This window comes from Acidaminobacter sp. QWL-03 (genome assembly GCF_058683855.1).
Genome location: NZ_CM178752.1, coordinates 749,728 through 1,672,473 on the forward strand (window position 1 = coordinate 749,728; position 922,746 = coordinate 1,672,473).

Genomic DNA, 922,746 nt, shown 5'->3' on the forward strand with positions numbered 1-922,746 from the left:
GCGGTCATAGGAAGCAAAGTCGTAGTTCCCTTTGGCGCCGGTGACGCGACCCATGAAGCCGTCATTGTTCACAAACGTACGTCAGAGGACAAAGATCAACCAAATAAACTGAAAGCTGTACTAAGTGTCTGTGACATGACAGCTGCGCTGGATGAACCCCGTGTGAAACTGGCACTCTGGATCCGAGAGCATTATTTGACCAATTACGCCCAGGCGGCCTCTTTGCTGCTTCCGAGCGGGACGGTGATCAAGCGGGATTATAAACTCACTCTGGATCATAGCGCCGATCCTCAGGTTCTGAAAAGTCTCAGTGATCCAGAGCGGCAATTCGTAGATACGCTTAGTGTTAAGCCGCTGATGCAGAGCGAGTTAAGCGACACTCAAACAGCCTTAATGAGACGGTGTTTAAAAAAAAGTGTGATTCTTCGTGAAGAGCATTTAACCACCGCGGTCAGAGAACGTTATAACCGGTTTTTCAGTCTCACCACACCCGGTGAAGTCAATGTGTGGTTGGAGCAAATTCCAAAAAATCAGACCGTAAAGCGCGCTGTTCTCGAAATGCTCAGAGATTATGGCCGGGTGGAAGAATCCCGACTCAAAAAGGAAGTAAAAGCAACTGCGACAGGACTTAGAAAACTTGAGGAAGAAGGGCGGATTCAGTCCGAAACTGAGGAAGCTTTTTCTTTTCCAGCTTATTACGATTCAGGAAAAACCAATACTTTCGTTGCTTTTTCCTCTGAACAGAAAGCAGCTTATGATGTGATCAGCAGCAGTGTGATGAAGCATGAATCCAGTTCATTTTTGCTTCATGGTGTCACGGGCAGCGGAAAAACCGAGGTCTACATGGAACTTGCGGATTTATCCATTGCGGAGGGTCGCCAGGTCATAATTTTGGTGCCGGAAATTTCGCTGACGCCACAGTTGGTGGATCGCTTCAGAAGGCGGTTTGGAGATCGCATCGCCATTTTGCACAGCAGGATGAATGCGTCTCAGCGGTTTGACCAATGGCGTGCTATTGGGAGAGGGGACTATGATATTGTCATAGGTCCAAGGTCGGCCCTATTTGCACCTTGCAGAACCATCGGCCTCATAGTGGTGGATGAGGCCCACGACAGCTCCTATAAGTCAGATCAGGCGCCCAAATATCACGCTGTGGAGGTGGCGAAGACCCTCAGCAGACTTCACAGTGCGCCGCTGATCCTCGGCTCTGCTACACCTGGCATCGAGCAGTACCATGAAGCGAGATGCGGCCAGCATCAGCTGGTGGAAATGCATAAGCGTTTTAGTCAGGTGCCGCTGCCAAAGGTGGAGATTGTAGACATGCGTCTTGAGCTGATGTCTGGCAACCGTTCCATGTTCAGCAGACAGCTGGAGACCGCCATCACGGAAACCCTGGAGCGAGGACAGCAGATCATGCTGCTCCTGAACCGGAAAGGCTATCATACTTTCATTTCGTGTCGAAGCTGCGGCTATGCCCTGAAATGTCCGAATTGTGATGTCAGCCTCATCTTTCACAAAGGTCAGAATCACGCCCGGTGCAGTTATTGCCACTATAGATCGTCGATTCCGGCGGTGTGCCCGGAGTGCGGCAGCCGCTATTTTAAATTTTATGGCAGTGGCACCGAAAAGGTTGAAGAGGCATTTGCAGAAACCTTCCCCAGTGTTGTGACTGCCAGGATGGACAGTGAATCCCTGGCTAAAAAGGGTGCACTTGAGGAAATTCTGGCGGATTTTGAATCTGGCAAAACCAGAGTCTTGATTGGTACCCAATTGATTTCAAAGGGACTGGATTTTGCCAATGTGGGACTTGTTGGTGTCATTTTGGCGGATGTAACTCTGAATCTCCCTGATTTTCAGGCATCAGAAAGAACCTTTCAGTTGATGACACAGGTCAGCGGGAGGTCAGGCAGGGCAGAAACCCAGGGCAGAGTGGTGGTTCAAACCTATGTCCCGGAACATTTTGCTATAGTCAGGGCAGCTGAGCATGATTATATTGGCTTCTATGAAGAGGAAATGGGTCTGCGAAAAGCCTTTGGCTATCCGCCCTATTTACAGATGGCCAATATAATCCTTTCAGGCTTTAAGCCGGAGGCTGTCGAGAAATGCGCGGGATCTTTGCATGACTGGTTAAAGTCAAAATTGCCGTCAGAACTATTAAAAAAAGGTGACCTCGAAATACTCGGACCCCATCCGGCTGTCTATGGCAAAATAAAAAATAGATATCGATGGCAAATTATAATAAAATATAAGGAAGAGATGCTTCCGGAGCTGGAAAAGATTCTGCGAAGTCTTCCGGCGGACCGCCAGGATGTAAGAACCACAGTGGATATCAAAGCGATCAGCGTCTTGTAATTATGGAGCTTCAGCCGATTCAATTCTGTACCGGCGCGAAAGGTAAGGAGGATTATATTAGAATGGCTATCAGAAATATTCGGACCGAAGGTGATGAGGTTCTTAGAAAACGGTCAAAGGAAGTTGCGGCAATAGATCAAAAAATCAGGGATCTGGTCGACGATATGATTGATACTATGTATCATGCGGAAGGCGTAGGTTTGGCGGCCCCGCAGGTGGGGATCCTCAAGCGGATCGCAGTCATAGATGTTTATGATGATACAGGTGTCAAAGTGCTGATCAATCCCAAAATCATCAGAGAAGAAGGCGAACAGTTTGAAGTGGAGGGCTGTTTGAGTGTGCCTGAGCGGGCAGGCTCTGTGCGAAGACCTGCAAAAGTCTGGGTAGAGGCTCTCAACGAAAATGGTGAGACCTATGTCATTGAAGGTGAAGAACTTTTAGCAAGAGCCCTCTGTCATGAGATCGACCACCTGGACGGCGTTTTATTCATTGACAAACTCATAGAGGAGGCGTAACGTTCAGCATGAAAATTGTGTTTATGGGAACGCCCGAGTTTGCAGTGCCCTGTCTTGAGGCGTGTATTAACTTTGAAGGTGCGCAGGTCTTAGCAGTCTTTACACAGCCAGACAGGCCGAGCGGCAGAGGGAACAAGCTGACGCCGCCTCCCGTCAAAGTAGCTGCAGAGCGCTGCGGCATTACGGTCTATCAGCCGGAAAGTATTAAAAGCAGTGACGCCATGGAAACTTTAAAAGCACTGCAGCCTGACTTGATCGTCGTGGTTGCCTATGGACAGATCCTTTCTAAGGAGATTTTAGAGCTGCCTGTGCACGGATGCATCAACGTTCATGCCTCGCTGCTGCCAAGGCTCAGAGGTGCTTCTCCCATTCAATGGTCCATTGTCAGCGGTGAGACAGAGACTGGTGTCACGACTATGAAAATGAGTGCAGGGCTGGATGAGGGCGATATGCTGTTCAAGGAAGCTGTGGAACTGTCAGCATCAGTGACGGGGGGAGAACTTCACGATCAGTTGATGTCCATAGGTGCAGCTGTTCTGACAAAAACGCTGGAAGCCATACGGGATAACAGTTTGAGCCCAGAACCTCAAGCCCATGAACATTCAACTTACGCACCTAAAATCGACAAGAAAATGGCTGAAATTGACTGGGGCAGGACAGCGGATGAAATCAGCGCTCAGTCTCGCGGCTTTGATCCGTGGCCGGCGGCTGTGACATCCTGCGGCAAGGTCCGTCTGAAATTATTTAAACCTGTCGTGGTCAGACTCAGTCAGGATGATAAATCCACTGAGGCCAAACCCGGCACTATTCTCGATGTCAGCAGAGACGCCTTTACTGTAAAGGCAGGGCAGGATGCTGTCAGATTCTATGAAATTCAAGCGCCTGGTTCCAGGAGAATGAAGGTATCAGATTATTTGCTGGGACATCGTTTGATCATTGGTGACTGTTTAGGGGCCTAAGGCAGAGCCAAAGGTGACAGAACTGACAGATCTCACAGAAGCAAGTGCGTTTATTGCCAAAGAATTACTCAGAAGATTTAAGAATACTATTCAATCCTTTAGGAGGTTGTCAAAATGAGTGGTTATATGGGAGCCGCAGGTTCGCTTGGATTTTTGCTCTTGATTCCCGTTTATATTTTCGCCATGATCGCGCAAGTTCAGGTTAAAACCACCTTCACAAAATTTGCACGCGTCGGCTCTTACCGGCGCATGAAGGGCGTCGAGGTCGCAAGAGCTATTTTGGACCGAAACGGACTTTATGAGGTCATTGTCGAGCCTGTTGCAGGCTCGCTGACAGATCATTATGATCCCCGTAACAACAGAATCCGACTGTCACAAACAGTCTATGGCAGCGACAGCATTGCGGCAATCAGCGTAGCTGCCCATGAAGTGGGTCATGCTATTCAGTATGCGAAAGGGTATAAACCGATCCGGATCAGAAATGCCTTTTTGCCTATAGCGAATCTTGGCAGCGGCGTTTTGCCCATTCTGATTATGGCTGGATTTTTCTTTAGAATCGTGCCCCTGGTGGACCTGGGCATTCTGTTCTATCTCTTTGCTGTCCTTTTTCATATCGTCACACTTCCAATAGAGTTTAATGCCAGTTCAAGAGCTATTGCAGAGTTGGTGGATGGCCATTATATTCTGGACGAGGAAATTTCGAATTCCAAAAAAGTACTTGGCGCAGCGGCCAGAACCTATGTTGCCAGCGCTGCGGTATCTGTCATGGAGCTGGTGCGTCTGCTTTTGATCAGGGATCGCATGTCCAGGGACTGATTGAAGTCCCTATTGAATTAAAGGAAATCTAGTTTTCGGATTGCCGCAGCGCAGGCTTTACGTCAGTTCAGCCTGCCTCGACAATTTGAAGCCTCGAAACGGAGTAGATCATCATGACATCCCCAAAAGAAACAAAGTATCCGAGCGCTGGTCAAAACCTTACAGGTCGGCAAGCTGCCATAGAATTGCTCATGGATATTGAGCATAAAGCCTTATTGTCCAGCGATGCGGTTTATAATCTGTCAAAGAAGCGCGTTCTGTCACCTGAAGACCGACGCCTTGCAGTCAGGTTGATTTATGGTGTTTTGGAACAGAAACTGTTATTGGATTATAGGCTTCAACAAGTCTCGAAGACAAAACTCTCAAAACTCGACCCCTTTATTCATATGATCTTGAGGGTATCGCTCTATCAGCTTTTATTTATGGATCGAATTCCGGAATCTGCGGTGGTCAACGAGGCTGTCAAAATGTCCAAAAAAAAGGGCCGGCACCTCAGCGGCTTTGTTAATGGTGTCCTCAGGAACTTTCAGAGATCCAGGGAATCCCTTAAACTGCCTGAACGGGCAGAAGATGAAATATACTATTTATCCATTACAACCTCTCATCCTGAGTGGCTTGTGAGGCGTTGGATTTCCAAATTCGGAATGCAGTTCAGCGAAGCGTTGATGCAGGCCAACAATCTTACCCCCCCTCTGACAGCACGTGTAAACCTGCTTAAATCAACGCCTGATACGGTCAGAGCTAAACTTGAAAGGGACGGCATAACCTCAGAGATCAGCCGTTTTTTGGATTATGCACTGATAGTGCATTCCGGTCAGGATCTGGTCATTCAGGAATGGCCAGTTTTTGTTGAGGGTGAGCTTTACGTTCAGGACATAGCTTCCATGATGGTCACAGAAGTGTTGGACCCTCAGCCGGGTGAACGCATCCTGGATATGTGCGCAGCCCCTGGGAGCAAAACAACCCATATGGCAGAGAAAATGAACAATCTGGGCACAATCATTGCCCGGGATGTTTCAGATAAAAAGCTTGAAAAAATTAGAGAAAACGCAGGCCGTCTGGGGATTTCCATAATTCATCCCGAAGTGGTTGACGGACTCAACCTGGATGTCGACGCGGTGGAGGCTTTTGATCGTGTGCTGCTGGACGCACCGTGCTCAGGACTTGGGATCATACGCAGAAAGCCGGAAATTCGCTTCAGAAGGCAGCCGGAGGATCTGGAGGTGCTCGTAGGACTTCAGACAAAACTGCTTGAGAATGGTGCTCGTTACGTCAAACAGGGCGGCGTTCTGGTTTACAGCACATGCTCGGTGGATCCGGATGAAAATGAAGGCGTTGTCACAGCGTTTCTGGCAGCCAATCCGCAGTTTAAACTGGCGCAGACACCGTGGTCTGATGGAGATGGATTAATCAGACTCTACCCGAGCGTCCATCAAACAGATGGTTTCTTTATCGCTAAAATGGTCAGAGTCTAATATAAAGAGGTGGTTTAGGTGAAAGCAGCAGGAATATCCCATATTGGAAACATCAGAACAAATAATGAAGATGCATTTTATTTAAACGAACAGCACAATCTTATTGCTGTAGCGGACGGTATGGGTGGACATAAGGCAGGAGAGATTGCAAGCAGTATTGCAATAGAAGCTATAGCGTCCCTGATAACTATAAAAGATAATAACGCAATGATGCCGGTTGAAGTGTTCAGAAAAGTCTTTTCAGAGGCCAACCAGCGCATCTGGAGCAAAGCCCATGAAACCGAGGACTGTAAAGGGATGGGGACAACCCTGACAGCGGCATGGGTTGTGGAGGACCTCGCCTATGTCGCCCACATAGGTGATTCCCGGGCATACTTGGTCCACGAGGGAAAGATTCGTCAAGTGACGAGAGACCATACCTTAGTGGAAGAGCTTATTAAAAATGGCTCCATTGATCGCGAGTCTGCGCTCAGCCATCCCCAGAAGAATGTGCTCATGAAAGCTGTGGGTGCGGATGACAGTGTGTCTCCGGACCTTCATGAAATTGAAGTCTATGAGGGCGACATTCTTTTGCTGTGTTCAGATGGACTCACGCATTACCTTAAGGCATTTGAAATTTGTGAGTTGCTCTCCAATGAGGCAACACTGGAGGCATCGGTAAATCTTATGACGGAACTTGCACTGGAACGCGGCGGCGCTGACAACATAACCGCTGTAGCTATAAGGATTGAAAAACTGGGAGGTGATCGCTAGTGGATCGTATCATCGGACGCATGTTGAAGAATAGATATGAGATCCTGGATAAAATAGGCGACGGTGGAATGGCACTCGTTTATCGTGCTAAAGATACCCTGCTCGATCGCGATGTCGCCATCAAAATCCTGCGGCCTGAATTCGTCTCGGATGAGGAATTTATCCGGAAATTCGATAAAGAAAGCAAAGCGGCTGCCAGCTTAAGCCATCCTTCCATCGTCAGTGTCTACGATGTCGGCCATGAAGATGACCTTCGCTATATTGTCATGGAGTATGTAAAAGGCGCTACATTGAAACGCTATATTAAGGAATATGAAGGCTTCTTTGAAAACAGAGAAATTATCCGCGTTGGAAAGCAGATAGCAAGAGCACTTGAAAACGCGCATGCGAACCATATAGTCCACCGCGACATCAAACCCCATAATATCCTGATTGGAACTGACGGGACAGTTAAAGTCGCTGATTTTGGCATAGCCAGAGCCATCACCTCCTCGACCATTATCAATACAACAGACATGATGGGGTCGGTGCACTACGCTTCACCGGAGCAGTCCAGGGGTGGCTTTGTGGATGAGAAATCCGACATTTATTCCCTGGGCATTTTGATGTATGAAATGGCGGCCAAAAGGCTTCCGTTTGAAGGCGAATCCGCTGTCGCTGTTGCGCTGAAGCATTTGAAAGAAGAAGTCAGACCGCCTTCAGACTTTAATCCGGGACTGAGTGTCGGTCTCGAAGGCGTTATTCTAAAGGCCATTCAGAAAAATCCCGAATTCAGATATGCCAATGTGACAGAAATGTTGAACGACTTGGATGAAGTTCTCCTCAGACCGGATCATATTGTCATGATTGAGGGCGCTGATGAAGATGCCAAAACCATGATGATTCCCAAAATTGATGAAGATCTGCTGTTTGATGAAACCCGTTCACTCGAAAATACGAATCCAACACGGTTTGCTCAGCGCAGAGCCACCGAAGAGGTGGAGACGGTTAAGCCGGGCGCGGAGAAGGCAGATAAAAAAAGGCTCTTCATAACCATCGCGCTCGCTTTAATTGCGGCGGTTATCTTCATAGGCGCAGGGTTTATAATGAAAAATTTGCTGGAGGAGAGCCAGCCGACTGCAGTGCCTAATGTGACCGGGCTGGATTTGGAAGTAGCGCTGCAGCTTCTCGAGGATCATGGCTTTAAAGGTGAAGTCGGCGACAAAATTTACTCCGGATCTTATGCCCCAAATGAAGTCATATCACAGTCACACGAAGAAGGGACTCTCCTGAAATCGGGATATACTGTTACACTTACACTAAGCCTTGGAACTGAACTCTATGAGGTGCCAAATCTGGTTCAAAAACCTCTCGCAGAGGTCGAAATCCTGATTGTCAATGCCGGTTTCAAGGTTGGAGATGTTGAGGAGATTGAGAATGAAGCGCCTGAGGGCACTGTCATCAGTCAATCACCATTTGCAGGTCTCAAAGAGCCCAAAAATACGTCGATTGACTTGTTTGTCAGCAAAGGCAAAGTGCCTGGAAAGAGCATTATGCCAACCATAGTCGGCAGTGCACTGGAAAGCGCCAGGATGACCCTTGAACAATACGGCATCACAGTGGGAGATGTCACCTATGACTTCAGTGATACTTTTGCTGCGAATCTGGTTATGTCCCAGAGTATCGAAGGCGGACGTGAAGTTCAGCCGACTGACCGGGTCAACCTGGTGGTCAGCAAAGGCAAAGATCCGAATTCAACAATGCAGCCTGTCGAAAAAACCCTGACCATTCCTTTGGATTATGAAAAAGATGAATTCGAGGTTAAAGTGGTTTTGGTCAGAGACGGCGCATCAGAAATAGTTTATCAGAAGGTTCACAGTAAGTCAGAAGAGCGGGTTTCCGTGACCATTAGCGGGACTGGCACTGTTGGCATCAACATTTATTTTGACGATGTTCTGGTCAGTTCCAATGAAGAGGTATTCAATTAATGGGGGAAAAACTGTCTGAGGGTCGGATTGTCAAGGGAATTGCTGGATTTTACTACGTTCAGGACCGCACTGGAATTCTCGAGTGCAAGGCGCGCGGAAAGTTTAAAAAAATGGGACTGGTGCCGATGGTGGGGGACCGCGTCCTCTTCTCCAAACAAAACGGATCTATCGAGGACATTTTGCCGAGAACTTCCGAGCTCCTGCGGCCGCCGGTGTCCAACGTCGATCAGGCGGTCATAGTGTTCGCGGTGCGTTTTCCGGACCCCAACATGGTGCTTCTGGATAAAATGACGGTACTTGCTGTCAAGGAAGGGCTCGATGTGGTTCTCGTCTTCAACAAGGTGGATCTGGATGACGAAGCGTCCCAACTCTCTATGAAACTGGAGGAAATCTACGGCCCAACCGGCTTCAAAATACTGACGACCTGCTCGCTCAGCGGTTATCATATTGACGAACTGAGGTCGATGCTGAGTGACAAAGTCTCGGTGTTCGCCGGGCCATCCGGTGTGGGTAAGTCGTCACTGCTGAATGCCATTGAGCCGGGACTTGCACTCAAAACCGGCGCTGTCAGTGAAAAGATCCAAAGGGGAAAGCACACCACACGTCATAGTGAACTTCTGGAACTGGAGACTGGGGGGTTTGTCGTTGACACACCTGGTTTTACTTCTCTCGAACTGAGGGACCTGGAAGATGATCTTCTCTCATCCTGTTTTCCGGATTTTGAACACTTGCCGGGCAATTGCCGCTTTGATGATTGTCTGCACCTTGAAGAACCGGACTGCAGGGTTCGTGAGGCTGTTCGAAATGGCAAGCTGTCAGAGTCCCGATACAACTCTTACACCCACATCATGAATGAAATCAGGCAATCTAGGAGGTACTAAAGTTGAAATTATCACCGTCAATTCTGTCCGCGGATTTTGGAAATCTGCAGGACGAAGTAATGAAAATAGAACGCAGCGGCTGCGAATACCTTCATGTCGATGTCATGGACGGCCATTTTGTGCCTAATTTAACCATCGGCCCACTGGTTCTGGAGGCGCTGAAAGGGCGTACAGGACTGGTCAAGGATGTCCATCTGATGATCGAGCATCCGGATCGGTATATTGAGGCCTTTGCCAAAGCCGGAGCGGACATCCTGACGGTGCACCAGGAGGCTACGGTGCATCTTCACAGGACGATTCAGCTGATCAAGTCCCTGGGGGTCAAAGCAGGGGTGTCGCTGAATCCTGCGACGCCGGTGTCTGTTCTGGAGGACTTGTTGCCGGAACTCGATCTGGTGCTGATCATGTCTGTCAATCCGGGATTTGGCGGACAGGCTTTTATTCCTCAGGCGCTTGAAAAGATCGCGAAGCTGAGGGCTACGGTCGTCGAGCGCGGCTTAACCCTGGAGATCGAGGTCGATGGAGGCATAAAGGCTGATAATGTCGCCGAGGTGGTCAAAGCAGGCGCAGACGTTATTGTGGCAGGTTCTGCACTGTTTGGGGCGCCGGATTTTGAGGCGGAGGTACAGAAATTCCGGGATGCGGTCAAATGAAAATCGCGATTGTTACCGGAGGGTCGATTGAAGATTTAAGCTGGCTGAAAGCTCAGCTGAGCCGCTATGACCTCCTTCTGGCGGTGGACAGGGGACTGGAAGCCACTGAAGCCATAGGGCTCACTCCGGACCTGATCATTGGAGATTTTGATTCTTACAGAGGAGATCGGGCCATTGAAGCCCGCTATCCAGAGGCTCAGATTCTGACGTTTTCGTCCGTTAAGGACTGGACGGATACGGAGCTGGCAATTCAAAAGGCCGTTGAGCTTAGCAAACAGAGTGAGGGTGAGGCCGTCATTGACCTCTATGGGGCCTTTGGGAACCGAATGGATCACACCTTTGCCAATTTGATGCTGCTGGGCAGTTTGGAACAAAAAAGTCCCCGGATTCGCGCGCTCGATCCTGACAATGAAGTCGAGCGGCTGTTTCCTGGGACCTATAGGGTAGCGCGAAGAGAAGGATTCAATATTTCGGTGCTGCCCCTGGATGAATTGGCAGAAGTGTCGCTCCAAGGCTTTGCGTATGACGGCGAGAAGCTGGTCCTAAGGCGCGCAGGAACCTTGGGTGTCAGCAATCACTTGAAGGACAATGAGGGTCTGGTGACACTTCACAGTGGAAAAGTGTTTTTGATGCAGTGCAGGGACAAGGCATAAGAAAAGCCCGAACTTCATACTCCGAAGTCGGGCTGATTTCTCATTTTTCACTTTTTGCCTTGCCTTTAAATAAAGCAAAAAAGTCCGCCACAGCAAATTGGGGCAGACTTTAAGGCAGATCCAATTAGATTGCGCGAACAACATTACCTGAACGCAGGCATCTTGTACAGACCATCAGTCTCTTTGGTGAACCGTCAACGACCGCTTTCACGCGTCTGAGGTTCGGCGCCCAAGTTCTTCTTGTATGGTTGTTGGCATGGCTGACATTATTGCCGCTGACCTTGCCTTTTCCGCACACTTCGCATACTCTTGCCATTGTTACACCTCCCTAAAACAAATAACACATAAGCAAATTTATTCTAACAGATCATTTCTGTGTTTGCAAGTTAATCTTAAAGGAATTTAGGGTATAATGCCACAGATAAGGTTGTCACACTACTTGAATCATAGTAAAATCAATATGGATTGTTAAAGGGGAGGAACCTATATGACCATAAAAGTAGAAAACGCACATGGTGCAGTTTTCATTAATAACGACGTCATTGCCACAATTGCTGGCGCGGCAGCAATTGAATGCTACGGCCTGGTAGGCATGGCATCTCGCAACACTACTGGCGGGATCGCCAATCTGCTGAAAAAGGAAAATCTCTCTAAGGGTGTTCGGATTCATTCTGAGGAAGACGGCATCGTGATCGATCTGTTTGTCATCGTTCAATTTGGAACCAAAATTTCCGTGGTCGCCCAAAATATAATCGAACGCGTGAAGTACAGTGTCGAGAACCAAACGGGCCTCAAAGTCCTGAAAGTGAATCTGAATATTGAAGGGGTCAGGGTTCAAGCCTGATTTTGGGAGGGATGACCTTTGGATATTATGAAAATTGACGGTGTGCTGCTGTCCAAGATGTTCAAGCAGGCTGCCGCTACATTGAACAAAAACAAGAATCTGGTCGATTCGCTGAACGTTTTTCCGGTACCTGACGGTGACACGGGCACCAATATGTCGCTTACCATGAATGCCGCGCTGAGTGAAATCGCCAAGCATGAGGGTGAGGTCTCTGTTGAGATCGTCGCCAAAGCCATGTCGAAGGGTTCCCTGATGGGTGCCAGAGGAAACTCGGGCGTCATTCTGTCCCAAATTTTCAGGGGCTTTGCAAAGGGCTGCCAAGAGAAGCAGACGCTGAACTCCATTGAGTTTGCCCATGCCCTTAAGGATGCCTCGGATACTGCTTACAAGGCCGTCATGAAACCGGTCGAGGGAACAATCCTCACCGTGATTCGAAAAACAGCGGAGCATGGCATGGATTATACGGAACAGGCAGTACCTGTCCAGGAACTCCTTGAGAACCTGATCAAGCGTTCTGAGGAGACCCTGGAGCGGACGCCGGATTACCTTCCGGTCTTAAAAGCTGCAGGCGTGGTGGATGCCGGCGGAAAAGGCCTGGTCTTTATTCTCCTTGGATTTTTGGATGCCGTCCTTGGCAAGGAAGTGGAAATTCAAGTTGAAAGAAGCGAAAACGTGTTGAAAGCAGCTGGCGCAGCACTGGAGCCGGATATGATCACTTTCAGCTATTGTACTGAGTTTATTCTGGAGACGCTCCGGGATGATGTGCCGGTCCTGCGCTCTGAAATTCAAAAGCTGGGCGACAGCATGGTCTTTGTTCAGGATGAGTCGCTGGTCAAGGTGCACATTCACACGGACAATCCCGGTATGGCTCTGGAGAAAGCATTGAAATATGGCCCGCTGATCACAGTAAAGATTGAAAACATGCGGGAACAGCATTCCAATTTGACTCATGGTGCAGGCCTGGAAAAGGGATCTGACAGCGAAGTTGGATTAAAACCGAATGCAGCGTCGGATTCTGTGGAGAACCAACCATCGGATAAGGCTCAAGAAGATCAGGAGAAGAAGGCCTACGGGATCATAGCCGTCGCTATGGGTGAAGGCTTCAGCAAGATTTTCAGAGATCTTGGCGTCGATGTGATCGTCGAAGGCGGTCAGACCATGAATCCAAGCACGGAGGATTTCCTCAAAGCGGCTCAGGAATGTCATGCCGAGCACTTGATTATCCTTCCGAACAACAGCAATATCATTCTGGCGGCCAATCAGGCCAAAGAGGTTTCCAGTCTTCCTATGACGGTCATTCCAACGAAGTCGATTCCTCAGGGCATAGCGACGCTGATTGAATTCGATTCTGAGAAGGCACCTGAAGATAATGAATTGGCTATGTCGAAATCCGTTGACAGCGTCAAGACCCTTCAAGTGACTTATTCAGTCAGGGATACACAGTATGGCGACATCGAGATTAAAAAGGATGATATCCTGGGTGTGGGTGACGGAAAGATCGTTTCCGTGGGCCAGAATATTGAAGCGGTGGCACTGGATGCCTTAGAGAAACTTCTGGATGAGGACGCGTCCATAGTGACTGTTTACTATGGTGCCGAAGTCTCTGAAGCGGAGGCGGAGGCACTGGTCGAAAAGATTGGTGCTGTTCACGGGGACCTGGATCTTGAACTTCACTACGGCGGACAACCTTTGTATTATTACGTTATTTCAGTGGAGTAATGCCGTCAAGAGACCGGTTCAGGCCGGTCTCTTGTACTTGGCTGAAGGAAATAGGATGGTTTCTCAAGGAATCAGTAAACTCAGGCGAGGTGACTTGGCAGACATGCATACCCATTCGGACTTGACTACGGTGAAAGGGATTGGCATAAAAAAGAAAACCGCCCTTGCCCGCCTTGGGATCAATAGCCTTAAAGACATGCTCTATCACTATCCAAGAGGCTATGCGGACAAATCCAACAGGCGACGCGTCTGCGAGGTTGCTGAAGGGGAGTTGGCAACCCTAAGCGGCATTGTTAAATCCATTCAGACCACGCGGTCAGGAAGCGGCAGGGTCATGACGCGCTTTCAGATGCTGGAGGACATGACGCCCTTTGAACTTCTGTTTTTCAATGCGTCTTATCTCGAGAAGCAATATTCAGCGGGTGAAACGCTGACGGCCTTTGGTCAGGTCCATAAAAGCGGCAGACAGGTGACACTCATTCATCCAGAGCTCTTCAAAGAGAGCGACCGACTTGAGCAGCAGCTGGTGATCATGCCGCTGTATCCGCTGACAGAAGGTATTACCAAGCGGGATATGGCCGCGCTGATCCGTCAGGCACTGGACACCGTGTTGCCTGAACTCAAGGAAACACTGCCGGCAGCTATCCTGAAGCGCTACAGGATGCCTGGGCTGCAGGCGTCACTCCGGGAGCTTCATTTTCCGACTGACAGGGCGAGATATAAAGCAGCAAAATACAGGCTGGTCTTTGAAGAGCTGTGGTCGCTCCAGCTGAATCTCGCTCTCCTGCGGGTGGATGCCAAGCGCGGTAAGGGCATTGCGTTCAGAACGGAGGATGTTCTGGACGACTACATGCGCGCTTTGCCGTTTAGACTGACCGAGGCGCAGCACAGCGCCATAATGGATATTTTCACAGACATGTCAAAAGACAAGGTCATGTACCGCCTTTTACAGGGGGATGTGGGCTCCGGCAAAACTGCTGTGGCGTTTGCTGCTATGGCGCTGGCGGCAAAAAACGACTATCAAAGCATCCTTATGGCACCGACGGAATTGCTGGCTGCACAGCACTTTGAAGCCATGAAAAGACTTTTTCCGGAATCTGCTGACCGCATGGCGCTTCTAACCTCTGCGTCGAAACACAAGAAAAAACTGCGGGAAGGGATGGCCAGCGGGGAATATATCTGGATTATTGGCACTCATGCGCTGCTTGAGGAAGAGGTGGTGTTTGACCGCCTTGGTCTGGTTATTACAGATGAGCAGCACCGCTTTGGCGTTCGCCAGCGCAACCGCCTTGAGGAAAAAGGCATGAGCCCGGATGTTCTGATTATGACTGCGACACCAATTCCGCGTACCTTGTCGCTGGTACTTTACGGGGATGTGGATGTCTCATTGCTGCGAGAGCTTCCGGCGGGAAGAAAGCCTATTGAGACGATCTATGTCCAGAAAAAGCAGTTTCAGAGACTGTGTCTTAAAGTGGACCAGCTGATCGAGACCGGTCGCCAGGCTTATATGGTCTGTCCTCTTGTGGAGGACAGTGAGGGCAGCGCAGGCCTTCAGTCCGCCCAAACCCTTTTTGAGGATTTGCGGACAGGGGCATTCAGGCACCGACGTGTGGGCCTGGTACATGGTAAAATGAAGTCTTCAGAAAAAAACCAAGTCTTGACAGCGTTTGCCGATGGTCACCTTGACCTCCTCGTCTCAACCACTGTCATCGAGGTTGGCATCAACGTGCCCAATGCTTCCGTCATGGTCATTATGGACTGCGACAGATTTGGCCTGAGCCAGCTGCACCAGCTCAGAGGACGGGTCGGCAGAGGCGAACACGCTTCTTATTGCTATCTTGTCGCAGAGCGACCCGGGGAAGTGGCAAAACAGCGGATCAAAAAGATGGTTGAGACTCAGGATGGCTTTGAAATCGCTGACTGGGATCTGAAACTGCGTGGTCCGGGAGAATTTTTCGGAACGCGGCAGCACGGACTTCCGCCTCTGAAGATCGCGGATTTGTCCCGGCATCTCGACATCTTGGCACTTTGTCAGAAAGAAGTGCTGGACTTACTGCAAAGAGAGAACACAAAGAAGTTGGAACAGGATGAAATTGAACTTTTAAGGCGCCGTCGTCATGAAGTCTTTGAAAGCTTTTCGATATAGATTATACTTAGATTATGCTGGAAGAGAGCTTTCATTTCAAAAAAATGACATTCGGTATGAAAAGCGCCTTTTTTATGATAGAATTCGATAAGAAGGTGTAAATATGAGGGTCATAGCCGGTTCGAAAAGAGGGTTGAAGCTGGAAGCGCTTGAAGGCCTTGAAACCAGACCTACAACTGATCGCGTCAAAGAAGCGCTGTTTAACTTGATCCAATTTGAAATCCAGGGCTCAAAAGTACTGGACCTCTTTGGCGGATCGGGCGCGCTGGGCATAGAATCGCTGAGTCGCGGTGCAGAACATGTCGTTTTCGTGGATCAGAGCAGGGCAAGTGCCCGCGTTATAGCACGAAATTTGGAACGGGCAAAGTTTCAAGACGCTGCCAAAATTCTGACACAGGACTGGGTGTCCGCTTTGTCTCAACTTGTAAATTCTGAGTTTGACCTGGTCTTTGTGGATCCACCTTACAACGCAGCTTTGGAAACGCTGGTGCTTGAAAAGCTTGACCAATTTAATCTGTTGTCCGAGGATGCCATAGTCGTCATTGAGCACCCTGCTTCCCGAGCACTGCCGGAGGCTGTCAGCGGTTACAGCTTTTTAAAGTCAAGACATTATGGCATCACAGCGCTATCCTTATACAGGAGGCACATGAATGACAATAGCAATTTACCCGGGTAGCTTTGATCCCATCACAAACGGACATTTGGATGTTATCGAACGCGCTTCCAAACTCTTTGAAGAGGTCGTTGTAGGCGTACTTAGCAACAGCAGCAAAAGTCCCATGTTTACCGTCGAGGAACGGGTTTCTCTGATTCAAGAAGCGGTAGAGCCCTTCGGCAATGTTCGGGTTGCGCATTTTCAAGGACTTTTGGTTGATTATGTAAAGTCCAACCAAATAGATGTGATTATCAAAGGATTGAGAGCCATCTCGGATTTCGAAGCGGAATTTCAGATGGCAGCAATGAACCGACATCTTGGAGAGGGTACCGAGACCGTCTTTTTAATGACGGACGTCCACTATTCTTATTTGAGCTCCAGCTTGGTAAAGGAAGTCTTCAGGTTTCAAGGTGACATCAAGGGATTAGTCCCTGACCATGTTTTGGCATATATGCAGCATAGATTGAGATAAGGAGGAGTACACCCATGTCGTCCAATCATCTTGAATTAAAAGTTTTGGATCTTCTTGAAGAGTTTGAAAACAAAATTGAAAACGCCACCTCTGTACCTCTGACGGGAAAAATAATGGCAGACCGTGAAGAATTGCTCGAAATTCTGAGGGAAATCCATATTTTGCTTCCGGAGGAGTATCAGCACGTGAAGTGGATTAAGTCTCAAAAAAATCAAATTCTAGAGGAAGCCCAGAGAAGTGCTGATGCTTTGCTTGCTAACGCGCAGCGTGAAGAGCGAAGAGCCATTGACAGCATTCGTGAAGAGGAAGAGCGGCTGCTGGATGAGGCGGAGCTGAAGCGCAAGCTGATGATCGACGAGCATGAGATCGTGCGCCAGGCCAGAGAAAAAGCGGATAAAATCGTTCATGAAGCGACACAGTTTTCTTCCAACATGAAAGAAGACGCCTTTGAGTATGTCCACGACATGATGAGCAGGGCAACCAGTGAGGTGAATGATGTCCTGGATACACTTCGCAAAAATTTAAGAGAACTCGAAGAGTATAAATAGACCCTGGCTTTGACCCTATCGCTGATGATAGCTTTTACCGCTTGTTGTCTGGGGTTAACCCCCACACCTCAAGTGAAATCAATGAATTAAAAAAGGGAGAATGATCAAGTGAAAAACGGCAAACCGATTTTTCGCCTGATTTCATTTTCCCTTTTTTGCGTGACACTTCTTCTGGGTGCTTTAGGTCTGAATAATACTGTCTGAAAGCTATTTGACATAGACGGGGGGCCGCGTCAAATCCTGGGCTGAGGCACTTCGGCCGCACAGTATTTCTCTGAGGTCGGTCGCTCTTATATCAAACAGGAGTTGTGGTCCAATGATGGGATCCTCCAGATCCTGGGGGCGGATGCGGGTTACAAGAGGCAGCCCCGCCGTTTTTTTGGCTTGATTCAGCAGAAGTCGCCCACGTTCATTAAAAGCTAAAATACGAAGATATTCAGGCAGGGTTCCCCGGTTTCGACCAATCATAGTCGCGGGGATGTCCAAAAGTATCTTGGCAAGCACTCTTTCTATACGGCTTCTGGTATGCCGTTTGCTCTTAATGGCCATCACCAGTGCTTCATAGTCTCCAGCGCTTTTAATTGCTGCGAGGATCCTTTCCGGCAGGCCGTCCTCCATATCATGGATTTTAGACAGGGTGTCAGGCGTGTGGAGGAGCAGTCTGTATCGCAGCAGCTCAAATCTTGTCCGTTGGTTAGGGAAACAGCCGGCGGCTTTATTCAGAGCCGCCAGTGTTTGAGCTGGTACGGTCTTTTCAACTGTTGAAGGTGGCGCGCCGGTTAAAAGCGCACTGCGGATCGCAGACGCACTTGAGTATAGTTTTTCAGGGTTCACTTGTTCCAGAGACAAGTCGTGATAGCCGTGTCCAGCCCTTTTGAGCGTAAATGGGGAAAGTGAGGCGCCAAGCGCCTCAATGGCCTTCATGTATTCGATCCCGAGAATATCATTAGGCGTCGATGCCGCTTTCAGACCTGAATCCGTCAGCAATTTAGCTTTAAGCGCAGGGTAACTGAGTTCAGGATGTGATTTTCTGGCGATTTTCCAGCGTTCATCGAGATGAGACAGGTCTTTGACTGAGGTTCTCAGCGTTTCAATTGAACCGCTTTCGCTGCCAAAGCTCAGCACATCTACCAACCCCAGTTGGTTCAGGAGGTGAATGCCTGCAGTGGCAAAGTACTCAGCGCTGGATACTGCGAAAAGAGAAGGCAGCTCAATAATCAAATCTGCACCGCCCTCAACAGCGGCAGAAGCTCTGGACCATTTATCAAGAAGTGCCGGCTCGCCGCGCTGAACGAAAGACCCGCTCATGACGGCGACGACTGCCTGCGCGTTCAGACGCCGTTTTGTCTCAGCGATATGATAGTGGTGTCCGAGATGAAAGGGATTGTATTCAGTGATGATGCCTGCGGCCTTGAGTGCCATTGGAACCTCCCTTGACAATATTGAAATATCTTTGTGAAAAAATTAATGCATTATGTATACAAATTGTGTTTCTGACTTGTAATATTTCTAATTTAATTTATAATAATAACGAGTGAAGTTCAATCGATTTTAATTGGGAGGTCTATCATGAACGTATTGGTTATTAACTGTGGTTCATCTTCATTGAAGTATCAGCTGATGAATATGCAGGATGAAACTCTTCTTGCTAAAGGTCTTGTTGAAAGAATTGGCATTGAAGGTTCTGTTCTTAAGCACGAAAAAGAGGGCAGAGACAAAGAAGTAATTATGGTTCCTATGAAAAATCACAAAGATGCGCTTAATGAAGTTCTTAAGGCGCTTGTAGATGAGAACTATGGCGCAGTCAAGTCACTTGACGAAATTGATGCTGTCGGACACCGTGTCGTTCACGCAGGCGAAAAGTACAGCGGCTCAGTCCTGATCACGGAAGATGTTATGGCTGCGCTCGAAGAATGTATCGACCTTGCGCCACTCCATAACCCGCCGAACATCATGGGCATTGAAGCAATCCAGGAACTCATCCCAACGGTTCCAAACGTTGGCGTTTTCGATACGGCATTCCATCAGACTATGCCGCCTGAGGCTTATATTTATCCAATCCCTTATGAGTATTACGAAAAGTATAAAGTTCGCCGCTACGGGTTCCACGGCACAAGTCACCGTTATGTTTCAGAAAGAGCCGCTGACATGATGGGCAAGCCAATGTCAGAACTGAAACTCATCAGCTGTCACCTTGGCAACGGCGCCAGTGTTACAGCCATCAAGAACGGCAAGTCAGTCGCGACCAGCATGGGCTTCACACCGCTTGAGGGCCTGATCATGGGAACGCGCTGCGGTGACATTGACCCGGCGATCATCACTTTCCTCATGGAAAAAGAAAATCTCGACATTGAAGGCATCAACAACGTCCTCAATAAAAAGTCAGGTGTCCTCGGTATTTCCGGCGTCAGCAGCGACTTCAGAGACATTGAGAATGCTGCCAAAGATGGCAACGAGCGCGCAGCACTTGCTCTCGAAACATTTGACGATCGCGTCAGACAATATATTGCAGCTTACGCGGCAGAAATGGGCGGCGTGGATGCAGTCATCTTCACTGCGGGTCTTGGTGAGAATTCTATCACAAACCGCGCGGACATCTGCAGAAACCTCGAATTCATGGGCATTAAAGTCAGCGACGAGCGCAACAACGTCCGCGGCAAAGAAACTTTCATCAATTCAGACGATTCTAAAGTCAAAGTTCTCGTCATCCCTACCAACGAAGAGCTGATGATTGCCCGCGACACAGTTGAGATCGTTAAAGGAATTTAAGTTACGGGTCTTTAAAACATACATGGCAAGGTTTAGGACGCGAACCTGAAAAGGTTCGCGTCTTCTTATGATATTGAATTTCGTTTGAGATTTTTCCGAAATTTGGTGTACAAAGTACGGCTGTTAGGTGTATAATAACTAAGCCGTGGACCGGTTGGCAAGTGGCAAGTAATTATGCTTGACAAAAGATCTGGCCGCTTATATAATTATCATGTTGTAAACTAGAGGTGTCATATGGTTCTCAATCTCACAAATGTGATCAGCGGAAAGCTGAGCCAAATGCCTTTTGAAATGACGCTTACTCTGGATCTATCCGACTTTGAGGTTTACGGCGCAGAAGGTGTTTCACCTTTTCAAGTCAAAGGGATGGTAGAGCGCAGAGGCGTGGAGCTGGAAATTGATGTCCACTATTCGGGCACATTTAAATTTTCATGCAACCGCTGTTTGATTCCAGTCGAATTGAAATTCGAACGGGATCTGACAAAGCAAATCATTCGGCAGGGCGGCGAATTCATTGAAGAGGATGAGCAGTCTCTTTTCATTGAAGACTACAATGTCGACATAGAACGGCTTGTAGTCGACGAAATCCACCTCTCAATGCCAATTCAAGTCTTGTGCGATCCTTCGTGCAAGGGCATTTGTCCGAATTGCGGAAAGTCGCTGAATGAGGATGAATGTACATGTTCCGAGGACAGGGTCGACCCTAGACTCGAGAGCCTCAAGAACTTTTTTAGTCAGAATTAAGGAGGTGTGATCAATGGCAGTACCTAAGCGTAAGATTTCCAAAGCAAGACGTGATAAGAGAAGAGCCTCGAACATTAAGATGGACGCTCCGAACATCATTGAGTGCCCACAGTGCCATGAGCCTAACGTACCGCATCGTGTCTGTGGCTCTTGTGGTTACTATAAAGGCATAGAAGTGGTATCCGTTAAGTAATTCAGTGCTATTCAATTGAATACGCAAACAGTATTCAGAGCAGGTTGATCTCAGCCTGCTTTTTGCATGTCCAAAAGGTGGTCTGCCAGAACTTAAATATTTATGTTATAATAGGACCAGGCGCTAAAAGCTACAGCAAATGGAGTGATTCCCCTATGGCCAGATATAAAAAGCAGGAGCGTTTGAATCGTCTGACCGAGATTCTGACTCAGGATCCATTTTTGACGGATGAGGAGCTCAGCGAAGAGTTGGGTGTCAGCATTCAGACCATCCGTCTGGACCGCATGCAGCTGAACATCCCTGAACTGAGAGAGCGCGTCCGTAAGGTTGCGACTGATAACTATGATAAGGTAAAAACCCTTGGGCGCGGCGAAATCGTCGGAGAACTGATCGATCTGGAACTCAACAAGCGTGGTATTTCTGTCCTTGAGACAGACGAAACGCTCGCCTTCGAAAAAACCAAGATCGTCAAAGGCCATTACATTTTTGCCATGGCGGAGTCTTTGGCAATGGCAGTAATTGACGCTCACGTCGCCTTGACCGGCGTTGCCAACATCAAATACCGCGTACCGGTCATCGCCGGTCAGAAATTGGTGGCCAAAGCGGAGCTGGTCAGAGTCAGGGGCAGTGAGTATTTTATTCACATCAATATCACCAGCAATCATGATCAAGTATTCAGGGGCAAGTTCATTCTCGTTGCCCTGGATGGGAGTGTGACTTAAGTATGACAATCCGGATTGGAATAGATGCCATGGGTGGTGACCATGCGCCTGAAGCTGTCGTTAAAGGCTCTGTAGAAGCCCTCTCCATGATCAGCGCAGATCTCGTGCTGATTGGCATGGAAGATCAGATCAAGGCACAGCTCGCTTCTTTAAACTATGATGCGAATCGATTGATGATCCATCATGCCAGCGAGGTCATTGAGAACGAAGATAAACCCGTCAGAGCCATTAAAAGTAAAAAAGATGCTTCCATGGTCGTCGGTTTTGAAATGCTTAAAAACGGCAGTATCGACGCGCTCCTTTCTGCAGGCAACACGGGCGCACTCTTAGCCGGCGGACTTTTGAAAGTCGGCAGAATCAAAGGCCTTGACAGGCCGGCGCTCTGCCTGCCATATCCGACTTCGAAAGGCTTCAGCGTCCTGATCGACGCGGGTTCCAACGCAGACTGCAAGCCTCATAACCTCTATGAGTTCGCCGTCATGGGAACTATTTATGCCCGTGATGTCCTTGGCATTGAAAATCCTACGGTGGGAATCGCGAACATCGGCACGGAGGAGGGGAAGGGCAACATTCTCGTGGTGGATGCCTATCCAATTCTGAAAGCCAGTGAGCTCAACTTTATTGGCAATATCGAAGCGCGGGATATACCGGATGGCGTGTGTGATGTCATAGTCTGTGACGGTTTCACCGGGAATATTATTTTGAAACTGTCCGAGGGCGTTGCGTCGAGCTTCAGCGGCATGCTGAAAGCTCAGCTGATGAAGACCAAAAAGAACATGCTGCTCGGCATGCTGCTTAAGGGTGTCTTTGCGGAGCTCAAGAAGAAAATGGACTATACTGAGTATGGCGGCGCACCGTTTCTCGGGACAGAAGGCCTTATCGTCAAAGCCCACGGCAGCTCGAACGCGAAAGCCATTAAAAATGCCATCCGTTACGCCGAGGTTTGTGTCAAAAGCCAAGTGGTGGAGCGGATCCGCGAAGAGCTTGGAAGAAAAGATCTCGAGGCGGCGAGACAGTCTTCGACGGCCGAGCCTCAGGAAAGCTGAGACAGCATTGAATTGAAGCTTAAGACTAATTTAAGAAATCTCGAATCCCTTGAAAACACGGGTTGGAACAGGCACTTCAACGTAAGTGCCTGTTTTTTTTCGCCCAGGGACTTGCCATATGGCGTTGTATCGTATATATTAGTAGCAGATACTAATACGAGAAATAAATAACAAGTTTTAACATCTGGAGATGATATTTTGATCAACCGAAAGAGTCGCATTCTAGGAACCGGCATGGCCCTCCCTGAACGCATTGTGACCAATTTTGATATGGAAAAGATCGTCGAAACCTCAGATGAGTGGATACGTACCCGAACGGGCATCTCTGAAAGACGTTTTGCCGATGGTAACGAGACCAACTCCTCACTCTCCATCCAAGCCGCAGAAATGGCTCTGAAAAATGCCGGCGTAACCGCAGATCAAATCGATCTGATCATTGTCGCGACAATTACACCGGATATGGTGTTTCCGGCAACAGCCTGCATAGTACAGGACAAAATTGGGGCGACAAAAGCAGCAGCCTTCGATCTTGAAGCCGCTTGTTCCGGATTCTTATACGGACTTGCCATTGCAGACCGCTTTATCGCCTCCGGCATGTATAAGCACGCTTTGGTCATAGGTACTGAGATTATGTCAAAAATTATTGACTTTAAGGACCGCAACACCTGTGTTCTCTTTGGAGACGGTTCGGGCGCGGTTGTCCTAGGGCCTTCTGAAGATGAAAACCGAGGCCTCTTGGGATTTGATCTGGGATCTGACGGATCTGGCGGCAAGTATCTGTATATGCCTGCCGGCGGTACAGATAAGCCTGCGACCCTTGAAACTGTAGAAGCCCGTGAGCATTTCCTCAAGATGGAGGGCAAGGAAGTTTTCAAGTTTGCCGTGCGCGTCATGGAAAATGCTTCGCTCAGAGCCATTGAAAATTCAGGGGTTTCATTTGAGGATATCGATTTCCTGGTTCCGCACCAGGCGAATGAACGTATTATTCTGGCGGCGTCAAAGCGACTTCAGCTGCCTATGGAAAAGGTTCAGGTCAATCTTGATAAGTACGGCAATATGTCAGCGGCTTCAATCCCTGTCGCACTGCATGAGGCGGTCATTCAAGGCAAACTCAGTGAAGGGGATCATGTGGTCATGGTCGGCTTCGGCGGCGGTCTGACTTGGGGCGCTTGTGTCATGCAGTGGTAGGAGGCAGAAAGATGAGTAAAATTGGAATAGTTTTTCCGGGCCAAGGTGCCCAATATGTAGGCATGGGCAAAGAATTCGCCGCTCAGTTCGAAAGCGCTAAAGCGATCTTCGATCTGGCAGGTGAAAGTCTCTATATGGATATGAGCGCCCTTTGCTTTGACAGCAGTGAAGAAGCACTTCAGAAGACTGAAAATACTCAGCCTTCCATTCTGACAGTCAGTTATGCCATCTACACCGCCCTCAAGGAAGTTTTAGGTCTTGAGCCGGATGCTTTTGCCGGACTTTCTTTAGGGGAATACACTGCACTGGTCGCTGCGGATGCCATGACTTTTGAAGACGCAGTGCGGATTGTCAGAAAGCGCGGACAGTTCATGCAGGAAGAAGTCCCTCTTGGAAAAGGGGGTATGGCAGCACTCCTGGGTGTTGAGCGAGAGGATGTCCTGAAGGTATGTGAGGAAGCCTCGGCTTTTGGCATCTGCGAACCTGCGAACTTCAACTGCCCTAAGCAGGTCGTGGTTGCAGGCGAGCTTGAGGCGGTCAAAAAGGCTATTGAAATCTCTAAAAATTATGGTGCTAAAAAAGCGGTATTGCTTCCGGTATCAGCCCCATTCCACACGAGCATGCTGCTCGGAGCCGGGGAAAAACTGAGACAGGAAATGCAGAAATACGACTTCAAAGTCCCGTTGCATCCAGTCTATTCGAATGTGACGGGTGATCGTTTGAACGCTGATACAGATGTCAGGGAGAACCTCGTCAAACAGGTCTTCAACTCCGTTCTTTGGGAAGACTGCGTCGCCGCAATGGTCAGAGACGGCATCACGACTTTTATTGAAGTCGGTCCTGGCAATGCGCTGACAAAGTTTATTAGAAAAATTGACAAAGAAGTCAATGTTTATAATGTTGAAAAGCCGGAAGATCTTGAGGCGCTCAGAGAGACATTGAAGGAGGCAGCCCATGTTTAAGGATCAAGTGGTACTGGTTACAGGCGGCACTCGGGGCATTGGACGGGCAATCAGCCTTGAATTTGCGCAAAAGGGTGCCAAGCTGGTCGTCAATTATACGTCCAGTGAGGAAAAAGCCAAAGCGTTGGTGGAAGAGCTGGCGACTATGGGCTGTGAAGCGATTGCCATCCAGGCGGACGTATCCAAAGCTGAAGATGCTGAAAGGCTAACCGCTGAAGCTGTCAAGAAGTTTGGCAAAATTGACGTTCTCGTCAACAACGCTGGAATCACAAGAGATAATCTCATTATCCGCATGAAAGAATCTGACTGGGATGAGGTCATGAATGTCAATTTGAAAGGCGCTTTCCTGATGAGTAAAGCGGTTGGCAAGTTAATGTTAAAGGCGAGAAATGGTGTTATGGTCAATCTGACTTCCGTAGTCGGCATCATGGGCAACGCCGGACAATCCAACTACAGCGCCAGCAAGGCCGGCGTCATAGGACTGACAAAATCACTTGCCAGAGAGTTCGCTCCCCGCGGTGTTAGAGTAAACGCGGTGGCACCGGGTTACATTTTGACCGACATGACGAGTGTTCTCAGCGAGGACGCGACTTCCCACTTTACTTCGCAGATTCCCCTTGGAAGAGCGGGTACACCAGAGGACGTCGCCAAAGTTGTCAGCTTCCTGTGCGCACAGGACAGCGCTTATTTAACAGGGCAAGTCATTCATGTCGACGGCGGCATGTTGATTTAATAGACATTTGCTGATATAGTCTATTCACGTAGGGTTAAATTTAAAACAAACAAAAAAAAGATAAGGACAGGTGGACATTATGTTCGAAAAAATTAAAGAAATTATCATTGATCAGCTCGGCCTTGACGAGGATGTTGTCATTACGGAAGCGACTTCCCTGATGGCAGACCTTGAAGCAGACTCACTGGATGCAGTTGAAATCATCATGGCGTTTGAAGACGAATTTGGCATTGAAATTCCAGACGAAGATGCTGAAAACTTCAAGAACATTGGTGACATTTACCACTTCATTCAGTCCAAAAAAGCTGAATAACCAAAGACTTGAGGGGCACTGGCTGCCCCTTTTTCAATAGGTACCATTTCTCGGGAGGGAAGCCGTTTGAATAAGAGAGTTGTTGTAACAGGTGCTGGCGCGGTCACACCTATCGGCATAGGCCGTGAAACGTATTGGAAGGCACTCAGGGAAGGCGTTTGCGGAATAAAGCCTATTGCGTCCTTCGACGCCTCTGAGTATACGACGCAGGTGGCTGCGGAAATTGAAAATTTTGTACCGGAGAACTACATACCAAAGAAGGAAGCCAAGCGCATGGACCGCTTCACGCAGTTTGCTGTGGCAGCGGCCAAGCTGGCGGTTGAAGACGGCGGACTCGATCTTGAGGCTGTTGACGCGGATCGCTTTGGTTGTGTTGTCGGTTCGGGTATTGGCGGTCTCCTGACTATGGAAGAAGAGCATGCCAAGATGCTGGAAAAAGGTCCTGGACGTGTCAGTCCGTTTCTGATCCCCATGATGATTGGCAACATGGCGGCAGGGGCTGTTTCAATGGCACTGAATGCCAAAGGTCCAAACTATTGTGTTGTAACGGCTTGCGCATCCGGCACAAACGCTGTTGGAGAAGGCTTCAGACTGATTCAGCGCGGTGAGGCGGATCTCGTCCTTGCAGGCGGAACTGAAGCCTCTATTACGCCGTTTGGCATTGCAGGCTTTTGCAGTATGAAAGCCATGTCAACTCGAAATGATGATCCAAAAACAGCCAGCCGTCCGTTTGATGTGGACCGTGACGGCTTTGTCATGGGTGAGGGCTCAGGCATTCTGCTGCTCGAATCTCTGGAGCATGCCCTCGCCAGAGGCGCGAACATTCTCGGTGAGGTCGTTGGTTTTGGCATGAGCGCAGATGCTTATCACATTACCAGCCCGGCTCCGGGTGGTGAAGGTGCAGCGAGATCCATGAAGAGCGCTTTGGCGGATGCGGGTATTGAACCTTCTGCGATTGCCTATATCAACGCTCATGGCACATCAACACCATACAATGACAGGTTTGAGTCCATGGCGATCAAATCCGTCTTTGGTGAGCACGCGCAGAATCTTTGCGTGTCCTCCACAAAATCCATGACGGGTCACCTTCTTGGCGCTTCCGGCGCAATTGAAGCCGTGGCATGCCTGTTGGCGGTCAAAGAGGATTATATGCACGGTACTTATGGCATTCAGAACATCGATCCTGAAATTGGACTTGAAGTTCTCGCCAACCAAGGACGCACTGCGGAAGTGGAGTATGCGCTGTCGAATTCCCTCGGATTTGGCGGTCATAACGCGACCCTCATCCTCAAAAAGTATAAAGGTTAATACCTTGTTCCCTGAGATCTTCCCAAAACCCGCAGGTTATTAAAAAAACCTGCGGGTTTTTTCTAATGAGTTGTGTTTTCTGCTCAAAACCTATAAAATAACTCTGATAGGGATCTGGAAAAGCGCTTTTTAAGCACATTCTATGCAGTGAGTTTAGAAAGCGTTTTGCCGCGGAAAGGGCTGTATAACAATGGATTATGGACAATTTGAAAGTGTCATTGGCTACCGGTTTAAACAGCGCAAGCTGCTGACCGAAGCGCTGACGCATAGTTCTTATTCGAATGAACGAAGAGGTGAGAACGTTCAAAATAATGAACGTCTTGAGTTTTTAGGGGATGCAGTGCTCAGTATTGCGATCAGTGAGCGTTTGTTCAAGCAATACACAGATCTGCCGGAGGGAGAACTGACGAAAATACGCTCGAAGATAGTGTGTGAGGCCACGCTCAGCGACTGCGCCAAGACTTTGAGGCTTGGTGAGGTGATGCGCTTCGGACGCGGTGAGGAAATGACAGGGGGACGCAGCAGGGCCTCAATTTTGGCTGACGCTTTTGAAGCGCTGATAGCGGCGATTTATCTGGACGGCGGTATGGAAGCATCGGCAGATTTTGTTTACCGCCAATTGGATCAGGCTGTTAAAGATGCCATCACCGGGAAAGTGTTCCTCGACTATAAAACGCACTTGCAGGAGCTGATTCAGACCCAGCGGGACAATCGAATCCGATATGAAATTATTCGTGAGGAAGGTCCGGATCACTGTAAAGTATTCCATACCCAGGTATTGCTGAACGAAGAGATCGTAGGAGCGGGTCAGGGTCGAAGCAAAAAGGAAGCAGAGCAGGAAGCTGCCCGGGCTGCCATTGCTTCACTGGCGTTGTCAGGCTCATGATAATTCCGGTGTTTATTCCGCATCTCGGCTGCCCCAACCAATGCGTGTTCTGCAATCAGAAAACCATAACCGGTTTGGGTGATAATCCGACTACTGCAGAGACCGCCAGAAAAGAAATTGAAGCCTGGCTGGCCCGGTCTGACGTGGAGATGCCCCATGAACTTGCCTTCTATGGGGGCAGTTTCACTGCGCTTCCCTATGCCGAGCAGCTCGCTTATCTGGAGCTCGCAGAGGACTACAGACAAAAAGGCCTGATCCGGGCGATCCGTTTGTCAACCCGTCCGGATGCAATTGATCCGGACCACCTCAAATTACTTAAGGCCTATGGCGTCAGCCGGATTGAACTCGGCGCCCAGTCGTTTGACGACCGGGTGCTTTCCATGTCGCAAAGAGGACACAGTGCAGAGGACATCGAGCTTGCTGCCGGTAGGATTCATGAAGCAGGCATTGATCTTGGTCTTCAACTGATGGTCGGACTTCCGGGGGACTCACCTGCAACGGATCTTAAGGGCATTTCAGAAGCCTTTAGACTCGGTGCGACGACCCTCAGAATTTATCCCGCTTTAGTGCTGAGAGGGACGCTCCTGGAGAAGGCGCTCTTAATGGGCAATTATATGCCATTATCACTGGATGAGGCTGTGAAGCGTGTTGCGCTCATGATGGATGCCGTCGATGAGAAAAATGCAGAGGGGACTCAGCCATACCTTGAACTGATTCGGGTAGGACTTCAGGAAAACGAAATGCTGAGCGGTTCGGGGGAAGTTCTGGCAGGACCACATCATCCCGCATTTAGAAGCCTGGTGGATACCTTCAGATTTAAAATGCGCCTGGATCTGGATGTACAGCGTTTTCTCTGGACAGATAAAAATCTGGAGATTCATGTCAGAGGCAAGGACCTCAGCAGTTTTGTGGGCCATCAGAGGCGAAATCTGATTTACTTAAAGCACCATTATGGCGCGAGAACAATCAGGGTCATCAGGGACGAGACTGTCCCCGCCATGAGGTATATCATCACTATGACGGAAAGTGACGGGAGGTGACGGCATGTACCTTAAAAAAATAGAACTGAAGGGGTTCAAGTCGTTTGCAGACCGGACCACCATTGACTTGATGCAAGGGCTGACCTGCGTCGTAGGGCCAAACGGCAGCGGCAAGAGCAACATCACAGATGCCATACGGTGGGTGCTCGGCGAACAAAAGGTTAAGACCCTGCGAGGCTCGAAAATGGAGGATGTCATTTTCAATGGCACACACCGGCGCTCTGCCCTGGGCGTTGCAGAGGTCTCACTCCATTTTTCAAATGAAGACCGCAGATTTCCAATAGATTTCAGCGAGATTGTCCTGGCTCGGAGACTTTACAGATCCGGCGAGAGTGAATATTTGATCAATGACGCACCTTGCAGACTGAAAGATGTCAGAGAACTCTTCATGGACACTGGGGTGGGAACGGAAGGGTACTCCCTGATTGGACAGGGACGGATTGACTCCATCATCAGCGGCAGCTCGGAAGACCGGCGCATGATTTTTGAAGAGGCTGCCGGTATTGTAAAATATAAGCAAAAGAAAAGAGAGGCGCTCAAAAAGCTGGATAACACAGAATTAAACCTTATGCGCCTTGAGGATCTCAGTATGGATCTGAAATCGAGGCTTGGGCCGCTGGAACAGGAAAGCGAAAAAGCTAAGAATTATGTCGCTTTGAGTGAAGCGCTTCGCGAGATAGAGGTCGCGGTGTTTCTGGCGGACTACGACAAGCTGACCGCGAAACTTGACAAAGTGTTGGCAGACTATGACCGAGTGTCAGAAGAAAAAGCCTCTGAAGAGTCAGCGCTTACTGAAAAAAAGCTGCGACTTGAGACCCTTGAGGAGATGCTTGGCAGCATGGAGCTCCAGTGGCAGAGCCTTGAAGAGGACCGCTTGAAATTTAACAATGAAGACAAGGCGCTGGACGGGGATTTAGCACTGTGGGATGAAAAACTCAGAAACGCCGAAATTGAATATGGCAGACTACATGAGACCCTGGATCAGGAAAAAGGCGAGCAGGCCGCTCTGGAGGTTGAGTATCAGGCTTTGGTCGAAGCGGATCGACAAATAGCTGAAAAACTGAAGGGTTTAAAAGCCATTCTGAATGAGCGGCAAACAGCTATGGAAACGCTGACAGGGTCGTTGGCGGCGCTGGAATCAGTGGAATCTACCGCTCGCAGTGAGGCTATAGCTCTGATTTCAAAATCAGAGCGGGCAGCGTCAGAGATTCGTGTCAAGCGGGATTATATGGCTCATCTCGACCAACGCATGAAGGAGCTGGGGGCCGAAGCCGCCGGAGCTAAGGCTCAGTTGGAGGCTATTTCTCAGAGGTACAGTGAAACGGTCGTACAAAGAGAGCATGCCATGAAGAGAAAAAATGTCTTAATTGATAAGTTGACGTCACAGACTGCTATGCGCCAGGCTACTGCACAAGAAGTCAAAACGCTGGAGGATCTGAAACGCCAGGAAGAAAACCGAAGGCACAAGCTGGTGGCAGAGCAGGAAGCGCTCGAGAATCTGGAGCGCAATTATGAAGGCTATGACCTTAGTGTCAAGCGATTGATGCAGGACTTGAAAAAGGAGACCTCGGGGAATGCTTTACAAGGGGTTCTGGGTGTCTTGGCAGAACAGATCCAGGTTAGCAAGGGCTATGAAACGGCTATTGAGGTCGCCCTCGGCAGAGGCGCCCAAAATGTCATCTGTGACAATGAGCAGACGGCAAAGCGGCTGATTGAACGACTAAAATCAAAGCAACTGGGACGAGTGACCTTTTTACCTCTCGACTTGATTGGAAAATCATCAACACAATTTGGAAATTTGTCAGATCTCAAGGGCTTTGTCGGTATGGCTGACAGCCTGGTGACAGCGCCGGATACTGTTCAGGCAGTTGTAAGGCATTTGATAGGCCGTACCGCTATTTTTGAAAGCTATGACGAGGCGGTTTCTGCCTTCAGAAAGACTGGAGGGAAATGGCGCCTGGTGACAAAAGCCGGAGAAGTATTCAGTCCGAGCGGCAGTATTACAGGCGGTTCCAGGCAACAGTCCGGCGGAGGTGTTCTTGCAAGACGCGGTAAGATAATCTTACTGACGCAGCAGATTGAAGCTCAGACAAACCGTATGACGGCATTGGATCAGGAGATCACGGCGCTGATGTCCAGGGTCGAGGTCGAAGAACAGGCCAAAGTACAATTGACAGCAGACATGAGCTTGGTGGACACAGAACTCGCAGGCTTTGAATTTCGTGAGACAGCTCTTCAAGAGGATCAAACGCGCCTGGAGGAACGGATCAGACGACTTGGCGCTGAGCTCGAGGACCAGAATGCTCATGTGCTTAGAATTCAGGAAGAGAATACAGTACTTGAAAAAGAGATTGAAGTCTGGAAAGCCTCTTCCTCAGAACTCGAGCGCGTTGTTTTTGATCAGGAGGAAAAGCGCACTGAACTGAGAAGCGCCTATGAGTCGCTCTCTGATGAGCTTAGCAGCGTCAGAGTTGAGACTGCGACTCACGAACAGAGCCTCAGTGGCATCACAAGAGAAATCAAGCGTATTGAAGATACTTTGCTGCGCTCGAAAGAACGGTCTGAAATTGCATCCTCGAGACTGGCTCAGCTTGAAAGTGACCGCAGAGAAACCCTGAGGCTCAAAGGCGAGAGCTTTGAGAAAAAGATTGAGCTGCGCCTGCTGCTTCAGAAGCTGGAAGCACAGCGTGCGGAAATTTCATGCGAAAGGGACGCCGGAAAACTCGAACTGACAGAACTGCGTCAAGCGGTCGGCCGGGTCAGTGAAGCGCTTGATCGGCTGCGGGAATTGCTGCATCACGTAGAACTTCAGCGGGAACGCTGTCTTATCGAGCGGGAATCACTTTTGACTCAGATGCATGACAAATATGAAATGGATCTGGAGGAAGCGCGTCAGAAGCCGCTGGAAGTAGATTTAAGCTCTGCTCAGTCGCAGACGAAGTCCCTGCGAAATCGGATAAAAGCACTTGGTGACGTGACTATCAGCGCAATCAAGGAATATGAAGAGGTTTCTGAACGCTATACGTTTATGAAAGGCCAGATGGATGATCTGATCCAGGGCGAGCAGGCACTCAAGAAAGTCATCCGAGAGCTTGACCATGCCATGAAGCAGCAATTCAGAGACAGCTTCACTCTGATTGGGGAAGCTTTCCAAAATACGTTCAAACGGTTGTTCAGCGGCGGTACTGCTCAGGTCAGACTAAGCGATCCCTCTGATCCGCTGGAAAGTGATATTGAAATCTATGTGCAGCCGCCCGGGAAAAAGCTTCAGCATCTGCATCTGCTGTCAGGCGGTGAGAAGGCGCTCACTGCCATTGCGCTGCTCTTTGCCATTCTTGAGGTCAAACCTGCGCCATTCTGTGTGCTTGATGAAATTGAAGCCGCCCTGGATGATGTGAATGTCGATCGATTTGCGCTCTATTTGAAGGACGTGTCAGAGCAGGCGCAGTTTGTCGTTATCACTCATCGCAAGGGCACTATGGAAATCGCGGATGCCCTTTATGGCGTCACCATGGAGGAGTACGGCGTATCCAGGGTAGTCTCGGTCAAATTGGAAGAAATAGCTGTCAGTTAGAAAGCAATGTCGGCCAGCATAGTTCGGCCAGAAAGGAAAGGTGATTCAGTTTGGCTGGAATGTTTAAGAAGTGGATCTCGAAATTAATGGAAACACCTGAGGAGAAAGCGCCAGAGACGGCGCATAGCATAGGTGGGGAGCATACAGGCGAGGCAGTACAGGAGACTGCTGCCGCAGATGAAACTAACAAAGAAGTTGTCGCAGAGACTGCCGTTGAAGCTGAAGAAACAAACTCTGATGCTGCGGGGTCGTCGCAGGAAGCAGAAGGTGAATCTCAACTTGAAGCTGAACTTGAAACTGAAGCTGAAACTCAAGTAAAAACTGAAGTGGAATCCGAAACAGAAGCAATAGTTGAAACTGATATTGTCGCTGAAGTTAAGACGGATGCAGTAATCGAGACGGGTGTCGCCGATGAGGAACTTGCCTTGGCGGTGGAGGAAGAACAGGAATTTTCCCATGAGATTCTGGATGCCCCTGAAATGCCGGAGCAACAGACTTCAAGCCTGAGCTTCTTCGAACGTTTGAAGGCGGGACTCACCAAAACCAGCAAAGCCATCACAGACCGGATTGATCTTCTTCTCAATGACTATGGCAAGATCGACGAGGAACTTTATGAGGAACTCGAGGAGATTCTGATCACAGCGGACATTGGAATGGAAACGACTATGTCCCTGATTGACGACCTCAAAAAAGCCCTGGTGGAACGGCGCATTTCAGACGCCTCTCAGGTTAAAAGTGTACTCAGGGATGTCATGGTCGATACCCTCAAAGCGCACTCGAACAATCATCTGAATCTCGACCAAAGCCCGGCGATTCTTTTCGTGATTGGCGTCAACGGCGCCGGCAAGACGACGACAATTGGGAAAATAGCCCACAAACTCAAGCTGGAGGGCAAGACGGTTATGCTGGCAGCAGCGGACACCTTCAGGGCAGCCGCTATTGATCAGCTCAAGATTTGGGGTGAGCGCTCCGGAGTGCCGGTCATTGCGCACCAGGAGGGGTCAGACCCGGCTGCGGTCGTTTATGACGCCATTCAGGCTGCCAAAGCCAGAAAGACAGATGTTTTGATCTGCGACACAGCGGGAAGGCTCCACAATAAAAAGAATCTGATGAACGAACTGGCAAAAATTTTCAGAGTCATCGAGCGCGATTTCCCTGAAGCCCAGCGGGAAGTCCTGTTGGTGCTGGATGCTACAACGGGTCAAAATGGCCTTCAGCAGGCAAAAATCTTTAAGGAGACCGCCCAGATTACCGGCATTGCCCTCACAAAACTCGACGGTACTGCCAAAGGTGGCGTCGTTTTGTCCATACTCCATGAGGTTGAGATCCCTGTAAAACTCATAGGGGTAGGCGAAGGCCTAAATGATCTTCAGCCTTTTGAGCCTGAAAAGTTTGTGAGCGCCCTTCTGGACATCTAAAGAGGAAAAGGCTTATGCCGATGGTTGTGGGATCCGCCACCATCGGCATAGTCTTTGAAGGTACTTGAAATCTTTAGTCTCACTTCAAAAAAGAGTTGACAAGAGGGCGTCATTCCCATAGAATACTTCTGTAAAGTAAAAAACCTTTACTGATACAGTCTTCACGACTGGTACTATTGGCGGTGGCTCAGATGTTCGACAAAAAAATCAAGCTCGGCAATATGTTTGAGTTTTACGGACAACTGCTCACGGAAAAGCAGCAGGAAATCCTGGAAGACTATTGCATTCTGGACCTGTCTTTCGGAGAAATTTCTGAAGAGCTTGGAATCAGCAGGCAAGCGGTCTATGATACGATCAAGCGCGCTGAAAAGCAGCTGGACCAGTACGAGGAGAAGCTCGGGCTGGCGGCGCGGTTTGAACAAAGAGAAAAAGCCATTCGACACCTCGTCGACGGCATGCAGGAGATTGACTTGAAAATTAGGGAAGACGCTGAGGCAGCAGAATTGCTTGAGCGTATCTCCGAGCTGATCGGGGAAGCAAACGCCATTCTTGAATAGACTGCTGCGGACACCCGAGTTTTAGGAGGTTTTAACGTTTGGTTTTTGAAAGTTTGGCAGATAAACTGCAAAACACGTTTAAGGCGCTCCGTGGAAAAGGCAAGCTGACGGAAGCAGATGTCAAGGCTGCCATGCGTGAAGTCAAACTGGCTTTACTCGAAGCGGACGTTAACTTTAAGATTGTCAAAGACTTTGTTCAGAAGGTCACGGACCGTGCGATTGGGCAGGAAGTCATGTCGAGTCTGACACCGGGCCAGCAGGTCATTAAGATTGTCAACGAAGAGCTGACAACGTTGATGGGTACGACCAGGAGCAAGCTGACCTTTTCATCGAGTCCGGTTTCGGTCTATATGATGGTGGGTCTGCAGGGTTCCGGAAAAACGACAACCTGCGGCAAGCTGGGCAATTATCTTAAAAAGCAGGGCAAAAAACCTTTGCTCGTCGCCTGTGACATTTACAGACCGGCAGCGATCAAGCAGCTTCAGGTCGTCGGGGACAGCCTGGGCATTCCGGTGTTCACCATGGGCGAGATCAATCCTGTGGAGATCACCAAGGCAGCGATCAACCACGCGAACCGCTATGGCAATGATGTCGTGATTCTGGATACGGCCGGGCGGCTTCATATTGACGAGACGCTCATGAATGAGCTGGTGGAAATCAAGAAGGCCGCAAGACCGACTGAAATTCTTCTGGTTGTCGACGCCATGACAGGCCAGGATGCCGTCAATGTGGCGGAAAGCTTCAACGCACAGCTGGGCATTGACGGTCTGATCATGACCAAGCTGGACGGTGATACCCGCGGCGGCGCTGCATTGTCTGTCAAGGCAGTTACCGGAAAGCCCATCAAATTTGCGGGCATCGGTGAGAAACTGAGCGAGCTTGAGGAATTCCATCCTGACCGGATGGCTTCCAGAATCCTGGGTATGGGCGACGTCCTGACCCTCATTGAAAAGGCACAGAGCAGCTTCGATGAGGAATCGGCCAGAAAGCTCGAGAAGAAAATGAAAAAGGGCAATTTCGACTTTGAGGATTTTCTGAGTCAGCTACAGCAAATGAAAAAAATGGGTCCAATTGGGGACCTGCTCGGTATGATTCCGGGTCTTGGCAATCAAAAGGCACTTAAGGATGTACAGGTAGACGAGAAGGAATTCGTAAAACTCGAAGCCATTATCCAGTCCATGACGCTCAAGGAGCGCCGGGATCCCAACCTGATCAACGGCAGCAGAAAGAAACGCATCGCGGCCGGTTCCGGAACGAGTGTCCAGGAGGTCAACAAACTGTTGAAGCAGTTTGAGCAGACCAAGAAGCTCATGAAGCAGTTTTCAGGTATGGACAAGCGCATGAAGCGCGGTGGCATGAGAATGCCTTTCTAGTACCATCAAAGTAATGCTTTCCCGCATGGAGGATCACGAGGTCATGACGTCCTCGGTCCAGATAGATTTATTAAAATTTTGGAGGTGATGTATAAAATGGCAGTTAAAATCAGAATGACGCGTATGGGTGCTAAGAAAAAGCCTTTTTATAGATTGGTGGTTGCAGATTCGAGAGCGCCTCGAGACGGCAAATTCATCGAGCAAATCGGCTATTACAATCCTATTTCTGAGCCAGCTCAGATCAAGATTGACGAAGAAAAGGCCGTTAAGTGGCTGAATGATGGCGCTCAGCCTACTGAGACCGTCAAGGCTCTGTTCAAAAAGCACGGCGTCTACGAAAAACTCGTCAAGTAATTTCAAAGCATGACTCGTGAAGGAGGGATCACCATGGGTGAACTTGTCAAAGTCATAGCAGAGGCACTGGTCGACCACCCGGAGAGCGTTGAAGTCAACGAAACAGTCACCTCTCAGTCGGTCATCATTGAGCTCAAGGTATCTCCTGAAGACATGGGTAAAGTGATCGGCAAGCAGGGACGCATCGCCAAAGCGCTGCGTACGGTTGTCAAAGCGGCGGCAACACGTGAGAACAAGCACGTCGTCGTCGAAATCATTCAATAACCTGAATCGGCTCACTTCTCAGCCTTCGCTGGAGAGTGGGCCGGTTTTCTATGGAGGTATTTTCTTGAAAAAAAATAAAACGGACCGTTTTGTCGTCGGACAGATTGTCAATACTCATGGACTGCGCGGAGATCTGAAAATCAAGGCATTTACCTCCTCGCTGGATGATTTTGAGGACTTTGAGACCCTCCTGATCGAGGGTGAGGGTGATAAAAGGTTCAAGGTTGAGAGCGTTCGTTATGTTAAAGGTCTCGTACTGCTAAAGTTCGAAGGCATGGATGACATTAACGCCGCTGAGAAATTCAAAAATCGCGAGCTTTACAGACTCCGTTCGGACTACGGTGAATTGGAGGACGGCGAGCATTTCATTGTGGATTTGATCGGGCTCGAAGTTATTGATGAAAAGCAGGGTCACGTCGGGACTATCAAAGACGTCATCACCAACGGGGCACAAGACCTGTACGTGGTTTCCCGTGCAGGCAAGCCGGACTTTATGATTCCTGTCGTGGAGGCTTTTGTCCGAAAGGTTGAACTGGAGGCGGGCCGCGTTCTGGTCAGTCTGATCGAAGGGATGATCGAGTGAAATTTACAGTCCTGACGTTGTTTCCTGAAATGTTTTCAGCGTTTACCTCGACCAGCATCATGGCGCGCGCGGCAGGGCAAGGGCACATTGAGGTGGAATGCGTCAATTTCAGAGCGTATTCGGATTCCCCAAGCAAGCGCGTGGATGACGCCCCTTTCGGCGGTGGCGCTGGTTTGGTCATGAAACCTCAGCCTTTGTTTGACTGTCTGCGAGACCTGAAGCTGGAAGCCCAGGACCGGGTGGTTTACTTAACGCCCAAGGGCAGGACGCTGACACAAAGTATGGTGGTCGACTTTTCAAAGCTTGACCGTCTTGTACTCATTTGCGGCCATTACGAGGGGATTGACCAGAGGGTGATCGATACCTTCGTAACAGATGAAATTTCAATTGGTGACTATGTTTTGACCGGCGGCGAGATTCCTGCCATGGTGCTCATGGATGGTATATCGAGGATGATCGAGGGCGTTCTGAACACTGAGGACTCCCACATGGAAGAAAGTCATTATGACGGCCTTCTCGAGTACCCGCATTATACAAGACCGGCGGTTTACGAAGGCATGGAAGTGCCTGAGATCCTTTTATCAGGTCATCATAAGAACATTGAGCTGTGGCGTTTTGAGGAATCTGTCAAATTGACAGGACAAAGACGGCCGGAGTTGCTTCGCGCGTATTATCAGCGATTGACTGATAAAAAAAAGCGAAAAATCGTTGAAAAGTATTTGAAATAGATTGTGCTCGGCTATCAGCAATGATATAATGAATTTTGTGAATTACGGCTGTTCCGCTGGCGGGTTAGGTCCGTTAATGAACCGCTTATGAGAAGGGAGGTTAGCCCCATGAATCAAAACATACTGAAGTCTCTTGAATTAGAGCAACTTAAGTCTGACGTGACGGAATTCGGAGTCGGTGATACGGTCCGCGTCCACATTAAAGTCGTAGAAGGTAAGCGCGAGCGTATCCAGATCTTCGAAGGCCTTGTGATGAAATTCCAGAACGGCGGTATCCGCGAAACGTTTACTGTTCGTAAACTTTCTTCCGGTGTTGGCGTTGAAAAGACTTTCCCGCTCCACTCACCTAAGATTGAAAAGATCGAAGTGACCAGAAGAGGTAAAGTTCGCAGAGCCAAGCTCAACTACATCAGAGACCGCGTTGGTAAAGCAGCGAAGGTCAAAGAAAGAATCTAAGCGAAATTGGAGGGACTGGAGAACAGTCCCTTTAATTTTTTACAAACTCTCTGAAAGGAGGGATAAAGCATGAGTCAAACCATTAACTGGTATCCTGGTCACATGAAAAAGACCAAAGATTTGATCCAAAGTCATCTTAAACTTGTGGACGTCGTCGTCGAACTGCTTGACGCCCGAATCCCTGAAAGCAGCAGAAATCCGCAGATCGCAGAGCTCACGAAGGGGAAACCCAGAATCGTGTGTATGAATAAATACGATTTGGCTGATCCTAAAGTCACTAGTCTGTGGAAACAGCATTTTGAAGGGGAAGGCGCCAGCGTCGAACTCCTGGATGCGGTTCATGGAGACGGCATTGACCGTCTGATGAAACAGATCGTCGAGCGAATGAAGGAAAAAAGGGCGAGATATCTGGAAAAGGGTCGTAATCCCGGCCCCGTACGCGTTATGATTGTAGGCATTCCGAATGTCGGAAAATCAAGTTTGATCAATAAACTCGTGGGCAAGACCGCTGCGAAGACTGGCAACAAACCAGGCGTTACCCGCGGAAAACAGTGGATTCGGATAAGAGATGATATCGAACTGTTTGATACACCTGGTATTTTATGGCCTAAAATCGATTCTAAGGAAGTTGGCCTGAACCTTGCTATGACAGGTGCTATCAAAGATGATATTCTCAATATCGAAGATATGGCTTATGAGCTCCTGCGCCGGCTTGAGATCCATTACCCTGAGGCTCTGACAGCCCGCTATGGGGTGGAGGTGGATCCTGTGGCACCGACTATAGAGCTGATGGATGCCATAGCACTTCGGAGAGGATGCCGACGTGGCGGCGGTGACATTGACTATGATAAAGTTTCCCGACTGCTTCTGGATGAGTTTCGAAAAGGTGTTTTGGGCAGGTTGTCACTTGAATGGCCGGACGATTTTCTGGACAGGCGGGGTGAACGCATTTGAAGGCTGCCGACATAGCAGAGCAACTGAAGACAATTTCGACGCTTGAAGCGCTGGAGAGCATGGAATCACAAATGGAAACCCCAGTTACCAAAGTCCTTCAGCAGAAAATCGCTGCCAAACGTAAAAAGTTGGAAAAGTTGACGGAGAAATTTAATCAAATGTCCATATTTGAGGCTCAGCTTGCAAAGGAAGGTTTGCTTCACGTCGCGGGGATTGATGAAGCGGGTCGGGGCCCGCTGGCGGGTCCTGTAGTGGCGGCTGCAGTCGTGCTTAACCCTGATGTGCCCATCTACGGTCTCGATGATTCAAAAAAGTTATCTGAACCTTTCAGAGAAGCGTTATATGCTGAAATAATGGAAAAAGCGCTGAGTGTGGGCATAGGCTATGCGACCAGTGAAGAGATAGACGAAATCAATATTCTGCAGGCGACTAAACTGGCAGCAAAGCGGGCGCTGGAGACTATGGATCTTGATCCCCAGGCCTTGCTGCTCGATGCGCTTGAACTTGAAAACTGTACGGTCAGCCAATTATCCCTTGTCAAAGGCGATCAGCGCAGTGTGTCTATTGCAGCAGCATCGATCATTGCAAAAGTGACGCGGGATCATTACATGAAGAGGCTCGCGCTGCAGTACCCGGATTATGGCTTTGAAACCCACAAGGGCTACGGGACAGAACGCCATTATGAAGCACTCCGGCAATACGGCAGAATTCCGGAGCATCGCGCTTCCTTTCTGAAATCCTTCAAAGGTGGTACGGAGCACAGTCTATGAGACAGTCAAACGTCATTGGGAAGCTGGGTGAAAATGAGGCGACGGCTTTTCTCGAGGCCACAGGCCATAAAATCTTATGTCGTAATTACAGGATCCCAGGCGCTGAAATCGATATCTTGTCCATGAAGGATCATCTGCTTTATATTATTGAAGTCAAAGCGTCGAAGGGCATGGACAGCGAGTGTGATCCGCTTGAACGCGTGAACGGCCGCAAGGTCACACGGATGAAAAAAGCCGCGGGAAGATACTTGTCAGAGTACCCTGCGCTGTATTTTTCAGAGATGAGGCTGGCCTTCATAACTGTTGAGGGAGTGGGGCGTAAAACTCCAAGAGTTCAATTCATTGATGGTTCCGATTAGGGGGCATGTGGTATGTATAAGTACAGAAAGCGCGATATCTATTTGCAGGCATTTGTCGGCGTCATGTTCATCTTTTTTGGCGGGCTGCTCGGGAACTGGGTCTATTTGTCGATTCTTGGTCTGATAGCCATCCTGCTCTTCAAAGACTGCCTCAAACAACTGAATACAGTCATTGAAGTCAAAGGTGACAGAATTGAACAGCGGGCCGGTGACAAAGTCTATCAAGTCGTTTATTTCAAGGATCTTCAATTTATAACACGTACAAAGAGACACAAAAAATGGATCGTAGTCGGCCATGATCGAAACCTGTTCTACATCCGGCCTTCCATTATTAATTGGGAACAGCTGCTCACTGAAGTGCTGAAATACAATAAAACCAATAAGAAAGTCTTTATTCATGAGACTATTGAGAGCATGAAATTTTAATCAATTAAAATTATGTCGATCCAGCGGGCGTACTTGGAAGGCTTAGAATCAACTTCCGGTATGTCCGCTTTTTTTGACATGCCTGGGTTTAAACTGAAAATAGCAGATGACAAATATTAACATATGGTATAATATGGAATTGTAATTACAATATTATCCTATGGAGGTCGTCATGTATATTCAGGTTTGGTCAGCTTCACCCCAGGGCATTCATGCACATCCTATTGGTGTGCAAGTCAGTCTGAGCAAAGGTGTGCCAGTCTTCAACATCATAGGCCGCCCGGATCATGTCGTCAGAGAATCGCGAATGCGGATCACCTCCGCTTTAAGGTCTGTTAACCTTCGCATCAATAATAAAAAGGTCATAGTCAACTTAACACCTTCGCACCTGTCTAAAAAAGGCGCTCAATTTGATCTGGCTGTAGCAGCTGCCCTCATGTATTTATCGGACGGCAAACGGTCGGTCGGCAGTGAGGAGGCTTACATTGGGGAGCTTTCACTGGATGGCACCGTCTGCAGTGTCCAGGGACTATATAATATGATTGAAGGGCTGATCACCATTGGTGTCAATAAATTCTATGTCCCAATGAACCAAATTTCTGTGGCAAGATATTTTCCGGGCGTTGAGATCTGCGGTGTCGGCCAGCTTAGTGATCTGCTTCATCAGATCACGCCGGCAACTCCCCTTGATATGACGCATAGAAATGCTCTGCCGATGGTTTTTGAAACAGATTATGGCGACATCGCCGGGCACAGACTGCACAAGCGCGCCATGATGGCCGCTGCAGCGGCTCAGCATCACGTTCTGCTGATAGGACCACCAGGAACTGGTAAAAGCTTATTGGCCAGGAGACTTGTGACAATCCTCCCGGCGCTTGATGAAACTGCAATGCAGGAAGTTATCAAGATCCACGGTCAAGTATGTACGGATCTCGATACAATTGAGGTATGTGCGCCATTCAGAATACCTCAGACCTCACTGAAGAGAAGCGAATTGACCGGGACCGCGGCCGGCAGGCTTGGCGAAGCAACATTGGCCAACCACGGCGTTCTATATCTTGAGGAACTGACAGAATTTTCAAAGGCGGTTATCGAAGATCTTAAACGGCCTCTGGATGAAGGCATGGTTGTGGTTGGCGGTCCGCTTCAATCGCTGCATCTGCCTGCCAGATTTACCCTTCTGGCAACGGCGAATCCTTGTCCCTGCGGTTATTTTGGCACAGATCAGCCCTGCACATGCCAAGTGCAGCATATTCAGCGTCATCAACTGAGATATAAAGGTCCCCTCGGAGACCGCTTTGACATTCGACTGATGACCAGCGTTTATATGGAAGAAGATTTGAGGAGCCATGATCCGCTGGATTCCTCCATAATGCGATCCCTGGTGGAAAAAGCGATAACTCGGCAGCGGCAGCGTTATGGCAGCGCGGCGCATAAAAATTCGACCGTTCCAATTGATCTGATTTTTCAAACCTTTGAATCAGAATCCTTAAGGACACAGTTCCAGTCCAGGTTTAAGGATCAGGGATATAGCTACCGGGATTCGACCCAGGTCATTCGCCTTGCCCGAACCTTAGCGGATTTGGACGGCGACGCTTCAATAAGCGCTAAGCATCTTTCCGAGGGGATGGTGCTCCATGGTGACATTTAATGCCTATGCAGCCTGCGCACTTTGGTTTGAGGACGCCAAGGGCATCAACCGTGCACAGGTCAGAAGCTTGCTTGAGGCGTGTGACGACTATGAAGCGATCTTTGCGGATGGGCCAGAGCGAATCTCAATGGCCACTGCTGACCAGAGGCTCGCTCTGAAGCAGACACATAAGCCGGATGAGATCATCCAGCGCCTAAATCAAGTAAAAAAAAGCGGAATGGAAATAATCCTTCCTGCTGACCCGCTGTTTCCAGCCAGACTAAGCGAAATTGAGGATCCTCCCCTGATGCTGTATGCAAGAGGAAATCTCGAACTGCTGAGTCATCCAAGGCCACTGGCAGTAGTTGGTACCAGACATCCGACGCAATATGGGATCAAGGTGGCGAAAATGCTCACTCAAGCTGCCGTGGAGCACGGCGCATTAATTGTCAGCGGTCTTGCGGTCGGTGTTGACGCTATGGCCCATGAGACAGCAATGGAGCAGGACGGCACCACCCTGGCTGTCATGGGGTGCGGACTGGATGTCAATTACCCGAGTGCCAACGCAGGGCTCAGAAGAAAAATGCTGTCTTCGGGTGATGGACTGCTCCTCAGTGAAAAGCCGCCTGGCACACCGGCTTATCCTGCCTTTTTTCCGGATCGAAACAGAGTGATCAGCGGACTCAGCGCAGGGATTGTCGTTGTGGAAGCAGTCATTAAAAGCGGCACAATGTCGACTGCGCTTCATGGCATTCAGCAGGGTAGAGAGGTCTTCGCTGTACCAGGGAACATAGATGCGCCTCAAAGTGCAGGCACCAACTTCTTGATTCAGAATATGGCTCAAATTCTGACAACCCCGGATGATTTGTTCGTTCGACTGGATTGGAGGCTGCCAAAGAAAAGAAGGCCCCAGTTATCTGCGGATGCCGGTCAGCTTCTCTCACTGATCGAGCGCTATGGCGACATGACCATTGATGATTTTGTCGATGCCACAGGATGGCCGGCTGGAAAATGTTATGAATTTTTGAGTGAGCTTGAAATAAAGAGATTGATTCGCTGCTGGTTTGGAAGGTATAATCTAAACTGATGTCTTTACAGTTCTTTGTTCAGACGCCGGGTCCGTGAGCTTAAGACATGGATCCGGCGTCTGGATTTTGTTTGGACGTCACATTTTTTGAAAGAATCCGCAGTCAATTAGGCGACGGCTGTAAGGTCAACCTGGAAGAAAGTGTTGACAAATGGATCCGCATCATATAAAAATTAATATGGTGATTTTTTGACAAGATTGAATCTTTCGAATTTTTTGAATATAATGGTTACATTGGAGGTATTACATGGCTAAGCATCTGATTATTGTCGAATCTCCGGCAAAAGCAAAGACCATAGAGAAGTTTTTAGGAAAGAATTATCAGGTACTTGCTTCCGTGGGACATGTCAGAGACCTGCCCAAAAGCAAAATTGGCGTCAATGTAGAAAAGGACTTTGAACCGGAATACATTAACATCCGGGGAAAAGGAGACGTCATCAAAGTTTTGAGAGGCGCAGCAAAAAAAGCTGACCGCGTCTTTCTGGCGACTGACCCGGATCGCGAAGGTGAAGCAATTGCCTGGCATCTGGGGACTATTTTGAATCTCCCTCAGGAAGAGCCTTGCAGAATTGAGTTTCACGAGATCACAAAAGAAGCGGTCAAAGAAGCCATCCATCATCCGCGCCAGATCGACCTGAATCTCGTGGATGCCCAGCAGGCCAGACGAGTATTGGACCGGTTGGTTGGGTATAAGATCAGTCCTCTGTTATGGCGCAAGGTGAGAAAAGGTCTCAGTGCCGGACGGGTTCAGTCTGTAGCGACAAAGCTGATCTGCGACCGGGAAAATGAGATCAGCGCCTTCATCAAGGAAGAATATTGGTCTATTGGAATGGATCTCAGACATATGCCTTCGGATTTGCCTTTTGAAGCGGAGCTGTCGCAGTTCAAAGGCAAAAAAATTGAAATTGGCAACGAGACGGCTGCATTCGAGATGAAACATTACCTGGAGACTGTGGATCCGGTGATTTCTGAGGTACAGAACAAGGTCAAATCCAGGGCCCCGCAGCCGCCATTCACGACCAGCAGCCTTCAGCAGGATGCCGCGAATCGCCTGGGCTTTTCAGCAAGCAAAACCATGATGGTGGCGCAGCAGCTGTATGAGGGTATTGCGGTAAAGGGACAAGGGACCATCGGCCTCATCACTTATATGAGGACGGATTCTACCAGAATTTCTGAAGAGGCGAAGCGACATCTTTCCGAATTTATTGATCGGGAGTATGGTGAGGTTTATCAGAATAAAAAAGTCCGCACAGAAAAGAAATCCAAGTCGGCACAGGATGCCCACGAAGCTGTGCGTCCCACCTATGTGCATCTGACGCCGGAAGAACTGGAAGCGTCGCTGACTAAAGATCAACAAAAGCTGTACACTTTGATTTGGCAGAGATTTGTCGCCTCCGGCATGTCAGATGCGACGTTCGATGCCAAGAATGTCTCCATAGTCGCCGGTGAGGCGCTGCTCAAAGCTAATGGGCTGCTTCTCAAGTTTGACGGTTTCCTGAAAGTCTATGAATTTTCCAGTTTTAAAGAAACCCGCCTGCCGGATATTCAAGCAGGGGATTTGGTACAGCGTCTTCATGTCAAACCGGAGCAGCACTTTACCCAGCCGCCGGCAAGATACACAGAAGCGACTTTGGTCAAAGAAATGGAAGAGAAAGGCATTGGTCGTCCTTCGACTTATGCACCGACCATTGCCACCATCATCAGCAGAGGTTATGTGGAACGTGAAAAAAAATCTTTAAAACCGACTGAACTAGGGTATATCATCAATGACATTATGGCGGGCTATTTTGAAGAGATTGTCAATGTCGACTTCACCGCCGGTATGGAAAACAAGCTGGATGAGGTTGAAGCCGGCAACATGGAATGGCACAGTATTCTCAGGGAGTTTTACGGTCCATTCAGCGAGACGCTTGCAAAAGCAGACGAGCGGCTGGAAAAGCTCGATCTGACGGAAAAAACCGACTTGCTATGTGAGAAATGCGGTCATCCGCTCAACATCAAGCACGGCAGATTCGGAAAATTTTATGCGTGTTCAAATTACCCGCAATGTGACTACACCAAGGCAATTCTCAATGAGATCGGGATAGACTGTCCGGTATGCAAAGAAGGTAAAGTGGTCGAGCGCAAGACTAAAAAGCTGAAGACTTTTTATGGCTGCAGCCGTTTTCCGGAATGTCGATTCGTTTCCTGGAACCGGCCTGTGGGTCGTCCGTGCCCGGTTTGTGGTGAGGCACTCGTCGAAAAAATCACCAAAAAGAACAAGACTATCCTATGCTCCAGTACCAGCTGCAATTATAAAGAAGTCTCATCGCATTAAATAAAAACTCAGGGAGGTTATCAGGTGAGCATGAAACTACTAGAAAAAGCAAGAAGACTGAACAAAATTCTTCAGCAATCCGGCAATGCGCCCGTTTCTTTTCCGGATATCAGCATGATGCTCAAGGAAGTGCTTGACGCCAATGTTTATATTATCAGCAAACGCGGCAAGGTCTTGGGCTACGGCTTGGTTATTGCGGAAGACAGCCCGCTCATTTTTGAGAAGGGTACAAATGTACAAATGTTTCCGGAAGAAATCAATGATGAATTGCTCAAAACTGATCAAACTATGTTCAATATCCCACAAGATGTTGTCATGAAGATTTTTAAAGGTGATATCAGCAGTTATTCGAAGTTTATTACCATTGTTCCAATTATTGGGAATGGTCTCAGGTTGGGAACCCTCGTCATCGCTCGCAGAGACAATACTTATTCCGAAGAGGATATCGTACTTGCAGAGTATGCCTCTACCGTCGTCGGTATGGAAATCATCCGCGCCAAGACGGAAGAGTATGAAGAGGAAGCCAGAAAGAAAGCTGTAGTGCAGATGGCTATTGGAACACTTTCCTATTCTGAGCTTGAAGCCATTGAACACATTTTCAATGAGCTGGATGGCGAAGAAGGACTCCTCGTAGCCAGTAAAATCGCGGATCGCGTTGGAATTACACGCTCCGTGATCGTCAATGCCCTCAGAAAGTTCGAGAGCGCCGGTGTTATTGAGTCCCGCAGCCTTGGCATGAAGGGGACGTATATTCGCATAATGAATGATAAACTCATGCCGGAGCTTAAGCGTTTAAAGAAATAAGAATGATCGGTTAAACCTAAAACAAAAATAATTCAAAGCGCGACGTTTCCCAAGATTATCTCTTGAACGTCGCGCTTGTCTGTGTTATACTGACTAAGGTCCAAAACCACACTCGTCGGGATTCACAGTAAGGGTTGCCCTGAGACAGGGTCTTACTTGAAGACGAACGACGGGGAAGAAAAAAACGGAGGTGCACTATGTCAGTAATTTCAATGAAACAACTGCTGGAGGCAGGCGTTCACTTCGGCCACCAGACAAGAAGATGGAACCCTAAAATGAAGGAATACATCTTCACAGAAAGAAACGGAATCTACATTATCGACCTTCAAAAGACGGTCAAAAAAATTGACGACGCGTATGATTTCGTCAAGAATGTTGTCGCTGAAGGCGGCGAAGTCCTCTTCGTCGGTACTAAGAAGCAAGCACAGGAAGCTATTGAGCTTGAAGCAAAGCGCTGCGGCATGTACTTCGTCAACCAGAGATGGCTCGGCGGCATGCTGACGAACTACAAAACCATCAAGAAAAGAATCGATCTTCTATACAAATATGAGAAGATGGAAGAAGATGGCACATTTGATGTCCTTCCTAAAAAAGAAGTCATTCAAATTCGCGCTAAGAAAGAAAAGCTTGAGAAATATCTCGGCGGTATCAAGGAAATGCCAAAAGTACCTGCAGCTATGTTCATTGTCGATCCTAAGAAAGAGCGCATTGCAATCCAGGAAGCCAGAACCCTTGGCATCCCTGTCGTTGCTATCGTCGACACAAACTGTGATCCGGATGAAGTCGACTACGTCATTCCGGGCAATGACGACGCGATCCGCGCAGTCAAGCTGATTTCCGGCAAAATGGCTGACGCCGTCCTCGAAGGTAAGCAAGGCGAGCAAAACGCATAATCATAATGTCTAAAGCCAGCGGGTAAGGTTTCTTAGTATAGAACACCTTACCCGTTGTTCAAGCGATAACCCTTGGCCCTTTGGCCAATTCACCTGTCTATGGCCCGGTATGGGCCCGAGGACAAATTGAAGTTAAACTAGGAGGTCCTGTCATGGCGATTACAGCCGCAATGGTAAAAGAACTCAGAGAAGCAACAAGCGCGGGTATGCTCGAGTGCAAAAAAGCACTTGAAGAAGCAAATGGCAACATGGAAGAAGCAGTCAAGCTCCTTCGTGAGCGCGGTCTTGCCAAAGCTGCGAAGAAAGCGGGCAGAATTGCCGCTGAAGGTATTGTCGCTTCCTATATCCACGGTGGACGCGTTGGCGTTATTGTCGAAATTAACTCTGAAACTGACTTTGTCTCTAAAAACGAAGAGTTTCAGCAGTTTGCAAAGGATATTGCAATGCAAATTGCAGCATCCAATCCACTTTATGTTCGCCCGGAAGAAGTGCCTGCAGAAGTTATTGAGAGCGAAAAAGAAATTCTTCGCAACCAAGCGCTCAATGAAGGCAAACCGGAGAAAATTGTTGATAAAATGGTGGAAGGCCGAGTACAAAAGTACTACAAAGAAGTCTGCCTTCTTGAGCAGCCTTTCATTAAAGATCCGGATGTCACCATTGATCAGCTTCTCAAGAACCTGATCGCTAAAATCGGTGAGAATATTTCCATCCGCCGTTTTGTCCGCTACGAAGTGGGCGAAGGCATTGAAAAGAAAACTGAAAACTTTGCAGAAGAAGTTGCCAAGCAGCTTCAAGGTTAATTTTCAGTCTTCAAAATCAAATCAAAGATAAAAAGAGAGGACCTTGGTCTTCTCTTTTTTCAAGTATTGGCAGTCCGTAGACTGAAAAGCGCTTAAGATATTTTTGGTTACAGTCTAAAAAAAAGGATATTCAATGCAATGTGTAGAATTGTGACTCAATGAAACAGGGGGTGTTCGCTTGAAACCGTTATATAAACGCGTCATATTGAAATTGAGTGGGGAAGCACTTGCGGGTGATAAGGGCTTCGGACTTGATGAGCAGACAGTACTTGATGTCGCAAGTCAGGTTAAGGAACTGGTCGGCATGGGTGTCGAAGTCGGCGTTGTCGTGGGCGGCGGCAACTTTTGGAGAGGGCGTTCCGGCGGTGGAATGGACAGAAGCACAGCGGACCATATGGGCATGCTGGCAACAGTCATCAATTCACTCGCTATGCAGGATGCCATTGAAAGTCTCGGGCTTCCCACACGCGTCCTCAGCGCCATTGAAATGCGACAGATTGCTGAGCCCTATATTCGTCGTCGCGCGGTAAGACACCTTGAAAAGGGCAGAGTCGTCATTTTTGCGGCTGGAACAGGAAATCCCTACTTCTCTACGGATACGACCGCAGCTCTACGTGCAGCTGAAATTGAAGCAGAAGTAATTCTGCTTGCGAAAAAAGTGGATGGCGTTTACGATTCTGATCCTATGGTCAATCAGAATGCTGTCAAAATTGACGCCTTAACCTACATTGATGTCCTCAACCGGGGACTTGGTGTCATGGATTCAACAGCCATTACACTTTGTATGGATAATCACATTCCAATTCTTGTGTTTGGACTGAAAGAGACACATAATATCATTAAGGTCTGTTGTGGGGAAAACTTAGGTACAATCATTAAGGAGGTCAAGTGAAGATGATTCAGGATGTAAAAAAGGCTTTTGAAGAGAAAATGCAAAAAACACTTAGTGTATTCAATGAAGAGCTTCACGCCATTCGAGCAGGCAGAGCGAATCCACAGCTGCTCGACAGGGTTGTTGTAGATTACTATGGGTCGCCAACGCCGCTTAAGTCCTTAGCGAATATCGCCGCACCTGAGCCGAGATTGTTGACAGTTCAGCCTTATGATGTCAGTGTACTCAGAGAGGTTGAAAAAGCTATTCTTATTGCTGATCTGGGTTTCAATCCGAGCAATGACGGAAAAATGATCCGCATTGCGATTCCTATACTGACAGAAGAGCGACGCAAAGATCTCATTAAAGTTGCAAAGAAGACGGGTGAGGAAGCCAAAGTCGCGATCCGCAATGAGCGTCGTGATGCGAATGACCGTCTTAAGAAAATGAACAAGAACTCTGAAATTACTGAAGACGATCTAAAGTCAGCAGAAGCGGATGTTCAGAAAATGACTGATAAATACATCAAACAAATTGACGACCTTCTCGTACAGAAAGAGAAGGAAATCATGGAAGTTTAGCGGCAGTGTTAACAAGACACCAGCCAGAGCAATGTGAATTGCTTTTGGGGTTTTGATTTAAGAGATTGATGCGGCTGCCGGGATGGGGGGAGACACCAATGAATCAGACAGAGCAACATCTGCCAAAACATATTGCCATAATTATGGACGGCAACGGCCGGTGGGCAGAAAAGCGTTTTATGCCCAGGCTGTTTGGTCATAAAGCTGGCGTGGAAGCATTGCGCTCAGTGATTTCAAGGTGTTCCAGCCTTGGTGTGGAAGTGCTGACACTCTACGCTTTTTCAACTGAAAATTGGAAGCGTCCTGCAGAGGAAGTCGGTGGCCTGATGGAGCTTTTAGTTCAATTTCTCCAAAAAGAGATTGCGGAGCTCCACAGAAATGGGATTAAGATTCGCTGCATTGGCGATCTCAGTGCCCTTCCGGAGCGTGCTCAGACTGAGGTTGAAAAAGCCCGAAGTCTGACAGAACGCAATACGGGCTTGACAGTCAACATTGCGCTCAATTACGGCGGTCGTGACGAACTTCTTCGTGCAGCAAAGGGGCTGGCCTCATCTGTGGCATCCGGGGCAATTTCAGTGGAAGATATTACAGCGGACGCATTTGAAAAACAATTGTATACTTCCGGCCAGCCTGATCCGGATCTAATTATTCGCACCAGTGGCGAGCAGCGGGTCTCAAACTTTCTGCTTTGGCAATTGGCTTATTCTGAGTTCTATTTCACTGACGTGCTCTGGCCGGATTTTGATGCCAGTGAGCTGGATAAAGCACTGGAGACTTATGCCAAACGCCATAGACGATTTGGTAAACTGTGAGGTGGGCCTGTGTCATCAAGAGTGATCACCAGCCTGATTGGGCTGCCAATACTGATCGCCATCCTCTATGTGGGCGGACACCTGTTGACCGCAGCGGTGCTGCTGCTGACGCTGACTGCGCTGCATGAGCTGTTCAAAGGTTTTAGAAGTATAGACATTCACGCCATGGAAAAACTGACTATGGCCGCAGTTCTGGCAATCTATGGCGGCTATGTTTTGGCGCTGGATCAGATCTTTTATCTCTTCGTCGTTTCCGTATTTGTGATCATGCTGATGCTGATCAATTTATTCGGAAAGGCGTTACATATTTACGACATCAGCGCTACGGCACTCGGGTTTTTATATGTCGTTCTCCCATTTTTCCATATTGTACTTGTAGCGGAGTTCAAAAGCCTCTTCTTCATCAGCCTAGTGTTTTTGCTGGCTTGGGTGTCGGATACCTGCGCTTACTTTGCGGGCCGTTTCTTTGGCAAGCACAAGCTGCTTCCGGCGGTTAGTCCTAAAAAGACCGTTGAAGGTGCCATAGGTGGTGTGGCAGGAACGGTAATTCTTGTAACAATTTTTTCTGCTGTTCTGGAGCCTGGTTTCATCTGGTTTGCCGTGCCGCTGGGTTTATTCGGCAGTATTTCCGGCCAAATTGGAGATCTGATTGCTTCAAAGATTAAACGGATTATGGGAATCAAGGACTTTGGGAAATTGTTCCCTGGCCACGGCGGTGTGCTTGACCGATTTGACAGCATTATGATGACGGCGCCAATCGTCTTTTATGTCGCCTATGTTTATAAACTGTTATGAAGCGAACTAGATTTTAAGTTTAACAATTTTCAATTTCAAGCTCTGACTTGATAGGCCGCCTGTATAAATTGAGGCGGCCTTTTTGCGTTATTTTTTTAGAATTCTTAAGGAGAGTTTGTAGAAATGCGGTATAATGAAAAATAGGCTGTGATGGTTTGCGGTCTATTTGATATGAATAATCGCGTAAAGGAGAGAAGGAATCAGTCTGATTTTTTGGAATCAGCCTGTGAAGCCTGCAGGTTTCAAATTTAAGACTGACTCTGCTGCTTATGAAAAATATTGTGATTTTGGGATCGACCGGTTCCATTGGAACTCAGGCGCTGGACGTTATTCGTGCCCATCCTGACAAGTTCAGGGTCGCAGCATTAAGCTGCAATCGAGGTATTGAAGCTTTCATGACTCAAGTTGAAGCCTTCAAGCCGAGGCATGTGGCTGTCGCGGATGAAGCACTCTACAGAGAATTGAAAGAAAAGACGGCCTTAGTGGACAGCACCATAACTGTCCACGCCGGATTGTCAGGTCTTCAGGAAATCGCTGCTCTGGAGAGTGCTGACACCGTTCTCGTGTCCATTGTCGGCAATGCTGCACTCCTTCCTACACTCTCTGCCATTCGTGCCGGCAAGCGCATAGCTTTAGCCAGCAAAGAAGTCCTTGTGACCTCAGGAGAACGAATCATGAAAGAAGCAGCAGAGTATGGCATCGAGCTGTTGCCTGTGGACAGTGAGCACAGTGCCTTGTTTCAGGCTCTTGAGGGAAATAGAAGGCAGACTGTCGAAAAATTAATTCTGACAGCATCCGGCGGGCCGTTCAGGAATCCTGAATGGCAAAGAGACCGCCTCGAAAAGGTGACCTTTCAGGAAGCTCTAAAGCATCCCAACTGGTCCATGGGCAGCAAGATTACAATTGATTCATCCACGCTTATGAATAAAGGACTCGAAGTGATAGAGGCCCGTTGGCTGTTTGACATCCCCTACGAGCACATTGAGGTTTTAGTCCACAAGGAGAGTATTATTCACTCCATGGTTCAATATCATGACAGCTCAGTCATAGCGCAACTTGGACTTCCGGATATGAAACTGCCTATACTATACGCCTTTGGTTATCCGGAGCGGATCCCATCTGATTTTGAGCGACTTGACCTTTCAAGGATTGGCCAGCTTTCCTTTTCTGCACCTGACCATGAGCGCTTTCCATGCCTGAATCTGGCTTACAGGGCAGGGCGCATGGGCGGTTCGGCGACGACTGTATTGAATGCTGCAAATGAAGCGCTGGTGGCTCGGTTTTTAAATGGGGAAATTGGCTTTTATGACATCAGTGATCGGATCGAGTCTCTGCTGGATCAACATACAGTGATTCAAAATCCGGATTATGACACAATTTTGGAAATTGATGCAGATACCCGCAGACAAATTATCAAAGATAAGCATACAAGACAGGGAGTGAGCCTTTGATCACCTTTATCAGCTATATTGTCGTTTTTGGCGTGATCGTGTTCTTTCATGAGCTCGGACATTTTGCTGTAGCTAAGCTTCACAAAATAAAAGTTCTTGAGTTTGCTTTGGGTTTTGGTCCCAAGCTTGTCTCCAGAAAATTTGGCGAAACGGAATATGGGATTCGTGCCTTTCCTCTGGGTGGCTTTGTTAAAATGGAAGGTGAGGATACCCTTTCGGACGATCCGAGAAGCTTCCTAAATGCAGCTGCATGGAAAAGACTCACAGTACTGTTTTCGGGTCCGCTTATGAATTTTATTCTGGCAGTGCTCGTTTTCACTATTGTCATGTGGGGCATTGGGTTCCCTGTCAATGCAGTAGGCGAACTGATACCTGACATGCCGGCAGCGTTGTCCGGAGAGCTGTTGCCGGGCGACCGCATCCTCGAGATCAACGATGTCCCGACGCCGAACTGGAATGATGTGACCGCTCAGATAGCTGTCCAGCCATCTCTGGACATGGTCATTGATCGGGATGGTCAACAGTTTGAAGTTCAGCTGGAAGCGGTTCGTGACGCGGATGATACGCGTTATATTGTGGGCATTCGTCCAATGACGGAGCGCGACGCCCCTCGCGCTGTCATACTGGCAGCCCGTCAGACCTGGACTATGAGTACCGAAGTCATCAGCTTCCTGGCGTCACTTCCGGCAGGCGGCCAAGAAGGAGTAGAAATTGTCGGACCGGTTGGCATGGCCAGCATGGTCGGCGAAGCGGCCAGAGGCGGGATCTATAATTTGCTCGCATTGACAGGCCTCTTCTCAATCAATCTTGGAATCTTCAATCTCCTGCCGCTGCCTGCTCTTGATGGGGGCAGAATCTTCTTTGTCTTGGCAGAACTCATTCTGCGCAAAAAAATTGACAAGGAAAAGGAAGGTCTGGTCCATCTTGCAGGTTTTGCGCTGTTAATGGCGCTGATGTTGTTTGTACTCTACAAGGACATTCTCAGACTGTTTCAGTAGGCGTCCTTGTCCATTCAAAATGAGGTGAATTCATGAGAAGATCAACTCGACAGGTATTTGTTGGAGGCGTTGGAATAGGATCAGATCATCCGGTCAGCATTCAATCCATGACGACCACGGACACCAGGAACCCGGACGCCACGGTCGCACAAATACAGGCGCTCGCGTCTGCCGGCTGCGACATTGTCCGGTTGGCGGTGCCAGATTTTGAAGCAGCGGACAAGCTGCCTGAAATTATCAGGAGGAGTTCCATCCCCGTTGTCGCGGACATTCATTTTGATCACCGGCTTGCGCTGAAATCCATTGAAGCGGGCGCAGCAAAAATACGTCTGAATCCAGGCAATATTGGAAGTCTTGAACGCGTCAAGGAAGTTGTAGCTCTTGCAAAGGAACGGCAAGTGCCTATCAGAATTGGGGTAAACGGCGGTTCCCTGGAAAAAGAACTGCTTGAAAAGTATGGCGGCGTTACACCTGAAGCCATTGTCGAAAGCGCCAGACGACATCTGGACATCTTGGAAACGCTTCAGTTTGAGAATGTGATTGTCGCTTTGAAATCCTCTGATATTAAAACGACAATTCAAGCTTATAAACAACTTTGCGCTTACACTGATGCGCCGTTTCATATTGGGTTGACGGAATCAGGCACCGTTTTTAAAGGCAGCATTCGGTCCTCCATAGCCATTGGTCATCTTTTGCTCGAAGGCATGGGAGATACCCTCAGAGTGTCGTTGACCGGAGACCCGCTCAATGAAATACGGGTAGGCAAAGAAATTTTAAGCGCGATTGGACTCAGAAAAGGTGGGATTCGCCTGATTTCCTGCCCAACCTGCGGCCGTTGTCAGATCGATCTCGAAAAGATTGCAGATGAAGTTGAACGCCGGGTCGAAGGCCTTGACAAAGACATAACCCTGGCCATAATGGGCTGTGCGGTCAACGGTCCTGGAGAAGCTCGTGAAGCAGATCTCGGCATTGCCGGCGGAAAAGGAGAAGCGCTGATTTTTAAAAAGGGCGTCATTCTGAAAAAGGCTCGGGAAGAAGAGCTTGTTGAGGTCCTTCTCGAGGAAATAAAGAAGTTGTAAAAATAAGTAGTTTTAGCAAAGGAAGAACATCATGTCCATACAGAACTGGCTTAAGGAACAATTTGAAGAGACAATCCTGCTCGAGCGGGCTATCCTGATCAAAAAACCTGAGACGTTAAAGCTTCAGCTGACAGCGGGTTATTTTCCTGAACCTGAAAAACTCGAGGCGTTTTTGTCACGCGTGAAGCAGGAGCTCCCAGAAGTCTGCGGACTGGACTGGGCCTGCACTGTTGAAGCGCCTGCCTCACCAGAGGATGAAGCTGCTCAGTCCAGTGAACGCCTTCACTGGGCAATCTATTGGCTGAAGCAGCAGGCGCCCTCCGCGGCGGCTTTCCTCAAGAAAGAGGCGTTTGTGAGACAAAATGAAATTCAATACTGTCTTCACATTCCGGATCAGGTGACTTCTGAGCATTTAAGCAGCCGAAAAATTCTCGATTTATTGGAAAATAGCTTTATGAAGCATTTTGGTGTGGATTTTAAGCTGACGCCTATTTATGACGTCGAAGGCTGCAGGGTAGCTTCAGATGCTTTGGATTCGAAGAAAGAAACAAATCTGAAGTCATTCATGGCAAATGTGCCGGTGAATGCGCCTAAGTCTGCGCCGAAACCATCGGCAAAAAATCAGTGGAAAACGACAGAGCCTCAGGACGACAGTGTGCTGTACCGGTTCAAAATCAAGCGGCCTCTGACGCCTTTGATTGAGTTGGCGGAGGAGGAAGGCACTTATGCGGTTGAAGCGGAAGTCTTATCTTTGCAGACCAGGGAGCTAAAAACCGGGAAAGCGCTTTTGACACTTTCAATGACTGACCGTACCAGTTCTCTGGGGGCCAAGCTTTTTCTCAAGAGCGCCAAAGAAGCCCAGACCCTGCTCGAAAAGCTCAAGGTAGGAGGCTGGTATAAATTTGAGGGTACGCTCAGATACGACACTTTTGACAAGGAAATGGCACTGTACCTAAATAACATCAATACCGGCGAAGCACCGCTGAGGCGAAGGGACGAGGCACCTGTCAAGCGTGTCGAGCTTCACTGCCACACTAATATGAGTGATATGGACGGCATTGCCTCTGTAAAAACGCTGATCAAACGTGCCTTGGACTGGGGACACAAAGCCATTGCAGTGACAGACCACGGCGTGCTTCAAGCGTTTCCGGAGGCCATGGAAACAGCCAGGGGCAAGGATATTAAGATTCTTTACGGCATGGAAGGGTATCTGATTGATGACGAGGTGAAGATCGTCAGGTCCTCCAAGGGACAGTCTCTGGACGCGGATTTCGTGGTGTTTGACATTGAAACTACCGGACTGAATCCAAAACATGACAAGATTATTGAAATTGCAGCGGTGCGTATTGAGGGCGGACAAGTTACAGAGACCTTTACGGCGCTGATTGATCCCCACGAGCCCCTCAGTGAGAAGATAAAAGAGCTCACGGGAATAGAAGATGAGCACCTGACTGGTCAGCCGGGGATCGAGGAAATTTTACCCCGGTTCCTGGAATTTGCGCGAGGGTCTGTACTGGTCGCCCACAACGCGGGGTTTGATACGGGATTTGTACGGGAAGCCTGCAGTCAGCATGGATACCCTTACGATATGACATCGGTGGATACCCTGGGACTCAGCCGATTGTTGTTAAAAGACTTAAAGCGTCACAGGCTGAACATGGTTGCCAAGCATCTGGGCGTCAAGCTTGAAAACCACCACCGAGCGCTGGATGACGCAGCGGCCACGGCAGAAATCTTTATCAAACTGGTGGCGCGTCTTCGTGAGGAGGGTGTCACAGATCTGAATGGGCTGACTCGGTTCGCTTCAGAAACTATGAGCCATACTATGATGGATTCCCACCACATTATTATTCACGTCAAGAACCTTCAGGGTCTTAAGTCTCTCTATGAATTGGTGACGCATTCCCATATGAAGACCTTCTATAAAAAGCCGCGCATTCCGAGAAGTCTTCTGGAGGATCGGAGGGAACACCTGATTCTGGGCTCAGCCTGTGAAAGCGGGGAACTCTTCAAAGCGCTTGTGGAGAATCGAAGTGAAGAAGATGTTGAAAAAATCGCAAGCTTTTATGACTTTCTCGAAATCCAGCCGCTGGGCAACAATCAGTTTATGATCGAAAAAGGACTTGTGCAAAATCAGGAGGCGCTGAAGACGATAAATAAAAAGATTGTCGATTTGGGCGCGCGGCTTGGAAAGACAGTCGCAGCGACTTGTGATGTCCATTTTCTTGATCCGGAGGATGAGGTCTATCGCCGGATTCTGATGGCGGGTCAGGGTTATGGTGACGCAGAAAACCAACCGCCGCTGTTTTTCAGAACGACGGCTGAGATGCTTCAGGAATTTGACTATTTGGGGGCGGATACCGCTTACCAGGTTGTCGTTGAAGCCACAAACAAGATTGCGGACCAGGTGGAATCCCTGCTGCCTATACCAGATGAGACCTTCCCGCCAATCATTGAGGGTTCAGAGGAGGAACTGCGCCGTCTTTGTGTCGACAAAGCCGTCAGGATGTACGGCAGTCCGCTGCCGGAGCTGGTGGAAAAGCGCCTTGAGCGGGAGCTCAATTCCATCATTTCTAACGGTTATGCTGTCATGTACATCATTGCGCACAAGCTGGTCAAAAAATCCATGGAAGACGGGTATCTGGTTGGCAGCCGGGGCTCCGTAGGCTCATCTTTGGCAGCGACTATGTGCGATATAACTGAGGTTAATCCGCTGCCGCCCCATTACCTTTGCCCAGAGTGCAAGTATTCTGAGTTTATGACTATGGCAGGAGATATTAGCGGTGCGGACCTTCCGGACAAAGACTGCCCGGTTTGCGGCGTTAAACTGGGCAAGGATGGTCACGATATCCCATTTGAGACGTTCCTTGGCTTTGAAGGCGACAAGGAACCGGATATAGATCTCAATTTTGCCGGTGTCTACCAGGCGACGGCTCACAAATACACTGAGGAGCTGTTTGGCAAAGGTTATGTCTACAAAGCGGGCACTATTGGCACCATAGCGGATAAGACCGCGTTTGGATACGTCAAAAAATATTTTGAGGAAAAGAACCAAACGGTGAATTCAAGGGAGATCGAGCGTCTGGCCAGCGGCTGTACCGGCATCAAAAGAACGACAGGGCAGCACCCGGGGGGCATCATGGTCGTACCCGCCTACAAGAACATCCACGATTTTTGTCCAATTCAGTATCCAGCCAATGACACGAAATCGGATGTCGTAACCACACACTTTGACTATCATTCCATCAGCGGCCGGATTCTAAAACTCGATATCCTGGGTCACGACGTTCCGACCATGATCAAGCAGCTGGAGGAAATGACAAAAATTGATGTTTTGAAAATTCCTCTGGATGATCCTGCAACCCTGAAAATTTTTATCAGCAATGAAACGCTGGGGATTGTGGATCCGGATTATAAGTCGGAAACAGGAAGTCTTGGCATCCCGGAGTTTGGGACCAAATTTGTCAGACAGATGCTGATTGATACCCAGCCGTCCACACTTGCGGAATTGGTTCGAATTTCCGGCTTGTCACACGGAACAGACGTGTGGGTAAACAACGCCCAGACTTTGGTGCGAAACGGAACGGCAGATTTGAAGCACGTGATTTCCACACGGGATGATATTATGAACTACCTCATTCAAAAGGGGCTGCCGCCTAAGCAGGCATTTAATATTATGGAGCGCGTCAGAAAAGGAAAGGGCCTGACTGAAGAAAACGAGACATTGATGCGGGAGTTTGACGTGCCTAACTGGTACATCAACTCATGCAATACAATTCAGTACATGTTTCCAAAGGCCCACGCCGTAGCTTATGTGACTATGTCCTTCAGGATCGCCTATTTCAAGGTCCATTATCCGCTGGCGTTTTACGCCAGCTATTTCAGCAGCAAGGTGGAAGACTTTGACGCCCAGCTGATTTGTCAGGGCAAGCGGGCTGTCAGAGAAAAAAAGCGCTGGATGGAAGACAACTGGGATAGCCTGACAAAGAAGGAACAGGATCTCTATGGCGTTTTAGAGCTGGCAGATGAATATTACAGCCGAGGATTTGAGTTTCACAAGGTAGATTTATACCGAAGTCAGGCTAATGCTTTCATTGAAGAAGACGGTATGCTCAGACCGCCTCTGCAGTCCCTTCAGGGTGTCGGCGACAGCGCTGCCCAGAAGATCGTCGAGGAACGCGTCCACGGGGAGTATCTGTCCATTGAAGACCTGAAATCCAGGGCAAAAGCTTCAAAAACCGTGGTGGATGCCCTGGTGCTGCATGGTGCTTTGCAGGAGATGCCGGAGCGCAATCAGCTGTCGCTGTTTTAGGCAGTGCGTAGCTCCGGAAGTCTTTCCAAAGCCTTGGCGAGACGTGTAAAGAAATTTGCATCCCCGTATGAATTGTGCTATAATCTTTAAGGATGAATAAATGTTGCGCAAAGAGTGGGGAAATCCCGCTCTTTGTCGTTATTAGGCAAAAGAACGCTTTTTCAAGGGGCGTTTGAAATTGTTGGAAGGCACGAGGAGGCGCTTAAATTGAAAAAACCAAGAGTCGTCGACGTTGTCCGCAAAGTGGCAGAACCCATTTGTGTGGAGGCAGAGGTTGAACTGATTGATGTCGAGTTTGTAAAGGAAGGACCTTTCAGGTATCTCAGACTGACCATAGACAAGGAAGATGGCGTCAGCCTGGATGATTGCAGCGAGGTCAGCAGAAAATTGAATGCCAAGCTCGATCAGATTGACCCAATCGAAGAGCAATATTTTCTGGAAGTCACGTCACCGGGCGTAGAGCGCGAGCTCAAACGTCCGGAGGACTTTGAACGAAATATAGGCAAAGTGGTTCAGGCAAAGCTATTCACTTCAGTGGACGGGCTTAAGCTGATCAAAGGGACCTTAAACGCTTATTCGGATGGCATTTTAACCATCGAGATGGGCGCTAAAATGGTGGAACTGTCCAAAGATAAGATTTCAAGCATCAGGTTGGTCGGTAAATTCGACAACCTGGATGAGATAGGAGGAGAATAAGTGAAACACGAATTGCTCGAGGCGCTGGAGCAACTGGAGCGGGAAAAAGGTATTTCCAAGGCCTTGCTTCTTGAGACCATAGAAGCTGCGCTCATCACCGCTTACAAAAAGAATTTTGGTTCTTCCCACAACGTAAAAGTCCTGATTGACGAAAACACGGGTGACGTTCGCGTCTATTCCAGATGTGAAGTCGTTGAGGTTCCTGATGAGGATTCATTCGATATTGCCCTCGAAGATGCGAGGAAAATTGACCCTCACTACGAACTTGGTGACATTATTGATGAGGAAGTCACACCGCGGGATTTTGGCCGCATTGCCGCTCAGACAGCTAAACAGGTCGTCGTACAGCGGATTCGCGAGGCAGAACGTTCTATCATCTTTGATGAATTTGTCGATCGTGAAAGCGAGATTGTTACGGGAACTGTGCAGCGCATTTCCAAAGGCACAATTTTTATCAACCTCGGAAAGACCGAAGCTGTGTTGATGCCAAGCGAGCAGATTCCAGGTGAGGAATATCCGCAGGGTGGCCGTATTAAGACCTTTATTGTCGAAGTCAACAAGACGAGCAAAGGGCCGCAGATTGTGGTGTCTAGAACGCACCCGGGGCTTGTGAAGCGCCTGTTTGAATTGGAAGTACCTGAAATTTTCAGTGGGGAAGTTGAGATTAAGGCGATCTCGAGAGAGGCTGGTTCTCGAACCAAGCTGGCGGTTTATGCGAGGAACCAGGACCTGGATCCGGTTGGCTCCTGTGTCGGACCAAAAGGGACACGGGTTCAGAATATCGTCAACGAGCTTGGCGGAGAAAAAATTGATATCATTGAGTGGAGTGAGGATCCCGCAGTTTTCATCTCCAACGCCCTCAGTCCGTCCAAAGTTGATCTGGTCCTCATTCATGAGGATGAAAAATCCGCAACTGTGGTTGTACCGGATTATCAGCTCTCCCTGGCTATTGGCAAAGAAGGCCAAAATGCCCGACTTGCAGCCAAGTTGACAAACTGGAAAATTGACATTAAAAGTGCGAGCCAATATGAAAAAATTAAGTCGGGCTCGAACGCGACAGAAGTCTAATGTGCAGTACCATCAACTTTACAACTGTCGGCGAGTCTGAAACTGGATGCCGGTGGTTTCAAACGGGGGAGGCGTAAGTCCGTGAAAACAAAAAAAATCCCTATGCGCACTTGCGTTGGATGTGGCGAACAGAAAACCAAAAAGGAACTCATCCGTGTCGTCAAAAACAATGAGGATCAAGTCTTCGTTGACTTTGTCGGCAAGGCAAACGGAAGAGGCGCCTATTTGTGCCCGGATCCCGAGTGCCTTAAAAAAGCTGAGAAGCGTGACGCCCTCAGCAGATCCCTTGGCACCAGAATAGACAAAGCCGTCTATGCAGAGCTTCAGCGGCAGCTTGAGGAGAAGTTGAAAAAATGAACGATGCCTTTCTAACGCTTCTCGGATTTGCCCAAAAGGCTGGCAAACTGGTTGCCGGTGAAGATACAGTGCATATAGCCCTGAAAAAGAGAAAAGTGAAATTACTCATCGTAGCCGGTGATGCTTCGGACAATACGAAGGATCGGGCAAATCAGTGGAAGGCCTCATTTGGTATTGAACTATTGGATGTGCTGGACAAGGATACGCTCTCGCAGGCGATTGGTAAATCCAATCGCGCCCTTATAGGTGTTATAGACCAGGGCTTTGCGACTCAGATGCTGAAGTTGAACAGAGCGCCGGAAACAAGTGAATCAGAAGATGCACTTGAATCCGAAAGCGATCTGGATGCTGACAGCGTGGAGAAAACCGGTGAATAGATCGCGGAGGTGACGCAAATTGTCGAAAATTAGAGTATACCAACTTGCAAAAGAATTGAACCTGACGAGTAAAGAATTGATAGAAAAATTCGAAGAACTTGGCGTCGAGGTTCACAATCATATGAGTGCGCTGGAAGACAGCGACATTGAAGTTTTGAAGGAATTATTGGCCAGTGGCGGGGACGAGGACAGTGAAGCTGTCCTTGATGAGGAAGAGCTTCTGGAAGACGAGCTTGACGATCTCTATGAGGAAGATCTGGAGGATGAACTTATCGCGCCAGGTCTCATAGACAAAAAGGCAGAAAAACCTAAAAAGGTAATCCGAGCCATTGAAGAGGCTGAAGAAGAAGTCGAGCAACAGCTGGAGGGCCGTGCTGCCAAAAACCGCAAAGGCAAGAAAAAGATTGTCCGCCAGGAAACCAATCCTGCGTTCAGACCTCAGGACTTCAGTTACGAGAATGACATTGTCCTGGGTGAAACTGTTTCTATCGCGGATCTTGCCAAAGATCTCAAGAAACAGCCGCGCGAAATCATCATGAAGCTGATGAACCTCGGTGTTATGGCAACCCTCAATCAGGAGATTGATTTTGATACAGCAGAGATGATCGCTGTAGAATACGGAATCGCAGTTTCAAGGCAATTGACTGAAGAGGAAATTGAAGAAAAACGTTATAACTTTGATGACCGACCTGAAGATCTGACCAAACGTGCACCTGTGGTGACCGTCATGGGCCACGTCGACCACGGCAAGACATCACTCCTCGACGCAATCCGCAATACGAGCGTGACAACCGGCGAAGCCGGCGGTATTACGCAGCATATTGGCGCTTCCGAGGTCTCTCTCAAAGGTGAAAAGATCGTCTTCCTTGATACACCAGGCCATGAAGCATTCACAACGCTTCGTGCTCGCGGTGCCAAAGTGACGGACATCGCCATTCTGGTCGTAGCTGCTGATGACGGCGTCATGCCTCAGACTATTGAGGCTATTGACCACGCTAAAGCTGCCGGGGTACCTATCATTGTTGCCATCAATAAAATTGATAAAGCCAATGCAAATCCAGACCGCGTTAAACAGGAACTGGCTGACAGAGGCCTCCTCATTGAAGAGTGGGGCGGTGATATCATCTCAGTGGAAGTATCTGCTATCAAGAACATTGGCATTGACGCACTTCTGGAAATGGTCCTGCTTGTGGCTGAGATGCTGGAGCTTAAAGCCAACCCTAAACGCCCGGCGCTGGGAACAATCCTGGAAGCCAAGGTTGAGAAGGGCAGAGGTCCTGTCGCAACGGTTTTGATTGACAACGGAACCCTTCGCATAGGCGATCCGGTTGCTGCCGGCGCTACTTATGGTCGTGTCAGAGCCATGTTCAACTCTCATGGAAAGAAAATCAAGCAGGCTGGTCCGGCTTCCGCTGTTGAAATCACAGGTCTTAACGATGTCCCGACTGCCGGCGACAAATTCTATGCAACAGAAGAAGAAAAACAAGCACGCGCAATGGCAGAAAAACGTCAGGCTGAGCTGAGGGTATCGACGCTCCGCAAAACGCCGCATATTTCTTTGGAAGATTTGTTCAACCAGATCAGCCAGGGTCAGATTAAAGATCTCAACATCATTGTCAAAGCGGATGCCCATGGTTCAGTAGAAGCGTTAAAGACTACCCTTGGCAAAATCACGAACGAAGAAGTCAGAGTCAATGTCATTCATGCCAACGTTGGAACCATTACTGAGTCGGATATCCTTCTGGCGTCAGCATCCAACGCCATAATTATAGGCTTCAACGTAAGACCTTCTGCTGTCGTAACTTCATTGGCTGACAGCGAGGGCGTCGAACTCAAGACTTACAGAATTATCTACGAGGCAATCAATGACGTCGAGGCTGCTATGAAAGGCATGCTGGCACCAATTTACAAAGAAGTCGTTCTGGGAACGCTCTCTATTCGTGCGACGTTCAAGGTGCCTAACGTGGGTACCATTGCGGGCGCTTATGTCACGAACGGCAAAGTTACCCGCCATTCTCAGATCAGATTGATTCGTGAAGGCATTGTCATTCATGAAGGCAAGCTGTCGTCTCTGAAACGTTTCAAAGATGATGCCAAAGAAGTGGCACAAGGCTACGAGTGCGGCGTCGGTATCGAAAATTACAATGATCTCAAAGAAGGCGACGAAATCGAAGCCTTCATCATTGAGGAAGTTAAGCGTTCATAAACCAATGCACCCGACATCAGGTGTCCGTAAAGGCATGACTGCCTATAAAAGGCTATTTTAGATGCATGGTCCCGGACCCCTGTGGGTGATATTGAAAGCAGGTGTAAATTATGGGAATCACAAGAACGAGAAGAATTTCAGAAGAGATCAAAAAAGTCGTCAGCAATCTCCTGCTGTTTGAGCTTAAAGATCCCAGAATTTCTAGAATGACCAGTGTCACATCAGTGGATACAACCAACGATCTTCGTTATACGAATATCTACATCAGCGTCTATGATCCTAAAGCGGATATAGACCAAACCATTGAAGGCCTGAACAAGGCCAAAGGATTTATCCGAAAAGAGATTGGCAAAGCCATCGATTTGAGATACACACCTGAGCCAATTTTTATCAAGGATCAATCCATAGAAAAAGGGGTCTACCTGACCAACCTGATCAAAAAAGTCAATGAAAATGACGATGCCACTGCGGTTCACGACGCTGATGAGGTCTCGGATGATTTTGATGCCGAGGAAGACGAAGAGGACATGGATGACGCTGCGGATTCGGATGCAGAGGTCTAAGACAGCGACGTATAGTCAGTGAAAGGGGTTGCCGTGAAGGATCAGGCAGTGCCCGCTGACTGATGTCACTTGGAGGTGTCGTCAAGGTGGAACCACTTTATGTCAATAAACAAGATTATCCAAAATCCGCATTCATAATGACCCACAGCCTCCCGGATGGGGATGCTGTGGGGTCTGTGGTTGCGCTGTGTGAACTCTTGGAACTCATGGACATTCCCGTCCGAATCGTCATGGAGGACGTCCTTCCGGAGTCCCTGGAATGGCTCAGTGATGATCGTTTTGTCAAGGTATCGGAGGCTCGGCTGAATCAAGCTTCAGTGCCATTTGACGTGTTTGTGGTGGATTGCAGTGATCTGTCGAGAATTGCAGACAAATTAGAACTGTTCACCCAAGCCAGAAAAACCTATAACATTGATCATCACGTGACGAATGATTTTTTTGCTTCTGTCAATCAGGTGGATGGCCATGCCTCATCTACAGGTGAAATGATTTTTCGGTTGTTCGGAGTCCACGAAATCCCCCTGACCCAAAGGGCGGCTGAAGCAATCTATGCGGCTGTCTCAACCGATACAGGGAGCTTCAGGTATTCCAATACTACTTCCGAAACCATGCGTCTCGCAGGTCTCTTAATCGATTCTGGCATTGATACAGTGTCCATCAACGCGAAACTGTATCATACCAAACCCCTTGACGGCGTTAAGCTGCTTGGTATAGCACTGGATAATCTGATGCTGACCAGGGGCGGAAAGATTGCGGTATCTCACGTTCTCCTGCATCAGGCAGAGTCCAGAGAGATCAAAACCTATGAAACTGATGGCATTTGTGAATTTTTAAGGGATATATCCGGCGTTGAAGTGGCACTCTTTCTTAAAGAGACCGCACCGGAAGTCTTTAAGATCAGCGCCAGGTCAAAGCATAACTTTGACGTCAGCCGCCTGGCACTTCATTTTGGCGGGGGCGGTCATACCCGGGCTGCAGGATTTACAGTAACGGGCATCCTGGAGGAAGTCCGGCATAAAATTCTGGAGCAAATAGTATTGGCGGTGGGACAGTCTTGAATGGCATTTTGAATGTCTATAAACCTGCCGGAATGACCTCTCACGACGTTGTGGCAATCCTCAGACGCCTGACAAAAATGAAACGCATAGGTCATACCGGCACTTTGGATCCCATGGCTACAGGGGTCTTGCCTGTTTGTTTGGGAAAGGCCACCCGCATTGTGGAATTTCTTTCTTCAGAAGATAAGGCCTACCGGTGTGCCATGAGCCTGGGAAGGGTAAGTGACACCCAAGACATATGGGGTGAAGTTATCTCGACAGGCGGACAATTGCCTACTTCTGAGGCACTGCATGAAGCCTTGATGTCCATGGTGGGAGAAATCCGCCAGATTCCGCCAATGTACAGCGCAGTTAAGGTCGGCGGCAAAAAGCTTTATGAGTTGGCCCGAGAAGGCATTGAAATTGAGCGCGAAGCCAGAATCCGCTGGATTCGGTCCATAGAAATCTTATCACTCGATGCGTCACAAGGCAGTGCTGTATTTAACGTCGTCTGTTCAAAGGGAACCTATATCAGGACCCTTTGTCATGATGTCGGCCAGTTGCTCGGCTGCGGTGCTGTCATGTCATCACTTGAGCGTACTGCAAGCGGTATATTCACTTTGGAGAACGCAATTACCCTTGATGTCCTTGAAAGTATGGACAAATCAGCCATTGAAGCTGCGCTCCACGGTATAGACGCGCCTTTCAAACATCTCCCTTCCATCCAAGTGGATGAGAGAGTTGGCCGATTGTTGATCAACGGCGTCAGAACAGATTTAACCCGCATGACCCAAAAACTTGAGAGCTCTGAGGTCAATCAGTTCAGGATTTATCAAGGGTCTGTGTTTATTGGCCTCGGTACCTTTAAGGGGCCGGATGGCAAGCCTACACTGGAAAAATTGTTGATGAGTGGTGATGATCATGCTGATATTTGACTCCATCCACGAAATTACTGATCTTCATAAGGAAGTCGGCATAGTCCTGGGAACTTTTGACGGGCTTCATGTCGGCCATAAAAAGCTGATAGAGGCTCATGTTGAAGCCTGCAAACGGCTGGGTGTGAAGAGTGTCGTCTTCACGTATTCCAATCACCCCAGAGAACTGACTAATCCTGAGCTCAAATCTCTCAGGCTCATTGCGGTGGAAGAAAAAATTCAACGCATTGAAGAACTTGGCGTCGATTATCTCGTTTTGATTGAATTCGACGAGACCTTGATGTCAACTGAAGCGGAAGACTTTGTCGAACGCTATCTGATCGATGGCATGGAGGTACGTCTCATCAGCATCGGCTTCGACTTTAAATTTGGAAGACGTGCTGCCGGGAATGCCAGACTGCTCAAACAGCTGTCTGAAAAGTACGGCTATGAACTCTTTATCCTCGATCCTGTCGAAATTGAAGGAGAGAAGGTATCGAGCTCCTTGATTCGAAAACACCTTAGACACGGAGAAATAAGGGAAGCGGAGCGTTTGCTCGGCAGACCTTATGCTGTCAGCGGCATAATAAAGAAGGGCAAGCAGTTGGGCCGCCAACTCGGTTATCCAACTGCGAATTTTATGATTTCAAGCCAAATGACCCTTATAAAGCCCGGTGTATACGTCTCAGAAACGGAATACCAGGGTGTCCGCTACCACAGCTTGACGAATGTCGGTTATAATCCGACTTTCAATCAGCACGAGCTTAGCATTGAAACATATATTTTGAATTTTGACAAGGAAATCTACGGCGAGATGTTGACGGTCTTTTTAGTGGACCGACTTCGAGATGAGGCCCATTTTAACAGCGTCCAGGAACTGGTAGAGGTTATAGACGCGGATGTGGAACGGGCGAAGCGCTTTTACTTTGACCATCGGCCGCTATAAGTTTTAATGATAATCATTGTAAACACGTGACCTATGTGGTATTATTTTAATGTTAAAGCCTTAGTCTGAGATGACCGAAGACACCGACGGTCTTCACGGATTCTGGAATAATTATGGAGGTGTGATTAATGATCACAAAAGACAAGAAAAACGAAGTTATTGAAGCTTACAAAACCCACGAAGGCGACACGGGCTCCCCTGAGGTGCAGATCGCGCTCCTGACGACGCGCATCAATGAACTCAACGGTCATCTTCAGACGCACAAAAAAGACCACCACTCACGCAGAGGTCTTCTTAAAATGGTTGGTAAGAGAAGAAACCTTCTCAACTACCTGCGTCAAAATGACATCGAGCGTTACAGAGAGCTGATCGCAAGACTCGGACTCAGAAAGTAATGTGAACGAGGCTGCTTGACCCGGGGGCCTTTCACGTCTGCAGGGATGCCGTTATGCGGCTCCTATTCATGTCGTGACTGAAGATGGCCACTGACTGGTCAATCACTTAAGTGAGCGGAAAAGCCCCGCTCACTTATTTTATCATCTGAATGCGAAAAGCCGGCTGCAAAAGAAATTTATTTTAGGTTTGTCCTACTTGACGAAAGTGTCAAAGTCTTCCAATGACATTGTGTGATTCGGCGCTTTGGTCAAGTAGGATAAATTTCTCAGCCGGTCATCGCACAGACTCATAGGAGGAAATTTATGGAACCCAATGTAAAACGGTATCAGTATGATTTCGCCGGCAAAACTTTGGAAGTTGAGTTTGGCAAAGTCGCAAACCTCGCTAACGGCTCTTGCATGATTCGCATGGGTGACACTGTTGTGCTTTCCACAGCAACAGGTACCAAGAAGCCTCGCGAAGGCATCGACTTCTTTCCGCTGACGGTTGAGTATGAAGAGAAACAATACGCTGTAGGAAAAATCCCGGGAGGCTTCATCAAGCGTGAAGGCCGTCCTTCTGAAAAGGCGACCTTGACGGCGCGTCTCATTGACCGTCCGATCCGTCCACTGTTTCCGGAGCACTACCGCAATGAAGTTCAGCTGGTCAATACGGTATTCTCTGTAGACCAGGACAATGCGCCTGACGTTCTTGCCATGATCGGTTCGTCTATCGCACTTTCTGTCTCTGACATTCCTTTTGAAGGCCCAACAGGGTCTGTCATCGTAGGTTATATTGACGGACAATATATCATCAATCCAAACGTGGCTCAAAGCGAGCAGTCTTCACTCCATCTGGTCGTCTCCGGTACAAAGGACGCCATCACCATGGTTGAAGCCGGCGCTGATATCCTCTCCGAGGAAGTCATGCTGGGCGCAATCCTGTTCGGTCACGCTGAAATCAAGCGTCTTGTCGCATTTATTGAAGGCATCCAGTCTGAAATAGGGAAGCCTAAGTTTGAGGTCCAAATCCCTGTTGTGGACGACGCTATGGTCGCTGAACTGGACAACTTCCTCAGAAGCAAGCTTAACACTGCCCTGCGCATTGCAGATAAGGCAGAGCGTACTGAGACCATCGAAGGCATTAAGGATGAAATGCACAAGGCATTTGACGAGACTTATCCTACTCAAATCGGCTTCATGAATAATTTCTTCAAGTCCGTTGAGAAAGAAATTGTCCGCAAAATGATCGCTATTGAAAAAATCCGTCCTGACGGCAGAAAAGCTGATGAAATCAGACCAATCTGGTGTGAAGTTGGCCTCCTTCCGCGTACCCACGGTTCAGGACTCTTTACGCGCGGCCTGACTCAAGCGCTCACAATCACGACACTTGGCGCACTTGGCGAAGCTCAGCGCATAGACGGCCTCGGACTTGAGGACACGAAACGCTATATGCACCACTACAATTTCCCGCCGTTCTCAGTCGGTGAAGTTGGCATGATGAGAACCAACCGTCGCTCCATTGGCCATGGTGCCCTTGGTGAACGCGCGCTGCTCCCGGTCATTCCGGATGAGAATGATTTCCCATATGCCATCCGTCTCGTTTCTGAAGTTCTGACCTGCAATGGCAGCTCCTCACAGGCGAGCATCTGCGGTTCGACACTGTCGCTTCTCGATGCCGGCGTGCCAATCAAAGATTCTGTTGCCGGTATTGCAATGGGCTTGATTGCAGAAGAAGGACAGTTCACGATTCTAAGCGACATTCAGGGTCTTGAGGATGCGCTTGGCGACATGGACTTCAAAGTCGCTGGCACAAAGGAAGGCATTACCGCGCTTCAAATGGACATCAAACTTAAGGGACTTGACGACTCTGTCTTTGAGCTCGCACTTTCGCAAGCAAATCGCGGCAGACTCTTCATTCTCGAAGAAATGGCCAAAGTTATGGATAAACCGCGTCCGACCATGTCCATTTACGCACCGCGCGTCTTCATGATCAACATTCATCCTGATAAGATCCGCGAAGTCATTGGACCAGGCGGAAAAGTTATCAACAGGATCACATCGGAGTATGGCGTCAAAATCGACATTGAAGATGACGGCCGCGTTCTTGTGACGGCACCGGATGGCATCAGTGGTGAGAAAGCCATGAAGGACATTCAGAACATTGTCAAGGAAATCGAAGTTGGTGAAGTTTATACCGGCAAGATTACGCGCATAATGAACTTTGGCGCCTTCGTCGAACTCCTCCCGGGCAAAGAAGGCATGTGCCATATTTCTCAGTTGACCAAGGAGCGCCTCGAAAAAATCGAAGACAAATTTGCTGTTGGCGACGAAGTCGTCGTAAAAGTTATTGAAATCGATTCCAAGGGACGTGTCAACGTTTCAAGAAAGGTCATGCTGTAATAACGCTGCAGATGACGACAGGGGGGAGCTTAGGCTCCCCCTGTTTATTTAGATCGTGAGGTTACCGAAATTATGTATAAAAAACACCTACTCAAGAACGGAATCCGGGTCATGATGGAGCCTATTCCCTATGTCCAATCTGTGTCGATTGGATTCTGGATCCGCGCGGGCTCACTTTATGAAACCGCTCATGAAAACGGCATCTCACACTTCATAGAGCATATGCTCTTCAAAGGGACTTCCAAGAGGAGTGCCAAACAAATTGCGGCAGAAATAGACGATCTGGGTGGAGAACTCAATGCGTTCACCTCAAAGGAATGCACCTGTGTTTATGTCAAGGTCCTGGGAGAGCATGCAGCAGTCGCCATAGATATCATCAGTGATATGATACTGAATTCCAGTTTTGATGATGTGGAGCTTCAAAAGGAACGCATGATTATTCTGGACGAGATCAATCTTTACGATGATTCAGCTGAAGATTTGATTTACGACAGGTTATCAGAAATCATGTTCAAAGGTCATGCTCTGGGCAGACCTATACTGGGCAGCATCGAGAGTATAAATGGCATTGACAGGGACCTCATGCTGAGTTACTTTATGCGCCATTACAACGCTGAAAATCTGGTTGTTTCCATAGCGGGTCATTATGACGAAGCACCCCTCCTGGAACTGCTTGATAAAGGCATTGGCCAGCACGTCTTCGAGTCACATAAAGTAGATAAAATAAAACCTATTCCTTTTCACAGCGGATCTATCCGAACGAAGAAGGATATTGAGCAAACCCACGTCATTTTAGGTTTCAAAGGTGTTGGCTACGATACGCCTCAGCTTTTTACTCTGATGCTTCTCAACAACGCGTTAGGCGGCAGCTCGAGTTCCAGACTCTTTCAAAAGATCAGAGAAGATTATGGTTTGTCCTACTCCATTGACTCACATCCGAGCTTTTACCATGATACGGGGATTATGACTGTTTACGCTTCTATGCTGCCTGAAAACGTCGAACGCGTCGTCGAACTCATAGCCCATGAGATAGAAGCGCTTAGAGCCCGTGGTCTCGAGCAGCATGAATTCGTCAAATTCAAAAATCAGCTAAAAGGCAGTTTTCTTCTGGGCATGGAAGGTCCAACACAGACCATGAACTGGATTGGAAAATCTGAGCTCTTGTCCGGGCATATCCGTACCGTAGAGGACGTCATGGAAGGCATCCTTTCCATTGACTTTGATGACGTCAATGCTATGGCGGAGTCACTGCTTTCCAAAGAGAACATGGCACTCTCAATAGTCGGAAAAACCAGTGCCAAAGAAGAAAAGCGGCTTTACCAAATTCTAAAAGACACAATCCAGGGGTGAAGCAATGACGCTGAAAATTAGAAATATCTCTGGTAATCCTCTGCCGGCTTACGAGACCAAGGGCTCAGCCGGAATGGATCTTCGGGTTTGGCTGGAAGCGCCCCTTGAACTCAGACCTTTGGAACGGACACTTGTGCGTACGGGTCTTTTTCTTGAAATCCCTGAAGGGTATGAAGGCCAGGTGCGACCGAGATCCGGGCTGTCGATACGGTATGGATTGACTTTAGTCAACTGTGTCGGTACGATTGACAGCGACTACAGAGGAGAACTCTGCATTCCCGTCATCAATCTTGGCCAGGAGAGTGTCACTCTTGAAAACGGAATGAGGATCGCCCAGCTGATCTTAGCCAGATATGAACGGCTGCATGTGGTTGAAGTCAATGATACCGCCGAGCTATCTGATACAGAACGAGGTCAGGGTGGATTTGGGTCTACCGGAAAGCGTTGAATGGCATTCTATTCGAGTATAGATTTATGACCTATGAATATGGAATAAAATACCTTAAATATAAGGTATATTAAACTGTAAAGTGAGTGATAACTTATGAGCATCAGAGTATTAAAGTATGGCGGCACCAGTGTCACTACGCCAGAATCCCGCGAGCGCATCGCGAAAACAGCGATCCGACACAAAGAAGACGGTCACGATGTTGTGGTTGTTGTTTCGGCAATGGGTCGTTCCGGAGATCCTTACGCGACGGACACCCTGATTTCTCTCTTCAAAGCTCAAAATGAAAACTATCGCCCTCGAAATCTTGATTTTCTGATGACTTGCGGCGAAATGATTTCTGCTTCCCTGATAGCGAACACCATTGAGAAATTTGGCGCTTCAGCGATTTGCATGACTGGTCAGCAAGCGGGATTAATCACGGATGACCATTTTGGTGATGCCCGAGTTATTCGCGTAGAAAAAGAAAAAATGCTGAGACCGCTGGAGGATGGTAAGATTATTGTTCTCACCGGCTTCCAGGGTGTCACAGAAACCGGATGGCTGACAACCCTTGGGCGTGGCGGCAGTGATACCACCGCTGCTATTGTTGGCGTCGCGCTGGACGCTGATAGCATTGAGATCTTCACGGATGTGGATGGCATCATGACTGCGGATCCCCGCATTGTGGGTGAAGCGCGCGTCCTCAATGCCATCAGCTATGAGGAATGTTACCAGCTCGCACTGGATGGCGCCAAAGTAGTTGACCACAAGGCAATTGACGTTGTCAAACGTGCAGGCAAGACACTCATCGTCAGAAATACCTTTAACGACGCACCGGGAACTGTTATTGGTCCTGAATCCGTCATTGCCACTTTGGGCATCGAAGATGACCGGGATCTGATTACGGCCATTACATCCAAAACAGGTCTCGTTCAGGTAACGGTCAACATGAGCTTGACCAGCCCTGAAAATCAGATTTTCCTTGAGTCCCTGGAGCAGAATAAGGTTTCAATCGATATGATCAACTTCTTTGAAGACAGGAAGGTATTTACTATTCAAACCGCTAAGCTGCCGGCTGTTCTTGAGGTACTTGAGCGACTGAACCTGGAGCACAAGTTTGCACAAGGCTGCGCGAAACTGACCCTGGTGGGACACAAAATTCATGGCATTCCTGGCGTTATGCGCCGCATTGTCATGTCGCTGGCTAAAGCGGGTGTCGAAATTCTTCAAACCTCTGACTCCTACACGACCATTGCGTGCCTGGTGCACGTTGAGGAAGTCGGAAAAGCGCTTAACGCGCTTCATGCCGAATTTGGCCTGAGCCGAGATCCTGAACAGCCAAACGACTAAGCGTCTTAACGACTTAACGACTTAACCTTGAGTGTCCAATAGATCTGGAGATATTGCCAGTAAACAGACGGGCATCCGGTCTGTCCGTCAAATGTGACAGATCGGATGCCTGTTGTGCGCTTAGGTTTTGTAAAAATGTGCTATAATGGTGAAGGTGAGGTGGTTCTATGGGTCGTACACCCTCAAAGACAAAATCAACAAAGAAAAAGACACAAACCAAAGCACAGACTAAGTCTTCAGTTTCAAAAGAAAAATCCATGATTCAACGTGAACTCGAGCGGCTGCTCTGGATCGCATTGACCATTATCTCCGTCATGTCACTGCATACGGAAAAGATAGGTGTCATTGGGGATCTGGTCAAGGGGTTGCTGCTCGGGCTTTTTGGCTTTGCGGGATTCGTCATTCCCTATGTTCTGCTCGCTGCTGTCCTGATCACAACCAGCAAGCGTCTGGAAGGCCAGCGACTGCGGTGGTATCTGATGCTTTTGGCCTTTTTTATGGCAATACTTGTCTTTACGTCCGCCAGCGGTCATGACCTTCTCAAACTGTTTGCCGAGGAGGCTAAGGTCAGTCTATTGAGTCTGAAAGGTGTAGGTCTTGCTTATGGTGCAGCGCTGGAAGGCACCGGCGGTGGTGCAATCGGCATGCTTCTGGCAGAATTGTTTATTTTGATGATTGGAAAATTTGGTTATTATGTCATAGGCGTTTTTTTCGCCCTTATGGGCGGCGTGCTGGCATTCAATGTGTCCATCACCAGCAATGTAGCGGATCAAACTGTTCAGGCTGCAAAAGCCGTGAAACCTATGGCGGATAAATTCAACACAATGCTCGACCAATCCCTTGAATCCGAGATGGCCGTCAAAAAAACACCATTTAAGAAATATGATTCGGATTTGTATTTTGAAATGGATGCGCCGGTTAAAGCACTGGATGATGTGGAAAAGATCAAATTTAATGACGGTCATCCCGAGAATGATGCTGTGCTGCAGCCGGTCAAAAAAGAGTTGTCTCCGGAGATCAAAGCGGCGCTTTCAGAGATTGCAGCTGCCAATAAGCAGAATTCTATGGAAGCGTTTAATGAAGGTCTGCACGGGGGAGACATCGCTATAAATTCTGAGCTGCCAGAGGAATCCGGTATTCACGAGGGCACACCGACCGGTAAAGCATCTCAGCGAATAGATTCGAAAGTCGAAAAATCAGTTGGAAAAATGGATTCATCAGAAACACGTCCAGGCGCTGCAGGTCAGGGTGTCTCTGCTATAGGCGTCAAGGCTGTAAAACCGGCCAAGCCTTACAAAATGCCACCGCTTTCACTGCTTTCCCCAATAGCTGCCAAAGTGGCCGGCAACAGAAGTGAAATCATTGAGAATGCAAAACGCCTGGAGAGTACACTGATGAATTTTGGCGTTGAAGCCAAGGTTATAGAGGTCAGTAAAGGTCCTGCAATTACAATGTATGAAATGTCTCTCAGCCCCGGTGTAAAGGTCAGCAAAGTCAATGCGTTGAGTGATGATATTGCCCTGGCCCTCGCGGCATCACAGGTTCGCATCATAGCGCCAATCCCTGGTAAAAGCGCTATAGGTATTGAGATTCCGAATAAGGACACCACCATGGTTTCCTTCCGCGAGGTTTTGGAGTCGCAAGAATACAAGAAAGCCGAGTCCAAGCTCTCTATTGGACTTGGCAAAGATATTACCGGGCGCGTCGTCATAGGGGATCTGGCCAAAATGCCCCACCTTCTTGTGGCGGGTGCGACCGGTTCCGGTAAAAGTGTCTGCATTAATACTATGATTCAGTCCATTCTGTATCACTCGACACCGGAGGAAGTCAAACTCTTGATGATTGACCCCAAAGTCGTTGAACTCAGTCATTACAACGGCATACCCCATCTGATCCTGCCGGTGGTTACAGATCCAAAGAAAGCATCGATTGCACTGAACTGGGCAGTCCAGGAAATGACCAATCGTTACAGGCTCTTCGCGGATACCGGTGTTAAGGAAATCAAATCCTATCAGAAAAAGGCAAAGGAAAATCCTGATATGGCACCAATGCCTTACATTGTCGTCATCATAGATGAACTCGCTGATCTTATGATGGCAGCGCCGAATCAGGTGGAGGACGCTATCTGCCGACTGGCCCAGATGGCGCGGGCGGCGGGCATCCACCTGATCGTAGCCACACAGCGACCGTCTGTAGATGTTATAACGGGTTTGATAAAGGCTAACATTCCGTCTCGGATTGCTTTTGCCGTATCCTCGCAGGTTGACTCCAGGACAATTTTGGACGGCTCCGGCGCAGAAAAACTGCTGGGCAGAGGCGACATGCTGTTCCATCCGGTCGGTGCCAACAAGCCTATTCGGATCCAGGGTGCTTTTGTGTCGGATGATGAGGTCGAAAAAATCGTCGAATTCATCAAAAATCAGGTCGAAGAGGTCGAGTATCAGACGGAAATCCTCGATCAAGAGACCTCAGAGGATGGTTATGGTGAAGCGGATGAGCACCTTATGGATGCCATCGGTCTTGTGGTGGATACCCAGCAAGCCTCAATTTCCATGCTTCAGCGTAAATTCAGACTGGGTTACAACCGCGCTGCGAGATTGGTCGACCAGATGGAAGAGCGGGGCATAGTTGGTCCGAGCATGGGCAGCAAGCCGCGTGAAGTGTTGATTGATCGCATGCAGTTTGAAGAATGGCAAAACAAGTCCTGATTCTAATAGTAGAAATTTTTCGAAATAAAGATTGACAAAATATACCAAAAGGAATATTGTGGAAGGAGCAAGACGACATTCATGGATTATAGAGTCTATGTTGAAACCCTTGGTTGCGCAAAAAATCAGGTGGATTCTGAAATTATGATTGGACTGCTGGATCAGCAGCGGTATTTTCTGACTGGTCATGCGCAGGAGGCGCAGGTCATTGTTGTCAACACCTGTGGCTTTATTGAAAGCGCCAAAGCGGAATCAGTGGATACCATTCTGGAAATGGCTGAGTACAAGGTTAAAGGAAATTGCAAAATGCTGGTGGTGACTGGGTGTCTGGCTCAGCGCTATGCTGAAGAGCTCAGGCTGGAAATTCCGGAAATTGACGCGTTGGTGGGTACAGGGAGCTTTGATACGCTGATTCCGGTCATTGACAGGGTGCTGAAGTCCCAGGGTACCGTAGTGGAAATGGCCAGCATTGACAAGGAGTTTTCCGAGAGCCTTCCAAGAATCACACTGACGCCTAAGCACCAGGCTTATTTGAAGATCGCGGAAGGCTGCGACAATATGTGTACCTACTGCATAATCCCCAAACTTAGAGGGCGCTACAGAAGTCGTGGCTTTGAGGATATTTTGGCAGAAGCGCACGCTCTGGTAGCTGACGGTGTCACGGAGCTCATCGTCATTGCTCAGGACATAACACGTTATGGGATTGACCGCTATCTCAGATACAGGCTTGCGGATTTGCTTCGTGCGCTGAATGAGATCGAGGGGCTTCACTGGATAAGGCTCCAGTATTGCTACCCTGACATCATAAACGATGAGCTGATCGACGCAATTGCCAGCTGTGATAAGGTTGCCCATTACATTGACATGCCAGTGCAGCATATTGACGACACAATATTGAAGCGAATGAATCGAAGAACCTCAGGAGAGGCAATACGGTCGCTGATTGAAAAGCTCAGGCACAGAATCCCGGACATCGCAATTCGAACGACTATGATTGTGGGCTTTCCCGGTGAGACCGAGGCGGAATTTGAAGCTCTGCTAAAGTTCGTAAAATGGGCGCGTTTTGATAAACTTGGCGTTTTCCCATATTCTCAGGAGGAGGATACTGCGGCAGCGCTGCTCCCGGATCAAATTGAGGATGAGGTGAAACTGGAGCGACGTGACAGGATCATGGAAGTTCAGATGGGTATTTCCGCAGAACTGATGGCTGGCAAGGTTGGTCAGACTTTGGAAGTTCTGATTGAAGAGCCGGTGGAGGGCGAGGACGTCTATGTAGGACGAACGCAGTACGATGCTCCGGAAATTGACGGCGTTGTCTACGTGAACACTGCCCCTGGAGCTGAAACGCGCCTGGAACCAGGATCCTATGTTCAGGTTCATATTGTGGACGCGTTGGAATATGATTTGATTGGGGATGTTGTTTTATGATGAATATAGCCAATCAATTGACCATTCTCAGAATCATTCTGATTCCGGTGTTTATGTTCTTTATGCTGGGCGATTTTTCCGGGGGCCGCTGGATTGCGGCGGGCATTTTTATTTTTGCGTCCCTGACTGATTTTGTTGATGGTTACCTGGCGCGCAAACTCAATCTCATTACAAATTTCGGCAAGTTTATGGATCCCCTTGCGGATAAATTGCTTGTGACAGCAGCACTCCTGTGCTTTGTGGAACTGGGGGAAGTCTCCTCGTGGATTGTCATGATCATTATTGCCAGGGAATTCATTGTCAGCATCTTCAGAGCGATCGCTGCCAGTGAAGGGATCGTCATTGCTGCCAGCTGGTGGGGCAAAGTGAAGACCAATGTTCAGATGTTCGCCATTATTTTCCTGCTATTCGGGAATTGGCCTTTTGAAGCCATGGGCTGGCCGGTCGCTGATCTGCTGATGATCTTGGCTGCAATCCTGACGGTTATTTCCGGGTACGACTATATTTATAAAAACCGTGCCGTTCTGAAATAAGGTTAAAAGCAGTGCATGACGCAGGTCGACCATAGATCCGTTTGGGGATCGCCGGTTGACACCTGACTTAGGGGGAAGCACAATGAAAGCAACCATTCTCAATGTCGGTACTGAGCTTTTGGTCGGCTCAACACTGAATACGCACAGTTACTATATTTCTCAGAAACTCCACGAGATTGGAGTCGGCGTCATGTATCATGCGGTCGTTGGTGATAATCCGGTCAGACTTTCAGACATGATTGGCTATTACTATGAAACCTCAGACGTGATTATTGCTACGGGTGGACTTGGCCCGACGGAGGACGACCTGACAAAAGAAATATTTGCCAAATGGTTCGGCGTGCCGCTCTATTTTTCTGAAGAAATTCGAGAGGATATAGAAGCGCGTTTCAAAGGTTTCGGTCGTCCAATGACACCCAATAATCTTAGACAATGCTATGTTCCGGAAGGCGCTGAAATCCTTTGGAATGAAAATGGAACAGCAACTGGATTCATCCTGGAGAAGGACGGGAAAATTGCCATATTATTGCCCGGCCCGCCTCGGGAGCTTCGCCCAATGTTCGAAAAACAGGTGATTCCATGGCTGCGTCAGCGAGTATCTCAGGTTTTAACCAGCCGCTATTTCAAAATCTTTGGTCTGGGGGAGTCAGCAACTGAGGATCGGCTTTCTGATTTGTTCGCCGCTCAGATCAATCCAACCCTGGCGACTTATGCCAAAACTGGGGAAGTTCTTCTTCGCGTGACGGCTTCCGGGACTACAGAGATGGAAAACCTAATACTTTTGGAGCCGATGGTTCAGGAAATCCGCAACCGGATCGGAGATCACATTTATGCAGAACGCGACGCTGAGTTATCTGAGATTGTCTTTGAACTGCTTCGGGATAAAGGCTTAACAATTGCCTTGGCTGAATCCTGTACAGGAGGCATGATGGCGGATCAACTGGTATCTCACAGCGGCGTTTCGGAAGTCTTTGGTGTCAGTGTTGTCGCCTATGACAATGCTGTTAAGGCATCAGTTCTCGGTGTACCGGCTGAGACCCTTGATGTTTATGGTGCAGTATCGGAAGAGACTGCCCGGGCTATGTCAGAGGGCATTTACAAGATCAGCGGGGCGGAGCTTTGTATCTCTGTTACTGGAATAGCCGGCCCGGACGGCGGTACGGATGAAAAGCCCGTCGGATTGGTTTTTATCGATCTCTTTAATTCGCTGAACCGGGAACACAGGACTTTTAAACAGATTTTTACAGGAAACCGTGAGCGTATCAGACAGGCGTCTGCCATGAAGGCGTTTTATGAAGCTATTCAGTGGCTGAAAGCAGACTTGACAACAGCTTCAAAACAGGTATAATAAAATAAGAACATTTGTTCTTATTGAAAGGATGGTGCACTTCCTATGGCGATGCCCGACAACAAGGATCGGTTAAAAGCACTTGATAACGTTTTGAGTCAGATAGAGAAGCAGTTTGGCAAAGGCTCAATTATGCGTTTGGGTGACGAAAATGCAAGAACCAACATTGAAAGCATACCAACCGGCGCGCTGGAACTCGATATCGCGCTTGGCATAGGCGGCATACCGAAGGGCAGGATCATAGAAATCTATGGACCTGAGTCCTCCGGTAAAACGACAGTATCCCTGCACGTTGTAGCTGAAGCGCAAAAGCGCGGCGGCATCGCAGCCTTTATAGACGCAGAGCACGCTTTGGACCCGGTGTATGCTAAGAATATTGGCGTTGACACTGACAACTTGATTTTATCACAGCCAGATACCGGTGAGCAGGCACTTGAAATTGTGGATGCACTGGTTCGCAGCGGTGCAGTAGATATTATCGTCGTCGACTCTGTAGCGGCACTCGTGCCAAAAGCGGAGATCAGCGGAGAAATGGGCGACAGTCATATGGGTCTTCAAGCCAGATTGATGTCGCAGGCCCTCAGAAAATTGACGGGGATCATTAGTAAATCTCAAACCAGCGTCATCTTCATCAATCAGCTTCGAATGAAAATTGGCGTCATGTTCGGTAACCCTGAGACGACGACGGGCGGCAACGCGCTTAAGTTCTATGCTTCAGTAAGATTGGATGTCAGAAGAATTGACTCGATAAAGCAGGACAGTGAAGTTGTTGGCAACAGAACCCGGGTCAAAGTCGTCAAGAACAAGGTGGCACCGCCGTTCAAACAGGCTGAATTTGACATCATGTACGGGACGGGCATATCTAAAGAAGGCAGTGTACTGGATGTTGCGGTCACAGCCGGGATCGTTAATAAAGCAGGCGCCTGGTTCAGTTATGACGGTGAGCGTCTTGGGCAAGGCCGTGAAAACGTCAAAAAATTGTTTTTGGAGAACCCTGCATTAATGGATGAAATTGAGCAAAAAGTAAGGGCTCACTTCCTTATGGCAGAACTCCCAACGGTGGATATGCCTGAAGCGTCTGAGTCAGAGGTCGAGTCAGAACTCGAGTAATTTCTCGTTTGACAAGCTGTGCCCTCCGTTCATATTTCGAAACGGTACAATTGAATAGGTTCAAATGCCCTGCTGTGTTGGATGTTTTTGACAAGCAGGGCTGTTTAATATCCCAGAATCCCCTAAATACAAGCGTTTTAGGCGACTTCCCTTTCTTGACAGTCTAATTCAAAAGATATACAATTGTATGAGATCAGTGCGTATGTCGCGGCTGATCTCACAATGTTTAGAGGGAGGTGAACACGATTAAAGAGATCTATTATATCATTGCCATTATCGCCATGATCCCCATTGGCATCATGATCGGCATCACGCTTCGAAAGAGAACTGCTGAGAAGCTGATTGGCTCTGCTGAATTCAAGGCACAAGAAATTGTCCTTGAAGCTGAAAAGAACGCCGAAGGGTTGAAAAAGGAAAAACTGATCGAAGCGAAAGAAGAAGTTCATCACTTGCGCAATGAGCTCGAGAAAGAAACCAAAGAAAGGCGTGCTGAACTGCAGCGTATGGAAAAGCGCGTTCTGCAGAAAGAAGAGACGCTGGACAAAAAGTCGGAAAATCTCGAGAAAAAAGATGAAACCCTGAATCGAAAAATCAAAGACGTTGAAGTCAAGCAATCCGAAGTCGAAAAACTCTATGAGTCTCAAGTCCAGGAACTCGAAAGAATTTCAGGTCTGACCGTAGAGGAAGCGAAAAACCATCTCTTAAGTGACATCGAGAAGGAAGTTAAGCACGACGCGGTCGTCATGATCAAGGACATTGAATCAAAAGCCAAAGAGGAAGGCAGCAAAAAGGCCAAGGAGATTATTGCCTACGCCATTCAGAAATGTGCTGCGGACTATGTGGCGGAATCCACTGTCTCGGTCGTGGCTTTGCCGAATGATGAAATGAAAGGCCGTATTATAGGCCGTGAAGGTCGAAACATTCGCGCGCTCGAAACCCTTACCGGTGTCGATCTGATTATTGATGACACGCCGGAAGCAGTCATTCTTTCATCTTTTGATCCTATTCGAAGAGAAATTGCAAGAGTTGCGCTCGAAAAGCTGATCGTTGATGGCAGAATCCATCCGGCAAGAATCGAAGAGATGGTCGATAAAGCTCGTAAAGAAATTGATCAGACCATCAAGGAAGCCGGCGAAAATGCATGTTTTGATGCCGGTGTCCACAATCTCCATCCAGAATTAATCAAACTTCTTGGTCGTCTCCGTTACCGTACCAGTTATGGTCAAAACGTTCTGCGTCACTCCATTGAGGTTTCCTATCTGGCCGGCATTATGGCGGCTGAGCTTGGAACGGATGTCAGGATCGCCAAACGGGCGGGACTTTTGCATGACATTGGCAAAGCGATCGATCACGAAATGGAAGGTACGCATATTGAGATTGGTATGAACCTCCTCAAAAAGTACCGTGAATCCAATGAAGTCATTCACGCTATGAGCACCCACCACGGCGACTATGAACCTCAGACGGTTGAGGCAGTACTCGTTACGGCTGCAGATGCTATAAGCGCAGCAAGACCAGGTGCCAGAAGAGAGACTCTTGAAACCTATATCAAACGCCTCGAAGCGCTTGAAGGCATCGCGAATTCCTATGAAGGCATCGAAAAGTCGTTTGCAATCCAGGCTGGACGTGAAATTCGCGTTATGGTACTCCCAGAGCGCGTCACAGATGACGAACTTGTCCTCCTCGCCAAAGATCTTCGCAAGCGCATTGAAAATGAACTCGATTATCCTGGCCAGATCAAGGTCAGCGTTATTCGGGAAACCAGAGCTGTGGACTACGCAAAATAGATCCAGCGCTGAGGTTGACTTTGAACATCACATAAAATCCATCCCTTCGGGTTGGGTTTTATGTTTTTTTTTGCCTGTTTTGTCCATGTTATGTTCATAAAATAAATTAATGGGTATAATTAGTCTCAAGGCACCTCTACTTTGCAATTCACTTCCTATTTTTAGCAGTCAAATTTCAGTTGGGTCAGAGCAATTAACATTAGTGACCAAAGGAGGCACATTTATGGAGGTTCTCAAAGTATCGGGCAAATCCAGTCCCAACGCTGTCGCCGGTGCATTAGCAGGTGTATTCAGAGAGCACGGCGCAGTCGAATTGCAGGCTGTTGGGGCAGCTGCCATTAACCAGGCAGTCAAAGCCATTGCTATAGCCAGAGGTTTTTTAGCCCCTAGCGGCGTGGACATTGTCTTTATCCCTGCATTCGCGGACATAGAAATTGATGGTGAAGAACGCACGGCCATTCGGCTGATCGTACAGCCAAAATCCATTTCCTCTTAGCATCAATTGTCGCAACATTGTTACAATTAGGGCGATCCAGTAATGAACGGGGATCCGATTCAGTAAGGAGGGCAATCATGGAGGTCTTGAAAGTATCATCACATTCGAATCCCAACGCTGTTGCAGGTGCGCTCGCGGGTGTTATTCGCGAGCATGGACATGCTGAGATTCAAGCTATTGGAGCGGGCGCAATCAATCAATCAGTGAAAGCAATAGCAATTGCAAGAGGCTTTTTATCTCCATCAGGAATTGATCTCGTTTGTGTACCGGCATTTACAGACATAGAGATCGACGGTGAAGAGCGAACGGCAATCAGACTGATTGTACAGCCAAAATGATGGTGTTAGATTTGAAATGGGAGATTGGTGCAGTGCATCAATTTCCTGTTTTTTTGAAAATGTTGGGTGGGGTGACGCTGATATGCAGAAACTCAGAAAAACTGATTTAGTCATCAAATCTCCGGGACTGCAGATCCGCGAAAAAATTCAGCGGGATTATGGTGATTTGAAAACCTTCGCAAAAAAGATAGATATGAGCGAATCATCCGTGGACCAATACCTGACACATAAAAACATGGGGTCCAGTACATTTAAAATCCGCCTGACAAGAGAACTGGGGCAGGATTTCAGGTCGCTTTATAAATCTGATCAAGAGCAGGTGGAGGCTTTAATTGAACGCTTCATGACTGAAGAAGACAGACATGAGCAATTAAGTGACCTTCAAATGGCTGATGGCATACATACCTTGGTTAAGACTTGTGTTGTGGATCCCTGGGCTATGGCAAGCCTATATTATGGTCAGGCGCTTTACCGCGAAGCTTGTGGGGAGACAGAAAAGGCAATGGGCTACTTGAGCCGGGGCCTTGCTTTACTTCGAGTTACAGAGGGGCAGGAGCGCAGTACCCAGGTGCTGACAAAACTGCTGACGCGGATGATTTGGATTGAGCGACTATCGGCTACCAAGGAGAAATTGTTCAAGGATTTACAGAATTGGTCAATTTACCTGAATCGCATTGAGTCACGGGATCTGAAGGCTGAGATGTGTGGTATAGTCAGCAAGGCTTTCCTGGCGCGCCAAGAAATACCAACAGCTCAATTCTATGCTGCCATGGCCGAGGACCTGGCTGAGTCTGACTATCTTAAAGGTAAAGCGACCCTTGGCTCAGTATGGATGTCTGATGATTTGGAGTCATGCCGATTCAACCTGGAGGAAGCGGAGAGGCTTTTAAGAGGCGCTCCGGAGTTGATCCCTGAGTTATTGATAGCCAGAGCAAGGATCTCTGATTTAGTAAATGATGAACGAGAAACCTTAAATTATCTCCATATGGCCATGGATCGTTGCGGAAGAAAACTGACGGCGTATAGTCCTGAGTTGAGTGCTATGTGGTTAAATAAACTGCTTGAGGGAATGGCAGATGATATTGAGTTCGAGCGTGCTTTGAGAGCACATATATTAAGATTGGTATCTGAACTTGGGAAAGGGTATAAGTACGCACGAAGTCATTTAAATGAAACCTTTATTTGCTTGGGAAGAAGACCGCTTTCAGGACTTGGAAGTTTTGAACTGCTCAGGGATTTGGGCAAGATTCAGCATCCTGAGAGCTATCATCCCGCCATTTCAGAAGTCTACTATAAGCTGCTTGGCAAGCTTGCTGCAGTGGCATTTGGAAGTGTTATTCCGGAGGAATTACTGCAATTTGAGGATCCTGCGGCAGATCAGAGCATTGTAACTGGTAAATAAAGTTTGACATAACGTTAATAAAGTGGTAACATTAGTTGTTGCTTAAATTAAGAGCAAATGATTTAACGTGTGTTTTTAGAATTGGTGTCCATTCATGGACCCCCTGATTTTAAAAAGTCTCAGTTATATTCATTGCAAAGGTTTAAGACTAAAAATTAGGAGGTACTCATTATGAATGGTACAGTAAAATGGTTTAACGCAGACAAAGGTTTCGGTTTCATTACAGCAGAAGACGGCAAGGACATCTTCGCTCACTACTCACAAATCAACTCAACAGGTTTCAGAACGCTTGAAGAAGGCCAAACGGTAACGTTTGATGTCGCTCAAGGCCAAAAAGGCCCACAAGCTGAGAACATTGTTGTCGTAAGATAATTTTGTGAAGGCAGCCCTGAATCTGAAAAGATTCAGGGCTTTTTAATTTTTTGTAGTTTGCTTTATGGGCGGTGATAGAAGGAGAGAGTGCGAGAAGATGAGAACAAGAAGACAGTTTAATAGTTGATAGGGCGTATCATGAACTTTGGGCCGATTGACACCGGCTTTCACTTTGCTGTTGTCTTCTTTTCACTTGAATACTGGATGAAAGTTAGATATAATAAATGCGAACTTATTAACCAAAATGACGTTAAATGTTCGATAAAATAGAGCTGAAAGAGGTGCCTGGATGAGTGATGTTTATGAAAATCCACTGATAACGCGTTATGCCAGCAAGGAGATGTCTCGGTTATTTTCGAGTCAGAAGAAATTTTCAACTTGGAGAAAGCTGTGGATCGCTCTGGCAGAATCGGAGCAAGAACTTGGTTTAGCCATTACGGACGAACAGTTGGATGCTTTGAGAGCCCATGTCGAGGATATTGACTTTGAGTTGGCGGCTGCCTATGAGAAAAAACTTCGCCATGATGTCATGGCACACGTTCATACTTATGGTGATGCCTGTCCTGAAGCGAGGGCTATTATCCACTTGGGTGCTACGAGTGCCTATGTAGGGGACAACACTGACATACTGGTTATGAAGGAAGCCCTTGAATTAGTACAGAGGAAGCTGGCGAGCCTGCTGGCTGCACTCAAGGTTTTCGCACTTGAGTACAAAGAGATGCCAACACTTGGATTCACTCATTTTCAGCCTGCGCAGCTTACTACAGTCGGTAAACGCGCAACGCTATGGATGCAGGATTTGCTTCTGGATTATGAGGAGGTCACCTTTGCACTCCAGACGCTCAGAATGAGAGGCGTGAAGGGGACAACGGGTACTCAGGCCAGCTTTTTAAGCCTGTTTGACGGGGACCATGAGAAGGTAAAAGCGCTGGATCATCTCGTTGTTTCCAAATTCGGCTTTGAAGCGTCTATTCCAGTCAGTGGGCAGACTTATTCCAGAAAACTGGATTCCAGAGTGCTTAATGCATTGTCCCAAGTTGGACAATCCATGCATAAGATGACAAATGATCTGCGATTGCTCCAACATCTTAAAGAAGTTGAAGAGCCCTTTGAAAAGCATCAGATTGGGTCCTCTGCAATGGCATATAAAAGAAATCCAATGCGTTCTGAGCGCATTGCTTCACTCAGCCGTCTGGCAATGGCAAATGCACAAAACAGCGCCATGACTCAAAGTACGCAGTGGTTTGAAAGAACGCTGGATGATTCTGCCAATAGAAGGGTGTCAATCCCAGAAGGATTCCTGGCCATTGACGCATGTTTGGATATTGCATTAAATGTCGTTTCAGGTCTGGTGGTTTATCCGGAGATGATTCGTCGCCATGTCGAAGCCGAGCTGCCATTTATGGCGACAGAAAACATCATTATGGAAGCTGTTAAAGCTGGTGGAGATCGTCAGGATCTGCATGAGCGCATTAGAGTACATTCAATGGAAGCTGGCAAAGAAGTTAAACTTTATGGACGAAGCAATGATTTAATTGAGCGGATTCTGAAGGATGATTATTTTAAATTAAATCAGGATGACTTAATGGCAATTTTGAAACCTGAGAATTATGTAGGACGCGCACCGCAGCAAGTTGTAGAATTTATTGAAAACGAGGTAGATCCAATTTTAAAAGCGCATGAAGCGGATTTGCTTCAGGCACAAGATCTTAAAGTATAAAGGCAGATCAGCCCGCGAAAGCGGGCTTCATGCTTGCGATTCAACTATTCTTTAAATGTATATTTAGGGAATAGTTGACGAAGGAGAAAATAAAAGCTATAATTGGCTTAGGATTCATCAAACCTTGTGCGTTCAAGGTCTCCCCGGTTTTTAATTCTCGGTTGGTTATGTGGGTCTGCTGTTGTCACCTTTTAAACCCTTCAATTCGATTTGAATAACTTACCAACCTGCAAGTTGTCATTAAATCATGCAGGTCTGACCCCAATAGTTCACTGGAGGTGTATCTAATTCGATGAGTCGTAAACCCATCAAGATTCACAACAAATCCTCTAAGCCAGACAATATTGTGCTTCAAGAAAATGAACGTATTGAACTGTGTGAATCCATTGAGCGCAAACTCCCCCATTACCTCAGCCCCTTCTTCACCTATTTGAAGAACGCTGTGTCGTTGAATACGCGCCTGGCTTATCTCAGAGATCTGGAATTCTTCTTTCGCTATCTCGTCCACGAAACCCGTTTGACGGAGGCTGAAGAAACCCGGTTGGTCGAGCTCGAAACGCTGAATATGCTGCACGCCAGGGATATCAATTATTACATGGGTGAATATTGTGCCAGATATGTGGTGTCGGGCAAAGACAATGATTATCTCATGGAGAATCACAATAGTTCACTTTGCAGAAAACGCTCCAGCCTTAGTGTATTTTTCAAGTATCTCTACCGTGAAGGTTTGATTGAACGCAATATAACAGATGGGTTTAATCCTATTAAACTTCCGAAGCCTCAGCCGGATGCCATCAAAAAACTGGAAATTGATGAAGTGGCTGTTATGCTGGATGCGGTTGAAACCGGAAAAGGTCTGACTGAAAAAGAACTTCAATACTGGCAAAAAACCAAGCACCGTGATAAAGCCATTCTAATGCTGTTCACTACTTATGGGCTGCGACTCAGTGAACTGGAGCAGCTCAATCTCAGCTCTTTTCATTTTGGACGCGGAGAATTTAAAATCTATAGAAAACGTGGCAAGGAAGTCAATATGCCTATCAACCGTTCAATTGAGGCGGTCCTGAACGAGTACCTTGAACTGGAGCGCAGCCTGATCCAGGTTCAGGATGGCAATGAGGACGCGTTGTTCCTGTCGCTACAAGGCACCCGCATGACTGTCAAGGCTATTCGTCAGCTGGTTAAGAAATACACTTCAATCCCCCTCGGCACGTCCAGAAGCGACGGCTATAGTCCTCATAAGCTGCGCGCGACAGCTGCGTCCTCTTTGATTGAATATGGCTTTTCCATTTATGACGTTCAGAGCTTACTCGACCACGACAATGTGACGACGACCCAGCTCTATGCGGCCCATCGAAAGAATCTCAAGCGTGAAATAGTCAATAAGTATGAGCTTCTCGACGAGTTTGACAAAGGGTTACGTTCTAATTACAAAGCTTTGCCGGGAGAACCGGAAGTTCCTGCGTCCACGCCAGCCACTAAAGCTGAATCCAGTTCTGAGTTGCTTGATGAAGACCCCATTAATGAATGAGAAAGCGTTTGTTCTATGCTTTAAAACACCTGATCCCCCATCTTTGTGGGCAAAAAAGAAATAAAAGAAAATTAAATTACATTTTGAAAAACAAAAAACAGCACACACGTGCTGTTTTTTCTGTATCTTATTTCAGATCAAGTGGAATCACAAGGATCTGACCCGGATGAATGATGGCATTATCAAGACTGTTGGCTTCTTCTATAGCATAAATCAGGTGTCTGACGTCATAGTCATGATTAAAAACGGTAGTGTTGATCTCCTGAGCAATGCCCCACAAGGTGTCCCCTTTTTCGACCTGAATTTCAATTTGCTGAGGTTCAACTTCTGCCAGTGAAAAGGCTTCGTTAAGGCTGCCGCTCATGATGATAATGGCTATGATCCACGAAAATAGAGCCATCCAAAAACAAGCTGGAATAGATTTATTTGAGGCTTTACGAGTGGAATGCTTTTGTGGTGCCTGAACCTCAGGACGGATCTGCGTTGGTCTTGCAGCGGACCGCGAGGCATAGGTTCTTTGTAAAGATCTTCCTGCAGTGTTTGCTTTCACGGTTGTTGACATGGACTTTGTCATGGGTAGGGCACCTCCAAACATTTGTTCTGTTCTTGGCTTAATTATACACAAACATACGTTCTGTGTAAAGCGTTATTTAGAACAAATGTTTTGTTTGTGGTGTTTGACTAAGACCATCGGCATGGATTAGCCTTGAAAATACCTTGAAGCCCTTGAAGAATCTTATCTTCTATTGACATAAAAAACAGAACTAATGTTTGAATTTTTACAATTGCTGTGTTATACTTGTTTTAAATTAACGGGAATGGAGGGACTTGAAGTGAAAAATTCCATGTCGCCGCGCAGACGAGCTGTATATGATTTTATACGGCAAGAGATCAAGGCCAAAGGATATCCGCCTTCAGTCCGTGAAATATGTGAAGCGGTCAATCTGAAATCCCCTTCAACAGTTCATGGTTATCTTGGGGATCTTGAAAAAATGGGCATGATTCGTAGAGATCCAACTAAGCCCCGCGCCATAACTATTGTTGAGGACCACGACAATCGAAATAAGGGAAATGGAGCTGCTGAGGAAGTCAGCGCCCAGCAAATCATGGATTTACAGCGTCATACTGCGTTTGTACCGGTGGTTGGCCAGGTCACCGCTGGTAAACCAATTTTAGCCGTTGAAAATATTGAGGATCGCTTCCCTATCCCTTCGTCGTTTATTTCTGAAGGCGACTATTTTATGCTGCAGATTCAAGGGGAAAGCATGATCGATGCCGGGATTTTCGACCGGGATTATGTGCTAGTCAAACAGCAGCAAGATGCGGCAAATGGAAGCATAGTGGTGGCATTGATTGACGACAGCGCAACTGTCAAGACCTTTTACAAGCAAAAGAGAAATTATCGCCTCCAGCCTGAGAATCCTGCCATGGAGCCCATTATTGTCGACGAGGTCTCCATTCTTGGGGTTGTCAAAGGTGTTTTTAGAAAAATGTAATGACACATTCCAGCAAATAAAACGGTCCGCTGCAAGGAAGATCTTCTGCAGCGGACCTTTCATTTTATTTCACAACTATCACAAGCAAAAATCCCCGAAGCATACCGCCTCGGGGATTTTCTCACTTGTTTTTACGCAGATGTCACTTAGCTGCGAAACACTTACAACGTCACAAAGTCCTACTTGCCATCTTCGACTTTCCAAACCTTCCAAACGTTGCCCACAAGATCCGGACCTGGCTTGAGGGTCGCTCTGCCCGGCTGCCAGCCAGCTGGTGTTGCCTCAGTGCCTTTTGAAGCTCTGACGAGCTGGAAGGCTTGAATTTGACGGCGGGATTCAGCGACATTTCTGCCGACAGGAGGCGTCATGACTTCATAAGCCTGAACATTACCATCCGGGTCAATTATGAAGCGTCCGCGCATTTGAACGCCTGCATCTTCATTATAAACACCATAGAGGCGTCCGACATTGCCATTTTGGTCTGAAAGCATAGGATATGGGATCCCGCCTTTAACCATTTTGGACAGCTCATGGTCCTCCCACATTTTGTGGACGAAGACGCTGTCGACACTTATGGACAGGACTTCTACGCCGAGTTTCTGAAGCTCAGGGAATTCGTCAGCGACCGCTGACACTTCAGTCGCTCAGACAAATGTAAAGTCGCCCGGATAGAAGCAAACAAAAACCCATTTGCCTCTATACTCAGAGAGTTTATAATTTGAAAACTGACCATTTAAGTATCCCGGCAACTCAAAATCCGGTGCAGGTGCGCCGACTTTAATCATAGATTGTTTGGCCTCCTTTTTTTCTACTTCAGCTGATTCTGTCTTCACTGCGGTTGGTGCAAGTGTAGTGCCGGAGGGTCTTTCACATCCGGCTTTGAATGGTGTTGGCACTTCATCCATCTCCCCTTTCACACTTTGACTTAAAATAATAGGATCTGGGAATCCTGGTTATAGAAATTGTTGATCAATTCGTATTTACCCATAAATAAAATCGATAAACTGTAACTGTTACATTATTATATAGAATGTTGTCTCTTTGCCTGAAGCAATTCAAAGACGCGAAAAAGCCAGGTCACGAAGTTAAAGGCGCGATTTCCGCTTCCCATAACTCCAAAGGACCTGGCTCTATTTACTATTTTGTGTCTTTAATTATTTACCAGCAACTTTTGCTTCACGCTTGGCATCTATTTCGTCGCGTTCTCTTTGCTCATCCGCAAGTGACTTCATAGGGAGAAGGATATTGAGTGTGAAAGCAATGATCGTCGCGATAACGACCGGAGAACTGCCAAAGACCATGGAAACCCACTTTGGATAGTTCGCGAGGAGCTGAGGCACTGCTGTGATCCCCATGCCAAGAGCCAGTGACAGACCGACAATTGTAGTATTTCTTGTTGTCATCTCCTGCTGTGTGATCAAACGTACACCGGACATAGTGATGATTGCGAAGACACCAATAGTCGCACCGCCAATAACGGATTGAGGAATCGTAGTCATAAGCGCGCCGAACTTAGGAATAAAACCGGCAATCAAAACAAAGACAGCTGTAAACATGAAGACGACGCGGCTGACAACTTTAGTCGTTGTGACGATACCAACGTTTTGGCTGTAGGTCGCAACCGGAAGCCCGCCGAAAAACGCGCCAATGATGGAAGCCAAGTTACTGGCAATGATTCCGCCGCGAAGTTCTGTATCCGTAACTTCTCTGTTCATACCGCCAATAGTCGTAGCGGACAAGTCGCCGACTGCCTGGATGGAGTTGACGATAAAGATTATTGCCATGGAGACGATGGCTGCCGGATGGAACTCAATTGGGAACTGGCCAAGTGCCGGAAGCGCAAACCAAGTTTTCTGCCCAATCGCAGCGAAATTGACCATGCCAAGCGGGAGTGCAATGGCGTAACCGACGAGAATACCTATCAGGATTGAAGACAACTTGACGATACCCTTGCCAAATTGACCGACAATCAGTACGGTGATCAGAGTCGCAAAACCAACGATGAGCTGGTTCGGCGCACCAAAGAGCTCAGGTGCTGTAGCTTTTAGTCCTGCGCCGCCGCCAATGTAGTTAATGGCAACGGTATAAAGCGAAAGTCCAATACTCATAACGACGGTGCCGGCAACAATAGGTGGAAAGTATTTTCTAAGTGGCTTAATAAAGATCCCGACGAGAATACCGATAATACCGCCAATGATCTGAGCGCCAAGGATGCCTGGGAGGCCGTACTGAGAGCCAATAGCAGTCATGGTAGGTATGTAAGCGAAGCTGACGCCCATAATGACTGGAAGTTTGGAACCGACGATCATGACTGGGAACAGCTGAATCAGTGTCGCAATCGCTGCGAGGAACATTGCACTTTGAACGAGTGTGGCTGCGTCTGCGCCCTGACCAGCTATGCCGGTCTTTGCTGCGAGAGCGTTGACAGTGCCTGAAATGATCAGAGCTGGCGTAATGTTTCCGATAATCATGGCAAGTACGTGTTGGAATGAAAGCGGCAGTGCGGTCATGAAATCAGGCTTGCCATAAAAATCAAAGATCGATGTGGACTTAGTGCTCATGAAATCTCCCCTCCAAAATGGTGTTGACATAGAATTATGAGTGCGCTTGCGTTAAATAAAAAAGAGTCAGCATCAATGCGTGTGCATTAATACTGACCCTGTAAAGCCTGAATCTTTGCTGGGTTCCAGCAGTTTTAATGAAGTTTTGAGTGACAGAGACCGCATCAATCGGTTTCTGCTATGGGGCTAGTATATCATAGCGGCAAAAAGGTTACAAGATTATTTCACAGAAAAATGTGAAAAGTTCATCAGAGCACTCCTACACTGAACAGAGGGTGAGTTGAAACAGGCTTTGCAGCACCTTTCCAGCACACTTTTCGCTTTGAACCTACAGGACGCCGTCTTCCCTCATAGCCAGCAAACTTCGAACCGCGCCATACTGGGAATGGGAAAAGGTCAGACCGCCCTGAAAGAAAACGTCGAAAGGCTCACGGATTGGCGCGTCGGCACTCAGCTCAATGGAAGAGCCTTGAACGAAGGCACCGGCTGCCATGATAACATCGCTGGTATAGCCGGGCATGGCCCAAGGCAGCGGCACCACGTGGGCATCGACGGGTGCCGCGCTCTGGATGCCGCGGCAGAAGCTGATGACCCGGTCGGCGCTGCCTAGCCGGACAGCTTGGATGATGTCACTGCGGTTTGCATCCCATCCCGGATTGACCTTAAAGCCAAGACGCTCGTACAGTCGAGCGCAGAAGACAGCGCCTTTCAGTGCGGAAGCCACGACATTTGGCGCCATGAAGAGACCTTGAAGAATGGTTCGGTTCTGTCCGAAGGTCAGGCCGCATTCACCGCCAATGCCCGGGGTTGTCATCCGGTAGGACACGAGTTCGACCAAATCCTTGCGACCGACAATATAGCCGCCGCTGAGGGCCAGGCCGCCGCCTGGATTCTTGATGAGAGAGCCTGCCATGAGGTCCGCCCCAACGCTGGTGGGCTCCTGGGCATCAATGAATTCGCCGTAGCAATTGTCGACCATGACAATAACATCCGGATCAATGGCTTTAATGTGGCGGATCAGGCCGGCGATTTCCGGCACGGTCAGAGAGCGTCGCCAGCTGTAGCCGCTGGAGCGCTGGAGATAGATCATGCGTGGGCGCTCGGCACTGACACAAGTGGAGATGCGCTCAAGGTCCAGGCTTCCGTCCGCCAGAAGGTCGATCTGGGCATAGCGGATGCCGTACTCAGCCAAAGTGCCCTGCCCTCTTGCCGATGGCTGCCTGTCAGCAAAATGTCCGGCATCAGCGGTTTCAGCCTCAGCCGAATCCGTTATTGCCGTGATCCCAATCACTTGATCCAAGGTGTCGTAGGGTTTGCCTGTGACACTGATCATCAGGTCACCCGGTCGCAGTGTCCCCTGCAGGCAGAGGGCCAGGGCGTGAGTGCCGTTGACAATGAGGGGGCGCACCAGGGCGGCCTCAGCGTCGAAAACGGTAGCGTAGATCTTCTCGACGGTTTCGCGGCCAGGATCATCATAGCCATAACCGGTATTCCAGGCGAAGTGCATGTCGCTGAGTCGGTGCTCCTGCATGCTCTTCAGGATTTTGATCTGATTATAGGACGCCTTCGCGTCAATGTCGGCATTCAAAGCGGCAATGTCCTGCTCCACGTCCTTGACGAGGGTCAGAACGTCTTCCGGAATGCCGAGAAGTTCGAGATAATGTGGCAAAAGGTGGACCTCCCTTTTCGGTGAAAATTTCCCTTCTTATTATTCACTTTTTTATCCCGGACGTCAAGGCAAACCACGGATTCTGATGAGAGTCCGAGTGGGTGGCAGCGACCATCGGCTCATAAAAAAGAACGCTCCATAAAGGAGCGCCCTTCTGAGCGCTTTTGCCACAAGAGATTAGACTGCGGTGAAACTAATCGACGACTGGCAGATCTTCCGGCCTGCCGCTGTTGAAATTGACCGCACGGCTAGGGATAATGGTTGAAATGGCGTGCTTGTAGATCATTTGCTGCTTGCCCTCACTGTCAAGGACTATAGTGTAGCTGTCAAAGCCTTTGACGTGGCCCTTGATCTGATAGCCGCTGATGAGAAAAATGGTGATTTGGGTTTTATCCTTTCTCACCTGGTTGAGAAAAATGTCCTGCAGATTCAATGAGACTTTCATACGATTAACCCTCCCGTGACAATTTTTGACGAATGGCTCTCTCTATCTGATGGATGATTGAATCAAGATCTGTCAGGCCGGCTACGTCAAACCACTGAAGGGTCGGATAACGCTTGAACCAAGTAAGCTGGCGCTTGGCGTAGCGCCTGGAGCTCTGCTTGATCAAATCCTTGGTCTCTTCGAGTGTTGCCAGTCCGTCCAGATATCGGAATACTTCCTTGTATCCTATACCCTGCATGGACTGACTTTTATCACTTAAACCCAAGTTTTTCAAAAAAATTATTTCGTCGACGAGACCAGCTTCAAACATCAGGTCGACCCGCCGGTCAATCCGCTCATAAAGCGTTTGCCGATGGTCAGTTAACCCAAGCAAAATAAAATTGAAACGCGGATTTGGAACGGGCGCGATGTCGAAGGCCGGCGTCGCGGCACCCGTAGTTTCCAGCAGCTCCAGGGCGCGGACCACGCGCCTTACATTGTTGGGGTGAATCCGGTCCGCCGCATAGGGATCCTTTGCCCTGAGCATGGCGTGAAGGGCGTCATTGCCCTCCTTAGCGGCAATAGCTTCGAACTGTCTGCGAAGCCCGCTGTCCTCACTGGCTCCGGAAAAATCCCGGTCGAACAGCAAAGCGTCGAAATAAAGGCCGGTTCCGCCGACCAGAATGGGCAGCTTTCCCCGGGACAGAATGTCCTCCAGGCACTGCTCTGCAGACGCTTTATAATCTGCAGCTGTAAACGGAAGGCTGGGGTCAGCCACGTCCATCATGTGATGCGGCACACCTTCCTGCTCATCTTTGGAAGGCTTCGCACTGCCTATGTTCATGTGCCGGTAAATCTGCATGGAGTCCGCAGATACAATTTCGCCGTCAAGTCTATGGCAGAGCTCAATGGAGATCTTCGTCTTGCCAACTGCGGTTGGGCCTGCGAGCATGACGACGTCTCTTGGGGATGCCGCGGGCGCTTCCGGGTGTTCGAGGACAGTTGCTTTTGAAGGTTGCGAAGTCATAGCTCACCTGCTCACTTTAAGTTCTCAAGTTCTGAGGAATTTTTTCTCAATTTCGTGCCGTTCCATGCGCACCACGAGTGGGCGCCCGTGCGGGCAAGTATAGGGTGATTCAAGATTTCTGAGCTCCTTGATCAACTGGGAGGCTTCAAATGGCGTCAAGGCGTCGTTGGATTTAACAGCAGCCTTGCAGGCCATGCTCATCACCCGGTCTTCAATGGGCTTCTGTGCGGCAGCGCGCAGTTCATGAGCGCTTTCTTTGTCCTTCAATTGCTCAAAGAACCGCTTGGTACCCGGAACATCGAACAGCATTGGGACTTCTCTTAATATAAAGTCCGTTTCGCCAAAAGGTTCCAGGGTGAAACCAATTTTATCAAGTGTCTCGCTTCTCTCACCCAGGAGCAGCGCGGTCGCATGGTCGCATTCAATCAGAATGGGTTCGACTAAAAGCTGCCTGACGACTTCGCGGCGTTCATAGTCACGCTTCATTCTGGCGTATAGAATTTTTTCGTGGGCGGCATGCTGATCAATCAGCAGGATATGATTCTCCTTTTCATACATCAGGAAGGATTTGAAGAGCTGGCCAACGTAACGCGCGCCGTCATAAAGTGTCTCGGTGGGGGCTGTCTCAGTTGGTCTTGGAGCTTCCTCAAGTCCCGCGAATCTTGTCTCAGGGATCACAAGATTCTCGAGCAGTGATGCGTCGAATCGGATGGGCTCGGAATGTTTTGCTGCTTCGCGCCCGCCATAGCTGCTGCCCGACTCCCGGCTGAGATTTGAGGAGTGGGTGACAGGCACTGTTTTGGGGTTGGTGTCAGTCACTGGGTTGGAGTTGGGGTCTGACACCGGTTCTAATTCGATGTCTGACACTGATTCTGTTTTAGTGCCTGTCACCAAAGTTGATTCGGTGCCTAAGCTTGAAATGTATTGCCCTATATTTATGCCATTATATGGTGATTCCATAGGGCTGATTGGCCTGCCGGACGATTCCAGAGCAGATACTGCTGCCGATGGTCCCGGTTCGTAAGCAGGTTTCGCCACAAAACTCTTAATGGGGACCTGCTGCCGCTGCTCAAGGGCTCGCTTCAATTCAACGGATAAAAAGTTCCGTAGGGCGTCTTCCCTCTCGAACTTAATCTCTGTCTTTTGAGGATGAATATTGACATCACAGGCATCCGGCTGGATCTCCAGATAAAGGAGCACTGCCGGAAAACGACTCCCTGGGAGCAGTCCCTGATAGGCATATTGAATCGCGTCCAGCGCCATTCGGCTCTTGACATAGCGCCCATTGACAAAGGTCATCTGATAGTTGCGGTTTCCCCGGGTATAGTCGATTTTGGAGGCCCAGCCCGTCACTTTGACAAGCTCATTTTCAAAGCTGAACTCGAACAGTGAACGCGTCAGCCCCCTCTCCAAAGTGGCGTAAGCCGCGGAGAAAACTTTATCATCTCCCGGCGTCTTGAAGACCAGCCTCTTATCCAGGACAAACTGAAAGGAAATCCCTGGGTGCGACAAGGCCAGTTTGGTCATCAAGTCGCTGATATAAGCAGCTTCCGAGGCTGCTGACTTCATAAACTTCAGGCGCGCCGGCGTATTGAAGAAAAGATCTTTGACGACAACAGTCGTACCGTGGGCGGCAGAGGTCGCTCGGCGGTCAGTCTCCCGGCCGCCGGCCAAAGTCATGTGAAGGCCTTCCTCATCCTTTTGTCGACGAGTGGTCAGTTCCAAATAGGAAACTGCCGCTATACTGGACAGCGCCTCACCTCTAAATCCCAATGTCCGGAGGGACACCAGATCGTCTATGGAAGCGACTTTGCTGGTCGCATGGCGTTCAAACGCCAGGGGCACATCCTCCGGATTCATGCCGCAGCCGTTGTCTGTCACGCGAATGTATTTTTTGCCGCCCTGCTCGACTTCGACGACAATGCGGGAAGACCCGGCATCTATAGCATTTTCCACTAGCTCTTTTATGACCGCTGCTGGCCGTTCTACGACTTCTCCTGCAGCAATTTTATCTGATACATGCGGTGACAGTCTTTGAATCCGTTTGGGTTCGGGGATGGCTTGGGCATTGGTGATCAGTGGGGCAATCTGATCTGGCTCCAGTATGGGATCAGACACGACCTCATCATCCGCCTGTCCGGTAAGTTGTTCTTCATGAGTTGAGTTGTCTTGCAGGGTCACCCTTATCTCCCCTTTCCGCTGCTGCCGTTAATTCTTCGGGCTTCATTGATCAGGCGGTCCAGCGCACCCATAGCTTCAAGGGGCGTCATTTTCAGAACGTCCAGGGCTGCCATCTCTGACACAAGGCCTTCTGCCTGGCCAGACGTCAGAAAGCTCAGCTGCTGCATCACAGGAGACGGCTCAGCAGGTACAACCGGATCCAGATCATTGAGCTGCTGGATATTATTATTGATATCATTTTCTTCAAGCTTTTTCAGAATCTGTCTTGCCCGCGTTACCACAGCCTCCGGAAGACCCGCCAGCCGCGCCACCTGAATGCCGAAGCTCTGATTGGCACCGCCACGGACGATCTTGCGCAGGAACACAATATCCTCTCCCTGCTCCCGAACGGCAATACAGAAGTTCTTCACACCGCTGAACTTGCCCTCCAGCTCCGTCAGCTCATGATAATGGGTCGCGAACATAGTCTTCGCGCGGATGCCGCTGCGTCGGGACAGGTGCTCCACCACAGCCCAGGCAATACTGAGGCCGTCATACGTGCTGGTACCCCGGCCAATTTCATCCAGCAGAATCAGCGACTGTGACGTCGCGTGGCGTAAGATATGAGATAACTCGATCATCTCCACCATAAAGGTGGATTGACCCTGTGAGAGGTCGTCAGAGGCGCCTACGCGGGTAAAGATCCGGTCTACCGGGTACAGCGATGCCCGCTGCGCAGGGACGAAGGAACCAATCTGATACAGAAGCGTAATCAGCGCCACCTGCCGCAGATAGGTCGATTTACCGGCCATATTTGGGCCGGTGATGATGTGAAATTGCTGTTCATCCTGGTCAAGAGACGCGTCATTTGGGATAAACGGCACTTTGGGGAACATCTTTTCGATGACTGGATGTCGTCCGCCTTCAATAGCCAAAGCGCCTGGTTCTCCGGTCAAAGGACGGCAGTAATTCTGCACGTAGGCCAGTTCAGCCAGTCCGGTGAGTACGTCAACAACAGCCACCGCATCTGCCGTCCGTTTCAGCCGTGAGACTTCCGCCAGCACTAAAGTCCTGATCTCGCTGAACAGCTCATATTCAAGCCCGGTGATGCGCTCCTCGGCACCTAATACTTTTTCTTCCAGAGATTTTAGTTCCGGGGTGATATAGCGCTCGGAATTTGCCAGAGTCTGCTTGCGCTGATAATCTTCAGGGGCCAGGTGACTATTGGTGCGAGTGATATCGAGATAATAGCCAAAGACTTTATTGAAGCCCACTTTGAGGGACTTGATACCGGTACGCTGCCGTTCACGGGTCTCCAGATCCAAAATCCACTGCTTCCCATTCTGGACAATATCACGCAGCTCAGCCAGATCGGCGTTGTAATCCGAGCGAATCAGTCCACCCTCCTTCACAGAAATGGGCGGTTCGTCCATGATAGAGCGATCAATTAACTCATAAACATCTTCGAGAGGATCAATCTCGCCCCTCAGCTGATTAAGCAGCGTCGCGTCCGCGTCGCTGAGGATCGCCTTTAGGTCAGGCAGAATAGCCAGGGAGGATTTCAGCGCCAGGAGATCTCTCGCATTGACCGTCCCGAAGACCAGCTTCGAAGAGAGACGCTCCAGATCGTAGACAGACTTGAGGAGTTCCCGGACCTCACTGCGGAGGATCAGATCGTTGACGAAAAGGTCAACGGTTTCCAGACGCCGCTCAATTGCCTCAGTGTCCAGCAGCGGCCGTTCCAGCCACTGGCGGAGTCTCCGGCCGCCCATGCTGGTGGCCGTATGGTCCAGGATCCAGAGGAGTGAGCCGCGTTTTCGCTTGTCACGCAAAGTCTCCACAATCTCCAGGTTGCGCCAGGCGAACTTATCCAGCATCATGAACTGACCGGTCTGATAGACTTGGATCTGCTCAAAATGCCTGAGATCCACCTTTTGGGTCTCTTCAATATAAGCCAGGAGTCCGCCCACAGCGCCCAGCTGAGCACTGTCCGGAACAAGTCCAAGACCTTCCAGGGACAGCACACTATAAACCCGCCGAATCAAAGGTGCAGCCTGATTCGGATCAAAATAAGCATCCGGTACTGTTGTCAAAGTGTAGCCTTCGGTCGTTAAAGTAGACATAATATTATTATGTAAACCCTCAAACCCTTTACTCACAATAATCTCACTCGGCTTAACTTTGAGAATTTCTTCCAGCACCCGGTCAACGCCCTTTTCGGGATCAAAAAGGGTTGTCTTCAGCTCACCCGTCGTAATATCCGCGTAGGCCACAGACCAGGCGCTCTTCTCGTTTAGCGCCAGGACGTAGTTGTTTTCCCGCTCATCCAAAAAGGCCGGATCAATGACCGTCCCAGGCGTCAGGATCCGCACTACCTCACGCTTGACCAGACCCTTGGCAAGAGCCGGATCCTCCACCTGCTCACAGATGGCGACTTTGTAGCCCTTCTCCACCAGCCTGGAGAGGTATACATCCGCCGCATGATAAGGGACGCCGCAAAGCGGCGCCCGTTCCTCCAGACCGCAGTTGCGGCCGGTCAGCGTCAATTCCAGCTCCCTGGAAGCAGTGACAGCATCATCAAAAAACATCTCATAAAAATCGCCGAGCCTGTAAAACAGAATATAGTCCTGATAGCTGTTCTTAATCTCAAAATACTGCCGCATCATGGGCGTCAACTTGTCGTAGTCCACTTCAGAACCCCCTCAACTTAAGCCAGCACTTCCACTATATCTCCTACCAGGGAGAAATTCTTGGACTTCGTGATTTTGACCATGGCAAAGGCCCCGACTAAATCCAGGGGTCCCTCGAACGCCACCAGATGATTATGGCGAGTACGGCCAATCAGAGTGCCTTCCCCGTCCTTGCCCTGCTGCTCGACCAGAACCTCATAGGTTTCGCCCACATGAACCTTGTTCTTCTCGATCACAATGTCGTTCATCCGCTTCAGCATCCGGTCAAACCGCGCGTGCTTCACGTCCTCCGGCACCTGGTCCTCACGCTCCGCGGCCGGCGTACCCGTCCTGATGGAATACATAAACGTAAACGCCGAGTCATAGCGCGCTTCCTCGATCAGAGACATGGTCTCTTCGTGATCCGCCTCCGTCTCCCCCGGAAAACCGACGATAATGTCCGTCGTCACCGCAAGTCCTGGGATGCGCCTTCGCGCCCGCTCCAGAATGTCCAGATACTGTCCTTTGGTATAGTGCCGGTTCATTGCCTTCAGCACCTTGTCGCTCCCCGACTGCACCGGCAGGTGCAGATACTCGCAGATGTTCTCACAGCGTGCCATGACCTCGATCAGTTCGTCAGAGATGTCTTTGGGATGGCTGGTCATAAACCGGATCCGCTTCAGGCCCTCGATTTGGCTGACGCGCTCCAGGAGTGACGGAAAGTCTTTTACAGCCTCAAAGCCTTCTCCAGTGCTGTCTGCCGATGGTTCCAGCCCACGCCCATAGGAATTGACATTCTGCCCGAGCAGCGTCACTTCTTTGGCACCGTCCCGAACCAGCCCCTCAATTTCCCTGACAATGGACTCCGGCGTCCTGCTCCTCTCCCGACCACGTGTATAGGGAACTATACAATAGGTGCAGAAGTTATTGCAGCCGTACATAATGTTGACATACGCCTTGATGCCCACTTTTCGCGTCACCGGAAGGCCTTCAATGACCTCGCCTTCTGAATCCCAAACATCCACCAGCAGATGTGAGGAGGTATAGGTTTGTGACAGCAGATGTGGGAACTGGTGAAGATTGTGTGTCCCAAAGACCAGAGACACATGGGCATACTTAGCCTTGATTTCCTCAACGACGTGTGGCTGCTGCATCATGCAGCCGCAGACAACAATGCGCAGGTCTGGATTCTTTTTCTTAAGTGGTTTCAGTGCGCCAAGATTGCCATAGACTCTGAGCTCTGCGTTTTCTCTGACACAGCAGGTGTTAAATATTATGAGGTCGGCGTCTTCCTTCTTCAGGGCTTCCACATAGCCCATTTCTCCGAGCATGCCTGTCAATTTTTCGGAATCGTGCTCATTCATCTGACAGCCATAGGTCATGATCATAAACCGTCGCTTCCGGTCGTGGTCGATCTCAAACTGTGCGTTCAGATTTCGTTGTATTTGAATATAGTAGGACTGATCTGCGTAAGCAGACGCAGAAAGTGGCGGCCTTTCAGTGCGTTTCAATGTGTTTCCTCCTCTTAAATCTTAAAATCAGCAATTTGAAAGTGATAAAATTTCATCCCTCTATTATATCAGAAATTTTTAATGGCACCAACCTGAACGCTTTTCAAGCAGAAAGAAATAGCGAACAAACAGCGAAAGAATTCAAATGTAAACAATGTGTGAACATCATGCCGCTTTTACTCTATTTCGGTGTATAATACAAGAAGTGAGTACATCGAAAAAAATCTAATTTAGGTGAGGGATCCCGTCCATATGCAATCGACTCTGAAACAAAACACATTATGGGGATATGGATTTGGAAATTTTGGCTATGGGGTAATCTCCCAGGCCGTTTCTACTTTTTTGATGTTTTATGCCACGGCAGTTCTGGGCATGAACGGCGCCTGGGTCGGGATGATTGTGAGTATAGGCGTCATCTGGGACGCTGTTTCGGATCCTATCATGGGTTATTTGTCTGATCAGACGCGCTCAAAGCGCTTCGGACGTCGACACCTTTACCTTTGGATCGGCGGGATTGGCATAGCCCTCAGCAACGCGCTCTTATGGTACATTCAGCCGGAGATGAGCCTGACGGTCAAACTCATTTCCATGGCGACCTGGATCCTCGTTCTTAAGACCTTTCTGACCATTTATATCACCCCTTATACTGCCCTTTCCGCAGAACTGACAGAAGGCTACGAGGAGCGCACGAAGATTCAGGCAGTGAAGACGGCCTTTTTTCTGATGGGAATCTTCTTCACAGCAGCCCTTGGTCTGGTCCTTTTTTTCAAGCCCACCGCTGAATACCCGGTAGGACAGCTGAATCCGGCAGGCTATCAGGCTATGGGGGCTGCAACTTCGATTCTGATGTTATTTTCCATGGCAGTGGTCATTTTGACAACAAAGCGCATGATCCCCTACTTGAATGGACGAATCCTATCGGAAAGCCACGTCGGTATGGGGCACTTTTTCAAATCCGTCAGACACGCTTTCACCAATAAAGACTACACCGCAGTAGTAATTGGGTATCTGTTCACCAACCTCTCCAGTGCCTTAATCAATACCATAGGCCTCCACGTCTTCACCTACACTTTTTCGCTCAACAGCTCCGGAATAGCATTGATTATAGGCGCCCAGATCCTGATCAGCATCTTGAGTCAGCCGGTATGGGCAATGCTGTCAGACAAAATGGAAAAACGCGAATTGATCAAGCTGGGTCTTCAGATCTCCATAGTTGGCTGCCTATATTTTATGCTCATGGTCATTTTCAGAAATGTTTTCGACTTTCAATTTTATCACTTAATTCCATTTAGTTTATTGGCTGGTTTTGGCACCGGCGGTCTCTATACCCTGCCCCAGTCTATGATTGCGGACACGGTGGATGTCAACGCCCTGGAAATGGGGATGCGTCAGGAAGGCGTTTTCTTTGGCTGCATGACCCTTTCCTATAAGCTGTCTCAGTCTGTGGCCATTTTTCTGCTCGGTTTTGTTCTGGAATTGTCCGGATTTGACGCGCAGCTGAGTGCCCAGACGGCGAATACAGGCTTGGTGCTCGGACTGGTGCTGGCACTGGGCGGCATTCTTTTCTTCTTGTTCTCGTATTTGGCATTCAAACCCTATTCTCTTGACCGCGACAAGGTCAACGAGGTGCATCGTGAGCTGCAGAAGCGCATAGCAGAGGGCAGATTCAGACTTTAAACTGATTACTGAGATAAAACTGGAACCGGCGCCTCTTTCGCGCCGGTTCCGATTTATTTTTTGCATTAAAATAGACAGATGGTCATCTATCAGGCGCCCATCTGTCTATTTGTTTGAGGGGCTGAATGTCAACAGCTCCTGAATTCCAATCTCAAAACTCGCTTGATTACTCTTCCTCAGAAGCCTCAACATCATCAGAGAATGCGCCGTCAACCGTCGCTTCGATAGTTTCAGCGACTTCAGCTTCTGCTTCTTCCTCAGCCGCTTCTTCCTCAGCTTCTTTCATTGAAAGCTTGATTCTGCGGTTCTCGAGATCCACATCCAGAAGCTTGACGAGACGCTTCTCGCCGACTTTAAGCTCATCAGAAGGCTTCTCTACACGCTTGCGCGCGATTTGAGAAACGTGAACAAGACCTTCGACACCTGGCTCGAGCTCGACAAACGCACCAAAATCAGTCAGATTGACAACTTTGGACTCGAAGATGCCGCCAATAGTGTAGTGATCCATGAACGTCGTCCAAGGGTCGCCTTTGAGCTGCTTGATACTGAGAGAAATCTTCTCTGTTTCTTTATCAATAGAAATAACTTTGACTTCTACGACATCACCAATTTTGACAACTTCCTGCGGCTTGTTGATGCGGCCCCAAGTCAGTTCTGAAATGTGTGCCATGCCGTCGATGCCGCCGAGATCTATAAAGACGCCAAAGCTTGTGATGCGCTTGACTTCGCCTTGAACGACAGCGCCTTCAAACACTTTTTCCCAAACTGCTTCCTTCTTCGCGGCGTTCTCTTTTTGGAGAACGATCTTGCGTGAGAAGACAGCACGGCGCTTTTCGCGGTTGAACTCGATGATTTTGACTATCATAGTTTTGCCAACGTATTCCTTGAGGTCGTTGACATAACGGGTAGAAATCTGGGAAGCAGGGATAAAGCCGCGCGCTTCCTGATAGTAAGCGACTACGCCGCCTTTAACCGTTTCAGTGACTTTGACTTCGATCTCCTGCTCAGCAGCATAAGCTTCCTCGAGAAGACCCCAGTCTGCGTACATGCTGACGCGCTTGAGGGACAACAGGACGTTGCCGTCGCCATTATCATTCTTGATGACATAAACTTCGATTTCCTGATTCTCTTCGAAAACACTGAGATCAGCAGGTGTTGCAGCGCTTGAAATCTCTTCGAGAGGAATGACGCCATCCGCTTTATATCCAATGTTGACGATAATTTCGTCACTTTTGACCTGGACAACTTTGCCTTTTACGATCGATCCGCTGCGCGGAGCGCGTAAAGACTCGTCAATCTGATCCATGAATTGTTCCATTGAGTTGTTTTCCATGTAGGTTACCTCGCCTTCAACTATTTGAAATTTTTTTTAACTGATTCAAGATGTCATCCATCACCCAATCCGGTGTGGATGCTCCAGCCGTTATTCCTATATTATCACAGTTCAACAAATTTATCATCTGTAAATCTGTCGCAGATTCAATAAAATAGGTATTTTCACAATTTTTTTTACAAATTTCGTAGAGTTTCTTTGTATTTGACGAATGCGGACCTCCGACCACCAGCATGCAGTCGACTTCAGAAGAAAGGGACTCTGCGCTCGTCTGCCGTTCAGAGGTGGCTTTACAGATTGTGTTGTGTGCCACAAGATGCGTGGTGCTCTCAGACAGGCGTGCGTAAATGGATTCCCAAAGTGACAGGCGGATGGTGGTCTGTGCCACCAGCATGAGGGGGTTGGAAAAGTGACCATCGGCAGATAAGTTCTGGTGCTCCCAGTCTGCCAGAGCCTCAAGGGAATCCACCACAAAGACCGGTCCTTGGCACCAGCCAGCTATGCCTATAACCTCCGGATGCGCGGCAGTGCCTACAATCATCACCGCTGAACCATCCTGACTGAAGCCATCTACAAGTCTGTGGATTTTCTTGACGAAAGGACATGTGCCGTCCACCAGCTTAATTCCAAGGGCCATCGCCTCATCGTGAAAGGCCTTGGGGACGCCGTGGGACCGAATGACTACGGTTTTACCGGTGCCCTGAGCCTCCTTCAGATCTTCAATGACACTGACGCCTTCCTCTTCAAGTTTTCGAACCACATCCCGGTTGTGAATCAGCTCGCCATAGGTGACCGCGCCGGCCGGGGATGTCTTGGCATCCAAAGTCAGCTCCAGTGCGCGCTTGACCCCAAAGCAAAATCCGGAGGCAGAGGCTATTCTAATGTTCATGGACTCTATGCCCTCCCCTTGTAAAACTCAATGTGCCCATAGATAGTATTAAGAATCTCAAGCACCGCATTCTCATAATCCGGACCCGTAGGTTTCCCCTCAAACTTAAGGGTTACCAGCGGGTGAATAGTGATGCGAAGTTTTGAGAAGAACTTGTAAGTCGAATCTATGGTCACTGGTTGAATGGGCACGCCAGCCTTGTGCGCAATCATGCCCACACCAGCTTTGGGCGGCAGCGGGGTCAGACCCGGATTGCGCGTCCCCTCCGCGAAGATCAGCACGCTTTCTCCAGCTTTGAGAAACCGCAGCGCCGTTTTAACCGCGCCTATGTCGTTTCCGGTCCGGTCCACGGGAAACCCGCCGCAGCTCCTGAAAAACCAATCGAAAAGCCGGTTGCTGAACAGCTCTTTCTTGGCCATGAAGCGGATGAAATCCGGGATGAAGGAGCCAAACACCAGCGGATCCTTGTAATCAATATGATTGGGGCAGACGACTTTAGGCTGTTTAGGGTTCCAGTTTTCGAGCCCGACAACCTCTACCCGGTATATGATTTTGTAGAGCAAGTTAAAAATGAACTTGATAAAAACCCTCAGCACACAGGCGCCTCCCCTCTTCTCAGACGTTCCACTGATTCGCAGATCACGGCCACAACCTGGTCAATGCTTTTTCCTGTCGTATCTATTTGGACCGCATCCTCAGCCATGACCAGCGGGCTGTCTTCGCGGCTGCTGTCCACCTGGTCCCTGTGGGCAATGTCTTTAAGAATAGTGTCGAAGTCGGCGGCAAATCCACGGGCTTGAAACTCCAGGAACCGTCTGCGGGCCCGCTCCTCCAGAGAGGCCGTCAGGAAGAATTTGTAGCGCGTTTCAGGGAGAACCACTGTCCCAATATCACGGCCGTCCATGACGACGCTTCGTCCCTCTGCCTGGGCGCGCTGCATTTTGACCAGATGCCTCCGCACTGCCGACATGGCCGCCACCTGGGAGACCCGGCGGGTGACGTCCTGGGTCCGGATGGCTTCCGAGACGTCTCGTCCGTCCAGGATGACCTGTTCCGTGTAGAGTTCCAGACCTGTGGTCTCCAGAAGATGGTCAATTTCGAGGTCGAGGGTGGTTGGGTGTGGGTTTTCGCAACCATCGGCCAAACAATCCAGTTTTTTAAAAAGGCCTGTTTCAATGAACTTCAGGGCAATGGCGCGGTACATGGCGCCGGTGTCAATATAGTCACAGCCCAGCGCTTTGGCCACCCGTCGGGCAACGGTGCTCTTGCCCGAGCCAGCGGGCCCGTCCAGCGCGATCTGGAGCTTACTCGTCGAATCTGATTCCATATGGCAAAACTCCTTCGTTGAAAATGCTTATCATCTTATTATAATACAATATAAAAAGTGCCGCAAGGCCGGCAGTTCCTTGGTTTGATATACCTGTCTTCCCAGGACTGAACTACAGCCGCCTGCGGAGCTAAAGAATTTGCTTCAGCAGATTTTTTGCACAACGCAAAAAGGAGGCCGCGTCGATGGCTGGCCTCCCCCCTGCAGTTCATGGCTGACATGCGAACCAGCCTGTACAGGCGGCCACAGAATCACTTAGGGTTGTAGATCTTATATTCGTTCCAAATGTTCTCGAGCTTTTCGAAGTTCTCTTCTACTCGATCCATTTCCTTGATCGAAACCGACTGGATTAGCGCGTTGATGAGGCTCATAGGCGCGACCAGGGAGTCTATAAAGGTGTTCATGCCGTAACGGGCAAAGAGCGAGTATTTGACCATAGGCACAAGCGGCGCCATAGGGCTGTCCGTGATGCCGATGATGGTCGCACCCTGAGTCGTCGCAAATTCAACGATCTCAAAGGTCCGCTTCGCGTAGCGCGGGAAGGAAATGGTGATGAGCAGGTCGTCTTTGGTGATGTTGACGAGGTGATCAAAGACATCCAGCGCGCCGGCAGTGACCACCACGACATCCTTCAGGATGAAGTTGAGGTAAAAGCCGAGGTAATTGGCCAGAACGGAGGAGCTGCGCATGCCCAGGATGTAAACGCGCCGGGCGGTGTGAATCTCCTCGACGATCTGGTTCATGGTCTCTTCATCCACGCCGTCCAGTGTGCGGCGGATGTTGTCCATATCAGCATTCATGACCTTTTTCGTATAACTGGATTCCTTCTCAAGGTCCTTGGAAAGCTCAAAGCGCTGAACTGTGGTCAGCTTGGTCTTGATGGATTCCTGAAGACCCTTCTGCAGCTTGGGATACCCGTCATAGCCCAGGGCGTTGGCAAAGCGTACGACGGTGGATTCGCTCACGCCCGTGGAATCCCCCAGGGTGGAAGCCGTCATAAACGCCACTTTGTCGTAGTTTTGGAGGATAAAGTCAGCAATCCGCTTTTGACCTTTACTCAGTTTTATATAATTTTTCTCGATGCGATTGAGTAAATCATTATGATCGGCCATGGCCAAGACCGCCCTTCCTGGGATAATTAATTGTTGACTAGTGCGTAGCCTTCAACGAGCGCTGCACGGTTGAGGTCAATGGTGCCTTTTGGAACGCGGGCAAGGACTGCGCCTTCGACTTGCTCTCTGGTAAGGACGTCGATCAGCTCAGTGAGCACGCCGATGGCGACGATATTGGCAACAATGCCTTTGCCGAGCTTGTCGGAAGCCGTGCTGAGGATTGGAAGGCTGTAAACCTTGCCAGCCTTAAGATCCGCAGGGAGCTTGATGGACTCGTCAACGACGACAATGCCATTAGGGTTGATGCCCTTGATGTACTTGTCGCAGGCGTCTTGTGTAAGCGCCAGGAACAAGTTGAGGTCCTGAACCTTAGGGAAGTCAATCTCAGCGTCACTGATGATGACTTCTGCCTTGGAAGCGCCGCCGCGGGCTTCAGGGCCGTAGCTTTGCGTCTGAATGGCGTTGAGGCCGGAGTTGATAGCCGCCTCCGCCAGAATGATTCCTGCGAGGATCAGGCCTTGTCCGCCGGATCCGGAGAGTCTGAGTTCAAATTGGTTTCCCATGACAATTACTCCTTCCTCAAGCGGTCTACGATTTTTTGGTACTCAGCCGAGTATTCAGGCAGCTGCGTGTTGTGCTTGAACTCGCCCATCAGGAACTTGCCCTGGAGCTGTTCTGCCGTCATGCGATCAGCAGCTTTAACGTCGACGAAGGACTCCTTGAGGAAGTTCATCATAGAGACTGCAGAGCCTTTCTTGTTCTTACGGCCGTAGTAAGTCGGGCAGACGGAAATCGCTTCGACGAGGGAGAACCCTTCGTGGGCGATCGCTTTTTGGATGTAGTTCGTCATTTGAGTCGCGTGGAACGCTGTGGTTCTAGCCGCGTAAGTTGCGCCGGCAGCTGCCGCGAGGTTCGCAATGTCAAACGGGCGGTCGATGTTGCCGTAAGGCGCGGTGGTGCCAAAATCGCCATGCGGCGTCGTTGGAGAGTACTGACCGCCGGTCATGCCGTAAATGTTGTTGTTGAAGACAATCGTTGTGATGCCGATGTTTCTTCTGGCAGCGTGAATCAAGTGGTTGCCGCCGATCGCAGACGCGTCGCCGTCACCTGAAATGACGATGACTTTCATGTCAGGCTTCGCAAGCTTGATGCCCGTCGCGAATGCGAGCGCACGTCCATGCGTCGTGTGAAGCGTGTTGAAGTCCATGTAGCCAGGCGCTCTGGACGAGCAGCCAATACCCGATACAATTGTGACCTTGTCCTTGTCAAGACCGAGGTTTTCAATGGCACGGATGATGGAGTGCATGATGATGCCGTGGCCGCAGCCCGGGCACCAGATATGTGGAAGGCGCGAGTCGCGCATATATTTGCTGACAAGTTCGCTGTTCTTCACTTATAAAACCTCCTTGACTTTTTTCACGATATCTGAAGGTATGAAGACATCGCCATCGGCACGGCCAAGGAAGTGAAGCTCCGCTTCCGATTTGACGACGCGCTCAACTTCCAGCATCAGCTGGCCAAGGTTGTGCTCCACGACGAGAACTTTATTGACTTGCTTGGCGCGGGCAAGGGTCGCCTCCACCGGATACGGCCAGATTGTGATTGGACGCAGCATGCCGACTTTGATGCCTTCAGCGCGAAGCTTGTTGATGGCATTTTTTGCTGTTCTTGCAGTAGAGCCGTAAGCCACGATCATGATTTCAGCGTCGTCCATGAGGTACTCATCATAAGAGATCAAATCCTCGATGTTGTCCGTGATTTTAGCCATGAGGCGGTTGATTTTAACGCCAGCCTTGACGGTGCTGTTCGTTGGGAAGCCCATGTCGTCGTGGAAAAGGCCGGTGATGTGGTAGCGGTGGCCTTCACCGAAACCAGCCATACGAGGCACGAGGTCGCCTTCGCGAACGCCGTAAGGGATGTAATCTTCACCTTCAACCGGCTTCAAGCGGTCAAAGATCTCAAGCTCGTCCGCGTTCGGGATCTCGATGCGCTCGCGCATGTGACCGACGACTTCGTCCGGCATGAGGATGACAGGTGTTCTATATTTTTCAGCAAGATTAAAGGCGCGAACTGTTTCGTGGAACATTTCAGTGACGGACTGCGGTGAAATCGCGATAACCGGATGGTCGCCGTGAGTCCCCCACATAGCCTGCATGACGTCGCCTTGGCCAGGTGATGTAGGAAGACCTGTAGACGGGCCGCCGCGCATGACGTTAACGATGACAAGCGGAATCTCTGCAAGTGCCGCGTAGCCAATGTTTTCCTGCTTCAGAGAGAAACCGGGACCACTTGTAGCCGTCATGGATTTGAAGCCGGCGATGCTTCCGCCGATCGCTGCAGCAATACCTGCAATCTCATCTTCCATTTGGATGAATTTACCGCCGACTTCAGGGAGCTTTTCCGCTGAACCCTCAGCAATTTCTGTGGACGGTGTGATTGGATAGCCGGCGAAGAACTTCATGCCGGCAGCGAGAGCGCCAGCGACGCAAGCTTCATTGCCCTGCATGAGTTTGACGATGCGTTTACTCATTGTCTATACCTCCCAAAAAAATGGCGAAATCCGGGCAGCGCAGCTCACACTGACCGCACTTGATGCAGTTCTCACGATCATTCATGTTCACTTTGCCATTATCGTCGAATCCGAGGACTTTTTTAGGGCAGAACGCGATACAGATGCCGCAACCTTTACACCAATTTTTGTTGATCTTGATTTCCAGTTGCTCTTTACTCTTGCTCAAGTCAACGACCTCCTTAAGAATAACTACAGTTCAATGATAACACATAGTCACAATTTTGCAAGATAGATTTCATCTTATTATGAAATCTTTCACAAATTCGCAAGTTGACGTGCATAAAGTATAATTGTGCGTGTGTATTTTGGTATACAAAAAGAAATTCTGCCGATGGTCACATCATCACTCCCCTTCTCCAATCTGGGTTCGGGTGGGGTACTTACTATGGTTCGGCAGTGGCGGGATAACATCGGTCAAAAAAAGGAAAAAAAACGCGTTCGTTTGTCAATTCATTAACAAACATTTTGACGCGTTTTTATTCATTTGAAGTGAAACTTGGTGTCAGCGGCTCGCGCCTATCGACCCCGAGTCTCACTTCAATCTTCTAATCCAGCTTAAATTGATCACTACCTATCAATGGTTCGTGGGCGTCGTTGAAATTGAAGCGGATGGGCGTCAGGCTCACCCGGTTCTGGGAGATGGCGTAGACGTCCGTATCGAACTGATCCGGCGGGATCAGGAGGTCGCCGGCGATCCAGTAGTACTCCCCGCCTCTTGGGCTGGTGCGGCGCTGAACGGAGTTTTCGTAGCTCATTTTGCCGAGCATGCAGTAGGAAATGCCCTCATAATCATCCGCCGGCGGGAAGTTGATGTTGACGGCGTTGTAGTCCCACTTAAAGGCGGCCAGCAAGGTTTCAAGATTGTCGCGGATGAATGCTGCGGCTTTTCGAAAGCCGGACTCGGAGCCGGAATAATGGGAAAAGGCAAAGCTTGGGATGCCGTGGAAGCTGCCTTCCAGCGCGGCAGCGACGGTGCCGGAATAGATGACGTCAATGCCCAGGTTAGGGCCGTTGTTGATGCCGGAGAGGACCAGGTTGAACTTGACTTCTTCAAATTTGGCGAGACCAATTTTGACACAGTCTGCGGGGGTGCCGTTGATGGCCCACTCTGCTGCGCTTCCGGGATAGAGGTGGGTGCGGCGGGCGTGAACGATGTCGTGCATGGTCAGCGCATGACTTTTAGCGCTTTGCTGAACCTCCGGCGCTGCGATGTAGACCTGGTGATGTGGGATGAGGGCTTCGGCGAGGGCTTTCAGTCCGGCGGCCTGGATGCCGTCGTCGTTGCTGATGAAGATGTTCATAGTGAGATCACTGCCTTTCGGGGGGTGACTGTTTATTTTATTAGAGCTGGACAGGGGCTTTTTTGGCGCTGTTGCAGCCCTGGCAGCCTCTGTCGAAGAACGGGTCGATTTCGAGGGCGAGGCGGTCTTTACCGTTCGGATCTGCTTCAAAGCCAAAACGGGTCAGGTAGCCCGAGATTTCTGTGTTAGTATCCGCATACACCCAGCCGAAGCCGCGGTTGAGCATGTAGAACATTATGGCTCTCAGGAGACCATCGGCAAATTTTTTGTTTCTGAGGGCTGGCGTCATATAGAGGTGGCGGATGGTGGGATCCAGGACGACGAGCTCAGCGGTGACAAAGCCGAGAACCTTTTCCTTTTCCCGGGCGACGACGACTTCGAGGTTTTGAGGGAAGCTCGCCGGGACGGTGATCCCCTCTTCCTCAATAAATTTCTGAAGATCTGCGAAATCCTCTTTTTCAGCGGTTTTTAAAAGCATCATGAGTGAACACTCCTTTGTGTTTGAACTAAAAGGCTGCGGGTTGGGTGCAATAGGCGCCAGCCGCAATAGGCGCCAGCCGCGCGAGCAACTTTCACTTTGGTGACGCGGACAACTTTCACTTTGGTGACGCGGACAACTTTTGTTTTGGTGCCAGAGCTTGCGAGAATGTTTCTCAACGGGTGTCTTTATTTAAGTGCTTTCAAAGCTGCTACCTCTTCCGGGGTCAGGTGGCGCCAAGCGCCGGACTTGAGATCTCCAAGTTCAAGGGGACCAATGGACAGGCGGCGCAGACGTTTGACATTGGCACTGAGGGCTTCTACCATTCTGCGGATCTGTCGGTTTTTGCCCTCGCGGATCCCCACAATCAGCCCTTTGCCCTTCTGTCTTTCGACATAGGCCGGCTGAGTGACGTAGTCCCCAATATCAACGCCGTCACGCAGTCTGGCAAGCTCGCCATCCGTCAGAAGCCGGTCGGTTTCGACGAAGTAGCGCTTTTCAAATTCATGGCTCGGGTGGGTCAGGAGGTGGGTTAGCGCGCCATCATCGGTTAAGAGGATGAGGCCTTCGGAGTCGTAGTCCAGGCGGCCGACGGGATACACCCGGCGGTCGATCCGGACCAGATCCAGCGCAGTAGGCCGGCCAAAGTTGTCTTTGACGGAGGTGATGTAGCCTGCAGGCTTGTTGAGCATGACATAGACGTGGTCGGCGGCGGTTTGGATCAGAGCACCATCAACTTCAACCCGGTCAGTATCAGGTGATATGGAGGTGCCAAGCTCGCGGACAACCTCGCCGTTAACTTTGACCCTGCCGTCGAGGATCATCCCCTCTGCACTCCTGCGGGAGGCGACGCCGCAGTGGGCCATATATTTCTGTAGTCTCATCATAGTCATCGAATCGGTCATAGTGGTTTTAGTGGTCATTGTGTTTCGTCCCTTTCATAGGGAATGGTAACGGCATCCTCTTCAGATGAAGGATTCAGCTCAGCTTCTGCCATTTCTGCCACCGACCCATCTGCCCCATCCGACCCATCCGCCCCATCGGTCTCATCCGCTTCGCGCGCTTCCAGCAGGTTGATCAGACGCTCAGCGCCATCGAAGGTCGTGAGGTCTGGGAGATCTTCCAGCGACCTCAGACCAAAAGTCCGAAGAAACTCGTCCGTAGTGCCGTATAACATTGGGCGGCCAATTTTTTCAAGACGTCCCTTTTCTTCAATCAGCCCGCGCTCGATCAAAATCTGCAGCGGCTTATCTGACTTGACGCCCCGGGTGTAATCAATCTCCGACCGGGTCACCGGCTGTTTATAGGCAATAATGGCCAGTGTCTCCAGTGTCGCCGGGGACAAGCCTCTCGATTTGGTGGTCTTCATGACGCGCTCGATAAAGTCCGCGTTTTCAGGCGCGCTGGCCATCTGAACCGAGTCGCGGATAAACAGCAGACGCAGCCCCCGCTCCCCTGACTCGTATTCTTTGCGCAGGGATTCCAGCAGTTCCACGGTCCAGCTCATGGGCAGATCCAAGGCCGCCGCCAGCCGGTCGATCGCTACAGGCTCGCCGCTGACAAACAGGATGGATTCTATGGCGCTTCGGTAGGAACGTTCTTCCATCAGTCGGTCTCCCCTTCTTCATCATAGTGGTCTTCGGTGTGGTTTTCGTTTTGGTTATCGCCGCGGGCTTGCGGGCTTTGGGCCTGGGAATCATCCGCGGCGGTACTGGTGTCGTTAGCCTGAGACGTCTCGTACCAGTGCTCTAAAAGTGACTCCTGTATCAGTTCCTCTTCAGTTTCCGATGGTTCCCTCCGCCGAATCAAGATCCCGCTGAACATCTCGTCCTGAACCACACGAACGCGTTTAAGCTTCAGAAGCTCAAGCAGGGCCAGAAAGGTGGTCACGACGACGTTGCGGGTCGCGCCGCCCTCGAAGAGGGCTTCAAAGGAAATGTCGTTCACTTCCTTGAGGCGGGCTGTCAAGGCCTTGATGGCATCCTCCACGGCGTAAGGCTCACGGTTCAAGGTGGAGAAGAAATGCTCCCTGTGAGTGTCTGTGCGATCCAGTTTTGAGAGCACCCTTTTTAGGGCTTCTGTGAGAAGGTCGATCTCGGTAGGCTCGTTGAGGGTTTCGGGATTCTGCGGGAGAATTTCAGAGAGATCTGAGGCCTCCCGAGTAAAATAGGCACCGTCCTGCAGCTCGAGGCCGCTGAGGAGCCGCGCGGCTTCCTTGTAGCGCTTGTACTCGACGAGTTTGGTGACGAGTTCCGTCCTTGGGTCCTCAGCCACGTCCCAGGCTTCGAAAATACCCGCTTCGCGGTCCGGCAGCAGCATCATGGACTTGATCTCAAGCAGCGTGGCGGCCATGACCAGGAATTCGCCGGCAATGTCGACCCGGGCGGTTTCCATGTGGGTCAGGTAGTCGAGGTACTGGGTGCAGAGGGTGGCAACCGGGATGTCGTAGATGTCGATTTCGTTGTCCTGGATCAGATGGAGCAAAAGGTCCATGGGGCCTTCGAAGGCGTCCAGCTTGACGGCGTAGGCAGAGGTGCCGGATGAGGATTGGGATGGGGATTGGGATTGATATTGGGATTCGGGATGCGTTGGGTGACCATCGGCATCCGCTTGGTTTGTTGGAGCTGAGTCAAGTTGGGATTTAAGGGGCGAAACCTCGTGGAGATTCAGTTGCTTGGCCAAGGCTTCGGGGGTCGTGGTGGTCAGGGCGCGGGCCGCATTTTTGAGTTTGCGGGGCAGCGAGCACTGACGGAAGCGCTCCGCGAAGTCCGGGGAGGTCTGGGAAAAATAGCCGAAGAGGAGACTTGCCTTGTCGTCGCCGCATAGGCCGGGGGCGTGGTCGACGACCCGGGCAAATTCTATGGCTTGTTTTAGGGCTTCAGGGGTTGGTTTTGTGTTGTCACTTGCGGGGCTGAGGAGGCCAATGTCAAGCATCAGGCTAACCGCCACTTCGCAGTGGCCGTCACTGAAGTTGAGGAACAGCTCCCGCATAATGCGGTCATTGGTCAGGGTTTTCAGCGCGCCGGCTTCAATTGCGTCTTTCATTTGGTTTTCGGTTGGATCCACCGGGGTCAGACCTACTCGGGCCATGTAGCGGACCGCGCGGTACAGACGGGTGGGATCGTCAAAGAAGCTTTGGTCGTGCAGGACTCTGAGGGCTTTGGCTTTCAGGTCATCAAGGCCTTTCAGGGGATCCAGCAGCTGGATCAGGATGGTGCGGCCTTGATTTAAGTCGCAAGTTTCAGGATCCATATAGTCCAGGAGCTCCAGCTCCAGGGCCATGGCATTGACAGTGAAGTCTCGCCGTTTAAGGTCGTCCTCTATGGTGCCCGGTGTTACAATTGGCAGCTGTCCGGGAGCTTCGTAGCATTCGCTGCGGGCGGTGATCAGATCGATCTCCCCTGTGTCCAGGACGCCTGAGGCGGTCATAAAGCGGTCGTAGTACTGCCAGTCAATGTTCGTGAGGCGGTCAGATATTTTTGTAATCTCACCTTCTATGACCACGTCCAGGTCCCGGACGTCGCGGCCCAGGATCAGGTCGCGGACAGCGCCGCCGACGAGGAAGACCCTGAGAGCAGCATTTGGAGCTTCATTTTTATAATCTTCAGCTGCGAGCAGAAGCCGGGTTAATATGCCGTCGTGGGCGCGGTTCAGCGCGTTGACCCGGTCTTCGAGGTGCGCTATGAGTTCTTCCAGCGGCAGTGTCAGCAGCGATTGAGTTTGAGTGATTAGGTCGGTCACCGGGACCCCTCCTTCTTTAACTTAAACATTATAACAAAAAGCCTGCCCTGGTCATAGTACAGGGCTGGAAATTTTGCGTGACGATGGAGGTTGGAGGTCGGGGGTGTCGGGGCACATCATGGGGCAAGTGGATTAGGTTGTATGCAATGTAGTTTACTTTCTGCATGAGGTACTAAGAAATTTGTTGGATGGATGACTATCGGCAGATCTTTAGGTGATTGTCATTAATTTTCAAAATTTAATGACAAAATTTCACGCTTACTTTTGTAAATTTTCACAAATAGTCAGACTTTTGATTTTGTGATACATTTGTAACCAGCGGCAGATCAAAGTGCCTGCACGCAGTCCGGAAACCACGGTTCGCCAGACTGACGGCATAGAGACGCTTCGAAACACCAGCACCATACATACCAGACACCACATACATCACCACTTCAACTTCATAAGCGTAGGCAATCGTGAAGATGAATCGCATTCAAGCTTCATACGGCCGGCAGTCAGGGGTTTACAGACCTCTGTTTGCCGGCCTTTTTTATTTCACAAGGAGGGATTTAACCTTAATTTTTTCAGGCGGCGCTACTCACCTACTTTTTGAGGAGGAACACACATGAGAGTCAAGCAAACTTCTGAAATCCTTTACAAAATCAATGACAAACCACCTATGCACATCAGCCTCGTCCTTGCGTTTCAGCACATCCTGGCAGCTTTTGGCGGGATCGTGGCCGTGCCGCTGGTCATCTCCGGCGTTCTGGGCGTCAACACCGCAGACACAGCTTACCTGGTCAGCGCGGCGATCTTCATGGCCGGCGTCACCACCTGGATTCAGGCACGCGGCATCTGGAAAATTGGCGCAAAAGTGCCATGCGTCATGGGTACGGACTTTACGTTTGTGGGCCCTTCCATCGCGGTCGGCTCCATGCTGGGGCTCCCAGGCATCTTCGGCGCCACAGTGCTGGGCTCCTTCATTGAAATCATCCTCAGCCGTTTTATTAAACCTCTCAGAAAATTTTTCCCGCCGATTGTCACGGGTACCGTCGTCGCGCTCATCGGGCTGACGCTCCTTCCGGTCTCCATTGACTGGGCTGCCGGCGGCTACGGCGCGGCGGACTACGGCAGTGTCCTCAATATTTCAATTGCAATGGCAGTGCTGGTCGTCACCGTACTCCTCAACCGCTACGGCAAAGGCTTCATCAGCTCCGCCTCCGTCATTATTGGCCTCGTCTTTGGCTACATCATCTGCTGGCCACTCGGTCTTCTCAATATGCAGGCCGTGGCTGACGCGTCTCTGTTCTCAATCCCGACGCCGCTCAAGTTCGGCATCACGTTCAGCATGGCTGCCGTGATCCCCTTCATCACCGCTTACCTTGTGACGACCATTGAAACCGTGGGCTGCCTGATGGCCGTGGGTGAAGCTGCGGAGCATGAGTTGACGGACGAGGAACTATCGGCAGGGATTCTGTGCGATGGCGTGGGCAGCCTCCTCGCCGGTTTCTTCAACGCAGGCCCGAACACCTCCTTCAGCCAGAACGTCGGCCTGATCCCGATGACCAAAGTCGCCAGCCGCCATGTCGTCTCCCTGGCGGGCATTGTGCTGGTGCTCCTCGGCATCTTCCCTAAAGTCGGTGCGCTGATCGCGATTATCCCGAACCCGGTTCTGGGCGGCGCAGGCATCATCATGTTCGGCATGGTGGCCTCCGCGGGCATCAAGACCCTGAAGGATGTGCCGCTCAACAACAGAAACATGATCATCATCGCGGTTTCCATTGGTCTGGGCCTTGGCGTCACCGTGCGTCCGGAGTTCCTCAGCCAGCTCCCTGACTTCGTCAAGAGCCTCTTCTCCTCCGGCATCAGCGCGGGCACCATCACGGCGCTCCTCCTCAACATCTTCCTCAAAGAAGAGGTCGAAGTGCTCGATTCTGCCGATGGTCACGACTTCACCAACCAGGAAGCAGTGCAAAACGCTTAGTCTATGTTGTAGTGAAGATAGAACGGCATAAATAATATCAAAGGTAAACGCCTGAAGCCCCCTTTCGCTCCCCGCGAAAGGCTGCTTCAGGCGTTTCCTCTTGGAAGCGTTTCACGCCGACCATTTCACCAATGATTGCAAACCCGCTGATGTGGAGAAACTTGGTGTCTGACACCCAGTTTCCTTTGTGGCTGCAACCGCGAGCCTGCGTACACTCTGTGAAGTCGTTACATGGTTTGGATGTTGACTTTGTGATAAAATTTCCAAAGAATAATTGGCTTGGGGGCAATAGGCGCCAGCCGCAATAGGCGCCAGCCGCAATAGGCGCCAGCCGCGCGGACGACTTCGGAACTGGTGACGCGGACAACTTCAGAGTTGGTGACGCGGACGACTTTCAATTCGGTGCCAGAGCATGCGATAACGTTTCTCAGTGAGGCATTTTGTTGTAGTGTCCCTTTCCACAACACCATCGAAAGCAAGAAAGGAAATCTCCTATGACTAAGCGTTTCAATAGATTGAGGTCTAAGATCTCTGTCCTTTTCTCATTGATCTTTGCAATATTCCTTGCCTTGGGATGGCTCTATCCCCCTGCTTATGCGACCACCTTCGCGTCTACTCTCGCCGCTGCACCGGCTGCGCATGTGGGTGAAGGGACCATCGGCAGGGTTTCGCCTTTGCCTTCAGGGAAGGTACCTGATGACCTGACCGAGCTTGTCCTGCAGCTGCGCTGGGACCACCAGTTCCAGTTCGCCGGCTATTACGCCGCCCAGTGGATGGGCTACTATGAAGAGGAAGGCCTGAAGGTCGACATTCGGCCTGCATTCACTGCGACGAGTCCGGACATCCTGGACGCCGCCCTGGAGGTCGAGGAAGGACGGGCGGACTTTGGCGTGGGTGCCGCGAACCTCATGATGGCCCAGGACGCCGGCATGGATCTGATCCTGGTGGCCTCCATCTTTCAGCGCAGCGCCGTCGAGTACGTCACCTTGCTGGAGGACCGGGGCAACACGGTGTTCGACCTGTCCCAGCTGCATATCGCCAGAAGGCCTGGGGATCTCCTGGACCTGGAGCTTCAGGCCCTCCTCGCCAGCGAAGGCATTGCGCCCCATGCCAACCGCACCACGGACATCACCAGGGACTTCACCCTGGAGGACCTGATCAATGAAACTTTTGACGTCGTCCCGGATTTCCTGGGTCAGATCCCCTACGCCGCTGAGAAGGCCGGCATTCCCGTTAAGGTGATCCGGCCGGCGGAGTATGGCGTTGACTTTTATGGGGATACACTTTTTACGTCGGGGAAGCTCGCCGGGAGCAATCCTGAGCTCGTTGAGCGGTTCCGGCGTGCGAGCATAAAGGGCTGGTTATACGCCCTGGAGCATCCCCTGGAGATTTCAGAGCTGATCGTGACGCGGCTGGCAGCCCCGGATGCTTCCCCCGTGAGGCAGGCTGCTCTCCTCGACTTCAACACCTACCAGGCTGGGAAGGTTCTGGAGCTGACCCACTATCCCATTGTCGAGGTCGGAAACATCAACCCCTTCCGATGGATAAAAATGGCGGAAGCCATGAAGAACCTGGGCATGATCGAGGGCGTGCCGGACCTGGAGACCATGATCTTCGACTACGACCAGGTCAAGATGACTCAGCTCGAAAACACCCGCAAAAACCTGGCTTATGCCTTTCTGATTTTGACTGGCCTCATTACCTTTTTTTTCGTCGTTTACCTCAAGCGCCGCAATTCCCTTCTCCTCAAGGAGATCGACGACCGCCAGCTCGCCGAGCGGCAGCTGGTCCTCAGCAACGCCCGTTATGAAACCATTTTCCGCAGCTCCGTTCTGGGGATCACTGTGACGGATTCCGAGGGCAACATCCGTCATGTCAATGATGCCTGGTGCAGCATGACCGGGTATTCAGCGGAGGAACTTTGCCACATGAACATTGAACAGCTGATCGCAAGTGACAGCAGGGAACTGGACGCCGACCTGCATCGCGACCTCATGGAAGGCCGCATTGCCAGCTATTCCATGGAGAAGAAATATCTTCGAAAGCCGGATCCCCAAAATCCTGATCAGGAAGGCCACTTCCACGGCCGCATGGTCCTCACCCGCATCTGGGATTCCGGCGCGGACACCATGCTCAATATGAGTATGGTGACGGATATCACCAAGGAAGTCAGAGATGCCCAGGCAGTGCGCCGGGCGGAGGCGCGCTTTCGGAAGATCATCGGCCAAGTCGCTCAGGAAATAGGCGGGTCAAGCGCTGCGCTCATGGGCAGTCCGGCAGCCGGCGACCTGTCCATGAACCTGGAGGAAATCAACCTCGAGCTGGAGCGGCTCTTCACCCGGGAGCTGGAGGAAAACCGGCGAAAAGACGCGCTGATCCGCTATCAGGGCCGCATGGCGGCCATGGGCGAGATGATTGGCAGCATAGCCCACCAGTGGCGCCAGCCCCTGCACACCCTGCGCCTGGTCCTCATGAACCTCAGGGATCCGGGGAATGATCCCGATTATGTGGAGTCCTGCTACCTCAAGGCGAACGCGCTGATCCGCCGCATGTCGGAGACCATTGACGACTTCCGGTATTTCTCAAATCCCCGAACTGAGCCCCGGGCCTTCACGGTGACCGAGTCGGTGCGGCTGGTGCAGGGCCTGGTGGACGAGCAGCTGCGTGTGTCCGGCATTACTTTAACAACCGAGAATTTAGAGAGCCTTCAGCCGATTGTCGGTTTCGACAACCAATTCTCCCACGTCCTCTTCAACCTGATCTCCAACGCTATTGATGCCCTGAAGCTCAACCCGCCCGGTAAGCCGCGAACCATCCGTGTTGCTGGGAAGCAGCGCGATGGGTCTCTGACCGTGCGTGTTGAGGACTCGGGACCAGGGATTCCGGTTTCGCAAGCGGACAGCGTTTTTGAAATGTATTATACGACCAAAGAAGCCCAGGGCGGGACAGGACTTGGACTGCCCATGGCCAGATCTATCATTGAAGCCGCTTTTGGAGGGCGCCTCACCTTGGCGTCTTTTGACGCCGGATGTGCGTTTGAAATTGTGGTGCCTATGAGTGGAAAGGTTGGTGAATGAGGATGAGTGTTGAAAGAAGGACTGATGTTGTTGAAAACGGTGTCACTGGGAGCCAGGATGCGCCGAAGGCGGAGACGCTTCTGAATACCCTGCGCCTGCTATATGTGGAGGATGACCGGGAAGCCCTGGAGGAGCTGGCGCATTTTCTGAAGAAACGCGTCGCCTCCCTGGCGGTGGCTTCCAACGGACTTGAAGCCTTGGAACTTTGCAGGCGTCAGACCTTTGATGTCATCCTGTGCGATCTTTGGATGCCCAAAATGGACGGCTTTACGCTGATCCAGACCCTCCGGGAAGAAGCCATATTTACCCCGGTCATCATCACCTCCGCATTCTCGGACCTGGAAACCGTGTTAAAAGCGATTGATCTGGGCATAGTGAAATACTGCGTCAAGCCAATTGAAGCGGATGAACTCCTGGACAGCCTCTGCCGAATTGCTCAGGACAAGCTGTCTGCGTCCGGGGAAGCGGCAGGGCGTCTGATGGACCGTCAGGCGCGGCTAGAGGCCGAAAAGGCCTTGAAAAGCGCTTTTGCCCATTTGCTGAAGTCACTGACGGGTAAAGGCCCAAGAGAGGTTCACGTCTCGCTGGGTGCCCATGATTTGGAGCTCTGGGCAACGGAAGTCCAGTCTCCTTTTGAGACTTCACTGTTGGGGCTAAAGGAACATTCAGGCGTCGTGCCCTATCTCAGGAAATCCTTGTATACAGGTTATCAGCAGCGATTTGAGGCGCTGATTGCGGACCACCTGAAGGTGTCCGCTTCTTTGGAAGAAGTCAGAGTCGTGATTGAGGAAAATACCGATTGGCTGGTGTTTAAGTTGAGAGGTTAGTTATAGTTTGGTGACGCGGACAACTTCTGAACCAGTGACGCGGACAACTTCTGAACTGGTGACGCGGACAACTTCTGAACCAGTGACGCGGACAACTTTCATTTTGGTGCCAGAGCTTCACACAATTCTCGTACAATTTAATAGCGAATCATCCAAACTCAGCAAACAAAAAACCGCCCTTACCAAGGCGGTTTTTAACATTAAATCACATAAATCCTCATCCGCGCATATTGCGCAGCATCCTCAAATAGGTCTCTTCGTCAATCTCGCCCTTCGCGTACCTGCTTTTCAGCATTGCTTCGGCACTCGAGGCAGAACCTGCAGTACTTCCGGCGGATTGAAATTTGAACGGTCTGTCTGCAGCGTCACTGCCTTTAAACGCCAGATAAATGACATAGCCAATTATGCCCCAAAAGATGATCATCATGATCGATCCCTCCCTTATTCTCCTTTCACTCTACCAAAATCGTATGGAGGTTTAATGGAGGTAGGTAAAAAAACGCACTGTTTGTGCATTAACGCGGCACCGAACTGCACCTTCAAGATAAGTCAGCGCCTACGCTTACAAACAAGCGGCCAGGTGACGTCTCGATTCTGCAATCGAGCTGCCCCTGGCCGTTTCCTTTTTATCCCTTCAATTTTCAGCAAGACCTAAAACGGCGCAAACCCCTGATCTACCCACCAGGTGTTCTGGAGCTTATCATACTCCTTGGAGAACATATCCAGGTGGACCTGCTCCCATTTAGCCAGAGTACCAAACAGCGAGCGAGCCGCAGTGATCTCAGAGCGCTTGGCAGCATTCTCATAGAATTCCACAGACATGCGCTCCATTTGGATGCCAATGCCAAAGACAGAAACCGCAAGGCTCGCGCTGGTTCTGTCGAGATTTTCCCACTGAAAGATATTTGGACTCGGAGGATTGTCCATCATTGAAAGCTTGATGACGTCCTCTTCGCTGTCTCTGACCTTTTCAAAAAGCTCTTTCAGCCACTCAATGTGCTTTCTCTCTTCCTCTGCCAAAGTCGAAAAGGCTTCTTTGACAGAAGGATCCGTTGTTTTTTCGTGGGCCATTTTGTAAAACTCATAGCCTTCCAGCTCGTTGATGATTGCCGTTTGAATGATTTTAAGCTCCTGATCCTTCAAAGTTGAACCCTCCCTATGATGTATGTTCTATCAAAAAGTTTTTATCCCAACCATCCTTATTACCTAATCATTACCTCAATACCGCGCTCAATACCACACACAATACGGCGCTCAATACCTCACTATCCCATCCTTGCTCACCACAGCGTGAATCAGCTTCGGCACAGGCACATCCTCCTCCTGGATCTGATAAGCCCCCAGAAGTCGTTCACGTGCTTCCTCCAGCCGCGTGTCGCTGTTGGTGTGGAGATACGCCAGGACCTCCCCCTGTTTCACCGCGTCCCCAACCTTTTTGACCAGCACTATGCCGGCGCCGTGGTCAATAACGCTGTCCAGGGTTTCGCGCCCCGCACCCAAAATTGTGGCGCTGATGCCCACCTCATCAGATTGGATATGAAAAACGTGTCCCCCGCGCACAGACAAGACCGGCTCAATGATTCGAGCCCCCGGGAGCAGCTCCGGCGCGTCAATCTGTGACACCTCGCCGTGCTGGGCAGCCACAAAGGCCTTCAGCTTCTCGAAGGCCGCACCGCTGCGCAGGGCATCCAGAACGAGTTCTGAGCCCTCCTCCGGCGACTTGGCTTTACCGCCTAGGTAGACCATCATCCCACCGAGTCTGAGGCAAAGCTCACGCAAATCCTGCGGCCCCTCTCCCCTCAGCGTCGCAATGGCCTCCTTGACTTCCAAGGCATTGCCTATCGCGTAGCCCAGCGGCTGATCCATCCCGGTGACAACGGCAATAACTTCCCTGCCCATGCCATCGCCAATATCCACCATAATCTGACCCAGCTCAATAGCGCCGTCCACGGTTTTGACGAAGGCGCCGCTGCCCACTTTGACGTCCAAGACAATGGCGTCACTGCCCGCCGCCAGCTTCTTGCTCATGACACTGGCCGCAATCAGGCTGACGTTGTCCACCGTCGCGGTGACATCCCGCAGCCCATAGAGCTTCTTATCCGCCGGCGCAATATTCTTCGATTGGCCAATAACTGCCAGCCCTACCTCGTTGACCTGTCGGATAAAGTCATCCGAAGATACCTCAACCATTAAGCCGGAGATGGATTCCAGCTTATCCAGCGTGCCCCCGGTATGTCCGAGCCCGCGGCCGGACATTTTGGCAACCGGTACGCCGCAAGCCGCGACCATCGGCCCAAGGAGAATCGTGGTCTTGTCCCCGACCCCGCCGGTGGAATGCTTATCCACCTTTATGCCGGCAATGCTGGAGAGATCCACCGTATCGCCCGAATGCATGACGGCCTCGGTGAGGTCCACCGTTTCACGGCGATCCATTTTATTGAGAAAGATGGCCATCAGGAGCGCCGAAACCTGATAATCCGGGATTTGGCCGTTGGTGTAGCCCTCGACGAAATAACGGATTTCCTCCCTGGTCAGCGTCCCGCCGTCGCGCTTTTTGTGAATGATGTCATACATGCGCATGGTTACCCCTCCTTCGTCGCTCACTTCAGTATTGGCACCACAGCCTTAACCAGCGCTGTAAACGTGGCTTTCACACGCTCCGCGGTCTCCACCACTTCGCCGTGATGCAGCGGCTGATCCAGAATACCGGCAGCCATATTGGTAATACAGGAAATTCCTACCGTTTTTATACCGCAGTGATTGGCCACCAACGCCTCCGGCACCGTGGACATCCCCACCGCGTCCGCGCCTATAATCCGGGCCATGCGCACTTCAGCAGGCGTCTCGTAGGACGGCCCGGGTGACATGGCGTAGACGCCGCGCTGGAGTCTGATGCCCATCTCTTTGGCCAGCCTTCGGATCTCTAAATTGAGCGCTCTGTCATAAACCTCTGAGGCATCCGGGAACCTCGGCCCAAACCGTTCATCATTCGGTCCAATCAGCGGATTGTGGCCGGACAAGTTCAGGTGGTCTTCAATCAGCATCAAGTCCCCCGGCTCAAACCCTGTGTTGACCCCACCTGCCGCATTCGTCAGAAGCAGATGCGTCACCCCCAGCAGCTTCATGACGTAAACCGGCATGGCCACGAGCCCGACGTCATAGCCCTCATAATAATGGAACCGCCCCTGCATGGCAATGACGCTGCGCCCTTCGAATTCCCCAATCACGAACCGCCCGGCATGGCCCTCCACCGTCGAAACGGGGAAGCCCTCCAGCGTGTCGTAAGGGACGCAGACCGGGTTCAAAATCTCGTCCGCCAGTCCCCCAAGTCCGCTGCCCAGAATCAAGCCGACTTCTGGTGCCTTGCTGATCTTGGCCCTCAGCGCCTCCGCCGCAGCGGTCATCACGTCGTACGTCAGTTTCACAAAAAATCCCCCTTAAAAAGTTCAAAAACATTTTTTAGCCGATGGTCACCCAAAAGTCCTCACCTGCATCACTTCACTTCTCTTTAATTCTTCAAAATCTCTCCGGCGAAGCTTCGCCCGTGATCCATTGGGGTCAGACCCAGAAGTTCAGCGGTGGTCTGCGCAATGTCGGCAAAAGTGTCTCGTGTCCCTAGGGACACCCCTTCTTTGACATAATGCCCTACCACGAGGAGCGGCACATATTCCCTGGTGTGATCTGAGCCCTTGTAGCCCGGATCATTGCCATGGTCGGCTATCAGGATTAAGAGATCGTCCTCTCTCATGGCGCCTAATAGCTCGGGCAGCCGTTGATCAAATGCCTCCATGGCCAGCCGGTAACCCTGCGCATCTCTTCGGTGACCATACTTCGCATCAAAATCCACCAGATTTGTGAAGAGGATTCCGGTCGAATCTGTTTTCAAGAAGTCCAGCGTTTTGTCCACCCCGTCCATATTATCCTTGGTGTGAACCTCCTCTGTGATGCCCTGGCCGTTAAAAATGTCATAGATTTTGCCCACCGCCTGAACGTCATAATTCGCTTCTTTGGCCTTGTCCAACACCGTAGGTTCAAAAGGGTTGATGGAGTAATCCCTGCGGTTGGAGGTTCTGGTGAAGGCGCCGGGTGTCCCAATAAATGGCCGTGCAATGACCCGCGCCACCTGGTCCTTGCCCCGTAAAATTTCCCTTGCGATTTCACACATGCGGTAGAGCTCGTCAAGACCTACGACTTCTTCGTGAGCGGCGATCTGAAAGACGCTGTCCGCGGAGGTATAGACAATGGGATTGCCGGTTTCCATGTGTACCTTTCCAAAAGCCTCTATGACTTCGGTGCCGGATGCAGGCTTATTGCAAAGCGCTTTGCGTCCCGTCTGAGCTTCGAAAGCGTCGATGATGTGGGTCGGGAAACCACCGGGATAAGTCTGGAAGGGCTCTGAAATCTTTAAGCCGGCAATTTCCCAATGCCCAGTTGTGGTATCCTTGCCGTTTGAAATCTCGCTCATGCGGCCATAAGCGCCGCGCGGTGCTTCCGTCCTGGGAACGTAATCAATGCCCTCAATATGTCCCAGACCCAGCTGGATTAAGTTAGGCAGGTTCACGTCAGAGCCTGAACTCAGAATACTCTTCAGGGTATTCGCGCCGCTGTCGCCAAACTCAGCTGCATCCGGCAGTTCGCCTATGCCGACGCTGTCCAGCACAAATAAAATCACCCTTCGGATGGGGCCCGGCGGGACAGGCTTATTAAACTTCGCAGAATTAGTCATCTTAAAGAATCACCTCTTTTTGAGAATCTAAATACTTAGTGTCGTGTAACACTAAAACTAGACATCCTATAGCACACTAGTAATCATACCCATTAAACTTCAAATGAAGACGTAAAACTGCAAAAAAATGCCGGCCGATGGTCATATTTCAAGGCGAAAACGGGCATTGACAGGCACGATGGCCGCAGCTTCTCCTTCCCTCCAGGGCCAACAAACCTACCCCATTTAAAAAGGCCCGCACACTGCGCGGGCCTTACCTATTCTTATTCTACGACTTCCTAGAATTCTTCTTCGCGCTGTTCGCCATATCCTGCTTGACGGCGGTGTATAAATGTGTCGTCGTCAAATCCGAATGGCCCAGCATTTCCTTGACTTCCTTAAGTTCGACGCCGCTTTCAATCATGTGGACAGCAAAGGAGTGTCTCAGCGTATGCGGCGTGATGGTCTTTTTGATGCCTGCCTGCTCAGTGTACTTCTTGATCAGCTTCCAAAAGCCCTGACGGGTCAGACGCTGTCCGGCGTTGTTGACGAAAGCGGATTCGTCACAAACCACACCCCGGCGGCAAATTTTTTCGCGGCCGACTTTCAAATAATGCTCAAGGGCTTCAATGGAGGATTTCCCAATAGGAACTACCCGAACTGAATTCCCGGTGCTGCAGCGTATGTAACCCAGGCTGAGATTGATGTCCTCAATATTCAGGGACACGAGCTCAGACACTCTGAGACCAGTCGAATACAAAACCTCGAGCATGGCCTTGTCTCTGAGGCCTATAGGAGAGTGATCCGACGGTTCTGCCAGCAGTCGTTCGACTTCATCTACCGTCATGATTTCAGGGAGCTTCTTTTCAAACTTGGGACGCTTCAGTTTTTTCGCCTGATTGTGTTCCACAATCTTCTGGTCCTGAAGGTAATCAAAGAAAGTGCGCAGTGTCGCCAAAACCCGAGACTGTGTTGCTGCGGACTTCCCCATCTGATCCAGATGCTGAATAAAAGTCTGCATGTCGTGGGTTTTGACCTCAGAAATTTCACTTACCCCTTTAGTCTCAAGATAGTCCACCATATCCCTGAGGTCACGGGTGTAGGCTTCCAGAGTATTGCGGGAAAGTTGCCGTTCATTTTCAATATGATGGATAAAGTGTTGAACATGTTTTTTCATAGCTACCCCTCAGACTTGTCGCTGACGGCGACGAATTGGATAAAGCGACATAGTGTATGACTTAAAAGCTATTGCTGTGTTGGACAGCCCTAAGCTGTCCTGATGCAAATAATGAAACTATAAGACTGCATTTACTGGATGTTTGAAGGGGTTGATGCCTTGGTTCTTCTTCAGAACCTATCTATGGGATGCACAAAATCTAAAATTTAGAAACTAAACAAACCTTGATAAAACGTTTCACCATACCCTAACAGTATAGCCCTCTAAGCCCTAGAGTTCAAGAGCCCAGGCGCTAATTGACGGGACAATTGAAGATAATTGACCTTATATGATCAGATTCAAGCAGCAGGTTGCCCCTTAACTGCCGGACTCCTGTTTGACCTCGTTACGGACGTGATGGGCAATGTAGGCAATAAACTCGCCATTGGTGATCCTGCCTTCGCTGATTGGGAGGTTCAAATTGAAGAAATTGGCAAAAATCTCTTTCGAACCTCGCTGGAAAGTCAGTTCAACCGCGTTTCGAATCGAGCGTTCCACCCTTTGTGAGGTAGAATCATGCCGCTCCGCAATGCCCGGGTACAGGGTTTTTGTAATTCTCATGAGATGGCTCTCGTCCTCATAGACCATGGCTACTGCGTCGCGAAGATAGACAAACCCTTTGATGTGAGGCGGCACCCCCAGCATTTGCAGGACCTCGGTAATGGTGCGCTGGACAGCGAAATCATCTCCAGGCGACGCCGCTGGCGGAACTGAGAGGGTTTTTGACTCTTCCTGGAGGATTTGCTCCAGACGTTCAATGAGCAGGTCAAAATCAATGGGCTTGACCATGTAATACTTGGCACCAAGGCCAATGGCCTGACTGGTCAGTGAATCCTGACCTATGGCAGAAAGAATGATAATCTTGGGATGATAATCTTTGACCCCGGACTGGTTAAACCGTTCCAGAACGCCCAGACCATCCAGCATTGGCATGATCATATCCAGGATGATGAGGTCAGGCCGCATGGAGAGCATCAGTTCGAGGGCTTTCTCGCCATTATTGGCTTCACCAATTACCTCAAACGTATCACTGAATTCAATCCTGTCCCTTAGAAGCTCTATGAAATTTTGATTGTCGTCCACCAAGAGGACTTTAACTTTTTCTGTCATACGCCAGGTCTCCTTTAAGTTTCTGTCAGCAAGGATCTTGCGTGTTCAAGTGCGGTCTCGTTGATCTCGCCGCCGCCAATCATGCGCGCGATTTCTTCCACGCGGCGATCGCCAGAGGCGCTGTGGACTTCTGTATAGGTACGATCCTGATCTACTCTTTTTTCAATGACCAGATGGCAGCTGCCCTTAGAGGCAATTTGAGGCAAATGCGTTACCAGGATGACCTGGTTGTCTCCCGCGATCTGAACCAGCTTTTCTGCCACACGGGACGCCGTTCTGCCGCTGATGCCGGAGTCGATTTCGTCAAAAATCTGAGTACTGGCATACCGGGCACGGCGATTGATGAGCTTCACCGCCAGCATGATGCGGGACAGCTCGCCGCCGGAAACAATTTTTCTGAGCTCCTTCATAGGCTCCCCGGGATTGGTGGAGATCAGCCACTGAATGTGAGCGCTGCCCTCCAGCTTAACGGAAGTCCCCGCGACCACAGTGAGCACCTGCTTCAGGCCTTCAAAGCCCAGGCTGGTGAGTTCCTTATGAAGGACACCGGCAAAACGGCTGGCAACCTCCTGACGGGCATCTGTAAGTGCTTTGTCCTGCCGATGGTAAGCTGCCAGCGCCCTCTCAAGGTGTCTAGTGATCTCTTCTTTCTCTTCTGTATAGCTGGCCAGTGACTCAAGCTCTCTTTTCATAGACTGATACTGTGACAGAATCTCAGGAATCGTGCCGCCGTATTTGCGTCTGAGGTCGAAGATCAACGCCATCCGAGCTTCAATCTTTGCGATTTCATGTTCATCCGGCTGATCCGAGGCATCAAAGCTGCCCACGAGGTCGTGAATGGCACTTTCCAAAGTCAGATACCCTTCCTCCAGCTGATCCGCCAAGGCACCCCAGCGGTGCTGCAGCTGGGAAAGCTCGGAAAGCTGACGGCGCGTCCTTGAAATCTGACTCAAATAGCCGTCTTCGGATAAAGCATCTGTTTCAATCTGGGAAACCAATGCCGCAATGCGCTCAAAATGCTTAAGGGCGCTGTAGGTCTCTTCGAGCGCTTCTTCCTCACCGTCTTTCAACGCGGCCTCATCCAGTTCATCCAGCTGAAACTGGAGAAAATCCATACGGCGAGCCACTTCGGATGGATCCATGGTAAACTTTTCAAGGCTTTCCTCGAGGGCAAACACAGCTTTGGCTGCGGCAGCCACCTCGCCTAATGGCCCGCTTAACTCTTTATGACCGAACTCATCAATGAGTCCAAGATAGTTGGAAGGCGTCAGCAGCATTTGATGCTCGTGCTGGCCGGAAATATCCACCAGACCGGCAGCCAGTTCTCTGACTACAGCAGCGGGTACCATGCGCGCGCCAAGTCTGTAGACCGACTTTCCGGAATCCGTGATTTCTCTGGAAAGGAAGAGATCGCCTTCCTCAAGGCTATAGCCAAGGGACTTGATCTGCTCAGCAAAGCCCTCAGAGCGCACCTCAAAAACACCTTCCAGAAGGAGCCTGTCCGCACCGGTTCTGAGAAAGTCTCGTCCGCCCTTCCCCCCAAGCAAAAGTCCAATCGCTTCAAAAATCATGGACTTGCCGGAACCCGTTTCGCCTGTAATGACATTTAAGCCTTCGCCAAAACTGACGGAGGCTTGTTCTATGATCAAAAAATTTTCCAGATAGAGCTGTTTCAGCATCTGAAAACCTCTACTTTGTCATATTTCTAAAAACTTCCAGAGCTTCATCCATTTCATAGCCATCTCTGATGACGAGGAAGATCGTGTCATCCCCAGCTATGGTACCTGCGACTTCCTTGAGATCCACCGCGTCTATGGCAGCGGCTGCGGCATTGGCAGCGCCAATCAGCGTTTTGATGATAATCATATTGCCGGCATGGTCAATAGAAAGGACAGAATCCTTGAACAGCTTCATAAAACGATCTGTCACGACACTCTCCTGCTGCTTGATTGTAGCATATTTGTACTTGCCCTCGCGGGTCAGCACTTTGATCAGCCGCAGCTCCTTGATATCCCTGGATACTGTAGCCTGTGTGACATTAAAGCCGGATTGTCTCAGACTGTTGGCGAGATCCTCCTGGGTTTCAATTTCGTTATTTTCGATCAATTCCAGAATTTTAGCATGTCTTGAATATTTCAATTCAAGTCCCCCTATGGTTTGTCTTCATCGGTTTCAGGATGCAATTGGATATTCGCTATGAACGTATAAATTTCCTTCTTTTGCATAAATTATTTTTTAATTTTTTTGTAATTATTTTTAACCGAGAATCTGATGGGTTTCAGCCACTAGATTTGAAACATAAGCATCATCAACAATCAGGCGGTCTTCTCTTGCTTCGTCGCGGGTCGCATAGCATAAAAACTCAACATTTCCCTTTGGTCCCTTAATAGGCGAGTAAGTGAGTTTGACCGTATAAAGACCCATTTTTTCGGCTTCATTTATTACACTGAGAAGCACCTGCTTGTGAATCTCAGGATCTCGCACTACTCCGTGCTTGCCCACAGATTCCCGTCCGGCTTCAAACTGAGGTTTGATCAGGTACACGGTCTCACCCTGGTCAGCCAACAATGCCTTCATCACGGGAAAAATCAGTTTCAAAGAAATAAAGGCTACATCAATAGAAATGAAATCCACTGGTTCTCCCCCGACACTGTCAAGGGTCAAATGCCGAGCGTTGGTCCGCTCCATGTTCACAACCCGTTCGTCACTGCGGAGCTTCCAGTCCAGCTGGCCATACCCGACATCCACGGCGTAGACCAGTGACGCGCCGTTTTGCAGCATGCAGTCTGTGAACCCGCCTGTAGAGGCGCCTATATCCATGCACCGTTTACCGGTCAGATCCAGGTCATAAGCTTCGATGGCTTTTTCAAGTTTTAAACCGCCACGGCTCACATACTTCAGTGCAGCACCCTTCATTTCGACAACAGAGGTCTCTTTGATCAGGGTTCCCGCCTTGTCCACGACTTGACCATCCACCAGAATGATCCCAGCCATAATAGCGCCCTTGGCTTTCTCTCTGGACTCGAAAAACCCGTCTTCAACGAGCCGAACATCCAGTCTCGCTTTACTCATAGTCCACCCCGTTCGCCTGTGCCGTGTCTGGTGAGGTTTTACCAGTGGTTCCAGGATCCATCCTCTGAGCCTTTCCCTTTGCCTTGACCAAAGCTTCACTGATGCGGGCAGCGACTCTTTTGCCGGACAGACCCAGCTGTTCATGCAGCTGAGGTATGGAACCATGACCCACGAAGGTGTCAGGTACTGCAAAGTTGGTGACGTTATAATAACTTGAGTCCAGCGCCAGCGTAATCCGTTCTCCGAATCCGCCGGTCAGGACATTGTCTTCCAGCGTGAAGATAGCCCGCGCTTCTCCGATGCATTGGGTTAAGCCCACCATCGGCAGAGGTTTTAAGCGTCTTGGGTTGATGAGTCTGCCGCGATAGCCCTGTTCGGTGAGGGCTTCGAAGGCCTCCAGGGCATTGGAAAAGACGTTGCCTACAGCGATCAGGGCAAAGTCGTCGCCTTCCATGCGCTCGATATAAGGCTCGTCCACGCTGCCTTTGAAAGGAAGCAGGGTGGACGCGGCGCCCCTCGGATAACGGACAGTGACCGGGCCGGATTCGCGCTTCATGACAAAGGTCAGTGTCGCTTCCAGTTCGTCCGCGTCTTTAGGGGAATAAATAGCCATGTTGGGAAGATGCTGCAGGAAGGACAGATCGAACATCCCATGGTGGGTTTCGCCGTCCTGGCCGACCAGACCGGCGCGGTCCACAGCCAGGGTCACGTTGGCAATCTGGATGCACACGTCGTGGAGGACCTGGTCATAGGCACGCTGCAGGAAGGTGGAATAGACCGCGAACACCGGTTTCATGCCGGCGGCAGCGAGTGACGCAGACAGCGTTACGGCATGCTGTTCTGCTATGCCTACGTCAAAAAACCGTTTAGGATGACAAGCTCTGAAGTTTTCGAGGCCGGTGCCGTCACACATGGCGGCTGTGAGGGCAACGATGCGCTGATCCTCGGCCGCAAGGGTCGTCAATGTATCCCCAAAGGTTTGCGACAAAGTTTTGACCGCAGGAAGCTCAGAGACCCCTTTGGAAAGTGAAAACTTGCCCACGCCGTGATATTTGTCCGGATCCAGCTCGGCAGGCAGAAAGCCCTTTCCCTTTTTTGTCAGGACATGGATCAGGATAGGGCCGTCATGGGCTTCCTTGGCGCGATTCAGGGATTGTGTCAGAGCGCCCAGATCGTGGCCGTCCACCGGTCCAATATAGGTGATGCCAAGATCTTCAAACAACATACCAGGCACAAAGAAATATTTGACAGAGCCTTTAAGTCGCTTGAGGCCTCGGGCCATAGCGTCGCCGACGCCCGGGACTTTCCCCAGGATGGACTCGGTCTCGCCTTTCAGCCAGTAGTAATTGTTGCTGGTACGAATCCGATCCAGATATTTTGACAGACCACCGACGTTTTCGGAGATCGACATTTCGTTGTCATTGAGAATGATGATGACCTTTTCACGGTCGTGGCCGATATGGTTCAGGGCTTCGAAGGCCATGCCGCCGGTGAGGGCGCCGTCGCCGATCACCGCTATGACGTTCTCTTTTGTGCCTTTCAGGGAACGCGCTTTGGCGAAACCGAGGGCCGCGGACAGCGAGGTGCTGCTGTGGCCGGCCTCAAAGGCGTCGTGCTCGGATTCTGAGCGCTTTAAAAAGCCGCTCATTCCGTCCAGCTGGCGCAGGGTTGGAAACTGGTCCTGGCGGCCGGTCAGCAGCTTGTGGACGTAGCCCTGGTGACCAACGTCAAAAATGATCTTATCCTCCGGGGAGTTAAAGACCTTGTGCAGTGCTATGGTCAGCTCGACTATGCCAAGGTTGGAAGCCAGATGGCCTCCGGTTTTCGACAGGGATTCGAGCAGAAATTGGCGAATTTCTATGGCTAATACTTTGAGTTCCGCCTCGGAGAGCTTTTTCAAGTCCGCCGGGGACTGGATGTGATCCAGGTGTCGCATGGACTTCCGACCTTTCAGATAAGACAGAATTTGCCAGGACGTGGGGATCCTGGCTTGAGGTTGAGTTAATGTCAAATTAGTGTAAGACAGGTTAGCCAAATTACAGGCGGCAATGCGCTTAATCAGCTACCTCAATTATAGAACACTTAATTGCAAAACGCACTACAAATATACCATATATTTCATATTATTTAATCGAATTGCAGTTAAATCATCACATTGGCCACGACAATGCCCAGAATGGCACCGGCAAAGACTTCATAAGGCGTGTGTCCGATCAGCTCCTTCAGCTTGTCCTGGCTGAAGGGCTTGTGCTGGTAAGCGTCTTCAATGATCTGATTGAGAATGGCTGCCTGAATCCCGACTGCCCGCCGGACGCCGCTGGCATCATACATGACCACCAGGCTGGTGACCAGCGCCAAGGCATAAAGCGGCGAATCCCAACCAAGCTGCAGACCTATGGCCGTTGAAAGTCCCATAACCAGTGAACTGTGGGAACTTGGCATACCGCCTGATCCAATCATCCGGTAAAGGTTGAGCTTTCGTTCGGTGACCAGAGTCAAAATGACCTTCAGTGCCTGTGCTATAAACCAGCTGACAAAAGCCACCTGGAACATTCGGTTGCTGACGATGCCTGGAAAAAAGGACATGGACTCACCCCTTTACTTATCCCTGTAACACAGATATTTGAACAGCGCTTCGAGGAACGCCGTGTCGCCTTCGAATTCATTCAGGATTGAAATGGCATGATCGACCCGTTCTTTGACAATTTTCTTCGACACCTCAGATCCAAGCAGCATAGGATAGGTGGTCTTGTCATTGCGCAGGTCGCTGCCGCGAGGTTTGCCCATGGCGGCTGACGAGCTCTCAATATCGAGGATATCATCCACGATTTGGAAGGCCATACCAATATTTAATCCTATGGTCTCCACTTTGCCCAGGGCTTCTTTTCCGGCGCCGCCAATAATGGCGCCCGCCATCATAGCTGCCTTGATCAGATCCCCCGTCTTATGTAAATTGATGTAGTCCAGAGTTTCGACGCCTATAGCCTCGCCTTCGCACATAATATCCGCTACCTGGCCCAGGATCATTCCACGGCACCCGGATTTCTCCGCAATGACTTTTGCCGCGTGAACGTAGCGCTGCATCTTGGCTGGATCCTGAAGTGCCTTGCTGAGCATATTCTCGTAGGCGTAGTTCAGAAGCGCGTCCCCTGCCAAAATGGCAGTTGCCTCACCAAAGACAATGTGATTCGTCGGTTTTCCCCGGCGCAGATCGTCATTGTCCATTGCCGGAAGGTCGTCGTGAATCAGGGAATAAGTATGAATCATCTCTATGGACGCCGCGAAGTCCACGGCATCCTCCTCCGTGCCTCCAAAGAGCTTGCAGAACTCCATGAGGAGCAGCGGCCTCAGCCGCTTGCCGGAAGCCGTCAGACTGTAACGCATGGCCTTGTTGATCTTCTCGATAAATTTATTGTCACTGCGGATGAAGTAGCCGTTCAAGTAGGCGTCCATCTGCTCTGCTTTCAATTCAAACTGCTTTAAAAACTGAGTCATTCCTCCACCTCCGAGGTTTGATCAAAGGGCTTCAGTTCCTCCCCGGTGAGAATCCTGACGCGGCGCTCAGCGTCTTCAATCATGCTGAGGCACTCACGGTAAAGGGCGACGCCCGACTCGAACTCTGCCAGAGCTTTGTCCAGGGGCTGGTCACCTTTTTCCAGTGTCGCGGTAATTTTTCTCAGAGTCTCGAGCTTTTCCTCGAGGGTTTGGTTGGCTTTAGCTGCTTTAGGCATGGCTTCTAGAGAGCCTCCTTTGTAATGGCTTCGACGTTGACGTCCAGGACGCCGTCTCGGAGTTTGGCCTTCAGTTTTTGACCGGGCTGTGCTTTGGAAACCTCATCTACGGCATGGCCGGCCGCATCTGTCAAGACGGCGTATCCCCGTCCCAGGACACCCAGCGGCGACAGCGCGTTCAGCGCTGCTCCCAGCTCAGACAGAGCCGTTTTTTCGCGCCTGAGGCGGTTCTGAAGGCTCTGGTCCAGGTGATCCCGTTCGTAGTCCAGGGTCATGCGTTTCTGATTCAGGCCGTCCTGCAGCCGCTTCAGTTCAGACTGGGGTGAGTGCCGCTCGATTTCGTGCCGCAGTGTCATGAGCCTTGCGGCGATTTTGGCGTGCATGCGGTTTAGACTGCCTTCGAGCTCACTCATCAGCATTTTGTCGCTGGGGAACAAAAGCTCTGCCCCTGCCGATGGTGTCGGAACCCGCTGATCGCTCACAAAATCCGATATGGTAAAGTCCGTCTCATGCCCTACGGCAGAGACCACTGGAATTTCAGAATCATGGATGGCGTCCGCTACGATGCGCTCATTGAAGGCCCAGAGCTCTTCTATGGAACCGCCGCCTCGGCCGATCAGGAGAACATCGGCCAACTTCTTTTCATTGGCGTAGCGTATGGCTCTCGCAATGGACGCGGCAGCGCCTTCACCCTGAACCGCAGCCGGCAGCAGGATGACCTCCGGGAGGCGGGAACGCCTGAAACCCACGTTGAGAATATCCTGGATGGCAGCACCGGTTGGCGATGTGACCACGGCGATGCGCTCCGGTAGCTCGGGAATGGGCTTCTTATGTTTTGGGTCAAAATAGCCTAAGGCGGCCAGTTCAGTTTTTAAAGCCTCGAAGCGCTGGTAAAGGTCGCCTACGCCCAGGCGCTCGACAGATCTGACGTAGAGCTGGTAGCGGCCGTCGCGTTCGTAAATGGAAATATTGCCGGTGCAGGCTGCCATCATGCCGTCTGAGAGGTCAATCTGGCTGAGAATCGTATCTGAGCGGAACATCACGCAGCTGAGGCGGGCTTCGCCGTCTTTCAGCGTAAAGTAAAGGTGGCCGCTGGAATGTTTTTTAAAGTTGGAGATCTCCCCCTCCACCGTCAGGTGGTGCAGGATGGGATCGCGGTTCATGAGCTGCTTGATGTAATTGTTGACTTCAGCGACCTTTAAGGGTCTGAGCTTCATAGGGGAATGGCCACCTCCGTCTTGGAAAATAAAGTTTAAAGGTTTGTTGAAGTTTACTAAGTTGGCCTTGGAACGAGCTGCTATTTCCGCTGCCCCTGCTGATAGCACGCCCTCGCGATCAGCGCGACGCCAACGGCATTGTCACTGGAGTCTTTGACACTGGCATAGCGCGCCGTCAGAGGCTGCGGCAGTGTGCGAAAGCCCATTTCCAGTGCGGCTCTGAGTCTCAGGTTTGAGGCGACGCCGCCTATGATCAGGATGTCTTTAATAGCTGTCAGTTCGGGATCCGGATTGATTTCAAGCGCTTTAACGGCCTCAATCAGCGTTTTGGCCAGACAGTCGATCAGACCTGCCGCCACATCTGCCGGCTGTTTTCCAGCTTCGATCAGGCTGTAAGACTTGTTTTCAAGGCCGGAGAGATTGAACCAGGCTGCGGGCTTGACTTTGGGAAAGGTGCAGGGCTTGAGCGTGTTCTGGTCTTCTGCTTCCATAATCAAGGCTTCCATAGGTTTTCCAGCAGGAAAAGACAGTCCGAGGTGAACGCCGATCCGGTCGATCAGCTGGCCAAAGCTGAGATCTTTTGTGCCCCCTATGAGCTCTGCTCGAAAGCCTGTGCCCAGAAAACGGCAGCTTAAGATTTCCGTGGTCCCGCCGGATAAATGGACGGCGAGAAACGGCCGCTCCAACAATACCGGGTGCGTTTGGCAGCCTGCCATAATATGGCCGTCCTGATGCGTCGTCTTATAGAGCGGGACGCCCAGGGCGACAGACAGGTTTTCAGCGAGGCGGACGCCCGCCTGAAAGACAGGCATATAACTGCCTTCAACGTCTCTTGGGGTGGCACTGACGGCTATGGCGGACAGCTTTGGATGTCCGGCCTCTGTCAGCGCGTGCTCAAGGCGCTCAGGAAAGTGATTGACATGCTGAAAAAAAGCCTCGGATTGCCTCAGCCCACGTTCACCGTCTTTGACGTCCAGCAGTCTGCGTGCGTCAGACAGACACCCCCCCGCCTCGTCCACGACGGCGACAGAGGTTGTGTAAGCACTGGTATCAATGCCCAGGAAGAATTGTTTAGTGCTCATGAGGTGTCAGATCTTCGTGACGGACCATTTCTCCCAGGACACCGTTGACGAAACCCGGCGTCTCGTCGTCAGAAAAGCGCTTGGCGAGATTGACGGCCTCGTTGATGGCGACCGCGGTGCTGACTTCCTCGATAAAGAGGATCTCAGTGGTGGCGAGTCTCAGGATAGAGACGTCGAGCTTCGCGAGGCGGTCAAAGGTCCATCCCTTGAGGTATTTGCCTATGGCGATGTCGATGGTTTCACGATTATCGGCAAAAGCATTGACGACACTGTGGACATACCTGAGATCATCAGACTCTGTCATATTGTCGTTGATATAGTTTTCAAAAGATTTTGACGCGAAATCCTCATGAATGGCCATTTGATACAGGACGTTCATGGCGATTTCACGCGCGAGTTTTCTGCTCATAAGCTGATTAAGCCCTCCGTTTTGTCACACGAGTTGGGGCGCCGCTGAATCTGCGGCGATGATGACGATGATGGCGATGCCGCTGATTAGGAACGTCAAAGTATGGCGGCAAAAATTCGCCTGAAGCTTCCTTTCGCTGGTCCGTGTGGAAGCTATGGCGAATTTTGTACGTGTTCTGCACGCCTGCAGTATGTCGACTTCAGTCTGACAGCGGACTTTAGTGTGTTGGAACCGATCCGCTGCTGCCTACCCGGTGATCAAGCTTCATGTATTTTCTTATTCGGCTTTCGCCGGTGCTTCTTCTTTTTTCTTGAGGTTGATGCCGTTGACGTGAACGTTGACGGCCAGGACTTTGAGGCCGGTCATGGATTCGACGGCCGTTTTGACGTTTTCCTGAACTCGCCAGGAGACATCCGGAATTTTGACACCGTAGTCGACGATCAGGTTGAGGTCGATCTCGACTTTATCCTCTTTGACCTCGACTTTAACCCCTTTGGAAAAATTCTTCTTGCCGAGCATTTCCACCAGGTCCTCGGTGATCTTGCCGCTGAGGCCGCTGATGCCGGTGATTTCTGCCGCTGCAATGGATGAGATGATGCCTATGACGTCATCCGATATATTGACATTGCCATATTCAAGTTCGTCAAGCTGAGTGTTTTCAGTCATGTTCAAACCTCCAATCGTATACGTCCTCATTATACCAAAAACGCATAAAGAAGTACAAACAAAAAGGCCGCGGCGCATCAGCCCACGGCCCCAAGATTTTAATCTTGCAAATGCTTTCTTACGTCGGGTTCGACGCCCTTTTGTGACATTCCTTGCGATTTGGTGAATCCTTTGGAATGGAACAAGCGAAATTACTCGCTCTCCACCTCATCGATTTCTTCCGTGTCGTCGTCTTCGTCTTCGTCATCGTCGTAGCCGCAGCCACAGCAGCTGTCGCACTCGTCTTCATCACAGACTACAAATTCGTTGCCGCAGCCTGGGCAGACAATTTCTGCGCAGCCATTGTCGTCGAACTCTTCTTCAGCGATCAGGATTTCTTCGCCGCAGTCCGGGCATTCGAAGGAGTCGAATTCGTCGTCATAGTCCTCGAGGGCTTCCTCGATGTCTGCAACGTCGTCGCTCAGCGCTTCGACAAACTCGTCGATCTCGTCGACGTTTTCCTGGATATCGTCAAGTTCGTAGACGATGTCCTCAAGGACGCTTATGATCTCCTTCAGGAGCTTGCCTTCCTTCGAATTCTTCTCGATTTCGAGGCCTTCCGCGAGTCCTTTCAAGTATGACACTCTTTCAAACAGCATGCTCATAAACCTCCCTGTGAAATGGATAAGTGGTGGACGTCAATTGCTTTTGTTGCTTTTATTGATTTTGTTGCTATTGCACGCGCTTTCGCGGTGCGGTGTTTATAGGTTACGCTCTTGAGAGGTACTCGTCAGATCTCGTATCGATCTTGATCTTGTCGCCTTCCTCTACAAATAGCGGAACGTCAATGTAAGCGCCAGTCTCGACTTTGACTTTCTTGGTGACGTTGGAAGCGGTGTCGCCCTTCACGCCCGGTTCTGCTTCAATAACGGTGAGGATGACGAAGTTAGGCGCGTCAACCTGGAAGCATTTGCCCTTGTAGAATTTAAGGGTAGCAGAGTCGTTTTCGCGCAGGTAGCGGATCGCGTCCTCAACTTCTTCGTGGTGAAGCGGAATCTGGTCGAAGGTTTCATTGTCCATGAAGTAGTACAGCTCGCCGTCTGAATAAAGGAACTGCATCTCTTTCGTTTCGATGTGCGCTCTCGGGAATTTCTCCGATGGATTGAACGCCTCCTCGCGGATCGCGCCAGTAATCAAACTCTTGTACTTCGTGCGAACGAAAGCTGCGCCCTTGCCAGGCTTAACGTGCTGGAAATCTACGACGACAAACGGCTCGCCATTGATCTCGAAGGTCATTCCTTTTCTAAATTCACTTGCTGATACCATGAACATTTCCCCTTCTGAAAAATTAAAGTTCCATCAACTGCTTTGGCGAATGACTCAAGACCACGCAGCCGTCTTTTTTCACAACGACCAGGTCCTCGATTCTGACACCGCCGAAGCCAGGAATGTAAATTCCCGGCTCATCTGTCACCACCATGTTCTCCAGCAGCGTTTTCGTGCCGGTTGGCGACAGTCTTGGTTCTTCGTGAATTTCGAGTCCCACCCCGTGGCCGAGGCCGTGACCGAAATATTCTCCATATCCCCTAGATGATATTACATCTCGTGCTATTTTGTCAACGTTTATGCCGTTAATCCCTTCACGAATTGCATCCAAAGCTTTCTCCTGGGCTTCCAGGACTGTGCTGTAGATTTCCTTTTGCTTGTCAGAGGCTTTGCCGACCACCACAGTTCTGGTCATGTCTGAGCAGTAGCCTTCGTAGACACAGCCAAAGTCCAGCGTGAGAAAATCCCCGTCCTCTATAAGCTTGTCCGAGGCGACGCCGTGTGGCATTGCCGATCTCAGCCCCGATGCCGCAATGGTCTCAAAGGACAGGCCGCTGGCACCCAGTTTCTTCATATAAATTTCGAGCTCCAGTGCCACTTCACGCTCAGAAACCCCAGGCCGGATGTAGCCTGTGATGTGCTCAAAAGCCTTATCTGCGATCTCGGCTGCTTTCGCGATCTTCTCGATCTCCCAGTCTTCTTTTACAAGCCTCAGTGCCTCAATTTCCGCGCCTGCGGGGATCAAGGTGACCTCCGGCAGTTTGTCTGACAGATTTTTGTAAAACTGATAAGTCACATAGTTATCTTCAAAGGCCAATTTTTGGATGCCAGCTTCCTTCAAAACGGCTTCAAGGGGCCGCTCTGCATTGTGGAGCTGGACTTCAAAGTCAGGGCATTGCGCTTTGGCTTGCTCTGTATATCTGAAATCCGTGATGAACCACTGGGTCTTCGGAAGAATTAGAACGTATCCGCTGGTGCCGGTAAACCCTGAAAAATAGCGGCGGTTTTCAGGCTTAAAAGACAGGAGTGCATCTGCGTTCAGAGTTTCCAAAAGCTTTCGCGTGCTGTTTAAAAGAAGATTAGACAAGGACATCACCTGCTTTGTGAGATTTTTGTTTTTCGACAGAGTTGTCGTTTGTTTTAATGCCATCCCTATCATATCACATTTTTTATATGGGTAGTATAGTTTGGTGACGCGGACAGGATTTGAATTGGTGACGCGGACAAAAATTGATTTAGTGACGCGGACAGGTTTTGAATTGGTGCCAGACACTCACTACAATTCAGACACAATTCATAAGTTACGTCCGTCCCAATGGTTCAAAAAAACATGCCGATGGTCTGGAAATGACCATCGGCATCAGAAGCTTTGCTCTCTCAAAAATCACTCCACTGTCAAATCAAACACAATCTCGCTGACGTCATAACTGGTTTGATCCGGATCATAATCCTCAATCCGGACAATCAGCGGGTCCCCAACCTTCAAGGCACTGACCATCTCGCTCATCTCACCCAATCTCAATTTTCTCGATTCCTTGAGCGGATCACTGATCCCGGAAATGTTGCTGTTATCATACCTGATAATGTGGTCCGCTTTGACAGACTTAATGAAATAACGCTCGCTCGCCATGGGAGAAATTTCAAAGATGGTCTCCCCTTGGCCCTGCTCAATGGACACAATCTGACCGACATAATAAACACGCTGACTGTTCAGCAGAAAAAAATTCATCACCAAAAACAGCAAATTCGCAATCAGCATAGCAAAGAGCAGAAATTTTCTTTTTTTCATGAGACAATCCCTTTCTTAGTGCTGCAGATTTTTAAACGTGCAGTTGCTGCCTTTCACCAATTACATCCCGTAAATACCCAATACACTGAGGAATCCCCCAAAAACAAAAAGACTGCCGATGATCAAAGCATCCGCAGTCTTATAACATTCAGCTCAAGATCAAAACAACAGACTCCGGTGATACAGCACCACTGACGAATACGCCACGAACGGCACCCAGGCCAGCGTCACCAAGGACCGCCCAATCTTATGACGCAGCTGCCACAGGAGCAGCAGCAAAAGCGGCACGAGAAGCAGCTTCACCAGCGGAAATTCGAAAGTCCCCACCATGGGCGCCAAAAACGGATTGGCCTCCTTGAAACCCCGTTCCAGCGCTTCAAGAGTCATCAGGTAGTCCACCTTATTAAACGCCGCAATCCCAATCAACTGCAGCCACAGTAAACGCTCCATAGATTTTGGCATAACCTCATCCCCAAACTTGAAATGATCAGCCGGTTACGCCACTGGATCCCTGCAGCCAAAGCGTCCAAATGCAGCTGCAGCTCAACTCCTCTGAAGGCCTATTGATACCCGGAATCACAGTGTTGGAATCTGTTCATTGAGAATGAATATCATTAAATAACCCTTAAAAACCTGCCGATGGTCACTTCACTCACCATCGGCAGCATTTTTTTATCTTTATTTATATCGAATCGCGTTATCGCTCCCGGCGGTACTGACTTCAAGATTCTGGATGAGCACATCCGTGGAAGTCTCATAATCCTGATCCCTGTACACGCCCTCGAGGGTGACCGTCAGTATAAAATTCCCGCCGCTGGCACTGAGGGTAAACACCGGACCGCTGCTAAACAACAGCCCCTGCAGCCGCTCTGAGGCGCCGGCACTGGATTTGAATTTGAGGGCATTGCCCTCAGCGTAAATATATTTGTACCCGTCCGTTACCGTGGACGGCACTTCGCTGACGGGAATCACCTGAAATTCGCTCGCGTAGCGAACCTCATTCTTGACGGTTTCCATCACGATCCGAATGTCCGACTGGATGTTGAACTGCGCGCTGCCCGTTCCAAAGGACCGGTATCCGAAGAATAAAAACGAAAAACAGACCGTCAGGACGATTCCCAGGATGCCCATGGCCACCAGCAGCTCAATCAGGGTCAGACCTGCGGTGTTTTTGACAGACGGTGTGACAGGCGGGGTCAATTGGCGCAGCCGCTGACCTACTATATCGTTTTTTTCAACAGGCGGGGTCAGACCTGCATTACTAAAACCCGCACCATTTCTTTTATTGTCCATCCCTTGCTGCCTCCTTCCCGCTTCTGATTTTTGGCTGAACCTCACCTGCAAGACCTAAGTCGTCGGATCCGCCAGAATATAAGGCGATCCCGCGCTCCCCGTCCCCGAGGTAATCATCAGGTCCGGATTCAATGAGGTACCCAGCTTTAGTCCTCTGACAGCATTTTTGGAGTTCACTTCATCGAAGCTGCCGTTACTTTTGATATAAACGACAATCGGCTTACTTTCCTTATCATCATCCCGCTTCGTCTTGGTCCAGTAATCAATGCCGCTCATGGATCGCAGCGCGTCTGTCCAGACGCCGCCCTCCAGCTCGCCTTTGCTCGGCATAGCGTTGTCGTAGCTCCAAGACTGGCCCATCAGAGGCGCGCTCAGAGACATCACCCGGCCGTTTTCTCCGGTCAGTTTGATGTAATCTACGCCGCCATAGCGCACATACTGCCCGCCTTTGACATAGGCCAGCGTCACCTTGTTTACAATGCGCACGAGGCAGGTTCTCGTATCTGAGCCGTTTGTCGCTGTGATCGTCGCGGTGCCAACGCTGTTTCCCGTGATGCGCCCCGTGGTATCAACCGAGGCCACCGACGGCAAGCTGGAGGTCCAGGTAACCGGCTTATTCGCCTCCAGCTGATAATAAGTCCCGACCATGATCTCCAGCTCATTGGCATAGATCTCAAGGGTCAGACCTGCAGAATTGGTATGGGTGTTCGAAAACACGGAGCCCACAGGGACAAAGCTCTTGAGACTCACGATCTTCCCGTTTTCGTAAGTCGACTGCTCCGTCACGAGCGCACCGCTGACCGTCACGGTCCGACCGCCTATTGCGAGGCTGAAGATGTCTGTGGTGGCGGTGGTGCCGCTGGCAATGGCCGCTTCCACCTTTTTTTCCGTGCTGTAAATGGCATCCGACCGCCTCCCCGCAGAAAAGATATGGGCATACGTCGAAGAAAAAACCGTCAAAAACGAAACTGCCATGATGCCGATGATTGCCAGAGCCACAATCATCTCTATTAAAGTAAACCCCTGGGTGTTTTTCAATCTGTTTTTCTTTCTATTCATTTCCCTGATCATCCCATCCTCCCCTTTCGCCTTAGTCCGACCATGGGCCGGCCTTAAAGCCCAGAGGTGGCAAACTGATGTCCAGCGGATTGATCAGCGCCGCCTTATCCTTGTCGTAGTAAACCTCCGCGTTGGAGGCGACCTTAACCGTGTCGGAAATAATCGCGCCGGTATACACCAGGTTGGCGGTGACGTCGATCACCGCATGGATGCCCATTATATAGCCGTTAAAGATCGAATTCCCAGTCTTGAGCTCAATATAGCCCTTGGATCCGCTCGGGTTGTCTGTGGCATTGTAATCCCCAATATAGACAATCAGACTTTCCGGCGTATTGTCATTGAACCCTCTGAACCGCACCTCGTCCCGAACGTAAAGCAGCAGCCGGCCACTGCCGATGATCCTGAAAGTGCCATCGACCACCATATTGCTGACGACCAGTTTTTTGACGCCATTGGGGTCAGACCCGGTATCAATGACAAGGGTCCCGCGGCTCTTAATAGAGATGTTGTCGTATTCCAAAGCCAGCTGTTCCTCCGTCATGGTGAGTGTATCGTTGTTCTCCACTGACAGATCCCCAGGGATCATGGGCACATCCGGCACCAAAGGATCCGCCGGCGGCGTGTCAGGAAATTCATTTTCCGGATACTCCAGCTCCCCCTCACGGACTATGCCGTCAATGACCTCGGTATTGTTGCCCATGAAGATGGTCTCTCCATACTGGACGTCGCCGCCATAGACCTTGGCGCCGCTCCACAGCGTCAGGCTTCGGTGGGCGTAAATCGCATTGTCAAACAGGCCCCGCTGCTCCACCAGCAGGCTGACCTTCTGGCTGACGTTCCTGTAAGTTCCGACAGAGCTCAGTCTGAGGTGGTGAGTATTCTCCGCAGCGGTGCTCAGTGTGTAGCTGCCCCCGAGAAAGTCGCTTTCCGAAGCGGTGACCCCGCCCTTGAGAACGGTGACATAATCATTAAGCTGCTGATCTGTCAATCCGCCCGGATTTTTGATGATATAGGTTGCGAGGGCATCCACACTGGAGTGGGCTATGTAATAAGCCTGCGCCTTGTTGTGCTGATGACTGACAAATTTCGTTTCGCTGAGCGAAATGCTGAGCATGGCCACGCCCAGGACGGACAGCACCGCGAACACCATGATGGCGGTGACCAGTGCGCTGCCTTTTTGACCTGATAGCTTAGAGTGCATAAATTCACCTCGTGTGAAATTTTATCGCTGCAAAGTTCGATTAAATTTGCTGCTGAGACAATAGAGGTCAAAAATAATACTGGAAAAAGCCGCTGAACTTCGCAGACCCTGCGCGCCTTCTTATTGCAAGAAAAAAAGTGGTCTGAGACCACCTTAATCATAACATAATAAAGTTGTAAGTCATCAAAAAATGAAGCAAAATTGTGCAAATTTCGATTATATTCGACAAAGCATTTCAAATAAACCAAACCAAGGCGTGAATTATTGCTGGCACGACTCTCACAATTTCTCTCTTCTCTTTTTGCGCCGATGCTCTCTCCACCCACCATGGAAACTGGGTGTCTGACACCCAGTTACACGCAACATTCACCCCTGAATATGCTATACTGACTCTAAGCCATAACAAGCCTGAACCAGCCCCTTTGAACCCATTAAATCCAACCCAGCCGCCAACTCCATACGACATTTTCAGGAGCACATCATGCCGCGAGAACCCCTCTGGACCCGAAACTTCATCACCATTTCCATAGTCTTTTTTCTGGTCGCCCTGGTCTTCTACCTTCTCATGGTGACCATGGCCTCTTACGCCGCCACTGACTTCAATGTCAGCGAAAGCATGGCGGGCCTCGTCACGGGCATTTTCATCATAGGCGCCCTGACCGGCAGGATCTTCACCAGCAAACTCATGTCACAAATTGGCAGCAGACGCACCTTGCTGATGGGCCTTGCCCTTTTCACCATGGGTTCAGGACTTTATTTCTTCGCAGTTAATATCCCGCTGCTGCTCGTCATTCGCTTTTTCCACGGCATGTCTACAGGAGTCACACTCAACGCCTCCGCGACCCTGGTCGCCCTTATGATCCCCTTCGCCAGACGCGCCGAAGGCATTGGTTACTTCAGCACGGCCTCCGTCCTCTCGACGGCCCTCGGGCCGTTTCTCGGCATCTTTCTGCTGGAAAAAGCCGGCCTCCATTTCATATTTGGCTTCTGCTTCGCCCTCAGCCTCATCAGCTTCACCTTATCCCTCAGGCTCAGCGCGCCCGCAGCGGACACCGCTTCCAGTTCAACCCGAAGAGGCTTCAGACTCTCCGACACCTTTGAAATCACGGCGCTCCCCATCTCAATAATCATTATGTTGCTTGGCTTCTCCTATTCCAGCATCTTGTCCTTTATTACCCTCTACGCCAAAGCCGTGGACCTCGTCTGGGCCGCCAGCTTTTATTTCGTCGTGTACGCCATCACCATCATCCTCACCCGGCCCTTCACCGGCCGTCTAAGGGACCAGAGAGGCGCCAACCGGGTCGCTTACCCCACCCTCCTGGCTTATCTCGCCGGCATGGTCCTGCTGAGCCAGTCCCGCCATGGAATCACACTCCTCCTCGCCGCCGCCATTATAGGTCTTGGATACGGCAACTTCAATTCCGTCGCCCAAACCCTCTCCATCAGCAGAGTTCCAATCGCACGCATCTCCGTTGCCACGACCACGTATTTCATTTTCCTGGAGCTGGGCCTCGGCCTCGGTCCATACCTCCTCGGCACTCTGATCTCGCTGACCGGTTACCGCGTCATGTATCTGAGCATGTCAGGCGTCATTGTGGCTGCGGCGGTGCTCTATCATCTGTTTTACGGAAGGCATGAGCAGCGGCGAAAATAAGTTGGTTCGGCAGAGGTCATTATAGTAAATCCAAAAAACCAAAAACGTCTGCCGATGGTCACTTAACCCACCATCAGCAGACGTTTTATATTCGGTTCCAGTCAAGTTTATCTAATCCTCATTCTTAATCACAAAAAACAACGGCTCCTTTTGAATAATCTCAAGACTCGTCTCAAACATCACATTGCCGGTGTCGAGTTCTTCAATTGTTAAATGTAATTCAAAGGATTCCGTCTTAATGTCATGATCAGGATCCACCGTCCAGATAATTTTGTGTTCATTCATCATCACGTCGCTACCCAGAACCTCAATGCGTCCCATCCCAATGGTGCTGTTTTGCCACTTGAGGAAAGTACCCTCTTCTGCGATCCAGTGGTAAATGTAATTTTTATTACTAAGTTCCCGGTTAAAGACCGCAATCAGCGGAATTCCAGGCGTTGAGGACATATAGGGTGAATATTCAATGAGTTCCGATTTGATAGTCAGTCTATTTTCAGTCGCGGAACAACTTTGGAGGGGTAGAACCATGCATATTATTAAGAAAATTGTTTTGAAAGTGATAATGTTCTTTTTTGTCACCTTGTCCAACTCCCTCTCAATTATAAAGCCAACTTCATTCTGCGCTAATGATGTTCAATAAAATAAATTCATTTAATTTAACATAATCTACATAGAAGAAAAGTTCATATTGACCAAGTTCATTAAATCTCGCTTCTATGCGATAGTGTCCCAAAAATGTAGATCCAGAATCATAAGTCTCCACAGGTCTAGCTGCTAAAATTTCGCCTTTCGAGATTTTAAAATCTTTAGCTTGGAGATTTTCAATAGGCACACCCAGCGAATTGACAATAATAACTTCGAATTCAAAGGGTACACCAGCTGTAATCACAGAATTATATGGCATATCTATAATAGAACTTAACTCTGCCGATGGTAGACTCAAATCCGGACAAACAACTATTATCCGGTCTCTAACTAATGTTTTATTAGCGAATAATTGCAATTCATAACACCCTGGTTTTTCAAAACTAGCTGTTATGAGATAGTAAGAGGAGAAATAGTCTGGATTATATTCAATAACTTGTAATACATCACCTGCTGTTAGTACAAAATCATCAGCTGTCAAATTTTGAATTGCTTGACCTTCAGAATTCTTAATTTCGGCTCGTAGTACAAAAATATTAGATAACGGCTCTGGGACATAAGGAAGTACATTTGTACTCTCCTGAACGACCATGCAATACAATGGATTAGGAATGGACTTATCAACGACTGTTAATACTATAGCGTCATTTATCAATACTCGGCTAACATAAACTTGGAACAACTGCATGCCTGGCTCAGTTATTCTCACGTTTATGTAATAGTGTCCATCTAAATTTGGCTGACTTATAGATAATATTTCTCCAGCAGTGATATAAAAATCATCTGGTTCTAGATTTGTAACAGCGTTCAGGTCAGAATTTTTAAGGATGATTCTCAATTCGAAGATTTCATCCAGAACAATTGGTTTGTTGACATCATTCGCAAATAGAATCTGACAATTTAATGGGTTAGGGATCCCATCCACATCTGATGGATCGAATGCAGTTATGCTATTTAGTTTAGTGTCAATCCCAATAATACCGTTTTAGATTTCGTCCAGTCCTAAGAAAGTTTTGTCAAACTTATTCTCAATATTTATACCTATATTGTTTATTGATGACTTTAGTCCATTAAGCTCGGAATTAATCAGACTGAAGTCGCTGGAATATCCACTCAGTTTTGTATCAATTATTGAAAGGTTGGATGCAAGTTCAATTAACTTATTGTAAATATCATCAAGCGTATAAGAATCTCCAGTCACAGGCTTAGCTGAGTATCCAACCCCTGTCAGCACTATCAATGAAAATGTCACTAATAACGTTGCTATAAAATAACGTCTTTTCTTTTTCATTCTGCATCCTCCTCGTATAATGATGTTTAAGTTAATCATTGTAAAGTTATCGGTTCGAGTAGCTTGTTTACTGTGCGATCAAGGTTAACTTGTATCATATTTATACCACTTTGTTTACATAACATTCTGTCTGATTTTGTCGAAAGTAACAGTTATTGCTCATTGGCCCTCATTATCAGATTTCCTAATTCCAATTGAATCTACAATTCATTTGAATTTCAGATAATTAAAAGATCCGACAGCTCTAACTGACAAAAAAACAGCCTCGAGTTTAACTTAATTGCTCGAGACTGTTTTATCTAAAATTATTCACTTTATATTACTTACTGCCATCAATAATCCCCTTGCAGCATCATAGCCTCCGCTACCCTTAAAAAGCTTACAATATTCGCGCCAGCCACAAGATCATGGCCAAAGCCGTACTTTCTGGAAGCAGCCAGGCAATCCTTGTAAATGTTGTTCATGATCACCTTCAGGATCGCGTCCACTTCCTCAAAGGTCATACTCTGTCGTATGGAATTCTGGGTCATTTCCACCGCAGAAATCGCCACACCGCCTGCATTGCTGGCCTTCGCCGGCGTCAGCAGGACGCCCTCGTCCATCAGGAATTTCATGGCATCATAAGTTGACGGCATATTGGCGCCCTCACAGACGGCCAAGACCCCATTGGTCACCAGCTTCTCCGCGCTTGCCAGATCAATATCATTCTGCGTCGCACACGGAAACGCAATGTCACACTTGAGATTCCAGATTGTCCTGAGACCTTCGACGAACTCTGCCTTTGGATGATCCGCCAAGTATTCCTTGATCCGCCCGTGGCGGACTTCCTTCAGCTCAATCATGGCAGGAACGTCAATGCCCTCCGGATCGTAGACATAGCCGCTGGAATCGCTCATTGCCAGCACCTTGATGCCAAACTCGGTCGCTTTCACCGCCGTATACAAAGCCACGTTGCCAGAGCCGGAAATGACCGCCGTTTTGCCCGCCAGCTCAATATTGTTCTCCTCAAACATGGCCTTTGTGAAATACAGAAGCCCGAATCCCGTCGCTTCCTTTCGGCCATGGGAACCGCCATAAATAATGTGTTTCCCGGTCAGGACGCCGCTCTCATGTGCCCCGGTGAGTCGCCGGTACTGGCCAAACAGATACCCAATTTCCCTTGAGCCCACACCTATGTCCCCGGCAGGCACGTCGATATCCGGCCCAATATGTCTGTAGAGCTCGCTCATAAAGCTCTGGCAAAAGCGCATGATCTCCGCGTCGCTCTTACCTTTCGGATCAAAATCCGAGCCGCCCTTGGCACCGCCTAATGGCCGTCCTGTCAGGGCATTCTTGAAGGTCTGTTCAAAACCCAGGAATTTCAGGATACTGAGATTAACAGTCGGATGGAACCTTAATCCGCCTTTGTACGGCCCTCTGGCCCCATTGAATTGAATTCGGAAGCCTCTGTTGACAATGAGTTCCCCTTTGTCGTTGACCCACGGCACCCTGAAAATGATGGTCCTCTCAGGTTCTGCCATCCGCTCAAGGATATTGGCTTTTTCAAACTCCGGGTGTTGCTTGATGACAGGCGCCAAAGAGGTAAAGACTTCTTCAACGGCCTGGATAAATTCCGGTTCGTTTGCGTTTCTGGCTTTGATGTTTTCAATGGCTTTTTCCAGATACATCATAGCAATCCCTCCTAAACGGATATTCATACATCGACAAACCAATTGATTGCGCTGGTTAAATTAAAATGGTTGGCCATGAAAATATTGGAATTGGTTAATTTAATGCTTAACAATGTTTCGCTATAAAGTGATTTTCAAGCATCTTATTGAGGGTTTTTACCCGTGACATAAATAATTATTCATATATTTGTAACTAAGGTTTTTCAGGAGTTTTGAATTTGACTCCCGGAAAAGGAAAAGCTGCCGATGGTCATGTTCATCCATCCGCAGCCTTATCTTCATTTTCCTGTACCTGGCAGCACCTTAGTCAGCCACTCTGATTTGAATTTCAGTCAAAAATTCCTCTTGCTGAACAGTATAACGATTGTCAATATGGTACAGCTCAAATGGGTCGCCCAGCACGTCACTCCCCCGCGTCTTCGCGAAATTCAAGATCTTCCGGATCTGATCCGAACTTTGCGCATACGTTCCGCGGTAATAGACGCTGAGATATCGTCCTGCCGGAAGCAAAAAATCGAAGTTGTCAGTTTCATTTTCCAAAATAATAAATACGGAATTAAACACCCCGTTGATGCCCTTATAAAAGTCTTCCATGGATGGCACAGCTCCAATAGTCAAGTTGCCCAGCTCACGAAGCGTGGGTTCATGCTTCATGTGGAGTTTGTTGATGGCAAAATCAGTTTCCTCATCTCTGGTAATCTCAGCGTTGAGTCGCAGGCAGAATCTGTCTGAGTAAGTTCTGACGACATATTCTCCAACCTTTGCTGAAGACAAAACGTTTAACATTTCTACGCGGGAGTGAAGAGCTGCTTTGGCAGCCCGAAGGGTTTCCATTTGTATTTCAATAAGTGCCTGTTCTGCCTGAATCAACGCCATAGAATTTGAGATACATTGATCATCCAAATAGGCCTTGATCTGCTTAAAAGAAAAATCGAGACTTCGGAGGTCCCGAATGATATTCAATTTAAAGATTTCTTTTAAGCTGTAAAGACGGTAGCCATTGCTATCCCGCTTAGGATCCAAGATCCCTAGCTTTTCATAATATCTCAGTGAATCAACGCCAATCCTGTAGAGCTTTGAAATCTCATTAATCTTATAATAATCTTTCAATGGCTGGATCACCTCTTTTTTAAAACTTGAGAACTTTACTTGACCCTAGTATTATACCAGGGTTTACACTTAGGATGTGATACAAATTGTTTTTGTCAAAAAGAGAGGTTAACCTAAATGACAACGCTTCATAACAAATCTTACTCAGTTAATAAATCATACGGCAACTTATTCACCCCGAGGAAACTGTTGGTCATTATAATGGGGACGGCGTTGCTGTCCTTTGGTTTGTATAACGTCCATCGGCAGGCTTCACTGACTGAAGGTGGCGTGCTGGGGTTGATTTTGCTGCTTGACCACTGGTTTGGATTCACACCTGCCCTTGTGTCTCCCGTGCTCGACGCTTTGTGCTACGCCTTGGCGTTTAAACCCCTGGGCAAAGACTTCCTCAAGATATCAGCGGTTTCGACGGTCAGCCTTGGAGCATTCTTTTTTTTGTGGACGCAGTTTCCGCCGCTGCTGCCGAACCTCACGGTAATGCCTCTGCTGGCGTCGATGCTTGGAGGCATCTTTGTCGGGGTCGGTGCGGGTCTGGTGATTCGCCAGGGCGGCACCACAGGCGGGGATGACGCTTTGGCGCTGGCACTCTCAAAGCTCACAGGCTGCCGCATTTCCCTCGCTTACCTGGCGACAGATTTGACAGTGCTGCTGCTTTCACTGACCTATATTCCGTTTGAACGTATTGGTTTTTCAATAGTGACGGTTGTGATCTCATCTTTGCTGATTGATTTTGTCAAGAATTTTTCCGGCAAGAAATCAAACAAAGAAAACACCGTTGATTTTCCAGCAAAGGAGGTATGACGTCTTGAACAAACCATGACTGAAGTCACGGGTGTGCGCGGTTATTTAATCAAGTTGAATAACGCAGCATGGATGCAGTTCTGAGCAGATCATAAAATCCCAGCTCAAAAACTGAAAGCTGCCGATGGTCGTTTGTGGAACTGATGACCATCAGCAGCTTTCTTTTCATTTTTGATCTTCATTTTGACTATCATAAATTAATGACGAACCCTGATCCAAGTCCTTCCGCATTCCTTCCCAAATGTTGTATAATTAGACAAAGCTTTTAGTAAGCCCGATAGAGAAATCGTCATTACTACATACATCAAAAAAATTTGTTAAATGAGCGAGCGAGGGGATCCAACATGAGCAAAGTCTACTACATAAAAAACGAAAGCCTCAGCGACGAGCTGCTGGGCGCTGATGCACTGAAGCTGCTTAAGACAGTGGTCGCGGAGTCCGGGCATACCTTTGAAAAGGAAGTCCCGCTTAAAGTGCATTTCGGAGAAAAAGGCAATACGACTTTTCTGTCTGCCAAATGCTACGAGCCAACCATACAATATCTGAAAGAGATGGGTGTCTTCCCTTCCTACATAGAAACCAACGTCCTCTACAGAGGTTCTCGGACCACCACGGATAAGCACCTGGAAACTGCGAAAGCCCACGGATTCTCTCAGATTCCAATAATTATTGCGGATGGCGACCTCGGAACGGATTATGATGAGATTGACATCCCGGGAGAGTATATAAAAAAGTGTAAAATTGGAAAAGCCTATGGCAAATTTAATCAATTTATAGTCATGAGCCATTTCAAGGGCCACATTCAAGCGGGATTCGGGGGCGCGCTGAAGCAGCTGGCCATGGGGTTCGCGGCCAGAAGCGGCAAACTTGAGCAGCATGCCGGAATCGCGCCGACTGTTTCAGCAAAAAAATGTATTTCCTGTGAAATGTGTATCGAAAAATGCGATTTTGACGCCATTGAAATGATCACTACTGCTTTGATTGATCCAGACAAATGTGTGGGCTGCGCAGGCTGCATTGCCGTCTGCCCGGAAGGCGCCATCCGAAATTCCTGGTCGGGCTCCAACTTTCTGGAGAAGCTGGCTGAGTACGCTCTTGGAGCAGCCAAAGACAAGGACATCCTCTACATCTCCTTCATCTGCAACGTTACTGAAGAGTGCGACTGCACCGGCATCCAAATGAAACCCATTGCAGATAATATTGGTGTTCTCGCCTCCAAAGATCCCGTGGCACTCGATACCGCCTGCCTGGATCTGCTTCAGCAGCGCAGCCGCAAGAAACTCTTTGAGAATGGCCGAGTGTCATTGAAGCATGCGGAGAAGATTGGGCTGGGGACTATGGCGTATGAATTAATTTCGTTGGATTAGGAAAAGATCAAAAATGATAAAGCTGGCCGATGGTTATTATAATCCACCATCGGCCAGCTTTTTTATCTGTGTAGTTAATTTCAACGAAATAATTTCAAATTATTCATCCTCACTGTTGTTCCACTCATACTTAACCTTCAAATGGTTCAACTGATAGTATCCAATTTTGTGATCATGCTGCAGTCTTCCTACAATGATCCCAGGATGAATCTCTATCATTGCTGCAAAAGTCATAACGTTTTTGTCTGAAAAATCCTCTAATGCAATGAATTTCAAGTAGTCATTTTCAGGAATTAGCAAATTAGACGAAAAGCGGTCTGCCTCAGCTTCTAATTCATCTTTAAAATCGACGTCATCATATTGGATGAATGTATGATCCTTCTCATGTAGTATTAAGTGTCCAATTTCATGAAAAAAACTGAACCAAAATTTATCTGCATCCTTCCCTCTTATTGATAGGATAATTATGGGTTTTGTCTTATTTGCCCAAATTGTTGATGCATGAGCATAGGTATTTTTTATGTGAGGCAGGAAAACCAGAGCGACGCCACATTCACTCAATAATTTGATTAATTCAGTTTGGAAGTCAGAAGGCTCCTGATTGACTAAAGAGCGCAACTCAGGCAGTCTAGCTGTCAATAATCGTTTGTTGTAGGGTGGTGTTGAAATCTTTCGTCCTTCTAGATAACCCTTTTGGATCCAGGCCGATAAAGCATATTCAGAAGCTTTTCCGTGGTCTACCTTCCTGAAAACAGCCTCAAATGGATTGAGATTTTTAATACTTTCAAGCGTCGCTACGCCATAATAACTTCTTAATTCCTCAACGCGTTCAACAGCATTTCGAGTTTTTTTTACCCATTTCTTATTTGCCAGTTCAGAGTATGGAAATGACTTGGACAGGTTAATCTCTGACTCTAGCTTGCTTATTTGATCAATTCTAGCCAAATCCTCTTGATAAAGGGCCTCTAGATTGTTCCAAAATCGAGCAGGGACGCCTAAGACACTCTCTAATTTCAATGCAGTTGGATGGGTTAACGCAACTTTGCCATTAATGAGCTGGCTAATGAATTTCGTACTACAGTCCATTCGCTCAGCAAATTCTACTTGGCTCATGTTTCGATCTTCCAACATTTCTTTTATAGTTTCGCCTGGAGGGATCGCAATAATTTTATTTATTTTAGTTTCCATGGTAGTCTTTAACCTCCAAAAGGTTGACTATTCTATTTCATAACGTCCATCTTCATTCTTTTCAGGTTCAACAATTAATCTAAACGGCTGCTCCAGATCAAGTGCATATTTGCCCTGAAGATCACCTTTTAATGCATGGCATCTTCCTATTCCAAGATTGACCATCTCATCCAATGACTCAGCAGCTTTTAATTCTCGAATACGCCGATGAAGGATATTAGCGCAATTTTGCCCATAAGATCTAATAGCTCTTGAATAGTCGTTGCATTCCTTCTCAAGTGATTTCTTTTTGTATTGAATGAGCAAACCATCACCTCTAGATTTGTTTACCAATTTGGTAAATATGTATCTAGATTATATATCATCAACATAGTCAAATCAAGTCGTTGATCATTTTTTTGTGCCTATTATAATTCAAACTTCATTTTCCCGTATCTGGTAGAGCCAGTGAAGATAATGAAGTTACTTTTCGTGAAAGCAAGCAATATCAGTCTTGACAAAATAATTACACGTTGGTGTTCCGAAAAACGAGGCGATAGGCGATAGGCGCTAGCTGCAGGTAAGGGACCCAGATCCGTCCCACCGCCTATAATGCGTTGGCGGAGGCATTGTAATGCACGCTCCTGAAGGGTCGCCTCACAGCGTCATCCTGGCTTCGGGCCGCCCCTGCCACACTGTGGGTGGCCATGACTTCAAGTGTCTCATCTTCATTCATGTCCGGGAGAATAGTTTCGATACGCTTCGAAATCATGGACTTACCGCAGCCTGCCAGTCCGACGAGCAGCAAATTATGCCCCCCTGCCGCGGCAGCCACCACAAATTTAATCAGATGATCCTGGCCTCTGACCTGGCTGAAGTCAAGGGTTGAAACGGCAGGAGGCTTAGTCGCCGCCGCGTATTTCGACGTGTAGCGCATACGTCCTTCAAACCATTCCATGAGGTTGTGGATGTTGTCAAACCCAAAGCATTGAATGCCATGAACCTTGACCGCCTCAGCCATGCAGACATTTGGCAGCACCGCAAATCTGATGCCGTTCTGCCTCGCCTGAATCAGCATAGGCAGCATGCCGCTGAAGTTCTCCAGATCGCCGCACAAGCTGATCCCACTAAAGAAGACCGTATCCTCCAGGTTAACGTGATCAGTACTGATTTCTCCGCATTCAACGGCAAGGCTCAGAAACATGGGCAGATCCAGGTACCCCCCGCTCTTCTGCACATCTTGTGGCAGCATGTTGAAGACGATCCTTCCCTTGGGAAAACGCATATCCATGGTGTTGAAGCAGGCTTCAATCCTGTCTCTGGACTCTTTAATGGCCTTGTCCGCAAGACCAATGATGCTCATGGTGGGTACGCCTTTGAGAATCCTTGCTTCGACTTTGATCACAAACCCAAGTCAAAAACAAAGACAAGTTGCCGATGGTCATTCCCCTCCATTGGCAGCCTTGTGTTTTAATTTATGTTTCAATTTTCAACTTTATTTGACGTTGACATTCCAAAAAATGTGACAAGGTGCGGGTGGTCGAAAGTCAAGCCCGTCAGTATCAAGTTTACAATATTGTAATTTTCATTTTTGTAATAATAATATATAATAGTGAAAACTAAACACGTTAAGTATACTAATAATTTTTAAGAGGAGTACAAATGAGCGAATATGTCTATGACATAAAAAACAAAAAAAATAGTTATAAAAAGTATGCATATATATTGGCTACTTATTTATCGTCAATATTTATTGCCTACCTTGTATTTACTTTTGGAGGGACAAAGACTGTTTTTCCAAGTTTTATGTTCATTCCCATCGTATTCTTATCGACATTCCATAGTAGGAATTTTGGCGCTTTGCTTGCTCTATTTTGCGGTATTCTTCTCGGACCCTTAATGCCACTAAGTACTAGTGACATGATCATGCAAGAAACATTCAATTGGGTAGTAAGAATTGTAATTTATATTTTCATCGCGATTGTAGTGGGACAATACTCGGACAAATATAAGAACTTTATGAATAAAATGATTGAGAAAGACAAAGAAATCGTTGAGTCAAGACTAGCAACGATTTATTCACTTGTTAAGCTTGCTGAAATGCGTGATGATGATACCGGTGCACACATAGTTAGGGTTTCAAAGTTTAGTAGATTGATTGCAGAAAAGATGAAATCTAATGAAAAGTACAAAGAATTTTTAAGTGATACAAATATTGATGACTTGGCTAAAGCAGCCCCGCTTCATGATATTGGTAAAGTTGGTATACCTGATTATATTTTAAGTAAGCCAGGAAAGCTTACTGATGAAGAGTTTGATATAATGAAAAAACACACAACCATTGGTGCAAGTACTTTAAATGAAGTCCGAAAGAAATTTCCAGATAACAATTTTATTATTTTAGGTGCTAAAATAGCTTTAACGCATCATGAAAAGTGGGATGGTACAGGGTATCCCAACGGACTCGTGGGTGAAGAAATACCACTTTCGGGGAGAATTATGGCCATTGCAGATGTGTATGATGCTCTTAGATCTAAACGTGCCTATAAGCCTCCCTATTCACATATGGAAACCATTGAAATAATTAAAAGTAATTCAGGAAAACATTTTGATCCTGAGATCGTTGAAATTTTTCTGAAAAACGAAGCAGAATTTGATTTCATATATAAATATACCACCTATCAAGATTTCGAATACTAACAATTATCAGATCATTATTAATGACATCATAGGACCTTCATTTTTTTGATCTAGCGGAAGGATGAAAACATTGTCGGACATTCAAGTTCTCAAAATAGAATTAGAAAGCGATTTGATGAGTCGATTTAACATGGCATTAGCCTTAAAAAATGAAAATCAAAATACTGTATTGAATGAGCTTATTTCGCAATACATAGTATTTGCCTTCAAAAGTGAAGCATCAAAAATTATGTGCAAAACAGATCACTCCTATCAAAATTTAAATTCAAACTGCTTTCATTTTAAGTCAAAAAAGAACAATATTGGCCAGACTGATCAAATTAGAGCCTATATCACCGAAATCCTGAATAAGGCAAAGGAGGAAGGTTTTGAGAGCTTTGACGTGCAATCAGGTGATATACATAGAGAAATGGGTTTACTAAATCGAATGCCATCTGTATGTGCTGCGATGGAGTCTCTACATAATTATTCAAATTATGAAGTGATATATGATACACAAAGCAAAAGAAGTTCTACTCGAGTGTTTAGATATCGGTTAAACAAATAAATGTGATCGCTATAGGAGCAAAGACTATGAGTTTATTAATAAATTATAACGACCCAAAGTTTATTGAAATTACAAAAATTATTTTTGAAAGTCATTTTTTGAAAGATCCAAAGCTGCATTCAGAACTTGATGATCGAAGAAAAAAATTAATGTATGATGATGTTGTCTATAATTTAAGTTTTTTGTTCACAGCTGTTTATTTTAGGGATCAGAAGATTTTTACAGACTATGCAGTTTGGATATTTAAACTATTATGTAATATCATGAAAGATTTCGATCGAACCAGGATCATGCAAATGATGGTAGATCATTACGCCATTATGTCAGACTCAATTAGCAATCAACTTATTGGCCTATTAAGCGACCAGGAAATTCATCTATCAACTGAGTATTTAGAAAGTGCAATTAATACTACTAAAAATGCTGTCTTATATGTTCCGGAATCAACTGATTTTGATAAAGGCAGCTATGCACGATTAAGAAATAACTATCTTGAATCACTACTGTTAAACAATACCCGAGATGCATATGCGATCATTAACGAGGCATATAAATCAGGTGTTCCAATTATTGATATCTATGAAGAGGTTCTAACTTATGTCATGCATGAAATTGGTGAATTATGGCATAAAAACATCATTTCTGTTGATAAAGAGCATTTTGCTACTTCAGTTACTCAAACCGTAATGGGCCAATTTTATGAAACTATTTTTTCACAACCGCGTAAACAAAAAACGTTGGTTGCATGCGCAATTGGAAGTGAACTTCATGAAATCGGAATCCGCATGTTATCAGACATGTTTGAATATCACGGTTGGGATTCTTATTATCTTGGTGCAGCACTGCCTGTTGAATCCATTTTAAAATCAATTGATGAACATAAACCCAACTTGATTGCCTTATCCGTTACAATGCCTCCATATCTTAAGGTTTGTGAGACAATAGTAATGGAAATTAGAAACAAGTATCCTGAAGTCAAAATTGCAGTGGGGGGTCAAGCATTTCTTAGAACTGACTCACTTTGGGAAAAAATGAATATTGATTTTTACTCCCCATCAGCAATAGAATTAGTAAAGTGGTCAGAAAAGAATATATAGGTGTCGATTCCACACTACTTTAAGGAGAAACTCATGAATAATCAGCTTCACTCATTTCTGATACAATGCGATAGGAAGTTGAACATAGTAACCCGATATTGGAATCGCCCACTACATTCAATTTCTCCTTATCAAAAAAATCTATTAAACCTTTTTGAAGAGAAGTTTGAACATGAAATCGTAGCTGCTGTAGCTGAGTCGTTTAATAATAAAGATATTGTCTTTAGCCAAAACACATGGACTTTTAAAAATCCCCGGATTGAGCTGTCTGTGTGTCTTTTAGCATTAGACAATAATCTTCTCGTTCACGGCATTGAATCATTTTGCAGTGATACTGATCAGAAGAAAGAGATTTTGAATGTGATTTTATTTGATTTTATGAATGTGATCAAAGAGTCAAATAAACTGATTCTATCAGAAAATGAACAAACGGTTAGGAATCAGTTTGAACAAATCCAAAAGTTGAACAACGAACTTTTAAATGTTCAGCGGGATCTTAGAAAAGCGAATATTCAAATGAATCAACTCAATAAGGAATTAAACAACAGATTAGTCAAAGATGCTCTGACGGGATTAGTAAGCAGGTATCAATATCGACAAGAAATTGAGCATCTTATTAACGTTGATCCTCATCATTTAGGTGTATTTTTATTTATAGATATTGATGATTTCAAGGTAATAAATGATACTCACGGCCACAGAACTGGTGATCTATATTTAATCTCTTTTGCAGAAAGATTGAAAACACTTAAATTCGAATCATTTATTGCAATGCGGATCTCCGGTGATGAGTTTGGCGTTTATATTCATAGCTACAGACAAATTTCACAAAATGAGATAGCAAGAATATGGAATGAATTTAAATCTTCTGTTCTTAACAAGCCAATTGAAATTGAGAATTCTGTTTTAGACTTAGGCTGCAGTGTCGGCATGGCCATTTACGGTAAGGATACTACTGAAGTGTATGACTTAATTGAATATGCTGACTTTGCAATGTATCAGGCCAAAAACAACGGTAAAAATACTTTTTCAGTCTTTGATATAGATGAATACAGATTAAGAAAAAAGTAGCAGCTATCGTTTAAGTAAAGGATGAAATCAGTGAAAGAATTAAGTGGAGTTCGGTCAATCTCTTATTCAGCAATTTCTATTTGTTTATGTATGGCATCTCTTCTCTTATTCAGAGGATCTGTTAGTCTTATCTCAGCAGTGACCATTCCATTAATAATAGCCACATTGTCAATTAGGTTGCACCTGCGTTATGATCTTCTAATTGCAGCTGGTCTATCTATAATAACGGGATTGTTTTTTACAACGCAGCTCATCTTTGTCATAACCTACTTATTAATGGGACTTTTAATCCAATTGATTTTTCGTTTAAAGACATCTAATGTGATTTCACTCTGGATGGTGCGTTTATTATATGTAATGTCTACTGGGATTCTGCTCTATCTGGGAATTCGACTGACTGAAGCGATATTTTATATTCCGCTTCACGAAATGATGCTCAGAATGTCAAATGGCAACGTGGGCGTATATAGTTTAATAATCCTTGCGGAAGCACTATTCGTGAGCGTCATACATTTTGTTTTCATACAGGTTATTAGAAAACGGATCCCACTTCAAACTTATTAATAGATAAATATTTAAATCGCATAACCGCATATACATCTCCTCTCTAAAAGAAAACAGCCTCCGGTGATCATAAAGGGAGCATATCAAATCAACGGAGGTCGTTCAATTTACATTATATACAATTTCATCATCTTCACGGTTTCTACCTGGCGTTTTCGATAGCGACATAAAAGATAATGAAGTTGCTTTTGTTAGAGCAATGTCATTGCAGACTTCTCAACTTTATTTAACGTTAGACTTGCGAAAAACGTGCAAGTTAGATGTTAGAGGCCCATCTTGACGCCAACTGCAGCCAATTATAAAATATACTTGGCACAATAAGTAAAGTTATGGTATGATATTCATGCATTCTGAGGGAGTAACTACCTTTACGGACCTGCTATCGTCATTACAGTGAAAACTCGGTAGCGGTAATACATTTATGTATTCTGTGAGACTCAAGAGCCAAAGGGCTTTTTGGGTCTCTTTTTTATTACAAAAAATGGAGGAATCAGTATGAACAAATTTTATCAATTGCCTTATAAGGAAGTAATGAATGAGGTACAAACACGGATCACGGGACTCAGCCAGACAGAAGTCGAAAGACAAAGAGAAATTTATGGCCTTAATCAACTGGAAGAGGCAAGAAAAATATCCCCTGTCAAAGTGTTCTTCTCACAGTTTAAAGATTTCTTGGTGTTGATTCTGATCATAGCCTCAGTAATTTCTGCATTGATGGGAAAATTCGAAAGCACCATCGTCATCATCTTTGTTCTGTTATTGAATGCTTTGCTTGGAACTTTTCAGCATATAAAAGCGGAGCAGGCAATCAAAAGTTTGAAATCGTTATCCACGCCGACTTCGAGAGTAATGCGCGATGGCAGAGTTGTCGAGCTACCTTCTTCAGAAATTGTCGTAGGCGATATAATGGTCATCGAAGCCGGAGACTTTATCGCCGCGGATGCACGACTCATAGAAAGTAATAGTCTTCAGATCATTGAAAGCGCATTGACAGGTGAATCTGTCAGCGTTGATAAGCTTTCTGAACCAATCGCTGAAGATGAAGTGGCGATTGGCGATCAAAGAAATATGGTATTCATGAGCAGCCACGTTACCTACGGACGTGGAAAAGCAGTCGTTACTGGCGTCGGTGCCTCAACGGAAATTGGTAGAATTGCGGACCTCTTGAATTCTGCGAAAGAGAAAGCGACACCACTTCAGGAAAACCTCGACCGGTTCGGAAAGCGTCTTGCACTGATCATTCTGCTGATTTCCGCGTTTATGTTTGCAATGAGCTTGTATAGAGGAACACCAATCATGGACGCTCTGATGTTCGCCATCTCATTAGCGGTAGCGGCGATCCCGGAAGCGCTCAGCTCAATTGTGACGATCGTCTTGTCGCTCGGAACGCGAAAGCTGGCTGATGAAAATGCCATCATCAGAAAATTGCACTCTGTGGAAAGTCTCGGCAGTATATCGATCATCTGCTCAGATAAGACGGGAACACTGACACAAAATAAAATGACCGTGCAAAAGATCTTTGTCGACAATAAAATCACCGATGTTGAGGACATTCGAGCGGACGACAAGCTGCATATCAAGCTGCTGACTGCCGGATTGCTTTGCAGCGATGCGATTACTTCGGAGGACAAGACCATCGGCGATCCCACAGAAATCGCCCTGGTAGATCTGGGTGAGCGTCTGCATATGGATGAACTGATTATTCGCGACAGAATCCCGCGTATTTCCGAGCTGCCCTTTGATAGTGACCGCAAGCTGATGACCACGCTTCAGGAAATCGACGGCCGACGTGTCGTGTTTACTAAAGGGGCGATGGATGTCCTCCTCACGAGATCGACGCATGTTGAGACCTCGGATGGGATTCGAGCTATCACCCCTGAGGATATTGACCTCTACAAAAGAGTTAACAACGATCTATCGAGCCAAGGATTACGGGTGCTGGCTTTTGCATGGAGAGAAATCGACGCAGATTCGCTTTCCTTCTCACATGAAGACCACTTGACGTTGTTCTCTTTGGTCGCGATGATGGATCCGCCCCGAGTCGAGTCTGCTGACGCGGTTAAAAGCTGTCGCGCCGCAGGGATCAAGCCTGTCATGATCACGGGCGACCATAAAATCACGGCATCGGCAATCGCAGCCCAAATCGGCATCCTTCAGGAGGGTGATATGGCGGTTGAAGGCTCTGAAATCGAACATCTTTCTGAAAATGAGCTGATTGCTTTGGTCCCAAAAGTCAGTGTTTACGCGCGCGTATCGCCGGAGCACAAGATCAGAATCGTCAGCGCATGGCAATCTCTGGGTCACATTGTCGCAATGACGGGAGATGGCGTCAATGATGCGCCAGCGCTTAAGCGTGCCGATGTAGGCATCGCCATGGGCATCACCGGAACTGAAGTTGCCAAGGACGCAGCAAGTATGGTGCTCACAGACGATAATTTCTCAACCATAGTAAAGTCCATAAGAAACGGCCGCAGCATCTACATGAATATCAAAAACGCCATCAAATTTCTCTTATCCGGAAATACAGCCGGCATCCTCGCTGTTCTCTATGCATCTGTGACGGGCTTATTAGTCCCATTTTCACCAGTGCACCTATTATTTATTAACCTGTTGACGGACAGCTTACCAGCGATTGCCATAGGTCTTGAGCCCGCACACGGCGAGCTCATGAAAGACAAGCCAAGAGATGCCGGAAAGCCCATCCTCGACAGAGCTTTCGCAGCTTCAGTGCTCACGGAGGGCACCATCATCGCGGCAGTCACCATGATTGCCTACACGATTGGCTTGAATTCAAGCGGACACGGTGAAGCAATGACCATGGCTTTCGCAACGCTGAGTCTGTCACGACTCGTTCATGGCCTAAATTGTCGAACTGAAGCACCGCTTACTTTTAATACGATCTTTAAAAATCCTTCGATCTTCCTCGCGCAGCTCCTTGGCGTGCTCCTCTTGTCCGCCGTTTTATTCATCGAACCTCTTCACGTTACTTTTGAAGTCACCCCATTGACGCAGGAACAGTACACTTTGATAGCAGGTTTATCTCTTATTCCTTTAGTGCTTATTCAGATTTACAAGCGCATTGTTCAGATCGTTAAACATGGATGAAAAGCTGTGGATGCACCACACAATTGACATAATCCAGCGGACTATGCGAATTAGTGACTACTTGGACGAATAGAAAAGCAGCCTCCATGATAAAATTCCTAAGAGGCTACACGAAGATTTGTGATAAATTCTAACTCATTTCATCATCTTCACCATTTTTACCTGGTGACAGCTGTGAAGTAAATGAAGTTGATTTTGCAGATATCATGTGATTTGAAATATGTCAAAATATTTGCACGTTAGTGTTCCGAAGAAGGTACAGGCGGTCAACTTTACGCTCCCCTACCCCAGCGCCACATCCAGCATCATCATGATGCTGAAGCCCACCAGTGCCCCAAGCGTCGCGATATCTGTTTTAGAGCCCCCTTCGTCATGCTGCGCCTCCGGGATCAGCTCTTCAATGACCACATAAATCATTGCGCCTGCCGCAAATGCCAGTGCATAGGGTAAAATGGAGCGGATCCTGAGAACCGCGAAGGCACCAATTACGCCCGCAATTGGTTCCACAATGCCGGAAGCCTGGCCGTACAAAAAGGCTTTTGTCCTGCTGAAACCTTCGCGCCTCAGTGGAATCGATACCGCCGCCCCTTCAGGAAAGTTCTGCAGTCCAATGCCTATTGACAGCGCCACCGCGCCGGCCAAGGTAGCCCCGGAAATACTGCCGCTGGCTGCCGCGCCAAACGCGACGCCTACCGCCAAACCTTCCGGGATATTGTGAAGTGTTATGGCAAGCACCAGCAGCACGCTTCTGTGCCAGGAAGTCTTAGGACCTTCCGCTTTTTCAGTGTCAAGTCCAAGATGAAGGTGCGGCATCAGCTTGTCCACCGCGTATAAGAAACCCCCGCCCAGAAGAAATCCCGTCACGGCGGTGATCCAGGCTACTTGTCCCAGCTCTTCCGCCATAGCGATCCCCGGCGCCAGAAGCGACCAAAAACTCGCCGCGATCATGACACCTGCCGCAAAGCCCAGCATGCCGTTAAGCACCGTCTTATTGATGCTTTTGAAGAAGAAAACGAGACCAGCACCTAAGGCCGTAACGCCATAGGTAAACAAAGTTCCAATCAAAGCCTGCTGTACCGGATGAAATTGTGCGAAAAATGTCAGCATGACGGTTCCTCCCTCAGGGTAATTTGGCAGAACGTGAGAGCCAGAGTGAATTGGCTGAACGCTTCCTATGAATTTAGATCCTTGCTATCCTTTGTACATTTTCACTTAAGCCATATTTCATGATCATTCACTCTCTTTTTCTCTTTGATGCATCAATTTGTCTTTTAACATAATAAACTCGCAGAAATAGTGATCATGTATTAACGTAATGATCTCGTCTGCCGTTACTTTGTTATAAGTAAAACTCGTAAGATTTCTACTCTTAATCATTTCCATCCATAGTTCACCATTTTCTATCAAACAAAGCTGGAAAGATTCTCTGACAACATCTCTTGGTCCATACAAGTCAACTGCTCCTCTGGACAATAGGAAATCTTTCAATGTTTTCCAGGCCAATTCATGAATATAAAAACACTTAAATAACGCCTTGTCTTTTTAAATTTGAAAGCTGCTTCTTATTCATAATTTCAATAGTCTCATTTAATTGACTCAACGCTTTGCGATAATTATCAAATCTTTGATGCCAACGAATGTCCATACCAAACCTCTACATCAATACGATATGATAATTACATTATACCAAGTTAAACTGCTTCAACAACTACTAACGGCATATTAAGCTAGGGGGATTCGAACAGTTATCCCTATTCATGTCGAAAACAAAAACAGGCTGCCGATGGTCATTATACAACCATCGGCAGCCAAATTACATTGCTTTTCATTATAAAATACTGTGCCAGTCACGTCTGAAAAACAGACCTAGATTAAAATCTAAGAGTCAAATACCTCGCTAATCGACATCGTTATGGTTTATTTACCGGTTGTAAATTTCTTAAACTTCATTTGTCACGATAATGTGATCCGCATTGTGCAATAATTATCTGCTCTCCATCAACTCGATAAACTATCCGGTTATTATCGTCTATTCGACTACTTCAAAATCCTTTATAATCGTACTTTAAAGGCTCTGGTTTTCCTATGCCGTCATAGCCATTTCTATTTATATCTTGAAAAGTAAATTAATTCGTTTTAATGTTCTTTTATCCTGTGATTGCCAATACAAATAATCTTCCCAGCCTTCAGGTGTGAACGCTACATTATTCACGTTCCATCTCCTCGAGTTCATCCATGGACTTGACGATTAAATTACTATCATCAAGTTGTGCTATAGTTTTTTTAAGTCTAGCCAAATTTGCGTCACTATAGAACGGATCATCATTCAGCGCAATCTCGAATGGAATCCTACGCTCTCTTAAAACGGCTTTAGCAAAAAGATTAATCGCAACAGAAGTGTTCATACCTACTTCTGCACAAAAGGCGTCAAATTGTTTTTTAATATTCTCATCCATTCTCACACTTAATGTGGTTTGTGCCATCTAAATCACCGCTTTCTATTTATGTGCATATTATAGCACATATCACATACAAATTAAATACAACGTCACACTATATGTCGCCATCAGAAATCCTTTGTTTAATATCCTTCATAACATCTTGAAGTAGACGTTTCTTTTCAGCTTTGACAGTTGCTCTTCCTTCGTCTAATAATCGATAGAGTTCTAACTTGCCACAAAGTGCATCATAAGTCTCAATGCTCATTAGCGCTAAATCTCCCTGTCCGTTTTTGTAATAAATACAGGTTCATTGTTTTCGTGGCAGAAATTAGAGATCTCATTGTAATTATTACGCAGATCAGTACTTGATTTAATGATTGGTATAGTTTCACCTCTTTCTCTTTCTTTCTCTTTCTTTAACTCTAAAGAAATTATACCTTTATTTCTTTAGAGTGTAAATTTAAAGCTTTTGTGTAAATAACCGCCAGCGTGCAAATAGCATTTCTTCTTTTGTCGTTAAATGAAAAAGTAAGTTCCGTTTATAATGGTTCTGCGGAAGTTACTATTGCAGAAGTGTAGTACACTAAGTGAGATATCTATCCTGAGGAATCAGGAGATGACATATTGACAACTAGCAGGAGGGACAAAGGTAAGCACCTAACGAGTGAAGACAGGCATTTTATTGAAGATGCTTTAAATGAGAACTACACACTAAAATTGATAGCTGAGCGATTGGGCAAAGACCCAACGACTGTTTCTAAAGAAGTCAAAAAAAATCGAAGCGCTAGTCTTCATAAGAAAGACAACATGAAGGTCAGCTGCAGCAATCGCAAAGAATGTAATCAAAAAAGTCTCTGTAGCGCTTCGTGTAATCGGTTGTGTAAGAAATGTACTACTATGAATTGTTACAAGCATTGTCCAAATTACGAGGTGAAGTAATGCCCTCAATTATCGCATTTTCCTCACGTTTGTAATGGCTGCAGACAAAAAACAAACTGTTTTCAAGAGAAACATCACTACCGCGCTAAAGTTGCACAAGCCAACTACAAGGATGTTTTGAAATCTTGCAGAGAAGGCAATGGTATGACTTCTGATGAGCTTAACACGCTCGATGTGTTGATCTCTCCGCTTATATTAAAAGGACAATCCATAGCCCATATCTATACGCACCACAAGCATGAAATCAGTTGCTCAGAACGTACACTTTATAACTACTTTGAGATGAATGCCTTCGCCGCCAGAAACATTGATTTACCTAGAAAAGTTCGTTATAAGCCACGAAAAAAGGCCAGGGTTCCAAAGAAAAGTGGGGCTTATAGAGTCGGTCGAACTTATGAGGATTTCAATGCATATATAGATGCTAATCCGGGAACGTCGGTGGTTGAAATGGATACCGTGATTGGCAGAAAAGGCGGTAAAGTACTCCTCACTTTGTTCTTCCGTAACTGTTCTTTGATGATAGCTCTGTTATTAGATTCATGCTCACAAGCTTGTGTTCTAGACGCCATTGACGCTATTTATGATGCGATTGGCAATCCCATTTTTAAGTCGTGCTTTCCCGTAATACTAACGGATAATGGATCGGAGTTTCAGGCGCCTCATGCCTTAGAGCACGACGCTCATGGTAATGAACGGACAAAGCTTTTTTATTGCGAGCCTATGGCGTCCTATCAAAAACCACATATTGAGAAGAATCACGAGTTTATTCGCTATGTCATCCCAAAGGGAAAAACGTTTGATCATCTAACACAGGACAAAATAACGCTTTTGATCAATCATATTAACAGTGTCTCAAGATCAGGCTTGAACAGCCACACGCCTTTTAAATTGGCTCAACTACTTCTAAATGAATCATTGATAGAATCGCTCTCTTTAAAACTGATTCCACCTGATGAGGTTCATTTAAAGCCTGCACTTTTAAAATAAAAAGCCAACAAAAACACGGATAGATATCGCCGGAATTTAGTGTTGCAAATAGTAGACCGGCGGAACTTACTCATGCAGAAGTAATCTGATGGTCCAATTATCATGCAAAAATTTCAAGATTTTTCGCTGATTTGTATCAATTAGATGCCTTTTAAACCTTGGAAAGTAGCCGCATTTGATGAATAAAACGGTGTTTACCCTTGCAATGGCAATAGCTTTAAGGAAACGGAACTTAGTTTTTCAATCAACGTTTCTTCTTTTGTAAGTTCTTCTTTTGTATAATTAATGCTGCAAAAAAAATACGACTAACAGTGCCATAAATGATGATTTAGGGAATAGTTGACAGCATTTAAGATATGGCACTTCCTTTGTTGTTTAGTATCCATCTGTGTGGGATATAATAATTCTTACACCATGCAATTTGTTTGAGTTTAACTGGATACACATAAAAACTGTCAAACAACTAGAAAGGATGGTATATTTATGAGACTGAGAGAAAAAATTGATTATTGTTGGGAATGGTCACGCTATATATACTTTTATATCATATCGTATTTTAAGACGTGTAAACATTTAAGACAACAAAATCTTGCACTTATGAGTCAACTGGCACTGTATGATCAGCAAGTTCTTAATCATAAAAAAAAAAACCAAAATCAACAATAGCATTTCAACAATTATGGGTGAGACTTTTTAGAAAGTATGATTATTGGGAATCTGATATGAAAGTTTATAAACGCTTGACGGTAATCAGATGGCACGAAGCAGCAGCTAAAAAATTATGGGCACAAAAATCAAGAAAAAGAGGTAGACCCAGAATTTCAGCTGAGATGATTGCATTAATAAAACAGTTTAACGAAGACAATCCTTTGTTATCTCCTGAAAAAATATATGAAAAGATAAGAATATTAGGAATTGCAGATCTACCCTCGCCCAATACCATTAGAAAATATATGTCAATAATTAGAAAATCGCCAACTGAACAGCAACGCATAAACTTCTTAATTTTTCTAAGAAATTATGCCACAGCCTCAGTTTCCTGTGGGATGGATTTTTTCGTTGTAACAACACTGACTTTTCAACGATTGTACGTGTTCGTAATGATAGAACATGGTTCACGTCAAATTAAGCATACTGCTATTACTAAAAATCCAAATTCAGCTTGGGTCATTCAGCAACTTAGAAATGCTACACCATATGGAGATTGTCCAAAGTATTTATTTCATGATAATGATTCTACTTTCACCTCAAAAGAATTTCAGGAATTTTTAAAAGTTTCGTCAATAAAGTCGGTAAAAACTTCGATTAAATCTCCTTGGCAAAATCCTTATGCAGAACGTGTGATTGGTACAATTCGTCGAGATCTGCTCGATCACATTATACCAATTAATGAAAACCATCTTGAAAAACTTCTAACCGAATATATTCAAAAATACTACAATCCTCATAGAACCCATCAGGGATTGAACGGCAATACTCCAATACCTTCGCCGGATTATCCTAAGACTTTACTCAAAGATACGGTGTTGATTAGTGAGCCTATACTTGGTGGGTTATATCATATCTATAGAAAAATAGCTTAATGTAAAATAATTACATCAAGCTATTTCTTCATTGACCTCTTCCATTCCCATTTAATGCTTAAATAAGAACATATTGAGAATATTTTTTTAGATATAATCTACCATATAATAGATACTATAGCACTATATAACATTTCGAATTTGTATCTTCAGTTAATTATTCAAAAATTGATTTATTGCGAGGGACAACCAGAAACCATATTATCTCTTTATTAGAATTAATTTCAAGAAAACAACCTCCGATACTTGGAGGTTGTTCTACTTATATTGAATTGTAAAACAATTTCTTGAACTTCACTATTTATACCAGTCACCGCCAGTGAAGTTAATGAAGTTGTTTTTGGTGAAAACAAATAATATAAGACTTCTTAAAAAATTTGTACGTTGGTGATCCGAAAATCGTGACAGGTACGGAAACGGCAGGTACGAAAACGTCCGGATAAACATTTTGTAACACATATGATATGCTGCCATTATAAGTTAGAAAGTGACATTTGGAATGTTATAACTGATGCCAGATGATGTGGTTCCTGAAACAGTTGCAGTTAATGAATTTGGAACTGGTTCATCTTTTTGTTTCACTGATTTTGATAGTTGCCCCTGGTTATATGTTGTACCATCGCTTAACTGAATCACTACATTCACTTTGACTGTCCAAATTCTACTTCCACCTGCACCCCCATCATGAGTAACAGTTCTATTACTAGTTGTCGCACCAGTAGCAGTTATTTGGCTCCACTGCGCCGTAACCGTCATACCGCCTTCTGGCATAGTCCCTAGAAGTGCAGGACTCCAACCTGTGAACGTATATCCTGACCTAGTAGGCGCTGCTGGCGCTGAAATAGGTGATCCGACTGCTTGGGTGATACTTGAAATTGTACTTCCATCAAAGTTCTTAAGCGTAATAGTCGCCATATTAGCAGTCCATTGCGCTGTTACAAAGAGATTATTCGATGGCATAGTTGCAGGAACTGCAGGATTCCATCCGCTGAATGTATACCCTGATTTAGTCGGGTTCGCTGGTGTGGCTATTGGTTTGCCAACTTCGAGTGTTATGCTTTGAACCGAACTACCGCCGTCGCTGTCGAATGTGATGGTGTATTCGACAACTGCTGGTGGATCATCTGGTTCTTCAGGATCACCTGGATCACTTGGATCATCAGGCGGATCCGATTCAGCTCCACCACCACCAGAATTAATAACTGTAACAGTTCCAGTTGAAGGATCATATGCAAAATTGTTCGCTGGATTAATAGGTGCAATTGTCTTATTCAAATGTTCCCCAGGTACATTGAAAGACTCAAGTGAAGCAGGAAAACTATTGGTTTGTGCCTGAATTGCATGAGCTGTTTTTGTAAGAATCCGAGCATTTGCATTATCAACACTATTTTTTGCGACTGTTGTAAACCCCGCATAACGCGGTATAGCGATCATTGCCAAGATGCCAAGCACTGCGATGACGATGATGATCTCTACTAATGTGAAGCCTGCGATTTTGGTCCTCTTAGCATTATTTATCAAATGACCACCCCACTGAGATCTCTTGGATAAAACAATGAGTCAATCGATTAGGATTGGCTCATTGTCATTTAGAATTTGAATTGTAGAACAATTTCATCATTTTCGCCGTTAAAACCTGGTACCGGAATTGCTATTTTTCGAAAAACAATCGCTTAAAGTGTTGGAAATAGTAGGTTCTACTTGAAGCAACTTCACCCTCTTCGCCGATGGTTCCAGGAACGGCACCTACGCCGACGGATCCAGGAACGGTTCCTAGGTTCCAGAATGATAGCCTTGAAACTATGGATTGTTGAAAACTGCTACATTGTAATTTGTATTGGCTGGAAATAAGGTTGGATTAATTATGGAATTCAATAAACCAACCTCTGTAGTCAAGTCGAAAGTTTGATTTGTTTTTGTATGAGTTATTACCACTGTAAAACTAACTAATTTAGGATTACTAGTTGTTCTAAATGTTATAGTATAATTGAACTTACTCTCATCAATGGCTGCAAAAACAGTAATTAAATTACTAGTTTGAATGCAATTTGTACCACCATATGTGTTAGCAAATTGTAGATCATTTGAAAACCTGATTTTTTCAGTGACATTATCAGATATCATTCGTGCATCAAATTGCATTTGTGATTTAATAGATCCCCTTGTGAACATATTTAAACCAAAATCAAAATTTGAATATGCAACTAGAATAACCAATGACATTAAAGCAATTACAATGACAACTTCAATAAGAGTTAATCCCATTTTATTTTTATAATTTGGCATCTGGATCCACTCCTTATTGAAAAACGTTTATTAATTACCGATTATGATATTTCCACTTGCTGGAATTGTAATGCTAAAATCTCTGAAAGCAGTATTAACGTCATAAGTTGCAGTCAATTTAATTGTGCCAGTTCTTGTTGCATTATTGTGGCGTGTTATTCGTATTCTTTGTGGAGGACCAGTTTCAATAAACATATAATTACCTTGAGCGCTTTCAGCACTTGTAAAGGTATAAACAATACCTGAATCCTCGGGTACAATATTCAAATATGCAATAGTGGCACTTGGATTATCTAAATATGCACTTAGATTGATTTGTGACAACTTCTGATTTAAATCTGGACCACCGCCACCTCCGCTCCCTCCTCCACCATTTGGAGGGGCTGGCGTTGTTGTATACGGTCTAAATCCAACCAATTCAGATTGTTGCCCTGCAATTGCAGCACTATTGCCTGTCTCAAAAATACCCGGAGGTGCAATTGATACGCCAGTATCAAATGTAAATACAATGGTATCTTCGGTTTCGGTTGTTGGAGTTATTAGTTTTTCTTCAATATTTTTCTGCTCAGATACATTAGCTTCTGATTTGAATCCTGCGCGTGCTATCCATGAAAAACCAGATGAAAAAGCTGTGATTAGTGTTATGAACAATATTCCAATAATCGCTAAAGAAATAATAATTTCAATTAATGTAAATCCGTTCTTTTGTTTAATCATAAATATCAGCCTTCCTATGCAAAACAGAGTATTAAGGCCGTTTCCAATCACTAACTTTATAGCCTAAACTTGGCAGGCCAAGATCTTTACCAAATAAACCTTCAAAATCAGGATATGTTAGAACTGTTGAGTTCTCCAGTACAACCTTGTTAGCTATAATTGAGCCAGTATATTCATTACTATTTCTAACAATTACTTCACTATATGGGCCAATTATCATAGCATTCTGCTCAGGGTTACTACTAGTTTTCAAGATCATTCTCTTAACTTGATTACTCGCATATACAATAAAATTACCCATTCGCGTCGTGGAAGTGGCTTGAATTTCTCCATCCACTCTCAATGCACCATAGTTTGTATTGTTTGGAGCATTTAAAGGTAAGTCAGGTCCATTAAGCAAAATAAACACTCTACCATCACTTGGTGCATGTACTGTAATTGAAGACTGGTTTGGAATGATCAAAGAATTAAACATTAAGAATAAATCTTGACTGGAATCATTAACAACATTTACGTTAACTTGAGTGCCAAAATCTATTGCTCCAAACGCAATGCCTTTTGCTGTTAATGTATCATTGCCAACAGTTCTTGTGAATTGATAAGCATTGGATAATGCACTAGAGTTGATGACCAACCCATTGCTGAAGACAAGGTCAGCATCATTAGCATCATCTAATGGATCATTATTCAATTTTAATCCTGATGGATAGGAATAATATGAGCTTGAAGGAGCTGGCTTAAAAACATTGGTATAGGCATTAACAAATGGTGTTGGATCCCCAGTTTCAGGGCGACTATCATAAATGTCACCAATATAATTGGCGGTATTGTTATTATATGCTGTACCTCCAGCAACAAAAGGTGCGCCGTTGCCATCTGCTACTGCACTGTTATTTAAGTTAATATCCGTAAAAGAAAAAATTGCTGTGTCAAAATATCTCCTTTCAGATAACCTTAAAGTAATTTTTCTTGTTACATCACGAAACTTTCCAATTGCATTAACACGAACATCTGATTCAGTGCCACTAATTCTATTTAGTTCTAACTGATATTCGAAAAGATCGTTAACGACATCATTGCTATCATCCAATGTATGCCAACCGCTAGCCGGAGCTTTTATTGAGCTTGAATTGTTCATAATTCTCTCAATAAGCTCTTCCCTAACATCTAGCTCATCAGCCTCAAGTGGTACTGGCCAATCCCTAATATACGCTGTGAAGGCGTTGGCTGCTGAGAGAGAAACATAATTGGCTTGTTGCATATCTTCTTGTTTCTTGGCTAGTTTTGTTTCGCTTGAACTTATAGACAATAAGGATAATCCTAGTATAAAAAGGACGACGGATACCATCAGGACAATGACAAGTGTTGCGCCCCTGTTATTTAAAAAGACTCTCTTCATTGAAAATGCCCCCCACTAGATTACATATTTAGGCAACTGGTTTTAGTCTATTATCAACACATCAAAAATACAAAATAATAGATGTGAGAATTATCATAATTAGTTGTTGACAATGCATTCTATTTACTTAATATACAAAGTCTCCGGTGCTTAAGCCAATTACTTTGAATTAACTTGTCGCACCGGAGTTTTAGGATTTATACCGATTGAATTCAAACAATTTCACTAACTTCGTTATTTGTACCTGGTACTGAAATGTGGATTTTGTAAGTGTTATTCTCTCAAAGTATTGAAATGACTAAATTCTAAAACATCAAATCAACCAATTTTGTTAACGGTTTTAGGTATGGAATATCTTCAACTCTAGTTTGTAGGGTATACAACTGCAGCTACGCCAGCAAGTGTAACTTCAAATTGATTAGCAGTAGCATCATATGTTAGACCCCAATCAGCAGCAGTACCAGTCGTCGCATCTGGATGTTGAGGAACAAGGTCAGCAGCAACAATTAATCCTGCACCAGTTAAATCAGCAATATCCACTCCCGCTCTTTCGGTATCGTTAAGACCATTGGATGCAGCAAACATTTCTGCTGATTTTGCAATAATTGCAGCCGTTTCATTATCAGCTGCTAGAGCAGCCGATTCTCTAAACCCACCCAACCTCGGAATCGCAATCAGCGCCAAAATCGCAAGAATCGCAATAACCACAATCAGTTCAATCAACGTGAAGCCTTTTCTGTTATGAAGTCTCTTATTGAAAAATCTTAACATGTAAAACACCATCCTTCTCTCAAATAGTTTTTTTACTTGCCTCTCGTAATCACTTATCTCTGTTCTGTACCACTTCCAACCTTGAAACATTAATACCCATATTTCAGCCCCCACAAACCATTAACATAACATTATTGTGGGCATTCCAACCAACCACTTTTTCTCCGCTTCCACCCCCTTAACCTTATTATTAGCTGTTGATTCTGAATGCTTTGCTGGATGTTTTAAAAATGGCGACTCCCCCTTCTCTTCTCTTTTTTCTCTCAATGTTCTTAAGGAAAGAAGTAAGTTAGCAGTACCATCCAAACTCAGTCCCGATCGCGCCCAGCCGACCCTAAAGCACTAATTTATATCAGAGAGCTATGTTGTTGCTTCATCATAAGCAGCTGACCACATTGAGTTATTGCTTGCTGCTACTCCACAACTTCTTCAATATCTGACATTTATTAATGCTTTAGAATAGGCTGGGCGAAGTCCCAGCCAACCAATTGGCACCTGGGATCCATCAATCAGGAACTGGCCTCTCTCAACGATCATCCGCTTCTGACATTCTTGACTAAGTTATACCTGCGAGATTTGATCTCAGACACGGATCGACCGTATTCTTTAAAATTATTTTACTTTTATTTCAACATAAGCTTTTTAATGCCTTTATTCCCTACAAAAAAAGGTTTTGATGGAGAAAATGTAACTCCATATCTACAGAATCCTTGGATTTAAGCGTTTCGGCAACTACCAAATGCCCTCTCACCCAACCCATCGCCCCCCACTCAATTTCTTCAGGTCAATGGGCTCTTCAACCTCATCATCAGCGATCTCCTCTCCCATCCTCTCAAGACTTTCCTTCTTGATCCGGCTCACCTTCTTCTGCGTGAGTCCGGTCCGGTCAGCCACTTCCTGCTGGGAGAGATCCTGGAAGAACAGCATCCGGATCACTTTTCTCTGCAAATCACTTAATCTTTTCATCGCCTGTGCCAGCACAATCCTATCCTCGATAGGCAACCTAAAGGATTCATACTCCGTACTGTGAATCTTCGACGTATCAATCTCATCAAAGCTCACAAGACCCGCTTTCATGACCTCTAAAATTGCACTTTCCCTGACCTTAAGCTTCTCTGCGATATAAGCCACAGAAGGCACTTCGCCTTGATCTCTCAAGTGCTCATCCATCACCCTGTCCACCTTACCCTGTAACTCGACAATACACCCAGGACGGTAAAAGGATGCCTGTTTCCTCACAAGATGCCGGATTTCCCCCATGATGCAGTGAGACGCATAGGTGGCGAAGCTGGCTTCTTTTGTTTGGTCAAAATTCTTCAGTGCTTTCATGAGTCCCAAGTAACCCGTTTGAGTGAGATCATCTCGATCGCAGCCTTTGCCATAGAGATGTGCATAGTAACGGATCAGCTTCTCAGCGGATTGCATGACCGTTTTAAGTGATTCGTCATCCAGCCGGACGAAATAGCGCTGTGCCGCTTCATCTAATGATAATAAGGCTTCATTCTCACTCATGTGACTCAACCACTTTCTATTGTACCGTCTTCAGCATGTCAAACATTGGCATCATCATAGAGATGACTATGAAGCCAACTATGACACCCATGACGACGATCATCATTGGTTCCATAAAGGTCAGGAGGCGCTGGACCTCGGTTTCCACTTCCTCATCAAAGAAGTTCGCGGTTTTGTCCAGGATGTCATCCAGCGTGCCGGACTCTTCACCAATCTTGATCATATTGTCCACCATTGGTGGAAAATGTCCTGTTTTTCGGATTGGGACAGAAAGGGCGACGCCTTTTCTGACGTCTTCCTTGGACTCGATAATACTCTCTGCCACAACGGTATTGCCAACGGCACCGGCGACGTTTTCCATGGCCTGAAGGAGTGGGATCCCACTGGCAAGCAGGGTGGAAAGCGTACGGCAGAATCTGGCGCTGATAACTTTTCGGGTGAGGCCTTTGTAGAGCGGAAGACGCAGCTTATAGCGGTCCACCGTTCTTCTGCCTTCCACCGTGGAAGCAAAGCGTTTGAAGAGATAGACTGCACCCAGAATAACGAGGGCGTAGATATACCAGAAGTTGCGGAAAGAGTTGCTGATGGCCAGGAGGAGCCTGGTCGGTGCCGGAAGGGGCACGCCGCTGCCCTCAAACATGCTGAGGAAGGTCGGCATGACGAAGGTTAGGAGGAAAACGACCACCAGAGTCGCTACCACCGACAGCACTGCCGGATAAACCATAGCGCTCTTGACCTTGTTGTTGACCTTGAATTCCTTCTCATAGTGGGTCGCCATGCGCTCCATGACTATGTCCAGACTTCCGCTGGCCTCCCCTGCGGCGACCATATAGGTCATCAGGTTCGGGAACACGTCATTGTGCTTTTCCATAGCTTCCGAGAAGGTGTAGCCCTTCTGGACGTCCTCATACAGGTCACTGATGACTTGCTTGAATTTCTTATGCTCCGTTTGCTGTCTTAAGATATCCAGAGTGTTGACTATGGTGACGCCGGCGTTCAGCATGGTGGAAAACTGCCTTCCGAAGACAGCGATTTGCTTGATGCTAACCTTGTTTAAGAAGTTGATGTCCTTCAGATCCTTCTGAATGACTTCTTCGACACTGATGGGGTAATACTGCCGTTCCTTCAGCCTGACGATCATCTCGCCATGGGTATTGGCGGTCTCAGTGCCTTCCAAAGTGGCGCCGTTCGGTGTTAGAGCCTTAAACTTGTAAACTGGCACTGCGCATCACTCCTTTAATAGATGGTGCCCAGCTGGCCTTTGACATAGTCGTAATCCATAGCGTGGGACTGGCAGGAATCACGGGAGATGACCCCCTGCTTGTAAAGGCTGAGAAGCGAGTTGTCCATGGTCTGCATGCCAAACTTGCCGCCGGTTTGAATATTCGTTTGGATTTGATGGGTTTTGCCTTCGCGGATCAGGTTGCGGATAGCGTTGGTGGAGGTCATGACCTCAAAGGCGCCTACCCTGCCCTTCACTGCTTTTTTGGACAGCAGCTGCTGGGAGATGATGCCTTCAATGACCGCCGCCAGCTGAACTTTGATCTGCTCCTGCTGGTACGGCGGGAAGACGTCGATAATACGGTCCATGGTGTTGGCAGCGCCCAGGGTATGCAGTGTGGAGAGCACCAAGTGGCCCGTCTCAGCGGCGGTGACGGCAATGGAGATGGTCTCAAGGTCCCGCATCTCGCCGACCAGAATGACATCCGGGTCTTCACGAAGGGCGGCTCTCAGGCCGTTGCCGAAGCTTCCGGTATCCGCGCCGACTTCCCTTTGGTTGACAATGGATTTGTTGTGCTTGTGGAGATACTCAATGGGATCCTCCAGGGTCAGGATGTGACAGCTGCGCTCAGCATTGATCAAGTCGATCATGGACGCAAGCGTAGTGGATTTACCGGAACCCGTTGGTCCCGTGACCAGGATCAGGCCTCTTTTCTTTCTGGCCAGATCTGAAACCACTGGTGGAAGTCCCAGTTCTTCAAGGCTTGGAATCCGGCCGTAGACGACCCGGAAGGCAAGTCCGTAGCTGCCTCTTTGACGGTAGGCATTGACACGGAAACGTCCAACATTGGGATAAGAGAAGGAATAGTCAAGCTCCCCTTTGTCCTCGAGGACTTCAAACTGGTGACTCTTCATGGTCTCTTTGACCATGGACAAGGTATCATCCGGCGTCAGCGGCGTGTCCGTCAGTTTGACAAGCTCACCGTCCAGGCGCATGATGGGCGGTTGCCCAACAGTAATATGAAGGTCTGAGGCCTTACTTTTGACGGCCTGGTCGAGATAGGTTAATACGCTCATCACTTTCACCCTCCTAGTCGAGAGAGTACGTCATCCTCATGAGTTCATCCACAGTCGTGACGCCCTCCAGAACGAGCTGCTTACAGCTTTCTCTCAGTGTGGTCATACCGTGCTGAAGCGCGACGGTTTTAATCTGATCAATGGGTTGATGTGCATCAATCATGGATTTGATCTCATCATACATCGGCAGAATCTCATGGATAGCGATCCGGCCCTTATAACCCGTGTGGTTGCAAACGTTGCAGCCTTTTCCTTTGTGAAGCAGCTCACCGTTGTTCATGCCTAAGAGTGCCTTTTCCTTGATGCCCGGCTCATAAGTGGTCTTGCAGTTATAGCAGACCCGCTTGACAAGACGCTGGGCCATGATTCCGACCACGGAGCTGGAGACCATGAAGGGCTCAATGCCCATGTCCATGAGACGCGAAATGGTGGAGACGGAGTCGTTGGTATGGATGGTGCTGAGCACCAAGTGACCGGTGATGGCCGCGCGGACCGCAATCTGCGCTGTTTCCTGGTCCCGGATCTCACCGATCATGATGATGTCCGGGTCCTGACGTAAGATAGAGCGGAGACCGCTGGCGAAAGTCAGACCTGCTTTGACGTTGACCTGTGACTGGTTGACGCCGTTAAGCCGATACTCAACCGGATCCTCGACGGTGATGATATTTCGGTTAATTTGATTCAGTTCGTTTAGTGTCGCGTATAGCGAGGTGGTTTTACCGGAACCCGTTGGGCCGGTGACCAAAATAATGCCGTGTGGATGTTGAATAATTTTTTCATAAAGCTCCAGGTTTTTTTCGGTAAAGCCCAGCTCATTTTTGGTGAGAAGCACACTGCTGCGGTCCAGGAGACGAATAACGACTTTTTCGCCGTAGACCGTTGGCATGACGGAAATACGCATGTCGACTTCCTTGCCGTCAATGACCATTTCAACACGGCCGTCCTGTGGGACGCGCTTTTCAGCAATATTCATCTTGCCCATGATCTTGATCCGGGTGACAATGGCCGAGTGGCTGATCTTTTCCGGGCTCATGATCTCCTGAAGCTCGCCGTCCAGTCGGAAGCGGATTCTCAGATTCCGTTCCAGAGGCTCAATGTGAATGTCACTGGCTTTCAGCTTGATGGCCTGTTTAATGACGGAGTTCAAGAGCTTGACCACCGGCGCGTTTTCCACGTTGGCCAGGACTTCGTCATCCATAAACTCAGAGAAGTCGGAGGCGTAGGTTTCGCTGAATTCCTCCAGCGCTTTCTCAGCGCTCTCCTTCTCATAGTAGAGCCCTATGGCGTTGATGATCTCAAGCCGTGTGGAAATGACCGGTTCTACGTTCATGCCTGTCGCCAGCTTGATGTCGTCAATGGCAAAGATGTTCAGCGGATCCGCCATGGCCACCGTCAGGACATTGTCTTTGTGCTTGATGGGAATCAGCACGTGACGGCGGGCCAGCTTCTCAGAAATCATCCGGGGCACTTCAGGTGGGATATAGGTTTTCTCAAGCTCGACGTTGGGAATCCCAAGCTGGAATTCCAGGGCATCCGAGATTTGGCTCTCATCCACATGCCCCAGCTCAATCAGGACTTCACCGATCTTGCGGCCGCTCTTTTTTTGAATTTCAAGGGCACTTTCAAGCTGATCCGGTGTGATCAGTCCAACGTCGATCAGCAAATCTCCGAGACGCCTGTTTCTCGATTTTTTCATGTGTTTGCCTCCGGTTAGTGGTGCTCTGGTGTACTTTTTTAAGTTACTGAGGAACTGTATTAAGGAAATAAACGGCTTCAGCCCGGGTCATGGACGCGGTTTTGTCTGTAAGGCCAGCGGAAACGTGGCCGGTTGCCGCCTGAATCTTAGCTGCTTCTGTTGTCCAGGTAAAATCCGGCTGTTCCAAAACTTTCTGCATGACCAGATCAAACTCCTCATAAGTGATAGGGTTGTTTGGTCTCAGGGTGCCGTCTTCGTAGCCTATGATAAATTCACTGAGGAAGCCTTTAAAGATGGCCTTTGCCATGACGCTTTCATAGCGTCCAAGCTCCATATAGTCCGTGAATTTCGTCAGGTCTACCGGTTGTGCCGGCGTTGGCCACTCAAATAGGCCGTCCAGCAGTATAATGAGCTCTCCGCGAGTCAGTGGCGCGTCTGGATAGAATAAGTTGTTGGCGTCGCCGTAGACTAAGCGCTTGCTGCCAAAGTTGTCTATGGCGTTTTCCGCCCAGTGCCCTGCAATATCCGCGAACTTCACATAGGCTGTCTGCGCTGCCACCAGGCTGTCACTCTTCATGAGGTAGCGGGTGCCTATAAACGGTTCCCCAGGAAGCGCCGTAAACGGATTGCCTTTGACAAAGGTGTCGCGGTTGAACCAAACCACCAGATTATCCGCGGCTTTGGTCATGTCTGACAAGTCGTGGAGGTCCATGGAAATTTGACCGGACAGACGCGTCGTTTCTCCTTTCGCCATGTTGAGTCCCGACACCATGATGCGATTGTCAAACTTCCAGATGGCTTTCAGCAGGTTCCACAGAGACGTATATTCGCCTTCGTACGCCACCTGAACTGTTTGCAGCTTCGCCTGGCCGCCTTCGATTTCAAGCATTTGAGGTTCCGCGAAATTCAGGGAAACGTCTCTGACCCCCGGTGTCTTCAACAATTCGTTGAACAGGAGAATGATTTCTTCCTGCTCTTCTACCAAACTAAAGTACTTGCTGCCGATGGTCTGGATTTCCCCATCCAGCGCCGACCACTCCGTATTGAGCTGAACCAGTGTCTGATCTATGGTTTCGAGCTCGGCTTTCTTGGCCTGCCATTCATTTCGTACCGCTTCCTTCTCGTCCAGCGCGGCCCACTGCGGGGTGACGATATACTTGAAGGTGAAGTAGCCTATGACGGCGAACAGGAGGACAAGGAGGAGGAGTTTTTCACGATTAGTTAGCCGCATCTTCACCCGCTCCTTTCACTCTCAAGGTCATGGTGAAATCATAGAAACCGGTTTCGGTGTTGTTGATGCTTCTGACCAGAAGGTTCTCGAAACGGTCAGTATTCCTCAAATTGTATTCGAGTTCCGCTATAGCAGGCTTATTTGTTGCCGAACCGGAAATTTGAATTTCCTTGCCCGGATTGAGGGCCATGTTTTTGACCTCAAGGTCTTTCGGCACGGTGCTCATCAAACTGAATAGAAACGCTTCATCCAGCCATTCCTGGCCGGTGAGGACGACATCCATTTTCTTGAGAACTTCAAGTCTGACTTTGCCGTCCGCGATGCCCGCCCTTAGCATGTCTGCTTCAGCAAGGAGCGGATAGTTGGGATCATTCAGGACGTCCGCTTCCAAAGACTTGATCTCCGCATCCATCATAAAGCTGCGGACCAGGTTGAAGACCGGGAGCGCGGCGACCAAAAGGACGAGGAGCGCGATGATCAGCGGATAATTGACATTGCTGGTACTGCTGCTCTTCTTATTCCGATCCACGTAGGGTTCAAAAAAGTTATAATCTCTCATCTGTTTCGCCCCCTATCGACGGATCATAGCCCCAAGCGCATTGACAAAAGGCATCATGGTCTTGGAGGTGGAGTTTTGAACCGTCACGTTGGTGATTTGACGAATCCTGGTCGTCGGGATATTGAAGCTGTCCTGGATGTATTTATCCAGGCCTTCCATTTGAGAAGCTCCGCCGTAAATATAGATCTTGTCAATAGCGTTGCCGGTGCTGCGTGTAGTATGGAACTTGAAGATCCGCTCAATTTCATTGATCCAGGTATCCACCACATTTTTGACAATGTTGCGGATCCTCATGGTCTCTTCGTCCAGCATCAGCAGGTGCGCTTCTTCCTGAGTGTAGACTTCGCTGATGTCCACCAGCGTAATCTTCTTCTCTTCTGCTTCCCGCTTCGTATAGTCCAGGAAGCTGATAAGGTTGTGGTCAATGGCTTCAGAGCCTTGAGTAATCAAACGGTTGAACTTGTATTGTCCCTTGTCGAACATGACCACGTTGATGTGGCTGTAGCCAAAGTCGATCACCGCCACGGATTTGGAGTTGAAGTCCGGGTCGCCGTTGATCAAAAAACCACCTTGAAGCAGCTTGTCAATGGAGTTGGATTGAAGGTCCAGGACATGGGCATTGAGATCGACTCCGTGAAGCAGATCAAAATAGCTTCTGGCCATTTCCTTAGGCATGGCAGCCGCCAGGAGTCTGGTCTTTTTGACATTATCTTCCTCGAAGGTCTCAATGATCTTGGACTGAACAATGTAGTCGTTCATTTCTATGGGCATATACTGCTGGACTTCGAATTCCAGCATTTTATCCATCTGATCCTCATTGGTCGTAGGGAGGGTGATTTCCCTCGTGATAATTTCATTGTTCTCGACCGAGCAAATGACATAGGCTGGCTTAATTTTTTCGTTTTTAATGAATTCTTTGAAGTGATTTTTGAGCAGCTCGAAATCAATAATGCGTCCCTTTTCAACACTTCCAAACGGCGTAGGAATTTCAAGTGCCCGGTCAATAGTCATGGAAGACTTGCTGACCTTTCCAAGAACGAACTTCGTCGTATGCTGACCGAAGTCCAGCGACAAAATGTCTTTTCCCTGGAGTTTGACTTCTTTAGGCTTCTTCATCACGACAGCCCCCCTCTCATGCGGATAAGTTCAAATACCAAGTGATGAGTTCATTGCCAAATAGTGAGGTTAAATATGCAGCCAGTGCTATGAAAGGACCAAAGGGAATCGCTTCCTTTCTGCCTTTGATTTTAAATGCGAGCAGTGCTACAGAGATCAGAGCGCCGCTGACAAACGAGAGCATCATGAGAAGAAGCAGGTGCTGCCAGCCGAACCATAGTCCGAGGACCGCCATGAGCTTAATGTCTCCCCCGCCCATGCCGCCTTTCGAGACGACTGCTATGAGGAGAAAGAGTCCACCTCCGAGGAGAAACCCGATGCCTCTGGGGATCAGAGCCTCCAACCCTTCAGTGGGTACAATGACTGCAGCCAGGTAAATTAGACCAACGATACCAAGGATCAAAGTCAACCCATCCGGAATAATCTGAAGATCGTAGTCGATCATGGTCATGACAATCAGGATGAAGGTCATAATGGCAAAGAAGGCAAAATAAAGATTAAATCCGAGTCGGTGAAACTGGAAGGTGACGAGAAGTGCTGTCATCAGTTCCACCAGAGGGTATCTCGCGGAGATCTTCTCGCCGCAGGTGCGGCATTTCCCGCCGAGAGCTATGTAACTGAAAAGCGGGATCAGCTCATAGGCTTTGAGCTTGGTGTCACAGCTGGTACAGTGGGATCCCGGGAAAACAATGGACATCTCTCTGGGAATTCTGTAGATGCAGACATTCAGGAAAGACCCGACCAGCAGACTGTAAATGAAAACGAGGATGTAGAGTGCGATTTCCAAGGTAACCTCCTGATGTTTTTGTTATGATGACACTCTATGCAAGATTATTCCCATTTTTAAGCGTTTTAATTAAAAACATTAAAAAGATCAAAGGATGAAATTAGAACGTCTAAACTGGAATTGGTTTAGAAAATAAAGTTTGTCACGATTAATGTCAACTTTTAACTTATATTCGCTTTTTATTCCCAAATTCCTTTTTAATTAACATAAAAACTAATAATATTTTTCCTAATTTCAAATATATTTACTCGTTACGAGAAGGTTTTAGGAAAAAACAGGAATGATGGGGTGACTCTCCATTTTTAAGAAGTTTTTCACACTTATTTACAAGTTGTTAATTGTCGAAAAAACACCTGAAAGTCTTATCTTTAGCGAACTTTACCTCATTATAGAACAATATGAACAAAATACAAGGGATTTTTATTTAATAAATCCATAATATTATGTAAAAAGCTATAAGCAAAATAAAACCTCCTATAGAAAATTTCTATAGGAGGATTGGTTTATTGTTGAACGTACAAATGTTTTGAATGTCGTTTGATTATGTTAATAGGACTGATTTTACTGGTATTTGTCTGAAATAACTTGCCTAACTTTAGAAACCATGATGTCTATAGCGACCTTGTTATAGCCGCCTTCCGGGATGATCAGATCCGCATATTTTTTCATAGGTTCAATGAATTGATCGTGGGCAGGCTTGACGGTGGTCAGGTACTGTTTGATCACCGCATCCAGGGTTCTGCCACGCTCTTCAATGTCTCGAACAATGCGGCGGATGATCCGCACATCCGCGTCCGTGTCTACAAAGATTTTGATATCCATGAGTTCTCGGAGGCGCCTATCCTCCAGGATCATGATCCCTTCCAGGATGATGATGTCCTTGGGTTCAATTTTGACGGTCTCTTTGATTCGGTTGTGAATAGAGAAATCATACTGAGGCTGATAAATCGACTTGCCATCCAACAGGCTCTTCAGCTGTTCGATCAACAGATCGTTGTCAAAGGCGAGCGGATGATCGTAATTGGTCTTGACACGGTCTTCAAAGCTGAGACTGGACTGATCTTTGTAATACGCGTCCTGCATAATAATGGCGATGTTCTTTTCTGGCAGAGACTCAAAAATTGCTCTTGCCACGGTGCTTTTACCGGAACCCGTTCCCCCTGCAATGCCAATCAGAATCGGTCGACTCATTACCCTTCAGTCCCCTTCCCTTTCACGTCTTAGAATATCCAGCGGCTGAACCGGCTGATCCATCTTCATTTTAAGCATCATTTGAGCGTGGGGCGCGCTGTCTATAGGCTCGTCCTTTTCATTCAGCATGATTTCAATTTTTTGATGGTAGTCGCTATTTGCCTGCCGCATGACTTCGATTTCTTCGCCAATCAGCATACGGTTTCGCTGCTCAATGGTGGCCAGTTTGGTCTCGGGATCATAGTCCCGAACGACGCCCACAAAGTCATAGCCCCTAACATAGCTGGAATTGTGGTAGAGCTGGTCATTTTTATCCGGTTTGTCAAAGAAGAAGCCAGTGGTAAATTCGCGGTGGCTGGCCTTTTGAATTTCCTTCAGATCCTCAGGATCGAAGGTATAGTGCTCAGGATCCGCGAAATAACGGTCGATGGCGCGTCTGTAAACTCTGATGATATTCGCAACATAGTAGATGCTCTTCATGCGGCCTTCAATTTTGAGGCTGACGAGGCCGGACTGAATGAGCTCTGGGATGAAGCCAATCATGCAGAGATCTTTAGAGTTGAAGAAGAAGGTGCCCTGATCTGTTTCTTCCACGGGATAAAACTCGTTGGGGCGCTTCTCTTCCACGAGCCTGTATTTCCATCTGCAGGCCTGGGCACAGTCCCCACGGTTGGCGTCGCGATCTGCCATATAATTGGACAGAAGACATCTGCCGGAATAGGAAATGCACATGGCGCCGTGAATGAAGGACTCGAATTCCAGATCCTCCGGGGATTTTGAGATGGTCTCTTTAATTTCGTTAAAGGAGAGCTCCCTCGCCAGAATGACTCTGGAGACCCCTTGGGCATGCCAGAACTTGGCGCTCATGAAGTTTGTATTGTTGGCCTGAGTACTCAGGTGGATTTCATAGTTGGGCAGCTTTTCCTTGATCATCATCATAGTGCCGGGATCTGACAGGATCAGGGCGTCAAAGGGAATCTTGCCAATATCCTCAATGTAGGCTTCCAGCTGCGCCAGATCCTCATTGTGTGGAATGATGTTGAGGGTCAGATAGACCTTTTTGCCGCGTTCATGGGCATAGGCGACGCCTGCCTGCATGTCTTCAAAGGAGAAGTTTTTGGCACTGGCGCGAAGGCCAAAGGTCTGCCCGCCAATATAAACGGCATCTGCGCCGTAGTGAAGGGCAAATTTTAGTTTTTCCAGGTCGCCGGCCGGGGCGAGGAGTTCGGGTTTATTGGGCATGGGTGGAATCCTTCTTTCAGTGGGATGATAATGGGATACGGTGTGCGATAAGATAATAGTTCTTAAGTGGGGGTGACAGGCTCCACTCGGCGGCCTTTGGCCTATTGGTGCCTGTCACCCTTCTTTAACGTCAAATTCTGGGATGGGGTACGTTTCGCGTTAAGTTTATTATTTTAGGAGGGTGACAGGCACCACGCTGTGGTGCCTGTCACCTTCTCAAAAGACTCAATGCGAAGCCATCGCCAATTGGAACTAAAGACGTTATAAAATCCTCGTGAGCCATCAGATAGGCTAAATAGGCTTTTAAGTTCTTCGCAATGGTCTTGAAGCGTTTGTCTACTGGCTGATCATCGGCAATCAGGCCTCTGAAGAGGACATTGTCGGAGATGACCAGGGCGCCAGGGGCCAGCATAGGGGTCACCAGGTCAAAATAGGTTTTATAGTGACTTTTGGCGGCGTCAATGAAGACGAGGTCATAAGGCTCTGACGGGTTGAGGGTTCTCAGAACCTCCGCGGCATCCCCTTCCAGCTGTTCAAAGACGACCTTCGTCTTCGCATTTTCAAAAGTAGTCTTTGCTAGTTCGATCATCTCAGGACTTTTTTCAATGGTGGTGATCTTGCCTTCACCCATGGCCATGGCCATTCTGACCGCTGAGTAGCCTATGGCAGTCCCTATTTCAAGGACGTGCTTTGGCTTTTTCATGGCCGTCAGGAGTTCCAGAAGCTGGGCACTTTCCGGTTGCAAAATGGGCACCCGGTGCTCAGCGGCATAGGCTTCCAGGTCTTTAAGGAATGGGTCCAGGGTCGGCGTTAAGGTCTGAAGCGCTGCCACCAGGGCAGGATTCAGTATATTTTCCCCCGCCCCCATTAGTTTTGCTTGCTCCGTTCAACGGCCTGGAGATGCTCGTCATAGGTCTTTGAGAAATAATGAGAGCCGTCTCCTAAGTTGGTGGTGACGAAGTAGAAATATTCTGTGTCCGCCGGATACAGGGCGGCTTTTATGGAACGCTCACCTGGAGACGCGATTGGCGCCGGCGGGAGGCCTGGGTATTTATAGGTGTTGTAGGGATTGTCTATGGCAATATCTGCGTTGGACAGCACTTCCTTGCGCTCGCCCAGGATATACTGAACCGTGGCGCAGGACTGGAGGGCCATTTTCGTCTTAATCCGGTTGTAAAAGACCCCCGCGACAATAGGCCGCTCATCATGGACCCTTGCCTCACGCTCGACAATGGAGGCCATAGTGATGACCTCGCGAACGGACAGGCCCAGGCTTTCTGCCTGGGTGTAATATTCGTCTTTAAAGACCTCGTCAAACTTCTTCAGCATGGCGTCAATGATGTCGTGTTCAGAGGTCCCAACGTCAAAGGTATAGGTTGCCGGGAATAAGAAGCCTTCCAGATTGGTCTCACGGTCCTCGGGTGACAGAAATTTGTAGTCAAAGTCACCAGTCTGCAGTTCTTTGTAGAACAGGTCTTTGTCGATGTGACCATCGGCAGACAAACGCTCTGCGATTTGGACGACTTCAAAGCCTTCCGGGACGACCACCTTGAAGGTATTTCGGTAGACCTCGCCGCCGGAGACGACTTTCACCACGTCCTCGACAGACATGGCCTTCGAGAACTGGTACTGCCCCGCTTGAAGGGCCGCTGCGGCATCCATGTCTTTGACTTTTTTGACAAAGGCGTCCGCGCTGCGGATCAGCCCTTCGGATTCCAGCAATGCCCCAATGGACTTCGCGGTGGAACCGGAGGGGATCTCCAGGATCACAGTATCCGTCGCTGCAGGGTCCACTGCCGTGTAGTCCGCTTCAGACACACAGCCTGTGAAGACCAGCACAGCGACTATTATTAGAAGAAGATTCAAATATTTTTTCATTGCCACTTTAACACCTCGCAGCGCGAATAGCGCTCACATAAAGACAAACCCAGCCAGACCTGTGCAGGCGAACTGATCCTGAAAAGGCGTGCTAAGTTTGTCTGTGATTGCCCAAATAACCTTATAGATTTACCTGTTATTGACTTTTTTCAAGCTCCATGACGTCGCTGAGGATCTTGGAGACATCCTGCATCATCAGCGTAAAGCGCATCTCAGCGCTGATAAAGTCGCGAGCCAGAGGATCGATGGAAGCAACCTCCACTAACTTTTGGAGCTGCTTCATTTCAAATTCTGAGGGCTGTTCCCCCATCATTTGTTTCTTTTGAAGCTCAAACTGCTTGGCATGAAAATCATCAATCATCTTCTTGACCGGTTCAGAGGTCTTGACCGACGCTTCCATTTGTTTATAGTTTTTGTATTCCTGGCTGTCTTTAATAGCACGCGCCAGGTTGTTTGCAGCGTCGTAGACGTTCATGGCTGTGCCTCCCTGGAGGTTTTTAAACTTCTATGATGACCGGCAGGATCATAGGGCTTCTGCGGGTCTTTTCATAGAGATAGCTGCGCAGCGCGTCGCGGATGGAGGACTTGAGTCCGGTCCAGTCTCTGACGTTCTGGGAAATGGCCTTGTTCAGCGTGTTGACAATGGTGTCCCTCGCGCCGTTCATGAGCTCTTCAGATTCTCTGACGTAGACAAAGCCTCTGGAAATGATGTCCGGTGCGTTGACCATCTCACCGGTATCCTTGCGGATGGCGACGACGACGATCATGAGGCCGTCCTCTGCCAGGTGCTTGCGGTCTCTGAGGACCACGTTGCCCACATCGCCAACGCCGAGGCCGTCAATCATGACGTTGCCGCTCGGAACCGGCTTGCCGAACTTCGCATGCAGTCTGGAGAACTCCAGGGTATCACCGGTACGCATGATGAAGATATTTTCACCGGGCACGCCCATTTCCTCTGCCATTTGCGCATGGCGTCTGAGGTGGTTGTACTCCCCGTGGAACGGCACAAAGAATTTAGGTTTGACCAGCGCGTGGATCAGCTTGAGCTCACCCTCGCAGGCGTGGCCGGAGGTATGGACGTCTGCCAGCTCGTTGTAGATGACGTTGGCACCCTTCTCATACAGCAGGTTGATGATTCTGGTGACGCTCTTTTCATTGCCCGGAATAGGCGATGAGGACAGGACGACCAGGTCACCCTGTCTGATTTCCACCTGACGGTGCTCGTTGGTGGCCATTCTGGACAGGCCGCTCATAGGCTCGCCCTGGCTGCCTGTGGTGATGATGGTGATCTCATTGTCCGGATAACGGTCAATGTCCTTGAGGTCAATGATAGTATCTTCTGCGACGGCGAGGTAACCAAGATCCATGGCTACTGTGGTGACGTTCAGCATGCTGCGCCCGGCGAAGGCGACCTTGCGGCCGTTGGCCATAGCGGAGTTGATGACCTGCTGAACTCTGTGGACGTTGGAGGAAAACGACGCGACAATGATCCTGCCCTCGCAGTGGTGGAAGATCTCGTCAAAGGTTTCGCCGACGTTGCGCTCACTCATGGTGAAGCCGGGACGCTCGACGTTGGTGCTGTCCGCGAACAGCGCCAGTATGCCCTCTGCGCCAAGCTGGGCAAAGCGGGCAAGGTCGGTCATTTTGCCGTCAATAGGTGTAAAGTCGACTTTAAAGTCGCCGGTTTGAATAATAGTACCCACCGGTGTTTTGATCGCCAAACTGAAAGCGTCCGGGATGGAGTGGCTCACGTGGATGAACTCGATCTCAAAAGCGCCCAGCGTGATTTTGTCGCCGGCTTTGACGATAGCTTTTGTATGCTTCCCAAGGTTCTTGTGCTCCTTGAGTTTGTTTTCAATGAGGCCCATAGTCAGCTTGGAGCCAACCATGTGAATGCCGGAAATCTGCTTCAGGACATAAGGCGTTGCGCCTATGTGGTCCTCGTGGCCGTGGGTATAGATCAGGCCGCGGATCTTGTCCTGATGCTTCTTTAGAAATGTGATGTCTGGGATGACAATGTCTATGCCGAGCATGTCGTCATCCGGGAAAGCGAGACCAGCGTCAACAACAATGATGTCGTCCTCGTATTGATAGGCCGTCATATTTTTGCCAATCTCATTCATTCCGCCCAAAGGCATGACCTTTAGATGGGGCGTTTTTACCATAAATTTCACCTGTTCTTTCAATTAAATAATCTAATGGTAAAATTTCGCAGTACCGGGCGAGCCCTTCGGCGATACGCTGCCGTATCGCAAAGGACAAAAGCGCAGCAATGCGAAATTTTACCGCCTTGAACGTATAGTTTGAGTTTTTGAGTGCTGGGCGTACGTGCCCTTGCACTAAGCCTTCTTGCAACTGCTGCAATAGCCGATGAACTTGAGCCGGTGATCCGTGATCTTGAAATCATAATCCTTTTCGATACGCTTTTCCAGATCTTCGAGCAGGTCCTCCACTTCAATGATCAGACCGCATTTGCGGCAGATCAGGTGGTGGTGCTGGTGGTCGTCTTCACAGCTGCAGAGCTCATAGCGGACACAGCCGTCCTCGAAGTTGATCTTCGAGAGGACCTTGAGATCGCTCAGGAGCATCAGGGTTCTGTAAACCGTGGCAAGCCCAATATCCGAGCGGCGCTTCCTCACGATGTCATAAACTTCCTCGGTGCTTAAGTGATGCCCGGGATTTTCAAGAATCGTTTCAAGGATGGCCTTACGCTGTGGCGTGAGCTTGTAGCCCTTCTCCTTCAGTTGATCCTTCAAGGCATCGATGGATTGTTCCATAGTTCACTTCACCTCACTGATTTGGGTGTGGACAGACTGATCCACTCGGGATCCCCGCGGATCCAAAGTGGCTTCAGGGAGTGTTAGTGCTTGATTTCTTCGATTTCGATCTCGTCGTCTTCGTCTTCGTCAATTTCCATTTCTTCGATGAGATCTTCGTAGGCAGCCGCAACGGCTTCGAACTCTTCGTCATCCAGGACAGTTTCCATGATTTCGTTGCCGTCTTCATCCACGACAATTTTGAAAATGACTGCTTCTTCAGAGCCGTCCAGCGGGAGCATAACGGCGTATTCGCTGCCTTCGACTTCCATAGTTACAATGACTTCAAATTCAACGTCGTTGCCATCTTCATCCGTTAATACAATGATACGATCCTCTTCCATGTCAAATCACCTCATATTTTTTTGGTGGTCCATATAATTCTGTAAAATAAAGACAGCTGCGACGGTATCAACAATCTGTCTGCGGTTCTCCCTGCGCATATCCACCTCAATCAAAGCGCGCTGCGCGGAGGCGGTAGTCAGCCGTTCGTCCCAGAAGACAATCTCTACAGTCTTCCCTACCATTCTATCAGAATACTTGAGTTTTTTTTCTAATTTTTGTGCAAAACCTTGAGTTTTTTCGCCTTGCGGTCCCAGGGTGCCGTTCATGTTGAGCGGCAGGCCTATGACAATTTTGATGATGTTGTTTTCCAGGATCAGCTCGACCAGGCGGTCAATGTCCTCTTTCAGGGAGACGCGGCGAATGGTTTCTTTGGGCTGGGCGGTGATGCCAAGGCCATCAGAGATAGCTATGCCGATGGTCCTGTCCCCCACATCCAGACCCATAATTTTTTCCGGAGTTAAATTTAAAATGTCAAATCACCTTCAGACAGAATTCTGGGCACACGGCGCTGCAGTAGCCGCACAGGACGCACTTGTCTTGGTCGACGACGGCCCGGGCACCGGTAGGTTCGAAAAGCGGATCATGCATCACTTTGATGGCCTGCTGCTGGCAGCGCCGCTCACAGTTGCCGCAGGCGGTGCACCAGTCCTGGACCAGCAAGTGACGCTCTTTTTGGTTCAGCTTGCTTTGAATCTCGGTTGGGATGGGCTTTGAGTCAAAGAGCGCCAGATTGGCGTCGATCTCTTCAAAGGACTGCATCCCAACGGCAATGGCGTCCAGATCCGGGTTGCTGAGCAGAAAATCAAAGGCGTCCCTGGGCTTCCGGATCAGGTGACCGCCGGCCAGGGGCTTCATGGTGAAGACGTCACCATCGGCAAATCTCGTTTTAAAGGCATGGATGGCATCCAGCATATCCTGGACTGTGCCATCCTGGATGCCGATCCCCTTCAGGTTGAGAATGGGGTGGATAATGTCGAGCTCGGGGACCTTGACGGCGGCGTTGACGGCAGCCACAAAGTGGGTGGAGAGGCCAACGGCTTTAATGATGCCCTTTCGCTTTTGCTCCAGAAAATAGTCCAGCGCCTCTCGGTGACCCCGAAGGGTGTGGGCGTTCTCCTGTTCGTGGAGCATAAACAAGTCGAGGTAGTCTGTCCCAAGGGCCTCAAGGGCGTGGTTCAGACTGGCCTCGGCTGTTTTGAAATCATAGGCATAGGATTTCGTGGAAATGACGTAGTCCCGGCGCGGAATGACCTTCAGGGCCTCGCGGATGTGGGGATAGGTGCCGTAGAGTTCGGCGGTGTCAACGAAATTGACACCGCGCTCATAGGCATAGACGAGAAGGTCGCCGCCGGTTTTTGGTGAGAGGTCGCGCTGGAGGGGCCCCATGGTGAGGGAGCCGAAAGCCATGCGGGACACCTCAAGACCGGAGCGGCCAAGGGTGATTCGGTTCACGGGTGTTTACCTTCGACTACTCGACGTTGTGGTCGAGGTAGAATTTGAGAAGCTCTTCGAGAATCTCGTCGCGCTCAACCCTGCGGATCACTTTGCGGGCGTCATTGTGCGTCGTGATGTACGTAGGGTCGCCTGAAAGCAGATAACCGATCATCTGGTTGATTGGATGATACCCCTTTTCCTTCAGAGCGCCATAGACATACTTGAGAATCTCTTTGCGCTCGTCCGATTGCTGCTGATCTACGTTGAATTTCATGGTTTTATCCATAATACAACCCCCTTGACACGGTTATACCCAATTTTGGGTCGAAACTACTCATAGAAACGTGGATTTGAAGAAAATCTTAAGCTTCGAGGACCTCGATTGCTTTCTTGACCGCCGCTTCAACCTTGGATGGGTCTTTACCGCCGGCCTGAGCCATGTGCGGTGTCCCGCCACCGCCGCCGCCTGCGACTTTGGCGACTTCTTTGATGATGTTGCCTGCGTGTGCGCCAAGGGCAATGGCACCAGGCGCAGCCATGACGACGAAGAGTGCCTTGTCACCGCTTGGCGTGCCAAGAACGACGACAGCGTTCTCAAGTTTGTCTTTCAGTCGGTCGCCAATGTCTTTGAGCATGTCGCTGTCGGCGCCATCGATTTTCGCGGTGACGACATTCATGCCTTTGATATTTTTGGCATTGGCTATGAGTTCGTCAATGGAACCCGCTGCCAGTTTATTCTTGAGCTCCTGAAGCTCTCTTTGGAGGTTTTTGTGCTCCTCCATGAGGTTCTCAGCCTTTTTGATGAGGTCGTGCTGAGGGGTCTTCAGGACTTCGGAGGTCTTTTCGACCTGGTTCTCGAGTTTTTTGTAGAGGGCGTAGAAACCTCGGCCGGTAACGGCTTCGATTCTGCGGACGCCGGCTGCGACGCCGCCCTCTGAGGTGATTTTCAGAGCGCTGACTTTGGACGTGTTGTCCAGGTGTGTGCCGCCGCAGAGCTCAATGCTGTAGTCCCCTGCTTTGACCACGCGGACGACATCGCCGTACTTTTCGCCGAAAAGCGCGGTAGCGCCCATCTCTTTGGCTTCCTTAATGGAGCTGTAGAAGGTTTCGACCACGTGCGGCGCGAAGATCTGAGCATTCACCTGATCCTCTACCGCCTTGACTTCTTCCTGCGTCAAGTGCTGGAAGTGGGTGAAGTCGAAGCGGAGCTTGTGCGGATCCACGAGGGAGCCCGCCTGGTCGACGTGTGCGCCCAGGACCGAGCGCAGCGCCTTGTGGAGAAGGTGGGTCGCCGTGTGGTTTCTGGCGGTGTCAAGGCGGAGGTTCTGGTCGACTTTGGCCGTCAGGGTCTGACCCCGTGTGATTCTGCCTTTCTCGAGTTCCCCCACGTGGACGATCATGCCGCCGGTGCCCTTTTTCGTGTCATGGACGTTGAAAACCGCGCCGTCTTCACTGGTGATGACGCCTTTGTCGCCGACCTGGCCGCCGCCTTCAGGGTAGAACGGGGTATCTCTTAGGACGAGGCGGGCTTTGACCGGCACAGCGTCAGCTGTGATTGTCTCTGCCAGGTCCTGCTCAGTAGAAATGGCGAGGAGCTCCGAAGTGAGTTCCAGGGTGTCATAACCCTTAAAAGTGCTGGTGACTGCCGATGGCAGCGCACTCAGCGGATCGCCTTCCCAGCCGAGCTCGTCGGCGTCACCGCGGGCGGAACGGGCACGCTCGCGCTGAAGCTCCATCTCGTTCAGGAAGCCATCGTTGTCGACCGTGAAGCCCTTCTCTTCGAGGATCTCTTTGGTGAGGTCCAGCGGGAAGCCGTAGGTGTCGTAGAGGCGGAAGGCTTTGTCGCCGGCGAGGACGGTTTCATTCGATTCCTGCATAGCGGCGATATCTGCCTGGAGGATGCTGAGGCCCTGGTCGAGGGTCTGCTGGAAGCGCTCTTCCTCAATTTCGATGATCTTCTTGATGTAGTCGTGGCGCTGCTCGAGCTCAGGGTAAGCTTCTTTGGAGACCGCGACGACAGTGTTCGAGAGATCGGCGAGGAAACTGCCCTTGATACCCAGGAGCTTGCCGTGGCGGGCAGCGCGTCTGAGGAGACGTCTGAGAACGTAGCCGCGGCCTTCGTTGTTTGGCAGGATCCCGTCCGAAACCATGAAGGTGACGGCGCGGATGTGGTCGGTGATGATGCGGATGGAGACGTCGTTGGCTCTCAGAACTCCGAACTTTTTGCCTGAGACTTCTTCGACGCGCTCAAGGATGGCCTTGATAGTGTCGACATCAAAGATGGAGTCGACGCCCTGCAGGATGCAGGCGATGCGCTCAAGGCCCATGCCGGTGTCGATGTTTTTCTTGTCGAGGAGATGGTACTCGCCGTTTTCGTCCCGGTTGAACTGGGTGAAGACGTGGTTCCAGAACTCGAGGTAGCGGTCGCAGTCGCAGCCGGGTTTGCAGTCTGGTGCGCCGCAGCCGTAGGCCGGGCCGCGGTCAAAGTAGATTTCAGAGCATGGGCCGCATGGGCCGGTGCCGATTTCCCAGAAGTTGTCCTTTTTGCCCAGGCGGACGAGGCGCTCTTCAGGGAGCTTGATGACATCGCGCCAGATGGCGTAGGCTTCATCATCCTCTTCATAGACGGTGCCCCAGAGGAGGTTCGGGTCCATGTCGAGCCATTCGGTGACAAATTCCCAGCCCCATTTGAGGGATTCTTCTTTAAAGTACTCGCCAAAGGAGAAGTTGCCGAGCATTTCGAAGAAGGTGGCGTGGCGGGCGGTGTGGCCTATATTTTCAATGTCGCCGGTGCGGATGCACTTTTGGCAGGTGGCCATGCGCACGTTGGGCGGCGTTTCTGCGCCTGTGAAGTAGTTTTTCAGCGGGGCCATGCCGGCGTTGATGAGCAGGAGGCTTTTGTCCTGCTGAGGGACCAAAGAATAGCTGGATTCGACGGTGTGGCCTTTGCTTTCGAAGAAGTCGAGGAATTGCTGTCTGATTTCGTTGAGACCGAGATTTTTCATGAGTGATTTCAGTCCTTTCGATGGGAGTTGTTTTTAGAGACTTAAGGCAACAAAAAAGACGTCAGATTGGATCAGGGACGAGCGCTTGTTTGCCCGCGGTACCACCCTGATTATCCCCTTCTGCTGCAAGTGGTGCCTGGGCGCCCACTGCTATAAGGGAATCTCTCTGAAGTCTTGAAAAACATCGCGGATAACGCCCGCGTGGCGCCGGGTTTTGGCCGGTGCTCCGGAGTAGCATAGACGTCTGGTGCAGCGCTTTCAGCGGTTGGCTGCTCTCTGTTTTGGGGCGACGTGTAATTCTCCATCATTGCGGTTTAAGTATGAAGTGAAGTGGTTCTAAGTTAACACTATAGCGTATTGTAGCATAATTGAGAATGGTTTGCAAGATGTTTCACGACTGCGTCATTCAAATACTCAATTCTCCAACCCATTATTCAATTTCCACCTCAAAATGGAAATGTGAGAATTGCAGGTCGGGTCTGTGGCTGCTGCGGTTGCACATATCAACCCCGTCTGTTCACTTTTAGTTGCTGGTGGTAGTGTTTTGGCGGCGGAAGACCATCGGTGGGGTTCCGGTTTTGACTTTGAATTTTTCGATGAAATAGCTGGCGCTGCCGAAACCGCAGTCGTAGGCGATTTGGGTGATGGAAGCGTCGGTGGTGAGAAGCTGTCGTGTGGCCGCGATGAGACGGTGGTCGAGGAGGTAGTCGAAAACGGTGCGCTTGACGTGTTTTTTGAAGGTGCGGCAGCAGGCGCTCTTTGAGAGGCTGACAGCGGCGGCGAGGTCGTTGAGTTTGAAGGGTTCTGTGTAGTGGGTGTGGATGTATTCCATCATAATTTTTATGCGTGGATCCCAGGACTGTGTGGGGTTCGACGGTAATGCTTTGAAGCTGTGGTGAAGGAGGGTTTGCCAGATCTGGAGGAGCAGGATGTGGATTTGGAGCTCAAAGTCTGGAGCTCCACTGCGCTGGGCGGTTTCGATGTCGAGGAGTCGCCGGATCACGCCGGCTTGCCAGGTCTGATCGGACCTTAAGATGATATAGGGGTTTGACTGGTGCTCAATATAAGGAGCGACATATTTGGAATACAGGATGCTGCCAGTGTAGCCGGAAATCAGGTTGGGGTGAAAGTCGATACAGATATAGGCGCCATTGGAACCACGATGGTTGTTGGCTTGGTGCATTTGGCCCACATTGATGAAGATCCCCTCCCCTTTTGTCAGGACGACGGTGTCGCTGTTGATCTGAATTTCGACTGTGCCTTCGGTGATGACGCAAAACTGGAGTTCCTCATGCCAGTGCCATGGGATTGAGCCTAGTATATTTTTGCTGATTTCAGTGGTATAAATGGCAAGGGGGAATTCAAAGGTGCCGTGGCGGGTGGTTTCTTTGCTGGACTGGTCGAGTAGGATTTCATAAACTTGCACGGGAGACCTCCTTGTCCTTTTTGCGCTTTTTCACATTTGATCAATATAGCGATATTTTTAAGCGCTTTATTTATATAGTAACACATTGATTAGCAATATAATGGCATTAATCGAGAGGAAACTTTTTAAAAAACAAAATTTAAAACGCTGGCGGACAACATAGTTGGTCGAGGTCAAGGGTTAAAGGGTGTCATGAATCACTTGGCGCTGTCAGGAGAAAGGATGGTAGAGATAATGAAGTGGATGGAAGTGATGGTGAGGGAACCATCGGCATACACAAACAATGGGGTATTGCCTGAAAGGTTCGCGGAGGTCGAGGCGTTTCACGCGTCTATGGCAGGCTATGAGCGGACACCGCTGGTGCGGCTTCATGATCTGGCGGGAAGCCTCGGGGTCCGGGAGATTTTTGTGAAGGATGAGTCGAAGAGGTTTGGGCTGAACGCGTTTAAAGGGCTGGGAGTGAGCTACGCCATTCACAGGATCATGGCGGCGCAGCCTCGATCGTCTTACTTGTTCGTTTCCTGTACGGATGGCAACCACGGGAAGGCGCTGGCATGGCAGGCGCGGGCGTTGGGGCAGCGGGCGGTCATTTTTATGCCCAAGGGCAGCGAGGCGCGGCGGGTTCGGGCGATTGAGGCTTTTGGGGCTGAGGTGGTGGTAACGGAGATGAACTATGATGATACGGTGCGATATGCGGCGCAGTTTGCTGTTGAGCACGACGGGATCCTGGTGCAGGATACGGCGCTGCCGGGGTACACGAAGATTCCAAATGATATTGTCCTGGGGTACTCGACTATGGTGCGCGAGGCGCTGGTGCAGATGGAGGCGTCTGGCTTGACGCCAACCCATGTGTTTGTGCAGGCGGGTGTTGGATCCATGGCCGGCGGTGTGCTATGGTACTTGCTGCATCATTTTGGGGAGGCTATGCCTTTTGTTGGGGTCATGGAGGCGGAGAATGTGGCGTGTCTATATGAATCTTCGGCGTCGGGACATAGGGTGAATATTGGCGGAGAGCCTTATACGGCCATGGCTGGGCTGAACTGTGGTGAGGCGAATCCGGTGACCTTTCCCCTGCTCAAGGCGGCTTCAAATTGTTTTATCAAGTGTTCGGATGAGCTGACGTTTAAGGGTATGGCGCGTGCCAAGGCGCCTGTTGGAGCCGATCCGGCGTTCAGTTCCGGGGAATCCGGCGCGGTGGGACTGGGCCTGGTGGAAGAAGTGCTGTCTAATCCTTTGTATTTGGATGAAAAGTCTATATTGGGATTGAATGAGGATTCTGTGATTTTACTATTTAGTACAGAGGGAGAGATTGCGGATGTTGAATAGCGAGAAGTTGATTGGGTTTGCTCAGAGAGCGGTTCAGACGGTGAGTTTTACTAATTCTGAGGAGGCGTTCGCGAGGCTGGTGCTGACGGAGATGAAGGCGCTGGGGTATGATGAGGCGTTTATTGATTCCACTGGGAATGTGGTTGGGCGCATAGGCAATGGGCCGGTAGTGCTTCAATTCGACTCACATATGGATACGGTGGAAGTGCATGACGCGGAGGACTGGACTCACCCACCCTTTTCCGGTGCCGTTGCTGATGGCTATCTTTGGGGCCGCGGCAGCGTGGATATGAAGTCAGCGCTATGCGCCAGTGTGTATGCGGCTGCGCTGGCTCGGGAGCTGGGGTATCTGGAGGACAAGACTGTTTACGTGACGGGGACGGTGTGTGAGGAGTACTGTGATGGGGAGAATTTGAAGCATTTGTATGCGGAGTTGTCTCTGCGTCCGGATTTTTGTGTAATTTGTGAACCTAGTGACAATCTGATTGTGCTGGGGCATAAAGGCAAGGCACAGATGCGGATTAAGACTCACGGAGTCTCTGCACATGGTTCTGCGCCTGAGAAAGGCGTGAATGCGGTATATGAAATGGCGGAGATCATTTCGCGGGTGGACGCGCTGAATAAGTCGCTATACAAGTCGGATGAGGCTCATGGAACGGTGGTGCTCTCGGATATTTCATCTGTAAGCGTGTCACTGAACGCGGTACCGAGTGAGTGCAGCATTTATCTGGATAGAAGACTTGCGGTTGGGGAGACTTTGGAGCAGGTTGCTTCGGAGATGGAGGGGCTGATTGCCGGTAAGAAGGCTTCCTGGGAAGTTGGGACTCTGTATCATACGACATGGACGGGGAAACCTTTGGTTTACGAGCCAATGCATAATCCTTGGAAGATTGAGAAGGATCATAGTTTGACCCAGGCAATGATTCGGGCGGTTGAAGCTGTGAGTGGTTCGGTACCTGAGGCGTTTGACTTCTGGGATTTTGGGACCAACGCCATTACGCCTGTTGCCATGGGGATTCCGTGCATTGGATTTGGACCGGGTGAATATAAGCTGGCACACATGGTGAACGAGCGCTGCGCGGTGAAGCAGATTGAAGAGGCGTGTTTGGTGTATTGTGAGTTGATTGGAGCGCTTTAAGATTTTTGGGGCGTTGGAGTACGATGGGAACAGATCCGGCGGCGTGTTTTGGCGGTCTGTCCCCGCTTGTTTTTGCAATGGGTTGCGGCAGTGAGTCTATCACCGGTGGTAACGCAAGCCTAGAAAAACATTAAAGGAGCAGGGATTCAGAGAATCCCCACCCCAACTATTTACCTAGAGCCGAAAATCTGAAAATGAAAACAGCCAACAGATCCGCGGAGTGTGATGCGGCCCGTTGGCTGTTATTCATATTGAAGACGTCAGCTGTCAATACACCTTGGCGTTGATATAGTAATCCCCTTTTTTCAGTTCGGAAAATACCACTTCAACGTCTTCGTAGCCCCTGGAGCGAACGGCTTGATCTATGGCGGTGGCCATGAGATCCTTGGTAGCCTGTCCCCGGTCAATCCACTGAACGCTGACCACCGGAACAGGCTGGACGATCTCTCCGTCAAAGATAAATGGATTCTCAACGCATTCCAAGGTAAACACGTGTCTCGGAGCGTTGGCAATGCCGGCCAAGGTATCCACCAGCTGAGTGCTTATGTCTTTGATTTCTTCGAGTTTGACGCCTTTGAATACGAGCTTTGGCATGGGTTTAGTCTCCTTTTTCAATTGGTTGGATGGTAATGTTTTAGTAATGAACGCCGCTTTCATAGTAGCTTTCCTGTAGGAGGGCTTCGAAAATGATTTCAATGTGTTCATAGCCCAGGCTTCGAACCGCTTGATCAATGACGCCGGCCATTTGATCTTTAACCACCTGTCCCCTGTCAAACCATTTCACTTCCACAACCGGTGTGAACAGCACAATTTCACCATCAAAGATAAAGGGATGCTCCAAGACTTCATAACTGAAATAATCCCGCGGGGCCTCCACGATCCTGGCTAATGCATCAGTCAGAGCGCTGCCAATGGTTTTGACTTCTTCAACCTTAACGCCGGTAAAACTTAGTTGCGGCATAGATGGGCTCCTTTCGAAGGATGAGGATTCTTCCTTTGGATTGGGGTTTTGATCCTATTTCAAATCATTCATTCTTTGATGTCTTGAGGATTGCCGGTTCCTCTTCTTCTAAACTATATCAGTCGAATTTGCTATTTGCAATGGCTGTAAGAAAAGAGCCGCTCATTTGAGCGGCCCAAGTATAAGAAAACCATATTTATATTTTGAATCTAATAGGAATCTTTAGAATTCCTCCGGTTTTAAGGATTCAAGGAAGTTATAGATGGCCGTCTTATAGGCATCGACACTGCTTTTCTCAACAAAGTCGGTGCCATTCCAAGTGCCATTTGAGTCATAAGCCGGGAATTTAGCTTCCTGGGTCATGGCCTTGGCTACTTCAGCGATATAATTGCCATACTCAGGCTTGCCGTTTTTCTTGTTATTGCCTTTTTCATATCTGCTTTCCATGCCTTTTTCCTTCAGGATGGCATTGGCCACAGCTGGAGCGGCTGGGTATGAGATCTCAGGCTGATCCTGGTCGTCGTCATCCTCACCGTCATCATTTTGATCCGATTTATTGACATACACCAGGAGCTTTGCAGTATCCATGCGCGCTGTACTTGTATCAATTTCTGTGAGGGTCGCTATATTGGAAAGTTCAATAGTTGCTGCTTCATCTACTGAAAGATTTTGAATTTGAACATTATAGTTGATGGTCTTAGTATTATTCAAGACTTGTGGGAATTCACCAGCACTGACATACATCCAGACGAAACCTGTTGGCGCTGATCCAAGAGTGTCTGTTAGAATGGCAGCAGCGTCTTTGGCATCTAGGATATCCGCTGTGTTATCATCATCAAGACTAACCGTTTTAGTCTCAGTCAGCTCTCCCTTATTATAAGAGACTACGATTTTCAGCCGATAGTCAGCATAATTGTTCAGCGCTTTGAAAGTTATGGCATTGAAGTTGAGCGGCAAAATGGCATCTTTTTGAATTGGGCCGAGATTGTTTATTGCTTGTTCAGCAAGTGTGACCCAAACGCTGTCTGCTGAAGATGCTTTTGCTTCTAAGATGGCTTTGACACTGACTTGGTTTGCAGCGCCTTTGCCTGTGTTCTGAATCTTAACGTTTTCCACAGTCAATGAATAAAATTTCTCAATCAAAGATATGCTGCGCGTGGCTTCGATGGTGTACGCCACATTTTGACTATCGCCATTATTCAGCGTGATGCTGCTCTGAACCTTTTTATCAAGTGCCCAATCATAATGCGTGATCTGTTTGTCAAAATTAAGCGTTGCTTTGATGGACTCAGGCGCATTAAAAACGAGATTTTCCGTCTCGTCACTGGCCAATGCCGGGATTACCAGCGTGAACAAGACGACGGCCAACACCAGGATGGACAAAATGGATTTACCCTTAAATGTCATTTTACATCTCCCCTATCTAAGTCATTGGTTTGCTGCATGACGACGCTCTATATAATATTTTCGAAAAGACAATCCAGAAAAATGGGGTCTGGAAAAAATTTGTCATAAAGTTCTATTCAAAACAAAAAAAGAAGAAGGCGCTGGGCCTTCTTTCCATTTCGATTGTGAATTCATTAGGATTCTTCTTCCGTGGTCTCCATCTCCTCAGACAGTGGCGTCACCCGTACTTTGGTGATGCGCTTGTCATCGACTTCCAGTACGAGGAAGGTCAGGCCGTCGTAGTCGAAGGTTGGGTGCTCCCCTTCTTCCGGAATATTGCCCAGTTCGCCGATGATAAAGCCGGTGACGGTCTTGAATTCCTCGGTGGGAAGGTTGACTTTGAAGTAGGTTTCGAGTTCTTCGAGGCTGGCGAGGCCTTCGACAAGATAAGAGCCATCCTCCATGGGCGTGATGTCCTGGAGGAGATCGTCTTCATCATCCTCATCAGAGATGTCGCCGACGATTTCTTCGAGGAGATCTTCGAGGGTGACAATGCCGGCGGTGCCGCCGTATTCATCGATGATAACGGCCATATGGACCTTGTTCTTTTTGAAGTCTCGCAGGAGGTCATCCGTATGCTTGGAGGTTGGGACGAAGTAGGGCTTGCGGAGGAGGGGCTGGAGCTTGAAACCATCGGCAGAAATCTCTGTATTCCATGAGCCGGCGAGGTACTGGAGGATATCCTTGGAAAAGAGAATGCCCACGATGCTGTCAATGGTATCGTCGTACACCGGGATGCGGGAGTACTTCTCCTCATTGATGAGGGTCACGGTTTCTTCGAGGGTAGCCTCGAGGGGCAGACCTACGATGTCCATGCGGTGGGTCATGATGTCGTCGACAGTTTTGTCGTTGAATTCGAAGATGTTGTTGATCATTTCCTTCTCGTCAATTTCAATGGTGCCCTTCTCCTCGCCCACGTCGACCATCATTCGAATCTCTTCCTCGGTGACATTTTCGTTCTCGTGGAGGGGGTCGATGCCGAAGAGGCGGACGAAGAAGTTGCTGGAGAAGGTCAGGAAGCGGACGAAAGGATATGTAATGACGGAGAGTAGCGTGACCGGGCCGATGACGGCCATGGCAAAGTTCTCGGCGTTATGGCTGGCGAGGCGTTTTGGGACGAGTTCGCCCAGGACGAGACTGAAGTAGGACAGAACCAGGGTGATGAGAATGACGGAAAGGTTCACCTGGGTGGCATCTGATAAATTGAAGTCCGTCAGGGCTGGTTTCATGATGATGTAAAGACGCGGCGAAAAGTAGAGCGCGGCGAAGGCGCTGGCCAGGAAACCGGCTAGGGTGATGCCGACCTGAATGGTGGCAAGGAAGCGGCTGGGCTCGCCGAGGATTTTTCTGAGTTTGATGGCTTTAAGATGGCCGTCTTCTGCCATGGACTGGATTTTCTTGTCGTTCAGGGAGATCAGGGCGATCTCGGAGGCAGAGAAGAATCCGTTAAGCAGGATCAGGGCGGCCAGTAGGAACAGTGGTGTCATCAGGTGTCATCCTTCCGGAAGCTGTGATGGCGTAGAGGGTTGTAGGCAGTTCAGCTCTATGCTTAGGGGATTGTTTTGTGTTGTTTGTGTTCGGAATGGTTTGTGCTAATTTTGGCTTTGTCATAATTATGAGAACTCTATTGCTATTATAGCACCAAATGGGCGGTCTAAAACAAAAGATTGTGTAAATTGGGGGAATTCATGCAGGATGGGGGGTGGGGCGCAAAAATAGCCCTGCAGGTTTGGGCTGGCAGGGCTTGTAGTGGTGAATTGGGTTGTGTGGGTGTGACCATCGGCAGAACTCTGTTTTTTGGACTGGAGGTGGCGGGCTATAAGATCGTCGCCCCGCCGATTAGCATATCACCGACATAAAACGCGACGGCCTGACCTGGAGTGATGGCGCGCTGCGGGGTGTCAAAGAGGACTTTGACGCGGTCCTCCCCTGCCGGACTGAGGGTGGCTGGGGCCGGTGGCGCGGCATAGCGGATTTTTGCCAGGACGTGCATGGGTTCCTCGAGGGTCTCGAAGGGCATGAAATTGAGGTCGCTTGCGTAGAGGGTGTCGGAGAAGACGTCCTCTGCCCCGCCTATGATGACGCGGTTTGTATCGGTTTCGATTTTGGTGACATAGCCCGGTTGGCCGAGGGATAAACCGAGGCCTTTGCGCTGGCCAATAGTGTAATGGACAATGCCCTTGTGTATGCCGAGTTTTTTGCCTTCCGGATCGACGAAGTCACCGGGGACGATTTGGTCGCCGAGGTGTTCCGTGAGGAACCGGGAGTGGTTGTCGTCCGGGATGAAGCAAATTTCCTGAGAGTCGGATTTGCCGCCCACGTGGGGGTCGAAGCGGGATGCGATTTCTCTTACTTTTTCTTTGGAGTCGAAGTCGCCCAGGGGCATCAGAATGTGCTGGAGCTGGTCCTGGGTGAGATTGCAGAGGACGTAGGTCTGGTCTTTGCGCTTCTCTTCGGAGAGGCGGATGACGTAGCGGCCGGTGTCCGGGAGCTGCTCGACTTTGGCATAGTGGCCCGTGGCGACGTAGTAGGCGTCGAGTTCGTGGGCTTTTTTGATGAAGGCGTCGAACTTGACATATTTGTTGCAGGCAATGCACGGGTTCGGGGTGCGGCCGTGCTGGTATTCATCTATGAAATAATCTATGACTTTTTCTCTGAAGACGGGCTTGAAGTTGATGACGTAGAATGGGATGCCTATTTTGTCGCAGACTCGGCGGGCGTCATCTATGGAGGACAGGCTGCAGCAGCCCCCCTCTTTTTCGACATAGTCGGGGTCGTCGTCTTCCCAGAGCTTCATGGTGACGCCTATGACGTCGTAGCCGGCTTCCTTGAGGAGCCAGGCGGTGGCAGTGCTGTCGACGCCGCCGCTCATGCCGACGACGACGCGGTTTTTGTTTGGCATTGCTGTGATCCTCCGTTTCGGGGGTTTAAAGGGATGGGTGGTACTTGACGTACGGAAAAGATTGTCTGGTTGAGAACGGTTATCGCATGCTCTGGCACCGGTTTGAAAGTTGTCCGCGTCACCAAAGTGAAAGTTGTCCGCGTCACCAAACTTCAAAAACAAAGATGCAGGTGTATTGGCCTGCATCTTTGGTCAGATTAGTGCGCGTGCTCGTCGTCCTCGTGGCCGTGGTCGTGACCATCGTCATCCGGGTTGAAGTTGGCGAGTTCCTCGAAAGTCAGGCCATTCTTGTTGGCGTAGTCGAGGAGCGCGGCTTTGATGGCTTGCTCGGCGAGGACGGAGCAGTGGATCTTGACCGTCGGAAGGCCGCCGAGGGCCGAGATGACTTCCTGGTTGGTGAGTGCGAGGGCTTCTTTGATGGTACGGCCCTTGATCAACTCTGTAGCCACGCTGGAGGACGCAATGGCGGATCCGCAGCCGAAGGTCTTGAACTTGACATCAACGATGCGGTTGTCTTCAATTTTGAGGTACATGCGCATGATGTCGCCGCATTTCGCGTTGCCGACTTCACCCATACCATCGGCATCAACAATTTCGCCGACATTTCTTGGATTGGTGAAGTGTTCCATGACTTTTTCGTTGTACATTATCGTGATCCTCCAGTGGCTTTTTCATATAGTGGTGAATAGCTGCGAAGCCGCTCAACGATTGGCTTCAGCTGCTCAATGACGTAGTCGACGTCCTCGTCGGTGGTGAATTCGCCGAGGGAGAGTCTAAGGCTGCCGTGGGCAATTTCATGGGTCAGGCCGATGGCCATGAGAACATGAGATGGATCCAGGGAGCCTGAGGTACACGCCGAACCGCTTGAGGCGGCGATACCTACGAGGTCGAGGCTCAGGAGCAGGGACTCGCCTTCGATGAACTCAAAGCAGAAGTTGACGTTCCCCGGGTGGCGCTGGGTGCGGTGGCCGTTGAGGCGGATGTAAGGGACCTGAGCTTCAATGCCGGCGATCATCTTGTCTCTCAGGCGGATCAGACGGGCGTTGGTCTCTTCAAAACCTTCCGCTGCCATCTCGACGGCCTTGGCAAAGCCTATGATGCCCGGGACGTTTTCCGTGCCCGGTCTTCTCTTCTTTTCCTGTGCCCCGCCGTCCATGAGGTTCTTGATGCGGACGCTTTTTCGCACGTAGAGAGCGCCGATGCCCTTCGGTCCGTAGAGTTTATGGGCGGAAAAGCTCATGAGGTCGATGTTTTGCTTGTTGACGTCGAGCTCGATCTTACCGAGGGCCTGGACGGCGTCGGTGTGGAAGAGGACCCCGTGCTTTTTGGCGATGTGGCCGATCTCTTCAATGGGCTGTATGGTGCCGATCTCGTTGTTGACCGCCATGATGGAAATCAGGGTGGTGCTTGGGCGGATTGCTGCTTCAAGGTCTTTGAGGGAAATGAGACCATCGGCATCCGTCTTGAGATAGGTCACTTCGAAGCCTTCCTTTTCCAGCATCTCGCAGACGTGGAGGACGGCGTGGTGTTCGATGGTGGTGGTGATGATATGGTTGCCCTTGGCTTTGTTCGCGTAGGCGACGCCGCGGATGGCCCAGTTGTCGGACTCAGTGCCGCCGGCGGTGAAGTAGAGCTCGTCGGCGTGGGCGCCTATGAAGTCGGCAATGGTCTGGCGGGCGCTCATGACGCCTTTTCGGGCCTCGCGGCCAAAGGCATGGACGCTGGAGGCGTTGCCGTAGATTTCGGTGAAGTATGGGAGCATGGCCTGGACGACTTCTGGTTTGACAGGTGTGGTGGCGGAATGGTCCATGTAGACGCTTCTCATTGGGCAGGACTCCTTCGGGATGATAGTCTATTTCTATTTGTTGCAGAAAAATTGTGTGTCGATGGGGCCGGCGTGCATGCGCTTGTGGTCGAGGACCATGTCCTTGAGGGTAATGGTCGTGACGACTTGCAGCAGGCTGTCGCGCATTTTTTCGTAGATCATGTGGGTGACGCAGTAGTCGGCCTGCTCGCAGGCGTCGTCTCCCAGGAGCCGGACGCATTCGGTGGGGCCGAGGGGGCCTTCGAGGACGGTCAGGATGTCGGCGACACTGATCTGGTCAGCGGGCTTGTTGAGGAGGTAGCCGCCCTGGGCGCCGCGGACGCTCTTGACGAGGTCAGCTTTTTTCAGTGGCGCGATGAGCTGCTCCAGGTAGTTGACGCTGATCCCCTGCCGCTCCGCGATGGAAGTCAGGGAGACTGGGACGTCGCCGTCGTTCAGTGCCAGGTCGAACATGGCTTTGAGGCCGTAGCGGCCGCGGGTGGAGAGTTTCATTTTTGTCACCTCATAGGGTTGTGGTGGTGCTTATTGGAGAAAGTGAATTAAGTTGTGTACAATGTAATTGTCTTGTCAAAATGATGTCGGGTTTTTGTGTTGTAAGTTTGTGTTATGATTCAATCCCGAGTTTATAGGTGGGAATTCAAATCAAGTATAATACGTGGTTAAGGTTGTGTCAAGGCTCGCTGGGCGGAATTCCGGCAGAATTCTTGCACTTTTTCACGTACAAAGCCGAGCAATGTGGTGGGGAATGAGGTCGGAATATTACGGGAATATTACGAAGCTCTGGCCCCGAGTTGAAACTTGTCCGCGTCACCAAATTGAAAGCCGTCCGCGTCACTAGAGTGAAACTCGTCCGCGTCACTAACTCAGAAGTTGTCCGCGTCACCGGCATTGATAATGGGTTGTTCAAATCAATTAAAAAAGGTGTCTTTCTGGACACCTTCAAATGAACTCTTATGAATTAGCGTTCTGTGTTCTGTATCCTGTATCTCCCTGGAGAGGTGTGGTAAGTGCGCTTGAAGGCGTCGTAGAAGGCGGACTGGCTGGAAAAGCCGCAGTCGAGGGCGATTTGGAGGATGGGCTTGGTGGTGGTGAGGAGACCATCGGCAGCTAGGGAGAGACGTTTTTGGGTGATGATTGCCGATGGCAGGCTGCCATAACGTGCCTTGAACGCGGATCTGAGAGGGTCCTGGTGGGCACCCAAAGCTTTCATAAGGGCGGCCAGGGACTCTTGATCCAAGAGATGGGTGGTGATGGTGTTATAGATCGCCTCGACATTGTCTTTGTAGGGTTCATAAGTGAGCAGATCAGGCCGGCAGCGTTTGCAGGGCCTATAGCCGGCGCGTTGGGCGTCATCACTTGTATCAAAGAAGTCGATGTTCTCGACTTTTGGATTTTTGGATTTGCAGGACGGGCGGCAGAAGATCCCGGTGGATTTGACGGCGTAGAAAAATTGGCCATCGAACGCCGGGTCGGAGCTCAGGACGGCGGCAAGTTTGTCCTGGTGGGTGGGATGCAATTCCTTGTCTGGAAGTTCTTTTTTAGCCACGGGGCTCCCCTTCTTTCATGGCTTTGATGATGGTTTTATGCTCGGGGCTGACTTTGTTGGATTCGAGGATTTTCTGGAAGGTCTTTTGGCGGATGAAGACATCCTGGTCTTCGGCGGCTTCTGTAGTGTTTGTACTATGTGCAGCTTTGCCTGTTGCTGCTTCTCCTATCGTGGCTGAGCCTATTACCCACCGGTGTTCAAATTGGGTTAAGGTTTTCTGCGGGTCAAAAGCGAAGGCCTGGGAAAGGCCCCAAGCGATGGCCATCTTCGCATAATAGTCTTGGTGAGTGTGGGTATAATATGCATCCAGGACGGCGTCGATCCAATCATCGGTTAGATAATGATTCAGGAGCATGACCGCCCCAAAACGAAATTCGAACTCCTGGTCGGACTTCAGGCAGTCCATGAGAAATGGCCAGGTCTCTTCCCTCTTCTCTTTGACAAATTTGAGTCCGGCGCAGAAGCTGTCGCACACGGACCAATTGTTAATTCTGGGGATGAAGGCTTTTAGATAGGAGTGGGTCTGCGGCTTGCGCCTATCGCCCCCGTGTGTCTGATTCGAGTCGAGACCTTTGAGAGACGAGTAGGTCTGACCCCGTGTGTCATCTTTTGTAGACGAGTAGGTCTGACCCCGTGTGTTTCTTTTTGTGACGTGTCCAATGACCATGCCCTGCAGCATGGTCTCCTCGAAGTAGGTGTCAGTGGGCATGCTGAGGTAATTCGGCCAGTCCCCTTTCGCGATGTCGCCAGCGATCTGGCGCAGGACCGGCAGCCGAACGCCAAGGAGATTAGACGTCCCCGGCAGCAGCGCGGAGGCGAACTTTTGATAGGCGGGTTCGGCGAGGGTCTTCAGGAGGTTCTGGAGATCATCGTGGATTGAATTTGATTCTTTGATCATGGCTCTTTGCGCAGGCGTCAGCATAGGACCTCCAGGTATTATTTTTGTTCGAAATAGGCGGCTACAATATTTCTGAAAATGCAGATTTCCATAAATAGATGGACGCTACCGAACCATAGGGCGAATAGGCGGTTTTACAGGTTTCGAAAAAATCTTTGCCGATGGTCGGCACACCATACACATTGCACATACCGCGTCGGATGGCAGCGTCACCATAGCTGAGGATGTTGAGACGGAGGAAGCCGTGGATGAGGGTGATTTCGGATGACCATCGGCCAATGCCTTTTAAAGAACTGAGGTGATGAATGGCGGCCTCGTCGTCCATGGTCGCGGCGGCGTTCAGGTCGAAGGCGCCGGAAAGGATGGCCGCGGCAGCCTGGTGGAGTGCGGTGGCTTTACTTTGGGTGAGACCGCAGGTGCGAAGGGCTTCGTGGCCGGCGTCATAGACGGATCGAGGCGTGACTGTCTGGAGGTGGTCCTTGAGGCGGCCCCAGATGGCATCATAGGCTTTGGTGGAAATGAGCTGGCCGGTGATGGCGCTGGCGAGGGCGGTGAAGGGATCCTTGGCCACGAGGCGTTCCAGGCGGCCAAATTGAAGGACGGCGCGGCCGAGAGCGGGGTCTCGTGCGGTCAGGTGATCCAGAGCGTGGTCCGGGTACGGGAGATAGGCTGGGTTGTTGGGTAGATTGATATTCAAGTTAGCTGGGATCATGGGCAGATTCTGCGGGAAGGACTTTCTCCAATTGGAGCAAGGCTGTTTTGACGTCGAGGCCAGCAGCAAAGCCGGTGAGTTTGCCGCTTTTGCCAATAACGCGGTGGCACGGGGTGATAATGAGGATGGGATTGCGGCCGCAGGCGGTCCCTACTGCCCTGGAGGCGCTGGGGCTGCCTATGTTTTTGGCTATATCGGCATAGGATTGGGTGGAACCAAAAGGAATTTGTCTGAGGGCTTCCCAAACCCGCTGCTGGAAATTGGTGCCGGTGGGTGCGATGGGAAGATCGAAGGTTTGGCGGGTGCCGCTGAGGTAGGCTTCCAGCTGCTGGTGGGCTTGCCGGATCAGTTGTGTTTCGTTGAGATGACCGTTGACTGAGTTGAGGAAGTCGGTGGCGGGGTCGCCGATCAGAAGATGGGTGATGGCATTGCCATTGTCTGCTATTGTCACAGGGCCGAGCTGAGTTTTATAGGTGAAATAATTGAGTTGCAGCATCATGATCGCCTCCTGGAAGTGGGATATTTATTGAATGTGTTTCTGGTTGAGTGATGATTTTTAGGAAAATTGTCTAATGTCAGTGTAATACATTTTGTAACAGATAACTTCCGAAAACTGAAGAAGTAATTTTGATTTGCGGAAAGTGATCAGACGGGGTGATCAGACGGGGTCAGACCCGTTGGTTCGGACATGCGGGGTCAGACCTGCTAAGATGATCAGACGGGGTCAGACCCACTCAACCCGCTCGTCCATTACCCAGTCGTCCAATGAACCTACTCCGCCAAATCAGTTTGGTGAAAGGCAATGATTTTTTCGATCTGGTTCATGCGAACGTAAAAGCGGTGGCCTGGGGATTCGAAGACAGTGAAGTCGCCGCTGGGATATGAGCGGTGAATGCTGTGAACCCATTCGCTCAGAGTGTCTTTAGGGATCGTGATGCTGGACTTGGTGAGGATGTGATGGTCGTCGTAGGCCTGGATGAACCATGTGATGTGTTGGGATTCGACGTCCATCGGCAAAGTATTTAGTTTTTCGGCGTTGCAGGACTTGCAGGAGGCGACAAGGTTAAAGACGTCGTTGGTGCCGCCGGCACTCTTCGGGAGGTAATGGTCGACGCTGAGGGTGCCCATTTTGAGGGGCTTACCGCAGAAGAAGCAGGCGCCGCGCTGGCGGTTATAGAGGTAATGGCGGTCGATGGTGACATAGTTTCGCGGGGTCATAGTTCACCTGCCTTTCTTTAATAAAGGTGGATACTATAAAAGGCCGCAGTGGTCTACGGCCTTGATGGGTACTGGAAATTGAATTATGTGCAGCGGGTGTAAAGGCGGGTGTTAAAGGCGGGTGTTGTCTTCAATGCGCGAAATGACGGGTTTGCCTTCGCGGTCTACCAGGAGGGTGAGGCCGGCGGCGGAACCATCGGATACAAAAAGGTAGTTGACGCCGGTTTCTCTGTCAACGATGATCCGGGAAACGCTGATCTTGCCCTGGGAATAGATGGTTTCGAAGCGGTTGTCGCCTTTTTTGCCAAACATAGACTGCCCCCTGTTCCGGTTGGGTGGTGGTTTGTCGAGGTATTATTTGAGAACAGTATAGCAAATTGTGACGGTGCCTGTCGAGAGCATTGAGGAGGACTTGCCGATGGAAGACGAAGCCTGACCATAATGCTGATCTAAGGTCTGGTACAAAAAACAAAGCGGTGCCTGTCACTCAACCGAACTTGGGGTCAGGCACCGCAATATTTTTGTAACATTTCTCAAATTGTACGCTGTCAGTCGCAGAGTTCCCGCGCCAGCAAAGCCGCGCCTATGGCGCCGGCGAACTGGGCATCAGGGTGGTGATGGACCTCAAGATTCAGCTTTTCAGAGAGCATGTGCCTCAGAACGTTCGAATTGGAAACACCGCCGGTAAACAGGAGTTGATCCTGGACGGAGATTCTGCTGGAAAGGTGCTGAACGCGCTGGGAGATGGAGCTCAAAATCCCTGCGGCAATCGCCCCTTTCTCAGTCCCCTGAGCCAACAGCGAAATTATTTCGCTCTCCGCGAAGACAGTGCACATGGCGTTGATGGTGACCGCCTCGCCCCGGCGCGCGAGGTGGTCGAGCTCATCCACCTCGACTTCCAGGACGTGGGCCATGACTTGAAGAAATCTGCCGGTCCCCGCTGCGCATTTGTCGTTCATGACGAAGTCCTGAACGCGACCATCGGCATCTATTGAGATGACTTTGCTGTCCTGACCGCCTATGTCGACGATGGTCCTGGCGCTCGGATTGAGGTACACGGCGCCGCGGGCGTGGCATGTGATTTCGGTGACTTTTTTGTCCGCATACGGGATGGATACGCGACCGTAGCCCGTCGCGACCACCCTTGCCACTTCTTCGTCAGTGGCGCCTGCGCTGGAGAGCAATGCACTTTTGAGAAGGGATGCAGTTTCTTTAATATTCCATCCTGTTGGAAGGATAACTTTTTCCAGGCGGTCGTCGCAAAGAATGGCGCCTTTCGCGCAGACCGACCCAATGTCAATGCCCATATGGATCATAGTGAGATTCCTTTCGGGGGTGCTTATTTTGTCGACTACAGCATTTCAATAAACGCGCCGAGACGTGTTTTAAGCTGACCGGCATCTGAAGACGCATAATCGGTTTCGATGGATATATACGGCAGGTCATGCTGTTCCTTGACGTGGCGCTTTACGGAGAAGCCTTCAATATTATAAGTATGGCAGGCTTGCAGCACGACATCGACAACGCCGTCCACCTTGAAGCGTGTAATCAGCTCGCTGAGTTTGTCAAGACGGTCCCGGTTGTTGGACATGACCGAGCAAGGTGTGTTGAGATATTTGCGGGCAATGCCGTCGATGGGGTCGAGGGTCTCATCAATCATTTCCTCGACCGCCTTGGTGCCAAAGCAGTTCTCATAAGTAACGACGACACCGCCATTTTCCTCAATTGCGGTGATGATCTTTTCCGTAGCGCCGGCAATTGGGCACCCTGTGATGAGAATTCTTGGAGCGGTTTCAGAGACCTTGCTGCCCTCAGTTTTATAAGTTTCGTAAATTTGTTTCGTGAGCGCCTGCATTTCTGCAATTTGCGCTTCTTTGTCAAATTTGAATTCAGAGCCGTAAAGGGCTTTGTGGATGTCGAGGCCGCTGACCGGTGGCGGTGTGAGACTCATGAGATTGTAAAATTCTTTGAGTGTTTCCCTTTGACGGTTTTTAAGTCGAATCGCCTTCTTGAGGTCCTCATCCGTGATCGTCACGCTGAATTCCTTTTCAAGCCGCTCTCTTAGCCCTTGAACTTCCTCCCGGAAATACTCAAAGGATCTCTGAGATTTGGACTCATTTGGCAACTGGAGGATGTGGGTAGGTTTAACCTCTTCGAGGAGCTCATACATTTTCTTTTTGCCGTCGCAGGTGGTTTCGCCGACAATCAGGTCAGAAAAGTAGAAGTACGGGCATTTGTCCGTGACGGCGAAGCCATAGCTGGATTTGACCAGCGGGCAAAGGTTGCGGGGCAGGACCTTTTCGGATTCCGGGATGGTTTCGTCGCTGGTGGCGCAGAGTCCGACCGGGACGGCGCCGGCAGCCATGATGACTTCCACGGGGGTGAAGGTGCAGTAGTAGCCAACGAGATTTTTGCCGGCGTCTTTCACCGCTTTGGCGGCGAGGAAGCCGGTTTTGCGAGCATCGGCAAAGCTTTCAAAGATCTCTGGGAGCGTGTTGCGTTCTGACATTGAAGTGCCTCCTTGGTTTGGGTGGAGTAGGTTGTATGATTTTTGTCCTTGGTGCTATGTAAGTGCTGTCGCGCATCATTTTATAAAAAGCGCTCCCATACAGTTTACAGGGTGCGCTTAAAACCGTGAAATTGAAAGTTTGAATTGAGAATGGGGATCAATAAGTAATTTTCATGGTCTTGGCGTTTAACTCACCTATTGGTTTGGTCAAAGCTTAAAAATTTTGCCGATGGTCACCCCTCCCTCCCCCATTCCCTGCCCAAGAAAAAATGCAGGTTCCTGGAGACACCTGCTGCTGGTGGTTATTTAATCCATCACAATTTGAAAGTCCAGACCGCCCTGCCCTCCTCCAGGGAAAGTGAGATGGACGGGGTTGAGACGGACGGGGTCAGACCTAGCAAGTTCAGTCCGACCCAAAAATGGGCGGCGCAGATTCCAATGTCTACGTTGGGGTGTTCCCACTTGAGGTGTTTATAGCCGGGAGGCATGGCGATTTTAACAGTGGATTGGTCTTCGGAGATTTCAAAACGCCAGTGCTGGCTGTTGGCAGCGGAAGGCGCGAGACGCGCGAGATCCAGGGCATAGCGGAGTGGGTCGCTTAAGGTTGAAAGGGTAATGGGCTGAATAAGAAGCTCTTCGAGGGGCTTTCGCTTATAACTGATGAAAGTTTCGGTTATGCGGTCGACGAGTCTGAGGCCAGTGGTGTCGTGATAACCCAAAGGAGTGACGCAGATGGCGCGACGGCCTTCGACAGTTTCTCCTTTTGAGTAGCCAAAGCCCATGTTGGAGGTCTTGAGACAGTCTGGGGCCGGCAGGTGCGGCATCAGGCGCTGGAGCTCTTCCAGGTGATAGTGGCCGTACCAGCAGGTGGAAATGCCGAGACTGTTGGCGTAGATGACGATGAGCTCTCCCAGAAAGCCGACTTTACTTATGGATAAAATGTCTGTTGAGGCAAGGAAGGCCAGGTTGTCCGGTGGCGAGGTTATGCTGAAGTAGAGTTTTTTGGTGGGGTCCGCCTTGAAGAAACGGCACTCAATGTCGTGCTGGAACGGGACGGTGAGGGTCTGGATGAATGGTGAAAGGGCTTCATTATGTTCTTTTCTGAGGGGCTCGAGCTTGTAGTTTCGGACGGAGCGTCGCGTTCTGATGGCGTTTTCCCATGGGATGGATGGATTCAGCATGGAGGTTGCCTCCTTGGTGGTGGAAGTATGAGTTGCTGGGTGAGTAGATGAGTGAGCAGACGGATGGTATATTTTGTCTGGATGATTAGTAATCTAGTGTATGTGTTTATCTAAGAAGATCATACCCTTGCACTGGATGAGTATGCAGTGGATTGGATGAGAAAATTGGATTGAAGCAGTTTGGCCTGTTTGTTGAGGTTGCTGAAGTGGTTGATATTTTAGCTTTTTTTTGCAGTTGGGCTGCGATCGTTTAATAATTCTTTAATAACAATTGGAAATTCAAAGTGATATAGTCGAGTTGGATAAACCATTCACAATTAAGGTTAGTTGGTCCTAATATGTTAATAGTTTCATTTACCTTTAAATTCCAATTCTCAGGAGGCGCTGATCATGCCAGAAGAAATGGTTAAGAAAGAGACGACTAGCTGCAATTGTCCAGGTAAAGAAAGTAAACCGCTGCGCAGAGTGGTCACAATTCTCGTGATGATCCTTGTCATTATGGTGGTTGGTGCTGGCTGCAGCCGCGAAGCGGAGAATGGTGGGTCTCAAGTGGACAACGGGGGTCAGACCCAGTCGGGTGAAGAAGTGAACAATGGGGGTCAGACCTACTCAGACGACGCCCCCTCCTTCACGCCTGAAACATACCCCAGGGTGGATGGTTCCACAGTGACGATCCCCATTTCCGAAGCCTTGGCCGCCCGCTTGATGGACATGTCTCCTGAAGAAGTACGACCGTACATTTTACATAACAAAACCCACCAGGCATATGTCAACCTCATAGATAAAAATACGGACCTCATCTTCGTCACCGCCCCTTCGGAAGAGGAACTTGATCTGGCCAAAGCCGCCGGAGTGGAGTTTGAAATTATTCCGGTCGTCAGCGAGGCCTTTGTGTTCCTGGTGAATGCGGATAATCCCATTGCAGGTCTGACCCCGGCTGAGCTCCAAAACATTTACACCGGTAAGATTACCAATTGGAGCGAGGTTGGCGGAAGAGACCTCGACATTATCCCCTACCAGCGCCCGGTCAACTCTGGCAGTCAGACGGGTTTTCTTGACATGGTCATGTCAGGTCTGACACCAGATGGGGCGGTACTCAAGCCCATGGATCCACCCATGGAGCAAGTGGTGGCAGAGATGGGTATGCTGATTGACGCGGTAGCCAGCTTTGAAAACGGCGAAGGTGCCATTGGCTATTCCTACTATTATTTTGTCATGGACATGTGGGGCGCTGAAAACATAAAGCTACTCGAAGTGGATGGCATTGCCCCAACACCGGAAAGCATTACCTCGGGCGCCTACCCATACACCACCGCCTACTACGCTGTCATGCGAAGCGACGAGCCAGTGAACAGTCCGGCCAGACAAGTGGTCAGCTGGCTGCTATCGGATGGGGGTCAGACCCTCGCGGAGGAGATGGGCTATGTTCGGATCAAGTAGAACACATTTGGGATTAAACCAAACACGACTTCTCTTAACGATCCTTCTAATCACCTCGCTGCTGATATCAGGCTGCTCAAACCTCTCAAACAAACAGGAAGCGCCACCCGGAAGTCCAGCAGTATCAACTCCAGAAATCCAAACACCTAACGCGGCCTCAAACATTAACCACGATCCCCTCGAGCCCGCCCCTCAATCCGACCTGGCTAGCCTTATTACCATCCTGAATCCATCGAAACTAGAAACGCTCTCTGAAAACCCAATCACCTTCGTCCTCTCGCAGCAGGACGTTCCGGGCGTGCTCTGGCAAAATACGTTCACTATCGAAGGTCTAAAAGACCAAAGCCTCCAGGACGCCATCAACCAAGACCTCACCCGCCTCTACACAGCCCTGGACGAAGCTGGCCTGCCACCCTACCGCGGCATTTACCAGCGCATCCCTCCAGGCACCCAGCCGGTGACATCGAACCTGAACGCCACCTCCGCCTTCAATTTTGAAAACCTCCTTTCTGTCGCTGTCTACACGGATCAATCCTATACCATGGGCGACCGGTCCGAATACGTCAGCCGCATGGAGACCCGCAATTACGATCTGCACAACGGCAATTACATTCCGCTTCCCGCTCTCTTTGCCAACCCCGAAGCTGCTATGAACCGCATCAACGACGAGGTGGCCACTATGCTGAGCAGCCAGCACTCTGACGAAGAGCCGGGCTTCGAAAATGGACTGTACTGGTTTCCAAGGCTGACCGCCTCTTTCAAGGGTCTTGAGGCCAATCAGAAGTATTATCTTCAGCCGAGCGGCATCGTCATCATTTTCGACCACCAGACCCCGGCCTTTGACACCGGCTTCTACCCCGCCCAAATCACCCTCCCATTCCACCTTTTCGAAGGCGAGCTGGCCATTAAAGAGCGCTTTGCCGATGGTCCCAGCTCCAACCTTTATCTCAAATCAGGCGCCAGAAATCAGCAATTCGTCCAGTCTGACACCTTCTTCACTCAGCAGATAACCGCCGGAGAGGAAACCGTCGAAAACAACGCAGTCAGAGCCTACCTGCATTTCCGTTATCCCAATGAACTTCCACCCGCCATCCAAGCCCTGGCCGAAATGACCCTCGCGGAGAGCAGAAACTTCCTACAAACCCTGACACCCAACAAAAAGCTTAGCCCCGGTGAAGAGCCTTTTGCTGAGATTGCACTGGACATCACTGATGTAGGCCCCTTTTACACCCTCCGCCACTCTGTTTATACCAACTGCATGTCAGACGGGGTCGATAGGCACAGCCGCAGACCTGCAAATTCCGATGTGTCAGACGGGGTCAGACCTGCAAATTCCGATGTGTCAGACGGGGTCAGACCTGCAAATTCCGGAGAGGTTATTTTCTCCATTCGCGGGGATCTGCCCCTCGACCTGACGACCAATCCATCCTTCTTCGCCAGTTATGAGGCCGATGGTCGCCGGGTCACACTCGAAAGCTGTTTCGCACCCGGTGTCGACTATAAAGCACTGCTAACCAATGCGTACAATAAGCAAGCCATCCAGTACGGCTACCCTGCCATCCAGGAAGATCAGATCGCCAACGTCAACTTTTCGATTGGTCACACCGGCCTTGAATGCTACTTTCCCGACCTGGGAAATTACTTCTATATGGGCATTGAGTACAAGGATTTGGGCAGCGAAAATTTGACGATCTTCGACAAATGAAAGATTCATCATTCTTCCAAAAAAGAAAAGTAAGGCCACTTGGCACGCCTGAAGTCGGGAACCGACCTCAGGCCATGACAAGCGGCCTTACTTTTTACCATTCAAAACTAATCTTCCCCAAATTAGCCCTTAAAAAGTCTTCAATACCGTCTGGCGCTACCACGGCCTCGCCGCACCAAACCAACTCCTGAAGCCGTGAAAAGTCCAAAGAGAACCAAGACCCCAATACCTATCATTGCAGTGTACTGAATCATGGGGTACTGCCCCGCCCAGTAGTCCCTGTGCTGGAGGTAGATCCCCACAAAGGCCCATACCACAACTAAAGCGTACGCGTAATCGCGGTTCTTGTACAAAGACAACAATCCAAGCACCACTGCAACCGCCATGACAATAACCGTCCAAACCTCAGGCGACAAGCCAAAGGCGTCCCACTCAATACTGACAAAGAATGCGGCGAAGTTCGCTATAGTTGCGACGCTGACCCAGCCTAAATAGATGGAGAATGGAAGGTCCACAATAATGGACTGCATCCCCGAGCGTTCCCGCCGTGTGTCCTTAAGTTTGAAATAGATTCCAATCAGAGAAACCAGAAGCACCAGCATGAAAAGTATCGTCAGTGCCAGTTCCTGGTAATGCCAGAAGTAAATCCAGGCCATGTTGGCCGCAGAGGCAATGATGAACAGAGCTCCCAGATCCGAGGTAACCTTTGAAACGCTCCGCTTTGCGCCCGTGGTCCACCCCATCTGGTAGATCACGAAAAATCCGAGCAGCAGATAAATGACGCCCCAGATTGAAAATGTAATGGGTGCAGGGGCGAATAAATTGCGGAATGAGTCCGATACTTCCCCCGTCGTCAGCCCGTTGAATGGCAGGATGTTGGCGAGTGCGTTGACCGCCAGCGTGGCGGCGTAAAAAATGAGGTTCAGATATTTCAGCGGTTGGCGAGATTTTTTGTAAAGTTCCACTGGCACCACTCCCGTTGCTTGATGTTTTTGGTGGGTGAAGGGTTGGGGGTTAAACGTCCATCGGCAAAAATTTTTATTATTTTAAGCCTTGCTTGAGTTCTGGGACTCCGCACTAAAGCTGGTCAGAACCCTCGACAAATTCTTTGAATCGGGCCATTTCGTACTCGGTGCGCTTCATGAAGGATTTTTTCATGAGCGGACCAAGGTACCGCATGAGACCGCTGAAATTAAACTCGCTTTCGGTGGTCCAGACAGTTTTGCCTTCGACTTCTGAAAATAGGTTTGTGACCCGATTCCAGAGCTCGTCGGTCTCGTAGACGGCCGTAAAGGCGTCCGGCAGACGCATGTCTACCAGGGTTTCTGTCATTTCCAGGGTCTTTTTGCCGGTGTCGAAAACGAGGCGCGTCTTGGCACCATGGGTGAAGGGTTCGCCGACCACAGGCTCGACAGTTGTCAGACCGCGCTGCCATTTAGGCATGTGCTCGGTGGCCATCATGAGTTCAAGGACCCTGCCTCTGGATCGGTCAATAACAATAGAATGATTATATTTCATAACTTGGCATCCACCTCTCTTTTTTTATTTTTGCCGATGGTCACCCGCCCGCAAAAAGAAAGCGGCAGTATGTGCCGCTGGAAACTCAATACTTGCGGATTGGGGTCGTCGACGCTCAAGGGTTGCTAACCTTGCCAAACCTGTTTAATCGTCATAAAATCCTTCGAGTGGATCTTCATTTTCTTCGACTTCGTCACAGGCGCCACAGCCACACCAGCTGCAGCCACTCCACAGGCTGCGGCATTTTTCTCTGAGGCCGCCAAACTGGCCCTTGACGTAACTGCGGCTGCGCTTGCCGTCCCAAGGTGTCAGGAGAAATGCGATTAAAGCGCCAATGGCCAGCCCAAGCAACAGGCCTTCTACCAAGCGGATGGCATTCGTTTTACGTCTTAGTTTTTCCAGTTCTTCATATTTATTTTTTCTCACGACTAACATGCATGTCACTCCTTTAGGCTTGTTTTTTGAACAGCGGTTCGCCGTTAATGAATCTGCTGACGGTGTACGCGAACGCCGTCAGTGCGGCAATTTTCAGCAGCACGGCAAAGGCCGGTCCCTGATTGTGGCTGAGGATATTCAGATTAAAAAGCTGAACGGTGACATCCCTGGATCTGCTTTCGCTTTTGCTGATTTTAATGGGTTTTCTAAGCGCGCTCATGTGATCACCTCTTAGGGCATTCATACCCTTTTCTCAATAAAAAATAAACACGGAATATTAAAATCCGAAAAATCATTGAACTGGAAATATGGGATAAATGTCTTTGACGCCGGCAGCAGAAAAACTTACTATGGACTTAAGGTGGATCATGCGGGGTCAGACCCACTCATATCTACGACGGAGTCGACAGGCTTTGATCGGCGTCGATAGGCGCAATCCGCAGCCTGCAAAGCACAATCGGCATTTTCCCAGCACTTGAACGCACCACCCATTCTTTACACGGAGGTATCCCCCTTTTGAAAACCAACAAAAAATGGATGATCCTGGTCGCCTTTGTGTCGATCTTCGGGCTCGCCATATCCACCGGCATTCGCGGCATCCTGGTGCCCAACTTCATAGACAGCTTTGGAGTGACGGACGGGCAGATTGGCATGCTCTTTACAGCCACGACCTTTTTCAGCGTGTTCGCCATTTATTTTGGCAGCCAGTGGGGCGAACGCTTTGGACTGAAAAAAATAATTCTCATTTCCCAACTGCTGAACGGCGTGCTTTTTCTAGCCGTTTCGCAAATTCGAAGCTATACCCTTTTCGTTATAGGCTACAGCCTCATTCAATTTTGCGTCTCCCTGCTCATTATCTCACTGAATACCATGGCCACCGTGATCCAGGTCCGCTACCCTGCTATCCTGGTCAATCTCGTCCATTTCTTTTTTGGACTGGGTCTGACCTTCAGCCAGCGGGCCGGCGGTGAGCTGGTGTCCCGCGGCTATGACTGGGTCGATCTTTTCCAATTGGTCGGCGTCCTATTCTTTGTCACTTCTGCCCTCACCTTTTTTATGAGAGAACCGAACGCTGTGACCGGCGCCGCGAGAGTTCAGCTAAGCGCCCTTCCCCACAAAGCCTATCTGGCGCTGCTCGCCCTGGGTGTCGGCTTCTACGTGGCGTCCGAGCTGCAGACCGCCAACTGGATCGTCTATTACCTCAAAACTATTTACAGCTTTGCTGAAGACAAGGCCGGTGAAATCAGTGCGGTGTTTTTTGGACTGTTTACCATCGGCAGACTCCTTGGTGGGGTGATCGCGGAGAAGCTGGGGTACGTGCGCAGCGTCGTGGTGTTCACCGCCTGCGCGTCAGTCCTTTATATCGGCGGGATGCTTCTGGGTAAAGCCGGACTGTACTTGATCGCCGGCTCGGGCTTCTTTTATTCTTTAGTGTTTCCGATGGTCACCATAATCCTGGCCCGCGACTTCGGACAATTTCGTGCGACGGCCATCGCGCTGGTGTCGACGGCCGGCAACCTGATGACCCTCATCACGAGTCTTCTGATTGGCGGCGTGACGGATTGGGTCGGTATTGGAACAGGCTACTGGGTGATTCCAATCTCCATTGCATTGTCGGCGCTCTCATTCATGGTAGCATTCGGACGCCAGAGCCAGCAGACGGGGTCAGACCTGCAATAAACTTGCAAAACTAAAAAAGCCGCTGAGCTTGAGAGGGTGCCGGGGAAGTTGACCATCGGCAAACGCTTTAACTCAGTGGCTTTATTTATTTTAAACTTTTCAATTTTTCACATTGGCAGACGGATCCTGCCCTCAATGGCGACATAGGCGCGGCCGGAGATGTCAACGGTGCCATTGTCGAGCAGATCGAGAATCAAGCGGCCCCCGCGCTTTGACGCCTGCACGGCGACGAGGTGTTTTTTCTCGAGCTCACGGGACCAGTACAGCGCCAGAACCGTGTGAATGGAACCGGTAATGGAATCCTCATCCACCCCAATCCACGGATTGAAGTACCTGGAGGCAAAGTCATAATCCTCCGGGTTCGAGCTCCTGCAAGTGATGCACAGGCCGCCCAGGTCAAAATCAAGGTCGATGCCGCGCAGTTTGTTGAAGTCAGGCTTGATCCGCGACAGCGCCAGCTCGTCATCCACCTCGATGATCAGCTTCTTGAGATTGCGGCTGTAAACAGCCCGCTGATAATTGTTGATGCCCAGGTACCAGAGCACCTGCTCAGAGGGATCCAGCGCTTCGTAATCATCCACCGGCAGGGTGATGGTAATGTAATCCCCTAATATTTTTGTTAAGATTTCGCCGATGATCGTCTTAAACACAATGCAGGGCGCACTGACGCCCAGCTCCTGCTGAATCACTTTTGCCGCCGCGAGGGTCGCAGACCCCGAGAAATGGACCTCCGTTTCCGGTGTGAACCAGCGCAGCGCATAAAAGGCACACTGATGCCGCATGGCTTCCCCCGGCTGACGGATGACAAAAGCAGTCTCGGAATGGTTCAGCTCCGAAGCGATCATCTGCATGGTTTCTTCGGAAAGCGCCTCCTCCAGCAAAATGACCCCGGTGGGGCTGCCGGCGAACGGCGTCTCCGTAAAGGCATCAATGTGGAAATAGTGAAGTTCTTTTAGATCCATTGGAGCTCACTCCGTTCAGCGACTTGATCAGTCAAGCTTGATATGGCAATAGCCGCCGGGATTCTTTTTCAGATAGTCCTGGTGGTACTCTTCTGCTTCGTAAAAATTTTTGAGTGGTTCGAGTTCTGTCCGAATTGGCAGATCGTAGTTAGGCCGGACCTTTTCAAAATAAGCTTCGATGACCGGTCGGTCAGCCTCGTCTACATAGTAAACGCCTGTGCGGTACTGATTGCCAATATCCGGTCCCTGTCTGTCGATCAGGGTCGGGTCAATGACGCTGAACAGTTTGTCGAGCAAAGCGTCCAGGCTGATGACTTCAGGATCATATTTGATTTGGCAGGCTTCAGCGAATCCAGTCTTGCCGGTGCAGACCTGCTTATAGTCAGGATCTTCAGTGATGCCGTTGGCATAGCCGACTTCGGTGTCCTCGACGCCGTCAATTCTCGAAAAAAATTCCTCGACGCCCCAGAAACAGCCGCCTGCAAAGAAAATTTCCTTCATTTGAAATTACCCTCCTCAAAATGGAACATGTGAGAACAATAGACCTTGGGCGCAGACCTGCAAAAGTAAACCGACGGGGTCAGACCCGCTCAAACCCGCTTGTGACAGCTTCCAAAAGCGCCGGCACCCCCCAGGTGATCATTAAACCAGTTTCCAGGGTAGCCAAACCATCGACAATCAGCGGCGGCAAACCAAACGCAGTTAACAGCCACGTTGTCGTCCCATAAGCCGCCGCGACAGCCATGATGCCCAATAACATCCAAACCGGCTTCGCACGCCACACTGGGTCTGACCCCGTCTGAGCGTGCCCTATGGTCGCGCCAATCAGGAGACTGGTCAGCTGCACCGCGGAATGATCCCAAAAGACGACAATACCTATGCCGGACAGGGCGAATGTGGGGATTAAGCACCATCTGCTGAATCTTCTTAAAAGAGTCGGACCTATTAAGCCCAGCACGCCTCCAATCAGCCCACCGGCCAGCACATCCTGGGGCCAGTGTACGCCCAGGTAAAGACGGGACAAGGAAATCAGAAAAATAAAAGCACAGGCTATGCCGATGGTCGCTAGACGACCCCGCTTCCCCATCCCAACGCCCGCCCCCGCCGAAACCAGGGCCATCCAAAAGGTCGCCGCGGTCTGGGCGTGGCCGCTCGGGAACGAGGCACCCCCTGCGGTGAAGGTCCAAAGGCCTTCAATCACAGCGAAGTCCTCAAAGGGACGAGGCGCGTCCACAAGGTTTTTAATGACAAGGTTGAGCAGTACGGAAAACACCACCAGCTGCATGAGATCGAAGGTGTTTTGACGATTCTGAAGTCTTTTGGCGCTGTCTGAGTATAGATTGGGACTTGAGGTAAGGCTGTGGTGTCTGGCGAGGTGACCACCTTCTAAATCACTTGAACTGGTCCAGTACATCACCGAAAGCACCGCGACGTAGAACAGGTCGTCGCCCAGCATGGTCACCGCGCCCATAATCCAGGTCAGGACCGGATGACGAAGAGCCTGGAGCCAAAGCAGAAGCTCGAGCTGCCAGTCGCCGAGGGGCGTCCAGGACACCAGGAAGGCTGAAAAGTTCCCAAGCGGACCCGGCACTGCCGCGGCATCTGACGTCATAGCCATAATCATTGAAGCTGCTGCATCAAACCACATAATTTGATTTCCTTTTCAACTCGGAAGGACCTAGACGGTAATGGTCCCCTCCATATAAGTGACGACTTTGCCCATGAGCTTGACGCGGTCGCCAATGACCTCGACCTGAAGACTGCCGCCGCGCTTGGAAAGCTGCTTCGCCGTCATGACGCCTTTATTCAGCACAGAATTCCAATAAGGTGCCAGGGTGCAGTGGGCGGAACCTGTGACGGGATCCTCATCCTTGCCGGTGACTGGGAAGAAATAGCGCGACACGAAGTCGACGTCATGTCCAGGCGCGGTACAGATGACGCCGTGTGTCTGAACCTTGAGAAGTTCCTCGAAGTCAGGGTCGAGATCGAGGATTTGGTCCTCGTCGTCGTAGATGACCATATAGTCCCGGGTCGCGTAGCGATACACATGCTTAGGGAGTTTGCCCAGGGCGAGGACCAGCTCGTAGGGCATTTCTGACCTTACCGCAGGTCGCGCCGGCAAATCAATAGCCAGGTGATCGCCCTCTTTATAGACTTCAAGAATGCCGCTGTTGGTCTTGAACTTGACGCGGTCGAGCTCCGGCTGAAGTTTGGTGAACACCACGTAGGCGCTGCTCAGCGTGCCGTGACCGGACAGGTCGAGCTCCTTGTTGGTAGTGAACCAGCGCGCTTCATAATACCCGTCGCGTTTAACAATAAAAGAAGTTTCCGATGGATTGTTCTCCCGAGCAATCTTCTGCATAAGCTCGTCGTCAATCCACTCCTCCAGCGGGCAGATGGCCGATGGATTCCCGGCAAACTGCCGGTCCGTAAACGCGTCGAGATGGTAAATTGGAATTTTCATTGGATTAGCCTCCATCATAGTGTTCCGGTGATTAATCAGTAAAATGAAACGAGTTGAAAATTTTCAAACTTGGCAGACTGCCGAAGAAACACTAAAATTTATAATCACCGGAGAAGTAACATTTATAGTCGTCTTAAGTGTACACCATTTATGGCTGGACGTGAAGGGATAATGACAGGCGGGGTCAATAGGCGCAGCCGCAGACCTGCAATGCTGTCAAACGTGCCCGCCTAAGCGTGGCCTTGATCCTGAATCTGGTCGTAAACTTTCCCGGCGTTGTAGGAGCTTCGCACCAGCGGCCCGGAGGACACGTCCTGGAAGCCCATGGCCATGCCCTTTTTCGAAAGCAGCTCGAACACCTCAGGATGTACATATTCCTTTACCGGATAATGCGCCGCAGAAGGCGGCAGATATTGGCCGATGGTCACCAGATCCACCTCATGAGCCCTAAGGTCCGACAGGAGCTTGAGGACTTCCTCTTCAGTTTCGCCAAGACCCAGCATCAGACCGGATTTCGTTAAAATTTCAGGCTGCATGGCTTTCGCACGCTTCAGCAGCTCCAGGGATCTCGTATAAACCGCCTCGGGCCGGATTTCTGGATAAAGACGCTCAATGGTCTCAACGTTGTGGTTTAAAATATCAGGGCGCTCATTCATGATGACTTCAAGGGCGTCCCAATTGCCGCGAAGATCCGGGATCAGGACTTCAACCGAAGTGCCTGGAGAAGCTTCGCGAATCGCTCTAATAACGGCGACGAAGTGGGATGCGCCGCCATCGGCTAAATCATCTCTGGTGACGGAGGTAACGACGGCATGCTTGAGTCCAAGCTCCACCACGGCCTGTGCGACGCGTGACGGTTCCTCGGAATCCAGGCAGAGCGGTGCTTCCTTGGTGACGTTGCAGAAGCGGCAGCCGCGGGTGCAGTTCGGCCCCATGATCAAAAAGGTCGCTGTCTTGTTGCCAAAGCACTCCATGCGGTTTGGGCAGTTGGCTTCTCTGCAGACAGTATGCAGCTGATTCGCGGAGAGCATCATTTCTACTTCAATGATGTCCCGCATCTCGCCCTTTTTAATTTTCAGCCACTCCGGCTTTCGCATTTTATCGTGGGAGGCAATATTTTTGGTGTCGTGGCAGCTTGTTTTCAAATTCGTTAAGTCTGGCATTTTCTGATGTTCCTTTCTCTCATTAGGGAATTTGGATGAGCTTTGGGGGAAGGCGGTGTCAGGTAAAACTCGGGGTTGACAGGCGCTAGCCGCTGACACCAAGTTTCGACACCGAGTTTCACCTCGGAAGAAGGTGTCTGACACCGCCTTCCTTCCTTTCTTCCTTCTAAATTGGTTCTTCCGTCTCTGTCGCCATTCTTTCCTTCTTTTCAATAACGTGCATCAGGACGATGTTGAGAATCGCGGCGACCGGAATCGACAAGATCATGCCAATCATGCCGCCGAAGGAGCCGCCCAGGGAGATGGCGAGCACGATCCACATGGGCCGAAGCCCTATATAATTGCCCATGATGCGAGGGCCGACCAGGTTCGCGTCGATCTGCTGGACCACCACAATCAGAATGGCAACCTTCAGGGCGTTCAGCGGATTATAAAGCAGCGTAATGCCCACCGCCGGGATGGCCCCAATAAACGGGCCCACATACGGGATCACGTTGGTGAGACCCAGCAGCAGTCCGAAGATCGCGGCGTACCGAACCCCCAGGACCGTCATGCCTATGAAGGACAGCACGCCCACAATGGTGGCCTGGACAATGAGCCCCGTCATAAACTTGGAAAAGATCTCGTGGATCTTGGCGCTCCAGTCGAAAATGGACTGGGCCCGCGTTTCGTCGAAGGCCGCGCGGCAAAGTCTCGCCATGGAGGTCTGAAGGCGCTTCTTGTCGATCAGGGTGTAGATGGAGACGACGATCCCGATCATGGTGCTGAACACCGCGGAGGTGACGCTCATGAGCCCCTGGGTCAGGTTGGACAGCAGGATGTTGGCCCATTCCGCCAGTCGTCCGCGGATGGAGACCAGCGCCTCTTGTACTGTTTCGTTCTGGAGGATCCCGCTGTCGGACAGCTCCGTGTTCGCCCTGCTGATGAGCCGCGGGACGTCTGCAATGATCTCGGAGGCGTTGTCAATGACCATCGGCACAACCAGCCAGCCGAATCCGGCCAAAATGACCAGGAGCAAAAGATAAAGCACGCCGATGGCCGCGACCCGCCCAAACTTGAAGGTCCGCGTCAGGAAGCTGACCACCGGGTCGAGGATATAAGCGATCACGAGACCGATGATGAACGGGGTCGTGGCGCCGGCAATTTTCGCGATCCACGCGACAATAGCGTCGAAATGGTTGATCGTAACGAAAGAAACGATTAAACTTAAGCTCAGGGCAAGCATAGCGCCGAGCCACCGTTTCAGGTTCAGCTGCATGTGACACCTCCGGTCGGGCAGCACCACAAGGTCATGGCCGGTACCGTTAATTTGCACAAGATTAGGACTATTATACACATACTTCAATCGCAGATACAAGTGTGAAAAAAAGGAGACATAACAATGCTGAAAATTTTGTTTGAAGACAAGCACGTCATCGTGGTTGTGAAGCCCCCAGGCATGCCGTGCCAGCCGGATCCGACCAAGGCCCCTTCTCTGCTGGAGGCCGTTCAGGCCCACATGAAAGCGTCCGGCGAGTCCGGCAAGACCGCGAAGCTCGTGCACCGCCTCGACCGTCCGGTGGGCGGCGTCATGGTCTATGCCAAGACCCGGGAGGCAGCGGGCCACCTGAGTGCCCAATTTGCCGATGGCCGCATCAAAAAACGCTACCTAGCCGTGGTACAGGGCCAGCCCATCGACGACAGCGGCCATCTGATCCACCAGCTGAGGATCACACCGGGCAATGTGGTCGAAGTCGCTTCCGGCCCTGCGGGGCAGACGGCGGAGCTGAAATATCGCGTCATTGGGCGGACCGAGGCTGTGATTTCGGGGACTGTGTCCCCTCTCGCCCTGCTGGATGTGCTGCTGCTCACCGGCCGACGTCATCAGATTCGCGTGCAGCTTTCGGCAAGCGGTTTTCCAATTTTGGGGGATGCCAAATATAACCCGGACTTTGTCAAGGATGGCAACCCTATTGGACTTTGGTCTTACGAAATAAGATTTTACCATCCTGCCAAGAGAACGGCCCTGAGCTTCAGGGCGCTGCCGGGGATATTGGCGGATGCGGCTGGCACCAAGTCTGATCCGGCTCCGTGGCATTATTTTTCCAGTCAGATTGCGGCGCTGGAAGAGAAACAAAACTAGGGAAATTGAATAACATTCTGAATGCGGGTCTGCGGCTGTGCCTATTGACCCCACGTGAACACGTGGGGTCAATAGGCACAGCCGCAGACCCACATTGTTTTAAACAAACGAGGTTAATTTAACGGGGTCAGACCTGCAGTTTTATTGATGCACGCGGGGTCAATAGGCGCAGATAGGCGAAAGCCGCAGCGCAGACCTGCATTTTTGCAGCACCGCAGTTCTTTATTGCCCTGCATGTTTTAAATGATACGGATGCGACCGAATTTCCGCCTCGGCTTCCTGCACAAACCGTATTTCATAAGGATTGCCCATGAGCTGGGCATAATCTCTGGCGCGACCGAGATGCTCATCGACGCTTTCGGGGATATCCGCAATATCCATTAGGCGGGCGAGATGGGCCTCCGCCTTGGCCCGGCCCCAAATGCTCTTGGTCAGCTCGAAGATCTCAACGGCCCTTACGACAGACTCCAGGGACTGGTCCATTCTGCCCTGCCTGAACTGTGCCAGGGACAGGTTGGTAAGAATCAGGGCGAGGCCGTTGGACGGCAAGCTGCGTTCGGCTTGGTCAAGGGCGCGGGTCAGGGTGTGGAAAGCCTCATCGTAACGTGCTTCTCCTTCGTAAGCCATAGCCAGGTAATTTAAAGTAGCGGCCATGGCGGAATGGGTCCGCGGCTGCTCTTCTGTCAGTGGCTCGAGGTATTGAAGGGCCATCATCAGATATTTTTGAGCGCTTTCCGTGTCACCGCTCAGTGTGGCATGAAGCCCTTTGAGGCGCCAGAAAACGTGAATGAGATCCCCGGTCGGTTCTCCCGGTCCGCCCATAAGGTGGCCGAGCTCGCTGAGGAGCGAGTCAAACAGTTCCAGCTTGCCGGTTTGGATCGCATAGTAGATCTTTTGAAGGAGACAGAGCTCCAGCAAGTCTTCGCAGCGGTGAATCTCGAAGTAGCGGATGGCTTTGTCGATGGACTCGAGACCATCGGCATAACGCCCTTCGCGAATGGCACGGCGGCCCCGCATGTAAAGGACCTGGTGATCATAGGTGGCAATGCTCTCGTCCCTGGCGTCCAGCCGGCTGCGGGCCTCATCGATGGACTGCATAACCTTGTCCTCCAGGGTCAGACCCCCTTCGAGGTCGACATTCTGGCCGCTGAACACTTCATGCCAGCGGTCGAGATAGCGGCGGCCGTAGATGACGCGGTAGCGATACTCGCGGCGGGCGTCCGAGGCCAGGCGGCTGTGATGGATGACATAAGGCAGGACAGAGACGCCGCCGCGCTGGGCGTAAAGGTGCTCGTAATAATCCGCGATCTTTTTATGCAGGATCCTGCGGCGGGTGACGGAAATTTGCTCGGTGAGGTAATCCTTCAGCTTCTGGTGGGTAAAATGGTAGATCAGGCGCTCGCCGTCCACCCACTCCTCAAGGATCCCCGCGCCTCTGAGGGCTTCGATCAGGTCCACCAGCTCCACGTCCTCGTAGGCAGCGATGGCCTGGATCGCCTCATAATCCGGGGATTCCATGAACAGCGCGGCGACATCCGCCACGCGCTGGGCGGGCTCCGAGAGGCCAATGAGCTTCGAACGCATGAGCTCGTCGAACTTCAGGGTGTCGAGCTTATCTATCGTCCCCTCGTTGATCAGGTCCAGGTATTCGCGCAGCAGCAGCGTGTTGCCTTCGGAGGCCTCGATATAGCGGGACATGGCCGCCTCGTCCAAGGTCACGGTCGAATTGCGCAGACCATTTCGCAGGAACTGCCGGGCCTCGACCGGTGAAAAGCGTGACAGGGGCACGCGGAGCAGCCATTTTTCTTTGCAGCCGCAGGCCGTCATGAAATCCAGCGCTTTGGATTTGACGTCCCTGGAGGTCATGATGACCATGACGTTTTTCAGGTGCTCTCGAATGAGCTCCAGGAGGAGATTGATTGAGTGGGTCTGACCCCAGTGGAGATCCTCGAAGACCAAAACCACGTTTCGGCGCTGGGAATACCGGCTGACCAGGTCGCTGACCTCCTGCACCATGTCCTCGTAGCGGATGCGCTCGTCCCCTTCCAGGCCTTGGGTCGCCATGGCCGGCGTCACAAAATCCGCGAAGCCAAAAATGCGGCTGGTGCCGGTCTCGCCGAGCTCCTGAAGCATTTCCCTCAGGATGCCGCGGAAAATTCGGTACGGCAGGTCGTGCTCCATGGGGTACGCCGCCGCCCGCATTACTTTGACGGGGAGCTGGTGTGGCGGCATGGTGGAGGGGCTGGCGGTGGGACCATCGGCAAATTTTTTTTCTTTTTTGATGCCGATGGTCATCTTATGAACTTGGTCCGCCTGATGGTCATAGGTATGTTCGTATGAAGGCGCGGCGGATTTCTCGCTGAGCTCCAGTGCGCTGATGACGCGCTCGACCAGGGCGGTCTTACCTATGCCGGCTTCCCCGGTGATGAGGATGTGGCGGTGGTGGTGATTCTCCAGAAAATTGAAGAGCTCCTCTTCAATGGCAGTCAGCTCGTCGTAGCGGCCAAAGAAGTAGGACTTGGGGCTGGCAGTGGCCTGAGCGGTCTGCTTGCCCTTGAGTTCCAGGATTTTTTCATAGAGGCGGGTCGTGTCGCTGTCCGGCACGACGCCAAGCTCGTCCTTCATGGTGCGCATCAGTTTCTGGTAGACTTCGATGGCGTGATTGTACTCCGAGGTGCGCAGGTAGAGGCTCATCAGGGCGCGGATGTTGTCTTCGTCGTAGGCGTCGATAAGGACCATTTTCTCGCGGGCCTTGGCGGCTTCGGCATAGTCGTCCTCTTCCTCCAGCCGGTACGCGGTTTTTTTGTGGTGGTCGAAAATTTTCTGCTGGACGCTGCGCTGTTGGTCGATGAGCCACTCCTGGAAGAATTCGTCTTCTTTAAAGGAGAAACCGCTCAGAAGGGTCAGGTCTTCCCGGGTGACAGCCTGCACCGGTTCAAGCTCCCAGAGGTCGCAGCGCCAGACGGCGTCCTTGTTGAGCTGGACGCTGGAGTGGTTTGGCATGGAGAGCAGGTCCTCAGCTACGTGCTTGCGGATCAGGTAGAGGGCGTTGCGCAGGCTGCGGCGTGCGTATTCGGTGTCGCTGTCCGGCCAAAATATGCGGCAAAGAGCGTCCCGGGTGCTGGTCGTCTCAACGGCCATGAAGTAAAGGATGGCTTCGGCTTTTTTGAGAGTCATATTGACGGGCTTGCCGCCGGCGTAAACCGCGGGAATCCCGAGGAGCTTCAGTTCAATTGCTGGAACCATGTCAACGCCTCCTGGAGGATGAGTTCTATAGGAATCATTCAAAATACATTAAATATTTGGGCTTGGATGAGAAATTTCGGTGTACAAAAGCTCTGTTTAATTCATTATACAACAAAATCACAAGTGCCTCACGTGATTGTCATAATCCGTAACTTTTTTGAATCTTGTGGGCATTGCAATGGCTGTGAAGTGCTTTGCGGGTCTGACCCCGTCTGTTCATAAAAAACCCCCTGTGCAGCAACACAGAGGGTTTTATCAAAATCAAGTTGTTTACGCCGCTTTCTTAACGAAAGTCGTCAGCGGATCGTGCTGAGGTGTCTTTTTGGATCTGAGGTAGACAAACCAGTATGCACCGCCGACACAGACGACGCCGCCAATGATATTGCCCAGCGTGACAGGAAGCAGGTTCCCTACCAGGAAGTTCTTCCAGGTCAAAGTGCTCAGAACCTCTGCCGATAGGTGCGATGCCTCCGCCCAAGCCGGATTCGCTTTTGCGAGGATACCGGCAGGAATATAATACATGTTCGCTACGCTGTGCTCGAAGCCAGAGGTGATGAACAGCCAAATCGGGAAGAAAATTGCAAGGATCTTGCCGGTCATATCCTTAGCGCCGTAGGAGAGCCATACTGCCAACGTGACCAGCCAGTTGCACATAATTCCGAGGAATAAAGCAGAATGAAATGGCAAGTTAACCTTGTAAGCCGCGATCTTGATAGTCTGGCCACCAAGGAGCGCGCCGCCGCTGTTAAGCTGTCCGGAATAGACAATCATAAAAGTGACCAGCATTGCGCCAATAAAGTTTCCGGAATAAACCGTTGCCCAGTTTTTAAACATTTGACTTGGCGTTATTTTTTTCATCATGACGGCAGCGACCATCAGGGTATTTCCTGTGAAGAGTTCCCCGCCGGCCAGGATGACCAACATCAAGCCTGTTCCAAAGATAGCGCCAGCGAGCGCCTTACCCATGCCGTAAGTCGATGGATCTGCAAACAAATTAAATGCTGCCATATTGGATCCTTGTGACGCAAATGCTATAAATGCGCCCGCGAGGACACCAAGTAACAATTGTGAAATAGGACTAAGCGCCGCTTTTTTCTTTGCCGTTTCTACAGTAGCTTCTGCAATTTCTGCTGGGGTCAGCATTTTCTTCTCGTTCATTCATCTCTCTCCTATAAATGTTATCCATTTTATTTTATGATGGCGGATAAATAATTACAGCTTTTATTGTCTTTAATTTAACAACATCATAGTAACATGTCTATATTAATTTCACAATAGTTTGTTTGAATTATTGTATTAATAAAATAATTTATAGTTTTTGCACAGTTAAATTTCGTATTTATAAAATTTCTGATAATTACCCGATGCAATCCTTCACAATAAAAATTTCACTTTGTCCATTTAATCAAGAAATTATTCAGATTTATTGAATATCCCACCAGGTGGAACGCAGTAAAATCAACGTTTCAACTTCCGCCTTACGGAACAAAAGAATTTATAAATTCAAATAATTGCAATTTCCTAAAAAGGTAACTCATAATGAACAGACGGGGTGAACAGACGGGGTCAGACCTGCATGATCAGACGGGGTTGAGCAGATGGGGTCAATAGGCGCTAATAGGCGTAAACCGCAGCACATACCCGCTAATGAACAGGCGGGGTCGATACTCTCAAGCCGCAGACCTGCATAACCTACGCCGCATTAATAAATCTGGAAAGCGGATCCTGCTTTGGATCCTTCTTATTTTTCAGGTAAACAAACCAATAGGCTCCGGCGACGAAAATCGCCCCGCCTACAATATTGCCCAGGGTTACAGGCAGCAGATTGCCCAGGAGAAAATTTGGCCAGGTAAGGGTATCGAGAACATCGGCAGAGAGCCCTGAGGCAGCTGCCCATTCAGGATTGGCTCTTGCCAGAATGCCCGCAGGCACGTAATACATGTTGGCAATGCTGTGTTCAAAGCCCGAAGTGATAAACAGCCAAATGGGAAAAAAGATCGCCAGGATCTTGCCTGTCATATCCCGCGCACCGTAGGAAAGCCATACCGCCAACGTGACCAGCCAGTTGGCCATAATACCGAGAAAAAACGCTGAGAAAAACGGAAGATTCACTTTATGGACGGCGATCTTCAAGGTCTGACCCCCAAGGAGCCCTCCCCCGCTGTCCAGTTGGCCTGAGACCACGATCATGAGCGTGACAAGCATCGCGCCAACAAAATTTCCTGCGAATACCACAACCCAGTTCTTCAGCATGGCAGAAACGCGCACCTTTTTTGATAAAACTGCTGCCATCATCAACGTGTTCCCGGTAAAAAGCTCACCGCCCGCCAATATGACCAGCATGAGGCCGGTTCCAAAAATGGCGCCTGCAAGGACTTTGCCCAAGCCATAAGTCTGAGGTTCAGCAAACAAATTGAATGCCGCCATAGTTGAGCCTTGGGAAGCGAACGCTATAAAGGCGCCGGCAAGGATGGCGAGTACAAGTTGAACAGACGGGGCAAGACTGGTTTTCTTAGTCGCGGTGTCAACCGCGGTTTCAGCAATTTCCGCTGGAGTCAGCATTTTCTTATCATTCATAGTCTTCACTCCTAACTAAGTGCTTTCACATTAAATGATAACACATCTCAATTAGAAGTAAAGTGACTCAAATCACAAAATAATATAAATTTATTTTTGTTTTCATTACAGAAACGTATTTTCAATTACTCTGCATAACATTTAACATCGTCCCGGCGCCCGTTTTAAATGATTTAGGCGTAAAAAGCCCAGCCCCCCACAGCGTCAGTTGCCCCATAGAGCTTGGAAAATCTATATTGGGCGTACATGGAACCATCGGCTAAAATGGTTTTGTGTACTTGCTCTATATAAATTTTCAAGGCCATGGAAACGTTGACGTTCTGGACGACTGGGCTTAGGTCATAATTACAAAAGAAGTTCATGCCGATGGTCATCCGGGCCAGCACACCGCCGCCCGGACAACCCTGCTCGACTAAAAAGTAGTCTATTTGCCAGCCAGCGCCTTTTCAACCGCAGACTGAATCATTGCATCATCCGCCACATACGGGAGGGCGAGGATGTCCTGGCCGCCGCGGATCTGGTTGTACTCGACGACCGTGCTGATGGAGTTCTCATTGCGCGCCCATGCGCGTCGGGAGACACCGTTCATGACATCCCACGGAATCGCGCGCTGAATGATCGCGTCGACGCGGAGGCTGCCGTCGAGGACGAGGCCGAAGCCGCCATTGGTGACCTTGCTGGTGCCGACGCCGCCGCCATTGTGGAGGGCAATGAGGCTCATGCCGCGCGCCGCGTCGCCCGCGAAGGAGTGCGTCGCCATCTCGGCCATGATGTTGGAGCCGTCTTTAATGTTGGAAGTCTCGCGGAATGGGGAGTCGGTGCCGCCGGTGTCGTGGTGGTCGCGACCGAGCATGACCGGGCCAATCTCACCGTTTCTGACCATTTCGTTGAACTTGAGGGCAATATTCATGCGGCCGAGGGCGTCCTGATAGAGGATGCGGGCCTTGGTGCCAACGACGAGTTTGTTCTTCATGGCATCGCGGATCCAGACGTAATTGTCGCGGTCCTGGAAGCGTCTGTTCGGGTCGATGACGGACATAGCAGCCATATCGGTTTTGATGAGGTCTTCATCCGTGCCGGAGAGGCAGACCCAGCGGAACGGGCCGTAGCCATAGTCAAAGAGGAGTGGGCCGAGGATATCTTCTACATAGGACGGGAAGACGAAGCCGTCGAGCTCGTTCACGCCGTTTTTGCAGATTTCGGTGACGCCGGCGTCGTAAACCGCCTTCATGAAGGAGTTGCCGTAGTCGAAGAAGTAGACGCCCTTGGCGGTGAGGCGCTTGATGACTTCAAAGTGACGTCTCAGGGTCTCGTCGACTTTCTTGTTGAAGAGGACCGGGTCTGACCCCAGCAGCGCTGTTCTCTCTTCAAAGGTCATGCCAGCCGGGCAGTAGCCGCCCTCGTAGACTGCGTGGCAGGAGGTCTGGTCGGAGAGGAGGTCGATGTGGATGTTGTTCTCATCGGCATACTCAAGGAGATCGACGATGTTGCCGTGGAAGGCGATGGCGTGACCGACACCATCGGCCATATATTTGTAGGCGTTGTCGAAGGCTTCTTTTGGCGTTTTGGCGACGGAGGAAACCCAGCCTTGGGAGAAGCGCGTCTCGATGCGGGACCAGTCGACTTCAGCGACGATAGCCGCGCCGTTGGCGATCTCAGCAGCTTTGCCCTGGGCGCCGCTCATGCCGCCGAGGCCTGAGGTGACGAAGAGCTGGCCGGCGAGATCCGCGTCGTCCGCGAGCCCCTTGTTTCTGCGGCCTGCGTTAAGGATGGTGCTGTAAGTGCCGTGAACGATGCCCTGTGGTCCGATGTACATCCAGCCGCCTGCGGTCATCTGGCCGTAGTTGGCGACGCCGAGGGACGCAGCGCGGGCAAAGCCTTCAGCCGTGTCGAACTGGCTGATCATGAGGCCGTTGGTGATGATGACGCGCGGCGCTTCCGGAGAAGACTTGAAGAGGCCCTTAGGGTTGCCGGACTCAATGTGGAGGGTCTGATCCTGAGTCATGATTTCGAGGTAGCCTTTGACGAGCCAGTACTGCATCCAGTTTTGGAAGACTTGTCCGCTCTCCCCATAAGTAACGAGTTCGTAAGGATAAAGCGCAATCGCGAAGTCGAGGTTGTTGTCAATCATGACCTGGAAAGCCTTGGCTTCGAGGGTGCGGCCTTTGTATTCATCGATTGGACGGCCAACGAGGTTGCCCTGCGGTCTGAAACGGTAAGCGTAGATGCGGCCGTGAGTCAGGAGCTCGTCGAGGAATTCCGGCGCGAGGGTCTCATGCCACTCTTCAGGGACGTAGCGGAGCGCGTTTTTGAGAGCGAGGCCAATTTCGTCCTTGGTCAGGGTCATGGCACGCTTTGGCGCGCGGCGGATGCCTTCGACGAAGGTCGGGTACGCCGGCAGCTCAGGGAAAATGTCCTTCAGTTTGACTTTCATTGCGCTTTCGATCTGTTGATTGCTAAGCATTCGAATGTCACTCCTTATATTATATTGGTCGCGTTTGGGGTTACGGTGATCTAAATTTTTGTGAAATTAAGTCCACTCATTTAGAAAAGATTGAAGGCTTTGATCTTCATCCCATAGAGCCCGTCTGTGCCGATGGTCCCATCAAAGTACTTCATTCGTTGCTCATGTGCTTCTCTTTGACTTGAGTATATAGTCATAATGTCAAAAAAACGTCTAAGAGATTGACGATTTTGAAGAAAAATTGAAAAGTTGTGTCAAAATTCTTTTTGACGGTGGGTGTCGTGGTGACAGGCGGCGTGGCAGGCGGGGTGGCAGGCGGGGTCAGACCTGAGTTGACGTAAAGTTGGATAGACGGGGTCACATACGGGGTCAGACCCGCGTTGACGTAATGTAGGACAGACGGGGTCAGACCCAGGTTGACGTAATATTGGGTCGACGAGGTGAGATCAACCATAATTTTGCTTCAAACGGCATTCAACATGACCAATGGACCAGCTTGCCGCATGAGAAGCTCAATTTCTGCTTCTGTGGTCCCCTGATCCAGCCAAATCCCCTCATGCTCTTCGTTTAAAATAATTGGTTCCCGATCGTGTATTTCAGAAACCGGCGGTGAGCTTTGACGCGTCAAAATGACATAAGCAAAAAAACGATTCCCATCCGCTGCAGTAAATGGCGCATAAAGTCCAGCAAAAGAAACGATCGATTTCTCCGGCCTCTCAATTCTAAACTTTGTCCGATCCCCTTTTTCACCATGCCACTCAAAAAAACCCGAAGCCGGCACAATGCAGCGCCGCTTTTTCAGAGCGTCTTTGAATGCGGGTTTGACCCCGGCTGTTTCACTTCGCGCATTGATGACCGGCCGGCTCATATTGGGATAAACAAAGCCCCACTTCATTAAGCCTGCGCGAACTTCATCCTTTGTCTTTATGACAACTGGCGCTTCGTTAGTGGGAAATACTTCACGAGGCGTCCATACCACCTCAGGGACGTCGTGGATTTTATAACGCCGCAGTATTTCTTCAAAGGCTTCATCGACAAAATAGCGTCCGCACATAACTTTGAACCTCCAATACCAAAATTTTTACATTTCCAGTCCGTTTTATGTATACCCTTCACTAATGAAAATATACTGTTATTCATCGGGATAGATTCATTGGGGTCTGATTCATCGGGGTCAGACCTGCTAGGTTTTGAAGGAGCCAAACCCGCAAAATTATAAGTTAGATTAGATCAGCTAAATACCGCCCTCTTTAAAGGAAGCCGCTTGCCTCAGGCAATCGGCTTCCACACCTTTGATACGATAAAAAACCCACCGCCGCAGGCAGTGGGTTTTCCGGGTCTTATCCTATTTTGTTCCTAATCCAACTCCAATGCCCCTCCCCTTCACTTGCCACGACTGGCGATGATGTGGGGTTGTGGGACCATCGGCGGAAAATATGGGCTTTAAAAATTACTCAGCGGGCTTGTACTTGCGCTTCGGACGATCTGAGCTGCCATAGCTCTTGTCGCCGGAACCTGAATGGCGTGCGTCACGGCCTTTGTAGGTTTTTTCACCGCCGCCGCTGCGTGGCTTGCGGTCAAAACGGTTATCTCCGCCGCCGCTGCGGCCTCGGGCCTTGTCAATGCGGACGCGTTTGCCTTTGAGCTTTGCGTTTTTAAGGATCTCAAAGACCTCATTGGCACGGGCTTCCGGAACTTCGACAAACGAAAAGTTCTCGTAGATGTCAATGTTGCCAACTTGTTCGCCGGTGACCGTGGTTTCGGAGGTGATCCACTTAATGACGTCGCGCGGCTCCAGGCTGATGTTTTTGCCGACATTGATAAACAGTCGCACCATACCATTGCCAGCGCCAGTGTCGCCGAAGCCGCCGCTGCTGATCTCGCAAACGTTGCTGGACTCAACTTTGTAGCGCTCGAGCTCCATCTTCATGAGGATCGCCGCTGCCTCCAGGGAGGTCATACCCTCCTCTGCCATTGCTTCGAGGATGGCATAGTATTTCTCGAGGCCGCCTGACTCTGATTCCAGTTTAATTTTATCGACGAGTTCCTTCGCCTTGATTTCCTCGATGTCGGCGATGGACGGAATCTCATGGCGCTGAATCTTCTTCGCCGTGTAGCGCATGACGTCCTTCATCAGCAGGAATTCCTTGCCGCTGACAAACGTGAAGGACATGCCGTCTTTGCCCGCGCGTCCGGTTCTGCCGATACGGTGGACATAATACTCTTCATCCTGTGGCACATCCACGTTGAAAACGCACTCTACCCCAGTGATATCGAGGCCACGCGCCGCGACATCCGTCGCCACCAAAAGCTCAATGGCGCCCGTTCGGAATCGGTCCATGACCGCGTCACGCTGCTGCTGCTTCATGTCGCCGTGAATTTTATCGCAGGAGAAACCGCGCGTCTGAAGCTGCGCCGTGACTTCGTCAACTTTTTTCTTGGTGTTGCAGAACGCCAGCGAAAGCTTCGGCTGGTACATGTCAAGGAGTCTCGACAGCACTTCAACGCGGTCGCGGGAGTGAACTTCGAGGTAAAACTGCTCGACATTCGTCGATGTCAGCTCCTTGTGGACGACCTTCACCAGCTCCGGATTGCGCTGGTACCGGTTCGTGATGTCGAGGATCGCCTTTGGCATAGTCGCAGAAAACAGCACTGTCTGACGCTCAGGCGGAACCGTCTTGAGAATTTCCGTAATGTCCTCTACGAAGCCCATGTTGAGCATCTCGTCCGCTTCGTCCAGCACGAGGAATTTGATCTCGTGCAGCTTCAGCGTGCCGCGCTTCAGGTGGTCAATGACTCTGCCCGGTGTACCGATAACAATCTGCGCGCCTGATCTAAGGACGCGAATCTGCCGGTCAATGGGCTGTCCGCCGTAAATTGGCACGGATTTGATGCCGCGGATGTACTTGCCGAGGCGCCCGATCTCCTCCGCCACCTGAATGGCGAGCTCACGGGTTGGGCAAAGCACGAGGGCCTGGGGTTGCTTGTTTTTCGGATCAATCTTCTCAAGAAGCGGGATCCCGAACGAAGCGGTTTTGCCTGTGCCCGTCTGGGCCTGGCCAATGACGTCTTTACCTTCTAAGATAAATGGGATAGATTGTGCCTGAATTGGTGTCGCTTCCTCGAATCCCATGTCGCTGACAGCTTTGAGAATTGCCTCGGAGCAGTTAAAACTACTAAATTTGATAGGTTCCATTAAATACCTTCCTTTTTTCGAATTGCAGAAATTACAATCGCTTGAAATGATCAGCCATTCGGCCTTAAAGTGAAAAGTTCCGGGTTTGCAAGACCTCTATGACATAAACAGTAAGTAATTATTGAATTCAAGCGGCATTTCGGCCAAATTCCATTCTATAGTATATTGCGTCATAAAGCAAGCAAAGTTACAAAATGATTTCGTTTAATTGAAATTTTAATGATTTAAGTGATTTAAGTGATTCTGCCGATGGTCACCCCTCCCCACAACCATTCCCAAATTTTCGCGAGGTTTTAAATTATCATTGAATTCTGGGTATATAAACGACGAGGTGATTACAATGGTCTATGTGTTACTTGCAGAGGGATTTGAGGAAATTGAAGCTATCAGTACAATAGATATCCTGAGACGCGGTGGCGTGGAGGTGACTGCCGTTTCCATCGGCACACATCTTCAGGTGACAGGCGCGCATCACATTAAGGTCATGGCGGATGCGCTGATTGGTGAGGTTGCCCTGGATGAGACTGTGGAGGCTGTGGTGCTTCCGGGCGGTATGCCGGGGACGACGCACCTGGATGAGTCGCGGGACGTGGACCGGCTGCTGCATGACGCAGTGAAGAAAGAGCTGCTCATCGCGGCGGTTTGCGCGGCGCCGCTGGTGCTTGGAAAGCGCGGGTTTTTAAAGGGCAGGCGCGCGACGTGTTTTCCCGGCTTTGAGGACTACCTGAAGGGCGCGATCCTGTCGGAAAACAGAGTGGAGCATGATGGAAATTTTATCACATCCCGAAGCGCTGGAACTGCGGCCTACTTTGCATTTGAGATTTTGAAGGTGTTGAAAAACGAGGCTATTTCAGCCAAGGTGAAGCAGTCGATGATTTATCCGGATTGAAAAACAAGGTAGGAAAAACCTTCCAGCGAAAAGTCAGAATTTTAGACTTTCCACTGGAAGGTTTTTCGTTGTAAATGGAAATTTACTTTGTCAAGAGTCAAATGGTCGAGATGTAAATGTACTATTTTAATAGCTTTATTTTTGTAGGGTATGAAAGCTTGTAGTCCCATTCTACAGGTTTATATACATCAATTCTGCGGCCTTTGTAACCTTTTAGGTAGGCTTTGCTTCGCCCGTCAAATTGAATGAGATCTCCTTCCTTGAGGTCTCCAAGTGACATAAACCCTTTGGTGTAATTGAACCATAAATGATTTGTTATTGGACGGCCGCTGATGTCTTTAATATTTTTGAGTAGAATGGTTTCTAAGGTTCCCTTTCATCCGCCTTTTATACCTAGTCTGACAAACTCTCCGGTGAATGTAGCTCTTCGATCTTCCATTTTACCTAATTCAAATCTCAAAAAGAAATACGCCCCTTTTCAATGATTTAATACTTCGATGGTAATGAATAGGAAATAACATTCTGTGATGAAAATGCACAGCTTCCTCACATCCATATATTACCATATAAGATATTTTATATCAACTGCGAAACAAGGCGATTTATTAAGTTATTGTGGGTTACTATTTGGGGTTGTTTTTTTGTGGGTCTGACCCCGTGTGTTCAATGGTTGCTTAACTTTTATTATGTCCACCCGGGTCTGACCCCACGTGTCAAGCACTGAGAAACACAGCGAGGATACTGCCCAAAACAACCAGGACGACATTCAGACGCAGCAGGGAAAGCGCAAGCGCCACAGCTAGACCAACTGCAGCCGAAGAAACAGAGGTTGTCGAATACAGGATCTCAGGAAAAATGAGTGCGCCGAGCACCGCGAAAGGAACGCATTTCAAGAAATTTTGAAGTCCAGAGCTAAGTTTTCGGCCCCGTAAAAGCGTCATCGGAATTAACCGAGGCAGGTAAGTGACCAAAGCCATAAGCAGGACCGTGATGAATTGCAGAAATGGATCAGTCATGTTTAAGTCCCCCCTTCCCGGCTGGAGTCATTTTCGAGAAAACTTTTCTTTTCAAGCAGTTTTGTGCCTGCGCCTGCAGCGATCAGTGTTGCTATCAAAATCCTCCACCCGCTGGCGAGACCCGAAAATAGTGGCAAGTAATAGATCAGGCTGCTGATTGTGATGGAGATGAGGGCTACAGTGACCATCGGCAGATTTCCTTTAAGGCCTGGGACGAGAAGGCCAATAAACATGGCATACAGGGCGATCCCCATGCTCGCGGCCAAGGCTCCCGGTATGGCATCGCCTAAGAGAAAGCCAATCAAGGTGCCCGTATTCCACGCGAGGTAAGCGATTGTGTTCAGGCCAAGCAGCGTCCAGGGCTCGAAAATGCGCTGCGGCTGGACGGACGCGACGGCAAAGGACTCATCCGTGACCCCAAAGGCCAGAACTGCCAAGAAGCGTTTGCCGATGGTCGCGGGAAGTCGCTGTGACAGAGATGAAGACATGATGAAATGCCTGAAATTCAGGATCAAGGTGGTTGCCACAATTTCGACGGTCGATGCGCCTGCGGCCATCATGCCCACGCCGACAAACTGACTCGCGCCAGCGTATAGGATGGATGACAATGCCACGCCGATGCCGGTTTCAATGCCGGTGGAGGACGCCAAAACACCAAAAGCAATCCCGATCGGGATATAGCCAATCGCGATCGGGATGCCGAGTTTTGCGCCGCTGAGGAAGGTGCGTCGACGGTTCATCGGCTGGCATCCTCGCTTTCGCTTTCATTTTTTTGCTTGAACCAGGCCTTAGATACTGCCGGCTTGCAAAGAATTTCGTCTACGCGGAGGTCGAAAAATCGGTGGGTGTTGGCGGGCTGTAGAATCAGGGCGGCATCAGCGCCACTGGTGCTGCCGCCGATTGAAATCAGCCGCCGCTGGGTCGAAACGGCGCCGGCGTCAGCAGCCATCATAGCGACCTCAATGGCAACTTTGGTCCCTTCGCCAAATAATCTAAGCGCGTGGGCGATTAACTCATCTGTGCCGTAGGTCCCAAATTTGATCCGCGCAGCCCGACCGATGCCGCCCAAACTGTGAGCCGCAGTAATAACTTTGGCCCCTGCTGATTCGAGTTCTGCTCTGACTTCAGGTGTCATTTCGACACTGTCCGGAGATTCAAACCCCGTAACATGGGAGACAACGATGAGGTTCTTGATTTGGCGGTTGGTGAAGCCAGATTTGCTGTCGCGGGTCTCGGCTTCGCGGGTCTGACCCCAGCTGTCACGTTCAACTACAAAATCAAATTCTTTAAGGGCATTTCGGGCAGTCTCACCAGAAGTTGAAGCAATAATAACGGTGTCTATCCCATTTGTTATTGCAGCTTCCTTTACAATTTTTAAAACTTCCATTGAATTTCTATATCCAGGTTGATTAAAGATCATTTTTTACCTCCAACTTATTATTGAAATAATTTCAGTAATACTTGGCTTTTCTGCTTTGATTCCAGTAGTATATTTCGATAATGAAAATTAATAAAAGTGGTGCAACAATAACAATCAAAAACCCTATCGGTGTTTTTGCATAATCAACAATGTAGCCTAACCAAGGCAGAATTAACAAAATATGATTCCCAAATGGTGTACTGGGTCTGACCCCGCCTGTCACGATCAGCGCTCCTGGATAACTGTTCTTCATTAAATTGGGGTTTGAATTTTGAAACTCACCAGTGTTTGAGTATATTCCATAGTCTGAAATCACTGCAATTCCACCATCATAATAACTTTTTACTACAACAACAGACAAAAGGACCAGGAAAACTATGAGCAAAAAATAAATTAAGCGACCTAGAATCTCGAGGAACTTGCCAGCCCAACTTTCTCTCGTCATTTCACTATCTTGTTCAACATTATGAATCTCAAGGATATTTTTTGTATCTTTGGATATGTTCTCAATTTCGGTGAGTTTTGAATTATCTTTACTTGAAGTTTCAATGTTCTCTTCGGATATATCTTCATACTTTAGTTTTTTAAATTCACTTAATAATGGCTCTTTGTCAAAATCGATACCTTCCATTAACTCTTGATATTTTAAGGACTTCCAAAAATCAGAATTATCATTTTCAATTTGTAATTTATCCTCGGCAATATTATCCGAAATGTTATTTTCTTTCTTAGAAAGTGCAGACGGGGTCTCAGACGGGGTCAGACCCGTTAAGCCAGGACTCGTAAAATCGACGCCTTCCGATTCTATTTCCGGAGCTATTTCAAGATTCGAATCAGTCTCGACAATAAATGATTTATCATCAACCGTCGATTTGCACTCCTCTTGGATTTTTCCATTCAACTCTATTGGAGCAATCCCGAATTTATTACTATCCTTGTCGAATGATATTTTCGAATTCAAAATGTCCGAATCAGGGATAAATACATCCTCATCTTCACTATAATCATCAATTTCACGATTTAAATATTCTTCATTTTTTAATTCAGGATGCTCAGACATCAAGGCGAGTATACTTTTTAAGCGTTCTTCAGCACTCACCTTGCTATGCGGACTTGTGGATTTTGATATCAATTTAATTATTCTGGTATGAAATTCTGAAGGTGTAAATGGGACGACTAAAAAATCGTCAATTAAATCTAACATTGACTCATTAATCTTAGGCAATTCTGAAAGATCTGTTATTAATAAAGTCATGATTTTTGAATCATGCTCTTTCACCTTATTCATAAATGTCAACAAATGTTCCAATGTATAATCTGACGACTGACAAATTATCATATGTATACCACATTGACGGACAATATCAAGACTAAGCAAATTTGGTGCGCCTGCACTGACATACCCATGAACATGATGCTCAAAAAAATAGGAATTGAGGTCCTCAAGAGTGACAATTTTTTGCCCGATCAGCAAAACTCTCATAAGACCACCATCCCTTCGTTTAAGTATTATCATGAGCTTTTTATTCTAATTGCCTTATTCTGGTACAATATTTGAGTACAATTTTGATATTTTTCACAAATGATACAGGTTAACAACTGCGATTTACCATTATTTAAACCTTTTAAATATTTTAACATATTTTTATTTACTTTCAAATATGGATAAAATGTTAGAATTTCAATTATTTTAAGCAATTTGTCACAGGTTATTTACAGAGTGTAGATTGAACTTATTGACTAACGGGGTCAGACCCACACTAATCAGTACATTACCATGCCACTCCCCAAAAAGAAAAATTAAGGACGAGTCACCCTCGCCCTTAAATAAGATAAATGTCCCCTACCTAACCTTCACTCCTAGAATATCTAACCTCTTAATAAACAATATTTTATCAACGATAATCGTAATCTTGCCTTCTTTAGTGGGCAACCGTTTCGGCACATAAATCATCAGACCTTGAATTTCTTCAATTTGGTAGTGCTCAGGCATTTTGGGGGCTTTCAGTTCCAACACGGGAACCGCTATACTGCCGCCACTTCAGCACCCACCAGATTTCGCCAGCATCACCGTCACTTCTTTCGCACCTTTATCTCGAATGTACTGAACTGCCTCCTCCGACACTTCCACACGAATTAATCCATCCTTGTTCATATTCAACACCCCTTCAAAAAACTGTTATTCTGCATCATCTTCGCCATCTCTTATTCGTTTAAGCCAAGCCTCAAACTCCGCCTCGCGCCCCTGTCCGTCCATCACATAGTATTTCTTGCCTCTTAAAGCTTCCGGCAAGTACTCCTGTTTAAAATAATGCTGCCGATGGTCATGTGGATAAACATATCGCCCTCCGCCTAGCACATCGTTTTTCCTGGACTCCAGTTTTAGAGCAGTCCCATCCTTCAAATAGGCAGGGACAGACCCAGTTCGCCCTTGTCTGATATCTTCAATCGCATTATCAATCCCCAAATACGCAGCATTTGACTTAGGTGCGCAAGCAATATAGGTTGCGGCTTGTGCTAAGGGTATCCGTCCCTCCGGCATACCAATAGTTTCAACAGCTTTTAAAGCACTTGCCGCAACAACAAGCGCCATAGGATCTGCATTGCCAACATCTTCAGAAGCACATATTATGATCCTGCGTGCTATAAAAATTGGGTCCTCGCCGCCGACGATCATTCGAGCGAGATAATGTAACACTGCGTCTGGATCACTGCCACGCATGGATTTTATGAACGCTGAAATTATATCATAGTGAGAGTCCCCAGTTTTATCATATAACTGTCCGGAATGCTGCATAGATTCGTAGAGTGATTCTACATTAATGACGATATTGCCATCAGAATCAGGTGCACTCGTCATAGCCGCCAACTCAACCGCGTTCAGAGCTCGTCGCGCATCTCCGGAAGCCAGTCTTCCCAAAGCCTCACGTGCCTCATTGTCCAAAGTGACATTGAGCACTCCAAGACCGCGCTCCATGTCGGCCATCGCAGAATCTACAATATTCAAAACATCTTCTGGGCTCAGAGCGTTCAATCTAAAAACATTTGATCTGGAAATAAGCGCACTGTTGACCTCGTAATATGGATTTTCTGTTGTTGCTCCAATCATGATGACAATGCCCTTTTCCACCGATGGCAACAAGGCATCCTGCTGGGTCTTATTGAACCTGTGGATTTCATCGATAAATAAAATTGTGCGTTTCCCATTCATCGCAAGTCTGTCTTCCGCTCTGCCAATGACTTCCCTGAGTTCCTTTACACCCGATGTCACTGCATTCAACGACTCAAACACAGCACCTGTCTGGTTTGCAATCACTCTAGCCAAACTCGTCTTACCACTTCCAGGTGGGCCGTGTAAAATCAGACTCGTCAATTTGTCAGTCTCAATTAAGCGTCTCAACAAACGGCCGGAACCCATGATGTGATGTTGCCCCATGAACTCATCTACCGTTCTGGGTTTCATTCGCTCTGCGAGTGGCGCACTATCCTTTCGGTTCTCCTCAAGCATCAAATCAAACAAGTCCATAATATGCTCCTTTTTAGCCAACGGGGTCAGACCCGCAAAAAACTGATTGCGAATATCTTCGCACAAATGTTCTATAAATATTATACCTGATCTGCTCCTATTTGAATATAGTCCTCATAATAAGCTCGACACTAAAACGCTTGCAGTAACTGCAGAGTTTCGAAGAATATTTTTTCAAGATTTTTTAAATGCAACTTTTCTGCATCTTCACTTGTCCGTTCGAAACTTATATATGACTGAATTTCTGTTTGAAGTGAAATGTCATTATTTATAATCGATTCAGTAAATGACTTGGAAGTTCTCTTTAGGACGCTTTCCAAATAAGATCGATTGACTCTTAATCTCCTTGCCAGTTCAGACTTAGAGATCAAATTGAGTTTCTGATTCAACAATATGATGGCTTTTAAGAATTGGATGGTGCGCTCGTGACCATCGGCCCAAACAATTTTTGAATCTTTTGTTGAAGGATCATTTATACCCACTTCAACTTCAGAAATTAATATAGATTGATATGCGCCATTCATTCCCGTTCTCAGAGCCTCGTTCGCCTTGATCAGCAGATGATCCAGTGCTTTGAATCGCCTGTTGACCTTAAGTTTCGTCAGCAGCACTTCCAGTGTCATTGGCTCTTGGACCACATCCGTTTCGTAATACTCAAAATAAAACGGATCGTTCCTAAATTTCTCAAGATGTTGAAAGTAAGTTTCCTTCGCACTTTTGACGCTATCTTTGAGCCTTTTCATCAACGCCAAACTGTCGAACCACACCTGTCCAACTCGCCCCGCATAGGCATAATGGCTGCTCCACAAATAATTCAAACTCTTGCTCAAACCCGCTTTAAACGGATTCAGATGGATATATGCCATGGTCTTCATAATCGAGTAGAGCGTCAGGCAAGGGGCCGCGAAATAGCGACCGTCAAATACATGACCACTACGGTCGTATTTCCTATTATAACGCTGTGTGAAGCTTTGTGAAATCCCTTGCATAACCTTGGAAAGCGACGTTTCTCCCATTTTAATCAGCATGTGTAGGTGATTGTCCATTATGCAAAACGCGTAGAGTTCAAAATCATATCTCAATCTATAACGTTTTATCGTTTCAAGCAACATGTTCTTATCGACATCATGCCGCAGTAAAAATTCGCCATTATTTCCTTTGCATACTACATGATAAACTGTTTCTTGTTGAAGATTTCTCATTTTCCTGGACATAGAATCCCTCCATTTTACACCTATTATTATAATATATGGAGTTTTATTGTATGTCAATATTTACCATTTATTTTATTTAGTTTTCTGACTTCGACGATGGTATGCAACCCCAGGCTCTCAAGATTAAAAATTATTTGTAATCAGGTTAGATTAAGTAACCAATATTGCTGTAAATTTCTCGCCAATTAAAAAGGGGCATCACTCAGATGACCCCTTTGAAACTTTATTTTTTCTTCATTTATCAAAAATACTAAGTTGATTTTAGATTTTTTCCACATACTTACTGGTCATTAACGACAACAGCGCACCGTAGTCTACGCGAAAACCTACAATGTCGCCGACTTTCAAACTCTTTTGTGATTGGGTTACATCCAGTATCAGGTGGTCGCTGCTTGCTCCAATAATTTCAATGTTGGGGTCCACCGGGGTCAGACCTTCAACGCGTACGTCCTGTCTTCCGATGGCGACAATCGCACGTTTCATCCTTCCGCGATCCGTAAAAGTAGGTGTATTTCCAAACGCATCCATGCCTATCTGACCAGTCGGCACAGAGTCTTTTTCTTTTAGTTCTATAATCTGTGTCTCGAGTAAAAATCCATCGTCATAAGTGTTATCAATCTTCTCTCCATAGGCAGTTTCCCTTCCAAGTACAACTGCTTCACCTAATCTCAAATTTGTTATATCTATTGGTAACGATTTATTTATTAGTTTATATAGACTGCTTGAGTTGCCGCCTGAAATATAATTCAAATTTATATCGAATTGCATTTCGATATTTTTCGTCAATTCCACTAAGCGGCCAAGATTATTATCATCTGGTATAACTCCACCATAGCAAGTTAAATTAACACCCAATCCAACAAGATCAAGATTTGACATCCTTATGACCTGTTGAACCAAATCCCTTAAATCCTCAGGCAAAACGCCTTCACGAAGGTCACCCAAATCGATCATAATAATGACTTCATGTTGCTTATTCTTTTTTTTAGCAGCCAATGAAAGTGCTTTCAGAGTTTCAAGCTCTGAGTTCAAAGATAAATCAGCAAATTCGACAACTTCATCTATTTCAGATAACATTGGTAATCTGAGTAGGACTCTTTTTACATCTGGGGCAATATTTTTTAATTCTTTCAAATTTTGAATTCTCGAATCTGCCAGCATAGTATATCCCGCTTCAACCATCGCTCTTGTAATTCCAGGATGTGCACAATGTACTTTAGTGACTACCATAGGTTCAATGCCGTTTTCAACACATAGTGTTCGTAAAATTTCTGCGTTGTGTTTTATTTTCTCAATATCTATATTTAATCTCGGATACATAATATCCCTCCTGCTTTTTCTGCAAGTTAAGTGAATAATTTCAATCAAGGCCTGACCCTCGTTCCGCGACGTAGTGTGATGTAGGCTGGGTGTGTCGCGAAACACTATGAGGATGATCACACGGGGTCAGACCCTGATAGAAATCAAAATATTTCAATCAAGGCCTGACCCTCGTTCCGCGACGTAGTGTGATGTAGGCTGGGTGTGTCGCGAAACACTATGAGGATGATCACACGGGGTCAGACCCTGATAGAAATCAAAATATTTCAATCAAGGCCTGACCCTCGTTCCGCGACGTAGTGTGATGTAGGCTGGGTGTGTCGCGAAACACTATGAGGATGATCACACGGGGTCAGACCCTGATAGAAATCAAAATATTTCAATCAAGGCCTGACCCTCGCTTCGCGACGTAGTGTGATATAGGATGGGTGTGTCGCGAAACACTATGAGGATGATCACACGGGGTCAGACCCTGATAGAAATCAAAATATTTCAATCAAGGCCTGACCCTCGCTTCGCGACGTAGTGTGATATAGGATGGGTGTGTCGCGAAACACTATGAGGATGATCACACGGGGTCAGACCCTGATAGAAATCAAAATATTTCAATCAAGGCCTGACCCTCGCTTCGCGACGTAGTGTGATATAGGATGGGTGTGTCGCGAAACACAATGAGGATGATCACGCGGGGTCAGACCCTGATAGAAATCAAATAAAAATAATTATTATTTTTAAATCAACTTCATACTTTTTTTAAGAAGTTTCAATGCGGCTTCAGGATATTCTTTAGACAAAACCCCAAGAGACGCCATTATATAATCATTATCCACCAGAATTTTAGCTTCAGGAGTAGGCAACAACTTATTACCTTTATTACTCCTGGAAACTTCTCGCATAATCTCTTCTCTATTAGGCAAACGCGTTAAAGCGCCACCAGTACCGATAATATACCGGATGCTGGTTAAATCCTTGCCTTCAGCCATGCGTGTTTTACCTGAGCCACCGAAAAGGTCTCTAAAGGCACCTGCATGCCGATGAGAAGATTGAACAACAGCCTCGAGAGTTAATCGTTCTACAAATTTTATTTGTAATGGAGTTTTTGGTATTGGCGGATGCGTATCTATTAAATGTTCGAGTGTGTTTAAATCAATGTTTAAATCCTGCACAAGTTTATCTTTACCTATCAGATCAACAATATTGAGCATATTAACGTAGACACCTAAGTCACCCTCAACCGTACGTTTCGCAGTTGGTTCTGGGTTAATCAAAATCCGATTGATTTCCTCACTGCCCTCGGTCACAGAATGAAGATCAGTAGTAGCTCCTCCTACGTCGAAAACTATTAAATCGCCAAGTTCTTCTTTCAAAAGTTTCGCAGCTTCCATAACTGCGCCAGGCGTCGGAATGATTGGACCGTTAACCAGATCTCTAACGTGGCTCATTCCAGGTGCGTGTACAATATGTTCCTCAAAAACATCCTGTATGACTTTTCTGGTTGGTTCCACATTTAAGACATCTATTTTTGGATAAACATTATCAACAATATATAACAGCTCTGCTTTATTAAATTCTCCAAAAACTTCTTCAACATCATCATGATTTTGTACATTCCCAGCATAGATTACAGGTACTTTTACATCCAAACCTGCTATCATTTCAGCATTGTGCAGAGCAGTGTCTCTCTCACCATAATCAACACCACCTGCAACAAGTATAATATTGGGCATGATACTCTCAATATGCTTTAAATCACTGCGCCGAAGCCTGCCAGCAGTTACCAGATGGATATTGGCACCAGCACCAAGAGCTGCTTCTCTGGCCGCTTTAGCTGTCATATCGTAGACTAGGCCATGAACGGTCATTTTTAAACCGCCTGCGGCTGAACTTGTCGCCAGCAGTTCATTGTATTCAATTTTATCGACCCTCAAATTCCCGCGAAGATCATCAATTGCATTACTAAGACCAATTGTAACATCTCCATCTAATACCGTTGTCGGCGCTTGTCCTTGACCGACAAAGGTAGGATCAGTGCTCAAATTTGAAAATGCATTAACAACAGTTGTTGTGCTACCAATTTCAGCAACCAATACATCAAACTTCATAGTTATCCCGCCTTTATTTACTCTAGGGTCTAATGATGCCATTTGGCGCCATTATCGTCCATAAATTCAGTCGCTGACCCCACAAAGAACAGTCACATAAATTGATTATAACTTGTCAGATTATCAAAACAAATCTTTATTTTTCAAATTTGTATTTACATTATTAACAAAATAGACAGCGGGGGTCAGACCCACAGCACCATGTCCATACTCCAGAACCGGCTGCCTGGGTCTGACCCCCGCTGTCCTTATTTCAAATCATTACTTCTGCTTCTCTTCCCTGCATTTCACCAGGAACGTCGCCAGGTTGACACCTTTTGTGCCACGGCCAAAGCCCTCATCCATGCCATTCTTACGCGCAATTTCCGGCGTAACCTGAGTGCCGCCCGCTGCCAGGCAGAGTTTGTCACGGACACCCTTCTCAATAGCATACTCGTGAAGCTTTTTCATGTTCTTGTAGTGAACATCGTCATGTGAAATGATTGTCGATGCGAGAATGCCGTCCGCATTAAGCTCAATCGCCGCATCCACCAACTTCTCAACCGGAACAGATGTGCCAAGATACTCGACTTCAATACCGTATTTCTCAATGCCGCCGTGCTTGATATCAATGATCTCACGCATGCCGACAGAGTGCTCATCTTCGCCGACAGTTGCGGCGACCAGGAGCATCGGCTTTTCTTCAATGATCGCGCGAATTTCCTCATCAGAGAGGACCTCTGGCTCAGGCGGAATCTCCAGCTGATCGAGATCAATCTCAAAGCCTACAACACCCTTGACCTGCACGCGAGTGCCTTCCGCAGGATGCATCACTTCGAGGTGGATGACTTCAACATCAGTCAGGTTCATCTTCTTCGCGAATTCTATAGCCGCGAATTCAGCCTTACGCTTGGAGGTTGGGAGGAAGAGGTCGATGGTAACGACACCATCGGCAAGCCACTGTACTTCAGGCTTGATCACGTTGGTGTCATAATACTTAGCCACTTCGTCGATACGCTTGTCAACGTTGTCATTCTCGTCCAGCTCATTGATGTAAACAATCTTCGAGCGGTCCTCGAGGGTACAGCCATCGATCAGCTTTGAAGGCGCGCCCGCAAACTCCGCGCCATATTGCTCAACATTGTTGTAGCCATAGTGCGCCGTGACTGGAGCCATATAGTCCGCCTCGCGCTTGAACACTGCGCCAGCGCCCACGCCACCGTCAATTTTACGGGCAATGCCGTCGCCATTACGCTCCGGATATTTAGCTGAGTCAACGAAGAAGCCTTTTTCGACCGCTTCAAAGTAGCCGCCGACCTCGAGGATTTCCTCCATGTAGAGCACTGCGCGCTCTTTCAACTCGCGCGCAGTCTCCCTCAGGAAGCCCTCCGACTTCAACTCGACCATATCCATAAGCGCGTCCATGCCCACGAACGTCTGCTTCGCCGTGTCGCACGCCTCGATGTTGTACACATGCCAAGGCACGTTTCTGCCCTCGTCCGGCGTGATGGTTGACTGAATGTCCGCGCTGGTGAGCTTGGAAATCATCATGTTAAGGACGTGAGTGACCGTTGCTTCGCGGGAAGACGACGTGATGTACTTCGTGTTCATCTGCGCGCGCATTCTGTAACCTTCGAAGAAGTCGCGGAGCGCGACCGCATATGGGAGGTCAAATTTAAGTGCAGGTGCAGGGCTCGCCGATGGTGGCACCGTCGACAAACAGATATTTTCACGCTTCATTCCAACTTTTTCAGAATACTTCGAGTTGATAGCGTGCTGAACAATGAGCTCCGGCATGACTTTCCAAGCTTCGCGGGCCGTTGCGTTGGCGTTGTGGGCGCCGTCGATCTGGGCCATATCCGCCCAAGCCATGAGGGACTTTGACTCTGCAGCGTCAATGAAGGAACGGACCATATTGACGTTTCTGTAGAGGACGTTGTACTGCGGATCCTGGTGAGCGCCGTTGACGCCTTCTTCTGCGAACATAACAGCTACGTCTGGACCAGCGACGCCTGATACGTATGAATGATAGTTGATATGTCTGCCGACTTCTTCTTCAATCATGTCGAGAGCTTTTCTGTGAGCTCTGACTTGCTTTCTGGTGATTGGAATGCCGCCAATGCCTTGTGGAGAACCTTCGATCAGACCGTCAAAGTGGGACTGGCCAGCGGTTCTGATAACCATGATATGGTCAGCGCCGTGCCATGCTGCCATGCGCATGCGGCGGATATCGTCCTCAAATCGACCCGATGCTATTTCAGTCGTAATAGTATTGAGCGGTTGAGGGTCGAGATTGCCGAAGTACTGGATGTCGCATGGGATGCCTATGCCATTCTTAAGAGGCTCGCTGCAGTCAGCGTATTCGAATGGTCCAACTTTGAGCCCTGGTGCAGGTTTTCTCCAAGTCCAGCCGCGGCGTTTAGGCGCATAGTTTTCAAGGTCGCTGATAATGGCGCGGATATCGAGTTTGTCAGTGGCTTTAATCGTCATTATCTGTTACCTCCCTTGAACATACTAACTGCATCGTCCCAGAATTTGCCCTCGATCAAGGCAAGTCCAGCTTCGCGGACAGAAATATTTTTTTCTTTGGCAATACGGTAGATGACGTTGCCTGTTCCATGGCCAATCAAGCCGCGGTCGATGGCGCCTTCAACAAGCGGCTTCGCCTCTAAGCTGGAAAAGCCCATGCGAAGCAGGACGGATCTCTCAACGGATGGTGTCGTGTGAGTACGCGCCAGTTCCAGAAGTGGATCAACCACTTTTTCTGTCAGCTGCCAGAAATAATCCTTAAGTTGTTCGTCTGTCATGTTTTTAAGGTGCTCGCGTCTCGACTGGAAGTCGTCTGCTCTTCTTTCAGAACCTTTCATGAGAAACCTCCTATTATTTGTTTTGTAAATGTTTATAGCGGGATTTGATTGTGCAGGTCTGCGGCTAGCGCCTATCGACCCCACTTGTCACCCTCGGACTACGCGGGTCTGCGGCTAGCGCCTATCGACCCCGTGTGTCACAGTCTTATGTCTACGTAGGTCTGACCCCATGTATCACTATTAGAGTATTTCCTTCAGCGCCGCACGAACAAACGCTTCATCCGTCTTGGTCTCTAGGGCAAGGAACGCCACATCGGCATCGCTGACTTCTGTTACCTTATTATTGACAACCGCATTCTTGATCAAAGACTTTCTAAGCTTTGTCATGTCGAGATCCACAGCTTTAATCATGCCAGGATTCTCAGGAATGACAATGGACGTCCCGGCAACTTCCGTCCTTGGATCCCCAAAAACAATCTCAATGCCGTTATTGCGAGCGAATGAAAGCTGCGAAGCATGATGCTTGCCGGCACCAGTGTATTCCGTCTCCTGAACCACGATAATCTGATCGCGATCCATCTCCTGAGCCAGAGAAAACGCCGCCGCCAGCGCCGTATTGCCCGCAGGTCCGCGCTCTAGGCCTTCAATTTGAGCCATCGCTTCTGTGATATAAAATACTTCACCTTGGTTAACCTGAAGATAGCGATCCATGTAACGCAGCGGTCGCGCAGCAGAACGCGGCACATCCGAACGGTCCGGCCATGTTGAGAACGGAACGCCAAAACCTGTATGCCCCGTCGTAAAGGATTTCTTATTAAACATAGTATCGCTTGCCATGTGGAGACCTGCAAGATTAACGCTCGCCGCCACAACTTGCGTATTCAGAGCGCCGGCCTTGATCAAGCCACGCGCCGTACCCGTCAAGTTGCCACCGCCCGCATTCGTAGCCACGACCACATCCGGATCCCGGCCAACACGCTCGCGCATCTGCATGATCAGTTCGTAACCCAGCGTCTCAACACCGGCAATGCCAAACGGTGTATACAAAGAAGCGTTAAAGTAGCCCGTTTCTTCCAGCAAACGCAAAAACGTGTAAAACAGCTCAGGTCCAACAGAAAGCTGAACCACCTCAGCGCCATGCGCCTCACACTTACGCGCCTTTTCAACGATCTCCGGCTGACCGACGCCTTTGGAATCGTAGCACTCCTGAACCACAATGCACTTCAGCCCCTGCATGGCCGCCTGGGAAGCCACCGCCGCACCATAGTTGCCGCTGGTCGCCGCTATGACGCCCTTGTAACCAAGGCGCTTCGCGTGATAAACCGCCGTCGCCGCACGTCGTTCTTTAAAACTGCCGGACGGATTGCCCGCCTCGTCCTTGACAAAAATCCTTGCGCCTTTTCCAGGTGCCGCATACTTTCTGGCAAGCTCCGTTATATTTTTAAGTTCAAAAATCGGCGTATTCCCAACACTCGTCTGGCTCTGAATCTTCTGGATCTCCTCGAGCGTATAACCGGTTTCCTTCATCATTTTTTCATAGTCAAATGCGATCGCGCCACTCTCAAAATCAGCATAGTCAATGCCGACCGCCTTTTTCATAATCTCATTCCGACGGCTCATGACCGCCTCATAGGAATTGTCTCTAACCTCTAAATTACTCATTGTCGTCACCTCCGAACAAAAGGCTTCGAAGCTGGCACGAAATCGTCAAAAGCTCCGGCACATAATCCCCAAACGAATGCGTATAGGTTGGGAACACCTCAACCAATTCCCCAGAAACGCGTCGGCCTGTCAAAGTCACAACCTCAACGGTCTCGCCCATTTCCGCGTCGCTTTCCGCAATGCCCTTTACCCAAAGTTCGAGAGGCACCGCCTTTGTATCATCAGGTACCTGCGGCGCGCGCTGATCCGGCGTCAAAACCGTGTCGTGCACTCGCACCCAATCCCCTTTTTTCGCTGCCATAGTGAACACCATCCTTTTCATCTCTAAATCCCTGAATTGGAGATCTTCAACTATGCTCTGATCCCCAAATTGTCTCAATAAAAAACAAGTAATGATTTTAGCCGATGGTCACCCATCCCACCCTTAAACCCGCCATGCGAATATCCCCAATAGAGACTTCGATGCGAGATTGTGGAGAGTAATGACCATCGGCAAACACTAGAAGCATCCGAGGTTTTAAGCGACTTTGAGCCATTCAAAACCCCGGACGCGCTGATCCCAACCTAAAATCTGAATTTCTAACTACTTGATGAAGTCTCTGAAGTCGCCCATGATCGCACGTGGCACTGGAAGATCAATCATAGTGACGAGGCCTGGCGCCGCGTTGATGACGTGAGGGATCATGTTGACGCACATAGCGTACGTACCGATACCGCCCTCAACTTCAGGTGTATTGGACATGTTGATCGCTGGGGATCCTTTGATCGTGATGTAGTCGCCAGTGCTGGTGCCGCCCATTTCAGGCTCGATTTGCTGCGGGTGGATCATGTCGATTTTAACTTCGCCGTCAACAAAGCCTTGGCCAGTCATAGTGACGCCAGCGACGTCGCCAGCTGCCGCGAAGCCGTATGGAGACTTTCTGTCGACTTCCGTGACGATTGGGCTCATTTGTTGCTCGAATTTGTCAACTTTCCAGCCAATCGCGTCAGCGATCATTTGGATGGACTCTGCGAAGCCGACGTGGCCAGCGAGGGTACCATTTTTGACATTAGTATCGAAGTCAGCGAGCTTGCTGCCGACGCCCTGCTCGTGCATGACAACCGGGCCAAATGGTGACAGGCTGTTGACGCGCTTAGCTTGGATGTGTTCGACATCTTCCATGCAGCCGGTCATGCAGACGACGAGAAGGTCCATCATAAGACCTGGGTTGATGCCTGTGCCGAGAACTGTGACACCGTTTTCTTTAGCGATACGGTCGAGCTCAGCAGCGAGCTCAGGGTTTTGAGCCTGTGGGTAAGCCATTTCTTCAGCAGTTGAAATGACGTTGATTTTCTTCTCTAGACAAGCTTTGATTCTTGGGAACGCTTCTTTTGTATAGGAATCTGTTGCCGTCATGATGACGTCGCAGCACTTCTCTGTGATTGTCGCGTCAAAGTCGTTGCTGATGATGACCGGGCTGCGATCGCCGCGCTCTACACCAAGGTATTCGTATATATCTCTTCCGACACGCGTTGCGTTGCGGTCAACTACTGCTACGATTTCGACACCTTTTTTCTTAAGCAACATTTTAGCCATACCGCTGCCCATTGCACCGAAGCCCCAGATTGCCACTTTAACATTTGGTTTTTGCATTTTAAAAGCCACCTCCGAAAATTTACCCACGTGTATGGGTCTTGCCAATTATATAAGCAAGCCTCATGCCAAAATGGCTAATCACAAATAAATATCAAAGACTATTTAGAAAAAATTAAAAGATAGTTTCTGCCGATGGTCATTTTCTCCCCCTCACCACACATTCCGCAACTATTATTGCAATATCATTTTTTTCGGACATAATAATGAAGGAAATACTTCGATATCAGGCCCTCGTTCTTAGAATTTTAGCCTTTCGAAACAGATAATGAATCACTAGACAAATAAAAATGTAATTTTCCAAATAAATGTGAGTTAAGAGCGAATAATTATTCTAATTTTCAGATATTTTCTTTGTTTGAGTGGCGAATATGAACAAAATACTTTTACAAATGTAAAAAAGCAAAACATTTTGCGCTTCCGCCGCAAAATGTTTTGCTTTTTTCCGTTTTGAAGCATGCCCGCCCAGTCTCTGACGAAATCCTTCCACGCGGGTCTGACCCCACCTGTTCATCTTTGCGGGTCCGACCCCGTCGATCAACCTACGCGGGTCTAACCTACGCGGGTCTGACCCCACCTGTTTCGCAAGCAGGTCCGACACCATCAGTTCAACCTTTCAGGTCTGACCCCGCCTGCCTCAACTTATACTGCAAATTCTGACGAGACAATCCCAGACTTTCCGCCGCCCTGGAAATATTGCCGCCGTTTAATTTCATAGCTCTTTCAATTTCCTTTTCCTCTATGCTCCGAAGGAACGCAGCCAAGGATTGTGAACCCCTCGGCGTCATTTCTTCTTTTGCTGCAGCCGCGTAGGTCTGACCCCGTAAGAGCTCCGCGACATGAGACGGTAAATGCTCACGGCCAATCACATGCTCATCCGTCACCATGTTCATGGCAGACTCGATAAAATTCTGAAGCTCGCGGACATTGCCCGGCCAAGAATAGGCCTTGAACCACTGGGACACCTCACCGGACAGCATCCAGACATCCTTATCAAGAGACTCGTTGAACTGACGCACAAAATGATCCACCAACAGCGGAATGTCATCCTGTCGCTCACACAACAACGGAATCTTGATATAGATGACATTCAGCCTATAGAACAAATCCTTCCTAAAAGCCCCGGACTGCATGAGTTCAAAGGGATCCTCGTTGGTGGCCGCAATAATCCTGACATTAATCTTGATATCCTGCTGTCCGCCGACACGCCGCACATAACTCTCCTGCAGCACCCGCAGCAGTTTCGCCTGAAGCTCTTCACTCATGGAGTTTATCTCATCGAGGAACAGCGTCCCGCCATTGGCCTGCTCAAACAGCCCTGGCCGGTCCAGCGCCCCCGTAAAACTCCCCTTCACTGAGCCAAAGAGAATGCTCTCAAGCAGCGTATCCGGAATTGCCGCGCAGTTTTGTGCAATAAACGGCTTATCCCACCGGCTGCTGGCACTGTGAATGCTCTGGGCAAAGAGTTCCTTGCCGGTACCCGTATCCCCGTGAATCAGCACGCTGGAAGTCGTCTCCGCGGCCCGCCGCGCGATCCGGATCGACTCCATAAAAGCCGGGCTCCGCCCAATCAAATGCTCAAACGTGTAGTGCGTACGCACCTGAAACTTGTATTTTTCGGGGTTTACCAGCTTTGCCTGAAGATCGAGAATCTTCTCGGACATATGCGTCACATCCGTGAAGTTCTTCGAAATCTCCACGGCGCCAACCAAGTCCTCGCCTTCAAAAATCGGAAACGTCGTGTTCACCGTTGTAATCCGCTTCCCTTTCAGGTTCAGATAGCTCTGCATCTTCTGCCGCACAGGCTTTCGGTGGGTCATGGCCATCAGCAGCGTACTGTTTTCCTGAGTCCAGTTTGGAAATACCTCAAGCAGGTGCCGCCCAATAACGGTCTCCGCAGACAGCCCCTCAATTTTTTCCATCGCTTCATTGTACGCCACAGTGACGCCATCCCGGTTGATGATGTGGATGCCCTCTTCAATTTCCTGCAAAATATTTTGCGTCGCATAAATTAACAATTTTTGGTCCAAGGGTATTCCTCCCGACCAGAGTATTTATTCATGTACAATCGAAAAGAAAATAAAGCCCAAAACAGCGTTTGCCGATGGTCCCCCAAGCCACCCCACGATCAAGGGGCGGCTGGAAAACCATCGGCAGACTATTCTTGTTTTTAAATTTTCTAGGTGTAAATTCTGAACTTCTCGCAGAGTTCGTTGACGGAAGCCGCGATTTCTTCATTCGGCTTCGTGCCCTCAAGGGTATCCGCGATGAGTGACGCGACCTGCTTCATCTCTTCAACGCCCATGCCGCGGGAAGTGACCGCTGCGGTGCCGATACGGATGCCGCTGGTGACAAACGGGCTCTCCGTCTCAAACGGAACCGTATTTTTATTAACTGTAATGTGAACGTCACCCAGCATTTTCTCAGCGGCTTTGCCCGTAAGACCTTTGTTTCTGAGGTCGAGGAGCATCAGGTGGTTGTCCGTCCCGCCGGAAACGAGCTTGAAGCCGCGCGCGATCAGACCATCAGCGAGCGCCTGGCAGTTTTCGACGATCTTCTTCTGATAATCCTTGAACTCGTCAGTGAGGGCTTCCTTAAAGCTGACAGCCTTTGCAGCGATGACGTGCATCAACGGACCGCCCTGGATGCCTGGGAAGATCGCTTTGTCTATAGCTTTTGCGTACTCCGCTTTGCAGAGGATCGCGCCGCCGCGTGGGCCGCGGAGGGTTTTATGTGTTGTCGTGGTGACGAAATCCGCGTAGTCGCAAGGGTTCTCGTGGAGACCTGCAGCAACGAGACCGGCGATGTGCGCCATGTCGACCATGAGGAGCGCGCCGACTTCATCGGCAATTTCCTTGAATTTCTTGAAATCGATTTTTCTAGGATATGCGCTGGCGCCAGCGACGATCATCTTAGGCTTGTGCTCGATCGCTTTAGCGCGGACGTCATCATAATCGATGGTTTCAGTCTCAGGGCTGACGCCGTAATCAACGAAATTGAAGTAGACGCCGGAAATGTTGACTGGTGAACCGTGCGTTAAGTGGCCGCCGTGAGTGAGGTTCATGCCGAGGACAGTATCGCCAGGCTTCAGCATGGCGAAGTAGACACCCAGGTTGGCGTTGGCGCCGGAGTGCGGCTGAACGTTGGCGTGCTCAGCGTTGAAGAGCTGCTTCAAACGGTCGATGGCAAGGTTCTCCACGACGTCGACGAACTCGCAGCCACCATAGTAGCGCTTTGCAGGGTAGCCCTCTGCGTATTTGTTGGTAAAGGCGCTGCCCATGGCCTCCATAACAGCGGTGCTGACGTTGTTCTCTGACGCGATCAGCTCAAGGCCTTTCTCCTGACGTTTGTTTTCGTTCTGCAGTGCCTCGTAAACTTCAATATCCACATCTTTTAAGTGCGTATTGAGCATGTGTTTTCATCCTCCTCCAGAATTTTTGTGATTGTCATTTCATATTTTCCGCCTTCCCGTCTCGCTTTGTCATTCCTGCGAATTAAGAGAAAGGTGAGAACCATCAAACTTATACCCGCTATTGCGCTCAACACCTCAACATTTTTCAGGTGGCTGAGCGTCAGCTGTACAAGGCCGATCCCTGCGAACAATGCGATCAAAGGGACCACGTAAACTATGAAGGCTGCCGTCAGCACTTTTTCGTCTGACAGCTCAATCTCCACACGAGCGCCAATTTCTGCGCCGATGGGATTCTCTACCTCCACCGACATTTCCATATTTTCCTCGCCCAACTGGCAAGCGCCGCAGTCCCCTCAGGCCGCGTGCCTGGTCAGCTGAACCACGGCTCTCTGCCCTAAGGCCTCCGTGACAACACCATGTCTGATCACTGATTTTTACGCTCCTTTAATACCTAAGACCAATACGGGTCTGGGGCTAAGGCCTATCGACCCCGTCTGTTACCCAACCAAATTCTGATATCCATTCAACCGCGCCATTATTCCTGTACTGCGGCCTCAGCCTCAGAAACCTCAACAGCCTCTGCCAGTTTCACCTGAACCGAGAGCTCATCCAGTTGATCCTCATCCACCCAAGATGGCGCGTCCGTCATCAGACAGCTCGCATTCTGAGTTTTAGGGAAGGCTATAACTTCTCGAATATTTTCACTGCCCGTGATCAGCATAACAAGCCGATCCAATCCAAAAGCTATGCCACCATGTGGAGGGGTACCGTATTTGAACGCTTCCAGCAGGAATCCAAATTTTTCTTGAGCCTTCTCATCAGAGAATCCAAGTGCCCTAAACATCCTCTTTTGGACCTCAGATTTGTGGATTCGGATACTTCCGCCGCCAATCTCAAAGCCATTCAAGACAATATCATAGGCTTTCGCTCTTGCCGCTCCCGGGTCTGACCCCAGCAGTTCAAGATCTTCATCCCGAGGAGATGTAAAAGGATGGTGCTTTGCGACAAAGCGGCCAGACTCCTCATCATATTCAAAGAGCGGGAAGTCTGTTACCCATAGGAAATTAAAGGTGTCTTTCGGAATAATATCTAGTTTTTTAGCAACTTCTTGTCTGAGGCTTCCAAGGCTGTCAAAGACTACTTGAGGCTTGTCAGCGACAAAGACGAGAATGTCACCGGTTTCACCCTGCATTTTCCCAATAAGCGCTGCCATTTGCTCTTCAGAGAAGAACTTGGCGATAGGTGAATTTAAACCATCTGCGCCTAGACGAATCCAGGCTAATCCTTTTGCACCATAAGTTTTAACGAATTCACCGAGTTTGTCGATCTCTTTTCTGCTGATGTGATCCGATGCACCCTTCAGGTTAATCCCTCGGACATCACCTTGGTTCGCGACTGCATCTGTAAAAACTTTGAATCCACAGTCTGCAACAATCTCATTCAAATGAACAAGCTCAAGCCCATATCGCGTATCAGGCTTATCGCTTCCGTAACGCGTCATGGCCTCATCAAAGGTTAACCGTGGGAAAGGAAGTGCAGGTCTGACCCCCATGGTCTCTTCCATAACTTTCGCCAATAACCTTTCGTTCACTTCCATGACATCCTCAGGCTCGACAAAAGACATCTCAATATCGATTTGTGTAAACTCCGGCTGACGATCCGCTCTTAAATCCTCATCCCTGAAGCACTTCGTAATTTGGTAATACTTATCAAATCCCGACACCATCAAGATCTGTTTAAACAATTGAGGCGATTGAGGCAAGGCATAAAATTTACCAGGATTAACACGGCTCGGCACCAAATAGTCGCGAGCACCTTCCGGGGTTGGCTTAGTCAAAACAGGTGTTTCGAAATCAATAAAGCCTTCCTGCTCGAGAAAATTTCGGACAATCTGGGTGACACGGCTTCTCAGTCTCAGTTTTTGCTGCATCTTTGGCTTTCTGAGATCCAGGTAGCGGTATTTTAACCTTAAACGCTCTCCAGCGTCATCATCATCCTGAACGTGAATAGGCGGAATCTCGGATTCATTAATAATAACGAGCGAATCAGCGAAAACCTCGATTCTTCCTGTTGGAATTGTACTATTGATAGATTCTCTTAAGCGAACTGTGCCCTGCACTTCAATGACATATTCACCACGAAGTGTTTCAGCCAGATCAAAAGCCGCCTGAGATACTGCAGTGTCAAAGACAATCTGCGCAATCCCCTCACGGTCTCGCAAATCTACAAAGATAAGCCCGCCAAGATTTCGCTTTCTTTGTACCCAACCCTTTAGTACAACCGTCGAACCAATGTGTTCATCTCTCAGAACACCGCAATAATGTGTGCGTTTCACAGCCATTCCCTCCATTTGATTATATTTGACTAAGATTAGAGAAAAACAGCCACCTGAACCTTGAAGTTATTTTAGTATTTAGAAAACATTTTAAGTCATATTTCATTTTTCTTCAAGTGAAATTTTGCGGGTCTGACCCCGCCTGTTCAAGGCAGCCAAATAACATTGTTACTTTCTTACAAAATCCACTAAAAACCAAAATCGATTTCCGGATCACAGTACCCCTTAAGATCGCACCACCCAATACAAATAAAAAAACCCGTCACTAAGCAATGCTTAGGGACGAGTCTATAAACCCGCGGTGCCACCCTAATTGGAATAAACCCTCTTATCGACACTCAAGACCTCACAAAAGCGGTTGTCCTTCACTGACATCATGGATCACCAGGCTTCCACCCACCCCCGGTTCGCTGTTGGATTTAACGCAGTTACTCTTTTCCGCAGTCTTGAATATTAAGTTATATCTATTATAGAGAATCACCTAAGACGTGTCAACCACTCAATTTTTTGTTCGATCATATCGTCGATCCGCCCAATATAATCCTCTACGCCTTTAGCATTTGCCAGTCGCTCGACCCTGCCATCAGACTCCGACACCAGCTTTGAAACCGATCCGGCACCAATTGCCACAATGGAATGCCGATCCCCCATCATCCTGATATTATACAGACATTTGTGATCAGGCAGGGTCAGACCCACGTTCTCCAAATTCCCCACCATATTCTTCTGACGGTAGAGATAGTAAGGCTCATACCCAGCCTCAGCAAATGTCCTCAGCGCATTCTCATACATTTGATCCACCTCAAAGGCAGACGCCGCAAGCCCCTGCTCATATGCAGCCCGATCCTCATTGAGCCTCGACGCCCGTTTGACCGCAAGCGTGTGCACCGTAATGTTCTCAGGCCTAAGTGACTGTATCACCTCAGCGGTATGCGCGACGTCCTCGATCGTCTCTCCCGGAAGCCCTACAATCAAGTCAGCGTTGATCACTTCAAATCCAATGCCACGCGCCAGCTCAAACGCCTCAATAATCGCCGCTGAATCGTGATCCCGCCCGATCCGCCTCAAAGTCGCATCCGACATGGTCTGTGGATTGATGCACACTCGGCTGACCCCATAACGCTTCATATCCCGCAGCTTCTTCTCTGTAATTGTATCCGGCCGCCCGGCTTCCACCGTATATTCCCGCAGCCCACCAACCGACGTACTCAGCGGCTTCACCAGGTGCCTGTCCACCGCGTCCAGCAGCCTCTCGAACTCCGACTCTGCCAGGCTCGTAGGCGTCCCGCCTCCAATATATACGCAGTCCACCACATGCCCGCGCTCTAAAAGAAATTTGCCGATGGTCACAATTTCCCCCACCATCGCCTCCAAATACGCCGGCACCAAATGCCCCTTATACTTCAGCGGATTGGACGGAAAACTGCAATACAAACACTTAGACGCACAGAACGGAATGCACAAATATAGAGACAGCTTTTCGTGATCCTGCTTTAAAATATCATCTTCATGCCCGGCCACCTTCATAGCCAACTTGATTTTCTCATTCGAAACCCTATAATGCCTTGTCAAATAATCTCGAATCTGAATTGCATCCTCAACCCCGGAATCAATGAGATCATGCACAATTTTTACAGGTCTGATCCCCGTTAAAATCCCCCACCCGGTTTTTGCCTCAATCCTTTGATTCATCAAGTCAAAGAACGCTAGTTTGACCATGTTTTTTATGGGTTTCTTGCCAATAAAGTCATCAAGATCAGAAAATTTCAAGCGAACTGCGGAATACTCCTCACCACTCTCATCATCCCCATCAAAAGACGCCTCAATCCCATCCGCATCCATTTTTAAACACACAACTATGCAGGTCTGACCCCGTCTGTTCTCCAAAACACCCTCGCAGGTCTGACCCCGTCTGTCCGTCACTTCCTCAACCTCCGCCCCCAAAACAAAGAGACCTGCGAGCACGCGCAGGTCTTGTAGGCAGCTGTTATGATCAAAACTTGTCTCAAAGCCATCAAAGCCCTCAAAATATACAGAAATCCGGATCAAGTCCAGCGCCCCCTTAAGAATGGGTTGCCAAATCGTTCTTTGCTTATCGTACTGGCAGGCCCATGCCCAGGCAGCACCACCAGATCATCAGACCGGGTCAGCAGTTTCTTTGCAATTGAGTCAATCAAAGTGTCATAATCGCCGCCAGTCAAATCTGTACGTCCAATCGATCCCGCAAAAAGTGTATCCCCGGTGATCAAGAAATTCTCAACCTCAAAGCACACACCACCCATGGAATGACCCGGCGTATGAATCACCTCAACCTTTAGATCGCCTGCTGTCAAAATATCGCCATCCTCGAAAGTAAAATCCGGCTCAATCCCCACAGTCGGGCCCGTCATCTGGCTCGACAGATTAATGGAAGCGTTGGCCAGCATTTCAAGGTCACCCTTATGCACACCAACCTTCAAAGGATAATATTGTTTAAGCTCAGGCACTCCCATAATGTGATCCCCATGCGCATGGGTCAGCAAAACATAAACTGGTTCAATGCCATTCTCTTCTAAATAACGGGAAATTTTATCGACGCTGCCGCCCGGATCAACAATAACCCCTTTTCCCGTCGTTTCAGACGAGATTATATAGCAATTGGCAGCATACACACCCGCTGGAATTCTCTCAATTTTCACGACAAAACACTCCCTGTCCACATAAAATAAGCGCCTAAAGGCGCTTATAATCTTATTCTTGCACCGAGTTCATCAACCCATGCAGCCTCATGATCTCTATACCCTATTGCAGGCCAAGAGCATCACAATTTAAACAAAAAACCACCAATAAACACAACAAATTTCGACAAAATCAAGCTAAAATAAATCAAGCCCAAATTTACCAAGCCATCCTAAAACAGCTTATGACTGTCCAGCAAAATCGTCACCGGCCCATCATTCAGGATATCCACCATCATATGCGCCTGAAACTGCCCAGTCTCCACCTTGACCCCCAGTGCCGCAATACGCGTCACCAAAGTCTCATACATAGCATTCGCCATCTCTGGCCTCGCCGCATCCGTAAACCCAGGCCGGCGCCCCTTGCGCGCGTCCCCCAGCAAAGTGAACTGAGACACCACCAAAAGCTCCCCGCCCACATCCAGCAGCGACAAATTCATCTTCCCATCTGCATCCTCAAAAATCCGAAGGTTAGGAATCTTGTCCACCATGTAGTCAAGATCCTTCTCCGTGTCCTTTTCCTCCACACCCAAAAGCACCATCAGGCCATGACCAATCTCCCCGGTCACCCGCTCATCCACAGTTACCGACGACCGCCTGACGCGCTGAATCACTGCGCGCATCGTGAACCTCCAATCGAAAACTCCATAATCCTTTCTAAGATGTTACCCGTTTAACCTCTATGATCTCCGGCATATTCTGGATCTTCTTGATCAGTTTCACCAGCTGCTCCGAATCATTAATCTCCACCGTCAGATTGATAATTGCCATATTGTTTTTCGTCAGCTTGGCATTAATTCCCGTCACCGTCAGGTTGAACTCTGAAATCAGCACAGTAACCTCCCCGAGCAGCCCCTTCCGGTCCGGCGCTATAATCTGAATCTCAGAAGAATATGACGCCTGCTTCCCACGGTTGTCCCAGGAGACTTCAATAAACCTGTTGTTCGCGTCCTCGGTCTTCTCAAAGTTCGTGCAGTCCTTGCGGTGGATCGTCACACCGCGCCCCCGCGTGATATACCCTATGATGTCGTCCCCCGGCACTGGGCTGCAGCACTTCGCGAACCGAACCAGAATGTCGTCATAGCCTTCAAGAATAATACCATTTGCCGATGGTTTCGTCTTCCGCTCCTTGCCCTCATGAATCTCGCTGGAAACGTGCCCCCCAACCGGAATATCGTTCGGCAGAACCGGTTTTTTCACCGTCGCCTTGTATTTTTCGCGAAGCTTCGGCACAATCTGATTCAGCATGATCCCGCCATAACCCAGCGCAGCATACATATCTTCCACTGAATGCAAACTGAGGCGCGACAAAATTGGCTCCAGCCACTCATCCTTCATGAGCTCCTTTACCTGAAGCCCATTGCGCTTCACTTCACGTTCAAACATTTCACGGCCTTTGTCAATATTTTCCTCGCGGCGCTCTTTCTTGAACCACTGCTTGATCTTATTCTTGGCCTGGGTACTCACCACAAACTTCAACCAGTCACGGCTTGGCCCCTGGGACGCATTGGACGTCAGAATTTCAATAATCTGTCCGTTCGCCAGCTTGTAGTTCAGCGGCACAATCCGCCCGCTGACCTTCGCACCGACACACTTGTTGCCCACCGCGGAGTGAATCTTGTAGGCGAAATCCACCGGAGTCGAACCCACCGGCAGCTCAATGACCTCTCCATTCGGCGTAAATACAAATACCTGATTCGTGAACAGGTCAATTTTCAGGGATTCCATGAATTCCCGCGGATCATTCAAATCCCGCTGCCACTCCATCATCTGACGCAGCCAGGCGAGACGCTTCTCCATGTCGTCCTGACTTGTATTCTCAAGACCCTCTTTGTATTTCCAGTGGGCCGCGATACCAAACTCAGCGATTCTATGCATCTCAATAGTCCGGATCTGAATTTCAAAAGGCTCGCCTTGTGAGCCTATGACGGTCGTATGCAGCGACTGGTACATATTAGGCTTTGGCATGGCAATATAATCCTTGAACCGGCCTGGAATAGGCTTCCAAAGATTGTGCACGATCCCCAGCACGCCATAGCAGTCCTTAATGGAATCCACCAGAACCCGGATTGCCGTCAGATCGTAGATTTCTTCAAAATTCTTGTTTTGATAAATCATTTTCTTATAAATGCTATAAAAATTCTTCGGTCTCCCGACGATCTCACACTCGATCTGCACTTCCTTCAGCGCCTCGCGGATATCCTTGATGACGCTGTTGATGTAGCTTTCTCGCTCTTCTCGCTTGCGGTTTACCTTGGTCACCAGGTCGTAGTAACCTTCCGGGTCCAGATACAAAAAGCTGAGGTCCTCAAGCTCCCATTTCAGCCGCGAAATACCCAGCCTGTGCGCGATGGGCGCATAAATCTCAAGGGTCTCCTGAGCCTTCTCCCGCTTCTTGGAGTCTGTCATGTATTTGAGTGTCCGCATGTTGTGCAGCCGGTCCGCCAGCTTGATCAGAATAACCCGAATGTCCTTGGCCATGGCCAGAAACATTTTCCTGAGATTCTCAGCCTGAGCCTCTTCCTTTGTCTCATACTGAATCTGGCCGAGTTTCGTCACCCCGTCCACCAGCAGCGCCACCTGACGCCCGAATTCCTTTTCCAGCTCCCCAAAGGTATAACGCGTGTCCTCAATGACATCGTGAAGCAGCCCCGCGATCACAGTATCCTCGTCGAGTTCCAGCTCCGCCAGAATCAGTGATACCTGCACAGGATGCGTAAAATAAGATTCCCCCGACTTCCTGAACTGTCCGCTGTGGGCGGACTCCCCAAACTGATACGCCTTGATGATACGGTCCATATTCAGATAAGGATTAAATTGTTCCAGCTTCATAATAAAACTTTCCAGGTTCATCTCGTTCACCACACCTTCTGTGACATGCTAACACTGTCATCCAACATTATTTTAAAGATTATTTTAGCCGATGGTCACCTTAACCCCATCCCCGCTTTCGAAAAAGGCCCGCTAGAAATAAACTCCTGCGGGCTTCAGGGGCAACTGACGTGTTGAAACCCTGAGATTCGATATCTTCATTTAAACTAATAGTGCACCAGGGATTCCGCCCGGCATCCGCCAAGCTTTTCCCGTCCGTTAAGGAAGGTGAGCTCAATGAGGAAAACACAACCCACAACTTCAGCGCCAAATTCCCCAACCATCCGAATGATGGACTCCACCGTGCCGCCAGTTGCCAACAAATCGTCCGCAATCAGCACCCGGGCTCCAGGCTTAATGGCATCCTTATGGATTTCAAGGATATCCGTGCCATATTCCAATTCATACTCGAAACGGTAAGTTTCATAAGGCAGCTTGCCCGGTTTTCTAACAGGGACAAACGCTTTCTTGGCAGCATAGGCAATAGGTGCGCCAATCAGAAATCCCCGGGCCTCAGGTCCGAGCACAACGTCAAATTCCACGTCCTGTACTGATGCCAGCATTTTGTCAATGGCAAAAGCGTAGGCTTCTCCATCTGCAAGCAGGGTCGTGACATCTTTAAAACTGATGCCTTCTTTTGGGAAATCCTGAATTTCTCTGATCTTGCCTTTCAGGTCCATGAGAATCCTCCTGAGAAACTTTAAATTAGACTATATTAGTTTATCAAAATTTCGACAAATGTCAAAGTCTTTGTATACAGCCTAAGTGGCTTGTCATTATGTCCTAGCTGTAACTCCCATCTTTTACTTCTTTCAACTCCTGGTCCATTCCGTCAGCGCAGAAAATAAAGGCGATGCCGTCAAGTCAATCTTTGCTGCAACCGGACGGATTTTATACCGGTTGTCGCTGCCTGATTCAATTAATCCGGCAGATTCCAGAATCCTCAGTGCCAGCACTGTTTCAAGGTTAAACGGCTTATTGAGTGATTCTCCGTTTCGAATCGAGAGGTAGAGGCTTTTCAATTTGTCCCGGTTGGGAACTATGGCTGCGGCTTCTCTTTTTAGATCATACCCCGGTGGATCCAGACAAACGGCATCCTTATGAGGTGTCACTGGACAGAGGATCAGTGCTTTTTCAAGTGAAGCCTGACCATCTCTATCTTTCCAGCGATGATAAAACGATAGCCACCCCTGAAGGGAGTATGCCACGAAAGTGTCAGGTTCGAATTGGATTGGTTTTTCCACTGGCGATTTAATCGATGAGGACACTTGTTGAAACTGATAAGCCTGGTGAATGATCGCTTCTGCCTTAGATTTATAAAAGAATTCCAGATCCGCCTCATCAAAATGGAGTGATGGCTCGTGGATACGAATATCCCGTGTGTCAAACTGGATCGACTTGACCCCTCTGAATTCGTTTTCTTCTACAGTGACCAGGGCGTCAAAACGCATTTTGGCTTTTAACGGTTCGAAGATCTCCGAATTGCGAAAGTTGACTAGATCGAAGTTGCGAAGACCATCGGAAGCCAGCACTTTTAAATAAGTCTTGACCCGCCCTATTGTCATAACTTTCTCGGTGATGAGGTCGTTGACCCGGAACAAGGGCTTCGGATTACTCATGCCGAAGGGCTCAAGCTTTTTAAGCAGATCTGTCAGCTCGAATCGGATGGCTTCCTTGTTCAGCGTCGCCTCGACACGATAAAGGGGTTTGAAGGCCTCTGCGGTCAGGTGTTCAGAGGCGTATGCGATCAGCCGCTTTTCCAGTTCTGGGAGCTGGGCCGCCTCCAGCGTCATGCCGGCAGCCTGCTCATGGCCGCCAAACTTGGAAAAAAGATTTGAGACACCTTGTAACGCCTCGAACAAGTTAAAGCCCTCGATGCTGCGGCCGCTCCCCTTGGCGGTCCCGTTTTCCACACTAAAGACGATGACCGGCCTGTGATACCGCTCTACGATCCTCGACGCTACAATACCAATGACGCCCCCGTGCCAGTCTTCGCCGCTCACAATCAGGAAAGGCGGCAGCTGCTGGTCCGGAAGATTGGGGTCCCTTTTAAGCTCCACTTGAGCGATGGCCGCTTCCACGATCTCGCGCTCAATCTCCTGACGCTGCTCGTTCATCTCGACCAGCTGTTTAGCAATTTCTGCGGCTTCGAGTGGATCTTCCGTCACCAACAGTTTTACACCAAGGGTTGGATCTGCGATTCGCCCTGCAGCGTTTAGCTTTGGTCCCAAAATGAATCCAATGTGCCCCGCGGTGATTTTCTTACCTGTCATGTCTGTTGCTTCAATGAGGGCTCTCATGCCAATCTGACTGGTTTCGGACATGGTCGACAACCCATGATGGACGATGATTCTATTTTCACCAAGAAGTGGCGCGACGTCCGCAACCGTTCCAAAAGCAGAAATCTCAAGAAGCTCAGTCCGAATGTCTGCGAATTTATCTTCCAGGAGGGCTTCCGCAATTCGAAGTGCAATTCCTGCGCCCGCCAAATGCTTATAAGGGTATGGGCAGCCAGGCTGCTTGGGGTTGAGGATCGCAAAAGCGTCTGGAAGAATGGCATGTGGTTCGTGGTGATCTGTGATGATCAAGTCAACGCCGCTCTTCGTGCAAATCTCTGCTTCCACGGTAGAGGTAATGCCGCAGTCTACTGTTATGATAACGCTTGCGCCATCTGCGATCAATGACTTTATAGCTTCAGCATTCAGACCGTAGCCTTCGTCATGCCTGTCTGGAATGTAATAGCGCACAGGTACCCGGAGATGTCTGAATGCCCTCACCAGAATGGATATACTCGTCATGCCATCCACATCATAATCCCCGTAAACGACAATCTTCTCCCCCACCTCCACCGCTTTTTTAATCCGATGAACAGCCGGGGTCAGACCTAGCATGCGATCCGGAGGCGCCAAATCTTCCAGTCTTGGATTCAAGAACGCATCCTTGTCTGAAGGATCAACCCCGCGAGCGCTCAGCAGGCTGTCTGTTAAAATGTCTAAGTCAATCAAACCATCAGATGACATTTCATTCTTTTTCGAAACCCAGCGGGTTTTATTTGAAAGCATTCCATCGTTCCTTTTTAAATAAATTTTCGATTCTTGCAGGTCTGCGCATGGCTTTCGCCTAGTTGCGCCTATCGACCCCGTCTGTTTCATAATGCAGGTCTGACCCCGTCGGTGAAGTTTTGCGGGTCTGACCCCGTCTGTCTCTTCTAAAGCCTCTCGACGCCTTCTGATTGAGCAGGCACTTCTGCCGGAGTTTGGACCGGCTCCGCCGGAACCGCCTGTTCCTCAGCTGCTACAGACGCTTCCTCTTCAAATATTGCGATTCTCTCCTTGAGAGCTGCAATCTCCATTTCACTCTGTTTTAACTTTTTAGTCAAATCCTTCATTTTCAAAGAACTCTTGACCTTGTTGACCAAGTTCATCATGTAGACAGAGATAGCACCGAGGATCGCTGCAATTAAAATAACGAGGGCTTGAGAAATTTCAAACTTCTTAAAAAGTAGATTTATGGTCACCACATCGCCGTTTAATAGAGCAAAAATAGCCACCAGGACTGCGAAGATCAGTGCGACAATAAAAGTTGACTGCATATTGGTTCCTCCTCAGTTTTATCATCAGCCACCCGCCATTACCTTCTGGCACCAGATTGGCGGATACCTTGTTAATCCTATTATACCTTCATTCCAACCAATCACGACAGTAATTTCCATCTAAATTAAAAAACATCCGCTGCAGACCGCATTCACAGCAAAAAAAAAGGAAGGCAGTCTGTTCGGAGCAATCACCAGATTCACCCCGAGCAGCACCTTCCCTTTATGGCATATAAATTATTCGTTCTTCCCCACGGTGCCATCTTTCCATTTTGCCCAAATAGGACTTGCAATAAAAATGGAAGAGTACGTCCCCACCATGATGCCCAGCATCAACGGCAAGGCAAAGTCTTTAATGGACGCCACCCCAAGCACGTAGAGCGATCCAATAACCAGCACTGTAGTCAATGAGGTATTGATGGTTCTTGACAAGGTCTGACGAATACTTTCGTTGGCGATCTTGGCATGTGATGTCTTTTTCATCAATTTAACATTTTCTCGCACCCGGTCAAAAACAACAATGGTATCGTTTATGGAATAACCCACTATTGTCAAGACTGCAGCGATAAAGGAACCGTTGACCGGAATCCTGAAAATGGCATAAATCGATACTAAGATCAGCACGTCGTGCAAGAGCGCCAGAATCGAAGCCGCACCATAAATAAATTCAAATCTCAAGGTCACATAAATAAGCATCCCTGCGCCAGCTAACAAAATAGCAATAAGCGCATTATTTCTGGTATCCGCACCAAAACTAGGACCGAACTGCTCTGCGGCGATTAAATCCTCTTCCTGAAGGTCATAGCGCTGTCCGAGAGCCTCAAAAACGGCTTTGCGCTCATTGTTTCCAAGAGACACTTTAGTTCGGATAATAACCTCATCCTTTTCGCTTCCGGCGCTTAGAACCTCTTCATCGAGATTAAACGGAGCAAGAATTGTCCTGACTTCTTGAGTTTCTACCGTTTCACCCAAATGAATCTGCATCATGGTACCGCCCGTGAAATCCAGACCATAATTCAGTCCTCTGGCGACAGCAAAAACTCCGCCAACAACCATCACCATTAAAGAAAGCAACAACCAAAGTCGAAGTCTTTCAACAATTCGAAAATCAAATTCACGTTTCATGCCGTCACCCCCTATAGACCATACAATTTAACATTGTTGGCAAACTTAAACGACAGTGACGACCTGATCAGAATCCGTGTGACAACTATTGCCGTAAACATGCTGGTAGCTATACCAATCATGAGCGTCACAGCGAAGCCCTGAACCGGACCCGAACCAAAATAGTACAAAATGATCGCGGCTATAAAAGTCGTGACGTTAGAGTCGACAATGGTATGCATAGCCCTATGAAAGCCGGAATTTATAGCAGCCCGCAGTGACTTTCCATTACGAACCTCTTCCTTGACCCGCTCAAATATGATGACATTTGCATCTACCGCCATACCCACAGACAAGACTATGCCCGCGATACCCGGCAGCGTCAGAGTCGCCTTGAGCCCAACCAGGATAAACAGCACCAGGCTGGCATATAAAGCCAGCGCAATACTGGCAACCACGCCCGGATATCTATAATAGCCAATCATAAACAACACTACAATGCTAAAGCCTATAGCCGCGGCTGTTATCCCTGATTTTAAAGCCCCTATCCCCAGCGTCGCCCCAATAATCGAGGTCTGCACCTCTTCGAGTTCAATCGGGAGCGCACCGCCTCGGATCAGCGATGCCAGCATGCTGGCATCCTCAAAGGTGAAGTTGCCTGAAATAATTGCATTGCCATCTATAATTTCCACTCGCGTATAGGGCGCCGAAATGACCTCGTTGTCGAGCAGAATCGCGATCTGTCCGCCGTTGACCGGATCGAAATTCTTCGCCAGAGCAGTCGCTTCGCGGAACAGCTTTGTCCCCTCAGAATTAAACACTAACCCGACTGCAGGGTTGTTGTATTCATCCATCGATACCATGGAGTCTTTTACCTGCGCGCCGCTAAGAATCGGCGTATGCACAAAATCCTCGCCCTTCATGCCTTCTTGGGCAAACGAGGCTTTATCAACCAAAACAAACTCGAGCTTAGCAGTTTTGCCAATAGATTCAATCGCCGCTGTGGCATCCGTCACACCGGGCATCTCAATCCGAATCCGGTCTTCTCCTTGCCGCGAAATTTTCGGTTCAGTGAGTCCCAGGGAATCTACACGCTTGGACAAAATCCCAATGGACTGATCAATGGCAGCCGTCAGCTCATCCCCGGTCAAATCCGTCTTCGCTTCGTAAACGATCGCCACGCCGCCTTCTATATCCAGGCCAAGCTTTATGCTGTCCTGAATGGACTTGAGTTCAAGCGGACCAAGCTTCAATCCGTTCAAAGCGCTGAATACCGTCAGCGCGATCAGAACCAGGATCGTAAAAAACGCAACTTTCTGGGTGCTAGGCTTCATCCTCGGTCTCCTCCTGCGCCATCATGGCGTATTCCTTCGAAAATTCAACATACGTTCGAGCGGACTGCTTCAGATGCGCCAGTTCCCTTTCATCCAGCTGCCGCGACACCCGCCCCGGACTGCCAATCACCAGCGAGCCAGAAGATATGCGTTTCCCTGGCGGCACCAGGGCGCCGGCACCAATAATGACGTCGTCCTCAATAATAGCACCGTCGAGCACTATAGCACCCATGCCCACCAGAACGCGGCTGCCGATGGTCGCACCATGGACAATCGCGCCATGGCCAACGGTGACATCCTCTCCCAATACACAGGGATTGTGAGCATCCACGTGCAGTACCGCATTATCCTGGATATTGGACCTCGCCCCAACTCGGATCTCATTCATGTCCCCACGAAGCGCGGCGCCAAACCAGACACTGGCATCCTCAGCAATGTAAACCTGCCCAATGACATCCGCAGTTTTAGCCACCCAGGCACTCTCATCAATTTGCGGCAGGATATTTTTGAATCTCCTGATCATAAACTCGCCTCCGACATTTCTTTGGCTTTAATGTAAATAGCGCACTCAATGCGTTTCTTCTCCATGTCACAGCCTATTTCATAAGGCACCCGGATGTCGTGATTGAAATTGTAAGCATTGGCATGACAGCCGCCGCTGCAGTAAAACTTCGCCCAGCAGGAACGGCACGCCTGCTTCTCGTAGACATGGACCTTTGAGAAATCATCGGCCAAACGCGTTTCAAAAGTTCCTTGATCCACATTGCCCATGACAAAATCCGTATTGCCCACAAACTGGTGGCACGGATAAATGTCACCCTCCGGGGTCACCGCGATATATTCGCTCCCCGCGCCACACCCGGAAACCCGCTTGATGACACAAGGGCCCTGGTTCAAGTCAATCATGAAATGAAAGAACTTGAAGGCTCGGTCCGTACCTGAACGTTCGATCAAAGTTTCCGCCAAAGCGTCATACTGTTCGAAAACCGTTTTCATGTCCTCAGCAGTCAGCGTATAGTCATGATGCGGTTCAGACACAACGGGCTCTACAGAAGTCAGCGTAAAGCCCTGGTCAGCCAGGTGCACGACGTCCTTGGCAAAATCCGTGTTGAAATGTGTAAAGGTCCCCCGTACATAATAAGTCTTGTCTCCACGGCGCTCAACAAGTTTTTTGAACTTTGGCAGGATCACGTCATAGGTGCCTTGACCGTTGACCGCAGGACGCATAAAGTCATTGACCTCCGGTCTGCCGTCTATAGACAGAACCACGTTGTCCATATGCTCATTGATAAACTCAATCTTGTCATCATCCAGCAAAATGCCGTTGGTGGTGATGGTAAATCTGAAATGCTTGTTGCTTGCAGCTTCAAGGGAACGACCATACGCTACAAGGTCTTTGACCACCTCAAAGTTCATCAGAGGCTCTCCGCCAAAAAAATCCACTTCTAGGTTGCGGCGGTTTCCTGAATGCGAGACCAGGAAATCAAAGGCCCGCTTTCCCGTTTCCAGCGGCATGAGCAGTCGCTCGCCGTGAAAATCTCCCTGGGAGGCAAAGCAGTACTTGCATCGAATGTTACAGTCGTGAGCCACATGCAGGCACAGCGCCTTGATGATGGGCTGCTTTTTAAACGCGGACGAATCCAGATAGTCGTCCGGACTGAACAGCTGCCCCATCTCGATGAGGGCATCGATTTCCTCGAGGCCTTCGCGAACGACACCATCGGCATACGCACCGGAAAGGGCAGCCACAGCGGCCTCCTTGTCCGGATCAGGATAGAAGTCCAGCAATCTATAAATCATTGGGTCGACCACATGAATGGCACCGCTGTGAACATCCAGTACAATGTGCATGCCGCCCTGTTCGTATTTATGAATCATTGTTTTTTTGCCTCCGCTCTCACTCTTGAGCATAAACACAGAAAAAGCAGCTTTCGCTGCTCTGACTGTATGTATGCGGTCATATTGCAGTGCTGACATCCGCGTGGGAATCCCCTGGGTTGCCAAGCCCTTCTTATGTAGAAGGTCTTATTTGTTCTCGCACTCCTGATTGCCAACTGTGCAAGATGTTTTGCAGGCCGACTGGCAGGATGTCTGGCATTCGCCGCAGCCGCCGTGAGAAGCGCTTTCCTTCAGCGTACCTTGGTTCAGCGTTTTAATGTGCTTCATGAGATGACCTCCCTTCATAGAACTAAATCATGCCTATTATAGCATAAACCTTTTCAAGTAAAAAGACTGAAGATATTGAACCGTGCAGGAGGCGGACGAGTTCCGGCAACCTGCAGCGAAGTCAAAAGGTCTGCTTGATCACGGGTTTACCTGAAGCGGCGGCGGATTCTCCCTTGAAATTCCACCGCGCCGGTAAGGACACATGGCCAGATGCGCGTCTATTTCTGAACGACGATGCTGCCAACTGCCCATTTTTTGAATGTCAATTCTGTGCCGCTAGGTCGCACGCGAAGAACAACATCCTCATCCATGACTGAGACGACTTGTCCAACCACGCCGCCGATGGTCACGACTTCATCACCCGCCGAAATGTTATCCCGCATACTCTTCAGCTCTTTGTTTTTCTTTTGCTGCGGACGAATGAGCATGAAGTAGAAAATCAGGAAAAACACGACGACGTAAAGCAGAGTTCCGTAAGTACCGCCCATAGTGTAAGCCTCCTATTCTTTGCTGTCTGATGCAATTTTACTCGCTCTCTTCTACAGTATAACCGTATTTGAGAAAAAATTCATCCTTAAAATCAAGAAGTCTGTCATCCATAATGGCTTGTCTGACATTTTTCATGAGTTCAATGAGGAAAAACAGGTTGTGATAGGTCATGAGCCTCGAGGAAAGAATCTCATCCGCTTTGTACAGGTGTCTCAGATAAGCTTTGGTGTAGTTGCGGCAAGTGTAACAGCCGCAGTTTGGATCAAGAGGAGAAAAATCATCATAGTATTTCGCATTCTTAATGACAACTTTGCCGACGGAGGTCATAGCAGTGCCATTTCTGGCAATCCGTGTCGGAAGGACACAGTCAAACATGTCCACCCCGCGCAGGACACCTTCAAGAAGGTCGTCCGGGCTTCCCACGCCCATCAAATATCGCGGCTTGTCTTCCGGCAGATACGGGGTGGTTTGCTCCAGAATTTCGTACATGATAGGCTTAGGCTCACCGACGGATAATCCGCCAATCGCATAGCCTGGGAATCCTATCGCTGTAATTTCCTCTGCACTTTGTTTTCTGAGATCCGGGTACATGCCGCCTTGCACTATGCCAAAGAGCGCCTGCTGATCCGGCTTTTTATGGGCTTCCTTGCAGCGTGCCGCCCAGCGCGAGGTGCGCTCCAGGGATTTCTTCACGTAGTCGCGCTCCGCGGGATAAGGCGCGCATTCGTCAAAAGCCATAATAATATCCGCGCCCAGCGCATTTTCAATCTCAATGGCGCGCTCTGGACTGAGGAAGTGTTTAGCCCCATCAAGATGAGACCTGAATTCAACGCCTTCCTCAGTAATTTTTCTGAGATCTCCCAGACTAAAGACCTGAAAGCCGCCGCTGTCCGTCAGGATAGGATGATGCCAGTTCATAAACTTGTGAAGGCCGCCCGCTTTTTCTACCAATTCATGACCCGGTCTCAAAAACAAGTGGTAGGTGTTGGAGAGGATAATCTGGGCTTCCATGTCCTCAAGTTCTTCAGGGGTCATTGCCTTGACCGTAGCTTGGGTGCCCACAGGCATAAAAATTGGGGTATCGATTACGCCATGGGGCGTATGCAGGCGGCCAAGGCGCGCGCCGCTCTGTTTGCAGGTCTTGATGAGTTCAAATTGAATGGCCATGGTTGCCTCCTAATAAGATCTAACTTTACAAAATCAGCATGGCGTCGCCAAAGCTGAAAAATCTGTAGCGCTCTTTCACTGCCTCACGATAAGCGGACAGAACGTGCTCCCTGCCGGCCAATGCACTGACCAGCATAATGAGGGTTGACTCAGGGAGATGAAAGTTAGTGATGAGACCATCGACCACTTTAAACGTGTAGCCGGGATAGATAAATATATCCGTCCAGCCTGAGCACGCCTGAAGGGTTTCATGGCGCCCCGCAGCACTTTCAAGGGTTCTGACCGAGGTCGTGCCTACTGCAATGACGCGATTGCCAGCTGATTTCGCCTGCTTGATCTTTCTCACCGCATCCTCACTGATTTCAAAGTATTCAGCATGCATGACATGATCGTGTATAGACTCAGACTTGACTGGTCTGAAGGTGCCCAGCCCCACATGCAATGTGATGCGGGCGATTGTCACACCTTTCTCCTCGATTGCGCCCAGCAAGTCCTCATCGAAATGAAGACCAGCGGTTGGCGCTGCCGCAGAGCCATATTTGTTTGAGTACACAGTCTGATAGCGCTCCGCATCCTCCAGAGTTTCGCGAATGTACGGCGGCAGCGGCATTGTGCCCAGCCTGTCCAGGACCTCCTCGAAAATCCCGTCATAGTTGAACCTCACCAGTCGCGTGCCTTCTTCAGACAGGTCTTCAATAACCGCACTCAAAGAGCCGTCCCCAAATTCAAAGGTGTCACCGGGACGTGCCTTTTTTCCTGGTTTGACGAGGGTCTGCCAGAGATCTCCTTCAACACGCTTCAGCAGAAGAAATTCCACGGCAGCCCCGGAGCGCCTGCGTCCAAAAAGTCTGGCCGGCAGAACCCGGGTATCGTTGATAACCAGGCAATCCCCTGGCTGAAGATGGTGCAGCACATCCCTGAATGTCTCATGGCGAAGCGCGCCAGTCTCTTTGTCCATAAAGAGGAGTCTCGAAGCAGCTCGGTCTTTAAGCGGTGTTTGAGCGATCAGGTCCTCTGGTAAATCAAAATAAAAATCACTTGTTTTCATATTTTGAAGTTGCTCCTTATATCATTGATATAATTTTAAAATAGTTAGCCTTTCATACCGGCTATAAGATGCGGCATTCTACTTTATTCTGGTGTTGACATAGTAATGGGTCAAAATCTGTACGTAGTTCATGCCAAGATCCGCCATGGCTTTCGCGCCCCACTGGCTCATCCCAACGCCGTGACCAAAGCCATAGCCTTTGAAGACAATGGTGGCACTGCCGGATCCAGACGTCACCACAGTATTGGTCGGCTTAAACGCCGTCACGCCTGAAGCTGACAGCAATGTCACTTCCGAAGATCCAAGTGTCGCCTGCCCGCCTGCCCCTTCTACGACAAGGCGATCCACAGGTAAAGCAGTCTTGCTCCCGGCGGATTCCAGCGTCAGCGCTCCACTCGTGCCTGGCACTGCGCTGCCGCCCCCTTCAATGGTATACCAAGAGCTGCGGATATCATACGTCCCCAGGATGTAGCGTGCCTTTTCCTTGGTGGCCACATAATCTCCGTCCCGACCGACAAACACCGTTTCCAGCGCCCGTCCGTTCGGTGACACTTTGGTGACGTAGATCCCAATCAATGGACCAATATTGATATTCTTGCTCTTTAAAATATCGTCCACTTGCGCTGTGGTATAGGTTTTAGACCAGGTGGCCGATGGCTGCCCAAGAGAATAAGGATCATCCACCGACTTGAGGTAAGGCGTCACCGCCGACCAGACATATTCAGAGTTTTCTGTGCGTCCACCACTGTTGGAGTGGAAAAACGCAGTAATGGGCTTGTTGTCGTGTACCAAAAGCTTTCCCCAGGTCTCGTCCACGGCATCGTTAGAGCGCGGCCGTTCGACACTGGCGCCGCCGTACACCTGACAGTCCTGCAAATTACATAGATCGAAGCCCCATTTGCTGTGCTTGCCTAAGGAGGCATAGGCGTAATTGCGCGCCGCGACTGCTTGGGCTTTCAATGCCTCCAGCGGCCATTCTCCCGACATTTCCCGGGGCAGAACGCCGTACAGGTAGGGTTCAATTCCAATGTAATTGATGACGGTTGGGTCGCTGTCAGTGAATCTCTGTACACCAATGGCACCGCGGTATTTTCTGCTTTCAAAGCCAATCAGGTCTCCATCAGTCTGAGGCAAAACCGCAAAGACCGCGTCACTCGTATCATAATACATAAAAATTGAGGTGTTGTCGACGATCATGATCGCTTTGTCATTGACCGGTGCAGGCATCAGTGAAATTTGCGGCAGTACCGACTCGATTTCAGCTTTTTTTGCTGTCCGCTCAGCCTCGGACTGATAAGCGCCCACATAGACTTTCCAGCCGTCATCATAGGCCGGAAACAGGTCTTGAAGCTGTATTGAAGTCTGATCCAGAAACTGCCGCATTTCAAGATAGGTTCCAAAATCCGGCCCTACCTGCAGATGGTATGGTCCAAAGTAGGCACCGCTGCTTCCGGTTGGTGTGCCGATGGTCTCGCCGACCGCCCTCGTATTCTTAATGACATAGAGGGTATTGAGCGGCAATATGGCGCCGGTGTCCGAAAACGCCCCCGCACCGTCCACTGTAACAAGCTTAAACCCGCTGGTTGAAGTCAAAATGGACGTCGCGTCCGTGATGCTGTTGAATTTGATGCCAACGCGAAACTGACGATCCGGGCTTGCTTCCACAGCATAGGAAAAATCTGCATTAAAAGCCAACAGAACTGACAAAAGACATAAAGTCAACAGGATCCAGGCCGGCTTCGCGTTAATTGTATTTTTTTTATAAATCACGTTCAACCTCACCTCATTCCTCAAGACTGATCTCCAGTTGATTGAAAGGAACCTCTGCTGCAATCTGCCCCTGGGGATCCAGATTGAGATATCGGTACCCGCTTCGCGTTATGACGCGGCCTCTCGGCGTCCGGTTAATAAAGCCGAGCTGCAGCAGGAATGGCTCGATGACGTCTTCAATGGTCCCCTGCTCTTCACCGGTAGCGGCCGACAGGGTACTTATTCCAACCGGTCCGCCGTCAAACTTTTCAGCAATGGCGTATAGGAGCCTGCGATCGGCTTTGTCGAGACCGGAATCATCAATATCAAGCATTTTGAGCGCATAGCGCGCGACTTCTATATCGATGGTATCGCTGCCGCCCACCTGAGCGAAGTCGCGGACTCGTCTCAGTATGCGGTTGACAATCCGTGGCGTGCCACGGCTTCTGCGGGCAATCTCCCAGGCAGCGTCATCGTGAATCCCAATGCCCAGGATGTCAGCGGATCGCCGTACAATCAGGTGCAGCTCACGCTCGCTGTAAAGATCCAGCTGAAGCATAACGCCAAAACGGTCTCTTAAAGGCGATGTCAAAAGCCCCGCTCTGGTGGTGGCGCCCACCAAGGTAAAGCGTGGGAGCTGAAGTCGGATGGACCTGGCTTCAGAGCCCTTGCCTATGATAATGTCAAGGGCATAATCCTCCATAGCCGGATAAAGGACTTCCTCCACCGCACGGCTGAGTCGGTGGATCTCATCAATAAAAAGGACATCTTTGTCCCTCAGCGTGTTTAAGATGGCTGCCAGATCTCCGGGACGCTCAATCGCGGGACCTGAGGTGATGCGGATATTGACGCCCAGCTCATTGGCAATGATGTTCGACAGGGTTGTTTTGCCGAGTCCGGGAGGTCCATAGAGAAGGACATGGTCCAGCGCTTCAGAGCGGTATTTGGCAGCCTCAATGAAGACGCCCAGTTTCTCCTTGTTGCGTTCCTGTCCAATGTATTCCTTGAGATTTTTCGGTCGAAGACTGCCTTCCTGCAGAACGTCTTCTTCTATAAGATCCGGCGTGATAAAGCGGTCAAATCCTGAGTCCAAGGGCAGTGCCTCCTTTCACGTGGTGCTTGGTTTAAAGAATCGCCATCAGCCCAAGGGCCTGGCGGATAACGTCTTCGACGGTCAGGTCACGGCTGTCTATGCGTGAGATGATCTTCTCGACGTCGGATTTTCTGTAACCCAGGGCCATCATGGCTTCTATGGCATCTGAAACGACACCGACGTTTTTAGGCATAGAAAAACCGTCTGCCTCCGGCAGCGCGGACAGTGTTTTGGAGAATTTGTCTCTCAGCTCCAGTACAATGCGCTGGGCTGTTTTTTTGCCGACGCCAGGTGCTTTCGTAAGACCATCGGCATCCCCCAGAATTATCATGCGGGTAAGTTCAAGGTAATGAATGCCCGACAGGGCGGCGATGGCAACCTTAGCGCCTATGCCCGTAACTGTGGTCAGCAGGCGAAAGACCTTCAGCTCGTCCTCAGTGGAGAAGCCCACCAGGGTCATGCTGTCCTCGCGGACGATCAGGGAGGTGAAGAAGGTGACAGTCTCCCCCACTTTGCAGGCCATAGCGCTGGTCGCCGAGGTGGAGATGCTGTAGCCTATATTGCCGACTTCGAGAATAACCCGGTCGGGATGTAAAACGGCGACAACGCCGCGAAAATATTCATACATGGGGCAGCCTCCTAAAATGGTGCAGTGATGTTTCGCAGACGGCAAGCCGCGAATGCTGCGCCTCGCGGTGATTCCGTGAGACTTAAACTAAAATGACTTGCTTAAGGCCTGTTTCCAGCGCTACTTTTTCTAATTTTTCCATTTCCGTATGGCTTGGCATAGTTTTGTCCTTAAATTGGCCAACAACACCATGGGGCCTGAAGCGAATCAGTTTGTAGCGGGTTTCAGGAGCGTGAGCTGCAAGCACCCTGCTGACATAGGACACAGTGGCAGCATTGTCAGGCCATTCAGGTACGATGACCGTTCGCACTTCATAGAGTGTCTGTTCCTGTGCCATACGCTGCAAATTCTCAAGAACCCTTTGATTGTTCTTACCGGTTAGGATCTTGTGTGCTGCTGGATTGACTGTTTTGACATCCAGCATGAAGCCGTCGACCCAAGGTTTGATGCATTCGTAAAAAGCCTGATCAAAGTCGCCGTTGGTATCGATCAGGACGTCTAAATCCTCTCTTTTCAGGGCTTTGACTAGCGCCAGGAGAAATTCGGGCTGCAGGGTGCATTCACCGCCTGAAATAGTCACACCGGAAATAAACAGGCGGTATTTGAGTACCTCTTGAACGACGTCTTCAGGTGACCTGAGAGGCGCTTCACCAGTGCTCAGATTGCTGCCAAGAGCAATGGTCTCAGGATTGTGGCAATAGCCACACCTGAAGCTGCAGCCCTGGAGAAAGATGATGGTTCTGTTGCCAGGCCCATCCACTGAACTAAAGGGCAGGATCCTGCGGACATAGCCCATGGGGCTTAGGTTTTGAACTTGGTCTTTCACTGCTTTTCTCCGCATTTTGGACAGAAGGCGTGGGATTTGTCGATTTCAGCGCCGCAGGATTTGCAGAATCTGAGGGGCTTGCCTTTTTTGACCGTTTTGAGATCCCAGTAGGTCAATTCTTCCGTAGGATTTTCCTCGTAGGCCTGTCCTTTTTCTTTTTTCAGTTCAAAGACACTTTTGCAGGAAGGACACACGCAAAAGTAGTTTAAATTCCAGCGAACGGTTGGTATAAAAAAGACGTGAAAGGTGTTGTACCTCTTGATGACTTTTTTCGGCAGAGTACTGTTGCATTCCTTGCATTCCACCTGGCTGTCTCTGAGTAACTTATCCTTGCTTGTGATTCCGAATACGCCTATAAAAAACATGTCGTCATCTCCTAAAAGACATCATGAACCTGAGTTTTAGCAATCATTTACCATTATAGCATATTTGTTCGCTTCTGTGAGGGATAAGTTGCGGCAGCGCAGAGAGGGGAACTCAAATTGTAGATGAGTTCCCCTCTTTAAAAGCTAGTCGATTTTTTTAATTGCTACAGGTTCCAACACCTCATCATCCATCGGCACAAACAGGGAAAGGTAAATGCGATCTACCTCTGACGTTTCAGGAACCCCAATGTTGAATGCCATGCCATCCTCCGCTTGCCACATTCCCAAGGACATTTCTGCCGGATCCGGTTCCATCCGAACCGCTCCAAATTCATGCCCGCCATAATCAGGGTTTTCATCGAACATACCAGGCCTTAGAAATTCATAAGTGATCCATGGCTTCTCAGACTCTTTGCCAGACATATCGCTGAGTGCCGAGACTTCGCGTCCCTTATACACAATAATCTCGCTCTGGTTCGGAAGCTCTGAATGAATGGTTTCAGTTGAAACATCAAAATACACCGTACTTAAAAGGTTGGATTGCCATGCTGTTCTCTTAGGATCTATCCCAATAAACATTTTTCCGTCCAGTTCAAAGCGGCTGATGCTGGCTTTGAATTCCATGGACTGCTCAGCGACATCAGCATCCGAATTCAGTTTGCCCATACTGTCAAAATAAATTTTGTCTCCATTCTGATCCATAAGATAGAGGCCAATATTTAAATCCTTAACGCCTTCTGCCGGCAGCAGCCTTGCTTTGACGCTGGCATTGATGACGCCTACATTGATTTCCTCAATTTCAAGCTTGCCATAATCAGCTATCTCCAGCGGCTGGTTTAATTCATATTGAACAGATTCACGGGATAATGACGCATCAAGGGACACAGGAAAGAGAAACACTTTATTGTCTATGGTAAATGCCAGTGAAAATTGAGATGGGATTTCATGCCCATAGGTTTTGATTTCAGAAAGTCGAACTTCTTCCCCCATGCCTGAAAAGTCAATGCCGATAGCAGCTTTGAAATCAGGAATCTCCAGGGACAGCTCGACAAATTCCTCAGCATGATCACCCGTAATCGAATAATACACGGCCAGGGTCTGCTGATCAGCGACCACACCATTGAGTGTGATTTCCGTATTGTCAATTTCGATTGACTCGTTAATAGGCTGATATCGGTCATGCTCAATAGCAGATTTTAGCCCCGGCTTGCCGACCAAATATTCAACCCACTGCCCGACAAGTGGCCATTTCATCATGTTTTCAGCCAGGGATGGGTTAAATTTCGCGCCAATTATGAGGCCGTAAGTCCCAATAATGAAGCTTGCAGCCACAGTTAAAATGCCTCTCATGATTTTCTTTGAGACTTTTGTTTTATTAACATCCTTACTATGCAGGTTTGCGGCTGTGCCTATTAACCCCGTCTGACCATCAAATTGATCGCGCAGGTCTGCGGCTGTGCCTATTGACCCCAGTTGTTCAATCATAAGCGGAAGAGTTTCTTTAGCCCACGTTTCCGAATTCTCTGGCAGAGCCTGTTCACTGAGCACTTTTTCTATTTTTTTATCAAGAAGCCGTTCCTCCATGACTTAGACCTCCCTTCCAGAAACTTTTATGGGATTTGCTGCCGTCAGCTCATGTGCAGCTAAATTCTTTCTTAGCTTCTCACGACCTCTGAACAAACGGCTTTTCACGGTTGATATATCTAACTCAAGCACTTCCGAGATCTTCTTTAAATCATATTCAAGAAAATAGTACATAATTAACGGGATCCGGTAATGATCAGACAGCTGACGTAGAGCACTTTCAATCACGGCCCGCTCCTCTTCCCGCATCAAGACCTCGAGTGGCTCAGGATCCGGGTCAGCGGCTAGTTCAATTTTTAATGCCTGTGCACTATCCTCGGCGTACTGTGGCTCGACCACATTCAGCCATCGCTTTTCCTTGGTATAGTGGTCTCTGTATAAATTGAGACAAATGGTATAGAGCCAGTTGGCCGCGGCCTTCTCCTCACTGATTCCGCTTGGAGAAAGGAGTGCCATATGCTCCGGCAGGATCAGGCGTTCCATGGCCTTGAGAAAGGTTTGCTGATAAAGGTCTTTTGACGCCTCAACTTCTGAGGTTAATTTATAGCTTAATTTTCGAATCATCACATCATGTGTCTTTACAAACACAGCGAGTGAGGCTTTGAGTGCCTCATTAGATTCCGCCGCACCACGTTGGGTGGGTATGTCAGTTTTCAGCCATCCCACAAAAATGCCTCCTTATTTCCTGATCGGATTAGGGGCGATAGGCCCCAGCCGCAACAGGCCCCCGCCGCAACAGGCCATAGCCACGCGGACAAAAATAATTTTTGTACCAGAGCATGCGATATCAGTTCTCTTTTACTTTCTTCTATCATACCTAAACGCACGGTAGTTAAAAAGGTTTCAAAAAAAACGAAAAGGCAGATCACAAGCAGTCAATAAACCAACCACTTGTTTTCTGCCTTATGAAACTGAGTTTATTGACTTTTGCCAAACACTAGAGCAAGCCATCCCTCATGCGAACGCGCCTCTCCAGCACGTGCTGGTTGTCCACAGCGCCTTTCCCCAAAGCCACCGTATCCTGCAGCACCGCTTCTCCCCGTCTCAGCTTCTCAATTTCCGACCGCTTGACCAGATAGCCGGTGATCCGGATTACATCCGCATCTGAAGCATAGGAGGAAAAATAGCGCATCCCTGCATCAAAGGCACCCTTTACAATGTCGACGACCACTTGTGGATTCGCCTTCACCGTCTCATCAAAACTAAAAATGTCGCCAATACCGGATGGAAAATACTTATGATAACGTGCCGCCTGCAGCAAATGCTCATGGATCGGCGGTTCGTCGCCAATAGGAATCCTGCAGCCCGGGCTGGAACCCGCATCAGAATCAATGCCCACCTGTGCGTGGAGCAGATAATGGCCGCCCGTCGCCAAATGCGGATTGAAATGCCCGTTCACAACGGCTTGAATACCTTCAATAATGCGCACCCCAAGATCATCTGCTTCCTGACTGTGACCAAAGCGTCCGCTGCGGCCATCCAGTTTCATGAGGTGGTTGACGGCTTCCGCCAGTCCCACTTCACCCAGCATGGCAGTGAACCGCGCCGGATCAATCAAACCCTCACGAACCAAAAAGCTCGATTCAAAGAAATGACTTTCCTCCACCAAGAATCGAATGCGCTCATCCATGTAATCCATGGCAAGCTGAACCGCTTCCGGCAGCAGTCGCTCGAGATAATCCGCGGATCCCGCCGCCTCAAATGACAATTTGTCGAGCTTTAGCCGTGACAGGGTGTAGCTGCCGCCGCCAACAGGCAGTCCGTTGTAACAGCTGACTATGGCGTAACCATCGGCAAAATCCTCGAATTCTTTTGAAAACATAGCATGATTGGCAAAGCTCGGTTTTGCTGTGATCAACGAAGTGGCGGCCGCGTCCCGCAGGAACTCCGCAGGTGTCTCGGCGCTAACCTTCAAAGTAATATTCGGAATCGCGTCCTGAAGCTCTCGCTCCGCCCTCAAAATCAAAGTCCCAGCTCGCGTTGGCTCAGGGCCGAGGTTCGCATGGCAAAAAGAATCCGTAATAGTCCGGTCAATGTGCTTCAGGAACAGCTTGATCGTCTTAAAAGCCCTCTCCTCATCTTCAATAAAAGGATCCAGGAGCGTATCCAGGCCGCCAATATAAACCGGAAAAGTCGAAATGGACGGGATGTGCTTGTACAGGATCAGCAGCGCGTGAACAGCCTCCTCCAGATCCTGAGGCGGATCGATTTCCAGAAACTTGCTGCCCTGCTTCATAAACTTTTCAAAATTAACAACGACATACCGCGGTCTGTAAGGCGCATGACCCTCAAACAGGTCACACAAAATATCCCGGTCCCTCAGTGACTGAACCGCCGCCGGAATGTTCAGCACCTCGATTGAATCCTCTGCGGCCCTGGCCAGGGAAATCACCTTTTGCTCATAGGTCAGCACAGGATCTTGAATGATGGACAAAATGTTACCCATGGTTGTCACCCTTTCATTATAAAACACGCTGAAAATGCGTCGATCAGTTCACTGTGAATATCTTTGCTTCTATTTTAGAACAAAGCCAGGCCTGAATCAACGCCCGCGAATGACATAGCGCAAACTTCAGGACATTTGTCCCTTTAAAGAATTTCTGCCGATAGTCACTTAACCCGTCCAACCAGTCACTTACATGTAAATATAAAAAACACCCCGGTTTCTCCTGAAAGATTCCGGGGTGTTTCCAACTCATTTTAGTTAACCATAACGTTGAACTTATGTAGAACTTTGTCGCCTAATCGATCAAATCCTAAGCTGTTTTCTCGTAACCAGGAAGCTTCTCCATAGTAATGCCAGTGAAGCCATAGAAGATTGAAACGAGCGGATTGATCAGGTTCAGGAAGCAGTATGGCAGGTAGACCAAAGTCGCGACGCCAAGTGTGCCTGACATGAACAGACCACAGGAGTTCCAAGGTACCAGAGGTGAAGTCAGCGTACCGGCATCTTCGAGGACGCGGGAGAGGTTCTTAGGATGGAGACCGCGGTCTTCGTAGATTTGTCTGTACATACGGCCCGGGATAACGATAGCAAGGTATTGGTCGCCAGCCATCATGTTCATGGCAATGATCGTGATGATCGTTGCGAGAACAAGGCTGCCAGTGCCATGAGCAAGTTTCATGATAGAGGAAGCAATAGCTTCAAGCATACCAGACTTCTCCATAACGCCGCCAAAGCTCATAGCGCAAAGGATCAGGGAGACTGTCCACATCATGCTGTCTAGACCGCCGCGGGAAAGCAGGTCGTCAATGACCGCAACACCAGTATCAGAAGTATATCCGTAGTGGGTTGCTTCAACAATCGATGTCATATCCGAGCCTTGGAATAGGAAAGCGAATAAAGCACCTAGGACTGTACCGCCTATGAGTCCTGGAATCGCAGGAACTTTAAAGACGACCATAGCTATGACTAGAACCGGCGCAAGCAGAAGGATCAAGGATATGTTGAAGTTGGCTTCAATGCCCACTAAAATTTCATTGATTGCGGCTGTGTCCAGTTCACTGCCGGCAAATCTCATTCCCAATATACCGTAAAGTATTAAAGCAATAATAAGCGACGGGCCTGTAGTATAGACCATGTGCTTGATGTGATCAAACAGCGTTGATCCAGCCATGGCAGGTGCGAGGTTGGTCGTATCTGACAAAGGTGACATTTTGTCGCCAAAATATGCGCCAGAGATGATTGCACCTGCGACAATACCCGGATTCATGCCGAGACCGATGCCAACGCCGACAAGGGCAATGCCAACTGTACCTGCAGTTGTCCATGAACTCCCTGTTGCAAGAGAGACTATACAGCAGAGCAAACAAGTTGCGACGAGGAAGATGCTAGGAGACAGAAGCTTAAGACCATAATAGATCATGGTAGGTACGATGCCGCCGAGAATCCAGGTACCAATGATCATACCGATGATCATCAGGATCAGGATAGCCTGCATCGCCATTTTGATGGTGTCCACAATTCCATCCTCAAGCTCTTTCCATGTGTAACCGAGCCCGACAACTGCGACTATAGCCGCGACGACTGCTGAGAAGAGAATTGGAAGGTGTGGATCCCCGCCCCAGAACTGCATGGTGACGATCAGTGCCACGATAATGAATGCCATAGGAATGAGTGCGTGACCAAGCGTGGCTTTTTTCTTCATCTTTGTTTCCATTGATGAATTCCTCCTTTGCATAAGATAGTTCATTATACATGAGAGGTTACAAAAAAATTCAAAAACGTTCACAAAAGGATAACAAAAATGTCACAAATAATTTAGAATGATCTAAAAATTATGCAGTCCAGTCAGAAAATTGCGTCAGGAGGCCTCTAAAACCATCAGGATCAAATTATCGATAAACTTGCGTACAGAGATTTTGCCGCCGCTCTCGCGCTTGCCGCGAATGAAATCCATCTCTGCTTTGACATTTTCAAAGTCATAAAGCGTGCTGGAAAACCGGATAAAGTTTTCGTTCATGTAGTCCTCAATCCCCAGATTTGCCAAATTGATCAGACCCCGGTTGATCGCTCGCCGCAGCCGCTGCTCCATGGCTTTGGGATTGTCACAGAGTTCGTCGCAGATATCCCTGACCTTAAAATCAAATGTCTTAAGATTGTTCTCCAGCATATAAGAACAGATCTGAATCAGATCCTCCCCACCCTTTTCACCCATGATACCGAGCTTCGAAAAAATCATTTTGATTTTTTTTACCTGGTCAGACAGCTGGTCTGGCATCTTGGCTGAAGGATGTTTGTCACCTTTGTTGAACATGCCCTCTATCATCTTGAACGTGCGCTCCATCTCCAGCTTCTCTTTGATATTGCCAAGTACATTTCTGATTTCAATTTGGTTGACGGGTTTGCTTATAAAGAATTCAACCCCGCAGTCGTAAGCCTTCGAAATGATATTTTTGCTTGAAACTTGAGACAACATGACAAATCGCGTGTCCGGCAGATCGTCCTTCAAAGCTTTGACCAGTGCACAGCCATCCATGTTGGGCATCAGCATATCCACGACAACTATGGACGGCTTCAGATTTGGAATCTGAACCAAAGCTTTTTCGGAATCCTTAGCAATACCAACCACATCACCAAGATCAAACTCTTCTATGATATTTTCGAGCACTCTTAAAACAGATGAGTCATCATCCACCAAGTAAAAAGTCATGGGGTTACCTCTCCTCTAGGGCTAATTTGTCGAGTACAGCGACTATTTCTGTGCCTGAACCTAAGTTGGACTTGACCATGATGCGTCCATTAAAAGTAGTTTCAACAATATCCTTGACGAGTGTCAGTCCTAATCCTCGATAAATATCGCCGGTGCTTGGATTGAACTTTGTAGAGTACCCGGCTTCAAATATAGCCTCAACGTCTTTATCTTTAATGCCGGGTCCATTATCTCTTACTGTCAAAATCAAATGCTCAAAATCTTCTGTCAGAATAACAGAAATTGTGCCTTCTTTCCTTGAGTCACGAATGGCCTCAATGCTGTTGGAAATCAGGTTCCTGATGACTGAGACAAATAGTAAATGCTCACTGACGACGTGATCAGAATTCAGCAGATCCACCATGTTAAGCTCAATCTTGGCATTTACACTTTCATTTTTAAAGAATTTGACGACAATCTCCAGGAGCTCCCTGACTTTAAAAGCACCATAAGGGTTTTGAGTGACACCGATTTTATTTATCCCTTCAATAACCTTGGAATAGTTTTTCTTAATTTCATGAACATCTTTTGCGATTTTTAGGGACAGATGACGTGACTTGGGGTCTGAATCCTCCGCAAGCTGTTCATAGAGTGTGTAAGCTTCCCCCATAACCTGCTCAATATATTCCATGTTGTTCTGCATAAAATAGATTTCACTTTTCAAGTCGCTTAGAACCGTGTACATACTCTTGTAACGCTCATATTTCTCATCCTTCATCAAGATGATGTTGTAATATTTCAAAACGAAGACCAATGCCGTCGCCAAAGCCGTCCGAATAAAGGCAACCGTAATCAGGGTGTCGACAAGCCGGATCTTTTCCCCCACCAGAGGGCCGATCCGGACCACGAGTTCAAATAGGTTGGAGGCAAAATCAGCGATACAAATAGCCAGGATCCAGCGTGACAGCGTTTTTTCCTTGGCGAGATAGACAATAAAATAATAAATGAAGCCATAAGACATATCAAATACAAAAATGGGAAAGTCAGCCGCGGCTGCAGCCATAAAACTTCCGAACACACCTATCCCTATGATCCCACGAAACAGCAGTCCGAAAAGCCCTATTCCAAAAGAGGTAATGATGGGATTCAGTGTCGGATTGAAATAATAATAGACCGGGAGAATGATAACGGACATGGATATTCTGAAACCATTCAGATCATAACCTATGTAAATTTGAGAGGTTATGGCGTCCAGCAATGCAATAATTGAAATTTTGGTAATTAACGTTCTCAATTGGCTCATAATCCACATCCTCGCGTACGGGATTCACATTAACAATATTCCTCATTATACCAAATCCCGCGTGAAACGGAAATGAAATTGAATCGAGACAGAAGAACTGGGTGTGGATGGTACAAGAAAGGAGATGCCAGGCGTGGGGTCAATGGGTTTATGCCATTGACACCGCCTGTCATCTCCTTTCAAACGCTATTATGCCTCTTCAAATATCGGCTTTCCGTCAATAAATGCTTTGATTCTCGCCAGAGAGTGTACCTCAACACCTAAACTGCTCACGTAGGCATTGCCCTCCTGGAAGGATTTTTCGATGACAATGCCGACACCGTAAACCTCGCCGCCGCCTTGTCGTACCAATTCAATCAGGCCAGCTGCGGCACGGCCCTGAGCCAGAAAATCATCCAGGATCAGTACCCGGTCACCGGGATGAATAAACTTCTTGGACACTCTGACACTGTAATTCCGCTTCTTTGTGAAGCTGTAAACATTGGTCTCATAACTGTCCGGATCTGCGTTGACAGAATCAAATTTTTTCGCAAAAACCACAGGCACATTATCGAAATACTGCGCAGTGATCGCTGCAATGGCAATGCCAGACGCTTCAATGGTCAGAATCTTGTTGATCCCCTTATCCTTAAAACATTCGTAAAAGGCCTTGCCCACCTCATTTAACAAGCCAACGTCCACCTGGTGATTGAGGAACCGGTCTACCTTTAATATGTCCTTGCCCAAAACGTAACCATCCGTCAGGATGCGTTCTTTTAATAGATTCAAGTGAGCACCTCTTTCTAAACAGAGTTTTATCCATCTTAATGGAATCTGCTGAAAAAGGCAAGCCTCACAGCATAAAATTTGTCACGTTACGCCAGCACGCCAGCACCCGTTACGCCAGCAGCGCACTTTCCTTTTCCTCAATATATTGATGGGTATAGAGATGCCAGTAATGTCCCTTCAATTTCATGAGTGACTGATGCGTGCCATCTTCAATAATGCGTCCATCCTCAATGACCAATATTCGGTCGCAGGCGCGAATGGTGGAAAGCCGGTGAGCTATGATAAAACTGGTTCTGTTCTCCAGAACTTTAACCAGCGCATGCTGGATCAATTGTTCTGCTTCGGTGTCAATGGAACTCGTGGCCTCATCCAGAATAAAAATCGCCGGTTCTGCAATAACTGCCCTGGCAAAGGAAATCAACTGCTTCTGACCGGTGGACAACATGGCACCGCCTTCACCCACCTGAGTGTCATAACCCTCAGAAAGATGCATGATAAAGGACTCTGCGCCCACCAGTGCTGCTGCCTTTCGGATCTCCTCATCTGTTGCATCCAGTCTTCCATAGCGAATATTCTCACGGATGGTCCCGCTGAAAAGATGCGGCGTCTGAAGGACATACCCGATGTTTTGATGCAGCCAAGACTGCGACCGGGCCTGTAACGGTCTCCCGTCAAGCAAAATTTCCCCGGAGGACGGTTCATAAAATCTGCAGATGAGGTTGACGAGGGAACTCTTGCCTGAGCCCGTTGGACCAACCAGGGCAACGGAGGTGCCCGCTTCAACCCGCAGAGACAGTCCCTGAAAAATAGGTTCCTCAGGTTTATAGCTAAATTGAACGTCTTTAAACTCAATAGTGCCTTCAACGGACTCAAAACTCTGTTTTTGCGGTGCCAGTACAGTGCCGTAGCGCGCAATAACCTCTGGTGTGTCTTCAATCTCCGGCTGCTGATCGAGGAGCATAAAGATGCGCTCCGCAGATACCTGTGCCGACTGCATCTCTGAGAGGATGCGTGCCATTTCTCTGACCGGCTCGAAAAATTGGATTGAGTAATTGATGAACAAGACCAAAGTTCCATAGGAGACAGCGCCGGCCATGACTTCAGACCCACCATATTGAATCGCCAGAACGGTGCCTATTGCCGCGATGTTAATGACCATAGGCTGATACAAGGCGCTGTAGAAGGCGGATTTGATGCTCTGATCCCGCATGTCGCCGCTCAGGACCCTAAAGTCCGCCATGACTTTATCCTCAACCACCAGCGTCTTGGTGGTCCGTGCTCCGGTGATGCCTTCGTTGATGGCACCAGTGATCCTTGAATTCAGCCGCCTGACGACTCTTTGAAAAGCGACAATTTTGTTTTGAAAATACCAGCTGACTAAAATCAGAATTGGCATGACTGACAAGGTAATGAGAGCCAGTTTCAGGTTCACCGCCAACATGACCGCCATAATGCCCAGCATCATGGTCAATCCCCAAACCATGTCCACTAAACCCCATGAGATGAATTCCCCCAGCTTGGTGACGTCAGACGTCAGCCTTGCGAGGATCCAGCCTGCCGCATTCTGGTCGAAATAACTCATTGAAAGCTGCTGCAGCTTTTCGAAACCGGCCTGACGGATATCATGGGAAAGGCCGGCCTCAACCACACCTGCCGTTTGGATAAACTTGTACACCACCAGGGCAATCATCAGGACAATGCCGGCGTAAGCGGCAATAAACTGGTTCAGGCCATCCAGTCTGCCTGGTGTAATATATGCATCAATCAGGTGCTTGGTCAGGTAGGTCATCATGACATCCATGGCGCCCAGGAGCGCCAGGCAGAGGACGACCACCGTCAGCTGTTTCTTGTAATTTTTCATAAACGGCAGCAATCTGAACCAAAGCTGCCGGTCGATTTTTTTCCTGCCTGTTTCCTTTTGAATTGAATTTTCCATAAGTCACACCTCTAATTGTTCTGCGTTTAAGTCTGCGATTTTTCGTTAAGGCCAATGAGCTTCAGCGAAAAAGCGGCTAACTGGCTTCTGCCTCAGCTATTGAGTTCTGAATCTCCCAGACCCGCTTGTAAAGCCCTTCCTGCTGGATCAAAGCTTCGTGAGTGTCAAAGGCTGAAACCACCCCGTTTTCAATGACCAGAATCCGGTCCGCCTCCATTAGTGTCGTAAGTCTGTGTGAAATCAACAGAACAGTTGAATAAGCGCTGTTCGCCATCAAACCGTCACGAATCTGCCTGTCCGTTTCAGTGTCCACCGCACTCAGCGAGTCGTCGAAAATCATAACTGGCATAGGCTTCAATAGAGTCCTGGCAATTGCGACGCGCTGTCTCTGACCACCCGAAAGCGAGACGCCTTTCTCACCCACTAAAGTCTCATACCGGTGATCAAACTGCTCGATGTTGTGATGAATCGCCGAAATCTGCGCCGCCCTCACAATGTCTGCCTCACTTGCCTCACCACAGATTGCAATATTTTCCCCAATGGTCCTGGCATAAAGAAATGCCTCCTGAAGAACGAGCCCGATATTGCGTCTCAAATAACGCTTGGAAATACGGTTCAGCGGTACGCCATCCAGCAGAATTTCGCCCTCTGTTGGCTCGTAGAGCCGCGTAAGCAGATAAGCCAGCGTCGACTTGCCCGAACCTGTAGGACCCAGGATGCCGATGGTCTCCCCAGGCAATATTTTAAAATCGATCCCCTTCAGAATCTCCTCACCCTTTGGATAAGCGAAACGCACGCCTTTGAATTCGATGCCGCCAACAACCTCAGGTTCCAGGGTCCACTCTTCCTCTGTGTTCGTGGCCGCATCATCATCACTCTCCGCTTCGAGAATTTCATCAATTCTCCCAACCGCGACCATGGTTTTTCCAAATTCGCTCAAAACTCTGCCGAGCTGACGGATTGGAAAAATGAGCATGTTTTCATAAGTGATAAAAGCGACAACGGTCCCAAGGCTGATAGTGCCCTCTATTGCCCATTTTGCCCCAAAATACATGACGAGTGCAATCTGAAGCAGGCACACAAAATCTGACAGCGACCAGAAATATGCAAAATTTAGAATCAGTTTGTAAACTTTCTCTTTAAAATCTTTATTGAACCCAGAAAATTTCTCGTGCTCAAAAGGTTCTCTTCCCAAAGCCTTAATGACCTTTATCCCGCTTAAATTTTCCTGCAGCATGGACGTTACTTTGGCTTCAGCTTCATCCGCAATTTTGAATTTGGCCTTGACTCTGAAGAAAAACCAGATGGAGAACAGGATGACAATTGGGATCAGACTCAGGGCAATGAGCGTCAAATTTGGATCGAGGGACCACATCAGCGCTGAGACGATCCCCACCATCAGCACTATAGACACGATCTCCACCACTTGAACAGCTAGAAATCGACGTATCGTTTCGACGTCTGAAGTCGCTCTTTGAATGAGATCTCCAGTGTCATGACTTGAAAAGAACTCGAACTTGACTTCATGAAGATGCTGCATCACCCGGTCCTTAAGCCCCTTTGCTATGCGCTCAGATGCCGCGGCGCTGGCTATGCCCTTGACCAGCAAAAATACTGCACGAAGCAGGGACGTGAGCAGAATCAAAACGGCTACCCCAGTCAGGGTGCCACCTGTCAGTTGCGTCATCAGATCAGCAGACCATGAGTCAGCCGCCACACCACCTATGACTTGGTCAATCGCGAATCGGATCATCAAGGGAATGCTCATGGCAAACAGGGTCGTGAACAGCACCGCCACCATTGCGAGAGTATACATCAAGGTGTTGCCCTGCATATGATGGGTTAACTTTTTTAATGAATTGGAATGAGGATGGAACGACATATCAAGGATGTCCCCTTTCGATCTTTTGTCGAAGATTAAACAAAAAATCACAAATTATAACAACAAAAAATGACGCAGATTCTCCTGCGCCACGAATTGTAATATTTTACCTGCTAAGAGCGTAAAAATAGCCGCAGAAGAATCACCTGCGGCTATATAGACTGAATTATACTGTCTACAAAATTATAACCACAGGCTGCCGGTATGAAGTTGAATTAAGTGCGAAAACGTTATAAGCGTTCATTGTGATCATCATAGCTGCAACCTCCTTTTAATATTTTGTAGCACTTTTCACGAAGGGAATGTCCGCCTGTCGTGGACTACACCCCTATTATAGAACTAAATGTCTTACTATACAAGATTTTTTTTATATCTCTTTGGCCTTCAAATAACTGGCTACCTGATCCGCACCAATTTCGCCCACCATCTCATTGATTAAGCCCTCCGTCAGATTTGAAAGACTCAGCAGCGTCGTCACCAGCGCCTCCATGTCCCCTGCATTCTGATAGCGTTCGATCATATTTTTTAAATAGGCCTTTTGTTCAGCAAAAATTGTTTCCGTTCTCTCATTCTGAAATTCAAAAAATCTGTCATCAATAATTACGCGCATGATTTACCTCTTCCTGAACCGGCTAAAAAAGCCTTTTTTTGCGGCACGTTCCTCAACCTGAAGCACAACATCTTCCATTTTGTTTTCAAGTTTGAGAAATTTGTCTTGCTCATTTTTTAATAATATCTGGAAATTCCGGATCAATTCATCTTTATTTTGCAGTTGATGGTCCTTGATCTCCAGTTGCTTCCTCAAATAGTCGATCTGCTCCTTCAAGGTATCGAAAACGAAGGACCATTCCTCAACGGACATGGTTCTGTCGGTATTCTGAGCAACATTCTTTTCAGTCGGTATACCTTCGCTTTTCGCAGTCTCAGCCGCTTCCACTCCAAAGCGCCGCTCCGCCTTAAAACCCTGTTCCTCTTCATGCCGATGGTCTCTGTTCAATGCCCTCTCTTGAAAAGCTGGCCGGTCACTTTCCTTCTCCACAGCACCAAAGACCTCTGCGGGCGCCCACTTGTGCTCCAGCTCAGGTTGAGGCTCTGACACCTCAGGGAAGCTGCCTTCATTGCCGCCTTCCTCACGAAGCTCCTTCAGCCAACGTTGTTCATCCGTCCTGATTTCATCACTTGGCTTCATGTTGTGAAGGTCAGAATTCAAATAAGACCGGTCTGACAGCTGACTCGTCTCAGGATTGGGCGTAAAATCTGATTTTGGACTGATCTCCTCATCTTCTGCTTTCTGAGGGCTTACTGCCTCTGATGAATTGCCATCCTCGACTATTTCAGGATTTTCCTCCGGCTCCGTTTCAGGTTCCGTCACTTCCTGAAAAGAGGTCACATATTGAAAATTGCTGAATCTCTCACGGTTTCTTCTGACGGGAGGATAATCTGAGGGATGAGTTTCAGTGATTTTCTCAGTGTTTTCCCAAATCGGCTTCAAATCAGGGCTATTGTGATTGTAATCTTCTGACAGGAATCCAGAAGGATCTCTCATTCCTTGCAAAACCATTTCTGGCTGATCAACATTATCTTCCTCAAGATTATTTTCCTTAAGATTATTTTCCTTAAGATTATTTTCCTTAAGATTATTTTCCTTAAGATTATTTTCCTTAAGATTATTTTCCTCAAAATCGTCTTGCTCCAGATAGTCCTCTGCGTATTCCTCATTCAAAATTTCAATCAATCTCGACTTTAAATTATGTGGTCGAATCTCCCCCATATCGCTGTAATTCTCATTTAAGATTCGGATCAGGCGATCCTGAAAATCCTCATGATCCACATCCAGTTTGAAACCTTTTTCCAGAGTGGGCGTTACCTGAATACCCGTCTCAGCAGCCTTCAGCTCAGCGGCGGTCTGTTTGCCTTGCACAGTTTGAAACTGTTCCGTATCAGACCGCATACCAGCTTCCTCCCCATTAATAAGTGAACTGTCCATCTCAGAGATCCGCAGAGCTTCAGATGCTGGAACTACAGGCAGTTCAGACAGAGTTTCATCAAATTGGGTCATTTCCTCAGTTGGTTTTTGCGTCAAAGCCTCAACTTTCGCCAGCAATTCCAGCATCTTTTGATGGCGTTGACTTTTTAACAGGTCAAGTTGGTCAGGAGGCACTTCTTCGTTGGGATCTCGAAACAGGATCGCCTTAAGTTCTTCGTCCGAAGGCATATTGTCGGGAACTTCTATCTCATTGGTATTCCAGTCAATGCTTAGACTGGACTGAGACTGTTCTGGAGTTCCAAGAGTTTCAATCACTGGTTCCATTTTCTTTATGACTTCTTCAACTTGTTCAGGAGGGGTCGGTTTTAAGTCAATCCGCAAAGAAGCATTGCTCTTAAGTCTGAATTTGCCAAGCAGGTCATCTTCAGCAAACTTTTTTCTCATAGTGACACCTCCCGTCCCTTCTGTCAGTCAAACAATTACTAGGGTGTTTAAGCAGTCAAAATTGAAATTGGTTGAAGTACCTCAAAATCATCATTTTGACGAGAAAGAATTCAACCAATTAAACACCGGAATAATAACTTGCTAAAATTCGACTTTTTCATAATTTTCTTCAACAAATCGCGACAAGGCATAAAACAAATCAGACAACCGATTAACATATTTTAAAAGCACGTCGCTTATTTCTCCATGTTTATAAAGCGGTACCATCAGCCTCTCTGCCCTTCTGCAGACAGTCCGGCAAATGTGAAGATGAGCGCTGGCCTTGTTATCCCCTGGGATGATGAAATAACTCGGCGTTTCAAAGGTCTTCAGATAATCGTCAATGGTGTCCTCAAGAAAATCAACATCCTCTTGCTGAATGGTCGTCTTTAGAATGCTCAGATCCACAGTTGCGAGTTCGGCACCAACATCGAACAGCTTCCGCTGGATCTCATGCAGCAGACTCGTGGTTTTTGGATCCGTAATATAATGCTTGGCAAGGCCAATAAAACTGTTCAGCTCATCAATAGTCCCATAAGCCTCAACGCGTGGCTCATCTTTATAGACATTAGTCGTATCGTACAGATTTGTTTTTCCGCCGTCACCTGTACGTGTATAAACCACCATTTCTTCCGGGGTTCTATGATCTTCCTTCATTTAGTCTCCACCTCCGTGGTCACTGAACACGTGTCGTTAAGATTCAAAACTATATTATGGAACTGGTTTTAGTCGTCAAAGGACACTAATTACTGAGTTTCATCTCTATGCCAATTTCAGTCTTCCAAGCCTGGTCAACGACCCTGATGATTTGAGGTCCAACTTTCGACAAGAACACCAGGGTGGATGCCTCAAGCATTTTCTCGGTTTCAGCAAAATCTATGGTACGGCTGACTACATCCACTTGAAAGCGTCCTTCAAGTGTCTCGACGAACCCTTTTATTCTGTAGGCTGAGGCGGATACAGTTTCCAAGAATCGAATCAAATTTCCCTGAGGTACAGGTGTCTGATAGGACAACATAATAGTCTTCGGCTTGTTGTCTTCAGTATTATAGCTGTCTCTAAGCTCCGGTACAAAGACTTGGTCGATCCCCTTCTCAATAAAGCTGAAGTCCAGATTGAAATAGCTGCTGCGCATCAGCCGAATTTTAGGCTGGATGCTGACAATAACAGATTCTACTTCGAGCAGCGCTTCTTCGCTGACGCGGTCAACTTTATTAAGAATTGCTATGTCAGCGCATTCAATCTGCCTTTTTAATGTGATCAAATCGCTGATCTGCTCCATGAAATGCAGTGCATCGACAATGCAAATGGTGCCTGCATAGTCATAAACCTCAGGACTTTCGACCCCGACGACTTCAAGGATCTCCGCAATATTGGAGGGATCCGCAAGACCCGAGGATTCCACGAAAACATAATCCAGGTCATAAACCGCCATTTCATTCAGGGCTCTGATAAAGGACAGTTTAAGGCATGAGCAGAAGATTGAGCCACGGTTCAACTCGATCATAGTCAGCTCATCCGACTCCAGAATTGGGCCATCAATGGAAACGCGTCCAAATTCATTCATGATAATTCCAATTTTTTTATCCGGAAAATGTTCCAGCATGGACTTTAAAAAGGTGGTCTTCCCGGCGCCAAGAAATCCGGATAATAGAAAAAGCTTAATCATAATATAACTCCTTTGTCTAATCACATTCCGTCATTTGCGCCGCTCCTGCAGCTTGTTCACTTAAAAATTGCTATCTTAGCCATATGAGAATTTTCTCTATTTCAAACTGTCAATCAGTCCCTGGTCAGGGGAAGGAATAGTGATGGCCTCTTTAATTTTATCTGGATTTCCGATTTTTTCAACCCCAACGCGAAGTGCATTCTCAACAGAGGCGACATCACCGGTAAACAAAACCACGGCCTTGCCTCCCAGCCCGAGACTGACATGAAGTTTGAGAAGCCTGACATTCGCTGCTTTTCGAATGGCATCCGCACCAAGAAATCCCATGGCCAATGTTTTAGTTTCCAAAATACCCAGTGCCTTGATTTCACTCTTGTCTATGATACCATGGATGGATTCGAGGACACCATCGGCAATATTTGCTATGACATCCGCTTCCAGGACATGCTTCCCGCCTTCTGCTTTCCCCGTCTCCACTGCACTTGTTACAGCTGCCACATCTCCCGTTATGATGGCGAGGTACTTGCCTATACACGTCATCCGCGCTTCGATGACCTGAACCTGTGCCCGCTTGAGCATGGCGTCCAGCGCCTGAATACCGGCAGCGATACTGCTCAGTTCCAAAATACCTACTGCGTTTGGCATATAATTTCACTCCTATCATACCATGACATTTTTAGGACTTCTTCTACAAAAAGCCTGCTGAGGACCGGATCGAACTGTTTGCCGGAGTTTTTAATGATTTCATTGACTGCGGTTTCCGGACTGAGGGCTGATCTGTAAGGCCGGTCGCAGGTCATGGCATCATAGGCGTCCGCCAGCTGGATCATGCGTGATTCCAGGGGAATCTGGTCCCCCCTGAGACCTTTCGGATAACCCGATCCATCCCAGTTCTCATGGTGTGCCAAAGTCAGATCCGCGATCTCAGACATGTCGTTGACCGCGCTGAGAATTCTGTATCCAATTTCCGGGTGTCGTTTCATTTCGAGCCATTCATCATCACTCAGCGAGCCGCTCTTATTCAGCAAATGCTCATATATGGCAATCTTACCTATGTCGTGCATCAATCCAAAAGTCTTCAGCGCTTCAACCCGCGTATTCATAAACCCATAGGCTGAGCCCAGAGCACCGCACAGCTGGCTGACCCGCCTCGAATGAAGCTCTTCCCTTGGATTCTTCTCGTGGAGTGTGCTCAGGATCGCGTGTACGATCTGACCCCGCATGCTCGGCCCTTCATATAGTTTGTTGGAGTACATCATGTTCTCGGCATCTTTGAAGACTTCTTGCGTCAGCTCATCCGACTCATGCTTCACAGAGAAACCAATCGATATTGAAATCATGATGGAATCGATTTTCTCATTGCAGCTAGCCTGTTTAATTCGCTCAACCACTTCCTGAGCGGTCTTTTTATCCGTCTTGGGCAGCAGTACAACGAACTCGTCCCCACCCCAGCGTGCTATGATATCTTCTGATCTGCAGACACTTCTTAAGACATCCGCTGTTTTGACGAGCAAGCGGTCGCCCATTCTGTGACCAAAGGCATCGTTGGTAATTTTGAGTCCGTTAACATCACACATCAGAATCGTGAGCGGCAGGTTGCGTTCTGTATCCAGACGTTCCATCTCCACCTCAAAAAAGCGGCGGTTATAGAGACCTGTGAGCTGGTCGTGATAGCTGAGGAATCTGAGTTCATACTCAGATCGTTTTCTGACAGAGATGTCGTTAAAAATCTGATAAGCACCGACAACCTCGTCTCCTATCAATACCGGAACGCCCTTCATGCTGACTTCACGAACCTCACCGGTGCTGTTGAGACGCTCCGTCTCGAGCTCAAAAGCTTCCCCTTTGAAAAGCTTATCTGTCAAGGATTTGGCATCTTCCAATCCGGAAGGATTTGTCAAGATAGCATCCGGTTCTTTAAACTTGAGATCCTCGTTGTAATAGCCAAATAACTGCACAAACCGTTCGTTAAGATCAACAACCTGCCGATGGTGATTCAAAATCAAAATCGCATCCGTCGAATTCTTGAATAGCGCTTCGAATTGATTTTTTTGCAGCATTATCCCGTTTTGAGCTGACTGACTGATAAACAGTGATTCTTCCAGCTTCTGATTCATTTCCTTAAGCTTCTTCTGATCCTTCTTATATTCCCTGCTGTTATGGCGGATCCTGTATAACAGCATGTTGATGCCAGCCATCAGCTCACTCAGTTTTGAGGCTTCATTGACCTCCAGCATTTCGAGTTCGGGATTGTTTAAATCCACTTTTCGAATGTGGTCCTCAACCGCTCTGAGGGGTTTGATATAGAATCTTCGGTGGTACAGTATTGAAAGCACTCCCAGAAAGATCATCAGGGCGAGAATGACCATATAGGCGGTCATCATGGGCGATAATCCAGTATCAAAGTCGGTCCCGGGCGTCAGAAAGCGATAGCTGTAGCCCACGACCGCTGCGATGCTGAGTACAGTGGCTGTCATCAGGAATTTGTATAGGATAGAAGCAAACTTCATTAGTTTCACCAGCCTTTATGTGATCATTCGGTAATTACAAATTTGACATGAATTCCGTCAGGTGTTATAATTTTGTCATCATTTCACATGTTGTTTCTTTTCAATACCTGTTAAATGCCTTGTTTAGTGGTTTCAGGGAAAAACGCACCGGAGGTGTATAAAATGAAAAACGCAACCACCATGCTGATGGAAAACGGCATAAAACCCTCTTATCAGCGAATCCGAATACTCGAATATTTAATATCTCACCGCACACACCCCACGGTTGCAGAAGTCTATAATGGTCTGATTGATGAAATTCCAACACTCTCAAAAACGACCGTTTATAATACTTTGAAGCTTCTGATTGAGCATCAGATCGTGAATGAGATTCTCATTGAAGAAAAAGAAGTGCTCTATGATGTTGCAGAGGAGGATCACGGTCATTTTAAATGTGTCTCCTGCGGTAATCTCTATGACTTCGAACTCAGAGAGACACCACCGGCTGTTCCGAAAGGCTTTGTTGCTCAGTCCGTGCACGTGTATTACAAAGGCCTGTGCAATAAATGCAGCACAAAACAAAACAAGAAATAACATAATTAAAAAAAACTCTGATTTATAATTAACTGAAATTGGCGCGCTGACAAGTCCATTCCGGACACTGCAGCGCTCCAATTTCTTTTCTTTTTTGAAGTCCGTGTCCCTTAAACGCCTTCGAGCAGCAAAGCACGCACCGGCGATGCTTCTGCCCCTTCAATTCTCAGCGGCAATGCAATCAACCTGTAACTCCCGTAAGAGACGGCTTTGAGCTGCAGTCCCACCAGTAAAGCACACCCACGCTCAAACAACAATTCAATAATGTCACGTTCATGGCCATTTTTCAGAGCGAGCGCATCCACACCTACCCCCTTGACGCCTATCCGTGCCAGATATCTTGCGGCTTCCAGTGTCAGCTGTACTTCTGCACCTTCACTCTGTTCCATACTGTTGCGGGTTTTAATCAGGATGAATTCCCCAGATTGAATTCCAAACAGCGCTAGATCTGTTTCCATGATTTCGTTCCCGGCTGTGGAAAGGTCAACGAGACGGCACGTGGTTAACACACAGGTTGGACTCATGAGATCCACACTGTCTCCATCCGGTCTGGCGAGGATAGGCGCGATCAGGTGAGTCCCCGTTCTGAGGTCAATATCAAGCCGGCTGCGAGGCAGCTCATGCGCCTCGAGGGCTGCCTGATGACTCAGACTTGGCTTTAAGTTCCGGTCATGCTGCGGCAAAGGCATTTCACTGTGAATACGCATTGAGATATCATAATACTTCATGAGGAACCCCCCTCTCCCTACTCCTCGCGGATAGCGCTGCACAGGAACTGATAGGTGCTGCATTCTCCCTCAGAACAGGATCGTTCCATATACTTCTCTATAAGTTCCGTCATTTCACCATAAAAATTTTCGTAGTCCTTTTGCTCCAGTTTCAAGGCGTTGTGGATTAAAAATCCGGAACGATTTTCAGAGGTAGGCGGCTGCTGTTTCTCCACTTTTTTTCTGATGTTGTCTATAAATGTGTCTCTATAGGCATTAAAAGTTGAGATGTAAAGATTTTCTGACTTGGAGTACACCGAGCTCCGAACTTTGTCAGAGATGTTTGAATAATCTATGACGAAAGAATCCACAGAAGTCTTATAAAATTTTGCGATTATACCATTGATTTCTTCAGTGTGATCTAACTCTAAAATGCCTATGCTGAGTAACTTTTGAACATGATAATGTACTTTAGCGGGCGCGAGTGTCAGCGCATCTGCGATCTGCTTAGCGGTAGCAGGTCGATTGAGATGGTGGAAGGCTTTAAAGATTGTCATTCTAAGTGGGTCTGACATTATTTTGATCTCTTCAGGGGATTTTAAAATGCGTTCATTGCCCATATACTTCACCCTTTCTTCTAAAGCACAGCATGTTTTACTTTTTTGATCGTTTAAGACAATTCTAAACATTTTTAACCGACTTGACAAGATGTACAGAAAAGTTTGACAATTGTTTTGGCTGTCATGAAATGTCCACAAATGATCACTAGTGTACACATTTGTCCATAATTGTCTTGACAATCAAACTGATAAGTATTATCATTAAACTGAAATTAGAGAAAGCGCCCTACATGGAGGAATCAGTATGGAAGAAAAATTATTTACAATAGAGGAGATAGCAGAACGGCTTGGTGTCCATTCGAAAACTATTCGCCGCTATCTTTACAGCGGCAAACTCGGCGGTCAAAAAGTGGGCAGCCAGTGGCGGATCAGTCAGACCTCTCTGGAAGCATTCCTGAAATCTGGAGAAGCCAGTTGTCACCATCACACCGCAACGCCTTCCACTGATGACTTTTGCGTCTATATGGATACCGACCTTGAGACTTTTTCATCAGATCGAAAGCTTAGAATTTGCTCGATTATAGATTATGATGTCGAGTCCGCAAAGGATATAACGCCTCTTTCAATCGCTTTGATGCAAGCCATTGAGACTGTTGAAAACTGCGAAGACTGTCGCTTCAATCACGTTTATGAGCCCCACGAAAAACGCGTCAGATTTGTACTGTGGGCTTCACCAACAGTTATGATCCACGCTATGGAAGCCATTCAGAAGTTCGATCAGAAGAAAACAAACCCATTTGAAGATTAAGAAGGTGACGACTATGAACGAAGTAAAAACCGAAACGACTGCAACCACACAAATCACCAAGCTGCCTAATTCAACACTTTCCCAGGGTGAAAAAAGACTTGTCTTTGACGTGGATGGCATGACTTGCGCGTCGTGTTCTGCCGCAGTTGAAAAAGCCGCTAAAAAGGTGCCTGGCATTGACATGGCCTCGGTCAATTTGATGACAAATCAGTTGACCATCACCTATTCCGAAGAGCCCCCAGCTGATACTGAAGTCATCAAAGCTATTGAAAAAGCGGGATATGACGCGAAACTCCACCGGGATGAGAAAAACGTGATCATTCCTGTGGAAGGCATGACCTGTGCCTCCTGCACTGCAGCTGTTGAGCGTGCTGTCAAAAAACTGCCAGGTGTCCTTGAGGTCTCCGTCAATCTGGCTACCAATAAAGCCGCTGTCAACTATGACGGCAATCTTCTGCGCCTTAGCGAAATTAAAAAAGCCATTGAAAAAGCCGGTTACACGCCAAAGGAAATCGAAAAACAATCGGCGGAAGCCATTCTTGATGACCAAAAACTGGCACTCAAACGCCAGTGGTGGCGCTTCATAATTGCCATAGGCTTCGCAGTGCCGCTCTTTTACCTGGCTATGGGGCACATGCTGAACTGGCCAATGCCTGAGTGGCTTCATCCAATGGATTATCCGCTTCGTTTTGCGTTGCTTCAATTATTTTTGCTGATTCCAATCGTCGTAGCAGGATACAAATTCTACACGGTTGGTTTTAGAACCCTCTTTTCCGGTCACCCCAACATGGATTCCCTGATTGCTGTGGGCACAACCGCGGCAATTGTCTACAGCGGTTTTCATACCTGGCTCATCGCTAATGGTGACTTTTCAAATACAGAACTGTATTATGAGACCGCCGGTGTCATTCTTGCGCTGATCATGCTTGGAAAGACATTGGAACAGCGCTCCAAAGGCCGTACCTCTGAAGCTATTCAGAAGCTGATGGGGCTCCAGCCAAAGGAAGCAACCGTCTTATTCCCTGACGGACCAATCTCTATCCCTATAGATGAGGTCTCCGTAGGCGACCTGGTATTGGTGAAGCCCGGCGAAAAGATTCCCGTAGACGGTGTGATCACTGAGGGCATCAGTGCCATTGACGAGTCTATGCTCACCGGTGAAAGTCTGCCCGTTGAGAAAAAGGAAGGCGACCGCGTCATAGGTGCCAGCGTCAACAAAAACGGGGCGCTCAAAGTCATGACTGAGCGTGTCGGCAAAGACACCACCTTATCGAAAATTGTTAATCTCGTGGAACAAGCTCAGTCCACTAAGGCGCCTATTGCGAAACTGGCTGACGTCATCTCCGGATATTTCGTTCCGGTTGTCATTGTAATTTCAATTTTAGCCGGACTGCTTTGGTATTTGGGAACTAAAGATGTCTCCTTCTCACTTCGAATATTCATATCTATCCTCGTCATTGCCTGCCCATGTGCACTCGGCTTGGCGACTCCAACCGCCATTATGGTTGGCACCGGTCGCGGCGCGGACCAAGGCATATTGATCAAAAGCGGCGTCGCCCTTGAAACGGCTCATAAAGTCAGTGCTGTGATCCTTGATAAAACCGGTACGATTACAGAAGGCCGCCCTTCCGTAGTCGACCTCCACCTGATCAATGGCTGGACTGCAGCTAAACTCTTGACGCTGGCGGCTTCTGTAGAATCTATGTCTGAACATCCACTCGCTGAAGCGATCGTTAGAAAGGCTTCAGACGAAGGTTTGAGCTGGAACCACGCTTCTGAGTTTAAATCCGTGACGGGAGGCGGCGTCAGCGGCCGCATTGGGGATGACAGCATTCTCATTGGAAATAGACGTCATCTGGAAGGTATCGCACTTAACGAGGAGATCTTAAACGCAGCAGACCATTTTTCTGATCAAGGCGCCACGCCGGTCTTTGCCGTCATCAACGGTGAAGTCGCAGGCATCATTGCCATTGCAGACCCGGTCAAAGCAACGAGTAAAGCCGCTATTGCCAAACTTCACGACTTGGGAATCAAAGTCGCCATGCTCACGGGAGACAACCAGAAGACAGCGAATGCCATTGCTGCTCAGGTTGGCCTCGACCGCGTCGTCGCAGAGGTTTTGCCTGAAGACAAATCAGGCGAAGTCAAAAAGCTTCAGTCCGAAGGCCATGTCGTCGCCATGGTGGGTGACGGGATCAACGATGCCCCTGCCCTTGCACAGGCGGATGTTGGGATTGCCATTGGCTCAGGTACAGATATTGCCATGGAATCCGCCGACATTGTACTGATGAAGGATGATCTTCAGGACGCTGTTACAGCGATCGCTCTTTCAAAAATTACGATTCGCAATATCAAACAGAATTTGTTCTGGGCATTCGCCTACAACACTGCCGGAATTCCTGTCGCCGCTGGTCTGCTTTACCTTTTTGGCGGACCATTGATGAATCCTATGATCGCGGCAGCCGCTATGGCTTTCAGCTCCGTCTCTGTCGTTACCAATGCCCTTCGACTTAAATCCATAAAAATTTAACCTATATAAAGGAGAATGAGTTATGAAAACACTAAAAATCACAGGTATGAGCTGTGGGCACTGCGAACGCCGTGTCAAGAACGCACTGGAAGAAATTGATGGTGTCACTGTCGTCAGTGTCAGCGCCACTGAAGACCGCGCTGAAGTCGACACCAATGTCGAGGATGATGTTCTAATCGCGGCAGTTGAAGAAGCTGGCTATACAGTGACTGAGATCGTATAATTCAATATTCAAAAAGGACGGCAATGCTGAGAAACGCATCGCCGTCCTTTTTTGGAAGGAAGTTGGTGTCAGACACCTATTTCCGACGAAACCGGGCGTCTGACACCCGGTTTCACACCATAGCCATAACTCTGCATGGCAAACCACTGAGTCCCTCAAATTTGACGGGAAACGTATAAACGTCACATCGTACAAGCCGCTTACTCTTCAGCACCGCATCCAGATTACACAAATTCTCAACCACAAAGACACCATGATCAGCGCAGTACTGATCCATGGGCGTATGCTCTGGACCACGCCTGATCCCGGCTGCATCAATTCCAATCATAGCGACGCCTCTGTCAATTAATACATCGATCAACGGCACCGACAATTGAGGGTGATGCCCAAAATAAGACTGGCTGCCATAAGCCATTGTTTCAACGGCGCCTGTTCGAAAGATGACAAAATCACCACGCTCTACAAGGGACAATTCATCCGCCTCCAGCTCAATATCCTGACCGCTTAAAGCTTCCTCAGCTTTATTGAAGAATAGTCCTGAACGCTTTGCATTCTCAAGCGGAAAAACCAGATTCATCACATCAAAATGGGTTCCCAGATGTCCGAAGGCAGTCATTTTTTCATTGGCCATTGCAGTTTCAGCTCGCTCACGGGAGACTGAAACCGTTAAATCGATCCACATGACGGATCACCTCATCTCAGGGTTTTCAGACTCGCTCAGAGGTCCAGCATCTTCAGCTGATTCAGCAGTTGAAATGGTTTCGAGATTGTCATCCTCTTCAGGCTCGTCAAAGTCATCCACTTCATTATAAGTTTCGGAATCCAGGTTTTTGTCAAACTTCACCTTGCCACTTGATGCGGCACGGATTTTCTTCTCAGCTTTCTTGATCTGTACCAACAAATTCGGATTAGGATTTAAATTTTTAACTTCTGCAATCAGCGCTTTGGCTTTCACAAAATCATATTTTTCAGCATAAAGTACAGCCAACTGGAATTTGACTATGCTAAGATCATCCGCATGGCGGACTTTGTGAGTCAAAGAAGCTTCAAAATCTCTAATGGCGTCTTCAGTATTGCCTTCCGCTGCCTCAACGTACCCCTTCGCCATGAAGTGGTACGAACGGTAGGAGGGGCTCAGCCACTCAGGGCGAATGGTTTCATTGACATGAAACTTCGCTTTTTGGAGGTTATTTTCACGGATGGCCTTGATGGCTAAAGCGACAGAACCCTGTCGAACAATAGCGACGCCAATAAATATTGACCCTACAGCGAACAGCGCCGCAAGACCTTGATTTCCTGTGAAATAAAAATAGACCGCAATGATGAAATACGTCAAGGTTAGTGCCAGCTTCATCAGTCTTCCTGTCATCTCACATTACCTGCCCTTTTCTTTCACATAAGTGCCTGCAGCTTTTTTTATCATTTTTTCCATTTCCTTAAGTGTTGTCTCATCAAGAGGTCTGCAAGAAATGCCAGCGCGTTTCGTCTTCGAATCCACCTCAATCTCAAAGGAGACCCTGGTAGGAGCAATTTTGAAGTCTTTAACCGCACGCCATGGATAATATCTGCCGCGGACCTTTCCAAACAAATCGACGAACGCAAGACCTGTCTCTGTAATCAAGAGGTCATCTGCCTGAAGGTAAATCATCATAAAGATCAGGGAGATCCAGAAGGAAATCTCCACACCCTTTTGAGGAGTCATACCCTCTGTTCCAAAGAAGATCGAGGCGAGGCTGCCTGCTACAAACAGTAGAAAAATGGCCAACAATCCCGTTTTAAAACGACTTTTGAGGTGATAGCGAACTTTTCCTGTGTTTTTATTGCCTGGGTTGACCAGCATATAGCCCAGAAATAGGGTCCCGATCAGTGTGCCTACTGAGAAAATGATTGTGTTCAATGGACGAAACCTCCTGTAATGTAATCGGGTCGCTGTGTGGGATGAAGCGACCATCGGCAAAAATGAAGCCCTGACTTATTGGAGCTCGTGAATGACGTTGCTCAGCCACTTCTGACTCCTATAGCGCTTATAGGTGAGGATTGACTTGACGATCTCCTCTGACATCAGCATAGCCACGGTAATGATGACACCTGCCTGCAGCCAGACAGCGCCGGCAAACGCAAGCGGTACGCCAAAGAGCCAGACTGCGGCCACCTCGACATAGAGGGCATACTTGGTGTCGCCGCCGCCTCTTAAGACCCCGACAATCATCATAAGATTGAAGGTTTTGAAGAAAGAGAAGGCTGCGAAAAGATACATCAGATAAGTGGTCGTTTGTGTCAGCGCGGGATCCAGACCAAAGAGCTTGAGGACGCTGCCGGCTGTTAAGGCCATAAACAGCGCAATAAAAAGGGCGCCCCCCTGTGACAGCTTCAAGAAATGACTGGCGTACTGACGTGCCAGGGGTTCTTCGCCTGCGCCAATGCGGTTGCCAATCATAACCTGACAAGCGGCGGCCATGCCCATGAAGATGACCTCATAAAAACGGAACAGAGAATTGGCCACCTGGTAGCCGGCAATAGCTTCAGCGCTGATTTTGGCAACAGCCACATTGTAAAGGACTGTGCCAATAGCCCACAGTGTTTCATTCGCGACGACGGGTGAAGCCTTGTCGAGGATTTTCAGCATGTAGGACTTGCTGAATGCAAGGAGCTCTTTGGGCTTTGCGGCAAGGACGTGATCCGTTTTATAGATGACCGTCAGGATCACGACGAATTCGATGAGCCGGGCGATCAGCGTCGCAATGGCAGCACCTTTGACCCCGAGCTCCGGCATACCGAGTTTCCCGAAAATAAGACCATAATTCAGGACGGTGTTGACGGCAAGGGAGATGGCGCTGACCACCGTAGGCATTTTTGCCTGCTCGATACTTCGGGCTGCGACCGCGAAGCTGAAGGAGACTGCGGTAAAGATATAACTCCAACCGACAATTCTCAGGTAGTCGCTGCCGAGGCGAATGATTTCAGAATTGCCATCACTTAAAAAGCCCATGATTTGAGTCGGTGTCACAACCGCCACAATCATAAACAACCCTGTGACCGCTATGCCAAAAGCCAAGGCTACCCCCATGGTGCGTTTGATGTTGGCCACATCCCGCTTGCCCCAGAACTGGGCTATAAAGACTGAAGCACCGCTGTTGATGCCAAAGATCAGCAGGATCATCACAAAGAAAACCTGATTTGCCAAACCAACGGCAGCGATCGCTTCCTTGCCCACTTGCCCAATCATCACGGTATCCACCATGTTGAGAGAGGTTTGGATCAGATTCTGAATCATGACAGGAATGCCAATCCTGAGCATTGTTTTAATAAATTCGCGGTCCTTAAGCCATTCCATGTTGCCCTCCGAAATCACGTCATCCTTTTCATTATAACCGATTCGTCGCGACTAAAGAACGCCTGTATAAATTAATTTTCACATAACTTAGTGGTTTAAGTCTTCCAATTAACAGTTCAATTTTTGTTTGAGATCCAAACAAAAAAGGATGAAATTGACATCTCACCGGAAGTCTGAAATCAAACTTCCAAGGACGCCAACTTCATCCCATTGACGCAGTACTGCCCCCCAGCTGACCGCGCCCGTTCCTATCCGCCAAGGAATTCCTTCAGCACCTCGTCCGTGTGCTGTCCAAGGGTCGGCGCAGGCGACAGGATTGCACCCGGTGTCGCGCTGAGCTTGACTGGAATCCCTGGCATTTTAAGCTTGCCCGCTACAGGATGCTCGACCTCTATGATCATATCCCGAGCCAGGACTTGCTCATTTTCAATGACTTTATCCACCGTGTTGATTGGACCGTTTGGCACACCGGCCTGATCGAGAATCGACTGCCACTGGGCTGTGGTCTTTTCACGCACAGCGGTCGCCACCAAAGGTCTGAGATTCTCATAGTTTTCCAGGCGGTTCGGATTTGTGTCAAAACGCGGATCCGAGGCAAGAGCCTCAAGACCTGAAACCTTGCAGAACGTCCGCCACAGGTTGTCATTCCCGGCGGCGATCATGATTTCGCCATCCGCTGTTTCAAAGGGCTCAAATGGCACTATGGAGGCGTGCTTGTTGCCGGCAGGTTTCGGAACCTCACCGGTGACCACATAGCGCGCTATGGCATTTTCCAGAATGGCTACCTGACAGTCCAGCATGGCCACATCCACCTTCTGCCCCTCGCCCGTTTTATGCCTGTGGTTCAGAGCTGCCAAAATTCCTATGGCCGTAAACATGCCCGCGTTGATATCACCCACAGACGGCCCCACCCGGGTCGGCTCGCCGCCCACCTGGCCGGTAATGGACATAATGCCCCCCATGGCCTGCACAACACCGTCATAAGCCGGCCTGTCGCTGTATGGCCCTGTATGGCCAAACCCAGAGGCCGCCGCATAGATGATGGACGGATGATAGGTCTTGATGTCTTCATAGCCAAAGCCCAGCTTTTCCATAGTCCCCGGTCTGAAGTTCTCGACGACAACATCCATTTTCATAAGGAGCGCTTTCAAGGTCGCCTTACCTTCGGGGCTTTTCAGATCCAGGACAATACTGCGCTTGTTTCGGTTAAGACTCATGAAATACGCACTTTCACCCTTCTGATACGGACCAAAGTGGCGCGAATCATCCCCGGTGACCGGCATTTCAACTTTGATGACATCTGCCCCGAGATCCGCCAGAATCATGGTGCAATAGGGACCTGCCAGAACCCGGGTCAGGTCGAGAACTTTAAGGCCTTCCAGTGGACCCATCCATACCCCTCCAGTCATGTCTACAAGACAGCGTTTGCCCCGCCCGATACAGCGGGGCCCGCAGGATTCAGCCTTCTATTCCTTTTCGTCGTAAGCGACAATACGGCAGATGCTGGACTCGCCGCCGACAAATCTCCAAGGGTAGCAGCCTATGATCAAACGCTTGTTGAGAATTTTGTCAATCTCGCCGCCCAGGTTTTCCGCATGAATGATATCATCCGGGAACAGATCAATATGCATGAGCTGATAGTCGTCATCCGGGAAGAATTCTTCGAGACCTTTGCCGTACTTCGCCTGAAGGTAAGCATCTGCTTTCTTGGCTTCTTTAGGCTCCCAGTCGCGGATCTTGGTGTTCATAGGGTGATCCGCAGAGCCGCAGTCTACGCCAATCCACTTGATCTCCATTTCCTGGCACCACTTCGCGAATTCCTTGGTTGGTCCAGGATGGCGCAGCATATAGCGGCGCTCGTCCGCCTCAGGCTGATCCCAGCCGTATTTATGGTAGCCGGTATTGATGATCAGAATGTCGCCCTTCTTGACTTCGACGCGGTCCGTAATGTCCTTGGACGTGTAAATGCCGTAATCTTCCGCAATATCCGACAAGTCGACGACCACGCCAGGCCCAATCAAGTCCTCAAGCGGAATGGAGGCAATATCTCTGCCATGTGTGCAGAAGTGCAGAGACCCATCCAGGTGTGTGCCTACGTGGTTGGACGTCGTGATCAGCTGGCCGTTGGCGCCATTTGGTGTCAAGCGCTTGAAGAACTTGACCTGAAGCGGCTCGTAAGTAGGCCAGGCCGGAGTCAGGTGGCTGAGGCCCTGTGTGAGATCATACATTTGAACTTTGTCCCAGAAATTTAACATGAAATTCCCTCCTGTTTTCAACTTTGTCAACTGCGTAGTGAAGCCTGCCGATGGTTGACTTAGTGACTTGTCTGGTTTAAGTCTTAACGTGGCACAAGTCACCATCGGCAAAGGAATTGCTCTTCTTAAATCTCTAAATAAGGCCCCGTGACTGGGCATCCTCCACGAACGCTTCCAGTGCATCCTCGAAGCACTTCATAGGCGGCCGGACGAGTCCCGCGCCAACCTGGCCGACACCGGCATTCTTATGGGCGATTCCCGTGTTGATAATAGGCCGGATCTGAGTCTCAATAACCTTCATAATATCGATGCCGGTAGGAGACCCTCTGAAATTCATAGGCGGCAGTTTAAAGGCCGTACTTTCACCTATGGTGATTTCATACATGGACGACGTGAAGTTAAAGGCATCCTGCGGCGTCCCGCCGACGAACTGAACGATGGCCGGCGCCGTTGCCATGGCAAATCCGCCTATACCGCAAGTCTCCGTAATGACGCTGTCGCCAATGTCCGGATTGGCATCCTCTTTTGTAAAGCCCGGGAAGAACAGACCGTCGATGATTTCCGCAGGCGCTGTAAACCAGCGGTTGCCCAGTCCCGAAACGCGAATGCCGAAATCCGTGCCATTTCTGGCCATAGTGTAGACCATAGTCGAATTTTCAATGCCCTCAAGGGGATCCAGGGCGCATTTGCAGGCCGGCATGGTGAGATTGAGGAAAAAGTGGTCGTTGGAATGCATGAACTTCAGGACATCGCGCTTGTCCTCATCAGAAAACTCAGTCATGACAAGGTACGGCGCAAGTTCTCTGATTAAAAGTGAGGTGCCGGCTTTATTCCGGTTGTGACCTTCATCCCCCATTTGGACAACTTGAGCAATCATGGTCTTGAGGTCAATTGGACCGGCGAGCGCCAGTGTCGCTTTAAGAACCGGTGCCAGGACCTTCTCCATCCATTTCAGACGGTCGATGACCTCTTCAGAAAAAGCGCCATAACGCAATACTTTGCCAAGACCCTCATTTAGCGTACAGTAGGCCATATTGCCAAAAGCTTCATTGCGAAGCTTCCAGACCGGCATGCTGAAGGTGGTGACACCGGCCATTGGTCCAACGGCATTATGGTGGTGACAGGAATCAAAGGTGATTTTTCCGGAGGCTGCCAGTTCCAGGGCTTCAGCCTCGTCCTTGGCAAGTCCTTCGTAAATCAGGCCTCCGACAATAGCACCGCGCAGCGGGCCGCTCATACGGTCCCAGGTAATTGGCGGTCCGGCATGCAGCACCGTCATCTTATCCATTCCGGGGATGTCTTCTCCGGCTGTGCCTATTCCGACAATAGTCGGCTGCGCCAACTGAAGGCGATCAAAAGCCTCTTGGTTGGCTCTTAAAATCCTCTCTTCCAACTTTACCGCTCCCTTTCCCTTCTATTTCTTCCCTTTCAGCTTGCCGAGCAAACTTAACATTTTCTCATTGCCGCCTGCAGGTGGCCGCCAATCTACCTGAACGACCTCCACCGACTGGCTCTTAAGGTCTTCATAAAAGGCTTCAAGTCCAAGGTTGACGACCTTGAGCTGTTTTCCAAATAATCCGTTTAGCGGTTTCATTATTTTTCGCCTCCCTGATTGCGGATCGCCTTCATGACCTTAGCCGAAAGCCGGACAGCCTGAGCATTGGACGGCATTACAATGGCACCGGCTTCAGACAAGGTTTCTCTTGAGGCTTTAAGCCCTTGAGGGTCGCCTTCCGTGCCACAGACTGACGCGATCACGGTCAAATCACCGCCAGCTGCTGCAGCGTTTTCTCTGGCTTCGCGGATTTGAGCGGCAACTTCGCCAGCGGGATCCGGGTGAGAGCCGTAGCCAAGAACGACATCCATCAGCAGCACGGCTACATCCGGTGCCGCTTCTCTTACGATGCGTTCACTGCGGGTGGATGGATCGATCATAGGATGCGGCCTGCCGACGGTGAAGGCGTCATCTCCAAAATCAATGACGGTATGTTCAGCGGAAACCTTGACGTCTTTCAATTGCTCTTCCGGCTTCAAAGGTATGTTCGACCAGATGGTGCCAAGCTCAGGTCCGAGAAGCTTCATGGCCTCATCCGCAAGCGTACCCCCAGTGAATAAACCCCTCAGATACTTTTGGGCAGGTGCCTTTTTTCCTGCTTCATGTGCGGCTAAAGCCTCAATGTCCGCCTCCGGGACATCAAATCCCGCGAAGTCTGAAGGTGCAGTGTCTCCCCTCAGCAGCGCGACCGCTTTTCTCGCAGCGTCTTCAAGACTGATACAAGCGACGGCCCCAGCTGCCTCTATGGCACCTCGGTCGCCGCCTATAAAGTCAACCACGACAGGTTTTCCGGCGTCTTTGACCAGGTCGAGGACTTTTTTTGCCACCTCTGGTGCCGGCGGTTTTGAGATCAGAACAATAACTTCGGTCTCCGGATCAGCAATCAGCGCTTCAAAAGCCTGAAGCATCATCAGTCCGCCAATTTCTGATTTCAAGTCCCGGCCGCCGGTGCCAATGACCTGTGAAACACCCTCGCCCAATTGATCAATTAAGGACATAATTTCCTGTGTACCGGTTCCTGAGGCACCTACTATACCAATGCCGCCCGGTTTCACAACATTGCAGAAGGCCAGAGGAACGTGATTGATCATGGCAGTGCCGCAGTCCGGTCCCATCATCAGAAGCTGCTTTGACACAGCTTTTTCCTTAAGCCTTTTTTCGTCTTCTATACTGACATTGTCGCTGAACAGCATGACGTGCAGACCGGCATCCAGGGCTTTTTCGACCTCTGCGGCAGCATAGCGGCCCGGAAGAGAAATGAGGGCCAGATTGAGCTGCGGTTCATTTGAAAGCGCGGTTTGCAAGGCCGCCGGTCTGTAACTGCTGCCGGCAGAGGATTTCTTTGCAGAGAGCAAGGCGTCGAGGGCTTCCACCAGCGATTCCATAGTGGCGTCGCCGGTCAGCTCAGCAGTAACGAAGAAGTCATTGGCTGACAAGGCTTCCAGCTCAGGGGTTAATAGGTTGAGGTTGGCGGCAAGCTCTTTGTTAAGCTCCGTTGCCATACCAACCAGAATGTCTTCCACCCCGGGCAGCTTTGCCAGATCTTTGGTGATCAGCATTAAGGTGACGGAGTCGTAGTAGGCATTTTTACGTATGGTCGTTTGTACTGCCACTGTCACTTCCTCCTCGTGTTGTAATAGGCGTGTCAAGCATTCAGAGACAGCATCAGAGCGGCAGCTGCGCCAGTCATAAAATCTGTCCCTGAAGTGTCGCCATGCTCCAGTGCCTTAAGCATGGCTGCCTCCAAATCTCCTTCAGCTTCGAAGCAAAGAAGATCCAAAAGCCTGTCGTATTTTTGCGCGACATGGCCAAGTGCAGCATGTGCCAGCATGGCTTCACTTATGACTGTGGTTTTTCCTTTTGCCCGACTTGCGAGCTTCTGATTGCGTTTCAAAAGTTTTTCACAATTCATGGCTTGCCCGTAAGGGGTACGGATGCTGGCTGCCATAAAACCGGCGACGTAATCATCTGATGACGGCGTCAAGCCCGGACCAAACCCCACCAGCCTTGTAAACGCAGCTATCACTCTGGACTCACCTGCGTCTGTTCCGTCTCTGTAAGCTTCTGAAAACTGATCCAGTCGTCCTTTGATAAAATCGACGTACCGGTTGCCAGTCATGTCAGAAGGACAAGAACCCGGATGCGGCAACACCCTGGTTTCACAAAGATATGGCAGTAATCCTTCCGGGCGTCCCCGCGTCAGGAGCAGTTTTGTGAAAGCCTCCAGGCGCTTCAGCATTTCAGCCCTTGTCAGCACTTCAGAAGGCGGCGAGCCAATGTTCCATGTTGGCGTCCATGTCTGTGCTTGTGCAAACTCCAAAAGCGTTTCCCCTATAATAATGCCCTCGCTTGAGCTGCTGACCGGCATGCCGGGATGCCAGCCCTTTGACTTCAATGATCCTTTTGAGACCTGAAAAGTCATAGGCGCAAGGTCCAGCTGATCCGACACCATGGTCATCAGAACCCCGCTTGAAAAGAGCAGATTGACAGCCCGCTCAAAAGTCGAGTGGACTTCGCCGGTTTGAACTGGGCTTTGGGCAATAAAGGTCAGACAGTCCTCTGACACGCGAAGCACTTTCATAGTCATCACCACACAGACTTTCTATTTTGGGATCTAATCAGATCACGCCTTCCATTCAACCTTAGTGTACCAGAGTCACGAGCAGGGATCATTGTGCCCCGCTTCCAAAATCATGGGACCCCGTTTGTGACTCAGACCCAAGGTCGGTCTGAATCAGGTCCATGATCTTCAGCGCGATCTGAACGTTCAGACGCGTTGATGGGTCCTCAAGATCGAGTCCGGATATCTCCCGGATACGCTGCATGCGGTAAATGATGGTATTGTAGTGGGTATACATTTCCTCAGAGACGCGCTTCAGATTGCTGCCGCAGTCAAAATAGAGCTTGAGGGTTTCCAGCAGATTGGTATCCTTCTCACGGTCGTACTTGGCAAGAGGCTCCAGAATTTCCTTGAAAAAGGATTTGAGCTCCGGTTCCAGCTCCTCGAAAGAAAGAAGCTTATAGATCCCGAGTGCGTCATAATGAATTGGTCGTCCTTTTTCGCCGCAAAGGTGGTGATTGGCGAGCGCGCGATTGGCCTCGCTCTTTGACTTGTAGAGCAGCTCCAGCTGTTTATATTGACGTCCGACACCCACTGAAAGAAGTTCCTTCATCCCTTCCAGTTCAGCACTGTGGAGAATTTCTCCGGCAAACTTCATGACAGCTTCCTTAACCCGATCCTCTGATAACTCTTTGGATTGCCCAAATAGAATAATGAGCCTGTCGCTTTTTTGAGCGAAATGAACTCTTCCTTTGTGAGTTCGAGAAATTCGTTCGATAATGCTGACCATTTTAGTGCCAATGGTTTGAATGAAGTTGGCATTGTTTGGTGTCAGCTTCAGCACCTCAGAAGTTGAGTCAAAATCTGCAACAACGACAGTATAGGCTAGATTTTGATTGAACTCCATATAGACAGCATGCTCGAGAGCGCGCTGCTGCCGGAAGGTCTCTGTTGACAGCAAATCATCGAAGAACTCGACTTTGTGTCGGTTCGCGCTTTCGTAAATCGACATTTTCTTGAGCAGATCCAGTGCAATCAGAGAAGTGGACGCCTCAATGACCGAAATCTCCATGGCGTTCAGCGTCTTTTCAGTTTCCCAAAGAATGACCCACCCATAATGTCTCTCATCTGATGAAATTGGAATAGCAACCCTGTTGACAGGCGTTCCGGGTTTTCCTGCACCATGAAGGGCGCCTTCAGCGGGCTCTTCCTCTGTCACCGGACTATCCTGAACTTTGTTTTTATCCATGAACTGCTCTGATCTCTTGATCAAAACTGACTTCATTGCTTCAGGTCCTGAGACAACCAGATTTTTGAAAAGGGGTTCAACAATGGCCACAGGCAGCCCCACGCTTTTGTGAATGGCCCTTGCAATTTCCTGGAGGCTGCCACCCCTGAGCATAACCCGGGTAATCCTGCGGTTGAAGTCGTTCACCTGGCTGATGATAGCACTTTGACGGTTCAGCAGCTCGCTCATAACCGGCATCATGATATCGGAATAGGATATTTCAAAGGGGATTTCAATCAACGGAAAGTTGTGGGCGTCTGCAGTTGCCAGCACGGTGTCCGGCAGCGACTCGACGAAGCGCTTGGTCTTGATGCCCATACCCGCCAGCCCCAGCGCGCTGAGCGACGGAATGAGCGTATTCAGAACTTCAATGTCGTCCTTTATGGAATACGCTGTAGTTAACAGGAATTCGCCCGGACGGACCCAGTCGACAATGTCCGGAACTTCCATGACGTTGACTTTGGTGACCCGTTTGTCGAGGCCGCCAGTACCTGCCAGAACGTGAGACTCTTTGAGCACCGTCATTTCAATCAGGTCCCGGACCCGAATCCCGATGATATTGTCCATTTCACTACCTCCGTTTGTTATTCAGTCACAAATCACTTATATTATAACAAAAAGAAAAGCCCTCGTGTCAACGAGGGCCCTGATACGGGAAGAAAAAATTTTGTTTCCTGACAATAAGTCCTAAGCTTCTTTTGGTTCAGGCAATACCACATTGAGTAAGATCCCGACAATTGCAGCAAGTGCCATACCTTCGAGATTGAGAGCAAACAGACCGATTTTGAAAGGTATAATTGCGCCACCGAGACCCAGAACCAGAATAACTGCGGCGATAATCAGGTTTCTGGAAGATGTAAAGTCAACTTTATTCTCAACCAGGGTTCTGGCGCCAATCGAAGCGATCATACCGAACAGGATGATGGAGATGCCGCCAATAACTGCGGTTGGAATAGTTGAAATAACAGCACTAAGCTTTGGAACCAAGCCGAGAATAATCGCAAATACCGCTGCGATCTGCATAATTTTTGGATCCCATGCTTTTGTCAGCGCGAGGACACCTGTATTTTCAGAATAAGTGGTATTCGCAGGACCGCCAAACATGGCTGAAAGCGCCGTAGCAAGACCGTCACCCATCAAGGTTCTGACAAAGCCAGGGTCTTTGGTGAAATCTTTTTTGACCGTGGAGCTGATTGCCAGAACGTCACCGATGTGCTCTATCATAGTCGCAAGGGCGATAGGCGCAACCGTCAGGATAGCTTCTGCTTTAAACTTCGCTACCGTAAAAGCAGGAATGCCGAAAATGGACGCTTCCTGAATTGGCGTGAAATCAACTCTTCCCATTATGACCGCAAACACATAACCGCCAATCAGACCGATGATAACCGGAATGACCTTGAGAAAGCCTTTTGCGAAGACGCTGACAGCCGTGACGATAAGAAATGCCACTATAGCCAGCAACCAGTCGCTGGAGGCCATAGACACTGCCGTTGGCGCAAGCTTCAAGCCTATGACGATAATGATTGGCCCCGTTACGACCGGAGGGAAGAATTTCAGAACGCGTTCGATCCCGAAAACTGCGATCAAGCCGGCCAGAATCAGATAAATCAAACCGGCGACGACAATGCCGCCCTGAGCGTACTCCATGCCATGGGTCTGGGCAACTGCTATGATTGGAGCGATAAAGGCGAAGGAAGAGCCGAGAAACGCAGGCACTTTCCCTTGGGTAATGACATGGAACAGCAGCGTGCCGATCCCCGCCATAAACAGTGCGACAGAGACGTTCATGCCCGTGATGATTGGAACGAGCACTGTCGCGCCAAACATAGTGAAGGTGTGCTGAATTCCCAGGGTGATCATTTTAGGTACGCCGAGCTGAGTGACGTCACGTATGCCGTCGTGATTGATGTGTAGTTCTTCTTTACTCATGGGCAGCTCCTTTCATCCTCTAAGTATTTTCTCCCGTATCAATGAGAAAAAATAAGTTCACTAACATTATAACAGAGGCTTCGCCTTTGTTAGCCTGAAAACAAAAATTTGAGGTGAAAAATTTGCGCAAATCTAGTGAGCTTGAAGACTTGTAATATCAACAATTCCAGCCAGTGAAACAACCGTTGACATAACCCTGATTTTGAGGCGTTTCATTACTTGAGCAGAAGGCGGCGTATGAGCGTGGAAGGCGGTGTCTGACACCTTTTTCCTAAACGCCTACTTCATCTGAGCCTTCTCTTTCATCGCTGCCAACACCTTCTCCGGCGTCAGCGGCATAGTCGACAGCCGGATGCCCACCGCCTTGTAGACCGCGTTGGCAATGGCAGGCGCCGTAGGCACCATGGCCGGCTCGGCCACGCCCCGCGCCCCGTAAGGCCCGGACTCCTCCGGATTTTCAACAAAGGACACCACCAGCTCCGGCATGTCATCCGACGTCGGAATCTTATAATCCACGAAGGACTTGTTCAAGATCTTGCCGTCCTTCAGCATCAATTCCTCAAACAAGGCTGTCCCCATGCCCTGCAGGATCGCACCCTCCAGCTGGCCCTCCAGCATCTGCGGATTCACTACCTGCCCCACGTCAAAGCACGACGCCACCTTCAGCACTTTGATGTGCCCGGTTTCCACGTCCACCTCCAGATCCACGCCCTGGGCCCCATAGGTCCAGAACGCGACCGGATGCTCCCCGAGCCCCGTCTTTTTGTCCGCATTCCGGATATTTGGAGGAATAAAAGACCCTCTGCCGATGATTGGCCCATGGACACCGCTGCCATCCTCAAAAGTCAGGCCAAGGGCCAGCTCGCTGATGGCGACCTTACGGTCCGGATAGATCTGAGAGACAATGAACCCATCCCGCATCTCAAGATCCCGTTTGTATACGCCCAGTTTGATCTGCGCCAGCTCAAAAAGCTGGGCCTTCGCATCCTGCGCCGCTTCATAAACCGCTCGGCCTGCGGAGTACGTGATCCGGCTCGCCACCGTTTGCCACTCATAAGGCGTATGATCCGTGTCCCCTGTGCGGACCGTTATTTTTTCCGGTGAAATCGACAACACTTCTGCCGCAATTTGTGTCATAACCGTATCAGAGCCTTGACCAATATCCTGGGCGCTGACCAAAAGATGGGCTGTACCATCCTCATTCAGCTTGATGACTGCGGATGACGCCGCGTTGTTAGGCATAGACGGCGCTTTCCAGCCACAGGCAATCGCCTTGCCGCGGCGTTTGTTTGGTCCGGAGGCGGGCTCTTCCTTGTCCAGCTCAATATCACGAATAACGTTGTCCAGACACTCCATCAGTCCGCAGACCTCGACCACTTCGCCGGTCCCGGTGCGTCCTCCCGGCTTTAGTCCATTGATGCGCCTGATCTCCACCGGCGAGATTCCAATCTCTTCCGCCACAATATCCAGGTTTTGTTCAATTCCAAAGTGAATTTCACTCATGCCGAAGCCCCTGTAGGGACCCCCAACAGGATGATTCGTGTAGACGCAGTAGGAATCCGTGTGGACATTGTCAATATCGTATGGACCGGCGGAAGCGTACCCTGCCGCTTTGACAATATTGACGCCATATTCCGTATAGGCGCCGCCGTCCCAAATGAATTCATTCTGAACGGCGACAATTTTTCCGTCCTTGCGCACGCCGGTTTTGATAGTCGCATGGAGTCCCTGGCGCACGTAGGCGTTTTCAAACTCGTCCTCGCGGGTGTAGGTCAGCTTCACCGGCCGGCCGTTTGATCTCATGGCCAGCGGGATGATGATGCCTTCCAGTGTCGTACCGGCTTTGGATCCGAAACCGCCGCCTACCGCTGGTGAGATGACGCGAAGCTTGTTCAGGGGAATGTCAAAAGCCGCAGAAAGTGCCTGACGGACTGCGTATGGCGACTGACAGGAGGCCCAGACGGTCAGGTAGCCATCTGCATCCATCTGAGCAATTGCCGTATGGGTTTCAATAGGCACGTGCTGAACGTGGGGCACATAAAACTTGTTTTCAAAAACGAAATCCGACTCAGCGAAGCCCTTGTCGACGTCGCCCTTGCGGAGCTTGTAGTGGTTGGAAATGTTGGTGCCCGGCTCAGGGAAGAAGACCGGTGCCACCTTGTAGTCGCCAAGATCAGGATGTACCAGTGGTGCGTTGGGCGCCATGGCCTCCACTGCGTTGGTCACAGCAGGCAGGACCTCATACTCCACCTTGATCAGCTCGACAGCAGCCCGGGCGATGTCCTCGCTCTCAGCAGCTACCGCCGCAACGGCTTCACCGCGGTATCTGGCCTTTCCTACTGCCAAAAAGTTCTTGTCCTCGAGATAAAGACCGCCGCGCTTGGTGTAGAATTCGCCCGTTATGACGTCCTTAACACCCCTTAAGCGAAGGGCTTCAGAGGGATCAATGGACAGGATCTTTGCATGGGGATGCGGACTGCGCTTGACGGCAACATACAGCATTCTGGGCATTTTCATGTCATCCACATATTTCAGGGAGCCGGTGACCTTCTTGACACCGTCGACCCGTTTAATGCTCTTTCCAACGAACTTCAAGGTGACTCCTCCCCCTCTTTAGCCGTTCCCGTGTCCAATCCGGTTCTGATCCGCGACACTCTGGATGGCCTGGACAATTTTTTTGTAGCCGGTGCACCGGCACAGGTTGCCGCTGATGCCTTCCTTGATCTCCTCATAAGTCGGCGTTGGATTCTCATCCAGCAGCGCTTTAGCAGTCATGATCATGCCCGGCGTGCAGTAGCCGCACTGCAGGGCTGCATTGTCTATGAAAGCCTGCTGCAGGGGATCCAGGTGAGTGCCGTCCGACAGGCCCTCAATAGTCTCAATAATGCTGCCCTCTACCTCGGGCGCCAGGACCAGACACGCGTTGACAGCCTGACCGTTCATAATGACCGTGCACGCGCCGCATTCCCCGGCGCCGCAGCCTTCCTTGGCGCCCGTCATGTCGAAGTCTTCCCTGAGCATTTTCAGCAGCGTTCTGTTTGGCAGCGTTTCATGCTCAATTTCTTCGCCGTTTAAAATAAAGCGGACTGTCAGCTTGCTCATGACACCGCGCCTCCCTTCTCAATCTGTTCGAGTCCGCGACTGAGCATAACCTTCACCATATCCAGGCGGTATTCTGCGGAAGCCCGCACGTCATCAATTGGTTTAACCTCCGAGACAGCGCTGGAGAGAACTGCCTCCAGGGCTGCCCCTTGATTCAGCAGCGCCTCGGTCTTTGGAAGCCTGACGGGCGTTGGCGCCACAGCGCCAAACGAGAGCCTCCAGCCATCCTCTGCCTTCAGCAGCGTCATGCAGACCATGGAAAGGTCTACCTCCTTGCGCCGTGCCAGCTTGGTAAACACGCCGTGCCCTGCAGTCCTCGGCACGCGAACCCCTTTGACTATTTCACCCGGCTTCAGAGAAGTCTTTCTGACAAACACAAAAAATTCCTGGATGGGGATCTCCCGCTCGCCCTCGGGTCCGAACACCTCAAAAACGGCATTCAGCGCCATGAGCGGCGTCGCCGTATCTGCCAGCGGTGAAGCGTTGCAGAGATTGCCTATGCAGGTCGCGCGGTTTCTCACCTGCTTGGAGCCCACGGAAAGAGCGGCCTCTGCCAAATAAGGAAAGCTTTTGCCGATGGTCTCATGTCGCCCCACCTGATTCAAATTAACCGTCGCACCAATATATACAGACGCCTCGTCCTCGCGGATCCGGCTGAGCTGCTCTATGCCTTTGAGATCAATGACTGCTTCCGGAAGCGTCAGGCCCTCGCGCATTCTGACGATTAAATCCGTGCCCCCGTTTAAGAGATGTGCGCCGTCGCCATAGCGTACCAGCAGCTCTGAGGCTTCTTTCAGACTTGAAGGTCTGAAATACTCAAATGGTCTCATGGTTATAACCCCCCTATGGTTTAATTATAGGCCACTTTGATTATCATTATACTCTAAATTTTCTGTCATTTGTCCGGATTCCTTAGTGAATAGACAACAAGGATTTCGAGTTATATAATTAAGTCAGCGTTTTCCAATTTGCCCGAAGGCAGGTGATGTCCCGTGTCAGCACAAGAACAAGCGTCCGCACAAGTGCCGGCCCAAACACCAGGCACAGCCAGCGCCATATCCCGCAACCTGCTTGATGAGTTCTATTTTGATACCCTGCGCAATCAATCTAAGCTTTTGACAAGGTATCAGACCCTGTTGTCAGCCCTGACCCCCGGCTTCACGACCCTTTTGGAGGACCTGTTTTACCTGCTGTATAAAATCGAGCCCATCCTGACACCGCAGCCTTCCGCCGGACGCGCTGTCATCTCCGGGATGCTGTCCACCATGACGCTGAGAAAGCTCAGAGGCCGCACCGCGGGCAGTACCACCGAAAGCTATCTGGCTTTAAAATTGATGGTGGATGAGCTGCTCCTTCATCTCAGGGGCACGGACATCCCAATGCACTTGGAAACCCTGAACAGTGCTTTGGAAGCACTCATAGAGACCAGAAATGCCCTCGAAAACAGCATGGAAGCCAAGCTGGAACTGAACGAGGCAGTAAAGCCGGAAGATGCCGGGCATCTCAACCGCTTAAAATCGCCCATCGGGCTGCCTGAGAACGCATCCCTCAGCGAAGTGGCCAAAGCCTTGGCTGAGTCCCTTAAAGCCCTTTCAGGTCATAAATCGCCTGACGCACTGAGGACAGAGAAAGCAAAAGACCAGGCTAAACCTGTCAAGCCAAAAATCTCAGACAAAAAGTCGACAGACCTCGAGTCCAAACTAAAGTCGTCGCTGGCACCTGACCTTTCCTCATTTCTTGAAAAACTCGATATGGCCATGAACAGCGAGCATCAGGTTCAGTCTGAACAGGATGGTGACAGAAGCCTCTCTTCAGAGAAATCAGGGACACCCTCCACAGCGGACGACTTGGCGGATCATCTGGCCAGCGAACTTCAGGCACTTTCCATAAAAATGGATACAGAGGGAACAGCGTCCCCGCCCGACACTCTGACGCCTGCCGGCTTTTCAGTTCAGGAAATGACCCAGGGGGATGTGGATCAAAAGCGGATTGTCGACGGTGCAGGTCTGGGCGCCCCTGTCTCCTCCACCACACTGGGTTATTCGGGAGACGGCCGTTTGGACAGCCGGGGTCAGACCCGTCAAAGCGCCGGCTCTGGAGCGGGCAGCCTGCAGCAGACTCTGGAACGACTGAATGAGCGCATCTCGCGCCTGGAGGGACAGATCGCCGAGGTACTCAGACCCTTGGATGTGAGTCTGGCAATAAACAAGACCATAGACAGCATTGACCGTTTTACCGAAAATCTGAAAGCCTTGGGGGTCAATTCCGACCTGGAAGTGACAGATGATTTCGATCATGTGCTGGAGCTATATAAGGCTCTGGGGGAACCATCGGCTATACGTTTTTTGAATAAAGTGGGAAAAAAGCGTGAGATCGCCAGACGCTCGCAATATCAGAAAAAGCGTAAGATGCAGTATATCATTGATAAAGTGGCCGTTGGCGACCGGTTCGACGCCCTGATCGACGAGGAAATCACCACCCTGTCCATGGAGGTCTTCAGCGACGACTTTTATGACCGATTCCTGAACCGCAGCCTGCTGGTCTACGAAATGGAAGGCCACGCCGCCCGTGACCGGGGGCCCATTATCCTCTGCTACGACGGCTCAGGATCCATGGAAGGCGTCAAAATTGAGGAGACGAAGGCACTGCTGGTCGCGTTCATTGAGGTGGCGCGCATCCAGAAGCGCCGGCTGATCACCCTGCAGTTCGCGTCAAAGACAGAGCCTCTGTACATCCAAGAATTCAATCCCAATCACGTGACCATTGAGGAAATCATGCGCCTGTTGGGACATTTCATCCGGGGCGGCACAGATTTTGAAACGCCGCTGAAAGCGGCTGTTGAGCTGCTCAAGGAGGATCGCTACCGGCATGCGGACATCCTGATGATCACGGACGGCTTCAGCGATATTCGCGCAGACTTCAAGAAAGCGTTCAAAGTGTGGAAATCCGCAATGGCTTTCAAGCTTTACGCCATCATCATACACGGCGAGACCTATGGGGATTATGGGGATCTGGGTGAAATTTCAGACGAAATCCTCGAGATCCGCGACCGGGATCTGTCCAACTGGAACGAAAAAATCAGCGCGCAGCTTTTTGAAAAGATATAGGTTTCAACTACTAAATCACGTGGGGGGATTTGGAATGGCCATAGAGTATCGCGACAGGCAAAGAGCCGAGCTCGAGACCGGATTATCCGAGAATCTGGAGCAATTCAGCGGGAAGCTGAGAGGGATCCGCGACTTTCTGAACCGCAAGTATTATGAGGTGGACACCTTTGTAGAGTGTATTCTGCTCTCCATGATCTCAAGAACCAACATGATTGCCCTTGGGCCTCCGGGGATCGCGAAATCTGCGATCCTCAGGGAAATTGTCAACGTCATTGACTTTGATGTCTTTGAAGGCACACCTTATTTTCACATTCAGATGGGTACGGACATCAGTCCGAACAATATCCTGGGCGCGCCTGACATAGAATATTACAAGCGTCACGGCATCATCAAACGGGCGTATCAGGGATTTTTGCCGGATGCCGCGATTGCCTTCTTTTCTGAATTCTACCGGATCAGCGACCAGGTGGCCAACTCCGGCATCCTGACCATCTTGAATGAGGGCGAATTCAAAAACGGCACGGATACCGTCAAGACGAACCTGAGATTTTTCATGGCGGACACTAACTTCTTCCCGAAGCAGCCGGATGATCTGGACGCGGATGAGACGGATTACCGCCTTCAGGCCCTCCATGACCGTTTTCTCTCCAGGGTGTTGGTCTCTCCCCTTCAGGATGATGACAACAAAGTCCGCATGATCCTGATGGACGATCACGACAGCACGGACATCAAGCTGAGCCTGAACGATCTGATCTGGATCCAGGATCATCTGGAGCTGGTGGCGCTCCCTGAAGCGATTGCCCGCGCCATGGTGGAGATCTCCAATACCCTCACCAAAAAATATAAACTCTTTATCTCCCCGCGCCGCCTCAAGATGTCGAGAAATCTGATCCGTGCCAGCGCGCTGCTCAGCGGTCGCCTGACCTGCCGGATGGAGGACCTGATGGCCCTTCAATTTTCGTTCTGGCAGAAGGAAGAAGACATTCAGAAGGTGCGGGATTTGATTCTGGACACCATAGGCATCCCTGAAGCCGATGGCCGCAAGTTCGACAAAATGGCCCTCAGTATTCTGCAGGAGCTGCAGTCGAACATTGACAACACCCACAACCTCCCGACCTTCAACCCGGAAAAGCTCTACCGCCAGGCCGTCAGCGACCTGACCAAGCTCCTGGAAATGATCTTGAAAAAATATCCTGTCCCAGAGGAGCACACGGCTGTGGAAAAGGCTTTCCGCCAGGTTGAAGCTGAAATTCGAAAGCTGCAGCTGGAAGCGTGAGGGAGGTAAGGAAGGCGGTGTCAGACACCGCCTTCCTTCCAATCAAAGAGAGACGCTTCAGCCCGAAGCGTCTCTCTTTTCATTTAAATCAGTCCCAAACTCCTTAGCCCAAAGATCCACAGGAAAATCGTCACAACGGACAGCGCTGAGCCAAAGACCACCAACTGCCCCGCCAGGACATCATCCGCGTCCATCTGCTGGGCCATGGTGAAGGTGGACACCGCTGCAGGCGCGGCGTACATGACCATCAAAGTCACGAGTTCCGGACCGGTGAACCCCATCCTGACACACACGGGCACCAAAATGCCCGGGATCACCACCAGCTTAGAAAACACGCCGTAGACAATATACTTGGTGTTGTCCTTCACAGCGCTGAAGTTAAAGGAGCCGCCCAGCGCCAATATAGCCAGAGGCGTTGCCGCTTTTGCCAGATCGCCGACCGTCTTCTCCACCGGCACAGGCAGGGTCAGACCCACCCGCATGGCTATAATTCCGGCCAGCGAACCAATAATCAGCGGATTTTTGAAAACGTCCAAAATCAGCTTCCCGGGGCTGATTTTTTTGTTTCGGAAGACCGACAGGACAATGACACTCAGGGCGTTGAAAATAGGCACCACGGTCCCAACGACAATGGCAGTGATGCCCGCCCTTTCTGTGCCGTAGATGGAGGCGACAATAGGCAGGCTGAAGATGATGGAATTGCTGCGGCCTATGCCCTGAATCAGGGTGGCGCGCCTGCGGTTATCCTTCACAAACAACACAGTGACCACCGTAAAAACACCAAAAATGACAACGGCGGAGACCGCTGCGAACAGGATCACGCGGGTATCGAAATGGCCATTTGGATCTGTCTGGTAGATATTGTTAAAGACCAGCGCCGGCAACAATGCCTTGAACGCAAGGCTGTTCAGGACTTTCAGTGATTTTGGATCAAACATGCCAAGATGCTTCAAGCCATAGCCAAGAGACATGAGCAGAAAAAGCGGCAGGATGATGTTGAGCGAGAAGATGAAATTCTGCATGGTGTGAGCGTCCTCCCGGAATGACTTTTGTCGTTTGGATCAGTTTTTGGCCGATGGTGGCCTGAAAGGGGCCATGAGTGGGTGTCATACGACCATCGGCAAAATCGTTCTGTCTTTGCCTTCTTCGTTTACAAATGGCGCTCCAGGCCCCCGCGCACATCCGCCATCATGGCCGGGGCGTCGTGACCGGGATAGAGCATCCAGTCATCCGCCCATTCCCGCAGGGCTTTTCGGATCGAGGCTTTCATCTGGGCGTCGCTGCCGCTGTAGAGGTCGGTGCGGCCCACGTCATCGCTGAAAATAGTGTCTCCCGTAAACATCACAGGGGCATTTTCGAGCTTCAGGCAAATGCTGCCGGCAGTGTGCCCCGGCGTGTGAAGGACCAGCAGCGCCTGGCTGCCAAAGGGAATCCTCTGCCCGTCTTCCAGACCGACATCCGCCGCAAGCCGCAGATCGCGCTCGCCCGAGTGATTGTAGTAAGGCGTCGCGAGCAGCTTCGCCTCTGCCCTATGGGCCATCAGGGGGCAATCGTACTGCTTTCGCAGCGCTGCCGCGGCGCCAATATGATCCCAATGTCCATGGGTGAGAATGATGCCGATGGGTTTTAAACCCTTCTCATGCACCACTTTCATTATCTTTTTCTTCTCGTCGCCTGGATCCAGGATCAGCGCTTCTCTCGTCTCTTCATCATACACGAGGTAGGCGTTGGTCTGGTGGGACCCAAGGGCGCGCTGCCACAAACCGTAAGTCATATTACTCTCCTGTCAGGTATTTCAGATAAGGCGAATTGAGCGGCAGCAGCAGCACCGTTTCGCCGTTGATGGTCGTCTTGTAGGAGGTCAGCGTCCGGTAGAGATTGAAGAATTCCGGATCTTTGCTGTAGGCGTCGTTGTAAAGTCGGGCGGCTTCCTTTTCGCCTTCGGCCTGAATGGTCTTGGCATCCGCCTCTGCTCTGGACAGCATCTCTGACACTTCTCGGTCCGTCTCAGCCCGGATCTTCAGCGCTTCGGCATCGCCCTGGGACAGGTACTGCTGCGCGGTGCTTTCACGCTCTGAGATCATGCGCAGGAAGACAGATTCTTCATTGGCAGCAGGAAGATCCGCGCGCTTCATCTTGATATCAATCAGTTCGATACCGCTTTCATTTTTCACGAGGGTATCGTTGACCTGTCCCTTGACAGTGGTGTCAATGCCGCCTCGGGCGCTGACGCGGTCTTTGATGATATCGACATAATTCATTTTGCCAAGCTCCGTGCGGATGCTGGAGTAAACGATATCACCCAGACGACTTTCCGCCGCGCTAAGGGTTCTCAGAGACTCGATCATCTGGATAGGGTCGGTGATCTTCCATAGGCTATAGTAGTCGACCATGATGCGCTTTTTGTCCAGGGTGTTGATCTCAGCCGGCGGCACATCATAAACCAGGGTGTACTTTGGCAGTCGGGTGATGGTTTGGACAAATGGGGTCTTGAACTTGAGTCCCGGCGAGTCGATGACTCTGACAATTTCGCCGAACTGCCGGACAATGACATACTCGTTGGCTTTGACAATAAAGAGGTTGCTTTGCACGAAGACCGCAAGGATGACGACGAAGATGACCAGCGGAATGATCTTCGAAAAAGAGCGGTTAGCGGGACGTGGTTTTGGGCTGTCGGTGCTGGTGCTGTGACCATCGGCAGCTGTATGAGGTCTTTGGGCTTTGTTGGCGGCCATACCCTTCTTGATCTCGTCGATTATGACCTGAATGACGTTGTCGAGCTTACTCATTAGCCTCACCGCCTTTCTTCAGCTGATCCAGCGGCAGGTAGTTGACGGTGTTGCCGCCGCCCTCCTGCATGATGTAGATTTGAACGTCCGGCAGGATCTGCTCGAGGGTCTCGATGATCAGGCGGTCGCGGGTAATAGTCTTATTGGTCACGTATTCGGAGTAGATGGCGTTGAACTGGGCGACATCACCCCGGGCCTTCTCTATGCGGGCGACCTTATCCCCTTCCGCGCGGCTGATGAGAGCGGCCTTCTGGCCTTCAGCGGTATTGATCTTCTCATTGCGGTAGCGGTTGGCCTGATTGATTTTTGTGATGCGCTCCTCACGGGCGGAAGCGACTTTTTTGAAAGCGTCACTGACCTGCTCGTTCGGGAGGTCGACGTCCTGGAGGTTGACGTTGCGGATGGCGACGCCAATCTCATAGTTCTCCACCAGGGACACAAGGGTGTCTCTCGTGTCGTTCATGATGCGGGTACGGCCGTCTGTCAGAGCGTCATCCACCACGGAGCTCCCTATGACGCCGCGCAGGGCACTGGAGGTGGCGTTCATCAGGATCTTGACAGGATCTTCGGTATTGTAAAGGAAAGCGATGGGATCGACGATCTGCCACTGAACTTCCAGATCCGCCAGGATGATATTCTCATCTCCGGTGATCATTTTGGCGTCCTTCTCCTGCAGGGTCGTGCCATCCTGGCTTTCTTCATAGCCAAAGGTCAGGGAGAAGGTTTCTCTGGAGAGCTTGCGAACGTTCTGGATGGGATACGGCAGCTTGAATCTGAGCCCCGGCTGAACCAGATTGGTGTCCGGCTTACCAAAGGTCTCAAGGACGGCGTACTCCGTCTGGTCCACCGTGTAGAAACTGGTGCCGCCGAGCCAGATTATTACCGCTGCGACTAGGATTAGAGCAAAAAACGTGGGCGTTCGTTTGGTCATCATAGGCCTCCTGATTGATAGAGTGTGATGTGCTTGAGTGCAATAAGTACAGTGAGTGTTGATTTACAAGTGCGGTCGTTTGTGACAGTCCTTTAGCAGAGAATTGAAACAGACTGCTGCTGCAGAACACACATCACTTCAATTCTGAAGGTTTTTTAGGCTTTAGTCAATTGAACATGAAAAAATTTTTCTGTGGTCACACCTCTGCATGGCGATTCTTTCATCCTTGAGCCGTAATTGCGACACTGCCTGGCAGTTGAGTAAAAATTTCTGAAAACACCATTGATTTTATTACTAATTAGTAGTATATTTATGTTAGATGATAATACTTCTCAACCTAAAGGAGGTTTTTAATTTGATCAGAAAAATCAATCATCAGCAAATGGGGCGCAGCAACCGCGGCTGGCTTCGCAGCCTGTTTCACTTTTCCTTCGCTGAGTACTATAATCCTGACAACATGAATTTTGGGGTCCTCAGGGTCCTAAACGATGACCTGGTGGCTTCCATGACTGGCTTTGACACTCACCCACACCGGGACATGGAGATCATCTCCTATGTCGTCGACGGCGCATTGACGCACGGGGACAGCATGGGCAACAAAAGCACGATCCGCCGTGGCCAGGTTCAGTATATGAGCGCCGGAACCGGCGTTGCCCACAGTGAGCACAATCTGGGCGATGAAGAGCTCCGCTTCCTTCAAATCTGGATCCTGCCGGATCAAAAGCGCCATACCCCCGCATATGGAGATGTCAAGCTGGACTGGAACCTGCGCAGCGGCAAATGGCTCCACTTCGCGTCACCTGTGGGCGGCGGCGCACCCGTTGAACTCCATCAGGATGCTAATTTCTATGCGGTGGAGCTGACAGGCGGACAACGCATTGATTTTGAAGTCAAAGAAGGCCGTCAAGCCTATTTAGTGCTGATAGAAGGCAGTGTACTGATCAACGGACTCAGGTTGGAGACCAGGGATGGACTTGAAAGTGTTGAGGAATCCCTGTCCATTCACGTCGATCAGCCGGATCAAACCGCCCACCTTCTCGTCATAGAGATGGCGAAAGGGTAAATTTTTATTTGGGGGACGCGGACGGGTTTTGACCTGGGGACGCGGACGGGTTTCAACTTGGGGGTGGGGGTAATATTTCTGTAATAAAACAAAGCTAAATTGAAATCCAAGAACTTTGATTGACCCCTTTTTCCAGTTCGGCTATGATTGGGCTAGAACACATTGGAGAAAGGGGTCTATTTCATGCAGTCGATCCTATCAGAATTCATATCGGGCTTTCTGCCCGGCTTATATTGGTTGTGGGTGATCCTGTATTTCGAAATCACCCTTCGACTTGCAACTGTAAAGAGCCTCAGAATTTTTGGCTTCGGCAGCCTCTTTCTCTGGTCAGCCCTCTACGCCTGTGTGTTGATGCTCATATCGTCGCTTTTCTCAGGCAGCCTTTCAACGGTTTTAACCACGGCTTTGACCCTGATCCTGTTCTTCCTCTTCGCTTCCCAGCTGGTCTACTACAAAATCTTCAAAATGTTTTACACCCTGTATTCCATGGGTAACGCCGGCCAAGTTCTGGATTTTGTCAAAGATATTGTCGCTTATGTCGCCTCCAGTCTCCAGTGGATCCTGGTCCTTCTCCTGCCTCCGGTGGTATATTTCTTAATTCCTGCGAAACAATTATTCAGCCAGGGGCGACTGAGCCAGGCGGGCTCGACAGTGGCTCTCATCATGATCACCCTGGCTATTGCCATCCTTTTATTTACAATAGCCAAATACAGAATTCACAAGGGGCGCAGCATCCTGGGTTCCCCTTACGAAGCTTACCACAAAAGCATGGACCCTACGGTAACCCTTCGCCATTTCGGCCTGCTCACCACCATGCGCCTCGATTTCCAGCGCTCCATACTCGGCATGAAGTCCATGATTTACGACGACAAACAGATGAAAGCCTCCCTCCCAAACGGAATCGGAGACACAGACCCTTGGCCGCCCTCCAGTTACAATGCTTTGCCGATGGTCCTCTCAACCACAACCACAAAGCAGAAAGACAACGCGGCTGTCACACAACTGAAAGACCTTCACAACTGGCTCAGTGCCCAGCACCCAACCCCCAAAAACGCCTACACAGGTCTTTTCAAGGGCTGCAATCTGATTGTCCTCACCGCCGAAAGCATGTCGCCTTACTCCATCCACAAAGAACTGACCCCGACCCTGTATAAAATGGTCCATAACGGTTTCCATTTTACTGAATTTTACAATCCTATATGGGGCGTCAGCACCTCTGACGGCGAATATGTCGCCTGTACCGGTCTACTTCCCAAAAGCGGCGTGTGGAGCTTCATTGAGTCCGCCGGCAAAAACATGACCATGACCCTTGGCAACCAGCTTCGCCCCTTGGGGTACACGACGACCGCCTATCACAACCACCGCTACAGTTACTATAAACGCCACCTCTCCCACCCCAACATGGGCTATACCTACTATGGCCTGGGAAACGGCCTGAACGTCACCCCCGTCTGGCCTGAGTCCGACCTGGAAATGATGCAGCTCACGGTTCCTCAGTACATAGACAAAGAACCCTTTCACACCTATTATATGACCGTCAGCGGCCATATGCGCTACAGCTTCAGCGGCAACGCCATGGCCTCCAAGAATCGCGCCGCAGTGGAACACCTGAACCTCAGCGAAGAGGCTAAAGCCTATCTCGCCACCCAGGTTGAACTCGACCGCGCCATGGCCTCACTTCTTGAGCAGCTTGAAGCCGCCGGCGTTTCCGACAGAACCCTGATCGCCATGAGCGCCGACCACTACCCTTATGGCCTGTCCGATGCTGCCCTCGATGAGCTCGCCGGCCACAAAGTCGACCGCAGCTTCGAGCTCTACCGCAGCCCGTTTGTTTTGTACTGCCCGGGAAGCAGCCGGGGTCAGACCCCGGTTGTCATAAACACCCCCTGCTCCAGCCTGGACATCCTCCCCACCCTCTGCAACCTCATGGGTCTGGCGTACGACTCGCGCCTCCTCATGGGCCGCGACATCTTCTCGGACAGCGAGCCTCTAGTGATGTTCCTCAACAAGAGCTTCATCACCCGCCATGGCCGCTATGACGCCCTTAAAAAATGTTTTTTGCCGATGGTCACCGACCCCACCCCTATCCCCACCTCAGATTACATTCGCGAGGTCACCGAGACTATAGAAGAGAAATTTCTGGCCTCCGCACGCATTCTGGATCTGGATTATTATGGTCACCTGGACCTCACTTCAAAAGAGACAAGATAACTCAGTCCTCGACCCCAAAACTTCTCCAGATCCAGTATCACCCTGTTGCCCCAGCTCGAGACAATCAAGAATTCTCTGCCACTTCGCTTCTCCGTCTCAACCCCTGTAATCACCACCCAGTGCCATTGAAACCGGTCTGTGGTAAAAATACGCCCAGATACTACACTTTGATAGTCCACCTGTCTGAGCCCGGGATTGTTAAAGTTAAGCATGGCAATAGGAACGCCCTTTTCAACCTGTTCCAGAATAAAAGCTTTAGCCTGGCTCAAGCTGAGTCTTTGACGGGCAGGCCAACGAACAGAGCCGCCAAGCGGCCAGACAGGTCGCAGCCCGACATTCTGCTTTTGGGCCAGCGCCACAACAGCGCTGGCAAATCGAACTGGGCTATGAATTCCAAGCGAATCCGGCAGTCGAAGAATCGAGCGTCGCCCAACGCGTCCTTTTTGAAACCGGGTCATCGACTTCCAGGGCGGAACAAGCGGGGTCAGACCCGCATAGACCTGGTGCATGTGCGCCAGATAGTCCGCCATGTCCAAGCGTCTGCTGTCAAGAACCGGCCCGGCGCTACCAACAGCACCATCCGCGCCAAGGACGACCCCGAAATAAGCCAGGATGTTGGCTGCCGCCACGGTCCCGCAGCCGCCTGCCCGTCCGTTCTCCGACTCAAACCAGGATTGATCGCCGCCATAATAGGAAATCGTGGAGCCATTTGTACTACGCGCTTCAAGGCGAATGAATTCGGCCAGTGCCTCTTTTGAGTATTCCAGCATGACGGCTGCCTCCTCTTCAAAGCAAAGTCGGTGTCAAGCGGCGTAGAGCCGCCGACACCGACTTCCTTGTTTTTGACTCTAGAATCAATAAAGCACAAACGTCGTCACCGCCGGGCTCGGATCCCATCCATCCATGGTCAGTTTGACGCTCTGAAGAGTGTCGACGTTGACCCCGACCACCGTCAAAACGCCGCTTGAGCCGATAGTCCCGACACCATAGCCATTGAACAGAACCGTGGCGCCAGCTCTGCCGGTCACCCTGACGTTGGCATCCGCGCCAGAAATCTTTGAAACCGCGACACTTGGCGCCGCCAGAGCCGACTTCGACACCGTTAAAGTCAGCGCGGCTTTCGCCGTTGTCCCGGACACCGTCCCGGTGCTGATTTTCGTGCCCGCGGTGGCGGTATCCAGCACCGAAGGATTCCATATGACCGCAACACTTTTTGTAGTTTTGTCACTCATCACAGCGACCACCGTCGCCGGCAGGTTATACCCCTCGCCCTGCCTGATACTTGCCTCGACGGGACGCAGCGACTGAATCGTCACCGGTGCAGGCTTAGGAGCAGGTTTAGGTGCCGGTTTGGCCTCAGGCTTTGGTGCAGGCGCAGGCGCCGGAGCCGGTGCTGGTGCTGGTGCTGGCGCTGGTGCAGGTGCGGGCTCGGGTGAAGGCGCAGACGCCGTTGCCTGTCCAGGCACCTGTGTCGTCTCTCCGCCCGGATTTTGCGCCCCCGTCGGCGGCCCAATGGCAGGGACACCGTCCTTAATTGCCACTTGATCACTGATGATCAGCGTCAGGGTCACTTCCCCATCATACCCTTCAATTGTCCCAATACTGCCGCGCACCCCATTTTCTGAGGTGTCGATGACCCGCGGCGTCCACCGGATGGGGACTTGGGTCTCGGAACCATCGGCTAATACTGCTTTTATCATTTTAGGAAGCTCAAAGCTGGTATTTCGAAGCACCTCATATGACAGATTTTCCACGCGTACTATAGGCGGCAAGCCGGCGTCGTCAAAAAACAGCCGTGCCACGGCAAAGGTCTGCCCAGCCGACCCCTGAATGCGCCCAATCCGAGCCGTTCGCATCATATCATACTCAGGCGCGTCGACGTGACCAATCAGGAAATTGAGCTGATCCGGCGCGTTTTCTTCATAACTGAAGGCCAGCTTCAGATCGCCGGCAGTCTCCCCAGACTCCTCAGATGAAGACGAAAACGCCGCCTTCACACCATCCTCGACCACATAGAGTCTACCCTCCTGCACAAAGAGATCCAGTGTCCCGCGGGCCGGATCCGGGACTTGCTTCATGAGGGTCACAGCCTTTGCCTCGGCAAGCCGACTTTCAATGAAATCCGCAGGCGCTCTCACTTGGGCAATAGGATCCATTTCCTGTTTCGAAAAAAGCATAGCCCTAAATCCAAACACATCTAGATAGAGCAGCGTAACGAACAGCACCCCTAAAACGCCAATCAGGGGAAGCCAGCGTCGTACTCGCACCTTCACTGGCAGCTTTTCAGGGACCGCCTTCGCGCCTTCACTTTTGCCTGGGCTGGATTTAGCCGGATTCGATTTTGGGGGCTGGGTGCTTGCCTGCTTAGTTCTGCTGTTTGAATTAAACACGGCGATTCCTCCTGCTTCAATGATGGCTGCACATTCTTATACTGATTTATTCATACCCAAAGGAAATTGGTGTCAGACACCCCCTTCCTCATTTCAGGCGGAAAATTACATCCAAAAATGGAAGAAAGGGGTCTCAGCAGCTTCCGTCTGCGGATCCCCCTTTAATACTTTCCCTAAGTCGTTATACCCGTAAAAATATGAATCGCGTCACGCAGAAATGCCGCTGCGCCCTCGCCGCACTTGTCATCATAAAACGCAGTGAAGCGCTCATCCTCCACATACATAGTGGCCAGCCCCGCATGCGCCTCCCCCGTATAGGTCGGCCAGTAGCTGCACAGCCAGCGCTTGTGCATCTTTGCAACCTCCTGGGCTAGCGCGCCGCCGGGCTCTCCTGTGGCCATAGCCTCCGCCAGCTTCACCAGAATAGCCTCGCTCAGGGCCTGCGCCTCGTTGTACTCCGCCTCGGACATACCTTGAAGCTTTTTATTGGAAGCCTCCACCGTCTCTTTCCCATACTTGGCGCGAACCTCTTCTCCATAACGCGCTTCATTGCGCTCGATCATAGTCTTCTTGAAACCCTCAAACTTCTCTTTGTCCGACATCTCCAGTCTCCCTTCCTGATAGGCAATAGTCTTCTCAACGTTGGCAATCAGCGCGTCCAGCTGCCGGCGCCGCTCCAGGAGCGCTTTGTGATGGGCTTCCAGCGCACTCTTCGGATCGAAGTCCGGCCGCTCCAGCACCTCCTTGATGCGGTCCAGTTCAAGCCCCAGCTCCCTGTAAAACAAGATCTGCTGCAGCCGGTCCACCTGCGCCGCCCCGTAAATCCGGTAGCCGGTACTGCTCAGCCTCAGCGGCTTCAGCAGCCCCATCTCATCGTAATATCTCAGCGTTCTCGAACTCACCCCTGCCAGCCTCGCCAGATTTTGTATCGTCATTTCCATAGACATTCCCCCAAAAGTCCCATCAGTATTTTTACCGCCGCCGGACTTATCCCGCTCGTTTATGTCTTGATTATAAAGGTTGACGTAGCGTCAACGTCAAGCGTTTAAGAAACTTTTTCAAAATATTTTTCTGCCGATGGTCACCCATCCCCCCACCCCACACTCCCCTGGCTTTTGATCCGGCGGTCGGTGTGATATAATGTTGGGTGCTGGAACCATCGGCAAAAAAACGCACTTTAAATTTTGTACCTTTACCCGGTTCCAGCCAAAACCACCTCAAAGGAGCGAATGTCGTGAACGCAAACTATTTATGGACCACGATTACCGTCAAAAGCATTGAAACCTCTCTGTCTTTCTATAGGGACCTGCTGGGCCTGACGGTCGAACGGCGCTTCATGCCCTACCCCGCCCTCGAGCTGTGCTTCCTGACGGACGGCAATGGCATTGAGGTCGAGCTCCTTGAGCACAAGCCAGCAACTGACGTGGTCACAGCACCGGCAAACCTTTCGCTGGGCTTTCGCGTCGCAGATCTCGACGAAGCCTTGAACCTCTGCAAAGACCGGGGCATCGAGATCGTCAATGGACCATTTGAAGGCGCCGGCGTCAAATTCTTCTTTGTCAAAGATCCGGACGGCGTCAATGTGCAGTTCGTTCAAAAGTAGACATTATCACAACTAACAGGAGGTACCCGTGAAAACCACTTTTTCAACTTTAGGCGTTTCGACAGTGTTGCTTGACGCCCTCACCGCTCAGGGCATTCAGAACCCTACGCCCATTCAGGCCATGGCGATTCCGGAAATCGCGGCAGGGAGAGACCTGATTGGCGAAGCCCAGACCGGCACTGGAAAAACCCTGGCATTTTTGCTGCCCATCTTCGAAAAGGTGGATCCGGCGCTTCCAAAGGTCCAGGCGCTGATCCTGACACCAACCCGCGAACTCGCTATTCAGATCACTGCCGAGGCCAGAAAGTTGGCGGCCTACGCGCCGCTTCACCTATTGGCGGCCTACGGCGGTCAGGATATCCAAGGGCAAATCAAGAAGCTCCAGGGCTCAGCGCAGATCGTCATAGGCACGCCCGGCAGGCTATTGGATCATCTGCGCAGGGGCACACTGCATTTTGACGATCTGAAAGTCCTCGTCCTGGACGAAGCGGATCAGATGCTCCACATTGGTTTCCAAAATGAAGTGGAGATGATTCTCAAGCGCACGCCGGCCAGCCGCCAAACCCTGTGCTTTTCGGCGACCATGCCTGCCGGAGTCAGGAAATTGACTCACAAATACCTGAAGGATCCGGTTCACGTAGCCGTTCCGGCACCGACGGTGACGCTTAAGGACATCGAACAATTCGTGGTCGAGACTACGGATCGTCAGAAGCGTCACGACCTGTTCGCCGTCCTTAAAAAAGAACGCCCCTTCATGGGCATCTTGTTCTGCAGGACGAAATACAGGGCGGATGCCCTCTTCGCTGCCATGTCCCAGGAGGGCTTCAGCTGTGAGCTCCTCCACGGCAACCTCACCCAGGCCAAGCGCGAAAAGGTCATGAAAGCTTTTCGCAAGATGGAATTTCAGTTCCTGATCGCCACCGACGTTGCCGCCCGAGGCCTCGACATTGAGGGGATCACCCACGTCTTCAACTACGACATCCCCGCGGATGCAGAGAGTTATATTCACCGTATAGGCAGAACTGGCCGTGCCGGTGAGAAAGGCCGCGCCTTCACCTTCGTCGCGCCAAAGGACAAGCCCGAACAGCGCGTCATTGAGGACGGCATCCAGCTGCGCCTCACGCATTATAGCTTCGACCGCCCAGCGGTTAAACACACCGCACCAGAACCCAAAGCCCAGCCGATGGAGTCAAAGTCCGCACGCCGCCAGCAAAATATTGCAAAGAGCAAAATGCGTGCTAAAACTAAAAGAAGATAGAATGGCAGGATAATAGCACAATATTATTGAAAAAGCCATAGATTGGGAAGCTGGTGTCATTGGGCGTAAGCCGCATACACTATCTTTCCGTCCTAGGGCTTTTTCCCTTTTGAAAGCAAAAGGAAGTGCAAGCGCCATGCTTTCACTTCCCATTGCGTTGTTATTTATCCAACCTATATAGGTCCTAGGACCAGCTCTGGCACCAAAATCAACTGAGTGCCTGTCACTCAATTCAACTCAGTGTCAGACCCCAACACAGAATCTTCTTTCGGGATCCCATATTTGAACAAAACTGCGACCATCCCCAGCATGATCAATCCCTTCACAACAGAGCTTCCGGAAATGGACCACCAAATGCCGTCGAGCCCCAGAATTGCCGCAGCAGACAACAGGTAGGCAAACGGAACGCGAAGTCCGGTAAAGACTATACCGAGGACTGCAGGGTAAAGCGGCTTGTTTAGTGCGTTAAAGCAGCCAGAGAATGTCATTTCTATACACATAAACACCTGAGAGAGCGACAGTATTTTGAGATATCGAACGCCAATCTCCACCGTCGTAACCTCACTTACAAAAATTCTCATCAGGGGCTCACTGAAAAAATACAACAAAGCAGAAGTTCCTATCCCAAACACAATCATGATTTGCCCCGCTTCAATTGTGCCCTTCCGAACCCGTTCAAACTGTCCGGCCCCAAAATTCTGACCAACGAACGCACTGAGCGCCGCAGCGAAGCCCTGCGCCGTCATATAAGTGATTGACTCAATCTGAACGCCAATTTTTTGAGCGGCTATCGCATCCGCGCCAAAGGACGCAATGACTTTGGCTATCAATATTGAAAAAGTATTAAACAGGCAGCGCTGGAAAGATACCGGCAGTCCTAACGCCAGCATGGATTTTACGGTTTCCAGAGAAAATGGCTGTCTCAATGAAAACACCTTGAATAACCTGCCATGCAGGAGCATATAGAGGAGAATGACCGTCACCAGCATTTGGGACAACACCGTTGCTAACGCCGCACCACCTACACCCAAACCCAGTACAAATATAAAAATGGGATCAAGGACTATATTTGTTAGAATTCCGATTGAGTTGACTTTAAAGGGAAGTCGGCTTTGGCCTGCCCCATTGAACATAGACGCAATGACGAGATTCAAAAATGAAAACAGCATACCACCGGCCATGATCCCCAGATAAGACCTGGCATTTCGTTCAACGTCAAAATTGTTGAGATCAAAAAATCCTATCAAAGGCCCCTTTGCCAGAGTCAAAAACACACCATAAGCGATACCAAAGACCACAGCTAAATATAATGCCATCCCTGCAATTTGCTTTGCATAGTCTTGCTTCCCCGCACCCAGGCTCTGAGCGATTTTCACTTCGGTGCCCACTTGCACCATGGTGATGATAGAGAGTCCAAACCACACAAAAAAGCCCGCTGTGCCTATGGCTGCCACAGCATCACTTCCCAAACGGCCAATCCAGATCATATCGACTATTTGGTTAGCCATTTGGAGAAAGGCTGTCCCCATAATTGGCAGCGCTAATGTGACCAGCGCCTTTGTTATACTTCCGCGTAATAAATAGTGTGGATTCACGGTGTGGTCTCCTTTTGGTTATGACCTGTATGGACATGGTCACGGCTCTCAGGCCTCTATGCAGAAGTCCTTGTGACCCTGACAGGTCAGACAGCACGGAACTAACTTCGGCACCTTTAGTTGATTCAACACACTAATTCTATCCGAAAAATTTGGACGTGAAAAGATGTTTTTGGTTATAAATCACTTCCTGACCAGTGACCTTTCATCTTCTAATCCACACACCAACTGCAGCGTAATCCCCCCACTTTTTGCCGCAGCGGACCCTCTTAAAGCATGACCACAAATTGAAGTCTGCCACAAGCTCTTGAATTCACAACGACTCAGCCAACAAATTATTTTTTATAAAATTTTCAGACAAATTATCTAAATATTCTTGACATGTCTCTCTTCAGTACCTATAATGAGAACAATATCTCAAAAGGTGTTGACGGAGTTAAAGGTATCCCCCGTGTTCCAAGAGAGTCGCTACCGGTGTGAATGCGACATCACGGCATACTCATGCTCGCTCTCGAACCGCCTGTTCGAACAGGATTAAGCAGTCTGGCCTTTCTTACGGCTCGAACCGCTGAAGTCCCGAGTAGGTCAGGCCGCGTGCTCGCGTTACAGGGCAATGGTTCTGTCATTGACACTGACACGACCAGATCGAGTGATGTCCAGAGACTGGGCATACATAGAGTGGTACCGCGGAGTAAACTTCGCCTCTAACAAACAGAGGCGGAGTTTTTTTATTACCCACACCCCTTATGTCACACCAGAAACGAAAGGAGCTAGATGTAAAGTGAGAGTAGCGGACATTATCATTAAGGCATTTGAAATGCAAGGCATCACAACAATCTTTGGTTATCCCGGCGGTGCAAATCTGCCGCTTTACGATGCACTAAGACTAAATCAAAATGTCAAGCATGTCCTTGTTCGCAATGAGCAGGCAGCAGCGCATGCAGCAAATGGCTATGCCCGCGCAAACAAAAAGATTGGTGCTTGCATGGCGACTTCGGGACCGGGCGCAACTAACCTTATTACCGGAATTGCGACCGCTTATATGGACTCCATCCCTATGATCATCATTACCGGCCAGGTTAAATCTGACCTCATAGGCAAAGATGTCTTCCAGGAAGCGGATATTGTCGGTGCAACAGAATCCTTTACAAAGCATAATTATTTAGTCAAGAATCCTAACGAAATCCCCAGGGTTTTGGCTGAAGCCTTTTATATTGCCACTACAGGACGACCCGGTCCAGTCCTGATCGACATCCCGCGTGATGTTCTGGAGGCACGCATTCCATTTTCAACGCTTCCGAATGTCTCTATCCCGGGTTATAATCCAACGACAGAAGGCCACGCCGGTCAAATCAAGCGCGCGCTGCAGAAACTGAATGCAGCCAAGCGCCCCATCATATTTGCAGGCGGCGGCGTCATAGCTGCAAAAGCAACCCAGGAGCTTCAGGCCTTCGCGAACGCAGCACGCATCCCGGTCATCAACACCCTGATGGGACTCGGTTCCTTCCCTATGGATTCCCCACTCTTCATTGGGATGGTTGGTTATCACGGTCAGGATTATGCCATGGAAATCATAAGCAAAGCTGATTTTGTCCTGATCGCCGGTTCCAGAATGTCTGACAGGGCAACGCTCAACTTTAAAGCGTTGAGTCCTCAGGCGGACGTCGTTCACATTGACATTGATCCGGCCGAAATAGGAAAAATCTTCAACCATCAGATTCCGATGGTCGGCGATTTGAAACTGATCCTCAAGAAACTGGTCGAAAAGATCACACCGCTGGAGACCGAGGGCTGGCTGGAAGAAATTGCCCAGATCAAGCCAAAAAATGATCCTGTTGTTGCCAACGACTCAAAAACCGTAAGTCCAAAGATTGCGCTGCGCGTCCTTTCCGACAAACTGGACAATGATGCCATTCTCGTCGCGGATGTCGGCCAGAATCAAATCATCGCCGCGCGCAACTTCCCATACAATGGCAATAGAATGTATCTGACGTCAGGCGGTCTTGGCACAATGGGCTACAGCTTGCCGGCGGCTATTGGCGCAACTTATGGCGCGCCTGACAAACAAGTTGTCAGCGTGGTCGGGGACGGCGGCATTCAGATGCTGATCGCGGAACTCGGTACCTTAAAGCAATCCGGTCACAAAATGATGGTTATGCTGTTTAACAACCATCGGCTGGGGATGGTTAGAGAACTTCAGGATACACAGTTTAACAGCAATTACTATTCAGTGGACTGGGAATTCACCCCGGACTTTGTGAAAATCGCGGAAGCCTATGGTTTGCCGGCTGTTCGGGTCACTTCAAACGCTGAAGTTGGCAAGGCAATTGATGCTGCCCTCGCCGCAGACGGTCCTTACTTTATTGAATGCATGGTCGATCCTGAAGAGAATTGCTTAACGTAAACTGAGTTCATGATGCAGATGTAGGAGGCTCATATTATGGTAGTCCAAAAACGTTTTATTTCCCTTTTGGTTGAGAATAATGCCGGTGTGCTCAGTCGAATCGCGGGACTTTTTACACGGCGCGGTTACAACATAGAGTCTTTGACCGTTGGCGAAACGGAAAATCCACGAATTTCAAGGATGACCATTGTCATGACCTGTGACTCCGCCACTTTCGAGCAGATCAAAAAACAGCTGAACAAACTCATTGAGGTCATCAAGATCACTGAACTCAAAAATGACAACGCATTAATGAGGGAACTGATCCTCATCAAGTTGAAGGCGAATGACAATGACAGATCCAAGCTCATTGAAATCAGCAATATTTTCAGAGCCAAAGTCATTGATGTGACCATGTCTACCATGACCATTGAACTGACGGGCGACGAAATCAAAGTCAGCGGTTTTCTTGAGATGATGCGGCCATTTGGCATTGTTGAATTGATCAGAACCGGATTCTGCGGCATTGAGCGCGGTTAGTGCAAGCTGCTCTTTCTCAATTCCAAACTAAAACAAAACAAACCCTCCGGACCTGTGATCATTTCCATCACATAAATAGCCCGGAGGGTTTTTTCGTTCCCTTTACAACATATTGAGACCTTCTGCTTCCAGGGACCTCATGCCCAGAAAGCGTTTGACGTGAATTCTGACCTCGCCCTTCCTGGCGTCAGCGCCCTTAAAGACATAGACCTTAAGTCCGCCAGACTCCAGACTATCATATTTGTGAATTGGATCTTTTGGAGGACCAAAATACGCCGTGGGCTCGCTGACAGGGACACAGCTGTTTCCTGCAGTAAACAAATCCAGCGTCAGCTCAGTATGGCCTTTCTCGGCAGCGAGCTTTAAAACTTCTTCAGAAATGATCAGTTTAATGTTGAAATTCCCCCTTCTCTGCTCTAATCAAAGCGAAAGTCGGCGCCCTTCTCAAAACCAGCGCTACTTTGCTTCTTTAGGCGCCACGACCACACTAGAAAAGAGAACTTTGTAGGACAGTTTGATAAGCACCAGCGCGAGGACAAACAATACCGAACCAAAGATGACCAGCGCATAATTGCCGCCAACCAGGTTCGCTCTGACCAGAAAGACAAGTGCCGTCAAAGTTACTGCAAACATAAAGATCATAGGGACTTTGATCATGGCATGCGCCTTGCCGGCTTTTTTAAGCCATGCTGCAGCCGCGAGAAGCGCCAGTGCCGCGAGCAATTGGTTTGCTGACCCGAACACCGGCCAAACTTTCGCGTATCCGGTAGCGCCTAGCCAACCGCCAACGGCGACTGTAACCAGTGTCGCGAAATATCTATTGGTCAGTAGTTTGGTCGCCCCTGTTGCCTGAGCTTCACCCTTGTCGAAAAACTCCTGGAAGATAAAGCGTCCAATCCTGGTTCCGGAATCGAGGGAAGTTAAAGCAAAAGCGGAAACAGCCAAGGCAACAAAAGATTTTCCAAGTGCTATATCTATGCCGATGGTCGTCATAAACGTACCAACCCCATCTGCGAATACATTCGTTGGTCCTCCTGCTGCAAGGAGCTCTGCCAAGCGGTCAGCGCCAATATAAGCGGCAGTGATCAGCGAAACGACCGCGAGAACGCCTTCAATCAGCATGGAGCCATAGCCTATCAATTTGATGTCTTTTTCGGAGTCGATCTGCTTGGAGGACGTTCCTGAGCTGATCAGGGAGTGGAATCCGGAAATCGCGCCGCAGGCAACGGTAACAAACAGAATTGGGAACATGTAACTGGTCCCGACTTGAAAACTGGTAACAGCCGGCAGCTGGATGTCAGGTCGGAAGAATAAAAGTCCCACTATCGCGCCACCAATCATGGCATAAAGCAGGAATGAGTTCAAATAGTCTCTTGGCTGGAGCAGAATCCAAACCGGCGTAACAGAAGCGACGAAAATATAAGCAAGAATGAAAGCATACCAGACTTCAAAGGAAGCGACAATAGGAAATTGTACGCCTACCCAGACACATGCGAAAAGGAGAATAACGCCAACAATGGTAGCCGGCATGAGCCCGATGCCCATTCGGTTTGTCGCGAAGCCAAAGACCACAGCCAAAGCAATGAAGAGCAGCGATGTCGTCGCGACTGACGGCACGCCAACAAAGCTGTTGGCGACGATATTCGCAAAGGCTGCGATAACAAGCAGCAGGGTTACCCATGCGAATAGGTTGAAAAGTTTCTTCCCTGTGTCTCCAATGGTGTCCTCTATAACATTGCCGATTGACTTACTGTCATGTCTCACAGAGGCGAACAGCGATGCGAAGTCATGGACACCGCCAAAAAAGATGCTTCCAAAGACGATCCATAAAAATACCGGTACCCAGCCAAAGATTGCTGCAGATATTGGACCGACAATTGGTCCAGCACCGGCGATGGACGCGAAGTGATGACCTAAGAGTACCGGTGCTTTAGCCGGCACGTAGTCTACCCCATCACCCATAGTGTGGGCAGGTGTCTTTCGACCGACGTCGACGCCCCATTTCTTGGCGAGCCAGGAACCATATGTAACATAAGCAATTAAAAAGACAATGATGGAGACAGCAATGAGTGTTAAAGCCATAACCCAACCTCCCTAATGATCTATTGTATCTCGGACCTCTGCAGTTGTCCGGGATGACCATGTAAAAGGCCTCGCCCCTGTCCAGGGTGGGCTTGAAGCTATGTAACAGAGTACCAAGCACACTGAATACTCACAAGCTAAATCACTTCTGCGGTGCCGATGGTACAAAAAAACTTCGCCGCCTTTTTCGCTTCCTTGCTCGCTGTGACTGTTTGACTCTCCGTCTCGATCAGGATGATTCTGAATGAAGTCCATCCCTTGAGGCCAAGCCAGTAAGACTGCTGTTTTCTGTACCGCTCAACTTTTCGTTTAATTTCTGGAGCCACTGGTCCTGATGTCAGAAAAACTCCAGTCACAACCGTAGACATATGCTCTTCGCTTGGAACAACGTGGCGTTCGGCAGCCTCCAGCATCGCCGCTTCAAGGCGGTCTATCCAAGAATTGTCAAGCTCTTCTAAGGCTTTCACAAAGCAGAGTTCGTTGTTTTCAAATGCATACATAACCGCTGATTTAAAAAGCAAATAGGCTTCATTTCTAATATTGGAGCGCGCGGCAATATCAAACCGGAGATCGCCGTAAAGCATTTCAGACTCCGGCAGAAAATCAAAATATCGTTTTAATTTATCTCTTAGCTGCTCCAAATGGTTTGATGTCACGCTGAACACCTCAATTACAATTTTGTATTATTGTAACATAATTCTGATAATTCAGGGCAGCCCTTGCATGAGTTGCCATATTCCCTTCATGAAATACCGTGTACAAAGGTTACACTATTGTTCTGGACACGTAAAAGGCATATGACATCCAAATGAGTAAGCCTATGTGGCTCAGGCTCATAATTAATCACTTGGATGCATATGCCTTCCTCTGTCATGTAAATTTACTTGTTGATTTCCTCAGCCGCTTCAGCGACTTCATCTTCAACAGTTTCTTTGATTTCCTCTGTGTCTTCTTTAACTGACTTAACTTTGGATTTCACAGTTTTCTTAACCTCTTCGACTTTTTCTGAACCGGCATCAACAACACCTTCGAAAAATTCTTCCGCATCTTCGAAGAAGTCTTCTGCGACTTCTTCTACATCTTCGAAAGAGTCTTCCAGTTTTCTCTTTTTGGCGCTTAAGAGACCACTAGCCTTGTCTTTAAGATCCACAGCCTTTTCTTTGGCGCCTTCCAGTGCGCCCGAGGTAGTATCCACCACTTTGTCAACATTCGCTTTTACCTTTTCTGCACTGTCAGAAACTGTTTGTTTGACATCTGCACGCAGCTCCTTGCCTGACTTCGGTGCTGTGAACAAGGCGACAAGGCCTCCCAGCAATGCACCAATACCAAGACCGGCACCTACTTTTTTAGCATCTTCTAATTTTTGTTTTCTGGCAATAGCTGCTTTTTTTTGTTTAAGTTTTTTCAACATGAGATCCACTCCTTTTGCCACTATTTTGATTTCCTTACCACCATTTATAACCAGTTAGATATTATCTAAACACAGCGAGTCGAAATTCTATGCTGTATCCCCTCAAATTCTTGACTTTTCAAAGGTTTAACGATATTATTTTACTTTGAATGACACCGAATCACTCCAATTCATGATTTTAAAGGAAGCTGAGTATGTCTGATATGATTTCATCTTTACAAGAAAATGTCCGCAAGCGTAGAACCTTCGCGATTATCTCCCATCCGGATGCGGGAAAAACAACTTTGACTGAGAAACTGCTCCTATACGGTGGTGCCATCCGCGAGGCCGGTTCGGTCAAATCCAGACGGGCTGCCAAGCATGCGGTTTCCGACTGGATGGAAATTGAAAAACAGCGCGGCATTTCGGTCACGTCCAGCGTTCTTCAATTTGAATATGACGGCTATTGTGTCAATATCCTGGACACACCGGGTCACCAGGACTTCAGTGAGGACACCTACCGCACCCTGATGGCAGCGGACAGTGCAGTCATGGTTGTCGACTCAAATAAGGGTGTTGAGGCTCAAACGAAAAAACTCTTTAAAGTATGTAATATGCGTGGGATTCCTATCTTCACCTTCATCAATAAACTCGACCGCGAAGGCCGGGATCCCTTTGAGCTCTTGGAAGACATTGAGAAGAACCTCGGGATTCGCTCTGTGCCTATCAACTGGCCAATAGGCTCAGGCAAAGAGTTTAAGGGGGTCTATAACAGGCAGACCCAGACTATTGAACTTTTCGGAGACAGCAGCCACGGTCAGTCTAAAGGACAATCCATCACGGGAAACCTTGAGGATCCTCAAATCATTACATTGCTCGGTAATGTTCTCCACAAAAAGCTGATTGAAGATCTTGAGCTCCTGGATATAGCCGGGGATGAATATAACCTAGAAATGATCCTCAGCGGCAAGCTGACACCAGTTTTCTTTGGCTCTGCCCTGACCAACTTTGGCGTCCGACCATTTCTCGAGACCTATCTCGAGGTATCTCCGCCGCCAGCCGCCCGATCCAGCAATTTAGGGCCTATTGATCCTGTAAGTGACAATTTCAGCGGGTTCATATTCAAAATCCAGGCGAATATGAATCCCAACCATCGGGATAGAATAGCTTTTCTGCGTATTTGCTCAGGAAAATTTGAAAAAGGCATGGCCGTGAACCACGTCCAAAAGAATAAGAAAGTAACCTTGTCTCAGCCTCAGCAATTTTTGGCTCAGGACCGCGTCATTGTCGAGGATGCCTATCCGGGAGATATCATAGGCATCCACGACCCAGGCATATTTAATATTGGGGACACACTTTGCCAGGACAAGTCACTTCTGAAATATGACGGCATTCCTATGTTCGCACCGGAGCACTTTGCCAAGATTTACACCAAGAATGCCCTCAAGCGAAAGCAGTTTGTCAAAGGAATCTCCCAGCTCTCAGAAGAAGGCTCTATTCAGGTATTCCGCAGACCAAATGTCGGCGTTGAGGAGCTGATTATTGGGGTTGTAGGTGTGCTTCAGTTTGAAGTACTCGAGTACCGCCTTCTCAACGAATATGGCGTTGAGGTTCAGCGCCAGCCACTGCCTTACCGCTACATTCGCTGGATCAAGACAGATGGTCCTTTCGACAGAAAATCCTTCTCGCTGCCTATGGATACATTGATTGTAGAGGATGAGTATGAACACCCCGTCATTCTGATGCAAAATGAATGGACCATTCAACAGGTGATGGACAGGAATAAAAATGTTCGACTTGAAGAAGTTTCAGAGAGATTATAGCCTGACAGAGCCTTTACGGCTCTGTTTTTTTATGTTTGAAAGCTAATTCTATTTCACGTCCACCCCAAAACTCCCCCATCCCCCCACTGTTACGTCACCGCATTTCCTGGGTATCTATATAGTGCGGAAACTTAGCATCCCGCAGGGCGGCCACGCCTTGGAATGACATAATCCGACACCGTCATTCACCCTGATCTAGCCTGATTCAGGACAAAGGAGACATACATGGATACGTTTAGAAAACAAGATCTTGAACGTTTGCTCCTCGCCGAAGCAGAAGGCTGCGTGACTATTTATCTGCCGACTTTTAAAGCCGGCCCGGAAGTTCAGCAGGCACCTATTATGTTAAAAAATCTCACCAAGGAAGCTGAGGAACGGCTGGTTCAGCTCGGGCGACGCAGACCGGAAGTTTTAGAAACACTGAAGCCTATTGAAAAATTGATCCATGACACCGAGTTTTGGAAACATCAGAACGAAGGTCTCGCAGTGTTCCTGACTCCGGATACATTTGAAACCTTTAGACTGCCCGTGCATTTCGAGCCATCCGTCAGCATAGATCTCAAGTTGAATGTCAGACCTCTGCTCACACATTTGCATGGTGACGGCACCTTTTATATTCTGGCTGTCAGTATAAATGATGCAAGGTTTTTTAAAGCCGGCAAATTTGAAATTGAAGAGCTTGAAATAGAAAACCTTCCGCTCAATAAAGATCAGGCGCTCGGTCTTGACAAATCTCAATCCATTTCCCTTAAGAATGGTGCTGGTGCCGCCTTAGGTGTACCATCTCATGGCTCTCTCGAGCTCAGTGATATTGAAAAAACTGAGATTCGTCAGTATTTCAGAAAAATTGATCACGCCCTAACGGAACTTCTGAAATCCGGAAAAGAACCTCTGGTAATCGCCAGTGTGGAAACCCTGTTTCCACTTTATAAGGAAGTCAACACCTATCCGCACCTGATGGATGAATGCCTGAAAGGAAGTCCTGAGGCACTTTCTCCTGCACAGCTTCACAACAAGGCTTGGCCTATTGTCAAAGATCACTTCACAACACCTCTAACGCGCGCGATAGAAAAATTCACCATGCTTCATGGCCAAGAGAGCCCGCTAGCATCTGCCAAATTGGAAGAAATCTTTTTCGCAGCCCATCAAAACCGTGTCGAGGCCCTCATGATGGCGAAAAATGCCGGTCAATGGGGTACCTTCGACCTCGAACAGCAATCTCTAGAAGCCGCTGAAGTTCCAGAGGTGACCCACAGAGATCTGCTGAGTGCCTTAACTGCTCCTGCACTGCTTTCAGGCGCAGCTGTCTACATGCTGGATCTGGAAGATATGCCAGAGGGCGAACCACTGGCAGCGGTATTCAGGTATTGATTTGAGTTAAAAATCAGGAAGGCGGGTGTGACAGACGCTAGCCCTCTGACGCCGCCTTCCAATAAAAAGAGAAGACCTCGGCCACCTGAGGTCTTCTCTTTTTACCATTTTACATCCTAAATCCATACATTACTCCAAAGGCTTATCCAACAAAATATTCCCTAGTGTCGCACCTTTCTGACCTTCCACTAGAATCTGAACTTTCTCAATACTTGGAAACTCTTGGAGTGTCTTCAGAATCGAGGACAGCGTCATAATTTCACCGGCACTTCCGCCTGGATGATTGTCCACAAACTCTTTAGAGAAGTCAACTGTACATAATCCGTTTGCGACCGAAATCCCTAGAAGTCTTGTACCTTCAGGGATCGTCGCTCTGAGATTTTCACTCTGCGGTCCCCAAATGAGTCCCATAACTGCCGCTCTGGCAACGGCGCCGTCAGAAACCAGCATGGTTCGGATTTCGGGAAGGACACCATCAGCCTGAGGCGTGGCAAAATAAAGCGTCACTGGAACCTGCGTCAGCTTGCCTCCCATGTACAGACTATAGGAGACAGGAATACTGGAGTCTGAGAGCTGCAGAAGCTTTTCAAAGGACAGGATTCCAGCACCTTCACGAAACACCCTGACTTCGTAATACGGCGAACCGACCTCTTGATGGCGCACCGTGAACTGCTTTTTGCCATCGACAATTTCAACCTTTTGAATAATAGCGTCAATCTTAGCCGTGCGGCCACTCTGGTCCATCAGCGTCTCCGTCCAGGTTGTCCCTGCAACCAGCGGGGTTTCGATTACCGTCAGCCGGTCAAATTTTGAATCCAGCATCATGGGTGCCTTCTTTTCCTGAATGAGCGCATTGCCCTGGAGGATGTAGTTTAAGGAGATCCCGCGCCCCAAATTGCCCTCACCATCCGAGCTGTCCAATACCTCGCCAGAGAGCACATAGGTCCTTCGGTTAGCCGCTTCTTCAATCCGATCCAGAGTCACGGTATGGCCATATTCAGCAAAGCCGTTGTAGATCCAGGTATGTCCAATCTCTGATGGAAGCAGTGCCGCAAGCGCGTCGCGCTCATAAATGAGGTCGTTGATCCCCGCTGTACTGGTATAGGCATTCCAGCGAACATCCTTGCCCAGCAGCTCTGCAACCTCGCGCATTGGCACATAGGTGCGGTTGTTATAGAGAAAATTGTCCATGGTGACAGGGTTCCCGTTGACTTCAACGCGAATCAAATTGCGGTAGACGCGGACCAATTCGCCGGTATCTGCGCCAGCAGAAAGCATAACCCCCGCTGTAAAGGCAATCGCCAGCAGGGATAGAACTAAAAAAAACCAAACTTTCCTCATTATGTTCACCTCCATTAGGTGAAAAAAATGATGCATTTGAACCAAACGTAGTTGAATTCAAGCTCCGAGCTCACAGGATATGACTTCAGTGGCTTAATTCACAAACTCCAGTATGGCTTGAATCACTTCTACAGATACGTGATCAGCCACATTGTATTCCTCCGGTGTGCTGAGGGTACCAACTCTTGGACTGCCAGAGCCTGTCATCATAAGATGATTAAGCTCCGGAAACGTTTCCAACTTGACACCGTTTCTTCCTGAAAGTGCCGCCTCCCAGAGACCAAAATCCGCCATAGTCACCTGGTAGTCACGCTCCCCTTGCAGGATGAGCATCTTCAGGTCGAGCGTTTTCGCCACTTCAGCCGGCTGGTAGCCCTGAAGGTCCAGCCAGTAGGCTGCCGGAACCCCAAGAAGCTGTTCTGGCGGCGTTTTCGGATCCAACTTTGGATCCTGAATAAGAGCGATATGTTCTTTGACTTCCTTGAGATTTTCAGTTTCATAATCCGTCACATCCCCATCAATGCCGGCAAGATAAGTCATCTGCTCCAGCATCAGTTCCTCCAGGGGCCTTGCTGCCCCCGCCATGATAATCAACCCGGCGAGTCCATTCGACTGCACGCCAATCCTGGGCGCCAGCATTCCACCTAGGCTGTGGCCCAGCACATACACCCGCGATGCGTCAACCTCAGGCATGGCCATAGCCAGCTCCACGGCAAGAAGCGCATCCTCTATTGTTTCCTCCTGAACCGTCATCTCAGGCACTTCCGCCATCAGCTTCTGTCCGTGCACCAGAGTCCGCTTGTCGTACCTGAGCACTGCAACACCTTCTGAGGCCAGCCCCAGTGCCAAATCCTTAAAAGGCTTGTTTGGGCCGATGGTCTCATCACGATCATTCGGTCCCGATCCATGAACCAGAACCACCAATGGCCACTCCTTGCCGCTCCCCTGATCCCCAGCCGGCAGCGTCAATGTCCCCGGGAGAGCCCATTCCCCTTCTCCAATCACGACCTCGCGCTCTTCTATCCGTTCCAAGTCAGCATAGTTTGGAACTTCGTAGGGCGGTGTCTCCACCGCAGTATCTTCGGCAGGCTGGAAGAACAGCCCTGCTATTCTTTGATCGCTGTTGAAAACCATTCGTATGTTCAAAGGCGACTTTTCAAATTTCACAGTGGCAATTACCACGTCATAACCTTCTGAAGTTTCCTGTTTTCTGCTGATCTCATTCTGATAAGGGCCAACTTGGGAAAGGAGCTGCTCCCATAGGTCCCCAAGCTTATCGGTTGGAATGGCTTTCAGCATGTCAGCATCAAAATAACCAGAAGCGGCTTCAAAATCCTCCGCCACCAGAGCCGCAACAAAGTCGGTCGCCAAGTCATCAATCTCCCCTTCTAACGGCGCCAGAGCTGCTGGTTCCTCAGGTTTCGAGCAGGCTGTCAAGGTCATCACACCTAGGGAAACAATCAACGCCATAATGAGCCATCCCAATCGCTTCATTTGGGCTTCGCTCTTTAAAAAATTATCAGTACCAGTTTTCAATATAACCACGACCTTCCTGTTTACTTTTGAACCTACTAAGTATTTAACTTATACCTGTTTTTACGGCGATTAACCGTTAAGAGAGGGAAAAGTAGATGTAAAGCACTGATCATTAGAATGTTGAGTCTGCGGATTTTGTCTGTCGATCCCGCTTTCAGGTTAAATTATCTTCTTTCCTTCCTTACTCTATCCTCATTTTCAAAACAACAAAAGCCACCTCGGTGAAATACAAACCAAGGTGGCTTCAGAGTCTCATCACTCTTATTAAAAAAATCTGGTTATAGCCATATTGATAAAGTAAGCCGCTAACAGCAGCAACATAGTCCTCGTTCAGACCGGAATTTTTTTAAACCAGGGACGCTTCAATTCTTGCATTATTTCAACTCCTTCAAACAATACAAACACATTGTGTGTTATCTTAAGCTCATCTTATAACTTGGCTCTTCCTGCTTCAGATCCTCATGCCACTTCATGCCTTCATAGAGAAAACCCAGTTTTTCGAGAATTCTTCCAGAAACAACATTTTGGGGATCAGTAGAGGCTACAATCCGTTCTATAGATTGTACGCCACGCGCATAAGAAATGCAAGCCTTCGCAGCTTCTATGGCATAACCCTTCCCCCAGCAGCGTTTTGCGAAGTGGTAAATCAGTTCCGCTTCCGCCTCGTTCTCCCCAGGATTGAACCCACAGGCACCAATTAGGCATTGATCCTGTTTCTCGTAGACACCATAGACAGAAAGCCCGCGGTTCCGCTGCAGCTCTGCATAATAATTAATTGCCCTCAACTCTCGCTCACGTGTCCCAGGGCCACCACAATACTGCATAACCTCCCCATCCCCCCAGAAGGTCATGATCTCCTCAAGATCTCCTGGTTCAAGCAAACGCAGTCCAAGACGTTCGGTTTCAAATAGAAACATGAACACTGCCCCTTTGGTATAATTTTTCAGTCAATTTCCCATCAAATTCCAGGGATTCAGCTATGTATTTGGGTAATTACGAACAGAGCATAGCGTGATACTGATTCAATTATAGACGCAGCCAATAGAAGTTACAACCTAACCGGAGGAGATTGAAGCATGTCAGAACACTACAATTTTGACCAAATTTTAAATCGAACTAACACCGACTCACTCAAATGGGACTGGATGAGTAAATTTCTCCCCAAAGCCCCAAAAGATGCCCTGCCACTCTGGGTGGCGGATATGGATTTTCCAGTTGCCGAACCAATCCTTCAGTCACTGCGGACCTGTCTTGACCGAAACATCTTTGGTTATAGCTATTACAGATCTGACGCTTATCTTGAAGCCGTCACTGGTTGGTTTAAAAGAAAATTTGACTGGGTTATAGACCCTCAGGCCATCTATTATAGTCCAGGCGTCGTTCCGGCCATTGGAGTGCTTATTCGGCTTTTAACAGAGCATGGCGATGCGATAATCATTCAGCGCCCTGTCTATTATCCGTTTACAGATAAGATAGTCAACAACGGGCGTCATGTGGTCAATAGTCCGCTCAAAATACAAAATGGCCGTTATGAAATGGATCTCGAAGACCTCGAAATGCATCTCAAAAAACCTGAAAACAAGGGTTTAATCCTATGCAGCCCCCATAATCCGGTTGGCCGTGTCTGGACGCCAGATGAGCTCCGAAGTGTTGTCGATTTGTGCAGAACTTATGACAAGTGGATCATTTCAGACGAGATTCACGGGGATCTTACTCGTAAAGCCATTACCCATTACCCACTGGAAGCCTTGTGCCCTGAATATAAGCACAACATCATCACCTGTACAGCGCCTTCCAAAACCTTTAACCTGGCAGGACTACATCTCTCCAACATCATCATAAATGATCCTGAGCTCCGTAGTCGCTGGACTGAGGAAATTGATGGTCGTCTCTCTGTAGGTATGGCAAGCCCGTTTGCTATTGTTGCTGCCATTGCTGCCTATAATGAGGGGGATGTCTGGCTTGAACAGCTCAAAGACTATCTGGATGACAATATCCGCTTTGTCAGCGAATACTTAAGCTCACACCTCCCAGAAGCAACCATATATGATACAGAAGGCACCTACCTGGTCTGGGTTGACTTGAGCCATTACGAATCGGATCCTGTCAAGCTCGAAAGTTTGATGCTGCAAAATGCGAAAGTCGCTTTGGATGAAGGCTACTTTTTTGGACCTGAAGGCAATGGATTTGAGCGCCTAAATGTCGCATGCCCAAGAGAGACGCTGGAGAAAGCACTGAACAGTATGAAAACCGCAATTCTTAAATAATTTAATCAATGCAAAAACAAAAAAGGAAGTTGGTGCCATATGACAGTCATTAAGATAGACAGTCTATACGCCAACTTCCCTTTTTTAAAAATCAATAAGTTCACTTCAAAAAACCAAGAGGCACTTATCTACAAAATCACATTTTTATGTTTTAATGCAATTCTTTCGATAGTTTAAAACAAGTCACTTCGACGCTCCACCAGCACCACATCATGCCAGGTACCGTCCTCCATCCTGCCGAGACGCTCTCGAATTCCTACTTCCCGGAAACCACATTTCAAATGTAGTCCGCGACTAGCTATGTTACCACTCAAAATACCTGCCCACAAGGTCCAATACCCCGCCTCCTCAGAGGCTTTGATTAATGCCCTCAGAAGCTCGGTTCCGACACCAAGCCCTTTACAATTAGAAGCGACATAAATACTCAGTTCAGCTACACCTGCATAACTGTTTCGTTTTGAAGTTTGGCTCAGGGCAGTCCAACCCAATATATCGTTTCCATGCCTGGCCACAAGTCGACATGCCTCAATATGTGCCGAATCCCATTCCTTCCATTCAGGTACCTGTGTAGCGAAAGTAGCAAGGCCAGTGTCTATTCCCTCTCTATAAATTGCAGCGACCTGAGGCCAATCCTCAGGCTTCATAAAATCTATTACAAAGTTCATAATTTCTCCGCCTTTCATATAAAGGGAGGAAACAACTTGCAAAGAGACAGAAAACAAATCTCTTATGCAGTTACTTCCTCCCTTAGACAAATGCCTATACCTGCCCTACTTCACTGCATTTTGAATCTTGATCAGGTCCTCTTCAGTCAGTTCAACCAAGCCTGCTTTAACGTTTTCAGCCACTTGCTCCGGACGCTTTCCACCCGGAATAACGGCATCGACGCCTTTTTGATGCAAAAGCCATGCCAGTGCCAGGTTGGGGAGGAGGGTATTCTTTTCATCGGCAATCATCTTGAGTCTTGAAACCCGGTGCAAATTTTCTTTAAACTGAGTTTCATGAAATAAAGCCACTTTATTTCTCCAATCCTCTGGAGACAGTTTGAACTCAAGGCTATATTTGCCTCCAAGGATTCCAAAAGCCAGCGGACCATAAGGCACGAAAGCAATGCCTGCTTCGACGCAATAAGGAAGCAGCTCTTCCTCTGCTTCGCGCTGGAGCAGATTGTAGGCGCCTTGATAAGCGTTGATCAAACCGCTGCGGTTGGCTTCTTTCAACTGATCCGGCGTTGCGTTGGAAAGTCCGATTGCCTTGATTTTCCCTTCTTCTTTCAGCCGCTCGAGGGCGCCTACAGACTCCGCCAAAGGCACCTCAGGGTCCACATAGTGAATGTAATACAGGTCTACATAATCTGTAGACAGCCGTTTCAGACTCGCTTCAAGGGCTGCCCTCAAATATTCCGGCCGATTGTTGATTTTCCGGCTCCCATCCGAACCATTCTGAATGGCACCTTTTGTCGCAATGATGACCTCCTGCCGCCTACCGCGCAATTCTTCACCGAGCAGCTCCTCTGAACGTCCCAGACCGTAAGCGTCTGCCGTATCGAAAAAGGTAATCCCCCGAGAGAGGGCTTCTCTGACGAGCGCCCTTCCCTGTTCTTCATCTAACGCGCTGTACAGATTATGGCCACCCACGGCATTGGTCCCGAGACCAATCCTGGAAATCTCAAAATCAGTTTTTTTTAGTTTGATAAATTGCATTGCATAGTCTCCCTTCTAGAACGTTATGATCTGATAACCTTTCTCCAAATAGTCCGCCATAGAGGGGTGTCCGCTCATGTCCCCGGTCACTGGAATGCCAGTGGATTCATTAAACTCGAGAACGCCCATTTTAGCAGAACAGGCTTTGCAGATGCAGTCAAGCAATCCCTGCTCCTTCGCTTTCATGTATAGCGGATTCCTGGCAGTTTCCAGATCTTGGACAAGTTTCACAGCCTCACCTTCTATAACAATAACCACTGCTTCTGCGCCTCGAGCTTTCAAATCCATTGCGTTGAGTAAAACGTGTACAAAGCACATTGCGTTGCCATTGAAAGCAAAAAGTGCGTATTGATTCATAGAATTTCCTCCTCAGATGTCAATAACCTTAATGATTTGTCAGCAAACATAGCCATGAATAGAACCGGTACCGATCCCTGCACTACCATCAGCGGATCGTAAACCCTTATGCCAGAGATGATAGGAACGCCAAACCCTCCTGCACCAACAGTCGCGCCTATTGTCGCCGCCGAAATATTGATTACCAGCGCTGTTCGGATTCCTGTCAAGATAATTGGAGCAGCAAGGGGAATGTCAATGTGAAGGAACTGTTGAAAGCGAGTCATGCCCATGCCGGTTCCGGCTTCCCTGACGCTTTGAGAAATAGTTTCCATGCCCACTATGGTATTGCGAACTACAGGCAATATAGCATACAAATAAAGTGCCAGCATACAGGTTAAATTGCCGTAACCCAAAAGAGGAACAGAGAGTGCAATGACAGCCGCGCTTGGAACGGTTTCACCAATAGCACTTACAGACAGCACCAGGGATTTCAACTCCGAGTTTTGTGTTAAATGGACCAGACTTCCCAAAAATAACGAGGTGACAACTGCCAGTGACGTCGAAACCGCGACAATGAAAAAATGCTGCCATGCCAGCATATGGAGCGGTGTTCTCATCTGCAGCGCCGCACGCTTTGGAAGCCATGGAGATAAAACAGATAACCCTTCGTCAAAAAAGAAGATCCAAATCAAAAAGCCAAAGGCGTACAGCCCAGGAACGAGCCACTTTCTGATGCCCTTTGTGGAAACACCTTTGTCCCGTAAAAAGACTGAGTGTGATGAATCCGTATTGGAAACCTTAAAAAATCCTGATGTCTTCATTACTTCGACACCTCGCTCAGATAATCCGCAAGATTGTCATATTCCACTCTGACAAATCGACCACTTTCACTTTCAATTGGGACCGACCTTAAACCCAGTCTCATCATTTCTGAAAGTACTTCTTTTAGACTTACATCCGGTTGGAGCAAATTACGGTCAGACTCAGGCATAGCCTCATACCACGATGGCAGATTCTCGAGGCTGAGATCCCTCGCAAAGTAACGTTTCAGCAGTTTTAGCGGATACTCGCTCCCCAAAAAACTTTTGACAAAAGGATCCTCAATTTTACCCGCAAATTTGCCGGGGGTACCAGCATCCAGGATCAGACCCTGATTCATGAGTACAATGCGATCCGCCAGAAGTATAGCTTCTTCTACATCATGGGTCACGAAGACGACAGTTTTTCTCAGTGCTCTTTGGATCTCCATAAAGGCCAGCTGAAGTCGTTCCCTGGTTAAAGGGTCCACTGCGCCGAATGGTTCATCCATGAGCAGCACAGGCGGGTCCGCGGCCAACGCCCGGCAAACACCAACCCGCTGTGCCTCTCCGCCGGAGAGCTCTCTAGGCTTCTTTAAACGATAAGCTTCAGGTAACCCGCTCATCTCCATCAGCGCCTTAACCCGTTCTTCGATGCGCGATTCCGGCCACTTCAAGAGCCGCGGAACGACAGCAATGTTGTCATGGACGGTAAAATGAGGAAATAAGCCTACACCCTGAATACAATATCCAATCTGTCGTCTGAGCAGCTCAGGCGCGTAATCTGCAATATTCTTTCCATTAACTTCAATGCGCCCCGCATCGATGCCCACCATTCTGTTTATGGTTTTAAGAAGCGTGGACTTTCCGCATCCAGAAGGGCCAATCAGCACTGCGCATTGTCCCTCAGGCACCTCAAGATCGACACCTCTTAATGCTTCCTGAGCCCCATAGGCCTTATATACCTGTGTCAAGCGAATCATGCGCTACACCCACCCGCTGCGTCATACGATCTTCAAATAGTTTAAATACTGCTTCCAAGATCAATGCCATCAAGACGACGGGAATCGTCCCTAAAATAACCAGGTCAGTTGCCGATTGTGACAGCCCCAGAAAAATGAGCGCACCCATCCCCCCGCCGCCAATAAGCCCAGCGAGAATAGTGTTGCCCACGTTTTGTGTCACCGCAGTCCGGATTCCTGAAAAAATTACAGGCAAAGCAAGCGGCAGAAGAACTTGCCTGAAAATCTGCCGCTTAGTCATCCCAATGGCCACCGCGCTGTCAATCACTGAAGACTCCACTTGATCAAATCCCGAAAAAGCGTTCGCAGTAATGGGAAGCAGGCAGTAAAGCGTCAGTACAATAAATGCCGGCGCAAAACCGACCCCGCGAATCCCAAGATCTGCAACCAGGGGGACGTTTCTGGAAAGGACCGTCAACGGAATCATAATCAGGCCCAGCAGCGATAAGGTCGGAGCTACTTGAAACAGATTGACGGCGCCTATAATCCATTCCCTCAATCGCCGGTGTCTGTGGCAGACATAACCAAGCAGGATCCCAGGAAAAAGAGCGACAGCTGCAGAGGTCAGGGACAATGTCAGATGCCGGCGCAATTCTGCGTAGAACGTGACCTCAATATTCATAAATTCTTTGTAAAGTGCCAAATGGGGTGTGAGTCCCACCCCTGGCACTGTAATGGCAATTAAAACGGTCAGCGTCATCATAATTCCACCGTGTGGCGCACAACTTTGAAGTATGAGGATACCGGCAAATACCAGCCAGAATCCCGAGCTCAGCGAAATCCTGGCGACCTCCATGTCGAAGCTCTCCCCGGCAGGGCTTGCCTGCGAAAGCAGCAGCATCAGAAGTCCGGGAGCAAAGCACAGAAGCCACGGCACACCTAAGAGCACCATTGAGTTCCGAATGCGTTCCCTAAACACATAAAGTCCGGCTGTGATTACTAAAACCACCACTGCCGCTGTCAAGCTTTTACCGTCCAACAGCGTCGCTGCGTTCAGCGGAATACCCCTGACCACGCGGTTGGGTCTGAAGGTGCCGAGTGGTAAAAGTGCCAGGGCAAGAACAGCCAGGGTCAGACCCACTCGGACTTTTAAAGAGGTTTCTCTCATTATTTTAAAAATCCGTTTTCTTTAAGATAAGCATTCGCAACCGCAGCGGCGTCTTTCCCATCATAAGCCACCTGAGCGTTGAGCTTCTGAAGGGCTTCCAGATTCAAAGATTCAAAGATAGGTTTCAATAAACTCTCAATTTCAGGGTAAACCTCTGCGACTTCACCTCTGAGTACCGGTGCCGGCAGGTACACCGGAGGCACCTGGGCCGGATCTTCGACGACGACGAGATTCATTTTGTCCAGAGCGCCATCTGTGCCGTAAACCAGGGAAGCGTTGACATCATTGGTACCTTCCGAGAGCGCTTTTAGCATTTCGGCGGTGTTGCCTGAAGACAAAATGATAAGCTGATCATCCTTAAGTTTGAATCCATAGGCCTCTTCATAACCGAGCAGTCCCATGGTGTTCTCGGCGAACCCTGCGCTGCAGATCAGTTTGAACGGCTTTCCGGCATTGATATAGGCTGCCAGATCCGTCATGGTGACAATGTTGTTTTCTTCAGCAAACGACCGCTTTATGGCGATCATTTCAGTATTATTGGCAGAAGCCGGCGTCAGCCAAAGGAGATTCATCTTTTCTTTATCGAGTTTGGCTGTCAATTCATATCCCTTCAGTGGATCATTCCAAATTGAAGTATCTGCAGCGTCCTCAGGATGATAATATTGGCCGGAGCCAGTATAATCGAGGACCAGATCGACTTCTCCGTTTTCCAGCGCCTTTCTCAGAATGTCCGGTGTTCCAAAATTGACCTTATCCACTGTTTCGATGCCGTTTGCGTTGAGGATCTGAATGATCATTTTGCCAAAGATGCTGCCCTCTGAATCCAGCATTGTGGCGACGACGACCGGTTCTTTTGAAACTTCAGAAGGCTGCTCAGCAGGCGCTTCATCCGGAGACTCGGATTGTTGGCCGCACCCTGTTCCAAAAACGAGAGTCAGGACCAATAAAAATGCCAGTAAAATCAAATGTTTTTTCATAATTCACCTCTCATAAATGTGTCGTATTTGATGAATCTGTTGGTTCACAGCCCAGCTGTCAAATGCTATATGCTGGTTTATGAAAGAAGCCGTTACAGGTGCGTAACGGCATATTTCTATACATCAGAATTCCATGCGCTTAACGACAAAGGATTCCAACTTTTTAAGTTCACTTTCAAGGGCGTCAACTTCCTTTTCGTTGCCAGGCAAAAATTCGAGAATCAACAAACCCTTTGAGCTGCAAGAGCCTTCAACAGGGGTGTCATGAAGGCCAAGACGCGTCTTGATGTAACATCCATAGCGCGTTAGAAGCTCTTGAACCTTGAGCGCCTCCTCTTCTCTATGACCAATCAAAATCCCCATAATAATTCTCATTTGACCATCCTCCTCGAATATGCTTGAAGTGTTTTCACTTTCGTTCCTCCTGACAGAGGCGATCTACATCACTTCGATGATACCCGCTTTTCAAAAATATACTCAGACTGGAAAACGAAGGCGGTTGAATATTTTTACGCATACTCTTGAATATTCAAACAGTTTACAAAAGAATGAAAAGTATTTTTGTTACATTTTGTCGAATGCTGTGCGATTTTGTGAGGTGCATACTATAATGAGCCAGCGTCATTATTGTGACTTATATTATGTCAGCCGCACTCATTCAAAGCTTAAATCTCAGGGGGTATGTAAATGTTCGAAATGAATCAAGAAATCGGAATGATGGCACTAAACCTGGATATGATTCAGTTTTTAGCTTTCGCCACAGTCGTCCTGCTCATTGGCCAGTTCCTCAGAAAACGTCTCCAATTCCTCGAAAAATTCTGCATTCCAGCACCAGTAGTCGGTGGTTTATTGTTCGCTATTATCGCACTCATTCTCAGACAAACCGGAATCCTCGCCTTCGTCTTCAATAACACACTTCAAAGTGTTTTAATGACTGCTTTCTTCACAACTGTCGGCTTCACGGCGAGTCTCCGAGTCCTTAAAAAAGGCGGGGTCAAAGTCTTTGTATTCCTTATGGCAGCCATTGGTCTGGTCGTATTGCAAAATATCCTTGGCGTAAGTCTCGCAAAAGTTTTCGGTCTCAACGAACTTATTGGTTTGGCCACCGGCTCTACGCCAATGACTGGCGGACACGGCACTTCTGGCGCTTTCGCGCCGCTCTTTGAAGAACGGGGCGCTGTCGGTGCAATGTCTGTCGCCATGGCTTCCGCAACCTTTGGTCTGGTTATGGGCAGTATGATTGGCGGACCAATTGCGAAGTTCCTCATCGATAAAAACAAACTTAAGCCAGATTCAGCTTCCGACATGAAAAATATGGAGATTGCTGATCACGCTAAAATGCACGAAGATCCGGAATTCCTTCAGAACTCGGTAGAAGAGCAACTGATTCCAGCTACAATTACATCAGCAACCATTCAGATTATCATAGCAATGGGTATCGGAACCATTATTTCTGCTTTCCTCGGCCAGTTCATGACCTTCCCGTCATATATTGGCGCAATGTTCGCTGCAGCCATTATGCGTAATATTTCTGACATTAAAAAGTCTTGGAAGACACCTGAAATTGAGATCGAAATGATTGGCGGCATTGCCCTTTCCCTCTTCCTTGCTATGGCACTCTCAGGCCTTAAGTTATGGGAACTTGCAGAGCTGGCTGTCCCAATGGTCGTCATGCTGTTGGCGCAAACTGTTCTTATGGCAATCTACGCAATATTTGTCACATTTAATGTCATGGGCCGTGACTTCAATGCTGCGGTCATCACAGGCGGTCACTGCGGCTTTGGCATGGGCGCGACACCGAACGCCATTGCCAATATGCAAGCAATCACTGGCCGTTTTGGCCCATCACCAGTCGCTTTCTTCATCCTTCCACTGGTAGGCAGCCTTTTCATTGACTTCTTCAATGCCGCCATTATCACTACCTTCATGAACTTCTTCGGCTAAGGAGATCCACTCATTTAGAATTTCACACATTAAAAAACAACCCCGGTTTTTCGACTGGGGTTGTCTGTTTTTTTGCATTCTTTTTTATGTCGGTCTATTCAGACTGGGCAAATATAATCCCATCATCTTTAGACTTTTTTCTATTTGTTAATCAACAGCTCATTCATAGGCCGTTTCGGCACATAAGTCACATGCTGCTCATCCCGTGAGTAGCTGACGTCACCGCTGTCCGGCAACTCTGTCAGTCTCACTTCCTCATCCGGTTTGCCGATGGCGACGATCAACACCGGCTCTAAGTGGTCTGCCAGTTGAAGCGCTTCTGACACTTTCGCAGCGCTGAAATTACCAATCATAATGCCGCCAAGACCCAGATCAATCGACCCAAGAAGCATAGTTTGTGCGACAATGCCAACATCCTTCATGAACCGCTCAGGATTTGACGCAATATTTTTGTCTGCGCAAATGACAATAAATGCCGTTGGATTATGGCCCTCTCGAGGCAGATTCAAATGCGGCAATCTTCTCGCCCAACCCGTCAGGGGCTGTATAACAGCGTTCGTCTGCGCATCACAAGAGAGATAAAACTTCAAAGGCTGGAAATTGATGCTTGATGGACAAAAGCGCGCGAGCTCAACTAGAGACTCCAGTTCCTCACGCTTTACGATCCTCTCCTGATCGAAGCCGCGATAGCTGCGGTTCAGTTTGACACGTTCCAGAAATTCCATAGTTAAAACGACCTCCCAGGACTTAGCTAAAAACGTCAAGTTGAGTTAGTAAACATAACATAATCTCGTAATTTTATCTTCGCGCCTTTATTTTGGGTCGTACTTTGTGTTATAGCCAGGATTCTCCCCAGGTCTGAGCGCATTGGGATAATGAATATCACTTTTAATATCCACTGACATTTGTTTAATGCGCTTATAGACATTGTAAGGATCCTCAATGTGCAGCAGAGCGCCCTTGTTGGATCGCTGCTGGTTCCCTTGGCTGTTCCTGTAAAATGATGGCGTCAGACGAATGGTCCCGCAGCCTCTGAGTTTTTCAATGAGACCGACATTGACTTCTGGTTCACTGATGTCTGTAAACTCCACGACATTGATGTCTCTGCCAATTACACCGGACTGAATATAAATCCGCTTGTCAGTCAAGATATACTGAATGTAATTCCAGTTTATGGCTCTATAGATAGGCCCGCCTACAGCGATCCAGACCGGCATCAAATGCAGCAGGAAGAATGGGACCATGAACAGTCCAAATCCCATTGGCAATCCACCGCCAACGCCGAACATCAAGCCAATAAACGCGAAGTCAAAGGCACCCCAGACCAAAGCAACGACATACATTACTGGATTTCCTATTATATAGGTCACCTTTTCAGGTTTCCCCTCCCAAAGCTGATATTCATTTGAGTCCATCATGTCCCGGATCATGGAATAGACCTCCTTTAGCGGCGCAGAACGAGAGCGCTTTAAGCCTTGTCAGCATTAAGCGCAGCATTCTTCAATTAAAGTCTTGAAGCCTGGCAGTGCGTTCTGAATGGTACTGTAAGCAACACAATAAGCGATTCTGACATACCCCGGACAGCCAAAGGCACTTCCAGGTACCAAAAGAATGTTTTTTGATTTGGCCATCTCAGCGAAGGCTTTGTCATCTGCAACCGGTGCTTTGACGAACATATAAAAAGCGCCCTCAGGCTTGATGCAGTCATAACCAAAAGCTTTCAAATTATTGTAGAGCAGTTCTCTGTTTTTGTTGTAACCTTCCAAATCTACTTGTGCGTCCAGGCATTTAGCAATGACGCGCTGAAAAAGTGAAGGCGCGTTGACAAAACCAAGGATCCTGTTGGCAATGTTCGCAGCGGAGACAAAGTTTTCAAAATCTGCCATTTCCGTTGGCATCACCAGATAACCTATGCGCTCTCCTGGAAGTGATAACGATTTGCTGTAAGAATAGCCCACAATAGTATTGGTATAGTATTTGGTGAGATAAGGCACCTCGACACCGTCATAAGCCAGCTCGCGGTAAGGCTCGTCAGAAATTATGTAGATGCTTGTGCCCAGAGCTTTCTGCTTTTCACTCAGTATTTCGGCAAGCTTGATGATGGTCGCTTCCGAATACACAACGCCCGTTGGGTTGTTGGGCGAATTGACTATAACGGCTTTAGTTCTGTCTGTAATCAGATCGCTGAAGGCGTCGAGGTTCGGCTGAAAATCGACTGTATTCGGCGGAACGACGACCAGTTTAGCGTCATAGTTGGAAGCATAGCTGTTGTATTCCCCAAAAAATGGCGCAAACGTAATGACTTCATCCCCTGGATTGAGGAGCGTCTTGAAAACGACATTTAATCCACCGGCAGCGCCAACAGTCATAAGAATGTTTTTTGCGTTGAAGCCTGTTCCAAATCGATTGTTTAAGCTTTGAGCAATCGCTTCCCGCACCTCTTCGTAGCCGGAATTGTTCATATAACCATGGATAGCGGCAGGTTTCTCTTCCTGTAATATTTCAATGATTGCCTTTTTGACTTCCTCAGGCGCTTCGACATTTGGATTGCCAAGACTGAAATCATAGACGTTCTCTGCGCCGTATAGGCTGGCAAGGCGTTTGCCTTCCTCGAACATAGCGCGGATCACGGAGCTCTTTGAGACTTGTTCCATCATTTTGCTTGATATCACTTAAATCAACCTTTCCTATGCAGATTTGTTTTATGGGGTTGGCACATTAATCTTTATCTTAATTTAGCATAAAAAAATAAGGAAAGAAAGTGCCGCCCCTTAATGGAAGACGGTGTCAGACACCGCCTTCCATCCAAACACCAAAAAGGAAGGCGTCACCGCCTTCCTCACCTTATCCATTGATAGGTTGCTGCTCGTCTAGTCCATAAACCGCCTCAGACCCGCATCCCATGATTTCGGATCATGCTGAGGCCAAGCAGGCTCGCAGCGAGACCAAGAACAAAGCTCGTCACAACTGAACCCCACAAAGTCAAAGAAATCATATGGCCGGCATTGACCGGTGGAAGGAAGGTTATGACTTCCGCCAGATCTGCACTGACAACCGTCACAAACCACATAAACAGTCCGGCGGCCATCAATCCTGCCAAAGTAGTCAACAACACACCGCCCATGACATAGGGCTGATAGATAAATCCATTTGGGGCGCCCAGCAGCTTCAGCGTCATAATCTGCTCCCGGTTGGAATGTACCCCTTCGCGAATGATGTGGGAGGTGACCATCAAGGTAGCCAGTCCCACGGCTATGGCTACAAAGATTCCTATCCCGGAAACGACGCCCGCAATGGAGGCCACCTTTTCAAGCACCGTCTGATTGTCACGGACGTAGACCACACCGTCGAGACCTTGGATCTCGTCAATCACTACAGACAGCTTGTTCAAATCAATACCCACTTCCAAATAGGGTTCAAAGGGGTTCTCGTCAAAATGGTTCAGTACCGCTGCGTCCTGTCCTAAAATGACCGACATTTGTGTGTAGGCGTCTTCTGCGCTGATGGGGAGTGTGGTCAGGGTACCATCGGCAGACTCGATCTTTGAGATCAGGCTGGACAAATCCAGATCGCCGCTTTCAACCCGGGCCGCGTCATAATAAACGCTGATCTCTGCCTCGCTTTCGAGGGCCTGAACCAGGCTGGTGCTGATCTGCCAGCTGCTCATAGCCAAAATAGCCACAAAAAAGATCAGAGTCAAACTGACGAGGGACAGGAGACTGGAAATGCCGTTCAGCCTTAAGATAGTTTTGACTTCCTGGAAGACGTAGTCCAGGTTACTCATCAGTTTAGACATCTGCACCCCGCCTTTCTGCGGTCATCTGCCCCGCTTCCATGATCAGGTGCAGGAGCGGTTGACCCGTGGTCATCAAATGCGTCGCATGGGTCGTTATGACCACCGTCGTCTCAGGTGACCGGAAGGATTCCAGAAGCCGCAGAATGTTGACTGCGTTCTCCATGTCTAAGTTACCTGTAGGTTCATCTGCAACAATCAGAATGGGGTTTCGGGCGACCGCTCTGGCAATACTCACGCGTTGGCACTCACCCCAGGACAGGTTGCTGATGGGATGATGGCGCTTATGGTCGAGACCCACTCTGTGAATGCTTTCCTCCGCTCTGTCCTCCCTGTCATGTGGCTTGATATCCAAAAATCGCATGCCCAGCAGGACGTTGTCCATGACTGAACGGCCCTCTAAAAGTCGGAAATCCTGAAAGACGGGGCCAACCTGCTTTCGCATCTTTCTTATGGCACTTTCATGGTGCGCCGACATGGGCTGGCCCAAAACCTCCAACGAGCCGGAGGAAGTGAATTCAATGCCCATCAGCAGTTTTAACAAGCTGGTCTTGCCTGAGCCACTGGGACCTGTAATATAGACCAGCTCGCCTTTTGGAATATGTAGATCAAAGGTCTTCAGGGCCTGTGTCCCATCGCGGTACGTCAGACTGGCTTTTTCGGCATGAATCACGGGACACCTCCTAAAATAGTTTAATATCTATGGTGAGTGTGATCGCCCCATCCTCATGGGTGATCTGTCGCAATGTGCTTTTTCCTAAGGTACCCGTAAGGTCAAAGGTTAATGTACCCCTGGATACCAGGTCTTCCAAGGCAGCTTGGCTCATTGAGACCCCTTGGAAAGTGCCGCTTACGACTTCGAATGCCAGCGTACGCTGATCCACAATTTCGAAAGAGCCCTGAAGCTCAGCTTTTTCCTTGACAAAGGTCATGAGAACACCTTTTTTGGTGAAGTCAAAACGAAGTTCGGGAAGGCCTTGTCGTCGGCTGACTACTGCATTAAAGTTGTCATCCGTGATCCGTCCCTTTACCCCGCTTGGGGAAAACTCAAGTTCAATCTTCCCAATAGGGACATCTCCCGATTCCAGCATCTCAGACAGGGTGGTGACGGATTCGGTGAAGACAGGTTTGAAGGCAGACCAGCTCTGATCCAGTCTCTTAAGGTTCGCCTCATAAAAAGCCCGGTCTGAGGCCAAGGCTTGAAGCTGGGATTCGAGGGTGATTTTTGCTTCAGAGAGGCTGCGCAGGGATGCTGCCAGCTCAGCTTCTTTAGTTTTTTGCGCCTCAAAGAGTACCGAAAGCGCCGCTTTTTCTTCTTCCAGCCTGAGGTGCGCAGCCTGGGTCTCCTGCATCAGGGTATCGGTCTTGCGGGACAATTCCCTGAGCAAATTTAACCGTCTGAGCAGATCCTTCAGGCATGTGGCGTTGAGAACAATCTCCAGGTTGGAAGCTGCACCCGCACGCTGCTGGGACTTCAGGATCTCTCCAAGGGTGTCTCTGACAGCGTTATAGTCCCTTTCACGTTCATTGATCTGAGTCTGCTTTGCTTCAATTTGACCGCCAAGGGTGTGGATGTCGTTCTGGATCACAGCCAATTCAGCCTCCAGCTGATCGATACGTGAAGCGGTCTCGAAAAGCTCAGACAACAGGGCAAGTTCCTCGGCATTCAGGTTTTCAATGGCCTCTAGGGTTTCCTGAGCAATTGGGGCGTGGGCCTGGGTAGTGACTCGGGGCGGGGCCTGAGTGGCGAAGACCATCGGCAAAGCACCAAAAAAAGAGGCGGCAATTATGACCGTAAGCAGGAACATAAGGGCGATCTTCCCTGCTTGGCGCTTTGATTTAGTTGTGATCCGTTCATTTGAAACGCGGTCCTTCATGCACTCACCTGCCCTTATCATTCAAAATAGATGCTCTATGGGTAAAGGGTGCCCTATTGAGAGAACGCTTAAAGAAGGTCATGGCGGCGTACGCTTCTTAACGGGCACCCTCATTTAGTTATTTCAATCCGCCCAGCACCTGTTTGACCAGACTGACCGGAAACGCGCTTCGTTCCCAAAGGCGCTTGAAGGCGTAAAGGCCTTGAACAGTGCCCACGCAGAACATTATCACATGAAGCGGCACGATCATTTGAAGCATCAGGCACTGAACGACAATCCAGATGATCAGGCCCGCGCCCAGAATGCCAGTGGCATAACCGTGGATCAGGGCGCCGCGGTCCGGCTGCCTCCAGTGCAGCACTAGCCATGCAGCTGCGGCAAGATTGCCGAGTCCAAACAAAGTGAATAAGATGATTCCGGGAATGAGGAAGGTCTCAAAGGGCCCTGTCTTGAGCAGTTCCACACTTGCGCCTCCTGGTGTGACAGGGTTGAGGATGGCGCCAAGACCACCCGCGATAGCACCCACGCCAACAAAGACATGGAGCAGCAGTATTAAACTCCGAAACAACTTGACGACGTTCATGGCTCTTTTCTCCTTAATATGTAAGTTTTTTGAAGCCAACTCACGGGTGCGCCTGGTTGTGACGCTTATGAGAAACAAGATGTCCATTTTACAGCTCTGCCCGTCAATGCTGCCTGTTTTATGCGTGGCGAGAAACGGCCTACAGCGCCAGCTCCCACCGTTCTTCCGTCTGAACCTTTCCCCAGATCTCGTGGGTCTCGACCTCGGTAATCTGGAAGCCAAAATCCGTATAGAGGTGGCGCGCAGCATCCAGCTGGCTGACGGTCCAAAGAAATACTTTGGAATAACCCGCCGCTTTCGTAAACCCCAGGGCGGTGCGCAGCATGGTCCTGCCTAGTCCCAAACCGCGAAATTCGGGCTCTATGAGGTACCACCTGAGCTGAGCCGTTGTGTCGTCCGCGCGGACTATAGCGATCATACCGGCCCGTATGCCTTCAGACCCTATGCCTTTCCAGGCCTCAGCAACCCAAAGGTTTTCCTTCTCCGGGATCGCTGAAGCGCCAAAGTCATAGACCGGTCCCTCCACATAGGGACGGAAGGTGTTGTCAAAACCCTGCTCCTCAGTATAAAGCCTGTCATGGCGGTCTATGACCCAATCGAGGTCACTTTTTTGGAACGGTCTTAATGTAAAACGAATAGGACCGAGATCCGCTGTATGATAGGTCATGTGAATCGCCTCCATGGCATTATTTGTCTGCAATTTCAAAGATCTCAAAAAACTCTGATATCAGACGCTGCGCTGTGAAGTCCCATTCAAAGACCAGCGCTTCGGAGCGCTGGGTCCTGTGAGTCAGAAGCCGTTTACCCCTGTGGATCACGAGACTCTCCGCCTCCCAAAACTTCACGGTTTTGTCCTCCCCCGTCCGGTTGCACACGAACACAGGCAGTCCCGTTTCCCTGGAGCGCTGCTCCCACTCGCCCTCAGGTCCGTAGAGCCCGGGGCCCCAGGCACTCGGCGCCACCAGCACCTGCACACCCTGTGAGAGGTGCCGATCCGCGACCTTATTGGTGTACGCGTCCGCACAGATCATGATGCCAACACGGATATGGTCTATGTCCACTGGCTTAATCTCCTCGCCAAAGCTCGACCAGCCATCCGAGTGCACGATCATCTTCCTCTGGCTGCCGATGGTTCCTTTCCCACCGCCCAGCACAAAGACTGTATTATAAAAAAGTCCATCTTCGCCTTGTTCAGGCTGCCCAAGGAACAAATAAGCGCCAGCGGCACTCACACGCCTGCCGAGTTCCAGCGACCAAGCATCTGGCTGCGGCTCAATCCAGGACGTTCCTATCAAATGAGTAAACTGCAGCCCGCTGACGGCAGTTTCCGGCGTGATAATCCATGTCGCGCCAGCCCTGAGAGCGGTATCGATGCCGCGCTCAATCAGGCGCCTGTTGTGGTCGACCTCGCCGGCAATTGAGTTTAGATGAAGCATGGCAATCTTAAGGGTCGTCAAGATGGGTTCCTCCGGCGTCGTAGTATTAAGGCTTCAGCTTCTGAAGTGTAGTCTCCGTGCAGAGTTCCTTGGTTTCCAGATTAATGTGCGACATCTCCAGGGTTTCCTCAGGAGAAAAGTCCATCCAGTACTCCGGCACTTGATAAATAAAGCCGCAAAGCGGGCATTTGTAATAGGTGAGCTCCAAAGTACCGACCTCCTTGTCAATGTGAATGCGTATGGATTATTATAGCATATTTAGGGAAAGTAAACGACACCCCCGAGGGGGTGTCGCTGGGTTTTGGAACTTTTGGAGCTATGTTGGAGAGGAGGGTCGTTTTAGGAAGCAAGCTTTAGAAATATAGTGAATTTGAATCTGAGAAGTTTATATACAAATTTTATTGAAATTGGTAATTGAATCGATTTCAAGACACGATTTTTATCTGCCTGAGTCTCTAAACGTTTCTCACTTTACTTCATCATCCATCGATCCATTGAATGGATCACTGCGGTCATGGCTTCATCTGAACCGGTTGAAATCCTTCCCCAAGTGTCATACCCCCAAACCGTGCCAGGTGTAATAAAGATCCCGTCCTTTGATAAATGTTGGATTACCTCTAATACAGGGCAACCAAAATTTACAAACACAAAATTGGCAAAGGATGGCACATACTCAAGGCCCTTAGAATCAAAATAATCGCATAGTCTCTTCAATGACCTTTTGTTTTGTTGTATGCTTTTTTGAATATGTCTCGGATCTTGAAGTACTGCCAGAGCAGCTGCCTGAGCCAATAAATTGACATTAAAAACGAGTTTGACTTTCATTAACGCCTCGATGATCTTTTCAGAAGAAACAGCATATCCAACTCTTATACCAGCGAGCCCAGCTGATTTGGAAAACGTTCTAAGTACAATCAGATTATCGTAATCCTTCAGATAAGCAATACCATCCGGATACGCCAGGCAGTCTGCTGCATAATCATAATAAGCTTCATCAAGCAAAATGACTATATCTTTTGGCACCTGAGATAGAAGTTCAATTAATTTTTCCCTGTGAATAATTGTACCGGTTGGATTATTGGGGGAGGTCAAAAAAATCAATCTGGTTTTTGATGTTATTGCCTCCAATATGCTCTTAGGTTCGAAATCAAAAGACTCACAACGAACTTCTTTGAGTATCCCATTCATGAGTTGTACATTATTTTTATATAGTGTGAAATAGGGCACAACTGCAATAGCTTCATCTCCTGGATCAATTAAAATTTCGGTCACTAGTCTAATTAGCTCATCTCCGCCATTTCCGAGCAGGATTTGTGACGGTTTAATTCCCAAAAGCCCAGATAGCGCGAGTCTAAGTCTATCTGAACCTGCATCCGGATAAGTGCTGATCTGATCAATAATGGCAGCAATCGCTTTCATGGCTTCAGTTGATGGGCCCATGGGATTTTCGTTTGCATTCAATTTATAAACTTGTTCTAGACCTAATTCTATCTTTAACTCTGAAATCGGTTTCCCTGCTTTATATGGGTCCAAATACTGCAAACATTCTCTGAACAAGGTTCAAACCTCCCTGTGTTGTGGGATAGGCCGCATTGCAATTCAGACAGGTTATAGCGCGACACCCTCTGCCTGACTTTTTAATACCGGCAGGCAGTCCCCACCACGTGGAAGGATACCAATGGTTGCGCCAGGATTCCGCTTTAGCAGCTGATCCACGGCTGATTGAACACTTTCCTCACGCTTGTAACCCAATACCTTGACATCTTCATCACTCAGACCATGTGAAACAACTAAAATCTGAGCTTTTTCTCGAGCTCTTGAATTGCAGACAGCAAGAACAGCTGAGATGAGATCGATCGATTTATCATCAATAGGTGCAGCTTTTGCCTTTTCGAGAATGTCATGATAGCTCATACTCAACCATTCAGAAAATTTTGGGTGATTGTGGGCAAGCCCTTCATAACATGGGCTGGCAAAGACAATAGTTCCGCCTGGCTTAACAGCAAAATAAGCTGAGGTAACCCCTTTCAAAGCTTGCCAGAAATCCAAATCTGCAGGGTATGAACTGACGACGACAATATCGGCAAGTTCTGGCATTTCAATAGAAAAAGCATTTCTTGAAATTCTGGCACCCTCCCGATGAGCCTCAACAAAATCACCGCTGACAATTTCTATAACCTCACCAAGAGGATTCTTGACTGTGTTGATGATGAATTTCAATCCCGCTTGTCTTGCGACCTGCTCCATTCCAAGCCTGCACGGGTTGTCTACAATGCCAAGCGGGATCTCATCGAGCATAGCAGCCGAAATATGCGTTGCAGCCGTGGTGGGGTATCCGCAAATGCCTGGCTGCAGAATCTTGGCACCACCTGAAAATCCAGCATCAGAATGTGGGATGATATTGCCAATTCCAATTATAAAATCCACTTCATTTACTTTTCTGTTGACCTGGACAGGAATTTCAAATCCTTTTACGAAGACTGAAGGCATCGTGACCATACTGCCTTCATCCTGGTAATCATGCTGATGGATCTTGAGTTTATCAAATAGATCCTGACCAACTTTATCCAATATTTCTGCTTCTGTCATCATCCTGTGAGATCCAGGTGCCGTCAAAATCTCAATCTGTTCATACGTTAAACCACATTCTAGTAGGTAATCGACTAAAACAGGCAGGATTTCTTTAACCGGCGTTGATCTAGTCGCGTCCTCAATCAATATGAGGACGCGGTCTTTTGGCTTCACGCAAGCCCTGAGTGACTGGCATCCAAAGGGGTTATCCAGACTTTTTCGAACTGCTTCAGCTAGATGAGACTCTCCCTTTGTGTTCTTCAGAGTACCTTCAAATAGAAAATTTTCACTCGGAATTTCAAAAGTGATTCTGTCTGGCCCATAGGGTATCATCATTTGCATGAATTGAATGCCTCCCTTTAGTTCAGGTTAACTATCATTTTAAGTATGGCTGATTGAGTTGAATTCTTGAACACTTATGGTCTATAAAATTTCAATCCAGCCCTCTGTGGCATTCAGAATAATTCGATCACCATCTTTTACCAACTTGTAGAATTCTGGGTCTACTTTGTGGACCATGGGCACTTCAAATATCAACGCACTTGAAACTAATACGGGATCTGCATGCTCAATAATCATACCGAGTGGGCTTTTTTGATTTCGACCAAGCTTAAAGAGACCATCGGCTTGAACCACTGAACTGCCTTTTCCTGACGGCATCATCAGAATCTTGCCTGCAATGTTCCGGCCTTCCAGATCGTGATTGCGTTCGACAACCAAACCGGTTTCAGGCTCAACCAAATAGTAGCACACGGCGTCTTTTGATATTATGACTTCAGCTTCCGCGTAACCTTCAGAAATTCGTTTACAGTAAAATTTTGTTCCCATTATTTAAGCACCTCCCCGAGAATCGCCGCCTCTACGGCTTCTTCCAACGGACGAATTTTAAATTTAATCCCTCTGATCTCGTTGTAATAAGCGCACTTTGGAGAGTCAGTGACAGCATTCATCCCGTAATACGGCTGCCAGCAAGGTGGTACATCAATACATGTATCCGCGATGATATGACCGCCAGCGCGTTGAATGACATCCAAGAAACCCATGCGGTCCGCAAGTTCACGTGTCAGTGAGCTGGTGAGCACCCAAAAGTCGACAGCGAATTTACGTTCTCCAACGGTTTTAGCAATAGTCTCCACTTGATCAATATTGAGATGAGGGCATCCAAACATGGCAAAATCAATTTTGCCTGGTTCCCTGCACAACCTTTCTCTGGTCGCAGCCAAGTCCTGATCTGTGATTTTTAACCGATGTTTTATTTTATTGTTTCCGAATGCAGCTTCAAGCGTTGGCGCTTCCGGTGTAATGCCTACCATGTGATACATGGAGACTGCGCCGGAAGTATTGAGTTGAGCCCCAAAATTCATGAATCCAGCAGGCGTTGGTCTTGATTTTATGCCGGTGAAAACTGGAATCTCCAGTCCTTTATAAAGTTCTGGATAGCACCATCCCAGGAGCTGATAATCAAAATCAGTTTCAACTTTAGCTTCGACTTCGACCAGAATTTCGCCCTTTCTGTTTTCGTCCAAAAGCAGTCCATATTCCGGGACTAAACCAGTAATTGCTGCACAGAGAGCGCTTTGTGAAGATTCACGGTTGGATCTTGCCCCAAATACTGAATTGACATATGGTGTGGCGCTGGATTCAGAAAAAGCGATGACTTCACCAAATCCTGGAACGTTTTGTTGTAAATACGGTGTGCAATCGAAGGTTAAGGTTGCCCCAATTTGCTTGTAAGCTTCATTTGTGGCACTGACAATATCAATACCAGCCTTCGGAATCTCAAAAAGATGCTTTTTCAAATATTTAAGGTCAATACTCGGATTTACAGTGGGTGATACCTTGCAATGTGCACCTAGCTTGAGAAGTTTATCCACAAACCAAAGATCTGCATCCTGAGCACTCAGTGCCACATGAGCCCGAGTAATAGGCACCATGCGTTCAGCCTCAAATGTCTCACCCATTGCAACTTGAATTTTCATTGCTGCTGCAATGCCTTCTCCATATTTTCCCTCGAGCATATCTTTTTCTTCAACAGTTAACTTCATAGTGCACCTCCATAGATCCCTGATGTCAAAGTTTTATTGAATATAATTTTACTTATTTCAACAAATCGACCAAAAACATAGTGGTGGCCGGCACATAAGTCGTGATCATCAAAACAATGATCAAAGCCACTAGAAAATATTTCATGTATTTCATCATGCTGCCAATAGAGACCTTCCCAACAGCTGATGCCACGAACAGATTAATGCCGTATGGCGGCGTAACAAAACCTATCGCCAAGTTCATTGTGATCACAACACCAAATGTGATAGGTGACATACCGAGTTGAGTAACAATTGGCAGCAGTATTGGGGAAAGGATAATGGTCGCTGGGATATTATCAATTAAGCAGCCAATCGCCAAAAGAAATAAGTTGATAATCAACAAAAGCAAAATTTTGTTGGTTGTAAGGGTCATGATTGAATCTGCAATCGCCGTTGGGATCTGCTGAATGCTCAGATATCCCGCAAAAGCCATGGAGAAACCCACCATAAAAGTTGTGATGCCATTGATTAAAATGGTATCAAACAATGATTTGTAAAGCAGCTTCCAGGTTAGTTCTTTGTAGATAAATGCCCCGACAAACGCAGAGTAGACGACTGCAATAACCGCAGCTTCTGTAGGCGTAAAAACACCAGCATAAATGCCGCCAAGAACTATGGTTGGAGCCAATATCGCCCAAATGGCTTCTTTGAAAGACGTTATAACTTCTTTTGGTTTAGGAAAATGCCCAGTGCCTTTGTAGCCAAATTTTTTTGCCAATATGTAAGAGGTTACCAGTAATGCAATACCCATCAAAACGCCAGGTATAAAACCTGCAATAAACAAGTCGCTGATGGAGGTGTTGACAACGACACCATAGATGACGAAAGGAATACTTGGAGGAATGATGACGCCGATGGTTCCTGCAGCAGCAGTTAAAGATGCAGCAAAACTAGTGTCGTAATCCCTTTCTTTCATGGCTGGGATCATAAACGTTCCAATAGCCGATGTCGTCGCCATGGCTGAACCGGAAATGGCCGCGAAAAACATGCATGAAACAGTTGTAACCATAGCTAGGCCGCCAGTAAAGTAACCAAAGATCATGTTGGCAAAGTCAAGGAGTCGTTTTGCCACACCACCAGTGCTCATCAGGCTTCCAGCAAGGATGAAAAACGGTATAGCCATCAAAGGGAATGAATCACACCCAGCTACGGCGTTTTGTGTTACCATAACCAGTGGAATGTCTGCAAATAAGAACAGCGTAATCGCAGTGGAAATTCCAACAGCGTAACCTATTGGAACGCTCAGTATGATCAGGACAATAAAGGACCCAAACAGAAATAATGCTTCCATCTTATATTGTCCCCCCTTCGGCTTCTTTCGCTGGTCTGAATAGTTCTACCAACTGATCAATGATATACACACTTGTGATCGCCGAACTGAATGGCAGAGATAAATAGACATAACTTAACGGAATTTTCAAAGCGGTCGAAAGCGCGTTTCTTCCAGCAATCTTCAATACGAGCTGGTAACCATTGATGACGAGAAAGATACAAAATATTAGAAGGATAGTCAGAGCTATGGCATTCAACCACTTTGCCCCTGCTGGACTCAGCTTCTTAACAAGTATTTCTACCCGGATTTGCTCTTTCATTCGAATGCCAACACCTGTTCCTAACCAGATTTGCCAAATAAATATATAACGCGCAAGCTCTTCACTCCAGGATAATGAATTATTAAACACGTATCGCATAATGACCTGCACGAAGATCAGAACAACTGTAAAAACAAGGCTAGCAACTAATAGTCGTTCTTCAAATTTAGTGTAGAGTCGAAGCAATTTTCTCATCCACATCACCTTCTTCCAAAATAAACTAGGAGGAATAACCAGAATTTTATTATTAATATGCTTGAATTTGAAAGATGCCGGGAGGCAGAATCCGCCTCCCGGCCAAAGTGGGGCAATGTCAAAGGGGAAGTTTTACTTGTTGTACTGTTCAATTAGGTCAAACCATTCCTGACCGAATTCAGTTTTATACTTGTCATGCATTGGAACCAATGCATCCATGAATTTTTGCATGTTTTCTGCTGAAATTTCATTAACGGTCATGCCTGCTTCTTTTAATTTGTCTACAGTCGCGATATTGTCGTTAATCTCATCTTCACGTTCTGCTTCTATCAGGAATTTTCTAGCGCCATCCATGACAACCTTCTGCTGATCTTCAGATAATCCGTTGAAGAAATCTGCATTCATAACATTAGCAAGGTAGGATTGTACGTGGCTTGTAAGGCTGTAGAACTCCTGTACTTCATAGAATTTCGACGCATAAACAAGTGCCGGCGCATTTTCCTGGCCATCGACAGTCCCTTGCTGGAGACCTGTAAAGACTTCACCAAAGCTCATTGGAGTCGGATTGGCACCCAAGTATTTGAACATGTCTATGAAGACTGGGCTTTCCATAACACGCATCTTTATGCCTACAAGATCTTTTGGCTCGTTGATTGGTCTTACATTATTTGACATGCTGCGGGCACCATTGTAGCTATAACCCAGATTCAAGAGGCCAACCGGAGCCAGTTTTTCATCCAACTTCTTGCCAAGATCTCCATCCAGCGCATTGAAGCCTGCATGAACGTCTTTAAATATAAATGGGAGATCGAGCAGTCCAAAGATTGGATCATAGGCTGTTAATACAGCTGTCGAAGGAATCGCAATCTGGATTGTGTTTAACGCGACTGCTTCCGTTAACTGAAGATCGCCACCCAATTGTCCATTTGGGAACAGTTGAACTTCTATAGAACCGCCAGATTCTTTTTCTACATAATCTTTGAAGGCAACTGCACCACGATGTGTCGCAGTTTCTTCAGAAACAATGTGAGCTACTTTAATGACGGCTTTTTCTGCAGGTGCTTCTGCAGGCGTTTCCGCAGGTGTCTCAGTTGCAGGCGCAGGTGCAGGACTGCTGCATCCAGCCGTCATACCAATAATCATCACAAGAATCAACAGAAGTGCAAATAACTTTTTCATAGTCTTCCTCCTCAAATTTGATGTTCACTCCAAACAACCCAGACCTATATACTATATGTAATCAAAAGTCCTGATTTCTCACCTCCAAAATAAATCAATTTGCCTAAATGAATCAGATAAATACGACTTGTTCTGAATTTGCATCTACCCTGACCTTACAACCTTCTTTTAATTCAGCATAGAAGGCTTCATCCAATTGATCCACCATTGGGACCTCCATTATGATAGCGCTGGATACAAGCACTGTATCGGGATTCTGTATGATCATAGCCTTAGGTGCATTCTGTTTCATTGCCAGCTGATAAAGACCATCGGCTTGAACTACTGAACTTCCTTTACCGCCCGGAAAAACCAAAATCTTGCCTGCAATGCTTTTACCTTCTAGATCATGGCCTTTTTCAATCACCTCTCCTGTTTCGGGATTGATCAGATAAAACATAATGTCGTCTTTTGAAACGATTACTTCACCTTCAGCGATACCTTCTGAGATGCGATGGCATGAAAAACTTTTTTCATTGACAGACATTAATCGATTTCCCCCTTCAGCGCGGCGTCAATACAGGTTTCAAGATCTCTAATAATAAAATTCAGCCCCCTGCGTTTAGGATAATAGGCACATTTTGGTGAATCCGTTATTCCGGTTTTTCCTGAGAGATAGTGCCAGCATGGTTGATCTGGACAAGTGTCTGAAACTATATCTCCGCCGGATTCTCTAATCGTTTCTAGGAGGCCCATTCGATCCGCCATTTCTTTAGTATGACTTGAGGTGAGAATCCACATTTCGACAGCCAATTTTTTACCGCGGATGCGCTCAGCAATAATCTGAACTTGGCGGAGAGTGAAATGAGGACAACCAAACATTGCAAAATCTATTTTTTGTTCACCAGGCTCAGAAATTTGAGACAGAATCTCCTTCAGATCATCATTTGTGATTGTGACTATTCGTTTTGGTTCTTTTCCGCCAAATGCAGCTTCCATAGTTGGTGCTTCAGGTGTAACACCCAAAACGTGGTACATGCCATATGCACCAGAGGTATTAAGCTGTGCCCCAAGATTCATAAAAGATTCAGGTGTGATTGGTGTAGGGAGACCAGTAAAAACAGGAATGCCCGGTCCAATTTTCTTTCCCATATATCCAAGAAGTTGATATTCAAAATCGCTTTTTATATCAGCTTCAACATTGACCAAGATGTCGCCGAATCGATTTTCATCGAGTAAAAGTCCATATTCGGGGACTACACCTGTAATAGCAGCACAAAGTGCACTCTGAGCTGCCTCTCGATTCGATCTTGCTCCCCAAACACTATTGATGTAAGGTGTTGCACTTGACTCAGAAAAGGCGGTAATTTCGCCAAAGAATGGGACATTGGTTTGTATGTATGGTGTACAATTATAAGATAGTACTGCGCCAAGTGCCTTATAAGTATTGTGCGTGCGCTGCATTAGACTCGCGAATTCATCAGTGACTTTACCTGCGCTTGTGAAATAATTAAGATTAAATCCTGGATTTACAGTCGGTGGAATTTTACAATGTGCACCCGCTTTTAACAATTTTTCTGCGAACCATAGGTCAGCTTCTTGATTGCTGAGGGCCACGTGAGCACGTGTTATTGGTACCATTCTCTTTGCGTGAAATGAATCCCCAATGGCTGCCTGAATTTTCATAGCGATTGCAGTACCTTCTCCATGCTTGCCTTCAAGCATCTCCCTTTCGAACTTTGTCAGTTCCACAATTCTGCCTCCTTTAGAGAATGTTTTATCTTGCAGCACCCTAGCATATTTCAAAATCTTAGAAGAAAAGAGAGCTATATCCACGCACCATTCAACCTGTATACAGGTCAAATGGCAAAAAAGTCGTTTCTTGCTGTTAGTTCTTTATGTCAACCCGCAGCTCAAAATAATATAAGATGCTGTTGAACTTCCGTTAAAGATGAAAATCCGGATCTTTTAAAACATTGTTTTCTGCAAATTGAATATGTTCAGCCAATAGCTGCTTAACTTTTTCTTCATTTTTCTCCCTGATTGCCTGAATAATATCCAAATGCTGCTGAATTGTAACTGCTTGATATGGAAATTTGCTGATAGATAAAGCCTGGATTCTTTGAATCCTTTGACGGATACTATGCATTATATCCTGCATTATTAAGTTGTCTGACTTATCCAATATCAGTGCATGAAGCTTATGATCAGAACCTGCCAAATCTTCATATGAAACTTCTATCCCATCTTCCAACTTTTGTTTGCTTTCAATCCAGCTCTTTTCCAATTCATATATATCTTCCTCTGTTACATTCTTTAAAAATGATTTTACAGCGGCGCATTCAAGCGCAGTACGGACTTCAAACAGTTCGTGAACCTCTCTCGTTGTAATATTTCGTACAAATATGCCAATCCCATTGTGAATTTCAACTAAACTTTCACTGGCCAGAATTTTTAAAGCTTCCCTCACCGGAGTCCTGCTCATGTTCAGAGCTTGAGCAAGTACATTTTCACTTAAAAATTCACCAGCACTTATTTCATTGTAAATAATCATATGCTTTATGGCATCATAAGCTACATCCGTTAGGTTTTGTGCTTTTTTCTTCGGAATGACTAATTTTGTTTGTCTGGTCAAGGTATAACCTCCTCGGATTTGACTTTGAAATATTATCCGAAAATAGCACTCATGTAAATATAAACTCATCAAATCCAAATTGTATTACGGATTTCAGAATAATCTGAACACTTTACCTGTATACAGGTTACATCCAGGTCTTAAATATGTCAATCAAATTTTTTTTGAATCTCATTAGAGTTTGTTGCCTGATTGCCAAGCTGGTTTCGGACAGCAGTGAATCCTTCTTTCATTAAGGGCTCTATCAATGTTCATATTTGGTTGAAATATGAAACTCGGTGTCAGACACCGAGTTTCTTCTGAAATGAAATGAGGTGTCAGCGACTTCCACCTATCAACCCCCGGTTTCACACCTCACACACTCAGTTCCTTCCGCTGCAGCCAGTAAGCCTCCCCTGGCTTTAGTATTAAAATATCAATAGGTCCGCCTACGGTCTTAAGCCTGTTCTGGAATTTCATGGTATCCACCGTGGTGCGGATGGCAAACTCGGCAAAGTCCACGGCATCCTGGAGAGTGAAATAGTTCCACGAAATGTCGTGTGCTTTGAAGTCGACTGTGCTGCCATCGGGTTTTTTTATCTGAGCTGGACTCAGAAGTCTGGCCAGGACATCCACTTCACCAGACCAGGACGCGCCCTGATTCTCCGTGCCCTCCCGCTTTGCGCGCTTCGACTTGATATTAACGTTCCACAGCCTTTTTTCATAAGCAGAACCAACCTTCTTATACCCCGCTATGAAAAAGTTGGAATTCGGCACATTGTCAAAACGGTTGAAATAGGTAATCAGGGCTTCCGGCACCTCGTCAATGTCCGTCTCCGGTCCCATGTTTTCGCGTATAAAGGCTTCAATATAACCGGTCAGCGGTTTATTGTCTATGGAGACTTCCCCACAGACGGACAAACCAATCTGGTTGGGGCACAGGAATGTCTTATACGTCGTATCTGTTGTGTGAATCCCCAGGGTCTGTACTTTCTTCTCTTTGGTTTCCTCCATGCGATTATAAGTGGAACGGCTGTCACTTGCCAGCACAATTCCCTCTCCAACGAAGACACATACAATCAACGACACGGGTATCCCTCCTCAAAATAGGCATGCAAGAGCCCGTCAAAGCCCTTATTCCGTTCTGCCCCACTTCATTTCGATGCCATCGGCATCATATTTCTTTCTTTTTGCGGTGAGGGTTTCAATGTCGATCCGGATCACGACGGTCCTCGACATCCCACTTTCCGCCGCGGCCTCAAAATAAGGCATATTGAGGGGCGTGAACTTCTCTGAAATCGCTCTGAGTCCCTTAAGTTTTTCTTCGTCTGATGTCACCAAGACCGCTGTACCCGTGAGGATGGCGGACTCAAATTCAGTTGTGAACTTGTTCGCCACTAATGATGCAACCTGGTTCTCGGCTTTCAGCGCCTCAAATTCTTCAGGCTGGATAGGGTCCGGAATGTGGATGTCCCCCACAAAGACCATTGTGACAGCGCCATTGAACTTCAGGTTGTCGATCTTTCTGCCCTCAGGAGCGCTGTGCAGATAAATGATGTCACCCACCCTTGCCGGCGAGACAGGCACCGAATAAGGGATCCCCTTTTCGCCGATGGTCGTCAGAACGCCAAATCGTGCCTTATCTATCACGTAAAGTCCAAAGCTTCGGTCCATTTCGCGGTCCTTGCGCCTCATAATTTTCCTCCTGTTTTCCATAAGCTTTGTGGGGTGGAGATGGGTGACCGTCGGCAAAATGCTTTTTTATAGGATGCTTTCAGTCAGGATCACCACGTCGACATGGCATCTATACCCATGACGTTGAATTTCTATTCAAGGAACGAAAAAGTGAGCGTCCAGTGATCATCAAATGGGGGTATAAATCAGCAATAAGGTATTTTTCATAACACAAGTTTATGAGGGCTGCACCCGATCTGTCGTCATTGTCTGTCTGACGTTTGTCACTCACCCAGACTTACGCGAAAAGGAGAGAGAAAATGGCTGAAAGTGTTTACAAAGTCATCGAACTGATCGGTACTAGTGAGGAATCCTGGGAAAAGGCAGCTATTTCGGCTGTAGAGGTGGCTTCCAAGTCTCTGGATGACATTCGCATAGCTGAAGTCGTCAGAATGGACCTCCAAATTGAGGATGGCAAGGCGGTATTATTCCGAACCAAACTCAAAGTGTCTTTCAAATATCACGATCAGGATTAAAGTCAATTTTCAAGGGTGCGGCCATTTTTGTAATTTTTAACAATTTTATATAAGCGAAGGGGGGAGCAAAATGCTGCAGCTGGAAAATTTAAACTTAAAAGATGGCAGTACCATGCCGAGGCTCGGCCTTGGAACCTGGTTTTTGGGCGAACAGTTCCGTTATCAGTCCAGGGAGCTTCAGGCAGTCAAGCGTGGCCTGGATCAAGGCATACGCATGATTGACACTGCAGAGATGTATGGAGACGGCGGCGCGGAAACCATCGTGGGCAAAGCGATCCAGGACGCGGATCGTACGCAGCTTTACTTAGTGTCGAAAGTCTACCCTCACAACGCGAGCGAAGGCAAAATTGCCAAAAGCTGCACCGAAACCCTGGAGCGGCTCGGGACCAAATATCTGGATCTCTATCTCCTCCACTGGCGGGGCGGTGTTCCGCTGCAGGAGACCGTGGATGGCATGGAGGCACTGGTTGCCAGGGGGAAGATCAGACGCTGGGGCGTCTCGAATTTCGATCTTGCGGATATGGAAGCGCTGTTTTCCGTTAAGGGCGGCGACAAATGCACAGTGAATCAGGTCATGTACCATCTGGGCTCACGAGGCATCGAGCACAGCCTGCTGCCTTGGATGAAAGCCAACGGCGTGGCGCTCATGGCTTATTCCCCGCTGGCACAAGGCGGCGCTCTAAAAAAAGAACTGGTCTCACATCCAGTCATTTTGTCAGTTTGCGCCAGAAACCGGATCAGCTTTCATCAGCTGATGCTCCTCTTTGCCCTTCGGGATCCACAAACGGCGGCCATTCCACGCACCTCAAACGCGTCCCATGTGGACGACCTGATCAAAGGGCTCTACGTCAAGCTCAGTGATGAAGACTGGGCTCGTCTGGACGAGGCTTTTCCGGCGCCGGACAAAAAAGTGCCGCTGGAAGTGATTTGAATTAATAACCGCGCACACACCTGACTTCAGTCATGGGTTATTCTAAAGATTGAAGCTATTTGGGCTTCAGTTGACTATCCAGCCATGCTTTTAGCACCGTCGCATGGTTAACCTCGTGATCCTTCGCGCCATAGAGCAGCGTCACCGGCTGAACCTCCAAGATCTGGCGGAGCCGCGCAGCATAAGCAGCAGCACCTTCGCTCTGGTCAAGCTCCATAGTGTAGCGGACTCTAAAGTCTTCCATACGCTCTGGCATGTGACAAAAGTCTTTTCTGAGAGCCGTGCTCGGCGCCAGGTCTTTTGCCCAGTCGGCCAGCGACGCTCTTTCCTTGCTGATCCCCCTTGGCCACAGACGATCCACAAGAATCCTGAAGCCATCCGAATCAGACACAGGCTCATAGATGCGTTTCAGTAAAATCCCGTACATGTACATCCGCTCCCGTTAAACATATTAAGTCAGGTCAGTGCAAAGGTCACCCTTGATATCTTCCATGCCCCCCCTTGTATTTTCCTGCAACCGCATCCAATAAATCTACAGACACAACTTTGGGAGGTTTCTATGAAACTGGAATACACCACCAGGCACCTGGACGGCATGGCCTTTGAAATGACACTGGACGGCCATCATAAACTGATCATGGACGCAGAAGATGACTTTGGCGGCAATGACCGCGGACCGCGGCCAAAACAGCTCCTGATTTCTGCGCTCACAGGCTGTTCTGGCATGGACGTCGTTTCGATCCTGAACAAAATGAAAGTCGAATTTGCCAGCTTCGAAATCAAAGTTGAGACGGAAATGACTGAGGAACATCCTAAAACCTATTCGAAGATTCACCTGATCTATGAATTTACCGGCCAGGATCTGCAGGCCTCAATCAAGAAGATAGAGAAGGCCGTGGACCTGTCACAGAACCGCTATTGCGGTGTTGCCGACATGCTGAGCAAGGCGGCTGTGCTTACCAGCGAAATTCGATTGATTGAAGCCTAGAAGAACGTGCGGGGCATCCTTTGTAAAATGGTGCCCCACACGTTCTTTCTTTTTTTTGCCGATGGTCCCATTTCCGCCACCCTCAATTCACATAACTGTGGATGCTTGGCAGCAGGGTATTCACCCCGACATAAGTAAACAAAACGCAAATAAACCCAATCAGGGCAAAGACTGCGGCTTTCTTGCCACTCCACCCCTTCACAATTCTCATGTGGAGGTAAATAGCGTAGATGATCCAGGTGATCAGCGACCAGGTCTCTTTGGGATCCCAGGCCCAGTAACGGCCCCAGGCAGCCTCCGCCCAAATAGCCCCCGTAATGATTACCAGAGTCAGAAAGAAATAACCGGAAGCCACTGCCCTATAGCTGATCATGTCCAGCTTTCCCAGGGTAGGCAGATGACGCTGAATAAAATCATCTTCTTGAAAGCGGTCCCTGAGCAGATACATCCCAGACACTCCAAAAGCGACCCCAAAAGCGCCATAGCTGACGACCGCCGTTGCAACGTGAAAAGTAAGCCACAGACTGCGAAGCGCCGGCATCAACGGCCGCACATCTTTATTCTGCATAGCGGCGTAACCAATGATGAGCAGGATCACCGGCGCTACAAAAGCACCCATTGCCCTGAAGCTGTAACGGCGTTCGAAGATGAGATACACAAGGGCAATACCCCAGGCGAAACTGGTAGCAAACTCGTATTGGTTCGACAGCGGTACCCGCTGAGCACCGAGTCCCCGGGAGACTAGAGCCAGGGAATGCAGGATAAAGCCGCCCCACAGAACATAAGTGGCGACGCGCCCAAGTTTTTCATTTTTGCCCAGAAAAAATGCCAGATAGAGCACCATGGCTACAAAATAGAGTCCCAGTGCACCATAGAAGCATAAGCTTTCAATGCCCAGAAATTGCTCCAGCATACACTATTCCCCCATTTTCAAAGTTTGCCACAGCGCTGAAAGGGATTCATGATAGATTATAGGATTCTTCTTTGTGAATCCGCTGACCCAAACTTTCCCATCCGCACCTACATAACCATAGAGAGATTTTGGTACCCAGTAAAAGCTCAGAAAGAGACCTGTCAGAAGCAGCATACCGCCTGCGCCGGCCGGTATAGTGCCTGGATCGCGCACCACCTGAAGCACTGTGAACAGCCGGGGTTGATAGAACGAAAACGTGGTATCACCATAGCGGATCGGTTCTCCCGGCATGGCCACGTTTGTCCTTACATGGCGGCCCTCTTCAAAGAGCGAATAGAGCAGTACAGGTCGATTGAGGAATGGCGTCGCTGTATAGGGCTGGCCATCTTTCATTATGAAGTCAGGATAAAAGGCCAGGTAGTGAAGTGCGATGGATTCACCCGGTTCCTCAAAGACCTCCGACGTGTAGAGCGTGCGACTGATCTCGGAGCCGTCCGCCTTTTGCATCACCACGTCCAGCGCCCAGCCGGTGCCGTTTTGGTAAATACTCATCCCCTGGCTTCGAAACGGGGCGTTGACCTGGGTCCGCCCTGACGCCCTGAAGCCGTTTTCCGGATCATATAGTATCAGATCTGTGAGATATTGATGGATACTGTAATCCTGACGGTATTCAATGTCGAATGCCTCAATGGCAATCCTGTAGGGAGTGCCTGCCACAACCTGGTCCGTCCCTGGCACCCCGTAGACAAATGCCTCGAAGCCCAGCAGTTTTCCTATGAAAAAGAAAACTATGATCAGCAGAAGGCCAAGATGGCTGAGCCAAGATCCCAGCAGTCCCGCCTTGCAGCGGCTGGCATAGAGATAGAGTCCGTCCGTGGTCTCCTTTGTTTTGAAGCTCTTGAAGCCTGCCCGCTTGAAGAAGGTTTCGACTGCAATTTTTGGCGGTTCTCCAAATGGCGCGGTGTAGGTGCCGTAAAAAGTACCGTGTTGTGGAAGGATGGTTTCAGGGACCATCGGCAGTCGCCATTCTTTTAAAAGTTTGGGGAACCGCCTCAGGTTGCAGAGAATCAGGTTGATGGACAGCATGAGAATCAGAATGCCGTACCACCAGGCGCTGTAGACCCTGTCGAGCTGAAAAAACTGAATGGCGCTCAGTTTAACGCCACTGAAATTCTGCGCATAAAATTCGGCTGTGTGTCCCTGGGGAATCAGCGTCCCAAGGATGGACAGCGCCGCGACCAGTGCCAGCAGGATCATACCGCTGCGCATGCCATAAAACACGCCCCAGATCCTTCCTCCGCTCTTTTTGCCGATGGTTCCAGTCCCAAGTCCCAGCTGTTCCACCGGTGAATTGCCTTTTCTGCTGCCCATGCGCTCACCTCGAAAAAAAGGCTCCGCGAGGAGCCCGTAGAATTAATTGCCTTGAAGCAGGGTCAGCGCTTCCTCCGTCAATTGTTCCGCTTGGTCCAGAAGCTTGTGGGACAGCGGGTTGTTGTGGAAGCCTTCGCTGTTTTCGACGAATACGAAGTCCCAATACCACTGCGCCGCTCTATGCTTCGCTCTGGCCTCTGTCAGAACGGCCTCGGAAACCCCGCTGTTTTGCGCTTCTCCAAGGGCTTGGATGAGCGCCTCAATTTTGAGTGCCGTCTCGTTCATGCGCTCCTCGACTCTGCCTTGAAGTCCTTCGACTTTGGCAATCATGGACTCACTGGTTTCTTTGGTATGGCAGGTGAGACAGGAGGCTTCGACATTTTTGAGCGGACTCGTCCATTGATGGGATGGCATGACGTCGCCGCTTGCGCTTTCGACATCCGGCATATGGCAATTAACGCAGGTAAAGCCGTAGCCTTGGTGCAGGCTGCCCTGGAAGGTCTCCCATTCAGGGTGCTGAACCTTCAGAAGCGGCGTGCCGCTGACCGGATGGGTCCAGTCTGAGTAGCCAAGGTCGTCGTAATAGGCCATCATGGCTTCAGGGTTCAACCCGTTAACCGATGGCATTATGACCACCTTGCTTTCCGGATCGAGATAGTACTCAACGTGACACTGGGCACAAGCCATTTCTTCAGGTTTAAACTCCTTGCCAATGCCTTCGACGGCGACATTCAAGTGCTCGCGGGTGACATAGAGAACGCCTGGTTCATTCTTGTGACAGTCATAGCAGCTGATCGTTTCCATTTCTTCCAGGTTAACGACTTCTTCAAATTTAAGCGCGTTGCCGGCGACGCCCTGCGCCTCCAGGATAGTCAGAAATCCGCTGGTCTTACAGGTCAGGCAGCTGGCGGCCGGTTTGGGCCGTTCTGAGTTTACCACGTCTTCCAGGGCGTAAGTATGGCCCCGTGCTCTCAGGTATTCGATACTGAAGCTGTTGCCGTCATACAGTGTATTTAAGTAAGGGTATTTCTCCAGATAATCTATTTGCTCGGACCCGCCGTAGGTTGTTGCTGCCATTTCATTATTTTTCAGATAGCTTGCGTATATGTCCGGATGATCCTTTTCCCATTCCTGAGCGGAAATGATACCTTCTTCCTTTCCGCCGGAACAGGCAGTACCCATCATCAGGACCACAAGGGCCAAGAGCAACAAGAGGACTTTCCTGTTCATAGTCTCCCCTCCTCGGGGTTTGCTGAAACTTGGGTCAAATCGAAATCAAAGTAGACGCCGCGTCTTCCAGGATGCCGTTTTAGACCTGCCTCTGCCGGAAATCACCACCTCAATTTATTTTTTTGTAACTCCATACGCTACATTTATTCCCATTTGAGTGGGATTTAAACGAGGTGATGTTATGAAGTGGGGTAAGACACCGAGTTCAACTTGTTGACAGAGCATGTAATGATTCAGCTGGGACCGCAGCCTTCATTTTGTCCTAAAACAAAAAAGCACGGTGGAAGTCCAATTCAACCTCCGCCGCGCTATTCAACATTAAATTTTTCTCAAAATCTATTTTATCAGCTTTGACAACTTCTTAAACTCAGGCGTCCCCGACAGCTTCAGCATATCGAACATGAGTGTTTCAGTATTACTGACGACCGCCCCCATCTCTGACATGAGCGCGAGTCCGTTGCGATAATTTTCCTTGGTGCGTGAGCAAACCCCGTCCTTCGCAACAAAGACATAATAACCCTTGGAGAGAAGGTCCCTTACGGTCTGATAAACACAAATATGCGTCTCAATACCGGTAATGATGACACTTTTGCGGTAAGTGGATCTCAAATAGTCCTCCACCTCAGGGGTCAGACCGCAGAAGGACATTTTTTCGAAGACCTTGACTTTCTCTTCGTCAAGATGAACCTTCTCAACAGTTTTGCCAAGCCCTTTTGGATACTGTTCAGTTACAATTACTGGCATATCAAAGGCTTCAGCGGTCTCAATGAGGATGTTGGTGCTCTTCACCACATCATGGCCGTATTTCATGGTCGGGACGAGTTTCTCCTGGATATCAATCACCATCAGTACCGCGTCCTCATGCTTTAAATTATATTTTGTCAACATGACCTTCAACCACCTTCATGAATGTTTGTACCCACTTTACTAAAAACGGAAGAAAAAAGCAAGGCAGTCCAAAAAAACAAGACAGAAGGTGTTCAAGTAGGCGACACCTTCAACCGAAACTAAAAATGCTTATGAGCCCATTACCGAAACAACCCCATGGCTGAGCGCATAGATCAGCACCGCGGCAATGAAATTACCCACCAGAATAGCAGGAAACGCCCATTTAAAGCGCATATCCAGAAGCGCAGCCGCGAGACTGCCGCTCCAGACCCCCGTTCCCGGAAGTGGAATCGCCACAAAAACCAAAAGACCCCAAGCGCCGTACTTCTGAATCTGTCCGCTTTTGTTTAGAGAGCGGTGCGTCAGCCTATGAATCACCTTTTCAAAGGTCTTCGTCTTTTTCAAGGCATTGAAAATTGGACGGATTGTAAAAAGTATAAACGGCACCGGTATGATACTCCCAATAAAACTGAGAATCGTCGCATGTAAAGGCGACAGGCCTAAAGAAATCCCCACAGGGATAGCACCCCTCAGCTCGATAACAGGCATAGCCGCCGTCAACAGCACCGTCATCTCTATTGATATAATATTAATGAGCTCTTGAATCAATCCACTCAACTCCAACATAAAAATAAAAGGCCTCCATACAGGCCTTTACCAGTATACCAGAAATTTGGAGGATCTTCTTATAATATTTTCAAATTGTTACAATTCTATGGTAGTATTAACTTCTAATACACTTCAGTAGTTCAGCAGTTCAGCCGTTCAGCAGTTCAGTACTAAAGTATCCTAGAAACAGGAGGCCTTCATCATGAAAAGAAAATTTGCTCTGTTAATATTGGCCGCAGCCATAGTTGCTTCCGCCTCAGGCTGTTCACAAATCAGAGACGCCGTTGCAAAAATCAAGGGCGACCTGATCGGTCAACGCTTCGTCATTTCGGTCTACGACGACTACGCTGACAAAACCCTCGAAGTCACAGGCAGTAAAATCACCGTAGGCCTGCTCGAAAACTCATCCAATTTCAACGTGGAGAATGCGGGTTTTGAATCCGAGGTCATCGAAATCACCGTCAATGGCGACCAGATGTTTCAGGTCGGCAACACGGTCATCTTCGCGGAAGAGGGCCTCGACATGGTCAAGGACTACGCGGTGCCAACCGAAGTCAGCGGCGGCCAGGGCGGCGGGTTCGTACCCTTTGACCGCTACGTCAACGACATCAAAAACCAGATTGGCAAGGATAAGACCATTATCATTTCAAGCCAAATGGGCATTCCCATTGGTGTCTATCAAGGCAAAGAGGTTTTCGTGACCGTCCCTGACGACCTGCCAAAGATGACCCGTCTCAACATAGATGGCAAGAGTCTTTATATACATAGGGCGAACTATATCATTATGGATTCGGACATGCTGGATTAGCGCAGAAGTAAATTCGCAGCAATGAAGAATCTTACACTTGAGAATTCCAAAAAAACGACCGCGCGAGCCTTATTCGCGCGGTCGTTTCAATTTTGGGGTCCAGTTTGTGACAGTTCCTGCAACTCAATAGTTATGTACCTACCACTTACCCTTGCTGGCGTGTTTTGCGAGTTCAGCTTTGCTGCGCTCCTTGATGACCCAGGCGTCGTCGTGAGCTTTTTTAAAATCTGAAACGCATGTCGGATCGAGGTTGAGGGCAATGCCTTCCTTGGCGAGATCCTTGATCTTCATGGCAAGACCAATGATGGCCATGTGAATGTCGTTTGTGCGGTCGGAATCGAAGATCTTCTTGGCGTCCTCATCAGAAAGCTTGACGGCTTGCTCCTTTGGCGCGCCGCATTTTGGGCACACTTCATAAGGCGCATCGCCTTCATGAAGGTACCCACAGGCTGTGCATTTCCATAGCATGATGATGATCCCCTTTCGTAGGCTGACCCGCGTCTTTTAAAACCGGGTTTCTGCCGATGGTTTTTGATGGCATTCTCCTTTTACCCGATTTTGCCAGCTTCAACCTACTCGTCTGAAATGTCGCCAATATCTGTGGCGGCTTTAATTCGGCTGATGGTATCCATAGGCAGACTCGCCTCTGGCATTTCGCTCTGCTCGGCCATTTTAATGGCGATATGCCGCAGCAGACCGCCGTTGCTCGGACGGATGAAGGTTTGGAGGGCATCGAGATTGGAGTTCAGGCAGAAGATGACGAGGCGGTCGCCTACATTTAAAACGGTGCTTCCATTAGGGACGACAGCCTGATGATTGTGGATCATGGCGCCAACCACGAGGCCTTTGGGGAGATTGAGATCCTTGATTTTCTCTCCTACACAAGCCAGGTCTTCGTGGATGATAATTTCGACGACTTCAGCCTGGCCCTCGAGGAGCATTGTGGCGGCGACGATCTGACCGCCCCGGGCATATTTGAGAATCTCAGCGATCGAGGTATCCGTAGGGTTAAGAGCAAAATCAATATTCAGTTTTCCGAGAAGATTCAGGTAACCAAATTTGGAAACCTTGGAAACAGCTACAGGAACACCCTCCTGCTTGGCCATCAAGGCCATCAGCAAATTGTGCTCATCATAGCCGGTGACGCCAATGAAGGCATCCATGTGTGACAGATCCTCGTCGTCCAGAAGCTGGATATCCGTGCCATCCCCATGAATAACAATAGAATCCGGCAGTGTCGTGCTCAGATACATACAGCGGTCCCGGTCCTGTTCAATGATCTTGACTTGAACGCCAAGACGAAGCAGCTGACGGGCCAGAAAAAACCCTATCTTACCGCCGCCAAAGATCATGACTTTCTTGATTTGGCGGGTGTCCACGCTGATCCTGTATCGCTTCAGAACCTCCGTGACCCGTGGGCTCTTGCCAATAATGTACAGGAGATCCTCCGACTCAATCACCGTACTGCCATCTGGAATTAAAACCTGACCATTGCGCTTAATGGCCGGAATCAACAGGCCCTGGACGTTTTCCGCCCTGCGCAGCTCCTTGACTTGCTTGCCAATGAGGCTAGGCAGCCTGTTCGCCTGAATGTCCATCATGACGAGCTTGCTGCGTTCAAAATCCCCTGATTGGAAGCGATAACCCTTCATAAGAAATCGCGTCATTTCTTGAGCGGTGGCCAAATCCGGATTGACGACCTGATCAATCCCCATGTCATTCATCAAATATTCCTTTTGCCGGACATTCTCTGGCTTTCGGATTCTGGCGACTACTTTTTTGACACCATGCTTTTTTGCCAGGTAACAGGCAATAGTGTTGGTTTCGTCACTGCTTGTGGCAGCGACAAACATGTCAAAAAGACCGGCGTCGAGCTCCCTGAACAGCCGGCTGTCGAGCCCATTTCCCGTGATCGCCATAACCTTCAGATGGGAACGGACATGTTCAATGGCCTCTTTGTTCGTATCAATTATTGTGACCTCAATGCATTCCTTGTCCATAGTCTCGGCTAACCGATACCCGAATTTTCCCGCGCCCACGATCATGACCTTCAATTGGTCTCACCGTCCCCAAGTGTAAAATGTTACCCTAGCTGTCCTCTAATAGTACAATTATTACCCTAATCGTCTTCTTCTGAACAATTTAGATGTTCTGATGTGAAGGATATTGAACTCATTATAATCTTTGTATGAAATTTTATCCATAGGTTTATTTGGGTATCAGGGATGTAAATGTCGCGACTTAAGAATTGATCCATTGTATAACTTGCGCAGCGTGCGCTAGGTGTTCAGTGTTGGCTCATATGACCATCGGCATATGCATTTTCCCAATGGTCAGACTACCCACAAAGGAGGCTCAAACCACCCATGACAACTCAAAATTCGAATTGCTTTAAGGGATGGATCAGACGCGGGCTCATGGCGCGTACCGCAAGTTTTATTTACATACTGCTGGTCGCACTGGTACTGAACGGGTGTCAGCAAAAAAATCTGTCGACCACTCCGGGAATCGAACCGCCGGGCGGAGATGTTCCTGCCGCTCTGCAACAGGAGCTTAAGGTACGGGAAGACCTGTTGAAGGCGCTCCTAGCCGGCTATACCTTTTATAAGGGAACGGCCACAATAAAGGACGACTCGGTAATCAGCAGCGAGACAGAGCGGGACAAATTGAACGGCTCAGGGGACCATTTTCTGACCTCTGACGAGGTGCTGGTCTTCGACCCGAAAACAGAGACGGTATATTTGATTGCCCGGTCCATGTACTATACTGGCGAAGACAACTTTACGTTCACGGACCTGCCCACCGGTGTCTCATCAAGGAATACGCAGATTTACAGCGGCGAAAACCACGAATACTACGGCACAGGCATTCTGGTGAAAAAGGAACTGATGGGTGCCACTGCGACTGCCGATGGTTCAGGCTCAAGCACCGAAAAAGCCTCGGATTACGAGCTGGTCTTCACAAACAACCCGGTCCGCATGCGGCCTATGGATCGTGTCATCCTAACCAATCCACCACCTCATAAAACCTTTTGGGTAACCTTGAGCTCGCCGGCAACGGAATCTGTGCTGGTCAGCGGCGTGACCAACCAGCCGGATGAGGTTCCTTATGAAGTCCTGAATCTGATGCCAAATCTGCCAGAAATAACGTTTAACAGAACCTACAACCACGGCCTGGACACCTATGCCCAACTGACCAACGGCTTCTATGGGTATCCGAGCGGATTCTTTGAATGTGACTATTCAGAAGTCACTGTCGAAGAAGCGTTAGAAGCAGCGGAGGAAATTCGCGACGCTCAGGAATCGCAAAAGGCTTACGAGGCCATGGCTGAAAACCAGCCAGAAGCTTGGAAAGAAACTGCGCGGCTGGGAGACGCTCTGGCAGGTGCAGCGGATGCCTCTGCCGGGCTACAGGCGACCGTGGAGCGGGCAGCCGGAGAAGGGGCCCCAAGCGGCGGCGATGCAACTACCATTTTACGCGCAGCGGACGCTTTGATTTCAGACCCGGAAGTGACGCGGCAGCTCGAGCGGTTGGAGACTTTACCTGAGGGCGCTTCTGTCAGCAGTCAGGAGCAAACCAGTAATCAGCCTGAAACCAACGGTACACCGCGCAAATTGGAAGGCGTCGTCCTGGAGGCTTCCGGAGAAGCTGGAGCGGGGCCGGAGCAGCAAAGACTGACTTCTACCTGCGCTGCTGCCCTGCCTGAGCTGGAAGGGGCATTTCAGGCTTATGGGGATGCTGCGCGGTCGCTTTCGTCTGGTTTGTCTGAATTGAGGGCTGTGTCACCAATTACTGCAGATACGGATGCTGATGCAGTCCTGGAGATTCTTGAGGACCTGATTGGCGCGGTTGCAAGTCTTGAGAAGGCTGACGCGCGCGCTGAAACGCTTCTGAATCCGCTGCACACGGTTCTCAGCAGACTAAGCCGTCAAGGAGAGTCTCCTTTAGAGGTTAAATATGAGCGCTTGAATACGCTGTTTAATGTCTGGGCTGGCGAAGCTGGCTTGGACTCAGATTTGGACTCAGAGCCTGGGAGCGCGCCAAACGTCAATCTTGAGGAAGGAACAACACTTCCATCCGGATACCCAGTGGAGGTTGTGCCGCTTCCGAAAAATTCTAAACTGATCATCTCCGAAGCCTTTCCGGATTCAGATGGCCAACCTTCAGGTTACACCCTGACACTGAAAGCCAGCGCTGCACCTGCTGAAATCGCAGCCTATTATACCAGCGTCTTCAGTGCTGTGGCAGGGGTCGAGACTACAAAAATGGGGGACATGACCATCTTTTCAGGCCAGCGCCTGGGCTTTGACTTCTCGGTCATGGTCACAGCCAACAGTATGGGCGGCACAGAACAGTCCGTGGTTCAAATCTCGGTCATGGCAGAGTGAAAACTGACGGAGGGCGGTTTATGCAGGCCAAAGTCCTCATATGCCGCCTTCCACCTTCGACACACCCCTTCAATAGGGTCGACGCCCCCCCGTTGAATATACTTATCTGGTTTATTCAACTTACAGATAAAAAATGGTCCTGTTCAGGTCAGTTTGCAACCTGTCACAGAACCATTTTTATTTGTTGAAATTGAGTGTTCAGGACTTACTCGGAAACTTGTTCTGACACTTAGGACACGTCACCATCAGCTTGCCCTTCCCTCTAGGTACACGCATCATGGATTTGCACTGAGGGCATTTGACATATTTATGGGCCTTCGCCTCCTCAGCCCGCATTTTGAGGCGCGTGGCGAACCTATGGGATCTTCCGTAGAGAGGGCTGAGGAGAATCGCGAATTTATAGTTTTCCAGCCTTCGCTTTTCCACGTTCCTTGACAGAATCCTGAAGAGGGCGAGTCCGAGGGGCAAGTACCCGGCGAATACCAGAATTCCTGCATTGGCCGCTTGCCCGACCAGGCTCAGCGCCAGTGAAGTGACAATCAGAAACGTAGACAGCTGGTCCCCGCCATTTCTACCCGACATGAACTGAATGACTTTGTCTTTGAATTTCAAGTAGGATCATTCCCATCTTTTCTTATATTTTCGGAAGGCTTTGTGGCTTATTAAGTCATTCTCCAATTTCTTCAGTTTTGCTGATGGTCTTGGGATCCCCTCTAAACAAGCGCCGCAATTCCCAGCATTGCCGTCACTGATAGGATCAGCGCCCCAATCAGGAGCGGCGCATAGAGTTTATACTGTGCATATAGCTCGTTGGTCGTGACACCCATCAGCTGAAGCGTAAAGGCCTGGCAGAGATGCAGCGGCGAGAAAAAGTACCCTATAAAGGCGCATCCAAAGGCAAAATAAGTGTAGATGTGCAGCATGCCCAGAGATGCACCCAGCTCAGAAATCAAAGGCAGCGTGATGGCCAGCGAGGCGACGCTGTATCCCGTAATATAGCCAATCAGGAGAGACGTAAAGAAAATGACGACAAAGACGGTCAAGATGCTGCCGCTGGCGCTGAACAACGTGTTGACCAGCCCCATCAGGTCCTCCATGTGGATGATGACGTCCTTCATGACCAGCACTGCCATGACCGTCAGCACAATATGCCCGTTGAAGGATTTTTTCCCAATCTTCAAGAAGTCCTTTTTATTGCTCAACATATAGGCCATGACGAGACTCGCCAGCATAGCTGCGTAAAACGGCACGCCAAAGATCAGGTTGATCAGGACACAAATGTAAATAGGCGAGCTGTAAATGATCAAATCTTTTAGATCCTTTAGCCTGTGCCCCGATTTTTCAACAGTTTGAACTTTAACTTCCTTCAGAAACAGCTTATGACCCAGAAGCAGCATGACTGCGATCATGACGAGGTTCAATCCAATGATTTTATAGATATTGAGCTCCGGCAATATGGAACCTATGACCAGTAGCGATGTCGAAAACGGCAGCACAAACATGGCTGCATGGCGAAATACCAGGTTGATGGCCGCGCGCCGTGCCGGGATGATCCCCAGTTCTTCCCCTATGGTGTTGACAAACGGCGCAGACAACATGGCGCCGCCCGGTACAATGAGCACCCCGATCAGCGCCGGGATCAGAATGATGGACACCTTTTTGTTGCCGGTGATTCTTTGGAGTGTCTCAACGACCCGCTCCAGAAGACTGTAGTGCTTCATCAGTCCCCCGAGGATACTGACCATAGCGACCACTAAAATGGTGTTCAATGACGAGGTCGAAGTAAACAGGGATTTCAGAATTCTTAAAATAGCTTCACCGCCGATCCCCGAAAAAGCGCTTAGAAATGCTGCCGTAATAAGCAGCGTGTAGCTCAGCTTGACTTTCTTTCGGATCAAAACTGGGATCAGCATATAGGATAATACGACGACCAAAAGTTGTGTCACTCTGCAACCTCATTTCCTGGAAAAGAAAATTGGTGTCAGAGGAAGCCGGGACTTCGACCTCCGCTGCACCAATTAATTTCCTTTTTTCTTCTTAAACCATCATACCATTAAGTTTAGTCAATGCCTATCCAATTCAAGCTCCTTTTTGAGATTGCAGATCAACCTGCCAAAGGTCCAAATATAAGTGACAATAGCCACGCCCCAAACCACGTGTATGTGGCGCGTGAAGAATTTTTTGTAGTTCAGCCCGAACAGCACACCCACTGCGATCAGACAGGTTTTTAGGATGGCGAAGTCGACTGCATTGTACCTGTTGACTGCGTTCATGGCTTTGTTTACGAACTCTTTCATGGCGCTGTCTCCTCCCTTTTGAAACTGAGCTTTCTCTCTCATTCATACCAATATTTAGTCGCGTTCAATCGGGAATTTCAAAACAGAAACTCGGTGTCAGACACCCGGTTTCATTTTTTCCACAACTGCCTCATCTCTAAAGAGACAGAAATTATTGGGACCAACTTCCGTTTAGAAAGCCCCAGTTTCGACTAAGTACCATCTGTAATGGGTTATGGTTTCGTACCCCAACTTTCTGTAAACCGGCTCGCCAGCAATGGACGCTTGGAGCACCACGACCTCAGCCCCCAGCTCAAAACCGGCGTTGGTTGCGATTGCTGTCATCAGTGCCCCGAGGCCTTTCCCCCGCTCGTCGGCCACTGTTCCTACATAGTAGATGCCCGCGGCTTCCCCGCTGAACACCATTGTCGCCACCGCTATTGGCCGATGGTCCCTATACGCCACCCACGCCCCCACCGTCTCCCCCACCAGAATCCGCTCATGGCTGAACATTTCTTCCGTGACAGCTGTTGGCTTGTTAAAAGCGTCCCTTACTACAACCCCATAATCTTCAATTTCTTTTGCACCAGTAACTTTTCTGATCATGACGCCCGCCGGGATTTCTGGCATCTCGATAGGTGTTTCGGTCAGCATACCCGTTGAACCTGGAATTCTCAGGGGTGTGTATCCTTTTTCTTTCAAATAGCCTTCAAGTTTCAGGTCAGCGTGATCTCTGATCCAAATGACGAAGCCTCTGTTGTCCTCTGAAAAAAAGTGCTTTGCCTCGTTGAACAGCATTATAGGATCTGTCTGTTCGAGGCAGAGTACACCATTTAGGTGACCGTCCATGCTGTTTATGCCAAGATTAAACAGAATGTAGGTCTCTGATTCTTTTGACACCCCATGAAGCGAATGTTTATTCCTATGAAGAATCGAATCAGCCAGGTTTTGGTCGGCCAGCTTTAGTTTGAGCTTCAGGTCCTTGTTGGTCACACTCATCCCTCCTATATGGAAGAAGGTGTCAGACACCCAGTTTCAACTTACCCTCGATAAGAAACTCGGTGTCAGACACCCGGTTTCAACTTTCTCTCAGCTGCTTCACTTCTGATTAAAGCTTTTGAAACACCGGGCTTTGTCATATTCAAAAATTTAGAAATTTCGCTCTTATTATATCCCTTACCATAAGCTAAATCGATAAATTCTTTCCTATTTCCAATAATTTTGGGGTCACGATCGCCAGTGCAAATTCTGTAAATATTCTCTTCACTTCCATTTGCGTATTGGAAAAGCAATTTGTTGAGACTATTCAGCCTTGGATCATTTCCAAATTTCGGTTTATCAGACTCTAATTTTTGTAGGTTTAAATTTCCATCTTCAGAACTTCCATTTTCGATTAGATTAATATACATCTCTAAACTTTTTTTGGGGTCATCATTTAGTTTGTTGAATAACACTTCTGAATCAACCAATCCTTTTGAATGATTTATAATTTGTGAGTGAGCAGACCACTTATAGGAATCAGTATTATTCACAATACCTGCACGTACAGGGTTATGGGCTATATATTTTAATGTCTGCATTAACTGCCCTGTGTTTTCAATTAGAATTATTGATGGCCTGCCCCCATAGATCCCTCCGCATCTATCATTAACTTTATTGTAATGCTTCGCAAACAGCATATTTACACGTTGAAAGATCCGGCTGACATTAGCGTCAATACTAGGTGTCTCAACAATTAAGTGATAGTGATTATCCATAATCACATAATACAGAAGCTTATAGCCGTAATTTTCAGTTTGCATCGTTTCATGAAGCAAATCCAATAGCTTAATCTTATCTGCTTGTTTTTGAAAAATAAAAGCTTTATTGTTTCCTCGCTGAATCACGTGGTAAATTGCGCCTTCAAAGTATGTACGAATTTTTCTTCCCATAGTCTCACCCTTCTGATATAACTCAAATTTGGATTTCGAAATGAAACACGGTGTCTGTGAAACTCGGTGTCTGACACCGAGTTTCATCCACTTCCACCAAAGGAAAATGGCGCCCAAGCCATTTTCCTTCCTGAGTTTTGTGATAAAATAGTGCTCGAGGTGATCACACTTGTACCCATTCAACCTGGAAGATCCTAACGCAAAGCGTTATCATACATGGAGCCAGCATCTGAAATCACAATTTGGCGAAAAAGTATTCAAAGTCGCTCTGGACGGCGGTTTCACCTGCCCTAACAGAGATGGCAGCATCAGCACCGGCGGATGTACTTTTTGCTCTGAATCCGGTTCTGGAGACTTTGCCCAGAGCCATCTTGATCCGCTTCCCGTCCAACTGAAAAAAGGCATCGACCTCGAACACAAAAAATGGCCAAACTCCCGCAAATACCTGGCTTACTTTCAAAATTTCACCAACACCTACGCCCCGGTGGAAGTCCTGAAAAATCGATACGAACAAGTTCTCAACGAAGAAGGCGTTGTAGGCATCATGCTCGCAACCCGTCCGGATTGCCTGCCCCCCGACACCATTGCTTACCTGTCAGAGCTTAACAAAAGCCATTATCTTTGGGTGGAACTAGGTCTGCAGACCATCCACGACGACACAGGCGAACGCATCAACCGCGGTTATTCCTATAATACTTACCTTAAAGCTGTGGAGGCCCTCAGAAATCACGGCATTCGCGTCTGCACCCACATGATCAACGGCCTCCCCGGCGAATCCCGCGACAGAATGATGGAAAGCATGAAGCGGGTCCTTCTCGACTCCGACATTCAAGGCATTAAGATTCACCTGCTTCATCTCATGCAAAATACCGCCCTGGTCAAGGATTACGAGGCCGGGCGGCTGGATTTTCTTGAGAAAGACGAGTATGTGAGCCTCGTATGCGACCAGCTGGAACTGATCCCGCCAGAGATTGTGATTCACAGGCTGACAGGAGACGCCCCCCGAAGATCCCTGATTGGCCCGCTTTGGAGCCTGCGCAAGTGGGAAGTCCTCAACAGCATTGATGCCGAGCTGAGGTGCCGCGGCAGCTATCAAGGCATGCGCGACATTCGAAAGCATGGTGAACGTCATGATTGAGTCCCCGCTGGCCTATAGCCATACCCTGCTTCGCCAGTGTGTCCGGGAGGGTGATGTTGTGGTGGACGCGACCATCGGCCATGGTCATGATACGTTGCTGTTGGCCGAGCTGGTCGGTCCGACCGGGCGGGTACTGGGATTCGACATTCAAGCACAGGCTATTGAAAGCACCCGGACGAAGCTCAACGCAGCCGGCCTGGGCGAACGCGTGACCCTTTACCACGAAAGTCACGAGCACGCAGGGTTGCGGCTTGGCGAAGGGCAGGCCATCGGGGCGGTCCAGTTCAACCTGGGGTATCTGCCCGGCGGCGACAAGGGGATCGTGACACGTGGATTATCAACGCTGCGATGCCTTGAAAGTCTGCTTCCCCGGCTGCGGCCCGACGGCATGGCGATTTTCGTGGTATACTACGGCCATAACGGCGGCCCTGAGGAAAAAGACGCGCTGATCACATTTGTGGACGGCCTTGACCAGAAGGCGTTCACGGTCCTGCAGTACAGCATGCGCAACTGGCGCAGCGACCCGCCGTTTCTGATCGCAATTCAAAAAAGATAACACATGAATAATAGCGCTTAGCTTTGTCACAAGCGCAGCAGTATTGCCAGTGAAGTTTGCCTTGGAAGAGAGTAAAAGGACAGTTGGCCGATGGTCATCTGAAGTCCCCCCTCTCAACCATCGGCCAACTTCTTTTTTATTGGATGAATAGCGCTTTCAAACCTACATCACTGCCCAAACTCCTGCAACACCTTAACGACATACTCGAGGGGGAGTTTTGTCGCGGCGCTGATCCCGCGTCCCACATAAACAGCTTCGAGGTAATCCCATTCATAGGTAATGAAACCCAGACCCTTGAAAGCGCGCATTGCGCCCCGTGTCGGTCTAAAGACCTCAAAGCCCAGATCCGCCATAAAATTTAAAGTCGTCATCTCCCCCAGGAAGTAGAAATTCTGCTGAAGCTCGTCATACAGTTGAAGCAGCGCGGAGCTGTTGTGCTTGTCGAAAAAATCGCGGTAGTGGTCCAGGAAATTTTGTGCCGACCCAAAGCGGTTGGTCAGCTCCAGCAAGACCCAGGCGTTGTCGTAACAGGCTTTGATCTTGGATTTGTTCTTGATCATATTGGGATCGCTGCGCATTCCCTCAAGTGTTTTGTCGTCATAGCGGACGACCTTTCTGAAGTCATCGAAATACTTGAAGACAGCAGGCATGTAGCGGTCAATCACCGACGGTCTGAAACCTGAATAAAAAATGGTTTTGACTAAGGTCTGGTAGAAGGCGTCATCTGAAATAGTGTGACGCTTGGGCGATTCATATTGCCGGTGCATGTCGACGAGTTCTTCCTCGGTGCTTCTTCCACTGAGTACCAACGCCCTGTGAAAGTCAAAGAATTTCTCCGCCAGGATTTCTGGTTCAGGGACTTTTGCCATAATTTCAAAAAACAGCAGGTCTATGGGGCCGCAGGGAAAAATTTCAGTGTGCATTTCAAAGACGGGCGTATCAGGGTTAAGGCTTTCCGGGTTGATGTTTTCCAATGGATCCTCTCCTATAATCATATTTCTTTATAATTTCATATTATCCATATTATTCCATTTTGTAAAGCAAAAAAACTGCTGCTTTTCAGGCAGCAGTCAATTTAATTTAATGTATGGATCGATCACTTTGAGAATGAATGATTATCTATCCCTCTAAATCATTCTGTTCCTCAAGTACCTCAAGCACTTCTTCACATTCAGCTTCGGTCAGCTCGTTTTCCATTTGCGTGAGCAGTTTGTTATATTCCTCGAGGTTATTCGCGTTTTTTAACGCATCAATCCAGCGCTCCATTAATCTTTGGTTTGCCATGGCTTTACCTCCTCGACCGGTACAGCCTATGTGAAGGTGCTTACTATACTGATACCCAAACTTCTGATTATATACCTAAGGCGTGGAAGAAAGGTGTCAATAGGCATTAGCGGCTGCCCCACCCACCTTCCACGCAAGGTGAACACCGGCAGAGTCTCTAAGCCTTTAAGCCTTTAAACGCTTAAGCACGCCGGCTGATGGTTTTGAACCAATACCGCTCATGAACATTAACCGTCGGTTCAAACTAAAAGACCAGTTTCATGATAAAAGCCGTCTGAAACTCAGCAGACCCTGACAGCTCGACATAGTCCATACGCGCCTTTATCTCATTTATTTCCCGCAATGCACCCTTCGACCGAAGCGCCGCCACAGCGCCCATACCTGCAGCATTTCCAATAATTTGGGCCTTGGCCATCAGCCCCGCAGGCAAAAGTTTGATCTCTTCGGCGCTCTCCAGATTCAGAAAACTGCCAAATCCACCCGCCAGCAACACCTGATCAATTTCCTCCGGCACAACCCCCAGACGACTCATCAGGATCTCCACCGCTGCGCAAATGGCGCCCTTCGCCAGCTGTACCTCCCGAATGTCCTTTTGAGAGATAAATACGCCCGAATCCTTATCCAAAAAGAAACGGTCATTCTCATCCCGCTCCAGCAGCCGCCCCTGCCGGCTCAGCTTTTCGTGACGCAGCAGCTCCGCACAGAGGTCGATGAGCCCCGACCCACAGATCCCCTTCGCCGCTGATCCGCCCAAAGTCGTGAACCTGTGCGGCCAGCTGAAGTTGACTTTGTCAATGGCGCCATCGACACCACCCATGCCGCAGCTGATCGAGCCGCCCTCGAAGGCAGGTCCCGCGGCCGTCGCGCAGCACAGCATCCTGCCCTTCCCCGCCAGCACAATCTCGCCGTTGGTGCCTATGTCGATCAGGAGCTGCACCTGATCCTTTGTTTGCCGATGGACACCGGCCGAAAAAACAGCAGAAAGCAGATCCGCGCCCACAAAAGCAGCCTTTGAGGGCAGGACCGTCAGCAGACCATCAACGTGGAGGTTTAATCCCAACTCAGCCGCAGGCAAAGTGAGGGGCTCTGTAAACACCGGGACAAAAGGCGACACACCCATGAGCGCGCAATTGACGCCGAGCAGCAAGTGCTGCATAGTCGTGTTTCCCGTTGCGACGACGTGTAGTATATCTGTCGTATTAATGCCTGCCTTCTGCGCCAAACCAGCCATCATACGGTTGATTTCCTGGACAAGGAGCGCGCTGAGTTCCTTGGCGCCAGACTCGTTCGTTGATACATAATGAATGCGGGTCATGACATCCTTACCCCTGACAAATTGGGGATTGAGGGCGGATTCGGTGGCAATGATCTCGTCTGACGCATAATGGAACAAATAGGCGGCCAGCGTCGTCGTTCCAAGATCAACTGCAACCCCGCAAGTCTTGTGAACAGGCGTCTCCAACGAACGGATCTCAACAATTTTTTTATCCATGGTTGTGGCGACGAGTTGCTGTTTGTTGTCAGATACCAGCGCCCCGGCCTTTGTGAGGGCACTTAGAGAAATGCTGTCTGCCCCCGGCACCAAAGTCATTACTTCCTTCAAAAGGCCGCTTTGATCCTTAAGTTCATCGGGCACCACTTCGAAAACAGTTTCCACCACCCATGGTTCAGTTTCACCAGTCTCTGCCTGAAATCCTTCCACCATGATCTGCGGCTTCAGATGCTGATGGGTCAAAGTAATTTCCAGATCCCGGTCCACGTCAATGAAGCAAAGTAGGCGTTCCTCAGGGTCCAAATTTTGACTTTGACGGAGCGCTTCTTCCTCTGAAGTCGGCTCAGGGCTTGATCCCTTTTCAATTTTAGCCCTGCATTTGCCGCAGGTTTTATTGCCGCTGCAGGCACTGTCAATCTTGTAACCCTGATCCAGAACCGCATGCATCAAATTTTGACCGTCATTGACGACAAACTCGTGGCTGCCGCTTAGATCATGGACGATGAGTCTGTGTTGTGCAGGCGGTTGCGGCTTCCTTCGGAGGGAACAGGATTCCAACTGACACATTGTGCAGTCGTGATGGACCTCGCTGAAGGTGCCGTCTTTGGTTCTCCCTATGACGAAGGACAGGCTTTTCTCAGGGTCCATCATGAAGCTCTCGTTGAGTTTGACGCTGAGAGCGGGTTCCTGAGCCGACAGCAGTGAAAATAGTGTCTGTTGATCAGATAATGGCCATTCGTTCTCGCCAGGCAAATACAGCCGCGTGAGGCCGGTGGCTTTCGAGGCGCGGGACTCTGCGGCCAGGTGGTTCCAAAAGTCCGCCGCTATGGCCTCCAGGGCGGCGTTTTCTATGGATTCCAGGATGAGCTGATCTGAGACCATCGGCAAAGCGCTCTTGGCACTTTTGGATAGCTTTTCAATAGTCGCCACGCCCAGGATGACAGCACTGCAGTTTTCGAGGGCGTCGCAGACGAATTTTGACTGAAAGGTTAACCCTTTGCCCAAAGCGTCTTTGTTATTGTTATTGGCACCAGTGGCCGGGGCGGAGTCCATGGAAAATTCGTCGAAGTAGACTGCGGGTTTGAAATGCAAATCTGCTTTATCAAGATGGCCCAGGAGGCGTTCCATAATCTTTGGCGGCGCTGTTCTGCCTTCAGGGTAGCCCATGTGCTTTAAAACCTCACTGGGTGAAGCTTTAAGCTCAGTACTATAAATCATTCGATCACCTCAAATCGGTAAGTAACATGCGCTAAATTGAACTTACAGCGTATTTCAATTAGTCCGCGCTAAGCTCTCCGAGGCCCTTCGCTCTCTGAATGGCTTCACGTCTGAATTTATTCGGCGATATGCCTGAGTGAGCCTTAAACAATTTGCTGAAATAAGATAAATCACTGAAGCCAGTCTTTCTCGCAATCTCAGAAAGGCTCAATTCACTTTCGATAATAAATTGTTTAGACTTTTCTAATCTAAATTCTGTCAGATATTTGACATAATTCATCCCATAAATTTCCTTGAACTTTCGACAAAAATAAGATTGACTCATGTTTGCCACCTTAGAGACCTCTTCAAGGGTCAAGCTTTCATAATAGTAAGTCTGGATAAACGCGAGGGCGGCTTCGAAACCCCGCTCGCATCCCCGCTCACAAGCTGCATTGACTTGATTCGACAAGTTAGTCACATAAGAACTGACGAGTTGATGGATCCCGGTCAGTGAATTAGCTTTCAAAATTGCAGCGGTCATATCCACGGCATTTTTGGAAATGTCGGAAGTGTCCAAACCAATATTGACAGTGTAATCCAGCAAATTGAAAATCAACTTTGTGAATATGGATTTAATAGTCTCTTCACTGTAATGATTCGCGACCAAAAAACTGCACCAATTGCTAAGAATAACCTGAGTCTCATTATGATGACGTTTAGAGATAAGTTTGACCAATTCAAATTCGAACCGGTCAGTCTCATTCAGCAAGTGTAGGTCGAGTTCTTTGTCTGTAAATAGATCAGAATAATGGAGGATGACGCCCTTTTCAAAAGTAAAAGCATGGCTCAGAGTTTGGAACGACTGCTCGTAAGCTTTCCAAATGTCATTGTGGCTTTTGCAAATATTGCTGATGCCAATTTTGATTGAATAGCGGGTTGCTGAACTCACCGCCTCCACCAGTGCTCTGCCCATAGCCTCAGCATCATCCCTGAATGACACCCCCGAAACCTCGGAAAGATTGGCCAGCAATATAATCTTGTCTGTGCCAATCAAGGAGGTTGTAATAGCATTACAACTCAGGGATCGAATCGTCGTTCGCACCACGTTCAGGATCCTTCGTTTAATGCCATAGCGCTGCTTGTTGTCAAGTTTTTCGCAGATCTTCCAGAAGTCATCCACCATGAGCAGCAACACGACGTGGTTCGGCGATTCCAATGGGTAGAGGGCCTCAAGGGATTTCAGCTGCGTGATCCGTGACGCGTACCCGTAAATCAGGTCATAGATGTATTCCATGGTCAGCATTTCTTTGAAAATCGCGTCTTTCGCGGGATCCTCAGTTTGATCCTCAGTCTGATAATTAGGCTGCAGCTGCGGCTTTGGCTGCGGCTTTGGCTGTAGCTTTGGATGCGAAAGTGAACCGGTGTCCGCAGAAGACTGCGCCAGCACAGAATCCAGCCATGTCTTCACCGACTCTAGGTCACGGCCTGAGCTGTCTTGTTCAACTATGGATTTCAACTGCTTAAGAACTGTTTCCGGACATTGACAATAAACGGATGACATGGAACCCACCTGCCTTAGAGCTTCATTTGGGTTTATTGTACACCAAGATCACGCTGTGACAAAGAAAATGGTGTCAGCGGCCGGTGGCTTATTGACCCCCGCTTCCTCCCAGCAATTGGGAGGAAGCGGGGGGGGGCAATAGACCACCGGCCGCTGACACCCTCTTCCAAGCGTGTTAGTCGAACGCCAGTCCCAGTTCGGCGAGCTCCGCCTTCACCTCATCGTACAGATCGAGGTAATGCGGCATTGGCTGTACCGTCTGGACGTCGTAGAGCTCTGGGAAGCTGAAGCCTTCAGGAGCCTTGCCTATGTAGGCTTCATACAGGGTGTAGATCTTCTGGACGATCTCCTCTGCGTCTTGGCGGCTGAGTTTGACGGCTGCCCGGGTGATCTCACCCATCCATCGGGATTCGAGGCCGGTGCCGTGGTTGTCCTTAGTCGGCTTGTGAATTCGTACACCAAAGATGTGATAGCCGGACACCGTCTGGGCTATGACCGACGCCGCAATCTCATACAGCATCAGTTTAGTGCCAGGCCCTGCCGATGTAGTGACAGTCCCCTGAAGTACCGCCTTTGTATTTCGCGCGATCGCCTGTCCGGCCGCCGTCAGGATCCAAAGGGACATTCGGTCCGTCGCACCGGCGTTGTAATATGGCGTCACCTGCAGATCCAGATAGGCAGAACCAAGATGTGCCTGCCCCACCACCACCGCGTGGAACAACCCGCCTACCGCCGCAATGGCAGAGCCCTCTGCGCCGCCCGCGAAAGCGCCTATAACCGGCGCCCACCACACCTGGCGCATACAGCTGTACTGAATGGTATGCATAATCTTATTCAAGGCATCAAAATCCGTCTTCAGTTCTGAGGTCGTATGGGCGCAAATGCCGTCTGTAGTTCGGATGCCGCCATCATAGCAGGTGCAGATATCTGCCACTGCAGAGCCGCAGCCACCGAGCAAATGAAGCCCCGGCCTGCCCGCTTTCTGAATGGCCTCCCGAATCTTCAAAACCGACACTCTGGCAGCATAGAGCTCACTCGGCGCGCCAAACATGACCGGGCGGTTTTCGATCACATGAGGCGGATCGAAGTAAAAGGAATCTACAAAAGGCTCCTGAGCTATGCTCTGGTAAAGCGGCACCAGCATTTCCTCTGTGGCCTTGCCGCCTATGACCCCACCCTGAATGGTTGGAAGGGCCGGATCCTCGACATTTCTATGACGCATGACCCTCGTATCTTTGCCAGTCCCAATCACGATTTGATCCGGCAGATTTCTAAGAATCTCATTGAGTTCCATTTCAGTGACCTTGATTACCCGCTTGGTTTCCATAGTATAAGTCCCCATGCTGAGGTAAAACTCCTTGCCCGCCAGGTAGAGGCGGTCCGCGAGGTCATCATCCAAATTGATGAGGGTATGCTTATCAAACTTGATGTCATATTTCTTCATTAAACGAGTCGTTTCACTGTAAACCTTTAAATCAAAATCCCGGGCTTCCATTTTCTCGCCGGTATTGAGTGCTCTATCCGCTATTTCCATGCTGTTTAAAAGCATGCTATCTCTCCTTACTGCCGTAGATTCTTTTCCATGAGCTGCTTGGCTATACTCACGCCGCCAGAGGCGTCGACGGAATAGCCATCAGCTCCAACCGCCTTGGCATAAGCTTCCTGAATCGCGCCGCCGCCCAAAATCACCTTGAACCGGTCGCGCAGGTTCAGTCTGACCAGATCCTCGAGCAGCTCTTTGGACTGAATCATGCTGGTGGTCATCAGGCAGGACATGGCAATCAGGTCCGCGTCCACTTCCTTGGCCTTGTTGATAAAATTGTCAATATGATTGTCGATCCCAATGTCATAGACCACGAATCCCGAGGCCATGAGCAGCGTCGCAAAAATGTTCTTTCCTACGTCATGGATATCCCCTTTTGGGGTGCCGATGACGACTTTGCCGTTAATCAGGTTTTTCTTTTCATTTTCAGGCAAGGTCGAGATGAGAAGGTTGATGCTGTCCTTCACCGCTTCCGAGGCGAAAATCAGTTCCGCCAGGAAGTATTCCAACTTCTCGAATTTATCCTTTACAATCTCGATCCCAGGAAGGAGGCCTTCATCAATGATCTGAAGGGGATCGACCTTTCGTTCGATTAGCTCTTTGACCAGGTTGATGACCGCCTCGTGGTTGTACTCCACAACTTCATTTGAAAGCATTGAAAACAGTTGACTTAAATCTATATCACGCACATAATCACTCCGTATGACTTGACATAAAATTGAGGTTAATAGTGAAAAAGAGACCAGTCGTACCGGTTTGTTTGAGGGGGTGGAACCATCGGCATGACTGGTCTTTGGAGATGAATAAGTTAAACTTCGTTTACTTTGGCTGTGCCAGAAGTTACTTTCTTCTTACCAAAGAGTTCCTCGGTAATGGAATCGTGGAACTTCTCGACGATTTCCTTGGAAGGCGCCTTAGTCGCAAGGGACACGACCACGAGGAGGGTCACGTTGGCGATCATACTCCAGATGAGGGCAGTGATCTTCAGCGGGTTAGGCCAGACGAGGGAGAACAGGAGGAGGATCAGAAAACCGCCCAAAGTGCCGGCAATAGCGCCTTCCCTATTCGCACGCTTCCAGAAGAGGCCAGCGATGAGCGGTGGGAAGAGCTGCGCGTAGCCAGGTGTTGCGAAGCGGGTCGCTGTGCTGAAGACGTCCGGCCAGTAGATACCAAAGATCGTTGAGATGATGACGAACGCGACGATCGATGCGCGGCCTACGAAAACAATATTTTTGTCAGTTGCTTTTTTATTGAGAAATCTCGTGTAGAGGTCGCTGGTGAACATATTGGAGCAGGCCAGCAGCTGAGAGCTCGCTGTGGACATGGCTGCAGCAAAGGCTGCGAGGAAGATGCCTGCGCCCAGGTATGAGCCGCCATTGATCGTGTTGATGGCTTGGTGGATGCTCATCTGCGCCTGCAGCGGCGTCAATTCGCCTCCGAAGAGATAAGGGATGATGAGAATGCCGATGAGAAGCAAAGGCACCATACACACGACTTCATAGATTGGATAGACGAAAGCGAGGGTTTTGTAAGTTTCTTTGGTTTTAGCGATGAAGAATCGAACGAAAATGTGCGGCCAGACCACGAAAGATCCTATGGTGATGGCGAGATGCAGCGTCAACATTGGTGAATAGAGTTTATTGGGGCCTGGCAGACCATTGAGGCCCGGTCTCGCTTCCGCGGCCTTCTGTGCGACTACCGAAAGTGGCTCTGGCATAGCGGCGAAGAGGACGACCAATGTGATTAGAACAACAACCGTGAATACGACACCCTGAACGGCGTCCGTCCACGCTACGGAGCGCATGCCACCCACGGAAACGAAGATCAACAACACAAGAGCTATAGAAATTGTGCCAACCATGACTGGCACATTTGCGGCTCCGAAGAGTCCAGAACCGAGACCGCTGAGCTGAAGCCCTATGTATGGCATTGTAAAGAATATGAGACCTACAGCGGTAACAATCCTGAAGAATTTGGAATAATAGCGTTCACCGAAAAAGTCGCCCGGCGTTGCGAAACCGTATTTTTTTCCGAGCAGCCAGAGCCTGTATCCAACGACGACGAGTAAACTTGAACCCCAGAAGATGCCTTGAGCAATACCGAGCGAACCAACGCCGTTGATGTAGCCTTCTCCGACAACACCGTAAAAGGCCAGTGTGCTCCAGATGGAGAAGATCAAAGTCATGATCGTGGCAAAAGTGCCTATGCTTCTGCTTCCCAGGAAGAATCCGTCATTGGTCTGCTCGTTTTTCTTGTTGGCATAGAGTCCAACTCCGATGAGCAGCAGAGAAAACAAAATGGTTGCGACAATTGTGATCAATTAATTCGCCTCCCCGTAATTCTTGAAATAGAGGTAATTGATGATTGCTGCATAGAAACCGGTCAAACTTATGGATATTACAGAGAGTGGCATCCAGCCAAATACGAGTGGTGGGTTTGGTCCGAGTAAGAATCCGCCCCAGACGCCCCAGATGAAGCCAATAATAGTTAAGATGAGAAAGGTTTTCTTGGACATTTCATACCATCCTTTCAGGTTGATCCTTAAAGCAATTTCCACCTATGAGTATGTGCACTTACCCTTCAGTGGAGGCGCTTTATTAGTATGAATATTAAGACAATTGAGATGCATAAACAACAAATTTTCTTGTCACAAAATATAAAAATATTGTCATTATCATTTGTCGAGAGGAAGAAGGGGGCGATTGGCACACGCTGCTGACACCACCTTCCAACTCAACGCCATCAAAAAAACGAAAGCCGGCGCCCCCAGCCTTTTGCGAGCAGCGTCCGACTCCCTCTTCACCTCTTCATCTCAGTCATGACTCAGCCTTCCGTCCCCTGTGATAGGTATGACCTCACCCAAATACTTTGGCTCTGGCTTTATAAGGCACATGACAAAATCTTTGTTTTTTGCCAGAAATTCTCTGACATCCCTGCCCCACTGTCCTGCATAATGGCTGCCCTCAGCGCTGACGCCCACAGCCTGCAGACCCAGCCTCTTGGCAATATAAAGCGCCCTGTACAAGTGATATTTTTGGGTGACGACCACCGCTCCTTCAACCGCAAAGACCGCTTTGGCCCTATAAATTGAATCATACGTCGAAAAGCCCGCGTGATCCAAAAATATATCCTCGGCCGGAACGCCCTGCGCCAACACATAGTCCTTCATGGCATTGACCTCATCATAACGTTCCTGCCCATTGTCTCCGCTGAGAAGCAGCTTTGGCGCGACGCCTGCCTCATACAGCTCAATCCCCTTATCCAGCCGGTCCCGCAGCATGAAGCTCGGCGTCCCATCAGGCCTAATCCCGGCACCTAGAACCAGAATGCAGTCCGCATGGGCATTGTTACTCGGTTCCACCGCCTCTAGACCCGAGACAATACCACTGCTCATGCCGATAGTCACATAACCGCCAATCACAAAAGGGATTGCCAGCAGAATGAATACAATTGAGAGGACTCTCTTCCAATATTTTATAATCTTCGTCTTCATCCCCATCATTCCACATGCAAATAAATCGCAATCATGAGCAGCACCGCGATCCCCCTATGTAGCTTCAGCCAAAGGCCCCCGCGCTTTTTCTTATAAAAGCCGTAGCCCCCCAGGACGACCTGAAATATCAGGACTGAGGCCGCCATAGCTCCGGTCAGACTGAGCCCATAGGTAAAAAACTGAACCAAAAAGTGCAGGAGCAGCGCGCCGATGGTCATCACCCCAAACAACTTATGATACTTGACAATGACCTTCATAAACATACTGAAGCCTTTAAACACCAGATCATTCTTTTTGATCTGAGCGCGAAATTTCTTATTCACCCATTTGACAAAAAAGTTAAGAATCGTCAACACATAGAGAAAAATAATGGTCCCGCCCAGAAATTCGCCCAAATCTTCGAACATAGCCTCGACCTCCTGATTTTTATTGTTTTTAGGATCTTGTTATAACACTATGGGCAATCTAGGGATTAGATTGTGTACAACCTATTCCGCTTTCTCTCCTTAGTGTCCTCAATACCCACACAGTTCGTTCGACTATCACAAGTTTACGATTCTTTTGAAGGCAAACAAAAACACTGTCCAACATAAGAAACTTGGTGTCTGACACCGAGTTTCTTCCAAAAAGGGGCTGTTGCAAAACTAGTAAATTTAGTTTTGCAGCAGCCTTTTTGCGTGCTATTTGCAATAACTTGCTTTCGAGAAAATTGACTTTTAGCTCGAGTCACCCATTAACATTAATTATAGGGTCGACAAAAAAGCCTAGTGTCTGCGTTTTAAAATTTCTAGGCTAAGCCGCTTTTTTGTACTCGATAATGCCGGTCTGGTTGTTTTGGATTTTATTATGGAGTTTGTTCAGGTTAATCGCCATAGCGACCATAATCATATCCGCTACTATTTTTTTCATTCCCTTACGTCGAAACCGGTCATAAGCAAGACCATCTTTGACTTTTGAGAATACACCTTCCGCCTGAATGGAGCGGTTGATCCTCTCGTTGATGCCTTCTTCTGATGCAATATTTTCTGCGGATTGACTACGGAACGCTTCAAAGGCAGGAGAGTACTTCAGGCTTTTCTTTTCAGGATCAGGATTCTTTCGACTTTTAATGCATTGGTCACTGTATTGGCAGCCTTTGCATTCAAAGCATGTGTAAACCCAGTTGATGTCTTCGAAGCCTGAAGCAGATCTCTTGATGCTGTCTTTACATCGGATGAGCTTTTTGCCAGCTTTGCAAACATAGACATCTTCATTTTCCATATATTGCATGTTTTCTCTTCGGCTAATGTCTTCTCTTACCTTTTTTATGTCTTTCGTTTCATGATTTGCCGGTTTGATGTAAGCTTTCAAACCTTTGCTGGCTAGATACGCGTAGTTTTCCACGCTTTCATACCCTGCGTCTGTGACGATGTTTTTTATGCGAGAACTATACGCTGCCAGCAGTTCTTCGAGAAAAGGCTTCAGTGTATGCAGATCATTCGTATGCTGGCTGCCCATCACGCCTACGACAAATGCGCCGCTTGAAGCCATTTGGATGTTATAAGCAGGCTTAAGTTGACCATTTCGCATATGATCATCTTTCATGCGCATGAAGGTTGCATCGTGATCTGTCTTTGAATAACTGTTTCTGGTGCCCATAGCCTTAAGATGCTTTTCATATGTTTCAAACTTTTCTTTTATCTCTTTATAGTACTCGTACTCACGTTGCTGCACGGTCTTGCGATGACCTACACCACGCACAAACTCAATTTTCAGCTTGCTGCATCTGTTTCTGATGTTGTTAAACTCCGCACACACCCTTGATTGGACTTCTTTTAAGGTGCTATTTTCTGACATGTTAAGTTCTTTGAGCATGCGTTCTTTTAGCTTGCTTTGATATTTTTCGACAGCCTTGCGCCAAACAAATGTGTATCGATTGGAGACTGCCTCAATCTTAGTCCCATCTATATACAGACTCTTTAGGTCTACATGCCCATCTTCTATGAGTATTTCCACAAATTGTCTCTGCAAATCCGCCATATGATCAATGAGCATGTTTTGAAATCGACAGATCGTGGTGTGATCCGGCGCTTTTCTACCTCCAAGAAGGTAGTGTCCTCTCACATCATACTCACAAAAATCTTCAATTTTTCGATTTGATGATTTTCCTTCGCTATTACAGAAAAGAACAATTTTAAGGAAGTTAACAAAATCTACGGCTGGCTTTCTGCCCTTTTTAGGCAAGGTGCTTATTATTGCGCTTAAATCCATCCTCTCTACTATTTTGCACACCAGTCTGACCTTGCTATCCTCTGGAATTAATGTGCCCACACTAAAATTCATTGGCAGTTGCCAAAATTGGGCTGAAGCGTTATGATGATCTAGGGTTATTTGGTTCTGCATAAATCAATTATACCCTATCGGGACTGGCTCTTGGAGCCGGTCCTGATTCATTTTTTGCATTTAAAGAGACAGATGGTCATCAATTAGATTTCCATCTGTCTCTTTTTTAGGGGGGCCTATTTTGCAACAGCCCCTTCCATTTCATTCCATTACACCACGATTTCTGCAAATCCCAGCATAAAATTCACCGCTTTTTCGTAGTGTTCTCTCCTGAGTCTCAAAGTCGACAGCAAATAGTCCAAAGGGGCCTGATTCGCCTTCCAGCAGTTCGAAATTGTCCATGAGGCTCCAGTGGTAGTAGCGTTCAATCGGCAGACCTTCCTCGATCAACTCGGAAACGGCCTTAAGATGATCGTAGATGAATTGGGTGCGGAAGGCGTCTGCAGCGTCACAAGTGCCGTTTTCGGTGATCCAGATGGGGAGGGAGGGGTGGTGGCGGTGGGACCATCGGCAGACTTTTTTGAGGCCTTCGGGATAGATTTCCCAACCAAGATCATTTTTGGGTTTATCCGGAAGAATTTCCGCATAGAAACCACGGCCGTGGACACCACTGCGAGAATAATAATTTATGCCCATGAAGTCTGAGACCACTTGCCTGCGCTTAAACATGCCAACGATGCTGAGTGGCGGCAGCAGACGTCCCGTGGTAAAGGCCATGACTGATACACCCTGGAACAGATAGGACATAAGCTTCGCTGCAGCGCAATCCAACCCTTTGGGACTGTAGGGCACGAAATCGATCAGGTGATGAGCCACGCCCACGCGGGTCTGACCCCGGTTGCCAAGTTGGTTGTCAGCAGAGTGGACCTGCCCTCCGTTGTTGCCCCCGTTATTAAGCTCCAAACGCATCTCGTGGATCAGACTGTACGCTGCGATGTGGCAGCGGGCAAGATTCGCGAGGACCTTCATGGACTTGCGAAAGCTCTTTTCGCCCGGAGGCCAGATACCAAAATAGTAGCCGTTGGATGCATAAACGTTGGGCTCATTGAAGGTGACATAGTCCTTGACAAGATCGCCCAAGTGCTCCATGACATAGCGCACATAGCGCTCAAAATATGTAACACAGTCTGGGTTCAAGAATCCGCCGAGATCGGCGAACCAGAGCGGGAGGGAGAAGTGGTGGAGGGTGATCATGGGCTGAATGCCGTTATCGATAAGAAGGGACAGCTCCCGACGGTAGTGGCAAATGGCGGCGTCGCTGAAAACCCCGTCCTCCGGCTCAATGCGGCTCCATTCGAGGCCCATTCGGTAAATCTGCTGATGGGTATCTGTCAGCAGTCGGAGGTCTTCGTCAACACGGTTCCAATGGTCAGCGGCGCGCAGGCAGGTGGAGCCATCTTTAATATGACCTTCTTCGCACCATTTGAACCAGGTGTTATTGCGGTCCCCACCCTCAATTTGGGTCGCGGAGGTGGCACTGCCCAGGAGGAAATGATCCGGCAATTTGAAGGGCTTCATAGATTAGTCACCTCCTTTTGGGGGTTCTGGTCCTGTGCCACAGCAGTCGCTTTCACAGTCCCATAGGACTCAATAACTCAACTCTCGTTATAGAAGTGACTTAGGGTGGAGTAAGGTCATTTAACTGGTCAACGGATTGGTTGATAAACGTTAAAGATTCTTGAGGTGATGTTTAAGGACTTTTTACTTAAGGCGAGTGCTGTAGTGCTTTAAGATTTACAAGAAATATATGTATTTATATCCATTCTCTTGGTGATTACTCACGTGGCTTAGCTGCCTATTGTTTAACATTAACAAGCCTTTGAATAATTCTCCATTTTGAAGTTGGACGGCGGCGTCGATAGGTTTCGTTCGGTGATGTTAGGTTTTTTAGGTGATGATAAGTGGCGATAGGCTCGAGCTGCAGACGCAGACACAATCGCAGTCGCAGCTAAAGTCGCAGCCGCTGACAAACTATTCCACGTTCCCTCTACTTTGCTAGTTTCCACTTAAACATACTTTAATATTATTCGTTTCAGGGTATAAATACAGATAATCAATTGACCACCTTCGTTCCTGTGACTTTCCTAAGGAGGCTTATGTCATGAAGACTGCTTTTCTCCCCAAAACCAAAACCGGACAATGGTCGGTCATACTGTTCGTAGTTTTCATCTTACTCACTTTTTTAGGTACTTACCTATCGAGAGCCTTAAATAACGATATTGAATATCCAAATCCAATCAACAGTCCAATTTTAGGCACCGTGCTCTATCTTACGTTTATCATTGCAGGCGCAGCCTTTATTACCGGAATCCGAGCTTTTTTGAAATACAAAGAGCGCGCCATAACAGTCTATATTGTGCTGGTCATAGGTGGGTATTTCGCTCTTGCTGGTTCTGCGTTGTTCATAGTTGGAATGTTTGAGCTGCTGAGATGATTTTCAAGACACCTTCATCAGAAAGTATATTACATTGCACACAATCTAATTCCCTTTCTCCCCATAGTATATTGACGAAATTGCGTTTATAATCCTCAAAAAAGGGAAACTAGATAACGATGTACAAAACATTAAAATTTGGGAGTTGAGCGTATGAAAGGCAACAAAGAATTGATCGACGCGCTAAATGGTCTACTGTCAGATGAACTCACCGCCGTCAACCAGTACATGGTCCACTCCGAGATGTGTGCCAACTGGGGCTATGAAAAGCTACATAAGCATTTCGAGAAGCGAGCTATTGATGAGATGAAGCATGCGGAAAAACTAATCGGCAGGATTTTGTTCCTGGAAGGCATTCCAATTGTAACCCAGCTTAACAAGGTGCATATTGGCAGCGACACCATCAAGCAGCTGGAAAATGACCGCCTGGCTGAGATGGACGCCGTCAAGGCCTATAACGACGCGATCGTCCTGGCCGGCGAGGTCAGAGACTTTGCCACCCGCGAAATCCTCGAGTCCATCCTTAACGACGAAGACCGCCATCTGGACGGCATCGAGGAGCTCCAGGACCAAATCTCCCACATGACCCTGCCAATCTTCCTCACCACTCAAGTGAACTGATTTATCACTACCCAACAATTTTAAACAAAAAGCCAGCCTCTGCCGATGGTCATCCATTTCCACAACACATCGCAAGGGGCTGGTTTTATTGTTTTGCACCCTCTATTCAATTGTGCCTCCTACTGGCCCTTTCGCTTGATTAAATAACCGCGCACACCCGTGACTTCAGTCGTGGGTTAGCGGCGCCTTATGTATAGTTATGAATTAAATTGTAATCCTTCAATTTACTTTGTTACAACATAACCGTATGTTATAATAGTACTGAGGTGTTGTGGAATGTCTAAAGTAAAAAAAGGTCGAGGTTATGTCTACTCTATTCAGTATCATATTGTCTGGTGCGTCAAGTATAGACGAAAAGTTCTGACTGGCGCGGTAGAGGAAAAACTCAAGGAAATCCTTTTTAAAATAGCGGATGAAAATGGATTTACAATTGAAGAATTTAACTGTGATCAAGATCACGTTCACTTGCTGATCGACTGTAAACCTCAGCACTACATTCCCAACTTCATTAAAGCGCTCAAAGGTGTCAGCGGCAGATTCATGTTTGAGAATTGTCCGTGGCTAAAAGATAGCTTTGAGGATGGGCACTTATGGAATCCAGGTTATTTTGTCGTTACGGGTTTCGAGAATATTGAAGCTCAAGTTGAAGCCTATATACAATCACAAAAAGAAAAATAGGGCGGTGCTGAGAGCATGCGGATTGAAAAGGGCTATAAGTACCGAATACAACCCAATAAAACTCAGCAGGTACAACTCGAGACTATGTTCTCAGCAAAGCGCTTTGTTTGGAATCATTTTCTGAAACTGAACATGGATCGGTATGAGAAGAAGGAACACCTCATCCCTTACAATAAGATGTCGAAGCTGCTCACTGAGCTCAAAGCAACTCATCCATGGCTCTATCAGTGCGAAAAATCTGTTTTACAGAACACTCTTAAAGACCTAGCGAGTGTTTATTCACGCTTTAATAAAGGTCCAAAGAAATACTCGAAGAAAACCCTGGAAAAAGCAGCGCGGACAGGTAAAACGCTTACCTTTTATGATCTGGAAGGACACCCGAAATTCAAATCCTACAGGGATTTAGTCCAGTCCTGCAAAATGAGCTGGACCGGAAACAATATCGAGGTCAAGGAAAAGGAAGTTCAGTATACCTCCTCCGGCAAGTATAGAAAGCAAAACTGCAAAATCAAACTTCCAAAAGTAAAAGATGTTAAAATTGCCTATTCAAGACCCTATCAGGGTAGACTGGTATCTGCATCGGTCACCAAAGAATCAGATGGAAAGTATTACGTCAGCCTGTGCTGTATTGAAATAGAGCATGAGCCAGCTGCTGCGACGGGTGCAAACGTTGGCATCGATATGGGCTTGAAAGCGTTCTATTACACCTCTGACAAGGAGGTCGCGGCAAATCCAAAATATTACCGAAAATATGAAAAACGCATGATCAAAGAACAGCGCAGGCTTAGCCGTCGTCAGGAGGGCGGAAAGAATCGAAACCGACAGCGCGTCAAAGTGAGCCGTTGGCATAAGCGGGTTAGAAACTGCCGAAAGGATTTCATTCACAGGCTGAGTACATCGCTGATCCATCGCTACGATCAGATCTTCATAGAAGACCTAAATGTGAAAGGTATGATGGGAAGCAGAAGACTGGCAAAGAGCATTGCTGACGCGGGCTTTTCAGAGTTCTTCAGACAACTGGAGTACAAGGGTAAATGGAATTATAAGCTGGTACACAAAGTAGACAGGTTCTATGCGTCTAGTCAATTCTGCTCTGAATGTGGTCATCAAAGTGAACAGACAAAGGATTTAAGTGTAAGGCTATATCAGTGCGAGATATGTGGACTAGAAATCGACAGGGATTTCAACGCAGCCGTCAACATTTTAAAAGAAGGATTAAGAATCGTAAGTTAACGTAACAAGAACCGCAGGAACTGTGGGGATCGCTTGGTATATTTCGCATCGGTGGATGTGAGGACCCAAGAATCCCGTGACTTCAGTCATGGGTGGTTCAACTCACTCCCAGGCTTAAACCTGAGCGCTGACCAATCCTCATCCAGTGCGATCTGTCTGACAGGTTCAAGGCCAAGGTCCTTAAAAGCGTCCCAAAAGTTATCCCGTCTGAGATCCGACTTGTATCTCTTGGACGATTTTTTAGGATACGCCACCCAGATCAAACCGGATGGGTCCATAGTGCTTTTGAGAATGGGTTTAATTTCCGCCAGCTGCGCTTGGTCCCTCGCAAAGCACAATACAAAGAGGCAGGTTTCACCAGGCGGATCAAAAAGTACTGTCAATTGCTCCTGCCACTGCGCTAATACACTGCTGAATGCTTCAGGGACATTGAAAGCAAATATTGAAGTCTGATCCTTAACGTTGAGTTTCTTTAAAAGCTCTGCCGATGGTTGATCCATAACAACGCTCCTCCCATAATTACTTTCACACATCCAAATTATACCTTTTTGCACTTGATATCTTCAAAAATTCTGTTAGAATCATATTAATTGAACATGAACGCTCTTAGGTGCCCCATGCTGGGGAGAATAGGGAAACCGGTGAAACTCCGGTACGGACCCACCACTGTAAAGGACGAGTCTTTCGCTGATCCACTGGCTTTCGCCGGGAAGGGGGCGAACTAAGACGCTTGAGTCCCTTGAGTCAGGAGACCTGCCTAAGAACAAAAGTCTTTCCTGGGTAACGGAGAGCAGCGGAGATGACGGCAAAGTCCCGACCACAATACTTTTTATTGTGGCGGGACTTTATTTTTTTACCAAAATTTGACTTGGAGGAGATTTAAAATGACAACCGAACTTAAAACAAACAAATTTCACGGCCTGGAAGCACTCAAAAGCGCAAGCCCCGAAGCACTCGAAGCGGCAATAAAAGAACTTGCCAGCGGGATTGAAGCGCTGGATCAGAATGCGGCCGCCGGCATGCAGCAGCGACTGGACTCCAAAATTAAGCCCCTGAGAAGTCTTGGCGTCTTAGAAGACATTGCCCAGCAAATCGCGGGGATTATGGGCACCCCTAACCCAAAAGTTAACAAAAAAGCCGTCCTCCTGATGGCAGGCGACCACGGCGTCGTTGTGGAAGGCGTAAGTGCCGCGCCACAGGAGATCACTGCCCAGATGTTTTACAGTTATCTGAGAGGAGAAGCCGGCATCAACGTCCTGGCAAGGCACGGAGGCGCGGAAGTCATCTGCACGGATATTGGCATAGTCTCCCCTTTGGATCCTCCAGTGCTCATGGCCAACCGCGTCAAAAACGGCACGGACAACATTGCCCATGGACCAGCCATGACGAGAGAAGACGCTATGCGTGCAATTCTTACCGGCGCGAGAATCGCCTCAGAAGCCATTGATTCAGGTGTGAACCTCCTCGCTACCGGCGAAGTCGGTATTGGAAACACGACGCCGAGCGCGGCGCTGATTTCTGTCTTCACCGGACACAGTGTCGAAGAAGTCACAGGCCGCGGCACCGGACTTAAGGATGACGCCCTCAAACATAAGGAAAACATCATTCGCCAAGCGATCGAAGTCAACCAACCTGACCCTGCTGATCCAATCGGTGTGCTGTCCAAAGTCGGTGGCCTTGAAATTGCGGCGCTCTCCGGCGCAATCCTGGAAGCCTCTTACCGGCATGTTCCTATCATCCTGGACGGTATCATCTCCACCGCCGCGGCCCTCGCAGCTGCTCAAATCGCGCCTCTTTCAGCAGCCTACATGATCTCCTCCCACAACTCTGAAGAAAAAGGCCACGAGATTGGCCTGAAACAGCTTGGCATTAACTTCCGTCTCGACTTCCATATGAGATTGGGTGAAGGCACAGGCGCCGCTCTTATGTTCCCTATGGTTGAGGCTGCGCTGAAGATCGCGGATGAAATGGCGACGTTTAACGCTGCTGGTGTTACGACGGGGGATTTTTAGGCAACTGGCACTCAGTCTAATTTAAACGAAAAAGTCCCTTTGCCGATGGTTGTGAGAACCGTGACCATCGGCAAAGGGACTTTGTTTTTGTATTTAATTAATTATTGCTTTACAACTCTAATCCAAAGTGGTCTTCCAACTCTTCCGCTTGGATTTCCCGCTCGCTCTTCTTCCCGGCATTCTTCAGCATGCTTTCCAGCTTGGCCTCCATGGACTTTTTCACCAGTTCCCGTCCGTCTAAATGCCTGAGTTCGAAGAACAACATGGGGTTCTGGTCCAGCCTGGCGCCGACGCCGTAAAGCACCGCGGCCACGTGCTTACACATGCTGGCCCAGTCCGGGCAGCTGCAGTCAAAATGAATCTCCTTGGGGGATGGAAACAACCCATACTTACGGTCCTGAAACAGAACCTCCAGCGCTTTTGGAAATTTGCCTTCGACCAGCTGTTCCAGGGAATCAATCTGATGATTGCACAGCGACGTGATCTGCGCCCATTTGTCGTCGCTTAAGGTGTCGATGCTTATTTCCACTTTGTAGGGCTTCGACCGGCTGCCCTGGACCAGTGCGTCGACGCGGCCTTTGGTGATTTTAAGGTCCAGGACGGTGTTGCTCTTCACGTAGCTCTTGCCCCGTCCAATCCTGTTGCTGTAATCCGCATAGCTCTCCAGGTTGGCATTCCAGGCTTTGCCCCACCACGTTCTGGCCAGGGTCCGTCCCTCGATGATCACCGGCTCAGCCTCAGGATTCTGCTTCATCAGCTTTTGGAGTCCCTTCTGAGCCTTGGCCTTTTTCTCAGCGACCGTTTCCGGCCTTCGATAATTATAGAAACTCATGAGACATCACTCTCCAGACTGAGCATGGCCACCAGTGTCTCATTGCTGTATTCCGTGATCCACTGCTCGCCGCTGGTCTCTTGTAAGAGTTCACCCGAGAGCTTTTGCTTTTCCTCTATGATGGCGTCAATTTTTTCTTCGACGGTGCCCTTGGTCACCATCTTGTGCACCATGACGTTCTTGTTCTGACCGATTCGGAAGGCGCGGTCTGTGGCTTGGTTTTCGACGGCGGGATTCCACCACCTATCAAAATGGATGACATGGTTCGCCGCTGTCAGGTTGAGTCCGACGCCGCCCGCCTTCAGGGACAGTACCATATAGGGCACATAATGCTCGCCGTTGAACTGCTCGACCATCTCGCTGCGACGCTTGACGGGAGTCCCGCCGTGCAGCACCAATCCCTCCTTGCCAAAGATTTCCTTGAGGAATGCAGACAAGGGCTCCGTCATTTCCCTGAACTGGGTAAAGATCAGCACCCTCTCGTGCTTGTCGTGAATGGTTTCGCAAAGCGCCCTTAAATGCTCGAACTTCCCGCTGTGCTCCTCCTTAAACGCATCCTGACCCAGATATTGGTCCGGATGATTGCAGATCTGCTTGAGTTTCATGATGCTGGCCAGGACGAGACCCTTGCGCTCGATTCCTTCGGCTGTTTCCAGTTTCGTCTTCACGTCTTCAACCAGCTGCTTGTAGAGCAGCACTTGCTTTTTCGACAGCCCAGCATAGGCGTTCATCTCGAGTTTGTCAGGCAGATCCGCGATAATGGATTTATCCGTCTTCAAGCGCCTGAGAATGAAAGGCTGTATCATCCTTCTGAGTTTAGTGTAACCCATAGTTTCCTCACCCAGCTTCTTTCCGAATTTCGCAAACTCCTTGGAGGTTCCGAGCAAGCCCTGATTGAGAAAGTCAAAGAGCGACCACAAGTCACTCAACCTGTTCTCGATGGGGGTGCCTGTCATGGCAATGCGCATACCTGCAGGAATCGCTTTGATGGCCTTGGTCTGCTTCGTGCCTGGATTCTTGATGGCCTGGGCTTCATCCAGAATCAACAGATCCCAGTGTTTTTCCTTTAAGGCTTCCATTTTGACGGCCATCCCATAAGTTGTGATGTACAGGAATTTTCCTTCCTCAATCTCGAGTTTGCCTTTACCCTTGAGATCGCTTTTATGCAGGATCTGATAAGGCATCTCCGGGGCGAACTTTTCAATTTCCTTCTGCCAGTTGCCAATCAATGAAGCCGGCAGCACCAGCAGGGTTTGGCCCCCATTGTCAGTGAGTGTCAGACACTCAGTTTCGTCTTTGGGTGTCTGACACCCAGTTTCATTTAGTGTCTGACACCGCCCGTTCAATCTGTAATGCTCCAGGAACGCGATCATCTGGACCGTTTTTCCGAGGCCCATGTCGTCTGCCAGACAAGCCCCAAAGCCATATTGCGACATCCGGTTCAGCCACTGGTAGCCCGTCTCCTGATAAGGCCTCAGCGATGCCTTAAACGTCGGAATTTCTTTGGCAGGTTCTGTGGACACCGGCAACACCAAGCTGTCTTTGAGAGTCCTGAGCCACTGACCGTTGGAAATAGACACCTCGACCTCGCTATCAGCCACATCCAGCAGTTTCTCGGGACTGAGCTCCATTCTCATGGCGTCACTCAGGGTCAGACCCCCGTGGCCTGACTGCCCTTCAATCCTTTCAAAGGCCAGCAGCACCGCCTCAAGACGCTTCTTATCTAGTTCCACCCATTTCCCCTTATACTGGACCAAACCTTCAGCCATCTCCAAAAACGCCCGAACCTCCGCTTCGGTCAGCGTGTCGTCGCCCAGTTTCATGACTGGCACAAAATCCAAAATGGCGTCCATTCCAACTTTGGATGGCGACTTTTCCCCCACCGTCACGGATACCTGAGCGATCCGGCTCTTCTTTCGCCACCAGTCCGGCACGCGGCACATAATCCCAGCCTCTTCATACAGGGCGGTCTCCTTCAAAAAAGTATAAGCTTCCTCGCTTGTCAGCCTGAGAGGCAAGAACAACTCCCCACTTTCCATAAGCCCCGAAATAAACGCGCTCCGGTCCGCCGCCTTGATAACGGTGGAAATCAAGGCCAGCAGCCTTTTCTCATCCCCCTCGAACTCCTCTAGGGCGTGCTTCAGCGGCGTGTGCACCGCCCGGTTGCGCGTCTCCGGCTTCGTCGAATAAGTCGCCATAAACGCGAACGGAAATCGCTCATCCTTGCTTTCGACCAAATGAAAGAAGACCCTCCCAGCAACGTTGATGCCCGCGTTGTGCTCCGTAAAGTACCGGCTGACCGAGCCCTCATAGACCTGAATCTCCCTTTTGAATACCTGCAGCAGCCTCTCCCAAAGCCTTTCGAGCCAAGCCTCGTTCACAAATTCCATGCCATTGACAAAGGGCAGCCTGTCCCTGAGCCGCGCCGCTTCTTCACCCGAAAGCTCGACCTCGATCAGCTCGCGGTCCACTTCCAGGTCCGGCTGTTGACTGATTTTCCGGATCAGAAGCTCTGCTACTTGGTGCAGATACTCGAGCCCGGCTGAAAACCACTTCTCCCGGCTCAGATATCCCAATCGGTACAGCGCCTCGAATTTGTCCCGCTCGAAAACACCTGCCCACTCCAGTACTTCTGCCGATGGTTCCCCTTCCCCAACCTCCACCACAAAGGAAACCAGATTAAAATAAGCATCCAACTCACATGCTTCGCTGCTTTTATAACGTGCCATTCGCACCATCCTTTGACCATAAAAAATCCAAACAGACATTTAAATATCATTCTGATTTTATCTGAGAATGTGGTCAATGACAAATGTTATGTAAAAAAAGCGGAAGCGGGTGTCTGAGAGACCTCGGACACCCGCTTCCACTTTAATATTACTTGCCGCTCACATTGAATTTGATAGGTATTGCATCAACTGGTTCAAGACCCGCCAACGAAGCGGTGGCTTTAATTGTATATTCACCAGTTGGTGCTTTGTTGGCCACTTTGTGCGCCGCTGAAAATACTCCCAATGCGCTGGTGACACCGGTGTAACGTTTGACAAGCGTAGAATTTGGTTCCGGACTCCATACTTCAATAGCTACATTTGCCCCACTGACCGGCAAGCTATTTTGATCCTTCACCTCAACGGTGATATAGAACAGTGCGTTCCATTTATAGACTGCTAAATTGGATGGACTCGTTATTGAAACGTTGAGCTCGGTAACGGGAACCGTCGCGTCTTCTTTAAAATATGCCGTCGCAGTTATATTCGAATTCATAGTCACGTTAACAGTGCTAGTTAAAAAATCGGTGCCATTGATGACCCACTTGTCGAATAGGTGACCATCGGCAGGAGTGGCACTGAGTGCTACACTTGAGCCTTCGTTATACACATGGGTGCCACTTATAGGTGAAGTGGTGCCCAATCCGTCCACGCCAACGGTCAGCGTAAACTGTGTCACAGGCGTGGACACCGCATCAACAGCCCGGTCCGCACGGACGAGGCCATTGCCTTGGTGTTCAAATGGAAGATTTAGATTCTCAGCTGTTGTCGTCAGGATCTGCCAGACCTCTCCATTACTCATCATTGGATTCTCAGCCCATACGAGCGCCGCAGTCCCAGCTACGTGAGGCGATGCCATGGACGTGCCACTCCAGCCTTCCTCATACTGGCTGTCTGGAACGGTGCTCATGATGTTGACGCCCGGAGCAATAAGATCAACATCAGGGCCTGTGCTTGAAAAATAGGCGCGATCATCGCTGCTGTCTGAAGCAGCTACCGCAATAACTGAGTCATATTTTGCAGGGTAACCCACTGTATCACCTGTACCTGCATCATTTCCAGAGTTCCCAGCAGAGGCGACAATCAAGATGCCTTCCTCTAAGTAAGCCTTTTTACAAGCGGCGTCAAAGGTGGAGGAATAATAACTGCTGCCCAAACTCATATTGATAATGGAAATATTATTCTGCTCGCAGACCCATTGAATCCCCGCAATAATTGCGGAAGTCGAGCCGCTGCCATTGTCGCCGAGTACTTTGACTGCATACAAGCTAACTTCAGGCGCGACGCCGACAACACCCAATCCGTTGTCTAAAGCCGCAATTGTCCCTGCAACATGGGTGCCATGACCATAAACGTCATTATATTGATCATCACTTCTCAGAGTCAGTCCTCTGAGATAGAATCGTTTGCCCCCGACCACATTCAGATCCTCATGATCCACATCGATCCCGGTGTCCAGTACTGCGACGCCTATGCCGGCGCCCTTATTCATGACCTCCGGTGGGGTGCCCCAGGTTGGAAACGAATAACTTTCATCACCGAAAACCCGGTCAATCCCCCATGGTGTCGTCTGCTCAAGGGCATAGACCTCAGCATCCAGTTCAATGTAATCAATCTTTGGATTCCTGCTTAAGGCCGCGGCTTGCTGTGGTGTCATTCGGGCAGCAATGACATCCACAAGGTTGAATTCTGCATAGATGTCTCCGCCAAAAGCTCTAACCATTGCCCGGTTTTGGGCTCTCTCTGACATATTGTGAAAACCAATGAGGACGTCAATTTTTTCGCTGGCGCCCAAGCCCAAACTCATGCTCGAACCCAGCAGCATCATCAGAACAATAAGTAATGCTGTTGCCATACCTATCTTGCCATGTACTATTTTTCTCATTCATCTCATCTCTTTCGTGATGGTCCAGCCGGCAAAAACTTCATATTTGGAAGTTGCCAAGATGTTCGTGACACGAGTTGTGGTTTACTAAACCACATCCTTTCGGATTAACTTTCCAGGATATTTATACCCTATGATGGATATGAATAACGTGAGGCTGCATTATAATCAGGTTTGTGTATGGAAGCGGGTGTCTGACACCCACTTCCAACACCCACTTCCACCATAGTCGAACCAAATGAGCGACCCACCACTTCAATCTTGAAGTGGAAGGTCGCTCATATTTTGGATGATTCAATTTTTCGCTCTAAGTCTAAACCACTCAACAACATCATTTTTTTCTTCCTGTGAAACCGAGTGGCCAATAGGGTAGACCTTATAGGTCACGCTCTCAGTCTTTTCGTTGAAATAGTCATAGTTTTCCTGACCTATGCTGATCGGAAAAATCTGATCACGTTCCCCATGACCAATGAAAACTGAAGTGCCATCAAGAGATTTTCCTGAAAACTTTTCTTTGTAATGCTTTGGAATATACCCATTTAGCGCAGCAATGCCCTTAACATTGCTTCCCATTTTCAAAGACAGCACCATAGCTAAAATGGCACCCTGACTGAATCCAAACAAAAATTGCCTGGAAGGATCAATGGGGTATTCTGCTTGCACTTCAGCAATAAATTTTTCTAGGCTCTCGACTGCATTTTCCAAAGAATCCAGATCAGGGTTGCCAATGCTTTTAATCGTAAAATATTGAAAGCCTGAATTAAGCACTAATGCGCCTCTGATTCCAATGATGATGTAGTCCTCTTTCAGTGCCAGCAGCAAACTGACAATATCATTTTCACTGCTGCCCCTGCCATGCATAGCATAGATGACGGGGTACTTTCTCCCCTCTTCCAGATTGGAAGGTAAGGAAATGCTATAGTAAAAATCATTGCTCATCTTCTCACTCCTTAGACCATTTCGAGGCCCATGCCTGTACTTCTGTCATAACGTTCTGGAGATCCCGCCCCTTATCCGTCAACTCGTATTCAATTCTGACCGGCATTTCGGGATAAACCTGCCGCACAACCACACCATGTTCCTCAAGCTCCTTAAGTCGCTCCGTAAGCATCCTCGGGCTGAGGTTTGGAATGACTTCCTGAAAATCGCTGAATCTTTTAGGCCCATTTAACATGACCTGAATGATCAATCCAGTCCAGCGTTTGCCTAATAGTTCAAAAGCCGCTTCAAACTTGGGGCATAATACATTATTTTTCAAGTCGATCATCTCCTGAAGTTATTTTATCATATTTAGTTGACAAAAGTAAGTAGATTATTATATTATACTTACATAAAGTAAGTTAGTATTTTTTATATACTCACTCAACAGTTTCGGAATGCGTAAACAGTTCAAACAACCATAATCTCAGTGCACCCTCTGAGTGTCCATAAGCCTCAGAGACTACAAAAAATTGACAGGAGTGAAATAGATGATCCCCTCCATATTTGTCTGTCACGGCGGACCAAACCTCATTCTTCTGGATAACGATTATACCCAGTCCCTAAGAGCACTTGGAAAACGCTATCAGCCAAAGGCTATTGTTATCTTTACATCCCACTGGGAAAGCCCAACACTCTCGATCTCATCCACAGATGAGACCTACAACATGATTTATGATTTTAGCGGCTTCCAAAAAGAGCTATATTCTTTTAACTATCCTGCCAAAGGATCAACAAAGGTCGCTGCGTTGCTGCAAAACAGCTTGGCGAATCATGGGATCTCATCCCGACTAAACACAGAACGCGGTCTTGATCACGGTTCATGGGATGTCCTTGCGTTAATGTATCCAGAGGCAAACATTCCGGTGGTCCAAGTTTCAATCCATCCAAAGCTGTCTTATGAGGAACAGTACAAAATAGGCAGCGCCATTCAAGAACTCAAACAGGAAGACATTTTGATTATTGGCAGTGGCTCGACCGTTCACAACCTCGGAACCCTCAATTGGAATTCCAATGAAACTCAAGGCTGGGCCGTTGAATTTGACGACTGGCTGTTGGAGCACCTTGAAAAACAAGATCTAGATTCACTTTTCAAATTCGAAAGCCTCGCGCCCCATTCAAAACTGGCAATTCCAAGAAATGAGCATATCGTGCCACTCTTTATCGCCATGGGCAGTGGTCAAAAAAACGCAGCACCAAAACTGTTGCACCGCAGTTATGACTATGGCACCTTAAGTTACATTTCAATAGAATTTTGAGTGAATGATCTCATGTTTTATCGAAGCGCTGCGTAACATGAAAAGCTTTTGCAGATGGTCATTTAAAACAACCATCGGCAAAAGCTTTTGTTTTTGAAATGAAACCGGGGATTGATAGTCGTAAGCCGCTGACACCCAGTTTCTGTAATTGTCCAAATTTCTTTACTACGCAATCTCATGCTGCAAAAAAGTGCCCCTTCTCAAATCGTCAAATGCCTTATTCAGCTCTTCTTTGGTGTTCATGACTATCGGACCACCCCAAACGACAGGCTCCTCCAACCGCGTCGAACTCACAAACAACACTTGGGCGTTTGTATCCGTTGCCTTGAGCTCAACACGATCTCCTGCCGTCAGCTTCACAGCCGTCTTCTCCTTCACCAGCTCACCCCCAACATAGGCGTCTCCCAACAAAGTAAACACCATGACCGAGCGCTCTCGGCCGGTTTTCAAGACAATTGAAGCATTGGGGTTAAGATGAACATCATAATAATCCAGCGGCAGAAAGTGGCTCTGATAGCCTTTACTTCCCTCATACTCACCCGCGAGAAGCCTCAGTTTCCCGTTTTCCAGCGCAATCTCTTCAATGTCAGCATTTTTAATGCTGTGATACGCCGGCGGCACCATTTTGTCCTTGGCCGGCAGATTGAGCCAGAGCTGCACGCCAAGCATCCGCTCGGACGCAGGCAGCTTCTCCTCATGCAAAATTCCGGATCCCGCAGTCATCCACTGCACTTCCCCGTCTCCAATGGTATCCTCATGGCCAAGGCTGTCCCTGTGGGTCATTCTCCCACGGTACATGTAACTGATCGTCTCGATGCCCCTGTGGGGATGCATAGGAAATCCGGCGATATAATCCTCAGGATTGATGCTGTCGAAGGAATCGAGCATTAAAATTGGATCGAACTCCTGAACCGTTGAACCACCTAAAACTCTGACCAGACTGACGCCAGCCCCATCCTGTGTTCTATAGCCTGTGACCTGCTTCTGAATTTTTCGTTCCATGGCTTCTCCTCCTTGTGCTCACTTAAAAAACAGTACAAGATAATTTCTGCCGATGGTTCCCATTCCCCCATCCCCACCAGCAGTTCAAAATTATATCTAGACAAGTTATGAATAAACAGCAAGTTCATTGGCGTCGAACTCATTGTTGCAAAAATGCCACGCTTCATAGGTTTTATGGGTTGCCAACAACGACTCGCCACAATTCTTTATGTATTCAGCCCACATAGTCTCTACCGTCATAACTATTCCCCCTTCAAATTGGCGTATCAAATATAACAAGACGCGTGCTCTTTAATGAACTGCAAATCATTCATAGGCTGATCTCCTCTGCCAGGTTTGGATTTCTTTTTATCATGCCTATACTCCCCACTTCCTACACTCAGATCTGTGAAATAAACATCGCGGCCCCCACCAAGGCTGTAATTCCCACAAGGAGTGAGTAATCCCTCAATTTGAAGAAGGCGTAAATTCCCAATAAAGTGGATGCTGTTAACGCGCTGAGGGCTACGAGCAATATAATATGCTCGAAAAACCCTCCAATAGGGCTAATGGCAAAGGCTTGTGCTTGAAAGTCCTTCGCTAAACCGGAAATTGAAACCAACAGGAGGAAGGCCACCAAACAAATAACCGCTGCTTTGCCCACGAGTGTCTCAGGCAAAACTTTGACTTTTTTTAGCATTATGATGCCCTCCCCTCATCAAAGTAGTTTAACAGTTCATTTTTACCCCAAAATCATCCGATATCATCCGTGACTATAAAAGAGGATATGCCGATGGTCGACCATCGGTATATCCTCTTCACATTTCTGTGAAACCGGGTGTCTGACACCGAGTTTCATTCCACGCGAAACTGCCCCATCATCCCGTTATCCTCGTGTTCCAGGATATGGCAATGGTACATAAAGACACCCGGACGCGCAAAGTTGACAAGAAGCCTCACTTCTTCGCCATCCCTCACAAAGACGGTATCCTTGAATCCCTGCTCCCAAGGCGGAGGCGTCTCGCCATTTCTGGAAATCACGCGAAATTGCGTACTGTGGATGTGGAACGGATGACCGCCAGTGGACATCATCATCCCCCCAGTGTTCCTAACCACCCAAACCTCCGGGGTATTCAGACTGACCACTTCGTCAATTCTGTGGAGATCATAAGTCTTCCCATTTATCGTACCGCTGATGCCCATACTTTCAAGATAAAATTCTCTGACGGGTAGATCACTGACATTGTCAAACGTTCCCGGAAGCAGATAGGACAATGTTGAAGGCAGCGTCGTTTGGGCGGCTGATTCATTTTGAACTCTGAATTCCAGCACCGGAGCGCCATTTGCCATCAAATCGACGCTTTGCTCTTTTCCGCTTGAGAAGTCAACAATCACCTCAGCGCGTTCTCCGGGCGCCAGCTCAATATTGCGCCTCACCACCGGCGCCTCCAGCAGCCCGCCATCGGATGCGATCTGCGTCAAGTCGCTGCCGTCACTTAAAGTGAAATCAAAATTCACCGCGTTTGACGCGTTAAGGAGTCGAAATCTCACCAGCCCGCGCGGCACCTCCAGATACGGCGCAAGGGTCCCATTGACCATGAGCTGATCCCCAGGCACAACCCCCATCATGGTGGTTTGGTAGTTGAACCCGCCGTCCGCATTAAAGCTCCGGTCCTGAACAATCAGCGGAAAATCGTCTACGCCATAGATCTTCGGCAACGGCAGCGCTGACGCCTGGTCATCCTCAATATAGATCAGTCCCGCGAGGCCAAAATAGACCTGATTTGCCGTCTCCCCCTGCAAATGAGGATGATACCATAGGGTTGCCGATGGTTGTTCCACCACAAACTCAGGCGTCCAGCTATCACCCGGCAAAATCCCCTGATGCGGCCCGCCATCCTGTTCGCCGTCCACAATCAAGCCGTGCCAGTGAACCGTGGTCGCCGCGTCAAGCGCGTTATTCACTCGAATCTCTACGCGTTCTCCGTTCCTCATGCGTAGGATTGGTCCAAGATATGTGCCATTATAGCCCATGGTCTGAGCTGAGCCGCTCCCGGTGAATTGTGTTTCACCCCGTGCGGCCGTCAGTTCATATCTGGCAGCAAGAGGATCTGGATCCAGGTCTTCAAGAAGTGCCGGGAGTTTGAGCGGGTTTCCTTCCGGCTTAGGTCCAGCCACAACCGAATTATCTTCATTTAACAATGCCTTGGGCATGGTCATAATCAGAACAGCGCCTAAGATTAATATGACAGCAACCATGCTGAATAGGACAACATCTGAGCCCTTCAGTTTTTTTCTCATACAGATCACCTTCTTATTTCAGTATAGCAAAAGAATGTGAAGAAGCTGTGAAGGCAGTCTTGGATTGACAGGATCTAAAGCGAAAGAGCACTCAATTCAAAGCTCTCACTACAAAGAGGATATGCCGATGGTCGACCATCGGCATATCCTCTTCAGTTCCGTACTTGGTACGCCAATTGAACTTAATGAAGTTACTTTAACCGAAGCGCTGTAATAGCAGTCTTTTCAAATTTATATAACGTCACTGTTCCGAAATACGTACCAGATTTGAAATGTAATTATTTGTTAGTAGTAGTAAAATTGAAGCTGCCAATCATAAAGTTTGTTCCCGTTCTCCAAATCTGCACTTCATATGAGGATGCTTTCTTTGGAGTCACGAAGTTCGTGATATAGAGCAGATCTGGCTCAATTCTGTAATCTGTTGATTTCGTACCAAAGGTCGAAACTTGAAGTGGTGTCACGAGATTTTTAGTGTCAAAGATTTTAATGGTAAGTTCTTCATTGTAGACAAAAGGCATTTCAGGATCCGCGGCTTCTACTACGTTGAGGCTGAATTTGATTGGCATAGTGCGACCGGCTTTGTAACTGGCTGAGGATGGAAGCATGGTCATAGCCGCCCAGTTACGAATTGAAACTGCTGTCAATTCGCTCCAGCCTTCATTCGAGTAGATATCTACAGCTTTCGCAAGTATGCCATAATAGCCATCCGGAAGTCTCAACGAATCAAAATGAAGTTCCCACATGCCTGTAATACTATTCCGGGTCACTTGCATAGCCTCGAATTCGGGATCTATGACATTGCCGCCAGCATCGCGGACATAGAACCAAAATTCATCCACACCACTTGCATCTGTGGCTTCAGCAATGAAGGTCACACCATCTTGTAGGGCTGCGTTTTGGGTTGGAACTTCAATAGTAACCATCGGAGGTGTCCAATCAGTGACAAACCTCAAACGATTCTCGATTTGAGGCGAAATTGTGCCCATGGCTTTAATATAGTCAATCACAGCGTCACGCGCATAGTACTGCGTTACGTCGGTGACTGGAGCAAGCGGCCAGAGGCTGACGCCTTCATCGTGGAAGTTGACGTTGCCCATGGCCAGATAATTAACTGTGGCCACGCTGTAATAGGTATCAGGGTCTGTAAAATCGACTTCCTGTCCATTCAACTTCAGTGAAAGTACATGATTGACTTCAGGATCGTAGATTTCAGGGTATGCGTCATGATAGACTATTTCACCGCCCATGCTGATATCCAGCATCCCTGTCGCATAATAAGCATAGCCGCCGTACCCAGGTACATATTTGTAATAGTAGTAGTTACGATAGGATCGTTCAAGGACCTCCTTCAATTGAGGCCCATTCATCTGCAGAACAACAAACGAGTTTTCGTATGGCATGAGACTGAAAAGATCAGAGACTTTCAAATCAGCTGGTGTGGTAGGTGTCGCTGTATTGGCAATCTTTCGGTTGCTCATGGCACCGCCAAGGAAGAAGTCAACCGCTATGCCATCTGCGTTTAGTTTTGCAACAGCAGCATCCGCCTGAAGATTCGCGGCGTTAGTTTCCTGGGTGAAGGCGGTCAGGGCGTCAATCGGCACGGTAGTTGATCCTATACTATCATTTAAGTAATCATTCAACAGTAATAGATACGGATTAAGGAGCGTCACCAGTTCAGAATCTTCCGGCGAGGTCAGAGTAACACTATGAAATCTGCCTGTACGGCTGACGACTTCATAATTGCCTGAATCCGCTCTAAGGCCCAGAATGACTTCACCTAAGGTGTTGTTGTAGCGGTAAGCCTGATGGACCATGACCGGCGAGTTGTTCGGACCACTGACCAGTACAGGCAAATACCTGTAGTCTGCGGCACCGATAGCTGGATTGGTATGACTGTGGCCGCCTATAATGACATCCAGACCGCTGACCGTTTCTGCCATAAGGAGATCCGAGTTTTCATCCACTTCAGCATTCGCGTTGCTGTTGAACCCAATATGGGTCAATGCGATCAGGACATCATTCCCGGCTCTGAGATCATCGGATAAATCCTGGGCGGTTTCAAGAGGTTCTGAGAAGGTGAGCCCTTCAATGTTGCCCGGAAGTTCGAATTTAGGCACTCGGTGATTGGTAATGCCCAAAATTGCGACATCAATGCCATCCAGTGTCTTTTGAGCATATGGCGCAACCGGGATTGTGTCTAATCCATAGCTGCCGTCGTCAGAAACATTAGCGCCCAGTATTGGAAACTCCGCTTGCTGCAAAATACTGGTCGTGACCACACTGCCAAAATTGAACTCATGCTCACCCAGGGTCATTGCATCATAACCAAAGGCATTCATGGCGGCCATCATTGGGTGCGTGGTCAATGGAGGTGTAAGCACGGTGCCATCTGCAGTGTAACTAAGTGGCGCAGTTCTGAAGAAATACATCATTGAATCGCCCTGGAGATTGTCTCCAGCGTTAAGCAGCAGGGTCCTGCCCGGGTTGTGGTCTCGCTGCTGACGAATCAGCGTCGCGAGCTGTGTATAGCCCACATAGGCGCCTTTTGTCAAATTGCCATGGGCGTCATTATGATGGAGAATTGTCAGAGGCTTGATACTGCCGCCTGAATTGTCACCCTCCCGAGTTATACGGCCATCCAAAATACCATTGTAAGGGCTGGATAAAGTGTAATTATTACTGGACCAGTGGATCACAGCATTCAGCATATCACCCCAATAAGTGATATTTTTCATTTCCTTAAAAGCTTCAAATCCATCCCCACCACTTGGAGCGAGGAACTCGTTAGTTGCGACGCGATAAACCTGATCCAAAACAATAGGTTCAAAAACACCACTAGTGCGATTTTTTATTTTGACATCGAAAGCACCCCAAGCCCAAGGCTGAGGACCTGGCAAACCATCTGTATAACTATAAAATGCATATTCTGCCCCGGAGGTATGAAGGGCGCCCTTAAACAGAGTCGCGCTCTGATTGAGGAGATCCAAAATTTGAGCGCCAGTCATTTCCCCGACCACCAGGCTATTGCCAAATGGCAGGACACTGAAGAGATCCCCATAAGACATAGCATGTGGGTAACTGACATATTCCAAATCTTTTCTTTCGCTGCCTGGATTATTCAGGACGAGATCCACGTCATTACCAGTCTCGATGTCTGAATTTAGGTCATTGAAAATAGCGTCACAAATGAAACTGCCCATTATAGAATCTCCATTATAATTTAGCATCAGCGGAACATTGGTGTATCCAACATCCTGATTGATTAGATCTAAATAATCCGGATCTGTGGCAAATCCGTTGACCAAAGTATTAATGGTTGGATCGACAGTCACTGAAGCGTCGATAATGAGACTACTCCAGCTCACACCTACAGTCCCGTTTGGAAAAGCAGTGACATCCGCCCGTCCGACTCGACGGCCATTATAATAAGCCTGAGCAATGGTTGTGTCTCCAATTTTAGTCGCGGCTGTCAAATTGGTATGGGTGTGACCGCCCAGAATCAGATCCGCCGGCTTGCCAGCGTCAATCAGTTTTTGCGCCAATGTTTTGTCGCCATATACATCCTCGCCTATGCCATAACCGCCATCATTAAATCCTAAGTGACTCAGTACCACAATAACATCCGCTTCTGCTGCCATGGCATCATAGTAGTGTAGAATGGCTTCCGCAGGATCCTTGAATGTCAGACCGCCCGTCAAATGAGCGTTAAGTACACCAGTTTCCTGAGTAGTAACACCAATAATGGCGACTTCAGCAGTATTTGTGGAACCAACTGTTTTGATAATGTAAGGTACTACGCCTGTTGGCGGTGTCCAGCTATTAGGATCACCATTAACTATGTTAGCACTGAGCAATGGAAACGCCGCATCATTGATGCGATCCTCCAGTATCGTCTGTCCCCAGTCGTAGTCATGATTGCCTATGGTCATAGCATCATAACCCATGGCGTTGAAAACCGGGATCACTGGATATCCCTTTTGAATATTGTTGAGAAGACTGCCCTGCATGGCGTCACCGGCGTCAAGCAGCAGAACATTGTCCGCGCCTCGGGCTGTGACAATCCCGTTGATTACATTGGCGACTCTGGCTGCGCCCGGAATCGTACCCTCAGCCACAAGCTGCCCATGAAAATCATTGGTATGCAGAATAGTAAATGAGACTGGCGTAGAAACACTTGCCTCTACCCGGTTTTCAAGGGTAAAAGCGTTGAATGTTGTCACTAAGGCAACAATGGTTGCTAAGCTGAGAAGAATTTTGAGGCTGAACCTTGGCCGTGACATTTAAATGCACCTCCTGATATTGATTAATTAAGTTCCGCTGCTTATTACAGGCTGTTATTTAGAAGACTGTTTTTGTGTTGAACAAGTATTTTCTTTGATTGAAAGTTGAAGGGCAAACGTCTCAGATTTACACATTTAGAAATCCACTTCATATTTTCCATAGATGATTTAATAAGTAAGATTCCCCCTTCACAATTGGAAAAACCGGCCAAAAGGCCGGTTTCGCTATTCGCTCCTACGGGATAAGCGTCCAAATACATCCCTGAAATCATCGCGTCCCAATAAATGTTTGTGTGTTGTTCGGCAAACTGCACTGACAATTCGATTCCTGTACATGATCAAATTGACTGTTTGACTAGTGTTCGAGACATTACTTTACCGAAAATAATGTTCTTTTTTCATGTGAATTGATACCCAAACTTGTGTTATGTAAACCTATGCATGCGTGTCATTCTGGCACATAATTTAAACTTAGTACCGTAATTCCGCCAGTTCCGTACCCAATTCCGTACCTGGTACGCCAATTGAACTTAATGAAGTTACTTTCACCGAAGCGCTGTAATTTCAGTCTTTTCAAACTTATTGTACGTCACCGTTCCGAAATTCGTGCCAGATACGGAAAAATGAAACTCGCGCTAGGTACGAAAAACACACCAGAAATTTTATTGACAACAATCACCCCTCCGGTTATAATTTTATAAAATATAAAACGCATTGAATGAGACGAGTACGACCGTTAAAGCCTTAGAGAGAGCAACCGGATGGTGAAAGGTGCAGGACAGGCGGTAGGAATACACTCACGAGCAGTTCTTCGAACGGGCGCACGCCTATTTAGGCGCTTCAGTAGACAGTACCGGGTGAGCCCCGTTAACAGGCTTTTGCAGGATTCGTCAGCTTTCTTCAGGCATGGCGACATTCGGCACTTGAGATCTGAATCCCTCCGGGACTCAGATAAACAAAGGTGGTACCACGGTCAATCAGCCGTCCTTTGAAACTTTTAACAGAGTTTCAAAGGACGGCTTTTTACATTCAAAACACCAGAATTTTTATCATAGTTTCATCAAAAACACGAAATGAGGAGTGGTCAGTAATGGCAAATGTAAAATTTTTCAGCGGCGAACAACTTCCCCTGGAAATGCACAAGGTCAGAATAATTCAAAAGCTCTATCTCCCTGAGATCGATCAGCGGCTTGAAGCCATGCGTGAAGCCGGCAACAACACTTTCCTTCTGAAAAACAGGGACGTTTTCCTGGACATGCTGACAGATAGCGGCGTCAACGCCATGAGCGACCGCCAGCAAGCTGCCATGCTTTTAGCCGATGACAGCTATGCCGGCAGCGAGACCTATTTCAGACTCGAAAGCAAAGTCAAAGAAATTTTCGGCATGAATTACTTCCTGCCAACCCACCAGGGCCGCGCCTGTGAGAACATCATTTCTCAGGTCCTAGTCAAACCCGGAACAATTGTCCCTATGAATTACCACTTCACCACCACTAAAGCCCACATCGTGCTAAACGGCGGCGTTGTAGAAGAAATATTCATGGATGAAGGCATTGAAGTCGAAAGCAATCACCCCTTCAAGGGCAATATGGATCTGGATAAGCTGAGTGGGCTCATCTCCGAGAACGGCCCAGAAAAAATTGCCTTTGTGCGTATGGAAGCGGGCACCAATCTCATTGGCGGTCAGCCCTTCTCACTTGAGAACCTCGACCACGTCAGCCGGATCTGCAGAAGCCATCACATCCCACTTGTCCTCGACGCCAGTCTGCTGTCCGACAACTTGTACTTCATGAAAATCAGAGACCCGCAGTGCGCGGATCTCAGCATCCGAGATATCACACGGAAAATGGCCGAGCTATGCGACATTGTCTACTTCTCTGCGCGCAAGCTCAGCTTTGCCCGCGGCGGCGGCATCATGATCCAGGACGAGGCCATCTTCAAGAAATTCCAGACGCTCATCCCCCTCTACGAAGGTTTCCTGACCTATGGCGGCATGTCCGTCAGGGAAATGGAAGCCATGGCTGTGGGTCTCGAGGAAACCATGGACATGGATATGATCAACCAGGGGCCTCAATTCATAGCCTACATGGTCGATCAGCTCGTCAAAAAAGGCATTCCGGTGGTCACGCCTGCCGGGGGACTTGGATGCCATCTGGACGCTATGCGATTTGTAGACCATATCCCTCAAAACGAATACCCGGCCGGCGCGCTGGCTTCGGCCCTTTACATAGTCAGCGGCATTAGGGGCATGGAGCGCGGCACCATGTCGGAGCAGCGCAACCCTGACGGCACCGAGCCGTTGTCTGCCATGGAACTGCTGCGATTGGCTGTTCCGAGACGCGTTTATACCCTCTCTCAGGTCAGTTATGCCCTCGACCGGATCCACTGGCTGTATGAAAACCGAGCGCTGATCGGCGGCCTCCGCTTCTACGAAGAACCGAACGTCTTGCGCTTCTTCTTCGGCAAGCTGGAGCCGGTATCGGATTGGCAGGAACAGCTCGTTGCGAAATTCAAGGCGGATTTTGGAGACAGTCTGTAAGTCAGCCTCCGCGAAAATTGGTTGGAATTAGACGACCATCGGCAAAAAAATTCTTTTGGGCTTTGTAATGCCCAAAAATTTTGCCGATGGTCGTTTTTTCTAACAGTCGCATATCACATTTTAAAGTGAAACTCGGTGTCAGACACCCAGTTTCATCTTCGGAGCTTTCCCAGGCACGGAAATGGTGCAGGCGCCATTGAAACTAAGATTTAAAATTTCCCTGCCCGTCAATAAACGTCATTTCATAATATTTTTTGGGTCTACCCTTTGTATTTTCACGTTTTTCGTGAATAATCCCGGCATAAGCTTTCTCCTCGATCTGATTTAAAATGCGGTTCGCGCCCCTGACTGTAATGGATAGGCAGTTTGCCACATCTTCCGAGGACAGCTTATTAATTCCAAGTATTGACGCATATGAAATGATTTTCTGAAGATTGATGTTATGGATCCCAAGACGCTCAGACAACTCCATGATTTCATCATTCGCCATTTCCTTAAAGGTTATGGTGCCGGATCGATCCAGCGGCCCGGTCACCCTTTGGTCTTCGCTGACAAAGAAACTGCAGCTGCCTCTATAAGCCTTTGCCTGGCGGCTTGCTTTCTCAGAATTTTCTCTGGCTTGAAAATATTCGCGTCCGGCGCCCCAGCCTATTTTAACCGTGTGGCTTGTAGATCTTTGCAGATAGGTCAGAAGCGCACAACTTTGGAGGTGATCTGACAGGGACAGATAGGCTTCATAGGGCATTTCAAGCTGAATATAATCCTCAATTTGCTGGCTTGTATCCACGAGTTTATGCATTTTGAAAAAGCCTTTAAGCTTGGTTTTCAACAAAGCAATTTCATCATCAGAAGCAGCCGCAGGGAAAAGTTTATCCTCTTTGTGTTCATTAGATTCTATACTCACTTTCCCAACCACCATTTTTCGATTGTTGAGTTTTTGAATCTTGACCTCATCCAGCAGGCTATTAATTAATTTCCTCACTGTTTCCACAGTTGGAGTTAGAAACAAAAATTTGTTGCCTCTTGCCTTGAGCTCAGGCACAAAATGTCCATACGCCGTAATAGAAAAATCAATTTGTCCGTTTTCCCAAAGTTCAATATGGTTTTTCAGAAGCAGGCGCGTCTGTTCATGAATGGAGTCGCTTAAGCTGACAGAATATATAGGCGGACAGAAGCGATCCTTAAACTCATCAAAGGAATCAATCCGATTGGCGAAATCAATATAGATCCGCCTTGTGTCAATTCCAGGATTGCTTAAAATAATTTTAAAAAGACCTTAAAAAAAGTCATTATTAACAGCTCACTATTTTCAATCATCCCTTCGCTGCCAATTATTATCACACTCGCGATCTTGATGCCTGTGCTTGGAAAATACATACCTTGGCTTCGATTATCTGTCATAGGTTCTGCAATCTACGAAAGCATGGCTGCGGATATGACTATTAAATCCTTTGGACTGAGCGGGCTTGGAGACATGGGTATCAACTCATCGATATTCGTCAGTATTGTATGGGTCATGACCCTTGCCATCCTCGTTGGACCAATTCTGAACATCTTCCTTTTGAAATCCTACGACAAAAAACTTCGTTCCATCAGAAGTTCTGGCGGGTTCCTCGCCGTCGCAACTGGGGCGCTGTTCATTGGAATGCTGTCCTTAATGGGCGTTCCGCTCTTGATGAACGTTGCTAATCCCCTTGGCATTATCGCGGCTGTCACAGCAGGTGTCTCAGTTCTTTTGCTGGATGGACTTGCGAAACGTACTGGAAAGAAAAGCATCGGCGAATTCTCTTTTCCTTTGAGTATGATTTTAGGCATGGCGTCAACCATTGTAGCGACGAATCTTTTATAAGGGGGACAACCAATGAATCAGTCAAATAGAAATTACGAAACTTCTTTGCACAGGCTTGGTAAAATCTCGACAGCCGTCATGCTTATCGCACTGATCAGCGTTCCCATTGTCATGACCATGGTCTTTGGCATTGAAGTCGAGTCGGATAAAACCATTACAGCTTTCGTTGGCGCCTTCAGCCTTTTCGGGATCATAGGCGCGATTGAATTCTTCTCCTATGCCCCAATTCTTGGCGCTGGCGGACAATATCTTTCATTCATAACCGGCAACATAGGCAATCTGAAGCTGCCTGCGGCCCTCAGCGGCATAAAAATTGCCGGCTACGCGACCGGCTCGAAGGAATCTGAGGTCATTTCCATGATTTCAATTGCGGCATCTTCCATTATGACAACTTTGATCATTTTTATTGGGATGCTTTTCGTAGGACAATTTCTGCCCCTGCTTCAGTCCCCAATCCTGGCACCTGCTTTCTCAAATCTGATGCCTGCGCTTCTTGGCGCTCTCGCGACACCAGTTTTCATCAAGGATTTACGCACAGCCTCTTTGCCATGTCTTGCTGCCGCAGCGGTGACCTTAGCCATAGGTTATCCTATGGTGGCGCGCTACCAGGCGTTTCTGATGCCGGTCTTCCTTGTCATTGCAGTCGGCTGGAGCTTTGTCCTGTATAAAGTCAAACGCAGTGCCATTCAAAGAAGCGCTGAGGAAATGAGCAAATAAGCGTATAAGCACTCGAGGAGGACACCATGAAGCACAAAATGATATCAAAAGCTTTATCTCATAAAGATACCCTTGTTCGACACAGACGATTTCTCCACGAAAATGCAGAAATTCACAATGAACTGCCCATCACGACTCAATATGTCATGTCCGAGTTGAAAGCCATGGGCTATGACCCTGAAGAAATTTGTCAGTCAGGCATTGTTGCCCTCGCTGGAAAACGAACGGGCAAGACGTTCTTGCTCAGAGCAGATATGGATGCTCTGCCGATGGTCGAAGAAAACACACTGCACTTCAAATCCAAAACCGGTCATATGCACGCCTGTGGTCACGACATGCACACCGCCATGCTGCTGGGTGCAGCTCGACTCCTCAAGGAACACGAGGACGAGCTTGACGGACAGGTCAAATTGATGTTTCAGCCTGCCGAGGAAACGCTTCACGGTGCAAAATCCATGATCGAAGCCGGCGTACTTAAAAACCCATCTGTCGATGCCGCCATGATGATCCACGTCATGTCCGGCATGCCACTTCCGAGCGGATCCGTTATGGTCCCACAAGGCGGCGTCCTCTCTGCGGCCGCAGACTGGTTTAAGATCAGCGTTCAGGGCAAAGGCGGTCATGGCGCTATGCCCAATACAACGGTGGATCCTCTGAATGTCATCTCCCATATCCACATTGGACTTCAGGAAATCCTGTCCAGAGAAGTGGCGCCAGGCGACAACGTCGCATTGACCATTGGACAAATGCACGGCGGATCGACTTCCAATGTCATTCCTGATATGGCCTATCTTGCCGGTACCGCAAGAACCTTTGGCGAAGAAACCAGAAGCTATGTCAAACAACGTATTGAGGAAATTGCCTCCGGCGTCTCGAACACCTACAGGGCTTCAGCCAATGTCGTCTTTGAAAGAGGCTGTCCAAGTGTCGTCGTGGACCAAAAACTGCGTGATCAAGTCTATACCTACGCGTCTGATTTGGTTGATAAGGAACGACTCATCGATCCAGCGGCGATTGGATTTACCAAAATGTCCGGTTCGGAAGACTTTGCCCATGTAAGTATGGAAGTGCCATCTATCATGGTTTCTCTAGCTGCCGGATCACCAGAAGAAAATTACACGTTTCCAATGCATCACCCAAAGGTGATGTTCGATGAAGAGGCGCTTCATGTGGGTGCTGCACTCTATGCCCACGTCGCAATGGCGTGGTTAAAACACAACAAATAACATTTCAGACTGGGAGGCACATCCATGTCAGCAGGAAAACTCAAAGGAACAACCATAAAGCTGGGCATCGTGGTCGCGTCGCTTATATGCGTCTTGTTGTTCGCGCTCAGTACTTTAGGGATCCACGACCTGTGGCCGGCATCCTTGTTGCTGCTCTTTTTCTTCGAAGGTGGGGCCAAGCAGGAGAAAATTAAAAGCATCTTCAGCGGCGCGACTGTGGGACTTTTGGTCGCCCAGGGCCTCTTTCACGGTGTCGAGCTGTTGGCAACATGGCTTGGTTTGCAGGCGAGCATCTATACCTTAGTGTTCCTGGCCATCTTTTTACTCATAGTGCTTGGAGACTATCCCATACCCTCTTCAACAACTATGCCTTCTGCTATTTTACAGTCGCGTTGATTTTCCCGGAGCAGTCTACATTGAAATGGTTGATTGCATTGTACGCGGGTGGGGCGTTTCTGCTGGTCGGGGTGACTTATTTTATAAATATGATTCACAAGACCAAAAGTCTCAGTGAGGAATCTGTCAGTATACGGTAGATTGAGAGACAAAAAATGATTGCAGGCGGTATCAACAACTAAAACTGTTGATACCGCCTGCAGTCATTTTGTAAATGAAGTGGGTGTCTGACACCTTCATCCATCACAATCCCTCAAGCCCCGCCTCACAAAACCCCAGGGCTCTCCAGCGACAATCGGCACAGACCAAATCAAAGGACGCCTTGTCAAAGCGCGCTTTCATCCGTTCATTGATGATTTGGACCGAATAAAGATGCCCCACCTGAAGGTCCAGAATTTGAATCACCGCGCGATCCATAGCCTGAATCCTGATTTCCGAATGGCTATTACCTGCAGTATGGCACTGCCCGTCGACGAGATGGGGGCAAGCATCACATAGGACATCCGGCCCGTCAATGACCCTCAGCTTCATTTCAGGATAAGTCCTCAGCAAATGGACAATCTCCGTCATTTGCTGGACAAACGCGTCGCTGTAGCCCAGCCCCCGAAATCCCAGCCGGCACACCAAATGATGTCCCCTCAAAGCCAGCATCCCCTTCACCCCTCTTCTCCTCACTCATTCCCCGTTCGCAGTCCGCTGCACCCGCGCAACATAATGCGTCGCGTAGGCCGCCTCAAGTTTAGCATCCCCACTCTTGCTGAACCGCAGAGGCATCTTCTTCCCTCTCGTCCCCCACCGAACATACCCCGTAGGAGAGGGTTTCAGCCCGGCACCATCGGCATAGTTTTTAATCTCTTTCATGATAAAGGACAAAGCAGTCAAATTGATCCTGCACACCTTTTCAAGATAAGGCACGCGCCCAAACCGCCAGTCTTCCACATCCTTGGGCGACAGGATCCCCGCGCCCAGCAAAACCTCCAGCGGCGTAATCATTTTCTTTTCACTCAGAAGCTGGCTCATCACAGAGTCCAGCTTTTTCTTTAGTTCAACTCGATTCATCCTCGGTCCCGCTTCATATCTAATAAACTCGGTGTCAGACACCGAGTTTCACTCTCTAATAATCCCAACCAAGGACTTTATTCTGCCGATGGTCACCCTTCTCCACACCTCGCCGCATCTAAACTACAGCCACCCTGCCATTCTCAGACCGGTAAGGAAAAGAATCAGAACACAAGACGATATCAGCACGTACAATCCATTCCACCTCAGGCCAACCTGCACCGGAGAACGCGATGCCAGCCCGGACAAGGTGATCACCGTCGGAGAGGTCGGCGCCAGCGTGATCCCCATGGACCAGCTGACCCCCAGCAGAAGGGCAATGTACGTAGGCGTCACGCCAAACGCTGACGCTTGAAGGCTTGAGCCAATAATCGTAATGTGAATAATTGGGTGAACACCCAAAGCTGACAACAGAACGCTGCCAAAAATCACGACGACCGACAGCAAAAAAGCGCTCCCCCCAACCAGCTTTGAAAGGACCATAGGAATATAATGTCCAAGGTTGGAGTAAGAAATACTTTCAGCGAACATCCCGGCACCAACAAACAGTACGATCTCGCTGCTGAGCTTAGTCAGCCGGTCTCTGAAGTAGAAGGTCTTGAGTTCGTTGCTTAAGATCGACAACCGGCCAATGATCCCCATCCATAGGAAGGGAAAGATCAGCGCCGCCATGGACACAATAATGACGGTTTGGATGCCCGTCACTACCGAGATCACGGCAATGGACACCATCAGAATGACGCTGAAGGCAGCCAGTTCCACAATCTTATGAAGCTTAGCGTTGTGGCTGGGAGGATTTTGGGCATCAGCTTCTGAAATGAGGATCGAAGGTTCATCCACCAAGCTGTGCTCTGAATGCGGCTCAAACTCTTCGTCGCCGCCCTGTCCCAACACCCCGGACCCGCGTTCCTGAACCATGGTCATGACATAACCAATTATACCGCAAATCACCCCGCAGAGAATGCCCAGCGGAAAAAAACGTCCCCAGGAAGCCCCCGACAATTGAAGCACCATGGCGACCGCGGCCGTCGTAGGTGCCCAGATCATGCAGGTCGTGAACCCCCTGCTGATCGCTGAGCTCATCAGCCTTTTATTCCGGCTGAATTCACTGGCCTGAACGATCTGATAGACAAGGGGCACGACCGCCAAATTCACCAGCACCCCGACAAAGGCTGAGATAAAACTCACCAGCACATAATACCGACTGGTCGAATGGACATGGCTCCGAAAAAAATTCTGCAGCGCCGAATAATAACCCCCGCGCCGGATGGGAATGCTCAATATAGGCACCATGGTAAACAGCGCCACCAGGTACAGATTTCCCATAAACGCCTGCCGCCAGACACTGAACGGCGCGCGGTAGATCAGCAGCATCAGTACGCTGAGGCCCAAGGAAGCATAGCCAATCACTCTGGACACACCCTTGACGACCGGCAGGCAGAGCACTATGACTGCGATCATCAGGATATAACACAGCTGATCGATCACTGCGGATTGTAAAAATAGGTTGACCAAAAATAATAAGGACAAGATGAAAGTCCCGAAGCTTCGGATGCCTGTGATTTGTTCTGCCATGATGCCCTCCCTTCGGTTTGTCAATTTTATCCGGGCTACGGATGCAGCCAACGGATTGCTGAGGTTAAGCAGAGGACTTTCTGCCGATGGTCATTCAAACACTTTCGATAATTATATCAAAATTTGGAAGTCGCTGCACTTTTTATCCCGTTATTAAACTTTCTATATTAGCGACAGCCGCACTGCGAATACCATGAGAACGTTCATTTTTTGATATAAAGATTTTGGTTTTCAAAATCGATTAAAAGTGGTAAGATAAAAACAGAACGCGTGTTCTTTATCTGTTAATTCACTTCATGACTGTTTTCGAGGAGGTACAACATGACACCCATTCAACAGCTTTATTTGGATAAGCTTCGCTCAGCCTTTGAAAACAGTGCCCACGGAGAAGAAATGGCCTACATACTTGGCAATATGAGACGGGATCTCACCGCAGCAGAATTTCAGATGGTGATCACAACATTCCAAAACAGTTGCCCTTAAAGGAGATGAACCGTCATGAAAATTAATTTTATTCATTACCCCTACGCTTTCACCAACGACGGCAAGCGAATTGACGTACGAGAGATTGAAGGGAATCCACACGTTGGTGTGGTACTGGAAGTTGTAAATGACAAGTACCGCGTCAAAGCCATATCCAATGATTCAGACTGTGTCGGCGGGGTTTGTCCGATAAAGTGATTTTGACCATTACATGTGAAACTCATCAATACAAAATTTTCAATTTATATTATGCCGGGCGCACCACTAAAAAAACCGCCGTTATATTTCGCGGCGGTTTTTACTTCTGGCAGATAATGTATCCAAACCTGATACCCATTAAATCAGTAATTTCATTCGGTTTCAGCGGGAAACATTTTCCTTTTTTTTCTTAAATGCATCATACTTCGCTGCCTGACCAATCCCCCAGAAAAGAACACCAAGGCTCATCAGGAAAAATCCAACTCCAATTGGTCCAGTCCAATACAATATAACAAACCAGTCTCCCATATAAGTTCCCCCAATCTTTTACAACGATATCAGGCGGATTGGGCAATATCTGTTCATCTGTCATGTTAATTTATACCCCAAATACGACAGCATCCGGCACGTTTTTCTGCTGTACCAAATAGAACAAGGATCTGAAGGGACTGAAGTTGGTAATGAATTATTGCGCCCTGACTTGACGTAGCTTGATATACGCCTTAATGACTTCCAAGCCCCAGACCACAACCGCAAGAAACAAAATGTAGACATAGGCTGGCATGGCAATCGCAGCTGGCAGAACCAGCAGCAAACCAATAACGAAGGTGAGCAGGATCAGTGGTAGGAGCGCCATCAAGTAATCTCGCCGGCGATGTCTAATCAAATAAACGGCTACCCCTGCCAGAAGAATTCCCAGAATGATCCCGTAAACCATCATATGTTCCGGTTTCAACGCAGTTTCCATATATTGTTTTTTTCTGTATACTACATGATGGTTGACACCGACTTTTTTTCGGCTCAAGTCATCCAAAATATATGCACCGGCAATACACATCAGTTGAAGGGCGGTGAGAATGATTCTAACGATTTTATTCGCCCGTAACATAGTCCAGTCCGGCGAGGGCCCAGCCACACCAACCATCGGCGAATAGGGATATGTTTTCTAAGCCCATGACCTTGGCGTGCCACAGAACCTCCGCCGCGCGATAACCGCCGCCGCAATAGAAGGACAAGTGCTTGGAGGTGTCGATGCCTGCGCCCTGCCACATGGCCTCAATTTCGTAGGCATTTCTCATGGTGCTGTCGAGGTTTTCATAATACAGCATGGAGCTGGAGTTTCCAACGCCGGCAAAGCCGTATACTGCGCCTTCAATGCGTCCGGCCATATCAAAGTAGCTATATCCGGAGGTCTCGCCACGGTATTCTTCTTCGGTACGGTTATCCACAAGGACAAAATTCGCGTCTGAGCGTTTCGCTTGGACCTCTGCGACCGTGTCGATCAAGTCTGGATTTTTGGGAGTGGATGCGCCAAAATCCGCCACTGCAACAGGTTTGTTTTCAGTAGTTTCCAGTTCAAATCCGGCATCCGTCCAGCCCGTCGTGCCGCCGCTCATAACGTAGACGTTATCGACGCCAAGGTACTCGAGGATGATCGCCATACGCGTTGAGAAGATAGGATTTCCGGTAGCAATTACCGTGCTCTCTGTGGTGATGCCAAGAGATTTAGCGAGATTAAACAACACTTCATCCGATTCGAGCATGTAAACGTTGTTTTCATCATCAAAGTCGTCACTGTTGACGTGCAGAGCACCTGGGACATGGCCTGTCAGATAGCCCGACTCTTCAATTGTTCCCCAGCTGATCTCCAATATCTTGAGATCCTTGACGGTGCCCACTTCAGGGACTTCTTTGCCCTGAATCAGGTCATTGACAGCTGCTGGCGGAATGTAAAGCTGGTAGTTTGCATAGGATACGAGCTCTTCTTTCCAGTCGGACAGGTTGAAGGTTTTGATGTTCGCAATGCCTTTTGAAGCAAAATAGTCTGCCACAGCGGCTGCGTCCGTTTCGTTTTCGTCGTAGACAATGACAGAAGAATCCGCTGTGATGTTTTTATCTGCAAGATACTTCTCAAGGTGCGCTTCTCTGGTCATACCGTCGAGATTGTTCTGGTCATCAAAAGTGGCAGTCAGCCAGTTCGCTGAAAAATCAGTGGCACCTGCAATATGTCCGCCCATAGTGTTGCCGCCGGCCGCCCAGCCCGCGTAGGCATCATTTGAGCGTGCATCGACCACAATGGCCGTGCCATCTTTAATCGCCGCGGCGACCTCTTCTGCTGTGGCGACTGCGGTGCTCTCCGCTGCTGGTGTTGGTTCTGGGGTGCTGTTTTCTGCCGGTTTGCTGCTGCAGCCGACCAATGCAATGGCCATCATGGAAATACTTAGAACCGCAATTAAAAGCTTTTTACTCATGGATTACGTTTCCCCCTGATTGATTTAGTTGAGATCTCTTTTTATGTAGGTATAAAAAGGCGATTACAACTAATATTAGGTCGTTTTTGGGGTTTGTTCAAATTGAAGATTCTGATAGAAAAATTTTGATTATAGAATTTTTTGTTGGTTGGATGCAGGAGGAATAACTAACTGCAAGTAGATTAAGTGTAGGTGTTTGAGCTAATAGTTGCATGAAAAAAGCATCTGTTTTTTCAGATGCTCAGTTGAAGTAAAAAGGTTTTTATCTCGCATTCTTGAGGACCAAACACCAGCGCCACATCACCACCTACTCCATTCCTTTCCACACTTTATACTTTTCAATATCCGACTTGACCTGCTTGTACGCCAGCGCGACGACGACAACATCGTCTGATAACCCCACAATCGGCAAAATATCCGGGATTAGGTCGACAGGCGACAGGAAATAGATCAGCGCTGCCACAATCACTATAATGGATCCTACGGGCACAACCCTGTAACTGCCGTTGATCCAGTCCTTCGTCAAGGAAAACAGTACTTTCAGCATATTGGCGAGCTCATCATAGGGACCTTTGATCGAATTCGCTTTTTTCGCGCCTTCTTCGATCAATTTCCTCAACTTTTCAGGATTATCGAGATAGTCCTGAGCGACTTTCTCCTTTTTCTTGAGCTGATCCGCCGCCGTCTCGTTGTCGATCGTTCCAAACTTGCCTCTTGACTCGCTCATGCCTGTGCCTCCCATCCCTTGCGCTTCCAACTCAAGCCTTCATATTGCCCACCTGCTCAAAGCTTAAAGCCTTTCTGCCGATGGTCACTCTACCCCACTTTCTCCCATCATACCACAATAGGAAAGTATCATCATTTTTATGACGCCTGTTGAACTACCCATGACTGAAGTCACGGATGTACGCGATCATTTGATCAAACGTCCTGGGTAAGCTGAAGCTCAAATTATACCATTTTTATGGTCACTCCATGTCGTCTCAAAAATTTTTCTGCCTTTTTAGCGACCGTTTTTCGTTGGTTGCCAAGCTGATCTTCCGCAAACTTAATCATCAACGCCTGATTCTTTGAATTCTCAAAAAAGTGTTCAAAGCATTCCAGCACCTGACCACACACAATGCAGTTGCATTCTGGTGAAGGCTTACCTTTATTCACATAGACAACTTGAGGAACCTCAAGCAGTCTCCTGGTGATGTCGTTTTCCAGTTCAGGTTTAGCAATCACAATCTTCCACGCATTGCCCACCACATTGGCTGCAGTAATCATCTGTGAATCGTGAACCAGTGCAAAATAGTTCTCATAGACCTCTTCAAACCTATTTTCAGAGTCTACTGCCACTAGATTCGAAATGATCAGGATGCCATCCCATTTGATAAAACTGTTTTTATTATAGAGCCATTTCACAATCTCATCAAAGTAAGGGTAAACCAGCTCCGGTCTTTGCTCACTTATCAAACGCATAACTTTTGTGCAGGCAAATTTAACGCTGGACGATTCTGTTTGAACGATCTCAATAAAGGAGATTAACATTGATGGATTTTCAATGGCTTCAGATACAATTTGATTCAAGTCCGGTTTGGATTTGAGGCGATTGATCAGAATAGCGTGATCCACAGGGATACCTCCCTCAAGGTAAGACTTTAGCGACTTTTACGTTCCTTTGTAAAGTAATATTCAATATGACAATAATGACGAATTCACATCAGGAATTACTGATTTCAAAGCGCTTTCAATCTCCTATGATTGTTGATAAATCCTCAATAAAGTTAATCATTTTCCTTTCAATCTGTACTATAAGATCCTCAGAATGATCAAAGTCAGGATGCTCCACCAAAATCGTTTCTATAATCGAGTCCACTCCAGGAAGTACTTTGGATAGCTTATAGTTTCCAATATTCTTGCCACTCAAATAATCAATGTACTCCGCCTGGATTTTTCTATTATTCCCCGCCAGCCAGACTTCGAAATTCCCTACTTTATGCAAATAGACTATGGCAATCTTGAGCTTTTTTACTTTCAGATCCGCTGGGGTCATAGCGAAATAAGTCATGTCCATATAGCCAGCATACAGACCACTGGCCGAAAAATCAGGATAACGGTTTTCTAAATAGCTTCTAAGTTCAGACATAAATGTCATGATGCCCTTGTAAGCTTTCTGAATCTGGCCTTTGCTGAGTTGGAGCTTATATTCCAGAATATCTTTGTTCAGCGATTCCATGGCTTAACCTCTCAGACTAGAGATTTTTTTGGAAAAAGCTACGCCCCTATGGTGGTGGAAATCTCATTTTTATGGGTGAAGCGAGAATCACCACCCTCCTACCATTTCATTTTCCTAACCGGAATCCAAATCTCACTTCTGTACGCCGGATTACTCGTATCCGGACTTTCGTTCCACAACATTTCCGGGCCTTCCACCACCTCATATCCCGAGGAGGGCAGCCATTCCGAGTAGATCCTGCCCCAAATAGTCTGCAGTGTTTCCGGGAATGGCCCAACGGATTCAAACACCGCCCAAGTACCTGCTGCAACCTCCAATTCATCAAATTCCGCCGGCTCATAACCCACTGTCGCAACCCCAATGTAGTGATCGAGCTCGCCCTTTTCTTCCATTCTGCCTTCAGTAAAATTGGCGGAAGCACTGATGATGCCGCGGGGTTCTGCGTTTGAAATCGATTTTAAGCGCAAGATCACCTCCGGTGTCAACAGCCCGGTCATCTTGGCAATTTCAGGGTTGATGCCGCTGAAAACCATTGTCACTCTCTTCTTAAATCCTACAATCTTAAACGATTCTTTCTCAACAATACGATACTTCATCTCGCATCCTCCTTGAATGGATAATTGAAAGGTCATTCGTGGATAAGCTTTCAAAAGCTTGCCCTCCTGCCTTGCTTCAGAAGGAAGAATGCCATGGAGCGACTGAAAAGCCCGCGAAAACGCATCCGCTGAAGTGTAGCCATATTTGACAGCTACATCCAGTATTCTCAACTCTCGATCCTTAAGATCAAGCGCAGCCAGGGTCAGTTTTCGCCGCCGAATATACTCAGACAAGCTGATCCCTGACAAAAACGAAAACATGCGTTTGAAATGATACTCCGAGCAGCAGGCAATCTGCGCGATTTTGCCATAGTCCATTTCCTCGTCCAAATGCGCTTCAATGTAGGCCATGGCTTCATTCATTCGGCTTAAGGAATCCATCGAACCTCCCTCCTTTCATCACCCATAGTATCAGAGAATGGTTAAGACCACCCGACTATCTGTGCACAAATATATCGATCTTGATGCCGCCAATTGTTACGCTGCCTCATATTACCTCACCACTTACCTAACCCTTCATTTCACGCTTCCCTGCCAGCGCCGACGGCACTGCCGGAAGCGTCGACACTATGGAAATAATCGCTGCCATCACCATGAACAGATTGAAAAGCAGCGCAATGATTGCGGCATACCGGATCGAGATATTATCCGTACGCCCCATGAAAAAGCCTTCCACAAAAGTGATCTGCTGCATGCTCAGTCCGGTGAAGATGGCGGCGGAAATGGAGATCCCAAACGCCGAGCCCAGCGCAGACGCCATTCTGTAGATGCCGGAAGCCGAACCTGCTTCTTCGACGGCAATGGAAGACAGTGCAGCATCCGCGGACGGTGTCGCGTATAAACCCAAACCAAATCCAAAGAACGCAAAACCAATGGTGCTGACCACTATGTACTGGCTCGTCATGATAAAGGTAAGGGAGGTCAGCAGAATACCGATACAGGCAATGGTGCAACCCAAGACCATCGGCCGCCTGGCACCAAATCTTTGAAGGAATTTCTCCCCTACTTTAATGGCAATCAAAATGGCCACCGGATAACCTATGGTCAAATAGCCCGCCTGCAAAGCGGTCATACCCGCACCAAGCTGCACCAGGGACAGCGCCACGACCAGGGTGCCCGCCGCGCCGTTCACCAAGAAATTGGAGAGCGCCGCGCCCTTATAGATGTTGTTGCGGAACAGGTCGAAGTTTATGAAGCGGTTCTCTGCGTGTTTTTCAATCTTGAAAAAGATCACGAAGGTGATCACCGCTGCTGCCGTCAGGCTTAAAGTCAGCGGACTCAGCCACCCCAGTCTGCCCCCCTGGCTGATGACCAGATTGATGGACAGCATACCAATCATGAAGGTGATCATACCAGCCAGATCAAACCGCCTTTTTTCGCCGCTGGCTGGATTCTTGCTTTCAGGCACGCCCGAAATCAAGACCAAACTGCCTATGGCCACTACAATTGAAAGCCAGTAAATCCAGCGCCAGCCAAGGGTTGAAGCCAGCAGACCCCCAAACAGCGAGCTTAACGCCGCACCCCCCCAAGACCCTATGGAATAGATGCTGACCGCTCTTTGTCGGGCGGCGCCCTCATAGTAAGCCTTGATCACCGCCAGCGCGTTGGGCAGAATGCAGGCGGTCGAAAAGCCCTGTATAATGCGGCCTATAATAAGAAACGTCGCTGTTTCTTTTGGCGACACCGAAATGATCAGCGACCCAAGGATGCTGAGCAGCAACCCTATTTTTGTCATTTTGAGACGCCCAAACTTGTCCCCCAGCCCCCCAATGACCACAATGAAAATTCCGGAAAACAAAGCCGCAGCACTGACCGCAATATTGCTCGCATTGACATCAATGCCCAAATCCGTGCGAATGGTCGTCGCAATGCATAAGATGGTTTGAGCGAATAACCCAAACGTGATCACTGCCAGGAATAACCCCAGGAGTAATTTGTCGTTGCCTTGATAGGCTTGGACTTGGAATTCCTTTTGTTTCATCATTGTCACCTCGCAAATTATGTCATAGAATAAGGGAACAGAGAGAGTGGTTGGGATTCGTCGTAGTCCGCCAAGTACCAAAATAAAGTTTATATTTGCCGATGGTCATTATGTTTCACCTTGTATCAAGTTCTACAGGCGCGTCTTGAGCCGTGTTGCAGTGGCACCAATCCCACTCTGGAAATTCATTAAAAAGTAAAAGTCGGTTGCATGTGTGGAGGCGAAAAAATGATAGATCCGCTCCTGAATGAAATTAAAAATAAAGCCTATAACTTGGGCTATGATTTATGCGGGGTCATAGAGGCTAAAACCTTTGAGCGGCATCTTCAAGGTCTGAATCAGCGCGTCGATAAATTTCCTGCTTCCGCCAACCTTTATGAGCCTTTGTATAGTATGGCTCAGCCACTTGAAAAGGCGCCATGGGGCAAGTCCATCATTGTCCTGATCCGGCATTACAGCAAATATAAAATCCCCGAAACTTTGGACCAGCAGTTTGGAAGAGTTTATCTGTTTGACGGCCGACTGACCTGCTCGCAGGAATACCAAAAGGACCACGACTTTGAAAGCTACTTGAATACGCTGGGATTAAGAACACTGAAAAATGCGGTGGCAGCACGATGGGCAGCTGTTATGGCAGGGCTGGGGCATTTCGGCAAGAACAATTTTCTTTATACCTCAAGAGGTTCATGGGTATGGATTGACACGTTTATTATAGATGCAGCATTGGAATCAAACAGCGAATCCCATGAGGTTAAGGTAAATTGCCCGGAACACTGCAGCAGATGTGTGGATGCCTGCCCGACCAAAGCACTGTCTGACAGTTATACCATGGACCGCGGGAAGTGCATTGCGCAGCTGACATTCTTTTCAGACACGCTGCCTTCAGAGGATCTGAGGAAGAAAATGGGCACTTGGATGTATGGCTGTGACCTCTGTCAGACAGCTTGTCCTAAAAATAGACACCAGTGGCACGAGGAGGCGTTTTTCCCCGAACTGGAAACACTGAAGTCATATTTGACCCTGGAAGCATTGCTGACCATGGATGACCAAACCCTTGCGGAAGTTGTGAAGCCAAAATTCTGGTATATCCATGAAGATAAATTTTGGCTCTGGCGCTGTAATGCCATCAGGGCCATAGCCAACAGCAAAGAGATCAAATACCATCCATTCATCCAGTCACGCTGTCAGGATCAGGATGAGCGAATCCGGGAGATGGCGCAATGGGCTTGTAAGCTGCTGGGCATTTAGAGAAAAGCTGATCCAACAACTGTTACTTTTCAAAAATTCCAATTTTCTAAGATGGCATTGGCGCCATCCATGAAAATTGGAATTTGTTTTTTTGAAGACCTTCTTCATAGTTATTTCACTATTAGCGAATTACTGTCCTCCTATTTAAGCGACATCTTGACCTAAAATTACCGTGCACTACTTTACCCTGGATATCCTTTGCCGGTATGGTAGGACGCCCCCAATGCCTGCTGTCAGTAGATTCAGCTCTGTTGTCTCCCAGAAAAAAATACTCATCCTTAGGAACAAGAAAAGAGCCGCCTTTTCCTCCGGAATGTTTAACATAAGGTTCAATTTGTCTGCTTCCGTTAATTAACAGGTCCCCATTCGTCCGAATTTGAATTGAGTCCCCTGGAAGTCCAATCAAACGCTTAATCATGATCATCCCAACTTCAGTTGAGTAAAAAACTACAAGCTCCCCCCTGTTAAGGTGTTCTGGATGATAGACACGTAAAGTCAACAGACGCTTATTAATTTGTAAAGTTGGAAGCATGGAACGGGATACCACTTTGGTCACAAAAAACACAAAGTGTCGCGTTAGTTGAGCCATGACAACCGAAATGAAAAGTGACAAGAGGAATAACTGCAGTTCATTTTTCATCCCATCTCACCCTCTAAATGAACCTTAGCAAGCCTATGTAGAAGTTAAAAATATCTTTGATCCACGATATCTGTTTAATGACCATGATGGTGTTCTTTATGGTGTTCTTGACCATGGGCATCATGATGCTCATGGGCTTCACCTTCAGCCAGCTTAAAAAAGGTCACGTAAGCATGAACGTATGCCCTGGAGGCCTCCACATCGTTAATATCATAGTTTTTAAGAGCCAGCACCTTGCTGAACTTTTCTTCCAGCACATGATACTCATCATCAGTGACCAGAGCCTTCAAAGGCGACATATTACCAAGTTCAATGCTCAGATCCGCAGCAATCACTTTAGGATCCAAACTCGTTCCAGAAGGTTTAAGACCTTCATAGGAGGCACCTTCACCCCTACGATGCAGCCTTATGAAATTCTCCAAAAACCAACGGTCTGCGACTTCCCGTGCGTCCGAACCAAGAACGCGTACCTTAAGGCTCAAGTCAAAAATGCCTTTAAGTTCCTCTTCATATTCAGAAAAAATCCACTTGTACGCATAATTTATATTGCCTGTCTCCAGTGCGTTTCTGCCGTCCTTGACCGCAGGGCCGTCCAGTGTGTCACAATGCGCATATACCTTCCTCGGTTTCAGAATCAAAGCAAATCCAACCAACATTGATAAGCCAATAATTAAGAACACATCCATCCCCTACACCTCCAACTTTTGACAGTTCACTGCCTTTCACGCAAATTATAGATTTTTAAAGACTTTCAATCATTTTCTTCTTCCAGTTATCGAGATCATATTGAGGTACTTGCCGCCCCCTGCTTTCATCATTTCAACATCCTGCCTGGCATAGGGATTATCCGTTGCAAGCCAGTCGCGCCACGCTGCGTCGGTGCAATCCATTTCCCTGATCACAAAGTCGTCTAAATGCTTCTCAAGAATATGCGTCCACCAGGTCATGCTGTGCAGTGTGGCAAAGCCCTCGTCGTCTAAAAACGGCTTCAACACCTCCGGTATGATCCCGTTCATTTCCTCTTTTGTACCGGGAATGACAATTGCAACCGGTGCGCCCTTTTTAATCAGTGATTTTAAACGCTTCTCAAAAAAGTCATCATTGTTTCCATAATAATGATAGGAATCCACGCTGATCAGCGCATCGAAGTACTCGTCTGCAAAAGGCAGCTCAATTGTCGCGTCAGCATGAATTGGGATCACCAGGTCTTGAACGCCCATTTGCAGAAACCGCTTATAATTGTCCGAAGCGCTAATCCATAAATCGACGGCAAAGGTTTGCACGCCATACTCTTTAGCCAGAAACACCGAGGTTAATCCCATACCGCAGCCCAGATCCAAAACACGCATGTCCTTCGTGAGCTCAATACTCTGAGTGATCTCGTCGAGCATAAGCACTGCGTTAGGGCCCATAAAATTTTGCGACAGAAAATGCTTATCATACTTTTCTGTACGAGGATAATTGGTCACTCTTTTCACCACCTAAGTTTTTAAGAAATAAAAAAGATGATCGCCACCATCCACTCTCGCCCCTTGTACATACCAGAGTAAATTGCGATCCGCCCTACTTAACCGACCCTATATCTCAATCCACTCAGCAAAATGTTCTGCATCCAATATATACCCAAATGGCTCAATCCGAAAATACTCGCGGATCCTGTTCATTAAAACACTTAAAGTCAGCGTGCTGAAGAAAGTTCCTTATACGGTCACATCCGCCGTAATAACGCTTTACTAAAATAAACATTCAGCAGGCAGCGGCTCACACTTCCAAATATCTTCTGACGCCGCTCCAGGACCGCCCCTTGAGCAATGTCTTAATTTCCTCATCTGACAGCGGCTTTTCAGAGATCTGCTGATATGCCGCCAGCGGATACCCAGTCGGGATCACCCAAATTTGAATTTTCCTGGTGAAAGTGCCTTTTGGGGACATCCATAGATACAGCCAAGGCAAAAATCACAGGTCTTCCCAAACTCTGGCCTTGAAGCTTCAGCACCATGATTTTTCACCAGTCTGATATTGGACGCCGGACAATGACTTTCACACCATCCACATGCATTGCACGCCTCACTGACTTGAATACTTTTCCCGAACTGCACAGCCCCTTTGACTTCAAGCCTACCAAGCTTCGTCACCAGTCGATCCACCATTTTCGTTGGGAGCACCGGGTAAGGCTGATTTTGAGCAAAAGCCCCAAGCCACTGAGTCACCTTTTTCGGTAAAATTTGAATCAGGGCTTTTGAAACCTCAAAAGGTGTTGGAGACATCCAGTTGTTTGGCATCACCGCCATAGCCTCTGTCACAACGCTATAGCCCTTCTTTACAAGCCACCGCTTTGCAGTGACGCGGCATGCGGTATTGCTCAGCATCTCGCCGCCCCCTGAGACGGAGATAATCATAGCCTTTTTCTGCCGCTCAGTCATTTCAGGCTGTTCCGCCAGCGTGCTTAGCCATTCATAGACCAAACCAGGCGCGTTAAACGCGTGTACAGCATAAATCAGAATAAGCTCACGACATGCCTCTGCCTTACGCCTCAGATCCTCTCTAGTCGCATCGGTTAACCTATGCATTTCCACAGAGACCCCCCGCTTGATGAGTTGGTCTCTGATTTCCTGCGCCACCAACCTGGTGCTGCCTGAACCTGTATAATAAGCTATAAAGGTTTTTTCCATACGCCACCTCTTTTTCGTACGTTGTGCCAGAAATTTTTGTAAAAATTCCCGTTGCATTCACTGTAAGATTTGCATGACTTGCATGCTTAACGGATCCAATTCATGGTGTTTGCCGATGGTCCCCATTACGCACGCCCCACTGAATGCTGTCAAGCTGATCTCAAAGTAAGTCGTTTCCCCTGTCGCTCACCACTGCTCCTCCAGCTTCCCGTTCCAGTAGTCTACATAGGTTTCGTAGCTTCTCGCAAGAAACGGCAGATGCTGCTCCATTCGCAGGACATAGGCCGGCAGCGTCTGGATCCCGAGCTTTCTTGCTTTCGCAAGCCTATGATGACCATCCAGCAAATTGTATCCCCGGGCATATAGATCACCATCAGCTCGACGCATCCCCATCTCCAGCCGGTTAGGCACGATTTCCGCAAAGATCAGAGGCCGCCCAAGATCCGCCTGCTCAACATAGTCCTCATTCAACTCAAAATTAGGTCGCTGGTCAAAATAGGTGGCCACGTCGATCTCGACTTTTAAAAAATCATGTGGGTGTCCTTCAATGTGCTCGATCAACCGGGTAATATTGAAAGCAAAAATACCATTCGGCATATACTCGTGCCCCTCTTCAATTTCACAAAGCTTAAAATTTGGGTCTGCCACCAGCATTCTGGGATGTGTGAACTTTTTCTTCTTCGCCACTTTATGATCTCCTCTCGTTTGTTACATCACTGTTTTATCTAATGCAATATTAAAAGACTGATTTAGGGAAGAGCTGATTATTGACGAAAAATATGAGAAATTATGGAAGCCCCATGTCTTATAAAACCCATTATCATGAACAATGGGCTATGATTGAATTTAAGATCAATTTCAAAATTACACTTGATTTCACCTGGCACCGCCAGTGTAGATAATGAAGATTTTTTTTTCCCATCATTAAGCGATTGCAAACTTCTCAATTTTATTAAAAGTCAGCGTTCGGAAAATCGTTCCTGGTACGAGCCGTCTTTAATAAGCAAGAGCCAAGACTCCTCCGATGGTTCCCATTCCGCACTCCACTCTCATAGACCTAAGATAAAATCTCCCAAATAAACATGCTTAACACCTTCAATATTATCTTTGAAATTTTCATCCATTGACACTACATACTTAGGATAGTGATCTTTCACCATCAGAAGTGGTGTGAACTCTCTCGTGATCGTCTTCTCACTGCTCATCTGATAGGCTACCTGTACATAAATTTTTTCGTTTTGTCTTTCCGCAATAAAATCAATTTCTAAGTCGTGAAGTTTCCCAATGTACACGCGGTAGCCTCTCATGATTAGCTCGTTGTAGACAATATTTTCAAGCACTCCTGAAATATTTCGATCCCTGTAACCGAAAATTGCGTGCTGAATGCCATGATCAGCAAGATAAAATTTTTCGAGCGTTTTTAATATTTCTTTGCTGTGAGCATCATACCGGCTCACTTTGCTGATAATAAATGAGCTTTCTAATGCGTCGATATAATTGTAAATAGTATTCAAATCAACTTTGAGCTGTTGGGTCTTGAAATAGTCAGAGATACTTTTAGCGGAGAACGTCTTCCCCACATTATCCATTATATAGGTCACAATTCTATTTAGGAGCTCTACATTTCTTATATTATATCTTTGAACTACATCTCGCAAAACGACAGAGTCGTAAATGTCGCTGATGATTCTGTAACAAGTCGAGTCATCGTAATCAGCAATATGAACTGCTGGAAATCCGCCACGTCTAATAAATTGCCATAAAAGTCTATTTTTATCTTCACTCTCTCCAAGCGCTGCATGAAAATCAATCACTTCACCGTAGGATAATGTTTGTAATCGAAACTGAACATATCTGCCAGTTAAGAGCGTTGATAATTCCGATGAAAACAAATTTGAATTTGATCCTGTAATATATATATCCGCATCAAAGTCTACGAGAAAAGAATTAACAGCTTCTTCCCAACGATTAACAATTTGAATTTCATCAAAAAAAAGATACATCCTAGTTTCTTTTTTTATAAGCCCTACAACATAATCATAGAATTTTTGAGCTGTTCTCAACTCAATATATTTCATACTTTCAAAATTTATATAAATAATCTGTTCTTGAGTAACACCATTTTCTATCAATTTGTTTTGTATCAGCTTCATCAAAGTCGATTTTCCAGATCGGCGAATTCCGGTCAGAATTTTAATCATCGGTTTATCCATAAATGATGCGATTTGATCATAGTAATATTTTCGTTCAATCATTTCAATCACCTCTTCCATAATGAGATTATACACTAAAATATCCGTATTATAAACAAAGTTATTATGGTTATAACCATAATAACTTTGTTTATTCTGTTTTTCTTTAGTGTGTAATCATGAGATACTTCAATAAGACGCAGTCTCCGCAAACCATTATGGTGAAATCAGAATAATCCCAAACTGTAAATAAGGTGTTCCTTAATGTCAGATTTATCGAATAGTTGAATTAGAATGATGTAAATTATGTTGTATTTTGGAAGTTGTGTTTCGGATTAAACCCATTATCTAAGACAATGGGTGTTTGATGAATTGTAGATCAATTTCATTAATTTCACTGATTCCACCTGGCACCGCCAGTGTAGTTAATGAATTTTTTTTCATAATCAAGTAATTGCAGACTTCTCAAATTTGTTAAACGTCAGCAATTCGAAAAACGTTCCAGGTATGGGCAAGTCATAACAGGCCGCTTCCCCGAATAATACTGCCGTCCTTTTCTGTGGGGTTCATCGGGATAAAGCCTTTTGACCCTCCCTCGTTCCAGCAGCGGATAAAGAATAATACGTCTGAAATGTGAAGCAGAAATATACCTAAGCTCAGCGCAGCTTTCTGAAGTTTTTCACCAGAGGCGGCCACTCAGCGAGACTCTGGTTGTCAGTCAGTCCCCAATGGGTGAACAGATGCCCGAGCATTTGAGGATCGCTCCAATAGCTCTGGGAGTAATCGATCAGTGCGGAGGCTGCGGCCGGTTCGTTGCAGCTGGCGGGCCATACGCAAAAGCCTTTCGAGAGGAAATAGGGGATGGAACCATAGCTTTCCTGTTCTTTATAATGCCAATCACAAATGATGATATCCTTGGGGATCAGGTCGACCGCTGGATAGGTACCGTTGAATGAAGCTTCCCATTTACTGTAACTGGTGGCGGGGTCAGCGCCATTGATGAGCCTGTCACCCCACATGAACATCTCCACCTTATTCACGTCCACAAGATGGGCATAATAGTCGTTGACAGCTTTAGCGAAAAGTTCTGCCGGATCCTTCCCCTTGCAGCGGGGGCAGAAATCAGAAGCTATTATCATCACCTCATCCATGCCCACGTGGAATGCATCGGCCTGAAAGGCGTCGATCAGCTCATCCATAAGATCGAATATGATCGGATTCACCTCTGGATTCAGGGGGCACCAGCTGCGGCAGTAGATTCCTTTGTTTTTCGGGTATTGGCCTGGTGTTTCATCCAACTGGGGATAAACCTTCAGCAGGGCCATGGTCCGTTCTCCCCATGACTGGTGGCCAAGACAGTTGAAAGCCGGTATGATACGGATACCATTGTCGCGGCACGCCTTTGCAACTGCCCGTGCAGTCTGCAGGGTGAGGCCGTCATCTGCTGCCAGCTCAGGATGGCTCTTCCAATTAAAATTGTAGTTCACTTCCACCACAAGTGCATTGATGCCCCGTTCAGACAGCTTCGGGATTGTGGGCAGCAGCGCAAGGCCTTCATCATCATTATGGATCAAGGTATGCATCCCTGCCAGGGCCGGTGCATCAGATGGTTTTGGCGGGACAGCAGGCGAGCAGGCCCCCAGCATCACACAGATCACAAGAAGCATGAGGATCATTCTTCCCACAACGGCTCACTCCTTACGAGGATAAGACATGAAAGATTATTCAGTATTTACCCTTTCTGCAAATGATGACGCGGAGGATCCTTGATTGACTTGAGTCCTAAACAAATGAAGAAGATGAGGCCATCATGCTAAAAAACCTATCAGGAGAAGCTGCAAGCTTCCAAGGGATTGCCCGTGATTGAAGACATCCGCTCTGATGAGAAGATGATCGAGCGTTTTGAGGAGTCCCGTATGCTGATTGCCGCTTCATTTGAAGTTGTGCTCTCTATTAAGATGGTCGTTAAGTAGCTGCCAGTCGCTCTTGTCTTCTTTTTTTCCGGAATGGCCATAATAAATGATGTTATCACCCCAAAAATAAGGCAAATACTTTAATGCAAATGCACATATTAGTTACATCGCTACCTAATTGTTAAGGAATTGTAGATCAATTTCATAATTTTCACTGATTCTACCTTGTACCGCCAGTGAAGATAATGAAGATGTTATTGCTGAAGTAAAGTGATTGCAGACTTTTCAATTTTAATTGACGTCAGTGTTTCAAAAATCGTTCCAAGTTCGGGCACGTACTGAATAATCCGGACCGTTTTGAGCCACCGTTCCGACGAGCGAGAGCCACTCGTCCGATGTTTTAGAGCCACCATTCCGATCGATAGAGCCATCCGATAGAATAGTCATGGCACAAATATGTGACCAAATATTCTAAGGAGGTTCTAATGAAGAACATCAGAGAAATTCTTCGGCTGAAAAGCCAAGGAATCAGCGAACGAAACATCGCATCAAGCCTGAAGTGCTCAAGGAATACGGTGTCCAAAGTATTGCTAAGAGCCAATGAACTAAATATCAGGTGGCCACTGGAAGTCGATTATACAAATGGAGAACTGGAAGAGCTGCTTTTTCCGAAAGAAAGTGCTCCAGTAAGTACCCATCGTCCTCCTAATGTTGAGTACATCCACTCGGAAATGAAAAAGCCATCTGTTAATTTGAGGTTGCTTTGGGTCGAGTATTGCGAAACCTGTAAACAGTCTAAAGAACTACCGTTGATGTATTCTCAGTTCTGCAATGTCTACCAGAAGTATGCACGCCGAAAACGTGCAACGATGCATATCCCCAGAAAACCAGCTGAAGCGATTGAAGTAGATTGGGCGGGGCAAACAGCATACATCTATGATCGTGAGACTGGTGAGGAAATAGATGTCTACCTGTTTGTTGGCGTCCTCTCGTATAGCCTATATGCTTACGCAGAAGCCTTCTATGATCAGTCAAAAGTGAGTTGGATCAACGCTCATATCAATATGTACAACTTCTATGGCGGATCAACACGGATCCTTATACCGGATAATCTAAAAACAGGCGTTACTAAGCCTGACACGTATAATCCGGTGATCAACAAAACTTATGCAGAGATGGCAGAGTACTACAACGCTGCTGTATTACCAGCCAGGGTTAGGCGTCCCAAAGATAAGCCAGGCGTAGAAGGTGTCGTTGGGAATGTCTCAACATGGATCTTAGCCGCGCTTAGAAACGAAAAGTTCTTTTCTCTTGGGGAATTAAACCAAGCCATCAAAGAGAAACTCAACAAATTCAACCATAATCCATTTCAAAAGAAAGATGGCAGCAGATTCAGCTATTACCTCGAGGAAAAGGACATGCTGATTCCACTGCCAAAAGCGCCGTATGAACTAGCCGAATGGAAAAAAGCTAAAGTTCAGTACAACTATCATATTAGCATAAATCGCATGAACTATTCAGTCCCCTGTGAGTACATTGGTTATGAAGTCGATGTTAAAATAACCAGTCGTGTAATAGAGGTCTTTTACAAGAATCACAGACTTACCACTCATCCATTGTTGTATGGACGCCCTGGACAATACCACACGATTGAAGAACACATGCCTGCAAAGCATCAGGAATATAATAAATGGGATGCTAACAGGTTCATAAAATGGGCTGCTACTATAGGTCCCAACACTGCCATTGTCATCAAATGTATCCTGGAATCTCATAAGATTGAACAACAGGCTTACAAAAGCTGTATGGGATTGATCAAACTATCTGAAAAGCACACCATTCCAAGGTTGGAAGCTGCTTGTACCCGTGCGCTAACCTATACATCTTCACCGAGTTATAAATCAGTGAAGACGATATTGGCCACTGGACAAGATAAGGTAGATGATCAACCAGTTCAAACTAAACAGACTGCTCCTGAACACAGTTTTACTCGCGGAGCTAGATTCTATGGGGGGAAATAGCGATGACAAATGAAATTACAATACAAAAGCTCAAAGAAATGAGACTTTCAGCAATGGCAGACGCCTTTTCTCAGCAATTATCGGATCCTCAATTACTCAACCTAACCTTTGAGGAAAGGCTCTCACTCCTCGTTGACACTGAATATCTCAGCAGAAAGAACAACAAGGTCTATCGATTAATTCGTAATGCAACATTTGATCAGTCACACGCAAGTATTGCCGACATTAATTACTCAAACGGCAGAAATCTGAACAAATCGATGATACAGCAGTTAGCAACATGTAAATTTATTGAGGCTAATAACAATGTCATTATTATGGGTGCCTCAGGGGCTGGGAAGTCATACTTGGCTTGTGCGATCAGAATTGAAGCATGTAAGCACCACTTCACAGTCAGATACATCCGAATGCCAGAACTGCTTTTAGAGCTTGCCATTGCACGAGGAGAAGGCATTTACCAGAAGTATTTAAAACAACTAAGGAAACTTAAACTCCTGATCATTGACGACTGGATGCTGCATAACTTAAATGAGATGGAATCTCGTGATCTGCTTGAAATTATTCACGCGCGGCACAAGAGGGTATCAACGATATTTTGCTCTCAATTTACACCTGAAGGATGGCACGCAAGGATGCCTGAGGCACCATTAGCTGATGCAATACTTGATCGCATTGTCCATGATTCCTATACGGTCAGAATTGACAGCACCAAGAACGACAAATCAATGCGAGAAATATATGGGATCAACTTCTAAGCTTAACTGGCTCTCTGAGATCGGATAGGTTGCTCCCTGCCGCCGGATGGGTGGCTCACCACCCATCGGAACGGTGGCTCTTTCGAGCCGTAATAAACACGTACCGGGAGACACCTCAATATTTCGCCATTGGCGCCGCCTTATGACCGCTTACATTTAGGGAACAGTTCGGGTATATATGAAAGTGCATGTTAAATTATGGAAGCCTCCTATCTTATAAAACCCATTATCATGGACAATGGGTTTTTGTTGAATTGTAGATCATTTCATAATTTTCACTGATTCTACCTGGCATCGCCAGTGAAGATAATGAAGATGTTTTTGCTGAAATTAGTTGATTGCAGACTTCTCAAATTTATCAAATGTCAGCGTTCCGAAAATCGTTCCAGATACGGGCAAGTCCAGGCAAGTCGTACGGGCAGGCTATAAGGTTGACATGATAATAACTATAGATATTTGTTAAATTCATCTCTTAATTTTTCATCATTAAATACAACATAGAGTGGGCGCTCGAAATCATATTGATGTAGTATATTTATGCCACTAAAATCATTATTCATTGATTGATATTCATAAACTCCAAGATCAACAACGCCAAATTGTGCTAGTTTATTTTTAACTTTTCCTACTAGATCAATTTGATCTTTTGAAAATATCTTGAACTCATTTGGAATGTTATCAATTGGATCCCCATATTTGTATCCTTCAACAACTGCAATTCTATCTTTTCTGTTAATTATTTCTTTCAAAGAAGATTTTGATTGAGTAGCACCAGACGATATTACAGATGTAATGGCATTCCTAAATAATTTTGAAAATAAGTATAACTCTTCACGCTCGGATGTTTTTTGTACCTGAAAAGCAATATCAATTTCCTTATTGATTAATTTTCGTTCTATATTATTCCAATCATCTAAAACATAGTCATAATTAATATTCATCTCTTTAAGAATGTTATTAATTTTTAAATAATCAGATCCTTTTAATATTTGATTTTCATCATAATATTGATAAGGAGGGAAGGGATCAGCACCAACTTTTAATTTTCTCATGACTTTTACTTCCCAAGTTTTTTTGCTAAATCTACTAATTCCACATGTATATATTTACCATTATCAAGAATTTGATTCCCATCAAGCCATACTGAACATTCTAAAGAAATCCCGTCTACATGACTTTTTGCTACTCTTGGTGCACCACCTGAATAATTTGGACCTTGATGCCCAAAACCCCACTCAGTACTACCCCATACCCTTTCATCTTCTGTCGTAACTCCCTCAAGCTTTGCATTTGGGCTACATCCATAGCATACATGCGCTGCTATATACATGTTGGGATCATTAAGCGAAGCAAAATAATCTTCTACACGTTTTGCCAATTTTCCACCTTCAAAAGCTACGATTTTCCCCTTTTCCACGACATATGTGATCGTCTCATTTAGAACACCTAACTCTAGATCGCCACCTCCGCTTAATGCACCATCAAAGGTGATTTTTCCATTGATACTTTCTTCGAGTGGAGCCCAACCGATCTGACCAATCAAGAAATGAGCTCCTGGCGTGCTATAATCGATTTCACTATTGATAGGTCTTTGAGGATTATTCTTAAATGTAACATCAGTTCCTGCCTTATTAGTAATTCTTACTTCAGTTGCATCCTTAGTCATTTGTGTCAACTTAGTTTGGAATTCTTTCTGAGCTTTCATATCGACTAAACCAATATTTCGAACAATTCGTTCTATACCAAGACCGCCTAGCATTACTTGTCTCGTTCTACCATTTGTTACGGCTTTGTCCCAAATAGGTGAATATAACAACCACTGATCATTAAGCTCAATCCATACGTCAGTTTTATCGGCACATTCAATAAGTGGCTCTGGGAGATATTCCATTGTTAATGACCCATAGCCTTTTGGTGTGGAATGCCACGCTAACATTGCCTTTGCTCCAAGTGCATCTGAAATTTTTACAATTTCTTCGGCAACTCTGAAATCACTTATTGAATCTATTGTAACTAAGACGCTTTCTCCTGGTTTTACTTTTACCATATCATGCATTAATTTATATGCTGATTTAGTTAACTCCATATCCATATATTTTGCCATAATTACCCTCCGATGAATTTATTTTTTTACTCTCATAATAATTATGTAGACAAATATTGCTACAACAAGTGAGTTAAGCGACGCAATCCCAAATTTCAGAACGTATCCCGCAACACCACCTGCTAACCATGCAATAATCGCATTGAAATTCCATTTTGGTAATTCAGAATCCTTCTCAATATGATATTTTCCTTTATTTATTATAAAGTAGTCGGCAAGAATAATTCCAGCCATTGGAGGAACTCCTATCCCAAGAATTGATAGCCAACCAATAAAATAATTAGCCATTCCTAGCGCACCAAGAAGAGAACCGAATATTCCAATAATTAAAACTATTTTAGACTTTTTGATTTTGAATATATTCGATAAACCAAGTGATGATGTATAAATGTTATTGTCATTAGTTGTCCATTGAGCTGCAATCAATACTACTAAAGCAGGGAGCCCCAAACCAATTGCTAACATAGCTTTAGGCAAATCGCCTTCACCCGTAGCCAATGTCGTTAAGAACCCGGCAACTATAATAAATGTATTCGCAACCATATAACCAATAAGTGTTGATATCCAAGCAGCTTTTTCATCTTTTGCATATCGTGTTATATCAGCTTGAGCAGAAGCGCCTGCAGCGAAGGATCCTACCACCATAACAATACCTTGACTTAAGGTAACTGTTCCAATTAATTGTTTTGCAAATAATTGTGACCATCCTCCAGCGCCATTCACAGCTAAAAAAACACCGAAACTTGCTGTTATAACAATTAACGGAACTGCAATCATGCTAAGTACACTCAATCCTTTAAATCCATAATATGCTGTTAACAACATCAAAATACCGCCCCAGAATGCAGCTACTGGAACATCTGTAATAAAACCAGCATTTGGAAACATTGCGTTTATTGTATTACCGAAAAATCCAACTTGTACAGAAAACCAACCAAACATTGTTAGTGCTAAAACTAAACTAACAATCTTAAAACCTTCAGTACCAAAACTAAATCTTGATAATCTTGATGAGGACAAACCTTCTCTTGCACCGGCAGCGCCAATTGCACCGCCAAAAAATGAAAGTATCCCATTTCCAACTAAAGCTGCAATTATCGCCTGATTTAAACTTAAACCAGCTGCCATAGATGCTCCAGTAAATAAACCTGACATTGCTATACAAAATCCAGCAGCAACCATAGATACTTCAAAAGTACCTTTTCTTGCATTTTCAGGTACTCTTTCTGTTGCATAGTCGTTAGTAACCTTAACTTGATCTTTAACTTCAACCGCTTCCATTTATTTCACTCCTTTTCTGTTTGATAAAATAATTTTACATTACAACAACAATATTTTGAATGTTCTGAAAAACAAATAAAAACCACGTATTTGTGCAAATGCACAATCGCGTGATTTTAAACAATTAAGTGTCCCTATTTTGCGTTATAACCGCAATTAAAGTGTTTAGCAAATACGGCATGCTCCAAGGCTCATACCCAAGCAACTCGACAATCTTATTTTTTCTATATAGAACAGTATTTCTATGAATGAAAAGTTCAGAAGAGACTTTCTCAATATTCATGTTGTTCATTATTAATGACACAAGTGTTAGATATAATGATTGGTTATTCAATTGGTCATATGAATGAATTGATTCAAAAATTAAATTATTCATATCGACAATCCGCTTATCTTCTTTCAATTCGTTGATTAATGCATAACAACCTAATCCCCTAAAATTTGATACAATATTCTCCCCGACGTATGTCCGTCCGAACTTCGCCGCATCCATAGCTTCTTTATATGCCAGCGGAATATATTTAAAATCTGAAAATACTGAACTTATCCCTAAAGAAATATTACCTGAAAGATTTTCATCCCAAATATCAATAATTTTTTCACCAAGTCTATCAGCACGATTCAATATGGAATTATCTTTTTTTGATAAGAGAATAATAAATAAATCACTGCGATATCCAATTAAATTATCCGGACATTCATCAATCACTGTTTGACGAATTAATTCATACTGTCTGCCGAATATAAAATTGATAATATCTGTTGAGTTTTCACCTATGTATTCTTGAATCTTGTTAATATTAATAACAATCAATTGAACTGATTTTCGAATATCCCAATTAATTTCATTCCCCATTTTGATTGCAACTTCGTCATTACGAAAGTTCCATGTAATTAGATCACCCAAATACTCTTGCTGGCGACGGATTTCAATTTCGGAAACCCGGCTACTTTTTGTCGAAATTAAAGTGAATACTCTACTAATAATATTTAATATGATTTTAGAATTCTCGATATTATGCATATCAACATTAGCTATTAGAGTTCCAAAATACAAATTGTCATATTTTACAGGGTACAACATATAGTCACACTGTTCTATTTTTATAATATTTTGAGATTTACTATTCTCAATTGACATATTTTCATTAATAAAATTGATAATTGGGATGGATTTTGGTGAGGGATTTGGATATAACAACTTTTTATCAATATCTAAAAATAATATCGTTTTTCCAAAATACTCAGTCATTGTTCTATAAATAATTTTTACATCTTTATTTGAGACGACATACTCAATTAATTTATTTTGCATTAGATTCATATTGATAATGTCTTTTGTTGGTTCACCCATTAATTTCAAAATAATTGGATTCAATATCTCAATATATGTAGTATCACTGTTAGCAATTATTAATGGAAAACCTTTTTCGTTACATAATTCTTCAATTCTTTCATCAATTCTTTTTAACCACTTATCAATATGACAGACCACTACGCCAGCTGAATTTGCCTCAATTAGTGAACTGATGACTTCATACTGTTTATCAACATCATTCATTATTGCATAAAAAGAAGTAATATATAATTGATTCCGAATTAACCAATTTTGCCCTTTTGTATCTGCAACTTCTAATACAGTTGCAGAATCAATTTCGTTATTGATACCGTGCTGTCCAGCAAAAATAAACGCATTTTTTAAACCACCAAATTTTAAAAGTTCACTAATAATCATCCGCACAACTCCTAACTCCTAGTTTATATACATTTTAGTTATAAAGATCCCACCGTGATCCTACCAAAATCTTAGCTGACTGGAGTGTATCCGAACTATTTAAAATTTAAAAATATTGCCAGAATCTCAATGTACAGATGGTTTACTTGTTCTTTTTGATGCATACTAATCACTATTCATTAATTATGAGTTTCTTGTATAATTTGTTGATTCTGGTTACTGAGAATCTGCTAGTGAGCCTTCCCGTTCACGCAACACCTCAATGAATTCGTTCTGATTCGTTTGGTTTACAGCGAGAAAGATACTTTCAGTACTCTGTCCAATTTCCTTAGGGCGATATTTATTCAAATGGTCTATAAGAATCGGAAATATTGTTTCATTATATACATCATTCTGAGATTCGACAACCGCTAATACTTTAACAGCATTATCGACTGCAATGACTAAACTTATTGATTATTCTTCTCAAACCCCCAAGCATCCCGAACCATCTCCCGGATCCCCAGCTTCGCCTTCCAACCAAGCTCCCGCTCCCTTGGACACATCCGCATAAAACTCAGCGATATCTCCGGCCCTTCGCCCAACAATCTCATATGGCACATCAACGCCATTAACCTCTATAAAAGCATTGACTAGCTCAAGCACTGACGTCCCTTTCCCTGTCCCCAGGTTATAAACAGAAACTCCCTCACCCATCTTCTCAATCGCCGCCACATGCCCTTCCGCCAGATCCACAACATGGATATAATCCCTGACGCCAGTTCCATCGGCAGTTGGATAGTCATCCCCGAAAATACTCAGCTTTGGAAGCGTTCCCCTAGCCACCTTCGTCACAAACGGCATCAGATTGTTAGGTATCCCATTCGGATCCTCCCCGATCAGCCCGCTCTCATGCGCCCCCACCGGATTAAAATACCGCAGCAGCGTCACCCCAAATCCTGGATTAGCGCTCGCTGTATCAGACAAAATCCGCTCACTCGGCTTGTGGCGGCGTGGATAAACTCATTTGGGGTTGGGGGAATATGTACACTTGTGTACTTTTTCACAGAATCCGCTGATTTCAAAGGGCTTATATGTTTTAAAGGATGATACTATTGATCAAATATTTAAAAAGCAGCAAATAATTAAAAGCTAAAACATTTTTTAATATCAGGACATCCGTGTAATACTCATATAATTGTCTGTGTTCTATTGAAGCTATTATGAATATTACCAAATAGCTGAAGCATTTTTCAAAATTCAAAGTTTGTTTAATTATAATTATTGTAACTATATATAAATCCTTACTAAATGGTGAAAATTAGCATAAACAATCAATTAAAAGAACACAAAAGGTATTCGTTCTTATTGGATCATCAATTGAATTGATATAATCATTTCACTCACATAGAATGAAATCATTAATTTTGGTATAATAATAGAAAATTCTCTATATAATCATAATTTATTTAAATAAGGTGAGATAAAATGTATCACATTATGGTTGTTGAAGATGAAACTTGGATCAGAAATGCGATGGTAAAAATGATTGAGGATGAAATTAGTAGCGAGTATGAAATCGTTGCTGAAGCAGAAGATGGTGAAGAAGCTTTAAATCTAATTTATGATGTTTGGCCTACAGTAATAATTACTGACATAAAAATGCCTAACAAAGATGGTTTATGGCTGGTAAAAGAAATTTATGAACGCCAATTGCCAGTAGTACCAATAATAGTATCAGGATATGATGAGTTTCAGTACGCCCAGAAGGCTATAAGATATGGCGTTTCGGATTATTTGCTAAAACCTGTTGTAACTGAAGATCTTCTGCCTGCTATTAAAAATACTTTTAAAAGATTAATGACTAATCAAAATATACATCGCTATTTGGTTGAAATACATGAATTTAATTTGCTATGTAATGAGAATAATTGTTCCAATATTTTTAAAAAAATCAATAATTTTATTGATACAATTTGGAATGATTACAATATTACTACAGGAGAAAGAATTGTTATCTTAAAAATTTTGTCCGGAAAAATAAATTCAATTATTATAGAAAACAACAGAGAGTTTGTTCCTTTAAAATGTGAAGAATTTACATATGAAAACACAAAACTGCATTTTAATCAACTGCAAGAATTATGGACACACTATTTAGGTAACGTTTTTAATAGTGATTCTAATCGAATAATTGAAGACATTTGCGAATACATAAAATTGAACTACATGGTTGATATAACGCTCTCTGACATTTCCAAACGCTATCACTACAGTGTTTCTCACTTTTGTTTACTTTTTAAAGCACATACAGGTTATTCATTTACTCAATACTTAAACCAATACCGAATGAAAAAAGCATGTGAATTATTGTCAGATTTCAAATATAAAGTATATGAAATATCTGAACTTGTTGGTTTTCAAACTTTACCATATTTTAACAGAGTTTTTAAACAATCCTTCGGATGTTCACCAAATGAATATCGCAGAGGTGTAAACCGTGATTAAACTCATAATCAATAAACTTAACACCATTTCAATAAAAGTAAAAATGCCTTTTACTTTTATTATAATCAGTTTAATATCAGCTGTTCTAATAACATCAATTACATATAACTATAATACAGAAAATATAGAAGTAGATGTGTACAATATTATTGAAGAATCAAATGTGAGACTAGTAAATTATTTAGATTATTTTCTTCTTGAAAATTTGAAATCAGCAAAGCAATTCTTGAGCAATGATATAATTATCGATTGGTTCCAAAATGAAGACCAAACTGCCGATACAAATACTGAAATTAATAGTTCTTTAGAATTTTTTTTAAATACTTCACAAAATGAAACAATAGGGATAACCCTCATCCATGAGAATGGGAATTTACTATCTTCAAATGATGATTCAATTAATATAATGAAAACTGACTTTACTTATTACATTCACACTAAAGATTCTTTCTTTGAAATCTCAATTATCCCCAGTTCTTTTATTAAATATAATTATCATACATTTGAAAACTTTATATCTATACTAGTCCCTGTAAAACACAATGAAGAAAAAATCGGATATGCCATTATCGATATATCCTTAGACTCCATAAATAATTTGTTAAATGCTTCTAAAGTTGAGAAAGGTTCAGTACTAGCAATATTATCAAATAATAATGACTTCCTCTATCTTAATAATAGATCTCAGAATAACGAAGCAAATATTTTACATTCGCTTCAAGAAATTGATATTTCCGACAAAAATAATATGGAAATTCAAAAGAATAATAATGAAAAGTCAATTATTAATGTCAATAAATCAAAGTTAAATATATTCACAATAGTAAATATTATTCCACACGAAATACTATTTTCAAATTCAGCATATGCTCCAAATACATTTTTATCAACTCTATTTATTATAACTTTATCAATATTGCTTCTTGCGATGGCCTTATCAACATACTTTATTGATCCAATTTTAGATCTACAAGATCTTATGAAAGAAGTTGAATCAGGTAATTTCAATGTCCGAACTACCTTTGTATATGGAAATGATGAAATACAAAGATTGAAAAAAAGTTTCAATGATATGGTGATTAAGCTAGATCATTTCTTTAATGTTGTTTCTGAACTAAAACTGAAGGAAGCACATCTCCAAATTAAAGAAAAGGAGGCTATAATTCAAGCCCTACAAAGCCAAATAAATCCTCATTTCTTATACAATTCACTTGATATAATTAAAAGTATCGCATATTTAGAGAACGTACCTCAAATAGTAAACATGTCAAAGGGATTAGCTGATTTTTACAGATATACAGCAAAAAACTCAAGCGAGGAAGTCACCCTTGAAGATGAAATTACTTATGTAAGACAATATCTTTCTTTAATACAAGTTCGGTTCCCGAAACATTTTAAAAGTAGAATTGATGCCGATGATCATTTATTGAGGTGCAAAGTTATAAAACTAATGATACAGCCTATTGTAGAAAATTCAGTGAAATATGCAATTGAACCAAACAAGGGTCGAGGATATGTAAATATTACTGTGGATGCATTTAATGAAAAACTAAGAATTATAATTAACGATAATGGTCCAGGACTATCAGAAAATCTAAGAATACAACTTCAGAACCAGTTTGATAGAGTATCAAATGATTTTCAAATCAAAGATATAACAAATGAAAGTCTAGGACTGATAAACGTACATGCAAGAATTACACTGAAATACGGTCCAGAATACGGAATTGTTTTAGCCCCCCCGGAAATGATTGGCACATCAATCATTATCTACTTACCATTGGTGCTCGATGATTCAAAAGGAAATTAATAATTAGTATTATATTATGTATCTTTTCATGTTGTTGGAAGGATACTTTTTTTGTTTAAATTTGAAAGAAAATAATATTGGTTAAGTTTCAAAATATCGGATAGAGACTTTATTTTATAATGAAATATAATTAATTTATATAGAAAACCCATTTGCATTCTCAGTTGAACTGTGAGGTTAGAATCAAGTTTAAACTTAATTTATATGATTTATCGAGTAAGGAGGAATTATTTAATGGTTATCATAAATTCCGAATAATTGATGCTTCTCATAACACAACAATCTCCTGAAAATAAACATCGTTAACAAAAGGAGGCTTTTTTATGACATTGCAAGACATATTAGCAGCAATAGCAGTAGTACTTAATGGATTGCCACAAGGCTTGTTAGCACTAACGTTTGGTTTTGCGGCGTTTCCTACAGCGTTAGCCTTTGTTGCTGGCACAGCTGGAGTGTTTCTATTTCATCAAGTCGCTCCAATATCATTTCAAGCTGAATCAATAGTTCTAGCTGGGACACTTGGAAAAAATAGATCTGAACGATTGAATATTGTCTTTTATACAGGTCTTATCATGGCTTTAGTTGGACTAATTGGTGTTTTAGAGCCAACAATATCCTTTATTGGTCCATCTATTCTAAATGGTATGATGGCCGGCGTTGGAATTATTTTAGCAAGAGTAAGTATTGATATGATTAAAGATAATCGTATAGTTGGAGCATCATCATTACTAATTGCAGTACTTACTTATTTTATTACAAAGAATCTTGTGTATACCATTGTGTTAAGTGTTTTTGCAAGTTCTATAATTTGGCCATTTATGAAAAAACGCAATAATAACCATAAAGATCCAGAAATCAATTTGGAATTTGAGAAATTGCAACCACTCAAATTAGTAATGAACTATAACATTGTTAGAAGTACACTTGCTATGGTGACTTTACAAGTTGGTGGTAACATAGCATATGCTAGCATCACCGGAAGTTTAGCAAATAGCGAAGTAAATGTTGACTTAATTACTTTATACTCTGGAATTGGGGATGCAATAAGTGCTTTCTTTGGTGGCGGACCTGTTGAAGCAATTATAAGTGGAACAGCAGTGGCTCCAAATCCGATAATGAGTGGCGCAATAATGATGATAATTATGGCTGCTATCTTATTTGCAAAGCTATTACCAAAAATTGCGAAGTATGTACCCAATCAATCAATAGCAGGTTTCTTGTTTGTTCTAGGTGCAATAGTAGTTTTCCCAACAAATATAAGTTCTGTTCTTGAAGCTGATCCAATAATTGCAGGAGTGACAACTATTGTAACTGCTACAACTGATCCATTTTTAGGTATGATTTCGGGTATTCTTGTTAGATTTTTGGTTAGTGTTTTCTAGTTTTATTCTAACAACTACATTGTAATTTTTACCATAACCTACATTGAGGAGTGTAAATAATGTCGATTAACAACATAGAAAAAGTAAAAATTGAAGATTGTGCTTTAATTATAATCGATATGCAAAATGATTTTATCTCAGAAGGAGCACCAATTGAATGTCCTGGTGGAAGAGACATAATTCCTAATATAGTTAAATTTAAAGAATGGGCAGTAGATAATAATATCCCTATTTTTTACACACAAGAAGTGCATAGGCAACAAAAAATAGATTTTGGAATGGAATTAGAAAGAAGCGAACCTGAGCATTGTGTATATGGAACAGCTGGGGTTAATATAATTGAAGAATTAACACCTAATGAAGATGACCTTGTAATTATAAAAAGAAGATACAGCGGCTTCTATTTAACAGATTTGGATATTTTAATGAAAGGTTTGAAAAAAAATGTTCTAATAATCACTGGGGCTGCTACTAACGTATGTGTTTATGCAACAGCATTAGATGCTCAACAACGAGATTTTCATGCAATTGTACTATCCGACTGCGTAGCTGGCACCAGTATAGAATTACACGAAGCTTTTCTAAAAAACATAGACTATGTCTTAGGTGATGTAGTTACATCCAAAACATTAATACAAACGTTGTCATAACTAATACAAGCAGGCATTTACACTGCCTGCTTTTTTGTACCATTATATCTTGCCAACAACTTGTGATTTGGCATTCATGACTATTAACAATGTTTTGAGTAATCAATAATGTGATGCATGTGCATTAAGAATATTAAAGAACATTTGATATTGATACTTTCATTATATAGTCATGCATTTATATTCATGATTCTTTAACATACGGACAAACTAAATCATATTATTTTATATGAATATTTCGGTTGAGCAGTGCACCCTTCACGCTGATTTAGAGCAATCATATCGGTAAATCAGAGCAGGCATCACGACAAACAGAGCAACTCATCATTTCGACTTTATAATAGAAATATGCACACTTCGTTGTGTAAATTTTTGTTGGAGGTCGATAATTGTGGTGAATTATCGAGAAATCATCAGACTTAAATGCCAGCATCACAGTAACAGTCAGATTTCTTCAAGTGTTCGCAGCTCCAGGAACACGATCGCCGAAGTATGTTGCCTTGCTGAAGAAAAGGGTCTTTTAAAGTGGCCTTTACCTGAGGATCTGACAGACGGCGACATCAGAGGTATTCTTTATCCAGGTAGGATTAGCGAATCAGGCCGAAAGATACCAGATTATGCTTACATTCACAAAGAGATGGCTAAACCTGGTGTGACACTCACTTTACTATGGAGCGAGTATTGCGAACAATGCGAATCAGAAAAATCAATTCCATACCAATACACCCAGTTTTGCGATTATTACAAGGCATTCGTTTATAAAACGAAAGCAACAATGAGGATTAAACACAAGCCAGCTGAATTATTAGAAGTTGACTGGGCCGGAACCACCTTATCAATCATTGACGATATAACAGGTGAACCCCATAAAGCTTATGTGTTTGTTGCAACTTTGCCTTGTAGTTTGTACAGTTACGCTGAAGCCTTCACCTCAACAATTACAGAAAACTGGGTCACTGCCCACATGCATGCATATCAATTTTTCAGTGGAGTAACAAGAATACTTGTCCCTGATAATTTAAAAACTGGCGTTATTCAAAACACGCGAAACGAGTTAGTCCTCAACAGAGTTTATCAAGAAATGGCAGAGCATTATGGCACTGCAATTATTCCGGCTAGACCATATTCTCCAAAAGATAAGCCAAGTGCTGAAGGAGCTGTCGGCGTGATTTCAACTTGGATCATTGCAGCATTACGCAATAGAAAGTTCTTCAGCCTAAATGAATTAAATATTGCCATTGGAGAGAAACTTGAAGAATTCAACACAAAACCGTTTCAAAAAAAGAATGGAAGCAGGCTGACTGCATTTGTAGAGGAGGAACAATCCTATCTACTGCCATTACCTGCTTCCATGTATGAAATTGCTGTCTGGGCGAAAGCAACCATACAACCCGATTATCTCATAACTGTGGATGGAAACAAGTATTCAGTTCCATATGAGTTTATCGGAAAACAGGTGGACATCAGATATACAGGAAAAGCCATTGAAGCATTCTTCCACAACAATAGGATAGCCTCTCATACCAGAAAGTTTGGAATAAGTGATCCGGTTATACTGCCAGAACATATGCCTGAAGCTCACCGGCAATACCTTGCATACACTGCCACAAATTTTGTTGAATGGGCAAGTGAGGTTGGACATTCTACGGAAACCGTTATGAAAGCGCTCCTTGCAGCAAACAAAGTGGAAAGGCAATCTTACTCCTCATGTAAATCCTTAATGAAGCTTGCAGATAAGTATTCCGTGGAACGGATTGAAGATGCCTGTTTGCGCGCGCTTGCATATACACCAAGTCCCAGCCTTAAAAACATACAGATGATCCTTAAAACAGGACAGGATCGAGTAAAACCTGAAAAGGATAAACCAGCATCTAAACCAAGTGGTGGTCAATATGGCATTACAAGGGGTGCCGCATACTACGGAGGAGGTAAATCAAATGATTAACCAACCTACCGTTGAGAAACTCCATTTAATGCGGTTAAGCGCCATGGCAGATGCATTTGAAAATCAAAGCAGTGACCATTCCTACGACGGCCTGACTTTCAATGATCGTTTTGGAATGATTGTGGATGCAGAATATCAAAAAAGACGATCCAGTAAACTTCAAAGGGCAATAAGAACAGCATCTTTTCGTTTCCCAGATGCATGTGTAGAAAATATCGAATACCATGCGGATAGAGAACTGGTGAAATCTGAGATCCTTCAACTGTCAACTTGTCGCTACATATCTGATGGACATCATATCCTGTTGAAGGGTGCTGCCGGCAGCGGTAAGACGTATCTTGCATGTGCCTTAGGCAATGCAGCTTGCAGAAGCTTTTTTAAGGTCAAATATATCCGATTACCAGAACTGCTGAATGATCTGACCATTGCGAAGGGAGAAGGGACCTATAAGAAGTTGATCAAAGCTTACCAGAAGGTTGATTTGCTGATCCTTGATGAATGGCTGCTCAAACCGCTTTCAACCGATCAGGCTATGGAGTTGTTTGAAATCATTGAAGCAAGAACAAGAAATGGCTCAATGATTTTTTGTACTCAAATCGATCCGCCAGGGTGGTATGAACGAATTGGAACCTCAGAAGACGGTACTGTTTCTGAAGCGATTATAGACCGTATAAAGCATAACTCATATGAGATTTTCATCAAGGGTAAGATGTCAATGAGAGAGCGTCACGGTTTGAAATCCAACAGTATTGGAGGTTCCTACTAATGGATATAGAAAATTACAAAGCAAGATACGAAGAGCTTCATGAGATTTTTGATCAATTATTGTCTGCACACCAGCAAGTTTTGATTGAGATAGGAGAATTGCGGACTGAGAACGGGATTCTGAAAAGCATTTTGGATAAGCAGGGTATCGAGTTGCCAGCCAGATATGATGATTTTTAACCAATTCAATAAGTAATCGTGGGTATGCCACTTCGGTGGCATATCCATTAATAGTATGACCTGCTCTGTTCCCGAAATAGGTGCTCAAATTTACCGAGATGCCTGCTCTATTTCACCGTGATTCCTGCTCTACGCGAACGAAATATTCATTTATATTCTAATTAAAATCTTATTACGATTTATGAATCGATTTTTCCAATTCCATAAAAAAAATAATATATTTAAACTTCAGAACTTTTATCTTGTACGATCCACTGCAAAATATTCTTCTATTTTCCATGGCAATTTTTATATTTTTGTCCGCTCCCACAAGGACATCTTTCGTTTCTGCCAATTTTTTTCTTGCCTGTTTGATTCTTGTAGCTTGTGATTCTACTTTCAGCATATTTTTCGCCTTTAGCCATTAATTCTTGTTTTTTTTCAGAAGGAATGTCAATATCTCTCCAATTACGAAATTCTATATCGATCAATTTATTGTCTTTAGAAAAATAAAGGTGTAATTCTAATCGTGATTTTTCGTCATTAGTAACCATAGTTGATAAAACATAGTCGTGAACATATTCATCAGTAAGTATTTCCAGAGAATCTTGATGACACAGCAAGCAGTATCTTATTTCTCCAAAGGTACTAGAAATAAGCATCCTTCCTATATCCGCTTGTCTTTGAAGTATATAGTCAATTTTTGTGGACAAATCCTCTCTAGCATCTGATGAAAAATCTAGTAAGTAGATTGCCAATGACGACCTATCCTTAACAGAACTTACATCTAGCAAGTCTATAATTTCTTTTAATCTATTTGGAATTTCCTGCTCTGGTTTTTTTCCCCCGTCAAAACCATTAAATAAACTCGAAAAATATTTATCTAAATTTTCCCTGTATCCAGACCAATTCAAATTGCCATCAGGCATATTATCTACCAATATTGAATAAACATTGTGTTCTATGTACATACCTAAGTGATCTAATTCATCATTTAGCGCAAGTCTGTCATTCATCGCAGCACGTTTTCTTTGCTTGATATAATGTAAAAATCTACCAGGTGATTCGAAATAATACTGATAGACTCTTAAGTCATCAATTGAAATAGCAATGGTAGTGTCATGAAGAGTCAAAAAACTCATTTTTTCTGCCTTCGCTGCAAATTCATTGAAATTATCAAGCGTGACACACATAGTTACGATTTCATTATAATCTTTGAGATTTATTGAGTATTTTTCATTAAATTGCGAGTCATATATTTTTGCATTTTCTGATGTTTTAATATAATTTAATGTTCTTAGTGCTTGTGAGTCTGCCTTACCGACCAGTGATTTTAATGAACTCATATGTGAGTCAATGTCATAAATTGGCGCTGTATATGAATATGAACCCGCTTTAACTTCAATAATAAAAATGTGGTCATCAAACATAATAATAAGGTCATTTTCAGCAAAATCTCTATGAGACTTTCCAAAAGGATAATAATTCGAATTTAATACCACGCATCCTGGCAATAGTTTTTCAAATTGATTAGCAACAAGTTGTTCTGTTGTCATCATCTGTATTTTATTCCATGTGTCTTTATATTCAGGTTCTGCAGAAATTATCACCTTTTGCATTACTCTATATATGTTATCGAATAAATTATAGTAGTCAAAACTAAAGTAACCATTATCTAAATGGATAAATGGTCTTGTATATGCAGGCATCTCAACTATAGGCCAACCGGCATACTTCTGATCACCAAAAAAATTTTTTTCTTCTCCAACATCCCATGATAAATCTCTTAATAAGTTTTCAGGCCAATTAGTTAATGCTGATAAATCATGTATACCTACACCTATGAATTTATTAACAAAGCTTTCATGTTCTTTCCTTAGCTCTTCATCATCATTTATTAAACTCGCGAATATATCAAATTTTTCTGTAGCGTCATGATTGTTATCGATAATCGAGTCAAATTTAAATATTAGATTATCTAAATCCATAATCGCCGAGAATATACCACCTGATAATGCCTTTTGAATGTTGAAAAGCCCTTGAATAAAATCATTTGATTTGATGTTATAAAGTTTCTGAAATATTTCATCATGAGGTAATAGTAAGTCCTGAAGATGTTCAATTTCAAAAATTTGATACCTTTCACCACGATACAAGGTCGAAAAAATTGATTCGATTGTAAACATTTCTAATTCAGGGGATATTTCCGGGTTGTTTTGTTTCTCTTTTGCAGTATATGCAATATAGAAATCCTTATTTATTTTTCTATACATTTGTGAAATTTTTTCTGAAATTGAAAAATACAATTCACTTTGATCTTCTCCATTTCTCAAACTTTGAGTTTTCGTCGATGCCAATACACTTTGAATATATTCAACTTCTCTTCCTTTTATTACATCATTTTCCTTAAGCTGAACTTCCGAAGTAATACCTAAAAGCGATTGAAAGAATTGCATATAAGCATATTTTAGTAATTCTAGCGGATCACACTTACTAACCAAATGTCTTATTTCATATATTAGGTTTTGAATGTCATTAACTGTTTTCTCATACTCATTGGCTAATTTATCCATGTACATCTTATGCTGTTCTTCATTCATGTTTTTTGACAAAGCAACTATTTTCCCGTATCTAGCAATTTCAAAGATTCCGTTATTATAATAATAATCTGGCTGTACGTTCTTTTTTTTCATTATCTCTCTCCTAATAACCCGGATACTTATCATAATTTACATTTTCTTTGGTATATTCAATAAGGAGATCGTCAGAGATTTCGAAAATCACATCTTTTATTTCAACATTTTCTGTCCAAACCGCTGGAATGGCGTCCATCCCTAAATAAGCCCCAAGAATATTCCCGGTAATTGCACCTGTACTGTCGCTATCACCATCGTGATTTACAGCTGTAATCAGGGCCTTCTTAAAATCACACTTGTGCCTTAATGCGCAGTATACCGCAATTGCCAAAGCTTCTTCACCGACCCAACCTTCTCCAATGTGTTGAATCGCCTCATAATCAGGCAATTTACTCTTGGATAATTTAATGGCATTTATCAAGCTTAATGAACATTCATGATGAGACTCATACTTTCTAAGCACAGCAATAGTTTCTTCTACTGCATTTTCAATCTCCATTCCCTCAATCAATGCAGCTATCAAATACGCTGCTGCGCCCGCTAAAAGATAACCAGATGGATGTCCATGCGTAAAAGCAGCAAAGTCAACAGCCATATCAAATGCTTGTTTCTTTGGGTAGTAAAGCCCTACGGACGCTACCCTCATAACACCGCCGCAGCTTTTCTGTTGTTGATGGGCGCTTCTATTGCGCCTTGTCTTTTGCTTGCTAGTGCTGAAATACATGAGTTTCCAGGAGCTCTTCTTGCATAGAGCTCTTTTTTGTTGATCAGCCATCCATCATATGCCCATTTAAAATTCTCAATTTGAGGATACCCCTGTGTAAATAGCCATCGTTGATAAGCATAATAAACAACACTTGGCACATGGCAATGACCTTTAAGCTGAATTCTGGTCTGTGCTCTAAGTATGCCTTCAGCAGTGAAAAGAGTCATTTGAGTATCATCGGTGATTTCTGCTTTTCCGAGTTGATTGATCACGAGGTCCATGATACCGTCTGATCCAAACCGCTTGATAATTTCAGTAAGCTTTAAGAATTCCACTGGCCATCCTAAAGCATCTCCAATTGCGCCACCTACTAGACAACCGCGAAAATGATTTTGATCTCGCTTCATTTGATAGCACCTCAGAACAAATGCATATTTTTAAGCCATAATAATCAAAATTTATTCAACCAGCCCAATTATAAACAATATCATCAAGTTGCTTTCTAATGCCTTTAAAAGACACGTTTAAATCTAACGTCTTTACAATGACTATATTTCCATTTAGATCATACTTATAATTTGGCACAATTTTCTCATCTGTCTTTGCATAAAGCAGCATCCCACTAACTTGGCCGTCTTTAACTTTGTCCTCGTTCTTAACATAGGTGAATATCTGATACAGATTTCCAGAATGTACTTTAGCAGAGTCAAACTGCATTTGCATGGTTTTCGAGTAGTATTTGGCATCAATAATGAGCTTTTGGGGTCCTTTTGAGAGCAAAATATCAGATTGCATAATAGGTAAAAAACTAATCTTTCCATCCGTATCCCACTCAATTTGCTTTGCTGAAGGTTTGTATTCAGGAAAATGCTTTTTAAAGTACTCGAGCAGGAACTTTTCATATAAGCGTGACATATGCTGATCATCAAGAAAAGACGACATTTTCTTATTTCCTGCCTCTGTTGTTAGCAGTAATCCTTCAAGAACCAAATAACAAATGTTCATCAGCATACGGTACGTGGCATTGTTCGCGTGATATCTAAATGAGTTCCAGTTTATTGATGATACTTCTATGATGTCTACATTTGAAAAGTACGCAAGCAATTTCTTAATCTCGTTTTTTGTTTTGTGTTTAACTTCACTGCTGAGCAACATTTTGAACATTGTCGCCTTAAGTATTTGGTTCATTTGATGATTCTCAGAGAATTCATCGTAATCACAGTTAAGCCTTTGCACGTGCGCTATTTTATGTTTGATTGAACCGTTCATATTGATCTTTCCTCTGAGTACTGATAAATTGTCGTTCATCAGGATGTAATCTTTCATTAATCCTCGTTTAAGTTGAAGTGAGACACCTTTTGATAAGATAGAAGCAAACAAATTCTGAATATTATCAAACTCTTCTGTTTCAATGTCTTCATAATTTTGTTGCTGCAAATTTTGATATGCATAGGCAAGCATATAATAAATATTCCGAATGAAAATGCTTTTATCCTTCGTCATTTAGAACACCACGCAATTTAGCTGTCCAGCTTTCTACTTTCGACTTATCATCAAACCAATATTCTCTGATCATTGGCAAAACGTCATACTCAATAACACCCCGTATCCAATCTTCTGTGCATACATCTTTCTCACAGAAGTAACTATGACCTATACAAAAACCATCACCTAATGATGGATCATTTTCAATTGCTTTATTCAGTGCTCTAATCTGATCGATAAGGTTATCAAACACTTCATGATCTAGTCTCTTTTGATAATTAACGAAGCCATCGTTATTAAAAGCTGGCACCATATTAAAGAAACTAAATCTTCTGCGCAAAGCATTATCAATCATTGCAAGACTTCTATCTGCAGTATTCATCATGCCTATAATATAAAGATTCTTCGGTACGGTAAAACTCATGCCATCATATGCAAGTACCATATCAGTTCCACGATACTCGTTCTCAATAAGCATTAGCAGTTCACCAAAAATCTTACTTAAGTTACCTCGATTAATTTCATCAATGATAAAGAAAAATTCTTTTTCTGGATTGTTTTCGGCATATAAGCAAAATTGATAAAAAATACCCGACTGTAACTTAAACCCATTCTCGACAGGTTTGTATCCCATAATGAAGTCTTCATATGAATAATTTTGATGAAATTGAACCATTTTGATCTTGTCTTCATCTTTTTTTCCCATCATTGAATAGGCTAACCGTTTAGCTGCAAATGTTTTTCCAACACCTGGTGCGCCTTGGATGATCACGTTCTTTTTTGTTATTAGTAGAGATATAAGGGATTCATAATCTTTTTCTCTCATATATACCTCTGACAGAAAATCTTCTCGCGTGTAACTTTGAACCTTATCCATAATTGGCTTTGGATTAGACTCCCTTATGACCTCCATAATGATGTCATATTCATCTTTCGTCAGTTTGAACAAACTACCAATGGGAGTTTTAAAAAACTCCATATTTTCGAGCTCTTTTAACTCTTTCAAGGTACTATATTCTATTGGTGATGTGAGACTTTCAGACTTTTCGACAAAGATTTGTTCACCATCATTTTCACCCGAAATTTTGCAAAGTGCTACCACTTTCAATGCAGGCGTTGATTCGTAACCAATAACCAGATCCCCTTCTTTGGCATCCAGAAAGTTTTGATAAATGCGTCGCTTTTTACCACTCTCGTTTAATAATGTGTAGTTTACTTCTTCTCCCACTTTGATTTTCGAAAAACTCCAGATTTTCGGACTCGCATTCAACCACCAGTAATTCCTCTCAGTTTGGGTTTCATCATCTTCATACAACTTTACTGTTGATAAGTCGGTTATTTCCAAAGCTTTCCGAAGTTCAGGCCGAAGTTTCCAAATATAACTACCTTTGGTTTTGTCATCTGAGCTTTTGCCAACAAAAAGTATTGGCCACCATCTGGAATCCTCATCATTTTTTATAAGTGGACATTTAACTTTCTCACTAATTCTCTTACCTAAACCTGATGATCCTGAAATATAGAAATTCTTCGACTTGCCGTATTTTCGGCTTAATTGAGAACATGTGGCCTCTCCACCAATATCCAAAAATCGTTTTATGATTTCTAATGATTCTTTTGTAAATATTATTTTGTCAGTTATGAGTGATTGCCATGCCTCGACAGTTATACCTGGATCATATTCCGAATTACTCGGCCACCATTCTTTTGTGGCATCATATGAATGGCTGCCATAGTACACAATATCTTCTACCAATAAGTGTCTCGCTTCATCTGAATATGTATCTGAATTTAATCTTCCTCTATCCAATTCCAAAAGCTCTTTATCACGTTTTATATAGTCTAGCAACAAATCACACAAATTGAAGTAATTGCTGACACTCAAAATGCTGAATCTTTTTGGATATTCCGGATAATCAACTGCCTTCGCAAAGTTTTTATATTTGCCATATTTATATAAATAGTACTTCTCCGGATGCTTGAAAAATAAATACACACTAATCGAATTAACCGTTTGATAATGTGAATCATTGATTCTATCTTTGTATTTATCAAGAAGCAAATCAGCTGCACTGATAAAATTCTCAATTCTTTCTACAACAGGTAGGGACTCATCAAACAGCTCTCTAAACATTGTTCGAACTGCTTCTTGATCCTCACTAGCCAATTTGAACAACATTTTTTTAGGATAAAAATTCCTTGATGCTAGTAGATTAATCGACATCTCTAGTGACTTCGACAGCATAGATGCAAAATCAACTGCCTCGATGTCCCAATGGTCCTGAAAGCATTTGACTGCTTTCCACTTATAGATTTCTTCATTGTTGATTTTAGTAAAATTGTTTTATAATTTGAAATGATCACATCTAACTTTTCATAATTCATTCTTATGTCAGCACCTTCCATAGTTGTATTTTGAAAACCTTAAAGATCAAAATCAATGTTATGACATCGGGTTTTTCATACATAAAAATATTGATAAAATAATACTTATCCCACTTCTCTTAATTAGACATTCAAACGATTTTATCCTCTAATATTTTTGTCTAATATTGTCGAAACTACAAATTTTAACAAATTAATTTTCTTCTCGGCATAAAACGCAAAAAAGACCCACCAAGCCAAATGCTGAAGCATAATCAGCAAAAGTTTAGTGGGTCTTCACTTGCATACGCTGCAGCAATGAATTTGAAGGTGACTCTCGAGCAATTTACTGTCCAACATGTCGCTTTGATAGACGCCAAGAACTTAGAAATGAATACATGAGTAAACACGATCCTGGTTTGGTGAGAAAACTCGGATCAATCGCGCACTGTGATCGCTGTTCAGTGGAGTATACCGTTTTAAAGCAGCGACAAAAGTATTGTTATACTTGCTCTGAGATTGAGAAAAAGGAACAGGTTAAGAAGAGATCAGCCGCCTTTAAAAAAGCAAATCCAAATTATAGGAAAGAAGCCGATCGTCATAGGTTTGATCGTTCGTCTAAAAGCTGCTTTGAATGTGGTAAATCATTTAAGTCCATAACGACTAAGAAATACTGCAGTCCCGAATGCAGGAAGAAAGGGTTCTACGCAAAAAGGAAGTACAAGCAGTGACATGCAAAAATAGACCCACAAAGACAAGCTGTGATGTTCTCAACAGCTTGAAACTTAGTGGGTCTATCACTATATCTATTTCACTCGAAAAGTTCAAAGTAGTACAAAAAGTTTTTGTAATAATATTTCATACGGTACTTACGATTGTGTTCCTTTAACCATTTCAATTGTTTTCATTGCTAAAACATCCATTGGATCGACTACTGGTAATCCACCTTCAAACTTAGATGCTATAATGCCAATTTCAGTACACCCAGCAACGATAATTTCAGCACCCTTATCGCGCAGATGATTGGCTATAGACTCTAAAACTGTTAAATTATCCTTGTTCTTAAATCCTGCTTTCAGTCCTTGTTTGCCATATATAAGTTCCATGACGACTTTATCTTGTACATCATTATCAGGAACAATCAAAGTAAAATTTTTAAAATTTCTATTGTAAAGACCACTTTTGATTGAACCCGAAGTAGCAATTACACCCAGATTCTTAACAGTTGGGTATTTCTTTGTGATGAATTCTGCCACGAGTCCAAAAGCATCAAGAATTGGAACGTCGACAGTCTTAGCTACCTCATCTCGAAAATAATGTGCCGTCATACACGGTATAATAATAAAATTTGCTCCCGCTCCTTGAAGTGTCCGCGCAGTCTCAGACATGGCTTTAACAGGACTTTCCCCACCATGCAAAATTGCTTGAGTTCTATCTGGAATTTTAGGATTTGAATCTATTATTACTCTTATATGCTCTGAATCAGTTTGGGCTGGTGTCATTTCAATTATGCGCTCAAACATTACTTTCGTAGCTTCTGGTCCTAAACCTCCAAGAACACCTACGACTTTGTCCAAAAGTTGTCATCTCCTCAATTTCCCATCAGATGCTCATAGGTTCCCTTTATAAGTATTTCTCGATTTTGAATATGAATTTTTCCATTCGCTATGACGGTTTCAATTTCTAAATCATTGTTCATAAGAATTATATCCGCATCAGACCCCTCTGCTATTGCGCCTTTCTGCGGGAAAATCCCTAAGGCTTTGGCTGGATTACTGGTACCAAAATTAAGAGCATCTTCTAGTTTAAAACCTTTTTCTTTGACAAGGCATATAATTTCCTTAAAGATACCATCTACACCTGAGACACCTATTTCAACTAATTTGCCACAATTGTCATAGTTTGACCAGCTGCCACCGCCATCTGAACTAATCGTGATATTTTCTAAAGGTATTCCTTCTTTATAAGCTTCTACAATAATTTCTGCAACAGATGCTGTTCTAGATATACCCGCTGTAAGATCAATAAGACCGCCCATTCGAGCAAATTCGAAGGCTTCTTTTAGAAGCTCCTGTCGGCGATTAACATGTGTTGGACGCAATGTTTTAATAGGTATTTCTTTATCTCGTACTATTTCAAATAACTTTTGCAAACCATTTTTTCCATTTCCAACATGAATTGTTAGAAATCCAGCCTTACCGGAAATCATACCTGCAACGCGAGCATCAAGTGCTAATTTAGCAATTTCATCACAAGTAGGCTCTGACCCACGATGATCCGAAAGCGCAACCTTGGCACCAATAATCTCATCAATGAAAATGATATCTTTTTTCACAGATCCTGTTAACGTGACTGTTGGTAATTCATACGAGCCAGTTATAGCATATGCGGATAAGCCCTCTTTTTTGAGACCTTTCACTTTTGCTATTAGACTTTCAACATTACGTGTACTAGCATCGGTTCCAAGCAGCCCTACAACAGTCGTAATACCATTTTTCGTTAATGTGCTCAACATAATTTCCGGTACACGTGTCGCAAATCCACCTTCACCGCCACCACCAGTCACATGGACATGCTGATCTATGAAACCAGGTACCAATATCATGCCTGTCCCATCAATTACTTTCATCTCCGAAAATATTGGATCAATATTATTTGCGATGTGAGCAATTGTTTTGCCACATATCAGAATGTCCTGTCTACCAATATCTTCTGGTGTGTAAATTTGCGCTCCTTTAATTAAAATCATTATGCCGCACTCTCTTCCGTGGATGATTTATCGGTTTTTATTTTAGCAATACCTATACCTGTAAAGGCGAGAATAATTGCAAAGACGATCCCCATGTAATTCATTATTGCCCAAGGTAAGTATTCAATTGTTGAAACGCCAAGAGTTGAAGTCATATAAGCTCCTGCTGCAGACCAAGGGATCAATGGTACGAGTACGGTTCCTGAATCTTCAAGTGTTCTTGAAAGGTTTTTAGCATGAAGACCGCGTTTTTTGTATATATCTTGAAAAAGCTCACCTGGAATCAAAATTGATAAATACGAGCTACCTGTAACAAATGCCACTGTGAAGCAAGAAGCTATTGTCGATAGTATGACTCCTGCTGTTGACTTTACTCGTTTCATAAGTTCTTCAAGTACTACGTCCAACATGCCTGAACAGCTAACTATACCGGCAAAACCCATGGCACAAAATATTAACACAGTCGTTGAAGTAACAGAAACCACACCACCGCGGTTAATCAATTTGGCTACTTCAGCGAGAACTTCGCCTTCGAATCCTGTCATATTAACATTAAATCCACTAACCATTGATACAAAACCATCTAACAGAGTAAAACCTTGAGTCATTATGCCTATTAGTACAGATAAGAAGCTTGTTCCTAGCATAGTTGGTATCGTTGGCCATTTAAGAAGTGAACCCGCTATAATAATGAGAACAGGAAGAAGAAGTAATATGTTCCAATTGAACATGACATCTAATTGTTCCAGCATGAGTTGAACTGATTCTGGCGTTGCAGTTTGACCCGTTCCACCAATACCGACAATAAAATAAATTATCAACGAGACAATGGTAGCAGGAATTGTCGTATAAAACATATGTACAATGTGCTCATATAACTCGCTGCCCGCTGCGATAGGAGCCAAATTAGTTGTATCTGATAGAGGTGAGATTTTATCACCAAAATAAGCTCCCGCTACAACCGCACCCGCTGTCGCAGGAAGTGAGACACCAAGTCCCCCTGCGATTCCCATCATTGCTACGCCTATCGTTCCTGCTGACCCCCAGGAAGTCCCTGTGACTGTAGAAACGATAGCCGAGATGATAAATGCTGTGACCAACAAAAACTTCGGATTAACAATTTGTACGCCATAATAAATTATCATCGGTACAGTACCGCTAAACATCCATGATCCAATAAGAAATCCAACGCACCAAAGAATAAGTGTAGCTGGTAAAGCCTTTGCTATTTTTTCAATAATTGCACCCTCCATTTCTTTCCATGTTACACCAAGCGATAATGCAACTGCTCCAGCAAAAAACGCTGAAATGAGAAGAAGGGGTTCAGTTCGGAGCTTAAAAATACCATAACCAACAAAAAGTGTTACGACCATAAAAATGATTGGCAGAATTGCTTGCAAAAAAGTAGGTTTCTTTTTTGCCATAGTTGTTTTCTGGTTCATTGGATTGCCTCCTTTAAATATGATACACACTATTAAAGCAATTGTTATGCCAAACATCAGAATTTTCACAAATTTTAGATTCAAATTCTTACACCATTTGAAATTGCCCATTTCTTAATACACACTATGCTTTTTTAATTACTCAATAGTTCATCGAAATAAAAGCCATATGGTTGTCTAAAAAGCCATATGGCGACCATTTGCATTATATTAATATTCCTTTACCGAATTCCGAAATTACGGAACCTTTTGAACTATCTACAAGTAATCCATTTGATTTTAGCTTCAAAAGGATACGTCTAATTTGAGCTTCGGTAACACGAATGCTCTCTTCAGAAGCTTTCTTCTTGAGTTCAATTCGACCAATATTAGGACATTCTGAAACCTTCAAAAGAATCCATCTCTCAATTTCTTCTAGATTTATAGAATGCTGATCGAATATTGATTTATATGTATTTTGCACATTTCCCTCTTGCATGTAATGTGGCAAATCCAGAATAGTGAATACATTACCCATGTCGATGTTCGACAAATATTCTATGACATTAATTAGTTCCCGTATATTCCCACCCCATGAATATCGCTTAAAAAATCGTAGCGTTTCAGCATCAAATAAATCGAATTCATTTGTTATTGACCGCTTGTTGAAATAGATTCCTGCGAAATGGCGAATTAGATAAATAATATCAGATTGTCTTTCACGTAGAGGAATTGTTTTAATTGGTAAAATATTTAATCGAAAGAACAAATCCTCACGAAATTTTCCTCTTTTTGTTTCTTGATATAGATTCTTATTTGTTGCAGCTATGATACGAATATCTACAGAGATTTCCTCAAATCCACCTACACGTCGGATCTTTTTTTCTTGAAGAACTCGAAGGAGTTTGACTTGAAGATCTATTGGTGCCTCTCCAATTTCGTCAATAAAAACAGTTCCTTTATTAGCAGTTTCAAACAATCCAGCACGTCCACCTTTCATAGCACCCGTAAATGAACCTTCAACATATCCGAACAACTCACTTTCAAGCAGGTTGTGCGAAATTGCACCTATATTTACCGGCACGAATGGATGTAATTTTCGACGTGACTTCATGTGAATAGCTTGAGCTAAAATTTCCTTTCCTGTTCCATTTTCTCCTTCAATCAATATTGTAGAATCACTCATGGCAAATTTTCGTGCGTCACTTAGCATTTTCTCAACCTTTTCGTCCACCGTTAAATAATCATCAAAAGATTGTAGTTTGTAAGTTTCTCGAAGCTCTCGGCCCATCCTAATGCGGCTGTCAAGTTTACTGATTTGAGCAGCTTCATTCAATGTTAAAAGAAAACCAGGATGTTCGAGATCATTTATTTGCTCGGAAGAAGCTAGCAATTCCCTACCAAATAAAGAAATCAAAGTCGCTCCATTTTCCGCAAGTTTTAAAAGGCACATCTTTTCGAAGATGGTAGTTATTGATTTTCCGACAATGTCTTTTTTCTTTTTTCCAATTATGCTTTCAAATTCCGAGTTTATTCTTACAATCATTTGGTTCTCATTACAAAAACAAATTCCTGAATCAACTGCGTTCAATATCATCTCCAACATATTTTCCGATCTAGCAATTTGACTACGATTGCTTTCTATAGATTTAGATATTTTAACAATGTCTTTAATATGTCTTGTAACAGCGTTTGGATCAATATATTCACTTAGGTCAAGTTTGTTAAAAATATCGAAGATCGTCCAAAAATCCGGTATTCTGCACCCAATATCAATAAGTGTTGGAATATTCTCTGGTACAAGTTGCGGCTCACCTAATGTCACAGCAATTTCAAATGGTCTGTCAACGATCAACCCTGGATAAAATGGCCTGTAAACAACATGATCCAGTCCCAATTCAATTAATTGTTCAATAGACTCAAGCGCAGTATATTCTGTATCATTTACTAGTAGAACTTCAGATGCATGAGGTAATGCGATGAGTTTATCGATATTTCGATAATCTATTACGCGTCTACAAATTATCATTGGAATTTCTTGTCTTATATGCTTTTTAGCAGCTTCAAACGAATTTTGATTTGAACAAACTATTAAATCACCTGTAATATTGGCTTCGTTTAACTCAGACAAAAGACACATATCAATTTCTACATAATCCTTTAACATTGGCTCAAGATGAATGCGAATTGTTTCTCCAGTGGGTCTTCCCATACTTACAATTATAAGTTTTTTCATAATTATCCTCCATATTTAGAAATTCCCATCTGATTTTTATCGAAATACATTATATCTCATTGGATCTATCTTTTTCTATTAAAATTCTTATTTTGCTTAATAGTACTCTGATGATCAGCTTTTAATTGTCATGTTCCATCATCGAAACTTTCACTGACTCAAACTATATCTATAAGATGGTCTTAAATATTTACTAAAATGATTCGATCCAGCATTCTAATGATATCAATTCGTTTTAATTTTTGTAAAACTATATTTGAAACTTATGTCTAGCTATATGAAATCTTTTGATACGCATAGTCCGCTGAAATAATTGCATTGCACCAGTAGTAAATATGTGGAAATGTTTTCAACTGCTACGTATAAAAATCTCCTCTGGTAATCGTAAATAACGCATAACTTCCTTCACATTTGGTCGAAGTTCCTCAGTAAATTCTCGCGTAATCATCCCTTTTTCGTACGTCGCTATCGTTTGAACCGAATAGAAGATCCGAAAAATTGCAATCAAAGAGGGCCTTGTAAGGATTTTCTTACCTGGGCCTACAATGCTCGCTGATTCCTTTTCCATTTCTCTACGTACGACATGTTCGCCAACGCTTAAGAGTAATATGAGAATCAACATTAGATACCCCAATGATTCAGCACGTCTTGGGGAATCCACATAAAGGGCATTAACAAACTGTGGGGACTTCAAAAATTGAAATTTTCTTTCGACTGCACTCTGGCTTTTATACTCTCGAAGAATCTCAATACCACTCATCGTAACTACTGTAGAAGCCACGACAAAAATACACTCTCGTCGAATCGCTCTGTCTATAGCAGCTTGATTGGCTTCAATTTCTGAATGAATGGTATATTCCGTGCGAGTGCAATTCAAGGCAGGATCTTTACTTGGCCGACCTGGGCGCTTAATATTCTGTTCGGAGATTTGAAAATCTACTGAGTGATACTTTGCTTTTTTTAGAACAGTCTTATTGAGCTTTTCAATTTCAAGATTGGCATCTTCAATACAAGCAAACGGCCGCTTATTAAGCAGTTTGAGCTGCGCTTCTATCATATCGCGTTCCTTTAAAACTTGCTTATGTATCAGTTTGAACTTCGTACTCTCAAGTTTTTGAGAGTAACAGACACCTAAACTTAACGGGATGCCTTCATAGGTACATTGGTCTGACATCACCTGATATACAGTTGGGGAAGTCGACGAAGGGAAAACGTAGGTCGGAAGTGTTTCTAACACATCAAGGGCTTTTTCAATGACACGTTTGCATTCGTTAATATTATCTGGCATACGCGTGATAACATCCATTTTAGCCAGTTTGGCTTTTTCTAAAAAAGCCACGGTAAATGAAGCACTGTCAGCAATATAGAAAAATGGACTTTCATCATCTGTTTTAAAGCGCGCTTTTACTTCAACTGCACGATCAAGATTTTCAATATTATAGGTTTTGTCACTTTGATTCCCGGAGTGAATGCCACCATCCATGCAGATTCCTTGAGTTGTGCCCATGGACAGTATCATTTGCTTTTTGTCTGGTCGGTGTTGTTTAGAGTGGCCAAATGTTATATCTATCGTACCAACGACACCATCCTGTGTCTGATACTCTCCCCACATAATTTTTGAAGTCGTATCATAGTTTACACTCTTCAACAGAATGCCATAGTGATTGAACGCACTTACTGCAATTCTTGAGAGAATTTCAGAACCACCCACTTGATGCATCAGATCTAGAAAGCCACCGAATCGATCATCGTTAAGTTGGTCGACATTTACTTTACACTTGATCAATGCTTCTAAATCAAGGGTTTCTAAGTATTCCAACAAGCGGCTTAGTGGATGGTGATCATCCGCCATTGACATTAAAAACATCTGCGCTAAATCACCATAGGCGATTTCAGGTGGTCTACCAACCTCCGGTGTCAAGAGTTCATTAAAGATCCGATCTACGCCAACCGCTTGGCATAATCCTGCTATGAGACCTGCTTTTCCATTACGATAAGGTATTATTTTTCGATTTGAATTGTCCATCAACATCAAATCCCTTCTAAACAATCAACTATAGAATGGATTCGACGTTAGTTTCAAAATTCCTTTTTGAAATATATGGTAATTTTAAACTTTTTATCACTAGCGTTGCATTAAAATCTTGAACATTTAATTCCAAATATGGGATAAATAACTTTATGTGAATGTAAAAAAACCTTATAATAGAAATGTACAGGCGTTGCACCGCCTTGTCTGTGACCTCGTACAAATCTAATATAAGGAATGAACTTATCATAGATTATACTACGAAAACCACCATTTTTGAATTGTTTGAAGTGATAAATTCTAGTGAAGTGCGAAAGATTTTTAAGAAGCACAAGTGCAATCGTTATGCAAAGAAGCTTAAAGCGCATCAACTCATCGTTTTGCTTATTCTCGCTCAGCAAAATCAATGTACCGGAACCCGAACCGTTCAAACCAGCTTTGAGTTCAATCGCAAACTCAGACGATATCTGAAACTTGATTCGATAAGCCATACTCAAGTCTTCAGAAGGCTTCAGAGCTTTCCAATCGCTGCTATTGAAGAAGTTTTCAATGTAGTGGTGAAGCGACTTGGCAGCAAGTATCGTCAGAAAATTTCAAAGTCACTTCACGGATTGAATCTCATTGATGCAAGTACAATCACCAAGTCATTAAAAGGCATGGAATGGGCCAAGTTCAGGAAAAGTAAAGCAGGGATCAAACTTCATTTGTCTTTGATGTACCATGATGAAATAGCCTATCCCAACAATGTCTTTGTCTCCAAGGCTAAAGAACACGATGTTGCCTATCTGAAAGATCTAGTCGTCGTCAGTAAAGACACCATCAATGTTTTTGACCGCGGATACGTGGATTATCAAGCCTTTGATCAATTTTCTGATGTGGGGGTTTTATTTGTAACACGCCTAAGGGAAAACGCAGCCACGTGGGTGATCAAACGTTATGAGGTGGATGAAAAGTCAAAGGTTGTTTATCACGATCTTGTGACCGTAGGGTGTGGAGCAAAAAAAACCAAGAATGCTTTTCGTTACATCCAACTTCGTGATGATGACGGAAACCAAGTTCACTTCATCACAAACGTGATGGACAAGACACCGGAGGAGATCGGGGACATCTACAAATTACGATGGCAAATAGAGCTATTTTTCAAATGGATCAAGCAAAATCTGAAGATAAAACACTTTTATGCGACTTCAGAGCAGGCTGTCACTGTACAAATTTTCATAGCTTTGATCGCTTACTGCCTGTTTCGTTTAATCTCGGCCAAAGTTGACCCTAGAGTCTCATTAAGAAAGATTAAAAGCGCGGCAATGTCAGCGCTATTTGATCCATTCCGAGACGTTGTTGAGCAAATGATGCGAATAAGCCCTCACTAAAGTTGTAAAACGATTGTTATAATATGGAAAAAAATCACTGTACAATGGGGTCACCTTGTTAAGGTGTTCGTCATTTCAACAGGAGACTGAAATTAATTTCCTGTATACAGGCAATATGGTATTTAATGGGCGATTCGTCATTTTGACATCAATTCTATTAACTTAATGCAACGCTAGTGACTTTTTATTTATCGTTATTAATTCAGCGGACTATGCGTTGATATACATTGAAAAACAAAAAATAGACCCACCAAGCCAGATGCTGAACAAAATCAGCAAATAGCTCAGTGGGTCTTCTCGTTACTCAGTTCGCATATTTCTGCCTGAATAGTACTTCTGATTGTTACTTGAAATCTTATCTGGAATTGTCCTCTTTAATTTACCTGTTTCAAGTAGCGGAGTTTGTCAAGGTAGTTGTCGCAAATCATCTTTAGAAATATTGACCGGATTAAGCCATACCTCACCGGGCAATGTCCAATCTCGGGTCTTACCTGACCATCTCTGTGGTGCCTTTGCTTTTGCTAGCTCATAAACCTTGCGGCGTGCTTCAAGAACGCTATCTGCTTTGCCGGAGTGCACTTGATTGGGTGTTAGAAATTTGATGCCACTATGGTGATGTTCGTGTCGATACCAGTGTACGAACTGGAGACACCATTTTCTGGAAGCTTCAAGTGACACGAATCCCTTTGTTGGATATTTGGGACAATATTTGCATGTTTTAAAAATTGATTCTGAATAAGGATTATCATTGCTTACGCGAGGTCTGCTCCTGGAGGGCGTGACACCCAATTCATATAGTGTTGCCAGCATCGTGGAACCTTTCATAGGACTGCCATTATCAGAATGTAGTATGAGGGGCGTTTGGTGGGCTCGTATGCCTTGAGACATTACCGCTTTACGAATCAGGTGGCTTGCGTGTTCTGCTGACTCGTCTTCCCATACCTCCCAGCCTACAATATCCCTGCTAAAAATGTCGATGATGAGATAAAGAAAGTAATACAGTCCTTTGATTGGTCCGGGCAGGTATGTGATATCCCAAGACCAAACCTGATTGGGCTTTGTAGCGCAGTGGCTTGCCTTAGGCTTGCCAGAAGGGCGCTCTGCACGTCCTCGATAGTGTTGCTCACCCGCACGGCGCATTACCCGGTAGAAACTTGATTCCGAAGCAATATACTCTCCGCGGTCAGCTAAAGCCGGCACAATTTGACTGGGTGGCTTGCTGGCGAACTCAGGCTTGTTGATCGTTTTGAGGATAAGGGCAACCTCGTCCGCCTTCAGTTTACGATCAGATTCATATTTGGTTCTCAAAGGGCGTTGATCTTCTTGATGTGCATGTGGATTTTTCCATCTTTGAAGCGTTCTTGTTGTTATGCCTAAACACTCGCAGGCTTTGAACTGGCTTGCTCCGGATTGTACTGCTTCGTCTACCAGCTGGATTATCATAGCGCGATCTGAGGGGCTGGTCATTCGTCCTCGTCTGATGTTCCCCAAATCGCTTCGGCTTTTTTTCTTAAGATCAGCAGCGCGGCGGCTTCCGCTAATGCGGATTCCTTACGCTGCAGTTCCTTACGTACTTGGCGCAACTCCTTCTGGAGTGCCTTGTCTTGTTGAACCAACTCAGCGACTTGGCTTGGTATGTTGCCATTGGCGCTCATACAGTTTTCCTGCCATTGCTTCACCTGTTCAGGATAAAGTCCCTTTTTCCGACAGTACTCCGATAACTCAACCTCATTAAGGTTCATCGTTTCCACTACGATTAGAAACTTGTCCTGGCTGCTCCACTGATCAGCCGGTTCTTCGTTGGCAGGAGCAGCATATCCGTTTGCTCTTAGTTCATTTCTCCATTTCTTGAGTGTAGCAGGTGCGACGCCAAGTGTTTCACTAATCTTGCTCAGTGTTACGTTCTCAGGCGGCAACATCATACGAATTGCTGTTTCCTTTACTCTTCTTGTGTAGGCCATTAGTAATCCCCCAATCGATTCTATTATAGGATACTTTTTTTAATGGTCTACGACAACTATTGTGACACATAGGGTTCGTGATATGAGGCCGACCCTGAAGAAATTTCTTCTCATATCCCCACTCCACTGCATTCGAAAGCGCCTCAACCTCTGCTTGACCGAGCCCGGAATAGGTCGACAAAATGAAGTTGTAGTCAGCCCTGGAACTATCAATATTCTCAAGCTCGAAGTAGATGGAAACGTTGATTTCACTTAGTTTCTTTACAGTTTCTAATAGTTGCTGAGTGTTAATGACGGGCTTGTCTGTCCAGCAATAGACGGTGTTAATTGTCCGGATACTGCTGACGAGACTGTCCAGAATAAAGTATTGAGAAAGGGAGAATTAAGGCAACTCTCCCTGAACAACTCTTCGGACCATATGATCATCGATAATCCTGTGTCCGTTGCTTGAACCATAGATAAGGCAATGCGTACAGATCTTATTGATCACTCTGGCAGACCCATCAGATGTTTCGTGGATCTCATCGATAGCTGCATCTGAGAAGATCCTGGAATCCCCTTCAGCATATTTTAATTGGACATCGATGTAAGCCCCCGTTTCACTTCGATCAAAATGAATCAGTTCGCACTTGATGTCAATGCGCTGGCGAATCGCGGAGTAGGACTGGAGCTTCAGCTTATCCCACAACTCCGTCTGACCCACCAGGATCAACGCCATGGGACTTTGAGAATCCATCTTGAAATTGAGAAGGAATCTAACCTCCTCAAGCATCTCCCGGTCCAGCAGATGGGCTTCGTCCACAACGACTAATGGCTGAAGGCCGTGCACCCCTTTGAGGATCTCAATCTCTTTATGAAGCTGCCGCTTCGAATCTCCTCGGTAAAAGCGTGATTCAACACCCAGCTGCTCCAGGAGTCCTTTGTAGAAATGTCTGGGTGTCAGCTTTGAGTCGGATAAATACAAAACCTTGTATTTAGAGCCTTTGAGCTCATCGAGCAGCTTTCTGATAACGGTAGTTTTACCCGTACCGCAATGACCCGTTACGACGGCAAAGAGCTGTCGCTCTGCAGCGTGTTCAAGCCTGCCAAGGGCTTCGTCAAGTCGTCTCGTGAGATAAAGCTGATCCGTTGGAATATCGCGGCCAAAAGGGGACCGCTTCATCTGATAAAAGGTCTCATACATGATTAAGCACCCCCACGCTTTCTTCCGTAGGAGACTGCTGGGATTGAAGCTTCAATCCGCTTTTTCGCAGCCTTCTCAGCACTTCTGAGATAACGGGAGTTTTCGGCAGGAATGAGTTGCTGGTGCTCTGGCATCATAGGTCGAGGTCCTGTTTTTGAAGTAATGACTAACTCCTTGATGGACTTAGGCGGTCGGTTCTTATACTCCACCGTCAGAGTCTCAATGTTTGATGGATCATAGATGACCTCGACTTTACAACCAATATACTCAAGGCCCGCTTCATACTTCTTGCCTTTGAAGCTGATACAGCCGGTCTTGTCGACCTTTCGCTCCTCAACATGCAGGAATGCATCCCTGATCTGATCTGCACTTGCAAACCGAAGTGGGGTGTGATCCTTTTGATAGGCCATGTAAGGGCTGGTATTTTCGCCAAGAGCGCTGTGTGGCTTATGCTGATAACAGCCTTCCAGCCAGACTTCAAAGAGCCGATTGAGCGAGCTAAGCGTTTGTGGCTTTTCAAGCTTCGCTTCTGCAAGAAAGCTGTCCACCGTTCGATTGAACCGCTCTACCTTTCCTTTTTTATGTGAAGCTTCGCATAAAAAAGGTTATGCAGAGTAAATGATAATGTAAAGTAAGTGCATCAAACTGTTCCCACTTATCAAATAAGGTGTGTTTACTTTACATTATCGGTATCTCATATCTTCTGAAAGTTCTTCAACCAATCCAAGAGATCTTCACTGTTATGCCATTTGCCTTCTTCTTTTGGTACAACGTCAGAATAGGCATCTTCTATCGCCTTTCGTTTTTGTTTTGAATCAGCCCTTGCATATACTTCTGTTGTTTGAATTGATTTATGTCCTAAAATATCACGAATGTATACCAAATTAACTCCAGCTTGTAGAAGATGCATGCTTTTACTATGACGAAGACAATGACAAGTGAATTTGTCTGGAACAATTAGTGGATCGATCTTTCGCGCCATTTGGATATATTTATCGAGAATATATCCAATGCCTGCACGTGTAAGTTTTTCGCGTTTCTTGTTAAAAAACAACGGATATTTATCAGCAAAAGGTTCTATCAGATTCCATTCATCCATATATGCTTTTAAAATCTTAACTTGCGGATTCATCAGAGGAACAATACGTGCTTTCTGTCCCTTTCCAATTAGTTTGATTGTCGCTGGTGATTCCAAACAAATCATCCGTGGGGTCAGATCTGCAATTTCCTGAACTCTTGCAGCTGTATCATACATCAAAGACAGTAGTGCGAGATCTCGACGGCCAAATTTTGAATTTCTGTCAGGCATTTCGAGCAAAAGTTTAATTCCCTCGATACTCATGTAGTTAATGTGACCCTTTTGGTTTTTCTTTACAGGGATAGAGAGGATCCGTTGCCATTCGATCAGATGGTCAATGTCTTCATATTGCAGATACCTAAAAAACGAATGGATGGCAGCAAGTCTAACATTTCTTGTTTGAGCTGAACATTTTCTCTCGGTTTCAATCCAATTAAGGAATGATTCTATTCTGCTCCTGGTGATGTCTTTTAATGACACCCTCTCAACGGGCGTTAATTCGACATCACGAAGATAAATCAACAAAAGCACGAATCGTCAACTTCCAGAAAAAATGTGACTAAAACTCCTGCACAGTGATCGCTGTAGGAGTTTTTTGTTGTTTTCAGCCTATTCTTTTTCTTGATCAATTGGTTGTATAAATTGAAGGATTTGGTCATAGGATTTATCACTTTTCATTATGGCATTGATAAGTTCATCACGTTTTATCGCATCGCGTTTGTCCATCAAATCTTTTAATGTTGCAAGCGCCGCATCGTACTTCGCCTTTGCCTTCACCACATCCGATTGCGCCTTTTCAATCTTTTGTTCCAACGCATCCATTCCAACCGTTCTCGCCATGTTTCGCATCCTCTCTTATTTGTAATTTTTTTCTGCATTCATAAGCGCTTCACTTATTTCAGCAGCTTTGTACTTTACATATGAAACGTCAATTCCGAAGGCTTTAAGTATCGTCTTCTGAGTTGCTGTAACGGCATGGTCCAGTCTATAAACATTGTCCAGCTGTCTAACCATCTCAATTTTTTCAAGTTCTTTTATTGCCGCAGGGACCGTCATAAAGTTCGGCCTTTTATCTATTTTGTTCATTTCTTCTTTGAGACTTGTATAGATCTTGCTTCTGATGATCAGCGCAATAAATTCTATAAATATCTTCGCCGATGCCGATTCATCTGAGTGCACACGAAGACTCTTATTACCAAGATACGACTTATCACCCCGGAATAGCTTTTCTGAGACATCACGACTTTTGTAAAGATCAATAGCTTCTTTTGCAGTCATCTTTTCCGAGGTGATGATGCAGAAATATCCGCATAAATCAATCTCGCTTTCTATTACACCAGCCTTCTCAACAGGAAATAGAAACGTCTTCTTTTGTTCATCATAGTAGAGTTCAAAATACCTCTCAAATCCCGCACCAAATTCACGCATTTCATTGGCATGACGTTTCATGAATTTTGTCATCTCATCAATCCGATTTTCCAGTATATTGCGCTCAGCACTTTCCTTATCAATACTATGATAGATATGAAAATAGCGATCTTTTTCATCCGTAGCATACAGCTTTTTCTTTACTGTCATGCCATAAACTCTGTATTCACTGATATGATGGAGTCTCTTCTTCTCAAATGATCCTTTATGTTTCAGAATGAGCTGATTTACGAGGGATGCCATTCCCTTGACCATGATCACAAAGCTATAACCACACTGATCCATGTACTCAATATTTCTCTTGCCGAAGTAACCACGATCCAGTATAAAACCTATCTTCCTATAGCCGTATCCTTTTGCTTTATCCAGCATAAACTGAAGCTGTGACACGTCATTTATACTTCCTGGGTAAGCTTCATAAAAAAGTGGTTCTTTGTTTCTCGTGTCATAAGCTATTGAATAATTGAAAATTGGAGATCCTTGATCTACTTTGGCATTGCCATATTCAAGCATTTCAATATCTCCAGCCTGACAATTCTTATTTGTTGAATCATAGGAGATATAGATCTTTTCTCTGTGATCTTTTGATTCGTTCCATGAATTCAAAAATCCCACACTTTGATCATCTGTTATATTTTTTAAAAAATCCGAAACCTTGGAATCACTGAAAATCCTCATATCTGTGGTAAATAGTGCATGATTATAAGCATAATCTGGATAGTACTGGGCAGCGTTACTTTCAGTAATAATCGAATAGGCTGCCATGTCCAAGAACAACCCTACATCTTTTTTACTAAAATCTCGGCTGAGCATGTCCGGGATTCCGCTTTCTCTGATGAGTTTTTGGAGAATTATATAAGTCCCGACTCGCAAACAACTGCTTCTTAATGAACGATCCTTTTCTTCGGGAAGCTCTACTTCCGGGAAGAACTTCAGGTAGTTCTGGTTTGGCTGCATCATAAGATGATCAGCTTTGGACTGCTTCCCAATCATCGCTCTTTTTACGTTCGTAAATTTTCGCGTAGGATCATAGATCCTATCGTACTCATAGTAAACATAACAGGAGTCGTCTCGTTTTCTGTAGGTTATTTTACCTGTTACTTCTGGTATTTTGACTAGAAAATCGAGGTACATTTTCGTCCTCCTTTTTAGTAACATATGTGACTAAATACAGTATAACACTAAGCCCGTATCTTTGCAAGCAAATCCGCAGAAATACGGGCTTCAGCTGATTATTTTCTATTTAGTCACATTTTTTTATAGAAGTTGACAATTCTATTTCTTCGCACCAACAACATCCGTAAAACAAATTTCCATGTTACGTTTTCTTGATCTCAATGGGAATCTTCTAATAACCATCAATTGATATGATATTATTCCAACCGCAGCCCCACAGCTATCAATGAACACATCTTTTATCTGAGGACCTCTTCCTGGAACAAACATTTGATGAATCTCATCACTTATCGCATAACCGACACAGATCAAACCTGCAAGAAAAATCTCATTAAGACCACTACCGCTATATTTTAGTGCATTAGACACAAATCCACCCAATATCAAATATGCGATAAAATGGGCATTCTTTCTGACGAAATGGTTGATATCATTAACTTCCAGATTGATTGATGTAACCTTCTCTATCATTTCGACTATGATTTCAGTTACACCTTTACTCAACTGATTTGACGATGCTGCAGGCTGAGCTGATAGCGAAAATACGACTGCCATCCAAAGTATAACTGCGATCCACGAAACTACTTTACTTTTCATCTCATTCTCCAATATTTCAAATTTAAGATTTCATATAGAACTGATGACAACCATTAGAGCAACTCAAGGTCAAAGTTAGAGGTCAAGCGCTGGACAAATAGCAGAGTAATTTATTTATCTAAAATTGCTCTGAATAGCATAACACCTACATTCCTATTCAGCAACTGCTCGCTGACAGTGTCCAAGAGCAACTCAATTTGCTCTCATAGTTTGTCCATGAATTGCTATGGTTGCTGACATCTCAAGACTCCGCCGATGGTTCCCATTCCTCACTCTCCACCAGTATATCAAAATTACGGAAGTGTCATCTCATAAAAACTCATTATCGTGGACAATGGATTATGTTTGAATTATAAAACATTTTCCCCTTCTTCCCCTGCTGAACCTGGCACGCGAGAGGAAATAAGGGAAATAGTTCTTTCTGAAAGCAAACAATTTCAAACTTCTCAAATTAGTTTAACGTTAGCGTTCCGAAATTTGTGCCTGGCACCGAGGGTCCAGGTACGGGCACGTCAGAGACGTCAGTCAGGTATGGGTTGTCATTCTCCCGCCAGCTCCCTAATCGCTTCAACAATTCTATCTAATCCTTCTTGAAGTAAAGATCTCGGACATGCTACAGTCATTCTAAAATAACCAGCACCTGACTCACCAAATGTACGGCCATTCTCAATAAGCACATCATATTTTGTAATTAACAACTCAAATAAATCTTCATAATCTGCATATGCTCCAAAATTTACCCAAGCTAAGAAAGTGCCCTCAGGTTTTTTATACTTTACTTTTGGCAAGTGTTCATTAAGATAATCCACTAAAAAGTTAAAATTATCCTCAATGTATTCCATTACCTCATCGACCCAATAATCACACTTATTATAGGCAGTTTGTGTCAAAATCATATCTAAAGGTGGCGCAAAGCTAATATAATGTTTCTGCCTTGTTTCCTTATGCCAAGTCTCTTTGAGTTGGCCATCATCAATAATGATTTGCGAAATAGGTATTCCACCGACATTGAAAGTTTTTCCCAGTGCTAAAGCAGTGATAATTTTATTGTAATCAGTTAATGTTTTCGTTGGATAGTGGGTTATGTTTTTCCTTGTTAAGTCACAATGGATCTCGTCAGAAAAGATCAGCACATCATTTTCCTGACATAGATCAACCATCTTAGTTATTTCTTCTTTAGTCCATACCCGTCCTACAGGATTATGTGGCGAACACAGGATGAGCATAGTATTGTTGGGATCTTTTAATTTTTTCTCCAAATCCTCGAAATCAATACTATAATCGCCATCATTATTTATTAATGTATTATTCACCACCATTCTATCTGTACCTTCTATCAGTTCTGCAAAAGGATAGAAAACAGGTGGCTGAATAATAACGCCTTCACCCATTTGGGTGAAAGCTCTTATTATGAAGCCCAAAGCAGGCAATACTCCTGGAGAATAAAATATTGAATCTTTAGCAATGTCCCAATTAAAACGCCTTTTATACCAACCTTGAACTGCTTCAAAATAATGATCACTTGGCATAGAATGTCCAAAAAAACCATGATTAACTCTGTTCGTCAAGGCTTCAATAATCTCATCCGCAACTTTGAATTCCATATCTGAAAGCCAAAGCGGTAGGGCATTCTCAGATACCCTGGAATCCACAAAGTCCATATGATCCCATTTTACACTATCTGTCCCCCTTCTATCATATCGCTTGTCTAAATCAAGTTTTTTCATAGGGTCACTCCTCGTCAATTTTCCTGCAAAAGTAAATTTATCTCGTCATAATAAACTGAACTCATATTTCCTATAGATAGGTTTGTCGATCAATTCCCACTACTTCCATAATTCTGCCTAAACAAAAGTAGATGAGGAAGTTGTCTTTGCTAAACACAGCGACTGCAGACTTTTCAACTTTGCTTTGCTGACAGCGTTCCTAAAATCTTCGCACACTGACAGGTACGGAAAGTCCATCTCCTTCACAATTTACTTCTTGAGATCACAAGATCCCTATAGGCACCGGGTGAAATCCCAATAAAGGTCGTAAAAAAGCGGGTGAAATGGCTCTGGTCAGAGAATCCAGTTTGAAATGCGGCCTCCACCGGCATAACGCCTTCTTCAAGCAACTTCTTCGCAGTATTGATTCTAACGTTAATCAGATATCGATAAGGGGTAATCCCTTTATATTTTGTAAATGCCCTCATGAGCGTCGACTTACTCAAGGTGACATGTTGGCAAATTTGCTCCAAAGAAATATGATCTCGAAAATGAACATCTATAAACTCGCTGGCTCTTTCAACTTCTTGCTGACACTTTGATTCACTGCCTTCAACCGCCTGGCTGAATTGTGACAACAACGTGGTCACCATAAAGAACAAGCTTTCTTCTTTTTCAATCTCGCAAAAGTCATTGGAAACCATCATAAATAAATTGTTGAGATCATAATTCAATGCCCCATCACGAACAATCGTTTGTGTGAAGACCGGAAGATACCGCTGCCCCGAAACCTTCAGCATCAGTTCCTCCATCACCTCCGGACGAATGATGAATCCCCTGTAAATAACCTTTTCATCCCCTTTTGATATAAAGGTATGATTATCCTTGGGATTCATCAAAATAAGATCTCCACTCGAGAATGTATGGTCTTGATTCTTACAAGACACTAAACATTCCCCCTGCTCAATATAGCCAATGGTATAATGCTCATGAAAATGATTGGGAAAAGACAGAACACTCCCCTCCAGCTGATAGGCTTCTATCTGCAGATATTCGTCATAAAATGATGTGAAGATCTCCCTCTTCATTGTTTCCACCTCCTCGCAACATCATTATACTACAGCACTTCTGAGGACGTATTGTATAATATCTTCATTTTTTAATCCAAAGATTGACACCGCCAGTCGTGTTAGAAAGCGACTGACCTCAGAAATAAAATATTTCTGCCGATGGTCATCATAACCTTCACTTCACCAATGTTAAATTATGGAAGCGACATACTTTTTATTACCCACCGTCAATGGACAATGGGTAGGGTTGAATTGTAGATCAATTTTCGAAACTTCACCGTTTGAAGCTGGCACCACGAAAGAAGATGAGGTTGTTGTTTTTGCTGAGAAGAAGCAATGGCAGGATTTTCAAATTTGTTTGACGTTACATTCTTGATTAAGGTGCCTGGTACGGGCCGTCTTATTTCCCCTTCTCAAACCCCCAAGCATCCCTCACCATGTCCTCAATCCCAAGCTCCGCCTTCCACCCAAGCTCCCGCTCAGCCTTAGAAGCGTCAGCATAACACACAGCAATATCTCCAGGCCGCCTTCCAACGATCTGATAAGGCACCTCAACCCCATTAACCTTTATAAACGCATTTACCAGCTCCAGCACAGACGTCCCTTTCCCCGTTCCCAGATTATACACCGAGGCGCCCTTTGAATTCACTGATCCCTCTTTATTTGAAGCGTCTACGCCTTCCGCAGCCACCTCACCCATCTTCTCTATCGCCTTCACATGCCCCTTGGCAAGATCCACCACATGAATATAGTCCCTAACCCCGGTCCCATCCACTGTATCATAATCATTCCCGAAAACACTGAGTCTAGGCAGCACACCCTTAGCCACCCTCGTCACAAACGGCATCAGGTTGTTCGGTATCCCATTCGGATCCTCCCCAATCAGCCCGCTCTCATGCGCCCCCACCGGATTGAAATACCGCAGCAGCGTCACCTCAAAGCCTGGATTTGCGACCGCTGTATCAGCCAAAATCCGCTCGCTCATGGCCTTTGTTTCGCCGTAAGAGTTCGTGGTCCTCCTGAGCTCAAGATCCTCCCGCAGCGGCGACGGCTGCTCCCCATACACCGTTGCCGATGAACTAAACACAAACTTCCCCACCCCATACTTCAGGCACAGCCGACTGAGCACCATGGTCGACACGAGGTTGTTGAAATAGTACTCCAGCGGCTTCTCCACCGACTCGCCCACGGCCTTCAGCCCAGCGAAATGAATCACGCCATCGATCTGATGGTCCTTAAACACCCTTTCCGTCTGATCCGCATCCGTCACATCGATCTGATAGAACGTCGGTTTGATGCCTGTGATCTGATGTAACTTATCCAGAACCTCCAGCTTAGAGTTGACCAGATTATCCGCTATGATCACGCTATGATTGTTTTTTATAAGCTCCACGACCGTATGGCTGCCAATAAAGCCAAGGCCGCCGGTAACTAAGATATTCATATGGTTAGGATCCTCCTTGAATCAATAATAAGCCAGAGCCAAGACTCCGCCGATGGTTCCCATTCCTCACTCTCCACCAGTATATCAAAATTATGGAAGTGGCGTCTCTTTTTTAACCCATTATCTAATGGTCGACAATGGGTTAAGGTTGAATTGTAAAACAATTTCATCAATTTCATGATTTGTACTTGGCACCGAAAAACTTGTTTTTAAAAGTCTTTCTCTGTAAAGGTTGATATCGCTAGGTTTTTAAGCAAACAACTTCTTCAACTTCACTGACGGTGACAGGTACGGGTACATCCATAAAGTTTTTTTGTCAGAACTAAGTGATTGCAGACTTTTCAAATTTATTTGACGTTAGCATTCCGAAAATCGTTCCAGATACGGGCACATCCGTTAGTGTTCCGAAAAACGGACAGGTAAGAGCTCGTTTATATATTTTGTGGTTTATTTGTAAAATATTGTTGTCACGAAGAATTATCACAACAAAAGTTTAGTTTCCAAAATATCAGCAATTCTCTTACTGGCAAAACCATCTCCATAGGGATTGCTTGCTTTACACATCTTCTCATACTCATCCTGATCTTCAAGTAATTGCTTAAATGATTTGTAGATATTTACTTCGTCCGTACCTACTAGCTTAAGGGTTCCAGCAGCAATCCCTTCCGGTCTTTCGGTTGTATCTCTCATTACCAGTACAGGCTTACCTAAACTTGGAGCTTCTTCTTGAATTCCACCACTGTCAGTTAAGATCAGATGCGACCTAAACAAGAAATTGTGAAAATCTAATACTTCAAGTGGTTCAATTATTCTAATCCTATCTGTATCTCCGAGAATCTTATGAGCTGCTTCTCTAACAACTGGATTCATATGTATCGGGTAGATTGCTTTAATATCAGAAGTTTCGTCAATGATTCTTTTTATAGCCCTGAACATATTTTTCATAGGTTCGCCTAGGTTCTCTCTTCTATGAGCAGTAATCATAATCAATCTACTATCCGCAGCCCAATCTAAATGTTCATGACTGTAATCATCACGAACAGTTGTCTTTAGAGCATCAATTGCAGTATTGCCTGTCACATAAATGGTTTCAGGATTCTTACCTTCTTTAAGTAGATTCTCTTTTGACATCTCAGTTGGAGAAAAGTTGAAATCTGATACAATGCCAACTGCTTGTCTATTGAACTCCTCTGGATAAGGTGAGTAAATATTATATGTTCTCAGTCCAGCTTCAACATGTCCAACTGGAATCTGAAGGTAAAAACAAGCTAATGCAGTAACAAAGGTTGTTGATGTATCTCCGTGAACTAACACCACATCTGGTTTAACCTCTTCAAGTACTCCTTTCATTTTCTCGAGAATATTGATTGTAACATCAAATAGTGTCTGATTCGCCTTCATTATTGATAGATCATAATGAGGGACTACATCAAACGCAGTTAAAACCTGATCAAGCATTTCCCTATGTTGACCCGTCACACAAACAAATGTGTTAAGTTTTTCTCTTGTCTTAAGTTCCTTTACCAATGGGCACATCTTTATTGCTTCAGGTCTGGTACCAAAGACCACCAAAACATTTTTCATTTAACTAACCTCTCATATATAAATATTTAATTGTTTTAAGAAGCAAGCTTCGACTTATTCAGGTTCTCTCCCCATGTTATCCCTAAACATCTCAATATCGCCCCGCTTTGTCATTCTGCTAAACTCCCGTTGAGACTTCGACTGTGAGCATCTCACACAGCAACATCTCTACCTTTTCTATTGTCAATATCATAAGATCCTCGAATCACACAAATACAATTAGTCAATGGTCCTATTCAAAACGGACATTTCAACCTATTGTCCCTCACTTGTATACAAATATAAAACATCAATCAACCTCGTCCAACTTCACAATAGATGCAAAATACCATCTTTTCATATCTCAAACTTCAAAAATTTCAAACACTTTATTCGTTATTTGATTTTAAAATTATCTGACTCCGATTTTCAGCGCTTCTTAACGCATGGGCTCTATCAACACGATTAACAATATGTGCAGGCGCTCCTGCTACAATTAAATTATGTTCAATATCTTTTGTCGCGACACTGTTTGCTCCAACAGAAACATTGTCGCCAATAACAATAGGTCCTAATACACAAGCTCCAGAAAAAACCGTTACATTATTTCCAATTATTGGCATCGTTTTTCCATTCACACTACGGTCTCTACCGCCTATTGTTACATTTTGAAAACATTCAAAATTATTTCCAATCTCAACAGCACTTCCAATTACGATACCAACAGAATGAGCTATTACAAAACCTTTCCCAATTTTTGCACAGGGCGAAATATCTGCACTAAATAATATTATACCTATAGCCCTTGTTATTGCTGGTATATAAGGAATACCTTTTTTAAAAAAATAATTTCCAATTCTATGTAACAGCACCAAATAGAAAGTATGCAAAGTAAAAAAGCCTTTTATAGTACTGGATATATTCATATTATAGTTTTTGTAGTCATGCGAAATGTTCATAAATTTGTTCACAAATTTTACCCCTTTTTCCTCTATTGTTATATTATTCATTTACTATTGTTTAACTTCAATATTTTTCAGACCGTGAGGATAATCATTCACGTGGTTTAGAAATTAATAAGAAATTCTATATGAGCCACTTATTTAGTAACATACTAAAATTAGAAAATTAGAAATACAAATGATTATTTCGCTGTAAAAGCATCACTGATTCGCACCATGAGCATCATCGATACACACTTCAGGCAGTAGTAATTACAAAATCAGGGCATCACTTTCACTTTTAGTTTAACTTGAGACAAATTAAGCCCCCCCATAGCAGATCAGTAGCCTCATAGGGGGATTGAGACACTAACTTTAACCTACATGATCAAATATGTGAATTAGGTCAAAATACCAGGATGATGCTCAAGCGTGAACTGGTGATGCTCAAACGCGAATCGGTGATGTCCTGACCTCGAAATAATCAAATAAATAATCATCACGTATTAGATCGAATCATGTGACTAAAATGTTTTTAAAATTTTGAAAGTAATTAATTAATCATTTTTCAGAAAAGTCTATTTCTAATTTAATTAAAAATAGACCTAAGCCGCTTAGCTACTTTTATAATTGAATCTTTTTCGAATATAAAGTTAATTAATAATGTAATTAGCCCAACTATTATGCAAATTATAATTGAAACTTTCATCCAAGAATATAAATTATCTGCTTTGACAATCAATACAGTCCTAGATGACATAATTGCCATAACTAATATTAATAACATTCTAATTATCCTTTGAATTGTGTACCTAAATTCAAATCCCGTTATCCTTTTAGCATAAAATAAATCAATCGAACGATAACATAATCCTACCAAACTCCCTATCAGTGCTCCTTTTAAACCAAATTTTATCACAAATGGAACTGATATGATAATAGTTAATAATGCTTCAATTATCGCTCTTATTCTAGTTTCTTTAAAGTGACCAGCAGAAATAATAATAGTGGTTTGAGGTACCTTCCAACTTGTCAACAATCCATTTAAAGTAAATAAAAGCAAAATTGAGTAATCTGCATAACTTATATCAGTTATACCATTAGTGTAAATTTCTAAAAAAGAAATTCCTAATATTAAAACACAAGAGTAAATAACAGAAATTATTAAATAATATAGAAATTCATATTGGGAGTATGCTTCTTTTAGGTTTCTTTTATCATCATTGGCAATCAAGTCACCAAATGCCGCAGTAAATCCGTTACCAAAAACACTTACTAACATATTAATTCCAGTAAAAATTATTAAATAAATAGAATATATGCTAACGTTGTTTAAATCTGTGAATATTGTTAGCAATAAAACTGGGGTGTTTGAAACCACCATTCCAGATAATTGATGCAAAACAACATCATTTCGTTTAGATAATGCCGAATTAAGCGGTTCAACACTAAAATTTAAATATGAGAAGTGTCGTTTTGAATATAATATTATAATTAAAGCATTTAGAATATTAGAAATTAGCGCAACAAAATACACAATAGAAATATCAAGTTGAAAATTGAATAAGAACATTAAAATTGCCGTATTAACAATCACATAAATAGTACGAGCAATCGAAAGTATATACCCTCGTTGTGACGCAATTAAAAGAACCGTATAACTTCCGACAAAAAAAAAGTTGATTATTCCGGATATTCCAATAGATAGAGTTAAAAAGACAATTGTAAAAAGGTTTATTTCTTCTTTAATAATTAATAATGGATAAATTATTGTTATTACTAAAAGAAATCCAGAGAATATGAGACCGATTTTCATATATGCTTTTCTAGTTGCAGATAAAATTCCGTTAATAGTATCAAAGTCCTTATCCGCTAGCGGTTTATATAAAGTATAAATGATTGCTCCACTTAGTCCCAATTCAAAAATATATAGATAACTAATAAACTGAGTGATAGAAGTTTTAAGTCCATTAATAGGTGAACCATAAGTTATTATTATTAATCTTGGAATTATCATTCCAGAAATAAATGTTACTACTTGTAGCATTAAAGCTGCGACTGTGTTATACAAGGATCGTTTTGCTCTCATTATATCAACTCGATTTTTTCATTTTTATGAATTTTAGTATTAATTATTCGCATACTGTATATTCAAATTCAATTAAGTATTTTTTTGCTGCCTCAACATGTGAATGAAATTTTTCAACATAGTTTCTCGCATTTTTTTGAATATCATTATAGAATAATGAATCACTAAATAATTTTTCTAATGCATCTGCAATTTCCTGTGGATTACCTTCATCAACTAATATTCCTGTACAATTATTCTCAATTAGTTGAGCTAATCCACCAATGTTGCTAGCTATTGTCGGGACTCCACTTGCCATAGATTCTAATGCTGATATCGAAGTTGCCTCTTGAAGCCCATTTACAGTTATAGATGGCACTATTGATACATCCGAAAGAATTAAAATTTCCTTCACTTCGTTCTTGTTTTTAGAACCAAGCAATTTGATTTTCTGTTCAAGTTTATGTACCTTTATATATTCAATTATATGCGACTTCTCGGGTCCATCGCCAACAATTAATAGCAAATAATCATTTTGAATTATTTGCATTGCTTTAACTGCTATCATCACCCCATTTTTTTCTACAAGTCTTCTTGTACAGACAATTACTTTTTCATTTGCATTTATATGATACTTTTCACGCAATAATTTTTTTTGTTCAGTTTTACTTATATTGTAATATTTTGTGTTTGTGAAGTTTAATATTGTTTTTACAAATTCATTCTTAATAGCACCCGGTTTGTAATATTTTTGTATTTGTTCCTTAACGTGTTTTTCTATCCTACTATCAACTGTTATAATTCTATTAGCTAATTCAAGTGCCTTAAGCTCATGATTTAAAATTTTATTATATATTCTTTCACTTTTACCTACTGCATTACTGTCTAATGATAATTCCAGACCAAAATAAGTGTGCATTGTTAATATACACGGAATTTTATTAATACTTATTAAATTTCTAATATAATATACAATTTCTGCATCTTGTGCTGAAATAATATCTACTTTATTTTTAAAGCAATAATTAGTGATTACTCTTTTTAAAAAATATCCATAAATATTTCTCACAAGGTAAATATATAATGGTTTTGATATAAATCTAATAGGTATCAAAAATAATTTTGTTAATATTATTTTATATTCTTGAATATTTGATATCGATATTACACTTACCTCATTTTCTATTTCTTTAAGCCCTTCAATCAAATCAGAAATATGAGTTGATTTACCACCAAAATGCGGATAATTATCTGATGTAACAATTAAAATATTCATCTCATTGCTCCTTTTGTACTTTTCCAATTCGCTTTTACCAACAAATTGTGTTTTATGTCAATTTCAAACAAACCCAAAATTACAAAGTATATTAACGCAATTGTAGGTTCTGTAAAAGTATCTTGAGACATTCCTGCTAAAATCATGTAAAAAGTTGTATATAAAGTAATTTTACTAAAAAAATTATGTTTGTAATTATATATTCGATTGAAAATTTTCAAAAGAATAAGAGCATAAATTATGAAACCAATTATTCCACTCCAAAATAGAATATTAATGAATTGATTATCTGCAGTTTCAATTATATAACCTAATTTTGAAGTAACTAGTAACATATTAAAATTTCCAAATCCAGAACCAAAAAATAACAATGTAATTTTATTAAATAATAAGTTCATACAAATTACCAGTGTATTTAATCTAGCTGAGGCACTTGCATCATAAATAATTTGACTGCTTAAAGTGTTGGCCAGTCTTTGATATGAATATGGAAAGAATCCTTCAATCAATTGGAGGATGTTAGGACTGAAAATCAATATTAATATAAGACTCATTGTTCCTATCAGAATTCTTTTATAGGAAACAATTGTAACCTTCATACTCATAAAAAATCTAATAAGATATAGTACAATCAAGGCGAGTATAGCTCCCCTTGAGGATGTAGCTATTATTAAGCCTATCATAAGTCCCAAACTTAAAAAATAAAATAACTTGTTTTTAACTTTATTCTTATATTCAACTTGTACAATAACTATTAAAGATAAAAACATACCTAATACATTTGGGTTTAATGTACCAGAAAATCTGTCAAAATTTAACGTTGAAATTAATTCATTAAAATTGATTGTAATGTAAGCAAATATTGATATTAAAAAAATATTTATTATAATTTTAATACTATTGATATTCAGATTATCAGCCATATATACTGGAATTAGTATGATAGTTAACCATCTTTTTGAATAATTTAATAATGAACTTGTTAATGACGAATTGTGTAATAACGTACCTATCATATTAAATATTAAAATTAGTATAGATAGGCCAAAAATCTGAAAATAAAATTTGTTGTAATCTCCAATATATTTTCTTCGTTTAATCTGATTAATTAATGTATTCAAAAACATCAGTAATATGGCAAAATCAGAAAGAGTAAAATTGTAACCTTGGATAACGAATATTTGCAAATAAAAGAACTTAGATATTATAATTAGCAGCACCGGAAATATCTTTAAAGCAGATATAAAAGTCATTTTATTTCTCCAATAATTCAATTATTTTTAATATTTTTCCACTTTGGACTTCAGAAGTAAAGTTCTTTATCAATTTATTGTGCCCATTTATACCCATTTTTGATCCAACATTTCTATTTTCGTATAAATATATCAGTTTATTCTTTAAATCACTCACATCGCCCTTTTTAAAAAGCAAGCCTGTTAAATTATCATCTATGACTTCTGGTATTCCTCCAATATTTGATCCAATTGCGGGTTTTTTCATTAGCATACTTTCAAGCAATACCATGCCAAAGCTCTCTTCTAAGGAAGGTAACACCAAAACATCTGAGTCAATTATATATTTTAATACATCAGACTTAAATCCATGGAACTTTACAATATCACTGTTTATTTTATTTGCTTCATTTAAAATTTTATAATAGTAATCTTGATAAGCAGTATTTATTTCTCCAACGATATCTAAAGAACAAATATATCCCTCTTCTATCATACTATTTATTGCATCAATTAATATATGGACACCCTTTATCGGTTGAATCGTCCCAACAAATAAAACATTAAATTTCTCAAACTTTTTATCTTGATGATGTTTTTCTATTAATATTTTTGATATTTTATTATCTATTCCATTATATACTACATCAATCTTACCTGGATCTATACCAGCTTCTAAAAGAATATTTCTAGTAGCATTTGAAACAGCAATAATTCGTTCTGCATTTTTTATAAAACACTTCATTATGTAACTAATATCTTTTACAGATCCATAACCATGTGAATGATAAACATATCTTTTCTTGTTTATCTTTTTTAATGCATAAGCAAAAATGATTTCTTTTTTACCACTGACGTATATTAAATCAATCGAATTACGTTCGACAAAATTTGATAACTTTAAAAGATAATTTAGATATTTATGTCCATTTCGTAATAAAATCAACAAATTTGATAAAATATTCTTATTCCACCCTAACACTGATGGTGCATTAATTGGCATATTCATTACTTTCAAATTGCAATCCTCAGCTAATGTTTTGTCAAAAGTGTGGACATAGGGATCTACAAAATAAACCTCGTGTTTCATTGAAATATAAGGAAGTATATTTTTATATACTGCTTGAACTCCCCCAACTGATGTAATAAATTCAATAATTAATATTTTCATTTTTTTCTCCGTGATTTTTTAAGACTTCATGAAATAGTTCAAGTTGTTTTTCAAAAGAAAATAAGTTTGCAGTATTTAGACTTTGAATTGCAAATTCATGTCTTATGCATTTGTTTTCTTTAACATAATTTAAAACTTTAATAATCTCATCTACATTTCCTGGTTCAAAAAGCATTCCATTCACACCATTTTTTATAATTTCAGGTATCCCTCCTACTTTTGATGCAAGTACAGGCAATCCCATTGACATTGCCTCAATAATGACTAATGGAAATCCTTCAGAATATGATGGTAGAATCAAATAATCATATTTCTTAAACGTATCAAATAATGTTTTTCCCCAGCTTAAGTATCCCATGAAATTTACTCTATTTTCAAGTTGTCTGTCATGCACCATACCTTTAATTTGTTCTTCTTGAATACCTGATCCAATTATATCTAATGTAACAAATTCACATTTTTGAATAGCACAAATCAAGTCATTTAATCCTTTTTCTGGTGATATTCTTCCTACAAATAATAAACTTAATTTTTTATCGTCTAGTTTGCCTTCGCAATGAAATACATCAGCAACTGAACTGATATCTTTTCTACTAAGTCTATTTTCATTAATTACTTCAGCGATGGCCTTTCCATATTGGTACTTATCTTGTAGATTTTGAGAAACGTATAATTGAATGTCAGCCTTATTTACGATTTTCTTATATAAATATTTTTGAATTTTTTCTAATTGTTTCATTAAAATACTATCTCTTACAAGACTCATACATTCTATATCTCCAACCATATGAGTTATTAATAACTTCTTTTCATAATTAACAAGCAGACCTGCAATATATGAATTGAAAAAATTGAATTTCAAATAAATAGTATCTGCAAGATAAGTGTTAAATTTAATTACTTTAATAATTTTTAAAATATTCAATAAGTATCCACTAAGTCCAGGATTTGATTCCCAAACCCCATCAAATTTTATATCAATATTTTTGATATCAGTATTTATTTTATAAAATTCACCACATTCTTTGATATTATACAGACGACCAACGAATGTCCACTGACTAACTTCGCCAAAATTTTTAATTATCTCTTCAGGAAATGAAGCAGTGGTATACCAACAATTATCAGGTGTTTTATAGAATTTTTGATCACTAATATAAGCTATTCTCTTAGTTTTCATTTCTTTCATCGTCCTCTGTTAAAATATCTTCATATAAATTCAGCAACCTCTGTTCCATTTTTAACCAACTGTATTTATCATTGTAAAGTTTGTTTGCAACTATTTTTATCTTTCCCCAATTTCCTTTATTTTTCTCTAATTTTAATAATGCTTCTTTAAAGCTGTTCTTATTATAAGATATAACTTCTCCAAGTCCATATTTTTCAACTACATCTGCCATGCCTGTTTCTTTTACCATGATTAATGGTTTTCCCAACATTAGTGCTTCATAAAATTTATTAGGCGCAGCAAAGTAGTGATTATCAATAGTTGGATCGTAAATAGCCAACATAACATTGCACATATTCTCTAATTCTAACGTTTTATAATATGATAATTTCCCGTAATAAATTATATTATTATAACTTTTAGCTAAGTTTATAAAATAATCTTCATATTTACCAAAACCTCCAATATGAAGTTCCCACTTGAAATTATCTTTTACAACATCTGCCATCTCATGCAAAAAACGATAATCTTGTAGTATTCCAACATAGACTAATTTTAATTTATTGCAATCATTATTATTGTCTGTGTCATATTGATCAAATTGATATGGACTATTATGAATTATTGCTAATTTCTTAGGAATGCTTCCTTTAATTTGCTCTTTTCGTTTCTCTGAACAGATTATAGTACCATCGGCATAATTAATAATTTTATACTGCAAATTCACAATATACTTTTTCATTGCTTTAAATTTTCCAACCGGGTTTGAGTATAAAAAATCAAATATATCAAATATCAATTTCTTTCTTAGAAATTTAGAACAAATGAAAGCTACATACGCAGTATCAAAATCACAAGCATGTATAACAGTGTATTTTGTTCTGTTTTCGATCAACCATTTAACAATTGATATCTGAAACAGCATATACGGTTTTAGATTTTTGAAACCTTCTCCATAAGTCGCGGGAATACCCAATCTATAAATTTTAACCCTACTATCTGGTAGTTCTAAAATTGATTCACTAATCCTTTTCTTTGAATTTCGATCCCATGCTAAAACATTAATATTATATCCAGCTTTGGCGAGGCTATTAACTTCTTTTTCTACTCTTGAATCAGGATTCACTGGATTGGAACGCAAAAATACAATATTCTTGTTCTTCATTCATTGTACCCCTAGCTTTTGAAATATATTTGCTTTAACAAAACTAAAACTTTTTTAACATCAAATAACTTTGTTTTTTCTTTGTTGAAATTTCCATAATTATAATTATTTAATTTTATGTCTTGAATTTTTTTTGCAATATTATCAACATCTCTTGGTTTAATTAGAAATCCACCTTTTCCATCTTCAATTAAATCTGAATTTCCTCTGATTCTAGAACATATTACTGGCAACCCATTTGCCATAGCCTCCATCAAAGCAACAGATAATCCTTCTCTAAATGAAGGAAAGACAAATATATCACTGATCTTACAAATCTCAGGGATATCATTTCTAAATCCTAATAAATGCACTTGCTTTTCAATTCCTAGTTTTTTGCTTAGATCTCTTAAATATCTGCCTAATTGCCCTTGTCCACAAATTATATAGTGAATATCAGGATTATCTATCTTAGCTATGGCATTAATAACAACTTTATGGTTTTTATTTTTATTTAGCTCTCCTACTGACAAAACAACAAATACATTTTTAGTCAACCCTAATTCGCTTCGTTTTAAATCTCTCTCAACCACTACCGAGTTAAACCTTTTTAAGTCAATCCCAACCCCCGGAATATACTCCACTCTTTTGGCCCTAAATTCACGCTTAGCTCTCTCATAATCTTCTTGGTTAATGGTAATTAAAGTATCTGTATATCTAGCGAGCCATTTCTCAACTGGGTAGTACATGAGCCAATTTCGAATAGGAGCACCTTTAAAGAAGTGAAAGCCATGTGCTGTGTAAAACACTTTTACACAGCTTAGTTTTCTACATGCTAACCTCACAATTGCTGAAGCAATAGGTGTATGCGTATGTACTATGTCATATGATTCAGAAGTGATAATACCTTTTAGTTTTTTATACGCTTTCAGATTACCTTTCCTTAATGGAGATCTCTGCAATGGTATTTCATATACTTTGCATCCCATTTCAAATATTTCATGTTTAACTTCTTGTTCTATATTAAAGGCGACATCAACGTGATGCCCTTCATCAATTAGCATCTTAATATGAGGAATCAAAAATGCATTAACTGTATTTGAAATTGTAGTGACATATAATATCTTCATTTCAAATTCTCCAATCAGATACATTTAATCTATCTTATTTACCGGAACCCCAACATATGTCCCAGACGCTATAATATCCTTAACCACCACAGCTCCAGCACCAACTTTGCAGCCACTGCAGATGTTTACGTTATTGCATACAATACTTCCTATACCTAGCCAGGTTCCCTTTCCGACTCTTACAGTCCCAGCCAAACTAGTTCCAGGAGAAATATGCACATAATCTTCAAGTAAATTATCATGATCTAGGCTAGAACTCGTGTTGATGATACAACCCTTACCGATTGTACATGAGCTGTTAATTACAACTCCTGCCATTACAGCTGTACCAATACCCACCTCAACATCAGTACCAATAACTGCACTAGGATGAATCAAGTTAACTACATTTAACCCTTCCTCGATCAATTTCTCTTGCACTTTTTCTCGAACAGCATTGTTTCCAATAGCAACAAAGAAATCAGCTTCATCTTTATATTTAAAAGCATCAGTAGTCTTACCGATGACTTCTAGCCCCATGGATGTCTTAATATTCTCGTCATCATCGAGGAAAGCGATGCTTTGCCACTTATTCATTTTTATTGCGATGTCAGCGAGAACCTTTCCGTGTCCACTGGCACCTATAATAATTAATTTGTCATTCATCAACATTACATTCCTCTCTGAAGTAATAAATGTATGATTGCATAAATCCCAAAATGTTAATTTTTAACTTTACTTCCGTTAAAGGGCTCCATCGTAACAGCTGTTTGTGAACTGATACCTTCCCTAACAAATACCTTCTTTATAGTAAGAAAGATAATCTTCCAATCGCCGATAAAACTAACATTATCTACATACTCAACATCAAGATTAAACTTATCTTCCCAGCTAATGGCATTACGCCCATTAACTTGAGCGTGTCCCGAAAGACCAGGCCTCACTTCATGTCTTCTCTTTTGATGATCATTATAGAGTTCTAAGTACTGAATAAGTAACGGCCTCGGCCCAACAATACTCATATCGCCTTTAAGGATGTTGTAGAGCTCCGGTAGCTCATCTAAAGAAGTAGACCTTAGCAACCTGCCAAACTTAGTAAGCCTCACTGAGTCTGGTAGTAACTCACCATTCTCATCCTTCTCATCCGTCATAGTTCTGAACTTATACATAGCAAAGATCTTCTCATTAAGCCCAGGTCGTTTCTGCTTAAACAGCACTGGACTACCAATCTTCAATTTAACAAGAATCGCAATGATTATAAGCACAGGACTTAACACAATAATTGCCATCAAAGACAAAAAAAAGTCCATTGGTCTTTTAAGGAGTCTTCTGTATATGCCTTTTTTCAGCCTTGCATCTTCTCTAACTTTACTCTCAGTCATCTCAACCACTCTATTTCCATAATGATTTTACGATCCCACATATTCTCTCAAGATCCTTATCCGTCATCTTCGTATCAGAAGGCAAGCACACACCATTCTCAAACAACTTCTCACTCACATCTGAACCCACATAATCAAACTCAGCAAAGAACGGCTGCATGTGCATTGGCTTCCAAACAGGTCTTGATTCAATGTTCTCTTTCTCCAGCGACTCCATAACATCAAGAGGTCTTACTGCACCATTCAACGTCATCACGCTCAACCAATAGTTTGGTTCATTCCAGTCATTGATAGGCATGAACTCGGCACCCTCTAATTGACCAAGCTCTCTCTTATAAAACTCAAAGATATATTTCTTCTTAGTCACTCTCTGATCTAATACCTTTAGTTGCCCTCTACCGATACCAGCAACAACATTGCTCATACGATAATTAAAACCCAATTCACTATGTTGATAGTGCCTTGCTGCGTCTCTACTTTGAGTTGACCAGAAGCGTACTTTTTTTATCTTCTCTTCATCATCAGAAACAAGCATACCACCACCCGAAGTAGTGATGATCTTATTCCCGTTGAAGCTAAATACACCATACTGCCCAAATGTGCCTGTATGATTTCCTTTATATAATGTCCCAAGACTTTCTGCAGCATCTTCGATCAAGACAGCATTGTATTTCTTGCACATTTCAATGATCTTGTCCATGTCAGCAGATAAGCCATAAAGGTGAACAACCAAAACCGCTTTTACTTTGTCGCCATACTTAATAAAAGCAGTCTCTAGTGCATTAGGATCCATGTTCCAAGTCTCATAATCGCTATCTATAAATACCGGTGTGGCATTCTGGTAAATGATTGGATTAGCCGTTGCTGAGAAGGTCAGACTCTGACAGAGTACAATATCTCCTTCTCCTACTCCCGCAGATTTAAGAGCAAGATGAATTGCCCCAGTTCCTGATGTTAATGCTGCAGCATGTTTTGATCCGACTTTGGCAGCAACCTCTTTTTCAAATTCATTTACATTAGGACCTAGAGGTGCAATCCAATTTGTATCGAAAGCCTCTTTTACAAATTCCATTTCATAACCTTCATCACTCATGTGTGGTGATGATAACCAAATTTTCTCTGACATATTCAAATCAGCCTCCTACATTAAAATTGGTCATTTAGTGCTTACCTGATCAAAGATAATTGAATGATCAGAGAACCGCTAAGTGGCCAAGTTTCAGTTTTATCCCTGTATATTAATAGTGTATCTGTATACCTACACGGCATTTCCCACCATCGACCTAGCAATAGCAACGATTTAAGAACGCATCCTTATACGATACTAACGTCGCTCAAACCATCCAACCTAAGATCTTTTAATGCCCCCAAACTTCAATTTCTACATTTTCACTTAACTCAAGTTACATCCTCGACTTCACATAACACAAAATAGCAAATGTTCTAAATTGTTCACCATTTTCCATTTACAGCCACCCAGTTTACTTGTATAATAAACTTATCAAATTCGAAAGGATGATCCTTATAAAATCGACAGGTATTGTTCGCAGACTTGATACACTCGGCCGTGTCGTACTGCCTATTGAAGTCAGGAGACAAAAGGACCTCGAAGAAAAGGATCCTATTGAAATTTTTGTCGACGGAGATTACATACTTTTAAGGAAGTATGAACCTCACTGTTTATTCTGTGAAGACAAATTAGGCACTATCTTTTTCAAGGGCAAACCACTTTGCCCCAACTGCATTGACTTTTTTAAACAAACAGATGTCTAATCTGCTTTTCATATTTTTGAAGCAATAATTTTTAACTTATTATGTATCCCTTAATGCCCAATATAATGTTAAAGCGGAACCGCCACAGCAGTTCCGCTTTTAATTTTGAACTTCTACAGTCAAAGGTTTCGACGTAATTCTGTAGAATCCAACCCACTTCGAAGCGGAAGCTCCAAAGGAGCTCACATCAAACCTTTCTTAAAGCCATTTGGCTGCCCTTTTCGAAATTGAAGCCCCCAGGGCTTTCACACTTTCTTCAAATCTTTCTATCCCTAATCCAATTTCAGCTAAACTCAACCATAACTTAATTCATAACACGTCTCTTGCAATTCACTTTATTTTCTTTAAAAATTCCCCGCCATCTGACCTGCCTCAACACGAGTAGCATTTGCCATTGGCATAAACGAACCATCCGGGTACTCACCAATCATCTTATTGAACCTTGCGGCCAGCACTCGATCTTTGGCATATTGACTAACAGCAGAAAGATCCTTAATCCTACTGGCACACTTTTAAAACTCGTAACAATCCTCTTCACCTAAGCCATTATAGTCATATTGGCCATATCCTGGCGAGTGTCTTGGCATTCGAATCAAACTTACCGCTGCCTACTCCACTTAAAAGACCATGGAGCACAGCTACATTACATTTTTAAAGTACCAGTCACTGCTATATACTTCATTAAAAGTAACCTTAACATCTACTTTAAGCTTTAGCGCTTGACGAGGATTATGGCGAAATCCAACATAGTAATAGTACCATTTGGTTCATATTCTGTCAAAGTTCTGCCAGAGACAATACCCTTCACTGAAAGCTCTTCAATAACAGCCTTTGACCAGTTGGTGGTCATATCTGTGAAGACAACATTTCTCTGAAGGACACCATAAGTACTGAGGTGAGGCGTCTGGAAGACGACGCGATTATTGACCACACGACTGCGGACATACACACATTCACTTATAGTCTCATTAAGATAGTACGCACCTACTGTATGTGAATTCGTTCTGCAAATTCCCACCGATAAAAAAACTATAGGTAGAATATTAGAAAGCTCTTCAAAGACAGCATTTTGATCATTGATCAATAAACCAATAGATCAATAGAAGTACCTACCGTCCCTTGTGCGCAGTTAAACATCTTATTACCAAAACCAATAACTGATTTAGATTTAAGTTCTACTACCAATGATAATCCAGCTCTGACCAAATCTATCACAGTAGCAGGGAGCGTCATTTCAACATCCCATGCGTAACCTTGATCCCAATATCATTTGACTTCACATAGACTACTGCTGCCATGCCCAGCTTCATAGAAGAATAATCAGCCCCTGTCAACTCTATCACCACAACAATATCCTTCTCAGACCCCAATAACCCGAAAAGTTAAGAACACACCAGCACCATCAGCTGATCCATCTTTAAGTTAAGAAAAATATCGCCTGCAGCATGTGGTATGATCGCTGCCACAAATGGGAACTTCCATGTTCTCCTGCCCTTAAAGTCTTTCAGAACGCCTCGTCTCCAGTCTCTTCCAAAGGATCGCCCCTAGATTGACCAGCACTGATCTGTCGCTGGTTTCAAATGTGGTCCAGGATTCGTCAAAGCCATTCTCAATGTCAATCCCCTTGACTGCCAGCGCTGCATTTTCACTGGTAATCTGAGCAAAGTAGGTGTGGTTGGTGATCTTTTTCAGCAGCGTCAGTTCCTCTTGTACCAGAGGCGAATACTTCTGATCACTATGTGCATCCGTGCCTATAAAATGGTACATATTGTACTTGAGCAGTTTAAGTGCCGTTCTTCCGCTAAGGGTGTTCGTGTACTTCAAGCTTCCAAGATTGAGCTGCAGATAGGTGCCACTTTCGATGATCTCAACTGCAAGATCAGGATTTTCCTGTATGGCCGCGCACCGCTCTGGATGGGCAATGATAATTTTGATCCCCAAGGCATTCATTTCAGCCAGCAAAGAAAATGTTTCCCTAAGCCATCCCGTCATAGGGAGTTCCAAAAGCAGATAGCGGTTGCCTATGAGGATGACCTCGCGACTCTTGACATGGGTGATCAGCTCCGGTGTCAGGTAAGCTTCGTGGGCCGGAATGATCTCCAGAGGCATGCCTTTGCCAAGCAGAAATTTGGAAATAGCTCTCGACGCTGCCTGTAAGTCCTCACGACGTCCAAAGGGCTCCCCGGCGACAAAGTGAGACGTGGCTATGACATGGGAAAATCCGGTTCTAAGGGACTGTCTGGCCATTTGATAAGCCATGTCATAACTTTTCGCGCCGTCATCTCCCGGTATCTTGGGCAAAAGATGTGAATGAAGATCGTACATGGCAGTTCTCCTTCGACGGATAGTTTGTATTCAGCTTACTTACGAAAAAACATTGCAATATTTAAATATAGCTCATATTCCGCTGAAATAGGTTTGATTATTAAGGATTTAATTTTTGGCTCTTAAATCATACTGCCCCTCGAATAAATAGGTCTTCAGGGATTCCTAAATACCTCATCACCGTCCTGACATTATCTCTCAAGGGTTTGTTATACCCTCGGTGAACCACTTTTCCAATGGTTACTGTTGAGGTAACCACAGAGTAAAAGATCCCATGAATCGCAACAAGAGAAGGCCTGGACATCTTGACATTACCAGGTCCGATGATCGTTTTCTTCTCTGATTCCAGTTCTCTTCGCACCACGTACTCAGCTACGCTTAATATCAGCATAAGGATCAGCATCAAATAGCCAATGGTTTCCACGCGCTTTGGCGAATCCACATAAAGCGCATTCACAAACTGTGGCGACTTCAAGAACTGAAACTTTCTCTCAACTGCACTTTGAGTCTTGTATTCTCGAAGAATTGCTTCAGCGCTCATAGACATTTCAGTGGACACAACAACAAAGATGCATTCTTTTGTGATTGCATTTTCAATGCTTTCAATATCCTTTTGAAGATCAATGACCAGATCAAAGGTAGTCTTTGCAACGTCACTTTCCGGCGTTTTGCTTGGTCTGCCTCGACGTTTCACTGTTATTTCATCCATCGAGATGTTGATACGGTGATATTTGATCTTTGAAAAATCCTGGTTCTGAAGCTTTTCAATCTCAAGCTGTGCATCTTCGCGGCATGCGAAGGAACGCTTCTCGATGCGCTTGATGAGTTTTTCTAGGGTATCCAGTTCCTTGGCGACACGTTTTTCAATGGTTTGGCGCTAGGTGCTTTCGAGATTTTCCGAATAGCACACCGCCATTTTGAGCGGCGTATCGTAATAAGTGCAACTGCTTTCAGCTATTCGGTAAACTGCTGGCTTTGTCGAGGTTGGGATTTCAATGCGCGCCATCGATTCCAGATTTGAGGCTGCATATTCAATCGCCGCTTTGGTTTCTTTGATTTGATCCGGCATTCTTGTGATGACTTTGACCTCAAGTCTTTGAGCTTTTTCAAGAAATTCTTTGGTGAACGCAGCACTGTCAGCGATGTAAAAGAACTCGTTTGCCGCCGACTCAAAGCGTTCTCTGAGCTCAGCTGCACGGTCCAGATTATCGATGTTGAAGCGCTTGTCATCCTGGTTACCCGACAACACTTGTCCATCGATACAGATGCCTTGGGTAGTTCCCATGGACAGCTTAATCTGCTTCTTATCAGGTCGATTCTGCTTTGAATAGCCGAAAGAAATGTCAACAACACCCTCGATACCTTCTGGTGTCTCGTACTGACCCCACATAACCTTTGAAGTTGTATCGAAGTTGACATTGCCAAGTTTGATCCCATAGCGTTTGAATGCCCTGACTGCGATCTCAGAAAGAATTGAGCTGCAGCCAGCGTTCTGCATCAGATCAAGGAATCCACCGAAGCGGTCATCATTGATTTTAGCGAGATCGACACGCATACCAAAAATGGCTTCAAGGTCCACATCTTCAAAGTAATCATGCATCCTGGAAAGCGGATGATGATCATCCGCAATATTGACCAGCATCATTTGGGCAAGAGTCCCATAAGGTATTTCAGGTGGCCGACCTGCTGGTTGAGTCAGCAACTGATTAAACACATCATTGACGCCTATTTGCTCGCATAGACCGGTGATTAATCCTGCTTTGCCATTACTGTATGATTTAATCTGATCAAATCGGATATCCATCAGAATCGCTCCTCGTAAAACCTTGATATTACTATTATTCGAGGTCGATTCGAAAAATCCTTTTTGTAAATATTGGAAACAGAAAATATTTTATTTGGAAATTTTAGTTAGGCGGAATATGAGATATAGTACCTTTGACCCAATATGTGTTATAAATCAACTAAGCCTCTTTGTCTTCATTCGGCCAAAGAGGTTTTATTGATCGTTTTCGACTAAATCTCTAGATGTCACCATGGAAATTGATAAATGCACGCATCTTTTTCGAACATTATATTTCTGCTGGGTTTAGCGGAGTAGGTCCTCAAGGCATTCCGTATGATATTGGATTTCAAATTCGTGTTCATGGAAGTTGATAGTCTCCAGATTTTCAGTATCTAAATCATTTTAACACTCCACTGACGTACATCCGGCATTGGCACTGTACATCCATTCTCCAAAAACGCTTTGTTGATCTGACGGTTGTCTCGCTGATAGGTCGTCACCATAGATGACAGCATCTCTATGAGCTGTTCCTGGTCCTCACCTTGTACCAACTCTCTCAAGATCTCAAGACGCTTCAGGAGAAACGGATATTCCACTTTATTGGGCTTGCCCACGAAGATTTTCTCGTGCCGCGTCTTACTTTCTACCGACTCTTCCGAGGTCAAAAGCTCTTCATAAAGCTTTTCTCCGGGTCTGAGTCCGGTAAACTTGATCTCAATATCCTTGTAAGGCTCCAGACCCGACAACCTGATCAAGTCTTCCGCCAAGTTAAGAATTCTCACCGGCTCTCCCATATCCAAAACAAACACATCTCCGCCCTTGGCAAGGCCGCCAGCCTGAAGCACTAGTCTCGAGGCTTCAGGAATGGTCATGAAGTAGCGAACCATGTCCTTGTGGGTCACCGTCACCGGTCCACCTTCTTGAATTTGTTTCTTGAAGAGCGGGATGACGCTGCCGTTGGAGCCCAGAACGTTGCCAAAGCGCACTGCGGTAAAGACAGTTTTATGAGATTCCACGGATTGGACGATCATCTCTGCAATCCGCTTACTGACGCCCATTACACTGGTTGGATTCACTGCCTTGTCCGTCGAGATCAAAACAAATCGTTCAGTCCCATAATTTATTGAGGCATCAACGAGTTTCAGCGTTCCAAAGACGTTGTTTTTTATAGCTTCACGGGGACTTCTCTCCATTAAAGGTACGTGCTTATGGGCAGCCGCATGAAAGACGACTTGTGGTCTTAAGTCATTAAATACTCTGAAAAGTTCTTTGCGATCTCTTACAGAGGTGATTACCATGTCCAGTTCAATGCCGCCCAGTCCTCTTGACCTCAGTTCGTTAGTCAGGTCATACACGGAATTTTCATTAATATCCAGGATGATCAGCTTCTTGGGTGCAAACCTCACTATCTGCCGGCAAAGTTCGGATCCTATAGATCCTCCCCCACCTGTGACAAGAACGGTTTTCCCTTCCAAATAGTCCTTGATCCCATCCATATTGAGGGTAATCTCATCTCTTCCCAGCAGGTCTTCAATTTCCACATCTCGGATTCTTTTAATGTCGACGTTATCAATCATCATTTCTTCCAGTGACGGCACAGTTTTGACTTTTGCTCCGGTTCTCTTGCACTCCTCCAAAATCTCTTTTCGATCCTGCATTGGAACTGTAGGGATAGCCAGAATAATTTCGTCAATCCTTTGACGTTTCGTCACACTTAAAATGTCATACCGGTTGCCCATGACTTTTATGTCGTTGACCAAAGTGCCTTCTTTTCGTGGATCGTCATCTATAAAAGCTTTAGGGTAACCAAACCGCTGCGGTTCTGACAGCAGGTGTCTCGCCATCATCCCTCCGGTGCGCCCCGCCCCTATGATCAGGATGTTTTTATAGCTTTGGCCAATAGTATAGGCACGATTCTTCAGTCTTCTTATAACTCTGTAGCTCAAACGGAATCCACCAATCAGAACAACATCAAAAAAGGAGATCAGTAGGAGACTTTTATAGCTGAACGCGCCTTCCAGGTAAACATCCATGAACGCCACCATCAAATGACTCAAAATGCCAAAAGAGGCAATTCTAATGAGTCCATCCACACTGGCATGCTCCCAGAGGCTGTCATAAAGCATAAGAAGCTTCATCATCAATAGTTTTAATCCGAGCATAAGGATGATAAAGGTCAACCCATTCTCAAGAAGAAAAAATAACCGCTCAAAATTCGCTTTCAGAATGATGGCAATGACAATGGACGCAAAGAGGAATGCTATATCCAGTAAAACAATTGAGAATTTTCGCGTCGATTTCATAGTCGATCCCCCTGGTTTTATTATGTAGAAATAACGATTTATGGCATCATTAGATACAACCATACGCCGTCATTTATTATACACGATTACAATTGTCGAATGTTAGGTTTTAATGTCGAATTAACATATTTTCAATATAAATACATAAATGATAATTTGCACAAAAAAACGACAGTCCATAGCTGCCGTTAATATGTTGCAACTGGCTGACTTTTCCGATTGGAGGAAGCCCCTCTAGCTTTGTGTCCCATGGTTTCCCACGGTTTACCAAATGTGTTAGTAACCTATATAATTACAAGTTTATATCGCCATTAACAACTATAGCATATCTTCAGAAAATTTGTAGGTCGAATAATGTCGAACCTATAAAAATGTTGAGAAAATATGGTGAAATGTTAGGAAAACGTATTATGTTATCCTTTTCTCCGTATTTTTATGAATAATAATGCGCCAGCAGAAGCCGTATCCGACTGTCTGACTGGCGCCTTCTTTATTTAATACACAAACGGCTGCACATCAAAGGACATGGACCTCAAATAATGCGTTACGCCTTCAGCATTCACCGGATCATAGTAATCTATGTAAGCTCCAATGGTATAGAACTCACATACCCTGAACTCAAATGGATCCTCCCCCGGTTCAAAGACCGGTGTAATCCAAGCCAAGAAATGATCGCTGTCCGCACTGATTTCTGTCATGGTAATGACACTTTCGAAGTAATCGTAGGAGAACATCAGCACTTCAGCCGTCTCAACGACGTTTGGATCTGTGTTGAGATCCGGATCTATCAGATAAAGCTCAATGGGAACGTAAGCATAGTGCGTTTTGCCCTCCGGCAGGAGCATAAGGATTTCTGCGGTGTGAGTTGGTTTTACTTCCGGTACCTCAGACTGAGGGTCTTCGGTTTGCGGCTCTTCAGGCTGCGGATCTAAGGGTTGTGGATTTTCGGGCTGAGGATCCGTTGGCTGCGGGTCTTCCGGTTGTAGGACCGGATCCGGCTGAGGCGCTTCAATCACTGGCTCAACAGGTTCTGCAGGCTCTTCTGGCGTTTCGGCTGGTTCTGTATCCGCCGGAGGCTCAGAGACAACCGGAGGCTCTGTAGTGACGGGAGGTTCGGGTTCAGGGGTTGGATCTGGCACCGGCTGAGGTTGAGGTTGTGGTTCAGGCTGTGGTTCCGGTGCCGGTGTTGGCTCAGGATTTGGTGTGGGATCAGGCTCCGTCCCATCGGCTATTGGCGTCTCGACTACCGGCTCTGTAACCACCGGCTCACCCAGCGGAACCGGTTTTGGCACTATGGCCGTCAATCCTTCTCTCATCCACTGCAGCTGAGACTTTGCCACCAGACAAATGGCCTCAGCATGGGTGAGCCACTGACGGCTTTTGAAGGATCCATCCGGGAAGCCTTTAAAGATCCCCTTTTGAGTCATCCCCAGGACAGACTCCAGAGCCCACTGTGGAATATCCGGCTGATCCGTATAAAGCTGCTGCTCCAGGATTCTTTCAGCTTTCATCAGATGATGAAGGTAGAAGGCGCCTTCCATTCTTGTGACATTGAGTGTTGCTGTGACTTCGGAGCTTTCACTGATTCCGCTTGGAATTTCAAAGGCTTCAAGGCCCTCAAAGCTGTTCTGAATGAGGATTTCAAAAGCCCCTCGGGTCATAGGCGCGTCCAGCAGACCAAGTGACTCGAATTCGTCAATCAGAGGATACCATTCTTCCGTAATGCCAGGTGACTGCCTGACCCAGTGCGTCGGCGGGTCGGTTATTGCGGCTAAACTTGTAATCATAGAAGCGCTTCCAAAAATCATGATAATACTTAACAGCATAGACAATAGATTTCTCACTTTGCTCTGACGGCTTGCCTTCATGTAGTGCCACTCCTTCTGCGATGATTGCTAAAGTGGTTGTCGATTACATTACTGTGTGCCCGTCTCAATTGTCATTTGAAGCGCTTTGTTTATCCGACCGGTGCTCGATTGACGCTGGATCACCTCCCTGGATCCGAAGTCGCAGTCGTTGACATAAAACTGGGATTAATTTCCTTCCCCAAAGGATTGTACCTAAAAATGTACATTGTGTAAAGAAGTTTTTAGGGATTTACTATTAATTAATCCTTATATTTACATAACATTTAATGGAAATTATTAAGAGATTTCATAAGGGCTTCCAAGTCCCTTAAGAAGCGGTAACAATGTGACGCCCGCCTTGTGTCTGAAGGGGGTCTAATGGTAAACTATAGGCATTGTGAGGTGGCAGTTTATGCGAAGGAACTTAAAATTTAAAAGTTATAGAACTACTGGAATCATACTGTTGTTGGCGCTAATGCTGACCATTCCCTTTGGAATGAGCGGCGTTTGGGCGGACAGCGTTAGTGATGAGGGCGTGGTGTCTGACACAGGGACCATCGGCGAAATCTCTGAAGAAGTGCAGTTAGAGGAAGACATGGCGGAAGTGCCTGAGGTGGATGAGGACTATATTACGCACTCGGAAAAAGCCCGGGTGCTGTCTGTGGTGGAGCGGACCCCTGATCCAGAGGAGCAAATTACGCTGGAGCAGACGGTGCAGCTGGAGATCCTGACGGGGAAATTCAAGGGTCAGATTACGGAGACCATCAATGTCCTCAGCGGCAACTCGATTTATGAGCTGCCGGTGTCAGAGGGCGACAAGGTCATGGTACACATCGAGGAGTACCCGGATTCGGGGGATTTTGTGGTGTATGTCTCGGACTATGTGCGGGATACCTACATTTACTGGCTGGCCGGATTCTTTCTGCTGTGTGTGCTGGCCATTGGGCGGATGCAGGGGCTGAAAACCATTGTGACGCTGGTGATCACCATGACCCTGGTTTACAAGGTGCTGCTGCCGGCGCTGCTGGCGGGGTACAGCCCTATTTTGATTACAGTGCTGATTGCGGTGGTCATCAATATTGTGACTTACCTGGTGATCAGCGGGTTTCAGCGCAAGAGCTACGCGGCCATTATAGGGGCGTCCCTGGGGGTTATTATTGCAGGGGTTCTGGCCTATACGGTGGGCTCCATGGTGCGGCTGACCGGACTGTCCGGAGAGGAAGCCGGGATGCTGCTGTACATCCCTCAAGGAACAGTATTCAACTTTAAAGAGCTTATGTTTTCCGGGATTTTGCTGGGCGCCCTTGGGGCAGTTATGGACGTGGCCATGTCGATATCCTCAGCCATTGACGAGGTGCACAGGGCGAATCCTCTTCTGAAAAGTAAGGCGCTATTCGCAGCGGGCATGACCGTGGGCAAGGACATCATGGGAACTATGAGCAATACGCTGATCCTGGCTTATACGGGCAGCTCTATTCCCCTGCTGCTGATTTTTATGGCTTATGACACGCCGCTGGCGCGGATCATCAATCTGGATTTGATTGCCACGGAGATTGTCCGGTCCTTGGCAGGAACGATTGGGCTGGTGCTCACGATACCAATCACAGCGGTGATTGCGGTGGGGATGAAGGGGAAGTAGATATAAAATCAAAGCGCCCCACACCCTTCAGCTGGAGTACGCTGAAGGAGTGTGAGGCGCTTGGTTTTTGATGCCCAGAGAAATACGTTTTCGCAGACATACAGTTATGTGGCGTAAACATGCATGCTTTATACGTCCTTATTTAGGAGGTCACTCAAACTAAGCTCTTTATAATTGGTTAGACTTTTATAAGTTTTTATAGCGTCCAAAATTTGTTCTACATTTTCAAACTCACAAATAAAGCGGCCAATAGACTTAATATTCTTAATTCCGTATTCAGCTTGGCAAAATTCACTTGGCTTGTTTTTTGACTTATGCTTTCTTGAATAACGTCCGTAATCTCCTTTTTTGATAACGATCAGAATTTCAATTTCTGGTCTTGTGATAATATTAAAGACTTTATCTTTATAGCGATCTTCATAGACAGCATCTAATTTAAACTTCTCATTCTTTGAGTCGACAATTCTAATTATAATGACAGGTTTTTCAAAGTATAAACTCAAGAACTCATCTTGAATCTTCTTAACAGCTCTTGTACGGGTGATTTTCTCAAAAAGCAGATCCTGTCTTTTGAATATCAGAAGGTCGTTCTCAAGCAAATAGTTTATTAAGTCCTCTTCTGCCCTTCCCTCGCATATACAAAGTACATAATGCTGTCCACTTATGAATTCACCAATTTGCATAATAGCTCCTTCACATCTTTAATGAGTTCATAGCTTGGAGACGTGCCGTCGATATAATTCGACAACAGAATTTCACTTTTTTTAATATCATTTCTATTTACTAATTCCGAATATTTGATGACTTTACTGACGAAGTCCTGATCTCTTACAAGTACGTAAATATTGTCTTTTCTATCAATCACATCGATGATCTCAGAATAGTGCGTCGAGAAAATGAGAGTAGCTCCGACTCTATTGATCTCCTCGTCTGTAAAAAGACCAATCAGAATCTGGACAAGTTTTTTTTGTATATGATTCTCAATTTCATCAATGATTAAATAACCACCGGTTTTCATGACTAATGCAATTGTAAAAAAAAGGTTGCTTCCTTTTATTGTGCCGGAGGACAAATAATTTTCAGTTTCAAAAATGTTAGTTGTATACTTTTTATCTTTATTCTTAAATTTGATCTCACATTCTTCATTGTTTGATTTGATAAATTCAATGCTGTTGTCAAACAAATTGACAAAGGGCATGATGTCATTCCCTCTATTATGGTAAATATTGATATTCGTCGCGCTGATGGTATCTCTATATATGACATCATTTCGAGTAAAGATCGATACTATACTGTCTTGAGGTTTTAAAAAGCTATTTTTGCTATTTGTTACATCACTTCTTCTTAAAAGGATTTTCTCAAATTCATTAACGCTCTCCTTATTTCTTACTTCCGATTTAACTTTTGAATAGACAATTTCATCTTTGAAATAGTACTTATTGTCCTGCAATTGGTCCTGTATTCCTATAGTGGAGATCAATCGATAAAAAATACTTTCATTATAAAAGTCAACTTTCATGATCGTTCCATCTTTTATAACACCGTTAATAGGGCTAATGTCATCAAGCCCTGCGTTATGAATTACAATTTTAAAAGCCAGTCTTAGAAGTTTTAATAGTGAGGTTTTGCCTGAAGCATTTGGACCTGTTACGGCCACTACATTCTGTGAGTAAATTGACTTATATATTTTGGCAACTTGACTGGATTCAGTCACTCTATCCGTGGCAGTTAAATCGAACGTAAAACCTTTTTCAAAGATTCCAATGTTTTCAAATTCAATTTTAAGCAGCTTCATAGCCTCACCTCCAATTTAATTATATCATTCGAATTGCTGTTGTAAACATATAATCTGTTTATATTTGCAATTTTTAATTTTGTAATTCAAAGTGAGGCGACTTAAAGAGGATGACTCTTTTTGGCTTTACATCGAATATCTTGGGATGGTGTGCGTTGGAGGAACCATCGGCAAAAACATTATCGCTTCAAATTCGCCAAAATCTCCCCATACCTCCCAGTGGCCATCTCTGAAGGCTCACCTATCTTGCAGAACTTGAGCTTTGCCAGTTTGGTATGCGGCCGCTCGACAACCAGCTGACCATTATCATCCAACTTCCCGCGGAGGGCGTCGAGCATCTCGAGAAAACGAGGATCGTGCTTAGCTGCTTTATAGAAGGATAGGACGCAGGTGGTATAGAACAGGTTGTAGCGGAGGAAGGGATATTCGACTTTCATGTACTGCCCGCCTATGCCAAAATGGCATGGTCCTGTTGGAACGCGGACGGTCCAGTGGTCCAGGAGGGTCTCGACGGCGCGGTCCAGGGACGTCTCTTTATTGTTCCAGACGGCAGAGCGGAAGGCATCCAGTGCCCAGAGGGTGACGCCGGGGTTTGAATGTTCGGTTTCCGGTCCCCTTCCCCAGATGAATTTGTTGCAGCGCCAACCACCGTCTTCGTAGGGATTGCTGATGAGGTAGTTTAGTGATGAGATCACACGCTCATCCCGGGCATAGCCGTTTCGGCAGAGGGCAGCGGCAGCAAGGGCGGTATGGCAGGGATAAATGGCGCCTTTTGGGAGCGACTCGTACACGGCCGTCTTTTTGAATACAGTCGAGGACAATATTGGCGGCACCTTGTAAGGCTTCATTAAGGTCGGTGCGGGTGGCGGCGTTGATGGTGTTGTCATGGTCGTCAGCCAGGTCAAACTCGCTCAAGATGAGGAGCGCGTTTAAAGTACTATACGGGCCGCCAACGCCGATTTTAAGATCCGGTGTGGCCCAGAAGTCTCCGTCGTTGTCATAGCGGGTGGAAAGGTAGTCGTCGAGATCTTGTGTGTACATGGACTCACCCCCAAGGATGGTTTCGGGTTTTTATTTGCTGGAGCGTTATTAATATCTTTTCCCTGCAGTGGAGAGGTTAAACAGATTGGTTTTTGCAGTATTCGCTAAGCTGACATTTCGTGAGAAATGACTACTTATGAGTAGTCTACTTATGAGTAGTCAACTCATGAGTTGTTGATATGACAAAATGAATTAAGAAATGCTGTGCTTTTTTTCAACTTAAAGCCCACAGATCCCAGCGCCTCTTTGGCGCGCTGGGATCTGTGGGCTTTCCATTAAATAAATGGAAGCGACAACAGCGGCTGCCGCCGCCATTGTCGCCTCCCCTTTGAATTATTCCTCTACATACGCTTTTACTGCAGTCAGCACGATAAAGCCCGGACTGCCTTCCACTGGATCTCTCCACGAGACATCCTCATAGGCGAGGTGTCACGTCTCGCAGTAGTTGCCATCGGCATCAAACGAGAAAGTGTCAGAGACTTTGTAGCGATTATTCTTGAAATCGATATGCCACTGCTGTTCATCACGAACTACAGTACCGGGATTATTTTTGAAGTCAATGCGGACCCAGACGTCGAGGATGTCGTCGCCCTCTTCATTGATCCAAGTCTTTATGGAGGCGGGTTCGAAGCTATAGTCGCGCCACGGGTCTGACCCCGCTGGTTCAAATAACTTCTCCTGCGCTTGCGGGAGTGTTGGTTTTACCGGGGTTTTCGACGACGGTTCAGGCGTCGCCGGCGTTTCTGAAATGGGTGGAATGGCAGGTGGTTCTGCTGCCGGTGCACATGCCGTCAGGGTTGCTGCCAAGGTGAGGAGGAGAACTAAGGTGACCATCGGGAGAATCTTTTTTAAGCTTTTGGATTTTTGCATGAGGTTTCACCACTTTTCTTAATGGGGTGCTGAGGTGGGTTTGGTTAGATGATACCCATTCTCAACTGGATTATAGCACCACTATACACCAAGGGTGAAATAAATACAATTAAGGAAGGATTAACGTTTGATCAGCATGAGCCACTGGTCAATGGTTTCGAAGCCCAGGCGATGGTAGACGGAGCCGGCGCGGGGGTTGTCGTAGAAGAGGCAGAGGGTTTTGCCTTCTGCGAGGAGGTCGCGGCAGAGGCTGGAGAGGCACCGGCTCATCAGGCCTTGGGCGCGCATGTCCTTGCGGGTCGCGACGCCCACGATCATGGCGGAGGCGGAGTTTTCGGCGGCGGTCTGGGAGACGGTCAGGAGGCGGCCGGCGGTGTCTTCTATAAAATAGACGCGGGAGGCGCCTGTTTCTATATTTTCACGGATCCGCTGCTCAGTGGTGGTGATAGAGTCGCTGAATTCATCAATGTCTTTGATGAGGTCGAGGATACGGGAGGCGTCGTCTGGTGTGGCAATTTTGATGGTTGGGGCTGGATTTTCAGGGCTGAGATGGGTGGCTTCGGTCAATTTACAGAAGTAGGTGACCTTTTCTATATAGGTCGGTTCAGGGCGGTCCAGGGCTTCGGTGGCTTTGGCTAAGGCTTCCTGGACTTTACGGACCAGGGGCAGGCGGCCGGAGAGCATTCGGAAGTCGGGATCTGAAAGCATGATGTTGGCAAAGACGGCCGGGTTGTAGTGAGGGGTTTTGAAATAGGGAATGTAGTTGCTTTCGTAGCGAAGGAGGACAGCCTGGAGATGATCCGTGTCGGCTTCGAAGTCGCCCCAGAGGGTTTGGAAGTGGGTGTCGAAGCCGAAGCGTTCTATGTCACCTATGGCGAAAAGGTTGATCTCAGGTTCTTCCAGGAGGAAGCCCAGGGTGGTTTGACGGTCGGCTTCGGTGAGTTTTCGGATCATGGGAGGGACCTCGCTTTCAGGGGGGGGGGTTGGGGGCTTGGGGGTTGGAAGTTTGGAATTTTAGGTTGGGGCCTCAGGTTGAGGCCTGAGACTGGCATGGAAGTTGGGGTATGGACATAGTATTTGATAGTGCGTTCGCGGGATAGCCACGGTTGTGTTACTTCTTCTGACTTTGTTCTTTTTCCCTATGCAGAGGGATTTTAAACGCTTCAGGGATGCCGAAGGCTCTTAAATTTTCTATGAGATGGTCGTCGAAGGCATAGGCAGCGGTGGCGCGTTTGATTTCGATGTCGTCTTCGGTGAAGACAGCGATTTCAATACCGCGGCAGTAGAAGATGAGGGTTTGCGGAGCTGTGGGTTGTTGGGCGGGGTTTGGGGTTGAGCTTTGAGGTGAGTTGGCGATTGGGGCTTCGGTTGGGGCTTGGGCTTCGACTGGGGCTGAGGCTGTTCTCAAGACTGAGGTCAGGTCGCCGCGGCTATTGAAGTGGAAGCGGTCGAGGTTTTCGATCAGTCGTGCGGCGTAGGTGAAGCTGTCTGCGTTGAACCTGAACATGGCGCTGGCCCAGCTGTTGCCGCCCTGGACGCGCTTGTAGCGCGGGGTTGGTGAAGGGGAGTCGTTTGAAAGCTCATGGGCATTGAGATCATGGGACTCGAGGCTATTGGCTGTGAAATTATTATAATTGGACATTCAGAGCGCTCCTTTGTGGGGGTTTATGGGTGGATGGATGGGTGATCATAGGCATAAGCCTTGTTTTGTTTTTGCCTTTGGGTGAACATCAGGATTTCAAAAAACAAAAAAACCTCTTTCAAGCAAAAGAAGTTAGGTCATGTAGCTCCCTCCTTATCGCTTTCAGCTGGACCACCTTGCTTTACAGCAGGTTGGCGCAGGGTCATAGAGCTGAACCTCTACCCTGACTCTTGATAAGACTGTCTATGAAGTTGTGGGTGAAGCGGTGGTACGGTTTAAGCATAGCATAATTTTGGAAGGAATGGAAGATAGGGATTTAGTGGTTGGGGGACGCGGACGAAAACGGAGTTGGGGACGCGGACAGCATCAGATTCGGGGACGCGGACAACTTTTGACTCAGCAACGCGGACAGCTTTTGAAATCAGCCCCTACACATTTAATGATTATTTAAGGTTTGGGGGTATAAATGGATCAGTAAATCTATTATGTAATCACATTTCCCCGTCTTTCCAAGTTTAAGAAAGGAGAGCCCGTTATGAAGCTCAGCCCATTACATAACCCGCCTCGTCATCCAGCCCACCCCCGTCTCCTTCCCCGACACCGCTTCCTTCTCCTCCTGGTGTCCCTCCTTCTCCTCCTCGCCGCATGCAGCAGCATTGGCGGTCCAGAACCACCCGGTCCTGACGGCGTCACAAGCGCCACCGAAAAGCGTTATCAAGAGCTTGAAATTCGCGACTATGAAGGGATGCGCCTTGATCCTTCAATAGGCCCCAGAGACAACTCCATCAGCGGCATTCAGCAGGTCAACATTGAAATCTATGAATTGAATGTCACTGGCCTCATAGACACGCCACTGACTTATACCTATGATGAGGTGCTGGCTCTGACGCCTTACGAAAGGCTGATCACCCTGCACTGCGTTGAGGGTTGGGACGCCACTGTCCTGTGGGAAGGCGTGAGACTCGCAGATCTGATCGAGCCCGCCGGTGTTCAGCCGGACGCCGTCACAGTCATTTTTCACTGCGTCGACAATTACACGACCTCCATGCCGCTGGAAACCATACTGGAGCGGGACATGCTGCTGGCCTACAAGTCCAATGGGCTCCAGCTGCCGGCGGCCCTTGGCTATCCTTTTATTGTCATTGCCGAAGACAAACTAGGCTACAAATGGGCCCGGTGGGTCAACGAGATCGAGCTTTCTGAGGATGCCGACTACGCAGGGTACTGGGAAAGTCGGGGGTATGACAACGATCCGGATTTGAGGGAAAAAAGCACGACGCCTTGATGGGCGAGTTGGGCTTGAGAGGGGAAACTTGGTGTCTGGTGTAACTTAGTGTCAGGAGAGACTTGGTATCAGTAGAAACTTGGTGTCTGACACCGAGTTTCCACATGAGTTCTCGTTGTGTGACGCTTCCAAAAAAAAGAAAATCCCAGATCTTCCGCGGCGACGCGGGAGATCTGGGATTTTTACCTTTTGGGTGAACCTGGGTGGGTGAAACTCGGTGTCTGCGGCTGTCGCCTATCAACCCCCAGTTTCCTATCAACCTTTGGTTTTAGTGACCATCGGCAGAATTATGCCTTTTCTCTGGCGTCAGTGGCATCAGTGGCATCAGAAGCCAAAGCAGCCCCCGGCACTTCCTCGTAGAAAACTTTGAAGTTCGGGTCGACTTTGCCTATGCCCATGTAGCGGGCTTTGTAGTCCTTGAGGAGCTCGGAGAATTTCGGGCTCAGGATGCCCAATGCCACAATGTTGGCGAAGATTGGCAGGGCAGTGGACATGTCGGAGAAGAGCCAGACGGTGGTGCCTGGGAATGCGTAGTAGACGGCGATCATGACCAGGGCGAGGCCCGGGAGTGGATAGGTCCACTTGTAGACGTTCAGGATGGTGGATTTGCGAGGGTTGTCGCCAATCAGGAAGCGGACGACGACTTCCATTTGGGCGAAGAGGCCGCTGGCGGTGGTGATTCCGAAGAGGAAGGTGCCAAAGGCCAGAACGATTCGGCCCGCGGAGCCAATGCCGGTTTCAAACGCAGTCAGCGTCAGTTCGGCGCCGGAGAGGCCTGAGCTCCACTGGCCGGTGACCATGATGACCAGGGCGGTGATGGAGCAGATGAACAGGGTATCCACGGTGACTTCGAAGACGCCGAGGATGCCTTGCTTCAGTGGGTGGTCGACTTTGGCGGAGGCGTGGACCATCGGCGCGGAGCCCCAGCCGGCTTCGTTGGAGAAGACGGAGCGGGCCATACCGGTCTTGATGGCGTGGGAGAACGCGGCGCCTGCGAAGCCGCCTACGGCAGCGGTGCCAGTGAAGGCGCTGCCAAAGATGAGCGCAAGGCTTTCAGGGAGCATGCCGATGTTCGCAAAAATGATAAAGAGACCAGCGCCTAAATAAAAGACGATCATGAACGGCACCATGTATTCGGCGATGCGGCCAAGTCCTTTAAGACCACCTGCGATCATGAGGTAGAGAATCACGGTGAAGGCAATGGCGACAGGAATCATGTCGAAGCTAAAGGTAGACGCGATGGCTTCAGACACCGTGTAAATCTGGATGTTGATGAAGAAGCCGACCATGAATCCAAAGGCGAAGAGCGCGCTTAGGAACTTGGCGACGCCATGCATCTTCTTCTGGATGCCGATGCCCTTTTTCATATAGTAGTTTGGACCGCCGTAGGCGGAACCATCGGCGTTATGGGAGCGGTAGTGGAGGGCCAGGGAGATTTCGGTCATCTTGACGACGGTGCCTAGGACGCCGGCGACCCACATCCAGAAGATGGCGCCCGGGCCGCCTATGGCAATGGCCGACGCGACGCCGCCTATGTTGCCGACGCCAACCGTGGTGCCGAGGGCCACGCTCATAGCCTGGAAGGAGGAAATGACGCCAGCGCTGTCTTTTTTGTCTTTGCCGCCGGTGAAGGCTTTGATGGCCTCTTTCATGGCGAAGCCGCCAAAGCGGAACTGGAAGAAGCCCGTTTTAACCGTGAGGTAGATGCCGATGGTGAGGACCGTCACAATGAGAGGTGTTCCCCAAAGTACTTCCCATACGATATACTCGATCATTGCCTGAGTCATGCTTTTCCTCCTTTGATCAATAATTGCAGTGCGGGTGGTGAAGGTGATTGTGACGGGAAATGAATAATGAACAAAGACGATGATTTATATTGCAATTACATTGCCGTCCGCGTCCCCAAGTTGAAACCTGTCCGCGTCCCCAAGTTGAAACCTGTCCGCGTCCCCACCCCTAAAACCTCAACGACAGACAGCTCAGCCCGCCATCGAGCTTACGGAATTCGGAAGTGTCGACTACGATGACCTTGTAGCCCATCGCCTCAACCTTTGCCTGTGTCTTTGGATAGCCCGCCGGCACAATGACATTGTCGTTGATCCAGATGCAGTTGCAGGAATAGGCTTCATCCTCGGAGACTTCGAGTCTGTTGAACTTTTCAAACACCGGTGACGAGATAAATTCCCCGCCCACGATCAGGTTGTTGTTTTCAAGATAAGCCAGTCCCGTCTTGAGGTGGAGCATTTCCTTCATCTCCACCGCCTCGCAGGTCATGCCATACTTGGATAGGGCTTTTGTGAACTGATCGATGCCTTCTTGATTAGTCCGTTCTGAAAGGCCTACATAAAAGTGGTCGCCGACCATCATGACGTCACCGCCATCGAGGGTGCCTGGTGCCTGAATGTACTCTATCTGGTCTTCAGTGTAAAACTTTTTGACTGCATCTACAATGTAATCCTTTTCCTTGTTTCTCGATGCCGCGCCTGGATTCGAAATGATCGCGCAGGCACGGGTGCAGACAGCTGCGTCTTCCACGAAGCAGGAATCCGGGAAGTCCTCAAGGGCGTCCAGCACAAGGACGTCGACACCGCAGGCTTTAAGGGCTTCAATGTAGGCGTCGTGCTGCCTCAGGGCATTGGCGTGGTCAGGCTTTCCGAGCTCGGGTGCTGAGGTAATGCCTTCAACCATGGATTTTGCCGGACGGCGTACAATTGTGTGTTTGAACATTGTGAATTCCTCCCAAAGATTAAGTTGTTCTTTACATTGCAGCGATCAATGCTGTCAATCCTATGATCTGTCGTGGCTCCCTTTGCTCCCGGTACGGTCTGAAGCGTCAACCGCCTTATTGAACATGGTCTCAATGGCTTTCAGAACCATAGCCGGTGTTCTGTGCAGCAAATCCTCCTTTAACACCCGCTCACTGATTTTATGGAAGTCCTTCCCCCATGGGCCAATGTTAATGCATGGCATGGCATTTCTGGCAATGGCGTCGAAAGGAATGGCGTAGAAATCACCATAAAGCGGCATCTGAGCTGCAACAGCCGCCTCCAGGGTCTGTACCTCTTCAGGTTTTAAAGAGACATAACTTAAGTCTGAAATCCCTGTAAAATAAGCTTCGAGGTCGTAAGACTGGCCATAATTCTCAGACGTCAGCGCGTTGAGAACCTGATTCAGCCCAAGGACGACCGCCGTATGCTCAGGACGGTCGAGATAAGACACACTTGGATAGTATGGTGGGACGACGCCTATGACGACCATCGGCTGATCGGTTCCTAAAAAGTCAAGGATGCTGTCAAGCAAATTCCAAGTCGCTTCGGCATGATTGTCGATGCCCTTGTACATAGACTCGTTTTCTTTTTTAAGCGCTTCTTGATAGAAGGCATGAAACCGCTCTCCGAAGCGCGCTTCGCACCGCTGAATCAGTTCTGAAAACGTCAGGACCTCGGGTGCCCACCGAACCGTTCGCTTAGGTCTTCTCGTATGCTTGTTGTAAAGGTCTGCGGCCACGTTGACCCGGGCGGCCACTTCCTCAGCTGAAAATCTCGCCATGTCCACCAGGGTGCGGATAATCTGATCCGGCATGCTGGAAAGAGGCTGAAAGCTGATACACCCAAATGCCGTCAGCGGCATGGAGACGTCATAGGTCGTTTTGCTGTCCCGTACCATCAGCCAAGTTGGCGGCGGGGACATCTCCCCCACTTCTTCAGCGACATCCGCCAAGGTCGGATTCATTTCTGTCCGCCGCACAATTTCGCTCAAAATCTGAACTGGGTTAAAGCCCTCCGCGCTCTTGCCTGCATGGGCCAGGATCCCTCTTACATACACAAAAGGAAGGATTTTGCCGATGGATCCACCGGACAGCATCCCGCATTCCGGCGTTTTTCGCTGATGGGGCTCCGAATTGATCATCAGAATGTAATCCAGCTGGTGACTGTCCTTAAGCTCATCCAGGAGCAAGGCCGCCGAACGCATGCCGCCTGAAAGATTTTCCTCGTCTGAGACTGCGATCAGGATCAGTGTGCCATCAAAGTCCTCCTGGTGGCCAAAGGCGTCCATGATGGCCATTTGAATCGAACCGCCGCCCTTCATGTCAGCCGAACCACGACCAAAGATCCATCGATTTGATTTTAAATCCGCCATGGCCTCCTCGCTGATCGCTTCAGGGTCCTCTGCCAGCGAAGCGAGGAGATTTTCAGGATTGAAAGCGAACGCTTTGTGGTTTTTGAAGTCTTCAATCTCCACGACGTCGAAATGATGAACCATTACAATGGTCCTGTTGCTGCTGCCTTTGATCATAGCCCATGCGACTTCTCTCTGGTGGGGATCATGCTTAACTTTATAAAGGCCAAAGTGGTCCGGATGCTTCACGAAATAAGGATGGTCCTTGAAGTGTCTATAAACGTAAGCGCTGGCTGCGTTTTCTGCCGGAGATCCGGATTCGGAATTGATTGCCACATAAGGGTAGAATATTTTTTCAATCGCCTCAGGGTCAATGGCTTTAATGGACTTATGATGAGGTTCTTTACTTGTTTCCAAAGTGATCACGCTCCTGAGATTATTGGCAGCTACTCCCTACAGATTGGTGCTGTGAGGCAGGTCGGACCGCCTGTGCCGCGATAGGATACCTCTTTGCCCGGGTAGGTGTAAACTTTGGCGCCGCAGGCTTCGAGACCCTTCTTAACGGCGTCGTTGCCTTCCACCATGACGGCCACGCGCGGTGCAATGGCCAGGACGTTGGTCCCCAGGTAGTCGTATTCAGCGTCCGGCGTCTCGATCAGCGTCATGCCGCGTTTCAGCAGCAGCTCCCTGAAGAAGACCGGCATGTATTTGGAATAGACCACAGCCAGATCCTGGTCCACCATGGAAATGATGCTCATGAGGTGTAGGCAGGCCTCTGGCCCGTCCCCATGGGGCATTGGTACAACAATGATCTCATCCACGATGCCCTGCGTGAGTTTTCGGAAGGCCTCGATGCCTGCGTCATTGGTTCTGTACCCTCTGCCAATGGCTACCGTGCGCTCATCCAGCCAAACAATATCGCCGCCTTCAATCATAGCCGGGGCTTCGATAACGCCCAGCGTTGGAATGCCTTTGGCTTCGAGGAAATTGCGGGTTGCAGCGGCCTCTTTGGCGCGAAGGGCTTTGCCCATTGGAAAGTAAATGGCACCATTTTTAGTGACCTTCAGCGGGTCGTGGGCATAGATCGAGTCGAGGCCCACGCTGGCTTCCATCGGCAAATAGAGGAGCTCGGCACCCTCGGATTTGAGCGCGGCTTCGAAGACGCTGTACTCTTTGAGGACGGTTTCATAGTCTGGCGCGCCAATATAGCCAAAGGCTTCGAAGTCTGCGTTCAAGGTGTTTTGGTTTTTGAAGGCGACTTCGGGGTGCTTGATCAATACAGTTTTCAGTTTTCCGGTCATGGATTGACTTCCGTAGTGCATGCTGATCTCTCCTCGTCAGGTCTTATGATGGTTTGGTGATGGTGAGGTGATGCATAGGACGTTTTGTATTTTTATTGTTTTTTATATATTATATATTGATTAAACTCATTGTAGTTCATTTATTTGGCCACGTCAAGATGTTGTTTGAATTTTCAGTTAAAAGACGTGCACAAAAAACGCTGAATCCATACAGAAGAGAGCTTGCTCTCTGATGAATGGGTTCAGCGTTCTTTGTATAGGGCGAAGCCCGTGACCGAAGCGCAGCACGCAGACGAGCGGAGCGAGGCGCAGTGCGAAGCGAGGTGCACGTCTGGTGACGCGAATTGTAACTTAAGCTGCACAAAGAACGCTGAATCCATGCAGAAGAGAGCTTGCTCTCTGATGAATGGGCGCAGCGTTCTTTGTATAGGGCGAAGCCCGTGACCGAAGCGCAGCACGCAGACGAGCGGAGCGAGGCGCAGTGCGAAGCGAGGTGCACGTCTGGTGACGCGAATTGTAACTTAAGCTGCACAAAGAACCCTGAGTCCGTGCAGAAGAGAGCTAGCTCCCTGACGAATGGACTCAGCGTTCTTTGTATAGGGCGCAGCCCGTGACCGAAGCGCAGCACGCAGTTGAGCGGAGCGAGGCGCAGTGCGAAGCGAGGTGCACGTCTGGTGACGTGAATTGTAACTTAAGCTGCACAAAGAACGCTGAGTCCGTGCAGAAGAGAGCTAGCTCCCTGATGAATGGGCTCAGCGTTCTTTGTATAGGGTAAAAAAAAGTCCCTGACAAACGACATCAGGGACTCTTGAATCCATATTTTCAGCATTATCAAATCATAATCTCCATATCCGCGTATTTGAGGTTCCAGTGAACCTCCCGCACAAACCGCCAAAGCGCCTCGGCTTCCCCGGCCTCAAAGAGCTCCAGCATCTTCCAGTGCTCTTCGTTGGTTTTGCGCAGCGCCTCCTTATAAAGCGCCTCCGACCCAGATGGGTTATACGACCGCTTAATGAAGGTCTTCTTCAGGCTGGCCAAAATCCGGATCAAGTCCTCGTTGCCGCTGGACTGAATGAAGGATTCGTGAAACCGGTTCTGCAGGTGATAGTAGTGGTCGTAATCCCCTTCGTCTATGACTAGATCCATTTGCCGCGCCAGGTCCCGCATGGCCTCAAGATCCAGACTCTCCGGATGCTTCAAACAGGCCGTGGTTGCCAGCGCCTCCAGCACTCCAATAATCTCATAGATATTATTGGCCCGCTCCAGGGACACCTCCCGCACCACAAAACCCCGCCGCGGAATCTGCTCGATGTAGCCCTCGTTGCTGAGCTGGATCAGCGCCTCCCGTACCGGTGTGCGCGAAATTTCCAGTGCGTCGCAAATTATGTTTTCATTGATCTTTTCCCCCGGCTTCAGCGCCTTCGTGCGGATCTGCTCGGAGATGTAATCATAGACTATGTCCTTTAGAGAGCGATAATTCAGCATAGTGACCCCCGGTGTGTGTGATGGTTGACATTTAACAATTTAACCTTATCACTTTTTCACCAAACAGAAAAGCAAAAACATGACCGACCTGTTTTGCTGGTCAATACTTTCCGGGCGCCTGTGGTCAACAATTCCCGGTTTTGTGGGTTCAATAAGACGACATTGCGGCAAATTCACCAGTATCTTTGAGAAAACAATCAAAAAACTCAAGCACCAGCTTATTCATTGTCTCTATTGCATAGGCCGGGTCCACCCTCGCTTCTGTGGAGCCGCCGGATATTCCTGACAGTTGGTTGGCCAGAAAAGGCGAAAACAGGGGTAAGTCCGTGTAGCTCATGTGATTGCTGCCTTGGATGTGGGTTTCAAAGGCCATCGGCGAAATCTTTGAAATGTGGTGATTGATGTAATCCGTTTCAGGTTCCGCTTTGAGTGCGGTGAGCAGATCCTCAGAATAAAAATTGAGCAGCGGCAGCGTGAACGGCACCTCGTTCATGATTGGCTCCCCTGTCGCGCTCTGTCGATATTCGCCCAGCATGGTGCCGTCCAGGTTGATGACAGCACTGATGTCTCCCCTGACGCGCCCAAGCTGTGCGCTCGCCGCTCCGCCCAAGGAGTGCCCCATCAGACCAATTTTGTCCGTGTCAATGAGGCTGTAAATCTTCGGTGTAGTCGTTTCTGGGCCTTTTAGGAGCTGGTCCAGGACAAAATTCATGTCCTCCGTACGAAGCGTCATCCACTGACTGAAAATTTCGTACTGTGCCCGTTCGTCATAAAGGTCGCTGTTGATCTCCATAACCTGTTGTATGAATTTTTTGCTGCCGATGGTCACTCGACCCTCCCCATCCACCGTCCCAGCAGCATGATAGGGATGGTCAATGGCGCATACGACATAGCCATGACTGGCAAGTTCCATAAAGGTCGAGGTGTTGCTCATCTTCACGCCAAAGGCGCCGTGGGAAAAGACAATGAGGGGGTATTTTTCATTCGTAGCCTGTGGGTACCAAATTTGAATATTTAGCTGGCGGTGCTCACCGCTGTCTGAAAAGGTTTCAATGCGGCTTAGATCTGTCAAGGTAGTGGTTACTGTTTGAACCTGAAGATCGCCAGTTATGGCAGGGCTGTCATATTGCGGAAAAATAATCGCCGGAAGTACTGCAAAGGCCATCATCAGAATCATGGCAAATCCCTTCATGACAATACGGCCTCTGTTGTAGGGCTTGGGTCCTTGCTTAGTCATCCAAAGTCTAAAACCGCCAATGACAGCCAGCGCAGTTAAAACGGCCATTAGGAAATACCAGCGAAAACTCCACTCAACAAGCGGAGTGATTAAGGCGACCATAAAAATCAGCCACTCGGCAATTCTGATTTGACTTCTCTTTTCATTTTGGTTCTGCTTGGTCTTTAAACAATAAATCATTAACGCAATTTCGGTAAGCAGTATGATAACCAAGATAACAATGCCCATGATGATCCCTCACTTTCAATTAATGGATTCATCATAACCGTTGGCGAATGGCTTGCAAAGACGAAAAAGCCAAGCTGTCCATTTTCATAGGTAAGTTGTAAAAATGGCCGGGTAAGTTGAAGCTCAGGCGCGGCGGGTGAGGTTGGTGAGGCTGGAGAGGGATGTAGAAGGTTTGAGAAGGCTTTGACTTGAGACGTCCGCCTAATCCAGGTTATCGTTTATTTGAAAATTTTTTAATTTTTTGTTGATTTTATTTGCTGTGACCAGGTCACCTCGCCAGGTTATGAATCGAACGAGACCGTAGATGACCAGAATCTGAAACGCAAATAGGACAACCTCGAGTGCGCTTGAAACAATCCCGGTCATGCCGGCATAGATGAGAATGACGCCCTCGAGCAAAATGAAATGAACGATCGACCGCAATTTTCTGCCTTCTTCAGTGAGCTCTGTTTTTGACCAAAGCACAAGGCTGGGCAAGTCTCCTACCGCTGCGAAGGTCATGGTTAAGAGAACGTAATCCCTATTAATGGTTTCAGGCGGAGTAAGAAAGACGCTACCAATAATCAGAATGCCAAAGATGATAAAGTAATCTTTGATCAGTTGTCTGGCGAGATCTAAGAACCTCATGTGTTTCTCCCCCTTACAAGCCAAGCTTGGATTTAAGTATAGGGACATATTGTCTGGATACCATTAATTTTTCTCCGTTTTCCATGGTTGTTTCAAATCTCCCACTTATTGACGGCTTGATATGTGATATTTTGGTTATATTGACGATGGTGGATTTTGACGCCCTGAAAAACCTTCGGTGATCACAGATCTCTTCAAGCTCATAGAGTTTCTGCTTGCTCTCATAGATTTCATTACGGCAGTAGATGAAGACTTTATTGTCCACGGATTCAAAATAATAGACATTGGACAAATTGAGCTGATAGATGGCGTTCCCATTGTAGCCAATCAGACTGCGCTTATGTGTTTTCAGCTTATTGACCAACTCCAGAATGTCTTCACTCACTTCGTAACAACGGATGATCACTTCTTCTTCCTCATGGGCCATTATGTTTTCGAGAGAAATTTTCACAGCGTCAACTCCTGTCATTAATGGGAAAAAGAGAGTTACTTACTGCTAATTCTATCACAATACTTTTCCAATTTTCTATCGGAATAATAATGAACAACAACCAGAATAATTGTCGCATTTATATTGCTGTCCCCGTCCCCAGTTCAAGAGTTGTCCGCGTCACCAAGTTGATAGTTGTCCGCGTCCCCAAAGTGAAAACCGTCCGCGTCACTGCACAAGCGCAAACCACGGCATATACAGCAGCAGCACAATAATTGGCGTCAGAACCGTCATGACTACCCCAATTTTCAGGATGTGCCGTGGGCTGTAATGCTCAATCCCAATCAGCAGCACGATCTGCTGAAATGGCAGGAAGAAATGCAAATTGACCGTCACATAGGACATAAACATAATGGCAATGGGGCTCAGCGCGCCCCCCGCAATGGCCAGCAGCCCCGGCACCGTAATCGAAAGCGATGTCACAGTACTTCCCACCAGCTGATGAATCACCGCGTTCAGGCCTATGATCGCCGGAACAAACCAAGCCGTTCCCACCACCGCGTCCATCCTGAACACCGAAAACATAGCCGCGGAAATCCCGCTGACCTGCATGACGCTGCCTATCGAGAACGCTGCCGTCAAAAACAGCATCAGCGGAAGGTTGAGAGACTTTAGGTCCTTAAATTTCAATGTCCCCGTGAAGATCGCCAGCCCCGCCACGCACGCCACCGCCACCCAGGCGGACGAAATCCCGTGCATCGACTCCGTCATCCACAGCCCCACCGTCGCTAAGACCAGCGCCAGGACGATCTTCTCGCTCCTGCTGAAGGGCGAATGGCTGACAATGTGCTCAGGGTCCTCTTCCCCTTCTTTAGCCGATGGTCGCCCAAGCGCCACCTCAAACACCTTTCTATTCATGAGAATCAGCAGCCCTGACATGATCAGCGTCGTGACAAAACTCGGCACGGCCATCCACTTCGCCCACTCGAACCAGCTGATGTCCGTCCCGCTCATCTCCACCGCAAAGTTGTTGAGGATCACGTCCGCCGTCAAAAACATCATCAGCGTCGTCACCGCCGTCAAAAAAAGGTTGAGCATGATGATCTCGCTGGTGGCGCCTGGCAGCTTATGCCGCTTGATATATTCCACAAAAATGGCCGCCAGCAGAATGGTCCGTGAAAACGGCTGAGGAATCAAAAACATGAGTAGAAAGTTCGCTGCGATCCCCACCCAGATCAGGTCCATGGGCTTCCGCACGAACCGCGCCAGCAGCGTATCTGCCAGCCTCGCCGCGATCCCGGAATTGACAATGGCCTGGGACATCAAAAACGACATGGCAATGGTAATGAAATTATCCGACAGCGGAAACTTAAACACCTGCTGCAGCGGCGTCATGCCAAAAATCGAAAACACCACCAGCAGGAAGATTGACGCCACCGACTGTGAAATCGCCTGAAACGCCCAGCTGAGCACCGTCAGCAAAAGTGAGCCAAAGACAATTTGCTGGTTGATTTCGAGTCCCAAAGGATTAATGATCGTGAGGCCTAACGCGACGGCCAGACAGATCATAAAAGTATTAAGCTTGAGTTGAAAAAAATCTTTATATTTAGGTGCCGGCGCTTTGACCGGAACCGGTTCAATTGTCTTTGGAGGTTGAGCCACTTAAGAATCTTCCTTTCTCTGTGTAAAGTTCGTGTACGAAGTATCTAAGATTGTATCATGAAATGTACACTGTGAAAAGGATGAGAAACTCGGTGTCAGCGGCTGGTGCCTATTGACCCCGAGTTTCTTCAAATTTAAAATAGGAACCGGCGCGGGGCCGGTTCCTACACTAGAAACTCGGTGTCAGACACCGAGTTTCTTTAAATTTAAAAAAGGAACCGGCGCGGGGCGCCGGTTCCTTCACCATGTCCTTCAATTTTGCTTAATTTCCGCCGTTCTTTCCGCCGGCATTGTTGCCGCTTGAGTTTTCGTTAGCGTTTTCGTTTGGAAACTTGTCTTCTTTATCCTTACCTTCAAGGCCAGGAGCGGATTCTGGTTTGCCTTTGCCGTTTTCGACGGCGTCCTCACCATCGGCAGTCTCATTGCTTTTGCTTTTGCCTTTGTCTTTGTCATTGGCTTGGTCTTCAGGAAGGACTTCGACACCGAGACGATTGCGCTTGATTTCTTTCATGATGTCTTTGACGGTGAGGTCTTCGTCATCAGCCATTTCTTTAAGCCACAAATCGTAGTCTCTTCCGGTTTGATCTTCTTCCGACATAGAATCCCAAAGCTTCTCAATAAGATTGAGTTTTCCAGGAGTGATTTCTAACTCAGCAGCCAGTGCAACGCGCTCTGCGCCAATGCCTTCGACTTCGACAACATCTGCTTCAAATCCTTTTTCCTCAATAAAAGTAGTCAGGTCTTCACCTAGTTTGACGACGATTTCACGGGTTTTCTCCTGGTTCTTGTGGTTTACGGAGATATAGACTTTGGTTTCGCCGTCTTCCTGATCGATGATGCCTTCTTTGATCATTTCCTCAATAGCTTCATGAATGGCGTCTTCTAGTTCTTTGCCTTTCAAGTCTTGGCCGATCTTCTCAAGAATGGCCACTGCATCCTCATTCATAGCTTCAACTTTAATGACTCTGTTAAAGCTGTTGACTTTGAGTTCCATCCCTGGATTAACGTCAAGGCTCACCGTCGCAACCGGATTCAAATACGCGTAAGATGCTGCGCCTGATGTAATCATGAGCACAGCTGCCGCTGCAGCCACCCATCGGGTTGCCTTGTTGTACCATTTAGTTGTTTTCACTTCTACCACCTGTCCAATCTTATAATTCTTATTTTCGAGAAGTCGGATGCTGCCGTCGTCTTGCAGTACAGCTGCTTTCGCTCCTCTGATCTCTGTAATAACAGCTTTCATCTGGATGTCCCCCTTTTAATGAAGCTCATGTACTGCGATAAGTGAGGATAGTCCCCACCGACGATTTCAGTTGCCGCTATAATATACTTTCGATGGCGCTCGATAATTTTTCGGGGTACCCCCGACATTTTTTCCAAACTTTTTATGGGGAGCTGGCCGTTTCTCTTTAGTTCCTGAAGCAGGACAGGCGACTCCAGGATACAATTGACTGCCAGCGCGCATGCGGCTTTGGTTTTTTGGGCTTTTGGGGAACTATCGGCTAAATCAAAGAATGAAAAGCCGAAGTCTGAGAACCGCTGATTGGCGGCTTCGATCTCGAGCTTGAGGGACTCGTCGGGCTCGACGCTGAGCTGGCGGACCACCTGGCTGCGCATGCCATGGTCCGGGTAGGCGTCATCCTGCTCGCTGCCACTCTCAAAGACATAAGGGTCGATGGGCACCTCTTTCAAATGCCTGGCTTCGCGGCGGGCATGGTCAATCAGGCGACGCTCTATAACCATGGCGGCAAAGCTGTAAAAGCTGCCTTTGTCGTAATGGTAAGTCTGCATAGCTTCGTGGAAGGCCTCCAGAGAGACGGCCCAGTGATCCTCGCTGTCTGACACGACCTGTCTGGAGTTTTGGGAGGCGACTGAGCGGTTCTGAAAGTGGCGGATGCAGTTGCGGATAAAGGCGTCATTTTCGAGAATGAAGGCGTCTGCCTGTTCCGGCATCTGCTGGATGTCAATTACTCTTTGGTCTATAGTGCGTTCCATGGCAAACCACCTCCTTGTCGTGTTATGTCAAGGCTTTTCGAGAGGATTATACCATTTGTGATTGTGCATCGTCTACAGATTGAAAGTTACAATGCCTTAAGGTTTTTGCTTAGTAAAACCCGGAGGTAAAAATATTTTTACGTATGCAGCTCAGGATGCGCCAACCTCTGGTATAATTGAGAAAATAGAAGCTCTGGCACCAAAATTAACTCGGTGACAGGCACTCACTCCAACTTGGTGACAGGCACTCACTCCAACTTGGTGACAGGCACTCACTCCAACTTGATGACAGGCACTCACTCCAACTTGGTGACAGGCACTCACTTCAAACCAGAGACAGTCACCAACCGCAGGTCGGTGACTGTCTCCCATCTCAACCCACCTCCCACCCCACCCTGAAAGCGAGGTACCTCCCATGCTCGAAGCCTATTACGACGTGATCACCAAAATCGAAAATTTTGTCGATGGACTCATGATCGTCGACGACCAGTGCCGCATCGTTTACAATAAACAATTTTTGCCTGGCAGCTTTGATTTGAAGGAAAAGGAATCCATCGGCAAAACCCCTATGGAAGTGTATCCGAACCTGAAGGCGGAGGATTCGACGTGCTACCGGGCGCTCCGCTACGGCGAGACCACGGTGAACCAGATTCAGAAGCTGGAATACATGGGCGGCGGCGAGATGCTGGTGCTGGACAATACGTTTCCCATCATGGAAAACGGTAAGATCATTGGTGCGGTGAGCACTTCCAAATACCTGGATACCGCTGCGCTGAAGAATTTCATCGACCTGCCCAACATGACCAGCTCCCATAAGGATGGGCTCTATGAGGTCAAGGACATTGTCGGCGAGTCAGCAGTGATCCGCAGCCTGAAGCAAAAGCTCGTCCGGGTTTCAAAGACCAACGCCAGCGTCCTCATTTACGGCGAAACGGGCTCGGGCAAGGAACTGGTGGCCCAGTCCATCCACAGCGGCAGCAGCCGGTGGGGCGCCATGTTCGTCTCCCAGAACTGCGCGGCCATCCCCCACACCCTCCTGGAGAGCATTTTCTTTGGAACCACCAAAGGCAGCTACACCGGCGCGGAGAACAAGCCCGGTCTCTTCGAGATTGCGAACGGCGGCACCCTCTTCCTGGACGAGCTCAACTCCATGGACCTCAGCATGCAGGCCAAGCTCCTGCGGGCCATTGAGGAGAAAAAGGTCACCCGCATAGGCAGTCACGAGCCCAAGAAGTTTGACGTGCGGATCATCGCTGCTGTGAACGAGCATCCCCAGAGCTGCATTGACCGCCAGCTGATGCGCCCTGACCTCTTCTACCGGCTTTCCAGCGTCCAGATCAAAGTGCCTTCCCTCAGGGAGCGCGCTGAGGACATCCCGCTGCTGACCGACCACTTCCTAAAACTGTTCAACAGTGAGTACGGGATGGCCATGAAGGGCGTGACCCCGGAGGTCGCTGACAGGCTGCTTGCGTACAGCTGGCCCGGCAATGTCCGCGAGTTCAAGAATGTCATTGAGAGCGCTTTCAACTTCGCCACGTCGAGCCAGATCAGCGTCGAGGACCTGCCCGAGTTTATGGTCGAAGGTGCAGCGCTGGGACAGGTGATCATCGGCACAAACGCTTTTAATTTGAGTCCTTCTGTCTCACAGCCCGCCGCCAAACCCAAAGCATTAGCCGATGGTCAGCCGCAGCCCCCATCACCGCCAAATTACGCCATGACCCTGCCGCCGGAGTCTCTCAGCCTGGGCGACGCCCTCGATGACTTCGAAAAGCACCTGATCCTGTCCCGCTCTGAGGGCATCCGCTCCCTCTCCGAGCTGGCCGGCCGGCTGCAGATTTCGAAGCAGTCGCTGAATTATAAGCTTCAGAAGTACCAGTTACAGATTCGCGAAAGGTAAAGACGTGCTTCAATAAAAACAGACCTGTCCCTGCGTGAGCGAGCTCCCGCAATGACAGGTCTGTTTTTGTTGATGTGCGGAAGCGGGTGTCTGACACCTTCTTCCATCACGCAGATGCCTTCTTCCATCCCTTACCGTGCCAGCAAGTACACCGGATAAGGTTCTTCGAGGCAGTCGCGGCTGTAGTGCTCATCGCCGCTTGGGACGCTGTAGGGATCTGTGACGGTGTCGTCAGTGTTTGACAGGGTTGAGGCGGTGGGCTCTGTGACCATCGGCAGAGCTTCTTCCAGCTTTAAGAGGTGGGCGAGCAGTCTGGCCGTGCTGGCCTGGAAGGTCAGGGTGATGAAGATGGCCGCGAAGGTCACGGAGGAGATGATGCGCGCGCCCGGGACGTCTGCCGCCAGCATCATGCCGGCGAGGGCGGCGGGGATGACACCGGTTTCTCGGACCCAGCACATGTAGAGGACCTCTTTGAGGCTCCATTTGGCCTGGCGGTCCCAGAGAACGCTGATCAGGACGGACACCGGCCGCGCCGCGAAGATGAGAACGGCGACCACCAACAGCGCGCCGCCGAGGTTTGAGAACAGGATTGAAAAGTCGATGCTGGCGCCCAGCAGGATGAAGATCATCATGCGCAGGATCAGCGTCAGGACCTCTTTGAAGCGGACTTGGGTTTCATATTGCTCTTCCGGCACCCAGAGGCCTATGATTTTTTTGTTGCCGCAGATCATGCCGACCACGAAGACCGCCAGGAAGCCGCTGAACTCGAAGTGGGAAGCCAGGATGTAGGCGCTGATGACGGTGGCTAAGCCAATCTCCGATGGATGCTCAGAGAACACCCCGTGCTTGCGGCTGGCGATCAGGTAGGACGCCGGGAAGCCTACAGCCAGTCCTACCGCGACGCCGCCCCCTGCGCTGATGAGAAGCTCGAGCAGCGTGCCGCTGAGGGAAAACGCGCTGCCCGCAATGAGCCCCAGCAGCGTCAGTGTGGTGATGGCGCCCACCGCGTCGTTGAACGCCGACTCCGCGATGATTGTCTGCTTCAAGCGCTTGCTGATGTTCATGGTTTTAAACAGCGGCACCAGCACCGACGGATCTGTGGAGGCGATGACGGAGCCCAGCAGCAGCCCGGTGAGCAGGTCCACGTGCAGGATCTTGCTGGCCGCCACCCCCGTAATAGCCGTAGAAACCACCACGCCGATGGTCGCCAGCGACAACACCGAAAATTTGACTTTGTTTAGGACTTTCAGGTTGATTTCCCGGCCGCCGTCGTAGAGGATATACGCTGCCCCAAAAGTGAGGATCAGCTGGTTAGCGGCGGGGTAATCATTAATGTCGATGAGGTTGAACGTCGCCGGGCCAATTAAGATCCCAGCCAGGATGTACATGACGACATCCGGCATATGAATGAGTTTGCTGAGCTTGGAAAACAGAACACCAGAAAATAAAACAATGGCTATAAGTTCGAGCATTTGATTGGTTTCAAACGCGATTGTACTGGACATGACAAAGACCCCTTATAATTATGGATATTTCGCCCTGTCTTTTGATCATTCTGCTTTTAATAGAATGAAAAATGGGCGGTTTATAATTAATAAATAATTGAAGGTTTAATGTTGATTATTGACTGTAGTTGTTAAAACTATAACGAAAATGCAGGAATAATTGCATACCGTTTCAGAACTAACCACCGCGACCGTGGACAAATCCGGATAAAGCATGTCTTCTCATAATGATCACTGTCGCGCACCTCCCAATTATTCGTTGATTACAACCCGCTATTTTGCTGGATCTCAGGTAGTCTTCGCAGATTTTATCCCGACCTGACCTCTGATATTTACGATCATACGCCTGTGCAAGTAAAATTGCAACCCCCGAAGTGCATGTTCACAAATATTTAACATCTGGGATGGTTTTCAGGTTGGTGACGCGGACAACTTTCAGGTTGGTGACGCGGACAGGTTTTGATTTAGTGACGCGGACAAAAACGAAACGAGTGCCTGTCACCAACTCAGAAATTGTACCAGACACATTTAATGAACTTTTAAGATTTGTATTCTCTATCTTGAAACCAGAGTTATCCCCAATCGCCAATCCTGTATTGACGTGATATACTTTTTCCAATGAATCATTTGGCGAAAGGAGCTGACTCATGAACATTGTGCTCTTGACGGATACCTGGCACCCCTATACTAATGGCGTCATTACTCACATTGAAGTCTTGGCTGAAGGACTCAGAAATTTAGGTCATCACGTCTTGATTCTTGCCTCCGATCCACATACCAAACACCACTTTATTGATGAGGAAGGCGTGCTCCATTGTCCCGGACTCACTTTAAAACGGATCTATGGGTATGGAATCGCGTTCCCTTATAGTTTCGAGCGTCTAAAGATCCTCAAAGCATTCCACCCCGACGTCATTCATATCCACAATGAATTCGGCATGGGCACCTTTGGCATGCTGGCAGCTCGAAAACTTAAACTTCCAATGGTCTACACCCTCCACACCGCCTATGATGACTACCTCCATTACTTGGCACCCAAACCATTTATGCCGATAACCAAAGCCTTGTCACACGGTTATGTTCGATTCCTGGCAAATTTTGCCCGCATTACGACCGGCCCTTCAGAAAAGGCCGCCGCCTACTTGAAAGCCAGAAAAGTAACCTCACCCTTTTACTATATCCCTAACAGCGTTGACCTTCATAAGTTCGATGCGCATAACCTCGAACCAGGGATCAGACAAGAGATCCGCTTCAAGTACAATATCCCCGATGGTCACCTCACCGCAATTTTCGTTGGACGTCTGGGAAAAGAAAAGAGCGTTGAAACACTGCTGGATCTTTGGAAAGCCAGTATTCAGCCTAAGGATCCCTTTTATCTGATGATCGTGGGAGACGGCCCAGAGCGGGATCACCTGGAACAAGCTGCAACAGATGCCGGCATCGCCCATCAGATCATTTTCACAGGTAAAATTCCTTATGAAAACATGCCCCACTACTATGCTGCCGCTGATGTCTTTGTCAGCGCTTCCCTTACTGAAATGATGTCCATCTCCCTGCTGGAAGCCCAGGCTATGGGCCTTCCGGTACTTCAGCGGCTGGATTCTCAGTACAAAAATCAGGTCATCGATCAGGTCAACGGTTTTGTCTTCACAGATGCTGCTGATTTTGGAGCACATCTGAAAGCCTTTGGACAGTTATCTTCCTTAGAATGGCACGACTGGCATACACGCTGCAGAAATCACGTCGCCCACCAAGGCGCAGAGGACCTGGCAAATCACCTGCTGGAGCTCTATCACCAGGCATGTGGGATGAAGTGAGTGACAGGCACTAAAGTTAACTGAGTGTCTGACACCAAAGTTGATTGAGTGCCTGTCACCAACTCAGAACTTGTACCAGACACTCTTTATAGATTTTTAATACTTTGCCGCCGATTTTCGGGTATAATATGACCATAGAGTCATGTGACCATAGAGTCACATGCTAATCAAAAGAAAAGGCGCAGAACCATAAAGATCCTACACCTCAAAATCAGAACTGCTTTTCATTATCTATTGATCTTGTATTGACCTATTTTTTGTTGCCTTTGCCTGGGTTTTCACCTTTGTTGTCATCGTCTTCATCGTCATCGTCATCGTCATCGTCTTCATCGTCATCATCTTCATCGTCGTCATCTTCATCATCTTCATCGTCGTCATTGTCGAGTTGTTGTGGCTTCATTTTTTCAACGACTGGTTTTCCGACTGTTTTTTCCGTATCAGTAAAATGGTCTGTAAAGTCTGCCAAATCATTGTGAGTTTTTCCGAGCATATCGTTTAATTGATCCACCAGAAAACCTTCAACTGCCACTTCCAGGTCTTCAAGATCCTCGATCTCGTCCAGACCGAAAGGCTCTTCTTCATTCATCTCACCAGCGACAAGCGCGATCAAATTGACGCCCTCTACACGGTTCGAAATGCCGGCTTCTTTAAGAAGCCTATTTGCAACGGCTGGAGCGGCAGGATCCATATCCTCGTCAAGGTCTTCTTCATCATCTTCGTCGTCTTCGTCGTTATCCTCTTTGTCAAGATCTTCTAAATCAACTTTTTTGGTTAACACTTGATCTTCTCCATCTGAGAAGTCAGCAAAAACCGTGATTTCAAACTCATCTGCTGGTGTATAATCTACTGCTTCAAAAGTATATTTAAACACCTTTGAACCAAATTCGTGACTTACTTCGAAATCATCAAACCATTCAGCAATGACATCATCATCGTCATTAATTTCAACACTAATTTCCTTTAAAATATCCCCAACCTCTGCATCCAACCACACCGTAATAAACAAATCATCATCCAAAACAAATGCGTTGACTCCGGATTGGTTCTTGTCTTTCATTGGATTCCCGTTATCCGCAAATGAAAATGCGGTCAATGTCAAAACCATCATAGAAATCAGCAACAAAGCTATAGATTTTCTCATGTGTACACGTCCTTTCAATACCATGGTTGAACCAACAATTTAAACTACCCTGGCCACGAATCTGCCAAAGTAAAAAGAACGACCTTTAGCGGTCTACAGACCGGTTCCTCCGCCCCCCTCTCTCGGCAACGACTTTTACATGCCTATTTGTTAATTTCGATAACTCTCCCTTCAATTTTGGGGTCACCCTAAAAATTAATTGTACAATTTTCAAAAAACGAAAAAGCACCCTTGTGTCATCTCTGATCAATCCACAGTTCGCGATTAACCATTCTGACACAAGGATGCCTGTCAACATCCATTTTATAATTCAACCAACAAAACGCCTAAACGCCTGATTCCCTAAGCCTGCTCCCAGTTATGGTACACTGTCTGCACGTCGTCCGAGTCCTCCAGCAGATCAATGAGCTTTTGCATATTCTTGATATCGTCCTCGTCCGTCAGCGCCGTCGTCGTCTGCGGGAGGTATCTCAGCTCGGCCATGGAGAATTCGTAACCATCGGCTTTAAGGGTATCACGCACTGCCCCAAAGTCTTCAATAGACGTATAGATCTCGAAGTGATCCTCCTCGGCAATGAAGTCCTCCGCGCCCGCTTCCAGAGCCTGCATCATGACCGTCTCCTCGTCCATGTTCTCCAGTCGGTCGATGACCAGGACGCCTTTGCGGTCAAACATAAAGCTGACGCAGCCATTCGTCCCCAGGTTGCCGTTGCCCTTGGAGAAGTAAGAGCGAACATCTGCCGCCGTGCGGTTCTGCTTGTCTGTGAGGCACTCCACCAGCACCGCCACGCCGCCCGGGCCATAACCTTCATAAGTCAGCTCCGTAAAGATGGCGCCGTCCGACTCCCCCGTGCCCTTCTTAACGGCACGATCAATATTGTCATTGGGCATATTGGCCGCCTTGGCCTTCTCAATGGCACTCATCAGCGCCGGGTTGTACATAGGGTCGCCCCCGCCTTCCCGCGCCGCCACCATGATGTACCGCCCAAGCTTCGTAAAAATCTTCGCGCGTTTTGCGTCCTGCTTGTTCTTTCTGTTCTCAATTGTTCCTATACGACCCATTTATCTTTCCTCCAGGCATTAAAATTCAACATCACATTATACCACCTATGCAGAGCCCAATCCAGCCCCCAAAATCCTTAAAAACCTCAGAAAAGAATCCTTCGAAAAACCACGCGGCCCCCACCGGTTTCCTCAGCCGGCCATTACCAGGTTACCGGCTGCCGTCATGAATGGCACAAGACCGGAATACTCATGGCGGGCCGGTTGTGCCGGTGTATTACGGTGAGTGATCGACTCTGGCAGGGGCGGAAGAGGATGGAAAAAAATAGGGGAAAAGTAATGGGGGAAGGGCGCGGCGTGTACCACCAAACCCGAAATGCCGTCTACTAAAAACAGTACCCTACCGATGGTCCCCCGCTAACATTCCCACCCCCACCGCCACCCTCAGCGTTTGACTGGGCGCAGTTTCGGTATAAATTACAATAATGGACAGGTGAGACTGGGGTCGAGAACGGAAGGCGGTGTCAGACACCTTCTTCCACGTCAAAACGGAAGAAGGTGTCTGACACCCTCTTCCAACACCCCCTTCCACCACCACGAGGAGGCACGCCCCATGGAACAAAACCAGATCCTCAACATCAGCCAACTGACGAAGCATTACCTCATGGGCGAAGTCACCGTCGAAGCCCTCCGTGGCGTGTCCTTCGACATTAAAGAAGGCGAATTCGTCGTCATCCTGGGCCCCAGCGGCTCCGGCAAGACCACCATGCTCAACATTCTGGGCGGCATGGACCAGGCCACTTCCGGCACCGTCAACTACCGTGGGGAAATCCTCAGCGACTTTTCGCAAAAGGCGCTGACCGAGTACCGCCGCAACGTCGTGGGCTTCGTCTTCCAGTTCTACAACCTGCTGGGCAACCTGACCGCCCGGGAAAATGTGGAGCTGGCCACGGAAATCATCGCTGACCATCTCAGTGTAGATGAAGTTATGGAAGACGTGGGCCTCACCGACCGGGCGGACCACTTCCCGGCTCAAATGAGCGGCGGCGAGCAGCAGCGCGTGGCTATCGCCAGGGCTGTCTGTAAAAATCCTGACCTCCTGCTGTGCGACGAGCCAACGGGTGCCCTGGACTTCGAGACCGGCATCCAGATCCTCAAGCTTCTGAAAAAAATCAACGTCAAATACAAGAAGACCGTCATTATCATTACACATAACGCGTCCATCGCGATCATCGCAGACCGGGTGCTGAAGATGCGCAGCGGTGAAATCGTCGAAAACATCATCAACGAAACGCCGATGGACCCTGAAAGGGTGACGTGGTGATGGGTGTCCTGAATCGCCGCCTCCTTCGCATGATCCTGAGCTCAAAGGGCCAGAACCTGGCCATCGCCATGGTCGTCGCACTGGGGCTTATGCTCTACGTGGCTATGTCCTCAGCCATCACCAACCTGGACGACGCCGTCCAAAAATATTTCACTATAACCAATGCCGCGGACATCTACATTGAAATCCCGGCCATCTCAGGCTCAGAAGTTAACAGCCTGCTCTCCGTCAGCGGCGTGGAGGCCGCCCAGGGAAGGATTGTTCGGGACGTCAATTTCATCTCCGACCAAAAAGAAGACGAAAACCAAAAAATAACCCTAAGGGTCATCTCCCTACCCGAGAACGCGGAGGATGCCAAAGATGGCATGATCCACAGCCTCTACTTTCAAACCAAGTCACAGACCCTGACCTCAGATGATGAAGTCTTCCTGATTGAATCGTTTGCCCGGGCCCGCGGCATTGAAGTGGGCGACGAGATCAAAATCCAGTATGCCGGTGAGGACCACACCCTCAAGGTCAAGGGGATCGTTTCCAGCTCAGAGTACATCTACCTGATGCAGAGCGAGCAGTCCCTGCTCCCGGACTTTAATAACTTCGGCATTGTGTACGTCCGCGAGTCCTTCGCCATGCGCTCCATCGCCTCCAAAGGGCAATATAATCAGGTACTTCTGACGGTCAAGGACAGCTTTGACGATAGCCATGAATCTGTCCGCAAGGCCGTGGAAAAGAAGCTTGAACCTATTGGCGCCCAGCGGGTCTACCTCAGGGAAGACCAGGTCAGCAGCCGGATGGTTCAGGAAGAAATCCGGGGCAACAAGCAGACCATGTCCATTGTGCCGGTCATTTTCCTCGGCATCGCGGCAGCCATTATGTTCGTGATGATTGGACGCTTCGTGCGAAATGACAAGGTGACCATCGGCGTGTTAAAGGCTATGGGCTACAACAACGGTCAGATCATGACCCATTACAGCCTCTACGCCGTGAGCATTGGCATTACCGGCGCGGTGCTGGGCGTGATCTTGGGGTCCCTCATGTCGGTGTACGTCACGACCCTTTACGCCACCGAAAGCTTCAACGTCCCAATCCTGGTTTTTAAGTTCCACGCCTGGATGCTGTTCGCCGCCCTGGGCCTTGCCCTGGTGTTTTCGGTTACAGCGGGCTATATGGGCGCCCGGGGCGTCATCCAGATCCATCCGGCGGCGGCCATGCGTCCTGAGGCCCCGCAGTCCGGCAAGCATATTGGCCTGGAGCATACGCGGTTCTGGCAATTCTGGGTCTCCTTCACGGAGAAGATGGTCATTCGCAACCTCATGCGCCACAAGCTGCGTATACTGGTCCTATCCATCGGCATAGCCCTGACTTTTATGATGATTATGATCCCGATCTACCTTCTCAGCGCGTTTCTGGACATGTTCGAGTTCCAGTACAGCATTATGCAGCGCATGGATTACAGCGTCAGCCTGAACGGCTTCATGACAGACCGGGCGCTGGTCCGCAGCCTGAGCGACTATGATGAGATCGACTATGCGGAGGGCCGGCTGGAATATCCATTTGAGGTTGTCAATGGCTACAGGAAAAAGGCCACCACCGTCATAGGCCTCTCGCCGAACACCAAAATTATCCATTTTTACGAGATCAATACCATGGTGCCGATGGTCTTCCGCCCAAACAGCGTCTTCATGACCAAGGGTCTGGCCGACAATCTCGGGCTGGGGGTCGGCGACACTTTTGTGATGAAGCCGTACCTGCCTGATCGAGAGGACCAAGTGTACAAGCTGACGGGGATCATTCGCCAGGACCTGGGGTCCAACGTCTACATGCCACTTAGCACCCTCCAGCGGGATTTCTTTGGGGAGGACGTCGTCAACGGTGCCTACCTTCAGGGCGGCAGCGACGTCAAGGGGGTGCTGACGGATGCCCGCAGCGTGTCGTCCTTTATGTCCAACGAGGATCTGCAGAATGCCTATCTGGACTTTATGCAGCTGACTTATATCTCGATTGGCCTAATCGTGGTGATTGGAATGTTTCTGGGTGTGGCCATAGTCTATAACACCGTGGTTCTGATGATCAACGAGCGCACGGTGGAGATCGCCTCCATGCGAATTCTGGGCATGAGGATTGGCGAGGTCTTTTCGGTCATCACCCGGGAAATCGCGGTGATCAGCGGCGTGGGGATTGTACTGGGAATTCCGCTGGCGTCCTGGGCGCTGGCGGGCATTGGGGCGTACTTTACCACGGATCTGTATTCCTTTGCGACGGTGCCGCAGTTCCTGGATTACGTCTATGCCGGTCTGATCACTCTGGTTTCCATAGTCATTTCCCTCGCCCTGTCCTATAGAAAAATCATTCACGCCAATTTTGTCGACGCGCTGAAGAATCAGGTGTCTTGACGGCCATAGGCCAAAATAGAATCCCCAAGCGGAGGTGTCGAAGTTGAAAAAGAAAATAAAACTGCGCAATATGTTGCTGCTGGCTGCGGGGATCATCCTGGTGGCTGCGGGGGCGGCCTATAATTACATGACCAGCCAGGTCAAGCTGGAACCTTATGTGGTGACCCAGGGGGACCTGAAGGAAGTGGTCGAGGCGTCCGGGACAGTGGCCAGCCAGAGCACAGCGGTGATCTACGCCAAGCAGGGCGGATTTGTCAGCGAGCTGTCCTATGAAGTCGGCAGCGTTGTGAACGCAGGTGATACTGTCGCGGTGCTGTCCTCCGAGGACCTCTACTACAGTATCCAGACTGCTCAGGCTCAGGTGAACGGCGCCCGGGCCCAGTATGCTCAGGCGGCGGAGAAAAACGATCCCCTTTTGACCAAGATGGGAGAAACGGCGGTGGCGAGTGCCCAGCTGAACTATGATACTGCTTTAAAAGCGCTGGAGGACACGCAGGTGCTCTATAAAGCCGGCGCTGTCAGCCAGGCGGAAGTGGATGCTGCCACGCTGGCGGCTTCACATGCCGAGGCGGCGCTGAAAACGGCTCAGGATCAGCTGGCCTTACAGAAAAAAGGGACGTCCGGCAATCTGCTGCGCTCCATCAGCGCCGGGATTGCTGCCGCCCAGTCCGAACTCAACCGCCTGAAGGCTATGGATGGGAACCGCACCATCATCTCCGACCGGTCCGGCGTCATGACCGAGCGTTACGTGTCCCTTGGGACCTTCGTCTCACCGGGCATGCCGCTGGCTGAGATCTCTGCCCTGGACCAGCTCAAGGTCGAGTCCGACGTGGTGGCCAAGGATATCCCAAGCTTATCCGTAGGCATGAAAACAGACTTATATGCCGATGGTAACTTAATCGCCACCGGAACCATCTCTAAAATCCATCCCAAACTGACAGAGATCATGTCCAGCCTGGGAATTGTGCAGAAGCGCGTCCGGGTTGAAATTGACGTGGATGAAGCTGTCACTGACTTAAGTACCGGTGGTGCAGCGCCGGGAGCGAGTCTCATGCTGGGACAGGATGTGGACGTCCAGTTCATAAAGGCCGAGAAAAAGAACGTCCTCCTGGTAGAGTCCGACTATGTTTATGAAGATGGGGATTCCAAGTACGTTCTTGTGATCGAAGATGGCAAGCTGGCCATGCGCACCGTAGAAACCGGCCTCCAGGGCGAGCTCTTTTATGAGATCCTCTCAGGTGTGACTGCCGATGAAAAGATCGTCGGCGAGATTGAGAATACGGTGCTGGTTGGGGATCGCGCGGATTGGGCAGATTAGAATGTGAAGTAAAAAAGAGGGAGGAAGGCGGTGTCAGACACCGCCTTCCTCCCTCTTTTTTACTTTTTCCATTTGGAAAAGGGCAGCGCCGCGGCGCTGCCCTTCCTTGTCGTTATCCTTACTCCTGCGCCTCAACCGGCGGCTTCGGCGGCATCACGCGTTTGTGTGCCGTCACATTGTACAAATGCTCAATTCTGGTTTTCGCCGCTTCGCTGATTTCTTTGCCTTCAAGATAATCGTCAATGTCGTTGTATTTGACACCCAGCTCAGCTTCATCCGTCTGGCCTTCCCAAAGACCGGCACTTGGCGCACGGTCGATGACTTGCTGTGGAACCCCAAGGACTTTAGCCCATTCGTAAACCTCTCGTTTGGTGAGGTTTGCGATTGGGAGGAAGTCGACCCCGCCGTCCCCATATTTGGTGAAGTAGCCCGTGAGGACCTCTGCCGCATTGTCCGTGCCGGCGACCAGGTATCCTAAGCTGTTAGCGACGCCGTAGAGCGTGCTCATTCTGAGTCGCGCCCGAAGATTGGCGTCCGTTATTCTGGCTCTGCCGTTGAGGTCGCGGTCGAGTTTGATTTTGATGTCGTCATAAATCAGTTCGTGTGAAACACTGAGATCCATCTCAATCCAGTGCAGGCCGCATTTTTCGGCGACTGCCCGGGCGTCAATGGAATCTTTGGTCGAGCTCTTCACCGGTAAAATGACCCCGATGGAGTCCTCCGGAAACGCCCGCTTGACGAGGTTGGCGACGACAGCTGAATCGATGCCGCCTGATAAGCCTACAACGACGCCATTTTGATGGGCGTTTTGTACAGTTTCTCTAATCCACTCAACCACGCGGTCAATTTCTCTGAGGCGCGTCTCGTGGTCTTCAATTTTCGTTACCATTATGGACATTTCTTTCCCTCCGCACTTATCTCAATAGTTTTAACATCTCATCATCCCAAGTACATGCGGATCTGCTTTGGTCAGTCGATTTCGAAGTGACTTCGGGTTATGCCGTGTTTTTCGCTTCTATATGTCACTGGCTGCAGATTCTCTTTAAATTTTGGCAGCGGCGACTTCTAACACTAAAGAAAATGAGCCGCGAGTGAGGATTGCGGGTGGGGTGACCATCGGCATCCTTACTTTAGGCCCTATCTTATCATGGATTTGTCGAAATTTCGACTGTTTTTTATTTACAAAATAGGTCGTGTCGAAAACGTAAAATTGTTATTCATTTTCCTATTTTGCCAAGTTCCACCAAAACGCAGTGGTGAAAGACGACCAACAGCCCCTTGTTTTTTGCATAGTTGATCAAGTCATCGTCAAAGGTGCCCGGCTGGAACCAGACGTATTTGACGCCAAGCTCAGCTGCTTCATCGATGAAGGGATAGCCCCGTTTTGGCGACACGACCATATCCACGCAGACAGGTACGACCGGCAGCGCTTTCAGGCTTTCGTAGCACGGGGTGCCGTCGATCTCCTGATACATTGGATTGACCGCGTAGGTTTCGTAACCGGCAGATCGCAGCCGCATGAGGATTTTGTAGCCAAATTTGTTTTCGCTTTGGGTGGCGCCAACGACGGCCCAGGTGTGCTCCGCCAGCATTTCTTTAATGTTTTCAGCCATAAGCTCAACACCTTTCGTGATGATTTGTTCTGAAGTTATGAAGTCTTAACGAAATCCTGTCTCGTTCAAGAGAATCAGGTCTATTTTCTTTCTACCCTTAATGAACCTTTAATAACGGATTGATCGCAGTTTGGTAACGCGGACAACTTCAACTTTGGTGACTGTCACTCACTCAACTTTGGTGACTGTCACTCACTCAAATTCGGTGCCAGAGCTTCACACAATTCTGAAACAATTCAATCGTCCCCATGCCCGTGCGTCCTTAACACCGCCGGGCAGGAGATTTCTTCCAGGTCCCCCGGCACCCAGTCCAGCTGGGCGTTTGTCAGGTCGACCATCGCGGTGTGGACTGCAGCCTCTTCCTCCGGCAACACCAACAGCTCCAGGGTCACGTGATCCGTGTAAAGGGTATCCGCCACACGGATCGTCGGATGGCCGGCCAGATAGTTCTGCACCTTTCCGAGCAGCGTATAGTCCACTACGGCAGACACCCTGCGGTGGACAACCCTCTCAATGACACCCGCCGCCGCCAGGCCCAGCTGAGCGCTTTGGGTATACGCCCGCACCAGTCCCCCGGTTCCCAGCTTGACGCCTCCAAAATAGCGGGTCACCACCACGACCACATCCGTGATGCCTTCATTTTTCAACATAGACAGAATGGGCAGTCCCGCGGTGCCCTGGGGCTCGCCGTCATCCGAAAACTTCTGAGCATGGTATTCCGGTCCCAGCACATACACCGGTACGTTGTGGGTCGCGTCCCAGTGTTTCTTGCGGATCACGGCCATAAAGGCCTGTGCCTCTTCCTCCGACTTGACCGGCTTCACGTAGCCAATAAAGCGAGACTTCTCTATCACCGTTTCAGCGGAGGCTTCCCGTTCCACGGTTTTGTAATTCAATAGTTTGGGCGATTTGTCGGTGCTACTCATCCGTACTCTCCGCTGCGCTTGAAGTTTGGGTTACCATCGGCGAACCATCAGGCCTTACCTCAAAACGCTTGTACCGCTGGTAATCCTTGGCGTCCAGCTCCACCTCAATAAGGGAACCGCTCTCCACGTACTCGGTTTTCGACACGTGGTGATTGTCGCACAGATAGGAGTACACCGCGCCCTCGGCATACGGAATCAGCATGTGGACCTTGACGTGGCCACGGAAAATCTTGGAGCGGAGCTTCTCGATCAGGGCGTCAAAGCCCTCGCCGGTGCGCGCGGAAATCCGCAGCGCTTCGTAGCCGTCGAACAGCCCGGCCTTTGGCACCATCACCGTGTCGTGCTCCTCAGGCGCCAGCAGGTCAATCTTATTCAGGAGCAGCAGCGTCGGTTTGCCGTAAGCGTCGAGCTCCCGCAGCACCTTCTCCGTAATGGAAATCTGATTGTGCACGTTCTCGTTGGTCACGTCCACCACGTGCAGCAGCAGGTCCGCGTCGTGCACCTCCTCCAGTGTCGCCTTGAAGGCCTCCACCAGCTTATGGGGCAGCTTGGACACGAAGCCGACCGTGTCGACCAATACCATGGCCTTGTTGTCCTCGAACTCCACGCGCCGGTGGTACGTGTCCAGCGTCGCGAACAGCATGTCCTTCTCGAACACGCGCTTGACGCCGTCCTCCGCCTGGCCGCTTTCGTCCTTCTGCAGGCCGCCTGCTTTTTCCAGTACAGAAGCCCCCGCCGATGGTCCCCCCTGCACCAACGTGAGCATTCGGTTCATCACGCTGGACTTGCCTGCGTTGGTATAGCCGACCAGCGCCACGAGGGGCTCGCCACCCCGCTGCCGTCCGGCTTTCTGAGTCTCCCTGACCTTCGTTTCTTCCTTGAGCTCATGGCGGATGTCGCTGATCCGTTCGCGGATGCGCCGCTTGTCGATTTCAAGTTTCTGCTCGCCGGGACCCCTGGTGCCAATTCCGCCGCCCGTTCTGGAGAGCGCGTTGCCGTAGCCGGTGAGTCTTGGCAGCCGGTAGCCCAGCTGGGCCAGCTCGATCTGAAGTTTACTGGTTCTGGACTGGGCTCTTCGGGCGAAGATATCCAGTATGAGCGCTGTCCGGTCGATGACTTTAAGCCCGATCTCCGCTTCCAAATTTCGGATTTGGGACCCGGAAAGCTCGTCGTTGAAGACTATGATGTTGGCGTCGTTTGCCTCCACCAGCTGCCTCACTTCCTGCACCTTACCGCTGCCGATATAGGTCGCCACGTCGATGATACGCTTATTTTGAACCGTGCTGCCGACGACCTCGGCATCCGCGGCCTTCACCAGTTCTTCCAGCTCGTGCATGGAATACTCTATATCGATTTCTTCACGGTCGTCCCCGAGGCCGACGAGAATCGCGCGTTCAGTCAGACTGCCGGAGGTCTCGAAGTACGTGCTTTTTTCGGTTGTTGTCGTTACTTTTTCATTGGATTGATCCTGGTTCATAAAACCACCTCCGACTCCATTATATCACGCCAGCTCGGTTGGGGACAGGGCGTTGGTTAAGTTGGTGACGCGGACAAGTTTCAACTTGGGGACGCGGACGGTAACACATTTGTAACATTAACCCTGTCCCCGTACGTCTTGAAAGTCTTCCCTCAGCTTTCAGTGCGCTGAGAGAAGGTGTGTCGGTAAACTTCAATGAGGCCCTGGACTTCAAAATCGATTTTTATGGCATCCTTTGCTGTTTCGCTGTTCAGGAAATCCGGCGGAAGCTTCAAGTAGGCATTAACTTCATCTGCAGTTGCAATTTGAAGTTCCTGACTAATCTTTGAAAGTGCAAGCCCAACTCTCTTGAAGCGTTGGAAGGTCGTCTTCTTCGTCATATTATCTCTGACTTGGTCGCGGATTGTCGGATAGTTGAGTTTGTTCATGAGACACAAACGGCCAAATACAAGGTCAAGGTGGCCTTGAACATTACCGCGTACCTGACTTTGAGGGCGTGATAGAATGTACTCATGGTCTCCAGGGAGCTGGATCTCCTCTATGCGGTTGACATCCCGTTCACTTAGAATCTTTTGCACGACAAGTCGTTCAACGTCTCCCATTTGGTTCACGAATTTGAGGTAATTATTCTTTGTATTTGAAGTGCCGTCTTTGAAGAGTTCAAGACCCTCACTCGCCTCAAACCAGGCTTTTTCAGGCCGGCCTATATAGACATGGTGGCTGCTCCAGGGATAAATCAGCGTCTCAACCATGTTGGCTGCGAGAGGATTTCTATGAATATACTTAATGGTTTCTCGAACTTTCTCCTCTCCAATTACAGGATAAGCTTTGTATCGGTCGCCAAACAAATGCCCATTTCGACCCATCCTCAGATTAACATCATAGGCGAATTTTTGGTTCAGCCATTGCATGATGCTGGAGAGTGGATCAGCATTCATCCTCATGAGCAGATGGACGTGATTGCCCATGATGCAAAAACAGAAGAGTTCAAAATCAGATCGTAGTTTAATAGTCTTCAAAAGGGTGAGATATTTGTCTTTACAGTGAGGATTTTCGAGCAAAAACTCTTGATTGTTAATGCGGCTAATGACATGGTAAGGAATTCCTGGTTTAAGATGACGACGACCTCTGGTAATGTTGATCACTCCCATTTTTTATTTGCCTTTATCATTTACATTAATTTACATATTTAATTCATATTATCACTCCTTCTTTTGTAAATCAATGGAAATAGAGTCGTCATTTAATCGCATGTTTTATTAAATACTCTCAGAACCCTTCATAATTACGCTGTCAATGACTTGTGCTTGGTTGATTTAATGACCATCGGCCTGATCATCTTTAAGTATTTCTTTGTTAAGTGCATGATCTTGAGGAATCGTGGTATCTTTAAGATGTAAATAAGCATTGCAATTATCACCAAATCATGCAAAATCACTCACACAAGGAGTCTTGGTCATGGAGAAATTTATTGACAAACAACTGAAGCGCGTCTCGAGGCAGGAACGGCGGCTCATGAAAGATCAGCGCGAATCCTGGATCAGCTATAGAACGCGTCCTGCCAGAGAAAAGCTGGATGCCGCCATTCCGGACAAGCTGAAGTCAACACTGGAAACCGCTTTTTACAAAGGTTTTAAATTGGTTTTCGAAAAAGGGACGCCGGCGATTGAGAAAACCTATAATAAGGAAAAGATTTTACTGCAGCATGAAGCGCGGGATGAAATTTTTATGGACGCGCCAACCCAAAGAAATTTGAATAAGGTGCACAGTCGGGCTAAGAGCGCGGGCTCAGCTAATACGCTGATCACTGCGGTTGAGGGCGGAGCGCTGGGACTGTTGGGCATAGGACTGCCTGACATACCGCTGTTTATTGGGATGCTGATGCGTACCCTGCATGAAACCGGCCTCAGTTATGGTGTGGACACGGATCTTTATGAGGAAAGGATCTATGCGCTTTTGCTGATTTGCGCGGCGCTCACAGAAAATGAGGAGCGGCGGAGATTTAACCATAAGATTCTGCTTTTTGAAAAGCGGCTGCAAAACGGAATTGCGCTCGGGATGAATTTGGAGGATCAGATTAAAGAAACGGCCTCCGTTTTGTCGCAGGCCTTGTTGACGGCAAAATTTATTCAAGGACTTCCGGTGGTTGGTGTCGTAGGCGGTGCAGTGAATTATGCTGTGACACGTAAGGTTTCTAATTTCGCTCGGCTGAAATACAAGAAGAGATATTTGATGGCAAAGATTAACGAATAGAAAAAAGGCGTGATTCCTCTTTGGGGGATCACGCCTTTCTTAGGTTTATGTTGATGATCACAAGAAGCACACGGCTCCACTTAACAGCTGCCTCAGCCAAAGCCTGAGGTTTTTGGCATTGAGAAACCTGCTCCACCGCTGCTTAAATTGCTGCCTTTACTACTGCCTCCAACATTGACAGCCGTATATCTGGTCTTTATATGCGGGCTGTTGCTTTTCGGGCATCTCTGCTGTGCTCTGCTGCTTATACTGCAAAAGACTGAGAATTTGTGCCCACAGTCTGAACAAATTAAGTCATAACTAGGCATTTTACACCTCCAAATTGTTAATTCGCCCCCCTGTGGTAGGGGGTGAATTAAGTTTACAAAAAAGATGTCAAGATGTCAAATGAAAATGAATTTCATAAGCTCTGGCACTGTTTTTGTTTTTGTCCGCGTCACCAAGTTGAAACCTGTCCGCGTCCCCCACCCACAATTCCATTAAATTTCGGTGACTTTAATGCCGCCTCAGACCATTATATGGTATAATTACGCTGAAATTATAAGGAGGATTTACATGGACAAAAAACCTACAAGACCTACCGGCTCAGCACGTCCAGCCAATCCACACAGGACGGAAGGCAGAAATGGCGAGGGTGCGTCAAATAACGGGTCGGCCAGACGGTCATCCGGAAAACGAAAGAAGCAGAAAAAGCCACTCGGCAGGCGCATCTGGAATGCCATCCTAAAGCTGACCCTATTGTTCGTCATCCTGGGAATGATTGGCGCCGGTATTACCTATGCTTATGCAAAAAATGTCGTTTCTGACCTGCCGCCCATTGATCCCTCAAAAATAAATGAGCTGCTCGGGGAAAACTCCGTCATCCTGGACTCTAATGGAGAGCTGATGGAAACCCTTCAGAACGACGGCCTCAGAACCATCATCAAATATGAGGACATGAGTCCCAACCTGATTAACGCCTTCGTTGCCGTCGAGGACAAAACCTTCTTCGAGCACAACGGATTCAACTACGTGCGTCTGGTCGGTTCCGTCGTCAACAGCGTCACTAAGGGCGTCCGGATTCAGGGCACCAGCACCATTACACAGCAGCTGGCCAGAAACCTCTATCTGGTTGAGAGCAAGTCCGCACGCACCTTGGACCGTAAAATCAAAGAAGCTTACTATACCTTGGAGCTCGAAAATCTCCTCAATAAGGAGCAGATCATCGAAGCTTACCTGAACACCATCTGGCTCGGCGCAGGTGCCAACGGCGTTCAAGCTGCAGCCAAATCCTATTTCAGCAAGGACGCCAGCGAGCTCGACCTCGTGGAGTCGGCCATCCTGGCCGGCATCCCTTCCAGCCCGGCCAACTATACGCCTATGCTGCGGCTCGAAAAAGCGGACATCACTGACGGCAGCCGGATCATTGATGATTCAGACAGCCAGTACACCCTGGTTTACAATGACACCGCAGAAAAACGCTACAAGACCGTCACCAAGCTCATGCTCGAAAACGGCGTGATCACCCAGGAAGAGTACGACAGCATCAAGGACGTCGACCTCTTCGAACGCATCAAGCCCAGCAAGCTGAGCAATGATGACATTAGCTCCTACTTCGCGGATATGGTCCGCGACGACGTCCTGGACGGCCTCATGACCCAGTACGGCTACACCAAGGAAGAAGCCACCAGCATGCTCTTCACCAAGGGCCTGCAGATCCACACGACCATCGACCTGGAGCTGCAAAAAAAGCTTGAGGCGACTTATGACAAATACTTCGACAGCATGCCAAAGGTCGTGGTCCGCTTCAATCCGGGCGGCAACGTCATCACACCGGATGGCCGGATCCTTCTTTACAAGTATGAGAATCTGGTCAACGACGCCGGCCAGCTGATCATCCCGGACGGCGACTACAAATACGACGACTGGGGCAACCTGGTCATCCTCAAGGACCGTCGCTTCAATCTCTACGCCAACCGTCAGGACGGCAAACTGGTCTCGGTCCAAATGGTCATCAAGAACGTCTTCAAGGCCAGCGAACTCAGTTCCAGCCCGAGCGGCGTGAAAAACATCTCCAACTTCAAAACCTACTCCGGCCGGGAAGTGGCCATCCCTCATGAGGTTAAGACCTTGGATGAACAAGGCAATCTGGTCATCAGCAAGGACTTTCTGACCAAGAATCCAGAGTTTTTCACAACGGGCGACAACAATGCGCTTCTGGTTGCCAAAGACCACTTTGGTTTCAGTGATCAGGGCATTGTCCAGCCACAGTCCTCTACAGTCATCATCGATTACTACACCGGTCAGCTTAAGGCCGTCGTGGGTGGGCGCAACATCACTGGCCAAAAGATTTACAACCGCGCGGTAAACCCACGCCAGCCCGGTTCCTCAATCAAACCGCTGGCAGTCTACCTCCCGGCACTGGACACAAAAAAATTCACAGCCGCCAGTATCGTGGATGATGTCCCGGTGTATCTCAAAGGCGGCTCGGATCGCTGGCCGCTGAACTGGTATGAAGGCTCGACCAAATATTGGGGTCTTCAGACCCTTCGCGAATCCGTCGAATGGTCCATCAACGTCAACGCAGCCAAAGTCGCCCAGGCGGTTGGGCTTCAAACCTCCGTGGACTACCTGAAAAAGATGGGCATTACCAGCGTAGTGGAATCAGGTGCTTATAATGATATGAACCTCGCTGCCATGTCACTGGGCGGCATGTCCATGGGTATCTCCCCTCTTGAAATGGCACAGGCATACGGTTCCATCGCCAATGGCGGTGTACTGAATAAGACGACGACATTTACCAAAGTCGTTGACAACCGCGGCAATGTGATCCTGGAAAACGAGCCGCATCTCACCCGCGTCGCGGATGAAAAAGCAGCCTATATCATGCAGGACATCCTTCGCACTACGGTCACCAACGGCCTGGCCAAAGTCGCCGCGATCCGAAACGGCAACACAGGCATTCCGGTGGCCGGAAAAACAGGTACGACCTCGAATCAGATCGACGCTTGGTTTGTCGGCTTCACCCCGTACTACACAGCCAGCGTCTGGTTTGGCAATGATGTCAACATGCCTCTGGACCAAGGCTCAAAGGTTGCAGCACAGTTCTGGAATCACGTCATGACCACCGTTCACGAAGGCTACGACAACCGCGATTTCAAGGCAGTTGACGGACTGATTACCCTTGCGGTCGATACAAAGTCAGGGATGCTGCCCTCTGAACTTTCTGCTCTCGATCCACGCGGTACGGTCAAGAATGAAATTTTCATTCCGGGCACAGAACCAACTCTAGTGGACAACGTCCATGTCGAAGCGCAGATCTGCAAGGAAAGCAACCTGCTCGCCAACGAATATTGTCCTGTGGAGACCATCGAATCCAGAGTCCTCATCCAGCGGCCAATCCCGCTTTCACCGGAAGATCTCGCCTTTGTCAGGGACGCGGAATTTGAGCTGCCAACGCTCCCGTGCGATCTTCATAACGAAACGACCTACGTCCCACCGGCTGCGGCACACATCACCCCAATGGGCGACGGCCGCTACTATGTCATCCTCCCATTCCAGCTTAAGTTCCTGGATGGTTCCGTCTTCACCGCTCCGGTGGATGCCATCATCAACGAAGACCTCTCCATTCAGCTGCCGGATGGCTCGATTCGGGAGCCAGGGAACTTCCAGTACCCACCAGATATTGAGACCCTCCTCGGCCCGAAACCGACAACGACCGGTGGCGCGAATCCAAACGCCGCGCCTAAGCCTTCTCAACAGCCGAGCGTGGACGAACTGATCGACGAGGTCGACAGCGCGATCAATAACTGAATTACCTCAAAAAATTAGTATGCCGATGGTTTTGGAAAACACAACCATCGGCATATTTTTTAGTTTTTTGAAATTACACCTGAATGAACCGGTGGGCCTGATCGATCAGATGCACGCTCACCAGCGCCCCAAACTCACCCGCCAGCGCTGCTGCCAGCTGATCCCGGGCGTCGATGACCTGATTCAGATTCTGGCCTCTGAAGCCGTCCACCGGAAACAACACGTTTCTGGAATTCTGTGTGACCTTGCCCCACTCGGACTGCCGCCAGATCCACCGGCGGGTTCTGACCCGGCTGGAATCGCCGTAGATGAGCTCCCCGGCAGGCAGGAGCTCTTCCTGATCCGAGCCCAGAGCCACGAAGGTCTCGCCCTCCCTGGAGAAGCGCACCTCGAAGTCCCCGCCCAGCTGGTCCAGGTCGTGGGCACCCATGGGCACCGCGTAATTCAGGGAGATGCCATTGACCAGGTCGATCACCGGATGAATGAAGGGAAGGGCCGCACCGTTCAGCACCCGCTTGCCCATGGCTTCAATCGAGCTCGGAAAGCGGTTCGGGTTGATGCCGATAGTCTCAAAAGCCTCCCTATACGGCACCAGATCCGGATGCTCCTTATAGTCACAGTGGCAGTGCCGGTCGCGAAACACTGCTTCTCCGGAGCGCAGCACGTCCTGAGGCATGTGCGTGTGGCGGTGGACATCGATCCCCCGGGCGACCACGACGCCGACCACATAGTCCGGCAGTTTCTCGAACACCGCGTCTTCTACCATAAACTTCACTGCAAACGACTCCTTTCGGATTTAGTCTTTTTTAGGTTCGGCCTGCTGCCACCTCTGAAACCGCTGAATTTCTCTCCCTTCAAAAGCCCGCTGGATCAGACCTTCGACGTCCAGTTTTGCCTCAGACGCCTCAATATGCTTAAGTTTCGGCTTTGTGACCACCTTGGACGGCAGGAACACCGTACAGCAGTCCTCGAAAGGCAGGATGGAGGTTTCATAGGTGCCTATGGTTCTAGCCACCTCTACAATGTCATTCTTGTCGTAAGCGATCAGCGGTCTGAACACCGGCAGATTCACCCGGGCGTTGGTCACAGTGAGGCCTTCAATAGTCTGCGACGCTACCTGGCCTATATTCTCACCGGTGATCAGCGCCTGAGCCCCGGTCTCCAGGGCGACTCGCTCTGCCAGGGCCATCATGAACCGCCTGGAGAGGATTGTCATTTCTTCCTCAGGGCAGTTTTCCATGATGGCCTGCTGGATCTCCAGCAAATTAATGGAAGTGACTTCAATGCTGCCCGTGAAGACCGCCAGCTGTCTGGCCAGGTCGAAGACCTTCTCCTGGGCCCGCTCACTGGTGAACGGATAGGAATGGAAATGGACCGCGGAAAGGGTCACGCCGCGACGGGCCATCATCCAGCCCGCCACCGGGCTGTCAATGCCGCCGGACAGCAGCAGAACCGCCTTGCCCGCAGTGCCGTATGGCATGCCGCCATGGCAGCGGATTTCTCTAGAGTAAATGTAGGCTCTGTCCCTAATCTCGACATTGACCAGAAACTGAGGCGCATGAACGTCGACTTGCAGGCCTTCCACCTCGCTCAGAAGCACACCGCCGAGGGATCTGCAGATCTCCGGAGAAGTCATGGGGAAGCGCTTGTCGCTGCGTCTGGCTTCGACTTTGAACCGGGTCATGCCCGTCTCGGCCTTCAGGGCCTTGACCTGAGCGGCCGCGGCTGCTCCGATTTTTTCGAAGTCAGGATCGACCTCCACCCCAGGACAAAGGGCGACAAGTCCAAAAACGCGCTGGGCTTTTTCCAGCACCTCGGTCTCGTCCTCAAGGTCGTAGTTCATGTACATGCGGCCGAACTCCTTGGCGACCTTGACGTGCTTGATCCCTCGGACTGCCCCTTTGAGATTGTCCATCAGACGGTTTTCAAAGAATTTTCTGTTTTGTCCTTTTAAGGTGATTTCACCGATTTTAACCAGCGTAAAGCCTCTTTCACTCATAGTTACCTTCTCCTCATGATCCGACCCAAGGCAGTACTTGCCCGTCGGATGATCTCAATAGCTTGGTCGATGTCGTCTTCTGTGGTGTGGACACTCAGGCTGAACCGCAGCGCGCTGTCTATTCTGGCTTCCGAGAGGCCAAGGGCCGTCAGGACGTGGGAGCTCTTTCGATCCTTTGAATGACAGGCAGAGCCGCTGGAGACGTAGACGCCGTCCTTCTCGAGGGTGTGCAGCAGTACTTCGGATTTCAGACCAGTGAACGAAGCGTTGATCACGTGAGGTGCCCCTTCCGCTGGGCTGTTGATGGCGACGTGCTCTATGGAGACGAGTCCCTGCCAGAGGCGGTCTCTTAAGGCGCGGAGGTGTGTGGCGGCGTCCATCGGCAGAGCCTTGAAAGCGGCCTCCATGCCCAGGATACCCGGCACATTCTCCGTCCCAGGGCGGATGCCCCCCTGCTGGCCCCCGCCAAAGACCAGGGGCTTCAGACGGATGGCTTTGTCCCTGTAGAGGAAGCCAACGCCTTTCGGGCCATGAATTTTGTGGGCGCTGGCGGTGAGCAGGTCAATGCCCATGGCGCGCACATCGATGGGCAGCTTGCCAAAGGACTGGACCGCGTCCACGTGGAACACCGGAAGGTCGTCTCTGTCCCGGAGGCTTCGCAGACGGCCCTTGAGGTTGGCGCTCAGGTCGAAGATAGCCCCCGTTTCGTTGTTGACGTGCATCAGGCTGATCAGCCCGGTCTCGGGTCTGACTGCTTCCATCACCTGCTCCGGTGTGATCGTCCCGTTTGTGTCAGGCTTCAGAAGCGTCACCTCGAAGCCGCGCTTTTCCCATTCCAGGACCGTCTCAAGTACGGAGCTGTGCTCCACAGCTGAGGTTATGAGGTGGCGCCGGTTTGGCCGCAGCAGCGCTGCTACCCCCGAGATAGCCAGGTTGTTGGCCTCGGTGCCGCCCGAAGTGTAGAGGATCTCCCCTTTGTCCGATGGCGCCTTGATCGCGTTCAAGAAGGCTTGAGTCGCGGCTTTGATCCGCTTTTCCGCCTCAAGCCCCTTCCTATGAAGCGACGATGGATTCCCATACCACCCCGCCAGTGCCCCGTTCATTGCTTCAATGGCCTCAGCACACACCGGCGTGGTCGCGCTATGATCAAGATAGATTTCACGATTTTCTCTATGTTCCATAAATGTCACCTTCCCTAACCTATATATTATACCGTAAGGTGGGTGACGCGGACAGTTTTTGTTTTGGTGACGCGGACAACTTTCAACTTGGTGACGCGGACAACTTTCAGCTTGGTGACGCGGACAACTTCCGAAACGGGGACGGAGAGCGTAACATCTCTGTAACATTCCTCCCAAAGCAGCAAACCATCCCTCATCACTTCTGAAACATAATCCCGCAATAATAATGACCTGCTCCTCCAGATTTGTTATACTTATAGAGGTCCTGAAATTTATTTGTTAATCAGCATACTGTTGAGGGGGCATTTCCTTGAAGAAAGTCGCAGTAGTCTTTACCGGCGGCACCATTTCCATGAAGGTCGACAAACGCCTTGAAGCCGCCATACCCGCCATGTCCAGCCAGGAGATCCTGTCCATGGTCACCAATATTGACAAATTCGCGGACGTGGAAACCATAACCTTTGGCAAATTCCCGGGCCCGCATATGAACCCGGATCGCATTATGGAACTGAACCAACTCGTGAAAGCCCTGATCGCCAGAGAGGATATCGATGGCGTCGTCATCACCCATGGCACCGACTCCATCGAAGAGACCGCTTTCTTCCTCGATCTCAGCCTCCCGGATCACAAACCCATAGTCATGGTCGCCGCCATGCGCAACGGCTCCGAGCTCGGCTACGACGGCCCAAGCAACCTCTCAGCCGCCATCTGCACCGCCATCTCGGACCAGGCCCGCGGCAAGGGCGTCCTCCTCGTCATGAACAACGAAATCAACTCCGCCCAGGAAGTCACCAAAACCCACACCATGAGCCTGGACACCTTCAAGTCCATGGAATTTGGTCCCCTCGGCATCATCGACAACGATGAAGCCATTTTCTACCGCGACATCGTCCGCCACCCCCACATCGACACAGATTTCTATGTCAAAGACGTCTACCTGATCAAAAGCGTCGTGGGTATGGACTCAGAATTCATCGACTTCTGCATCTCAAAAGGCGCTAAAGGCATCATCATTGAAGGCATGGGCCGCGGCAACCTCCCGCCTGAAATGGTCCCAGGCGTCCTGCGCGCCATCGAAAAAGACATCCGCATCGTCATGGTCTCCCGCTGCCCAATGGGCCGCGTCTACGACTCCTACGGCTACGATGGCGGCGGCAAAATGCTCCGCAACGCCGGCGTCATCTTCGGCGGCAACCTCAATGGTCAAAAAGCCCGCATCAAACTCATGCTGGCCCTCACCGTCTATCACGACCTCGCCAGCATCAAACAATTCTTCGAAAAAGACCTCTACAGTAAATAACTGACTTATATAGCCCAAAAACAAAGAGAGCCAGGACCATTTTTGCCGATGGTCATGGCTCTTTTCACTCCAAAACAACTACCCCAAATGGCCGGTTTAAAACCCGGAATAACCGCTGCTGCAAACAACAGTGTCCCAGCGTTTACCCCCTCGAGTTTAGCGCCTATGGCGTCTCATAGGCCAACTTCACGCTCTTTGACACCAGCATGGTCACTATAAACGCGGCCAAAGTCCTGAGCCCCAGCAGCAGCCATCCATTTGCGCCAACGGCCACAAACAGCAGCGTATCCTCCACGACCGCGTGACAGCATGCCAGAAAAATAGATACCAATGTCAGACTCCGTGTGTCGATCTCACCTTCCTGAGCACTCTGTATAATGACCCCAGACCCATAAGCAAGCCCAAAGATCAACCCAACAGCCAGAGGAAACGCGGCAGACCGCTGGACGCCTAAAAACCGGGTCAAAGGTCGAAGTCCCGCAGAAATCACATCCATGACTTTGTATTTTCTCGCGAATTCCATGACAATCATCAAAGGAAAAACAATAATCGCAATGTTCCACACTGATGAAAGCGATCCCAAAATCGCTTCCTTCAGTATCACTATAAGACTAAACTCAGTACCCATTTATACTCGCCCCCCTAAAGAACCAGATTCAGCACGATCCCCGACAACACTGCCAACCCAATCCTGACCGACAATATTACAGGTATGCTGACCCCGACCCGTTTAGAAACCGCTGTTTCCACCAACAAGGTATGCGAAAACGACAGCATCACCGACATGATGGTAATCTGCTTCATAGTCAGCGGAAGCGTCGCCATAACACCAAGGGCTGCGTAGATATTCAGCAAGTTCCCCATGACCACCGCTATAGCCGCCTCTCCAGGCAAACCAAAAAGTTGCATCACCGGCTCAAACAAAATGGCAATCCAGCCGATGACTGGGGTATACTTAAGAATAGTGACAATAATATAAATTGGCACGATGACCTTCGCCAGTGTCCAAGTTGTCTTCAAACCCTTCCCGGTTCCATCTCTTAGGGTAGCCATAAATTCAACCATTCAATCACCTGCTTTAATAGTTTTACATTAACAAAGGAGCGAGCGCCATGATGACCACACAAAAATCCTTACAACCCAGTAAAGAAAGTCACTTCATCGCCAGGCACCTGGAAGTGGATTCACCTATCGTTTTCTTCGACATCGAAACCACCGGCTTCCACCGTGATTATTCCAAACTCGTTTCCATCAGCCTCATTGAACTCCATCAGGATCAACTGAATTATTACTACTTTTTCAATGAAACAGGCAAAGATGAAAAAGACATTCTTACTGCAGCACACTCACTGCTGTCCTCAAAATATCTCATTTCCTTCAACGGTGATGCCTTCGATGTGCCCTACCTGATGCACAAATATGCCAAGCATGGTTTGACTGCACCACTTACAGTCGCTCGTAATTTAGATCTTATGAAAGTCGCCAAAGCAAGCCTTCATCTTGATAGCTACAAACTGAAAAGCATTGAAACCGCCCTCGGCATCCTTAGAACGGACACACTCAGTGGTCTCGACTGTATTGATGCCTATAATAACTTCCTAGAGACCGGCGATCGCAGCTATGCAGACAAAATAGAACTTCACAATGAAGAAGATACATTAAACCTGCTCGAATTGACCTATCGATTGTTGGAGCACCATTCCGGTGTCGTCGAGCTTTACAAGCCTCATTATTTTGAATGGCGCAATATGGAGCTCAACCTAATCTCGTTGAAATTGCAGGGTGATTTTGCCATAATTACATTTGAGCCTGATCATAATACTGAAGAGATGCATTGGTATGATGACCGCGGTCATATCTTTAAGACACATTTAACCGGAACTGTACCTCGCCTGGAAGTTACACTTCCCGTAGAGCACCATAACGTCGATGGTTTTGACCTAAGCATTGGCCTCTATCTGGAAGGCCAATCCCGTATGCGTGTAATCAGCGTGGATGGACATCCTCTATACGAGAACATGCCTAACCTCCTGCGGCACATGGATCAGCTAATGGGAGCCAAACAAAAAGTCGTTTTTGGCTAAGTCCAGTACATCATATGAACTTATGGCAGAAATGAGTAAAAGCCGCTCACGGAATCAATTTCGCGTGAACGGCTTTTTAGTGGTGCCCAGAGCCGGAATCGAACCAGCGACACGAGGATTTTCAGTCCTCTGCTCTACCGACTGAGCTATCTGGGCAGAATGTAACAGAACAAACCTGATACTTTGATTCCTAGTTACAGCATTGTGCTATTAACATTTACGGGTGTTCGTTTTTTTCACCTTCGGTGAAAAACCGTAAGGTGGTTTTTCTCTCCTTCGGAGAGAAACCGTTTTTTCCTCAGCGGTTAATGCTCCGCATTCGAAAAAAACTAACTTGGTGGGCATGGATGGACTCGAACCATCGACCTCACGCTTATCAGGCGTGCGCTCTAACCACCTGAGCTACACGCCCATGAGCTTAAAGTGTTAATGGTCGGGGCGGCAGGATTTGAACCCGCGACCCTCTGATCCCAAATCAGATGCGCTACCAAGCTGCGCTACACCCCGACATATTAAATTGAAATGGCAGGGGTGATAGGATTTGAACCCACGGCACGCGGTTTTGGAGACCGCTGCTCTACCAGCTGAGCTACACCCCTAAGTACGATATTACCTTTGCGCTAATGGCGGAGAAGGAGGGATTTGAACCCTCGCGCCCCTCATCAGGACCTACTCCCTTAGCAGGGGAGCCTCTTCAGCCTCTTGAGTACTTCTCCATAAATTGGCGGAGGGGGTGGGATTCGAACCCACGTGGGCTATTAACCCTAACGGTTTTCAAGACCGCCCCGTTGTGACCGCTTCGGTACCCCTCCAAGTTGTTGGTGACCCATCCGCGGCTCGAACGCGGGACACCTTGATTAAAAGTCAAGTGCTCTACCGACTGAGCTAATGGGTCATATAATGTTTCGGTTATTAAATTGTGTGGCTGGGGATGTAGGACTCGAACCTACGAATGACGGAGTCAAAGTCCGTTGCCTTACCGACTTGGCGAATCCCCAATGTTGTAAGACTACTTTGGAGCGGGTGAAGGGGATCGAACCCTCGCAACCGGCTTGGGAAGCCGGGGCTCTACCACTGAGCTACACCCGCAGGGTTTTACAGTGGTAATATCGAAAGTTACTTCGAAGGTTACTTTGAAATTCATTAAGGTAATTTTTCTCTCCTTCGGAGAGAAACCGTTTTTTCAAAAATTCGTTTAGTGCCACGAATTTTATGAAAAAACTAATTTGGTGGGGGGAGAAGGATTCGAACCTTCGAAATCGTAGATAACGGATTTACAGTCCGTCCCCTTTGGCCACTCGGGAACCCCCCCATGTTTGAAATTGTAATTGGCGACCTGGAAGGGACTCGAACCCTCGACCTCTAGCGTGACAGGCTAGCGTTCTAACCGACTGAACTACCAGGCCGTGGTTTCTTACGGCTTCCTTTTACTTCGCGTTTGAGATGACGCTAAGTAATCTTTCCACCTTAACTACTTTGAAGGTAGTTTGGTGGGAGCTACAGGGATCGAACCTGTGACCTCTTGCTTGTAAGGCAAATGCTCTCCCAGCTGAGCTAAGCTCCCGTGATTGGTGACCCCTAGGGGAATCGAACCCCTGTTACCGCCGTGAAAGGGCGGTGTCTTGACCGCTTGACCAAGGGGCCGAAATTTTAAAATGAAATTGGTAGCGGTGGGCGGAGTCGAACCACCGACCTTCCGGGTATGAACCGGACGCTCTAACCAGCTAAGCTACACCGCCATATTGAGAATTGAAATGGTTGCGGAGACAGGATTCGAACCTGCGACCTCCGGGTTATGAGCCCGACGAGCTTCCATCTGCTCCACTCCGCGACGAGTGTGGTACGTTGTTTTACTTGCAAATTTTAAGTTGCAAATACTAGATGTAGTTTCTTTTCCCTTCGGGAAAAGACCGTTTTTTTTGCTCAGCGGCTAGTGCCCCGCATTCGCATAAAAAAACTAACTGGTGCCGGAGACCGGAATCGAACCGGTACGGTCTTTGAGGACCGCAGGATTTTAAGTCCTGTGCGTCTGCCAGTTCCGCCACTCCGGCAAGAAATGGCTCCAAGGGTGGGGCTCGAACCCACAACCTACCGGTTAACAGCCGGTTGCTCCACCATTGAGCTACCTTGGAACGTGAGTTACCAGAAGTAACGTTTTAGCGTTTCTAGCTGTAAATCCTGGAGTTTCTGATTGAAGACCGAAGTCTTCAATCAGATTCACCATTTACCCGGCGACGACTTACTCTCCCAGGGGGCTGCCCCCCAAGTACCATCAGCGATGAAAGGCTTAACTTCTGTGTTCGAGATGGGAACAGGTGTGGCCCTTTCTCTATAGTCACCGGATCATGTTGCGACAATATTGATTTTATCAAGGTTTGAAGCACTTGTCAATCGGTTTTTACTGGCATTTTAGGATCTCCCACAACTTTTTTACGAAGCCGTTAAGTTGATATTAAATGCGCTCAAAAACGTGTTCACACCTTCAAAACCGCATACGGAAGATTACTCTAATATCGATTTGCAAACCTTGATCAAGCCCTCGACCTATTAGTATCTGTCAGCTGAAAGCGTTACCGCTCTTACACCTCAGACCTATCAACCTGTTAGTCTATCAGGGGTCTTACTTCTTTCGAATGGGAAATCTCATCTTGAGGGGGGCTTCGCGCTTAGATGCCTTCAGCGCTTATCCCTGCCGCACATAGCTACTCGGCCGTGCTCCTGGCGGAACAACCGATACACCAGCGGTGCGTCCATCCCGGTCCTCTCGTACTAAGGACAGCGCCTCTCAAATTTCCTGCGCCCACAGCGGATAGGGACCGAACTGTCTCACGACGTTCTGAACCCAGCTCGCGTGCCTCTTTAATGGGCGAACAGCCCAACCCTTGGGACCTACTTCAGCCCCAGGATGAGACGAGCCGACATCGAGGTGCCAAACCTCCCCGTCGATGTGGACTCTTGGGGGAGATAAGCCTGTTATCCCCGGGGTAGCTTTTATCCGTTGAGCGACGGCCCTTCCATTCGGTACCGCCGGATCACTAAGTCCTACTTTCGTACTTGCTCGACTTGTCTGTCTCGCAATCAAGCTCCCTTTTGCCTTTGCACTCTTCGCGCGATTTCCAACCGCACTGAGGGAACCTTTGAGCGCCTCCGTTACATTTTGGGAGGCGACCGCCCCAGTCAAACTGCCCACCTGGCAGTGTCCCCAAGCCGGATCACGGCTTCGGGTTAGAACAGCGATATTGAAAGGGTGGTATCCCAACGTCGACTCCGCACAGACTGGCGTCCATGCCTCTTAGTCTCCCACCTATCCTGTACATCCAATACCAATGTTCAGTGCCAAGCTACAGTAAAGCTCCACGGGGTCTTTCCGTCCTGCTGCGGGTAATGGGCATCTTTACCCATACTACAATTTCACCGAGTCCATTGTTGAGACAGTGCCCAAATCGTTACGCCTTTCGTGCGGGTCGGAACTTACCCGACAAGGAATTTCGCTACCTTAGGACCGTTATAGTTACGGCCGCCGTTTACTGGGGCTTCAATTCAGTGCTTCGATCGCTCTGACACTTCCTCTTAACCTTCCAGCACCGGGCAGGCGTCAGCCCCTATACATCATCTTTCGATTTAGCAGAGACCTGTGTTTTTGTTAAACAGTCGCTTGGGCCTGTTTTCTGCGGCCCCAGTCGGCTTTGACACCGTCTGGGGCACCCCTTCTCCCGAAGTTACGGGGTTATTTTGCCGAGTTCCTTAACAATGGTTCTCTCGCTCGCCTTAGTATTCTCTACTCATCTACCTGTGTCGGATTGCGGTACAGGCGCCTTATAACTCGATAGAAGCTTTTCTTGTCAGTCTGAAATCAGCAGCTTCGTTACTTAGTTTCACTCCCCATCAAGCGTCATCCTTATACAGGGGGATTTGCCTCCCCGTACAGACTTCGCCCTTGGACGCACTCTTCCAACCGTGCGCTCTGCCTATCCTCCTGCGTCACTCCATCTCTCAAACGCTATTTGGCGGTACAGGACTCTTCACCTGTTGTCCATCGCCTACGACTTTCGTCCTCAGCTTAGGTCCTGACTTACCCTGGGCGGACGAACCTTCCCCAGGAAACCTTAGATTTTCGGCGGGCAGGATTCTCACCTGCCTCTCGCTACTCATGCCAACATTCTCTCTTGTGTAATGTCCAGCACGCCTTTCGGTATACCTTCTGCCCTTACACAATGCTCCCCTACCCCTGATGCATAGCATCAAGCCGTAGCTTCGGTAGCAGGTTTTAGCCCCGGACATTTTCGGCGCAGAACCACTCGACTAGTGAGCTATTACGCACTCTTTAAATGTATGGCTGCTTCTAAGCCAACATCCTAGTTGTCTGTGCAATTCCACATCCTTTTCCACTTAACCTGCATTTTGGGACCTTAGCTGACGGTCTGGGCTGTTTCCCTTTCGACCATGAATCTTATCACACATGGTCTGACTCCTAAAGTTAAGATCACGGCATTCGGAGTTTGATAAGCTTCGGTAGCCGGTGAAAGCCCCTAGGCCATTCAGTGCTCTACCTCCGTGTCTCATTCTTTAAGGCTAGCCCTAAAGCTATTTCGGGGAGAACCAGCTATCTCCGAGTTCGATTGGAATTTCTCCGCTATCCACAAGTCATCCCAGCCTTTTTCAACAGACATGGGTTCGAGCCTCCACAAAATTTTACTTTTGCTTCACTCTGCTCATGGATAGGTCACCCGGTTTCGGGTCTACGTCACACAACTTTCGCCCTATTCAGACTCGCTTTCGCTTCGGCTCCGTACCTTAAGCACTTAACCTTGCTGCGTAACGTAACTCGTTGGCCCGTTCTACAAAAAGTACGTGGTCGCGCATCTTCAGGCGCTTCCACTGCTTGTAAACATAGGGTTTCAGGTTCTATTTCACTCCCCTCCCGGGGTTCTTTTCACCTTTCCCTCACGGTACTATGCGCTATCGGTCACCAGATCGTATTTAGCCTTGGGAGATGGTCCTCCCTGCTTCCCACAGGATTTCACGTGTCCCGTGGTACTCTGGATCGAGCTCTTTCAGTCTTCACCTTTCGTCTACGGGGCTATCACCCTCTACGGCAGCGCTTTCCAGCACTCTTTGACTAGGTTACCTCTTACTCTATGGCTCGTCCGCAACCCCGACGCCCGTAGGCCTCGGTTTGGGCTGTTTCCCTTTCGCTCGCCGCTACTCAGAAAATCGATACTTTCTTTCTCTTCCTTCGGGTACTTAGATGTTTCAGTTCCCCGAGTCTCCCTTCCGCACACTATGTATTCATGTACGGATATCTGCCCACTACGGCAGATGGGTTTCCCCATTCGGACATCTGCGGATCAAGGTTTGCTTGCAACTCCCCGCAGCTTTTCGCAGCTTACCACGTCCTTCATCGGCGTCTGGTGCCAAGGCATCCACCCTATGCTCTTTATTGCTTGATCATATGACGATCTCTCGTCATGGGTTTATCCTCGATATTTCTTCGTTTTCTTCCATATGCAGTTTTCAAGGTGCGAGGCGCAAAAGCTTCACTCTTCGCCGCTTCGTTAGTATTTTGCGAAGCGAGGTATTAATCGCTGAGTAAAATACGTTTTTTCACCTTAGGTGAAAAAAACTATCTAACCAGTGGCTCCTCCTGAACTTTTGCTTTGTGGCTGCATAAGCAACCGTTTTTTAGACCATACAATCTTTATTAAAGAAGTGCATGGTAGTTTTTTTCACCTGGCGGTGAAAAACCGCTTTTTGCTCAGCGCTTAATGCCGCGCATTCGCAAAAAGCTAACTTGGTGGGCATGGATGGACTCGAACCATCGACCTCACGCTTATCAGGCGTGCGCTCTAACCACCTGAGCTACACGCCCAAGATATCGCAAAACCAGTTGTCTCGAACACTGAATTAACGGCGCTCTCCTCATCAAGTTTGCTTCAATATGATGTTTTCAAGAAATTGATTTTCATCAATCCCTCAAAACTAAACAGTGTACCCCAATTTTCTCCTTAGAAAGGAGGTGATCCAGCCGCACCTTCCGATACGGCTACCTTGTTACGACTTCACCCCAGTCATTGGTTTTACCTTCGACAGCTTCCTCCTTGCGGTTGGATCACTGGCTTCGGGTCCCCCCAACTTCCATGGTGTGACGGGCGGTGTGTACAAGACCCGGGAACGCATTCACCACGGCATGCTGATCCGCGATTACTAGCAACTCCAACTTCATGCAGGCGAGTTTCAGCCTGCAATCCGAACTGGGACCGGCTTTAAAAGATTTGCTTCACCTCGCGGTTTCGCTTCTCGTTGTACCGGCCATTGTAGCACGTGTGTAGCCCAGATCATAAGGGGCATGATGATTTGACGTCATCCCCACCTTCCTCCGGTTTGTCACCGGCAGTCCCTCTAGAGTGCCCACCATAATGTGCTGGCAACTAAAGGCAAGGGTTGCGCTCGTTGCGGGACTTAACCCAACATCTCACGACACGAGCTGACGACAACCATGCACCACCTGTCTCCTCTGTCCCGAAAGACCTGCGCTGCTAAGCGCCATTCAGAGGGATGTCAAGACCTGGTAAGGTTCTTCGCGTTGCTTCGAATTAAACCACATGCTCCGCTGCTTGTGCGGGTCCCCGTCAATTCCTTTGAGTTTCAGTCTTGCGACCGTACTCCCCAGGCGGAATACTTAATGCGTTAGCTGCGGCACCGGGCTTTGACCCCCGACACCTAGTATTCATCGTTTACAGCGTGGACTACCAGGGTATCTAATCCTGTTTGCTCCCCACGCTTTCGTGCCTCAGCGTCAGTTACAGTCCAGAAAGCCGCCTTCGCCACGGGTGTTCCTCCTAATATCTACGCATTTCACCGCTACACTAGGAATTCCGCTTTCCTCTCCTGCACTCAAGCTGACCAGTTCCAAAGGCTTACAATAGTTAAGCTATTGCCTTTCACCCCTGGCTTGATCAGCCGCCTACGCACCCTTTACGCCCAGTGATTCCGGATAACGCTTGCCCCCTACGTATTACCGCGGCTGCTGGCACGTAGTTAGCCGGGGCTTCCTCCTAAGGTACCGTCACTTCTTCTTCCCTTAGGACAGAGTTTTACGACCCGAAGGCCTTCTTCACTCACGCGGCGTTGCTGCATCAGGCTTGCGCCCATTGTGCAATATTCCCCACTGCTGCCTCCCGTAGGAGTCTGGACCGTGTCTCAGTTCCAGTGTGGCCGTTCACCCTCTCAGGTCGGCTACTGATCGTCGCCTTGGTGAGCCGTTACCTCACCAACTAGCTAATCAGACGCGAGCCCATCCTGTACCGCTTGTGGCTTTGCCCATTGGACCATGCGGTCCTTTGGGGTTATGGGGTATTAATCACCGTTTCCAGTGGCTATCCCCCTGTACAGGGCAGGTTGCTCACGCGTTACTCACCCGTCCGCCGCTTTCATAGTCTTCCCTTTGGCCGAAGCCTCCAGTCCAACTAATCGCGCTCGACTTGCATGTGTTAGGCACGCCGCCAGCGTTCATCCTGAGCCAGGATCAAACTCTTAATCATAATCCTTAAACTGCAGTTGTAACACTGACTTCCGTTATTTCCATAATCAGAAATCACTTCGCCGGTTCCAAGCAGAACCGACTTTTTATTTCAGAATTTTGGGTTGTACACTGTTTAGTTTTCAAGGATCGAATGGTTTCACTTGTGTGATCAACTGCTGGTGCTATAAGCCTCAACCGCAGTCACTATGCGAATTTTAAAGGACCGGTTACCCAGTCCTCAGGAGTCGTCTCAAGCGACCTTAGTTATCTTAACACTAATTTTACGTTCACGTCAACCTGAAATCTCATATCTTTTTTGGTTTTTTATTTGAACAATTACCAGCGAAAATGTCTTCTTTATATAGCATAATATAGCATTTGGAAAAGCCGTCCATTAAGCGTCCACAGTTTCTGTATTTTCAGTGAAAGTCTTGCGATATTCTTTCCCTGGATGAATTTCAAAGGTCGAATAGCCTATGCCGTAATCATGACGTCTGAGTAAAATTTCTTCTTCATCATTTGAAAAAATATAGCCGTTTCCGAAAGTATCCACATAATCCCAGCCGAGTTCATTCATCCGTTCTTTTATGGCCGTGTCTGCTTCGCTTCTCTTGGTGATAAACATTAATGCCTTTTTCGAGACCAAGGCTGCCTTTTTTTGATGCCGTTCCACTTCGTAAATACCGAGCATCAAATCAAAAAGACGGAGTTCATAATAAATTTTAAGCAAGGTGACGATAAAGAAAAGAACAGTCAGCCATCTAATAATTTTTTTTAGTTTTTCGCCCATTTTCAAAGCGATCTCCTCCTCTTCCGTCACATTTATAGCTTTTGTCACTGGTCTTATTATACACCAGAAAAACTGATTTCAAGCATCAGGTTTAATTTTTCAAAAAATTCGAAATAGTATAATAAAACATCCCTTCCACCTGTTTACATTCGACCCTTTTAATGCTACACTGATTTTGTCACAAAAAAATATTTTTAGGGAGGAAATGTCTCGAATGAATTCTACCAAAAATCGCACTCTAAACGCAGCAATCAAGAACCCCGGTGAATTCGAAATGGCTTGTGAAATTTGTCATAACTCTGCAGATTTGATTCGTTTTAAGAACAAATACGTGTGCGTTAACTGCAGGGATCAAATTCGAGAATCTTTCGCCCAGTGGATGTAGCAGTTAAGAGACAATCATTAATATTTTCAACGCGATCGATGGTTAAACAAAACTTTCAAGACAATGACTAATCTGAAACCTTTCTGACGCCTGTGACTCCAGGCGTTATTTTAATTATAACAAAAAAGAAGGCCACGGTGACCATCGGCAAATCGCTTTTACACGATTTCCGCAGCCACAGTGGCCTTTCTTATGAGTATTCTGCGCCCTTCGTCCGGCGAAAGCACGGGGGGGCTATAGCCTGAATCCAACAGCGCCCCGCTTCGCCCTAACCGTTAGCCAGTACAAACGCGCCCTCTTCCCTGTCGTAAATGAAGACCTCGCCGGTCTCAATGATATAGTACCACCCGCTTAGATTCAGTGCTCCAGCCAAAACGCGCTCACGGATGTACGGATAACTCCACAAATTCTTGAGCTGCTCCGTGACATTGTACTGCTCCATCATCCACTCCCTGGCCTCGGGACCTTCACCGGTCATGGTGCTGAGGACCTTCTCCCTGGCGGGCTTTGCCAGTTCCAGCCACTTCCTTGTATGGGGCATGGTCAACAGGGTCTCAGGCAGGTTCAGCCCAGCAGCGCAGCCCCCGCAGTTGGAATGGCCGCACACAATGATGTTCTTCACGTTGAGCGACAGGACGGCGTATTCCACCGCTGAGGTGGTCGCCACGAATTCACCGGTGTCTCTGTAGGGCGGGATCAGATTGGCCACGTTGCGGATGATGAAGAGCTCGCCCGGCAGCGTCTTGGTGATGAGGTTCGGGTCAATGCGTGAGTCTGAGCAGCTGATAAAGAGCGTGTGGGGGTTCTGCTGACGCTTCAGACTGGTGAACAGCTCTTTGTGCGTGTCGAAGTCGTCTTTTCTGAATTTAACGATGCCATCGAGCAGTTTTTGCATGAATCAGGTCCTTTCCATAAAAGCAGCGCCCTGCCGCCTGGTGTTTGACCTGGTGGCTTGGGGCGTGGTGGGTGGCTTTGGTGACCATCGGCAGAAGCTTTTAAAGAAGTTCTCTGCCGATGGGCATGTAACGTCCTAATACCGCGCCAGAAGCTCTGCGGCGTTGGCTTTCGCCTCAAGTAATCCGATGGCCGTGACGGCCTCAACGACGGGGACGGCACGAACGACAATAGTGGGATCGTGTCGGCCGGTGACGCTGAGCTCGGCGTTGACGTGCTCGCGAAGGTCGACGGTCTGCTGGGTGAGGGCAACGCTGGAGGCCGGTCTGAAGGTGACTTTCAGGCGCATTGGCATACCGTTGGTGATGCCGCCGTTGATGCCGCCGCTGTGGTTGGTCTCGCTGACGACGCGGTCGCCCTCCATGCGCCAAGGATCGTTGGACTTGGAACCGCGCATGGCGGCAAAGTCAGTGCCTGCGCCAAACTCGACGGCCTTGACTGCGGGTACGGAGAACAGCAGCTGTCCCAGAAGACTCTCGATGCCTTCGAAGACGGGATCGCCCCAACCGACGGGTAGTCCGGTGACGCCCACTTCAATGGCGCCGCCTATGGAGTCGCCTTCCTCGTGGGCTTTCGCCAGCATAACTTTGGCCTGTGCAATGGCATCGTCCGAGAAAAACGGCATTTCTTTTTTGCGTAGCGCGTCTTGGTTTTTTTCGGTTACTTGGGTCGCCATGTCGTCAATGCCTGTGTCCAGGATATCGCCAACCTGTGCGACGTGGCCCAGGATCCGGATGCCGTGCTCAGCCTCGAGAATCTGTGCGGCCAGGGCGCCGGCGAAGACAAGCGGTGCGGTCAGGCGGCCTGAAAAGTGGCCGCTGCCCCGGGGATCGTTGAATCCGTGGTATTTGGCATTGGCGGCGAAATCCGCGTGGGATGGTCTTGGAAAACGTTTCAAGGCCTCATAATCGCTGGAGCGTGTGTCTTCATTTCTAAAGAGCGCTGTCAGCGGCGCACCGGTGAGCGCGTCTTGAAAAAGGCCGGAGACAATTTCGAATTCGTCTTTTTCTGAGCGTTTTGTGGCATAAACGCCCGTACCGGGCTTTCTGCGGGCCATGGCCGCCTTTAATTTTTCCAGGTCAGGCTTAAAGCCTGCTGGGAGGTGATGGATGGTGATGCCAATGGCAGGGCCATGGGATTCTCCAAACAGGGAGTACTGAATCGCTCTGCCCCAGGTGCTTCTCATAGTGGGTAGTCTCCTTTCGGCTCATTTTAATTTTGTTCGGGGATGTGGTCGGTGGTTTTTATTCTCTTTGCTCTAATAGGTCTGACTTAACCACTTTAAAGAAGGCGTCCACGTCGTCTGATGCAATGGGATAAACATAGCCTTCTCCGGGCTTTCTGATCAGGATGACTTCCAGGCCGGATTCTGTCATTTTCTTGTCTCTCAGGACCCAGTCCTTCAGTGCTGGAAAATCCAGTGGCGGGGCGCTCTCAAAGCCGAGTTCGGCGAGTGCGGACTCCAGGCAATCTGTAGTGCCGGATTCCGAAAGGCCTTTTTCTTCCGATAGTCGTGTGATCCACTGCATGCCAAGGGCGACCCCTTCTCCATGGGTCAATGCACTGTAGCCGCCTCTGCTCTCCGCGGCGTGTCCCAGTGTGTGGCCGAAATTCAGGAGCTTGCGGTCGCCTGTCTCTTTTTCATCAGCTTCGACAACATTTTTCTTGATGCTTAAGGCGCGCTGCAGAAGGGCGTTGATGTCTGGCAGGGCGGAAATTTGCTGCCCTTGCTGAGACTGGTTATGTTTTGTCGGTGCGTCATTGGATTGATTTCGTGGCAGACCCCGGAACTGATCCAGGATCATAGGAAGCAGATCTTCATCCCGGATCATGGCGGCTTTCACCATTTCCGCGATGCCGTCTCTCAGCTGACGGACCGGTAAGGTGTCTAGAAATTGCGGATGGATCAGAACGGCCCTCGGCTGGTGGAAAGCGCCCACGAGATTTTTGCCTTCCGGCAGGTCAATGGCCACTTTGCCACCGATGCTGCTGTCCACCATAGCCAACAGGCTGGTTGGGATTTGAATAAAAGACACGCCCCTAAGCCAGGTCGCTGCCGCGTAGCCTGCCAGATCGCCTATGACGCCGCCGCCAAAGGCAATGACAAAGTCGCGCCGTGTCAAACCCGCTTTGACAAAGTCTCGGTAGAGGCGCGAAAGCTGTTCCATGTTTTTGCTGCCTTCGCCGTTTGGAAGGACTGAAACGGAGAGGAGCTTGTTTAAATTGACATCAGAGCTCTGGCACAAAATCGAAGTTGGTGTCAGGCACTCAGTTGATGTTGGTGTCTGACACTCACTTGAAGTTGGGGACAGGTACAATGTTTCATTGTGAACCTGACCCCAGCTTTCAATTTGTTCATAAGCCCCGGGATGCAGCAGCAGCGCCTGACAAAGGGTTTTGCCATGGAGCGCCCACACCGTATCATCCGAGACTATGGCGCAGCGGCGCCCCTTCAGCAGCGACGAAAGCTGATCAAGGGCATTGTTCCCAATGTGGATCTCATAATGCTGATCCTGACCCTTGATGCGCATGTCCAGCTGCACCGAATTCGCATGTGTTGACGTGCTGGTGTCTGCAGACGCATCCGTGTTTAAGCGTTCTTCCGACTTCACTTTTTCTCACCCTCACCAGGATGAAGGGCTTTCATCAATTCTGTCTGCAGGAGGGTCCTTGCGCGATCAACCTGCTCATCTGAAAGATTGAACCAGATCTGCTCGGCAAGTACAGCCTGCTCAATCAGCATATCAATGCCGAATATGACTCTATGACCGGCGGCTTCCGCTTCGCGGATCAAACGGGTCCGTCTTGGTTTATAGACGATATCGCAAACATCGGCACCCGGTTTTAAGTATTTGACATCAACAGGCGTTGCGTCTTCAAACGGGTACATGCCCACAGAGGTGGTGTTGATGACGAGGTCATAGTTTTTGAAGTCTTCGCGATCTACGAAATGGGCCTTGCCAAAGATCTCAAGATCCCGGATCAGTGCGTCGGCTTTTGTCCAGGTACGGTTGCAGATGCCCACTTCCTTGACGCCATTATACATCAGAGACCCGGCTATGCCGCGGGCGGCGCCGCCGGCACCCAAAATAAGGACCTTCTTGTCATCAACAGGTCCGATCTGACGGCGCAGTACCGAGATCAACCCGGGACCATCCGTATTGTAGCCAATGAGACCCTCCTGCGTTACTGCGACGGTATTGACCGCACCGAGCTTCTCAGCGAAGGGATCCAGGCCGTCCAGATGACCTATAACGGTCTGTTTGTGTGGAATTGTGACATTGAACCCGCCTATGCCAATCGCTCTGAAGCCCGCAATGGACGCGCCAAGGCGTGTCGGCTCCACATGGAAAGCCAGATAGGCTGCTTTGAGCCCCAGCTCATTAAATACTGTGTTGTGGATCCACGGGGAACGGCTTCCCGCGACCGGATCACCAATCAAGCCATAAAGGCGTACTTCTTCGGTCAGGTTCATAAAAATTCTCCTTCGCTCATAAAGTTGTTCCATTGTGTGAATTTTCACTGATTATACAGACTCCCCCGCAAAAAGTCCAGTAATTAATGTGAGCAGGTCTTATAGAAGTTGCAGTATTGAGAGAAACTGGGTGTCAGCGGCTAATGCCTATCAACCCCGAGTTTCATTGTGAAATTTGGTGTCTGACACCCAGTTTCTTGCCCTCGCCACAACAAAAATAAAGGGGAAGCTGGCTCTACGCCCGCTTCCCCAACCTTGCTCTTCAATCACGGCTACATGATTCAACATTTGCTACGCTGACGCTACGCTTCTTCCCTCCGCTGCTCCGCTTATAACTATCATACGCAGTTACACAGAAAGAATCAAGAAATATCACAAAGAGAAACTGGGTGTCTGCGGCCAGCGCCTATCAACCCACAGTTTCCTCCTAGGCCTCTTCCAGCGGAACTTCCAGCTTCTCGCGAATCCCAAGCAGGGTCATAGGATCCAGTACCTTACCAGACGCCGGCACACTCGCAACCTTATAAGCTGCCACCACATCATTCCCCGGCTCCGTCAGCATAGCGTAATCCACATGACTGCCCTTTTTAAGCCGGACACACTGCACGCCAACCGTATTTTTAGACGCCTTCTGCGCCACAAGCCCCAGATCAAAGGTCAGCGCCGTATAAGCGTCCGCTCCCGCCCGGCGTACCAGGAAGAGCTCGCCGCCCTCACGGGCGAAGAAGATGCCGACTGGCCGGGACTCATCGGAGTAGGCCTTGATGAGCTTCTTGCGGTAAGTCTTGGTCTCGTAGGATTTGAGCGGCACTTTAGCGACTTTGCCGTTTTCAAAGGCAAAGACCATCTCGCCCTCGTAATCCGAGGTGTTAACAATGTAGAGGACCTTTTCATCGGGCTCAGTCTCAATTAAATTGTAGACATAGTGTCCCAAAGTAGACGCCTTGTGCTCATCCAGTTCATGGGCCTTGAACTTGTACACCTGACACTTGTCCGTGAAGAACAGGATGTCGTCGCCATTCGTGCCGTCCAGAGCCTGGACTATGCGGTCCTCATCCTTGAGCTTATGGCTGCTGGCCATTCTCAGGGAGGCCAGCGAGACCTTCTTGAGGTAGCCATGCTCCGTCAGGAAGAGCTTCAGCGGGAAGGCGTCAATCACAGACTTCTCCTCGTGAACCCTGACTTCATTCAAATGGACGACTTCCGTCTTTCGATCCTTGCCGTACTTTTTAATGATCTGCTGTTGTTCGGAAATGATGATCTTATCAATCTCTTTCTCATTCTCTAGGGTCTTCTGAAGCTTTTCAATCTGCTCCTCGAGGGTTTTAGTCTCCGTCAAGCGCTCCAGGACGTATTCCCTATTGAGATGGCGGAGCTTGATATCCGCGACGTAGTTGGCCTGGAGCTCGTCAATATAAAAAGCGGACATCAGATTTGGCACGACATGGCTGTCCTCATTCGTTTCCCGTATGATCCGAATCGCCCGGTCAATGTCCATGACCACTGCTTTCAAGCCATATAGGAGGTGGAGCTTGTCCGTCAGCTTGACGAGATCGTAGTTCAGGCGGCGGCGGATACAGTCCTTTCGAAAGCGCAGCCACGCCCCCAGAATGCCTTTGACGCCGGTCACGGCCGGTCGGCCGTCGATCAGCAGGTTGAAGTTGCAGGCAAAGCTGTCCTCGCAGGGGGTATAGCGGTAGAGCTTCGCCATCAGCGCGTCCGGATCGACGCCCCGCTTCAGCTCCAGGGCAATCTTAAGGCCGCTGAGGTCCGTCTCGTCCCGCAGATCGCTGATCTCCTTGACTCTGCCCAGCTTCACCAGGTCGACGATCTTTTCCAGAATCGCCTCCACCGTAGTGGTATAAGGGATTTCATAAATCTCAATCAAATTTTCTGCCTTGTCGTAGCGATATTTCGCACGCAGCTTGAAGGAGCCCTGACCGGTCCGGTAGATCTCAGACATCTGGCGCTCATCGTAGAGCAGAAAGCCGCCCGTCGGAAAGTCCGGGCCGGTGAATACTTTGGAAACCTCAAACTCGGGATCCTTCAGGTATTCAATCACCCCCTGGCAGACCTCCTTCAGGTTGAAGGAGCAAATATTGCTCGCCATGCCTACCGCGATGCCCCGGTTCGCGCTGACCAGCACGTTGGGGAAGACCGTCGGCAGCAGGGTCGGCTCTTTCATGCGGCCATCATAGTTGTCCACGAAGTCCACGGTGTTTTTATCAATGTCTTTGAAAATTTCGTTGCAGATCGCGTCCAGCTTGACCTCGGTGTACCTGGAGGCCGCAAAACGCATGTCCCGGGACGTCACTTTGCCAAAGTTGCCCTTGGAGTCGACGTATGGCTGAAGCAGGGCGTCGTAGCCCCGGGTCAGCCGCACCATAGTCGCGTAGATGGCCTGGTCCCCGTGGGGGTTGAGCTTCATGGTCTGACCCACGACGTTGGCGGATTTTGTCCGCGGCCCGTCCAGGAGCTTCATCTTGTACATGGTGTACAGGAGTTTGCGGTGGGAAGGCTTGAAGCCGTCAATCTCCGGGATGGCCCTGGAGAGGATGACGCTCATGGCGTAGGGCATGTAATTGTGCTCCAGGGTCTGGGTGATGGGCTGTGGCACCGGCGGGTTGTGGGTGCCCAGAATGCGGCTTGAGGTGCTGCCGGCCCTTGCTTTTTTCACTTTGGTGCTGGCTTTTTTTCTCTTTGACTCGGCCTTGAGGGGCTGTCCGGCGTCCGACATAACGTCTTCTTCCGCCGTCATGTCCTCGTCCTCGTCCTCTTCAAAGTCCAGTACCTCTGCCGATGGTGATTCTTCGTCAAAGTCACCTGCGGTACCGTCACCATCGGCTAAAATTTCTTCATCTTCCAAAGCCTCAAGATCAAACGTCTCATCGAGATCAATCTGATGTGGCTCATCTTGGTCATGCTTCTTTTTTGGCAACAGTTTCACCTCTTAGCTTAAGTCGAGCTGATCCAGGTACTCATACCCGTACTGCTCGATGAATTCTTTGCGTCCTTCCAGGTCGTCCCCCAGCAGAACCTCGAACATCTTCTCCGTACGCTCGACGTCCTCGGGCTCAATGCGGATCAGGCGGCGGGTGTCCGGAGACATGGTCGTGAGCCACATCATCTCCGGGTCGTTCTCGCCGAGACCCTTTGATCGCTGGAGGGTGTACTGGCCTTTGAGGCCCTGGAGCATCTCCGTCTTTTCCTTGTCGCTGTAGGCGAACAGGGTCTTTTTGCCGGCGGTGATCTCGTAGAGCGGCGTCTCGGCAATGAAGACCTTGCCCTCGTGAATCAGGGTCGGCATGAGGGCGTAGATCATGGACAGGACCAGGGTGCGGATCTGGAAGCCGTCCACGTCCGCGTCGGTGCAGATGATGACCTTGTCCCAGTTGAGGCTGTCCAGGTTGAAGGTATCGAACTCCTTGGCGTGCTTGGACTTGATTTCGACGCCGCAGCCCAGGACCCTTATAAGATCGATGATGATCTCACTTTTAAAGATCTTGTCGTAGTCCGCCTTCAGGCAGTTGAGGATCTTGCCTCGAATAGGCATCAGGGCCTGGAACTCCGAGTCCCGTGCCAGCTTACAGGCGCCGAGGGCGGAGTCGCCTTCCACTATGTAGATTTCTCGGCGGTCCAGGTCTTTGGTCCGACAGTCGACGAACTTTTTGACCCTGCTCATGAGGTCCGTCTTGCTGCTCAGGGCCTTTTTCAGGTTGAGACGCGTGGACTCCGCCTTTTCCCGGCTGCGCTTGTTGATCAGGATCTGATCAATGATTTTGTCCGCTTCCTCCGCGTTCTCGATGAGGTAGACCTCAAGCTTCTTGCGGATGAATTCCGTCATGAAGTCCTGGATGAACTTGTTGGTGACGGCTTTCTTGGTCTGGTTTTCGTAGCTGGTCATGGTCGAGAAGGAGTTCACCACCAGCACCAGGCTGTCCTGGATGTCGATGAAGTTGATCTTCTTTTCGTTTTTCTGGTACTTGTTTTGCTTTTTGATGTATTGGTCGATTTCCGCCGTAAAGGCGCTTTTTACAGCCTTGTCCGGGGAGCCGCCATGCTCGAGGAAACTCGAGTTATGATAGTACTCAATGACGTTGACTTCATTATTGAAGCAAAAGGCCATCTCCGCTTTGACTTTGTACTCCGGTTTGTCTGGCCGGTCCCGTCCCACACCTTCATCAGAATAGTACAGGATCTGGGTGAACCGCTTGTCGTCACCAATCTCCTCCAGGTAGTCCACAATACCGTTGTCGTAGATGTATTCCCGCGTCGTGTTGGACTCCTCGTCCTGGTAGATGAAGCGCAGTCCTTTGTTGACGATGGCCTGGCGCTTGAGGACTTCCTCGAAATACTCGCTTGGAATGGCTATATCCGTGAAGACGTCCAGGTCCGGGCGCCATTTGATGGTCGAGCCCGTCTGCTTTTGCTTCGTCAGCTCCTTGTAGAGTCCCCCGACGTTTTCGCCTTTTTCGAAGTGAAGGGCGTAGAGGTGGCCGTCGCGGATGATCTCGACGTCCATGTACTCCGAGCTGTACTGAGTAGCGCAGAGGCCCAGTCCATTGAGGCCAAGGGAGTACTCATAGGTCTCCCCGCTGATGTTGTTGTACTTGCCTCCGGCGTAGAGCTCGCAGAAGATCAGTTCCCAGTTGTAGCGGCCCTCCGGCTTGTTGTACTCCACCGGAATGCCCCTGGCTTTGTCGATGACGCTGATCGACCGGTCCGCGTGCCGTATGACCGTAATTTCCTTGCCGTACCCTTCCCTGGCTTCGTCGATGGAGTTGGACAGCACCTCAAAAAACGTGTGCTTCGCGCCCTCCAGCCCATCCGACCCAAAAATAACCGATGGACGCTTCCGCACCCGATCGGCACCCTTCAGGGAGGTAATGCTCTCATTATCATAAGTTCTCGTTTGTTTCACCACAAAAAACACCTCTCAAAATGGTCACACAGGACTATTATAACAGAACGCGCGTGCGTAAAGGGATGATTTTTTTTGGGGACGCGGACAAGTTCTGGGTTGGGGACGCGGACGAGTTTCAACTTGGGGACGCGGACGAGTTTCAACTTGGGGACGCGGACAAGTTTTAACTTGGGGCCAGAGCTTTGTAATAATCCTGTAATATTTCATGTTGTACCATGGCTTGCCTGGCGTGCCCCTCGCGGCTGCGCCTATTGCTCCACCCGAGGCCTCGCTGCGCTCACCCTCAGCCTGCGCTTCGGTCGCGGGCTGCGCCCTTCTGGAAAGTCACATCTCACTCTACCAGACGTGCCCCTCGCTCCACCCGAGGCCTCACTGCGCTCAGCCTCAGCCTGCGCTTCGGGCGCGGGCTGCGCCCTTCTGGAAAGTCACATCTCACTCTACCAGACGTGCCCCTCGCTCCACCCGAGGCCTCACTGCGTTCAGCCTCAGCCTGCGCTTCGGGCGCGGGCTGCGCCCTTCTGGAAAGTCACATCTCACTCTACCAGACGTGCCCCTCGCTTCACCCGAGGCCTCACTGCGCTCAGCCTCAGCCTGCGCTTCGGGCGCGGGCTGCGCCCTATACAAACAGAAGTGGCCCCGCCCAACTGAAAGCGAGCTTTCAGTTGGGCGGGGCCACTTCTGTTTGTGCACGTCTTTGCTGTTACGTCTCTTCCTCATGAATCACCATCATGGCTTCCATCATCTTAGGAAAGCCTACAGTTGGCGCTATGAGCAAAATGGCATGCTCAATCTCTTCCACCGTACAGCCCGCCTTCTTCGCCTTTTCCACATGGGTCCTCAGCGCGAACTTATACCCAGACGACGCCGACAGCGCCACCTTGATCAGCCACCGCGTCTTCTCCTCCAGCGGCCCGCCTTCCTCATGCACCGCCTTGCCGTACTGCCTATACGCTTCATAAACTTCAGGGTAATGCTGAATAAACTCGTTCAAATTTTCAGTCCGTTTTTTCATGCTCATCACCTCCTTTTATTAATACCAGAAACCGCGTCCACCGAAACAAGCGGCATCAAGTTTTTCTTTAGTGCCGCATCACTAATCTCCAAAAAACAAATGCTTTTGCCGATGGTCACCCCCACCCAATCACGGACGTTAATGTAAACGGAAGCAAAAGTCGATAAGCTTTTACCGCCGACGCCATCCTCCTGGCAGTTATTGGGTGGAAGCTGGTGTCAGACACCGTCTTCCACCACAGCCACTTCGCCCCTCTGTCCGCATGTGAAAAACCCAAGTATTTTTTCGCGAACACTTTCACCTGATGAAACCACCACGTCACTTCCGCGTCTTCCAATTAAAGCTTTGAGCCCATCCAGCAGGGCGAAGCCCGCAGCGAAATCCGCTCACAAGAAGGGTTATAGGTGTTTGGCACCGCAGAAATGCAGGCGGCCGGCGATAACAAAAAGATAGAAATTTCATCCAAAAAAACAAATGAATAACGGGGCTCAAAGCCTCCTTTTTGCTTGACACTGTCCGCCCCAGCATGTTATAGTATCCCTCAAGCGGACAGTTGTACGAGAAACAGAGATAATGTTTGTTTTAAAATACAATTTCCTACGATTTGAAATACACTTTACATGACCATCGGCGGACACGCTTTTAAGCCTTTATCATTTGTCCGCGTACGGCGGTCACCACAAAACCAATCTATCAAACGCACCATTCACGCACCACAAAATTACAAAATCACCAATCACCGAACACAAACGTAAAAATGCAAGGCACAAGCAAGAGGAGAAACCGAAGGAGGATCACCTTGGACAAGAGCAAATTCATCATCCTCAGCGTCGAAGCGGTCCCAGAGGTCTACGTCAAAGTCCTCGAGGCCAAAGAGCTGCTTAAAAACGGCACCTTTGACGGCGTGACAGACGCGGTCAAAGCCGTCGGCATCAGCCGCAGCACCTACTATAAGTACTGCGACCATGTCTTCCCTCTCGCCGAGGGCGCCATGGGCAAGCGCATCACCATCTCGCTCCTGCTCTCCCACGAATCCGGCGTGCTCAGCCAGTTCCTGCAGACCATCGCCGAGAAAAACTGCAACGTCATGACCATCAGCCAGGACGCGCCTATCAACGGCATCGCCAACGCCTCGATCACCTTTGACATCAGCGAAATCCAGTGCACCTTCGACGAGCTGATCGAGACCCTGCGCAGCTCAAGAGGCGTCAAGAAAATGAACATCGTCGCAATCGAATAGACTCATAAACATAGGTGGTGAACAATTTGAAACGAGTGGTTATGTTGGGGTTCGGCACGGTGGGCTCAGGCGTCATGGAACTGATCGAGCGCAACCGCGCCTACCTTAAAAGCAAGTATCACAACGAAATGCAGCTGACGGGCATCCTCGTCAGAGATCCCGAGAAATACAAGGGCAGGGGTGCCGATGGTCTCCTGACCACCTCCTTCGACGAGATCCTGGCGCAGCAGCCGGACATCGTCATCGAGGTCATGGGCGGCATCGAACCTGCGAACACGTACGTCAGAACGCTCCTCGAACGCGGCGTCAGCGTCGTGACCGCCAACAAGGATCTGATCGCCGAATACGGCCTGGAGCTCATGGAAATCGCGCGCACAAACAACGCCAGCGTCAGCTTCGAAGCGGCGGTGGGCGGCGGCATCCCGGTCATCAAGCCTTTCAGGGAGTCCCTTAAAGGGAACCGGATTGGATCTATCGCCGGCATAGTCAACGGCACGACCAACTTCATCCTCACCAAGATGTATGAGGAAAACCTGGAGTACGACACAACCTTGAAAATGGCTCAGGAAGCCGGATTCGCGGAAGCCGACCCAACTGCGGACGTCAAAGGCTACGACGCCGCCAGGAAGCTCTGCATCCTCTCCTCGATTGCGTACGACAAGATGATCCGCTGGAAAGAGATCAAAGTCGAAGGCGTGGACGGCGTCACCAAGACGGACATCCAAAACGCCCGGGACATCGACCGCAAGATCAAGCTCCTGGCAGTCAGCACCCGGGATGGCAGTGAGATCCACTGCTCGGTTCGGCCGGCACTGGTTCACAAGCACAGCGCCCTGGGGCACATCGACAATGAATTTAACGCCGTTGAAGTGGAAGGCGACGCCGTGGGCAAAGTCATGTTCACCGGAAAAGGCGCCGGCAAGTTCCCGACCGCCAGCGCGGTCTACGGCGACCTCCTCGACGTTCTGACCGGCAAGACGGACATGGTCCTGCCTCTCAACGACGACACCAACTACAAGCTTTCCAAATACTACGCACGCCGCTCCAAATGGCTGGTCCGCCTGAAGGTCACCAGCATGCCGGAGACCATCGACTTGGTTCTCGGGTCCTTCCCAATCCACGCGCTGAAGCTCTACCGCCTCAACGATCTCGACAATGTCTTTTTCGTCGTCGAAACCGAGGACGAGCTTGAGCTCTATGAAAAAATCGTTGAAATGAAGTCACAGAACTTCGTTCAAGACGTCAAATATTTCTTAATGTACGACTAGGGGGCCGACTCATGTATACAGGACTTATAAACCGTTACCGCGAATTTCTTCCCGTCAGCGATAAAACTTGTGTCGTCAGCTTGTCCGAAGGCGACACGCCGCTGATCCGGGCTTATAATCTCGAAAAGCGTTTTCCGGGCATTGAAATTTACTTAAAATACGACGGGCTCAACCCGACGGGTTCCTTCAAGGACCGCGGCATGACCATGGCCGTCACGAAAGCCCTCGAAGAGGGCGCCCGCGCTGTCATCTGTGCCTCCACGGGCAACACATCTGCTTCCGCGGCTGCTTATGCGGCCCGCGCCAACATGAAAGCTTTCGTTCTGATCCCGGACAACAAGATTGCCCTTGGCAAGCTGGCTCAGGCCGTCGCTTATGGCGCCGAGATCCTGCCTATCAAAGGCAACTTCGACGTGGCCCTGGAACTGGTCCGCAAAGTGTCTGACAATCATCCGGTGACCCTGGTTAACTCTGTCAACCCATACCGCATTGAAGGCCAGAAGTCTGCGGCGTTTGAAATCGTAGATGCCCTGGGCGACGCGCCGGATTACCTCTTCATCCCGGTCGGCAATGCCGGCAACATCACGGCTTACTGGAAAGGTTTCAAGGAGTTTAAGGCTTTCGGACGCGCACAAGGTCTGCCAAGACTCTTTGGCTGGCAGGCTGCCGGCTCCGCGCCAATTGTTGACGGCGCTATTGTTAAAAACCCTGAAACCATTGCGACTGCCATCCGCATAGGCAATCCTGCCAGCTGGAAGCAGGCAACCGCAGCCCTTGAGGAGTCAGGCGGCTTCATCGGCAAGCGCACGGATGACGAAATCCTGGAAGCCTACCGCATGCTGTCCACGTCAGAAGGCATCTTCGCAGAGCCGGCATCCTGCATCTCTGTCGCCGGTCTCAAGGAAGCCTACGAAGCAGGCAAAATCGAAAAAGGCGCCCGCGTGGTCTGCGTTCTCACCGGCAACGGCCTGAAAGATCCTGATACTGCTATAAAATACGCCAATATGTCAGAGGTCATTGATGACGATTATAATGCGATCGAGGCCGCTGTCCTGAAGGGGTTGAAGTAAATGCTGCGAATCAGAGTCCCCGCCACATCCGCGAACTTTGGCCCGGGCTTCGACGTCCTGGGTGTGGCACTGAGCCTGTTTAACGAAATTGAAGTCGAAAAAGCAAACGGCGTCTTCGACTTTCAGTGGGAGGATGGATCGACCTTCGGAGATGAGGAAAACCTCGTTCTGTCGACCATGGCAAACGTCTTCGACTTATTCAACTATAAGGTTCCAGGCTATAAAATCCGTTCCAAAAGCTGTGCCATTCCCGTCTCTCGCGGTCTGGGAAGCAGCGCCGCCTCCATTGTGGCTGGCATTTACGCCGCCAACTACCTGATGGGCGGAAAAATGACCAAGGAAGAAATTTCAGCACTGGCCACGAAATTTGAAGGCCACCCGGATAACGTGGTCAGCTGTATCGAAGGCGGCATGGTGATTTCAGCAGTGGGTGAAAATGGCGAAATCCTGTCAAGTCAGGTCAAGCTCGCGACTGGCCTCAAGTTGGTCGTCATGGTGCCGGATTACAAGCTCTCCACCCGCATGGCGCGTTCCGTTCTGCCGGATACCTATTCCCGGGCAGACATGGTCTACAACGTCTCCCACGCTGCGCTGCTGGTCACCTCTCTTTGCCGCGGCGAGTTCAATAAACTGCGGGTAGCCCTGGGCGACCGGATCCACCAGCCTTACAGACTGCGCCTGATTCCCGGTGCAGAGGCAGTGTTTGAGCTCTGCCGCAGGGCGGGTTCCCTGGGAGAATTCATCAGCGGCGCCGGCCCGACACTGATCGCCCTCGTACCGGAGGATGATACGGATTTCTGCGAACGGATCCGGCCACAGCTCGACGAGCAAGTCCTGGAATGGAAAACCTATGAACTCGAAATCTGCCACAGCGGCGTAAGTCTTGAGGTGATGTAACTTGGGAACTATTGTACAAAAGTATGGCGGCAGCTCCGTCGCCAATGTCGAACGCATCCAGCACGTCGCCAGGCGCGTCGTGGAAAATAAAAGAAATGGCAATGACGTGATCGTCGTCGTCTCCGCCATGGGGGACACCACCGACGAGCTGATCGAGAAAGCCGCTCAGATCAATCCCCACCCGTCTTCCCGCGAAATGGACATGCTGCTCTCCACAGGTGAGCAAATCTCCATTTCCCTTCTGGCCATGGCCATTGAGGCGGCCGGCGAGCCCGTCATTTCACTGACCGGCGGCATGTCCGGCATTTTGACGGACACGGCCCACAAAAAGGCACGGATCGCCAGCGTTGACCCTACCCGCGTTTTAAAAGAATTAGCCGATGGAAAGATCGTCATAGTCGCCGGCTTCCAAGGGGTGACAAAGGACTGGAACATCACCACTCTGGGTCGCGGGGGCTCCGACACCACCGCGGTTGCTCTGGCAGCGGCAGTCAAAGCGGACCTTTGCGAGATTTACACAGACGTCGAAGGCGTCTTCACTGCAGATCCCCGCAAGGTGCCCCAGGCTGACCAGATCCCAGAAATCAGCTATGATGAAATGCTCGAGCTCGCCAAGCTTGGCGCCCAGGTCCTGCACCCGCGCTCCGTAGAGCTCGCCAGAAAATATGATGTCCCGCTCGTCGTCCGCTCAACTTTCAGTGATCATCCCGGAACCCGGGTCGTAGAGGTGAATCGTATGGAACAAGTACTCGTGCGTGGCGTCACGCTCGACAATAACATTGCCCGCATTGCCGTCGCCAATGTCCCTGACCAGCCGGGCATTGCCTTCGGACTTTTCAAGAAGCTCGCAGACCACCACATCACCATTGATATGATTATCCAGAACCTGAACCATGCTGCCAAAAACGACATTTCCTTCACGGTGGCGCTGGACGACCTCCACGAGGCCGCTCAGGTCAGCCGCGAATATCTGAGGGAAATTGGCGGTCAGGGAGATGTCCTCGAGAAGGAAAATGTCTCCAAAATCTCAATTGTCGGCACCGGCATCACAGGCAACGCCGAGGTCGCGTCCAAGCTCTTCGGCACACTGTATGATCTTGGCATCAACATTGAGATGATCAGCACCTCCGAGATCAAAATCTCCTGCATCATCGACTCCGAAAAGTGCGATGAGGCCCTCCGCCGCCTCCACACCGCATTCGCCCTGGACAGATTGGATATCGTCTAACATAGGTAGGGTTTGTCAGGCAGGTATGCGGAGGAAATGAATTAAGTTGTACACAATCTATTTCACTTCCTCGCCATAGTGACATCAAATTTCATTGTATTCAAAAAGGGAAGGCTGGGCCATTGTTGGCACTGCCTTCCCTTTTTCCTCGTTAGAACTCCATACGCTTCCCGCTGGCGTGATAGATGGCGGCTTCGCAGATATTGGTAGCGTGGTCTGCTGTTCTTTCCAGGAAACGGCCCACAAACAGCAGGTCGATGACCTGGTTCATGATCTCCTTATTCCCTGCCAGCATCCCCAGCAGCTCCATGTAGATCTTTTCGTAAATGGCGTCCACCTCATCATCCAGCTCCGCCATTTTGCAGGCCTCGTCCATGTCCTCATGCACGAAGCTGGAAAGGCTGCCGCGGATCATTTTATTGACCAGAGACGCCATCTTGGGCAGATCCACCAGGGGCTTGATGTAGGTTTCCTTGCTCAGCCGCTCTACCACATTGGCAATATTCACACCGTGGTCACCCATACGCTCGAGGTCTGTCGCAATTTTCAGTGCTGACGTGATCAGTCTCAGGTCTTTCGCTACAGGCTGCTGCAGCGCTACAAGGCTGACGCAGGTATCCTCAATCTTATGCTCCAGCACATCTGACTGCTCTTCGAGCTCCCTGACCCGCGCGAGCAGCTCAGCATTCTGAGTCAGCAGTGCCACCATGGCTATTTCAATCTCATCTGCCACAATATTGCCCATTTCGAGAATTAAGTCCTTAACTTCCTTTAACTTGGCATCATAACCTTTTCTCATCAGAGAATTTCCCCCTCATATTTCCATGAAATTTATCCTATCTTCCGAACGCCTTCTGCTATCTTATGCAATAAGTGACCACTGCCAAAACAAAAATAGTCAGCCGATGGTCATTTAACAAACACATTTTTTTGACTATACACAAAATCCCCCCAAATCTCAATACTTTTATTCACGCGGACTGGTCGTTCCTCCTCCGCTTGCAGGAACGCAAGAAAAACACGCGTCGTCTGACACGTGCCCTCCTCACTATAGTTCAACGAACCGCAATTCGTGGACCTCAATTATGGAATGGCTTGATTCCACCTTGATGTTAAAAACTCACCCGTTCCCCACTCACTGTATACACGACCCGTTCGCAGAGATTGGTGACGTGATCGCCCACCCGTTCGAGATATCTGCCGGTAAACAAATAAGCCACAATTTGGTCACGCTGCTCCGGGTGGTCTACCAGAATTTCGAGCATCCCCCGATAAAAAGTCTCATAGGTCAGGTCCACTTCATCATCGATTCGAGCCGTCAGAACCGCAAGCTCAACACTGGAACGCACATAACTGTCCGTCCACTGACGAAGCATGAGGGCTACCAGCTCAAACAGCTTCTGCAGCTCGATCAGGGGTTTGATCGTAAGGCGCTCTTTCTGGGCCAGCACTATGCGGGCAATGTTGACGTTGTTGTCGCCTATCCGCTCCAGATCCGTAATCATCTTGAGTGTGGACTCAATCCGCCTGAGATCACAGGCCAGAGGCTGCTGAAGGGCAATGGCGTCAATGCATTCACGTTCGATTTCCATTTCCAGGTCATCGATGCGTTTGTCCATTTTTTTCACCTGATAAGCCAGCTCTTTGTCCTGGTTTATCAGAGCGGTCTTCGTCAATTCAAGCTGCTCTTGAATTAAGATGATCATAGTCATCATCATGTCGTCCATTTTTCGAATATTATTTACCAGTTTTGGTCGATTCAAAAATGTTACCTCCTATTCGCCTGCCACCTTGAAACCATCATACAGGTCCATTATTTCTTCTAAGTTAGGTCTGTGTTAAATTCAGGTGAAATCTTCCTCAACCAGGAAAGTCCATTGTTGCATAATACTTAGATCAAACACGCAAAAAAGCCCACTGGAAGCAAACAGTTTTCTAAAACTGCGGGTCCAGTGGGTATAGTAAAGGGGCTGCTAATTAAGAAGTAGCATAAATACCGTAAACAAACCAATTTGAATCACAGCTCATTATTAAAAACGCATGCGCTTCAGATCCTCATAAACCAGTTCTGGCAAGAAGTGCCTGAACGCTTCCGGGTGCTTTCGGATTTGCGCGCCTGAGACTGGGTGGCTGTCCCTGTTTGGATCATAAAGGCAGTGGGGAATGCCCAGTGCTGCAGCCAGGACGTCACCGTAGCTTTCAGAGGAGAACAGGATGTCCGTCTCAGAAAATTCTTCCATGAAATAGCGGGTCCAAGCCGCCTCAGCTTCCGGTGTGTGTTCCCCGGTTACCGGCAGATGGACTTCTCTGAGGTCCACGATCCTGACGCTTAACGACGCACCAAACAGCTTTTCAAACCACTTACTCCTGATCTCTTTAGAAATGGGGTCCGATGGTTTCGAAATCACCGCCACCGTCAGAATCTCACACCGCTCCAGCGCAAACCGGATCAGCGCTACGTGTCCCAGGTGCAGCGGCATGAACTTCCCAATAACAAGGCCGCAGCAGGGTTTCTCTGAAGATAGACTAATAGTTTTAAGGTTCTCTGACATAGTGTCCTCCAGAGTGGGGAAAGAGTTTGTATTGTCTGATTGAGTCTGAAACTTTCATGGTAATTAATACCCAATGGAAACGCATTCCCTCACGTCCTTACAGAAAATTATTGTTTCGGACGGCGAGGGTCGCGTCGTTTCTGGTGCGGCATGAGTTGGTTCCATTGAGCGTTCGGGAGTCTGGGAAGTATCTGGACAAGTGAAACAAAGCCTACTTCCGGAAAATATCTACCCTTCCCAGGACAGCAGCCGCCGCTGTCCCTCCATCTTCTGAATGTCCGTAATATCCTGGCTGACTTCCAGGACGCCGCGGTAGGTTGGGGGACCATCGGCAGAGTCACAGGGTGTTCTCAGGGCAAAATACTGGATCAGAACTTTCCTGCCTCTGAGGTCGATCCAAAAGCTGGCGGTGTCTTGGCGACCTTCTTTGAAGGCCTGGACTATCTCGAGGACTTTTTCGACGCTCTCCGGCGGGTGGCAGTACCGCACGTCTCTGCCTATAATTGCGGCCGACCGCGGGAAGAAGCGGTCTTTTGGTCTGGAGAAATATCTGACCTTATCGTTTTCGTCTACATAGGTCATGTCCACCGGCAGCGCATCCAGAATCAACACCAGTTGGTCGGCGCTGAGGGTGCCGGTACCGGTGTTGATTTCGAGACCGTGAAAGGTGGGGGTGGGGTTTGGGGCACCGAGACCATCGGCAAAAACAGGCTCTGGGAGGGTCTGAGGATCAAGATACGGGAAGCCATACTCGAAGCTTTGGTGGGTCATGGCCTTAAAAGTGTCGGGATCAAGGGCCTCTGAGGCGCAAGGGTACAGGATCAAAGACTCCTTTTGGTCGAGGCCTATCATATTGAAGAAGAGCTGACCAAGCTCGGCATTGATTTCCTGCTCAGGGGCAGTGGCCTCCGTCAGCATTTGCATGACCCTTTTAAGGCTGGTGCGGGTGGCGCCGTGCAGGGCCCACATGATAGCGACGCCTTCGAAGCGCGCCATGCGCTGCTCCATGACCGGGAAGAGGATGTTTTCCTTTTTGAGGTAATGGGCGTCGAACTCGAGAAGCGGTGTCAATGCTGCTAGGAGTTTGTCACGGTTGTCCAGGGTTTTCCCCTGTTTCAAGACTGCTTTGACCTGGTCCATCTTCGCGTTCATGGCTTCATTTTCCCGCAGCATGAGATCAATAAAGGTACCCGGCTCGGGCTTGGGCCAGTTGTAGTTGCTGAGAGCGTGGTAAAACACGTTGATGACTTTGTCTAGGACGCTGAGGATGTCCTCGTGGCTAGTGCCTGAGGACCAGACGCGGTACAGGATTTCAAAGACCTCCTGTGGGGTCACAGCTTCAATTTCAGGGCGAAACTCTAGGTAGAGTGTCTTGCCGTCCTGTTTTTTCAGGACGCCGTGGACATAGTCTACCAGGCGGCTGACTCTGGTTTCGTTTATTTTCAACGGGCTCACTCCTTGGGGTTCATTTTCCAGTTTACGGGAGTGTCTATACCCAGTTTGAGGGGGCCGGACACAGGTTATTGGTGAAATTGGAGGTTTGGTCATGTAACAAAAGCCCCTTGGCAGGGCGTGCGTGGCATAGACAGCCAACGCGTCGTCCATCAAGGGGCTTCTTTTAGTCTTTGGGTGAATTTTACTTGACTGGTTTGATGCCCACGCCTTCGATCAGCGCGCCCCCCAGTGAGGTACTGTGGCGCTCCAGGAGAAATCCTGCTTCTTTGATAGTCTCCAGAGTCTCCCGGTTCAGATTGCACCCGCTGGCAATTTTGCGCCAGTGGGGGTTGACGCCGTTGACTACTTTCCGGACATGGTGATGCTTTTGATCCGGCATGACGTGTTCAATAAAATAAATCCTGCCGCCGGGCTTCAGGAGATCGTAGACGCGCTTCAGGCCTTCCAGGGGTTCGGTGACCGAGCAAAAGACCAGCGTGAAAACGATACTGTCGAAGGACTGTTCCGAGAGCTTGAGGTCTTCGAGCGGCGCTTCCAGCATGTCCACTTTTAGGTCTGTTGGAAATTTGAAGTTTTTCGCCCGATTGGATATTTTTATATCGCTCAGGGTCAAGGTATTAACCTTTTCGTAGTTCAGGAACGGCAGATTAGCGCCTGTACCGGTGCCGATTTCCAGGACGTTTCCCGCGGCGCCGGGCATTAAGGTTTTTCTGACAGACCTTAAACGGAGCGCCTCCAGGGGTGCCATAAACCAGTCGTAGAGGGTGTTCACAGCATTCACCTCCCGGTGAGGATTTTACGTTTTGCGTTGAATTGGGGTATGTATACCCGGCGTGGGCGTGCGTTATGCCGAAGAAAATGAAAAAAGGCGGGGTAAAAAGACGGAAGATGGGGCGATGAGTTAAGGTCGCTGACACCCTCTTCCGCACTTTTCGTAGTTACTTGCTCGTTGTGGCTTGCAGCAAACCATCGGCCGCTTTACCTGGCTCTGCCTTTGCTGGGTAGAACCGACTGAACAGCTTGACATACCAGGCGGCTGCCTGGGCTTGAATAACGAAGGCCAGGGAGATCACCAGGACGGCTTCTGCCCCCTGCGCGCCGAACGCCGTCATAGCTATGGCGAGGCTGATGGAGAGATTTCTCATGACAGTGCCATAAATGAGGGCAATAGCGTCTTCGCGTTTGAACATGAAGCGGCCTATCAGCGTGCTGAGGGTGAAATTAAGGATATAGATCAGCACCAGGGGCACGAGGAGCTGAAGCACCAGTGCAGGGCTTGAGACCAGGATCTTGGCTCGGAGTGCTACGGCTATGAACACGATCATCAGAACGCCAAGGGTGGAGATCAGCGGAAAGCGGGTTTTGTAGACCTTTTGAAATTTCTCAGCGCCGTGTCGGCGGATGAGTTCGCGCTGGGTGACGTAGCCGGCCAGCATTGGGAGGAAGACCACGATAAGGATTTGCCGGGCTATGTCCGTCATAGGAATGGAGATGGAGGTTCCCAGGAAGAAAACGAGATAAAACGGCGCCAGGACGGAGCCCAAGATGAGGCCTATGACGGTCATTTTGACGGCTTCCTGAATGTTGCCCTTCGCCATGCCGGTCCAGCTGATGGTCATGCCGCTGGTTGGCAGGAGCGAGGTTAAAAGAATGCCGAGGACCAGGTAGGGCTGATCTTTAAAGAAAGTCGTGGCTATTAAGTAACCTACAGCAGGCATGAGGATGAAGTTGACCAGCTGCGTGGTGACTTGCAGCTTCGTGTTGGTTTTTTTGAGGAGGGACTTCAGGTCCATGGTCACCATCATAGGGTAGACCATGAAGAAGGTCAGCGGCAGGATCAGGCCTTTGAGGGCGCTGACGTTGAAGAAGCTGCCTGCGAGCACGCCCAGGATCATGAAGGCGGGGATGCTGATGGCCAGGTTTTTCTGGAGTTTGCCCAGGAATTTGAAAAATGAAGTTGTTGTCATAGTGTCACCAGTCTTTCGTCCTATATTCCCCACCCGGGGTGGGCGGGGTTAAATTTTTTAAAAATCAGGCCAGTCGCCATAATGCCCAGAGCTTTAGCCGATGGTCACACTTCCCCACCTTCAGCATCCGCGTCAACGACTGACCTCTCCAACTTTTGAATGTCGCGTTTCTTACGCCTCAACGAAACCCAGGAATTTCTGGATTGTATCCAGAAGCTCATCCATAGCCTCATCCGGGTGATCCCCCGCAGCGATTTCCACCATACTACGCCGGTAATATTTTTCGAGAATAGCGCTGCCAACTTTGTTGGTTGCTGCCCTAACGGCCGAAACCTGGGTCAGAACGTCGCGACATGGCTTTTCTTCTTCCACCATTCGCTGAATGCCTTTAATCTGACCCTCAATCCTTTTCAGGCGGCGCATGATCTCTTCGTTGCTTTCGTAATTTTCGCTGAACTGTTTTTGAATCTGATCCATCTTCGTCATGCTTTGACCTCCGGGTTGGCTTGGTTTTGCTGTGGTTTAGAGGTGTGCTTCGATCATTTCTTTGATGCCAGCCTTCGTCGCTCTGTCTTTTGTCGCGTCTGCGATTTTCTGACCGTCTTTGTAGAGGATAATGGTTGGAAGCCCCAAAACCTTTTGGGAGATCGCCAAGCGGCGTGCCTGATTCGTATTGAGCTTTCCAAATTTAACCTTGCCTTCATATTCCGCAGCGAGGGCCTCGACGTCCGGCATCAGCGCCAAGCACGGCGCACAGCTGTCACCCCAGTAATCCACGAGCACATAACCTTCTGATTGCAATACTTCTTGTTCGAAATTATTTTGGTCTAAAACTAACATATCATTTCCTCCTAATGGGTCGCTCTATGGGCGATATTTTATGTGTCTTGATTATTACAGGATTATTACAATGCTCTGGCACCAAGTTGAAAGTTGTCCGCGTCACCAAGTTAAAACCTGTCCGCGTCACCAAAGTTTATACCCCATAAGGGTATCTATGTATTAGTTTTACCATAGGCATGCCCCCCCTGTCAAGGGGGATTCCAGCAAAAAAGAGCAGCAGGTGTTACTTCACTTTCTGACACCTGCTGCTCTTTTACCATTTTTTTAAAGGTCTGTCACAAAACACAGCAGTCCCAGCCACCCTACTTAATATAAAAGCATTCCACCGTTTTTCGAACATCCGCAAAATTTTCAATCAAACGGTTCTTAATTTGAAGTATGCTTTCATGCCGAAAGCTCTTTGCCTCTGTTGGGCATCTTCGGATACAGCTGCAGCAGCGGATACATTTCTCTGCTTCGATTCTCGAAAAATCCGTGCTGTCAATGGCCGCAGTCGGGCAAAAGGCTGCGCAAACCCCGCAGCGAATGCAGGCCTCCGTAGTGAACGGCGCCATGGGCGGCATAGCGCCGCGCGCTTTGTACGGCGTATTGCCTTTGACAGTCACATGCTCCGCGCCTTTGACCGCAGCCGCTGCCAGCTCAGCGCTCTTCGCGCCAAAGCGCTCTGCCACATCCAGATCCTCTTCATCCGGCCGTCCGGAAGCGACACGGGTGGTATAAGAATGCTCACCCACGAAGGCAGCGCCGGACACACCTATAAAACCACGCGACGTCAGCAAGTCCCTGAGTTCAATCAGCGCGTCTTCGTAATCCCGGTTTCCGTAGACCACCGCCATAATCACCGGCGTTTGATGCCCCTTCAGACGCTCCAGCCATGCTGTCATCAATTCCGGAATGCGCCCTGCGTAGACCGGTACGCCAAAAACCACTAGATCTTCCGGCCCAAATTCAATTGAGATTTCCCTATTTTGAGGAAGTGTCAGATCATAAGTTTTACTAACTGACCCTGCGCCAGCACCTATAGCTTCCACAATCTTTTTCGTATTTTCAGTAGGGCTGAAATAGATCAGCGTTACATTTTGTGGTTTCATGTTGAGCTGTGCCTCCAATAGTGATGATGTCATGAAAGAGGGAGGAATGTATTGTCCTCATCCCTCCCCCTCATTATAAACGCCCTCGTGTACCTATTACAACGCTTACATCTCTTATATCTTTTCTATAACACCCGCTGCCCCGCATCCGTCCTCGGAAGCTTCGCGGTAAACTCGCTGCCCTTGCCCGGCTCGGATTTAACCGAAATCACACCGCCAAAAGCCAGGACAATATGCTTGACAATAGCCAGCCCCAGGCCGGTACCGCCCACATCTCTGGAGCGTGCCTTATCCACCCGGTAGAAGCGCTCAAACAGGCGCCCAAGATGATCCCGCTCAATGCCAATGCCGTTGTCGCGAACAGAAAGGGTGATATCCTTAGAATCAAAAGTCACCTTGACCGTCACATGACCGCCCTCCGGAGTATACTTGACGGCGTTGTCAATGAGATTGATCACCATCTGCTTAAACCAGTTCGGGTTTCCATGCAGAATTGGCAGCGTCTCAGGCAGCAGCTTCTGAATGGCAATGGACTTCGTCGCCGCGCTGTCCTCGAGCATGAGCACCACATCACAGATGGCCTTCCTGATGTCGATTGGCTCATAAACGCCATCCTCCGTCCTGCGCTCAATGTCTGTCAGGATCAGCAAGTCATCGATCAGCTCGCTGAGGCGCGTGGCTTCCGATTCGACAATTTCCAGGAATCTATCCCGGACTCGGACGTCGTCCACCGCCCCGCCGCGAAGGGTTTCCACAAACCCCTTGATGCTGGTCAGCGGCGTCTTCAGCTCGTGAGAGACGTTGGCGACGAACTGCTTGCGCATGGTCTCCAGCTGCCTGATTTCCGTAATGTCCTGAAAAATCATGACGACGCCAATGTTCCGGCCGCCCTCCTTGAATTCCCGGATTGGATTCGCGTAAACGTTGTAGACGTCCCGGCCTGTAAAAGTCAGCTCAATTTCCCGGACGGTCGGTTCATTGGTTTTCATCAAGCCCGTCAGCGTCTCCACCATGTTGGAGTTGCGCACGAAGTCCAGGATGTAGCGGCCTTTGGGCTCGAGACCATCGGCACCAAAAATCTTCTTGGCGGAGCCGTTTATAAACAAAATCCGCAGCTCCCTATCCACCGCAATAACCGGATTGAGCACGCTGGACAGGATGGCGTTCATTTGGGTATTCTGGGCGCCGGTCTCCTCCAGTTTGACCTTCAGCTCATCGCTCATAGTGTTGAAGCTCCTGGCCAGCTCCCCAAACTCATCTCCCGAGTCCGCATAAACCTTCTCGCCGTAATACCCCGACGCAATGCGCTTGGTGGCGCTGCTCATCTCCTTGATAGGCCGCATCAGGGACACGAGCCAGCGGTACCCCAGGGTCAGGGCGGCCACGAGACCAATCACCGCGACTCCAATGACAATCTGGATCAGATTGCGCGTATACTGGTCCACTGACGTCAGCGGCACCGCCAGTCGAATGACGGCCACCTCGCTGTCCGGCGCCGGATTCGGTACCGCCACATACAAAAGCTCTGTGCCGATGGTCGCTGAAGTCCTGCTGCTCCGCCCCACCTGCCCCGCCATGGCAATGACAACCTCAGCGCGTCCCCCGTGATTTTCAAGGGTCTCCGCCGGCTGGATGGTATCGTAGAGGACAACCCCATCCGCCGCAATCAAAGTAATCCGAAATCCCAGATCCCTGGACAGGGACTGAAGCTCCGGCGACACGTCACCCAAATCATCTCCTTCCGTTTCGAGGAGACGCGAAATATACCTGGCATCTGAACTCAGACGCTCTTCAATGCCGTTCATATAACTTTGGCGGATCAGGCTGTTGGACATCAGAGCCATAAACAGCACCGTCAGAATAATGATAAACGAAAAAATGGAAAACAATCTTCTTTGCATAGACGCTCCTATCCTTTGTCATGTGTTGCTCAGCGGCCTCTGTCTTACTTCAGTTTGTACCCAACACCACGAACGGTTTCGATCAAGTTGCCGTGCTGCTCATCCTCAATCTTGCTCCTGAGATGGCGAATGTGAACATCCACTGTTCTTGTCTCTCCAAAATAGTCATAGCCCCAAATTTCGTCCAGAAGCAGGTTGCGGGTCAGAACTTTGCCGCGGTTTTCCGCCAGCATTTTAAGAAGTGAAAATTCCTTGAGGGTCAGGACGTACACCTTGGCGCCCCTCCTGACTTCATGCTTGTCCAGATCAATTTCGATGTCATCCACCTTGATGACCCCCGTGCTGGCCGCCTCTTCCGGCTGCGCCTTCGCCCGCCTGAGCACCGTGCGGATCCGCGCCTCAAGCTCCCTGACACTGAAAGGCTTGGTCATGTAATCATCTGCGCCAATTTCCAGACCCACAATCCGGTCAGTCTCGCTGCCCCTGGCAGTGACCATGATGACAGCGGTATGGCTCAGTTCCTCAGTGCGGCGGATCCGGTTGCAGATCTCAATGCCGTCCATTTTGGGCAGCATCAGATCCAGAACGACGAGGTCAGGCCGTTCTTCTCCGACCAGCCTGTAGCCGGTCTCCCCGTCAAAAGCCGCGAGGACCGTATAACCGGTGGCTTCCAGGTTGTAGCGAATGAGCTCTGAAATATTTTGGTCGTCCTCTATAATCAAAATCTTTGTCTTTGGCTGGGCGGTCGCAGCAGCCTGTCCTGAGCCTGCAGTACTTGAATTCATGAGATGCACCTCCAGAGTTATCCCCTTTAATATACCCGATTAATGTTAAATTCACGTTATAGGCGTAAATTTTTTTGCCTACTTTTCTGGATGACTTATTCTGTCAAGGCATCTATGATAATATAAGAATAATCCCAGTCACAATTCAGGAGGTCTGCCATGCCTGATCCTTCGTCATCGAAGCAAAACAACCCTCAATCGTCTAAAGTGTCAGACTCGCCGCCATTGACAAAAAGCGCAGTTGATCCCACCAGGCCAAAGACCCTGTCCACCCAGGTCGTCAGCCTGGGACTGCTGATCACGATCTTCGCCCTTGGCGCGTCCATAGCGTTCGGAAAGCCCATCTACTGGGGGCTGGTGACCGGTTATTTGATTTTCCTCGGCCTTGCCCTGCGCGCCGGCTATCCGCTCAAGCCCCTGGTTCAGTCGTCCCTTGACAGTGTTTACAAAGTCAAAACGGTGCTCATGATGCTGGCCCTGGTGGGTATGATCATTCCCCTGTGGATGCAGACCGGGGTCCTCGCCACCTTGATGGCCTATTCCATAGACGCTTTTTCCGGCTTTAATCTGGCAGTGGCCGCATATCTTTCCAGTGTCGCCGTGTCCATGATTTTAGGCTCCGGCATTGGGACCACCTCCACCGTAGGTCTGGTCTTCATAGCGATTGCCAGAAGCATTGGACTGAATGAAGCCATGATCGTGGGCGCCGTGGTGTCAGGGGCTTATACGGGCGACCGTACCTCCCTCATGTCGAGCAATTTTAACCTCGTCTCGGAAATCACCGGCACAGATTTGAAAGGAAATTTCGTTTATATGTTGTCATCCACCCTTCCGGTGTTTATAATGACAACCATATCCTATGGTTTATTTGGGCCCTCTGCCAGCGCGTCACAGGCACAGTCTCTGGACGCCCTCAGGCAGCTTCTGGGGCAGAGCTTTGAAATCGGTCCCAGCCAGCTGATCCCGCCCGCAGTGATGCTGTTTTTCGTACTCGTCCTGCGTCAGAATATGGTGGTCAGTCTCAGCGCGGCACTCGTCCTCAGCATAGGGAGCGGCCTCCTTGGAGGCGGTTTTGAGTGGTTGCCGCTGTTCAGTGGTCTCAAGGGCAGTGGTCCCCTAGGTGCCTTGTTCTCAGGCAGCGGTTTGATTTCAATGATGGGCGCGCTGCTCCTCATAGCCATTGCCTCCGCCCTGAGTGGCCTGTTTCAGACAATCCGCTGTCTCGATCCGCTTCTCGACAGAGCCTCAAGGCATCTCAACACCAAGGGGCACCTGATCTTTGCCACGGGCATGATCAGCCTCCTGGTCAGTCTGGTTTCCGGCAATCAAACCATGACCTCGCTGATCACCGGCAATTATTTTAAAGAAAAATACGACGCTTTCAAAATCGACCGCCGTTTGCTGGCCCGAACCATCAGCGATACCGGCGTCGTGTGTGTACCGCTCATTCCGTGGAATATCAACGGCATCCTGGTGGCCACCGTCACCGGTGTCTCCACCGCGGCCTACCTGCCCTACGCGTTGTCCAGCTGGCTTTTTCCCGCCATCACACTCTTTTTCGCAGCCAGAGGCTTACATAAAACAATACGGCTCGGTGCGCCGGAAGCGACTATGATTCAGCGGATCGCTTCCAGTGCTCTGCCGATAGGTGACCATCGGCACAACGAGGGCTCCAAATGACCGCTCGACCAATTGAATGGAGGATTTGACCATGACTGAACCCAACCAACCGGCTCAACCTGCACAACCGGCTCAACCTGCCAAGCCAAAGAAAGTAAAATATCCCGAAATTGAAATTGGCGGCGAGCGCTTCCTGCGCATCCCCATCAAAACCCATGTCGTCATGTTTGGCGATCAATTGAAGGAAATCGTCGACACCTACGCCCGGGAACACCTGGAGAAGGACGACATCCTGTTTATTACGGAAAAGATCGTCGCGATCACTCAGGGCCGCGCGCATTATATGAAGGATATCAAGCCGCGAAGGCTTGCTAAAGTACTCTCCAAGTACGTCACCAAGACACCGGCCGGCATTGGCCTTGGCATTCCTGAAACCATGGAAATGGCTCTCAGGGAGTGCGGTACGGCGCGCATCATAATGGCGGCTGCGGCCAGCGCTGTGACGAAGCCCCTCGGCAAGAAGGGCGTCTTTTATCAGCTCGCGGGCTACAAGGCGTCGTCCATTGACGGCCCGACCCCGAATACCCTGCCGCCGTACAACCAGTGCGTCGTCCTGGGGCCGGATAAACCCGATGAGGTCGCCCGTGAAATCAGCGCCCACCTCAGGGGCATCAAGGTGGCAATTGCAGACATCAACGACATCAGCGGCGTCATTTTGGGCACCTCCCATCCGGGCATGGACAGACTCAAAATTGCGAAAATCCTGAAGGATAACCCGCTTGGACAGGACCTTGAGCAAACCCCTATGGGGATTATTAGAAAGATTTCGAGTGCGCTTTAAAGAGGAGGGAGAAACTCGGGGTCGATAGGCCAAAGGCCGCTGACACCGAGTTTCACTCAAATGAAAGAGAGAGCCAGGTGAAGCCGTGACGCTTCACTGGGGCTCTCTCTTTTATCTTTGGAAGGAAGACGGTGTCTGACACTGCCTTCCACCCATTTATTTACATTTTAATAGACCTTCCTCACCTTGTACCCAATCTTCGCCAACTCCCGCTGAATTTCATCAATATGGGCATGGCCGCTGGTCTCGCATGTGACCTCCAGCTCCACGTTCATGAAGCGGTCGGTGTTCTTGAACTGGTTGTGGTTGAGACCTATGACGTTGGCATTGAGTCTTGCCAAGACTTCGGAGATTCTGACCAGCTCGCCCGGCTTGTCGGGGAGCTCGACGCTGAAGCAGAAGAGCCGCCCTCGTGAGACGAGACCCTTGTTGATCAGCGTGGAGATGGTCACCACGTCAATATTCCCGCCGCTGACGACGCTGACGACGTTCTTGTTGAAGACGTGAAGCTTCTTGAGGGCTGCCAGCGCGACTGCCCCGGAGTTCTCCGCGATCAGCTTGTGCTTTTCAAGCAGCATCAGGAAGGACTCCATGATTTCGCGGTCGCTGACAGTGACAATCTCGTCGACATATTCCCGGATGATGTCGAAAGTCAGTTTTCCCGGTTTCTTGACGGCAACGCCATCCGCAATGGTGTCCACATGCGTCAGGCACACGATCTCGTCCTGCTTGACAGATGCTTTCATAGCCATGGCACCCTCAGGCTCGACCCCTACAATTTTTACGGAAGGCTTCAGCTGCTTCATAGCCAGCGCAATGCCCGCAATCAGTCCGCCGCCGCCAATAGGCACCAGCACCACATCCACATCCTCCAGCTCTTCAAGGATTTCCACGCCGATGGTCCCTTGACCCTCAATCACATCCAGGTCGTCAAAAGGATGGATGAAGACGCTGTTTTGCTCCTTTTGAAGCCGCATAGCTTCTTCATAAGCTTCATCATAGCAGTCGCCCGCGAGAACAACAGTAGCGCCAAAGTTTCTCGTAGCCTCCACTTTGATGATTGGCGTCGTTTTCGGCATGACTATGGTTGCCTTAACGCCAAGACGCGTACTCGCCAGCGCGACGCCTTGGGCATGGTTTCCCGCCGAGGATGCGATCACGCCACGGGCCTTTTCATCGTCCGTTAATTTATTGATTTTATTAAAAGCGCCACGGATCTTGAACGCACCTGTGACCTGCAAATTTTCCGGTTTTATGTAGACGCGGTTGCCGCACTCTTCACTGAATGCCTCGCTGAAAATAAGCGGGGTTTCTCGGATCACCGGCTTAAGAGTTTCCTTCGCCGCTTTGAAGTCCACGAAATCGTGATAAGTTACCTTGTCTTTAACCATGTGTAATGCCATTTGAAAGCCCTCCAATTCTGACGCTTTTCCTTTTTCTCCCAACAAAAAAACCGCCCTCTCACTATGAAAGGACGGAATATTCCGCGGTACCACCTTATTTGCACGAATGCCACTCACTCGGCTCTATCAAGCCTGGGCGGATAACGGGGCCAACCGAAAACACTTACATGCCTCAAAATACAAGGTGTTCAGCGTTTCTGCTCAGGGATGATTTGAAAAGGCGCGGACTTGCGTCGACTCTCACCAAATGTCGACTCTCTGTGGCAACCGTTTGCGTTTTCCGTTTCCCGTCGTCGCAAATGAATATCGATATATTGTTATGTATAATATCAGAACTTTCGGACGAATTCAAGGGTTTTAGAAAATATTTATTATATTTTGTAACCATTGATAGTCAATGCTTTCAGTGGCTTTTACCTTACAAACTTATTGTACTTTTAAAAAGACGTGAAAATAGAACTAAAAATTCTGAATTTCGCCTTGACATCTGGCCGCTTCCTTTTTATAATTAGTTCAATTCAATAGCCGCCATCCGTCCGGGATGGCACTTATCCAGAGTGACGGAGGGAACTGGCCCTGCGAAGTCCGGCAACCTGCCCAAAAGGGCGTGGTGCTAAGTCCAGCGGTTTAACCGGGAGATGAGATCACGACATGCGTAGCTCTACTTCGGTAGAGCTTTGTTTTTTGCCTGAAATCTTTAAAGACTTTCGAAACACCCGGCCACTGATCCTAATTCAGCAAATTTATAGCCAATGAAAGGAAGTCACCCCAATGAAAATCAGAGACATGCTTATTGCCACCCGGCCGACTGTTTCCTTTGAAATCTTTCCGCCTAAGGCCAATTACCCTATCGAAACGATCTATGAAACTATTGAGGCCCTGAAAGATCTCCGCCCGGACTTCATCAGCGTCACCTACGGCGCCGGCGGGACGAGCCAGGACAACACCATTGAAATTGCCTCCAAAATCAAAAATACCTATGGCATTGAATCTATTGCCCACCTCACCTGCGTCACCTCCTCCAGGTCCAGCATGATCGACACCCTTGAAAAGATCCGCGCCAGCGGCGTTGAAAACATTCTGGCCCTGCGCGGCGACATCCCGCAGACGCTTCTTGAGGACAAAAGCTGGACACCGGAATACCGGTACGCTTATGAGCTCATTGAGGACATCCACAAGTTTGACAATTTCTCGATTGGCGGCGCCTGTTATCCGGAGGGCCACATTGAGTCCCGAAACAAAATAGACGACCTCAAAAACCTCAAATTCAAAACCAAGACCGGCCTCGACTTTCTGATCACCCAGCTCTTCTTCGACAACGAGCTCTTCTACCAGTTCAGAGAGAAGATGGAGCTCCTCGGCATCAAGACCCCGGTCCTGGCAGGCATCCTTCCCGTCCTCAACATCCATCAGATCAAAAAGATCCAGGAGCTGTCCGGCTGCAACCTGCCGCCAAAGTTCATGCGCATCCTCGACAAATATGAACACAATCCGGAAGCCCTTCAGGAGGCCGGCATCGCTTACGCGGTCGACCAGATCATCGATCTCATGTCCAGCGGCAGCGTCGACGGCATCCATCTCTATACCATGAACCGACCGGAGCCGACCCGCCGCATCATGGAGAGCATTGGCTCCATCCGCAAGGCCCTCAGCAACAGAAAAGAGGGATAGCGTGATCAATCGCGACGAAGTCCTGCGGTATCTGGGCATCCGCGAGATTAAAAAGGCCGATCCCCAGACCCTCGCGGAAGTCGAGGCGCTCTCATCGGAGCTCGAAGCAAAGCTGGTTGGCCGCTGGATTTATAACCCCTTCCCCGTCGAAAAGAAGACAACCGAGGGCATCTGGCTCCATGGACTCTCGGAGCCCCTTCTCGGAAAGGACATCGCGAAGCTCCTGGCGCCCTGCGACACCGTATACCTCATGGCCTGCACGCTGGGACCCCAGGCGGAGCGCCTGATCACTTTGAAGAGCCATCTGTCCCCGACTGCCGGCCTGATCGCGGACGCCTGTGCTTCCGCATTAACAGAGGCCTGGTGCGACAAATGCGAAGCCGAAATCCGCAGCCGGGCAGGTGATTTGACTTTTCGCTACAGTCCCGGCTATGGCGACTTGTCCCTGACCATTCAGAAGGCTATCCTGGAGGCCCTGGTGGCCCACAAGCGCATTGGCGTCTCATTGAGCGACAGTTACCTGCTGACGCCGCGCAAAAGCGTGGTGGCGATCCTGGGTGTACTGCCCAAGATTCAGGGAGATGAGACGACGGACTCGGCCAAACTTCACCGCTGCGGCCTTGAAAGCTGTGACCTCTGCCCGCTGAAGGAGACGTGTACGCGCCGCCGTTAAGCGGGCGTCTTTTTTGCCATAGACTGCTCGAAATGGGTATAATGAATCAACGACATAAAACAACATTTTTTACGATTAAAATAATCTGAGGATGTGATTTTTTGAGCGAACTACATAAGTCTTCATCTGCTGCATTCACGGCGCTGTTTGCCCCAGACCGATTGATGATTTTTGACGGCGCTATGGGCACCATGCTCCAGCGCTACGGCATGAAACCCGGAACCCTCCCCGAGGCGTTGAACATTGTGGATCCGGCGCTGATCCAACGAATCCACCGGGAATACCTGGAGGCCGGTTCAGATGTGATCACGACCAACACCTTTGGCGCCAACGCCTACAAGCTGTCCACCAGCGGCTATTCGGTGGCAGAGGTGATCACGGCGGCGGTGGAGAACGCCAAGGCTGCCCGCGGTGAGCGGCAAGCCCTGATTGCCCTTGACCTTGGCCCGATTGGGAAAATGATGAAACCTATTGGCGCCCTCGACTTCGACGGCGCTTATGAGTACTTTAAAGAACAAATTGTCGCCGGCGCGGCGGCCGGAGCGGACCTCATCCTGATTGAGACCATGTCAGACCTCGGGGAAACCCGGGCTGCGGTACTGGCGGCCAAGGAAAATTCAAGCTTGCCGGTTTTCGCAACCATGACTTTTGCGGATGACGGCCGAACGCTCACCGGAACGGATCCCGAAATCATGATCCTGTCCCTGGAAGCTCTTGGCATTGATGCCATAGGCGTCAACTGTTCCCTGGGTCCAGAAGAGCTGGAGCCCATCATTCAGCGGATCCTGGCGTTCGCCAAGGTACCGGTGATGGTTCAGGCCAATGCGGGCCTGCCGGTTTCCGTCAGCGGCCGCACGGAATTTTCCGTGGACGCGGCGACCTTCGCAGACTTTGGCAAGCGCTTTGTCGAGGGCGGCGTCAAAATTATAGGCGGCTGCTGCGGCACGACGCCGGAATTTATTCAAGCCCTGAACAGCCTGCGTGGGAATTATCGCCCGGCGCCTGTGGTAGAACGCGGGGATTATGTCTGCTCCGCCCAGCAAAAGGTGGCTTTGACAGGCAAGTTCACACTGGTAGGTGAGAAAATCAATCCATCCGGCAATAAGGGTCTGAAAGCACAGTTTCTGGCCGGCAACTCCTCCGCGGCTATCAAGGAAGCCTTCGACCAGATCAACCACGGGGCTGAAGTGCTGGATGTCTGCACCTCTCTGCCAGCAGTGGACGAAATCGCAGTCATGAGCGAGATTATTGAAGCCTTCAACGGCTTGATCGAAGCGCCTCTCCAGTTCGACTCCACCAAGCCGGCTGTTCTGGAGCGCGCTCTGCGGCTCTACAGCGGCGTGGCCATTATCAACTCCGTCAATGGCAAGCCGTCCTCCATGGAAAAGATTTTTCCGATTGCGAAGAAATACGGCGCCTATGTGGTTGCATTATGTTTAGACGAAAACGGCATCCCCGAAACGGCGGATGGCCGCATGACCGTCGCCCGCAAGATGATTGACACGGCTGCCGCCTACGGCATTGACGAGAGCCGGCTGATGATCGACTGTCTCGTCCTGACGGCGTCCGCTCAGCAGGCTGCAGTTATGGAGACTTTAAAGGGAATCCGGGCGGTCAAAACGACAACGCGCGCGCTGACGACTTTGGGTCTGTCCAATGTTTCCTATGGCCTGCCTTACCGGGCTCTGATCAACCGGACCTATTTTGCCATGGCGCTGACCAGCGGGCTGGATGCGGTCATCATTGATCCGGGCGCAGAGGGCATCATGGATACGCTGATGGCGTTCCGCGTGCTGGCCAATCAGGACCAGGGGGCGGTGGCCTACATTGATTATCAAAATGAAAAGGCAGACCAGGCGAAGCAGGATTCGGACGCCAAAGATGCCGTGCTTGCTGCGGCTCACGCTTCCGCAGCTCATGCAGCGGCGCTGATTGGGCAATTGACGAATGGCGGCAGTGCAGCGGTTGCCGTGCCGGCTATGACTGCGGCTGCTGTAGCAGGATCGGCTGATAATGCTGGCGGTCAGGGTGCGGTCGGGCGACCATCGGCAAACGCTCTGCCTGCGGACAGCTTTGAGCGGTTGCTGCTGGAAGGCCAAAAAGACGCGATTCTGGCGCGTACCAAGATTTTACTCGAGACCACGCCGCCGCTGGAGGTGGTGGATCTCCACCTGATTCCGGCGCTGGACGCGATTGGGCAGCGGTATGAGGCGAAGGTGATTTTCCTGCCGCAGCTGATCCGGGCAGCGGAGACGGTAACGGCGGCGTTTGAGCTGATCCGGGCGAAGCTCTCTGAGTCCTCAGAGGCTATGACGTCCAAAGGTCGTGTTCTCCTGGCCACGGTTCAGGGAGATGTGCACGACATTGGCAAGAACCTCGTGAAGGTGTTGCTGGAGAGCTATGGCTATGACGTGCTGGATCTGGGCCGGGACGTACCGGTAGAGAAAGTCGTCAGCACAGCGGTGGCGGAGAACATTCAATTGGTGGGCCTCAGCGCCCTCATGACCACGACGGTTTCCAGCATGGAGGAGACGATTGTGGCGCTGCGGGCGACCGGGGCACCCATCCGGATCATGGTTGGCGGGGCCGTCCTCACGGAAAGCTACGCCAAGACCATAGGCGCGGATGATTTTTGCCGGGACGCCAGAGCCGGTGTCAGCATCGCCGCCCAGGTTTTCGCTTAGCTTGAAGCGGTGTGCCGGATGTGCAGTTCTTTTTGGTGTAAGTCCCCAGCTTGAGGTTGGGGACTTACACCGTTATGTAATTGCAATACACTCATTGCCTAATGTTTATTTTTAAAGGAGGCAATCCTCTTTGAAAACCTGGATCGAAAGCACCATCACCACTTTTGTACGAGACTTCGAATCCCGGCCTGATATAGCGACCAGCTGGAAGACACCGCTCGTCGCTTATGCGGATGCGCTTGATCCGCTCTTCCTGCGCTTCAAGGACGTTGTCAGCCCGACGCACTGCCTGCCTCAAGATTTCATCCCGGAGGCGGCGAGCGTAATCACTTATTTTCTCCCCTTCGAAGCCTCCATTGTGAAAAGCAATGTGCCGGGCAGATTGAGTTCAGAGGCGTGGGGCCGGGCGTATATTGAGACGAATACGCTCATTGGTGAAATCAACGCCCATATGGCACGTGAGCTGGCCGCAAAGGGCTTTATAGGCACCAATATGCCTGCCACTCACAACTTTGATGAGGAGCGGCTCATGAGCGACTGGTCCCATCGTCATGTGGCTTATGCCGCTGGGCTGGGTACTTTTGGGCTCAATAACATGCTGATCACTGAAGCAGGCTGCGCCGGGCGCGTGGGCAGCATCGTGACCGACTTAGTCCTTGAGCCTTCGCCTCGCCCTGATTTTGAGCGCTGTGCCTACAAGGCCGATGGATCTTGCGGTGCCTGCGTCTCCGCCTGCGTCCATAATGCCCTGTTTTTCGACCATTTCGACCGTCACCGATGCTACGAAATGTGCCTGGAAAACGCCAACCATCTTAAACACCTGGGTTTAGCGGATGTCTGCGGGAAGTGTGTTGCAGGCATGCCGTGCGCATTCAAGGGGTAAAGCAAAAAAAAAGTGAGGCAGAATAGGGTGATTGACACCAACTTCTGCCTCACTTTTTATTTGTATATCAGTAAATATCAGAAACTCGGGGTCAATAGGCGATAACCACTGAGAAACTGGGTGTCTGACACCGAGTTTCTTATTTTTTTGGAAATAGAGAAGGCAGTGTCACTGGGCGACTACCGCTGACACCACCCTCCATCATCCCGCCTGGACGGCGCGCTCATTGGAAATGCGCCGATCTCTGTAGTAAAAGAGCAGCGTTCCGAGGAAGCGGAACAGCCCCGTCATGTATAGTGCAAACACTATGCCCCTCAGTTCAAAGAAATAGTGCCCCAGCATTGGCGCCGTTGCCAAGCTGAGGTTGATTAAGACATTGTAGACCGCTATATACATGACCCGGTTATCCTCCGGTGTCGCCTCCAGCAGCGCGCCCAAAGTGACGCTGAGGGTTCCTGCCGTAAAAAATCCGGAGATCAGTGCCGTTGGCAGCAAGATGTACAGATTGGGCGACCAGGCATACATCAGCGGCGTCAGAGCCATGCCAAAGGTACAGATGGGCAGCACAAAACTGTTTCCGCGCTTTTCGATCTGACGGCTCCAGAAGCTGTAGCCAAAGAACATGGTAATGGCTGAGGCCACCGATATAACCGCGAGCCAGAGTTCGTTCGCTCCGAGGGTCTTAATCATATAGATATTGAAAAGTGGCCATCCCATGTGCCAGCCAAAGTGAAAGCCCAGACTGCACAGGGCGAAAAACCGGAAGTTTTTGTTGCTTAAGATCTTTAAGACTTGCGGCTTGAGAGGCTCTCGACCGCTGGACCTGGCAAATCCTGCGTCCTTTTTCGCGACCTTGAATTTCTTGAAGGCTTTATATTCCATCACGCCAAAGACAAAGGCAAGTCCAAAGAAAATCTGATAGATCACTAAGCGCTGCTCATCCGTTTTGGGAACCAAGGTCAGGATATTACCGCTGAGCAGTGTCACCGCCGTCAGCGCTGGGACCGTCAGTTTGTTGCGCATCCCAATGGCGTTTGCCCTGGCCCGGGGTTCGAACAAGACGCCTATAAAGCTCTGGTAGCTCGTCTGATAAATGGCGTCGGGAACGCACATCAGTGTGAATAGAGCGAGAAATCCAAACGCCCGGTACTGAGAGGGAAGGAATGGAATGAAGGCCATGGCGAACAGGAACCATCGGCCAAACAGAATGAGCCTGGCAGTCGTAAGCTGAGTATCCTCAGAGCGCCTGAGCCACAGGGCACCAGGCAGAATGGCGATCAGCGTCACCAGCCCCGGAAGCGCATTGATCAGGGCAATCTCCAGCTCACTGCCGCCAATCCGTTCCAGAAACTTGACGGAAAAAGGCTTGTAAAAATTCAGCGCGGTCTCATACAGAATGCCATACAAGGCAAAGATGCGCATGTTATAGTCAATTTTACCCGTTGATAATTTGCGAAATCGCAAGGCCAATCCCTCACCTGCTGTTATAGTCTTCGTAATCTGTCGGATCAATCCGGCGCTATCTGGAAAAACACGGATTATACCAGATATTTCGCTTCCAACTCCTTAAGCGGCACCGGAATAGGCTGCATGCGCTCAAAGCGGTAAATTTTGTCGAATCCGGCTTCTTTTAGCATCTCAATGCCAAGACGGAACTGATCGCCTATAGTCTCAGGCACATGGGAATCCGAACCCAGAGTGACGATCTCCCCACCCAGCTCTTTATAAAGCTTCAGTACATCCAGGGAAGGCAGGCTCTCACCAAGCCCTTGGCGGATGCCGGACAGATTGATCTCAATGCCCTTCCCAGCTTTTATGATTTCTTTAAGAGGCTTCGCTATGACCTCTCTATACTTCTCAAACGGCAGCGCTTTGACCTCATCATTATAACGCTTGACAATGTCGAAATGACCAATGACGGAGTAGTCTTTATAGTCTTTCAGCATCTGATACAGTTCTTCATAAAAATAGAGCAGTGCTTGTTCCGGCGTTTTGTCCCGGTAAAAGTCCCCGTTGTAAAGGTCTTGTTTCGCGGAGTTGTGTACACTGGCAATGACAAAGTCAAAGGCATGCATATTCACCAGCACGGAGCATCGCCCCAGAACGTGAGGCTGAATGCCAATCTCAATGCCCTTGCGCACAGCAATCCGGTCGGCATATGCGGCGCCAATCACCTCATATTCGCGCAGTCCAACTTCAACGTCAAAATCAAATTGAATTTCTGTGGAGTTATATTCGTAGTCGACGTGATCCGTGATCGCGATTTCCTTCATGCCAGCTGCTATGGCTGCCTCGATCATTTCTTTGACCGGAATCGCGCAATCAGTTGAAAAGTATGAATGCATATGATAATCGTACATAGTCGTTGTCGTTCTCCTTCACTGGTAAAATTTACTGTAATCATTATAACAAATCTGAAAAAAGTTTATATGGTCAAAAGTCACACAAAAGTTAAGAATTCATCACAAAATTTTTCAAAAAACGCGGCCGGCCACCTTTTCATTCCAAAGAATGATCAGATGGCCGCCGCTTATGTATACTCCTGTTAATGACTTTGATTTATTTTGATTTGCCGATGGTTACACTGAGTTACTCCCATCCCCTATCTTCAGCCGACTTGGCTGAGTGACTTAGAACGGGGCTGTCTCAACGGCTTCTTCAGACGAAAGGTCAGCCGGAATAATTTCAGTCGTGCCGCGGTTAGGTGTCAAAAATCGAATATGCGACGCAATGATATCTGTGTTGAACACTTTGTCTCCATCCTTATTTTCATAGGATGAAGTTGAAACCCTGCCTTCCACGCTGAACAAATCACCTTTTTTCAAATATGTTTGGCAGGTCTCCGCCAATTTTCCCATTGCGACAACTCTTGGAAAGTCTGCAGTCGGTTTGCCCTGACGCCTGAGCTCATCCCGCTTTTCGCGACCGAGTGAACGGTCCACCGCAATGATCAGCTTGTTGACCGCTAGTCCGCCCTGGGTAAATTTCAACTCTGGTTCATGGGTAAGACGGCCGATCAGACTAACATTGTTCATAGAATCCCTCCTGTGATTGGTATATTTTTACAATATCAAAAGAGGGAATAATTGTCAATATTTACCACGTGTAATTTACGAATTTTATTTTTATTTTCACTACTCATAAAATCCGGCAGACAAATCTTCCAGCCCTGCATAGTCCCTAATGAGGATCTGGCTGCGCCGCTTCTCAATAAGGCCCTGGTCAGAAAAATCTTTGATCACTCGGCACAAATGTCTGTAACTGGTCCCCAGCATTGTCGCGATTTCCCTGAGGTCAAAGGTTTTGATTTCCTGAACGCGCCGGTCATTGACTTGAGAGGAAATTGACAGCAAATATCCGGCAAATCTGTTTTCCAGCGGATAACTCAGATTGATGGCCATGGCATTGGACACCGCCATGACTTTATGACTCAGACTCTCGATGATGAAATCTTTAAACACCGAATCCTCTGCCGTTTGCGCCTTGATTACTTCAAGATGAATGCCAATAAGGTGACAATCCGTCGCGGCGCTGACGGAGGTTCTCACCGGCCTGTTGATACCAATCTCAACATCCCCGCACACCCCAGGCGGTTTGATAAATCTGAGTAGTACGACTTTCCCATTATCCAGTGCATAGGATACCTTCAGCGTCCCCATGGCCAAAAAGTAAAACATGGTCACCGGCTGATTCAGTTCGTAGACCTCTTCCCCCCGCTCGATCTGATACAGGGTCATATGAGGCCTGAGATCCTTTGAAAAACACGACATAACGCCCAGCTTCTCTACATAGTAATCGATCAGCTTTTCGTCCATCAGTCTGATCATACGTCATCCCTCCTGCCATTTGTCCTTGTTATTGACATTATACCACCATTATGGATCTCACCGCCATAAATTAGGTCAGTCCGCCACAAAATAAAGAGGAGTTGAACTTAGGCGCCACGCGCCATAGTTCAACTCCTCGACTTTTACCAAAATCTTTCAGCTTACGCCGTCGCCTCTTTAATAAACGCTCCAAAGAGTCGCTTCAGGTAGTTCGTCTCTTCAACCACATCGAAGAGTCTGCCTTCCTGCGGGATGACGTAACGTCCGTGAGCCGCAAGCTGCTCACGCGTGTAAAGCTGTGGCGACTGACCGATTGGCCAGTAGACAGCACCATCGGCAGCCTTAGCTTTTGTCAGGCCAACATAGCCAAACATATCACGGCTGTACTCTTCCGTAATCTCCTCATGGCCAGCATAAGCACAATTTGTGCTGTAGGTGTTCATGAGTTCCTTGAAGATCTCCCAGTTGCTGAGACCCGTAGGGGACTCTACGGCTGCGCTGACGCTGTGGACGCGGCGCTCTGCGGAAGTGATCGTGCCATTAGACTCAACCATAACCGTGGCAGGGATGACAACGTCCGCGATCTTGGCAAGTTCAGTCATATGAGTATCCTGAACCATCAGGAAGGACAGCCCGCGAACGGCGTCCACAGAGACATCTTCACCAAAGACCATCAGGCCTTTGATTTCGCCGCTGGCGATCTTTGCATACTTGGACGCGCTGTCGAGGTCGATGCCCATGTCGACGAGACCTTGACCGTTGGCGTTGGCGCGCAGTTTGATGAAGCCTTCCCGCGCGGACGCAATGTGGCCTGACAGCATGCAGAGTGATGCAATGAGTTGCTCGCCTTCGAGGCTGATTTCACGGCCGTCATAGACGATCATAGCCTTCTTGGCGTTGAGATAGAGCTCCGCAATTTCCGCGGCTTCGGAGGACACGCGAACATCGGCTAAAGATGCTTTGACGTCTTCCAAACCAGCAGCCCGGATCGTCTTAGCACTGTGATCTGCCAAATACTTGGCAAGTTCGCGGAGGAACTCCAGATTATTCTCCAGCTTGACGGTGCGCGATGCCCAGTCGTCCAGCTTATTCTTGCGGTTATTGAGGTGAATCAGTTTAGCGCCGTTTCCAACCGCTTCCTTCACCTTCAGCGCCGCGATCGCGTAATCCGCCATCATGTCGCCGCCAATGGAGATAATGACATCCGTCCTGGTCAGCTCGTCGAGCAGGTTTGGAGACGCGTCATACGGGAGGACGTCCTTGAGGCCGCTCTTCTTGTTGCCAAGGGAGAAGATTTCGTTGGTGCCCAGAACTTCGACGCCGAATTTCTTCGCCATGTAGAGCTCCTCGTTGGTATAACGATCAGAGATGCTGATGCCCACAGAATTGCGTCCGTGCAGCAGATGCAGGCTCTGAGCGCGTCTTGCTGCGTAGAGGAAGGCCTCTCTGAAGGTCGTTTCAACCAGTTCGCCGTCTTTGCGGACCATTGGTTTAGTAATGCGGTTTTCAGTGATATAAGCCGAGAAGCCAAAGCGGCCCTTCGAGCACAGGAGCCCGTCGTTGACCGTGTTTTCACCGCTCACCGGGAGTGAGCGAAGCAGCATGGCGCCGCGGCTCTCAAGGTCACGGGTACAGCCTACGGAACAGCATGAGCAAGCCGTGGTGGTCAGCGTGGTGCGCACCGGTACCGGCTTATGGATTGGCGTACGCTCCTGAAGCGCACCTGTCGGACAGACGCTGATACACTGACCGCAGGAAATACACTCTGTCTCTTTCAGGTTTTTCTCCATAGACGGCTTTACAATAGTGTCAAAGCCGCGGCTGACGAGACCCAGCGCCGTGTTGTCCATGACTTCGTCACAGATTCGGACGCACTGCCCGCACAGAATGCACTTGTTCGGATCCCGCTTGATAAACGGATGATCGTCGTCGTCCATACGCTTGTGCATCTCACCGGCAAAACGCTCCGGCTTGACATCATAGGCCTGGGAATGGGTAATCAGGTCGCACTCGAAGTAATCGTGGCAGCCGCACTCCAGGCATCTGTTGCCCTCCTGCACTGCCGCCGCCTCGGTGTAGCCCTTGACGACCTCTTCAAAGTTATGTTTTCTCAGTTCAGGATGCTCATGGGCCATATGCGGGCGAAGCTCGCGGACGACATCCGGGAAGCTCTCGCTCGTGAGGTCCTCACGCTTGACGTAGAACGGATCCTTATGCGGCTTCAGGTTGCCGTGGAGATAAGTATTCATGACGCGCGCCGCCCATTTGCCTTCGGCGATCGCTGCAATGGCAATGTCTGCACCTTTGTTCGTCGCGTCCCCGCCTGCGAAGACGCCGTCCAGGTTGGTCATGAAAGTCTCAGGATCTGCAATAATGTAGCCGTGCTTGTTCAGGGCGAGCTCCTCAAAGCCTTCCCCTTTAAGACGCTGGCCTACGGACATGATCACCGAGTCCACGTTTAAAATTTCCTCTTCGCCTTCAATAGGCACCACTTTTTTACGTCCGTCCGCTCCGCCGCCGACGACCTGCATCTTCTGAAGTCGGATCTGCTTCACTCGGCCGTTTTCGTCGCCTATAACCTCAATTGGGCTGAGGAGGAACTTAAAGACGACGCCCTCTTCCATAGCCTCTTCAATTTCGATATCCACCGCAGGCATATCTTCCTTGGTTCTGCGGTAAATGGTGTAAACTTCCTTGGCGCCTAGGCGGATCGCCGTTCTCGCCGCGTCCATGGCCGTGTTGCCGCCGCCAATAACTGCAATGCGCTCGCCAGTCTTGATGGGTTCATTGACCGCGAACTTCGTCAGAAACTGAATGCCGCCAATGACGCCGTCCAGCTGATCCCCAGGGCAGTCAATCCCCATGCTCGTCCACGCGCCTATGCCTATGTACACCGCGTCAAACTTCTCTCTGAGATACTCCAGAGTCACATCTGAACCAACGCGAATGTTTGGCTTGAGCTCGACGCCCATGCTGCGAATGACTTCCACTTCAGACTTCAGAACGTCCTTTGGCAGTCTGTAGAGCGGGATCCCATACTTGAGCATGCCGCCAAATTCAGGCATTGCTTCATAGACGGTGACCGCATGGCCTTGCGTACGCAGATAGTACGCCGCGGAAAGACCGCTCGGGCCGCCGCCGACAATGGCGACTTTCTTTCCGGAATCCGGCAGCATAGGCGGCATGTAAGGGCTTCCGCTCTTCAGGTCGAGGTCCGCGACAAAATACTTCAGCCAGGCAATGGTGATGGACTCGTCCACCAGGCCGCGGCGGCATGCCGTCTGGCAAGGATGAGGACAAACTCTGCCGATGGACGCAGGAAGCGGCAGCTCTTTCTTAATGAGTTTCAGGGCCTCCTGGTACTGTTTGTTGGCGATCAGGCCGACATAACCCTGAACGTCGACATGGCCCGGACAGCCATGGGTACACGGTGCCTTACAGTCGCCTGTATGGTCGGAGAGCAGCAGCTCAAGGGTCGTCTTGCGGCTTTCGCGGATCCGGTCAGTCATGGTTCTGATGACCATGCCGTCCATGATCTCCGTAGAGCAGGAACGCACCAGGCGCGGGTTGCCCTCGACTTCTACGACGCAGATGCCGCAGGAGCCGTAGTTCTGTATCTTCTCATCGTGGCACAGGGTTGGGATGTCAATCCCGGCCTGAGCCGCGACTTCCAGGATCGTATGGCCGCGATAGGTCTGAATCTCACGGCCATCGATATTAACTCTGATATATGGCATTTGTTCACATTCCTTTCGCCGTTAGTAGACACGAATCGCGTCGAATTTACACTTCTGGAAGCATTGTCCGCACTTGATGCAGGCGTCCTGATCGATCTCGTGAACCTTGCGCAGCTCGCCCTTGATGCAGGAAACCGGACACGCCTTCGCGCATACCGTACAACCGATACACTTGTCCGCGACGACCTCATAGCGGATCAGCGCAGCACACTGCTTCGCCGTGCAGGTCTTATTGTAAATATGGTCTTCATATTCGTTTCTGAAGTACTTGATCGTCGTCAGAACAGGGTTTGGCGCCGTTTGGCCGAGTCCGCACAGAGAGCCGTCCTTGACCTTGTAGCTGAGCTCCTCGAGGAGTTCAATGTCGCCGTCCTTGCCCTGGCCGTTTGTGATGCGCTCCAGGATTTCCAGCATGCGTTTGGTACCCATGCGGCAATACGTACATTTTCCGCAGGATTCCTTGCAGGTGAAATCCAGGAAGAAACGCGCCATGTCCACCATACAAGTGGTGTCGTCCATGACGACCATGCCGCCGGAGCCGACAATGGCACCGGTTCTTGTAATAGACTCATAGTCGACCGAGGTGTCGATCAGCTGCGCCGGCACACAGCCGCCGGATGGTCCGCCTAGCTGTACCGCCTTAAACGGTCTGTCGCCCACGATGCCGCCGCCAATGTCATAGATGACCTCGCGCAGGGACATGCCCATAGGCACTTCCACCAGGCCGCCTTTTTTGACTTTGCCCGTCAGCGCGAAGACTTTGGTCCCCTTGCTGCTCTCAATGCCGAACTTGGCAAACGCCGCGCCGCCGTTGCGGATGATCCAAGGCACGTTGGCAAAAGTTTCGACGTTATTGATGTTGGTTGGCAGCTGCCAGAAGCCCTTTTGCGCAGGGAACGGCGGCTTCAGTCTTGGCATGCCTCGCTCGCCTTCGAGGGACGCGATCAAAGCCGTCTCCTCGCCGCAGACAAACGCGCCGGCGCCCGCTTTGATGCGAAGATCAAAGTTTCTGCCTTTGATGCCAAAGATGTCTTTTCCGAGGATATTTCTCGCTCTTGCGTCTTTGATAGCCTTCTCGAGACGGCGGATCGCCAGCGGATATTCTGCGCGGACGTAAACGACGCCTTCATCAGAGTCAATGGCAAAACCGCAGATCATCATGCCCTCAATCAGGGTATGCGGATCGCCTTCGAGTACAGAGCGGTCCATGAACGCGCCCGGGTCCCCTTCGTCCGCGTTGCAGACGACGTATTTCTTAGGGCCCGGAGATTTTTTAGCCGCGTCCCATTTGAACCAGGTCGGGAAGCCCGCGCCGCCGCGTCCTCTGAGACCCGAAGTTTTGATTTCGTTGATGACGGCCTCCGGTGAGCTCGATTCGTAGCAATTGCGAATCGCCTCATAGCCGCCTATGTTTATGTAATCCTCGATATCCTCAGGATTGATGACACCACAGTTTTTCAGAACGACGCGGGGCTGCTTCACGAGACTATCGGCATCCTCCACGCTGATCCTGTTATTTGCGTAATTTCTGAAATCCGCAAGGATTGGTTTGACATCCTCAGGCATGACTTTGACAAACCGGAACACCTCGCCGCCCTCATGAACTTCCATGATAGGCTCCAGGTGACACATGCCAATACAGCCTGTAATCTCGTAATCGAACTTGAGATCCTGGATGGCTTCCAGCTCATCCATCAGTTTATGCGCGCCTGCTGCAAATCCGCAGCTGCCTGCGCCGACAAGCACTTTCATCAGCTGACCTCCATTTCAGATTGGGCCTCTGCCCTGAGCTCTCTCAGTACGCCGACTGTCTTCTCCGGCGTCAGCTTCGCGTAAGTTTCGCCGTTGATCATCATGACCGGCGCCAAACTGCAGCAGCCCAGGCAGGCGACATTTGTGAAAGTGAAAACACCGTCACTTGTCGTTTCGCCCTCACAGATGCCGAGCTCCTCCACGATAGCCTTCTCAATGGCAGACGCCCCGTTGACGTGGCACGCCGTCCCCTGACAAAGCATGATCAGGTTCTTGCCGACAGGCTTCATTCTGAACTGTGTGTAAAACGTGGCGACGCCGTAGAGCTTGGCCTCTTTCATGCCCGTTTTCTTGGCTATGTAAGTTAATGTTTCAGAAGGCAAAAATCCGTAAGTTTCCTGAACCCCCTGAAGAATAGTGATTGTACTGCCTTTGACTTTGCCGTACTTTTCAATGATTGGATCAATCAGACTGAGATCCACGAGCGCTCGATCCTCAACTTGATCCTGAATCCCCATGGGATCCTGTTTGCAGCTGCATGTCATTTTGGCACCCCGTTTCTTGATGTTTAAGCAATCAAAGCCTTGTTGAAATTTTCCAAACCTGCGGCATCATTTTAGCCTTTTTCTGCCGATGGTCTTTTCTGCAATTGTTCGTTTAACTTATGTCAAACACAGCCTTTGAGGCACATTGCACCACTATTTTATCACAAATCGGGTCATATGTTACCCAACATCTTATAATATCTTCACTTTATAGAAAGGTCACAAGTTTTCGAATAATTCTACAAATTGTAACTATTTGGGTGCAGGTCGGGACGCTTTGTGTCCCGATTGAATTTTCAATGGTTTGGAGGATTTTACGCCAGCGAAGCAGAGGAAGGAAGGCGGTGTCAGACACCGCCTTCCTTCCAATTTTTTTGTCAATAATCACAGAAAGCAACCCACTCTTCCAGGGCTGCTTTCCCTTAAAATTCAAATAATTTAAACGCGTTTAATTATTTCTTTAAACCAAGGCGTAAATTTCTCCGGATGAGCTTCGATCTCAAGCTTCAGCGTCTCCATGTCAATCCAGCGGACAGCTTCCACTTCTTCAGGATTGAGGTGATCTGCTTCCCCGTCGAAACGACCAGTGACCATGGTATCGTATTCGTGCTCCGTAAGGCCATTGTCAAAGGTGGCCTTATAAATAAAATGTCCCATGACCTGAAGGGCATTCGGCGGCATTACGATCCCCAGCTCTTCCCTCAATCGACGGGACGCGGCCGCGATGACAGCTTCCCCCTCTCTGGGATGACTGCAGCAGGCATTGGTCCAAAGACCAGGTGTGTGATATTTCCCAAGGGCACGCCTCTGAATCAGCATCTCCCCCGCGTCATTATACAGAAGTACCGAAAAAGCCCTGTGAAGAAGGCCTTTTTGATGGGCTTCCAGCTTTTCCATAGTTCCGAGAACCTGATTGTCCTCATTCACCAGCACTACTTTTTCTTCCCTATTATGAATCAACATTACGTCGCCTCCGAAGATCGCTGCCGTTTACTGAATTTTTGAACGAGGTTGAGTTCAGCCACCAGCATCCCGCCCAAAATGAGACCGCCGCCTATGACGCCGTTTCTGCCCAGGACTTCACCAATCATCACATAGGCAAACATGGCCGCGAAAACCGGCTCGCCGGAAAAGATCAGTGCGGCGTGGGTTGAAGTGGTGTACTTCTGCGCTACATTTTGAACAATAAACGCCAAAGATGTACAGATTATGGCCAAAAACAGGATGGCAAACCAGGTCTCACTGCCTGTTGGTATAATTGGCGTTTCAAACAGCAAGGAAGTGATGCCGCTGAAAACAGCTACAGTTCCAAGCTGCACAATGGCAAAGGGGATCGAGTCAACCTGCGTGGTGTATTTGCCTACTGCAAGAATGTAGAGAGCAAAGCCTGCCGCAGCAATGAGGGTCAGCAAATCTCCCAGGTTTAGGCTGCCGGCAGCGCCAACCTCAGCGCTTCCCCCAGTCAGTGTCATCAAGCCAAGACCTGCAAACGCCATGAAAGCACCAAGCAGCGAGGACCTGTCCGGGATACGCTTCAGAAAAAGCGCCATGAACAGCGGTACCATCAGCACATTGGTGCCCGTAATAAAGGCAGATTTTGAGATCGTCGTGATAGTAATTCCCACGGTCTGAAGGGCATAAGCCGCGAACATCACAGAACCGACGCCTATGCCGAGAAGCAAAGTTTTTCGGCTCATCCGGATCATATCCTTCAAAAAAATTATGACCGAAATGAACGTCGCAATGCCAAACCGGACTGCGAGAAAGTTGAAGGTCTCAAGTCCGACAAGCGCATTTTTCGTCAGCAGGAAAGACACACCCCAGGCTATGGTCACAATGAGCAGTGCCAAATCAGCTTTTACCTGATTTTTGTTCATGAGCGCGCCTCCGTGTCAGTGTCCGTTTCCAGCAGCTGATTCTCAATGTGCGCTCTGGCAAAATTAATCCCTGCCGCATAAATCAGATACAGAAAGAGTACCACAGCCGGCTTGGCAATCAACCAGGCTGCCAGGGCAACACCGACAAAACCAAGGCCTATGATCAGATGGTATCGCTTTGTTTTTTCTAAAAATAACGTCTGACTCACAGCGTCTTCATATCTGATCCGCTGGCCAATGCTGCCGTACTGGGGTTTCCCCCCCTGTTTGATCTGGAGCGCGATATAAATCATCCAAATGCCAAGCGCCGCAGTCAATATTACCAGTATAATTTTACCCATGATTCACCTCATATGAATTGTCTAAGCTGTATTTAAGGCGCCATGAGCAGAAATTTCCGGCTCTGGACTCCACAGCCAGACAGCATTGTCAAGTCTGACTGTGAAGAACAAAACGACGCCTTACTGTTGCAATAAATTTTTTGGCATGCGTGATGCTGTTATGGCCGCAATGGCAACTTTAAAAAGATCCCCCGGCAGAAATGGCATAGCGCCCGCAATGAAAGCTGCACTCAGAGTCATGCCTGTGGACATTGCCAGCCAAGGTACCCCAATGGCATAAACGACGAGAACCCCACCGACAAGTGATGCGATCACTGCACCTTTAAATCCTTGAATTTTGGATTTCAACGCATCAATAACGACAACCGACAAGATCCAGCTAAAAAGATAGCCACCTGTCGGACCTACTAAAATGGACAAGCCGGCGCGTCCGCCTGAAAAAACAGGTACGCCAGCCGCACCCAGGAGCAGCATAAGTGTAACGGCCATAACGCCGCGCTTTTTCCCAAGCAGGAGACCAATGAGCATGATTCCAAAAGTCTGCCCTGTAACCGGCACCGGTGAAAAAGGCAGCGGGACGGCGACGTAAGCCAGAACAGCGAGAATCGCAGTGAACATGGACACCAGCATCATATCGCGAAGGGATAAGTTTGTACGGTTGGCAGCATTTGTGGTTGTCATGATTGTAAACCTCCAAAGTAGAATTAGTTGACAATTCGAGTATAAAACCCCGGTTCTCCATTGTCAACCTATTTTAATTTTCGGTTTACATTAATGATGCTCTCTCTTTAAACTTCTCTTTCCCTCAAAACGACACTGGCTTGAACTTCAGTTTCACCAATCCTTACTGCAAAGCGGGCGCTTTTTGCGAGGATCTTAAATTGACGGTAGGTCAGCGCTTCCATTTTAGCGTCATTGACTTCAGCCAGGCTTTCAATATAGCTTTTCGCCTCAGAATCTGCCTTTTCCAGTTCTTCAGTCCTGGTGATCTGGTCAACGTCCAGTTGAGACATCAACAACTCAAAAGTGGTTTTAAAGGACGGCACACCGTCACAAAGCGCAAGGTCAATGACCTCTACGCCCTCTGGCGCCGGAAAGCGCGCGGCTATGACCGCGATCCGGTCCCCCGCGCCAACTTTACTGAGTGCCGCGTTCAGCGCAGCATTGAGAATAGGATTTCGACTCATGAAAATTCTCCTCTTGTTAAAAAAAATTTTTTTCCTGTCAAGTTCCACAGCCCCTCACCCGAGCGCAGGGCGCTCACTGTTTAATTCAAGCCTCTAAGGTGTATAAATGAGATATCACTCAAACTATACACCCACGCATCTTACGAGGAGGGTTCCTCATGGAAGTCTTACTGGCAAAACAATGTATTCCTTGCACCATTGACACCCCGCCCCTTGAGGCGGATGAAATCCAGCGCCTGAAGCCACAGCTTCACAGCGACTGGGCAGTACTTGATGACAAGCAGCTGGAACGCCGCTTTAAATTCAAGGACTTCGTCAGCGCCCTGGAATTCGTCAACAGAATTGGTCTTCTGGCCGAAGAAGAAGGCCATCACCCCGACCTTGAACTGAGTTGGGGCCGCGTCGTCGTCAGGCTGATGACCCATAAGATTAAAGGCCTGTCCTACAACGACTTCATTCTGGCAGCAAAAATCGACCTTTTGTAAGGCTGCCAACCACCGCAATATAGTCACTATACAAAGTCACTACGCTATGGTTACTATGCAGGGTCACAATCCAACAGCACAAAACGCCCAACAAGCGCGCTCTCCCGAAACACGGCGGGAGCGCGTTTTTCTCGTCTATCCCTTCATCTTCAGCCGCTCATACAATTCCGACCAGCTGCTGACTGCCTCGCCGTCCCAGCCACGGTTATAATCCGTAATCCTGCCGTTGTAATTAAACAAAATTTTCCGCTGAGCCTCAGTGGACCGCAAATTGGTCGGGTGGTCATCCACAAACACCGCTCCCGGCTCCAGCATGTGAACACGGCCTTTGCCTACTCCATTGTTGGATTTATTGACCAAGATGATGATCTCATCCACAAAGGGCATGTGCTGTTCAATCCACATCACCTTTTTAGATCCGTTCTCAGGGGAAGCCGAGGTACAAATGACTATTTCGTAGTCGGACTTCAGTGTCTGAATGGTTTGAAAGGCGCCATCGTAAAATTCAAGGTGGTTGAAAAAGTCCTCAAGTCCAAAGATCCGCCGCACTTCTGCGACAGGATCCGCGCAGCGCTGATGAATGAGCGGACACGCATGCCGGAACACCCAATCTCCTGCATGCTCCTCATGTGCCGGCACAAACTCTTCAAAATGCTGATACTGCTGATTATAGACCGCGCAAAAAGCGCGTTCGGAATTGACAATGGTCGAGTCAAAATCCAGATATAGTGTCGGTTTCATGTCAACCTCCCAAAGCAATCGAAACTCATTACAAATTTGCATGTCTAATTATTATACCTCGTTCACGCGTTAAAGGGAAGAAGTTGAACCAGAAACAGGACCCTTTCATCCTAATTTCCATTTCCCCCTCTTCCCACGTTTTCCCCCGTCTTCCCTCGACTTCCCTCGACTTCCCTCGTCTTCCCCCGCCTTAAAATCCTCTTCTAAAATCCGCGAACACCCGGCCTTCCCGCAGCTCGATGATCCTGTCGGACCGCTCCGCCAGGCTTCTCTCATTGTTGATCATGATGCAGGTCGTCCTGAACTTCTCATGGACCTGCCAAATCAGACGGATCACGACCTCAGCCGAGCGCTCATCCATCCCTGCCACAGGCTCATCGATAAGAAGAATCGACGGCATGTTGACCAGCGCCCTGACCAGGGCCACCGTTTTCTGCTGGGTCTCAGAGAGTGCCCAAGGGTACTCGGCTTCACAGCCGGACAACCCGGCTTCGAGAATCAATTTTTTGGCATAAGGTAAGCCGGAAGTCTCCACTTTGCCGTTAAGAATCCGATCTGGCAGCAGCACATTCTCCAGCACGTTAAATTCCGGAATCAGGGCCGGACGCTGAAAAACGAAACCGAGTTCCTGCCTTAAATACCGCCCGCGTGTCGCCCCCGTCATCTCTGAAACACGCCGCTCACGCACCAAGACGTCCCCTTGATCCGGCGTCAGCAACAACCCGGCGATCTGAAGCAGCGTACTCTTGCCTGCGCCGCTTGGTCCGGAGATTGTGGTGATCTGACCATCGGCAAAAGACAGGTCAATGCCGGACAGCACTCGCTTCTCGTTGTTTTTTCCAAAGGATTTAACAACCCCGGAAAGTGATAATGCCGATGGTTGACTGTTACCCATGCCTAATCACCTCCGCAGGATCTTTGCGGTCCACCCACCGTGCCACGCCGTTTGCCGCCACTGCCGAAGCCAGCGGCAGCACCGCCAGGGACAGGCTCAGGCTGATCAGGCTGAGTTCAGGCACCTGCTGATAAGCGCTCACACCCAGCACAGACTGAGTCTTATAGAGTCGAATAAGCCCGGACCCCGCCGCAATTCCTCCAAAGACCCCAAACAGCGACAGGTAGAAAGCATAGAGCGCAAACACCATCCCCCCCTGGCCGCTGAGAAGCCCAAGGGACTTAAACACCGCCAGCTGGACAGAGCGCTGATAGACGGACAAAGACAGGATCAGCACCGTCCCCACGAAAATAATCAGCGTCACTGCGATCATCAACAGTCTTATGGCACTGCGCTGCAGGGTTGCGGCCTCAAACAGCTGCGCATGGGTCGTCTCCCAGCTTTTGATCTCGAGGGACGGCCGGACAAGTACAGTTGCCAGCGCCAGCGACGCTTCGCCTGCCTTAAAAGCGTCCTCCAGCTGCAGCTCAATTTGCGCTGCGGTCTCTGCCAGCCCAAACGCCGCCTCCAGAGCGGACAAATCCACATAAGCCATTGAGGCATTATCTTCTTCAAGCTTCAAGTCAAAAATGCCAACAATATTAAAAGTTGCCGTTTTTCCCTGACCATTTTCCAGACTCACCGCATCGCCAACCTCCAGCGACAAGCGCTCCGCAAGCAAAGTCCCCACGACAATTTCACGGCCCTCGTTAAAGGTTCTCCCACTAATCATGGCGCTTCCCAGCGGGTAGAGATCCCCAGCAAGGTCAAGCTTCAGGCCCCGCACCGTCAGAGGCACGTCACCCGCAGTCGCCTGACCGGACGCCGGCAGCTTCAGCACCACTTGCTGATCCAGCGTTGGCGTCATAGCACCAAGCCCAGGCAGTGCTTTGCCGATGGTTTCCTCAAGCCCAACAAGATCCTCCGCACCTTCCGTCGTTCCTCTGAGCTGCCTCACCACAACGTGCGGAATATGCCCTGCATAGGTCTCGTCCACTGCGGCGCGCATCCCTTCGACGAGCCAGGTCGTTATCACCAGCACCGCGACGCCCATAGTCAAGCCGGCCACAATCAAAGCGGACTGCACCTTGGTTCTTCTTATAAATCTCATGGCAAAATAGGACGCCAGCCTCATCTGAGCTCACCTCGGATCATTTCAAACAACGCCTCATGATTCGAGACCACACTGACCTCAGGAAAAGCGTCCGCATTGTGCCTGAGGGAAGCGCCGCCTGCAGCGATCAAAAGCTGCGGGAACTTTCCTCTGAGCTGGCCAACAGCATCTTTTAACGCCAAAAGGTTATAATGGTGCGTGACACTAAACACTAAAGCTGCCGGTTTGACGCTGTCAACCAATAACAGCAGCTGATCCGCCGGCAGGTCCGCGCCAATAAAGCGTGCATTGAACCCTTTGATCCGCAGCAGGGACGTAGTGACCTTGGCGCCAAGGATGTGGGTTTCGCCGTCTGGACAGACGACGACTATGGGTGCGGCGCCTTTTTTGTTTTTTTGATAAAACGCCTCTATATTGAGCCTGAGATTGGCAAGAACCAAATCCAGAATCTCACTTCGAATGTGCTCTTTCCAGATTGCGCCGCCATCCCTTGTCCATCCTTGGATGGAGCTCATGCTATGGGCAATGCCTTCGCGAAGAAAAGCAGAGAGGCTTTCTTCGGAATCCGCATAGTGGACAGCGGCCAGGATAGCGCCTTCGAGATCCTCGGCACCGACCAGGCTATTGAACGTCTCAAATTGAGTCATAAGCTCACCTCGCGTATTTCATACCCAAAACAAAGACCTGTCTAACGATGTTGTTCGCTTGACAGGTCTGGCATTCAAGGGTAGTTTGTTGCAGGCTGAACTAGTACAGCATTCTTGAAATATCTATGCAAATGAACGTAAAACCTGCTGGCAAAATTCAGGCTTATAATTCATTTTTTATTGCACAGTTATTTCCGGAATGAACTACTAAACGGGTGCTTTCAATGGGTCTCGATTTTTTAGTCATTGAACTCAGGTGTTTTAATAACCGACCGGGCCGGCATCTTCCTCGTCGCAACCAGGTCCACGCCGCTGCCGCCGACGTTCCTGAATACAGTAGCGCCAGCTTCCACGGGCGCTTTGACTGTTTCAGGCTTCAGCGCGGCCTCAATCACTTCCGAAAGACTTTCGCCGATGGGCGCCTCCGTGCGCACCGCCATACGCTTCATGAGGCCGTTCTCTACCGGGACCAGATAGGTCCTGAACTTGACCGCATCCGGATGGTAGGCTTTCGCGAAGGACTCGCCTCTGGGGCATTTATTGCCTTTCACAATCCCGTTCTCCGGCTCATAGATCATCCGGCACTTTGCCGTGCAGGCTTTGCAGATGATCTTCAGGCTTTTTTCGGGATCACGATGTGGTCGCTTCATCCTCTTGTTCCTCCGCGGGATAACGCCAGACATAGAGGTCTGGAGCGGTGTAAATTCGCTTGTAGTCTGACTTTTCAAGAACGCGGATCGACGCGGCGTTGTCTTTATTCGTACAAGCTATTATTTTTTTCGCCCCCGGCAAGGTGAGTCCAAAGGCCGTGAATACCTTCAGCGCGTCCGTCATGTAACCTTTTTCTCTGAACTCTCGACGGATGCCATAGCCAACCTCTATGGTGCCATCCTCATCCGGTGGGCCTTTGTACCCTATAGTGCCCAAAATTTCATGTCCCTCCAGCGCTACAATCAAAAAATAGGCAGAGAAAATGGCGAGATCCGGGGCCTCTTTCATCTTCATCAGCTTGATTTCCAGTATTTTTGACATATGCTCATCCGGCGCCTCAAGCGCGCCTCTCAGATCATACCGCTTGGCAGTCCGTCCAGGATCTGTCAGCTGGTCCGCCAGATCCTCTGCTGTCAAAGGAATTAAATAAGTCATTTCGCCTATCAGCGCTCTGTCCATCATGATGCGATGTATCCGGTTTCGGATGCATCACGACCCTCCTTTTGTCATTTTGCTGCTCTGCGGTCATGCATGTTTAGGATTTCCAGTTTTACCAGCGGTCGGTCTTCGCTATAAGAGTTTCCCGATGGCTGCTGCGTCTGCGAATTCCTATATTATTTATATTATCACTTTCTGAGCCAACATAAAATCTGAAATGAATTTTCCAATATTTTCGAATTCTGCATTGACATTTCTAACCCTGACTGATAGAATCATACTTGTAAATTTTAATTCATTGGAGGAATTTGAAATGGAAAAAGGAACAGTAAAATGGTTTAACTCGGAAAAAGGCTTCGGCTTCATCACTGTTGAAGGCGGCAACGACGTTTTCGTTCACTACACTGCGATCCAAGGCGAAGGCTTCAAGACTCTTGAAGAAGGCCAAGCAGTTGAGTTCGAGATCGTTCAAGGTCAAAAGGGTCCTCAAGCTGCTAACGTCAGCAGACTCTAATTTCCGAAGAACCACACTTCGTCTTATTCAAACTTTGAGACAAAAGTCTGTTCCTTGTTCTACTTGGAATAGCACCTTGATTCAAAAAGTAAATTAAGATCACGAGGAAAGGGCTTATGCCCTTTCTTCTTTTTTTGCGGATGAAAAGGGAACATGGCGTCGTCATGCTCCCTTTTCTTTTGGGCTAGACTTCAAAAGAGGATGTGCTCCGTCACCATAAAGACTATAATGCCAGCAGCAACCACGCCGGCAATGATGGCTATAGAGGCATTGCGGGGATGAATCCTCAGGATCACCGCCGCTATGCAGCCTGTGTATACCCCTGTGGTTGGCACTGGGATCGCCACCAGAATAAAAAGCCCCAGCAGTCTGTACTTCCTGTAATTCTGTACCTTAGATGCAGCACGGACTTCCAGGCGTTCCACAAAGCCCCTAAGCTGTTCCAGACGCTTCATGTGCGCGAACAAGGGCTCAATGATGAGCAGCAGAACCGGCACGATCACTGAATTTCCAATGATCGCTAGAACGGTACTGTGAAGCGTTGAAAAACCCAGGGATACCCCAAGGGGAATCGCGCCTCTGAGCTCAACAACTGGCATCATGGACATGGCAATTATATAGAGTTCATTTGGTATCTGCTCTAAAAAGCTCATAGGCGCTCCCGAAGCCGGCCTATTGCAATGGGCACATACACCAGCCGGCCGGAAATTCTCTTACTTTCAAACAACGTCAGGGTCTCAATGCGAACCTTGATCTTCTCCGTACGGAGGGTTACCGCGTCATCCTCCGCCACGATTTCACGACCCAGTGTCACATGGGGTCTGAAGGGCCTGCTCGCGCCGGGCTGCGTTGAAACGGCGGGTTTTCCCAGAGTAAACAGAGTCTTATCCGCTGCGGCCATGACGTGTTTGTATAAAGCCTCCAGCCGGTCTGAAGCCTCAGACCCAAACCATAGAATCTTGCGATTCTTCCTGGAGAAAAAACCGGTATTACAAAGGGTCAGTTCAAAGGCATCACTGACTTCAGCCGCCTCTGCCACGCATTCTTTCCAGGCGGCCACCGCTTCCTCGGTGACTTCTCCAATGAAGAACACCGTTAGATGATAATTGTCTGCGTCTGTCAATTTGCCCTTTTGAATTCGCGACAGCACTGGTCCGGCCATCTTATGGACGCGGACTTTTACTGCAGGGGGCAACTCAAGACCAATAAAAAGCCTGACCACCTTTGGTTTTTCTTTCCCAGCCTTAATCCCTCCGGCACTGTCCGTCTCAGAGACAGCAGCAGGCGAACCCACCGCCTTACCCTTGATGATCTTGCCCTCTTGAACTCTCATTTGGACAACCTTTGAACAATGTCATGACGGGCACAGGATACCAAATGGTCATTGATGAGCCCTGTCGCCTGGAGGTGGGCGTAGATTATTTTGGTGCCCACAAACTTCATCCCTCTGGACTTGAGGTCCCGGCTGACGGCATCAGATACCTCATTCTCACAAGGCACTTCTTCCAAAGTTTTGGGATAATGAATCAGAGGCTTCCCTTCCACAAAACGCCACAGGTAGTTTGAAAAGCTGCCGAATTCATGCTGGATTTCCAAAAAGATCTTGGCATTCAATATGGATGCTTCAATCTTTTTGCGATTACGAACTATACCCGGATCCTGCATCATCCGCTCAATTTCAGAAGGCCCGAAAGCTGCCACTTTAACCGGATCAAAGCCTTCATAGAGACGTCTGTAGTGGTCGCGCTTTCTCAGAATGGTCAGCCAACTGAGACCGGCCTGCGCAGACTCCAGCACCAGAAACTCAAAATGTAGTCGATCCTCATAAACCGGAACACCCCATTCATGATCGTGATAATCTATATAGATGGGGTCAGACAAGCACCAAGGACAACGGGACATCACAGATCCCTCCCTTCTTTTCTCCGTCGAAGCATTAGGGGAGTTAAGCTACAAGGTTTTTTTATAAAAATAGCGCTTCAGTCCATCCGGGTAATCATCGAGAATTCCAAACGCTTTGTAGCCCAGTTTTTCATAAAAGTCCGGCGCTTGAAAACTGAACGTATCCAGATGGGCAAATACCGCGCCTTCTTTCCTGGCTATCGATTCTGCGCGATTCAGAAGTCGCTCTCCCCATCCCTGGCCCCTAAGCGCGTCCTCAACGAAAAGTTTATCCACGAACAAAGCGCTTCTGTAGATTTTACCGATCAATCCACCCAGCAGCTCGCCTTCTGCTGTTCTGAGAAAGAGTCTGAGTATCCTGGATTTTTCAACATGAGTTGGCCAGCTCTGAAGGTTATAATTCCATAGCCGCTCGCCGATTAAAGCCTCGTCTCTGATTTGATCTTCTTCTGATGTATCCAGACCTTCATCCAATACAATCTGCATGGATGGGGATTCATGGGACGTACCGGAATTGGATCTGCCGGAATGAGCCGACCATGAGCTGTTTTGATACAGCTGCCTGCCACTTTCAATATCTTTTTCCATAACCTCTTCCGGCACCATGCTCCCGCCGGTTGCCCAGGCAAGGTGGATCGACTGACTGAGGGCTTCCGGCGTATATTGCTCAAGCAGCGCCTCATAGACGGCCGTGTCCCGTTTCAGCCAGGACGGTCCGCTGATGCCCGCGAGGGCGGAAGGCTCCAGGCGAAGGGACTCAGCGTCCGCCATCCGGGCCAGGTCTGACAGCATGTGTTCGTCTGTGACGCTGAAGACACCATCCAAAAGATGTCTCAGGACTTTCCCTACGAACAGGGAAGGACGTCCGACGGCGAGACCATCGGCAATAGTCCTGTTGTCCAGGCCAAAATCCTGGACGCTGACAGCGTCATGCCGGTCGGTCATCATGCCCAGAAGCATGCAGGGAGAATGGGTCGGCTCAGCGAAATAGCAGTGGACATGTTCGCCAAAGAGCATCTTGAGGCCAAAGGCGACGCCTCCGGGACCACCGCCGACTCCGCAAGGCAGATAGACAAACAGCGGAGAGGATTCGGAGGGCGTAAAGCCCAGTTGATCCAGCTGAGTCTTCAGGCGCAGGGCGGCCACGGCGTATCCCAGAAAAAGGTTTATAGAGTTTTCATCATCCACAAAATAGGTTTTGGGATCCTTTTCTGCTTCCTTTCGCCCCTGTTCCACCGCAACGCTGTAATCCGAATCGTATTCGAACACTTCCACGCCCTTCTGGCGCAGCAGCGCTTTTTTCCAGGCCTTGGCATCCGAGGACATGTGCACCTGGGCTTTAAAGCCCAGCGCGGCACTGATGATGCCTATGCTGAGTCCCAGATTACCGGTGGAACCCACCGCGACGCTGTAGTCAGAGAAAAATTTCTTGAACCTTGGCTCCGCGAACGCAGCGTAGCTCATGCCAGGGGTCAGTAGTCCCGCTTCCACCGCCAGCTGCTCCGCGTGCTGCAAAACTTCATAGATGCCGCCCCGGGCCTTGATTGATCCCGATATTGGCAGATGGCTGTCGAGTTTGAGCATCAATCGGCCAAAAGGCACTGCATAGGGTGTCTTCTCAAGTTCAGCCTGAAATGCCTCGACGCGGCGAATTTTCGATTCCAGAAGGCCCTTAGTGCCTCGCGTCTCAGGGAACGCCTCCATGAAGAAGGGGGCGAAGCGCTTTAGTCTATGCGCTGCAGACTGAATATCCCCCAGGGTAATCCCCGATTCAAGGATCGCTTCCTCGACAGGCTTCAGATTTTGATTGCTCCAGAATACCTCTTCATAGCGTCTGATGCTGCGAATTTTGGGGTATTCGTTTTCCCAGGTCTCAAGGGCTTTGCCAAGAACTTGATCCACAGCGGATGCTGCTTGCAGTTGACTCATCTCTGACATCTCCATACGCCTCCAGCTTTCAGTTGTTAAACAGACACAACCCGTGGGCAGCTGGCGCCGCTCACGGGTTATTGACTTAATTTTTCTTATTCAACTTCGTAGATCCAGCCTTTAGGGGCTTCAATCTCGCCAAACTGGATGCCCGTCAGCGTGTCATAAAGCTTGCGCGTAACCGGTCCAACTTCAGTCTCACTGAAGAACACCGTTTCTTTGCCTTTGTGAGTGATGGACGCAATTGGCGTAATGACCGCTGCAGTGCCGCAGGCGCCGGCTTCTGCAAACTCATCCAGATTGTCGATCAGCACGTCGCGCTCTTCGACCTTCATGCCGAGGTAATCCCGGGCGATCTGAATCAGAGAGAGCTTGGTAATGCTCGGAAGTATGGACGGTGATTTTGGTGTGACGAAGACGCCGTCCTTGGTGATGCCAAAGAAGTTGGCTGCGCCGACTTCCTCAATTTTCGTATGGGTGGCCGGATCCAGGTAGATACAATCCGCATAGCCCTGCTTCGCCGCTAATTCATGAGGCAGCAGACTTCCGGCATAGTTGCCGCCGACTTTGGCAGCACCTGTGCCATTTGGCGCCGCGCGGTCATAATCCGTGACAATGAATTTAACCGGCGCAAGTCCCGCTTTAAAGTAAGCGCCTACCGGCATGCAGAAAACGCTGAATAAAAATTCAGGCGCAGGCTTGACCCCTATGTTGTCGCCAATTCCAATCAGGAATGGGCGCAGATAAAGCGTCGCGCCATGGCCATAAGGCGGTACCCATTCACGGTTGGCTCTGACGACTTGCTTGCAGGCCTCAATAAATTTCTCGGTTTCATAGTGCGGCATAAGTATGCGGTCACAGGTCGCCTGCATCCGCTTCGCATTCTCGTCCGGTCTGAAAAGATGGATGCTGCCATCCTTTGCCGTATAGGCTTTTAAACCTTCAAAACATTGCTGTCCATAGTGGAGAGAGGTGGATGCCTCGCTGATGGTGATTCTGTCACTGTCGAACAAGCCACCCTCATCCCATTTGCCGTCTTTCCAGAATGAACGAAAGCGCCAGTCGGCTTTCATATACCCAAAACCCAACTGGCTCCAGTTGATTTCATTTGGTCTCATCGTTACGCCTCCTTTTGCCTTTATCATACCGCTGCCAGCGACATCTGTCCAGACGTCCGGGACTAAAAATTGGCAAATTGAATCCTCAGAAGTCGCACATATTTCGCTCATAATTTCATGCTATAATCTAAACAAACCCTCAATCCCTGGAGGCGATTCAACATGAAATCCGAACTCATCCTCGTCGTCGACGACGAGCCCAGAATACTCGATATCGTCTGCGCCTATCTCGAAAAAGAGGGCTACCAGACCCGCCGCGCCACCCGCGGCCAGGAGGCCCTGGAGATTTTCCGGGAGGAAGAGGTCTCCCTGGTGATCCTGGACCTCATGCTCCCTGACCTCACCGGCGAGGAGATCTGCCGGCAGATCCGGCTTAAAAATAATACGCCCATCCTGATGCTGACCGCCAAGGTCGACCGGGACTCCATTGTCCAGGGCCTCAACCTGGGGGCGGACGACTATGTCACCAAGCCCTTTGACGGCAAAATCCTTGTGGCCAGGGTCAAAGCCCTGCTGAGACGTCAGTCTCATCAGGCAATTCCTGCGGAACAATTTATTTTTGGCGAGGGGCACCTCGAGGTCGACCTCGACCGCAAAACCGCTTCCCGCCATGGACTGGTCCTGCCTCTGACCCCCATGGAATTTGAAATTCTGGGACTGATGGCCCGGCATCCCGGCCGTCTCTTCTCCCGGGATGAGCTCATCATGCGCGCCATAGGCTATGATTATGACGGCAGCGACCGGACCATTGATGTCCATATCAAAAACATCCGTCAGAAAATTGATGATGTCGAGCACAAATATATCCGCACAGTTTATGGCCTCGGCTATCGCTTTGAGGGGGGCTCATCATGAAGCATACACTCAGAGGACGCCTGACGCGATTTCTGCTGGCCTCTGCCCTGGTCAGCGGCCTCACCGCGCTGCTCCTCACCAACGCGGCTCTATACGGCACCTTTTACAATTACAAGGAAGCCGTCCAGCTCCAAAGTGCCAGCGATTTTTCCGACTACGCCTCTCGTGTTTATCAGCTGAATGACGGCTGGACAGGTAAAACCCTGACCATGCTGCTGGCTTACCCGGGCACGGATGAATTCAGTTTCAGGATCTATGACACACAGGAGCTCATGGTGCTGAACAGCCAGCTCCGGGCGGATCGCGTCAGCTTTCATCAGAACATGATGCGGCGCATGGGCAGAAATGCCATGTTCTTTCAGTCCAGATTCTATGACGGTACAAACGTCGTTGAAGACATAATGGTGAACGGCGAAACCATTGGTAAGGTAGAACTTGTCTATCCGTCTACCTTTTCTGTTGACACGGCCGAGCTGGACTTTACTTCCGGCGTCAACCGCTCCCTTCTCATGTCCCTGGCTATTGCCCTCGGTCTTTCCGGGCTGCTGTCCGCCTATCTGTCCAAGCTGCTCTCCCGTCCCATTGTCAACCTCACCGAGGTCACGAAGAGCATTCGAAACGGACATTTTGGAAGGCGGGCTGAAGAACGGCAATCCGTCCGCGAGCTGACCGAGCTTTCCGGCGCGGTCAACGATCTGGCCGAGACTCTGTCTCACCAAAGCGAAATCAGAAAGCGACTGACCTCGGACCTGGCTCATGAGCTGCGGACGCCCCTGACCATTATCCAAGGCCAGCTGGACGCCATTTTGGAGGGTATCTTTGAAGCGACGCCCGACCGCTTGCTCGTCGCCCGCAGTGAAACCGAGCGCCTGATTGGCCTGGTGGAACGTCTCCGTGAGATTGCGGATCTGGAGGACGACGCCGTTCTGCTCACCTATGATGAGATTGACCTCAGCGTAATAGCCCGCGACGCCCTGACCCTCTTTGAAGCGGATGCCATGACCCGCGCTCAGACCTTAACCTCCGACATTGCCTCTTCTTTGCCGATGGTCGGTGACGCCCACCGCCTCAGACAGGTCTTAGTCAACCTTCTGTCCAACGCCGTTAAATACACACCGGACGGCGGTCGCATCCATGTGGAAACCGGAACCATCGGCAGCAGCGAAGCGTTTTTGAAGGTCTTCAACAGCGGGGCGGGCATCGCACCCGAGGATCTGCCATATCTCTTTGACCGGTTTTACCGGGCGGACGTGTCGCGTCACAGGGAGACCGGCGGCAGCGGCATAGGCCTGACCATTGTCAAACTGATCGTGGACGCTCACCACGGGCGCATTGAGGTTCACAGCCCGGCCGGGGAAGGGACGACCTTTACGGTCACGCTCCCGCTTCAGCCCCCTTCATAATTCCTACACATTCCTCCTTTATACTTAGGGTAAGTAAAGGAGGTGCATAGTAATGTTGTCATCCTGCTTCAACGCGTTCAGCAGCTTTAGAGGCGGCTATAACGGCTTCGGCGGCATGGGATCATTTCGGGATTTCAACCCAATGTGGATGATGGGCTTTGGGCTTCTCAGACTCCTGATCCTCGGCTTGATTATCTTTCTGGTCATTCGTTATCTCGTTCCGAAACTCAGGCGCACCGAACCGGCACCTCATGTCGGCGGCGCTGTCCCAGGCGGTACCGGCTCAGTCGATGGTGCTCTGGCCATCCTGAACGAGCGTTATGCCAAAGGCGAAATCGACTCAGAGGCTTATCAGACTATGAAAGAAAATTTATTGAAGTAACCAGCTAAACCGAGAAGAGGAAGGCAGCCATTAAACCGGGCTGCGCTTCCTCTTTTGTCTTTTGGAGTTTGTTTTGAAGTTCGTTTTGAAGTTCGTTTTGAAGTTTGTTTTGGAATTAGTCTTCAGTACAGGGTAGTCATAGGTCATCCTCAAAGCTTAGCTGCTGTTTCACTTGGTTGAATTCTGACCTCAGCAGCCCATACACCACATGATTGACATAGTGGTCATAGAGCCACTCATTTTGGCGAAGGATGCCTTCAATCCGGAAGGATAGCCGCTCAGGGATCGCCCTGGACTTTACATTTTTCTCTGCGCAGAACATCTCGATGCGGTTCAGCTTGAGGTCCTCGAAGGCCATTCTGACGACCGCGTTCGCCGAGCGCAGGATGAGCCCTTTGCCCTCTGAGGTTTTTCCAATCCAGTAGCCTATGTTGGCTTTCCTGTTTTCCCAGTCAATGTGCTGAAGCCCTATGATGCCGCATATTTTTTTGTTGTGTAGAATGACAAATTCGTAGCCAGTCTGCTGCAGCCGTTTACGATCTGACATTTCTATATAGCTGAGAACCGTATGAATGGTAAAGGGCTTCACCACCCACGGCAGCCACTGCTTCAAATGCTGTTCGTTGGCGAGTATCAGCTCCAGAACGGCCGTCGCGTCTTGCAGTTCAATGGGGCGCAGCATCAGCTCCCGGTTGATGATGAGTCTCATTTTAAACCTCCAGTCCATTGGAAGGCGGGATCGATAGTCATTAGCCGCAGACACCTTCTTCCTCCCGTTTTTTCCCGTTTAGCTGCAAACTTTAATTCAGCGCTGTTCCCTAAGACAATTCTTAAGCAATCTCACAAAATTGCCGCCTGCGATTTTCTCAATGTCACTTTCTTCGTAACCGCGCTGACACAGGTGATTCAATACCGAGGAAGCCTTTTCAGCGGTTTCGAGGCCCAAGGTATCCGCCGCAGTCGTCCTGGACAGTTCCGACACGCTGCCACGGATCAGATTTTCTTCAATATAGTCACAGAAATCATAACCGAGTCCAACGTGCTGCACACCTACCAGCGACACAACGTAGTCAATGTGATCCACAAAGCGCTCAATGGTTTGCTTTTTTGGATCGAGGTCTATAAAATCCCTGTAGCTGTTGATCCCAATGATTCCGCCGGTTGAGGCAATCCCTTTGATCTGCTCGTCGGTAAGGTTGCGCGCCGCGTCGCACAGGGTCCTGGCATTGGAATGAGAGGCGATCAGCGGCCTAGACGCTGCCGACATGACCTCCCAAAAACTCTTTTCGTTGAGGTGACTGACGTCCAGAAGGATCCCCATGTCTTCAATGCGCCTTACGGCTTTAATACCCAGGGCTGTCAGACCGCGGTCCGGGTCCTGTCTGACGCCGGTCGCAAGAGGGTTCGCCTCATTCCAGGTCAGTGACATGTGGCGAATGCCCAAATCATAAAGCCTCTCGAGGCCCCCAAGATCGCTTCCTATGCCACTTAGACCTTCCACGCCCCAAACCACAGGCATTTTGCCCAGGACGGCCGCAGCTTCGAAATCTGAAGCAGTTCTGACGAGGTGCAGCAGCCCCGAGGCTTCCTCCATTTCTTCCTGAGCCGCTCTGATTATTTCATCGAGTCTCTGCTTAGGATTTTGATCAAAAGGCGGATCAATCCACATGACGAAAATGCCGCCGCTGACACCGCCTTTTTTGAACTTTTCAAGGTGATGGTTTCGGAAGACTTCCGTCTCGCCTCGACTGCGTCGCACCACCACATCGCTCCAAATATCTGCGTGGCCGTCAAAGATAAACGTCATAGACAGGCTCCTCTCCAGGTTATGCCCCCGGCATTGAAATGTCAGGATTGTTCAGCAGGGCAACTATACGGGCTCTGACAGCTTCCGGCAGAGGCTGTTCAAGTGCTTTTTCCAGCCTGTAGGGCGCTTCTATGCCATTGGCGCCAAAATGATCCTCAATGAGCGCGACCTTGTTTTCTTTTCTGTCCATCAGCATATAGAGGACATACCAATCCTCCAGAGCTGCCATAGGCACCCCGACACCGTTCAAAATGGCGACCCGGTCGATGGCATCATGATCGAACTGATAGTGGTAAACCCCCTGATCGTGGGCAATGGCAAAACCAGCAATCAAATCGATTTCTACGCCGTTCACCTGGTACTCCCTAAAAAACGCCGTTTTGTATTTAGGATGATCCTGCTCCGGCGGCTTTGCAGCGAAGGGCTCCAGATACGCGTCCAGCTTCGCGGCGTCCTCCAGCTGTACCAGGATGTCGAGATCGTTCACGGTCGACGTGAGTCCATGCTCGTATAAGACCGATGAAGCGCCCGCAGCCCAAACGACACCAAGTTGGTTCAGTTGCGCTGCCAATTGGCTGAGATGCTCTGTCCATGCTGCAGCTTCCATTTTATTTCCTCCTTAGTTATTATTCCGGTGTTTGAATACTTAAATACTTTTTCTCCAAGTTGACTATTTTGAAGACTTTCAAAGCATTTTAAAATTTTGACTGCTCAAACACCGGAATAATGAGATCACAATGACAGGTCTTAACAGTTCTATGATATAATACTCTAATAAGTTTTTCATTAAAAAGATTCTTGTGGGCGCTGGTACCCTGTAAATTCTAAAACTATAACATGCAACTGCGGTAAAATTTCGAAGTGCAAGGCGGAGGAAGTAGCGATACTAGGCAGTATCGCGGATAACGACAACGCAGCAATGCGGAATTTTAACCTGTTGAATGTCGAGTTTTAGTGTTTACAGGGTACTAGAATACGACATTCAAAAGGCACCCACCTCTTATAGAATCACCCCCCTGAGGAGTCGTGCATCCATGTCAAAACCGAGCAATAAAGAACTTATCAACTGGTTGGCTTATCTGACGGTCTGTATCGTCTGGGGCTCAACCTACCTCGCCATAAAAATTGGCGTCACCGGCATTGCGCCGCTGTTTTTCACTGCCCTGCGCTTCCTGATCGCTGGCACTTTGATGCTTGGGTTTGCCATAGTGAGGGGCTATAAGTTCCCAACCCTGGCGAGGGAAGTTGTTCAGCATGGCATTGTCGGTCTGCTCCTGCTCTTTGGCGGAACTGGCTTTGTGGGCCTCGCTTCCAGGTACATCAGTTCTGGGTCCTCCTCACTGATTGTCGCTTCCTCCCCCTTGCTCATGGCCCTGTTTCAAATGGCCGTCTACCCCGAGATGCGAAAGACGGACTGGCGGATCTGGCTTGGCCTGGTGATTGGTTTTGGCGGTGTTGGACTTCTCATCGTGTCCGGCGGTGGTGAGATGAGTCTTGATCCCCGGGGTGTGGCCCTGGTTCTGGCTGCCGTGACCCTGTGGTGCGTCGGCACCATTTACTCCAGAACGGTCAAGCCCCAGTGTCATGTGGTGGTTCAAATCGGCCTGCAGATGCTGATCGCAGGCATAGGGATAATGATCGCCAGTTTTCTGTCCGGCGAGAATCATACCCTTCAGGTTTCCACATCAAGTCTGCTGGCACTCTTTTACCTGGTCTTTTTTGGCTCCATCCTGGCCTACAGCGCCTTCATCTACATCATCCAGCAATGGCCCCTTTCAAGGGCCAGCACTTATGCCTATATCAATCCCGTGATCGCGGTGCTCCTGGGCTGGCTGGTCCTAAACGAGCCTGTCACGCCGAGCATTTTGTTGTCTATGGTCGTCATTCTGTCGGGGGTCATCCTGGTTCAGAGCGTCAATACGCGTTCAAAGCCGGTTGCTGAGAAGACGGACAAAAGCGCTTGAGACCCATCAACAAGAATTTCTGCCGATGGTTGCGAAAGCCCCCATTGGCACAGCCTCGTAAATATCTTAGAATAAGAGTAGGGTCGCTGCTGTACCCAAGGGTTCAGCGACCGCAAAATACTGCACCGGGAGGGCTAAACCATGGAATATCTTTGCACCGTCTGCGGCTATCGCCATAAAGGGGACGAGCCCCCTGCCTTCTGCCCGATTTGTCAGGCAGATCACACTAAATTTGTTGAAATGACGCCGGAGAACGAAGAGAAGTATCATCACTTGTTTGTGGACGCGTTTTAAGAGCCTTATGAAGAAACCCGCAGCGGGCGCCGCTGCGGGTTTCTTTGCTTGGAAGGCGGGGGTTGGAAGAGGGTGTCAGACACCCTCTTCCAACCTTTTTTAGATAAGGAAGTTGGTGTCTGACACCAACTTCCTTCCATTTTTTTCTAAACCTCCGGCTCCCCTTCCACATCCTCAGCCGCCTTGCGGCCAAAGTTAAAGAAAGTTCCAAAGGACGGCTTCATCTTCTTCGCCAGCTGGTCCAGGGGCTTGCCCACCATGGACAGCATGAAGCTGCGCGTGTCGCGGCGCGCCTTGCGTCTCAGGTCCACATCGCTTTCGCCGGTATTGTAAAGGGTCCGCTCAAACGAGAGGATGGAAAGATAGCCATAGTAGTAGGTCATGTAACCATTGGCAAAGCCTTGAAGAATCGAGGACATGATAACATCCGCAAACGGGATCTTTCTCGTCAGTTCAAGGCTGCGGCTGCTGAGAATCTCGACGATTTCATCATCCAGACTTTCGAATAACCCGGTCACGGAAGCCTGAAGGACAGTGCTTCTGTAGTAACGCGCTATGTTGAGGAACGAGTCCCGCATCCTGAAGGATGTATAGATCTTGTGGATCATGCTGATGTTGAAGATCAAAATCATAACCGCGTCCAGAACAGAATTCTGGTTGGCCGCAACGACGGCAAAGCACTGGGTCGCGGAAGCGGCAGCGGCGGTCTTGGCCTCCGCGCTTCGTTTCCTGTAGTAGGCTTCCAGATACGCCTGAACTGCCTGCTCGTCCTCACTTTTTAGCAGCGCGTCCGCTTCAGAACGTTGAGCATCGTCCGTCAAATGACGTCTGACCTGCTTCAGCAGCTTTCGCTTTTGCTTCAGCGTCCCCCGCATGCTGACACTGAGAGTCTCCGGCGTTGGATACGCTTGCCAGCGCAAAATGGGCAGCAGCACATAAACGAGGAACAATATCCCCAGGACTGCGTAAAGCACGAGGTCCAGCCAGTCCACAATACCGTCCAGAAGCCGCCCCCAGGTCAAGACCTGATCCACGGCCAGGCTCAGCATGACCAGCACAAAAAAGGTTGCCACAGCGGTAATCAGCTTTTTCAATTTATCTCCACCTTTCCATGGGGAGGCTCTCGGCTGCAGTTTACAGCACGCAGAGCTCAGACTGGCACTTTGGGCACAAGCCGTATACTTCCAGTCTGTGACCTGTAATTCTATAGTTCGTGGATCTGGCCAAAGCATCTTCATAGCCGGCCAGCGGGCAGCCGGTAATGGTCATTCTGACCTTGCACCGGGTGCAAATGAGGTGATGTCCGTGCTCGTGACGGTTGAGCTCATAAACTGCCTTGTTCTCGTCTGCGCTGACGACTTTTTCAACGAGCCCCTTCAGTTCAAAGGCGTCCAGAATTCTGTAGACCGTGGAAAGGCTGATCGCGGCGGCCTCCTCCCGAAGGTTCAGGAAGAGCTGCTCGGCGGTTATGGGACCATCGGCTTTCTTTAACTGCTCTAAGAGGTCCAGGCGCTGGCGGGTCAATTTAATGCCGCAGCTTTCCAGCATCTCTTTATTCCCAGAGCTACTGCCGATGGTTCCCTGACCAGCCCCCGCCACAGCTTTCACACGCTTGCTTCCACTATCATTGTTTGGTTTCATCTAGTTTCACCTCTTCTCACGCACTCTGATCAGCGCCGCAAGGCTTTGATCAGTAAGGCCAGGGCGAAGGCAATGGCGTTCATGAGAACAATAACCGCGCCGGTAGGCAGATTGTAGGCAAAGGAGAGGAACACCCCCAGCACGACGCAGACCACCGAGATCACCGTCGCTATGAGAATGGTCATTCTGAAGCCCCTCGACACTTGCAGGGCGGTGACGGTCGGAAAGACAATCAGGCTGGAGATCAGCATGGTGCCCACAATTCGGATGCCTAGGGCAATGGTGATTGAGGTCAGCACAGCCAGCAGATAGTTGTAAAATTTCGTGTTCATGCCCACAGCTTGGGCATATTCCTCATCGAAAGTGACGGCGAACAGGTCGTGATAGAAAAACATGACGGTGACAATGACGACCAGGGACAGCGCCGCGGAGATTGCCACATCAAAGTTGCTGATGACCAGGATGCTGCCGAAGAGATAACTCATCAGGTCGACATTGAAACCCTTGGCCACGCTGGCAATCAAGACGGCCATGGCGATGGAAAAGGAGGATACCAGGCTGATGGCTGCGTCGCCGTGCATGCTGGCCTTTTCGCTCAGCTTCAGGATGAAAAACGAGGCGAGGATCACTATGGGAATGGAAACCACCAGCGGCGAGGCGGACAGCCAGAGGGCTATGGCCACCGTGGCGAAGCTGACGTGTGCCAGGCCGTCGCCAATCATGGAATACTTTTTCAGGACCAGAAAGAGGCCCAGCACCGAGGCGCTGATGGCGATCAGTGATCCGACCAGAAGTGCTTTGAGGATGAAGTCGTATTGGATGGCCTGCTGGATAGAATCGATAAAGGTCATCATGGCCGCGCCTCCTTGTCAGAGGAGCCCGTTTTAGTTGCCGATGATGCCTTCGACGCTACATTCCACGGTTCCGCTTGTGGGTCTTCTGGATAACCCTCATCGCTCTCATGGCTATGATCCATCGATTGGCCATGGGCGTGAACGTGGTCTACATGAATGTGTGGCGCGTGAAAGTGAAAGGTCGGCTTCGCCTCAGCCGACTCCTGCAGGTCATCATGCTGCCAGCAGAACTTGTGCTGGGACAGCGGCCCAAAGTAATGGGTCATGTCCTGGGAATGACAAAAATCCTCATAGGTCCCGAAGAAGACCACCGTCCTGTCCAGGTAGAGCATTTTTTTGGTGTATTGGCCTATGGAGCCTATATCGTGGGAGACCAAAAGTATGGTGACCCCGTCCTGCTCGTTGAGTTCTTTCAGGATGCTGTAAAAGTTCTCCCGTACTTTGGGGTCCAGGGCGCTGGTCGGTTCGTCCAGAATCAGCAGCCGCGGCGACGATACAAGCGCCCTGGCGAGCAGTACGCGCTGCTGCTGTCCCCCGGACAGATTGCCAATTTTTTTCTCGGCCAGGTTCCCAATCTTTAAGCGGCTGAGAATCTCATCCACTTTTTTGTAATCCTCCAGGCTCAGATGCTTTGGAAAACGCTTGGAGGACAGGAGTCCCATGGCGACGACCTCCCGTACTTTCGCTGGAAACAACGGATCACCGCTGATGACTTTCTGCGGCAGATAGCCGATGAACCGGTTGTCTCTGACCTCGCCGGCGTAGGAAAACTTCCCGCTGGAGGGAGTGATGAGTCCCAACATGGCTTTCATCAGCGAAGTTTTACCGGAGCCGTTTGGCCCGACGATACCGATATAATCCCCTGCTTCAACGGTAAAGCTCGCGTCCGTCAGGACCTCGTGCCTGCCATACTTCAGTGTGATATTGTCCGCTCTGAGGATGATGCTTTTGAGATGACCTGATTTCAGGGGTTGTTCAGCGTTTAAAGATTGTACGTTATTATGGTTGACTATGTCAGGATTATTCACTGTATCCCATCCCCAACTTCAATTTTTCAAGATTCTGCTGCATGAGCTCCAGGTAGCCTACGCCGCTTTCCAGTTCTTCCTTCGAGAGATTGTGTGCGCCGTGGAGCAGGACCATTTCAGCGCCGGTTTCCTGGGAGACTAACCTTGCAATCTTCGGATCAACAAGCTCTTCATAATAGATAACCTTAAATTTCGCCTGATCCATAGCGTCGATCAGATCCGCGATTCTTTTGGGTGTCGGTTCCGCATCCGGGGAAAATCCGTCATAGGGCGACACAGTGGTGAGTCCGTAGGCTTTCGCGAAATAACCAAAGACGAAATGTCCGCCGTAATAAATAGTCTGCGTTTCAGATTTCGCGAACAGATCCTTGAACGCCAGGTCGAGAGCGGTCAGTTCCGCCAGGTAAGCTTCAGCATTTTCTCTAAAGATGGCTTCGTTTTCCGGTTCAATTTCAATCAAGGTTTCCAGCAGTGTAGTCACCATGATTTTGGCGTTGTTGGGATCCAGCCAGATATGGGGATCATAGGCGCCCTCTTCATGGGCGTCGTCCCCCTCTGCTTCACCTTCGTGTGCGTCGTCCTCTTCAGTTGCGGCTAAAAGTGTGATGTCCTTACTCAAGTCAACTATTTTAACCTCTGTCCCATTTAAATTACCAATTATTTTGGCAGCCCAGGGTTCCATGACCTCGCCGGTGTAAAGAAAAGCGTCTGCTTCCATGATCCCCGCGATATCCTTTGGGGTCGGCTCATAGGAATGGGATTCCACGCCTGGCGGTAAAAGCAGTGACACCTCGACCAAATCCCCGGCGATCACTCTGATAAAATCATACTGCGGGAACAGCGTTGCAACCAATTTGGGCTTTTCGGCAGACTCTGATACTTCAGGTGTTTCGGGTGCCGGTACCCCTGCTGAAGCTTCAGGCTCAGATGTTCCACAGGCAGTGAAAATCAAGGCCGTCAGAAGGATTATGCCTGTTGCCAGGCGCGATTTTATAAGGTTTGTCATTTGGTCTCCCTCGTTTCTGTTAAATGGCTTTTTTAGTTGCGAATCATTCGCATTTGCATTTACATTATATACCTCACATGTGATATTTTCAAACGTCCTACGCTAATTTTTTCTTGAGTGACGCGGACAGAATTTGAGTTGGTGACGCGGACAGAGTTTGTTTTGGTGCCAGAGCTTGCGAGAATGTTTCTCAAAGTGACCATCGGCAAACTTCTCTGGCATTAAGGTTTAGCATTAATGGTATAGCATTAATTCCGCTTATTCGAACAAGGTTCCTCTTGTTTACATTGGCAGAAACGGGTATATTTAATCTTAGGCTGGATTTTTCTTCGTACACCGGCACTCCCTGTCATGCTTCGCCTGTTGACATGGCTTTCTGAATTTGAAAGCTACACGGGCATTCATGATCTCAACGAAAGGTCGATTCTATGAGAACATTAATATGGTATCTCTATTTTGGAATATCGCTGCTTGAAACGCTGCCTGAACTGTCAAAAGCCAGAAAGCTGGAGGCTGCGGGTGAAACTGAAGCTCTGGATCAAATGGCCTTCAAGCGTGCCCGAATCTGGTCCCAGAATCTCGTTAGAAAAACAGGAAGCAAGGTCACCGTCACCGGTGCCGACAACCTTCCTGCCAACGGCGCCATCCTCTTCGTCTCGAATCATCAGTCGCACTTTGACATTCCACTGATTTTGGGTTACGTCCCTGCAGACCTTGGTTTTGTTGCGAAGATCGAAATGCTGAAATTCAGGATCGTCAATGAGTGGATGAAGTACATGCACTGCATCTTCATGAATCGTGATGACGTGCGGCAAGCTATCAAGGTAATCAATGAGGGCATTGAGGTTTTAAAGGCCGGATATAATCTGGTACTCTTTCCCGAGGGGACCCGCAGCCTGACGGGTGAGCTTTCTGAGTTCAAACCGGGCGGCATGCGGCTCGCTGTCAAATCCGGGGCTCACATTGTGCCTATCGTACTGCACAACGCGAAGGATATCATGAAAAAAGGCAGCATCAGCATCCACCCGGCAGAAGTGGAAATTCAGATCCTGCCTCCTGTCGAGCTTCAGGAAGGCGACCATAAGGATTCCATAGCTCTTAGCCAGAGAGTCCATGCACAGATTGAAGCGGCGCTGAACGAAAAAAAAGCCGTCAAGCAGACGACTTAATTCAAAACACGACAAAAGAAGCCGCGGCGTATACAAGGTGTTTTCAGGTCACCTTCCATACGCCGCGGCTTCTTTTTATTTTGAAGTGTCTCGAAATCGTTCATCCCGCTCGCCGAGCACTCTCGCGGATCACACCACCTTGGATTTAACAGCGTAATACGCCTGTTTGATGACTTCCACCGCCGTCCCCAGAATGACAATGACCATTAAAATCTTCAGATTCAGCATACCAAGCTTCGTAAGTCCTGACAGATCGACGCCATATTGAACCAAGGCCGTTTTAATGCCTTCCGTATTAAACACAGCGGGATTCTGGATCAAAGCTATAAAGATGCCCAGTCCCAAAAGGCTGACAAGAATCTTGACCAAGCGCTCTGCGAATCCCCAGCGGCCTTTTTGAATCAGTCTCACGTGCAGCAGAGCCTCCAGGATCCAGACAAAGTTGTAAAACATCACATAAGCGCTGAGAATGGCGACGTTGAACAGTGGAATGCCCACCCATTTTGCAGCGGCGTCATCAAAGAAATAAGCGCCAATTTTATCCGGATAAACGTTGAAGACCAACAAAGCAAGGCCTATGAAAACCAGAGATACAACACTGTCAGAAATGCTGACGCGGTCAGTGGAAGCAGGTACGACGGGGAGCTGGTCCGCAGACCAGGTTTTTGCCTGTTTTACTTTGGCCTGTTTGGATTTTCCTTCACGTGGGGCTTCTGTTTCCCTAAACGCCCCTTCAATTTCCCTGCCCGCTTGGCGCAGTTCTTCTGCGGCCTTTGAATGGCTGAATTCCTGACCCGCAGTCGTATATTGAATCACTGCAAAGATAATGGTGATAGTTCCGACCAGACTTATAGCTGCTGACCAAAGGGTTCCGAAGTAGCTTATGATGATTTCTATTAGTCCCTTCTCAGTTGGATCCCCTTGCAAGGCCGATATGACCAGCGCAATGGTTAACCCAAAACCTACGGCAGCACCAACAATTTTAAGAATCATCCAATATAAATCGATCAGTTCCGGGCCAATCAGATAGCGCTTTTGCGGCATGTATTCGGCCGCGACTTTTTCAGGATCTCCAAATTCGTTAAGCAGCTCAAGTACATCCTGCTCCGTGGCGTCGCGGCCTTCCAACCGTTCTTCCAAGGCATCCATCAGATTTGAGCGCAGCTCCCGCTCAATGTCCTCTCTCATGGATTTAGGGAGTCTTCGCGTCACAGCATAGAGGTATCGGTCCATCCAAGTCATCATTTTGACGCCTCCTCATTTTCAAGTGAAAGCATAAGATTCATGGTTTTGACAAGCTCGTTCCATTCTGTTTTTAGGGCTTCAAGGGCCTCACGACCCGAATCGCTGAGCTGATAATATCGTCTCGGTCTTGGATCCTCAACCTCCCAGTTGCTTTCGAGCAAGGATTGCTTTTCCAGCCGTCGAAGCAGAGGATACAAAGTGCCCTGATCTATAGTCATGCCATTGTCGTTGAGCTTTTGAACCAGCGAGTAGCCGTATTCCGGCGCGTGTAGCTGGCTGAGCACCCCAATGACCAGGGTTCCACGGCGAAGTTCCTGCATCAGATTTTGAATCGCATCATTTTGCGTCACTTTGACCGCCTCCTTATGATCTTATTATACTATACGATGCACACTATTGTCAATTATTCAATATTAAACTTAAGTCATCATTAATACTTTCATAATAATAAAAAATAATGACTTAAGTCACATCAATGGCTTGAATTCTTCCATTTTAGCTGCTTCCTTGACTTCAACCGAAATTCAGCACCATGAAAAAAGCAGGGGCATTCAATCCCCTGCTTTCTTTGTATTTATTATCAATAATGAACATTTAAATGTTTTAGTGTTGCAATTTCATTACCGTCCGCGTCCCCAATTCAAAACCTGTCCGCTTCCCCAACTACTTGATGTCCGCGTGATACTCCTGCAGCGACTTGAGCTTGTAGCCTCCCGCGCCATTTGCTTTGAAGGCTGCTATGCCCTTCGCGCAGGCCATGCCGGCCGTCAGCGTCGTCACATATGGCACCTTGTGCTTGATTGCTGACTTTCTGACATAGGAGTCATCAATCTGGCTAACCTTGGAAGCCGGCGTATTGATGATGATCTGGATTTCCTTGTTGGCAATGCCGTCCGCAATGTTTGGGCGACCATCACTCATCTTGTAGATCAGCTCGGACTCGATCCCGTGCTGGGCGAGGAACGCCTTAGTGCCGCTGGTCGCTTTCACCGTAAAACCAATCTCAATGAAGGCCTTGGCGACCTCAATGGCATCCACTTTATCCTTGTCATTGACGCTGATCAGAACGCAGCCCTGCGTTGGAAGCATCAGGTTCGTCGCTTCATAACCCTTGAAGTATGCCATGCCAAAATTGTCCGCCATACCAAGGACTTCGCCCGTGGAACGCATTTCAGGGCCGAGTACCGGGTCAACTTCAGGGAACATATTGAACGGGAACACCGCTTCTTTGACGCCGAAGTGAGGGATTTCGCTTGTTTTCAGATCCTTGACGCTGGACTCGGCGCCGGTGAAGTTGGCCATCATGAGCTCAACCGCAATTTTCGCCATAGGAATATTGCAGATCTTCGAAACGAGCGGTACCGTTCTGGATGCACGCGGGTTCGCTTCAAGAACATAAACCTTGTCATCAGCGATCGCGTACTGCATATTCATGAGACCAATAACATTAAGGGACTTGGCAATTTTCTTCGTATACTCAACAATCGTGTCCAGGTTCTTCTGAGAAATGGTCATTGGAGGAATGACACACGCTGAGTCGCCAGAGTGGATCCCCGCCTGCTCTATATGCTCCATGACAGCCGGCACAAAGGCATCCTTGCCGTCCGCAATGGCGTCCGCTTCAGCTTCAAGGGCGTTGTTGAGGAATCGGTCGATCAGAACCGGACGCTCCTTGGTAATGCCCACAGCCGCTTCCATGTAGCTCTTCATTTGCTCTTCTGTATAAACCACTTCCATGCCTCGACCGCCAAGAACGTAAGATGGGCGCGCCATGACCGGGTAACCAATCCCGCCAGCCACTTCCAAGGCCTCTTCCACAGTTACCGCCATGCCCGCTTCCGGCATTGGAATTTCAAGCTCTTCCATAATCTTTTTAAACTGGTCGCGGTCTTCCGCCAGGTCAATAGTAGCAGGCGTCGTGCCAATGATTTTGACCCCTGCCTTCTCAAGCTCCCCTGCAATGTTAAGCGGCGTCTGACCCCCAAACTGGACAATGACACCCAGCGGCTTTTCCTTCTCGTAGATGCTGAGCACGTCTTCAACCGTCAGCGGCTCAAAGTAGAGCTTATCTGACGTATCGTAGTCCGTCGATACTGTCTCAGGGTTACAGTTGACAATAACCGTCTCATACCCCAGGTCACGCAGCGCGAAGGCCGTATGGACGCAGCAGTAGTCAAACTCAATGCCCTGACCAATGCGGTTCGGGCCGCCGCCGAGAACCATGACCTTCTTGCGGTCGCTGGCCGTCGTCTGATCTGGCGCGTTGTAGGTGGAGAAATAATAGGACGCGTTTTCTACGCCGCTGACCGGAACCGCTTCCCAGCCCTCAACGACGCCAATCGCTTTTCTCTGCTCGCGAATATCCGCCTCAGGCACGCCAATCAGCATCGCCAGGTAACGGTCCGCGAAGCCATCCAATTTTGCCCGTTTCAGGAGCTCATCCGGCAGTTTGCTGCCCTTGTAAGTCAGAACCTCTTCCTCAAGCACCACCAGCTCCTTCATCTGCTGAAGGAAATAAGGCTTGATATACGTCTTCTTGTACAGCTCCTCTATGTCCGCGCCTTTTCGAATCGCTTCGTAAAGGATAAACTGACGCTCGCTGGACGGTTCAGCCAGCATGGACATCAGCACGTCCAGGCTCAGCTCGTTGAAGTTCTTTGCGTAGCCCAGCCCATAGCGGCCAATTTCAAGGGATCGAATGGCCTTCTGCATGGCTTCCTTATAGTTTTTGCCGATGCTCATAACTTCCCCAACCGCGCGCATCTGAGTGCCGAGTTTGTCAATGGCACCAGGGAATTTTTCAAACGCCCATCGAGCGAATTTGATGACGACATAATCACCATATGGCTCGTATTGATCCAGGGTCCCTTTTCTCCAGTATGGAATCTCATCCAGGGTCAGACCCGCGGCAAGCATCGCAGAAATGAGCGCGATTGGGAAGCCCGTCGCCTTGGAAGCGAGCGCCGATGATCGCGACGTCCTAGGATTGATCTCAATGATAACGAAACGCTCCGTCTTAGGATCGTAAGCGAACTGAACGTTAGTGCCGCCAATAACCTCAATCTCCTGGACGACTTTGTAAGCCGCCACCTGAAGGCGCTTCTGAAGATCCTCGCTGATCGTCAGCATAGGCGCTGAGCAGAAGGAGTCGCCCGTGTGCACACCAACTGCATCGATATTCTCAATGAAACAGACCGTAATCATTTGATTCTTGGCGTCACGTACGACTTCGAGCTCAAGCTCCTCCCATCCCAGCACGGACTCCTCGACGAGAATCTGACCCACCATACTGGCCGCGATGCCTCGGTTCGCAATGGTTCTGAGTTCTTCGATATTGTAGACCAGACCGCCTCCGGTGCCGCCCATGGTGTATGCAGGTCGAATGACGACCGGATAGCCGAGCTCATGAGCGATTTGCTCTGCTTCTTCAACCGTATAAGCCGGCATGCTGCGAGGCATATCAATACCAAGTCGGTTCATAGCCTCTTTGAATGCAATTCGGTCTTCACCGCGTTCAATCGCGTCAATCTGAACGCCAATGACCTTGACGCCGTACTTCTCAAGAATACCTTGCGCACTGAGCTCCGAGCACAAGTTGAGCGCCGACTGCCCACCGAGGTTAGGAAGCACCGCATCCGGGCGTTCTTTCTCGATGATCTCTGTCAGGCGCTTTACATTCAGCGGCTCAATATAAGTCACATCTGCGGTTTCAGGATCTGTCATAATAGTCGCTGGGTTTGAGTTCACCAGAATGATTTTATATCCGAGGTTTCTGAGCGCTTTACAGGCTTGAGTCCCTGAATAGTCGAATTCTCCGGCTTGTCCGATCAAAATCGGGCCTGAGCCAATGATCAAAATGCTTTCAATGTCAGTACGTTTTGGCATGATTTACCTCCTGAGTATTTCGGCACGCCAATCTTAATTATGCGCACGCCTGTATATTTATTTACTATTTTACAAAAGACCTCAGCAAATTGCAACCGTTTTTGTTGCTCATCGACATAGTTTTTTTAATGATACATCTATTTAGATTCAATTACAAATGCTGTTTAGAAAAGAAATTTGAGAATCGTGTGAAATCAAATTGTCTAAGCCTCCAGAAAAGCGTAGAATGGTCTTAGTACACATTAAATACTGTTGTAAAACCCATTGTGTTTCCACGAAATTCACGTAGAGTCACCGGATCAATGATCAGAATTTTAAGGATTTTACGCTTAACAGCCTACTATGCATCACAAAGCATAAAAATCCTAAAAAGAGAACGTTGCATTTATCCGCTGTTTCCTGCTTGAATCCACTTTCCTTAACAGCTGACACTGCACACTATTCCCCCAACTGGAGGCGATCCCCTTTGAAAACCCTGTCAGAAGTCGTCCAGCATTACCCAGCATCCGGAATCAGAAAGATGTTTGAACTCGCCGCTCAATACGAGGACGTTATTAGTCTGACCGTCGGCGAACCTGTCTTTGATACGCCCGTCTTCATTAAAGACGCGGCAAAAAAAGCCATGGACGAAAATAAAACTCACTACGTGGGTAACGCTGGCATCCTGTCACTTAGAAAAGCCATTGCTGAAAAGTACTCAATACAGTTGAATGTCCCTCACACAGAGGATCACGTCATGGTTGCCTTTGGCGGTATGGAGGCCATTTTGCTCTCACTTATCTGTGTTGTCAATCCCGGGGATGAGGTATTAATCCCTGATCCGGGTTATCCAAATTATGCAGGTCAGATTCGCCTCCTCGGCGGGATCCCGGTCCCGGTACCGGTCTATGAGAAAAACCAGTTTTGCATTCAGGCGGAGGATATCGAGGCCGCCATCACCGAAAAAACCAAAGCTATGATCTTAAACTCTCCAAGCAATCCTTTGGGGGCAGTCATCCCCTTTGAGGGCATGAAAAAAATCGCGGAAGTTGTAGAGCGTCACGACCTGTTCGTGGTGTCAGATGAAGTATATGAGACGATTGTCTATGATGACGCCCGCCATCACAGCCTTGCCGAATTCGACCGCATCCGCGAAAATATCCTGATCGTCAACAGTTTTTCAAAGACCTATGCCATGACCGGCTGGCGCATTGGGTACGTCGTGGGCGATCCTCGAATCATTTCCAATATGCCTAAGCTTCAGGAAGGCATTGCATCCTGTCTGCCTGAGTTTATCCAGGCCGCTGCAGCGGAAGCCATTGAAAAAGGGGATCTCGACATCAGCGAGATGCGCGCCCAGTACACAGCGAATCGCAATCTCGTTCTGGAAGAGCTGGCATCAATCCCCGGGATCACCTGCCACACCATAACCGGCACCTTTTACGCCTTCGTCAACATCAAAGCCTTCGGCAAATCCTCCCAGGCATTCGCTGAAGATCTGATTCACCACGCCAGAGTCCTCACTGTACCAGGCTCTGCCTTTGGCGCCATGGGAGAAGGCTATCTCAGGCTGGTCTTTGCCGGCTCGGAGAACATGCTTCGCGAAGCCTTCAGACGCATACGGACCTACGTTGAAACGCTCAATATCATTTGAAGAATTCATAGAATGAAAAAGGGTCGGAGCAGGGTGTGGGCAGTCGGTCAAAACTGACTGCCTCAGGCACCTTGCGCCGTCCCTTTATTATTTTTTGTCCGTGCAGAATTCCAAAAACCTCACCATCAGCTCTGGGCGGCTGCCATAATGCAGATGAGGATAGCCGGCAAACAAAGTCTCCGAGAGGTTCACACAGTGCCAGCTGCGCTGCTTCTTTTCGACGAAAAACCCGTCGCCGTTGTGATCGCTGTCCGAATAATGAAACTCGTGGACAGGAATTTCAGCACCGGTCTCACACAGGAGATTATCCTTCAGCGCCTTCATTTTAGCGTAGCCAAAACGAACCAGATGATTCAGCATTTTGGATTCGCCCTCAATCGCCCCCACCACGGCGTGTCGCTGGCCTTCAGCGTCTTCCATGGTCTCAAGCAGATACATAAAGCCGCCGCACTCCGCCAGTGTTGGCAGATGATTTTGAACAGCACGCCTTATGCTCTCCAGCATGGAGGTATTGCGAGATAACTGTTCCCCATAAAGCTCAGGATATCCGCCATAAAGAATCAGTCCCTGCAGGTCCTCAGGCAGCTCAGAATCCTCCAGCGGCGAGAAAAAAGCGAGTTCCGCGCCAAGGGCTTCCAACAGATCGAGATTGTCCTGATAGAAAAAGCAAAATGCTTTATCCCTGGCCACGCCAATTCTGATTTTGGAGTCAGAGGGCCTTCGAACAGACTGCCATAAATCCGTCCATTCCATTGCCTCTGCTACGTTTGCGAGTTCGGTCAATCCATCCAGGTCTATAGAGCGCTCCGCGGCTTCAGCGAGTCTTTGAATTTTGTTCTGCAGATCCGCGATTTCGTCCGCTGTGACAAGACCTAAGTGCCTGCTGCCGATGGTCGCTTCCTCAACCATCGGCAAATAACCATAAACCCGGATGCCAAGCTGAGACTCGATCATATCTTTGTAATACGCATACAAACCCTCTGAGCACTGATTCAAAATGACCCCCTGGATCAGATTGGGTCTGAAATTCAAATAGCCCTGGATCAGCGCCGCGAGGGAAAGCGCCATTCCGTCTACTTCCACAACCAGGATTTCAGGCGTTCCTGTCAGCCTGGCGAGATGATTCGACGATGCCTCATCCGAGGTCATGCTGACGCCATCATACATCCCCATAACGCCCTCTATAATTGATAGGTCCGCATCCCGTGCTGACCTGGCGAAAAGGAAACGAACCCCCTCCTCCCCGCTTAAAAATATATCGAGGTTGCGTGATTTAACGCCAATCACACTTGTATGAAACATTGGATCAATAAAATCAGGGCCGCATTTAAAGCCGGCGACGCGGTTGCCCCTCAGCTGCATAGCCTTCATTACGGCGCAGGTGACTGTTGTCTTTCCGGAGCCGCTGCCTGTCCCGACGATCATAAAGCGCGGCAGTCTACTTTTTTGAACTTCCATGGCACACCTCATTCAAGCATCTTGTCTGGTTCTATCTGGTTGTTGGGAATCGGTTGAAGACGGTTTCAGTCGCCTGATAAATGCCCTCAGCGACACGCTTCTGAACCTCAGGGTTCGTCAGCTTCGCCAGATCACTTGGATTCGTCATGAACCCGAGCTCCAAAATTATTGCAGGCATTTTCGTATGCCTCAGAACATACAAGCCATCTCGCGGCTTCAGTCCCCGGTCTGCAACCTCCACTATTGGAAGCAGTGTGTCATGGAAAATCTTTGCGATTGAAATTGAACTCAATTTCGACGTCGATCCGCCTGGCATATAGAGTGTTTCCATCCCCTGAAATGACGAAGTATTCATGGCATTGTTATGAATGCTGACAAAGATGTCAGCCTCCAGCGTATTGGCAAGATCCGTCCTGTACTGAAGACTCTTGTTGACGTCAGAGGTTCTGGTGTAATACACCTTATAATCCTCAGAGCCTTCAAAGAGGGATTTGACATAATTTGAGACCTTCAGGTTGATGGACTTTTCATGTTCGCCGCCTGCCACCGCACCTGGATCTGTCCCGCCGTGACCTGCGTCTATTACTATAATTTTGTCATAGAGCGCCTTGGGTTTATAGCCTGCGATCACTATGCCCTTGGCGGTCACTTCCAGCTTGTACTCGTAATACTCCAGCTGTTTGATGACAATCCGCGATCTTCCATCCGGATCCTGCTTCAACTCAATATTATCAATAGCTCGATCATCCACGACCAGCTTCCCGCTTCCAAAACTATCGGAAACATCCTCCGGCAGTATGAAGGTGTAGGTCATGTTCTCGTAGTCGTCAATCACTTCGATTTGCGATTTGTCAAAGCTCAAGTTTCTCTGACTGAAGCGAATCATTGGATTTGTGTCACTGCTCGCATATTCGAAGCTTTTCAGCCCTGTTTGAGTAAATTGAATCCAGGTTTCAGAACCGTTCTGGATCACCTCATAATTTGCTGTACCGTCCATAACGGCTACAACGCGGGTTGTAACGGCGTTGTATTGGTCTGTTCTGATTCCGGTTACGAATTGTCCGTTCGCCGACGCTTCCCTCCAGCCGATGGAAGACTGCGTACCCACGAGATCAATTACCACCCTGTCCGGATCCGACATTCTGAAGGTCTTGACACTCGTTGGCGCCATTCCAGCGACCCGAATAAAATCTCCGAGGTGACTCTGTCCCAACTCAATGGTGTGAATGGTCTTAGGCTCAAATTCTACGATCAGACTTTTTCTGTCTTCGCTTAAAGTGACGAAACATCTTTCATTATTACTCTTTAAGTCAAGGACTACTCGCGTCGTCATAGGGTCAGTGTTATATTGACTGGTTCGGTATCCGACAGCCACAGGGTTGTCTTTATAGGTCACCTGTGAGAGCCCATTTTGTGCGTTTATTATATCCAAAACCAACTTCTTGTCCATGGTTTGTATATCAACGTCAGAAAAAGGGCCTGATGCTGTTATTTCAAATCTCGGAGCTGACTTATTCAATGAGTACTTCAGAGATAGGATCTTCACAACTTCGCCTTCAACAGCATCTAAGTCCACTTCCACCTCGGGCATTTTCAATGTGATTGCGTTATTGGGATTACCATCCGTCCAAAGAATTGGATTTCGTTTTAACGCAGTGGGCAACGACTTCATACTGCTGCCTGTCGTTAATATGAAATTGCTGTTGGTACTTACGGCATCATCAATATCTGAATCATAACTCGGAAGTGGCTCAGCTTCAGGTTCTTTTTCCGGTTCTGGCTGAGGCTGGGGTTGAGGGACAGGTGTCGGAACCGGTTCTGGTTCAGGTGTTGGAAGTGGTTCAGGTTCAGGAACAGGTTCACTTTCAGGAGCGATGATCGCGGCTGTATAAGTTTGAGGGTCCCATGCGACTTCATAACCCAGCGTTTCTGAAACGAACCTGAGTGGAATCATAGTCTTGGCATATTGCTTACTCATGTCTCTAATGAGTTTAGGGACAACCTTGACGTTGTCCGGATCAATTTGCTTCTTCTCACCGTTGACATAAGCAACGTTACTATTGATGGCAACAACGATTGTGTTGCCGTTGTAAGACACTGTTACTTCCTTTTTTTCGTGGTTCCATTCCACCTTTGCACCAAAACCTTCGCTTTCAAAGACTTCCTTGATTGGAACCAACGTTCTTCCTTCAAGGATGATGGCGGGCATATCGCCAATGGCGATCCCCTCATCCTTTACTTCAATGGTAACAGTCCTTGCGGTATAATCCTGTACTTTTCCATCAACCTCTATTTTAAATCCTGATCTCGCTTCTCCAGCCATCGATGGTTGGACAACGCCAAGCAGCACAACAATCATAAGTAACCAAACGGTCCACAACTTTCTCATCTGTCTTAAAACCCCTTTCGTTGCTTAGTTACAGTTATTATTCCATACAACACTATTATACTCATATTTAATTTGCCAGAGGGGGCTGCAGTGTAATTGTAATTATGTTTTAATGTCACTGCCACGAGATTGTAAAGAAAATGCAAGTAAGTAACGCAAATGTTTAGACGCCTATGTCTTAGCTCTGGTTCCATTAGACTTAGGCCTATTTCAAAGACAGCTTCCTGGAGATCACCCGTTTTAAAAGCAATTTCTGTTTATGCTTCAGTAAGATATGAATTTACTGATTTATTACTGCCAATTAATTGAAAAGGTGCGGTTTTGCTATGACATGGTCATAACAAAACTGCACCTTTTACAGTTTCGGTAAAAGAAATATTCAATTCAATTTCGCTGCAAATGCCAGACCCTTCTCAACTACTGCCATTTGGCTGTCATCCTCTAAGTCATCCAAAGTATAATTCCAGTTTGATGCAACATGGACGACTTGATTTGACTCAGGGTATTGCATCTTCAATTCATTTAAAGCAACTGATTCTACATGATTGAGCGATACTGCATTGTCGATGTGAGCTCTCAATTCTTCCACTTCAAGCTGCATGTCTCGAATCTCATTATGTAAAATATGAATTTCATATTTAGCCTGGTAGATCGCTGCACTGCGAATCACAACACCGGAGAATGCCAGGCATAGAACTGCACATATCGCAATAATTTGAATAGCAGCATTTAAACGCCTGGTTTCATGTCGCTGACTTAACTCAGTCTCATAACGCTTCTGTGCTTCTTTCATATTCTTATCAATGACGTATTTCCAATAATCATCATAATAAACAAAGTCCTGTTGAGTTTTGTAATCTGACAATGTCAAGCCTCCTTCAGAATCTATCTGGAAAAAGAAGCGTGGGGCTATATTACGATTGATTTAATCAAGTTATAAAGGTTATAAAGTTTTCAGAATGGTAATATTTAGTTATTATTGTCATTTTTGTTATTTTGTGTCTACATTTATATTTTATCACATTTATAGATATAAAAGCAATTTATTAATTGGAAATTATAAAAAAAAAAAAGAGAAACTCGGTGTCAGACACCGAGTTTCTAACATTAAAAAACATCAAGGCCCCCGATTTCTCGGAGGCCTTGATGTACGTGTTTTTTAATGGTGCGCCCGGAGGGATTCGAACCCCCGACCTTCTGATTCGTAGTCAGACACTCTATCCAACTGAGCTACGAGCGCATATTTTTGGAGGCGCCACCCAGATTTGAACTGGGGAATAGAGGTTTTGCAGACCTCTGCCTTACCACTTGGCTATGGCGCCAGATTGGTGACCCATCCGCGGCTCGAACGCGGGACACCTTGATTAAAAGTCAAGTGCTCTACCGACTGAGCTAATGGGTCATGTTCATTCGCAACTACTAGGCGCCTAGTAGTTACGTCTGAAATTCATTGGAGCGGAAGACGAGATTCGAACTCGCGACCCTCGCCTTGGCAAGGCGATGCTCTACCTCTGAGCCACTTCCGCATAGATTTGATGATTCGGTACACTATGAACCTATTTAAAGTACTTTGGTGGGGGGAGAAGGATTCGAACCTTCGAAATCGTAGATAACGGATTTACAGTCCGTCCCCTTTGGCCACTCGGGAACCCCCCCATGTTTGAAATTGTAATTGGCGACCTGGAAGGGACTCGAACCCTCGACCTCTAGCGTGACAGGCTAGCGTTCTAACCGACTGAACTACCAGGCCGTGGTTTCTTACGGCTTCCTTTTACTTCGCGTTTGAGGTGACGCTAAGTAATCTTTCCACCCTTACTACTTGAAAGTAGTTGGTGGGAGCTACAGGGATCGAACCTGTGACCTCTTGCTTGTAAGGCAAATGCTCTCCCAGCTGAGCTAAGCTCCCGTGATTGGTGACCCCTAGGGGAATCGAACCCCTGTTACCGCCGTGAAAGGGCGGTGTCTTGACCGCTTGACCAAGGGGCCGAGAATTTAATGGTTGCGGAGACAGGATTCGAACCTGCGACCTCCGGGTTATGAGCCCGACGAGCTTCCATCTGCTCCACTCCGCGACGAGTGTGGTACGTTGTTTTACTTGCAAATTTTAAGCTGCAAATATAGATGTAGTTTCTTTTCCCTTCGGGAAAAGACCGTTTTTTTTGCTCAGCGGCTAGTGCCCCGCATTCGCATAAAAAAACTAACTGGTGCCGGAGACCGGAATCGAACCGGTACGGTCTTTGAGGACCGCAGGATTTTAAGTCCTGTGCGTCTGCCAGTTCCGCCACTCCGGCAAGAAATGGCTCCAAGGGTGGGGCTCGAACCCACAACCTACCGGTTAACAGCCGGTTGCTCCACCATTGAGCTACCTTGGAACGTGAGTTACCAGAAGTAACGTTTTAGCGTTTCTAGCTGTAAATCCTGGAGTTTCTGATTGAAGACCGAAGTCTTCAATCAGATTCACCATTTACCCGGCGACGACTTACTCTCCCAGGGGGCTGCCCCCCAAGTACCATCAGCGATGAAAGGCTTAACTTCTGTGTTCGAGATGGGAACAGGTGTGGCCCTTTCTCTATAGTCACCGGATCGTTAGCTTCAAGAGTTGGCAAACTTGCCTTGCGCTCTGATCTAACCAAGTCTGAAAGTATGATTCATACCTTCAAAACCGCATACGGAAGATTACTCTAATATCGATTTGTAAACCTTGATCAAGCCCTCGACCTATTAGTATCTGTCAGCTGAAAGCGTTACCGCTCTTACACCTCAGACCTATCAACCTGTTAGTCTATCAGGGGTCTTACTTCTTTCGAATGGGAAATCTCATCTTGAGGGGGGCTTCGCGCTTAGATGCCTTCAGCGCTTATCCCTGCCGCACATAGCTACTCGGCCGTGCTCCTGGCGGAACAACCGATACACCAGCGGTGCGTCCATCCCGGTCCTCTCGTACTAAGGACAGCGCCTCTCAAATTTCCTGCGCCCACAGCGGATAGGGACCGAACTGTCTCACGACGTTCTGAACCCAGCTCGCGTGCCTCTTTAATGGGCGAACAGCCCAACCCTTGGGACCTACTTCAGCCCCAGGATGAGACGAGCCGACATCGAGGTGCCAAACCTCCCCGTCGATGTGGACTCTTGGGGGAGATAAGCCTGTTATCCCCGGGGTAGCTTTTATCCGTTGAGCGACGGCCCTTCCATTCGGTACCGCCGGATCACTAAGTCCTACTTTCGTACTTGCTCGACTTGTCTGTCTCGCAATCAAGCTCCCTTTTGCCTTTGCACTCTTCGCGCGATTTCCAACCGCACTGAGGGAACCTTTGAGCGCCTCCGTTACATTTTGGGAGGCGACCGCCCCAGTCAAACTGCCCACCTGGCAGTGTCCCCAAGCCGGATCACGGCTTCGGGTTAGAACAGCGATATTGAAAGGGTGGTATCCCAACGTCGACTCCGCACAGACTGGCGTCCATGCCTCTTAGTCTCCCACCTATCCTGTACATCCAATACCAATGTTCAGTGCCAAGCTACAGTAAAGCTCCACGGGGTCTTTCCGTCCTGCTGCGGGTAATGGGCATCTTTACCCATACTACAATTTCACCGAGTCCATTGTTGAGACAGTGCCCAAATCGTTACGCCTTTCGTGCGGGTCGGAACTTACCCGACAAGGAATTTCGCTACCTTAGGACCGTTATAGTTACGGCCGCCGTTTACTGGGGCTTCAATTCAGTGCTTCGATCGCTCTGACACTTCCTCTTAACCTTCCAGCACCGGGCAGGCGTCAGCCCCTATACATCATCTTTCGATTTAGCAGAGACCTGTGTTTTTGTTAAACAGTCGCTTGGGCCTGTTTTCTGCGGCCCCAGTCGGCTTTGACACCGTCTGGGGCACCCCTTCTCCCGAAGTTACGGGGTTATTTTGCCGAGTTCCTTAACAATGGTTCTCTCGCTCGCCTTAGTATTCTCTACTCATCTACCTGTGTCGGATTGCGGTACAGGCGCCTTATAACTCGATAGAAGCTTTTCTTGTCAGTCTGAAATCAGCAGCTTCGTTACTTAGTTTCACTCCCCATCAAGCGTCATCCTTATACAGGGGGATTTGCCTCCCCGTACAGACTTCGCCCTTGGACGCACTCTTCCAACCGTGCGCTCTGCCTATCCTCCTGCGTCACTCCATCTCTCAAACGCTATTTGGCGGTACAGGACTCTTCACCTGTTGTCCATCGCCTACGACTTTCGTCCTCAGCTTAGGTCCTGACTTACCCTGGGCGGACGAACCTTCCCCAGGAAACCTTAGATTTTCGGCGGGCAGGATTCTCACCTGCCTCTCGCTACTCATGCCAACATTCTCTCTTGTGTAATGTCCAGCACGCCTTTCGGTATACCTTCTGCCCTTACACAATGCTCCCCTACCCCTGATGCATAGCATCAAGCCGTAGCTTCGGTAGCAGGTTTTAGCCCCGGACATTTTCGGCGCAGAACCACTCGACTAGTGAGCTATTACGCACTCTTTAAATGTATGGCTGCTTCTAAGCCAACATCCTAGTTGTCTGTGCAATTCCACATCCTTTTCCACTTAACCTGCATTTTGGGACCTTAGCTGACGGTCTGGGCTGTTTCCCTTTCGACCATGAATCTTATCACACATGGTCTGACTCCTAAAGTTAAGATCACGGCATTCGGAGTTTGATAAGCTTCGGTAGCCGGTGAAAGCCCCTAGGCCATTCAGTGCTCTACCTCCGTGTCTCATTCTTTAAGGCTAGCCCTAAAGCTATTTCGGGGAGAACCAGCTATCTCCGAGTTCGATTGGAATTTCTCCGCTATCCACAAGTCATCCCAGCCTTTTTCAACAGACATGGGTTCGAGCCTCCACAAAATTTTACTTTTGCTTCACTCTGCTCATGGATAGGTCACCCGGTTTCGGGTCTACGTCACACAACTTTCGCCCTATTCAGACTCGCTTTCGCTTCGGCTCCGTACCTTAAGCACTTAACCTTGCTGCGTAACGTAACTCGTTGGCCCGTTCTACAAAAAGTACGTGGTCGCGCATCTTCAGGCGCTTCCACTGCTTGTAAACATAGGGTTTCAGGTTCTATTTCACTCCCCTCCCGGGGTTCTTTTCACCTTTCCCTCACGGTACTATGCGCTATCGGTCACCAGATCGTATTTAGCCTTGGGAGATGGTCCTCCCTGCTTCCCACAGGATTTCACGTGTCCCGTGGTACTCTGGATCGAGCTCTTTCAGTCTTCACCTTTCGTCTACGGGGCTATCACCCTCTACGGCAGCGCTTTCCAGCACTCTTTGACTAGGTTACCTCTTACTCTATGGCTCGTCCGCAACCCCGACGCCCGTAGGCCTCGGTTTGGGCTGTTTCCCTTTCGCTCGCCGCTACTCAGAAAATCGATACTTTCTTTCTCTTCCTTCGGGTACTTAGATGTTTCAGTTCCCCGAGTCTCCCTTCCGCACACTATGTATTCATGTACGGATATCTGCCCACTACGGCAGATGGGTTTCCCCATTCGGACATCTGCGGATCAAGGTTTGCTTGCAACTCCCCGCAGCTTTTCGCAGCTTACCACGTCCTTCATCGGCGTCTGGTGCCAAGGCATCCACCCTATGCTCTTTATTGCTTGATCATATGACGATCTCTCGTCATGGGTTTATCCTCGATATTTCTTCGTTTTCTTCCATATGCAGTTTTCAAGGTGCGATCTCGAACAGCTACAAAAGTAGTCGTTCAACTTTAAGTTTTTCCTTATAAAAGGAAATGGTGGAGGATAAGAGGATCGAACTCTTGACCCCCTGCGTGCAAGGCAGGTGCTCTCCCAGCTGAGCTAATCCCCCACAAATCGCAAAAGTTATCGCTTCGATCGTGGCCTTACGGCGCTCTCAGCGCGAACTTTTGTCTGTTGATGATGCAAAGTTACCAATGTAACCTTACGCCAACAACTCAATATGATGTTTTTAAGAAATTGACTTTCATCAATCCCTCAAAACTAAACAGTGTACCCCAATTTTCTCCTTAGAAAGGAGGTGATCCAGCCGCACCTTCCGATACGGCTACCTTGTTACGACTTCACCCCAGTCATTGGTTTTACCTTCGACAGCTTCCTCCTTGCGGTTGGATCACTGGCTTCGGGTCCCCCCAACTTCCATGGTGTGACGGGCGGTGTGTACAAGACCCGGGAACGCATTCACCACGGCATGCTGATCCGCGATTACTAGCAACTCCAACTTCATGCAGGCGAGTTTCAGCCTGCAATCCGAACTGGGACCGGCTTTAAAAGATTTGCTTCACCTCGCGGTTTCGCTTCTCGTTGTACCGGCCATTGTAGCACGTGTGTAGCCCAGATCATAAGGGGCATGATGATTTGACGTCATCCCCACCTTCCTCCGGTTTGTCACCGGCAGTCCCTCTAGAGTGCCCACCATAATGTGCTGGCAACTAAAGGCAAGGGTTGCGCTCGTTGCGGGACTTAACCCAACATCTCACGACACGAGCTGACGACAACCATGCACCACCTGTCTCCTCTGTCCCGAAAGACCTGCGCTGCTAAGCGCCATTCAGAGGGATGTCAAGACCTGGTAAGGTTCTTCGCGTTGCTTCGAATTAAACCACATGCTCCGCTGCTTGTGCGGGTCCCCGTCAATTCCTTTGAGTTTCAGTCTTGCGACCGTACTCCCCAGGCGGAATACTTAATGCGTTAGCTGCGGCACCGGGCTTTGACCCCCGACACCTAGTATTCATCGTTTACAGCGTGGACTACCAGGGTATCTAATCCTGTTTGCTCCCCACGCTTTCGTGCCTCAGCGTCAGTTACAGTCCAGAAAGCCGCCTTCGCCACGGGTGTTCCTCCTAATATCTACGCATTTCACCGCTACACTAGGAATTCCGCTTTCCTCTCCTGCACTCAAGCTGACCAGTTCCAAAGGCTTACAATAGTTAAGCTATTGCCTTTCACCCCTGGCTTGATCAGCCGCCTACGCACCCTTTACGCCCAGTGATTCCGGATAACGCTTGCCCCCTACGTATTACCGCGGCTGCTGGCACGTAGTTAGCCGGGGCTTCCTCCTAAGGTACCGTCACTTCTTCTTCCCTTAGGACAGAGTTTTACGACCCGAAGGCCTTCTTCACTCACGCGGCGTTGCTGCATCAGGCTTGCGCCCATTGTGCAATATTCCCCACTGCTGCCTCCCGTAGGAGTCTGGACCGTGTCTCAGTTCCAGTGTGGCCGTTCACCCTCTCAGGTCGGCTACTGATCGTCGCCTTGGTGAGCCGTTACCTCACCAACTAGCTAATCAGACGCGAGCCCATCCTGTACCGCTTGTGGCTTTGCCCATTGGACCATGCGGTCCTTTGGGGTTATGGGGTATTAATCACCGTTTCCAGTGGCTATCCCCCTGTACAGGGCAGGTTGCTCACGCGTTACTCACCCGTCCGCCGCTTTCATAATCTTCCCTTTGGCCGAAGCCTCCAGTCCAACTAATCACGCTCGACTTGCATGTGTTAGGCACGCCGCCAGCGTTCATCCTGAGCCAGGATCAAACTCTTAATCATAATCCTTAAACTGCAGTTGTAACACTGACTTCCGTTATTTCCATAATCAGAAATCACTTTGCCGGTTCCAAGCTGAACCGACTTTTTATTTCAGAATTTTGGGTTGTACACTGTTTAGTTTTCAAGGATCGAATGGAGGTCACTTTTGAACCATTTTTGCGATTCAATATCTCAAGTGACTTCTTCAGTTTATCATCGCGTTTTTGTCAAGTCAAGTCATTTTAAATCTTTTCTCGTTCGCGACGACTTCTCCATATTACCCAAGAAACCAAGCTGTGTCAACCCTTTGAAAGAAGTTCCAATTTTCAGATTTTTGTTTTGGACACCTTGTATTTTATGTTAACCTACTTTGCATTCTTTTCTTCCTTTAATGATTCTAGAATTACAGCCAGTTTTTCAAAAAACTGATCGATCTCTTCATCCGTCACATTGAGTGGCGGAAGGACACGAATCACGTTTTCGCCTGCCGGGATCAGCAATAATTTATTTTCAAATGCCACGGTGTTGAATGATTTACAGTCGATCCCAAGCTCGACACCAATCAAAAGTCCCTTGCCTTTGACGGATTTGATGATGTGACCATCGGCTAAAGCACTAAGTTTTTGAGAAATCTTTTCTGATTTATCCTGAACATTAGCGAGAAAAGCCGGGGAGGAAATAAGTTCGACGCCTTTAAGCGCGACTGCCGTTGCCAATGGGTTGCCGCCAAAAGTGGAGCCATGATCGCCCGCGACCAGAACGCTGGCTTTTTTAGATGCGACAAAGGCGCCAATTGGGAAGCCGCAGCCAAGTCCCTTTGCGAGGCAGACGACATCCGGCTTGACACTGGTGGATTGGAATGCATAAAAGGTCCCCAAGCGGCCAATGCCAGTCTGGACTTCATCAAAGATTAAAAGAACGTCGAGCTCGTCGCATTTGGCTCTCAGGGCTTTGAGGTAGTCGTCGGAAATTGAGTTGACGCCGCCTTCACCTTGAATTGGCTCGACGAGGATTCCGCAGTAGCTGCTGTCCAGAGCTTTTAATGCCTCAATGTCGTTTGCCGGAAATTCGTAGACTTCTGGAATCAGTGGTTTAAAAGGCGCCTGGTACTTTTCCTGTCCTGTGACGGAGAGCGCGCCCATGGTGCGTCCATGGAAACTATGGGATAAATGAGCCAATTTGACGGCGCCGCGCTTCTTGCCATATTTTCTGGCGAGCTTAATGGCACCTTCCAGCGCTTCTGTACCACTGTTGCAGAAAAAGACATCTTGGAGGACACCTTCAGATAAATCAATGAGGGTCTTTGCAAGCTTCAGCTGGGGTTCATTCCAGTATAGATTGCTGATATGCATCAGCTTAGCAGCTTGTTCTGAGATGACTTTCGCAATTTCAGTATTCCCGTGGCCAAGGGCATTGACAGCGACACCGCTGACGAAATCCAAATAGGCTTCGCCTTTAGTGTCCCAGATCATGGCGCCTTTGCCGTGGTCAAAGATCACATCAAATCTTCCATAAGTCGGCATGACGGCTGCTTTGTACGGGTCACCGGCAGGGATGGAAGCAGCAGTTTCTTTTATACTCTCATCAACTTTTACATTTTCCATGGTGGTACTCCTTTCACTCACTTGGATTATTGGGGTTATGGGATTGGATCCTGGATACTCGGACATTTGTTAACGTTCGATCATAGTCCCTATGCCGCTGTCTGAAAACACTTCAACCAAAAGACTGTGCGGTGTCGAGCCATTGAGCAGATGCACGGAATGAACGCCGCTTTCAATAGCATTGACGGCGCAAGTCAGCTTCGGAATCATGCCGCCCTTGACGGTCTTCAGAATTTCTTTTGCTTCCTCCAAATTCAGCTTGCTGACAAAGCTTGCGGGATCCGGAAAATTTTTATAGACACCGTTGACATCTGTCATCAGAATCAACTTCTCCGCGCCAACTGCTGTAGCAACAGCTGAAGCGACATCATCCGCGTTCAGGTTGAAAGTCTTCCCATCCTTGTCATGGCCGATAGGCGAAATAATGGGCGTATACCCACCGGACATCAGCAGATTAATCAATGTAGGATCTACAGTGGCGACTTCACCGACGTGTCCAATGTCACCATCTACAATATGCTTCTTGGTGGCCTCGAGCCAGCCGCCATCTTTGCCGCTGATGCCGACCGCTTTAATCCCGCCGTTATTTAATAGAAGTGTCAGCTCGGTATTGATTCTCCCGGTCAGGACCATTTCAACTTCTGTAATTGCGGCGTCGCCAGTCACCCTATATCCACCGACAAATTCGGTTTCAATCCCCATTTTGTCCAGCCTTGCGCTGATCTCTTTTCCACCACCGTGAACCAGGACAATTTTCATTCCGACCAGGCTTAAAAGCACTATATCCTGAAGGATGGCGCGTCTGCCCTCAGGCGAATCAGCGAGGCTTCCGCCAAGTTTGATCACAACGGTTTTATCCCGAAACCTCTGTATGTACGGGATTGATTCAATTAGTGCAGATACAAATGCAGACATTGTATGACCTCCTATTCGATCACAAGAATTGTAAGAAAGTAAATATATTATACACAACGATGCATATTATTTCAATTTTTTCTTGATGGTTTCTTTCTATTTTATGCATTCAATTTTATAAAATGTCGGTTGGGGTATTTCTCATCATCGATTATGGGAGCTTACTCTCAGGAAATTTAAAAAAGATCCACGCCAAATTCGGACAATTTAGATAGTTGAGGTTTTTGTACAGGCGCTAGTACGCATTTATTTGCATTTTTTAGAAGGAATTGCCCCTGATGGCCATTCAGAACAGGATTGTGCGCGTTTGAATCCCTGCATCTAATCTATTGTAACATTTTTTCTGAATTGTTTATGAATTGTTTCTTCTGTATTTCATATTTTGGGGTATCTATGGGAACAACTCATACTTTTAATGCTATTCTACCTGATAATATGAATTCTCTCGTTTGCATCAGCATGCCATTCGACGGTCTAAATGACGTGCGACTACCTGTCTTGAGACAGAATTAATCTTCATATTATTGAATTGTTTTAATTTTTTGTGTATAATTATCCTCACTACTTTTTATGGAGGTTTTAATATGAATGTATGTGTTGTAGGCGCATCTGGATACGCTGGTCAGCAGCTGGTCGCGCTTCTTATGAATCATCCACAGGTTGGGAAGGTTTTTTTGATGGCTTCTTCGACTGCTGGTGTGCGTTATTCAGATTTGAATCCAGCATTTAAAGGCCGGATGGAAGAGCTTCTGCTGCCGGCCACCGATCTGCTGATTCCTGGTTTTGTGAAGGAGAACGACATTGGTGCTGTGTTCCTCGCGTTGCCGCACGGAGCCTCAATGCCTTATGCGCAGTTTCTGATTGAGAATGAGCCTGAGGTGGGCATCATTGACCTGGGTGCTGATTTTAGAATTCACGATGTCGAAGTTTATAAGAAATGGTATGGCGATCACACATGTCCGCAGTATCTGGACCGCTTCGTCTATGGACTGCCTGAGGTTCATCGCGATCAAATTGTGGGTTGCAGGACCATCGGCAATCCTGGCTGTTATCCGACTTCTATTCTTTTGGCACTGATCCCTGCACTGAAAGCCGGCGTCGTCGAGACGGATCGAATTGTCGCAGATTCAAAATCCGGGATGAGCGGCGCAGGAAAGACCGCTGCGATCTCTTCCCTGTTCACAGAGGTCGCGGAAACGGTGCGGCCGTATAAAACCGGCAAGCATCGCCATACGGCTGAAATTGCACAGGAAATGTCCCAGGCAGCCGGCGAAGCGGTTGGGCTGCTGTTCGCACCTTCAATTGTGCCTATGAGCCGCGGGATTCAGTCTACGGTCTATGCAGCAATCAAGCCTGAAAAGCTCGAGTGGGCCAAGTCGTCAATTTTGAACTATTATAAAGAATTCTATAAAGATGCGCCATTTGTCAGAGTTCTGGATGAGCAGCCAGAGACCCGCAACGTGAGAGGCAGCAATTACTGTGATGTTTGGGTGACAATTGATGAGGATACGTCGACATTGGTCGCTATGGGCGTCATAGACAATCTGGTAAAAGGGGCCAGCGGTCAGGCGGTCCACAATTTCAATCTGATGTTTGGATTTGAGGAAACAGCGGGCATTAATATGCTGCCGCTCTACCCATAAGACATTTATGCTTATGAATTGATCTCACTTGCTTCGAAAATCCATTAACCTGAATTTAGGAGGTTCACAATTTATGAATGATCAACTATTGGAAAATGTTTCAGTCCCGGGATTTAAAGCCTGTGCCCTCTACTGCGGCATTAAAAAACAGAACAAAGACTTGACTGTCATCACCTGTGAAAAAGGGGCCGTGGCAGCAGCGGTGTTCACGACGAATCTTTCAAAAGCCGCGCCAGTCATTGTCTCCCAGGAAAACCTGAAGCACCCGCTGGTGCATGCCGTCGTCATTAACAGCGGAAACGCCAACGCTTGTAATGGAGAACGGGGCTTAAGCGACGCAAAGCGCACGGTTGTTAAAGCCGGTGAGCTTCTCGGAGTTTCTCCCGCCTCTGTACTGGTCTCTTCCACCGGGATTATTGGTGTGCCGCTTCCGGTAGAAAAGATCGAAGCAGGACTTGAGAAAGCTATGCCGCTGCTGAAAGCAGACGGTCTTGCAGAAGCGGCTCAAGGCATTATGACAACAGATACCTTCAGAAAGTTAGCTGCGCAGTCGGTAACACTTCCCGAGTCCGGTGTGACCGTCCAAATTGTTGGATTTTCCAAGGGCAGTGGCATGATTCACCCAAATATGGCGACTATGCTTGGTTTCACTTTGACAGACGCGAATATTGAAAAGGACGTGTTCCAGAAGCTTCAGCAGGAGTCAACAGATATAACCTTCAACATGATTTCTGTAGACGGCGACACCTCGACCAATGACATGTCACTGGCGCTTAGCTCCTGCGAAGCAGGCAATCCTGCGCTTCAACCCGGAACCAAGGATTATGAGGCTTTTAGAGAAGCTTTCATTAATGTTCAAAAAACTTTGGCCAAGCTGATCGCCAAAGATGGCGAAGGCGCTACAAAGTTAATTCAAGTAAAAATTAATGGTGCCAGAACGGAAAAGGACGCGCGTTTGCTCGCTCGAAGCGTCACGACGTCATCACTGGTTAAAGCGGCTATCTTTGGACGCGACGCGAACTGGGGCCGAGTCCTCTGTGCCATGGGGTATTCCGGCGGCATATTCAACCCGGACATTGTAGACCTTTATTTCGAAAGTGAATTTGGAAGCATTAAGCTTATGGAGAAGGGCGCGGGACTGATTTTTGACGAAGAAAAGGCACTAAAGATCCTCGAATCCAGCACCATAGATATTGTGGCTCAGCTTGGAGAGGGCTCTGCGTCAGCAGAAGCCTGGGGCTGTGACCTGACCTATGAGTATGTGAAGATCAACGGAGAGTACAGATCCTAAATACTGAAAAGAAGTCCCAACCGCTATGAGTGATCGCGGTTGGGACTTCTTTTGTCTGTTTGGTTTTATGGATTTAGCTGAGCAACTCTTAATTGGCAGGTATTACAGCGTTGAAGCCTTGTCCCATCATGCCTCGTCCCAAGCCTTGGCCCATCATGCCGCCGCGCATCATGCCGCCACGACCGCCATTTCCAGGTCCATAGCCTTGGCCAAGACCGGCAGCATCGCCGTTTGCTTGTCCGAGACCTTGTCCGCCATTGACTCTGCCTTGACCAAGACCAAAGCGCTCGCCGTTATTAAGCTGAGTTCTCATAGCATAGGCTTGAGTACCGTCGCAGACATGGTTTTCTATAAAGTCTTTCATTGCTTCTGCACGTTCAGCGTTTAGTGTACCATTGGCAACCAGGGCGTCAATTCTGGCAATTTTAGCCTCCTTAATTTTGGCGACAAATTCATCGAATCGATCAGCGGCCTCAGCTTGCTCACTTAGCGATTCGCCAGCTTTCAATTTGTCGATAATATCACTTGGATCTTGATCAAGAAGCTCAGCCAAAATTTCCACATTGCTTTGATATTTAACCGCAGGCTGTGCAACATCCGCAAAGACGGCAATTGAACCGAGCGCAAGAACGAGAATCAGCGATAGAGACAATAAGATTTTTTTCATTTTCATTTCCTCCTTATTCAAGTTCGACCTGTAGATTGACTTAGTCGTCTTGTTTCTATGGTCTAACTATACCTCTCAATTTTAAAGAGAATATGAAGATGGGCTACTTATTTCGAAATTTGCGTTTTTATTGGGTTTGCTTTCAGGCGGAAGCGGAGGGGGGCAATAGGCCACCGTCTGCAGACAACTTGTTCTACCCCAGAATGAAACTCGGGGTTGATAGGCGTTAGCCGCTGACACCTGGTTTCTTCCACAAAAGACAAACACACGCAGGGAGGCCCCGCCTTCCCTGCGTGTGTTTGTCTTCTTTCTTATGAATACGCCATAAAAACGTCCACGCTCTGATCGTCAATTCCCTTCTCGAGGAGGGACACCACTGCGAAGAAAGTATCAAAGGCGGTCAGGCACATGACTTTATTTTCTACCGCGCGTCGACGCATGCGGAAGCCTCGCTTATGTTTAACTTTGCCGACTGTTGGAAGAATGACGCTGAAAGAAATCTTATCCCGTGTCAGCCAGGTTAAAGCTTCCTCTTCTATGCCGGCGTCAATGACTTTTGCCTGAGGAAATGCTTCCCGAATGGCTTTGGCAGTACCTGAGGTGGCTACGATTTCATAGCCAAGGTCGACGAGTTTTCCAGCCAAAGGAAGAGATACTACCTTGAAGGCATCCGCGATCGACAGAAACACTCTCTCAACTACCAGCGAGCCACCCGCCGTTTCAGGAACACCCATCTGCGCATTTCGCTTCGCCCCCTTGGCACTGAGTCCCCTGAGCGTACCGCTGGCAGCGATAAAGCCTTTGTAAAGCGCGTGCTCCAGCTTGGCATCCATACAGAGGACCTCGCCCGTAGATTTCATCTCAGGGCCGAGCGCAGAATCCGCAGCAGGAATTTTCTCCATGGAGAAGACAGGATGCTTTACTGCATAAATCTCGCGCTCCGGGTAAAGTCCTGTAGGGTACTCCATGCTGTTGACGGTCTCACCCAGCATGCAGCGGGTGGAGAGCTCTATCATAGGCACACCGGTAACTTTGCTCAGGAATGGTACTGTACGGGACGCTCGTGGATTGACCTCGATCACATAGAGCTTGTCCTTTTCGACAATAAACTGGATATTCAGCAAGCCGACAATTTTAAGGGCCTGTGCAATTTTGCGTGTCGTCACTATGATTTGACCCTTCATCTTGCTGCTGATGCTCGGGGCCGGATAGATGGAGATACTGTCGCCGCTGTGTACGCCGGCCCGCTCCAAATGCTCCATAATGCCCGGAATGATGACGTTTTCGCCGTCAGATATTGCGTCGACCTCAACCTCGAGTCCGTTGATATACTGGTCGATCAGCACGGTGCTCTTGGGCTCGCGTTCGAAAGCGCCAAACAGATAGCGCTCCAGCGCTTCGTCATCATAGACGATTTCCATGCCAAGTCCGCCAATGACATAGCTCGGTCGAACCAGAAGCGGGAAGCCAAGGCCTTTTGCCTGCAGCAACCCATCGGCGACACTGGAAACGCCATAGCCAAGAGGGCTCGGAATGCCTTCTTCGATCAGAATCTGGTTGAAGCACTCGCGGTCCTCAGCGTTGTGAACGGCTTCAAAGGAGGTGCCCAGGATTGGAATCCCCGCCTCTGAGATAAACCGGGCCAGTTTTATGGCAGTCTGGCCGCCGTACTGCAGAATGACGCCCACCGGCTTCTCCTTGTCGACGATGCTCAGGATATCCTCTTCAGTGATTGGCTCAAAGTACAGCTTGTCTGAGAGGTCAAAATCCGTGCTGACGGTCTCCGGGTTGTTGTTGACAATGATCGCCTCATAGCCCAGATTCTTCAGTGCCAGAACGCCATGGACCGAGCAGTAGTCGAATTCCACACCCTGACCAATCCGGATCGGGCCGGAACCTATGACAATGACTTTCTTTCGGTCGCTGACCTCAACCTCGTCCTCGCCGCCATACATGGAATAATAGTAAGGGGACGTTGCCTCGAACTCGCTGGCGCAGGTATCGACCATTTTATAGGAAGGCATGATGTTGTAAACTTTTCTAAGATCATAGATTTTATCCGCGGAAGTGTCCTTCATGAGGCGGCTGATGCCTTTGTCCGCAAAACCGTAGCGCTTCAGATCCATCAGGAGCTCAGAATCGAGCACGTTGATCTTCTGGTCTCGAATGCGCTCCTCCAGGTTGACTATACGCTGGACTTTGCTGAGGAAGAACGGATCAATGCCGGTCATGCCTTTCAACGCGTCCACAGTCGTACCCCGGCGCATGAGCTCCGTGATGAAGAACAGCCTCATATCGTCCCCGTTGATGACACGGTCGACCAGCGCTTCCGTGCTCATAGTGTCCGCAATGGGAAATTTGAGGTTATACAGGTTGATCTCAAGGGAGCGCACTGCCTTTAGCAGCGCCGCTTCGAAGCTGCCGGCTATTGCCATGACCTCTCCGGTAGCCATCATCATGGTCCCAAGAATTTTGTCAGCCTCTTTGAACTTGTCAAAAGGCCACTTTGGGATCTTGACGACTACATAGTCCAGAGTCGGCTCAAAGCACGCTTTTGTCTTGCCCGTTATGTCATTGACGATTTCATCCAGGTCATAGCCCAGAGCAATGCGTGTCGCCACCTTTGCTATAGGATAACCCGTCGCCTTGGACGCCAGCGCAGAGGAGCGGCTGACCCGCGGATTGACCTCAATGACATAGTACCGGTCGCTCTCCGGATCCAGCGCCAGCTGAACGTTGCAGCCGCCGCGAATCTCCAGTGCATTGACAATATCTATGGACGCCCTGCGCAGCATTTGATACTCAAGGTCATTCAGCGTCTGGGACGGCGCTATGACAATGCTGTCCCCCGTATGAACGCCCACCGGATCAAAGTTCTCCATGTTGCAGACCGCAATGACGTTGCCGCTGTTGTCACGGATCATCTCGTACTCGATTTCTTTCCATCCTTTGATGGACTTTTCCACCAAAACCTGTCCGGCAATGCTGAAATCAATGCCGCGACGGGCGATTTCCCGCACCTCAGCCTCAGTATTCGCAATCCCGCCGCCTGTGCCGCCCAGTGTAAACGCCGGCCGGATAATGACCGGCAGCCCGATTTGATAAGCCTGGGTCACCGCAGATTCTACATCCTCCGCAATATAGCTCTCTATGCAAGGCTGGCCAATCGCTTCCATGGCCGCTCTGAAATCTTCCCGGTCCTCCGAGGTCTCAATGGACTCAAGGGAGGTACCAATAACCTGAACTTTATACTTCTCAAGGACGCCGCGCTTCCACAGCTCCATGGAGAGGTTGAGGGCCGTCTGGCCGCCCATGCCGGCAATCATGGCCTCCGGGCGTTCTTTCTCAATGACTTTCTCCAGGAACTCCGGGGTCATAGGCTCCATGTAGACATGGTCCGCCACGGTAGGGTCCGTCATGATGGTCGCCGGATTCGAGTTGACGAGCACGACCTCGACGCCCTCTTCCTTCAGCACTTTGCAGGCCTGGGTGCCCGAGTAGTCGAATTCAGCGCCTTGTCCAATAATGATTGGTCCGGAACCAATGACGAGGACCTTCTTAAAATTATGCTTTTTCATCATTTGGCCTCCTTCATCATGGTCACAAACTGGTCGAACAGAAGGTCAGAATCCCGCGGTCCAGGTGACGCCTCCGGGTGATACTGCACGCTGAAGATGGGAAGATGTCGGTGCCTCATGCCCTCGACGCTGCCGTCATTGACATTTATGTGTGTAATTTCAATCTGAGTCATATCCAGTGACTCCGGAACCGTGACGTAGCCGTGGTTTTGAGCGGTAATCACAATATGGTTGTGAATCAGGTCCTTAACCGGGTGATTGCCGCCCCTATGGCCGTAGACAAGCTTTTCTGTCGTGCCGCCAAAGGCGTGGGTCAGGATTTGGTGTCCAAGACAAATGCCAAAGACCGGTTTTTTGCCGATGATGTCTTTAACGACTGCCACGATTTCACTGAGTTCAGATGGATCCCCAGGCCCATTGGACAGCAGCACGCCATCCGGATTGCATGCCAGCACTTCTTCTGCTGTGGTTCTCGCCGGGAAAACATGAAGCTCTACCCCGCGCGCCACCAGCGACTTCAGGATCCCGCGCTTCACTCCAAAATCCATAACTGACGCTTTTAATCCGCAAGGCTCTTTAGGCGTAATCACGTACGGTTTTTTGGTGGAGACTTCATCTACATAGCCTTTGACATCATAGCGATTCAACTCTTGTTTGGTTTCATCAAGGTTGTCCAGGTCTGCGACGATCATCCCCGGCACGGTCCCCTGGCTGCGAAGCTTCCTCGTCAGCGCTCTGGTGTCAATGCCCGAAATTCCAATAATGCCATGACGTGTCATATACGCGTCCAGGCTTTCGTTGCCTCTCCAGTGGGAGTAGTCGTCCACTTTTTCCCGAACGACAAGTCCCCTGACCATAGGCTTCTCAGACTGCTCATCATCCGGATGCACACCGTAGTTGCCAATCAGCGGGTAGGTCATGACGACGACCTGTCCAAAATAGGAAGGATCGGTCAGTACTTCCTGATAACCGGTCATGCTGGTATTGAAAACTACTTCTCCTACACGCGAAAAAAGAGCCCCAAAGAGCTCACCTTCATACTGACTTCCGTCCTTTAAGACCAGAAATCCCTTCATGATGCCACCTCTCCTCAATGTATATTTCCATTAATTGTCAGACACATTTCCGACGAGGCAGATGTATGGTATCGATCGATTTTGTATGGACCCGCTCCCGGCGGGACAGAATCTCCGTTCCACTTGGCCCGCTCTCAGTCAGGCCAGATCTGCGCTGCAATTTCGTAGTCCATGGCTTCATGGAGTTTTTAGAACCGAGCTTGCCGATGGTGACGCTGCGTCACACGCAACCGCCATGGCAAGCCGGTTCCTTATTACTTGTTTAGTAATGCTCAAATCTTCGATATTGTAACCCAAATAGATGTGTTTGTCTATAGGAATCCCAAAATTACTCGATTTTAAGTATTACAAAACCCTTTAGGCTTCGAGGTACTCTGCAGCCAGCTTCAACATATGCTGCACGCTGGCGAGGGAGGTGGAGCCATAGGACTTCTTGTTCTCCACACACCGCTCAATATCTATGGCGTCATAAATATCCGTACCTATGAGATCAGACACTGCTTGCATCTCTTCCAGGGAGAGCGCTTCGAGAATTTTTTTCTCTTTTATTGCATAAGCTACCAGTTTGCCCGAAACCTCGTGGGCATCTCTGAACGGCATGCCTTTCTTGACCAGATAATCCGCAAGGTCAGTCGCGTTCAGGAAGCCTGCCTTGCATTGGTTGAGCATAGGCTCTGGTTTAAAAGCAGTGTGGCGGAGCATGTCAGCAAAGACCTTCAGGCACAGTTTAACCGTGTCCCCCGCGTCGAAAACAGGTTCCTTGTCCTCCTGCATGTCCTTATTATAAGCCATCGGCAAGCCTTTCATGACTGTGAGGAGGGACATGAGATCCCCGTAGACTCTGCCGGTCTTGCCGCGGATCAGCTCGGCGGCGTCTGGATTCTTCTTTTGGGGCATGATACTGCTGCCTGTGGCGTAGGCGTCACCAATTTCAATGAAACCAAATTCGCCGGAGCTCCAGATGACAAACTCTTCCGCAAGTCGGCTGAGGTGCATCATGGTGATGGAACAGGCGCTCAGGAATTCTACGGCGAAATCCCGGTCTGCCACACTGTCCATAGCGTTTTCCGATGGTCCCGAGAAGCCCAGGTCCGCTGCCGTCATAAAACGGTCGCTCTCGTAGCTGGTGCCTGCGAGGGCGCCGCTGCCGATTGGCGAAAGATCCATCCGGTCAAAGGCATCCTCGAAACGGGAGACATCCCGCTTCAGCATCTCAAAATAGGCCATGAGGTGATACGCCAGCCGCACGGGCTGCGCTTTCTGCAAATGGGTGTAACCAGGCATAATCACGTGTGTATTGGCGGCAGCGTGTTCCAGCAGAACACTCATCAATTCTCTGATGAGACTTTCAATAGTGCGGCATTCCCGGCGAACATATAACCGAAAATCCAGGGCGACTTGATCGTTCCTGGATCTTGCAGTGTGTATTTTTTTGCCGAGATCGCCGAGTTTTTCCGTCAGCTGCTTTTCAACCGCCATGTGAAGATCTTCGTCTTCAATTTTGAACTGGAAAGAACCGAGCTCTATTTCCGCTTCAATTTCCTTCAGAGCGAGGACGAGCTTTTTAAGCTCATCCTCGGTCAGAATGCCCATTTTCGCGAGCATCTTGGCATGAGCCAGGCTGCCTGCGAGATCTTCCTTGTACATTCTATGGTCAAACTGAATGGAATTGTTGAAGAGGTCCATCAATTGGCTGGTTCCGGACTCGAATCGACCTGACCATAGCTTCATACGAACTTGATTTCTCCTTTGTCTTCGTGTTCCAACTTGCCTGCTTCTTCAGCCTCGAGGCGCTTGATTGCCCCAATTTTCAGAGACAGCGTGAAGAGGTTTATGAAGCCCTCTGCATCCTGCTGGTTGTAAACGTCATCAGCGCCAAAGGTGACATAGCGCTCATCATAGAGGGTAAAGTCAGACTTGGAAGCGACGACCATGCAGTTGCCCTTGAAGAGCTTGAGCTTCACTTCGCCGGTGACAACTTTCTGAGTTTCGTTGATGAAGGCGTCAAGAGCCAGCTTCAGTGGTGAATAGAGGAGTCCGTCATAGACGAGCTCGGAGTATCTTGCTGCGACTGTGCGTTTGAAGCTCATGGTCGCGCGGTCGAGGACCAGCTTCTCCATGGCTTTGTGCGCCTGGTAAAGGACTGTGCCGGCAGGGGTTTCATAAACGCCGCGGGATTTCATGCCGACAAGTCGGTTTTCAACGATGTCGATGATGCCGACGCCATTAGCGCCAGCGATTTCATTCAGCTCCAAGACGAGATCCAGCGCGCCTTTTTTAACGCCATTGAGGGAAACCGGAACACCTTCTTCGAAGCCGACTGTGACATAAGTCGGAACGTCCGGCGCCTTCTCAGGCTGAACAGTAAGCTTGTAGATGGATGGGTCGTGTTCGTTCCAAGGATTCTCCAGGTTGCCGCCCTCGTGGCTGAGGTGCCAGACGTTTTCGTCTCTGGAATAGATGTCTTTTTTGGTAACCGGAATTGGAATGCCGTGCTCGATGGCGTAGTCGATGCAGTCTTCACGGGACTTGAGGTTCCAGAAACGCCATGGCGCAATGATTTTAAGTCTAGGATTGAGTGCCTTGATACCTGCTTCAAAACGCACCTGGTCGTTGCCCTTGCCAGTCGCGCCGTGAGCGATGGCCACCGCGCCTTCGAGCTCAGCGACTTCAACGAGTTTTTTAGCGATCAGCGGTCGTGCGTAAGCGGTACCCATGAGATAATCTTCTTCATAGATCGCGCCTGATTTAATGCCCTGGAACAGATAGTCCTGAACAAACTCTTCCTTGACGTCGACAACATAAGCTTTGATAGCGCCCGTTTCCATAGCCTTTTTCTTGACAGCTTCAAAATCGTCTTTCTGACCGACGTCAACGCAAACTGCGATAACCTCCATATCATAAGTCTCTTTGAGCCAAGTGAGGATAACGGAAGTATCCAAACCTCCGGAATACGCGAGTACAACTTTATCTTTATTCATTATTATGCTCCCTTCTGCATATATATTGATTGAATTATAACATTTTTTTGGGTATAATCAACCACTTTTCACGAAATTTATATAATTTTTTTGAACAAAATATAAAATTCCTCAGAGCTGCCTATTCGCAACACAAGTCATACGACCGATTCCTTTGTATAGCCGATTAAACACTTCGAAAAGTTTGCCCTTTTGAACAAATCACTCTAGAAAAACAGGAAGAATTCAGAGATTGTATACATGTATATCAAACTGCATATTTGCTGTATATATACACCCGTATGCAAACTCGGTGTCAGACACCCAGTTTCGAGACAGGAAGAAGGTGTCAGACACCTTCTTCCACCGAGTGGTGACCCAAACTTGGTGTCTGACACCGAGCTTCTTGCAATATAAAAGGACGTACAGAAGGTAATCCCCACCCCTTCTGTGCGTCCTTTCATTTAATGCTAGCCTTTGACCTGATCCATGCCCGCCTTCAGGGCTTTCAGGTTGATCTCGACAAACTGTGGCTTCACAGTATCGCGAATGACCGTCTCCCAATCAAGACCTTCAAGACCCATGGCTTTAATGAGCGTCCCCACCAGAACCACGTTCATGGTTCTAGGATTGCCAAGCTCTGCCGCGATTTCGCCCGCCTTGATGACGACCGTCTCAGCGCGCTCCCGGATCGCCTCCAAAATGCCCTCTGGATAATCTGCCGAGCCCATCAGAATAGGCGCAGACCATAATTCGTGATCATTGACGACAACTTTTCCCTTTGGATTTATATAATCCAACCAGCGCATCGCCTCCATGCTTTCAAAGGATACCAGCAAATCCGCCTGTCCTTTGCCGATGATTGGTGAATACACCTTCTCGCCATAACGCACCTGCGTGGTCACGCTGCCTCCACGCTGAGCCATGCCATGGACTTCAGACATTTTTACGTCATAGCCGGCATTGATTAAGCCCGCAGCCAGGATCTTGCTCGCCAGAATAATCCCCTGACCGCCAACGCCTGCAAATAAAATGTTTTTGATCTCAGCCATGATTATTCACCCGCCTTCTTGATTGCTTTGAATGGACAGACCTGCAGACAGACTTCACAGCCTACACAGGCATTTGGGTCAATATAAGACTTCTTCTTGGTCTTGTCGAAGACTATGGCAGGGCAGCCAGTTTTATTGCACAGACGGCAACCGCGGCATTCCTCTTCAACGACATAGCAGACCGGCTTCTTCTCACCAAATTCTTTGATGTCTTCCGGCGAGAACTTTTTGAGGACGCATGGCCATCTCGTTATGATGACAGACGGTCCCTCGTATGCCAAGGCAGCGTCCAGTGCTTTTGTGACCGCGTCCAGATCCAGCGGATTAACATTGATCACCAGCTCAACGCCGAGAGCGCGAACGACTTTATCAATTTCGATTTCCTTAACTTTTTGACCGGTCAGCGTATAGCCTGTTCCCGGATTTTCCTGGTGGCCCGTCATGCCCGTAATGCGGTTGTCCAGAATGACATTGACCGTATTGCCGCGGTTATAGACGACATCGATCAATGAGGTAATGCCTGAGTGGAAAAACGTGGAGTCCCCAATGACAGAAACCACTTTCATCCCTTTTCCGGCTTTGTCAAGTACACGCTGAGCGCCATGGCCCATAGAGATCGACGCGCCCATGTCAATAACCGTATCCGTTGTATTAAGCGGCTCTGAGGCACCTAAAGTGTAACAGCCAATATCACCGGTGACCATGACGTTTTTCTTCTTTTTAAGCGCGTAGAAGAAACCGCGGTGAGGACAACCGGCGCACAGTGTAGGCGGTCTTCCCACAAGCTTATCCTGAGGAATGTCCAGCAGCGGACGTACTTCACCAAGAAGTGATTTTGCAATGATGTCCGGATTCAGTTCGCCGACATTTGGAATCAATGCTTTTCCGATACATTCAATGCCGGCAGCTTTGATCTGCTCCTCCATGAATGGCTCCAGCTCTTCAACGACATAAAGCGTCTCGACTTGCGACGCAAAGTCGCGGATCTTATCCATAGGCAGCGGATTTGTAAAGCCCAGCTTCAGATATGACGCGTTATCGCCAAAGACTTCTTTGGCGTATTGATAAGCAACTCCCGAAGTGACAATGCCCACCTTCTTGTCTGCCCACTCAATGCGGTTCAGCGGCGTTTCATTGCTGAATTTCTCCATCTCGACCAGTTTTGCTTCTACAACCGGGTGGAGCTTTTTCGCATGTGCTGGCGCTGCGATGTATTTCTCAGGACGTTTAACATAGGGAATCAGGTCTTTCTCGACGCGCTCTCCGACTTCCACCAAGCTCTTGGAGTGGCAGACCCGTGTTGTCATGCGCATCATGACCGCGACGTCAAATTGTTCGCTGATCTCATAAGCCGCTTTCATGTAATCCAGACACTCCTGTGAATCGCTTGGCTCAATGCAGGCGATCTTCGCGAACTTCGCAAGAATACGGTTGTCCTGCTCATTCTGTGAGCTGTGGCATCCCGGATCATCCGCAGATATTAGAACGAGACCCCCCGTCACACCGGTGTAGGAAATGGTCATCAGCGGATCCGCAGCGACGTTGACGCCGACGTGCTTCATAGCGGCGAGAGCTCTGCCGCCCGCAATGGAAGCGCCGAGTACCGCTTCCAGCGCCACTTTTTCGTTAGGTGCCCACTCAGAAATAATCTCTGGATACTGCGCGGTGTTTTCCAGAATTTCAGTACTCGGTGTTCCCGGATACGCCGAGGCGTAAACTACGCCCGCTTCAAAAGCACCGCGCGCCACTGCCTCATTTCCTGTCATAAAGGTCTTCAAATCATGGTCACTCCTGTCTCTTATGTATTTGACTATGCATGTCCACTGTCTTTATTTCTCAAGCTTGTATTTCTGACTGACCCGCTGCAATAACACTGCCAAGCGCAATGGAATAAAGCTTGACCTCAGCCGTATCCGCACGGGATACCAGGACCACCGGCACTTTGGCGCCCATGATGATTCCTGCCGACTCCGCATTAGCCAGGTAAGTCAGTGCTTTACCAATGCCGTTGCCCACTTCGATGTTTGGCACCAGCAATACATCCACATCCCCGGCAATGTCACTTTTAAATCCTTTGATGTCTGCCGCTTCCCTTGAAACCGCAAGGTCAAAGGCAAGCGGTCCCTCGACAATAGCCTTGTCCCCGAATGCCCCTTCCCGGCACATGTTCTCCAGAGCGCGAGCGTCCACGGTTGCCGGCATCTTATCACTTACTTTTTCCTTGGCGGCGAGACACGCCACCTTGACGGTGTCCATGCCCAGCGCGTAGGCGGCACAGAGCGCATTGCGTATGATGGTGGCTTTTTCAGCCAATGTGGGCTCAATGTTCATACCGCCATCTGTAAGAAAAAGAAGTTTGTGATAGGTTGGCAGATCATAAAGCATGACGTGACTGAGTTGATTGTCTGTTCTTAGCCCATAGTCACGGTTCAGCACAGCTTTCAGTAAAATTGAGGTGTCAATGAGACCTTTCATGAGAAAATCCGCCTTGCCGTCACGAACCAGTTGGACGCTGATTTGAGCGGAGGCCTCAAGCTCCTTTTCATCAATAATTTCAAACGCGCCACATTCAATTTGCTCTGAGGCACAAAGCTCAACAATTTTCTGACGATCCCCTACCAGAATTGGAACAATGAGTCCCATATCTGCCGCTTTGGCCACAGCGCCCAATACTTCAGGATCCTGCGCGGCTGCGACTGCAAGCCGCATAGTTTTTTGAGCCGCAGCTGCCTCTAAAAGCTGATCAAAGTTTTTGATCAAACTGTTACAACCTCCTTTTATAAACACCCACTTTAGCATCTTAACATTTGACTTGCCTGATACGGAAAGTTATTTTTGTTGAAGCATTCAATATTTTTTGTAATTCCAAGTCCATTTTAATCAATATTGAGAAAAAGTTCAAGTAGGGATCATCCATTTTTCACAAAGCCTTCTCACAAAATGTGCAAAAAAAGCCGGTTCCCCACCGGCAATTTTGTTGTTTTTTATAAAATTTCGCTTTTAATAAATTCATCTGCTATGAAAGCCGGCTTGAATCCGTGCCCAACTGCCTTAGCCAAGCAGCGGTGACTTCATCTTCCGGATTGATCTCGTAAGCCCGCTCTATAAGTTGTCTCGCCTGTTTCAAATCGCCAAGATGCAGCATGACTATGCCCTTATTGCAGAGTAAATCCGGCGAATCCGGGTGCATCTTAAGCGCTTCGCTGTAAACAATCTCAGCGTCATGAAACATGCTCAGGGACATCAAGCATAGTCCAATCTCATTGTGGATTTCTGGGCTGCCGGTGTTTAAACGCAGCGCGCGTCTGAAGTAGTCCAGCGCTTCATTATACTGCTCCTTTTGACGGTAAGCCAGACCTATGAAGAAGAGCAGATTCCACCAATCATCGTGAAATTCCTCAAGGGGCAGGAGTTTGACCAGCCCTTCATCGGCAAAGCCATCCAAAACCAGCATATAACCTTCTTCATACTGGATTCGACTCCACAGATCGTCCAGCTGACGCACCATCTCGTCACGCAGATCCTCGTCGACGCCCAGGTGCATGGCACGACGCCATGAGGACTCCGCAGCTTTATAGGACTTCCTGTTCACAAGCTGAAAGCCCATGAGATAGTAAAGGGGGGCAAAGTCCGGAAACTTCTCGAGGGATTCTGACAACAGCTCGAAGACATCCTCTTCCAGTTTCTTTTCCTCTGGTGAATTCTCGGCAAACCGTTCGGATTGGCGCAGGGCGCACCTCGCCAGATTATAGATGACCTGAGGCTGATCCTCAGCAATCTGAGCTGCGGCATGCAGATAAATAACCGCATCCAGCCACTTCTCCTCTTCTTCAAGCCGCGCCACTTTCGCTTCAAGCAGCGCCAGCAGACCCGGCATTAATTCAGCAAGAAACGCCTTATACGCACTCGCATGAGGAAAATCGGGATCAAAACCAAGCGTCCAGCACATGCCCTCCGCAAGATTATCCGCCGTAAAGTCCGTGTCGCTGACCCCTTTGACTTTGTCGACCAAACGATCGACTCTGATAGGCAGGGGCACGCGTTCATCAAGCGTAATGCCTCCCAGTGTCAATGTCTTTCCTTCCTTAAGCTCAATGAACATCACTTCGTCCGCTCTGCGCTTCAAAAGCATGCGGCTGCGTTCCAGCATTTATAATCTACCTCCAGTAAAGACTAATCGCTCAGTACTCTGCTGACGCGCTTGTCTATGATTTTATTTCTGAAAAGCTCAAAATAATCAAAATCCCCATAACGAAGAATTTTCACCTCTTTATGTGCCGCGCGCACAGAGATTTGCGAGATGAAATCATCCGTGACCTTTCTGCCGTCACAAGCGACAATCACCGCACGCATTTGCGCCTTCACAATTGAGAAATCAATGACGGTTTCGATGGGTACCACCATGGAGGTCTTAAGAGGACGGTTAATGCTGTTGTCGTTCGCATGAATCGGTGTAATCTGATACACAGGCAGCTCTGAATGGGTCGCCACACCGCCGGCCCAGATCGCGTAACCCGTGGAGCCAATAGGCGTTGAGATGATAAAGCCATCTCCCGTAAAGTAATTGAACGGCTTGCCGTCAATATAGATTTTAACCTCAAGCAGTCTTGGCTCCAGATGCTTGATCAGGATTTCATTAAAGGCATAACTGTCAATTTCATCCCCATTCACGGTTTTGCAGCGCACCTCGAGCAGCGGATAACTCTGGATGGAATAGTCCTTGTTTTCCAGCAGTTCCAAAATAATGTCCAGTTGATTTGGAGGGACGCTGGGCAGGAATCCCAGAGTGCCTGTATTGACGCCAAGGAAAGGAATTTTCATAGCCCTGTACCGCCTGATCGCGCTCAGCATGGTGCCGTCGCCGCCTATGACAATAATGAGGTCAGCGTTTTCGGATACGACTTTATAGCCTGCTGCCGTCAGCATCCTGAACAATTTGTCCTTAACTTCCAGGGATGTTTTTTTTGTATTGCTGTATAGCGTGATGTTTTTCAAGTAGGACCACCGCCTTATCAAAGTAAATCATCAGTTGCGATACATGGTCTCCGTAAACAGGCGCTTGCGCCTCGTCGTTTTGTATAAGACATCAAACAGATACCCTCTGTAAATCATTCCAAAACTGATTAATCCCGCCGAAACGACACTGAGCACCAACAAATTGAGCCAGCCCAGTCCGAGAGGCGAAAGCGCGCCATCGACCAGCGCTCTTACCGCAAAGAGAAGTGCGAAGATCACCGCGTTGGGCACCAGCCAGCTGATGGCATTTTCTCTGGTGAACTCAACGGTTTTTACAAAAGTATCCGCCTCGCTGAAATATTTCTGATAAATCATTTCTGGCAGTGGGTTTAATATGACAAACGCAAAGAAATAAATGGCGATCAGGACAAACCCCAGTCCCATGGCATTCAAAATAGGAGACAAGAGCAGACTCGCACCGTAATTCGCCACCCATACCACAAAGAGGACCATGTAGACCTTTCTAAAGTGTACGGTAAATCCATTTTTAAAATCGTCCATATCGAATTTGCGCCGCGTGATGACCTGATGAATGATATGGAGATAATCAGAAATAATGGCTGCTTCCACAACAAAAATCAGGATGCCGCCCAAAAATCCCATCATGGCCGCTACGCTTCCTGCGACCATGGTCAAAGCCATATAGGGAATTGCCAGCAGGAAAATCAGCAAGTTGTTTTTAAACGCGCTGACGGCTTTCTTTAAAACAGAACGGTTTGTCAGTACCAAATCTTTCAAGATTTCCATAAAGTCACCTCAAGGCGCGCTTGCGCGTAATCATAGTGCTCACTGACAGCAGACCGCCGGGCAGTGTCCACCCAGCCCAACCATATGCCATGGTCAGCATGGTCGAAGTCTCTTCGGCCCTCAAGCCAGGCATTCATATCGATATCAAAAATCTGATAGCGGATGCGTTTAAGCAATGTCTTCACGGGGATGTCAGGGTCAGACGCCCTCAAGGCTTCATGGATCGAGGCTTTGAGCTCAGGCGTCTCATCCAGTTCCCGCCCCTGCAAATCAACCGTCCGGGTTGTACGTCGTCGCTTCGCCAGCGCGACTAAGCAGTCATAATCCAGGAGGTTTTTGAATACAGGCATGTACCAACTCTGAGCTTGCAAATAGGCTTCAAGGTGCCCGTAATGGGCTTCGCTCCGGTAAGCCTGCTGGTCAAAGCCCTGCTTTTTAACAAACTCAGAAAAACCGAAGAAGAAGGCCGATGGTCGCTGTCCGCACTTTTCAAGCGCTGCCTCAAGGGTCACCGAAAAGCCTCCGGAATTGTAATAGAGGTCGACCAGCGCTTCAATCCGCTTCAAGCTGGTTAATTGCTCAAAGTCAATGTGAGTATTCCCGAGCACTTCGTAAGGCGGATGTGACTCCCTGATATACCCGAATTTTTCTGCCTGCTCTGAGAGCGGGGATCCGGGAATCAGTTTCAGAAAGCCCAGCTGTAAGGCGTGGGGTCTTAAGTCAAAGACTTCATCAAAGGATTTCAAAAACCGCTCATAAGTTTCGAAGGGAAGCCCCGCTATGAGATCCAGATGAAGGTGAATATTGCCAAGGGCTTTGAGCCGCCTGCACACTTCAGCCGTCTTCACAAAAGGAAGTGGCCGCATGACCGCCGTCATGGCCTCCTCACAGGTGGACTGCACGCCAATTTCAAATTGAAACTGACCAGGTCTCGCTTTTGCCAGCAGCTCAAAATCCTGCTCTTTCAGCAAAGCCGCGGTTATTTCAAAGTGGAAGCCGGTGATCCCATTGTCATTTTCGATCAGAAACTTGAAAATTTCACGGGTTCGATCAGAATCCACATTAAAAGTACGGTCAACAAATTTCACCTGCATGACTTCAGCCTTTATAAATCTGGCGAGATCTTCCTTGACGCGCGTTAGGCTAAAAGTTCTGACCCCCGGTTCTCTGGAGGAAAGACAATAGGCACAGCGATACGGACAGCCCCTGGAAGCTTCGTAATAGAGCATTCTGCCGGCGCCAAAGTCTTCTGCTTTGTAAGGGAAAGGAATGCTGTCCAGGTCTGTGATCAGAGGAGCCTTCCCATGGTTGAGAATGCCACCGGCAGTCCGCTCTGTCAGACCCGGTATGGCGTACGCCACTGACTGCGTCAATTTGCGCTCCAAATAAGCACCTAAGATCTCTTCGCCTTCGCCCGTGACAATGACATCGATAAAATCGTGATCTTCGAGGTAAACCTCTGAATCGAAGGCGGATTCGGGCCCGCCAAACAAAATAACAGTGTCCGGAAGTACCCTTTTAAGCGAGGCCGCCAGTTTTAAGGTTGCTTCAACATTCCAGATGTAAACAGAAAAACAGAGTACCTCCGGCTGGGTTTCAAACAAGGTTCTGAGAATGTGCTCGTGGGGCTGGTTGATGGTGAATTCCAAAAGCCTGAGAGTCAGAGGCGACGCCCCCTGTTCGGCAGCGCCGGTGAGGACTTGGGCTGGGGGGGCGGTTTGGGAACCATCGGCAAAAGCACTTTCAGCCGTAGCGGCGGCATGGAGATTAAAGCGCTGTTCCAGCGCAGCCCTCAGGTAACGCAGGCTCAGGCTCATATGGGTATAGCGGGAGTTCAGTGTGGTCAGAACGACGTTCAAGGTGTGATCCCGCCTTTCGTTTGGATTGTCTCTAGACTTGTGACAGCAGGGACTCATACAGTGCTACATACTGCGCTGCTATGGTCTGCTCCTCAAAGGCAGAGGTGGCTCTATGACGGGCGGCTGATGCCATAGCCCGGTGGCGCTCAGGACTGGATAAAATGGCGACTGCGTCGGCGATCATCTTTGCCGTATCCCCTACGTCTGACAGGGCGCCGCTGACGCCATCCTCGACGACCTCAGGGATTCCGCCGGTAATGCTTGCAATGACCGGAACTTCACAGGCCATGGCTTCCAGCGCGGCCAGACCAAAGCTCTCCTTTTCGGAGGGCAGCAGGAAGAGGTCGGAGCAGGACAACAGAGCGACGACATTGTCCTGTTTTCCCATAAAGTGGACACGATCACGCAGGTTGAAGCGGTCGGTCAGCTCGTAGGCAGTCCGAATCTCCGGGCCATCGCCGACCAGCATTAAATGAGCGGGACACTCGGCGTTCACGCCCCTGAAGATCTCCATGACATCCTGAATGCGCTTGACGGTTCTGAAATTCGAGATGTGAATCAGGACCTTCTGCCCCTCGGGGACTTTCAGGCGGGCGCGCGAGCAGAGCGCAGGCATTTTGCGGTACTGGGCAGTATTGACGAAATTGTGGATCATATGGAACGGCGGGATGATTGTCAGGGATTTGAGGGCGACCTGTTTCAGATCTTCGGAGACCGCCGTCAGCGCGTCCATCTGATTAATACTGAACTCAGTGACGTCCCTCAGACTTTGGTCTTCTGCCATAATGGTCACGTCCGTGCCGTGAAGTGTGGTCACGGTTCTGACTTGATCTCCCAGCATCTGAGCCGCCATGTGAACCGCCATGGTATGGGGCACGGCGTAGTGGGCATGGAGAATCTGAAGGCCTTCCCTTCTGGCGACTTCATAGATTTTATTGGCGAGGGCCAGGATATAGGGCGGATATTTGAACACAGGATAGTTGGAGACGTCCACTTCATGAAAGAAGATATTTTCGTGGAACTCAGTCAGCCTGAAGGGCTTGTCATAGGTGATGAAGTGGACCTCATGGCCAAGGTTGGCCAAATGAATGCCAAGTTCTGTCGCGACAACGCCGCTGCCGCCATAGGAAGGATAACAGACCATGCCAATTTTCAATTGCGACAACTCCTTTGGGCTGCTTCAGCCGAGCATGATAATCCGGTGGTCCGGGTTGAGAGGGACCTCGTTGAGCAGGAAATCGATCAAGGTATTGCCTCGCTCCGCGTAGTACTGAAGGATGGACAAGGTCCGTTCCTGAAGGTGGCCGCCCGGCATGAGCTGGGCTTCAACCGCGGTCAGGTCACGGGTGACCTGTCTGTGGTTTCTTCGGTGAAAACGGTGGGCTTTTTCTTTAAGATAGTTCATCTGCCCTTTGATAAGCCCGATATTCTTTTCGGACAATGACTCCAGGTCAGGGCTGATTTCCAGAACTTTTTGAAGGAGGATTCTGTATTCATCCTCGAACTTTTCAATATAGTTATCAAACAAGGTGTCGATTCTGACCTCATCCCGAAGATCCAGAAGATGATCCCGGATGGCGCTGATGCCGCACATCAGGACATTTTCCGGAGACAGGTCATAGTGGTTCAGCACCTCTTTGACCTCTTTCTGCACCAGTGTAAAGTTTTCTCTTGGATAAAAAACCGGCGCCTGTCTTCCAAATACCTGGTAGACTTTGTCCAGCTGGGCGTAGTAGTTCAGTTCGCCCGGTCCTGCAACATAAGCCAGGGTCGGCAGCAGGACATCCTGGACGACAGGCCTGAGCACCACATTGGTGCTGAAGTCGTGAGGTCTCTCCTTTATACGGTCCAGAAGCGCCTCTTTGGAATATCTGATCTGCTGACCGCCATGCTCAATGTAGTAACCCTCCTGATCGCTGCGCAGCGCCAGACGTTCCTCATGCTCATAGATAAAAAGCTGGAGGCCCTGGGGGTCAAACTCAATTGCTTTCTGATAACCTTTGTTTTCAACGCGCTCAGTCTGCTGCTTTAAGGCGTCTATGACCGCGGCTTGTTTCTCTACGGCTGTTAAAAAGAAATTGGTCTCCAGCGCCCTGAGCTCAGGAATCATAGGATCCAGCAAGACAAGGCCGTATTCGTGAAAGAGCCGGCTCATGATACGGCCGAACCAATTGCTGAGGGAATCCCTGTCAATAAAAGTTGTCGACAGAAGTGATTCGAAGTGATCTATGGATTCATTCCCGGCAAAATCAGACAAGATTTGTTCGATGGAGTGCTTAACGCTGCTGTTGGTTTCAAGATGGCCTACGGACATTTTCTTGAGATTGACACGTTTGAGAGACTTTCGGTCTGTCTTGTCGATCTCCACCTTTTTAAGTCTTCCGCCGATTATATAGTGGGCTGCTTTTATTTCATGAAAGTCATGATCTTCAGAAGCAATCCAGAAGACCGGCACTACAGGTCTTCCAATTTCTGCCTCCAGGCTTTTTGCAAGCTTCAGTGTCGTAATGGCCTTGTAAACGGTGTAGAGCGCGCCGGTAAAAATACCCGCCTGCTGCCCTGTCACAACGACGACAGTGTCATTTTGCTTCAATCTTTCCAGATTCTCGAGGGTCTTCTCTGAGCAGCCGAGGCTGCAATTGTAGGCTTCCAGTGCCTCGCAGAGCGCTTCTCTGTTGACAGGCTGGTCCTCCAATTCTTTCAGCCGGCGCTGAAAGCTCTCAGGATCTCGGAAATTTTTGCTGTAAAGGGACGCGACGGTGTCGTAGTGGTCGACATAGGCGCCGGCGAGCCCTTTGAAAATTTTAAATTGACTGGATTGTGCGTGCAGTTCCATAACATTCGTCCTTTGACTATTGTGACATTATTATATCGCTATTTTTTGTTCCAGCTTGATGTCATTTGATTAAGTTCGTCAGCTATTCATTATTATACCATAAACAAGCCGGTCAACGCGCCCTTTAGAGGGCGAGTTTGACCGGCTTGTGCTCGGACGTTAAACTGGTTCTTCCTGATGGAAGCCTACATTTTGACAGGTGCTTTGAGGCTGATCAGGAACAGTGCATTTTTGATGGTTTGACGCGTTGCGTCGACCAGCGCCAGTCGCGCTGTAGACAGCACCGCATCCTCAGACAGGATAGGATTGTCATGATAGAACCGGTTGAACTCCTGCGCCAGATTGACGACATAGCGCGTAATTAAGGATGGCTCATATTTCTCAGCAGCGTCGCTGACGATTTCAGGGAACTGACGGATCAGTTTCACGACCTCGCTGGTAGCCGCGTCAGACAATTTACTGAAGTCCACTGGCTGCTCGAGAAGCTGGGGTGCTGCTTTTCTCAGGACACTGCAGGCACGGGCGTGGGTATACTGAACATATGGCCCGGTCTCACCGTCGAAGGAAAGGGTTTTGTCGAGACTGAAGGTGTAGTCCTTGATCCGGTTGTTTGAAAGTTCCTGGAACACGACTGCCCCAATGCCAACCTGTGCCGCGACCTCGTCTTTGTGCTCAAGATTAGGGTTTTTGTCCGCAATGATTTCCTTAGTCTTTTCAACGGCTTTCTTCAAGACCTCTTCGAGGAAGACCACGCGGCCTTTGCGTGTCGACAGTGAACCCTCTTCCAGAGCCACGGTGCCAAATTCAACATGGATACAATCCTTCACCCAGTCGTAGCCCATCAGCTCGACGACCTTCATCCACTGCTGGAAATGCAGCTTTTGAGGCGCACCGACGACATAGACATTCTTGTCAAAGTTATAATGCTTCTTTCTATAAAGAGCCGCCGTGATGTCGCGTGTCAGATACAGCGTGGAGCCGTCTTTCTTGGTGATGAGCGCCGGCGGCATGCCATAAGGCTCCAGATCGACGATCTCAGCGCCCTCAGACACTTTCATGATGCCCTTTTGGCGCATTTCATCAAGAACGGCTGGCATCTTGTCTGAATAGAAGCTCTCGCCCGCGTAGGAATCAAAGTGGACGTCCAGCATGCCGTAGACACGGCTGAACTCCTTAAGGCTGATGTCCCGGAACCACTCCCATAGTGCATAGGCTTCAGGGTCGTTGTCCTCCAGGCGCTTGAACCAGCTTCTCGCTTCATCTTCCAGGGCCGGGTTGTTCTCCGCCTCGTCATGGAACTTCACGTAGATCTTCAGGAGCTCAGGGATTGGGTCAGCTTCAATGGTGTCCTTGTCGCCCCAGAGCTTGAACGCGACGATCAGCTTGCCGAACTGCGTGCCATAGTCTCCCAGGTGATTTATGCCGATGGTATTGTATCCCAAAAACTTATGGATTCTATAAAGGGAATTTCCGATCATAGTGCTGCGGATATGCCCCATATGGAAGGGTTTGGCAATGTTGGTGGACGAAAACTCAACAATGACGGTCTTGCCTTCGCCTTTTGTAGAGGAGCCATAAAGATCTCCAAGCTCGAGAACGTCCTTCAATACATCCTCAGCGAGCTGGGCTTTGTCCATGGTAAAGTTGACATAGGCGCTTGCTGCCTCAACTTTTTCATAAAGCGGATCCCCTGAAATTTTTTCTGCCAGCTCAGCAGCGATCAGGTTTGGTGCCTTTTTCAGCGCTTTCGCATATCTGAAGCACGGAAACGCAAAATCGCCCATGTCCGTATATTTGGGCAGCTCAATGAGCGCCATGATCTCTTCCTCTGTGGCGATTTCAAGATGTGGTGCCAGATGTGATGCAATGATTTTTCTGTAGTCCTTCACGTGATTCCCTCCATGTAGATTCCATATTTTATGGTCTTTCAACCTTTTTCTGTCGTTTTCCTTCTGCTGCCCATTGTCCTTGACTGGTTGGTGCTGGTTGGTGCTGGTTGGTGCTGGTTGGTGCTGGTTGGTGCTGGTTGGTGCTGGTTGGTGCTGGTTGGTGCTGGTTGGTGCTGGTTGGTGCTGGTTGGTGCTGGTTGGTGCTGGTTGGTGCTTTTTTTTGCTGAAAAATCAAAAACGCCTCTATCCTGGGATAGAGACGAATCAACCGCGTTACCACTCTAATTGACGTCCCAGGTGTTTGGGATGTCCTCTCAGATCCTGTAATGGCGGACTCACCAGCGCGCTCAGCATTAAACAGCCTGACGCGCGTCTCCGGGGCGCGATTTCGCGGATTAGCCCATGTCATCCTCCCACCCTCGATGACTCGCTGAAAAAGACTTAACCTGCTACTTTCCCCTTCACAGACACTTTAACTTTTGTTAGTTCACTGCATTTGTTAATCAGTTTACCACAGCCGCTCATGAGAATCAAGGGATGCCCTTGATCACGCTGTGTCTCTTTGTTATCATGGAGATACTGTGAGGTGTCCGCCATGATTTTAGAGCAAACCAAGAAACCCCTGTTTCTGAGTCATATTCTGATTTTCATAAATGTGGCTGTCTTTTTAGTAATGATGTATTTTGATTCAAGTTTATCGACGCTGACGCTGATTCGCTTTGGCGCGAAGATCAACTACCGGATTGCGGATCTGGAACTTTATCGCCTGATCACACCCATGTTTCTCCATGCCAACCTCCTGCACCTCGGCTTCAACAGCTATGCCCTTCACCTGTTCGGCCGGGATACGGAAATGATTTTTGGCAAAACCCGTTTTCTGATCATATACTTTGCTGCCGGCATCACCGGGACTGTAGGCAGTTTTCTCCTCAATGACAACGTTTCCGTTGGTGCCTCCGGCGCCATCTTTGGTTTGATTGGGGCAAACCTGTATCTATTCACGCTGAATAAGGATGTTTACAGAAGAATCTTTGGAAATGATATTTTCGTGCTGCTAGGCATCAACGTGGTTTATGGCTTTGTGAATCCCATGATTGACAATACGGCCCATCTGGCGGGTCTCCTGGGCGGCTTCCTGGCCGCGTGGTCTGTGGGTTACCGCTACCAGGTGAAGTATACCTGGAAAAACTGGGGCGCCCGGCTTGCTCTCGTCTTGATGGTCGCGGCTTCATTGACTTTTGGTCTGACAGCGTATAGGACTTCTGCCGAGTACTTTTTCAAAAAAGGTTATTTTTCCGCAGTAGACGGGCAGATTACAACCGCTCTCGAAGCCCTGAAAACCGGTGAAGAGCGCTTCCCTGAGGATGAGCGCTTTCCTTCCCTCATTGCGGAGATAGAAAAGCTTATTCAGGAATTGAACCTCAACAGCAACTGACTCAATTTGGGGACGCGGACGGGTTCAAAAAAAGTGCCAGAGCTTCACACAATTCACTACAATTCTAAAAACCTCCGCAGGGTGAGTCACACTCACCTTGTGGAGGTTTTTTCCATGCCCTTTAAACCAGCGCCTTCTCTGAAATCACAGCTACGCCCTGATCTCTCAATACCCGCACTGTGAGTCCCATTCCTGGAATCTTGACGCCCGTAAACGTGCCATCATAGATCAGGCTGCTGCCGCAGGAAGGGCTGCCTTCTTTCAGGATCGCTGCCTCGAGTTTCAACACTTTGAAAATCTCGAGGGTTTCCTCGGCGCCGCGCTGGAAGCTTTCTGTCACATCCAGGCCATCTTTAGTGATGACCCTGCCATTCAAAATCTCAGCTGGCGGCCGCGGCGTCGTCAGTCCGCCCAGCTGTTCCGGGCAAACAGGGATCAGCGTGTATCTCTCAGCTAGCCCTCTGACCGCCTCTGCCGTATAATTGCTGGTCCCGTCGTATTTACAGCGGACACCGAGAAGGCATGCTGAAACACCAATGCGCGTCCCATCCGGCAGTGTCCGCAACTCAAAATCGAGCTTATGCTCCACCAAATCTCACCCCCCGTAAAATCCAACTAAATCACGCCTACTTCAGCTCCAGAACCGTCACCCCAATGCCGCCTTCTCCATATGCACCATCCCGCGCCGTCTTGACATGGGGATGATTCCTGAAATAGGGTTTGAGCCCGGCCTTGAGTGCACCCGTACCAATGCCGTGAATAATCCTGACCGACTTTAGATTGGCCAGGCAGGCATCATCCAGATACTTATCAAGCTCCGCCATAGCTTCCTCAACGTTAAGACCCCTAAGATCAATTTCAGTCCTGGCATTCAAGCTCTTGGTTTCAAATCCGCGGCCACCGCCTTTTGACTGACGCTTAGCCGGGGTCACCTTTTCTTCGATCTTTTTCAGATTGCTGACATTGACACTGATTTTCATGATCCCAACCTGCACCATCAGGTCCCCATTTGCATCCGGCAAGGTCACGACATTGCCACGCTGATTCAGATGGACCAGCTGGACGAGATCCCCGAGCTTTAGATCTTTAGGCGGCTCCACCTCATAAAGATCCTCGAGCAGCGGCGTTTGCAGATCATCCATGTTGGACTTCAGCTTGCGTCTGAGCTCTTCTACCCTTCTGAGGTGTTCTTTGGATAGACCGCCGGAGATGTCGCGGAGTTCCTTTGCGAGCGCATCGGCTTCTTCCTTGGCTTCTCTTAAAAGCTTGCGCGCTTCTTCCTTCGCCTCTCGGATCAACCTGGCCCGTTGCTCAGCAATTTTTTCGTCCTTCTCCTCGAGGGTCTTTCGCAGTTTTTCCGCTTCGATCCTCATGCGAACCGCCTCATCCCGCTCAGCTTCAGAGGTCTTTCGGTTGTACTCAATCTTCGCCAGCACATCCTCGAAGGCTATGGCATTGGTCTCTATCCAGGTTTTCGCACTATCAATAATTTCTTTGCTGAGGCCCAGCTTCCGGGAAATTTCAAAGGCATTGGACTTGCCTGGTACGCCAATCAGCAGCTTATAGGTCGGACTTAATGTCTCAACATCAAATTCCACACTGGCATTTTCCACCCCAGGGGTCACCAACGCGAACTCTTTCAGCTCACTGTAGTGGGTCGTCGCCACCGTGGTGACTTTCCAGGCGAACAGTTTAGTCAGAATCGCCTTGGCCAGTGCCGCACCCTCTGTCGGATCCGTGCCGGCGCCCAGCTCGTCGAAGAGCACCAGTGAATTGGCATCCACATGATTGAGAATATCCACAATATTCGTCATATGGGACGAGAAGGTGGAAAGGCTCTGCTCTATGGACTGCTCGTCCCCAATATCTGCGAAGACCTGGTCGAAAACCGCAATTTTCGAGCCGTAATCCGCTGGAATGTGGAGGCCGCACTGGGTCATCAGCGTCAGCAGACCTACGGTTTTCAGCGTCACCGTTTTACCGCCGGTATTCGGTCCTGTAATCAGCAGCGTCTTGAAATTCTCCCCGATCCAGAAATTCGTCGGCACGACCACTTTAGGATCAATCAACGGGTGGCGCCCATTTTTCAAACGGATTTTACCTTCGCGGTTCAGTTCCGGTGAGGTCGCCTTCATCTTGTGGGCCAGCTTTCCCTTGGCCAGAATAAAGTCGAGCTGCACCAGCGTTTCCTGATTCGAGAGCAGCGTGTCTGCAACCTCAGACACCTCAGCCGTGATCTCCGTAAGGATTCTGATGATCTCCTCCTGCTCCTTCAGCCTGAGTTCTTTCAAGCTGTTATTGAGCTCAACAACCGCAAATGGCTCAATATATAGCGTCGACCCGCTGCCGGACTGGTCGTGGACCAGACCTTTGATCATGTGTTTGTACTCATTTTTAACCGGTACCACAAAACGGTCCTGGCGGATGGTCACCAACGCATCCTGCAGGTATTTTTGGTTTGAAGTATCTCTAATGATGGAATCCAGCTTGTTTCGGATTGCCTGGTGCTTGTTCTCGATCTCTCTTCGAATCTTTCGCAGCTCGTGGCTGGCATTGTCCGACACCAGATTTTCACCCAGGATCGCGTTATTGATGGTATCTTCGAGAGGTTTGACGGGCACAAGACCATCGGCCAAGCCCTTGAGAATAGGCATTTCACTGCCTTCACCGGCATTTTTCGCAATAAACTGCTTCACATTTCTGGCCGTTCTCAGGGTATCCGAAACCTCCATCAGCTGTCCAGGTGACAAAAACGACCCTATGGTTGAAATTTTCGCATGGGCCCTCAAATCGTGAACCGGACCAAATGGCGGACTGGAATGGCGCATGATCAGCGCGCTCGCTTCATCTGTCTCATTCAACCGGTCGCGGACTTCGCTATAATCACCGCTGGGTTCGAGCTCGAGCACTTTTTCCCGGGTCAACCCGCAGGAAACGAGCTCTGCCAGCATGGCTATGATTTTGGGCAGCTCAAGGACACGTATAGATCTGGGATTCATGGTGCAACCCTCCTGAATACTATTCTAAACAATTCAAATTTCCTTTGCATACTCATTTATAAAATGCACTGCTCTGCGCTGACCTAATAAACCCCTCTGAAAAAGTGCCCGTGGGTTCTTGGAAACTCGGTGCGAATTGGCGTCCGTTTGCCCGCGATCCGCTCCTTATGGGCCAGTACGAGGTCCATGATCTCGTCCGGTGACTCAATGGTAAAATGCAGCCTGTAACGGGTGACCCCCGCAGCGCTGAGCCTCTCCAGCTGATCCGACAAATCCAGCACGCGGCTGTTCAAGACCTCTGTCCAGCACGGCCCCGTCTTGACTACAGGAAAAATCGCCCCCGTCTTGTCGCGCAGACCATAAGCTTTCCCGCTGCAAAGCGCACAGCCCTGAGCCGGTCCCCCAAGCCCCGTGCGGATAGGACAGTGGGGCGTCAACATGACCGGCAGATGCCCAAACCCTATGATTTCCAAGGCACCCAAGGCATTTTTGCCGATGGTCTCTATCCCCTCCCCCGTCAGTTCCGGAGACAAGGTGACCACTTCAGCGCCCAGTCCTCTGACTATGCGCTCTGAGCCTGCATTGAGCACATTAAGGCCGTAATCCGCCGTCACATGTGCCGCAAACTGCTTTGCCCAGCCAATCAAACCTGGCGAATTGACAACTATGCGCTCGGGTTTCAATCGACTGAGAATCTGAGCATTTTTTTCAACCATGCGGCTGGTATTTGGCCTGGACCACTGCCACGAGAGACTCGCCTGGTAGCGCTGCGCCAAGCTTTGAGCCTGCTCCAGATCGCTGAGCGGTCCTCTGAAGTATACTTCTTTTAAACCAGCCTCCAGAGCCAAATGAAGTCTGCCCAGGTCGGGTACCGAGGCACAAAGGGTTATTGCGATTTCTCGCCTCTTGACCTCAGCTTCACCCGAGCCGGGTTCGTCGGTGACGGGTTCGGCAGCAGTCTCAGAACCAATCTCAGAACCACGCAAAACCCCTTCCTCATTTGCCAATTCTGTCGCCGTCGATTTTAATGTCAATGTCAATGTCGACGTCGCCGCAAGTGCTGCAGACGTCGCGGGCACTTCAGCGATTTCTTCGAGTGTGCCATATTCTGCCAAAGGCGACTTCTCAACCTGTACAACCATGGACTGCGTGCGCGCCGCGTCCAATCGCTCCGCCGCCAGCCGCCTGGTTTCATTGATGACTTTGATAGGCAAAGTGGAAAGCTCGTCCAGCGACAAGTCAAACTCTATGGCTTCATAAGCCGTGGTTCCCAGCTTGGAGAGCTGCTCAAGCAGCCGCTCCCGATCCAGAGGCTTCTTGATGGCGGCTTCAGCCGGCATTTCGGAGACTGCGCAGCCTTGATGCCCCTGGGCATCCGTCAGGCATACCTCCAGCGGCAGCCCTGTCTTTAGGACCGCAGCTGCCTTAACCGGGACTTTCCTGGCGCGCTCATGAATTTCCGCCTGCAGACGATCCATTTCTTTCTTGTCATAGGTTCGTCTGAGGACGTCACCTTTGTGACAGGCTGCTTTGTAATTGATTCTGACCTGTAGCCCTTTTGCGGCAGTTTTGACTCTCTGCCCTTTATGGAGGATGTATTCCACGCGGCAGCCGCTGCTTTCCTTGCCCCTTCGAATCTGGAGCTCGTCGCCAACAACGAGGTCCTCAAGGAGCTCGACTTCAACCTCTTCTGCCCGGGCGTCGAAGCGATTCACGCTCGCCACTGGAAGCCCTTGGTTACCCGGAATTTCAGCGCTCAAGTAGCTGTCACCGCGCTCCCCAAGCACCCAGCCCTTGGTAAAGCCCCGGTTGAAAATCTTCTCGAGACTTCTGTCCGTCTCTTCCAACTCCTGTGCGCTATAGGCTACACCCTTCAAATGACGGTCTATGGCTGTTCTGTAGGCCTTGACAGTCTGATAGACGAACTCCGGCCCCTTCATGCGGCCCTCTATTTTCAGCGAGGTCACGCCGGCATCCATTATGTCGCCTATGTGATCAAGTGTATTCAGGTCCTTTGGACTGAGCCTATAAATGCCGGTGTTGCCGCCAACGCTCTCCTCCGTCTCAAGATCGATCAAGTCATAGGCTTGTCGACAGGACTGCGCACACTGTCCACGGTTGCCGCTGCGACCGCCAATCATGCTGCTCATGTAGCACTGGCCCGACACGCTCACACAGAGCGCACCATGGACGAAGAGCTCCAGCTCCGCGCCCGTCTGATCAACTATAGTCCGCACTTCCTCAAGGCGCATTTCCCGAGGCAGGACAACGCGTTTGACCCCCAGCGCGGTGAGTGCTTTTACGTCTTCAACGTTTTGTGCCGCCATTTGTGTGGAGGCGTGAATTTCCATTTGAGGATAACGGCTTCTGGCCCATTCCAGCACCCCAAAGTCCTGTACAATCCAGGCATCCATGCCTATGGCCGCCATTCTGTCCAGAAACGCCTCCAGGGCATTTCTTTCATGGTCATAGACCAGAGTATTGACGGTCAGGTAAACACGGACGCCCAGCAGATGCGCGTCCCGAACCGCTTCTGACAGAGACGCGTCGTCAAAGTTCGCGGCGCTTTGACGTGCGCCAAAGGCGTCTCCGCCCAGATATATGGCATCAGCGCCGGCTTTCAGAGCGGCTTCAAAGGAAGCTCTGCTCCCGGCGGGAGCGAGTAATTCAAATTTGGACATGATGGTCCCCTTCTTTCAAGTGGTGTTATACTAAATTGGCGTCAGATGCGGAAAATGGTGTCAGACACCGCCTTCCAAAATGGAAGGTGGTGTCTGACACCATTTTCCTCCCATAAAAAAGTGGCGGAACTAGTCCCGCCACTTCATTGTATCAGCCTTCCTGAAAACTGTCGAGAAAATCGACGAGTTCCCGTTCCTTCAGCGCCAACTGTTCAGAAAGCTCTGCTTTCTCGGATTCCAGAACAATGACTTTGCTCTCCCGCTCGCTGATCGTACGGCTTTGTTCTTCAATTTTCAGCTTTAATGCCACAATAGTCTTGTCATGTTCTCTGGCACTCTGTGAAAGCTTGTCAAAATCCGTAGCCAGCCGTTCATACTCAAGACTTTTGAGCTCATAATTCCTATGCAGGGCGTCAATTTTGTCCTGAACTTCCTGCTGATTGATTGTAGGGTCCTGAATGCGCTTTTCAAGCTCTTCGTTTCGCGTCGCAATCTTGAGATACTCATCTGTGACATTAAGGGCCGTCAGTACTGCAATCATGGAAGTACTGAGTTTCTTGTTGGCAGAAGCGATTTCCTTCATTTTGTCGTCGACGACATTGGCCACACGCTGCATATATTCCCTGGTATCTTCACTGACCAAGGTATATTCGTGTCCCATGATGCGGACGACGACTTTATTTTTGTCCGGCATTTCATCCGACCCCTTTCCTGCTGTGCGTTATAACTCCGGTGCTTGAAAGTTTGAGTCCCTGCTCGTCCTACCGACTGGTAAAGGATTTCAATACACTTCAATCTTGGCTGCCTAAGCACCGGAGAAACGAATAGGTCGACTCCGGAGGGGTCGGTGAGCGCTCAGCCCACACCAACCCAACACAGAGTCATTCGAATTATCTATTCGATACCCAATTCAAATTCCCTTCAACCTCATACAAGAAAGTATAAAAAATTATAATTATCTCAGTTTCGCACCGACCGCTGTGGAAAGTGCCGCCAGCTGCGTCTCAAAGACCTTGCTGACCTCAGCGTCTGTCAAAGTTCTGTCCCCTGCTCTGTACACCAGGGCATAGGCCATGGACTTGTGGCCCGCTTCAATCTGCTTGCCTTTATAGACGTCAAACAGCGCAACGCTCTCAAGGATCTTTCCGCCGTTTTGCTTCAGAATCTCCAGCATCTCCGCGTTGGTCACCTCATCCCGGACGAGAACAGCCAGGTCTCTGGACATAGCCGGGAACTTAGGCAGCGGATTATATTTGCGGTCGAGGTTCGCTTTTTCAATCATCCAGGCCAGCTCGAGCTCCGCCAGATAAGCCTTGCCTTCAAAGCCAAAGGCTTCGACGACCTTAGGGTGCACTTCACCCACTGTGCCGAGGCAGCAGTCGCCGTGGAAGACCTGAGCGCAGCGTCCCGGGTGATAACTTGTATGGGTCGTCATAGGACGCCACTCGATGTCCTGAATGCCATACAGATCCAGAAGATTCTCGACGCTGCCCTTCATTGTGAAGAAGGATTCCGTCTGTCCAAAAGCCCCCATGACCAGGGTCTGGCGCTCTTCTGGCAGCTCCTGGAGCGGCAGAGACTCCGCAATGAAGCGGTACCCAATCTCAAAAGACCGCACCGCAGGCAGACGACGGTTAAAGTTCCTCGCCAATACCTCAAGCTGGTTCGCCGCCAGCGTCGTTCTCATGACACTGTACTCTTCACCCAGCGGATTGATCAGCCTGATCTGCAGCCGCTCAGGTGCGTCTTCAGGGAGATTCAGCCAGTCTGGCTGGGATGGGCTGACGAAGGAATACGTCGATGTTTCATTGTAGCCGTCTGCAGTGAGCTGAGCCCGCGCAGCCGCCACAAGAGTTTGGTTATAATTCAGTCCGCCCGTTGAAGCGTCGTGAGGCAGCGTCGTATCGACCACATCATAACCATACATTCTGGCGACTTCCTCAATCAGATCAATTTCCTTTTCAAGGTCCAGACGGTGCGCAGGCACCTGGCAGCGCAGCAGGCCGTTCTCCAGCGCACACACGATCTCAAGGCGCTCCAGATACCCTTTAATAGCCTCTTCAGAGAGCTTTGTGCCGATGATCGCGTTGATCCGCGCAGGACGCGCCACAATCTCTTTTTCTTCGAGAGGCTTTGGATAGACGTCAATGACGCCGCCGACGACATCCCCAGCATCCAGCTGATGGATCAATTGAACCACCCGGTCGACCACCGGCAGGACATGGCAGTGTGCCACGCCTTTTTCAAAGCGCGCCGACGCCTCGGTACGCAGTCCAAGCGCCTTTGAGCTGCGGCGTATATTCGTCTTATCAAAGGAGGCGACCTCGATCAGAATATTTTTGGTATGATCCGTGATCTCCGTATTTTCGCCGCCCATGATGCCCGCGAGGCCAACCGGATGCGTCGCGTCCGCTATGACCAGTGTCTCGTGGTCCAACGTTCTTTCAACGCTGTCCAGCGTCACGATCTTCTCACCTTCATGGGCTCTGCGGACGATGATCTTTCCGCCGCCCAAGGTGTCGAAGTCAAAGGCGTGGATAGGCTGGCCGTACTCCAGCATCACATAGTTCGTGATGTCGACAATATTGTTGATTGGGCGCACGCCCGCCTTCATCAGTCTGAGCTGCAGCCACATAGGGGATGGCGCAATACGGACATTTCGAACCACTTTGGCCGCATAACGCGGGCAAAGGTCTGCGTCGAGGATCTCCACAGACGCGACCTCATGGATGTCTCCTGTCTCAGGAACGTCAATGCGTGCAATTTTACGCTTAGGACGCTCAAAGGTCGCAGACGCTTCACGGGCGATCCCCAGCATGCTGAGACAGTCCGGGCGGTTAGGCGTGATTTCAAATTCAACGACCTGATCCGCAAACTCCGGCACCGCTTCCTGAAGAGGCGCGCCAAGCGGGAGTGGTCCGTCGAGGATATAGATGCCATCGGCAAATTTCTTTGGGATGACGTTATCTGCAAATCCAAGTTCTTCCAAGGAGCAGAGCATGCCATCCGAGTCAATGCCTCTCAGCTTACTCTTCTTGATCTTGACGCCGCCGCAGATCCACGAATTGTGGACCGCTACAGGAATATAAGCGCCCTCAAAGCAGTTGTCCGCGCCTGTGACGATCTGCGTCACGCGCTCGCCAAGGTCCACCTGCATAACCCAAAGCTTGTCCGCTTCAGGGTGGCGCTTCACTTCGGTAATTTTACCAACCACAATATTTTTGATGCCCTGGCAGACTTCAGAAATCGCTTCAGTCTTGGAACCGGACATGACCATACGGTCTTCAAAGTAGTTCAATGAGAGATCGTCGATCTCCACATAATCTTTTAACCACGCTATAGGTACCAGCATTATCTTCTCGCCCTCCTAAAACTGTTCAATGAAACGCATGTCATTTTCAAACATCAGACGGATGTCGTCGATTTCAAGTCTCAGCATGGTCACTCGGTCAAGACCCATGCCAAAGGCAAAACCTGTGTATTTTTCAGAGTCTATGCCGCACTCCTCAAGGACGTTTGGATGCACCATACCGCAGCCAAGGATTTCGATCCAGCCGCTGCCCTTGCAGACACGGCAGCCCTTGCCGCCGCATTTGAAGCAAGTGACGTCCACTTCGGCGCTCGGCTCTGTGAACGGGAAGTAGTGCGGTCGGAACTTCGTCTTGGTGTGTTCGCCAAACAAACGTTTTGCAAAGACGTCCAAAGTGCCCTTCAGATCAGCCATGGTAATGTTCTCATCCACCACTAAGCCCTCAATCTGGTGGAACATTGGGGAATGCGTCGCGTCCAGCTCGTCGAAGCGGAAGCAGCGGCCCGGTGAAATGACTTTGATGGGCGGACTACTTGCCTTCATAGTCCTGACCTGAACCGGGGACGTCTGGGTTCTGAGGAGAATCTCCTCCGTGATATAGAACGTATCAGACAGGCTCCTGGACGGGTGATCCGGCGGCGAATTCAGCGCGTCAAAGTTATTGTATACAGTGTCTACCTCCGGCCCCTCAGCGACGCTGAAGCCCATACCTATAAAGATGTCCTGAATCTCGTTCAAAACCACCGTCAGTGGATGCAAATGCCCGCGTTTTTTCGCCACACCCGGTAAGGTCACGTCGATCTGTTCCTGGATCAGTTTGTCGCCCAGGGCGCTGGCGGATTTGACCGCTTTTGCCTCTTCAAGGGCTGCTTCAATAGCTTCTCTGGCCTCGTTGATGATGCGGCCCATCTCCGGCCGGTCTTCAGGCGCCACCGAGCCCATGGATCTCAGCAGTGTCGTCACCTCGCCCTTTTTCCCGAGGTACTTGACGCGGAGGGCTTCAATCGCCGCCAAATCCGCGGCGCCATTAATCTCGGACAGGGCCTGCGTCAACATGCTCTGAACATTGTCTTTCATTTGTACATCTCCTCTCAGTTTTCACTTTCATGCCAGTGCGGTTTTTTGCCGATGGTCATCTCACCCGCAACCCACCAGCCATCACTTGATGTTATAAGTCTCTGGGTGTTTTTGGACAAATAAAAAAATCCCCATCCCAAAGGGACGAAGATTTTACTCCGTGGTACCACCCAATTGACGCGGCGACATAATCGCTTTGCCACTCATTGACAGTCCTTAACGCGGACAGGACGTTTCCAGCTACTGAATAGTTTCACCGAAAAAGCTCAGGAGTGAACTTCATCCACATCAAATCAAAAGGCTCCCACCATTCCTTTTTCGCTGAAGATCTGAACTATAGACTACTCTCTCCGTCATTGCCGGCATGAAATACGCATAGATCAGCCAAAAAACCGCCGACACTTACCTCATACCTTCATTTCAATTGTAAATACTATAGCATAATGAAACGCCAGGTTGCAAGAGATACTTTTCCCCATGACAACGCAGGGCGCCGCTTTTCAGTCGTTTCACAGTCGTCGTTGGCGTGTGGCTTCGAATAGGATTACCCCTGCAGCAATCGCCGCGTTGAGGCTCTCTGCGCCCCCGCGGATTGGAATCCTAAGGCGCTGAGTCGCCAAAGCTTGAATTTCCTCAGAGATCCCCTCTGCTTCGTTTCCAATCACCAAAACGGTAGACTTTGTCCAGTCGTAAAGGGCGTAATCCTCTGAATCCTCGAGAACCGCCACTGCGATTTCAAAGCCATTCGAGCGAAATTCAGCCAGCGTTCCTGCGAAATCTGAACACTGAACCAATGGCACGTCAAAGAGAGATCCCATTGTCGAGCGCACGACTTTTTCATTGAAAGGCTCGACACAGCCCTTGGAAAGCAGAACCCCCTCCACGCCGGCTGCGTCAGAGGTCCTGAGTATAGTCCCAAGATTACCGGGATCACGGATTTGATCCAATGCCAGAAAGAGACTGCCTTCCAGCGGCCGGGGCGCAAGCTCCGGCATTTCAGCGACACCAAGACAGCCCTGTGAATGGACGGTTTCAGATAAGACTTCAAACAATTCGCCTTCGAGAATGGTCACGTTTATGCCCTGGCTTTCAGCGTGCTGCGCGAGATGAATAAACTCAACGCGGTCTGCTTCTCTCTGGTCCAGGATCAAATCGCGGAGCGGCCATCCCCGTGCCATGACATGTCGCACTAAACGGACACCTTCAATCAGAAACAATCCTTGCTGGATACGGTGCTTTTTAGAAAGTAAATTTTTATATCCTTTGTAGATATCATTTTGTGAAGAGGCTATGTGCTTCATTGATGAGTACTCCCTTCAGGTCAGGGTTGGCGCCAGAAAACCATCGGCAAAAGCCTTGCGAAAACTGGGCATCAGGACAGGTTATGACTTGTCGATCCGGTTCAAATCGTCATTATGCCCTATGACGACCAGGACATCCCCTTCGCGGACCACTTCGTCCGGACCCACAGCGACTTTGATGTCAAAGCCCTGCTTGATCGCCATAACGTTGATGCCGTATCTGGCGCGCAGGTTCAGCTGTCTCAGGTTCTTACCAATCCAATGGTCCAGCGCCACAATTTCAACAATACTGTAATCCGGCGCCAGCTCAATATAGTCCAAAATATTGTCAGATACCAGATTTTTCGCTATTTTGATGCCCATTTCCCGCTCCGGAAAGACCACGCGATCTGCGCCGGTCTTGTACAACACCTTACCGTGCAGCTCGTTCTGAGCTTTTGAGATCACGTATTTGACCCCCAGCTCCTTGCACATGAGCGTGATCAGAATGGAGGACTGAATATCAGAGCCAATCGTGACCACCGCGACGTCAAAATTCCGAATCCCCAGGGATCGAATGGTCTGCTCATCCGTGGCATCGGCCTGAACCGCGTAAGTGACTGATTCAGAAATGGTCTGTATAATCTCCTCGTTCTTGTCCACCACCATGACTTCTTCACCGAGCTCGGTAAGCTTCATGGCGACACTGCTCCCGAAACGGCCGCAGCCAATGACGACAAATTGTTTTTTCAAGGTGAAGGCCTCCTCAATCAACCAACGTTGACTTTACTCTCTGGGTAACGCACAAGCGCCCGGTTCATGGATTGGCGTCTGGCCAAAGCCATGACCAATGTCATAGGACCCAGTCGTCCGAAGAACATGGTTACAGAAAGTACCACTTTGCTGACATCACTCAGCATGGGTGTAATTCCGGTGGTAAGTCCCACTGTACCAAAAGCGGATACAGTTTCAAAAATAAGTGCCATAAATGTAAATTCTCGTTCGTAAAACGACAGGACCATTGTGACAATGATCACCAGCGCCAACGCCAGGGACATAAGCGCAAGTGCCCGGCTGATTAGAACTTGTGAAATACGTCGTTTGAACATAACGGTCTCTTCATAGCCGCTGATCACTGACCCAATATTGAATAGAATCAGACCAAATGTTGTCGTCTTAATTCCGCCGGCCGTAGATGCGGGACATCCGCCAATAAACATTAACACTACCGTCATTAAAAGTGAACTCATGGTCAGCTTATCCAAAGGCAGTGTATTAAAACCCGCTGTTCTTGGCGTCACGGCCGCAAACATGGCCGCCATCCATTTTTCCAACATACTCAGATTTCCAAGTGTATCAGGGTTATTATACTCAACCAAAAAGAAAAATACAGTCCCAACGGTGATCAGTCCTATCGTAACTGTCACTGCCAGTTTAGTGTTCAAATGCAGTATCTTGAACTTCCTGTTAAGTACAAGGTCAGAAAGAACTGTAAAGCCCAATCCCCCCGTGATAATAAGCCCCATGATAGTAAAGTTTACGGTCGGATCCCCGACATATGCGGTCAGACTGGCGTAGTTGCCCATGATATCAAATCCGGCATTGCAAAAGGCTGATACCGCGTGAAACACTGAAAGCAATATCCCGTGACTTAAACCATACTCAGGAACAAATTTTGTGGAAAGTATTAATGCGCCAAGCGCTTCAATCGAGAACGTCATGATCAATACATTTCTGGTAATGCGAACGACACCGGAAATATTCTGGTGACTGAGTGCTTCCTGCATGACCAGCCTGCTCTTTAATGAGATTTTTTTGCCGACTATGAGGGCGAACATTGTCGCCATGGTCATAAAACCAAGTCCGCCAATTTGAATCAGAGTCAAAATAACCAACTGTCCAAACAATGTCCAATAAGTACCGGTATCTACAACGACGAGACCGGTGACGCACACAGCCGACGTCGCTGTAAACAGGGCATTAATAAAACCCACGCTTTCATTTGATTTAGACGAAATGGGCAGATCGAGCAAAATGGCGCCAAACAAAATCACGCTTCCAAATCCCAGTGCTAGAATCTGAGCTGGGTTCAAATCAATCAATCTATCCTTTTGGATGCGCTTCAAAAATCCTAGCCATGTTTTCATGCGCTCACCTCTAAAGTATCAAACTAAAAGCATTATAGCACAATTCATTTAAATATAAACAAGAAAACCACTGCTCTCACAGTGGTTTTCCATAACTATATAGCCGCTGCTGCCGCAGTCAGCTTTTAAATTACTTCGCGAGGCTTGCTTTCGCAGTCTCAACCAGCTTAGCGAAGCCAGCTGGATCATGGATTGCCATTTCAGAAAGCATTTTGCGGTTGATCTGAATGTTGGCAACTTTAAGACCGTTCATGAATCTGCTGTAGCTCATGCCGCTGAGGCGAGTCGCTGCATTGATACGAGCGATCCAAAGCTTTCTGAAATCTCTCTTGCGGTTTTTTCTTCCAACATAAGAAGAACGAAGGGAGCGCATCATTGCAGGGTTAGCCGCTCTGAAGACTTTGCTCTTTTGGCCGTAGAAGCCCTTGGTCAGTTTGAGAACTTTTTTATGTTTTTTCTTGGCGTTTAACGCCTTTTTAACTCTTGCCATGATTTAAATCCTCCTGATCTTAAGAATAAGGCAACAGCGTTTTGATACGCTTCATGTCGCTGCTGGAAACCATTGTAGCTTTTCTGAGATTACGCTTTCTTTTAGGCGTCTTCTTAGTCAGGATATGGCTCGTGTGTGAATGGGACCGCTTAAGTCCACCGCTACCAGTTACTTTAACGCGCTTTGCCAAGCCTCTGTGTGTCTTCATCTTTGGCATGCTCGTTTCCTCCCTTCAAATCAACAAATTATTTTTTAGGTGTAAATATCGCTACGAGAGTACGTCCCTCAAGGGACGGCTTCTTCTCGATATCTCCGCTGTCAGCAATCATTTCAGCAAAGTGTTTGATGACGGCTTCGCCAAGGTGTGCATGTCCCATTTCACGGCCGCGGAATCTGAGTGATACCTTGACCTTGTCGCCCTTTTGAAGGAACTTGGCAGCGTTCTTGGCTTTTGTTTCGAGGTCGTGTTCCTCGATGTTGAGGCCAAGTCTAACCTCTTTAATTTCTACCGTCTTTTGCTTTTTGCGTGCTTCTTTGTCGCGTTTTGACATTTCGTACTTGTGTTTGCCATAGTCCATGATTCTGCAGACCGGCGGTACAGCTTGCGGCGCAATCTTGACCAGATCGAGCTTTTTCTCGGCTGCCAGTTCCAAGGCTTCCTTGGCAGACATTATGCCGAACTGTTCCCCATCCTCACCGATAACTCGGAGCTCGCGGTCACGTATGGCTTCATTGATCTCAGTCTTTTTGTTAATGTTCCTCGCACCTCCTGAAAAAATAAAGCGGGTTTCCAAGTAAGAAACCCGCTTAAAAGACAAGAATTATCCAGACCCAACTTGAGCCCAAACTTCAACTGTGTGTCTTTTATGAACCCGGGCGTGCCAATGCAGCCGGGTGAGAAGCGAGCTTCTTCTTGATTAACAACAGTCGTATCATATCACGTCCTATAGGGACGTGTCAAGCACGATTAAAAGAATTTTCTTTCCGAGACCTCAGCCGCCACCAAGTCAGCGAAATCAGTGACACTGAAAACGCCAAGTTCGCCGCGGTCTCTGGAACGGACAGAAAGATTTCCATCTTCAACCTCTTTATCTCCGACGACCAGCATATAAGGGACTTTTTCAAGCTGTGCTTCGCGGATCTTGTAGCCGACTTTCTCGCTGCGGTCATCCAGCTCTACTCTGAGGCCTTTCGCCTTCAGAGCCTTCATGATGGATTCCCCGTATTCCGCGTGACGGGACGCAACCGGGAGAATTTTGACATGAACCGGAGAGAGCCATGTAGGGAACTTGCCCGCGAAGTGCTCGATCAAAATACCCATAAAGCGTTCAATAGAACCGTAGACGACGCGGTGGATCATCACCGGTCTGTGACGCTCTCCGTCTCTTCCAATATAAGTCAGATCAAAACGCTGCGGCATCTGCATGTCCAGCTGGATCGTGCCGCACTGCCACGTTCTGCCTATGCAGTCCTCGAGATGGAAGTCAATTTTAGGGCCGTAAAAAGCGCCGTCTCCCGGATTGAGCTTGTACTTCATGCCCGCTTCTTCAAGGGCTGCCTTAAGGGCTGTTTCAGCGTACTCCCACTCTTCGTCAGAGCCCATTGAGTTCTCCGGACGCGTGGACAGCTCGACGTGATATTTGAAGCCAAACTGCGTATACACCTCGTCAACGAGATGTGCGACATTCTTGATTTCATCCTTGATTTGCTCCGGCAGCATATAAATGTGTGCGTCGTCTTGAGTGAACGCTCTGACGCGCATCAAGCCATGCAGCGCTCCGGAAAGCTCATGCCTGTGAACGCGGCCTACCTCGCCGACACGGAGAGGGAAATCCTTGTAAGAGCGCATTTCCGTTTTGTAAACGAGCATGCTGCCCGGGCAGTTCATAGGCTTAACTGCGAAATCTTCTTCATCGATCGTCAGCGTGTACATGTTGTCGCGGTAATGGTACCAGTGTCCCGACGTCTCCCAGAGATGGTGGTTCAGCATAATTGGAGTCTCAATTTCTACATAGCCGGCGCGGTCATGCACGTCTCTCCAATATTTCATCAGCTCATTCTTGACGACCATACCCTTTGGCAGAATGAACGGGAACCCAGGTCCCTCCTCAAGGAGTGCGAACAGTTTGAGTTCTTTTCCGAGTTTGCGGTGGTCGCGTTTCTTCGCCTCTTCAAGGCGAGTGATGTACTCTTCGAGCTGGCTGGCTTTAGGGAAGGACGTCCCATACACGCGCTGCAGCATCTTGCGGCTGGAATCCCCGCGCCAGTAAGCGCCTGCAACACTCAAAACCTTGATGGCCTTAACCCTGTCCGTCGCAGGAACGTGAGGACCGGCACACAGATCCACAAACTCGCCTTGTTTGTAGAAAGAGATGATTTCGTCTTCAGGAAGGTCGCGGATCAGCTCCACTTTATAAGGCTCACCCTTTTCTTCCATGTACTTGACCGCTTCATCCCTCGGAAGCTCAAAACGCTCAATCTCATAGGCTTCCTTGACAATTTTCTTCATTTCCTCTTCGATCAGCGCAAAATCCTCTTCTGTAAAAACGTGCTCAGAATCGAAATCATAGTAGAATCCGTTGTCAATGGCAGGTCCTATAGCGAGCTGAGTTCCTGGGAACAATCTCTGAACCGCCTGTGCCAGAATGTGGGAAGACGTATGACGAAATGCGTCTTCGCCGTCCTCTTCCTCAAATTTCAAGATCTCAATTTCCGCGTCTTCCTCAAGCTTGTAAAACATGTCAACTACCTTGCCGTTGACTGTGCCCACCAAGCCTTCCTTAGCCAGGCGGCCGCTGATTTCCTTCGCGACTTCAAACAGCGACGTGCCTTGTTCAACTTCACGGACCGAGCCGTCCTTTAGCGTCAATTTTACTTTTGCCATTTTTGTTGCCTCCTTCAAGATTTCAAATAAATTCGTAAAATCATTTTAGCCGATGGTATTCAATCCCCAACTCCCAAGTAATTTACTTTTAGTCGCGAAGTTTCAAATTTTTGTCAACAAAAAAACTCCGGTCGCATGGAAAGATGATTGAAAACAAACATCTGTCATGGGACGAGAGTTACTCGCGGTTCCACCCAAGTTGCCCCGACGTTTCATTGAGGGGGCCAGCTCGATCTGCCTTAACGCGGCATACGCCATCTTTTCGGTTCTGCAAATGACCTAATAAGACGGTGCTCGGAAGTTAGTGTTCCCTGACAGTCCTGCCCGCGAGATGCTCACAGCCAAGGCATCCACTCTCTGAAGGGGTCCTGAAAGGTACTCGTCTTCCTCATCGCAACCTAATTTTCTTATCTAATGTTACGCCTGTTGAGAAGTGATGTCAAGACAAAGTTGTCTACAAGACAAAGAGAACCAGGCTCCCTTGGAGGAGACCAATGACAAAGCCTATTACACCGCCAAGCCATTCGATATGACGGAGCTCTTTGCTGGCGACTTCAAAGATTATACCTTCGATCTTTCTAAAGTCAAAGTCGTTGATCTTATCTTCGACCAGCGTCCCAATACTGACTTTTTCAGCAGCGCGGTGTACCACCTGTTCGCTGATTTCGGTGATGGCTGCGTCAGCGTTCTCATCAATGGCTTCTTCAATATATTTAAAGATCATGCCTCTGAAAGCGCTTGGAATAATGGACGGCATTTTTTGTTCCGCAATCTGTGTCACTCTGATCTTCACCATCCGGACGATTTCTTCTTTATCCAGATCTTCGATCATTTTATCTACAATTTCCTCAACGGTGACCAGTTCCCGTTCTACTGTTTGACCTACGTTGCGGGCTATTTCGTGGCGCCGCTTTGGCATCAGTCCCTGGAAGGTTACAGGAAGAAGCGGGATCTTATAGGGTTCATAGGGTCTGAACAAGAGTTTGATGGCAAGCCAGTTCGTAGCCCACCCAATCAACGCGCCAATCAGCGCCATTATGGCCAATTTCAAAATCATGATAAACTGCCTCCTGATGCTCTAAACATAAGTTTCAATTAAATAAGCCTGACCTTTCAAATACATGACCTCTATTGCTTCGGCTTTGTCCATCCAGATCAGCTGGTGATCCGTTTCCAGCTGCGCATGGCCACAGGACACAATTTCCGTTCTGTAGGCTGTGATGCGCTTATGATAAGCCATCTCTGTACCTTTGACAATCACATATTCGTCCACAGTTTCGAGAAACTCGCCTACCGAGAGCATGCAGCCCGCTTCTTCAAGGCCTTCCCGGATCAGACAGGCTTCATCCGTCTCTCCCGGCTCAATGCCGCCGCCAATCAAAAAATACCCGAGGGGTGCCTTCACCACACCCACTTGCCCTTCTCTGGTCAATAACCCATAAGCGCCCGGGCGGTAACTGTAATTCACGTGAGGTTCGACAATTCCAAAGCTTTTCACAGTGTCACCTCCATCTTTTGGATTTCGGAAGCGGGTGTCAGCGGCTTTAAGCCTATTGACCCCCACTTCCAAACTTATTAAATTATAAACAAAAGCACCAGCCCTCGCGAGCTGGTGCATCCATGAACTAATTTGGAGCGGAAGACGAGATTCGAACTCGCGACCCTCGCCTTGGCAAGGCGATGCTCTACCTCTGAGCCACTTCCGCTTACAACGTATTGCCAAGAATCATATTAGCGCATGCACCTTAATATTGTCAAGACGTTAAATTGTTTTTCTCGAAATTTTTGCTCGGGAGGTGTGAAATGGCGTAAATCGACCACTGGCCACTTCATCTGGAAGTTGGATTAATTTTCCACCATTTCTAGAATTTTCACCAAATCAGCATGACCAAAATGATAATTCTTATTGCAGAAATGGCAGTGGACATCCGCCTTGCCGTCTTCTTCAATCATTTGCGAAATCTCAGCTGTGCCAAGCACCATGATGCCCCGTTCAAATTTCTCTCGGCTGCAGTCGCAGCGATACATAGTCTCAGTCACTGCCGTGATCTCAGTATCAAAACCCGCCAAGGCGATCTCAATCAGTGATTCCATATTCTCTGACCCCGCCAGAAGCTCCGTCATGGTCGGCATGTGAGCCGCTAAATCCTCAAGCTGGTCGATGACCGCATCATCTGCAAATGGCATAGGCTGAATCACCATGCCGCCCGCGCGCTCAACAGAACCATCCGCGCCAACAAAAACCCCCAGAGAGACTATGGAAGGCTGCTGTTCGGAATACATGAAATAGGCTGCGAGATCTTCTGCAATTTCACCGGAAACAAGGTTAACCCGACCAATAAAAGGTTCTTTCAGACCGTAATCCTTGATCACGATCATCTCACCTTCGGACCCTACAGCCGAGCCCACATCCAGCTTGCCATTTTCTTTAGGCGGGAGCTCAACAGTCGGATGCCCTGCGTATCCTTTGACATTCCCCGTCGCGTCAGAGACCGCGAGCAATACGCCAAGCGGTCCATTCCCCTTTACCTGGAAAGTCAATTTGTCCGAGTCATTTTTCAGCATTATGCCCATCAGCGATGCCGCAGTCAGCACTCTTCCCAGTGCAGCAGCCGCCACCGGCGACAGCTGGTGCAGCCTTCTCGCCTCTTCCACAAGATCCGTCGTATCTGTTACAAAAAATCTCACGGCCTGATCAGCCGCCATGCCTCTATATAGTTTCCCCAATATTATCTCCTCCGAAAAATTAGTAGTGCCCGTTCTGAAGTCGGTCCCAGCTGCAGCATGGTTTCGCTGTCCAGAATTTCAACCGTTTCAAACCAGCTGTGAGCCAGAGCTGCCAGGGCTTCCGCCTCATGGGCATGCTGAACATGGGTCTCCTCAAAACGCTCATAAAGGTTTGGCTGTTCCTCGTCCCTCAGAAAAAAGGTCAAATGCATGGTTTGTGTTCCAGTTCCCGGATCATAGGCGTTTTCCCAGATCATCGAAATCTCCTCATCACTCTCAGCAATGGTCGTATTGCCCAATACGTGCTCCAGTTTATAAGGTGTGCTGAACTCCAGAAGAAGCAGACCACCGGGCACAAGTGCACCGGCCATATGCTCAAAGGCGCTCTTTAGCTGCGCCTCTCCTTCAATATAATTAATCCCATCATTGATCATGGTCAACAGATCCACAGGCTTGTGAAGCTTGAAAGTTACAATGTCCTGAAGCAGATAGCGGACCTTGAGGTGCGCTTCGTAGGCTTTGTCCTGGGCAATCGATAGCATAGGCTGCGACAGATCCACCCCTATGACTTCATAGCCTCGCTGCGCCAAGGCATTGGTAATATTTCCAGTCCCACAGGCTAAGTCCGCAATTTTGAAAGGCTTCGCGCCATGTCTGAAAGCAACCTCCAGAAGCCGCTCCGTCCAGTCGTCGTAATCCACCTCAGACATGAGGGCATCATAGCATAGCGCAAATCCGGAATAAGCATCCGTCATGACAGAATCCCCCTGAACATCAGAATCAGGTACACGCCAATCGCCAGGTAGAGCACGGCCCCGCCCCAAAGCGGCAGACTTTCCTTTAACTTCATTTTTGGCCGTTCGCCTTTGACCCAGTGCCGGTTTGAGAGTCTGACCTGTCGTTCACTTCTGATCGCGTTAAGGTTTACCAGACTGATAGCATCCTCATAATGCTCTACAGTTGGGACCTGATCATAAGGATACAGCCAGGCCTGCGCGCCGCCGACCGCAGCCGCAGCAAGCGGCCGGCCCGTCACGACAAACTGTTGGCCCGAAATTTTGAGGATGTCGCCGGGTTTCAAATACTCCAGGCGAATGGAGCGATAAATCATAAGCCCAAAAGCAACCATAGGCACGGCAATCACGAACAGGAATCCTGCCGCACCGGCCAGACTTGCTATGAGCATGTCCTTATTCTCCAAAAACAATTCCGTCAAATCCATCCCCGTCTCCATGCTGACCTCCTGGCCCCTGGTCATAAGATAGGAAATGGTCACCGCAAAGCCATTGTTGACCGCGTGACCTATCATGCCGGCGTAGATGGAACCCGTCACCTGCACCAGCCAGCCGAAAAGAAGTCCCAGGAAAATTGGGCCGACGAGATTGGCGAGGTTGAAGTGAAACAGGCCAAAGAGGACGGCACTCAAAGCAGCCGCAAACCGGTATCCAAACCGGCCCTCCAGCGCGTTCATCACCATGCCTCTGAAGAAGAGCTCCTCACAGATTCCGGGGGTGATGGCCATGACAAAAAAACTGACCAAAAAACCAGTCCCGGCCGATGCTTCCGGTAAAGTCTGAGGAATAAAATGGACCGTCACCATGAGTATAGCAATGACGGTGACATTCAAAAACGCGACGCCAGGAATCATCAACAGTGAGGCGCCAAAAATTTTCAATCCAATTCTAACCGGGATTGGGTTGAACCGCAAGGCCTTCTTTAAGTCCACCTTAAAAACGAGTCCAATCAGGACGAGCGGGATCACCAGCAGACCGTATTCTGTAAAGATGACACCCAACTCAAAATTCGCCGCTTGTGCCATGGATCCTATGGTCAAAAATGCCCCAGCCAGAACCAAAAAGGCCCAACTGACAGGCGTTAGAGGATAATGGGGCTTTAAACTGTTATTCATGATAGGACACCGGCTTTTTCAAATACTTTGATCATGGCGGATACGCCGTTGATCAGTACATTTTCATCAAAATTAAAGCACTCGTGGTGAAGACCAAACAGATGGCCTTGAGACGCGTCTCTGCATCCGACGAAGACAAAAAGTCCCGGCACGGCTTCCTGATAATAGGAAAAATCCTCTGCCAGCATCTGAGGCTCAATATCCAGAACATTGTCTCGCCCTACCGCTTCGATGAATAAATCTGCCAACGCCGGATCATTGAGCACCGGAGGATACATTGGCCGGACTTCGATCTCCGCCTCGCAGTCATACCCCTTGGCAACGCCGTTTACAATGGCTTCCATTCGAGAAAGGGAGGTTTCAAAGACGTCCTTGGAAAATGCTCTGAATGTTCCTTCAAGCCGTGCGTGCCCAGCAATCACATTGCGTTTTTCTCCGGAAATCATTTTCCCCACTGTCAGAACCGCAGACTCGGTGGGCTTAATATTTCGACTGACTACGCTCTGCAGAACGGAAACGAGGCTCGATGCCGCCAGCAAAGCATCTTTACCCAGATGAGGCATTGCGCCATGAGCGCTTTTCCCAATAATTTCAATGTCAAACTCGCCGGTCATGGCCATCAACGGGCCACTCTTGGTGGCAAAAAGGCCGGAGGCCACTTCCGGGAACAGATGATAGCCAAAAATGGACTCTACATGATACTTTTCAAAGATTCCGGACTCTACGAGGACTTTGGCGCCACCGGGACCTTCTTCAGCCGGCTGAAACAGGATCAGCACGCTCTTTTTCAACCTGTGGCGCTGTTCGGACAGCAACTGGGCCAAAAGCAGCGCCATGGTCATATGACCGTCATGGCCGCAGGCATGCATCCGGCCTTTATGTGACGACGCGAAGGCCAAGCCGGTTTTTTCTGTGACCTCCAGAGCGTCCATATCCGCTCTGAAAGCTATGCTCTTCTCACTTTCTCCGCGAATCCAGGCTAACACTCCCGTCTCGGCTATGCTCTCGACTACAACACCGTCGAGATCCTTTAGTGCAGAGAGAATATAGCGCTGAGTTTCAACTTCCTGAAATCCAACTTCTGGTATTTGATGCAGCGCACGCCTGTGGCGAATCGCCAGCTCCAATTTATCTATTGTGATTTGATCCGGTATAAACATACAGTTCCCTCCCGAGTTACAGGTTCTATCCAACACCCATTATACCTTAAAGTGAAGGAACCCGACAAACTTTATTGACATCTGGGGTCTTGAATGCTATTATTAAAAAAATTTAATAGTTTTATTCATTAATTATGTTATAACAGCAACACATTTAAGTGACTCTAAAATGCTGTTCCAAGCAGGCGCAAGCTGATCCATCGCCGCGTGAAATATGCATTTTTCTGTATAATGTATTCATTTAGAAGGAGGCAGTTTTACATGAAAAAAATTAACATCGCGGTCGTCGGCGCAACCGGTATGGTCGGCCGCAACTTTCTGAAGGTCCTTGAAGATCGTGATTTCCCATTTGACAACCTTTATTGCTTCGCCAGCGAGCGTTCTGCCGGCCAGGTTTTGACCTGCAAAGGCAAGGAATATGTCGTCGAGCCGCTGAACGAGCAGTCTTTTGATCGCGATATTCAAATCGCCCTCTTTTCTGCCGGCGGCGACACCAGCTTGAAGTATGCTCCAATCGCAGCTTCCAAGGGCGTCATCGTCGTGGACAACAGCAGTGCCTTCCGAATGGATCCGGAAGTACCGCTTGTCGTGCCGGAAGTCAATCCGGAGGCTCTTGACACCCACAAAAATATCATTGCCAATCCTAACTGCTCGACCATTCAGGCGGTTGTCGCCCTCAAGCCGCTTTACGACAAGTACGGCATTGAACGCGTGATCTACTCGACCTATCAGGCGGTCTCCGGAAGCGGCGTCAAAGGTATGACAGACCTTGAAGAAGGCCTCAAAGGCAACCACCTCAAGAAAGCCTATCCACATCCTATCGCAGGAAACTGCCTGCCTCAAATCGATGTATTCCTCGACAACGGCTATACCAAAGAAGAAATGAAGATGATTGATGAATCCAAGAAAATCATGGGTGACCAGTCTCTCAGAATTACTGCCACCACAGTTCGCGTTCCAATTTTCTACAGCCACAGCGAATCCATCAACGTCGAACTGAAAAAGCCGTTTGAAGTTGAAGACATCAAAGCGCTGTTCGCTTCAAGTCAAGGCATTGTGCTTCAAGATGATCCCGCGAACAGTGTTTACCCGCTGGCAGCAGAAGCCGCAGGCAAAGATCTCGTCTACGTTGGACGCGTTCGCAGAGACTTCAGCGTTGAGAACGGCCTGAACCTTTGGGTCGTCGCAGACAACACCAGAAAAGGCGCTGCTACAAACGCAGTTCAAATTGCGGAGCTGCTCGCAGAAAAGTTTTAGTCCCGCTTTTTTATGCTATAATAGGAATCAGCAGGACCCAGGAGGCTTCCCGGGTCCTTTCTTCACATCATGCTGAATTTGGGCTGTTCCGCCTGAGCCCGTCAGGCCCTCGCGACAAAGTACTCGGAAATAATTAATACATAAACACCCCAGACAACCTACTCGAAAGGATGATTTTTGATGAGTTTATTCAAAGGCGCCGGTGTCGCAATTGTCACACCGTTCGACGCTGACAACAAAATCAACTTCCCAAAGCTGAAAGAGTTGATCGATTGGCAGATTTCCGAGAAAACAGATGCCATTATCATATGCGGCACCACCGGCGAAGCGCCGACGCTGCGGGATGACGAACATATGGAAGCCATCAAATTCGCAGTTGAGGCCGTCGCAGGCCGCGTGCCGGTCATTGCAGGCACGGGCAGCAACGATACGCAGCACGCGATTGAAATGAGCCAGTATGCAGAGTCCGTTGGTGCGGACGGCCTTCTCCTCGTTACCCCATACTACAACAAGGCGACCCAGTCTGGCCTGATCCGTCATTTCAACGCCATTGCAGACAGCGTCAATATTCCCATCATCCTCTACAGCGTACCGGGGCGCACCAGCGTCAATATCGATCCGCAAACCGTCCTGGCTCTGTCTAAGCACCCGAATATCCAAGGGATTAAAGAAGCTTCAGGCAATATCGCACAAGTGGTCGAAATTGCCCGTCTGATTCCGGAGGATTTCTATCTCTACTCCGGCAACGACGATATGATCGTACCGCTGATGTCCGTAGGCGGAGACGGTGTTATCTCCGTACTTTCAAACATCATGCCGCGTGAGACCCACGATATGGTCATGCACTATCTGAGCGGCAACTTCGCGAAGTCACTGGAGCTGCAGCTCGGCCTAAAGCCGCTGATTGACGCCCTGTTCTGCGAAGTCAATCCTATCCCGGTCAAAACCGCTTTGAATCTGATGGGCAAAGAAGTCGGCCCACTCAGAGGTCCACTCTATGAAATGGAACTTAAAAACGTAGAGCGCCTGGAGCGCGAGCTCAGGGCAGCAGGACTTCTATAATCCAGTGAGGTGATCCCATGATCCGAATCATTCTATCAGGCGCGAATGGCGCTATGGGCAAAAATGTCCGGGAACTGGTCGCTGAACAGCCGGACCTGGTGATTTCCTGCGGCATTGACCGCCACCCTGATCCAGATGCCAAGTTTCCTCAGTTCGATTCCTTTGAGGCCGAGGGCATCGAGGGAGACGTCATCATTGATTTCTCCCATTATACCGCAGTGCCAGGCCTGGTGAACTTCGCCGCTGCAAGCGGCATCCCGGCAGTCATTTGCACCACAGGTCTTTCTGAAGACATCATTTCAGACATTGAAGCCAAAGCTTCAAAAGTCGCGCTGTTTCGTTCCGGCAACATGTCCCTTGGCATCAACCTGCTGATTGACCTTGCCCGCCGGGCATCAGAAATTCTGGGACAGCGTTATGATATTGAAATCATTGAAAAGCACCATAACAAGAAACTGGACGCCCCAAGCGGCACCGCCCTGATGATTGCGGACGGCGTCAACGAAGCGGCCAACAAAGCTTATAACTATCAGCATGGCCGCCATGGCAAAGACGCAAAGCGCATGCCAAATGAAATTGGGATTCACGCGGTTCGCGGCGGAACCATTGTGGGTGAACACCAAATCCTGTTCGCCGGCACTGACGAAGTCCTTGAAATCAAACACAGCGCGGCCTCTAAAAAGGTCTTCGCGGAAGGCGCCATCAAAGCAGCCAGATTCCTCAAAGACGCCGGCCCTGGACTCTACAGCATGAAAGACATCCTTTAAAAAATTATAAGAAGAGAGGCTTGCCAAGTTATGACGTATGATATGACAAACCCCTATGAAATCGCGCGTTTTATTAAAGACGCCAAGAAATCAACCCCTGTCAAAGCTTATATCCGAGGTCACATCACCCTGCCTGAAGGCTCACAGATCCGCTGTTTCGGAGAAGCACCCTTCCATGTGCTCTTTGGCGAGGCGGATGAGGTTCTGGATCTGATCGAAACACAGAGCCAGGGTATTGATGATTATGTCGTTGAGAATGATCGCCGGAATTCTGCGATTCCTATGCTTGACCTCAAAAAACTCAAAGCCAGAATCGAGCCCGGGGCAGTCATTAGAGACCGCGTTAAGATTGGGGAAAACGTCGTGGTCATGATGGGCGCTGTCATCAATATCGGCGCTGAAATTGGCGATAATACCATGATCGACATGAATGCAGTTCTCGGCGCTCGCGCCACTGTCGGCAAGAACGCGCATGTTGGCGCCGGCGCGGTCTTGGCGGGCGTTCTCGAGCCGCCTAGCGCAACACCTGTCATCATTGAAGATGGGGTCTTGATCGGTGCCAACGCTGTGGTTCTGGAAGGTGTCAAAGTCGGGAAGAATTCCGTCGTCGCCGCCGGCGCCATTGTCACAGAAGATGTGCCTGAAGGCGTAGTCGTCGCTGGAGCGCCAGCGAAAATCATCAAGTCAAAAGACGAAAAAACCGAAGGCAAGACACAGCTCCTGGATGATCTCAGGAAGTAGGCATCACGACCATCGGCCAAAAGCCTTAATCTGATAATTGAAAACAGCCTCATGGTGCCAGTGTGCGACTACGCGCTGCTGGGGAACCTTGAGGCTGTTTCTGTTTAATAAGCAAATTTAGTGCGCGCCTTCCGTCAAACTTTAGTCGACAAAAGCGAAGACGTGGTCGACATTGCGGAAATAGTCGCCATAGTTGAGCCCATATCCGACAATGAACATATCCGGAATGGTGAAGCCAACATAATCCGGTTCGAATTCAACCTGGCGTCTGGATGGCTTGTCGAGGAGGACGCAGCACTTGACGCTGTCCGCGCCTTTGCGCTTTAAATGCTTGAAAACCCCTGTCATGGTATGGGCTGAGTCCGTTATGTCGTCCACGACAAGAACGTCATACCCCTCCAAAGAATCAATCCCGATATCCTGGGTCACTTCAACACTGCCGGTAGACTCCTCACCATGGCCATAGCTTGAAGTGGTCATAAATTCAACCCGCAGTTGAAGATCAATTTTTCGGACAAGATCTGCGGTAAAAATAAAACTGCCTTTGAGCAGCGACACCACCAGCAGATTTTTACCGTGATAGTCCCTGGTCAGTTCCTGTCCAAGCTCGACAACCCGGCGTTCTATTTCTTCTCTGGAAACCAGAATTTCTCTGCGTTTGTTTTCTATACTCACGAATAGGTCACCCCTCAAGGTCTGATTTCTTATATTTTATGCTTTTTAGACAATAAATTCAACTGATTTGAAGGGAAAATGACCGCGGATGCCGAACAACCAAACCTTAAGCTCAAATCCAATCCGTCGGTTAGCGACTAAAGAGGTGTTGTCATGCTCCAGCTTTGGCTTAGAAGTTTGATTATTGGTTTGTCCATTGCCGCGCCTGTGGGTCCAATTGGTCTTCTGAGCATCCGCAGAACCCTTGCCTATGGTCGTCGTGCCGGCCTCATGACAGGCCTCGGCGCCGCGTTAGCGGACGGCATATATGGTGCTGTAGCAGCATTTGGTCTCAGCGCAGTCTCAGCCTTTTTGATCGATCAGCAGAATGTTCTCAGGCTGGGCGGGGGGCTTTTTCTGATTTATCTGGGTCAGGGGATTCTACGCTCCAAGCCAGCGCAGCGCCCTGCGGGGCCGTCTAAAAACGAATCCCAAACCAGCCACAGTGACCTGGGACTGCTTTTTTCCACTTTTCTTCTGACACTGACAAATCCAATGACTATTTTGTCCTTTATAGCGATTTTTTCCGGACTTGGACTGGCCGGCGGCGTCACCACTCACGGCCTGACCGCGCCGCTGCTCACTGTGGCGGGCGTTTTTACCGGCTCGGCGCTATGGTGGCTGATGCTGACATTCGCACTCTCCAGACTGAAAATCTTGTCCAAGCCAGATCATCTCATCTGGATCAATCGCTTGTCAGGACTCGTGATATTGATCTTTGGCATTTTGGCGGTTTGGCAGGGGTTTGCAGCAAGGTGAAGAACACTATTCAATATTCCAGAAGCTCCAGGCCTTCAAAGCCTGTCAAATCAACATTTTCAGACAGCCCAGCGGGTATGGCGATACGATCTGCCCTGCCATCGCTGATAAAGCGCTTTTCCGGATTAGAGACATAGCCATCCAGCCAATCTGTCAGCTGAAGGTGACCGTCGCCACTCTGGACTCTTTGAATCGAAGTGAAGTCAAAGCTTGCATCAAACGGCGAGACGCTGGGTTTCCACCCCACATTAAGAATGGCTATGTTTTTATAAGGCACGCCCTCATACTGACCTTCGATCAGCGTTCCTCTCTGCCCTTCAACAGGCCGTTCGCCGTAAGGAAGGGCCAATAGGTCGATCTCATAAGATTCAGGCAGCAGTTTTTTAAGCTGCACTGCATTTTTGCCAAGTGACACTTCCACTTCCTGAGCACTGAGCGGTTTAAAATGTTCGTGGCCAAAGCTGTGATTCCCTATGTCCATGCCGTTTTCAAGCATGTAATTGAATTTGAAAGCGACGGAATCTTTCTGACCAAAAGGAGTTCCGCCATTAAAGAAAAACGTGGCGTGCATGCCAAAATCAGGGTGTTCCTCAGCAAACGCAGACATGATCCCTACGACACAGTCCGGATCAATGGTCTGGTCCTCCAGAAGTTTGAAATTTGTGCTGTGTCCGTCATCAAAGGTCAGGACTACCGGCGTATAGCCTGCGGGCGTAGTAATATTGCCTTTTACGAGATCCCTGAGCGGAAGTGTCCTGAATCCCATCTCATAAAGTCGCTCCAGATCAGCGCGAAAGGAATCCGCCGTACGGGCGTAATCCGTATTTTTTTCTCCCAAATTGTGATACATAATTACCATGACTTCTCCCAATTCATTGGGCTTGACCACACTAAAATCAATCTCAGGCACCGCAGGCACTTCAGGCTCCAGCGGCGTCTCAGCAGCCTCCGGCGATTCGTTGGCTGATTCAGGCGGTATGGCTTCCCCAATTGGAGCGGCAGGTTCAGCAGTATTTATATCAGCACCACATCCCCAGAATATGGACGCTGTTAATACCAAAGACAAGAGAATAACAGTTGAGTACAGGCTTTTGCCTTTTACTGCATGACCTTTGAAAAACTTAGATGACAACAGCATATTATGTCCGCCTTTCAATATTATAATTCTGTTCATGATTATGTATTAATAAGTATATTAGAACAAGAGACATAACACAGTAAAAAAAGTAAAATGTAACTAATAATTTACCATTTGATTCTATACGCCTGACAAATGCACATCCTCACTTTCAAGCGGTTTATGATATAATAGGGATACGCTAATCAGATACAAGCAAGGTGGTGATCCTGTGTTTTTTGATGACTCTAAACAACAAATTGAAAAAAAAATGTTACTGCTGGAAGGGATCGCCCTGCTCAGAGATCCAGCCCACGACCTATTGATGGATTTGATGCTCAGAGACGGCCGGATGAACTACTTCGAATTTACGCACTGTCTGGGAGAACTCAAAGACTCAGGCTTGGTAAGGGATGCAGGAACCAATCGGTATCGACTGACCGAGCGCGGTGAAAACGCAATTTTATACTTTTCTGACCGCGTTGAAGAAGAAACTTTGAACGCTTTGAAAACAACCGTCGAAACCTTGAACACCCATACGCCAACCTACACTTCCGAGTGGGCGGTGTACGAAGGCGCCCAAGTACTAAAGCTAATGCACTCAGAACGAGGTTTGTGTCTGATGCTCAGTATGGAAGACCGCAAGCTCGGCGAGGCTATGGCAAAAGCATGGACGCAGCAAAACCGCCAAGCCTTGACCGCGCTCATGAATCTCTTGACTGACGCGCTGTTCGCGCCTCCAAGAGAGTGAATGTTTTCGCACTGATAAAAATGAAAAAGGAAGAAAGTACCTGTCAGGATCTCGAACTCTAATCGAGCCCTCTGACTTGTGCCTTCTTCCTTTTTTGCGCCCAAAACCAACTGGTCGCAATTAATATTTAATCAATGTGCTGTTCAGGAAGATGAAGATAAAACTTAGGACTAAAATTGCACCAAATAAAAAGATGGAATAGGTCACTGTACTTATGTTGAAGTTAGCCCTATAAACCGCTTTTCTGACCGTGGTCTCTCCTTCATCTTTCAGCTTGTGCCCTTTTTTGAAGCTTTCGTCTGCCAAATGCGCTATAGCTTCTCCTGAACGGTGAAGGGGCTCTGACAGTTTTTCACTTGTCAGCTTACCCAGAGCAGCATCCCCTTTTTCAATCAACGGCTGAGCAAACTTACCAGAGGAAGCGCTTTCCAGCGATTCTATCAAATGAGTTCCAGCGTCAGAAAAGCTTGAGCCATTCTTTTCAATCCATTTCTTAGGTTTCACGTCCGCAAGTCTGTGGATTGAGTCCCCTACGAATTCACCAAGACGAATCAGCCACTGATCAAAAAATCTGAAGAAGACAGTCATTCCTTTAAAAATCGCAGTAAATACCGGAATCATCAAATCCTCTTCGATTCGGAAGAAGGTATTTGAAGGATTCACATACACCGTGTGACCTTCCACCCGTCTTCGCAGATACATCCGTATAAACGTCGCGTACATGACAAAGCCAAGTACAAAAATGACACCTGACGCTCGCAGCGCTTCCGTTCCAAAGAGATGCGGATGAACCTCGCCACTTGCTCCCAAGATCTTTGCAGCTTGAGACAATGGCGCATAAACCCACTCTGGTCGTATCCCCAAAATAACGATCGCACCGGATAGAATTGACATTGGAAGGAGAACAGGCCATTTAATCAAATGTCTGTGCTGACCATAATAATCGTCATTCTTCTCGATAAAAACTGCCACAAAAAACTTCAGCATATACGCCACAGTCATTGCGCTGCCGAAATAGAAGAGCATGTCCAGAATACTGAAAAGCGGGCCCGGAAATTCATGAGCAGCTTCAAGAAGTGCTTCATGAATCATGGTTTTACTGGCGTAGCCGTTTAATCCAGGCATCCCAGCCACTGCGAGGGCACCAAACAGAAATAAGGCCTTCAGGAAATGCTTTAAACGCCCAAAGCCGTAAATCACGTTGATACTCAGCTCGTGAAGCGCAATGTAGATGACACCGGCACCAATGAACAACAGCGTTTTGATGATGCCGTGATTGACAATGTGAAACAGCGTACCATAGACGGCAAGTCCGCCATGACTGCCGAGAATCTCTATCAACGCGATACCGACCAGAATATAGCCCATCTGACTCATGCTCGAATAAGCCAGAATCCGCTTGACGTTTCTCTGATACATGGCCAAAGCGCCGCCGACCAGAATCGTCAGCATGCCCAGAATCAGAATTGTGTATGAAATCAGCGGTTCACCATCCAGCAGATAGTGAAGCGTGACAATGATCCCAAAAACGCCCGTCTTTGCGAGGACTGCCGACAAAATTATGGTTGCAGGCATTGGCGCCGCAGTGTAAGCCTTTGGCAGCCAAACGTGCAGTGGGAACAAACTCGCCTTAATACCAAAGCCTATAAGGATGAGCGAGCCTATGGCTATTCTGGTCACTTGCGAGGCATCTTTCAAATTCATCTCAGATATGATCAAGGTGTCTGCAAAGTTATAAGCCAAAAGGATGCCCAGCAAAACCATCAAACCGCCCGCTATAGCCATGGCCAAATAAGAGGTGCCAGCACGGTGGGCATATTCGTCCTCGTCGTGAATGACCAGGAAGTAGGACGATATGGACATCAATTCAAAAAAGGTGAATAAATTAAGAATGTTTTCAGAGAGAAACATGCCCATAGTACTGAAATAGGTCAGCATATACAGGGCATAATATCTGTTTCTGTTTTTGTGCCGAATTAAATACTGAGTGGAGAAAATCATGGCAAGCGGCCAAATGAATGCTGTCAGCCAAACGAAAATGTATCTCAGCATATCCAGCTTCAACATCAAGCCAGTCCCCATCAGGTTAGGTACAAACACCACTATGTCACCCTGACTGACTGGCTCATAAAGCAAAACCACAATGCCGAACACAAAGGCATACACCGACAGGTGCAGGGCATTCCTCAGACTTTCGTTCTTGTTTCCCTGAATGGCGCCAATCACGGACGCGGCGCCGGGTATGACAAGCAACATTAAAATCCAAAAACTGTTTGCCACTTAAAACACCTCCCCGGCAATGCGCGTAACGATGCTGACGATTGGGTTCGGCAGGATCCCGAGCAGTATGACGATAGCAGTCAATAAAAAGATTGGAATTAACATAGTATCTGAAGGATCCAGCGATTTGCCTTCACCAATGGAATCGAGCTCCGGCGTCTCTTTTTTACTGAAAAAGGCTTGTACGGCAATAGGAAGAAGATAGGCCGCTGTCAAAAATGCGCTGAGTAGCAGTGCGACTGCATAGAGTACGTTGTGCGCTTTTAACGCACCCAGTGCCAGATACCACTTGCTGACAAACCCGTTGGTCGGCGGTATGCCAATCAGTGAAATGACCGAAAGTCCAAAACAGATCATGGTCACCTTCATGCGCTTCCCTATGCCATCCAGCTGATGGACATATTTAAAGCCCGTCTGATAGTAAATGGCCCCCGCCACAAAGAACAGCGTAATTTTTATGACCGCATGATTAATCAAATGCAGCAGCGCACCAATAAATGCATCCTGATTGAGCAGCGCTATGCCAAGGATAATGTATCCCAGCTGGCTGATCGTGGAATACGCAAGCCGTTTTTTAAGATTGTCCTGATGCAGCGCCATGAGCGAACCCATGACTATGGTCAAAACAATAATAGGCAGCAAATAATTTGAGGCCCCCAGCATGGCGACACTTACCGGCCCAAATAGGAAATACGTCGTGCGCATAAGCGAAAAGATCCCGGATTTGACAACAGCAACAGCGTGCAGCAATGCGCTTACAGGTGTAGGCGCGACCATGGCATTTGGGAGCCAGGAGTGAAACGGCGCAAGTGCTGCCTTGACGCCAAAACCTAAAAAGAGACTCAAATAGCCGGCGAGGAGCATGATAAACTCATTGTGATCCGTGCCGCCAAAATGACTAAAGTTCACAATTCCCCCCGGCAAAAAACTCAAGTCATTGGTGATGCTGAAAACAAGCAGCATGCCAAGCAGGACGAGCGTCGCTCCGGAAAAAGAGTAAATAATGTACTTCTTGCCGCTTGCCAAAGCCTCCTCGCTGCCTGCGTGTATGACAAGTGGAAAGGTTGCCAGCGTCAGCAGTTCATAAAAAATATAGAGGGTGAACATATTTCCAGAGAAGGCTACGCCAATGGTGACGCCGAGTGTAAACAGAAAGAACACAAAAAACTGACGGACCCGATTTTCATGCTTCATGTACTCAAACGCATAAAAAGTTGTAAAGATCCACAGCAGGGATGCCAGCACCGCAAATAGTATCCCCAGACCATCCGGCCTGAGATAGATGTCAATAAAACGGTTGACCATCAGCAAGTGAAACCGAACCTTAGGAAATAATGAGACAACTGTAAAGAGTACAACGAAATTTGTTATAACAACTGCTGCCACGAAGGGCTTGAGTCTTTTTTCAGTGATGATCTTACTCTGTGTGGCAATGATCGATGCCAGCCAGGGCAGAAAAATGGGCAAAACGATTAAGAATGTCATGGACAAGCCGCCTTTACAAAGAAGGCATCGCGCTGGCGATCCAGTCCAGTATAGGACCAGACCCGAAACCGACGATCACCATCATGATTGAAAGCAAAATCAGAGGAACGAGCTCACGAACCGGCTTCATCTTCGACTTGTAAATCTTGCCTTCCAAATTCGCGTTACCGAAATATCCGTTGATAATAATAGGGAAATAATAACTGACGTTCAGTAGGCTGCTCGCCAGAATGATCAGCAGTAAAAAGATTTGTCCGTAATCTATTGCCGCCAAAGCCAGATTCCACTTGCTGACAAATCCAGGCAGCATTGGAATGCCAACCATGGACATGCCCCCAAGCGAGAAGATGGCCAAAGTGATTGGCATTTCACGTCCGATCCCCCGCATTTTATCAATTTCCCTTTGACCAGTCTGCTCTATAAATGAGCTGACAGAGAGAAACAGGCAGGATTTCGTGAGACCATGTGCCAGAATGTGGTAGATAGCAATGGTCATACCCATGGCATTGCCAAGTCCAAAGCCAAAGAAGATGTAACCCATCTGAGCGACGCTGGAATAAGCGACCATACGCTTCAGGTCAGTTTGTACGCGGGCGAACAAGGATCCCATAATCATACCCGTCGCACCAAAGATCAAAATCAGGTTCAGGATGACGGTATCCTTCAAAATAGCCTGACCATAAACCATAAACAACACTTTGAAAAGCAGGACGACCGGCGCTTTTATGACTATGCCAGACAAAATGGCACTCGAAGGTCCCGGCGCTGAAGCATGCGCGTCCGGCAGCCACACGTGGAGCGGAAACATAGCAGCCTTAATCCCCAGACCAATCGTAAACATAGTCAAGCTCACCAAGATGGCTCTCTCGTTGCCCGCCACGCTAACCTGAAGGGTTTCATGAATAGCGCGCATGTTCAGATGACCCGTCATGGAATATAAATAGGCAATGCCCATGAGGACGAGGCCGGAGCCAAGACTGCTCAAGATCAGATATTTCATGGTCGCCTTGATGTTTTCAGGTTTGTCTTTAATGGCAATCAGGCCACAAGCCGCCAGTGTGCTGACCTCGATGAAGACAAAGCTGTTGAACAAGTCAGAGGTAAATACAATGCCGAGCAGCGAAGCCAATAGCAAATGAATTAAGGTGTAGAAGAGTTTAACGCGGTTTTCTTTAATTTCCTTATGAATGCCAAAACTCGCATACCAGACCACCATAGTGGAGACGAAGGCAAACAGTACACCTACAACCGCTTCAATAGGTCCAATGTCAAAGGTAATCCCAAATGGCGCGTCATAGTGGCCGATTGTCGCGGTATAATGCTCCACTCTGGCTACATCCACAGCGACCAAAGCCAGCATCACCAGAACAACCGCCATGGTCGCCAGGCTGATTTTTGTCACTAATTGACGTTGCTTTATGACAGGCATTATAAACGCGGTAATCATCAGGATCAATATGGATAATAAACTCGTCAGATGTAAACCTTGCATCTAATCCCCCCTTGTGTCCATTACTTCGGAAAGATCAATAGTCCCGAAGCGTTCGTAAAACAGTATGGTCAACGCCAGTGCAAAAGCGGTCGTACTGACTGCAACGACGATTCCCGTCAGCATAAGGCCGGTTGGAATTGGCGTCACATAGGCGTCAATTCCTTTAAAAGCACCATTTATAATAGGTGCTTCACGACCTCCAGTATAGCCTATGGTAATAAAAAACAAGAATATGCTTGTATCCATGATGTTGAGTCCAATAATTTTTCTTATCAGATTATTGTTGAGCAGCAGTGTCATAAACCCTACCCCAAACAAAATCACGGTGCCAATCTGAAAATAGTGTGAGGCTAAAAAAGATATCACAGGTGTCCCTCCTCAAACAGCGTGGCAATCAGATAGAAGGCAACTGCCACAACAATACCTACCAGCACATTCAGCGGCAGGATCAAGCCGCTGCTGAGGATGTTTCCAGGGGTCCCCAGAGGAATTGGGAGTCCGTTCCTATGCAAAACCCCTGCGAGAAACGACTGTCCTTTGAGAATCCCATAAAGTAAAAGAGCAGCCAGCGACAACTTTAACAGCCGTTCACCGGTAAACCTGGCGCCAAAGGCATTCGCTCCGTTAACGTGGCGGTCGAGGATCAGGCAGGCACCCAGTACGCTGCCTCCTGAAAATCCACCTCCCGGCGATAAATGACCAAATAACATAATATAAAAGCTAAAGATCCATAGAAATGGCAAAAGCCAGCCTACTATTCGCCTAATGATGGGCGTGGTCATTGCCATCACCTCCATTAGCTTTGTCACCCTTTTGGAGCATCATCAGCACCAGAACCAGCGCTGTAAAGATGACCGAAGCTTCAATAAAAGTGTCAAAGGCCCTGTAATCCAGGATCATACCAGCTACGGCATTGACCGCGCCGGTCTCTTCAATGGATTTCTCCAGGTAACGGGCTGTGACCTCGTTATAAACGGCACTGTCAGCGGTTCCATATGGCGGAAAATCCGACAGACCTATCAGTAAAAAGGCTATGAAGCATACTGTTATCAAGACGGCTGCAATCTTTCTCTTCATGAGACCTTCCTCCTGACTCGTCTAATAGCCAGTACAAACAGGACTGTCGTGATCCCTGCACCTACTGCAGCTTCCGTGATGGCCAGATCCGGTGCATTCAGCTGTTCCCAGAGAACCGCCATCATCAGGCTATAAATCATAAATACAATAACGGCGCTCATTAAATTTTTGACGTAAGAAACCGCAACGCTGCCTATAATCATAAGGCCCAGTATAAGCATTGAAAATGTATTCAATGGGATTCAGCCCCCCCTTGAGAATTAAGCTTGGACTTCAGAATACCCCGGGCGATGGCATGTGTCGCTGTGGGATTGGTCACCCAGATAAAGATAATCACCATTAGCAGTTTGAGTGAAGCCGTATTGAAACCGGAGTATAGCATGAGACCCACCAAACAAAGGGCCGCGCCTAAAGTGTCGCACTTCGCCGCGCCATGGGCACGGGTCAATGCGTCGGGAAATCTTAGGATGCCAAGAGTTCCGACGATAAAGAAGAACAGTCCGACCAACATAAACAGGACCACTAAAGTATCACGCATGCTGTTCGTCCTCCTCTTCAGGTTCTTCAGCGAATTCCCTGGAAATAAATATGGATGCTATAAAGCTGATCAGTGCATAAACAAGAACCACATCCAGAAAATAGGTTTCTCTAAGTATAAATGCGATCAGCGCAATGATGACGATGGTTTTCGTCCCAACAACGTTGATGCCAATAATCCGGTCTCCTTTTGTCGGACCAATAATAACCCGAACAAGGCAGATTAAAGACGTTAATGCCAGCGCGACTGCTATTGCCAGTAAAAACTTATCCATTTAGCCGCGCCTCCACCCCAAGCAGAATTTTTTCTATAGGATTGCCATCAAGCGCTTTGTAATAGTCCTCATTCAGCGCGTGAATAGTCAGCTTGTCTTGTTCAAGCTCAACGGTCATTGTCCCGGGCGTCAGTGTTATGGCATTTGACAAAAGTACAATCAGCCGCTCATCTTTGAGACTCGTCGTATAGTGATAAATTTTGGGTTCAATTTGCATAGTTTTACTGAGTACAATTTTTGCCACCTGAAAATTGGCTGCAATAATCTCTTTTATGAGTACAACAATCAAATAAAGCCACGACAACCACAGACTCGGGGCATACAGTGGAATCCCTTCACTTTCTGCAACCTTGCCGCTTAATAGTTTCAGAACAAGCCAAGAGAGGCCCAGTCCAATGATGACAGCTTCAATTGTAATTCGTTCAGCCAGCATCAGGAAAAACAACATAAGACCTGTTAACGGCATCATTTTTTTCATATTCATCACCCGTTATAATTATTATGCAAATATCATGCCAAAAAATTAACTGCAAGTTGCTTTAAAAAAATATTCACAAACACAGTTTTTTCAATCCTTATAACCGTGTTAATTTTCGCCCTTTATCACTTGATATTAGCTGACTAATCCTATTGTATCATAATGAGTCATCAGGTTTCTCAACAAAAACAATAGATGTCTCAAAACAATACATTTGCATCATTTTGAGACATCTCGATTCATAGCTATGCCATGGGACTCCATTTTCCTGTAAAGCGTTGCCCTGCCAATGCCCAACGCGCGTGCAGCCTGCGCCACATTTCCTTTGCAGACCTTCAGTGCATGAAGAACAGCCTGCCGCTCAACTTCAGAAAGAGGCAGTGCGCGCTCTTCAGAAGTGACAAACTCACGGCGGGCGTCAAGACGAATGTAATTTGGAATCAACTTCTCTTCCAGTGAGGCTTCTCCCGCCAGACTGACCATCATCTGCATGACATTTTGAAGCTCGCGAACGTTGCCCGGCCAGTCATAATTGGTCATGATCCTATAGAATCCCTCAGCGATAGGCGGACTGCCAACTGAGCGTTTATGAAACTGTCCGTAAAAGTTATCGATCAGCTTGGGTATGTCACTCCTGCGTTCTCTTAGTGCCGGTGTATAAATAGGCATAACATTGAGTCTATAGTAGAGGTCGCTTCTGAAGTTGCCTTTTTCGACTTCTGTTTTTAAATTTTTGTGTGTCGCTGCAATCACCCGGACATCTACCGGAAGTACGTCGTAACCGCCAACCCTCACAACCTGCCTGGTTTCCAGCACGCGAAGCAGCATAGCCTGTGTATCCAGCGGCATGTCGCCAATCTCATCCAAGAACAGAGTCCCCCCGTCTGAGAGTTCGAACTTGCCAGGCTGTCCGCCTTTTCGCGCACCCGTAAATGCGCCCTCTACATAGCCAAAAAGTTCACTGGCAACCAAATCGCGCGGAATCGCACCACAGTTTATGAAGACAAAAGGCTGATTCTTCCTTCGACTTGCATTGTGTATGCCCTGGGCGAACATCTCCTTTCCTGTGCCGCTTTCTCCGTAAAGAAGAATATTGGCATCAGAGTCAGCCACCCTTCGTGCCATTTCCACTGCCTGCTTGATTTCCCGACTGTCTCCGAGAATATCATTAAAAGTGTAGATTGCTGTCGCTCCGACTATTTTATTAACCAGGCTGTGTACCCGTTTGGACTCTCTGAAAGTCAAAACTGCTTCTTTTTTTCCACTCTGTGTCTGGCTGATTGGCGTCATATTGACTAGAACTGAGACGCGCTTGCCATTCTTCTTTCTAAGAAAAACTTCAACTTCGTCCAGCCGGGCGCTGTTTCTGACCATATTGATATAGCCTTTCAACTTTTCCGCTTCTATTAGCGTTTCGAGCTTCTGGCCCAAAATTTCCTTTTCGTTGTAGCCAAGATATTTTCTTGCAAAATGGTTGATTTCGGTTATTTCTCCGGTTGAATCGACACATAAAATGCCTTCACGGATCGACTCCATGATCGCCAGGTAGTGCTCGCTGGCCCGCTTTGCCTCAAGGTGTGCCGCCTCGAGCTCCAGTTCGTGTTCAATGGCTTCCGCAGACGCCATGACCATACCAAGGGTGTGAGGGTGAACCAGGTCATAGTCCCCGGACATACTGATCACCGCAACCACTTCACCATGCTTTCCATGGATTGGTGAAGCAGATGTGGTCCAGTCGTGAAATGCCCTGTGGTAATGCTCAGCGCCCATGACTTGTATGGAACAGTCCGCTTTTAACGCGATTCCGATGCCATTGGTTCCAATGGCCGACTCACTGACGTTGCAGCCGCTGTGCAGCCTGAGATGCCTGTTCTCCTCCAGCATGGACTGGTCCCCGTAGCTTCCCAGCACCCAGCCTTCGCAGTCTGTCAGTCTCAGAATCATCCTGGATTCACCCACCGCTTTATATAGAGTTTCCATAAAGGGTTTGGCAATTTTCAGGACATCTCCTAATTGCTCTCGTCTCAGCTCCAGCTCTTTTTCATTGAGATCATCATCAGCCCATGGACCATCTTGATGGACGCCTGCATATCTGCAGCGTTCCCAGGATTCCACTATTTCAGGCCTGAGCACTTTGGAGTCGATGAGCCCCGTCTCGTAGAATCTCAGCCATGCTTTTTCCAGTTTAGAACGATTTTGCAGCAATTTTCTCGTAGACAGAAGCTCACCTCCCTTGGTAAATCTAATTACTCATTCCAAAGCCGCTGTCTCAACAAGGTTCTGACCTCGCCAATCATATAGAGTGACCCAAAACACAAAATTGCATCATGTGTTCCCGGTGAAAAATGTTCAAACGCCAAGTCCAAGGCATCAGCTATAGCCGGACGAACAATAACAGTCTTGCCATAAGGCGCCATGCGCTCCGCCAGACCCTCTGCACTCATTTTTCTCGGATTGTTCGGTTCAGTCGCAATGACTGTATCGACCAGCGGCATCATCACGCTCAGCATGCCTGAGATATCCTTATCCCCAAGAATACCAACGACAGCGACAATTCGCCGATCCGGCATAAGCCGCCTTACAGCTGCCGCCAGGCCGGAAGCGCCGTGGAAATTGTGGGCGCCATCGATCATAACCAGCGGTTCATGGGACATGACTTCGAGACGGCCAGGCCAGACTGCAGCCGCCAGCCCGTCCCGGATCGCATTGTCCGAGATTTCAATGTCGTAAGCTTCCCTGAGGGCTTCCGCTGTGGTCAACGCCACTACGGCATTGTTGACCTGATAGTCGCCAATCAGCTTTAAGCAGTAAGCATTGTCGAAAAGTTTAAAGACGGTCCCTTCTAGTGTAGCAGATTGAATCGCCGCCTCTTGGCAGGGCGCCACTACAAGACGCGTGCCAAGCTCCTGACAGCGGGACGCAATGACAGACAACGCTTCCGGCGCTTGAGGATGAATCACGCAAACCGAGTCCGACTTGATGATGCCCGCCTTTTCGAAAGCAACTTTGTCAAGCGTGTCCCCCAAATATTCTACGTGATCGAGATCCACCGGCGTAATCACGGACACCAAAGGCTTCTTGATGACATTGGTGGAGTCAAGTCGGCCGCCCAGGCCGACCTCCAGCACCACATAATCCACTTTGTGTCTGGCATAGTACTCAAAGGCCACCGCGGTGACGATTTCAAATTCGGTTGGATGGCTGCAGCCTTCACTCAGCATGCGGTCCACATGATTCTTGACAAAAGAAACGACCTCTGCCAATGACTGATCATCAATGTTCTCCCCATTGATCCTGATGCGCTCATTGAACACCTCCAGGTAGGGCGACGTATATAACCCCACTCTGTAGCCCTGAGCTCTTAAAATTGAATAGATCATAGTCGACGTGGAACCTTTGCCGTTTGTCCCGGCGACGTGGATATAAGCCAGGCGGTCCTGAGGGTTGCCCATATAACTGAGAAGTTGTGTTATATTATCGAGGCCGAGCTTACTGCCAAATTGATAGGTACTGTGGATATAATCGATCGCTTCACGAACATTCATGCCGCTTCTCTCCTATTTGAGTTTGGATTTGACTTTGTCGAGTCTGTCTTGAGAAAGGGTCAGCATTTCTGCCAGTGTCACGCGCTTTGCACGCTCCTCCTCAACCAGCTGCACCGGCGCTTTAGCGACAAAGCCTGCATTGCCCAGTTTAGAGTCAATGCGATCAATTTCCCCTGTCAGCTTCTTCACTTCTCGTTCAAGACGCTCGGACTCTTTTTTATAGTCGATCAAGTCGTCCAGCGGCATAAGCAATTCTCCGCCTGGAACAACTACTGAAACAGCATCTTCTACGATCTCACCTTCGACAAACGCTCGAACTTCAGAGGCTGAAGCAAGGCTTTCGAGGTAGGCCTTTTGATTCAGGAAGACCGGCATGAGTTCCGGCGTCACCTTGACAATAAGTCTGGCTTTTCTGGACGGCGCGACCTCCATTTCAGCCCGCGAGTTTCGGATGCTGCGGATGGCGTCCATCAAAATCTCCATGGCACGCTCAGCTTCGCCGTCCACATGACCCAGATTTGCAACCGGCCAAGGCGTCACAATCAGGTCATCCTCCTTGGATGGAAGGTGCTGCCAGATCTCTTCTGTAATAAACGGTATAAACGGATGAAGCAGCTTCAGAATATCTCTGAGTACAGACAGAAGGACTTTCTGAACGGTTTCTTTTTCCTCCGGATTTTCACCGTAAAGTCTCTTTTTCGCGGTTTCAATATACCAATCACAGTATTCGTTCCAGACGAATTCATAAATCTTATTGGCAGCGACACCAAGCTCAAACTTTTCTAGGTTTTCCGTTGATTCAGACGTCAGCTGTGACAGTCTTGAGAGAATCCAGCGGTCCGCGAGAGTCAGCGTTTCAGAGCCGTCCAGAGCGCCCGGATCTTTCTCAATGCCCATCAAAACGAAGCGGGAAGCATTCCACAACTTGTTCGCGAAGTTCCGGCTGGACTCGACGCGGTCAATCTGGAATTTAAGATCATTGCCCGGGCTGTTGCCAGTCGCCAGCATAAAGCGCAGCGCGTCAGCGCCGAACTGGTCAATGATATCCAGCGGGTCAACACCGTTGCCGAGAGACTTGGACATTTTTTTACCATCCGCCGCTCTGACCAATCCGTGGATGAATACTTTGTCAAACGGAATATCGCCCATAGCTTCAAGACCTGAGAAGACCATACGGACAACCCAGAAGAAAATGATGTCATAGCCGGTAACCAAAACACTGGTCGGATAAAAATAATCGAGATCAGGTGTCTTTTCAGGCCAGCCCAAAGTTGAAAAAGGCCAAAGTGCCGAGCTGAACCAAGTATCGAGAACATCCTCGTCCTGTCGGAAGTTTGTGCCGCCGCAGTCCGCGCAAGTGTCCGGCATCTCCTTGGCCACAACGACTTTACCGCAATGCTCACAGTAGTAGGCTGGGATTCGGTGACCCCACCAGAGCTGTCTGGAGATACACCAGTCGCGGATATTCTCGAGCCAGTGCATATAAATTTTCGTAAAGCGCTCTGGTACAAACTCCAAAGTATTATTTTTGACGACATCAATTGCCGGCCCCGCGAGAGGTTCCATGCTGACAAACCACTGGTCGGACAGCATTGGCTCAATAATCGTATGGCAGCGGTAGCATGTGCCGACGTTGTGCTGGTGCTCTTTGATTTCAATGAGATGACCTGAGGCTTTCAGCTTTTCGACGACGGCTTTTCTGCAGGTGAAGCGGTCCATGCCTTCGAATTCACCCGCGGCAGCGTTCATGGTCCCATCGAAGTTCATGGCTTCGACGGTCTCCAAATTGTGGCGTTTGCCAATTTCATAGTCATTAGGGTCATGAGCGGGCGTAACTTTGAGCGCGCCGGTACCGACTTCGCGGTCGACGTAGGCATCCGCGACTATCGGCAGAGCTCTGCCAACGAGGGGAAGGATTGCCACTTTGCCAACGTATTTGGCATAGCGCGGATCCTCCGGGTGCACCGCTATGCCCGTGTCGCCCAGCATGGTTTCCGGGCGGGTCGTCGCGATTTCGAGGTAATCGTCCTCTGAATCCTGGAGGTAGTATTTGATATGGTAGAACGCACCTTGCTTCTCTTCATGTTCGACCTCAGCGTCTGAAAGCGTGGTCATACAGTCCGGACACCAGTTGATCAGACGGTTTCCGCGATAAATCAAACCTTTTTCGTAAAGGCGGATAAAGACTTCGGTCACAGCCTGGTTACAGCCTTCGTCCATGGTGAAGCGCTCGCGGTCCCAGTCACAGGAGCTTCCCAGCTTCATCATTTGGTTGACGATCTGGCGGCCGTAATCCTCACGCCATGCCCAGGCGCGCTCCAGGAAGCCGTCGCGACCAACCTCTTCCTTGTTAAGGCCTTCTTCCTTCTTGATCTTCTCAACCACTTTGACCTCGGTAGCGATGCTGGCATGGTCCGTTCCCGGCAGCCAGAGGGCCTCAAAGCCCTGCATGCGCCTCCAGCGAATCAGAATATCCTGTAGGGTCTGATCAAGGGCGTGGCCCATGTGCAGCTGTCCCGTAATGTTAGGAGGCGGCAGCACAATGGTGTATGGCTTCTTGTCCGGATTGACCTCCGCCTTAAATTGCTTCTTATCCATCCACCCTGCGTAAATTTTGTCCTCAAAGGCTTTGGGATCATAAGTTTTGCCCATTTCACCCGCGCCTTTCATTTCTTGCGTCATTTTTTCAATGTTTTTCTCTTCCACACTGTTCACTCCCGACTCAAATTCTCTTTTTCGACCTTTGCCGATTTTTGGGAAATAAAAAAACTCCATCCCAATCAAGGGACGAAGTCTATTCGCGTTACCACCCCAGTTCCGTCTGCTCATCCCGACTCAGCATGCATGGCACGCGACCGAGACTCCGCTTCGCGGCACCTCCATTGACGTCAAACGGCGTCACCCGTCCAGCGCTTGGCTTCTCAAAAGCTTCGCGCCAGCCGCTCCACAGCGACCTTCAGCCTCACAACCCGCGAAGTGTCTCCCAGCCATGGACACTCTCTCTGAACACATTGTAAAGGCTTACTCCTCTGTTTCTCAGCGTTTTAAGTGCTCTGCCTGCCGATGGTCATCCAATCGCAGACATAATCACATTCTTCATTTAGTATGCTGAGCACATTATACAAGAAGCAAGCCCACTAGTCAAGGAGGCAATAGGCGTAAGCCGCAATAGGCGCAAGCCGCAATAGGCGTAAGCCGCAATAGGCGTAAGCCGCAATAGGCGTAAGCCGCAATAGGCGCCGCCACGACCATAGACACCACGAAACGTGATGGCGTGTAAATTGTGACCATCGGCTGCGCGCCTTTATTCTTTACCGCACTATTTCAGAAGATGCATACAGCACCGGCGTTCCAGATACCCCACCAATTCGCGGGCCATACTTCTGAAGTCGTAATGAAATATGCTCCAGTCCCGCTGATAATTTACATAGACAATCCGTTTAATGCTCATGGAGGGCAAATAAGGATTACCATCCACGGAGGATGAATCCTGATAAATGCACAGACGGGTCACGCGGCCCATGCCCCGTTTCATAGTCTCTGGGTCAATGCCGGTCTCCACCGGCTCTTCATGTACAATCGCAAACCAAAGCATGCCGTCAATCTCGCCTTCCAGATACCCTCTATGTCTGTGATCGTTGATGACCTTGATATTATGCTCATAAGAACCCATATGACATCCCACCTATCTGTCCGACGACGAAGCCCCACAAAAAACCAGAGAGAATACCAGAATAATATATTTCTAGTATTCCCAAATTTGAATGGTCTACACAGGAACTTTATTGAAAGCCACGCTTATAAACTTGGGACGTTACCAATATTACTGGGTATACGCAAATACAATAACATTCAAGTGGACCTCATCGAAAGATCACAAAAAATATTTGTGAAATTTTATGTGTACCGCCCTGAAGGAGGTTTATATTGTGTACTATTTCGTCTCAGCAAATTACAGAATATTACAAAACCCACCTAAGAAAGCCACAAAAAAATTATCGAGAAAGCAACATAAAGAAGTTATTGAAAAGTTGAAGCATCAAAATGAGTATAAGAATTCAGTCCGCAGTTTGAAAATAGATGATTGAATGAATCCTACCGTTAGGTCCTATTCTGAAAAAGGGGGGATATGGATTGAATGTATTGATTGCGAAAGTTAAAGAGGTTGTTTTTTCCGTTTTACCTATTACTGTCATTGTGATCTTATTAAATTTCACACTAACACCTTTGGCGTCTCCAGTCCTCATCAGATTTCTAATAGGCGCGATCTTCATCGTTTCAGGATTGTCCATTTTTCTATTCGGCATTGAACTCGGAATCACACCCATTGGAAGTTTACTGGGCTCCAGTATTGCGAAAACCAACAAAATAAGCATTGTGCTGCTAGCTGGAATAATCCTGGGATTCGTAATCTCTATCGCCGAACCAGACCTGCATATACTTGCGGGAGAAGTCGAGTTGGTTACTTCAGGAGCAGTTTCGAAAACAAGTACTGTATTAATCGTTTCAGTCGGGATCGCTTTCATGATGTCATTTGGTCTGATAAGGATTGTTTACAACATACCACTATATCTAATTCTGACCGCGATCTATGGCTTTATTTTGCTTATATCACCATTTGTCTCAAGAGAATTTCTTGCCATTGCCTTTGATGCCTCCGGCGCTACTACTGGCGCACTGACCGTTCCGTTCATTTTGGCTATAGCCATTGGTATTTCGGATTTAAAGAAAGACATAAAGGCATCTGAAAAAGACAGCTTCGGTCTGGTGGCCATCACTTCAACAGGTGCCATACTTACAGTTCTAATCTCAAACTTGATTTCAAAATCAAATGCATTCCAAGCTGAGGTCGACTTTGAGCTTCATTTGCCAGAATCCACTATCGAAGTGTTCATCAATGAGTTTCTTTCGATTTCAAAAGAAAGTTTCTTTGCACTATTGCCTATTCTGATTATATTTTTAGTTACTCATAAATTTTCCCTTCATCTATCCAGAAAATCATTTCGTAAAATCACAATGGGACTTCTTTTGACTTACATTGGCTTAGTTATTTATATGCTTGGCGTTCGAGCCGGTTTTATGGAAACAGGCAATCTCATCGGATTTGGCATTGCCTCATTGCAAAACAACGCTTATCTCCCAGCAGTTGGATTTTGTTTAGGTTTTGTGACTATACTGGCAGAACCGGCAGTCTATGTATTAACAAAACAAATTGAAGAAGTTACGAGCGGTTATGTCAGACAAAAAATAATTACATGGACTTTGGCTATTGGTGTAGGCGCTGCTATCTCATTGTCCATGCTTCGAATTCTCATACCAGAACTTCAACTATGGCATTATTTGCTTCCCGGATATCTTGTTTCAATTATTCTGACGTATTTTACCCCGAAACTTTTTGTTGGAATCGCATTTGATTCAGGTGGTGTTGCTTCGGGACCTATGACAGCGACCTTTATCTTAGCATTTACGCATGGCGCCGCACAAGCGATTGACGGAGCAAACGTTCTAGTGGACGGTTTTGGAATGATTGCTATGGTCGCTTTGGCACCCCTGATCACTTTGCAAATACTAGGTTTAATATTCAAATACAACACCAGGAAGGAGGTTTGAAGAGACATGAGTTTAAAAGTAGTCCAATCAAAAAATGAATTGATCGTCGCCGTTGTTCCCTTTGGTTTGGGAAGCAAGGTATTGCACGTTTCCAAAAAATGCGGTGTAACAGGTGGTACGATTTTTCTTGGAAAAGGGACCATTCACAACACAATTCTGAATCTTTTATCCATTACCGATATAAGAAAAGAAATTGTTCTTATGGCCGCCTCCACAGAGGTAGCTTCCTGTGTTCTAAAATCACTGTATCATAAATTCAGTTTTGGAAAACCAAATCATGGCATTATTTTCACACTGCTTATATCAGAGGTTTTAGGAACCCGCTGTCTTGAATGCGAGGTCCAGAATGTAAAAAAGGTGGGGAATCATATGAAGTATCAACTTATTACTATAATTGTCGATAAAGGAAAAGCAGAACAGGTCATAGATGCAGCGACTCAGGCTGGCGCAACCGGTGGAACCATAATTAATGCAAGAGGTTCAGGCATTCACGAAACAAGCAAAATATTCGCGATGGACATTGAACCAGAAAAGGAAATAATCATCATTCTGGAGAAGGGTGAAAAGATTGATTTGATTGTAGATAAAATCAATTCTGAACTCAAAATGGATTTGCCTGGAAATGGTATCCTTTTTACACAAAACGTCAACAAAGCATTTGGGATACTGAAGTAAGTCTAAAAGGCCACTTCGTTGATCGAAGCGGCCTTTTCCGTTGAAAAGTACAATCTTAGATGTTTATCAATCTCACTGAATCCCTGCGTTTAAAAGATGACTGTTCTGAGCGGTTCAATTAAATAGGACATCAATCTCCGCCACTGCAGATTTGATCACCAGATCAATTTGCTCCCCGGACTGGTTGTAACCCTCGGAATAATAGATGCCATCCTCTTTGATGAAGCCATTTCTTGAAAGGGACTGGTCACCCACAATACCCTTGTAATCAACGCTGACGCCGACCCCCTCCGGTACCACAAGGCGGATGGAGGTCGCACCGCAATTGATTTCTACGGTTGATCGTTCAACCAGGTTCCCCATGCTGAGATCAAGGTCACCGGCGCCCATGTTGATCTGCAGTCGTTCCACCGGGATCTTGTCCAGGCTCATATCGCTGTCCATAGCACCGGCATCAATTTTAAGGTCCCATTTGACCTTAGGATTTAAATAGAGATCATAATCCAGTTTTTCGTGAACGTCATCAAAACGCAGACCTTCTTCAGGATTAAAGTTATAAGCAATGGCATTGTCACTCCTGCGGCTTCCAACCTGGTATAGCTTTCCGGGCACCACATAGGACATGGCGCTTTGGTCTGTTACCCCGACCTTAAAAGTTCCTGCCGGCAGCGCAATATCTACGCTGGCTTTTTCGACGCCATCCAAATCAGCTATATCGAAGCTGCCGCTGGTAACTCCCGAAACCCAGTCCGACGCATTTCTGTCCCCGCGCTCGACAATAGTCCACGGCAACGTCATCCCAAAGAAATCGAAATCGCGGTTCCGACTGCCCACCATTGTGCCATAAAGAAGAATTGCCGCAATGAACAGCACCCAAGTTATGAGGCTAATGTATGGAAATCTCCTGAAAATAATGTTGACGCCTATGACAACAAAGACAAGCGGCCAAAGATCGAACAGGGCGCTGATTATGGAGATGTTGATATACCCAAACTTAACTAAAAGCCAGACAACGCCTATGGCTATAAAGGTAAGACCGACGCCTATACCGTCTGCAATCTGTTTGTGGCGTCTTCTGCGAAGCGCTTTATCCCGTTCTTCAATCTCGGCGGCGGTCAGCGCCGCACCATTTTTTGAATAAGAACCCGTCTGTGACTCCGTTTTGGGTTGTCCTTGCTGCACTGATGGATTAGGTCGTTGTTGCTCGTCCATCTCAATCACCTCTGCCTTTCATGACGATCAATCCACCTATAAGAATGAGTACAACCGGCAAAATAAAGGAGAAATCAAACCACGGCAGGATCTGTCTGAAGAACAGCAATGCGCCCAGTCCAATAAAACCGAGACCTATGATGAGCCGGGCATTGTCATTGTTGAATTCATGGGTTTTCCTGGCGCCCGTTGACGCAGGATCAATGCTGTCATAATTTTGATCCTCTTGAACGAATTCATAACCGACATCACCCACTGGGCGCTTTGGGATGACAATGGCACATATAATGTACGCCAGGAGACCGGTGCCTCCGAAGATGACCATGACCGCCCACAGAATTCTCACAATCACGGGATCTATGTTGAAATATTCAGCTACGCCGCTGCATACACCGGCTATGACGACATCATTGTTGGATCGATATAGTCGTTTCATGATTAGACCTCCTCGTTCGACTTAATAGTTGGTTCACTTTGCTCAAGGACCGAATCCGTTTTGTCCTGCGCTTCACTGCCGGCAGATTCAGGTACCGGGATTATTTCAGGTTCTGAATGCCCTTCAGGTTTTACTTCAGGTTTTACTTCGGGTTTTACTTCGGGTTTTACTTCGGGTTTTACTTCGGGTTTTACTTCGGGTTTCGCCCCGGCTACAGGATCAAAGCTTTCTTCCTCGCGTCTGCCTCGGGCAGTGTTGCCGCCGCTGTAGCCCCTGCTTTCACGTCTCGGCGCTTCCGGAATAATCAATCCTGCGGCGATATAAAACAAAATTCCGACACCCGCAAAACCGATCAGGATCATGCCAAGTCGAATGACAGTGGGATCAACGCCTATATAATCGCCAATGCCGCCACAGACGCCAAACAACATTCGATTTTCCCGCGATCGATACAATTTTCTTTCCATAGGTTTAACCTCCTCTTCTTTACAGCATGATCATACCATATGCTATCTTGTTTTACAAGGTACTCAGTTAAACACTATAGATTAAATGATTCTTAAGATCTTAATGATTTTTTAACAAACGTGGATTGAGGCGACTGCCATGATGGAACTGGGTGTCAGACACCCAGTTCCATCACCATGGATTTGCAAAAGATTAGCACTCAGATTAGCATATTAGGTAAAGCCAACCCTGAAAAGGCGGGGTCGATAGGCTAAAAGACGCAGTCACCCGGTTCCATCAGTCACCACCCCCTCTTGCACACCCACAAAAAAAGCCCCAGACCAACGGTCCGAGACTTTTATGTGAGATCCCATTATTCTCTTTGGTCAGATTGATTAACCCCGGCCATGTCCCGGCCCAAAGATTCTCTCAGCGATCCTAATGCCTGTTGGTGTTGCCGCGAGTCCGCCCATGGCCGTTTCTCTGAGGGTCGGAGACATAACCTTGCCAACTCGGTACATGGCGTCCACGACTTCATCAAATGGAATCGCTGTTTCCAACCCCGCCAGGGCCATGTCTGCCGAAAGAATGGCATTCGCCGTACCCAACGCGTTCCGCTTCGCGCAGGGACATTCCACCAATCCGGCGATTGGATCACAAACCAGTCCCAGGATATTCTTGATAGTAAAGGATGCCGCACTTAACGCGGCCGCAGGACTGCCGCCCATCATTTCCACAATGCCCGCAGAGGCCATAGCGGAGGCCGTGCCGGTCTCAGCCTGACATCCGCCTTCAGAACCAGCTACCGTCGCGTTTCTGGAAAACAGAAAACCTATCGCGGACGCTGTCAAAAGCGCCTCTACCAATTCCTCATCAGTCTTACCCTGCCTGAGACCGGTTGAGACTAACGCCCCGGGCACTATGCCGCAGGATCCCGCCGTAGGAGATGCCACAATGCGCCCCATGGAGGCATTGACCTCCATAACAGACATGGCATTGGTCATAGCCTGAAACATATCCCGACCTGACAGCGGCTCATGTGTCGCGGCGTACTGCGACAGTTTGTAAGCCTCCCCGCCAATCAGTCCGCTGACAGACTTGACACCCTCGTGCAGCCCCGCTTGAATGGCCGTCTTCATGACGCCCAGACTGTCCAGCATCTGTCCGCGGATTTCCTCTGCGGTTCTTTTCGACATTTCCAATTCTCTTGCCAGCATAACCTGAGCAATAGTCATCTTTTTCTCGCCGCAAATTTCCAGAAGTTCTTCACCGGTTGTAAATCTATAAGTCATAAGTCACCTCTCATATCAGATAGACATCGACAATGCCCGGAAATGTGCGAATTGCGCGCAATGCCTCGTCACTGACAACATCCGAAACTTCAATCACCATGACGCCCTCGTCATCACGATTCTTTTTCTTGTGAAAACTCATGTACAGAACATCTAGATTACAAGCCATCAGGATGTTGGTCATGCCTGAAATGATGCCTTTGCTCGTGTTATGTCTGACAATAATAGTTGGGTGCTCACCGCTGATTGTGAGGTCAATCCCGTTGAGATGCACAATGTTTATATTTCCTCCGCCGATGGACGACCCAATCAGCACCACTTCCGAATCATCCGTGCGTCTGATGACAATCTTGACAGAATTCGGGTGCATCAAATCGCCGAGATCTTTCTCCTGAAAACTGTAGGCAACGCCCCTTTGAGCGGCGATCTCAAAGGCTTCTCTAAGCCGGTCGTCACTCTCGCCAAAGCCCAGAACACCAGCCAGCAGGGCTTTATCCGTTCCGTGGCCTCGATAGGTTTTAGCGAAGGAGCCATGAAGATAAAAATCCACACTTTTAATGTCGTCACCTGCGAATTTATGCGCCATCTTTCCTATTCTGGCCGCTCCTGCGGTATGGGAGCTCGAAGGTCCAATCATCACCGGGCCAAGAATATCAAACATACTATAATCTACCAAGCTGCCACCTCCTTTTTTAATGAATATACACGATATTGACGTAAAAGAAAAGATGGACCTATGTCCATCTTTACAATCCCGCTGCAACCCTTACCATCTCTTGATGTTTTGGATCCTTGGTTCTGGTGCTGTGGAGCTTGCTGTCCCTGAAGTGCAGACAAAAGTGTCCGGAGACGCCGTTATTCTTGACCATGTCGAAATTGTAACCGTAACCATATCCGGCAGAGCGGTCGTTGATGTATTTGCCCTCAGGCTGATTTTCAAGGCCCGCATGGGGCATGCCATTCATAGAGGCTGCAATAATACGGTTATTGAAATGAACCAGAATTGCTCTGCGGGACCAGTTGTAGGTACCGCCCCAAAGCTTTTTGATAATTTCTGCGTCTTCTTTTGTCACAGGCTCAATGTCCGCATGAACGCCGCCGTAGGTGACTTTTACTTTAAAAATTGCACCGGTCTTAAAGTCCTCCAGCGTCAGAACCGTAGAGCCGCGCTTCAACGATCCCTGAATGTCATTCCAGGTGACGTATTCGCCCACTCGTCGCTCGCCGACACCCCTTGAAATGACCGTCTGTTCAAATACAGCTGAAGCTATGCCGTCTGTAGTTGTCAGCAATATGTACCCCAGCTCAGCCATCTTGGCAAGAACAGGTTCACCCGCGTTGCCATCCACCGTCATGTTAAATTTCATCTGGAAGGTCTTGACTGCCTCTTCGGTCATGGCGCCATAAAACTCGGTTGGCTTGTCGATGTCCAGATAGCCAAACTGCATTAACGTCGATTGAATCCAGTAAACGCTTTTGGCGGTATCTCCAAATTTATAGGTCCCCCGTTTGACTTCAGGGATTCTGTCCTCCGCCTGAAGTTGAGCCAGAGTACTTGTGCCTGCAACGCCGTCTGCTGTCAGTCCGACACTTTTTTGATAAGCCGTCACAGCTTGCTGGGTCGTCGGACCGTAGTTTAATGTGTACGCATGGTCCTTGTAGAAGCCTGCGTCGTTCAGTGCCCGCTGCAGCCAGTAGACGTCCTTGCTTACGGAACCTAATTTATAGACGGGCTGTTTAAAGTGCTCCGCCACGTCTGCAAAGCCGCTGCCTAGCGCCAATGTGCCGCCAATCAGCAGCAATGTCATCACCTTTTTAATCATAATATCCTCCATCGGCAAATTTGTTATGTTAACTATACATGCCGATCTCAGATAAATCAAGGCTTTTAGGTTTTTTGTTACTTTTTGATCAAGGTCCGAACCACGTAGGACGCCATGAAAAAGCCCGATACAGGGGGCACAAAAGATATACTCCCCGGTGTAACCTTTCTGGGGTTTGATGTATTCGGGTCTAAATTTTGGGGTTCTACCGGCAATTCTGTGGAGTACACGACCATGAGTTTTTGCACGCCGCGTGCTTTCAGTTCCTTGCGCATGACTTTCGCCAAAGGGCAGACCGAGGTCTTGGAGATGTCCGCCATAGCCAGCCGGGTCGGGTCCAGCTTGTTGCCGGTGCCCATGGAGCTCACCACCGGAATGCCGCGTTCCTGGCAGGTCACGATCAGGTGCAGCTTTGACGTGACCATGTCTATGGCGTCGATGACGAAATCGAAACCATCGGCAAAAATCCCTTCAGAGGTGTCCGCGTCATAGCGCTGCTTGACTGCGCTCACCTGAATCTCCGGGTTGATGAGGGTGATGCGTTCCTTCATGACATCAACCTTGTATTGGCCGATGGTCGTGTCAAGGGCATGGAGCTGGCGGTTTATATTCGTCAGCGCAATCCGGTCGAAGTCGACGAGGGTCAGGCGGCCAACGCCGGACCTCGCCAGCGCCTCAGCCGCAAAGGAACCCACGCCGCCTATGCCAAAGATAGCCACGTGGGCATTTTTAAGGATGTCCAGACCATCAGCGCCTATGACCATTTCGGTGCGTGTCAATCTGTTTAAATCCATCTTTCAAACCGCCTTTTCAGCGAAACGGCGAACCGTTTCGACTATGACTTCAACGGCTTTATCCATGGAGGCCATTGGAATGTACTCAAAACGGCCGTGGTAATTGTGACCGCCCGTGAAAATATTCGGTGTCGGAAGGCCCATGTACGAGAGCCGCGAGCCGTCAGTACCGCCACGGATAGCCTTGATGAGAGGCTTGACCCCCACCGCTTCCATGGCGCCTTTGACTTCTTCCACGATCTCAATCACCGGCAGGATTTTTTCTTTCATGTTGAAGTAGGAGTCCTTGAGGATCAGCTCGACCGTGCCGGCGCCGTATCTCGTGTTCATGAAGTTTGCCGCTTCAGTCATTAGGCTTTTTCTCGCCTCAAATTTCTTCATGTCGTGGTCCCTAATGATGTAGTGGAGTTCGGTAAGCTCAACGTCGCCCTTCATTTCATTCAGGTGGAAGAAGCCTTCATAGCCTGTGGTGTGCTCAGGCCGCTCTGCCGCCGGAAGCAGGGCGCTAAAAGTCATGGCCAGATGCTGTGAATTGACCATCTTGTCTTTGGCGTTTCCGGGGTGGATGTTGCGGCCGTGAAACTTCACCGTCGCAGAGGCGGCGTTGAAGTTTTCATATTCCAGTTCGCCGAGTTCTCCGCCATCCAGGGTGTAAGCGAAGTCAGCGGCAAACTTTTCAACGTCAAAATGATCCGCGCCGCGGCCAACTTCTTCGTCTGGTGTGAAACCTATTTTGAGGTCCCCTCTCGGTATATCGGGATTTGCCATGAAGAATTCCACCGCGCTCAGGATCTCCGCAATGCCGGCTTTGTCATCCGCACCGAGAAGTGTGGTCCCGTCAGTAGTGATGAGGTCCTGACCCACGTATTTCAGGAGCTCCGGAAAGTCCTTCGGCGACATGATGATAGCTTGCTCTTGGTTTAGAAGAATGTCTCCGCCATCATAGTTTTTGATGATCTGTGGATTGACCCCAGTCGCCGTGAAGTCCGGGCTGGTGTCCATATGGGCAATCAGGCCAATGACCGGTGCTTTGGGCGCATTGCCCGGGAGTACAGCCATAAGATAGCCGTTATTGTCCAAACTGACCTCTTTAAGGCCCATGGCTCTCATCTCTTGTTCCAGGAGTTTCGCGAGCTCAAATTGTTTTTTTGTGGAAGGCGTGGTGTCGGAGTGGTGATCAGAAGCGGTATCAATTTTAACGTATTTCAGAAATCTCTCATGTACAGGATTCAAGGCGAATTCACTCCCAGTCGATTTTTTCAAGCGAGTTTTGGACAATGCGGTCATAGCCCTCCTGAAGCTTTTTTAGGATCGGATTTCCAGGTGAGTTGATTTTCTGATCGTCGATCTGCGCCACCGGCAAAAGTCCTATGGACGTGCCTGTGATAAAGCAGGCGTCGAAAAGGTGCGCCTCTGAAGCCCTGATTTCGGTTTCCTCAAAGGCAATGCCCAGTTCTTGAACGACCGCGAGCAGCTTCTGCCGCGTGATCCCCAGCAGCACATGACTGGATTTTGGTGTCAGCAGGCGGTCGCCTTTAATGAAGAAGACGTTGGAGCGGCTGCCCTCAGTGATGCGGCCCCCGCTGTCCACAAGCAAACCCTCAAAGATGTCCGAGGTTTCCCTCAGGTTGTCCACCTTAGCGCTGAGCTCAGTATTAATGACCTTGGCGTTTGGATTTTCTCTCTCCACGTGCATCAGCACTGTCTTGACGCCGTTTTCGTAATAACCTTCAGGCGGATAAAAGCTCTTGACAGGAAAGACCACATAGCTGAAAGCGCCGCTTTCGAGATAGCCTGCGACAATTTTTAAGTTGTTGTCCTCAATCTCACAGTGGGCCACGACTTGCTTCATGTCTTCTGCGACAGCCGCTTCGATACCTTCCATAGACATGCCTAAAGTCAGCCCGGATTGCTTCAGCCTTTCAAGGTGCTCTTCCATGAACAGCGGTTTGCCCTTCATGATCCGGATGACCTCATAAATGGTCTTGCCTTGAAACGGCCGTTCTTCTAAATCGTACGCATAATACACCTGTCCGTCTGCGGCCACAAACGGCAAATTGGATGTTATCTTCAAATGGTTCACCCCATTCAGCAATAATGATTTCAGGCCCTCTGGCCCTGTTTCATTGTACCACATTTCCTACAATATTGGTGACGCGGACAACTTTCAATTTGGGGACGCGGACGGTTTTTGGTTTGGTGCCAGAGCTTCACACAATTCAGACACAATTTAAATGTCTGAAGGTAACGCTTCCATATAAAAAAACGCGTGACCAGCCTTACCGGTCACACGTTTTTCACCTTACTCATTGCGTATAGCTTCCAGCGCACTCAGCCTCATAGCCCTCAGTGCCGGATAAAAACCAGCGGCTATACCCACAACAGTCGCGAACACCAGGGCCGCGCCACTCAGCCAAAGCGGTATAAACGAAATCCCGCCTGTGGTTTCGCCCCATCCAATATTGAAGAGGCTCACCCCCACAGAATTGACCAGCCAGGAAATCAAATAACTCAGCACCAGCCCCAAAAGCCCTCCGAAGAAGCCAATCATCCCAGCCTCAAACAAAAACAGCTTCTTGATGACCGGCAGCTCCGCGCCCAGCACTTTCATGACGCCAATCTCACGAGTCCGCTCATAAATCGACATGACCATGGTGTTCGTGATCCCCAGCGCCGCTACAAACAGCGACACGGCACCTATACCGCCAAGTACCGCCCGGATCCCGGCCGTCGTCTGCTTCATGGATTCCAGGATGTCCGAGAGACTCCAGGCCTGAAGCCCCATATCCTTGATCTGCTGCTGCACTTCCTGGACCTTGTTCAGGTCATTAACCTTGACCTTGAGCTGTCCATATTTGTCCGCGTTCGGATCCGGCCTGACGCGGCCGCCTCCTCCGCCGCCGCCATTATTGCCCGACAGTTTGGCGAGCTCTTCCTTCAGCTTGGTCATCTGAGTGATGTCCATATAAACCGTCCAGTCCCGCTCGTTGTTGCTCTGGACCAGAATACCGGAAGCCTGAACCTTGACGCCTCTCGGACGCTGAGTGATGTCCACGTTGTCCGGCAGCGCCAGAAGCCGCGCCGTCATCAGCTCCACCTGCGGCGGTCCCGTATAGACACGGGACTTCGGATCATAGAACGAATCCTTGATGCCGCTGCCAAATAATAACTCGTATTTTCCGGAACCATCGGGCAAAGCGCCCTGCTCTACCTGAAAGTCGAAAAAATCCGACTTGCTCATGTCAATCCCATTCAAGTTGAGATACGTGAAATAACGACCGGCGTTCAGCTGCATCCCCTGATACATGATAGGCATCACCGCATCCACACCAGGAATCTGTTCGATTATAGCCACCGTCTCATCATTGAGCTTCGGCGCTTCACCCGCGCCCGGCCCCGGTGCCGGCATGCCCGGCTCCACATAGCCCCAGTTTGGGCTGACATCTATGATGTTGAGACTGCCCATATTCTTGAGCTGCTCCTCAAAATTCCGGTTCATGCCAATCCCCAGGGACATCATGACCACAATGGAAGCTGTTCCTATGACAACCCCCAGAACGGTCAGAATCGTCCGCGTCTTACGGCGAAGCAGATTCTTGACGCCCATTGAAATCAAATCCGCGCTATTCATTGTCCTCCACCGCCTCAATTTCAGCCGCGCGTTTTTTCTCAGCCCTGCGCTTCCAGATCATGACGCCGCCCACAAGCGCAGCCATAGCGCCCAGGATTGCCAGAATCACCAGCTTGGATCCCGGACCCGGCATTGGTCCGCCCTCTCCAGGAATACCCTCTCCCGGAATTTCTTCTCCAGGAATACCTTCGCCAGGCACACTCATTGGATCCGGCATGACATTGACAGAAAATGGCTTTTCAATACGGCCGGCCTCACCGTTGGCATCCTCGTACTCAAAGACGACCATGCCCGCGGCCTCGCCCTCTGCCATTGGAATCAGCGTCGTGTCAAAATAATCGCTTCTCCCCGCCTCAAAGTTGCCCACATAATAATTGGAACCCTGAATCTGGAAAGCACCTTCCCCTTCCACTTTGACCATCATGTTATACAACGTGGACTTTCCAAGGTTATAAAACTCAAAGGACAGCGGCACCGGATTGTTCACGTAGGCCTCAAACGGAAGCCCAATCTCAGAGGTTTCCAGCCGCACGGGTTGAATCACCGGAATACTGACAACCTCTTCTTCCTTATAAGGATTCTTTTGATCATCGTAAGCATTGCCCTTGCTGTCTTCGTACTCGAAGGTCACCGTCAGGGCGTACGCCTTCACCGCCGCGTCGTTCTTGACACGCATCCGCACGACCTTCGACAGCATCTCCTGCCGACCCATAGCTTCAATAAAGAATGAACTCGCCATATCAATAGGCGAAAACACGCCCTCCTCCGGCTTCAGGGTCACCTTGATATTGCGAATGCCCTCGCTGCTGCTGGTATTGTAAAGATCCAGCTGCAGGTCAAATTCCGTGCCTGCCAGCACAGCGTCCCCGCCAATCCCATAATCCCGAATGATAATTTTAGGCCTGCCGGAAGCCCCGCCATCCGCGCCGCCAGAGCCCAAAATAGATACCCCGGCGTACTCCCGAATCTGCAGCTGCTCCTCTTTCCCGACGCTGCTGTACTTCACCACTGCATATAAATCATAAAAATTCGCCGTGACTTCTTCCCGAGCCTGGAACGTGAACGTCAGCGTCTCCGACGCCCCCGCAGCAATGGTTCTGAACGTCCTTTTCGGCGACGTCTTAGGCACCACTGCCTCACTAGGGTATTCCATAGCGACCTCCACCAGCTCCGCGTCCGAACGCCCTTCGTTTTTCACCTCGAACGACACGGAGAAAATCCCGCCGGCGCTAACCACCCTTGGCCTGGACAGGTTCAAAATCTTCATGTCCAGCGTGCTGAGCTCATTGCCCTCAATAGGCACATAAATCTTGGAAGTCGTCGTATAAGCCTTCCCGTCCAAATCAATATAGGTCATCTCCGCCGTCAGCTCGTGGGTCCCACTTGCGGCCCCGGACGGCGCCAAAATATTGAACGTCACCACCGACGTCCGCTTTCCGCCAATAATCCCCACAAACTTCGTCTCCATGTCCCCGTCCAGCCTCAAATTGCCTGCGTCAAAGCCCGTCAGCTTGATCCGCACATCTCCGGCATCAATGGTTCCGGCGTTTTCCAGTACCAGCGCGATCTGATCTTTGACCCCGGCGACCACCTTATCCCCCGTAAACCTATAGTTCGTTATGCCGATGGTCGGCTCCACATTCGCCGCCTTCACCCGCACATAGTAAACCAGGCTGGCATCCGTATGAGGCTTATCGTCAGAATCCTTGTACTGCAAATTGAGCTTGATGGCATAGAGGCGCGTCTGCGCCGTTGGAGACACCACGACGTCGAATCTCGCGATCTCCGTGTCCTCCGAACGCAGCCGGTCAATTGTGTCATGGGTCACGCTCTGGTCGAGTTTAAATGGCGTGGTCCCGGGATCCGCGAAAGTCACAATGACATTTTTTGCGTCGTCGTCCGAGATGTTGGTCAGCGGAATCTCCAGCGTCGCTTTTGTGCCGGACAGCATCAGCGGCGTCGTCGTGGATTCCTTGACGCGTATGACCGGCTGGTAGACCGGCACTTCCGTCACTGGGTCCTCCTCCACGGTTCGGATGCCGGGAACGACAATGGTTTCCTCCGTGGTCCCGTCAGCGGTTCGGATGACTATCGGCAGCGTTGCCTCTCCGTTGCCCTTGTAGCGGAGGTCAATTCTGTAAATGTCGTAATTGGCGCCGTCCTCGCTCGAAATTCCCAGCCCAGAGAGAACCGCTGCCGATGGCGACGTCACCTTCGACATCCCCGCAAGCCCACTCAGCGGACTAAAGGTGCCTAGAGCAGCGTTGCTGATGGCCACGCTCTGATAGGCCGTCTCATCCGAATGACTCAAAGCCAGCACCAGCGCAAAAGTCGAATCCGTTCGGATCGAAGTCACTTTGGTGGAAAGCGAAGTAGTCATAGTGCCTACTTTTTGAATATACTGGCTGGTGCCCACGTCCGCCGCAGCACTCGGCACCGGCACCCCTGTCAGCAGCATGACCAGCATCAGGCCCAGGGCCATCACTCGTTTAAGCATGAACATATTCCTTCACTTCTCCCCTCATGATTTCGACCGATTCAATATTGCCGTCCCTGATATGGACGACTTTGTCTGCAAAGGCGGCGACCTCCGGGTCGTGGGTGACGATCACCAGTGTCTGGTGGTTTTGCCGCGCCATCCCCAGCATAATCTCCATAACCGACTCCGAAGTTTTGCTGTCCAGGTTGCCCGTTGGCTCATCCGCGAAGATGATGTTCGGAGAGCCCACAAATGCCCTGGCTATGCCCACCCGCTGCTGCTGCCCGCCACTCATCTGATTGGGTTTGTGGGCAATATATTTTTCGAGCCCGACCTTCATCAGAATATCCATGGCCATTTCCTCGCGCTCGCCCTTTGGCACTCTGCGAAACATTAGCGGCATCATAACGTTTTCCAGTGCATTGAGGGAGGCGATCAGATTATAGGACTGAAAGACGAAGCCCACATTCTGCTGCCTGAAGCGGGCAAGCTCTGCCTCGTTCATGGCGCTGATGCGGTGTCCTTCTATCTCAATGGTACCCTTGGTGGGTTTTTCCAGCCCCGCCATCATGTTGAGCAGCGTCGACTTCCCCGAGCCCGAGGTGCCAAGGATACAGCAGACTTCACCCTTTTCAATTTCAAGGTCGACCTTGTCGAGGGCCACCACTTTTTCGTGACCTAAGCGATAAACTTTTCTGAGCTCTTTGACTTCAATTGCGGCCAAGGCGATCCCACCCCTCCGTATTTCGACTTTTGATTTTCACAGCCTTACATTTTTACCCCTGATAATTCCATAACAATATTAATTTTTCTCAATAACTCAAGATTTTTTTGCCGATGGTCACTTAATCCAGCACCTCCGGCTAACCTCCCATTCAGGCAAAAGACTTCCAAGCAAAGCATTAGACGCCCGCCGCGAACCATTGGTTCCTCATTTGAAAGGCAGCCGCAATATTTTTTCTCACCTTGAAACAGAACGTTTGTTCTGTTAAAATGAAGACAGAAACCGGGTGTCTGACACCCAGTTTCATCTCAGACCCCAAATTTCACCCTACCAAAATTACAAAGGAGGGAGATCCTCTCATGTCAGCTTCGCGCATTGTCTTTCACGTCGACGTGAACTCCGCCTATTTATCCTGGGAGGCCGCCTACCGCCTGCAGATTGGAGAAACTCTGGATCTGAGGAGCATCCCGTCCGCGGTGGGCGGCGACGTCACCAAGCGCCGCGGAATCATTCTCGCGAAATCCATCCCCGCCAAGACTTATAACATACAAACCGGCGAAAGTGTGGGCGCCGCGCTCCTCAAATGCCCAAATCTCGTTCTGGTTCGCCCGACCTACGGGCTTTACATCCGCTGCCACCGCGCCATGCTGGAAATCCTGAAAGACTATTCACCCCGTGTTCAGGTGTTTTCCATTGATGAGTGCTTCCTGGAAATGACCGACGTACGCCTTGGCGGCAGAAGCCCGGTGGAAGTCGCCCATGAGATCCGAAACAGAATCCGGATGGAGCTGGGTTTTACCGTCAACATAGGCATCTCCGTCAACAAGCTCCTGGCCAAAGTCGCCTCTGACTTTCGAAAGCCTGATCAGGTCCACACCCTGTATCCGGAGGAAATTGAGGAGAAAATGTGGCCGCTCCCGGCCGGCGACCTGTTTATGGTGGGCCGCGCCACCAAGGAGAAGCTCGACCGCATGGGCATCCGCACCATTGGCGAGATCGCGCGGTTCGACCGGACACTGCTGCGGATCCGGTTCAAAAAGCATGGCGACGTGATCTGGAATTACGCCAACGGCATAGACAGCGCTGGCATGCTGGAATCGGAAAGTGACGGGGTCAAAGGCATTGGAAACTCCACCACCATTCCTTTTGATGTGGAGGATCGCAAAATTGCCCGACTGTACCTTCTGTCCCTTTCGGAAATGGTCGGCATGCGCCTCAGGGACAAAGGGCTGACCTACGGCCTCGTTTCCGTATCGATCCGCCATTCGGATTTTGAACATTTTTCCCATCAAAAAAAACTGCTCTACCGCAGCGATTCCACAGATGACTTGTACCGGGAAGTCTGCGGCCTGTTTGACGACCTCTGGACCGGTGCAGCCCTTCGTCACGTTGGCGTTCGCGTCAGTGACCTCTCACCAAAGACGGCACAGCAGCTGTCGTTTTTCGATCACCCGAAAGCCCTTGCCCGCAGCGCGCTGGATAAAACCATTGATGACCTTCGCCTCAAATACGGCAACAGCGTCATTCAGCGCGGCTCCTTCCTCCACACCGGGATTCAGCCGGTCATGGGCGGCGTTGGAGACGAGGATTATCCTATGATGCGCTCCGCGCTTTAGAGTCACCCTACATAGCCTCACACCACTGAAAAAAGAACTGTCTGGCAATGCGCTTTATAAGGCATTTTTCAGACAGTCCTTTTACATTTCATCCTAAAGTCTATTCAGGCTTGTGTTCCTCTTCGACTTTAAATTCGTGGAACAAATTTCCAAACGCTTCCCGCATATAGGAGTTCAGCGTATTCTCATCAAAGGTCGAGCCACCGTGCACTTTGCCTACACGTCTGGTCTGCGCCTTTTTTTCACCGGCGACGACATAGCCCAGTATGGTCGATTCGACCATATCATCCACAGCATCATATTTGCCTATCTTAACCTCAATAAATTTGTCCCGGCGCGTGAAGCGGATGAAATTTTCACGAACGGAAAAGCGGATAATGGTGTCGCCTTCAGGGCCTTCAAAGCCGACACTGCCGTCTGAGACCGCCAAAACATCTTCGAGGTCCTCAGCCAGTCTCCCAAAATAGTCGAAGATGAGTTGCTCCGCTTCGTCAATCTGCTGAACCCGAGTCATTTCATGACGATATTTTTCAATATCCTCCGCAAATTGCTCTTTCAACTTTTTGGTCAACGCCTCTCGAAAATTGTAATGAAAATGATGGACGCTCATGGGTCAGACCCCCCTCTTACGGATTTGTTGTTCTTTATATACCCCGATATACGGAAAGACTCGCCGAAAGAGAGATATTTTTTTTAACATTGCCTATGATGATCCCCCAACCTTCTGCGGAATTCCGAAAAAGACTCCAAACAGCAGCTTTAGGGCTAAATCTTGAACAGCATCCACTTGCAGGCCTCAATGTCATACTTGAGTTCAAAAACGCGCTCGACCCCTTCAATTTCACTCTGACAGCGATACACGAACATAGGGTGTCCCGCCAGTTTCTCGCGCTCCACGCAGAGCACCTGATCCACCTTGACGGTCACGCGCCGTTCATTCTCCTCTTCCATACGGAACCTGACCGGTCGGATGGCCCCGCCATCCTCTTCAAAATAGGCAATCATTTCAACGGGTTTCGCAACGATTTTCACGAGATTCACCTTCTTTCACAGGACCTTTGATGCGTTTAGTATATCGAACATTTGTTCTGTTGTCAAACCCTGTTTTTTCATGATTCGACACCTGTCTTCATCCCATCCGGATCAAATTTGCCTCCAGGCGCGCCGGAAGATCATCCCGGCAGGTAAAGTAAAATACCTGGCGCCGTTTTGAAATGGTTTCCAGCAGCGCGTCTAGTCCGCTGCGGCGGACGCGGTCAAAATTGACTGCCACATCATCCAAAAATACAGGCCAGTTTCCCTCGGGATCGAGGGCATCCACCAACCCCAGCTTAAGCGCCAGATAGACCTGCTCCTGAGTGCCGCGGCTGAGTCGTCCATCCACAGGCTTAAGGCCCTCCGGCCCTTCCACCATAAACCTGCCGGGGGATTCCGCCCGCGCCAGAAGCGCGGTATAGCGTTCATTTGTGAGTTTTTTCAAATACACCGTGGACTCGGCGAGAAAATCATAGCGGCGGCGGGATCTGAAGGCTTGGTCTGCCGACGCCACAATCAGGCTTTCTAAAAGCATGCGGTTCCATTCAGAGACACACTTGGACTGACGGCGTTCGAGGCTGAGAATCTCCCGCTCCACATCCTCAATTTCCGCGGCGATCTCCTGGCGCCTCGACTTCAGTTCGAGGGCCAGACGGCGATTCTCAAGGGCGGCCAACTCAAGCCGTGCCTTCATTGCGAAGCTCTGGGCCTCCTCCAGAGGCTGATTTGGCAGCCATGCGCTAAACCGCGTGTAATCCGAATCCGCGTTCAAGCGGGTCCTCAGAATCGCTTCCTTCTCTCTGAGTTCGAGCAGCGCAAGGCTTTCTTCCACTGCGAGCGAACCCTGAAAAGGCAATTCCTGGATAAAACGCGCTTCTTCCCGCTCCATCTCGCGGCGCTGACGCTCCAGAAGTGACGCTTGCCGGTTGTCCTTCAGCCCTCTCCAGGTCAGGATAATAGCTGCCGCTATTCCCGCAAAAGCGAGGTAAGGGATACGCAGTACAGCACTCAATCCAAGCATGCCGGACAAAAGGATTGCCGCGGCGCCCAAGAAACCCACTGCGGATTTTTTAGTCCTGTTTTCAGGCTCTACTATTGCCTCCATACACTGCCTGTTTTTTTCATAGACCTCAAAGGCCTCACGATCCGGCAAAATCAAGTCATCTTGCGCCTCGAGTTTTTGAGTGTACCACTGGATCTCCCGAACCAGCGCCAATAAGTCCGGACGCTGATGAATCTGATCCGCACGGCTTTGCCACAAGCGCGCTTCCGATTCCGCGGCCTCAAGTCGGAGCGAGGTCTCCGCGATCTGCTGATCCAGTCCCGCTTCCGCATCCATGGCCGTGACCGCGGCCAAACGCTGCTCCCGTTTGGTTCTCAGTGCCGACAAGATCGCTTTCAGTTCAAAGTTGCCCCGGCCGTTTTCGCGATAAATCGCAGACATTTCCCTGGACAGCTGATCCAGCACTTCAGAAGGCAGCGCCATGCCCGTCGATGCCAAATGCCCCACCAATCTGCTTTCGATCGTCTCCCAATCCTGAGTCCTCAGTTCGCTCAGTTCATCCACGCCTATGGAAAACAAGGACGCGAACACCTCAGGTTCCATGCCATCAAAGGCTGCGCCGTTGCCAATGCTTACCGCTTCCGAATCCGCTTCGGAAATGCGCTGGCCATTCATCCGTTTACCATAGGCGCGCAAAATCCGGACATCGCCGCTCTCTGTTGAGAAACGCGCCTCCACCCGGGCCTGCTCAGAATCCATATGCCGATCCTGGGCAGATCTGAATCCCACCAGCGCAATCTCTGCCGCACGCTTCAGGCTGGATTTACCAGCCTCATTCGGTCCAACGAGAAGATTCAGGCCGGGCTTGAATTCGAAGGTCTTTGACTGCTCATAGCCGCCTATGCCTTCCAGTTTCAGTTCTGTCAGATTCATGCCTGATCACCGCCCATTCGTCTCGACGACTGCATCCAGCGGGGCCAGAGGTCATGAAGGGCATCCTCAAGCAGCTGCGCCTCACTGTCCTCAACACTCAAACCCGTCCTGAAGCCATTGTCGTCTTCGACTCCCGGGCGCTCCACCCTCTCAGTCTCAAAAGTCAGGGCACGCTGAGCGTAAGCGGTCCACAAATTCGCCATAAACTCCGGATCCTCCAGACAAGTGATGAGATGCGCCGCAAAGGTATCCCCCGTCCGTTGAAGCTCCAGAACCCGCTCCGGTACCATCTCCGACCCTATTTCGACTTCAGCAGCATTCACCGCATTTCCAATCCGGTCCCGAAGGGTATCCGGATCATGGCGAACAGCCGTCAGTATTGTGTCGTTCACGCCGCTGATCGAAAGTCTCAGCATCAGACGGCTTCTACGATTAGAAATTGACAGTTCATCAGCGCCGCTGCGACTGCGTACGGGACTGCCATTGTCAAACCGCTCCAAATAGGGTGCCAATCCCGGATTCGTGATTTGCGTCTCCGTTTTCGACTGAACCAGATCGACAAACTGCGCCAATGACAACTCTGGTGTCACAGTGATTTGAATGGTTTTCCACTCCAGGGTCGAAAGTTCAAGAAACCGGCTTGTAACCGCACCATGCCCAAGGGTATGGATCCAGGCGCCATGAGACCCCGCCTCTTTATGGCTCAGTCCAGTCAAGCTGCCGGCATAAAATGCCGCAGTGCCTGACATCTCGATTTTATAGGGCACATGAACATGTCCCAGGCAGATCAAGTCATACCCAAGCCGCGCCAGGTCCGCTTTTGTACACGGAAAATAGAGATCCCCCGGTTCGAGCCCGGGCGGCAGTTCAGCAGTCACTCCCTTGTGAGTACCGCCTACGGTTAACGCGGACCCTTGCACAGAGCCATGAAGCAGGCCGATAGTCAGCACGCCATCCGCCTTAACAGGGTAGGTTCTGACACGATTCTCCACCAACCCTCTTTCTTCATGTCCCGACCCAACCACTCTGTAAGGTGTGCCATTTTGGGCCTTAAGCATGACTTCCCGCACTTTGCCGTCAAACAGATGAACGCCATAGGCTTCCAGTAGCTGATCCAGTGACTGGGCCTCCAAATAGGCTTTTGGATCATGATTTCCTGTCATCCAAGCTATTTCCACTTTGGCGCGTTTCAGATCAGAAAGCGCCTGCTCCAGCATACCTCTGGTTTTTAAGCTGATGCGCCGCTCGCCGTCCAGTAAATCCCCCGCCCACACAAAGAGATCCACCTGCCGGTCGACCGCTGTCTCCACTGCCGCTCTGAGTGCCTCTTCCCGGCACTCATCCAGGAGGCGCTTGCGTTCAGGTCTGTTTAAATAATAGGCGTCATCAAAATGACAATCCCCTAAGTGTAATATTTGAACCATTTCTGCTCCTCCGTTTCGTCGACAAAGTAACTGCTTTCTTAACTTTCAGTTTAGCAAAATTTTTCCGTTTTTGCAGCAGCACCCACATCTCAAATTGTGGTTTAATTCATGGTAAATCCATGGGAACCATTGAATTTACAATACAACCTTATCAGCACCGATAATTTGTTATATAATATTCAAAAGGCCTGTCACTGAAAATGGATAGTTGAGGGGTGAAAGTACATGAGCGAAGCGTTCATGGAACTATTTGACATAAAAGAAGTCTTTGAACAAAATTCAAGACAGCGTATTCTGATGGGAACGTCTAAGCTATCTCCTGATGAGATCGTGGTCATCAACCGCTTTTACCGGGATGACACCTTTGATGAGAGCCTTTATTTACTCTTGAAGCGCTCGCTTAAAAATCTGGTACATATTGAAAATACCGTTTCTGAACTGGTCGTGGTAACCGCTTACCCGGAGGGTGCGCCGCTCACTGCATTGATTGAGTCTCCGCGGCTTCTCCCAAGCGACAGGATGAAACTGGCTGAATTCTATCTGGATCAGGCCGCTGCCTATGAGGGGCTGCCGCCAGCAATCCAGTCATTGCTCATAGACCTTAATCAGTTTGTCGTTCAGGATACAGGACTTGAACCTAAAGAATTGATTGTCCTTGACCGTGGTTTCAATCCGGAACTTGAACCATCGGCAGTCACTAAAAAGCTTTCTGGTGTTCTCAACCAGATTTTGAAACCAAAGGTCGCGGCGTACGAGGAGTTTGAATCAGACGGGATCCAAAACCTGATCACCGGACTGGCCGTGGGTGCCATTGCTTCCATTTCAGCCGCAAGAGGCACTTTTGCAGGGCTCATGGCTTCAAGCGAACGCGTTGCCGGGACCATTCACACGACCACTCCAGAGAATGCCGACTCAGACGCCGGAGGATCAATCGCCGGGGCAGGGGTTACCGGAGAAGCGGAGAGCAGTATCAGCTTGCATCCAAAAAATAGCCGTTCAGAGACAGATTACAACGCCACCAGCGGTATTGGCGCGGGCGCGGCAGTTTTAGGCGCTGCAGCTGCCGGCACGGCTGCTTTAGGGGCATCTGCAGGAGGTGTCAGGACCGCACCACTGAGATCATCAGGTCAAGGCCCAGGCAATTCAAGCGAGGATTCTCGTACCGGTGCTATTGGTATAGAACTTGATAATCTCTTTATCTCCGAAGAACCTGCCAGGCGCTCGAGCCCGCCCAAGAAAAAACTAGTCAAGAAAAGGCAGTTCAAATGGATTGCCTGGCTGCTGCTCATTGCAGTCGCCTGTCTGGTCCTCTTTGGAATCTTCAACATCCTGACGGGATTGTTTGTGAGAAAGGCTCCGGTCGCACGTTTTGAGACCCAGATGGATAACGGTACTTATCATTTTATCAATAAAAGCAGCGTTTCAGGCTCTGACAATAAACTGACCCAGATATCATGGCGAATCGAAAAGGATGGCACAGAGCTGCTCTCTTCTGACGAATTTGATTTGACGGTGTCCTTTAAGAACGCAGGCAAGTACAAAGTGACGCTTATGGTTAAAGACCGCTACCGTTGGAGCAACGCCTACAGTCAAGTTATGGAGCACGAACTTTCTGAGGGTGCAGCAATACCATCGGCAGAAGGCGAACAGGTGACGGTCACTGGAGCAGACAACCCTCTGAGCGGCATTCAGACCTCAAATGTCAGCGCTAATGTCAGCTATGACGAAAAAATTTCCAGAACCGGAACCGCCTCACTCAAACTGGATATGACCGACTCGGATCAAGCACAGCTGTCCCTGGATGGGTTGAATGTCAATCGTTCAACAGCGCTTTCCTTCTGGATGAAATCCAGCGAGACAGACCGCGTCGTCCTCACAGTCTTTGGCTATAACGACAACGGGTTAAAATTCACCAAAAAGCTGACTTTAATGCCACAGTCGACTTCAAACTGGGAAATGGTTACAATTCAATCCAACTACGACGGAATCACCGCCATGAAGCTCCAATTCAGCGCGCCGGGAAGCATTATATGGCTGGATAATTTCGAACTCGCAGCATTTAAGTAACTATTATGTTGAACCGGAGCCGCGTCAAGTTATTATGCTTGACACTGCTCCGGTTTTGTTTTATTCTGATATCGAAGCAGTTATTAATTTGCGCCTCCGGGCGAAAGGAGTGTTGTTTTATGACGCAGCGAGTGACTTTTGAGGATATTGCGATCTGACAATAACGCGCAGAGCGGGACAGCTGCTCTGGTCCACCAACCTTTCGTCTAAGTTTTTTTCTAAAGGCAGCACAAAGCATGATGAGGCTACCCTCTTTTTGTCGTGTCTGTCTGAAGAATGACTTATCCTATGCCGAACGGGGTCAGCCCGTTCATTTTTATTTTTTGGATATTGGAGGTTTTATATTGAATCAAACATCAATGACGTTCTTCATGGATGAACGTCTTAAAAGTCAATGGATCCGAACTTACGGAGATACCTTGGAGCCAGCCAGAGTTATCGCATCCTACGGCCATGCCTGGCGTGTTGTCAGCGCCAAAGGAGAACTGCAGGCAGATTTGACCGGGAGATTTCGCCACAACGCGCTTTCCCCTTCTGATTACCCTGTGACCGGGGATTACGTTGGCCTAAAATTTTCTGAAGATCAGACGCTCGCTTTAATTGACGGTTTAATTGAACGCCGCAGCGCTCTGGTGCGAAAAGCTGCTGGTACCGCTTTCGTGGAACAGGTCGTCGCAGCCAATTTTGATTATGTCCTGATCGCCCTGCCCGTAACCCCTGATATGAGGCTTAATACTATTGAAAGGTACTTAAGCGCCGCCTGGGACAGCGGCGGTGTGCCGGTGATTTTGCTGACTAAGCGGGATTTATGTCCGCAGTGGGAAACGGTCGTGAAAGATCTTCAAACCAGACTCCACGGCGTCAGCGTCATAGCCATCAGCGCACTGATGAACGAGGGACTTGAAGGGCTTTCCCCATGGCTCCACCCAGGCGCGACACTTGCGCTTGTAGGGGCATCCGGCGTCGGCAAGTCATCTTTGGTAAATGCATTGACCCACCAAAAAACAATGAAAGTCAAAGAAGTTCGTGATGGCGACGGTAAGGGACGACATACCACAACCCACCGGGAACTCATTCAGCTGCCAGGCGGAGCCTATCTGCTGGATACCCCGGGAATGAGAGAATTTGGACTCTGGCGGACTGACAGTGGCGTCGAGACTACCTTTGAAGAGATTGAGTCACTGGCGGCAAACTGTCGCTTCAAGGACTGTCGTCATATCGATGAGCCAGGGTGCGCCGTTCTCGAAGCGATTGAACTTCAAGTGCTGGAGCAAAGAGAACTGGACCACTACCAGAAGCTTCAGCGCGAAGCTAAATATATCGAAAGCAAAACGAATCCTGAGCTTAGAAATGAAATGCGAAACAAGTGGAAGATCATCCACAAACAGCTGCGCCAGGATCCTTACCTGAGACGCAAGAAATAAGCTGACAAACTCACAAAAAAAGCTAAAGGCACGTTCCCAGTTACTAACGGAGCGTGCCTTTAACTGTACATTTCAATTTCCAAAACACGATGTTCCTTTACAATTAAATTTTTCCACTCGAGTGTTGATACTTATGCTCACCGACTTACCTAGAGGGTTGATGTAGCGCCAACCACTGCAAACTGCATTAACTTCGCTTAATCTTACTTTAATTCTTAAAACGCATTGCTGTCAACATCATGGTCATTCAAAAACCTTTGTTGCTTTATTGCTATTCAATTGTTAACTGCTTTATTGCTTTTGAAACAAACTTTCATATTCCGGTATTGCCAATACAAAATCAACTTAATGGTACTGGTAGTGCCGGTATTGATGTGTTGATTATTGATGTGTTGCGGGTCATTCTTTTGCTGTACAGCGGTATTACGTGCTAAAAAAGTTAATTCAGGTACCTTTATTGATTATAAATGGTGTTGATTTTAAAACTTTGATTCATAATGATGTTGACGGTGTTGAGGTATTACAGATCTTAAAGTGTTGCTGATGGTGATTGTATTACAGGTGTTGCTTGTATTGCAGGCATTGCTTGTATTGCAGGCATTGCTTGTATTGCAGGCATTGCTTGTATTGCAGGTGTTGCTTGTAATACAGGTGTTGCTTGTAATACAGGTGTTGCTTGTAATACAGGTGTTGCTTGTAATACAGGTGTTGCTTGTAATACAGGTGTTGCTTGTAATACAGGTGTTGCTTGTAATGCAGGTGTTGCTTGTAATACAGGTGCTTGCTTGTGTTGATGTGCGTTTCGCAGAGTCACTCGTCACATCAACATGCCGTTTAGGCTGCCGAATCGCCAACCAAACTTAATGGTTAGAGCGTCGGGACGGAAAAGACGAATGGCCACTCGAAATCAAACTCAATACTTCTGCATTTGTATTTGGTGGAACCACCCCTTTCCTTACTCGGTGAGCTTCAAAAATACGAAAAAATTAAGATGATTCAATTGACCTATTGGTGAACTTAACGCCTTTACGGGATTAAAGTACACTAGCAAGTAACTGATCTCTTAACTTTTTGTATGGTCTCATTATATCACAATATTCTGAAAATTCAAGACCAGAAACTGGCAACCGCGATATTATGTTGCCCTAACAGGTTGGTCAAGCCCTCTCAGACCCTCAAAACGGCGAACTTCAAACAACAAATATTTTTTGAGTCAGAGAAAAAGCAGTGCAAATTTAGGGTAACTTGGACCTTGATCACCAACCTAAGTGGTCCCACAATCCAAGCTACCGCACTTCCCCTGCTTCTCTAAAGCCCAATCCGCGACGCAAAAGCGTCGATTCTGGTGTCGATCCCTTTATTTCTCAGTACGCTCAGTGGCTCATTGGCAATTTCAATCAATGCGAAATACGGCGGCAGCATAAATCCTTTGTTCAGACAAAGGCCGTCAATCAGCTGCATGGCGACGCTGTCACCACCGGAGTTCGCCGAGACCACAATCCCGTAAATCCGCTTGTGATCCAAACGTACGGTTCTGTAGATCCCGGACATCCGGTTGATCGTCGCCATCAGCGTCGCACTGATCGTGTCATTATAATTGGGACATACCCAGACAATGGCGTCGGTATCCTCAATAGAAGCAAATATTTTATCGAAGTTATCCCCGGTATAAAAACAAGCCTTTTGCTCCGCAAAGGTCATGCAGGTATGGAAGGTACACCCCCGGCAATCCCGAATCGTCCCCTCCTCCATACGAATTTCCTCAACCTGAAGCCGCTCGCCCAGTCGCTGCGCCAGCCTCTGAATCACCATATGCGTCAGCATCAGGGTATTGGAAGTTCGTATGTCGCTGTTGTGAATGACCATAAGGCGCAGTCTCTCAAGTCTGACTGTCTTGGACTGACTCAACCTGAGTCCCAGATCACTGCACAATTTTTTCAGAATTTCCGGGCGCGTCCCCGGAAGATGTCTCTGCCAGGTCTTTAAGTTGATATCATCCGGAAGCGCTTCAACCAGCGGCTTTCCAATAAATCCAAGCCCCATGCTGTTAAGATTGAAAATCGCAAGTTTTGCGAATGTCTTGCTGAATAGCTCTGACGAGGCGTTCAGGAGCAGCGCCGCATGAGCGCCTTCAAAGTCTGGCGAAGACGCCGCAAGCACCTTAAGATAAGACATAAATTCAAAATCACTGCCTACCTCATCCAGTTCCACAGCGAACAGCAGCTTTTTTCCTCTGTAATCCACAGGCCAGTTTTCTCTGCGAGTCACGAGCTCCATGCTGCAGCCCGCACCAGCTGCCACATCCAAAATCATCTTTTTTAACTTTTCGGTTTTTAGACCAGGGCTGATGACTGTAAGAATCTCCATTGATTTTCCAGCTCCTCAAAAGCGTCCATTATACGCCGTACTAACCTGGGATCCAGCATTTTACGCTCAACTTCGAGCCCGTAAGGGGTCAGCCTGTTGCGACAGCCAAAATATACGCCTCCAACGCTGACGCAGCTATAGTGCCAATGGCCTTCCAGGGCATCCAGAATTGACAAAGCACCAGATGCCAGCGCAGGTGCGATATAGGGTTTATACCCCAGTTCACGGATCCTCAGATTTGCTTCAACCGTCATTTTCGTCAGCTTTTCAGAGACCATTGGATCATATTGTCCTCTCAAAGCATCGTTGGCAATCACCAGTCCTTTTCCATGAGGACCATAGGCTCTGCCATGCTCAAAATTGAAATCCAGCTCTCTGGCGAAGTACCGGGCACGCCCGTACATGACGCCAAGGCCAAAGCCCATAACCTGTTCCGGCAGCAGGCCCTTATTGTCAAAAGTGCCGTGCTCATTGCGGTTGGAGGTGTCATAGGCGCGACGGGAAAGGAGGTCCACAGGATCAGACACCACGGCGAACAAGCCTTTGAAGCCTTTTCGTCGAGCCAGGCGTGCATACTCGTCCACTATTTTAGAGTTTCCTTCGTATTGGATAATTCTTACATCTCCAGTGGTGACACTGAGAGGCGGAATGCCTGCCGTGGCCGTAAAGGCAAAGACATCGCAGTCCATAAGCTCATCATGCTTCAGTCCGCGAACTTTTGGAAAATTGTCGCCAGAGCCTCGAGCGATCTGACCCAGCTCAATGACCCAGCGCTCGATGCGTTTTTCGTCAAGGTCATAGAGCCCGATTTCAGCAACACTCTTCTCCCCTTGCAGCAAGAGTCCTATAGCAAGGGTACTGCCCACATCACCAAGGCCCATGATATTGATCTTAGCCGGTCTTGAGAGGGGCGCACTGCCGAGCGCCTCCATCCAACGAGGTGAGTCTATGTTGATGAAAAAAGCCTTTAAAGATCTTAAAGCTTGAATGAGATGAACAGGCAGATATGGCTCAAGCTCTGAAACAATGCTCCTGCCACGTTTATGATCCACCAGATAGCTTAGGGTTTCCTTGTCCTCCATGGCGTCACTGTCATCCACGAAACGCGTCAGCACTTTGGAATGGGTGCCTGTCCGGATCGCATAGTACAGGGCATGAATATCTCCAAAATCATCATCCGGTTCGGGGAAAATTCTGTTCTTTTCCAGAGATTTGATGCTCTGCTCACTTAAAATCAAACAGTCTTCATAACGATATAGTCTCAAGTTTTATCCACCACCAGCATTTTTTTAAGTTTTCTCAGATTCTCGAGGTCGAGCTCCAAGTATTCACTGACTTTCCGGTTCACATCATAACGGATGTCCTCGCCTTTGTCAGGGAATCTCGGATAGACAAAGACTTCACCCAGCCTGGAGAACGTCAGCAGTCGGTCGTTCTCCCTTTGGTATTCTTCCTCAATGGCCATCAATATTTCCCTGCTGTTTTCAATGGAGGTCTCCGACAGCTGATAGATACTGGTGACACTCGCCCCTTTGATAAAACTTGGCGATGCGTAAGGCAGGATCAGGTTGACGGACGGGATCATGTTTCGTTCCGGTGCGTCAGATTTCCAGACTGCGTCGCCGCCTATGAAAGGATACATTTTGCCTTCATTGAACCAGACCCGGATTCTCGGTATAAAGTAAGCGGTCTCAATGTCAATGTTTTTGGATTCCATCAAGGCCTTGCCTCTGCCTGACAGCACACCAACAAATATCTTCTGAATTTTGACGTCATGGCGTCTCATGACCGGTTCAATTTCCTTGATGCGGTACCCTTTGTCCAGGATGTCGTCCACCATCATAACAGGTCGATTGAAGGACTTCAGCATGTTTGTCTGGTTGTCCAAATCCAGGTAATAAGGGTAGGCTTCGATTTTGTAGTTTTCCAAAGAATAATTGAAGTATTTTTCCACGTGTATGGCCTTGGTGACTGTATTCGGCATGATCCAGCGCTTTAAAATATCGCCGAATGGGACGCACATGTACTCACCCAGCTGTCTTGGAACCATCGGCGTTGTAGGCACTTGGTTCTCATCACAAATCTTCTTGATCAGACTTTCATAGATCATTGACCGGTCGAAGCTGAGGACGAGATGTCCCGGATAAAGCCTGGTCATGGCGCGCTGAAGGCGCTTTCTGGCTCTCAGGATGGCAGCTGTGACGCGTTCGGAATTTTTGTAAGGGTCCTTAATCAAGGATTTGATGTCCAGATTTAACGTGCATGGAGACGACATGTTGACAGTATAAACGATCTCGCCTGGATTGTCGCTCTCCAAAGGCAAAAAGCCCTGGAGTTCGAGAATCTCAACCATATCCTGATCAATCCGGCCGGTGACGACATCTCTGAAAAGCGCATTCGTATAGTCCTTGGCAAGGCAAAAGGCCAGTGTCTCTGTCAGGAGCATCTGTTTGGGATTGCGGTGCATCCGATTCTCCGTGGCATAGATGCCATCAATGACAATAATCCGTCCCATGCACTCATCCCGAATGGTATTCATAAGCATTTCACTGCTGAATTCCTTGTAAATGTTCGCAGATCTCAGCCAGTGGAAGCATGAGAAGCCCACCAGCGGCACGTCGCTCTCCATGCCGCGGACAATCAGCATTCTGAAATCCGTCAGCTTCGACGCTTCTCTGATTTTTTCCACAAACTGCTCCGGCTCCTGACCAACGTAGTCTGCCAAACAGCGCAGCAGCGTCTCGTCCGGCTCTGTCACAATTTCGACGTTGAGCGATTTGGTGGTCATGGTTTCCTTAAACTGCGGCTCCCGCTGATAGAGGCCCTTTTCGTAAATATATCGGTGAGCGAGGGGATCCACAAGCTCGGAGATGTCCCTGTTATCATCAATATAATTCCGGATCTGTGTTGAACTGATCAGTTCGTACTGAGGCGGCAGGGACAGGACGATGCTGTTCTCCGGAAGCGCCGCCATCTTGTCTTTTAAGACCTCGTCTTCGAGTTCTCCGCCATCTATCCGGCGGTCGAACACTATGTGCGGAAAAGAAGTGATGGCCGCTTTTGCCTGCCCGATTCGATATGCCGAGGCGTTGTGAATGACGTCGCTGCCCACGACAATATAGACCTCCGACGGGGCGAACACCTTTCGAATAAAGTCCAGGTCTGGCGGGTAGGCAATATTGATGGCATGGTCTCGTGGGAAAGTATAGATTTCCAGTTCATCCGCCACGGACATCTTGATGATTTCGCGGCGGATCAGATTTGGCTGAGTCCGCTTTGACCAGGAAAATTCGTCGACGGCCAGATAAACCTCAAAGCCCAAATTCCTGATGTCCCGGGCAATCTGCTTGTGACTCAGCGAAAACGGATCGAAGGAACCCGGGAAAAACGCCACGCGATCCTTGACCGGAATCTCAATTTTCCCCTGGTTGTGCTGGTAATCCGAAATAAAGTGGTAGATGTGCTTGAGCCCCGAAGAATTGTTGAGGAAAATCAATTCTTTGGTTTCGTCCGTATTGTGATGGAGCGTCAGAATTTTCTTGATGGCCATCTTGAAAAGCAGCAGCTTGTCCTCAGTCGGCATAGCACGATCGCCGAAGATATCCTTGCCTATAACGCCCATTGCGGCTTCTGTGACACTTGGAATATAGCTGACCAGTCCATTCAGCAAGATGCCCAGCATAGTATAGAGCCGTTCCCTGTAAACCTTGTCCTCTTCACCGTTGACTACCTTGTACAACCCGTAATTGCGGATCATGACGCCGACCGTCTTGGCGATCAGCATGCCTATTTGCGCATTGGACCGCTTCATTTTATCCTTGAAATCGTCCAGGATTTCATCCAGTTCCTTTGGTTTGACACTGAGAATGATCTTGCCCAAGTATTCCGGGATGTACCTGGTAAACTGGTAGCTCTCCATTTCAAGAGCCCTGAGCAGCTCGATGACAATATCATTGCGCTGTTCAAAGGTCAATTCGTCGATCAGGCGGATCAACCCGGCGCCGGCCGTATTTCGCACGGACTCAAAAGCACTGACCTTCAGTAGGTTGCTGAAGTGCATGGCCGTGTAAAACGCTTCCGAATGCTTGATCTGAGTGGCATAATCCAGGAGCATGTGAATCTGGTACTTCTTGATGATATCATGGGTCGCCGTTTTCAGGTTGCTGAGGAAGACATCCGAAATCTCACCGCCGCCTTCCCGGAAAATGCGGTGTATAAATTCAAGTCGGTTTCCTTGGCCGATGGTTTCAAGAATCCTCACCCTCGCATAGCGTTCAGCGATATGCATATCGTCTTCTTCCATGGCGTTCAGGCTGTCTATCAAGAATGCCCTGTCCGGCACCAGCTCAGGATTTTGGAACAGATCCGACAATACGTTCATGGCGTTGATCCTCAAAATCAAATTGTCCGATCTCAAGGCACCCGCAATAACGTCCCGCATCAGGTGGGTACTCGTGTCTTCCATGCTTTCAACAGGCAGCGCCCGGAAAGAATTCAGCATATACTGCCGTTTGTCCGCATCCCCCGCGAAGTGCTCGTAGACCTCAAACAGAATCCGGATGCTGGCACGGCGCTTCTCGAGATCCGTTTGAGCTGTGAAATAACTGCGCAGCATGTTTTGAATACTGTAGGCGATCCAGCCTCTATGCTTACCGATGATTTTTTGCTCCGGATCCAGCATCCTGTTCAAATAACGCCTGAACATGTCCACGCTTTCTTCTTCGTGGCTCTCCACGACCGCGCTCGGCGGCAGCTCTTTGCGGATCGCTTCGTCCAGGTTGGCGATCAGAACGCCCATCAGGAACGCGCATTGCTTGCGCACATCCTCTTCGGAAGAAATGAGCTTGCTGTAGAGGAAGTTGATGACGATCTGCTTTTGCTTTATGGTCAGATAGGTATTGTAATCCTCCAGGATGTCTATGTATCCTCTCAGATCGTTGGCGTTTTCAAGTCCCCGGGCACTTTCCAGCATGCGGTTCAAGGTCGTTTCATCCCTGAGACTGTGCATCAGGAGAATATTGTGTTCAATGGAAGTGAATTTCGCATGGGTCACCAGCGCATCCCCGTGAATCAACGAATAGTGGACACGTTTTCGCTTATAAGGCGCGCTGAAATCGTCCGCCACATCTGGATCGGTGCAGACCCCAAGATGATGCATATAGTCCTCAAAATCGAGCAGCTTGCTGTACACTCTTTTGTAGCGGTTTTCTTTGGCTTCGTCTACGTTGTCCAGTTTGTCCAGGATAACCCTGAAGGAGTCCTGGAGGGTATAGAAACGCATGTTGTTGTCGTCATCCGACTTGACTCTGAAATCGCAATAAATCAGGACCAGGGATTCCAGCGAAAGATTTTCAACCTCCAGATCCCAGGTGGAGTGGTTGATGGCGACGTTTCGGATATAAGTAATGCCCCTCTCCTCAAACCACTTGCCGGTGTAATAATAGTGATAATAGGCGACACGCTTTATTTCGTCACCGCGGCATCCATATTTGCCAACATCATGGCCGGCGGCCGCACCCGACACCCTGCCCAAATCGATGGGCACCTGGGCATACTTGAGCTGGCGCGCAATTTTCACTGCCAGATGATGCACGCCACAGACATGATCCAGCGTTGTATACCCCGTGAGTGCCTGGTTCAGCTTCATCATTTCATAGACGAAGTCGTCTTCATAATACTTTTTGAACCGAAGGTACTCGGAGGGATCCTCAAGCCCCGAAATCTCTTTTTCTGTCAGAAATCGAATGGCATATCGGGATTCCCATGTACCGTCCCTGGAGTCTTTCTGCTCTTCGGACAAAATCATCAGTGCCATCAGATAAATCCTGGCTATGGCATTGAGTTTTGGGGTCTCATTGCGTTCAACAGTCCCTGGAAAGGACAAGTTGATGCTGAAATCATGGCAGTAGGCGAGCATATCCTCGACCCACTCGTCACCCGCCAAGCGTTCGAGCAGTGGCTTCATCAGATTGTACACAGCCAGGGCGCCGTAGGATTTCTGGCGGACCAAGTGGCTCATGCGCGCCTCAAACACAGGCGCGTTCAACGCTTTCTCCAAATACACCATGTCGAGGACCGACAGGGCTTTGTCATATTTTGGATTCATCATCATCCGCATACGTTCAAGCAATGCCTTTACAATCATTTCAACCACGGGCGACCACCCTTTCAAAAAGAGAGTTGATTGCACCCAGTAACGGGTACCAAGATTATCTTACCACAAAGAGGACCAAAAAACGCACTCCTTAAAGGTTGTCCCTTCAGAAGTACGTTTTTATAGTTGTGCCTCTGCCCACGCTTGAATCAAGTCTCAACAAAAAACTGAGTTTGACAGCTTTGACACGTTATCTTGAGCTTTCCCTTATTCTTTGGAACTCTGATTTTTATTCCGCAGTTTGGGCAGCGCTGGATTTGAAAGTCCACCAGCGCTTCGATTTTTTGGGTATCCAGCCCTATCACTACATCTTCACCAATTTTGAATGCCGGAACGCCTCTAAGACCAAGCGCCCTGAATTCAGACTGGGCTGCCGGATCCTCATTGACATCTTTTTCAGTATAGGGATACCCCTTCTTCGAAAGAAACTCTTTCGCTGTTTTGCAATGAGGTCATGTTTTCGTTGTGTAAACGATTATGTTTTTCATTTGAGATCTACGCCTCCTCTTTTTCAACCAATCTGCTTTTGACCTTCATCAGTCTGATATTGCTGCTGCGTTCATTCTCGTCCAGTTTCATCTTAATGTAGCGGATGGTCTCGTTAAGCTGCGGGATCGTCGTATATTCAAGCGCATTCACACGTCGTCGCGTCTTTTCGATTTCATCTGCCATCAATTGACAGGACTTTTCAATTTCAGCGAGATGAATCAGTCTTGGCAACAATACATTAAACATAGCTGCTGTGTGCTCGACAGCCGGAGAAGGCATTCTGCTGGATCCGGTTCCTTTTTTTGGATTTTGGGAGCCGGACGTCAGCACCTTGTAAACTGGCAGCTTGACACTCATAATATTATGCAGCTTCAAATCCACTGCGGGAATTTTCTCAGGCAGCATTAAAGCACCTTCGACAAAGGTCGATGACAATTCGCCTCTGGCTGCCGCCATGGATTTATATACCCTGGAAAGTTCCATTTCAACCTGCTGTCTGACCTCGTGATTTTCACGAATCATTTCTATAAAATGCCGCATCAGCTCATCCTGCTTGTCCTTCAGGAGCTTGTGTCCTCGAACAGCGGTAATTCTTCGGCGCTTGAGGTTCGTCAGCTCCATTCTGGTGGGATTCACATTGAGTCGCGTCATGAGGATTCACCGCTCTCAGTCTCTGAGGCGTCCAGATCCCGAGCCTGAGGATAATACTCATCAAGATAGGCATCTCTGATCCGTTTCAACTCATGACGAGGCAGCATCTTCAGAAGCGTCCATCCAATTTCGAGTGTTTCTGTGATGGCCCGGTTGACAGTGTAACCTTGTGAGACATAATTTTTCTCAAAAGCATCCGCAAACCGCGCGAACTGCTGATCCAATTCTGACAGCGCAGATTCTCCGAGAATTTGAGCCAGTTCTTTAGCCTGACGTCCACGGGCGTAGGCTGAAAACAACTGGTTCATTGTATCCGCATGATCTTCCCTGGTTTTCCCTTTTCCAATTCCCTTGTCCTTCAATCTCGACAGGGACGGCAGTACGTTGATCGGCGGTATGATGTTTTTTCTATGCAGCTCACGGCTTAAAATGATCTGCCCCTCTGTAATATAGCCCGTCAGATCGGGAATGGGATGCGTAATGTCATCCTCAGGCATACTGAGGATAGGAATTTGTGTGATAGAACCGGTTCTGCCCTTGATCCGGCCTGCGCGCTCATAGAGATTCGCGAGGTCAGTATAAAGATAGCCGGGATAGCCTCTGCGGCCCGGTATTTCTTTTCGCGCCGCGGAGACTTCTCTGAGCGCTTCACAGTAATTCGTCATATCCGTTAGGATGACGAGCACATGCATATCCTTCTCGTAGGCTAAAAATTCCGCCGCTGTCAGCGCCATCCTTGGTGTCGAAATCCGCTCCACAGCGGGCTCATCCGCAAGGTTCATAAACAGAACGGCACGATCAATGGCACCGGTTTTTGTAAAGTCATCCAAAAAGAACTGCGCCTCTTCAAATGTAATGCCGATGGCTGCGAATACCACCGCAAATTTGGAGTCGGAGCCAAGCACCTTGGACTGTCTGGCAATTTGAGCTGCGAGCTGAGCGTGGGGCAAGCCCGATCCCGAAAAAACCGGCAGTTTCTGGCCCCTGACCAGGGTATTCAGACCATCTATGGCGGAGATGCCGGTTTGGATAAATTCAGAAGGGTAATCACGGGCCACCGGATTAATGGGAAGGCCATTGATGTCCGCGTACCTTTCCGCGATGAGCTTTGGACCCCCGTCTTTGATTCTGCCAATCCCGTCAAATACTCTTCCCAGCATTTCTTCAGACAGGCCAAGCTCCAACGGTTTTCCAAGAAAACGCGCACTCGTCTGCTTCAGATTGATCCCCGCTGAGCTTTCAAACAACTGAATAACCGCTTTGTCCCCGCTGATTTCGAGCACTTTTCCCCTTCGAATGCTGCCGGTCTGAGTTTCGATTTCGACGAGTTCATCATATTTAACGCCTTCAACGCCGTCGACCACCATCAGAGGCCCAACGATCTCACGAACGGTATGATAAGCTTTAATCACTTGCCTCACCACCTTTCAAGGTGACGTTGTCCATTTCAGATATCATCTGTGCCTCGATTGATTCAAATTCTTCCAGCTGTGATTCATTGAGATATTTGGATCTCGAAATCCGCTCTCTGACGCCAAGCTTCAGAATCGACTTAAGGGTTGCGCCTTCATTTAGAGCCCGGTTCGCCTGCTTCGCGAAATTCAGAACCAGGGACAGCATCTTGAACTGCTTCTGAAGGGACGCATAGGAGTCGATCTCGTGAAAAGCGTTCTGCTGCAGAAAATCCTCGCGCAGCGATCTCGCCGCTTCCATTTTCAACTGATCCGGCTCAGACAGCGCGTCATAGCCTACCAGCCTGACGATCTCCATGAGCTCTGCTTCCTCTTGCAGTAAAGCCATCGCTTCTTTGCGAAGGTGAATGAATTCAGGATGAATATTCGCCTCAGTCCATGCGCTGGTTTTTTCCAGGTACAGCGAATAAGAAGTCAGCCAGTTGATTGCAGGAAAGTGCCTGCTGTAGGCGAGCTGCGCATCCAGCCCCCAAAAAACCTTGACCATGCGAAGCGTCGCTTGTGTCACAGGCTCAGACAAGTCGCCGCCCGGCGGCGATACCGCGCCAATTGCGGTCAGAGATGCCTGTCTTTGGTCCGAGCCAAGACAAACGACTTTGCCCGCCCGTTCGTAAAAGTCCGCGAGTCTTGAGCCCAAATAGGCCGGATAGCCCTCTTCCCCTGGCATTTCTTCGAGGCGTCCGGACATTTCCCGCAGAGCTTCAGCCCACCTGGAAGTCGAATCCGCCATCAGCGCCACAGTATAGCCCATATCCCTGAAATATTCCGCAATCGCCATGCCCGTGTACATTGAAGCTTCACGTGCCGCCACCGGCATGTTTGAGGTGTTCGCGATCAATACCGTTCTGAGCATCAGCGACTCACCCGTCCGCGGATCCTTCAGCTCAGGCAGTTCATTCAGCACGTCCGTCATTTCATTGCCGCGCTCGCCGCAGCCTACATAGACGACAATGTCCACATCCGCCCACTTCGCGAGCTGATGCTGCACCACCGTTTTTCCGCTTCCAAATGGTCCCGGAACACAGGCAGTGCCACCTTTGGCAACCGTAAAAAAGGTGTCGATGACGCGCTGGCCGGTAATCATTGGTTCACTGGGACTTAGCTTGTTCGCGAAAGGCCGCCCTATTCTGACCGGCCATTTCTGCATCATTTGAATCTCTCTGTCTCCAGCCTCTGTTGTTATTGTGCCGATGGTTTCCTCAACCGTAAACTCGCCCGAGCTCAGGCTCTTCAGTTCCCCCTGCACACCCGGCGGCACCATGATTTTATGGGTCACCAAGGCGGATTCAGCGACCTCGCCCAAAACGTCCCCGCTTTGAACCCGTTCCCCCGGACTTTTGGACGCGACAAAACTCCAGCGCCTGCTTCGGTCCAGCGCCGGCGCTTCAACGCCGCGTTCGATAAAATCCCCGCTTTGCGACTGGATTCTCGTCAGAGGCCTCTGAATCCCGTCGTAAATGGATGAGATCAAACCTGGCCCAAGCTCAACGCTCAGAGCTTCGCCTGTCGTTTCAACAGGTTCTCCCGGACCCAGACCTGTCGTCTCCTCATAGACCTGGATCGACGCTTTATCGCCCCTCATTTCAATAATTTCACCTATCAGCCGCTTATCGCCAACGCGGACCAAATCTGACAGACTGGCGTTCGCCATATTTTCCGCTACGACCAGAGGGCCTGAAATTTTTAGGATTCGACCTGTTTCCAATTCTATCAACCTGCCTTTCAGTCAGAACAGGAGCCGTATACTCACAATAAGTTAACGCCGACCGCTTTTTCCATATTATCTTTAATGCGCTGAAGTCCTAATTGCTGACTGCCCTTTTCACCCGGAATTAAGATGACGGCGGGGATCGGTTTGCTTTGACCCGCTTCCAGCAAGTCCTCAAGGTCGACGGCGAAATTCTCCGTCACAAACACAACTGCGTAGCTTCCGTCAGACATGTTCGTCAAGGCGCGACGCGCTTCCTCGCGTCCTTTGGGGTATACACCCTGAATCCCGGCGGTTTTGAAAGTCAGAACGGTATTATAATCTCCAATGACGCCCAGTTTAAGCATCCGGCATCCTCAACCTTTCCATTATTTCGTCCGCGGAAGAACCAACCTGAAAGCCCAGTAAAATCATTCTCAGATTTCGAATTTCCGCTTCTTTGTTCAGCAGGTATGAAAAAAGCGGTTCTGGTCCAAAGCTGATTCGACTGGCTGCCTGAAGCTTGGCCAGTGTCAGCCTTTCACTCTGATCTGCGAGGCAGGTGGAGAGATCACCATCGGCTAAAGCATTCGAACACACCTTAAGGAGGCCACCAAAGTCCGTATGTGCCAATTTTTTGATCAGACTTTCAACGGGCTCACGGTACATGCGGTGAAGCCACGCCTTGTCCAGTCTGCCTCCCGGCACAAACCTTTCATCCATGTCAGTTTCCGGATCTCCGCGTTTCTGGCCGCCCAGCAGCACCGTCAGATGGTACAGGTCAATCTTCTGAAGGACCCAGTCTTTGATGAAGTCACTGTTGTAGATCTCGACTTCCGACAGCATATGACTCAGATGAGACCTGGTAATAATCCAATCCAGCTCAAGTGGGTCCCGGTTCCGCTCAAACTGCCTTAAAGCTTCGGCTGCGGTCAGACTCAGCTGCTCGGGCCAGTCCCGCAGCGCACCGCGCTCCAAATCCCTCTGCAGTGCGGACGGCGGCAGGTTGCCTGCCTGAGCGCAAAGATCGGTGCGCGCCTCTCCGCCCAGTTTCGATTTAATGAGGACCATCAGATTGTGATAGTCATATTTCAATCCGAGGAGTGAGGTGATCTGTGGCTCAGGTGATATTGATTTTACCAGTTCATACTCTGACGCCAGAATCAGGTTAAGCGTCTTCTCGGGATCGCCGCCTTGGTCTATAGCCGAAAGCAAAGGGGAATAATTTCTGTCCTGGAGCCAGCGCACCCATTCCTTTTCTGAGTTCAGACCAATCAACTGCTCATAATTCGACTTGTCCAGCAATCGCTTTTCGAGCACACGAATCCTCGCGACTGCTTGCGCAAACTCAAGCCTGTCCATATCTCACACACCCTTAAAAAGCAACTGTGCCAGTTGAGGTTCAACAGACTCACGCACTTCGGACACGAGCGCCGGGTAGGTGCAGTCATAAACCACCCCGCCCTGAATCAGCTGAAATCCATTCGCAAGCTGCCGCTGCTGCTGTTCAAGCTTAAGTGTCACACCTTCTTTTTGGTAGACCTCGAGAATACGCTCTAAATAATCTTTTGGAAGCTGTCTGGCAGTTTGATCGTTTAAGGCGATCACCACAGCGCCGCTTTTGATGACAGCTTGAAACCGGCGAAGCAAAAACTCATACAGCGCCTCGCCCTCTAAAGCATCCATCATCCCAATTATGCGAGTATACACAGTTTCGAGCGCTTCCCGTTTCGCCGTCAGCACTTCATCCCTGGCAGCCAGAGCCGCCCTTGAAATCTTTCGATCGCGGATCCCCTTCACTTCGATTTCCAGTTGGCTCATAAGTTGTCTTTTCCTATCTTCAGCTTCGATTTCCGCCGACTCCAGAATACTTGAGGCTTCCGTTTGAGCAGCCTCAATGGTTTTCGCAGCCTGGTCTTCGGCTTCCGCTTCAATTCTTTGAATCAGACGTTCCAGGCCGTTCATAGTCAAGCCTCCCTTATAGTGTGATGCCGGTAATCATGATGATGGAGGTGACCAGCGCAATAACGGCGTAAGTTTCGACCATAGCTGCGAAAAGAACTGCCTTGAACATATGCTCAGGTTTTTTAGCCAGGATCGCAACCCCCGCTGCCGCGGTTTTTCCTTGAGAAATCGCGGAGCCCCAGCCGGCAATGGCTATTGGAAGCGCTGCCATGAAAATGTAGAAACCGGATTGAAGCGACACCATCATTGTCTCCCCGCCCAAAATGCCAATTTTATTTAAAATAATCAGGGAGGTGACAAAACCGTAGAACCCTTGTGTGCCTGGAATAACCTGCAGGATCAGGGACTGGCCAAACTTCTCAGGCTCTTCCGTAATCAGACCGGAAGCCGCCTGTCCAACCAATCCGACCCCTTTCGCCGAGCCTATCCCCGGCAGGGCAGTCGCCACTGCCGCACCAAGAAGTGACAGTACCAGACCGCCGTAATTTGAAAAGAACTCCATGAATTCCACTCAATCCACCCTCCTATTTAACAAACTGGCAATATTTCGACTCTGTTGCAAAAGGCGCGAACGCACGGCCGCCACCGGTGTAAAATTTTCCAAAAAATTCAAGGTACTGCAGTCGCACGGCATGGACATAGGCGCCCAGAATATTGATGAGCAGATTGAACGTGTGTCCGCCTAAAAAAATCAGAACTGCAAATACAAAGGTCAATGGACCAAAACCAATCAGTCTGACCATCAGATTGAAGGCTGAACCTATCAATCCTGTTGCAAGACCAAGCGCCAATAGACGGGAATACGACAAGACGTCGCCGAGGTATCCCGTGATCCCGTACAATCCAAAAAGTCCACTTGCAAGTCTTGGCACTATCCCTTTTTTGTCCCTGCCCTGAGTCAGCACCAGACCTGCGGCGCCAAGGACTGCAATAATTTTGCCGATAGTCTCAGTTCCCAGCAACATCATTATTATCCCAGAAAGCGTCAAGATCCAAAGTCCAGAGTCGTAAACCGCATCCAACATTTTGCCGGTCCGAATCAGGTTCCAAGCCTTTATGCCCAACCCTACATAAATGTGGATCACACCCATCCCAATGGCGACATACAACACAGACATTGGATTCGATGACGGATCCAGCCAAACCGGCGTGACTTGAGCGGAGAATAAATCGCCAAAATAACTGCCGTAGAGTACGCCAAAAAACGCAGTCGACAATCCCAGCCATAAAAACAGTTTCGCGAATTTGCGCTGCTTAAGATCAAGATTCAATGCTTTCAGCGCCCATAAAGCGAGACTGCTCATCACAATCCCATAAGCCGCGTCCGAGAGCATCATCCCGAAAAAAACAAGCATAAACGGCGCATAGACCGGGGTGGGGTCCGTTTCAAAGTAAGACGGCAGACTGTACATAGCGGTTACCGGCTCGAACGCTTCTGCAAAGGCGTTGTTCTTTAACAGAACCGGTACGTGCTCCTGCTCATTTGGATCCCGACTTGTCAAGGCCGCTGCGCCGCCGCAAGTGTCCATGACAATCTTTTCAAACTCGGATAAAAGCGGTTCGGGCACCCAGCCTTCCAGCAAAAATGCCGACCGGGTCGAACCCAGCAGCGCAGTGGCATCACACTTCTTAATTTCTGATGTGATCATGTCAGAGGTTGCTCTGAGCTCTTCCAGGCTGCTTACATGCTGCTCGATTTGTGCAGCCAGATTGCTTCGCAGCTGATCCAGCTGAATCAATGTCTCGCGGATCTGCTGTATTTTTTGCGCAGGCGCTGTTTCGAATTCAAGCTGGACTTTGCTGAATCTGAGGGTTTGCAGGAATGTCTGAAGCGCCTCTGTGTCTTTGGCGTGGGTCAGGATAAGTATAAGGATACCCTCTTTTTCAACACCCAGTTTTTCGAAATAGGCATCCGGAAGTGCTTTTGCCATAAAAGACTCAAGCATTTCCAACTGATCCTTATGCAGCATGCCTAGCTCCGCAGCTGTGTGATGAAATGAACTCATCATTTCGCCTGAAAATCCAATTCCTTTTACGGGCTGCAGCGCAGAAACTTCCGCCTCAAGTGTCACCTTCCGGGACTGAAGTTTTCTGTCCTCATCCTCCCATTTCTTAATTGTGTTATAGAGCGGGATCCACCATTTATCCCGACAACGCTCATAATACTCGGATTGATTTAGTAAGGGGCGCCCTTCCTTGAGTGCGCGCAGTTTTCCTTTTGCGGCTTCATATGGCTCCAAATGCTGCATGCAAAACCTTATTTGTCGTAGGGATTCCTCATAGCCATGTTTCAGCGCGGATGGAACGAGGGGTTGAAGAGATTCAAGCACTTGAGTTTCAAGCTTCGTGACTTCGATGCCGGAAAACTGCTGAAGCGCTGACATCAAGGCTTGAAGCTCAGACTGAAGTGCAGCGACTGTCACCTTTTTCATTGGAACTATAGCCATCTATCTCACGATCCTTTCAGCTGCCCACTTTGCAGCTGCTTCGACGCGATCCTGAAGCGTCCTTCGAATCTCCTCCGACTGGTGACGCGCGGCTTCAAGAATAGGTCCGGATTGGCGCTCTGCCTCCTCTTCAGCTTTATGACATGCGTCAGTCCGAACCTTGGCATATTGGACTGAAACGTCTTTGACCATAGCTTCTGCCTTCAGCTTTGCGACTCTCAGTATAGCCTCAGCTTCGGTCCTCGCTTCGGCAAGCCGACCATCTGCAAGGGCTTCTGCAGCTTTAACGCGCTCCAAAACTTCTTGGATCATCTGGTATTCACCTCCGGTGAATCAATTCGGAAAGTCGGTTAGAAACCGGGTGTCTGACACCCAGTTTTCCATTTCCAGCTTTCGACCGTCTAAGGCTTCAGCTTTTTATAAACGTCTTCCATCCCCAGTTTTTCAAAGGTTTCTTTGGTAGGCACAGCTTTCTCGCGATCGTAGCCGCAGGCTTCATAATAACGATCCAGAGCGGTCTCCATATCCACCACGCGCCCGGCAGGAGGACCGGACTGCGCCGGTTCATGCATGAAGCGCTTTGGAAGCCTGTCATCCGAACGTCTGAATCCGCGTTTGTAGTTGAGGGCGCGTTCCAGGGCTATGACACGCTCTGCTTTTCTCAGGAGTTCCAGCTTGTCGGTTTCAATACCTGTGACCGCAGAATAGAGGGCCGCCAGAGTCGTTGGGTGCATCTCCGTGTTGATGACATTGAAATCGCAAATGCCAATCAAATTTGTCACCACGAAGTATTCTTTAATTGCCTTGAGCCAGACTTTGGATTCGTTGTCGTCAAATGGATTCTTAGGTTCGTTGATGTCAAGGTCTGGAAATAGGTAGCCAAAACCGTCTATGGTGGCGGCGTATGGCCTCATATGGCACGCGCCGCGTTCTGAGGTTCCAAAGGCAATGCTCATGGACGAGGAACCCCTTGGATCCGTCGCTGAAATTTCCATGCCCTTGACTGTCATGGCGAATTTCTCTGCTTCTTGGCCTATGCGCTTGGCGGCGTGCCAGGAACCATCGGCAAACAAATCACCGCTGACGCCTTCTCTGAGACCCATGCGCCTCACCAGTTCGGCCATAGCTTCGCCATTTCCAAACTTAAGCTCCAGCCCATCCGTCTCCTTAAGTCCAATAAGTCCCTCTTCGAAGAGCTCCATGGCGGCTGAAACCGTTGCCCCCGCTGAGATGGTGTCAATGCCATAAAGAGTCGCATAATAATTGGCCATAGCAATAGAAGGATAATCGCTGACCCCGCAACGCGGACCAAAGGCGGCTATAGTTTCATACTCGAGCTCGCCCACTTCGACATTGCCCATAGTCACATACTTATGGCAACCCAGCTGGCAAGCGTAGCACGCTCTTCGCTGTACAGTGAACCGCCCGGTATCATTCCATAGATTATGCGGCATCAGCGGGTCCATATCTTCAAAGACATTGGAGCGGAAATTACGGGTTGGCATCAGGCCATACTCGTTGACACCGCCGAGCCAGGCAGGCGTGCCATAGCCATGAACCGGTCCCCAGGTATAGACTTCAGAGCGCAGCTCTTGAATCGCCGTTTTGTTGAACTCGAGAAACGCGTCCTTATCTGCGACCTCCACGGAGCCTGTCCCCCGGACAGCGACCGCCTTCAGGCGCTTGTGGCCCATGATCGCTCCAGCGCCGCCGCGACCGGCAAAGCAGTCGTCACTGAAAATGCAGGCCAGCTTCGACATCATTTCTCCTGCTTGGCCTATACAGCTGATCTTAAACGCCTCGCCAATCTCTTCTTTGAGTTTTTCAGTCGTCTGTCTCGTATCGAGTCCCCAGAGGTGGTCCGCTGAGTGAAGCTCCACCTTGTCATTGTCTATGACTAAATAGACAGGCGTTTTGGATTGACCGGTGAACACAATACTGTCATAGCCCGCGAACTTAAGTTCCGCCCCAAAATGGCTGCCCATGTTCGCCGCGCCTATAGTGTTGGTCAGCGGTGACATAAAGACAACAGAAGTTCTGGAGGCCGATGGTGTCGGTGTCCCAGTGAGTGGCCCAGTGTTAAAACTGAGTATATTCTCAGGGCTGAAGGCGTCTGCCCCATGAGGCATTTCATCCCACAGCAGCGCGATTCCGTAACCTTCCCCACCCAGATATTGCTTTAAGTAGTCCTGATTTAAAGATTCTTTAGTTATGTTTTTTGACGCCAAATCCACGCGCAGAACACAATCTTTATAGCCTTTCACGCTCTCCACCTCCTACCAGCTCAGTGCCTGACGCGGACAAATTGAAACGCATTCGGGAATACCACCGCAAAGATCGCATTTAAACGCCCGAACCTCGCCCGTAACTTGCGTCATGTGGATGGCATGGATTGGGCAGGCTTCGACACAAGCTTCACAGCCGGTGCAGCTGTCCAGGATCGCAACGGCACCTGTAAAGCCGTCTCGCTGAATGGCTTCAACCGGGCAAACAGAGGCGCACGGCATATCGATACACTGCTGACAGACGGTTTGGGTAAACTTTCCAGGCTCTTTGCTTTCCTTAATCTTTACACCAGTCGATTTGGGATTGACGGCGCCGAAGTGCTTCAGTGAGCAAATGGCTTCACAGGCACGGCATCCCTGACATGCCCTTGCGTTTGACAATACTTTCACGACACCTGGAATCACGTTGTCACGACCTCCTTCTGTGGTCCTCGAGTTGAGGCGTTACGGTTTTCTAAAGACTCATTTTGGCGGCAAATGGCAGGCAAAGGCCCACACGACTCAGCCGCAAGCAGGATTATCCACCTCCGCCGAGCGGCATAACCAGAACCTCATCCCCCTCTTTCAGCAGGGTTCGTTTATCCCTGATCTTTCCGTCGATGACGACGGCAATCCAGCTTTGGCTGACAGGTAAAGTAAGCAAGGTCAAAAGATCCTGAACCGTACCTGCAGCTTTGAGTTCAACAATTTTTTCTTTGTAACCCAGACTGGCGGCAATATATCCTGAGAATCTGACATGAATGAGAATTCATTCCACCCCCTCTGTTTGATTAAATTCGGGCTTTCCAGTTTTCCCCCAAAAAAACAGCAAAGTCCACCCCCCGATCCGGCAACTACCGCCAACGAGAATGGACTCCTTTGCTATGGGCAGGCGGAAGAATTCCTTCTTCCACCCATTGGTCCGCAGAACCTTACGAGCTCTATAATGTCTAAAACTAATTCAGGATCTTTGACCGAGAAGCTATTCGGTTTTAGTGTTTATAGCGCACGTGACTCAGGCCCCGCAAACTCGGAGCACTCAAACTCAGTTCAACCCAATGATACCCTAATTATCTCACAAATAACAATCACTCTAACTTCTTGACTGCATTGTTTTCGGTGGCTTCACGAGGCCATTCAAGCCACTTCAATTTACTCTGCAGCCACCTGATACATGATTTCATTTCGTCTCATTATCGCAGGTGTAAATGGCGGATTATATCTCGCTATAGTCAATTCAGAGAGGATCTTCCACCCATGAAGGCGGATCCAATCCTCAAGCTGCATTTGACGCGCCTTGAATCTCTCTTCACTCCAACCTCCAGAAAACCTGATCACCGCGAAAGTACCACCAACGCGCTCCTTGACGCTCACATTTGGGTCCTTGGGCTTTGGCAGTGTGTCCAGCGTGTACTCCGACGGCATTACAAAAGCCGTAGTGAAGTAGTCATCTCCCTGACGGTTGATGACGGGCGAAGTCATAGAAATTTTTTGCTCTGTCTGATTTTGGCCACTAATGTAATTGAAAATTTCCTGAAATCCGGAATTCAGGTCACCACTTCGACGTCTGACAACTTCCGCAACGATCAGAGACGGATATTTTCTTAGCTCCAATGGGCCTTCTGAAAGAATCACCTCGTACTCCGGCTGTTCAATCCATGACATTTGAAATCACACTCCCCAATTCTCGAGCTGCAGTGGGCATGGTGCGTTTACAAAATATGTTAATTACTCAGACTCTGACAGCTTCAGCCAGGCGGACATAACTTTTGCCGCCACTGGTGCCGCGGCTCGGCCACCGCCTTCTCCGCGATATTCCAGCAGGACTGCCACGGCAATTTGGGGATCCTCAGCAGGTGCGAAGCCAATAAACCATGCATGGTCCTTGCTGTCGCTCTCTGTACTTTTTTCGTTTTGAGCAGTGCCGGTTTTACCGGCCACCTGAACACCGGAAATCTGAGCCCGTGTTCCGGTGCCTTCCTCAACGACGCTGACCATCATAGATTTAATTTCGGCGGCCGTCTCAGGACTGACCATATCATAGAGGATCTTCGCATCTGTCGTTCTCAAAAGGTTTCCTTCTTCTTTTTCTACTGACTTGACCAAATAGGGATGCATAATAGTGCCATTGTTCGCTATACCGGCGGCCAACATGGCCATTTGGAGAGGAGACACCAACAGTTTGCCTTGACCTATTCCAGTCGCAGCCAGTTCAGTTTTGCCCATGCTGTTATCGCCAATCCGGCTGTCTGTACGCGGCAAGTCAAAATCAAAAGACTTTGTGATCCCAGCGTCTTGTGCCTTTGCAATTAAGGTCGAGGCACCTATCTTCTGAGACAGTTCAGCGAAATAGACATTGCTTGAAACGGTCATAGCCTTGTGAAGATCGACATCACCGTGGGCTTTTTCACCTGCGTTGGAGAACGTCATCCCGTTAATGACTGTAGTCCCCAGATCCTCGGTCGTATAATCCGCTTTACCAGCTTCAATTGCCGCCGCTGCTGTAATGACCTTAAAGATGGAGCCCGGCGGATAAAGTCCCATGGTTGCTCTGGGCAGCAATGGGCTGCTTTCGCTTTCAATGAGCGACCCCCAATTTTCTTCCAGATTTGAGGCATTGGGATTAAAATCCGGGGTAGAGACCATGGCCAAAATTTCTCCCGTTTTGGGATCCAGCGCTACAACCGCACCATGACGGTCTCCAAGCTGTTCTCTTGCGACGACTTGAAGCGCATGACTTATAGTCAGGCGCAAATCATAACCTTTTGGCGTCTCTTCAGACAGCATTTTTTGAATTTGTTGAAAAAACTCCAGATTCGATTTACCTATCAGCTCACTGTTATACTTCGCTTCCAGCAAAGTTTTCCCATACACACCAGAATTGTAGCCAATGATATGCGCATACAGCCTTTTTTGGGGATAATTTCTGATCTTTGAAGTTTCTGAGGGCAGGGTTTCTGCAAGGACTTCACCGCTTCTGTCAATAATCCTGCCTCGAAGAACTTCCTCTTCCTCTGCAATCAGGCGTTTATTAAAGGCATTTCCCATGATGTCATTTTTGCCTCTGAGTTCAAACCAAGTCAAAGACGTGATTAACAGTCCAAAGAGCACACCTGCCAAAACCAAGCTGTGCAGGATTCGGCTATTGATTGTATCCAGTTTCAAGTTGAGCCGCCTCCTTGCGTAGTATTTGGCCGGATAACGCCTGCAGCAGTCCCAAGGTCGCAAAGCTCGAGACCATGGATGACCCTCCATAACTCAAGAATGGCAGCGTGATGCCAGTCAGCGGAATCAGCTTTATGACGCCGCCTATTATAATAAAAGTCTGATAGCCTATAGTCATAGTCAGTCCAAAAGCGACTGCCTTCATGTATCTGTCTTCGATCCTGAGGGCAAGTTTCATGCCCCTGTACAAGAGGATAAAAAACAGCATAATGACGGCGATCCCGCCCAGTATACCCAGCTCTTCGCAGATGGCTGCGAATATAAAATCTGTTCTGACCGCAGGTATGAATTTGGGATATCCCATACCTAAGCCACTACCAAAAAAGCCACCCGATCCAATGGCAAAAAGTGACTGTGTAATCTGATAGCCCGTTCCGCCTGTATCAATCCATGGATTAAGCCAGGTATCAACACGAACTTCAATATGGCTGACTGTTTTAAAAGCGATAAATCCGAGCACTGAAACAAGCCCTAAATTATAAACCGTGAAGAGCATATCGCGTTCAAAAACATAAATAAAGGTCATATAAACGCCAAAGATCAGCATGGCAGTTCCAAACTCCCGTTGAATCGCGAAGAAGCCCATCAGGATGTAGACGAGACCCATCATGACTAATTTGGGATCAATCTCACGTCCGGACCATTTTAGTCTGAGGCGCTCAGGTGTTGTTACGCAGGCCGCCATGAAAAAGACAAAGACGATTTTGCCGAGTTCTGAAGGTTGAAATGTATAGCCGCCAAGCTTCAGCCAGTTTCTCGCTCCATTGATCTCCGTGCCAAAGATCAGGGTAATCGCGAACAAAGCTATCAACAGACCATAGTGGAAGAAGACAGACCTGAAGCGTCCATGTAGCGTTGCATACAGGACGTAAACTAAGAGATAAACTAACACACCAATAAGAATCCAGTTGAACTGTTTGACGCCATTGACCGGCGACAGCCGATACTGCATGGCTTGACCAAGGCTTATCAACATGGCCACAATGGTCCAAAGGTAAGGATCTCCAAGACGGTTGAAACGAATAATCCAACCGACAAAATAGATAAGAAGCAACAGTGAGGCACCCATAATCAAAGGGATAAAATCTATGGGGCTTCCCATCAGCGCAAGCTGACCGAATAGAACCAGAATGGTCAGCGCAACCAGATGAAGTGGACCCCAGAAGTGCGTATATAGAGATGTTCCGGTTTTCGCCTTCATCCCCATCACCTTCCGCCTTCAGAAAAGACGAGATCTATCCTGCCCAGTGAGACTTTGTCTCCGTCTTTAAGTTCGACGCGTCTGTCCAGTGTTTTGCCGTTGAGCAGCGTCCCATTGGCGGACTCTAGATCCTCAACGAAAAATTTGTCCCCGACTTTGTCTATGCGTACATGCTCTGATGATACATATGGGTCAGGCAGAATAATCAGGCATTTTTTGGATCGACCGATTAGGGACTCCGGTCTTAAAATTGGATAAATCTCAGCAATGGATTGCGCGCCCTTTGTACCCAGGGGTGTCATGAGCTTCAGATGAGGCAGCAGAGCCGCAACCGAGTCTCGTCCCATCAACATGCGGATGTCTGTGTAAATGAGCTGAACGATTTTATAGATAAAGACGTATATGATCACAACCAGGACATATTTTGCTGCCATTGAGATTAATTCGACCATATCAGCACCTCACTTTCACTAATTTCTCCCAAGTCGTGCCGGTCGAATACCAAGCAGACTTATTCTGCCTTCATTATATCCTATTCCTCGAAAACAGGAGTGAAGAATTTGCAACAGAAATTCTACATTCCCGAAATTTCTCTTTACTCGTTCAGGTGTATTTTGGTATAACTCAAAATGTTATTTCTCTATTAAATAATATAGTTCATATTGTTTAAATTACATGCGGTTATTTGGCCTAATTTGCATAATATTTATCACTAGTGTATAATGTATTTAATTGCATTAAAAGGAGTGTGAAATTTATGCTGGAAGAAATCAGAAAGTTACCCCAAAAAGTCGTCGAAAACCTGGATGGTAACATAGGCAATCTTAAAGTTTATTTAGTTCAGGATTATGACCTTCAATTTCTGAAGCGCATGGTGACCTTTGGTCTTGGCATATTTGGAGATTTGGGCATGGACGAGTGGGGGCTGGTGCCTCAGGTCCGTCACGGCAACGTTTTCGTCCTTAAAGAGGAAGACAAAAAACGCTTGATTGGCATTGCGATTCTCATGAGAGATTGGGAAAATACAAATATGTGCTACCTCTTCGATTATGCCATTGCCGAGGATTTTCAAGGACAGGGGCTCGGCTATCATTTCCTGGTCTCAATATGCAAAAACCTTTACGAGCAGGATTTCAAATCTATGAGTTTAACTGTTGACGTCGAAAATCAGCCTGCCATCAAACTCTATAAAGACAAGATGGGCTTTGAAATTGTTGAGCACCGCAAAGACGAATACGGGAAGGGCCATGACCGCTACATCATGAAGCTTGATCTGAGTAAGTTTAGGAAGCTGTAATTTACGAAGAAAACCTCGCCGCATCGCCCTTGTCCCCAAGGGCGATGCGGCGAGGTTTTCTCCGTTTTGAAGCGTCATGCAAGCGTCAATGCAGCCTCATGCCACTGCTACAGCCTGCGTCCATCCCACTTCTTAAGCGCCACTCTGACGGAACGTGCCATCTCTTTACTAAACACCGCGCCTGTTTTTCTGGCGTAAAACATCTGGGCAAAATTCTCTGCACCATAACGATTTTTCTCGACAAACTCCTTTGCTTTGTCCTCGAACATCCTCTCAAGCTCTTCGGGTGTCAGCTTCCTGTAACGTTCCTCGAAAACGAGGAATTCGCGCTTGAACCTTTTTTGCTGAACCCTCACTGTATGCGGCTCATAGTATCCCAGACAAAGCATACAAACCGGAAAAACCCAGTCCTCAAGTCCTAACAGTTCTTTATGATACTCATAATTCTCCATGATATCCCCAATATAACACGAGCCAATTCCAAGGGATTCCGCTGCGATCACCGCATTTTGAGCCGCAATTAATGCATCCTCACAGGCAAGAATAAGATCAGATTCCTGAGGCGCTTCAAAGGACAGCCCCGTGTGCTTGGCAAACGCCTTTACATCTTTCGCCGAGAAGTAGTCAAACCATTTTTGCTGATCCGCCGCAAAAATCAATATCACCGGCGCCTTGGCTATAAAGGGCTGAAAATCACAGCTTTCACTTAAAGCTTCTTTGGTATTTGGATCTCTGATCATTATGATCGAATAGAGGCACTGATTTCCTGCCGTTGGCGCGGCAATAGCGGCATCCAGAATCAAATTCATGTGCTCATCTGAAATTGGACGATCTGCGTACTTCCGCAGAGAAACTCTGTTGTGAATAGTATCAAGCACCTTATTCAAAAGCGCTGCTCCTCTCTGATCACCCCCTCTATCAGGGGGTTGACTAGGTGTTAAAACTTCTGTACAATACCCTTACGGGGTATGTTTTCCATCATCAATAAAGTGTCAGGAGGTCTTTACTTGAGACTCAAACTAACTCAAAAATCTGCACTCGCTGCAATTTTTGTAATGATGTGTGTGCTTAGACTTTGGTATGCCATTTTCCTGTTCTTTGCTTTTGGTCTTTATTTGACATTAAAAAATAAAAACAAAACATTCTGTGCCGGTTATTGTCCAATGGGTGCCATACAGGATTTAAGCGCTGCGAAGGGACCCAGAAGATTTCTTAAACTTCCCAAGGGTGTCAAACCCGCTGTCATGATCGTCTTTTGGGGCTTAATCCTATCAGCTGTCCTACTGGAATTTGGTAATCCGGTCGGCATTTGGCTGTCACTTTTCAGGCTGGTCCTATTTATTGCTGCCCTTAGCCTGCTCCTTCAGAATTTTTACGCCAACCGCACTTGGTGTACAACACTTTGCCCTATGGGAACAATCTACACAAAGACAATTCAACATTCTTCCAATACCTAAATTGACCGTACTCAAACATATTTTATGACTTCGACGAACTTATCCAAGCCTAATGCTAATGCTCACTTTTAGAATAATTTAAGATCTCCGTCTCAATCAAATACCAGCGTTGAACCAAATTCTCGAGTCTGAAATAATGCAGCACATAGGCTCCAGACAGAACGGACAGAATAAGTATCAGGATCCAAACCAATGCCTTCTCCGGCACATAGAGCGCTGCTCCAAAAGTAATCAAAAGGGCCGTGACCGTCATCATGAGAACCAATAGATGCACCAGCCGCTCGTGCTGAAGCCATTTGAGCCGCTCAACAAAGAGGGTGTAGACCTCAGCTGCAGGCTTGCCCGCTGCCAGCTCAACCCTAAACTCATTCTCCCAGATCCCGGCCTGCTTCAGCACATCAATCCCAAATTTGCGGCTTCTAAGCTTTGATTCTTTCACATTCTTTATTCTTGGCAAAGCCCCCACCCTTTCGCGGCACGCTCAAGTCAAAGCAGGCCTGTTCTACATTCAATTCTATACCGAACTGCAGAGATTGCAAACACGGAAGATGGGGTTGACGGAAAATGGCGTCAGCGGCGAGCGTCTATCAGCCCCGCCTTCCAGGATAAGCGCCAGCCGCTGACACCGCCTTCCATTGATAGGCGCCAACTGCCACTTAAAAGGAGCAAAGCACCCCCAAGCGGGGTGCCTTGCTCCTTTCATTTTTCAGTCTTTACCTTATTCAAACCCTACTTCATAATCTTAATCATCTGATTCGTGAATTCCACCGGATCTTCAATTGGCAGTCCTTCGATCAGACGCGCCTGATTGTACAGGAGACCGGTATAGAGTTCAAACTTCTCCTGATCTTCCTCAAAGGCCTTCTTCAGGGTCTCAAAAATCTCGTGATGGGTGTTGATTTCGAGAATCTTGTCCGCTTTGACGCCTTCCTGGTTTGGCATAGCGCTCAGGATCTTTTCCATTTCAATGCTGAGCTCGCCATCACTGGCAAGGCACACCGGATGATGCTTCAGACGCTTGGATGCCCTTACCTTTGTGACTTTGTCGCCCAGCTGCGATTTCATGCTGTCGAAAAGGGCTGAGAAGGTGGTGGTTTCGGAACCATCGGCCGCCTGCTCTTCTTCGGTCTCTATGCCCAAATCGCCGCCGGAAACGTTCCTGAATTCCTTATCACTGTAAGACATCAGGACGCGAATCGCAAACTCATCAACGTCATCTGTGAAGTAGAGGATCTCAAAGCCCTTGTCAGCGACGAGCTCGGTCTGCGGCATGCGGTCGATGCGCTCTGGCGCGTCACCAGTCGCGTAGTAGATATACTTTTGGGAATCTGCCATACGGCCCACGTACTCGGCAAGGGTCACCATTTTGCGCTCAGTGCTGGAATAGAAGAGGATCAGATCCTGGAGGTCTTCCTTGTTGATGCCAAAGTCATTGTAGAGGCCAAACTTCAGCTGGCGGCCAAAAGCCTTGAAGAAGGTCTCGTACTTCTCGCGGTCATCCTTCAGCATGGACAGGAGCTCATTCTTGATCTTGTTCTTGATGTTCTTGGCGATCAGCTTGAGCTGGCGGTCGTGCTGGAGCATCTCCCTGGAAATGTTGAGGGAGAGGTCCTCGGAGTCCACCATACCTTTGACGAAGCTGAAGTGGTCCGGCAGGAGATCGCTGCATTTATGCATGATCATCACGCCGCTTGAGTAAAGCTCCAGGCCTTTTTCGAACTCGCGGGTGTAATAGTCAAACGGAATGCTCTCCGGAATGTAGAGAATAGCGTTGAAGCTGACCTGGCCTGAGGCATTCATATGGATGTATTTCAGCGGCTTGTCAAAGCCGTAGTGCTTCTCGGAATAGAAGCTTTCGTAGTCCTCCGGCGTGAGCTCATTTTTGTTTTTTCTCCAAATTGGCACCATGCTGTTGACCGTCTGGAACTCTTTGTAGCTTTCATAATCGCTCTCAGTGCCCTCTTTCAGACGGCTGCGGGTAGTTTCGAGCTTGATTGGGTAGCGGATAAAGTCTGAGTATTTTTTGATCAGCGAGCGCAGGCGGTATTCTTCGAGATAATCGTCGTAGTTTTCGTCCTCTGTGTTGGCCTTAATGGTCAGGATAATCTCCGTCCCAGTGGCGTCCTTTTCTGCGGCTTCAATGGTATAGCCGTCCGCGCCTTTGGATTCCCATTTCCAGGCTTCGTCACTGCCATGGGCGCGGCTGATGACCGTCACGTCCTCCGCAACCATAAAGGCAGAGTAAAAACCTACGCCAAATTGACCAATGATGTCGTAGCCATCCTTGAGTTCATTCTCTTTTTTGAAGGCGAGAGAGCCGCTCTTGGCTATAACGCCAAGATTTTCCTCCATCTCGTCTTTAGTCATGCCTATGCCGGTGTCTTTGATTCTAAGAATGCGGTTTTGCTTGTCCGCGACAATTTCAATGAAATAATCCTCTTTGTTGAAGCGAATGGCCTCATCCGTCAGCGCCTTGTAATACATTTTGTCTATGGCATCGCTGGCATTGGAAATCAACTCCCGGATAAAGATCTCCCGGTGGGTGTAGATGGAATTGATCATCAGGTCTAAAAGTCGCTTCGATTCTGCTTTAAACTGCTTTTTTGCCACGTTTGAACGCTCCTTCTTCTCAATTGTATTTTCAACTTCAATTCCCAGAATTTTCTTTTTCCCAGTCTCCTGCTATCGTTGCCTGTACTTGTCTCAAGTACTCGTATCACCGCACTCGACTTCCTGCATTCATTCGCCCATTCCACCGCAAAACAAAGCGCCAAGGTGGGGCGACCCTGGCGCCAGTCTCATATTTAGGGGCATGCACTATTCGATTTCGATTTTTCTTGAAACTTCAGTTTTCTTGACCTTTGGTACGATGATGTTCAGCACGCCATCCTCAAGCTTCGCCTTGATATCGTCCGTGCTGGCGTCACCCAGATAAACCGTGCGCTGCATGGAGCAGTAGCGACGCTCTTTATGAACGAAATTCTTCTTCTCTTCCTCAGTTTTTTCTTCACGCTTGATGCCTATGGTCAGCCTGCCTTCATTCATATCCAGCGAGATTTCGTCTTTTTTAACCCCTGGCAGATCCGCATCTATTTTGTAGTGATCTTCTGCCTCTTCCACGTCCAATTTAAACGTGTCGCGCATCAGGCTGCGTGAAGGCATCCAGTTATCGCTAAAAAAGTCATCAAGCATGTTGGTGAAGTCATCGAAGCCACGCGGCCTGAGCGTGAGGTTCGAACGCCTTTGGTTGAAAGGAACGAGTCCTGACATGATTAACAACTCCTTTGATTTCAGATTATTGTTATTGAAGCGTTAGATTTAGGTTTCAACTTCATGAATGAGGTTGTTAGCACTCGCGCCCCTCGAGTGCTAATCTCTAATTATTATATACACCTTTTCTTAAAAAATGTCAATAATCCTCTGTTATTTTTTCAGTACTCACTCCGTCACACAACGTTCCTCCACCAGCACCGCCCTGACCGGCGACGCTTCAGCGCCCACAATTTTCAGCGGCAATGCAATCAGCTTATACTCGCCAGGCTCAATATTTTTCAGCATCAGACCTTCCAGCACCATGCATCCGGCTTCGAACAGGACTTTATGGCTCGGATGACCCGCCTGACCTCTTTCAATGCCAAGACCGTCCGTTCCTACGCCTTTAATGCCCAGCACTGCCAGATAGGCCGCAGCCGCCTGACCCAAATAGACAAACTGCTGATCAAAGGTTTCTGAAAAACTGTTTTTGGTCTTAAACAGAACGAAGTCGCCCCTCTTGAGATCGAAAGGCATTAAGATTTCCGGTGTGATTTCGCCTTCCAGAGACGTCAGTGAAATCACGCGGCAAGCCGTCATCACTGAGGCGAGTGAGACCTCATCAATGGCGCTTCCCCCCGCCAGCATATGCAGAGGCGCGTCCAAATGGGTTCCTGTGTGCAGATCCAGCTCCAGTGTGCTGCTGGTCACGCCGTCTGTCTCTGCTTTCTTGTTGAAGGTCAGTTTTGGCTGCCTGGTCTCGTCGTTCTTGTAAACCGGCATCCCGGCGCGTATGGGTATGGTGATGTCATAAAGTTTCATTCGCCTCCCCCTCTTCCTTTGATTGAGAATCTGAGTGATCTGCATCAGGCTTTCCTGTGAGCGTCTCATTGCTTCCCGCCTCATAACGCAGCAGTTTGTCCGGATTGCCGCGGATATAGCTGACGATTGGATCCATCAGCTTCCAAGCCTGCTCAATTTCGCCCCAGGACGTAAACAAAGTTAAATCATCATTTAACGCGTCCAGGAGCAATTTTTCATAAGCTTCCGGCGAACGCTCACCTATCAGACAGTTCTGGCAATAGTCGAGTTCGCGTTCGACCACGGTCGCCTCAGCGCCGGGCCGAAGGACGTTGAACCTAATCTGGACGCCTTCTTCAGGCTGAACTTTTATCTCGATCAGGTTCGGCGTAATCTGGTCTCCAAGTTGGCCGGCGAGCTTTGTCGCCTTCATTTGAATTTCAATAGCTGTCCTTTTTTCACTAAGGCGCTTACCTGTCACCAACTTGAAGGGCACGTCGCGCCAGCGCGGTGTGTCCAGTTCCAGGACCAATTCAGCAAAGGTTTCTGTTGTAGACTGCGGCGGAATCCCCTCCTCCTCAAGAAAACCTTTGACTCCCTCCGACGCTGCATACTGCCCGAAGCGGCAGCTCGCCGGATCCAGCGTCATCTGCGACAAAGCTTTAACTTTAGATGCTCTGACCGCCTCCGGCCCGAGGACGTCCGGCGCTTCCATGGCCACCAGCGCCGCCATTTGCAGCATGTGGCTCTGGGCCATGTCCCTCAGCGCGCCAGCCTGTTCATAATACGCCCCTCTGCCTTCTATGCCGATGGTCTCCAGTGCAACAATCCTGACTTCCTCAATATAATCCCTGCACCACACGGCATCGAAAATTGCGTTCGAGAACCTGAGGGTGAACAGGCTCCGGAGCATAGCCTTACCTAGATAATGGTCAATTCTGAAGATGGACTTCTCTTCAAAATGCTCACGAACCCCTTCATTGAATGCTGCTGCGGACACAAGATCGTACCCGAAAGGCTTTTCGAGAAGCAGCGCCGAGCCTGGTTCATCCGCAATCCCGCTTCTTTTAATGGCCCCTGCCACCTTGGCAAAAAATTCAGGCATAGTGGCCAGTATGAAGAGGGATCGCGTCGCAGGACCGTAGGTTTCTTCCAGTTCCGTTTTTAACGCCAAGAGGTCAGCCTGGGCACTTAAAGACCCAGGATCTTCCGGCTGCCCCAGCGGTTCGAAATCCATTCTCACATAATACAGTCTTTCCAGAAGACCATCCAAATGAACGCCGCAGATCTGCTCACACGACTTCGCAACGTAGGTTCGGAAGACACTGTGTCTGACTTGCTTTCTTCCCACACCAATAACGATGAGCTCACGGCCCTCCGCCATCAGTCTGGCCAGCGCAGGCAGCAATTTCTTACGACTCAGATCACCCGTCGCCCCAAAAATCCAGACAAATTCCATAAGTCTTATTCCTCCTTACGCGCCTCATGTCCTCCAAACTCATACCGCATCCTGCTCAGCAGTTTAGCGCCAAAGCCCTGACTCTCCGTGGCATAGCGCTTAAACAAGGAAAGCGCTATGGTTTCGACTGGAACCTTAAGCCTCAGTGCCTCTTCCACAGTCCATAACCCTTCCCCGCTGGACCTCACTACCGGAAGCAGTGCCTCTATTTCCTCTGTTGACCGAAGCGCCCTGGCAGTAGTCCCCATTAAAAAGCCTTCGATTATGGAACCTTGATCATAGACTTTTGCAATCTTTTCAAGGTCAAACCCATATTCGGATTTTTTTAAGAGCTCAAACCCCTCTGAAATGGCCTGCATCATGGCATATTCAATTCCATTGTGGACCATCTTGACATAATGTCCGGCACCGGATCGCCCAAAGTATCCATAGCCACCCTCTACCGCCAAATCGCTGAACAGCGGCTCCAGCCTGACAAAAGCCTCCCGTGATCCGCCGACCATCAAACAGGCGCCATTTAGAGCGCCTTCAGTGCCGCCGCTTGTCCCGACATCCAAATAGTCAATCCCCCTGGCGGCTAAAAATTCGGAGCGGCTGACGGAGTCCTCGAAGTGGGAGTTCCCGCCGTCAATCACCACATCTCCGCCTTTTAAATGCGGCAGCAGCAGATCAAGAGTGTCATCCACCGCGTCCCCGGCTGGGACCATCATCCATATGATTTTGGATGGGTCGAGCTGCTGTACAAAGTCACCCGTATTGGTAACCGCATTGAGGCCTTCCAGCTGAAGTTCCTCCGCGCGCTGGGCTGCGCGTGTCAGGACAACAACGTCATGCCCATGTCGGATCATATTTTTCGCCAATCCAATGCCCATTTTCCCAGCGCCGATCAATCCAATCTTCAACCTAAACCCCTCCTCAGTTGTTGCTCAATTCATCAGACAATCCACACAACCAACCTTACCGAACTACGGCGCCAAAGGGTACCAGGGAAAGCTGGGCAAACTTGAAATGCTGCAGTCCAAAAGGAATCCCCACGACCGTGACACAGAACAACGCGCCTATGACGAGATGCCCTATAGCCAATTCCCAGCCAAAGAGCAGCAACCAAAGAATGTTCATAATTAAGCCGCCAACCCCGAAGTTACCAATCACCACTTCCCGGCCAAAAGGCCAGAGGACCAGGCCGGCGATTTTAAAACACTGGACGCCAAAGGGAATGCCTATGACGGTGATGCAAAGGAGCAGGCCTGACAATGTCCAGGCAATTGCGCCTATGACACCGCCAAAAATCAGCCAGATCAAATTGCCTATAAAACGCATCACGCCACCTCCTGCTGTTTTATTGAAAAGACGTCTTACGGAGTCTCCACAGTGCCATCCTCGTAGCGCGCGAATCTGCCAGAGCTCTGTGGATTAACGGGATCAGAACGCTTCCACGGCCATCCTCCAAAGGCAGTGACCTGATAGTCTCTGGACGCCGCCACAATATCTTCTCTCGTATTCATGACAAATGGGCCGTACTGAACCACAGGCTCGTTGATAGGCTCTGCTTCCAGCAGCAAGAACTTAGCCGCGGTTACGCCATTGACGACTTCAACCTCTTTTCCTCCCATCAGTGCGCAGCCATGATAGGAAGTCAGCACCTCACCGTCAAGGCTCAGACTCTCACCTTCATAGAAATAGAGGGTTCGGTTCAGGGTCCCACTCACCGCCGGAAGCGTCAGCACCGCCCCCGGTGACATTTCTGCCAGCCAGATTGAGACGTGGTTGGCTTCAGCTGCTGCCCAGGAATCCGGTGTAGGCTTCAGGCTTTTGACGTTATCGATTTGGCCGCTGATCAGGCGAATTGTGGTTTCACGACCATCGGAAGCCGTCTTTGTTACTATGGGTATTTGCTCTGACCACAGCATCTTATAATTCGGTTTGACGAACTTGTCCTTCGCCGGCAGGTTGAGCCAAATCTGAAAGAGTTCAAGAGGATTGGGCCTGTCCTGATGGACCATAGGGAACATCTCCGCATGCTGCATGCCGCTGCCGGCGGTCATCCACTGGACGTCGCCGCCCCCGTAGCGACCTGTGGCGCCGCTGGAATCCGAATGGTCCACAAGACCTTCGAGGACTATGGTCACGGTCTCGAAGCCTCTATGGGGATGCTCGGGAAAACCGGGGACAGTGCGGCCGTGGTACATGCTCCATCCGCTCGGGTTCTGAAAGTCGCTGCCCAGGCTCCTGTTCCCCAGCTGCTTTGCCGATGGTCCCTGGTCCTCATTCCCCTCAGGATAAGCATCCTTATGGTGAACGCAGAACAGGAAGGGGTCTTGTACCGGCCAATTAAATCCCAAAGGGAAGGTTTTAAACGTTTCATTTTTTTGTATCATCTCGAACCTCCATAAACTTTAGTTTAGTGTCAGACGCTGTGATACACGACTTCAACGCCTTCAGGCTTCAGTCAAGGAATCCCTCATAGAGGGGAAATCGCTCAGCCAGAGCCACCACAGCCTGTCTGACTGCATTCAGGACTTCCGTATTCTCATGATGATCCGCCACCCGTGTCATTAACTCAGCGATCTCCCGCATTTCCTGCGGTCCCATGCCTTTGATGGTCATGGCTGTTACGCCGACGCGGACGCCGCTCGTCACCATAGGTTTTTCCGGATCCTGCGGGATCATATTTTTGTTGACTGTAATGCCGACGCTTTCCAGCACCTGTTCAAAGCGTCTGCCCGTCAGCTTCTTTGTTCTGAGATCAAGCAGCAGCAAATGGTTGTCTGTTCCACCAGAAACGAGTCTGAAACCACGCTCCTCAAGGGCCTCACCCAGCGCTGCGGCGTTATCGACGACTTTCTTTGCATAAGTCTTAAACGTGTCGGTCATGGCGTAACCAAAGGTAAACGCTTTGGCTGCCATGGTGTGCATGTGCATGGAGCCTTGTATGCCCGGAAATACAGCGCTGTCAACAGCCTTGGCATACATCTCTTTGCACAGGATAAAACCGCCTCTGGCACCTGCCAGAGTCTTTGTCGTTGTGGAGGTTACAAAATCCGCGTGAGGCACCGGGCTCGGAATGACACCGCCCGCAATCAGGCCAGCAATGTGGGCTATATCCACAAACAAATACGCCCCTGCGGCGCTTGCTATTCTGCCAAGTCGTTCATAGTCAATCAGCCTCGGGTAAGCGCTTGCGCCGGCGACGATCATTTTGGGCCGGTGCAGCTGCGCGAGGCGCTCAACGCTTTCATAATCTATGGTCTCAGTGACCGGATCAAGCCCATAGTCAAAGAAGGTATAGGTTCTGCCGGAGAAGTTCATGGAATAACCATGGGTCAAATGACCGCCCTGATCCAGCTTCATCCCCAGAATGCGGTCTCCGGGCTGCAGGACTGAGAAATAGACCGCCTGATTGGCGCTGGATCCTCCCAGAGGCTGAATGTTGGCATGCTCTGCACCAAAGAGGGCTTTCGCGCGTTCCACCCCAAGGCGCTCCATGTCGTCCATGACGGCGCAGCCCGCATGATAGCGCTTCCCCGGGTAACCTTCTGCGGTTTTATTGGTGAGCACTGAGCCCTGGAGCTCCAGAACCTCTGCGGGAACAAAGCTTTCTGAAGCGATCAGTTCAAGACCTTTCCTCTGGCGCTGCAGTTCTCGCTGACAAATTTCGTATAGAACCGGATCTGAGTGCTTTAATCTTTCGAGTCTGTCTGACACTTTCTGACACCTCCGCAGAATTAAGGGTTTCTTATTTGGAGAATTTTGAAAATTTCATTCCAACGCATTTAGACGCGTGCCGCCACTTTAAATTCCTGCTTTTACAAAGCGCTGATAGAACGCCTTCACAATTTTACTCAGGGCCGGATCCAGCCTGGAGAAAACCCGGTGCCGCTCGTTGTCTGTCAGGCCAAACTCCGCTTCTGCAATGGCACCGGCCATACAGGCAATTGTGTCACTGTCCCCGCCTATGGAAATTGCGTTTCTTATGGCATCCTCCAGGCTCTCGGATTCCATCCAGGCTCGAATGGCTTGCGGCACCGAGCCCTGGCATGAGACCTCAAATTGATACCAGCCGCGTATGCTGTCAATGGATTCGCTGAGATTATAATTAAATGCCGACTCAATATAGGCGCGGACTGCGGCCCTGTCTTTGCCGGTTCTGGTCAGATAAACGGCGCTGGCTATAGCCTGTGCACCCTTGATCCCTTCCGGGTGATTGTGAGTGATTTCAGCCGTTGCCTTTGCGACATACAAGACTTCCTCCAGGCTCTCGCAGGCCCAGGCAACGGGACTGACTCTCATAGCCGCGCCATTTCCAAAGCTGTTATAGGGCTGTTCAGAATCAGACATTGCCCATTTTGCGAAGCCGGAACCAAAGCCGGCATGGGGATATCTTAGAAAATAACTCCTGTAACGCTCAGAAAAGGCTTGGTTTCCGAGAAGCGCTTCCATGGTCGCCACCGTCAAAACCGTATCATCCGTGAACCGGCTGACGTGAGTCCATAACTCAATATTTTTGGATTTGTGATTATGGTGTTCAAAAAACGAACCGCACATGTCACCATAAATAGCTCCCAGCACAGACGCCCACCCCCATAGTCCTTCACTTCTCAACAAAAGCGTTTTAGCCGATGGTCACTGAACCATAATAAATCAGCTTACACTTGGCATATGTTTGGAATAATACCCTTCCGCAAAAAAAATACACTCCCGAATCCTTTCAAGTCGGGAGTGTAACTTTAAAGCATCTGTGAACTTGTAGTATAACAGGACTTAATTTTTACTGAAACTGCGTGACCACTTCAATGACCTCAGGCAGGTCCATGCCAATCTCTCTGAGATACGCTGCTGTAGGGACGCCCTCAGCAGTCCAGCCCCGGCGCTTGTAAACCGCGTCCGTCAGCTTTTCATACTGGTCCTGTCGATACGCCCGCACTATGGCAATCTTCTCTTCCACCGACTTATCTGCCGGGTCTACCCCAATGAGTTCTTTCATCTGCTGATCATACCGTTCCTGCCTGGACAGGTACTCCTGCGCTGTCACCGGACCCATGGACCGGTACGGCATGGCGTCATGAACGCGCAGACCTTTGCCCATACGGATGTTGAAGACCCGCTGAAAATTGTAGACCCGCTCAGATTGACGAATCAGCTCGTGCTTGTCAATGGTAGCCCCCGTGACCCCATTGTAAAGGTCCACGTAGTTCTGTACGTGCTCTGGGATCTTCGCCGGCTCGTCTGTCATGCCATTGTTCGCCGGCGTCGTATCATTCCACGGCAGCTTACAAAGACCCATCAGGCCAAACCACGTCCGGAACATTGGGAAGTAGTGCAGTGCCTCCGCCTTATCCTCAAAGGTCGGGATCTGGTTGTTGACCATATCCATGAAGATCAGCCAGGCTTCATCGTGCTGTGGTCCTTTGTTGGTCAGGCCATAGCCCCCCTGCTGTGCCAGGGATTCCTTTGGCAGGTATTCGGAGACCTCAAGGCCCTTCTGCTCCATGCCAATATCCTCAAGGAACGCCCGGTCCGCCCCAAATTCCTCCGCGAAGTACTGCTTCAGGTGTCTGACCCCAAGACCTATGTGATACCCAAAGCCTTCTCCCCTGGACATCTGGTGCAGCAGCTCCAGCTGCGCCATGGCATTTCCAAAGGTCAGCTCAAGACCGCCGGTATGGGTTTTGTCAATGATCCCGCGCTCATAGCACTCCATGGCAAAAGCCGTAATGGTGCCAAAGGAGATGGTATCCACGCCGTAGGTATCACAGTAGAAATTGGCTTCCAGAATGATTTCCGGATCAAAGATCCCGCAGTTGGAGCCAAGACCCGCCGCGTTTTCGTATTCCGGTCCGTCTATGGTCACCTTATGGCCTTTGTAGGGTCCTGTCTTCAGTTCAAAATGATCTGCCGTCTTGGCGCAGGAGAGCGAGCACCCATACCAGCATCCGTCCGGCATCCCCTGGGTTATGTATTTCTCGATAAAGACATTGGAGGCGATCTTATGGGTATCCGGGTGACTGCCGTACTGATAGTTGTGGGTCGGCAGCAGATCATAGGCATCCATGACCTCTATGATGTTGGCCGTGCCAATCTGACGCATACGGCACTGGGCATCATCCAGGTCGTGGATCTGACGGTGGAGCTTGATCCCCGCCTTGTTGATCCGGCTTTGGTCTGCCGGCTTATTGAGATTGCCTTTGGTGCCCCGAAAGCGTATGACGACCGCCTTGATCTTCTTGTCCCTGAAGACCCGGCCTATGCCGCCGCGTCCCGCCTGCTTCAGCCTGGCTGCCTGACGCCGGAGGTCGTAAAACGAGAAGTTGAGGAGGCCTATATTGGCATGCTCCGCTGCCGTTCCGGCGCAAATCACTGAAATGTTTTTCTTGTCTTCCTCATCCTCTGCGTACATCTCCGTCAGCTGCTCTGCCACCACATGGCCGTCCACCGCCTCCAGAGGCGCTTCTTCTATGGTCACCCGGCCGCTGTTGCCGTCTATGAAAATGACGACGTCCTTTTCAGACTTGCCGCTGATCTCCAGGGCATCATACCCGGAGAATTTCAGGTAGGGACCAAAGTACCCGCCGACGTTGGAATCAATGGGCATGTCCGTCATGGGCGAAATGGTGCAGACCAGGGATTTTCCCGAACCGGGATACTGGGTGATGCCGCAGACCGGCCCCCCTGCCACAATGATGGCATTTTCCGGATCGTTCCATCTGGTCGACGGTTTCACCGCATCCCACAGCAGCTTCAGGCCATAGCCCTTGCCGCCTATAAACTTTTCCCGTACCAGGGCGGGAACCTCTCTGGCTTCCACCCGGTTCTCTCCCAGCCGGATATGTAAGGATCTGTCTGTATAGCCCCGCTCCACTGGCGCGGGCTCATAATCGAACGCTGTCAGCAGCGTCCGCGCTTCTTTCATGGCTTTGATCTCCACTGAGTGCCCTCCTGTCTGTTTGAATTCTGCTGTTACTACGGCGCTCACGCCTTACTTGAAAAAGGTCACTTTTTCGAGGGGCGCTTGCGCAGCGTCCTTGTCAATGTAGAGCGCCTCTGCCGGACACACGCCGGCGCAGATGCCGCAGGCCACACATTTGAACGGCTCCTGGAAATCATCGTGCTGCATCATGACGGAGGCGTCGCAAAATCCCACGCACATCAGGCAGCCCACACATTTTTTCTTGTCGATGCGCACCACGCCCAGGGCGTCTCTTTTGATGGCCATAACCGGACAAATATCAATGCAGAAGCCGCACTGATTGCAGACGTGAATCCGCTTGTCCTGACCGTGCTCGGTAATTCGGATCGCGGATTTTTCACGGTCCTTCACTTTAAAATAGGCATTTGAGCAAGCCATCTCACAAGCGCTGCAGGCTATGCACCGCTCTTCTATCTTTTGCAGAATTTTCATGAAAGCCTCCCAACTAAAAATATTGAGTTAATAATCTCAGTAAGCGGGGTGAACAGCTCGTCTCATCGCCATCCACCCCTCTGTTTTCATCCTGCCTTCAGTTTAGAACTCATGGTGCTCTGTTCTGGTGATGATCTCATCCTGAAGACTCTTGTCCAGATTGTTGAAGTAATCGCTGTATCCTGCGACGCGAACGATCAGGTTATTGTATTTTTCAGGATCGAACTGAGCAGCTTTGAGCGTATCTGCGCTGATCACGTTGAACTGGATGTGATGACCATCCAGCTTAAAGTAGGCTCTCACCAAATCCTTCATGTGGCCAAGGCCTTCTTCACCTGCGACGACTTGTGGTGTAAACTTCTGATTGAGCAGTGTGCCGCCCGTTCTAAGGTGATCCATTTTGGAAGCGGACTTGATGACGGCTGTAGGCCCTTTGCGATCTGTACCCTGCACTGGAGAAATGCCCTCAGACAGCGGCATGCCTGCCTTCCTGCCTTCTGCAGTCGCACCAATGACAGAACCAAAATAGACATGGCAAGTTGTAGGCAGCATTTCAATGATGTATTTGCCGCCCGTGACCGTAGGACGGCCTGTGACTTCATCATGGAACGCATTGAACACCTGGAGCATGATTTTATCTGCCCGGTCGTCATCATTGCCGTAGCGCGGCGTTTTGTTGAGCATAATCTGATGGGCGACCGGATCCTCTTCAAAATTCTTGGAAAGAATGTCGAGTAGTCCTTCCATTGTAAAGGTCTTATTTTCAAAGACATGATGGTTTATTGACGACAAGGTGTCTGTAATGCTGGCGATGCCGACACCTTGGATATAGCGTGTATTGTATCTGGCGCCGCCATTATTGTAGTCCTTGCCTTTTTTGATGCAGTCCTCAACGACAATGGAGAGAAACGGCGACGGCATCATCTTGGCATAGAGCGCCTCAATGACATTGTTGCCTCTGATTTTGATGTCGACGAAATGATGGAGCTGTTTTTTAAAAGCGTCCATAAGGTCGTTAAGGCTCTTAAACGCCAGCGGGCTGCCTGTCTCAATGCCTATTTTTTTTGAAGTTCTGGGATCAACCCCGTTATGAAGGGTAATTTCGAGAATCTTTGGCAAATTGAGATAGCCTGTAAGAATATAGGCTTCTTTGCCAAAGCAGCCTACCTCGACGCAGCCGCTGGTCCCGCCGACCCTGGCATCCTCAATGGTCTTGCCCTGGCGCATCAGTTCTTCAACAACAGCATCCGTATTGAAAACAGATGGAAAACCCATGCCTTCACGGATGACTCTAGAAGCCTCAATGACAAAACGATCCGGATTCTTGCGGCTGATCTGTACGTTTGTACTTGGCTGCAGCGTGCGCATTTCGTCAATGATTTCAAGCAGCAGATAAGAAATCTCGTTGACGCCATCAGACCCATCCGGTCGGATCCCACCAATGTTGATATTGCAAAAATCTGTGTAAGTGCCGCTTTCCTTTAGCGTAATCCCAACCTTTGGCGGCGCGGGCTGATTATTCGCCTTGACCCAAAAACATTCCAGAAGCTCTTTAGCCCCTTCCCTGTCCAAGGTACCTTCTGCGACTTCCTTCAGATAAAATGGTTCAAGATGTTGATCGAGCTTGCCCGGGCAAAAGGCGTCCCAGGTATTGAGTTCTGTGATGACCCCAAGATGGACAAACCAGTACATCTGAAGCGCTTCCTGGAAGGTTCTTGGCGCATGGGCCGGAACGTGGCTGCAGACTTCCGCGATCTTCTCAAGTTCAGCTTTTCTGACTGGATCACTTTCCTTTTCTGCAAGTTCCAGTGCTTTCTCCGCGTGACGAACGCCAAAACGTATAATGGCGTCACATGAAATCGCCATGGCTTTAAGCTGCTCCCGTCTGTCATAAGCGTCCATCTGGGTCAAATCGTTGAGTTTTTCAATTTCCTGCTCAATTTCCTTTTTAAAATCGAGGAATCCCTTTTTGTAATACTTGTCATCCCCAACCGTGTGGCCTGGTGCCCGCTGCTCCATGAACTCTGTAAAAATGCCGGCCTCGTAACACTCTCTCCAAGAAGCCGTCATATTGGCAATGAGATGGTCCCGCATGGACTTGCCTCTCCAGAATGGGATGATCTCATCCCTTTGAATGGCTTTCGTCTGGTCATCCACCCTAAAAAAGATTTTTTGACGCAGATCAATGACGTCGAAGTCTTCTGTGGTATGGCAGCAGAGCTCCGGGTAGGTCGGCGCGGACTGTGGCGCCGTGCCTCTTTCCCCAACGATCAGCTCCCCTGGACTCAGCACAATGGTTTTGTGCTCCATTAGATGCTTGAATGTCAGCGCGCGCAGCATAGGGACTGAGACTTTGCCCTCATATGCTTTGTAGGCTTCCGTCACCAATTGCGCCCTCTCTATGGACAGCGTCGGAACCGTCTCCACACTTTGCTTTCTCAACTTGGCGATGCGATCATTCATTCCAATTTCCCGTCTGATTGCTGCTGGCATCTCTTCATCCTCCTATTCGGACTGTCAGCCCGAAATTCTCAAGTCTATTTTTAATGCGTTCCATTGCCATTTGCGACGGTTCCGCCAGACTTTCAAGACTGTACGTCTGACCCAGACGCTGATATTTGCCGCTGGCAATGCCATGATAAGGCAACAGGAAAATCTTCTTTATATTTAGAGAAGACAGCAGCTTTCCGAGTTCATCGACATGTGCATCGCTGTCATTGACCCCTGGAATCACTGGAAGTCGGAGGCCTATTACAGCCTTTCGCGCCGACAACTGTCTTAAATTATCGATAATAGTTTTATTGGAAACGCCTGTATAGCGCCTGTGCATGTCTTCTTCCAAATGCTTAATGTCAAACAGGAACAGATCTGTAAACTCCAGAATCCGCTCAAAATCCTGCCACCTTGCATGTCCGCTGGTATCCACTGCGGTATGCAGTCCCTGAGCTTTTGAAAGCTTCAGCAGCGCCTCCAGCGCGTCGATCTGCATCATGGGCTCCCCGCCTGAAAACGTCACTCCACCGCAGGATTGCTGGTAAAAGACGACGTCTTTCTCAACTTCCGCCATGATTTCTGCCAGAGTCATCTGCCTGCCCGCCATCTGAAGCGCTTCTGTTGGGCAAACCTCTGTGCAGGCGCCGCAGCGGATGCATTTTCCGCGATCTATTGTGATCTTGTGACCATCGGCAGACAAAGCGCTTTGCTTGCAGACCTTAACGCAAAGCTGGCAGCCAATGCATTTCTTGTTGAAGTAGACGAGCTCCGGCTGAGGGTGAATGCTTTCGGGATTGTGACACCAGGCGCAGGCCAGGGGACAGCCTTTGAAAAAAACCGTCGTCCGGATGCCTGGACCGTCATTGACTGAAAATTTTTGTATGTTGAAGATCGTGGCGTTCAAGCTCTCACTTCCTTTGAATTCATAGAGGGTCAGCGCCTCCAAATGGAAGACCGGGTTATACCACCGTCTTCCATTTGGGACGTCTGGAAAATTTTAGTGATTATTCAGCCTTAATTTTTTCTTTTTTACCCGCGAGGGAAACAAAGTAGACAAAGGGACCGAAAATAGCGCCCAACATGACAATCATCCAAAATAAGGTTTCCATTTCCATGGTCTATACCTCCTCGATGGCTTTAATAAATTTGCCTTCGTTCATAAGCTTTTCCGGTGTGACCCAGTTCCCGAGCCAGTTGTTGGCCAAATAGAATACACCGATCGTTAAGCCCACCTGGAAGACGACTGTTCCCAAGCTTTCCGTCAGGAACGGATTCCACCAGCTGTCCGGATACCATCCAATAGACTGGTAGAACCACCAGCCGACGACAACTGTCAGCAGCGCCGGGAAGAACAAGACCGCATAGTTGAACCATTTGCCCACTTGAATGTCACTGCATGAGTTGATGATCTGGAGTCTGAACCGGTCCACGCCGAATTTATAAACCGCCAGGGCGTAGAACAAGCCGCAAAGCAGAAGGCCAATGCCCCAGACCCAGTCCTGATTGTTCAGGAAGTTAATGTTGATAGCCGATGGCAGCCCGAGCACAAAGCAAGCCGCGCAAACTACGATTGTCGCTTTTTTTCTGTCATAGCCCGCGTTGACAAAGTTTCTGATTATAACCTCGGTTTGCGGAATGATGGAGGTGAGCGCCGCCAGTGACAACGCGAAGAAGAACACCATAGCGATGATGTTGCCCCCCGGAATCGTCGGGAACAGCTTCGCCAGATAAATAAAGGTCAAGCCAACGTTTCCGGCGCTGAGCGCGCTCATGGCTTCTCCTTCGGATGCCGCTACGGCGAAAACCGCAGGCAAGACAGCCAACGCGCCGAGCATGGCGCCAATCATATCGCCAAAGCTGATCATAAAGGAGTTGACCGCGATATCCTCATTCTTTTTAAAGTAGTTCGCATATGTAAGCATCATACCCCAGCCGGCGCCAGCAGACCAAGCAGCTTGAGTCAAAGCGTTCAGCCACACCTTAGGGGTGAAGAAGGCATTCCAGTCAGGCACAAAGAGGAACTTGAGGCCAACTGCAGCGCCGGGCTGCATGACGGCCCAGATGGAGGTGCCAATCAGAGAAACGAATAAAAGCGGAATCGCGATTTTACCGACTGCCTCCAGTCCGCCTTGAACGCCTCTATAAAGAATAAAGCCCATGATCGCCACAGCTAAAAACTGGAAGGAAATTGTTTGAACCGGATCGCCTACAAATCCATCCCAAAGCGCCTGGGAGTCCATGCCCACCTTGAGGGAGCCCTGAACCGCGAAGACGAAATAGCGCATGGCTTGCGCGAAGACAATCGCGTAGTAAAAGGTAATGGCCGCGCAGACCCAAGTGATCCATCCGCCCATCCAGGCTTTCTTTTTACCGTAGAAATCCCTGAAGGCACCTATAGCGCCCAGTCTCGTCGACTTCCCTATGCCCATTTCCATCATTAGCAGAGGGACGACCCAAATCATGTTGCAAATAATATAAGCGATAATAAATGCGCCACCGTGATTGCTGCCCACAATTCTCGGAAAACGCCAGATGTTGCCTGTCCCCACAGCCATACCCAATGCGGCGAAGATAAAACCCATCCGACTTCCCCATTGTTCTGTTTTTGCAGTTTGCTTGCTCAAGATGCGAATCCTCCTTCAAATTAAATTTCATTTTTAAGAACGTCTGTCCGGTCCCCCTTTTTGATCACTATGCTTCTGAAGGTCAGCGGATCTTTTTACACTATAGGATCCTATCAATGATATAAGCAACTTGCGTGCCAAACAAAAATTATCTGACAAAAAAATGTTTTCAGACTTTTCAAGCGATTCGGATGTTGGTACTGTATTCAATTTTGTTTCTAGACCAAACAATCTGAAATATCATAAGAGAATTTACGAAATTTCATAAATCATACAAAAACCACACAAAATACTCTGTCATATTTCAGAGCATTTTGTGTGGTTCTTATAAAACACTTGTGGAAGGGGTTTGCCAGACAACCGACACATACCCTCCTGCTTTCGCATTTCTCAGCTTAAAGCTCACCTAATTCCCAGAAACTACAACCTCCAGGGAGATTCCATGCTTTTGCACTTTGCTGTAAAGAGTCTGCACCGGCAACTTCAGATTTCTCGCAGCATGAGATATATTGCCTCTGGTTTGTCGCAGCTCATTGAGAATCAGTTCCTTTTCAACCCAGTCGACTTTAGCCTTCAATGAACTGGCTTCGACTTGAGAAGCTTGATTCCAATGAGCCATTTGCCTAAAAAGTCTATCCAGATAAAGATCCTCTGTCATGCTGCTTTTCTCAATAAGCTGTTCTGTCCTGACCAGGTCAGAGCCTCCATCCAGAATATATTGGGGCAGGTCATTCGAAGTTATTTTCTTGCCATCACTGAAGTGAACGGCACTTTCAAGAACAGACTTCAGCTCCCTGACGTTGCCGGGCCAATCGTATTGCTTCAGGATTTCTAAAGCCTCTTCAGAAATCGTTTCCCTAAGCGAAACAAATTGCGGTGCGCATCCCTTAAGAAAATGCTGAATTAACTCAGGCAGATCCTCCTTACGTGATCTTAAAGGTTCAACTTGAATTTGCAGGCTGTTGAGTCTGTAATAGAGGTCCGCTCTAAGAATCCCTTGCTCGACCGCTTTCTTGGGATCAATATTGCAAGCCGCAATAATTCTTACATCGACTTGCTTCGTCTCAGCACCCCCGACGCGGCGGATCACGCCGTCCTGAAGCACTCTGAGGAGCTTGGCCTGAAGTGTCAAGTCCATGGAGTTGATTTCATCCAGGAACAGTGTCCCGCCATGAGCCTGTTCCAGAAGACCCGCCATTTCTCTTGAGCCTGTAAAACTTCCGGCTGCCGTGCCAAAGACTATACTTTCCAGGAGCGCCTCCGGGATTGCTGCGCAGTTTTGAGCGATAAAGGGCTTTTCTCTTCGCGTTAGACTGGCATTGTGAATACTTTGAACCACCATTTCCTTTCCCGTTCCCGTTTCACCGATCACCAGAACAGGTGCGCTCGAGTCAGCGACTTTATAAATTCTTTCTTTCAGCGCTCTCATAGCTTTTCCATTACCTATCATATGGTCCACAGTAAAGATTGTACCATTCTTTCTGAGATCATTTTGTTTTCTATAGAGGCAGTTCAATTCATTCTGTAATGCCCTGATTTTATCCGAAAGTTTTTGGACCTGATCCACCCCTCGGTAAATTTCCAAGGCACCCATCAATTTCCCATCCTTGAGTATTGGAATCGTCGACGTCACAGTGGTGACCTGCTGTCCACGGAAGTTAAGGTAAGTTTGTATATGCTCAATCAGAGGTTTTCCGGTTCTAATAACATGATAAAAGGTGCTTGTGTCAGGTGTAAGACCTGGAAATATCTCTAGAATATTCTTACCCACAGCATCCTTCATTTCGACGCCCGCAATGTTTGCAGTAGGTTCATTAAAAAACACAATATCCGCGTTTGGATCTGCGACCAAGACGCCTTCATTAAGATTTTCCAGAATGATGCCTAAAAGCAAATCATGATCCATAACCGCAGCCCCCTTTGTCTTTTAGATTCTACATGAATTCTTCAATTTTGCAAAGTACAATCACAAGATTGTACGGCAATCGTTGAATCTGGACTTTTTCACTGGATCACAGTATGATAGAAGTCAGCAGTACTATCACTAAAGCATTCAAGCACCGGAAAAACTGTGCGCCGGTAGTTTTTCGCACCTGAACCAGCGCTTTAGAGAAAGGACACCATGATATGCTCAACTACTTTTTGTATTATCTTTTGCTCCTAAATCTGATCTCATTTATCCTATGCTGGTATGACAAGCGCGCAGCGATCCGTCAGAAATGGCGAATCAAAGAAAGCACACTGCTCTTGTCTGCGGCTCTCGGCGGCTCAGTCGGATTCTACATGGGCATGAAAGCCTTCCGCCACAAAACCAAGCACCTGAAGTTTACCGTGCTTGTGCCACTCTTGATCGTGCTGCAATCGGCAGGGCTGATCTGGTACTTTTTCTTCAAAAACGCGTAAAAAGCTGCACTCAAGCGAGAGCAGCTTTTTTTATATCCCCAAAATGTAACGTTATACTCAATGACCCGGCTGCCGGTTGTAGCGGAAAAGCGATTTACGCTTTTTCAGTCTTATAGGACTTAGTGATCGAAATCACTTCCCCGCCCAGCATCAAAATCATACCCGTAAAATAGAACCAGATCATCAGGACGACGACTGCAGCCAGCGAGCCGTAGACCAATGAAATGTTGCTGAAGTTCTGAATGAAATATGAAAACAGAAACGAAATCCCAATCCATCCAAAATAAGAGAAGACAGTCCCCGGCAATATCTCAGCAAATTTGAGTTTAAGATTTGGCAAGTGCTGATACATTTGTGACAGAACCAAAAACGGCACCGCGATCACCAGCGCCCAACGCGCAATCATAAACAAAGTGACAAAGGCTTCCGGAATCGGAATATAAAGTCTGAGCATGTCAATGACACGGCCGCTGAGGCTCGGAAGAACCAGCATCACCACCACCGCCAGGGACAGACCCAGAGTAAAGACCAGACTGAGTCCTATAGCGGTCAGAGGCGACTTCCTGCCTTTGACTTCAAACGCGGCGTTCAGCGCTCTCTGCAGAGAACCAACCGCCTTGGATGCGGACCACAGCGCCGCCAAAATGGACACTGACAGGACACTCCCTGAATCTGCAGCCAGATTATTTTTGATGTAGCCCTGTACAATTTCGAGGGCTGCCTCAGGAATAAATTCCAGAGAGGACGAGCTCATAAAGTCGTAGGCCACTTCCAGCCTTGACAGTATGGCAAATAAAAAAATCAAAAATGGAAATATGGAGAGCACGAAGAAATAGGCCATCTGAGCACTGAATGCCGTCAGGTGATGACGCCCCACTCGTTTTAGAAGTTCTTTGAAAAAAAAGCTGAAATAGGGCTTCATAACCATCCCTCCTTTCAGTGACCCATACCGGCAGGCCCTCCCCGCAGATGACTTCAGAGAATTTCCTTGAGCCTTTTAATGTCTCCGGCATCAAGTCCGGCAAGCCATGCTTCAACGGTTTTTCCGGATACTTCAAGTCCGGCATCAAGCTCTGCCAGCGGCACCAGGACAAAAGCCCTTTCGTGCATTCGCGGATGCGGCAGTGTCAGTACGGGATCAGAGCTGACAACGCCTTCGTAATGAAGGACATCTACATCAATGGTCCGTGGCCCCCACCGAATCAACCTCACCCGTCTCAGAGACTGCTCAACGGATTGGCAAAGGGCTAAAAGCGCCTCAGGTGTCAGGCCGGTCTCGATTTCAATCACACCGTTGACAAAGTCATCCTGATCCAAATAGCCCACTGGAGCTGTCGCATATAAGGAGGACTTTGCCACCACCTGAGTCTGCAGCCCCTCACCAATGAGTCTGACCGCCTCCCGAAGATTTTCGACTTTGTCTCCAAGATTGCTGCCCAGCCCGAGATACGCCCGAGCCATTATCTCGCCCTCCGGATCTCGACGCCAAAGTAATCAAACATACCCCTTACAGGCGCCTCCGGTTTTTTGACGCGAACCATGACCTCCGCCACCACGCTGTATTTTGCCAAGATGCGCTGGGCAATATTTTCCGCCAGCGCTTCAATCAGGTTGTAACGGGCAGACTCCGCGAAATACTTCACATCATCATAGACCTCTGCATAACTGACTGTATGGGCGACATCATCAGACGCGCCTGCGACGGAGAGGTCAAGTGATAACTCCACATCAATAAAAAATTTCTGGCCTATAGCGCGTTCTTCGTCGAGGACGCCATGGAAACCATAAAAGCCCATATGACTCATCAATATTTTATCCATGTCTAGCGTCTCCTCGTCATGGCATCCATGACTTTAACCGCGCGCAGATTCTCTTTGACATCATGGACCCGGATCACTTCAACGCCTTGAACGACGCCAAACACGCTTGTGGCCAGCGTGCCTTCCATCCGTTCCTGAGGCGGCAGATCGAGGATTTTGCCTATCATGGACTTCCTGGATGTCCCAAGCAGCAGCGGATAACCGAGAACATGGAGCTCATGGAGCCTCGGCATCAAATCAATGTTTTGCTCTGAGGTCTTACCAAAGCCAAATCCCGGATCCAGCATAATCGACTGGTTGGGGATCCCCGCAGCCTTTGCAATGGCTATGGACTTCTCAAAAAACTCAATCATGCTGTCCACCATGTCCGTTTCATAGTGGGTGCCATTCTGGTTGTGCATAATAATGACCGGTGCGCCAAACTGAGCGGCGACACGGGCAATCTCCGGCTCCCGCTGGAGGCCCCAGATATCGTTGACAATCTCAGCGCCGGCCATCAGCGCGCAGCGCGCGGTCTCCGCTTTATAGGTGTCAATGGAGATAGGAATGTCAAACTCAGGGTGGGCCACCAGAGCCTCAATGACCGGCAGCACTCTGGAAATCTCAAGCTCGAGCGGCACCTCCGCAAACCCCGGACGTGTGGACTCGCCGCCAATATCAATAATATCCGCGCCTTGATCTGCCAATTCCAAGGCCTGTTCAATGGCGTGCTCAATAGTGTCAAACTTCCCGCCGTCCGAAAAGGAATCCGGGGTTACATTCAAAATGCCCATGACCAGCGTCCGCTTTCCAATTTCAAGCGTGTGCTGCTTAAGGCGCCACTCAAAGGGCTCATATTTCGGTAAATGATATAATCTGCTGTGCACTGCTTCACCCCCTGCTGCCAACACCCATGCCTATCAGCGACATCGCTTCGGCTCTGGATTTGGCATCCACTTTGAAAATTCCGCGGACCGCAGAGGTCACCGTCTTGCTGCCCGGTTTTTTGACACCGCGCATTGTCATGCACATGTGCTCCGCCTCGACCACGACAATAACGCCATAGGGGTTCAGCTTCTCCATGATCGTATCCGCCACCAGCGACGTGATGCGTTCTTGAAGCTGCGGGCGCTTGGCAATGGTCTCTACAACGCGCGCCAGTTTGCTGAGCCCTGTCAGTCTGCCGCCGCGTGGAATGTAGGCGACATGAGCCTTCCCAAAAAAAGGCACCAGGTGGTGCTCACACATGGAATAGAAAGAAATGTCCCGTACCAGCACCAGTTCCTCATGGGAATCCTCCTGGAATATCACATCAAGGTGCTTGCCCGGATCTTCACTCAAACCGCCAAAAATCTCTTCATACATTCTGGCAATCCTGTCCGGTGTCCCTTTAAGGCCTTCACGGTCAGGATCTTCGCCAATCGCGATCAGCATTTCTCTGACGGCGTCCTCTATACGCTTATTATCCATATCTTCTCTCCTATTCTCAAGGTGTTGCCCCCGCTGTTTTGGGCAGAGGCTTTCGCAGTCTCTCTCAATCTTTCAATAATCCTGGTTCAATTTCTTTTCTACCCAATTCCGGGAGCTTAACACGCCAAATCACGGTGCGTCCCTATTCAGCCTCCGCCACAAGGGCAAGCACAGATGCCAGAATTGTTTTATACATGTCCAGTGCAGTGGATTTTGCCGATGGTCGTCGCCACTCCACCGCTTCAACCCTTTCGACATAGTTTAACCGCATGAGACTATTGGTGACGAAAACGAGTTCTGACTCCAGCATCGCATTCAGCGGAAATCGCCCCTCAACCGCACTGATGCCGGCGCGTTCTGCCGCCCTCAGCACATTTGCCCGCATGATTCCAGGCAAAATGCCGCAGTCCAGCGATGGCGTGAACAAACGGCCACCCGCAATCCAAAAAACGTTGGCCACTGCGCTCTCCGCGACAAAATCCATTTCATTCAAAAACAGGACATCCTTAAAACCCCGAGACATTGCCCGGTCTTTCTCAAGGAGGTGATCCGCATAGCCCTGCCACTTCAGACCAGCCACTGGGGATCTGGAATTTTTGGTAAAGGGACTGAGTCCCAGTGAATACGGCTTCTCAAGTCCGCCGTCCTGAGCGTCTCCATAGGGATTTGGGCGCAGATAGAGCTGCACGTCCACCTCGGCGTCTGAGACAGGCGTCCCGCGCCGCATAGCCAGGAGTTTCAAAGCACCTGATTCAACGCCGGTGGCCGTCTTTGCCGCAGAGAAAGCATCCTTCAGCGTTTGAGTAGACAGCCCATAACTCAGACCCAATGCTGCAAGCCCAGCATTGAGTCGGTCGAGATGGGCTGCAGGCTGCTCAAGCACACCATTATCAAAACGCAGCGTATCAAATAAGCCATAGGCGAACTGAATGCCTTCAGAAGCACAGCGGCTCTCCACCGCTTTGCCGTCCAGCCAAAAAACAGAGGGTCTGGTCACTTCCGGTCCGCCTCCTTTTACAGGGTACTAACTGCTTAAGGCGCGCATCAGCGCCCGAGCCTTGTGTAAGGTTTCCTCGTACTCGGAATATTCATCTGAATCCCAGACTATGCCGCCGCCTACTTGGAAGTAAGCTTTGCTGCCTTTTGCGACAATGGTCCGGATCACAATATTTAGGTCAGTGTCCCCATTAAAGCCTATATAGCCTATAGAACCCGTATACAGATTGCGCTGGGTCGGTTCCAGTTCGTCTATGATCTCCATGGCGCGGATCTTTGGTGCGCCTGTGATCGACCCACCCGGGAAAGAAGCTTTGAGCAGGTCAATTGGGGTCAGACCCGCTTTAAGTGTCGCCGTCACAGTAGACACCAAATGGTATACCGTCGGGTATTCTTCAATGACGAAGAGCTCCGGTACTTTGACCGTACCGACCTCCGCCACCCGGCCAAGGTCGTTGCGCTCAAGATCCACAATCATCAGAAGTTCAGAACGGTCCTTTTCGCTGGCCAGCAGCATGGCGCTTTCATAGGCGTCTTCCTCAGGCGTTTTCCCGCGGGGACGCGTGCCTTTGATGGGACGGGTCTCAATTTCGCCGTCTCTGATTTGTATAAATCTTTCAGGCGAACTCGAGAGGATCGTTGCCTCTTCAAAAGGCATATACGCTGAAAAGGGGGCTGGATTTATGGTTCTGAGCTTTTTATAAAGCTCGAGAGGCTCATCCGTCATTTCAGTTTCGAAGCGCTGCGTCATATTGACCTGATACAGATCTCCGGAGCGGATATATCGTTTGATTTTACGGATGGACTCGAGGTAGTCTTCTTTTTCAAAGTTGGATTTGAATTCCGGTGACGTTGTCTTCCAAGTTGGCTCCAGGTCGCGGCCGGTCTTCTCTGCCTCGCGAATTCTGGCCTCCAGGGCGTCGAGCCGCGATTCCGCCCCCGGCCGGCGGTCAAGTTCCGTCAGCCAAACCTCGTTCTCTTTATGATCGACGAGTATAGCCGTTTCATAGAGCCCCAGGATGGCATCCGGGATGTCGACGTCGTCTGCCGCGGTTCTCGGCAGTTCTTCTACGTGGTGGCAAAGATCGTAGGCCAGGTAACCAGCCATACCGCCGCCAAAGGGTAGCTCAAAATCCGGTGTGCGTTTTGTTTGATATAATTCGTATCTTTCTTTAAGAAAGTCAAAGGCGTTCCCATTAAAGTCTGTATTAGTTCCCTCTAAGCAGTTTTCCAGTTCTATGCGCTTGCCCTTGATTCGAATGCGCTCGAAGGGTGAGGCCATGATCAGTGACCATCGGCCTAAACGCTCTGGGTCCATGCCGCTGTCCAGAAACAGCGGATGAGGCAGGTCTGAGACAGCAAGAAAAAGCCTGAAACTGTCAAGGCTGGTCTGAAGCTTTCGCTTAATCATGATTTCACCTGCTTTCGCCATTCATCTGCCAGCTTAAGAAAATTAGCCAGCATGTCGAGTCCGTGCTCCGTCAGGATTGCTTCCGGATGGAACTGCACCCCTTCGATCAGTTTTTCCCGGTGCCTTAATCCCATTATTTCGCCTGCTTCAGTCTCTGCAGTGATTTCAAGACATGCCGGAAGAGTCCCGCGATCGACCACAAGAGAGTGATAGCGCGTGACATTGATAGGATTTTTTAAGCCGCTGAACACACCCACATTTTTGTGGCGGATGGGATGCACCTTGCCGTGGACCGGTTCAAGACCCTCCTGAACACTGCCCCCGAAAGCCTGACCTATAGTCTGGTGACCCAGACATATGCCCAGGATAGGGTATTCATCTTGAAGCTCCTGTACCACGCTGAGGCAAATCCCGGCCTCCTGAGGCGTTTTGGGTCCGGGTGACAGGACAATCATATCCGGATTCATGTCTCGGATGTCGTCAAGGGTCAAGGCATTATTTCGCACCACCCTGACTTCACGTCCGAGCTGCATCAGGTACTGCACGAGATTGTAGGTAAAAGAGTCAAAGTTATCAATCATGAGGATCATGGAACTTATTGCCCCTTTTCTAAAAAGTATATGCTGATTATACCTTCCGCTTTTGGTTAAAGTCAACAAGGTTCCCCTCATTGCAGGCTCTGTGATATACTGAGTTAGAAAAACCTTTGTGGAGGTATGACATGTCGTTCATTCTTGGCGCAACTTATGACGAAAGCGCTGCACCCAAAGATACGGATTACGAAACGCTCGAGCGCCTCTCCGGTGCGGGGTTTCGCTCACTTGAGCTGGCGCTGCACCCACGGGCTCTGGATCTTGAACGGGCTGACGCACTAAAGAATTATAACCTTCAACCTGGGTTTTCCTTCGCTTTCCACGCGCCGGATTTCGCTGATCCGGGCGCTTTTGACTTGAATCATATTATGGCGCCGGAAGGCTCGCGAAGCGCTTTCAAGGCATGGATGGATCAATGCAGTGACTTTGGCGAAGCAGTTCAGCTCATCTTTCACGGCGCTGCCACGGAATCAGATACTTTCCGGTTTGTGGATTTGGCCTTGGAGTGGATCGAAACCTCCAGGGGAAACCAGGTTCTGCTGCTTGAGAATACTTTTTCCCACACACCTGCGAACACCCGGTTTGGTAAAACCAGCAGTGAGCTGGCTAATGTGCTCCGTGCATTTTCCGGCTCGAGGCTGGGACTATGTCTGGATACTGCTCATTGGCTGAGAACCTTAAATCATGGAGTTTTTCCCATAGCCACAGAAAAAAATTGTAAACCTTCTCCGAGTGACCCAAACCGGGTGTTTGACGGCTTTGAGATTCCCGAACTTCTCCTTGGGGAAATCAGGCGCGTTCACGTCCACAGTGTCGAACCGCTTTCAGGGCGTGACCACCAGGGCATGACTGGCCAGGATGAGGCTACAGCGTTCATGCTTAAGCCATGGACGGGCACGAGAGAGGATCAGGTGCATCAGGACTGTGTTCTCTCCATAGAGGTTCTGGCAGCGAGCCTGCCGCAGCGTGAGGGCTCATGGCTGGATGCCGTTCTCTCAAGCGGCGCGTGGCTGAATGAGCTGAGAACGAAGTGAGGACATGGCGGAGGGAGGATCGGCGAAAGCGGATGACTATGCCTTCCACCGAGATTGTCTAAACTCCAATGCATAGCGCTTTAATTGCAGCATCAGCTGACTTCCCCGCCATCTACAAAAAATACAAAAAGCACAGCCGTCGACTCTGCCGTGCTTTAAGATTGTTAATTCTACTTTCTCAGCATACCATAACCGCCATAAACCGGCTTGATTTCCGACACCGTGATGACCGCGCCAGTCTCGGAATTCTGTATAAATTTAACCAGCGCCTTGACACGTTTTCTTGGGACAAACATAATAAGAATAGCCCTCGAATCATGTCGTCCTTCGCCGTGTACCTGGGTAACGGCAAAACCCTGCGCGCGGATCTCATCTGCCAGCAGCAATCCGGCATCTTCCTTGACTATGACCTGGACTTCGGACAGTCCCAGACCAATTTTCTCTTCAAGAATACTGCCAAGATAGTTGCCCACGGAAAAGCCAATGGCGTAAAAGACACCTTTCAGCGGGTCCTGAGAGATATTTTGTATGACATTGCTGGCAATAAACAGCCATAAGAGGATCTCCACAAACGCGATGACCGCGCCAATAGTTTTTTCCCCTTTCGTAATCAGCACAATCCTGATCGTGCTGATGCTGACTTCCACGATTTTAGCGAATAAAATAAAGAAATAGATTAGAAAATCCATATTTCAGCCTCCAGGTCAATTTTACAATATGATTCGGACTTTATCGATCATACCACAATAATCTTAACATAAAGATTAAAACATAGAAACATTCATGTGATACCCGTGTTATACTTGATGCCCGCCGGAAAGCCGCTAAAGACCCTGTTTTATTTTGGAGGACAGCCTATGAATACGCCCACGATAAAAAAAATATTGGTCAACTACAGGAAAAAGCAAGATGGTTATCGTCATTTTTCAGTGCTGATTCCCATTATTGAAGTTGATGATGATCCCCATCTTCTTTACGAGGTCCGCTCCGAAGACCTCAGGTCGCAGCCCGGAGAGATCTGCTTCCCGGGCGGGAAAGTCGAGCTTGGCGAGCATCATGCAGAAACTGCCATCAGAGAGACCTGCGAAGAATTGGATATCGAACGCGAGGATATTGAAATCATCGGCCAAATAGATGACATAGTCACGCCTTTCAATATGTACATTCACGTTTATGTCGGGATCTTGAATCTTGATCTCTATGATATTGAACCCAATGAAGGCGAGGTCAAGGAATTGTTCGCGGTGCCTCTTTCTTACCTCTTTGAATGCGAGGTTCAGGAATTCAAGACAGAATCCCTTCTTCAAATGCCTCCTGATTTTCCATACGAAAAAATTTCAAGTGGGCGCGCTTACAATTTCAGGGTTGGCAAATACCCGGTCCTCTTTATCGACTTTGACGACAAGACGATCTGGGGCATAACGGCTCGAATTACCGCCAGCTTCATCAGAACATTAAAAGACCTATCCCAAGAATTATAAGGATAGGTCTTTCAGCTCGATACAGCACGTTTTTTTATATCATATTCAGTTGTATTGCGGTGTGAATCGTTAATAGCCATTCCTCCTAAAGTGGAGCTTGTTACGAATGGTTTTTTAACCATCAAGGGCAATTGTTTCAATTTCATTGCTTTGCTTTTGAAGCAAAGTAGTGAAGATGTTGCAGTCTAAGGCATCCGTAAACTCCGTTTGCCTAAGCGGTGGTTTTTTACAAGCGGATGTCTGATGCATCCTGCTTTCGCCGGACGTCCTGTAGATCGAGCCTCTATATGAACCTCCCCAATGAAAGGTAGGTTATATAGTTGTATTAACATAATACCCAGTACACCTTACATTATTCACTTTTCAAAAAATATTTTAGAAATGGACTTATTGCAGACGAACCTCTTCAAAAGGATTCTCCGTATATTCAAACTCGACGTCTTTAAACGACCAGCGATTATCCTCCAGAAACAGATCAATCCTCTGTACAGCGTGCCCTTTTCTGTATGCAAGCCTGAGCTTGTTTTCCGTCAACTTGTAGACTTGAAATTCATCTATCCCGTAAACTTGGGTCAGCTGTACTTTAAGACTGTCCCTAAGCTGATGTATAAAAAACAAATCTACATGACTTACGTCACGCATGAGCGACGCAAGGATGCCATAGATCTCGTAATTAATAGTCTTAATTTCATGAGCTACGCGCTTCGCTTTAACAGTTTCAATCAGATAGCCTGTGACCATTGTGAAGAATAGAGCCAACAATACGTAGAACCACATACACTCACCCACTTTCCGCAGTCTTTGGTCAATTTTGTCATGAGTTCTCAACAACAATTTGGTCTGTTATCTGTATATCCATAAATAAGAGTTTTAAGCGCTTATGTGTGTCGCAGTTCGAAAAAAATATGAACTAAATTGACAGATGAGTCAGCACCGCTGAAAAATCGTTTCTGCTTGGAATTGGTGGGTATTTGTAATAACACGCGTAAAGCCAGTTGTACTAAAAACCACAAAAGAGGTGAGCTTCATGGGACCGGTTGGGGCATTCTTTGATATTGACGGTACTTTGTACCGGGATTCACTTATGGTCGAACACTTTAAAAAGCTGGTCAAATATGAAGTCGTGGATCCTGTCGTTTGGCACCGAAATGTTAAAAAAACATACGAAGAATGGAAAAAAAGACGTGCGGAATATGACGATTATCTGATTGAGCTCTCTCAAATTTATATTCGCTCACTAACAGGTCTCAATAAGGGCAGCCTTGATTTTATTGCAGATCAGGTCATCAAGCTCAAGGGGGAGGAGGTCTATTCTTACTCACGCCAAAGAATTCAATATCATTTATGGGCAGGTCATAAAATATTTTTTATTTCAGGAAGTCCGGATTTTCTCGTAGAAAAAATGGCTGAAAAATATTCCGCTGCCGAATTCCGCGGAACGCGTTATGAAGTCAATGCGCGCGGCAACTTTACTGGCAATATTGTTCCAATGTGGGACTCCGAGAATAAAAATATGGCCATCCTGGATTTTGTAAAGCGACACAATATTGACCTGAGCGCCAGTTATGCCTATGGAGATACCAACGGCGACTACTCCATGTTTCAGCTCGTCGGTCATCCGGTCGCCATCAATCCGACACGGGAGCTGGTACGCAACATTCAAAACGATCCTGTGATGATGGATAAGATCGACATTATTGTCGAGCGCAAAGATGTCGTTTTCAGATTGCCGGCCTCGGTGGAGATTCTTTAGACGCAGGCATTTAACAAGATCTGAATGACGGATATGGGGTATGCAGGTTCCAAAAATATAAAAAAAGTCCTCCGCGCGGAGGACTTTTCATGTGAACTCTATGTTCCTAGATTGCGTTTAAAAATGCCAAAACCTTAGTGCGCTTAGATTCGACGCCATCCAGGTAGTGCGTTGTGTAGTCGCCTCTTGCGACGTTGTAGTAACCTTGGTTATAGGCTATTACAGCGCGTTCGATAGTGCCATAGCGATCTAATTTCTGACTCAGATATTTCGTCCCATATTCAATGGCGAGCTGAGGGTCATAAAGCTGCTCAATACTGAGACCAAGCGCTCTGCCGGTGGAACCCATAATCTGCATGATGCCAATGGCACCATTATATTCACAATTCGCGTCAAAAGAACTTTCCTGCCAAATGACAGCCATCATCCAGGATTCGTCCATCCCATAACGATCACAGGCATCCTTAAGCCAAACCACATAGTCATGCGCTCTGGATTCAGATAAGCTTGGATTCACTTTTCTCATAAATGCTGCAAGTCGTTCAAGATAAGCTTTGTCAGAAGCCTCAATCATAGCGTTAAGGGCTTCTTCGCTCTCAGTGCTCAAATGGAATCCGGCAATGCGGTCGTTTTTAGCAAACCATCCGAGGGCGTCTTTTACGTGATACGTCAGCGGCAAGTAGATCATGTGGTTATGGACTAACAGAGGATAGCCCTGCGTATCAAGCGGCTCACCTTCGAAAAGAATCACGGCACTGTCCTCCAGAGCATAAGCCTGGGCACTGGTGGATGGATTCATGGTGGCTGCGGCATCGAAGGTAAACGTTTCGCCAGGTTCAACCTTGGTCAAAACGCGTTCGTCTCCAATGCGAGTGTACTGATATCCCATTGACTTCATGAGATTCCAGTTAAGCGGCAGGTACTGGATGTCATTGTATCTCAGGATCGGAAAAGCCAGCGATCTGTTGGATACAACATTTGAGTTTATCGTTATGCTAGAATCATTTATGTCTACATCCTTAGTTACCAGCCCGTTATCAGCAAAAACTGAATTTGTCTGGGATACGACAGCCGCCGCCATGATCAAAACGATCAGCAGGACCCGCATCCAACGGGGTTTAGTCATTGAATCACTCCTTATTAAAATTTAGAATCTTCGTCATTTTACCACAGAAACAGACGCATTTCAAAGCACAATATAACACATTTTACTTTTATTGACATTTAAATTTTTTCCAAATGGCTGTACTTATTGAAAGACAAGACTTAAAGCAATAAAAAAAAATGAAAGGAAAATGGTGTCAGGCACCACTTTCCTAACTGTTAATTCTTTTTATGGTCTATTATGCCATTATTGTATATTTATTTCAAAGGAGGCGCTTAAATGTTTATCATTTCCAACTTGCCCAAAATAGAGCTTCATTGCCATTTGGACGGAAGCGTTCGTCTTGCCACACTGAAAGAACTAGGCATAAAAGAAAAGATACTTTCTCCGGATCTAGGTGACAATGATCTCAGAACCCTGGCAGAAGTCCCAGCCCAATGCCCTTCTCTTGTCGATTATCTCAAACGGTTTGATCTGCCGCTCAAGGTCATGCAGAACGAGACCGCTCTCGCCAGAATCGCACAGGAACTCGTTGAGGATGCGGCCGCTGATGGCGTCCGGTATATTGAAATCCGCTTTGCGCCCCATCTCCATCAGACACACGGCCTCGGTCTCAACGCCATTATTTCCGCAGTAGTTCAAGGCGCGAAAAAAGGAGAGTCACTAACCGGCACCAGGGCAAACGTCATCCTCTGCTGTATGCGCCATCTTCTGCCAGAATCTTCAATTGAACTGGTTGAAGCAGGCCGCCCATTTCTCGGTCAGGGCGTCGTTGCCTTGGATCTGGCCGGCGACGAGCATCACTTTCCACCGGAAGACCATGCTGAGGCTTTTGAACTGGCGAAATCTTACGGTTACCACCTCACAGTTCACGCCGGAGAAACCGGCATAGTCGACAACATACGAAAATCTGTGGCATTACTCCGTGCAGAAAGAATTGGTCACGGCGTCAGTCTTGAAAAAGATGCCGCACTCTTTGAAGAAATCAGAACAGCCGGCATCCCTCTGGAAATGTGCCCAACCTCAAATCTCCATACAAAAGCCGCGGACAGTTATGAAACTCACCCCCTGCACCGCTGCCTCAAAGATGGCATTCGAGTGACCCTCAACACGGACAATCGAACCGTTTCTCACGTTACCCTGAGCGATGAGACCAACAACCTCCTGAACGCAGGACTGGACACCGCTCACCTTAAAACACTTTATATGAATGCCGTCAGCGTCATCTTTGACAGCGAGCATGAAAAACAGCGGCTTATGGCGTTATGGCCTGCCGAACTTGGCCTTTGATCGCAGAAGCGGCCTGACAGCTTTCAGCGTCTCTGCTTCCCCATTATTCTGATCCCCATTATTTTCCCATTATTTTTTATGTCAAGTATGGTCTGTCACAGCCAAATTGATTATACTGTTACTATGATTTTATATCAGAATTGGAGTGTGAATCTATGGACTGCAGATTATCCATCATGGACCGTGTACACTGGATTGGTGTCAACGACCGCGAAACTACACTGTTTGAAAACTTTTGGCCTCTGGACCGAGGTGTCTGCTATAACTCTTACTTAATTGATGATGAAAAAATAGCCGTCATCGATACTGTTAAGTTCAATAAAACTGAACAGTACCTCTCCAAAGTCAAGGAAGTCATAGGCGAAAAAAAGGTCGATTACCTCATTGTCAACCACATGGAACCAGATCACTCCGGCTCCATGAAGGCACTCGTGGCTGCCTATCCCGACATGAAGATTGTCGGCAATAAGAAGACCTTCGACTTTATAAGAGGTTTTTATGACATTACTGAAAACTTCCTCGAAGTCGCGGAAGGAGATGAACTCGATCTAGGCTACCATAAGCTTAAATTCTTTCTGACCCCCATGATCCACTGGCCTGAGACTATGATGACCTATGATCAGACAGAAAAAATCCTGTTTTCCATGGATGCTTTCGGCGGATTCGGTTCCCTGGACGGCGGTCTCTTTGACGATGAAGTCAATGTCGAATTTTACGAGGACGAAATCAGACGCTATTATTCGAATATCGTCGCAAAATACAGCCCAATCGTTCAGCGTGCTCTCGGTCGTCTTGGCACCCTGGATATTAAAGTGATTGCGCCGACTCATGGACCAATTTGGAGAACCAGTCCTAAAACCATTGTCGACTATTACGACAAATGGAGCCGCTATGAGGCGGAGGAAGGCGTCGTTATCGTCTACGGCACAATGTATGGCAACACAGCCAAAATGGCAGATTACGTCGCGCGCATCATCTCAGAAAACGGTGTAAAAAACGTTCGTGTCTACGACGCATCAAAAACCCACCTTTCCTATATCTTGAGTGACATATGGCGCTTCAAGGGCGTCATCCTGGGCTCGTGCGCTTACAACATGAATGTCTTCCCTGCCATGGAGCTGGTTCTGTCCAAACTCGAGCATACCGGACTCAAAAACCGTTATCTCGGTGTCTTTGGCAATAAATCCTGGAGCGGCGGCGGTGTCAGCGCCATTGATGCCTTTGCCGAAAAAGTCAAATGGGAAAGAATTGGCACCTCCATTGAAGCGACTTATACGCCAAAAGATGCTGAGTTTGAGGCGCTGATCAAACTTGGCAAGGAAATGGCGCAGCGCGTCAAAGACAATCCGCTGTAATGGCTGTGGCATCCATGAATAAAGTAAGCCTTGATCACTTTGCGGCCCTTAGATCCATCTCTTCGCTCCAGGTCTCGCCCGATGGTCACGTTTTATGCTTTACAGTGCACCAGCCAGATCTGGATAAAAACCGAAATAGAAGCGATCTTTGGCTCTACGACCGCGAAGGCGGCACCCGGCGTCTGACGACATCCGGGTCAGACAGACACCCCCGTTGGCTCAGCGACAGCGAACTGGTATTCCTTTCAAACCGCGATCAAAGTACTGAAGCAGATCAAAAGGAAAAAAGCCTTCCTAAAACCAATTTCTATTCCATTGACACTCGTGGTGGAGAAGCGCAAAAACTTATGGAAATTCCCCTTGAGGTTTCCAAATTTGAGCCCATGTCGGATGGCAGATGGCTCATTGAATTCACTTACCACCCGGAGTGGCATCATTTGACTGAAGAAAAGGATATCCTCGATAAAATGGAGCAAGTCTCCACTGTTCAAGTCATAGACGAAATCCCGTTCTGGCAGAACGGCTCCGGTTTCACCAACAAAACCAGGACAGCTCTGGGTCTGTTCGATCCTGAAAAAAACACAACAGAAATGCTCACCGACCAGCTCAGCAATGTGGAAGATTGGGTTTATGATTCGGACCGTCATTGCATTGTCTTGATTCAGTCCCAATTTAAGAATAAACAGGTCATTTACAACAGCCTCGCCATTTGCGACCTTACAGACCGCACTGTTAAAGACATTTCTCACAGAGATGATTTTCACTACGAGATCTGCAGTGTTGCCCCAGATGGCACGCTTTTGTTTTACGGCTCTGATACCTCAAGATATGGCTTGAATGAAAATGGATCCTTCTATACTGTGGATCCAGGTGACGGCAACCTCAAACGATTGACCGAGACTTTTGATGGCAGCTTTGGCAATGCTGTAGGGACAGATATCAAACTCGGCAGTAAGGGCAACCCTCGCCCGCTGTATTTTGGGGATCAGTGGTTGTTTGTTACGACCATCGGCTCAGAAGCGCCTTTGGTGGCTCTTGCAGAGGATGGCCGTGTTTCGAGAGTTGCAGCAGAGGCTTCCGCGGCAGCCTGTTATGAGTTTGCTATAATGGATGGCCAAATTGTTTTGGCTGCCCTTTTGGATCAACAGCCTCAGGAGCTCTATGCGCTGAAAACTTGTGATGCGGACAGGCCGCTTGGTTTCGAACCTCTTACGACGTTTAATCAAGCAGTCTCTCAGGACCTTTTCGTTTCAAAACCGGAAGAAATTCGCGTGACGGCAAAAGACGGCACCGAATTGAAGGGATGGCTCATGAAGCCCTACGGTTTTGATCCGATGCGCCGCTACACAGGCATTCTCAACATTCACGGCGGACCCAAAACCGTCTATGGTCCATTTTATTACCACGAGATGCAGCACTGGGCTTCTGAAGGCTTTGCTGTGATGTTTATGAATCCCCGGGGCAGTGATGGCCGCGGGAACGACTTCGCAGATCTGAGGGGCAAATACGGGAGTGTTGACTATGAGGATCTCATGTGTTTTGTCGATGCGGTCGTAGAACAGCATACCTGGATCGACAATGACCGGCTCGGTGTGACCGGCGGCTCCTACGGCGGCTTTATGACCAACTGGATTATTGGACACACACACCGTTTTAAAGCGGCAGCTTCTCAACGCTCCATCTCCAACTGGATCTCGAAGTTTGGAACCACTGATATTGGCTATTTCTTTGTTGCAGATCAAATAGGTGCTGACCCATGGAGCGATTTTGAGCAGCTTTGGGATCAGTCCCCATTGAAATACGCCGACAAAGTGAAAACCCCCACACTGTTTATCCATTCTGACGAGGATTACAGGTGCTGGACCGCAGAAGTGTATCAAATGTTTACGGCGCTCAAGTACCATGGCGTCCAGAGCCGGCTGTGTCTGTTCCATGGCGAAAATCACGAACTCAGCCGCAGCGGCAAACCTCAGAACAGAGTACGCAGGCTGAGGGAAATTACGGATTGGATGCGAACTTATTTATAGGAGATCGAAAAGAGAAAAGTCATGACTGACTTTTCTCTTTTTTATTGTTATAATCAACTGTGACAATTTCAGACAAAATTTTTTAGAATAGAGGATAACAAAAATGATTCAAGTAGAAAGTCTGTCCTATGGTTTTCCTGCAAAAGATTTATACAAAGACGTTTCGTTTACTTTAAAAATGGGACAGCACTCGGCTTTTATTGGAAGCAATGGCTCTGGAAAATCAACTTTAGTCGATATGATTATTCATCCGGATAAGTATTTGTACGATGGTAAGATCGTCAAACATGACAGCTGCCGAATTGGTTATGCCAACCAATTCGCTGTAAGAGATAAAGCGCAGGCGTGCACGGTTTTTGAATATCTAAGCGAGAGATTCGTGGAAAATCAGAAAGCGACAATGGCTGTGTGTGAAGAAATGGCAGTGGCTGAGGATGTAGCGCCGTTATTTGAGCTATATCAGTCACTTTTAGATGCCTTTGAGGCTATGGACGGAGACAATTATATAAACAAGATCCGTAAACAGCTATATGTTGCTGGTATGCGTGACTTAGAAGAAACCATGTTGTCACATCTTAGTGGCGGAGAGTATAAATTAATACAGATTATGAGAGAAATGTTATTATCCCAAAATCTCCTTATTTTGGACGAACCGGATGTATTTCTTGATTTCGCAAACTTAAACAGGCTTTGTCAGCTGATTAATGGCTACAAGGGCACACTGTTGGTTATTACCCATAATAGATTTTTATTGAACCATTGCTTTGATAAGATTTTACATTTAGAGAATGGCGATCTTCAGGAATATGAAGGCAATTATTCAGAATATCGTTGTTCCCAGCTCAGGGAAAAATTAAGACTTAAACAACAGAGCATTGAAGAACAGGAAGAAATTGAGCGTACTGAGATCATGGTTGATATTCTGCGTAAAAGAGCTACGATTCTCGCCAATCCGGTCATAGGAAGTGCTGTAAACGCAAAGCAGACACAGCTTGACCGGTTGCGTGCAAGACAAATTAAGGCACCTTTTATTGAACTTCGTGAGCCAAAGATAGAATTTCGGTCAAATGAAGCCGAATCAAAGCATCCTGTTCTAAGCATTACAGATTATAATGTTTCATTTGATGAAAATTTATTGCAAAATATCAATTTTGAGTTGCTGGCTGGCGAAAAAGTAGCCATTGTTGGTGCCAATGGTACAGGAAAAACTATTTTGATGCGCGACATCTTAAATAATGACCATCCTTCCATCCAGATCAATGAGACTATAAGCTATGCATGTTTATCCCAGCTTAAAGATGATAATCTGGATGAAACTAAAACGGTATACGAGGTTATGGAGAATTTGGGTTTTGAGACCGGGGACAGAATCCGAGACTATCTTGGAAACTATTGCTTTGAGGCTGATACCTTAAAGCAGAAGGTAGGTCAGTTATCCGGCGGAGAAAAGAATTTACTCCAAATTGCGATGATTGCAGCTACAAACACAGATCTTCTTATTCTTGATGAGCCAACCAGCCATTTGGATGTTTATGCTCAAATGGCTCTGGAAAAAGCCATCTCCGATTATAAAGGAGCGGTACTCATGGTAAGCCATGATTTCTATCTTGTAGCTAACTGTGCAGATTACGTTCTGCTTGTAAATGACAATACGATTAGGCGTATGCGTACACGTTCATTCCGCAAAATGGTCTATGATAACTATTTCGATCACAAGTATTTCGAAATTGACAAGAAAAAACAAGAATTAGAAACGAAAATCACATTAGCCTTTAAAAAAAATGAGCTGACCACTGTAGAAAAACTTTGCAGCCAGTTAGAAGCAATTAACGCAGAATAGCTAGGATCATGGAGGAAAAATGACTGAATTGTTGGCTCCGGCAGGAAGTATGGAAGCTCTAAAAGCTGCAATTTCTAATGGTTGTGATGCAGTATATTTAGGATTGCAAAAATTTGGTGCACGTGCATACTCTTCAAATTTTGATTTGGAATCACTCAAAGAAGCTGCTCAGTATGCACACCTGAGGAATGTTAAACTCTATGTCACCATGAATACCATAGTTTTCGAACATGAAGTTGAAGAAATGAAAGTTCAGATGAACGAACTAAACGAAATCGGTGTTGATGGAATTATAGTCCAGGACTTAGCTGCTTTGGATTATATAGTTAAGAATTTTCTCGATATGGAAGCTCATTGTTCTACACAAATGGGCATAGATGATTTAGACGGCACCTTATTGTTTAAAGAACTCGGTGCTAAAAGAGTGGTTCTGTCCCGCGAGGTTGAGATCGAAAAAGTAAAAGAGATAAAACGCATTGCCAAAATACCTATAGAAATTTTTGTTCATGGTGCTTTATGTGTTTCTTACTCTGGAAACTGTCTAATGTCAGGACTAATCGGCTATCGAAGCGGAAATCGCGGGAGATGTGTTGGTTCATGTCGTAAGATGTATGAACTAATAGACCGGACAACAGGGACCTCTTTAGGAAAAAGTTATATTCTGTCTACTAAGGACTTAAACACAATTGATTATATCGATGAGTTAAAGGATATAGATTCTCTGAAAATTGAAGGCCGAATGAAAGAGCCTGCATATGTCGCTAATGTTGTATCAAGATATCGCATGGCTTTAGATCATAAAATTGCCAAAGAGGATAAAGAAAATCTGAACAAAACATTCAATCGTACTTTTACTAAAGGATATTTGTTTCATGAAGATGCAAAAGATATTACAAACATCTTAAGACCTAATAATGTTGGCTATGAAATTGGCAGAATCAGCAAGATTGTTAAAGACATGTATGAAATAACACTTATACGACCTTTAAATCAAAACGATATAATCAGAATAAGTCATAATAATGAAGATATAATTTTAACTGTTGTAAAACTGTACGACAAAGATGGGAATTTGATCAACAAAGCAGATAATATCTGCTATATCAAAATCAAAGAAAAGATTTCCAAAGGTGATTTGGTCTATATAACGAAGGATAATCTCTATTACAACGAGCTGGAATCATCGTTGGAAAAAGAATTCAAGCGTTTTAACCTGGATCTCAGAGTGTATGCCTATCCGGATTCAAAGCTGATCATAGATGCAGAGGGCTTAGGCTTTAATTATTTATTTGAGAGCGAGGAAATCCTGGGAGAAGCAATAAATAATCCAACAACAACAGAGCAGGTCATTAAGCAATTTTCAAGATTAAATGATACTATATTCGAACTCAATCATGTGGAGTTTGAGCAGTGCAATGCCTTCATTCCAGCTAAATTGTTGAATACAGCAAGAAGAGATATTGTTCAGGGCTTATATGACTTGAAGCTTAACAGCCAAAAGAAAAGAACCAAGGCTTTGAAAGTAAAAGAAAAAATAACTTTTGCCCCCCAAAACCCGTATCTTACGGCTTCTGTAACGACGAAGGAACAATATGATGCATGTGTGAGCAGTGGCATTAAGGAAATCTATTTTGAAAATGTAGTCAGAAGAAATCAGAATGTTTATCAGGAAAAAGAAGGGCAGCTGCTGATTGGAGGATATGGCGGAATACACCGCTACAGAAATACCAATCCTTTTATTGCAGATTATTCTCTAAATGTTGTGAATTCTGCCAGTTGCTACGAACTCTATAGATTAGGTGCGAAACGGGTTACTTTGTCTTATGAGTTGAACAAAAATCAAATTGATGATTTAATTAATGCTTATTATGAAACAAATGAGGGCTATCCGGCATTAGAAATGATTGTTTACGGTAGGGCGCCTTTAATGTTTACAAAATACTGTCCGCTTAAAAAATTGGATCAATGCGGTGTTTGCAGAACAAAGCGCTATGAGATCAAGGATGAACACGGAACGTTCCCTATCCTATCTCATGATGATTGTACAACGACGATCGTTAATGGGAAGACCCTTAATCTTTTAGATGAACTGCAAAGCATAAAAGGAATAGAGGCCTTCAGATTAAACTTTACAATTGAATCAAAAGAGCAGGTTGTGGAAACCATAAACATGGCCATAAGCAAATTAAGTGGCAAAGAGAAAACATCTGTTTTTAATCAGGAGACAGACACTAGAGGTCATTTTAATAAAGAGATTTTGTAGGAAGATCCCAATTCGAACTGGGTGACGCCTTCAAAAATCAAAAGTTAAAGCGCTCCTTTGGATTTCACCCAAAGGAGCGCTTTTCCCGTATCCAGTTTACCTTAGCATCTCATTTTATACGCTGTCCCTTTTGTCTGTAACTCTTTTTAATTCTCACGACCATACTTTCTGAGCACTTCAACCACGAACTGATAAACACGCTCTGTCGAAGCCATATCCAGGCGTTCCTTAGGCGTGTGAACGTCCGCCAGGTTCGCACCTATGGATACAAAATCGATTGGTCCGAGCTTTTCTTTCAAAATACCACACTCGAGACCGGCGTGAATGGCGGATACCGTCATTTCCTTTCCGTAGAGATCACGGTAGACTGCCATCATAGTGTCTCTCATTTGAGACTTAGGCGCAAAAGCCCACTCCGGGTAATCAGACTGAAGTCTGAGCTCTGCGTCAGTTAGGGTACAGGCGATCAGCATTCGATCAATAATTTCCGCTTTCAATGACCTTACGGAGCTTCTGATCGCACTGTCGACCTCAATATAGTCTGCGCCTGTCGTCAGTACCCCAATATTATTCGAACTTTCGACCAATCCCGGTATTCCTGCGCACATGGTCTGAACGCCATTTGGCAGCAGCCTCAACAAAGCTGCAGCATTTTCGGCCGTTTCAAGAGAAAAAACATTCGGAAATGGATCAGAGGGATCTTCAAGTGACAGCACCAATTTAAGATCAGGGTCCGCCAGTTCAAACTCATTTCGAAACCTGGACTCCCATGCCAGAACGGTTTTTTGGACTTCATCGAGCCAATCTCGTTTGAAAATAAGATGGGCGGCTGCCTTGTTGGCAATGGCATTCATTTTCTCGCCGCCTTGTATCTGACTGATTTGGACACCCATCCCAAGAAGATCTCTCATGACTCTTCCAAGGAGGACGATAGCATTCGCACGTCCCTTATCTATTTCTACGCCGGAATGTCCACCCTTGAGCCCCGTAATGGTCAACCGCGCTCCCAGGCCATTCTGAATTGGAGCCTCCCACTCAATTGGCAAAAGAACACTTGCGCGCACCCCGCCTGCGCAGGATGCCAGAATGACGCCTTCCTCCTCCGAATCAAGGTTAATTAAAGCCCGACCGGACAAATGGGCTGGATTCAACCTGACCGCGCCATCCATGCCCGTTTCTTCTGCGACTGTAATCAATACTTCCAGCGGCGGATGCTCCAGGCTCTGATCCTCCAGTATGGCCAGTGCCATAGCGACAGCAATGCCATTATCCGCGCCAAGGGAAGTTTCAGTCGCTGTTAAAAAGTCTCCATCGACTTTAAGCTGGACGGGATCCTTCGAAAAATCATGCCGGCTGCCTTCCGCCTTAACACAAACCATATCCATGTGACCTTGAAGAATAACAGCCGGTGAGCCCTCATATCCTTTTGATGCCGGTTTCTTGAGAATGACATTCCCACAAGGCTCCTGTACAGCTTCGAGTCCATGCTTCTCTCCAAAGGCCATCAGCCAGTTGCTGATGCGACCTTCGTCACCAGAGCACCTCGGAATCTGATTCATGTCTTCAAACAGCTCCCAGATCCGCCTATACGCTCCATTCCACTGATGCATTGTTATGTCCTCCCACTTAATTAAAATTTATTTTACTTCCTCGCTCTTGGCAAATAGGCTGTAAGCTCTAAATCCTGCTCCACAAGCGCCAGCCAAATTACCCAGATGCGCCTTCACAAGCCTTGGTTGAGAAATGCCTTTAAAATTGGCGTGATGAAGGACCATAGCTTCCAGAAGCGGCAGCCAATAATCACCGGCCCCTGAAAGCCCCCCACCAAATACTATAACTTCAGGATCGTAAAGCATCCTGAGATTGTGAACGCCTACCGCTAATCTCTGCAGCCAGTCGTGGACTACATTTTCGCAGAAAGGATCACCGGACTGAGCACCATCCATGATGATCTTGGCATCAAAAGGCACTCTGGCGGCCAGCCATCCGGAGCTGCCCTGAGTTGTCAGCCTGTTGTGGGCGTCCGCCACCAACGCTGTTGCGGAGGTTAAGGTCTCAAAACATCCATTTCTGCCACAGGCACAGCGATACATCCCAGTGTCCGAAATGGTCATGTGACCTATTTCCATAGCGAGGCCATGTTGCCCCTCGTAGAGCTTCCCACCCAGTATGACGCCGCCGCCAACGCCTGTTCCCAGCGTGATCAGAACACCCCGATCAATGCCTTTCAGCGCCCCTGACGCATGCTCTCCATAAGTCGCAGCCGAGGCGTCATTCATAAAGAGGATGTCCAAGCCTGTTGCCTTTTTAAGTTCTTTTGACAAGTCAACAGAAGCCCATCCCAGGTTGACAACTTCGGAAACCTTTCCATTTCCAGGATCCACTGGCCCGGGGATTCCTATTCCAATCCCGGTGATATCTGCAGTTTCCTGCGCGCGTCGAATTAGCTCAAGTACCTTGCCTTGAACTGCATTGTAGCCCTGATCAGCTTCTGTATAAACTCGTTCATGCCAAAGGACTCTCTTGCTGCGCCCCACCACAACCGCATCCATGGTAGTGCCGCCTATATCGATTCCAATTGCTGCTTTTGTTTTCATGGCTCAGGACCTCCTTCTAGAGACGTTTCAGCGCCGCCTCAAGCGTTTGTCTGTGAGCCTCGTAGCCCGGCTTACCCAAAAGAGCAAACATATTTTTCTTGTAGGCTTCGACGCCAGGCTGATCAAACGGATTGACGCCCAATAAATACCCGCTGATGCCGCAGGCTTTCATAAAGAAATAAAGAAGCTGCCCAATATGATAAGCATCAATTTTTTCAAGCTCAATCACCAGATTAGGCGTTCCACCGGCGACATGAGCCAGCAGCGTTCCCTCAAAGGCTTTGAAATTGATCTCTCTAAGAGATTTACCGGCCAAAAAATTTAGTCCGTCAAGATTTTGATCCTCTTCACTGACTTTGAGACTGCCGCTTTGATCCGTCTCCAGAAGAACGGTTTCAAAAATCATGCGTCTGCCATCCTGTATGTACTGGCCCATGGAATGCAGATCTGAACTGAATTGTACGGAGGCAGGAAAAATACCTCTCCCATCCTTGCCTTCACTTTCACCGTAGAGCTGCTTCCACCATTCAGATATATATTGCAGCGCTGGATCATAGTTCGCCAGAATTTCGACGACCTTGCCCTGGTCCTGCAGAATCGTTCTTGCCGCTGCGTATTTGAAGCAATTGTTTGTCTCGAGCTCCGGATTTAAATACTCCTCATAGGCTGCCTTCGCACCTTCCATCAATGCCCTGATATCCACGCCTGAAACGGCAAGCGGCAATAGACCAACCGGTGTTAAAACCGAATAGCGCCCGCCAATATCATCTTCAATCACAAAGGTTTCATACCCCTGCTCATCTGCAAGGGTTCTAAGTGCACCTCTGGCTTTATCCGTGGTTGCCACTATTCTTTCCTTGGCGCCATCCACGCCATAGCGTTTTTCCATATAACTTTTCAGCATTCTGAAGGCAATTGCCGGCTCCGTGGTCGTCCCAGATTTGGATATGACATTTACACAGATTTCCAGCTCATCAATGGCACCCAGCAAATTTTTCATATATCGTTCTTCAAGATGATGACCAGCATAAACTATGGTAGGATTTTCACGGCTGCAAAAGCGTCTCAGGGATTCCATTGGATCTTTCAGTGCTTCAGACACAGCGCGCGTTCCTAGATAAGAACCGCCTATTCCAACGACTATCAATACATCACATTTTTCTTTTAACCTTGCAGCACAGTCTTCCACCCGATCCATTAAGGCCATGTCAAAAGTTTGGGGCAAGTGGACCCAGCCTGTGAAATCTGATCCTGCACCTGCGCCAGTTTCAAGCAGTTGCTGGGCTGCGCGAACCATTTCCTTCATATTGATGAGTTGAGACTCCTGGATCCCCGAATAATTCAAATTCAATTTTAATCCAGCCATAACAATTCCCCCCATGGGTGCAATCTGTCTTATCTGATGCTGACGCTTTTTAGGCCTATAACATAGATACTATAATCTTAACCCATTTAAACAAGCAGATGCAGACTTTTTTGATAATTATTGGCGGAAACAAAACAAAGATGCCACCATGCACCAGAGAGCAAGCTCTCTTATGCATGGTGGCATCTTTGTTTATGCACGTCTTTAGCCTAACACGTATGGACGTAGGCTTCGATCCAAAATCCCCGTCGCATACGCCATAAGCATACCATAGTTTGTAATTGGCGTGCCCGCTTCCTCACACAGACGGATCCTTGTCAGCATGCTCTTGCGGTTCATCATGCAGGAGCCGCAGTGCACTACCAGATCGTAAACACTCAGATCCTCCGGCAAGTCATGCCCGGCCTTAAACTCAATGTCCACCCGGCCGCCGAGCTTTTTATTCAGCAATGCAGGGATTTTGACCCGTCCAATATCTTCGTGGGTGTGATTGTGCGTACAGCTTTCCGTGATCAGGATTCTCGCAGCGGGCTCACTTTCCCTCACGGACGCTTTTAGACGACTGAGCGCCTTGGCTTCAAGAGCTTTCAAAGCTTGAATCCCCGAGACAAAGGCACGAAGATCCCCTTTATTCCTGGCGAAAACCATGGAAAAAGATGTCAAAGGGATAATTTCAGGCACCATAGCAGAAACTGATGCAAAAGCCTGGGAATCCGTGATCACCAAATCCACAGACTTCAGCTCTGAAAGCGCCTCGACCAACTCTGTATCCCTGACCACATGTACTTTCAGCCCATGATCCAGCGCATCCCGAATCACTTGAACCTGCGGCAGGATCAGCCTGCCTTTGGGTGCCTCCGAATCTATGGGAACCACCAACACAATGGTCCCTCCCGACGGCACCAGATCCCCCACCAGTGTCTCCTCCTCGGTTTCTCCGCGCAGCGCCTCGATCAGACAGGCTTTTAGATGGTGAATGTCTCCCGGGGTCTGAGCGCTCACCCAGACCGCACCCGGCCATGCCTCTTTCAATTGCTTTAACTTGTAATGACCATCGGCCTCAGCCATCACTAGATCTGTTTTATTGAACACCATGAGCTTTGGAATTGAAAATTTCTCAAAATGAGACTGGATTCGCGCAGCTTCTTGAGTCAGCCATTCAGGATTATTCGACGCCTCCATGGCATCAATGACATGGACGGCAAAATCCGTCCGTTCCAAAATTTTTAGACTCTTTGCGACGCGAAGAGCGCCCAAGGCATTGTCGTCATCATCAAGGCCTGCAGTGTCAATGAAGACAACCGGTCCATAAGGAAGCAGCTCCATGGCTTTACTCACAGGATCCGTCGTCGTGCCCCGAACTTCCGACACAATCGATAACTCCTGCCCGAGAATGGCGTTCATCAAGGACGACTTGCCCGCGTTACGGTTGCCAAAAAACGCAATGTGCTTTCGGTTGGCGCTGGGTGTCGAGGACAGCGTGCTCTCCTCCGCTCTCATTCCAAATGCAGACCCCAAGACCGGCTTTTTAACCTCATGTGATTTAGCTGCAGTCATAGTCTATATTTCCCCTTCTAAAGGTACAGGTCGCGTTCGCCGCCGCGAATCCGCTCGAGGTTGTCCGCCAGCAAACTTTTTATATCTGGGCGTTCAATAGCGGCCAATTCCTTCTCTATCAACTGCTCGCTCTCAACCTTGAGGGCTTCATCACCGTAATCCAGAACGAATTCCTGAAGGGTCATCAACGCGTTTGGCGTGCAGACGTTGTGGATCTGACCGGCTTTGGCGAGCTGCATGAATCGGTCCCCGGTACGGCCGGAGCGGTAGCAGGCGGTGCAGTAGGACGGAATGAGACCATCGGCCACCAGCTCTTTGAGCACTTCCAGCGGCGTGCGCTGATCAGAAGCCTCGAATTGATTGATTGTACCGCTTTTACGATCGCTCTCCTTGTAACCGCCGACACCTGTGCAGGAACCCGCTGAAATCTGGGAGACACCGGCGCGGATCATATCCCGGCGCATCTGAGCACTCTCGCGAGTGGACATGATAATTCCGGTAAACGGTACGGCGACGCGGAGAATTGCGACAATCTTCTTGAAGGTCTGGTCGTCGATCTGATTGCTGAACTGATCCAGAGTCATGCCTTCCGCCTTCTTGATGCGCGGTACGGAAATGGTGTGGAAGCCTACGCCAAACTTCTCCTCCAGGTGGGCGTTGTGCATCATGAGGGCCAGCACTTCGAATTTGTAGTCCGCGAGGCCAAAAAGGACACCGCCGCCCACGTCGTCCAGACCCGCTTCCATGGCGCGGTCAAAGGCAGTTAGGTGATAGAGGTAATTGCCCTTGACGGACTTAGGGTGCATCAGGTCATAGGTCGGTTTGTGATAAGTTTCCTGGAAGAGGATGTAGGTGCCAATGCCTGCTTCCTTCAACTTCTTGTAATTTTCAACCGTCGTAGCGGCTATGTTGACGTTGATGCGGCGAATTGTGCCGTTTTCATTTTTCGTCGTGTAAATCGCGTCAATGGCGTCCACCACATAATCGATAGGACAGTTGACCGGGTCCTCTCCCACTTCCAGAGCAAGGCGCTTGTGACCCATCTTTTCGAGAAGCATGACCTCTTCCTGGATTTCTTCACGGCTCAGGCGGCGGCGCGGAAAGTCGTTGCTGTGCTTATAGCCGCAGTAGGTGCAGTTGTTGACGCAGTAATCGCTTATGTAAAGCGGCGCGAAGACGACAATGCGGTTGCCGTAAATGCGGTCTTTGATAGCACCGGCAATGCCCATGAGGCGGGCCATATGATGCTCCGACTTAATTTCCAGAAGCGTCGCAATGTCCAGCTGATCCAGCGGGCTTCCAAGCTCTGCTTTAGCCAGCACGGCATCAATGGCCGCCTCGCTTGAGCCTGCGGCGAGTTTCAAAGTAGTTTCAATTGCGGAATGATCAATGAACATTCTTAGTTCCTCCAGTCTGGATGATCGCCGCGGGCCATGTCGACCGCAAAACCGGCGTTTTCAATTCTTTTTTGTATACACTTGCGACATTCCGCCGCTTCATCGCCCGTACAAATCTTACCATCGTACAGGTCGTATTTCTCTCTGACTTCAAGTGGGGACAGGTTCGGCATGACCACGTTGGCACCGGCCCGAATACCGAGCTCACGGCCTATTGGATCCAAACTGCCCAGGGCAGTGGTCGCAGGCAGGAGCACCTTTGGAATCATCAGGCGCAGGATGGACAGCAAGACCACAGTTTTTTCCACAGAACCGGAAGGCTGGTCCGCCAGCGGCGTCTCGTGGTGGGGGATAAATGGCCCAATGCCTATCATGTGAGGATCCAGCGTCTTCAAGAACCTCAGATCCTTCACGAGGTGTTGGTTGGTCTGCCCCGGAAGTCCAACCATGAAGCCTGCGCCAACCTGGAAACCAATAGCTTTCAGGTCTTCAAGACAAGTCTTTCGGACGCTGAGGGCCATCCCGGGATGAAAGTCAGCATAAAAGCCGTCATCTGCGGTTTCATGTCTGAGGAGATAGCGGTCGGCCCCGGCATCGTAAAGCGCCTGATAGCTCTCACGGCTTCGTTCGCCCAGGGAAAGGGTGATGGCGCAGTCCGGATAAGCCTTTCTGACCTCTCGAATGAGATTCGTCAGGAACGCGTCTGTGTGCGCCGGATCCTCTCCGCCCTGCATGACAAAGGTTCTGTATCCGAGATCATAGCCAATGCGGCAGGATTCAAGCACCTGCTCAAGATCCAGCCTGTAACGCTCTGCACCGGGATTCCCTGCTCTAATTCCGCAATAGACACAGTTTCTTTTACAATAATTTGAGATCTCGATCAATCCCCTGAGAAAAACCCGGTTGCCGTAAATCTCCATGCGTTTTTGATGGGCTGTTTGAATCAGATGGTGTCTGACCCTGCCATTATGGTCTTGATCCGGGTGATCCAGGTAGTCCAGCAGTTGGCACAGCGCGCTGTCACTGAGGTCACTTTCCAGTGCCAGCTGATCCGCCAAAGACATAAAAAACTGTGCTTCTGCCGATGGTTCCCAGCCTCCAAACGCCGCATCAGCCTGCAATGTGGTCTGAATGGTCCCATGAGGTGCAACAAAATTTTTCGTTAATTCCTTAACGTGATTCACTCTTACACTTCCTTTTTTGAAATCGAAGTCTTTACGAAAACATGCTCGATGTTGCCAAGCTTACCCGTCAGGGCATTGATCTCATCCGGCTCACCAATCAAGGTGATGGAGATGACCGAAATCCCGTACTCATCCATGGGAATCCCCATTCGGCCTTTTATAATCCCCTTGAAAGACGCGACCACATCGTTGAAACGATGCTGACACAGCTCCGGATGCTCCAAAATAGCGCTGATCACCGCCACTTTTGCCATAAAAAATCCTCCCTTTCAATGTGAAAGAGAGGATGGTTTTTCCCGTGATGGCCGCACACCAAAAATACCTGTGCAGACAAACTCGCAGCCCGCCTTTACAGCGGCTGTGCCTTCGCTCCCTTTCGGTTCAGCAGTCTGATAACTTTACCGTCAGGTGATGTCGATTTTATTGTAATCTCGTCGGGATCACATGAAAAAGGAGGCGCCTCTGGAGCGCTGACCTGAACCAAATGAACTCTGACAAGATTGATTGTTAATAGATTATCAACAACATGGTGGTCTGTCAATGGTTTTATTTAAGAACAAATGGAAGGCGGTGTCTGACACCGCCTTCCAACCATTATCCCCGGGCAAATGCTTCTTGAATGTCCAGCACCACCGCGTCAGCCAACTGCATACCCTGACGGCTCAATCGCCCTAAATTGGAAATCGTTTCTTCAATAGTCCGGCCCACTAAGCCATTCCCGGCAGGAACCCGTATGCCGTCTTCTGCCAGCGCAGCCGTTTCCACCGCTGTTGAAGCAGCCGTTGCCAGCTTTAGAGCGCAGCCCAGTTTAGCGCCGTCACACACCATACCGCTGAGGTTTGCCATCATATTCGTCATGGTGCTCTCCACGATTTCGGGATCCCGGGTGTCAAGCCAGGCAATTGCCGCAGACGCGCCGGTAGCCGCCGCGATCCCGCAGCTGCACAGCGCTGACAGTCTGCCTATCTCGGCTTTGATATAGCTGTTGATCAGATGACTGAGCGCCAGAGCTTTGATCTGATCCCCCCGGTCTGTTCCTTTTAACTCAAAATAAGCGACCAGCGGCATTATGGCAGTGATGCCATTATTCCCACTGCCATTAGAACTCATGACAGGTAAATCCACTCCCGCCATGCGTGCGTCAGAAGCGCCTGCCGTCATTGTCATTGCCAGTCTTGCCAGGTCTTTCAGCTGACCGTTTTTAGAATATCTTTGCTTCATGGCAAACGCAGTACCGAGTCCCACTGGCGATGCCATACCGACCGCTGCCATAGTTTGGTTCATTGTGACGCCATCCAGCAGAAATGCCAAGGGTTCAGGATCAATTTCATCAATCAATGCTATCAAGTCCCTAAGTTTCATTGAATAAAAATTGTTAATTCCTGCGATTGATTTCTCCGTCGCTGTATTCATATCTTCAATTTTTTCAATACAACTTCCATCCCTGAACACCTCAACAATCCTGTCATGTCTGCCGCGGAGTGTCACTCTGGCATGATGGACTCTGTCCTGCGACCATTGTTCAGCCTGAATCAAAACCTTTTCTGAAGTATCAATCAACTCAATTCGAATTTTTCCATCTGCGAGCCTTTCTCTGGCTGTTCGGATCTCAGCCTCAGTCAAATGGTTCAGCACGTCGAGGCCCCTCTTCGCGCTGCCGCGGGCCGAACCAAGTGCTGCAGCAAGATTCAGTCCCGCCTCCATAACGCCCGGCAGCATGACGGCGAAGCCATTCTTATAAATGTTGGGACTCACTCCAATGACAAGTTCACTGAAGGAATTATTCAACACTTCTGAAGCCTTAGCCGCCGCCAGTGCCACAGCCACAGGCTCTGTACAGCCCGCGGCAGGCTTGACTTCCTCGCGAAGCAGCTCAGACACCCAGAGGTTTGCTTCTTCATTAACCAATATTTCTTGAGTCTTCTTATTTCCTGTTGACTGTCCATTCATTTTGCATCCCCCTAGTCAATAGTGACACTTCAAAATTCAGTTCACGTCTTTACTAAGGTAATTCGCAATATTCATGCCAACAAAAAAACCGCTGTTTCCAACGGCTTTAAATGCTTCAGCTAAATTGATCTCATTTTGAGATTGAAATATCAATCCCAATTCTCATTTTGAGATTTTTCATATTTGCTACAAATTATGCGCTTTAAACTTTCTGTAAAGCGTTGCCCTGCTGATCCCCAGACGCTCAGTCATAGCCTCAATTCCGGCTTTGGACTTGCCATAAGTCAGGAGTGCTCTTCGAATCTCTTCTGCCTCAAGCGTATTCAAAGAACGAATACCAACTGCCTCTGCCTCACCAGGCTCAGCGTTATGGGCTTTACGCGCAGCAGCCTCCAGTGACGCAGAGCGCTCAGATTCCCCATGGAACGCTTCCGTCCTGAGACGCTTGGGCAGATCTCCAGAGCTCAGAATAGATCCCGTTGAAACATGTACGGCATATTCAATGGCGTTTTCAAGTTCTCTGACATTTCCCGGCCAGGTGTAGCGCTTCATAACTTTCAAAGCATCAGGTGCAATCCCCTCTGCCTTTTTGCCAATCCGCTGGCAGTGTTTTTTTAGAAAAATTATGGACAGACTTTCTAAATCGCCCATTCTTTCTCTCAGCGGAGGAATATGGATAGGAATCACATTAATGCGATAGTACAGGTCTTCCCTAAACTCCCCGTCCCTGACCATTTCCTCAAGGGGTTTATTGGTGGCTGCAATCAATCTGACATCTACAGGGATCGCCCCACGACCGCCAACCTTGTAGATCTGCTGGTCCTGCAGGACACGCAATAGCTTTGCCTGCAGATGCAGCGGCAAGTCGCCAATTTCATCCAAAAAAAGCGTCCCTCGATGAGCTTGCTCGAAGCGCCCAATACGTCCGCCGGTGACCGCGCCTGTAAAAGCACCTTCCTCATACCCAAAGAGCTCACTTTCCAGCAGTGCCTCCGGTATAGCCGCGCAGTTAACCGGGATGAACCCACGGTCCTTCCTGTCACTTTCACTGTGAATGGAACGGGCGAACAGCTCTTTGCCTGTCCCGCTTTCACCTAAAATCAAAACCGTTGATTTGCTCCTTGAAACACGTCTCGCCAAATCAATGGCTTCAATCAGATTTTGATCTTTGCCAAAAATATCTTCAAATTTTGTTGGCTGCTGCTCAGCGAACATTTTATTAAACCGACGGATCACGTCTTTTAATGGACTCAACTGCAGCACATATCTGACCGTTTTGTCCGCATGTGTCACCGGATGGACCTGGATGGAGAATCTGCGCTTTTGTCCTGCTTCGAGCTGCGTACTGCCACCCCGGATAGCATCCAATACGCCTCCGCCCAAAACCTCATTGATGCTGACGCCCTCCGTCAGCCCGTCGATCCATTTGCGCGCAGCATCATTCGCGCTGACTAAAGTCCCTTCAGAGGTCATGGATAGTATAGGCGTCTCAATGGCGTCTATTAACACTTCCAGTTCTTTGTTCCTTCGGTTTTCAGCGACTTTTGACGCGATCAGATTGCCCATCTTTTCCAGAAAATCGAGCAGCGCGCCTCGGTTGTTCAGCAGTTTCAGCTTTTCCTCTGAATCAAACGCGATCAATCCTATGACGCCAACCACGGCGCCTTCGACCAAAATGGGTGAACAGACTTCCGCGCTTTCTCTGCAGCGTTCCCGGTCCGAACAAGACAAACAGGCCACATCAGTACCAGGGGACTCCACAATGTAAGGTATACCATTTTGGACCGCTTTTTCAAAGACGGATCCTGCTGCAATTTTATTGCCCACTTCAAGTCCATATTGACCGGTACCAGCGACGCGCAGTCTCTGACGGTCGACAATAGTGGCTTCGACCCCCAGCACGCTGTGAATCGCCTGTACGACGTCCTGCAGCATTGGAGCAATTTCTGAGATCTCTGAATGCAAGGTACATGCCCTCCTATTCGCCCATCTCCCGGTCCAGGGCATCGAAAAAGTCTTTCATGAGACTTGCCCGCTCACGCGCCAAAGCCCTTCCCGCCTCTGTAATAAGTCTGTCAGGGATGTGTTTGAGTTTGACCATATATTCAACGTTGGGTGCGTGGTCTTCCTGATTCTGGATTCTGCCGTTCTCAGTTAAATTTTCAGCGGTGTATGTCTCCAGATCGACTTTCCTGTACAGCCTCGCGCCTTCCTGTCCAGCCATCATAAACGTTCTCGCAATGCCAACTGCCCCAATGGCGTCCAGTTTATCCGCATCATAAAGGATTGCCGCCTCAAGGGAAGCTGGCCCTTGTCCGCTTCTGTAACGGTGCGTCACTATGGCCTTTTGAATCTCACAGATGACTTCTTCACGAATTTCCATGTGCTCAAGTATTGCCCTGGCCTTTGCAGCGCCTACAATTGCATGATCTGTCCGACCGGTCAGATCCAGATCTTCCTCTCGCCTGCCAATGTCATGTAGGAGCACTGCGGGAATCAGCACCTCATAATTAACCTCAGGGTAATGTCCGGCAATGCGGAGCGCCAGCTTGTAAACGCGCCTGACGTGATCAATGTCATGAGCGGAACAGGATAGAGCTTCTTCCACCATCATCCACAGCAAGTCCTCGTATTGCTGCTCGGTAATACCTTTGATCTCTGCAGCAGGCAACTGCGCCATTTTTCGTTGAATAGCTGTCGTTTGGTTCATGCCGATGGTCTCCTAACTCAAAATTCACAAGATGGTGGAACTATTACTGAAATAGGAATTTTACGCCTTTATTGCAAATATGTCTCTTCTACAACATCAAAAATAGTGGTCCTGGCGGCATTGACGCGATCAGACAGCTTGTAGCCATCTTCACGGGCGATCTGCTTAAAGGCTTCAAACGCGTTATAGATTGGACTTTCGGAACTAAAGGCATGAGATTCATAAAATGTGATCCGTTCTTCACTCATAGCATTTGTGTCATAGGCGTAGACAGGTGTATTATTACCGCCGTAAATCAATGCGTTCATCATCATAACAAAGTATTGCTGCAATCTTTGATGAGACTCTTCCAGCTCAACGGATAACGTTTCGTTTTGAATCCGGGATAACAATGATTCCGCAGCAGTAACCCTTTCCCACATTTCATCAAGTGAAATCACCATAGCCGCGTCGCTGAAAGTTTTAGCGGATAACTCTCTTGCCATAACTTTAAGGTACTCAGAATACCAATCACCGACTTGTGCTTGATACGCCAAATAGTTGTTGTAATCCACAACCAGATAATACATCCCCTCTTGAGTTTCTATGGTGTAAAAGGCATTCTTATATCCTTGAATCTCCTCTGTTAAAGCCACGTCACCAATACTTTTCGGATCATCCATCAGTTTGGTCAAGTCATCTTTGGCAAATAGTTTGTCCTCATAAAGCTTGGCTGCCAATCCGTCACTCACTCCGCCGTAACGCTCATCTTGTTCCAGGGCTTTTATCTGGGCCGTCTCGAACAAGCTGAGAAATCGCTCAGTGTATTCCGGTGAAAGCGACTCAATCTGGTCTGTCAGAATTACAGCAAGCGCATCCATCCCTTCAATGCCAGAGTTCTCGGCAATGGACTGCTTGAAGGACTCAAGGATTTGCTGCTGCTCTGCCTCACTTAAACCGACAGGTGTTTCATTGGAGGGTGTCTCAACTTCACTGGGCGGCGCCTGATCCACGGGCGGCGTCTCAGTTTTTGGCGCGCAGGCCGTCAGCGCAGCTGCTGAAAGCATTGCCACTGCAAGGACAGAGGTCGTTTTAAGATCAAAGTAGTTTTTAAATTTCAACATAGGAAAGCCTCCTTATGACTAAAGTTTACCATGAGAATCTTAAGCAGACCTTGATCTTAGATTACAAATTGAAGCCGAATCAGATCGATTACTAGGCCTCATCCTCGTCTTCGTCTTCATCCAAATTGAAATCAAAATCACTCATTTCAGCAACTTTAGCCTCGATCTCCTCTTCAGTATAGCCAAGAACTGTCATTTTTCTTAAGCAGAGCGCTACAAACTCGTCTAAACCGAGACGCTCAACGAAGCTTCTGGTTTTTTCATAGACCTTTAATCCCAGCCATTCCTTCCAAGGCATGATTTCGAGCCCAAAAGGCTCATCCGTGCCTTCCTCGATGCCAAAGACATCAAACGGATAGCGGCCGACATATTCGCTGGTCAACTGCGCCAGAAATAAGTACACCGGCGGCTCGACTGTTTCGGGCTCCAGTGTCATCAAATGCTGATACACCAGCCGCAGCTGGTCAACAGCCTTATCCGGCTCTTTAAAAGTGCCATAGAGTTTTTTCTCCACTGCCCTGAAATCAATTGCTTTTATGCACGCTTGAAAAGTCTCAGGCACTTGATACTCTGACATAGAGTCTGTCACTGCTTCTTCAGCCTCTGATTCCGAGAAGATGCCTCTTTCAGCTGCAACGGCTTTAGCGGCTTCAAGGGCCTCCTCCGTATAATCTGCATATTGGATCCAGATCACTTCGCGGAGTTGATCATCTGTCATTTTTTCCATCCGTGCCAAAAAAGGATTTTGCGCCATTGCTTAAACCTCCCGAAATTTTTTGAAACCCTTCCTACATTATAAACTATGCTGGAGTGTCCAGCAAATTCTAAAACTAAAACTTTATCATTGAGAGTACATCTGTGCAGGGCGTACCCAAAAGAAAAAGGGGTCCAGTGACGGACCCCTTTTGCGGGATGATACGATTTACTACTGTCAGAGTATTTACTTCGCTCTTTTAAGCGCTTTTCTCTTATTGATGGCATCCCAAACTTCTGCATTTTTGATGCCAAGTTTCTTAGGATCAAAGGTAGGCTTTACGATGCCAGCTTTGAGCTGATCTTCGTAGTCCTTGAGAACGAGAAGTCCAGGCTTGGTCATAATGATTATGCCAATAATGTTGAGCCATGCCATCATACCAACTGCGATGTCTCCCAGACCCCAAGCAAGGTCAGCGGTTCTAACTGCGCCATAGAACGTCATGAAGAGGAACACAATCATCGCGCCGTAGAAGACGTATTTCTTGTCAATTTTTGAGCCTCTGAACAAATAAGCAATTGCTGACTCAGAATAGTAGTAATAAGCCATCAATGTCGTGAAAACGAAGAAGAACAGGGCAACAGCGACGAACGCAGAGCCAAAGCCCGGGATCAGCGTATCCACAGCCATTTGCGTATAAACAGGACCATATTCCACGCCCGGAATGTTCTCAACAATGTAGGCCCCATCAGCGCCAACTGTGTTGTACATGCCAGTGATCAGAATCATGAACGCAGTTGCAGAACAAACGAAAAGTGTGTCGACATAGACTGAGAATGCCTGAACGAGACCTTGCTCTGCTGGGTGATCGACTTCAGACGCCGCAGCAGCCATAGGACCAGTGCCCTGACCAGCTTCGTTGGAGTAGACGCCGCGCTTGACGCCCCACATGATAGCAGAACCTAGAATGGAACCGAAAGCTGCGTCCATACCGAAAGCAGAGCGGAAGATGAGAGACATAACACCAGGAAGCTGACCAATATTAACAACGATAATTATAAGAGCGATAATGATGTAGCCGATCGCCATAAAAGGCACGATCAATTCTGCAGTTTTACCAATCCGCTTGACTCCGCCGAAGATAATCAAGGCGAGGAGTGCGACTACACCTGCACCGGAAACCGCTGGCGCGATTCCAAATGCTCTTTCAAGTGCAGTAGCGATACTGTTGGACTGTACACCCGGGAGGAATAGGCCGCATGAAATGACGACGGCAACTGCGAAAGTGATGCCGTACCACTTGGCGTTAAGACCTTTTTCAAAGTAATAAGCAGGGCCGCCGCGATATTCGCCGTTGACTTCTTCTTTCCATACTTGAGCCAATGCTGCTTCAATAAAAGCTGAGCCAGCGCCGAGGAATGCGATTGCCCACATCCAGAAAACCGCGCCAGGACCGCCCATTGCGATCGCAGTTGCAACACCGGCAATGTTACCAGTGCCTACGCGGCCGCCGAGCGCCATTGCGAAGCTCTGGAAGGAAGAAACGCCTGTTTCGGACGCTTCATTGCCAATAAGCAGCTTGACCATACGTTTTACGTGTCGAACTTGAGGAAATCTCATGAGAACGGAAAAGTAGACACCTGCGCCGAGGCAAAGATAAACGAGTGCGTTAGACCAGATTATACCATTCGCCGCATTGACCATAGCCATTAAATCCAAATAAATTCCTCCTTCAGTTTGACAGTTTGTCTGGTTTAGTTCATCCCGCAATTCACTAAACCTGATATCATGGTATCAAAGCGGTGAAACTGTGTCAATTTAAAGGATTCATCTGTCTGAAAATTCACAGATGAAAATCCAGCGTTTTTTAAGTTTTTATGCGTTTTTTTGAAGTTTTTCAAATTGAGAAAGACATCAACTTGTAATTAATTCATAATTTTTTAACCATTTGAAATATTTGATTGACCATGGTGTTTTTTTGGTATTCGTCGCATTTTTTAGTTTAACCAATTTGTAACCTATTAATTTTTAGTTCCAAGGCAATTATTTCGCTTATACAAAATATTCTTGTAATTCCTCAGTTTCTATAACAATTTGCACCGTTACAATTATTTAATAATTTCGACAAAATTATATCTTTGACTATGAAAACCACACTAAAGCGCATTCTAAAGACCAATTCCGGTCTTCTCAGCCCTATTCGCTGATCTTCCAGCGTGCAGCTTCCTTATTAAGACCCGGAATGACTTTCATCGTGCTGATGCGGTCAAAACTTACCCACTCTGAGTCAAGATGCTCATCACTCAAAAGTACCTCCATGTCGTCGTCTTCCAGGTTGCACAAAAAAGTGATCCCAACGACTTGTGTATCAATATCCCGCTTTGCGTCAAACACATTCAAAGGCCTCAGAACACGGATCTTTAATCCGGTTTCTTCAAAGACTTCCCTTTTGACTGCCTCCTCATAACACTCGCCTAAATTCATCCGTCCGCCAGGGAGCTCCCAGAAACCATCTTCCCCTTTGCTCGGGCGGCTTCTCAGCAGCAAGAGAATTTTACCCTGATGAAAAATTGCAGCTCTGAGAGCAATACCAAAGCCTATCTCATTTTGATTCCGCGCTTCGATCATAACGACCTCCATTTGTCTGTTTATTTTTTATCAAAAATGGATTTATACTCTCCATACCCTTCCTGCTCCAACTGATCCACAGGTATGAACCTGAGTGCTGCTGAATTGATGCAGTATCTGGTACCCAGCGGCGGCGGTCCATCATTGAAGACATGACCGAGGTGAGAATCCGCATGCTTGCTCCTGACTTCTGTCCGGATCATGAAATGGGACCGGTCTGTTTTTTCAATGACATTATCCGGTTCCAATGGCTTTGTAAAACTAGGCCATCCACAGCTGGAGTCAAATTTGTCAAGTGAACTGAACAGCACCTCACCTGATACTATATCCACATAGATCCCCTTTTCGAAAAAATTCCAGAACGCGTTGTTAAAAGGGCTTTCTGTTCCGTTTTTTTGAGTGACTTGAAAGACATGGGGCTCCAAAGTCTGTTTCTTTTTTTCTATCTGGACCGGATCAAAAATTATTTCATTTTTATTCACGGTGGATCAACTCCTTTGTGTCTGTTTTGTAATCAGGAGAGCGCCTCACTTATAGACAATCCATTCCGAAATGGATTGGTTTAGTATATGCCCAAAATTGTACCTTCAAAAACATAAAAAGGATATTCACAAAATGAACATTCGAAGCAAAAATGTTATACTAAAACCAGACTTGCACTATGGAGGGATCCTATTGAAACCGCTGGAAAGCATTGAATTTCAAACAAAAAAGCAAATGTATGATTTTATGGCTGTTCGCCTTAAGGCCTATCTGGACGAAGCGCAGGACTGGTGCTCAGCACTTGGAAACGCTTCCGCTCTTTTCAACGCCCTTCTTAAAAATATCAACTGGGCTGGTTTTTATCTTATGAAAAACCAGGAACTGATCCTGGGGCCGTTTCAGGGAAAGCCTGCCTGTGTCCGAATTGAAATTGGCAAGGGTGTCTGCGGTACTGCGGCACTGTTGCAGGCGACACAACTGGTGCCTGACGTTCATGCTTTCGAAGGTCATATTGCCTGTGACAGCGCTTCCAACTCAGAACTGGTCGTGCCCATTACGTTGAATGGAAACACGGTAGCCGTCATTGACCTCGACAGCCCGCTCTTTAACCGTTTTGACGAAGAGGATGCGCTCGGTTTTGAAAAAATCGCGAAGCTCTTATCCAGTCATATCGACTGGCAAACGGTGTTGAATCGCTGATTCATTAAACGAGGAGGAAAAGTCATGTCTGAACCATTAGTGAGCGTCATCCGCGGCGGTCGTATCGAGTCCATTCACCGCGGCGACTGGGTCCTGGTAGATGTCTCTGGCCGTATACTGGCCCATAAGGGCGATCCAATGAAGCGGACGTTCTGGAGATCATCAGCTAAACCTTTTCAAGCTATGCCAACCCTTGAAGCTGGTGCTGCCGAAAAATTTTCCATGACCACGGAGGAAATATCTCTGCTGTGCGCCAGTCACAACGGCGAACCCCGCCACGTCCAAACCGCTCTGGGATTGCTGCATAAAATGGGGCTCGACGAATCCGCTCTCGACTGCGGCGCTGCCCAGCCCATGCTTCTCGAAGCGGCTTTTGAAACAATTGGCCGCGGCGACGCCTTCACCCAGCTGCAAAACCCGTGCTCCGGCAAACACAGCGGCATGCTGGCGCTTTGCCTTATGAAAGGGTGGCCGCTGGAAAACTACATCATGAAGGATCACCCAGTACAGAAAGAAATGCTGAAATCCATTGCCCATGCCGTCTCCATGGAGGAAAAGGATATTGGCATCGCCATTGACGGGTGCGGTGTCCCTGTATTTGAACTGCCGCTTTACAACATGGCGCTGGCTTATGCCCGCCTCAGTCTGCCGGAGGCCTACTTCGAAGGTATTGCATTAAGCGCTGCGAAAACTGTCGCATCCGCCATGACAAAGGCGCCGTTCTTTGTCGCAGGCACCAAGCGTCTGGATACCAATCTCATGGAGGCCACTCAAGGCCGCATTCTCGCCAAGCTCGGCGCTGAGTCTGTCTATTGTGTCAGTCTCATGTCAAAAGGCATTGCTTTAGTCTTAAAAATCGAAGACGGCTCCTACAGAGCAATTGATCCCGTTATTATTGATTTACTGTCGCGCATGGGCGCTCTTTCAGAATCCGAATTGGAGGCGCTCTCTTATCACCGCAAACCATTGCTGCGCAACCAAAGAAAAGAAATCATAGGTCATTTGGAGTGCATCGATCCCGAAGAGGATTTTGACTTTGATGCCACCTGGTCGCCGAATAGTGACAAGGTCATGCAGTAGACACAGCTTCCTTTTATGACGCCGCCTCAAATAAACAGCGAAAGACCGCACCCGGAAGCGGACTGCAGATCGTACATGCTGCAGTCACACTATCGAGTGCGGTCTTTTTAAGTTTCCATGTAAAGGAGCAGCACGCTAATGTCTGCATCCAATGATAACCGAGTGTCCTTAAGTGCTTTTACCGGGCCGCTGAGCCTGAGGTAATCCCCCTGGTTTAAAAGAACTTTGCCGGAATCAAATACAACTTGCAGCGATGCCCCTTCTGGGACTGTGGCTTTTTCAGTGACGGGTGTGCCTTCAGGCCAATACACCGCAAGATGCCCCAGGGTCTCAGGACTGCATTCAGACAACCACGTCTCAATCCAATTCAATTCCGTTTCGGGACCTATTGTCAACGACGACATATTCCCAACCAAACCCTTGCGCAGCATCAAATTGAAGTCTCTTGCCTCACCGACGGATTTGGTTGGCGTCCCCCCGTCAAAGCTGTGCACCTCAAGGGGCTGAAGTTCATGTCTTTCAAGCACCTCCGGGTCAGACTCCTGTCCATGTTCCAGCAGGACTGGTCCGCTCAGCATGGTGATCCAGCGCTGATAATCAGGCAGTGCTGTAAACTGAGATGGACTTTCCTCAATGGTCGCGCTGCTGACTCTGAAAAGAAAATCGCGGGACCCATAACTGGAGCCCTCGGGAAAAAGATCGATTTGTGTGGTGGTTCCACCCGACCATCGACTGGCAGTCATCTGCTCTTTTTTAATCAATACGGTTTGAATCATTACTCAACGCCCCTAACGCTTCAGGTATGTACCGGTCAGCTTTAACTTGATGCCGCTTAGATCCAGACAGTTCGTATTGCCTTGAATACGGATCGGCTTCGTCTCCTGCAGATGGAAAATCCTATACAATGCATAGCTCTCAGTCACCGGATACTCCGACTTCTCAAGAACGCGCCTCAGAACGTCAGTCAGCTTGACGGTTTTATGGTCAATGGCGCAGGAGATCCAGTGGTCAAAATAGTCCTCATCCGCCTCAATGATCTCACCTTCGCTGAGAAATCTCAGCACACTTCGGGTTTCGACAAGGCGATCCCAGTCCAGCATCAGATCTACGAGTCTCTGGTCTGTCATGGCAATCCTTTGATCCAGAAGCAGGGTGAGCCAAAGCGGATCCAGCTGTGACAAAGCGCTTGGGATATATTTCCCCCGTCGTGCATCCCGGGTCTCAATGGCAGAGACATCGACTTCATATAAGGCGACGTTTTCCCTGGAGAGAATCGAGGTCACATAGCGAAGCGCAACCTGGTCGTTGACATTCATACCGTGCCAAAGAATAACCGAGGTATCATTTGGAATAAAATACAGCTTTTCATGGAATTTGACCATTTGCTCTTCATAGTCCAGTTCGTCAAAGCCTTCGTAGATCGTGGCATAGTAGCCGCTCATCCACTCGCGTCGGTCCATATAGCCCTGAATGGTATCCAGTGCCGTGACCGGCCCTACTGAAAAATCCTCTGTCAGACTCAGGATCTTGTCGCACTTGTTTGGCTGCAGCGCTTGTCTCAGACTGGCCGCGGCGGGCTCGCTAAAAGTGATGTGAATATTCATGCTCATCTGTCCACCCCGTTTCTGCGGCCGCATGACTCAGGTTCGTTTCGCAACCATCGGCACATTTATGATTATTACTCACTCATATGAATCGACACAAATTGGACTTTGTTGCCGGTCGCCTGAAGGAATTTTTTAAAATCTTCACTCGCCATATTGAGGGTCATGGTATTGATGTTGGGATGAAAATTCACAAAACCGTCCTTCATGACGTCCTCATCAATATAGACCATCACTTCCTTATTGGCATCATTGATGAGGCCAAAGGGCGACACCGAGCCCGGCTGCAGTCCCAGATACTTCTCCATGCGCTCCGGAGAAGCAAAACTGAGCTTGTCCAGACCAAAATGCTCTGAAAACCACTTCATATTCAGAGGCTTGTCCTGCTCAAGAACTATCAGATAGTGCTTTTTGCCCTTTTGATCCCTGACAAAAAGATTTTTGGCCTTCGATCCCTTAATATGGCCCCAGTGATCCTTCGCCTCATCCACCGTCGCCACCGGAGGGTGGGAAAACACTTCATACTTGAGATCCATTGCTTCCAAGGCGTCAAACACCTTTTGAGAACGCTCTTCATTCGTCACTTTTATCATCAGCCTTTCATTTGAAATCCAAAACCGGAGCGTGTTTAGGCCGATGGTCATTAAAACCATCTCCCACTTGAGCGCGCCAACCGATTCTCTCCTATTTGCCCTTCAATATGGATCCAAGAAGACCTCTCGCGAGCTGTGTTCCAAGTGACCTGCCAACAGAGGTCATCATGGATTTGGCCATTTTTTCCATAGGTGTGTCCGACGATCTTCTTCGTGTTGTTGCTTGGGACCTCGTCGTATTACGAGTTGTCCTGCTGCGCTTTTCTTCCTCTTCAAAAGCTGCCTTGCGTTCCTCGAGCTCCTGTTCCAAGGCTTCCTTTTGAGCCTCTTCTTCCTTCAGCCGCTGTGCCCGTCTGATCAAAATTTCATAGGCGGACTCCCTGTCCATGGCTTCTTCATAGCGTCCATGGAGCGCGGACGTATCGATCAGTCTCTGAATCTTCTCAGGCAGCGCAGGACCGATCATGCTCTTAGGCGGAAGGATAAAGGCGCGCTGAACCACTGACGGTCTGCCCTTTTCATCCAGGAAGGACACCAGTGCTTCTCCGACACCCAGGTCGAGAATTGCAGTTTCCACATCCAGGTCCGGATTGACGCGGAAGGTTTGCGCTGCGGCTTTGACAGCTTTTTGATCCTTAGGGGTGAACGCCCTGAGGGCATGCTGAACACGGTTTCCAAGCTGACCGAGTACCGTATCCGGTATGTCAACCGGATTTTGAGTGATGAAGTAGACACCGACACCCTTGGAACGAATCAGTCGCACCACCTGCTCAATTTTGTCGAGCAGGATTTTGGGAACCTCTTTAAACAGAAGATGGGCTTCATCAAAGAAAAATATCATCTTAGGCTTCTCAAGATCTCCAACCTCAGGCAGCTCTTCAAACAGCTCAGACAGCATCCAAAGCAGGAAGGTCGAATAAAGCGCAGGGTATTGATACAGCTCATTCGCTGCCAGAATGTTGACTACCCCGCGGCCATCCTGTGCTGTCATCATCAGATCCTTGATGTCCAGTGAAGGCTCACCGAAAAAATGCTCCGCGTTTTGCTCTTCCAGGACAAGAATTCCCCTTTGGATTGCGCCTACGCTCGCTTTGCTGATGTTGCCGTACTGAGTGGTGAATTCTGATGCATTGTCACCGACGTATTGCAGCATAGCTCGGAGGTCCTTGAGGTCCAGCAGCAGCATCCCGTTGTCATCCGCGATTCTGAAAACCATATTCAGGATGGCGCTCTGAGTCTCATTCAGACTCAGCAGTCTGGAGATCAGCAGAGGTCCCATCTCCGAAACTGTGGCACGAACCGGGTGTCCTTGCTTTCCAAAGACATCCCAAAATCTTACAGGTGAGGATTGAAATTCGAAGCCTTCGATTCCCAGACTCTGAATCCGCTCGGTAATTTTGGGCTTTGCCTCGCCGGGTTCGCTCATTCCTGACAAATCACCTTTGACGTCGGCAAGGAAAACCGGGACGCCAATTTCACTGAACGCTTCTGCCAGCACCATAAGTGTTACAGTTTTTCCCGTCCCCGTGGCACCGGCAATCAAGCCATGCCGGTTTGCCATTTCTGCTCTGAGATGAAGTTCAAGCTCGTTTTTGGCAATCCATAAATGTTGCTGTGTCATCATTCCCTCTCCCTTATCTGCGGCTCTGATGCGGGTGACCACCCCAAAGTACTGGGGCCGCTCACTGTGACGACCATAATTCTCCAATTCTTTCTGTCATTATAGCATAATGCAGTATAAAATAATCGATTGAAAACGATTATCAATGGGTATTTATAGCATAATTCTAATCTGTCTCTTCTGGCTTTCTTATGTAAATCCGACATGCGCTTAATATAGGGATAGGAGGCGTTGTTATGAAACACTTTAGGAAAAGTCGTACCTGGATGCTGATGGGACTGGTGCTGCTGTCCCTGGTTTTAATCACTGCCTGCTCTCAGCCTGCGGGAAGCACTGAGGAACCAGCCGCTGAGCCTGTTGAAATGACCGCAGATGAGCTCAGCGCTTTCAATGGCAAAGATGGTCAGCCTGCGTATATTGCAGTGGATGGCGTGATCTATGATGTCACTAAGGTCTCCTTTTGGAAAAATGGTGACCACAACGGCTTTGAAGCCGGACAGGATCTGACTGAAGAGATCAAGACCATCTCTCCTCACGGCGTATCAAAACTGAAAGGCCTGCCAGTGATAGGAACGCTTATTGAATGACTGGGAACCATCGGCAAACTTTTTTATAAAATTTTTGTGGAAGGCCTCTAAATTTTCGGAATTTTTCGTAAATAGCGTTGACTTTTGTCCGATTTCTTGATATTGTACATTTTATAATATTCAAATCGATGACAGAGAACGAAGACGAGAGCCTTCAGTCACAGAGAGCCGGCGGCGCTGAGAGCCGGTACTGATTCCCGTTTGAACATCCCTCTGGAGTGAACAGCTGAAATTTGAAGAGTAGGCTGATTCCGCTGTCCGGCGTTACAGGAAGCTTGTTTTCAAAGGAAACGAGCACAGAGTGGTACGCGTCAATGCGCGTACTAACAAGGTGGTACCGCGGTAAAACGCCCTTGTGCAGAGATGCGCAGGGGCTTTTTTATTGGATTATGCAAGGTCCAGTCTCAATAATCAAACAAAACCCATCAAACAACAATGAGGAGGAAGATTTATGTATCAAGACAGCTTAAATTATGAAGAGTATTCAACCGTGAAGGAAACAAAATTGACAGAAACAGCTTTGACAGAAGCACAATACCTCTATGAAATGCAAACCACTTTAAATTTCTTTGGCGCAGGCCGCATGGACGATCTTTTTTAAAATGTTTCGCTGAGGTACCCATTACTTATCCCTATGAATTCATTGGCGTAACAGTGTGTTTTAGTACGAATCAGGGAGGTATCCAAAGTGTCAGATCTTTTAGGCGACATTAGCCGCGAGATGCATGACTTAAACGAGTAACGACCTTAAAGCGAGTAAATGCTTTAAGGTCGTTTGCTTTTTTTGATAATCTGATTATATGACCGCGCACACCCGTGACTTCAGTCGTGGGTGATTCAAGGAAGCGGGGGCCAACAGGCTGAAGCCGCTGACACCGCCTACCACTCCAATTATCCAATTGCCTTCAGCGCCGACTCCAAATTCGGGTGAAAATGTTCCGCGCCTACTTTTTCAATAACACCTGCTTTTTCCAGCACTGACCACGGCTGCTCATTGATGCCTATGATATACAGCGCTACTTTATGGCGATTACACATCTGTTTAAAAGATCTGAAAGCGAACAGCGCTGTCGCGTCCATGGCCGGCACTCTGGTCATAATCAACAGTACCGCCTTGGCATGGGCATCCAGATCCGATAGGTTGTCCATAAACTTATCCGCTGCGCCAAAGAAAAACGGCCCGTTTATTTCGTAAGCAATGACGCCTTTAGGAAGGGTCAGCCCTTCCCTGAAGCTGAGCCCCGCTCTTCCCCGGCTCTCAGTATCCTGGTCAGTTTCTTCGCCGGAATCCAAAACCACAGCATTGACTTCAGCGACATCACTCATACGCTTCATGAACAGGAACGCGGCGAGAACCATGCCAATCTCAATGGCCAGAACAAGATCAAAGATCACCGTGATGAAAAAAGTTGTCAAGAGGACCAGGAGGTCGCTCTTTGGGGCATGAAAATATTCGACAAACTCACGCCAATCACTCATATTATAGGCGACTATAATCAAGATCGCCGCAAGCGCCGCGAGCGGGATCATTTTAGCCAGCGGCATGAAGAGGAGCATGATGAGCAGCAGCACCACCGCATGCACCATACCTGCAACCGGTGTCGAACCGCCGTTTTTGATATTCGCCACAGTTCTGGCAATGGCGCCCGTCGCCGGGATGCCACCAAAGAGGCCTGAAGCAATATTTGCGACGCCCTGAGCCACAAGTTCCATATTGGAGCGGTGTTTCGAACCAATAATGCCATCCGCCACCACTGCCGACAGCAAGGACTCAATAGAGCCCAAAATCGCAATGGTCAAGGCTGGTCCAATCAGCATTCTCATTTCTGGCAGGGATATGGATGGAATCTGAGGCGTAGGGATTTTGGAAGACAATTCCCCAAAGGTTGAGCCGATGGTCGCGACATCCATCCCCGCAGCCTGAACCACTATGGTGGCCACAATCAGCGCAATCAGGCTCCCAGGTACCTTGCGGCTTACTTTGGGCCAAAAGATAAGAATTGCCAGTGACAGCGCGCCAATTATGACGCTGCCCCAATTTACTGTATCTATATGTTCCGCGTAGACTGAAACTTTCTCAAGAAATTCCGCGGGATTATGTTCTAATTGAAGACCTAAAAAGTCTTTGATTTGCGATGTAAAAATAGTGACTGCAATACCGGTAGTGAATCCTGTCGTAATAGGATAAGGAATGAATTTGATAATACTCCCAAGCCGAAAAAATCCCATGGCCATCATCATGACGCCTGCCATAAGGGTAGCGGTGATCAAGCCATTCATGCCAAACTCCATGACAATACCATACACAATAACCATGAACGCGCCGGTCGGACCGCCAATCTGCACCCTGCTTCCGCCCAGCATTGAAATCAGGAAGCCGGCGATTATAGCTGTGAACAAACCCTGCTCAGGTGTAACGCCGGAGGCAATGCCCAGCGCTATGGACAACGGAAGAGCTATGATCGCAACAATCACGCCCGCTGTCAAATCCTTTATAAACAATTCCTTGGTATAGCTCTTTAAAGTTGTAAATAATTTGGGGGTAAAAACGGACACATTAGGCACCTTCTTTTCAAAATAAAAAATGCGGCTGAAACTCCGACAAGGACTTTCAACCGCATTTCCTGTAAGCCGCTGAAAAGCCGCTCAAGCTATGAATTTAAAATAGACTCGATGTTACATTGAATCATGCATTCTATATCATGTATACAGCGTAACACTTTTTAAAAATTATGCCTTGCTGCCAGTCTCGGAGAGAACGGCTTTCTTTGCAGCACCAAATTTGACTGGCTTTCCAACAGGAAGCACGACGCGCTTAAACTGGTGGTTGATAACATTTGCTGCGACGCCATAGAACGAAATGAAGGAAATAATAAGTTCGGAGTATGCTGCGAGATTATGCATTGTATGCTCTGCTATGCCAAGGGTGCTGAAGCCGAGACCAATGAAAAGGAGATCGATAAAAATGAAGTCAAGCAAAAGTACTTTGTTGGTTTGCGTAGCGCCAACGGTCATGATCACAGAAAAAATCAGATAGCCGAAAAACGCGTAACCAAGCTGGTGTGTGTCGACAGCGCCTTTCAAAGTTTCACCAAAAACACCGAGATTTATCAGCCAGCTGGATGCCACCGCAAGCCAAAAGAATCCATAAGCGCAAAAAGCTGTGCCGCCAAAAAGATTGTCTTTTTTATAATCGAAAACACCGGCCATCAACTGCGCAAAGGCACCAAGAAAGATTGCCCAAGGGATAACATAGGAAAGGCCTGTAGTGACACCCATCTTTTGGGTTGATGCTACCAGCGTTACCATTGCAAGGCCAAAAAGACCTAGCGCGCTTGGATCCGCGACCTTAACCATCACTGACTGTACTTCTTGTTTGCTCACTCATTTCCGTTTCATTCGTCTTGTAAGCGAATGAAAACGTTCCCTCCTTTATTCGTATACTTTGACAGAAAAAGACGCCTCTCAAGAACAAGAAGCGCGACGAATTCTGCTTCCCTATCATCTCATAATGTTTAAGAAATAACAAGTGAAAACTGCTAAATAACGGTATAAACATTTGCATTTTTTTATGATTTTATAAAAGATTTTTTCGGGATAAAGGTTACAAATAATAATATTATGTTTCAACCGCCTAAATTTGTAGTAAGAATAAGGCAAATACATTTTGGAGGTGTAGTTATGGCATCACTCAGCATCATTGAAGGCGTTGGAGAAGCTTTTGAAGAGAAACTGAAAGCAGCGGGCGTCAGCTCTACTTCAGCACTGATGGAAAAAGGCGCTACAAAGAAAGGGAGAGCCGCACTCGCAGCAGAATGTGACATTTCTGAGAAGCTCATTCTAAAATGGGTTAATCATGTGGACCTGATGCGCGTCAAAGGCATTGGCGGCGAATATGCCGAATTGCTTGAAGCCGCTGGCGTTGACACGGTTCCCGAGCTGGCTCAGAGAAAGCCTGAAAATCTCCTCACCAAAATGACCGAGGTCAACGAAGCCAAAAATTTAGTCAGGAAATTACCTGTTCTTAAGCAAGTGGAAGATTGGGTTACTCAAGCCAAAGAGCTTCCAAAGGTCGTCTCACACTAACCGAAGCGTGAAAAAGGCATTGGAAACGGACAAATAAGCCGTTTCCAATGCCTTTAATTTTGGGGGCTGAAGAACACAACAAGGGTTTTTGCCCAATGACTCGTATTCGACTGAGCCTTCAAATCATAGTGGCGCCTCTGAAATCAACCAATCCAGGACACTGAGCTCTGCACTCGCGGTGCCGCTTTGGGCTCGACGCCTGAGGTATACCCCACGGCAACAGCATAGAGCGGCTGATGCCCTTCTGGAATTTGCATCAATGCTTTCAGCTCTGGTCCGTGCTCGGATTCAAAAGCCGGCCTGAAGGAAGCAATATAGCACGACCCCAGACCGAGAGCGGTTGCCGCCAAACTGGCGTAGACGGCAGCATTGGCACAATCCGCCAGGGCATGTTTGGCTTCTGGTGCCGAAATAAATATGACTGCTGGCGCGTTATAAAAATTGCTGAAATTAGGGTCTTCAGCACCGGCCTTCAGACGCTCATCTCCTGAAGCCAGCGCGATGTCACGGTTCACACCGCTGATCCGCTTTAAAATTTCCGCATTTGTCACAACGCTGAAATGCCAGGGCTGAGCGCCTCTTGCAGACGGCGCAAAAACAACGGTTTCCATGATGCGCTCGAGTACATTCTTAGGCACCGGATCAGGTCTGTAGCTTCGTACAGATCGCCGGTTCATCAGCATTTGAAATGCATAATTCATTGCTCAACCTCCCCGATTCAATTAATAGTCTCATCTGAAGTATAGCTCTCCAATTTCAGATATTAATACCCAGGATGAAATCTGCCGAACCAGAAAGCCTGACAAAGGTTTATTCAATCTCATCCAGATTGTATGGCGTCTCCTGATAGACAAAATAATTCAGCCAATTGGAGAAGAACAGATGGGCGTGGCTTCGCCACCGGACTACAGGTGCTTGAGAAGGATCATTCTCAGGAAAATAGTTGGCTGGCGGCTGGATATCCAAGCCTTTGTTCACATCTCGAAAATATTCAGCCCCCAGGGTTTCCGGGTCATATTCCAAGTGCCCTGTTGCATAAATTTCTCTTCCATTTTTGGACACAATCAGACCAATCCCAGACGCTTCAGACGTCGCCACGATCTCAAGGTCATCGATCCTGCTGATGTCCTCTTCACTGACGGTAGTGTGTCTGGACTGCGGGATGCAGAAGACGTCATCGAAGCCCCTCATCAGCTTGCAGTTTTGTACTGTTGCCTTATGCTCAAAGACACCAAAGCACTTTTCAGCCAGAGGCAGTTTAGGTATACCATAATGCTGATACAAAGCCGCCTGGGCCCCCCAGCAAATGTGGAGGGTGGCAAACCCGTGGTGCCGGCTCCAGTCCAAAATTTTAGCAAGCTCCGGCCAATAGCCCACTTCCTCAAATTCCAGGTTTTCGACCGGCGCACCGGTAATGATCAGCCCGTCAAACTTCTGATGCTCAATCTGGGAAAATGGGACATAGAAGCGGTCCAGGTATTCAGAGGACGTGTTCTTATAGTCATGGGACTCCAGCCGCACCAGGACGACCTCCGTCTGTATTGGTGAATTTCCAAGTACTCTGAGGAGCTGCGTCTCTGTAGTCTCGCGGGTCGGCATCAGGTTCAGGATCGCAATGCGAAGGGGTCGTATGTCCTGGTGGGTTGCACGAAACTCCGTCATGGTAAAAATATTTTCAGCCGCAAGGATACTCGCGGCGGGCAAATCGTTTGGAATGATGACAGGCATAGAGTCGCCTCCTAAAATTTAACTGAAGTCACCGCGCTGGTGATTGGCCATAGTCAAGGCGATCGCGCGGCAGAATGCAGGTTTGAATGTTAAATGTGTTTTGTGCGTCTTACTTGAAAAAGCCGTTTCTGCCGATGGTTTCGAAACTCGGGTATTTCGGCTTCGCGACCATCGGCAGCAGCACTTTAAGCGTTCAGCGCCGCCTTCAGAGCCTGATCCAAATCCTCGATCAGATCCTGGGCGTTTTCAATGCCAATCGAAATCCTGAACAGATCCGGCGTGACACCCGCCGCTTTCTGGGCGTCCGGATCCAGCTGAGCATGCGTCGTGCTGGCCGGGTGGATAATCAGGGACTTTGCGTCTGCCACATTGGCAAGCAGCGAGAACAACTTTAGACTTTCAATGAACTTGACACCCGCTTCGAGGCCGCCCTTGATGGCAAAGGTGAAGATGGAGCCGCAGCCGCGCGGGAAGTAGGTCTTCGCAAGGCCGTGGTACGGATTGCTCTCCAGATCAGGATGGCTGACCCAACTGACCAGCGGATGGGCTTCGAGGAATCTGGCAATCTTCTGGGCGTTCTCGACGTGGCGCTCCACGCGCAGCGACAATGTCTCAAGGCCTTGGAGCAGCAGGAACGAGTTGAACGGGCTGATGCAGGCGCCGGTGTCCCTGAGGAGCTGAACTCTGGCTTTGATGATATACGCCGCAGGCCCGACATCCGACGCATAGCGAATGCCGTTGTAGCTCGGATCCGGCTCAGTCAGGCCCGGGAACTTCCCGGAAGCCGCCCAGTCAAACTTGCCCGAGTCCACGATCAGTCCGCCGATGGTCGTCCCATGGCCGCCAATAAACTTCGTCGCCGAGTGGATGATGATGTCCGCCCCATGGTCAAAAGGCCTGAACAGGTATGGGGTCGCGAAGGTATTGTCCACGATCAGCGGCAGTCCGTGCTCGTGGGCAATGGCCGCCACGGCTTTGAAGTCGATGAGGTTGATGCCCGGGTTGCCGATGGACTCAATATAAATCGCTTTCGTTTTCTCGTTGATAGCTGCTCTGAAGTTCTCCGGGTCGTCCGGCTGCACAAAGCGGGTCACGATGCCGTATTTAGGGAAAGTCAGCTTGAAAAGGTTATAAGTGCCGCCGTAGAGGGTCGCCGCCGAGACAATCTCGTCTCCCGCCTGCGCGATGTTCATGATGGCATAGGTGACTGCCGCGGAACCGGAGGCTACCGCCAACGCACCAATGCCGCCCTCAAGGGCCGCGATGCGCTTTTCAAGGACATCCGTCGTAGGGTTCATGATGCGCGTATAGATGTTGCCAGATTCTTTCAAAGCAAAGAGATCTGCAGCGTGGTTCACATCCCTGAAGACATAGGACGAGGTTTGATAAATGGGCACGGCTCTGGAGCCTGTGACCGGGTCCGGTTCCTGACCTGCATGGACCTGAAGGGTTTCGAATCTGTAAGCTGTGTCTGTCATATTCATTACTCCTTTTTATGATTTTTTCCAAATAAAAAGACCCCTTTGATGAAAGAGGTCGATAATCACATGGTCGGATCCTCACTCATCTGTCAGCGAAAAACCTTTCGCTGCAGGAATTAGCACCATGCATGACTGCTGGTTGCCGGGCTTCACAGGGCCTGTCCCTCCGCCGCTCTTGATAAGAGTGTCTCGATATTTGGTTGAATTGAATCTTAGCATATTGGCAGTTAGGACGTCAACTGAAATTTCGACAATTTTCTGCCAATTCGAATTTTGGTTATATTGTACGCAGAATCTGACGGCGGAAACTGGAGGGCAGCGGAAACTGGGTGTCAGACACCCGGATTCAAAAAGAGTGAAACCGGGTGTCTGACACCCAGTTTCCTTTCCTAGAATTCCGCCGCCTTCGCGTATATACCTGCCTTTTCCTCTGGGGTGAGCATGCGGTCTACCACCAGTGTGATGATGAAAATACCCGCCAGGCTTGCGATCAGCCGCGTCAACGCGAAAGTTTTCCCCAGTGAGGTGATCTCGAAAAGGACCATCGGAATTTTAGTGGTGGACCAGGCACCCATGAAAATCATGACATTCTTAAAGCCCGCGCCCTTCTTCATGAGCACCGCTGCGACCGGAAACGCGCCGTAGAGCGGTCCGGCAGCCGCAGAACCAATCAGGATGGCCAGCAGCACGCCGCGCAGTCCCGAGCCGGGACCCATATGGCGGATGAGCAGTTCTCTCGGCACCCAGACGTCCAATAGTCCAAGCAGCAGAAAGATTGGCGGAATGATGGTCAGCATTTCGAGCAGACTTTTGCCTGTCATTAGCGCCGCAGTTTCGCCCTGGGTGGGACTGACCAGGTATAACACAATGAGAAGTGCAGCGGTCACCAGGAAGAAGGCATACCGTTTGATCAGCGGCACCTTTTGGGGTGGCTGACCTCCCGGGCCCTGACCCGGTCCTTGATTTGTGTTTTGCTTCATCTTCTCCTCCATTAAAACTCACCCATGACCTTTCCAATGATAATGGCGACCAGGAAAGAAAAAACGAAGGCAGACACATTCCGGATTAATGCCGCTTTCCTGCTGAAATACTTACTCTCAATAGAAAATGTCATTACGCCGACCATCATCAGGGATGAAATGAAAGCCGCAATCTGCATGTAGCCGGCACCGCGCTCCAGCAGCATAGCCGCTGTAGGAAAGGCAATGAAGCCTGGGATCAGCGTGATCCCGCCGACCAGTGCCGCCGCTGTCACGCCAATCCAACCGGAGTCTCCTCCGATCAAGCGGCTGATCACCTCAGGATTTATAAGCGCCAGCATAATGCCGACCAGGGTGATGACGCCCAAAATCTGAGGCAATATATTTTCGAAGGATTTCAGCGCTTTTTTGAGCGCCATTTTGGTTTTTTTCTTGTCTTTCTGCCAGGAAAATGCCAACAGCCCAAAAGAGGTCAAATATAAGATCCAGGTTTGCATCACAATGACCTGCCTTTCTTTGATTTTGCCTTGTCACCGGATGTCTTTTTGGAAGGCTTCAGCAGGTGGCTGACCTTCTCCTTGGCCGCCTTGCGCCTGGCAACGGAAAAGCCAAAGCTGCCAATTGGCTTCCCCCCAAGCGCGTAATAGGTTCCGTGCAGATAAGTGATGGGACTTCCTTTCTCCATATGAATCTTGCCTTCCTCATCGATCAGTGCCGGATCCACCTTGTTTTTCAATATCTCGACGAGAAACAGGTCATGGGTCCCCAGCGGTGTCACACTGCGCACCACACACTCCAGGGCTATGGGACATGACCGTATCGAGGGCACACTGACCGCGATGCCAGGTTCAAGTTCAAAATTACAATGCGCAATCTTGTCGACTTGAGATGCACTTCTGACACCGCAAAAGTCTACCGACTGCACCATTTCCCGTGTTGGCAGATTGACCACACATTCCGGATGACGCATCAGATTGGCGTGGGACACTCTCTCCTTTCGAATTGCTATAGACAGCATGGGCGGCTTCGTGCAAGCAACACCAATCCACCCCACCGTAAACACATTAGGTTCCCCTTTTTCGCCGATGGTCGTGACAAGGGCCACCGGAACGGGTCCAAAAAGGATGCTCCCTTTGAATACTTCCTTTTGCATCTTGGGCCTCCTGAAATTAAAGCTTTCGTAACCACTGGTTACATTATAACAATATACCATTTTTGACGCCAAATTGTATTGTGATTTCAAAAAAGCGACATAAGTCCCACCTCGGATTGTCGCTCGGCAACGGTTTAATATACAATCAAGGGGTGTATAATGATCTTAAACCATTGAACCGGGAGGCGGAGCGTTTGAATTTGGAGAAGGAGTTTTTGGAAGCGACTATTGAACGCCTACATGAGGCTATGATAACAGGCAGGCTGACATGTGAGGCCCTTGTCCGCATGTATCTTGATAGGGTCGAGCGCTATGATCAGCAGGGGCCAAAGATCAACGCGGTCATTCAAGTAAATCCGCTGGTCCTGAAGCAGGCTAAGGCGCTGGACGCGGCTTTTAAAAAGGATGGGCTGACGGGGCCGCTCCATGGGATTCCGGTGCTGCTGAAAGACAACGTGGATACCAGCTTTATGCCCACAACTGCTGGCTGTAAAGCGCTTCTGGGGGTGACGCCGGATGAGGATGGCTGGATTGTGAAAAAGCTGCAGGCGGCAGGGGCAGTCATTCTCGCCAAAATGAACCTGCACGAGTTCGCGGTATGGGGTGAAACGGTTAGCTCCGTGCTGGGACAGACACTGAATCCCTATGATCTGACACGAACGCCTGGGGGATCCAGCGGCGGCACCGGGGCGGGCATTGCCGCAGATTTTGGCGTGATTGGCATTGGGACAGATACCGTGAATTCTGTTCGGTCACCAGCGAGTGCCTGCTGTCTGGTGGGATTCAGACCAACACTGGGGCTGGTGAGCCGCAGCGGCATAGTGCCCTATTCATTGACACAGGATACGGCAGGGCCAATGACGCGGACGGTGGAAGACGCGGTTAAGACCTTGGATATCCTGGCAGGCTATGATCCCCTGGATCCGCTGACGGCGCTGTCCCGCGGCAATAGTCCGGTTGAGGCGTCCTATACTGCTTTTTTGAAGTCTGACGGGCTGCAAGGTAAAACTATAGGTGTCCTGAGAAGCTTTTTCGGAAGCGATGAAGTGCACAAGCCGGTGAATCGCGTCATGACTGAAGCTTTAAAGGTCTTGGAAGCAAAAGGCGCGCACCTGGTCGAACTGGACGTCACCCTGGATTCGGGCAGGCTCATTTCAGAAACCAGCGTTCACCTCTACGACTTGAAGCGGGATCTTGGTTCATATCTTGAGAGGCTCGGCGGCAAATCCCCATATCATTCCCTTGAAGCGCTTTTAGAGAGTGGCCTATACGATCCGGGCATAGAAGAGAATTTAAAAACCGCGGTGACACTGTCCACCGAGAGCGAGGACTACCGCAGACGAATGGATCTTCGTCGACAGCTTCAGGATCAGGTTTTGGCGCTCATGGCGCAGCATGACCTCGATCTGATTGTCTTCCCGCATCAAAAGTGCCTGGTGGTGCCCGTCGGGGGCTCACAGGTGGATCGAAACGGGGTTCTTGGGGCTGTGACCGGCTTCCCTTCTGTCGTAGTGCCTGCCGGCTTCTCCGAACCTACAGACACGGCGCCAATTGGGGTGCCTGTGGGTATGGAGCTCTTTGCCCGGCCATGGTGTGAACCCGTCCTGATTGAGGCGGCTTACGGGTTTGAGCAGGCGACAAGGGTTAGAAGACCACCTGTTTTAGAAAAAAAGTAAGGTTGGCGAAGGTTGGGGAAGGTTGGGGACGCGATAAAAAACGAATTTGGGGACGCGGACGGTAACGGTTTTGTAATATAATCGTTCACTTTTGGCCGCAGTGAGAATTATTATCACATGCTCTGGCACAAAAAATATTACCGTCCGCGTGACCAACTCAAAAGTTGTCCGCGTCCCCCCACTTAAAAAAGGCCGTCACCCCCCGTGACGGCCTTCCTCATTTATCACTCAAGTGCTGCATTACTCCACATCTTCTTTAATTGCATCCAGGGGCGACTCGAGAAGCGTCAGATCTTCGAGGTACTTTTTCGCCAGCTTGAACGTGTTGGCGAAATAAAGACCATCGCATAATCTTTCATCCAAGACATACCCAAGCTCACAGACGGATTTTTCTACGACAACATCATTTTCTACGATAGGCATTTTTTTGACTTTGCCCAGGGCAATAAAGACACCGGTGGTTCCAAAATCATAGAGATGGTGATAAATATAATCGAGCTTGATCGACTTTAAATAGGTAAAAAACAAGCTTGTATGAAACGGACTGGCTTTAACAATCCCCGACGGCATGAGATTATGCCGATCAAGCCATTTTACCGTCCTTACAGCTGCTTTTACCAAGGGACCGGGTAATGACATGAATTTTGCCGCCAATTGATCTGTCTCGTTCTGCGTTTCCCCAAGATTTTCCCGAATGACATCATCCACAATCTGAGCAATTTCAAAAATGGACTCTTTACCAGTAAACATAAACTTTACCGTGGTTTCTTCACCATCATCATGCAGGGAGCGCTTGACGGCCATAGAGATTGAAATATGGTTTCTGGCATAATAGCGGCCATTCATGACAAAGCGGTTGATTTGAGGCCGCTGTGCCAGGACGCGGACAAAAACCGCAATAAAAACATGCATATAATTCATTTTGACGCCGCTCTCACGTTTGGAGTGAATATAGTCATCTATATGCTCCGTCACAAGGGTTTGCTTGTGGTAGATCAAGGCATCGCTTCTGCGTTCCATGATATAGGGCATTATTTTTACGAAAGGACTGAGACTTTTAATGTGGCGGCCATCAGAACGCGGCATGGGGATTCCTCCTCGAACTGCATATTCACTGAACTTTGATTATGAAACTTTGATTATGAAACTATAATAATAAAAATGCCAACTGGATTATTACTATTCGACGTTGATCTTAGAAACTCCTTCATGCGTCTTAATTATTACAATTTTATTTTTTATCAATAACAATATATTGTTATTCGATATATTCATGTTAAAATGAACTTACCAAATACCTGTGAGGTGACTTTATGAAACGTTATTCTACGCTTTACCTGAGGATCGCCGTGGTCCTTATTGGCCTGCCGGTTCTGGCAATCTGCCTTTTTTGGCTGCCGCACGCCATAGATTATCTGCATGTGCCGGTCACCATAGGCGCTTACCTGGCGGCGGTCCTGTTTTTCGCCATACTCTTCAAAGCCATTCGACTGCTGAGTTATATCGACCAGAACAAAGCATTCTCCACCCTGTCCGTCACTGTGCTGAAGCAGATCAAGCTCTTCGCCTTTTCCATCAGCATCATCTACGCTGCGACGATCCCTTTCCTTGTCCCAATCGCGGACGCGGACGACGCCCCAGGGCTCATGGGACTGCCGTTGATCTTCATCTTCGCCTCCTCCGTAGTCGGGGTCTTCGCCGCGGTACTGGAGAGACTGCTCCAGGATGCTATTGAACTCAAAGAAGAAATCGACTTGACTGTGTGAGGTGATGGACATGGCAATAATTATTAACATAGACATCATGTTGGCTAGGCGAAAAATGAGTGTCACTGAGCTGACTGAAAGAGTTGGCATTACCATGGCCAACCTCTCCATCTTAAAGAACGGCAAAGCAAAAGCCATCCGGTTTTCAACGCTGGAGGCCATCTGTAAGGCTCTTGACTGCCAACCGGGCGATATTCTGGAGTTCAGGGCGGATTGATGTCGCTTCCGCGTCACGTCATCCGAATCGACCATCGGCCCGGTAATGGGTACTAGGGAGGTAATCCATCATGAAAATCAAATTAATCCAACCCGCCATGATGCCTCGGCCCATGGATACCCAGCTTAAGACGCGAATGGCGCCGTCTCTTGCGCTGCTCACCTTGGCAAATCTGACACCTGAGATTCATGAGCTCGTCATTGAAAACGAAAATGTGGAAGCCATAAATTTTGACGACCCTGCAGATCTGGTCGCCATCACGGTCACCGTCGACGTCATGAACCGGGCCGCTGAAATTTCAAATGCCTTCCGCGCCCGAGGCATACCCGTCATTGCTGGCGGGATTCACATCACCTCAGATCCGGAGAGTGTTGAGGACAAATTTGACGCCCTTTGCCTGGGCATGGCAGAAGGCGTCTGGCATAATATTCTAAAAGACATCGAAAACAAATCTCTTCAGAAAATCTATCTCAACCCCAATGCCTTACCCGCCAAAGACATTGCCTCACCAGGTTATGACAGCGTCGATCCAGACAAATATCTTTACACCAATATCATCACCGCAAGCCGCGGGTGCCCCTTCAAATGCGACTTCTGCTACAACAGCTGCCAGCATGCTGAGAAAGCGTTTCTCAACAGGCCTGTGGAGGATGTCCTGGGGGACATAAAAAAACTGAGGACCAGACACATCATGTTTATAGACGACAATTTTATAGGCAATCCCGCTTGGACCAAAACATTCTTGAGTGCGATCAAACCGCTGAACCTTAAATGGAGCGCCGCAGTCTCTTCCAACATCGTGGACATGCCCGACCTCCTGGACGACATGAAGGACACCGGCTGCAAAAGCCTGTTTATTGGCTTTGAAAGCATAAACAGCGCCGCTGTGGGCGCTGTCCATAAGACGCAGAATTGTGTGTCCAAATATGAGCAGTTGGCAGAAGCCCTCCACAGCAGAGGCATTATGGTCAACGCCAGCTTTGTCTTTGGTCTGGATGAAGACGATCAAACGGTATTCAAAAGCACCTTAGAGTGGATCCTCCGAAACAAAATAGAGACGGTCACGTCCCATATTCTGACGCCCTATCCAGGCACGAAGCTGCACACTGATTTCGTGAAAAGAAACAGAATAACCGACTTCAACCTCACTCACTACAACACTGCCCATGTGGTTTATCAACCAAAAAACATGACCCCGGAGGAACTCTATTGCGGCTATCTGTGGATTTACAAAGAAGTCTACAGTATTAAAAACATCATCAAGCGGCTTCCCAGACACAAAAGACAGTGGATCCCTTATTTGGCCTTTAACCTCTTTTACAGGAAATTTGGGAAGCTGACCGAATGGGTGTGCTTGAAGCTGACTTTTAATACCGTGGGCAAACTCTTTAGGAGGCTTGCCTACCTGACGAAATAATGACTCAGCGGTCAGAGCCTGACGCCCCGTCAGCATTTATGGACGCAATGATCTCCCCATCAGACAAAAAATCCGCCAGCAGAAGATCCACCATGCGCCCGTAGCTCTTAACACCGTCCGCCTGCCGGTTGGTCTTCAGATAGGTATCATTGATCTGATCCGCGGTGTCGTTGACTTTCCCCTGATAAGGTTTCCAAAAGGCACTATAGGCTTCCAGATCCTTGCTCAGGCCCTCACCGTAGCGCTGCCTCAGCACGACATAGGCCTCCGGATCTTCGCGGTAAAGCGCATTGGTGGCATGGATCAGCGCCAGCAAGGTCCCGGAGTATTGAAAGTCCGCATCCGGATGACTCATGCAGGCGAGATATGCAGCGTAGTTGGCCTCATCTTCTCTGGCTATGCCCATTTGGTGGGCTTTTTCATGCATAGCGTTGGCTGGCAGCAAGAGGTCCGGCACGCGGCTGTTGACGTTGGCTTCGCCGGTAAACGGCATAAAGATCCCGGTTATACCCGTGTACAGCATTGCCTCAGACAACCAAACTGCCTTGGGAGGCCCCCAGCGCCCGCGAAAAATTGCTTTAGCCTCGCCGAGCGGTTCATAGCCAAGCACTGTTCTTGAAAACACAGCTTGTCGATCAGATGCCAATTTCATGACACCCTCATCATTCGTGTGCTGGATAGTCCTCAGTTCATTGGCCTGATCCACCAGCAGCTCTGAAAGCGCGTAGAGCTCCTCCACCGCATAAGGCCTGACTTCCAGGCCGATGGTCACTGCAAGGGGCTGCCGGCTGTAATTGAACCCCCAGATCATCATAAACAAGACATAAACAGCTGAAAGATACACCGCTGCCTGATAAAGCAGCTTCAGCGCGCCACCCTTTACCAGACGAACCGCAAACAAAATCACCATCATAAACAAGGCAATCCCATGCACCACGAACAAAATTTCTGCCAGCGAAAATGGCAATAGCCCAGTCGCAGTACTGATCCCCTGCATCATAACCTTTTGCACAGAACCGGCATAATATTTTTCGAGTACTTCAGGATGCCGCTCCAGCCAGTGTCCCAGCCCATAAAAAACGGGGACCATCAGGATCCAGATCAGGCTCTTGGGAAGGTTTTTTAAACGAAAAAGGACGTCTCTCACAGGGTTTCACCTCTTCTGAAACCATTGTATGAGACGTCCTTTCCCGCGTCAAGGGATCGAAACTTTTTGAATTATTTTGTCGGATCGTTGAGCACGCCAATAAAGAGAGGCGTGGCAGTCTCTGTATCCAGAATGGCATAGACGAAAGGTCTGTCAAAGCTGATGGCTTCATCGAACATTGGCATAGAGGTCAGCGAGGCTTCAACGGAGGTTACTGCGGCTGCTTCCGTACCTTTTTCATCCGCACGGATAAAGGTCTTGTGCTGAACTGCGCTGACAAACAAATCTTTTGCCCGGCTTGGCTGCATCAGTGAAAAGTCCGCTTCGCCAGGAACAAAGGCTTTACCCATGCCAAGCTTTTCGAGTTCATCCAGAAGGCTGTCCTCATACTGAGTTTCGAATTTAGGGAATGACAGGTCGACAGATTTTGAGGTCGCCGTTTCCATGAAGGCTTTAAATTTTTCAGGATCCATGTTTTGGATCCACGCTTCAGGACTCATGCCCTCTTCCGGAAGAATTGCCAGCATAGCCATTCTCGGATTCACATAAGGCATTATTATCCCTTTTCCCAAGTCGTTTTCAACAACCTCCAGACTCATGAGTTTGTGCATGAAGTCTGCCTCCCTGCTGCCTTCAGGGGTCTCAAACGGCTGTGGAAAAGTATTTTCTGCCGAGAACTGTGTCTGCCAGTCCGCCTTGAAATAAATTGCGTTGATGAGATACATTACAACCGCCGGATCGATTTCATCCACTATTTGATCGATCGTCTCACGGGTGGCTTCACTTACCCAATTGTTGATGGTTTTTGGAGCATCCGGATTATCGAAGTCCAGACTTCGAACGGCCGCTCCAAAATAGTCGGCATTCTTCTGAAGAAATTCAGAATCTGCTTCAAAGCCTTCTCTGAGCCAGATGCTGTTAGCAATGGTCAGGGTGAATGCCTCGCTTTCAGTGGATATGACTTTAAGATAATTGCCCGCAAAAGTATTGACGATTTCCGGCGTCAGATCCGAGGCTGACAGCGCCTCCATCATGGCGGTTCGAGTCTCCCCATCCGCGCCGTTCAAGGTCATGGCCAGCGCCAGATAAACGGATACCGGCGAAATCATCCTGTTCTCCTGATCCTCCGGCATAGCCTGGATTAACTTCCATGTAAAAGCGTTCAGGCTGTCGAGCACTGCCTGATCCTGCTCTGCCGTTTGACCTGCCGGTGTTTTTGGCACCACGCCTTCCATCAAATCTGTGCCTGATGATGTATTCGCCGGCAAGCCACAGCCTGTCACAATCAGAGATAATGCAACCAGAACTGCTGTGAGTTGCCCCAGCTTCCACTTAAATTGAATTCTCATGAGATGTCCCCTCCTCTATGGTCAGTCGCTTGGTTATATAATTTATACCCATAAGACGTCATACAGAGGAAAAGGGTTCCTTGTATTAATTAAACCCTACAAAATCTCATTCACCACTTGCATCATCTCATCCGCACTGCTGACGGACTTCGTGCTTAGCTGATAAGCCCTTTGGGTCATCAGCAGCTGTGTCATTTCATCCAGCAGGCTCACATTAGAGCGCTCAAGGCTGTTCGATTTGACCGTTCCAAAGGCACCTGGGGTCTCCAAACTGGTGTAAAGCGCATTCTCATCTGCCGGTCTGAAGCTGCCCTCTCCTGTGGCTGCCAGACCATTCCCATGATTTGGGACATCAAAGAGGATCAGCCTGCCCAGGGATCTCATTTCACCGGTCGAAGCCTCCTTTTCCAGCAACTCCCCGGACCCGCTCAGTGTCAATTGATCCCGCTTCCAATTTGTCGGATCCGACGTCAGCTCGAGCGCCGCCAGGCGGCCGGAAGCGTCGATTAAACGTCCGTCCTCCTGAAGTTCAAAGCTCCCCTGCCGCGTCAAAGTCAAAGCGCCGGCCTGATCTCTGACACCAAAATAACCCGCTCCGTCAATGGCGAAATCAAAGAAATTGGGTGAACTCATCAAAGCGCCTTGATGGTTGGATGTAAAATCCCGCAGCGCACGCACTCCGCCGCCGCCTCTCAGGCGATCTTCAGCCACCTCTGCAACTGCAACGGAATCAGATTGCATAGCCATGCGGATCTCTTCCGCAAAGGCGGCGTCAGACCGTTTATAGCCTGTCGTTTCAACATTGGCAATGTTCCCTGACAGTCGACTCAGACGGTGCTTTTGCGCCATCATGCCGCTTCTTCCAATTTCAAGCATTTTATTCAAGTTGTCGACCCCTTCCAGGCTAACTGACCAATTATCACCTATACTTTGCCAATCTCATTGACAGCACGATTCAAGGTTTCGTCCAGCGTGTTCAAAATTCTCTGCTGCGTTTGAAGCAGGCGTCCCGTCGACATCATGTCAATCATGGCTGTTGTACTGTCGACGTTGGAATTCTCTTTCATTCCCTGTCTGACCGTTGTCCCCTCGACCTCAACCAGATTTCCTTGTGCCAATCTGACATAGCCACCATCGAGCACTTCCAGGCCCGCCTCTTCTCCGACAGGAAGATCGTAAACCGGTATGCTTCCCACCACACTGCCGAGATCCTGAATGATCTCCCCGGAGGCCCTGACTGTCAGAACTTCCCCCGGTGCGGATCTGATCGTTCTGAGCGCACCTTCAGGTGTCCTGGTGAGCAGGCTGTACCCGGATTTATCCACCCAAACGCCTTCCTGGTTCTGATGCAGCTCGCCATTTCTGGAATAGACAACACCTGCAGGGGTTTCAAAGCTGAAAAATCCTGAACCCTCCAGGGCAAGATCCATAGTGTTTCCGGTTTCCACCAACATGCCCTGGGACCACTGCGTCTCTATCCCGGAAACCCTGACACCCATGGGCATGGTGCCCAAGACGGCTAAGCCCCCGCCCGCGCCTGAGGCGTGATTGACGAACACCTCAGAAAACGAGGCTTCCGACACCAACGCCTGTGCCTTATACCCCGCTGTTTCCACATTAGCGAGATTATTGGCATGGGTTTCCTGTTTTTTTTGCTGCACCAGCATGCTCATAGCGGTCTGATACACGGAACGGATCATTTAATGTGCCTCCAATCTCTATTCTATGATTTCGACGACAACGGCTTATAAGCTGATCTTCGTCAGCACTGCCCCAAGCAGCATGCCCAGACCAAATGTCAGTACTGGCAGACCAGGAATCAGCCTGATTTTTTTGATAAATTGAGAAGTAATTGGACTTCCCCCTTATGCATCTTCATTTTTTTCGCAATGTCTTCAAGAGTTGTTCCCCGTTCAGCGAGTCTGACAATTTGCTCAAGCTGGGTCTGATATTGGTCTGCAACGGGTTTATCGCGTTCTTTGGCTGAAGGGTTTAATGACACGCCTGCAGACACTGCATTAGAACCAGCCAAACTGCTCATCACGACGTCCAGCTTTTCTTCCATGCCTGCCAACCGTCGTTCCATACGCTTCATAATTAAACTTTCCATAGTCTCAGTCACTTCTGTCCAGTCCTTGGACTTTTCTGAAATTGAAGGTTCCTGACCATTTGCCGCACTGTCTTTTTTCTGCATGACCATTCTCCAGCCGCCAAATGCTGCAATTCCAGACGCAAATCCAACAATCCACCAAAACATAATTCTACCTCCAGGCTTCTAGTGCTATTCTCAGAGCCATTAAGGCCCGGGTGTGCAGCTGTGACACTCTGGGCACAGAAACCTCCAAAATGGCCGCAATGTCCTTGAACGACAGGGATTCAACATAATAGAGCTGCAGCAGCAGCTGGTCCCGCTCCTCAAGAGTCACTAAAGCAGACTTCAATGCTTCGCTCAGCGATGCCTTCATCATGACCTCTTCCGGTGATGGCGTATTCTGTGCCACTAAACGCTCCTGAAGACTTGGTCCTGAGCCAGAACCAGATCCGGATTCGTCATCAAACAGGATCTCCTCAAGCGAAACCGCAGGAAGCGCCGCCATAGTCTGAAAAATTGTCTTTTGTTCTTTATCTGTCAGATTGAGATAATCACAGAGCTCATCGTCACTCACTGATCTCATCAAGCGCTGTTCCATCAGCGCCTTTTCCTTATAGAAAGCCGAGAGCGCCGCCATCTTCTCCTTGGAGAAGTGCCCCGCTCGTCTCAAGGTGTCCGTAATGGTGCCTCGAATTCGGACACCCGCGTAATATTCAAAGGGGACCCCAAGCTGAGGCTGGAAACGGTCTATGGCATCCATGAGTCCCAGGACGCCCACTTGAATCAGGTCCTCTCGGTCAAAGTGGATCCCATTGTAATGCATTTTATTCACCGCTTTATGCACCAGGGGCAGATGACTCACAATGAGCTGCTGCCTGTCTATTTGTGTCGTGATCTCCAAACCGGCGCTCTCCCTCCTGAATCAGTACACTTTAACTGACCAAAACACGTCGTTCGCTTCCAATCCGCATTATTTCATCTCAAGTTTTCGATTCTGTCTGAGCTTCGCAAACACATAATGCACTATTTTATCCTGAAGCTTAACCGGCAGAGACTCAAATTGAATCCCGTAGCTGAATTCCCTTGTTTGAGCTGTATTTATCAAGGCACGGTGCTTGACTATGCCCGTGACACTCACGGATTCGCTGTCCAGTTCAAAGCTGATCAGGATTCTATGACTGTTTGACAGTTTAGAGGTGGTGTTCAATTTGATCCCGCCTGCGCTGAGATCGGTGATCCACCCTTCAACCATCGGCAGACTTTGTATTAAAGCATTTCTCTGAAGTTTAGAGCGCTGTTCAATCTCATGGAATCGCACTGGCAGATTCACCGCGATTCTTACATTCTGCCTGCGCTGAATCTCTCCAAGAAACGACACTACGTTCAGGCAATAGAGCGGCACGTCCTCCACGGCGTAGCGGCAGACAGAGACACGCAGCGCATAGATCCGGTCTGAACCATAGACCAGGATCTTATAGGGGATTTCTACATCCAGAAGGCGCTCCTTGCCGTTTTGAACAGGCACACTCACAAGAATGCCCAGTCCGTCAGAATCAAGCCCTGACCCGGCGCTGACCACAGCTTCCCTTATTTCAATAAAATCTTGAATCATGCTGGCCGCCGCGGTGTGGTCAGGCATGATAAACTCGACTTTCTGATTCAGTTTAAGTCCGGCTTTCCATTTTTCCTGCACACGCCTCACCTACCCTAACTGCCAAAAATTCTCACAAAACGATGCATGACTTCACTCAAGGTCCCAAAGTTTGCGGTCACAGCTCCACTTGAGAGCCGCTCGCTAATTTCTCTGATGTTTCTCGAGGCTGGCGCGTTGGGATGCACCAGGCTGAAAGGGGTTTGCCTGTGAACCGCCGCCTTCACCTTTGGATCCGACACCACATAACCCAGCAGCTCCATTTGAATATTCAGAAAGGTGCCTATGACCTTGTTCAGATGCTCATAGGTTTCCTGTGCCTCTCTGCGGCTGCTGACCTGATTGACGATCAGCTGAATTCTTGGTTTGATTTCATAAATGGACAAAATCTTAATCAGACTGTAGGCATCTACCATGGCGGTCGGTTCAGGGACGGTCACGAGCAGCACTTCGTTGGCTACCGAGACAAAGGACAGCAGTTTCGCATCTATGCCCGCTCCAGCGTCAATGAAGACGTAGTCATAGCGGCCGGTGCCTATAAGCCGGCTGACGAAGTCCTGAAGCTCGTCTTCCCTGTTGTCACCCAGACTCATAAATCCACTGCCTCCGGGTAAAATCTCCAGCCCTGGTTTGTATTCCACCAAGATGTCCTCAATGCTTTTTTGCGTTTCAAAATAATCGAGCAAAGTGTGTCTGCTCATGACACCGGCCAGAATGTCCAGATTGGCCATGCCCAGGTCGCCGTCGATCAAAAGGACACGCTTTCCAGCCTGATTAAGGGCAACCCCCAAATTCAGGGTTATATTGGATTTGCCTACGCCGCCTTTTCCGCTGACCACCGCATAGACACATACTGTCGATGCCGGTTTAAACATTTTAAGCTTGAGTTCATGGGCCTGATCCTTCATAGGATTTCGTCACCGCCATGTAGATATGACATAAGCGCTTTGGCGTTTGCCCGGAGAAGATCATCCGGTACATTTTGCCCGGTTGTCACATAGGCAAGAGGCTCCTCCAGACGGCGCACATAGGAAAAGAGCCTGGTCTGACTGTCCATCTCATCCAGTTTGGTCAAAATAGTCCGGTCAATCCCAAGGCAGCGGTAGGCCTCAAGTGATTTCTCAAAAATTTCATGATCCAGGGTCGCCGGAAGAACAACGACTTTGCAAAGTCCTTCCAGTTCATTCAGGTAGCGGCGAATGTCGTCAATTTGAGCCTGATTTCGGTAGCTGGTGCCCAAGGTGTCTATCAGGACCAGATCGCAAGTCTTGAGCAGCTTTTGATAAGCCGGCTTCATTTCCGCAGGTGTCGTCACGGTGATCATGGGCAGATCCATAATATCGGCATATTTCTTCAGTTGGTCCACCGCGCCAATTCGGTAGGTATCCATTGTGATCAGGCCAACGCGTCTGGACAGATTGAGCTTGGCATCCGCGGCAATTTTGGCTATAGTCGTGGTTTTTCCCACCCCTGTGGATCCCAAAAACGCCACTGCACTGCATTCCGTGATGCCCGAATAATCTATAGTCTCAAGTATTTCTCGGATAAAGTGCTCTATCATGAGTGACTTGAGTTTGGAATCCTCCATATGCTCTAAGCGGTTCACCACTGAATAGCGTCTGAACTTTTCAAGGCTTTCAAGCTCTCTGATCAGGATGGCATCAATCCTCGCCTCCCACTCCAGTGCAATTCTTTCACCACTCTGCGCAGCCCTGTCCTCCAAAACGGCATTTGTCGGATGTGCGCCTCCGGCTCTCAGATTTGCCTCCAAGCCTCTCTGAACGGCAGCGGCACCAACTCTTGATTCCTTTTTCACCGGCCTGTTTTCCACTGCCATGGTCACTTCAAGGCATCTGGGCTGGAAGTAGCCCCTGATCCCCTTCTGTCTGACCAGCTTCTGTGTCAGAAGGATCGCGTCCTCCCCCAGCGACGCTTTTCCGCGTTCAAAGGCTTCCGCCATATCACGAACAATATATTTTTCAATAATCATGCTGATCCACCATCCCTACTGCTGCAAGTTCAACTCTGTGGTGAATCTCACCCAGAGAGAGGACAGGCACCTTTGGCAGGCTGCCCGATATCAGATTTTTGAGTGCTGCTCGAATTCTAGGCGAGGTCAAAATGACCACCTGATCTGCGCTTAGACTTCCAATCTCCAATTGCGCCTGAAGATCGGAGATCAGCTGTGACGAAATGTCCGGTGAAAGCGCCGGAAAAGAGCCCTGCAGGGACTTTTGAATATGGCTGTGAATCAAATCCTCCAGTCTTTGACTGATCGTGATCACATGCAGCTTGCCGTCCGAAGCCTGCCATTTCCCAACAATGGCACGGCTGAGCCCATGACGGACATATTCGGTCAGCACCTCCACATCCTTGGTCATGGTGCCGTAATCCGCCAGGGTTTCGAGAACCGTGCCCAGATCGTTAATCGCGACACCCTCCCTGAGAAGATTCTGGAGGATTTTCTGTACCTCGCCCATTGTCATAATCCCAGGAATGAGTTCATCTATAACGACACTGTACTGTTCCCGAACCTCTTCCAGAAGTTTTTGAACCTCCTGTCGCCCAATGAGTTCATCTGCATGGGCAAGGATAGTCTCCTTCAAATGGGTGACCAGAACGGTTGTAGGATCCACCACCGTGAAGCCGTGGAGCTCAGCGCCAGCCTTCTCAGCGGCTTCAATCCAGAGTGCCTTAATCCCAAAGGTAGGTTCAACGGTCTCAATGCCATCCACCATAAAGGTGCCGCTCCCCGGGTCCATCACCATGAGGCGGTTCGGGTAGACCTCACCCTCCGCTATAGCGGAGCCCCTGAGGAGAATTTGATAAGCATTGGGCGCCAGCATCAAATTATCGCGAATGCGAATAGGAGCCACGACAAAGCCCATTTCTGCAGCGCACTGCCGCCTGACCATCAGAATCCGCTCAAGCAGATCGCCGCCCTCCGTGGCGGTGTCCACCAGCGACAGCAGTCCATACCCAATTTCGATGGCCAGAAGATCCTTCTGCTTCGCCGTCACCTGAGTATCCGCAGCCGGACGGGACTCCGCCACAGCCCGCGCTGTCATAGCCTCAGATTCAGAGGTCGCTTTATCCGCCTCTTTTTTCATCATCTGCCAGCCCATGAGCGCACTCACCCCCGCCATAAACAGAAACGGAAGCGTCGGAAACGCCGGTACCAAGCCAAAGGAAAACAAAACCACCGCTGAAACCATCAGGACTTTGGGCTTGGAAAACAGCTGATTGCCCAGGTCATCCCCAAGTCCGTCCACGCTTGCAGAGCGCGTGACCAAAATACCAGCCGCCACGGAGACCAAAACCGCCGGCACCTGAGAGACCAGACCATCGCCGATGGTCAGCCGCCCAAACCGGTCAATGGCTTCGCCAAAAGGCAGTCCCTTTTGTCCGACGAAGATGGCTATGCCGCCAATAAAGTTGATCAGTGTAATGATGATCCCCGCCATGGCATCCCCTTTGACGAACTTGGAGGAGCCGTCCATGGCACCGTAAAAGTCTGCTTCTCTCTGAAGATTGAGTCGCCGTTTTCTGGCTTCGTCCTCCTGAATCATACCGGCGTTGAGATCAGCATCAATAGCCATCTGCTTGCCGGGCATGGCATCCAGGGTAAATCTGGCGCCGACCTCTGCGACACGGGTCGCGCCGCTGGTGATGACTACCAGCTGAATGATGATGATGATGACAAAGACGACCGCGCCAACGACATAGCTGTCACCAGTTACAAAGCTTGCGAAAGCTTCAATGACCTGGCCGGCATCCCCTTGTCCCAGAATCAGCTTGGTACTGGAAAGATTAAGGCCCAATCTGAAGAGCGTCAGCAGAAGCAGCAAGGTTGGAAACGCTGAGAACTCAAGGACATCCCGGGTGAACAGTGTCAGCAGCAATACGGTTACGGACAAGGAGATGTTGATGACGAGCAGGAAATCCAGAATTCCCGGCGGTACGGGAAGCAAAATGATGCTGATGATCCCAACCACGGCAAACGCCAGGAGGACATCTGTGTGTCTGCCAAGTCTGCCCATCCAATTTTCAGATCTGAATTCCATACCGGTTCACCTACTTTCGTTTGTCTTTCTCCTTATAAATCATGGCCAAAATTTCCGCCATAGCCTGGTACAGCACAGCTGGAACCTCTTGGCCGAGGTCGATCTGCTTGTACATCTGCTGTGCCAGGGGCTTGTTTTCTATCAGTGGGATGTTATGTTCCCGGGCAATCTTCTTGATATTCTCCGCGACTCTGTCCAGACCCTTTGCTATGACCACCGGTGCTTTATCCCGCGTTTCGTCATAGCGAATGGCAATGGCATAGTGTGTCGGATTGGTAATGACTACGGTCGCTTCCGGCACCTGCTGCATCATGCGCTGCTGAGCCAGCTGCTTCTGTTTCTGCCGTCTGAAGGACTTGAAAAGCGGATCACCCTCCATGGACTTGTGCTCTTCTTTGGTCTCCTGTTTGGTCATTCGCAGAGACTTTCTGAAATCATACCGCTGGTAGATATAGTCCGCGACACCAAGAATCAGCATTAGGACCGCCACATTGATCAAAAGGTTTCCCAGCAGGGACTGAAACAGGCCAAAAAGCTTTCCCGTTTCCATGGCTGAGGCACGCAGCAGATCTTTCAACTGACCCGTCAGCGTGTTCCACATGACCAGTCCCACCAGCGCAAGTTTTGCCAAATTTTTCAGGAGTCCCACAAATGTCTTCTGAGAGAACATGTTCTTGAGCCCACTCAGCGGATTAAGGCGTTTGAAGTCTGCCTTGAGGGGCTCAAAGGTCAGCAGCATTCTGGACTGAAAGAAGCCTGTGATCAGCCCCACTGCCATCATGGCCAGCGCGATTGGTGCAGCCATCAGTGCCCCTTCTGTTATATACGTCTTTAGAAGCGTGCCTGCCGCCGGCCCAGCCAGATCTGGCTGCATGCGAAACTCAAAGGCATTTCTGAACATGGTCAGAGAATGTTCGTAAAGCAGGGTGAGAAACACCATCAAGAAAATGGCTATAACCCCAAGTGACATGGCCGCGCTGAGATCCTGACTCTTGACGATCTGGCCTCTCTTCCGGGCGTCCTCCAGCTTCTTTTGGGACGGGGCTTCCGTTTTGCTGTCCTTGTCCGCGCCCTCTGACATAAACATGAGGTTGGGATAAGCGGATGTACAAGCTGCTGCGAGAGCAGGCTGACAGGTAACCATCGGCAAACCAAAGTTTTCTAAGGGATTTAATATTTTATGTTGGAAACGCAGCATCCACGCATTCAAAGACAGGGCTCCTTAAACATTTTAATGAGGCTCCCCAGCCGGCAGCCACTTTCGCAGGCGGCTCAGGCGATCCTCTGAATCCACTGCTCCAGGTAGAGGCTCATGTCGCCAATGACCTTGAGCAGGCTGTGGAGCAGCACCGGCAGCCCCATCATGGAGAAGACCAGACCAATCAGAGTCTTCAGGGGCATGCCCAGCATCAGGACATTTAGAGAGGGGATCGTCCTGGACACCAGGCCCATGACCAGGTCTGTCATTAACAGGACCAGCAGAATGGGCACCGCGATCTGAAAGGCTATGGCAAAGAAAATGGAAAAGGTTTTTAAAATCCAGCCCATGCCCGTGGTCAGTGAAAACGCCGCACCCAGTGGCAATACCTCAAAGGATTTGTATAAGGCACTCAGAATGAGGTGGTGAGCATCCGTCACGAAGAGGAGCACGAGGGCGGTCATGGTGTACAGTCGCCCCATGATGGCCTGGGTCATGCCGGACATGGGGTTGTAAACGGCACTTATGGAGAAGCCAATCTGAAAGTCGACGAGCTGGCCGGCCATCTGAACAGCTGAATAGACAATTTGAACGACGTAACCCATGGTGAGTCCCATGAGTATTTCTCTTAAAGCGTAAAGGAGATAAAGGGCGTCTGCCAGCTGCGGCAGGACAACGCCGGAGAATGAAAACACATAAATACTGAGACTCAGGACCACCGTCAACAGGACTTTCAAGGTCATGGGGATCCCGCGACTTGAAAAGAGCGGCGCTGCTGCCACAAAGCCACCGGTTCTGAGCAGAATCAGAAGGAGGACCTGAAGATGAAACCCTGCCGGAAACAGCATTACTTTACCTCCGCGATCATGAGGAGGATCCATTGGGTGAAGCTGACGAGGGTACTCAGCATGAAGCTGCCAAAGACTATGAGGCTGAGAAAGACGGCGGCCAGTTTGGGGACAAAGCTGAGGGTCTGCTCCTGAATCTGGGTGGTGGCCTGAAGGACGCTGATCACGAGACCAATCACCAGTGACACCACCAGGACGGGCAGTGAGACTTTGAGGATCGTCAGCAGTGCTGTGTTGAAAACATCTAGAACGAGTGCTTCAGTCATGGCCGCCTCCTACATGAATCCTTCGACAATGGAGGTCACCACCAGGTGCCATCCGTCCACCATGACAAACAGCAAGAGTTTGAAAGGCAGTGAAATCATCACCGGCGGCAGCATGAACATACCCATGGACATCAGAATGCTTGAGACGACCATGTCAATGACGATAAAGGGAATAAAAAGTAAAAATCCAATTTGAAAGGCCACTCTCAGCTCGCTGATGACAAATGCCGGTGTCAGCGTCGTCAGCGGAACGGCTTCCGGGGTTTCAGGCTCAGCGCCCGAGAGACGGATGAAGAGTGCAAGATCCTTCTCTCGGGTGTGCTCCAGCATGAAGCGCTTCAGCGGCACTGCGGCGTTGTCCAGCGCCTGAGTCTGGGTGATCTGGCCTGCCGTCAGGGGCTTTATGGCCTTGTCGTTGATTTCCGTATAAACTGGCGCCATGATGAAAAACGTCAGGAAGAGCGCCAGGCCTATGATCACTTGATTCGGCGGCGCCTGCTGAGTCCCCAGGGCACTTCGCAGAAAAGACAGCACCACGACAATGCGCGTAAACGCACTGGTTAAAATTAGAAAAGAGGGCGCCAGACTGAGTAGAGTCAGCATAAGCATCAGTCCTAAAACGCCAGTGGGCCCACCTCCGCCTTCAATGCGGAGGGCGTTGCCAAGATCGACTTCCAGTGAGGCGGCGTAAGCTGGATTTGGGTCGGCGGTCATGGCCATGAGCATGATCAGACTGACGAAGAAGGTGATTTTCATGAGTGAGGTTTTTACTGCGACGTCAGGACGCCGAGGGCAGTTAAGCAGTTCTGATTTGTTTCTTACAAGTAGCTTCATGCGCTGCGCCTCACTTTGGCAAGTGCGCCGGATAACACTTCCTTAAACCGGTCAGTATCCCCTGGGATTGTTTCCCGGGTTTTGATTTCCTCTGCAGTCATGTCCCGAATCAGTATCATGTTATGGTCAGTCCCAGCCATGAGATGGTAAGATGCGCCCGCTTTTATGATGTAAAGAAACTGATTTTTACCGAGCGCCTTTTTCTCCAGGACTTCCAGGTTGGCACTCATGCCGGCTCTTGCGGACACAGAAGCAGTCATCCTCAAACTTAAATAGGCGAGCAGTACCACCACCGGCATCGCCAGGATCAATTTGGCCACGCTGGCCCAAAACGTCAAATCTGACATGAACTTCCCTCACATTACTTTTTCATTTTTATTGAATCAGAAAATCCGAAAAATATAAGCTGTGGACGACCTCACGCCCGAAGATCAGATTGATTTGGTCGAGAAGATCCAAGCGGATAATCTCAAGGTTACCGGCGTCCATGATGTCATTTCTGGATAGTCCTCTGAGATACTGAATCACCACATCCCGGATCTGTGGGGTGCTTTGACTTATCAGCGCTTGATCCTTGCTTTCAAAATAAGATAGAACCACAGTGGCTTTAAGATAATGCATGGCTCTGTCATCCTTCAGATTCACCAAAAAGCTTTCTGCCGGCATCATGAGCTCCACCTGGGGTTTTTCGATCAGTCTCTGAAGTCCAAAGGGTAAAGCACCTGTGTTCACATAATAGACACCCAGGCCGGTGCCGGCGGCCATTATGAGGATTAGAAACAAAATCAGCAGGATCTTCTTTAATCTCCCAAGGCGTTTTTGGGGGACGGCTCCACCCTGAGGCAGTTCTTGTGCTTTAAGACGTGCTTCCATAAGTACTACCTCCTGATTCCTGTTCGAGAATAATCAACAGATTGACCCTTCGGTTCAGCGCTCTGTTTTCAGGTGTGTCATTGGGCGCGAGAGGCTGAAATTCTGCAAAACCAGCAGCTTTGAGGCGCTCCGGCGCAATACTGTGTCTCTGGATAAAGTAGCGTGCCACCTGTACTGCACGGTCCACGGACAGCTCCCAATTGGTAGGGTACTTGCTGGTCCGGATAGGCTGATTGTCTGTATGTCCCTGAACTTCGATATCTTTATCTATGGTCTGAAGTAATCGCGCCATGGTATCCAGAAGCGTCTGTCCTTCGTTTTTAATATCCGCGCTCCCGGATTCAAAGAGTACCGCTTCACTGATGTTGACGAGGACGCCCCTGGCATTGTATGTCACTTCAATGTCAGCGTTCAGCCCGTTTTCTTCAATAAAATCTTTGATGGTCTTGTACATCTCAATGATTTCAGCGTTGAAATCAGGCTGTTCCACCGGATTTGGAATGGGCTGCGGCACAACGGGATCAAAGGGCATGCTGTCAGCGCCAGAGGGGGTTTCATCGAAAATCATGGTGGAAGGATTTCCGGAGAGCACAGACTGAAGTGAGGCGGCAGCTTGTCTGAACTTCGCCTCACTGACCGTGGAAATCGAGTATAACAAGATAAAAAATGTCAGCAGGAGTGTCATTAGATCAGAAAAAGTGACAATCCATCCGCCTGAAGGCTTCTCATTGAGTTCAAATCTTTTATTACGTCGTCTTCCCATGTTTTTACGCCGCCTCAGCTTGCAGCTTCATTTGGACATACGCCTTGCGTTCCTTCGGATTGAGGTAGGTCAGGATGATCTCTTCCAAAACTCTTGGGTTGGTCCCCGACTGAATCTCCAGGATCCCGACGACGATCATCTCCCTGCGGTAAATTTCCATTCGCGTCTTAATTTTCAGATTGGTGGCAATTGGAATCAGCACCAGGTTGGCAAAGAATGATCCATAGAATGTCGTGATGAGGGCTACGGCCATACCCGCGCCTATGGCAGAGGCATCTTCCAGCTTGGCCAGCATGACGATCAAGCCTATGAGTGTCCCAATCATTCCAAATGCGGGGGCCAGTTCCCCCCAAGTGGAAAAGATATCCTGGGCGATTTTGTGTCTGTCCTGGGTGGTTTCTATCTCAATCTCCATGACATTTCGAATCACTTCTGGCTCCATGCCGTCGATGACCATTCGGATACACCGGACGATAAAGTCATCCTCAATATCTTCTAACTGGTCTTCCAGCGCAAGTAGCCCGTCTTTTCGGGCTTTTCTCGACAGTTCAGTAAAAAGTTCAACCAGATGGAGGAGATTGGCTTCCGAGTTCTCTGTGATTTTTTTCAGCGCCGCTGGCATGGTCTTTAAGTCCTCCAGCGGATAGCTGATGGCAAGGGCACATAGGGATCCAAAGAGGGTGATGACCAGGGAGGACAGGCTCCAGAAACTCATCAGATTGCCGGACATGGCTATGGAGATCAATACCAGTGTTACCCCGGCAAACATGGCGATCAGTGGAAACATATTTTTCTTCATGTTGTCGCCTCCGTTCGAATCACTTTGAACATCACACCTACGGATTTTTGGTACTCCCTGATTTTATCGACGACGTCATCGGGGGTCTCGCTGACGCGCAGCTTGTTGCCGTCGGTTAAGGTGATCAGGGTGTCCGGCACTTGATCAATTCTATACACCAGGATTTCATTCAGATAAAAGGTTTCCCCTTTGAGGGAGGTCAATCGGATCATTTGGGATCACTACCTTTTCAGATTCAGAAGCTCCTGAAGCATCTCGTCAGAAGTCGTTATGGTTCTCGAGTTCGCCTGATAGGAGCGGCTCGTGATGATCATTTCGGTAAATTCGTTGGCCAGATCGACGTTGGACATCTCCAGGTAGCCTTTGCGGATGATGCCGAAGCCGTTGACGCCTGAGGTGCCAAGGTTTGGAACCCCTGAGTTCTGGGATGCCGCATAGGTATTTCCGCCCTTTTTGTCGAGGCCGCCTGGATTGGAAAATCTGGCGACGACCAACTGTCCCATTTCGTATTCTTCGCCATTGCTGTAACGAGCTTTGATCAATCCCGTGCCGTCGATGGTATAGGAGACCAGCTCCCGATTCTCGTCTAGTTTATCCGGTATAATGATGGCCGAGAAATCAGAGTCCTCTGCAATAGCTGGTATAGGACTGTCAGTAAATACGACACTATTATCATCTGACAAGGTGACGTTGCTGATCCCCATGACACTCATTCCGTTTAAATTCAGCGTGCCATTGCTGTCCCTTTGGAATGACCCATCTCTCGTGTATCTGAAGGCAAAATCACCTGCCGGATCCATAGCATCCGACACAATAAAAAATCCATTCCCCTCAATGGCGAAGTCCAGATCCCTGCCGGTCGGCTGAAGCGCGCCATTGCTCATGACGGTGGAGATCTTCCCCACGCTGACGCCCAGTCCCACCTGCTTGGAATTGATGCCGCCCAAACCGCCATCGATTGGCGCCTGCCCCGTGCTTAGAGTCTCACTGAGAAGGTCCTGGAACTGCGCAGCGCCGGATTTGAACGCCGTCGTGCCAACGTTGGCTATGTTGTTGCCTATGACGTCCATTTTCGTTTGATAGCTTCTCATCCCGCTGACACCTGAATACATGGATCTTAACATGGATACAACCTCCTGATTTTGGGTTGGACGCCGTCTGTCGGTCGGGCGTCCGGGGCTTCCTCGTTGAGGTCCGGCCCTTATTTTGCTGTATTCTGCCTACTTGATCGCAACGGCGCTGTCGATCTGGGTCAGGACATGGATGTCCTCCTCGAGCGGAATCGCCGTGATAATGGTTCGATTGGCCACACTGGCCAAAAAGGCTGTGTCTTTGTAGAACATGACGGCATTTCGTCCGCCTCTGCGCTCTATTTCCACGAGTGCATTTTCCATTTTTCTGATTTCTTCAGGACCAAGCTTAATATGCCGCTGCTCGAGCCTCAGGATGGCGTGGGCTGACAGCTTCAGCACCTGGTTCTGATTCTGTGCGTTTGCCGATGGTCGATTTAGCGTCTGGCCCAGCAGCGTCCTAAAATTCGCACCCGATTCCGAGGGCTCTGTCGGGTTGGCTTGACTCGCTGGAATCGGCAATGGCATTGGGTGCTGCACGCGAATGGCCATGGTTAGTGACTGCTTTCTGGAGCAGCGCTTTCTGGAGCAGTGCTATCAATCTCAGCGCCTTTTGTCTCAGCACTGCCCACGCTGAGCAGAGTCGGATGGGCGTAGGATTCACCGTTCACGACATAATGAATGCCCGTCTGGCTGATTTCGACACGATCCACCACGCCTTTGACTTCACCGGCTTCCATTGTATTCAGCACGACATCTTTGCCAATCATGTTCATGGCATTTTGTGCGGCACTCAGATTATAGAGGGTGTTGACCTGATCAGAGAGGTTTTCCAGTTTTTCTATCATGGCAAACTGGGACATTTGAGCTATATATTCGCTGTTGTCGCCGCCGGCCATGGGATCCTGGTACTTCAGCTGAGCCGCTAGGATGTTGAAAAAGTCATATTTTCCAATAAAACCATTGGAATCCGATACACCTTGTGTCTGTCCTTGTGTTTTTGCAGATGCAACGTTTTGAAAAATATTAAAGCGATTGATTTCCACCAGTCCACCACCTTTTTAAATTCGCCATTTCTGTTTGGAATCTTATGCCAGTAGATCAATCCGCTTTGGGTTAACCTTTTGTATTGCAATTTCCTGTGAAATCACTAGACCTTGTTCCGCGTCAGAGCGTTCGGCTGACCCGGACTGTCTGTGTCGGTCAGGCTGAGCCTCATTTCCTGATGACTCTGAAAATCCACTGTGCTCGCCACGATAGTGCATTTCAAAACTTCCTGAAGCTATTTGCCTGCTGTCGAACGTCGACAGCAATTGTGGCAGATGCTTTTGAATGAGGTCGTGAGCCAGCTCTGTCTCCACGCTGACGATTCCTGATAAAACGCCGTTTTTTAGACTGAGTTCAATCTCAAGGGCACCGAGGTGCTCTGGATTCAGCATCATTCTGAGGGTTTTCGTTTCGCCGGCTCTCAAAAGCTGTGCCTGCTGAGTCAAAATGGCGGGGAGCTCCCTAATCGTTGCTGCTTTGGGAATTTGCGTGTTAAAGGACGCGTCATCCAAAGAGCTGATCTGCTGCGGCTGACCGCCAACACCATCAGAAACACTCCGGAAACTGTCAGAGGATTGTTTCGAAGGTGTCGCTTTCTGACTTTTAAGCCCCTCCACCGTTGTAAAGTCAGCTGCAGCGGCCTCAGAGCGGTGTTCAGGATTCATTTGATCCTTTGGAGTGTCGGTGCTTTCAATAGCATTCGGCGCAGGATTTAAGGCTGCGTTTTCATTTTGTCGGGATTCCATCACAGTGGAAAGTCGCGATTGACTGACAAGTTCTTGAGACTTCGACAATTTTGATAAGAGGCTTGAATCCTGTACTGTCCCTTCAGACAGGCCTTCCATTGTTTTAAACACTTCCGTCAGTGCGCCATCCTCTGCGCTATGAGGATGTCCTGAGACACCCAGGGACGCGGTTGTCATCTCTGCTTGATTGACTTTGACTGAAGCATTTCCGGCGATCTTCGGTTCTGCGCTCAATATCATTTGGTGTTGACCGGCTGTATGTGGTGGATTCTGATTTGTTGGTTCCAAAACTAAATCAGGACCGGACAGCGCTGAAGCATTTCGTTCAGTCGAGGGCGTGGCGGTAGTGCCAACATTTTTTTGAACCTGGCCTATGAGTTCAGCTGACTGAGTTGCCGACGCTTCGACTTGTGAGCCGGACTGTGCGCCGAGGTTCATTGACGCTGACAGTTTGGCTTCAATGGCGGACAGGCTGCCATCGGCCAACCCTTTAGGTTCTTCTGCAGCTTTAAGATTTCCCGAAGCTTGATTCTGATCGAGGCATTGCTGCAGCATCCCCGAAAAAAGGGCATTTTCTGTCCCGTCGCCCTGTACTTTATTAGCGCTGATCTTTGATGGTTTTTCCGGTTGCTGTGTTGCGGATGAACGATTTAATGCAGTCGCATTCATTTTTTTCACCTCCCTTCAAGCAAGACAGAAACTGGGTGTCTGACACCAAGTTTCGCTTTGATGGTAACTTCGTGTCAGACACACTATTTCGCTTCAAAGTGTCTGACGGCGCCTGAAAAACTGATTCAAAGCCATTTCATCCAACAGTTGTTGAGTATGACGTTCCTGTACCTGATTAAATGCTTGCTCTTCTCTTTCCCGGTGGCGTTCCAGCACGTGAACTTCGCGTCGTGCGTCCATCCATCTGCTTTGAGTCTTTTGAAGTTCACTGTTTGCGTGTTCTTCGAGCTTCGACTGCTGATGAACCATAGTTCTCAGGTATTCTGAGTGGGCATGGGCGATTCTTATTTCCTCCAAGGTCACAACTTCAGCGTGATCTGATTTTTTCAGGTGCAGCTCATAAAGCTGCTGTCTGGACCGGCGTTCTGCCTTTATGAGCTCAACATGCTCATTCGCCAAAGTCAGTTCCATTTGCAGTTTTTGATAGGCCTCGTTCTTATGGTCCAGAACCTTTCCCAGGCTGTGTCTGTAAGCTTTCATGACTGTCCGCTGTCCCCTCCCATGGTGCTTTGGCCGCTAAGATCAAAAGTCCTGATCCTCAGCGCCGATTCAACCACAATGCTTTTGATATAAAGTTTGAATCCTGGAGAGCGTTTCATCAAAACTGCTTGATTCTTCAATGTCTTGCTTTAAAAAGGCGTCCAGCGCCGGTTTCAGCGCGACCGCCCGGTCAACCACCGGACTGGACCCTGACTTATAAGCGCCAATTTGGATCAGATCCTCGGACTCTTTATAAGCGCCCATGAGATGTCTCAGGGATGAGAGCTGCTTCACCTCGGATTTGCCTTGGAGGTCGTGGAACAAACGGCTGACGCTCTGGGGCACATCAATGGCGGGATAATGGCTCTGAGCAGCGAGCTCTCGGCTTAGGACAATGTGGCCGTCCAAAATGCCGCGCACCGCGTCTGCGATAGGCTCGTTCATGTCATCGCCCTCAACGAGGACAGTATAGAAAGCTGTTATGCTGCCACGAGCTGAGGTTCCGCTTCGTTCGAGAAGCTTGGGAAGCAGCGCAAAGACAGAAGGGGTGTAGCCTTTGGTCGCAGGCGCCTCACCGGCCGCAAGGGACACCTCGCGCTGAGCCATGGCAAATCGAGTGACAGAATCCATCATCAGCATGACGTTTTTGCCTTGATCTCTGAAGTACTCCGCTACTGCCGTGGCCAGGAAAGCGCCTTTAAGGCGCACGAGCGGCGGCTGGTCTGAAGTCGCGCAGATGACAATGGACTTTTTCAATCCATCTGGTCCAAGATCTTTGTCCAGAAAGGCTTTGACTTCTCTGCCGCGTTCCCCAATCAAGGCAATGACATTGACATCCGCATCGCTGTAACGGCTGATCATCCCCAGCAACGTACTTTTTCCAACACCGCTGCCCGCAAACACACCCATACGCTGGCCTTGGCCGCAGGTCAGGAACGCATCTATTGCTCTGACGCCGGTGTGCATGATGTCTTTGATGGGCGGCCGCGTCAATGGATTAGGCGGGCTTTTATAAAGCTGCGCTTCATGCTCGTGGCAGCTCAGCGCCTGCGCGTCCTCTGACAGGAGATTGCCGAGTCCATCCAGAACCTGCCCCAGCATCTTGCTGCCAACGCCAACACTCAAAGCCTTGCCGGTAGGGATCACCGGGCAGCCTGTCATGATGCCGTCGAGATCTCCCAGCGGCATCAGAATGACATTGTCGCTCTGGAAGCCAACCACTTCTGCCGTAATTTCCCTTCCACCGGGCAAAATAATCTTGCATATTTCACCAATAAAGGCATATAAGCTCTTGACCCTGATAGTCAGCCCCACCACCTGGTCCACTTTGCCTGAGTATCTGTAGGGACTCGTCGTTTCAACAATCTCGTGAAGCCTCTCGAAGTGAATCATGGACGGATCAGCTCCTGTTGTCTGTGATGGACTTTGAGCATTTCTGCCAGGAGCGCTTCTATGTGCCTTCCCGGGTCAAACTCGACGAGTCTTGAATCCGTCTCGCATTGCAGGATACCGCGACAGATCGCGGCATCTTCCACCATTATGAGGCGACTGTCCGGGCAGGCTTCCTGAAAATGGTCCCTCGCACCGGATAATGTTCGAAAATCTTCCGGGTGCATCCTGACCATAATTTTTGCTGATAGTGACAATTCATGCAGCATTTCCTTCAGGGGCGCCATCATCTGATCCGGCGTCATATGGGACTTGATGAATATAGACGCTACTTGTACCGACAGCTTGAGAAGATGTCCCTCATAATCCCTGGTTAGAGACTCCAGACGCTGTGATGCCGCCGCGAGAAGATCTCCCATTTGCCGCTCCGCCAGATCTAGGGCAGACTGACGTTCAGCCATAGCCTGATCAAGTCCGGTCCTGTAGCCTTCTTCAAACCCTTCAAGGCGTGCCTGGTCTCTGTAATGCACTGCCTCATCCCTAATCTTTGCGGCTTCACGCTTTGCCCGTTCCAGGATCATAGCTTCCTTGAGCTTTAAGTCCTTTGAAATCACAGAGGGAGGCTCGCACTGCACTATCCCAGGTTCAGTCTGCTGCGGCTCGACAGCGATAAAGTCCACGCGTCCTGACAAGACCTGATGCTGCTTGATGATGTTAGAGAATGATTGCATCCTCGTCAGACCTCCCCAAAATAATTTCGCCGGCTTCTTCGAGTCGCCTGATATGCCCGACTATGCGTTTCTGAGCATCTTCAACGGCAGACAGCCTGACTGGACCAAGAAATTCTATGTCGTCTTTGAGAGTCTCGGCCGCACGCTTTGAAATATTGTTGAAGATCATGGAGGACACTTTGGCTGAAGCGCCTTTGAGCGCCAGCGTGAGATCCTCTGTGCTGACTTCTCTCAGGACGCGCTGGATGGCTGCACGATCCAGCGCAACTATATCTTCAAAGACAAAGAGGCTGGATCTGACTTGCTCTGCCAAATCCGGATTTTCAAGGTCCAGATCATCCAAAATCTTCTTTTCTGTTCCCCTGTCCACCGCGTTCAGAATGTCGACCAAGGATCTGACGCCGCCTATGGATTCCAGTGAGTTATCAATAACATTGGCCAGTTTGCTTTCCAAAACCTGCTCTATCTTTTGCACGACAACAGGAGACGTGCTGTGTATGGTCGCTATGCGCTGGGCAACGTCGCTCCGGACTTGCTCCGGAAGTTCTGACAACACCTGTGCGGACTTATCCGGCTGCAGATAACAGAGAATCAGCGCAATGGTCTGGGGATGCTCATTCATCAGTAGGAGTGACAACTGATGGGGCTCAGCTTTTCTGGCCAGAGCAAACGGTCTTTCTGTCTGAGACAGCAGGCTCAAGGTATCTATGATGCTTTTTGCTTTCTGTGTCCCTAGGGCTTTATTCAGAAGATTTCTGGCATAATCCAGGCCACCGTCAAGTACATATTTTCGCGACGTCACCAGCTCCATAAACTCCTGGGTCACCCGCTCGCTGACAGCCGGTTCGACATAATCGAGATTGGCAATTTCAAGACTGATTTTTTGAATGGTGCTCTCAGGCAAATATCGAATGACCGAGGAGGAAACGTCCTGTCCGAGGCTCATGAGCAGAATCGCTGCTTTCTTTATGCCGTTTTGGCTGTCTTTATAGGCCTTTGCCACTGTTTTCCACCTCTTAAATTCTTATTGTTCTTTAATCCAGGCTTTTAACAAGTCCGCAATTTCCTGCGGATGCTCTGAGGCATATTGCTTAAGAGAGGAGTCCTTTTTATTGACTGCGCCAAACAGATCATCCAGAGTCGGCGCGTCCACGGCATTGGCCTCATCTGTGACGTTGAGAAGACTTCCCTTTGAAGCGCCCTGTGCCGGGCCACCCGCGTAAGCCGGCGTCATCTTTGAAGCGTCGCTCTGACGCTTCTTCCTAAGGAGAATTGACAGTAATAGGATTGCCGCAACCAAACCCAGCAGCCCTTTGACCAGGGTCATCACAAGCGCTTTGTCCATACCGAGAATTTTCCCCGCAGCTTCCTCCAGGCGCTTCGCTTCCTCAAGCTCCTCTGCCAGCGCAGTCTCATAGCTTCTATCAAAGGCCATGCCTTCAATATTGATCTGATCGCCACGCTGCGGATCAATGCCGGCAGCCGCTGATACCATATCCTGAATGGAGGTCTTCATCTGAGGACTCATATTGCCGTCATAGACCACGGAGACATTCAGCCGGCTGAGTACACCAACTGCCTTAATCGACGAAATTTCCGTCCTGTCCACTTCATACTCCGTGTAGGCATCATAAGTTTGAATGGCACCGGTGTCATCCTGCATAATCAGATTCTGAGTATTGTTGTCAATGGGACCCTCTGAAATAAAGGATTTGATCCCTTCCCCGCTAAAGCTCTCCTGTCGGTTTTTCACCACAGGTGAATCACCGTAAATCACTTTGCTGATTTCCTCATGGTCGAAATCGACCTCCGCAAGAACGGTGACAATGACTTTGTCCCTGCCCAGCGCTTTTTCGAGCAGTTCTGTCAGATTGCCGGCAATTTTTGACTCTATACGATCGATAATTTCGCCCTGATCCGCCGTTGCATTGGCGGCATCTCCCTGATCCGCCTGAAAAGGCGCGCTCAGAAGATTGGCGTTGGTATCGAGTACCGTGACGTTTTCCTTGGGCAGATTCTTGACCGCGCCGCTGACCAGCGACAGGATGCCTTCCACCTGCGGCGTTGTCAGACCTTTACCCGGCTGCAGTTCAATCACGACCGTGGCTGAGGACGCCTGAATCTCTTTTTCAAACAAGGAACTCTCAGCCAGATTCAAGTGAACCCTGGCATATTTGACTTCTTCCAGTGCTCTAATGGTACGCTCCAGTTCCCCTTGGGTTGCCCGCTGAAACATGATTTTCCGGTCCTGGTCTGTGACCATAAGGCCCTGATTGTCAAAGAGCTCGAAGCCGATGGTCGTATCCGGCAAACTCCCATTCATAGCCAGCTTAATTCTCAAGTCATTGACGACCTTGTCATCTACCAGAATAGTCGTACCGCCGTCTTCCAGTTTATATTTCACAGTGCCCATGCGATCCATTTCTTCGACAATCGCCGCTGCGCTGTTGAGTTCAAGTCCGCTGAAAAGAACCACATAGTTGACTTTGCCCAGGATCAGGACATAAAGCGCAAAAAACAAAATCAGAGAGAACGCGGCTGCCGCCATCAATCTCTTTGACATTAAACTCAGTGCATTAAATTGTTCCCTGATCCTAATCCAGGCCGTGCTCAACTTCGCCATCGATCCTTCTCCTCATAACAGCTTTATAACTGCATAGTCATCATTTCTTTATAAGCTTCCACAACCTTGTTGCGCACTTGCATGGTCATTTCCAGCATCAGCTTCGCTTCCTGAGTCGCAATTAAAACTTCATGAAGCTCGACCGAATCTCCGCTGACGAGCTGCTGCGTCAGTCCATCCGCTCTGATCTGAGCGTTTTCCACTTTTTCAAGCTGTGTTTTAAGCAGGTCACCAAAGTTGACAGTACCGGCTTCGCCTGCCCCACTATTGATCCCTGAACTTTGCGAAACGAGATTATTGAGCGGCATCATTTGAGTCAGTACAGGATTAATTGCCATTCAGATTGCTCCTCTGCTGCATTTTTTGAGTGACTAACGTCCTATTTCAAGGGTTTTAACCAATATGGCCTTGCTCGTATTCAGCGCCGTCAGATTGGCTTCATAAGCCCGGCGGGCGACCATCATATCGATCATCTCCGTCATGAGATTGACGTTTGGCATCCGTACATAGCCATTTTCATCCGCGTCAGGATGCTCCGGTCTGTAAACCAGCGGCGTCTCTTCGTCAGACTCTACAACCGCAACCGCTTTGATGCCTGAACTGACCTGCTCCGGACGTCCGGCTCTGTTCATTTCAGTTTTCAATTGTTCCTGAAATACCGCGATCTTTCTTATGTAAGGCCCACCTTCTTCTGTACGGGTGGTTTCCGCATTCGCTATGTTGGTCGAAATGGTATCCATGCGGAAGCGTTCTGCCGTCAAACCGCTTGTATGAATGTTCATGGCGTTAAACATCCCCATGCTTACCTTCTCCCCTCATGAATCACATAACTCATTGTCTGATACTTTTGATTCAGCTGCTGAATCAAAGTCTGGTATAGGATTTGGTTCGCGGCCATCAGGCTCATTTCCTGATCCAGATCGACATTATTTCCGTCATTGTTCATGCGGCTGCTCTGGTCTTTTACAACTTTTGGCGCAATGTTGCCAATTCTGATTTTGGCATTTTCGAAATTCTTGTTTTTCTGAGCTTCCCCAAGTGCTTTTTTAAGTTCTCCTTCAAAAGAAACCCGGCTGGCTTTGTAATTTTTAGTGTTGAGATTGGCCAAATTCGAGGCAATGGCTTCCTGTCTTCGCTGTGACCCTTCAATGGCTTTCGTCAGGGCCTGATAAGTTAAATCATTTTGGATCATAGCGCAAGCACCACCTCTCTCATTTTTTGACTTCCGGATTTTGTATGCCAGTTCAAAATTACATTTTATTACAATTCCGCATAATTATATTACATTATTTTCACTAATTTGGGAATATTTTCTTTTTTATGGCATAGAAAAAACTTCCCTACTGGCACTCGGCTGCCATATGAACTGATTTACATAGTCCACTTAGGCCCGTTCTTTTGCGTCCCAGGCTTTCGCCTGGTTTGCCTTTTTCTGAAAAGTTTTCGGAGATGAATGCTGAATAGACTCTGGAATTGTGACATAGCTGATGTGTTCGGCCAAGCCGAGGCTGTAATTCCTGATAAATCCAATTCAATGATTCAGTCATTCGATTCTGGATGCGATAATTTTGAAGCAATACTCTGTTATGTTAATTGTCAATCTTGAGAAAAAACATAACAAATTAATCTTAACACATGAAAAGTAACAATAAAATAACAAACTTCAAAAAATATCGGATATTTCGACACTTTTCTCATCTTTGTTAATTATTCACAGAAACTTATAATTTTTAGGATTCTTAGGCTTTTGTATCCAGTCCGGAAATCCGTTCCTCAGAGGCAGTCAAAATCTGACTGGACAAAGCTTTCGCTTTCCTGACACCTTTCATTTCTAGGACCAGCGCTTCCTTATGATTTTTCAGTTTTAACTGGTGATTTTGATGCAATTTGTATATTTTTTCTAGCACCTGTTGAATGGCAATTTGAAAGTCTGAAATGTCCAAAATGTCATTTTTTCCCTTATTGTCCCATTCAGGGTTTACACTTTGATCCAACGCTTTGATCTGATCCATGCAGACTTCGACCACGTCTGACAGCTCAGGATCACCAGGCTCATACTCCGTATAAAGTTTTTGCCAGGCTTCCAGCAGACTTAAACGCGTCGACAGATAGCTCAGCAATCTTTGACATTCCATGGCATTGCCCCGCTTCCTCACCTAAATTTGCTGCCAGCTTCCTCTGAGTTCCTCCAAATATTGACGAATCTCAATGAGGGCCGTGGGATCTTTTTTAATATTGGCTTGCACCAGTGACCAGCGGAAGTACTCATACAGTTTGTATAAATCCTTTGCAATGTCGCCTCCCTCATCGAAATTCAGGGTGACCATCAGCTCTTCAATAATCAGCTGACCTTTGAGAATTTTTTGGTGGGCGATCTGAAGGTTCTTGACTTCAAGCGCAGCTTCTGCCGCCTTCAAGTTTTGAATCACTCCGTCATAGAGCATCAGGATGAGTTTTTTTTGCGGCGCCGTACTGACCTGGGCCCCGCCATAAGCTTGGTTAGCCTGTCTGAGGGCTGTATTGTATGCACTCATGTTTAACATCCCCTATTCACCTGACTGCATGCCGCCTAGTTGGGCCGCCAGCCAGTTCGATTGCGTCTCTGATTTTTGCATTGCGACGTCCAGTTTGGAAAACATGTTGACGTAGTAGGCTTCTCTTTTTGCCATTTTGTCTTCAAATTCTGAGATTCTGCGATTTAAGTCTTTGAGCGAGCGTTCCAGACTTGTGCTCTTGACCTGGAACATGCCGTTTGTTTTATCTGTCAAACCCTCAATAAGTGATTTAAGTTTCCCGGACATTCCGGTCTGTGCGCTATCTCCTGCCAGGAACTTTTGAACTTCATTCGGATTATCTTTCAGGGCTGCTTTCAATTTTTCAGCGTCCAGAAGCAGCGTCCCTTCTTTATCAATGGTTTTTATGCCAATCTCTGCAAGATTTTTATACATGGCGCTGCTCTCTGAAAGATCTGAGGTTACACCCTGACGCAAACTGTTCTGAAACCTTACAAGGCTGCTTTCACCGTAGAGTTTTCCCTGACTTCCCGCAACCTCTCTAGTGCCCGCTGCCGTTTGAGATTTGAGAAAGGACATGGTGCTGTTGTATTGCTCGACGAATTCCTGGAAGGCTTTAACCGTTTTTTCAGTATCATCTGAGACAGTAATCATGGTGGACGGCCTCGTCCCGGTTTCTTGCTTCAGCTGAAGTGTCATACCCAGCACAGCGTCAGAAACCGTGTTGCTGTCGCGGGTCATTTCAATGCCGTTCACTGAAAAAATGGATTGCTTACCTAAAACTTCGACTTGTTCATCCAGACCAAGGGCAGCGGGGATGGTCCCATCAGACCCGGTCACTGTTAATTCCTGTGCCCCAAAGCTGCTGGATTTGAACACCATTCTTCCATCTACCACGGTTGCCGTCACACCTGATTTTGCGCTTTCCAGGTTAATATTGCGAACTATAGTCCGAAGGGACTGAGTGGTCTCAATCGATATAACGGCCGACTTTTCCCCTGATCCAAGAGTGAGGCTGCCTTCAAGGCTGAGTGGCACATCCAGACCCAGCGCAGGCATCGCCGTGCCTGTCCCTGTCACTTTGGTTTGAGTTGCCAGCCGCGTGACAATGACCTCATACTGGCCGCTGACAGCGTCTCGGGTTCCGCTGCCGCTGACCACAGTATCATCAGATGAGGCAGTCGTCTTGGAATACAGTGTTTCTGTCTTCGACAGGGACGCAATTTTATCCAGCAAATTTTTGAGGCGGGTGGAAACGTCTTTCCAGGCCCCTTGCTTGGCTTCCAGGCTGGATTTCTTTGATGCGAATGTAATAAGCGGGCGTTTCTCAACCGCCATCAACTTATCAATCACGCCCTGATCCATGCCTGAGTAAGAACCTATAAAATTAATTCCGGCCATAAGTCACCTCATTCTTTTCCAACCAACTATTCTTTGGAACTAAATTGTCGTTTCTAAATTTCAAGCTCTAAATTTTCTCATCCACGCACAGTCCAACGAGTTCTCTCAGGTTTGACATGAGTTCGACCATTTTTTCAGAAGGTATTTCTTTGACGACTTCGTCCGTCTCATCATCAATAAGTTTGACAATGACTTCGCCGGATTTTTCGTGAATTTTAAATTCGAAATGCGTCGTACTCCCCTGTCTCATTTCATTGACATCTTGAATAAGCTTGTCTACCAAAGCAACAGAGGGATGTGATTTCGCTTCTTGATGTTGATCTCCTTGAGGCGGTTTTCCAAAATGGTGCTCAATCTTTTCTTTGAGCTTTTCAAGCGGAATTCGCTGACCTTGCTCTTGAATGACCCTTAATGCCGGGCTGGAATGTTGAACTCTTTCAATTTTATAATCCACGGCGCACCTCCGCAACACGTCATCCTCTGGTTTTAAGCAGCGACTTCGCGGCCGCAGCCGCAGACTGATTCTCTTTCATGACCTCATCAAGCACTTCTTTTCTGTAGATTTTAACCTCTTTTGGAGCGTTGATGCCCAGCTTGACCTTGCCGTCTTCAATACCTAAAACAACAATCTCAATGTTCCCGTCAATGATCAGGGATTCCTCTTCTTTTCTAGCCAAGACCAGCAACTGTAGCCACCCCCTCCTCCAGCTTCAGCGGAACCCGCGTCGGCCATTCGGGATTACTTAAAATGACCTGAGCCGCGGTTCTGTTCGTCAAGCTGACCACCAGTGGCGCTGCCAGGTTCATGGTGGAAGCTTCAAGGGGTTCGCGAACCGTCACTATAGCCAGGACCTCTGCGTCCTCAGGGGTTGCAATGCCAATTGCCCTGCAGACATCATCCGGTAAGTCCACTTCAAAGCTCTGAATCCAGTACCAGGGACTGGTCAGAATGAAACCAACCGTGTCGTCATCTTCGCAGCACATGCTAAAAAAAGGCATGGACGCTATCTCTTCTATTTTGAAGCGTTTACAGCTTTCAAACCCGGGAATGCCCTCCGGAAAATAGAGGTCACCGCTTAGAGCCAGCTGTTCGTTGAGTTCTTCTTGATTAATGGTCATAGGATTCTCCCCACTTCAGTCTAGAGGTAGTCGAGCAGCGTCGGCTGCAGGATTTTAGCGCCCGTAGACAAAGAGGCTTTGTAGGCGTTCTCCATCATGGCAAATTGCATCACCTTTTCGGCAAAATCAATGTCTTCGGCTTTCGAAAGCAGCTCAGTCAAATTGAGGGCCTCTGAATCATTAAGGGTTGTCATAGCTTCGAGACGGTTGGCTGTCGCGCCGTTTTTCGAGCGAATGGATAAGACGGTCTCAATTTTCTCGTCCAGTTGCTTTAAAATATCCCCGCCGATGGTCTTCCGTTCCACAGAATCAGCCTCCGCGAGGCCTTTCTTGAATTTGGCCAGAACCTCAGAAAGACTGTCCTCGCCATCCTTTTTTGCTTCAAAGATCTCGTGTCCCGTGATATTGATCTCAATCCGGACACCCGGCAAGACTTCGTGTCTGAGTCGCTCTTCATTGCCAGAGTAGGCAATCTTCCCCGTCACTTCGTCTGTTGAAAACGGCGACGTCATTGTCTTCGTTCCGCCAAATAAAAATCTGCCGTCGTATTTCGAATTCCCAATTTGGGATAATCCCTGGATCAATTGTCCGACTTCAATCTCATAGGCTTTGTACTCCGCATCGCTGTTGGTGCCGTTCGCCGCGGCAATGGCCAGCTCTCTCAATCTGTTCAGCGAGGCACCAATTTCGTTGAGTGCCCCATCTGTGGTTTCCACCCAACCGGACGCATCTTCAATATTTCGTTTGTACTGCGCGTTCCGCCCCACTTCAGTTTCAAGGGACAAGGCTCTGGACACCATGACTGGATTGTCGGAGGGTCTGGAGAATAGTTTACCCGTCGTGAGCTGATTCTGGGTTTTATGCATTTGATTCAGGTTTCGGCGCAGGTGGATCAGAAAATCTTCACCCATCATCCGGTTCGTCACTCTCATGGGGTTTCCTCCATTATCTGACCATATTGATCAGGGTATCTAGCATGCTGGTTAAGGTTGTCATGACGCGGGCGTTGGCCTGATAACCCGTTTGGAATTTTACCAGGGCGCTGATTTCCTCATCTATGGAGACGCCCATGACGGACTCTCTTCTCTGATGAAGCTGGTTGAGCAAAGAGGTTTCATTATCCGCCATGGTGCGGCTGTAAGCCGCGTCAACACCCAGTCCTGCAATGGTTGCTCGATAACGCGCATCCGCAGTGTCGCCGGTGGTCGTTTTAAATGTCATGGTCGTCTTGTCATAGTCAGATGCATTAAGAGAGACATCCCTGAGCGCCGCTATGGCCAGAGCTCTGGAGCCGTCGCCCACGGGTGCGTCCGCGGCTGAACTTTTGCCTGCAGCTATCAATTCCGGTTTATCTTTAAGGCTGGAGTTGACTTGGATGTTGGCTGCTGTAATTGTTCCCGCACCGCCGCTGATGAAGAAATCCAGTCCGGTGTTGTCGGGGTTGTGAACCTGATTGATCAAGCCTGCCATGCCCGAGGCCAGCGCGTCCATTTTTTGTGTGTAATCCTCTACTTCAGTCAGCATGGACTGCAGTCCGTTGATGCTGCCCTCACCGGTTTTAACAACGGTGAAACCAGTAGGATTTTCAGTTGTTTGGGCTGTTGGAACAATGACGCTGCCTGCTTTCCAAGTATTCAGATCGAAACCGGCACTTAATGGCGCATCCAGGAATTCAATGGTATTGACATCACCCTTCACGGCGACCGCGACTTTCATCTGAGTCGTTCCACTCTCATCTTCGTACGTTTCAACAGACTGTACTGTGCTAAAGGTCGGTGTCGGTGTGTTGTTGCCCATGACAGCTTGCCCGCCTACGGTGAGCTGAATGCCGCCATCGGCTAAATCTGTTTTTGAAAAGGACACAAACGCTGAAAGCTGATCCAAGAGCAAGTCCCTTTGATCCATCAGATCATTGGGCACCATTTCCCGCGTCACTGCGGCTTTAATCTGCTCGTCCACCGCGGTCAGCTGCTCCAGTTTTGTGTTGATTTCGAAAGTGTTTTGACTCACCTGGAACAAAGTCTCGGATTTCAGATCCTGAAGTTGTGACGCCGTGTGGCCGAATCGATCCGCCATGGTGGTGGACTGCTCGACGACAATGGTCCTGGCTGTAATGCTTTCCGGGGTTTTGCTGAGCTCTTGCCAGGCATTCCACATTTCCTGCATGGCGTCGCTGATGCCGGTTTCCGAAGGTTCGTTGAATATGATTTCCAGGCGGTCGTAGACGCCGTTTTGAGACTCATAGGTGTTCAATCTCCCCGTTTCAAGGCGAACTTGGCGGTCCGTGAAAACGTCGCGAATCCGCGTAACGCCCTCGATCTTGACACCGGTGCTGATTTCACCAATCCCGTTGAGGTGCTGCGGTGTATTGGTCACCAGATCGACGCGTTTTCTGGAGTACCCTTCGGTCTGAGCGTTGGAGATATTGTTTGATGTGGTATTGACTGCGGACTGCATAGCCTGAAGCCCGCTGTTTGCTATATTCATAGTACCAAAGATTCCGGACATCCCATGACCTCATTTCACTAAATGGACTGGTCGAGCCAGCCTGAGCTTATTGCCTGCGATTTGTGCACTTCACCGCTTTTGGCATACATACTGCCGGTTGGGTTTGCGCTTTGAGGCGCCAAGGCTTCCTTTAAGGCGCCAAGGTAAACCAGCGTCTGTCTCGCCAGCAAAGCATTGGTCTCCTGCAGCTGCTTAATGGCTTCAACTTTGTGACGTATCAGACTTTTAAACTCGCCGCTCATTTCCTCCGGCAGTTCTGTCGGTTTTAGCAGCTGATTCATTTTCCTGGTCAAATCTGTCTTGTATTTTGCCATGGCCTCAAGGGCTTCGCCGTGCTGCGTCATTATTAAGCGCTGCTCTTCTTCCAAAAGCAGTTTTATTTCATCCAGGCACTCAAGCAGGTTAGTTTCAGCGGTCATCATTTATTCGACTTCCTCTCGTGGATGAGGCGTTCTGTCAGGGACGCCGCGATTTTGTCCACAGAAGGTTTATAGGTCCCCTGCTTAAGCTGAGCCTTGATTTCAAGGGCTCGCTGCGAGATTTCACTTTCCTCAGTACCGTCTTTGATCATTGCAGTCAAGGCCTTGGCTGCGCCGGATAATTCAACCTGATCGCTTTTGGATCCGTTGCCGGACGCTTTGACTTCCTGAGTTTTGGTCTCCTGTTTCTGATAGGATTTGAGTGCAGACAAATGCAGATTGGATGATTGTATTTTCACGAAGAACCCTCCTCGGAGTGTGCACGTTCGTTTAATTGATAGTCTTCTATACTGGTCATATCGACTATAGTCTAAGATAGTTAAGAGATAAATTCAAATTTTATTGGAAGACGGTGTCTGACACCGTCTTCCAAAATCAAGATGAAACTCGGGGTTGATAGGCACCAGCCGCTGACACCCAGTTTACACAAAAAGAATGGAAGCGGGGGTTGAAAGGCGCTAGCCTTTGACACCCGCTTCCATCCTTGCACTTTTCTTTTGTCTTAGGCCGCCTTTCGGCCCTTACCCTGATCCCGCTTCTTAAACAATCCTTTGATCGTACCTGCAATTCGTTCAGCGGCTGTCTTGAATCCTTCAAAAGTAATTTTCTTTTTCTTGCGCGTTTGCTTGTCAGAGTCCTCCGGTGTCTCAACCGGGGTCTCAAACATGGCCTCATCAGTCTTGAGTCTGAACTGGTTCACCGAAAACTTGAGCATCTGTGCCTGACTGGACAGTTCCTCACTGGAGGCCGCTGCCTCCTCGGAGGTCGCCGAGTTCGTCTGAGTGACTTGGGAGACTTGGGAAATGGCCCGGTTGACCTGCTCAATGCCTGAAGCCTGCTCATTGGAGGCCTCAGCAATATCTCCTACCAGTTTTGCCGCCTTTGAGACTTCCTTCTCAATATTCTGGAGGGCTTTTGCCGTGTCCTGAGCCAGCTGGCTGCCTGCACCCACTTTTCGGATCGAGCCTTCAATCATTTCTGCGGTTTCTTTCGCTGCGTTTGCGCTCCGAGCCGCCAAGCTGCGGACCTCGTCCGCGACGACAGCAAAACCTTTGCCGTGCTGACCTGCCCGGGCCGCTTCCACAGC

At 48.5% G+C, this 922,746-nt stretch carries 833 protein-coding genes, 31 tRNA genes, 6 rRNA genes, 6 pseudogenes, 6 riboswitches and 5 other annotated features (2 of these 887 cut by a window edge); of the genes and pseudogenes, 220 read left to right on the forward strand and 656 right to left on the reverse strand.

Annotated elements, in window-relative coordinates; all coding sequences use genetic code 11:
- The 10 genes from priA to AC4PHM_RS03380 form a co-directional block, all read left to right on the forward strand.
- Nucleotides 1-2,352 carry the 3' portion of a primosomal protein N' gene (gene priA / locus AC4PHM_RS03335; RefSeq protein WP_492019473.1) on the forward strand. The gene continues 123 nt to the left of window position 1, outside the view, so only the last 2,352 of its 2,475 coding nucleotides appear in the window; the start codon falls outside the window, past its left edge; it ends in the stop codon at nucleotides 2,350-2,352.
- A gap of 62 nt (nucleotides 2,353-2,414) precedes the next feature.
- Nucleotides 2,415-2,867 (forward strand): peptide deformylase, encoded by a 453-nt coding sequence (def, locus tag AC4PHM_RS03340; protein WP_492019474.1) that lies wholly within the window; start codon nucleotides 2,415-2,417, stop codon nucleotides 2,865-2,867.
- A gap of 8 nt (nucleotides 2,868-2,875) precedes the next feature.
- Entirely contained in the window at nucleotides 2,876-3,826 is a 951-nt protein-coding gene (fmt, locus tag AC4PHM_RS03345) for a methionyl-tRNA formyltransferase (protein ID WP_492019475.1), read from the forward strand.
- A gap of 114 nt (nucleotides 3,827-3,940) precedes the next feature.
- Nucleotides 3,941-4,642: a zinc metallopeptidase gene (locus tag AC4PHM_RS03350; RefSeq protein WP_492019476.1), complete on the forward strand. Its 702-nt coding sequence runs from the start codon at nucleotides 3,941-3,943 to the stop codon at nucleotides 4,640-4,642.
- Between the two features lie 113 nt (nucleotides 4,643-4,755).
- A complete protein-coding gene (gene rsmB / locus AC4PHM_RS03355) occupies nucleotides 4,756-6,117 on the forward strand; it encodes a 16S rRNA (cytosine(967)-C(5))-methyltransferase RsmB (protein WP_492019477.1) in 1,362 nt (453 codons plus the stop codon).
- Between the two features lie 18 nt (nucleotides 6,118-6,135).
- Nucleotides 6,136-6,870: a Stp1/IreP family PP2C-type Ser/Thr phosphatase gene (locus tag AC4PHM_RS03360; protein ID WP_492019478.1), complete on the forward strand. Its 735-nt coding sequence runs from the start codon at nucleotides 6,136-6,138 to the stop codon at nucleotides 6,868-6,870.
- On the forward strand, nucleotides 6,870-8,837 hold the full coding sequence (gene pknB, locus AC4PHM_RS03365; RefSeq protein ID WP_492019479.1) for a Stk1 family PASTA domain-containing Ser/Thr kinase: 1,968 nt from the start codon (nucleotides 6,870-6,872) through the stop codon (nucleotides 8,835-8,837). Before AC4PHM_RS03360 ends, pknB begins: the two co-directional genes overlap by 1 nt.
- Entirely contained in the window at nucleotides 8,837-9,718 is an 882-nt protein-coding gene (rsgA, locus tag AC4PHM_RS03370) for a ribosome small subunit-dependent GTPase A (protein WP_492019480.1), read from the forward strand. The genes pknB and rsgA (AC4PHM_RS03370) overlap by 1 nt, the downstream gene beginning before the upstream one ends.
- Before the next feature lie 2 nt (nucleotides 9,719-9,720).
- Nucleotides 9,721-10,371 carry a ribulose-phosphate 3-epimerase gene (gene rpe / locus AC4PHM_RS03375; protein WP_492019481.1) on the forward strand — a complete coding sequence of 217 codons (651 nt, stop codon included), beginning with the start codon at nucleotides 9,721-9,723 and terminating at the stop codon, nucleotides 10,369-10,371.
- Nucleotides 10,368-11,024, forward strand: coding sequence for a thiamine diphosphokinase (locus tag AC4PHM_RS03380; RefSeq protein ID WP_492019482.1), 657 nt, complete (start codon nucleotides 10,368-10,370; stop codon nucleotides 11,022-11,024). Before rpe ends, AC4PHM_RS03380 begins: the two co-directional genes overlap by 4 nt.
- A gap of 124 nt (nucleotides 11,025-11,148) precedes the next feature.
- On the opposite strand, the gene rpmB is transcribed toward AC4PHM_RS03380, so the two are convergent.
- Nucleotides 11,149-11,340, reverse strand: a complete 192-nt coding sequence (rpmB, locus tag AC4PHM_RS03385; RefSeq protein WP_291403007.1) for a 50S ribosomal protein L28 — start codon at nucleotides 11,338-11,340, stop codon at nucleotides 11,149-11,151.
- Nucleotides 11,341-11,511: 171 nt separating this feature from the next.
- On the opposite strand from rpmB, the gene AC4PHM_RS03390 reads away from it, so the two are divergent.
- From AC4PHM_RS03390 to AC4PHM_RS03415, 6 genes are all read left to right on the forward strand, one after another.
- Nucleotides 11,512-11,868, forward strand: coding sequence for an Asp23/Gls24 family envelope stress response protein (locus AC4PHM_RS03390; RefSeq protein ID WP_291403009.1), 357 nt, complete (start codon nucleotides 11,512-11,514; stop codon nucleotides 11,866-11,868).
- A gap of 27 nt (nucleotides 11,869-11,895) precedes the next feature.
- A complete protein-coding gene (locus AC4PHM_RS03395; protein WP_492020451.1) occupies nucleotides 11,896-13,587 on the forward strand; it encodes a DAK2 domain-containing protein in 1,692 nt (563 codons plus the stop codon).
- Nucleotides 13,588-13,642: 55 nt separating this feature from the next.
- On the forward strand, nucleotides 13,643-15,733 hold the full coding sequence (gene recG / locus AC4PHM_RS03400; protein ID WP_492019483.1) for an ATP-dependent DNA helicase RecG: 2,091 nt from the start codon (nucleotides 13,643-13,645) through the stop codon (nucleotides 15,731-15,733).
- Between the two features lie 103 nt (nucleotides 15,734-15,836).
- The gene (gene rsmD, locus AC4PHM_RS03405; protein ID WP_492019484.1) at nucleotides 15,837-16,409 is read left to right on the forward strand and encodes a 16S rRNA (guanine(966)-N(2))-methyltransferase RsmD; all 573 of its coding nucleotides are present in this window, start codon (nucleotides 15,837-15,839) and stop codon (nucleotides 16,407-16,409) included.
- On the forward strand, nucleotides 16,384-16,860 hold the full coding sequence (gene coaD, locus AC4PHM_RS03410) for a pantetheine-phosphate adenylyltransferase (RefSeq protein WP_492019485.1): 477 nt from the start codon (nucleotides 16,384-16,386) through the stop codon (nucleotides 16,858-16,860). Before rsmD ends, coaD begins: the two co-directional genes overlap by 26 nt.
- 14 nt (nucleotides 16,861-16,874) lie before the next feature.
- Complete coding sequence (locus tag AC4PHM_RS03415) at nucleotides 16,875-17,408, forward strand: hypothetical protein (RefSeq protein ID WP_492019486.1); 534 nt, start codon at nucleotides 16,875-16,877, stop codon at nucleotides 17,406-17,408.
- A gap of 207 nt (nucleotides 17,409-17,615) precedes the next feature.
- Here AC4PHM_RS03415 and AC4PHM_RS03420 read toward each other — a convergent pair whose 3' ends face one another.
- Nucleotides 17,616-18,830, reverse strand: a complete 1,215-nt coding sequence (locus tag AC4PHM_RS03420) for a nucleotidyltransferase (protein ID WP_492019487.1) — start codon at nucleotides 18,828-18,830, stop codon at nucleotides 17,616-17,618.
- A gap of 147 nt (nucleotides 18,831-18,977) precedes the next feature.
- Here AC4PHM_RS03420 and AC4PHM_RS03425 point away from each other — a divergent pair, with 147 nt between their 5' ends.
- The 65 genes from AC4PHM_RS03425 to AC4PHM_RS03745 all read left to right on the forward strand — a co-directional run bounded on the left by AC4PHM_RS03425 (nucleotide 18,978) and on the right by AC4PHM_RS03745 (nucleotide 88,402).
- Nucleotides 18,978-20,177 carry an acetate/propionate family kinase gene (locus AC4PHM_RS03425; protein ID WP_492019488.1) on the forward strand — a complete coding sequence of 400 codons (1,200 nt, stop codon included), beginning with the start codon at nucleotides 18,978-18,980 and terminating at the stop codon, nucleotides 20,175-20,177.
- A gap of 234 nt (nucleotides 20,178-20,411) precedes the next feature.
- Nucleotides 20,412-20,921, forward strand: coding sequence for a YceD family protein (locus AC4PHM_RS03430; protein ID WP_492019489.1), 510 nt, complete (start codon nucleotides 20,412-20,414; stop codon nucleotides 20,919-20,921).
- A 13-nt stretch (nucleotides 20,922-20,934) separates the two neighbouring features.
- Nucleotides 20,935-21,114 carry a 50S ribosomal protein L32 gene (rpmF, locus tag AC4PHM_RS03435; RefSeq protein WP_291403025.1) on the forward strand — a complete coding sequence of 60 codons (180 nt, stop codon included), beginning with the start codon at nucleotides 20,935-20,937 and terminating at the stop codon, nucleotides 21,112-21,114.
- 155 nt (nucleotides 21,115-21,269) lie between these two features.
- Nucleotides 21,270-21,836 (forward strand): transcription factor FapR, encoded by a 567-nt coding sequence (gene fapR / locus AC4PHM_RS03440; protein ID WP_492019490.1) that lies wholly within the window; start codon nucleotides 21,270-21,272, stop codon nucleotides 21,834-21,836.
- Nucleotides 21,837-21,838: 2 nt separating this feature from the next.
- Nucleotides 21,839-22,882: a phosphate acyltransferase PlsX gene (plsX, locus tag AC4PHM_RS03445; RefSeq protein WP_492019491.1), complete on the forward strand. Its 1,044-nt coding sequence runs from the start codon at nucleotides 21,839-21,841 to the stop codon at nucleotides 22,880-22,882.
- 198 nt (nucleotides 22,883-23,080) lie between these two features.
- The gene (locus AC4PHM_RS03450; RefSeq protein WP_492019492.1) at nucleotides 23,081-24,070 is read left to right on the forward strand and encodes a beta-ketoacyl-ACP synthase III; all 990 of its coding nucleotides are present in this window, start codon (nucleotides 23,081-23,083) and stop codon (nucleotides 24,068-24,070) included.
- A gap of 11 nt (nucleotides 24,071-24,081) precedes the next feature.
- Complete coding sequence (fabD, locus tag AC4PHM_RS03455; RefSeq protein WP_492019493.1) at nucleotides 24,082-25,032, forward strand: ACP S-malonyltransferase; 951 nt, start codon at nucleotides 24,082-24,084, stop codon at nucleotides 25,030-25,032.
- A complete protein-coding gene (fabG, locus tag AC4PHM_RS03460; RefSeq protein WP_492019494.1) occupies nucleotides 25,025-25,765 on the forward strand; it encodes a 3-oxoacyl-[acyl-carrier-protein] reductase in 741 nt (246 codons plus the stop codon). The genes fabD and fabG overlap by 8 nt, the downstream gene beginning before the upstream one ends.
- Nucleotides 25,766-25,844: 79 nt before the next feature.
- Complete coding sequence (acpP, locus tag AC4PHM_RS03465) at nucleotides 25,845-26,078, forward strand: acyl carrier protein (protein ID WP_492019495.1); 234 nt, start codon at nucleotides 25,845-25,847, stop codon at nucleotides 26,076-26,078.
- A 66-nt stretch (nucleotides 26,079-26,144) separates the two neighbouring features.
- Nucleotides 26,145-27,386: a beta-ketoacyl-ACP synthase II gene (gene fabF, locus AC4PHM_RS03470; RefSeq protein WP_492019496.1), complete on the forward strand. Its 1,242-nt coding sequence runs from the start codon at nucleotides 26,145-26,147 to the stop codon at nucleotides 27,384-27,386.
- A 190-nt stretch (nucleotides 27,387-27,576) separates the two neighbouring features.
- Nucleotides 27,577-28,272: a ribonuclease III gene (rnc, locus tag AC4PHM_RS03475; RefSeq protein ID WP_492019497.1), complete on the forward strand. Its 696-nt coding sequence runs from the start codon at nucleotides 27,577-27,579 to the stop codon at nucleotides 28,270-28,272.
- Nucleotides 28,269-29,312: an elongator complex protein 3 gene (locus tag AC4PHM_RS03480; RefSeq protein WP_492019498.1), complete on the forward strand. Its 1,044-nt coding sequence runs from the start codon at nucleotides 28,269-28,271 to the stop codon at nucleotides 29,310-29,312. The genes rnc and AC4PHM_RS03480 overlap by 4 nt, the downstream gene beginning before the upstream one ends.
- 4 nt (nucleotides 29,313-29,316) lie before the next feature.
- Entirely contained in the window at nucleotides 29,317-32,886 is a 3,570-nt protein-coding gene (gene smc, locus AC4PHM_RS03485) for a chromosome segregation protein SMC (protein WP_492019499.1), read from the forward strand.
- 59 nt (nucleotides 32,887-32,945) lie between these two features.
- Entirely contained in the window at nucleotides 32,946-34,304 is a 1,359-nt protein-coding gene (ftsY, locus tag AC4PHM_RS03490; protein WP_492020452.1) for a signal recognition particle-docking protein FtsY, read from the forward strand.
- A gap of 191 nt (nucleotides 34,305-34,495) precedes the next feature.
- The gene (ylxM, locus tag AC4PHM_RS03495) at nucleotides 34,496-34,861 is read left to right on the forward strand and encodes a YlxM family DNA-binding protein (protein WP_291400391.1); all 366 of its coding nucleotides are present in this window, start codon (nucleotides 34,496-34,498) and stop codon (nucleotides 34,859-34,861) included.
- 38 nt (nucleotides 34,862-34,899) lie between these two features.
- Nucleotides 34,900-36,234 (forward strand): signal recognition particle protein, encoded by a 1,335-nt coding sequence (ffh, locus tag AC4PHM_RS03500; RefSeq protein WP_492019500.1) that lies wholly within the window; start codon nucleotides 34,900-34,902, stop codon nucleotides 36,232-36,234.
- Between the two features lie 96 nt (nucleotides 36,235-36,330).
- Nucleotides 36,331-36,588: a 30S ribosomal protein S16 gene (gene rpsP, locus AC4PHM_RS03505; RefSeq protein WP_291400395.1), complete on the forward strand. Its 258-nt coding sequence runs from the start codon at nucleotides 36,331-36,333 to the stop codon at nucleotides 36,586-36,588.
- A gap of 33 nt (nucleotides 36,589-36,621) precedes the next feature.
- Entirely contained in the window at nucleotides 36,622-36,852 is a 231-nt protein-coding gene (locus AC4PHM_RS03510) for a KH domain-containing protein (RefSeq protein ID WP_492019502.1), read from the forward strand.
- A 64-nt stretch (nucleotides 36,853-36,916) separates the two neighbouring features.
- Nucleotides 36,917-37,435, forward strand: coding sequence for a ribosome maturation factor RimM (gene rimM / locus AC4PHM_RS03515; RefSeq protein ID WP_492019503.1), 519 nt, complete (start codon nucleotides 36,917-36,919; stop codon nucleotides 37,433-37,435).
- Nucleotides 37,432-38,163 (forward strand): tRNA (guanosine(37)-N1)-methyltransferase TrmD, encoded by a 732-nt coding sequence (gene trmD / locus AC4PHM_RS03520; RefSeq protein WP_492019505.1) that lies wholly within the window; start codon nucleotides 37,432-37,434, stop codon nucleotides 38,161-38,163. The genes rimM and trmD overlap by 4 nt, the downstream gene beginning before the upstream one ends.
- 108 nt (nucleotides 38,164-38,271) lie before the next feature.
- Nucleotides 38,272-38,619, forward strand: a complete 348-nt coding sequence (gene rplS, locus AC4PHM_RS03525; protein ID WP_492019506.1) for a 50S ribosomal protein L19 — start codon at nucleotides 38,272-38,274, stop codon at nucleotides 38,617-38,619.
- A gap of 69 nt (nucleotides 38,620-38,688) precedes the next feature.
- Nucleotides 38,689-39,573, forward strand: coding sequence for a ribosome biogenesis GTPase YlqF (ylqF, locus tag AC4PHM_RS03530; protein ID WP_492019507.1), 885 nt, complete (start codon nucleotides 38,689-38,691; stop codon nucleotides 39,571-39,573).
- The gene (rnhB, locus tag AC4PHM_RS03535) at nucleotides 39,570-40,343 is read left to right on the forward strand and encodes a ribonuclease HII (RefSeq protein ID WP_492019509.1); all 774 of its coding nucleotides are present in this window, start codon (nucleotides 39,570-39,572) and stop codon (nucleotides 40,341-40,343) included. The genes ylqF and rnhB overlap by 4 nt, the downstream gene beginning before the upstream one ends.
- Complete coding sequence (locus AC4PHM_RS03540) at nucleotides 40,340-40,702, forward strand: YraN family protein (RefSeq protein WP_492019510.1); 363 nt, start codon at nucleotides 40,340-40,342, stop codon at nucleotides 40,700-40,702. The genes rnhB and AC4PHM_RS03540 overlap by 4 nt, the downstream gene beginning before the upstream one ends.
- A 12-nt stretch (nucleotides 40,703-40,714) precedes the next feature.
- Nucleotides 40,715-41,128, forward strand: coding sequence for a hypothetical protein (locus tag AC4PHM_RS03545; RefSeq protein ID WP_492019511.1), 414 nt, complete (start codon nucleotides 40,715-40,717; stop codon nucleotides 41,126-41,128).
- Between the two features lie 172 nt (nucleotides 41,129-41,300).
- Nucleotides 41,301-42,779 (forward strand): ATP-binding protein, encoded by a 1,479-nt coding sequence (locus AC4PHM_RS03550; protein ID WP_492019512.1) that lies wholly within the window; start codon nucleotides 41,301-41,303, stop codon nucleotides 42,777-42,779.
- Nucleotides 42,766-43,845 (forward strand): DNA-processing protein DprA, encoded by a 1,080-nt coding sequence (dprA, locus tag AC4PHM_RS03555; RefSeq protein ID WP_492019513.1) that lies wholly within the window; start codon nucleotides 42,766-42,768, stop codon nucleotides 43,843-43,845. The genes AC4PHM_RS03550 and dprA overlap by 14 nt, the downstream gene beginning before the upstream one ends.
- A 247-nt stretch (nucleotides 43,846-44,092) precedes the next feature.
- On the forward strand, nucleotides 44,093-46,162 hold the full coding sequence (topA, locus tag AC4PHM_RS03560; protein ID WP_492019514.1) for a type I DNA topoisomerase: 2,070 nt from the start codon (nucleotides 44,093-44,095) through the stop codon (nucleotides 46,160-46,162).
- A gap of 24 nt (nucleotides 46,163-46,186) precedes the next feature.
- The gene (gene codY / locus AC4PHM_RS03565; protein ID WP_492019515.1) at nucleotides 46,187-46,966 is read left to right on the forward strand and encodes a GTP-sensing pleiotropic transcriptional regulator CodY; all 780 of its coding nucleotides are present in this window, start codon (nucleotides 46,187-46,189) and stop codon (nucleotides 46,964-46,966) included.
- Between the two features lie 197 nt (nucleotides 46,967-47,163).
- The gene (gene rpsB / locus AC4PHM_RS03570) at nucleotides 47,164-47,859 is read left to right on the forward strand and encodes a 30S ribosomal protein S2 (protein WP_492019516.1); all 696 of its coding nucleotides are present in this window, start codon (nucleotides 47,164-47,166) and stop codon (nucleotides 47,857-47,859) included.
- 152 nt (nucleotides 47,860-48,011) lie between these two features.
- Nucleotides 48,012-48,659, forward strand: a complete 648-nt coding sequence (gene tsf / locus AC4PHM_RS03575; protein WP_492019517.1) for a translation elongation factor Ts — start codon at nucleotides 48,012-48,014, stop codon at nucleotides 48,657-48,659.
- Between the two features lie 178 nt (nucleotides 48,660-48,837).
- On the forward strand, nucleotides 48,838-49,551 hold the full coding sequence (gene pyrH / locus AC4PHM_RS03580; protein WP_492019519.1) for a UMP kinase: 714 nt from the start codon (nucleotides 48,838-48,840) through the stop codon (nucleotides 49,549-49,551).
- Nucleotides 49,552-49,553: 2 nt separating this feature from the next.
- A complete protein-coding gene (gene frr, locus AC4PHM_RS03585; protein WP_492019520.1) occupies nucleotides 49,554-50,111 on the forward strand; it encodes a ribosome recycling factor in 558 nt (185 codons plus the stop codon).
- Nucleotides 50,112-50,209: 98 nt separating this feature from the next.
- On the forward strand, nucleotides 50,210-50,923 hold the full coding sequence (uppS, locus tag AC4PHM_RS03590) for an undecaprenyl pyrophosphate synthase (RefSeq protein ID WP_492019521.1): 714 nt from the start codon (nucleotides 50,210-50,212) through the stop codon (nucleotides 50,921-50,923).
- A gap of 9 nt (nucleotides 50,924-50,932) precedes the next feature.
- Nucleotides 50,933-51,718, forward strand: a complete 786-nt coding sequence (locus AC4PHM_RS03595; RefSeq protein WP_492019522.1) for a phosphatidate cytidylyltransferase — start codon at nucleotides 50,933-50,935, stop codon at nucleotides 51,716-51,718.
- Nucleotides 51,719-51,987: 269 nt separating this feature from the next.
- Nucleotides 51,988-53,169 (forward strand): 1-deoxy-D-xylulose-5-phosphate reductoisomerase, encoded by a 1,182-nt coding sequence (locus tag AC4PHM_RS03600; RefSeq protein ID WP_492019523.1) that lies wholly within the window; start codon nucleotides 51,988-51,990, stop codon nucleotides 53,167-53,169.
- Complete coding sequence (locus tag AC4PHM_RS03605) at nucleotides 53,166-54,167, forward strand: M50 family metallopeptidase (protein ID WP_492019524.1); 1,002 nt, start codon at nucleotides 53,166-53,168, stop codon at nucleotides 54,165-54,167. Before AC4PHM_RS03600 ends, AC4PHM_RS03605 begins: the two co-directional genes overlap by 4 nt.
- A 32-nt stretch (nucleotides 54,168-54,199) precedes the next feature.
- Nucleotides 54,200-55,246 carry a flavodoxin-dependent (E)-4-hydroxy-3-methylbut-2-enyl-diphosphate synthase gene (gene ispG, locus AC4PHM_RS03610; RefSeq protein ID WP_492019525.1) on the forward strand — a complete coding sequence of 349 codons (1,047 nt, stop codon included), beginning with the start codon at nucleotides 54,200-54,202 and terminating at the stop codon, nucleotides 55,244-55,246.
- 31 nt (nucleotides 55,247-55,277) lie between these two features.
- The gene (locus tag AC4PHM_RS03615) at nucleotides 55,278-59,558 is read left to right on the forward strand and encodes a PolC-type DNA polymerase III (protein WP_492019526.1); all 4,281 of its coding nucleotides are present in this window, start codon (nucleotides 55,278-55,280) and stop codon (nucleotides 59,556-59,558) included.
- A 207-nt stretch (nucleotides 59,559-59,765) separates the two neighbouring features.
- The gene (rimP, locus tag AC4PHM_RS03620; protein ID WP_492019527.1) at nucleotides 59,766-60,254 is read left to right on the forward strand and encodes a ribosome maturation factor RimP; all 489 of its coding nucleotides are present in this window, start codon (nucleotides 59,766-59,768) and stop codon (nucleotides 60,252-60,254) included.
- The gene (nusA, locus tag AC4PHM_RS03625; RefSeq protein WP_492019528.1) at nucleotides 60,255-61,322 is read left to right on the forward strand and encodes a transcription termination factor NusA; all 1,068 of its coding nucleotides are present in this window, start codon (nucleotides 60,255-60,257) and stop codon (nucleotides 61,320-61,322) included.
- Between the two features lie 81 nt (nucleotides 61,323-61,403).
- Nucleotides 61,404-61,679 carry an RNase P modulator RnpM gene (rnpM, locus tag AC4PHM_RS03630; RefSeq protein ID WP_492019529.1) on the forward strand — a complete coding sequence of 92 codons (276 nt, stop codon included), beginning with the start codon at nucleotides 61,404-61,406 and terminating at the stop codon, nucleotides 61,677-61,679.
- Entirely contained in the window at nucleotides 61,676-62,056 is a 381-nt protein-coding gene (locus AC4PHM_RS03635) for a L7Ae/L30e/S12e/Gadd45 family ribosomal protein (protein ID WP_492019530.1), read from the forward strand. The genes rnpM and AC4PHM_RS03635 overlap by 4 nt, the downstream gene beginning before the upstream one ends.
- Nucleotides 62,057-62,075: 19 nt before the next feature.
- The gene (gene infB / locus AC4PHM_RS03640) at nucleotides 62,076-64,262 is read left to right on the forward strand and encodes a translation initiation factor IF-2 (protein ID WP_492019531.1); all 2,187 of its coding nucleotides are present in this window, start codon (nucleotides 62,076-62,078) and stop codon (nucleotides 64,260-64,262) included.
- Between the two features lie 110 nt (nucleotides 64,263-64,372).
- Nucleotides 64,373-64,825, forward strand: coding sequence for a 30S ribosome-binding factor RbfA (gene rbfA / locus AC4PHM_RS03645; protein WP_492019532.1), 453 nt, complete (start codon nucleotides 64,373-64,375; stop codon nucleotides 64,823-64,825).
- Nucleotides 64,826-64,911: 86 nt separating this feature from the next.
- A complete protein-coding gene (locus tag AC4PHM_RS03650; RefSeq protein ID WP_492019533.1) occupies nucleotides 64,912-65,883 on the forward strand; it encodes a DHH family phosphoesterase in 972 nt (323 codons plus the stop codon).
- Nucleotides 65,880-66,797, forward strand: a complete 918-nt coding sequence (truB, locus tag AC4PHM_RS03655; RefSeq protein ID WP_492019535.1) for a tRNA pseudouridine(55) synthase TruB — start codon at nucleotides 65,880-65,882, stop codon at nucleotides 66,795-66,797. The genes AC4PHM_RS03650 and truB overlap by 4 nt, the downstream gene beginning before the upstream one ends.
- Nucleotides 66,784-67,722, forward strand: a complete 939-nt coding sequence (locus tag AC4PHM_RS03660; RefSeq protein ID WP_492019536.1) for a bifunctional riboflavin kinase/FAD synthetase — start codon at nucleotides 66,784-66,786, stop codon at nucleotides 67,720-67,722. Before truB ends, AC4PHM_RS03660 begins: the two co-directional genes overlap by 14 nt.
- Nucleotides 67,723-67,850: 128 nt before the next feature.
- Complete coding sequence (rpsO, locus tag AC4PHM_RS03665; RefSeq protein ID WP_492019538.1) at nucleotides 67,851-68,117, forward strand: 30S ribosomal protein S15; 267 nt, start codon at nucleotides 67,851-67,853, stop codon at nucleotides 68,115-68,117.
- Nucleotides 68,118-68,420: 303 nt separating this feature from the next.
- Entirely contained in the window at nucleotides 68,421-70,499 is a 2,079-nt protein-coding gene (pnp, locus tag AC4PHM_RS03670) for a polyribonucleotide nucleotidyltransferase (protein WP_492019539.1), read from the forward strand.
- Nucleotides 70,500-70,571: 72 nt separating this feature from the next.
- A complete protein-coding gene (locus AC4PHM_RS03675) occupies nucleotides 70,572-71,849 on the forward strand; it encodes a M16 family metallopeptidase (protein WP_492019540.1) in 1,278 nt (425 codons plus the stop codon).
- Nucleotides 71,850-71,853: 4 nt separating this feature from the next.
- Nucleotides 71,854-72,297: a dUTP diphosphatase gene (gene dut, locus AC4PHM_RS03680; RefSeq protein WP_492019541.1), complete on the forward strand. Its 444-nt coding sequence runs from the start codon at nucleotides 71,854-71,856 to the stop codon at nucleotides 72,295-72,297.
- A 96-nt stretch (nucleotides 72,298-72,393) separates the two neighbouring features.
- The gene (dapG, locus tag AC4PHM_RS03685) at nucleotides 72,394-73,629 is read left to right on the forward strand and encodes an aspartate kinase (RefSeq protein WP_492019542.1); all 1,236 of its coding nucleotides are present in this window, start codon (nucleotides 72,394-72,396) and stop codon (nucleotides 73,627-73,629) included.
- Between the two features lie 167 nt (nucleotides 73,630-73,796).
- The gene (locus tag AC4PHM_RS03690) at nucleotides 73,797-76,337 is read left to right on the forward strand and encodes an FtsK/SpoIIIE family DNA translocase (protein ID WP_492019543.1); all 2,541 of its coding nucleotides are present in this window, start codon (nucleotides 73,797-73,799) and stop codon (nucleotides 76,335-76,337) included.
- Nucleotides 76,338-76,418: 81 nt separating this feature from the next.
- Nucleotides 76,419-77,765 (forward strand): 30S ribosomal protein S12 methylthiotransferase RimO, encoded by a 1,347-nt coding sequence (gene rimO, locus AC4PHM_RS03695; protein ID WP_492019545.1) that lies wholly within the window; start codon nucleotides 76,419-76,421, stop codon nucleotides 77,763-77,765.
- On the forward strand, nucleotides 77,765-78,298 hold the full coding sequence (gene pgsA / locus AC4PHM_RS03700) for a CDP-diacylglycerol--glycerol-3-phosphate 3-phosphatidyltransferase (RefSeq protein ID WP_492020453.1): 534 nt from the start codon (nucleotides 77,765-77,767) through the stop codon (nucleotides 78,296-78,298). The genes rimO and pgsA overlap by 1 nt, the downstream gene beginning before the upstream one ends.
- 82 nt (nucleotides 78,299-78,380) lie before the next feature.
- Complete coding sequence (locus AC4PHM_RS03705) at nucleotides 78,381-79,646, forward strand: competence/damage-inducible protein A (RefSeq protein WP_492019546.1); 1,266 nt, start codon at nucleotides 78,381-78,383, stop codon at nucleotides 79,644-79,646.
- A gap of 51 nt (nucleotides 79,647-79,697) precedes the next feature.
- Nucleotides 79,698-80,756: a recombinase RecA gene (gene recA / locus AC4PHM_RS03710; protein WP_492020454.1), complete on the forward strand. Its 1,059-nt coding sequence runs from the start codon at nucleotides 79,698-79,700 to the stop codon at nucleotides 80,754-80,756.
- 245 nt (nucleotides 80,757-81,001) lie between these two features.
- Nucleotides 81,002-82,543: a ribonuclease Y gene (rny, locus tag AC4PHM_RS03715; protein ID WP_492020455.1), complete on the forward strand. Its 1,542-nt coding sequence runs from the start codon at nucleotides 81,002-81,004 to the stop codon at nucleotides 82,541-82,543.
- 223 nt (nucleotides 82,544-82,766) lie between these two features.
- Nucleotides 82,767-83,039 carry a stage V sporulation protein S gene (locus AC4PHM_RS03720; RefSeq protein WP_291400472.1) on the forward strand — a complete coding sequence of 91 codons (273 nt, stop codon included), beginning with the start codon at nucleotides 82,767-82,769 and terminating at the stop codon, nucleotides 83,037-83,039.
- A gap of 77 nt (nucleotides 83,040-83,116) precedes the next feature.
- Complete coding sequence (locus tag AC4PHM_RS03725; protein ID WP_291400473.1) at nucleotides 83,117-83,377, forward strand: stage V sporulation protein S; 261 nt, start codon at nucleotides 83,117-83,119, stop codon at nucleotides 83,375-83,377.
- 82 nt (nucleotides 83,378-83,459) lie between these two features.
- Entirely contained in the window at nucleotides 83,460-84,779 is a 1,320-nt protein-coding gene (locus AC4PHM_RS03730; protein WP_492019547.1) for a hypothetical protein, read from the forward strand.
- Between the two features lie 168 nt (nucleotides 84,780-84,947).
- Nucleotides 84,948-85,151, forward strand: coding sequence for a cold-shock protein (locus AC4PHM_RS03735; RefSeq protein WP_330583702.1), 204 nt, complete (start codon nucleotides 84,948-84,950; stop codon nucleotides 85,149-85,151).
- A 289-nt stretch (nucleotides 85,152-85,440) separates the two neighbouring features.
- A complete protein-coding gene (purB, locus tag AC4PHM_RS03740; RefSeq protein WP_492019548.1) occupies nucleotides 85,441-86,871 on the forward strand; it encodes an adenylosuccinate lyase in 1,431 nt (476 codons plus the stop codon).
- A 292-nt stretch (nucleotides 86,872-87,163) separates the two neighbouring features.
- Nucleotides 87,164-88,402 carry a tyrosine-type recombinase/integrase gene (locus AC4PHM_RS03745; protein WP_492019549.1) on the forward strand — a complete coding sequence of 413 codons (1,239 nt, stop codon included), beginning with the start codon at nucleotides 87,164-87,166 and terminating at the stop codon, nucleotides 88,400-88,402.
- 127 nt (nucleotides 88,403-88,529) lie between these two features.
- Here AC4PHM_RS03745 and AC4PHM_RS03750 read toward each other — a convergent pair whose 3' ends face one another.
- Nucleotides 88,530-88,976, reverse strand: coding sequence for a LysM peptidoglycan-binding domain-containing protein (locus tag AC4PHM_RS03750; RefSeq protein WP_492019550.1), 447 nt, complete (start codon nucleotides 88,974-88,976; stop codon nucleotides 88,530-88,532).
- 259 nt (nucleotides 88,977-89,235) lie between these two features.
- On the opposite strand from AC4PHM_RS03750, the gene lexA reads away from it, so the two are divergent.
- The gene (gene lexA / locus AC4PHM_RS03755) at nucleotides 89,236-89,898 is read left to right on the forward strand and encodes a transcriptional repressor LexA (protein WP_492019551.1); all 663 of its coding nucleotides are present in this window, start codon (nucleotides 89,236-89,238) and stop codon (nucleotides 89,896-89,898) included.
- Between the two features lie 179 nt (nucleotides 89,899-90,077).
- On the opposite strand, the gene prxU is transcribed toward lexA, so the two are convergent.
- From prxU to miaB, 8 genes are all read right to left on the reverse strand, one after another.
- Nucleotides 90,078-90,794, reverse strand: coding sequence for a thioredoxin-dependent peroxiredoxin (prxU, locus tag AC4PHM_RS03760; protein ID WP_492019552.1), 717 nt, complete (start codon nucleotides 90,792-90,794; stop codon nucleotides 90,078-90,080).
- 258 nt (nucleotides 90,795-91,052) lie between these two features.
- The gene (locus AC4PHM_RS03765; protein ID WP_492019553.1) at nucleotides 91,053-92,459 is read right to left on the reverse strand and encodes a uracil-xanthine permease family protein; all 1,407 of its coding nucleotides are present in this window, start codon (nucleotides 92,457-92,459) and stop codon (nucleotides 91,053-91,055) included.
- A 328-nt stretch (nucleotides 92,460-92,787) separates the two neighbouring features.
- Nucleotides 92,788-94,128 (reverse strand): methionine gamma-lyase family protein, encoded by a 1,341-nt coding sequence (locus AC4PHM_RS03770; RefSeq protein ID WP_492019554.1) that lies wholly within the window; start codon nucleotides 94,126-94,128, stop codon nucleotides 92,788-92,790.
- A gap of 193 nt (nucleotides 94,129-94,321) precedes the next feature.
- A complete protein-coding gene (gene hfq / locus AC4PHM_RS03775; protein ID WP_492019555.1) occupies nucleotides 94,322-94,573 on the reverse strand; it encodes an RNA chaperone Hfq in 252 nt (83 codons plus the stop codon).
- Nucleotides 94,574-94,577: 4 nt separating this feature from the next.
- A complete protein-coding gene (gene miaA / locus AC4PHM_RS03780; RefSeq protein WP_492019556.1) occupies nucleotides 94,578-95,579 on the reverse strand; it encodes a tRNA (adenosine(37)-N6)-dimethylallyltransferase MiaA in 1,002 nt (333 codons plus the stop codon).
- Between the two features lie 24 nt (nucleotides 95,580-95,603).
- Complete coding sequence (gene mutL, locus AC4PHM_RS03785) at nucleotides 95,604-97,760, reverse strand: DNA mismatch repair endonuclease MutL (RefSeq protein WP_492019558.1); 2,157 nt, start codon at nucleotides 97,758-97,760, stop codon at nucleotides 95,604-95,606.
- Nucleotides 97,761-97,762: 2 nt separating this feature from the next.
- A complete protein-coding gene (mutS, locus tag AC4PHM_RS03790; RefSeq protein ID WP_492019559.1) occupies nucleotides 97,763-100,429 on the reverse strand; it encodes a DNA mismatch repair protein MutS in 2,667 nt (888 codons plus the stop codon).
- Nucleotides 100,430-100,446: 17 nt separating this feature from the next.
- Nucleotides 100,447-101,919 carry a tRNA (N6-isopentenyl adenosine(37)-C2)-methylthiotransferase MiaB gene (gene miaB / locus AC4PHM_RS03795; protein ID WP_492019560.1) on the reverse strand — a complete coding sequence of 491 codons (1,473 nt, stop codon included), beginning with the start codon at nucleotides 101,917-101,919 and terminating at the stop codon, nucleotides 100,447-100,449.
- A 252-nt stretch (nucleotides 101,920-102,171) separates the two neighbouring features.
- On the opposite strand from miaB, the gene AC4PHM_RS03800 reads away from it, so the two are divergent.
- Nucleotides 102,172-103,596: an MFS transporter gene (locus AC4PHM_RS03800; RefSeq protein WP_492019562.1), complete on the forward strand. Its 1,425-nt coding sequence runs from the start codon at nucleotides 102,172-102,174 to the stop codon at nucleotides 103,594-103,596.
- A gap of 166 nt (nucleotides 103,597-103,762) precedes the next feature.
- Here AC4PHM_RS03800 and rpsA read toward each other — a convergent pair whose 3' ends face one another.
- From rpsA to AC4PHM_RS03875, 15 genes are all read right to left on the reverse strand, one after another.
- Nucleotides 103,763-104,929, reverse strand: coding sequence for a 30S ribosomal protein S1 (gene rpsA / locus AC4PHM_RS03805; protein WP_492019563.1), 1,167 nt, complete (start codon nucleotides 104,927-104,929; stop codon nucleotides 103,763-103,765).
- 16 nt (nucleotides 104,930-104,945) lie between these two features.
- Nucleotides 104,946-105,818 carry a 4-hydroxy-3-methylbut-2-enyl diphosphate reductase gene (gene ispH, locus AC4PHM_RS03810; protein WP_492019564.1) on the reverse strand — a complete coding sequence of 291 codons (873 nt, stop codon included), beginning with the start codon at nucleotides 105,816-105,818 and terminating at the stop codon, nucleotides 104,946-104,948.
- A 5-nt stretch (nucleotides 105,819-105,823) separates the two neighbouring features.
- The gene (locus AC4PHM_RS03815) at nucleotides 105,824-106,414 is read right to left on the reverse strand and encodes a lysophospholipid acyltransferase family protein (protein WP_492019565.1); all 591 of its coding nucleotides are present in this window, start codon (nucleotides 106,412-106,414) and stop codon (nucleotides 105,824-105,826) included.
- Entirely contained in the window at nucleotides 106,408-107,145 is a 738-nt protein-coding gene (cmk, locus tag AC4PHM_RS03820) for a (d)CMP kinase (protein WP_492019566.1), read from the reverse strand. Before cmk ends, AC4PHM_RS03815 begins: the two co-directional genes overlap by 7 nt.
- A gap of 251 nt (nucleotides 107,146-107,396) precedes the next feature.
- Nucleotides 107,397-108,257 carry a MurR/RpiR family transcriptional regulator gene (locus AC4PHM_RS03825; protein WP_492019567.1) on the reverse strand — a complete coding sequence of 287 codons (861 nt, stop codon included), beginning with the start codon at nucleotides 108,255-108,257 and terminating at the stop codon, nucleotides 107,397-107,399.
- Nucleotides 108,258-108,283: 26 nt separating this feature from the next.
- Complete coding sequence (locus AC4PHM_RS03830) at nucleotides 108,284-108,820, reverse strand: 2-oxoacid:acceptor oxidoreductase family protein (protein ID WP_492019568.1); 537 nt, start codon at nucleotides 108,818-108,820, stop codon at nucleotides 108,284-108,286.
- Nucleotides 108,821-108,825: 5 nt separating this feature from the next.
- A complete protein-coding gene (locus AC4PHM_RS03835; protein ID WP_492019569.1) occupies nucleotides 108,826-109,650 on the reverse strand; it encodes a thiamine pyrophosphate-dependent enzyme in 825 nt (274 codons plus the stop codon).
- The gene (locus AC4PHM_RS03840; protein ID WP_492019570.1) at nucleotides 109,651-110,787 is read right to left on the reverse strand and encodes a 2-oxoacid:acceptor oxidoreductase subunit alpha; all 1,137 of its coding nucleotides are present in this window, start codon (nucleotides 110,785-110,787) and stop codon (nucleotides 109,651-109,653) included. It lies immediately after the preceding gene.
- Nucleotides 110,780-110,995, reverse strand: a complete 216-nt coding sequence (locus AC4PHM_RS03845; RefSeq protein WP_291401351.1) for a 4Fe-4S dicluster domain-containing protein — start codon at nucleotides 110,993-110,995, stop codon at nucleotides 110,780-110,782. The genes AC4PHM_RS03840 and AC4PHM_RS03845 overlap by 8 nt, the downstream gene beginning before the upstream one ends.
- Before the next feature lie 379 nt (nucleotides 110,996-111,374).
- Nucleotides 111,375-112,130, reverse strand: a complete 756-nt coding sequence (gene surE, locus AC4PHM_RS03850) for a 5'/3'-nucleotidase SurE (RefSeq protein ID WP_492019571.1) — start codon at nucleotides 112,128-112,130, stop codon at nucleotides 111,375-111,377.
- A gap of 40 nt (nucleotides 112,131-112,170) precedes the next feature.
- Nucleotides 112,171-112,611: a GNAT family N-acetyltransferase gene (locus tag AC4PHM_RS03855; protein ID WP_492019572.1), complete on the reverse strand. Its 441-nt coding sequence runs from the start codon at nucleotides 112,609-112,611 to the stop codon at nucleotides 112,171-112,173.
- A gap of 185 nt (nucleotides 112,612-112,796) precedes the next feature.
- Nucleotides 112,797-113,531 carry a pseudouridine synthase gene (locus tag AC4PHM_RS03860; RefSeq protein ID WP_492019573.1) on the reverse strand — a complete coding sequence of 245 codons (735 nt, stop codon included), beginning with the start codon at nucleotides 113,529-113,531 and terminating at the stop codon, nucleotides 112,797-112,799.
- Nucleotides 113,528-114,214: an SMC-Scp complex subunit ScpB gene (scpB, locus tag AC4PHM_RS03865; RefSeq protein ID WP_492019575.1), complete on the reverse strand. Its 687-nt coding sequence runs from the start codon at nucleotides 114,212-114,214 to the stop codon at nucleotides 113,528-113,530. The genes AC4PHM_RS03860 and scpB overlap by 4 nt, the downstream gene beginning before the upstream one ends.
- Complete coding sequence (locus tag AC4PHM_RS03870; protein WP_492019577.1) at nucleotides 114,214-116,349, reverse strand: segregation/condensation protein A; 2,136 nt, start codon at nucleotides 116,347-116,349, stop codon at nucleotides 114,214-114,216. Before AC4PHM_RS03870 ends, scpB begins: the two co-directional genes overlap by 1 nt.
- 274 nt (nucleotides 116,350-116,623) lie before the next feature.
- Complete coding sequence (locus AC4PHM_RS03875; protein WP_492019578.1) at nucleotides 116,624-116,824, reverse strand: hypothetical protein; 201 nt, start codon at nucleotides 116,822-116,824, stop codon at nucleotides 116,624-116,626.
- A gap of 132 nt (nucleotides 116,825-116,956) precedes the next feature.
- Here AC4PHM_RS03875 and AC4PHM_RS03880 point away from each other — a divergent pair, with 132 nt between their 5' ends.
- Entirely contained in the window at nucleotides 116,957-118,315 is a 1,359-nt protein-coding gene (locus AC4PHM_RS03880; RefSeq protein WP_492019580.1) for a nucleobase:cation symporter-2 family protein, read from the forward strand.
- 227 nt (nucleotides 118,316-118,542) lie between these two features.
- Here AC4PHM_RS03880 and AC4PHM_RS03885 read toward each other — a convergent pair whose 3' ends face one another.
- Nucleotides 118,543-118,794, reverse strand: a complete 252-nt coding sequence (locus AC4PHM_RS03885; protein ID WP_492019581.1) for a hypothetical protein — start codon at nucleotides 118,792-118,794, stop codon at nucleotides 118,543-118,545.
- Nucleotides 118,795-118,809: 15 nt separating this feature from the next.
- On the opposite strand from AC4PHM_RS03885, the gene AC4PHM_RS03890 reads away from it, so the two are divergent.
- Both AC4PHM_RS03890 and AC4PHM_RS03895 read left to right on the forward strand, forming a co-directional pair.
- The gene (locus tag AC4PHM_RS03890) at nucleotides 118,810-121,392 is read left to right on the forward strand and encodes an ABC transporter substrate-binding protein (RefSeq protein WP_492019583.1); all 2,583 of its coding nucleotides are present in this window, start codon (nucleotides 118,810-118,812) and stop codon (nucleotides 121,390-121,392) included.
- A 2-nt stretch (nucleotides 121,393-121,394) separates the two neighbouring features.
- The gene (locus AC4PHM_RS03895; RefSeq protein WP_492019584.1) at nucleotides 121,395-122,219 is read left to right on the forward strand and encodes a response regulator transcription factor; all 825 of its coding nucleotides are present in this window, start codon (nucleotides 121,395-121,397) and stop codon (nucleotides 122,217-122,219) included.
- Nucleotides 122,220-122,436: 217 nt separating this feature from the next.
- On the opposite strand, the gene AC4PHM_RS03900 is transcribed toward AC4PHM_RS03895, so the two are convergent.
- From AC4PHM_RS03900 to AC4PHM_RS04025, 26 genes are all read right to left on the reverse strand, one after another.
- Nucleotides 122,437-122,646 carry an SHOCT domain-containing protein gene (locus AC4PHM_RS03900; protein WP_492019586.1) on the reverse strand — a complete coding sequence of 70 codons (210 nt, stop codon included), beginning with the start codon at nucleotides 122,644-122,646 and terminating at the stop codon, nucleotides 122,437-122,439.
- Between the two features lie 224 nt (nucleotides 122,647-122,870).
- On the reverse strand, nucleotides 122,871-123,362 hold the full coding sequence (locus tag AC4PHM_RS03905) for a ferritin-like domain-containing protein (protein ID WP_492019587.1): 492 nt from the start codon (nucleotides 123,360-123,362) through the stop codon (nucleotides 122,871-122,873).
- Between the two features lie 111 nt (nucleotides 123,363-123,473).
- The gene (locus tag AC4PHM_RS03910; RefSeq protein WP_492019589.1) at nucleotides 123,474-124,799 is read right to left on the reverse strand and encodes a pyrimidine-nucleoside phosphorylase; all 1,326 of its coding nucleotides are present in this window, start codon (nucleotides 124,797-124,799) and stop codon (nucleotides 123,474-123,476) included.
- A 20-nt stretch (nucleotides 124,800-124,819) separates the two neighbouring features.
- Nucleotides 124,820-125,644 (reverse strand): purine-nucleoside phosphorylase, encoded by an 825-nt coding sequence (locus AC4PHM_RS03915; RefSeq protein WP_492019591.1) that lies wholly within the window; start codon nucleotides 125,642-125,644, stop codon nucleotides 124,820-124,822.
- An 83-nt stretch (nucleotides 125,645-125,727) separates the two neighbouring features.
- Nucleotides 125,728-126,945: a phosphopentomutase gene (locus AC4PHM_RS03920; RefSeq protein ID WP_492019593.1), complete on the reverse strand. Its 1,218-nt coding sequence runs from the start codon at nucleotides 126,943-126,945 to the stop codon at nucleotides 125,728-125,730.
- Between the two features lie 268 nt (nucleotides 126,946-127,213).
- Nucleotides 127,214-128,101: a site-specific tyrosine recombinase/integron integrase gene (gene xerA, locus AC4PHM_RS03925; RefSeq protein WP_492019594.1), complete on the reverse strand. Its 888-nt coding sequence runs from the start codon at nucleotides 128,099-128,101 to the stop codon at nucleotides 127,214-127,216.
- 357 nt (nucleotides 128,102-128,458) lie between these two features.
- The gene (gene spo0A, locus AC4PHM_RS03930) at nucleotides 128,459-129,250 is read right to left on the reverse strand and encodes a sporulation transcription factor Spo0A (protein ID WP_492019596.1); all 792 of its coding nucleotides are present in this window, start codon (nucleotides 129,248-129,250) and stop codon (nucleotides 128,459-128,461) included.
- A gap of 14 nt (nucleotides 129,251-129,264) precedes the next feature.
- On the reverse strand, nucleotides 129,265-130,929 hold the full coding sequence (gene recN / locus AC4PHM_RS03935; protein ID WP_492019597.1) for a DNA repair protein RecN: 1,665 nt from the start codon (nucleotides 130,927-130,929) through the stop codon (nucleotides 129,265-129,267).
- Nucleotides 130,930-130,939: 10 nt separating this feature from the next.
- Complete coding sequence (locus AC4PHM_RS03940; RefSeq protein WP_492019598.1) at nucleotides 130,940-131,389, reverse strand: arginine repressor; 450 nt, start codon at nucleotides 131,387-131,389, stop codon at nucleotides 130,940-130,942.
- Nucleotides 131,390-131,506: 117 nt separating this feature from the next.
- A complete protein-coding gene (locus AC4PHM_RS03945) occupies nucleotides 131,507-132,322 on the reverse strand; it encodes a TlyA family RNA methyltransferase (protein WP_492019599.1) in 816 nt (271 codons plus the stop codon).
- Nucleotides 132,315-134,258 carry a 1-deoxy-D-xylulose-5-phosphate synthase gene (gene dxs / locus AC4PHM_RS03950; protein ID WP_492019600.1) on the reverse strand — a complete coding sequence of 648 codons (1,944 nt, stop codon included), beginning with the start codon at nucleotides 134,256-134,258 and terminating at the stop codon, nucleotides 132,315-132,317. Before dxs ends, AC4PHM_RS03945 begins: the two co-directional genes overlap by 8 nt.
- Nucleotides 134,259-134,464: 206 nt before the next feature.
- Entirely contained in the window at nucleotides 134,465-134,908 is a 444-nt protein-coding gene (locus AC4PHM_RS03955) for a divergent PAP2 family protein (RefSeq protein WP_492019601.1), read from the reverse strand.
- 12 nt (nucleotides 134,909-134,920) lie between these two features.
- Nucleotides 134,921-135,817, reverse strand: coding sequence for a polyprenyl synthetase family protein (locus AC4PHM_RS03960; RefSeq protein WP_492019603.1), 897 nt, complete (start codon nucleotides 135,815-135,817; stop codon nucleotides 134,921-134,923).
- Nucleotides 135,814-136,053, reverse strand: a complete 240-nt coding sequence (gene xseB, locus AC4PHM_RS03965; RefSeq protein ID WP_492019605.1) for an exodeoxyribonuclease VII small subunit — start codon at nucleotides 136,051-136,053, stop codon at nucleotides 135,814-135,816. Before xseB ends, AC4PHM_RS03960 begins: the two co-directional genes overlap by 4 nt.
- Before the next feature lie 5 nt (nucleotides 136,054-136,058).
- Complete coding sequence (xseA, locus tag AC4PHM_RS03970) at nucleotides 136,059-137,270, reverse strand: exodeoxyribonuclease VII large subunit (protein ID WP_492019606.1); 1,212 nt, start codon at nucleotides 137,268-137,270, stop codon at nucleotides 136,059-136,061.
- A gap of 80 nt (nucleotides 137,271-137,350) precedes the next feature.
- A complete protein-coding gene (locus AC4PHM_RS03975) occupies nucleotides 137,351-138,352 on the reverse strand; it encodes a tRNA (adenosine(37)-N6)-threonylcarbamoyltransferase complex transferase subunit TsaD (RefSeq protein ID WP_492019607.1) in 1,002 nt (333 codons plus the stop codon).
- Complete coding sequence (nusB, locus tag AC4PHM_RS03980) at nucleotides 138,342-138,761, reverse strand: transcription antitermination factor NusB (protein WP_492019608.1); 420 nt, start codon at nucleotides 138,759-138,761, stop codon at nucleotides 138,342-138,344. Before nusB ends, AC4PHM_RS03975 begins: the two co-directional genes overlap by 11 nt.
- Before the next feature lie 276 nt (nucleotides 138,762-139,037).
- Entirely contained in the window at nucleotides 139,038-139,427 is a 390-nt protein-coding gene (locus tag AC4PHM_RS03985; protein ID WP_492019609.1) for an Asp23/Gls24 family envelope stress response protein, read from the reverse strand.
- Nucleotides 139,428-139,618: 191 nt separating this feature from the next.
- On the reverse strand, nucleotides 139,619-140,065 hold the full coding sequence (locus AC4PHM_RS03990; RefSeq protein ID WP_492019610.1) for a CD1247 N-terminal domain-containing protein: 447 nt from the start codon (nucleotides 140,063-140,065) through the stop codon (nucleotides 139,619-139,621).
- Between the two features lie 109 nt (nucleotides 140,066-140,174).
- The gene (gene efp, locus AC4PHM_RS03995; protein ID WP_492019611.1) at nucleotides 140,175-140,732 is read right to left on the reverse strand and encodes an elongation factor P; all 558 of its coding nucleotides are present in this window, start codon (nucleotides 140,730-140,732) and stop codon (nucleotides 140,175-140,177) included.
- Nucleotides 140,733-140,754: 22 nt separating this feature from the next.
- Nucleotides 140,755-141,819 (reverse strand): aminopeptidase P family protein, encoded by a 1,065-nt coding sequence (locus AC4PHM_RS04000; protein WP_492019612.1) that lies wholly within the window; start codon nucleotides 141,817-141,819, stop codon nucleotides 140,755-140,757.
- A 297-nt stretch (nucleotides 141,820-142,116) separates the two neighbouring features.
- Entirely contained in the window at nucleotides 142,117-142,521 is a 405-nt protein-coding gene (locus tag AC4PHM_RS04005) for a hypothetical protein (protein WP_291405498.1), read from the reverse strand.
- Between the two features lie 159 nt (nucleotides 142,522-142,680).
- Entirely contained in the window at nucleotides 142,681-142,983 is a 303-nt protein-coding gene (locus AC4PHM_RS04010) for a DUF5658 family protein (RefSeq protein WP_492019614.1), read from the reverse strand.
- A gap of 18 nt (nucleotides 142,984-143,001) precedes the next feature.
- A riboswitch (cyclic di-GMP riboswitch) is annotated at nucleotides 143,002-143,084 on the reverse strand.
- A 115-nt stretch (nucleotides 143,085-143,199) separates the two neighbouring features.
- Nucleotides 143,200-143,814, reverse strand: coding sequence for a PilW family protein (locus AC4PHM_RS04015; protein ID WP_492019615.1), 615 nt, complete (start codon nucleotides 143,812-143,814; stop codon nucleotides 143,200-143,202).
- Between the two features lie 54 nt (nucleotides 143,815-143,868).
- The gene (locus AC4PHM_RS04020) at nucleotides 143,869-144,885 is read right to left on the reverse strand and encodes an Ig-like domain-containing protein (RefSeq protein ID WP_492019616.1); all 1,017 of its coding nucleotides are present in this window, start codon (nucleotides 144,883-144,885) and stop codon (nucleotides 143,869-143,871) included.
- 19 nt (nucleotides 144,886-144,904) lie between these two features.
- The gene (locus tag AC4PHM_RS04025) at nucleotides 144,905-146,074 is read right to left on the reverse strand and encodes a PilX N-terminal domain-containing pilus assembly protein (protein ID WP_492019617.1); all 1,170 of its coding nucleotides are present in this window, start codon (nucleotides 146,072-146,074) and stop codon (nucleotides 144,905-144,907) included.
- Nucleotides 146,075-146,555: 481 nt separating this feature from the next.
- On the opposite strand from AC4PHM_RS04025, the gene AC4PHM_RS04030 reads away from it, so the two are divergent.
- Complete coding sequence (locus AC4PHM_RS04030; protein WP_492019618.1) at nucleotides 146,556-147,728, forward strand: MFS transporter; 1,173 nt, start codon at nucleotides 146,556-146,558, stop codon at nucleotides 147,726-147,728.
- A gap of 111 nt (nucleotides 147,729-147,839) precedes the next feature.
- On the opposite strand, the gene AC4PHM_RS04035 is transcribed toward AC4PHM_RS04030, so the two are convergent.
- The 5 genes from AC4PHM_RS04035 to AC4PHM_RS04055 form a co-directional block, all read right to left on the reverse strand.
- Complete coding sequence (locus tag AC4PHM_RS04035; RefSeq protein ID WP_492019619.1) at nucleotides 147,840-148,307, reverse strand: hypothetical protein; 468 nt, start codon at nucleotides 148,305-148,307, stop codon at nucleotides 147,840-147,842.
- Between the two features lie 34 nt (nucleotides 148,308-148,341).
- Entirely contained in the window at nucleotides 148,342-149,211 is an 870-nt protein-coding gene (locus AC4PHM_RS04040) for a hypothetical protein (protein WP_492019620.1), read from the reverse strand.
- A 147-nt stretch (nucleotides 149,212-149,358) separates the two neighbouring features.
- Nucleotides 149,359-149,664, reverse strand: coding sequence for a hypothetical protein (locus AC4PHM_RS04045; protein ID WP_492019621.1), 306 nt, complete (start codon nucleotides 149,662-149,664; stop codon nucleotides 149,359-149,361).
- 332 nt (nucleotides 149,665-149,996) lie between these two features.
- Complete coding sequence (gene gdhA, locus AC4PHM_RS04050; RefSeq protein ID WP_492019622.1) at nucleotides 149,997-151,334, reverse strand: NADP-specific glutamate dehydrogenase; 1,338 nt, start codon at nucleotides 151,332-151,334, stop codon at nucleotides 149,997-149,999.
- A 303-nt stretch (nucleotides 151,335-151,637) separates the two neighbouring features.
- Nucleotides 151,638-152,444, reverse strand: coding sequence for a MerR family transcriptional regulator (locus AC4PHM_RS04055; RefSeq protein WP_492019623.1), 807 nt, complete (start codon nucleotides 152,442-152,444; stop codon nucleotides 151,638-151,640).
- Between the two features lie 189 nt (nucleotides 152,445-152,633).
- Here AC4PHM_RS04055 and AC4PHM_RS04060 point away from each other — a divergent pair, with 189 nt between their 5' ends.
- Nucleotides 152,634-153,245, forward strand: a complete 612-nt coding sequence (locus AC4PHM_RS04060) for a YitT family protein (protein ID WP_492019624.1) — start codon at nucleotides 152,634-152,636, stop codon at nucleotides 153,243-153,245.
- Nucleotides 153,246-153,589: 344 nt separating this feature from the next.
- Nucleotides 153,590-154,612, forward strand: coding sequence for a DUF362 domain-containing protein (locus AC4PHM_RS04065; RefSeq protein WP_492019625.1), 1,023 nt, complete (start codon nucleotides 153,590-153,592; stop codon nucleotides 154,610-154,612).
- 99 nt (nucleotides 154,613-154,711) lie between these two features.
- Here AC4PHM_RS04065 and AC4PHM_RS04070 read toward each other — a convergent pair whose 3' ends face one another.
- From AC4PHM_RS04070 to AC4PHM_RS04080, 3 genes are all read right to left on the reverse strand, one after another.
- The gene (locus AC4PHM_RS04070; protein WP_492019626.1) at nucleotides 154,712-155,800 is read right to left on the reverse strand and encodes an ImmA/IrrE family metallo-endopeptidase; all 1,089 of its coding nucleotides are present in this window, start codon (nucleotides 155,798-155,800) and stop codon (nucleotides 154,712-154,714) included.
- 27 nt (nucleotides 155,801-155,827) lie between these two features.
- Nucleotides 155,828-156,106, reverse strand: a complete 279-nt coding sequence (locus AC4PHM_RS04075) for a type II toxin-antitoxin system RelE/ParE family toxin (RefSeq protein WP_492019627.1) — start codon at nucleotides 156,104-156,106, stop codon at nucleotides 155,828-155,830.
- 280 nt (nucleotides 156,107-156,386) lie between these two features.
- Nucleotides 156,387-157,184, reverse strand: coding sequence for a magnesium chelatase domain-containing protein (locus tag AC4PHM_RS04080; RefSeq protein WP_492019628.1), 798 nt, complete (start codon nucleotides 157,182-157,184; stop codon nucleotides 156,387-156,389).
- A 257-nt stretch (nucleotides 157,185-157,441) separates the two neighbouring features.
- Between AC4PHM_RS04080 and AC4PHM_RS04085 the strand changes: the two genes are divergently transcribed.
- The 5 genes from AC4PHM_RS04085 to AC4PHM_RS04105 all read left to right on the forward strand — a co-directional run bounded on the left by AC4PHM_RS04085 (nucleotide 157,442) and on the right by AC4PHM_RS04105 (nucleotide 164,863).
- A complete protein-coding gene (locus AC4PHM_RS04085; protein WP_492019629.1) occupies nucleotides 157,442-158,479 on the forward strand; it encodes an HD-GYP domain-containing protein in 1,038 nt (345 codons plus the stop codon).
- A 70-nt stretch (nucleotides 158,480-158,549) separates the two neighbouring features.
- Nucleotides 158,550-159,026, forward strand: a complete 477-nt coding sequence (locus AC4PHM_RS04090) for a hypothetical protein (RefSeq protein ID WP_492019630.1) — start codon at nucleotides 158,550-158,552, stop codon at nucleotides 159,024-159,026.
- Nucleotides 159,027-159,052: 26 nt separating this feature from the next.
- Nucleotides 159,053-160,123, forward strand: coding sequence for a cobalamin B12-binding domain-containing protein (locus AC4PHM_RS04095; RefSeq protein WP_492019631.1), 1,071 nt, complete (start codon nucleotides 159,053-159,055; stop codon nucleotides 160,121-160,123).
- A gap of 33 nt (nucleotides 160,124-160,156) precedes the next feature.
- On the forward strand, nucleotides 160,157-161,194 hold the full coding sequence (locus tag AC4PHM_RS04100; RefSeq protein WP_492019632.1) for a diguanylate cyclase domain-containing protein: 1,038 nt from the start codon (nucleotides 160,157-160,159) through the stop codon (nucleotides 161,192-161,194).
- A gap of 1,059 nt (nucleotides 161,195-162,253) precedes the next feature.
- Entirely contained in the window at nucleotides 162,254-164,863 is a 2,610-nt protein-coding gene (locus AC4PHM_RS04105; protein WP_492019633.1) for a cation-translocating P-type ATPase, read from the forward strand.
- Nucleotides 164,864-165,145: 282 nt separating this feature from the next.
- Here the strand turns inward: AC4PHM_RS04105 and AC4PHM_RS04110 are convergent, their stop codons facing one another.
- The 6 genes and pseudogenes from AC4PHM_RS04110 to AC4PHM_RS04135 all read right to left on the reverse strand — a co-directional run bounded on the left by AC4PHM_RS04110 (nucleotide 165,146) and on the right by AC4PHM_RS04135 (nucleotide 167,569).
- A complete protein-coding gene (locus tag AC4PHM_RS04110; protein ID WP_330583804.1) occupies nucleotides 165,146-165,970 on the reverse strand; it encodes a ZIP family metal transporter in 825 nt (274 codons plus the stop codon).
- Nucleotides 165,971-166,093: 123 nt separating this feature from the next.
- Entirely contained in the window at nucleotides 166,094-166,366 is a 273-nt protein-coding gene (locus tag AC4PHM_RS04115; protein WP_492019634.1) for an HI0074 family nucleotidyltransferase substrate-binding subunit, read from the reverse strand.
- A 19-nt stretch (nucleotides 166,367-166,385) separates the two neighbouring features.
- Nucleotides 166,386-166,508 carry a hypothetical protein gene (locus tag AC4PHM_RS04120; protein WP_492019635.1) on the reverse strand — a complete coding sequence of 41 codons (123 nt, stop codon included), beginning with the start codon at nucleotides 166,506-166,508 and terminating at the stop codon, nucleotides 166,386-166,388.
- Between the two features lie 301 nt (nucleotides 166,509-166,809).
- A pseudogene (locus AC4PHM_RS04125) lies at nucleotides 166,810-167,096 on the reverse strand (Txe/YoeB family addiction module toxin).
- Complete coding sequence (locus tag AC4PHM_RS04130; RefSeq protein WP_492019636.1) at nucleotides 167,068-167,346, reverse strand: type II toxin-antitoxin system RelB/DinJ family antitoxin; 279 nt, start codon at nucleotides 167,344-167,346, stop codon at nucleotides 167,068-167,070. The pseudogene AC4PHM_RS04125 and the gene AC4PHM_RS04130 overlap by 29 nt, the downstream one beginning before the upstream one ends.
- Before the next feature lie 70 nt (nucleotides 167,347-167,416).
- Entirely contained in the window at nucleotides 167,417-167,569 is a 153-nt protein-coding gene (locus AC4PHM_RS04135; RefSeq protein WP_492019637.1) for a hypothetical protein, read from the reverse strand.
- 359 nt (nucleotides 167,570-167,928) lie between these two features.
- On the opposite strand from AC4PHM_RS04135, the gene AC4PHM_RS04140 reads away from it, so the two are divergent.
- The 3 genes and pseudogenes from AC4PHM_RS04140 (at nucleotide 167,929) to AC4PHM_RS04150 (ending at nucleotide 170,813) form a co-directional block, all read left to right on the forward strand.
- On the forward strand, nucleotides 167,929-168,243 hold the full coding sequence (locus tag AC4PHM_RS04140; RefSeq protein WP_492019638.1) for a helix-turn-helix domain-containing protein: 315 nt from the start codon (nucleotides 167,929-167,931) through the stop codon (nucleotides 168,241-168,243).
- 66 nt (nucleotides 168,244-168,309) lie between these two features.
- A pseudogene (locus tag AC4PHM_RS04145) lies at nucleotides 168,310-169,230 on the forward strand (IS30 family transposase); the annotation flags it as partial.
- A gap of 722 nt (nucleotides 169,231-169,952) precedes the next feature.
- Complete coding sequence (locus AC4PHM_RS04150; protein ID WP_492019639.1) at nucleotides 169,953-170,813, forward strand: integrase core domain-containing protein; 861 nt, start codon at nucleotides 169,953-169,955, stop codon at nucleotides 170,811-170,813.
- Nucleotides 170,814-171,293: 480 nt separating this feature from the next.
- Here AC4PHM_RS04150 and AC4PHM_RS04155 read toward each other — a convergent pair whose 3' ends face one another.
- From AC4PHM_RS04155 to AC4PHM_RS04280, 26 genes are all read right to left on the reverse strand, one after another.
- Nucleotides 171,294-172,334, reverse strand: coding sequence for an InlB B-repeat-containing protein (locus AC4PHM_RS04155; protein ID WP_492019640.1), 1,041 nt, complete (start codon nucleotides 172,332-172,334; stop codon nucleotides 171,294-171,296).
- Nucleotides 172,335-172,613: 279 nt separating this feature from the next.
- Nucleotides 172,614-173,099: a prepilin-type N-terminal cleavage/methylation domain-containing protein gene (locus AC4PHM_RS04160; protein WP_492019641.1), complete on the reverse strand. Its 486-nt coding sequence runs from the start codon at nucleotides 173,097-173,099 to the stop codon at nucleotides 172,614-172,616.
- Nucleotides 173,100-173,129: 30 nt separating this feature from the next.
- Nucleotides 173,130-173,816, reverse strand: a complete 687-nt coding sequence (locus tag AC4PHM_RS04165; RefSeq protein ID WP_492019642.1) for a prepilin-type N-terminal cleavage/methylation domain-containing protein — start codon at nucleotides 173,814-173,816, stop codon at nucleotides 173,130-173,132.
- A gap of 31 nt (nucleotides 173,817-173,847) precedes the next feature.
- Complete coding sequence (locus AC4PHM_RS04170) at nucleotides 173,848-175,215, reverse strand: hypothetical protein (RefSeq protein ID WP_492019643.1); 1,368 nt, start codon at nucleotides 175,213-175,215, stop codon at nucleotides 173,848-173,850.
- Between the two features lie 363 nt (nucleotides 175,216-175,578).
- Entirely contained in the window at nucleotides 175,579-175,986 is a 408-nt protein-coding gene (locus tag AC4PHM_RS04175) for a prepilin-type N-terminal cleavage/methylation domain-containing protein (RefSeq protein ID WP_492019644.1), read from the reverse strand.
- Nucleotides 175,987-176,733: 747 nt separating this feature from the next.
- On the reverse strand, nucleotides 176,734-177,498 hold the full coding sequence (locus tag AC4PHM_RS04180; protein ID WP_492019645.1) for a sigma-70 family RNA polymerase sigma factor: 765 nt from the start codon (nucleotides 177,496-177,498) through the stop codon (nucleotides 176,734-176,736).
- Between the two features lie 16 nt (nucleotides 177,499-177,514).
- Complete coding sequence (locus AC4PHM_RS04185) at nucleotides 177,515-178,720, reverse strand: type II secretion system F family protein (RefSeq protein ID WP_492019646.1); 1,206 nt, start codon at nucleotides 178,718-178,720, stop codon at nucleotides 177,515-177,517.
- A 14-nt stretch (nucleotides 178,721-178,734) separates the two neighbouring features.
- Nucleotides 178,735-179,796: a type IV pilus twitching motility protein PilT gene (locus AC4PHM_RS04190; RefSeq protein ID WP_330583807.1), complete on the reverse strand. Its 1,062-nt coding sequence runs from the start codon at nucleotides 179,794-179,796 to the stop codon at nucleotides 178,735-178,737.
- Nucleotides 179,797-179,809: 13 nt separating this feature from the next.
- Complete coding sequence (gene gspE / locus AC4PHM_RS04195) at nucleotides 179,810-181,492, reverse strand: type II secretion system ATPase GspE (protein ID WP_492019647.1); 1,683 nt, start codon at nucleotides 181,490-181,492, stop codon at nucleotides 179,810-179,812.
- Between the two features lie 43 nt (nucleotides 181,493-181,535).
- Nucleotides 181,536-182,723 (reverse strand): S-layer homology domain-containing protein, encoded by a 1,188-nt coding sequence (locus AC4PHM_RS04200; protein WP_492019648.1) that lies wholly within the window; start codon nucleotides 182,721-182,723, stop codon nucleotides 181,536-181,538.
- On the reverse strand, nucleotides 182,710-183,282 hold the full coding sequence (locus AC4PHM_RS04205; RefSeq protein WP_492019649.1) for a PilN domain-containing protein: 573 nt from the start codon (nucleotides 183,280-183,282) through the stop codon (nucleotides 182,710-182,712). Before AC4PHM_RS04205 ends, AC4PHM_RS04200 begins: the two co-directional genes overlap by 14 nt.
- Nucleotides 183,283-183,294: 12 nt before the next feature.
- On the reverse strand, nucleotides 183,295-184,398 hold the full coding sequence (pilM, locus tag AC4PHM_RS04210) for a pilus assembly protein PilM (RefSeq protein ID WP_492019650.1): 1,104 nt from the start codon (nucleotides 184,396-184,398) through the stop codon (nucleotides 183,295-183,297).
- A gap of 16 nt (nucleotides 184,399-184,414) precedes the next feature.
- On the reverse strand, nucleotides 184,415-185,185 hold the full coding sequence (locus AC4PHM_RS04215) for a prepilin peptidase (RefSeq protein WP_492019651.1): 771 nt from the start codon (nucleotides 185,183-185,185) through the stop codon (nucleotides 184,415-184,417).
- Nucleotides 185,186-185,746: 561 nt separating this feature from the next.
- A complete protein-coding gene (gene udk, locus AC4PHM_RS04220) occupies nucleotides 185,747-186,376 on the reverse strand; it encodes a uridine kinase (RefSeq protein ID WP_492019652.1) in 630 nt (209 codons plus the stop codon).
- A 6-nt stretch (nucleotides 186,377-186,382) separates the two neighbouring features.
- Nucleotides 186,383-187,618, reverse strand: a complete 1,236-nt coding sequence (locus AC4PHM_RS04225) for a peptidase U32 family protein (protein WP_492019653.1) — start codon at nucleotides 187,616-187,618, stop codon at nucleotides 186,383-186,385.
- Nucleotides 187,619-187,826: 208 nt separating this feature from the next.
- On the reverse strand, nucleotides 187,827-188,486 hold the full coding sequence (locus tag AC4PHM_RS04230) for an O-methyltransferase (RefSeq protein ID WP_492019654.1): 660 nt from the start codon (nucleotides 188,484-188,486) through the stop codon (nucleotides 187,827-187,829).
- Nucleotides 188,486-189,496, reverse strand: coding sequence for an endolytic transglycosylase MltG (mltG, locus tag AC4PHM_RS04235; RefSeq protein WP_492020456.1), 1,011 nt, complete (start codon nucleotides 189,494-189,496; stop codon nucleotides 188,486-188,488). The genes AC4PHM_RS04230 and mltG overlap by 1 nt, the downstream gene beginning before the upstream one ends.
- A gap of 136 nt (nucleotides 189,497-189,632) precedes the next feature.
- Nucleotides 189,633-189,971 carry a YlbF/YmcA family competence regulator gene (locus tag AC4PHM_RS04240; protein WP_492019655.1) on the reverse strand — a complete coding sequence of 113 codons (339 nt, stop codon included), beginning with the start codon at nucleotides 189,969-189,971 and terminating at the stop codon, nucleotides 189,633-189,635.
- A 22-nt stretch (nucleotides 189,972-189,993) separates the two neighbouring features.
- On the reverse strand, nucleotides 189,994-191,661 hold the full coding sequence (locus AC4PHM_RS04245) for a ribonuclease J (protein WP_492019656.1): 1,668 nt from the start codon (nucleotides 191,659-191,661) through the stop codon (nucleotides 189,994-189,996).
- Between the two features lie 174 nt (nucleotides 191,662-191,835).
- Nucleotides 191,836-192,273, reverse strand: a complete 438-nt coding sequence (locus tag AC4PHM_RS04250; RefSeq protein WP_492019657.1) for a Fur family transcriptional regulator — start codon at nucleotides 192,271-192,273, stop codon at nucleotides 191,836-191,838.
- Between the two features lie 83 nt (nucleotides 192,274-192,356).
- Nucleotides 192,357-192,656 carry a DUF1292 domain-containing protein gene (locus tag AC4PHM_RS04255; RefSeq protein ID WP_492019658.1) on the reverse strand — a complete coding sequence of 100 codons (300 nt, stop codon included), beginning with the start codon at nucleotides 192,654-192,656 and terminating at the stop codon, nucleotides 192,357-192,359.
- 6 nt (nucleotides 192,657-192,662) lie between these two features.
- Nucleotides 192,663-193,100 carry a Holliday junction resolvase RuvX gene (gene ruvX / locus AC4PHM_RS04260; RefSeq protein WP_492019659.1) on the reverse strand — a complete coding sequence of 146 codons (438 nt, stop codon included), beginning with the start codon at nucleotides 193,098-193,100 and terminating at the stop codon, nucleotides 192,663-192,665.
- A 28-nt stretch (nucleotides 193,101-193,128) separates the two neighbouring features.
- Nucleotides 193,129-194,109, reverse strand: a complete 981-nt coding sequence (locus tag AC4PHM_RS04265) for an aldo/keto reductase (RefSeq protein ID WP_492019660.1) — start codon at nucleotides 194,107-194,109, stop codon at nucleotides 193,129-193,131.
- A gap of 16 nt (nucleotides 194,110-194,125) precedes the next feature.
- The gene (locus AC4PHM_RS04270) at nucleotides 194,126-194,377 is read right to left on the reverse strand and encodes an IreB family regulatory phosphoprotein (RefSeq protein WP_291402515.1); all 252 of its coding nucleotides are present in this window, start codon (nucleotides 194,375-194,377) and stop codon (nucleotides 194,126-194,128) included.
- A 76-nt stretch (nucleotides 194,378-194,453) separates the two neighbouring features.
- A complete protein-coding gene (gene alaS, locus AC4PHM_RS04275) occupies nucleotides 194,454-197,096 on the reverse strand; it encodes an alanine--tRNA ligase (protein ID WP_492019661.1) in 2,643 nt (880 codons plus the stop codon).
- Nucleotides 197,097-197,619: 523 nt separating this feature from the next.
- The gene (locus tag AC4PHM_RS04280) at nucleotides 197,620-198,522 is read right to left on the reverse strand and encodes a helix-turn-helix domain-containing protein (RefSeq protein ID WP_492019662.1); all 903 of its coding nucleotides are present in this window, start codon (nucleotides 198,520-198,522) and stop codon (nucleotides 197,620-197,622) included.
- A gap of 234 nt (nucleotides 198,523-198,756) precedes the next feature.
- Between AC4PHM_RS04280 and AC4PHM_RS04285 the strand changes: the two genes are divergently transcribed.
- Nucleotides 198,757-199,848, forward strand: a complete 1,092-nt coding sequence (locus tag AC4PHM_RS04285) for a diaminopropionate ammonia-lyase (RefSeq protein ID WP_492019663.1) — start codon at nucleotides 198,757-198,759, stop codon at nucleotides 199,846-199,848.
- On the forward strand, nucleotides 199,838-200,986 hold the full coding sequence (locus AC4PHM_RS04290) for a YgeY family selenium metabolism-linked hydrolase (RefSeq protein ID WP_492019664.1): 1,149 nt from the start codon (nucleotides 199,838-199,840) through the stop codon (nucleotides 200,984-200,986). Before AC4PHM_RS04285 ends, AC4PHM_RS04290 begins: the two co-directional genes overlap by 11 nt.
- Before the next feature lie 267 nt (nucleotides 200,987-201,253).
- On the opposite strand, the gene AC4PHM_RS04295 is transcribed toward AC4PHM_RS04290, so the two are convergent.
- The 17 genes from AC4PHM_RS04295 to AC4PHM_RS04375 all read right to left on the reverse strand — a co-directional run bounded on the left by AC4PHM_RS04295 (nucleotide 201,254) and on the right by AC4PHM_RS04375 (nucleotide 216,184).
- On the reverse strand, nucleotides 201,254-201,580 hold the full coding sequence (locus AC4PHM_RS04295; RefSeq protein WP_492019665.1) for a DUF1904 family protein: 327 nt from the start codon (nucleotides 201,578-201,580) through the stop codon (nucleotides 201,254-201,256).
- A gap of 40 nt (nucleotides 201,581-201,620) precedes the next feature.
- Nucleotides 201,621-201,947 (reverse strand): DUF1904 family protein, encoded by a 327-nt coding sequence (locus tag AC4PHM_RS04300; protein WP_492019666.1) that lies wholly within the window; start codon nucleotides 201,945-201,947, stop codon nucleotides 201,621-201,623.
- Between the two features lie 222 nt (nucleotides 201,948-202,169).
- Complete coding sequence (locus AC4PHM_RS04305) at nucleotides 202,170-203,354, reverse strand: hypothetical protein (protein WP_492019667.1); 1,185 nt, start codon at nucleotides 203,352-203,354, stop codon at nucleotides 202,170-202,172.
- Between the two features lie 173 nt (nucleotides 203,355-203,527).
- Entirely contained in the window at nucleotides 203,528-204,880 is a 1,353-nt protein-coding gene (locus tag AC4PHM_RS04310; RefSeq protein ID WP_492019668.1) for a hemolysin family protein, read from the reverse strand.
- 329 nt (nucleotides 204,881-205,209) lie between these two features.
- Entirely contained in the window at nucleotides 205,210-206,295 is a 1,086-nt protein-coding gene (mnmA, locus tag AC4PHM_RS04315) for a tRNA 2-thiouridine(34) synthase MnmA (protein WP_492019670.1), read from the reverse strand.
- A gap of 197 nt (nucleotides 206,296-206,492) precedes the next feature.
- Nucleotides 206,493-206,945, reverse strand: a complete 453-nt coding sequence (gene nifU / locus AC4PHM_RS04320) for a Fe-S cluster assembly scaffold protein NifU (protein ID WP_492020457.1) — start codon at nucleotides 206,943-206,945, stop codon at nucleotides 206,493-206,495.
- Nucleotides 206,942-208,120 (reverse strand): cysteine desulfurase NifS, encoded by a 1,179-nt coding sequence (nifS, locus tag AC4PHM_RS04325; RefSeq protein ID WP_492019671.1) that lies wholly within the window; start codon nucleotides 208,118-208,120, stop codon nucleotides 206,942-206,944. Before nifS ends, nifU begins: the two co-directional genes overlap by 4 nt.
- Nucleotides 208,121-208,153: 33 nt before the next feature.
- A complete protein-coding gene (locus AC4PHM_RS04330; RefSeq protein ID WP_291402491.1) occupies nucleotides 208,154-208,612 on the reverse strand; it encodes an RrF2 family transcriptional regulator in 459 nt (152 codons plus the stop codon).
- Nucleotides 208,613-209,078: 466 nt separating this feature from the next.
- Nucleotides 209,079-209,666 carry a bifunctional transcriptional activator/DNA repair enzyme AdaA gene (locus AC4PHM_RS04335; RefSeq protein ID WP_492019672.1) on the reverse strand — a complete coding sequence of 196 codons (588 nt, stop codon included), beginning with the start codon at nucleotides 209,664-209,666 and terminating at the stop codon, nucleotides 209,079-209,081.
- Nucleotides 209,659-210,588, reverse strand: a complete 930-nt coding sequence (locus tag AC4PHM_RS04340; protein ID WP_492019673.1) for a DNA alkylation repair protein — start codon at nucleotides 210,586-210,588, stop codon at nucleotides 209,659-209,661. The genes AC4PHM_RS04335 and AC4PHM_RS04340 overlap by 8 nt, the downstream gene beginning before the upstream one ends.
- Nucleotides 210,589-210,625: 37 nt before the next feature.
- Entirely contained in the window at nucleotides 210,626-211,276 is a 651-nt protein-coding gene (locus AC4PHM_RS04345; RefSeq protein ID WP_492019674.1) for a DNA-3-methyladenine glycosylase family protein, read from the reverse strand.
- Complete coding sequence (locus AC4PHM_RS04350; RefSeq protein WP_492019675.1) at nucleotides 211,263-211,775, reverse strand: methylated-DNA--[protein]-cysteine S-methyltransferase; 513 nt, start codon at nucleotides 211,773-211,775, stop codon at nucleotides 211,263-211,265. Before AC4PHM_RS04350 ends, AC4PHM_RS04345 begins: the two co-directional genes overlap by 14 nt.
- Nucleotides 211,776-212,047: 272 nt before the next feature.
- Entirely contained in the window at nucleotides 212,048-212,494 is a 447-nt protein-coding gene (locus tag AC4PHM_RS04355) for an HNH endonuclease (RefSeq protein ID WP_492019676.1), read from the reverse strand.
- A gap of 111 nt (nucleotides 212,495-212,605) precedes the next feature.
- Nucleotides 212,606-212,806, reverse strand: coding sequence for a DUF6440 family protein (locus AC4PHM_RS04360; protein WP_492019677.1), 201 nt, complete (start codon nucleotides 212,804-212,806; stop codon nucleotides 212,606-212,608).
- A gap of 236 nt (nucleotides 212,807-213,042) precedes the next feature.
- Complete coding sequence (locus tag AC4PHM_RS04365; protein WP_492019678.1) at nucleotides 213,043-213,810, reverse strand: acyl-CoA dehydratase activase; 768 nt, start codon at nucleotides 213,808-213,810, stop codon at nucleotides 213,043-213,045.
- A gap of 35 nt (nucleotides 213,811-213,845) precedes the next feature.
- Nucleotides 213,846-215,003, reverse strand: a complete 1,158-nt coding sequence (locus tag AC4PHM_RS04370) for a double-cubane-cluster-containing anaerobic reductase (protein WP_492019679.1) — start codon at nucleotides 215,001-215,003, stop codon at nucleotides 213,846-213,848.
- 314 nt (nucleotides 215,004-215,317) lie between these two features.
- Nucleotides 215,318-216,184 (reverse strand): nitroreductase family protein, encoded by an 867-nt coding sequence (locus tag AC4PHM_RS04375; protein ID WP_492019680.1) that lies wholly within the window; start codon nucleotides 216,182-216,184, stop codon nucleotides 215,318-215,320.
- Between the two features lie 390 nt (nucleotides 216,185-216,574).
- On the opposite strand from AC4PHM_RS04375, the gene AC4PHM_RS04380 reads away from it, so the two are divergent.
- Nucleotides 216,575-217,624, forward strand: coding sequence for a PstS family phosphate ABC transporter substrate-binding protein (locus AC4PHM_RS04380; RefSeq protein ID WP_492019681.1), 1,050 nt, complete (start codon nucleotides 216,575-216,577; stop codon nucleotides 217,622-217,624).
- Nucleotides 217,608-219,329, forward strand: coding sequence for an RsiV family protein (locus tag AC4PHM_RS04385; protein WP_492019682.1), 1,722 nt, complete (start codon nucleotides 217,608-217,610; stop codon nucleotides 219,327-219,329). The genes AC4PHM_RS04380 and AC4PHM_RS04385 overlap by 17 nt, the downstream gene beginning before the upstream one ends.
- A 140-nt stretch (nucleotides 219,330-219,469) precedes the next feature.
- Here the strand turns inward: AC4PHM_RS04385 and AC4PHM_RS04390 are convergent, their stop codons facing one another.
- The 4 genes from AC4PHM_RS04390 to AC4PHM_RS04405 all read right to left on the reverse strand — a co-directional run bounded on the left by AC4PHM_RS04390 (nucleotide 219,470) and on the right by AC4PHM_RS04405 (nucleotide 221,502).
- On the reverse strand, nucleotides 219,470-220,294 hold the full coding sequence (locus AC4PHM_RS04390; RefSeq protein WP_492019683.1) for a TspO/MBR family protein: 825 nt from the start codon (nucleotides 220,292-220,294) through the stop codon (nucleotides 219,470-219,472).
- A 112-nt stretch (nucleotides 220,295-220,406) separates the two neighbouring features.
- Complete coding sequence (locus tag AC4PHM_RS04395; protein WP_492019684.1) at nucleotides 220,407-220,847, reverse strand: SRPBCC family protein; 441 nt, start codon at nucleotides 220,845-220,847, stop codon at nucleotides 220,407-220,409.
- A 144-nt stretch (nucleotides 220,848-220,991) separates the two neighbouring features.
- On the reverse strand, nucleotides 220,992-221,282 hold the full coding sequence (locus tag AC4PHM_RS04400) for a hypothetical protein (RefSeq protein WP_492019685.1): 291 nt from the start codon (nucleotides 221,280-221,282) through the stop codon (nucleotides 220,992-220,994).
- A gap of 13 nt (nucleotides 221,283-221,295) precedes the next feature.
- Complete coding sequence (locus AC4PHM_RS04405; protein WP_492019686.1) at nucleotides 221,296-221,502, reverse strand: hypothetical protein; 207 nt, start codon at nucleotides 221,500-221,502, stop codon at nucleotides 221,296-221,298.
- 296 nt (nucleotides 221,503-221,798) lie between these two features.
- Between AC4PHM_RS04405 and AC4PHM_RS04410 the strand changes: the two genes are divergently transcribed.
- Nucleotides 221,799-222,962, forward strand: a complete 1,164-nt coding sequence (locus AC4PHM_RS04410; protein WP_492019687.1) for an MFS transporter — start codon at nucleotides 221,799-221,801, stop codon at nucleotides 222,960-222,962.
- Between the two features lie 107 nt (nucleotides 222,963-223,069).
- On the opposite strand, the gene AC4PHM_RS04415 is transcribed toward AC4PHM_RS04410, so the two are convergent.
- The 6 genes from AC4PHM_RS04415 to AC4PHM_RS04440 form a co-directional block, all read right to left on the reverse strand.
- Nucleotides 223,070-223,924: a PhzF family phenazine biosynthesis protein gene (locus tag AC4PHM_RS04415; protein WP_492019688.1), complete on the reverse strand. Its 855-nt coding sequence runs from the start codon at nucleotides 223,922-223,924 to the stop codon at nucleotides 223,070-223,072.
- Between the two features lie 27 nt (nucleotides 223,925-223,951).
- Nucleotides 223,952-224,425, reverse strand: a complete 474-nt coding sequence (gene msrA, locus AC4PHM_RS04420) for a peptide-methionine (S)-S-oxide reductase MsrA (protein WP_492019689.1) — start codon at nucleotides 224,423-224,425, stop codon at nucleotides 223,952-223,954.
- A 79-nt stretch (nucleotides 224,426-224,504) separates the two neighbouring features.
- Nucleotides 224,505-225,572, reverse strand: a complete 1,068-nt coding sequence (locus AC4PHM_RS04425) for a phosphatase PAP2 family protein (RefSeq protein ID WP_492019690.1) — start codon at nucleotides 225,570-225,572, stop codon at nucleotides 224,505-224,507.
- Nucleotides 225,573-225,602: 30 nt separating this feature from the next.
- Nucleotides 225,603-226,388, reverse strand: a complete 786-nt coding sequence (locus AC4PHM_RS04430; RefSeq protein WP_492019691.1) for a PhzF family phenazine biosynthesis protein — start codon at nucleotides 226,386-226,388, stop codon at nucleotides 225,603-225,605.
- A 230-nt stretch (nucleotides 226,389-226,618) separates the two neighbouring features.
- Nucleotides 226,619-227,551 (reverse strand): lipoyl synthase, encoded by a 933-nt coding sequence (lipA, locus tag AC4PHM_RS04435; RefSeq protein WP_492019692.1) that lies wholly within the window; start codon nucleotides 227,549-227,551, stop codon nucleotides 226,619-226,621.
- A 166-nt stretch (nucleotides 227,552-227,717) separates the two neighbouring features.
- Complete coding sequence (locus tag AC4PHM_RS04440) at nucleotides 227,718-228,809, reverse strand: AI-2E family transporter (protein WP_492019693.1); 1,092 nt, start codon at nucleotides 228,807-228,809, stop codon at nucleotides 227,718-227,720.
- 123 nt (nucleotides 228,810-228,932) lie between these two features.
- On the opposite strand from AC4PHM_RS04440, the gene AC4PHM_RS04445 reads away from it, so the two are divergent.
- Nucleotides 228,933-229,673, forward strand: coding sequence for an RluA family pseudouridine synthase (locus tag AC4PHM_RS04445; protein ID WP_492019694.1), 741 nt, complete (start codon nucleotides 228,933-228,935; stop codon nucleotides 229,671-229,673).
- Between the two features lie 222 nt (nucleotides 229,674-229,895).
- Here the strand turns inward: AC4PHM_RS04445 and AC4PHM_RS04450 are convergent, their stop codons facing one another.
- The 7 genes from AC4PHM_RS04450 to AC4PHM_RS04480 all read right to left on the reverse strand — a co-directional run bounded on the left by AC4PHM_RS04450 (nucleotide 229,896) and on the right by AC4PHM_RS04480 (nucleotide 241,156).
- Nucleotides 229,896-232,919, reverse strand: coding sequence for an ATP-binding protein (locus AC4PHM_RS04450; protein ID WP_492019695.1), 3,024 nt, complete (start codon nucleotides 232,917-232,919; stop codon nucleotides 229,896-229,898).
- Nucleotides 232,920-233,189: 270 nt separating this feature from the next.
- Entirely contained in the window at nucleotides 233,190-234,077 is an 888-nt protein-coding gene (locus tag AC4PHM_RS04455; protein WP_492019696.1) for a formate/nitrite transporter family protein, read from the reverse strand.
- Between the two features lie 534 nt (nucleotides 234,078-234,611).
- Entirely contained in the window at nucleotides 234,612-235,496 is an 885-nt protein-coding gene (locus AC4PHM_RS04460; RefSeq protein WP_492019697.1) for a formate/nitrite transporter family protein, read from the reverse strand.
- 173 nt (nucleotides 235,497-235,669) lie between these two features.
- Nucleotides 235,670-235,882, reverse strand: a complete 213-nt coding sequence (locus tag AC4PHM_RS04465; RefSeq protein WP_492019698.1) for a hypothetical protein — start codon at nucleotides 235,880-235,882, stop codon at nucleotides 235,670-235,672.
- Nucleotides 235,883-235,920: 38 nt separating this feature from the next.
- Entirely contained in the window at nucleotides 235,921-237,960 is a 2,040-nt protein-coding gene (gene hutU, locus AC4PHM_RS04470; RefSeq protein WP_492019699.1) for a urocanate hydratase, read from the reverse strand.
- Between the two features lie 463 nt (nucleotides 237,961-238,423).
- On the reverse strand, nucleotides 238,424-239,014 hold the full coding sequence (locus tag AC4PHM_RS04475) for an SOS response-associated peptidase (RefSeq protein WP_492019700.1): 591 nt from the start codon (nucleotides 239,012-239,014) through the stop codon (nucleotides 238,424-238,426).
- Between the two features lie 396 nt (nucleotides 239,015-239,410).
- Entirely contained in the window at nucleotides 239,411-241,156 is a 1,746-nt protein-coding gene (locus AC4PHM_RS04480; protein WP_492019701.1) for a DEAD/DEAH box helicase, read from the reverse strand.
- Between the two features lie 340 nt (nucleotides 241,157-241,496).
- Between AC4PHM_RS04480 and AC4PHM_RS04485 the strand changes: the two genes are divergently transcribed.
- The gene (locus tag AC4PHM_RS04485) at nucleotides 241,497-242,045 is read left to right on the forward strand and encodes a DJ-1 family glyoxalase III (protein WP_492019702.1); all 549 of its coding nucleotides are present in this window, start codon (nucleotides 241,497-241,499) and stop codon (nucleotides 242,043-242,045) included.
- A 713-nt stretch (nucleotides 242,046-242,758) separates the two neighbouring features.
- On the opposite strand, the gene AC4PHM_RS04490 is transcribed toward AC4PHM_RS04485, so the two are convergent.
- The 54 genes and pseudogenes from AC4PHM_RS04490 to AC4PHM_RS04755 all read right to left on the reverse strand — a co-directional run bounded on the left by AC4PHM_RS04490 (nucleotide 242,759) and on the right by AC4PHM_RS04755 (nucleotide 304,874).
- Entirely contained in the window at nucleotides 242,759-243,061 is a 303-nt protein-coding gene (locus tag AC4PHM_RS04490) for an AzlD domain-containing protein (RefSeq protein WP_492019703.1), read from the reverse strand.
- 2 nt (nucleotides 243,062-243,063) lie between these two features.
- Nucleotides 243,064-243,801 (reverse strand): AzlC family ABC transporter permease, encoded by a 738-nt coding sequence (locus tag AC4PHM_RS04495; protein ID WP_492019704.1) that lies wholly within the window; start codon nucleotides 243,799-243,801, stop codon nucleotides 243,064-243,066.
- A complete protein-coding gene (locus AC4PHM_RS04500) occupies nucleotides 243,798-244,481 on the reverse strand; it encodes a hypothetical protein (RefSeq protein WP_492019705.1) in 684 nt (227 codons plus the stop codon). Before AC4PHM_RS04500 ends, AC4PHM_RS04495 begins: the two co-directional genes overlap by 4 nt.
- A gap of 31 nt (nucleotides 244,482-244,512) precedes the next feature.
- Complete coding sequence (locus tag AC4PHM_RS04505; protein WP_492019707.1) at nucleotides 244,513-245,964, reverse strand: hypothetical protein; 1,452 nt, start codon at nucleotides 245,962-245,964, stop codon at nucleotides 244,513-244,515.
- A 360-nt stretch (nucleotides 245,965-246,324) separates the two neighbouring features.
- Nucleotides 246,325-246,636 (reverse strand): CC/Se motif family (seleno)protein, encoded by a 312-nt coding sequence (locus AC4PHM_RS04510; protein ID WP_492019708.1) that lies wholly within the window; start codon nucleotides 246,634-246,636, stop codon nucleotides 246,325-246,327.
- Nucleotides 246,637-246,660: 24 nt separating this feature from the next.
- Nucleotides 246,661-248,007 (reverse strand): replication-associated recombination protein A, encoded by a 1,347-nt coding sequence (locus AC4PHM_RS04515; protein WP_492019709.1) that lies wholly within the window; start codon nucleotides 248,005-248,007, stop codon nucleotides 246,661-246,663.
- A 131-nt stretch (nucleotides 248,008-248,138) separates the two neighbouring features.
- A complete protein-coding gene (locus tag AC4PHM_RS04520; RefSeq protein ID WP_492019710.1) occupies nucleotides 248,139-249,221 on the reverse strand; it encodes a transposase in 1,083 nt (360 codons plus the stop codon).
- A 261-nt stretch (nucleotides 249,222-249,482) separates the two neighbouring features.
- On the reverse strand, nucleotides 249,483-250,541 hold the full coding sequence (gene orr / locus AC4PHM_RS04525) for an ornithine racemase Orr (protein WP_492019711.1): 1,059 nt from the start codon (nucleotides 250,539-250,541) through the stop codon (nucleotides 249,483-249,485).
- 731 nt (nucleotides 250,542-251,272) lie between these two features.
- A complete protein-coding gene (locus AC4PHM_RS04530) occupies nucleotides 251,273-252,643 on the reverse strand; it encodes a GlmL-related ornithine degradation protein (protein ID WP_492019712.1) in 1,371 nt (456 codons plus the stop codon).
- A 261-nt stretch (nucleotides 252,644-252,904) separates the two neighbouring features.
- A complete protein-coding gene (gene oraE, locus AC4PHM_RS04535) occupies nucleotides 252,905-255,112 on the reverse strand; it encodes a D-ornithine 4,5-aminomutase subunit OraE (RefSeq protein ID WP_492019713.1) in 2,208 nt (735 codons plus the stop codon).
- Nucleotides 255,112-255,489: an ornithine aminomutase subunit alpha gene (locus tag AC4PHM_RS04540; RefSeq protein ID WP_492019714.1), complete on the reverse strand. Its 378-nt coding sequence runs from the start codon at nucleotides 255,487-255,489 to the stop codon at nucleotides 255,112-255,114. The genes oraE and AC4PHM_RS04540 overlap by 1 nt, the downstream gene beginning before the upstream one ends.
- Nucleotides 255,490-255,669: 180 nt before the next feature.
- Nucleotides 255,670-257,091, reverse strand: coding sequence for a 2-amino-4-oxopentanoate thiolase subunit OrtB (gene ortB, locus AC4PHM_RS04545; RefSeq protein ID WP_492019715.1), 1,422 nt, complete (start codon nucleotides 257,089-257,091; stop codon nucleotides 255,670-255,672).
- The gene (ortA, locus tag AC4PHM_RS04550) at nucleotides 257,084-257,392 is read right to left on the reverse strand and encodes a 2-amino-4-oxopentanoate thiolase subunit OrtA (RefSeq protein ID WP_492019716.1); all 309 of its coding nucleotides are present in this window, start codon (nucleotides 257,390-257,392) and stop codon (nucleotides 257,084-257,086) included. The genes ortB and ortA overlap by 8 nt, the downstream gene beginning before the upstream one ends.
- A gap of 282 nt (nucleotides 257,393-257,674) precedes the next feature.
- Complete coding sequence (gene ord / locus AC4PHM_RS04555; protein WP_492019717.1) at nucleotides 257,675-258,724, reverse strand: 2,4-diaminopentanoate dehydrogenase; 1,050 nt, start codon at nucleotides 258,722-258,724, stop codon at nucleotides 257,675-257,677.
- A gap of 334 nt (nucleotides 258,725-259,058) precedes the next feature.
- Nucleotides 259,059-259,214 (reverse strand): hypothetical protein, encoded by a 156-nt coding sequence (locus tag AC4PHM_RS04560; protein WP_492019718.1) that lies wholly within the window; start codon nucleotides 259,212-259,214, stop codon nucleotides 259,059-259,061.
- 118 nt (nucleotides 259,215-259,332) lie between these two features.
- On the reverse strand, nucleotides 259,333-260,754 hold the full coding sequence (locus AC4PHM_RS04565; RefSeq protein ID WP_492019719.1) for a sigma-54 interaction domain-containing protein: 1,422 nt from the start codon (nucleotides 260,752-260,754) through the stop codon (nucleotides 259,333-259,335).
- Between the two features lie 149 nt (nucleotides 260,755-260,903).
- Nucleotides 260,904-262,136: a serine hydroxymethyltransferase gene (gene glyA / locus AC4PHM_RS04570; RefSeq protein WP_492019720.1), complete on the reverse strand. Its 1,233-nt coding sequence runs from the start codon at nucleotides 262,134-262,136 to the stop codon at nucleotides 260,904-260,906.
- Nucleotides 262,118-262,474 (reverse strand): annotated as a pseudogene (locus AC4PHM_RS04575) (SoxR reducing system RseC family protein); the annotation flags it as partial. The gene glyA (AC4PHM_RS04570) and the pseudogene AC4PHM_RS04575, both read right to left, overlap by 19 nt.
- Before the next feature lie 197 nt (nucleotides 262,475-262,671).
- Nucleotides 262,672-264,477: an aspartate--tRNA ligase gene (gene aspS, locus AC4PHM_RS04580; RefSeq protein WP_492019721.1), complete on the reverse strand. Its 1,806-nt coding sequence runs from the start codon at nucleotides 264,475-264,477 to the stop codon at nucleotides 262,672-262,674.
- A 471-nt stretch (nucleotides 264,478-264,948) separates the two neighbouring features.
- The gene (hemZ, locus tag AC4PHM_RS04585; protein ID WP_492019722.1) at nucleotides 264,949-266,520 is read right to left on the reverse strand and encodes a coproporphyrinogen dehydrogenase HemZ; all 1,572 of its coding nucleotides are present in this window, start codon (nucleotides 266,518-266,520) and stop codon (nucleotides 264,949-264,951) included.
- Nucleotides 266,517-267,149, reverse strand: a complete 633-nt coding sequence (locus AC4PHM_RS04590) for an MBL fold metallo-hydrolase (RefSeq protein ID WP_492019723.1) — start codon at nucleotides 267,147-267,149, stop codon at nucleotides 266,517-266,519. The genes hemZ and AC4PHM_RS04590 overlap by 4 nt, the downstream gene beginning before the upstream one ends.
- A 212-nt stretch (nucleotides 267,150-267,361) precedes the next feature.
- Nucleotides 267,362-267,811, reverse strand: coding sequence for a D-aminoacyl-tRNA deacylase (dtd, locus tag AC4PHM_RS04595; protein ID WP_492019724.1), 450 nt, complete (start codon nucleotides 267,809-267,811; stop codon nucleotides 267,362-267,364).
- Nucleotides 267,812-267,845: 34 nt separating this feature from the next.
- Nucleotides 267,846-270,041, reverse strand: coding sequence for a RelA/SpoT family protein (locus AC4PHM_RS04600; protein ID WP_492019725.1), 2,196 nt, complete (start codon nucleotides 270,039-270,041; stop codon nucleotides 267,846-267,848).
- 185 nt (nucleotides 270,042-270,226) lie between these two features.
- The gene (locus AC4PHM_RS04605) at nucleotides 270,227-270,739 is read right to left on the reverse strand and encodes an adenine phosphoribosyltransferase (RefSeq protein ID WP_492019726.1); all 513 of its coding nucleotides are present in this window, start codon (nucleotides 270,737-270,739) and stop codon (nucleotides 270,227-270,229) included.
- Between the two features lie 132 nt (nucleotides 270,740-270,871).
- Nucleotides 270,872-273,121 (reverse strand): single-stranded-DNA-specific exonuclease RecJ, encoded by a 2,250-nt coding sequence (gene recJ, locus AC4PHM_RS04610; RefSeq protein ID WP_492019727.1) that lies wholly within the window; start codon nucleotides 273,119-273,121, stop codon nucleotides 270,872-270,874.
- Nucleotides 273,122-273,267: 146 nt separating this feature from the next.
- Nucleotides 273,268-273,651: a LapA family protein gene (locus AC4PHM_RS04615; RefSeq protein ID WP_492019728.1), complete on the reverse strand. Its 384-nt coding sequence runs from the start codon at nucleotides 273,649-273,651 to the stop codon at nucleotides 273,268-273,270.
- Between the two features lie 237 nt (nucleotides 273,652-273,888).
- A complete protein-coding gene (gene secF, locus AC4PHM_RS04620) occupies nucleotides 273,889-274,776 on the reverse strand; it encodes a protein translocase subunit SecF (RefSeq protein ID WP_492019730.1) in 888 nt (295 codons plus the stop codon).
- Nucleotides 274,777-274,787: 11 nt separating this feature from the next.
- Nucleotides 274,788-276,089: a protein translocase subunit SecD gene (secD, locus tag AC4PHM_RS04625; RefSeq protein ID WP_492019732.1), complete on the reverse strand. Its 1,302-nt coding sequence runs from the start codon at nucleotides 276,087-276,089 to the stop codon at nucleotides 274,788-274,790.
- Nucleotides 276,079-276,612: a gamma carbonic anhydrase family protein gene (locus tag AC4PHM_RS04630; protein ID WP_492019734.1), complete on the reverse strand. Its 534-nt coding sequence runs from the start codon at nucleotides 276,610-276,612 to the stop codon at nucleotides 276,079-276,081. The genes secD and AC4PHM_RS04630 overlap by 11 nt, the downstream gene beginning before the upstream one ends.
- Nucleotides 276,609-277,967 carry a thioether cross-link-forming SCIFF peptide maturase gene (scfB, locus tag AC4PHM_RS04635; RefSeq protein ID WP_492020458.1) on the reverse strand — a complete coding sequence of 453 codons (1,359 nt, stop codon included), beginning with the start codon at nucleotides 277,965-277,967 and terminating at the stop codon, nucleotides 276,609-276,611. Before scfB ends, AC4PHM_RS04630 begins: the two co-directional genes overlap by 4 nt.
- Before the next feature lie 147 nt (nucleotides 277,968-278,114).
- Nucleotides 278,115-278,255 carry a six-cysteine ranthipeptide SCIFF gene (gene scfA, locus AC4PHM_RS04640; protein WP_492019736.1) on the reverse strand — a complete coding sequence of 47 codons (141 nt, stop codon included), beginning with the start codon at nucleotides 278,253-278,255 and terminating at the stop codon, nucleotides 278,115-278,117.
- A gap of 218 nt (nucleotides 278,256-278,473) precedes the next feature.
- Complete coding sequence (gene yajC / locus AC4PHM_RS04645) at nucleotides 278,474-278,743, reverse strand: preprotein translocase subunit YajC (protein ID WP_291404133.1); 270 nt, start codon at nucleotides 278,741-278,743, stop codon at nucleotides 278,474-278,476.
- A 37-nt stretch (nucleotides 278,744-278,780) separates the two neighbouring features.
- The gene (gene tgt / locus AC4PHM_RS04650) at nucleotides 278,781-279,911 is read right to left on the reverse strand and encodes a tRNA guanosine(34) transglycosylase Tgt (RefSeq protein ID WP_492019737.1); all 1,131 of its coding nucleotides are present in this window, start codon (nucleotides 279,909-279,911) and stop codon (nucleotides 278,781-278,783) included.
- 25 nt (nucleotides 279,912-279,936) lie between these two features.
- Nucleotides 279,937-280,959, reverse strand: coding sequence for a tRNA preQ1(34) S-adenosylmethionine ribosyltransferase-isomerase QueA (gene queA, locus AC4PHM_RS04655; protein ID WP_492019738.1), 1,023 nt, complete (start codon nucleotides 280,957-280,959; stop codon nucleotides 279,937-279,939).
- Between the two features lie 78 nt (nucleotides 280,960-281,037).
- Nucleotides 281,038-282,729: a SpoIID/LytB domain-containing protein gene (locus AC4PHM_RS04660; RefSeq protein ID WP_492019740.1), complete on the reverse strand. Its 1,692-nt coding sequence runs from the start codon at nucleotides 282,727-282,729 to the stop codon at nucleotides 281,038-281,040.
- Nucleotides 282,730-282,742: 13 nt separating this feature from the next.
- Complete coding sequence (gene ruvB / locus AC4PHM_RS04665) at nucleotides 282,743-283,801, reverse strand: Holliday junction branch migration DNA helicase RuvB (protein WP_492019741.1); 1,059 nt, start codon at nucleotides 283,799-283,801, stop codon at nucleotides 282,743-282,745.
- A gap of 31 nt (nucleotides 283,802-283,832) precedes the next feature.
- Entirely contained in the window at nucleotides 283,833-284,429 is a 597-nt protein-coding gene (ruvA, locus tag AC4PHM_RS04670) for a Holliday junction branch migration protein RuvA (RefSeq protein WP_492019743.1), read from the reverse strand.
- Nucleotides 284,430-284,511: 82 nt separating this feature from the next.
- Complete coding sequence (locus AC4PHM_RS04675) at nucleotides 284,512-285,255, reverse strand: radical SAM protein (protein ID WP_492019744.1); 744 nt, start codon at nucleotides 285,253-285,255, stop codon at nucleotides 284,512-284,514.
- The gene (locus AC4PHM_RS04680; RefSeq protein WP_291404147.1) at nucleotides 285,252-285,620 is read right to left on the reverse strand and encodes a zinc ribbon domain-containing protein; all 369 of its coding nucleotides are present in this window, start codon (nucleotides 285,618-285,620) and stop codon (nucleotides 285,252-285,254) included. The genes AC4PHM_RS04675 and AC4PHM_RS04680 overlap by 4 nt, the downstream gene beginning before the upstream one ends.
- A 144-nt stretch (nucleotides 285,621-285,764) precedes the next feature.
- The gene (locus AC4PHM_RS04685) at nucleotides 285,765-287,204 is read right to left on the reverse strand and encodes a DUF4179 domain-containing protein (RefSeq protein ID WP_492019746.1); all 1,440 of its coding nucleotides are present in this window, start codon (nucleotides 287,202-287,204) and stop codon (nucleotides 285,765-285,767) included.
- A gap of 3 nt (nucleotides 287,205-287,207) precedes the next feature.
- On the reverse strand, nucleotides 287,208-287,870 hold the full coding sequence (locus tag AC4PHM_RS04690) for an RNA polymerase sigma factor (protein ID WP_492019747.1): 663 nt from the start codon (nucleotides 287,868-287,870) through the stop codon (nucleotides 287,208-287,210).
- Nucleotides 287,871-288,141: 271 nt separating this feature from the next.
- Nucleotides 288,142-289,650 (reverse strand): YjjI family glycine radical enzyme, encoded by a 1,509-nt coding sequence (locus AC4PHM_RS04695; protein ID WP_492019748.1) that lies wholly within the window; start codon nucleotides 289,648-289,650, stop codon nucleotides 288,142-288,144.
- A gap of 310 nt (nucleotides 289,651-289,960) precedes the next feature.
- Nucleotides 289,961-291,364 (reverse strand): Na+/H+ antiporter NhaC, encoded by a 1,404-nt coding sequence (gene nhaC / locus AC4PHM_RS04700; protein ID WP_492019749.1) that lies wholly within the window; start codon nucleotides 291,362-291,364, stop codon nucleotides 289,961-289,963.
- A gap of 144 nt (nucleotides 291,365-291,508) precedes the next feature.
- Complete coding sequence (locus AC4PHM_RS04705) at nucleotides 291,509-292,357, reverse strand: response regulator (RefSeq protein ID WP_492019750.1); 849 nt, start codon at nucleotides 292,355-292,357, stop codon at nucleotides 291,509-291,511.
- A gap of 4 nt (nucleotides 292,358-292,361) precedes the next feature.
- Entirely contained in the window at nucleotides 292,362-293,639 is a 1,278-nt protein-coding gene (locus AC4PHM_RS04710) for an ATP-binding protein (protein WP_492019751.1), read from the reverse strand.
- A gap of 189 nt (nucleotides 293,640-293,828) precedes the next feature.
- On the reverse strand, nucleotides 293,829-294,407 hold the full coding sequence (locus AC4PHM_RS04715; RefSeq protein ID WP_492019752.1) for a xanthine phosphoribosyltransferase: 579 nt from the start codon (nucleotides 294,405-294,407) through the stop codon (nucleotides 293,829-293,831).
- A 109-nt stretch (nucleotides 294,408-294,516) separates the two neighbouring features.
- Nucleotides 294,517-296,343, reverse strand: a complete 1,827-nt coding sequence (locus AC4PHM_RS04720) for an ABC transporter ATP-binding protein (protein ID WP_492019753.1) — start codon at nucleotides 296,341-296,343, stop codon at nucleotides 294,517-294,519.
- Nucleotides 296,344-296,419: 76 nt separating this feature from the next.
- Nucleotides 296,420-298,159, reverse strand: a complete 1,740-nt coding sequence (locus AC4PHM_RS04725; protein ID WP_492020460.1) for an ABC transporter ATP-binding protein — start codon at nucleotides 298,157-298,159, stop codon at nucleotides 296,420-296,422.
- Nucleotides 298,160-298,592: 433 nt separating this feature from the next.
- Entirely contained in the window at nucleotides 298,593-298,835 is a 243-nt protein-coding gene (locus AC4PHM_RS04730; RefSeq protein ID WP_492019754.1) for a hypothetical protein, read from the reverse strand.
- Nucleotides 298,836-298,838: 3 nt separating this feature from the next.
- Nucleotides 298,839-300,656: a hypothetical protein gene (locus AC4PHM_RS04735; RefSeq protein ID WP_492019755.1), complete on the reverse strand. Its 1,818-nt coding sequence runs from the start codon at nucleotides 300,654-300,656 to the stop codon at nucleotides 298,839-298,841.
- Nucleotides 300,657-300,797: 141 nt separating this feature from the next.
- Nucleotides 300,798-301,352: a cob(I)yrinic acid a,c-diamide adenosyltransferase gene (locus AC4PHM_RS04740; RefSeq protein ID WP_492019756.1), complete on the reverse strand. Its 555-nt coding sequence runs from the start codon at nucleotides 301,350-301,352 to the stop codon at nucleotides 300,798-300,800.
- 85 nt (nucleotides 301,353-301,437) lie between these two features.
- Complete coding sequence (locus AC4PHM_RS04745) at nucleotides 301,438-302,364, reverse strand: CobW family GTP-binding protein (protein ID WP_492019757.1); 927 nt, start codon at nucleotides 302,362-302,364, stop codon at nucleotides 301,438-301,440.
- Between the two features lie 96 nt (nucleotides 302,365-302,460).
- On the reverse strand, nucleotides 302,461-303,009 hold the full coding sequence (locus AC4PHM_RS04750; RefSeq protein ID WP_492019759.1) for a BMC domain-containing protein: 549 nt from the start codon (nucleotides 303,007-303,009) through the stop codon (nucleotides 302,461-302,463).
- Nucleotides 302,994-304,874 carry a diguanylate cyclase domain-containing protein gene (locus tag AC4PHM_RS04755; protein ID WP_492019761.1) on the reverse strand — a complete coding sequence of 627 codons (1,881 nt, stop codon included), beginning with the start codon at nucleotides 304,872-304,874 and terminating at the stop codon, nucleotides 302,994-302,996. The genes AC4PHM_RS04750 and AC4PHM_RS04755 overlap by 16 nt, the downstream gene beginning before the upstream one ends.
- Before the next feature lie 162 nt (nucleotides 304,875-305,036).
- Here AC4PHM_RS04755 and AC4PHM_RS04760 point away from each other — a divergent pair, with 162 nt between their 5' ends.
- A complete protein-coding gene (locus AC4PHM_RS04760) occupies nucleotides 305,037-305,447 on the forward strand; it encodes a Fur family transcriptional regulator (protein ID WP_492019763.1) in 411 nt (136 codons plus the stop codon).
- Nucleotides 305,448-305,557: 110 nt separating this feature from the next.
- On the opposite strand, the gene AC4PHM_RS04765 is transcribed toward AC4PHM_RS04760, so the two are convergent.
- Both AC4PHM_RS04765 and AC4PHM_RS04770 read right to left on the reverse strand, forming a co-directional pair.
- Entirely contained in the window at nucleotides 305,558-306,175 is a 618-nt protein-coding gene (locus AC4PHM_RS04765; protein ID WP_492019765.1) for a cyclase family protein, read from the reverse strand.
- 17 nt (nucleotides 306,176-306,192) lie between these two features.
- The gene (locus AC4PHM_RS04770) at nucleotides 306,193-306,774 is read right to left on the reverse strand and encodes an ArsR/SmtB family transcription factor (protein WP_492019766.1); all 582 of its coding nucleotides are present in this window, start codon (nucleotides 306,772-306,774) and stop codon (nucleotides 306,193-306,195) included.
- Between the two features lie 244 nt (nucleotides 306,775-307,018).
- Here AC4PHM_RS04770 and AC4PHM_RS04775 point away from each other — a divergent pair, with 244 nt between their 5' ends.
- Genes AC4PHM_RS04775 through AC4PHM_RS04785 form a run of 3 tightly spaced genes read left to right on the forward strand, consistent with a single transcriptional unit; the run spans nucleotide 307,019 to nucleotide 310,275 of the window.
- Nucleotides 307,019-307,522, forward strand: coding sequence for a helix-turn-helix domain-containing protein (locus AC4PHM_RS04775; protein WP_492019767.1), 504 nt, complete (start codon nucleotides 307,019-307,021; stop codon nucleotides 307,520-307,522).
- 13 nt (nucleotides 307,523-307,535) lie between these two features.
- Nucleotides 307,536-310,052 (forward strand): heavy metal translocating P-type ATPase, encoded by a 2,517-nt coding sequence (locus AC4PHM_RS04780; protein WP_492019768.1) that lies wholly within the window; start codon nucleotides 307,536-307,538, stop codon nucleotides 310,050-310,052.
- Between the two features lie 22 nt (nucleotides 310,053-310,074).
- Nucleotides 310,075-310,275, forward strand: a complete 201-nt coding sequence (locus tag AC4PHM_RS04785; protein ID WP_492019769.1) for a heavy-metal-associated domain-containing protein — start codon at nucleotides 310,075-310,077, stop codon at nucleotides 310,273-310,275.
- 112 nt (nucleotides 310,276-310,387) lie between these two features.
- Here AC4PHM_RS04785 and AC4PHM_RS04790 read toward each other — a convergent pair whose 3' ends face one another.
- The 15 genes from AC4PHM_RS04790 to AC4PHM_RS04860 form a co-directional block, all read right to left on the reverse strand.
- A complete protein-coding gene (locus AC4PHM_RS04790; protein ID WP_492019770.1) occupies nucleotides 310,388-310,957 on the reverse strand; it encodes a cyclase family protein in 570 nt (189 codons plus the stop codon).
- Between the two features lie 6 nt (nucleotides 310,958-310,963).
- Nucleotides 310,964-311,644: a hypothetical protein gene (locus AC4PHM_RS04795; RefSeq protein ID WP_492019771.1), complete on the reverse strand. Its 681-nt coding sequence runs from the start codon at nucleotides 311,642-311,644 to the stop codon at nucleotides 310,964-310,966.
- Nucleotides 311,645-311,650: 6 nt separating this feature from the next.
- Nucleotides 311,651-312,172, reverse strand: a complete 522-nt coding sequence (locus tag AC4PHM_RS04800; protein ID WP_492019772.1) for a hypothetical protein — start codon at nucleotides 312,170-312,172, stop codon at nucleotides 311,651-311,653.
- Between the two features lie 75 nt (nucleotides 312,173-312,247).
- Nucleotides 312,248-313,609, reverse strand: coding sequence for an MATE family efflux transporter (locus AC4PHM_RS04805; RefSeq protein ID WP_492019773.1), 1,362 nt, complete (start codon nucleotides 313,607-313,609; stop codon nucleotides 312,248-312,250).
- A gap of 248 nt (nucleotides 313,610-313,857) precedes the next feature.
- Nucleotides 313,858-315,000 carry a CaiB/BaiF CoA transferase family protein gene (locus tag AC4PHM_RS04810; protein WP_492019774.1) on the reverse strand — a complete coding sequence of 381 codons (1,143 nt, stop codon included), beginning with the start codon at nucleotides 314,998-315,000 and terminating at the stop codon, nucleotides 313,858-313,860.
- A 75-nt stretch (nucleotides 315,001-315,075) separates the two neighbouring features.
- Nucleotides 315,076-315,864: a cyclase family protein gene (locus tag AC4PHM_RS04815; protein WP_492019775.1), complete on the reverse strand. Its 789-nt coding sequence runs from the start codon at nucleotides 315,862-315,864 to the stop codon at nucleotides 315,076-315,078.
- 133 nt (nucleotides 315,865-315,997) lie between these two features.
- The gene (locus tag AC4PHM_RS04820) at nucleotides 315,998-317,257 is read right to left on the reverse strand and encodes a YlbE family protein (RefSeq protein WP_492019776.1); all 1,260 of its coding nucleotides are present in this window, start codon (nucleotides 317,255-317,257) and stop codon (nucleotides 315,998-316,000) included.
- A gap of 21 nt (nucleotides 317,258-317,278) precedes the next feature.
- Complete coding sequence (locus tag AC4PHM_RS04825; protein WP_492019777.1) at nucleotides 317,279-317,458, reverse strand: fdrA domain protein; 180 nt, start codon at nucleotides 317,456-317,458, stop codon at nucleotides 317,279-317,281.
- A complete protein-coding gene (fdrA, locus tag AC4PHM_RS04830; protein WP_492019778.1) occupies nucleotides 317,458-319,032 on the reverse strand; it encodes an acyl-CoA synthetase FdrA in 1,575 nt (524 codons plus the stop codon). Before fdrA ends, AC4PHM_RS04825 begins: the two co-directional genes overlap by 1 nt.
- A gap of 32 nt (nucleotides 319,033-319,064) precedes the next feature.
- Entirely contained in the window at nucleotides 319,065-320,000 is a 936-nt protein-coding gene (locus AC4PHM_RS04835) for an oxamate carbamoyltransferase subunit AllH family protein (protein ID WP_492019779.1), read from the reverse strand.
- An 88-nt stretch (nucleotides 320,001-320,088) separates the two neighbouring features.
- Nucleotides 320,089-321,834 (reverse strand): PucR family transcriptional regulator, encoded by a 1,746-nt coding sequence (locus tag AC4PHM_RS04840; protein WP_492019780.1) that lies wholly within the window; start codon nucleotides 321,832-321,834, stop codon nucleotides 320,089-320,091.
- A gap of 120 nt (nucleotides 321,835-321,954) precedes the next feature.
- Nucleotides 321,955-323,196, reverse strand: a complete 1,242-nt coding sequence (locus AC4PHM_RS04845; protein ID WP_492019781.1) for a uracil-xanthine permease family protein — start codon at nucleotides 323,194-323,196, stop codon at nucleotides 321,955-321,957.
- Between the two features lie 279 nt (nucleotides 323,197-323,475).
- Nucleotides 323,476-325,791 carry a xanthine dehydrogenase family protein molybdopterin-binding subunit gene (locus AC4PHM_RS04850; protein ID WP_492019782.1) on the reverse strand — a complete coding sequence of 772 codons (2,316 nt, stop codon included), beginning with the start codon at nucleotides 325,789-325,791 and terminating at the stop codon, nucleotides 323,476-323,478.
- Nucleotides 325,792-325,809: 18 nt separating this feature from the next.
- Complete coding sequence (locus AC4PHM_RS04855; RefSeq protein WP_492019783.1) at nucleotides 325,810-326,298, reverse strand: (2Fe-2S)-binding protein; 489 nt, start codon at nucleotides 326,296-326,298, stop codon at nucleotides 325,810-325,812.
- Complete coding sequence (locus AC4PHM_RS04860; RefSeq protein WP_492019784.1) at nucleotides 326,295-327,128, reverse strand: FAD binding domain-containing protein; 834 nt, start codon at nucleotides 327,126-327,128, stop codon at nucleotides 326,295-326,297. Before AC4PHM_RS04860 ends, AC4PHM_RS04855 begins: the two co-directional genes overlap by 4 nt.
- A 162-nt stretch (nucleotides 327,129-327,290) precedes the next feature.
- Between AC4PHM_RS04860 and AC4PHM_RS04865 the strand changes: the two genes are divergently transcribed.
- Together AC4PHM_RS04865 and AC4PHM_RS04870 are read left to right on the forward strand one after the other, a co-directional pair.
- The gene (locus tag AC4PHM_RS04865; protein ID WP_492019785.1) at nucleotides 327,291-329,405 is read left to right on the forward strand and encodes a vWA domain-containing protein; all 2,115 of its coding nucleotides are present in this window, start codon (nucleotides 327,291-327,293) and stop codon (nucleotides 329,403-329,405) included.
- Nucleotides 329,406-329,439: 34 nt separating this feature from the next.
- Nucleotides 329,440-330,681 carry an AAA family ATPase gene (locus AC4PHM_RS04870; protein WP_492019786.1) on the forward strand — a complete coding sequence of 414 codons (1,242 nt, stop codon included), beginning with the start codon at nucleotides 329,440-329,442 and terminating at the stop codon, nucleotides 330,679-330,681.
- 83 nt (nucleotides 330,682-330,764) lie between these two features.
- Here AC4PHM_RS04870 and AC4PHM_RS04875 read toward each other — a convergent pair whose 3' ends face one another.
- From AC4PHM_RS04875 to hflK, 4 genes are all read right to left on the reverse strand, one after another.
- On the reverse strand, nucleotides 330,765-331,703 hold the full coding sequence (locus tag AC4PHM_RS04875; RefSeq protein WP_492019787.1) for an AEC family transporter: 939 nt from the start codon (nucleotides 331,701-331,703) through the stop codon (nucleotides 330,765-330,767).
- A gap of 128 nt (nucleotides 331,704-331,831) precedes the next feature.
- Complete coding sequence (locus AC4PHM_RS04880) at nucleotides 331,832-332,455, reverse strand: MBL fold metallo-hydrolase (protein ID WP_492019788.1); 624 nt, start codon at nucleotides 332,453-332,455, stop codon at nucleotides 331,832-331,834.
- 1 nt (nucleotide 332,456) lies between these two features.
- Nucleotides 332,457-333,470 (reverse strand): protease modulator HflC, encoded by a 1,014-nt coding sequence (hflC, locus tag AC4PHM_RS04885; protein ID WP_492019789.1) that lies wholly within the window; start codon nucleotides 333,468-333,470, stop codon nucleotides 332,457-332,459.
- Nucleotides 333,463-334,401 (reverse strand): FtsH protease activity modulator HflK, encoded by a 939-nt coding sequence (gene hflK, locus AC4PHM_RS04890; RefSeq protein WP_492019790.1) that lies wholly within the window; start codon nucleotides 334,399-334,401, stop codon nucleotides 333,463-333,465. Before hflK ends, hflC begins: the two co-directional genes overlap by 8 nt.
- Nucleotides 334,402-334,756: 355 nt before the next feature.
- Between hflK and AC4PHM_RS04895 the strand changes: the two genes are divergently transcribed.
- The gene (locus AC4PHM_RS04895; RefSeq protein ID WP_492019791.1) at nucleotides 334,757-335,464 is read left to right on the forward strand and encodes a pirin family protein; all 708 of its coding nucleotides are present in this window, start codon (nucleotides 334,757-334,759) and stop codon (nucleotides 335,462-335,464) included.
- 183 nt (nucleotides 335,465-335,647) lie between these two features.
- On the forward strand, nucleotides 335,648-337,675 hold the full coding sequence (locus AC4PHM_RS04900; protein WP_492019792.1) for an LTA synthase family protein: 2,028 nt from the start codon (nucleotides 335,648-335,650) through the stop codon (nucleotides 337,673-337,675).
- Here the strand turns inward: AC4PHM_RS04900 and AC4PHM_RS04905 are convergent.
- The 3 genes from AC4PHM_RS04905 to AC4PHM_RS04915 all read right to left on the reverse strand — a co-directional run bounded on the left by AC4PHM_RS04905 (nucleotide 337,642) and on the right by AC4PHM_RS04915 (nucleotide 341,006).
- The gene (locus AC4PHM_RS04905; RefSeq protein WP_492019793.1) at nucleotides 337,642-338,445 is read right to left on the reverse strand and encodes a hypothetical protein; all 804 of its coding nucleotides are present in this window, start codon (nucleotides 338,443-338,445) and stop codon (nucleotides 337,642-337,644) included. The two genes, AC4PHM_RS04900 and AC4PHM_RS04905, sit on opposite strands and share 34 nt — an antisense overlap.
- Nucleotides 338,446-338,529: 84 nt before the next feature.
- Nucleotides 338,530-340,065 (reverse strand): Ig-like domain-containing protein, encoded by a 1,536-nt coding sequence (locus AC4PHM_RS04910; RefSeq protein ID WP_492019794.1) that lies wholly within the window; start codon nucleotides 340,063-340,065, stop codon nucleotides 338,530-338,532.
- Between the two features lie 173 nt (nucleotides 340,066-340,238).
- A complete protein-coding gene (locus AC4PHM_RS04915; RefSeq protein WP_492019795.1) occupies nucleotides 340,239-341,006 on the reverse strand; it encodes a MerR family transcriptional regulator in 768 nt (255 codons plus the stop codon).
- 293 nt (nucleotides 341,007-341,299) lie between these two features.
- On the opposite strand from AC4PHM_RS04915, the gene AC4PHM_RS04920 reads away from it, so the two are divergent.
- Nucleotides 341,300-341,668: a VOC family protein gene (locus tag AC4PHM_RS04920; protein ID WP_492019796.1), complete on the forward strand. Its 369-nt coding sequence runs from the start codon at nucleotides 341,300-341,302 to the stop codon at nucleotides 341,666-341,668.
- A gap of 28 nt (nucleotides 341,669-341,696) precedes the next feature.
- On the forward strand, nucleotides 341,697-342,926 hold the full coding sequence (locus AC4PHM_RS04925; protein ID WP_492019797.1) for a DEAD/DEAH box helicase: 1,230 nt from the start codon (nucleotides 341,697-341,699) through the stop codon (nucleotides 342,924-342,926).
- A 227-nt stretch (nucleotides 342,927-343,153) separates the two neighbouring features.
- Here AC4PHM_RS04925 and AC4PHM_RS04930 read toward each other — a convergent pair whose 3' ends face one another.
- Entirely contained in the window at nucleotides 343,154-344,521 is a 1,368-nt protein-coding gene (locus AC4PHM_RS04930) for an MATE family efflux transporter (RefSeq protein ID WP_492019798.1), read from the reverse strand.
- Between the two features lie 781 nt (nucleotides 344,522-345,302).
- Here AC4PHM_RS04930 and ilvB point away from each other — a divergent pair.
- Entirely contained in the window at nucleotides 345,303-346,925 is a 1,623-nt protein-coding gene (ilvB, locus tag AC4PHM_RS04935) for a biosynthetic-type acetolactate synthase large subunit (protein WP_492019799.1), read from the forward strand.
- A 36-nt stretch (nucleotides 346,926-346,961) separates the two neighbouring features.
- Nucleotides 346,962-347,444, forward strand: a complete 483-nt coding sequence (gene ilvN, locus AC4PHM_RS04940; RefSeq protein ID WP_492019800.1) for an acetolactate synthase small subunit — start codon at nucleotides 346,962-346,964, stop codon at nucleotides 347,442-347,444.
- Between the two features lie 102 nt (nucleotides 347,445-347,546).
- On the opposite strand, the gene AC4PHM_RS04945 is transcribed toward ilvN, so the two are convergent.
- The 4 genes from AC4PHM_RS04945 to AC4PHM_RS04960 all read right to left on the reverse strand — a co-directional run bounded on the left by AC4PHM_RS04945 (nucleotide 347,547) and on the right by AC4PHM_RS04960 (nucleotide 350,937).
- Nucleotides 347,547-347,837: a CC/Se motif family (seleno)protein gene (locus AC4PHM_RS04945; RefSeq protein WP_492020462.1), complete on the reverse strand. Its 291-nt coding sequence runs from the start codon at nucleotides 347,835-347,837 to the stop codon at nucleotides 347,547-347,549.
- A 63-nt stretch (nucleotides 347,838-347,900) separates the two neighbouring features.
- A complete protein-coding gene (locus tag AC4PHM_RS04950; protein WP_492019801.1) occupies nucleotides 347,901-349,526 on the reverse strand; it encodes a carbon starvation CstA family protein in 1,626 nt (541 codons plus the stop codon).
- A 137-nt stretch (nucleotides 349,527-349,663) separates the two neighbouring features.
- Complete coding sequence (locus AC4PHM_RS04955) at nucleotides 349,664-350,182, reverse strand: DUF8052 family protein (RefSeq protein WP_492019802.1); 519 nt, start codon at nucleotides 350,180-350,182, stop codon at nucleotides 349,664-349,666.
- 224 nt (nucleotides 350,183-350,406) lie between these two features.
- Nucleotides 350,407-350,937 carry a YtxH domain-containing protein gene (locus AC4PHM_RS04960; RefSeq protein WP_492019803.1) on the reverse strand — a complete coding sequence of 177 codons (531 nt, stop codon included), beginning with the start codon at nucleotides 350,935-350,937 and terminating at the stop codon, nucleotides 350,407-350,409.
- A gap of 194 nt (nucleotides 350,938-351,131) precedes the next feature.
- Between AC4PHM_RS04960 and AC4PHM_RS04965 the strand changes: the two genes are divergently transcribed.
- Together AC4PHM_RS04965 and AC4PHM_RS04970 are read left to right on the forward strand one after the other, a co-directional pair.
- Nucleotides 351,132-352,739 carry a peptide chain release factor 3 gene (locus tag AC4PHM_RS04965; RefSeq protein WP_492019804.1) on the forward strand — a complete coding sequence of 536 codons (1,608 nt, stop codon included), beginning with the start codon at nucleotides 351,132-351,134 and terminating at the stop codon, nucleotides 352,737-352,739.
- A 225-nt stretch (nucleotides 352,740-352,964) separates the two neighbouring features.
- Nucleotides 352,965-354,110 (forward strand): baeRF7 domain-containing protein, encoded by a 1,146-nt coding sequence (locus tag AC4PHM_RS04970; RefSeq protein WP_492019805.1) that lies wholly within the window; start codon nucleotides 352,965-352,967, stop codon nucleotides 354,108-354,110.
- Between the two features lie 129 nt (nucleotides 354,111-354,239).
- On the opposite strand, the gene AC4PHM_RS04975 is transcribed toward AC4PHM_RS04970, so the two are convergent.
- The 3 genes from AC4PHM_RS04975 to AC4PHM_RS04985 form a co-directional block, all read right to left on the reverse strand.
- Nucleotides 354,240-355,451: a GerMN domain-containing protein gene (locus AC4PHM_RS04975; RefSeq protein WP_492019806.1), complete on the reverse strand. Its 1,212-nt coding sequence runs from the start codon at nucleotides 355,449-355,451 to the stop codon at nucleotides 354,240-354,242.
- 93 nt (nucleotides 355,452-355,544) lie between these two features.
- Nucleotides 355,545-356,921 (reverse strand): alpha/beta hydrolase, encoded by a 1,377-nt coding sequence (locus AC4PHM_RS04980; RefSeq protein ID WP_492019807.1) that lies wholly within the window; start codon nucleotides 356,919-356,921, stop codon nucleotides 355,545-355,547.
- 479 nt (nucleotides 356,922-357,400) lie between these two features.
- Entirely contained in the window at nucleotides 357,401-357,904 is a 504-nt protein-coding gene (locus AC4PHM_RS04985; protein WP_492019808.1) for a GNAT family N-acetyltransferase, read from the reverse strand.
- Between the two features lie 159 nt (nucleotides 357,905-358,063).
- Between AC4PHM_RS04985 and AC4PHM_RS04990 the strand changes: the two genes are divergently transcribed.
- A complete protein-coding gene (locus AC4PHM_RS04990) occupies nucleotides 358,064-359,254 on the forward strand; it encodes a MalY/PatB family protein (protein ID WP_492019809.1) in 1,191 nt (396 codons plus the stop codon).
- Nucleotides 359,255-359,427: 173 nt separating this feature from the next.
- On the opposite strand, the gene AC4PHM_RS04995 is transcribed toward AC4PHM_RS04990, so the two are convergent.
- The 8 genes from AC4PHM_RS04995 to AC4PHM_RS05030 form a co-directional block, all read right to left on the reverse strand.
- On the reverse strand, nucleotides 359,428-359,919 hold the full coding sequence (locus AC4PHM_RS04995; protein ID WP_492019810.1) for a GNAT family N-acetyltransferase: 492 nt from the start codon (nucleotides 359,917-359,919) through the stop codon (nucleotides 359,428-359,430).
- Nucleotides 359,920-360,024: 105 nt separating this feature from the next.
- On the reverse strand, nucleotides 360,025-360,957 hold the full coding sequence (locus AC4PHM_RS05000) for an aldo/keto reductase (protein ID WP_492019811.1): 933 nt from the start codon (nucleotides 360,955-360,957) through the stop codon (nucleotides 360,025-360,027).
- Between the two features lie 15 nt (nucleotides 360,958-360,972).
- Nucleotides 360,973-361,314, reverse strand: coding sequence for a hypothetical protein (locus AC4PHM_RS05005; RefSeq protein WP_492019812.1), 342 nt, complete (start codon nucleotides 361,312-361,314; stop codon nucleotides 360,973-360,975).
- Complete coding sequence (locus AC4PHM_RS05010) at nucleotides 361,311-362,117, reverse strand: ABC transporter permease (protein WP_492019813.1); 807 nt, start codon at nucleotides 362,115-362,117, stop codon at nucleotides 361,311-361,313. Before AC4PHM_RS05010 ends, AC4PHM_RS05005 begins: the two co-directional genes overlap by 4 nt.
- Nucleotides 362,117-363,076, reverse strand: coding sequence for an ABC transporter ATP-binding protein (locus AC4PHM_RS05015; RefSeq protein WP_492019814.1), 960 nt, complete (start codon nucleotides 363,074-363,076; stop codon nucleotides 362,117-362,119). Before AC4PHM_RS05015 ends, AC4PHM_RS05010 begins: the two co-directional genes overlap by 1 nt.
- The gene (locus AC4PHM_RS05020) at nucleotides 363,051-364,223 is read right to left on the reverse strand and encodes an ABC transporter permease (RefSeq protein WP_492019815.1); all 1,173 of its coding nucleotides are present in this window, start codon (nucleotides 364,221-364,223) and stop codon (nucleotides 363,051-363,053) included. Before AC4PHM_RS05020 ends, AC4PHM_RS05015 begins: the two co-directional genes overlap by 26 nt.
- Nucleotides 364,223-365,200 carry a glycine betaine ABC transporter substrate-binding protein gene (locus AC4PHM_RS05025; protein WP_492019816.1) on the reverse strand — a complete coding sequence of 326 codons (978 nt, stop codon included), beginning with the start codon at nucleotides 365,198-365,200 and terminating at the stop codon, nucleotides 364,223-364,225. Before AC4PHM_RS05025 ends, AC4PHM_RS05020 begins: the two co-directional genes overlap by 1 nt.
- A 123-nt stretch (nucleotides 365,201-365,323) precedes the next feature.
- Entirely contained in the window at nucleotides 365,324-365,575 is a 252-nt protein-coding gene (locus AC4PHM_RS05030) for a CPF_0552 family protein (RefSeq protein WP_492019817.1), read from the reverse strand.
- 312 nt (nucleotides 365,576-365,887) lie between these two features.
- On the opposite strand from AC4PHM_RS05030, the gene gltS reads away from it, so the two are divergent.
- On the forward strand, nucleotides 365,888-367,144 hold the full coding sequence (gene gltS, locus AC4PHM_RS05035) for a sodium/glutamate symporter (protein WP_492019818.1): 1,257 nt from the start codon (nucleotides 365,888-365,890) through the stop codon (nucleotides 367,142-367,144).
- 140 nt (nucleotides 367,145-367,284) lie between these two features.
- Here the strand turns inward: gltS and AC4PHM_RS05040 are convergent, their stop codons facing one another.
- From AC4PHM_RS05040 to AC4PHM_RS05145, 22 genes are all read right to left on the reverse strand, one after another.
- The gene (locus AC4PHM_RS05040; protein WP_492019819.1) at nucleotides 367,285-367,869 is read right to left on the reverse strand and encodes a nitroreductase family protein; all 585 of its coding nucleotides are present in this window, start codon (nucleotides 367,867-367,869) and stop codon (nucleotides 367,285-367,287) included.
- Between the two features lie 87 nt (nucleotides 367,870-367,956).
- On the reverse strand, nucleotides 367,957-368,574 hold the full coding sequence (locus AC4PHM_RS05045; protein ID WP_492019820.1) for a PH domain-containing protein: 618 nt from the start codon (nucleotides 368,572-368,574) through the stop codon (nucleotides 367,957-367,959).
- 54 nt (nucleotides 368,575-368,628) lie between these two features.
- Complete coding sequence (locus AC4PHM_RS05050) at nucleotides 368,629-369,816, reverse strand: pyridoxal phosphate-dependent aminotransferase (protein WP_492019821.1); 1,188 nt, start codon at nucleotides 369,814-369,816, stop codon at nucleotides 368,629-368,631.
- A 215-nt stretch (nucleotides 369,817-370,031) separates the two neighbouring features.
- Nucleotides 370,032-370,940 carry a cell division protein FtsX gene (locus tag AC4PHM_RS05055; protein ID WP_492019822.1) on the reverse strand — a complete coding sequence of 303 codons (909 nt, stop codon included), beginning with the start codon at nucleotides 370,938-370,940 and terminating at the stop codon, nucleotides 370,032-370,034.
- A complete protein-coding gene (locus tag AC4PHM_RS05060; RefSeq protein WP_492019823.1) occupies nucleotides 370,933-371,610 on the reverse strand; it encodes a cell division ATP-binding protein FtsE in 678 nt (225 codons plus the stop codon). Before AC4PHM_RS05060 ends, AC4PHM_RS05055 begins: the two co-directional genes overlap by 8 nt.
- 10 nt (nucleotides 371,611-371,620) lie before the next feature.
- Nucleotides 371,621-372,814, reverse strand: coding sequence for a coiled-coil domain-containing protein (locus AC4PHM_RS05065; protein ID WP_492019824.1), 1,194 nt, complete (start codon nucleotides 372,812-372,814; stop codon nucleotides 371,621-371,623).
- Between the two features lie 118 nt (nucleotides 372,815-372,932).
- The gene (locus AC4PHM_RS05070; protein WP_492019825.1) at nucleotides 372,933-373,397 is read right to left on the reverse strand and encodes a hypothetical protein; all 465 of its coding nucleotides are present in this window, start codon (nucleotides 373,395-373,397) and stop codon (nucleotides 372,933-372,935) included.
- A 139-nt stretch (nucleotides 373,398-373,536) separates the two neighbouring features.
- Entirely contained in the window at nucleotides 373,537-374,064 is a 528-nt protein-coding gene (locus AC4PHM_RS05075; RefSeq protein WP_492019826.1) for a GNAT family N-acetyltransferase, read from the reverse strand.
- 19 nt (nucleotides 374,065-374,083) lie between these two features.
- Nucleotides 374,084-374,854: a carbon-nitrogen hydrolase family protein gene (locus AC4PHM_RS05080; protein ID WP_492019827.1), complete on the reverse strand. Its 771-nt coding sequence runs from the start codon at nucleotides 374,852-374,854 to the stop codon at nucleotides 374,084-374,086.
- Between the two features lie 25 nt (nucleotides 374,855-374,879).
- Nucleotides 374,880-375,041, reverse strand: coding sequence for a hypothetical protein (locus AC4PHM_RS05085; protein ID WP_492019828.1), 162 nt, complete (start codon nucleotides 375,039-375,041; stop codon nucleotides 374,880-374,882).
- A 263-nt stretch (nucleotides 375,042-375,304) separates the two neighbouring features.
- Entirely contained in the window at nucleotides 375,305-376,390 is a 1,086-nt protein-coding gene (gene hisC, locus AC4PHM_RS05090) for a histidinol-phosphate transaminase (RefSeq protein WP_492019829.1), read from the reverse strand.
- 51 nt (nucleotides 376,391-376,441) lie between these two features.
- Entirely contained in the window at nucleotides 376,442-377,746 is a 1,305-nt protein-coding gene (locus AC4PHM_RS05095; RefSeq protein WP_492019830.1) for a nickel-dependent lactate racemase family protein, read from the reverse strand.
- An 81-nt stretch (nucleotides 377,747-377,827) separates the two neighbouring features.
- Entirely contained in the window at nucleotides 377,828-378,232 is a 405-nt protein-coding gene (locus AC4PHM_RS05100; protein ID WP_492019831.1) for an aconitase X swivel domain-containing protein, read from the reverse strand.
- On the reverse strand, nucleotides 378,232-379,449 hold the full coding sequence (locus tag AC4PHM_RS05105; RefSeq protein WP_492019832.1) for an aconitase X catalytic domain-containing protein: 1,218 nt from the start codon (nucleotides 379,447-379,449) through the stop codon (nucleotides 378,232-378,234). Before AC4PHM_RS05105 ends, AC4PHM_RS05100 begins: the two co-directional genes overlap by 1 nt.
- A gap of 52 nt (nucleotides 379,450-379,501) precedes the next feature.
- Nucleotides 379,502-380,782 carry a TRAP transporter large permease gene (locus AC4PHM_RS05110; RefSeq protein WP_492019833.1) on the reverse strand — a complete coding sequence of 427 codons (1,281 nt, stop codon included), beginning with the start codon at nucleotides 380,780-380,782 and terminating at the stop codon, nucleotides 379,502-379,504.
- A gap of 1 nt (nucleotide 380,783) precedes the next feature.
- Complete coding sequence (locus tag AC4PHM_RS05115; RefSeq protein ID WP_492019834.1) at nucleotides 380,784-381,278, reverse strand: TRAP transporter small permease; 495 nt, start codon at nucleotides 381,276-381,278, stop codon at nucleotides 380,784-380,786.
- Between the two features lie 132 nt (nucleotides 381,279-381,410).
- A complete protein-coding gene (locus AC4PHM_RS05120; RefSeq protein ID WP_492019835.1) occupies nucleotides 381,411-382,457 on the reverse strand; it encodes a DctP family TRAP transporter solute-binding subunit in 1,047 nt (348 codons plus the stop codon).
- 112 nt (nucleotides 382,458-382,569) lie between these two features.
- Nucleotides 382,570-382,983: an aconitase X swivel domain-containing protein gene (locus tag AC4PHM_RS05125; RefSeq protein WP_492019836.1), complete on the reverse strand. Its 414-nt coding sequence runs from the start codon at nucleotides 382,981-382,983 to the stop codon at nucleotides 382,570-382,572.
- Nucleotides 382,983-384,188, reverse strand: coding sequence for an aconitase X catalytic domain-containing protein (locus AC4PHM_RS05130; protein ID WP_492019838.1), 1,206 nt, complete (start codon nucleotides 384,186-384,188; stop codon nucleotides 382,983-382,985). The genes AC4PHM_RS05125 and AC4PHM_RS05130 overlap by 1 nt, the downstream gene beginning before the upstream one ends.
- A 193-nt stretch (nucleotides 384,189-384,381) precedes the next feature.
- Entirely contained in the window at nucleotides 384,382-385,071 is a 690-nt protein-coding gene (locus AC4PHM_RS05135) for a GntR family transcriptional regulator (protein ID WP_492019839.1), read from the reverse strand.
- Between the two features lie 354 nt (nucleotides 385,072-385,425).
- Nucleotides 385,426-386,139: a hypothetical protein gene (locus AC4PHM_RS05140; RefSeq protein WP_492019840.1), complete on the reverse strand. Its 714-nt coding sequence runs from the start codon at nucleotides 386,137-386,139 to the stop codon at nucleotides 385,426-385,428.
- A 45-nt stretch (nucleotides 386,140-386,184) separates the two neighbouring features.
- Nucleotides 386,185-386,745, reverse strand: a complete 561-nt coding sequence (locus AC4PHM_RS05145) for a pyridoxamine 5'-phosphate oxidase family protein (RefSeq protein WP_492019841.1) — start codon at nucleotides 386,743-386,745, stop codon at nucleotides 386,185-386,187.
- 299 nt (nucleotides 386,746-387,044) lie between these two features.
- On the opposite strand from AC4PHM_RS05145, the gene AC4PHM_RS05150 reads away from it, so the two are divergent.
- On the forward strand, nucleotides 387,045-387,260 hold the full coding sequence (locus AC4PHM_RS05150; protein ID WP_291405882.1) for a dodecin family protein: 216 nt from the start codon (nucleotides 387,045-387,047) through the stop codon (nucleotides 387,258-387,260).
- Between the two features lie 70 nt (nucleotides 387,261-387,330).
- The gene (locus AC4PHM_RS05155) at nucleotides 387,331-388,191 is read left to right on the forward strand and encodes an aldo/keto reductase (protein ID WP_492019843.1); all 861 of its coding nucleotides are present in this window, start codon (nucleotides 387,331-387,333) and stop codon (nucleotides 388,189-388,191) included.
- Between the two features lie 55 nt (nucleotides 388,192-388,246).
- On the opposite strand, the gene AC4PHM_RS05160 is transcribed toward AC4PHM_RS05155, so the two are convergent.
- On the reverse strand, nucleotides 388,247-388,618 hold the full coding sequence (locus AC4PHM_RS05160) for a DUF488 domain-containing protein (RefSeq protein WP_492019844.1): 372 nt from the start codon (nucleotides 388,616-388,618) through the stop codon (nucleotides 388,247-388,249).
- Nucleotides 388,619-388,750: 132 nt separating this feature from the next.
- On the opposite strand from AC4PHM_RS05160, the gene AC4PHM_RS05165 reads away from it, so the two are divergent.
- Nucleotides 388,751-389,179, forward strand: coding sequence for an OsmC family protein (locus AC4PHM_RS05165; protein ID WP_492019845.1), 429 nt, complete (start codon nucleotides 388,751-388,753; stop codon nucleotides 389,177-389,179).
- Between the two features lie 82 nt (nucleotides 389,180-389,261).
- On the opposite strand, the gene ccsB is transcribed toward AC4PHM_RS05165, so the two are convergent.
- The 5 genes from ccsB to AC4PHM_RS05190 form a co-directional block, all read right to left on the reverse strand.
- Nucleotides 389,262-390,092, reverse strand: a complete 831-nt coding sequence (gene ccsB, locus AC4PHM_RS05170) for a c-type cytochrome biogenesis protein CcsB (protein ID WP_492019846.1) — start codon at nucleotides 390,090-390,092, stop codon at nucleotides 389,262-389,264.
- Nucleotides 390,093-390,095: 3 nt separating this feature from the next.
- A complete protein-coding gene (locus AC4PHM_RS05175) occupies nucleotides 390,096-391,463 on the reverse strand; it encodes a cytochrome c biogenesis ResB family protein (RefSeq protein ID WP_492019847.1) in 1,368 nt (455 codons plus the stop codon).
- A gap of 42 nt (nucleotides 391,464-391,505) precedes the next feature.
- Nucleotides 391,506-392,693 carry an ammonia-forming cytochrome c nitrite reductase subunit c552 gene (locus AC4PHM_RS05180; RefSeq protein ID WP_492019848.1) on the reverse strand — a complete coding sequence of 396 codons (1,188 nt, stop codon included), beginning with the start codon at nucleotides 392,691-392,693 and terminating at the stop codon, nucleotides 391,506-391,508.
- Nucleotides 392,694-393,029: 336 nt separating this feature from the next.
- Nucleotides 393,030-393,581: an isochorismatase family protein gene (locus tag AC4PHM_RS05185; protein WP_492019849.1), complete on the reverse strand. Its 552-nt coding sequence runs from the start codon at nucleotides 393,579-393,581 to the stop codon at nucleotides 393,030-393,032.
- A gap of 129 nt (nucleotides 393,582-393,710) precedes the next feature.
- Nucleotides 393,711-394,208, reverse strand: coding sequence for a COG2426 family protein (locus tag AC4PHM_RS05190; protein WP_492019850.1), 498 nt, complete (start codon nucleotides 394,206-394,208; stop codon nucleotides 393,711-393,713).
- Nucleotides 394,209-394,392: 184 nt separating this feature from the next.
- Between AC4PHM_RS05190 and AC4PHM_RS05195 the strand changes: the two genes are divergently transcribed.
- On the forward strand, nucleotides 394,393-394,998 hold the full coding sequence (locus AC4PHM_RS05195; protein WP_492019851.1) for a DUF5052 family protein: 606 nt from the start codon (nucleotides 394,393-394,395) through the stop codon (nucleotides 394,996-394,998).
- 138 nt (nucleotides 394,999-395,136) lie between these two features.
- Here AC4PHM_RS05195 and AC4PHM_RS05200 read toward each other — a convergent pair whose 3' ends face one another.
- Nucleotides 395,137-395,466: a rubredoxin-like domain-containing protein gene (locus AC4PHM_RS05200; protein WP_492019853.1), complete on the reverse strand. Its 330-nt coding sequence runs from the start codon at nucleotides 395,464-395,466 to the stop codon at nucleotides 395,137-395,139.
- 104 nt (nucleotides 395,467-395,570) lie between these two features.
- Entirely contained in the window at nucleotides 395,571-397,043 is a 1,473-nt protein-coding gene (trkA, locus tag AC4PHM_RS05205; protein WP_492020464.1) for a Trk system potassium transporter TrkA, read from the reverse strand.
- A 321-nt stretch (nucleotides 397,044-397,364) separates the two neighbouring features.
- Here trkA and AC4PHM_RS05210 point away from each other — a divergent pair, with 321 nt between their 5' ends.
- Nucleotides 397,365-399,386 (forward strand): hypothetical protein, encoded by a 2,022-nt coding sequence (locus tag AC4PHM_RS05210; protein WP_492019854.1) that lies wholly within the window; start codon nucleotides 397,365-397,367, stop codon nucleotides 399,384-399,386.
- Between the two features lie 198 nt (nucleotides 399,387-399,584).
- Here AC4PHM_RS05210 and AC4PHM_RS05215 read toward each other — a convergent pair whose 3' ends face one another.
- From AC4PHM_RS05215 to AC4PHM_RS05235, 5 genes are all read right to left on the reverse strand, one after another.
- On the reverse strand, nucleotides 399,585-399,998 hold the full coding sequence (locus tag AC4PHM_RS05215; protein WP_492019855.1) for a hypothetical protein: 414 nt from the start codon (nucleotides 399,996-399,998) through the stop codon (nucleotides 399,585-399,587).
- 101 nt (nucleotides 399,999-400,099) lie between these two features.
- On the reverse strand, nucleotides 400,100-401,332 hold the full coding sequence (locus tag AC4PHM_RS05220; protein WP_492019856.1) for a DUF401 family protein: 1,233 nt from the start codon (nucleotides 401,330-401,332) through the stop codon (nucleotides 400,100-400,102).
- Nucleotides 401,333-401,449: 117 nt separating this feature from the next.
- Nucleotides 401,450-401,683 (reverse strand): hypothetical protein, encoded by a 234-nt coding sequence (locus AC4PHM_RS05225; protein WP_492019857.1) that lies wholly within the window; start codon nucleotides 401,681-401,683, stop codon nucleotides 401,450-401,452.
- 171 nt (nucleotides 401,684-401,854) lie between these two features.
- Nucleotides 401,855-402,655, reverse strand: a complete 801-nt coding sequence (locus tag AC4PHM_RS05230; protein ID WP_492019858.1) for a GNAT family N-acetyltransferase — start codon at nucleotides 402,653-402,655, stop codon at nucleotides 401,855-401,857.
- A gap of 71 nt (nucleotides 402,656-402,726) precedes the next feature.
- Nucleotides 402,727-403,593, reverse strand: a complete 867-nt coding sequence (locus AC4PHM_RS05235) for a transposase (RefSeq protein ID WP_492019860.1) — start codon at nucleotides 403,591-403,593, stop codon at nucleotides 402,727-402,729.
- Nucleotides 403,594-403,762: 169 nt separating this feature from the next.
- Here AC4PHM_RS05235 and mnmL point away from each other — a divergent pair, with 169 nt between their 5' ends.
- Both mnmL and mnmM read left to right on the forward strand, forming a co-directional pair.
- A complete protein-coding gene (gene mnmL / locus AC4PHM_RS05240; protein WP_492019861.1) occupies nucleotides 403,763-404,731 on the forward strand; it encodes a tRNA modification radical SAM protein MnmL/YtqA in 969 nt (322 codons plus the stop codon).
- Nucleotides 404,724-405,287 (forward strand): tRNA 5-(aminomethyl)-2-thiouridylate-methyltransferase MnmM, encoded by a 564-nt coding sequence (gene mnmM, locus AC4PHM_RS05245; RefSeq protein ID WP_492019862.1) that lies wholly within the window; start codon nucleotides 404,724-404,726, stop codon nucleotides 405,285-405,287. The genes mnmL and mnmM overlap by 8 nt, the downstream gene beginning before the upstream one ends.
- A 167-nt stretch (nucleotides 405,288-405,454) precedes the next feature.
- Here mnmM and AC4PHM_RS05250 read toward each other — a convergent pair whose 3' ends face one another.
- From AC4PHM_RS05250 to AC4PHM_RS05305, 12 genes are all read right to left on the reverse strand, one after another.
- A complete protein-coding gene (locus AC4PHM_RS05250) occupies nucleotides 405,455-406,261 on the reverse strand; it encodes a DNA-3-methyladenine glycosylase I (RefSeq protein WP_492019863.1) in 807 nt (268 codons plus the stop codon).
- 145 nt (nucleotides 406,262-406,406) lie between these two features.
- The gene (locus AC4PHM_RS05255; RefSeq protein ID WP_492019864.1) at nucleotides 406,407-406,571 is read right to left on the reverse strand and encodes a hypothetical protein; all 165 of its coding nucleotides are present in this window, start codon (nucleotides 406,569-406,571) and stop codon (nucleotides 406,407-406,409) included.
- Between the two features lie 244 nt (nucleotides 406,572-406,815).
- Nucleotides 406,816-409,281 carry an ASKHA domain-containing protein gene (locus tag AC4PHM_RS05260; RefSeq protein ID WP_492019865.1) on the reverse strand — a complete coding sequence of 822 codons (2,466 nt, stop codon included), beginning with the start codon at nucleotides 409,279-409,281 and terminating at the stop codon, nucleotides 406,816-406,818.
- Nucleotides 409,282-409,339: 58 nt separating this feature from the next.
- Nucleotides 409,340-410,824, reverse strand: a complete 1,485-nt coding sequence (locus tag AC4PHM_RS05265) for a helix-turn-helix domain-containing protein (RefSeq protein WP_492019866.1) — start codon at nucleotides 410,822-410,824, stop codon at nucleotides 409,340-409,342.
- 175 nt (nucleotides 410,825-410,999) lie between these two features.
- Nucleotides 411,000-412,373 carry a monomethylamine:corrinoid methyltransferase gene (locus tag AC4PHM_RS05270; RefSeq protein WP_492019867.1) on the reverse strand — a complete coding sequence of 458 codons (1,374 nt, stop codon included), beginning with the start codon at nucleotides 412,371-412,373 and terminating at the stop codon, nucleotides 411,000-411,002.
- Nucleotides 412,374-412,384: 11 nt separating this feature from the next.
- Nucleotides 412,385-413,056 (reverse strand): cobalamin B12-binding domain-containing protein, encoded by a 672-nt coding sequence (locus AC4PHM_RS05275; RefSeq protein ID WP_492019868.1) that lies wholly within the window; start codon nucleotides 413,054-413,056, stop codon nucleotides 412,385-412,387.
- A gap of 119 nt (nucleotides 413,057-413,175) precedes the next feature.
- Nucleotides 413,176-414,687 (reverse strand): sodium:solute symporter family protein, encoded by a 1,512-nt coding sequence (locus AC4PHM_RS05280; RefSeq protein ID WP_492019869.1) that lies wholly within the window; start codon nucleotides 414,685-414,687, stop codon nucleotides 413,176-413,178.
- Complete coding sequence (locus AC4PHM_RS05285) at nucleotides 414,688-414,882, reverse strand: hypothetical protein (protein ID WP_492019870.1); 195 nt, start codon at nucleotides 414,880-414,882, stop codon at nucleotides 414,688-414,690.
- A gap of 297 nt (nucleotides 414,883-415,179) precedes the next feature.
- Entirely contained in the window at nucleotides 415,180-415,860 is a 681-nt protein-coding gene (locus AC4PHM_RS05290) for a SanA/YdcF family protein (RefSeq protein WP_492019871.1), read from the reverse strand.
- 5 nt (nucleotides 415,861-415,865) lie between these two features.
- Nucleotides 415,866-416,267: a hypothetical protein gene (locus AC4PHM_RS05295; protein WP_492019872.1), complete on the reverse strand. Its 402-nt coding sequence runs from the start codon at nucleotides 416,265-416,267 to the stop codon at nucleotides 415,866-415,868.
- A 385-nt stretch (nucleotides 416,268-416,652) separates the two neighbouring features.
- A complete protein-coding gene (locus AC4PHM_RS05300; protein WP_492019206.1) occupies nucleotides 416,653-418,242 on the reverse strand; it encodes an IS1182 family transposase in 1,590 nt (529 codons plus the stop codon).
- 141 nt (nucleotides 418,243-418,383) lie between these two features.
- Entirely contained in the window at nucleotides 418,384-419,700 is a 1,317-nt protein-coding gene (locus AC4PHM_RS05305; RefSeq protein ID WP_492019873.1) for a glycoside hydrolase family 1 protein, read from the reverse strand.
- A gap of 583 nt (nucleotides 419,701-420,283) precedes the next feature.
- Here AC4PHM_RS05305 and AC4PHM_RS05310 point away from each other — a divergent pair.
- The 4 genes from AC4PHM_RS05310 to AC4PHM_RS05325 all read left to right on the forward strand — a co-directional run bounded on the left by AC4PHM_RS05310 (nucleotide 420,284) and on the right by AC4PHM_RS05325 (nucleotide 423,148).
- Nucleotides 420,284-420,616 (forward strand): hypothetical protein, encoded by a 333-nt coding sequence (locus tag AC4PHM_RS05310; RefSeq protein ID WP_492019874.1) that lies wholly within the window; start codon nucleotides 420,284-420,286, stop codon nucleotides 420,614-420,616.
- Nucleotides 420,617-420,769: 153 nt separating this feature from the next.
- Nucleotides 420,770-421,237, forward strand: coding sequence for a bacterioferritin (gene bfr / locus AC4PHM_RS05315; RefSeq protein ID WP_492019875.1), 468 nt, complete (start codon nucleotides 420,770-420,772; stop codon nucleotides 421,235-421,237).
- Between the two features lie 276 nt (nucleotides 421,238-421,513).
- Nucleotides 421,514-421,915, forward strand: coding sequence for an IS200/IS605 family transposase (gene tnpA / locus AC4PHM_RS05320; protein ID WP_492019876.1), 402 nt, complete (start codon nucleotides 421,514-421,516; stop codon nucleotides 421,913-421,915).
- 15 nt (nucleotides 421,916-421,930) lie between these two features.
- On the forward strand, nucleotides 421,931-423,148 hold the full coding sequence (locus AC4PHM_RS05325; RefSeq protein ID WP_492019877.1) for an RNA-guided endonuclease TnpB family protein: 1,218 nt from the start codon (nucleotides 421,931-421,933) through the stop codon (nucleotides 423,146-423,148).
- Nucleotides 423,149-423,234: 86 nt separating this feature from the next.
- On the opposite strand, the gene AC4PHM_RS05330 is transcribed toward AC4PHM_RS05325, so the two are convergent.
- Nucleotides 423,235-423,648 carry a hypothetical protein gene (locus AC4PHM_RS05330; RefSeq protein ID WP_492019878.1) on the reverse strand — a complete coding sequence of 138 codons (414 nt, stop codon included), beginning with the start codon at nucleotides 423,646-423,648 and terminating at the stop codon, nucleotides 423,235-423,237.
- A 91-nt stretch (nucleotides 423,649-423,739) separates the two neighbouring features.
- Nucleotides 423,740-423,923, forward strand: a riboswitch (cobalamin riboswitch).
- 109 nt (nucleotides 423,924-424,032) lie between these two features.
- Here AC4PHM_RS05330 and cobT point away from each other — a divergent pair.
- A complete protein-coding gene (cobT, locus tag AC4PHM_RS05335) occupies nucleotides 424,033-425,160 on the forward strand; it encodes a nicotinate-nucleotide--dimethylbenzimidazole phosphoribosyltransferase (RefSeq protein ID WP_492019879.1) in 1,128 nt (375 codons plus the stop codon).
- Nucleotides 425,161-425,269: 109 nt separating this feature from the next.
- Here cobT and AC4PHM_RS05340 read toward each other — a convergent pair whose 3' ends face one another.
- From AC4PHM_RS05340 to AC4PHM_RS05360, 5 genes are all read right to left on the reverse strand, one after another.
- A complete protein-coding gene (locus AC4PHM_RS05340; protein WP_492019880.1) occupies nucleotides 425,270-425,992 on the reverse strand; it encodes an SWIM zinc finger family protein in 723 nt (240 codons plus the stop codon).
- Entirely contained in the window at nucleotides 425,989-428,721 is a 2,733-nt protein-coding gene (locus AC4PHM_RS05345) for a DEAD/DEAH box helicase (protein WP_492019881.1), read from the reverse strand. Before AC4PHM_RS05345 ends, AC4PHM_RS05340 begins: the two co-directional genes overlap by 4 nt.
- 148 nt (nucleotides 428,722-428,869) lie before the next feature.
- Nucleotides 428,870-430,645 carry a S8 family peptidase gene (locus AC4PHM_RS05350; protein ID WP_492019882.1) on the reverse strand — a complete coding sequence of 592 codons (1,776 nt, stop codon included), beginning with the start codon at nucleotides 430,643-430,645 and terminating at the stop codon, nucleotides 428,870-428,872.
- 294 nt (nucleotides 430,646-430,939) lie between these two features.
- Nucleotides 430,940-431,584 (reverse strand): alpha/beta hydrolase, encoded by a 645-nt coding sequence (locus AC4PHM_RS05355; RefSeq protein WP_291405789.1) that lies wholly within the window; start codon nucleotides 431,582-431,584, stop codon nucleotides 430,940-430,942.
- A 4-nt stretch (nucleotides 431,585-431,588) separates the two neighbouring features.
- A complete protein-coding gene (locus AC4PHM_RS05360) occupies nucleotides 431,589-431,903 on the reverse strand; it encodes a winged helix-turn-helix transcriptional regulator (protein WP_291405791.1) in 315 nt (104 codons plus the stop codon).
- Between the two features lie 211 nt (nucleotides 431,904-432,114).
- Between AC4PHM_RS05360 and AC4PHM_RS05365 the strand changes: the two genes are divergently transcribed.
- Nucleotides 432,115-432,882: a DODA-type extradiol aromatic ring-opening family dioxygenase gene (locus tag AC4PHM_RS05365; protein ID WP_492019885.1), complete on the forward strand. Its 768-nt coding sequence runs from the start codon at nucleotides 432,115-432,117 to the stop codon at nucleotides 432,880-432,882.
- A 165-nt stretch (nucleotides 432,883-433,047) separates the two neighbouring features.
- Here AC4PHM_RS05365 and AC4PHM_RS05370 read toward each other — a convergent pair whose 3' ends face one another.
- From AC4PHM_RS05370 to AC4PHM_RS05385, 4 genes are all read right to left on the reverse strand, one after another.
- On the reverse strand, nucleotides 433,048-433,884 hold the full coding sequence (locus AC4PHM_RS05370; RefSeq protein ID WP_492019886.1) for a pirin family protein: 837 nt from the start codon (nucleotides 433,882-433,884) through the stop codon (nucleotides 433,048-433,050).
- 105 nt (nucleotides 433,885-433,989) lie between these two features.
- The gene (locus tag AC4PHM_RS05375; protein WP_291405797.1) at nucleotides 433,990-434,124 is read right to left on the reverse strand and encodes an ASCH domain-containing protein; all 135 of its coding nucleotides are present in this window, start codon (nucleotides 434,122-434,124) and stop codon (nucleotides 433,990-433,992) included.
- Nucleotides 434,125-434,263: 139 nt separating this feature from the next.
- Entirely contained in the window at nucleotides 434,264-434,563 is a 300-nt protein-coding gene (locus tag AC4PHM_RS05380; RefSeq protein WP_291405799.1) for a hypothetical protein, read from the reverse strand.
- A gap of 155 nt (nucleotides 434,564-434,718) precedes the next feature.
- Complete coding sequence (locus tag AC4PHM_RS05385; protein ID WP_492019887.1) at nucleotides 434,719-436,164, reverse strand: multicopper oxidase family protein; 1,446 nt, start codon at nucleotides 436,162-436,164, stop codon at nucleotides 434,719-434,721.
- 64 nt (nucleotides 436,165-436,228) lie between these two features.
- Between AC4PHM_RS05385 and AC4PHM_RS05390 the strand changes: the two genes are divergently transcribed.
- Entirely contained in the window at nucleotides 436,229-436,378 is a 150-nt protein-coding gene (locus AC4PHM_RS05390) for a hypothetical protein (RefSeq protein WP_291405804.1), read from the forward strand.
- 64 nt (nucleotides 436,379-436,442) lie between these two features.
- Here AC4PHM_RS05390 and AC4PHM_RS05395 read toward each other — a convergent pair whose 3' ends face one another.
- Nucleotides 436,443-440,444 carry a 5'-nucleotidase C-terminal domain-containing protein gene (locus tag AC4PHM_RS05395; protein WP_492019888.1) on the reverse strand — a complete coding sequence of 1,334 codons (4,002 nt, stop codon included), beginning with the start codon at nucleotides 440,442-440,444 and terminating at the stop codon, nucleotides 436,443-436,445.
- 705 nt (nucleotides 440,445-441,149) lie between these two features.
- Nucleotides 441,150-441,436 (forward strand) — a binding site (T-box leader).
- A 98-nt stretch (nucleotides 441,437-441,534) separates the two neighbouring features.
- On the opposite strand from AC4PHM_RS05395, the gene AC4PHM_RS05400 reads away from it, so the two are divergent.
- The gene (locus tag AC4PHM_RS05400; RefSeq protein ID WP_492019889.1) at nucleotides 441,535-442,983 is read left to right on the forward strand and encodes a tryptophanase; all 1,449 of its coding nucleotides are present in this window, start codon (nucleotides 441,535-441,537) and stop codon (nucleotides 442,981-442,983) included.
- A 202-nt stretch (nucleotides 442,984-443,185) separates the two neighbouring features.
- Here AC4PHM_RS05400 and AC4PHM_RS05405 read toward each other — a convergent pair whose 3' ends face one another.
- Entirely contained in the window at nucleotides 443,186-443,887 is a 702-nt protein-coding gene (locus tag AC4PHM_RS05405; RefSeq protein ID WP_492019890.1) for a hypothetical protein, read from the reverse strand.
- Between the two features lie 375 nt (nucleotides 443,888-444,262).
- Here AC4PHM_RS05405 and AC4PHM_RS05410 point away from each other — a divergent pair.
- The 4 genes and pseudogenes from AC4PHM_RS05410 to AC4PHM_RS05425 all read left to right on the forward strand — a co-directional run.
- Nucleotides 444,263-444,832: pseudogene (locus tag AC4PHM_RS05410) on the forward strand (DUF5058 family protein); the annotation flags it as partial.
- Between the two features lie 12 nt (nucleotides 444,833-444,844).
- Nucleotides 444,845-445,549 carry a hypothetical protein gene (locus tag AC4PHM_RS05415; RefSeq protein ID WP_492019891.1) on the forward strand — a complete coding sequence of 235 codons (705 nt, stop codon included), beginning with the start codon at nucleotides 444,845-444,847 and terminating at the stop codon, nucleotides 445,547-445,549.
- Nucleotides 445,550-445,575: 26 nt separating this feature from the next.
- Nucleotides 445,576-446,775 (forward strand): M20 metallopeptidase family protein, encoded by a 1,200-nt coding sequence (locus AC4PHM_RS05420; RefSeq protein ID WP_492019892.1) that lies wholly within the window; start codon nucleotides 445,576-445,578, stop codon nucleotides 446,773-446,775.
- A 24-nt stretch (nucleotides 446,776-446,799) separates the two neighbouring features.
- Nucleotides 446,800-447,171, forward strand: coding sequence for a hypothetical protein (locus AC4PHM_RS05425; protein ID WP_492019893.1), 372 nt, complete (start codon nucleotides 446,800-446,802; stop codon nucleotides 447,169-447,171).
- Nucleotides 447,172-447,414: 243 nt separating this feature from the next.
- Here AC4PHM_RS05425 and AC4PHM_RS05430 read toward each other — a convergent pair whose 3' ends face one another.
- The 3 genes from AC4PHM_RS05430 to AC4PHM_RS05440 all read right to left on the reverse strand — a co-directional run bounded on the left by AC4PHM_RS05430 (nucleotide 447,415) and on the right by AC4PHM_RS05440 (nucleotide 449,805).
- A complete protein-coding gene (locus tag AC4PHM_RS05430) occupies nucleotides 447,415-447,822 on the reverse strand; it encodes a DUF1284 domain-containing protein (protein WP_492019894.1) in 408 nt (135 codons plus the stop codon).
- A gap of 24 nt (nucleotides 447,823-447,846) precedes the next feature.
- Nucleotides 447,847-448,230, reverse strand: coding sequence for a hypothetical protein (locus AC4PHM_RS05435; RefSeq protein WP_492019895.1), 384 nt, complete (start codon nucleotides 448,228-448,230; stop codon nucleotides 447,847-447,849).
- A 123-nt stretch (nucleotides 448,231-448,353) separates the two neighbouring features.
- The gene (locus AC4PHM_RS05440; RefSeq protein WP_492019896.1) at nucleotides 448,354-449,805 is read right to left on the reverse strand and encodes a hypothetical protein; all 1,452 of its coding nucleotides are present in this window, start codon (nucleotides 449,803-449,805) and stop codon (nucleotides 448,354-448,356) included.
- A gap of 321 nt (nucleotides 449,806-450,126) precedes the next feature.
- Here AC4PHM_RS05440 and AC4PHM_RS05445 point away from each other — a divergent pair, with 321 nt between their 5' ends.
- Together AC4PHM_RS05445 and AC4PHM_RS05450 are read left to right on the forward strand one after the other, a co-directional pair.
- Nucleotides 450,127-450,288, forward strand: a complete 162-nt coding sequence (locus tag AC4PHM_RS05445) for a hypothetical protein (RefSeq protein ID WP_492019897.1) — start codon at nucleotides 450,127-450,129, stop codon at nucleotides 450,286-450,288.
- A 15-nt stretch (nucleotides 450,289-450,303) separates the two neighbouring features.
- Nucleotides 450,304-450,486, forward strand: coding sequence for a hypothetical protein (locus AC4PHM_RS05450; protein ID WP_492019898.1), 183 nt, complete (start codon nucleotides 450,304-450,306; stop codon nucleotides 450,484-450,486).
- Between the two features lie 162 nt (nucleotides 450,487-450,648).
- On the opposite strand, the gene AC4PHM_RS05455 is transcribed toward AC4PHM_RS05450, so the two are convergent.
- The 8 genes from AC4PHM_RS05455 to AC4PHM_RS05490 form a co-directional block, all read right to left on the reverse strand.
- Nucleotides 450,649-450,795 carry a hypothetical protein gene (locus AC4PHM_RS05455; RefSeq protein ID WP_291405815.1) on the reverse strand — a complete coding sequence of 49 codons (147 nt, stop codon included), beginning with the start codon at nucleotides 450,793-450,795 and terminating at the stop codon, nucleotides 450,649-450,651.
- A 157-nt stretch (nucleotides 450,796-450,952) separates the two neighbouring features.
- Nucleotides 450,953-451,375, reverse strand: a complete 423-nt coding sequence (locus tag AC4PHM_RS05460; protein WP_492019899.1) for a hypothetical protein — start codon at nucleotides 451,373-451,375, stop codon at nucleotides 450,953-450,955.
- Nucleotides 451,359-452,738 (reverse strand): sulfurtransferase, encoded by a 1,380-nt coding sequence (locus AC4PHM_RS05465; RefSeq protein WP_492019901.1) that lies wholly within the window; start codon nucleotides 452,736-452,738, stop codon nucleotides 451,359-451,361. Before AC4PHM_RS05465 ends, AC4PHM_RS05460 begins: the two co-directional genes overlap by 17 nt.
- A gap of 307 nt (nucleotides 452,739-453,045) precedes the next feature.
- A complete protein-coding gene (locus AC4PHM_RS05470) occupies nucleotides 453,046-453,465 on the reverse strand; it encodes a YkvA family protein (RefSeq protein WP_492019903.1) in 420 nt (139 codons plus the stop codon).
- A gap of 224 nt (nucleotides 453,466-453,689) precedes the next feature.
- Nucleotides 453,690-454,355: a hypothetical protein gene (locus AC4PHM_RS05475; RefSeq protein ID WP_291405822.1), complete on the reverse strand. Its 666-nt coding sequence runs from the start codon at nucleotides 454,353-454,355 to the stop codon at nucleotides 453,690-453,692.
- A 115-nt stretch (nucleotides 454,356-454,470) separates the two neighbouring features.
- Complete coding sequence (locus AC4PHM_RS05480) at nucleotides 454,471-454,959, reverse strand: DUF7000 family protein (RefSeq protein WP_291405824.1); 489 nt, start codon at nucleotides 454,957-454,959, stop codon at nucleotides 454,471-454,473.
- Between the two features lie 98 nt (nucleotides 454,960-455,057).
- On the reverse strand, nucleotides 455,058-455,936 hold the full coding sequence (locus AC4PHM_RS05485) for an AraC family transcriptional regulator (RefSeq protein ID WP_492019905.1): 879 nt from the start codon (nucleotides 455,934-455,936) through the stop codon (nucleotides 455,058-455,060).
- A gap of 127 nt (nucleotides 455,937-456,063) precedes the next feature.
- Nucleotides 456,064-457,539, reverse strand: coding sequence for an MFS transporter (locus AC4PHM_RS05490; protein ID WP_492019907.1), 1,476 nt, complete (start codon nucleotides 457,537-457,539; stop codon nucleotides 456,064-456,066).
- Nucleotides 457,540-457,764: 225 nt separating this feature from the next.
- Here AC4PHM_RS05490 and AC4PHM_RS05495 point away from each other — a divergent pair, with 225 nt between their 5' ends.
- Complete coding sequence (locus tag AC4PHM_RS05495) at nucleotides 457,765-458,784, forward strand: epoxyqueuosine reductase (RefSeq protein ID WP_492019909.1); 1,020 nt, start codon at nucleotides 457,765-457,767, stop codon at nucleotides 458,782-458,784.
- A 121-nt stretch (nucleotides 458,785-458,905) separates the two neighbouring features.
- On the opposite strand, the gene lepB is transcribed toward AC4PHM_RS05495, so the two are convergent.
- From lepB to AC4PHM_RS05530, 7 genes are all read right to left on the reverse strand, one after another.
- Nucleotides 458,906-459,424 (reverse strand): signal peptidase I, encoded by a 519-nt coding sequence (lepB, locus tag AC4PHM_RS05500; RefSeq protein ID WP_492019910.1) that lies wholly within the window; start codon nucleotides 459,422-459,424, stop codon nucleotides 458,906-458,908.
- A 74-nt stretch (nucleotides 459,425-459,498) separates the two neighbouring features.
- Nucleotides 459,499-460,110: a DUF6448 family protein gene (locus tag AC4PHM_RS05505; RefSeq protein WP_492019911.1), complete on the reverse strand. Its 612-nt coding sequence runs from the start codon at nucleotides 460,108-460,110 to the stop codon at nucleotides 459,499-459,501.
- A 69-nt stretch (nucleotides 460,111-460,179) separates the two neighbouring features.
- Complete coding sequence (locus AC4PHM_RS05510) at nucleotides 460,180-460,893, reverse strand: SAM-dependent methyltransferase (RefSeq protein ID WP_492019912.1); 714 nt, start codon at nucleotides 460,891-460,893, stop codon at nucleotides 460,180-460,182.
- A gap of 417 nt (nucleotides 460,894-461,310) precedes the next feature.
- Complete coding sequence (locus tag AC4PHM_RS05515; RefSeq protein WP_492019913.1) at nucleotides 461,311-462,096, reverse strand: EFR1 family ferrodoxin; 786 nt, start codon at nucleotides 462,094-462,096, stop codon at nucleotides 461,311-461,313.
- 186 nt (nucleotides 462,097-462,282) lie between these two features.
- Nucleotides 462,283-462,783: a ParB N-terminal domain-containing protein gene (locus AC4PHM_RS05520; protein WP_492019914.1), complete on the reverse strand. Its 501-nt coding sequence runs from the start codon at nucleotides 462,781-462,783 to the stop codon at nucleotides 462,283-462,285.
- A 362-nt stretch (nucleotides 462,784-463,145) separates the two neighbouring features.
- Entirely contained in the window at nucleotides 463,146-464,351 is a 1,206-nt protein-coding gene (locus tag AC4PHM_RS05525; protein WP_492019915.1) for an ATP-binding protein, read from the reverse strand.
- A gap of 593 nt (nucleotides 464,352-464,944) precedes the next feature.
- Nucleotides 464,945-465,964 (reverse strand): family 20 glycosylhydrolase, encoded by a 1,020-nt coding sequence (locus tag AC4PHM_RS05530; RefSeq protein ID WP_492020466.1) that lies wholly within the window; start codon nucleotides 465,962-465,964, stop codon nucleotides 464,945-464,947.
- Between the two features lie 722 nt (nucleotides 465,965-466,686).
- On the opposite strand from AC4PHM_RS05530, the gene istA (AC4PHM_RS05535) reads away from it, so the two are divergent.
- Complete coding sequence (gene istA, locus AC4PHM_RS05535) at nucleotides 466,687-468,222, forward strand: IS21 family transposase (RefSeq protein ID WP_492019916.1); 1,536 nt, start codon at nucleotides 466,687-466,689, stop codon at nucleotides 468,220-468,222.
- Between the two features lie 2 nt (nucleotides 468,223-468,224).
- Nucleotides 468,225-468,977 (forward strand): IS21-like element helper ATPase IstB, encoded by a 753-nt coding sequence (gene istB, locus AC4PHM_RS05540; protein WP_492019917.1) that lies wholly within the window; start codon nucleotides 468,225-468,227, stop codon nucleotides 468,975-468,977.
- A gap of 446 nt (nucleotides 468,978-469,423) precedes the next feature.
- On the opposite strand, the gene AC4PHM_RS05545 is transcribed toward istB (AC4PHM_RS05540), so the two are convergent.
- The 5 genes from AC4PHM_RS05545 to AC4PHM_RS05565 all read right to left on the reverse strand — a co-directional run bounded on the left by AC4PHM_RS05545 (nucleotide 469,424) and on the right by AC4PHM_RS05565 (nucleotide 475,063).
- A complete protein-coding gene (locus AC4PHM_RS05545) occupies nucleotides 469,424-470,029 on the reverse strand; it encodes a substrate-binding periplasmic protein (protein WP_492019918.1) in 606 nt (201 codons plus the stop codon).
- A gap of 5 nt (nucleotides 470,030-470,034) precedes the next feature.
- The gene (locus tag AC4PHM_RS05550; protein WP_492019919.1) at nucleotides 470,035-471,081 is read right to left on the reverse strand and encodes a 2,5-dihydroxypyridine 5,6-dioxygenase NicX family protein; all 1,047 of its coding nucleotides are present in this window, start codon (nucleotides 471,079-471,081) and stop codon (nucleotides 470,035-470,037) included.
- An 18-nt stretch (nucleotides 471,082-471,099) separates the two neighbouring features.
- On the reverse strand, nucleotides 471,100-472,362 hold the full coding sequence (locus AC4PHM_RS05555) for a cytosine permease (protein WP_492019920.1): 1,263 nt from the start codon (nucleotides 472,360-472,362) through the stop codon (nucleotides 471,100-471,102).
- A gap of 124 nt (nucleotides 472,363-472,486) precedes the next feature.
- Nucleotides 472,487-474,097 (reverse strand): PucR family transcriptional regulator, encoded by a 1,611-nt coding sequence (locus tag AC4PHM_RS05560; protein WP_492019921.1) that lies wholly within the window; start codon nucleotides 474,095-474,097, stop codon nucleotides 472,487-472,489.
- A gap of 465 nt (nucleotides 474,098-474,562) precedes the next feature.
- Complete coding sequence (locus AC4PHM_RS05565; RefSeq protein ID WP_492019922.1) at nucleotides 474,563-475,063, reverse strand: NAD-dependent epimerase/dehydratase family protein; 501 nt, start codon at nucleotides 475,061-475,063, stop codon at nucleotides 474,563-474,565.
- Nucleotides 475,064-475,564: 501 nt separating this feature from the next.
- Between AC4PHM_RS05565 and AC4PHM_RS05570 the strand changes: the two genes are divergently transcribed.
- The 7 genes from AC4PHM_RS05570 (at nucleotide 475,565) to AC4PHM_RS05600 (ending at nucleotide 483,316) form a co-directional block, all read left to right on the forward strand.
- Nucleotides 475,565-476,584 carry a response regulator transcription factor gene (locus AC4PHM_RS05570; protein ID WP_492019923.1) on the forward strand — a complete coding sequence of 340 codons (1,020 nt, stop codon included), beginning with the start codon at nucleotides 475,565-475,567 and terminating at the stop codon, nucleotides 476,582-476,584.
- Nucleotides 476,577-478,394, forward strand: coding sequence for a sensor histidine kinase (locus AC4PHM_RS05575; RefSeq protein ID WP_492019924.1), 1,818 nt, complete (start codon nucleotides 476,577-476,579; stop codon nucleotides 478,392-478,394). Before AC4PHM_RS05570 ends, AC4PHM_RS05575 begins: the two co-directional genes overlap by 8 nt.
- Nucleotides 478,395-478,717: 323 nt before the next feature.
- Nucleotides 478,718-479,776, forward strand: coding sequence for a hypothetical protein (locus AC4PHM_RS05580; RefSeq protein ID WP_492019925.1), 1,059 nt, complete (start codon nucleotides 478,718-478,720; stop codon nucleotides 479,774-479,776).
- A gap of 59 nt (nucleotides 479,777-479,835) precedes the next feature.
- Nucleotides 479,836-480,426, forward strand: coding sequence for an isochorismatase family protein (locus tag AC4PHM_RS05585; protein ID WP_492019926.1), 591 nt, complete (start codon nucleotides 479,836-479,838; stop codon nucleotides 480,424-480,426).
- A 394-nt stretch (nucleotides 480,427-480,820) separates the two neighbouring features.
- Complete coding sequence (gene istA / locus AC4PHM_RS05590) at nucleotides 480,821-482,371, forward strand: IS21 family transposase (RefSeq protein ID WP_492017486.1); 1,551 nt, start codon at nucleotides 480,821-480,823, stop codon at nucleotides 482,369-482,371.
- Complete coding sequence (istB, locus tag AC4PHM_RS05595; protein WP_492017487.1) at nucleotides 482,364-483,137, forward strand: IS21-like element helper ATPase IstB; 774 nt, start codon at nucleotides 482,364-482,366, stop codon at nucleotides 483,135-483,137. Before istA (AC4PHM_RS05590) ends, istB (AC4PHM_RS05595) begins: the two co-directional genes overlap by 8 nt.
- Nucleotides 483,137-483,316 carry a hypothetical protein gene (locus tag AC4PHM_RS05600; protein WP_492017488.1) on the forward strand — a complete coding sequence of 60 codons (180 nt, stop codon included), beginning with the start codon at nucleotides 483,137-483,139 and terminating at the stop codon, nucleotides 483,314-483,316. The genes istB (AC4PHM_RS05595) and AC4PHM_RS05600 overlap by 1 nt, the downstream gene beginning before the upstream one ends.
- Nucleotides 483,317-483,585: 269 nt before the next feature.
- Here AC4PHM_RS05600 and AC4PHM_RS05605 read toward each other — a convergent pair whose 3' ends face one another.
- The 9 genes and pseudogenes from AC4PHM_RS05605 to AC4PHM_RS05645 all read right to left on the reverse strand — a co-directional run bounded on the left by AC4PHM_RS05605 (nucleotide 483,586) and on the right by AC4PHM_RS05645 (nucleotide 498,921).
- Nucleotides 483,586-485,988: a YecA family protein gene (locus AC4PHM_RS05605; protein ID WP_492019927.1), complete on the reverse strand. Its 2,403-nt coding sequence runs from the start codon at nucleotides 485,986-485,988 to the stop codon at nucleotides 483,586-483,588.
- A 10-nt stretch (nucleotides 485,989-485,998) separates the two neighbouring features.
- A pseudogene (locus AC4PHM_RS05610) lies at nucleotides 485,999-487,044 on the reverse strand (ADP-ribosylglycohydrolase family protein).
- 55 nt (nucleotides 487,045-487,099) lie between these two features.
- A complete protein-coding gene (gene mcrC, locus AC4PHM_RS05615) occupies nucleotides 487,100-488,140 on the reverse strand; it encodes a 5-methylcytosine-specific restriction endonuclease system specificity protein McrC (RefSeq protein ID WP_492019928.1) in 1,041 nt (346 codons plus the stop codon).
- A complete protein-coding gene (locus tag AC4PHM_RS05620; protein WP_492019929.1) occupies nucleotides 488,127-490,253 on the reverse strand; it encodes an AAA family ATPase in 2,127 nt (708 codons plus the stop codon). Before AC4PHM_RS05620 ends, mcrC begins: the two co-directional genes overlap by 14 nt.
- Nucleotides 490,254-491,352: 1,099 nt before the next feature.
- Nucleotides 491,353-492,060, reverse strand: a complete 708-nt coding sequence (gene cuyB, locus AC4PHM_RS05625; RefSeq protein ID WP_492019930.1) for a cysteate racemase — start codon at nucleotides 492,058-492,060, stop codon at nucleotides 491,353-491,355.
- Between the two features lie 14 nt (nucleotides 492,061-492,074).
- Nucleotides 492,075-493,232, reverse strand: a complete 1,158-nt coding sequence (iadA, locus tag AC4PHM_RS05630) for a beta-aspartyl-peptidase (protein ID WP_492019931.1) — start codon at nucleotides 493,230-493,232, stop codon at nucleotides 492,075-492,077.
- Complete coding sequence (nhaC, locus tag AC4PHM_RS05635; protein WP_492019932.1) at nucleotides 493,232-494,674, reverse strand: Na+/H+ antiporter NhaC; 1,443 nt, start codon at nucleotides 494,672-494,674, stop codon at nucleotides 493,232-493,234. The genes iadA and nhaC (AC4PHM_RS05635) overlap by 1 nt, the downstream gene beginning before the upstream one ends.
- A gap of 205 nt (nucleotides 494,675-494,879) precedes the next feature.
- Nucleotides 494,880-496,889, reverse strand: a complete 2,010-nt coding sequence (locus AC4PHM_RS05640; protein WP_492019933.1) for a sigma-54 interaction domain-containing protein — start codon at nucleotides 496,887-496,889, stop codon at nucleotides 494,880-494,882.
- Between the two features lie 349 nt (nucleotides 496,890-497,238).
- The gene (locus AC4PHM_RS05645; RefSeq protein WP_492019934.1) at nucleotides 497,239-498,921 is read right to left on the reverse strand and encodes an IS1634 family transposase; all 1,683 of its coding nucleotides are present in this window, start codon (nucleotides 498,919-498,921) and stop codon (nucleotides 497,239-497,241) included.
- A gap of 287 nt (nucleotides 498,922-499,208) precedes the next feature.
- Between AC4PHM_RS05645 and AC4PHM_RS05650 the strand changes: the two genes are divergently transcribed.
- Complete coding sequence (locus AC4PHM_RS05650) at nucleotides 499,209-500,288, forward strand: IS4 family transposase (RefSeq protein WP_492018482.1); 1,080 nt, start codon at nucleotides 499,209-499,211, stop codon at nucleotides 500,286-500,288.
- 405 nt (nucleotides 500,289-500,693) lie between these two features.
- Here AC4PHM_RS05650 and AC4PHM_RS05655 read toward each other — a convergent pair whose 3' ends face one another.
- The 23 genes from AC4PHM_RS05655 to AC4PHM_RS05765 all read right to left on the reverse strand — a co-directional run bounded on the left by AC4PHM_RS05655 (nucleotide 500,694) and on the right by AC4PHM_RS05765 (nucleotide 526,111).
- Nucleotides 500,694-501,755: an IS3 family transposase gene (locus AC4PHM_RS05655; RefSeq protein ID WP_492017500.1), complete on the reverse strand. Its 1,062-nt coding sequence runs from the start codon at nucleotides 501,753-501,755 to the stop codon at nucleotides 500,694-500,696.
- Entirely contained in the window at nucleotides 501,752-502,249 is a 498-nt protein-coding gene (locus tag AC4PHM_RS05660; protein ID WP_492019935.1) for a transposase, read from the reverse strand. The genes AC4PHM_RS05655 and AC4PHM_RS05660 overlap by 4 nt, the downstream gene beginning before the upstream one ends.
- 382 nt (nucleotides 502,250-502,631) lie before the next feature.
- Nucleotides 502,632-503,432, reverse strand: coding sequence for an ExeA family protein (locus AC4PHM_RS05665; RefSeq protein WP_492019936.1), 801 nt, complete (start codon nucleotides 503,430-503,432; stop codon nucleotides 502,632-502,634).
- A 2-nt stretch (nucleotides 503,433-503,434) separates the two neighbouring features.
- Nucleotides 503,435-503,980: a Mu transposase C-terminal domain-containing protein gene (locus tag AC4PHM_RS05670; protein WP_492019937.1), complete on the reverse strand. Its 546-nt coding sequence runs from the start codon at nucleotides 503,978-503,980 to the stop codon at nucleotides 503,435-503,437.
- 146 nt (nucleotides 503,981-504,126) lie between these two features.
- On the reverse strand, nucleotides 504,127-505,041 hold the full coding sequence (locus tag AC4PHM_RS05675) for a site-specific integrase (RefSeq protein WP_492019938.1): 915 nt from the start codon (nucleotides 505,039-505,041) through the stop codon (nucleotides 504,127-504,129).
- Nucleotides 505,042-505,119: 78 nt separating this feature from the next.
- The gene (locus tag AC4PHM_RS05680; protein WP_492017489.1) at nucleotides 505,120-505,350 is read right to left on the reverse strand and encodes a hypothetical protein; all 231 of its coding nucleotides are present in this window, start codon (nucleotides 505,348-505,350) and stop codon (nucleotides 505,120-505,122) included.
- Between the two features lie 15 nt (nucleotides 505,351-505,365).
- Nucleotides 505,366-507,072: an IS1634 family transposase gene (locus AC4PHM_RS05685; RefSeq protein WP_492017490.1), complete on the reverse strand. Its 1,707-nt coding sequence runs from the start codon at nucleotides 507,070-507,072 to the stop codon at nucleotides 505,366-505,368.
- Nucleotides 507,073-507,213: 141 nt separating this feature from the next.
- Nucleotides 507,214-507,711, reverse strand: coding sequence for a VanZ family protein (locus AC4PHM_RS05690; RefSeq protein WP_492019939.1), 498 nt, complete (start codon nucleotides 507,709-507,711; stop codon nucleotides 507,214-507,216).
- Between the two features lie 539 nt (nucleotides 507,712-508,250).
- The gene (locus AC4PHM_RS05695; protein ID WP_492019940.1) at nucleotides 508,251-509,438 is read right to left on the reverse strand and encodes a MalY/PatB family protein; all 1,188 of its coding nucleotides are present in this window, start codon (nucleotides 509,436-509,438) and stop codon (nucleotides 508,251-508,253) included.
- Nucleotides 509,439-509,680: 242 nt separating this feature from the next.
- On the reverse strand, nucleotides 509,681-510,505 hold the full coding sequence (locus AC4PHM_RS05700; RefSeq protein WP_492019941.1) for an AraC family transcriptional regulator: 825 nt from the start codon (nucleotides 510,503-510,505) through the stop codon (nucleotides 509,681-509,683).
- Between the two features lie 382 nt (nucleotides 510,506-510,887).
- Nucleotides 510,888-511,931, reverse strand: a complete 1,044-nt coding sequence (galE, locus tag AC4PHM_RS05705; RefSeq protein ID WP_492019942.1) for a UDP-glucose 4-epimerase GalE — start codon at nucleotides 511,929-511,931, stop codon at nucleotides 510,888-510,890.
- Nucleotides 511,932-512,411: 480 nt separating this feature from the next.
- Nucleotides 512,412-513,515 (reverse strand): non-hydrolyzing UDP-N-acetylglucosamine 2-epimerase, encoded by a 1,104-nt coding sequence (gene wecB / locus AC4PHM_RS05710; RefSeq protein WP_492019943.1) that lies wholly within the window; start codon nucleotides 513,513-513,515, stop codon nucleotides 512,412-512,414.
- A gap of 368 nt (nucleotides 513,516-513,883) precedes the next feature.
- Complete coding sequence (locus AC4PHM_RS05715) at nucleotides 513,884-514,465, reverse strand: serine O-acetyltransferase (protein WP_492019944.1); 582 nt, start codon at nucleotides 514,463-514,465, stop codon at nucleotides 513,884-513,886.
- 559 nt (nucleotides 514,466-515,024) lie between these two features.
- Nucleotides 515,025-516,524 carry a lipopolysaccharide biosynthesis protein gene (locus AC4PHM_RS05720; protein ID WP_492019945.1) on the reverse strand — a complete coding sequence of 500 codons (1,500 nt, stop codon included), beginning with the start codon at nucleotides 516,522-516,524 and terminating at the stop codon, nucleotides 515,025-515,027.
- A 43-nt stretch (nucleotides 516,525-516,567) separates the two neighbouring features.
- Complete coding sequence (locus AC4PHM_RS05725) at nucleotides 516,568-517,779, reverse strand: glycosyltransferase family 4 protein (protein WP_492019946.1); 1,212 nt, start codon at nucleotides 517,777-517,779, stop codon at nucleotides 516,568-516,570.
- Entirely contained in the window at nucleotides 517,776-519,032 is a 1,257-nt protein-coding gene (locus AC4PHM_RS05730) for an O-antigen ligase family protein (protein WP_492019947.1), read from the reverse strand. Before AC4PHM_RS05730 ends, AC4PHM_RS05725 begins: the two co-directional genes overlap by 4 nt.
- 1 nt (nucleotide 519,033) lies before the next feature.
- Nucleotides 519,034-520,182 carry a glycosyltransferase family 4 protein gene (locus AC4PHM_RS05735; RefSeq protein WP_492019948.1) on the reverse strand — a complete coding sequence of 383 codons (1,149 nt, stop codon included), beginning with the start codon at nucleotides 520,180-520,182 and terminating at the stop codon, nucleotides 519,034-519,036.
- Complete coding sequence (locus AC4PHM_RS05740; protein ID WP_492019949.1) at nucleotides 520,163-521,362, reverse strand: glycosyltransferase family 4 protein; 1,200 nt, start codon at nucleotides 521,360-521,362, stop codon at nucleotides 520,163-520,165. Before AC4PHM_RS05740 ends, AC4PHM_RS05735 begins: the two co-directional genes overlap by 20 nt.
- Entirely contained in the window at nucleotides 521,352-522,515 is a 1,164-nt protein-coding gene (locus AC4PHM_RS05745; protein WP_492019950.1) for a glycosyltransferase, read from the reverse strand. The genes AC4PHM_RS05740 and AC4PHM_RS05745 overlap by 11 nt, the downstream gene beginning before the upstream one ends.
- Before the next feature lie 11 nt (nucleotides 522,516-522,526).
- Complete coding sequence (locus tag AC4PHM_RS05750) at nucleotides 522,527-523,624, reverse strand: glycosyltransferase family 4 protein (RefSeq protein ID WP_492019952.1); 1,098 nt, start codon at nucleotides 523,622-523,624, stop codon at nucleotides 522,527-522,529.
- A gap of 24 nt (nucleotides 523,625-523,648) precedes the next feature.
- Nucleotides 523,649-524,275 (reverse strand): acetyltransferase, encoded by a 627-nt coding sequence (locus tag AC4PHM_RS05755; RefSeq protein ID WP_492019953.1) that lies wholly within the window; start codon nucleotides 524,273-524,275, stop codon nucleotides 523,649-523,651.
- 50 nt (nucleotides 524,276-524,325) lie between these two features.
- Nucleotides 524,326-524,985 carry a sugar transferase gene (locus tag AC4PHM_RS05760; RefSeq protein WP_492019954.1) on the reverse strand — a complete coding sequence of 220 codons (660 nt, stop codon included), beginning with the start codon at nucleotides 524,983-524,985 and terminating at the stop codon, nucleotides 524,326-524,328.
- A gap of 10 nt (nucleotides 524,986-524,995) precedes the next feature.
- Nucleotides 524,996-526,111 (reverse strand): DegT/DnrJ/EryC1/StrS family aminotransferase, encoded by a 1,116-nt coding sequence (locus tag AC4PHM_RS05765; RefSeq protein WP_492019955.1) that lies wholly within the window; start codon nucleotides 526,109-526,111, stop codon nucleotides 524,996-524,998.
- 389 nt (nucleotides 526,112-526,500) lie between these two features.
- Between AC4PHM_RS05765 and AC4PHM_RS05770 the strand changes: the two genes are divergently transcribed.
- Nucleotides 526,501-526,758: an AbrB/MazE/SpoVT family DNA-binding domain-containing protein gene (locus AC4PHM_RS05770; RefSeq protein WP_492019956.1), complete on the forward strand. Its 258-nt coding sequence runs from the start codon at nucleotides 526,501-526,503 to the stop codon at nucleotides 526,756-526,758.
- A gap of 712 nt (nucleotides 526,759-527,470) precedes the next feature.
- On the opposite strand, the gene AC4PHM_RS05775 is transcribed toward AC4PHM_RS05770, so the two are convergent.
- The 6 genes from AC4PHM_RS05775 to AC4PHM_RS05800 form a co-directional block, all read right to left on the reverse strand.
- Nucleotides 527,471-527,707: an S-layer homology domain-containing protein gene (locus tag AC4PHM_RS05775; RefSeq protein ID WP_492019957.1), complete on the reverse strand. Its 237-nt coding sequence runs from the start codon at nucleotides 527,705-527,707 to the stop codon at nucleotides 527,471-527,473.
- Between the two features lie 545 nt (nucleotides 527,708-528,252).
- Complete coding sequence (locus AC4PHM_RS05780; protein ID WP_492019958.1) at nucleotides 528,253-529,083, reverse strand: tyrosine-protein phosphatase; 831 nt, start codon at nucleotides 529,081-529,083, stop codon at nucleotides 528,253-528,255.
- A gap of 127 nt (nucleotides 529,084-529,210) precedes the next feature.
- Entirely contained in the window at nucleotides 529,211-529,777 is a 567-nt protein-coding gene (locus tag AC4PHM_RS05785) for a hypothetical protein (protein WP_492019959.1), read from the reverse strand.
- 183 nt (nucleotides 529,778-529,960) lie between these two features.
- The gene (locus AC4PHM_RS05790) at nucleotides 529,961-530,887 is read right to left on the reverse strand and encodes an IS1634 family transposase (protein WP_492019960.1); all 927 of its coding nucleotides are present in this window, start codon (nucleotides 530,885-530,887) and stop codon (nucleotides 529,961-529,963) included.
- Between the two features lie 374 nt (nucleotides 530,888-531,261).
- Entirely contained in the window at nucleotides 531,262-533,172 is a 1,911-nt protein-coding gene (locus AC4PHM_RS05795) for a polysaccharide biosynthesis protein (protein WP_492019961.1), read from the reverse strand.
- A 194-nt stretch (nucleotides 533,173-533,366) separates the two neighbouring features.
- Nucleotides 533,367-533,451, reverse strand: a riboswitch (cyclic di-GMP riboswitch).
- A 215-nt stretch (nucleotides 533,452-533,666) separates the two neighbouring features.
- Entirely contained in the window at nucleotides 533,667-535,040 is a 1,374-nt protein-coding gene (locus tag AC4PHM_RS05800) for an S-layer homology domain-containing protein (protein ID WP_492019962.1), read from the reverse strand.
- 391 nt (nucleotides 535,041-535,431) lie between these two features.
- Between AC4PHM_RS05800 and AC4PHM_RS05805 the strand changes: the two genes are divergently transcribed.
- A complete protein-coding gene (locus tag AC4PHM_RS05805; protein WP_492019963.1) occupies nucleotides 535,432-536,658 on the forward strand; it encodes a YibE/F family protein in 1,227 nt (408 codons plus the stop codon).
- Nucleotides 536,659-536,786: 128 nt separating this feature from the next.
- Here AC4PHM_RS05805 and AC4PHM_RS05810 read toward each other — a convergent pair whose 3' ends face one another.
- The 6 genes from AC4PHM_RS05810 to AC4PHM_RS05835 all read right to left on the reverse strand — a co-directional run bounded on the left by AC4PHM_RS05810 (nucleotide 536,787) and on the right by AC4PHM_RS05835 (nucleotide 542,006).
- Complete coding sequence (locus AC4PHM_RS05810) at nucleotides 536,787-537,341, reverse strand: hypothetical protein (RefSeq protein WP_492019964.1); 555 nt, start codon at nucleotides 537,339-537,341, stop codon at nucleotides 536,787-536,789.
- Entirely contained in the window at nucleotides 537,320-538,453 is a 1,134-nt protein-coding gene (locus AC4PHM_RS05815; protein WP_492019965.1) for an AAA family ATPase, read from the reverse strand. Before AC4PHM_RS05815 ends, AC4PHM_RS05810 begins: the two co-directional genes overlap by 22 nt.
- Nucleotides 538,454-538,632: 179 nt before the next feature.
- The gene (locus AC4PHM_RS05820) at nucleotides 538,633-539,340 is read right to left on the reverse strand and encodes a prenyltransferase (protein WP_492019966.1); all 708 of its coding nucleotides are present in this window, start codon (nucleotides 539,338-539,340) and stop codon (nucleotides 538,633-538,635) included.
- Nucleotides 539,341-539,923: 583 nt separating this feature from the next.
- Nucleotides 539,924-540,364: a hypothetical protein gene (locus AC4PHM_RS05825; protein ID WP_492019967.1), complete on the reverse strand. Its 441-nt coding sequence runs from the start codon at nucleotides 540,362-540,364 to the stop codon at nucleotides 539,924-539,926.
- Nucleotides 540,365-540,484: 120 nt separating this feature from the next.
- Nucleotides 540,485-541,318, reverse strand: coding sequence for a GNAT family N-acetyltransferase (locus AC4PHM_RS05830; RefSeq protein WP_492019968.1), 834 nt, complete (start codon nucleotides 541,316-541,318; stop codon nucleotides 540,485-540,487).
- A gap of 157 nt (nucleotides 541,319-541,475) precedes the next feature.
- A complete protein-coding gene (locus tag AC4PHM_RS05835; RefSeq protein WP_492019969.1) occupies nucleotides 541,476-542,006 on the reverse strand; it encodes a hypothetical protein in 531 nt (176 codons plus the stop codon).
- Nucleotides 542,007-542,541: 535 nt separating this feature from the next.
- On the opposite strand from AC4PHM_RS05835, the gene AC4PHM_RS05840 reads away from it, so the two are divergent.
- Entirely contained in the window at nucleotides 542,542-543,291 is a 750-nt protein-coding gene (locus tag AC4PHM_RS05840; RefSeq protein WP_492019971.1) for a molybdopterin-dependent oxidoreductase, read from the forward strand.
- A 287-nt stretch (nucleotides 543,292-543,578) separates the two neighbouring features.
- Here the strand turns inward: AC4PHM_RS05840 and AC4PHM_RS05845 are convergent, their stop codons facing one another.
- The 11 genes from AC4PHM_RS05845 to AC4PHM_RS05895 form a co-directional block, all read right to left on the reverse strand.
- Complete coding sequence (locus AC4PHM_RS05845) at nucleotides 543,579-545,078, reverse strand: alanine/glycine:cation symporter family protein (RefSeq protein ID WP_492019972.1); 1,500 nt, start codon at nucleotides 545,076-545,078, stop codon at nucleotides 543,579-543,581.
- A gap of 169 nt (nucleotides 545,079-545,247) precedes the next feature.
- Nucleotides 545,248-546,018: a dimethylarginine dimethylaminohydrolase family protein gene (locus AC4PHM_RS05850; RefSeq protein ID WP_492019973.1), complete on the reverse strand. Its 771-nt coding sequence runs from the start codon at nucleotides 546,016-546,018 to the stop codon at nucleotides 545,248-545,250.
- Nucleotides 546,019-546,078: 60 nt separating this feature from the next.
- Nucleotides 546,079-547,827, reverse strand: a complete 1,749-nt coding sequence (locus tag AC4PHM_RS05855) for a M20/M25/M40 family metallo-hydrolase (protein ID WP_492019974.1) — start codon at nucleotides 547,825-547,827, stop codon at nucleotides 546,079-546,081.
- Nucleotides 547,828-547,856: 29 nt separating this feature from the next.
- A complete protein-coding gene (locus AC4PHM_RS05860; protein ID WP_492019976.1) occupies nucleotides 547,857-548,732 on the reverse strand; it encodes a dimethylarginine dimethylaminohydrolase family protein in 876 nt (291 codons plus the stop codon).
- A gap of 810 nt (nucleotides 548,733-549,542) precedes the next feature.
- Entirely contained in the window at nucleotides 549,543-550,196 is a 654-nt protein-coding gene (locus tag AC4PHM_RS05865) for a GntR family transcriptional regulator (RefSeq protein ID WP_492019977.1), read from the reverse strand.
- A 148-nt stretch (nucleotides 550,197-550,344) separates the two neighbouring features.
- Nucleotides 550,345-551,661 carry an alpha/beta hydrolase family protein gene (locus AC4PHM_RS05870; protein ID WP_492019978.1) on the reverse strand — a complete coding sequence of 439 codons (1,317 nt, stop codon included), beginning with the start codon at nucleotides 551,659-551,661 and terminating at the stop codon, nucleotides 550,345-550,347.
- A 201-nt stretch (nucleotides 551,662-551,862) separates the two neighbouring features.
- The gene (locus AC4PHM_RS05875) at nucleotides 551,863-552,288 is read right to left on the reverse strand and encodes a hypothetical protein (protein WP_492019980.1); all 426 of its coding nucleotides are present in this window, start codon (nucleotides 552,286-552,288) and stop codon (nucleotides 551,863-551,865) included.
- Nucleotides 552,289-552,301: 13 nt separating this feature from the next.
- Nucleotides 552,302-552,739 (reverse strand): LytTR family DNA-binding domain-containing protein, encoded by a 438-nt coding sequence (locus AC4PHM_RS05880; RefSeq protein WP_492019981.1) that lies wholly within the window; start codon nucleotides 552,737-552,739, stop codon nucleotides 552,302-552,304.
- Between the two features lie 207 nt (nucleotides 552,740-552,946).
- Complete coding sequence (locus AC4PHM_RS05885) at nucleotides 552,947-554,380, reverse strand: SLC13 family permease (protein ID WP_492019982.1); 1,434 nt, start codon at nucleotides 554,378-554,380, stop codon at nucleotides 552,947-552,949.
- Between the two features lie 262 nt (nucleotides 554,381-554,642).
- Nucleotides 554,643-555,623 carry an anti-sigma-I factor RsgI family protein gene (locus AC4PHM_RS05890; protein ID WP_492019983.1) on the reverse strand — a complete coding sequence of 327 codons (981 nt, stop codon included), beginning with the start codon at nucleotides 555,621-555,623 and terminating at the stop codon, nucleotides 554,643-554,645.
- Nucleotides 555,620-556,375 (reverse strand): hypothetical protein, encoded by a 756-nt coding sequence (locus AC4PHM_RS05895; protein WP_492019984.1) that lies wholly within the window; start codon nucleotides 556,373-556,375, stop codon nucleotides 555,620-555,622. Before AC4PHM_RS05895 ends, AC4PHM_RS05890 begins: the two co-directional genes overlap by 4 nt.
- Nucleotides 556,376-556,790: 415 nt before the next feature.
- On the opposite strand from AC4PHM_RS05895, the gene AC4PHM_RS05900 reads away from it, so the two are divergent.
- Nucleotides 556,791-558,272 carry a sigma-54 interaction domain-containing protein gene (locus AC4PHM_RS05900; RefSeq protein WP_492019985.1) on the forward strand — a complete coding sequence of 494 codons (1,482 nt, stop codon included), beginning with the start codon at nucleotides 556,791-556,793 and terminating at the stop codon, nucleotides 558,270-558,272.
- Nucleotides 558,273-558,403: 131 nt separating this feature from the next.
- Here AC4PHM_RS05900 and AC4PHM_RS05905 read toward each other — a convergent pair whose 3' ends face one another.
- Together AC4PHM_RS05905 and AC4PHM_RS05910 are read right to left on the reverse strand one after the other, a co-directional pair.
- A complete protein-coding gene (locus AC4PHM_RS05905) occupies nucleotides 558,404-559,777 on the reverse strand; it encodes a cation:proton antiporter (protein ID WP_492019986.1) in 1,374 nt (457 codons plus the stop codon).
- Nucleotides 559,778-560,159: 382 nt separating this feature from the next.
- Nucleotides 560,160-560,426, reverse strand: a complete 267-nt coding sequence (locus tag AC4PHM_RS05910) for a hypothetical protein (RefSeq protein WP_492019987.1) — start codon at nucleotides 560,424-560,426, stop codon at nucleotides 560,160-560,162.
- Between AC4PHM_RS05910 and AC4PHM_RS05915 the strand changes: the two genes are divergently transcribed.
- Entirely contained in the window at nucleotides 560,425-561,594 is a 1,170-nt protein-coding gene (locus tag AC4PHM_RS05915; protein ID WP_492019988.1) for a glycosyltransferase, read from the forward strand. The two genes, AC4PHM_RS05910 and AC4PHM_RS05915, sit on opposite strands and share 2 nt — an antisense overlap.
- Before the next feature lie 250 nt (nucleotides 561,595-561,844).
- On the opposite strand, the gene AC4PHM_RS05920 is transcribed toward AC4PHM_RS05915, so the two are convergent.
- Both AC4PHM_RS05920 and AC4PHM_RS05925 read right to left on the reverse strand, forming a co-directional pair.
- A complete protein-coding gene (locus AC4PHM_RS05920; RefSeq protein WP_492019989.1) occupies nucleotides 561,845-562,735 on the reverse strand; it encodes a hypothetical protein in 891 nt (296 codons plus the stop codon).
- A 342-nt stretch (nucleotides 562,736-563,077) separates the two neighbouring features.
- Complete coding sequence (locus AC4PHM_RS05925; RefSeq protein WP_492019990.1) at nucleotides 563,078-563,797, reverse strand: YebC/PmpR family DNA-binding transcriptional regulator; 720 nt, start codon at nucleotides 563,795-563,797, stop codon at nucleotides 563,078-563,080.
- Nucleotides 563,798-564,350: 553 nt separating this feature from the next.
- On the opposite strand from AC4PHM_RS05925, the gene AC4PHM_RS05930 reads away from it, so the two are divergent.
- From AC4PHM_RS05930 to AC4PHM_RS05940, 3 genes are read left to right on the forward strand one after another with little or no spacing between them, the layout of a single operon-like run.
- A complete protein-coding gene (locus AC4PHM_RS05930; protein ID WP_492020468.1) occupies nucleotides 564,351-565,061 on the forward strand; it encodes an ABC transporter ATP-binding protein in 711 nt (236 codons plus the stop codon).
- Nucleotides 565,061-567,451 carry an ABC transporter permease gene (locus tag AC4PHM_RS05935; RefSeq protein ID WP_492019991.1) on the forward strand — a complete coding sequence of 797 codons (2,391 nt, stop codon included), beginning with the start codon at nucleotides 565,061-565,063 and terminating at the stop codon, nucleotides 567,449-567,451. The genes AC4PHM_RS05930 and AC4PHM_RS05935 overlap by 1 nt, the downstream gene beginning before the upstream one ends.
- Nucleotides 567,452-567,494: 43 nt before the next feature.
- The gene (locus AC4PHM_RS05940) at nucleotides 567,495-568,769 is read left to right on the forward strand and encodes an efflux RND transporter periplasmic adaptor subunit (RefSeq protein WP_492019992.1); all 1,275 of its coding nucleotides are present in this window, start codon (nucleotides 567,495-567,497) and stop codon (nucleotides 568,767-568,769) included.
- 118 nt (nucleotides 568,770-568,887) lie between these two features.
- On the opposite strand, the gene nadE is transcribed toward AC4PHM_RS05940, so the two are convergent.
- The 5 genes from nadE to AC4PHM_RS05965 all read right to left on the reverse strand — a co-directional run bounded on the left by nadE (nucleotide 568,888) and on the right by AC4PHM_RS05965 (nucleotide 573,936).
- The gene (nadE, locus tag AC4PHM_RS05945; protein ID WP_492019993.1) at nucleotides 568,888-569,667 is read right to left on the reverse strand and encodes an NAD(+) synthase; all 780 of its coding nucleotides are present in this window, start codon (nucleotides 569,665-569,667) and stop codon (nucleotides 568,888-568,890) included.
- 319 nt (nucleotides 569,668-569,986) lie between these two features.
- Nucleotides 569,987-570,382 (reverse strand): CoA-binding protein, encoded by a 396-nt coding sequence (locus AC4PHM_RS05950; RefSeq protein WP_492019994.1) that lies wholly within the window; start codon nucleotides 570,380-570,382, stop codon nucleotides 569,987-569,989.
- 236 nt (nucleotides 570,383-570,618) lie between these two features.
- Complete coding sequence (locus AC4PHM_RS05955; protein WP_492019996.1) at nucleotides 570,619-571,308, reverse strand: YigZ family protein; 690 nt, start codon at nucleotides 571,306-571,308, stop codon at nucleotides 570,619-570,621.
- Nucleotides 571,301-572,785 carry a GTPase HflX gene (gene hflX / locus AC4PHM_RS05960; RefSeq protein ID WP_492019997.1) on the reverse strand — a complete coding sequence of 495 codons (1,485 nt, stop codon included), beginning with the start codon at nucleotides 572,783-572,785 and terminating at the stop codon, nucleotides 571,301-571,303. The genes AC4PHM_RS05955 and hflX overlap by 8 nt, the downstream gene beginning before the upstream one ends.
- A gap of 152 nt (nucleotides 572,786-572,937) precedes the next feature.
- The gene (locus AC4PHM_RS05965) at nucleotides 572,938-573,936 is read right to left on the reverse strand and encodes a transposase (RefSeq protein WP_492019998.1); all 999 of its coding nucleotides are present in this window, start codon (nucleotides 573,934-573,936) and stop codon (nucleotides 572,938-572,940) included.
- 307 nt (nucleotides 573,937-574,243) lie between these two features.
- Here AC4PHM_RS05965 and AC4PHM_RS05970 point away from each other — a divergent pair, with 307 nt between their 5' ends.
- Entirely contained in the window at nucleotides 574,244-575,038 is a 795-nt protein-coding gene (locus AC4PHM_RS05970) for an EcsC family protein (protein WP_492019999.1), read from the forward strand.
- A gap of 92 nt (nucleotides 575,039-575,130) precedes the next feature.
- Here the strand turns inward: AC4PHM_RS05970 and AC4PHM_RS05975 are convergent, their stop codons facing one another.
- A complete protein-coding gene (locus tag AC4PHM_RS05975) occupies nucleotides 575,131-575,346 on the reverse strand; it encodes an FmdB family zinc ribbon protein (RefSeq protein ID WP_492020000.1) in 216 nt (71 codons plus the stop codon).
- A 247-nt stretch (nucleotides 575,347-575,593) separates the two neighbouring features.
- Here AC4PHM_RS05975 and AC4PHM_RS05980 point away from each other — a divergent pair, with 247 nt between their 5' ends.
- Nucleotides 575,594-578,830, forward strand: coding sequence for a transglycosylase domain-containing protein (locus AC4PHM_RS05980; RefSeq protein ID WP_492020001.1), 3,237 nt, complete (start codon nucleotides 575,594-575,596; stop codon nucleotides 578,828-578,830).
- A gap of 73 nt (nucleotides 578,831-578,903) precedes the next feature.
- Here the strand turns inward: AC4PHM_RS05980 and AC4PHM_RS05985 are convergent, their stop codons facing one another.
- Genes AC4PHM_RS05985 through AC4PHM_RS06000 form a run of 4 tightly spaced genes read right to left on the reverse strand, consistent with a single transcriptional unit; the run spans nucleotide 578,904 to nucleotide 582,231 of the window.
- Complete coding sequence (locus tag AC4PHM_RS05985) at nucleotides 578,904-579,596, reverse strand: B3/B4 domain-containing protein (protein ID WP_492020470.1); 693 nt, start codon at nucleotides 579,594-579,596, stop codon at nucleotides 578,904-578,906.
- A 30-nt stretch (nucleotides 579,597-579,626) separates the two neighbouring features.
- On the reverse strand, nucleotides 579,627-580,829 hold the full coding sequence (gene thiI / locus AC4PHM_RS05990) for a tRNA uracil 4-sulfurtransferase ThiI (protein WP_492020003.1): 1,203 nt from the start codon (nucleotides 580,827-580,829) through the stop codon (nucleotides 579,627-579,629).
- Between the two features lie 2 nt (nucleotides 580,830-580,831).
- Nucleotides 580,832-582,010, reverse strand: coding sequence for a cysteine desulfurase family protein (locus AC4PHM_RS05995; RefSeq protein ID WP_492020004.1), 1,179 nt, complete (start codon nucleotides 582,008-582,010; stop codon nucleotides 580,832-580,834).
- 26 nt (nucleotides 582,011-582,036) lie between these two features.
- The gene (locus AC4PHM_RS06000) at nucleotides 582,037-582,231 is read right to left on the reverse strand and encodes a hypothetical protein (RefSeq protein ID WP_492020005.1); all 195 of its coding nucleotides are present in this window, start codon (nucleotides 582,229-582,231) and stop codon (nucleotides 582,037-582,039) included.
- Between the two features lie 83 nt (nucleotides 582,232-582,314).
- Here AC4PHM_RS06000 and AC4PHM_RS06005 point away from each other — a divergent pair, with 83 nt between their 5' ends.
- Nucleotides 582,315-583,310 carry an asparaginase gene (locus tag AC4PHM_RS06005; RefSeq protein WP_492020472.1) on the forward strand — a complete coding sequence of 332 codons (996 nt, stop codon included), beginning with the start codon at nucleotides 582,315-582,317 and terminating at the stop codon, nucleotides 583,308-583,310.
- A 163-nt stretch (nucleotides 583,311-583,473) separates the two neighbouring features.
- On the opposite strand, the gene AC4PHM_RS06010 is transcribed toward AC4PHM_RS06005, so the two are convergent.
- Together AC4PHM_RS06010 and AC4PHM_RS06015 are read right to left on the reverse strand one after the other, a co-directional pair.
- Entirely contained in the window at nucleotides 583,474-583,938 is a 465-nt protein-coding gene (locus AC4PHM_RS06010; RefSeq protein ID WP_492020006.1) for a nucleoside recognition domain-containing protein, read from the reverse strand.
- A gap of 14 nt (nucleotides 583,939-583,952) precedes the next feature.
- A complete protein-coding gene (locus AC4PHM_RS06015) occupies nucleotides 583,953-584,375 on the reverse strand; it encodes a nucleoside recognition domain-containing protein (RefSeq protein ID WP_492020007.1) in 423 nt (140 codons plus the stop codon).
- A 47-nt stretch (nucleotides 584,376-584,422) separates the two neighbouring features.
- Here AC4PHM_RS06015 and AC4PHM_RS06020 point away from each other — a divergent pair, with 47 nt between their 5' ends.
- Nucleotides 584,423-585,394: a ribonuclease H-like domain-containing protein gene (locus AC4PHM_RS06020; protein ID WP_492020008.1), complete on the forward strand. Its 972-nt coding sequence runs from the start codon at nucleotides 584,423-584,425 to the stop codon at nucleotides 585,392-585,394.
- A gap of 80 nt (nucleotides 585,395-585,474) precedes the next feature.
- Here AC4PHM_RS06020 and AC4PHM_RS06025 read toward each other — a convergent pair.
- The 23 genes from AC4PHM_RS06025 to AC4PHM_RS06135 all read right to left on the reverse strand — a co-directional run bounded on the left by AC4PHM_RS06025 (nucleotide 585,475) and on the right by AC4PHM_RS06135 (nucleotide 594,986).
- Nucleotides 585,475-585,550 (reverse strand) — tRNA-Phe (locus AC4PHM_RS06025).
- A 179-nt stretch (nucleotides 585,551-585,729) separates the two neighbouring features.
- A tRNA-Ile gene (locus tag AC4PHM_RS06030) sits at nucleotides 585,730-585,806 on the reverse strand.
- An 18-nt stretch (nucleotides 585,807-585,824) separates the two neighbouring features.
- Nucleotides 585,825-585,901, reverse strand: a tRNA-Pro gene (locus AC4PHM_RS06035).
- 16 nt (nucleotides 585,902-585,917) lie between these two features.
- Nucleotides 585,918-585,993 (reverse strand) — tRNA-Trp (locus AC4PHM_RS06040).
- A gap of 25 nt (nucleotides 585,994-586,018) precedes the next feature.
- Nucleotides 586,019-586,110, reverse strand: a tRNA-Ser gene (locus tag AC4PHM_RS06045).
- Between the two features lie 6 nt (nucleotides 586,111-586,116).
- Nucleotides 586,117-586,206 (reverse strand) — tRNA-Ser (locus AC4PHM_RS06050).
- A gap of 7 nt (nucleotides 586,207-586,213) precedes the next feature.
- Nucleotides 586,214-586,289 (reverse strand) — tRNA-Lys (locus AC4PHM_RS06055).
- A gap of 27 nt (nucleotides 586,290-586,316) precedes the next feature.
- Nucleotides 586,317-586,392 (reverse strand) — tRNA-Gln (locus tag AC4PHM_RS06060).
- A 17-nt stretch (nucleotides 586,393-586,409) separates the two neighbouring features.
- A tRNA-Gly gene (locus AC4PHM_RS06065) sits at nucleotides 586,410-586,483 on the reverse strand.
- Nucleotides 586,484-586,621: 138 nt separating this feature from the next.
- Nucleotides 586,622-586,706: transfer RNA gene (locus AC4PHM_RS06070), tRNA-Tyr, on the reverse strand.
- A 17-nt stretch (nucleotides 586,707-586,723) separates the two neighbouring features.
- Nucleotides 586,724-586,800, reverse strand: a tRNA-Asp gene (locus AC4PHM_RS06075).
- An 82-nt stretch (nucleotides 586,801-586,882) separates the two neighbouring features.
- Nucleotides 586,883-586,958 (reverse strand) — tRNA-Val (locus tag AC4PHM_RS06080).
- 5 nt (nucleotides 586,959-586,963) lie between these two features.
- Nucleotides 586,964-587,038, reverse strand: a tRNA-Glu gene (locus AC4PHM_RS06085).
- Between the two features lie 18 nt (nucleotides 587,039-587,056).
- Nucleotides 587,057-587,133 (reverse strand) — tRNA-Met (locus AC4PHM_RS06090).
- Between the two features lie 16 nt (nucleotides 587,134-587,149).
- Nucleotides 587,150-587,225, reverse strand: a tRNA-Met gene (locus AC4PHM_RS06095).
- Between the two features lie 131 nt (nucleotides 587,226-587,356).
- Nucleotides 587,357-587,445, reverse strand: a tRNA-Leu gene (locus AC4PHM_RS06100).
- A 6-nt stretch (nucleotides 587,446-587,451) separates the two neighbouring features.
- A tRNA-Asn gene (locus tag AC4PHM_RS06105) sits at nucleotides 587,452-587,526 on the reverse strand.
- A gap of 94 nt (nucleotides 587,527-587,620) precedes the next feature.
- Nucleotides 587,621-587,737, reverse strand: a 5S ribosomal RNA gene (gene rrf, locus AC4PHM_RS06110).
- 184 nt (nucleotides 587,738-587,921) lie between these two features.
- Nucleotides 587,922-590,844, reverse strand: a 23S ribosomal RNA gene (locus AC4PHM_RS06115).
- A 342-nt stretch (nucleotides 590,845-591,186) separates the two neighbouring features.
- Nucleotides 591,187-591,263, reverse strand: a tRNA-Ile gene (locus AC4PHM_RS06120).
- Between the two features lie 140 nt (nucleotides 591,264-591,403).
- Nucleotides 591,404-592,935: ribosomal RNA gene (locus AC4PHM_RS06125) — 16S ribosomal RNA — on the reverse strand.
- The 16S, 23S and 5S rRNA genes sit together here with 18 tRNA genes alongside, the layout of an rRNA operon.
- Nucleotides 592,936-593,310: 375 nt before the next feature.
- Nucleotides 593,311-593,712: a hypothetical protein gene (locus AC4PHM_RS06130; protein WP_492020009.1), complete on the reverse strand. Its 402-nt coding sequence runs from the start codon at nucleotides 593,710-593,712 to the stop codon at nucleotides 593,311-593,313.
- A 647-nt stretch (nucleotides 593,713-594,359) separates the two neighbouring features.
- Nucleotides 594,360-594,986, reverse strand: a complete 627-nt coding sequence (locus tag AC4PHM_RS06135; RefSeq protein WP_492020010.1) for a carbonic anhydrase — start codon at nucleotides 594,984-594,986, stop codon at nucleotides 594,360-594,362.
- Here AC4PHM_RS06135 and AC4PHM_RS06140 point away from each other — a divergent pair.
- A complete protein-coding gene (locus AC4PHM_RS06140) occupies nucleotides 594,985-595,125 on the forward strand; it encodes a hypothetical protein (protein WP_492020011.1) in 141 nt (46 codons plus the stop codon). The genes AC4PHM_RS06135 and AC4PHM_RS06140 overlap by 2 nt on opposite strands.
- On the opposite strand, the gene aroC is transcribed toward AC4PHM_RS06140, so the two are convergent.
- From aroC to AC4PHM_RS06170, 6 genes are all read right to left on the reverse strand, one after another.
- Nucleotides 595,122-596,231, reverse strand: a complete 1,110-nt coding sequence (aroC, locus tag AC4PHM_RS06145) for a chorismate synthase (protein ID WP_492020012.1) — start codon at nucleotides 596,229-596,231, stop codon at nucleotides 595,122-595,124. The genes AC4PHM_RS06140 and aroC overlap by 4 nt on opposite strands.
- A gap of 58 nt (nucleotides 596,232-596,289) precedes the next feature.
- Nucleotides 596,290-597,657: a 3-dehydroquinate synthase gene (aroB, locus tag AC4PHM_RS06150; protein ID WP_492020013.1), complete on the reverse strand. Its 1,368-nt coding sequence runs from the start codon at nucleotides 597,655-597,657 to the stop codon at nucleotides 596,290-596,292.
- On the reverse strand, nucleotides 597,654-598,520 hold the full coding sequence (aroE, locus tag AC4PHM_RS06155) for a shikimate dehydrogenase (protein ID WP_492020014.1): 867 nt from the start codon (nucleotides 598,518-598,520) through the stop codon (nucleotides 597,654-597,656). Before aroE ends, aroB begins: the two co-directional genes overlap by 4 nt.
- A gap of 427 nt (nucleotides 598,521-598,947) precedes the next feature.
- Nucleotides 598,948-601,458, reverse strand: a complete 2,511-nt coding sequence (locus tag AC4PHM_RS06160) for a DNA gyrase subunit A (protein WP_492020015.1) — start codon at nucleotides 601,456-601,458, stop codon at nucleotides 598,948-598,950.
- 12 nt (nucleotides 601,459-601,470) lie between these two features.
- The gene (locus AC4PHM_RS06165; RefSeq protein WP_492020016.1) at nucleotides 601,471-603,441 is read right to left on the reverse strand and encodes a DNA gyrase/topoisomerase IV subunit B; all 1,971 of its coding nucleotides are present in this window, start codon (nucleotides 603,439-603,441) and stop codon (nucleotides 601,471-601,473) included.
- Between the two features lie 703 nt (nucleotides 603,442-604,144).
- Nucleotides 604,145-604,456, reverse strand: coding sequence for a carboxymuconolactone decarboxylase family protein (locus tag AC4PHM_RS06170; RefSeq protein WP_492020017.1), 312 nt, complete (start codon nucleotides 604,454-604,456; stop codon nucleotides 604,145-604,147).
- A gap of 799 nt (nucleotides 604,457-605,255) precedes the next feature.
- On the opposite strand from AC4PHM_RS06170, the gene AC4PHM_RS06175 reads away from it, so the two are divergent.
- The 5 genes from AC4PHM_RS06175 to AC4PHM_RS06195 are packed head-to-tail and all read left to right on the forward strand — an operon-like array spanning nucleotide 605,256 to nucleotide 610,159.
- Nucleotides 605,256-605,696, forward strand: coding sequence for an ACT domain-containing protein (locus AC4PHM_RS06175; RefSeq protein WP_492020018.1), 441 nt, complete (start codon nucleotides 605,256-605,258; stop codon nucleotides 605,694-605,696).
- Nucleotides 605,697-605,731: 35 nt separating this feature from the next.
- Nucleotides 605,732-606,964, forward strand: a complete 1,233-nt coding sequence (locus tag AC4PHM_RS06180) for a homoserine dehydrogenase (RefSeq protein WP_492020474.1) — start codon at nucleotides 605,732-605,734, stop codon at nucleotides 606,962-606,964.
- A gap of 11 nt (nucleotides 606,965-606,975) precedes the next feature.
- On the forward strand, nucleotides 606,976-608,034 hold the full coding sequence (gene thrC / locus AC4PHM_RS06185; RefSeq protein WP_492020019.1) for a threonine synthase: 1,059 nt from the start codon (nucleotides 606,976-606,978) through the stop codon (nucleotides 608,032-608,034).
- The gene (thrB, locus tag AC4PHM_RS06190) at nucleotides 608,035-608,931 is read left to right on the forward strand and encodes a homoserine kinase (RefSeq protein ID WP_492020020.1); all 897 of its coding nucleotides are present in this window, start codon (nucleotides 608,035-608,037) and stop codon (nucleotides 608,929-608,931) included.
- 1 nt (nucleotide 608,932) lies between these two features.
- Entirely contained in the window at nucleotides 608,933-610,159 is a 1,227-nt protein-coding gene (locus AC4PHM_RS06195; protein WP_492020021.1) for an aspartate kinase, read from the forward strand.
- A 151-nt stretch (nucleotides 610,160-610,310) separates the two neighbouring features.
- On the opposite strand, the gene phoU (AC4PHM_RS06200) is transcribed toward AC4PHM_RS06195, so the two are convergent.
- The 11 genes from phoU (AC4PHM_RS06200) to AC4PHM_RS06250 form a co-directional block, all read right to left on the reverse strand.
- Nucleotides 610,311-610,958, reverse strand: a complete 648-nt coding sequence (gene phoU, locus AC4PHM_RS06200; RefSeq protein ID WP_492020022.1) for a phosphate signaling complex protein PhoU — start codon at nucleotides 610,956-610,958, stop codon at nucleotides 610,311-610,313.
- Nucleotides 610,959-611,271: 313 nt separating this feature from the next.
- Nucleotides 611,272-611,922 carry a phosphate signaling complex protein PhoU gene (gene phoU, locus AC4PHM_RS06205; RefSeq protein ID WP_492020023.1) on the reverse strand — a complete coding sequence of 217 codons (651 nt, stop codon included), beginning with the start codon at nucleotides 611,920-611,922 and terminating at the stop codon, nucleotides 611,272-611,274.
- Between the two features lie 267 nt (nucleotides 611,923-612,189).
- Nucleotides 612,190-612,711, reverse strand: coding sequence for an adenylyltransferase/cytidyltransferase family protein (locus AC4PHM_RS06210; RefSeq protein WP_492020024.1), 522 nt, complete (start codon nucleotides 612,709-612,711; stop codon nucleotides 612,190-612,192).
- A 228-nt stretch (nucleotides 612,712-612,939) separates the two neighbouring features.
- Nucleotides 612,940-614,157, reverse strand: a complete 1,218-nt coding sequence (locus tag AC4PHM_RS06215) for a DUF438 domain-containing protein (RefSeq protein ID WP_492020025.1) — start codon at nucleotides 614,155-614,157, stop codon at nucleotides 612,940-612,942.
- A gap of 190 nt (nucleotides 614,158-614,347) precedes the next feature.
- Entirely contained in the window at nucleotides 614,348-614,938 is a 591-nt protein-coding gene (locus AC4PHM_RS06220) for a class I SAM-dependent methyltransferase (RefSeq protein ID WP_492020026.1), read from the reverse strand.
- A gap of 166 nt (nucleotides 614,939-615,104) precedes the next feature.
- On the reverse strand, nucleotides 615,105-616,133 hold the full coding sequence (locus tag AC4PHM_RS06225; RefSeq protein WP_492020027.1) for an arsenic resistance protein: 1,029 nt from the start codon (nucleotides 616,131-616,133) through the stop codon (nucleotides 615,105-615,107).
- A gap of 171 nt (nucleotides 616,134-616,304) precedes the next feature.
- Nucleotides 616,305-616,619: a metal-sensitive transcriptional regulator gene (locus AC4PHM_RS06230; protein WP_492020028.1), complete on the reverse strand. Its 315-nt coding sequence runs from the start codon at nucleotides 616,617-616,619 to the stop codon at nucleotides 616,305-616,307.
- A gap of 36 nt (nucleotides 616,620-616,655) precedes the next feature.
- On the reverse strand, nucleotides 616,656-616,973 hold the full coding sequence (gene trxA, locus AC4PHM_RS06235; protein WP_492020029.1) for a thioredoxin TrxA: 318 nt from the start codon (nucleotides 616,971-616,973) through the stop codon (nucleotides 616,656-616,658).
- A gap of 305 nt (nucleotides 616,974-617,278) precedes the next feature.
- Entirely contained in the window at nucleotides 617,279-618,067 is a 789-nt protein-coding gene (locus AC4PHM_RS06240) for an EFR1 family ferrodoxin (RefSeq protein WP_492020030.1), read from the reverse strand.
- 125 nt (nucleotides 618,068-618,192) lie between these two features.
- Nucleotides 618,193-619,968 carry a two-component system histidine kinase PnpS gene (gene pnpS / locus AC4PHM_RS06245; RefSeq protein ID WP_492020031.1) on the reverse strand — a complete coding sequence of 592 codons (1,776 nt, stop codon included), beginning with the start codon at nucleotides 619,966-619,968 and terminating at the stop codon, nucleotides 618,193-618,195.
- Nucleotides 619,969-620,012: 44 nt separating this feature from the next.
- Nucleotides 620,013-620,753 (reverse strand): response regulator, encoded by a 741-nt coding sequence (locus AC4PHM_RS06250; RefSeq protein ID WP_492020032.1) that lies wholly within the window; start codon nucleotides 620,751-620,753, stop codon nucleotides 620,013-620,015.
- A gap of 159 nt (nucleotides 620,754-620,912) precedes the next feature.
- On the opposite strand from AC4PHM_RS06250, the gene AC4PHM_RS06255 reads away from it, so the two are divergent.
- Together AC4PHM_RS06255 and AC4PHM_RS06260 are read left to right on the forward strand one after the other, a co-directional pair.
- On the forward strand, nucleotides 620,913-622,433 hold the full coding sequence (locus tag AC4PHM_RS06255) for a Na+/H+ antiporter NhaC family protein (RefSeq protein ID WP_492020034.1): 1,521 nt from the start codon (nucleotides 620,913-620,915) through the stop codon (nucleotides 622,431-622,433).
- Nucleotides 622,434-622,464: 31 nt separating this feature from the next.
- Nucleotides 622,465-623,214 (forward strand): coenzyme F420-0:L-glutamate ligase, encoded by a 750-nt coding sequence (locus AC4PHM_RS06260; protein ID WP_492020036.1) that lies wholly within the window; start codon nucleotides 622,465-622,467, stop codon nucleotides 623,212-623,214.
- 167 nt (nucleotides 623,215-623,381) lie between these two features.
- On the opposite strand, the gene ilvA is transcribed toward AC4PHM_RS06260, so the two are convergent.
- On the reverse strand, nucleotides 623,382-624,617 hold the full coding sequence (gene ilvA / locus AC4PHM_RS06265) for a threonine ammonia-lyase (RefSeq protein WP_492020038.1): 1,236 nt from the start codon (nucleotides 624,615-624,617) through the stop codon (nucleotides 623,382-623,384).
- Between the two features lie 64 nt (nucleotides 624,618-624,681).
- Nucleotides 624,682-624,920: a binding site (T-box leader), on the reverse strand.
- Nucleotides 624,921-625,162: 242 nt separating this feature from the next.
- Nucleotides 625,163-625,262: riboswitch (SAM riboswitch) on the forward strand.
- 126 nt (nucleotides 625,263-625,388) lie between these two features.
- Here ilvA and metF point away from each other — a divergent pair.
- The 4 genes from metF (at nucleotide 625,389) to AC4PHM_RS06285 (ending at nucleotide 630,528) form a co-directional block, all read left to right on the forward strand.
- On the forward strand, nucleotides 625,389-626,288 hold the full coding sequence (gene metF, locus AC4PHM_RS06270) for a methylenetetrahydrofolate reductase [NAD(P)H] (protein WP_492020039.1): 900 nt from the start codon (nucleotides 625,389-625,391) through the stop codon (nucleotides 626,286-626,288).
- A gap of 1 nt (nucleotide 626,289) precedes the next feature.
- The gene (locus AC4PHM_RS06275; RefSeq protein ID WP_492020040.1) at nucleotides 626,290-626,961 is read left to right on the forward strand and encodes a hypothetical protein; all 672 of its coding nucleotides are present in this window, start codon (nucleotides 626,290-626,292) and stop codon (nucleotides 626,959-626,961) included.
- A 101-nt stretch (nucleotides 626,962-627,062) separates the two neighbouring features.
- Nucleotides 627,063-629,645 (forward strand): homocysteine S-methyltransferase family protein, encoded by a 2,583-nt coding sequence (locus AC4PHM_RS06280; protein WP_492020041.1) that lies wholly within the window; start codon nucleotides 627,063-627,065, stop codon nucleotides 629,643-629,645.
- Nucleotides 629,646-629,775: 130 nt separating this feature from the next.
- Nucleotides 629,776-630,528, forward strand: coding sequence for an epoxyqueuosine reductase (locus tag AC4PHM_RS06285; RefSeq protein ID WP_492020042.1), 753 nt, complete (start codon nucleotides 629,776-629,778; stop codon nucleotides 630,526-630,528).
- A 201-nt stretch (nucleotides 630,529-630,729) separates the two neighbouring features.
- On the opposite strand, the gene AC4PHM_RS06290 is transcribed toward AC4PHM_RS06285, so the two are convergent.
- The 12 genes from AC4PHM_RS06290 to AC4PHM_RS06345 all read right to left on the reverse strand — a co-directional run bounded on the left by AC4PHM_RS06290 (nucleotide 630,730) and on the right by AC4PHM_RS06345 (nucleotide 643,794).
- Nucleotides 630,730-631,992, reverse strand: coding sequence for an MFS transporter (locus tag AC4PHM_RS06290; protein ID WP_492020043.1), 1,263 nt, complete (start codon nucleotides 631,990-631,992; stop codon nucleotides 630,730-630,732).
- 74 nt (nucleotides 631,993-632,066) lie between these two features.
- The gene (locus tag AC4PHM_RS06295; RefSeq protein WP_492020044.1) at nucleotides 632,067-632,888 is read right to left on the reverse strand and encodes a histidinol-phosphatase HisJ family protein; all 822 of its coding nucleotides are present in this window, start codon (nucleotides 632,886-632,888) and stop codon (nucleotides 632,067-632,069) included.
- Nucleotides 632,889-633,158: 270 nt separating this feature from the next.
- Nucleotides 633,159-633,563 carry a single-stranded DNA-binding protein gene (locus tag AC4PHM_RS06300; RefSeq protein ID WP_492020045.1) on the reverse strand — a complete coding sequence of 135 codons (405 nt, stop codon included), beginning with the start codon at nucleotides 633,561-633,563 and terminating at the stop codon, nucleotides 633,159-633,161.
- A 99-nt stretch (nucleotides 633,564-633,662) separates the two neighbouring features.
- Complete coding sequence (locus AC4PHM_RS06305) at nucleotides 633,663-634,355, reverse strand: Crp/Fnr family transcriptional regulator (protein ID WP_492020046.1); 693 nt, start codon at nucleotides 634,353-634,355, stop codon at nucleotides 633,663-633,665.
- Between the two features lie 161 nt (nucleotides 634,356-634,516).
- Nucleotides 634,517-638,092 (reverse strand): FAD-dependent oxidoreductase, encoded by a 3,576-nt coding sequence (locus tag AC4PHM_RS06310; protein WP_492020047.1) that lies wholly within the window; start codon nucleotides 638,090-638,092, stop codon nucleotides 634,517-634,519.
- A 21-nt stretch (nucleotides 638,093-638,113) separates the two neighbouring features.
- Nucleotides 638,114-639,844 (reverse strand): NADH-ubiquinone oxidoreductase-F iron-sulfur binding region domain-containing protein, encoded by a 1,731-nt coding sequence (locus AC4PHM_RS06315; protein ID WP_492020048.1) that lies wholly within the window; start codon nucleotides 639,842-639,844, stop codon nucleotides 638,114-638,116.
- Nucleotides 639,844-640,389, reverse strand: a complete 546-nt coding sequence (gene nuoE / locus AC4PHM_RS06320) for an NADH-quinone oxidoreductase subunit NuoE (RefSeq protein WP_492020050.1) — start codon at nucleotides 640,387-640,389, stop codon at nucleotides 639,844-639,846. Before nuoE ends, AC4PHM_RS06315 begins: the two co-directional genes overlap by 1 nt.
- Nucleotides 640,390-640,827: 438 nt before the next feature.
- Nucleotides 640,828-641,352 (reverse strand): isopentenyl-diphosphate Delta-isomerase, encoded by a 525-nt coding sequence (idi, locus tag AC4PHM_RS06325; protein WP_492020052.1) that lies wholly within the window; start codon nucleotides 641,350-641,352, stop codon nucleotides 640,828-640,830.
- The gene (locus AC4PHM_RS06330) at nucleotides 641,352-642,266 is read right to left on the reverse strand and encodes a DMT family transporter (protein WP_492020053.1); all 915 of its coding nucleotides are present in this window, start codon (nucleotides 642,264-642,266) and stop codon (nucleotides 641,352-641,354) included. Before AC4PHM_RS06330 ends, idi begins: the two co-directional genes overlap by 1 nt.
- The gene (locus AC4PHM_RS06335) at nucleotides 642,263-642,607 is read right to left on the reverse strand and encodes a hypothetical protein (RefSeq protein WP_492020054.1); all 345 of its coding nucleotides are present in this window, start codon (nucleotides 642,605-642,607) and stop codon (nucleotides 642,263-642,265) included. Before AC4PHM_RS06335 ends, AC4PHM_RS06330 begins: the two co-directional genes overlap by 4 nt.
- Nucleotides 642,608-642,727: 120 nt before the next feature.
- Nucleotides 642,728-643,288, reverse strand: coding sequence for a biotin transporter BioY (locus AC4PHM_RS06340; protein ID WP_492020055.1), 561 nt, complete (start codon nucleotides 643,286-643,288; stop codon nucleotides 642,728-642,730).
- Between the two features lie 107 nt (nucleotides 643,289-643,395).
- Nucleotides 643,396-643,794, reverse strand: a complete 399-nt coding sequence (locus AC4PHM_RS06345; RefSeq protein WP_492020056.1) for an RbsD/FucU domain-containing protein — start codon at nucleotides 643,792-643,794, stop codon at nucleotides 643,396-643,398.
- Between the two features lie 158 nt (nucleotides 643,795-643,952).
- Between AC4PHM_RS06345 and AC4PHM_RS06350 the strand changes: the two genes are divergently transcribed.
- Nucleotides 643,953-644,279, forward strand: a complete 327-nt coding sequence (locus AC4PHM_RS06350) for a 4a-hydroxytetrahydrobiopterin dehydratase (RefSeq protein WP_492020058.1) — start codon at nucleotides 643,953-643,955, stop codon at nucleotides 644,277-644,279.
- Nucleotides 644,280-644,414: 135 nt separating this feature from the next.
- On the opposite strand, the gene AC4PHM_RS06355 is transcribed toward AC4PHM_RS06350, so the two are convergent.
- The 6 genes from AC4PHM_RS06355 to AC4PHM_RS06380 all read right to left on the reverse strand — a co-directional run bounded on the left by AC4PHM_RS06355 (nucleotide 644,415) and on the right by AC4PHM_RS06380 (nucleotide 648,888).
- Nucleotides 644,415-645,020, reverse strand: a complete 606-nt coding sequence (locus AC4PHM_RS06355) for a 5' nucleotidase, NT5C type (protein WP_492020059.1) — start codon at nucleotides 645,018-645,020, stop codon at nucleotides 644,415-644,417.
- Between the two features lie 190 nt (nucleotides 645,021-645,210).
- Entirely contained in the window at nucleotides 645,211-645,915 is a 705-nt protein-coding gene (locus AC4PHM_RS06360; protein WP_492020061.1) for an ABC transporter ATP-binding protein, read from the reverse strand.
- Entirely contained in the window at nucleotides 645,908-647,089 is a 1,182-nt protein-coding gene (locus tag AC4PHM_RS06365) for an ABC transporter permease (protein WP_492020062.1), read from the reverse strand. The genes AC4PHM_RS06360 and AC4PHM_RS06365 overlap by 8 nt, the downstream gene beginning before the upstream one ends.
- Nucleotides 647,086-647,715, reverse strand: a complete 630-nt coding sequence (locus AC4PHM_RS06370) for a cobalamin B12-binding domain-containing protein (protein WP_492020064.1) — start codon at nucleotides 647,713-647,715, stop codon at nucleotides 647,086-647,088. Before AC4PHM_RS06370 ends, AC4PHM_RS06365 begins: the two co-directional genes overlap by 4 nt.
- 239 nt (nucleotides 647,716-647,954) lie before the next feature.
- Nucleotides 647,955-648,365: a DUF1667 domain-containing protein gene (locus AC4PHM_RS06375; RefSeq protein WP_492020065.1), complete on the reverse strand. Its 411-nt coding sequence runs from the start codon at nucleotides 648,363-648,365 to the stop codon at nucleotides 647,955-647,957.
- The gene (locus tag AC4PHM_RS06380) at nucleotides 648,346-648,888 is read right to left on the reverse strand and encodes a GNAT family N-acetyltransferase (RefSeq protein ID WP_492020066.1); all 543 of its coding nucleotides are present in this window, start codon (nucleotides 648,886-648,888) and stop codon (nucleotides 648,346-648,348) included. Before AC4PHM_RS06380 ends, AC4PHM_RS06375 begins: the two co-directional genes overlap by 20 nt.
- Nucleotides 648,889-649,177: 289 nt before the next feature.
- Here AC4PHM_RS06380 and AC4PHM_RS06385 point away from each other — a divergent pair, with 289 nt between their 5' ends.
- Entirely contained in the window at nucleotides 649,178-649,378 is a 201-nt protein-coding gene (locus AC4PHM_RS06385; RefSeq protein ID WP_092592578.1) for a cold-shock protein, read from the forward strand.
- A 191-nt stretch (nucleotides 649,379-649,569) separates the two neighbouring features.
- On the opposite strand, the gene AC4PHM_RS06390 is transcribed toward AC4PHM_RS06385, so the two are convergent.
- From AC4PHM_RS06390 to AC4PHM_RS06410, 5 genes are all read right to left on the reverse strand, one after another.
- A complete protein-coding gene (locus AC4PHM_RS06390; protein WP_492020067.1) occupies nucleotides 649,570-650,031 on the reverse strand; it encodes a COG2426 family protein in 462 nt (153 codons plus the stop codon).
- Nucleotides 650,028-650,711 carry an RNA 2',3'-cyclic phosphodiesterase gene (gene thpR / locus AC4PHM_RS06395; RefSeq protein ID WP_492020068.1) on the reverse strand — a complete coding sequence of 228 codons (684 nt, stop codon included), beginning with the start codon at nucleotides 650,709-650,711 and terminating at the stop codon, nucleotides 650,028-650,030. The genes AC4PHM_RS06390 and thpR overlap by 4 nt, the downstream gene beginning before the upstream one ends.
- A complete protein-coding gene (locus AC4PHM_RS06400; protein ID WP_492020069.1) occupies nucleotides 650,708-651,280 on the reverse strand; it encodes a DNA-3-methyladenine glycosylase I in 573 nt (190 codons plus the stop codon). The genes thpR and AC4PHM_RS06400 overlap by 4 nt, the downstream gene beginning before the upstream one ends.
- A 48-nt stretch (nucleotides 651,281-651,328) precedes the next feature.
- Nucleotides 651,329-653,209, reverse strand: coding sequence for a D-serine ammonia-lyase (dsdA, locus tag AC4PHM_RS06405; protein ID WP_492020070.1), 1,881 nt, complete (start codon nucleotides 653,207-653,209; stop codon nucleotides 651,329-651,331).
- A gap of 95 nt (nucleotides 653,210-653,304) precedes the next feature.
- Entirely contained in the window at nucleotides 653,305-654,327 is a 1,023-nt protein-coding gene (locus tag AC4PHM_RS06410; protein ID WP_492020071.1) for a branched-chain amino acid aminotransferase, read from the reverse strand.
- 162 nt (nucleotides 654,328-654,489) lie between these two features.
- Here AC4PHM_RS06410 and AC4PHM_RS06415 point away from each other — a divergent pair, with 162 nt between their 5' ends.
- Genes AC4PHM_RS06415 through AC4PHM_RS06425 form a run of 3 tightly spaced genes read left to right on the forward strand, consistent with a single transcriptional unit; the run spans nucleotide 654,490 to nucleotide 656,967 of the window.
- Nucleotides 654,490-655,182 (forward strand): response regulator transcription factor, encoded by a 693-nt coding sequence (locus AC4PHM_RS06415; RefSeq protein WP_492020072.1) that lies wholly within the window; start codon nucleotides 654,490-654,492, stop codon nucleotides 655,180-655,182.
- Nucleotides 655,179-656,585, forward strand: a complete 1,407-nt coding sequence (locus AC4PHM_RS06420) for a sensor histidine kinase (RefSeq protein WP_492020073.1) — start codon at nucleotides 655,179-655,181, stop codon at nucleotides 656,583-656,585. Before AC4PHM_RS06415 ends, AC4PHM_RS06420 begins: the two co-directional genes overlap by 4 nt.
- Before the next feature lie 52 nt (nucleotides 656,586-656,637).
- Nucleotides 656,638-656,967, forward strand: a complete 330-nt coding sequence (locus AC4PHM_RS06425) for an SHOCT domain-containing protein (protein WP_492020074.1) — start codon at nucleotides 656,638-656,640, stop codon at nucleotides 656,965-656,967.
- 136 nt (nucleotides 656,968-657,103) lie between these two features.
- Here AC4PHM_RS06425 and AC4PHM_RS06430 read toward each other — a convergent pair whose 3' ends face one another.
- The 3 genes from AC4PHM_RS06430 to AC4PHM_RS06440 all read right to left on the reverse strand — a co-directional run bounded on the left by AC4PHM_RS06430 (nucleotide 657,104) and on the right by AC4PHM_RS06440 (nucleotide 659,381).
- Nucleotides 657,104-657,676, reverse strand: coding sequence for a GNAT family N-acetyltransferase (locus AC4PHM_RS06430; RefSeq protein WP_492020075.1), 573 nt, complete (start codon nucleotides 657,674-657,676; stop codon nucleotides 657,104-657,106).
- Nucleotides 657,677-657,772: 96 nt separating this feature from the next.
- Entirely contained in the window at nucleotides 657,773-658,774 is a 1,002-nt protein-coding gene (locus tag AC4PHM_RS06435; RefSeq protein WP_492020076.1) for a dipeptidase, read from the reverse strand.
- 19 nt (nucleotides 658,775-658,793) lie between these two features.
- Entirely contained in the window at nucleotides 658,794-659,381 is a 588-nt protein-coding gene (locus AC4PHM_RS06440; protein WP_492020077.1) for a nucleotidyltransferase family protein, read from the reverse strand.
- 427 nt (nucleotides 659,382-659,808) lie between these two features.
- Between AC4PHM_RS06440 and AC4PHM_RS06445 the strand changes: the two genes are divergently transcribed.
- Both AC4PHM_RS06445 and AC4PHM_RS06450 read left to right on the forward strand, forming a co-directional pair.
- The gene (locus AC4PHM_RS06445; RefSeq protein WP_492020078.1) at nucleotides 659,809-660,738 is read left to right on the forward strand and encodes an EamA family transporter; all 930 of its coding nucleotides are present in this window, start codon (nucleotides 659,809-659,811) and stop codon (nucleotides 660,736-660,738) included.
- A 141-nt stretch (nucleotides 660,739-660,879) separates the two neighbouring features.
- The gene (locus tag AC4PHM_RS06450; protein WP_330583762.1) at nucleotides 660,880-661,032 is read left to right on the forward strand and encodes a rubredoxin-like domain-containing protein; all 153 of its coding nucleotides are present in this window, start codon (nucleotides 660,880-660,882) and stop codon (nucleotides 661,030-661,032) included.
- 146 nt (nucleotides 661,033-661,178) lie between these two features.
- Here the strand turns inward: AC4PHM_RS06450 and AC4PHM_RS06455 are convergent, their stop codons facing one another.
- Genes AC4PHM_RS06455 through AC4PHM_RS06475 form a run of 5 tightly spaced genes read right to left on the reverse strand, consistent with a single transcriptional unit; the run spans nucleotide 661,179 to nucleotide 665,561 of the window.
- Nucleotides 661,179-662,126 (reverse strand): DUF697 domain-containing protein, encoded by a 948-nt coding sequence (locus AC4PHM_RS06455; RefSeq protein WP_492020079.1) that lies wholly within the window; start codon nucleotides 662,124-662,126, stop codon nucleotides 661,179-661,181.
- A gap of 40 nt (nucleotides 662,127-662,166) precedes the next feature.
- Entirely contained in the window at nucleotides 662,167-662,673 is a 507-nt protein-coding gene (locus AC4PHM_RS06460) for a Fur family transcriptional regulator (protein ID WP_492020080.1), read from the reverse strand.
- 29 nt (nucleotides 662,674-662,702) lie between these two features.
- Nucleotides 662,703-663,527 carry a metal ABC transporter permease gene (locus AC4PHM_RS06465; protein WP_492020082.1) on the reverse strand — a complete coding sequence of 275 codons (825 nt, stop codon included), beginning with the start codon at nucleotides 663,525-663,527 and terminating at the stop codon, nucleotides 662,703-662,705.
- Nucleotides 663,524-664,555, reverse strand: coding sequence for a metal ABC transporter ATP-binding protein (locus tag AC4PHM_RS06470; protein ID WP_492020084.1), 1,032 nt, complete (start codon nucleotides 664,553-664,555; stop codon nucleotides 663,524-663,526). The genes AC4PHM_RS06465 and AC4PHM_RS06470 overlap by 4 nt, the downstream gene beginning before the upstream one ends.
- Nucleotides 664,548-665,561 carry a metal ABC transporter solute-binding protein, Zn/Mn family gene (locus tag AC4PHM_RS06475; protein WP_492020085.1) on the reverse strand — a complete coding sequence of 338 codons (1,014 nt, stop codon included), beginning with the start codon at nucleotides 665,559-665,561 and terminating at the stop codon, nucleotides 664,548-664,550. Before AC4PHM_RS06475 ends, AC4PHM_RS06470 begins: the two co-directional genes overlap by 8 nt.
- A gap of 428 nt (nucleotides 665,562-665,989) precedes the next feature.
- Between AC4PHM_RS06475 and AC4PHM_RS06480 the strand changes: the two genes are divergently transcribed.
- Nucleotides 665,990-666,730, forward strand: coding sequence for a lysophospholipid acyltransferase family protein (locus AC4PHM_RS06480; protein WP_492020086.1), 741 nt, complete (start codon nucleotides 665,990-665,992; stop codon nucleotides 666,728-666,730).
- 129 nt (nucleotides 666,731-666,859) lie between these two features.
- Here the strand turns inward: AC4PHM_RS06480 and AC4PHM_RS06485 are convergent, their stop codons facing one another.
- The 3 genes from AC4PHM_RS06485 to carB (AC4PHM_RS06495) form a co-directional block, all read right to left on the reverse strand.
- Nucleotides 666,860-667,975, reverse strand: coding sequence for an HAAS signaling domain-containing protein (locus AC4PHM_RS06485; protein WP_492020088.1), 1,116 nt, complete (start codon nucleotides 667,973-667,975; stop codon nucleotides 666,860-666,862).
- Nucleotides 667,972-668,325 (reverse strand): PadR family transcriptional regulator, encoded by a 354-nt coding sequence (locus AC4PHM_RS06490; RefSeq protein ID WP_492020089.1) that lies wholly within the window; start codon nucleotides 668,323-668,325, stop codon nucleotides 667,972-667,974. Before AC4PHM_RS06490 ends, AC4PHM_RS06485 begins: the two co-directional genes overlap by 4 nt.
- 313 nt (nucleotides 668,326-668,638) lie before the next feature.
- Nucleotides 668,639-671,860, reverse strand: a complete 3,222-nt coding sequence (gene carB, locus AC4PHM_RS06495; protein ID WP_492020090.1) for a carbamoyl-phosphate synthase large subunit — start codon at nucleotides 671,858-671,860, stop codon at nucleotides 668,639-668,641.
- 466 nt (nucleotides 671,861-672,326) lie between these two features.
- Here carB (AC4PHM_RS06495) and AC4PHM_RS06500 point away from each other — a divergent pair, with 466 nt between their 5' ends.
- Complete coding sequence (locus tag AC4PHM_RS06500) at nucleotides 672,327-673,493, forward strand: pyridoxal phosphate-dependent aminotransferase (protein WP_492020091.1); 1,167 nt, start codon at nucleotides 672,327-672,329, stop codon at nucleotides 673,491-673,493.
- Nucleotides 673,494-673,580: 87 nt separating this feature from the next.
- On the opposite strand, the gene AC4PHM_RS06505 is transcribed toward AC4PHM_RS06500, so the two are convergent.
- The 20 genes from AC4PHM_RS06505 to argB all read right to left on the reverse strand — a co-directional run bounded on the left by AC4PHM_RS06505 (nucleotide 673,581) and on the right by argB (nucleotide 687,384).
- The gene (locus tag AC4PHM_RS06505) at nucleotides 673,581-674,951 is read right to left on the reverse strand and encodes a cobyrinic acid a,c-diamide synthase CobB (RefSeq protein ID WP_492020092.1); all 1,371 of its coding nucleotides are present in this window, start codon (nucleotides 674,949-674,951) and stop codon (nucleotides 673,581-673,583) included.
- Nucleotides 674,952-674,982: 31 nt separating this feature from the next.
- Nucleotides 674,983-677,340: an N-acetylmuramoyl-L-alanine amidase gene (locus tag AC4PHM_RS06510; RefSeq protein WP_492020093.1), complete on the reverse strand. Its 2,358-nt coding sequence runs from the start codon at nucleotides 677,338-677,340 to the stop codon at nucleotides 674,983-674,985.
- Between the two features lie 379 nt (nucleotides 677,341-677,719).
- Nucleotides 677,720-678,205 carry an FtsB/FtsL family cell division protein gene (locus AC4PHM_RS06515; RefSeq protein WP_492020094.1) on the reverse strand — a complete coding sequence of 162 codons (486 nt, stop codon included), beginning with the start codon at nucleotides 678,203-678,205 and terminating at the stop codon, nucleotides 677,720-677,722.
- A gap of 298 nt (nucleotides 678,206-678,503) precedes the next feature.
- A tRNA-Arg gene (locus AC4PHM_RS06520) sits at nucleotides 678,504-678,580 on the reverse strand.
- Nucleotides 678,581-678,587: 7 nt separating this feature from the next.
- Nucleotides 678,588-678,662, reverse strand: a tRNA-Cys gene (locus AC4PHM_RS06525).
- Between the two features lie 4 nt (nucleotides 678,663-678,666).
- Nucleotides 678,667-678,742 (reverse strand) — tRNA-Lys (locus tag AC4PHM_RS06530).
- Nucleotides 678,743-678,791: 49 nt separating this feature from the next.
- Nucleotides 678,792-678,866, reverse strand: a tRNA-Gly gene (locus tag AC4PHM_RS06535).
- A 45-nt stretch (nucleotides 678,867-678,911) separates the two neighbouring features.
- Nucleotides 678,912-678,996: transfer RNA gene (locus tag AC4PHM_RS06540), tRNA-Tyr, on the reverse strand.
- A 17-nt stretch (nucleotides 678,997-679,013) separates the two neighbouring features.
- Nucleotides 679,014-679,090: transfer RNA gene (locus AC4PHM_RS06545), tRNA-Asp, on the reverse strand.
- Between the two features lie 80 nt (nucleotides 679,091-679,170).
- Nucleotides 679,171-679,246: transfer RNA gene (locus tag AC4PHM_RS06550), tRNA-Val, on the reverse strand.
- Between the two features lie 5 nt (nucleotides 679,247-679,251).
- A tRNA-Glu gene (locus tag AC4PHM_RS06555) sits at nucleotides 679,252-679,326 on the reverse strand.
- Nucleotides 679,327-679,336: 10 nt separating this feature from the next.
- Nucleotides 679,337-679,412 (reverse strand) — tRNA-Met (locus tag AC4PHM_RS06560).
- Between the two features lie 130 nt (nucleotides 679,413-679,542).
- Nucleotides 679,543-679,631 (reverse strand) — tRNA-Leu (locus AC4PHM_RS06565).
- A gap of 6 nt (nucleotides 679,632-679,637) precedes the next feature.
- A tRNA-Asn gene (locus AC4PHM_RS06570) sits at nucleotides 679,638-679,712 on the reverse strand.
- Between the two features lie 94 nt (nucleotides 679,713-679,806).
- Nucleotides 679,807-679,923: ribosomal RNA gene (gene rrf / locus AC4PHM_RS06575) — 5S ribosomal RNA — on the reverse strand.
- Between the two features lie 118 nt (nucleotides 679,924-680,041).
- Nucleotides 680,042-682,964: ribosomal RNA gene (locus AC4PHM_RS06580) — 23S ribosomal RNA — on the reverse strand.
- A 132-nt stretch (nucleotides 682,965-683,096) separates the two neighbouring features.
- Nucleotides 683,097-683,172, reverse strand: a tRNA-Ala gene (locus AC4PHM_RS06585).
- Nucleotides 683,173-683,354: 182 nt separating this feature from the next.
- Nucleotides 683,355-684,886, reverse strand: a 16S ribosomal RNA gene (locus AC4PHM_RS06590).
- 344 nt (nucleotides 684,887-685,230) lie between these two features.
- Complete coding sequence (locus tag AC4PHM_RS06595; protein ID WP_492020095.1) at nucleotides 685,231-686,469, reverse strand: aspartate aminotransferase family protein; 1,239 nt, start codon at nucleotides 686,467-686,469, stop codon at nucleotides 685,231-685,233.
- A 69-nt stretch (nucleotides 686,470-686,538) separates the two neighbouring features.
- On the reverse strand, nucleotides 686,539-687,384 hold the full coding sequence (gene argB / locus AC4PHM_RS06600; RefSeq protein ID WP_492020096.1) for an acetylglutamate kinase: 846 nt from the start codon (nucleotides 687,382-687,384) through the stop codon (nucleotides 686,539-686,541).
- A gap of 584 nt (nucleotides 687,385-687,968) precedes the next feature.
- Here argB and argC point away from each other — a divergent pair.
- Nucleotides 687,969-689,027 carry an N-acetyl-gamma-glutamyl-phosphate reductase gene (gene argC, locus AC4PHM_RS06605; protein WP_492020097.1) on the forward strand — a complete coding sequence of 353 codons (1,059 nt, stop codon included), beginning with the start codon at nucleotides 687,969-687,971 and terminating at the stop codon, nucleotides 689,025-689,027.
- A 73-nt stretch (nucleotides 689,028-689,100) separates the two neighbouring features.
- Nucleotides 689,101-690,318, forward strand: a complete 1,218-nt coding sequence (gene argJ / locus AC4PHM_RS06610; RefSeq protein WP_492020098.1) for a bifunctional glutamate N-acetyltransferase/amino-acid acetyltransferase ArgJ — start codon at nucleotides 689,101-689,103, stop codon at nucleotides 690,316-690,318.
- Nucleotides 690,319-690,406: 88 nt separating this feature from the next.
- Here argJ and AC4PHM_RS06615 read toward each other — a convergent pair whose 3' ends face one another.
- The 16 genes from AC4PHM_RS06615 to AC4PHM_RS06690 form a co-directional block, all read right to left on the reverse strand.
- Nucleotides 690,407-690,985 (reverse strand): hypothetical protein, encoded by a 579-nt coding sequence (locus tag AC4PHM_RS06615; RefSeq protein ID WP_492020099.1) that lies wholly within the window; start codon nucleotides 690,983-690,985, stop codon nucleotides 690,407-690,409.
- A gap of 311 nt (nucleotides 690,986-691,296) precedes the next feature.
- Complete coding sequence (gene carB / locus AC4PHM_RS06620; protein ID WP_492020100.1) at nucleotides 691,297-694,566, reverse strand: carbamoyl-phosphate synthase large subunit; 3,270 nt, start codon at nucleotides 694,564-694,566, stop codon at nucleotides 691,297-691,299.
- Entirely contained in the window at nucleotides 694,563-695,639 is a 1,077-nt protein-coding gene (gene carA / locus AC4PHM_RS06625) for a glutamine-hydrolyzing carbamoyl-phosphate synthase small subunit (protein WP_492020101.1), read from the reverse strand. The genes carB (AC4PHM_RS06620) and carA overlap by 4 nt, the downstream gene beginning before the upstream one ends.
- 357 nt (nucleotides 695,640-695,996) lie before the next feature.
- Entirely contained in the window at nucleotides 695,997-697,370 is a 1,374-nt protein-coding gene (gene argH, locus AC4PHM_RS06630) for an argininosuccinate lyase (protein WP_492020102.1), read from the reverse strand.
- Complete coding sequence (locus AC4PHM_RS06635) at nucleotides 697,367-698,620, reverse strand: argininosuccinate synthase (protein ID WP_492020103.1); 1,254 nt, start codon at nucleotides 698,618-698,620, stop codon at nucleotides 697,367-697,369. The genes argH and AC4PHM_RS06635 overlap by 4 nt, the downstream gene beginning before the upstream one ends.
- A 449-nt stretch (nucleotides 698,621-699,069) precedes the next feature.
- Nucleotides 699,070-699,651 carry an indolepyruvate oxidoreductase subunit beta gene (locus AC4PHM_RS06640; protein WP_492020104.1) on the reverse strand — a complete coding sequence of 194 codons (582 nt, stop codon included), beginning with the start codon at nucleotides 699,649-699,651 and terminating at the stop codon, nucleotides 699,070-699,072.
- A 2-nt stretch (nucleotides 699,652-699,653) separates the two neighbouring features.
- On the reverse strand, nucleotides 699,654-701,429 hold the full coding sequence (gene iorA, locus AC4PHM_RS06645; RefSeq protein ID WP_492020105.1) for an indolepyruvate ferredoxin oxidoreductase subunit alpha: 1,776 nt from the start codon (nucleotides 701,427-701,429) through the stop codon (nucleotides 699,654-699,656).
- Between the two features lie 58 nt (nucleotides 701,430-701,487).
- Complete coding sequence (locus AC4PHM_RS06650; protein ID WP_492020107.1) at nucleotides 701,488-702,411, reverse strand: bifunctional enoyl-CoA hydratase/phosphate acetyltransferase; 924 nt, start codon at nucleotides 702,409-702,411, stop codon at nucleotides 701,488-701,490.
- A gap of 256 nt (nucleotides 702,412-702,667) precedes the next feature.
- Nucleotides 702,668-703,801 carry a tetratricopeptide repeat protein gene (locus AC4PHM_RS06655; protein WP_492020109.1) on the reverse strand — a complete coding sequence of 378 codons (1,134 nt, stop codon included), beginning with the start codon at nucleotides 703,799-703,801 and terminating at the stop codon, nucleotides 702,668-702,670.
- Nucleotides 703,802-703,824: 23 nt separating this feature from the next.
- Nucleotides 703,825-704,646 (reverse strand): NAD(+)/NADH kinase, encoded by an 822-nt coding sequence (locus AC4PHM_RS06660; protein ID WP_492020110.1) that lies wholly within the window; start codon nucleotides 704,644-704,646, stop codon nucleotides 703,825-703,827.
- 30 nt (nucleotides 704,647-704,676) lie between these two features.
- The gene (locus AC4PHM_RS06665; RefSeq protein WP_492020112.1) at nucleotides 704,677-705,414 is read right to left on the reverse strand and encodes a hypothetical protein; all 738 of its coding nucleotides are present in this window, start codon (nucleotides 705,412-705,414) and stop codon (nucleotides 704,677-704,679) included.
- The gene (locus AC4PHM_RS06670) at nucleotides 705,402-707,273 is read right to left on the reverse strand and encodes a B12-binding domain-containing radical SAM protein (RefSeq protein ID WP_492020113.1); all 1,872 of its coding nucleotides are present in this window, start codon (nucleotides 707,271-707,273) and stop codon (nucleotides 705,402-705,404) included. Before AC4PHM_RS06670 ends, AC4PHM_RS06665 begins: the two co-directional genes overlap by 13 nt.
- A gap of 31 nt (nucleotides 707,274-707,304) precedes the next feature.
- The gene (gene bshA, locus AC4PHM_RS06675; RefSeq protein WP_492020114.1) at nucleotides 707,305-708,429 is read right to left on the reverse strand and encodes an N-acetyl-alpha-D-glucosaminyl L-malate synthase BshA; all 1,125 of its coding nucleotides are present in this window, start codon (nucleotides 708,427-708,429) and stop codon (nucleotides 707,305-707,307) included.
- Between the two features lie 24 nt (nucleotides 708,430-708,453).
- A complete protein-coding gene (gene bshC, locus AC4PHM_RS06680) occupies nucleotides 708,454-710,109 on the reverse strand; it encodes a bacillithiol biosynthesis cysteine-adding enzyme BshC (protein WP_492020116.1) in 1,656 nt (551 codons plus the stop codon).
- Between the two features lie 185 nt (nucleotides 710,110-710,294).
- Complete coding sequence (argS, locus tag AC4PHM_RS06685; protein ID WP_492020117.1) at nucleotides 710,295-711,998, reverse strand: arginine--tRNA ligase; 1,704 nt, start codon at nucleotides 711,996-711,998, stop codon at nucleotides 710,295-710,297.
- A gap of 28 nt (nucleotides 711,999-712,026) precedes the next feature.
- Nucleotides 712,027-712,266: a hypothetical protein gene (locus tag AC4PHM_RS06690; RefSeq protein ID WP_492020118.1), complete on the reverse strand. Its 240-nt coding sequence runs from the start codon at nucleotides 712,264-712,266 to the stop codon at nucleotides 712,027-712,029.
- 327 nt (nucleotides 712,267-712,593) lie between these two features.
- Here AC4PHM_RS06690 and AC4PHM_RS06695 point away from each other — a divergent pair, with 327 nt between their 5' ends.
- Complete coding sequence (locus tag AC4PHM_RS06695) at nucleotides 712,594-713,433, forward strand: rhomboid family intramembrane serine protease (protein WP_492020119.1); 840 nt, start codon at nucleotides 712,594-712,596, stop codon at nucleotides 713,431-713,433.
- A 121-nt stretch (nucleotides 713,434-713,554) separates the two neighbouring features.
- Here the strand turns inward: AC4PHM_RS06695 and AC4PHM_RS06700 are convergent, their stop codons facing one another.
- From AC4PHM_RS06700 to AC4PHM_RS06795, 20 genes are all read right to left on the reverse strand, one after another.
- Nucleotides 713,555-714,022, reverse strand: coding sequence for a 2-thiouracil desulfurase family protein (locus AC4PHM_RS06700; protein WP_492020120.1), 468 nt, complete (start codon nucleotides 714,020-714,022; stop codon nucleotides 713,555-713,557).
- Between the two features lie 37 nt (nucleotides 714,023-714,059).
- Entirely contained in the window at nucleotides 714,060-716,432 is a 2,373-nt protein-coding gene (locus AC4PHM_RS06705; protein ID WP_492020121.1) for an endonuclease MutS2, read from the reverse strand.
- An 83-nt stretch (nucleotides 716,433-716,515) separates the two neighbouring features.
- Nucleotides 716,516-719,113, reverse strand: a complete 2,598-nt coding sequence (locus AC4PHM_RS06710) for a U32 family peptidase (protein ID WP_492020122.1) — start codon at nucleotides 719,111-719,113, stop codon at nucleotides 716,516-716,518.
- Between the two features lie 151 nt (nucleotides 719,114-719,264).
- Complete coding sequence (locus AC4PHM_RS06715) at nucleotides 719,265-719,807, reverse strand: cell division protein ZapA (RefSeq protein ID WP_492020123.1); 543 nt, start codon at nucleotides 719,805-719,807, stop codon at nucleotides 719,265-719,267.
- A 261-nt stretch (nucleotides 719,808-720,068) separates the two neighbouring features.
- Nucleotides 720,069-722,465 (reverse strand): phenylalanine--tRNA ligase subunit beta, encoded by a 2,397-nt coding sequence (gene pheT, locus AC4PHM_RS06720; RefSeq protein ID WP_492020124.1) that lies wholly within the window; start codon nucleotides 722,463-722,465, stop codon nucleotides 720,069-720,071.
- Between the two features lie 15 nt (nucleotides 722,466-722,480).
- A complete protein-coding gene (gene pheS, locus AC4PHM_RS06725; protein ID WP_492020125.1) occupies nucleotides 722,481-723,500 on the reverse strand; it encodes a phenylalanine--tRNA ligase subunit alpha in 1,020 nt (339 codons plus the stop codon).
- 137 nt (nucleotides 723,501-723,637) lie between these two features.
- Nucleotides 723,638-723,866, reverse strand: a binding site (T-box leader).
- 143 nt (nucleotides 723,867-724,009) lie between these two features.
- Entirely contained in the window at nucleotides 724,010-724,801 is a 792-nt protein-coding gene (locus AC4PHM_RS06730) for a TrmH family RNA methyltransferase (RefSeq protein WP_492020127.1), read from the reverse strand.
- Between the two features lie 81 nt (nucleotides 724,802-724,882).
- Entirely contained in the window at nucleotides 724,883-725,533 is a 651-nt protein-coding gene (locus AC4PHM_RS06735) for a potassium channel family protein (RefSeq protein WP_492020128.1), read from the reverse strand.
- 17 nt (nucleotides 725,534-725,550) lie between these two features.
- Nucleotides 725,551-726,927 (reverse strand): TrkH family potassium uptake protein, encoded by a 1,377-nt coding sequence (locus AC4PHM_RS06740; RefSeq protein ID WP_492020130.1) that lies wholly within the window; start codon nucleotides 726,925-726,927, stop codon nucleotides 725,551-725,553.
- Nucleotides 726,928-727,057: 130 nt separating this feature from the next.
- The gene (gene rplT / locus AC4PHM_RS06745) at nucleotides 727,058-727,417 is read right to left on the reverse strand and encodes a 50S ribosomal protein L20 (RefSeq protein WP_291403239.1); all 360 of its coding nucleotides are present in this window, start codon (nucleotides 727,415-727,417) and stop codon (nucleotides 727,058-727,060) included.
- 19 nt (nucleotides 727,418-727,436) lie between these two features.
- A complete protein-coding gene (gene rpmI / locus AC4PHM_RS06750) occupies nucleotides 727,437-727,634 on the reverse strand; it encodes a 50S ribosomal protein L35 (RefSeq protein ID WP_492020132.1) in 198 nt (65 codons plus the stop codon).
- Nucleotides 727,635-727,662: 28 nt separating this feature from the next.
- Nucleotides 727,663-728,211, reverse strand: a complete 549-nt coding sequence (infC, locus tag AC4PHM_RS06755) for a translation initiation factor IF-3 (protein ID WP_492020133.1) — start codon at nucleotides 728,209-728,211, stop codon at nucleotides 727,663-727,665.
- A 173-nt stretch (nucleotides 728,212-728,384) separates the two neighbouring features.
- Entirely contained in the window at nucleotides 728,385-730,301 is a 1,917-nt protein-coding gene (gene thrS / locus AC4PHM_RS06760; RefSeq protein ID WP_492020134.1) for a threonine--tRNA ligase, read from the reverse strand.
- Nucleotides 730,302-730,755: 454 nt separating this feature from the next.
- Nucleotides 730,756-731,358: a DUF445 domain-containing protein gene (locus tag AC4PHM_RS06765; RefSeq protein WP_492020135.1), complete on the reverse strand. Its 603-nt coding sequence runs from the start codon at nucleotides 731,356-731,358 to the stop codon at nucleotides 730,756-730,758.
- Nucleotides 731,359-731,379: 21 nt separating this feature from the next.
- On the reverse strand, nucleotides 731,380-731,799 hold the full coding sequence (locus AC4PHM_RS06770; RefSeq protein ID WP_492020136.1) for an NUDIX domain-containing protein: 420 nt from the start codon (nucleotides 731,797-731,799) through the stop codon (nucleotides 731,380-731,382).
- Between the two features lie 133 nt (nucleotides 731,800-731,932).
- Nucleotides 731,933-732,007: transfer RNA gene (locus AC4PHM_RS06775), tRNA-Gly, on the reverse strand.
- A gap of 139 nt (nucleotides 732,008-732,146) precedes the next feature.
- Nucleotides 732,147-733,028: an Hsp33 family molecular chaperone HslO gene (hslO, locus tag AC4PHM_RS06780; protein ID WP_492020138.1), complete on the reverse strand. Its 882-nt coding sequence runs from the start codon at nucleotides 733,026-733,028 to the stop codon at nucleotides 732,147-732,149.
- 2 nt (nucleotides 733,029-733,030) lie between these two features.
- Nucleotides 733,031-733,783: a class I SAM-dependent DNA methyltransferase gene (locus AC4PHM_RS06785; RefSeq protein ID WP_492020140.1), complete on the reverse strand. Its 753-nt coding sequence runs from the start codon at nucleotides 733,781-733,783 to the stop codon at nucleotides 733,031-733,033.
- The gene (locus tag AC4PHM_RS06790) at nucleotides 733,780-734,937 is read right to left on the reverse strand and encodes a CPBP family glutamic-type intramembrane protease (protein WP_492020141.1); all 1,158 of its coding nucleotides are present in this window, start codon (nucleotides 734,935-734,937) and stop codon (nucleotides 733,780-733,782) included. The genes AC4PHM_RS06785 and AC4PHM_RS06790 overlap by 4 nt, the downstream gene beginning before the upstream one ends.
- Nucleotides 734,934-736,097, reverse strand: coding sequence for a M20 metallopeptidase family protein (locus AC4PHM_RS06795; RefSeq protein ID WP_492020142.1), 1,164 nt, complete (start codon nucleotides 736,095-736,097; stop codon nucleotides 734,934-734,936). Before AC4PHM_RS06795 ends, AC4PHM_RS06790 begins: the two co-directional genes overlap by 4 nt.
- 261 nt (nucleotides 736,098-736,358) lie before the next feature.
- Here AC4PHM_RS06795 and AC4PHM_RS06800 point away from each other — a divergent pair, with 261 nt between their 5' ends.
- The 4 genes from AC4PHM_RS06800 (at nucleotide 736,359) to dapD (ending at nucleotide 739,924) form a co-directional block, all read left to right on the forward strand.
- Nucleotides 736,359-737,354, forward strand: coding sequence for an aspartate-semialdehyde dehydrogenase (locus AC4PHM_RS06800; protein ID WP_492020143.1), 996 nt, complete (start codon nucleotides 736,359-736,361; stop codon nucleotides 737,352-737,354).
- A gap of 180 nt (nucleotides 737,355-737,534) precedes the next feature.
- Complete coding sequence (dapA, locus tag AC4PHM_RS06805) at nucleotides 737,535-738,416, forward strand: 4-hydroxy-tetrahydrodipicolinate synthase (protein WP_492020145.1); 882 nt, start codon at nucleotides 737,535-737,537, stop codon at nucleotides 738,414-738,416.
- Nucleotides 738,417-738,433: 17 nt separating this feature from the next.
- Complete coding sequence (gene dapB, locus AC4PHM_RS06810) at nucleotides 738,434-739,183, forward strand: 4-hydroxy-tetrahydrodipicolinate reductase (protein WP_492020147.1); 750 nt, start codon at nucleotides 738,434-738,436, stop codon at nucleotides 739,181-739,183.
- Nucleotides 739,184-739,213: 30 nt separating this feature from the next.
- A complete protein-coding gene (gene dapD, locus AC4PHM_RS06815) occupies nucleotides 739,214-739,924 on the forward strand; it encodes a 2,3,4,5-tetrahydropyridine-2,6-dicarboxylate N-acetyltransferase (RefSeq protein ID WP_492020148.1) in 711 nt (236 codons plus the stop codon).
- 141 nt (nucleotides 739,925-740,065) lie between these two features.
- Here the strand turns inward: dapD and hpt are convergent, their stop codons facing one another.
- Complete coding sequence (gene hpt, locus AC4PHM_RS06820) at nucleotides 740,066-740,599, reverse strand: hypoxanthine phosphoribosyltransferase (protein ID WP_492020149.1); 534 nt, start codon at nucleotides 740,597-740,599, stop codon at nucleotides 740,066-740,068.
- A 153-nt stretch (nucleotides 740,600-740,752) separates the two neighbouring features.
- Between hpt and AC4PHM_RS06825 the strand changes: the two genes are divergently transcribed.
- The gene (locus AC4PHM_RS06825; protein ID WP_492020150.1) at nucleotides 740,753-741,397 is read left to right on the forward strand and encodes a LysE family translocator; all 645 of its coding nucleotides are present in this window, start codon (nucleotides 740,753-740,755) and stop codon (nucleotides 741,395-741,397) included.
- Between the two features lie 10 nt (nucleotides 741,398-741,407).
- On the opposite strand, the gene AC4PHM_RS06830 is transcribed toward AC4PHM_RS06825, so the two are convergent.
- On the reverse strand, nucleotides 741,408-742,535 hold the full coding sequence (locus AC4PHM_RS06830) for a polysaccharide deacetylase family protein (protein ID WP_492020152.1): 1,128 nt from the start codon (nucleotides 742,533-742,535) through the stop codon (nucleotides 741,408-741,410).
- Nucleotides 742,536-742,746: 211 nt separating this feature from the next.
- Between AC4PHM_RS06830 and AC4PHM_RS06835 the strand changes: the two genes are divergently transcribed.
- Nucleotides 742,747-743,265, forward strand: a complete 519-nt coding sequence (locus AC4PHM_RS06835; protein ID WP_492020153.1) for a DUF4364 family protein — start codon at nucleotides 742,747-742,749, stop codon at nucleotides 743,263-743,265.
- 120 nt (nucleotides 743,266-743,385) lie between these two features.
- Here AC4PHM_RS06835 and AC4PHM_RS06840 read toward each other — a convergent pair whose 3' ends face one another.
- The 14 genes from AC4PHM_RS06840 to AC4PHM_RS06905 all read right to left on the reverse strand — a co-directional run bounded on the left by AC4PHM_RS06840 (nucleotide 743,386) and on the right by AC4PHM_RS06905 (nucleotide 758,107).
- Nucleotides 743,386-745,545: a complex I subunit 5 family protein gene (locus tag AC4PHM_RS06840; RefSeq protein WP_492020155.1), complete on the reverse strand. Its 2,160-nt coding sequence runs from the start codon at nucleotides 745,543-745,545 to the stop codon at nucleotides 743,386-743,388.
- Nucleotides 745,546-747,030 carry a complex I subunit 5 family protein gene (locus tag AC4PHM_RS06845; protein ID WP_492020156.1) on the reverse strand — a complete coding sequence of 495 codons (1,485 nt, stop codon included), beginning with the start codon at nucleotides 747,028-747,030 and terminating at the stop codon, nucleotides 745,546-745,548.
- A gap of 13 nt (nucleotides 747,031-747,043) precedes the next feature.
- Entirely contained in the window at nucleotides 747,044-748,522 is a 1,479-nt protein-coding gene (locus tag AC4PHM_RS06850; protein ID WP_492020157.1) for a complex I subunit 5 family protein, read from the reverse strand.
- Complete coding sequence (locus AC4PHM_RS06855) at nucleotides 748,523-748,888, reverse strand: sodium:proton antiporter (RefSeq protein WP_492020158.1); 366 nt, start codon at nucleotides 748,886-748,888, stop codon at nucleotides 748,523-748,525. It abuts the gene before it with no gap.
- On the reverse strand, nucleotides 748,885-749,304 hold the full coding sequence (locus AC4PHM_RS06860) for an MnhB domain-containing protein (RefSeq protein ID WP_492020159.1): 420 nt from the start codon (nucleotides 749,302-749,304) through the stop codon (nucleotides 748,885-748,887). Before AC4PHM_RS06860 ends, AC4PHM_RS06855 begins: the two co-directional genes overlap by 4 nt.
- On the reverse strand, nucleotides 749,285-749,599 hold the full coding sequence (gene mbhE, locus AC4PHM_RS06865) for a hydrogen gas-evolving membrane-bound hydrogenase subunit E (RefSeq protein WP_492020160.1): 315 nt from the start codon (nucleotides 749,597-749,599) through the stop codon (nucleotides 749,285-749,287). Before mbhE ends, AC4PHM_RS06860 begins: the two co-directional genes overlap by 20 nt.
- The gene (locus AC4PHM_RS06870; RefSeq protein ID WP_291403200.1) at nucleotides 749,596-749,835 is read right to left on the reverse strand and encodes a Na(+)/H(+) antiporter subunit B; all 240 of its coding nucleotides are present in this window, start codon (nucleotides 749,833-749,835) and stop codon (nucleotides 749,596-749,598) included. Before AC4PHM_RS06870 ends, mbhE begins: the two co-directional genes overlap by 4 nt.
- Nucleotides 749,832-750,137, reverse strand: a complete 306-nt coding sequence (gene mnhG / locus AC4PHM_RS06875) for a monovalent cation/H(+) antiporter subunit G (protein WP_492020161.1) — start codon at nucleotides 750,135-750,137, stop codon at nucleotides 749,832-749,834. Before mnhG ends, AC4PHM_RS06870 begins: the two co-directional genes overlap by 4 nt.
- Nucleotides 750,130-750,411, reverse strand: a complete 282-nt coding sequence (locus AC4PHM_RS06880) for an MrpF/PhaF family protein (RefSeq protein WP_492020162.1) — start codon at nucleotides 750,409-750,411, stop codon at nucleotides 750,130-750,132. The genes mnhG and AC4PHM_RS06880 overlap by 8 nt, the downstream gene beginning before the upstream one ends.
- A complete protein-coding gene (locus AC4PHM_RS06885; RefSeq protein ID WP_492020163.1) occupies nucleotides 750,404-750,889 on the reverse strand; it encodes a Na+/H+ antiporter subunit E in 486 nt (161 codons plus the stop codon). Before AC4PHM_RS06885 ends, AC4PHM_RS06880 begins: the two co-directional genes overlap by 8 nt.
- A gap of 219 nt (nucleotides 750,890-751,108) precedes the next feature.
- Nucleotides 751,109-753,094: a sigma-54-dependent Fis family transcriptional regulator gene (locus AC4PHM_RS06890; RefSeq protein ID WP_492020164.1), complete on the reverse strand. Its 1,986-nt coding sequence runs from the start codon at nucleotides 753,092-753,094 to the stop codon at nucleotides 751,109-751,111.
- Nucleotides 753,095-753,135: 41 nt separating this feature from the next.
- Nucleotides 753,136-754,434, reverse strand: a complete 1,299-nt coding sequence (locus AC4PHM_RS06895) for a bifunctional folylpolyglutamate synthase/dihydrofolate synthase (RefSeq protein ID WP_492020165.1) — start codon at nucleotides 754,432-754,434, stop codon at nucleotides 753,136-753,138.
- A 12-nt stretch (nucleotides 754,435-754,446) separates the two neighbouring features.
- The gene (locus AC4PHM_RS06900; RefSeq protein ID WP_492020475.1) at nucleotides 754,447-757,086 is read right to left on the reverse strand and encodes a valine--tRNA ligase; all 2,640 of its coding nucleotides are present in this window, start codon (nucleotides 757,084-757,086) and stop codon (nucleotides 754,447-754,449) included.
- A gap of 128 nt (nucleotides 757,087-757,214) precedes the next feature.
- Nucleotides 757,215-757,481: a binding site (T-box leader), on the reverse strand.
- Nucleotides 757,482-757,753: 272 nt separating this feature from the next.
- A complete protein-coding gene (locus tag AC4PHM_RS06905) occupies nucleotides 757,754-758,107 on the reverse strand; it encodes a hypothetical protein (RefSeq protein ID WP_492020166.1) in 354 nt (117 codons plus the stop codon).
- A gap of 256 nt (nucleotides 758,108-758,363) precedes the next feature.
- Between AC4PHM_RS06905 and AC4PHM_RS06910 the strand changes: the two genes are divergently transcribed.
- The 3 genes from AC4PHM_RS06910 to AC4PHM_RS06920 are packed head-to-tail and all read left to right on the forward strand — an operon-like array spanning nucleotide 758,364 to nucleotide 760,719.
- The gene (locus tag AC4PHM_RS06910; RefSeq protein ID WP_492020167.1) at nucleotides 758,364-758,522 is read left to right on the forward strand and encodes a hypothetical protein; all 159 of its coding nucleotides are present in this window, start codon (nucleotides 758,364-758,366) and stop codon (nucleotides 758,520-758,522) included.
- A gap of 46 nt (nucleotides 758,523-758,568) precedes the next feature.
- On the forward strand, nucleotides 758,569-760,044 hold the full coding sequence (locus AC4PHM_RS06915; protein ID WP_492020168.1) for a DUF1538 domain-containing protein: 1,476 nt from the start codon (nucleotides 758,569-758,571) through the stop codon (nucleotides 760,042-760,044).
- Nucleotides 760,045-760,050: 6 nt separating this feature from the next.
- Entirely contained in the window at nucleotides 760,051-760,719 is a 669-nt protein-coding gene (locus tag AC4PHM_RS06920; RefSeq protein WP_492020169.1) for a P-II family nitrogen regulator, read from the forward strand.
- 114 nt (nucleotides 760,720-760,833) lie between these two features.
- On the opposite strand, the gene AC4PHM_RS06925 is transcribed toward AC4PHM_RS06920, so the two are convergent.
- From AC4PHM_RS06925 to AC4PHM_RS06980, 12 genes are all read right to left on the reverse strand, one after another.
- On the reverse strand, nucleotides 760,834-761,931 hold the full coding sequence (locus AC4PHM_RS06925; RefSeq protein WP_492020170.1) for a toast rack family protein: 1,098 nt from the start codon (nucleotides 761,929-761,931) through the stop codon (nucleotides 760,834-760,836).
- Nucleotide 761,932: 1 nt separating this feature from the next.
- Nucleotides 761,933-762,367: a PspC domain-containing protein gene (locus AC4PHM_RS06930; protein WP_492020171.1), complete on the reverse strand. Its 435-nt coding sequence runs from the start codon at nucleotides 762,365-762,367 to the stop codon at nucleotides 761,933-761,935.
- Between the two features lie 2 nt (nucleotides 762,368-762,369).
- On the reverse strand, nucleotides 762,370-762,834 hold the full coding sequence (locus AC4PHM_RS06935; RefSeq protein WP_492020172.1) for a PspC domain-containing protein: 465 nt from the start codon (nucleotides 762,832-762,834) through the stop codon (nucleotides 762,370-762,372).
- Between the two features lie 375 nt (nucleotides 762,835-763,209).
- Nucleotides 763,210-764,106: an L-serine ammonia-lyase, iron-sulfur-dependent, subunit alpha gene (gene sdaAA, locus AC4PHM_RS06940; protein ID WP_492020173.1), complete on the reverse strand. Its 897-nt coding sequence runs from the start codon at nucleotides 764,104-764,106 to the stop codon at nucleotides 763,210-763,212.
- A gap of 10 nt (nucleotides 764,107-764,116) precedes the next feature.
- Nucleotides 764,117-764,782, reverse strand: a complete 666-nt coding sequence (gene sdaAB / locus AC4PHM_RS06945) for an L-serine ammonia-lyase, iron-sulfur-dependent subunit beta (protein WP_291403179.1) — start codon at nucleotides 764,780-764,782, stop codon at nucleotides 764,117-764,119.
- 70 nt (nucleotides 764,783-764,852) lie between these two features.
- Complete coding sequence (locus AC4PHM_RS06950; protein WP_492020174.1) at nucleotides 764,853-765,929, reverse strand: peptidoglycan-binding domain-containing protein; 1,077 nt, start codon at nucleotides 765,927-765,929, stop codon at nucleotides 764,853-764,855.
- A 77-nt stretch (nucleotides 765,930-766,006) separates the two neighbouring features.
- Nucleotides 766,007-766,723 carry a tRNA threonylcarbamoyladenosine dehydratase gene (locus tag AC4PHM_RS06955; protein ID WP_492020175.1) on the reverse strand — a complete coding sequence of 239 codons (717 nt, stop codon included), beginning with the start codon at nucleotides 766,721-766,723 and terminating at the stop codon, nucleotides 766,007-766,009.
- Between the two features lie 3 nt (nucleotides 766,724-766,726).
- Nucleotides 766,727-767,956 (reverse strand): peptidase T, encoded by a 1,230-nt coding sequence (gene pepT, locus AC4PHM_RS06960; RefSeq protein WP_492020176.1) that lies wholly within the window; start codon nucleotides 767,954-767,956, stop codon nucleotides 766,727-766,729.
- 7 nt (nucleotides 767,957-767,963) lie between these two features.
- Nucleotides 767,964-768,797 carry an aminotransferase class IV gene (locus tag AC4PHM_RS06965; RefSeq protein ID WP_492020177.1) on the reverse strand — a complete coding sequence of 278 codons (834 nt, stop codon included), beginning with the start codon at nucleotides 768,795-768,797 and terminating at the stop codon, nucleotides 767,964-767,966.
- 228 nt (nucleotides 768,798-769,025) lie between these two features.
- Nucleotides 769,026-770,354, reverse strand: a complete 1,329-nt coding sequence (locus AC4PHM_RS06970; protein WP_492020178.1) for an ABC transporter permease — start codon at nucleotides 770,352-770,354, stop codon at nucleotides 769,026-769,028.
- On the reverse strand, nucleotides 770,347-772,851 hold the full coding sequence (locus AC4PHM_RS06975; protein ID WP_492020179.1) for a COG1361 S-layer family protein: 2,505 nt from the start codon (nucleotides 772,849-772,851) through the stop codon (nucleotides 770,347-770,349). The genes AC4PHM_RS06970 and AC4PHM_RS06975 overlap by 8 nt, the downstream gene beginning before the upstream one ends.
- Nucleotides 772,844-773,557, reverse strand: coding sequence for an ABC transporter ATP-binding protein (locus AC4PHM_RS06980; RefSeq protein WP_492020180.1), 714 nt, complete (start codon nucleotides 773,555-773,557; stop codon nucleotides 772,844-772,846). The genes AC4PHM_RS06975 and AC4PHM_RS06980 overlap by 8 nt, the downstream gene beginning before the upstream one ends.
- A 359-nt stretch (nucleotides 773,558-773,916) precedes the next feature.
- Here AC4PHM_RS06980 and AC4PHM_RS06985 point away from each other — a divergent pair, with 359 nt between their 5' ends.
- Nucleotides 773,917-775,173, forward strand: coding sequence for a DNA polymerase Y family protein (locus tag AC4PHM_RS06985; RefSeq protein ID WP_492020181.1), 1,257 nt, complete (start codon nucleotides 773,917-773,919; stop codon nucleotides 775,171-775,173).
- A 100-nt stretch (nucleotides 775,174-775,273) separates the two neighbouring features.
- Here the strand turns inward: AC4PHM_RS06985 and AC4PHM_RS06990 are convergent, their stop codons facing one another.
- The 4 genes from AC4PHM_RS06990 to AC4PHM_RS07005 all read right to left on the reverse strand — a co-directional run bounded on the left by AC4PHM_RS06990 (nucleotide 775,274) and on the right by AC4PHM_RS07005 (nucleotide 779,568).
- On the reverse strand, nucleotides 775,274-775,783 hold the full coding sequence (locus tag AC4PHM_RS06990; protein WP_492020182.1) for a hypothetical protein: 510 nt from the start codon (nucleotides 775,781-775,783) through the stop codon (nucleotides 775,274-775,276).
- A gap of 155 nt (nucleotides 775,784-775,938) precedes the next feature.
- Complete coding sequence (locus tag AC4PHM_RS06995; protein ID WP_291403149.1) at nucleotides 775,939-776,205, reverse strand: hypothetical protein; 267 nt, start codon at nucleotides 776,203-776,205, stop codon at nucleotides 775,939-775,941.
- 97 nt (nucleotides 776,206-776,302) lie between these two features.
- On the reverse strand, nucleotides 776,303-778,144 hold the full coding sequence (locus tag AC4PHM_RS07000) for an ATP-binding protein (RefSeq protein ID WP_492020183.1): 1,842 nt from the start codon (nucleotides 778,142-778,144) through the stop codon (nucleotides 776,303-776,305).
- Complete coding sequence (locus tag AC4PHM_RS07005; RefSeq protein WP_492020184.1) at nucleotides 778,141-779,568, reverse strand: metallophosphoesterase family protein; 1,428 nt, start codon at nucleotides 779,566-779,568, stop codon at nucleotides 778,141-778,143. Before AC4PHM_RS07005 ends, AC4PHM_RS07000 begins: the two co-directional genes overlap by 4 nt.
- A 225-nt stretch (nucleotides 779,569-779,793) precedes the next feature.
- On the opposite strand from AC4PHM_RS07005, the gene AC4PHM_RS07010 reads away from it, so the two are divergent.
- Together AC4PHM_RS07010 and rsgA (AC4PHM_RS07015) are read left to right on the forward strand one after the other, a co-directional pair.
- Complete coding sequence (locus AC4PHM_RS07010) at nucleotides 779,794-781,635, forward strand: hypothetical protein (RefSeq protein ID WP_492020186.1); 1,842 nt, start codon at nucleotides 779,794-779,796, stop codon at nucleotides 781,633-781,635.
- Nucleotides 781,636-781,979: 344 nt separating this feature from the next.
- On the forward strand, nucleotides 781,980-783,059 hold the full coding sequence (gene rsgA / locus AC4PHM_RS07015) for a ribosome small subunit-dependent GTPase A (protein WP_492020187.1): 1,080 nt from the start codon (nucleotides 781,980-781,982) through the stop codon (nucleotides 783,057-783,059).
- 529 nt (nucleotides 783,060-783,588) lie between these two features.
- Here rsgA (AC4PHM_RS07015) and AC4PHM_RS07020 read toward each other — a convergent pair.
- From AC4PHM_RS07020 to AC4PHM_RS07120, 21 genes and pseudogenes are all read right to left on the reverse strand, one after another.
- The gene (locus tag AC4PHM_RS07020) at nucleotides 783,589-783,873 is read right to left on the reverse strand and encodes a hypothetical protein (RefSeq protein ID WP_492020188.1); all 285 of its coding nucleotides are present in this window, start codon (nucleotides 783,871-783,873) and stop codon (nucleotides 783,589-783,591) included.
- 494 nt (nucleotides 783,874-784,367) lie between these two features.
- Nucleotides 784,368-785,426, reverse strand: coding sequence for a flavodoxin family protein (locus AC4PHM_RS07025; protein WP_492020189.1), 1,059 nt, complete (start codon nucleotides 785,424-785,426; stop codon nucleotides 784,368-784,370).
- The gene (locus tag AC4PHM_RS07030) at nucleotides 785,393-786,691 is read right to left on the reverse strand and encodes a lactate/malate family dehydrogenase (RefSeq protein ID WP_492020190.1); all 1,299 of its coding nucleotides are present in this window, start codon (nucleotides 786,689-786,691) and stop codon (nucleotides 785,393-785,395) included. The genes AC4PHM_RS07025 and AC4PHM_RS07030 overlap by 34 nt, the downstream gene beginning before the upstream one ends.
- Nucleotides 786,688-791,571, reverse strand: a complete 4,884-nt coding sequence (locus tag AC4PHM_RS07035; protein ID WP_492020477.1) for a cytidyltransferase — start codon at nucleotides 791,569-791,571, stop codon at nucleotides 786,688-786,690. The genes AC4PHM_RS07030 and AC4PHM_RS07035 overlap by 4 nt, the downstream gene beginning before the upstream one ends.
- A gap of 158 nt (nucleotides 791,572-791,729) precedes the next feature.
- Nucleotides 791,730-792,020: pseudogene (locus tag AC4PHM_RS07040) on the reverse strand (glutaredoxin domain-containing protein); the annotation flags it as partial.
- A gap of 55 nt (nucleotides 792,021-792,075) precedes the next feature.
- Nucleotides 792,076-792,720, reverse strand: a complete 645-nt coding sequence (locus AC4PHM_RS07045) for a V-type ATP synthase subunit D (RefSeq protein ID WP_492020191.1) — start codon at nucleotides 792,718-792,720, stop codon at nucleotides 792,076-792,078.
- Entirely contained in the window at nucleotides 792,717-794,132 is a 1,416-nt protein-coding gene (locus AC4PHM_RS07050; protein ID WP_492020192.1) for a V-type ATP synthase subunit B, read from the reverse strand. Before AC4PHM_RS07050 ends, AC4PHM_RS07045 begins: the two co-directional genes overlap by 4 nt.
- Nucleotides 794,125-795,897, reverse strand: coding sequence for a V-type ATP synthase subunit A (locus AC4PHM_RS07055; RefSeq protein WP_492020193.1), 1,773 nt, complete (start codon nucleotides 795,895-795,897; stop codon nucleotides 794,125-794,127). The genes AC4PHM_RS07050 and AC4PHM_RS07055 overlap by 8 nt, the downstream gene beginning before the upstream one ends.
- A gap of 41 nt (nucleotides 795,898-795,938) precedes the next feature.
- Entirely contained in the window at nucleotides 795,939-796,247 is a 309-nt protein-coding gene (locus tag AC4PHM_RS07060) for a V-type ATP synthase subunit F (protein WP_492020194.1), read from the reverse strand.
- A complete protein-coding gene (locus tag AC4PHM_RS07065) occupies nucleotides 796,240-797,241 on the reverse strand; it encodes a V-type ATPase subunit (protein WP_492020195.1) in 1,002 nt (333 codons plus the stop codon). The genes AC4PHM_RS07060 and AC4PHM_RS07065 overlap by 8 nt, the downstream gene beginning before the upstream one ends.
- A gap of 3 nt (nucleotides 797,242-797,244) precedes the next feature.
- A complete protein-coding gene (locus AC4PHM_RS07070; protein WP_492020196.1) occupies nucleotides 797,245-797,844 on the reverse strand; it encodes a V-type ATP synthase subunit E in 600 nt (199 codons plus the stop codon).
- 13 nt (nucleotides 797,845-797,857) lie between these two features.
- Entirely contained in the window at nucleotides 797,858-798,346 is a 489-nt protein-coding gene (locus tag AC4PHM_RS07075; protein WP_492020479.1) for a V-type ATP synthase subunit K, read from the reverse strand.
- Between the two features lie 22 nt (nucleotides 798,347-798,368).
- Nucleotides 798,369-800,291: a V-type ATP synthase subunit I gene (locus AC4PHM_RS07080; RefSeq protein WP_492020197.1), complete on the reverse strand. Its 1,923-nt coding sequence runs from the start codon at nucleotides 800,289-800,291 to the stop codon at nucleotides 798,369-798,371.
- The gene (locus AC4PHM_RS07085) at nucleotides 800,292-800,603 is read right to left on the reverse strand and encodes a hypothetical protein (RefSeq protein WP_492020198.1); all 312 of its coding nucleotides are present in this window, start codon (nucleotides 800,601-800,603) and stop codon (nucleotides 800,292-800,294) included. It abuts the gene before it with no gap.
- Between the two features lie 89 nt (nucleotides 800,604-800,692).
- Entirely contained in the window at nucleotides 800,693-802,555 is a 1,863-nt protein-coding gene (locus tag AC4PHM_RS07090; RefSeq protein WP_492020199.1) for an aldehyde ferredoxin oxidoreductase family protein, read from the reverse strand.
- Between the two features lie 12 nt (nucleotides 802,556-802,567).
- Entirely contained in the window at nucleotides 802,568-802,981 is a 414-nt protein-coding gene (locus tag AC4PHM_RS07095; RefSeq protein WP_492020200.1) for a 4Fe-4S dicluster domain-containing protein, read from the reverse strand.
- Between the two features lie 112 nt (nucleotides 802,982-803,093).
- Nucleotides 803,094-803,324: a MoaD/ThiS family protein gene (locus tag AC4PHM_RS07100; RefSeq protein WP_492020480.1), complete on the reverse strand. Its 231-nt coding sequence runs from the start codon at nucleotides 803,322-803,324 to the stop codon at nucleotides 803,094-803,096.
- Between the two features lie 383 nt (nucleotides 803,325-803,707).
- On the reverse strand, nucleotides 803,708-804,220 hold the full coding sequence (locus AC4PHM_RS07105) for an SOUL family heme-binding protein (RefSeq protein ID WP_492020201.1): 513 nt from the start codon (nucleotides 804,218-804,220) through the stop codon (nucleotides 803,708-803,710).
- Nucleotides 804,221-804,283: 63 nt separating this feature from the next.
- Nucleotides 804,284-805,720, reverse strand: a complete 1,437-nt coding sequence (locus AC4PHM_RS07110) for a peptidoglycan D,D-transpeptidase FtsI family protein (protein WP_492020202.1) — start codon at nucleotides 805,718-805,720, stop codon at nucleotides 804,284-804,286.
- Nucleotides 805,698-806,981: an FtsW/RodA/SpoVE family cell cycle protein gene (locus tag AC4PHM_RS07115; protein WP_492020203.1), complete on the reverse strand. Its 1,284-nt coding sequence runs from the start codon at nucleotides 806,979-806,981 to the stop codon at nucleotides 805,698-805,700. Before AC4PHM_RS07115 ends, AC4PHM_RS07110 begins: the two co-directional genes overlap by 23 nt.
- Nucleotides 806,982-806,986: 5 nt before the next feature.
- Entirely contained in the window at nucleotides 806,987-807,433 is a 447-nt protein-coding gene (locus AC4PHM_RS07120; RefSeq protein ID WP_492020205.1) for an FHA domain-containing protein, read from the reverse strand.
- Nucleotides 807,434-807,738: 305 nt separating this feature from the next.
- Here AC4PHM_RS07120 and AC4PHM_RS07125 point away from each other — a divergent pair, with 305 nt between their 5' ends.
- Nucleotides 807,739-808,278: a GNAT family N-acetyltransferase gene (locus tag AC4PHM_RS07125; RefSeq protein WP_492020206.1), complete on the forward strand. Its 540-nt coding sequence runs from the start codon at nucleotides 807,739-807,741 to the stop codon at nucleotides 808,276-808,278.
- Between the two features lie 107 nt (nucleotides 808,279-808,385).
- On the opposite strand, the gene AC4PHM_RS07130 is transcribed toward AC4PHM_RS07125, so the two are convergent.
- Complete coding sequence (locus AC4PHM_RS07130) at nucleotides 808,386-809,156, reverse strand: nitroreductase family protein (RefSeq protein WP_492020482.1); 771 nt, start codon at nucleotides 809,154-809,156, stop codon at nucleotides 808,386-808,388.
- Nucleotides 809,157-809,285: 129 nt separating this feature from the next.
- Between AC4PHM_RS07130 and AC4PHM_RS07135 the strand changes: the two genes are divergently transcribed.
- The gene (locus tag AC4PHM_RS07135) at nucleotides 809,286-809,735 is read left to right on the forward strand and encodes a 4Fe-4S binding protein (RefSeq protein ID WP_492020208.1); all 450 of its coding nucleotides are present in this window, start codon (nucleotides 809,286-809,288) and stop codon (nucleotides 809,733-809,735) included.
- Between the two features lie 55 nt (nucleotides 809,736-809,790).
- Here the strand turns inward: AC4PHM_RS07135 and AC4PHM_RS07140 are convergent, their stop codons facing one another.
- The 16 genes from AC4PHM_RS07140 to AC4PHM_RS07215 all read right to left on the reverse strand — a co-directional run bounded on the left by AC4PHM_RS07140 (nucleotide 809,791) and on the right by AC4PHM_RS07215 (nucleotide 829,669).
- Nucleotides 809,791-810,192, reverse strand: a complete 402-nt coding sequence (locus AC4PHM_RS07140) for a hypothetical protein (RefSeq protein WP_492020209.1) — start codon at nucleotides 810,190-810,192, stop codon at nucleotides 809,791-809,793.
- Nucleotides 810,193-810,464: 272 nt separating this feature from the next.
- Nucleotides 810,465-812,345, reverse strand: a complete 1,881-nt coding sequence (htpG, locus tag AC4PHM_RS07145) for a molecular chaperone HtpG (RefSeq protein WP_492020210.1) — start codon at nucleotides 812,343-812,345, stop codon at nucleotides 810,465-810,467.
- Between the two features lie 207 nt (nucleotides 812,346-812,552).
- Nucleotides 812,553-813,005, reverse strand: a complete 453-nt coding sequence (locus tag AC4PHM_RS07150; protein WP_492020211.1) for an Hsp20 family protein — start codon at nucleotides 813,003-813,005, stop codon at nucleotides 812,553-812,555.
- A 168-nt stretch (nucleotides 813,006-813,173) separates the two neighbouring features.
- Nucleotides 813,174-813,809 (reverse strand): cyclase family protein, encoded by a 636-nt coding sequence (locus AC4PHM_RS07155; protein ID WP_492020212.1) that lies wholly within the window; start codon nucleotides 813,807-813,809, stop codon nucleotides 813,174-813,176.
- Nucleotides 813,796-815,247 (reverse strand): glucose-6-phosphate dehydrogenase, encoded by a 1,452-nt coding sequence (zwf, locus tag AC4PHM_RS07160; protein ID WP_492020213.1) that lies wholly within the window; start codon nucleotides 815,245-815,247, stop codon nucleotides 813,796-813,798. Before zwf ends, AC4PHM_RS07155 begins: the two co-directional genes overlap by 14 nt.
- A 5-nt stretch (nucleotides 815,248-815,252) precedes the next feature.
- Nucleotides 815,253-816,149 carry a phosphogluconate dehydrogenase (NAD(+)-dependent, decarboxylating) gene (gene gnd / locus AC4PHM_RS07165; protein ID WP_492020215.1) on the reverse strand — a complete coding sequence of 299 codons (897 nt, stop codon included), beginning with the start codon at nucleotides 816,147-816,149 and terminating at the stop codon, nucleotides 815,253-815,255.
- Nucleotides 816,150-816,204: 55 nt separating this feature from the next.
- Complete coding sequence (locus AC4PHM_RS07170) at nucleotides 816,205-816,567, reverse strand: YccF domain-containing protein (protein ID WP_492020216.1); 363 nt, start codon at nucleotides 816,565-816,567, stop codon at nucleotides 816,205-816,207.
- Nucleotides 816,568-816,602: 35 nt separating this feature from the next.
- The gene (locus AC4PHM_RS07175) at nucleotides 816,603-817,625 is read right to left on the reverse strand and encodes a pirin family protein (protein WP_492020217.1); all 1,023 of its coding nucleotides are present in this window, start codon (nucleotides 817,623-817,625) and stop codon (nucleotides 816,603-816,605) included.
- Nucleotides 817,626-817,692: 67 nt separating this feature from the next.
- A complete protein-coding gene (glyA, locus tag AC4PHM_RS07180; protein ID WP_492020218.1) occupies nucleotides 817,693-818,952 on the reverse strand; it encodes a serine hydroxymethyltransferase in 1,260 nt (419 codons plus the stop codon).
- Nucleotides 818,953-819,039: 87 nt separating this feature from the next.
- Complete coding sequence (locus tag AC4PHM_RS07185; RefSeq protein WP_492020219.1) at nucleotides 819,040-819,816, reverse strand: ADP-ribosylglycohydrolase family protein; 777 nt, start codon at nucleotides 819,814-819,816, stop codon at nucleotides 819,040-819,042.
- Nucleotides 819,817-820,015: 199 nt separating this feature from the next.
- Nucleotides 820,016-822,172: an aldehyde ferredoxin oxidoreductase family protein gene (locus AC4PHM_RS07190; protein ID WP_492020220.1), complete on the reverse strand. Its 2,157-nt coding sequence runs from the start codon at nucleotides 822,170-822,172 to the stop codon at nucleotides 820,016-820,018.
- A gap of 51 nt (nucleotides 822,173-822,223) precedes the next feature.
- On the reverse strand, nucleotides 822,224-822,646 hold the full coding sequence (locus AC4PHM_RS07195) for a 4Fe-4S binding protein (RefSeq protein WP_492020221.1): 423 nt from the start codon (nucleotides 822,644-822,646) through the stop codon (nucleotides 822,224-822,226).
- A gap of 102 nt (nucleotides 822,647-822,748) precedes the next feature.
- Nucleotides 822,749-825,139 (reverse strand): trans-4-hydroxy-L-proline dehydratase, encoded by a 2,391-nt coding sequence (gene hypD, locus AC4PHM_RS07200; protein WP_492020222.1) that lies wholly within the window; start codon nucleotides 825,137-825,139, stop codon nucleotides 822,749-822,751.
- Nucleotides 825,140-825,143: 4 nt separating this feature from the next.
- Nucleotides 825,144-826,043 (reverse strand): glycyl-radical enzyme activating protein, encoded by a 900-nt coding sequence (locus tag AC4PHM_RS07205; protein WP_492020223.1) that lies wholly within the window; start codon nucleotides 826,041-826,043, stop codon nucleotides 825,144-825,146.
- A gap of 214 nt (nucleotides 826,044-826,257) precedes the next feature.
- Entirely contained in the window at nucleotides 826,258-827,763 is a 1,506-nt protein-coding gene (locus AC4PHM_RS07210; RefSeq protein WP_492020224.1) for a sodium-dependent transporter, read from the reverse strand.
- Between the two features lie 406 nt (nucleotides 827,764-828,169).
- Nucleotides 828,170-829,669, reverse strand: a complete 1,500-nt coding sequence (locus AC4PHM_RS07215) for a sigma-54 interaction domain-containing protein (protein WP_492020225.1) — start codon at nucleotides 829,667-829,669, stop codon at nucleotides 828,170-828,172.
- Nucleotides 829,670-829,890: 221 nt separating this feature from the next.
- Here AC4PHM_RS07215 and AC4PHM_RS07220 point away from each other — a divergent pair, with 221 nt between their 5' ends.
- Entirely contained in the window at nucleotides 829,891-830,166 is a 276-nt protein-coding gene (locus AC4PHM_RS07220) for a DUF1294 domain-containing protein (RefSeq protein WP_492020226.1), read from the forward strand.
- Between the two features lie 94 nt (nucleotides 830,167-830,260).
- On the opposite strand, the gene AC4PHM_RS07225 is transcribed toward AC4PHM_RS07220, so the two are convergent.
- The 8 genes from AC4PHM_RS07225 to AC4PHM_RS07260 all read right to left on the reverse strand — a co-directional run bounded on the left by AC4PHM_RS07225 (nucleotide 830,261) and on the right by AC4PHM_RS07260 (nucleotide 836,432).
- A complete protein-coding gene (locus AC4PHM_RS07225; protein WP_492020227.1) occupies nucleotides 830,261-831,088 on the reverse strand; it encodes a YihY/virulence factor BrkB family protein in 828 nt (275 codons plus the stop codon).
- 53 nt (nucleotides 831,089-831,141) lie between these two features.
- On the reverse strand, nucleotides 831,142-831,627 hold the full coding sequence (gene folK / locus AC4PHM_RS07230) for a 2-amino-4-hydroxy-6-hydroxymethyldihydropteridine diphosphokinase (protein ID WP_492020228.1): 486 nt from the start codon (nucleotides 831,625-831,627) through the stop codon (nucleotides 831,142-831,144).
- Nucleotides 831,627-831,986 (reverse strand): dihydroneopterin aldolase, encoded by a 360-nt coding sequence (folB, locus tag AC4PHM_RS07235; RefSeq protein WP_492020229.1) that lies wholly within the window; start codon nucleotides 831,984-831,986, stop codon nucleotides 831,627-831,629. The genes folK and folB overlap by 1 nt, the downstream gene beginning before the upstream one ends.
- A 2-nt stretch (nucleotides 831,987-831,988) precedes the next feature.
- The gene (folP, locus tag AC4PHM_RS07240; RefSeq protein WP_492020230.1) at nucleotides 831,989-832,852 is read right to left on the reverse strand and encodes a dihydropteroate synthase; all 864 of its coding nucleotides are present in this window, start codon (nucleotides 832,850-832,852) and stop codon (nucleotides 831,989-831,991) included.
- Between the two features lie 4 nt (nucleotides 832,853-832,856).
- Nucleotides 832,857-833,435 carry a GTP cyclohydrolase I FolE gene (folE, locus tag AC4PHM_RS07245; protein WP_492020231.1) on the reverse strand — a complete coding sequence of 193 codons (579 nt, stop codon included), beginning with the start codon at nucleotides 833,433-833,435 and terminating at the stop codon, nucleotides 832,857-832,859.
- Between the two features lie 142 nt (nucleotides 833,436-833,577).
- Nucleotides 833,578-834,432 carry an aminotransferase class IV gene (locus tag AC4PHM_RS07250; protein ID WP_492020232.1) on the reverse strand — a complete coding sequence of 285 codons (855 nt, stop codon included), beginning with the start codon at nucleotides 834,430-834,432 and terminating at the stop codon, nucleotides 833,578-833,580.
- A gap of 27 nt (nucleotides 834,433-834,459) precedes the next feature.
- Nucleotides 834,460-835,842 carry an aminodeoxychorismate synthase component I gene (gene pabB, locus AC4PHM_RS07255; protein WP_492020233.1) on the reverse strand — a complete coding sequence of 461 codons (1,383 nt, stop codon included), beginning with the start codon at nucleotides 835,840-835,842 and terminating at the stop codon, nucleotides 834,460-834,462.
- Nucleotides 835,839-836,432 carry an anthranilate synthase component II gene (locus AC4PHM_RS07260; RefSeq protein ID WP_492020234.1) on the reverse strand — a complete coding sequence of 198 codons (594 nt, stop codon included), beginning with the start codon at nucleotides 836,430-836,432 and terminating at the stop codon, nucleotides 835,839-835,841. The genes pabB and AC4PHM_RS07260 overlap by 4 nt, the downstream gene beginning before the upstream one ends.
- Nucleotides 836,433-836,563: 131 nt before the next feature.
- On the opposite strand from AC4PHM_RS07260, the gene AC4PHM_RS07265 reads away from it, so the two are divergent.
- Complete coding sequence (locus AC4PHM_RS07265) at nucleotides 836,564-837,469, forward strand: TIM barrel protein (protein WP_492020235.1); 906 nt, start codon at nucleotides 836,564-836,566, stop codon at nucleotides 837,467-837,469.
- A gap of 170 nt (nucleotides 837,470-837,639) precedes the next feature.
- On the opposite strand, the gene AC4PHM_RS07270 is transcribed toward AC4PHM_RS07265, so the two are convergent.
- Nucleotides 837,640-838,158 carry a DUF2179 domain-containing protein gene (locus AC4PHM_RS07270; protein WP_492020236.1) on the reverse strand — a complete coding sequence of 173 codons (519 nt, stop codon included), beginning with the start codon at nucleotides 838,156-838,158 and terminating at the stop codon, nucleotides 837,640-837,642.
- 168 nt (nucleotides 838,159-838,326) lie between these two features.
- On the opposite strand from AC4PHM_RS07270, the gene AC4PHM_RS07275 reads away from it, so the two are divergent.
- On the forward strand, nucleotides 838,327-838,950 hold the full coding sequence (locus AC4PHM_RS07275; protein ID WP_492020237.1) for an NUDIX hydrolase: 624 nt from the start codon (nucleotides 838,327-838,329) through the stop codon (nucleotides 838,948-838,950).
- Nucleotides 838,951-839,337: 387 nt separating this feature from the next.
- Here AC4PHM_RS07275 and AC4PHM_RS07280 read toward each other — a convergent pair whose 3' ends face one another.
- Entirely contained in the window at nucleotides 839,338-839,727 is a 390-nt protein-coding gene (locus AC4PHM_RS07280) for a hypothetical protein (protein ID WP_492020238.1), read from the reverse strand.
- A gap of 250 nt (nucleotides 839,728-839,977) precedes the next feature.
- Here AC4PHM_RS07280 and AC4PHM_RS07285 point away from each other — a divergent pair, with 250 nt between their 5' ends.
- Nucleotides 839,978-840,703: an HAD family hydrolase gene (locus AC4PHM_RS07285; RefSeq protein ID WP_492020239.1), complete on the forward strand. Its 726-nt coding sequence runs from the start codon at nucleotides 839,978-839,980 to the stop codon at nucleotides 840,701-840,703.
- A 106-nt stretch (nucleotides 840,704-840,809) separates the two neighbouring features.
- On the opposite strand, the gene AC4PHM_RS07290 is transcribed toward AC4PHM_RS07285, so the two are convergent.
- The gene (locus AC4PHM_RS07290; protein WP_492020240.1) at nucleotides 840,810-841,829 is read right to left on the reverse strand and encodes a lytic transglycosylase domain-containing protein; all 1,020 of its coding nucleotides are present in this window, start codon (nucleotides 841,827-841,829) and stop codon (nucleotides 840,810-840,812) included.
- 258 nt (nucleotides 841,830-842,087) lie between these two features.
- Here AC4PHM_RS07290 and add point away from each other — a divergent pair, with 258 nt between their 5' ends.
- From add to AC4PHM_RS07315, 5 genes are all read left to right on the forward strand, one after another.
- Entirely contained in the window at nucleotides 842,088-843,098 is a 1,011-nt protein-coding gene (gene add, locus AC4PHM_RS07295; protein WP_492020241.1) for an adenosine deaminase, read from the forward strand.
- Nucleotides 843,099-843,253: 155 nt separating this feature from the next.
- Nucleotides 843,254-844,453, forward strand: coding sequence for an FprA family A-type flavoprotein (locus AC4PHM_RS07300; RefSeq protein WP_492020242.1), 1,200 nt, complete (start codon nucleotides 843,254-843,256; stop codon nucleotides 844,451-844,453).
- A 14-nt stretch (nucleotides 844,454-844,467) separates the two neighbouring features.
- On the forward strand, nucleotides 844,468-846,480 hold the full coding sequence (locus AC4PHM_RS07305; RefSeq protein ID WP_492020244.1) for a S9 family peptidase: 2,013 nt from the start codon (nucleotides 844,468-844,470) through the stop codon (nucleotides 846,478-846,480).
- 103 nt (nucleotides 846,481-846,583) lie between these two features.
- Entirely contained in the window at nucleotides 846,584-848,320 is a 1,737-nt protein-coding gene (locus AC4PHM_RS07310) for an ATP-binding cassette domain-containing protein (RefSeq protein ID WP_492020245.1), read from the forward strand.
- A 19-nt stretch (nucleotides 848,321-848,339) separates the two neighbouring features.
- On the forward strand, nucleotides 848,340-850,583 hold the full coding sequence (locus AC4PHM_RS07315) for a U32 family peptidase (RefSeq protein ID WP_492020246.1): 2,244 nt from the start codon (nucleotides 848,340-848,342) through the stop codon (nucleotides 850,581-850,583).
- A 146-nt stretch (nucleotides 850,584-850,729) separates the two neighbouring features.
- Here AC4PHM_RS07315 and AC4PHM_RS07320 read toward each other — a convergent pair whose 3' ends face one another.
- The 15 genes from AC4PHM_RS07320 to msrB all read right to left on the reverse strand — a co-directional run bounded on the left by AC4PHM_RS07320 (nucleotide 850,730) and on the right by msrB (nucleotide 868,251).
- Nucleotides 850,730-852,193, reverse strand: coding sequence for an aminoacyl-histidine dipeptidase (locus tag AC4PHM_RS07320; protein ID WP_492020247.1), 1,464 nt, complete (start codon nucleotides 852,191-852,193; stop codon nucleotides 850,730-850,732).
- Between the two features lie 27 nt (nucleotides 852,194-852,220).
- On the reverse strand, nucleotides 852,221-853,180 hold the full coding sequence (locus AC4PHM_RS07325; protein WP_492020248.1) for an ROK family protein: 960 nt from the start codon (nucleotides 853,178-853,180) through the stop codon (nucleotides 852,221-852,223).
- Between the two features lie 16 nt (nucleotides 853,181-853,196).
- On the reverse strand, nucleotides 853,197-854,546 hold the full coding sequence (locus AC4PHM_RS07330) for a glucose-6-phosphate isomerase (protein WP_492020249.1): 1,350 nt from the start codon (nucleotides 854,544-854,546) through the stop codon (nucleotides 853,197-853,199).
- A 204-nt stretch (nucleotides 854,547-854,750) separates the two neighbouring features.
- Complete coding sequence (gene hydF / locus AC4PHM_RS07335; RefSeq protein ID WP_492020250.1) at nucleotides 854,751-856,103, reverse strand: [FeFe] hydrogenase H-cluster maturation GTPase HydF; 1,353 nt, start codon at nucleotides 856,101-856,103, stop codon at nucleotides 854,751-854,753.
- 17 nt (nucleotides 856,104-856,120) lie between these two features.
- Nucleotides 856,121-857,500 (reverse strand): [FeFe] hydrogenase H-cluster radical SAM maturase HydG, encoded by a 1,380-nt coding sequence (gene hydG / locus AC4PHM_RS07340; protein ID WP_492020251.1) that lies wholly within the window; start codon nucleotides 857,498-857,500, stop codon nucleotides 856,121-856,123.
- Nucleotides 857,501-857,502: 2 nt separating this feature from the next.
- Nucleotides 857,503-858,684, reverse strand: a complete 1,182-nt coding sequence (hydE, locus tag AC4PHM_RS07345) for a [FeFe] hydrogenase H-cluster radical SAM maturase HydE (RefSeq protein ID WP_492020252.1) — start codon at nucleotides 858,682-858,684, stop codon at nucleotides 857,503-857,505.
- 2 nt (nucleotides 858,685-858,686) lie between these two features.
- Entirely contained in the window at nucleotides 858,687-858,938 is a 252-nt protein-coding gene (locus AC4PHM_RS07350; protein WP_492020253.1) for a TM1266 family iron-only hydrogenase system putative regulator, read from the reverse strand.
- 340 nt (nucleotides 858,939-859,278) lie between these two features.
- Nucleotides 859,279-860,634: an L-cysteine desulfidase family protein gene (locus AC4PHM_RS07355; RefSeq protein ID WP_492020254.1), complete on the reverse strand. Its 1,356-nt coding sequence runs from the start codon at nucleotides 860,632-860,634 to the stop codon at nucleotides 859,279-859,281.
- A 186-nt stretch (nucleotides 860,635-860,820) separates the two neighbouring features.
- Nucleotides 860,821-862,599, reverse strand: coding sequence for a sigma-54 interaction domain-containing protein (locus AC4PHM_RS07360; protein ID WP_492020255.1), 1,779 nt, complete (start codon nucleotides 862,597-862,599; stop codon nucleotides 860,821-860,823).
- A 13-nt stretch (nucleotides 862,600-862,612) separates the two neighbouring features.
- The gene (locus AC4PHM_RS07365; protein WP_492020256.1) at nucleotides 862,613-863,344 is read right to left on the reverse strand and encodes an HD domain-containing protein; all 732 of its coding nucleotides are present in this window, start codon (nucleotides 863,342-863,344) and stop codon (nucleotides 862,613-862,615) included.
- A 68-nt stretch (nucleotides 863,345-863,412) separates the two neighbouring features.
- Nucleotides 863,413-864,447: a hypothetical protein gene (locus tag AC4PHM_RS07370; RefSeq protein WP_492020257.1), complete on the reverse strand. Its 1,035-nt coding sequence runs from the start codon at nucleotides 864,445-864,447 to the stop codon at nucleotides 863,413-863,415.
- 91 nt (nucleotides 864,448-864,538) lie between these two features.
- Nucleotides 864,539-865,201 (reverse strand): DUF6557 family protein, encoded by a 663-nt coding sequence (locus tag AC4PHM_RS07375; protein ID WP_492020258.1) that lies wholly within the window; start codon nucleotides 865,199-865,201, stop codon nucleotides 864,539-864,541.
- 186 nt (nucleotides 865,202-865,387) lie between these two features.
- Entirely contained in the window at nucleotides 865,388-866,851 is a 1,464-nt protein-coding gene (locus AC4PHM_RS07380) for an alanine/glycine:cation symporter family protein (protein WP_492020483.1), read from the reverse strand.
- 486 nt (nucleotides 866,852-867,337) lie between these two features.
- The gene (locus AC4PHM_RS07385) at nucleotides 867,338-867,769 is read right to left on the reverse strand and encodes an NUDIX hydrolase (RefSeq protein WP_492020259.1); all 432 of its coding nucleotides are present in this window, start codon (nucleotides 867,767-867,769) and stop codon (nucleotides 867,338-867,340) included.
- A 20-nt stretch (nucleotides 867,770-867,789) separates the two neighbouring features.
- Nucleotides 867,790-868,251 carry a peptide-methionine (R)-S-oxide reductase MsrB gene (gene msrB, locus AC4PHM_RS07390; protein WP_492020260.1) on the reverse strand — a complete coding sequence of 154 codons (462 nt, stop codon included), beginning with the start codon at nucleotides 868,249-868,251 and terminating at the stop codon, nucleotides 867,790-867,792.
- A 193-nt stretch (nucleotides 868,252-868,444) separates the two neighbouring features.
- On the opposite strand from msrB, the gene AC4PHM_RS07395 reads away from it, so the two are divergent.
- Both AC4PHM_RS07395 and AC4PHM_RS07400 read left to right on the forward strand, forming a co-directional pair.
- Complete coding sequence (locus AC4PHM_RS07395) at nucleotides 868,445-868,951, forward strand: GAF domain-containing protein (RefSeq protein ID WP_492020261.1); 507 nt, start codon at nucleotides 868,445-868,447, stop codon at nucleotides 868,949-868,951.
- A 24-nt stretch (nucleotides 868,952-868,975) separates the two neighbouring features.
- A complete protein-coding gene (locus AC4PHM_RS07400; RefSeq protein WP_492020262.1) occupies nucleotides 868,976-870,031 on the forward strand; it encodes an asparaginase in 1,056 nt (351 codons plus the stop codon).
- A gap of 107 nt (nucleotides 870,032-870,138) precedes the next feature.
- On the opposite strand, the gene AC4PHM_RS07405 is transcribed toward AC4PHM_RS07400, so the two are convergent.
- The 4 genes from AC4PHM_RS07405 to AC4PHM_RS07420 all read right to left on the reverse strand — a co-directional run bounded on the left by AC4PHM_RS07405 (nucleotide 870,139) and on the right by AC4PHM_RS07420 (nucleotide 873,852).
- Complete coding sequence (locus tag AC4PHM_RS07405; RefSeq protein WP_492020263.1) at nucleotides 870,139-870,807, reverse strand: HutD/Ves family protein; 669 nt, start codon at nucleotides 870,805-870,807, stop codon at nucleotides 870,139-870,141.
- 12 nt (nucleotides 870,808-870,819) lie between these two features.
- Nucleotides 870,820-871,635, reverse strand: coding sequence for a DUF1835 domain-containing protein (locus AC4PHM_RS07410; protein ID WP_492020264.1), 816 nt, complete (start codon nucleotides 871,633-871,635; stop codon nucleotides 870,820-870,822).
- Nucleotides 871,636-871,709: 74 nt separating this feature from the next.
- Nucleotides 871,710-872,279, reverse strand: coding sequence for a prolyl-tRNA synthetase associated domain-containing protein (locus tag AC4PHM_RS07415; RefSeq protein ID WP_492020265.1), 570 nt, complete (start codon nucleotides 872,277-872,279; stop codon nucleotides 871,710-871,712).
- 40 nt (nucleotides 872,280-872,319) lie between these two features.
- A complete protein-coding gene (locus AC4PHM_RS07420; RefSeq protein ID WP_492020266.1) occupies nucleotides 872,320-873,852 on the reverse strand; it encodes a helicase HerA-like domain-containing protein in 1,533 nt (510 codons plus the stop codon).
- A 233-nt stretch (nucleotides 873,853-874,085) separates the two neighbouring features.
- Here AC4PHM_RS07420 and AC4PHM_RS07425 point away from each other — a divergent pair, with 233 nt between their 5' ends.
- Nucleotides 874,086-874,436 (forward strand): cytochrome b5 domain-containing protein, encoded by a 351-nt coding sequence (locus AC4PHM_RS07425; RefSeq protein ID WP_492020267.1) that lies wholly within the window; start codon nucleotides 874,086-874,088, stop codon nucleotides 874,434-874,436.
- A 119-nt stretch (nucleotides 874,437-874,555) separates the two neighbouring features.
- Nucleotides 874,556-874,794, forward strand: a binding site (T-box leader).
- 93 nt (nucleotides 874,795-874,887) lie between these two features.
- Complete coding sequence (locus AC4PHM_RS07430) at nucleotides 874,888-875,037, forward strand: hypothetical protein (protein ID WP_492020268.1); 150 nt, start codon at nucleotides 874,888-874,890, stop codon at nucleotides 875,035-875,037.
- A 290-nt stretch (nucleotides 875,038-875,327) separates the two neighbouring features.
- Here the strand turns inward: AC4PHM_RS07430 and AC4PHM_RS07435 are convergent, their stop codons facing one another.
- Entirely contained in the window at nucleotides 875,328-876,992 is a 1,665-nt protein-coding gene (locus tag AC4PHM_RS07435) for a SulP family inorganic anion transporter (RefSeq protein WP_492020270.1), read from the reverse strand.
- 174 nt (nucleotides 876,993-877,166) lie between these two features.
- A complete protein-coding gene (locus AC4PHM_RS07440; protein ID WP_492020484.1) occupies nucleotides 877,167-877,793 on the reverse strand; it encodes an acetate uptake transporter in 627 nt (208 codons plus the stop codon).
- A gap of 324 nt (nucleotides 877,794-878,117) precedes the next feature.
- On the opposite strand from AC4PHM_RS07440, the gene AC4PHM_RS07445 reads away from it, so the two are divergent.
- Complete coding sequence (locus AC4PHM_RS07445) at nucleotides 878,118-878,522, forward strand: DUF4332 domain-containing protein (protein WP_492020271.1); 405 nt, start codon at nucleotides 878,118-878,120, stop codon at nucleotides 878,520-878,522.
- Nucleotides 878,523-878,665: 143 nt separating this feature from the next.
- Here the strand turns inward: AC4PHM_RS07445 and AC4PHM_RS07450 are convergent, their stop codons facing one another.
- The 6 genes from AC4PHM_RS07450 to AC4PHM_RS07475 form a co-directional block, all read right to left on the reverse strand.
- Entirely contained in the window at nucleotides 878,666-879,223 is a 558-nt protein-coding gene (locus tag AC4PHM_RS07450; RefSeq protein ID WP_492020272.1) for a nitroreductase family protein, read from the reverse strand.
- Between the two features lie 109 nt (nucleotides 879,224-879,332).
- The gene (gene metA / locus AC4PHM_RS07455) at nucleotides 879,333-880,250 is read right to left on the reverse strand and encodes a homoserine O-acetyltransferase MetA (protein WP_492020273.1); all 918 of its coding nucleotides are present in this window, start codon (nucleotides 880,248-880,250) and stop codon (nucleotides 879,333-879,335) included.
- A 185-nt stretch (nucleotides 880,251-880,435) separates the two neighbouring features.
- On the reverse strand, nucleotides 880,436-881,728 hold the full coding sequence (locus AC4PHM_RS07460) for a homocysteine synthase (protein WP_492020274.1): 1,293 nt from the start codon (nucleotides 881,726-881,728) through the stop codon (nucleotides 880,436-880,438).
- A gap of 82 nt (nucleotides 881,729-881,810) precedes the next feature.
- A riboswitch (SAM riboswitch) is annotated at nucleotides 881,811-881,916 on the reverse strand.
- Nucleotides 881,917-882,120: 204 nt separating this feature from the next.
- Nucleotides 882,121-882,711, reverse strand: a complete 591-nt coding sequence (locus tag AC4PHM_RS07465) for a permease (RefSeq protein WP_492020275.1) — start codon at nucleotides 882,709-882,711, stop codon at nucleotides 882,121-882,123.
- Nucleotides 882,712-882,722: 11 nt separating this feature from the next.
- Nucleotides 882,723-883,208 (reverse strand): permease, encoded by a 486-nt coding sequence (locus AC4PHM_RS07470; RefSeq protein ID WP_492020276.1) that lies wholly within the window; start codon nucleotides 883,206-883,208, stop codon nucleotides 882,723-882,725.
- A complete protein-coding gene (locus tag AC4PHM_RS07475) occupies nucleotides 883,208-883,864 on the reverse strand; it encodes a flavin reductase family protein (protein WP_492020277.1) in 657 nt (218 codons plus the stop codon). The genes AC4PHM_RS07470 and AC4PHM_RS07475 overlap by 1 nt, the downstream gene beginning before the upstream one ends.
- A gap of 194 nt (nucleotides 883,865-884,058) precedes the next feature.
- Between AC4PHM_RS07475 and AC4PHM_RS07480 the strand changes: the two genes are divergently transcribed.
- Nucleotides 884,059-885,540 carry an amidase family protein gene (locus AC4PHM_RS07480; protein WP_492020278.1) on the forward strand — a complete coding sequence of 494 codons (1,482 nt, stop codon included), beginning with the start codon at nucleotides 884,059-884,061 and terminating at the stop codon, nucleotides 885,538-885,540.
- 240 nt (nucleotides 885,541-885,780) lie between these two features.
- Here the strand turns inward: AC4PHM_RS07480 and AC4PHM_RS07485 are convergent, their stop codons facing one another.
- Nucleotides 885,781-886,626 carry a 2-oxo acid dehydrogenase subunit E2 gene (locus tag AC4PHM_RS07485; RefSeq protein WP_492020279.1) on the reverse strand — a complete coding sequence of 282 codons (846 nt, stop codon included), beginning with the start codon at nucleotides 886,624-886,626 and terminating at the stop codon, nucleotides 885,781-885,783.
- A gap of 227 nt (nucleotides 886,627-886,853) precedes the next feature.
- Here AC4PHM_RS07485 and AC4PHM_RS07490 point away from each other — a divergent pair, with 227 nt between their 5' ends.
- From AC4PHM_RS07490 to AC4PHM_RS07500, 3 genes are all read left to right on the forward strand, one after another.
- Nucleotides 886,854-887,306 carry a DUF2975 domain-containing protein gene (locus AC4PHM_RS07490; protein ID WP_492020281.1) on the forward strand — a complete coding sequence of 151 codons (453 nt, stop codon included), beginning with the start codon at nucleotides 886,854-886,856 and terminating at the stop codon, nucleotides 887,304-887,306.
- A gap of 10 nt (nucleotides 887,307-887,316) precedes the next feature.
- The gene (locus tag AC4PHM_RS07495) at nucleotides 887,317-887,523 is read left to right on the forward strand and encodes a helix-turn-helix domain-containing protein (RefSeq protein WP_492020282.1); all 207 of its coding nucleotides are present in this window, start codon (nucleotides 887,317-887,319) and stop codon (nucleotides 887,521-887,523) included.
- Between the two features lie 70 nt (nucleotides 887,524-887,593).
- The gene (locus AC4PHM_RS07500; protein WP_492020283.1) at nucleotides 887,594-888,940 is read left to right on the forward strand and encodes a B12-binding domain-containing radical SAM protein; all 1,347 of its coding nucleotides are present in this window, start codon (nucleotides 887,594-887,596) and stop codon (nucleotides 888,938-888,940) included.
- A 4-nt stretch (nucleotides 888,941-888,944) separates the two neighbouring features.
- Here AC4PHM_RS07500 and AC4PHM_RS07505 read toward each other — a convergent pair whose 3' ends face one another.
- The 42 genes from AC4PHM_RS07505 to AC4PHM_RS07710 all read right to left on the reverse strand — a co-directional run.
- Nucleotides 888,945-890,087, reverse strand: a complete 1,143-nt coding sequence (locus tag AC4PHM_RS07505; RefSeq protein ID WP_492020284.1) for a DUF3810 domain-containing protein — start codon at nucleotides 890,085-890,087, stop codon at nucleotides 888,945-888,947.
- Nucleotides 890,088-890,158: 71 nt separating this feature from the next.
- Nucleotides 890,159-891,436 (reverse strand): serpin family protein, encoded by a 1,278-nt coding sequence (locus tag AC4PHM_RS07510; RefSeq protein ID WP_492020285.1) that lies wholly within the window; start codon nucleotides 891,434-891,436, stop codon nucleotides 890,159-890,161.
- Nucleotides 891,437-891,532: 96 nt separating this feature from the next.
- On the reverse strand, nucleotides 891,533-892,312 hold the full coding sequence (locus AC4PHM_RS07515; RefSeq protein WP_492020485.1) for a flagellar hook-basal body protein: 780 nt from the start codon (nucleotides 892,310-892,312) through the stop codon (nucleotides 891,533-891,535).
- A gap of 47 nt (nucleotides 892,313-892,359) precedes the next feature.
- Entirely contained in the window at nucleotides 892,360-893,136 is a 777-nt protein-coding gene (locus tag AC4PHM_RS07520; RefSeq protein WP_291405611.1) for a flagellar hook-basal body protein, read from the reverse strand.
- A 119-nt stretch (nucleotides 893,137-893,255) separates the two neighbouring features.
- Entirely contained in the window at nucleotides 893,256-893,693 is a 438-nt protein-coding gene (locus tag AC4PHM_RS07525) for a DUF6115 domain-containing protein (RefSeq protein WP_291405614.1), read from the reverse strand.
- Between the two features lie 4 nt (nucleotides 893,694-893,697).
- Entirely contained in the window at nucleotides 893,698-894,429 is a 732-nt protein-coding gene (locus AC4PHM_RS07530) for a sigma-70 family RNA polymerase sigma factor (RefSeq protein ID WP_291405616.1), read from the reverse strand.
- A 69-nt stretch (nucleotides 894,430-894,498) separates the two neighbouring features.
- Nucleotides 894,499-895,221 carry a flagellar brake protein gene (locus AC4PHM_RS07535; protein ID WP_492020286.1) on the reverse strand — a complete coding sequence of 241 codons (723 nt, stop codon included), beginning with the start codon at nucleotides 895,219-895,221 and terminating at the stop codon, nucleotides 894,499-894,501.
- A 14-nt stretch (nucleotides 895,222-895,235) separates the two neighbouring features.
- Nucleotides 895,236-896,087, reverse strand: coding sequence for a MinD/ParA family protein (locus AC4PHM_RS07540; protein WP_291405620.1), 852 nt, complete (start codon nucleotides 896,085-896,087; stop codon nucleotides 895,236-895,238).
- Nucleotides 896,084-897,169, reverse strand: a complete 1,086-nt coding sequence (locus AC4PHM_RS07545) for a flagellar biosynthesis protein FlhF (RefSeq protein ID WP_291405622.1) — start codon at nucleotides 897,167-897,169, stop codon at nucleotides 896,084-896,086. Before AC4PHM_RS07545 ends, AC4PHM_RS07540 begins: the two co-directional genes overlap by 4 nt.
- Nucleotides 897,159-899,243 (reverse strand): flagellar biosynthesis protein FlhA, encoded by a 2,085-nt coding sequence (gene flhA, locus AC4PHM_RS07550; protein ID WP_492020287.1) that lies wholly within the window; start codon nucleotides 899,241-899,243, stop codon nucleotides 897,159-897,161. The genes AC4PHM_RS07545 and flhA overlap by 11 nt, the downstream gene beginning before the upstream one ends.
- 10 nt (nucleotides 899,244-899,253) lie before the next feature.
- A complete protein-coding gene (flhB, locus tag AC4PHM_RS07555) occupies nucleotides 899,254-900,453 on the reverse strand; it encodes a flagellar biosynthesis protein FlhB (protein WP_492020288.1) in 1,200 nt (399 codons plus the stop codon).
- 62 nt (nucleotides 900,454-900,515) lie between these two features.
- Nucleotides 900,516-901,289, reverse strand: a complete 774-nt coding sequence (gene fliR, locus AC4PHM_RS07560) for a flagellar biosynthetic protein FliR (RefSeq protein WP_492020289.1) — start codon at nucleotides 901,287-901,289, stop codon at nucleotides 900,516-900,518.
- Nucleotides 901,289-901,555 (reverse strand): flagellar biosynthesis protein FliQ, encoded by a 267-nt coding sequence (gene fliQ, locus AC4PHM_RS07565; RefSeq protein ID WP_291405628.1) that lies wholly within the window; start codon nucleotides 901,553-901,555, stop codon nucleotides 901,289-901,291. Before fliQ ends, fliR begins: the two co-directional genes overlap by 1 nt.
- Nucleotides 901,556-901,564: 9 nt before the next feature.
- Nucleotides 901,565-902,389, reverse strand: coding sequence for a flagellar type III secretion system pore protein FliP (fliP, locus tag AC4PHM_RS07570; protein ID WP_291405630.1), 825 nt, complete (start codon nucleotides 902,387-902,389; stop codon nucleotides 901,565-901,567).
- Nucleotides 902,386-902,736, reverse strand: coding sequence for a flagellar biosynthetic protein FliO (locus AC4PHM_RS07575; RefSeq protein WP_492020290.1), 351 nt, complete (start codon nucleotides 902,734-902,736; stop codon nucleotides 902,386-902,388). Before AC4PHM_RS07575 ends, fliP begins: the two co-directional genes overlap by 4 nt.
- 28 nt (nucleotides 902,737-902,764) lie before the next feature.
- The gene (locus AC4PHM_RS07580; RefSeq protein ID WP_291405634.1) at nucleotides 902,765-903,262 is read right to left on the reverse strand and encodes a flagellar basal body-associated FliL family protein; all 498 of its coding nucleotides are present in this window, start codon (nucleotides 903,260-903,262) and stop codon (nucleotides 902,765-902,767) included.
- Nucleotides 903,246-904,025 (reverse strand): OmpA family protein, encoded by a 780-nt coding sequence (locus tag AC4PHM_RS07585; protein ID WP_492020291.1) that lies wholly within the window; start codon nucleotides 904,023-904,025, stop codon nucleotides 903,246-903,248. The genes AC4PHM_RS07580 and AC4PHM_RS07585 overlap by 17 nt, the downstream gene beginning before the upstream one ends.
- 4 nt (nucleotides 904,026-904,029) lie before the next feature.
- Entirely contained in the window at nucleotides 904,030-904,824 is a 795-nt protein-coding gene (locus tag AC4PHM_RS07590; RefSeq protein WP_291405638.1) for a motility protein A, read from the reverse strand.
- Nucleotides 904,821-905,036, reverse strand: a complete 216-nt coding sequence (locus tag AC4PHM_RS07595) for a flagellar FlbD family protein (RefSeq protein ID WP_492020292.1) — start codon at nucleotides 905,034-905,036, stop codon at nucleotides 904,821-904,823. The genes AC4PHM_RS07590 and AC4PHM_RS07595 overlap by 4 nt, the downstream gene beginning before the upstream one ends.
- Nucleotides 905,037-905,045: 9 nt before the next feature.
- Nucleotides 905,046-905,948, reverse strand: a complete 903-nt coding sequence (locus tag AC4PHM_RS07600; protein ID WP_291405642.1) for a flagellar hook-basal body complex protein — start codon at nucleotides 905,946-905,948, stop codon at nucleotides 905,046-905,048.
- 96 nt (nucleotides 905,949-906,044) lie between these two features.
- On the reverse strand, nucleotides 906,045-906,446 hold the full coding sequence (locus tag AC4PHM_RS07605; protein WP_291405644.1) for a flagellar protein: 402 nt from the start codon (nucleotides 906,444-906,446) through the stop codon (nucleotides 906,045-906,047).
- A 2-nt stretch (nucleotides 906,447-906,448) separates the two neighbouring features.
- The gene (locus AC4PHM_RS07610; RefSeq protein WP_291405646.1) at nucleotides 906,449-906,940 is read right to left on the reverse strand and encodes a flagellar hook assembly protein FlgD; all 492 of its coding nucleotides are present in this window, start codon (nucleotides 906,938-906,940) and stop codon (nucleotides 906,449-906,451) included.
- 42 nt (nucleotides 906,941-906,982) lie between these two features.
- Nucleotides 906,983-908,356: a flagellar hook-length control protein FliK gene (locus tag AC4PHM_RS07615; RefSeq protein WP_291405648.1), complete on the reverse strand. Its 1,374-nt coding sequence runs from the start codon at nucleotides 908,354-908,356 to the stop codon at nucleotides 906,983-906,985.
- 93 nt (nucleotides 908,357-908,449) lie between these two features.
- Entirely contained in the window at nucleotides 908,450-908,896 is a 447-nt protein-coding gene (locus tag AC4PHM_RS07620; protein WP_291405902.1) for a flagellar FliJ family protein, read from the reverse strand.
- Between the two features lie 69 nt (nucleotides 908,897-908,965).
- Nucleotides 908,966-910,288, reverse strand: a complete 1,323-nt coding sequence (gene fliI, locus AC4PHM_RS07625; RefSeq protein WP_291405904.1) for a flagellar protein export ATPase FliI — start codon at nucleotides 910,286-910,288, stop codon at nucleotides 908,966-908,968.
- The gene (locus AC4PHM_RS07630) at nucleotides 910,285-911,016 is read right to left on the reverse strand and encodes a FliH/SctL family protein (RefSeq protein ID WP_492020293.1); all 732 of its coding nucleotides are present in this window, start codon (nucleotides 911,014-911,016) and stop codon (nucleotides 910,285-910,287) included. The genes fliI and AC4PHM_RS07630 overlap by 4 nt, the downstream gene beginning before the upstream one ends.
- Nucleotides 911,000-912,019, reverse strand: a complete 1,020-nt coding sequence (gene fliG, locus AC4PHM_RS07635) for a flagellar motor switch protein FliG (protein WP_291405907.1) — start codon at nucleotides 912,017-912,019, stop codon at nucleotides 911,000-911,002. Before fliG ends, AC4PHM_RS07630 begins: the two co-directional genes overlap by 17 nt.
- Nucleotides 912,020-912,040: 21 nt before the next feature.
- Nucleotides 912,041-913,639: a flagellar basal-body MS-ring/collar protein FliF gene (gene fliF, locus AC4PHM_RS07640; protein WP_492020294.1), complete on the reverse strand. Its 1,599-nt coding sequence runs from the start codon at nucleotides 913,637-913,639 to the stop codon at nucleotides 912,041-912,043.
- Nucleotides 913,640-913,662: 23 nt separating this feature from the next.
- A complete protein-coding gene (gene fliE / locus AC4PHM_RS07645) occupies nucleotides 913,663-913,977 on the reverse strand; it encodes a flagellar hook-basal body complex protein FliE (RefSeq protein WP_492020295.1) in 315 nt (104 codons plus the stop codon).
- Nucleotides 913,978-914,010: 33 nt separating this feature from the next.
- Nucleotides 914,011-914,439 (reverse strand): flagellar basal body rod protein FlgC, encoded by a 429-nt coding sequence (gene flgC, locus AC4PHM_RS07650; protein ID WP_291405913.1) that lies wholly within the window; start codon nucleotides 914,437-914,439, stop codon nucleotides 914,011-914,013.
- A 2-nt stretch (nucleotides 914,440-914,441) separates the two neighbouring features.
- Nucleotides 914,442-914,831 carry a flagellar basal body rod protein FlgB gene (gene flgB, locus AC4PHM_RS07655; RefSeq protein ID WP_492020296.1) on the reverse strand — a complete coding sequence of 130 codons (390 nt, stop codon included), beginning with the start codon at nucleotides 914,829-914,831 and terminating at the stop codon, nucleotides 914,442-914,444.
- Nucleotides 914,832-914,981: 150 nt separating this feature from the next.
- Nucleotides 914,982-915,076, reverse strand: a riboswitch (cyclic di-GMP riboswitch).
- A gap of 302 nt (nucleotides 915,077-915,378) precedes the next feature.
- Nucleotides 915,379-915,774, reverse strand: coding sequence for a hypothetical protein (locus AC4PHM_RS07660; protein ID WP_291405917.1), 396 nt, complete (start codon nucleotides 915,772-915,774; stop codon nucleotides 915,379-915,381).
- Between the two features lie 21 nt (nucleotides 915,775-915,795).
- Nucleotides 915,796-916,173: a flagellar export chaperone FliS gene (gene fliS, locus AC4PHM_RS07665; RefSeq protein ID WP_492020297.1), complete on the reverse strand. Its 378-nt coding sequence runs from the start codon at nucleotides 916,171-916,173 to the stop codon at nucleotides 915,796-915,798.
- 12 nt (nucleotides 916,174-916,185) lie between these two features.
- Nucleotides 916,186-917,553, reverse strand: coding sequence for a flagellar filament capping protein FliD (gene fliD / locus AC4PHM_RS07670; protein ID WP_492020298.1), 1,368 nt, complete (start codon nucleotides 917,551-917,553; stop codon nucleotides 916,186-916,188).
- 67 nt (nucleotides 917,554-917,620) lie between these two features.
- A complete protein-coding gene (locus AC4PHM_RS07675; protein ID WP_492020299.1) occupies nucleotides 917,621-918,007 on the reverse strand; it encodes a flagellar protein FlaG in 387 nt (128 codons plus the stop codon).
- Nucleotides 918,008-918,026: 19 nt separating this feature from the next.
- Nucleotides 918,027-918,239: a carbon storage regulator CsrA gene (gene csrA, locus AC4PHM_RS07680; RefSeq protein ID WP_291405925.1), complete on the reverse strand. Its 213-nt coding sequence runs from the start codon at nucleotides 918,237-918,239 to the stop codon at nucleotides 918,027-918,029.
- Nucleotides 918,223-918,672: a flagellar assembly protein FliW gene (gene fliW, locus AC4PHM_RS07685; RefSeq protein WP_492020300.1), complete on the reverse strand. Its 450-nt coding sequence runs from the start codon at nucleotides 918,670-918,672 to the stop codon at nucleotides 918,223-918,225. The genes csrA and fliW overlap by 17 nt, the downstream gene beginning before the upstream one ends.
- Before the next feature lie 20 nt (nucleotides 918,673-918,692).
- The gene (flgL, locus tag AC4PHM_RS07690; RefSeq protein WP_291405929.1) at nucleotides 918,693-919,604 is read right to left on the reverse strand and encodes a flagellar hook-associated protein FlgL; all 912 of its coding nucleotides are present in this window, start codon (nucleotides 919,602-919,604) and stop codon (nucleotides 918,693-918,695) included.
- Nucleotides 919,605-919,617: 13 nt separating this feature from the next.
- Entirely contained in the window at nucleotides 919,618-921,180 is a 1,563-nt protein-coding gene (gene flgK, locus AC4PHM_RS07695; protein ID WP_492020301.1) for a flagellar hook-associated protein FlgK, read from the reverse strand.
- A 17-nt stretch (nucleotides 921,181-921,197) separates the two neighbouring features.
- Nucleotides 921,198-921,602, reverse strand: a complete 405-nt coding sequence (locus AC4PHM_RS07700) for a hypothetical protein (RefSeq protein ID WP_291405933.1) — start codon at nucleotides 921,600-921,602, stop codon at nucleotides 921,198-921,200.
- A complete protein-coding gene (locus AC4PHM_RS07705; RefSeq protein WP_492020302.1) occupies nucleotides 921,599-921,898 on the reverse strand; it encodes a flagellar biosynthesis anti-sigma factor FlgM in 300 nt (99 codons plus the stop codon). Before AC4PHM_RS07705 ends, AC4PHM_RS07700 begins: the two co-directional genes overlap by 4 nt.
- A 263-nt stretch (nucleotides 921,899-922,161) precedes the next feature.
- Nucleotides 922,162-922,746, reverse strand: partial view of a methyl-accepting chemotaxis protein gene (locus tag AC4PHM_RS07710; RefSeq protein ID WP_291405935.1) — the final stretch only. Its footprint extends 1,491 nt past the window's final position; the window shows 585 of its 2,076 coding nt (coding positions 1,492-2,076); its start codon lies off the right edge, out of view; the stop codon is at nucleotides 922,162-922,164.

Coding starts and splice junctions, on each gene's coding strand:
- AC4PHM_RS04990 (WP_492019809.1), top strand. CDS start 358,064: ATGTCAGAACACTACAATTTTGACCAAATTTTAAATCGAACTAACACC.
- AC4PHM_RS04870 (WP_492019786.1), top strand. CDS start 329,440: ATGGCCATAGAGTATCGCGACAGGCAAAGAGCCGAGCTCGAGACCGGA.
- pheS (WP_492020125.1), bottom strand. CDS start 723,500: ATGAAAGACAATGTTCAGAGCATGTTGACGCAGGCCCTGTCCGAGATT.
- AC4PHM_RS04180 (WP_492019645.1), bottom strand. CDS start 177,498: ATGAGTGAGAATGAAGCCTTATTATCATTAGATGAAGCGGCACAGCGC.
- acpP (WP_492019495.1), top strand. CDS start 25,845: ATGTTCGAAAAAATTAAAGAAATTATCATTGATCAGCTCGGCCTTGAC.
- AC4PHM_RS03825 (WP_492019567.1), bottom strand. CDS start 108,257: ATGGCCGATCATAATGATTTACTCAATCGCATCGAGAAAAATTATATA.
- AC4PHM_RS04475 (WP_492019700.1), bottom strand. CDS start 239,014: ATGTGCGGACGCTATTTTGTCGATGAAGCCTTTGAAGAAATACTGCGG.
- AC4PHM_RS04295 (WP_492019665.1), bottom strand. CDS start 201,580: ATGCCAAAGCTCGTATTCAAAGGCGTCAAACTCGAAGAAATCAAAGAC.
- AC4PHM_RS07225 (WP_492020227.1), bottom strand. CDS start 831,088: ATGAAGCCCTATTTCAGCTTTTTTTTCAAAGAACTTCTAAAACGAGTG.
- AC4PHM_RS04165 (WP_492019642.1), bottom strand. CDS start 173,816: ATGATTAAACAAAAGAACGGATTTACATTAATTGAAATTATTATTTCT.
- AC4PHM_RS07060 (WP_492020194.1), bottom strand. CDS start 796,247: ATGCTTAAACTGGGCGTCATTGGAGATTATAATACCGTTCTGACTTTC.
- AC4PHM_RS05385 (WP_492019887.1), bottom strand. CDS start 436,164: ATGAGAAAAAAACTGAAGGGCTCAGATGTTGTCCTATTCAGCATGGTT.
- AC4PHM_RS05150 (WP_291405882.1), top strand. CDS start 387,045: ATGGCTGAAAGTGTTTACAAAGTCATCGAACTGATCGGTACTAGTGAG.
- AC4PHM_RS04725 (WP_492020460.1), bottom strand. CDS start 298,159: ATGTATACTCTCGCAATGGTGGCGGTGCTGTTCACGACCCTGTTTGCC.
- AC4PHM_RS04120 (WP_492019635.1), bottom strand. CDS start 166,508: ATGGACATTCGTTGGCATCAAAGATTTGATAATTATCGCAAAGCGTTG.
- coaD (WP_492019485.1), top strand. CDS start 16,384: ATGACAATAGCAATTTACCCGGGTAGCTTTGATCCCATCACAAACGGA.
- AC4PHM_RS06435 (WP_492020076.1), bottom strand. CDS start 658,774: ATGACGTTTATCTTTGACGGCCACGCAGATATTTGGAGCGATGTGGTG.
- AC4PHM_RS04250 (WP_492019657.1), bottom strand. CDS start 192,273: ATGGAACAATCCATCGATGCCTTGAAGGATCAACTGAAGGAGAAGGGC.
- AC4PHM_RS05185 (WP_492019849.1), bottom strand. CDS start 393,581: ATGTTGACAAAATATAATTTAAAGCATGAGGACGCGGTACTGATGGTG.
- rnc (WP_492019497.1), top strand. CDS start 27,577: ATGGATTATGGACAATTTGAAAGTGTCATTGGCTACCGGTTTAAACAG.
- AC4PHM_RS04860 (WP_492019784.1), bottom strand. CDS start 327,128: ATGAGACCATTTGAGTATTTCAGACCTTCAAGTCTGAAAGAAGCCTCA.
- AC4PHM_RS05685 (WP_492017490.1), bottom strand. CDS start 507,072: ATGTACCTCGATTTTCTAGTCAAAATACCAGAAGTAACAGGTAAAATA.
- AC4PHM_RS04290 (WP_492019664.1), top strand. CDS start 199,838: ATGTTGAATAGCGAGAAGTTGATTGGGTTTGCTCAGAGAGCGGTTCAG.
- AC4PHM_RS07460 (WP_492020274.1), bottom strand. CDS start 881,728: ATGACAGACACAGCTTACAGATTCGAAACCCTTCAGGTCCATGCAGGT.
- dsdA (WP_492020070.1), bottom strand. CDS start 653,209: ATGAGTCAACTGCAAGCAGCATCCGCTGTGGATCAAGTTCTTGGCAAA.
- AC4PHM_RS05700 (WP_492019941.1), bottom strand. CDS start 510,505: ATGAAGAGGGAGATCTTCACATCATTTTATGACGAATATCTGCAGATA.
- thrC (WP_492020019.1), top strand. CDS start 606,976: ATGTATACAGGACTTATAAACCGTTACCGCGAATTTCTTCCCGTCAGC.
- AC4PHM_RS05645 (WP_492019934.1), bottom strand. CDS start 498,921: ATGTTGATGGACAATTCAAATCGAAAAATAATACCTTATCGTAATGGA.
- AC4PHM_RS06135 (WP_492020010.1), bottom strand. CDS start 594,986: ATGCAAAAACTGCTCGATGGCATCGTTAAATTCAGAAAAGACGACTTC.
- AC4PHM_RS05865 (WP_492019977.1), bottom strand. CDS start 550,196: ATGCTGAATTATCGCTCTCTAAAGGACATAGTCTATGATTACATCTCC.
- AC4PHM_RS07430 (WP_492020268.1), top strand. CDS start 874,888: ATGTATCAAGACAGCTTAAATTATGAAGAGTATTCAACCGTGAAGGAA.
- galE (WP_492019942.1), bottom strand. CDS start 511,931: ATGAATATCTTAGTTACCGGCGGCCTTGGCTTTATTGGCAGCCATACG.
- thpR (WP_492020068.1), bottom strand. CDS start 650,711: ATGAGAGTTCAAGAGGGCAAGATCATCAAGGGTAAGGCGGTGGGTTCG.
- AC4PHM_RS07590 (WP_291405638.1), bottom strand. CDS start 904,824: ATGAAGAAAAATATGTTTCCACTGATCGCCATGTTTGCCGGGGTAACA.
- AC4PHM_RS04975 (WP_492019806.1), bottom strand. CDS start 355,451: ATGAGGAAAGTTTGGTTTTTTTTAGTTCTATCCCTGCTGGCGATTGCC.
- AC4PHM_RS04045 (WP_492019621.1), bottom strand. CDS start 149,664: ATGAAAAAGAAAAGACGTTATTTTATAGCAACGTTATTAGTGACATTT.
- AC4PHM_RS05055 (WP_492019822.1), bottom strand. CDS start 370,940: ATGTCTAAACTGATGAGTAACCTGGACTACGTCTTCCAGGAAGTCAAA.
- glyA (WP_492019720.1), bottom strand. CDS start 262,136: ATGCTCAATACGCACTTAAAAGATGTGGATATTGAAGTTTACGAGGCA.
- AC4PHM_RS04245 (WP_492019656.1), bottom strand. CDS start 191,661: ATGGTAAAAACGCCCCATCTAAAGGTCATGCCTTTGGGCGGAATGAAT.
- AC4PHM_RS05950 (WP_492019994.1), bottom strand. CDS start 570,382: ATGGCTGAAAACATTAAAGAAATGCTGGCGGAGCACACCTGGGCCGTC.
- AC4PHM_RS06410 (WP_492020071.1), bottom strand. CDS start 654,327: ATGAGACCAAATGAAATCAACTGGAGCCAGTTGGGTTTTGGGTATATG.
- alaS (WP_492019661.1), bottom strand. CDS start 197,096: ATGAAAAATCTCGGTCTCAACGAAATCAGACAGCAATTCCTCGACTTC.
- AC4PHM_RS07330 (WP_492020249.1), bottom strand. CDS start 854,546: ATGGCTGGATTAAAATTGAATTTGAATTATTCGGGGATCCAGGAGTCT.
- AC4PHM_RS05770 (WP_492019956.1), top strand. CDS start 526,501: ATGATCCTTATAAAATCGACAGGTATTGTTCGCAGACTTGATACACTC.
- AC4PHM_RS05755 (WP_492019953.1), bottom strand. CDS start 524,275: ATGTTGATGAATGACAAATTAATTATTATAGGTGCCAGTGGACACGGA.
- nhaC (WP_492019932.1), bottom strand. CDS start 494,674: ATGAACCAGAAAACAACTATGGCAAAAAAGAAACCTACTTTTTTGCAA.
- AC4PHM_RS06765 (WP_492020135.1), bottom strand. CDS start 731,358: ATGATTTTGAAATTGGCCATAATGGCGCTGATTGGCGCGTTGATTGGG.
- AC4PHM_RS06635 (WP_492020103.1), bottom strand. CDS start 698,620: ATGAATAAAGATAAAGTTGTACTCGCGTATTCCGGAGGTTTGGATACT.
- flhA (WP_492020287.1), bottom strand. CDS start 899,243: ATGGAATTCAGATCTGAAAATTGGATGGGCAGACTTGGCAGACACACA.
- bfr (WP_492019875.1), top strand. CDS start 420,770: ATGAAAGGCAACAAAGAATTGATCGACGCGCTAAATGGTCTACTGTCA.
- AC4PHM_RS05200 (WP_492019853.1), bottom strand. CDS start 395,466: ATGCTATGGAAATGCACAGCCTGTGGGTACCTTCATGAAGGCGATGCG.
- rpmB (WP_291403007.1), bottom strand. CDS start 11,340: ATGGCAAGAGTATGCGAAGTGTGCGGAAAAGGCAAGGTCAGCGGCAAT.
- AC4PHM_RS05070 (WP_492019825.1), bottom strand. CDS start 373,397: ATGAACGTCGTCAAGTTGTTTCGGAGTTTAATACTGCTGCTCCATGTC.
- oraE (WP_492019713.1), bottom strand. CDS start 255,112: ATGACGATTAAAGCCACTGACAAACTCGATATCCGCGCCATTATCAGC.
- lepB (WP_492019910.1), bottom strand. CDS start 459,424: ATGAAAAATGAACTGCAGTTATTCCTCTTGTCACTTTTCATTTCGGTT.
- AC4PHM_RS05805 (WP_492019963.1), top strand. CDS start 535,432: ATGCGAAGGAACTTAAAATTTAAAAGTTATAGAACTACTGGAATCATA.
- AC4PHM_RS07440 (WP_492020484.1), bottom strand. CDS start 877,793: ATGGTTAAGGTCGCGGATCCAAGCGCGCTAGGTCTTTTTGGCCTTGCA.
- AC4PHM_RS05370 (WP_492019886.1), bottom strand. CDS start 433,884: ATGGAACGAAAAATTCAGAAGCAGGTCACAGGCTATAGAACACAGGAT.
- AC4PHM_RS07215 (WP_492020225.1), bottom strand. CDS start 829,669: ATGGATCATGATTTGCTTTTAGGCATCATTCTGGAAAATCTTAATGAA.
- AC4PHM_RS04755 (WP_492019761.1), bottom strand. CDS start 304,874: ATGAAGTTTGCTTCTATCCTATACAAATTCCTGATGACAGCCACTGTA.
- AC4PHM_RS06305 (WP_492020046.1), bottom strand. CDS start 634,355: ATGATCAGACTGATGGACGAAAAGCTGATCGATTACTATGTAGAGAAG.
- AC4PHM_RS04365 (WP_492019678.1), bottom strand. CDS start 213,810: ATGATCCATATGGGCATTGACATTGGGTCGGTCTGCGCGAAAGGCGCC.
- metA (WP_492020273.1), bottom strand. CDS start 880,250: ATGCCTGTCATCATTCCAAACGATTTGCCCGCCGCGAGTATCCTTGCG.
- AC4PHM_RS07275 (WP_492020237.1), top strand. CDS start 838,327: ATGAATACGCCCACGATAAAAAAAATATTGGTCAACTACAGGAAAAAG.
- AC4PHM_RS07420 (WP_492020266.1), bottom strand. CDS start 873,852: ATGATGACACAGCAACATTTATGGATTGCCAAAAACGAGCTTGAACTT.
- AC4PHM_RS05965 (WP_492019998.1), bottom strand. CDS start 573,936: ATGGGAGTGATCAACATTACCAGAGGTCGTCGTCATCTTAAACCAGGA.
- AC4PHM_RS06880 (WP_492020162.1), bottom strand. CDS start 750,411: ATGGATAAGTTTTTACTGGCAATAGCAGTCGCGCTGGCATTAACGTCT.
- AC4PHM_RS06895 (WP_492020165.1), bottom strand. CDS start 754,434: ATGAATGTTCGTGAAGCGATCGATTATATCCACAGTACCTATCAATTT.
- ord (WP_492019717.1), bottom strand. CDS start 258,724: ATGCAAAAACCAAATGTTAAAGTGGCAATCTGGGGCTTCGGTGCAATG.
- recG (WP_492019483.1), top strand. CDS start 13,643: ATGGTTTCTCAAGGAATCAGTAAACTCAGGCGAGGTGACTTGGCAGAC.
- lipA (WP_492019692.1), bottom strand. CDS start 227,551: ATGCCAGACTTAACGAATTTGAAAACAAGCTGCCACGACACCAAAAAT.
- AC4PHM_RS04985 (WP_492019808.1), bottom strand. CDS start 357,904: ATGTTTCTATTTGAAACCGAACGTCTTGGACTGCGTTTGCTTGAACCA.
- AC4PHM_RS04190 (WP_330583807.1), bottom strand. CDS start 179,796: ATGAGCGTATTAACCTATCTCGACCAGGCCGTCAAAAGTAAGGCCTCA.
- AC4PHM_RS07515 (WP_492020485.1), bottom strand. CDS start 892,312: ATGCTTGAAATTGGAAGAAGCGGCATGATGGCGCAAAAGCACCGTCTG.
- AC4PHM_RS05780 (WP_492019958.1), bottom strand. CDS start 529,083: ATGTACGATCTTCATTCACATCTTTTGCCCAAGATACCGGGAGATGAC.
- ispH (WP_492019564.1), bottom strand. CDS start 105,818: ATGAACATTAGAATAGCCTCTGCCTCCGGATTTTGCTTTGGGGTCAAG.
- AC4PHM_RS06365 (WP_492020062.1), bottom strand. CDS start 647,089: ATGAGGCTGGCGTCCTATTTTGCCATGAGATTTATAAGAAGAACCAAG.
- AC4PHM_RS04240 (WP_492019655.1), bottom strand. CDS start 189,971: ATGAACGTCTACGACGCTGCAAACAACCTGGCGCGTGCTATTAAAGAC.
- argB (WP_492020096.1), bottom strand. CDS start 687,384: ATGTCTGCATTTGTATCTGCACTAATTGAATCAATCCCGTACATACAG.
- nifS (WP_492019671.1), bottom strand. CDS start 208,120: ATGAGAAGCGTCTACATGGACCATTCCGCCACCACACCTGTCAAACCA.
- AC4PHM_RS06925 (WP_492020170.1), bottom strand. CDS start 761,931: ATGGACGAGCAACAACGACCTAATCCATCAGTGCAGCAAGGACAACCC.
- mltG (WP_492020456.1), bottom strand. CDS start 189,496: ATGAAAAAATATTTGAATCTTCTTCTAATAATAGTCGCTGTGCTGGTC.
- AC4PHM_RS04330 (WP_291402491.1), bottom strand. CDS start 208,612: ATGAAACTCTCCACCCGCGGCCGCTACGGCCTCAAAGCCATGTTCGAC.
- AC4PHM_RS04105 (WP_492019633.1), top strand. CDS start 162,254: ATGAACAAATTTTATCAATTGCCTTATAAGGAAGTAATGAATGAGGTA.
- gspE (WP_492019647.1), bottom strand. CDS start 181,492: ATGAAAAAATCGAGAAACAGGCGTCTCGGAGATTTGCTGATCGACGTT.
- add (WP_492020241.1), top strand. CDS start 842,088: ATGTTTATCATTTCCAACTTGCCCAAAATAGAGCTTCATTGCCATTTG.
- hflK (WP_492019790.1), bottom strand. CDS start 334,401: ATGACCAAACGAACGCCCACGTTTTTTGCTCTAATCCTAGTCGCAGCG.
- AC4PHM_RS07450 (WP_492020272.1), bottom strand. CDS start 879,223: ATGAATTATGCATTTCAAATGCTGATGAACCGGCGATCTGTACGAAGC.
- AC4PHM_RS04720 (WP_492019753.1), bottom strand. CDS start 296,343: ATGGAAAATTCAATTCAAAAGGAAACAGGCAGGAAAAAAATCGACCGG.
- dprA (WP_492019513.1), top strand. CDS start 42,766: ATGGTGACATTTAATGCCTATGCAGCCTGCGCACTTTGGTTTGAGGAC.
- AC4PHM_RS07280 (WP_492020238.1), bottom strand. CDS start 839,727: ATGTGGTTCTACGTATTGTTGGCTCTATTCTTCACAATGGTCACAGGC.
- AC4PHM_RS03830 (WP_492019568.1), bottom strand. CDS start 108,820: ATGGGAAACCAATTTGAACTCAGACTCTCCGGATCCGGCGGACAAGGC.
- AC4PHM_RS07445 (WP_492020271.1), top strand. CDS start 878,118: ATGGCATCACTCAGCATCATTGAAGGCGTTGGAGAAGCTTTTGAAGAG.
- AC4PHM_RS05930 (WP_492020468.1), top strand. CDS start 564,351: ATGGAACAAAACCAGATCCTCAACATCAGCCAACTGACGAAGCATTAC.
- AC4PHM_RS07475 (WP_492020277.1), bottom strand. CDS start 883,864: ATGCAAAAGGAAGTATTCAAAGGGAGCATCCTTTTTGGACCCGTTCCG.
- ftsY (WP_492020452.1), top strand. CDS start 32,946: ATGTTTAAGAAGTGGATCTCGAAATTAATGGAAACACCTGAGGAGAAA.
- fliI (WP_291405904.1), bottom strand. CDS start 910,288: ATGATTCACTTCGAGAGGCTTCACGAGATTGTTGAAACGACGAGTCCC.
- AC4PHM_RS06400 (WP_492020069.1), bottom strand. CDS start 651,280: ATGTCCCGTTGTCCTTGGTGCTTGTCTGACCCCATCTATATAGATTAT.
- AC4PHM_RS04135 (WP_492019637.1), bottom strand. CDS start 167,569: ATGAGCATTGAGACTTATGATGCACTTTGTGGCAAGTTAGAACTCTAT.
- AC4PHM_RS05010 (WP_492019813.1), bottom strand. CDS start 362,117: ATGAAGACATCAGGATTTTTTAAGGTTTCCAATACGGATTCATCACAC.
- AC4PHM_RS05305 (WP_492019873.1), bottom strand. CDS start 419,700: ATGAAGCCCTTCAAATTGCCGGATCATTTCCTCCTGGGCAGTGCCACC.
- AC4PHM_RS04785 (WP_492019769.1), top strand. CDS start 310,075: ATGAAAACACTAAAAATCACAGGTATGAGCTGTGGGCACTGCGAACGC.
- AC4PHM_RS05445 (WP_492019897.1), top strand. CDS start 450,127: ATGACACCCATTCAACAGCTTTATTTGGATAAGCTTCGCTCAGCCTTT.
- AC4PHM_RS05985 (WP_492020470.1), bottom strand. CDS start 579,596: ATGGTAGAAGACGCGGTGTTCGAGAAACTGCCGGACTATGTGGTCGGC.
- dapA (WP_492020145.1), top strand. CDS start 737,535: ATGAGTTTATTCAAAGGCGCCGGTGTCGCAATTGTCACACCGTTCGAC.
- AC4PHM_RS05820 (WP_492019966.1), bottom strand. CDS start 539,340: ATGACAACACCATCAACGCCGCCACCCGCACCGACCTTAATGAAGCCT.
- AC4PHM_RS07380 (WP_492020483.1), bottom strand. CDS start 866,851: ATGGCTATGGTCAATGCGGCGAATGGTATAATCTGGTCTAACGCACTC.
- AC4PHM_RS05860 (WP_492019976.1), bottom strand. CDS start 548,732: ATGCACTACGGAAGTCAATCCATGACCGGAAAACTGAAAACTGTATTG.
- AC4PHM_RS06310 (WP_492020047.1), bottom strand. CDS start 638,092: ATGCCATATATCAGAGTTAATATCGATGGCCGTGAGATTCAGACCTAT.
- AC4PHM_RS03510 (WP_492019502.1), top strand. CDS start 36,622: ATGGGTGAACTTGTCAAAGTCATAGCAGAGGCACTGGTCGACCACCCG.
- AC4PHM_RS04780 (WP_492019768.1), top strand. CDS start 307,536: ATGAACGAAGTAAAAACCGAAACGACTGCAACCACACAAATCACCAAG.
- AC4PHM_RS04960 (WP_492019803.1), bottom strand. CDS start 350,937: ATGTTGAAAAAACTTAAACAAAAAAAAGCAGCTATTGCCAGAAAACAA.
- AC4PHM_RS06930 (WP_492020171.1), bottom strand. CDS start 762,367: ATGAAACGACTATATCGATCCAACAATGATGTCGTCATAGCCGGTGTA.
- AC4PHM_RS05160 (WP_492019844.1), bottom strand. CDS start 388,618: ATGTACGGGATTTTACTGAAACGCATCTATGAGCCTGTGTCTGATTCG.
- AC4PHM_RS06785 (WP_492020140.1), bottom strand. CDS start 733,783: ATGACGGATGCTTATTCCGGATTTGCGCTATGCTATGATGCCCTCATG.
- AC4PHM_RS04775 (WP_492019767.1), top strand. CDS start 307,019: ATGGAAGAAAAATTATTTACAATAGAGGAGATAGCAGAACGGCTTGGT.
- ccsB (WP_492019846.1), bottom strand. CDS start 390,092: ATGCTGGAGCAATTTCTGGGCATTGAAAGCTTATGCTTCTATGGTGCA.
- AC4PHM_RS05760 (WP_492019954.1), bottom strand. CDS start 524,985: ATGACTGAGAGTAAAGTTAGAGAAGATGCAAGGCTGAAAAAAGGCATA.
- AC4PHM_RS05210 (WP_492019854.1), top strand. CDS start 397,365: ATGACAACTCAAAATTCGAATTGCTTTAAGGGATGGATCAGACGCGGG.
- AC4PHM_RS05030 (WP_492019817.1), bottom strand. CDS start 365,575: ATGAGAATTATTATGGGGATTTTGATTGGTCATAGAGAAGAGGAGGCG.
- AC4PHM_RS04810 (WP_492019774.1), bottom strand. CDS start 315,000: ATGGGTCCACTGGAAGGCCTTAAAGTTCTCGACCTGACCCGGGTTCTG.
- AC4PHM_RS03860 (WP_492019573.1), bottom strand. CDS start 113,531: ATGACCACTAAAACCACTATGACCGATTCGATGACTATGATGAGACTA.
- AC4PHM_RS05890 (WP_492019983.1), bottom strand. CDS start 555,623: ATGAAAGCTGTTATTACAGAGATCAGAGGAGCGAAAGCAGCTGTACTG.
- fapR (WP_492019490.1), top strand. CDS start 21,270: ATGGCCAGATATAAAAAGCAGGAGCGTTTGAATCGTCTGACCGAGATT.
- AC4PHM_RS07315 (WP_492020246.1), top strand. CDS start 848,340: ATGACTGAATTGTTGGCTCCGGCAGGAAGTATGGAAGCTCTAAAAGCT.
- gltS (WP_492019818.1), top strand. CDS start 365,888: ATGTTCGAAATGAATCAAGAAATCGGAATGATGGCACTAAACCTGGAT.
- AC4PHM_RS06955 (WP_492020175.1), bottom strand. CDS start 766,723: ATGGATTTAAACAGATTGACACGCACCGAAATGGTCATAGGCGCTGAT.
- aroC (WP_492020012.1), bottom strand. CDS start 596,231: ATGAGAAGCACCTGGGGCAGAGCGATTCAGTACTCCCTGTTTGGAGAA.
- AC4PHM_RS06385 (WP_092592578.1), top strand. CDS start 649,178: ATGGAAAAAGGAACAGTAAAATGGTTTAACTCGGAAAAAGGCTTCGGC.
- carB (WP_492020100.1), bottom strand. CDS start 694,566: ATGATGAAAAAGCATAATTTTAAGAAGGTCCTCGTCATTGGTTCCGGA.
- AC4PHM_RS03395 (WP_492020451.1), top strand. CDS start 11,896: ATGAAAATTGACGGTGTGCTGCTGTCCAAGATGTTCAAGCAGGCTGCC.
- AC4PHM_RS05680 (WP_492017489.1), bottom strand. CDS start 505,350: ATGGCGAGAACGGTTGGAATGGATGCGTTGGAACAAAAGATTGAAAAG.
- AC4PHM_RS05455 (WP_291405815.1), bottom strand. CDS start 450,795: ATGGGAGACTGGTTTGTTATATTGTATTGGACTGGACCAATTGGAGTT.
- AC4PHM_RS04815 (WP_492019775.1), bottom strand. CDS start 315,864: ATGTTAAATTTCTGGGACAAAGTTCAAATGTATGATCTCACACAGGGC.
- AC4PHM_RS05100 (WP_492019831.1), bottom strand. CDS start 378,232: ATGGGAACAAAATTTTACTGTAAACGAATTTCTGAAGGTTACGCGGAA.
- AC4PHM_RS04795 (WP_492019771.1), bottom strand. CDS start 311,644: ATGACAGGAAGACTGATGAAGCTGGCACTAACCTTGACGTATTTCATC.
- AC4PHM_RS05660 (WP_492019935.1), bottom strand. CDS start 502,249: ATGGCCTACACAAGAAGAGTAAAGGAAACAGCAATTCGTATGATGTTG.
- AC4PHM_RS04070 (WP_492019626.1), bottom strand. CDS start 155,800: ATGGAAACTAAAATAAATAAAATTATTGCGATCCCTCCAGGCGAAACT.
- AC4PHM_RS05120 (WP_492019835.1), bottom strand. CDS start 382,457: ATGAAAAAGTTATTTGCACTTCTGTTGATTCTTGTGATGATTATTGGT.
- AC4PHM_RS03660 (WP_492019536.1), top strand. CDS start 66,784: ATGCTGATATTTGACTCCATCCACGAAATTACTGATCTTCATAAGGAA.
- folE (WP_492020231.1), bottom strand. CDS start 833,435: ATGGATAATAAGCGTATAGAGGACGCCGTCAGAGAAATGCTGATCGCG.
- rpsO (WP_492019538.1), top strand. CDS start 67,851: ATGATCACAAAAGACAAGAAAAACGAAGTTATTGAAGCTTACAAAACC.
- AC4PHM_RS03545 (WP_492019511.1), top strand. CDS start 40,715: ATGTATAAGTACAGAAAGCGCGATATCTATTTGCAGGCATTTGTCGGC.
- AC4PHM_RS05125 (WP_492019836.1), bottom strand. CDS start 382,983: ATGTCTGTCAATGAAAAAAGTTTTTCATGCCATCGCATCTCAGAAGGT.
- AC4PHM_RS06350 (WP_492020058.1), top strand. CDS start 643,953: ATGGAAGTCTTACTGGCAAAACAATGTATTCCTTGCACCATTGACACC.
- AC4PHM_RS05555 (WP_492019920.1), bottom strand. CDS start 472,362: ATGGAAGCGGTTGAAGTTAAAGATCAAGTTAAGGTTACTAACGACTAT.
- AC4PHM_RS03425 (WP_492019488.1), top strand. CDS start 18,978: ATGAACGTATTGGTTATTAACTGTGGTTCATCTTCATTGAAGTATCAG.
- AC4PHM_RS05980 (WP_492020001.1), top strand. CDS start 575,594: ATGGACAAAAAACCTACAAGACCTACCGGCTCAGCACGTCCAGCCAAT.
- AC4PHM_RS06510 (WP_492020093.1), bottom strand. CDS start 677,340: ATGAGAAAGTTGTGGACCGTTTGGTTACTTATGATTGTTGTGCTGCTT.
- AC4PHM_RS05355 (WP_291405789.1), bottom strand. CDS start 431,584: ATGAGCAATGATTTTTACTATAGCATTTCCTTACCTTCCAATCTGGAA.
- AC4PHM_RS07410 (WP_492020264.1), bottom strand. CDS start 871,635: ATGAATATTCACATCACTTTTAGCGAGCCCGCCGCGGCCAGTCTGAGA.
- AC4PHM_RS04160 (WP_492019641.1), bottom strand. CDS start 173,099: ATGCCAAATTATAAAAATAAAATGGGATTAACTCTTATTGAAGTTGTC.
- AC4PHM_RS05720 (WP_492019945.1), bottom strand. CDS start 516,524: ATGAGAGCAAAACGATCCTTGTATAACACAGTCGCAGCTTTAATGCTA.
- pheT (WP_492020124.1), bottom strand. CDS start 722,465: ATGCTGGTACCTATAGCGTGGTTAAAAGATTATGTGGAGATCGACGAT.
- AC4PHM_RS04735 (WP_492019755.1), bottom strand. CDS start 300,656: ATGAGAAAAAAGTTTGCTGAAGATGACCTGCTTGGCAAATTCAGACTT.
- AC4PHM_RS07290 (WP_492020240.1), bottom strand. CDS start 841,829: ATGACTAAACCCCGTTGGATGCGGGTCCTGCTGATCGTTTTGATCATG.
- gdhA (WP_492019622.1), bottom strand. CDS start 151,334: ATGATGTATCTGGAAAAAGCCATTGAAAACATCAAAGCCAGAAACGCA.
- AC4PHM_RS07500 (WP_492020283.1), top strand. CDS start 887,594: ATGAAAATCAAATTAATCCAACCCGCCATGATGCCTCGGCCCATGGAT.
- AC4PHM_RS04445 (WP_492019694.1), top strand. CDS start 228,933: ATGCTGAAAATTTTGTTTGAAGACAAGCACGTCATCGTGGTTGTGAAG.
- AC4PHM_RS07580 (WP_291405634.1), bottom strand. CDS start 903,262: ATGGAAGCACGTCTTAAAGCACAAGAACTGCCTCAGGGTGGAGCCGTC.
- AC4PHM_RS06900 (WP_492020475.1), bottom strand. CDS start 757,086: ATGGGCAAAACTTATGATCCCAAAGCCTTTGAGGACAAAATTTACGCA.
- AC4PHM_RS03880 (WP_492019580.1), top strand. CDS start 116,957: ATGAGAGTCAAGCAAACTTCTGAAATCCTTTACAAAATCAATGACAAA.
- AC4PHM_RS05345 (WP_492019881.1), bottom strand. CDS start 428,721: ATGGCACGTTATAAAAGCAGCGAAGCATGTGAGTTGGATGCTTATTTT.
- AC4PHM_RS06795 (WP_492020142.1), bottom strand. CDS start 736,097: ATGTTTATACCGGATCAAATCACAATAGATAAATTGGAGCTGGCGATT.
- AC4PHM_RS06170 (WP_492020017.1), bottom strand. CDS start 604,456: ATGAAAAAACGGACTGAAAATTTGAACGAGTTTATTCAGCATTACCCT.
- istB (WP_492019917.1), top strand. CDS start 468,225: ATGACAAATGAAATTACAATACAAAAGCTCAAAGAAATGAGACTTTCA.
- AC4PHM_RS05020 (WP_492019815.1), bottom strand. CDS start 364,223: ATGAGAGAAACCTCTTTAAAAGTCCGAGTGGGTCTGACCCTGGCTGTT.
- AC4PHM_RS05750 (WP_492019952.1), bottom strand. CDS start 523,624: ATGAAGATATTATATGTCACTACAATTTCAAATACAGTTAATGCATTT.
- AC4PHM_RS03855 (WP_492019572.1), bottom strand. CDS start 112,611: ATGATGCTTTTAAAAACCGCTGAAAAAGAGGATTTCGCAGATCTTCAG.
- rpsB (WP_492019516.1), top strand. CDS start 47,164: ATGTCAGTAATTTCAATGAAACAACTGCTGGAGGCAGGCGTTCACTTC.
- metF (WP_492020039.1), top strand. CDS start 625,389: ATGAAAATCAGAGACATGCTTATTGCCACCCGGCCGACTGTTTCCTTT.
- fliQ (WP_291405628.1), bottom strand. CDS start 901,555: ATGACTGAAGCACTCGTTCTAGATGTTTTCAACACAGCACTGCTGACG.
- AC4PHM_RS05925 (WP_492019990.1), bottom strand. CDS start 563,797: ATGGGTCGTATAGGAACAATTGAGAACAGAAAGAACAAGCAGGACGCA.
- AC4PHM_RS05040 (WP_492019819.1), bottom strand. CDS start 367,869: ATGGAATTTCTGGAACGTGTCAAACTGAACCGCAGCTATCGCGGCTTC.
- AC4PHM_RS04845 (WP_492019781.1), bottom strand. CDS start 323,196: ATGAGTAAAGAAGAACTACACATCAATCACGACGGCATACGTGACGTC.
- AC4PHM_RS05350 (WP_492019882.1), bottom strand. CDS start 430,645: ATGAGAAAAATAGTACATGGCAAGATAGGTATGGCAACAGCATTACTT.
- AC4PHM_RS04710 (WP_492019751.1), bottom strand. CDS start 293,639: ATGAGCCAATTGAGAACGTTAATTACCAAAATTTCAATTATTGCATTG.
- fliS (WP_492020297.1), bottom strand. CDS start 916,173: ATGAGTGCATACAATACAGCCCTCAGACAGGCTAACCAAGCTTATGGC.
- AC4PHM_RS06295 (WP_492020044.1), bottom strand. CDS start 632,888: ATGTACGATTATCATATGCATTCATACTTTTCAACTGATTGCGCGATT.
- phoU (WP_492020022.1), bottom strand. CDS start 610,958: ATGAGAAAAGGTTATGATGCCAAGTTAAAGGAAGTTAAGGACTTAATT.
- AC4PHM_RS06340 (WP_492020055.1), bottom strand. CDS start 643,288: ATGACAACCACAAATGCTGCCAACCGTACAAACTTATCCCTTCGCGAT.
- AC4PHM_RS05075 (WP_492019826.1), bottom strand. CDS start 374,064: ATGACCTATCATACAGCGGATCTCGGTCCTATTCGTTTTACATTAAGA.
- AC4PHM_RS03750 (WP_492019550.1), bottom strand. CDS start 88,976: ATGACAAAGTCCATGTCAACAACCGTGAAAGCAAACACTGCAGGAAGA.
- AC4PHM_RS04900 (WP_492019792.1), top strand. CDS start 335,648: ATGCAGTCGATCCTATCAGAATTCATATCGGGCTTTCTGCCCGGCTTA.
- aroE (WP_492020014.1), bottom strand. CDS start 598,520: ATGAACCTGACCGAAGAAGTACGCCTTTATGGCTTGATTGGTGATCCG.
- AC4PHM_RS04375 (WP_492019680.1), bottom strand. CDS start 216,184: ATGCTGAATCCATCCATCCCATGGGAAAACGCCATCAGAACGCGACGC.
- AC4PHM_RS05585 (WP_492019926.1), top strand. CDS start 479,836: ATGTCGATTAACAACATAGAAAAAGTAAAAATTGAAGATTGTGCTTTA.
- AC4PHM_RS07405 (WP_492020263.1), bottom strand. CDS start 870,807: ATGATTCAAACCGTATTGATTAAAAAAGAGCAGATGACTGCCAGTCGA.
- secD (WP_492019732.1), bottom strand. CDS start 276,089: ATGAAGCCTAGCACCCAGAAAGTTGCGTTTTTTACGATCCTGGTTCTG.
- AC4PHM_RS04970 (WP_492019805.1), top strand. CDS start 352,965: ATGGATACGTTTAGAAAACAAGATCTTGAACGTTTGCTCCTCGCCGAA.
- pabB (WP_492020233.1), bottom strand. CDS start 835,842: ATGATTAAGCGAAAGCTTCAGACCAGCCTTGACAGTTTCAGGCTTTTT.
- AC4PHM_RS04740 (WP_492019756.1), bottom strand. CDS start 301,352: ATGAAGGAAGATCATAGAACCCCGGAAGAAATGGTGGTTTATACACGT.
- AC4PHM_RS04695 (WP_492019748.1), bottom strand. CDS start 289,650: ATGGGTAACATTTTGTCCATCATTCAAGATCCTGTGCTGACCTATGAG.
- hfq (WP_492019555.1), bottom strand. CDS start 94,573: ATGAAAGTCTCATTGAATCTGCAGGACATTTTTCTCAACCAGGTGAGA.
- mnmM (WP_492019862.1), top strand. CDS start 404,724: ATGATTGAGTCCCCGCTGGCCTATAGCCATACCCTGCTTCGCCAGTGT.
- AC4PHM_RS04170 (WP_492019643.1), bottom strand. CDS start 175,215: ATGAAGAGAGTCTTTTTAAATAACAGGGGCGCAACACTTGTCATTGTC.
- AC4PHM_RS04630 (WP_492019734.1), bottom strand. CDS start 276,612: ATGATCAGGAGATTCAAAAATATCCTGCCGCAAATTGATGAGAGTGCC.
- pnpS (WP_492020031.1), bottom strand. CDS start 619,968: ATGCAAAGAAGATTGTTTTCCATTTTTTCGTTTATCATTATTCTGACG.
- trxA (WP_492020029.1), bottom strand. CDS start 616,973: ATGTTAGTTTTAGACCAAAATAATTTCGAACAAGAAGTATTGCAATCA.
- ilvA (WP_492020038.1), bottom strand. CDS start 624,617: ATGGCATTACACATGGTTAAAGACAAGGTAACTTATCACGATTTCGTG.
- AC4PHM_RS05550 (WP_492019919.1), bottom strand. CDS start 471,081: ATGGCAAAATATATGGATATGGAGTTAACTAAATCAGCATATAAATTA.
- AC4PHM_RS05870 (WP_492019978.1), bottom strand. CDS start 551,661: ATGGGCATTGTTATCTTGGTTATCATACTGCTTACCGAAATTGCGTTA.
- AC4PHM_RS06420 (WP_492020073.1), top strand. CDS start 655,179: ATGAAGCATACACTCAGAGGACGCCTGACGCGATTTCTGCTGGCCTCT.
- AC4PHM_RS07025 (WP_492020189.1), bottom strand. CDS start 785,426: ATGGAGATTCTTACAGTCATCAGCCCTGGTCTAAAAACCGAAAAGTTA.
- AC4PHM_RS05825 (WP_492019967.1), bottom strand. CDS start 540,364: ATGCAAAAATCCAAAAGCTTAAAAAAGATTCTCCCGATGGTCACCTTA.
- AC4PHM_RS04705 (WP_492019750.1), bottom strand. CDS start 292,357: ATGACTTTTTACTTGGTGGATGATGACTCATCTGTTTTAAGAGTGCTC.
- AC4PHM_RS07170 (WP_492020216.1), bottom strand. CDS start 816,567: ATGCGTTTTATAGGCAATTTGATCTGGCTGATTTTTGGCGGTGTCATA.
- AC4PHM_RS06885 (WP_492020163.1), bottom strand. CDS start 750,889: ATGAAAAAAATGATGCCGTTAACAGGTCTTATGTTGTTTTTCCTGATG.
- rpmI (WP_492020132.1), bottom strand. CDS start 727,634: ATGCCAAAGATGAAGACACACAGAGGCTTGGCAAAGCGCGTTAAAGTA.
- AC4PHM_RS04515 (WP_492019709.1), bottom strand. CDS start 248,007: ATGGACTTGTTTGATTTGATGCTTGAGGAGAACCGAAAGGATAGTGCG.
- AC4PHM_RS06985 (WP_492020181.1), top strand. CDS start 773,917: ATGTCAGCTTCGCGCATTGTCTTTCACGTCGACGTGAACTCCGCCTAT.
- AC4PHM_RS06415 (WP_492020072.1), top strand. CDS start 654,490: ATGAAATCCGAACTCATCCTCGTCGTCGACGACGAGCCCAGAATACTC.
- tgt (WP_492019737.1), bottom strand. CDS start 279,911: ATGGCCATTCAATTTGAACTCATCAAGACCTGCAAACAGAGCGGCGCG.
- AC4PHM_RS05490 (WP_492019907.1), bottom strand. CDS start 457,539: ATGATGAAACAAAAGGAATTCCAAGTCCAAGCCTATCAAGGCAACGAC.
- istA (WP_492019916.1), top strand. CDS start 466,687: ATGAAGAACATCAGAGAAATTCTTCGGCTGAAAAGCCAAGGAATCAGC.
- AC4PHM_RS07305 (WP_492020244.1), top strand. CDS start 844,468: ATGAATAAAGTAAGCCTTGATCACTTTGCGGCCCTTAGATCCATCTCT.
- fliP (WP_291405630.1), bottom strand. CDS start 902,389: ATGAAGCTACTTGTAAGAAACAAATCAGAACTGCTTAACTGCCCTCGG.
- AC4PHM_RS04150 (WP_492019639.1), top strand. CDS start 169,953: ATGAAAGTTTATAAACGCTTGACGGTAATCAGATGGCACGAAGCAGCA.
- AC4PHM_RS05505 (WP_492019911.1), bottom strand. CDS start 460,110: ATGGATGTGTTCTTAATTATTGGCTTATCAATGTTGGTTGGATTTGCT.
- AC4PHM_RS04480 (WP_492019701.1), bottom strand. CDS start 241,156: ATGGAACCTATCAAATTTAGTAGTTTTAACTGCTCCGAGGCAATTCTC.
- AC4PHM_RS05815 (WP_492019965.1), bottom strand. CDS start 538,453: ATGAAGCTGCTTAAAATTGAATTTGAAAACATTGGAATCTTTGAAAAA.
- AC4PHM_RS06825 (WP_492020150.1), top strand. CDS start 740,753: ATGCTCCAGCTTTGGCTTAGAAGTTTGATTATTGGTTTGTCCATTGCC.
- AC4PHM_RS05895 (WP_492019984.1), bottom strand. CDS start 556,375: ATGGAACGCACTATAGACCAAAGAGTAATTGACATCCAGCAGATGCCG.
- AC4PHM_RS05375 (WP_291405797.1), bottom strand. CDS start 434,124: ATGACGGTAGAGACTATGTGGGCTGAATACATAAAGAATTGTGGCGAG.
- AC4PHM_RS04370 (WP_492019679.1), bottom strand. CDS start 215,003: ATGTCAGAACGCAACACGCTCCCAGAGATCTTTGAAAGCTTTGCCGAT.
- dapD (WP_492020148.1), top strand. CDS start 739,214: ATGACGTATGATATGACAAACCCCTATGAAATCGCGCGTTTTATTAAA.
- iadA (WP_492019931.1), bottom strand. CDS start 493,232: ATGATTTTAATTAAAGGAGCGCAAATTTACACACCAGAAGATATTGGT.
- AC4PHM_RS07075 (WP_492020479.1), bottom strand. CDS start 798,346: ATGGAGTTCTTTTCAAATTACGGCGGTCTGGTACTGTCACTTCTTGGT.
- AC4PHM_RS07300 (WP_492020242.1), top strand. CDS start 843,254: ATGGACTGCAGATTATCCATCATGGACCGTGTACACTGGATTGGTGTC.
- purB (WP_492019548.1), top strand. CDS start 85,441: ATGAGTGATGTTTATGAAAATCCACTGATAACGCGTTATGCCAGCAAG.
- AC4PHM_RS03350 (WP_492019476.1), top strand. CDS start 3,941: ATGAGTGGTTATATGGGAGCCGCAGGTTCGCTTGGATTTTTGCTCTTG.
- ylqF (WP_492019507.1), top strand. CDS start 38,689: ATGAGTCAAACCATTAACTGGTATCCTGGTCACATGAAAAAGACCAAA.
- rpmF (WP_291403025.1), top strand. CDS start 20,935: ATGGCAGTACCTAAGCGTAAGATTTCCAAAGCAAGACGTGATAAGAGA.
- AC4PHM_RS04010 (WP_492019614.1), bottom strand. CDS start 142,983: ATGCCAAAATCTATGGAGCGTTTACTGTGGCTGCAGTTGATTGGGATT.
- mcrC (WP_492019928.1), bottom strand. CDS start 488,140: ATGACGAAGGATAAAAGCATTTTCATTCGGAATATTTATTATATGCTT.
- miaA (WP_492019556.1), bottom strand. CDS start 95,579: ATGACTTCGCAACCTTCAAAAGCAACTGTCCTCGAACACCCGGAAGCG.
- AC4PHM_RS07620 (WP_291405902.1), bottom strand. CDS start 908,896: ATGAAAGCTTACAGACACAGCCTGGGAAAGGTTCTGGACCATAAGAAC.
- AC4PHM_RS06335 (WP_492020054.1), bottom strand. CDS start 642,607: ATGGGTAAAATTATACTGGTAATATTGACTGCGGCGCTTGGCATTTGG.
- pilM (WP_492019650.1), bottom strand. CDS start 184,398: ATGAAGAAGCCTAAAGAAGTCAAACTCCAGGGAAAAGACATTTTGTCG.
- AC4PHM_RS07080 (WP_492020197.1), bottom strand. CDS start 800,291: ATGGCTATAGTTCCAATGAAAAAGGTGACAGTCGCTGCACTTCAGTCT.
- AC4PHM_RS06905 (WP_492020166.1), bottom strand. CDS start 758,107: ATGGGTTCTTATGAGCATAATATCAAGGTCATCAACGATCACAGACAT.
- queA (WP_492019738.1), bottom strand. CDS start 280,959: ATGAAAACAAGTGATTTTTATTTTGATTTACCAGAGGACCTGATCGCT.
- AC4PHM_RS05000 (WP_492019811.1), bottom strand. CDS start 360,957: ATGCAATTTATCAAACTAAAAAAAACTGATTTTGAGATTTCCAGGATT.
- AC4PHM_RS05095 (WP_492019830.1), bottom strand. CDS start 377,746: ATGCAAATGATGATACCCTATGGGCCAGACAGAATCACTTTTGAAATT.
- wecB (WP_492019943.1), bottom strand. CDS start 513,515: ATGAAAAATGTTTTGGTGGTCTTTGGTACCAGACCTGAAGCAATAAAG.
- AC4PHM_RS07260 (WP_492020234.1), bottom strand. CDS start 836,432: ATGATCCTCATGATTGATAACTTTGACTCTTTTACCTACAATCTCGTG.
- AC4PHM_RS03920 (WP_492019593.1), bottom strand. CDS start 126,945: ATGACTAATTCTGCGAAGTTTAATAAGCCTGTCCCGCCGGGCCCCATC.
- AC4PHM_RS05180 (WP_492019848.1), bottom strand. CDS start 392,693: ATGAACAGGAAAGTCCTCTTGTTGCTCTTGGCCCTTGTGGTCCTGATG.
- AC4PHM_RS06345 (WP_492020056.1), bottom strand. CDS start 643,794: ATGAGTCGAAATCCTATTCTCAATGCTGCGCTGAACGCGGCACTCAGT.
- AC4PHM_RS04495 (WP_492019704.1), bottom strand. CDS start 243,801: ATGAACCGTCGACGCACCTTCCTCAGCGGCGCAAAACTCGGCATCCCG.
- AC4PHM_RS05485 (WP_492019905.1), bottom strand. CDS start 455,936: ATGGATTCCTTAAGCCGAATGAATGAAGCCATGGCCTACATTGAAGCG.
- AC4PHM_RS06380 (WP_492020066.1), bottom strand. CDS start 648,888: ATGATGGACAGAGCGCTGATAGGCGAAATGACTTATTTAATTCCTTTG.
- nadE (WP_492019993.1), bottom strand. CDS start 569,667: ATGTCCATAATGGTAACGAAAATTGAAGACCACGAGACGCGCCTCAGA.
- AC4PHM_RS05260 (WP_492019865.1), bottom strand. CDS start 409,281: ATGATTTATAGTACTGAGCTTAAAGCTTCACCCAGTGAGGTTTTAAAG.
- AC4PHM_RS05065 (WP_492019824.1), bottom strand. CDS start 372,814: ATGAAGGACCGCGTTTCAAATGAACGGATCACAACTAAATCAAAGCGC.
- cobT (WP_492019879.1), top strand. CDS start 424,033: ATGACAACCGAACTTAAAACAAACAAATTTCACGGCCTGGAAGCACTC.
- AC4PHM_RS05025 (WP_492019816.1), bottom strand. CDS start 365,200: ATGAAAAAACATTTGATTTTACTGGCATTTTTATTGGTCCTGACTCTC.
- AC4PHM_RS04530 (WP_492019712.1), bottom strand. CDS start 252,643: ATGAAGTTTGATGTATTGGTTGCTGAAATTGGTAGCACAACAACTGTT.
- AC4PHM_RS05425 (WP_492019893.1), top strand. CDS start 446,800: ATGTCAGCAGGAAAACTCAAAGGAACAACCATAAAGCTGGGCATCGTG.
- AC4PHM_RS05810 (WP_492019964.1), bottom strand. CDS start 537,341: ATGCAAATTGGTGAATTCATAAGTGGACAGCATTATGTACTTTGTATA.
- rsgA (WP_492019480.1), top strand. CDS start 8,837: ATGGGGGAAAAACTGTCTGAGGGTCGGATTGTCAAGGGAATTGCTGGA.
- AC4PHM_RS07265 (WP_492020235.1), top strand. CDS start 836,564: ATGTCGTTCATTCTTGGCGCAACTTATGACGAAAGCGCTGCACCCAAA.
- AC4PHM_RS03840 (WP_492019570.1), bottom strand. CDS start 110,787: ATGAGTAAACGCATCGTCAAACTCATGCAGGGCAATGAAGCTTGCGTC.
- dapG (WP_492019542.1), top strand. CDS start 72,394: ATGAGCATCAGAGTATTAAAGTATGGCGGCACCAGTGTCACTACGCCA.
- AC4PHM_RS03480 (WP_492019498.1), top strand. CDS start 28,269: ATGATAATTCCGGTGTTTATTCCGCATCTCGGCTGCCCCAACCAATGC.
- AC4PHM_RS05530 (WP_492020466.1), bottom strand. CDS start 465,964: ATGATCCTCATGCTTCTTGTGATCTGTGTGATGCTGGGGGCCTGCTCG.
- rplS (WP_492019506.1), top strand. CDS start 38,272: ATGAATCAAAACATACTGAAGTCTCTTGAATTAGAGCAACTTAAGTCT.
- AC4PHM_RS04360 (WP_492019677.1), bottom strand. CDS start 212,806: ATGTTTGGCAAAAAAGGCGACAACCGCTTCGAAACCATCTATTCCCAG.
- nuoE (WP_492020050.1), bottom strand. CDS start 640,389: ATGACATGCAGCTGCAAACAGGATCCCATGGGGATTCAGGATCAAGTT.
- AC4PHM_RS04440 (WP_492019693.1), bottom strand. CDS start 228,809: ATGCAGCTGAACCTGAAACGGTGGCTCGGCGCTATGCTTGCCCTGAGC.
- AC4PHM_RS03540 (WP_492019510.1), top strand. CDS start 40,340: ATGAGACAGTCAAACGTCATTGGGAAGCTGGGTGAAAATGAGGCGACG.
- flgC (WP_291405913.1), bottom strand. CDS start 914,439: ATGGGGATGTTTAACGCCATGAACATTCATACAAGCGGTTTGACGGCA.
- AC4PHM_RS06445 (WP_492020078.1), top strand. CDS start 659,809: ATGTCAAAACCGAGCAATAAAGAACTTATCAACTGGTTGGCTTATCTG.
- AC4PHM_RS07485 (WP_492020279.1), bottom strand. CDS start 886,626: ATGCCGCGTTCTGATGGCCGCCACATTAAAAGTCTCAGTCCTTTCGTA.
- AC4PHM_RS04490 (WP_492019703.1), bottom strand. CDS start 243,061: ATGACTGATCCATTTCTGCAATTCATCACGGTCCTGCTTATGGCTTTG.
- AC4PHM_RS04790 (WP_492019770.1), bottom strand. CDS start 310,957: ATGTGGATCGATTTAACGGTTTCAGTCTCCCGTGAGCGAGCTGAAACT.
- AC4PHM_RS06790 (WP_492020141.1), bottom strand. CDS start 734,937: ATGAATAACAGTTTAAAGCCCCATTATCCTCTAACGCCTGTCAGTTGG.
- AC4PHM_RS05570 (WP_492019923.1), top strand. CDS start 475,565: ATGTATCACATTATGGTTGTTGAAGATGAAACTTGGATCAGAAATGCG.
- AC4PHM_RS04130 (WP_492019636.1), bottom strand. CDS start 167,346: ATGGCACAAACCACATTAAGTGTGAGAATGGATGAGAATATTAAAAAA.
- AC4PHM_RS04385 (WP_492019682.1), top strand. CDS start 217,608: ATGTTCGGATCAAGTAGAACACATTTGGGATTAAACCAAACACGACTT.
- cmk (WP_492019566.1), bottom strand. CDS start 107,145: ATGGAATCAGATTCGACGAGTAAGCTCCAGATCGCGCTGGACGGGCCC.
- AC4PHM_RS07540 (WP_291405620.1), bottom strand. CDS start 896,087: ATGAAGGATCAGGCCCATGAACTCAAGCTTAAAATGTTTAAACCGGCA.
- AC4PHM_RS05835 (WP_492019969.1), bottom strand. CDS start 542,006: ATGTCCAATTATAATAATTTCACAGCCAATAGCCTCGAGTCCCATGAT.
- AC4PHM_RS05265 (WP_492019866.1), bottom strand. CDS start 410,824: ATGTCATCCGTTTATTGTCAATGTCCGGAAACAGTTCTTAAGCAGTTG.
- AC4PHM_RS03380 (WP_492019482.1), top strand. CDS start 10,368: ATGAAAATCGCGATTGTTACCGGAGGGTCGATTGAAGATTTAAGCTGG.
- AC4PHM_RS06950 (WP_492020174.1), bottom strand. CDS start 765,929: ATGATTAAAAAGGTGATGACATTGCTGCTGATTGGCGGCACATTGGCG.
- AC4PHM_RS05295 (WP_492019872.1), bottom strand. CDS start 416,267: ATGTTCGAAGATTTGGGCGAATTTCTGGGCGGGACCATTATTTTTCTC.
- AC4PHM_RS04025 (WP_492019617.1), bottom strand. CDS start 146,074: ATGCACTCTAAGCTATCAGGTCAAAAAGGCAGCGCACTGGTCACCGCC.
- AC4PHM_RS06020 (WP_492020008.1), top strand. CDS start 584,423: ATGATGACCACACAAAAATCCTTACAACCCAGTAAAGAAAGTCACTTC.
- AC4PHM_RS04100 (WP_492019632.1), top strand. CDS start 160,157: ATGAATAATCAGCTTCACTCATTTCTGATACAATGCGATAGGAAGTTG.
- AC4PHM_RS05450 (WP_492019898.1), top strand. CDS start 450,304: ATGAAAATTAATTTTATTCATTACCCCTACGCTTTCACCAACGACGGC.
- AC4PHM_RS04965 (WP_492019804.1), top strand. CDS start 351,132: ATGTCTGATATGATTTCATCTTTACAAGAAAATGTCCGCAAGCGTAGA.
- carB (WP_492020090.1), bottom strand. CDS start 671,860: ATGCCAAAACGTACTGACATTGAAAGCATTTTGATCATTGGCTCAGGC.
- sdaAA (WP_492020173.1), bottom strand. CDS start 764,106: ATGACTTATAGATTTACAACCGGTGAAGAACTTCTGGAAATTTGCGGC.
- AC4PHM_RS07465 (WP_492020275.1), bottom strand. CDS start 882,711: ATGAAGCAAAACACAAATCAAGGACCGGGTCAGGGCCCGGGAGGTCAG.
- AC4PHM_RS05460 (WP_492019899.1), bottom strand. CDS start 451,375: ATGTTACGGGCGAATAAAATCGTTAGAATCATTCTCACCGCCCTTCAA.
- AC4PHM_RS07270 (WP_492020236.1), bottom strand. CDS start 838,158: ATGGATTTTCTAATCTATTTCTTTATTTTATTCGCTAAAATCGTGGAA.
- AC4PHM_RS03415 (WP_492019486.1), top strand. CDS start 16,875: ATGTCGTCCAATCATCTTGAATTAAAAGTTTTGGATCTTCTTGAAGAG.
- AC4PHM_RS03910 (WP_492019589.1), bottom strand. CDS start 124,799: ATGCGCATGTATGACATCATTCACAAAAAGCGCGACGGCGGGACGCTG.
- AC4PHM_RS06230 (WP_492020028.1), bottom strand. CDS start 616,619: ATGACGAAGATGGATCAGATTCAAAAACAGTTCAGCGAAAATTACGAA.
- AC4PHM_RS07000 (WP_492020183.1), bottom strand. CDS start 778,144: ATGAATCTGACAGAACTGAAACTGGAAGGCATAGGCGGCTATGAGCAG.
- rsmB (WP_492019477.1), top strand. CDS start 4,756: ATGACATCCCCAAAAGAAACAAAGTATCCGAGCGCTGGTCAAAACCTT.
- AC4PHM_RS06990 (WP_492020182.1), bottom strand. CDS start 775,783: ATGAGCGTCCATCATTTTCATTACAATTTTCGAGAGGCGTTGACCAAA.
- argH (WP_492020102.1), bottom strand. CDS start 697,370: ATGAAGCTATGGTCAGGTCGATTCGAGTCCGGAACCAGCCAATTGATG.
- AC4PHM_RS05830 (WP_492019968.1), bottom strand. CDS start 541,318: ATGATCCGAAAACTCACCGAAGCCGACCGTCAAACCACCCTGGGCTTC.
- AC4PHM_RS03990 (WP_492019610.1), bottom strand. CDS start 140,065: ATGCTGTTTGAAAGAGTGTCATACTTGAAAGGACTCGCGGAAGGCCTC.
- AC4PHM_RS07495 (WP_492020282.1), top strand. CDS start 887,317: ATGGCAATAATTATTAACATAGACATCATGTTGGCTAGGCGAAAAATG.
- AC4PHM_RS07660 (WP_291405917.1), bottom strand. CDS start 915,774: ATGGAATGTCAAAGATTGCTGAGCTATCTGTCGACGCGTTTAAGTCTG.
- AC4PHM_RS07005 (WP_492020184.1), bottom strand. CDS start 779,568: ATGGTTCAAATATTACACTTAGGGGATTGTCATTTTGATGACGCCTAT.
- AC4PHM_RS04225 (WP_492019653.1), bottom strand. CDS start 187,618: ATGCCCAATAAACCCGAACTCCTCGCCCCGGCCGGCGACCTGGAAAAA.
- AC4PHM_RS07375 (WP_492020258.1), bottom strand. CDS start 865,201: ATGGCGCAAAATCCTTTTTTGGCACGGATGGAAAAAATGACAGATGAT.
- AC4PHM_RS07195 (WP_492020221.1), bottom strand. CDS start 822,646: ATGAAAATTCTGCAAAAGATAGAAGAGCGGTGCATAGCCTGCAGCGCT.
- AC4PHM_RS05580 (WP_492019925.1), top strand. CDS start 478,718: ATGACATTGCAAGACATATTAGCAGCAATAGCAGTAGTACTTAATGGA.
- yajC (WP_291404133.1), bottom strand. CDS start 278,743: ATGGGCGGTACTTACGGAACTCTGCTTTACGTCGTCGTGTTTTTCCTG.
- AC4PHM_RS07545 (WP_291405622.1), bottom strand. CDS start 897,169: ATGATTATTGAAAAATATATTGTTCGTGATATGGCGGAAGCCTTTGAA.
- AC4PHM_RS04230 (WP_492019654.1), bottom strand. CDS start 188,486: ATGGGGGCGGGGGAAAATATACTGAATCCTGCCCTGGTGGCAGCGCTT.
- AC4PHM_RS04540 (WP_492019714.1), bottom strand. CDS start 255,489: ATGAAAGGTTCTGAAAGAAGAGCAGACGACTTCCAGTCGAGACGCGAG.
- AC4PHM_RS07115 (WP_492020203.1), bottom strand. CDS start 806,981: ATGAAGGCGAAAACCGGAACATCTCTATATACGCACTTCTGGGGTCCA.
- fliW (WP_492020300.1), bottom strand. CDS start 918,672: ATGACCATTAATCAAGAAGAACTCAACGAACAGCTGGCTCTAAGCGGT.
- AC4PHM_RS05005 (WP_492019812.1), bottom strand. CDS start 361,314: ATGAATCAATACGCACTTTTTGCTTTCAATGGCAACGCAATGTGCTTT.
- AC4PHM_RS05400 (WP_492019889.1), top strand. CDS start 441,535: ATGGCAAATGTAAAATTTTTCAGCGGCGAACAACTTCCCCTGGAAATG.
- AC4PHM_RS05790 (WP_492019960.1), bottom strand. CDS start 530,887: ATGGATATCCGATTTGATCAGATTAAATCATACAGTAATGGCAAAGCA.
- AC4PHM_RS05905 (WP_492019986.1), bottom strand. CDS start 559,777: ATGTCCAGTACAATCGCGTTTGAAACCAATCAAATGCTCGAACTTATA.
- AC4PHM_RS06225 (WP_492020027.1), bottom strand. CDS start 616,133: ATGACAACAACTTCATTTTTCAAATTCCTGGGCAAACTCCAGAAAAAC.
- idi (WP_492020052.1), bottom strand. CDS start 641,352: ATGTTGATTCATAATAGGGAAGAAAAAGTAGTGCTGGTGAATGAGGAC.
- AC4PHM_RS06440 (WP_492020077.1), bottom strand. CDS start 659,381: ATGGAAGCTGCAGCATGGACAGAGCATCTCAGCCAATTGGCAGCGCAA.
- xseA (WP_492019606.1), bottom strand. CDS start 137,270: ATGAAGCTCAGACCCTTAAAGGTCGCTGAAGTCAACAATTACATCAAG.
- AC4PHM_RS04455 (WP_492019696.1), bottom strand. CDS start 234,077: ATGAACGAGAAGAAAATGCTGACCCCAGCAGAAATTGCAGAAGCTACT.
- AC4PHM_RS05300 (WP_492019206.1), bottom strand. CDS start 418,242: ATGCAGAACCAAATAACCCTAGATCATCATAACGCTTCAGCCCAATTT.
- AC4PHM_RS05735 (WP_492019948.1), bottom strand. CDS start 520,182: ATGAAAATATTAATTATTGAATTTATTACATCAGTTGGGGGAGTTCAA.
- AC4PHM_RS04340 (WP_492019673.1), bottom strand. CDS start 210,588: ATGCTGACGCCTGCGCAAAGAGCCATGATCAAAGAATCAAATTCAATC.
- AC4PHM_RS04020 (WP_492019616.1), bottom strand. CDS start 144,885: ATGATCAGGGAAATGAATAGAAAGAAAAACAGATTGAAAAACACCCAG.
- AC4PHM_RS04915 (WP_492019795.1), bottom strand. CDS start 341,006: ATGGAAATGACGATACAAAATCTGGCGAGGCTGGCAGGGGTGAGTTCG.
- AC4PHM_RS03420 (WP_492019487.1), bottom strand. CDS start 18,830: ATGGCACTCAAGGCCGCAGGCATCATCACTGAATACAATCCCTTTCAT.
- AC4PHM_RS06010 (WP_492020006.1), bottom strand. CDS start 583,938: ATGGGTACTGAGTTTAGTCTTATAGTGATACTGAAGGAAGCGATTTTG.
- flgK (WP_492020301.1), bottom strand. CDS start 921,180: ATGTCCGGAATCTTTGGTACTATGAATATAGCAAACAGCGGGCTTCAG.
- AC4PHM_RS04745 (WP_492019757.1), bottom strand. CDS start 302,364: ATGATTAAGCTTTTTCTATTATCCGGATTTCTTGGCGCCGGGAAGACC.
- AC4PHM_RS05875 (WP_492019980.1), bottom strand. CDS start 552,288: ATGAGGTTCTTAGATCTCGCCAGACAACTGATCAAAGATTACTTTATC.
- AC4PHM_RS06850 (WP_492020157.1), bottom strand. CDS start 748,522: ATGCAAGGTTTACATCTGACGAGTTTATTATCCATATTGATCCTGATG.
- AC4PHM_RS07595 (WP_492020292.1), bottom strand. CDS start 905,036: ATGATCCGATTGACCTCCCTCAAAGGGGAAACCTTTTATCTGAATGAA.
- AC4PHM_RS07285 (WP_492020239.1), top strand. CDS start 839,978: ATGGGACCGGTTGGGGCATTCTTTGATATTGACGGTACTTTGTACCGG.
- AC4PHM_RS05365 (WP_492019885.1), top strand. CDS start 432,115: ATGATCCCCTCCATATTTGTCTGTCACGGCGGACCAAACCTCATTCTT.
- AC4PHM_RS05380 (WP_291405799.1), bottom strand. CDS start 434,563: ATGCTAAAAAAAGTCAAAGTTTTGCCTGAGACACTCGTGGGCAAAGCA.
- AC4PHM_RS07605 (WP_291405644.1), bottom strand. CDS start 906,446: ATGGCCATTCGCGTGCAGCACCCAATGCCATTGCCGATTCCAGCGAGT.
- AC4PHM_RS06140 (WP_492020011.1), top strand. CDS start 594,985: ATGAATCAGGTCCTTTCCATAAAAGCAGCGCCCTGCCGCCTGGTGTTT.
- AC4PHM_RS06015 (WP_492020007.1), bottom strand. CDS start 584,375: ATGGTTGAATTTATGGCTACCCTAAGAGATGGAACCGGGAAGGGTTTG.
- AC4PHM_RS04005 (WP_291405498.1), bottom strand. CDS start 142,521: ATGAAAAAAAGAAAATTTCTGCTCTTTGCTATGCTGATTGCGAATTTG.
- folB (WP_492020229.1), bottom strand. CDS start 831,986: ATGGATAAAATATTGATGAGTCATATGGGCTTTTATGGTTTCCATGGC.
- AC4PHM_RS05435 (WP_492019895.1), bottom strand. CDS start 448,230: ATGAATCGAGTTGAACTAAAGAAAAAGCTGGACTCTGTGATGAGCCAG.
- fliD (WP_492020298.1), bottom strand. CDS start 917,553: ATGGCCGGAATTAATTTTATAGGTTCTTACTCAGGCATGGATCAGGGC.
- AC4PHM_RS03895 (WP_492019584.1), top strand. CDS start 121,395: ATGAGTGTTGAAAGAAGGACTGATGTTGTTGAAAACGGTGTCACTGGG.
- AC4PHM_RS06330 (WP_492020053.1), bottom strand. CDS start 642,266: ATGAACAAAAATCAGGTAAAAGCTGATTTGGCACTGCTCATTGTGACC.
- AC4PHM_RS05910 (WP_492019987.1), bottom strand. CDS start 560,426: ATGAGTCAGCTCCTTTCGCCAAATGATTCATTGGAAAAAGTATATCAC.
- AC4PHM_RS07615 (WP_291405648.1), bottom strand. CDS start 908,356: ATGAATGCGACTGCATTAAATCGTTCATCCGCAACACAGCAACCGGAA.
- AC4PHM_RS05600 (WP_492017488.1), top strand. CDS start 483,137: ATGGATATAGAAAATTACAAAGCAAGATACGAAGAGCTTCATGAGATT.
- AC4PHM_RS03550 (WP_492019512.1), top strand. CDS start 41,301: ATGTATATTCAGGTTTGGTCAGCTTCACCCCAGGGCATTCATGCACAT.
- AC4PHM_RS05920 (WP_492019989.1), bottom strand. CDS start 562,735: ATGAGAAAATCTATAGCTTTGTTGCTGATTTCTATGATGGTTTTGACA.
- AC4PHM_RS05850 (WP_492019973.1), bottom strand. CDS start 546,018: ATGTTCAAACACACAATTGTACGCCGTCCGGCAAAATCCATGGTTGAA.
- AC4PHM_RS04750 (WP_492019759.1), bottom strand. CDS start 303,009: ATGCCAAACGCAGTAGGTATTTTGGAACTGAGCAGTATCGCTGCCGGT.
- AC4PHM_RS05340 (WP_492019880.1), bottom strand. CDS start 425,992: ATGAGTTTCTATAATTATCGAAGGCCGGAAACGGTCGCTGAGAAAAAG.
- AC4PHM_RS04485 (WP_492019702.1), top strand. CDS start 241,497: ATGGTCTATGTGTTACTTGCAGAGGGATTTGAGGAAATTGAAGCTATC.
- AC4PHM_RS04400 (WP_492019685.1), bottom strand. CDS start 221,282: ATGTTAGTCGTGAGAAAAAATAAATATGAAGAACTGGAAAAACTAAGA.
- AC4PHM_RS03745 (WP_492019549.1), top strand. CDS start 87,164: ATGAGTCGTAAACCCATCAAGATTCACAACAAATCCTCTAAGCCAGAC.
- AC4PHM_RS07035 (WP_492020477.1), bottom strand. CDS start 791,571: ATGATTGTAAAGGCATTGCTTGAACGTATGCGGATGATGATGAATCCA.
- AC4PHM_RS06355 (WP_492020059.1), bottom strand. CDS start 645,020: ATGAAACCGACACTATATCTGGATTTTGACTCGACCATTGTCAATTCC.
- dtd (WP_492019724.1), bottom strand. CDS start 267,811: ATGCGCGCAGTGATTCAGCGCGTCAGGCGGTCGTCGGTAACTGTGGAT.
- AC4PHM_RS05525 (WP_492019915.1), bottom strand. CDS start 464,351: ATGATTGAACGAAAATATTACTATGATCAAATCGCATCATTTATGGAT.
- topA (WP_492019514.1), top strand. CDS start 44,093: ATGGCTAAGCATCTGATTATTGTCGAATCTCCGGCAAAAGCAAAGACC.
- AC4PHM_RS05145 (WP_492019841.1), bottom strand. CDS start 386,745: ATGAGGCGCAAGGACCGCGAAATGGACCGAAGCTTTGGACTTTACGTG.
- AC4PHM_RS05110 (WP_492019833.1), bottom strand. CDS start 380,782: ATGGAAGCATTATTTCTGTTTGGGTCCTTTATTGTCCTGATCATACTG.
- AC4PHM_RS05430 (WP_492019894.1), bottom strand. CDS start 447,822: ATGCTGGCTTTGAGGGGACATCATTTGGTGTGCCGGCTGGGATTTCGG.
- AC4PHM_RS03975 (WP_492019607.1), bottom strand. CDS start 138,352: ATGAGCACTAAACAATTCTTCCTGGGCATTGATACCAGTGCTTACACA.
- AC4PHM_RS07630 (WP_492020293.1), bottom strand. CDS start 911,016: ATGCAATCATTCTCTAACATCATCAAGCAGCATCAGGTCTTGTCAGGA.
- AC4PHM_RS03730 (WP_492019547.1), top strand. CDS start 83,460: ATGCAGAAACTCAGAAAAACTGATTTAGTCATCAAATCTCCGGGACTG.
- AC4PHM_RS05795 (WP_492019961.1), bottom strand. CDS start 533,172: ATGAAATCGACGCGAAAATTCTCAATTGTTTTACTGGATATAGCATTC.
- carA (WP_492020101.1), bottom strand. CDS start 695,639: ATGAAGGGATTTCTGGTCTTAAAGGACGGAAGTCAGTATGAAGGTGAG.
- AC4PHM_RS04430 (WP_492019691.1), bottom strand. CDS start 226,388: ATGAAAATTCCAATTTACCATCTCGACGCGTTTACGGACCGGCAGTTT.
- AC4PHM_RS05415 (WP_492019891.1), top strand. CDS start 444,845: ATGAATCAGTCAAATAGAAATTACGAAACTTCTTTGCACAGGCTTGGT.
- AC4PHM_RS04015 (WP_492019615.1), bottom strand. CDS start 143,814: ATGGACAATAAAAGAAATGGTGCGGGTTTTAGTAATGCAGGTCTGACC.
- AC4PHM_RS04760 (WP_492019763.1), top strand. CDS start 305,037: ATGAAAAACGCAACCACCATGCTGATGGAAAACGGCATAAAACCCTCT.
- AC4PHM_RS05235 (WP_492019860.1), bottom strand. CDS start 403,593: ATGGGAAGAAAAATTCGTACATACTTTGAAGGCGCAATTTACCACGTG.
- AC4PHM_RS07525 (WP_291405614.1), bottom strand. CDS start 893,693: ATGTTTTGGTGGATTGTTGGATTTGCGTCTGGAATTGCAGCATTTGGC.
- AC4PHM_RS07585 (WP_492020291.1), bottom strand. CDS start 904,025: ATGGGAAGACGACGTAATAAAAGATTTGAACTCAATGAGAAGCCTTCA.
- AC4PHM_RS03800 (WP_492019562.1), top strand. CDS start 102,172: ATGCAATCGACTCTGAAACAAAACACATTATGGGGATATGGATTTGGA.
- AC4PHM_RS05620 (WP_492019929.1), bottom strand. CDS start 490,253: ATGTTTAGAGAGCTGTTTGATGAGTCCCTACCTGTTGTAGAAAGAATT.
- AC4PHM_RS04405 (WP_492019686.1), bottom strand. CDS start 221,502: ATGAGCGCGCTTAGAAAACCCATTAAAATCAGCAAAAGCGAAAGCAGA.
- AC4PHM_RS05640 (WP_492019933.1), bottom strand. CDS start 496,889: ATGAAAAAACTTATAATTGTAAGTATGGGAAGACCCACTGGAGAAACA.
- AC4PHM_RS07045 (WP_492020191.1), bottom strand. CDS start 792,720: ATGACGCGACTCAATGTGAATCCCACCAGAATGGAGCTGACGAACCTC.
- pgsA (WP_492020453.1), top strand. CDS start 77,765: ATGAATATAGCCAATCAATTGACCATTCTCAGAATCATTCTGATTCCG.
- AC4PHM_RS03765 (WP_492019553.1), bottom strand. CDS start 92,459: ATGAGCACTAAGTCCACATCGATCTTTGATTTTTATGGCAAGCCTGAT.
- AC4PHM_RS06425 (WP_492020074.1), top strand. CDS start 656,638: ATGTTGTCATCCTGCTTCAACGCGTTCAGCAGCTTTAGAGGCGGCTAT.
- flgB (WP_492020296.1), bottom strand. CDS start 914,831: ATGATCCAAAATGATTTAACTTATCAGGCCCTGACGAAAGCCATTGAA.
- AC4PHM_RS05310 (WP_492019874.1), top strand. CDS start 420,284: ATGAAGACTGCTTTTCTCCCCAAAACCAAAACCGGACAATGGTCGGTC.
- AC4PHM_RS05195 (WP_492019851.1), top strand. CDS start 394,393: ATGAAAAGAAAATTTGCTCTGTTAATATTGGCCGCAGCCATAGTTGCT.
- AC4PHM_RS07510 (WP_492020285.1), bottom strand. CDS start 891,436: ATGAGAATTCAATTTAAGTGGAAGCTGGGGCAACTCACAGCAGTTCTG.
- AC4PHM_RS06715 (WP_492020123.1), bottom strand. CDS start 719,807: ATGCCGGACAAAAATAAAGTCGTCGTCCGCATCATGGGACACGAATAT.
- AC4PHM_RS04205 (WP_492019649.1), bottom strand. CDS start 183,282: ATGAGAGATTATAACTTTTTTGAACCCTACGTGGATCGGAATAAGAAG.
- AC4PHM_RS05545 (WP_492019918.1), bottom strand. CDS start 470,029: ATGAGAAAATTAAAAGTTGGTGCTGATCCCTTCCCTCCTTATCAATAT.
- AC4PHM_RS03600 (WP_492019523.1), top strand. CDS start 51,988: ATGAAAAATATTGTGATTTTGGGATCGACCGGTTCCATTGGAACTCAG.
- AC4PHM_RS04995 (WP_492019810.1), bottom strand. CDS start 359,919: ATGAACTTTGTAATAGATTTTATGAAGCCTGAGGATTGGCCTCAGGTC.
- AC4PHM_RS05970 (WP_492019999.1), top strand. CDS start 574,244: ATGGAGAAATTTATTGACAAACAACTGAAGCGCGTCTCGAGGCAGGAA.
- recN (WP_492019597.1), bottom strand. CDS start 130,929: ATGCTGAAACAGCTCTATCTGGAAAATTTTTTGATCATAGAACAAGCC.
- rpsP (WP_291400395.1), top strand. CDS start 36,331: ATGGCAGTTAAAATCAGAATGACGCGTATGGGTGCTAAGAAAAAGCCT.
- AC4PHM_RS06480 (WP_492020086.1), top strand. CDS start 665,990: ATGAGAACATTAATATGGTATCTCTATTTTGGAATATCGCTGCTTGAA.
- tnpA (WP_492019876.1), top strand. CDS start 421,514: ATGTCTAAAGTAAAAAAAGGTCGAGGTTATGTCTACTCTATTCAGTAT.
- AC4PHM_RS05840 (WP_492019971.1), top strand. CDS start 542,542: ATGAAGCTCAGCCCATTACATAACCCGCCTCGTCATCCAGCCCACCCC.
- AC4PHM_RS04685 (WP_492019746.1), bottom strand. CDS start 287,204: ATGGAGGAACGGCTTCTTGATAAAAAAATAGAAAAAGTGCTCAGTGAA.
- AC4PHM_RS06860 (WP_492020159.1), bottom strand. CDS start 749,304: ATGACCACGCCCATCATTAGGCGAATAGTAGGCTGGCTTTTGCCATTT.
- AC4PHM_RS07150 (WP_492020211.1), bottom strand. CDS start 813,005: ATGTCAGGACTCGTTCCTTTCAACCAAAGGCGTTCGAACCTCACGCTC.
- mnhG (WP_492020161.1), bottom strand. CDS start 750,137: ATGCGTGATACTTTAGTGGTCCTGTTTATGTTGGTCGGACTGTTCTTC.
- mbhE (WP_492020160.1), bottom strand. CDS start 749,599: ATGAAGAGAAAGATTGCAGCCGTCTTGATAACAGTATGCTTCATAGCC.
- scpB (WP_492019575.1), bottom strand. CDS start 114,214: ATGGAAGAACGTTCCTACCGAAGCGCCATAGAATCCATCCTGTTTGTC.
- AC4PHM_RS06710 (WP_492020122.1), bottom strand. CDS start 719,113: ATGTCCAAATTTGAATTACTCGCTCCCGCCGGGAGCAGAGCTTCCTTT.
- dut (WP_492019541.1), top strand. CDS start 71,854: ATGACGCTGAAAATTAGAAATATCTCTGGTAATCCTCTGCCGGCTTAC.
- AC4PHM_RS04950 (WP_492019801.1), bottom strand. CDS start 349,526: ATGGCTTTAACACTCATTGCTGTCTCCATCATTGTCTTTTTAATTGCT.
- AC4PHM_RS07325 (WP_492020248.1), bottom strand. CDS start 853,180: ATGAAAACAAAAGCAGCAATTGGAATCGATATAGGCGGCACTACCATG.
- AC4PHM_RS04500 (WP_492019705.1), bottom strand. CDS start 244,481: ATGATCTTTAATCAACCTGGATATAGAAATTCAATGGAAGTTTTAAAA.
- argJ (WP_492020098.1), top strand. CDS start 689,101: ATGAATGATCAACTATTGGAAAATGTTTCAGTCCCGGGATTTAAAGCC.
- AC4PHM_RS05935 (WP_492019991.1), top strand. CDS start 565,061: ATGGGTGTCCTGAATCGCCGCCTCCTTCGCATGATCCTGAGCTCAAAG.
- AC4PHM_RS04505 (WP_492019707.1), bottom strand. CDS start 245,964: ATGAGAGTTTTGCTGATCGGGCAAAAAATTGTCACTCTTGAGGACCTC.
- AC4PHM_RS04600 (WP_492019725.1), bottom strand. CDS start 270,041: ATGAACCTGGAAAGTTTTATTATGAAGCTGGAACAATTTAATCCTTAT.
- argC (WP_492020097.1), top strand. CDS start 687,969: ATGAATGTATGTGTTGTAGGCGCATCTGGATACGCTGGTCAGCAGCTG.
- fliR (WP_492020289.1), bottom strand. CDS start 901,289: ATGCTGTTTCCGGCAGGGTTTCATCTTCAGGTCCTCCTTCTGATTCTG.
- zwf (WP_492020213.1), bottom strand. CDS start 815,247: ATGGAATTTGTCTGGATTTTTGGGGCGACGGGTGATCTGAGTCGTAAG.
- uppS (WP_492019521.1), top strand. CDS start 50,210: ATGAATCAGACAGAGCAACATCTGCCAAAACATATTGCCATAATTATG.
- pnp (WP_492019539.1), top strand. CDS start 68,421: ATGGAACCCAATGTAAAACGGTATCAGTATGATTTCGCCGGCAAAACT.
- ortB (WP_492019715.1), bottom strand. CDS start 257,091: ATGAGTAATTTAGAGGTTAGAGACAATTCCTATGAGGCGGTCATGAGC.
- AC4PHM_RS07105 (WP_492020201.1), bottom strand. CDS start 804,220: ATGTCATGGATTGAACAGCCGGAGTACGAGGTGATTCTTTCAGAAGGC.
- AC4PHM_RS05915 (WP_492019988.1), top strand. CDS start 560,425: ATGAACATTGTGCTCTTGACGGATACCTGGCACCCCTATACTAATGGC.
- AC4PHM_RS04350 (WP_492019675.1), bottom strand. CDS start 211,775: ATGATGCTGCAACTCAATTATTTCACCTATAAAACTCAGCTCGGCCCT.
- AC4PHM_RS06695 (WP_492020119.1), top strand. CDS start 712,594: ATGATTTTAGAGCAAACCAAGAAACCCCTGTTTCTGAGTCATATTCTG.
- AC4PHM_RS05955 (WP_492019996.1), bottom strand. CDS start 571,308: ATGAGTAGCACCGACAAATCGCCCAAACTATTGAATTACAAAACCGTG.
- AC4PHM_RS04425 (WP_492019690.1), bottom strand. CDS start 225,572: ATGTGGTTTGATGCAGCAGCTTCAATGATTATGGCTATGACGTCAGAT.
- AC4PHM_RS06730 (WP_492020127.1), bottom strand. CDS start 724,801: ATGAAGCACATAGCCTCTTCACAAAATGATATCTACAAAGGATATAAA.
- AC4PHM_RS04770 (WP_492019766.1), bottom strand. CDS start 306,774: ATGGGCAATGAACGCATTTTAAAATCCCCTGAAGAGATCAAAATAATG.
- AC4PHM_RS07470 (WP_492020276.1), bottom strand. CDS start 883,208: ATGCAAACCTGGATCTTATATTTGACCTCTTTTGGGCTGTTGGCATTT.
- AC4PHM_RS05015 (WP_492019814.1), bottom strand. CDS start 363,076: ATGATTCGCTTGACACAGGTATATAAGGCCTATGGGGCTCAGGAAGCA.
- AC4PHM_RS06240 (WP_492020030.1), bottom strand. CDS start 618,067: ATGAAACCACAAAATGTAACGCTGATCTATTTCAGCCCTACTGAAAAT.
- AC4PHM_RS07425 (WP_492020267.1), top strand. CDS start 874,086: ATGAAACACTTTAGGAAAAGTCGTACCTGGATGCTGATGGGACTGGTG.
- AC4PHM_RS05900 (WP_492019985.1), top strand. CDS start 556,791: ATGCTCGAAGCCTATTACGACGTGATCACCAAAATCGAAAATTTTGTC.
- AC4PHM_RS05465 (WP_492019901.1), bottom strand. CDS start 452,738: ATGAGTAAAAAGCTTTTAATTGCGGTTCTAAGTATTTCCATGATGGCC.
- AC4PHM_RS07365 (WP_492020256.1), bottom strand. CDS start 863,344: ATGAACCAAACGACAGCTATTCAACGAAAAATGGCGCAGTTGCCTGCT.
- AC4PHM_RS03945 (WP_492019599.1), bottom strand. CDS start 132,322: ATGAGTAAAGCGAGACTGGATGTTCGGCTCGTTGAAGACGGGTTTTTC.
- xerA (WP_492019594.1), bottom strand. CDS start 128,101: ATGAAAAAACATGTTCAACACTTTATCCATCATATTGAAAATGAACGG.
- fmt (WP_492019475.1), top strand. CDS start 2,876: ATGAAAATTGTGTTTATGGGAACGCCCGAGTTTGCAGTGCCCTGTCTT.
- AC4PHM_RS06375 (WP_492020065.1), bottom strand. CDS start 648,365: ATGAAGCGACCACATCGTGATCCCGAAAAAAGCCTGAAGATCATCTGC.
- AC4PHM_RS04200 (WP_492019648.1), bottom strand. CDS start 182,723: ATGCGGCTAACTAATCGTGAAAAACTCCTCCTCCTTGTCCTCCTGTTC.
- AC4PHM_RS04345 (WP_492019674.1), bottom strand. CDS start 211,276: ATGATCCCAGCTAACTTGAATATCAATCTACCCAACAACCCAGCCTAT.
- AC4PHM_RS04855 (WP_492019783.1), bottom strand. CDS start 326,298: ATGAGCAAGCTGACAGTCCGCTTTATTTTAAACGGCGAAGAAATTGAG.
- AC4PHM_RS05995 (WP_492020004.1), bottom strand. CDS start 582,010: ATGGAACATAGAGAAAATCGTGAAATCTATCTTGATCATAGCGCGACC.
- AC4PHM_RS05290 (WP_492019871.1), bottom strand. CDS start 415,860: ATGAAGACGAAGATTATAAAATATTGGAAGAGAGTCCTCTCAATTGTA.
- AC4PHM_RS05330 (WP_492019878.1), bottom strand. CDS start 423,648: ATGGATCAACCATCGGCAGAGCTTTTAAAGAAACTCAACGTTAAGGAT.
- AC4PHM_RS04840 (WP_492019780.1), bottom strand. CDS start 321,834: ATGGACAATATCATCGGGATTCGGGTCCGGGACCTGATTGAAATGACG.
- AC4PHM_RS06975 (WP_492020179.1), bottom strand. CDS start 772,851: ATGCTTAAACGAGTGATGGCCCTGGGCCTGATGCTGGTCATGCTGCTG.
- tsf (WP_492019517.1), top strand. CDS start 48,012: ATGGCGATTACAGCCGCAATGGTAAAAGAACTCAGAGAAGCAACAAGC.
- AC4PHM_RS04355 (WP_492019676.1), bottom strand. CDS start 212,494: ATGACCCCGCGAAACTATGTCACCATCGACCGCCATTACCTCTATAAC.
- dapB (WP_492020147.1), top strand. CDS start 738,434: ATGATCCGAATCATTCTATCAGGCGCGAATGGCGCTATGGGCAAAAAT.
- dxs (WP_492019600.1), bottom strand. CDS start 134,258: ATGCGACACCTGGATCACATCCAGTCCCCGGCGGACTTGAAAAAGCTC.
- spo0A (WP_492019596.1), bottom strand. CDS start 129,250: ATGACAGAAAAAGTTAAAGTCCTCTTGGTGGACGACAATCAAAATTTC.
- AC4PHM_RS05690 (WP_492019939.1), bottom strand. CDS start 507,711: ATGAAAAGTAAAGTAGTTTCGTGGATCGCAGTTATACTTTGGATGGCA.
- AC4PHM_RS06505 (WP_492020092.1), bottom strand. CDS start 674,951: ATGGAAGTTCAAAAAAGTAGACTGCCGCGCTTTATGATCGTCGGGACA.
- mnmA (WP_492019670.1), bottom strand. CDS start 206,295: ATGCCAAACAAAAACCGCGTCGTCGTCGGCATGAGCGGCGGCGTCGAC.
- AC4PHM_RS05470 (WP_492019903.1), bottom strand. CDS start 453,465: ATGAGCGAGTCAAGAGGCAAGTTTGGAACGATCGACAACGAGACGGCG.
- AC4PHM_RS06830 (WP_492020152.1), bottom strand. CDS start 742,535: ATGCTGTTGTCATCTAAGTTTTTCAAAGGTCATGCAGTAAAAGGCAAA.
- trkA (WP_492020464.1), bottom strand. CDS start 397,043: ATGATCGTGGGCGCGGGAAAATTCGGGTATCGGTTAGCCGAGACTATG.
- AC4PHM_RS04175 (WP_492019644.1), bottom strand. CDS start 175,986: ATGTTAAGATTTTTCAATAAGAGACTTCATAACAGAAAAGGCTTCACG.
- AC4PHM_RS04110 (WP_330583804.1), bottom strand. CDS start 165,970: ATGCTGACATTTTTCGCACAATTTCATCCGGTACAGCAGGCTTTGATT.
- AC4PHM_RS05655 (WP_492017500.1), bottom strand. CDS start 501,755: ATGACCAGCCCCTCAGATCGCGCTATGATAATCCAGCTGGTAGACGAA.
- AC4PHM_RS04285 (WP_492019663.1), top strand. CDS start 198,757: ATGAAGTGGATGGAAGTGATGGTGAGGGAACCATCGGCATACACAAAC.
- msrA (WP_492019689.1), bottom strand. CDS start 224,425: ATGAAGGAAATTTTCTTTGCAGGCGGCTGTTTCTGGGGCGTCGAGGAA.
- AC4PHM_RS06640 (WP_492020104.1), bottom strand. CDS start 699,651: ATGGCTGAGATCAAAAACATTTTATTTGCAGGCGTTGGCGGTCAGGGG.
- AC4PHM_RS04880 (WP_492019788.1), bottom strand. CDS start 332,455: ATGACTTACGGTTTGTGGCAGCGCGCCCTTGGGTCCCACCAGACCAAC.
- AC4PHM_RS04300 (WP_492019666.1), bottom strand. CDS start 201,947: ATGCCGCAACTAAGTTTTACCGGCGTTAAGGTTGAAGAAGTCAAAACC.
- AC4PHM_RS05395 (WP_492019888.1), bottom strand. CDS start 440,444: ATGTCACGGCCAAGGTTCAGCCTCAAAATTCTTCTCAGCTTAGCAACC.
- AC4PHM_RS07600 (WP_291405642.1), bottom strand. CDS start 905,948: ATGTTAAGATCCATGTATTCAGGTGTCAGCGGGATGAGAAGCTATCAA.
- AC4PHM_RS06845 (WP_492020156.1), bottom strand. CDS start 747,030: ATGACATTCTTAATCGTTTTGCCCATTTTTCTGCCCTGGCTGGCATCG.
- istB (WP_492017487.1), top strand. CDS start 482,364: ATGATTAACCAACCTACCGTTGAGAAACTCCATTTAATGCGGTTAAGC.
- AC4PHM_RS03890 (WP_492019583.1), top strand. CDS start 118,810: ATGACTAAGCGTTTCAATAGATTGAGGTCTAAGATCTCTGTCCTTTTC.
- secF (WP_492019730.1), bottom strand. CDS start 274,776: ATGAAACGTGAATTTGATTTTCGAATTGTTGAAAGACTTCGACTTTGG.
- AC4PHM_RS05115 (WP_492019834.1), bottom strand. CDS start 381,278: ATGAGAAAATTGCTTCGACTCTACACTAAATTTGAAGAACGACTATTA.
- AC4PHM_RS05225 (WP_492019857.1), bottom strand. CDS start 401,683: ATGAAAGAGTTCGTAAACAAAGCCATGAACGCAGTCAACAGGTACAAT.
- AC4PHM_RS03635 (WP_492019530.1), top strand. CDS start 61,676: ATGAACGATGCCTTTCTAACGCTTCTCGGATTTGCCCAAAAGGCTGGC.
- AC4PHM_RS07415 (WP_492020265.1), bottom strand. CDS start 872,279: ATGACCATCGGCCTAAACACGCTCCGGTTTTGGATTTCAAATGAAAGG.
- AC4PHM_RS03690 (WP_492019543.1), top strand. CDS start 73,797: ATGGGTCGTACACCCTCAAAGACAAAATCAACAAAGAAAAAGACACAA.
- AC4PHM_RS06485 (WP_492020088.1), bottom strand. CDS start 667,975: ATGATGACTTGGATGGACCGATACCTCTATGCTGTGACGCGAAGACTC.
- AC4PHM_RS06615 (WP_492020099.1), bottom strand. CDS start 690,985: ATGAAAAAAATCTTATTGTCTCTATCGCTGATTCTCGTTCTTGCGCTC.
- ispG (WP_492019525.1), top strand. CDS start 54,200: ATGAGAAGATCAACTCGACAGGTATTTGTTGGAGGCGTTGGAATAGGA.
- AC4PHM_RS07350 (WP_492020253.1), bottom strand. CDS start 858,938: ATGGCAAAAGTGGCGGTGATCAGCGCTATTTTGGAGCATCCGGAGCTG.
- smc (WP_492019499.1), top strand. CDS start 29,317: ATGTACCTTAAAAAAATAGAACTGAAGGGGTTCAAGTCGTTTGCAGAC.
- AC4PHM_RS05725 (WP_492019946.1), bottom strand. CDS start 517,779: ATGAATATTTTAATTGTTACATCAGATAATTATCCGCATTTTGGTGGT.
- efp (WP_492019611.1), bottom strand. CDS start 140,732: ATGGTATCAGCAAGTGAATTTAGAAAAGGAATGACCTTCGAGATCAAT.
- AC4PHM_RS07310 (WP_492020245.1), top strand. CDS start 846,584: ATGATTCAAGTAGAAAGTCTGTCCTATGGTTTTCCTGCAAAAGATTTA.
- AC4PHM_RS04730 (WP_492019754.1), bottom strand. CDS start 298,835: ATGCGCGTAATTATTGATGACAGATTTTTTGAATTTCAGAATGAGAGA.
- AC4PHM_RS06390 (WP_492020067.1), bottom strand. CDS start 650,031: ATGAGCTTTTTAGAGCAGATACCAAATGAACTCTATATAATTGCCATG.
- AC4PHM_RS05695 (WP_492019940.1), bottom strand. CDS start 509,438: ATGAAAAAACTTGATTTAGACAAGCGATATGATAGAAGGGGGACAGAT.
- AC4PHM_RS04765 (WP_492019765.1), bottom strand. CDS start 306,175: ATGAAGTATTATGATATCTCAATGCGTATTCACAGTGAAATGCCTTTG.
- AC4PHM_RS04875 (WP_492019787.1), bottom strand. CDS start 331,703: ATGCAGAATTTCATCTTCTCGCTCAACATCATCCTGCCGCTTTTTCTG.
- AC4PHM_RS04030 (WP_492019618.1), top strand. CDS start 146,556: ATGCCGCGAGAACCCCTCTGGACCCGAAACTTCATCACCATTTCCATA.
- thrB (WP_492020020.1), top strand. CDS start 608,035: ATGCTGCGAATCAGAGTCCCCGCCACATCCGCGAACTTTGGCCCGGGC.
- AC4PHM_RS04310 (WP_492019668.1), bottom strand. CDS start 204,880: ATGACACCACTGTTCCTACTGGCCGCCCTGATCCTGCTTAACGGATTC.
- AC4PHM_RS06705 (WP_492020121.1), bottom strand. CDS start 716,432: ATGAATCCCAGATCTATACGTGTCCTTGAGCTGCCCAAAATCATAGCC.
- AC4PHM_RS05745 (WP_492019950.1), bottom strand. CDS start 522,515: ATGAAGAACAAGAATATTGTATTTTTGCGTTCCAATCCAGTGAATCCT.
- AC4PHM_RS05730 (WP_492019947.1), bottom strand. CDS start 519,032: ATGACTTTTATATCTGCTTTAAAGATATTTCCGGTGCTGCTAATTATA.
- AC4PHM_RS07355 (WP_492020254.1), bottom strand. CDS start 860,634: ATGAATGGACAGTCAACAGGAAATAAGAAGACTCAAGAAATATTGGTT.
- AC4PHM_RS05105 (WP_492019832.1), bottom strand. CDS start 379,449: ATGAAGTTAACTGTTGAAGAAAAAGATATGCTCGAGGGAAAATATGGA.
- AC4PHM_RS07065 (WP_492020195.1), bottom strand. CDS start 797,241: ATGGACAGGCTTGAGTTTGCGCAAGCAGTCGCGAGGATTCGTGTGCTC.
- AC4PHM_RS05165 (WP_492019845.1), top strand. CDS start 388,751: ATGAAACTGGAATACACCACCAGGCACCTGGACGGCATGGCCTTTGAA.
- ruvA (WP_492019743.1), bottom strand. CDS start 284,429: ATGTATGAATATTTTCGCGGCGTTGTCGCCGTTTTACATCCCGACCGG.
- AC4PHM_RS06740 (WP_492020130.1), bottom strand. CDS start 726,927: ATGAAAACATGGCTAGGATTTTTGAAGCGCATCCAAAAGGATAGATTG.
- AC4PHM_RS05045 (WP_492019820.1), bottom strand. CDS start 368,574: ATGATCCGGGACATGATGGACTCAAATGAATATCAGCTTTGGGAGGGG.
- AC4PHM_RS06465 (WP_492020082.1), bottom strand. CDS start 663,527: ATGATGACCTTTATCGATTCTATCCAGCAGGCCATCCAATACGACTTC.
- flgL (WP_291405929.1), bottom strand. CDS start 919,604: ATGAGAGTGACGAACCGGATGATGGGTGAAGATTTTCTGATCCACCTG.
- AC4PHM_RS05190 (WP_492019850.1), bottom strand. CDS start 394,208: ATGTTGGAGTTGAGTGGATTGATTCAAGAGCTCATTAATATTATATCA.
- AC4PHM_RS07385 (WP_492020259.1), bottom strand. CDS start 867,769: ATGATCGAAGCGCGGAATCAAAATGAGATAGGCTTTGGTATTGCTCTC.
- AC4PHM_RS04065 (WP_492019625.1), top strand. CDS start 153,590: ATGAGCAAAGTCTACTACATAAAAAACGAAAGCCTCAGCGACGAGCTG.
- AC4PHM_RS05845 (WP_492019972.1), bottom strand. CDS start 545,078: ATGACTCAGGCAATGATCGAGTATATCGTATGGGAAGTACTTTGGGGA.
- AC4PHM_RS07575 (WP_492020290.1), bottom strand. CDS start 902,736: ATGTCAGATTTGACGTTTTGGGCCAGCGTGGCCAAATTGATCCTGGCG.
- AC4PHM_RS04450 (WP_492019695.1), bottom strand. CDS start 232,919: ATGGTTCCAGCAATTGAACTGAAGCTCCTCGGGATTCCCGCGGTTTAC.
- AC4PHM_RS06260 (WP_492020036.1), top strand. CDS start 622,465: ATGACTGAACCCAACCAACCGGCTCAACCTGCACAACCGGCTCAACCT.
- AC4PHM_RS06250 (WP_492020032.1), bottom strand. CDS start 620,753: ATGAATTCAAGTACTGCAGGCTCAGGACAGGCTGCTGCGACCGCCCAG.
- AC4PHM_RS07320 (WP_492020247.1), bottom strand. CDS start 852,193: ATGCATCAGTGGAATGGAGCGTATAGGCGGATCTGGGAGCTGTTTGAA.
- AC4PHM_RS04305 (WP_492019667.1), bottom strand. CDS start 203,354: ATGACATTTAAGGGTAAATCCATTTTGTCCATCCTGGTGTTGGCCGTC.
- AC4PHM_RS04415 (WP_492019688.1), bottom strand. CDS start 223,924: ATGGATCTAAAAGAACTTCACTATTTCCACATTGATGCCTTTACGGAG.
- AC4PHM_RS06665 (WP_492020112.1), bottom strand. CDS start 705,414: ATGGAAATCTTGAAAGATTTGGTACTGACAAACCGTTCTGTTTTAAAG.
- surE (WP_492019571.1), bottom strand. CDS start 112,130: ATGAACATCTTCATCAGCAACGACGACGGCATCCAGGCCGCCGGACTG.
- AC4PHM_RS05765 (WP_492019955.1), bottom strand. CDS start 526,111: ATGTCAGAGAAAATTTGGTTATCATCACCACACATGAGTGATGAAGGT.
- AC4PHM_RS04980 (WP_492019807.1), bottom strand. CDS start 356,921: ATGGCGTTGATTGTTTCCCTAGGTGTGATGACCTTGACAGCCTGCTCG.
- AC4PHM_RS03955 (WP_492019601.1), bottom strand. CDS start 134,908: ATGTCCTTTTTTCCAGGCATCGTCAGCAACCGAATGTTCCAGGTGGCT.
- AC4PHM_RS06935 (WP_492020172.1), bottom strand. CDS start 762,834: ATGGAAAGAAAATTGTATCGATCGCGGGAAAATCGAATGTTGTTTGGC.
- ruvX (WP_492019659.1), bottom strand. CDS start 193,100: ATGGGTCTGGATGTGGGGGACAGGACCATCGGCATAGCTATCTCTGAT.
- AC4PHM_RS06920 (WP_492020169.1), top strand. CDS start 760,051: ATGAGTTTAAAAGTAGTCCAATCAAAAAATGAATTGATCGTCGCCGTT.
- hutU (WP_492019699.1), bottom strand. CDS start 237,960: ATGCTTAGCAATCAACAGATCGAAAGCGCAATGAAAGTCAAACTGAAG.
- hydG (WP_492020251.1), bottom strand. CDS start 857,500: ATGTTCATTGATCATTCCGCAATTGAAACTACTTTGAAACTCGCCGCA.
- AC4PHM_RS03390 (WP_291403009.1), top strand. CDS start 11,512: ATGACCATAAAAGTAGAAAACGCACATGGTGCAGTTTTCATTAATAAC.
- nusB (WP_492019608.1), bottom strand. CDS start 138,761: ATGAGCAGAAAACTCGCGCGTGAAATCGCCATGAACGTCCTGTATCAA.
- AC4PHM_RS04615 (WP_492019728.1), bottom strand. CDS start 273,651: ATGCAGTCAACTTTTATTGTCGCACTGATCTTCGCAGTCCTGGTGGCT.
- AC4PHM_RS06460 (WP_492020080.1), bottom strand. CDS start 662,673: ATGAAACCAAACAATGATAGTGGAAGCAAGCGTGTGAAAGCTGTGGCG.
- ilvN (WP_492019800.1), top strand. CDS start 346,962: ATGGTAGTCCAAAAACGTTTTATTTCCCTTTTGGTTGAGAATAATGCC.
- AC4PHM_RS06255 (WP_492020034.1), top strand. CDS start 620,913: ATGCCTGATCCTTCGTCATCGAAGCAAAACAACCCTCAATCGTCTAAA.
- hypD (WP_492020222.1), bottom strand. CDS start 825,139: ATGCCAGCAGCAATCAGACGGGAAATTGGAATGAATGATCGCATCGCC.
- AC4PHM_RS07700 (WP_291405933.1), bottom strand. CDS start 921,602: ATGATGACCGCTGAAACTAACCTGCTTGAGTGCCTGGATGAAATAAAA.
- AC4PHM_RS03705 (WP_492019546.1), top strand. CDS start 78,381: ATGAAAGCAACCATTCTCAATGTCGGTACTGAGCTTTTGGTCGGCTCA.
- AC4PHM_RS03720 (WP_291400472.1), top strand. CDS start 82,767: ATGGAGGTTCTCAAAGTATCGGGCAAATCCAGTCCCAACGCTGTCGCC.
- thrS (WP_492020134.1), bottom strand. CDS start 730,301: ATGGCAAAAGTAAAATTGACGCTAAAGGACGGCTCGGTCCGTGAAGTT.
- AC4PHM_RS05325 (WP_492019877.1), top strand. CDS start 421,931: ATGCGGATTGAAAAGGGCTATAAGTACCGAATACAACCCAATAAAACT.
- aspS (WP_492019721.1), bottom strand. CDS start 264,477: ATGGCTGTGAAACGCACACATTATTGCGGTGTTCTGAGAGATGAACAC.
- AC4PHM_RS04460 (WP_492019697.1), bottom strand. CDS start 235,496: ATGAATGATAAGAAAATGCTGACTCCAGCGGAAATTGCTGAAACCGCG.
- AC4PHM_RS05495 (WP_492019909.1), top strand. CDS start 457,765: ATGATAGATCCGCTCCTGAATGAAATTAAAAATAAAGCCTATAACTTG.
- scfA (WP_492019736.1), bottom strand. CDS start 278,255: ATGAAGCACATTAAAACGCTGAACCAAGGTACGCTGAAGGAAAGCGCT.
- AC4PHM_RS07220 (WP_492020226.1), top strand. CDS start 829,891: ATGCTCAACTACTTTTTGTATTATCTTTTGCTCCTAAATCTGATCTCA.
- AC4PHM_RS05440 (WP_492019896.1), bottom strand. CDS start 449,805: ATGGCAGAACAAATCACAGGCATCCGAAGCTTCGGGACTTTCATCTTG.
- AC4PHM_RS06970 (WP_492020178.1), bottom strand. CDS start 770,354: ATGAATAGCGCGGATTTGATTTCAATGGGCGTCAAGAATCTGCTTCGC.
- AC4PHM_RS07120 (WP_492020205.1), bottom strand. CDS start 807,433: ATGGTCGAATTAATCTCAATGGCAGCAAAATATGTCCTGGTTGTGATC.
- AC4PHM_RS06475 (WP_492020085.1), bottom strand. CDS start 665,561: ATGACAAACCTTATAAAATCGCGCCTGGCAACAGGCATAATCCTTCTG.
- AC4PHM_RS06315 (WP_492020048.1), bottom strand. CDS start 639,844: ATGAAAGTGCTTGTCGGCGCAGGCAGCTGCGGATTTGCAGCAGGCGCG.
- AC4PHM_RS05270 (WP_492019867.1), bottom strand. CDS start 412,373: ATGCTTTTAAACAGCATGGAAATAGCGGATAGAGCACTCAATACCGGC.
- fabG (WP_492019494.1), top strand. CDS start 25,025: ATGTTTAAGGATCAAGTGGTACTGGTTACAGGCGGCACTCGGGGCATT.
- fliF (WP_492020294.1), bottom strand. CDS start 913,639: ATGGCGAAGTTGAGCACGGCCTGGATTAGGATCAGGGAACAATTTAAT.
- AC4PHM_RS04085 (WP_492019629.1), top strand. CDS start 157,442: ATGAGCGAATATGTCTATGACATAAAAAACAAAAAAAATAGTTATAAA.
- AC4PHM_RS06655 (WP_492020109.1), bottom strand. CDS start 703,801: ATGCTGGAACGCAGCCGCATGCTTTTGAAGCGCAGAGCGGACGAAGTG.
- AC4PHM_RS03960 (WP_492019603.1), bottom strand. CDS start 135,817: ATGACTCAGTTTTTAAAGCAGTTTGAATTGAAAGCAGAGCAGATGGAC.
- rsmD (WP_492019484.1), top strand. CDS start 15,837: ATGAGGGTCATAGCCGGTTCGAAAAGAGGGTTGAAGCTGGAAGCGCTT.
- plsX (WP_492019491.1), top strand. CDS start 21,839: ATGACAATCCGGATTGGAATAGATGCCATGGGTGGTGACCATGCGCCT.
- AC4PHM_RS06800 (WP_492020143.1), top strand. CDS start 736,359: ATGAAAAAAATTAACATCGCGGTCGTCGGCGCAACCGGTATGGTCGGC.
- hydF (WP_492020250.1), bottom strand. CDS start 856,103: ATGACTGCAGCTAAATCACATGAGGTTAAAAAGCCGGTCTTGGGGTCT.
- AC4PHM_RS03725 (WP_291400473.1), top strand. CDS start 83,117: ATGGAGGTCTTGAAAGTATCATCACATTCGAATCCCAACGCTGTTGCA.
- AC4PHM_RS04605 (WP_492019726.1), bottom strand. CDS start 270,739: ATGGACCTGAAAGGCAAGATCAGAGAAATTCAGGATTTCCCAAAAGAA.
- AC4PHM_RS05560 (WP_492019921.1), bottom strand. CDS start 474,097: ATGATTATTAGTGAACTTTTAAAATTTGGTGGTTTAAAAAATGCGTTT.
- ylxM (WP_291400391.1), top strand. CDS start 34,496: ATGTTCGACAAAAAAATCAAGCTCGGCAATATGTTTGAGTTTTACGGA.
- AC4PHM_RS07400 (WP_492020262.1), top strand. CDS start 868,976: ATGTCTGAACCATTAGTGAGCGTCATCCGCGGCGGTCGTATCGAGTCC.
- rbfA (WP_492019532.1), top strand. CDS start 64,373: ATGGGAATCACAAGAACGAGAAGAATTTCAGAAGAGATCAAAAAAGTC.
- AC4PHM_RS05975 (WP_492020000.1), bottom strand. CDS start 575,346: ATGCCTAGTTATGACTTAATTTGTTCAGACTGTGGGCACAAATTCTCA.
- AC4PHM_RS03675 (WP_492019540.1), top strand. CDS start 70,572: ATGTATAAAAAACACCTACTCAAGAACGGAATCCGGGTCATGATGGAG.
- AC4PHM_RS03615 (WP_492019526.1), top strand. CDS start 55,278: ATGTCCATACAGAACTGGCTTAAGGAACAATTTGAAGAGACAATCCTG.
- rpsA (WP_492019563.1), bottom strand. CDS start 104,929: ATGGAAAACAACTCAATGGAACAATTCATGGATCAGATTGACGAGTCT.
- recA (WP_492020454.1), top strand. CDS start 79,698: ATGCCCGACAACAAGGATCGGTTAAAAGCACTTGATAACGTTTTGAGT.
- AC4PHM_RS04520 (WP_492019710.1), bottom strand. CDS start 249,221: ATGTCCAGGAAAATGAGAAATCTTCAACAAGAAACAGTTTATCATGTA.
- AC4PHM_RS06595 (WP_492020095.1), bottom strand. CDS start 686,469: ATGGAAAATGTAAAAGTTGATGAGAGTATAAAAGAAACTGCTGCTTCC.
- AC4PHM_RS05800 (WP_492019962.1), bottom strand. CDS start 535,040: ATGAAGGCAAGCCGTCAGAGCAAAGTGAGAAATCTATTGTCTATGCTG.
- AC4PHM_RS06370 (WP_492020064.1), bottom strand. CDS start 647,715: ATGACTCAATTTGAGACGTTCAATAGCCTGGTCGGTGCCGAGGATCTC.
- AC4PHM_RS07370 (WP_492020257.1), bottom strand. CDS start 864,447: ATGTTGAAATTTAAAAACTACTTTGATCTTAAAACGACCTCTGTCCTT.
- AC4PHM_RS04395 (WP_492019684.1), bottom strand. CDS start 220,847: ATGAAATATAATCATTCTATTGTTATTGACCGATCCAGAGGCAGGGTC.
- AC4PHM_RS07175 (WP_492020217.1), bottom strand. CDS start 817,625: ATGATACAAAAAAATGAAACGTTTAAAACCTTCCCTTTGGGATTTAAT.
- nhaC (WP_492019749.1), bottom strand. CDS start 291,364: ATGGAAACAAAGATGAAGAAAAAAGCCACGCTTGGTCACGCACTCATT.
- hflX (WP_492019997.1), bottom strand. CDS start 572,785: ATGAACCAGGATCAATCCAATGAAAAAGTAACGACAACAACCGAAAAA.
- AC4PHM_RS06450 (WP_330583762.1), top strand. CDS start 660,880: ATGGAATATCTTTGCACCGTCTGCGGCTATCGCCATAAAGGGGACGAG.
- ortA (WP_492019716.1), bottom strand. CDS start 257,392: ATGGCAGCGAAAAAAGGGGATTGGGTGCGAGTGCACGACACGGTTTTG.
- bshC (WP_492020116.1), bottom strand. CDS start 710,109: ATGGAACTGCACGCACAATCCAGTCAATTTAAAATTTTCAAAGGGCTC.
- udk (WP_492019652.1), bottom strand. CDS start 186,376: ATGAGTCGACCGATTCTGATTGGCATTGCAGGGGGAACGGGTTCCGGT.
- AC4PHM_RS07155 (WP_492020212.1), bottom strand. CDS start 813,809: ATGAAACTTTATGACATCACCATACCCATACGCGCCGGGATGCCGGTT.
- folK (WP_492020228.1), bottom strand. CDS start 831,627: ATGGCTCGGGCGTATCTCGGGCTGGGCAGCAATCTTGGAGACAAAGTC.
- AC4PHM_RS05665 (WP_492019936.1), bottom strand. CDS start 503,432: ATGTATGAGACCTTTTATCAGATGAAGCGGTCCCCTTTTGGCCGCGAT.
- thiI (WP_492020003.1), bottom strand. CDS start 580,829: ATGAGTGAAAGAGGCTTTACGCTGGTTAAAATCGGTGAAATCACCTTA.
- orr (WP_492019711.1), bottom strand. CDS start 250,541: ATGTATCCGAGATTAAATATAGATATTGAGAAAATAAAACACAACGCA.
- scfB (WP_492020458.1), bottom strand. CDS start 277,967: ATGATTCATAAATACGAACAGGGCGGCATGCACATTGTACTGGATGTT.
- AC4PHM_RS04905 (WP_492019793.1), bottom strand. CDS start 338,445: ATGCTGGAATACTCAAAAGAGGCACTGGCCGAATTCATTCGCCTTGAA.
- AC4PHM_RS07010 (WP_492020186.1), top strand. CDS start 779,794: ATGAGCGAAGCGTTCATGGAACTATTTGACATAAAAGAAGTCTTTGAA.
- AC4PHM_RS07490 (WP_492020281.1), top strand. CDS start 886,854: ATGAAACGTTATTCTACGCTTTACCTGAGGATCGCCGTGGTCCTTATT.
- hflC (WP_492019789.1), bottom strand. CDS start 333,470: ATGAGTAAGCTCGACAACGTCATTCAGGTCATAATCGACGAGATCAAG.
- AC4PHM_RS03985 (WP_492019609.1), bottom strand. CDS start 139,427: ATGACTGAAAACACTCAGCTTGACGAACTTGAATATGGCAATGTCAAT.
- AC4PHM_RS05480 (WP_291405824.1), bottom strand. CDS start 454,959: ATGGAATCGCTGAACAAAGATATTCTGGAATATAAGCTCCAACTCAGC.
- recJ (WP_492019727.1), bottom strand. CDS start 273,121: ATGCTTTCAAATAAAACCCGCTGGGTTTCGAAAAAGAATGAAATGTCA.
- AC4PHM_RS04255 (WP_492019658.1), bottom strand. CDS start 192,656: ATGGAAGAGGATCGTATCATTGTATTAACGGATGAAGATGGCAACGAC.
- AC4PHM_RS05175 (WP_492019847.1), bottom strand. CDS start 391,463: ATGGGCAGCAGAAAAGGCAATTCACCGGTGGAACAGCTGGGACTTGGG.
- AC4PHM_RS07070 (WP_492020196.1), bottom strand. CDS start 797,844: ATGAACGGCCTGGAACGTCTGATTCAAAGAATTGAAGCGGAAGCCGAA.
- AC4PHM_RS03875 (WP_492019578.1), bottom strand. CDS start 116,824: ATGCGATTCATCTTCACGATTGCCTACGCTTATGAAGTTGAAGTGGTG.
- AC4PHM_RS06210 (WP_492020024.1), bottom strand. CDS start 612,711: ATGTCAGAGAACCTTAAAACTATTAGTCTATCTTCAGAGAAACCCTGC.
- AC4PHM_RS05285 (WP_492019870.1), bottom strand. CDS start 414,882: ATGTCCAAGAAAACCTTTCTCATCTTAACTATTATTGGCTTCATCTGG.
- rplT (WP_291403239.1), bottom strand. CDS start 727,417: ATGGCAAGAGTTAAAAAGGCGTTAAACGCCAAGAAAAAACATAAAAAA.
- AC4PHM_RS05255 (WP_492019864.1), bottom strand. CDS start 406,571: ATGGCAAACCAAAGATTAATGGAGCGCTGGATTGATGCGTTAAAAAAC.
- AC4PHM_RS06360 (WP_492020061.1), bottom strand. CDS start 645,915: ATGGGTAACAGTCAACCATCGGCATTATCACTTTCCGGGGTTGTTAAA.
- AC4PHM_RS04680 (WP_291404147.1), bottom strand. CDS start 285,620: ATGTTTTTTATAGGCGTATTCGGAATCACAAGCAAGGATAAGTTACTC.
- AC4PHM_RS05420 (WP_492019892.1), top strand. CDS start 445,576: ATGAAGCACAAAATGATATCAAAAGCTTTATCTCATAAAGATACCCTT.
- frr (WP_492019520.1), top strand. CDS start 49,554: ATGATTCAGGATGTAAAAAAGGCTTTTGAAGAGAAAATGCAAAAAACA.
- AC4PHM_RS07085 (WP_492020198.1), bottom strand. CDS start 800,603: ATGATCCAAGAAGTTTTGGAGCGCGTTAAAGCTGCAGAAGCCCTTGCA.
- fabD (WP_492019493.1), top strand. CDS start 24,082: ATGAGTAAAATTGGAATAGTTTTTCCGGGCCAAGGTGCCCAATATGTA.
- AC4PHM_RS05155 (WP_492019843.1), top strand. CDS start 387,331: ATGCTGCAGCTGGAAAATTTAAACTTAAAAGATGGCAGTACCATGCCG.
- AC4PHM_RS04835 (WP_492019779.1), bottom strand. CDS start 320,000: ATGAAAGTGCTTCGCGTGTCAGAGGACTGTCTGACCTTTATTGCCCAA.
- AC4PHM_RS04380 (WP_492019681.1), top strand. CDS start 216,575: ATGCCAGAAGAAATGGTTAAGAAAGAGACGACTAGCTGCAATTGTCCA.
- AC4PHM_RS04095 (WP_492019631.1), top strand. CDS start 159,053: ATGAGTTTATTAATAAATTATAACGACCCAAAGTTTATTGAAATTACA.
- AC4PHM_RS06300 (WP_492020045.1), bottom strand. CDS start 633,563: ATGAACAATGTTAGTCTGATCGGCCGTCTTACCCATGAACCAGAGTTG.
- AC4PHM_RS06430 (WP_492020075.1), bottom strand. CDS start 657,676: ATGAGACTCATCATCAACCGGGAGCTGATGCTGCGCCCCATTGAACTG.
- rimO (WP_492019545.1), top strand. CDS start 76,419: ATGGATTATAGAGTCTATGTTGAAACCCTTGGTTGCGCAAAAAATCAG.
- AC4PHM_RS04270 (WP_291402515.1), bottom strand. CDS start 194,377: ATGGATAAAACCATGAAATTCAACGTAGATCAGCAGCAATCGGACGAG.
- AC4PHM_RS07125 (WP_492020206.1), top strand. CDS start 807,739: ATGCTGGAAGAAATCAGAAAGTTACCCCAAAAAGTCGTCGAAAACCTG.
- AC4PHM_RS04805 (WP_492019773.1), bottom strand. CDS start 313,609: ATGGAATGGCTTAAGGACCGCGAATTTATTAAAACAATGCTCAGGATT.
- AC4PHM_RS07520 (WP_291405611.1), bottom strand. CDS start 893,136: ATGATCCGTTCCGTGTATCAGACCGCTATGAGCATGCTGGTGCAGCAA.
- AC4PHM_RS05515 (WP_492019913.1), bottom strand. CDS start 462,096: ATGGAAAAAACCTTTATAGCTTATTATACAGGTTCAGGCAGCACCAGG.
- AC4PHM_RS05605 (WP_492019927.1), bottom strand. CDS start 485,988: ATGAAAAAAAAGAACGTACAGCCAGATTATTATTATAATAACGGAATC.
- def (WP_492019474.1), top strand. CDS start 2,415: ATGGCTATCAGAAATATTCGGACCGAAGGTGATGAGGTTCTTAGAAAA.
- fliE (WP_492020295.1), bottom strand. CDS start 913,977: ATGGCAATTAATCCTGTACTGACTCAAATGATGCCGCTCAATAATCTC.
- AC4PHM_RS03900 (WP_492019586.1), bottom strand. CDS start 122,646: ATGATGATCATCTTTTGGGGCATAATTGGCTATGTCATTTATCTGGCG.
- AC4PHM_RS05740 (WP_492019949.1), bottom strand. CDS start 521,362: ATGAAAACTAAGAGAATAGCTTATATTAGTGATCAAAAATTCTATAAA.
- AC4PHM_RS03430 (WP_492019489.1), top strand. CDS start 20,412: ATGGTTCTCAATCTCACAAATGTGATCAGCGGAAAGCTGAGCCAAATG.
- AC4PHM_RS04825 (WP_492019777.1), bottom strand. CDS start 317,458: ATGAAACCGCTAAACGGATTATTTGGAAAACAGCTCAAGGTCGTCAAC.
- xseB (WP_492019605.1), bottom strand. CDS start 136,053: ATGCCTAAAGCAGCTAAAGCCAACCAAACCCTCGAGGAAAAGCTCGAG.